Here is a 918115-nt window from a genome sequence, read left to right as displayed (position 1 = left end):
TGTCGTCACCAAGTTCTGGGTGCGGGCGCCCGGCACGCCGTCCGACGACCCGGCCGAGCTGCTGCCGAAGGCGCCGACGTCGTGGCGACAGGGTTTCGCGATGTGGCCGTGGCCCTCGCTGTCGGACGAGGCGAGCGTGCGGCTGATCCGCAACTTCGGCGCGTGGTTCGAGGCCAACAGCGCGCCCGACTCGCCGTACGCGGCGATGACCGGGTTCCTGCACGGCAGCCACCGCGACGCGCACGGGCTGATGGTCGGCGCCGCGGTGGACGACGACGTGCCCGACGCGCAAGCGCTGGTGGACGGGTTCTTCGCCGCGGTGTCCGAGGGTGTCGGGGTGGACCCGGTGTTCCTGGCCCAGCAGGTCAAGCCGTGGCTGTATGTGTCGACCTACCCCGGCTGGGGCGACCCGGGCAGCCAGGACGCCCGCCGGATCAAGATCAAGGCCGCGATGCACCGCGAGGGCTTCGACGAGCGCCAGATCGCGGCCATCCGGGCCCACCTCGACCAGCCGGACCCGGTGCACACCCAGGTGATCCTGATCGGCTATGGCGGCAAGGTCAACGCCGCCGACCCGGCCGACTGCGCCACCCCGCACCGCGACTCCGTCTTCAAGGCGACCTACCTCGCCGCGTGGGCCGACCCGGCCGACGACGAGCGCACGATCGGGGGCCTGCGTTCGCTCTACGCCGACATCTACGCCGACACCGGCGGCGTGCCGGGGGTCGACGGGCGCACCGACGGCTCGTACATCAACTATCCGGATGCCGACCTCGCCGACCCGGAGCAGAACACCTCCGGCGTCCCGTGGCAGACCCTGTACTTCAAGGACAACTACCCGCGGCTGCAGGAGGTCAAGCGGCGCTACGACCCGCGCGACGTGTTCCGCCACCGGCTATCTGTCCGTCTGCCCGACTGACCCCGGCATAGCAAGAGGAGAGCGTCGTGCCGCACTTAGCCGAGTGGGACCTGGTCTATCCCCGCAACGATCTCAGCCGGGCGCGACTGCGCCCCCGGGCCGGTGACCCGTTGCGCGACGGCCAGATCCGGCTTTCGGTGGAGAAGTTCGCCCTGACCGCCAACAATGCCACGTACGCCCGCCTCGGCGACTCCGAGCTGCCCTTCTGGGAGGCGTTCCCGGCGCCGACCGGATACGGGCGGATCCCGGTGTGGGGGACGGTCTCGGTCGCCGAGAGCAGGCACCCTGCCATCGCTGTCGGTGAGCGGTTCTTCGGGTATGTGCCGATGTCGTCGCATCATGTGGTCGAGGTTCCGCAGTCTACAGAGGACGGGTTCTTTGACCTGACGCCGCAGCGGGCCGACTTCATGCATCCCTGGTATCGGACGTATCGGCGGGCTTGGGAGGTGGACGATCTCGACGACCACCGGACTGTGCTGCGGCCGCTGTTCACCGCGGCGTTCACCGTGGCCAATCTTATCGCCGCGCATGTCGCGGACGGTGGGCGCACTGTGGTGGTCACGAGTGCGTCTAGCAAGACCGCTATCACTGTGGCTACGCAGTTGGTCGGTCTGGTCGGGTTGCGGCTGGTTGGGGTGACTGCCAGCCATCGTGTCGGGTTCGTTGCTGGGTTGGACGTGTTTGACACGGTGGTTGGTTATGACGCGGTCGACACGATTCAGGCTGACGGCAAGCCGGTGTTGGTGGTTGACATCGCGGGAGATATCAAGCATCTGGGTGCCATTCATGCTCATTTCGGGGGTGCGGTTCGTGACAGCGCGCTTGTCGGGTACACCCATCCGAGTGCGGTGATCGATCCGCCTGAGCTGACGCCGCAGCCGCGGATCTTCTTCAGTCCGCATCAGGAGGAGATGCAGCGCGAGGTCGATGACGGTTATGAGGGCCGGGCTCGTCGGGTTGAGCGGGCGACGGTTGATGCTGTGGCTCGGTGGTTGAAGGTTCGGCGGTTCAAGGGGCCGAAGGCTATGGCTGAGGCGTTTCGGGCGGTGTTGGCGGGGGAGCTTGGGCCGGATGAGGCTGTGGTGTGTACGCGGAAGTAGTGCTGTGACGGGAGAAACGCCGTGGGGGCCTGGTTCCCCACGGCGTTCTTGTGTTACGGGTAGGTCTGGGCTCGGTGGTCGGCTCCGCTTGGGTGGTCGGCTCCGCTTGGGTGGTCGGCTCCGGTTGGGTGGTCGGCTCCGGTTGGGTGGTGGGGTGCCTGTTTGGGTGGTTCGCCTTGATTTGGGGCCCCTAGAAATGGGCCTGTGCGGGTCAAAAGGCGAGCTCAAGGAACCTCACCCGCACCGCGATTTTAGGCCCATTTCCCCCAAATCAAGGCGAACCACCCAAACAGGCCGTTCGCTTGGCCCGTTGCGATGGGTGGGTGGTTTGCTGCCCCGTTCCCGTTCCCGTTCCCGTTCCCGTTCCCGTTCCCGTTCCCGTTGCCGTTGCCGTTGCCGTTGCCGTTGCGGTTGCCGTTGCCGTTGCGGTTGCCGTTGCCGTTGCGGTTGCCGTTGCCGGTTAGATTCGGACGCGGTGGCAGTGTTCTGGTTTGGGGCCGGGGGTCTGGGCGTCGCGGTTGTAGGCGTCAAGTAGGGCTTGGGCGTCGCGTTGGGCGGTTGCGAAGCGGTCTGTGGGGTCGATGCCGTGGTCGAGGATGTCTTGTACGGCGTCCATGAGGATTAGTTGGATGCCGTGGTAGTCGCCGATCAGGGCGGCGTGGCCGCCTGGGCCGGTGGCGGGTCGGTCGAGTTGGTCGGCGGGGACGCGGTGGTGGGGGTGGGCGTCGAACCAGCCCTCGTCCTCCAGTAGCCGTACCGCGCCGCGGGTGAAGGGGGTGGAGCCGGTGCCGCGGTGCCAGGCGGCGACGTTGCGGGGGGCACTGAGGAACTGGATGAAGGCCAGTGCGCCGTCGCGGGTGGTTGGGTCGAGGTTGTCGGCCAGCCAGAACGCGTCGCCGCCGATCCAGTTGCCTGCGTACGGGCGGTCGTCGTTGTAAGGGGCCGGGGTGACGGCGACCTCGAAACCCGCCTCCGCGCCCGCGCGGACCATGTAGCGGCCGTCGAAGGAGGAACTGAACCGCATCGCGACCTGGCGGCCGATCAGTGCGCCGAAGGTGCCCTCCCAGTCCTCCTGTTTTCCGGTGTGAAGGTAGTGCCCGTTGGCGTGCAGGCGCTGCCACCAGTCGACGAAGGCGAGCATGTCCGCGCCCGCCAGGTACAGCTCCCGCGCCCGGCCGGACCGGCCGTTGTCCTGGTCGGCGACCGGGGCGGCCTGCTGGGCCATGGCGTGCTGGAGGAACTTGCCGTCGACCGGCCACGCGATGCTGTGCCCGACGTGCTCGGCCAGGGCCGTGCTCGCCTGCTCCACCTCGGCCCACGTGCGTGGGACCTCGGCGACGCCCGCCGCGGCGAGCAGTTCGGTGTTGGAGAACATCAGCTTGGTGGTGAGCGTGAACGGAGTCGCCACCAGTTCGCCGCCGATGGTGTAGAAACCCTTGGGGGCGGCCAGGATGTCGTCGCTGACCACCTCTTCGCCCAGGATCTCGGCGCGGCCGTCGATCGCTCGCTCGACGGAGCCGAACAGCGGCCTGCCCTCGGCGGTGAGCGTGTCGCGGGCCACCGGGCTCGCCCCCGAGTAGTAGGTCGCGATCGCGGGTGCCCGGCCGCGCAGCGCCGCCTCGGCGACGATCCGTGGCAGCTCCTCATACGAATGTCCGCGCACCACGACCCGGACCCCCGGGTGCGCGGTGGTGAACTCCTCGGCCAGTTTCTCCAGCGGTTCCAGGAAACCCGGGAACGGATAGGTGGAGAACCAGCACTCGATCACGACGTCGCCTGCCTGCGCCACGACCCCTCCGCTCGTCTGCAGCCATGGTCTTCCCATCGTCACTGTGGCCGGTCCGGCGCCTGCGGTCAGCTTTCGCATTGCGGACTTTCGCGCGCGGAAGAACCGCACTGTGGGAGAGGAAAAGCCCGCCCGCGGCTGTGAAGATCATTCTCAAACCATGGAACGCGAGGGGGATTCTCGAATGTTTACCAGGCGTACGCTGCTCACCGCCGGAGCCGTGACCACGGGGGTGATCGCGATGCCGCGGCTGCTCGGCCCGGCCGAGGAGGGCGGACACGCCGCCCACGGGTCGAACTGGGTGCAGGAGATGGCCCACCGCAAGGCGGTCCGGCCGAGCGGGGAACCTTTCACCGTCGCCATGCCGGTCCCGGCCACGGCCCGCCCGGTGAGCACCGACGGCGGCGTCGACCGCTACCAGATCGGCATCCAGCCCGCGACCCTGGAGATCCTGCCCGGCCGCATGTCCACCGCCCTGACCTACGGCGGCGCGATGGTCGGCCCGACGATCCGTGCCTGCGGGAACCGGCCGGTGGAGGTCACCTTCGCCAACGGCATCGAGGCCCCGACCAATGTGCACCTGCACGGCGGCCACGTCCCCGCCGCCAGCGACGGCCACCCGATGGACCTGATCACCCCCGGCGGCACCCGCGCCTACCAGTACCCGAACACCCAACGCGGCGCGACGCTCTGGTACCACGCCCATGGCCACCAGACCGAAGCTGAGCAGACCTACCGCGGCCTGGCCGGTTTCTACATCATCGACGACGCGCGTGAGCGGGCGCTGGGCCTGCCCAGTGGGCAGTACGACGTCCCGATCAGCTTGCGGGACGCGGCTTTCGACGAGGCAGGGCAGCTGATTCCGGGCAACACGCCCGACGACCGGACGACGATTCTGGTGAACGGCAGGCCGCAGCCGTACTTCCGGGTCGCCGCGCGCAAATACCGGCTTCGCCTGCTCAACAGCGCGAACGAGCGGGTGCTGAAGCTGAACATCGGCGGGGCGACGATGGTGCAGATCGGGACCGATGGTGGTCTGCTGCCCGCTCCGGTGGAGCGGTCCGAGGTGCAGATCACTTCGGGGGAGCGGGTCGACATCGTGTTCGACTTCGGCCGGTACGCGCCGGGGACGCAGGTCGTGCTCGCGGACGCTGTCGCTGGGCCGTTGCTGCGGTTCGATGTCGTTCGGCGGGTGTGGGACAGCAGCACGGTGCCTTCGCAGCTGCGGGCGGCGCCCGCGTTGGGGACGGCGACGGTTGAGCGGGACGTCGCGTTCAGCTTTGACCTGACCGGGTATCCGATCGGGTTGGTGAACGGGCAGACGTTCGACCACAACCGGGTGGACTTCCGGATCAAGCGCAACACCACGGAGATCTGGAAGGTCACCAACGCTGATGGTGACTTCGGTGTGCCGCACAACTTCCACATGCACTTGACGCAGTTCCGGGTGCTGGATCGGGATGGGGCGGCGCCTTCGTTGGATGATGCCGGGTTGAAGGACACGATCAACGTGCCTCCGGGTACGTCTGCTCGGATTCAGGCGACGTTCGGTGGGGACTTCCTCGGCAGGTACATGTACCACTGCCACTTCCTGGAGCACTCGGCTCTGGGGATGATGGCGCAGATGGAGATCGTCGACTGAGACTCGTGCGGCGGAACGGGTAGGTCCACAATGGACCTACCCGTTCAGCCCATTTCAGGGCAGGTCGGGTCGGTCGATCTCTGCGAGAGGGCATACATCGCCTCCTCGAGGGTGTAATGCTCATTCGGCTCGACACACCGGACCGGGTCCTGGAAGTTGGCGTCGCGATAGAAGGCGATGGTGTCCGAGCTGTTGTTGAACACGGATTTGACCGGCTCATCACCGATCCAGGAGCAGGTGACGGAACCGCTGAGCCAGTCCGGGTCGTCCTTGTCCCATCGGCAGCCCTTGCCGAGACCTTCCGGCTGATTCCAGACGCACAGATACCCATTGGAGCATTGCCAGTCAGTGTTGGAGTCTGTCGTTGTTGGCGGTGTTGTCGAGGACAGGGACGTCGAGGACAGGGACGGGGGCGGGTCGCGTTCGGGTTCCGCGCCGAAGATGTACTCGTTCATCCACGCGGCGGACCGGACGGGCTGGGTCACGATGAAGAACCCCGCGACCACCACGACGAGCAGTGCCAGCCCTTTCAGCACGAGCATCAGGTTCGACGGCTCCGGGAGCGCGACGAAGATAAACCGTTCCTGCTTGAGGCTGGCCACCACCCAGAGCAGCAGCAACACGACGATCAGGGTCCAGAACCAGCCCGCACTCATCTCATCCCTCGCAAGTCGGCGGATCGACACCGGGGAACGGCCTCGTGACCATGATCGCCCGGGGCGCGGGAGGGGTTACGTGAGAGCGGGTCGCGGGCTATGCCGCCGCCGCGCCTATCTCCACCACCGCGGCGATCTCCGCTGCCACGGCCTGTCGTGCGCCCTCGTCCAGTAGGTAGAAGTGTCCGCCTGGCAACGACTCCGTCCGAACGCCTGCCCCGAGCCGAGTAACCCAGGTCGCTCGGTGGGTTGGGTATCGCAGTCGGTCGTGGGCGCCGTCCAGGACCGTCACCGGCAGGTCCAGTGATGTCGGGAACGGGATGGACGCCATTCGTGCGCCGAGGGTCAGGTCACAGCGCAGCAGTTCCAGCAAGAAGTCCCGCCACCCTGGATTCCGCACCACCTCAGCGGGTGTGCCGCCCGCGACCTCGATGACCCGCATCAGCTTCGCCCGGTCCCAGCGCCCGGCCCGTTCCGCCGCGGTGCCTTCGCCCGGATACGAACTCAGCACCATGGCGTCGAACAGGGTCGGGGCCGCGGCTACCACCGCGACCGCCATCGCTGCGCCCAGGCTGTGGCCGAACACCACTGTGGGCCTGGGTGCCGCGGCGGCCAGTTCGTCCACGATCTCGGCGACGATGGTGTCCGGATCGCCGAGCACCGCCTTGGCGCTCTCGCCGAAGCGGCGTTCGCGGCCGGGGAGGGTCACGCCGACGATCTCGAAGTCGGCTGGCAGGCATTCCCACATCCCGCTCAGTGCGTTGGGCCCCGCCCCGGCGTGCGGCAGGATCACCGCCCGCCGGGTCGCCAGGGTGCGGGCGGGGCGCACGGTCGAGGTCCACTTCCGTCGCATCACAGCCTCCTTGCCGTGGAACGAGTCTCAGGCGCCGATCGCGGTGTCGCCCTTGGTGAGGGGAGCGTCGAGGTGGGCCACGGTGCGGCCCAGGGTCTCGACGTAGCCCGAGACCAGGTCGGCCATGTGCTCGGCGGTGTAGAGATTGGTGTTGTAGACCAGGCAGCCGGGGGCGTCGCGGTCGGCCTCCAGTTCCAGGTGCCACATCGCGCCGTCGGGGACGTCGCCGCCGGAGCGCTGTTCCAGGAGCCTGCCGCGGACCTGTTCGAACCGGACGTCGCCGCCGTCGAAGGAGTTCTCCAAGGGGGAGCGGAACACCTGGAAGGCGCAGATGGCGCCGGTGTCGGTGGCTCCGGAGGCCATGATGTGCGGCGCTTCGCCGAGCAGCTGCAGGAAGGGGATCTCGTGGGTGTAGGCCTGTAGGCACGTGCGACGGACCTTGCTCACCACGTCCCGGAAGGTGACCGAGCCAGCGAGGTCGGTGCGCAGCGGGATGAAGTTGAAGAACGACCCCACGGTCTCGTGGTATGCGCCCGCGCTGCGGCCCGAGGCGAAGGACATCACCATGATGTCGTTCTCGCCGGTCTGCTCGCGCAGGTACACCTTGTACGCCGCGAGAAGCACCATGAACGGCGAGCTGCGCAAGGTTTTGGCGGCGCTGGTGGTGGCGTCGATCAGGTCACCCGGGATGGTGAAGCGGGTCCACGCGGTCTCCTTGGGCAGCCCGGCGGACCTGGGGTGGTCGGTGGGCATCGGCAGGACGCTGCCGTCGGCGAGCTGTTCGCGCCAGTAGGCCCGGTTGCGCTCGGCGGCCGCTCCGCCCGCGCGTTCCTTCTCCCAAGCCGCGTACTCGACGAACTGCGGCGCGGCGGGCAGGTCGGCCTCGGTGCCCGCGACCCTGGCGGCGTAGAACGCGGCGACGTCGCGGGCGATCAGGGGCATCGACCATTCGTCGGCGGCGATGTGGTGGACCACCATGACCAGCACGGCGTCGTCGTCGGCGAACCGGCCGAGTACGGCGCGCAGCAGGGGGACCTCGACGGCCGGGTAGTCGCCCGCCTCGACCTCCAGGACCAGCTGTTCGGCCCGCAGGTCGCGGTCGGCGGCGTCGGACAGGTCGCGCACGTCCAGCGGCACGGCGCACGGCGGCGCGACCGACTGGTAGCCGTCTTCCTCGGCGCGCACGACGATCGTGCGCAGCGCGCTGTGGCGTTCGACCACGTCGTCAAGGGCGGCACTGAGCACGTCGACCTGGAGTAGACCCGTCAACCGGCACGCGTAGCTGATGTTGTACTTCGGGCCGAACGGACCGGCCTCGTCGCCTTGGTCGAACAGGCGCAGGAAGTCCTGGTTGAACGATAACGGGTACCGGTCGTCAGCCATGGTCGCCGAACTCCTTTGTGGACAGGTCCGGCCGCGCAAGTCCCGGCCGAGCTGGGGAAAACATGCTCCGCGCGCGTTACGGCAACGATAGCGGCGGGACCGGTCGGGAGGTTCTTCGCGATTGCGGCTCTACGGCTCAGAGCCAGCCGTTGCGCTTGAACGTGCGGTAGAGGATGAGGCACGCGGTGAGCACGACGATGATCACCATCGGGTAGCCGAACTTCCACCTGAGTTCGGGCATGAAGTCGAAGTTCATCCCGTACACGCCCGCCATCATCGTCGGCACGGCCAGGATCGCCGCCCACGAGGTGATCTTCCGCATGTCGTTGTTCTGCTGCAGCGTGATCTTGGCGAGGGTGGCGTTGAGCAGCGTCGTCAGGATCTCGTCGAAGCCCGCGATGCGTTCGATGACCGTGGTGAGGTGGTCGTCGACGTCGCGGAAGTACGAGCGGATCTCCGGGGGCACCAGCGCCGCGTCGGTGCGGGCCAGCACGCGCAGCGGCTGGCTCAGCGGCGCGACCGCGCGGCGCAGCTCCACGATCTCACGCTTCATCAGATACATCTGCTCAGCGCCGATCGGGCTGCGCGGGGCGAACACCAGCGCCTCGACCTCATCGATGTCGCGCTCGAACGCCTCGGTCGCGGCGAGGTAGTCGTCGACGATGTGGTCGGCGATGGCGTGCAGCACCGCGGCCGGGCCCGCGGCCAGGCGCTCGGGCGCGGCCTCCATCTCCTCACGCAGGTCGGCGAGGCCGGAGTGGTCGCGGTGGCGCACGGTGAGGATGAAGTCGTGGCCGAGGAACACCATGATCTCGCCGGTCTCGACGATCTCGTTGGTCGTTGTCGGCGAATCGTGGGCGACGTGGCTGACGGTCTTGAGCACGGTGAACAGCGTTTCGCCGTAGCGTTCGACCTTGGGCCGCTGCTGGGCGGTGACGGCGTCCTCGATGGCCAGTTCGTGCAGCCCGTAGGCGTCGGCCATGGTCCCGAGCTGGCGGATGTTCGGCTCGAACAGTCCGATCCAGACAAATCCCTCGCCGGTCTCGCGCACCTGGGCGATCGCGTCGGCCGGGTCAAGGCGGCCGGGCAAGCGTTTGCCTTCGACGTAGATCGCGCAATCCACGACCGCCGACAACGGCACGGCTCCTCCAAGTACTCAGGGTGCGCCTTTTTACCAGAGCGAGAACGCCGCCCAGGCGGGAACCGTCACTTCAGATCATGGCCCAGCCCCAGAGCGTCGGTGCTGATCCGCTTCATCTGCGCGCGGTGCGCGACCGGGTCCGGGCCGGGGCGGGCGGTGTCGGACTCCACGATGACCACGTCGGCGCCGTTGATCCCGGCCGCGAAGCCGCCGCGGCTGAGCCGGTCGAGTCCGGGCACCACCAGCGCGTGTTCGCGCACCAGGTCCATGACACTGCCGGTGTTGTCCTGGCGGACCAGGTCGAACAGGCGCCGCGCGTCCGGGGTCGACTGCATCCGCACCACCGCGACCGAGCTGTAGACGGTGCGACCGTCGTCGGTGCGGGAGGTGAACAGCGCGCGGGTGAGCTGCTGGCAGGTCGTGCCCGCCAGGAAGCGCTTGGTGGCGCCGTAGGCGTGGTTGGCGCAGTCGCTGTCGAGCACGGCGGCGGGCGGCTGGGCGGCGCGGGTGAACGCCGACTCGGCGACCTGCTGGGGCGCGGGCGGCGGCGCGTCGTCGTCGCTCACCAGCGCCCAGACGCCGAAGCCCAGCAGCGCCAAGACCGCGGCGAGCCCGGCGAGCTTCATCGGGAGGCCTGGTTTGCGCGATGGCGGCGGCGGCGCGGGCGGCTCAGGGCGCAGCGCGGCCGGGAGTTCGGCCGGTAGGGCGCTGAGGATCAGCGACGGGGTGCGCGCGTCATCGATGGGTCGCGGAGGGAACTTCGGCATGGGCCGGTCGCTCAGCGTCGAGTCCTTGATCTGCACGCAGGCACACTATCGGCAAGTCGACCTCTGAAACTGTGATCTATTCGAGATTTTTTCGACGGACTATGCGAACATATGTTCGTGTCGAACCGGGCGACCATCCTGCACGCCGACCTGGACGCGTTCTACGCCTCCGTCGAGCAGCGCGACAAGCCGTGGCTGCGCGGCAGGCCGGTCATCGTCGGCGGCGGGGTGGTCCTCGCGGCCAGCTACGAGGCCAAGGCGTTCGGCGTGCGCACCGCCATGGGCGGCGGCGAGGCCCGGCGCCTGTGTCCGCGCGCGATCGTGGTGCCCCCGCGCATGTCGGCGTATTCCGAGGCCAGCAAGGCCGTCTTCGAGGTCTTCCGTGACACGACCCCGCTGGTCGAGGGCATCTCGATCGACGAGGCGTTCCTCGACGTCGGCGGCCTGTGGCGGATCGCGGGCACCCCGCCTGCCATCGCCGCCCGGCTGCGCGCTGAGGTGCTGCGCCGGGTCGGCCTGCCGATCACCGTCGGCGTGGCCCGCACCAAGTTCCTGGCGAAGGTGGCCAGCGGCGTGGCCAAACCCGACGGGCTGCTCGTGGTCGAACCTGACGGCGAACTGGACTTCCTGCACCCGCTGCCGGTCGAACGGCTGTGGGGCGTCGGCAAGGTGACCGCGCGCAAGCTGCACGAACTCGGCATCAGCACGGTCGGCGAGGTGGCCGATCTGTCCGAATCGGCCCTGATGTCCATGCTGGGCCGCGCCTCCGGCCGCCACCTGCACGCTTTGGCCCACAACCGCGACCCGCGGCCTGCTGCGCACCGCTCTGCCGATGATCTTCGAGCAGGGCATCACGCTCATCGGGCTCACGCTGGCCAACCTCTCCCGTGACAACGCCGTCCAACTCGCGCTGCCGTTCGACTCCGGCGCCCCGCTCGACCTCGACGAAGCGATCGATTCGCTGCGCGACCGCTTTGGCTCGACCTCGGTGACCAGGGCCGTCCTGTTGGGCCGCGACCCCGGCGTCTCGGTCCCACTGCTCCCCGACTGACAGGTCTGCGCGGATCTTCACCCGCAAGATCACCGCGTGGTCCGATCCGGCCATCGCCGCGGTGAACCCCGGACTCACCCTGCCGCCCCCCTTCAAGAGAAGGAAGAGCCCGGGCCGACTTGGTGGGCCCGGGCTCTCCTTCTCAACCAGAGACTACTTCGTGGGGAACACGCGGATCGTCATGTTCTTGTCGTTCTGTGCCAGCACCTTGATGCTGACGCCCACCGCGGGGAGCTTGACGCCCGCTGTCGGCTGGGTCTCGTTCCAGTACGGTTTGCGGTCGTCGAACAGCGGCTGGGCCGCCTTGCCGCGCACGTAACTGGGCTTGCCGTTGGCGTACAGCGTGAACGAGTCCGACTTCTGCAGCGAGAACGGCGCGTCGTAACCGGCGATGCGGGGGCGCCAGGCGGCACCCTGCATGTTGTAGATGGGGGCCGGGTTGGCGTCGACGACCAGCATCAGGCCCTCACCGGGGTGAGCGCTGGTGTTGTTGTCGATCTGCGACGTGTCCCAGTAGGACACGAGCAGGCCGTCCTGGTACGGGAACCGGGTCGCCCAGTTGGGCTTCGTCGGGTCGCCGTAGTTGTACGGGCCGACTTTGAGGTACTTGTCGTAGGACAGGTAGCTGCGGAAGCTGGCGATGTAGAAGTTGTCGTACGTGCTGGTCTCGGTGCCCGTGGTGATCTTGAACCCGTTGGCGGTCCAGCCGTTGGCACCGTTCTCGGCGCCGTCGGTCACGATCGCCGCGCCGTCGGCCACGACGCTGATCTCGTCGGCCAGGAAGCCCTTGAGGATCACGCCGCCGTCGGTCTGGTAGCGCAGGCGCAGCTGGATGTTCTTGCCCGCCAGGGCGTTCAGCGGAACCGAGACGTCGACGTAGCGGCCACCCGAGGTGTTGGTGATCGCCGGGTCGCCGACGGCACTGCGGGTGAACGGCTTGCCATCGACCGTGCCGTCCAGCGGGGTCCACGCCCCACCATCCACAGAGGACTCAACGAAGAGGAAGTCGCAGTCGCAGTCCTCGATGTCGTAGTCAGCCTTGAGCTTGAGCTCGGCGGTGGTCTTGCCGGTCAGGTCGACCGACCGGGTCAGGGTGTTCGACAGGTTGTCGCCCTGGCCGCTCCACCACAGGTTCGCTCCGGCCGCCGGGGCGCCGATCGTGGAGGTCTTCACCTTGTCCGGCAGCACGACGACCGCGGCCTGAGCGTCGGCGCTGTTGAACGCGCCGGGGCCGAGCTTGATCTTCTCGTCCTGGCCCGCGACCACGGTCTCGTAGTCCAGCCAGCCCAGCTGCAGCCGGTCCCACGCGGACATGTCGTTGGCCCGCAGGCCGATCGCCTCGTCGGCGGCCGACACGCGGCTCTGGCCCATGATCGACCACCAGTTGACGCCGTTCTCCTTGGCGCCGCCGGGGCCGACGGTGTCGTAGTGGTCGGGCAGGCCGAGGTCGTGGCCGTACTCGTGGGCGAACACGCCAAGGCCGCCGTTCTCCGGCTGCATGGTGTAGTCGCCGACCCACAGGCCGGTTTCACCGATCTGCGCGCCACCCTGCTTGTTGCCGTCGGGGCCGGTGCTGGTGCCGAAGAAGGCGTACCAGCGGTGCGCCCAGATGGCGTCCTCGCCCTGCTGCGGGTCCGCGTCGGACTGGTCGCCACCGGCGTGCACGATCTGGAAGTGGTCGATGTAGCCGTCGCGCTCGTTGAAGTCGCCGTCGTGGTCGTGGTCGTAGCGGTCCCACGTGTCGAACGCGGCGAGCTCGGTCTTGATCTGCTCGCTGGTGGCGCCCGCGGCCTTGCGGTCGGCCACCCACTGGTTCACCGCGTCGGCGACGAGGGACCAGCTGTTGCCACAGATCCGGCCTGCACATGGGTAGCCGTTGGAGCGGCCGTAGCGGGCCTCGTTGTACTTGACCTTGACCCAGTCGGTCACGGTGCCGTCGACCGAGTAGCGCCCGGAGGACTGCTTCTCGTAGTAGGTCTTGACGGACTCGACGCCCGCGGCGTTCGAGAAGTACAGGTTCTGGAAGTGGTCCCGCGAGTAGTCGGGCTGCCAGATCGTCTTGTTGTCCACCGCGCGGTTCGGCTGCGGGATCTCGTTGTGCGCCGGGCCGTCGAACCGCAGCGGGCCCACGGTGTTCGGGTCGGTGTCGCGGTCCGGGAAGTCCGGGTGCCGCTCGTTGCCGAACTCCGCGAGCACGACGAAGATCTTGTCGGTCTTCTCCCTGGCCAGCTCGACGTACTGGTCGGCGGGAGCCCTGGTGCCGGTGGCGGCCATTGTCTTGGCCGCGGGTGTGTTGACCTTGACCACGGTGCTCGCACCGCGCTTCTCGGCCTTGGCCTCGCCGCTGAGCACCTTGGCGAGCCCGGTCTGGCGCATGTCGCGCCGCTTCTTCTCCAGCGGCGTGACCAACTCGTCCGGCGCGTTCTCGGCCGAGGCGACGGGCGCCGTCGGCGGCTGGGGGGCCGCGCTGGCACCGGTCACCCCCGGCATGACACTGATTCCCGCGACCGCCGCCAGCGCGACGACCATTCTGCGACGCACTCGTCCTCCCGAAATTCGCTTCACTGTCGAAGCGGGAAGGTATGTGAGATACGTCCATTCGTTTATTACAACTTGAATACATGGCGCGATACGGGCCATACGATTTGTATATAACATGTGTTGATGGCCCAAATGGCGCAGGCGGTTTGTCGGGTTTGTGCGGCTGTATGTCCGACAATTCTATAAATGTGAACAGTGATCAATGGCAAGCGCGGCCCGGGCCAGACTTCGCCCGGGCCGCGCTTGGCCGGAATTAGAAGGTCAGGCTCCAGCTGTCGATGGAGCCCGTGTCGTAGCGGGCGACGTCCTGGACCTTGAGGTTCCAGGTGCCGTTCATCGCCTCGCTCGACAGGTTCACCGTGTAGGTGGTGTCGATGTTGTCGGCCGAGTCGTTGGAGCTGGTGTTCTTCAAGCGGTACGCGGTGCCGTCGGGGGCGACCAGGTCGACCACGACGTCACCCCGCCAGGTGTGTTTGATGTGGACCTCGACCGGGGTGCCGGACGGGGCGTTGCCCGCGCAGCCGCTGACGTTGATCGAGCTGGTGACCGCCGCGCCGCCGTCGGGGATGGCCACGTCGGTGTCGTTGGTCTTCTTGCCGCAGCCGGGCGGCGGGGGCGGCGGCGGGGTGCCACCGCCGTAGGGGTTGGCCGCCTTCTTCGCCGAGTAGACCAGCATGGGCTTCACCTTGGGCCACCACGTGCTCTGCTGGCAGCTGAAGGCGGGCACGAAGCCGCCGCAGGTGCCGCTGGCGCCGCCGATCTCCCAGACGAAGCTGGCCACGCCGAGCTCGTCGTAGACCCAGTCGTCGGTCGAGCCGCCCGCGTTGTAGAGGACCTCGCCCGGCTGGCCGTAGCCCCAGCCGCCCGCGATCTGGGCCATGTCCTTGGCCATGCCGCGCAGTGCGGCGTCGTTGCCGGTCTTCTGCGCCGTGGTGGAGCCCCACGGGAACAGGACCAGGTTGGAGTAGCTGTGCATGCTCAGCACGACGCCCTTGGTGTCGGCCGGGGCCGGGGTGGTCATGCCGCCGTCGCGGCGGTCCGGGTACAGCTGCTTCCACAGTCCTTGCAGCGCCCTGGTTTCGACCTCGGAGTTCGCCGCGGTGCCCCGGTAGGTCTGGTCGCACTTCGACGCGCTGCTGCCGGTGCCGTAGCCGGAGCTGGTGTTGCGGTTGAGGTCGACGCCGTTGCTGTCGGCGGCGCAGCCAGAGCCGTTGGCGTTCTTGCGCTGCAGGATGGGCGAGTTGCCGCCCTGCTGCACGATGTCCACGCCGTCGGGGTTGGCGATCGGGACGACCCAGACCTCGGTGGTGTCAAGGATGGAGGTGATCTCGGCGTTGTTGCCGTAGCCGGTGACCAGCTCGTCGATCCAGCGGTAGGCGACGTCGCCGGTGGTGATCTCGCGGGCGTGCAGCTGGCCCATCACGAACAACCGCGGCTTGGCGGCGCTGGGCGTGCGGGCGCAGTCGCCGGAGACCTTCTTGGTGATGCAGATGGCGCGCAGGTCATAGCCGCCAGCGCCCTGGGTCTTGCGCCACGAGTCGCCGTAGTCGACCACGGTGGCCAGGCCGGGGTACTGCGACGCCACCGAGTCAAGGTGGGCGTACTGGGCGTTCACCGTGCGGTAGCCGCCGTAGTAGGTGTCGGCCATGTCGGCCGCGGTGTAGCTGGGGGACTGCCAGCGCTTGGCCGGCGGAGTCCACTGTGGAGCCTGGACCACCTGGTCGACCGCGGCGCTGAACCCGGCCGCGCGCAGCCGCTCACCGACGCGCGCGTCACCGGCGACGAACAGGTCTTGGCCGTCACGGGTCTCCAGGACGTCGAAGCCCTTGCCGAGCAGGTCCTGCGCGGCGGCCCCCAGTGGGGCGTGGACCCGGTACACGTAGGCCGGTCCGGGCGCGGCGGCTGTCGGGGTAGGCGTGGCCTGGCCGGGCAGCGTGCCCAGCAGCAGGGCCCCAGCGGCCGCCACGGCGCCCGCCGCGGCGAGTACCGCTCGTCGTTGTCGTGCCACTTCGTTCCTCCAATATGCGGGGTGCGGAGAACGCACCCACAATTGGGGATGACGCAGTGATCTGACAACAAAGTGGGAACTGGGCAAATTCACACCAGAACTGTGAAGGCCCAAATCGGATCAGTTCACCCACAGCCGCCCACCCGCGACGACGAAGAGTTTTCCGCTTACCACGGCGGTGGCGGTGACCGGCCCAGAGGGCCCACGCAGTTCTGTGGTAGAGCCGCCGATCCGCACCAATTCGACCCTGCCCCCATTGGTGACGACCAGTGCGGGCCCGCCGTCCACCTCGACCGGCGCGGCCAAATGGTCTTTGTCGCTGATCTGGATTTCGGGCAGCCCGCCGACCCGCGCCCAACCGCCGTCGAACCGCCACGCGGCGAGCTTGCCGTCGACCTGCCCGGCCACCAGACAGTTCCGACCCCAGCAGCGGACAGCCATCGCGGTGGCCGACGAACCCGCGTCCGGGAGTGTGGTCACGGACCACACACCCGGCGTCGACCGCCACACGACAGGTTCGATCCGGTCGGCCAGCCGCCAGCCCGCGATGAGCACGCCTTGGTCGAGACCGGTGGCCGCGGTGGCGAACCCGAGCGCGCCGGGCTTGCTTTCCAGGGTGGTGCCCGCTGAGGACTGCCGCGTCCAGGTGTCGCCTTGTCCGGTCCACACCGCCACGTCGAGTCCGACCTGCGCGCTTTCCCAAGACCCGACGAGAACGGTCCCGGCAGGCGTGGCGGCGGCGTCGACCTGATCACCGGCGCCCCAGCCGCCGAAGGTGCTGAAGGCTTGCGGCTGCTCGGCCATTCCGTCGGCGGTGCCCGCCCAGACACTCCAGCGAACGTTGCCGTGCGCCCCACCACGTTCTCCACCGACGGCGACGTAGCGTCCGTCGCGGGCGGTGATCGACTGCCAGGTCGCTAGCAGCCCATAGGGACTCGCGGCGCGGACAGGAATCTCGGTGGTCGTGCCGTCTGCGGCTCGCCGGACCAGCGCGGGCACCAGCGATTGACCTTCTCGGCGGAGGCCGACGAGGAGGCTGCCGTTGTCGGCGGTGAGGGTGACAGGGATGCCGGGAACTCTGACCTCGGCCATGGCGGGCTGGGCGGGCGCTGAGCAACCAGCCAGTAGTAGCGCCGCCAACAGCAGTCGCCCGGCAGTCCCCATGATCCAAGGATATCCACGCCCACCGACAACGGCGCATCCGTGACTCTGCGGCGAGATTAGGCAGTAGGCGGTGGTGCCCGGTGCACCGTTATCACGGACCGCCGGGGCGACGCGACCCGCCTCTCGCGCGAGAACCCCGACAAGAGGGTTTCCACCATTGTCTTTGGCGGAAAAGTCGCAAAGCGGCGAGCGAATCCGCACCTCATGGAGATGGCGGGAAACGTGGGCGTAGCCTATAAGGATATTAGAGAATATGGTCTGGCCGAGGCCAATCTGCGGGTGGCGATCGCGGCGGGAGGTCGGGGGTGACTCTCGCGACACCGTGCTCTATCTTGGAATGCTTTCTCGTCTGTATGTCAAGCTGGGTCGTTGGAAGAGGCAGCGAAGGCGCGAGAACAATCATTGCCTGCAGGATTGTATCCAGTAGAGCAAGTCGGCAATTGGAGTTGTTTTTCGCGAAGACGAGTCACTTGAACAGCGTCGTGATCCGCGAGGGTCCGGGCGGAAGTCCAGGCGTCCCTGAGCTAGTCGGTATCCGCCTGTGCGTGCCACTGCTCATACTGCGCAAACTTTTCGGCCGCGCGGTCGGCGATAGTCGAGCCCGGCAAGTTGTTCGCGGCAACGAAGAAGTTCAACGCGGCGATGACATCACCCAGTTCTTCGGTCAGGCGTTCCCGCAAGTCCGTACCATCCCAATGCGAGGTGGCTCCGCCCGCGCCAATTACTTTTCCGAAGACCTGGAGCAATTCGCCGCACTCCTCGATCGCCCGGCTCATTCCGGGCCACGAGTCACTCCCGATACTGTAAGGACCGGCGTTCGTTCCCATATGCCTTGCCCCTTTCTGCGAAGTCACATTAGACGGCGTCTACATACAGCCAGCGGCCGCCCTCACGAACGAACCGACTGTTCTCCCGCACAACCCCCGGCGTCCCATGCGCCTCATAGTGGGCCCGGAACTCGACCGTCCCCTCCGTATGGAACGGACCACCACCGCTCCGCCCCACGATCTCCAAGTGCGTCCACACGTCCGCCGGATCGATCGCGACCCGCTTAGGCCGAGTCGACGGATGCCAAGTCGCCAGCAGATAGTCCGCGTCGCCAACAGCGAACGCGCTGAACCGCGACCGCATGAGTTGCTCGGCGGTCGCGGCCAGCGCGTGGCCGTCGTGCAGTCGGCCACAGCATTCCGCGAGCGGGACGCCAAGCCCGCAGGGGCAGGGGGTGCTCATCCCCCGAGGATGTCAGCCCCAGATGGACGTCACCCATTCCGGGTGGTCGATGAACGGGTTGCGGTTGTGCTGGAACTGGTCGTAGATGACCTGGTTGCGCCGCTTCTCGAAGGTGTCCGGCGGGTCCTGCAGGTTCCACTGCCGCAGCACGGTCAGCTTGCCGATGTAGGGCGCGCTGCCGTTGTTGACGCTGTTGTTGACCTCAAGGTCCGGCCAGCCGTCGGTGCCCGCGTAGCGCACGGCCATGTAGAAGATCATCCGGGCGACGTCGCCCTTGACCGTGTCGCGGGGTTCCCAGGAGTCGGCGTCGGTGAAGCAGTCCTGGCATTCGGCGGCGGGGGAGCCGCCGAGGTCGAAGTCCTTGTTGCCGCGGTTGGGGTTGACGGTGACGTCCTCGGGGCGCAGGTGGTGGACGTCGGTGCCGGGGCCGGTCGCGGTGCCGAAGTCGCCGTGGGACTTGGCCCAGACGTGTTCGCGGTTCCAGTCGTTGACGCCGCCGCCGTTGGTCGACTTGCTCTGGGAGCGGCCGCTGTAGAGGAGGATGACGTTGTTGCTGTTGGCCGGGTCCTGGTCGGTGGCCTTGAGGGCGTTCCACACCTGGTCGTAGGACAGCTTGGTGTGCGGGGTGATGATCCGGTTCAACTCGTCCTTGAGCTGCTGGCCGGTCTTGCCGATGGCCGTCCGGTAGTACGTGCCGTCGTAGTCACCAGGGGTCGTGGTGGTCGGCGGCGCCGTGGTCGTGGTGGTCGGGGTGGTGCCGACCAGCGCGAACGCGGTCGTGGTGGTCAGGCCGGGGTGGGAGAAATAGGCGCTGAGCTTGCCGGTGACGTCGAGTTGCTTGCCCAGCAGACCCGGGTTGCTCTGCAGGCCGTAGCTCGCTCGGAAGCCCGTGGCGATCTGCACGTAGATCATCCGCGTGGTGCCGGTCTCGCCGGCCGAGTCGGCCAGCGCGAGGGCGTAGTCGTTGGGGAAGTTCGACCGGATCACGGTGCTGGTCGCGGTCGGCTGTCCGACCACGTAGCCGCGCACGGTGCCGGTTGCCCCGGTCTGCTGCGCGATCGCCTGCGCCACGGTGAGCGGCGCGGCGGCTCCGGCCGACGGTGCCTGCGTCCCGAACGCGACGGCGGCGACCAGGGTCGCCATGGCTAAGACGTTCCACCCGAACTTGCGCCGAATACTCATGCGGTCGCCCTTCCCCGACGGTGGCTACTCCGCGTTACCGCGGAGTAACTCGTTCGAGAAAAGAGTCTCACGGTCGGTCCTCTATCGAGTGAACGATCTGAGTCATTTCCCTGTCGAGCCGATGATCGTCAGAGCGCCGACGAAGTGTCCTCAAAGCCCCCGGCGTCGATGTTGATCCTGGTAGTTTCAAGTGGAACGGTGGGGAATTCGGGGTGGGGGGTTCATCCTCACCTCGACGCGACCCCTGCCGCTGGACGCCTACGCCTTTCGGGCCCGCCGCCGTTGAGCCAGATAGCACGTTGAGAGAAGACACCCCGTGGTGCATCGGTACAGACTGGGGCCCGCTCGTGCCAATCACCGTGCCCGGGACGTGTCGGGTGCCGTTCAAAGGATGGGGCGTGACACTGCCCGGCGGAGAGTGCGCCAAGGTCGCCTACGGCGGCCAGTTCGCGGGTGGTGGACACGGGTCGCTGTCGGGTCGCGACGGCCGGATCGCCCCTCGTCCGAGTCGCGGGCGGGTATCAGCAGAAGATTTTTCGCCGCGGCTGTCGATTCGTCGGTGGCCCGGGCGTCGTAGAGGTACGGGGCCGATCGAGCCCCGCCGAAATCGAAGTCGCAGGACATGAGGAGACCTCCAATGGTGGACAAGACCAACGCAAGCATCGAGCGGGGCACCGTGCCGGTCGCGCAGCTGCGCGCCACCGTCAAGGGCCAGGTACTCGTGCCCGGCGACGCCGGTTACGACGAGGCGCGGGTGGTGTACCTGGGCGACGTGGACCAGCGCCCCGCCGTCATCGTCCAGCCCGCCGACGCCGCCGACGTGGCGAGCGTCGTCACGCTGGCCAGGGCGAGCGAGGTGCCGCTGGCGATCAAGGGCGGCGGGCACAGCATCTTCTGCCTCGTCGAGGGCGGCATCGTCCTGGACATGTCGTCGCTGCGCGACCTCCAGATCGACACCGAGGCGCGCACCGCATGGGTCGAGGCGGGCCTGACCGCGGGCGAGTACACCAACGCCGCGGCCGAGCACGGCCTCGTCACCGGCTTCGGCGACACCGGCAGCGTCGGCCTCGGTGGCATCACCGTCGGCGGCGGCATCGGCTACCTGGTCCGCAAGCACGGCCTCACCATCGACGACCTGCTGGCCGCCGAGATCGTCACCGCCGACGGCCAGCTGCGCAAGGTCGACGCCGACAACGAGCCCGACCTGTTCTGGGCGATCCGCGGCGGTGGCGGCAACTTCGGTGTCGTCACCCGGATGAAGTTCCGGATGCACGAGCTGACCACGGTCACCGGCGGCCTGCTGGTCCTGCCGGGCACCGCCGAGGCCATCGCGGGCTTCGTCGAGCAGGCGCGGAAGGCCCCGGAGGAGCTGTCGAGCATCGTCAACATCATCCCGTCGCCGCCGATCCCGTTCGTGCCGGAGGAAATGCACGGCAAGCCGATCATCATGGCGATGCTGGTCTTCGCGGGTGAGGGCGAGGAGGCCGAGGAGGCGCTCGCGCCGTTCCGCGCGCTGGGCCCGGTCGCCGACATGATGCAGGCCATGCCGTACCCGGGCGTCTACCCGCCCGAGGAGGAGGGCTACCACCCGGTCGCCGCCTCCCGCAACCTCTTCGTCGACGACGTCGACCTCGACGACGCCGCGCTGATGCTCGACCGGATCACGTCCTCGACGGCGGACATGGCCGCGGTCCAGATCCGCGTGCTCGGCGGCGCGATGACCAAGGTCGCCGACGACGCGACCGCGTTCGCCCATCGCGATCGCAACATCATGGTCAACCTGGCCGCCATGTACAGCAACCCCGACGATGCCGCGGTGCACACCGCGTGGGTCCAGGACCTCACCGTCGCGCTGCAGAAGGGCGTGCCGGGCGTGTACGTCAACTTCCTGGCCGACGACAGCGAGGCCCGCATCCACGAGGCGTACCCGGAGCAGACCTGGGCGCGGCTGCGTGCGGTCAAGCGCACCTACGACCCGACCAACGTGTTCCGGGTGAACAACAACATCCCGCCCGCCACCGACTGACACCCTCGACCCTGGTGCGCCCCCGTCCTGCTTCTTGGACGGGGGCGCACTTGTGCGCGGCGCAGTTTAGGAGGCGCGCGTCAGGTCCGCGGGGTGACACATTCACATCCGTACCTCGGGCCCGGACTGACGACGTGTTTCCAGCCGGGCCCCTTGCCGCCGTGCTGCTCGGGAAGGTGTGCCATGACGTCAACGACCACAGGGGACGGTTCCGCCGTCACTCGACCGACCTTATTACCCTCGCTGACGAGCATGCGCTTTCTCGTAGCGGTGGCCATTTTCCTGTTCCACGCCACCGGTTACGTGTTGTTCACCTCCACCGAGGTGACCAGCAAGTACCTGGGTCTGGTCACCATGGGCGGTTGGGCGGGCATGAGCTTCTTCTTCATGCTCAGCGGTTTCGTGCTGACCTGGGTGTCCCGCCCGACGGACAAGGCCAAGACGTTCTGGCGCAGGCGCATGGCACGCGTGTTCCCCAACCACCTCGTCATGTTCATCGTGACCGCGATCCTCATGGTGTCCGTGCTGGGGCAGGCGTTCAACACCAAGTTCGCGCTGGCCAACATCTTCCTGGTGCAGGCGTGGTTCCCGCAGCTCGACGTCCGCATCGCCTTCAACGCGCCGTCGTGGTCGCTGTCGGCCGAGTTGCTGTTCTACCTGTGCTTCCCGGTTCTGGTGACCCTGATCCGCAAGATCCGCCCGGAGCGGCTGTGGGCGTGGACGATCGGCATGCTCGCGGTGATCACGGTGGCCGTGCCGCTGGTGGTGAACCAGCTTCCGCGCACGAACGTGATCCCGTTCCTGGAACTGGGCATGGAGCAGTTCTGGGTGCTCTTCCAGTTCCCGCCCGTGCGCATGCTGGAGTTCATCGTTGGCATCCTGCTGGCCCGGATCGTGATGACCGGCCGCCGCGTTCCGGTGAGTTTCGGCGGCGCGGCGGCGATCTGTGTGGCCGCATACGCTGTGGGCCCGCAGTTCCCGGCGTCGTTCCGGATGGTCGCGGTCATGGCGGCTCCGCTGGCCCTGCTGATCGTCGCGGGCGCCAACGCCGATCTCAACCGCACCCGGCCGAGCTTCCTCTCCAGCGGCCCGATGGTCTACCTGGGCAACATGTCCTACGCGTTCTACTTGGTGCACCTGCAGGTGCTCATCTACGGCGCCCACTTCCTCGGCACCGGTGTGCCGGGCGGCACCGCGTTCGGGTTCGCCATGGTGGCGCTGCTGTTCGTGGTCGCCTGTGCGCTGTCGTGGCTGCTGATGGTGTGCGTCGAGCAGCCGCTGATGCGCCGCTTCGGCGCGCAGCCGCGGGCCAGGGTGGCGATCCCGGCACAGGCGGGTCCGCCGCGGCAGGAGTCGGCGGACCTGGCCTCGGTCACCGCGGGAGCTGAGCCTCCCGGCGGGAGCCGATGACCGAGCGGCAGTCCGTGGCGGGGGCCTGTGTGGCCCCCGCCCGCTGACCCGCGCCCGCTGGAAGTCGTTGTAGCGCAATTGCTTCATGGCCGCCCGCGATTTCTTTGGGAGTACGGCATCGAGAGAGATGCCCGTCTCATTCCGCCGTGTGAACCTGACTCCGACATCAGCGTGGACGCGGCGGCTCTGTCTACACAGGCCCTGTGCGTCCGGAACCGGTTGCGGGACCCGCGGCGGCGCGACGGCCCGCTCGACATGAAGGACAGACCGTGACCCAGGAACTGGAAAGAACACCGCTGAGCGCGGCTCCACCACCCCGCGGGAAGGGGGCCGCGCCCGCGAAGGCCCGCCGATTCTGGCAGCGGCCGTGGATCCTGCCGCTGTTCGTGGTCTCCGTGAGCTACATCGCGGTCACCGCGCTGCCGTACCTGGACAAGGCGACGGCGCCGCTGATGCCCCATGAGGGCTTCCAGGGGTACTACCCGACGCTGATCGCCCACATCGGGTTCGCCACCGTGGCGCTGCTGACCGCGATCTTTCAAGTCTGGCCGTGGCTGCGCCGACGTCATCCGGCCGTGCACCGTTGGGGTGGCAGGCTTTATGTGGTCACCGCGCTGACCGCGGGTGTGCTCGCCCTGGTGATCGTGCCCTACGCCCCGCCGGTCGGCCAGATCGGCGTCACGATGGCGACGCTGCTGTGGATGGGCTTCACGGCCATGGGATACATCCGCATCCGGCAGCGCCGCTACGCCGAGCACCGGCGGTTCATGCTGTACGCCTTCGCGATGGTGATGAACAACTTCTGGGGTTCGATCATCATCACCGTCGGCATGTCGCTGCCGGTCGTGGTCGATCCCAACTACTACCTTGAGGCGGCCCGCTGGGTCGGCTGGGTGGTCAACCTGATGGTGGTGCAGTGGTGGATCTACCGCACGGTCGGTCGGCCGGTGCGCTGAACGTATTCTCGCCAAAGAGAGGCCGGGCCCGCTGTCGCAAGCGGCCCGGCCTCTTCGTCGTCCCGGTGAAGTGTCCGAAGACGACGGAAGGGCTCTGGTCACCATCAGCGATGTCCTCTTTGGAGCGACGTCGGGTTTCGCCGCTGAGGCAGAGGAAGCACTTTCGGTGAGCTGATCGCGCGCGGGCGGTAGGCCGTTCGGCCGACTTCGCGTCCTCTGTATCGCCACACTCGCGGACGGCAGTGATGAGGATGCCTTGTCGCCGCGCGGAGTCCCACCATTGGTCGCATCCGACGTCGGCGATCCGCGCCGAGTCCGTGCGCGCCCGACGGTCGGCTTCCGGAGGTTGCGATGAGGTCCAAACCCACCAGTGCTTTAGCAGGCCAACAACGAACCGCCCCGACCGCAGGCGCCGCAGTGGACCGAGGGTCCCTGCGGCGCACGGCGTTCCTGTACCAGGACGGCGTCATGCTGGCCGCCACGGTGCGGGCGCTGGACGCCCTCGACCTGCTCGCCAGGGAACGGCCCCGGCGGGCCGACGACAACGGCTACCTGAGGGTCGCCTGGCGGTGTCTCGTAGCCGCGGGCTGGCTGACCGAGGACGCGCAGGGCACGTGGACGCTGGCAGGCCGGGCCGCGCTGCGGCGTCACCGCGACCAGTACGTCGCCGCGGGAGCCTTCCTCGCCCGCTTCGAGAGCACTGATCCGGAATTCTGGACCGAGCCGTGGGACGCCGACACGCTGGCCGACTTCGCCGCCCTGGTCGACGCCCACCTCGACTGGCGGACTGCCGTCGACCCCGCCGACCCGGCTGTCGCGCACCTGGACGGGGCGCTGGCCGTGCCCGCACTGCTCTCCCTGCGCGGGACTGGCGCCCTGGAGCACCCGGACGGCGAGATCGCCCGGTTCCTCACCTTCCTGGGCTGGCTCGACGGCGCCTACCAGTGGACCCCGCTGGGACACGCGGGCCGGGCCTTCGTCGACCACCTGGGCATGGTCGGGTCCTACCTGCCGCTGCTGTCCCGCCTGCCCCAGCTCTTCGGCGGCGAACTCGTCGTCGCCCCCGGCGAGGACGAGTGGCACTGCGAGCGGCGGCTCAACGTCCAGGCCAGTGCCGCGGCCCACCAGCGCTACTTCGCCGACGCCGACCCGGTGTTCCGCGACATCTTCACCGCCCCCACCCCACCGGCGTTCATCGCCGACATGGGCTGCGGCGACGGCAGCTGGCTGGCCCACCTGCACGCCATATTCGGCGACGAGATCCGCTATGTCGGCGTCGACATCAGCCCGGTGGCACTGGCCTCCGCGCGCGAGGTCCTGGCGGCGGCCGGGGTGCGCGACCCCATCCTGCTGACCGGCGAGATCGGCGACCCCGACGCGCTGCGCGACCAGTTGGCCGAGCACGGCCTGCGCATGTCCGACGGCCTGCACATCCGCTCGTTCACCGACCACGACCGCACCTACCGCGGCGGCGGCCCGTACGCGGAGGTGTCCGGCTGGGCGACCGGGGCCTACATCGGCCCCGACGGATCACCGCTGACCGCCGTCGAGGTCGAGGCCGACCTGGTCGCCCACCTCGCCCGCTGGGCCCCGCACGTGGGCACTCACGGGATGGTCGTGCTGGAGGCGCACTGCGTGGCCCCCCAGGTGACCAGACGCAACCTCGGCGCCCTCCACTCAGTCGCCTTCGACGCCTATCACGGCCTGTCCCATCAATACCCGGTCGAATACCAGTCGTTCGTGCGTGCCTGCCGACTGGCGGGCCTGGAGCCGACCACCCACCTCGAACGCCGATACCCGACCTCCCGCCCCTTCGTCGCGGTGTCACTCAACCGCCTGACCCAGGTGCGGCCCCTCCCGAAGTTCACCGCCAAGCCCCGCCAAGACACTTGGCAATCCGATCCGAACCCCGACCTCACCGACGGCGTAGCTCTCCATGAGCTCCTATATGTCGACGGTGACCTCACCCGCCCCCGAGGCTGGGGCGCGGGCGCCACCGGCGTGGTCGTCCACGACACCCTCCGCGCCGTCGAGGCCCGGATCACCCTCGCCCGCCCCGGCACGGCGGTCCGAGTGCTCGATTACGGCGCGGGCACCGGTCTGGCCTCCCTGGAACTGATTCGAGCCTTCGTCCAACACCGCGTCGAGGAACGACTGGCCGATCGAGGCGCCACCCTCGAATTGCACGTCGTGGACATCCCGTCGCCGTGGTTCGCCCAGGGCTTCGAGTTACTGAAAGACGTGCCCTTCACCAGATTCCACGCGCTCACCGACCCGGAGGGCAAATTCAGAACCCTGCGCGACGTGACTGGCGGCGAACAGGTCGACGTCGTGGTCGCCAATATGGTCTTCCACCTACTCAACGCGAACGCCATGCGCTACGCCGCCGAGTCCATCGCCGGGGTATTGGGACTGGGCGGACTTCTGGCCTTCAGCGCACCAGACCTGGCGCCCGCCACCGAACACTCACTCCTGTTCCATGACCCAAACCGCCTCCTGCGCAGGCACTGGTTGGCCGCCCTGGACAGTGACGACCCAGCCGCACTTCCCCAGGTGGTTCAGGAAGCGATCGCCTCGGTGAGCCCCGAATCCCGAGCCAATGGCCAACGTCGCGCCAACCGCCGCATCCTGCCCAGCCCCCGCACGGTGTCGTCGGTCGAGACAGCCCTGGCCCCTCATTTCATCGGCCAAACCCACCGCCGAACCGATGAACTGCTTACCGAGGAAAGCCTGATGACCGCCCTGGTACCCGCCAACCAGGGCGAATACCTCTCTGAGGTGACTGACCCTGACCTGCGCAGCGCCCTGATCCGGCACATCGTCACAGAACAGGTGCTGCCAGAACTGATGGCAGGCCCAGCCGGAACAGCCTTCGGCCTCAACATCGCCTGGACAACAGGCCACTACTACCGCCGCTAACCGGAGAAGGTCCGGTGTGCTGAAAGAATCAGCACACCGGACACCCACCAAAGCCGCACCCAACCCACAGAGCAGCATCGGGTGAAACTGGGCGATCACGCTTTGTCTGGGGGGACGACGGCCCTAAGCTGCCTGGCGTGTGGGGTGCCTTATCCGCCACCGCTTTTTCCCCACAGGGCCGTCGTAGGGGCCCCAGGCAAAGCGTGATCGCCCAGTTTCACCCGATGGTGCGGCCAGCACCGACGCGCAGGGAACCTCAACGCACCTGCTGATAGTGCAACGCGGTGATGCCGCAGTCGAATGGGGTGGCGGCGATCAAGCGGAGTCGCTGGTGGCTGCCGAGGTTGGGGAACACGGGCAATCCGGCGCCGATCGCCACCGGATTCACGAACAGATGCAGTTCGTCGAGCAATCCCTCAGCGATCAAAGACGCCACCAGCGTCCCCCCGCCGTACGCGATCATGTCCCCACCAGCCTGAGACTTCAGCCGCCGAACAGTCTCGGCAAGATCACCCCCAGCGACAACAGCGTTATCCCAAGGCGACTCCGTCAAAGAATTCGAGATCACGACCTTGGGCGTGCTGTTCATCTTGTCGATGCCTGCCTGAGACTCCCCCTCAGGCCCAGCCGCCCAAGCCGGAATGAACCCCTCAGCCAACTTCCGTCCCAACACGATGCAGTCGACCGGCGCGTCGAGCGCGTCCACATAGGCCGTGATGTCGTCCGTCCACGGATAAGTAGTCCAGTCCATCTCGCTGTTGGGCCCACCCATGAACCCGTCAGCGGTCACCTGGACTTGAAGTTTGAACTTGCGCATGACCCAAGCCTCGCCCCCCAAGTGGACACTCGCCACTCGGCCGCGCGAACAAGCCCGGACCAGGTTACGCCGCCGGCGGCACCGCCAGATCCAGCGCGATCTCCGTCAGGTGCCGCCCATAGTCCGACTGTCGCAACTCCAGCCCCAGTCGGTAGCAGGCCTCAGCGTCGATGAATCCCATCCGGAACGCGATCTCCTCCAGGCACGCCACCCGCTCACCCTGGTACTTCTCGACGAACCGAACATGCTGACTGGCCGCCAACAGCGAGTCATGGGTACCGCAGTCGAACCACTTGTAGCCCCGGCTCAGCTCAACGAGCCGCACTCGCCCCTGATTCAGGTACTCCAGGTTCACATCGGTGATCTCCAGTTCGCCACGCGGCGACGGGGCGATCTCCCGCGCGATGTCGACGACCTGGTTGTCGTAGAAGTAGAGCCCGGTGATCGCCTTGTTCGATCGCGGCCGTGTGGGTTTCTCCTCCAGCGAGACCAGTTTCCCCGTGGCGTCGACCTCTCCGATTCCGAACCGCTCCGGGTCGGACACGGGATAGCCGAACAGCGTGCAGCCGTCGAGCGACGCTCGGGAGCCGCGCAGCAGATCCGGGAATCCCGCGCCGTGGAATACGTTGTCGCCCAGGACAAGCGCTGAGCTGTCGCCGCCGATGTGGTCGGCGCCGATCAGGAACGCCTCGGCGATGCCGCGTGGCTCGTCCTGAACCGCGTAGGACAGGTTCAGGCCGAGCCTGGACCCGTCGCCGAGCAGGGTGCGCATGACCGGGACGGCCGTCGGTGTCGAGATGATCAGGATGTCGCGGATCCCGGACAGCATCAGCGTGGAGATCGGGTAGTAGACCAGCGGCTTGTTGTAGATGGCGAGCAGTTGCTTGGACGTCGCCACGGTCAGTGGAAACAGGCGCGTGCCGCTGCCCCCGGCGAGGACGATTCCCTTCATCACGATCCGTTCGTCGGTGTCGTCGGTACGGGTCAGGCGGACTCGGTCACCGCGGGCTGCTCGGCGGCCTTGCCGGTCGGGAGCACGTGTCGCAGGGCGGTGGCGGCCAGGATCGCCAGGCCGAAGGTGACCGCGGCGGTGACCCACGCGGTGCTGTTCAGCGCGCTGGCCAGGGCGTTGTGTGCCGCGGTGGTCAGGTCGACCGCCGCCTGTCCGTCGAGCTGCCGCACGGCGGTCGCGGCCCCGGCGGCGCTCTCCCGAGCGGCCTCGGCCACGTCGGCGGGCAGCCCGGACGGCATCGCCTCGCTGACCTCGCCGCGGTAGACCGACATGCCCAGCATGCCGATCACCGCCACGCCCATCGCGACGCCGAACTCCGCGGAGGTCTCGTTCACCGCCGCGGCCGAGCCCGACTTCTCCTGCGACACCGAGCCCATGACCAGGGTGGCCGCCAGCCCGGCGGCCGGGCCGATGCCCGCCGACACCGCGACCAGCCCGCCCACCAACAGCCCAAGGTCGCCCTCGCCGCCGACCTGCGCGACGGCGACGTAGCCCGCGGCCACGATCAGCAGCCCGACCGCCATCACGTATCCGGGTCGGAATCTGCGCGCGAGCACCGGCGCCACCTGGAGGCTGACCAGCGTGGTCAAGCCCATCGGGATCATCCACAGCGCGGCCTTCAGCGGCGGCAGCTCCTCGACCAGCTGCAGGTACATGTAGACGAACAGGAACGCCCCGGACAGCAACCCGGAGAAGCTGGTCATCGTGATCGCCGCGCTGAACGTGCGGTCGCGGAACAGTCGCAGGTCCAGCAGCGGATTGGGCAGCGCGCGCTGGCGGCGCAGGAACAGCGCGCCGAAGACCACGCCCACGACGACGGCCAGGATCGCCAGGGCGCTCGGGCCGTTGCGCGAGATCTCCTTGAGCCCGTAGATGAACGGCAGGATCCCCGCCAGCGAGAGTCCCACGCTGGCCATGTCGATCCGGCCCGCGTCGGGGTTTCGGTACTCGGGCAGCGTCTTGGGCCCGATGGCCAGCAGGAGCACGGCGACCGGCAGTGCCAGCAGGAACACCGAGCCCCACCAGAAGTACTCCAGCATGACCCCGCCGATGATCGGGCCGAAGATCGTGCCGCCGAGGAAACATCCCATCCAGACGCCGATCGCCATGGCCTGCTGCTTGGGGTCCTTGAACATCTGCGTGAGCAGGGACAGCGTCGATGGCATCAGCGTGGAGCCCGCGATCCCGAGCAACGCCCTGGCGGCGATGAGCATCTCCGCGTCGGTGGAGTAGGCGGCCAGGATCGATGCGACGGCGAACGCGGCCGAGCCGATGAGTAGAAGCCGCCTGCGGCCGACCAGGTCGCCCAGGCGGCCCATGGTGACGAGCAAGCCCGCGATCATGAACCCGTAGATGTCGATGATCCACAGCTGCTGCACGCTGTCGGCGCCCAGGTCGGAGCCCAGATGCGGCAGCGCGAGGTAGAGCACGCTCATGTCCAGGGCCAGCAGGATGGTGGGCAGGGCCAGCACGGCCAGGCCCACCATCTCCCGCCGTCCCGCTCGTTCGCCCTGGTCTGCCGCGGAGGACGTGTGCACGGGTGCTCCTTCTGCGATCATCGAAGTGTCTTAGCTGGCTTCCAAATAGCGGGTGTTCGACCCGACGGGGGCGACCCGGCGCGTGGCCCGCATGGTCACCGGGGTCTCGCCGCGGCCGATGCCGCGGTAGGCGTACCCGGCCGCGCGCAGCTCGGCGATCTTGTCCTTCGGGTAGTAGGCGCGACCGTCGAACAGCAGGCACGACTCGGCGACCGGGAGCGCGGCGAAGTCGATGTCGTGGAAGTCCCGGTGCAGAGCCAGGATCGCGACACAGTCGGCGCCGCGCACCGTGTCGTCCAGGGAGGTCTCCAGGTCCTGGCCGAACAGCGTGGCCGCGGCCGCCTGGTCGACCAGTGGGTCGTAGAGGCGCACGGTGGCGCCGTTGGCGACCAGGGTCTCGATCACGCCCTGGGTCGGGGTGGCGCGCAGGTCGCCGGTGTCGTTCTTGAACGCCAGGCCCAGCACGGCCACTGTGGACGCCGCCGGTTCCTTGCCGAGCTTGGCCAGCTCGTCGAAGACCAGCTCTGCGGTGTACTCCGGCATCCCGGCGTTGACCTGCCTGCCCGCCGCCGCGGTCTGGATCCGCACGCCGTGCTCGTCGGCGGTGCGCCACACCATCCACGGGTCCTTGGTCAGACACGACCCGCCGACGCCGACGCTCGGCATCAGAATGTTGACGTTGCCCTTGCCCTTGGGGATGGTGTTCGCCGCGGCGATCACGTCGAGCACGTCGGCGCCGTAGAGCGCGCACAGCTTGGCCAGCTCGTTGGCCATGGCGATGTTGAGGTCGATCCACCAGTTGTCGGCCAGCTTCACGATCTCGGCGGCCTCCAGGGTGTCCATCGGCAGGATCTCGACGCCCAGAGTGCGCCGCCACAGCTCGCCGACCGACGCGGCGCAGTCCTCGGTCAGTCCACTCGCGACGATCGGGAAGGTGCGCAGCTCCTGCAGGGCGGTGCCCTCCGCGAGCCGCTCCGGGGTGAAGGCCAGCCCGAAGTCCTTGCCCGCCACCAGCCCCCGCGTCTCCAACAGCGGGCCAAGCAGGTTGCGCGTTGTACCGGGCGGCACCGTGGACTTGAGCACGACCAACTGCCCGGGACGCAGGTGCTTGCTCAACTCCAGCGCGGCCCCCCGCAACTGCGCGTCGGCCAGCGAGCCGTCGTCGCGCACGGGTGTGCCGACGGTGATCAGCACGACGTCGGCGGCACCGACCTCGCCGGTGTCGGTGGTCACCCGCAGCCGCCCGGAGTCCAGGCCCGCGAACAGCATCTCGGCGAGACCGTGCTCGTTGAACCGGCACTCCCGCCGGTCGAGCTCCTCGACCAGCCGTGGATCGGTGTCGATCCCGACGACGTCGAACCCGCGTTCGGCCAGGGTCGCGGCGATGCAGGAACCCACATACCCGAAGCCGATGACCGCAACGGTGGGATCGGTGTGGTCGGAGAGAAAACGCATCTGCGTCTCCAATCGAAGACAATACGGGCTCACCACGATCGTCCTCACCGCCGCGTGCGCCAGGCATCTCCTGAGTTGCCCCCGCCCCGAATGCAGCATCGGTGAGGTGGGAGCCCGTCCGCCGCGACGATTACCGTTCGGGACGAGCGGTCGGCGAGCGAGGAACGGTGGTAGCGCGATGGCCCAGCCCGCAGAGCCAGTGCCCGGCACCATCCGGACCGTGTCGACGCGCGAGATTTATCGCAATCCGTGGCTGTCTGTGCGTGAGGACGTCATCGAGCGCCCGGACGGCACCCGAGGCATCTACTCGGTGGTTGACCGCCCCGACTTCGCCGTGGTCATCGCGGCGGAGCGCGGTGGCTTCCATATGGTTGAGCAGTATCGGTACCCGACTGGCGGGCGGCATTGGGAGTTTCCGCAGGGGACCTTCCCGCAGGGCCGAACGGGCACGGCGGAGGAACTGGCCCGTGCTGAGTTGGCCGAGGAGACCGGCGTGACGGCGCGGTCGTGGACCGAACTCGGCACACTCCACTCCTGGCACGGGGCCAGCGGGGAGCTGTGCACGGTGTTCCTGGCTACGGACTTGGCGGCGGGCCTGCCCCGGCGCGAACACGAGGAACAGGACATGCGCCACCGCTGGTTCCCGCGCGCGGAGTTTGAACGGATGATCAAGTCAGGCCAGATTCGCGACGATTCCACAGTGGCCGCATACCTACTGTTGACGCTGCACGAGCGCGCCTAGGCGCGCCTTGCTTTTGCTTTAGGGACCGCAGGTCCCTGCACTTCCCCCTGCACCCTCGTCCTGGCAATCCCTTATCCGGAAGCAGGCCTGTCAATGGTCAGCTTGCTGATCGCGCAGCGACGCCGCAGGCGCCATTGACAGGCCTGCTTCCGGATAAGACGCTGATTGACGAGGGAGCGGCCCGGTCTTCGGAGCCCGGACGAGTGCACTCGTCGGCGCACAACGAATGAGTGCACTCATTCGTTCTTCGACTGCTGGGGTCGCTCCCTCGTTTTCTAGCGTCTTGTCCGGAAGCAGCGCTGTCAAGGGCGCCTGCGGCGTCGCTGCGCGATCAGCGAGCTGACCCTTGACAGCGCTGCTTCCGGACAAGGGATTGCCAGGACGAGGGTGCTGGGGGAAGTGCAGGGACCTTTGGTCCCACAAGCAAAGCAAGGGCGGGCTTGCAGGGTTAGCCGCTGAACAGGACGCCCGCGATTGAGCGGGCGAGACCTTCTGGGTCGCGGTCCACATCGGACATCGCCCCGGTGATCCATAGCGTGGCGAAACCGTGCATCAGTGACCACGCGGCGACGGCGGCCAGCCCAGGGTCCGCATCGCCCGCGACGGTCCCTACCCCGCGCGTCAGCTCTGTGTTCGCCCGTTCGCGCGCGGCCACCACCTCAGAGTCATCGGCGTGATACAGGTCAGGCCGGAACATCACCTCGAAGTGCGCCCGGTGCCCGATCGCGAACCGCACATAGGCCACCCCCACCTCCCGGAAGTCCTCACTCGCCGCCCACGCTGAGACCAGTGCGTCGGCCAGCAGCCCGTATCCCTCGGCGGCGATGGCCGTCAGCAGCCCCGCCTTGTCGCCGAAGTGGTGCACCGGCCCGGCGTGGGACACCCCGGCCCGCCGGGCCAGGTCGCGCAGGCTCACCCCGCCGGTTCCGTGCTCGGTGATCGCTTCCACCGCCGCCGCCAGCACCGCCCGCCGCAGATCGCCGTGGTGATAGGCCCGCTTCGTCATGGCGCCACTCTATCTAGTCATTGACAAGATGGCAGTCGGAGGGCAATCTTGTCACTGACAAGTTCACCGAGAGGAACGCCGACATGGCACCGCTGATCATCCTGATCGTCACGACCCTGGCCCTGTTCGCGCTGGGCCGCGTGGGCGTTCGACCCCTGCGCCCCTGGCCGAACCCCCTGCGCGGCGGCGTCGCGGCCATGTTCACCGCCACCGGCATCGCCCACTTCGTCGGCATGCGGGAGGAGCTGATCCGGATGGTCCCGCCCGACCTGCCCGCCCCGGCCCTGCTCGTCACCGTCACCGGAATCCTCGAACTGGCCGGTGCCGTCGGCGTCCTCTGGCGACCCACCGCGCCGTGGGCGGCGGCCGGTCTCACCGCCATGCTCGTGGGCATGTTCCCGGCCAACATCTACGCCGCCAACCACGGCCTCTCGCCGTCGTTCGGCGATCAGCTGGCCCCCCGGACCGCCATGCAGGTCGTCTTCTTGGTCGCCACAATCGCGCTGGTCGTGCACTACCGGTCGGCGTTCAGCCGCAGCCGCGACACCGCCGAGAAGGGCGCAGTGCGCGGGTGACCGCCGGGCTGGCGGGACATGGTGCTGCCGCCAGCCCGGGGAGGTCAGGCGCCGACGTAGGCCGCGAGGTGTTGGCCGGTGAGGGTGGAGCGGTCGGCGACGAGTTTCGCGGGTGGGCCCTCGAAGACGATCTTGCCGCCGTCGTGGCCCGCGCCCGGTCCGAGGTCGATGATCCAGTCGGCGTGGGCCATCACGGCCTGGTGGTGCTCGATGACGATGACCGACTTGCCCGCGTCGACGAGTCGGTCGAGCAGGCCGAGCAGCTGTTCGACGTCGGCGAGGTGCAGGCCGGTGGTCGGCTCGTCGAGGATGTAGACGCCGCCCTTGTCGGACATGTGGGTGGCCAGCTTGAGCCGCTGCCGCTCGCCGCCGGACAGGGTGGTGAGCGGCTGGCCGAGGCTGATGTAGCCGAGGCCGACGTCGACGAGCCGGTTGAGGATGGCGTGCGCGGCGGGCGTGCGCGCCTCGCCGGTGTCGAAGAACTTCTCGGCCTCGGTCACCGACATCGCGAGCACCTCGCTGATGTCGCGGCCGCCGAGGTGGTAGTCCAGCACCGACGCCTCGAACCGCTTGCCCTCGCACTCCTCGCACGTCGTGGCCACGCCCGCCATCATCGCCAGGTCGGTGTAGATGACCCCCGCGCCGTTGCAGGTGGGGCAGGCGCCCTCGGAGTTGGCGCTGAACAGCGCGGGCTTCACGCCATTGGCCTTGGCGAACGCCTTGCGGATCGGGTCGAGCAGCCCGGTGTAGGTCGCCGGGTTGCTCCGCCGCGAGCCGCGGATCGCGGCCTGGTCGATCGACACGACGCCCTCGCCAGCGGGGATCGACCCGTGCACGAGCGAGCTCTTGCCCGAGCCCGCGACACCGGTGATGACGACCAGCACCCCCAACGGGATGTCGACGTCGACGTCGCGCAGGTTGTTGGCCGTGGCGCCGCGGATCTTCAGCGCGTCCGTGGACGTGCGCACCGTCTCCTTGAGGGCGGCACGGTCGTCGAGGTGGCGGCCGGTGAGGGTGTCGCTGGCGCGCAGTTCCTCGAAGGTGCCCTCGAAGCAGATGGTGCCGCCCGCCGCGCCCGCCCCGGGGCCGAGGTCGACGACGTGGTCGGCGATCGCGATCGCCTCCGGCTTGTGCTCCACCATGAGCACCGTGTTGCCCTTGTCTCGCAGCCGCAGCAGCAGGCTGTTCATGCGCTGGATGTCGTGTGGGTGCAAGCCGATGGTGGGCTCGTCGAAGACATAGGTGGTGTCGGTGAGCGAGGACCCCAGGTGGCGGATCATCTTGACGCGCTGCGCCTCGCCGCCCGACAGCGTGCCCGCGGGCCGGTTGAGCGACAGGTAGCCCAGTCCGATCTCCACGAACGAGTCGAGCGTGTGCGCCAGCTTGGCCAGCAAGGGCGCCACCGACGGCTCGGAGAGGCCGCGGACCCACGCGGCCAGGTCGCTGATCTGCATCACACACGCGTCGGCGATGCTGATCTTCTTGATCTTGGAGGACCGGGCGGCGGCGCTGAGCCGGGTGCCGTCGCAGTCGGGACAGGTGGCGAAGGTGACCGCGCGCTCCACGAACGCCCGGATGTGCGGCTGCATCGCCTCCTTGTCCTTGGACAGGAACGACTTCTGGATCTTCGGGATCAACCCCTCGTAGGTGAGGTTGACGCCGTCGACCTTGACCTTGACCGGGTCCTTGTAGAGGAAGTCGTTGAGTTCCTTCTTGGTGTACTTGCGGATCGGCTTGTCCGGGTCGACGAAGCCCGACTCGGCGTAGACCCGCACGGTCCAGAAGCTGTCGGACTTCCACCCGGGGATGGTGAACGCGCCCTCGGCCAGCGACTTGGAGTCGTCGTAGAGCTGGGTGAGGTCGATGTCGGAGACCTTGCCCCGGCCCTCGCAGCGCGGGCACATGCCGCCGGTGATGCTGAACTCGCGCCGCTCCTTCACCTTCTGGCCCGCGCGCTCCATGACCACCGCGCCCGCCCCGCTGATCGAGGCGACGTTGAAGGAGAAGGCCTGCGGCGACCCGATGTGCGGCTTCCCGAGCCTGCTGAACAGGATGCGCAGCATCGCGTTGGCGTCGGTGGCGGTGCCGACGGTGGACCGCGGGTCGGCGCCCATCCGCTGCTGGTCGACGATGATCGCCGTCGTCAGCCCTTCGAGCACGTCGACCTCGGGCCGCGCCAGCGTCGGCATGAAACCCTGCACGAAGGCGCTGTAGGTCTCGTTGATCATCCGCTGGGACTCGGCGGCGATCGTGCTGAACACCAGCGAGCTCTTGCCCGACCCGGAGACGCCGGTGAACACCGTCAGCCTGCGCTTGGGCAGCTCGACGCTGACGTCCTTGAGGTTGTTCACCCGCGCACCGTGCACGCGGATCAGGTCGTGACTGTCGGCGACGTGCTGCGCAGACGATCGCGTGTCCGCCCTCGCGGCCATGCTCATCTCCATCTGTTCGGTGGGGCTACGACTCAGCGCAGTTCCTGGATGCGGACCATGTTGCCCGCCGGATCGCGGAACGCGCAGTCACGAACCCCGTAGGGCTGGTCGGTCGGCTCCTGGACGACCTCGGCGTCGCCCGCCTGGAGGCGTTCGAAGAGGCTGTCGAGGTCCTTTGTGGCCAGGTTGATGCCCGCGTAGGTGCCCTTGGCCATCATCTCGGCGATCGTGGCGCGCTCGTCGTCGGTGATGCCGGGGTTCGCCGCGGGCGGATGCAGGACGATGGACGTGTTGGGCTGGCCGACAGGGCCGACGGTGATCCACCGCATCCCCTGGTAGCCGACGTCGTTGCGGACCTCGAAGCCGAGAGTGTCCCGATAGAACGCCAGCGCGGCGTCCGGGTCGTCCTGTGGAAGGAAACTCGAGTGAATGGTGATGTCCATGGCGGCCACATTAGGTGCGGCTCTGCGCCCGCGCTTCTCGATTCCTGATCGGTCTGGTGACCTGCTTGGCCACACACGCGGGCATCCCTACCGTCGCCTGCGCCGCCTGCTGCCGGTAGGTACTGGGCGGCACCCCGACCAACTCGGTGAACCGGGTGCTGAAGGTCCCCAGCGACGAGCACCCGACCGCGAAACAGACCTCGGTGACGCTCAGGTCGCCCCGCCGCAGCAACGCCATCGCCCGCTCGATCCGCCGCGTCATGAGGTACCCGTACGGTGACTCACCGTAAGCGCGGCGAAACTCCCGGCTGAGATGTCCGGCCGACATGTGCGCCCCCCGCGCGAGCGCCTCGACATCCAGCGGCTGCGCGTACTCCCGGTCGATCCGATCACGAACCCGACGCAACCGCGCGAGGTCACGCAGCTGCGCCGCGGTCGGTGTACTGGTCACGTCCCGATCGTGCCACACGTCAGGGTGCCCGACCCGGACACGGTCGGGCACCCTGACGCGCTTACCTCAGCTCTGGAAGCACGGCTTGTCGAACTTGTAGTCCTTCGCGGTCGGGCCGACGAAGAACGGTTTCACGGTGCTGACGCCGGTGGGCGAGGCGTCGTCCGGCTTGGCGATCATTATCTCGCGGACCACGCCCTTGTTGGCGTCGCCGGTGAAGTTGCCCGCCGATGCGGGCAGCATGCCCTCATAATCGACCTTGTCCAACTGCTTGACGGCCTTGAGCAGGCCGTCCCTGGTCAGGTCCTTGTTCGCGACGGCCTTCTGCAGCGCGGTCCGCAGCGGGTAGGACCACACCCAGCCCGCGGTGTAGCCGTCGTTGCCGGTGACCCCGGTGCCGAGCGTCTCCCGCATGACCTTGTGCCCTGGGGTGTCGGAGGTGAACGTCTCCCATGGGCCGGACTGCAGGTAGAGGGCCTTGAACGCGGGAGCCGCCGGGCTCTTGAGCAGGCCAGGGTTCCACGTCGGGCTGGTGCCGATGTACTTGCCGGTGTAGCCGCGGGCCGCGGTCTGGCCGACGATCACCGCCGCGTCGGTCGGGCCGGTCGTCAGGATGACCAGGTCGGGCTTCTTGGTGAGGACGGAGTTGATCGCCCCCGCCTGGTTGTCCTGCCCGGAGGCGGTCTCCACCGCCTCGAACGTGAGGCCGTTCTTCTCCGCGGCCACCTTGGCGCCCGCGGCCGCGTCCTCGCCGTAGTCGCCGGGGTAGTGCACGGCCATCACGGACTTGGGCTTGAACTGCTCGACCGCGTAGTCGATCGCGTTCATCGACTCCAGACAGTAGTTGGTGCCCGATTCCAGGATCACGTCCTCGAACCCCCATGCCGAGGTCCACGAAGCGGGTACGGACACGATCTTGTTGTCCCGCAGGTCGTCGATGATCGCCGCCGTCGTCGGCGAGCCGAGGGTCTGCGCCAGGCCGAGCACCTTGCTCTTGATCTCCTGGTAGACCTGGTTGTGGGTCTCGGGGTTGTACTTGTTGTCGCGGACGTAGGTCGTGACGTCGACGCCGTAGCCGTCGATGCCGCCGGACTTGTTCACCCGCTCCCAGAACTTCTTCTGCGCCTCGGTGATCGGCACCGCCAGCGCCTTGAACGGGCCGGAGGTCAGGTCGGAGATCGTGCCGAGGAAGATGCAGCCCTTCTTCAGGTCGGGCGCGTCCTTGCACGGCTCGGCGGTGACACCCACGTCGGTCTTGACGGCCCCGTCACCGCCGCCGCCACCGCCGCCACCGGAGTCACCTCGGCCGCAGCCGGTCGCTATCAGCGCTACGGCGGACAGGCCCGCCAGCAGCTGCGTTGTTCGACTGGTCATCGGTATTCCTTTCGTGGCAGGCGAATCGACTTCAGTAGGAGAAAGGCCATGCCTTGAAGTAGTTGCGGATCCGGATCCAGATCCCGAACAGCCCGCGCGGCTCGAAGATCAGGAACAAGATGATCATCAGTCCGTAGAAGATGATCGCCAAGTTGGCCGCGCCGAGCGGTGCGGTCACGTCCGAGCTGATGAACGGCAGCACTGTCGGCAGCTCCTGGGTGAGCCGCGGCAGCATCGTGATGAACAGCGCGCCCATGATCGATCCGGCGATCGTTCCGGCCCCGCCGATCAGCACCATCGCGACGAACTGGATGGACAGCAACAGGTTGAACGAGTCGGGCTCGACCCGACCGAGAACCGCGTAGAGCAACGCGCCCGCGCAGCCCGCGTAGAACGACGAGATCCCGAACGCGAGCACCTTGTAGCGGGCGACGCTGACGCCGATCACACCCGCCGCGATGTCACGGTCCCGCACCGCGGCGAAGGCCCGGCCGACCTTCGACCGCACCAGGTTGCGGGCGAACACGGCGAAGATGATCAGCAGTACCAGCGTCACCAGGTACATCTTCTGATCACCGGTGAGCAGCTCGCCGTTGCGGTCGAGGCGCTGGCCGAACATCTCCGGCACCGGGCCCTGCCTGCCGACCCCCGGTCCGCCGGTGAGCGACCTCCATTCCTTGAAGATGTGCAGGCCGAGGAACACCAGGCCGAGGGTGACGATGGCCAGGTAGAGCCCACGCAGCCGGGTCGCCAGCGGCGCGACGATCACGCCCGCGAGTCCGGCGACCACACCGGCGGCGAGCAGCCACACGGGCAGGAACGTGATGCCGAGGCCGATCGTGCGCCTGCCCGGCTCGCCGCTGAGCGCCGAAGCGGTATAGGCGCCGATGGCGAGGAAGAAGGCGTGGCCGAGGCTCACCTGACCCGCGTACCCGGTCACGATGTTCAACCCGATCGCGCCGATCGCCGCCGCCAGCCCGGTGGCGAACAGGTGCAGCCACTCGTCGGGCAGCCCGAACGGCACATAGGTGGCCGCCAGCAGCACCATCGCGACCACCGCGAGCTGCTTGGGCCGGGTGTTGAGCATCCGCAGGTTCTGCCCGTAGGAGGTGTACAGCTCGGGCCTGCCCCAGAGCTGACGGGAGGCCTTCGCGGGCCGCTGGTCGGTCATACCCGTTCCACCTCCTTGGTGCCGAACAGGCCGTATGGGCGGACCAGCAGCACCAACAGCATCACCACGTACGCCGAGACCACGGAGAAGTTCTGGCCAAGCCACGGCGCGTAGTCGCCCTGATAGGTGGCGACCAGCGACTCGACCAGCCCGACGGTGAACCCGCCGATCACCGCCCCGCCCAGGGAATCGAGGCCGCCGAGGATGATCGCGGGCAGCGCCTTGAGCGCGATGATCCACAGGTTCTGGTCGATGCCTGCGCCGGTGGCCTGGAACGTGCCCGCGACCGCCGCCAGCGCGCCCGCCATCGCCCAGGAGGTCGCGAACACCGTGCCGACCGAGATGCCTTGCGCCAGCGCGGTCTCCTGGTTGAACGAGGCCGCCCGCATGGCAAGCCCGAGCCTGGAGTACTTGAAGAAGGCGAACAGCACGACCACGAGGAGAACCGTGGTCACCAGCATCACGATGTGCCGCTCCTGCACCTGCACGCCACCGAGGTCGATCGAGCTCAGCCCCCACGGGTCGCCGACGGGCCGGACGTCGAGGCCGATGAAGATGTTGGCCACCAACCGGACCACGATGTCGATGCCCAGGGTGATGATCGCGATCACGAACACCGGTTTGCCGACCATCGGCCGGATCACCGTGCGCTCGATGCCGAGTCCGAGCAGGGCGACGCCGATCGCGCCGAGCACCAGGGCCAGGAAGAAACCCCACGGACTCGGCATCCCGAGCAGCGGTTCGGCGATGAAGCTGACCGCGAGCGCGCCCGCGAGCATGAACGCGGGCTGGGCGAAGCTGACCACCCGCATCGACTTGTAGATGATCACGAAGCCGAGCGCGAGCAGCGCGTAGATCGACCCCTGTCCGAGCCCGCCCGCCACCGCCTGCAGGAAGGTGGTCATGCGCCTCCCCCCTTGGGATACATGGACTCGACAAGGTCGTCGAACAGCTTGCCCAGCGCCGACCGCTTGACCTTCTGCGTCGCGGTCAACTCGCCGTCCTCGTGGTCGAGTTCCTTCGGCAGCATGCGGAACTTCTTGATCTGCTCGACGGAGGCGAACTTCTTGTTGACCTCATCGACGATGCTTTGCACGAGCTTGATGACCTCGGGGCGTTCGGACAGGTCCCGATAGGTGGTGTACGGGATGCGCTTGCGCTGCGCCCATTCCCCGACGGTTTCCAGCTCCACACCGATCAGCGCGGTCAGGTACGGACGTTTGTCGCCGATCACCACGGCTTCCTTGACGTACGGCGATACCTTGAGCGCGTTCTCGATCTCCGACGGCGCGACGTTCTTGCCGCCCGCGGTGATGATGATGTCCTTCATCCGGTCGGTGATCTTGACGTGGGTGCCGTCGACCCACACGCCCACATCGCCGGTGTGCAGCCAGCCGTGCTCGTCGACCGCCTTCGCCGTGGCCTCCTCGTCGCGCCAATAGCCCGCGAACACGCCAGGGTGCTTGGTCAGGATCTCGCCGGTCTCCTCGTCGACGCGCAGGTCGACGCCAGGGTGCGGCTCGCCGACCGTGCCGAGCTTGATCCGTCCCGGCCGGTTGGCGGTGGCGATCGCGCTGTTCTCGGTCATGCCGTACACCTCGTGCATCGGCACGCCGATGCCCATGAAGAACTTCAGCACGTCCGGCGCGATCGGCGCGGCGCCCGAGGCGGCGTAGCGGACCTTGCGCATGCCGATGCGGTCGCGCAGCGAGCGGTAGAGGAACAGGTAGCCAAGGGCATACCGCAGCCTGGTGCCCGGTGTGTGCGCGCCGCCAGTGCGTACCAGGGTGTCGCCGATGCCGTCGGCCACCTTGAGCCAGAACCGCGCGAGCCCGCGCTTGACCGGGGACGCCGAGGCGATCTTGATGTTGACGCCCGCGAGCACTTTCTCCCAGATCCGCGGCACCCCGAACAGGATCGTCGGCTGGATCTCCCGGAGGTTGGGCTGCACGGTCGCGATGGACTCGGCGAAGTTGACCTGCGCGCCCGCCGACGCGTTGAACCAGGTGGTGAAGATCCGCTCGGCCACGTGGCACAGCGGCAGATAGGACAGCATGATGTCGTCGGTGCCCGGTGGGGGAGAGGTGAACCCGCCGCCCTCGATCAGGGTCTGGACGCAGAACTCGACGTTCGCCACGGACAGCATCGCGCCCTTGGGCGGACCGGTGGTGCCGGAGGTGTAGACCAACGTCATGATGTCGTCTGACCGCGCCTGGGCCATGGTCTCGTCGACCGCGCCAGGGTGCGCCGCGCGGTGTTCAGCGCCCATGGCGAGAAGGTCTTCCCAGAACAGCAGCTTCGGGTTGTCGTAGCGGCGCCGGATCCCGCGCGGTTCCAAGTAGACGATCCGCTCGAGCTCGGGCAGTTGGTCGAGCACCGAGAGGACCTTGTCCGCCTGCTCCTGGTCCTCCGCGAGCAGGATCTTGCTACCGGAGTGGGCGAGCAGGTAGGCGACCTCCGCGGCCGGGTTGGTCGGGTAGAGGCCCACGGTCATCGCCCGCACCGCGACCGCGGCGAGGTCGGTGTAGAGCCACTCCCGGCGGTTCTCCGACTGGATCGCCACCCGGTCGCCGGGCTGGACGCCGAGCGCGAGCAGCGCGTGGCCGATCAGCTCGACGGTGTCCCAGTAGCCCGCCCAGGACACCTCCTGCCAGATGCCGAAGTCCTTCTCCCGCATCGCGACCCCGTCGGGCATGGTGCGCGCGCGATCCCGCACCCTGGTCACGATGGTGGTCGTGGTCTTCGTGCTCGGCTCGACGACCTGGGTCATGACGTCACCTCCGTCGCGTGTTCCTGCCCCAGGTAGGCCCGGATGACCCCTTCATCGGCTTGGACCCGACCGGGGGTGCCGGTGACGATCGGCGTGCCGAAGTCCATGGCCATCACCCGGTCGGCGAGATCCATCACCAGGCCCATGTCGTGCTCGACCAGGATCATCGGGATGTCGAGCTCGTCGCGGATGTCGAGGACGAAGCGCGCCATGTCCTCGGTCTCCTCAAGGTTCATGCCCGCGACCGGCTCGTCGAGCAGCAGCAGCTTGGGCTCCATGGCCAGCGCCCGGCCCAGTTCGACGCGCTTCTGCACGCCGTAGGGCAGCAGACCCACCGGGAACGCGCGCCACTGCTCCAGTTCGAGGAAGTCGACGATGTTCTCGACCACGGCGCGGTTCGCGATCTCCTCGCGGCGCGCGCGGCCGAACCACGCGAACGCGGAGGGGGCGCCGTAGCGGATGTGGTGGTGCCTGCCGAGCATCAGGTTGTCCAGCACGGTCAGGTTCGAGAACAACTCGATGTTCTGGAACGTCCGTGCCATGCCGAGCGCCGCGATCCGGTGCGGCGGCTTGCCCACCAGGTCGACGCCGTCGAACACCACCCGGCCCGTCTGCGGCCGGTACACCCCGGAGAGGATGTTGAAGATCGACGTCTTGCCCGCGCCGTTCGGCCCGATGATCGCGAACAGCTCGCGCGCGCCGACCTCGAAGGAGACGCCGTTGACCGCCTTGACGCCCGCGAAGGACAGGTGCACGTCGTCGAACGCCAGGATCGGCTCGCTCATGCGGCCGCCTCCCAAGGTCGGTGGCTCCACTCGCGAAGGCACTGTGACATGGATTCGCTCGCAAGCTCGCTCATGAGAGCCACCGCTTCCGCCGCTTGTAGTGCTTGACGTCGCGGAAGGACTTGACCGCGCCCTCCGCGCCGAGTCCCAGGTAGAACTCGCGAATGTCCTCGTCGGCGAGCAGTTCCTTGGCGGGCTTGTCCATCACGATCTTGCCGTTCTCCATCACATACCCGTGCTCGGCGATGGACAGCGCCATGGTCGCGTTCTGCTCGACCAGCAGGACCGTGGTGCCCTGCGCGTTGATCCGCACGATCAGGTCCCGGATCTGCTGGACCAGCAGGGGAGCCAAGCCCAGGCTCGGCTCGTCGAGCAGCAGATAGCTGGGGTCCGACATCAGTGCCCGACCCATCGCGAGCATCTGCTGCTCACCGCCGGAGAGGTAGCCCGCGGTCCGTTTGCGCCGGTCGCGCAGGACCGGGAACAGGTCGTAGACCCTGGCGAGGTTCTCCTTGAGATTCTTGATGTTGGTGTGCGCGCCGACCCGCAGGTTCTCCTCGACGGTGAGCTCGGCGAAGATCCGCCTGCCCTCCTGGACCTGCTTGATCCCCCGCCCCACTATCCGGGCCGCGTTGCTGCGGTGGATCGGCTCGTCGTCGAGGGTGATCGACCCCTTGGTCACCTCGCCCTCATGCACTCCGAGCAGGCCGGAGACAGCCCTGAGCAGCGTCGTCTTGCCCGCGCCGTTCGCGCCGAGCAGGGCGACGATCTTGCCTTCCGGCACCTCCAGGCTGACCCCGCGCAGAACCAGGATCACGTCGTCGTACACGACCTCCAGGTTGCGGACCGCAAGCATCACACCTCCCGTCGGTGACCCGCGTCACACTCTGTCAGCAGAGCATTGATCACGCGACCGCTGAGGCCAAGCGATGATGATTGATTCGTTATAAGTCCCGTCGGGCTTGAGCGTCGGCGTGTATGGCCCGGCCAGGGCGGTCACTCGTTTGAGTGACCACCGGCTACTCCCCGCATCCTGCTGGTCGCCGGGGGCGACCGCCGTAGTTCGGTGGTTTGAGTGTGGGGCGGATGGTCAGGCGGGAAGCCAGGCGATCAGTTCGTCGGCGCGCTTGTCGATCAGGAACTCGCTCGTGATCGCCGTTGTCGCGGTCGCACTGGTCGCCTTCGTCGTCACCCGCCTCCGGGCGCGTAGCGCGTGACCGGGCGGGCGGCGTCGGCCGGGTCACCGAACCGCGAATGGGCCTTCTGGTGCGAACGCGTACTCGGCGAACCGTTCGCCGATCAGCTGGTGCGCGGCCGGGCCAGGGTGCAGCGCGTCGGGCAAGGGGAGCCCGGCGGCGTCCTTCTCGTCGTAGAGCGTGGTTCCGTCCAGGTAGTGCAGGTGTGCGTCGCCTGCCCTGCGCTCAGCCAGATCCGCCAGCGCGTCGCGGATGATCCGCAGGGTGAGCCGCCCACGCCGCTGCTCCGCGCTGTCGCCGGTCGCGGTGAAGGTGACCTGGTCGGTGCCGAGCGTGCTCGGGTCGAACGCGCCCGGTCCCGGGGTGTCCTCGTGGATTCCGCAGAATATCGGCGAGATCAGCACCAGCGGCGTGTCCGGGTGCCCGTCGCGGATCGTGTCCAGGAAGCCGTGTACGGCCGGGACGAACGCGCGCAGGCGCATCGCGTCGAGGTTCACCACGTTGATCCCAAGTTTCACGCTCAGGAAGTCGGCAGGGGAGTCCCGGATCACGCGGGCGGTGAACTGGTCCACGAGCGCACTGCCGCCGAACCCGAGGTTGCGCAGTTCGACCCCGCCACCGCGGGCGGCGACCACCGGCCAGATCCCGGTCGGCGCGGCCGCGTTCGAGCCGTGGCTGATCGAGCTGCCATGGTGCAGCCAGACCCGCCCGCCCGCCTCGACCGGCCGGACCGGCTCGTCCGTGCGCAGCTCGGCCAGCTCGACCGATTCGTTGTGCGGCAACCACACCTCGACCAGCTTCTCGCCCGCTGGCAACCCGCGGAAGGCGACCGTGTGCGCGGACCCGGTGCGGACCTCGGTTCGCCCGGTGCGCAGGTCGACCTCGATGAGGTCCCCACCGGCAAGACTCTCGCTCGCGAGAAGCCTGCCGTCGGCGACGAGATCGATGCTGCCCCGCGGCCGATTCGTGCCGCGGTAGGCGACTCGCGTCGGATGGGTGACCAGCTCGACGGTCCGCGCCGCTGTGGTCATGACCAGTCGCACGCCGGAGGGCTGCGCCTCCGTCATCAGCAACTGCGGATCGGGGAACTGGGCGCGCACCCACGCGGGCAGCCGATGCGGCCGCACGCCACGGGCGGTTTTCTCTACTTCGGCTACACCGCGAAAGAACGGGGCGGTCAGCGGTGTGGTGATCATGGCGCGGTGGTGTCCTTTCCGGACTCGGCGGGCCAGGCCCGCAGCAGCGCGTCGAGCGCGGCGACGGTCTTGTGCCAGGAGACTTCGGGGCCGGGGTGGCTGTGGTCGAAACCGCCGACGCGTTCCAGCGCGAGGAAGCCGTTGAGCGTGCTGCCCAGCACTCGTACGGCGTGCACATGCTCGTCCGCCGGGACCGGGTAGCCGCGGAGCACCGCGGCGGTCAACGCGACGACTTCCCTGGCGGCGTCCGACCGCACAGCGGTCTCGCCGACCCGCCGCTGCAGCGACGTCCATCGGCCGGGCGACTCCAGTGCGTAAGCCCGGTGCGCCGCGGCGAAGCCTTCGAGCGCCTCCCGACCGGCCCGGCCCGCGATCCCCTCGACGATCCTGGCGGCGAGGTCGGCGAGCGCGAGCGCGCTGACCCCGTCCAGCAGCGCGTCCCGGTCCCGGACGTGCGAGTACAGACTCGGCGTCCGCACACCGAGGCGGCGTGCCACCGCTGAGAGGGTAACGGCTTCGAAGCCGTCCTCGTCGGCGAGCGCCGCCGCTTCGGCGATCACCGAAGCCGTGGTGAGAGGAGTGTGAGCCACCTGGCCATACTACATACTTTAGGCACACACCTAAAGCCTATAGGCGGGTGTTCCAGAGCACATCGGATGGCGAGCGACGTCAGTTCGCCGGGGCCGGGTCGGCTTCGTCGAGCGCCATCTTGGCCATCCAGCCCTCGTTCTGGATGGAGATCACTCGTTCGCACTCGACGACGAAGGTGTCGTCGTCGACGGCGTCGACGGAACGCTGGGCGAGAAGTCGTTCCAGCTTGTCGGCTGTTCGGGTGAACTCGACAAACTGGTAGTCGTAGCGGGCGGCGCCGGAGTGCGCGGCGAGGGCCCCCGCCACCGTCGTCAGGACCCCGATCCAGACGATCGCCTTGGGCGAGGGCACGATCGCCGCGACGGCCACCAGCGTGGCGGCGATGACGGCCAGCGAGGTCTCGGCGGCGCTCAGAATCCGTTGCGCTCGCCCGATCTTGTGTGCCTTCGGCCGGTAGTACCGCTCCGCCTGCTCGCGCACGCGGACCTCGGCGTAGGACTCGACGTCGTGCACGGCGGGCAGGGCACGCCGCTCGGGTGGGTCGGGCAGGTACCTGGCGAGGTCGCCCGCGTCGTCGGCGAGAGTGTCCAATCGAGACAGCAGCACCGTGTCCCGCTCGGCGCCGCGGAACGGTGTGGCGCGGGCCAGGAACAGGTGGACGTCGGCCTTGATCGCTTCGGAAACCGACCTCGCCCTGGTCCAGTCCCGCGTCTTGGTCACGCTCATCCCGCGCTGGGTGAACGGGATCACCGCCAGCGCGACCGCGGCGGCGACGGCCAAGCCCCGGCCGGTGGGCCCGTCGACCGCGAACAGCTGAGCCGACGCCGTGGCGAGGACCGCGCCGACGACGCTGAGCGCGAGCGTGGTCCACCGGGCCCGGCTGATCGACTTCTTGAGCGTGCCCGCCGCGTGCGACCACCGCTTCTGCTGTTTCCAGGCGAACTCGACGTGGTCCACTAGGCGACGATCCTTCCGACCGCGCTGATGATCTGCGACATCGCGTCGGCCTCGGATGAGTCCTCGGGACACATCCGGCGCACCTTGCCCGCCTGCAGCTGAATGGTCAGAAACCGGTCGCGGTATCGGTTGACCTGATAGTGGTCGCGGGGTGGGCGCCGCTTCAGGTCCTCGATAGCGGAATCAAAGCTATCGATCACGGCGACCACGCTGATGATCAACTGGACCTGGGTCAGGTCCTCGGCGATGACATCGGTGAACTCGGCGGCCTCGGTGGCGTACTCCGGGTCCCTCATCGCGACCGCCCGGCTTTCCTCGGCGTCCACGAGATGCCGTTCGACAGTCGGCAGCACCGTGGCGTCGCCAGTGCTGAACAGCTTGCGCGACAGCAGGATCAGCGCGACCGTTCGCAGGTAGGCGACGGCCGAGCACCGCGGGTCGATGTGGTTGGCCGCCGTCAGCAGCGCGGCGGCCTCCGCGTAGTCGCCGTCGTCGATGGCGGTCCGACCGCCGATGAGTTCCTCGTGGAGGAGCCAGAGCAGCACCGATTGCAGCGACACCTGTGGCAGCGGCTGGGTTTCGGCTTTGAGCATACGTTTGCGGCCGACGAAGCCCAGCATGGCGCGCGCCGCGTACCGCTCATTCGCGTACGCCCAGAGCAGCCTGCCGTCGCCGTGTCCGCGCATCTTCGGATGGCACAGCTCCAGCTGCCGGATCGCGCCCTTGGGGTCGCGGTCGCGCAGACAACGCCGGGCCTGGTCGATCTGCGGCCCGTGCAGCTCGCCGAGGATCTGGTCGAGCAGTTCCCCGAACGCCTCCTCGGCGGGTCCGGTCGCCGAGGCGAGCGCGGCGGTGACGACGTCGCGGGCGTCGGCGGCCCGGCCGAGCGTCAGCAGCACACCCGCGTGGCAGTACCGCAGAACCGGATCGGTGGGCAGCCCGCGCAGCACGCTTTCGACCAGCCTGAGCGCGGCAGCCGGCTCGTCGGCGGCCATGAGCTCGTCGAGCCGGGTCGTCACGCCGTCGATGACGATCTGCTCGCACTCGGCCCGCAGATCACTGATCCGCAGGTTCATCTCCGGGTCGGTCGCGTTCGCCGTGGCCCGCGCGAGTGCGTCCAGCCCGGGCTCGTATTCGCTCAGCGAGCACCGGCAGATGGCCAGCAGTGCGAGCGCGGGCGGAAAGTTCGCGTCGATCGCCAACGCCTGATCGATCAGCGTGATCGCCATGTGGAACTTCTGCTCGTCGACCTTCACGCGCGCCTGCTTGAGCAGCCGCTCGATCCGGGCGTTCGCCGCCAACTCGTTCAGCGTGTCCAGGCCCGCGTCGAGCCGGTCCAGGTCGGCACCGACGCGCAGGCCGGTGACCTCCGGCCGCAGCCGGGCGGCCGCGGCGATGTCGACCTTCTTCTCGGTCGGGGCGAACGCCGTGTGGCCGGTGATGTCGACCGGGGTGATGTCGGTGAGCTTGCGGGCGTCGTGCCGCAGCGTCTCCAGCGATGGGCCGTCCTCCGGCGGCCCGAAGGCCAGGCCACCCGGCTCGTCGGCCATATCAGTCCTCCTCGACTTCGGGCGCTCCGCCGCGCACGGCGGTCACCACTTCCCGCACGATCGCGGTCTCGCGGATGTGGTCGAGTTCGGCGATCGCGAGCACCGCCCGGCGCAGTTCGACGCGGAACAGGTCGCTGTTGTGCGCCGCGCCCGAGGTGTCGATGTCGGGCATCGACAGCTTGGCCAGGCAGTCGGCCGGGGTGAGGTCGCGGGGCGCGCGCTCGGTCATGGTCACCTCTCGTGGTCGACTAGAAGACGGTCACCGACTATGACCAACAGGTTGGCCTCTTTCTGCTCGACCGACCGCGCGTGCTCGGCCAGTCGTTTGCTGTCGGCCTCCAGATTCCGCACCAGCTCGTGGGCTTCGACCAGGTCGGCGGAGCCGGGCGCGGCCAGCAGTTGGCTGACCCGGACCCGCAGCAGCTCCGAGCGGTCGTTCATCTCCGCCACCGTCGGCGGGGCGGCGCGGACCTCGACCAGCTCGGGCCGCCCGTCCCAGTCGCGCACCCGGCGGAACCGCGAGAGCCTGCGCACGACGTCCGCGCGGACCTGCTCGCGGATCGAGCCGTCCGCCACGTACTGGTCGAGGACCTGCAGATAGGCGTCGACGGCGTCGCGGCCCGCCCGGGTGATCCGCGCCTGTCGGTTGAGGACGCGCAGCACCTCGGGATCGCGCGCTCCGAGCAGTTGGGCGCGGGCCAGCACGGTCGCCGCGACCGCGCGCTCGGCGTCGCTGTCGGCCAGGTAGTACCGCAGCAGCCCGACGACGAGGTAGGTGTCGCTGAAGTCGGGGTCGCGCTCGCGGGCGCAGGCGAAGCGTTCGACGGCCTCGGTGAGCTTGGACTTGGTCGGCTTGCCCGCCCAGTCGCGCAGCAGCGCCATCCCCCGCAGGAAGTGCAGGTCGCGCAGGACGCGGTCGAGATCGGACAGCTCGCCGTCGGTGCCCGCCTCCTGCATGGCGGCGAGGCGGTCGGCCACGGTCACCGGGTCGGTGTCGGGCCACGGCAGTGCGGTCGCGCCGTCCGGGTCGAGTCGGGCCACGGCCGTGGTCAGCAGCGCGTCGATCCGCGCACCGGCCCCCGGCCGGTTCTCGATCCACGCGGCCAGGGCCGTCCCGACATCGGCCAGGGCGAGCATCTGCTCGCGCTCGTCGTCCGGCAGGCTCGGCGCGGCCCGCTCCAGATCCTCGAAGTGCTTGCGCGCGCCGACGACGTCCTTGTCGAACAGTGCCCGCGCCCCGAGCGCGACATGCCGGTTGCGCAGGTCGTCTGGCAGGTGGTCGCGGAAGTCGCCGAGCGTCTCGACTTCCTGGAACAGCTGGGCGGCGGCGTCGACCCGGCCGTCGCGCAGGGCCTCCAGACCGCGGTGGTACTGCACGACGCCGTAGAGCTTGCGGGCGCGGTCGGTGAAGCGACCGCGCAGCGGCGCGAGCACTGGTTCCGCGGCGTCGTACTCGCGGCGCTCGACCCGCAGGTGGGCGAGCAGGTAGGCGATCTCGGGGTGGCTGGGGTTCGCCCGGTTGAGCCCGGCCAGCCGCAGCGACGCCTCGTCCACCTCGCCGATCTGGACCAGCGCGAACGCGGTGAAGAACCCGGCCTGCACGCGCAGCCGGTCGCTCAGCTTGGTCTCGACGGCGCTGAGCGCCGGGATCGCCGCGCGGTAGTCGCCGACGCCGATCAGCGCGACCGCGGCTTTCAATGCCGATCGCTGCCTGCCCGGTTCCACGATCTTGCGCCGCACCAGGACCGTCCCGCCGATCAGCAGCGCTGTCGCGAGGACGGCGAGCAGGACCGGCAGGAAACCGGAGCTTGACTCCGTGGGTGCCTCTTCCCGCGCGTTCGGGTTCTCGCCCGCCGGGGTCCCGGCGGCCGGGGTCCCCGTGGTGCCGCTGGGTGACGCGGACGGCGAGCCGCCAGCGGGCGCGGGCACCGAGACGGTCGCGACGACCGGTCCGTTCGGTCCGTCCACTGTGGCCCGATACGTGCCTGCGGGCAGCGCGGCGTCCGAGGGCAGGATGATCGTGGGCGGGTCGTCCGCCGCCGCCGGGCTCGCCAGCAGCAGTAGGAACACCACGGTGCCCACCAGCGCCGCGAAGGTCCGCCGCCACGCTCCTGCGTCGGTCATGGCGTGAACGGGACGAATCGGGTTCGCCATTGGTCTGCCTCCCCAGGGGTGAGCAACTGGTTGCGGACCATCCGGTCGATGCGCCGGTTGGCCTCGACCGCGGTCTGATGGGCATAGCCGCGTTCGCCGAGCGCCAGCCAGCTGCGCGCGTAGCCGACCAGCGCGTCGAGATCGCTGGGGTCGGCGGCCGCGGCGGCGTGGAACGCGTTCGCCGCCGCCCGGTGGTCGTCTCGGCGCAGGTGCAGGTGGGCGAGCCGCTTGTGCCACAAGGGATCGGTGAGCACATTCTGTCCGAAGAGGACTTTAAGATCGCGGGTGAGCCGGTCGACGCGGTCGTCGGCGGGGCTTCCCGCGACCAGATCGAGCTGGTCCCAGGCCAGTTCACAGCGCAGCAGCCGCAGATCCGTGCGCTCCGGTTCGCGGGCGAGCGCCGCGTCCACGATCCGGATCGCGGCGTCGCCGTCGGCGATGCCGCCGATCAGCGTTACCGGGTCGATGGCGGCCGCGATGGCGTCACGCAGTTCGCTCGCGTCGCGCGGCCGGACGTCCGGGCGGGAATGCCGGTAGTGCCTGATCGTCCGGAACAGTCGCTCGACCTGCGGTGATCCGTGCATGGTCGCGGGCACGGCTGACCCGTCGACGGTCGACCGCAGCAACACGCCCCTGGCCTGGGCCTCGATCCGGTGCTCGTCGTCGTCGGCGGCGAGCCGGGTCCGCGGACAGGCCATGGCCTGCGCGACCAGGGTGGCCAGCGCGTAGGCGTCCTGGGCTTGGTCGTCGAACGGTGTGCCCCGGATCAGCTCCGGGGCGAGCGTCTCGACGACGGTCACGTCCAGCCCGAACAGGTCGCACGGGGAGGCCACGGTCGTCGGCGGGCACGGCGCCAACCATGGCTGGTCGTCGATGATCACGATCTCGCGGGCGGTGATACCCAGCGGACGCACCGGCCCATGCCGCCAGTGGTCGAGCGCGGCGCAGACCTGGTCGAGCAATGCGAGCCGGTCCCACCAGTCCGGCAACGCGGCCAGCCGCTCCTCCAACGTGCGCCAGGACGGATCGACGGCGTACTCCACGTAGTACTGCCCGTCCGACCAGCCGTCCTCGCGGATCGCGAGCATCCGACCCGACGCGCGGCCGCGCAGCGCGGTCAGCGCCTGCCGGAATCGGCCGTCGCTGAACCTCGGATCGATGAACCGCACGATCCGGTCGTGGTCGACCTCGCGGGTGGCGCGCCACAGCGTGCCGCGGCCGGTCCGACCGACCGCGGCTGTCAACCGAACCCCAGGTGGCCCGTCCATGGCTACCTGAGCTGGTAGAACAAGTCGCTGAGCTCGTCGCCGAGGTCCTCGACGTCGTCCCCGCCCGCCGCGACGGCCTCGACGAACCGCGTATACGCCTCGACGAGCCGGGCGCGATCCGGCGGCGGGAGCTGGCCGATGAGTTTGAACGAGCGCCGCGCGATCGCCTTGAACTCGTCCGGGGTCGACGCGGGCGGCGGCGGTGGGGCCGCGGGACCGGGGGTCGCCGCGCCCGGCGGCCGCGGCAGGTCGGACGGCGGGGTGGGCAGCGCGCCGGGCGGCGTGGGCAGACCGGCGGGCGGCACGGGTAGGCCCGCGTCGGTGTCCACCGCCCGCCGCTCGGGCATCGCCTCGCTGAGCAGCGCGGCGCTGGCCTCGATCTGCTCGGCGGTGGCGCGCACGTCGCACTGCACCTTGGTCTGCCAGATCTGGTTGTCGTTGAGGCACTTCACGCCGACGTCGAGCAGCCCGTTCGTGTCGATCTCGAAGGTGACGTCGAACCGGTAATAGCCCTGTTCCTTCGGCTCGGGCAGGATGATCGGCAGTTTGCCGATGAGGTCGTTCTCGAACGCGACCGGGTTCTCGCCCTGGAAGATCAGGACATCGATCTCCTTGGAATTGCCGCCGTTGGTGAAGTCGCCCCGAGTCTGTCCGCCCGGGATTCGGCTGTCCTTGGGCAGGATCGGCACGAAGTCCGCCCGGTTGGCCAGGATGCCCAGCGTGTGGCTGGTGACGTCCTGCAGCAGGATCGCGCCGTCGGCGACGGCCTCGCCACCCGACGCGGCGGGCGTGATCACCATGTCGGCGCCCGCGTAGCCGTCGCTCTCCGGGAACTGCCGCGCGATCATGCCCGCGCCCCTGGCCACGGCCTCGTCCGGGCTGATGTCGCCGCGGATGTCCTTGATCTCCAGGCCGAGGTGCTCGGCGAGCATCGGGCGGACGCACGCGATGCGCGTGGACCCGCCGACCAGCAGCACCTGCTCGATCTCGTCGCGCTCGACCCCGTTGCTCTCGTGCGCGGACTCGATGGCCTTGTCGAGGCAGTCCAGCGACTGGTCGAGCAGGTCCTTGATGAGCGCCTCGAACGTCGCCCGGGTCAGCGGGACGTTCACGCTCAGCGTCGGGGTCAAGTACGGCAGGTTGAGGGTGGCCGCGGTCGCCACCGACAACTCCCGCTTGCGCATCTCGGCCTCGCGCTTGACCCGCTGCCAGATCGCCGGGTCGCCGGTGAGGTCGGTGCTGTGCTTGTCCTGGATGTATTTGAGCACCCAGCCGGTGATCCGGTCGTCGAAGTCGCCGCCGCCCAGCCGCGAATCGCCGCCGGTGCCCACGACGCTGACGTTGCCCGCGCTGATCTGGATGATCGACACGTCGAACGTGCCGCCGCCGAGGTCGTACACCGCGTAGGTGTGGGTGCGCTCGTCCTCGACCTTGTCGGCGCCGAAGCACACCGCCGCCGAGGTCGGCTCGTTGAGCAGCTGGTGCACGTTGAGGCGGGCCATCCGGGCGGCGTCGTGGGTGGCGCCGCGCTGGGGCTCCTTGAAGTACGCGGGAACGGTGATCACCGCGTCGTGGATGGGCTCGCCGACGAAGCTCTCGGCCTGCCGCTTGAGCTCCATCAGGATGAACGCGGAGATCTCCTGGGGCAGGTAGTCGCGACCGCGGAACGGCACCCGCCGCGGCTCACCCGGGTCGCCGGGGCCGCTGGGTTCCCTGGCGTAGGAACCCATCTCGCGCTTGACCTCGATGATCGTGTTCAGCGGGTCGCTTGCGAGGTTGTTCTGCGCGGGCGCGCCGACGATGACCTGGCCCTCCGGGTCGAGACCGACCACGGACGGCACCGTCTTCGTGCCGAACGCGCTCTCGATGATGTGGGTGTCCTTGCCGTCCCATATGGACACCGCGGAGTACGTGGTGCCGAGGTCGATCCCGATTACCTTGTGGAATGGCATGTCGCTCCTATTCGGCCTGGTCCGGCGTGAGGTCAGCGCGGCCGCTCTGGATCTCCACGGTCGCGGGCACGAGGATCTTGCGGTCGAGGAGGTAGCCGTCCTCGACGACCCGGACGACGGTGCGCGGCGCCGCGTCGGGGAACGGTGAGTCGTCGGGTTCGACCACTCCGACACAGCGGTGCTGGTACGGATCGAACGCGGTGGCGCCGACGTCGACGGCTATCGGCTCAGCGCCCATCCGACTGAGCACCCCGCGCAGGGTGAGCGCGAGGCTGCGCACGTGGCTCGCCACGGCGGTCGGGTCGAGCGCGGTGCCGTCGGCGACCATCTTGTCCATCGCGGCGAGCGGGGAGATCAGCTCGACGCACAGGTCCTTGAGGGTGCGGTGGACCAGCCCGCCGACCAGGTCGGCGCGCAGCGCGGTGATCTCCCGGCCGACGTCGGCGGACAGGGCGCGCTGGGCCTGCGCGAGGTCGTTCATCGTCGCGACCACGGCGGTGTTGTCGTCGACGACCTCCTCCAGGAGCCCGCCGATCTGGTCGAGCCGCCGCTGAAGCGGGTCGGGGGGCGCCGGGACGGCGTCCGCGGTCGCGGTGGCGGTGTCCGCGTCGGTCACGATCTCCATGGTGGATCCCTATTCGCCGTGGTGGTCGAGTCGAGGGTCGGGGGTCAGGTCGGAGTCGAAATCCTGTCTGTCCAAATCGGACCGCGGGGTGACCTGGACGCCTGCCAGGCGCAGGTGCGTCGCGATCGCGGTGTGCAGCACCTCGACCCGGTCGGCGCGGTCGTTGAACAGCCCGGCCGCCGCGTCGCGCACGGTGAAGAACCGCAGATGGGCGTTCGCGGCGTCGTACTCGGCGCGTTTGGCCGGCCGGGCCAGTTCCTCGCCCGCGGTGTTGACCGCGCGCTGCCGTTCCTCCAGTTCGGTACGCCGGGCGGGTTCGCGGCGCAGCTGTTCGCGCAGGTCGCGGATGAGCGCGTCGCGGGCTTCCCGGATCTCGGCCGCCGTCGCCGTCGGCTCGACTCCCAGGACGGTGTAGAACGACTCGGCACCCAATTCGATCATGAACATCGCCGGTCAGTCCTCCTCGGCGTCGAGTTGGTCGCGGGACGCGGTGAGGCGGTCGAGCCGCGCTCGCAGTTCCTGGGCCTCATCGGTCAGATTCGCGCGCTCTGCCATGGCGACCGCTTCCCCTACCGCGGTGATCGCGTCGGCGATGGCCGCGCGCAGCGCCACCTTCGCGTCGGCCGTGTCGTCGGTCTCCTCCCGCAGCCGGGTGATGGCCGCGTCGACCCGATCGATCGCCGGTCCGCTGATCTCCCGGATCTTCGTCAGCACCATCTCGCGCGCCGCCGCGCCCCGGGTGGTCGCGAGCAGCGTCTCGGACTCGACGCGACACTCGTGGTCGAGCGCGACGTCGATCGCGGCGCTGAGCACGGTGACGGCTTCCCGAGCGTTGGCCTCGCCGCCGAGCTTCAGCAACACGTCGGCGAGCAATCGGCTGAGCCCACCGCTGCGTGGGAACCGAGTGAGGGCCCGACGGCACGCGGCTGCCGTGGGTTCATCCGCCACAAAGCCGCCCTGCGGGGTGACGGGAACGGGGGACACGGCGGTGTTGTCGACCAAGGTCACCAGATCGCGCCGCAGCTGGACGGCGTCGTCGTCGTGGACGGTGTCCACGGTGTCGTCCAATGCGGACACCGCGGCCGCGTATGCGTCGTCGGGTCGATCAGCCGCTTGCAACAGGGCGCAGCGCTCGACCTTCGGTCGTAACTCCAATGGCATGATCTCGACGCACACGTCCAGATCGACGAGTCTGCTCGCCCACTCCTCCTGGCTCGTCGGCGCCGGTTTGTTCCACTTCGTCGAGAGCGCGACGAGGTCGGATCGAAACACCTTGACCAGATCGATGTCATCGCTGATCATGCCCCGATCGATGCAGATCGGGGTGAGTACCGACCACGGCAGCGCGAGCTGTCTCCTGGCGATCTCGCACCCCAGGGCGAGGTACTCGCCCGAGCCTCGGTCGATCAGCGCGGTCATCATGCCGCGCAACAGGATTCCCCGCCGCAGCGTCTCGTCGGCCAGCGCGTCGGCCCGAGCCTTCTCGACGTCGGCGTACTCGTCGCGGGCCCTGGCCTGCGGGTCCGACGCCGCCGTGTGCGCCGCCCGGACCCGGTCGGCGACCAGGTCGGCGAAGACGGTGACCCCCGCCCAGTCGCGGCCGCGCAGGGTGAGGTCGGTGATCCCGAGCAACGCGTCCCGGGCGTCGGCCAGCGCTTCGTCGGTCGGCTCCTCGGCCACCCCGAGCACGTGACTGGGCGAGCGGAATCCCAAGCGCGCGTTGAGGTAGTACAGATCCCATTCGGACAGCCAGACTCGGACCGTCTCGTCGTCGGCGACCCAGGCCGCCACCTCGGCGTCGGTCGGGTAGGGCCGAGGCGATGGCGCGCAGTACCGCGATCTGCTCTGCTGGCTCAACGCCAGATGCAGCGTCCGGCGCTCGTCGAGGTAGAGCTGGACGTCGCCCGCGCCCGCCGCGTGCAGGTACAGCAGCTCGGACAGGCGCTCCCAGGCCGGGCCGTACTCGTCGGCGGACCTGGTCCGGGCGGCCATCAGCGCGAGGTTCATCGCCACCGGCACCCGATACGGATCCAGCGCGACCGTCTCCCGCCAGAGCAGCTTGGCGCGCGCGGTGTGCCCTGTGGCCGCCGCGGCCCGGGCGAGACCGTCGAGCACCGCGATCCGCAGCTCGACGAAGCAGTCGGTGTCCTGGATGTGGCCGGGGTAGCGGTCGAGGATCCGCAGCGCGTCCTCGGCGGCGAGGGCACCGCCCGGTCCGAACTTGGTGAAGTGCGCCCAACACGCCAGCTCGATCGGCAGCACCTTGTCGTCGAGCAGCCGCGTCGTGCTCGCTACGAAATCCGCCGCGTCGTCGGTCTCGACCAAGTCCAGGATCGCGTCGAGCAGCGCGACCGCCGGGTGGTCGTCGTGCCCGGACAGGCCGGAGCGGGCGAGGGCCCGCACGTCGCGGACGCTGTCCCCGGCGACCAATGTCGACACGCAGGCGATCGCGAACTCGGCGACCCTCGACCCGGTGCGGGCACCGCTCGACCCGGTGCCGAGGTGGGCGTCGACCTGGGGCCGCAGGGGCTTGGGGCGTGCGAGCTGATCGAGCAGCGACAGCTGCCACAGGTCGGTCGCGCTGTGCTTGCCGGGTCGTGCCTTGGCCTCGCTCTTGGCGCGTTTGCCGGGCTCGGCGCCGGTTCTGGCCTGGTCGAGCACGGCGTCCAACGCGACGACGGCGGCGTCGCGCGCCGCCGCGTCATCGGCGTTGAGCGCGGCGAGCAGCGCCTGGCCGATCTCGCGCTCCTCCTTGCCGGACTCCAGCAGCACTTGGGCGAGCAGCACGTGCGCGCGCCTGCTCCGCGGTGCCAGGCGCAGCGCCGCCCGGTACGCCGAGACCGCCGCACCGTGTCGGCCCGCGCGGTGCAGCAGCCTGCCCAGGTGCAGCGGCAGTTTGGGGTTGAACGGGTCGTGCGCGATCGACCTGCGCAACCGTTCGACGCCCTCCTCCGGGGCGGTGTCCTGGTCGATCGCCAGTCGGAACTCGGCCTCGGCGATCGCGAGGCGCACGCCAGGGGTGAGCTCCTCGGCGGACAGTTCGGCGAGGCGCTGGAGCAGCACCTCCCGTGAGCGGGTGAGGTTCATCCGAGGTCCTCGTACAGGGCGACCCGGCCGGGTTCGCACACCGCGATGTGTTTGCCGTCGGCCGAGAGCGACGCGGCGACCGCGTCCGGCCATTCGAGCTGGAACGCGCCGTCGCGCCAATAGCCGCGGCCGCCGTCGGCGCGGTTCAGCACGTGGTGGCCGCCGCCGTGGGCGACCGGCTTGGCCCCGGGTGGGAACCCGCATTCGAGGACGTGTCGGTCGGCCTCATCGATGCGCCACAGCTCGATCGCCCCGGTGCGCTGGTTGGCTTGCAGCAGCCCGCACGTGTCACCGTGACCGGGGATCAGCCGCGACGCGCCCGGCTTCGGCTCGACCGCGCCGATCGTGCCGTCGACGTTCAGGCAGGTCAGCCCGGTGTCGGTGAGTACCACCAGCCTGCCGCCCGCGTAGGCGATGTCGGCGGCCATGGTGAAGTCGGGCAGCGTGGCGACCCGGCGCTCGCCGACGTAGATCGACAGGCCGCCGGACAGGTCGGCGACCGCGAACCGGTCCCCGTCCTTGGCCACCGCGATCCGGTGCGTCCCGGCGGCGACGTCGAGCAGGTCCCGCCGGACGCCGTCGGTGGTGAACTGGCGCAGGTCGTGCCGCCACGATCCGGCGACCACACCGTCGCCGACGAGCCGAACGTCACCGACCGCGCCGCTGAGTGTGTCGGTGGCGGCGAGGGCGCCGTCGACGAAGAACCGCAGCGCGCCGTCCCAGCCGCCCACGGCGATCCGATCGGCCCGGGTGTCGGTGCGACGGACCGCGATCGGGGTCGAGTCGCGCCACACCATCCCGGAGCTGTCGAGGATCGCCAGGGTGTCCGTGCTCTGCTCCCAGACGAGGACCAGCCCGGCGGGCAGCGGCCAGGCCCGCTTGGCGTCGATGGGATATGACCCGGTCAGCACGATCCCCTCGGCCGACACCGTGGTCGCGGGCGTGGGCAGGGTGGCGCCGATGTGGTGGCGGTAACCGCGGTTGACGGACGCGAGGTTCGGCAGTGGCGGCAACGCCGCGCACGCGGCCTCGATCGTGGCGCACGCGCTGGCCGCGCCCACACACCGCACGAGGCGCTCCAACACCCGGTGCGGATCCACCGCCGGGTCGGGTTCGGTGCCGTCCTGAAGGTAGTCGCCGGTCAGCAGGTAGTGCAGGACCAGCCGCAGCGCCTGCACGTCCGACCTCGGCGTCGCGGGCGCGCCGGAGCGCTGTTCGGGGTGGGTGAACAGCATCGAGTCGATCCGGTCGTCGGCGGGCGAGTCGGTCAGGTCGCTGCCGATGCACAGCACGCTGACCGTGCCGAAGGTGCCCACGACCGCGTTGGCGGGCTTGATGTCGCCGTGCGCGATGGGCGGGTCGGCGGCGTGGAAGCCGCGCAGTGCCTTGGCGATCCCGAGACAGAGCTCGTAGGCGGCGCGCGGGGGCAGCGGCCCGTGGTGTTCGGTGAGCGTTTGCGCGGAAACCCCGTCAACGACCGGGAGTACGAGGAACAGGCACAGCCGTTCGCCGTCGACCGCTATCGTGCCCGCGTCCATGGGCGCGACGATGTTCGGATCGCTGAGCCGGGTGAACCGCGCCACCTGCTCGAAGAACGCGTCGTCACGTTCGGCCGGGATCCCGACGAGGTTGATCGACACCGTCGTGCCCCGCGCCGTGTCCCGGCCCGGGTACAGCGGCCCGTGGCTGTTGCGGCCGAGTTCCGCGCCGGTCAGCACGTAGTCGGTGCCCGGGATCCGGCGCCCGCCATGGGCCTGGGGGAGCCGGGCGTACACCCGCGCCCAGACGTCCGGCGGCTCGCGCTCGGGAAAGCGCCAGGCCATCAGCCGGTCGAAGGCGGCCCTGGCCACGGCGATGGTGTCGGCGGCGACGGTGACCTCGCCGGAGCGGCTGTTGACCGCCTGGTTGCCCAACGTCCGCGCGGTCGACAGCGCCTCGATGACGCGGGGCGGAAGTTTCTGCGACGCCAGCAGTTGCCCGATGATCTGCTCGTCCGGCGCGTTCGGGGGCACGTCGCCGATCTCCTGTTGGTGCAGTTCCCGCGACAGTTGGGCCGTCTTTCGCCAGATCTGGTACAGCGCCTCGACCGGCTCGGCCGACAGCGGCGCGTCGTAGGTCTCCGCGACCGGGTTCGCCTTGCGCCGTTTGATCAGGTTGGTGATCCGGGCGAAGTGCCGGTCGTAGTCGCGCTGGTCGCTGAAGTCGTAGACGAACAGATGGGCGGCGTGGGCGGGCACCTTGCCGGTCATCGGCTTGAACTTGACCACGATCGTGGTTCCCGACTTGCCCGCCGGGTCGGCGTGCGTGCCGTTGAGCAGCTCGAACTCGGTCCAGTCGCTGGCGAGGTAGGAGTCGGTCAGGCAGACGATCATGTACGCCGACCGCCGGATGGCGGACGCGATCTGCGGTTTGAGCGCCGGTCCGGCCGACATGTGCGCGTCGTAGAACCAGACCTTCCAGCCGCCCTTCTTCAGCAGCTCGACGAACGGCGCCACGACGTCGCGGTCCGCGCCCGCGTAGCTGACGAACACATCGAAGAGTTCGACGCCATCGTCGACGTCGTTCGACACGGATCTGTCCCCTTCCTGATCGCCGGGGCGGTTCATGATCGTCATTGCGAGAATCGCAGGCGAGCCGGTTGGGTGTCCCGCTTTCGCGCAGGTTCACTCGAACGGACCCCAGGCCGATCACCCAGCGTCGGGGTTAATCCAGGGCCGGAGACCTTCCGCGACGACGTACGTCATCGCCCGCCGGATGACACAATGAACGCACCACCACCGCTGTTCATCGAGGTGTGCCATGGCCTGTCCTGCGAGCACGCGATGACCCACGACCGGTTCACCCTGCGCAACCTGTACCTGTACCTGGTCTGTCTGGTCATGCTCGTCATCGCGACGTTCGCCGCGGTGACCCTGGTCCGCGCGACCGTCGAGCTGGCCTATCCCGAACCGTATGTCGCGTTCGAGGGCAAAGACCCGGCAGGCGGTACGCGATCCCCGGATTACGAGCAGGCGGCCCGCGACTCCCAGCGGCGGCAGGCGGTGCTGAGCCTGGTCGGCTCGGGCACGACTTTGCTGTTGGCCGGTCCCATCTACGTCTACCACTGGCGGCGGATACAGGCGGAACTGCCGAACACAGGTGACAACGCGGCCGACTGAGCGGTGTGTGCGGTCGCTTCCGGTGCCGCGGTGTCGATCGTGGGTTACCGTCGGCGGGTGGCGCATTTCCTGGTCGGTCGACGGCGTCGGATACCTCGGCACCGGTTACCGCCCGCTCGGCGCGGTCCGCCACGGCCGTGGCGCGCTGGGTGTGGTGCGGGGCAAGGAGATCGTCATCGACGAGGTCCGGCCAACGGCCGTGGTCGGATCGGCGGCGGCCAGTTCGGCGTCCAGGTCGGACCGCGCCGCGCACCCACGGTGGTCACCTGGTTCGACACCCCACGCGGCCGCTACCTGGCAGGGCGACTGGCTCAGCGTCGCCACCGCCGACAACACGCGCATCGCCCACCGTGTCACGGAAGTGCGCACCGCCGCGACGCGGTGACGATCGAGAGGGACCCATGGACGCCGACTGGCTCGCGGGCTACGAGAGCCGCATCGCCGACCTGCAGCGCAAGTCGCAGGAGCCGCAGACCCGGCTCGTCGAGGACAAGGTGACGGTGTCGTCGCCGGACGAGTCGGTGACGGTCACCCTCGGGCTCACGGGTGCATCTGCCGCAGGAGGAGGACAGCGACCAGCCCCCGCCGCCCCCGCCCGCTTTCCCGCCCCCCGCCCGTCGCGCCTGTTCCGCCCGCGCAGCCGGGGCGTCCGACCGTGCGACGGCGCCCCGCCGACGACGAGGACGACGACGTCGAACTGTGGTGACGCGCCTGGGACCCACCACCACGGCCGTCCGATAGCCGCGTCCGCCGACGCGGCCGACCTGCCTGCTCAGGGGCGGTACGGGACCTTGTCCACGATCGTCGTCGTCACGGTGTTGTAGCGCAGCACCTGGCCGGGTGTCGCCCCCGACGCCCGGGTGTCCTCGCCTGCGATCAGGCGGTCGCCGAGATAGTCGCCGGTCGCCGTGTCGATGATCAACTCGGTGCGGGCCACGGCGTCGTCCATGCCGAACGCCGTGCCATGGCGGCCGTTCAGGTACACCTCGCCGAATGACTTGATCCCGGGCAGGTCGGCGATGGCGCGGTAGCACGCCGCCCTCGTCCGCGCGGGCATCAGCCCGGACCGCAGGAGCTCCGCCGCCAGCTCGATCGACGGGGTCGACGTCTCCGGGGTTGATTGCCGGGTCGTTTGTGCCAGCCACTCCCGAAACTTGGCCGGGTCGCTCGGCAGGGTACTGGGGTAGATGATGTGGGAGCCGACATAAATTTCGCCACCGCAGGCCTCCGGTCCGGGACGCCCGCCCGAGAACCAGCCGCAGTGCTTGTACTCCAGCACCGGATCGGGCGGGGCAGTGTCGCCCGGCTGCATGGCACGCCGCGTGGTGGTGGTCGGCCTCGATGTCGCCGTCGTCGGTGGCACGCCCGGCGTGGTGGTTCCCGACGACAGTGCCGACAGGCCTACGGCCGTCCTGCTGGTCCACAAGTTCTTGACGTCGCTGGGAACCCACAGCTCGACGGTGAGACGTTGGATTGGGTAGGGCGTCGTCTTCGGGCGTTCTTCGTGGCGCCAGACGTACCGGAACTTCCCGTTCGGTACCACCGGATCCGACGCGCGCGCCGCGGCGCCCTCGAGCCCGCCGGGGACGACCGCCGGGCCTGCCGGGGGCACGTCGTCCGACACCGGCCGCCAGAACATGGCGACGATGACCAGCACGGCCGCGGCCGCCGCGGCCGGGGCGGCGATCCAGCGGGGTGGACGGCGGCGGCGCAGCGGGCGCACCACATCGTCGGCCTCGGCCTCGGCGGCCGCCGCGAGCAACGCCGCCCTGGCGTCGGCGAGCGAGCCGGGGGCCCGGCGCCGCCCGCGGTGCAGCAGCTCCAGGGCTTCGTCCAGATCGCGCTCGGCGTTCATCGCCGGGTCTCCTTGTCGGTGAGCAGTGTCGCGAGCCGGTGGCGGACACGATGAAGTTTCGATCGCACGGAGCTGGCAGGCATCCCGAGCGCCAAGGCGATCTCGGTCGGGCTGAGCCCCGCCCACGAGTTGAGCAGCAGCACGTCGCGGTCCTGGTCGGGCAACGCGGCGAGGGCCTTCGCGAGGCCACGCACGCGGTTCTGCGCGTCGACTCGGTCGGCGATCGCGATGTCGTTGTCGGCCGGGGTGTGCTCCTCCGAGTGCCCCCTGGCCCGGGCGGTGGCGCGCAGCGCGCGGATCTCAGTGCGGCGATGAGTTCGGCTGAGGTTGATCGCGATCCCGTACAGCCAGGCGCGCACCGACGCCGCCGATGGGTCGTACGTCGCCCGTTTTCGCAGGGCCACCAGGAAAGTGTCCGCGACGATGTCGTCGGCGACGTCCGCACCGACCCGGCCCGCCAGGTAACCGCGCAGCGGGTTGGCGTAGGTGTCGAACAGTCGCGCGAAGACCGCTGTGACATCGCCGGAGGTCAGATCCGGGCGGTCCAGGTCGATGTCGCGCTGTCCGGTCCCACAGTCGATGAGTCCGCTCACCCTCCTGTTCGTCCGCAGCCTGCCGGTGCGTCCCGTTAGCGGGCCGGAAAGTGACGAGCCCCACTCGCGGGGCTGTTCGAGCAGCGTAAGCGGTGGTCAGTCGGACAGCGAGGGTGGCTTCCTTGATCGCATCGAAAGGCTCACCTTCGTGCAGCGCCCGGGTCGCCTGCGGTCAATCAGGATCATGCGAAAGCGGAAACCAGCGGTGTCAATCGGCGCCTGCGTGGGGGCGACGATCATGCTCGTGATCACTGGGGCCGCCGAGCCAGTGGCGGAGATTGGGTCTCGGCCCGCCCTCGTCGCGACCGACCTACCGGCGACGACCACCACGCGGGCTCCGGTGGATCTCGGCGGACAGACGGGTGGTGCCACGGTCGGCGCGCTGGTCATCGACAGGACCACCGGTCGGACCGTGCTGGCCGATGGCGCCGACGGGTCGTTCCACTCGCAGTCCCTGGTCAAGCTGCTGATCGCGGTCGACGCGTTGGAACGTGGCACCGGCACGCCGAGCCAGATCACGAAGATGCTGTCCGCGAGCGACGACGGCGTAGCCAGCGCCCTGTGGTCGCAAGGCGGTGGAGGAGCCATCGTCACCCGCTGGACCAGGCGCCTCGGCCTCACAGGCACCGCGCCGCCGTCCGAGCCGGGCAGGTGGGGCCAGACGAAGATCACCGCGACCGACGTCGCCCGGATCTACCGCTACCTGACCGACGAGGCCCCGCCTGCCCACCGCGACATCGTGCTCACCGCGTTGCGCGCCGCCCCGAGGGTTGCGGCCGACGGCTTCGACCAGCACTTCGGCATCCCTTCGGCGGCGGCCGGACTGGGGTGGGCGGTCAAGCAGGGATGGGCCTGCTGCCTGCCGACCCGCGACCTGCACACCACCGGCCTGGTCGGCCCGGACGACCGATACGTCGTCGTCCTGCTCACCGCCCACCCTCGCGGCGTTCCATGGAACACCGCCGCGGCGACGGCGACCCGGCTGGCCGAGAACGTGCTGGCACCGATCCGGGGCTGACCGGCACGGATCCGGGCTCGCACAGGCTTCTCACCCCGGCGGACATCGCGGCGGCCACCCGAAATCAATGGAGATCATCTACGACCACACCACACACCGGGCCGGGTGCCGCGTCACCCAGACCGGTCAAACCATCGACGCGATCGGACGCACAATCAACGAGTTCGTCGCGCTGGCTGGCGGCACTCACGGCCGCGAGAACTCAACATCAACAGAGAAGGATGAAGAGATGGGATCAATATCCGATCTCTTCATCCTTCTGTGTGGTGCCCCCGGCGCGGCTCGTACAGCATCCACACGAAACCGCACCCGCTGTGAACTGCTGGTTTCTGCCACGGTTGATGTTGCACGGCGTCGCCGTCGCGCGGGCGGCGGTGCGTCGTGAGCGCCGAGAAGATCCGAACCGGGTTGACGCACGCGCGTGCCGACCAGTTGGCCTGCGTGGTGTGCGGCGCAGACTCTGTGAATGTTGGTGTTCCGAAGATCGGGCGGATCGCCCGGTAATCGGCTCGCAGGTGTTTGCCTGCGTGGACTGGCGCCAAGATGTCGAGGCGCAGGCAGGCCCGCCCGCCCGGGAGAAGACTTCCTGCGCCGACATGACCGGTACCAGCTAACCCCGAGAGCTAGTCTGCACGTTTCTGGTCGTCGGTCGACGACACCGAGGAGGCCGCGGGTGATCTCACGCTGGCGCCGCGTGCCATCCACGAACGGCTGATCGCCTTCGCGGAGTCGATTCGCGAGGCGGTGTACACCGTCGCGGCGACGGAGTTCCAGCAGGTCGGCGCCATGCACCAGGCGATGGCCACGGCGGCTCGCGGGTGGCAGCGTACGTGGCGCACGCCCTGTCGGGTGGCCCGGACCAAGCCAAGCAGGACTTGTTGTGGCAGACGTTGCGTTCCTACGTCGGCACTGTAGCCATATCCGATCACACGGCTGGCGTGCCCGATGTGGGATCTCTGGATTGGGTTTCGGCGACCAACGGCCGGCTGGGCCCGACCGTATGCCAATCGGGCCCAGCACAACCTCAACCGTTGTTCGGCGAGTGGACGCGATCGCCGGTTCCGCCGCCACCATCGTTGCCGGAACGAACGAGGGCCTGGTTGGTGGGCATGTTGGAGTTCTCCTCTCTAGTGGTTGAAGACCGTCGGTCGGGCCGGGCTGGTGATGCGCAACAGGCGTAGGCATTGGGTGCGCAGGAGGTCGGTGGATCGACCTGGGACTGAAGTAACGCGTTGGGTGACCGGCGCGCTGGGACGCGCAGACCAGTCGAGTTGGCGCTCCAGCCGCACAGTTGGGTTCAGGACTTTGCCGTACCGGACGACGGCTTCCGTCAATGAGTTCGGTGTTGCATTGGGCATGGGGTTGGCCAAGAACACCGGTTTGCCCGTGGCTGCGGCATAGGCGGTCGGTGCACCGTGGTCTCCCACGACATAGTCCGCTGCCGCGACAGCGGCCTGCCAGCCCTGCCCAAGAGGCAGGAACCGCATCCGGGTCCGTACCGCAGGGCCGGCCCAAGCCAGCACTTGGCGTCTGCCGTGCCGCACCCAGACGTCCGGGTGCAGGTGGCAGACCAGCCGGTCTCCCGATGACGGCAGATCGGCGGCGAGCCGCCTGAGCAGGGCCGGTGACCTGCCGAGCAGCGAGTCCGGCCCGCTGGTCGACAGCACGAGGCCCAGCCGTTGGTCGCGACGGATCCCCAGGTGTTCCCGATGGGCATTTCGGTAGGCCAAGGTGTTGAGCAGGTAGTCGTACGAGGGGTCGCCGACGACCGTGGCCAGTCGCCCGACGTGCTGCGTGGCGACTCGCAGCGCCGCGACAGCGGCGTCGTGCGGCAAGCCGATGGCCACAGCCTCGGAATTGCCCGCTCGTTGCCTCAGCAGGCCGTTGAGCGCTGGGATGCAGCGCCTGCCGTTGTGGTCGACGACCTCGCCGTCCGTGGACACCTCGGGCAGGAGGAACAACGCCCCCCGCAGCGTGCCGATGCCAGTCGGACTGGCTGCGATCACCAGGTCGAACCTCTCTTGTGCCGCGTGCTCCCACGGGGTGATGAGCGCGTCGGAGCCGGTGAAGAAGTCCGCCACCCGGTTGTCGGAAGGGCCCGGTGGCTGGGTGAACACGACCTGGACACCTGGTTCGCCCTCGATGGCGCGGACGGCCGCGAGCAAACGCTCACCTGCCGCCACGCTGTGCACGACAACCAGCACCACCTGTCGAATCGCATATGTCTGCACGCCACACGCGGCTGTCCACCACGGTGTCAAGGGGTGTGGATTCCGCAAACTCATGTCGTCTTCCTTCCTGGACGCTGATTCGAACGGGGATAGCGTCGAGTCCGGCCGTGGGGACACTGTGGGGGAACCGTGGGGACGGGAATCGGCAACCCGCACGGGGGTGAGGTCTGGTTCACTTGATCGCGATGGAAGAACCTGTGATCGACCTGCAAGTCCTCGGCACCGTTCGACTGCTGGTGAACGGTGTGCCGGTGCTGCTGGAGCCGCGCCATCTCACGGTCCTGGTTATTGCGGCGGTCTCCAAGGGCCAAGTCGGCTACGACCAACTGACCAGTCGCTTCGAGATCAGATCCCGTGCCACCCTGCGTTCCTACGGCGCGAAGGTACGGGCCCGCGCAGGCGTGGAGGTCGTGCGGAAGAACGTGCGCGAGAGTCTGCAATTGGCGCTGGGAAAGGAGCAGGTCGACCTCTGGAGGTTCCGCGCCAGGGTCGCCGAGGCGAAGGGATTGCCCGCGCACCGGAAACTGCCTCTTCTGCTCGCGGCGGCGGAATCATGGCAAGGCCTTCCGCTGGCCGGACTGGATCCGAAGTGGTTGCGTGACGAGGCGGCGGAACTGCGGGCCGAGGGGGCTCGGGCGTTCCTGGAGTTGATCACGCTCTCCTCGGAGCACGAAGGGGCCGAACAGGCCGCCATTCATGCGGAGCGGGCCAACGAGCTGTTCATGGGCCACGACGGCATTCGGCACGCGTTGTGGCGCGCGTGGTCCCGGTGTGGTCAGGAACAGCTCATTCTCGATGACCTGCGCAAACGGGAAGAGGCCTCAGACGGGCCGTCCTCAGTTCTCACCAGGCTGCGCGCCGATGCGAAGGCACTCGGTGTCCAGTCGCGGCGGGTGCTCAAGGCCGCGCCGATGAGGGCACCGCACCAGTTGCCGCCCGCCAGGGCGATCTTGCGCGGTCGAGACCCCGAACTGGCCGAGCTGGACGGGTTGACCGCTCCCGACAACGGGGTCCGGGTAGTCACTGTCTGCGGGATGGGTGGTGTGGGCAAGACGGAGTTGGCGCTCGGGTGGGCACATGGTGTGGCCGAGAACTTCCCGGACGGGGTCCTCTTCGCCGACCTGCGGGGCTTCTCGTCAGACGGGTCGGTGGAACCCTCGGTCGTGCTGGCGGGTTTCGCCAAGGCCCTCGGCATATCGGGAGCCGATCTGCGCGGCGCTGACGTGGTGGCCGAGTACAGGACGGCGGTGAACACCCGCGCTGTGCTGGTCGTCATCGACAACGCTCGCGACCACCGGCACGTGGCGGACCTGGTGGCGGCGGGCGAGCACAGTCGCACGGTCATCACGACGCGGACGGCGGTTACCGCCCCGGCCGTCGCGGGCGGGCAGGTGCTGGCCCTGCGCCCGATCGGACGCGAGGCGTGTTTGGAGATGTTGCGTGAGGCGGTCACCGCCGCCAAAGTCGAGGCGGAGCCCTTCGACGCCATCAAGCTCATGGAGGCGTGCGGAGGTGTTCCCCTCGTGGTCGAGCTGGTCGTGGCACAGGCCCGCCTGAACCCGGGCTCCACACTGAAGAGCTTGTTGGCGAGACTGGGCTCGGCGGACGCGTTGTTGGGTGCGAGACCTGACGGGGAGACGGCGTTGCGTGATTCACTGAACCTGTCCTACACACCGCTCTCGCCTGCGGCGGCCGGAGTATTGCAAGCCGTCGCCATTCACCCCGGTCCCACTGTCGACCTGGATGCTGTCGTCTTTCTGTCCGGACTCCCCGAGGACGTGGTGTACGACGCTGTCGACGAACTCCTGCGGGGCAGCCTGTTGTACGCGTTGCCGGACAACAGGTTCGGTCTTCATGACCTGGTCCGGGCGTTCGCCTTGGAGCGCGCGGCCGAGGAGCGGTCGGACGTGGGGGTCGCCGAAGTCCGGCAGCGACTGCTGGGGTGGTTATTGGAGGCCGCCCGGCAGTGCGACCGCGCACTCCGATCAGGCCGGGAACTCCCGGACGACCTCACCGCCGACGAGGGCGCACCGCTTCCCGCTCCGGCTGACGACGCAGGCGGGAGACAATGGTTCGACCGGGAACACGACACCCTGCTCGTGGTGCTGGACTCGCCGGATTTCCAGCGGTTCAAGAAGTACCGATGGCGACTTCCACTCGCGTTGTGCTGCTACCACACCCGCAACGGCCCCTGGCCCGTCGCGGAACGCCTGCTGGCCTCGGCGTGCAAGATCGACAAGGACGAGTTGGACGAGCGGGAACGCCTGCGGTACCAGGCCATCTGCCACCGGGTGCTGGGAAACATCCAGCGAAAGCTGAACAAGACGGGCCTGGCGGAGCACAACCTGAAGCTCTCGATCACCCTGGCCGAAGAGGTCGGCGATCCGCTTGAAGTGGCCAACGGAAACCAGCAGATGGGAGTCCTCCAGGAGGACATGGGGCGGTGGGAGGCGGCGCGCGACCATGCGATGCTCGCCGGACGCCTCTACGCGGAGTTGATGGACGAGCGTGGTGTGGCGGCCACCTTGCCCACCGAGATCCACTGTCACCTCGAACTAGACGAGCCGGAGCGCGCACTCGGTCGGGAGGCGTTCGCTATCGACGTGATGGCGCGCGCGGGAACCACGTACAATCAGGGTGCCTTGCGCCGTGTCCTGATGAGTTGCCACATGCTGTTGAAGCGCTACCCCACGGCGATCCTCCACGGGGAAGCCGCACGTGGCTACTACACCGACTCGGGAGCGCGGATCAACGAGGCACGGGTGCTCGCCGTGCTGGCCAAGGCGTACCGGGCGGCCGGGCGTACCGCTGACGAACGGGAAGCGCTGCTGAGCTGTCTGGCCGTCTACGAGCAACTGCCGCACACGGACGACGAGGACAAGCGAACGCTCGAAACCGCGGGACGACGGATCAAAGAGTTGTCGTAAGGCGGGACCTCAGGTGCCTCAGCTGTCGGAGGGCGCGGTGGGATCATGGCTGTCGGGTGCGTCCTCCTCGTCCACGTTCCTCATCGGCAGGATGTACTCCTGCGCCTTCTGGGCGAGGTGCAGCGGTAGCGGTCTGCGGAGTGCGTCGCGGTAGTCCGGAGCCTGCCTGAGCTGGTGGACGGCCATCGCCAGAGCGTGGGGGGAGTCGCCGTCACCGGGATGGCAGCCGAGGACCGCGATCTCCACGAGGTCGGGGTTCCAGGCGGGGTGGTCGACATCAATGGTCCATTCACCCGCGCGTTCGCCCCTGCGGATCTTCCTGCGGTTCAGTTTGTGCGCCTCCACCGCGGAATGTTGGGCAGTGGAGGCCTTCGGCGCGGTGCTGTAGAAGATCCTGCTCTTCTCCTGCTCGCTGTCCGCCCACAGGTTGGCGGGCAGTCCGTTCACTCCTTGGGCGCTGGCGAGTCCCCACCACTGTGGGGTCTCCTGCTGCTGCCCCGTGCGCAGCCGCACCAGCCGCAGCCAGGGATCCAGCGGACGGGCGGACGCGAGGCCGGTACGGATGAAGTCTTGTTCCACCTGGCCGTCCTGCACCCACGTCCATAGGAACCTGATGTTTTGTGCGTCGACAAGGAGCACGGTGGACTTCCCGCGCACTTGCTCCGATGAGAGCAGCTGTTGCAGGAACTCCTCCGTCGCAGACCGCTGTTCGTCCAGGTCGCGTGACCGGTCGAACCACTGCGCGTCGTTTCCGCCCGCGTCGGCCAGGTCGTGGTCGGACACCGCTGCGAGCGCGGGCAGCCGGGCCAGGTAGCGCGGGTACGCCGTCCACGCTCCCGTCCCGCCGATCGCATCGGTGTCCCAGCCCATCACCGAGTCGGGCCCGTTGACCCCAGGGCGCACCAGTACGGCCACCGGGAACTTCCCCTTGGCCGAGTACGCGGTACTGCCACGGGCCTTGGTCGCCATCCAGACCGCGAGGTACTGAATCCGCTCGGGCAGTCCGGACGGGACGTCCGTGAGCGGCACGGCCGCGGCACCCAGTTGCCGGATCGCGTCTATCCAGGAGGACTCGGCCGCGGCAGGCAAGGATTTCACCGTTCGCGGTGTTACGGGGGAGGTGATGAACTGGCTGACGACTCCGCTGTCCGCCGCGCCGAGGCGCAGTGCGAACTTGGGGTCGTTCATACCGCGGAACACGGTCCTGCCGGGGATCTCCACGATCGCGACCGACGGGACCGCCGCGTTCGCACCGTCCTTGGCCAGGAAATCGCCCATGTCCGCACGGCGTTTGTGAACCGCCTGGGCGGCCCGGTCCGCCCGCCCCTTGGGTGGTTCCTGGACCACGCCGAGACCGTCCGCCAACCCGTTGTCCATGCGCAGGCAGTTCAGCGTCACCACCAATTCCTCTGTGCGCCACCGCAGCACGACGGGCTCCCCGCGGCCGCTGCTGTCGTGCGCTTGTGCGCTCACTTCGCTCGCGCCGCCGTCCCCGTCGAGGCCGAGAACGGTGGCGAGGGCGGCCACGGCCGCGTCACGGGTCTGCTCGGTGCGCCACAGCAGCCGGGTGGTGAACTCCGGTGTACCGGACCACTCGGTGTAGAGCGCGGCCAGCGACAGGCGTCGAGTGCGTTGCAGCACGACCTTGGACGCCGAGGTCCGCTCACGCGACCCGCCTTGGCGGGCATTGGCCGGTCTGGTGGGCAGCCGTGATCGGGCGAGATCACCGACGCGGACCAGGTCCGGCGCCAGTGCCTGCTCGGCCCATTCGATCAGGCGCGACCGTTCGTGGGACATGAACCCGACGCCGACGCCGTGCTCGCCCATGTGCGTGTTGTGCACGACTAGCGCGTCGACTCCCCGCTTGCCCTCGAACCACCGCCGCGGTTCGCCCAGCAGACTTGCCGGGTCCGGGAAGGGGCGGTGCAGTGCCAACCGCGCCATCAGCAGAGCGGGGTCCCCGGTCCGCCACACGTGCTCGTTCCCGCGCCTGACCACGTGCGCCACGCTGTATCGCTCGCTGACCGGAACGCCGGGGATCCACGGTGCCACAGGACGCAGGTACACGGCGCTTCCTCGGCGGAAACCCAGGCGCAGCAGCCCGGTCGCCTGCTCGGGATGCGTGGCCCACCGGCGCAGACCGAACCGCAGGTGCACCCGCGGACGGGCGTGGAACGGCACGGTTTGCAGGGTGACGGTGGCGACCACGGAGAACCACCACCGCTTGCCGTGCTTGTCGTGGTAGAGGGGCTGGGACATCAGTTCGGCGCCCTGTTGACGGGCCCGGCGCGCCACGGAGCGGAACCGCAGCACTTGCTCGCCGGAGTCGTAGGGCACGAGTTCCTGGATACGTCGGGCGAAGTGCTGGGTCGCCAGCAGGTACTGCAAGCCCGCTGGTTGGGCAGTCCCGCCGCTGCTGAGGTCGCATCCCAGCAGCGAGACGTCCTGTCGGTGCCAGACGGGAATGTGGTTTCTCAGTGCTTCGCAGACCCCGGCGACTTCGTCCGCGTACTCCGGTTCGGGCCGCAGCTCCTCGATCCAGTAGTCCAGGATCCGGAGCAGGACGGAGACCGGCAGGGGTTCGTCCTGCACGTCCACCGGGCAGTACAGCCATTGCCGCGGACCCGCGTCAACCGCGACTGCGCGCGGCAGCACCCCGAGGCGCAGATCCAGTGCCTGGAGCAAAGAGTCCAAGCGGCGGGTGGGGGGTACCTGCGCACGGGCACGGCCCTCACGGGTGAGGTTGTAGAGGTCGAGCACCTTCGCGGCGATCTCCTCTGGAAACTCCAGCGTGTGGTAGCCGACGGTGAGCCCAAGTTGGTCCCCGGCGGGCTCGTATGCCGCTCGGCGGATCGCCTTGTAGCGCTGGGCCATGGGTCACCCCTTCCCGTCATGATCGGCGCTGTCCAGGTCGATCCGCCTCATCTGGTCGAGCATCGCGCCCAACGCCCGGTAGACGGGTTCGTACAGCAGTTCCGCGAGGCGCGCGTCAGCCGCGGGGATCACTTCGTCGTCTGGTCGTGGGACGAAGTACGGGCGCAAGGCCTCTTGGATGCCGTACAGCAGGCTCGTCCTGACGTGGTCGATCCGCGTGGTCGACCGCTGAGCCTTTGGGGCTTGCGCGGCGGCGAGCATGCGCGCGAACTGCGCGTCGACGAACACGACCCGCGCGGCGACACCGCCGCGGACAAGCCTGCCGATCACCTGCCACAGGACCACCAACTGGTCCCATGCGAAAGACCGCATCTCCTCCGGACTCAGCGAGGAGTACGCGTACCGGCGAGTCAGCAGCCGTCCCCACCTGCTGCGGGCCAAGGTGCGGAACTCCTGCGCAGCGGCGTCGAGTGAGTCTTGCGCGGCCACCAGTTCGGTCAACGATGCTGGCCCGTCGCCGTCCGGTTGCCACAGACCGCGGGTGAAGCGGCTTTCCCAGTCGTTGACGGCGAGCACGGAGAGGCCGACGTCGGTCGGCACGGGGTGCGGCCGGGTGAGCAGCAAAGCCACACCAAGCGCAGCCTGGTCGCTGTTCTCCTTGAGGATGTTGTGCCCGCGCTCGATGGCGAGCATCGGCGCGACGAGCACCTGCGCCATGGCATCGCGGGCGAAGAGTCCCACCTCCCCGCGGCGCACCACCCCGGCGCGCCCAGGGTCGTCCGCGACGCCGGTGACCGCGTCGGTGAGGTCGGCGTTGTCCGCCACCAGTGCCCTGACGTGTCCGTGCCACTCGGGCATGGCGTTCAACTGGTCCGCCGCGGCCTGAGCGTCCTCGTAGTTGCCGACAAGGATGAGGGCACGGTGTCTGAGGGGATCCTTGACCTTCAGGATCTCCTCCCTCAACGGCGAGATCCCATTGAGCCCCGGCTTGCCGAGCTTGTCCACCAAGGTCCGCAGCGCGGACGGCCGGGCCTTGCGGGACTGCCCGGAGAGACTTATGGGCTCCCCGTCGTCGTTGTAGAGGAACCGCGCGGTGAACTCGGTGTCGCGCAGCCGCTTCTCGGCTTCGATCGACGGCTGGAGCACGGCACCGACCGGGATGACGACGTGCGCACGGGTAGAGGTTCCGGCCCAACTGGTGCCCGACAACATCAGCACGTGCGTGCCACCGCGGCCCGTGTCGATGTCGACGGTCATCGTGGGGAGTGAGAACAGCAGTTCCCTGCCGACCCCAGTGCACCGGAAGAAGCGCAGCGTCCCGCTCACCCCGGCACCCGAGGCGTCCTGCTCCTCCACGACATACTGAAAGCCCAATACGTTGCCCATGGGGGACTCGGGCACGAGCGGCATGTAGTCCATCGGCGGTCTGCGGACCAATTCATTGTCCGTGGAGTCCAACCGCATCGCGTCCTCGACCTGCGGCCATAGGTAGGTCAACCGGTCTAACCGATGGTGCAGAGCCGACAGCAGCAACGCGAACTCCAGCTTCCGCACGAGGGGATCGTCGTCGGCCGCCGGACCCGGCTCGGTGTCCGCTCCGATCGCCCGCAATTCCTCGATCACCACGCTCAACCGCTTCGTGGCCGCCTGGGGGTTGAGCGTGTGCAGCAGGTCCTGGGTCGCCGCCGCCAAGCGGTCGGCCGCTGTGGCGTACGGACCGTTGTCTCCCAGCGGGTCGTCCCGGAACTGGTCGAACACCGTCTCCACCCGGCTGCGCGGCGACACGAGCCCGTCCCGGTCTTCCGATGCCGGGACGGGCTCGTCGACTTCCGGGAACAGCTCGGACAGGATCTTCGCTTGGAGCGTCCACGAGTTGAAGTACTCGACCCCCACCCAGTCCCGCAGCTGCTCGTCCGCGATCAGCATCGAGTAGATCAGATTGGTGGCGCTGGTGACCACGGACAGCGCCACCTCCCAGTTCCGCACGTTGCTGTTGGACAGTTGGAGGCGGCCCTCCTGGGAGAGTTCGCGGATGTTGTGCGTGTGCAGGGTGTCCAACCACGAGTGGGGTCCTCGGGACACGAGTGTGGCCGTCGGCGCGAACACCATGTCCAGGTTCATCATCGCCCGGTCGGCCTCGTCGACGACGATGATGTCGCTGCGCCGACAGGCCAGTTCGAGCTGACGCAGACGAACCCCGCTGAGCTCGGCGGGCACCGGGCTCATGACCAGCGAGGCCATCGTGGCGATCCACACGCCCGCGCCGACCTGGTCGCGGGCGGTGCCGTGCCGCGGACACGCGTGCCACAACGGGCAGCCCACCGGGCGCGGGCGCCGCCGGTCGTCGGTCTGGCCGTCTGCCGGGTAGAGCCGGGAGCACGGCGCGTCGACCGACCGCACCGGGCTGTCCGTGGAGCGGAGGGCGTCGAGCGGACAAGCGGTGCTCAGTTCGCCGAAGCCCTCCTCCTCGTGATGCGCGGCCAACAGCGGATGACCCTGGGACGCCAACCTGCGGTGCAGGGACTGCACGTGCTGCTCGCGGGTCGAGGAACCGATCACCGGCACGACCGCTTGGTCGCCGAGGAAACCGCGCAGCTCCGCCGTGGTGCGTAGTTGCTCGGCGACGTCGCCCACCACCAACGTGATCCGCAGTGGTTCGTCCCGACGAACCGCCCACACCGCGAGCACCTTCATCAGCGTGCTCTTCCCCACTCCGACCATGCCGACGGCGTGCAGGAGCCCGTTGAGTCGCAGGACGTCGTCTTCGCAGAAATCAGACCCGGAGGAGTCGCGGACGAGCAGCCGGGTGGACTGAACGCTGCTGTGCCAGTTGGCCCGCTCGCCCTCGTTGGCGACGTGCCTGTCCATCCACGCGGCGGTTTGCTCCAGCTCGGCCCAGGGGATGTCCAGAGGAGTCCCGTTCGTCGTGGTACGGGCGGTCAGGTCATGCGGCGCGGAGTTCCCGGACCGGTTGGCGACGTCCTCCGGGATCTCGACCTCCACGCGCTCGTCGCGGTCGAAGTAGTAGTAACGACCCGCCCTCGCCGGTATGGGCTGCCGATCGACGAGGGCGGGCAGCGTTTCCAGTGTCCGCTCGTAGACCTCGAACCTCTTGGTGAGCGCGGTCGCCCCGGTCCACTCGAACGAGCGGAGGTCCTTGGCGACCCGGAAGGCGCGGAGGCTGGAGTCCAGCTCCTGGTACTCCCGAAGCGCCTGCACCCATGCCCCCCGCCTGCGCAACGGCCACAGGCGGCGCCGGACACAAGTGATCATCCAATGCTGTTCGGGCTTGCCTGCCATGCCTGCGGCCTGGGCGAACGGGTAGCCGCCCAGCAGGGCCCACACCGATGTGGGCGGCTGCCCCTTGTCGATCCGCTGCAACAGGGTCAGACCCAGCTCGACCGGGCACAGCACCTCGAGCGACAGGTTCAGCCTGGTCTGCTTGAGCTCTTCGGTGATCTCGGCGTACCACTGCCCGCTACCCATGTCCGCTCCCCTTGTCGCACCGACGGACCATGTCGACGAACTCGTCCTCCGAGGACACGCGTGGGGGTCCGGTCTCCGCGGTGGCGTGCTCGCGGACGGTCCGCAGGTACTCGGGGTCGGCGTCGACCCGGTACTGGGCGACGACCCAGACCGCGGTGTCCGCGCCGAATCGGGCCACCGCGACCGCGATCGCCCTGCCGAGCAGGGCCGGACTGTGCCAGTCGACGACGAACGCGGACCACCCGCGCCCATCGGACACCTCCACCCGCAGGTCACCAGGGCTGTGCACCGGCCAGGTCCGGGTCGTGACCCCTGGCCGGGCCAAGGCGTCCGCGATGCGCAGGACCGCTCGACCTGGGCCGGAGACGAACTGCCGGTACCTCCTGTCCGACTGGATCGAGACCTCGGCGTCCCAGTCCAATGGATCACCGGGGGCTACCGCGCCGCCGGTTCGGCACTCCTCCCGTTCGCACCACCAGGAGTCCTCGGTGATCGGCCGCAGCGGGATGCGGCAGCGAGCACAGGGGAAGACCTTGCCGTCATGCTCGTGTTCTAGGCCGATCTCGTCGTAGAAGCCGCCCAGCCACTCGTCCAGCACACCCAGCTTGTGCGCGAAGCGCACTTCGTTGAACAGGTCATTCGTGAGCGCCGGGTACTCCGCCAGCACCCCCCGCATCGTGCTGAACGCCCAAGCCTGGTTGCGCTCGGCGGCGAGACCGGCCATCTCGGCCATCCGGGGCGACGCCTCCCTCAGCGGGTTGTCGGTGTCCGCCCAGAGCGCGACCTCGTGGCAGAACGCCGTCGGTGCGCCTGCTTCGTCGTCGACGAGGAGCTCGTCCTCGGGGTAGAGGTCGGCGGGCAGCGTCAACGGCCAGTACCCCAACGGCCGCGTGTACCCCCAGCGGACCAGGCCCGGCAGGGACCTGGGCGGGAGGGCCTGGCGGCGCAGGCAATGCAGCACGAACCGGTCCACCGTCCGCTGGACCGCAGGCGGGTAGGGCATCCGGAACATCGTCAGGTCCCGCAGTTCCTCGATCGCCACCAACGCGCTCGCCACCGCTCCGAGCAGGTGCTCGTCCTCGGTCACGAGGCGCCGACTCCTGACTGCTGGGCAACGTGCTGTGAACCGGGTGCGCACCAACGGCGGACTTCGCAATCCGCGCAGTCCCGTCCGGGAGTCGGCTCGTAGGAGGTGTCGCCCAGGAGGGGACCCACCATCTCGCCGATCACCTCACGCGCTTCGGCCAGGACGGCCGGGATTCCGGGGTCCACCTCCTCCAAGGCGCATCCGTCCGGTCGCAGTTGTTCGAGTTCGACCCTGGATCGGGCCACGTCACGTCCCAGCGCCCCGGAGGCCACCACCAGGACGGCCAAGGCCAACTGGGGAAACCGTCGCAGCAGGGAGCGGTCACGGGGCAGCCTTCGCCCCGAGGTCTTGGTTTCCCGCCAGACCCAACCGCCCGACCTCGGGTACAGCAGGTCGGGAGCGGCGATGAAGACCACTCCCAGCCTCTCGTCGTGGACGACGACGTGCTTCCTGGGTTCGGCGTCGTGCGCGTCGACATCGGGGAACGGGCACAGTGCCGAATGGTGGGCGACCATCGACTCGGCCGAGCGGCGACTTCGCTCCGAAAGCGCGGCGACAGCGTCACCCGGTGACTGGTCGGGCGTGCACCGAACGGAGTGGAAACCTGCCGCGTGACGTTCTCGCAATGCGGCGTCGACCGCCCAGCCGATGGCGATCGGCTGGTGTTCGACGACCTCGACATCGCGGATGTGTTGCTGGCTCGCCAGGTGGTACCGCGCCGGGCAGGATCGGTAGTACCGCAGGTCGGTGACGGAGAGCGCGCGTCGTGGGCCGCCGACGGCGGGGATGGCCGGTAGCAGGTCGACCGGGGGGAGTTCGTCGCACCCGTGTGCCAGCGAGCAGCGCGCGCACTCGCTACCGGCCTTCCGCTCTGTGCCGTCGACGACCGCGTGGAGCCTTGGCACGACCTCCTTCTGGGCGTGCTCGCGGATCTGCTCGACGGTCCACTCGCAAAACTGCTCGGCGATCGGTGACATCGCCCCGAACACGACCACGCGCACCCGGTCCGGTGACGTCGACCCCCCGAACGCGGCGACGTTGGCCGCTGCGGCGTAGACGACCGGGGGCCGTTCCTTCGGAGTGGTCAAACCCAGCAGCCACAACTCCCGGACTGATCCGTCCTCGGACTCGTAGCGGCGTCCCCAGCAGGTCTGTTCGTAGCGGTGCACACCGCGGTGGTCCGGGGGATCGCGGTGGTGCACGATCTTCCACGCGGACCGCACGGGACGCTGACACCGGGTGGTGGCGGTCTCCTGATGGGTCAGCCGGGCGGCACGATAATTGCGGAAAGCCTCTATCGACCAGGAAACCAGTCCGGTGTGCGCGGGTTCCGCATCGGAGCCGAACACTCCTCGCGTCCGTTCGAGTTCGGCGACTACGGCCTCCTCGTCCCACCCGCCGAACTCGACCCGGTCGAGCGCGGCCATGATAGGGCCCAAGGTGAAGTCCCGCAGGCCGGAAGCCGTGCTGGAGCGGCTTCGCGGTGCGAGCCGTACCTTGATCGCCGATTCCTTCGGACAGCCCTGGGAACCGGTGTCGGCCGCACTGATGCGGACAACCTGCCCTCGACCCGCCGTCCCGCCATAACGGTTCGTGTCCCCGTGTTCACTCGGCCTCATCGACATGGCTATCGCCGGAAGCGCCAGAACGCTACACGGATCGAAAGATCCAGTCGGCTACGGTGCTTCTCCATGACGAGCACAGTGGGCAGGTCCCTGACACGACTGGTCCCCGGCACAGTCGTTGGCAACCGCTTCCAGGTCACCAACCAGGCGGGCAAGGGTGGTATGGGGGTCGCCTACCTCGCACAGGACTTGCAGACCGGGAAACAGGTCATCGTCAAGGTTCCGCAATTGCCGGGGACGGAGGAACTGAAGCGTGACGCCTACAACCGCACCATAAGCAGATTCGTCAGGGAAGCGGACTCACTGCGCACACTGGACCACCCGAACATCCCGAAGGTGGTCGACGACGGCAAATACGGGTCCGTGCCGTACATAGCGATGACCTACATCCGAGGGCGGAAACTTGCGGACTACCGCGCCGTCAACGTCCCCAGGTATGCCGAGTTGGCCGCGATCGGCACCTCGGTCGCCATGGCGTTGGCCGCTTGTCACCGAGGCGGAATCCTGCACCGCGACCTCAACCCCGACAACCTCATGGTCGGTGAGAACGGTGTGGTGTACGTGATCGACTTCGGCATCGCGTTGCCGTTGGGCGAGGACGCGACGAGGCACACTAGGGATTTCGTCGGAACCGACGAGTACGCCCCGCCGGAGCGATTTCGCAAGGGCAAGCAGACCGAGAAATCGGACTTGTACAACCTGGGGTGTGTGTTCTACTTCCTGCTCGCCGCCCGACCGCCGTTCATCGGAGACGGCGAGAAGTCATGCGAGAAGCAGCACTTGGAAGACCTGCCGGTACCACCGTCTCAGTTCGTCAACCACATGCCTGGCGAATTGGAAGCTTTGACACTGGGGTTGTTGGCGAAGAACGTCGAGGATAGGCCCGAAATCGACGATGTACTCACCACCCTGAAGCCGCATTTGCCCCTCACCGGAGCACCTGAACCCAACCCCGTGCTCACGCCCGACGTGACGATTCCGTACCGCATTCCGGAAAGTGTTCGCCCGCCGGAAGCTCCGGCGAGCAGCAGGACGCGGGCCACGAAACCGTTCCAGCCCCGGCGACGGCAGGACTTCCTCACCGATTCCGAGATCACCTCGACCATCGAGCGGGCGACCACCGAACACGGTAGTGGCGACACCGCCGCCGCGGCTCGAACCCTGACCGACCTCCGTCGTCGGGCGGTCGAGTCCTTCGGGACCGGCAACCACAAGTTGGACTCCATCGAGTCGGCGATGAACCTCCTGGGCGGTCGTTGACCGTCGCCCACTGTGCCCTCGATGCGGACCCGTCGAGCTACGTTGGCGCCTAGTACTCCAGTCGAATTTCTTGATTCGAGGCCCGTCTTCGCTGGTAGTGGGCTTGTTGTACGGCACTGATGCCATGGGCACCAGTATGACCATGCCCAGGTCACGGTCAGGTCGGGGTTCGGACGATCAAGTCCGCCAGGAAACGCTTGATCTCGGCGAGCCTGAGCGGAATGAGGCTGCTACCAGGACTTTTTGGGGCGATGACCGCAGTCACTGCGAGGTAGGTGTGGGCGAGCATCGCGAGGGTCATTTGCCGATACCAGGCGTCGTAGCGGCGGCCTGGTACTCGTCCAGGCCGACGTCGGTCTTGGCGGTCTGGAAACAGTCCTCGACCGCCCACCTCGCACCGGCCACGTCCTTGAGCACGACCGCCTCCTGGCAGCGCGCTGGATCATCGGTCTAGGACTTTGGAAGGTACAGTCCCCGGTCGATCAGCGTGTGGCCCTCGGTCGTAGTACAGGCGAAGAGCACGCCGGGTTGGCAGTTCTCCACCGGGCTGGCGGTGCCGAAGTGCTTCCATTGCACACCGACGGCCCTTGTCGCCCTTTACAGAAAGCCGGTCTCATCGGCCACCAGGACACAGTCGCGAAGATCTTCAACGGCGTCAGAACGTTCTGTCGCGCTGCAGAGCGGGCGCTTGAGTCCATGCGTGCTCATGCTGCGGTGCAGGAGGTGCCGCATGAACGGCCAGCGCGAGCTGTGCCCCTGTAGGAGCCAACGGGAACAGGACTGACCTGGCAGTCAGTATTCTGCCTCCAGGCCGTCCTCACAGGGAGAAACAGGGCTGACCTGTGGAAACGCTTAACCATAGTGGTGCCCCCGGCGCGGCTCGTACAGCATCCACTCGAAACCGTACCCGCCGTGAACTGCTGGTTTCTGCCACGGTTGATGTTGTCCGGCGTCGCCGTCGCGCGGGCGGCGGTGCGTCGTGAGCGCCGAGAAGATCCTCGCCGTCGAGCCACCAGTTGGATCCAAGGTGGCAGAAGGCGACCTCAACGGTCGAGGTCTCAATCGCGGTGCCCTATGACGGCTCGGACGCGATCGCCGGCCGTTGCTACACCGTGTCAGGTCAGGTGCCGTGAGTTTTGCTTTCAGCAGAGGCAGGCCCAGCGATTCGTTCAAGGCAAGCGTCGTCCACGCTAAGGACGCTGCGGCCAAAGGCCAACCCAATGCAGGTAGTTGTCGCGGACGGGCCGACAGCCGAACAGGTGGGATCCCGCAGCCGGTCGTCTACCGAGTCGAGCCGACTGAGACAGGGTTGTTGCCTGTTACTCCGGACTAGACCGGATCAAGCAGGGTCTTCACCAGTAAGGTGAGAACAACAATGCGCTCGGTGACTACTGGATGGCTGAAGGTTCACTCGTGTCTGGCCCCTGGCTCTCTGCTGACAACATCGCGACCCACCTCGGCGTCACCAAGGACACGGTCTACACGTGGATCGCGGAGAAGGGCATGCCAGCCCACAAGGTGGGGCGGCTGTGGAAGTTCCAGGCTAGTGAGGTCGACGGGTGGGTTCGAAGCGGTGGCGCGGCTTCGTCGGCTGAAGGAACCTCTGTTGGTGATGAGTGAGCAGACAGGATGGGGCGGTCGCTGGCAATGGCCTGTTCGACTCGCCGAGAACTGGGAGGAGGGATCGATGAACGGCCCGCTGGCAGCAGCGCGGCGGTACGCGCTCTCGTTCACCACAGGCGCCCTCTTGGCACGTGAGGGCGCGGTGCTTGCGCCCGTGTACATCGAGCAGCGCGACTGGGAGCGGGTCCGCGACCAGGCGGTGGAGAGCAACCTGCTCCAGGCGCGGACCCATCGCACGGGAGTCCGTCTGGTCCGCGAGACCGTGAAGCGGCTATCCGCGCTTGCCGACGACGAAGTCGAACTCTTGACCGAGATGACAGCCTCCGAGCGTGGATACCTTATGTGGGCCGCTGCTTGCCGCCGTTACGAGTTCATCGGTGAGTTTGCCGAGGAGGTCCTGCGGGAGCGCTTTCTGCTCCTAGTCCCGACGCTGGAGTACCAGGACTTTGACAGCTTCGTCCGGACCAAAGCCCTGTGGCATGAGGAGCTGGCCGAGATCAAGGACTCGACGCTGCAGAAGCTAAGGTCAAACGTGTTCAAGATGCTGCAGGACGCCGAGCTGTTGTCGGAGGGTTGGTACATCAGGCCGACCGTGCTATCCGAGCGAGTTGTTGCCGCCCTCAGCGCTCACACGCCGAGTGACCTGCGGTTCTTCCCGACTCAGCAAGCCGCAAAGCAGGGGGCTGTGCTGTGATCTCAAGGACTCTGCCGCAGCAGGAATACCACCTATTTGCGGTGCTCAGCGGCCAGCGGTTCCTGCAGATGGAAGGCCTGAGCAACGAAGTCCCGTTCTTCATCTACCCATACCCGCCGGAGGACGCGCTCGCTGTTGCGGCAGCCAAGAAGCGCATCAAGAACCGGCTGTCCAACGCGGGAATCACCGTGTTCGAGATCAACCTTTACGACTTGTCTGTCGAACTCCTGCGGGAGCGAGGCGTCTGGGACCGGATCCTTGCGATCGAGCCAGGCCAGGACAAGGCCGACTTCCGCGAGATGCTCCAGGGGATGCTCGATCCGCAACTGCATATCGCCCCGGTGATCCGCGACCGGCTCGCGCAGGTCGACTTCGACATCTTCTTCCTCACCGGGATCGGCGAGGTCTTTCCGCACATCCGCTCGCACAACGTGCTGAATAACCTGCAGTCGGTAGTCAAGGGCAAGCCGATGCTCATGTTCTTCCCAGGCCGCTACGAGCAGTCCGACACGTTGGGTTCCTCGCTGGTGCTGTTCGGCCGGCTCAAGGACGACCAGTATTACCGAGCCAAGAACATCCTGGAACAGGAGGCATGAGCTCGATGCAGCTCAGCGAGATCTTCGCCAAGGACATCCAGCGCCCGATCGAAGGCGTCATCAAGGCCGATGACGTCGCACACTTGGGCACTGAGGTCGAGGAGTACGTCCTGACCAACGAGGCTGCGAACGGCCTGGAGAACCTGCTCGAGGAGTACACGTCCTACACAAACACCAACGGCGTGTGGATCTCCGGCTTTTTCGGCTCCGGTAAGTCGCACATGCTCAAGATGCTCGCCCACCTGCTGGGTGACGTCGAAGGCCAGGACTACCCGCGCCGGGAAGTCTCCGACAGCTTCCGTATCAAGACCCCCGATGCCTTCCTGCCCGGCCTGCTGAACAAGGCCGACCGTATCCCCGCCAAGAGCCTGCTGTTCAACATCGACCAAAAGGCCACCCTGATCAGCAAGGACCAAACCGACGCCTTGCTCAAGGTGTTCGTCAAGGTGTTCGACGAGAGCCGCGGCTACTACGGCAACCAGGGCCACGTCGCTCGGTTCGAGCGCGATCTGGACAACCGTGGTCAGTACGCGGCCTTCCAGGCAGCGTTCGAACGCATCTCCGGCATCCCCTGGACCCAAGGGCGCGAGCAGAGCGCACTGGAAGGCCCGAGCATCGACCGGGCCTTCGCCGAGATCAACAGCGGGACCGCCGACGGCATCATCCGGCAGTACAGCGCCTCCTACTCCGTCTCGATCGAGGACTTCGCCAATGAGGTCAAGACATGGCTGGACAAGCAGGGCGACCCGGTCTTCCGGTTGAACTTCTTCGTCGACGAGGTCGGTCAGTTCATCGGCTCGGACACCAAACTGATGCTCAACCTGCAGACCATCGCCGAGTCGCTCAACACCAAGTGCTCCGGCCGGGCATGGGTGTTTGTGACCTCGCAGGAGGACATGGAGAAGGTCATCGGCGACCGCACGAGGCAGCAGGGCAACGACTTCTCCAAGATCCAGGCTCGCTTCAAGACCCGCCTTAAGCTCACCAGCGCCGATGTCGAGGAGGTCATCCGCAAACGTCTGCTTGACAAGAACGACGCCGGTGTGGTCGAGCTGAGCACGATCTACGCCGACCAGCACGCCAACTTCAAGACGCTGTTCGACTTCGTCGACGGGGCCAAGACCTACCGCAACTACACGGACGAGGCCCACTTCGTCGGGACCTACCCGTTCGTCAGCTACCAGTTCCCGCTGTTTCAGGCTGCGATTGAGGGCATCTCCGACCACAACGTTTTCGAGGGGCGCAACAGCTCTGTAGGCGAGCGCTCAATGCTCGGAGTCGTCCAGCAGGTCGCCAAGGACATCGGCAACGTCGAGGTCGGCCAGCTCGCGACGTTCGACAGCATGTTCGCCGGCATCCGCGCCTCGCTGAAGTCTGCCGCCCAGCGCTCGATCGACGTCGCTGAGCGCAACGTCGACAATCCGCTGGCGGTTCGCTTGCTCAAGGCGCTGTTCCTGGTCAAGTACGTCGAGGGCTTCCAAGCGACCCCGCGCAACCTCACGGTGCTGGTCTACGATCGTCTCGGCCTCGACCTTCCTGCGCTCTCCGACCAGGTCAAGGAAGCGCTGACCGTGCTGGAGACGCAGACCTACATTCAGCGCAACGGCAACGCCTACGAGTATTTGACCAACGAAGAACAGGTCATCGTGGAAGAGATCAAGAACGTCGACATCGACGCCTCCGAGATCAGCGGGCGACTGTTCAAGATCTTGTCGGGCGACGTCATCAAGACGAACAAGATCCGCTACGCCAAGAACGGCCAGGACTTCCCTTTTGGCTTCAAGCTCGATGACCAGGCCCATGGCCCGCAGCGCGAGCTGGCGGTCCACTTCATCTCGCCGGAGTACCCGTACTCGCCCGATGAGATCCGCATGCACAGCGCGGGCAAGGACGAGCTGCGCGTCATCCTTGAGCCGGACGCCCGGATCCTCGCGGATATACGGCTATTGATCAAGACCGAGAAGTACATCAAGCGCAAACAGAGCAGCTCGATCTCGGCCGTCGAGGTCCAGATCCTGCAGACCAAGGGTGCGCAGAACATCGGCCGCGGGAAGGAGCTCATCGAGCGGGCGAGGGCCTCGGTGGGCAAGTCCACTCTGGTCATCAACGCCGCCGACATCACCTCAAGCTCCCAGGACGCGCTCGTTCGGGTGACCGACGGCTTCCAGGACCTCATCAGCCGCACCTACACCCAGCTCAAGCTGCTTGGCGGTACGACTTACAGCGAGCAGCAGGTCGCCTCGGCCGTCAAGCCCGACAGTGGGTTGTTCGATGCCGAGACCGCCAGCAAGCTCTACGCGCCGGCGGAGGAAGTGCTGTCGTTCGTTCTCCGCAAGGAGACGCTCGGCGAGCAGGTCACGACCAAGATCATCGTCGACAGCTTTACGGCCAAGCCCTATGGCTGGGACCTGGCCTCGATCGAGGTCCTGGTCGCCTACCTGATCGGCACCTCCAAGGTCACGCTCACGGTCGACGGCAACGTCCTTAAGCGTTCCGAGGTCGCTACGGCACTACGCAACACCCAGAAGCACGCCCACGCCGTGGTGTCTCCCCAAAAGACTTTCGACGAGCGCAAGGTGGCCGCCTTCCGCAAGTTCTGCACCGACTTCTTCGACGAGGGCAACACCCCCAAGGACCCGCTGGAACTTGCCCACAGCGGGGCCGACAAGCTGAAGGCCAAGCGCGACGAGCTCAACGCGACCATCACGGGTTCGACGTACCCGTTCGTGGCCCAGCTCTCCACTCCGATCGCCTTACTCGACCAGGTGGTCGGCAAACCCGACGACTGGTACCTGACCGACTTCAACCTTGGCGACGACTTGCTCGACGCCAAGGAAAGCACGATCGACCCGATCCGGGCATTCCTCAGCGGTGGCCAGAAAGCCATTTACGACCAGGCTACCGATCTGCTGACCACCCACAGCAGCAACCTCGGTTATCTGCCGTCTGGGAGCGACGCCGCGGTGCGCGCCGCACTGGACGACCTGAACGCCTTCCGGGGCAACAAGATGGCCCAGCTCAAACAGGCGAGTGACCAGATACGCGCCCAGATCGACGAGGTCGTGACGTCGAATCGCACCGAGATCGTCGAGGCTATCGAGGGGCGTAAGGCCGAGATCGAAGCGAGCGCCTTCTACGCCAAGGCGACACCGGACGCCCAGGAGAGCGTGCTGCGCCGGGTCGACCAGACGATCTCCCGTGTCCGCTCTCAGAACCAGATCGCCCTCATCCGGGAGATCGGCTCGAGCTTCGAGGCGTCCGTTTACCCGAGCTTGGTCGACCAGCTGGCCGCGTCAACACAGGGTGACGGAGGAGACGACGTTCCTCCTCCGAAGCAGACCGTGTCGGTCAAGACCATCTCGGCTACCGGCGTCTCGGGTGTGCTGGAAACGGAGAAGGACGTCGACCGCTACCTCGACGCCCTGCGCATGGCACTCGTCCAGACCCTGAATGACGGAAAGCGAATCTCTCTCTGATGGAAACCGCACCGCTGAAATCGTTCGCCACCTGGGCACGCACGGCGCTCATCCGTGAGGTGACGGCCCGGATCGCCGTTGTGCTGGCCCCAGCCTCGCCCGAGCGGGTCGAGCAACCCGCGGCCGTAGAAGCTCTGCAGAAGGCTGTCACGGCGGCCGGTGGCGGCGACAAGGGCAAGGGAGCCGTCGCCGACCGGGTCGCATACACCTGGTTCAACCGGATCATCGCCCTGCGCTTCATGGACGCCAACGGCTACACCGGTGTCGGGGTCGTCTCGCCACAGTCCGGCATCGAGTCCGGTCAGGCCGAGATCCTGGCCGAAGCCAAGCGCGGCAACATCGACGCCGCGGTGGTCGGCACCAAGACCCGCGAGACGGTCACGGCTCTACTCAACGGCACCCGTCGAAGCGACGATGCTCAGGGCGAGGCCTACGCCCTGTTGCTTGCGGACCACTGCCGCTACTGGAACCGCGCCATGCCGTTCATGTTCGAGCGGGAGGGCGACTTCACCGAGCTGCTCATTCCAGCCAATCTGCTGGCCGACGACTCGGTGCCGAGCCGTGCCGTCAAAGTGCTCACGATCGACGCCTGTCAGGACGTCGAGGTCATCGGCTGGCTGTACCAATTCTACATCTCGGAGCGTAAGGACGAGGTCTTCGCTGGCTTCAAGAAGAACAAGAAGGCCGGCGCCGATGAGATCCCCGCAGCTACCCAGCTATTCACGCCGCATTGGATTGTCCGCTATCTCGTCGAGAACTCCCTTGGCCGCCTGTGGATGCTCAACCGGCCGTCCTCACGGCTTGTCGACCAGATGCTGTACTACATCGCCCCGGTCGACGAGGAGACCGACTACCTCAAGGTCAGCAGTCCAGAGGAACTCAAGATTGTCGACCCGGCCTGTGGATCCGGGCACATGCTGACCTACGCCTTCGACCTGCTGTACGCCATCTACGAGGAAGAGGGCTACGCTCCGGCCGAGATCCCCGGCCTGATCCTGACCAACAACCTCTACGGCGTGGAGATCGATCCGCGAGCTGGGGCGTTGGCAGCCTTCGCCCTGACCATGAAGGCACGCGCTAAGCAGCGCACGTTCTTTACCAATCAGGTTGAGCCCAAGGTTTGCGTCCTCGACGCGATCTGCTTCGCACAGGATGAGATTGAGTTCCTGTTGACAGGCGGTGGCGACCGACAGGCAGAGTCTGTCTTCTGGAACCAATTCGAGCACGCCGATACTGCGGGGTCGTTGATCCGGCCTGATCGCGAACTGTCCCGTCGGCTTGGTCGTCACCTCGCTACCCTCGACGATGCAGACGATCTTCTCCGCGCCGATGTTCTCTTCCGGGCCAATCGCGTCGTTTTCCAGGCTGAGAGCCTAAGTGGTCGGTATCACATTATTGTTACAAATCCGCCGTACATGGGCGGAAAAAATATGTGCGGCATGGTGAATGAATGGTTGAAGGTCGAGTATCCAGTCAGCTCCTCCGATCTGTACGCAGCCTTCATTGAGCGCGCAATTGAAATGGCGGCCGTTGGCGGTCTGATTGCCATGATCACGATGCATTCTTGGATGTTCTTGTCAACCAGCAAGCAGCTGAGGCATCGAATTTTGTCGACAACATCTACGGAGGTGCTCGCACACCTCGGCACGAGAGCCTTTGATTCTGTGACCGGTGAGATTGTGTCTACCGTCGCTTTCGTTATTGCTAACAACTCGCAGCCCGCCCGCGAGGGGTTGTATATTCGCTTGACCACCCTCGGAGCGGCTGAAGCGAAGATGAATGCACTCGCTAGAGTCGTTCGCAGCGGGCCGGATGATGCGTGCTACTTGAGGTCGGCGGAGATGTTCCTACCGCTCCCAGGCAGTCGACTAATTTACTGGCTTGGAGCCGATGCGCGGAATGTTTTGGCACACTCCGATCCGGTTGAAAGCGTGGCTCCGGCGATTCAAGGGATGATCACAGGCTCGAACTCGAGATTTCTGCGCCTCTGGCACGAGGTGCCATTCGACCGAATCGAGCTGAATGGAGAGAGTGGGTGGGGCTCCGCGAAGCGGTGGGCTCCCTACAACAAGGGCGGAGAGCCGCGACGTTGGTACGGCGCGCAGTCGCATGTGGTGAACTGGTCAAATAGGGGCGACGATTTCGTGCGCAATCGGTCGACGAACAGCCAGTTCTACTTTCGTGAGTATTTGAGCTGGAGTTATCGGTCATCGGATGAGTTTGCACCCCGCTACTATCCGGCAGGGTTCCTGTGGGACGTCGCCGGATCGGGTGTGTTTCCCGCGAGACGAGAAACTCTCTTGACCCTGCTGGGTCTGCTCGGTTCAACCACTGGAACATATTTGATGAAATGTTTGAATCCAACGTCTACATTTCAGGTAGAGAATGTCCTAGAGATGCCAATGATCGCCGAGCTTGAAGATCTCGTCTATGCTGCCGACCTGCAGAAGAAGGTTGAGCGTGCCATTGATATATCGCGAGCGGATTGGGATCGGAATGAGACATCGTGGAACTTTAAGAAATCACCGATTATTGGAAATCTGGGCGGGTTGTCCACGCAGATCGATTCCTCATTTCGCTGCCGAAAGGAGGAATGTGTTGAGCTTGCTCAGATTGAGTCTGAGATCGACTCGTTCTTCGAGGGTCACTATTTCTTGGGGGATTCCAATCCGGCCGATGGCGCGCGCCAGCGACCTGTGACTTTGACAGGAAACTATTTTGATGAATCAGGTGGGCGCGGCGAAGGCGGGATTGGCGAGTTTCGTTCGGACTCGGTTGGTGACCTGATTTCGTATTCTGTGGGTTGTATGTTCGGTCGCTACAGCCTCGACGAGCCGGGCCTGATTCTGGCCGATCATGGCGCCACGGTGCAGGACTACCTGGCCAAGGTGCCTAGCCCTGCGTTCGCGCCGGACAACGACAACGTCATCCCCATAGTGGATGGTGACTGGTTCGAGGATGACATCGTCGCGCGCTTTCGTATGTTCCTCCGGGTGGCCTTCGGGGAGCAGCACTTCGAGGAGAACCTGCGCTTCGTGACCGAGTCGCTCGGTGTCAAGGAAGTCCGCGACTACTTCGTGAAGTCGTTCTACAAGGATCACGTCCAGCGGTACAAGAAGCGTCCGATTTACTGGCTCTTCTCCAGCCCGAAGGGCTCGTTCAATGCGCTGATCTACATGCACCGCTATACGCCGTCCACGGTCTCGACGGTGCTCAACGAGTACCTGCGCGAGTTTCGAGCCAAGCTCTCGTCGAGCCTGCAGCAGCAGGAGCGCCTGGCTGCTGGTAGCGCTACGCCGCGTCAGCAGGCCGCTGCCCAAAAGGAGGCCGACCGGTTGCGTAAGGTGCTACTGGAGCTCGAAGAGTACGAGCACGACGTGGTGTATCCACTTGCCTCCCGCCAACTGGCTCTCAACTTGGACGACGGCGTGAAGGCGAACTACCCGAAGTTCGGTGCCGCTCTGAAGAAGATCGTCGGTCTTGAGGCCAGCGATGAGTGACGCCACCACGGTCCGCCCGCACCTGTTGCGCTGGTTCGATAGCCGCCGGGTTGTCTTCTGGCACGACCCGGATGGTCAGTACGCCGCGGATCTGGACGGTCTCGACCTGTCGGGCGTCCAGACGATCCGAGTCTCCAATGACGAGTTCCGTATCAAGAACCGGCTGCTGCACGACGAGCCGGAGGGCAAGTTTCTCGTCTACCGGTCCGGTCCGGTGCCGACTGGCATTGGGAACTGGCTGCTCGACCTGGAGCTGGCCTATGGGGTCTTCACGGCCGACCGCACGGCTCTAGTGACGCAGGACCTGGGCTTGGTCGGCCAGGGTATCGACGAGGTTGTCCAGGCCCACGAGAAGTTCTTCAATGCAGCCAAGCGCGTTCAGAGCCTCAAGGCACTGCTGGGTTCGGAGGACGATGCCGCCAGGCTGCGAGCCAAGATCAGCGCCGTCGTGCTTGGTCAGCGCGAGCACAGCCTGCTGGAGATCACTAGGACGCTGCTGACGGAGAACGCGAAAGGGGCTCGCACCAAGTTCGACTCCCTCGTCGACTTCTGTCTCGACGACTTCTACTGGCGAGGCGTCGCGAGCATCTACGGCTACGAGTCCGCGTCGCCGAGCATCGACGACTTGGTTTTGTGGATCTTCCGCAAGGCCATCGACGGTTTCAAGTCCGATCGGCCTGGTGGGCTGCAGAACATCCAGCTTGACTTCGCCAGCCTGCGCCACGACCGGCGCAGTCAGGACGCCATGGCCACGCTCGCCAAACGGGCAGCTCGCGATCTGGACTACAAGTCGACGGTCGAGGTCGCGAGCTACCGTGACCTGGTGGCCGTCGACTTGTTCGAGGAGATCGACCAGAAGATCATCAGCGATCTGGCGCGGGCGGTAGCCGAGCAGACTGTCACTCCACGCGAGGTGGGCGAGGTGGTGCGGGCGCGGCAGAGCAGCGTGTGGATCGACGGCTACCGGCAGCTCTACACGGCCGTCGCCAGCGCCTCGGTGTTGCTGGGCGAGCTGGCCTCGCTGGATCTGGGGATGCAGTCGTTCGATGACGGGTTGGAGCGCTATCGGCGCGAGTGGTTCCGCATCGACCAGCTCTACCGGCAGTTCGTCTATGCCACACGTACTGCCGAGTACCCGAAGCCCTTGGAGGCGCTGCGCGAGCAGGTCGAGAAGCGCTACACGAACAAGTTCGTCTACGAGCTGGGCAATAAGTGGCAGCAGCAGGTCGACCAGGTCGAGAAGTGGCGCTCGACCGCGCTGCGTTCGCAGACCGACTTCTACTCCCGTTACGTCGAGCCACTGGTGCGCGACGGTGACAAGAAGGCCGTTGTCATCATCTCCGATGCCATGCGGTACGAAGTGGCTGACGAGCTCGGGTCGCTCATTCGGCAGGAGGACCGCTTTGACGCCAATCTGGAGGCCGTCCTCGGGGTAGTGCCGAGCTACACCCAGCTCGGCATGGCGGCGTTGCTGCCGCAATCGACGCTCAGGCACTCGGTCGACGCCAAGACTGTGCTGGCCGACGAACAGCCAACCAACAACACCGCCTTCCGCGGCAAGATCCTTGAGGGTGTCGGTGGGGCGGCGATTCAGGCCGAGGACTTCAAGGCACTGAACGCCGAGGAGCGGCGCGAGCTGTACAAGGCCAACCGGGTCTTGTACGTGTACCACAACCGGATCGACGCCGTAGGCGACAAGCCCGGCACCGAACGCCAGGTGTTCGAGGCCGTCGATGACACTCTGCGTGACATCGTCGACCTGGTGAAGAAGCTGGCCAGCGCCAACGCCACCAACATCTTCATCACCGCTGACCACGGCTTCCTGTTTCAAGACGAAGCCCTGGCCGACACGTTCTTCCTGTCGACTCAGCCGCAAGGCGACGAGATCAAGGTCGTCAACCGGCGCTTCGTACTGGGCAGGGGCCTCAAGGTCGACAACGCCTTCGCCACCTTCGAGGCAGCCCAGCTCGGGCTCCAGAGCGACCTGGAAGTTCAGATTCCCAAGTCGATCCACCGCCTGCGACTGGCTGGCGGGGGTTCACGGTTCGTCCATGGTGGGGCGACACTCCAGGAGATCGTCGTGCCCGTACTGGCGGTCAACAAGAAGCGCAAGAGCGATACCCGACTGGTCAACGTCGAGGTGTGGCCCGAGTCCGACAAGATCACGACCGGGCAGGTCGTCGTCCGCCTGTTCCAGACCGAGCCGGTCAGCGACAAGGTCCAGCCTCGCACGCTGCGCGCTGGGCTCTACGTGGGCGAGACGCTGATCTCGAACCTCGTCGACCTGACCTTCGACCAGACTTCGGCCGACAAGCGCGACCGCTACCAGAGCGCGCGGATGCTGCTCATCCAGGAGTCGAGCGACTACAACAACCGGGCTGTGGAGTTCCGCCTGGAGGAGCGAATCCCCAACACCAACCAGTGGCGGGTCTTTGCCAAAGCGGTCTACACGTTGAAGCGTTCGTTCGTGTCGGACTTCGACTTCTAGAGAGAAGGGAGCCGAATGAGCGAGATCGAGAACGAGACGCCAGATTGCGGCGCACCGCAGCAGAGCGACCTCGACTACAAGATCAACCTTCTGTTCCCGGGTGTCGTCGTCCGCAAGGACCTGGTCAAGGCCGTCAAGGGCAACGCCATCGTGCCGTCGTACGTCCTGGAGTACCTGCTGGGCCAGTACGCGGCCTCCGACGACGAAGCCACCATCCAGGCCGGCATCGACACCGTGCGAAAGATCCTCGCCGAGCACTACGTGAATCGCAGCGAGTCAGAGTTGGTCAAGTCCACGATTAAGGAACGTGGTCAGCACCGGATCATCGATAAGGTCACCGTCACCCTCAACGAAAGGGCCGATGTTTACGAGGCCGAGTTCGCCAACCTGGGCATCAAGGGTGTGATCGTCGAGTCCTCGACGATCAAGGCCCACCCCAAGCTCCTGGTTGGTGGCGTGTGGTGCATCTGCGACATCGAGTACTTCCACAGCGACGACCAGCGATTCGTGCCCTGGATCCTCGGCTCGATCAAGCCCATCCAGCTGTCGAAGTTCGACGTTGACCAGTATCTCGAGGCGCGTCGCGGGTTTAATACCACCGAGTGGATTGACCTGCTCATGCAGTCGATCGGCTTCAACCCTGAGCTGTTCGGTAGGCGAGGGAAGTTTTTCCAGCTCGTGCGCCTCATCCCGTTCGTCGAGCGCAACTACAACCTCGTCGAGCTCGGACCCAAGGGAACCGGGAAGTCCCACATCTTTTCGGAGTTCTCGCCCCACGGGATGTTGATCTCCGGAGGTGAGGTCACCGTCCCCAAGCTCTTCGTCAACAACTCCAACGGACGCATCGGCCTGGTCGGGTACTGGGACGTCGTCGCCTTCGACGAGTTCGCTGGCAAGAAGAAGCGCACTGACAAGGCGCTCGTCGACATCATGAAGAACTACATGGCGAACAAGTCGTTCTCCCGTGGTGTCGAGACGCTAGGCGCCGAGGCCTCGATGGTCTTCGTCGGTAATACCTCGCACACCGTGCCGTACATGCTCAAGAACTCCGACCTGTTCGACGAGCTGCCCGAGGCCTACCACGACCCGGCCTACCTTGACCGTCTGCACCACTACATCCCCGGCTGGGAAGTCGACATTATCCGTGGCGAGATGTTCTCCGACGGCTACGGGTTCGTCGTCGACTACATCGCAGAAGTCCTCAAGTCGATGCGCTCGCAGGATTACTCCGACCGCTACCAGCAGCACTTCACGCTGTCACCCGACATCTCGACCCGTGACCGCGATAGCGTCCACAAGACGTTCTCCGGGCTGATGAAGATCCTCTATCCGGGCGGCGAGGCCACTCGCAAGGAGCTTGAGGAAATCCTTCGGTTCGCCATTGAGGGACGTAAGCGCGTCAAGGACCAGATCCTGCGCATCGACTCGACCATGGCCGAGGTGAAGTTCGGCTATCTCGACAAGGAAGGCACCTGGTACGCCGTCGCTACGCTCGAGGAGGACGAGTACCCCCGGTATTACCACCGCATGCGCACCGGCACTGAGCCAGATGAGGCACCGGCAAACGCAGACCCGCTGGGAGCCGGCGCGGAATCCGCTGTCACAGCTGGCCCCGACAAGGTCGCGCTGCGCGAGTCTGAACTGTTCCAAGGACATCAGGAGTACCAAGAAGGTCAGCGTGGCGTCTCTTATGACGCACTGCTCGTCCCATACTTGCAGGGCGCCTCGCAGATCACGATCGTCGACCCCTACGTGCGCATGTTCCACCAGGCCAGGAACCTGATGGAGCTCACCGAGGCGATCGCGCGTGGCAAGGACCCCGCGGACGAGGTTGCGCTCAGGCTCATCACGGTCGAGAACCAGGACGGTCCGGAGAAGCTGCAGAAACAGTATGAGTACCTCGTGCAGATCAAACAGAGCGCGGCGGTGCTCGGCATCGTCTTCGACGTCGAGTTCGCCGAGCCCCAGTCGATCCACGACCGCTCGATCAGCACCGACACCGGCTGGAAGATCCTGCTCGGGCGCGGCCTCGACATCTTCCAGCGCATGAGTGACAGCCCGTTCGACCTCGCTATGAGGTACCAGAAGTACCGTGAGCTCAAGGCCTTCGGCATCACGTATCTTCGAGCTTCGGACAATGTGGGCTAGGGCATTGGTGACTGATCTGTGTCAGGAGCCAATCCTGGCGTTCGTCCGCCACCAGCTGCCTGCCCCAATGAATGGCTCGCAATGGTCGCCCGCGCCGAACCGTAAGAAAGCGCGAGTGGTCCGTTCAGGCCCGTGGGCGCCCGTGGGTGGTGTCTCGGGTAGGGACGCTGCGTTCCCGCAGTTATGGCCAGAACGGCGGTGTGGTCGACGCCCAGGTGCCCACCGACTCGTGCCAGGGGGCAGCCGAGGTTGTAGAGGCGGATGGCGTCGTCGGCCTGCTCGGGGGAGAGGCCGCGCCGCCGCATCGGGACACCGTGCCGGTGGAGGATATTGCTGACCATCCTCCGTTCGATGCCGGATGTTGGCCGGTTCGAGGCAGAGCCGGTGATGTCGCGGTCGTCACCGATCCGCTCGGCGTTTCGCGCGCCTCGGCCAGCGTGCGTCCGCGAGTGACTGGATGTCTGCGCGGGCGGCGGCCAGCCCGGACTTGAGGCGCAGCGCGATCGTTCCGGCTGGCGGTGGCGTTCGAGAAACCGCGGTGCGGCGGACCAGGACGGCCAGTTCGTCACCGGAGTGGTAGTGGCCCATTCGTAAGCGCTCGACGGTGAGTGAGGCCAGGTCGTAGGCGAGCTGGTAGACGACCTGACTGGCAGCCGCATACCACTCGGCGGCAAACGCCCGCTCCTTCCGCGTGCCGGTCAGCGAGTGGACGCGGTGCGCAACTCGGCCTGCAGGCCGGGGACCTCGCTGCCGGGTGTAGCTGGTCGGGGCATCAGGGGCGTTGACGCGGGGCTCGGCATGCGATCTTGGTCGCCGAGCCAGGCAGGCCGGTGATCGCAGTCGATCCGAAGGGACTGCGGCCCGATCGGCCCTATGTCCGCGGCCACGCCAACAAGAGCGCGTTCCACGCACGAGCGCCGACGACGAGAACGCGCCCCGCAGGGTTTTTGGAGTCGCGTACCGCGGTGTTGGGCCCGATGAGGGCTACCTCTACGCATTGGCCGTTTCCGCTGCTGCGGGAACTCTTCCGCCATACGGCGTGCGAGAGGTCATTGGTTTGCATGGTGGTCCTGCCTCCTCACTCTCGGTCGTTTGCGAGTCGTGCCATGAGTTTGGTCGAGTCGTCGGGGCTGGCGGCCGTCGCTCGTAGGTTGTCGAAGATCGAGCTGAATCGCCGCACGTCGGCATCTGCTTCCAGGAACAGGTCTCCGGCCATGCTGTCGATGTAGATCAGGTCGGTGTCCAATGGGTCCGGGAAATCCATCAGTACGAACGATCCTGGCATGCCTGTGTGGGCGCCGGACTCGAAGGTGATCACCTGCAGGGTGAGGTGCGGCAGGGTCGCGATGTCGACGAGATGGGCAAGCTGCGCGCGCATCACCGAGGGGCCTCCGACGGCTCGACGCAAGGCCGCCTCGTCCACGATCGCCCACAGCTTGAGCGGATCGTCCTGGGTCAGGAGTTGCTGTCGCTCGATCCGGGCCTGGACGCGATCTTCTATGTCCTGACGAGTGGCGTTGGGCAACACGCCCGCGATCACCGCGCGGGCGTAGGCCTCGGTCTGGAGCAGGCCCGGGATGAACAGCGACTCGTAGTTGCGGACGCTGCTGGCCTCGGCCTCGAAGCTGATGTACGCGGTGTATTCCTCGGGCAGGTCGCTGTGGTAGGGCCGCAGCCAGCCTTGTTTCGTGGCCTCTTTGGACAGGGTCACCAGGTGCTGGCGTTGTTCGTCGTCGGCGTCGTAGAGGTCCAGCAGCGCCTTCAACGTTCGGGCTTGCGGGCGGGTCTTGGCGGTCTCGATCCGATACAGCGTGGCGGTGTTGATCCCGGTGCGTTCGGTGACCTCCTCCCGACTCAACTCCGCGGCCGCGCGCAGGCGGCGTAGCTCGGCAGCCAAGCGGCGCAACCGCACCGTTGGTGTCTGCTTCTTGGTCGCCACGTCGAGCATCCTTCCTCAACTCCTCTGCGGAGCCACGTAAGTGTGGCTGTGATCTGGATGGTCATCAAGCTCAACAGCAAACGTCATCATTGAAAATGCATAGGTTGCGTTTGCTGTAGTGCAGGCGCATCATTGCACCAAATGGTCGGCACTGGGAGTAGCCATGCCGACCGCATCCGTCACCACCGCTCGCCCGCACTCGGCGGCTACCGGTGGAGAACAAACGGGAGGCGGCAATGACCAACGCGCTGAGCGTTGCGGAAGCCCTGGTGAGCGCAGGCGGCGACGACTGGGTGGTGGCGCTCCTCGGAGCTGTCGCTGCGGTGACATTCGGGTTGATGGTGCGAGACATCGTCCGCGACCTGCGGGATCGGCGATGACGACCGCATCTTCGAGCGATCCGAGCACGGTGGATTTCTGGCTGCATGAGCTGCGTCGCCGGAACTGGTCGTTGTACTTCTTCGGCCGCGACCGGGCTAGGCCGGAGCTGATCGCGGCGGTGTGGCATTGGCCCTACTGCGCGGATGTGGTGATTCTTCGGTCGGAGGGAGACGCGATCGCGTTCCGCACGCCGACCCCGAACGGCCGGGACATGGACGTGCTCGACCCGGAGTGGGTGAACTGGGTCTACCGGCACACGGCCGTGTGGACGCTGCGCGCGGTGCTCACGCTGGCCGACCCTGGTTCGCCGAACGCGCTGCTGCACCTGATGGCGGCCCCGGAGTGCTGCCGTGTCCCGCCGGAGCAGCGTCGGCCGTTCACCTTCCGCCCCACGTCGAACAGCCACGCGCTCCAGGTGAACACCCCCGGCGGGATGTCGTGACCCCGCCCCCGGACGCAGACCGCGACCTGGTCGACCGTGTCGGCACCGGTGATCTCAACGCCTACGGCGAGCTGTTCGCCCGCCACCGCGTGGTCGCGTACTGGTACGCGACCCAGTTCACCCGGGATCCATCGCAGTGCGACGACCTCGTGGCCGACGCGTTCATGCGGGTGCTCAACGCGATCCGCTCCGGCTCCCGTCCGCTGGCTTTCCGCGCCTACCTGCTGACCGCAGTGCGGTCGGCCGCCTATGAGGCGGCGCGGCGCAACGCCCGGTGCCAACCGGCGGAGATCGACACCGACAAGCCGGTCCAGGCGATGCCGGTGGTTGCCGATCATGCCGATGCCGTGGTGGACAGGCTCGCGGCACATCCCGTACGGCGGGCGTTCGCCGCACTGCCCCGGCGGTGGCGAGACGTCCTGTGGGCCAGCGCCGTGCAGGGCCGATCCTCCATCGAGATCGGCGAGATGTTCGCCCTGACACCGAACGCAGCGTCCGCTCTGACCTACCGCGCAAGAAAAGCGCTACGCGCCACGCTGGGAACCACCACCAGGGCTGCCCGCAGGTGAGTCCCGACACCCGCCGCTGGGGCCGCAGTGGCCTCGGTTCCTCCCTCGCTCACCTGCGGGTGTCCGAGGGTGCGACCGTCGTGGTCCGCGACATCGCCGGGCAGCGAGTCGGGCCTGCGGTGTGCGGCGCATGGCTGGTCGACGACATCGACAGTCCCATCGACTCTTCGCACATCAGGCTGTGTGCCCGTTGCCTGGCGGCATTGGTCAATGGCCCGCCACCCGACCATCAACCCTGAACGACACGATCGGGCGAATCTCATGATCGCCTGATCGACCATGCGCATGATCGGTGTGTGTCACGATGCCGGGCATGGCCAGGCTGGAATGCTCATTCGCTGAACTGGACGCGCTGGGCGCGGCGCTGGACCTGCCCGTGTGGCGGTTCCCATTCACCACCCCGCGATTCGGCGGGGTCGGCCGAGCCGAATTGTTCGCGGCGGTCAACACCACCCTGACCGAGCGCGGACTCGTACAAGGCGACCGATTCGACCCGGACCTCGAACGGATCCTCCGCGTCTACGCCACAGGGCCGGTGTCCATCGCGGTCAACGGGATGGTCGACCGGACCCAGCTCACCGCCCTCGCCGTCCCCGGCACCCGCGTCGGCGTGCTCGCCACACTGCGGGAAGAACACATCGCCTTCCGGCTGCTGCCCGCCGAGAGCCTGATCCGCGCCCTGGTCGCCACCCTCCCGCCGCTCCAACAGGGGCCGGGCAGCTCGGTCACCGTGACCAGTCGGCTCACCTCAGCAACGCCTGCGCCAGCCGCGATTCTGCAACGGGCACACCCACGCAGTACCCACGCCGGGGCGGACCACCAAGCGGCACAACGGATCCTGGCCCGACCCCGCCGCGGTGGCGGCTCATTCCTGATCGGTACACACGCCAGGGTCGGTAGGCCTGGACCCAGCGAGACCCTCTCCTGGATCGACACCGACGCGGGCCGCTACGCGGTGACCACCACGTCTGGTCCCGACGGCCGACCGCACGTGACCTACCTACCCGCCGACCTCGCCAGGATCGAGCACCACATCCACCGACTGGTCGCCAAGTTCACCTGATCAGGGCGGAACCGTGCGGCGTCAGCGGCTCGTCTGAACCGGGCATGCTGGGCGGCACCGGCTGCTACCGTTCACTCTGGGTAGACAGGGGAGGTGTGGGGAGTGACCATCGGGTTCTGGGACAGCTTCGGCGGCATCCACGACGCCGCACAGCAACTCAAAGCCGCATCCAACGAGGGCTTCACCGTGTCCGGGCCCGGCGTCCAAGTCATGATCGACGCGGTCGTCGAGATGTTGCGCGACGTGAGTGATGCACTCGACAGCGCGGACCGATTCGCGCAGGAACCCGCGCTCGGGCAGACGCCAGCGGCGCTGGTGTACAAGCCGTTCATGGCCACCATCGCCACTGACCCGGTCCAGGGCTTCATCCCGTTCATGAAGGGCCTGCAAAAGGATCTGGCCGATATCGAGGCGTCTCTGCGCAAATCCATGACCAGCTACCAGGACAGCGACCAGACCGGCGCGAGCGGCATCACCGCTGCGGGATCATGAACAGGAACATCAGCGACGTGATATCGACTACCGGTAAGACAGTCTGGAACATCGCGGTCGCGGCGGCGTTGGCCATGGGCGGTTTGGGGCTGACTGCCTGCGCTGACGCGTCGTCGCCTGGCACTCCGGTGCCGGTGACGACCACGACGACAGGGAAGTCCGAGACCAAGACGAGCCCGACAGCGACCAGTTCTGCGACGAAGGTCGATTCGTTGGCCGACGCCGACCCGTGCGAGTTGCTCACAGACGCCGACAAATCGGCCCTCGGTGTTACGGAAACCTTGGGATCTGAGGGTTCTGGCACCGCGCGAATCTGCCGATTGCGGCTTCCTGACAGCAACCTGACCCCAGGCATTCGGACCAACGTCGGCCTCGATGGAGTCGTAGTAAAAGGGCCAATAACGGATGTCGCGATCGGTTCGCGTCAGGCAAAACAGATGCGAACCAACACCGGCGGTTGTTTTGTGTTCATCGGTGTCACGGCGTCGTCGCGGGTGGATGTCCAAGCGAGTGAGCTGCGTGGTGACCAGGACGTGGCGTGTGACTTGGCGTTGCGGGCTGCGAAGTTGATCGAGCCGAATCTGCCGGAGTCGTAGGGGGTGTTCGGGGATGGGTGGGGAGAGACCGCCGTCTGATGTGGCGTCGGAGTACGGGATCGTGGAATACGACCGGGCTCCAACGGTGGACGAGCTGCGCGAGCAGATCGCGGCCGAAGGGCGTGCGCGGTACGGGCCGTTCCTGGGGCCGCTGATGGGGATGCTCGACGCGCTGAGCCACACCGACGACAAGCTCGACGCCCAGGCCCTGCACCTTCGGGAGGGCACGTTGACCCGGTCGGCGCCGGGCGCGCCCGGGGTGCATTACGAGGGCATTCCGCATCAGCAGTTGTGGGATGCGGTGAACAACGGGGTCGACCCGGGTGCGGTCGGCTCGGTGGGCGAGGCGTGGATCAAGGTCGGCAACAGGCTGACAGGGTTCGGCGACATGGTCGCCAACGCGATCGGCAGCAGCGAGACCACATGGACGGGCACCGCCGCAGAAGGGGCCCGGCAGGCGATGGCCCGGGTGGCCAACAGGTCCGGGGAGGCCGGAAGGGCCTCGCAGCTCGCCGGGACGGTCGGCACCCAGCAAGCCCAGGCCCTGGCTACGGCGAAGAACACGGTGCCGCCGCCACCGAACCCACCGTATGACCCGCGTGCCGCGGCGCAGCAGTTGCAGACGATCACCGATCCGGTCGCCTACGCGCAGCAGGCCCAGCAGAATCAGCAGCAGGCCGCGGCCCAGCAGGAGGCGCACCGGCAGGCCGCGCAGGCTGTGCGGACCTACGACCAGACCCTGACCGCGACGGCATCGGCCGCACCGGCGTTCGCCCCGGCACCGGCCGCCGCGAAACCCGGCGATGGACGCGGAACCACCGGCACCGACTGGAAGAGCGGTTCAGGCGATCGGTCCGGCGGAGGCTCGGGCGGGCGTGGCACGGGCGGCGATGGTTCGTCAGGCGGTCCTGGAGGGCTCGGCGGTGGGTCCGGTCTGTCCGGCGGACAAACCGACGAGGGTGGCTCCGGGGTTCCGGGCCAGACCAGCACGTCGGGTGCGGGCCCGATCGTCGCTCCTGCTGGCGGTGGACCGGGCCTGAATCCGAGCGGCCAACCAGGTGTTGGGCCACGACCCGAATCTCCGCATTGGGGACTCGGACAGGGCGGCCCCGGCCGCGGCCCGGGTAGCGGAGGTGTCGGGCCAGGCGGTCCGGGCGGTTCGTCCGGCGGGCTTGGCGGCAGAGGCACTGGCGGTGGACCTGGCGCGGGTGGGCCTGGAGCGGGTGGTCGCGCGGGCGCGTCCCCGTTTGGTGGCACCGTCGCCGCGGGCGGGAACTCGGCGGGTCGCGGGGCTGGTCGAGCGGGCGCGGCCGGGATGGGTGGCGGTATGGGTGCGGGTGGGCGTGGTTCCGGTGAGGACGATATCGAGCACCAGAGCCCCGACTATCTGGTCGAGGCCGACCCGGAAGGTTTGTTCGGCACCGACGAGATCACCGCGCCCCCGGTGATCGGCTTATAGCCACGTCTGTTTTGCGTTGCCACGCAAGCGATGCGCGGGAAGTGATCGATGTGGGTCGCCTCGCCGGGGATCCCCTGGTGAGTGGGGGATCGACGGGGAGGGTGTGGGGACGTGAGCGGGTACGACGTTGCGATCGAGGAGATCCGCGCCGCCGGGCGGGCGGCAAGGTCGGCTGCCGATCAGCGGCGCGCGGTGGATGTGGCGGGCGTGCTGGACGGGGTTCGGCTATCGATGCTCGGTTCCCGGAGCACCGATTTGGTTGCCAGAGTCGGTGTGCGGTGGCGGCAGGCGCAGGACTACTGGTGCGGCACGATGGGCGGTCACGCCGACGCGCTCAGCCAGTCCGCAGACGCCTACGCGGCCAACGAGGACGCCGCGGCCCGGGACTTCCGGGTGATCAGCGGGACCACCGGGAACGCGAGGCCGTCCTGATGGTCAACTTCGGTGAGATTCGCACTTGGGATGCGGAGTCGCTGCATGCCGCGACCGGGGAGTTGAACGGCCGGTGCACCGCGCTCCTGGGTCTGGCTGACGAGTTGGATGGCGCCGGCATGACCCCACGTTGGGCGGGTGAGACATCGGCTGCTGCCGCGCAGCGGCTGGCCCTGCTGCGCGAGGGCATCGAGGACGATGTGGCCGAGGTGTCCGCGCTGCGTCAGGCCATGGGTGAGACCGCTGACGCGGTCAGCGGCCTGGCCCACGCTGTCTCGGAGATCGACTACCTGGCCGAGGCCCACCAGTTCCGGATCTTCGATGACAACACGGTGTGGGACAACGGCGGCCCGGACCCCGCACGCGGCGAAGAGGGCCGCCGCGACCGTGCACAGATGAAGGCCGAACTTACCGACCGGGTCGAACAGGTCGTGCGCCGCGCCGAGGACATCGACTCCGACCTGTGTCACGTGCTGAACAAGATCCTCGACGGCCAGGTGAACGCCGCAGGTGACGGTGGCCTGACCGCAGCCGCCAGCGCCGGGGCCGACGCGGGGCACCTATCGATGATCGAACCCCCGCGCGGAGGCACCCCGGCTGACAACGCCGGCTGGTACGCCAGCCTCGGCCCGGGTGAGAAAGCATGGATACTGACGAACCGGCCCGACCTGATCGGCAACCTCGACGGGGTGCCCCCGGCCGACCGCGACAAAGCCAACCGCGCCCGCATCCCCGGCGAGCGAGCCCGGTTCGAAGCCGAACGCGACCGCGCCCAGGCATCCGGTGACACCGTCGAGTACGACCGCGCCATGGCCAGACTCAAATCGCTCGACAACATCGAGAAGATGCTTGCAAATGGTGATCGACACCTGCTCGTGCTCGATACATCCGGCGAGCGCGCCCGCGCCGCCGTCGCGATCGGCGACGTCTCAACAGCCAATCACGTCGCCGTCTTCACTCCCGGTATGAACTCCAGCGTCGAAGGCAACATGCCCGGCTACGACAACGACATGAACGAACTTCGAGAGCGCACCGAAGATGAGCTCGATCGCGCGGGCAGGCCGAACGAGACGGTCGCGGTGGTGACCTGGCTGAACTACGAGCCGCCAACCACCGACAGCATCGTGGACGCTGCGGGTTCGCTCTCCGACGACCGCGCCACAGACGGGGCCAACCGGCTGGCGTCGTTCATGGAAGGCGTCAACGCCTCCAGCCGCACGGACCCCCACCTGACCGCGCTCGGCCACTCCTACGGCTCACTAACCACCGGCATTGCGTTGCGAGATCACCCCAACACCGGCGTTGACGAAGCCGTGTTCTTTGGCTCCCCGGGGCTCGGTGTCGACCGCGCGTCCGACCTGCACATCCCGCAAGGCCATGGCTACAACATGGCCGCGCTCGATGACCCGGTCACTCACGTCGGCCTTACTGAACACCACGGCATGGCCCCTTATGGGATGCAAGACATGAACCAGATGTCCACACAGGACTACACAGCCCCAGACGGCCGTAACTTCGACGCCTCGTCAGGTCACAGCGAGTACCTCCGCGGCGGCGACAACTACACCACGAGCGAATGGAACATGGCCACCATCATCGGCGGCACCGGTACCGGTGCCCGCCTGTGAGCCGACACCAACGAGAGGAGAATCGGGTGACACGCCAGCCCCAACGCAGGATGCCATTGTTCGCGGCCACACTCGCGGCAGCGATCGCATTGACCGCATGTGGACCGGCACGCCCGTCATCCACCACCACCATGAACACCACCAGCGCCGACAGTGCCGCTCAGCTCCGTGAGTTGAATTCGCGCCCCGACATCGATCAGATCACCCAACGCTATGACGACATGCGAGCGGTTATCAGGGAACGGCTATCCGCTGAAATCGGACTCGCACCGTGGATCAAACGTGACGAAATCAGCAGGTCCGGGTGTCGTGCCTACCCAGATGTCGACCAAGCTCTCAAAGAAGCCCGCGGGCTGTCACGGTGGGCAGTCGAGACCAACCTGCCCGACGCGAAGTGGCCCCAAGCCCTGCAGATCGTCACCGACATCGCCGGCAGCCATGGATTCAACAAACTGATCACCGTCATCGACCAACCAGGCGACCACGAGATCTCCCTCAACGACGAGTATGGCGGCGAACTCATCTTCGGTACGAAACTCAACACCATCTTGTCCGTCCGTACCGGCTGTCATCCGCGAACCGCTGGTCAGCAGGGCACAAGCCCTCCAGCCACGTAAACACCGGAGGTACCGACCCCGGCCGGGACACCTGAGGCGGTCTAGCAGAATTCAAGGATCCCGCGGGCATGGCAACTGTGGGCTCTTGAGACCCCAGACGAGAAATGGTCAACCGCCGCGCGCATCGTCACCGAGATCGCAGGCGGGTACGGGTTCGACAACCTGATCACCGGGGTCGACCAACTTGGCCATCACCAGATCTTGCTCTCCGACCGGCACGGTAGCGAACTCCGTCTCGGCAGCGGGTCCACCCGACATTGCCGGATGGACCGGCTGCCACCTGGTGCCCGAACCTCCTGCGCGACGCTGAACACCGAGCAGCGCGTGACAGTCCCACACCAGATCCGTTCTGCGTGACTTTCATGGTCGGTGCAGAAAAGCTGGTCAGAATCAGGCCTTTTGGGTGTCAGGGTTGATCAGATGCCTGGACGGAGTGACCGATCATGAGCCGGGTGTTCGGTGCGAGAGGGTGGTCTCACGCGACGAGGATTCTTTGCGCAATGCTGGGTGTCGTGTCCAAAACGGCCCCGAAATCCGGAGTTCAGAGGTGTGCGGGCTGGGTTTCGGATGACGGCACGGTGGTGGGACAATGACAGACAACGGGAGAGCGCGTGCGGGCGTTGCCGTCGAGCGTGATCCTTGCCGGCCGCGGCGACCAGGATTGTTGGTAACGGTTCGGCCGCGAGTCTGCAAAACAGGGGCGAAATCCGGAGTCGAGAGACGCATAGGGAATCTGTGCGTCGAGACGACGATGGTGGTGGCTCATGGTTGACAGCGACGGCATTCATGCCGGTGGGGATGTGTCCGGCGGTTCGGTTGCGGGTGCGGCGGGGGTGTTTCCCAGAGCAGCAGGGGCATCCGCACACCCCAACTCCGCTAAACCCGCTGTTCAGAGCGGTGCTGGTAGGCAGGTGGCGCTTCCCCGACTTGGTGGACGTAGTCAACATCTTCCCGTGGGCGGGGGCGGTCGGCGGGGCCGTGTCCGGCAGGGGGAGCCGGACGGCGCGTTGTGGTCGCGTCTGACGCCCAGGGATCGGTTGGTGCTCGATTTGGTGGCCGAGCATCGGGTGCTGACGACGTGGCAGCTGTTGGCGCTGGCGTTCCCGTCGGAGGCGCGGGCGCAGCGGCGGCTGCGGGAGCTGACCGAGTTGGGGGTGCTGTTCCGGACCCAGCCGCATCGGGCCGCGGGTGGCTCGACGCCGTTCCATTACTTGCTCGGCTATCGAGGGGCGGAACTGCTGGCGGCGCGGCGTGACAGCTCAGTGCCGCGTCCGGCGGTGCACGCGCAGCGGATCACCCGGGTACTGGAGTCGCCGACGCTGCGGCACTTGTTGGGGGCCAACCAGTTCTTCGCTGACCTGACCGGCTACGCCCGGGGACTTCGCCCAGGGCTGGTGCCGCTGTCGGACGGCGAAGGGCTGCGGGCTTGGCACAGCGAGGCGTGGGTGCGCGAGCACCACAACGTGGTCGTTCAGCCGGACGGGTACGGCGTGTGGCGGCAGCACGGCACGTCGCTGGGGTTCTACCTGGAACACGACACCGGCAGCGAGACCCTGCGGATCGTGGCCGACAAGCTCGACCGCTACAGCGGCGCCCGTGACACCGACCGCTACGGAGACCGGTTGAGCACCGCGCGCCTGCTGCGCGGGATGGTGCTGTTCTGGGTGGCCAGCGCGCGGCGCGAGCGCAACCTGCGCCGGGCGTTGGCCGCGAAATCCTGCCCGGTCCCGATCGCCACAGCGGCGCGGGATTACGGCGATCCGGACGGCCCAGCAGGCGAGGTCTGGTCGCCGCTATCCGATGAGTCGGGCGGGCGGCGCCGGCGCATCGGCGACCTCGCGGCGGCCATCGGCGGCACCGAGCCGGACGGCAAGCCGACCGCGCTGACCCGACTCCCCGAGCCCGACACCGAGCCCGACGACGAAGATGACCTCGCCGACGAGTACGACGACGAAGAGCAGGATGGTCCCGGCGACGCGCCCACCTTCGCCCGGGACAACCAGGCGACGGCGGCGGACTGGCTGCGAGGGTGGCGATCCCGATGACGACCGCCTTTGACCACACTGGAGGAGTTCCGCGCCGAGACGCCGCCGAGACCGTCGCGACTGTGAGGATCGGCGGCGAGACCCAGCCAGCGTGCCCGGTCTCGCCAGTCTTGCTGGGAGTCTCGCGCCGGTATTCGCGATCTCGCTCCCCAATAAGCCGCCACTGGATGCTGGGGGTGCGCGATGAACATGCCGCACGATTCTGACAGCGAACCAGAAGTGGTCATCATTCCGTTCCCGCGAAACCCGCCGGACAATCGCCCGGAGTGTCTGCCCGGAACCGGGCTTGACCAGCCGGTTTGGTGGTATATTCAGAACCGGAATCGCGGTGATAGGCGTAAGTATTCCGGTCGAATCAATCGCATCAGCGGGCCGGAGTCCGAGCGGGTCAGAAGTGAACTCGCCGAGGTAATTGGGGAACTGCTCGAATGGGCGGCCCGACGAACCGGAAGCCAATCAGACAATGCTGGCGAGGATGGTGAAGCGGCGTGAGCGCACCCGATGAACTGACCGGCAACCTGCCCGCACCGGCACTGACCCGCCGTGCGGGCGTGCCGGTGTCCGGCCCGTCCGGACTGTCGGACTACGCCGTCTCGCCATTGGGGATGCCGGTGGCGTTGCTACGTGACGAGGTGCGGGTGGCGTTCCTCGGTCGAACCTCCACAGAGGACCAGCAGGACCCGCGTCAGTCCGCGGTGCGTCAACTCGGGAACTGCAAGACGGCGATCCCGGCGTCATGGGTGATCGTCGCCCATTTCTACGACGTCGAGTCCGGGCGCATGGAACTGGAAGCGCGTGGGCAGGGCACCGACTACGAACGGTTCGACATCCCCATCGCCCGCGACGGCGGCATCACCGATCTACTCGCCGAAGCCGCCCACCCGGGGCGGCGATTCGACGTGGTCATCTGCGAGTCCATCTCCCGCGTCGCCCGCCGCGCCTATGAGGGTCTGTCGATCGAACGCGAACTGGAGCGGGCCGAGGTGCCGTTGTTCGCCGCGAACGAGCCGATCACCGTGTCCGGCAGCAGGGCGCAGCGGATCTTGCAGCGCCGGATCAACCAGTCGGTGGCCGAGTACGAAGTCCTCAACACCCTTGAACAGTCCTGGGGTGGGTTGTGCACGCACGTCCGCGAGGGTTGGAACATCGGCAAACCCTGCTACGGGTACAAGGCAAAGACGATCAGGCACCCCAACCCGACGAAGGCCGCCAAGGGGCAGACCAAGACCCGGCTCGAACCCGACGGTGTCCGCGCGGAGACGGTCACCCAGATCGCGTTGTGGCGCTACCACGAAGGGATCGGCTACGACACCATCGCCGACCGGCTCAACGCCGACCCGACTCGGTATCCACCACCGGAACCGCCGGGCAAGACACGGGCGCGCGGTGCGTGGGGCAAGACGAGCGTCTACGAGATCCTGCGCAACCCCAAGTACACCGGCTACCAGGTGTTCAACCGGCGCGCTTCCCGCTCCCGCAACGGGAAGGTCAACGACCCGATCAAATGGGTGTGGTCGACCGAACCGGCGCATGAGCCACTGATCCCCAAGTGGATGTACGACGAGTTCAACGCCCGCCGAGCCGCCAAACGCGGCTCCCGCGACGGCAACGGCTTCAACACCCACCCCGAAACCCGCCGCACCTACCTGCTGCGCAGCATGCTGTTCTGCGCGTGCGGGCGGCGCATGTTCGGCAACCACCGCCACGAACGCGCCTACTACATGTGCTGGCCGCGCAACAACAACCGTGGCCGCCCCGACACCTACGCGGGTCACCCCAAAGCCGTGTACCTGCGCGAGGACGCCATCCTCGACGCCGTCACCCGCTTCTTCGCCGACCGCGTCTTCGGGCCGCAGCGCCACGCCATCCTCGCCGCCGACATCGCCGGAATCGACGACCGCGCCACCCACGAACGCCACACCGAACGCGAACGCCTCCAACGCGCCCTCGCCGACCTCACCCGACGCCAAAACTCGATCATGCGCCAAGCCCAGGACGGCGACCCTGACGATCCTTTCACCAAGGCCCTACGCGGCACCTACAACGACCTGGAAGCCGAACGAACCGGCACCCTCGCCGCCATCACCCAACTCGACGCGGCCGACGACGCCGAACCCAGCCGCCCCGGCGCGGCGGACATCGCGTTGCTCGACGCGCTGCCCCACCTGGCGCTCACCCTCGCCGAAGCGCCCGAACCGCTGCTGCGACGACTCTTCGAGATCACCCAACTAAGCGTGCGGCTGAGGGACGACGGCGACCACGTCGACATCGCCATCCGGCTACCCGCAGACCGACTGCCCGACATCGCCGAAACGGCGGAAAGGATCAACGAAAACATGATCAAAACACAAGAAGCGCCTGCTCAGACCGCAGACGCTGCTTGTGTAGATGCTGTACGTGCCCCCGGCAGGATTCGAACCTGCGCTCCCGCCTCCGGAGGGCGACCCTAGATGCTGTCTACCGTCTCTGACCAGCACTGATGTCTCAAGCTGGTATCTCTAGCAACCTACCATGTCCTGGAGTTCATAGAGGCGCCATGGCACGAATCATGGCACGAAGGAGGCGGTCTCATGGGGACGTGCCGGGAGGCGACAGCCCGGCTCGGAGACGAATTCTGGCTGGCGGTCGCCGGGGCATCATCGACGGATGCAACTGTCGGCGAAAATCAATTCGCGAGAACCCCGAAATTGTACCACAGTCGCAAGCGATGTTCCTATTTGCGAACGCCGCTTCCAAAGTTGAGTAGCCGTGTATTAGGGCGACCCACACCAACCGGAGAACCGCGGACTCCTCTTAAGACTGCTGTCGAGAACGTCACGGCACGAGTGGTTCTTGAACATCGTCGAGGATCTGCTCGTCAATGACGCAGTGGACGTCGAAGAGCTCGCCGAGATCTGGTGTGCGCTGGCGGACAAGGGAATCACAAGTTCAGAATTCCCGGAATCGCTGCTTGACGCGGCCCACCACCTCCGCTGGCCAGCGCGCGAGGCCGTACTGGCGCACCGGCCGGACCTGCTGAGGCGGCTGTCCAGGTTGGAAGACGACGAGCTGCTCTAACCGCCTTGCAGAATGGAACACCGCCATCACCGTGACGTCGGTGCAGCGCCGTCCCGCACCACAGCGACAGCGTCCGCCCAACGCGATCTCCGTGTCGTCACCATCGCAGAGCACGACCTTCGTAGGAACACGCCGGAGAATCCGGGTAAACGAATGCGCGCTCATGCCGATGACAGAACGCTGACAGTGCCAGCCGACTTCGCGTGTTCTGGTGTGCGGGGCGCGACGCTGGTTTAGTTGCCTCTGACTGTGTCCAGGTTCCAGCCGAAGTCTCGGTCGTGGGTGGTCGGGTCCCAGCACTCGCTCGCTGTCCGCGAGGGCGGCTTCCGGTAGCGGGATCGCCCGACCGGGGATCACCCGCCGACCGGTAGGCCGCTGGCCAGGCTGTTCCGCGAGCGCAGCGCGTCCGGGTGGCGAGGGCCTAGCACTCGAGCTGATGGCCTCGCGTGCGCCGACGGAAGCCCAAATCCGAGGCCCCCGCGTTCCTCGTGCCGCCGAACCGGTGGTGCGCTAGGCCGAACGGGTTTGATGATCGGCTGAATCGGGGTGGCGTGTAACGAAGTGTGGGCTTGGGGTGAAAATGCAGGTGCGTCTTCGCGCGGGCGTGCTCATTTCGACGGTGTGGCGGGTGGTGGAGGGGGTGGGGCGGACGCGGTATCTAGCTTTTCGGTGATGTCCACGATCCGCTGGCCCAGTTCGCTGCCCAGCGTTTCGTCCTCGTCCTCGAAGTCAGGTTCGTCCCGCGGTGGAGAAATCACTTCGACTCCCGGGTCGTGGGGAAGGCGCATCGGTTCCGGCTTGCGCACAGTAGCAGTCACCGGGGTTTATTCCGGTTCTCTCAGGGGAGGTTTCACGTGCCTACGTCCGTGGTTGCGGTGTTGGCGTTGCTCGTCCTCGCCCTACCCGGGTACGTCTTCCAGCGGCGATTGCGCAGGCGCACGCCCGAAATCACTCGTTCGGCGTTCGAGGAGACGCTGGTCATCCTGTTCTCCGGGGTTGCGGTGGACGCAGTGGTCGGTGTTGTTCTTGTGCTGTTCTGGACGGCGTTGGGGGCGTTTCCGCATTTCAGCACTTTGGTGACGGATCCCCGGGGTTACCTCGCGCAGCATTTGGCGGAAGTGGTGCTGTGGGCGGCCGGGGCATTGTCGGCCGCAGTTCTAGTCGCATTTCTCGCTGCTTCGCCACGGGTGGGCGAGTGGGGTGGCAAATTCTTCGGCAAGACCGCCGAGCAGCGCAAACGGCGTGATCCGCAGAAATCGGCATGGTGGCTGTTGTTCACCGAACACCCCGGTATGCGCGTCTACGTCGGCTGCATGCTCGCCGACGGCGGCTATGTCGCCGGCTACCTGCACAGCTTCAACACCTCCGTCACCGAGTCCTGCGACCGCGAGCTGACCTTGCGCGGCGAGATCAGCTACCGTCCCGCCAACGCCGCCGACCTCGTCGTGCTGCCCCGAGTGAACGCGGTCTCGGTGAGCGCGGAGCGAATCCAGTTGCTGACCGTCACCTACGTGGAACAGGCCGTCGCGGAGGTGTCCGAAACCGCCCCGGAGTCACCGGATGAGCAAGTCTCGTGAATTACCCGGCGTGATCGACGTGCTCACGCCGACCGCCGCGACCGCCCTCGTGGACGCCGCAGCGCGCGCCGCCTCCACCGGAGAAACCACTACCGGACCAGCGCTCCTCGTCGCCGCGCTGACCGATCTCGCCGAGCGGCCCGGACGCCTCCGGACCGTCCTCACGGGCCTGGTCGGAGTGCTGCCGACGGGCCACGAGCCGGTCGGGGCACCGGGTGGGCTCGTTCCGCCGAGCGTCGAACTGCGGGCGTTGATCGACGCGGCGGTCGGGATGGCCGCCACGACCGGTGAGGCCGCCGCCGCAACGCCGCACCTGCTCGCCGCCGCCGTCGAGGCCGGGTTCGCCCCGGACCTGGCCGAACGCGGTGTCACCGCCGACCACGTGCTCGCCTGGGCGGCCCGCACCCGGTCCACGGCGACCTGCGACGATCTCGTGCCGACCACCCGGCCCGTGCGCGCACCCGTCGGCGCGGCCCCCACCGCGCCGCTGCCCGAGGATCTGGCCCGCCGCACGTCCGGTCGCCGCTCGGCGTTGGTGGCCGGGCTGCTACGCGACCAACTGCCGTCCGGCCGCCGGATCTCCGGGCCGCTGGTGCGCAAGCGGATGCGCTGGTACCTGGCCGCCGTCCTGGTCGGCCGGCTGTCCGGGGTGGCCGCGGCGGTCCTGCTCGCCCGGCACCTAGTCGACACCGGCGACTACTGGCTGCTGCCGCTGGTGCTGGTGTTCGGCGTGGCGCCGGAGAACTCGTCGCCACTGGCGCACGTGCTGGTCCGGGTGCCGGTGGTGCTGCTGGGCACCCCGTTGACCGGGCTGTTCGTGCTCGGCAACGTCATCGGCGCGCTAGTCGAGACCTGGCATGGCATCTGGATGCTGCGCATCGACCGCGGCGACCCCCGGCTGCCGTTCGGCGCGATCGCGCGCGCCTACTGGCGGCGCAGCCGGATCGTCGGCGAGCAGTGGTGGGACCGTGTCGCGAGGTAGGCGGGCCGCGCCGACGTGGCCGGGTTCCGCGTTGGACGCCGTGCGGTGGCTCGCCGAACGCGGCGGGGCGGCGGACCGCGAGGTCGCCGCGCTGGGCTCGCCGGTGGACGTGCTGATCGCGGGCCGCCAGTTCGGCTGGACCGACTCGATGGTGACGAGCAGCCTGGTCGGGGCGATCACGGACCGGCGGGCGCTGCGTCGGGCGCGAACCTCGCGGGCGCACATCGGGTCGTTGCCCGCCGACGCGGCGCGGATCGTGGACGTCAGGGAAGTGCTGCACCCGTTGCTGCGCGTACTCTTCCTCGCGGCGCTGGTGCTCGCGGGCGGTCTGGCGGCGGGCGCGGGGCCGGTGCAGCTCGTGCTGATCGTGCTGGCGGTGCCGTTCTTCGGGGTGCGCACGTGGGTGGGCGTGGTGGTGGCGCTGGCGGGGGTGCCGTTCGGCTGGGAGACGTGGTGGCTGCCGGTGCTGTGCGCGATGAGCGTGCAGGTCGTGGTGCTCACGTTGCCGCTGGGCGTCTGGTTCCGCGCCGCTGGCGACCGCCGGGCGTTGCTCGGATTCCTGCCACTGCGGACGTTGTGGTCCTTAGCGCTCAAGGGAAACCTGCCGGTGTTCGCGACCGCCGTCGACCTCGCGGGCGGCGACAACGCCGACATCGCCCCGCCGTTCCTCGACGCGTGCGGTGACGTGCCCGCCGAGTGTGCGCCGGTGGTGACGATGTGCCGTGCCGTCGCGGCGTTCCACGGTGGCGACCTCGACGCGGCGATCGCGGGCGCGGCGAAGGCCCGCGACACCGCCGCCGCGCCGGCCGTGCGCGGCTGGTGCGCGCTCGGCACCGCTTCCATCCTGCTGGCCAGCGGCCGGGACGAGGACGGGCGGGACGCACTGGCGACCGCGCTCGGCCTGCTCACGGGGCGGCGGACCCGGCGGTGGCGGGACCGGGCCGCGCTCGCCCTGCTGGAACTCGACCTCGAACAGGACGATGTCGTCGCCGTACTCCGACAGGTGCACGCGGTCCGGTTGCGGGCCGTGCGCGCCCGCGACAACGAGCTCCTGACCCGCACCGAGATGTGGCTCGCCCGGCTTGCGGTCCGGCACGGGTCGGGCGAGCACGTCGCCTGGACGCTGGACCAGATCGTCTCCGGCGAGGACGGTCGAGCGAACGTCGCCAGCAGCCGCGACGACACCGCCGCCGAGCTGCTGCTCCGCGCCACGGTCAACCTCGCCCGCCCGGAAGCGGCGGCCCGCGTGCGGACGGACGCGGACGCGGCGCTCGCTCAGGTCGACGCCCGGCGGCGGCCTTTGGCGGCGGTGAACGCCCGGCTGGTGCTGGCGAAGCTGTGCGAGGCGCAGGGCGACTCGGCGGCGGCGCTCGGGCACGTCGCCGAAGCGCTCCTGGTCGCCAACCGCGCCCGTTACCAGCTGCCCTCGGGCCGTTGGCGGGCCCAGTGGTCCGCACGGCAGCTGGACGTGTTCGCGACCGCGCTCCGGCTCGCCGACACCGTCGGCGACAGCGAACTGGTCGCCGAGCTGCTGGAGGCGGCCCGGGGCGAGGTGCTGCCCGCTGGCACGGCGACGGGCGACGCGAGCATGCTCGGCCTGCTGCGCCAGTTCACCGACCCCGGCCCGGTCGTCGGCGATGAGCCCGCGCCGCCGACCGACGTGGACGCGAGCCTGGTCATGGCCGGCTTCAGCCCCGTCACGCGTCCGCCAACGGCCCGGGTCGGCGGCGGGCGGCTGCCGGTGGACGCTGGCACGGAGGCGTTCGACCTGGACCTGCGGCTGGTCGCCACGGCGGGCCGCTGCTGGTACTGGAGCGCGGTGACCGTCGCCGACAGGCACTACTGGGCGGTGCGCACCCCGCAGGGCCGGTGGACGCACGGCTGGGTCGACCAGCGGTCCGGCAGCCCTGCCGCCGCCGCGCTCACCGCGCTGGCGCTGGCGCTGCCGCTGGAGCAGCCCGGTGAGGACCACGCGGACGTGATTCGGCGCGTGCTGCGCGGCCCGCTCGGGCGGCCCGATGAGCCGGGCCGCGAGCTGCGCCTGCTCGCCGGCATCGCGGACGCGTTCCTGCCCGCGCCGTTGCGGCGGGGTTTGGCGGCGGACGAGGTGGCGGGCCGCAAGCTGGTCGTGTCGCTGCCTGCCGCGCTCAGCCACCTGCCGGTGGCGTGGCTGCCGCTGTCGGTCGAGCCGGACGTACGGGTCGTGGAGCGGGCGGCCGTCGTGCACGTGCCGGGGTGGGCGGTGATCGCGCGCTGTCTCGACCGGTCGCGCCCGCCGATCGACGTGCCGCGGCCGGTGCGGGCGGCGATCGTGAACGCGGGTGGCGCGGCCGACATCACGACGCTGGCCGTGCCACCGCCCGGCGCCGAGCATGCCACCGCGCGGCCGCTGTCCAAAGCGGACGTGTCGGCGTTGCTTATCGCGTTGTCCGACCAACGGGAGTGGCTGCTCTACCTGGTCGGCCACATGGTCGGCGAACTGGGCAACGCGGGCCTGCACGGGCTGGAGGTCGCTGGCTCCGGGCTCGGCGGCGTGCTGACGATCCGCGACCTGGTCGATGGGACGTTCCCGATGCCGTCGCGGGCGGTCGTCGTCGGCTGCGACAGCATGGGCATGGCGACCGGCGCCTCCGCTGACCGGGGCGGTGCGCTGACCAACGAGTGGTTGGGCTTCAGCGCCGCGATGATGCTCGCTGGCGCGGACGACATCTGCTGCACCGCCTACCCGGTTTACGAGAACCGGACGTTCCTGCGACTGGCGCACCGGCTCGCCGACCGGCTCACCACCGCACCGGACGCGGCGTGGGCGGTCGCCGAGGTGCAGCGGGAGCGGTTGGCGCGGTGGCGGGAGACCGGTGCCGGGCTGCCGGTGCTGTGGCAGTCCTTCGTCTACATCGGACGGGGGTGAGCAGGTGAACGCCGTGCGTCTGGCGGTGCTGTGGGTTCCCGCCCTGCTGGCCTCGGCGGCGCTGCTGGCCGAGGTCGGCCCGGCGCCCGCGCTCGCCGTGGCCGCCGTCTGCCTGCTCGGGCAGCGGCACTGGCTCGTCGCGGCGCTCGTCGTCGCGGTGGCGGTGTATTTCGGCGACGCGCCCGTGCTGCCGCTGCTGCTCGCGTCGCTCTACCGGGTGGTGTACGCCGACCCGATCGGATCGCTGATCGAGCCGCAGACCGGCGGCACCCGGCGGGCACGGTCGCGCAGGCACCGCTGCACGCCGGTCGCGTTCTGCAGGCACGGCGCGCGACGGGAGTACCGGCTCGGCGACCGGGCCATGTGGCACGGCGACCCGCGCACCGCGCTCGACGCCTACCTGCGGGCGCTGGCCGAGCACCCTGCGGACGGGCTGTGCGCGCGGATCCTGGAGCTGCGGGCGGCGGAGGCCTCGCAGGCCGTCGGCGCGGCCCGGCTCGCGGCGGCGCTGGGCTCGGCGGCGGTCGCGGACCTGCCGGAGTCGCCGATCTTCCGGCAGGCCGTGGTCGCCGCGCGCGGCCACGTGGTGCGCGCGCTGGCGGCCTGCGACCTCGGCGACCCGGCGGAGGGGCGGCGGCTCCTGCGGCTCGGGCAGGCCGTGGCGCACAGGGACCGGCCAGCCGAGCGGTACGTCCGGCTGGGCGCGGTCGCGGTACTCGTAAGCGGGCAGGACGCGGCGAACGAGGAGCAAGCGCAAGACGTCGTGTCGGGCGCGCTCGTCGGCCAGGCCGTCAAGAGGGTGACGCCCTACGAGCTGGCCTGGGCGGTGCTGGTCTGGGCCGACGTGCTGGCCGGGCGGGGGCGGCGGGACCTGGCTGTGGGCATGTACCGGCACGCCATCGGAATGATCGAGGGCGATGAACTCTGCCTCGCGCTGGCCCGGCCATCTGAGCTGGAGCAGGCGCGGCACGCGGCGAACGTGCTGGTGAGTGCGGTGTGCGGGCTGCTGGAGACCTCCAGCGAGGTGGGGGCGGACCTGGCGGAACGGGGTGCGGCGGCGCTCGACGCGGCCAGCCGCACCGGCGACGCGCTGGCCGCCGCCCGGGTGTGCGCGGCCCGGTACGCCCGGTCAGGGCGGGCCGAGGCGCGGGACGCGGGGGACCGGTGGTTCGATGGCTCGGCCGCGTTCTTCGGCGACGAGCGGTTGCAGGACAGTTGGGCGCGGGTGCGGGCGGAGTTGGCGAGGTCGGCCCCCGGGACCCCGGTGAGCGCGGCCGAGCCCGTGCCGTGGTCCTGGCACCCGGAGGTGGCAGCGACCCAGCGGCAGGGCGCGGCGGCGGCGGTCGCGCTGCTGGACGCCGTGGCGCGGCAGGTGCCCGCCGTCGGGGCGGTGGCAGCGCACGCGCGGGCGACGGCTGCCGCGATCGCCGCCGGGCCGACGGTGACGCAGCTGGTCGTGCCGCTGGAGGCGCTGATCGTGCCTGCCGCGACGGACACGCCGGGCACAGCCGAGGTCGCGGCGGTGGAGGCTGCGGCCGAAGTGGTCGGGGCATCGGGTCCTGCCGACGCGGGCGAGCGGGCGGTAGTGGTCGACGCGGTTTTGACGTCGGAAGTCGTCGAGGCGCTGGAGGCGGATGCGAGCCCGGCGGCGGACGAGGATGCCGGTCCTGTGCAGGTCGGTTCCCGGCGGCAGCCTGCTGCTCGCGCACGGCGCGGCGCACGCGAGGTCGTGCGGGCCGCGTTGCCGGAGCCGCCCGACTGGTTGGCGGCGGCCGAGTCGTTGACCGAGGCCCACTGCGAGACGGTGCACGGGGCCTGGTCGCTCGCACACGCCGCCGGGCAGCCGTTCGTGGATGTGACGCAGTTGCTGCTCGCGGCGGCGGTGGATAGGGAGTGCGGTGCGGCGTTGGCGGCGGCGGGCGCGACCGTCGAACGGCTCGGGAGAGCGCTGGAGCGTGTGCTCGGCGGGGGTTGCTCGGCGCCGAGCGGGCTCACGGCGGGTGCGGAAGAGGTGTTGCGCGGCGCATTGCATATCGCCCGGGAACACCGGACGGTCCTGATCCGCCCGTGGCACGTGCTGACGGCCGTGCTGTCGGGGCCGCCGTCGGTCGTCACGTGCGTCCTCGCGGCCGAAGGGGTGTGCGTGGACGAGGTCGTGGTCCGGCTTTCCCACGGGGCGGCGAACTCGATGCGCGAACCCGAGCCGACCCCGTTGGGGCCCGCGACCTCGGCGTTCGGCGTGCCCGCCCGTGCGGTGTTCGAGGAGGCCTGCCGGCTCGCGGTGCGACGTGGGCGGCTGACCGGCGACGAGGTGGTGGTGGCGGTGTCCAGGTACGCGCTGGCTCCGCCTTCGTTGCGGGGCAGGGCTAGCGCGGGGGGCGAAGGACCGCGCGAGCATCGGCGGTCGGCGCGGCTGGACTCCGCGCTTCGGGAACTGGATGCGGTCAGTGCGCGGTGGTCGCGCGGGGTGGACCTCGCCGACCTGGTCACGGCGGCACAGAGGCGGCCCCCGTGGGGGCTGGCGCACGTTCCGTCGGCGGCCACGACCGGTGTCCTCGTCGCGGCGGCCCGGCACGCGCGGCTCGAGGGTCACGCGTTCGTCGGCAAGGAGCACGTCCTGCTCGGGCTGGACGGACCGCCGCGCGAGGGGCTGGCGTTCGGGGTGCGGCCGGTGTTCACGCCGCTGGTGAAGCGGCTGTTGGCGGTCGCGGGCGAGCAGGCGGGCGGTGCCGATGTGGAGCCGGCGCACCTGCGGTCCGCGCTTGCGGGAGGTCGGCCGTGCTGAGCTGTTCCCACCACCGGGAAGCCGCCCGCGGCGTGCGCGGCGCGGCTCGGCGCGGCCGGTTTCCGGAGGCGCTGGACCTCGGTCTGGCGCTGCTGACCCGGCATCCGAACGCGGATGTCTGCGGCTGCCGGTTCGCCGCTGACTTGCTGCCGCTGGCCAACGCCGCCGAACTGCCCGGCCTCGGCGAGCCGCTGTTCGACGTCGTCGCGGCGATCGAGGGCGCGGGCACGCTCACCGGCAAGATCCGCTCGCTGACACGGGCATCTGCGCTCTCGAGCGCCCGCAACCCGGCGGAGGAACTGGACGAAACCGACTTCGACCTGGTGCGGACCCGGTGGTTGCCGGGCCGCCACCACCGGATCGCCGTGGTCGAGTTGCGCCTGCGGCGCGGCGAGCACGACACCGACGTGACGGTCGCGCGCAAGCTCGGCAAGGGCGTGCTCCGGCGGACCGGGCGGGCGAGGGCACTGCACGCGGCGGTCGGCTGTGGGCTGGCGCTGCTGGAGCACGGCCGGCCGGATGACGGTCACGCGCTGCTTCGCGCGGCGGCCCGTGCGCTGGAACGGGACCGGCGGGTGCGCGCGCTGGTCAAGCAGCCGGACCCGCCGCCGACGCGGTCCGTCGTGGCCGCGACCAGCCGATGGGCGTGGGCCAGGGCGGTCATCGCACTATCTGATGTGGACAGTGAGGAACCTCTTGCGGTGGCGCGGTTGTCCGCCGCCGCCGACTACTTCATGTCGGTCGGCTACCCGCTCGGCGCGGCGGAGGCCAACGTCGGGCTCGCCGTCGTGCATGCGGCGCGCGGTGACAAGGAAGCGACCGTCCGGGCGGCCAAGGCCGCGTTGTCGTTCGTGGAACGAAGGTTCGCGGCGATCGGCGACGACACACTTGTCGCACGGTGGCGGGCCGCCGCCTGGCGGGCGCGTGACCTCGGGCGGAGCGCCGCAACCGACCAGGCGGACGTGCGACTGTTCTTCGACTACGACGGCGGGTACGACTGGTTGGGTGCTCGGGCGGAGATCGACGGCGGGCTTGACGCGTCGGCGGAGCCACTGCGGTCGCTGTTCCGGGACCCGCACACCGGGACCACCTACAGCGACATGCTGCGCCGTGCGATGCGCCTGCTCGTCCACGCCGGGACCGGCGGGCCGCTGGCGCGGGAGTTGGTCGCCCGGGAACGGGGGAACCTCGCCGCGGGCGGCGACGGCGTGTGGCTTGGGCGGGCGTTGGCGTGCCTGGCCGAGCTCCACGTGCGACGCGGCGACGTCACCCCCGCGATCGCCGCCGCCCGGGAGGCGCGGGAGGTGATGCACGCGCTCGAGCGGCCGGAAGCCCGCGCGGAGGCCGACCACGAGCTACAGGTGCTGCTCGACCTGCTGCTCGACCAGGGGCACTGGGCGCAGGCCCTGCGGCTCGCGGTGGCGTTCCGCGCGGTCGACCCGGCCCGGTACGACCCGTTGGACGTGGTCCGGACGCGGGCGGCGCGGCGGAACCGGCCCGACGTGGCGGAGGAGGTCGCGGCCTGCTCCGTCGAACTGGCCCGTGCGCGGGCCCGGGAGGACGGCGACGCCGAACCGGTGGCGCAGGCGCTGTGGTCATGGGGGATCGCGCGGGACGCGGTGCGGGCTGGCAGCGGGGCCCCGGCGTTCGCGGAGGCCGTTGAGGTGGCGGAGGCGTTGGTGGCGGACGGGTCGGGGCGGCACCTCGGGACCGTCGTTCGGGCGCGGACTGAACTCGCGCTGCACCAGGAGCGCACAGCGCGGCCAGGCGGCGCGCGGATCGGGCTGAACCGGCTGTGGGTCGAGGTCTGCGTCGACGGCGAGATCGCGCTGGACCACGTCGGCGCGTTGATCGGGCTGGTCGAGGCGGTGATCGGCGTCCACACTTCGGCCCGGACGAAGGTCGACGTGCTGGTGCCTGCGGCTGGGCGGCTGCTCGCGCTGCTCGTTGACGCCGGTGAGCGACCGTCGGAGTGGGCGGTGCGCAAGCTGATCGGGTGGACGGAGGCTCTTCGCGAGCTGGGGGCGGCTGCGGAAGCCGCCGAGCTGGGCGTTGGCGTGGTCGGGTTGCGCGGGCTGGAGGTCGGCGAGCAGGTGACGGCTCGGGTCGAGCTGGCCACCACGTTGCGGGAGTTGGACGACTTGGCCGGGGCGCGGCGGTGGGCGGACGAGGCTGTGGAGCTGGATCCGGCGTCGTTGTCGGCGTTGTGGGCGTCGGGGTTGCTGCACCTGGATGCCGGTGAGCCAGCGGCGGCTTGCGGGGTGCTGGATCGGGCCGTGGAGTTGGAGTTGCGCGGGTGGGCGTTCGGGTTGCGGGGGTTGGCAAATCTGCGGCTTGACCGGGTTGACGCGGCGATCGAGGACTTGGAGGTCGCGGTCCGGCTGTTGCCCGATTCCGTGATGGCGGTGGCTACGGCGGCCCGTGCGTACCGTCGTGCGGGTGCGCCGGAGTGGGCGTTGGCAGTGCTGGCCGGGCGTGGTGCGGCGACATCGTCGGACCCTTGGCTGCGTTACCAGTTCGGGTTGGCAGTGGCGGAGATAGAGGGTTCGGCGGAGGCCGGGCAGTACTTCCGTGACGCTTGGGAGCTGGGTAGCGCGCCGGTCGAGACGGTCGGGGCATATTGGCGGCGGGCGGATCCGTCGCTTGGGATGTTCTTGCTTGCGTTGGGAGCGGAGGACGAGGCGGTCGCCGAGTTCGAACGGGTGGCGCAGGCGGGGATGCGGCGCGGGCTGGTTCGTGAACTGGCCGAGGATCTGGCGGAACTGGCGGGTGCGTTGCCGGAACGGGCCGAGGGGGCGGCGCGACTGGTAGCGCTCCTGCCTGGGGGTGACGGGGTGTGAGGTTTGGTGCTGCCTGGTACCGAAAAGTCCTGTGCGCCAACGCCTTCGAGTCGTGATCTCTGTCACCACCACCAGCTGATTGACGTCGCCAGATCGATCCCCGCGATTGCGTTACCGACCGGCACCAACGCCCGCAGGCGAGTCAGTCGTGCGTTGCCGGTGCGATCACCCCGGGACGCCCCGCTACCGTTGCCCACGAACGTCTGCCTCCTGCGATGGGACACCAAGCCCGACAGCGCTCAGGAGGACGTTCCCACCTCCAGACCCACACGCAGAACACTTGCCTATGCCGCTGATCGGTCAGCGGCGAACGCACGCTTCTGCCGATGAGCGGATGTTAGGGGCTGCTGCGCCCCCGGAGATCGGCATGGGGGTGGCCGAAACGTGGAGAAAGGTGCTCTGAGCTGCAAGGATATGACTTGTCTACGGTCATGTCCTCGCGAGGTCAGGAGCGCCTTTCTGGTGGCGGCGTCCGACCGCGATCCACGCCCGGGGAAGGTCGTGTGCGATCTGGCGATCGCTGTCGCCCTGGGCGGTGACTGTCTGGCCGACATCGCGACCCTGCGGACCGAACCGGGCGTGTTCGGCCTCGTCGCGTCGGATCCGACGGTGCCGCGGTTGATCGACATACTTAGCCGGGACGCGGACACAGCGTTGGCCGCGGCCGCACGCGGGCACGAGCCGGGGCATGGACGTTGGCCGGTGAACACGCCCCAGACCACGGCATCGACGCCGAGCACCCGGTGATCGTCGATCTGGACGCCAGCCTGCTCGACGCGCACTCGGAGAAGGAGAACGCGGCGCCGACGTTCATGAAAGGGTTCGGGTTCCATCCGTTGTGCCGTGGCGCGGGAGGCGTTGCGGCAGTTGTCGTTCACCGCGAAAGGCGGCTGGGTCGGGCGCAAGGTGCCCATCCGCGCCGACGCTAGCGGAGGCACCCACGGGTTCACAGACTGGCTAAAGGCGCGGAAACTGGGCTACTCGTTGGGATTCACCCTCCTCGACGAAGCGGTCGAACGGCTCGCCCGCATCCCCACGCGGACATGGACCCCAGCCTACGACGACGAGGGTGTCCAGCGTGACGGGACGTGGGTGGCCAAGGCAACCGGCGTGCTGGAACTTTCCGGATGGCCCGAGGGGATGCGGGTCCTGATGCGCAAGGAGCTGCCGCATCCCGGCGCGCAGTTGCAGTTTCACCGACGCCGACGGGCTCCGGCTGACCGCGTTCGCCCCCGTTACCCCGCGGCTGGCTCGCGGATCTGGAGCTGCGCCACTGCCGCCGGGCCCGCGCCGAGGACCGCATCCGCTGCGCGAAGGCCACCGGACTGGCCAACCTGGCCCTGCACGGCTTCACCCACGACGAGGTCTGGACCGCCGTCGTCGCCCTCGCGCTCGAACTCACCGCCTGGACCCAGATGCTCGCCCTGACCGACCACCAAGCCCGACGGTGGGAACCCACACGCCTGCGGCTGCGCCTGTTCTCCGTCGCCGGACGCATCGCCCGCCACGCCCGACAAATCCACCTGCGCCTGGCCGCCCACGCGCCCTGGGCCGAGCTGATCGTGACCGCCCGCCAGCGGCTGCACGGCCTGCCTCGCCGGGCCTGACCAGCTGGAATCCGCCCCTAGTGTCGCGTGATCCTGTTGTCTTTACTTAGCGTTGTTGTCGACGAGTTTCCTGATGTTGGTCTGGACGAGTCGGACCTTGGCGAGGATCTCGTCGGCTGTGGCGGTCCAGGCGAACGGTTTCGGGTTGGTGTTCCAGTGGGCGATGTAGTCGCGGATCTGGGCGATGAGGACCTTGACCGAGGTGAACGTGCCGCGCCGGATGGATTGGCGGGTGATGACGCCGAACCAGGTTTCGATCTGGTTGATCCACGACGATCCGATTGGGGTGAAGTGGAAACGCACCTGCGGGTTGTCGGCCAGCCAGGTCACGACGTCGGGTGTGGTGTGGGTGGAGAGGTTGTCCAGTACGACGTGGATGTCCTTGCCGGTGTGCGGCTTGACGGCTTTCTTGAGGAAGGCCAGGAAGTCCGCGCCGTCGCGGGTGGGTTTGCATTCGCCGAACACTTCGCCGGTGCCGACGTTGAGCGCGGCGAACAGGTTCGTCACGCCGTGCCGGACGTAGTCGTGGGTGCGTTTCTCGGTGGCGGCGAAGGTGATCGGCAGCATCGGTTGGGTGCGGTCGAGTGCTTGGATCTGGGTCTTCTCGTCGAGGCTGAGCACGACCGCCCCGCCGGGCGGATCGAGGTAGAGCCCGACGATGTCGGCGACCTTCTCAGCGAACTCCGGGTCGCGGCTGAGCGTGAACGTGCCCTGGCGGTGAGGTGTCAACCCGTTGTCCCGCCACAGTTTCGACACATAGTGGTGCGACACCGCGACCGACTCGGTTCGGGCGATGAACGCCGCCATCTCCCGGCTCGACCAGTGCGACAACCCCGTCTCCGCCGGCGGGCTGACCCGGCTCGCCGCCAGGATCCGGGCCCGGATCGATGCGGGAACCTGCTCCCGACCCGCGCCGCGCGGCCGGTCGAGCAGCCCGGCGACCCCCTCGGCGGCGAAGCGGTCCAGCCATTGATCCACCGTCGGCCTCGACACCCCCGCCAACTCCGAGATCTCCACCTTCGGCCGCCCCTGCGCACGCCACAACACGATCCGCGCCCGCGTCGCGACCGCGGCCGACACATCCGGGCTGTTCACCATGGCCCGCAGCTCGGACCGCTGATCCACCGTCAACTCCACCCGCCCAGCCAACACCAACACCGGTCAACCAGATGTAAAGCAAACAGAATCACGCGACACTAGCGATCGGCACCCACCACCGAGCAGTGGAACCCGGCGGCAACCCGACCGACAACGGGCCACTTCGACCATCCCGAACACCGGAAGGAGGACACGCAACAACCACCGACCACAGTCTCAAGCCAGGCCGCCATTCAGGCGAAAGATCCGGGCAAACAGTCCTGCTCAGGCGGAGTCGTCTCGGTTCCGTTAGCGAGCTCCTCACTCTCGCGCAACCATAGATCGTCGTTCATCTTAATAACAAGCGCAACCAGTAGTTTGAGCGCGGTGATGTAGGTACGGTAGTGCTCCTCTTCATCCGCGACGTCAAGAATTGCGCCATGTAGGTACCTGTTGCGCAGGTTCAGGCCATCGCTGAAGTCCTGATGATTGAGGCAGTAGTTGAAGTAGTTTGATTCAGGCTTAGACAACAGCGACTGGGCCCGCACAAGCCAACCCTTTGTGACCATCACATCGATTGCTTCGCGCGCACCCTTGCGGTGATGGTAGTAACTTGCCGCTTCAAACTCGTAGAGATCGCGCAGCACCACGAACTGGTCGGCACTTGATAGCCGGATATGGCCTCTAGCGTTCTCGGCCACGCCATGCGCGATTAAGTAGTCGACTTGATCCTTCTGGTAGTCATGGAAGTCACCATAAGAAACATCGTGCTCGATGAGTAGTCGAGCACCGTTGTCGGCCTTGAGGCTCTCATTTATGTATCCCAAGCCGGATTGATCCGAGAAGAGTAGGTGCATGACGTTGTGGATGTTTGGGCTCTCGCCTACGTAGACATACTTGCCAACCAAGCAGCTCGGCACGTCTCGATACTTGACCTGAGCAGACATCATTGCCAGCAGCTCAGGGTCAAACTCGCCGTTCTCCACGTAGAGCGAGAACTGCATGACGATACTTTCCATCTCGGCGAACAGATGCCGACTCTTCTCAAGGTATGTTGCAGTCCTACTTGAAGGCGCGAACCGTAGATTCGTCACACCAAAGCTATCTCTCAAGTAGTCCGCGAAGAACCACGCGATTACCGACTCAAGCTCAACATCGTTGTGCCTAAGAAGTCGCTCATACATGGAAACCTGCAGGAAGGAGCTCTGCTCCTTAAGACGAAAAGCGAAACCCGCTGGATAAGCAGCCTTTCCTATGGTTCCCATCAAACGCTCAATCGCTCCGATTTCCGCCTGATACGAGGGCAGCGTCAACAGCATGTGACGATCTACGAACTCAAACACATAGAGAAAGTTGTTGAGGACCGTAGGGTAATCGAGGTTCTCATCGAACCACTCGCGACTGTAGGAGTACTTCGTCATGAGCCCGTCCCTTGATGCCTCCACAGGCTCATCTTGCCCCCTGGTAACAGTAACGTCACAGCCGATCGCCATTCCGCCACCGCTAGACTCAAAGAACTCCTTCGTCCATCGTTCATGCTTGCGCTTCGCTTTGAGCTTCATCTTCTCGTCGATTCCAGCAGCTGCGTTGACGCGCGCGACGGAGATCAGCTCGAGAAGATTCGGATGCGCCTCCTCGCTATCTATGTAAGCGTCAAGCAGTGCGCGCTTGTCCGAACTCTTCAAGCTCTGCGGCAAGTACATCTGCGAGCGATTATCACCGCTGAGATATAGCCGAATCACGTGCTCAGCGTTGGTCACGTTCGAAACAAGACGCGTACGCATCTCCTCATCGTAAACCCGCACAAGGCTTCCACACGAGAGCATCGTGCCCGTACTGACGTTCAGGCTGTCTAGGATCGCCAGCACGCTTGCGGCGGAGCAACGGCTGTAGACCTTGTGTCGTGACAGGAGTTCCAGCAAGTCCGCGTGATACTCATGACTGACCCCTGCGATCCGGCAACTCAGCGTTTCGTCGGTCAGAGAGCCAAAGAATTTGGACTCAACTTTATGCAATCCGGGAATGAGTGACTTAAATGCCGTGCGCTGCTCCTCGGAAGAGGATGCAGGAAAGTACCCGTTCTCCACGAAGAGTCGGGAATTATACAGTTCGAGAACGTCAGAAGCAGTGTACGTCGTGACTGATGCGTCGAACCGACCAAGAACCTCAGCTGCGCGTCCCGCCTGGAAATAGTTTCCGAGGTCCGCAGGACCAAAGAACTTCAGACGTCGATATGGCGCAGGCTCGGTGGTCATTCTTCTTACTATACTAGATTCGCACCTCGGAGTCGGCTACCTCCGAGGTGGGTTACCCGGTTCAGCATCCGTCCGCCCCTGCGATGCATGAAGCCTTTGAGTTCCCATGTCAAGGTTCGTCGATCAAGACCGTGGGGTTATACCGGGTCTCGACGTCGAATCAGGGATCACCGGACTCACCACCTGGCGACGACTCCTGCACGTCGAAGTCCAGTCGCACGAACTCGGGGTCCTCCACGAAAACCTCCTGTGGACCTCCGACGCACCTGACCTCGACGCACCCGACACTCCACCACGACGTCCGGTCATGCCGAGAAACGGACGTTGAAAGTGTTCTGCATCGAGTCCAGAGGAGCCCAGCAGGCGCGCAGAGTCGAGGGTGAGTGAGCACTGCGTCGGATGTCAGGTCGCACCGCTCGTCCGCGCAAGCGGCCTGCTGGGCTTCTGCGGGCCGTGGTGAGCAGCCCGGAGGTGTCGGCCGCGGTGGCGACGCGGGCGCGGATCGTGTTGTGGCGTGCGCAGGGGCGGCCGAAGGTGGAGATCTCGGAGTTGGCGGGGGTGTCGAGGCCGACGGTGGATCTGTGGTTGGACCGCTTCGCCGCCGAGGGGGTCGCCGGGCTGCTCGACCGGCCGCGTGGCGCGGGTCGGGAGCAGGTTCCCGCATCGATCCGGGCGCGAGTCGGGTCAGCCCGCCGGTGGAGACGGGGTTGTCGCACTGGTCGAGCCGGGAGATGGCGGCGTTCATCGCCCGAACCGAGTCGGTCGCGGTGTCGCACCACTATGTGTCGAAACTGTGGCGGGACAACGGGTTGACACCTCATCGGCAGGGCACGTTCACGCTCAGCCGCGACCCGGAGTTCGCCGGGAAGGTCGCCGACATCGTCGGGCTCTACCTCGATCCGCCCGGCGGGGCGGTCGTGCTCAGCCTCGACGAGAAGACCCAGATCCAAGCACTCGACCGGACCGAGCCGATGTTGCCGATCTTCTTCGTCGTCACCGAGAAACGCACCCACGACTACGTGCGGCACGGCGTGACGAACCTGTTCGCCGCGCTCAACGTGGGCACCGGCGAAGTGTTCGGCGAATGCAAGCCCATCCGCGACGGCGCGGACTTCCTCGCGTTCCTCAAGAAAGCCGTCAAGCCGCACACCGGCAAGGACATCCACGTCGTGCTGGACAACCTCTCCACCCACACCACACCTGACGTCGTGGCCTGGCTGGCCGACAACCCGCAGGTGCGTTTCCACTTCACCCCAATCGGATCGTCGTGGATCAACCAGATCGAAACCTGGTTCGGCGTCATCACCCGCCAATCCATCCGGCGCGGCACGTTCACCTCGGTCAAGGTCCTCATCGCCCAGATCCGCGACTACATCGCCCACTGGAACACCAACCCGAAACCGTTCGCATGGACCGCCACCGCCGAGCAGATCCTCGCCAAGGTCCGACCCGCCCAACCAACATCAAGAAACTCGTCGACGGCAACGCCAAATAAACATCAGGATCACGCGACACTAGTAATCAATGGCGTTTCTAAATCTCCAGGCCTCTTGGACAGCCAATCTGGATTGCTCGATCCACGTGCGGCGGTGGACTTCAATCGTGGATCCAACTCTGCTCGGGCGAATTGTTCGTCCGGCCTGATTGAACGCTCGGACTAGCTGCGGCCGCAACGGGATCCAGTCGATAGCGGCATGCTCGTACCCGGAGTGGCCTCGCGCACGCGAGCGCATGTCTCCTCCTTTGAAATTTTCAGCTTCAAGACGACAACCACGTGCCCTCGCAAAATCGGCCTAAAGATACCAACCCATGAGATCTGTATCGGATTATGGACGCTCGGTTGAAGGCCGAGTTCTTCGTTCAAGCCTCTTGCTACGAGGCCGTAGAGATCTTCTGGCGCCCCGGGCCGATTAGGGTCAGATTGCTTCATCGTCTCGAAGACGCCGACCGTCCACCATCCGACCGCACTATCGACGGCCGCCGACCGTTCAACGCACAGTAGCTCATCATTCTCAGAGGAAACAACTACGAGATTTACCGCCACTGACGACGGTACAGCCATGCCGAGATAGTCGCGAACGTCACGCTCAATATCTCTATCGCACCTCTCGAAAAGTTCGGGACGTCGAATTCGAAGGTCCTCGATCGCCAAAACTTCTGGATAATTGCTGGGCGCGAGACGAATGCGACAGTATTGTGTCTCATCGGACTCTCTGTGATCGATGCGGAAGCCGGTCAGGTAGACCGTCGCCCCGGATGCTATTCGGCTGCGCGCCTCCGTGGCCGCCACGAAGGCTGTTTGGTCGAGGTATGGCTGCATAGGTCTTTTGTCGGCTGACATGGTTTCGGTAATTAGACGACTCGGCTCCAACCTTCGCGCCGGGCTCCATACGCCGAGCGAGAACAGCCCATCCTGCCGCACGTCGTAGTCGAGAATATCTGAAGACGTTGTCGGCTCAGCGAGCTTTCCAAGATCGGTTGGGTTCGATCGGTCCCTTCGCTGCCCAGGATATGCCCGGTCGTATTCGGCTTTCCAGGTCAACATGTCTATCTCATGGTCTGGCAGCGGGCGTTTACGTGCCCTGGCGTAGTGAACACAGGCGTCGATAAACGCCTCCACCGTCGCCCATCGAGGTGCGCTACCACTATCCACCGTCACCGCGGCCAGTGCGGCTCGGCTCACGCTGTGCCCGGCGCCATCGGCGTGTTCCTTCAGCCGATCCTTGGTCGGCGAGCCCGCCAACCCGTGCAGGCGACGCAACCGGTCACGCATTAGGACCGCCGTCCAGAATCCAGATCTGGACATGACCAGATGGGTCCGGCCACACCGTCGACTGCATCGTCGTTCGTTTCCATTCGGAGGTACCGATGTGGTCCACGATTGTCACCTTCTTCGTCACCGTTTGGGCCTGGCTGCCCGGGATTACAGCCGTGTTGAAGTTCTGCACCGCGCTGATCAGCTTCGTCATCACCGCACGCCTAGGGTTGCGGCGCGTCCGCCGTGGGTTGGGTCAAGGCCAGCAGGCCACGCATCGTGCGGCAGCGCGCCCGCGCCGCATTCGAAGTCGTTGATGACATGACCATGGGTCGACTCGCTGTAGTTCGGGGTGCTGCCGATCGCAGCCCGGGACTCGATCAACGAGTTCGCCTTCGCCGTCTTGTAGCCAGCCACAGGAAGGCCAAGCCGCCTCCCACACCGTCGAGTGCGAAGCCCGCGAAAGCCAACCACGTGTACGGCCCGCAGAACGCACCTATCCGATCCCCCCAGAACGCCAGTCCGGCAGCGGCGACCAACGCCAGGACAAGGACAGCGGCCACGCGAGCCCTACCAACCCTCACGAGCCAGAACTCAGCACATGGTGACCATACTGACAATGGCTGCCGCCACCTCGTGGGCGGGATCCACTCCCGATCATGATCAAGCAGCCCGCCGGAATAGACGAGGCCTGGGCGGGTATTTCGGGCGTAACCTCAGCGCTTTGGACGACTTTCTTCGCGGGAGGTGAGCACTCGTCGTCGGCTACGAGCAGGGTTCGCTGGCTCCGGTGATCACCTCCACTCCACGTTCGCCGAACAACCGTCGGCGATGACCGTTCACCGGTGAGCGGCTTGCCTGCGGTAAGGACGGTTCGGCGTAGGTCGAACCCGCAGCGCTGCTCACCTACATCGCTGTCCAGTTCCACTTTCCTGGGCCGGTGGTCCAGAGCAACCTCCTGGCGTCGAGGCCTCCTAGGGTGCCCGGCAGTTGCCAACCGCCGAGGTTGTCGCCGCCGTAGTTGTAGAAGGCTGTGACGTCGGAGGTGCGGCTGTTGCGAGATCCTGTCAGGGCCCATTTGCTGTTCCCGGGGTTCCACTGGCCGGGGCCTGTGCGCCAGCGGAACGCCCCGGGGGCGACGCCGTCGCCGTTGCCGGTGAAGGTCCATTGGCCTAGGTCGTCGTTGCCGTAGTCGTAGAGGGCGACCACGTCGGTGAAGCCGTCGTCGCCGAAGTCGCCGGCCAGGTAGCGGGAGGACTGGTGACGCCACTGACCGGGACCCGTGCGCCAGCGGAACGCCCCGGGGGCGATGCCGTCGCCGGTGCCGCTGAAGACCCAGGCGCCGAGGTCGTCGTTGCCGTAGTCGTAGAACGCGACCAGGTCGGTCCCAGCCGTCCCGGTGAACTCGCCCGCGACGAAGCTGGAACGGGACAGCGCCCACTGGCCTGCTCCTGTGCGCCAGAGGATGCGTTCCCGGTTCACGCCGTCACCGTTGCCGGTGAAGACCCAGGCGCCGAGGTCGTCGTTGCCGTAGTCGTAGAGGGCGACCACGTCGTCACGATCATCACCGCCGGTGAAGTCGCCGACGAGGAAGGTGCTGCCGTTGCGCATGTTCCACTGCCCGACGCCGCTCCGCCAGAGCAGGCGTTCCCTCTCCAGCCCGTTCCCTGTTCCGCGGAACAGCCAGGCTCCCATGTCATCGTTGCCATAGTCGTAGAAACCGATGACGTCGGTGTGCGGGTCGTCGCCGGTGAAGTCGCCGGCGAGGAACACCGAGTTGCTCCAGTTCCACGTGTGGTCCGGGCTGCGCCACAGGTGGGTTGCGCCTGCGACGCCGGTGTCGGTGCCGGGGAACACCCAGGCACCGATGCTGTCGTTGCCGTAGTCGTAGATGGACAAGACGTCGAGGCGATCGTCGTTGCCGTGGAAGTAGCCCGTGACGGTGTGTCCGGTGAGCGGGCAGCCGCGGTTGTTGACCGGGCCCGGCATCCGCGGGCAACGGTCGGTTGAGTCCGGGACCCCGTCGGCGTCGGCGTCGGATGGAGGCGCCGGGGCAGGCGTGTCGGGTAGGTCGGCGATATGCAAGAAATCTTGCGGCCAGTCACCCGACCGCGTGATGGGCCGGGCGTTGAACGCGCCGGTGTAGCCGTGGTTGTATTCGTGGACTTCGATGGTATTTCCGCCATCGCGAACGTCGGCCACGATCGCCACGTGGCCGTAACCACCCCCGTGGCTCGAACCCCACCACGCCACGGCACCCCGCTTCGGTGTGCCGTCGACAGGTTTGCCCCGGTTGAGCGCACCTTGCCGCCAGTCCCGTGCATGCCCACTACCACCCGCTTGGATACTGCTCCAGTCGAAACGGATGTCGGTAGTCGATCCACCCAGTTGCTTGTTGAGCGTCCACGCGGCGTAGTCCGTGCAGTTGCGGTACACGAACCGCAAAGGTGAATGCTGGGACATGCTTGCATGCGGCCACGGGTAGTTGTTCCCCAATGCATGCGCCGTGCCGGGCACGGACAATGCACCGAGGACCACCACCAGCACCATCACAGACGCGCGGGTCAGCTTCCGGGCGAACGCACCCACGCGGCGGTGCACCAGGTCAGCGAAGTTCGACTCAGCAGTCACACCAATCCATCGACATAGTCGGTCGGCACGTGACAACAGAAGGCTCAGGTGCACTCGAACAGCCCAATCAGCAGCGCCTACTACCGCTCCGAGACCACGACGCGGCCGCCCTGTCATCGCAATGGCACCGCTCGGCAGCGGACCCGCGATCGATAACTCCTGCGGTGCCCAACCAGATCGACAGTCATCCGCAGCGCGGTGACGTCGTCCTACACCCCCGGAGCGGTCGTCGAGCAGTGGGATGGGACCAACCGCACATGCCGATGACCGTGAGTGAGGCAAGGTTGTGGCGGGCGATGAAGGTGCGGGCGTGGTCTGGGCCAAGAGCCCTGTCTGGTCGACGAGCAGATCCTAGAACGATGCGACCGCACCTGCAGGGTCTTGGCCTCGCCCCGCCTTCCGGCCAAGAAACGACGCCACACCCACGACCCGCGCCACAGCGGCGATGGCACCCGCAGCAGTTAGGAGAGAACTCTTGGGCAAACGACGCCCTGCCGCAAGGTCACTCAAGCTAGGCGGTCGGCCATCCGTCCGCCGCGATGCGAGCGCGCCAGTAGCTCGCGGCATCCTGTCCGCCGTGCATGGCGATGAGTTCGTCCGTTCTGGTCGCCAACGCTGCGGCAGGCGCCGTGCCGTCGACGTATGACTCGAGCCCCAGGTTGAGGGCGCTGCCGCCCAGGAACTCGGCGTACTCGCGCACGGACTGCACCACCGTGAAGCTGGCGGGGTTGCCGTGGACCAACGCGTTGCGGACGCGGCGACGGCGTGCTTCCAGCACTTTGCTCTCGGCTGTGTACTCGTCGATGATGGCGCTGTAGATGGCGTGATCACTGACGCTCGCGAACATTCGCGCGGTCCAGGCACGCTCGTGTTCCAAGCGGCATAGCGAGATGAAGTCGTCGGCTCGATCCGCGAGGAACAGGATCCACGGCTGCTTCGGTCTATCTGAAAACCATTCCACGGTAAGCTCGTGGCGTAGCGCGTCGCGCCGACCGCCGCCGAGCAGGCACATCCCCGCCGCATTCTGAAGGTCTGTAAGCCACCGGGCGTGTGGCCAGCGCTCCTCCAACAGACTGAACAGATCGTTCGGGTTCATCGCCGCGTGCGCAGCGACGTGCTGTACGACGCGGTCGGCGAGCGGTATCACGCTGCTGATGTCGGCTTCAGATGGCTTGCGCAGCGCCATGTCGCGGCTGAACGGGTGATCGGCAGTTGTCTGCACCTCAATGGCCGCAGCCAGGAACCGGGGGAGTTCCTCGCGGGCAAGTGCCTCTGCAATCCGCGGCCCATGCTTCTCGATCGCGTCGGCCGTGATGCGCGCTCCGTAGTGGTCGTCCGAAGAGCCAGTCTCGCGCCCGGTGACCCCGAAACCAAAGGCGCCAGCCTGGCCCGAGCGAATGAGGCCATGCTGAGCAAGGTGTGGACGAACCCCGCCCGCGTTGTGGATCGCCACGTTCAGGATCGTGTTCACGATGTCGACGGCGCGCGCAACAGCACCGGCGGCTGTTGTGTCGCCGAGGTCGACGCGCACCAGGAAGTCGACATCGGACGCCTCGTCCACCAGCTTAGCGACCTTGAATACGCCGCTGTGCTGGACGAGCTCCCAGAGCTCTGCCTTGTGCTCGAAGTCCTGCCCACCTGGCACTGCGTTCGGTACTGCCCAATGCGCATCGATGAACGACACGCGCCCTGCGGAGAGGTGGACATGGATCCGACCCTGGTATCCGAGCCAGACGACGACCGGCTCGACCGCAGGGGGGTTCCCGACGAAGGTGCGGGCGTTCGCAAGCCGTTCTACGAGCGGTGTGTCCTTCGTGCCGACTGGAATCTCATCAGGGTCTCGACCGTACGCAACCATCGAGACTAGATCGCGGAACGTCCACTCTGCGCTGAGGCCTCGCCGCTGCAACTGCTCGAACAGTAGATCAGCGATCGGCCGGTACTCGCGTCGGGCAAGAGTTCGATCCTGGGCCGTCGCGATCAGGTCGTCCCAGCTCGAGCGCACGGCTTGGTCCGAGTCGAGAGCGTTGCGGGCCGTCGAGAGCGCTTCCGTCCAGATGGCGCCGACACGAGTTCCAGGTGGCTGGCTGAGGACCACCGAAGAGCTACAAGCGAGGTTCGCAAAGGCTGCCTTGAAGGCGGCAAGCGGTCCAGCGATGCGCGCACGAAGCGATGAACCGACTGCACCCACCGACTCATCGAGATCCAATTGGAGCGAGGCCCGGTTGGCTGCCTCTTCCAGGCGTCGGTGCCGCTGGCGAGTTCGACCCACTCGGCGATCTCCTCGACGATGACCGTGAGGGGCAGGACGGTGCTGGCGCCGTGGTTCCGATCGAGAGACGACACCAAAGACTTCAGCCAGTCAGGATCGTCCTCCGACCAATGGTCGCTGACATTGTAGTCGATCATCATGGACGGTCGGCCTATCCGACGGATGGATCAGGGACGGAGTGCAGGAGCGTCATTCACTCCAGGGTACGGACCTGGGTTCTGTGTGACCCTGGTGGGCTTGGTAGTCGACCGACGCATCTTCGGGCCAGAGAATCGTGTGGGTCGTGTGGCCACGGCGTTTCGGGACAATTCCTTTGTAAATCAACGAACATCCGCACATGCCGCGGCGGGGGTCGCTGGGCAAGCGGGCCGGGTTCACCGTCGTGGGCATGACTACCTCTGAAGTACTTCCCGACGGTGACGTCGTGTTGCGGTTGGCGTGCTCGGCGTACCTGGCCCGGTTCACCGGCACCTCGCGCCTGCATACCGAGTCCGACCTGCGGATCTACCTGACCTGGTGCGGCGAGCACCAGCTCGCTCCGCTGGGCATGGCGCGGGCGGATGTGGAGCGGTATGTGCGGTGGATGCAGGAGATCCGCGGATTCAAGCCCTCCACCGTGTCGCGGCGGATGGCCGTGGTCACCGGCTTCTACCGCACCTGTGTCATCGACTCCGTGCTGGAGCACTCACCGGCCGACTACGTCCGCCGCCCGGTGGTCGCGAACGAGTCACCGACACTTGGTTTGTCGCACCTGCAGTTCGAGGCACTGCTGACCGCCGCCCGCGACTCCACCAACCCCTTCGATTTCGCCCTCGTCGCCATGCTCGGCTTACTCGGGCTGCGGATCTTCGAGGCCTGCGGCTCCAGCGTGACCGACATCGGTGAGGAACACGGCCCCCGAGTCCTGCGCGTGGTCGGAAAGGGCGCCAAAGTCGCTCTCGTACCGCTTCCGCCCGCAGTCGGCCGGGCTCTCGACCGGGCTGTCGACGACCGAACCACCGGGGCGATCCTGCTCAACCGGCGAGCACACCGCATGGACCGCCACTGCGCCACCCGACGGCTCCGCCGCCTGGCCGGGGTGTCGGTGGTGCGGTTGCCCCGGATGCACCCGCACATGCTGCGCCACACCTTCGTCACCACGATGCTCGACGCCGGAGTCGACCTCCGCGACGTCCAAATCGCCGCACGACACGCCGACCCCAGAACCACCGTGCGCTACGACCGAGCTCGCACCAACCTCGACCGCCACCCCAACTACATCCTCGCCGCCTACATGGCCTCCGGCACCTAACGCGGCTCGCACTGTCCTGCCGATGAGCGGATGAGGCGTCCCGATGCGCGAACGTCATCTGGGTTGACGACCTTGGCGGATTGGTCGATTAGTCCGGTGGCGCGACAGCTCCGCGTCGCAATGCACCACCACCTGCTCTTGCCCTCGACCAATTCGGGGTGCCCAGCTTCGGGACCGTGGTGTCATGCTGTACCGGCCACCGGCAGGAAAGGGATTATGACAACGACCGCCATGCCGCCCGACGAACCAGAGGAACCCTTTGTCGTCGGAGGCTCGGATCAGGGACAGGTCGTCCAGGTGGGTTCGATCATCGGCGGCGTCCACGTTCACTCATCGGCGACGCCTGTGCCGCGCCAGTTGCCCACCTCGCCGTCCAGCTTTGTAGGGAGGCAGGAAGAACTCGCTCGCCTCGTCGCCGGAGTCGATAAGACGGAAGCCCCGATCACCTTGATCTCCGGCATGCCCGGTGTCGGGAAGACAGCGCTGGCAGTTCATTGGGCGCATCGGGTGGCTGACCGCTTCCCGGATGGTCAGCTGTTCGTCGACATGCACGGCTACGACACCGCCGGTGTGCCGCTGTCGCCCGACGATGCTCTCGGTTTCCTGCTGCACGCGCTCGGTGTCGCACCCGACGCCGTGCCGGTCGACTTGGACGCTCGGGCGGCGGTCTTCCGCTCATTGAGCAGCTCCCGGCGACTATTGATCGTTTTGGACAACGTGGCAGCGGACGAACAGGTTCTGCCGCTGTTGCCTGGAACGGGCCCCAGCGCGCTGGTCGTGACGAGTCGGAAGCGTATGAACCTGCTGACCGCCACGCTCAGCGTCACGACGATCGTGCTCGACCCTTTGCCCCTTGACTCCAGCATGGCGCTGTTCATCCACGTCGTCGGCGAAGAGAGAGTGCAGGGCGAACCCGACGCGGCTACGGCGCTGGTTGCGCTCTGCGCGGGACTGCCACTCGCACTCAGAATCGTCGGCGCACTTGTGCAAGCTAGGCCCCACACACCGCTGGCCGAGCTGAGGAACTCCTTCGCTCACCGCTCGGACCGGTTGCTGTCGGAAGGCGCAGACGACGGGCAGACGTCCTTGACAGCGGTGTTGTCGTGGAGCTATGCGGCTCTGCCCCGCGACGCCGCCCGGCTGTTGCGGCTGCTCGGCCTCCATGAGAACGAGATCGTCACCGAGGCCGAAGCAGCAGCGTTGGGCGACCTATCGCCCAGCGATGCCGCATCCCTGCTCAACCAACTCCGCGCGCAAAACATGCTGGACGCCTACGACCAGGGCTACGTCCTGCACCCTCTCGTGCACTCATATGCACGCCAGTTGGTGTTCCGGGAAGAAGGTGAAGAAGAGCGCGCCGCCGCCGAGCGGAGGTTGTCCGCCGTCACCGGACAGCCACGGCAGAACGTCGACTGGGTGAACGACGCGCCAGCGACGACAGACCGCCTCAACCGCGGCGTGCTCGCGGACGTCCTGGCCCTGCGCTTACGCCAGGCTCAGCGCGAACAACCGGACATCTCCTTCCTGGTCCACCTGGACGGCCCCTGGGGCGCCGGCAAGACCACGCTGCTGAACCTGCTCGCGCACCGCTTGGCGGACCCGCCCGACAGCAGCCTCGTGGTCACCTTCGACGCGTGGCGACACGCCAAGGTGGACCCTCCCTGGTGGGCGCTGATCACCTGTCTTCGCGACCAGTTGATCCGCGCGGCCCCATGGTGGCGTCGTCCCGCGACACGGGCGCGGGAAATCACCGCACGGGTGACGCGTTCCGGTGCGTCATACCTGCTGGCCCTGGTAATCCTCGTGCTCTTGGTGGTGGGCGTGGTCGCGATGCTGGGGCCGATCTCGTTGACGCCGACGAAGTTCGGGGAGCTGGCAAAGGCGTTGGCGGCGGCGCTGACCGTGGTGGCCGGCTTCTGGACCGCGGGCAAGGTCGCGACGAAGCTGCTGCTGTGGGACTCTCCCGCGGTGCGCGCCTGTTTGAGCAGGCGCACACCAACCCGATGCGGGACGTCACGGCGCACTTCGCGTGGCTCATGGAGCACTCACCGCGGCCCGTGGTCTTCCTCATCGACGACCTCGACCGATGCGACGAGAAGTTCGTCGTCGGCATCCTCGACGCTGTCCAGAACTTGGTGCGCGATGCCTCGCGCGACTCTCGACGGCCGAGGCGGGCTGCCGCGTTCGTGGTGGCCGCCGACGGGGCGTGGTTGAGGCGTGCTTACGAGAAGACCTACGAGAGCTTCGAAGGAGCGGTGGACGAGCCCGGTCGCCCCTTGGGCTACTTGTTCCTGGACAAACTATTCCAGCTCAGCGTGCCGATGCCCGCCATGGGCGTCGAGACCCAATCGGGCTACCTCGGTGCGTTGCTGGGAGTGGACTCCGGCACCGCCACCCCGAAGACCACTGATGAGATCCAAGAACTGCGCGCGCGGGTCGTGAGCGGACGCAGCGAACTGGACGTCCTGAAGGCGCTGTACGACGCGGATCCGGTCGCTCGGCAGGCCGTCGTCACGGACGCCATCGCCCGGATGTCCACACCGGAGATCACCACCTCCACCGAGCACGCCCTGCAAAGGTTCGCGCCGATGCTCCTGGCCAACCCTCGCAGCATGAAGCGCTTCGTCAACACCTACAGCGTGCTGCGAATCCTGCGCACACTGGAGGGTGGCACAGTGCCATTGGACGCGCTAGCGGTGTGGACCGCGATTCGCATCCGGTGGCCCCTGCTCGCAGACCACCTCCAACACGACGCCGACCTTATCGAGAAGGTCAAAGCAGCCGAGGAAGCCACCACGGTCGACGACCTACCGAAACCCCTCCGGAAACTGGTCCGCCAGCCCGCCGTACGCAAGTTCCTCGAGGGTGCGCCGGTCGACCTGACGCCGGCTGTCATCCGATCGTGCTGCGGCGGCCAGGTCGGTTGACCCGAGCGTCACGAGGATGGTGCCCCGGCCAACCATGACCCCGCTCAACGGTTACGGGCACCGGTGTTCTCGCGTGAGGCTGCCAAGCGTGCCAGAGTGCCGATCCTTGGCGACGGAGCTGAATTGGTTCGGTGTCCGAAGCATGAGCTGCAGCCGGGACGCCACGGAGTTAATGCGCTCTCATGCCGCGAAGCGGCCGTCAACTCAACAAGCGCAAAGCTTGAAGCATGTGCACAACAAGTCACACCGAACGCGGCGGTGACCGAGCAAGCCGTGCGCCGTCGCCAGGACACAGCGGGGAGCAATCTGGGGAGCACATAGGGAGCAGAACGATGCGCTGAACCTACCTAGACCGTCCGGGACTGCTGCACGAACCGGTGACAGGCTGACCAAGACACCATCACCGCTGCCAGTTAGCCACGACGGCTGGAACCCTTCCGGTGGGGCAGGTCAAATGTCACCCATCGGTGTAGCGGACCCTCCTGACCGTCACTGACAGGGTGTTTGCTCGGATCACAGGCGAAGTCGGAACCCTCCTGTTCGCAGGCATCCGCCTCGCCCCGTGACCGCCCATCACCCGCATGAACTTCAGGGCGGATGTCAGCGAGTTGGCGGTGGCGGGTTGTAGCGCAGGGCGCGGCTGAGGCGACTCCTTCGGCATGATCCAGAACACACAACCTTTTGACTCTGCTATCCTGATCTACTCACCCCAGGGTGGTGAGAGCAGGTGGTGTGGCCTGCCCGTTCACTCGGAGCAGACGCCGGTCCACCTGTACATGCAGGGTCGGTCAGGTGTGCCCGGGGTGTACGCCGCGGAGAAGTCATGACCCTCGGTATTGACCCTCATCCCAGACATGTGTCCCCTGTTCGTCCGTTACTCGCGGGCGACCTCGTCGGAGGCCGTCGGGTGGCCGGGTTCGGTTGGGCCAAGCCCTCGGACGATGTCCGGTCAAACCATCTGGACGACCGGCTGCTGTTCGACGGCGACGAGGAACTGGCTGCCCTGCCGGACACTCCGGTGCCTTTGACGTCCGACCACGCGGAACCGGCGGGTGTCATGCCACCAGCCGACCTGCCCACGAATCAGGTTCACCCGGCCGCGTCGATTGATCCGACGCTGCCGTTGCGCGCGGACCTGTTACTCGATCAGCCTGGCGCGCCATGGCAGCCGTTGGCCCGGCCGTTGCTGGCCGCAGTGCACGCGACCGGCCATCGGATCTGGCTTTCCGGAGGCGCGAGCCGGGATCTCGCGTCCGACGTGCCGTTGCACGAGGTCAATGACCTGGATCTGGCGGGCACGGTCCCCGCAGGCCGGTTCACTGACATCACCTATCAGACGATGCGGGCTACAAGGATGACGGAGTTCCGAACCACGGTCACCCCAGGAACCTTGGTCTGCGCGGTCACCCCGCCATGGAACAACATCCGTGTCATTGAGTACCGCGGCCTGTCGCAGGGCGGATTCGAGTTCCCGCTGATCGGCAGTCGGATCGCCGAGGACTCCCGGCATCGGGACTTCTCGTTCAACACATTGCTCTACGACGTGCTCGACCACGTGGTACTGGATGCCTGCGGAACAGGACTGGTGGACTTGCGCGCGGAGAAGCTCCGGTTCGCGCCCCGCAACGAAAGCACCGATCCGGCCACCCAGGCGATGATCCTGTTCCGCGCACTGAAGTTCGCCGTGCGTTGGCATGACCGCGGACCGCACGACTTGGCGCCGCTGGCCGCCTGGCTAGATGGCCTTCCACCGGACTTCTTCGACCCGTTGACTTGCGATGACTGGAGTGGTTTGCGCGGCGCGCACCGCCGGTCGGTCACTGCGCCTGTCGACCGGCAACACGAATTCGCGGACCTGCTGCCCGAACCCGGCCGGAGCTTTCTCCGTACGCTGATCGGGAGGGCGTCATGACCACGTCGCCCCGCCCGCTAAGTCCCTGGGTGGCGCAGGTGTCGCCGGACGGGGTAGGCCTCGGCCCAGTCAACGGTGGTGACGACCGGGCCGACGCCCGCGCGTTGCCGCGCTACGCAACAGGCTGGCGCCGTGTCGCGATCCCGATCGCTGACGGCGGCCACGCGCTCGGACTGGTCGACGAACACGGCACGACTGTCGCCGAGTTGGACGACCATGGGGCCTCGATCAAAGTGAGCCTGGCCGCGATGTCTGCACTGGCCAGGATTGAGCGCGAATGGCCGGTGGTCGATCACACACTGACGGACGAAATTTACTCGCTGGCCACAGAGGCGCTGTCCCTGCGGTACTGGCTGCTGACCCGCCTCGACGCCGAAGGCGATCCTCCGGATGGTGTGTTCGAGATCCTCCCCTGGCACCTGCTGGACCGGGCGGTCGCGGCGGTGACCGCCGGGCTGGAACCGGACGGCACCCTTGGCGAACTGGTCGAGATCCGGCACTGGTTGACCCCGGCCGTACGTGGCCTGACAGGGCCGCTGGAACAGCTCGACCATGGGCTGCGTATCGGCGACACCCACATCGCCAGGCTCGGCGCGACCGCGCTGCTCAACAGTCTGCGCGATCTGCCAGGCGGCCGAGTCCCGGACTCATGTATGAACGGACTTCGAACGTTGGTCGGCCGCCTGGGCACGCTGGATCCGATCTACCGGCACGCGGCCCGATTCCTCACAGCGGCCTTGGCGGGCGGAAACGAAGTGCCGCGGCTGCAAACAGAGTTGAACCCCGCGATGGAGCCCGCGGCGGGCACCGATGAACTGCGTGAACAGGTCGAGCAACTCGGTGACGATACTCAGCAGGTCCGGCTGGTGGCGACCCGGGCTGGATGGATTCGTGTCACCGCGCGGATCGCAGGCGGGCAAGCCGCTGGTGGTCCTCTAGCCGAGCAGCCCGCGCTGCTGCTGCCGGTGCGGGTGACTCCCCGCAACCGCGGACCCGCCCTAAGGTTCTGGCTGGCCATGCAACCCGAGGGTGACCGACTGGTTGGGTCGCTCAACATCGCGTTGCCGGACGGAGTGTCTCTGTTCGACGCTGACGATGTGCCGATCGGCCCGGACGAGCTGACCCGGCTGCGGCCGGAGGAGCTGTTGCCCTCGCTGCACGCGAGCACCGAGATCTCCGCAGACCGCTGGCTGGAGATCGCCGACGACCTGCCGCACACACATCCCATGCGGGCTGCGGCCACGATCTTTGAGGCGTCACTGTGACCCGCGAACTCGACCTTGCGGACCTGACGGCAGACCGGATCGAATACGGCGACGCCGACCTCGTGGGTCACCAGCTCATCAACGCGCGTCGGCGGCTGATCACGATCATCCGCGACTGCGTCGTCGACAACAAGATCGCCGACCTTGAGGCGTTGCGCGACGGTTCGCTGGCAGTGCACACCATGCTCAAGGTGATCGCCGAGCACCCCACGAGGATGCCGGACCTGACCGATGCACCGTTCCGGCCGCGCGAGGGCGCGCTGATCCACGCCACCCGGGCATTGGCCTCGCTCGGGCTGACGCTCATCGCTGACCAAGAGCAGGCCGGACGGCACCTGTCGGTATTCCGCCGTTGGGCCACCCGCGCCGGGCTCGAAGTACCTGCCGAACCGATTACCCGAATCTCCGCTGCGGTGGCAACCCCACATGCCGCAACGCTGCGGCATCTGGCGAACGGCGGCGAGCTGGATCTGCTATCCCTGGTCTGGCTGATCGCACTGGACAGCGGACGCGGCACCGGGTTCGCCCTGCCGGTGCGACGCGGGCCGAGCACCGAAGTGCTGTTGGATCTTGGCTCCCAAGGCAAACGCGCCGTCTTGCGGCTCAGCCGAGTCCCCGCCTTACCCAGCGGGCTGGTGCCGGACCCCGCATCCATGGCGCTCAGCTCGGCTGACAGCCGTTTCCATGCGGCGCTTGGCACCGCCTGGCAGGAAGCGGGCGGGACCAGCCGGGATGCCGTGCTGTGGTCGCTGACCGATCCGGCCGGACCGATCACCAGGGTCACCCAGGAGTCCCTCAGCCTCGCGTTCGCGGTCTTGCTCGATGAACAACGTCGCCTCGCCAAACCCTTCCTAGGCCCGTTGACTGTGCGCAGGTTGCAGTCTCGGATCGCGATCGTCGGTCAACTCGATCCCGACCAGCCCGCCGCTACCGCTTCGGTGTCCGGCTACGACACCAAGCTCGCTGTGGTCGGCTCGGACATGCGGGTAATCCTGCCGGAAGCCGATCACGCCACCGCCCGCAAAGAAAACAGCCGGGCTGAACTGGTCCCAGCGGCCACATGGCGGGCGGCGGCCGTGGCGGGCCGCCGCATCGATCGGCGTCGGCTCCTCGCCGTCACCGCGGTCATCGCGCTGATACTGGCCACCGGCACCTTCGCCCTGTATCGGGTGTCCGAGTCGCACCGCGACGCTGACTCGCGGCGGGCCACCGCATCAGACCTCGCGGCACGCGCGGTAAGCCTGCGCCGGGCCGATCCGACACTGGCCGCGAAGCTCGGTCTGGCCGCGTACCGCATCGACCCCGGCTCGAGGGGAGTCGACGCGATGCGAGACGTGTTGTCGGACAATCGGAACGTGCTCCGCACCTGGCAGGCGGACAGCTCGCGGGTGAGCGCTCTGACGCTTAGTCAGGCCCTCGACGTGGTGGTGACCTCCGGCGGCGAACAGGTGAGCCGCGTATGGGCGTTGTCCACGGGAGAGCTCAAGGGCGAGATCCCCAAACAGGCGAGTGACCTGGTCATCGCAGGCGAACACCCGTTGGTCGCAGCGTGGACGGACACAGGATTGGCGCTGTTCGACGTCACTGCACCTCCTACCGAGCTAGGCGCTTTCCCTGAGGCGTCCTGCACCAAGTCGAAGAGCTTAGTGACGATGGGGTTCTCCCATTCCGATGCGGCCCTGGTGGCGGTATGGCGGGATGGCGCGATCAGCACCTACGACGTGGTGACCCGACAGCCGACGGCCTGCCTGTCCGCCGCGGATGCCATGACTCCACTGGATTACGCCATGAAGCTGCATCAGGAGAAGGTGGTCGCGGCGGATATTGTCGACCCAGGCTTCGCGGGGCGCAGCGACGACGAGGTGGTCATGGTGTTGGCGGACAACTCTGTGATCTCGGTACGGACTGGATCCAGGGACGCGCGGATCGAGGTGCCCAAGGAGAAGACGACTGGTAACGCTGCCCTGGTCGCTGCCACTCCTCACCACATCAGCGTGGCCACTCCTAGCGGCGTCGTGGTGTGGAGGCGGGCCGATCAGGTGCAGGTCAGCAATCCAGCAGGCGGTCTCGGCTTCCAACCGCGGGTGTTGGCCGCATCGAACGGCAGGCTGTTGTTCGCGGGCGAGACGGGCACGGTCGCGATTCCAGCTGATCGGCCTGACTACGTACTGGCGGCGAGCCTGGAGCAGCTCAACGGCGGTGCGGCCACGGTGGCGGCAATGAGTGGGCGCGCGATCGTGGCTGGCGGGCCGGGGGGGCGGATCTCAGTGATCGGTGATTCCTCCGGCCAACTGGCGCTCGCCCAGCGTGTCACGGTCACCTCGACCGCGTTCCTGTCCGACGGAAGGTTGGTCGGCGCCGAGGCGCCCAGCAGCGAGGGAAGGGCCGCCAATACCACCTGGAGTACAGCAGTTGTGTTGGTGGATCCCAACGCTCCTGTGCCGCAGAAGGTCGATGGACAGGAATCGGAACCCGATCGCTGGCGACTAACGAAGCGATCCGATCGCTTCTACGCCAATGATGTGGCGGTCAGCTCCAACTTCGTCGCTGCTGCGGGCCAGGTGAATGTGCAGGGCGGGGGCACGGTGCTGGTCTGGCCGTGGCACGAACGCGTCATACCTCGGCAGCTCACCCTGCCGGACTCGGACAAGGGCAAGAAACGCCCTGAGGAGCGGTTGATCGCGCGGGTGGCGTTCACCCCAGATGGCAACCTGTTGGTGGCGAGACATATCTCCGGTGAAGTCGGTGTCTGGTCCACCGACAATTGGGAGCTGCTTGGCAGGTTCCATCTGAAACCAGGTAACACGGACATGGAGATTCCGTCCACCCACGGGTTCTTCCTCGAAGGCGAACCGGAAGAGTGTCAACTCGTTGAGGTCGACCTGACCACTCGTGAGGTTGTGCGCCGTGAACCCGCCGAGTTGGTCGAACGCCTCAGCGTCAGCGCGGACGGCTCTCGGGTGCTCACGATGACCTCGGAGGGCGTCGTGCAGTTGCGCGGCGCCGATTTGTCGCCGGTTGGGGACTCTTGGAGGCTGGCAGTGTCCGGCGACGCTCCCGTCGCGTTCGCCATGGACGAGGCGGGCAGCCGGGTCGCGGTTAGTCAAGGCGACCGGGTGACCATCTACGATCTGGCCACCCAGACGATGGCCATGCCACCGATGCGCGTGGACGGCAGTCTGGTGGTCCGCGTGACTTGGTCTCCCAACAGCGAGTTGCTCGCTGTAACCGCCATGCCGCCGGTTCGCGGCAACAAGCAGGTCGACGTCCTGCGGTTGTTCAGAATCAGTGGCTTGGACTGGACGAGCCAGGTCTGCCGGTGGGCGGGCGGCGGGCTCGATCGCACCGACTGGTCACGCTACGTCGGCGTTGCGGTGACATACATCGATCTATGCTCGGAGGACGCGCGATGAAGATCCCTCCCCGACTACTCACACTGACCCTGTGCGTGCTCATAGCGGCCTGCGGCACGGACGGCATGCCCCAGCCAACGACGGACTCCGATGCGCGCGGTGATGCCACCGTCGCCTTCGTGTCAGGGGCCGAACTGCGGTTCGCCGACGGCGCCGGACATGTCTGGGGCGGGATACCGATCGCCTCGCCGTACAGTCCGGCGACTTGGTCAGCCGACGGCAAGCAGTTCGCCTGGCTCGACAAGACCAACCTCCACATCGTGACCGCTGCCACTGGCGTCGAGAAGTCCCAGCCGTGTCCGTGCGCCGGTCTCGGGTGGTTCGGCGAGGGGTTCGCCACTGTCAGCGCGGATGGCTCCGCGTTGCTTGTGTTCGACAGGGACGGCAACCCCAGCCGTGTGCCATTGCGCAGGCCAATGCCGTACGCCTGGGTCGGCGCGGGTGGCCGTGATCAGGTCGCTGTGGTCGAACCGATTCCCGAGGAACGAGCCTCCTACCGTGGGCAGGGCGCGCTGACCGCGGTGGATGCCAAGGGGCAGGAGCGGTTGATGATCGAGGGTGACTCCGCGGTCTCGTTCTGGGGTGGGTCGACTTCGCCCGACGGCACGCGCGTCGCCACGATCGAGGCGCCGAGCAGCGGAGCGTGCCGAACCTCGTCGAGTGTGCTGATGCTCAACAGCACGGGAACGAATCCAAAGTCGGAAGCGTTGATTCCCAAAGATTCAACATTCGCGGAAGCCGTTCTGATCGAGGCCCGACGGGTCACCGGTCAGACCTGGGCCGGATCCAGCCTCGTGGTCACCTTTGGCCCCGGAGTGGAGTGCCACCGCCTGTTCCCGGAGCGGTTCCTCAGCTACCAGGTCGACGACGGCCGCATGCGCTTGCTACGCACGGGCGCACTCCAATTGGGATTCGGAGCCGCCGGACGATCTTACGCCATTGAGATCGGCGATGACATCGACGCGACCAAGGACCCGGAGGTTCGAGGCAGACTCACGCTGAACTGGAAGGACAAGGCTCCTGTCACGCTTGCCGACACAGTGGCGACAATGTGGCTGACCCCTGCGGAACAGGCAGCGGGCAGACCGGAGGCGCAGACGCAGCCATCGGAAGAACGGATCAGGACCGACGACCACGGAAAGCCGCTTTCCCAAGAGATTCAAGATCTGATGGGCAAGCTGATCACCGCCTTGGACGGTGAAGACCAGAGCACGTTGACCGCGTTGTGCGCGCGGTGTGACACCGACACGCTGGCTCTGATCCGAACCCGGTCTGGCCGCGAAAAACTACGTCGCACCCTGCGTACTCACCCAGTGCTGGAGTCCGGGGCGCTGACGTTTCCTGGCCTGACCGAGTCGCGCTGCGTCGATGGCCGTGGCCCGGACGGCACCTGCACCCGGGAACAACTCCATGACATCGGCTTGCTCGGCCTGACCACTGACTTCGACTCGACGGACTTCAAGGAAAGGTACTCCGCGCCGGTCCAGGGCTCGATCGTGTTCACGGTAGATAAAGACGGGTCGGTACACTGGGTCGGACAGTCGACCACCGCCAAGTACCGTCAGCAGCTCAGCGGTTCTGGCGATGAACCGTACTACTTCTTCACCTCGGCCGACCGGTCCTATGTGTGCGGTATCGACAAGAAGCAAGCTTTGTGCCAGGGCGCTACCAAGCCCGTGCCACCCCGGCCCGAATCCTGCGAAAAGGTCGGGCCTAGCTGGGGCGCCGGAATGTCCGTCGACACCGACGGCAAGGTCGATTTCTTGTGCGCGGGCGGCGTGATGTTCTATCCGGTTGGACGTGAGCCGAACGACGGCGATGTGTTGCCACCTGGCAAGACCATCACCGCGCTCGGTTTCACCTGCGCCGCGGAACCCGACGGTTTCCGCTGCACCCGCGACAGCCACGGGTTCCGGATCGCGCCGACCAGCAATGAGACCTTCTGATGACGACACCGCGCTCAATCGACCAGCGGCAACTTGACGGCGACATGGTGCGGCTGCAGCGCGCGGCTGCTGCCAGTCATCAGCGGGGGCAGGCAGTGGAAGCGGTCCGTACCACCGCTGCAGGGCTGCTGGCCGCCGCTGGCGTGGTCGTCACCCTGGCTGGGCCTGGGCGGCAGGCAATGGCGATCATCGGTTTCGCCTGGTTCCTGGTATCGGCCTTTCCACTCAGACGGGCCGCGGCTGCTATCGCGCTGCAGGGGGCGCTGCTGCAAGAGATGTTCGACACCAGCCTGTTCCGGCTGCCCTGGCGAACCATGGTGGCTGGTGACCCGATCCCGGAGGCCGAAGTTCATCGGCTGGCTCGGCGACTGAAGTCGGGCTGCGCGAAGGACAATCGGATCGCCGAAGGCTGGTACGACCCTACCGGAGGAGTGCACCATCCGTACGACGTGCTGATGGCGCAGGAACAGAACCTGGCCTGGGATGCTCGCTTGAGACGACGCTACGCCGCCGTGCTACTGACCGCGGCGGCGTGTTGGAGCCTGCTCGGCGCGGTCACGGGCATCTTGGTGTCAGGCACCACGCTCACCGAGGTACTGCTCGGCTTCTACGTGCCGTCGCTGTCTGCTTATCAGCTCGTCTGCGAGATCTGGGCCGCGCAACAGCGCGTTGCCGCCGAACGTGAGCGGCTAGTTCGAATCGTCACAAGCGAGTTGCGGGCCGCGCGGCCCGGTTCGCTCGATGACGTCGAACAGCGGCGGCTGTGCGAGGTGGCCCGGGATGTGCAGGACGGCATCTTGCGCACTAGGGTGGACCCTACCCGGGTGCCGGAGTGGTTCTATCGCCGTCGGCGCCCGAACGACGAAATGGACTTTGCCGCAACGACCGCCAACCACCAGCGCCGGCTAATCGACGACTGCGGTATCCCGCCTTCTCGGCGGTAGCTTCTTCTTTACCTCCAGTCGGATCAGGGCGACAATGGCTGGCTTTGGCAGTGTGAGGATCAGGGTTTCGAGTCCATCAGGTCCACTTTTCTAGAAGCCCTCTCGATCTTGCAGTTTCTGCATGTGACCGCCGACGAGTTGGGTTACAGGTTCACATCGCGGGCCGGAATACCAAAGGGTGGGACCCCGACTGACAGCAGTTACACCGCCAGCCGGGGTAGTCACCCGCTCTGACCAGTGGAAACAGAGAATCGCGTGATCACGGCAAGACGTTGTCAGCAACCTTGGCGCCGTTCGACACCGATCAGCCCGGTTCAACACCACGACGTGCTCCAGGCTTGCTCCATCCGCGCCAGTGCGCGGTGATCCGTCCAGGCCACCCCGCAGACATCGTCGTTCTACCGCGCGAGGTCGATGGGTCACGGCACCAGCTACATACGCAAAGCTACTAATTAACCATCCAACCCATGAGACGAATGCCAACGCACTCTCATGCCGCGGCGGGGTCGCTGGGCGGTCGCGCCGGGTTCACCGTCGTCGGCATGACTGCTTCTGAAGTACTTCCCGACAGTGACGTCGTCTTGCGGTTGGCGTGCGCGGCCTACCTGGCCCGGTTCACTGGCAGCTCGCGGGTGCATACCGAGTCCGACCTGCGGATCTACCTGGCCTGGTGTGCCGCACGCCAATTTGCGCCGCTGGGCATGGTGCGTGCGGACGTGGAACGGTACGTGCGGTGGATGCAAGAGATCCGCCGGTTCAAGCCATCCACGGTCTCGCGAAGGATGGCCGTGGTCGCTGGCTTCTACCGCACCTGCGTCATCGACTCCGTCCTCGAACACTCACCCGCCGACTATGTCCGCCGACCCGTCGTCGCGAACGAGTCACCCACCCTGGGCTTGTCACACCTGCAGTTCGAGGCCCTGCTCACCGCAGCCCGCGACTCCAGCAACCGGTTCGACTTCGCCCTGGTCGCGATGCTCGGCTTACTCGGGTTACGGATCTTCGAAGCCTGCGGCTCCGACATCACCGACATCGGAGAGGAACACGGCCACCGGGTCCTACGCGTGATCGGCAAGGGCACCAAGGTCACTCTCGTGCCGCTCCCGCCCGCCGTCGGGCGCGCTCTCGACCGAGCTGTCCACGACAGAACCAGTGGAGCGATCCTGCTCAACCGGCGAGCAGCACGGATGGATCGCCACTGCGCCACCCGCAGGCTCCGCCACCTGGCCGCGGTCTCGATCGTGCGGCTGCCGCGGATGCATCCCCACATGCTCCGCCACACCTTCGTCACCACCATTCTCGACGCGGGCGTCGACCTCCGCGACGTCCAGATCGCCGCGCGCCACGCCGACCCCAGAACCACCATGCGCTACGACCGGGCCCGCACCAACCTGGACCGACACCCCAACTACATCCTCGCCGCCTACATGGCCTCCGGCACCTAACCCGAACGCGCGGTCCTGCCGATGACCGTGAGGCAAGGCCCGGCATTTCCGTTTGTCCTCAACTTAACCGGCATCCAAGTCAGCGTCCTGGGTCAGCAGTCCCCAGCGACGGGGTCTCGATCAAGTGTCCGACCGCTGGCGCTGCCGCAGCCGGTTTGGGCCGGAATTCAGTCACGGTAAAACTTGGATCGCTGCCGAACGCTGGAGCGACAATCGCTGTTCAGCAGACCCTGACTACCCGGCGTCCTTGAAGATCCTTTTCTGGACCTCCAAGTACCGACGCAGGTCAACCACGTTGTCATCCTCGGCCGGCACCTGCTCCTGGAGCTCATCCAAATCGAGGTCGTTCGCTTCGACAAGCTGCTTCGTGGCGTCCACCACGATGCCCACCAACGTCTCCACGTGCTTCGACGAGAAGTCCAGAGAGATCGTCCCGCCCTCCTCGTATGCCACGACGGCGTCGAGATCCGAGATGAGCTTCCCGATGATCTCCTCGCTCAACCGTCCCTCTCGGACCGCCTCCAGGTACCCCCGCAGCGAGGTGTTGTAGCTCGCGACGACCTCCGGCACCTCGGCCGTGGCAGCCTGCCGGTGCTTCTTCACCGCGACGTAGACAGCTGATCCTGCAGCCAGCGTGCCCACAACCGCTGCCGGGATGATCAACCAGGGGTTCTTGAGGTCCCCAGCAAGGCCTGACCAGCTCCTCACGTTGCTGGAGGCAGTACTGACCGCCGCGCTCTCGCCAGCCTGCGCAGGCACCTTCACTTCCTCGAGGTGCTTCACGATCTTCCCAGACAGGTTGCGCACCACGCCGCCCCAGAGTTTGAGGTCACCATTGAGCAGGCCCGCCTCGATCTCGGGCGGGATGATGAAGGTCTGCTGAGTGATCACGACAGTCGATCCGCTCCAGGATATCGAGGTACTAGGGACAAGAGAATCGTAGGGACGTCCTGCTACGCCTGCTGCCAATCGGCTTTACAGCGCCAGTCTGCGCGGACTCGTCGGAGGATCGACCGTCTCCGCTTCGAATCTGTCCAGGATCGTCGCGAGCCGCTGACTGCTCGTCTCGTGCATCGCCTGACGGGCGTGGGCCAGCACCATCTCCCGGTGCTACGCGCCGACCGCACGGAGCGTCTCAAGATGACCACGAACGATCCGAGCAGATGGCGTCGGTCCAGCCCTTGTAGCCCTCTAACACGATGGCCTCGAGCGCCTTGATCGCCTTCTCGGAGAGCCCGGCGTCCATGACCTCGTCGGTCACGACGTTGTACGCCGCGTTGAGCTTGGCCCAGCCCTCCATCTCACCGGAGATCCACTCCACCAGCACCACGACGCTCTTCTCCAGATGCTGGAGCTTCTCCATGCTCTCGTGGCTCGATCCGGGGGTTCGTCGCCCTCCAGGGCGTTTCGACACGCCTGCCGGTACGCGGCAGCGTCACACACATCGCCGTCAAAGGGGGTGAAGACGAGGGCACAGTCGGTTAGCTGGTACTTGCGGACGAATCCTTGGGAAAACGCTGATGCGCCGCGGACGCCATTACGGAAACTGCTCATGAAACCCTCAACGGCGCCTTGGTGCTGCTTGGGGGTGACCACGGCGATGCGTGGGATTTTCGGCGTGAACCCTTCAGAGTCGAACGGCCCGAACTGGTTCAGCCCTGGATCGGGGAACGGGTGTGTCTTGTCGCCGCCGAGGTCGAAAACGTAGGTCGGCTCGGGTAGCCGCCAGTGTGTCTTGCGATCCGAAGGCGCGGTGATCTTCACCCCATTCCCGATCGTCGCTTGGATGTCGTTGGCGATAGTGAGTGGGCCGAGTTTGATCAGGCCGTCGGCGATCTCCTGAGTGCGCGCCATCCGGCCCTCAGCGCCGGTCACAGTGAACACCTGGTATTCCAGCGCATCGGTGATGCTTGTGGCAGACGCTCCCGCGACCGCTTCGACCACGGCCAGGAAGTTGTCGCGGCGTGATTCCAACCATGCCTGCGACGCGGGTACCTCGATACGCCCGTCCGAAGTGCCGAGTACGACGCGGTCCTGGTCTACGGCTTCGACAACCCCGGCCAGCCGGCGCCGGGCGATCGGGTCCTGGAACGGCCGCTCAGGGACAGAGTCTGTTTCGGTCAGCACGTACTGGCCCACCATGTGTACACCGAGCTCGATGAGCTCACTGACGGGCAACGAGATCTCGTACCGTGTCTTGAGACCAACGATGATCCCGGCGTACCCCATCGGGCCTGAGCGACGCACGTCGAGCTCGTACTCCGGGTACACATGCAAGCCCTCGATCGGGTGGCGGTCCTTCAGCGCCTTCTGCATCAGATCGCGATTGGGGAGCCTCGACACGAAGGTGAGCGGGTCGAACCTGCGCAGCGAGAATTTCCACCTCTCGGTCAGCACCCGCGTCAGCCTTGCAGCAGATACGCTGTCAATGCGAGATTCGGCCCACGTGTGTCGAACCTCGTCGGCTCGCCCACGACCTCTGCGTCTCGCGTTATCGGCACACAAACGATCTGACTGCGAAGCCGGATCACGCTGTGCGACTTGGCTAGCCGGGCTCGAAGTGCGTCCAATTGCTCAGGCGACTTGTATGACTGCGTGCCCGCATCGAAGGAGGCGTCGGTGAACTTGACCGGCAGGAAGTTGAACGCCAACGCAGGAGTTTGAACTTTGCCTCGTCGACCTGCTGGCTGATTCCCCGAACCTTGTGCATTGCTCACGTATGTGCCCCTATCGCGCGAGACGGAACCACCGTTGGATCGTGTGTTGAGTGTTAGCCGGACTGTCCTCGGTCCCCCGCCTGCCCAGCCACGATCGCGTCCGTCGACAAGTTGGTGACCGCGTCGTCAGTAGCGGCGCTGCGCCTCTTGCCAGCGTCGGGACAACCTTGATGTGGAGGTCGGCTATGACTCCGGCAGTAGCTAGCCCAACCGGTACGAAGGCGGCTCCGGCATGGCTACGTGAACTCGTGGACGCCTGCGCCCAGTATGAGGAACACCTCGGTTGGTCAGTCCGCGTCGATGTCACGGCGCGATGTCTGGCGCTGTCCGCCGGGCAGACCATCGACGCGCTGACCATGCCCGCGCCACTGGCACGGCGCGTGCACGCCGCGTTGGACGTGATGTTGCTGGCCGGACCCGCGATCGCGACCCCGAACAGCGCGTGGTGGACGTTGCTGACCGATCGGTCTGCTGCCGAGCAACCGAGTGTGCCGCACGACGTGGTCGCAGCCGGGGTCTGCGCGGTGGCGCGCGGCGACCACGTTCGGGTGCCGACGCACCTCACCGACATGAACGGCGCCGCCTGGCGCTGGACACGGATGCCGCTCGGTCGGCGGCCGTTGCCGCCCTGGTCGGCTGTAGTCGGTGCGACGCGCCGGGTGCTCGCCCAACTGGCTGGGGGATCGGCATGACAACGACGTTTGTGGCGCGGTGGCAGCGAGGAGTCGTTCGGCCGCAGCGAATACACGTCCAGGAGACCCAAGACGGTCTACCCCGTGTGGCGAACGCGCTGGGCAAGATCGTCAACCTCGCGGTGTGTCGGGCCTGGACCACAGGTGAACTGCTGGACCCTGCTGAGCACACCACCTTCGAGCGCTGCGAGTTCTGTGTGCAGATCTTGAACGATCTGCGCCTCGTTCAAGGGGCTGACCATGGATGAATTCCTGGCCGACGCGTTGCGCCGTGCGGTTCACGACCGGCTGGACTACCTGGACAAGCTGGCCACCGACGCAGACCTGCGGTCTCGCGCCGCGTTGGCCGATACCGAAATCGTCAGGCTTACCGCGGCATGGCGGACTCTGCTGGACGCCCACCGGCCGGACCACCAGGGTCGGTACCCGGAGTGTTCGGGATGGCGCCGGCCTCGCCCCCATCCCTGCTCGGTGTGGACCACCGCTCACCAGCACCTGATCGCCGCCGACGGTCCTCCCGTGCACCGAACCGGCAAGCATGCGGCTGTCGCCGGTCGGTCGACCGCCGCGATGCTGGAGGCCTCCTGACCAGGGCGCGCCGCGACCCCAAGCACGGCGCGCCCCTCGTCCACCGACGTTGAACCGGCCCACCATCGAGAACAACCTTCTGAAAGAGTAGTCAGGTGAACACTCTCCGACATGACGACGCCAGCGTCACCGAGTTCCGCGATGCACTGGTGGACAAGCTCCTTGCTGACAACATGATCACCTCGTCACGGGTGGAGCGAGCTTTCCGTACCGTGCCCTGGCATCTGTTCGTCGCCGAGGGCACTCCGCTGGAGGCCACCTACAACGTCGACAATCCGGTCGCGATCAAGCGCGATCGAGACGGCGTGATCATCTCCTCCACCAGCGCGGCGTACATCCAGGCGCAAATGATCGAGCAGGCCGAAATCGCGCCCGGCATGAGCGTGTTGGAGATCGGGTCCGGCGGCTACAACGCAGCCCTGCTGGCCGAGGTCGTCGGACCAGACGGCCGGGTGGTCAGCGTGGACATCGACCCGGAAGTGACCGACCGCGCCCAGGAACTCCTGGACGCGACCGGATACGGCAGCCGGGTCACCGTGGTCTTGGCCGACGCCGGGCATCCGCTGCCTGGACTGGACGAGCGGTTCGACGCGATCCTGGTGACGGTCGGGGCCTGGGACCTCGCACCGGCCTGGCTGGAGCACCTCACCGCGGACGGCACGATCGTCGTTCCGTTGCGGATGAACGGAATCACACGCGTCATCGGGTTCCGCCGTGAAGGCGACCACCTGGTGAGCACCTCGGTCGCGGTCGCCGGGTTCGTCCCGATGCAAGGCGAGGGCACCCGAGACGAGCGGGTGTTCCTCCTGCCCGACCGCAACGGTCACCATGTCAAGCTGCGCTTCGACGACGAGGTACCGCAGGACATGAGCCTGCTCGACGGCGTGCTCGCGACTGACCGCACCGAAGCCTGGTCCGGCATCACCATCAAGCACGGCGTGTCCTTCGCAGGCCTGCACCTGTGGTTTGCCGCGTTCCTGCCCGGTTTCTGCAAGCTGGCCGTGGACGACGGCACCGATCTGGCCGCCGAACGCAAAGGCTGGTTCCCCTTCGGCGTCGTGCATGGCGACTCGTTCGCCTACCTGGCTGTCCGCCCGCTTCCCGAGGGCAGCGGAGTCGAGTTCGGTGCGCCCGCCTACGGAGCTCACGGTGAGGCCGCCGCGACCGCGATGGTCGAGCAGATCCAGGTATGGGACCGCCAGGGCCGCGACGCCGAGCCCACCTTCACCTACTGGCCGACCGGCGCCCATCGGCCCGAGTTCGGCGAGAACACGGCCGTGCTGGTCAAGGCGCACGGCGTGGCCACGATCTCCTGGCCATCGGCGGCGGATGCCCCCGATGGTCAGGGTGTCCCGCACAACCCCGAGAAGTAAGGAGTGAACCGAATGTCGGCAGCACTGGCCGTTGACTACGCGGAATCCCCGGACGCCGCGGTCGACGATGCGGAGTTCGAACTGGACATGCGTGTGGTGGAGTCGACCACCAAGCTCGTGATCATGATGTGCGACACGAGCGACGGGTGCGGCAACACGTGCAGCACCAGCGCTTGCAGCACCGGCTCCAACGATCCGTTCTGATCCAACCGCCTGCCGTCGGTGCCCGAGTTCGCCTTGGGCGCCGGCGGCAGGCGCCGCCACAGACCGAGCCCGGGTGAGGAGAGCGAATCGCCATGACCGTGTCCCCGCGCTACCAACACGCCGGCCTTGCACTGGCCCGCGTCACCACCGACCCAGGCGACCTCGACCCACCCACCCATCTCAACTTGACCGACCCCGCCGTGGTCGAGCAGGAAGGTCGCGCCTGGCTGGCGAAGGTGTGGGCGCGCCCGGAGGTTCGGGACGCGCTGACGCTCGCCAGCCCCGTCCTCGGCGCGCGCTTGGACCGGATCCTCGTCGACGGCACGACCGCGCGCACGGCGAAGGAGTTACGCCGCGCCGTCGTCTCCGTGGCGTCCTACCTGCTGCGCTGGCATCGGAGGGCGACACCGTTCGGGCTGTTCGCTGGCGTCGGAAATGTCGGAGTCGGACCCGCGATGGCCAAGGTGGGCACCCAGCACCGGGTCGTGGCGCGGGTGGACGGCGAGTGGCTGACCACGCTGATCGACAGCTTGGAACGGCACCCCGACCTGCGCCAGCGCCTTACGGTCGTCGTCGATGACACGCGAGTCGTTCGCGATGAGCGCGTGATCGTTCACCGCCGGGCCGAGGTCGGCGCCGCCACCCCAGGGCCGCTGCGGGAGTCATCGGTGCGGCTCTCCCGTCCCGTGCGGTTCGTGTTGACCGCGGCCGGATCGCCGATTCGGTTCGACACGCTCGCCGACCAGATAACCGCACGGTTCCCGTCCGCCTCCACCGGCAAGATCCACGCATTGCTGCACGGCCTGATCGACGCCGGTGTGCTGATCACCAGCCTGCGGCCTCCGATGACCAGCACCGACGCCTTGACGCACTTGATCTGGGCCCTGCGTTCCGCCGAAACCGACGCCTTGGACGATGTCGCCGCCCACCTGCACGACCTCGAAGCGATCAGCGCCGACCTCGCCCGGCACAATCACACCAGCGACCCTGAACAGGCGAGGGCGATCCGCGCGGCCGTCACGAGACGGATGGCCGTCCTTGTCCCCGAAGCTGGCCATGTGCTCGCCGCCGACGTGCGCATAGACGCGAAGATCGCCATCCCCGAACGGGTGCTCAACGAGGCCGCGCGCGCTGCGACCGTGCTGCTGCGGACCAGTACACAACCGTTCGGGTCGGCCGCGTGGCTTGACTATCACGCACGATTCCGCGCCCGCTACGGGCCCGGCGCCCTGGTGCCGGTGTGGGATCTGGTCGCTGATTCGGGGCTCGGCTACCCGGCTGGATACCTTGGCGCGCCCCGAGCACGGCCTGCGTGGCGGGTGTTGACCGACCGCGACGCCGCGCTGCTGGCGTTGATTCAGCAGGCCACGCTGACCGGGGCGCGGGAGATCGAGCTCGCCGATGCCGACATTGAGGCGTTGACTGTCGGTGAACACGCCAAAGCCATTGCGCCCCAACGGGTCGAAGTGGGTGTCGAGCTGCACGCCGCGTCGACCGCGGCGATCGACCGAGGTGACTTCGGTTTGCGGGTAACCGCAGCGCCGAACGCGCACACCAGCATGGCTGGACGGTTCGCCTACCTGCTTGACGAGGATGATCACGCCCGCCTGGCCGCGACCTACACTGCTGGAACGGAGCGGCTTTCGCAGAACGGCTCGGACACGGCGATTGCGGCGCAGCTGTCCTTTCCGCCGCGCCGCCCCCACAACGAGAACGTGGTGCGTGTACCGCCGCTGCTTGGTGCCATTGTGTCGATGTCGGAGCATCCTGATCCGACGCGCTCGGACATCACCTTCATCGGGGTGGACGACTTGGCGGTCACGGCCGACGCCGAACAGATGTACCTGGTGCAGGTGTCCACCGGGCGGCGGGTGATCCCCCGGATTCCGCACGCCCTGGACACCGCCGTGCAAAGCCCGCCTCTGGCCCGGTTCCTCGCCGAGGTCGCCGATGCCCGCAGCGCGGTGTTCCGTGGATTCGATCTCGGCGCCGCCCGCACCCTGCCCTACGTGCCGCGCATCCGCTACCAGCGGACAGTGTTGTCCGCCGCCCGCTGGATCCTCTCCGGCGCCGACGTCGCTGCCCGGCCAGGAACCCACGACAAGGACGAGGCATTGCGGTCGTGGCGGCAGCGATGGCGCGTACCGGCACGGGTGGTGATGGTCCACAGAGAGCTGCGTTTGCCGGTGGACCTCGACCAGAAGCTCGATCGCGCCTTGCTGCGCGCTCACTTGGAGCGGGTCGACCGGGTCGAACTGCACGAGGACGGCCCGCCCGACGGGCAGGGCTGGATCGGGCGGCCGACCGAGCTGTTGATCCCGATGATCGCGATCACCCCGCCCGCACGCCCGCTGCCCGTGACCGCGGCGCCCGGTTCCGCTCTCCAGCCGGGAGACTCGGCCATGGTGCACGCGCAACTGGTGGGCAACCCGGCTAGGTTCGATGAGATCCTCACCGCGCACCTGCCTCTGTTCATCGCCGAGCTCCACGACCTGAGTGATGTCGATGGCCCGGTCGTGTCGTGGTGGGTACGGCGCCATCGCGACATGATCCGACCCGAGGCGGATCAACACCTCGCCGTGTTCGTGCGCCTCACCGGAGCGCAGCACTACGGAGCCGTCGCCGCACGGCTGGCCGCTTTCGCTGCCGACCTGGACTCCCGAGGGCTCCCCGGCCAGCTCACCCTGGCCCCGACCCCGCAGCACCCCGCCCGCTACGGCGACGGCCCCGCGTTGGCGGCAGCCGAGCTGGTGTTTGCCACGGACACGACCGCCGCTATCGCCCAGCTCGCAGCGGCGCAGGCGTCCGGGATTCCCGCCCAGGCACTGGCCGCGGCATCCATGGCGCATCTGGCCGCGTCCTTCGCGCCCGATCCGCAGACCGGATACCGGGCTTTGCTCGACTGCCTGGGGCAGGAGCACGGGCCGCAGGATCGCGCGCTGCGCGACCACACACTCGCCGTGGCCGACCCCGACCAGCAGTACCGCGCTGTTCGCGCGCTACCGGGCGGCGACGCGGTCGCCTCCGCCTGGCGTGCCCGCGACACCGCCCTGAACACCTATCACGGTGCCCTTGCTCAGCACGGGCGCGAGCCGAGCGTGGTGCTGCGCACGCTGCTGCACGAGCATCACATCCGCGCCGTCGGCGTCGATCCGACATTCGAGAGGGAAACCGGACGACTCGCCCGCGCGGTCGCGCTGCGCCGCCTCGCCCTGGCTCGTGCCCGATGACGCCCGGCACGAACCCAAGCCCGGACAGCAGCGAGGTGACGCTGACCCTCGACGAGGTGAGCAGCCAATCCCTCGCACGAGGGGCAGTCGGGACCGCGCTGCTGCACGTCGAGCGCGCTTGGACCGGCTCGGGCAGCTGGGAGTCCGCGCAGGCCCATATCCGTCATGTGGTGGCGGGGCCGGTTGACGCCGCTGAACACGCCGGCCTCTACTACGGGGCGCCCGCAGTCGCGTTCCTGCTGCGCGCCGCAGCCGACCGCCATCCCCGCTACCGCGCGGCCAGCCAGACGATTGACGAGCACGTGCTGCACCTGGCCCGTCGACGACTGGCCACCGCCGCCACCCGGATCACCCGCGGGGAGCCCGCCGTCTTCGCCGAGTATGACCTGTTCTACGGGCTCACCGGCATCGGCGCCTTGCTGCTCCGCCATCACTCCGACAGCGACGAACTGACCCGGATTCTGCGGTACGTGGCCACACTGGCTACCCAACCGCACCGCGAGGACGGCGTCGAGCTGCCCGGCTGGTGGGTGGCGCACGACCCGGACGAAATCCTGTCGACCCCTGGCGGGCACGCGAACTTCGGCATGGCCCACGGTGCGGCCGGGCTGCTGTCCTTGCTCGCCCTGGCCAGCCTGCGCGGTCGCGTGGTCGACGGTCACCACGAGGCGATCGCCAAGCTCACGGCGTGGTTCGACCGGTGGCGCCAAGACGGTCCGGACGGACCCTGGTGGCCGCAGTGGATCACCCGCGAGGAGCTCCGCACGGGCCGCCCCACCCGCACTCGCCCCGGCCGAGCCTCGTGGTGCTATGGGACGGTCGGCATCGCCCGCGCCCAACAACTGGCCGCACTGGCGACAGACGAACCGCGACGCCAGGACGCGGCCGAGGACGCTCTGGTCGCGGGCCTGACAGACACGCAACTCGACCGGATCACCGAGCCGGGCCTGTGCCACGGCATCGCCGGGATCTACCAAACCGCCTACCGCGCCTCCGACGACGCCCGTGGCCCTGCCATCGCCCACCGGCTCCCAGCGCTGGCTGACCGCCTCACTGCGCACACGCGGTCGCTCGGCGAGGACACCGACAACGACGAGCCGAACGCGGCAGGGCTGCTCACCGGACGCGCTGGAGTGGACCTGGCGCTGGAAACCGTGCGGCACACCACGCCGCCTCACACGGGATGGGACGCATGCCTGCTGATCACCTGACCACCCGCCAGACCAACGCTCCCGCCGACCTCGCCGTCGCCGTGTTGGCGGTTCTCGCGGGCGACGACCCGGCCACCGTCGCGGCCAACCACGCCGTGAACCCTGCCGACCTTCGCGACGCGGTCGGCACCTACCAGGCCGCCGGGCTCGCAGCGCTGCAACGACAGGACGAAGGCAACTGGTACCAGGTGCGTGTCCAGTTCCGTGACTGGTCGGCCGCCGAGACGGTCGGCGCCACGGCCCTCGGCCCCGCGCTGGATAGGCTCCGCGCCGACGGGGCGACGGCTGGCTGGTGGTTCCTGCGCAAACACCCCTGTTGGCGACTGCGCCTGGCGCGGGCGGATGTTGGGGCCGTCAACCGTGTGCTCGACGACCTAACCGGCACCGGCGTCATCGCGCGCTGGTGGTCAACGCTGTATGAGCCGGAGACCGCCGCCTTCGGCGGTTCGACCGGTATGGACACCATCCACGACCTGTTCTGCGCCGACAGCGCAGGCGTGCTCGACTACGTACGCTAGGACGCCCCAGGGCTCGGACGCCGGGAACTGTCCATCCTGCTGCTGAGCGAACTGATGCGCGCCGCCGGACTCGACACGTTCGAGTGCGGCGACGTATTCGACCGCGTCGCGCGCCTGCGACCCGCACCCACAGGCACCGACACAGCACGCACCGCCAAGCTGGTCGACAACCTGCGCGTGCTCCTGTCGATCTCCAACCTGGCCGACAGCGAGCTGTTCACACCGGGTGGGCCAGTCGCGCACGCCGCACCCTGGCTCGCGGCGTTGGGTGCCGCTGGCGAACGGCTCGGCCACCATGCGGCGACCGGGCGCTTGGACCGCGGCCTGCGGGCCATCCTCACCCACGTCGTGATCTTCCACTGGAACCGATTCGGTCTCTCGGCCGCGAGCCAGGGCATCCTCGCCCGCGCGGCAACCACCGCCGTGCTGCCCCGGAGCTGACCATGACCCCCACATCGAACCCGCCCACGCTGGCCGCTGTGATCCGCCGCTTCCCGCTGATAGGCCGTCCCCGGCCCGCCTGCCCGGCGTTGTCCGAACGAGTACAGGAGATCGCCGACATCGCCCACGCCGCCGGGCAAGTCGGCGCGGACCGGTTGTCCGAAGGCGCACACGCCATGAACAAGGCCGCACTGATCGCCAGCGACTGCGGTCTGCCAGACCTGGCCCGCGACATGTGCTGGCAGCACATCAACCTCTACCGAGAGGCTGACCGCCCCCTCACCGTGCTCCAAGCCCGCCACATGCTCGAACCCGTCCTTAACCTCGCTCGCCTCCAACTCCGCGCCTATGACGGCGAGCAAGCACTCCAGCTACTCACCGACATGTTCCAGGCCGTCAGGTCCAAAACCGACCTTGTCGTTGATGAACGCACGCTCCCGCTGGCCGAACTTGTCGGTACCCGCGCCGAACACCACAAACTGCACGAATGGGTGTGGCTGCACCTCATCGGCGACGGCATCCGCGCGCTGACCCTTGCGGGACGGTGGGACGACGCGGTTAGCCACGCCTCCGCTCACCGCGGGATCGGCCTGCACCTAATGGAGGGCAGGCAGGCCACGATCGTGGCCCACTACATCAACGGAGACGTGACGGGAGCGCAGGCGGCGCTGGCGGAAAGCACCCCACAGCAGCCATGGGAACTCCAGGTTGCCTCCTGCCTGAAGGTGTTGTGCACCGAATCGGACAGCAGGTCGACGCATCAAGACGCTGTGGCAATGATCGCGCACTTCGTCGAGCACCAGCCGATGGCTGGCTACGCGGTCTTCCGCGCCCAGTTCGGGCTCACCGTCACCACGCTCGCCGACGCCGTCGATCCCGAGACGGCTGGCCGTCTGTTGGCACAGGTGACCGACGAGGTGATCGAGTCGGGAGACGGGTACGCCGCTCGGGAGGTCCTGCGATCCAGTAATACTCCGGCAACCGGCAAGCAGCTTGCGGCGCTCGTAGACTTGGTGACCACCTCCGGCCTGGGAACCGGAACACTGCCGGAACCTGTCCAGCGGAGCCTGCTCGACTCCACAGAAACCGCAGCTCAAGTCCTGCGCGTGACGTTACGGCAGCCCGAGCAACGGACCACGCGAGCTTGACCGGAGCAGATCGTTCCCGCGGTCCGTAACACCTTCGGGAGACGATGACTTATTACTGGTCATTGTCAGCGGTGTGCTCGCGTATGAAAGTGTTGACGTCCTGGGTGTAGCCGTCCCAGCCGTCGTAATGGAATCCAGCCTGCCGCGCTTCGCGGTCGATCGTGCGCAGCGCAGCGGCGAGGTGTTGGTCGTCTCCTGGGTAGATGATCGTTCGCATCGTGGGTTCACGAAGCAACCGTTGCGCAGCAGGCTGTGTCCGCTCTGCATAGAACCGCGCGAAGTTTGGAAAGATGCCGCTGTTGTTGTTGCTGTCGGCCATTGCGACCAAGTCGGCGAGGAAGTCGAACTGGGTGAGGCCGGTGAGCACCTTCTCGTCTTCGGGCTCAACATCGGGTCGCAGCCACTCCAAGTGTCGAACAACGTTGCGGGCGCGGCTTAGCAGAGAGTCGAAAACGTCCTCGCCGCCATCGCGGGTCGTCAGCAGTTCGGCACGGCTGGCCATTGTCATCGCGTGCCGAAGCCACGTCGTGTACATCCCGTGCATGTCGGGGTGCCGTCGAGCCACCAAGTCCCGCACCGCCTGCCAGTCACTGCGGCGAACGGCCAACGAACCGAGCGCCAGCACCCGCTCGATGAGCGCAAGCCACAACGCCGCGGACCGCCGTGGCGGGGCGTTGACAATCGGGGCTTCGTTTTCGAACCCGATGCCATAGATCGACACCAACGTGTCGAGGACCTGCTTAAACCACTCGTGGCGCCCCAGCTCCAGGAAAGTCGCAGCGAGGCAGGTGAGGCGGTCAATTTGCCCGGTGACGCTCTCCTCGTTGCCCGATCGGAACAGGTCGCGTAGGTCCGGGACGGCCCGGCTCAGCAGTCGCCGGAGAGGGATGTCGTCGTTGGCGCGCAGGAGCTCGATCGCGGCCTCGACCAGCACATCGGGTTCGAGGGCGAGGTTGAACTCGACGGTAGGGCCTTGAGCGACGTGCTGTCCGGCGGCGCCAACCCGGAGTTCGTCGGCGAGTCGCCGGTAGCTCTCGGCGCGTTCTGCCTCCCAGCGGCCTCGCTCGCGATCGACCCGCTGGCGGATAACCTGTTCGAGACCTTGATGATTGAGCCTGACGCTCTGCGTTCCGTCGCGGTAGAACACCTCTCCTTCTCGGAACACGACTTTCGGCGCCTTGCCGGGCTGGTCGTATTGGCCATCTGCCCGGAAGATCGCGCAGCCCGCCGGGTTCGGAGCAACGTGCACAACCACGACACGGTTCCCGTCGACTTCGTGGGCCTGGGAGTACAGCTCCAGGGTGTCCGGCAACCACTTCAGAAGCCTGGGACGCAGGCGTGCCTCGTCGAAGAGCTTCGCCTGCTCGACGGTCATGTTCCCCGTCGGCTTGCCTTGCCCGTCGACGCCGATGACGAGGAACCCGCCGCGCACCGACATAGCGCCGACGTCCTTGGCGACTTCGACCTGCTCCCGCTTCTCGCCAAGGTCGCAGCCTGACTTGAAGTCGAGTGTCGGGTACTCCGTCTCCAGCGCGAGCAGTTCCCGCAGCTTCTCCCGGTTGACAACGGGTTCGATCACCACGGGCTCGTGGGCTTGCGGCTGGGCCATCCGCCGAGGATACGGAGTCGAACGTCAGCGCTCACGGAAATCGTCGGCGTGTCTGGTCCAACTCGCTTGGGGTCGCTGACCGGTTCGTGGCATTCTGGCTGGCTCGCGCCTGACTGGGTCCTCGGCGAGCAGGACGCGCGACGAGTTGGGTCAGTAGATGAAGGCGTGTGAGAGGCCGGCTGTTCGAGCGGCAGTTGCGTCGTTGGCCATAGCGGCGCTAGGTGATCTCGCGGAACGCGACGGTATCCCAGAGGTCGGCAATATGCCCGATCTTCGGAACTGGTGGCGATACGGCCAGGAATCCTTCGTGGCGTTGCGGCCAAATGCTTGGTACATGCCCGAGCGGGTCACCGTGGTCAACTGGTTGGACACGTTCGCCGAGATGGTCGCAGTTCGCAACGTGATCGACGCCGACCCGATCTTGAGCACCCGCGTCGACACGATGGTCGGCACCGAGTTCTCGCTGCAACAGCGCAGGCTCGACTGGGTACTGGTCGAGTGCCTGCTTGAACCCGTGATCGCCACCATGCGCACCTACGAGCTCGACGAGGCAGTGTTCGACCAGCAATACGCCAGCTCGAAGCTGGCCTTTTGGTCGACACCGTTCGGCTCGTCGAGTTCATCCCGCTGAACGGCTTCACGTCCATGGCCGAAATCCCGCTGCCCGATGGCATGCTCCTGCGCCCGATGACCGACCGGCAGATGAGCCGGGCCATTCAGGTTCTCGCGGCGCCAGCCGAGTTGCACGCTCAACACCAGCGAACACCGTGCGCCGCGTGAGGAATCGCGCCAGCGGGTCGCCAAGAAGGCGGCATCCAACACCGATGTGGCGCCGTTCACCGAGCAGATGCACCAATCTGGCGAGTCCCGGACCGACTCCAGTGGGAGCGCCCGTGGCGCGACATCAGCGGGCGAGTACCGGGAGGTTTCGCCGAAGCGGGCGCCTCGGCCGTGGCCGTTGGTCCTCATCGGGGTTGGCTGCGGTATCGGTGTGGTCCGGCCGGGTCGGACTTGGACAGCTCGCCGGTTTTGGATCGTCAAACCGTTGCCGTGGCTTGTCGACGGCTTGGAGGCCAACAGCGCCATCGTCCTGCCGATCTCCGTCAAGGCTACGCGGCGTACGCGTTGCGCTGGCTCACCACCGAGGCGATCACCCGCACCGCCAGGCGATTCGCGATGGCCTCGGCGATCGCACCGTGGCCGGTGACAGTCGGAGTCGCGTCGATCCCGGTTCTGCTGCTCGGCTGGCGGCGGTTCTCGCCAATCTGGTGACGGCCAGGCACCAGGGGATCATCGATCGACAGTGTGACGAACAGTAGAGCTGGGCCCTACACGGGCGTAGGGCCCAGGGATCACTGTCCGACGGGCCAATTCATCCAGCCCACTCGGCGGCGTCGACGACCGCTCCCGACTTCAAGGCGGCGGTCTCCATGTCGGACAACGCGCGTGCGGGCACGACCAGCCGCGATCGGATCCGGACGGCCGGGAACCTCCCCGCGGCGATCTCGCGGTACAGCGACATCGGCGAGACTCGCATGAGCTCGGCGGCTTCGGAGACGCTCAGGAAAGGCCGTGGTGGTCTCGACTGCGCGGATACCCCAGATTCATCCATTTTCTCTCCCCCATCAGGTGTCTGATCTCTTCATCGTCCGCGCGAAACCTGTCGCCGTCAAGGGTCACGGAGAACTCACGATCGATTGCTGGCCGCGACAACACGAGTGTTCGCCAACCCAAACGAGTGACACCGTGCTGCGTTTCTTGAAATGTGCGATATTACTCAATGTGACGCGTAAGTGAGAAGATGCGATGCTCTGAGCTGTAGTGATAGCGGAACGTAGCTGCTACGCTGGGTCTTGGCCGCGTTGGATGTGGGTGTGCGTCGCGGTGGGGGATGGGGGCGCGATGACGTATTTGCGTATTCGTGAACAATGCGTGCTGTTGATCGACGGTTTGGGTATTTCCGAGCCGTTCGACATGGCGGTACTTCTGCGTGCTTGGCCCGAGAAGTTCGGTGCTCGAATTGAGCTAGTGCCAGCGAAACTCGGCTCATCGCTGCCCTGTGGGTTGCTCGTCAGCACCGGCGAGATCCACTACGTGTGCTACGACGCCACGGCGTCGCCGCTGCACCGAACTCAGATCATCTGTCATGAGCTGGGACACGTCGCGCTCGGCCATACAGAGCCGGTGGACGACTCTCTCGACAAGCGGCTTGGCCACCTCGAACCGGTGGCCGGTCTCGAGATATTGCACCGCCTGATGCCCACCCTCTCACCCGGCCTGATCAGGCGGCTCATGGGGAGGACGGTCTACGACGCCGAGCAAGAACGCGACGCGGAACTGTTCGCCTTGCTGTTGGTCGCCGCAGTGGCACGAAATTCGACCCACAGGTCGACAGCGGTGGGTCCGACACTCGGGCGGTTGCCCGGCTTGCTCGCCTGTGGATCGAGGTCGCGTTGCTGACCGTCAGCATGGTGTTCTACCTGGCCGCGACGATCGCCGTCGCGCTCGGGTTGGCGAAGTGGGTGTGCGAGCCGAGCGCACCGGACTTGGGCGTGACCCTCGTCGTGGCTGCTCTGCTGTCGCTTGGCGGCGCGGTGGCGCTGGGAGCACCGCTGACCGCCGCACTGGTGCCTTCCGGCCCCTTGTACCAAGCAAGGCAGGTCGGCGTGGCTGTCTTGGTCTTCTTGGGTGGGTCATGCGTTCTGTCCGCCTTGGACTACTCCGATGTCGGCGAGCGCAGGATTCGCGATCGAGCTCTCGGTCGCACGGGCGTCGCACTTGTTGCAGGCTCATGGTTCTGCATCTTCTCAGCCTTTGGTGCGATGGCTCCTGTTGATCGCAGCCTCGATGCCCGGTACTGCGCCTGGATCGCGATGGTGATCTTCCTCGGGTATGTCGGGTACGTGACGGCCGTGGCGTACAGATTCGCGACTTCCCACACCACACGAGGCGAGACTTTCGCCTTGCTCGTGCGTGGTCTTCAGGTGGTTCGGTGTGGGCTTTGCGTCAGCGGTTTGTGGGTGGCGCTCAAACTCGTGTCCATTGTGGTCGCTGTCGCCGACCCGAACGTCCTTGTGGTCATGGAGCAAACCGCCCATGTCGTGGCGAGTGTGGCGCTAGCGTCGCTAGTCTTGGGCGGGCTCATGATCTCGTGGGCAACCGATCTCGTTCTCTCCAGGCATCGGGCGCGAACTCGCCGAGCGTTGGCCAGTGTGCTGCCACTCTGGACGTCCCTGGTCGCTGCGATACCCGAGATCGAGCTGAACCTGACCGACGTCGACGTCGAAGACGTCGACCTCCTGTGTCGCAGACTCGTCGAGATCCGCGACGCTCAGATCAGGTTGCGTGCTCATGTTCCGCCCTGGTTGGCGGACTCGGTCGCCGCCGCCGCCCAAACGGGAAACTGGCCGACCGAGTCGACCCGCGTGATCACCGAAGCCGCAGAGCTCGTTGTCGCACTGCGTGCGATCGAGCTGGGGCTACCGCCTGCGCGATCCTCCGCTGAGGCGGTGACCTTCGCCGAGCACGAGACTTGGACCTTCGGCTACCAGGACTTGTTCGACGAGGCGATCTGGTTGGCACGGGTGCGCAAAGCGATGAGGAGCAAGGCCGTCACAAGTCTCGCAGGCAACGCGTCGCCGGGGTCAGTGGATCAGGACCGTGGTGCCGGGAGGTGCGGCGTCTTCCAGGTCGGTGAGAGCGAGGTCGGGTACCAGGACGCACCCGTCACTGCCTGCCAGGCCGAACACCGTGCCAGGCCAGGCGTGGATGCCGACGGCCGGTAGCCCGGTGCCATGGAGAAGGTGGGTGGGCATGTGCGCGGCCAGCAGGATCGCGCGGTCGACAAGGCCGTCGGCGATGTCGACCGACCCGAGGACGAACGTGCGGCCCCGCGGTGTCGGCGAGGCCGGCCGGCCGACTCCGGCGGGCCAGACGCGCCGCTCCGGTCCGTTGACCAGGGCGACAGTGCGGCGTCGAGTGTGGATCTCGATGTGGGTGGGCTGGGCGACGATGACAACCCGGTCGTCGAGCCGCACCCAACCGACTGACCCGTCAGGCAGACACGGCAACAGAACCAACGCCCATCCCGGACGCGCGTCGATGATCGGAACCCATGTCCGGAGCAGGCCGTACGCGTAGGTCGGGAGATCCGCCACCGGCGCACCCTCTGATGGGGTCCGGAACACCGGAACGGTGATCAACGGGTGGAGACGCAAACGTATGACCCTGGACTTCGATGCGCTGTCGCGGGCCAGTCCGGGGATCAGCGATGACCACGAGGCCAGTGGCGGCGTGCTCTCGCCGACTCTCGATGACGGGATTCGCATGCGTTCATCCCCGCCTGTGCCCGCCCGGCTTCGGGCCGAAGCCTGCGCCCGGTTGGCCGTGCTCCGCGGCGCACCCGCAGGACTCTCTTACCGGGCCCGCGAACGGATACGACCACCACGTGTAGTGGTCGTCGTGCACCCATGCGGCCGGACTGACATGTGGCCGGACGGGCAGCTGCCTCGGCCATGGTTCGCGCACCGTCGACGCGCACGTGGTCAGGAGTCCCGCGACCGAACGCCATGCCTCAGATGTCATCGCCCCGCGCACACCGGTGCCGTACACGGCCAACGCCAGCTTGTCGGCGACCATCTCGAGCTCGACTTCCAGAAGCAACGTAGAGCCGAGGGCGGCGAGTGTCGCGGCGGCGTGAAAGAAGACAGGTGGCGGTGGGGCGCCGAGGTGCTCGCGGCGAAGGAACAGGCCGCGGTCGCGCGCCCACACAGACTCCCAGTCGACGTGTTCGCACAGGACCCGGCCGATCGAGGCGGCTGCGGTGCGGGCCGCCGAAGGGCGCACGTACCAGTCGATTCTCGCTGCCAGCCAGCGCGGGACCGCGGTCTGGGCGGGCAGGAGCTGCCAACCGCAGCGTCCCGGTTCAGGAATGGCGAGCACTTCCACGCTGATCACCCCCCGTGAAGCTCACTCGTCCCGCGAAGTGTCGAGACGACTGCGCTACCCATCCAGATCAATGATGCGATGTCCAGTTGACTGGAATCACCCTCCTAAGGGTGATGTTTTCTGCGTAAGTTGTCAACTGGCTATCGCATCGCGTTGCCGATGGTGATCATGTCGGCACTGGCCAGGCCACGTGCTTGAAGCTCGATTCTGACGGTGCGGCCTGTCGGCTCTGGTGCTCGCCACCGTGGGCCTGTCCGAGCGCGTGACGTGGACGCGCTGAGCGGGCGGCGTCAGTCGGTGGTCGGCAGCTTTGTCAGCAGCTCTCGCACGGCTTGAATGCCGTCCTCGTCCAGGTTCGCCAGCGCGCGCAGCTGGACGCGGCTGATGCCCTTCTCGGCGAGCACAGCGTAGAGCTCGAGGTCTTGCTGGATCGCCACGGATGCTGCGTCGTCGAAGAAGTATGCGGGGCTGACGTCGAAGAAGTCCGCTAGGGCCTCGAGCATCCTGCGGGTGGGGTTGTCGGCCTTGCCGTTGAACAGGCTGGAGATGTACTCGCGGCTGGGCGGGTAGGGATCCTGCAGGTAGTCCTGACAGCCCGCCGCGATGGCGGCGTAGCTGTACCGCGCCGTTGGCGATGGCCTGACCGACTCCCGCAGCGTCCGCAGCCGTTCCGCCAGCATCCCAGGCGACGAGTTGGCCTTCGCCATCACCGTCCTGCCCCCTCGTGTGGATCATTTGATGCGATAGTGAGTTGACGCGACCGCATTCCCGGCTATTCTCGACTCAGGGAAGACGATAACTCAGTACCGCGCCGGGAGGAAGTCGGCCGGTCACTGGTCGTCATGGGGGAGTATCACCGATCCGCGCCGCGCGGGCGAACCGCCGGGTGCGGTGCCTTCGGTCTGCTGTCGATCCGCAAGGGGCTGCGGTGGGAGAGCTGTACTCGGCTTTGGGAGGACGCGGACGTCCTCAGTGGACGCCCGTCGTGCATCGGTGCTCCTGGCCTCGGCGCGTTCCCATACGCGGGGCGCCGAGGCGGATCAAGAAGGGGGAGATATGCGTGCCGACAGCAGGAAGTTGAGCAAGTGGACTCGAGCTCTCTCGGGCACAAGGAATCCGGGTCGAACAACAGGTCGTCGGGTTCGACCGGAAGTCACGGTGGCGCAGAGGCGTCAATCGCCGAACCGAGAGTGGAATCATGCCGCGCTCGGTTCCGCGCCGCCAACGTCATGGCCGCAGCCGCAGCCGCCGCGGCGTCGAGCAGGCAGGCAAAACCCTTGGCAGACCATGCAAAGTCCGCCGCGGGACGGATGGTTTGTCCGCGGCCGCCGCGCCGCGATCCTGTCCGCCGCGGTGGCCGTCATGCTGGTGGGCGCCGCGTCGATGATCGACAGTGTTCGGACATGGCTGCGCCCCGATCCGATCGCGGAGCGCCAGGTGGACCCGGTCGGGTTCGCAGGCACCGCGACGGTGGCCGCGACCGACTACTTCGCGTGGGACCAGGAGGACAAGCCCTCGCGAACCACGGCGCTCGACCGCATCGCCGAGCCGGGAGCCGACATCGATGGCTGGAACGGCGCGGGCAAGCAGCGGGTCGACGGGGTCGCCGTACTCGACGTCAACCGGTTCGCCCGCGAACTCGCTGTCGTCACCGTGCAGGTGCACGTCATCCCGTTCACCAAGCCCGCCGCACCGAGCCAACCCGGTGGGCTCAAGGCGTCCTGGACAGCTCTTCCCGCTCGATGGCTCACGGCCGCCATCCCCGTGCGCTCCTTGCCCGGCGGGCGCTTCGCCTTGTCCGGCAGACCCGCACTCGTCGGCCAAGGCCACAGCGCGGATCTCGGGAACGACGCGGCGACGGAACCGCCGGACGCGGACTTCAGCGCCGACACCACCGTCGTCGTCAGCAAACTGCTCACCGCATACGGCACTGGCGACCTCGAGTTCGTCCGCGCGGCGGGCGCAGGCTTCCTCGGCCTCGACGGGGCGGCTGAACTGGCCGAACTCGACGAGTGGCGAGTGGCACCGAAGGCCGACAACAGCGGTGTCCGGATCGGGACCGCGACCGTGCGGTGGCGCTTGCCCGGCGACGCGACCCTCGCGTGCACCTATCGAATCGCCATCAGCGATCGGGACGGGATCTGGCTGCTCTCCGCGATCACCGTCGACGCCGGAGGGCCGCGATGACCACCGCATTCATCACAGCGTGGGAGACGGCCCAGGGCGGGCTGACATCAACCAGCGGCCGGGCCCTGCGCGACATCGCGCTCGGTCTGGTCGGCACGTTCGCTCTGGTTGTCCTGGGCGTGCGCGCGCTAGGGGCGTTCGCCGATGAACGCTACGGAAAGATCGTCACCTCGTTCCTGGCCGCGGTCCCGATCGTCGGGTTCGCCTACTTCCCGGACGCGACGACAGCGCTGCTGAAGATGCTGTTCACCGCGTTCATCGGGGACGCGGCCTGATGCCGGTCCAGCTGCCCACCGACACCTCGTACCTGCGGCTCGAGACCCGGCAGTACGAGCTGTTCGGCCGCCCACTCGGTCAAGGGATCGCTCGACGCAAACTCGCCGCGGGCGGCGTGTTCGCGATCCTGTGGTCGTTGGCGCTGCTGGTGATCGGCGTGGACCCGCTCACCCGACTGGGCCCGATGCTCTACATCGGACCGATAGCCGGATTCGTCGTTCTGGGAACCAGGACCGACGACTCGGGACGCATGCGACTGGTGGCCTGGTACGACCGAGTGCTTGCCCGCACGCCAGGACGTAGTCGGGTTCTGGGCAATCCCTTGCTCGACATCGGCCGAGTGCGCGCGGCGGTGATCGCGATGGACGTCATGGCCGAACTGCACCCCGACCGGCTCACCCAGCCCGCTGTGCCGCTGCTCAGCAGGGCCGGGCGTCGACTACTTCGATCGGAGAAAGCCATTGTCTCGCAGCAGGATCAGCAACGCCCGAGCGCAGTTCGAACGTGACCGCACTCCACCGGCCCGTCCCCGACTCATCACCGAAGGCGTCGAAGTCACCGACGACGCACTGTGGGTCTGGACCGAGGTCCCCGCCGCGGCCTCCTATCTCCTGGAGGACGATCAACTCAGCGCCGCCACTTGGGAGACCACCACCGCGATGGGCGCACTCCTGCCCGCCGGCGCCGAGTACCACTTGAAGGTCATGTGGACGATCCACGGCTCCGAGGACTACGTCCGCGGATGGGACCAAGTCCACAGCGTCCGCGCACCCGGCAGCGACGACTACATCGGCCTCGGCGCGGGCCGCATCGACCGCAACGCCGACGACGGACACTACCGTCGCCGCGTCGTCCTGCTCGGCGTGCGTTGGCCCGACCCGGACAACGAAAGCACCGTCGAACGCACCTGGCGTCGCGCCAGACTCCGCGGCTCGACACGCATGGCGCACCGCGACGCGCATCAACGGCTCGCCGCGTCCCGGTTGGACATCGTGCGCTGGCTGGGCCAGTTGGAACGCAGCGCACTGAACGCGACCGCCGCCTCAGCCGAGCTGATCGCGTGGGCCTACGCGCGGGAGATCCGACGCAGCCCCATCCAGATCCCGCACGCCACAACGTTGTCCGGCCCCGCCCTGGTCGCGCTGATGAACGGCGAGATGGACCCCGTCCAAGTCGGGCGAACCCATGTCGTGGTCACCGACCGGGACAGCGGCGCTCAGCGCTGCCTGACGATCCTGGTTCCCGCCGTCAATGGGTTCCCGATATCCGAGCTCGAGGTGCCGGGCGGAGAGTGGCTGGAGATCCTCACCGAACTCCCCGGCGTCGAAGCCAGCGTCCGAGGCGTCAACCACGGCCAAGCCGGATCGATCGCCATCATCGACTCCGGCCGCAAACTCACCCGCAGCCAGACCCGAGAAGCAGCGGGCCACGGCGCCCAGGTCCCTGCGGAGATCCTCGACGCCGACGACACGCTCAACCAACGTCGCCAGGAAGTCGCCCGCAGGATCGACGTGCTCACCGTCAACCACGCCCGCTGGGTCGTCGACGCCGCCGATCCCGACGAACTCGCCGATCGTGTCGCCGCGGTCCGTCAGCGCTACACCGGCATCGTCCAACTCGAAGTCGTCCCGGACCTGCAGGACCTGCTGTGGCAGGAACTACTCCCAGGCGACCGCGTGAGGGTGCAGGCCTTCGGCCAAGACCAGCCGATGCGCACCCTGGCCGGTTCCTGGTTCCACGGCGGCTCCGCGATCGGCGACACCACCGGCCCCTACATCGGCGCGAACCTCGGCTCCACGCCCGGGCCGGTGCAGGCGCACATCGTCTCCCGCGCCGACGGCGACCGGGCCAGGCCGACCACGATCAGCTTCACCGGCATGTCCGGCTCAGGGAAGTCCACCGCCGTCATGCTCGCAACGCTCGGCGCGCTGGCTGAGGGCGCGTGGGCGCTGCTGGTCGATCCCAAGGGCGACCTCGCGGGCGTCATCGACGTCGCCCGCCGACTGCTTGGCGTCGACGTCCAGTCCGTTGATGTGCGGGCTGAGTCCGCCTCCGGATCCATGGACCCCATGCGGTTCGGCACCACCGTCGACGAGGCGCGAACCCTGACACTCGACGCGCTGTTGGGCGCACTCAGCAGCGAGGACCGCCGCCGCGGCGAGACCCTGCTGGAGAACGCCGTCCACCAGGTGCTGACGTCGATGCCGCAAGAAGTGTGGTCGGCGCAGGCCGTCATCAGCGATCTGCTGTCCACGCCCGAGTCCGACACCGACTTCGCCACCGCCCGCGAACTCGGGGCCACGCTGTCGTTGCGGTCGCGCCAGCCGCAGCTGCGCGCCGTGCTCGGCCCCGCGGGCGACGGGACGGCACTCATGACCGGCCGCGGACTGGTGTACCTCAACCTCGCCGGGCTCGACCTGCCCCGGCACACCACCGACCCCGACCGGTGGACGGTCTCGGAACGGTGCTCCATCGCCACCTTCCGCATGGCCCTGTCCTACGCACTGCACCAGTCCAGACGAGTCCGCGAGCTGAAGAAACTCGTCGCCCTCACCGAACTCCACCTGATCACCGGCTACCCCGAAGGACGCGCCTTCGTCGAATGGCAGGCCCGCACCGGACGCGCGCTGCAGGTCTGGCTGCTCCTGGACTCCCAATCCGCTCGCGACCTCGCGGGCATGACCGGCCTGATCGAGCAACTGGTCATGTCCTTCGCCTTCCGCGCCACCACCCGCGACGAACAAGACGCCCAAGCCGTGCTCCTCGGCCGAGCCGACCCCGGCCCCCGGCTACGGCAGATGCAAAGCCGGCTGCGTACCGGCCAATGCGTCATGCGCGACCGCCACGGCCGCCTGGCGCCCATCGAGTTCGACCGCCTCACCCAGTGGATCGCCGACACGCTCTCCACCGACGCGGGCGAAGACCACGACACCGGCGGCCCGGAATGACCGCGGCCCAGTGGATCACCCGCACGACGCGCTTCGTCGGTCGACTGCCCGCGCGCGGACCGCGACCGCTGCGATGGCTGTGCGCCGACCCGCAGCGGCTCCTTACCCTGGTGTGGCTGGTCGGCATCCTCATCGTCGGCACCGCACACCCAGCTGTCGCCGACGGCATCGTCGTCGGGCCCGACCTCGCCCACGGCGCGCCCCGCACCTTGCTGGAGTCCTACGACTTCACCGACTACAAACTCACCGTCAAACCCGATGACGAAGCCTCCGGCTGGTTCTCCATCGGCGAAGCCGTCCTCGAAGTCATCGGCTTCATCAACAACCTCATTCTGTGGCTGTGCCTGGGAATCCTCTACGGCGCCCTCGCCCTGCTGCAGTGGCTGCTCAACCTCACCCTCTACCGCGACGCCGCACCGGAAGTCGACCTCGCCGTGCAATCCATGGCCGCCTCGGTGTTCTGGCCCCTGATCGGCGCCACCACGGCGACCGGCGCGTTCGTTGCCTACGCCCGCTGGCGCGGCGAAGGCCGTGGATTCATCTCCGACTTCGGCTGGGTCGTCGCCGCCGGGGTCCTCGCAGTCGGATTCGCCGCAGGCCCGTCCACCGTCATGAGCCACGTCGACGGTCTTCGCCAAGACCTGGCGACCGGCATCATGACCGGCGCCGCCGACTACAACGCCAACAAACCCAGCGTTACCGGCTTCCCCACACCCTCGATCAACGGGACCACCCAGGAAGCAGCCACCCGCAGGCTTGTGGACAACCTGTGGAACACCATCGGCGCCACCGCCTGGTGCTACGCCGAGTTCCACGACCTCGACATCTGCCGCGTGGCAGGCCACCACGCCCTGGCCAACGACGAGGCCTGGCAGGCCTGGATGACCGTCCTCGACGACAACGGCAACGTCCCGGAGTTCCGCGAACACGGCGACTGGATCCGCGGCCAGGACATGACCCGCACCGGCTACCTGCTCGTCCTCGCCCTGATCGTCATCCCGACCGGCCTCCTGCTGCTGCGGCTCGTCATGGCGGGACTCACCGCCGCGGTTGGTTTCCTCCTGATGCTGGTGATCGGGCTGATCTTCGTGACCTTCTGGGCCATCCCCGGATGGTTCCGCGAGACCGGCCTGCGCTACGCCCAGTTCACCCTCGGAATGGAAGCCCAATCGCTCCTTGTCACCGGACTCACCAGCGGCTACGCCACAGTCACGGTGATCATCATTAGCATCGCGGGCGAAAACGGATTCTTCGTCGTCGCCGTGCTCAACCTCGGCGCTCTAGGCGCCGCCGCCCGCGCCAGGGCGTGGGGAGACTCGCTCACCACCGTCGGTGGCGCGTCCGGGATGGGCTACCTGGGCGCCATGCTCGCCACCTCCACCATGCGCGGTGCCCGCCGAATCATCGGCAGAACCACTGGACTCGCCTTCGGCGGTGGCCGCGCTCTGGCCGGAGCTGGGATCCGCAAGGTCGGGGCCGCGGGCACACACGTCGGCACCGGCGGGATGCGTCCTCAACTCAATCGATGGATCTCACCACTCACCCAGGAGATCGCGCCGCAGCAGGCCCCGGCGCCGCAGGCCCGGCACGCCCGTCAACAGATCGAACACAGACCAAGGAAAGCGCTTGCGTCAGCCACATCCGCACCATCGCCGGGGGTTGAACCAGCTCCGCTCCAGAACCCGTCGAGTCGCCGCACCGTCCCACCCTCAACCGAAAGTACGAGCTGGAAGCGGCGAAGGCGGTGGCCCCGCCGCGGCGCAACACCGCAACAGGCACTCGGCCGGATCTGGATCGCCAGGACTGACGGCCGGATCTCACCCCTCGGCGACACCACACACCGGAACCGCACACCGCCGAACCCGCCGATCAACAGGCCCAAGCCATGAACCTCCGCGACAACGAATGGAACAACGACGAGCATCCGTCAGACCCGACCCCGAGCTCGCCACGAGACGCCTGGCGCGCACTGTTCGGCCGCGACCTGATCGGCCGCCCACCAGGACTCCTACCCATCGGCGCCAAGGCCCGAGCCCACCGAGCCCACACCCGACAAGTCGCGCGGAGACAACGCGACCTTCTGCGCAAGCCCCGATCCGCGACAACCGCGCCGCGCCCTTGGCGGACGGTTCCACGCGGCAAGAACTGGACCGTGGTCGCCGCACTGTTCGCCGCGGTCGGCATCGTCGCCATCGCGATGTGGTGGTTGGCTCCCAACCCGCCTCGCAGAGCGGAGACACCCATAGAGGTTCCCCCACTCTTCCCATCATCGCCGAGCGCGACCACTCCGCCGTCGGCGCATGAGGGCAAGCCGACGACGAGTCCAAGCAATGTGATGACCACGCCTGTGAGGCCGTTGACGCCGGCGCGGGGCGCTGCGGTCGATCCATCGAGCATCGTCGTGCAGACCCCGCCGACGGGCGATGCCACCACCGACGAACTCGCCGAACCCGACACCGCGGCGATCGCCTGGCTCAGCCGCACCTGCCCATTCGATTACCGCGAACCCTTCGGAGCAGCCGAGGCCCGCGGCCGGTCCGCGATGACCGACACCCAATGGATCATCGAGAACCCGACCCAATACGACACCGCACGTCGATCCTGGCAACGCACCATCGCCGCGGCCGAAACCGGCGCCTGCTCCGCACCCACCGCGTCCGTCGCACCCGAAGCGCCCCGAACACCCGACGCCGCCATCGTCCACATCACCACCCACCGTGTGGTCACCCCGGCAGGCGCCAACGCCTACGTCGAACACATCGCCGATACCCGCCTCATCCTCCGCGACCCCCACGGAGCCTGGCGCGTCGCCCAACGTGCGCCCGGCGGCTAACAAACCTTGGGGGAACCCATGAAACTCACCATCCTCGCAAGCGCGATCATCCTGCTCGTCATCGTCTTCGTCACCACCACCATGGGCGGGGGCACGGTAGAGGACAACCGCCTCGCCGTAGGCGCCTGCACCATCGACACGGCCCAAACGGGCGGCCAACCTCACAGCGACACAAGTCCAGTAGCACAACGACAAGCAACGCTCAACGCCAGCCAACTCCACATCGCCGGTGTGATAGTCGCTGTCGGCAAAGGCATGAACGTCACCGAACGCGGAACCGCCATCGCACTCGCCACAGCCATGCAGGAATCCACCCTCGACCCCAACGCCACCAACGGTCGATCCATCGGACTCTTCCAACAACAAGGCGACCTCTACGCCGCGGTCCGCCGCACCGACCCAGCCGACACCTCCCGAGCCTTCTACGAACAACTCATCGCCCGAGTCCCCAGCTACCACGAACCCACCGCCATCGGACTAGCCGACGCCGCCCAAACCGTCCAAGCCTCCGGCGCAGGCGCCTCCCACTACGCGGCATGGGAACACTGGGCAACCACACTCGCTCAACACCTGTACAACGGCACCACCACATCCCAATCGCCAGGCAGCGTTCGATGCGCGGCGGGCACAGGATCAGGACCCATCCGCATCGCGATCACCGGATGGACCATCCAACTGCCCCCAGAAGCCGGACTGGACGCCACCATCACCTTCCCCAACGAAATGGCGACCGGCGCCGCCGCCGCGGCCCTCTCCTACCTCGACACGCCGTACGCATGGGGCGGGGGCGACCCCAACGGACCCACCCGCGGCATCAGCGACAACGGCGGACCCGCCGACGCCCTCGGCGACTACAACAAGACCGGTTTCGACTGCTCGGGCCTCACCCTCTACGCCTACGCCCAAGTCGGCGTCGCTCTCCCACACAAGGCCCGCGACCAGTTCCTCGGCGCCAAGGCACTCGCACGATTCCCGGATGAATCCCAACCCGGCGACCTGATCTTCTGGGGCACCCACCACGTAGCCATGTACCTCGGCCCGATTGGAGGAATCCACTATATGGTCGAAGCGCCGCAATCGGGCGACGTCGTAAAGATCAGCACCGTTCGGGCTGGAGGAGACTTCCGAGGGATCTCGACAAAGCCTTGGGCCTGATGTACCTACGTTCTCAGTTAGATCCGCCGTTGCAACCAGGTAGTCCGACCCAACGATATCCTGCGACGCGGTCACGGCGGAGGCCGTGGTGATCAGAACCGCGAGGGACAGGTCCTGGGATGTCGAAGGCGGTGTGGCCGTTGACCTTCGCATTGTCCCGCCTGCGGGACTCGCAGGCGCACCCGCCGGACAGCGTGGTCGAACGCACGCTCGTGCCGAAGGGCGAGACGTCGGAGTCATAGGCGAACCAGGGGGCACGTCGCGTACGTTTGAGGACGAGGTCACCGTCCGGAGTCACGCACGACCTGACCCGGTTCCACGGTTGGGAACGAGACGTCCCCGCCGTGGAAAGCGTTCCAGACCGCGAGCACCGCCAAGACAGGGGTCACAGCGGTGGTCGTCAAGGCGGCGGCGTTCGTCAGACCCCATCGCTCCAACTGCTGTCCAGCCCGCGACCCTGCGGACGGCACACTAACCCCGGCCAGGGCGGCCGCGTCCATCAGGATGCCGACTATCAGCATCACCGACACGAACAGCAGACCGTCCGCCGCGGCACGCCAGTCCATACCCAGCCCGAGCGCTGCCTCAGCGGTCACGACGACCAGTGGGACTACGGCGTACACCGCGACCGGCACCGCCATCTTCGTCACTCCACGTCGACCCGGGAGCCACTGCCACATCAGACCGATGGCCGCCGCCGCCCTAGGACGCTGTCGGCCGAGCAGAACGGCGGGCGCAACCCGCGCAACCGTCGCCACCGCTTTCCTGACCGCGCAGCGACCACCGTGACTACTGCGAATACCGCCGTGGACGCCCACAGGACCGTTAGGAGCACGGGCCGCCCCTCCCGGGAAAACACTGCGCCCGCCGCCTCCGCCCGCCAGTCCGGGGCCACGTCGAGCAAGGCGATCTCGAAGTCCGACATCGGGCCTGCGACGTCGGGGGGAGCGTCATCCGGCACCGGCCGGACGATCCGATCCCACCGGACCTCCTCCGGCGTCATATTGGCCCCTTCCAGCGGACGCGGGGCAGACAACCAGTCCGCCGGCCCGCGTACCGAGACTGTCCAGACCGCCTGTGCGAGACCTGCTGGGCTGGTCACGGATAAGCGCCACGGGCCGTCTGAGGGCAGCGACAGTCGTGTCAGCCCCGCCCACACCTCGCGCGGACGCGTCCCCGATCCGGTATCGACCACATCGACGTACGCCCGCTCGCGCACCGTGACCCAGTCGCCCTCGACCGCGACACGCACGCCGCCATCGCGGATCTCCGTCCACGCCCGGTCCACGCCCAACAGGCACGCCACCCTCTGTCGAAACGCTGGATCATCCTGAGCGGAAGTCACAGCGGCAGCCACTGCTGTCCGGCGTGGAACCCGCACCACCGTGTCAGCCGACAACCGGGGGAAGTCCAAGCCGCCCGCCGCCAACTGCACCCGGACGTCTACCCGCACGCCACTCACTGGCATCGGGCACCGCGGTAACTGCCCTTCGGTCCCGTCGCCGCCCAAGGCCACTACTGCCGCTGTCGCGACGCCACCCCCGACCACGAACACCAACACGAACACCGCGAACCTTGTTGCCAACCATCGCAAGGCCGCCCGACGCTGGACCCGCTTGCGCAGCCCCTCGGCACTGATCACCGCGCCTCCCCAAGATCGGGACGACAGGGTACTGCCCCGTCATCGACGCCGTTGACTCCGCATCGAACTGTGCGATGGCCACATGGCGGAGGACCCGGCGGCCGGTGAGTGGACTCACGACACCCGAGGAGGCGGCGGTCCAAACCTCGATGGGATGAGTCCGTGGGACAGCCGACGCACAACGCCACGGTGCGGCGTGTGATGTCGTTGTCTGTCTCGTTCCGGTAAACCGGGCCGTCAGCGAGACTCATCCCGTCGAACGAGGTGGACCCGGTGAAGCTCGCCTCGTCGAATCGGGCAGTGTTGATACGGCAGCTGGTGAGGTCGAGGTCGGGCCAGAAGTCGCGCCGCCCGCCCACGACCAGGCAGACACAGCCGGATGTCACACCGACGGCCCAGCCATCAGCCACCAACCGGCAACCGCCGACGGCGGGGAGTGGGCAACAGCGTCGACGCGCTCGCCGACCCGGCTGCGGCGGGCGCCGGGGTATTCGCCGGCGTGACCTCGACCCGTACGGCTGGGTGTGGTTCGACTTTTGAGCTCGGTGAGTACCTGCAGCCAGTGTTTGGCGCCCTCACCGCCGTCACCGGCCCCACAACCCGAGAATGTCGCGGTGCCCATCCACGGTGACGGCCAACGCGACATAGATGGGCCGGTTGGCGACCTTCCCATCGCGGATCTTCACGTGGATAGCGTCGATGAAGATCACCGGATACACGACGTCGAGTGGCCTGTTCTGCCACTCGGTCATCCCCTCCATGACCTTGTCGGTGATCGTGGAGATCGTCTGGCGTGACACCTCGGCCCCATAGACCTGGGCCAGGTGCGCTGAGAGTCGGGTCGGCCTGGGGCGCAGGTCCGGCGTTTGCCGTCGGTCTGTTCCCCAGGCCGCTCGCCGAACCCGCCGTGCGCCTTTCAATGCAACGGGCTCCACGGTTTCTGTCGTCAGGTGGTTTCGCGCAGGGCCAAGGGCTGGGAATGCTGCGCCGACGGTATCGGGTTACCGGCGTCGCCGCGATGTCGCGCAGTTCGATCCCTTCCGCCGCGATCGGCCGCCACCCAATTGGGGTGCGCAGCCAGCGGTGGACGTCCTTCCATCTCCAACGGCTTTTGGTCTTGACCCATCGGACAATTCGCCACCAGATGAAGTAGGCGAGCCGGTCGAAGGTGTGTTTGGCCACGGCGTGTCGGAAGTATTCAGCCCAGCCGCGTGTGATCCGATTGATCCGGATCTCTTGTCCGAGCGAAACATTCTCCAGTTGTCGGCGCGGGCTGTCCGAGGCGCGTCGGCGCGCTAGATGGCTCTCGGCAACTGCCACGGTGGCGGCTATCCCAGGCTGGGGATGGCCGCCACCGTCAGAGTCGGCTACCACCGGCCGCCGGTGACCCTCGGCGGCCACCAGTACACCGCGGCCCAGACGCCGTGGTTGCTGGCCGAGCCCCAACCCTTCGCCCACTCCTTGAGCAGACGGCCGGCCGTGTCACACAGCCAGCCGGGCAGCCTACGCTTGCACGCCCACACCGCCCCCGAGATCGCGCCGCTGGCGACGTCGGCGTAGGACGCGGTGATCCAGAAGTGGTCACCAGCCATCCCCGTGGCCCACACGGGCCGGATCGGCAGACCGGTCGAGTGCGCCATCCGCTCGATGGTCGGGGCCAGTTGGTCCTGTGCGGACACCGGCTGGGTGGTCCCGATCGAGGCGACGCCGCTGAACGCCAGGCTCAGGTCGCTCAGCACCCGCTCGCGGCCCTCCGGTGTCGCGGTGCGCTGCTGCCACTCCGCCGCTTCCGCGGGCGACAGCGCGAACTCGATCGGGTGGACCGCCATGTCCACCGGTCTCTCGCTCGTCTCCGTTCCCTGCGAGGAAGACATGACGGCCCCGGCGGCGAGCGCCGCGACGGCCATCGTGACGAGCGGTCGGGCGATCCACTGGCGGGCGCCGCCCGTTCCACAGCGTTCCTTCTCGAACATGGTTGCTCCTCTCGTTGGCGCCGGCTTCGGCTGGCGTCGGTTTCGGTCGAAGGTCGACACTGAAGATGGTGACCGCGTGCGGCGTGAGTGGACAGAGACACATGTCTCTGGACGGCGAGCTCATCCCGCACCATGGTCGGGCAGGATGTCGTGACGTTCAGCGAGGAGAACCGAGGTGCCAACGGTGTCTCGATCGTCGAGGCCAGGCGGGGTGTTGGCAAGCGCCAACATTGACCCGAGTGGTCGACCATGCTGAGGGCCGGTGGTGTTCAAACCGATCTCGAGCGGTTTACCACCCAGCGCATTTTGGGAAAGCAAGAATGGTTCGTTGTGACCTGGCAGGCTCTAGTGTGCGGAGGTGCCTGGGCGTTGGGAGTATTCCCTCCGGGCGCACCGACGGCGATCATCGGTGTAGCGACGATTGCCCATGTGGTTGCGATACCCGTCTTCGCAAGGTTTGGTGGGCCGTTCGCCTTGGGCCGCCCATGGCTCCACCTAAGTCTCTTGTGGGCCACCATCTTCCCTTGTGCGATGATCGCCCTCGCTGGCGCGCCGGAAGTAAATTCGCCCACGCTGCCAGGGACGCCCCTCGGCAACTACGCGGTGTCCACGCTCACGGTGTTTGCGTTTTACCCGTGGTGGGTGGGTACGAAGAGCAGGAGGATTGCATCCATTGAAGTCGGATACGTCCTTCTTGTGTCACTATTGCCAGCCACGATGGTAGTCATCCAGATGGGGGCCAATCTACGCGCCGCCCAGTCGGGCGCCATGGTTGCGATCTTCAATGTGTCCGGTTACCTGCTGGGGCGTACCATTCGCGTACTCTGCCGGGTGGCGGCCAAGCTCCAAGTAGAGGTTCAGCAGCGCAACTACGAGGAGTTCTTCAACTTCCTGCACTCCCACGTCAAGGCGGGCGTAGCCGCGATTCGCGCCGAGTGGGGCAATACCACGGCCATGGGTGAGAAGCTTAACGAGTTGGAGGAGGCGGTCAGCGAACGCCGAATCGAGTTCTTGCTCGCCAGTGAACAAGTACCGCTCGCAGCCGTTCTCAGCGAACGCTTGCGCACGTTCGCTGGCGTGCTTGACTTGACGGAGACGCCGAGAGTGGGCGCGTTGACCGTCGTGCGCCCGGTCGGCGTAATGGTGAGTCGTGCACTGGGCGATCTATTGAAGAATGCCGTACTGCATGGGGGGAGATCGGTCACGGTGCGCCTCAAATTCGACGCCGTCTCGTTGGAAATGGACGTGGTGGACAACGGCCCCGGATTGGCGGCAGCGGTTCTCCAGGACGACACGCGAAGCCTGGCCCGGCTGCGGGTCGCGGCTCTTGAACTGGGAGGCGACTTAACTGTTCTCCCATGCGATGCAGGGGCTCACGTTCGCCTGCTAATCCCCTTGTCCCAGTCAACTTCAGCAGGAAGGAGGCGTTTTCGTGCGAGTACTTCTAGTAGAGGACCACACGCAGCTGGCTCGACCTATCGCCCGTGAACTCGAACACGAGCATGGGCACGTAGTTGTGAGCGTCAGAGATCCGCTTGAAGCGGAGGAAGAGCTTGCCAGCTCGGAGTTTGATGTCGCGGTAATCGATCTCCTGTACGAGCACTTGACCTACGAGTTCGATACTAGCAGGAGAGCTGGCAATATAACTCTGACGGGTCACGCCAAGTTGTTGGTCACCGGACTGTATGCAGCGCGGGCGTTCCGCCGCCAGAGGCCAGACGGGGGGATTGTCCTTTGGACCTCAGGCGAAGCGAACCGGCGCCTTCATCTACTTTTCGCGTATGAGGACATCGACGTCAGGGCGTTCTGCTCGAAGTCGTCGGGAACAGGCAGGGCGGATCTTCTCAACGAAACGATTACAGCAGCCAACAACGTGGTCACAAAGATCGATCCAGTGTTAAATTCATATCTTCCAGTCGCAGGTTCGACTCACGTGAGCAGGCTCTTGCTTCGAGATGAGCGACATCGAGCGATATGGCGCGCCGTGGCTCTTGGATACCACACGAGAGACGATATTGCCAGCGTGACCGGATACGCGTCGAGGACCGTCGGAAACACGCTCCCCGACATGCTCCACAACTTGACGATCATGGATGCCGGGATGAGAACGAGCAGGCGACCGATCAATCAGCTGGTAAGCTATGCGAGCCGCAATTGGGAATTCTTCCTCGATGAGTCAGTGAGAATATCCTATCCTTGAGTCGAACGTTAGCGTCGCCTAACTTTGGTGGCGTAGAGCCCGGAAACCGTCCAACCCGAACAGCGCGCCAGCGATCGACCCGGTAACGTCGTCTTCCACCTGGGGCTCCTCATGATCACGATTGCTTGAACCCGCCGTCCCAGCTTGGTGGCGTAGAGCCCCATAAAGCTGTCCTCTGAGAGCGCCAACTCTTCGGCGATACGCCGCGAGGCCGAGCCGTCGTTCTAGTCTCAGATTCGGAGCTGGACTGTGGCATTCACAGTCTCGCCCGCATGGTTAGTACTCCTGCCACCTACCTCCAAGGTGCCCGCGACTACGAAGTACTCGCGCATCTGTCCCGAGTTCGCGTGTCTGCCGCACGACAACCGGTCCGGTCGGAACTCTCGACCGATCACAAATCCGTAGTACAGGCCAGGATTGATCGTGCTTTCGACAATGGGGATGGACGTTCGAAGACCGTTAAGGCCAAAGCTTTGGCCATTCTGGTCGATATCGGTCCGGCAGTTGAAGGTCCCGCTGGCATAGTGGGCCAGCTTCGACACACCCTTCGGATCGTTGGCACGAAACGTCAGGACATACCTGTGCGTGGGATCGAGCGTGGCGCTACCACCGTTCGGTAGCTGTTGGGTCTGGCCATCTCTGTCCATCAGCCCCCAGTCGAACGTTGCAGTAGTCGGCGGGGTGGTTGGATCACAAGACGCTGCGGTGACCAGAGCAAGAACGGTGAAGAGCGCGACGAATGCCAACCCCCGCGCGGCGGTCCGTACCCCAGCACGAGCACGTCGAGTTGACTCGACTCTCCGAGACTCCAACCTGACCACGATGCCTCCTCCCTCACGGGTCGCAAACTGCGATGCAGCGAGCCGCACCGACGTGCGGTGTCAACCAGGACGTCGACATGGGACGCCCGGGTGTAATGCACCAATCGGGTGAGGATTCGATTGCGCGCTGCGAACTCGACGACTATTGATGGGTGAACCGCGCCAGCTCCTGTGGCACACCAGGCGCGAACCGCGCGCCTCGAAGTCGGTCCACGGCAGGGCGTCGTAGGGGGTCTCTAGCAACGTGGCCAAGCCTCGCCGAACACGACCGCCGAGCGCGACGCCCCTACGCAAGCCCACTGATTCTGGTGCCTAGGCCGAGGTTGACGAGTGACCCTTGATTCGGTCAGACCCGAAGTGCGTCGGCTGGTTCGATGCGTGCGCCTTTCCATGCTGGATAGAGACCAGCGAGGAGTCCAGTGATCGCACCGAGTAAGGGAGATGGGTAGATCCACATCGGGTCCAGCAGGGGCGTCCAGGAATGGGCCATCGCGGCGATCACGACGGTGCCGATTCCAGCCGCCGTGCCGATGAGCCCTCTGAGTAGACCGAGCGTGCCTGCTTCAACGAAGAACTGGCTCGCGATGTGGCGACGGCGGGCGCCGAGTGCGCGGCGGAGCCCGATCTCGGGGATGCGTTCGAGGACCGCCACCAGTGTGGTGTTGGCGATGCCGATCGCGCCGACCAGCAGAACCACCCCGGCGAGGGCCAGGCCGAGCGCGTCGAGGTCGCCTGCGACACGGTCACGTAGGAAGCGGGGATCCGCGGGCGGAGCCGCGCGGGTGCGGTCGATGCTGTCAGGGCGGGCCGCGATCTTGGCTTGGCGGCTCACCTGGGGTGCGGCACCGAGTTGGGATTCGATGAGCATCGTGCTGGTGTTGCCGGAATCTGGACTCGGTCCCCAGATCGCGTTCACCGCCGTGCTGGGAAGCATGACGGACATCAGGGTGTCCGCCGCGCGGTCGACGTGGTCGATGATGCCGATGACTGTGAACGCTCGGCTGCCGATGAAGATGGCCGGTTGAGCGTCGAGACGACTGATTCCCAGTCGGTGGGCCGCGGACGATCCGAGGATTGCGACGTGTTCTCCGCGGTCATGGTGGAAGCGGTCGAGTGGCATGCCCGCGCTGTACCTGGCGTGGATGGCGTCGAGGTATCCGGGTGTGACGGCTTGGACCGAAAGGCTTTCACCGGTGACCGCGTCGGTGTCTGGGCGGTTGGCGATCGCCGCGGTAGTGGGAACCGGCCAGGTCACGCCGACGTGGACCACGCCTGGGAGGGCAGCGAGAGCTTCTTGGGCCTGGGTTGGGAAGGCCGCAGGTTCGTCGGGCGTGGCCGCGTCGCGTTCGAGGATCACTTCGGAGGCGCTCAATGCGGTGAATCGGGTGCTGATCTGGCCGGACGCGCTCGCGGACAGCCCAAGAACCGCGACGAATGTACCGATGCCGAGGGTGGTGCCTAATGCGGTGAGTGCGGAACGGCCTGGGCGCTGTAGGAGGCCGGAGATCGCCTGGCCCAAAGTGTCGCGGAAGCGGACGTGGGTGTTGGCCTTCATGGGTTGGTCCTTGTGGTGTGCTCGGAGGCTGCGCCGTCGTGGATTGCAAGGACGCGCTGGGCTCGGGCGGCGATGCCGGGGTCGTGGGTGACGAGGACGACGGTCTGCCCGTCGAGATGCAGTTCGTCGAGTAGTTCGAGGACGCGTGCGCTGTTGCCGCTGTCGAGGTTGCCGGTGGGTTCATCGCAGAGCAGCAGGCTTGGTTCGCCGACGAGCGCTCGCGCGATCGCCACCCGTTGTCGTTCCCCTCCGGATAGTTGGTTGGCTGCGGCGTATGCACGGTCGGAGAGGCCGACTCGCGCGAGTGCGGTCATCGCGGCTTCGCGTCGGCGGGTGTTCTTCAGGCCGCGGTAGAGCAGTCCGAGCATCACGTTCTCCACCGCGGATTGGCCCGCGATGAGATGGAAGGCTTGGAACACGAAGCCGATCCGAGTCGCGCGAAACGCGGTACGCGCTGCTTCGTCAAGGTTCGTGGTGTCGGTGCCGTCGAGGAGGTAGGTCCCACGGGTCGGTCGGTCAAGCAGGCCGACGATGTTGAGCCAGGTGGACTTGCCCGAGCCGGATGGTCCGACAACGGCGACTTGGTCGCCGCGGTTGATCCGCATCGTCACCTCGCGCAGGGCGACGAGTTCCGGTGGCCCGGGATAGATCCGGGTGACCCTGCGGAATTCCACGATGGGCGGGGTGGTCATCGGCCGATCACGACCAGATCTCCGGCGGCCAGCGCGCCGTCGACTGGCGTGATCTCGATGTAGCCGCCGCCAGTGATTCCTGGGGTCACCGCGACGCGATGTTCGCTGTGATCCCGGTCGACCCGTGTCAGTTGGGCCTGTCCGTCTGCGCGGGAGGACACTGCCGCGACCGGGACGACCAGGACCGCGGACGCTGTGGCCGCGGCGACGACCACGACGCGGACGTTCTGGTTCGCCAGTTTGGCGTCCAACGGTGTCTCCGCGCGCACGATCAGCTCCAGTTCGGCGCCGCCTGGTAGTTCCGGCTCCGTGGCCGGGGCGTCCGCACGCTGCGGGTCCTGTTCGGACAGTTCCTGCTCGACGGGGTTAGCGCGGGGCGCGACCGAGGCGACGGTGCCGCGAGCCTGCGATCCGAGAACCTCGGAGATGATGTCGACGGATTGACCCGGTCGAACCTGGCGTGCCTGGTCGGCGTCGAGCATCGCTCGCACGACCAGGTCGCCGCTTGCGAGGGTGCACAACACCTCGGGCGGCGCCGATCCTGCGGCCGCGGACATATTCTGAACGGTGGCGGGCAAGGTCGGGACGAACGCCACCTCGCCCGCGGGCACGGTCGCACCCGTTTTGGCCCGCAGGGTGTCGAGGTCCTGCTGCGCGTCGGCCACTCGTTGCCGCGCATCGCCATCCCCTGACGTGCCCTCAGCGGCGGCGAGTGCCCGCTTGGCATCGCGGAGCGCGCGTTCGGCGACGTGCAGCTGCTGATCGTCGTCCTGGCTGGTGCCGCGGGGGAATAGCCGACGGCGCGGTAGAGCGCGGTGACCGCGAGCTTTGTGCCCGGGCCGTACATGCCCTCCTTGTCGCGGCCGATGCTGTGACCCATGGCCCGCAGCGCGTGCTGCAGCTGGGCGACATCGGCGCCCTCGCTTCCCGGAGCAAGATCGCGGTACGCAGGCACGGCTCCCGTCAGCACGATCACCGGACGTCCCGACACCTCGGCGATCACAGTGCCCGCCGTGACCGTGTCGCCCACCGCGACCGGCACCCGGGTGATCAGGGCCCGCGAGCCCTCGACCGCGCCGGGCGCTCGCACGCGAACCGCTCGTTCGGCGCCGACCATGCCCCGCAACACCACGGAGTCCTGCATGACCCGGTGCTCGACCGGCGCGGTTACCGGACCCGCCGGGGGCGGCTGGGCCTCAGCCAATGCCTGCGACGGCGACTTGATCCGTGCCGCGGCGACCAACCCCGCGGCCCCCAAAGCCACCGACAACGCCGCGATCAACCCCAACGCGGCACGTGCCTGCCTTCCCGGTTTGACCGCCCGGGCGGCCTGTTCATTGCTGGTCATCACGTCCCCCATCACGCGAACCTCCCGTATCGGTCTTGGATGAGCTATTCTCGAACGCGCACGATGTCAACTCACTATCGCATATTATGCGATAGTGGATTTGGGGGAAAGATGAAGAAAGTAGCACTGAAGATCGCGAAAGGCGCGGTTGTCGGAGTCGTGGCGACGGCCGGTGTGCTGGTCGGTTCCGGGACCGCCTCGGCGAGCAACTCGACGTGTGATCTGGGGGAATACTGCATCTACGAGCACTGGAACCGCACTGGTGACCGCTACACCACGTTCGGATCGCTGGGCACCTACGGCACTGTCCGTATGACCGCGGACCCGTGGTGGGAGCCGGTCGGCGCATACCTGAACAACAACGTCTCGTCCTGGTTCAACAACGGCTTCCCGGGCCGCTACTCAGTGATCCACAGCTACGACGGCGCCAACGGCGCCGGGGGGCAGCTGTGGAGCGGCGGCGTCGGGCAAGGCCAGGCGTGGGTCGGCGCCAACAACGACCGTGCGGGCGGGCATCGCTGGCTCAACTCGTGACCATGTCCGGGGAACAAGGGGGACATCTATGAGACTCAAGAAATTGGCCGTCGCCGTCCGTGCCGCAGCCACAGTGAGGCCGCTCGGCGCCACCGACACCGCGGCGGCCGACGAATTCAGCTACGCCGGCGCCAACGGCGCGAGCGGCCAACTGTGGAGCGGCGGCATCCGCCAAGGCGAAGGCTGGGTCGGCGTCACCGACAACGACAGGGCTGGATCGCACGACTGGCGACACAGCTGACAGAACCTCGGTCGGGCGGGTCTCCGCCCGGCCGAGGGCCATCCTCGGGGGTTTCATGATCAAGACAATCGCCGCCGTGCTCGCCGCCGCCGCGGTCGCGGGCTGCACCACAACCGCGAACCCTCCGAGCCAAGCCGACGAGCCACCACTGGACACCGTCGCACAGCTCACGGTCGCCCGCGGGCTCTCGACGCCACTGGACGCCTATCGGCCGGATCCACAGCAGCGGGCCACGTTGGCGACAGCCCGCGAACTCCTGATCCGAGTCTGCATGGCCGGATTCGGGTTCGCCTGGCCTGTTCTCGCTCGATCAGTCGAACCGGACACCGACCGGCGCTACGGAATCACCGACCCCGCCGAAGCTCGCCGATTCGGCTACCGGCTGCCCCCGGACAAGGCGGGCGGTGTCAACGCCCCAGCGCCGGGAGGCGCGGCGTCGCCGATCGCGTACAAGATCCTGAGCGGCCAGACCCGCCAAACCACTGAAGGCAAGCATGTGCCCGAAGGCGGATGCGCGGCCGAGGCCGACCGATCACTCGGCTTTGAGGTGGCGATCCGCGACGGCGGCATGATCGAGGTCAGTAACCTGCCACAACGACTGGAGAACGAAGCCCGCCACGGCTACAAATCCGACTCGCGGACCGCCCAGGTCGACGCCGCATGGGCGGCCTGCATGCGCGACACGGGCTTCGGCCGCGCCGGGAACGGCCGCGACTACGCCAGCTGGCGCGACCCCAACGACACCTACTCCCAAGGGCAGGTCAGCCAACTCGAGATTGACACCGCGTTGGCAGACATCGAGTGCAAGAACAAGCACAACGTCGCCGGGATCAGCCACGCCGTCGAAACCGCCTACCAGAGGCGGCTCATCGAACGCGACGCCGAAGCGCTCACTGAGGAGAAGCAGAAGCACGAGGAACGAGTCCGCCACGCGACCGAGCTGGTGGCCAAAGGCTGACCACGCGGCGCCACGCGGGCACGACGCACAGGGGGGCCAGTGCGGGGGGAACTGGGGCGAACACGCCTCTACACGATTCGAGAACTGCGACGACGGGCCGCGGCCGCGGCCATCGCGCTGATCGGCGCCGTCGGTGCGCTGACGTGCGCGATCGCCGCCGTGTCCTGGATGGCCGGTGGCGGCTGGCGGTGGCCCAGCTTCACCTCCCGTCCACTGCTGCCGCAGGGATCCGCTGAGATCGGCACGCAGGCCCCATTCACCGTGTCAGTGCCACCGGCGCCCACTGGGTGGGTCTTGGTAGTCGCCGTCTGCACGTGGCTGGTGTGGCTACGGGTCGCCGTCTTGCCGATCCTCGGTCGCAGGCGCGGGCAGGACCGGCATCACGCCCTGGCCCAACCTGCCGCCATCCGCGCCGTCCTCGGCGACCGCCGAGTCCGCCGCGCCGGCCGCTACACGTTGCCCGGCCTGACCTGGTGGCAGCGTTTCCTCGCACCGACATCCCAGTTCGGTTACCCACTCGGCCGCTCCACCCACGGCGACAAACGTGGACCGCGCCTGTGGGCCGACTGGGAACAGCGCGTCCGCATCATCGCCCGCACCGGATGGGGCAAAACCTACCGACTGCTCATCCCCATCATCCGCGACCTGCCCGGGCCCGCACTGATCTCCAGCATCGAGCCCGACATCTTCATCCACACCGTCACCGCACGAACCCGACGCAGGAAGCACCTCAGATGGAGACCACTCGATCGCGCGGCCCGCCGTTGGCTTCCGACACACGATCACCCGGTCGCCGTCGCCGACTTCTCCGCGCCCGAACACCGCTTCGCGGCGGGCTACCCGACCGTGCGGTGGAACCCCATCAACGGATGCGAGCACTTCGGCACCGCCGCACGCCGAGCCACCACGATGGTGTCCGCGATGCGCACCCTCACCAGCCATACCGCAGGCCGCGACGAGTTCTTCATCGCCTCAGCCATCCAGGTTCTCGCCGCCTGGTTCCACGCCGCTGCCCTCGCGGGCAAAGAGATCGACGACATCATCGGCTGGCTTCGCAAACCCACGGACCCCACACCCCGACGCATCCTCGAAGACGACCACCGAGCCGAACGCGTCGCCGAACTGTCCCTGAGCAAACACCTCGACGAACGCGCCGCGAAGACCACCAGCGGCGTCGAGCGCTACCTGATGATCGCGATGAGTTGCTTGGCCTGCACCGAGGGACGCGCACTGTGCGGCCGTCGCTTCAGCGACGACGACGGCGCTGTTGAGCAATTCGACATGACCGCGCTCATCGAACAGGCGGGCACCCTCTACATCCTCACCGAGGAAGGCCGCACCGACTTCATCCGACCCCTGCTGTCGTTGTTCACCGCGGAGATGTTCCGCGCTGCCAGGAATGTCGCCATGACCCACCCGGGCCGCCGCCTTCCGCTGTCGTTCATCGCCGTCCTCGACGAACCACGACACGCCGTCCCCGTCCCAGAGTTGCCCCACGTGGCGAACACGTTGCGAAAACACAACATCGGCTACATCTTCGCCGCCCAATCATCGGCTCAAGAGGACGAACTCTACGGACCCGAGGCCACCGCGGTCCGCGCTGCGGCCGGGGTCAGCCTCATCGGCGGCATCGACATCAGCAGCGCGAAGGAGATCAGCGACCGCGCGGGCACGACGTCGGTAGTCACCGGCAGCCGCGGCGCGGGCAGACGAGGCGACCAGATCCAAACACAGCAGGTATGGACCGTCGGCGATCAACAAACTCTCGTCGACGGCCAAGCCACCGTGATGGCCCGTGGGCTTCCGCCGTTCGTCGCCACCGTCGAAGACCCCAGAACCCGCCGTCGCTGGCGCCGCATCGTCGGGGAGGCGAGCTTGGTCGCTCGCCACGTTGCGGCCGCAGGAGCAGCGGCACAAGCAGAACACGACGCCACCGTGGCGACGCCAACCGCGTTCCGGAGAGAGAAGCAATCATGAACAACGATTCTCAGGTCGCACTCTTCGACCACCTCAACGACAACCTGGCCAAGAATGAACAACGGCGCCCACCATGGACTTGGTCGTTGCGCACCCAACACGAGCGTGACGCGTTGGCCGGGATGATCGCCGAGTTCGTAGCTTGCTTCAACACCGTCTACGCCAGCGATGTCGAGGAACTCATCCCACCGTGCTGGCCACACCACCCAGCGCTGGCCACCGAACTCGCAGTCCACATCTGGCTCTGGTACGAGGCCCACCACGACTCCGGGGCAGGAACCGGAGTCTCCGGCGACTACTACCTCCGACACCTGCCCGGCCTCAGAAGTCGCATCGCCGCGACGCTCGGCCGCTCACCGAGCGAATGTAGGCAAGGTCAACACCCAGACAGCTGGCGCACCGACGTGGACGCGCTCATTCACCAGAACGAACCCACATCCAGGCACGCAGACGGACCGGCACCAGCCATCGAACGTCTCACACGCATCGGATTCGGTTTCTAGCAAAGACTCGGAGGACCCCTATGGCTCACACCGAACGCATCATCAGGCGAGGCGAACACACGGAAGTACTGGATCCCAACCATGCCCGGCGAGCTCTCCGCGAGACCTTTATGGGCGCCAGTAAATCCAGATCCCACTCATCGACATCATCGCCAGAACCTGGTTCGAAGACGATGTGCCTCTTGGCATGTCCATATTGGACAGCCGGTCGGTTCGGCAACAGGTGGCACGGGCCGCGCTGCCCAGAGGTCATGTTCGAGTCGGACCCTTGGAACGAGTCCGCGGCCAGTACTTCTTCTGGTGGCGGCCCATGCTCCACCTCATCGACTACATATATCTGGCCGATGCCAACCAACTCCCGACGCGGGAAACATCGACACCCCTTGTCGCGCATGTCGGAGCCGCGACCTACGTGCCCGGCTTCAACGAGGAGGAAATCGCAACGATCCAGGTCATGTTCGATCGCTACCGTGCTGCGGACCCGGCGGCGGCGCTCACATCGGATAAGGTATTCGAGCGCTTCGTTCTGCCCGCGTTGATCGACGGCGACCGAACATTGGGTCTCAAGGCCAGATAGAGGTAGGCCAGGGACGACTCCATCAGAAACGCGAATCCTTGATCCGAGTGTCAGTGCTCGCATGCCGCAGCAAGCTGGCGCAAAGGTCGGACACTGTCCGACCTCGAAAGCGTCCACGCACGACTTGACACCCTCCTCAGGTGTCAAGGCTCAGATCCCAGGCTTGCCGCAGTACCCACGTAGCGAATGCTGACTGACGACTACTGTGCCCATAGCGGGGACCCGTCCGGTTCGGAGCTCGTTCCCACCCGCGAGACAGAGCCTAGGCACTGACAGACTCACTCGGTTCCGTGTCACTCCACTGTCCAGTTTGGATGGATCGTTCATTCGCCGACGCCCAACCGGACCGTCTGCCGCGGCCAGACCCGGGCTGCTACCGCGGCAAGGGCTTGGCCGCGTTCAACTATGGCGGTGACATCCCAGGTCTCGCGACCGGCGATGGGGCGGTTGAGTTGCAGGCTGGACTGGTGTGTGAACTCTGGTCGTTTGACTGCCCAACCGAAGTGCGAGACCGCGCCGTTGAACGCCGATGTCACCAGGGTCAGATTTCCGAACCTGTGAACCGCCTGATCACGCTCCTGGTCTTCCAGCAGGCGGTCGGCGTCGTCGGTAGTGGTCAAGGGCCAGTGCTCGCGCCAGGCCTGTGGCATCACGTGCTCGATCTGAAGCTGGTCGTAGTGGAACGTGGCCGGTTCAGTCCGCGGATTGATCTCCTGGAGGTGCTCGTCGATGGCGCCCAGCACAAGTCGGATGCGGTCCTGGGTGACGTTGTTGTAGATACGGCGAGTCGTGAACGCCGTCACCAACTCCTCGTCGGTCGGCCAGGGGATCTTGTCCGGGTTGCTCGCCAGCACTCTCACGACCGCGTCGGCGATGGAGCTGCCTGGGTTGTCCGCGGCGGCCGAAGCCGCTTTGAGCACGTCGACGAAGACCTTGCCGTATCCGCGCGTATTGGCTCCCACGAGGACGCGTCGAACGATCCACGACTCGACCGCGCCAACCGCGCGTTCGTGTTCAGCGAGCGTGAGTTGCGTACTGGGCAGTGTGCGCATCCAGAGCAGAAGCGGCACCGCGGTGGTGATGCCCAGGCGGTCGATTCGCCGGTAGGACCTCGCCAACGCAAGGGAGCCGGCTGGATCGGCACCGACGACGACCCGGTACGCGCGACCGAAGTCCGCGAGTTCGGCCAGTACATCGACGGTCTTCCGTTCGGCGTGATCAACGTAGGTGCGGACCTCGCTGTAGAGGTGGCTGATATTGGCCTCGGACTGCGACACCGCAGTCAGCCAACTGGAGAGCAACAGGTCACGACGACCGCGCTGCGCATGGCCCCGGCCGACGTTGACCTTCCACCAGTCGTCGTCGAATGGCGCCCAATATTGGTCGTACACCCTTTCGAGCTCCCGCTCGTCGGACAGCTCGCCACGCAAGAACAGCAGGTTCTTCACAAGGTCGGCAGCCGAGAGCGGTGTCTGCCTGCCGTTGAGGACTTCAAAGATGACCTGTGCGTCGTCGTTGTCTTCCAAGTCGATCACGACGATCTTGAACAGGTCGAGCAGCGCATCGACCAGCACGTCGATCCGGTCACCGCCGTCGGGCCCGACTATCGCATTCCGTGCGCGATCGGCGAAGTAGCGGCGAGCTTGTAGATAGAGGTGACTGCCCTCCGGCGGCGCAGGCGCGTCGTCCATCGCCTGTGGCCACACCTCGCGGTCACGGCGACGCGGCCACAGCTTGTACCGGTCGTGCGGGTTGGCCACCACGTCGGACGGATTCTCCATCAGCCTGCGAAGCTGGCGCTCCCGGTGCGACCCAGTCGAGATGAGGACGTCGACGACGCCACGCAACAGCAGTTGAACGGTGGTCAGCCGCTGCTGGCCATCGATGACGGCACGCAGATCGATCCCTCCCGCAGGCGCGGTCAGCTGGTCACACACGATCGCTCCGAGAAAGTGCGGCGCAACCTTCTGCTCCGCCCTCGCCGGTGACGCGCCGGTCGCCGCGGCATCCACTCGAGCTTGATGGAGCCGATCCGCGGTCTGCTCCAGATCATCGAATAGCAGTTCCCACTGCCCGTCTTTCGTCCACTCATAGTCCCGCTGGAACGTGGGCACGATGTACCGGCGATCCTGGGTAAGGATCTGCTTCAACGAGTATGTGTTGGCGTCCATCAACGCTCCTATCCATCCGACTATCGCGCCTCGCCGAGGATCATGGCAGGCTTGGGGCCGCATCGCAGCAACCCGAAGGTGCTTCGCGAGTTCGCGCACCGGGCCGGGCCGGGCCGTAGTGGAGCACCACATCCTGGGGCCGTCCCCCAGCGTGACCTGAGACCTGCTGCGCGTGTTCGTTGACGTACAGGCCATCTAACGCTGGGTGCGCGAGCAACTCGACCAGGCCGGTCGAAGCACCTGCAGCCCGTACCTGGGTGGCGGCGGCGAGCCCCGACCGAACGCTTCCGATGTCCGAACGGACACATCGAGATCTGGCTGCACGCCCGGACCCGGCACCGACGGTGTGCTGGCTCGACGGCGAACCGATGCGCCGCGATCCCGAGCGGCGTTAGCTGTGGAGTTCTCCTTCGGCAGCCGGGTGGTCGACTGCTGGCTGAGCTGCGGTCCTGCAGTTCTGGCTCGACGGCCTCGTCACCTGGTCGATCACCCGCATCGGCCCCGACGAGTCCTGAGTGTCGCGTGGGTCGCGCTGCTCCCGGCGGCAGGCGAGCCCAGAGCGCTGGTCATCGCCGTCGGACTCGTCATCATCGCGCTCTCGGCCGTCGTCGAGGGCCTGGCGACCGGCGCTACGGCTGCTCGCCGACGACTTCCGTCTCGCCCACGCGTTGATCGACCGGCGACGAGTCCGACTGAGTCGCCGCAGAGCGGCGATCGACACCGAACTGCGCCTCCTACACACTCACGCTCGTCGAGACGATCGGGCGGCGCTCCAAGGATCTCGCGACGTAGACGGCACTGCGCTGCCGCGTCCGGGAGTCCCCGTTCGACCCGTCGCGCTGACACGATTCGGCGACATCCTTCGCGCTGGCAGGCATGTGTCGAAGCCAATTACGGTCTGAATCCTGCGGTCTGCTGGCCCGCGCTGTGGCTCGGACTCGACGACAACCACCCGCCGGGAACTCGATGTAGCCCGTGCTGCGCTGGCCCGCGGTGCGTGGATTCTGCTCTGCGCCATCGCCTTCACGGTGTGGGCGGTTAACGCCTGGTGGACGCTGCCGGTAGCAGTGGTCGGCTACCGCGTCGTGCTCATTCTGTAGGCGCACGGTTATGCCGACCTGATCGAGTCCATCTACGAGGTGCACCGCAGCCTGCTCTACACGAGTCCTCGGCTGCCCCTCCCCGAGAACCCATACGACGAACGGGCCAAAGGCCACGACCTGACTGTCTATCTGGCGATCGGGCCGAGCGGAGCGGCCCCGACTCTTGCCGGAAGATCCGACGTGAGGTGAGCAGGCGGCAGTTGCTCCGCTCGAGGTCGGCGCCCGGCTCAACAGTTCCGCCGCAGCTACGCCAGCGCGACATTGGCCACGATCCCGACCGCGATCTCCTTGCTGCTCGACGACACCGGTCGACGAACGACTCATCGCCACCATTCCAGTCCGGCGGCACCGACGCAGAAGGCTGTTGGTGCAGCCGAAACACGCCAAGGGGGATGGAGGTCGCGGCTTGGATCGCCGCACCCCCGCTGGCGTAACGAGGCGGTAGTGACCTGCGATCTTGCTATGTGCAGATTGACTCAGGGATGAAGCCTGCGGGCAGCATGCGCCGCGACATCCTGCTGGTGCTCCTCGGACTCCTCGGCGCCGCGGGCGTGAACCTGCTGGCCTCGCTTGCCGACAAGGAAACCGTACATAAATGGCGGTGGCCGCTCACCGTCATCGTATTGCTGGCAAGCATTGCGCCGGTAATCTGGAAGTACAGATTGCGTCCGAAACAAGTGTACAATCTGCAGAAGATCGCCGCCGTCCATGTTGGCGACGGCGAGATGGACGTCCTCGCCGTAACGGATGCCGGGGCCGTTCTGTCCTCTACCTGCTCGGAAAAGAACACATGGTCGCCTTGGCGGGCACATGCTGAGGCGCGCCCTTCCTGGGATGTAGCCGCTGTTGTTCCGCGCCAAGGCGTCGTGGAGTACTTCGTTCTCGATCATGACGGCACTATTCGCATGCAAACACGCAATCGTATGCATCGATCGACGTGGCAAGTTGTCAATATCTCTGGAAATAATGGCGGACGAATCCTGCGGATAGCAGCAGCGAGTCATGAGCCTGGGCACCGTGAATTGTTCGTCGTGACCGACGCCGGGCGAACACTCCATGCGTGGAAGCTGGATGGGCAAGGTTGGGCACGCTGGCACGACTCAGGACTCGCTGGTGGCCGAGATGTAGCGGTTTGCTCACCCAAGGACGGCTTGCTTGAACACTTCGTCGTCGATATAGATGGCGCCGTATGGCATCGTTGGTTCTTGGATGGTTGGTCCGACTGGGAAAATTGGGGCAGGCCTGGATCGCCAGCGTGCGCCGTCTCGTCGTTTCGCAAGCTCACCGACTATCAGGAAGTATTTGTTGTAGGCAGTTCGGGAGACCTAGGCCATCGGCACCACAAGGGTGGTCTAGACTGGTCGGATTGGCTTGTGATGGATATCCCGGCAGACTTTGTCGATGTGGCCGGAAGTACCACGAGCCCGAACAGCCTTCGATGCCTGGCGGTTGATCGAAAGGGGGCGCTGTGGCTTCGCTCCTATGACGGCAACATGAACCAATGGCTGGATTGGCAACGGGTTCCAGTGCGTCAACAACACCTGGCTTGAATTCCGGTAGCGCCAAGCGAACAACACATGCGCTGGGAATCCGGTGCCACGAATGCCTCGCACCTGCACGCCGAGATCGCCGCGCGCGGCAACACCGGCGGATTCACGGTCGTCCGCGACTACATCCACCGGCTACGCCCCACACCGGGCCACATTCAGCCATCCACGCCGACCGTCCGCCAAGGTCACTAGATGGTCAAACGCCCGATGTTCGGCCGTGCAACCTCGACCTGCTCCGCATCCGCGTCCTGCACCGAAACTAGCGACGATCACCGAGTCTGGGACAGAGCCATGATCCGAGTGCCGTTGAAATTGCTTGGGCCGAGCAGGCCATGGCTGCCTTTCGCCCGATCGCGGTCGAGCCGAACTCCCTCACAGTCGGCGATTGCCATGTCAATCTCGGCGCCGGAGGCGCCCGCGAATCAGAACGGCACGTTCACGTAAGTTGGTGTCGGCTCTTCGACCTGGCGCCCGACTGGGCATGATGGGGTCGATGCTAGATCTAGTCCGACGATGGGGGTGCAGTCGAAGTGATTCAAAACTCCGTAGTCGTTACGTAAACTTGCTGGTCAGCAAGTGTCCTCCCCGCGCTCGCGGGGCTGTTCCCCAGCCCGCTGACGGTGCGCCGGACGAGGTGTCCGTCCTCCCCGCGCTCGCGGGGCTGTTCCCCCCGCCGACCGCGCCAAGGTCGAGGCCATGACGTCCTCCCCGCGCTCGCGGGGCTGTTCCCACGTTCTCCCGGCTGCGCGCCGCGCTGGACGAGTCCTCCCCGCGCTCGCGGGGCTGTTCCAGTGAGCTGGCTGAGATGCGCGGACGGTTCGTCGGTCCTCCCCGCGCTCGCGGGGCTGTTCCCCTGCCGCACCGCGAAGGCGAGATTGCCGCCCTGTCCTCCCCGCGCTCGCGGGGCTGTTCCCTGTCGTGGTTCTCGGACTGGAAGTCCGGTGGGGTCCTCCCCGCGCTCGCGGGGCTGTTCCCGACCGGCCCGCCAGACACTCGCATTCGTCGCCGTCCTCCCCGCGCTCGCGGGGCTGTTCCCGCCGCCCAACTGTCGGGTGCGGTGCAACGGTTGTCCTCCCCGCGCTCGCGGGGCTGTTCCCCCCATGCACACCGCCGTGGTCGCCGAGCGGATGTCCTCCCCGCGCTCGCGGGGCTGTTCCCAGGCCGCCGAGACCGCCGCCAAGCGCATGGACGTCCTCCCCGCGCTCGCGGGGCTGTTCCCCAAATACGTGTTCTTTCGTAGTGAGCACGTCGGTCCTCCCCGCGCTCGCGGGGCTGTTCCCCCCGCCGACCTGTGGCCGACCCTGGTCGCGCTGTCCTCCCCGCGCTCGCGGGGCTGTTCCACAGACCGTCGAGCTTCGCGCCGACGGCCTTCGGTCCTCCCCGCGCTCGCGGGGCTGTTCCCTCGATGATCGGCACCAGGGCGACCGCGAGCTCGTCCTCCCCGCGCTCGCGGGGCTGTTCCACGGCGGCGCACTTGGCGTCGTCATCGAGGGACGTCCTCCCCGCGCTCGCGGGGCTGTTCCCTCGTCGGGGAGGCCGAGGTCAGCTGGCCCCAAGTCCTCCCCGCGCTCGCGGGGCTGTTCCCCTGGACGTGAAGGACATCGACCGGCGGTCCCAGTCCTCCCCGCGCTCGCGGCTGTTCCCAGACCCGAGATCGCCGACGGGGTCACCGTCACGTCCTCCCCGCGCTCGCGGGGCTGTTCCCACCCCAACGGGCACACGGTGACCGGCCGCTATGTCCTCCCCGCGCTCGCGGGGCTGTTCCCCCGAACGAGCAGGTGCAGGCGCGGTGCCTGGTGTCCTCCCCGCGCTCGCGGGGTTGTTCCTCAAACCCCGATCAACAAATCCCGGTTGATCCGGTCCTCCCCGCGCTCGCGGGGCTGTTCCCGGATGCGCCAACTGCTTGTCCGTGCCGAGGTCGTCCTCCCCGCGCTCGCGGGGCTGTTCCGTGATCGGGTTGCCCAGCCGCGACCGCGCCGACGTCCTCCCCGCGCTCGCGGGGCTGTTCCCCGTCCCCAGTCCAAACCGGACTCGATCAGCAGGTCCTCCCCGCGCTCGCGGGGCTGTTCCCGTCGGCCATCATCCATTCCGGCACAGGGCAGTGTCCTCCCCGCGCTCGCGGGGCTGTTCCCCGGTTGTAGGCGGTCAGCGACTCGAATTCGGGGTCCTCCCCGCGCTCGCGGGGCTGTTCCCTTGGCCGAGATGACGGAGATGAAGACGACCGCGTCCTCCCCGCGCTCGCGGGGCTGTTCCCCGGCCCGACTCCACCGACGTCGCCCTTGAGAAGTCCTCCCCGCGCTCGCGGGGCTGTTCCCGTGTTCGTCGCGTCGAGCACCGCCTGAAGGCCGTCCTCCCCGCGCTCGCGGGGCTGTTCCCTCCGCGACGGTCAAGCCCGCTTCGGCGAGCAAGTCCTCCCCGCGCTCGCGGGGCTGTTCCCAGACCATGCTGGCCCAGTTGCCCGACGGCGGCGTCCTCCCCGCGCTCGCGGGGCTGTTCCCGGGTGGCGCGCGGCGGAACATCGTCGCCTGTTGTCCTCCCCGCGCTCGCGGGGCTGTTCCCAGGGCTACCGGTGCGCCATCTGCGGGCGGCATGTCCTCCCTGCGCTCGCGGGGCTGTTCCGGCCCGCCGCACGGCTCGGTCGGCTCCAACGTCCTCCCCGCGCTCGCGGGGCTGTTCCCTGACGGACCCCGTCCAGTTCACGGCCCCCGCAGGTCCTCCCCGCGCTCGCGGGGCTGTTCCGGTGTCGCACCGGATCTGGCGCGCACGGGAACGTCCTCCCCGTGCTCGCGGGGCTGTTCCCGACGTGCGCGCCACGATGAGGTGTCGCCGAACAGGTCCTCCCCGCGCTCGCGGGCTGTTCCCTCGACACCCGCGCGCTGGACGCCGTATGACACCGTCGACGCGATCCTCCCCACGTTCGCGGGGCTGTCGTCTGCCACGGGCATGGGACCAGTTGAGTGCTCGTTTGCCATGAGGATGGGTTCTGACGCAGGTTGCGTGATCAACTTCTTGCTTGGTGATCATGAAGTCTGTGATCATGTGCCCGGTGTGATCATCAGGGTCTTGACCTCCTTCTTCCGCATCTGGCCGATGTCGTGATCGACCGGGTCGACCACGACGAGGCAGGCGTCCGGATTTGGGCCCATTCCCGGTCGTGCTCCGCTGTCTGCCCGGCGTGTGGGCACTCGTCGTCGCGGGTGCATAGCCGATATGACCGGCAGGTAGCTGACGCGGCCATCGCAGGCCGGCCGGCGACGCTGCGGCTTCGCGTGAGACGGTTCTTCTGCGACACCCTGGAGTGTCCTCAGGGGACGTTCGTGGAGCAGGTCGAGGGACTGACCGCACGGTATGCCCGGCGGAGTCTCCTGCTACGACGGATGCTGGAATCCATCGGATTAGCGTTGGCTGGGCGCGCTGGCCAGCGTCTGGCTGACACTCTCGGGCTGATTGCCAGCCGGGACACGTTGTTGCGGTTGGTTCGCGCGCTGCCAGACCCGCCGATCGGGGCCGTGACCGTCCTCGGCGTGGATGACTTCGCGATCAAACGCGGCCAGACCTACGCCACGATCGTGCTCGACATGGCAACACGACAACCGATCGACGTGTTGCCAGACCGGGAAGCCGACACGCTCGCAGAGTGGCTGAAGGCCCATCCGGAGATCAGGATCGTTACTCGAGACCGTTTCGCCGCCTATGCCGAGGCAGTCTCGCGGGGTGCGCCGCAGGCCACTCAATGTGCCGACCGTTGGCACATATGGAAGAACCTCGGTGAAGCCGTGGAGAAGACCGTGGTCGCCCACCGTGCCTGCCTGGCCGAGCCCGAGATCACGTCTCAGGCCGCAGCGGACAGTGAACGCCCTGGTGAAGGCGGGAACGAAGACGCCGTCGTTGCGGACGCGGCGCAGAGCTCCACGCCGGACACCGCGCTCGCCCCGATAGTCGAGATCAGGCCGATCGTGGGGCAGTTCCGAGAACGCCACGCCGCGATCCAGGCGTTGCGCTCCCAGGGCAAGGGCATCCGGGCCATCGCCGCTGAACTCGACCTGGACCGCAAGACCGCGCGGCGATTCTTCTACGCCACCAGTGTGGAGGAACTGCTGGCCAAGACCCTCAACCGGTCCTCGCTGCTGGATGACTTCAAATCGCATCTGCATCAGCGGTTCAACGAGGGCTGCACCGATGCCGCCAGCCTGACCGCCGAGATCCGCACGCTGGGTTACCGGGGCAGCGAACGCACTGTCTACCGCTACGTCCAGCCCTTCCGGCCCAGGCGGAAAGCCCCGGATCCGGCGCCGGCCGCACCGAAGATCCGGCACGTCACCGGCTGGATCATGCGTGACCCCGACAACCTCAACGGCGAGGACGAACAACGACTCAAAGCCGTCCTGGCCCGCTGCCCCGAACTGGAGGCCACCCGCCGCCACGTAGGAGCGTTCGCCCGCATGATCCGCGACCTGCGCGGGGAGCGTCTACCCGACTGGATGGACCGCGTCGGTGACGACAAGCTGCCCGCGCTGCACTCCTTCGTGACCGGCCTGCGACAGGACTTGGCGGCGGTGACCGCGGGTCTGACCTTGCCGTGGAACAACGGCCCCGCCGAGGGAGCCGTGAACAGAATCAAGATGCTCAAGAGGCAATGCTTTGGTCTGGCCAACTTTCCCTTGCTACGCAAGCGAATCCTACTCACCAAGTAACGCCGAGGCCCACCAGTAAGACTAACTTGATCACGCAAACTGCGCCAGAACCCTTCGCCCTGGCAGGCGGCAGCGGGGCTGCTTCTCGTATCGACCCGCAGATACGGGTGAAAGGGGCTTGCCTATTTGCGGGTTGTTCCCGTCCAGTGGTGCACGCCGTTGACCTCGACGTGGCCTTCCCGAGGTCGCGAGGTTGTTCCGGCCGGGTCCAGCCGCTTGAAGAGACCGATTCTCCGAGCATTCGCGGGGCGGTTCGTGAAGGTCACCCGTCCCGTCAGGTGCTGTTGTCGTTTGGTTTCGGGTTGGGGGTGGGGCGTCGTCGGCGTTGGCTTGCGTTGCTCCAGCCGGTCTTGCGTTCCGGGCGGTCGGCTTGTTGGTTGTTGGGGCGGAGGATGAGGTTGATGCCTTCGTAGTCGATGGGTGTCCAGTCGTGGTTGTGGACTTGAAACGCGAGGCCATGTTCGTTGTTGGTGGTGTGGACCATGATGGCCCGCCCGGTCTTGGCCATTTCGGTGACTCGCTGCCACATAAGGTTTCTGACTCGGGTGGTGGTCTTGCCGACGAAGACGCCGGGTGCGATTTCAAGCAGCCAGCGGGTGAAGTGACCGCGCAGGCCGGTGGGACACGCTGCGACGACGATGACGGTCATGAGAGTTCGTCTTCCTCGTACGCGGTTCCTGCTGCGACGGTTCGTCCGTTGTCGTCCCAGAGCATGACGATGTCGGGGTCCTCGAAGGCTTCGGGCCCGTATTCGATGACGTCTGGTTGGTCGGCGAGCAGCGTTTTGATGTCGCGGACGCAGGTTTCGAGGAAGGCGCCGTCTTTCATGTGGTCGCGGACGGCTCTGCGGGTTTCGGCGCCGATGTCGGAGACTTCCCGGGCTGTGATGTCGAAGGCGATGGGGATGGAGATGTCGGTCTTGTAGAGGTCGGCGATGTCGTAGACGAACGACTTGGAATGTCCGGTGTGGACGAAGCCAAGTCCTGGTGCGCATCCGAGTGCGACGATGACTGCGTGGACGACGCCGTAGAGGCTGGTGTTGGCGGCTGAGAGGGCCTGGTTGATGGGCGTGCCGCCGGTGAAGTCGGTGGGGTCGTAGTCGCGACGTTCCCAGGTCACACCGGTGCGTTGGGCGTGGTTTCGGTAGATGCGGCGCACTCTGGCGCCTTCCCGTCCGCGGAGTTGTTGCATGTTCAGACCGGTGGTGTCTTCGTCGGGGAAGCGCATGGCGTACATGGCGCGCGCGACCTGCAGGCGGCTGTTGCGGTTGCTGACCAGGGCGGCTTGGCGTTCGAGCAGACGGGCCGATTGGGTGAGCGTCCGGCCGTGGGCGTAGTAGCGGACGCCGTGTTCGCCGACCCATACGGCGGTGGAGCCGCTCTCGGCGAGTAGCACCATGGCCTGTTGGCTGACGTTGGTGCCGGGGCCGAGAAGCAGCGCGCCGAGGGTCGCGGCGGGGATGTGGACGATGCCGCGGGCGTCTCGGGCGGTAATGGCGTTGGCGTCGCGGTGCACGACGCAGTGTTCGAGGTAGATGAAGGTGAGCCGGTCCTGGGCTCGGGTGAGGTGTGAGATGGGGACCGGGCGGGCTCCGGGGATGTCGGCCATGGTCTACCGGGGTTTGGTGAGGGTGAGCAGGCCGCAGCCGTAGCCTTTGGCGGGGCCGATGCCGTGGGTGAGGGCTCGGCGCAGGGCGTCGGGGTCGGTGACTTCCAGGCGGCCTTCATAGACGGCGGTCACGAGGGTGACCGGGGCGTTGTCGCGGGTGAACTTCCAGGTTCGCCGGTTGGTGATGGCGAGGTCGGGGACGTCGTGGATGCCGTGGGGGATAACGAAGCCGTTGCGTTCGGCTCGGGTGAGCAGCCATTGGGTCTGGTGGTCGACGGTCTGGTGGCCGTAGCGCTGGGTGCGTTGGCCGCCGGGGGTTTTGGGGGAGCTGCGGGTGGGGTTGGCGGCGAGCCGGAAGATCCACTGGTCGCCTTTGTCGATGCCGTCGAGCAGGTTGGCGTAGGGGCGGGTGAGCCAGGTGTGGGTGGCGGGCCAGCCCGCTTGCTCGACCAGGTGGGTGAGGTCGGGTTGGTGGGGGCTGAGGATGTAGAGCAGCGTCTGGTTGTGGCCGTGGTCGACGCGCCAGAGGACGCGGCCTTCGGTGGTGGCGTTGCGTTGGTGGTTGGGGAAGCTGGCGAGGACGGCGGCGTGCATGCGTTGGGGTGAGGCGAGTAGGTCGCGGGCGCCGCGTCGGGCGGTGTTGATCTCGAATCGGGTCAGGTGCATCGCGGTCAGGCTCCGAGTTCGGCCATGGGGTCGTGCGGGTCGGCCCCGGTGCCGGGGGTGGGTTGGTGTCGCGGGTTGGGGATGGTGGTCGTGGTGTAGGCGACGGTGCGCCAGGAGTATTGGCGGTGGCGCGGGTCGAAGCTGATCGGCTGGTCGCGCACGACCTTGCGGTGCACGCCGTCGACGAACTGCTTGGCGTCGTCTGCCTCGGGTGGACAGTCGCGGACGATATCGAGGGTGACGGTGGGTTCGCGGTGGCGTTGTTGGACACGGGGTGAGGCTTGCCAGCTGGTGGCGTCGAGGACGTCATCGAGACCGTCGTCGAGCAGGCCGAGGACGAGCTTTCCCGCGGGTGGGCACGAGCGGCGGCCGAGGAACAGGGGGAACGCGGGTCGCAGCAGGGCGTCGTGGAGGGCGGCGGTGAGTTCGGCGGGTCCTTCGACGGCGACGGTGAAGACGGCGTCGGCGAGGTAGAAGCGTTCGGACAGGGGCATGGCGGTGTCACCGTCGCGGGTGCGGGCGGTGTGGAAGTCGCGTTCGAGTTGGCCTGCTTGGTCGATGCGGACGCCGACGCGCAGGTCGAGCAGGTCGGTGATCGGGTCGACGCGGCGGCGGCCCTGGGCGGCGGCGAGCAGCCCGATGATGCCGCTCTTGCTGGGTGCGAGGTCGGTGGTGCGGCGGGTGAATCGGCTGCTGGTGCCCCAGGACTGCAGCGGCGCCGCCAGCCGCAGCAGCAGCGTGCTCACGCGCCTGCCGCCAGCCGCTCGGTGACGGTGGCCCCGAGGGCGGTGACCGCGGCGGTGAGGCTGTGGCGGGTGGCGAGGTCACCGAGCAGGTCGACCCGTTCCCCGCCGCCGATAGCCCACGCGGTCACCGGGGTCTCGTCGAACGCCTCGTGCAGTTCGGCGGCGTGGGCGGCGAGCCGGGCGATCGCGGCCGGGATGCGTCCGCCTTTCTCGCCGTCGCGCACGGGGTCCTCGAACGCGCCGACGAGGTTGATCGGCTGGGTCTCGCGCACGACCAGGAGCACGGCGTCGGGCAGGGTGCGGTTGGCGAAGGTGTTCTGCTTGCCGGTGGGCATGCTGGTGACGAACGCCCGGGTGAACGCCTCGACGGCGCGGCGGGTGGCCTCGGCGTCACCGAGGTTGTCGTGCAGGGCGTCGACGTCGACGGTGGCGTAGCGGTAGAGGGTGGAGGAGTTGAACTCGATGGTGCCGAGCATCCCGGCGCCGGAGTCCTCCTCGATGTCGGCTTTCTTGTGGTCGTCGACGGCGGTGTAATAGTCGTATTCGTTGGCCACGGCGTGCACGCTCAGCGCGTGGGCGACCTGGCAGGCGGCCTCGACGTTGAGTTCGGTGGCGTCGGCGATCATCCGCCCGAACAGCGACACGTCGATTGACTGGTCCCGGTTCGCGCGGGCCTTGACGTCCTTCTTGTCGAGCTTGATCGGCCCCCCGTCCGCGGCGTTGGCGGCCTCGACGGCGAGGGCGGCGAGGTTCTCGACTTGGCGGTGGCTGAGGAAGAACAGGTACTTCGCCTCGGCGGGCCCGGCCGGTTCCTCGCCCTTCTTCTTGCGGGCTTCCTTGGTCTCGAACCCGGCGGCGGTGAACACCGCCGTGGCCAACTCCGTCGAGCGGTCTTTGAGCGCGGGGTCCTGGCGGGTGATCTCTTGGGAGATCAGCTCGATGACCCGTTTGGTGCGCACACCGAGTTCGGAGTGGTCGAGCAGGTCGGCGAAGGCGTCGCGGGTGGCGCGTTTCCACGCCTGGCTGGACACCCGGGCGCGGCGGACGCCGCCGTAGACGGCGGACTTGGGGCTGCCGGTGTCGTCGCGGTTGAGGTTGCTCGGCGGAACGGTCTGGATCACGTGCAGGTCGAGGATGGTGCGGGCCACGGTGGTCGTCCTTCGCGAGTCAGTCGGTGTTGGTGGTCTTGCTGAAGTGGAAGTCGCGGCCCCAGCGCAGCCGCACACCCGCGGCGCTGGAGGGGAACTGCCAGAACAGCAGGTCCGTGGCCAGACGGCCGTAGTCGAGGGGGATCTGCTTGGTGCGCAGCAGTTGGATCATTCCGCGCAGGTGGTGGGTGAGTTCGTCGAGGCTGTCGGCCGTGCCGATCATCGCGAACCGGCGCGCCACCGGGTCCTGCGGTGTGAGGTCCCCGGCGACCAGCGCCCGCACGGCCTGCCCGAACCGGCGGCCTGCCTTGTGCATGCGCTGTGTCTGGGCCTGCTGATGCAGGGCATAGAGCGTCATCGCCAGGTGCGCGGCCCGCTCCTGCGGGGTGGCCTCGTCGGACTGCGGATCGAGCACGAACTCGGGGTGGTGAGTGTGGTCGAGAATGTCCAACACACTCCCCGCAGGCTTACCCAGCCCGCGGCGCAGCCGGGCCAACGCGCCCACGGCGGCCGACCGGTTGCTCAGGTAGCCCTCCTGCAAGACGCGGACGCGCTCATCGATGATCGTGTGCACTGGTGGTCGCGGCGGAGACATCCTCATCCTGTTCGATCGTCGGGTGGGCGTAGGGCAGCGCCTCGCGTAAGCCGCGCCGGAACCAGCCGTCGGCGTGCACCGAGGTGACAAGCCGTTTCGTGCCGCTGTCGACGTGGCCGGTCCACGCACTGGGCGGCGCCGCGGCGACCATCGTCTCGCCGAGCCGGGCGATGTGGTGGCGGACCGTCCGCTGCCAGCCGAACTGGCAGTCGAGAGGATCGGTGCCCGCGGCCAGGGTGGCGATCCACTCGCGGAACAGCGGATCGAGCACCGCGTAGGCGGATTCGAGGGCGCGGGTGCGGGCCGCGGTGCCTTTGTCCAGGCCCGCTTGTCCGGCGGCGATGGCCAGGTCCGCCCCGAGCGATCCCAACGCACGGGCGGCGCTCTCAGCGGCGGTGACCGACGACAGCACGGCGCCGGTCAGGTCGGTCGCGTCGGAGCCGAGCAGCACGGTGCGCAGTGCCAACGCGTCGTCGATGATCTCGGTCGTGGTGGAACTCTGCGGGCCGTAGGTCATGCCGAACACCCGGACACGCAGCATCAGGTCCTTGGGCACAACCCGGTTTGTAGTCAGCTCGCTGATCCACTCCAGCACCGTCGGCCGCAACCTGGCCGCAGCCTCAGCGCGTTGCGTGGTTTGGGCGGGCGCGGTCGGCAGCATCGCGTCCAGCCCGCGCCAGATCATGCGTTCCGGCCGGTGCTCCAGCGGCATGTACACCGTCGGGATCCGCAGCTTGGTCTCCTGAGGCTTGCTGCGCCGCCAGCCGCTGTGGGTCTCGACCGGGTGCTTGTTCTGCGGCGTGATCCGGTCGCCATTGCAGATCAGCACCGCGGTGACCGCCTCCCCGTCGACGACCAGGCGCAGCCGGCGGGACTGCCAGGTGAACAGATCGATCGGTCCGGTCGCGATCGGCTGCCCGGCCTCACGCTCGCCGCCGCTGTCCGGTGCGCGTTCCCACACCGGCAGGTCGAGGGCCGGTTGGTAGCCGGGGTGCTGGTTGTGGGGGAGCAGGTTGAGTAGCAGCGTCTCCCGCAGCGTCGCACCCTCAGGGAGCACGCCGCCGAGGTAGCCGCACCATCCGGTGCCGATGGGGTATCCCTTGCCGCCCTTGACCCGTTCATCGTCCTGGGCACCTGACTTGATCCCCGACGGGTCGTAGGCGTGGCAGTGCACCAGCCACCGCGCGGCCTCGCCGAACCCGAGCGCCACCTCGCCTTGGCGGCTGCTGAAGAACTTGTGGTTGTTCGGCACATCGGCGACGAGCCTGGCCACCTCGGTCACCTCGCCCTTGGCCGTGCGCAGCCCGGCGACCTGGAAGAACGGCGTCACCGGGTGCAGCAGGTCGAACCGGTCGCGATACTTGTCCAAGTAAGCCCGGACCGCCTCGACCGGCAGCTCCTCGGCTCGCCACAGCGCGCGCCACGCGTCGCGGTCGCGCGGGCCGTCGACGGCGCGGTGCAGGATCGCCAGCAGCAGCCGGGTCACCGCGAACACCTGGGTGGAGACATCCCCGGCCAACCCGCGCAGCCGGTGCGCCTCGGTGAACACCTCCAGCAGCGACAACTCGCACGTCGACCCGTCGAGCCTGTGGGCCAGCAGCCACGGCTGAGACACCAAATCGAACGACGGACGCCCGCCGTCGACCTCGCTCACGCCGCACGCCCCGAACGCTCGTGCACCAACCCCTTGTGCAGGTCATAGGTGAGCGCGTAGCCGCACAACTCGGTGGTCCTGTCACTGTCGAGTGCGAGCACCAACTGGCCCTTCAACAGGGGATTACGGTCGAAACTGCTGTACCGGTGCCGCAGCTCGAGCTCGCGGATGACCTCGTCGATCACGCCGCCGTGGCTCAACGCCAACGGAAGCCGCAACGAGCACGCCGCGATCGCCTTGGCCTGGCCCCACGACACCATCTCGTCCAACGGGATCTGCGTGCCCCCACCCTTCACCCACGATGGAACGAGCAGCCCATCGTCGGGGTCCCGCTCGACGACGAGAACCTCAAGCGAGTCCTGGCCGTCACGCACCTGCGCGACGCCGCGAGGATCGTCCTCGGCGTCGCCGACCCCCGCCCGCAGCCAACCCACCAACGTCTCCGCCTCGGACGCCTCGTCGAGCAGGAACACCTTGGCCGCCTCAACCCGCGCGCGAGCCGACGCCACCGCGGCCGACCTCGCAACCTCGAGCCGCTCCAGCCAGTCCGGCGGGCCGACCGTGTCGTCGCCGTAGGCGCGCTGAACGAGTTCCGCGATGTCGTGCGGCAGCCGGATGCTGTCGCGGTCCACCAGCAGGGCCGCCGCCCGCAGCAGCGGAAACTCCTCATACACCTTTACTGATCCGTCAACGGGGGATACCGGGGCCGCGGCCCAGTCCTGCACCCCGACCACCGCGCAGCGCGGGGAACTTACCCCTTCCGGCCGGACCCGGTCGTGGCGGTGCAGCCTGCCCATGCGCTGCAGCAGCAGGTCCATCGGCGCCAGATCGGTGATCATCAGATCGAAGTCGACGTCCAGCGACTGCTCGACCACCTGCGAGGCCACCACGATATGCCGCATAGGCCTGACCGCGCCCGACTCCACCGGCCCGAATCGCGCCAACAAGTCCTGATCCCGTAGAGATCTGTCATGGGCGAGGAACCGGGCGTGGTTGATCGTCACCGCGTCCGCGCCGAACACCGAGGCGAGCCGATCGGCGGTCTCCTGTACCCGCGCCACCGTGTTGCGCACCACCACCGCGCAGCCACCATCACCGAGATGGCCATCCAGGTACGCGACCAGGGCGTCAAGATCATCCGACAGTCGATCCATCGCGACCACAGCTGATTCGTCCGGCAACTCCAGCACTCGAGGCGACACACCAGTCGCGGTCACCACTGGATACCCCGACACCGTCGCAGTCGCTACACCGTCCCCGCGGCCACTGTCGTAGGCGCGCACCAACTCCTCACGGCGCACGTCAGGCAGTGTCGCCGACAACAACACCACCGGCACCCCGTAGGCGCCCAACCAATGCAGCACCCGACACAAGTACCGCGACATATACACGTCGTAGGCGTGCACCTCGTCGATGATCACGACCTTGCCCGCCAACGCCAAGTGCCGCAGCATCACATGCCGCGACTTCAACCCCGCGAACAGCACCTGGTCGATCGTGCCCACCACGAACGAGGCCAATCCGGCCTTTTTCCGCCCGCTGAGCCACTGATGCGCCACGACCCCACACTCGTCACCGTCGCCCACCGACGTGAACCGTCCCTTTCGGACAAGACCGTCGAACTCCTCGTTCAACCGCGCCTTCCCGTGCGCCAGGCTCACCGACACCCGCTCGTCGTTCACACACCCAGGAAGCCGTTCCAGCCACCGACGCACACGGGAGAACATCGCGTCCGTCGTCGCTTGCGTCGGCAACGCCACGAAACAACCCTCCGCGCCCGACGCGGCAGCCAACACCTCCGCGGCCATCAACGCCGCCTCGGTCTTCCCCGACCCCATCGGCGCCTCGATCACCACCATCCCCGGCCCACGCATCTCCCGCGCCGCCTCCACCGCCGCAACCTGCACCGACCGCACCACCCCACCCGGACGGTCAAACCTCGCCTGAAACAACGCCTCCACGTCACCGTCAACCGCGCCAGCGGCCCAACGGCCGGGCAGGGAAACTGCGGCCCACCCCGCCTTCGCCCGCTCGACGGTCACCTCCTCGTCCGGCTTGACTAGCGGGCCGTCGAGACTTGACAACGGCCACAACGGGAAGAACTCTGGATTCGAGGCGATCCAGTCGGCCACGATCACGATCGCGGTGATCAACGTCTGCGCAGGCACACTCAACGACACATCCCGAAGCTGGGCCAACACTTCACGCCCGCCCACCCGCTGCACCGCTCGTTCCAACAACGCGACCCTTGCCTGCGCCCAAACTCCGGTGCCCACCAAGCCGGAGCTGTCCTCCGCGAACGAGACATCGCCGGGCAACGGCGGAACCCCATGATGGCTGGCCACAATCGACCCCAACTGCGACGCCACACCAGAGAAATCGAACCCCAACTCGTCCGCCAGCCAATCTCGCACCGCCAAGTGCCCAACCAGCGCATGTCCCACCAGCGATCGGTCCGACGCGCCCGCCAGCAGCGGATTCGCTGCTAAACCCTGGCGCCGCATGTGATCGGCCAGCGTCGCGACCTGGATCGAGAACGACGGGGAAATCTTGCCAACATCGTGGACCGACGCTGACCACACGATCAACAAACGAGCGTCGGCCACCCCGCCGGGAAACTCGCGTCCTATGCGTGCCAGGACCTGCCGCGAAACCCACTGATCCACCAGCAGGCCCGCCACAGCGGCTGCGTCGTCGAGATGTTGAAACAGCGGCAACCAGCCCGTCAGCGTGCCCGAGTCGTCCGTTCCAGACTTCGCCCACGCCGACAACCACGAGTCACTGCTCACTAGCTTCTCCCTCACAGCTCTCGTATCCCGGGCGCCCCAGGGACCGTTGCGCACACACCGCAAGCCGCATCCGAAGGAGTAACCGCACCACCCGTTTGGAGGTGCGGTCGGGCACCCGAACGGCTCGGGACATGAGAGCACAACCGACCGACAAACTCACCGCGCCAGGTGCCGCCCGTGCGGGACGGGCAGCACCCGGCACTCACGTCACCCGATCAGACGACCGATGCGAACGGCGACCCCAACAAACGCCAACATCGCGGCGGACAACCCCACCGCAACGCCAGCCAGCAAACCCTGAGTGCCACCGCCAGCCGCGGAGTGGGCCACAAGCCCGCTAGGGACGCCCGCGGAGCCCGCGACGAGCGAACTGGCCAGGAACGTCAGCACGCACCTGCCGTGGAGCGGTACGTCAAGCCGCCCATGGTGGCGGGGCTCGTCGGGATTGGTACTACCATCCTGCATATCTTCCTCACTCTCGATTCGACTCAGAGATGGAAGAGAGGGCGGGCTTCTCGCGCCAACGAGAGCCCGCCCGACTTAACTCGGCCTGGGCGCGCCCGCACCTCTCACCCCACTGGACTTACGTCCGGCCCCGCGTGACGCAGGGATGGATTCCGGAACAGGGTCCCGCTCCACCTGTCGCAGGGATCAGCCCCGCCACCTGCGCGGGGACGGTTGAGCCTCGGCTCGTCACGGAACAATAGACGATCATGACTCGTGACTCAACTCGGGACAGCCTAAAGTCGGAAAGAGGGGTTCCGGTTCACCTATCTCAGTTGCCTGCCAACCTACCCAGGTCGGCGGACTGCCCTGGAACGGACCTGAACGCCAGCCCGATCCGGGATGATCACCGAGTGCTAACCATCTGCTTCGTCGAACTCGGCCTTGTCGAAGACATCGATCTAGTCGAGGTGTGCCGGATCATCAACCGGTCGCAACGAGCCATCCGGGCAATCGTCGGTCCGGAGGTCACGGCCCTCGGTGAACCCGACATCAGCGCGATCGGTTATAGCCTGCCCCGTCTGTTCGCGGTTCTCGCGGCAACCGCTGAGCCCGAACAGGTCATGGTGGGGATCACCCGAGCGCCGATCGAGAGGAATCTGTTCGGCTCCCACGTCAGCCCAGGCCTGATCATCTTGAGCCTGCACCAGGTCCAGGAGGTGTGCGTTTCCTCCGGCCGTACCACCGAGGAGTATCTGGCTCAGTCCGCGATCACCGAGCTTCTGCAACTTCTGTACGTGTCCAGCAGCCCGGATGCGTTATGGACCGACCTGGCTCATGACGAGGTTCGCGGCTGCCTATTCGACTATGTCCCCAACAAGATCGACAAGGCCGTCAAGCTCCGCTGCGGACACCTTGATCAGCAATGTCGTGCACGGCTGATCGAGTCGGGTGTCGCCGCGGATCTCCTCGTGGCCGCCGACAAACTCCTGCGCCGCATCCAGTCGCCGACACTCGGCCGGACCCTCAGGCAAGCGCTCCAACAGCCAGTCTTCAGTCTCTTGCTCGGCGGTGTCCTGGGCGGTCTGATCATCAATCTCGTCTCGAGCGCAATCACCGATTCCTTCACCTCCCGCTCTGCCTCGGCCACAGCAGTGGCGGCCCTGATGGCTCTCGGAGTGATCACCTTCCCTTGGCTAAGAGCCCGGCGCTCTGCCCGCAAACTCCGCCGCTGGCCGGCGAGCGCGACGACAGAACCTTCGGCGATCAGCCGACTCGGTGGGATGAACTGACCTTGAGCCATCCAGACCCGGTAGCCGGACCGCAGGTTGGCAACAGTCCGGCTCGCCAACTTCGCTCAGAACGACAATGGTGTCCTTTCCGACGGCAGCACTGGGCGTTGCGTCAGGTTCAGTCATATCCGCCCCTTCGGGCACACCTCAGGTCCCAGGACTACGGAACGCGCCGGGATCAAAGCATTGTTGTGGATGCGGCTCGAACGGCCGTTGACCCGTTATGGGTGCCCCGACGCACGCGATGTGATCAGTGACCGACCGCCATCGCCGCCTGGGAGATCATCGCGATGTATCAGCCAGGGACGGTGCGCTCCAGGCGCTTCTGTTTGGAGGTATCTGCCGATCGTCGTCGGTATCGTGGTCGGCTGTCGGTCCTGGTTCCGAGCAGGGCGATGTTCTTCGGCTCGCAGCCCCTGCAAGTGATCTACGGCAACGTCGGATCCAGAAGGTGCTGCTCCAGGACGAGGTCGTCCGGGAACGGCTGCTGACCGCGCACCTGTGCGTCACCTTGCCCCGCCAAGGGCTCGCGCAGCGGGGTGACCTCCGACCTGATTGGTGTTGACTGCCTGTTCCGTCCGGCCAACCCGCTGCGCAAGGTGAAGGCACAGAGGGGGCGCGGCAATTCTCAAGGAGACCCCGTGGTTGCTTCTGAGGAGGACATCATCGGCGTGTTCGACCAAGAGTGGATGGGCCACTGGTGGTTCGAGATGGGCGCCTGGGGGATCACGGCGGGGCTGTTGGTGGCGCTGCCGGTGGTCGTTCTGCTGTACCGCCGAGCCGACCGGCGGGCAGCGGAGCGGGGCCGACACGGCACGGTGGTGTACGTGGACGAGCTGTTCGTGGAGCGCGTCAACGAGGACAGGGCTGCCGAGAACTCCAAGCCCGAGGCGATCACGAGCAGGCTCCTGGACAGCTTCGACCGGCGCGACGCGATCGTGCACGTGACGCTGGAGTCCGGTGAGATCACGAGCGGACCGGCGCTGCGCTCCAGGCTTGGCGAGTCGGCTCGGCCCGGCGAGGTCAACGTGGAACACCTGGGCGGGTTGTTCCTGTTCCGGGGCCGATTCCAGGTCCTAGAGGTCGCCGTGCCCACACCGGGCCAGGTGACCGAGTCGGGGGCGAACCCGAACGCCGATGCCACGATGAAGCCGAAGGCCGTCGAGAAGCCCGCGAAGAAGACGATCACGTTGGTGGCAGAACTCGGCGGCCACCCGACGAAACGGCGCATCCGGCTGACCTTCGAGTCGGAGACCAAGCCGTTCCCGACCTCCGCCGGGTGCAGCTGCCTGGGCTTCATCGACGGCTGGGACGCGATTGGGACCACGCTGGAGGTGACCCCGCTCGTCCTGCTGCGATAGGTGTCACTGACGGCGGGTTGGCAGTCTGAGCTTCTGGACACGAGGAGACCCACACCAGAGCAAGTGTGCACAGTGGAACTGAACGTGCTATGACCCCGGGAGGAACGCCATCCTCGGGATCAATCCTGCCCTAGCGACGGCGAGTGGCGATCGACACCAATGATCGAGGCATCTGCCCGTCGGCCTCCTTGCTACCGCCATCAACGCCGTCTACCTCAGCACCGGCCGTCGTGCTGATGGCGCTCAGTGCCATCGTCATTCTCACCATCGACTTGATGCTGGGGCGGTCTGGACCAATACGACCGAACCCATTATCGACACCAGCCAGCCCAACGGTGGAGCGTGACTGCTGCTTGTCACCCCTTCAACACCCGAGGAAGTGGTGCGTCGGGCGGCAACTCCTGTGACGCGATCACCTGCGGCGGTTCCGGCAGTGCCCGTAACGCTTGGCGGAGCGGACCGATTCCCGCCACGGTGTGCGCGACGACGACCGCCGTCGGGTCGTTCCGGAAGATAGTGCGGACGATCCTGCATTCCGCCTTGCCGGTGGAGCTGGCGTCCGACGCGCGGAGCAGGGTCTGTTCACAGTCGATCGGGAGGCTCACCAGCGGGATGGCCGTAGGGGTTTCGCCGCCCACCCAGGCCTCGTACGCGATCAGCCGGCGAACAGTCGAGGCGAGGAACTCCGGATCATGGCTATCCGATAGCTGCATCGGAAGGCTGTCCACAACAGGCCTGGCCAGTATGACTTCGTCGATGCCATCAGACTGCGGCCCGGACTCGAGCAGCAGCCACAGGATCCGCGGGAGGTTTCGCACGCTGTCCGAGTTGGCCATGAGGCTGCGCAGACAGGCGCACAGCAGCCAGGTGGGTACGTGGCCCTTGGACAGGCGGTCAAGCTCTGGGATCACCAAGCCGAGCTCGGCGCGTTGGCTTTCGACATCGTCGGCGCGAAGCAGCCATGCGGCGTGCTCGACAAGGATTGGCCGGAGCACGGTGAGGATAAAGGGCAACGTCGCCTGCTCGTTGACCACGAGGAACGGCGAAAGTAGGTCGTTCAACTTGACCCGGACCTCGCCCGGTTCGGGGTCGTGCGCGGCGATCGCCAGGTCCGGGAGCCAGATGCCGCACTCGTTGTACAGCGCCTGTCTGAGGTTGATCAGCCAGGTTCGTTCGTCGTTGGCGGTGTTGCGGAGCGCAGATTCGGCGACGAACACGTTGAGTTTCCGCGTGGCCAGCTCGTTGATCAGCCACTCCGCCGCTTCGCTGGGCGAGGGTGATCCGTCCCATACTGATTCGAATTCCAATGTTCGCGTGCCGATGCCGTTGTCCATCAGGTATTCCACAGTGCGTCGAACGGCGCCCTGTGAGCCATCCGCGATGGTGCCGGGCAGCCGTTTGCCGGCCTTCTCGACGGTGGCGTCGTCGAGAAGCACGCGCGCCCGGCGCAGCAGCCCGCGGTGTGTCCGGGCGACAACCTGCGCGGACCAGTCGGTCGTGGGCGAGGGGAAGATGGCAATGGGTCGGCCGTCCGCCGAGACCTCGACGACCTCGGAGTCATCGACACGGCGGTCGATGACCACGTCGATCTCGCGCTCGATGCCGAGCTCCTGGATTACCTGGCCGACAACGCGGCGCAGCCCGTTGGAGACGAGCGTGAGCTCGTTCTCGTCGATGTCGGGCCCTTCGACCCGAATCGCCAGCGGAGGCGTCGGCAGGAGGGCCCGCAGCAAGTCGACGGCCAGCTTCAAGACGTTCGCGCTCATCGCACCTCCTCCGCAGCAACAACAAAGATACGAGGACGTTCGGCCGCGAGCAGGCGCCAGACATAAGGTCGGTGCTCGCGCGAGGAGGTGCGAATGGCGACCGGACCCTCGGGGAGCGCGGTCCTGCGCCAGGCTCGCAAGTCCTCGACGAGGTTCCTCGCCTCGGCCCGAGGCATTGCCCAAGTGGATCCATCGCCATAGAGTCCCTTGGCCACGCGTGTCTCAAGCTCGGCGGGCAGAGGCTCCGACTCCACCGCCTCACCGTCGCGGGCGCCCAGCGTAGCGGGATACAGGCGCCGGCGGACCTCGGTCAGCAGGTCGCCAGGCGCCGTATTGCCAGCAGTCGTGAAGGCATCCCGGATCGTGTCTCGATCGCGGATCGGCACCCCCTCGCGCGCCAACATCCGGAGCAGCCTGGTGAGCTGCAAGCGCCCAGCGGGCTGGTGGGGCAGCCAGCTGTGGTCACCCTCGGCCTGATAGGACGACGCGTCCCAGTTGGAGATCCACAGTTCGAGGTCGTCCACCGAGATCCAGCGGAAGAGGTTGTCCCGCAAAACGTCTTCGAGCCGACTGCGCAGCGGCATGAGATCCTCGTGCCCCACCGGCATGGTGATGGTGGCCGTGGTACGCCCGTATACCTGGAAGCTCGCGGTGTGCGGATCGAGCTCCTCCCGGACCTGCACGCCGACGCCGGGGACCCAGATGCCCATCTCCTCGGTAACCTGGGCGCGAAGGCCGATGATGAGCAGCTCGACCTGGGACGAGTCCCGCAGGCGGGCGAGCCCACCGCCGAGGGCGATCTCGACCGCGCTGACGAACGGTGACATCGTGAAGTCGGGCACCGCGTCGCGGTCGAGCGCGTAGACGCTGGCGTAAAGCTGGCGCCGGGTGGTCATCTCCGCGAGTGGGGACTCGGCGGCGAAGACCTCGCTCAACCCGTCGATCTGCGCCCAGAGCGACGGCACGTCGCGGGCGAAGGTGCCGACCACGTCGAGGAGGGCGTCCTTGTCGGTTTGCCGAAGGTGATCCGCCGCCGTCTCGGCGAGTGGCTTCCCTTCATCGATGTCGCTGAGCGCGAGCCTGCTCTGAACGCTGTCGGCGATCCGGTCGTCGAGCAGGTCCGCGATCGTTCCCCGCAGCCACTTCCAGGTTCGTCGAGCGGCTGGCAGGTCGCCGCTGGCGAGCAACGCGTCACCGTGGCACAACAGCCGGTCCGACACCTCAGTCAGCCGATCGGCTACCTCGGGCGGACCCCCGGCGCAGGCGAACGGCAGGTACAACTCCGCGGCGCGGTAGAGATCGTCCTGACTGAAGGCCGTTCGAGCCGATGCGAGCAGGACGGAGGGCTGATCCTCGGGCCTGCGAAGGCTTCGCAGTTCGTTGACACGGCGTTCGCTGGCGCTGGCAGCCGCCTGGCAGGCATCTCGAACGGCAGCCTCGTGTGGCTTGCCCTCCACAGCGTCGATCAGCAAGGGCAGCTCGTAGGATACAAGGTGGATCAGGTTGCCGATGCTGCTCGAGGTTTCGATTGACGACAGCAACAACTCCGTGCCCGCGTCGGCATCGACCGAACCCCGCCGGAGCAGTACCTGAGCGAGGTCGAGTCCACTTGAGTCTAACGGGAGAACACTTCGGAACGTCTGCCCTGCCAGGTCGAGGTTGCCAGTCCGGTAGGCCGCCCAACCAACCAGGAGAGGGTCGGTTGTCTCGTCCTTCTTAGCGAGGATCTCCGCGTACAGCGCTTGCTCCTCGGCGTACTGCCGCACCGCCGCGTGGCAGATCGCGCGCTTGAACTGAATGTCCTGCTCGTCCTCCGCCTCAGCGAGGATCGCCAGCGCGGCGCCTGGATTTCCTTGTCGCATCTGGACGACCGCCTGTGCCGTGCACATCTCCAGGCTGGGTCCGTTGTCCCGCACGTACTGCTCGGCAACCTGTTGGGCATACTCGGGCTTTCCCATGTCCAGCAGGGAATACACGTGAACGCTTGCGAGATACGCGTCGGCGGTGCTGAGTTCGGAACCGGCTGTCACGATCGTCAGAGCCTCGGCATAGTAGCCGTGACCCCGCAGGAGCACGGCGAGCAAGGCGTGGCCGCGCGCGTAGTCGGGGTTTCGCAAGAATGCCCGCTCGAAGAGGAGCGCCTGATCACCGTCGATGTCGAGTTTGTCGTTGACGAGCGCGAGGGAGGTCAGCGCCCAGGCGTCGTCCGGTGCGGGTGGATGCTGTTCGACCGTGTCCAACAGAGCTTTGGCACGCCTGAGCATGTCGTAGTCGACGGCCCATTCCTTCGCGTTCGCCTTCTGGCGCAATGACTCGCCATATGACCACTGGAACAGCGGGTTGTCTCCGTCAAGTTCCACCGCACGCTGAAACAGCTCGAGCGCGCGGTCGGAGCCCGACCAGGCATACCGCTCGCCTGCCTCATTGTAGGCGCTGGCCGCTTCCGCGCGATGTCCCAGTTCGTCGAGGATCCGTGCGCGTTCGAGGAGCACTCGCCGTTCCGGATCGACACCCTTGCCGGTCACACCTTCGGTCAGTGCGCGGTCAATCAACTCGAGCGCGGCATGGCCATCGCTCCAGCGAACCTGACGGGCGATTCGCCAGAGCAGTGTGCCCGGCGTCTCGACAAATAGGGCACCCACGCTAGCGGTCGCTCCGAACCGGAGCGCGACCGCATCATAACAGTCACGCGCTTCGGAGAAGCGTCCTTCCGCCTCGGCCAACCTGCCTGCCGCGATCAGGGGGTCCGCGACGCCGACCTCCCTGACCAGTACGTCGTCCGTCAGCTTGTGGACCTGGTCCCAGTTCGCCCGGTCGAGATGGATCTCCGCGACCGCGGCGATGGCCAGGCCGCGGAGCTCGGCATCGCCGTCGTCGGTTCGTGCCATCGCGTGCGTGGCTTCGATCTCGGCGGCGTCCAGATCGTCGAGGTAACGCCGCAGGAGCCGGCATTTGAGGACGCGCAGTCTGGCATCCAGTCCCGGTTGGGCATTTCCGGTACGGAGCACCACTTCCGCACTCCCGACCGCTCGTTCCCAGTCCTCTGCTTCCAGGTCGCGGGAGACTGACAGCAGGCACGCGCGAAGGGGCGAGACGTCCTCGTAGGGGTTGTCGGTCTGGGCGATTGCGTCTGCTGCGGTGAAGCGCAGCGCGGCTAGAGCTTTCGACCAGGTTCCCAGCCATTCGTACCGCCAGGCCTGAGCGTCGGCGGTGGCCGCAAGCCCGCGACGGCGGACCGCGATCCACGCGTCCTCGAAGGGATGCAGCTCGGCTTCACGGTGCTCGGCGGCGAGGCCGCGTTCGTAGACCTCCTTGAGTACGGTGTCAATCTGGCCCAACTCAGCCCGAAGGTTCTGAATCGAGTTGAGCGCGCTTTCGGGATCGCGTCCCTCGAACAACTTCAGCGCGAGCTTGGCGGAGTGTTCGCCGAGCCGGGAGAGCTTGAGCTTTTCCAGCCTCGCCCGTCCGTCGGCGAGCGCCGCCTCCAGTTCCAGTCTCCGCTGGTCGGAATCGATGCTTGTCATGAGGCGGCCTCGCTTGTCTCGTCGCCGAGAACCTGGGCGAGGTACCGAGCGATGTTCTGAAACGCGTCGTCGGGCTTGCGTGCCCGTTTCCGCTCCTGAATGGCGAGCCGAGCGGCTTTCACGTCCGGCCAGTTCGAGCTTTCGATCCACGCACTTGTTTCCCGGATCGCTTCCGGATCGAGCAAACTCGACGCGTTCTTGATCGCGTCGAGCAAGCGGCCCCGCACGACGGTCTTCGATCGGCGCGTCGCGGTGGGTTTGCGCGACGGTACCACCCCGCGTGTGTGATGCTTGGTTTCCGCGTCAGTGTCCGGCGGTGACCCGGCGGTCATCAACTGAGCATCTTCTTCGCTCTGCATATAGAGGACCGGCGTCCCGAAGTTCCGATCCACCTTGGCCAGCATCATGTCCCGCCGGCCCTTTTGTACCGCGGTCCCGATTGGGGTGCCCGTGGTCAGTTGCCCGTAGAACGACGTGAGGAACGCAAGTCCCTGATGTGAGCTCATCGGATACTGCATGGCAAGGACGGCCGGAATGCCCGCGTTGATGAAATCGGGAGCCAGTTGTTCGAAGTGCTCCGGATAGACGCCTTCCCAATCGCTCAAGGCGAGGACGAGTAGGGTCGGTTTGTATTCGCCCGTCAGCACGTTGACGAATGTTATTGCCGGCAGCCATGTATGAACTCCGCAATCGAGCGATGTGCCGGCGCCTTCGGCATAAGGATCTGGTAGGTAGACTTGCATCTGCCCCTCCAGAATACGGAAGAGTGCAGTCAAGTGCACGATGTCCACATGGTGCTTGTCGCGCGCGAGCCTGCGAAGCGCCATGCCGACCCTCTTCGCATCCCACGAACCGATGCGCTCGATCTCCATTACTGCCGCTGTTCGACCGCCATCCTCAAGACGGCGGATCATCTCCGTGGTGTCTTCCTGCGCCGTTTTGAAAACAGGGTCATCCGGCAGGCTGGTGACGAACAGAACCCGTACCTGCTCGTCGGCCGGCGGGATCTCCCGGTCTGTCACTCCGTCGACATACCGCCCAAGTATCAGCTTGAACTCGGAAGCGAGGTAGAACGCCTTCGGCACGTCCCGATGGCCTGGGTACCAGACGAACTCCCAGGGCAGTGCCGCAAGGTCGGACGCTTTTTCGATGCTTATTCGCATCCGGACATAATCCAGTTGGCCCGTCTCTATCATCTGGTAATGCGTTAACAGCGCCGCCCCGATCGCGTTGTCGAAAGCCATCCTCCACAAGTGGGCGCCCAGCAGGGTGAAGGTTTCCGGAACAAGCAGGTCTACTTTCCTGTCCTGCGCTCGCTCCTGCTGTTGAAGCCTGGTGAGCGTCTGCCATTGCTTGAGCCATTTCTCCAGCACCTTGATCGTCTCTAGGTAAGGCTCCTTCTGGATCTTCGCTTCGCAGTACTCCGGTTCCTTGATCCCTGGCGTAAATATTTCGCATTCGATCCCGCTACCGCGGATGGTGATGCGGAACTCGCGGCCGGCCATCACAGATCGCCTGATCTCGAGCGCAACAACGGTGTGCTGCTCTGCATGTACACCACCGGAACGCCTAACAAGTGGGGTGCGCTACCGCTGATCTGGAATCGTGCCTCCTGGGCGGCGACATCGAGGTCGTCTCCGTTCGCCAGCGCATTATATAGGCCCGAACTGAACTTGATAGCGGTCGAGTTCCGCACTGGGTACTGCATCGCGATGACGGACTGCACGCCGTGCCGGATGAGCTGCGGCGCGACTCCCGCGAAGCTAGCCTCGTAGTCGGCCTTCCCCGCGTCACACGAATGCAGGACGACCGCTCTCGGAATGTTGCCGTATCGAGTGAGGGTGTCCGCGATTCGCCGATCGCTCACCCAGTCCACCCCACCGTCTGGGTCCACGAGCGCAAGTGCCCCCGCCCCGCGATCCTCGTCGAACTTGCCGTGACCCATAAAGTGGATGAGATCGGGCGAGCCGGTTCGGACGGCCCTCGCAAGATCCTGTTCCGTCGGGTTATGCAGGGTTTCCAAGGTTTTGAAGTTCAACGTAGCGGCGGTGGCGTTGATCGTCTCCAGGACATCCTCATACTTGACCGGTCCGATTCGGGGATCCTTCGGCTGGCTGATCACCACCAACACGGTGAGCTTGTCTTGTGCAGAGAACTGCCTGCCGCGTAGCGGGATGTATCGAGACAACACGAGGTTGCGCCGAGTCGCGAGAAACGCGCCCTGTCGCCGGTCTTTGTCGGGAAGGTAGAGGTACTCCCAGGGAAGGGCTGCGAGTCGCGAGTCGTCGGGGAAGATGAGCTCGAGACGGACTCGCGGCGAATCCTCGATGATCGCCTGGATCCATTCCCAGTTGTCATTGCCGAAGAGGCATCGGTGCAGGAGCGAGCCGAACACGCGGATCTCGTCATCCCGCCAATCTCGGTCGCGTACCGTCAGCCAGCGTTCGAACAACCTGATGAGCTGCTTGTCGAGTCCGGTGTAGCCAACCGACCAGACCCTCGACCTCTGATTGTTGTCCAAGCGGCGCGCGCGGGCCTTACCGTCCTGGTCGACCGTCACCCACACCCGTACCTCAGCCATTGCGCACCGTCCAGGTCAGCCGAACGAAGCCATCACGGTCGTCGGGGTAGCGCACCAGATACTTGAAGTCGCCGATCAAGCGGTCGTCCTGCCACTGCAGGGTCCGGGGATTGGCGTAGTTGAACACGAGCTCCGCGCCGGTCGGCGCGAACTTGATGACCGTGGCGACCGCGGTGTCGTCCGGGTGGCCGAAGTAGGAGCCGTTGCTGGAGAACAGGTAGTGCTTGGCGGGAACCAGCTGGACGATCTCCTTGGAGACATTGTTCGCGCTACCGTGATGGGCCAGTTTGAACGCCGTGAGCGGCAGGATCCCGGTGCCGCGTTCGTCGAGGAGGCGGTTGAGCCCGGGCAGCAGTACGTTCGGTGTGGAGTCGCCTGCCAGCAGCACTCGCCGCTCGCCGAGTTCGGCCAGTAGCACGATGCTGCTCGCGTTCGGGATCTTCGTGTCCGCACCGGAACGGGCGCGGGCCAGGTCGTCGACGTTCGGAGTCGCTGGTCCGCTGAGGTAACCGTCCTCGGGCAGCAGCCTCGGGCGCTCATGGAGTACCGCCAGCGCCTTCTCCTCGTCCTCGCAGAAGTCGAGCCCGGCGGCTTTCACAGCTGGTCGCCATACGTCCCGCAGCGCCCGCAGCGTCTCCCGATCCGGGGCCACCACGGTCAGGCTGAGACCGCAGCACATCGGGACCTTCGGCAGCAGGCCGTTCTCCGGCGCGACCGCGGCTAGGCCTCCGAAGGCGGTGTTCCACGGCAAGGCGCGCTTGGCGATGATCGCGCCGAGGAGCTCGCCGTGCAGCGGCGCGAGTTCGTCGGCGGCGAGCTGTGGGGCCCCGTTGAACAGGACCTCACCGACTTCTAGCCCGAGCGCCTTGTCGTTGACGGCTAGGATGATTCCCTCGACGTGGTCGGCGTCCACATGTGTGAGGACCAACAGGTCGAGCGAGTGGACACCGATCTCCCGTAGCCGGGTGGCGATGTCGCGATATGCGAACGCGGGACCGGCGTCGACCAGGATTCGGTGGGTGTGCTGGCCGAACCCCCAGGACAACAGGATGCAATCACCATGCCGCGCGGGCAGCAGTTCGACAGCCAGCGTGCCGACATCGTCAGGCATCTCGACCCTCCGTGCGCCAGGTCCAAACTAGTACCTATAGATACAGTTCGCGATTGACCGTGCTGGGCGTTACGTGGACACATTCAAACGCGATACATCATCAAGGAACGCGTGGCTTTGGGCCACGAGTCGGTGCTGTTCGACCTCGATCGCGATAGTGAGTTGATTTCATGTCCGAACCGAGCGATTCGAGCGGCTGGGTTGTAGATTCACCGGCCAACGGTGCGGGTCTTCAGCCGCGACCGTGCGGCGATCAGCGGCGTCCGGCAGAGCCTGCGGAGGCCGCTAAGCCGCTGGCGGTGACGTTGTCCGGCGGTGGATTCCGGGCGACGCTCGCGGGACTCGGCGCACTGCGGCTGCTTGCCGACGTTCAAATGCTGAGCCAATTACGATACCTGTCGTCCGTCTCCGGCGGGTCGATCACCAATGCCGCCACCGCCGTGGCTTGGCCCGGATTGCGTCAGCGCGGATTCATCGGGTCCGCGTACGACGAGTTGGTTATCGATCCAATTGTTCAACGAGTCTCGAAGCGCTCGCTGAAGGTGTCGCTGGCCCTCGGCGTGTGGCGGACGGTCGGTCCTGCCACCCGTACTGATCTGCTCGCTCGACGATTCGACCAATGGTTCTTTCATGGCGCCACGCTGGAGAGTCTCGATCCCGAGGTGCGCTGGATCATCAGCGCCGCCAACCTTGTCACCGGCGTTCGGTTTTCCCTAGAACGGGACGTGGTCGGTGACTACACAACCGGCTTGATAACGACCGCGGGTACCGGTCTGCGCCTGAGCCTGGCTGTCGCCGCATCCGCGGCCGTGCCCGGGGCGTTCGCTCCCGTTGTTCTGGACCGGCTCCGGTTCCCGTGCTCAACTGCGGCGCCGGTGCTGGTCGATGGTGGCGTCTACGACAATACGGGTCTCGAAGCGCTCGACAGCGATCGGTATAGCCAGACGTTCCTGGTGACGATGAACGCCGGAGGCCTGCTTCGCCCAGGTTCGTATGGGCGAATTCCGGTTCTCCGCGAACTGGCCAGGGCGAACTCGCTGCTGTACCGGCAAAGCACGGCACTTCGGACTCGCCGTATGGTGTCGCTCTTCGAGCGCGGGCGCGCCATCCCTACCGACAAGCCGGTTCCTGCGGACGGACGTCGTGGCGTGTTGGTCGGACTGGCAACCGACATACCGGACTCCACCTCCACTTTGGATGCGTGGCGCCACGCGCATCCCGAGCATCGAACGGTCGGCGGGGCCGACCTTTCGCTTGTGCCGACGGTGTTCGACAAGGTGGACTCGTCGCTGTGCCGAGCCCTGATCTATCGCGGTTGGTGGCTTGTCGGTGCGGCACTCGCTTTGCACCATCCCGAATGCTTGCCCGAACCGGAAGCCCTTACCGCGCCGCGTCTCAGTTAGTGCGGACGCTGTCCAAGTCGGACAGAACCTGGACATCTCCGCGTCGTCGAGTGGTCGGCTGACGTGCGATCCAGGACCCTGTATCTGTCACGGGATTGTCAGCGAAGTACCGGTGAGCGGTCTGGGGTTCCGCTGCTCATCGACACCGTTTGGCGGTCGGTGCCCGGCAGTTCCGGGCACGCCGCTACGTCACCCGATCCGGTGACACCGGTCCGGTTGGGCGGTGATGGGTGTTGGATCTTTGCTGATGGTCGTGCCTTGCCTGGCTGCGGGGCAGAACGCGGATGTCTGGCCTGGTGGGTACCGACGCGGCCGGACGTGCGTTACGCGAGGCTGCGGTGCGCAGGCTGGCGTTGCCCGCTCAGTGGCTCAGCCGCCTGGTGGCGTGATCGGTTCCGGATCGACGAGCGGATGCGGGTGCGGCTGGCGTACTGGCGTGGCAATGCCGCGGCCCTGCACCGGGAGCTGGTGGCCGAGCAGGCCGCGGTCGGCGCGGCGGCGCCGAGCTGGAGACGGTGCAGCGGCGATCCGCCCTGATCTGACGTCGGATGGGCGGGCCGGGCGGCGCCAAGGCGAGCGGAAACGCCGGAAGTATGTGGCCGAGTGGATGGTCGGCAGGGTCGGCACGTGGGTGCGGCTGCGGTACATGCCGCACCGCGAGCACGAGGTGGAGGTGTTCGATGCACACACGGGCGCACCCTGGGCGCGGCGGTACCCAGACTCGCAGACGTTGTCGTGTCACCGTGCAAGCCTCTCATCTCAGCTCAGCACGTGCTCTCTGACAGGGTGGGCGTCATGTCGTCGGTGGTACTGGTCGGGGATGCCCAGCTCGGCGCGATATTTGGCAACCGTTCGCCGCGCCGCCCGGTGGCCTCGTTGGGCGAGCGCGATGGCTACGTCGGCGTCGGACAGCGGCGCCGCTTCGTGGTCGATGACCTCGCGAATGCAGTCGTGAAGATCGCTGGGGGCGCCGAACAGCGAAGCGAGCGCGACGGTTTCGCCGGAGGGAATGGAGACCCGTTTGCCTGCGACGACTCGACTCACCGTTGATTCGTGCAGACCGACTTCGGCCGCGATCTGTCGACGGGTGAGCTTTCGGTGCTCCGCTGGGCCGTGGATCACTCGGGCCGACTGGTGTGTCACGACGGCCTGGCTGACCATCAGCAATGAGTGCTCCCGCTTGTCGAGTGCCTCGATGAACCGGCTTGCTCGGATGAGCTCGCCGCGCACCGCCGGGTGGTCTCCGACCGCACGGTAGGAGTCCGCCACCCGCGCCGCCGACCACGGACCGGGAATGACGGTGGTGTGCAGCTGCCCGTGGTTGCGGTGGACCACGATGTCGACCGGGTCGACCGGCGCTACCTCCGCCTGCTCGAACACGGCGGGGACCATGTTCACCCGAAGCCAGGCGAGAGCCGGGCGGAACCGGATCGGCGTCTGCCGGCCTTCGGCCAGCTCGGCGAGACCCCTGGCAAGCAGCTCGTGCAGCATCTGCGGCATACCGAGCTCCTCTCCGGTGGCGACCGCCTGCAGCTGGATGCTCTCTACGAGGTCACGTGCGCACATGCCTGCGAAGCCCGCCCGCCGCAGCGTGCCGATGGCCGCTAGAACGTCCTCGGCGGACACGCCCAACCGATGCGCGATCGCTTGCGGCGACTCGTCGAGTACGCCGTAGTCGTCGACGTCGGCGACCAGGTATGCGGCGATGCGACGCCCGGCGGCGGGCAACGCCGCTGCGCAGTCGCGAAGCATCTGGTCGCGAGGCGTCGTGCAGGTTCCAACGGTGTCCAGTGGCGCGGGGTGGGCGGGGTCCACGCACCGCAGGCAGTGGCGGCGCCAGATCGGATGCCCGCACCCCGGACAGGTGTCGGGGTCGCCGATCTCGAGCGCCGGGTTCGCGGCGACCTCGGCGTCCAGTCGGACCTGAAGGTCGCACACCGGCAGCGGGAGCAACTCGCTGAGCAGCAACTGCGCCGGACCGACACGAAACTCCATCCGCGCCCGCAAGTCCATCCGGAGCGCGGGCTGCCGGGCGGTGAACACGTCCACGCGCACATGGTGCGGCCGCGCGGCGCGACTCCCCAAGACCGCGAACCCAGCTTCGGCGTGGGGTCGGTGCGCCGAATCGCAGTTCGCCGCCGCGCGGTCGCCCGGGGGTCTCGAGCCGGCATGCGATGTGCAGCTACCTGAGTGAACCAGTCGACATGTCGCACGGCGAGGAGATCGCGATGCACGACCTGGACAGGGCCATGGGTGAACCGGCCGACGGGCGGTTCGACCATGCCGAGCAGCAGGAATTTCTCGAGGTGCTCGGTGAGCTGCTGGGTTCCCGGCCGGGCCACGTCGGCATGACCTCCCAGCCGGCCGGGCGGTGGTTCAGCCGGGCAGTCGGTGAGACGGAGCTGGCGGCGGAATTGCTGGAGGCGCACGAGACCGGCGAGCTGGACCGGTTCCTCGGCAGGCTGGTCGGCCGGGCCGCCGGTGGGCGGCACGACTTCGTACGGTCGGACACCGGACGCGCACTCACGGGCATCCTCCGGCAGGCCAGTCGTGCATTGCCTGCGACAGGCATGTCGGCAGGCGCGGTGTTCGGCCTGGAACTCGAAGGCCTGTCCCAGGAGGACAGCGAATTCGAGACGGCGAAGGCGTTCGTGCGATTCGCCAACGCTGCCGTTGCCAGGGCAGTCGAAGCACCACTCGACGCGCGGCCCATGACCGTCGCCAAGGCCGCCGTTTCCAGCGCCGCCCATCGACACGCGCCCGGGCTGGCTGCCCTCGCGGCGGGCGGTGCGCGAGCAGGCGGCAGCGGCCGCGGATAACGACACGGCGACCAGATCGTGAACCACATCGAGTGATCAGCCGACGCGGCAGGCGGTCGCGTCCCGACGAGCAGGAGCAGGACGGATGAGCGCGTTTGAGACCCAGGAGTGGGAAGGCTTCGAGACCCCCGGTGAGTGGGAAGCCTTGGAGTGGGGGGAGATGGGCCAGCTCGAGAGCCAGGAGCACACCCTCGGTGAGATGTTCGGCGGCGAGATGGAGTCGCTCGGCGAGATGCAGGAGTTCGAGCTGGCCAACGAGCTGCTGGAGGTCGCCAGTGAGGAGGAGCTCGAACAGTTCCTCGGCAAGCTGCTCAGGGGCGCGGCCAAGGCGGCAGGCGGGATGCTCAGGTCGCCGATCGGCCGGGCACTGGGTGGCACGCTGAAGGGCGTTGCCAAGGCGGCGTTGCCGATGGCGGCGGGCGCACTGGGCAACATGGTGCTGCCGGGCATCGGCGGGATGGTCGGCTCGCAGCTCGGCTCGATGGCAAGCAAGATGTTCGAACTGGAGTTGGAGGGACTCGGCGAGCAGGAGGCCGAGCTCGAGGTGGCCCGGCGCTACGTGCGTTTCGCGACCGCTGCGGCTCGAAACGCCGCCCGCGCACCAAGTGGTGCGCCACCGCGCGCTGTGGTTCGCGCCGCCGTGCTGTCCGCGGCCCGCAGGCACGCCCCTGGCCTGGTCCGTCGCCCGCCTGGCCGCTGGAACTCGCCACATGGGCCTCGGCAAGGCGGCTACGGGTTCGGCGCCGACGGCGCCGACGGCATTGAACCATCCTTCATGGACAGTGATGCCGACCTCGACGCCACTGATGCCACGAGCGGAACCGCGCAGACCGGGCGGTGGGTCCGGCGCGGTCGCAAGATCGTGATCCTCGGCGCGTGACCGGGGTGCGACGGTGAACTCCCAACCTGCCACGCCTGCTGCCTTCCTCGAGCAGGAGGCTCGCGCGTTGCTCACCCGGTTGGATCGGGTGCGCCCGTTCGTCCTGCACGAGACGATGGTCTCGGCGGCGGCCCCGCTGCCGTCCGCGCTGTCCGCCGTCGAGCGGTTCCTGCTCGACGGCCGGGCGGTGCTTCGCGATCAGGTCACCGAGTACCTGCGCTGGTTGGCAGGCCCTGGCCGGGCTGTCGCGCCGAGCGAGCAACAGCAGCGCTTCGCACTGATCAGGATGGCGTTCAACGACATCCTGAACCAGTTCGACCTGTTCACCGAGGCGATCACCCAACGCAGCGAGTTCCAGACCGGTGTGTGGCTGTCCGGTTTGGACCTGCTGGCGACTGATGCACTGCGGCTTCCCGGCGGCTACTTCGAGCCGCCGCCGGTTATCTGTTATCTGGCTCGGGGCCCGGGGGCGGCCATCCGCAGGGCGCGGACCCGGCTACCCGGCGGCGGGTCCAACCCGGTCGCGCTGATTCGGGTACCTCGGGAACGGATGATCGGTCACGGCATCGCGTCCTCGCTCGTGCACGAGGTCGGTCACCAGGCGGCCGCACTGCTCGACCTGGTCGGCTCGCTGCGCCAGACGCTGCGGGCCGCGCAGGCCAGTGCCGTGGGCCCCGCCGGTGCGGCGTGGCGGAGCTGGTCGAGGTGGATATCGGAGATCGTCGCGGACCTCTGGTCGGTTGCCAAGCTCGGGATCGGCTCCACGCTGGGCCTGATCGGGGTGGTCAGCCTGCCACGCTGGTTCGTGTTCCGTCCCAGCGGTGACGATCCCCATCCGGTTCCGTGGATTCGGGTGCAGCTCAGCTGCGCTATGGGCGACGCGCTCTACCCGGACCCACAGTGGCGGCGGCTGGCCGCCATGTGGTCGTCCCTGTATCCGCTCGCCCAGGCGCCGGCTGGCCTCGCATCGCGCCTTGCGGCGCTGCTTGGCCACGTGCCTGCGTTCATCGACACACTGCTCGACCACCGCCCGCCCGCGTTGGGTGGCGCGGCCCTGGGGACGGCACTGCACCTGCCCGATCGGCAGCGCGCCGAGCTCGAAACGAACTTCCGGGCATGGCCACATGTCCCACAAGCACTGCGCGATGCCCCGCCTGCGCTGGTATTCGCCGCAGTCGGCCAAGCCCGGGCGGACGGCGTGATCAGTCCCGAGCAGGAGAGCCACCTGCTCGGTGCGCAGCTAACCCGATGGGCGGTGCGCAGCAGCCTGGATACCTCCGTGCTCTGCGCCCGGGCATCGACATTACCGATATGACGAGGCGATGAGGAGACACCCCGTGTCCAGCAAGACGTTCACGCTCAGGGGATTCCCGAAGGATCCGGTCCAGGTCGGCACCACGGTGCGGTTGGAGGCGCTGGTCAGCGGCAAGCTGGCTGACGCGGGGAGGTACCGGGTCGACTGGCGGATCGTCGGCCCGCGGTCCGACGACGAGCAGCAGCTCAGTGACCGCGGACCGAAGATCGACTTCGCGCCTGGTGCCCCGGGTGCCTACACCGTGTACGCCACGCGGTCCGAACGCGACGCCGGGATTCCAACAGGCGACATCGGCGGTGACATCGGCGGAGGTGAGGACGGCGACCTGTTCGACGGCGGCACGGGTGGCGCCGGTGACACCGCGTTGCCCAACGTGGTCCGTGCCGCGCGCTATGACGGCCCGGACAACCTGGAGACCGACGGGTGGGAGATCACCGCGCAACTGACGGGCGTGGTCAGCCCGGAGGGCACCGTGCCGGTCAGCCTGCAGCGCACCGGTGTGACCCCGACCTCCGATCAGGTGCTCTGGACGATCATCCGCAACCGCACGAACGCGATCGCGTTCCGGCACTACAAGCAGTTCATCGACGGCGTCATGTGCCGCGCGGTGGATGTGCGCAACCGCAACGGCACCGGGCACGTGCTGAATTTCACCGGCACCCAGGCTTACCAGGTGCTCAAGCAGGCGACCGACGCGTTCCTGATGCAGGAGTGCGGCATTGTCGAAGGTGATGCCTGTTCGACACCGACAGCGTTCCTCGACCCCGAACTGATGGAGCATGAGCTCGCGTCCGGGTCACTGGAAGCGACCCGCTTCCTCGGCGAGGAACCGCACCGCTACGGCCGCTCGAGGCCGGTCACGCTGGACGATCTGCGGACGATGCGCGGCCTGTACTACGACCGACTCGGCGAGGACGGCGCGATCACTCTGCCCTACCTGCGCGTCATCAGGGACCGCCTGTCCGACATCCCGCTGAAGAGCCCGGGCGAGATCACCGACAACTGCTACGGGATTCTCCGCTCGCGGCTGACCGGACCGCTGGCCATGGAGTTGATCTGGTCGTACTGGCACGAGGAGGGCATGCTCGTGCAGGCGATCAACGCGATCCTCGCGCGGTTCCAGAACCGGCGCACCGTCCACGGTGTCGACCCGCTGGCCCGCTTCGACCTGGATCCGCTCCGGCCGCTCGCCAACCTGTTCTGGGGATGGGCGGAGGATGAGTTGCACCGGCTGACCGTACGGAGGCGGGCCTTCGAATACGACCACGAGTACGGACTCACCCTGCTCGGCCGCGCCGTTTCCCGACAGGCGACGGTGGACAGCCGGTCCCGCTTCGTCGAGTCGTTCCACACCCTGCTGCACAACTGCTCCCTGTTCTTCAAGGAGGACGACGACACCACGGTCCTTGCCGACGGGTTCCCGCTGCTCAACGCGCTGCGCGAGACGCACCTGATCCTCGCCGAGGGCGCGCACAACCAGTTCGGCGACCTTCCGTCAGCCGCCCGCGCGGAAATGCTGATCATGGAGTGGCTGCTCGCACGGCCGGAGATGCGCGAGTTCCTCGGCGGACGGGCGATGGTGCCCTACGAGGAGGAGTGGATGGACCGGGTCGACACCATGAAGCAGTTGCAGGGGTGGGCGAACACCAGCGTCACGCACACCAGGGATATGGGTGTCTTCGGTGAGCAGCTGCTGCTAGGCATCCGCTACGGCAACTGGAGCGTGGTGAACGACCCACAGCAAGCAGCCAACTGGGCACGCTACTGGCGGCCGGAGATCCAGCGGTACACCCACGCGTACCGTGCGACAACGGGCGTCGACCTGACCGAACGGGTGGACGCCACAGTGCCGGGGTTCCTGCTGCGCAGGCGCATGGACGTACACATGCGCACGATTCGCTGAACGGGCGTGTCGCCATGCTGGACGTCGCCTCGTCGCCGGTTCTCGGAATGCGCGGCTTCGCAATCGCGATCGAGCACTCCGGTGCTGAGATGGATCGTGCCGGTGGTCCGGTGGGGGCCGAATGGCCTGAGCATCGGGGACTGGTGCTCCGTGTGGGCTGACTACCCGGTCGTCGACTGTCACTGCCACGCGGGAACCGGCGACGGGCTGACCGGCCCGTGGGACACCTCGGCGCCGCTGCGCGACTACCTACGCCGGGCATCAGCCGCCCGCATCGATGGCACCGTGCTGTTCGCCCCGTTCAGCTCCGACTACGCCTTGGCCAACGCCGAGGTGGCACGGATCGTCGCCGCGAGACCGCGCCGGTTCGTCGGGTTCGCGTTCGTGCACCCGGAGCGCGACCGCGGGCGAGTAGCGGAGCTGGTCAGCCACGCGGTCCGCGGCTACCGGTTCCTCGGCATCAAGGCCCACCGGCACGACGGGCGGCTCACGCGGGAGGTCTGCGCGGTCGCAGACCGGTGGCGGCTGCCGGTTATCTACGACGTGATGGGCGACGTCGCGCCCATCGAGATGTTCGCCGGGCAGTACCCAAGGGTGGCGTTCGTGATCCCGCACCTCGGCAGCTTCGCCGACGACTGGCGGGCCCAGCGCGCGTTCATCGACGTGCTGGCACGTCACCCCAACGTGCACACCGACACCTCCGGGGTACGACGGTTCGACCTGCTGGTGGAGGCGGTGCGCAGGGCGGGCCCGCACAAGGTGCTGTTCGGCTCGGACGGGCCGTGGCTGCACCCCGGCGTCGAGTTGGCCAAGGTGCACGCGCTCGACCTCACCGCGGAGGCCATGCGGCTGGTACTCGGCGGCAACGTGTTGCGCCTGGTCGCGAGGGTGCGCACCGGCACCCCGCTGCCCGCCCACCCACCCGCAGGCCGATTGCCTGCCGATACCGACCCGTGGGACCGGCTGGTTCGGCTCGGTCGCACAGACTGATCGGAGTCACCCCCATGACACAGTGCCCGAACCGACGCCCGCTAGCCGGAACCTGGCACCGCCACGGTGCGGTGTTGCTGCTCGACGACCCGTTCGCCGCGGCAGGCCTGCAGGCGGAAACCGATCCCGGCGGCGGAGGTCCCGGGGCCTCACCACCCCCGAGCGCCGAACAGCTGGCGCTGCTGCGGACGTTCCTCGGCCGCAATGTGGCCGGAGCGCACTGGCGCATGGCGAATTTCCTGGTTCCGCCGGGGCTGACTAGGCGGACCCTGCTGTGGTATCGGGCACTGGCCCGCGGCGCGCTGGTCAACCCGGCGAAGGCCACCCCTGTGGCGCGGGCAGTGCAGACGCTTCGGCTGCGGCTCGTGGACCGCGCTCTCGACACGGTCACCGACCAGGAGCACCGTGAGATGGCCTCGCCTCGGGCGGACCGGCGGTTCCCCGCCTATGTCCGGTGGGTGCAGAACAGCCTCAACGGGCTGACCAGCGCCGGGCTTGCCGCCGACGGCATCATGGGCCCGCTGACCAGAGGTGCCGTGCGCTCGTTTCAGCGCCGCAGGCGCCTAGTGCCCGACGGGATCGTCGGCCCACTGACCGAGCGTGCGCTGGTCGACGCGGGAGCGACAAGCCCACCGAGGCCGGGCCGACCGCAACCGTCCCGACGACAGCCGGACCCGGTCGCACCGCGATCGCCCGGTTCGCCCGTCTCGCCGGTGGTGTTCCCGCCGTGCGTGGAGGTTCCCGCCGTCACCGACACCCGCAGCTGCGGCGAGGCGCTCATCCAGCCCACGCGGTTCGCCGGACTGGCCGCGGTCCGGGACTTCGCTCGCTCGCTCGCTGCCTGCTACGCCGAGCGCACCTTGGCCGCGAATCCGCGGGCTGGCGCCCCGGACGCCGCACGCTACCTCGCCTACCTCGACAACGATTTCGCGGGAACCATTCGTGGCGCACATGGCCGGTACGGTGATCGGCGCGGGCTCGCGGAGATCGCACGGGGTTGGATGTTCGGTCAAAGTGAGCGGCTGGAGTTCCAGACCAGAGGCACCGCGGGCCGACGACTTGTCGACTTCGCACCTCCCTCCAAGCCTGCGGGCGGCGATGCCCTCGAGCCGATCGAATTGCCGGGCACCGGTACACCCGTGCAGGCACTGACCAACCGGTTCCTGCGGGCGCTGCGCGGACGCCATCGGACCGTGACCGCGGGCAACTACGCAGGTCACGGTGGGGGTTCGTTCGACAGCAGGGGTTATTCGGTCGATCTGTTCCTGCCGCCCCCGCTGGACGGCCGCGGGTTCTACCGCCCGGCGGAGGCGATCACGTTGCTGCTCGCGGTGAACGCCGCAGCGGCCGACGTCGGCGTCCGTTGGCGCGCGCTGTACAACGACTACTCGGTCGCTGAGGCGATCAACAGGCACACCGGCGTTCGCAACGTGGTGTTCATGGGTCAACCAAGGACCGGAGCGCGTCCGAACCTGAACTGGCACGGGCCGCTGGTGCTGCATGTGCATCTGGACATCGCGCCGTAGCCTCCGACCGGTCGGTTCGTGATTGCGCACGCCATTTCTGCACCATTCGGTCGGTGACGCCCAGTTGTAGCGCGGCCTGCTGCAGGTCGTCCCCGCAGCGACGTACCGCGAGCCGTACCGCGGCGTCCGCGGCCGAGTCTCGGATCTCTCGGTATCCACGGCCCGCTTTCAGGGCCGCGCCCACCGCCTCCTCCAGCAGCACCCGGATCGTGCGGTCGCCCTCGGCGGGCAGGTCGATGGGGCGTTCCTCGTCGGGCACGTCGCCGGGAGTGATCGGGCCCGGTCCGACATGCCGGGCGGCGATTCGAACCGCGAGCTGCCGCAGGTCTCGCACGTTGCCCGGGTAGTCCCGCCGCTCGAGCAGTGCGCAGACGGCCGGGTCCAGCTGCGGGACGCGTCCCCCGCTCTCCTTGGCGAGGAAGTGGTTGAACAGCTCGAGTATGTCGCCCCTGCGCTCGCACAGCGGCGGCAACGCGACCCTGTTCGCGGCCAGCCGGTGGTACAGGTCGAGCCGGAACCGCCCCGCCCGAATCTCGGCGTCCAGATCCCGATTCGTCGCGCAGACCAGCCGGAAGTTCGTGGCATGCCAGGTATTGCCGCCGACCCGCTTGAACGTGCCTTCCTGGACCACCCGCAACAGTTCGGCCTGCAGCGGCATGGGCAGTTCCCCGACCTCATCGAGGAACAGCGTGCCTTTGTCGGCTGCCGCGAACGCGCCGTCGCGTGCGTTCGCCGCGCCGGTGAACGCGCCGCGTTCGTGCCCGAAGAACTCGCTGCCGGACAGGGTCGGGACCACTGTCGTGCAGTCGAGTACGACCAGGTCCCCCTTGTCCTGACGGCGGTCGAGATGGTGGAACAACCGCGCGACGAGTTCTTTCCCGGTGCCGCTCTCGCCGGTCACGAGGAGGGTCGTGCGGGTGAAACGCGCGACCTCGACCACGTGACGTAATGCCGCCGTCCAGGCCGCACTGCGCCCGACGAGCTGACCGCGGACCAGATCCGAGCTGACCTCCGCGTCCACCTCGGCCCATCTGGCGAGTCGGGCGACCACCGCGGCCCCCGGATTGTTCTGCGGAGCCCAGGAGACGACATCGCACGCCCCGCTGGACAGCAGCCGCCAGCACATCCGCGCGCGGCAGCCGCGCGCGCCTGCGATCACCAGCACCCGGCCGCCTTCGTCGGCGAGGTCCTCGACCGCGTCGGCCGTGGTGTCATCCGGCTCGGCGCTGATGCACAGCCGCGGGGCCGCTCCTTCCCCCGACGGCCGGCCCGTGCGCACCGTCCGCCTGCCGTTCTCCACTGTCACGGCACGTCTCAGCAGGTCAGATCGCACGGCTGCCGCCAAGGCGGCGTCGCGTTCGCCGACCAGATGAATCGTGCAGTGAATACAACACCCCCCGCATCGGATCCCATCCAGACGGTAGCCGGGCGGTCACGAACCCCATAGGGACGAAAGCCTTGTGCTCGGCGGGTATTCGGCGTATCACAGGTGCAGGGACGCAGGCGGCCGTGCCTGCGGCGAGCGCCCTGTTCACAGTCGAGCGACATCAGAATTGTTGGCGTGACCTGAGGATCCCCCGAGCGCGTGGGGCACGTCCGCCACGATTCGTGATGTGCGCATCACTCACAGCCACCCGTCACGTCAGGAGTTCTGTCATGCCCAAGACCCCACCCACCAGTCCACCCAGCGCCGTTTCGAGGGTGCCACTGGACCTGCCGCGGATGCCCCTGCCAGGCCTTGCCGTGGTCGGCCGCGACAGCGTCGCCGCGTCAGGTGTCCTGATGCTCACCCACTTCTACGTGACGCGGTTGCGCTTCTTCGAGGCCGTCGACACGGCCAGGCGAATGCTCGACACCGACCGGCTGTGGATCAGCGACAAGGATTTGCTCAACCTGCTGTATTGCTGGCCCGAGCACTACCAGCGAATCAGCGAACTGCACCGGGCACAACTCGAGGCGAGGATCCTCGGCATACCGCATCCCGATGTCGCCAACGAGTCTCGCGACCAGATCATCCAGGGCCTGCTCGTCCGAGTGCTCAACGCGTTCGGCCAACCCGACGGGCGCGTCCGGCGCAGGCGCGCCGACGAGGTCGACCTGACGTCGGCTGTATCCGCGGTACGGTCACGCCTGGCTGGATCAGTGTCCGGACTCGGCACGATGCAGATCCGCGACCTACGGACACAGCTGACCGCCGCCACCGACATCCTCGCCGGACTGGCCAACCCACTGCACGTCCGGCGCCGGTCCGCCACGGCGAAGGGCAACGTGTGGGCCTCGCTGAACACACTCGTCGGCCAAGCGCAGCGTACGGACGGGGTGGACATGTACGCCGCTGCCGAACAGGCCCGTGCGTGGCGGCGCATCTGGTTGTTGCTGGAAAATCACGCTGGTGGGCCGCCCTCGAAGGGACAACGGCGCGCGGCGATGTTGTTGCGTCCGGCACCAAGTTGGCAACCTGGAAAACCCGGAGCGGGGCTGGAGACGGTGCGGTGATCCACATCGCGGTGCGGCTGGACGGTGCGGCGACCACCGCCGTGGCACTGGCATGTCTGGTGCTGCTGCACACCGGGCCTGCGCTCGCCGCATGGCCTGGCCGAGTCCGCGCGGCCTGGTACCAGGCGCGCACAGAGGCCGAGCACGCGCAGCTGGCATACCTGCGCGTCGCTGCCGCCCACGTCGGCACTGACGAACTGCCGGTCGGAGTGCGAAAGGTGCCGCCGTTGGACAATTGACGGCGGCTCAGCTCCATCGACGGCACCACATCTACGAGATGTCGCCGCCACGCTGTACCTGGAAACCGGCAACTGAGGTTCCGAGGAGTCGGACACCGATTCAGCGAACGTTCAGAGGTGTCCCCGCGATCGGGGTTGGAGCCATCTGGGCTTCAGGTCGGCGACTCGTTGTCGAGGGCCCGGTTGTTGTCCTGTGCGCCCTGCAGTTGCTCATGGAGCTGGCGGTTGTTCTGACCGAGTTGGCGGATCTGCTGCTTGAGTGAGGTGTTCTGGGAGAGGATGGCTAGATGCCGTTCTCTGGTTGGTCGGCCTCCAGGTCGCAGATCGCGCCGAGCAGCCGCCCGATGTTGTCGCGCTGTGCGCGGATCTCCTCGTTGGCGACTCACCCTGGAAGATGTCGCAACCGTCGCGTCGTAACGGAACCTATTTCGACTCAGGCGGCATAGTCGTACCCGCCGAAGGAAGCGCCATTGGACGCTACGAGCCTGGTCGGCGGTGGACAACGCGGTGGTCGAGGCGTCGTTCAACGTCGAGTTCGCGAAGTACTGCGCGAGCGGCACTTCGGGGACGTGAGCCCATCGAGGATGGTAGTTGTGGCTGTGTTCGCGAGGCGGTGTTGGTTGCGATAGTTGACGCCCAGTCGGTTCCAGTGGAACAGGATGTGGTGCGCGAGCACCGCCCGGAGTCCTCTGTGGAGTTTCCCGGTCCGTGAGAGTCGGCCCAGGTGTTCTCCGGCGGTGTAGAAGGTGCTGATCCAGCCGGAGATCTGGTTGAGGGCGTTCCTGGGCTTGGGGGAGTTGGGGGTGGTGTCGGCGATGAGGAGGCGGCGCATGGCTGTGGTGTCGTGGCTGATGGGATCTGTGTTTAGGCGGTTGTGGGCGACGCGGGCCCAGGTGTCTCCCTGCTCGTACCAGTCCAGTCCGGCGCCGCGCATGAGGGTGGCGCAGAGCAGGATGGTCAGTTCGTGGCGCTGGTCCGGTTCTGGGGTGCGGGCGAGGTGGTCGAGGATGTGGTGGCTGTCGTGGTGGAAGAGGGTGTGGGCGAGGTCCATTGCGGGTTCGCCGCCGAAGGCGTGGGTTTCGGGCTCGTAGATCGTCATGGTCCAGCCGGCGAGTAGGCCAGTGTCGCGAAGGTCGTCGAGCGCGTGGTGAACGACCGGGTCGCCGTTGGGGCGTGTGGGGAGCCATCGGATGCGCCAGGTCGGTGCTTTGCGGATGAACCACCAGGCGGTGATGTCGTTGTTGTGTTCGGCGGTGGTCATGAGGGGCCGCAGGCGGTGGACGGCGAGGTGTTCGGCTGTCGTGTAGTCGGTGAGGTGAAGGACGGCCTGGCTCCACGGGAGCTGGGGTCGCACGGCGGTTTCTCCGGGTCAGGCGAGTAGTAGGCAGCGGTCCCAGCTGGTGGGCTGGGCGGTGAGGCTGTGCAGGGCGAGGGCCGCGCCGGCGGAGCCGTCGAGTAGTTCGGTACCCGCCGGTTGCCGTCGGAGTTGGTCGATGAGCCGCGCGGTGAGGTCGGGCAGCAGACTCGTGAGTTCGGGGACACTGGCGTCGGAGGCGATGCGGGTTGTGGTGTGGAGCAGTCCTGCGGCGCCGTGGCACAGGCCTGCGTCGGTGATCTGGTCGGCTTGGGCGGGGTCGGTGAGGCAGTCGAGTAGCGCGGTCTCGGCGGTGTGGCGGCGGGTTGGGTCGTTGGTGGCGATGGCGGCAAGTTGTTGGGCGCGGGCGAGGCCGGGAGTGCCGTAGCACCAGGAGGGTGGTCCGGGCCGCGTGGTTTGGGTGCGGCCTGTGCCGAGTTCGTCGGTGGTGATGGTGCGCGGCCACCAGGTACCTGTTGGGGTGCGTTGCTGCCAGGTGTCCAGCCACGTGAGGATGCGGTTGATGGCCGCTATGTGGCCGCGCACGACGACGCCCTCCCGAATGGCGATCGCGAGCAGGGCCAGTGGTCCGGCGATGCCGTGGGCGACGCCGAAGTTGCCGTGTCCGTCCGAGTAGTCGTGAGAGCGGCGGCCGTAGGGTGCCAGGTGGGTCCACCAGCCTGGCAACCCCGTGGGGTGGGGCTCGGCAAGTTGGACGAGGTAGGCCAGCACCGCTGTGGTGATCGGGTGGTCGGGGTGTGCTGTGAGGTGATAGGCGCCGAGGCCGGTGAGGCCGCGAATGAGGTCGAACTCGGCGAGTGCCGGGGTGTCGCCTCGGTCGATGCGGGCGTGTGCGAGGGCGAGGCGAGTTGTGGTGATGGAGATGGTCGCGGCAGCGAAGTCGGAGTGCGCGTGCTGGTAGCCGCCGGTGGCTTGGGCGGCGAGGTTGGTGGCGAAGGCGAGGGCGGGGGCGCCGTGGAACAGGCCCGCCTGGTCGCCGCGGTGCACGCCTTGGGCGGTGGCGGCGGTCAGCCATGCGTGGGCGGTGGCGGGGGAGCCGTGGCCGGTGCGGGCGCGTTCGATGTGGAGCAGGGCGATTCCGGCGGCGCCGTTGGCCAGGGACTGGGGGACGGGGCGGTGGGTGTTGTCGGCGGTGGTTGTGGTGGTGGGGTCGGCCAGTCGCTGGGCCAGGACCTCGGCGATGTCGGTTGTGTTCATCGGCGACGGGTCCAGGTGAGGGCAGCGGCTCGGGCGAGTCGGTGGCTGAGGCGTTCGGCGGTCGGGTTGATCCCGTTGGCGCGGATGCAGTGCAGGTGCAGCAGGGAGGCGAGCGCCCAGTGCGGCTCGCGGCCGATGGTGGCGAGGCTGTCGCGGTAGGAGTCGAGCGCGTGGCGCCGTTCAGCCCAGCGCGCCGGCATTGATGGCGGGAGTGCGTCGGCTTCGTGGGTGAGGTGGAGTGTGTGGGCCAGTTGGTGTCGCGGGAGCGGGACGGGGGTGTCGGTGGTGATGTTGTCGATGAGCCAGTGCATCCCGGCTTCGACGTCGCCGTGGAAGGACACGGCGATGTCGACGAGACTTGCGGCGGTGAGCGCGTGACTGTCGGTGTGGCGTTGGGAGGTGGCCGCAGCGGAGTCGGCGGCGAACACCGCCTCGGCGGCGGCCACCGCTGGGCCGGTGCCGAACCTGGCTTTCTCTGGCAGGTAGGTGTCGAGACAGAGGTGGCTGATCAGCCCGCGTTCACGTAGGTGCCGTGCCCAGGCCGCGACCCTGGCTGCTGTGGCCGGGTCGTCGGCGCGGACGCGCAGGCGCAGGTGGTGGTCGGGATCGCGGTAAGGCAGGAACCACCACGAGGGCGGTGCATCCCAGGTGGACAGTAGGTCGGGGAGGTGAGCGAGCAGGGCGGTGTGCCGGTCGGGGTGGCCGTAGAGCTTGGCGAACAGCCAGCCGTCGGAGCCGGGGAGGTGTTCGTCGCCGCGCCGGACCACGTGCACAGGTTCGGCCATCGGCGCGGCGGGCAGTTGGGTGGAGGCGAGCGGGACGACGATCTCGTGGGCATGTCCGTCGAGCCACCCGAACGCGTCAGCGGGTGGTGCTTCGTGCAGGGATACCCGCTGGTCTCGGTTGATCGTGTCGCGCAGGAGGGCCTGGTGCGCGGGTTCGGTGAGGTCGAGCCGGAGCCGTTGATCGCCGCCGCCGACGAACACCGTGCCCGGCACGCGGGCGTGCTGTCGCCACCGCTGCAGTTCGTCAGCCCAGCAGCCCGACGACGCGTCGAGGCGGGGGAGATCAGCGGCGGTCAGGACCCATCGCGCGGGGGACAGGATGGTGCGTCTGTGGCGCAGTCGCGGCAGGAACGGGAGCCCGCCTGCCGCTGTGCCCCAGGTGAACGGCCCGCTGGTCGCTGCGCGGGAGGTGGTGACCTCGGCGAGGAACCGTTGCAGCGGGTGCGTGAAGTTGGTGGCTTCGACCGCGTTGAGTGCGGTGGGCTCCACCGGCCGTCGCCTGTTCGTCGACCACAGCACGAAGCGGTGTGGTTCGCCGATCACCACGAGGTCCCTCAGGTCCACGAGGCCAGGGTGTGGGTCGCGATGCTCGCCGATGGGCAGGATGTGCCCGAGCATCGTTCGGCTGCGGGAGACGATCTCGGTCCGCGTGTAGAGCGGCGGGCACGACAGTTGCGCGCGCACCGCGCCGAGCGTCGAGGTCGGCAACGCCTCGAACACGCCTGCCATTCGGGTGCGCTCCGCTGCGGCGAACACGTCGAGGAATCGGCCGATGGTTGTGCCCGCTTCTCGGAACATGCCGACGACATCGAGGTCGAACTCACCCCGGTCGACCGCCTCCCGGCTGGTGGCGTGCAGACGGAACGACAACTCGGTGTGTGGGCGCCACGCCACGGGCACGCCACACGTCAACTCGTCGACCGCGCTCTGATCGAGAGTGACCTCGACCTCGCCTGCCAACGCGGAGTGCTGGGCCAGCGCGAGTAGCCGAACATCGCGGTCGGACAGGAGAGGTGGCGGACGGTCGAACAGCGAGCCGCGGTAGCCCGCTGGATAGCCGAGCCCGACATCGGGGTCAACGAGATCGAGCACAGGCACAGCCGCTCCCGGCCCGTAGCGTTCCAGGAAACGGTGGTGGTAGTCGCGCCACCTCGGGTGCCCGAACGGGTGCGCGGTGAGCTGCGTCAACACCCGAGCGGCGTGGACCGTCTCCCGGATGACGATCTGTGGCAGGACAAGGTCCAGATCAGCGCGCATGTCCACGTGAACGGGTCGATCCGCGACCGCGATCTTGGCCATCGCCGACGCCGCACGAGCCCGCCGCCCGCCGGTCATTTCGGTGTAGATCGCCCGCAGTTCCGCGACCAGCGGCATGATCTCCGGGACCCGATCGGCACCCGCGGCACAGAGGTTCGCCAGCAGGTATCCCAGCGGGTCGGTCACGGTCATCGGCGCGCGCAGCCCGGTCACCAGTATCCGTTGCGCGACCAACTCCCGAACCAGCCCATCGACTGCGTCCGAGGACGTGTCCGGGAACTCCGCGCACACCAGATCGGAGATCGCCGCGACCCGGATGGGCGAGCGAGCAGCGCGCATCACGATCCTCACTGCGCGGGTGAGCCGCACCGATACCTCGGCAGGCTCGGCGACCCCGCCTGGGTCGGGGCGAAGTTCGACCACCAGCCGTCCGTCGCGTTCACGGACCGAGTCGTTCACCACCACCTCGATGCGTGCCAACAACGCCGGACAGGCCTCCAACCTGGCCACCACCTGCGCGAGCCACACCGGGTCCACCCTGGTCACCACCTTCGCGTCCTGTACGCGGCGCACGGTCGTGACTTGCCCGAAGCGGGCGGTGGCGACCCCGGCGAACAGCCCGAACGGGGTCGCCCGCGTGGTGGCCCGCAGCAGGTACCGCATCACTGACACGACCGCGCGACGCACCTGCCGAGCGGGCAACTCCTGCCCACCGCACACAGCCGCGACCCGGCCCGCCAAGGTCGGGCTCGCCGTGCGCACGGCCTCGGCGAACGACTCGATCGCCCAGACCGCGGCCAACCACGCCCGCCACCCCGCCACGTTCTCCGCGTCCGGGCCGGTCAGCTGCGGCCACGGCGGGATGTCGGTCGTGATCGGGTGAGCGGCCACCCGGACGACCGCGGCATCGACGACCCCATACATCGGGAACTCCTTTCGGACATGGAACGGCCGGTGGCGGGGACCCCGCCACCGGCCGAAATAGGCTGGCTAGCAGCTGCTGTTGGAGCAGGCGCTCTGGCAGGTCGACCCGCAGTTGTCGTCGGTGTTGGTCATCAGCTCCGGGATCACCGGCACGGAGTCGAGGAACCGCACATCCAGGTCGAACTGCTCGGCGGACTGCGTGCTCATACGCGATTTTCCTTTCAGATAAGGGATTTCACAGACACCTGGCCTGCCGTCAGGACGCGGCGGGCCAGGAGATCACGACGCGGGTGTGCCTCTTGTCGATCACACGCCCGGCCGGAAGCGCACCGAGTGGCACCTCGGCCGGGACGACCTCGATGCGCGCGCCCGGACCGTGCCGGTGTTCCCGGTCCCAGGTGCGGATCAATTCGACGTACTGCTCGGCGAGTCGGTCGGCGTCGGGGCCGTGGGCGAACACGCCGAACTCGAACGTCGTGCGCTCCTCCGATGTCGGCCGCGACGTGCGATAGGCGAAACTGGCACCGTCCACGATGGCCTTGGCGCCCAACCGTGTGCCGGGCGGCACCAGCCCGGACTCCCGGGCCGTGTCGGTGGCCACCAGCAGAGCGAAGTCGTCGGCGGCGCCCGCCAGCCACAGGTCCAATCCGTCGAACGACTCGAACCCGCCGACGTCCACCTGCGACCAGCGCTCCGCCCGCGGCGCCGACAGCGACTCGCGCAGCCCGGCGACGTCGAAGTCATGGTCGCCGTCGACCCGCAGCGCGACGTCCTCGCCGCGCAGCAGGATCAGCCGCTCCGCGCTGGCGCCCTCGCCCTGCATCGCGACGAACCCGCACAGCAGGTACCCGGTGGAGACCAGCCGATCTGCGTCGCGGGCGAACACCACCGACCGGGTCAGCCCCCGCATCCGCAACGGCACCACCAGACGACCGTCGTCAGCGAGCTGGTCGACCCATGCGGGCGGGATGTCCCACGCCCCGGCGGTCACGATGATCCGATCGAACGGCGCGCGCCCCGCCACCCCGTGTTCGGCGTCGCCGAGTACGACCTCGACCCGCTCGTAGCCGGTCGCGTCCAGGCAGCGCCGAGCCCGCGCCACCACCTCGGTGTCGATGTCGACCGACGTCACCTGCCCCGACTTGCCGACCAACTCCGCGATCAACGCGGCGTTGTAGCCGCCCGACCCGATCTCCAGCACCCGCATCCCAGGCTTGAGTTCGGCCTGCTCCAGCATCATCGCCTGCAACCACGGCGCTGACACCGAACTGGTCACAAGGCCGTTCTCGTCGTACTTGCGCTCCACGATGTCGTCGCGCCGGTACGCCTCGTCGACCGACGCGCTCGGTGCGAACAGGTGCCGAGGCACCGCCGCGAACGCCGCCGCCACCTCGTCGGTGCGGATGTCGCCTTCTCGGCGCATCTCGGCGACCATCGCCGCTCGCAGTAGGTCCGGATCGGACACACTGGTGTCGGTCTGGTCCTGCACGGAGTTCACTCAGTCACGTCCCATCATCGGGTGGAGTACTTCAGGCATGTACGCAGGTGCGCGTCCATCGTGGCCGGACTCAGACCACATAGCTCGGCGGCGATCACCACCGCCGCGTCCGACAGCACCACGCGGTCACGGCTGGGATCGCGCGTGACCATGGTCTTCGCCCAGCGCCGCAACGGATGCAGCGCCGGTCGCGTCGTGCGCGCCAGCACCGCGCAACTGACGACGATCCCCGTCGGAGCCGGGCAGTCCCCGGCGTGGCAGGACACGACGCCGACCACCTCGGAGGCCGAGACCTCCAGGCTGTCGCACAGGTCGAGCAGTCGCATGACCGTGCAGTGCCGGTTGCCCAGTTCATAGCTGGCCAACGTCTGGAACGTGACGTCGAACGGCAGAAGAGCCGCCATCTCCGACCGAGTCCACCCTCGGGCCAGACGTGCGGAGCGCAGCTCAGCGCCCAACTGCGCGGCCCGAGGATCGCCCGCCGCGGGGGATCGTCCCCTCACGACGGCCAGCCGCGGGTCGTTGGGACGAAGAACCGGTCGACGTAGGCGAGCGCGCACTCCGGGCAGGTGCGGCCAAAGGGCCGGTAGCCGGTGGACTCGTCGACCAGGATCCCGCACAGCGCGGACCGGGCGCCGCCGACGATCAGGTGGGCTCGGCCCCGATAGTGCGGGCTGCTGCCCCACCAGCACGCCGTCTCGGCGGGGTAGTCCATCTCGGGCTCCGTGGTTAGAGGGAGGGACCGCGCCAACGCCGCGCTCACGCCGCACCTCGGGCTTCCAGCGCGCACCGCTCACACAGGACGACTCCGACCGTCCGATCGGCACGCTCCGGCCGCGTCAGCCCACGGCACAGCGCGATCCAGCGCGGACCATCGTCGGTGTCGGCGACCCGGGGCAGGTGATCCTCGGTGGCGACGACGTGCAGAACCGGGGTGACGGTCCCGACAGCCAGGACGTACGGCTTGGCGTCACTGAGCCGCTTGTTCCACGCCGCGAGCAGAGCGGTTCCCAGCGACGTCAGCACTGCGGGCCGCCACCCGTCCCCGGACTCGGCAGGCCCCAGTGCGGCCAACTCGTCACGACGCAGCACGAACAAGGCACTGATCAGCCATGACGGTGGCACGTCGCCGGAGTGGAAACCCAGCGGAGCAGTGAGCCCGAACGCGCCAATCCGGCCGCGGTCGACCATCCGCAACGCACGCAGCAAACCCTGCTCGTACAGCGGCATCCTCGGTGCCGTGGCGGCGGTCATCGTGCCACCTCGATCGCACGCCCGATCGCGGCGATCGTCTCGTCCCACCCCGGAAGCACCGCAGCGTCGGGCGCGACCAACCAGCGGCGATGCCCGTCCCAGTCGTCCTCCATCAAGACCGGCAGCATCACGGGCGTCCGCCGAGGCAGCGCGCGAACCCGCGCCTCGGCGAGATCAGGGGCGACATCGCGGACTTGGTCGCACGCCACCGACGTGAGCACTGTGCAGCGGTGGATCCGGGCGTCGACGAATACCGGCGCATCGGGCAGCTCGCTGAGGAACGCCGGTGCCAGCGCATCCGGGAAGGTAGCGACGTCGAATCGCTCGCCGACCCCGGCCATGATCGAACCGTGCTCATCGGGGAACGTGTCCCAGCCCAGCTTCCGGTAGGCGGACACCGTGGTCGCGAGATCGTTCCCGGTGGGCATTCGCCATGGGATGGTCAAGAGAGAGTTCATGATCGACCTCCAGGTCGATGGCCGCCGTCGCCCACGGCGCTGACTGCGCTGCACGAGGTCGATGACGGGACCGTCGGAGTCTTGGGCAGGCCAGACGAGGCGGCCCGCCATGGTGATGTCCCGAGGAGGGCCGGTCCGCGCGACTGCGCCCGCATGGTCAGGGCGGTCGGGGGAATGTCGCGCGGACCGGCCGGGACGGCATCCGCACTGCTCGGGCGCGCGGTCCGGGAGGCGGGGACCACGCAGCCGCACGAGCAGGAACCGGATGCCCGGATCAGGGATGGAACCCCGGCGAGCGGACGGGTCGGGGGTTCAGCCCGCCCGCCGGGAGTCGAACGCACCGCTGACATAACGCCTCCAGGTGCACAAACGATGGGCCAGGAACGCCGCAGGTTGCGGATGGGGTGTCTACGCCTGCGGCGCTCCTGGGGCTGGCGCAAGTGTGAACCAGCCGATGTAAACTTTGCGCTGTGAAATTCACAACGTCAATCCGACATCGTACGTCCGATCGGGTGATCTCTCCGCTATAGACTCGGCCGAGTCGAAAGGGTGGCTGTGTGAACGAGTCAGGACTTCCACGAGCGCTGCAGTCAGGCAGCCCGGCGCTGTTCCGGCGCATGATCAACCTCTCGCTCAAGCGATGGCGAGATGAGGCTGGCCTCAAGCAGGCAGAGTCCGCCACGCGCATCGGCCGATCGATAGCGCATATCAGCAACATCGAGAACGACAGGCTGCCGCCAGCGTCGGACCTCGAACTTCTCCTCGACCTCTACGGCAAGGGCGACCGCATCCCATTCATGCGGGAGCTGCTGGCCGCGGCGAGGAACGCCAATCGTTGGTGGGCATCCCTTTCCGGCAACGTGCCGAAGTGGTTCGACCTGTTTCTCGGACTCGAGTTCGGCGCGACGGAGCTCGCGAGCTTTGACTGCAGGACCGTGCCTGGGATGCTGCAGACCCCTGCGTATGCGCACGCGGTGATCAGCGGCAATCCCAACCTGTCAGAGGCCGAGGTCGCCCAGCTGGTCGAGGTTCGCGTGGGCCGTCAGCAGATTCTTGATCGCGACAACGAGCCCGCACGGCTTGTCGCCGTGGTTGATGAGTCTGTGCTCTACCGCAAGCGCGGTGACGGTCACGTGATGATCGAGCAGATGAAACACCTCATCGAGGCGTCCAGGCGGCCGCAGATAGAGCTGCTCGTCCTGCCGTTCGATGCCGCTCCCAACCCGGCTCAGGATGGCGGATCCTTCTACCTCCTTGACTTCCCGACCGAGACAGATGATCCAGGACTCGTTTACGTCGAACTCGTCACTGGAGGGGAGTACGTCGAAGACGCTCGCGACATCGAGCAGTATCGGCACGCGTTGGACACTCTGCGCGATCTCGCCGCTGATCAGAAGTCGTCGCGTGCGATCATCCAACGCGCATTGAAGGAGGTGAAACTATGATCTATGAGTCTTGGGCTGGAGCAAGCTTCCGCAAGTCCAGCTTCAGCGGAGGCGAAAGCGGTTCCTGCGTCGAGCTAGCCTGGCGGAAGTCCAGCTTCAGCGGCGGCGCCAGCGGTTCCTGTGTCGAGATCGCCCAGGCCGACGACCTGTTCGGCATCCGCGACTCGAAAAACATCTCGGGACCGGTGCTCGAACTGACCGGCGCCCGCGGCCGGGCTCTGATCGCGGCCGTCCGGGACGGCCGCATCACCGAGTAGAACGCAACACGCCCCGACCCAGGACTAGTGGGTCGGGGCGTGTGCGCGTAGACACCCAGGTCTGATGCTGCCCGACCGGGTGACACTGGGCAACTCGCCGGTGGCGTCTCACCTGGCGTCGGCAACCTCGGCGAACACCACGGCCGGCAGTAGGCTGCCGATCGGTATCCGGACGTGGTCGAAGGAATTCCAGGGTGTCTGATCCCCAGCTGTCGGGGCGCCGTGTTGCCGTGGTCGGTCTAGGCGGCGCCATCGCCATGTCCAAGACCGACGCCGGGGGTATGGTGCCCGCTCTGTCCGCGGACCAACTCGTGGCGGCCGTCCCAGGGGCTGGCGGACACCGGGATCGTCGTCGAAGTCGAAGACTTTCGCCGCAAGCCGGGCGCCTCATTGACTTTCGATGACCTCCATGCCCTCGCCGACACCGTCCGCATTCGTTGCGGCGAAGGCATCGACGGCGTGGTGGCCAAGCAAGGCACCGACACGATCGAGTGAAGGTGGGGCCCGGACAGTTGTCCGGCGCCCACCGCGTCCGAGCTACTTCAAGGCGATCAGCAGCTGATAGCCGCGTGGGAGCTCACGGTCTTGTGGCCCACGTTCGACTCCAGAATCGTGCGGTAGGTCCAAGTGCCCGGTACACACCCCGCCGTGACCGACACCCAGCCGTCGCCGGTGGCGTAATTGCGTGCCTCGTTCTGCCACCAGCCGCCGCCGCGGTGCCGCTGCAGGGTGATGGTCCAGCTGGTGCTGCCGCCGCACTCCCACTTCTCGCCCCAGCCCGTGACGTTACTGCCGCTCCTGGCCGGGGCGTAGGTGGCGTACCGGCAGGCAGCCACGGTGTCGGCACCCGAGTTCGATGCGGTGGCGACGGTGCCGGGCAGCAGCAGCGCGGCCAGCGCGGCGATGGCTAGCGCGAAGATCCTCAACGCACGTTTGAACATGATGTCTCCTAAAGAGCGGGTTCGGGATGAGCGGCAGCGGCGAGTGCCTGCGCCGAGAACGACGTTGGCAGCGAGCTGCCTGTGGTCGACAGGGCTTGGCGTCCCTGGGCCGATTCGGTCCGTCCTACGTGCGTGTCCCGATCGACTGATGTCGTGGTCCGCGGACCTTGTCCCGCTTGGGCCAGGGTGTCCCGGGACATTCGGCGGGACAGCTGATCACCTGCCTGGTGGATGCCAGATCGCCCGGTCGCTGCTATCGGGCGCAGCAACGCCTTCGGCATGCTTGCCGGGTGACCGACACTTCCGACGGACGAAGACAAATCGACAGTCCTGAGGCGTTCCGGGCCGACCTGGCCGAAGCGTTACGGCGGGGCAACCTCTCCTTGCGGCAGGCCGAGAAGAAGTCCGGCTGGGCCAAGTCGACCATCGCCCGAGCCATCAAGGACGGGATCCCGAAGCTCGACCTCGTGATCGACGTACTGACCGCCGCAGGTGTGCAGGCGCCAGAGCTCGAGGAGTGGAGGGCGCGTCACGACCGCCTTGTATTGCTGCCGCCAACGCCGCCCGTTTTGGATACCGCGGCGCCGACAGACGGTCCTCCGCCACCACGGCAGCGACCGCCAGTTCGACGTCGTTGGCTGGTGCTGGCTGGGGTTGGGATCCTGGTGATCACCGCCGCGCTGTCGGTCATGGTGACCTTTTTCGTTACGGAGCCGACGCAGGATCAGTCGAGTACGGCCGTCTCGCCGCCGTCCTCTCGCCCGGTGGCGATCGTGGTCCAGAACAAGGTGGCCATTGGCACCGAGTTGCTGGAGGACTTCACCCCGGCCTACTTGTCGTCAAAGCCCATCCCGTTCTGCGGGCGCGATGGATGCAAGCTCGAAGATACTGACATGTCGTCGGGGGCAGCCCTCGTCGTAGATTGCTTCGTGTTTGGCGCGACGATGTCGAACGCAGATTTGTCGAGCGAGGGAATTGATCGCAACCCTCACAAACATTCCTCTTCGCGGTGGTACCGCGCACTCTTGCCTGGAGATCGCTCAGGATATCTCGCCGAAGTGTATGTCGCTCCCGAGTATCGCGGTGGTCTGGGACTCGCCGAGTGTCGAGGGTAGTGGGCCGATCTGCGCCTGCGAGCGGATCCTTACCTCGTGTCGTTCCGCCTTGAGTGAGATGGCCGCCAGCTTGTGACATTGCCGTGCTTGTAGAAAGGATGCCATGTTCCTCGACCGCTGGCGTCGGACTGAGTCGCCAAGCGATGATCTCGACGTTCTGATCACCGAATACGAGGCGGGCAGGGAAGACAATCGGCATACTCTGACGCAGCATACGACGATCATCCTCGCTGCGGTCACGGCTCTCGGCGGGATCCTGCTGCTCTCGGACAACGTCAAAATGGATGATGGTATTCGCGTCCTCCTCTGCGGGATCGCGCTTGCCATTAGTACCTATGCCGCGGTCTACTTCGCGTCGGCAACGGCTAGGCAGCTGTACATGCGCGCGGTTGAGGAGCGGATTGCCAATCTCGCAAATACCGATCTCGGGGGCAGCCTTCACGGAGAAAACGATGGACCTGCGCCCGTTATCCGGTTGCCTGCTATCGGCAGCATCGAACGGGCGATCAACAGTCCACGCCAGCGCAACCGAATCACTGTTGCCCACTGGTTCATATACGCGGTCGTGTTGACCGTTCCCGCGGCGGTTGTTCTCAAGCTCACCCTTGAAATCGACAATCACTACATCGAGCGCGGAATTCTGCTGTTTGAGATGGTGTACTGTCCGTTCATCTCGTGGGTGATCTGGTCGACCAGTTCCAGTCCGACTAGATTCTTTGCGAAGGTGTTGCGATGGACCGAGGAGCGAGGCGGCGCGGGTGCCGGGGCGACCCCTCGACGTGCGCTCATTCGATATCTCGTTTGGCCGCGACCAGCTGACGCTATCAAGGCAACCTACTACCTCGTCGCCTGTGGAGTGGGTGCCGCCATTTACGATCCAAGCACTGAGGCCCTCATCAACGCGCTAATCTTTTGGGTGGCTTTAGAACCGCTCGCATATCAGGCGCGGTATGCGTGGAACGACTTGCGGGATGCCGACCACGACCAGGCGCATACCCAAGCTAAAGCGCGCGGCCGGATACCTTGGAACAAAGATGACCCTGAGGATCCCGCACTTCGCCTCGTGGCTATCATGGTGGTCGCCCGCCTCGGCATCGCGTTCGCCGTGGTTACGCTTTTGGTCAAAGGTGGAAGCGCCGTCGGTTGGGGGCTCGTTTTTCTCTTGGCGCTTCTTGTCCACACTTTCGTGTATGAAGCGGCACGCGTCGTTACCAAAAGGGGGACTCGCGCGGGTAGAGCGGCTCAAGCGTTGAAGAAGCCAAAGATCCCGGAGCACGTTGTCTATCTACTCGTCGGGCTAGGCTACGGTCTCCGTGCGACCGCGGGTCTGTGGTTTGGGTCCGGTGCGACAGAGCGCTCCCCCGAGGTCCTCGCCTCATTCTTTGGATTCTCTACTATGCTAGGCATCGCCAATGTCACTATGGTCTGGCTCTTTGAAGGCTCGACTCTGGCAACGCCAGCTGCCGTCGGTAAAGGATCTCAGAAAAGTCATGTCACGTCCCTATGGAATCACTACCGATACCGGTCCAAGCTGCCAGCTATCGCGGCCGAGCCCAACCGCGAACGGTGGCTATTGGACCGTGATCTGATTCGGTCTCCATGGTTCATCGCCCATATTGCTGCCGGATGCGCAGCAGTTGTTCTTGGGGGCGTGCTGTGGCATGAGATTGCTAAGCGGGGAAGGATTGGCTCTTTACCTGATCACGGTGAATGGTTCGTCGCTGCTGGAGCCGTAATCTGGTGTTTGACAGGCATCGTCCTAGCGCGCCTCCCCGTCAATGATGGCTGGCTCGTTGGACTCGGGATACCGGTGGTGGCCGTCGTTGCCTTGGCGCCGCGGCTTGGCCCGGGCGTCATAATTGCGCTCGCCCCAATAGTCCTGGTCATCGTGGTATATCTGGCCACTCGCTCGGGCAACTATGACACCGCCGTTAGTGGCCTCGGAAACCTGATAGCTAGGTCTCGCAAGATGGTCCGCAGCATCGGTCTCGGGATTCTCAGTTGGTTGTTGCCTGGCAGCGTAGCGTCGGCGGTCGTATCAGAAAGGGTGAGCGAGCGCCTCGCTGAACGTGAAGAGGCGGAGAGACAGCTGCTTGAGAGCGGACGTGTGCCGACAAAGTGGCTGGTGCAGTTCGCGTTAGCAGGCTACGGAATCTGGCTAGCGTTCAGTACTCCCATCGCACTCCTCCTGCCCGGGCGCCTACAAGCCATGCTGCCCGACGCGTGGAGTGTCGAACACGGGTGGATCCTGGCTGCTGGCGCTATGGTGGCTGTCATTGTCAACATCATGGCCGGGTACTGGTCAGACCGCACGACGGGCGAGTTTGGTCGGCGGCGGCCGTTCATTCTCGTCGGCTCAATCGGCGGAAGCTTGGCCGTTGCTGGGATCGGATTTACCGCCAACTGGTGGCAGATTCTCATTGCTTGGTGCGTCGCTCAGGCCTTCCTCAATGCGATGCTCGCCGGGCTATTAGCATTAATGGTCGACAAGCTTACTCGCCGACAGCTTGCCGGAGCCGTGACGATGTTCGGCGCCGCACAGATTATTGGGCCGATGCTTGGGGGAGTCGTAACCCTCTCGCTTCGGCCTGACTCGCCTTTTCCATGGATCATCGTCGGGATTACGGCAGTGGTGCTCACCATCCCGATCCTAATTGGCGCCGACGAGACACCGATGAGCACGGCCGCACCAGGGCGTCGACCACGCCTGGTGGCGATATTTCGGGAGCACATCTTTGGGAATCGAAACATGGGAATGGCTTTTACGGCGCGCCTCTCGTTCCAGGCTGCATTCACCGTTGGCGTCGCTTATCTCCCGTTCTATCTCTTGAAGACCGTCGGACAGAAGGTAGGGTCTTTTCCGTCAATGGTATTAAGTATGGCGGTCACGAGCTTCTTCGTGGGTGCTGCTGCTTTATCCTTCGGGCCTCGGGCTGAGAAGTTGCCTGGTAGTGAGGTTGTTATACTAAAGCGTTACGTGACCCGTTCGGGAATCGTGATGGCCGCCGGATTGATGTGCTTGATCGCGATTGCATTTGTAGATAGCCCCTCGCTGAGGTGGGTTCTCATCGTTGGCGTGGCGGCGGTTCTCGGGGTCGGTTCGGGACTGTTTGCCCCGACCGATCTCCATCTAAACACCAAGGTACTGCCCGATCGAAACCATCACGGCGCGTACCTGGGCGTTTTCAACACGGCGAGCGCCCTCCCGCAGGTTCTCGTCCTTGTGGTCGCTCTCAACGCGGCCTCGACCTCGGGCGGACATGTAGCCGTGTTCGTGATCGCGGCTGCCTTCGCTCTCATCAGTGCGGTGTTCGTTCAGTTCGTGCGAGTCGATGTGACGACGACCTCGACGGACGACGAGGTCCATTAGCTGAGCAGGTGGCCGGGTCCTGCCGTACGAGACGTCGGGCGTGATCTACGCGCTACGGGTAGTTGCCGAGAACTGCGGGTTATGGGGTCAAGCCAAGCCCACGCACGATGGGCGAGTTGGATCTCCTCGACGTTGCTGTTCGACGGCACAATGTGGCGCGAACCATATTGGCTGTGAACTCGCCGCCGGGCAACCGAATCCGCTGTCCAGTCACGCTCCCTGCTTCCTCTACCAATCGGCCCTCTATTTCCCTCCGAACTTGGCTGTACACGCTATGTTACATGGGTGGCAAGGTCGGCTGTTGGCGTTGCGTCAACCGAATGGACCAACAGCGCGGGCGCGCAGGTCAAGCGGTGGGTAGAAGAACGGACTAATTAGTGGATTCCTGGGTCTCGACGGCCGGCAATACCCTTTCGCTCCCTCGCGGCTGGAAGGAAACCACTCGATTTCGACCCAGCTGTTTCGCCAGTTCGAGAGCCTGATCCGCACATTCTTGAAGTGCGGGCAAGTCAACTGCGTGATGCGGGGAGGTCGCGGCGCCAATCGAGATCGTGCAATTTGGTACGCCGCCGGTCCCCAGGCAGACGACCACCCCGCCCGCTGGCTTGCGGATAGCCAGTCGAAGGTCCTCGACCGCGACACGGATTCGCTCAGCGATCTGTTCCGCGCCGTGCGGGTCGGTGTTCGGCAGCACCATGGCCAACTCTTCGCCGCCCCACCGCGCGATGAGGTCTCCTTTCCTCTTGACCTTGCGGAGGATATCGGCCACGGCGACCAGCACCTGGTCGGCGCCCAAGTGGCCCAACGTCGTGTTCCATGCCTTGAAGTGATCCAGATCCAGCATGAGCAGGCTAGTGGGTTGGCGACCTGCCCGGTCGATCTCGAGCGCCACCGTCGCATGAAGATCGAACGCTCGACGATTGGGCAACGAGGTCAAAGGATCGGTCAATGCGTCGGCCGTGGTCGTGGCCAATCTGCCGACCATTCTGCTGTCACGTACCGCCAGCGCGACTATGACGGGCAGCAAGATCGGCGCGTGCGCAGTCACCAGTGCGGCGAACATGCCCAAGACGAGCGTGTGCACGATAAGCAGGTTGTCCTCGCGCGCGCCGAGAGTCGCCCCCAGGGTCCACGCTCCGAATCGAACGCCCCGGTACAGCCCAATGGGAACAGCTTGGGCTAGAAAGTAGACGGCGATCGCGGCCCCGAGCACGACCCCGCTCCGCACTCCCGTGCTCAGATCCGCCACGAATGAGCCAGAGAGCCAGGTCGCACCACCGATCAGATCACGCACCCAACCGACGCCGACGACCGACAGCAGGACCGTGAACGTGTTGCTGGTCCACAGCCCGATGGGCTTACGAGCCACGAGGAAACGGCGATACCGGATCACGACGACCAGCGCAACGGCCAACAGTGTCGGCAGCGTCAGCCCTGCTGCGGCAAAGAAGATGGACGTCTGATCGACGTGCTCGACCGTGCGTTGGGCGAGTCGGGCACCGCGCCTGCGCTCTTCGACGGGGCGGGTCAGCCACACGTACACGATGGCCGCGGTCAGTAGCGCCAGGAACAACAACCAATCGGCGAGCCTTGGCGGCGCGGCGCCAATCGCGCGTGCGGTGACGGCCAGTGCGCCGATCAGGTCGATGAGCAGCACGACCGCGATGGTCGCGCCGCCAAGGTCCCACAGACTGTCACTTTGTTCTTGGTTCTTGTCCCGCGTACGGCCCTTCACGACGAACCCGCTGCGTGACACGCTGACCCCGGCCCGTCCGAACACGACCCCGACCGCGGCAGACAAGGCCCACCGGACCTGCCGCCACCTGCCCCCGCATCGGAGACACCGAGCAGCGGATGGGAGTTAGCCATGCCCGGCGTCCCGTGCCGTGCACGGCTGTCGCGGGATCCGCGCCGTTCGCCTGCACGGGTCGCCGCACTTCCCGCGCGCTCGTGTCCACCCGAGCGTGGGCCGCCGCGAAGGGAGGCATAGCCATGAGCCAGGGCGACCGAGACATGTGATCCGCCGCACCTTATCCGCACAATCGTGACGGCCGGGGCCGGTGATCGAAGCAGGCCGGAAGGAACGCCTGCGTCCTCGCCGGTGCCCTGGCCCGCGCGCAACGCTGCCCGCAGCCATCCCGGCTCCTGTGCGGCGGCCCGTTCCGTTGCCGTCCACCGAGCACGGCGCCGTTCGTTGGACGCCCGCCCGTGATGCTTAGCTTGTGCCGTCGACATCTTTCGCCCCCAGTCAACGCCTTTCGCCCCCCACGGGCAATTTCAAATCTAAGCGACGAGGCTATTGGTAGGCGACATTGTCACTGAACTCTCTGCGAAATCACCTTATCGGGTTAGTACGGTTGATTGTACTCAAAGGGCATGCACGTTCTGCGTTCGTCGACGCCAGGCATTTGTGGTCGAGTACTCAATCTGCGCCTGGCTTGAGTAGTTCATTACTCAATCTGACTGGGTGTTGAGTAATGAGGTCTGGGTCCACTTGAGTGCAATTTCGGATGGCGCTGGAGCAGCTCTCGGGCCATGCTGGAACCTGCAATACCGAATGAATGTGGTCGGCAACTGACCCGCGGTGTGGATTCGCCCCTGCGAACCGATGCCGCGATGGGGGTGGGTCAGGTGCTGGTCACTCGCTGGGGGAGAGCAGGCCCTGGCGGCCACGCATAACTCACCTCGTGCTGGCCGTCCAGGGCGTGCTTTCGGGGCCGGATGCGGCGAAAGGTCCAATGGAGGGACACGCGCTGTGGAGCCACGGAGCGGCGGTGAACTGTTCGCGGACGGTTTCTGGGATCGACCACTGGATGAGGTGGACTCGCTCCGCGCCCAGTCGAAGGTCTATCGCTCGACGTTGACCAGCGGCGTGCGGGTCTGGGTGATCACCGGGTACGCCGACGCCAAGCGCGCCCTGACTGACCCACGGCTGCGGAAGGACGCACGCACGATCCACGCCATCATTGATGGGCAACAGACTCGGCTCGGCGACATGGCCCAGGTCGCGGGCATTCTCGACACGCACATGCTGTTCGTTGACGGGCTCGATCACGCGCGCTTGCGGCGAATCGTCGGTCTGGAGTTCACGCGGGCCCGAGTCGAGGCGTTGCGGCCGAGGATCGAGGTCCTCGCCGCGTCGATGCTCGACGCGCTGCCGGTCGACGAACCGGTCGATCTCGTGTCGTCGCTGGCCTGTCCGCTGATGCTCGCCGTGATCTGCGATCTGCTGGGGATCCCCTCGGGCGACCGCGAGCTGCTCAGCGAGTGGACGACGGCGCTGATGGAGGAAGACGTACCGCGGACCGTTCGCGCCACCTGGGCATTGAGCTCCTATCTGAACACGCTGATCGATCACAAGCGCTCCGAACCGGGCGACGACCTGCTGTCGGTGTTGATCCACCCACGCGACGCAGGCGACTGTCTGTCCACCGAGGAACTGCTGGGCACGGTGTTCCTGCTGCTGACCGGCTTTCAGGCGTCGGCCAATCTGATCACCACCGCGGTGTTCCGCCTGCTCTCGCACCAGGGCAGCTGGAACCGGCTGCGCGAGTCACCCTGGCTGCTCCCGACCGCGGTCGAGGAGATCCTGCGGTTCGACACGCCGATGCGGATGACCACCCACCGATACACGACTGAGCCGGTCGAATATGGCGGCCAGCCGATCCCCGCCGGGGAGATCGTCCTGGTGTGGCTCCACGCGGCCAACCGTGACCCGGACCTCGTTCGATGCCCGGATGCCGCCACTCTCAACCTCGAGCGTTCACCCAACTCCCATCTGAGCTTCGGACATGGCGCGCACTATTGCTTCGGCGCGCCGTTGTCCCGAGTCGCAGCCACCGTGGCGCTTGGGAGTATGACGCGTCGGTACCCCAAGGTGCGACTGCTCGACGTCGTCGCCAGGCACGCACCCAGTGCGACCATGAACGGCCTGCTCGCGCTGCCACTCGTGTTGGGCCCAGTCGACCTCGGGCAGCCGCGGCACGGAGATCTCCGACGGCATACGATCGAGCACACCGACTAGCCACATCCAGCTCGACATCCTGCATCATCGGGCCATGCGCTCGACAAGCCTCACCGACGAACTCGCCGCCCCATCGCGCTGCGGCGAGCCGTCAATGGTTGCCGGATCCGTCACTAGAACCCTCCTCGGCGGCCTGATGCTGGACTTCGTGCTGATCCCCGCGCTGTCGTGATCCTGCTGATCTCGGCGGTCGAACTCGCCCGCCACGACTGAGCCGGTCGAGTCGCGTGGGGTGATCTTGTCGGTTCTCTGCGTCACACTGATCGGCGGCGGTGACCGGACCGAGGATCAGGGGGCTGGCGTGGCGCGGATTTCCTTCCTGTGGCTGGAATTGACTGGCTTCTGCCAGCTCGAATGCGATCACTGCTACGCCGGATCCGGGCCGTCGGGGACGCACGGCTCGATGACCCGCGCCGACTGGTTGCGGGTGATCGACCAGGCCGCGGCCGCCGGGGTCGGGATGGTGCAGTTCATCGGTGGTGAGCCGACCCTGCACCCGGACCTGCGGGAGCTGATCGCCCATGCCCTGGCGGCCGGGCTGGAGGTGGAGGTGTTCACCAACCTCGTCCACGTCACTGCCCCGCTGTGGGAGATGTTCACCCGGCCCGGGGTGTCGCTGGCCACCAGCTACTACTCCGACGACCCCGACCAGCACGCGCAGGTCACCCGGCGGCCCAGCCACGCCCGCACCCGAGCCAACATCGCAGCGGCGCTGCGCCGGGGCATCCCGCTCCGGGCGGGAGTGATCGACATGGGCGGCGACCAACGCGCCACGCAGGCCCAGACCGAGTTGGTGGATCTCGGTGTCCCGGCGGTCGGCTATGACCGGCTGCGCCAGGTCGGTCGCGGTGTCCGCGACCAGGCGCCAAGCACCGACCAGCTGTGCGGCAACTGCGGCGACGGCGTCGCCGCGATCTCCCCGGACGGGGCGGTGTGGCCGTGCGTGTTCTCCCGCTGGCTGCCAGTCGGCAATGTCCTCGAACACGAGCTCACCGAGATCCTGGACAGCCCAGCCGCCGACGCGGTGCGCGCCGAGCTGGCCGCCGCGTTCGCCGGGCGGGCACCGAGCGCGTGCAAGCCGGACTGCGCGCCGAAGAACCAGCCGTGCAACCCCGACTGCACACCGTCCTGCAACCCGCACTGTCAACCGACCTGCTCACCGCGGTGCAGCCCGACCTGTGACCCGGTCAGGTGCAAACCCAACTCCTGCTGGCCCCGCTACTGATCACCGGCGGCATTAGCCTGGGCTTTATGACCGGCGAGAACGAGCTGTCCGCGGCGGACGCGGCGCACCGGGCGTGGCTGGCTGACGTCTACGCCAAGGCCGCGGCCACCGCCGACGCCACGCTCGACGGGGCGTTGGTATTCGGCTGGCGCGACCGGTCCGCCGGGGCCCGGGTCGCCACAGCGGCCGGACCGCGGTGGCTGCGGCTGGTCATCGAGCAACACGGCTGGGCGGGCGGAGCGTTCTGGACCGGCAACGCCGACGCCAACGACGTAACCGGGGTAGCCAAGCCGTGGGTGCTGCGGCACTGGGACCTCACCGACGGGGACTGGGCGGTGCGCGCCGAACTGATGACCCTGATGCCTGGCGCCCGTTGCTCACCCACCCCCGAGCTCCGCGAGCCGCTGGCCGTGGCCCCAGCCTGGTGGGAAGCGTTGTGGTCCTCGCTCGCGGCAGTCGCCGCGACCGCCACCACCCGGATCGCCCTCGGCCAGGACGACCTGAGCAGACGGGTGGAGATGTTCTTCGGCGACCGTGCAGGCGACACCACCGTCAACACCTGGACCGCGGCCCACGGGGACCTGCACTGGGCCAACCTGCTGCAACCGGAGTGCGCCCTGCTCGACTGGGAGGGCTGGGGCACGGCCCCAGCCGGCTACGACGCGGCCTGCCTGTACGTGCACACCCTGCTCGTCCCCGCCGCCGCGGCCGCCGTCCGCGCCGAACTCGGCCTGTTGCTGGACACCCGCGACGGGCTGCTCGCCCAGCTGTACGCCACCACCCGGATGCTGATGCGTGTCGACCAGGGCGACTATCCGGGAATGGCGATTCCGTTGCACCGCAACGCCGAACAGGTCCTGGCCCGCCTCACCTCGGCGTGAGCCCGGTGAGCCTGGCCAGCGCGGCGAACCCGTCGTCGGTTCCGGGCCAGTGCCTGCGCACCGCGTCGAGCCCCGCGGGGCGGACCTCCCGCGCAGCACGGCGGTGACGATGACAGCGTCGTCGGCGTAGCCCACGATTGGGATGAAGTCGGGGATCACGGCCGCCAGCAACGCCACCGCCACGCCGATCACCAGATCCCACCACCAGGATCCGGTCACGCGCCCGGCCTACTCATCGGCCAGCAGATGACGCAGGAACCGCTGCGGCGAATCCAGGAACCCACGGGTCAGGGTGACCGGATCCGCCTCGTCGAAGGCTACCTGTTCGATCTCCCCGTCGCCGTCGACCTGCAGGATCCGCGCCCTTGGAACCGCGAGCAGGATCGGCGAGTGCGTGGCCACCACGAACTGACAGCCCTGCCCGATCAACTCCGCCATCCGCGCCACCAACGCCAGGCATCCCTTCACCGACAGCGCCGCCTCCGGCTCGTCGAGCAGATACAACCCGTTGGGGCCGAACCGGTGCGTCACCAAGTCCAAAAAGGACTCGCCGTGGGAGCGTTCGTGCGGGGACACCCCGCCGTATGCCGGCAGCAGCGACGGGCCCGGCTCGCGGTCCAGCCGCTCGATCTCGCTGGCTACGTTGTAGTAGGACTCGGCGCGCAGGAAGAATCCGGTGCGCGGTTTGCGGGTGCCCCACCGCAGGATCAGGTGATCGCCCAGCGACGATTCGGTGGCGCGGGTGGCGAACCGGAACGACTGGGATCCGCCCTCCGGGTTGAACCCCGCGGCCACGGCGATCGCCTCGACCAGGGTGGATTTGCCGGTGCCGTTGTCGCCGACCAGGAACGTCACCCCGGGGTCCAGCTCCAGCCCGCCGACCCGGTCGAGGTGGCGCACGATCGGCAGCGTGAACGGGTAGCTGCCGGTGTCCGCGTGCGGATCGAGCCGGACTTGCTCGACGAACCCACCTGAACGGGTGCGCGCGCGGCTCACCGGGAGCCGCCCTCGGCGCCCTGGCACTCGCCGGGCTGGTCGAGGTTCTCGTCGATCTCGCCCTGGATCTGGGCGCGGGCGGCGACCGCCAGGCGATGCCGGGGGAAATCCTCGGGCCAGGCACGCGGGGGGATCGCCGTGAGCTGACCGGCCACCCAGGCGCCCGTGAGCAGCCGCGCGGCGTTGTGCCGCAGCTCCGCCTCGTGCGGGTCTTCGGGCATGTCGACTTCTGCTGGGTCCGGTGCGGTCTCGGCGCGGGCCGGATCCAGCAGCCGCACATTCAAGTCCGCACCGAAGTCGCGCACCATCCGGTCCAACCCGATCACGTACCCGCGGGTGTTGGCCACCGTGATCGTGTCCAGGAACGCGGCCACCGTGTCAGTCAACCGCACACTCGCCGCCGATGGCAGCGCCCGCACCGCGCCCACTCGAACCGCCTCCCAGTGTTACCGCAGATAGTGTGCCGCATACTTCTCCACGACGCCCATTTCGATCACTGGCGGATCCTCCGACACGGCTTCGCCCCCGCGCGGCGATCAACCCGATCTGGGTGCCAGCGAACCTGTCGGCGTAGCCGCGGGTGACCCTGCGTGGATGTTCTCGGCGTACCAGGCCGCCAGCCCAGGTTTACCTTTCCCGTCCAGGCCCAGCCTGCCGATGGTCCGCAGCACGTGGTTCTCGACCGTGCGGGTGCTGAGCGTGAGCTTGGCGGCGATCTCCTTGTTCGTCAGGCCGTCGGCCACGAGCCGCGCGATCTGCAGCTGGCGCTGGGTGAGCCCGTGGGCTCCGGCGCCGGCGCCGTCGCCGTTCTCGGTCGGCACGGCCAGGGCGAGCACCATCGCTTCGTCGTAGGGGAGTGCGGCGCCGACCGCCACTTCGACGTCATAGTCCTCACCGAGCGCGCGGCGGACGTTGCGTTCGGCGTCGACTTGGAGCCGCCACCAGGGTTTCAGGCCACTCATCGAGACGTCGGTCGCACGGTGACGGGCGTGCGCGGCTCCGAACAGGCGCGCCGAGACGACGTGGTCTGCCATCCGCGCGGCGATCACCGCGCGCAGCCACAGGCACCACGCTGGGCCCCACGTGTCCTCGCTCGGGTATTGGAGACGCAGGCACCGCTGGACAAGATCAAGCGCTTGCGCGAGCGTGCCGAACCGCAACGCGACAATCGACTTGGCGAACAAGGCCCACGAAACCACGCTGTCCACACCAGACTCGGCGACCTCGGCCCAGAATGCCTCGGCTGTCTCGCGCGCGGCTGGCTCGGTGCCGTCGACGCTGGCGGCGATGGCCAGCACGATCAGCATCGCCATCCGCTCGCTCGGCTCGGTGTCGCCGAGGGTGTCGATCGCGGCGGTCAGCGTGGTCAGGGCTTTCGCCGCTTCTTCGTTGGACTGTCCGACCAGCCAGTCGCGCATGCCGCGGGCGAACAACAGCGCCGGGCTCGCGTGCGCGCCGATCGCGGTCGCGACCCGCTCGGCACGGTCCAGCAGCGGGTCGGCCTCCTCGCGGCTGCCCTGCAGCATCGCCAGATACGCCAACATCGACACCGCGGTGACCTCGAGCTCCGACGGCTCCTCAGGGTGGGCGTTCAGACCGGCCCGCAGCAGGCGACGCGCCTCGTTGATCTGGCCCACGCAGATGTGGGTTCGCGTCCGGGTCACATCGCACGCGATCGACAACGCGGCCATCCAATCGCCCTGACCGACGAGATGGTCGACCGCGGCGCGGATGTTGTGGAGGTTCCGCCGCAGCCGGTCGATCCACTCGGACTCGTCCGGCCCGTACCACTCGCGCGCCGCACGGTCGACCAGCCTGCCGTAATAGGCGGCGTGCGAGTCGCGGATCCGGTTGAGCTCGTCGGGATCGGCGATCTCATGGCCGAACCGGCGGACGACCTCGAGCATCCGATAGTAGGTGCGGCCCCGCCGCGCCTGGGTGGTCAACAAGGAGGCGTGGACCAGCCGGGTCAGCAGGTCGAGAACCTCGCCCGAGTCGACGCCGTGAGCGGCGCACACGCCCTCGGCCGCGGCCAGGTCGAACCCGCCGTCGAACACCGACATCATGACCCACATGCGCTGATCGGACTCGAGGAGCAGGTCGAAGGACCAGCGCAGCGTCGCGTGCAAGGTCTGGTGGTGTCGCTGCTCGGCGCGGCCGGAGCGCACCAGCAGCCGCATCGAGTCCTCGCAACGGTCGACGATCTCGTCCAGGGTCAGCACATCGAGCCTGCCCGCGGCCAGTTCGATGGCCAGCGGGAGTCCGTCCAACATCCGACACAGCTCGTTGGCCAGCGGATAGTCCGACTGCGCGATCGTCACGTCGTAGGCGTCGGCCCGGTCCAGCAACAGGGCCAGCGCCTCGGTGACCGCCCCATCCGGGTCCCCACCGGCCGACACCCACATCGGCGGAATCCGCACACGGCGCTCTCCCGAAACCCCCAGCGCGACCCGGCTCGTCGCCAGGATCCGCACCCCCGGCGCCGTGGCGAGCAGGGTGCTGACCAACCGCGGCAACTCGCCCTCACCGTCCAGACTCACCAGTTGCTCGCAGTTGTCCAGGACCAGCAGCACCGACCTGTCGCGCAGGTGCTCGATCAACCGAGCCCGAGCCGGGGACGTCGCGTTGTCCAACAAGCCCACCGCCTCGATAACCGCGGCGTCGACCCGGTCGTCCGCGGCGCGGACATCGGTCAGGTCCACCAGGACCGCGCCGTGGGCGAACGTGTCGACGACCCGCGCCGCCAGCTCTCTGGCCAACCGCGTCTTGCCCACCCCGCCGGTGCCAACCAGGGTCACCAACCGCCTGCCCGGCCCGAGAAGCAGCTCGGTCGCCTCGGCGAGCAGATCCGCCCGGCCGACGAATGTCGTCAGGTCGCCCGGCGATCCAGGGTGGACAGTGCTCAATGGCCCGTCATCGCTGATCATTCGCGCAGGTCACGGCCGTGAGCGTAGCCCAGTGCGGGGCCGTCCCGCCTCCGTGAGTCGCCGGCGCCCAGCACCTTCCACTACCCGCACCCTCATCCCGAGCCCCCTCCCGGACAGCCGACTCCCCAGTCGGCGCGATCAACCCATTCTCGCCACGGTCGCTACTCAGAGTCAATGATAGCGGGTGTTTGAACTGCGGAAACGCGTGAATCGCGAAAAGTAGACCCGTTCGAGGTAACCATGTGTTACAGGCGTGCGGTGGGTTGATCGGCACGGTGTCCGCCTGTCCGGCTGGGGCGGCGCACCGTGATCGACCCCGGGGGTGGTGTCAACCCCGCTCCGCTAGGGGTTGACACCACCCCCGGCGCCGATCCCGACGAAGTGCGCCCCAGCCGGACAGGCGGACACCGAACAGATCCACTCGACAAGCGGTCGTCACGGCGACGTAGTCCGTGCCGCGGGCATCTCGCCCATCTGTCCACAGTGGAGTCGTCTGTGCTTTGGCCACACGGCCGAAGCAGACAGTTCCCGGCCTGTCCGCGAGACCCGGCGTAGTGCCGCCAGCCATCTCCTCGCCGCCCGCGCGCACAACGACGTCGCCTGAACCTCCACCGAAAGGAACACGAAGTGCACCACACTGTCCATCCCCAGTCCGCCCAGCCCGTCGACCCGCCGTTCGCGTTGACGATCTCGCACGAACAGGGCCTGATAGCCATCCTCGGCCCAGACCCGCTCGTCACCATTACCGAACTGCTCGGCGGTACCGCCCCGAGCACCGTCGACACCGAACTCGGCATCCTCGAGTTCTGGGTCGGCGCGGTGGCCGACAGCCAGGCGCCGATCAACGGTCCCGCGATGATCCTGATCGAGGAGTTGATCGAGGCCGCGCTCACCGGCGACCTCGCGGTCAGCGACGCGGCCCAGTCGCGGATCAAGACGCTGCGCGCACACGGCTGGGCGCCGCAGATCCGAGGCCACTGCGTCGTCACCGGCCCCCTCGGCGATGACGGCGTGCCCGCGCCGCTGCCCGAGCGCTTCTTCCGATGGCTTGAGGCCCGCGTCCACGCCGCCCAGAACGCGCACATCGAGCGGGTCTTGGCCGAACTTACTGAAGCCGGTCTCCACGTCCACCTCATCACGATCACCGAGAACAACTGACAACAGCACCACCGCGAGTACCCACACGGCCCGGCCCGGTAACTCACCAGGGCCGGGCCGTTCTACGCACGAGGAGAAAGGCAACGACATGTCGACCGAAACAGCCACGTGGCTCAACCGCAACGTCCTCATCGGCTTCACCGAAGCGCGCGGCCGCGCGTGGCACTACCGGGCCTCAGCCCAAGGCGCCGAACCGAATCACTATCCGGGCCCGATCCCGATCGCCGACATCCAACGCCGACTGTTCAACTGGGACGCTATCCCAGGCCGCGTGCTGATCCACACCGCCGAACACGGGTTGTGCGCCGCGCCCACCCGCAAAGCGGTGGTCGCCAGCGACACCGGTGACGACCTGGGTATCCACACCGACCGCTACGCGATTCACCAGTACCAGGAATGGTTGCTGGAGAAGGTCGACGCGGTCCTGGACGGTGGCCTGCGTGCCGGGTCCGCCGGACTGCTGAAGAACCGCGCCCAGGCATGGGTGTCCGTCGAGGTCCCCGACAGCGTCCGCACACCGGAAGGTGTGGTGTTCCGCCCGCACCTCATCGCCTGCACCAGCCACGACGGCAGCCTCTCCACCACCTACAAGCGCAGCATCACCAATGTCGTGTGCGACAACACCCTAGGCGCCGCGCTGCGCGGTGCGGGCCAGGTGATCAAGGTCAAGCACTCCAAGAACGCCAAGTTCGAAGTCCTCACCGCCCGCCAGGCCCTCGACATGGTCCAGGTCCTCGCCGACGACTACGCCACCCAGATCGCCGAACTGTGCCGAGTCGAGGTCAACGACACCGCATGGCGAGAGTTCGTCCGCGCCCATGCCCCGGACAAGTCGGACAGCAAGCGCTCGCGGACCTTGGTGGCCACGCACCGCGCTGAGCTGCGCCGCCTTTGGGACCACGACGAGCGGGTGTCGCCGTGGCGCGGCACAGCGTGGGGCGTGCTGCAGGCGGTCAACACCTTCGAACACCACTACCGCACCGTCCGCGGCGTCTCCCGCGCCGAACGCAACCTCACCCGCACCGTCACCAACTGGGCCGAGACCCTCGACAGCGGCACCCTCGCCACCTTGGACGCCGTTCTCGCGTCCACCCCAGTCCTCGCCGCGATCTGAGCGGCGAGAACGACCACATCCACCGCCCAACCTCCATAAAGGACGCGACATGCCTGATTCCAGTGACGACACCGCGCAGTTCACCACACCGACCATCCCGCTCGGCGAGCTGATCGCCGCCATGACGACCTTCCTCGGATACCCGCCAGTCGACTCCCTGCTTGTCTATGTCGTTGACGGACCCTGCATCCGAGTGGACCTACCCGCGCCCGAGCACTGCGAGTCGCTCGCCGCGCAGATGGCATCGGTCGCCGCCCAACACGGGCACGACATGTTCGTCATGGTCATCGGCGGCCAGCCTGACCGCGACCTTCCACACCGGGGCCTGGTCGAGTCGCTGACTCGCAGGCTGAAAGACCTCAGGGTCACCATCCACGAGGCAGTGTGGTCGCCCGACGTCAGGGCAGGCGCCCGGTGGGTCAGCTACACCACCGACCACCGTGGTGTGGTCCCCGACCCCGACACCACCCTCGTCGCGGTCCACGCGGCCTACGAAGGCATCCCCAAGTTCTCCTCCAGGGCCGACATGGCCGCCAGCCTGGCACCCGACCCCGCCGAAGCTCTGCGTCGCCGCGCCGAACTCATCACCCAGCTACGCGACCAGCCTGACATCGCCACCGAAGCCGGTCACGATCTGATCAAAGGCGTGATCGCGGCGACCAACGACGGCACCGACCTCGACGACGACACATTGGCGCGCGTCGCCCGCGCCCTCGACGATCCTGACGTTCGCGGGTGGTGCCTCGTCAGCGACGACATTCCGCGAGACAGGTCAACGAACGACGCATGGGCGCGACTCGTTCGGGCGCTTCCCGCGCCCGAGCGGTCCTTCCCGGCCTGTCTGCTGGCCATCGGCACATACCTGGCCGGGGAAGGTGCGCTCACGCAGATCGCCCAGGAGATCGCGGTGACCTCCGACCCAGACGACACACTGGCACCGCTGCTGGGAGCAGCCTTCCAGTACGGGATCTCGCCGCGAGAGATGCGGGCGATCCTTCGCCGCGCCCGAACGTGACCGATGTCGGCGTACGCTCGATCACCTGGGGAGATGACGCATGGAGCGTGACACGCAGTCCACAGCGCACGGCAAAGTGGGGCCACCTCGATTGATGGGCCTCGCGCTCGCGGCCGCCAACGACGGCCACTTCGTGATCCCCCTGCGCCCACGCAGCAAGATCCCCGCCCTGCACGGAGAAGCCGGTTGTCCACGCACGGGATCCTGTGTGGACGGACACCTCGGGTGGGAAGAACGCGCCACCAGGGAACCCGAGCGGATCAGGGCATGGTGGGCGCGCGCTCCGATGAACATCGGAATCGCCACCGGGCCGTCCGGACTCCACGTACTCGACCTCGACGACGCACACGGCCAAGCGACGCCCGACCTGTGGACCGGCACGGCGCATGGCCGTGACGTTCTCGCAAGACTGGCCGAGGAAGCTGGCGAGTCGTACCCCGGCGACACCCTGGCCATCGGCACCCCCTCGGCGGGAGAGCACCTGTACTTCCGTGCGCCCGCCGAACCCGAGCTGCGCAACACGGTCGCGCGGCTCGGGTGGCGGATCGACACGCGCGGCGCGGGCGGCTACATCGTCGCCGCGGGCTCGATCACTGCGGCGGGCAGGTACCGCGTCGTGCGAGACCTGCCGATCGCGCCGCTGCCGCAGTGGCTGGTACCCCTCATGAAATCGCCGGTGATCCCGACTTCGGCCGTTCGGACCCAGCCGGTGACCGAGCAGAGCAGACAGGCCTACCTGAACACCGTCCTCGACACCGTCGCCCGAGCCGAGCACGGCCGCCGCCACCACGTCCTGGTGCGCGCGGCATACACGCTGGGCCGCCTCGTCGCGGGCGGCGAGTACACGTACGCCGCTGTCCATCACGGTCTGCGTGACGCGGCAGCCCAGCTCACCGACTTCCCCACACCGGAAGCCGAACGCACCATCGCCGACGGCCTACGCAACGGGGCGAAGTCCCCGCGCCGTTTCGACGCCTGAATCCTCGTTCGCCCGCATTCGCGGGCTGCCATTCCACCACTAACCAAAGGAGCTTCGCCATGCCCATCGCAGCCGCCTGGTCCGCGGGCCTGATCGGCGTGGACAGTGTCCCCGTCCCGGTCGCCGCCGCCATCTCCGACGGGCCACCAACCACAACGACGGTCGGCAACTCCGCAGCCGTGCCACAGGAAACCAAAGACCGCATCCGAGCCGCCGTGCGCAACAGTCGTGTCCGCTGGCCCGATACCACGGTCGTCCTTGAGGTCTCGTCCGCGGCAACGACCGCGGACCCCGCGTTCGACCTCGCGCTGGCGGTCGCCGTCCTCGTCGCCGACGGCGAAGTACCGCCTCACCGTGTCGCCGAAGCTGCCCTGATCGGCGAACTGGCCTTCGACGGCAAGCTCCGGTCTGTCAGGGGCGTCCTCCCGCGCCTCCTCGCGGTCCGGCGCAGCGGACTTCGACGCGCGGTCGTCCCAACCGACGCGCTCGGCGAGGCGGCACTGGTTCCGGACCTGGAAGTGCGCGGAGCGACGAGCCTCAACGAGGTCCTCGGCTGGCTCCGCGGTGACGGTGATGTCCTCGCCGTTCCCGACATCGCCACGAGGAACGGTCCGGCAGATCCACCGGATCTTGCCAACGTCGTGGGGCAAGCAGAGGCCCGACGAGCGCTGGAGGTGGCCGCTGCGGGCGGCCATCATGTTCTCCTCGTCGGTCCCGTCGGATCAGGCAAGACGACGCTCGCGAAGAGCCTCGCGGGGATCCTCCCGCCGCTCACAGTCGAACAGGCCTTGGAAAGCGCGGCGATCCACTCCGCGGCCCGGAGTCTTACCGACAACCCGGCACTGGCCACGGTCCCGCCGTTCAGCGCGCCCCACCACACGATATCCGTACCCGCTCTTGTGGGTGGCGGCGCCGGACTGGCCAGGCCAGGAGCGATCAGTGCGGCGCACCACGGAATCCTGTTCCTCGACAACGTCTGCGAGTTCGCGACCAACCGCCTGGAGGCCGTGCGGGCCGCTCTCTACCAGGGTGAGATCCGTCTGACCCGCCGTGACATGACCGTGCGGTTCCCAGCGAGATTCCAGTTGGTGCTGGCTTGTGTACAAATGGTCACTGACCGTAGCTATAGCCGACTTCATCTGCCGGGAGTTCTCGCATCCACCCAGCTTCCCCTCTTCATACTTGACGGTTACCACCCGCCTACCTATCCTCGTGCCATACCAGAGACATACCGCACGTTGAAAACTCCACAGAGGCAGTCCGGACCCCCGGCCTGGCACGCGTGCCAGGCCGCTCGATGGAGAGGTCGATGACCTACCAAAAGATCTCCGTGAACCTCCCGGTGGAGGTTCTTGAGGCACTCCGAGAGATGGCCGAGCGGGACAACTTGACGCAGACCGAGGTGTTGCGTCGTGCCATCTCAGCGCTGAAGTTCATTTCGGACGCGCATAAGGCGGGTCAGGCGATCTTGCTGCGTGATCCGTCGACTAAGGAAACCGAAAGACTCGTGTTCTACTGACGGGTCGGAACTGGAGTGAGTCATGGGTAAGCAATCCGGCAAACTCCGCCCCGGATCGGTTAGTGGTTCCCCGTCTCGTCCACGGGAAATCACGACCCGGGGTGGCCTGAACGTCTCCAGCATGGGTGGACCCGAGGACGGGGTCGATGAACACCCGGAGGCGCAAGGGATTTATCTGCCTGCAAAGTACCGGTATTCGATGATTGGTCCTGAGGACCTTCATCGTTTTCGGCTACTGTGGGCGTTGGGTGGCATCGTGGCTTTACTGATCATGCTCAGTCTGGCTGGCGTATTCGTGCTCGCGATCTTGGGCGCGTCAGCAGTCTCGTTTATTGATGTTGTGGGCAAACTCTGTGCGCTGCTGGCGCCAGTGATCAGTGCTGCGGTTGGGTTCATGGTCGGTCGCCAGCGGAAGCGAGGCGATCGATGACAGAGACATAGCATAGAATTCGTGCCGAACTGCCTTTGTGGAGCGCGCCACGCCCGGGACGGGTGTGGCGCTTTTTGATGTCCAGTCGGGGACGACTGGACGTTGTGAGCGGGCGGTCAGTAACCGCATCGGGTGGTTTGTCAGGTCCCAGGTGAGTCGTGTTCCGTGGGGGCGCATGTCAGTGCGGCTACGTTGCCGCGGCGGTCGAGTCTGGGTGGCGTCTTCGGTACTTGCAGGCTGAGTTGGTGGAGCCTGCTGAGCCGCTGGCGTTCGTCGGCCAGTTGCCGGGCGGTTGGTCGGAGTGGCTGGCGGATGAGGATGTTCCGGTCCGCACGCCATACTTGATCTCGCCTCGATTCGAGTACGATGTTGAGTTGAACGCGTTCTTCACGTCGGCGGTGATGGTCGGGAGTGCGTGGAGGACACAGGCGGGTTACGCCAGCGATGTGAAGGCGTTCTTGAACTTCCTGTGGCGGGCGCGGGGAGACAAGTCGTGGCGTGACGCCATTGAGGACGATCACGTCGCCTACCTGATTTGGCGGCGCCGGGACATTCGTGGTCCACGGGTCAACGACGCAACCTGGGATCGGGAGGTTGCGGCGCTCAACACCTTCTACAAGTGGCAGGTGCGCGCCCGGAACGTCCGGATCAACCCGATTCCGCAGCGGGAGAGCCGTTCGGTTCCGGTGGGCAGCGGCCGGGGTGGTCGCGCCAGCGGAGCCGGTGAGACGGCGGCGACCTACAGCCACGGCGCCAGCCGGAACAAGATCGAGTGGTTCCCGCCCAAGGCTTACCGTCGCTGGCGGGATATCGGAGTGCGCGGCTACACCGCGGACGGGCTGCACGACCCGGCGTTCAAGGGCCGGTGGGCTGCTCGCAACAGTGTCTTCTGCGACTTGATGGTCCGCGCCGGAATGCGCTTGGCCGGGCAGGCCGCGTTGACGATGCTCGACGTCCCGCTCGATCGCGCGCGCGGCGGCTACCACCGGTTCTGGTTGCCAGCCGCGATCGCGAAGGGCGGCTCGCAGCGGCGGATTTACGCGCCGTCGTCGGTCGTCAGAGACCTGGCGGACTACGTCGAGTTCGATCGGGCCGAGGTGATCGCCCAAGCACGTGAAGATGGCCGATACCGAAAGTGGCGGCAGCCACTGGTGGTGGAGGACCCGGCACGCCCCGTGGTCCGGACCGCAGGCGGTCACCGGACCCAAGGTGGCGCACCTAGACTCCCATGAGCGGCGCTAGGTGCTGATGGACGGGCCGGACGGGCTCGAACCAGCGATGTTCTGGCTGTCAGAGTTCGACTCTCCGCTGTCGAGATCAACCTGGCAGGAGATGTTCAGCACGGCCAACCGCCGCTGCCGCGCCCGCGGGGTGAGGTTGCACGCCCATGCGCACATGCTGCGCCAAACCTTCGCGGTGATCACCTTTGAGCAGATGCAGCGCGGCCAAATCGCCGCCCTGGGCGCACTGAACCCGGAGCAGCGAGAGTCCTACGTTCGTGTGTTCGGCGATCCACTGGACTGGGTCCGCCGGCGCCTGGGCCATGCGTCGGTGGTGACGACGCAGATCTACTTGCACGCGTTGGAAGAACTGGAGATGGAGACCAGGATGGCCCTGGTCCCTGACGGCTGGGACGACCCGAGCGAGTTCGCTTCGGACTTCGTCCCGGACGAGGCGGTCATCGACGAGGACGCGGCGTGAGCCGCCGCGGTCGGGGAAGCACCGGCACGGGCCGGGCGGCGGCGCTGCCCTCGGGAACCTACGAGGCGCCCCCGCCGGTCATGATCACCTCGACCACGCTGACTGTTCAGGTCCACGGCGAGGACGGCCGCGTCCGAGTGCTCCCGGTGGATCGGCTGCCGCTTCCCGGCTGGCATCAGCCACTTGCCGCGGCGTTGGCCGAGCGGACCGGCCCGTGCGGCACGTTGCGCACATCGACGTCGGCGAAAGGGCTGTGGGGCAGCACGGCGTGGTTCGTCCGATTCTTGAGCACCCAGCACCCAGCACCCAGCACCCAGCACCCAGCACCCAGCACCCAGCACCCAGCACCCAGCACCCAGCACCCAGCACCCAGCAGCCCGCGCCTGGCGAGCCGTCGGAGCTGACAACCGGCTACCTGGAGGGATTCCTGCAGCACCGTCTCGCCAGCATCGGCCAGGCATACGCTCACCGCGACGTCCGCGACGTCCGCGACGTCCGCGACGTCCGCGACGTCCGCGATCGCGGTTACGGACTCGACGAGGCTGGTATCCGCGCGTTTGCCCAGGTCAGACCAGGGTGTTTCATGATCAAGTTACGGAGTTACGGACTTTCCTCGAAGAGTTCTCTATAAGGGAGTAGGGGGCGTGATCGACATCCTCCTCGCCTAAGAGAACTTCTTTGGGAAAGTCCGTAACCGCGTAACCGTCCACTATGGAGCGCGCTGACCTGGCGATACACTCAGAAACTCGGTTACAGAGTTGGTAGGCCCAGTCTGTAACCGCACACCTGGAAGGGGTGGATGAAGGCGTGAACGTCCCTCATTACGACGGCCTTAACCGGATGACCGACGAGGAGGTGATCGCCAGGTACAACGAGCAGACCACGCACACGGTGATCGGCACAGGATTCTGGCTCGACGAGATGACCCGGCGCTCGTTCCGGCGCGCGACGGAGGCGGCGCTCGAAGAGGCCGCGGCTGCCCGTCGCCTGGCGAAGATCAACATGTGGGTTGCGATCGTCGCCATCGTGGCCTCGGTGGGGACCGGAGTCATCCAGATCGTCACCGGGTCGTGAAGCCCGGCCAGGCCGCTAGTCGACCGGGTCGGGCATGACGCGGTAGGTCCGCGCGTAGCCCTCTACTCGCTCGACGGTGATCTTGCCCTCGCGGTATAGCTGGATGATCCACCGCGTGTGGGCGACGTCCTTGTCGATCTCGTCGGCGACGGCGACAGGGTCAAATCCGATTGCGTCGGTGCTCCGCCTGCTGAGTTGCGCCGATGCGCTGTGCTCGTCGAGACGGCGTTCGAGCCGTTCGATCATCTCGTCGGGGTTCATGCCCGGATGGTAGGGGCACGAGGTGTGCGCGGCTCGGCACGCGGGTGCCCGACTTGTGCACTACGAGTTGGCCACGTCCGCCTCCGTGCGCCAGCATCGAACACATGTTTGCGACCCTTGAAACCGCGTGCGAGTACTTGCGCGCGCGCCTCCGTAACCGTCCGCACCAGCCTGTCGAAGCCGAAGAACTCGGCAAGGCGTTGGAGATCCCGACGAGTCAGGCCGAAATGATCATCGTGGACCTGCGCGAGGCTGGACGTGTGGAGTGTCCCCCATTGCGCCGCAGGGGAGACGGTACGGGAGGCGGGTACTTCCCCGCCGTGACCCGCGTGTTGTAGCGGAGAGGGCACACTGGGGCCGCGAGCAGGTCGTGGGCGCGTGGCAGCACCCGTCAATGGCGTCGGGTGCGCGCCTCGGTGCTCGCCGACAACGCCGCCACGAACGCTGGCCGCTGCACGCTGCGGATCAAGGATGTGTGTGCGGGCTGGGTGACAGAGTTTCACCACGTCCTCGGCCGCGCGGTGACCGGCGACGACCCGCGACACTTGGTCGCGGCCTGCGGGCCGTGTAACCGGCATGTCGGCGACCCGGCCCGATACGATCCCCAGCCACGCACCATGACCCGGTGGTGACGCAGGACAAGGCAGGTACACGATGGACGCGGCGCTCGCTGGCCTAATCGGCGCAGGTGTAGGCGGCTCCGTGACCATCGCAGTCACCTTGATCAACGCACTCCGAACCCGCGGCGACAAGCTGCTCCAATGGCAGCGCGACGCGTACGCGGAAGCGCTGTCCGCCATCGCCATGGTCGGCCGGGTCAAAACCCTCGACGACCTCACCGAATCGGGCAAGCGCGTCTTCGCGGCTCAAGTTCAGATGCACATGATGGGCAAGGCCGCTCAGAGGCCCTTCGACCAATATGCGTCCGTCGTGAACGAACTGATCGAAGCGTTCAAAGTGGAGGCACCCCGCCGCAGCTTCAAGTCTGTGCCCAGGAGGGTCGCCGAGACCTACCCACCCGAGAAGCGAGAAGCGCTAGCTGCCGCGCATCGAGAGTTCATCGACGCTGCCAGGCGCGATCTCGGTATCGGCAAGATCAAGCGGCAGGGTGGGCGGCTTTTTCGCAGGTCGTAGGGCCTCGGACACCCGCGTGCACGACTTCACCGACACCGCGTTCCGCTGGGAGGCGCAACCCGCCTACGACGAGCCTTACGAGCACGAGCCGATGGCCGCGTTCTGCGAGGTGACGCCCCAGACCTGACCTACATGCGGCCATGGCTCGACCGCATCCGCGCCGACACCGCAGCGGGCAAGACGTACCGGCGGGTGCGGATGGTCACCGACCCGCTGACCGACTACTTGCGGTTCGAGCTGGGCGTCACTGACTACAACATCGCCGCAGGTGAACAGATCCGCGTGCTCACCGACGCGCAGGTCGTCGAGCTGTGGTTGCCGCGCCAGGACTTTCTGGCTGTTCGACGACACCCAAGCCGCGGTGATGCGCATCGACGAGCACGGCCGGTTCGACGGTGCCGACCTCGTCACCGGATCGGCCGTGCGGAGTTTTCGCGAAACCCGCGACGTGGCGTGGCAGATGCGGTCCCGTTCGAGGAGTACGCGAGCCGACGATGAGGACCGGGTGCCCAGCTACCAGGACAGGCGCATCGAGTTCGGCGCGCGCATGCGCCAGGTCCGCGAGGACGCCGGGCTCAACGGCGGCCAACTCGCCGACCGGCTCGGCTGGCTCCTGCCGAAGCTGTCCAAGCTCGAACACTGGCGGCAGACCGCCAGTGACGCCGACCTCGACGCGTGGATTGCCGCGCTCGCCGTCCCGGCCGCCGACGCCGCCCGCCTGCGGGCGATGCTCGGCACCGTGCGCGAGGCGTACGAGTCGTGGCGCGAACAGCTCAAAGCCGGGATCAAGTCGATACAGGAGGATGCGCTCGACCGGGAGGCCAACGCCCGTCTGATCCGCGCCGTCGATGTTGGCGTCGTTCCCGGCCTGGTGCAGACAGCCGACTATGCGCGGGCGGTCCTACTGGCCGCCCGCGCCCTGCACGGTGGTGCCGACGACATCACCGAGGGCGTCCGCGCTCGGATGCGCCGTCAGCAGATCCTGTTCGAGCCCGGCCGCAGCATCGAACTGCTGATGACCGAATCGGCGTTGCTGCACCCGCTCGGCACGCCCGAGGTGATGGCAGCCCAGGTGCACCGGTTGATCGCCGCGATCGGCACCCCGAACGTGCGCGTTGGTGTCCTCCCGGCCGGACAGCGGCTGCCCTACCCGCTGGTGCACGGCTACTGGATCGTCGACCACCTCGTCATGGTCGAGACGATCACCGGCGAGTCGCACGTGTCCGACCCCGACGAGGTCGGGACCTACATGGAACTCACCGACCGCCTGTGGGCCGTTGCTGCCGAGGGCGACCAAGCGCGCGCGTTGCTGGCTGCCCATTGGCGCGGCTAGCGTCATGGTGCCGCTTCACGAAGCATTTTGCTCCGAGTCGCGTCGTATTAATTGAAAATCGCGGACAACAGCTCAATTAGAATCACCAAGCTGGTGAACGGAACGACGAGCAAAGCGGGCACGGTCAGGATATTCGCGCGCCAATTTCCTGGGCCATGGTTGCCGAAGTCGAATCCAATCCCGCAGAGAGCAATAGCTGCGGCCTGGAGGCCAACGCCGCGCCACGTCCCAAAACCATCTAGTCCAAGCTTCGCCAGTGGTAGAGAGATAATCGACAGAACAAGTCCTACGGCGAAGGCGGCGTTGGGTGCGGCTAGAGCAAACCGTCTAACCCAGGCTTTAGGGCGCCCGGATTGCTCCGATCGATTCGTCATGGCTCTCCGATCGTGTCGTTGCGGTGGCGTGTTACCGCATCCCACTGTCATCGACCGAGGACGCCTCGATACACGGCGTCGGCATGAGGCTGTTCAAGCTGGCCCACCAGCGGTACAGCCGCCTGGGTAGCGCGCGAAGCGTTCGAAGCGTGCGCCTCGTCAACTGTTCTGGCGGCGTCACCGGGGCGCGGAGGAGCGGGGCGGCAGCGAGTTCAAGACTGTGCAACGCAGCTCCCAGGCTCGCCACGTACTCAAGTCCTTCGAGCACGCCGTCGAAGTCTTTCGACTTATCCCAGATTGGTCCCATCGCTTTGCTGGCGAACCCCAGGTCAAGTCGGTGCACATCTCTGATAGCCGCGAGGATCGGCGGGTCGCCGACAAGAAGGCTGGCCTGGGCGAGTGTCCGTGTTAGCTCGCCGTTCACGCGCTTCAATTCTTTGCCCGAGTCGGTTTCGACAAACTCGGCGTAGTCCGCTAGCGAGAACTTCGTAAACCCCGGTATCAGCACCTGAAAAGTGCTCACCTTGGAGCGCCCGGCGAGAAGAAGCTCCGAGACAACCTTTCGTAGCTCACCGCGCCGAACCTCGGCACGGGCACGCTCAGCCTCCCGTGCCACATGGCGCTGTGTCAGCCACACGCCGCCGAGCGCTGCGACCAAGGTAAAGGCGCCAGTCACGATCACGTCCGCGTTCACGGACGAACCGTATTCCCACGGCAGTGGTGGTCATGGACCGCGTCGTTGGTGACCAGCTTCGCCAGCGCCGACGCCAGCCCCAACACCACGACCGGCACGATCGCCACCGACATCACCACCGGCCACGGCGCGCGCGTGTACCCGGCCGCCGACATGAGGTGGTAGGCGACCTGTGCGCCCAGCACCGATCACCAGGCTGGCGATCGCCGACCACCTGGCGAACGCCAGCGTGCGGGCACTGCGCCAGGTGCCGCCCAGCCACACCCGCAGCGCGTACGCCGCGTACGCCTCCACCGACAACGGCAGCACCACCGCACGTTGATCCGCAGCCCATCCAAGATGCCCGGCAGCGGCCGGATCACGCCGAAACCAGCCATCTCACCCAGGCCCACCCAACCTGACCAGACCGCGACCGCCGCCGCCAGGCCGATCACCAGCAGCGGCCATGGGCGCGGCTGCCCCACCCTGGGTGGCGCGGGCACATCGGGTGCTGGTGTGGCACTGGCGACAGCCAGTTCGCCAGCGTCACCAGGGGTGGTGGGATGTGGTCGCCAGGCTCGCCAGCGCTGGTGGGCGGTGTAGCAGTTCCGCCAACGCACGACGCACCTGGTGATCCGTCGCGCCGGTCAGCCGGACCAGCGCCGGGCGGCCAGGACGCGCCTCCCCCGACTCCGCCGCCTCCGCCAACGCCGTCCGCACCTTGTCCAGCACGACCGCGCCGTTCGCTGCCGCGCTCATCGGGCGGGTCTGATCTCGATGGTCACCGTGTAGGTGATGGAGTGGTCCGCGCCTCGCGCACCACTCCATCACCCGGTCACGCCCGATGCTGGCCTGGTTGCGGACCATGCAGTCCTCGATGCGCGCCATGGTGGCGTCGCTGATGCGGTACCAGCGGTACGCGACCGTGCCGTCCGGGTGCGGGATCGGGTCCGTCGGCGGCCACTCGCCATAGGCGCCGGTCCATGTCTGCTGGGCGGCTGCGGCGGGCGGGGCCGACGCCGCAGGTTCGTTGGCAACCAGCACGATCACGACGGCGACAGCTGCAATAGCTAGCGCCGCACCTAATATTTGGCAGCAGCGAGAACGGCCGGGGCGGCTCCTCGTCGTAGAGGTGGCGGAATGCGCGGCGGCCAGCGGCGACTCCTGCCCGGTCGGCGATGGCGGTGAAGGTGAACGTCGCGGCCATCACGCACGCCAGGCCGATGACACCCGCGCGGCCGTGGAGCATCCACGCGCCGATCAGTGCGAGCGGGACGTGGGTCACGAACGCCACGATCATCCAGCGGGGCGGGCGGTCGGGGTTGTCATAGTCGTTGTCGGGCAGGTCGTGGCGGTCCACAGCGTCCTCCGTATGGGGTCGGAGGCGTAGAAGGTCAGCTAGATCGCTTTCCTTTCTGTCGCCTGGACACTGGCCGACCTCGCCGCGGCGCCGCTGCCCACCGCCGAGCACGTTGCCGCCGCGTTCGACCTGCAGGACGTCAGGAAGTCGGAGTAGGCGGATGGTGGCATGGCTCCGTGACCAAGGAGCCGCCGACCCGCAGCGAGCGAATCGGGTGGGGGTGTCGGGGCAAGGGGCACCCATGACCTTCTCCGCAAGCTCCGAAGCCCCCGGGACCCACCCCGTGCCCCGACACCCCCACCCGATGGGCCAGCCGCAGATCGACAGCACCTCGATCCCGCACCCACCTCGGGTGAGGGTGGCGGCAAGGAGCTGTCGTCGTTAGGAGACGTCATGGCTGGCGAAACGCCCATCACGATCATCGGTAACCTGACCGCCGACCCGGAACTGCGATACACCCCATCCGGCGCGGCCGTCACCGGCTTCACCGTGGCCTCGACCCCGCGCACCTTCGACAAGCAGTCGGGGGAGTGGCGTGACGGCGCGACCTTGTTTCTGCGCTGCAACATCTGGCAGCAGCCCGCCGAACACGTCGCCGAGAGCTTGACCAAGGGCACCCGCGTCATCGTCAGCGGAAAGCTCAAGCAGCGCTCGTTCGAGACCAACGCGGGCGAGAAGCGCACCCTCGTCGAACTCGACGTCGACGAGGTCGGACCATCGCTGCGCTACGCCACCGCGAAGGTGATGAAGGCCGCCCGCACCACCGCGGCCGAGCCGCCCGCCGACGACGCGTGGAGCGGCCCCGCTGAGGGATCCGGCGGCGACAACCCCCCGTTCTGATCCCGAGTTCCACCCACTCAGACATCGACACGACTGGCCGGACGACACCCGTCCGGCCGGTCGTGCATGCCGCGAAACCCAAAGGAACAGCCATGAACGACATGTCCACCGACCACCTCGACACGATTCGCGCGGCGCGCGCGTACCTGCTGGGCGTAGCCGAACCACCCGCGCCCGCGCTCAACGCCTTCATCGACACCCACGGACCCGTCGTCGCCGCGCAGCGGATCGCCGCGCGCGACGCCCCCACACCTGTCCTCGACATCACAAGCGCCCGCCACAGCGTCAACGGCGACGACGACATCGCCGCCATGGCCGGGATCGGCGCACGCCTGGTCATCCCCGAAGACGCCGAGTGGCCAGACGCACAACTACGTCCGCTCACCACCTGCGCCCCCAGCCTCCGATGCCCCGGAACGCCGATCGCACTCTGGGTGCGCGGGCCCGCCAACCTCGCCGAGGTGCTTCAGCGCGCCGTGACAATCACCGGCGCCCGCGCCGCCACCGGCTACGGCGAATACGTCGCCTCGGACTTCGCCTACAGCCTCGCCGAACACGGTCACACCATCGTGTCCGGAGCGTCCTTCGGCATCGACGGCGCAGCGCACCGCGGCGCCCTCAACGCCGAGGGCACCACGATCGCGGTCGTCGCGTGCGGAATCGACGTGCCGTACCCGGCAGGACACCAACGACTGCTGGGCAACATCGCCGAGCGGGGCGCGGTGGTCAGCGAGTACCCGCCGCGTTCTCACCCCACCCGACACCGTTTCCTGGTCCGCAGCCGCCTGCTCGCCGCGTCGGGCGCGGCGACCGTCATCGTTGAGGCCGGGATACGCAGCGGATCCAAACTGATCGCGGCCACAGCGGCCCAACTCGGCAAGCCCGCACTCGCTGTTCCCGGCCCGATCACGTCAGTCGTTTCTGTCGGTTGCCACAGCCTGATGCGCGAGGGCATGGCCACCCCTGTCACCACGGTCGAGGAGATCCTGGCGGCGATCACGCCGGACGGGCAGGGTGCGCCGCGATGACTCAGTCCAACCACAGGCCAGACAACGAAGGGCTCCTGCACAACACAAGGACCGTGTCGGTCGACGACGACGACGCCTACTGGCGTTGGCTGGTTCCGCAGAGCGTGAGCGCAGGACTGCACGTCTTCGCCTCATGCGTGTGCGGCTGGTTCGCGCCGGCGGCCAGCCGCGCACAAGCACGAGCCACGGCCAAAGCACATCGCGACCGACCGCCGACGCTCCCGGTGTTCCGCATCGGCACCGCGAGCCTCACCGGCCTGCATCGGTGGAACACCGACGCCGTGGCGACGGCGGTGGACGACACCACCGGTCGCGCCGCCTTCGCCCTGGCCGACGGCCTCGGCGACAATCGCGACATCGCAATGACCGCGCGGATCGCCGCACGGGCAGCGGCCGACGCGGCCGTCGGCGGCCCCGCCGTCGCCGGGCTGCACGGCGCCAAGGTCGCGTTGAGCGATATCGCCCCCTGGGAACCGATCGGCGACGTCGTGATGGTCGTCGCCGTCGCGATGGCCGACATCGACGGCGGGGGCTGGGACATTGCCTGGTTCGGCGACAGCCGCGCCTATCTCCGTGACGGTGGCCTGCGCCAGTTGACCACCGACCACACCCTCGGCCAGATCGTCCGCGACGCCAACGGCCCGGCCGACGTGGCCGCGCGCCACGACGAGACCGTGTGCACCACTGTCGTCGGATCCGGGTTGAGTGTGGCCGGTATGACTCGCACGTGGGGCGAACACCCTCGCTTGCTTCTGATCAGCGACGGTCTCCACAGAGCACTTCCCGCCGCCGCCATCAGTACTGCCGCGGACCGCTACCAGCACCCAAGCGAACTGGCCGCCCGGATCACCGACTTCGCTCAACTCAACGGGGGCACCGACAATGCAACCGCGGTGGTCGTCGACCGCATCGTCTGATGAGTGGAGGGCGTGCCCGGCCGGGCACGCCCTCCACCCGGGTCGGCACAGAAGTCCGAAGACTTACCGCCAAAGCGGCTCCGCCAAGAACCATGCCGACACCGTAGCGGCGCGGGGCATTCGGGCTCACTACACCCAATTCCCACACCACAACACGAAGTCTATCGGCGCCCGACCCGTCCGTGCCCGGCACGCGAGGCGCCCGGGTCCGCGGCTCGAGTAGGGCGACTCACCAGTACCCCCTCGCTTCGGAGCGTCTTATGGCGGGGCGGCCGCGTCAAGGGCGCCTACGGCGTCGCTGCGCGATCTCGCTGCGCTCGACCCGTGACCCGACCGCCCCGCCATAAGGCGATAAATGCGCGAGGGGGCGGCCGAAAGAATGTTTATCGACACCATTTCCGAGCCCCCGGGTTTGCTCGGTCATCTTACTCCCGTAAGAGCGAAAGGCCAGTTCAAATGAGGTTTAAGGGTGAGACAAAGGTTGAGTCAAAACCCTGCACTGGCCGCACTTCTCCGCTATAATTGACATGTCGACCGGGAACGCCAAGACCCGGAAAGCATTCGAACTCACCTCAAGGAGAAATAGGATGTCGAATCCTATTGATATCGCGGAATTGATCTCACAGATACGCGTGCTGGTGCGCGAAGGTGACATGAGGAAGGCGAAGCGGCACGCGTCGGCGATCATGCACGACTCTGGCCCCCACCACTGGGCCACCGTCCTCACCTGCGCGAACATCCTCGAAACACGCGGCCCGCGCGCAGTCTTCACACTCCGCCGATTCTGGCAAGCCAGCGACCCAGCCGCGCGCGCGATCATCGCGGCGTGCGCGCCACAACAAGGCGACCCCGAACGCCGTTCACCCGCACCCGCCATACCCGAGCCACGATGGACCGCGCGCACCCGCTACCAGGCACCCCGCGACATCCGCACCGAGATCCGCCCCGACGCGCGACGCCGCCGAGACCCAGACGCGGCACGCCGCCAGGGACGCGCCCACGCCGTCACCGATACCTACATCCGGGAGCGCGGCGGAGTCGACGACCAACCCGATCCGACCGAACGCCCGATCGCTTACGCCTTGGACTACGACCGCGCAGCGCTGCCCGCGCTCCGTGGTCTGCCCTGCCTGCACTGCTTCGTAGAGCTCTCCGAGATCGCAGACCACGAACGCCGCGACGGACTCTGCTTCGAATGCCACGACCGAGGCCGCCCCGGCATCACCACCCCGACAACCAATGCCGCCGAACTGTTGATCGCACGTTGCGCCTACATAGCCGAGCACTACCACCGGACCGCCGCCCTCACGCTCCTCCGCCGCGAGTGGAACCAAGTTCGCGACCGCCACGCCCGCACCACCATCACCGAATGGGTGACCGCCAACGCCGCCGCCATCGCAGCGCCCGCGCGTTCCGCCCAGCACGAACTACCGCCGCCCTGTGACTGCGGAAGCATCCGCCAGGTCCGCGACGGACTCTGTGTGGACTGCCGCCAGCTCGACAGCAGCCCCGTCCAGGTAGCCGCCTAACGCCAACAGCACAGCGCCGGCCGGACATCACCAGTCCGGCCGGCACTCACTATTCGCGAAGCTCGGGTCTCCCGGCATCGAGCCGGAAGACCCGAACGAGGGGGCACGCGCCCCCTCGTCCTCCCCTGCCGCCCTGCGGGCGCGGAAACCGCCTTCGCCGCCTGGGGGCGACGAAGACGGCTGCTGCATCGACCTCCGGCGCCTCCGGCGCCCGCCAGTGGGTACTCACATCCAGTGGATCGCGCGCGGATCGTCCCGAGGGTTCGGAATCAAGGCTCAGCGAGTGTGTCCGCAGGCTCCGCTACCACCTCCGTCGCGCCGGCCTTCACCGGCAGCCTCTGCCATTGCGACACCTCGCGCGGTGTCGCGCCTATCGCCGTCGCCAACTCCCGGCGCGCCACCGCGACACTGCCCGACAACTCCCCGAACACGGTCAACGCCGCGGCCACCGCGGTGGTCAGAACGTCGTTCGCCTCCGACCGTGCAGTGACCAACCTGGACTCCAACCGGCCGCGCGCGGCCGCCGCCTCACCATCCAACCGATCTCGGGTCGCCGACAGCTCCGCCTCCAAGCGCTCCCGCGCCGCAGAGGCATCCTGCGCCGCCCGCTTCAGTGCCCCGTGATGCGACTCCCGCAGCTTGCGCCGCGAGTCCTCGGCCGCCGTCAGCACCCGTTCCCGGTTCGCCGCGGCACCCGCGACGGCCACCGCGGCGTCCGCGCGGCGACGAATCATCGCGGTCTGCTCATCGCGGATCCGCCGCCGAATCTCCCGTGCTCCCTCATGTTTCATGACGTCCCCCGAAACGTGAGCCGCGCTCGCGCGCAAAACACGCCAGCGCAAGTTCAACATCATCAACGATGCGATACCCAGTTGACCGAATTCATCCCCCCTGCTGGTCAGGCTACCAGGCATCCCGACAGCTAGCGTCGGCGAAAGGTGTCGACGCTCGTCAGTGGAAATGAAAGATCAAAAATCGAGCGCTAAGGTATCGCTGCGCGATACGGGTATTCTCATCCGTAGAGACCAGCTTTCCGCAGCCTTCGTCCGCAGCGGAACGACACACCTTGGGGGAGGTGTGCCATGGCCTGGGTGACCACCATCGGCAGCGATCCGGCACAGATCGACTACCGCCTCGGCCTGCACCACGGCTGCCACGGCAACGGCATCAACGACCGCAGCTTCGGCTACCGCACTGACCTGCGCGAACGCCCCCTGCGCTGGATCGGTGCCGGACTCGTCGACGTCGACATCGTCGAAGGCAGCGAACTCACTCCCGACCAGTTCCCACTCGCCCGCGCCCTGATCAACGGCCACCACCCACACACCGGTCGGGAACTGGTCAAACACAAGGTCGGAGTCCCTGTCGAAGCCAAGGTCCCGCTCGCCATGCTCGTCCGCGAGATCGAAGGCATCGCCAACGAAGCCGCCACCACCGTCGCCGACGTCCTGCACCTCTCGCCCAGCGCCAAGCAGATGTTCGACCGCGCCCAACGCGCCGTCGCTCGACACGGCGAAACCGCACTGCTCCGCGCCGACCACGCCACCCAACTCGCCCAAGCCGCCGGACTGCAACCAGAACAGGTCTGGCACCCAGCCACCTACCGCACCGCGATGGCCGCTCTCACCAAGATCGAACAACATATCGCCGACGACGGAACCGTCATCGACAAGGTCGTCCCCAACCGCATCGTCGTCGGCAACCTCGGCTACGACGCCACCCTCACCCTGCCCAAGTCCTACTCACTCGCCCTGGCGTTCCTCGACGAAACCCACGCCGCCACGTTCGAAAACCTCTACCTCGCCAGCTGCGACACCGTGTTCCGCTGGTTGGAGACCACCACCGCCTACGGTATGCGCGGACACCACGGCAGCGGCCACGCCGCCACCACCGTCCCCGGCACCGGATTCCTCGGCTGGTCCATGATCCACCGCGCGGCCCGCCCCATCGGCCACGCCACGATCGGCGACCCCCACTGGCACATCCACTACACCATCGCCAACCTCACCCATGGCACCGACGGCCGGTGGTCCACCGTCGCCGCGGGCGGCCGCGACCTCATGCGCCACATGCCCGCCGCCGACAAACTCGTCCAAGCCGCCATCCGCCACGCCCTCACCGAACAACACGGCGTCACCTTCCGCCGCTCCGAACGCACCGGCCGTTGGGAGATCGCCGCAATCCCAGACGCCGTGATCAAGCAGTTCTCCAAGTTCGGCAACAGCCTCGAACAACAACTCAACGCTCTCGGTTTCGACCGCGCCGACGCACCCCGAACACTCCAACAACTCGTCGAACAGAAACTCCGCAACGACAAACCCGAACTCACCGCGGCCGACGACGACACCCTCCGCGACATCTGGCAACGCGAAGCCCGCGACCACGGACACCACCCGCACACCCTCGCCGCCGCCATCCTCAACTACGACGAACCAAGCCCGGCCGAACCGGACCTCACCGAACTCGTCGCGCTGCTCCAAGACCCCGAAACCGGACTCACCGCACGCACCCGCCGATTCAGCCGCATCGACGCCATCGCCGCGATCGCCGACGCACTACCCAGCGGCGCCACCCCAGAACGCGTCGAACACCTCACCGACCTCGTCCTCTGCCAGACCGGATTCGTCGAGCTCGTCGACCGCGCCAACACCCCTGGACACGGCGGCCGCCACGTCCAGCGCGGATCAGCCCACATGCGCAACGCCCAGCTCTACACCACCCAAGACGTCATCGACGCAGAGAACACCATCGTCGCCGCCACAACCGCCGCCCACCCCGACCAGACCGACACCCGCGTCGACCCCGACGCCATCGATCTCGCCGCCGACACCGTCGAAGCCGCCCAAGGCTTCACCCTCTCCTACGAACAACGACGCGAACTCAACCGCATCGCCACCTCCGGCACCGCGTTCGACGCCCTCATCGGCGTACCCGGATCCGGCAAAACCACCCTCATGCGCGCACTCCGCGTCACCTACGAAACCCGCGGCCTCATCGTCGCCGGAGCCGCCACCCAAGGCGTCGCCGCCCTCAACCTCCACGCCGAATCTGGCATCACCAGCCGCACCGTCGCCCAATGGATCTGGCGCATCAACCACGGACCCGGCCTACACGGCATCGACATCCTCGTCCTCGACGAAGCCACCCTCACCGACGACCGCGACCGCGCCACCCTCTACCAAGCCGCCACTGACGCAGGCACCAAAATCATCGAAATCGGCGACCCCAAACAACTCCGCGGCGTCGGATGCGGCTCCATGTTCGCCACCCTCCACCGCCTCCTCGACGGCGGCGAACTCCTCGACAACCGCCGCCAACGCCACGAACAAGAACGCGCCGCCATCCACGCCTGGCGCACCGGCAACTACACCGACGCCCTACTCAACTGGGCCGAACGCGACCGCCTCATCGCCACCGAAACCACCGAACAAGCCACCGCCGCCATGCTCGACACCTGGAACGACCAACGCCAAGGCGCCCCCGACCCCCTCACCGAAATGCGCGGCCTTCTTATGCTCGCCGCCACCAACGACCAAGTCCACCAACTCAACAACCTCGCCCAAGCCACCCGCCGCGCCGCGGGCGAACTCGGCCCATCCACCACCTACGACACCGCCGGAGCCCGCGCGCTCACACTCCACGAAGGCGACTACATCCTCGTCCGCCACACCGACCGCGCCGAACAACGCCACCACGGCGACGACGTCTACAACGGCTACCGCGCCCACATCACCGCCATCAGCCCCGACAACTCCATCACCATCGAATGGGAAGTCGCCCGGCCCGACGGCCACATCATCGAAACCGCCACCCTGCCAAGCGACTTCATCACCAGCGGGGGAGTGGAACTCGGCTACGCCCTCACGATCCACAAAAGCCAAGGCCTCACCATCGGCAACCGCGGCGCCACCTGGACCGGACCCGACCACCAACACCGCGGCGGCACCGTCCTCCTCGCCGCCGCAGGCGCCGACAACCCCGGCATCTTCGTCGCAGCCTCCCGCCACACCCACGACCTCTGGCTCTTTCTCGCCCGCGAGCAAGTCGAATCCCCACAAGACCTCTACCTCAACGGCCCACCCCACAACGCCTACGACCGCCTCCGCCGCGTCATCACCAAACTCGCCGTCCACGCCCACATCACCGCCGACAACACCAACGACCGACCGGCCCTCGTCGACCTTGGCCGCCTCGCCGACCCCATGGCCCCGATCGTCACCGGGGCCGAACGCGAAGCCGAACTACGACGCGAACACGACGAAGACGCGCGCACCGAACGACAAGTTCGTCGCGAACAAGACGCACGGGACCGTGAACTCCGCACCGAGACAGACCGCCAGCAGCGGGCCGACGCACAGGCCCTACTCCACCGGACCTGGCCCTCACACCACGACTTCGTCGACCAAATGGCCGCGGAACCAGCCTTCGGCGCCGTCGCACGGCGCCTGCACGACATTGCCGAGGCAGGATTCGACATCGACGATGTGCTGGACGAAGTCCCCCTGGACACCATCGCCTCGCCGCGCATCCACGACAAAGCCGCCTTCACCGCCACCATGATCGACCTCGCCGTCGACCGAATCCGCAGCGGCCAAGCCGCCCACGACGCACGCCACGCACTCATACGCGATCAAGTCACCGACCTCATCCGAGACACCTGGACCAACCACCCCCAGCTCGCCGAATCCGTCATCAATGGAGTCGCGTTCGACGCCCTGGTCCGAGTGCTCGACCACTACGCCCACCACAACCTCGACCCGCGCGACCTCATGGCCGCCATCTCCACCGACAAACTCAACGACCCCACAGTGCGCGACACCTCCCGCTACACCGTCTACGCACTACGCCGAATCGCAGACAAGCGCTTGGACGACGTCGACCAAACCCACGCCCGAGCGGCGGCACAGGCTCGCGATCTCGCAGCCCGAGACACCGCGGCGCGGCTGCTCGACCAGGCTTGGAACGGACACCGAGCCGTCGAGACTGTCACCACAGGGCCAGCCTTCGGATCCCTCGCCCACCACATCACCCGCGCCATCGATCACGGCGCCAGCGAACAAGACATCCAGGCATCGCTCGCCGATATCGCCCCTGAAACCGCCACCGGGCGCCACATCCTGAACCCGTCAGCGTTCGTCTCATCCCTCTTCCGGGACAACCATCCAGGCCTCATCGAAACCCAACCTGACCGCAAAGAACTCTCAGCACGAATCGTCCACATCGAACAGCAACGCGAGATGCTGCGAACCAAGATCACGGCACTCGCGGCAGAGACCGAGGCACTGCACGACAGCGTCGCCGCAGGGCAAGGCCCGGCCGTTGCCCGTCTGGCCAACACCATGGAGAGGCACCACCAACATCGCCGCGAAGCGGAACTATTCGCCCAACTCGAGCGACAGTGGAACCACGAGGTCGACCTCGCCGCAACCCATGCACGAGCACGCGCTGCGGCCGAAGTCGAGCGCGACAACAGCCGGAAACCACGCATCCGAGCGGCAAACGAATCCCTCTCGGCCGAACATCTCGCCGAGGAGCAGGCGGCCCAAGCACGCGCCAGCGAACTTGCCCGACAAGCCCGTCACCTGGGCACACCTGAACGACACCAGACACTCGTCGCCCAGGCCAACGCAGCCGACGGACGCTATCGACAGGCGCTAGCGGCCGCGGTCAACGCGGATCACCGTCTACTTGCAGACCACCTGGAGCGACTCAGAACTCTCCAGAGTGCGTATCAGAAACACGCCGAGACCCGGGAGACGTTGCACGACCAGCGCCACGTCGGTGTCACAAGCGGCGGTGACAGTGAGCCAACGCCGGTCGCACGACCTCGCCTGCCGCGTCCCAGCGTCGTACAGCAACTATCTCCCGTTGAACCGGCCCCGATGTCGCCCGACCCCACCGAGCTTGAACCTTAACAATGAGCCGACGGGTGTCCCTCAGCCTTGTGGACTATCTACGTCGCCTTGGTCAACGTCGCGACTTCCCTCCGGGGATCGTCGATCGACGTCGTTGCGCGAGCCGTCGACGAGTCTGAACAGGCATTCAAGGGTGGTGGAGTCGAGCCAGTCGATGTCCTTCTGGAGCCGCCATCGCCCTTCTTATCGGTTAGCGTAAGAACTCTGGAGGACGTCGTCGCTGACACTTCATTAGATCAAGCAAGGATGGGGGCAACCGACCGTTCGCCGCGGGCTTGTGGAGTGCGCCGGATGCGTTCGCCCAGGTTGTGTCAGCCAGTTGATCTAGTGACCTGAGTCGGCAGGCCGTCGGATGAAACCCAGGTCTGCTCCGACCACAGGGAGGTGCAAGGCGAAGTGATTCAAAACTGCGCGGTTGTGCCGTAAACTTGCTGGTCAGCAAGTGTCCTCCCCGCGCTCGCGGGGCTGTTTCCCCGAACAGACAGCCGTCGTCGCGGTGGTCGCGGTCCTCCCCGCGCTCGCGGGGCTGTTTCCACCACGGCCAGCAGCACCAACAGCACGACCTCGTCCTCCCCGCGCTCGCGGGGCTGTTTCCGGCCGAACCCGCAACGGGCACATCGTGTGGCTGTCCTCCCCGCGCTCGCGGGGCTGTTTCCCCGAACAGACAGCCGTCGTCGCGGTGGTCGCGGTCCTCCCCGCGCTCGCGGGGCTGTTTCCACCACGGCCAGCAGCACCAACAGCACGACCTCGTCCTCCCCGCGCTCGCGGGGCTGTTTCCGCCACGTGGACGGTCCCCGCCGACGCGTGCAGGTCCTCCCCGCGCTCGCGGGGCTGTTTCCATCTTGACGATGTTCTCCCAGAGGATGGTGCTGTCCTCCCCGCGCTCGCGGGGCTGTTTCCGGCACCGGCAGCGTGCCCGTCGGCCGCCGCGAGTCCTCCCCGCGCTCGCGGGGCTGTTTCACTTGAAGATCGCGCCTTGGTCGTCGGCGACGGGTCCTCCCCGCGCTCGCGGGGCTGTTTCCGCCCGCCATCGTCGGGAACACGTCCTCGGAGTGGTCCTCCCCGCGCTCGCGGGGCTGTTTCCCCCCCGGATCAGTGGCCAGATCCACGCCGCGAGTCCTCCCCGCGCTCGCGGGGCTGTTTCGGCGATGTACAGCCGGTCCCGCGACTGCGGCACGTCCTCCCCGCGCTCGCGGGGCTGTTTCCATGAGTTCGACTAGGCGTCCCCGTCCGTCCCCGTCCTCCCCGCGCTCGCGGGGCTGTTTCCACCGGCGGTGTGCCCAAGTCCCGCCTGCCACAGTCCTCCCCGCGCTCGCGGGGCTGTTTCCAAAGTCGCGGCCCGGCACGCGGGTGATCTCGCGGTCCTCCCCGCGCTCGCGGGGCTGTTCCACCCCGACGTCAACCCCGATGGTGAGACGGACCGTCCTCCCCGCGCTCGCGGGGCTGTTCCCAGGTGGAGCTGCCGCGGCGGGGCGACGCTGCCGTCCTCCCCGCGCTCGCGGGGCTGTTCCCACAACACCGCCGCGCAGGACGCTGAGGACCACGTCCTCCCCGCGCTCGCGGGGCTGTTCCCGTTTGAACGGGTTGTTCCTGTTGGCTGAGGGTGTCCTCCCCGCGCTCGCGGGGCTGTTCCCGAGTCGCGCGGAACCACGGTGTACGTGCGAACGTCCTCCCCGCGCTCGCGGGGCTGTTCCGTCGGGGGTGGCGCCTCGAACCGTGCGCGCCACGTCCTCCCCGCGCTCGCGGGGCTGTTCCCAGCCTGTGGCACTGGCTGATCGACACCGGCCAGTCCTCCCCGCGCTCGCGGGGCTGTTCCCAGCGGCGTCACGCCCTCGAAGTCGCTGCGGCCGTCCTCCCCGCGCTCGCGGGGCTGTCCCCCCACGAACACCGCCGCCAGCGCGGCGACGTGTCCTCCCCGCGCTCCCGGGACTGTTCCCACGATCTCGTGGTCGTACCCGTAGCTGTCCAGGTCCTTCCCGCGCTCGTGGGGCTGTTCCCACCATCTTGTCTGGACAGTTCACTCGTTCCAGGGACTGTCCAGACTGGACGCAGTGCATAGGGTTCCGGCCATGCGTGTGGTGGTCAAAGTGATCGATCCCAAGCCGGGCCGCCCTCGCGTGAGCACTGGTCAACACGGCTGGCAAACCAGTCACGGAGGTCTACGAGTTCTTGCGCTTGCTGGCGGGAATACTCCCGGCACACGATCCGCGCCTATGCCCATGATCTGCAGAAGCTCTTCCTGTTCTTTGAGGAACTCGGACTGTCCGCGGCGGAGTTCACGACAGCGCGGGCGATGGAGTTCCTGCACTGGCTACGGTTGGTGTCCTCGTCGCGGCGAGCGCAACGCCTGGAACTGGGGATCGCCACCAGCGAGGGACGAGTGCCCTCGGCGAAGACCTGCAATGGGTCATGGCTGCGGAATCGTCGTTCTACGAGTTCCTCATCGCATCGTCAGCCTTCTGAACGACCTCGGCGAGCCCCCACAACGAACCACATGCATAGCGCCCTGGGGCGCGTCGGGGTAAAACCCGTACTCCTAGGCTGTGGCTCATGGCGATACGGCACAAAACCTGGCGGAACGTGGATGGCGAGCGCATCGAGGGCACCTGGCGGCACGCCTTCATCCGCAATGCGGGGACGTATTTCCTCACTGACCTGTTGATCTACGCCGACGGGATGATCGACTGTTGGGGGCTGGTGACCCTCGACGAGTTCGCCACGAAGCTCAGTTCGGGATGGGTGGCCACCGAGTTGACCGACGGCGCCCAAGCATCGGCCCATCACCTCGCGTCGTGGAAATTCGCCGAGCCGTACACGTGGCTGACCCCCGAGATGCTGTTGGGCGAGATCCGCGACGACATCGACCAACTCAACGACCGGCCGGACTCCACGGACCGTTGTCTGGAGACTCTTGACGTCTTCCGTGGCCAACCGACCGAGGACAACCGGGCGGTGCTCCGCAAAGCCTACGAAGCTATCCCCGAACACTTGCGGATCTACGCTCTCGGCGACCAGGACAGCAAGGACTGGCCGCTGCGGGTGCTGGTGGCCGGGCCAGGCAACCACGTCGACCAGTACGGCGAGGACGAAGTGGTCACCGACGAAACGCATGCCGCAGCTTTGGACTACTTCATCGACCGGGAGCAGCAGCGCCAGCGTTATGAGAACAAGGCGCCCGCGGACGGCCCGACGGAGCCGATCGAGACCAGCATCCTTATCAATCAAACATTCTTTCCGCGCGGCTGGCCGCAGGATCCAGGCATCTTGGTGCTGCGCAACGAGTTCCCCGCGCCAATTCTCGTCGGCGAACAATCCTACCCGACCGTCACCCACGCCTACTGGGCGTTGGCGGTTGCCGACGACCACCAACGTGCCGAGATCCTTGTCGCCGACACCCCTCACGCTGCACAGAAGATCGCGGAGAACTCCACCCTGCACGTCAGCTGGCCGCAGGCGCGGACCGCGGCCATGGCACACCTGCTGCGTATCAAGTTCAGCCAGCACCCCGACCTCGCCGAAGCGCTGACGGCGACGGGAACAACACGGCTGATCTACACCGAGGCGAGCTCGACGTTCTGGGGCCAGTGCGGGGTAGAGGGCCGGAACTGGATGGGGCGGCTGTTGGAGCTGATCCGCTCTGAGCAGGCTGTCAGCGGCCTGGACGTTCATCTGTGAACGGGAGCGATGGACCGACGCGGATCGCCTCAGTCGGGTGACACGCGACCGTGTGAATCGCATCTGTCGATCATGAAATTGTCCAGAGAAGCCACGTACATCCGATCGCGGGACTGCGGGGCGTCCTCCCCGCGCTCGCGGGGCTGTTCCCGGACATGCGGTCACACCCGGCCGCGGTGGGACCTGTTCGTCTGGGTTTGTCCGGATCGGCGATGTCGAGCACGTGGGTCTCGCGCTCGGTCGTCATCGCAAGGGTTCTGCCGTCCGGGCTGAACGCGATCGCGATAGTTCGGGTGTTCCGCTCGTTGGGTGAAGATCGCGCGCCGAAGCATTGGCCTCGGTGCCTCGGAGGGTGGCCTGCCCGTGTCGGCTGATCAGCGCCACCGCGCTCCCCGACGGGTGCAGCGTGACAACGGAGGGCGTTTCCCAGTCGCCGCTCAATGTGCTGCGGTAGCTGCCGGTCAAGGCGCTATGAGCCAGACTCGCCGAGCTTCGGCCATCCGGCCGAAGCCACGCCACAGCGATGCCTAGCCGAAGTGCAAGGTCTGGGTCAGTGGCGCGTAAGCCTTCCGCAGTGGTCACGCTTGCTCGCAAGACCGCGCGTCTCAGCGCTTCGCTGGCTGACAGCCAGCTGCGTCCGACGAGGCCACCGGCGACGAGGATCAAGACCAGCAGTGCCACCCATGCTGTCTCGAGGCCGTCAACCAGTCCCGGCAGTGGTTGACTACGCCGAAGCCGCACAGCTGTCCGAGGCTGACCCATCCCGACCACACGGAGACACCCACAGCAATTCCGATCAGGATAAGCGGCGAGGGTGTCCTGTGCGTCCTCGCCGCGCCAGCGCATTCAGCTGGCGGTTCCGCCACGTTGTCGAGGTCGCCCGAGACTCCGTTGAGGTCGTCGCCAGATTGGCGATCCAGATCTGAGTCCTTCTCTACCTCGTCCAGGTTGGTAGAGATCGGGGACCGTTCTGCGATCGGCCTCACGCAGGTGCTGGAGTGCGAGACGGATGAAATGCCCGGTGGTGTTGAGGGTGGTTGCGAGTGTTGGTCTTCCGGGCACCCGTTTGCCCCGCACGATCGCGTCGTTGGTGAGTTGGCGGATCCGCTCCGCCAGTTCGGTGATACTCGACGCCAGGCTGGTGGGCGGCCCGCCGATTTGGTGCGCGTGAGTCATGCCGCCATCACCACCGTGGTGAGCGGCTCTGATGCGCCTGGTTCGTAGACCGCCATCTCGATGTCGTCGATGTTCAGGTCAAGGCGTCCCAACCGCCTGACTGCCGATCGCATCAGCTTGGTGAGCGCGGCCACGTCGGTGGGATCGACCTGGACCGTGAGCCTCTTGATCGGTCGGCCCAGTTCGAGCAACTCAAGTTGGACAACCGGGGGCTTCGCCACCGTCGAGGTTGGCGTGTCCACGGGGGAGCGGCTGAACCGCTCAGCCTTCGGTTCGATCAGTCGGACGGCGTGGACTTGGTCGGTTGCCTCTGCTTCCGCGTCCAGTTGCGGTCTCTCGACCGGAAGGACGACCGCTCGCTTGCCACGGGACACCTCGATCACGCCGCAGCGGCTGAGGAACGCGATCGCTCGGTGAACTGTTCCCACCGCGACCGAGTGCTGGGCTGCGAGCTGGGTGATCGGCGGCAGCATCTCCCCGGCGAGGATCTTGCCCGCCAGGATCGATGTGTTCAGATCGTCGGCGATGCGTTCCCACGGGCTCAGCTGCTGTGACGTCGGCCTGACGTCGAGCGGCACGGTCGGCCGGTTGGGCATTCTGGTCATCAGCGTTCGAGACGCGCGCTGATCAGCCTCTTGGACCCACGCCGAGTACACCTTCAGCGTGGTGGTTCCGCCGCCTCCGTGGCCCAGGCGCCCCGCGACGGTGCGGATGTCGACGCCCGCGGTGATCAGTTCGGTGGCGGAGTAGTGCCGCAGGTTCTTCAGGCAGCTGTCGATGCCCAGGGTCTTCATCCAGCGGGCGTATCGCTGACTCATCGACGGTGGCGTGTACGCCGTCTGGCCGTCAGGGTCGGGGGAGAAGACGAACGCGGACTGCGGCAGGGCGACACCGGCCAGCTCCGCGTTGCGCTCGCATACCTCCCGCAAGGCCGACAGCACGACCACAGTCTCCGGGTCGAGGCAGATGTGTCGCCGCTGGTGTGTCTTGGTGTCCTTCTCCCAGGTCCGGCCGGCGTCGTGGCCATGAGCACGGCGAACGACGAGGGTCCATTCGCAGCCGGTCTTGGCGCATTCATGCTTGCCGAGAACCGTGTGGTAGATCTTGATGTTCCGCCACCGTAGTGCGACCAGTTCGCCGCGGCGTGCACCTGTCGTCATCGCCAGCCAGACGAAGGCGCCGAAACCCTTGTTCCACGCGTGCATCACGATACGTGCCGCTTCGTCAGCTGTCGGTGGTTGCGGGTCTGGTTCTGGTGCCGCCGGCTTTTTCACCGCCTTGAGCGGATTCGCCGGTATCCATCCCCACCGGACAGCGGATTCGCAGGCCGCACTCATCAAGTAGTGGATCTTGCGGATGGTCCAGGTCCTCAGTCCCCTGCACACGTGCTTCGTGCATCGATTCGTGCATTCGTGTGGGTCGGTGGTGTAGTGCTTGATCGGTGTTCGCGGATCGCAATGGTCGCGGCAGCGGCGCAAATCGGCGTAGAAGTCCTCGAACGGCTTCGTTCGTAGCTCGGTGTAGGAGAGCTTGCCGACCGACCGTTCGATGTGTTTCTGTGCGTACGCTTTTAGGGACGCTTTGTTCTTTGGTTCGGTCTCCGAGTTCTTCAGATGCTCGGAAATGAGATGATTGAGCGACGCGTTGGTCCTCGGCTGTCGATTCTCCAATACCTGTTGGGTCAGCCGCCACTTCGCTTCCTCCGCCATGGTCGAGGCATTCGGGCCGGCCGGGATGACCTCGCTCAGATACAGCTTCGCGCCCGTGAGTACGTCGACGCCGCTGTACACGCGAACCTGCAACGATCCGCTCGGTAGTTCACGAACGCTCCCCCGTGGGCGCACGCGCCCGGGAGGGTTCCCCCTTGATCCCCCCATGGGCGCACGGTACGCCGGTTCCGCCTCGTTCGGCCGGGCCGAGCGCCCCTCCCCGGAACGAACCATGGAACGAACCATGGAACGGGCCTCCTCTCCATGATCGGCTGGAGAGACGGTCGACCGCGTGACCCGAAGATCAAAACAGCGGCCTACCTGCGGAAGTTGTCCGCTGGTAGACCGCTGAGTCGGAGTGTGCCCCCGGCAGGATTCGAACCTGCGCTCCCGCCTCCGGAGGGCGGTGCTCTATCCCCTGAGCTACGGGGGCCCATCGCTTGCGCGACTCCGGAAGCCTAGCGCATGGGGGAGATGGGGTGCCTATTGGGTTAGGTGTCGAAGTCGTTCAGGCGACACAGGTGTACGTCGGGGTGGAGCCCGGTCCGGCCGTGCGGCGAGCTTGACTGGTCGGACGCGGTGGACCAGCTTGCCTGTCGCGGCGTCCGTCGCTTCCTCGACACACAGCAGATCCGTGTCGCCCAGGATGGGGAGGCCGTCTATGAGGTCGGCGCAGGCCAGTAGAGGTGGCTCAGGGGTGGGTTCCACTGGGGGCTCGACAACCTCAACGGGCGGCTCGACAACCGGAGGGACCGGTTCGATGACCGGCGGCTTCGGGTCCGGCACCGGGATCGGCTCCGGCAGGGGAATCGGGTCGACGTCCGGTGGCGGGGGCGGCGGCAGATCGGGCCCGGGGGCGGTCGGCGGCTGGGGAGTCGCACCCTCCGAGTACTGGTGCATCCACGTCATCACCGTCGACACGTACTCGCGGGAGTGGTTGTAGCGGAAGATCGCCGCGTCGAGGTCGGATGGGTTGGCGAGGTTCAGGCCGCCTGAGCACAGGTAGCGGCCGGCGGCGGTGGCGGCGTCGTAGATGTTGTGGGGGCTGGAGGTTCCGTCGCCGTTGCCGTCGGTTCGGTAGGCGGTCCAGGTGGTCGGGATGAACTGCATCGGGCCGACGGCGCGGTCCCAGACGGTGTCGCCGTCGAGGGTGCCGTTGTCGCTGTCGGGGATGGCGGCGAAGGGGCCGCCGGTGAGGGCCGGGCCCATGATGCGGGGGGACGTGTCGCCGTTGGCCAAGGCCTGGCCGCCGCGGGCGTGGCCGGACTCGATGCGGCCGATGCCCGCGAGGTGGTACCAGCGCAGTCCGCAGGCGGGCTGGGCGCGGGCGAGGGTGGCCTCGGCGGCGCGGTAGGCGTCGAGGAGGTTGGCGGGGATGCCGCGGCCGACGAAAGCTATCGGGGTGACCACCATGGCGGGGGCGTGGGACTCGGTGACTGCCACTTCCGGGTGTGGTCGCGGCGCGCGGGTGCGTTCCAGGGTGCGGTCGGCCGCGGTCACCGAGGACACTGGCGGCATCGGTTCCGGGGCGGCGGCGGGGGCGTTGGGTGGCATCGATGCTTGAGCGGTCGCGGCGGCCAGGCTCAGGGCGACGAGCGCCAGGGCCGTGGTGGGACGGAGTCCAGAGCGCACCGAGCCTCATTCCGATCGGGATCTTGTGCCCCACCCCTATCAGTTCTATTCGCGCTGGTCAGGCCGCTTCCCTCGATCGGGTGGTGAACACACCTCGGACGGGTGGTGTGTGCACTCATGCGCATGTGACAATATGAGCGCGTCGACGAGAGGGGTGGCGATGGGCCACGGACACGGGCACGGACTGCCCGCGAGCACGGGTGGGCGCTTGACGGGCAGGCTGTGGGCCGCCTTCGGGATCGCGGCGGCGATCATGGTGGTCGAGTTCGTCGTCGGGTTCGCCACGTCGTCGCTTGCCCTGGTGTCCGACGCGGCGCACATGTTGACCGACGTGGTCGGGGTCGGCCTGGCGCTGGCCGCGATCATGGCCGCGCGTCGGGCGAACTCGAAGTCCAATCGGACGTTCGGGCTCTACCGCGCCGAGGTCCTGGCGGCATTGGCCAACGCGGTGCTGTTGTTCGGCGTCGCGGGTTATGTCGTGTTCGAGGCGGTGCAGCGGTTCGAGGACCCGCCCGCGGTTCCCGGTCTGCCGGTCCTGCTGGCCGCGTCAGCCGGTCTGGTGGCCAACATCGTGTCGTTCCTGCTGCTGCGTGACGGCGCCAAGGAGAGCCTCAACGTGCGTGGGGCGTACCTGGAGGTGCTGGCCGACCTGATCGGCTCCGTCGGCGTGCTGCTGAGCGCCGCGGTGACGCTGCTGTTCGGCTGGCGCTTGGCTGACCCGATCGTCGGCGTCGCCATCGGTCTATGGGTACTGCCGCGCACGTGGAGCCTGGCCCGCCGCGCGCTGCACATCCTGTTCCAGCACGCGCCCGAGCGGGTCGACGTCGACGACCTGACCGCCCGGCTGACCGCGGTCGACGGCGTCGCGGAGGTCCATGACCTGCACGTCTGGACGCTGACCTCGGGCATGGAGGTCGCCTCGGCGCACCTGACCCTGGACAAGGAAGGCGATCAGGCCGCGGTCCTCGCTTCCGCCCAGAAGCTCTTGGCCGACGATTACGGCCTGGAACACGCCACTCTCCAGATCGAGCAGCCCGACGCGAAGTGCCACGAGCTGTCCTGGTGATCTACAGAGGTTTGGCGCCCCGCTCGGTGAGCATGTCCGTGAACAGCGTGATCTCCGCCGTCTGGCCCTTGACGACCTTGTCGGACAGGTTGCGCACCTGCGGCGTCGCCGCGTGCTTGTTGGCGTAGGCCGACATCTCCAGGCCGCCCTGGTGGTGGCGCAGCATGAGTTGCAGGAAGTACACGTCCAGCTCGCGGCCGGTCAGGGTGCGCAGCTTGGCGATCTCCTGGCTGGTGGCCATCCCGGGCATCGCGCGCACGCCCGCTGACTCCGCTGTCGACGTGTGGCCGTGGGACGCCCCGGCCATCCAGGACATATAGGTGCCTTCCGGGTTCTGCTCCGGCTGGTCCCACACGTCCAGCCAGCCGCTCATCGCGCCGACCTGGCCGAGCTGGGTCTGCTCGATGTCGAACGCGAGTTGCTTCACCGTCAAATCGTCGGTGTGGTCGCGCGCCCAGTTGGCCATGGTGACCGCCTGCAGGTGGTGGACCTGCATGTCCTGGGCGAACCCGACATCGACCGACTCGGCTGACGGCGGGCTGGCCTGGCGGACCACCGACAGGGTGATCAGCATGCCGATCGCCGCTCCGACCAGCAGAACGGCGAGCGCCGCGGCCGAGAGCACCAAGATCCTGCGCTTGGTGCCCTCGTCGCGGCGCTCGTTGTCTGGAGCTTCCACTGTCACAGCGGTCACTGTGAGGGCGCGGGGGCCTGCGTGGTGGGCGCCGCGCCGGAAGCCGGGGGCACCGCCGGGGGCACCGCCGGGGTGCTGGCGGCCGGGGCCTTGCCGTCCATCGGGACCGCGTCGGCGCCGGGGGGCTCGGCGGCGAACGGCGGCGGCGCGGCCGGGTCGAACTGGCCGGGGCCGAGCGGGCCACAGGCCGCGTTTGGCTCGGGGTTCTGGTAGCGGTTGCGCTTGAGCGACTTGATGAACTGGTCGATGCGCTCGTCGTCGGCGCTGTCCAGCTTGAGCTGGTGGCCCCACGACTGCATCGAGATGTTCTTGTCCAGACCCGGGTACGGCGAGAGCATCATGAACGGCTGGCCCTCGACCTTGGCCTTGAGCTTGTCCAGCTCGCCGCCCTGCACCTTGTCGGGGTTGTAGGCGATCCACACCGAGCCGTGCTCCAGCGCGTGGACCATGTTCTCGCTGCGGACGGCCGTCGGGTAGACGATGCCCTCGCAGTCGGCCCAGGCCTCGTCGTGCGGGCCGCCGAACGGCGGGCTCTGGTCGTAGGCGACGCGCTGGGCGCCCTTGACGTGCTGACCGGCCGTGTAGTCCTTCTTCATCACGCCCGCGATGTTCGTGGACGGGTCCTTGTTCTCCTCGGACACCGTGAACTTCTTCGCGCCCGAGATCTGCACATAGGCATAGCCGAACACGCCGCCCGCGAGCAGCACGACGGCCACGATCGCCGCGATCGTGCCCCAGGGCACGCCCTTCTTGGCGACGACGGACGAGCGTGCTGCCTTGACGCTCCCCTTGCCGCTCTTGTTCTTAGTGCCGCTGGCCATGCCGTCCTCGGACTTCTCATCGACGGGGAGGCCCGGAACAGGCCTCGTCACAGGGTGGTAGTGCGAGGCCAGTCTAAGGAACCGGTGTTCGGTCCCCGTCAGCCCCCGGCTGTCGTGGTCGGCGCCCCGGTGACGGGCGCGGCGTCGGGTCCGGCCGGGGTCGGGTCGAACGGCGGCGGCGCGGCCGGATCGAACAGCTGGACGTCGACCGGATCGCAGCTCGCGCCGGGTTCGGGGGCCAGATACTTGTTCGCCCTGGTCGCGGCGATGAACTGGTCGATGCGCTCGTCGTCGACCGCGTCTACCTGCAGCTGGCGGCCCCACGACTGCACCGAGACCGGCTTCTTCTGGCCGGGGAACGGCGACATCACCAGATAGGGCTTTCCGTCCACCCGTTCGGCCAGCGCCTCGACGTCATCGCCACGCACCGTGGCCGGGTCGTAGGTCACCCAGACCGCGCCGTGCTCCAGGGAGTGAACGAGGTGCTCGGTGCGCACCGCCGAGTCGTAGACCTCGCCGTTGCACGGCGCCCAGATCTGGTCGTGCGCGCCGCCGAGCGGGGGCAGGTGGTCGTAGGCGACCCGCTTCGGGGCCGCCACGTGCTGGCCCGCGGCGTACTCCTTGGCGACCACGCCGTCGATCTTCTTCGTCGGGTCGCGGTCGGCCTCGCTGGGGGCGAATCCGCGCCCGGGCTTCGACGTCGGGGCCGCCTTGGTGGGCTTCGCGGCGGCGTCGGGTGCGGCGACCGGCTTGCCTGTCTCGGTGGTGCCGCACGCGGTGAGTAACAGACAGGCGGCGGCGAGCGCCAAGCGGCGCGCTGGCGCGATCATGGGCCGAAGTGTAACCGGGTAATAACCGCGTCGACCCACTACCTAGACTTGCCGAGTGACTCCCGACGCACTCGCTGACCTGGTCCGCACCGCCGCCATGACGATCTTGGACGCGCGCGGCCTCGACACCGCCGTCGTCCCCGCCGCGGTGACCATCGAGCGACCGCGCAACCCGGAGCACGGCGACTACGCCACCAACCTCGCCCTGCAGGTCGCCAAGCGGGTCGGGCTCGCCCCGCGTGAGCTGGCCGACGCGCTCGCCGCGGCACTCGGCGAGTCCGATGGCATCGCCTCTGCCGAGGTCGCGGGCCCGGGGTTCATCAACCTGCGGCTGGCCGCCGACGCCCAGGGCGAGATCGTGCGCGGCGTGCTCCGCGCGGGCGCCGACTACGGCACCGGCGAGCAGCTCGCGGGCAAGAAGATCAACCTGGAGTTCGTCTCGGCCAACCCGACCGGCCCGATCCACCTCGGCGGCACCCGCTGGGCCGCGGTCGGCGACGCGCTGGGCCGGATCCTCGGCGCCCAAGGTGGCCAGATCACCCGGGAGTACTACTTCAACGACGCGGGCGCGCAGATCGACCGGTTCGTCCGGTCGCTCATCGCCGCCGCCCAGGGCGAACCCGCCCCCGAGGACGGCTACGCGGGTGCCTACATCAACGACATCGCCGCCGACGTGCTCAAGCAGGCGCCCGACGCGCTGGGCCTGCCAGAGGCCGAGCGGGCCGAGACGGTCCGCAAGATCGGGGTCGGGCTGATGTTCGCGCAGATCAAGCAGAGCCTGCACGAGTTCGGCGTCGACTTCGACGTTTACTTCCACGAGGACTCGCTGCACAAGTCCGGCGCGGTGGAGAAGGCCGTCGAGGAGCTCAAGTCCTCCGGCGGGCTGTACCAGGAGGACGGCGCGTGGTGGCTGCGCTCGACCGAGTACGGCGACGACAAGGACCGGGTGGTCATCAAGAGCGACGGGCAGCCCGCCTACATCGCCGGTGACATCGCCTACTTCGAGGACAAGCGGGCCCGCGGCTTCGACCTGTGCATCTACATGCTCGGCGCCGACCACCACGGCTACATCGGCCGCCTCAAGGCCGCCGCCGCCGCGACCGGGGATGACCCGAACACCGTCGAGGTCCTCATCGGACAGATGGTGAACCTCGTCAGCGACGGCAAGCCGGTGCGGATGAGCAAGCGCGCGGGCACCGTGATCACCATGGAGGACCTGGTGGACGCGGTCGGTGTGGACGCCGCCCGCTACGCCATGATCCGCTCGTCCGCGGACTCCACTTTGGACATCGATCTGGACCTGTGGAGCAAGAAGTCCAGTGACAACCCGGTGTACTACGTCCAGTACGCCCACGCGCGGCTGTGCTCGCTGCTGCGCAACGCCGCCGACCTCGGGCTCACCCCGCCCGGCCCGGACGACGCCGACCTCGGTCTGCTCGTCCACCCGCGCGAAGGCGACCTCATCCGCACCATCGGTGAGTTCCCGCGCATCCTGGCCACCGCCGCGGAGCTGCGCGAACCCCACCGGGTCGCCCGCTACCTGGAGGAGCTGGCCGGGACGTACCACCGATTCAACGAGAGCTGCCGGGTCCTGCCCAGGGGCGACGAGGAGGCCGGGCCTCTGACCACCGCGCGCCTGGCGCTGTGCGCGGCCGCGCGCCAGGTCTTCGCCAACGGGCTCGGCGTCCTCGGCATCGAAGCACCGGAACGGATGTAAGCACCGATGAGGGCACACCCGGCAGGCCCGCGGCACGCGGAGGTCCTGCCGCCGAGCAACACCGCCAGCGAGCGGCCCACCAGCGCCGCCGCGCTCGACGAACTCGTCCCCGCGGTCTGGCCGCGCCACATCTCCCGAGGCGACGACGGCGCCGTGCGCCTGGCCGGGGTAGACGTGCGCGACCTCGCCGAGACCTACGGCACCCCACTGTTCATTGTGGACGAAGCCGATTTCCGCGCCCGCTGCCAGGAGCACGCGCTCGCCTTCGGCGACCCGACCCTGGTGCACTACGCGTCCAAGGCGTTCCTGTCCGTCGAGATCGCCCGCTGGGTCGCCCAGGAAGGGTTGAGTCTGGACGTGGCCAGCGGTGGCGAACTCGCCGTGGCGCTGCGCGCGGACTTCCCGCCGGAGCGGATCACGTTGCACGGCAACAACAAGTCCGTCGAGGAACTGTCCACCGCGCTCGATGTGGGCGTCGGCGCGATCGTGGTCGACTCGTTCCACGAGATCGCCCGGCTCGACAAGCTCGCGCGCGACCGCGACATGGTCGCCCCGGTGCTGATCCGGGTGACCGTCGGCGTCGAGGCGCATACCCACGAGTTCATCGCCACCGCGCACGAGGACCAGAAGTTCGGCTTCTCCCTGGCCGGTGGCGCCGCCGCCGAGGCCGCGCGCCGGGTGATCAAGTCCGGTGGGCTGTCGCTGATCGGCCTGCACAGCCACATCGGCTCGCAGATCTTCGACGCCGACGGCTTCGAGGTCGCCGCGCACCGGGTGATCGGCCTGCTCGCCGCCTTGCACAAGGAGCACGGCGACGAGGCGCTGGAATCGCTCACGGTCGTCGACCTCGGCGGCGGGCTGGGCATCGCCTACACCGCCGAGGACGACCCGCCGCCGCCGATGTGGCTGGCCGAGCAGCTGCGCACGATCGTCACCAAGGAGTGCGAGCAGGCCGGGCTGGCCGTGCCGCGCATCGCCGTCGAGCCGGGCCGGGCCATCGCCGGGCCGGGCACCGTGACGCTCTACGAGGTCGGCACCACCAAGGACGTCACGCTGGGCCACGGCACTCAGCGGCGCTATGTCAGCGTCGACGGCGGGATGAGCGACAACATCCGCACGGCGCTCTACGACGCGGTGTACGACACGCGGCTGGTTTCGCGCTCCAGCGGCGAGGGCGAGCGCGGCACCGAGGCCGTGCTGTCTCGCGTAGTGGGCAAACACTGTGAGTCCGGTGACGTTGTGGTGCGAGACTGCTGGCTACCGGAGAACCTTGCTCCCGGCGACCTGCTGGCGGTCGCCGCGACCGGCGCCTACTGCTACTCCATGGCGAGCAACTACAACCGGCTGCCGCGCCCCGCCGTGGTGGCCGTGCTCGACGGCGCCGCGCGGCCGCTGCTGCGCCGGGAAACCGTGGACGACCTGCTAAGACTGGAGATCTCGTGAGCGATCCCGCCAAGCCCATCCGTGTCGCGTTGCTCGGCTGCGGCACGGTCGGGACCGAGATCGTCCGGCTGCTGACCGAGCAGGCCGACGAGCTCGCGTCGCGGGTCGGCGCCCGGGTCGAATTGGCGGGGGTGGCCGTGCGCAGGCTCGGCAAGTCCCGGCCGGGGGTGCCCACCGAGCTGCTCACCACCGACGCCGCCGAGCTGGTCACCCGGCCCGGCGTCGACGTCGTGGTCGAGGTGATCGGCGGCATCGAGCCGACCCGGACCTGGTTGCTCGAAGCGCTCAAGGCGGGCAAGTCCGTGGTCAGCGCCAACAAGACGCTGCTGGCCGACCACGCGGGCGAGCTGTTCGCCGCCGCGGACGAGTCCGGTGTCGACCTCTACTTCGAGGCCGCCGTCGCCGGGGCGATCCCGCTGCTGCGGCCACTGCGCGAGTCGCTGGCCGGGGACCGGATCACCCGGGTCATGGGCATCGTCAACGGCACCACCAACTTCATCCTCTCGGCCATGGACGAGACCGGCGCGGGCTACGCCGAGACCCTCGACGAGGCCGCGCGCCTTGGCTACGCCGAGGCCGACCCGACCGCCGACGTCGACGGCTACGACGCGGCGTCGAAGGCGGCCATCCTGGCCTCGCTGGCCTTCCACACCCGCGTCACCGCGAGCGACGTCTACCGCGAGGGCATCTCCGCGGTGACACCGGCTGACGTGTCGGCCGCGCGGGCCCTGGGCCGCACGATCAAGCTGCTGGCCATCTGCGAGCGGGTCGACGGCCCAGACGGCGAGTCCGTCGCGGTGCGCGTGCACCCGGCGATGATCCCGCGCTCGCACCCGCTGGCCGGGGTCAACGGTGCGTTCAACGCGGTGTTCGTCGAGGCGGAAGCCGCAGGCCAACTCATGTTCTACGGGCGCGGAGCGGGCGGTGCACCCACCGCCAGCGCCGTGCTTGGCGATCTGGTCGCGGTTGCCCGCAACCTGGTCGTCGGCGGGCGCGGACCGCGCGAGTCGGCCTACGCCGACCTGCCGGTGCGCCCGATCGCGCAGGCGTCGACCAGGTACCACATCAGCCTGGACGTCGCCGACCGCGCGGGCGTGCTCGCGGCCGTCGCGGCCAATTTCGCCGAGCACGAGGTGAGCATCGCGGTGGTGCGCCAGGAAGGCCGCGCCGACGACGCGAGCCTGGTGATCGTCACCCACTCGGCGGCCGACTCCGCGCTGCGCTCCACTGTGGACAAGATCGCTGGACTGCCCTTCGTGCACGAAGTGGTCAGTGTCATGCGGGTCGAAGGTGAGGAACAATGACCATCGGTGTGCTCCCGGGCCGTCCGGGCATCATCGCGGCCTATCCCAACAGAATCCCCGTGCCGGACGGCGCGAAGATCATCACCCTCGGCGAGGGCAACACGCCGCTGCTGCCCGCCCCGCACCTGTCCGAGCTGACCGGCTGCACGGTCTACCTCAAGGTCGAGGGCATGAACCCGACCGGCTCGTTCAAGGACCGCGGCATGACCGTGGCCATGACGTACGCGCTGGCCAACGGTCTGGAGGCGGTCATCTGCGCCTCCACCGGCAACACCTCGGCCTCCGCCGCCGCCTACGCCACCCGAGCGGGCCTGACCTGCGCGGTTCTCGTCCCGCGCGGCAAGATCGCGATGGGCAAGATGGCCCAGGCGGTCATGCACGGGGCCAAGATCCTGCAGATCGACGGCAACTTCGACGACTGTCTCGAACTCGCGGAGAAGACCGCCGCCGAGTTCCCGGTCGGCCTGGTCAACTCGGTCAACCCGGTCCGGCTCATCGGCCAGAAGAGCGCGGCGTGGGAGATCGTCGACGTGCTCGGCCGCGCGCCGGACATCCACTGCCTGCCGGTCGGCAACGCGGGCAACATCACCGCGTACTGGCGCGGGTACCGCGACTACGCCGACGACCAGGTCATCGACACCCTGCCGCGCATGTTCGGCTTCCAGGCAGCGGGTTCGGCCCCGCTGGTGTACGGCGCCCCGGTCTCGCAGCCCGACACCATCGCCACGGCGATCCGCGTCGGCAACCCGGCCTCCTGGGCGGGCGCGGTGACGGCGCAGGCCGAGTCCGGCGGGCTGTTCGAGGCCGCCACCGACGAGCAGATCCTGGCCGCCTACCGGCTGCTGGCCGAGCGCGAGGGCGTGTTCGTCGAGCCGTCGTCGGCCACCAGCGTCGCGGGCCTGCTGATCACCCACGCCGATGGGCGGCTGCCCGAGGGCTCGGTCGTGGTCTGCACGGTCACCGGCCACGGGCTCAAGGACCCGGACACCGCGCTCGTCTCGGTGCCGGAGGTCGAGGCCGTTCCGGTCGACGCTGGGGCCGTCGCGACCGCGCTGGACCTGCGGTGACCCGAGTCCGGGTGCGCGTCCCGGCGTCCACGGCCAACCTCGGCTCCGGCTTCGACGCGCTCGGCATGGCACTTGGGCTCTATGACGAGATCGAGGTGTGGACCACCGACGGCGGGCTCTCGGTCGAGGTCAGCGGCGAGGGTGCGGACACCGTCGCCAAAGACGAGACGCACCTTGTCGTACGCGCGGTTCGGGCGGCGTGCGAGCTGATCGGGTTCGCGCCCGCCGGGCTGGGTCTGAGCTGTGCCAACGCCATTCCGCACGCGCGTGGGCTGGGGTCGTCCGCCGCGGCCATCGTCGGTGGGATCGCGGCGGGCTACGGGCTGGCGGGGCGACCGTTGGACGACGACGCACTGCACCTGGCGGCGGAGTTCGAGGGACACGCGGACAACGTGGCGGCGAGCCTGCTGGGCGGACTGGTGGTCGCGTGGGAGGACGACGGGCGGTTTCGGGCGGCGCGGGTCGAGCCGCACGCCGATCTCCAGCCGATCGCGATCGTCCCGGCCGAGCGGTCGGAGACGCACGTGACCCGCGGCCTGCTGCCGGACAAGGTGCCGCACGCCGACGCCGCGTTCGCCGCGGGCCGGGGCGCGCTTGCCGTGCACGCCATCAGCACTCGTCCTGACCTGCTGCTTCCCGCACTGGCCGACCGGCTGCACCAGGACTACCGGGAGAGCGCGTGGCCCTCGACGATCCGGCTGGTGCGCGAGCTGCGTGTCGCCGGGGTGGCCGCGGCCGTGTCGGGCGCGGGGCCGACGGTGCTGGCGTTGACAACCGACGGGACCTTGCCGGAAGGTGTTGATCTTGCCGGTTTCACGGTGCTGCCGGTGCCGGTCGACCGGGCCGGTGTGATCGTTGAGCCATTCGAGTGACGGAGATCACCACGACTCGCCGGGGGTGCGGGGCGACGCGCTGTAGGGCGGTTGTTGCACCTTGAGTGACGGCCGTCTACCCTCGGCGGTGTTCAGTCACCGCGCGCACGGGCGCCCGGTGTCGTTCCCGGGGATTCTTTCCGGGTCGCATCATCTGCCGAGAAATCGGCTCAGTCCCTAACCGGTCCGAGCTGGTGCTCGCCAGGTACCCGACGACCGTGGTGACCAGATGCTCCCTGTTGGCGACAGAGTCGCTCGACTGGCCCGAAGCGGCCAGGTTGGTGACACAAGCAGCCCAACAGGCGAGAGATACGCCGTCTCGCATTCCGACGGACGGCGTTCCGCTGGTCCACGTAGGAGGCGGGGACCGGTCAGGAAGGACATGTGTGAGCAATACCGATCTATTGAGCAGCGACACCGCCGCTGAGTCCGCACCCGCGGACAAGAACGGCGCGCCGAAAAAGCGCGCCGGGCTTTCCGGCATGGTTCTCGCCGAGCTGCGCACGCTCGCAGGTGAGCTGGGAATCTCCGGCACCACCGGCATGCGCAAGGGCGACCTGATCGCTGCCATCAAGGAGCGCCAGGGTGGTGGCCCGGGCGGGGCCGCCGCCACACGGGCGCCCCGCGCGGGCACCGAAGCCGCGGAACCCAAGGCCGAAGCCAAGACAGAGCCTCGTGCCGAGGCCCGCGTCGAGGTCGAGCGGCCCGCGGCTGCCCCGGCCGAAGCGCCCGCGGAGAAGTCCGAGGACACCCCGCGCGACGGTGGGCGGGACAACCGCCGCCGCCGTGGCGCCAGCCGTGCGGCGGGCAGCCCCGAGGCCGTCGAGCAGGCTCCGGCCGACCGACCGGTCCGCGAGGACCGTCCGGTTCGTGAGGACCGCCCGGCGCAGGCCGAGCGTCCCCAGACCGAGCGTCCGCAGGGCGACCGCCAGCAGGGTGACCGTTCCCAGGGTGACCGCCAGCAGGGTGATCGCCAGCAAGGCGACCGTCAGCAAGGCGACCGTCAGCAAGGCGACCGTCAGCAAGGCGACCGCCAGCAGGGTGATCGCCAGCATGGTGACCGCCAGCAGGGCGAACGTGGCGAACGGCAGGGCCGCGGTGACCGCAACCGCGATCGCAACCGTCAGGACGGTCGTCAGGACCGTCAGGACCGTCAGGACCGCCAGCAGGACAACCGCCAAGACCGTCAGCAGGACAACCGCGCCACCGGACCCGATGACGACGACGACGGCGACCGTCGGGGCCGTCGCTTCCGCGACCGCCGCCGCCGTGGCGGCCGGGTCGAGGGCGCGGGCGGCCAGAACGACACCGAGGTGCGCGAGGACGACGTCCTGCTGCCCGTCGCCGGTGTCCTGGACGTGTTGGAGAACTACGCGTTCGTCCGCACGTCGGGCTACCTGTCCGGCCCGAACGATGTCTACGTGTCGCTGTCGCTGGTCCGCAAGTACGGCCTGCGCCGCGGCGACGCCATCACCGGCCTGGTCCGCCAGCCGCGGGACGGCGAGGCCCAGCGGCAGAAGTTCAACCCGCTGGTCCGGGTGGAGACGATCAACGGCCTGGAGCCGGACGCGGCCAAGAACCGCCCCGAGTTCACCAAGCTGACGCCGCTCTACCCGAACGAGCGCCTGCGTCTGGAGACCGAGCCGCACATCCTGACCACGCGCGTCATCGACCTGGTGATGCCTGTCGGCAAGGGCCAGCGCGCGCTCATCGTCTCGCCGCCGAAGGCAGGCAAGACCTCGGTCCTGCAGGCCATCGCCAACGCGATCACCACCAACAACCCTGAGGTCTACCTCATGGTGGTGCTGGTCGACGAGCGGCCGGAAGAGGTCACCGACATGCAGCGCTCGGTGAAGGGTGAGGTCATCGCCTCCACCTTCGACCGACCGCCGTCAGACCACACCACGGTCGCGGAGCTGTCCATCGAGCGGGCCAAGCGCCTCGTCGAGATGGGCCACGACGTGGTCGTGCTGCTGGACTCGATCACCCGCCTCGGCCGCGCGTACAACCTCGCGGCCCCGGCGTCCGGCCGAATCCTGTCCGGTGGTGTCGACTCCACGGCCCTGTTCCCGCCCAAGCGCTTCCTCGGCGCGGCGCGCAACATCGAGGGTGGCGGTTCGCTGACCATCTTCGCCACGGCGCTGGTGGAGACCGGGTCCGCGGGTGACACGGTGATCTTCGAGGAGTTCAAGGGCACGGGCAACGCCGAGCTCAAGCTCGACCGGAAGATCGCGGACAAGCGCATCTTCCCGGCGGTGGACGTCGACCCGTCGGGCACGCGCAAGGAAGAACTGCTGCTGCCTCCGGACGAGCTGGCGGTCACGGTGAAGCTGCGCCGCGTGCTGCACGCGCTGGATTCACAGGCGGCTATTGAGCTGCTGCTTGACCGGCTGCGCAAGTCTCGGACGAACATCGAGTTCTTGATGCAGGTGGCCAAGACGACGCCGTCGCAGTCTGACGACTGAGTTGTTCGTGGAAGAAGCCCCCCGGAATTTCGGGGGGCTTCTTTCGTTTCGGGCTCGCCTGCGGCATCGCGGGGGTGTCTGGGGCTCCCTCGTTTTTCAGCGTCTTGTCCTGGATCAGCGAGGTCAAGGGCGCCTGCGGCGTCGCTGCGCGATCAGCAAGCTGACCCTGGACATCGCTGATCCAGGACAAGGGATTGCCGGGACGAGGGTGCAGGGGGAAATGCAGGGACCTTACGGTCCCAAAGCCCTGCGCTCCTCTCTGAGCTGTGCCCGCTTGAACCGTGCCGGATGTGTGTAGATGTGTCACAATGTGTGTGTGACGGTTGGGTTGTGGTGGGACGATGACGACGCCGAGCACATCCGTTGCCGCTCGCTTCGCTATCCCGGAGCCAGCGATATCGAGCCCGCTTGGACCTTGGAGGCCGCTGCCGATCTTGATCGGATCACTCGGGATCCCGACCCAAAGAGCAGGCGGAGTCATGTCCGCATCATTGGGTTCTCGATGTCCGCCGGATTCGTGATCACTGTGATCATCGATCCGGCAGATCACTCTGGGGTTACGGCCTGGAAGACGAGTGGGGCCGACTTGCGGGAGTATCACGGCGAGCGGCCGCGAGAGGAAGGCGCGTCATGACTGACAGCACAGCAAGGGATGCGGTCTTAGCGACCATCAATCAACAGATCGCCGAAACGCGTGCGGAAGCTGAGGTCCAACGGGACCCCGCCAAGCGAGATCGGATGTCCCGACACGCGCGCATCCGCGAAGAGGTCGCCGAGGAGGAAGCCGAGGCGATCGCGGAGGAGATCGCCGAGGGGCAGCAGGCAGCCCTTTCCCTGCGGGTGCCCGCATCGCTGGTGGCGGAACTGAAGGCGCGAGCCGACGCTGAGCACGTTCCCACCTCCGCGCTCGTTCGACGTCTCCTCACCGAAGCGTTGCGCGCGCCAACAGCCCCCGTGCTAACAGTCGAACAGGTCGAGCAGATCGCGCGGCGGGTGTATCGCGAGTCCGCCTGACCTACATCGTCCGCCGTCGTTGGTAGAAGATCAGGAGTGTGGCGATCGCCAGGACGCCCAGGGTGCCCGCCCACCTGGTCGGGACCCGGACGTCGTCCAAGGCCAATCCCGCGAGTAAGAGGGTCACGGGGTACGGGATGGCCAGGGCCGCCCGTTGGCTGGGGGAGCGCCAGGCGACGGCGCCCGCCAAAGCGGCCGTGATGGCCGCGGCCGCGCCCCATAAAGCGCTGGAGAGGGTGGCCTGCCAAGGGGCGGAGAGGAGTGCGCCGCCGATGGCCGTCAGGCCCAGGACGGAGACGGAGAACAGCAGCGGAGCCGCCAACCAGGCGGACACCGACAACGGCCTGCCTATCGTGAACAGCACGCGGACAGTGTGCGACCGATCACCCAGCGCTGGCGAGACTACGGTCGGTGGGTGGACGGTCACTTGCGGTCGGAGGACGCTCTGGTGCGACGAACGGCGGAATACGTTCCACCAGGCCCGCGTTGAACCCACTGTCAGCGCGTCTGGCACACTGTTAGGTCGAGTCCGGCTCCGGTTCACCCCACGACAGCAGGGGACCCGGCGGCCATTATCGAGAGGCGAGACTGTGAAGAACGGGATTCACCCCGACTACGTGACCACCAACGTGGTCTGCGGCTGCGGCAACACCTTCACCACCCGCAGCACCAAAGCTTCCGGCAACATCCACGTCGAGGTCTGCTCGGCTTGCCACCCCTTCTACACCGGCAAGCAGAAGATCCTCGACACCGGTGGCCGGGTCGCGCGCTTCGAGGCGCGGTACGGAAAGCGCAACAAGGCCGCGAACTAGTTTCGCTGACGGCGCCCTCCCGCTCGCGGGACGGGCGCCGTCGTCATGTTCGGCCTATGAGAGGTGGAACGGTGGACTCATCGAGTCTGGGAGAGCTGCTCAGCGAGTACGGCGAGTTGGAGAAGACCCTCGCCGACCCCGCCGTGCACGCCGACCAGGACCGGGCCCGCAAGCTCGGCAAGCGCTACGCGGAGCTGACGCCGGTCATCAGGGCGCTGCGTGAGCTGGAGTCCGCCCGCAGCGACCTGGAGGCCGCGCGTGAGCTGGCTGACGAGGACGCCACGTTCGCCGAGGAAGCCGACGCGATCGCCGCGCGGATCCCGCAGCTGGAGACGAAGCTGACCGAGCTGCTGCTCCCGCGCGACCCGCACGACGGCTCCGACGTGGTGCTGGAGGTCAAGTCCGGCGAGGGCGGCGAGGAGTCGGCGCTGTTCGCGGGCGACCTGATGCGCATGTACCTGCGCTACGCCGAGCGGCATGGGTGGAAGGCCGAGGTGCTCGACAGCACCGACTCCGACCTGGGCGGGGTCAAGGACGCGACCGTCGCCATCAAGAGCAAGGGGTCCGACCCCGACGGCGTCTGGGCGCGGCTGAAGTTCGAGGGTGGCGTGCACCGCGTGCAGCGGGTCCCGGCCACCGAGTCGCAGGGCCGCATCCACACCTCCGCCGCCGGTGTCCTGGTCTACCCGGACTCCGACGAGGCCGCCGAGATCGAGGAGATCCCGGACAAGGACCTGCGCATCGACGTCTACCGCTCGTCGGGCAAGGGCGGCCAGAGCGTCAACACGACCGACTCGGCCGTGCGTATCACGCACCTGCCGACCGGCATCGTCACCTCCTGCCAGAACGAGCGGTCCCAGCTGCAGAACAAGGCCCGCGCCATGCAGGTCCTCAAGGCCAGGCTGCTGGCGCTGCGCGAGGAAGAGGCTGCCCAGCAGGCCTCCGACGCCCGCCGCAGCCAGGTGCGCACGGTCGACCGCTCCGAGCGGGTCCGCACGTACAACTTCCCCGAGAACCGCATCTCCGACCACCGCGTCGGCTACAAGGCGCACAACCTGGAAGCGGTGCTCGACGGCGACCTCGACGGGGTCCTCGACGCGTTGGCCGAGGCCGACCGAGCCGAGCGGCTCGCCGCGCACGGGTGAGAAGTGAAAGGGTGACCCTCATGACCCGTCAACCCCTGCGCGTGGCGATCCTGGAGGCCGAGCGCCTGCTCGCCGCGGCGGGGGTCGACTCGCCCCGCAACGACGCCGAACTGCTCGCCGCCCACGTCCTGGGCGTCGAGCGGGGCAAGCTGCCGATGGTCCCCCTGGTCGACCCCCCGGTCGTCGACGCGCTGGGCAAGCTCGTCGCCCGCCGCGCCCGCCGCGAGCCGTTGCAGCACTTGACCGGGTACGCGTACATGGGCGCGGTGGCGGTGTCGGTCGGGCCGGGGGTGTTCGTGCCGCGCCCCGAGACCGAGCTGCTGTTCGCCTGGGGCCTGGCGACGCTGGAGGGCACCCGCGACCCGGTGGTGGTCGACTTCTGCACGGGCTCCGGCGTGCTCGCGCTGGCCGTGGCGAACGCGCGCCCGGACGCGCGGGTACACGCCGTCGACATCGATCACTCGGCCCTGGCCTGGGCCCGGCGCAACGCCGACGCGCGGGCGACGGCCGGTGACACCCCCGTGCGGCTGTACTCGGGCGACGTGACCGACCCGGCGCTGTTCACCGAGCTGGACGGCCGCGTCGATCTTGTCCTGTGCAACCCGCCGTATGTCCCGGCGGACACCCCGGTGCCGCCGGAGGTCTCCGACCACGACCCGGCCCACGCGGTCTTCTCCGGCGCGGACGGCCTGGACGTGATCCGCTCCGTCGTCACCGCGGCCACGCGGCTGCTGCGACCGGGCGGCTCGGTGGCCATCGAGCACGACGACACCCACGGCGAGTCGGTGCCCGCGCTGCTGTCGTCGCGTCGGTTGTTGACTGACGTTGTGGATCACGATGATTTGGCTGGCAGGCCCCGTTTCGCCACCGCCCGGCGGGTCTAGGGGCCGAATACCCCCGCCACGGCGTCGTTGACGTCGTTGACCGCGGTCGTCACCGCGGTCACGGTCGCAGCCGTTCCCGCGAGTGCGTCGCGGATCCGGCCCCACACCGATCGGGCCACGGCGGGCTTGGGCTCCGGTTTGGCCGCTTCGGTCGCCAGCGAGTCGATGTCGTGGACGACCAGGTCGGCCTCGGGGACCTTGTCCGCGTTGGCCTCGACCACGGTCCGCAGCTCACGGAGCAGCGCCGCGAGGTCCTTTGTGGACTCTCCGGTCGTGGTCACCGTGACGTCGCCCGCGGTGTTGTTGTCGCCCGCGATGAAGTTGCCGGTGGCGCCGCCGGTGATGTTGATGCCGCGGTCAGGTGTGGGCACTGGTGTCTCCGTTCACTTGTCGCCCTTGGGTTTCTCGACGGTCACGGCGCCCGCGACGTTGCCGGACCCGGCGATGACGTTGCCGGTCACGGAGCCTTCGATCCGGACGTTGTTCTGGATCACCGCCGTGGCCTGCGCCTCGAAGGAGGCGGTGACGTAGCCCGCGTCGTGCAGCAGGGCGCTGACGGCGCGGACCACGCGGCTCTCGATGATCTTGAGGTAGCGGTCGCGGTCGACCAGTTGGAAGTAGCTGCGCTCGGACGTGTCGGCGGCCAGCTCGCGCAGGCTGCTGAGCGCGCCGTAGTCGTCGGGGTTGATCACGCCGCGTTCCTTGCGGGGGGAGCGGATCAGGCCGAAGACCATGACCAGGCGGCGCGGGATCGACGTCGGGAACTTGATCAGGTCGAGCAGGGCCTGGCCGATCGGGTGCAGCGGGGAGCGCGACATGGCGTCGATGCGCTGGAACTCCTCCTTGATCGGCCGCAGCACGCAGGGTGTCCACTCGACATAGAGCATCGTGTCGTCCATGGCGACGTGCAGGTACACCGACAGCACCAGGTCCCGGTCCCAGGTCTCCACCCGGAACGCCCGGTAGTAGCGGGCCCACTCGATCGGGCTGTCCCGGACCTGCTCGACCAGCCGCCTGCTGAGCCGGTCGTACGGTGGGTGGCCCTCGCCGGGGATGAAGGGCACCGACGCGGGCTCGTTCATGTGGTCGACCAGCTCGGCCGCGGTCACGGCGACCAACTCGTCGATCGACAGCCGGGCCAGCCTGCCGCCGGGGGTCAGGCCGACCGCCGTGCGCAGCGCGGTGACCTCGTCGACGATCGCGTCGTAGAGCGCCGCGGTGGTCAGCGTCGTCGTGCCGGTCTTGCCGGGGGCGCGGTCGAGCGGAACGGCGATCGACCACGGCCGGTGGCCTTGGCCCGCGCCGACGAACGGGTCATAGCCGCGGTGCACGACGATGGTCGAGCCGACGTCGTCGGGGTTGTCCGCGTCCGGTGCCATCCGGGTCGACGGGTGCTCGTACCGCTCGCGCAAGTGGTCGGTGAAGGTGGTGGGCGCGAACTGGAAGATCTGCCTGCCCGCCAACGACCGAGCCAGCGTGCCTGGCAGCCTGCTGGTCCGGTTGAACTGGGTGGTGATCAGTTTCCACACGGTGAACCGGTCGGCGAGGAACACGCCGAGCAGACCGAGCGGGACCAGAATGGTGAAGGCAAGTCCGACGCCGTCGGTTTCGGATTCGGACGTGCCGTAGTAGTCCTCATAGGACGGACTACTGCCCTCGAACAACTCCTCGATGACCTCGAAGATCTCGCCTTCGGTGAGGTACTGGATCAGCATCACGACGACGACGACCGCGCCTACCGCCCAGAGCACCGGCTTGATCCCGCCGCGGGTGGCCACCCTGGTCGCAGTCGGCACCGCGACCACGAAAGCCAGCACCAGCCAGCCGAGCAGGAAAGCCATGCTGGCGCTGAACAGCAGCACCAGCAGCAGTGCCAGCGCCGCGATGCCGACGATCTTGCGTCGGGTCCTGGCCGCGACCGCCTCGGCGAGCACCACGCCCGCGTCCACGCCGGGGGACGGCGGCGCCGGGCGGGTCCGTTCGACCAGGAACTCCCGGATCGACCGGTCGGCGAAGTCGGGGTCAAGGTGCGCGGCGGCGCACAGGTAGCGGGTCGTGTCGTCGCGGTCGGCGGTGGTCATTTCCAGCTGCGATTTCGGCATGGTTTCCCTGGACGAGTTATGGGGTGGCGTTGTCGATCATGGTGTCGAGGATCGCTTGCGTCTCGGGCCAGCGCTCTTCCGCGCTGCCCGCGTAGACGAAGTACTCGTAGCCGTCCTGCCGCCAGTAGAGCGACCGCACGTGTCGGGTCCCGTCGTCGCCGTCGACCCGGAACTCCCAGTCGACGGCATCGGTGCCGTGGAAGATCACCCGGTCCAGCCGGAGCCGCTGGTGCCCGGGACGCTTCTCCAAGGTCTCGGCGAACTCGACGTGGCTGGTGAGGATGTCGACGCTGTCGTGGGGGGAGCCGCCGTACCTGAGATTGCGGGTGGCGTCGGCCGGGTCGGTGGCCTCGACGCTGCCCGGCCCGCTGCCGATCATCGGCGACCAACCCGCCGGGATCACCGTCGTCATGCCGCCCGGCCCGTTGACCGTGGTGAAACCGGCAGGGATGCCCGCCCTGGTCGTGGTGGTTGTCGTGGTCCTGGTCGGGGGCTGCCGGGTGGCTGATCCGGGACTCGGCAGGACGACCGGGTCCGAGGTCGCGGTGGCCGTCCCTGGCGCGGTGCTGATCAAGGGCGCGGGTTTGGTCGCGAGGTGGAGAACCAGGCCAATGCAGGCGCAGACCGCCAGGTTCCCCGTGGCGATCATGAGTCCGAGTCGGATCGATGACTGGATAGGCACTCCCCACAGGCTCGGCGAGATATGACTGTTAGCCAGTGATCGCATACCTACGGTAGCGTGATCGTCAAGCGGTTTGACGCCTGATGAGCGGACGGTAGCGATGTCTGATCACGCTCAGCTCAACGAAACCGAGATCTGGCGCGAAGTCGCGAGTCTCGAACGTGCACTGCTCCATGACCCGACCGTGAGCCCCCGACTGGCTTCCGCGCTGCTCGACGCGGCCGACGAATGCCGTTCGCTGACCAGGAACCAGGTCCGGGAGATCACCAGCGAGGCCCAACTCGACGCCTGCGAACGCGCCGCGCGGCGTGCGCTCGAACTGGCGGCGGAGCCCGCCGTGCACGATCGGGCCCGCGCGCTGCTGGCCGAGGTGACGTTGGGCAGGCGATGGAGCTGGCAGCCGGGCGTGGTGCCGATGCTCCTCGCCGCGGTCGCGGTGTGCGCGGGCCTCGGCGGCGCGGCCTATGGCGGCATCGAGGCGTCGCTGTCGCTGGTCGCGGTCAGCGCGGCGGTCAGCAGCGTCGCGCTGTTCCTGCTGGTGCTGCTCAACCGCAAGCAGAACTGGCGGGTGCGCGCCGTGGAGATCGACTCCAGCGTCTGGCGGCGCGGGATCTAAGGTGTGGCGTTGTCGATCATCGCGTGGTAGATCGGCAGCATCTGGCCCCACTTGTCGGCGTCGGCCGCGGCGTAGACGAAGTACTCGACGCCCTCGATCCGCCAGTACATCGAGTGCACCCGCCGCCGCGCGTCGGCCGTGTCGTGCTCGAACTCCCAGTCGACGGCCGTGACGCCGTGGTAGGTCGTGGTGCCCAGGCTGAGTCGGTGGAAGGCGGCCTTGGACCGGGAGAAGACGGCCTCGTAGTCGACGTGGGACTGCAGCAGGTCGGCCGCGGGCGCCGGGGCGCCGCCGTAGCGCACCTGGCGCGACGGTTCGGCCGGGTCGGTGGCCTGCATGGCGCCGGGACCGGCGGCGCGGGTGATGATCCAGCCCTTGGGGATCGTCGTGACCAGCCCGCCGGGGCCCGCGACCCGCTCGAAGCCGTCGGGGACCGGCAGCGCCACCATCGACGGGCTCGCGGTCGTCGCCCCGCCGTCCGGGCCCGGCGTAATGGGCGTCTGGGTGTCGGCGGGCCCGAAGGCGGGCGGCGGCGCGAAGATGTAGGTCGTGGTCGGCGCCGCCGAACCGGCTTTGGACTCCTTGGGCGCGACCAGCAGCACGGCCCCCACGACGGCGCTGACCGCCGCGTACCCAGCCACCAGTGAAGACGCCAGCCAGCGTGAGCTCAGCTGGTGTCCTCGACGTCGCGGACGGCTGATCGTGTGCACTCCCCTGGGATGTTCGGACGAACTCCTGTGCTGCTTGAGGGTAGCGTGCTCACCCGGGTGATCCAATGCTTCGCACTTGGCAGGACGTCATCGAGAAGTGGCAATTGTTGCCACCCGACGCCGAACAGGGGCCGCCACAGGCAAGAACGATCTTCGACGGCGCGCGATCCGCGCTGCTCACCGGACGCCTGGACGCGGCCATGGCCGGTTTCGTCCGCGCGGCCGAACTCCACCCGGGCGCCTACGCCGAGGTAGGCATCGGCGACGTACTCCTGGCCCGCGGCCGCTGGCGCGCGGCGAGCCGCCGATACGCGGCAGCGGATGCGCGTGACCCGGGCAATGTGCTCGCCTACCTGGGCATGTCCCAGGTCAGGGTGGCGAGCGGCGACGCCGCGGGAGCTGCTGCCGACCTGGAACAGCGCTTCGGTTCGTCGGGGGACCCGGTGCTGCGGTACTACCTGGCGAGCACGTGGTGCTCGGTGTCGGAGCAGGTCCGCAGCCGAACGGTGAATGAAGCCCTGGTGATCACCAGCGAACGCCAGCTGGATGTCTGCGAGTCGGCGGCCAAGCGCATCCTCGAACTGAACGTCGCCGACACCGAGTTGCGCCGGGGCGCGGAACTTCTGCTGGACGAGGTGGTGGCCGGTCGGCGGTGGCAGTGGCAGCCGGAGGGCATCGCGGTGAGCTTGGCGGTGCTGGCGGTGTCGCTCGGCTTGATTTTGGTCGCGGTCGGCGGCCTGGCCGACAACGTGCTCCTGGTGATCATGGGCGTGCTGCTCGGTAGCGCTTTGCTGTATTTGATCGTGGTGAAGTTCCGGCGGCAGAACTGGCGCACGAGGGCCGACAAACTAGCCCAAGACATCGCCCAAAGAGGCGCCTGATCGGGCTGGACAACCACTGCGGGCGGTAGTCAGGTCCGCACTCCTCGTATAGTCAAGGCGGCACGCTGCGCGCTTGGGGGAGTCGATGGCGACGAAGACGGGAATCGGACTGCTGCCGGTTGTCCTCATCTTGGTCGCCGCTGTCGTGTTCGTGGATCCGGTGCGGGAACTCGCGGGTGATCTGCTCGGAATCGAGGGCGGCGGGACGACTCTCCTTGGTGAGGAGGAGTCGCAGGTCATGGTTGCTGGGGACGCGGAGTCGGCCGCGCGACTCTGCACGACCGTCGAGATGATCGCGGACAGGCGATGCGGAGACGTCCGAGTGGTTGTGTTCGACGCTGCCCGCATTCCGTTCATCACCCGCAACGTGGCGAGCGCGTGGGCGGAGGGCAAGCCGGGCGTCTTGACGATGAATCGCTCCGCGCAGGGTCCGAATCGGAACGCGGCGTGCGGGAGGTTCAAGAAGACCGTGCCTGACGGCAGTTGTGATGAGTACCCGATGGCCTCCACAGACGAAGGCGGCTCGAACGCCCGTACGGAAGAGGTGCCGCTCAGGGAGAACAGGTGCCAGGGTGGCATCGTCAAACCGCAGTACCCGGAGAATGGCGCTAAGTTCCTGGTGGTGATCAGTCACCCTGACTTGATCCCGTCCAAGTCCTACACGGGTGTTGATGTCGCTGAGGACCAGACATGCGGGAACTGAGGGAACGGCACGCTTGGGTGGACACCGACCACGACCTTGCGATCACACTGGCGGTCGTAGTCGGGTCACGCGCGGACGATGTTGTTCGGGCCTACGGTGGCGATCCCGCCGCGCCGATCGGCGCGCGTACCTTCGCGGAGTCGGCCGTCCCGGTAGACGATATCGGCGACTATGGCCACGCTCAGGTGTTCACCGTCGCGGATCGTGTCGTGGTGCTTGAGAACAACGGATGGGCGGGAAGCGACCCGGACACAGCGGTGCGGGCATCGACCGGCGGCGGGTCGTTCTTGTCCGCGTACTGGAATGTCGACGCCCTGTCGCGGCTGGTCCAAGCCGTCGACGGGAAGGTGACTGCGAATCTTGAACCGCTGTTCGCGGCGAATCCGCCCCAAGTCGGCGACGTCTACCCCGAATGGCTGGACGGCGGCGCCTTCACGGCAGCGACGTACAGGTCGGCCTGCCTGGCCGTGGTTCAGCAGCAGACCGGGGTGGCCTTCGATCGGAAGTGGTTGGAGACCGCGTGGTCGACCTTTCGGATACCGGTCCGGTGATCAGCGCGGCTTGACGCTCGCGACGAAGGCGGACCATGAGGTGAAGCCGACTGCCAGTCGGGGACCGTCGGCGTTCTTGGAGTCACGGATGCTCGCGAGATCCAGGCGGAGCTGAACCTCCACGCAGTCCTGCCCAGAACTGCCGCTAAAGCTGCTCGTCCGCCACCCGCCGCGCGTCATCCCAGTGGCCTTCCGTCCGGTCGTACTCATCGGCCAGCTTGGCGATGAGCACCCGGGATTCTTCCTCATCGAAGGCGACTTTGACCACCTGCCGAAGGAGGTCGCGGTACTGCTCTATCTTCTCCTGGTTCTCGATGATGAACCCGTCGATCGGCGCCTGCACATAGACCAATGGCTTGCACTCGTCGTAGTCGAGGAAGGAGAAGGGGCCGCCGAAAAGCGCTCGATGACGTGCGTTCGCGGGCAGGACCCGGATGCTGATGTTCGGCCGCTCGCCGACGAGTAGCATGGCGAGGAGCTGTTCGGTCATGATCCGGTAGTCGCCGACCTCCAGCCGGAGAGCGCGCTCGTTGATGATGAAGGTGAACTTCCCCGGCCTGCTGCCGAAGAGGATGCTCTGCCGTTTCAGGCGTGCGTCCACTCGGACTTGGCGTACATCGTCGGGGTGGTTCTCGTCCCGAAACAGCGCATGGATGTAGGACTCGACCTGCAAGAGTCCGGGGATGAGATCGGGCTGGTAGTTCACCACCCGGTCGGCGTTGGCCTCGTGGAAGATCAAGGTTCGCAGGGAATCCGGCATCCATTCGTCGTTCGAGCACAGCCAGTACCCACGCCCGTCGTTGGCGTCGCGGCAGAAATTGATCAGTTCCTCGATCTCGCGGCAGCTAACCCCGCACGAAGACAGATAGAGGGTGAACTCCAGTTCCGAGGTGACGGCTCGCTCGCCCGTTTCCAGCCGGTGGAGATGGGAGAGCGATCGGTCGACCAGTGGGCTCAGGTCTCGAAGGGTCAGCCCGGCCTTCTTGCGGTAGGACCGCATCAGCTCACCCAGTTCCCTGGCGCCCGCCCGGCTCCTCAATCTCATGTCTGAAGAAGGTAGGGAAGACCTGCCCCGCCTGCGACCGCTCCAGCCCATGTCCACCTGTTCGCGGACCCTGTTCCCACCCTGTCAAACAAACAACCGCCCGCAGGTCCTCAGGTCCCCCCAGATAGGCTCGCCGGGTGACCACGGTCTACGACTGCAGTTCGCGTGAGGACAGGGAAGACGGGCTCGCCGCTGCCGCCAGCGCGGTGCGGGCGGGGCGGGTTGTCGTGATTCCCACCGACACCGTCTACGGCATCGGCTGCGACGCTTTCTCCAGCGCCGGTGTCCAATCCCTTCTCGCCGCCAAAGGGCGGGGGCCGGATATGCCGGTCGGGGTTCTCGTCGGCTCCTGGGCGACGGTCGACGGGCTCGTCCTGTCCGTCCCGCAGGCCGCGCGCAACCTGATCGAGGCGTTCTGGCCTGGGGATCTGTCCATCGTGCTGCCGCACGCGCCGTCGCTGGCGTGGGATCTGGGGAACACCAACGGCACCGTCATGCTGCGCATGCCGCTGCACCCGGTGGCCCTCGAACTTCTCCGCGAGGTCGGGCCGATGGCGGTGTCCAGCGCCAACCGCACCGGCCATCCGGCGCCCGCGACCGCTGAGGAGGCGCGGGCCCAGCTTGGCGGGTCGGTGGCCGTCTATCTCGACGGGGGGCCGATCGGGGAGCCGATCGCGTCGACCGTCGTGGACCTGACCGGCGACGAAGCCGTGATCCTGCGGGAAGGCTCGGTCTCGATCGACGCCGTGTCCGAGGCTTTGGGCGCCGAGGTTCGTCTCGCGCGGTAGTTTGGCGTCAAACCCTCGCTCTACCGATTAGGAGATGCGTCCCGTCGTGCCCACGCCGTTCTGGGGTCCGGACTTCGCGGCCCTCGCCAGCACGGACCCGGAGATCGCCGAGGTCCTGCTCGGCGAGGTCGACCGGCTGCGCGGCGGCCTGCAGCTGATCGCCAGTGAGAACCTGACCAGCCCGGCCGTGCTGGCCGCGCTGGGCTCCACGCTGTCGAACAAGTACGCCGAGGGCTACCCGGGCGCGCGCTACTACGGCGGCTGCGCGCAGGTCGACATCGCCGAGGAACTGGCGCGGACGCGCGCGACCGAACTGTTCGGTGCCGACCACGCCAACGTCCAGCCGCACTCCGGGGCCAGCGCCAACCTCGCCGCCTACGCCGCGTTCTGCGAGCCGGGCGACGTCGTGCTCGCCATGGACCTCAAGCAGGGCGGCCACCTGACGCACGGCTCCAAGGTCAACTTCTCCGGCCGCTGGTTCGAGCCCGTCTCCTACGGCGTCGACCGTGGGTCCGAACTGATCGACTACGACCAGGTGCGCCACCTGGCCAGGACCCACCAGCCGCGGATGATCGTCGCGGGCGCCACCGCCTACCCCCGACTGATCGACTTCGCCGCGTTCCGCGAGATCGCCGACGAGGTCGGCGCCATCCTCATGGTCGACGCCGCGCACTTCATCGGCCTGGTGGCGGGCGGGGTGATCCCCTCACCCGTGCCGCACGCCGACATCGTCACCGCGACGACGCACAAGGTCCTGCGCGGCCCGCGCGGCGGGATGATCCTGTGCCGGGCCCAGCACGCCAAGGCCGTCGATAAAGCCGTCTTTCCCTTCACCCAGGGCGGCCCGCTGATGCACGCGGTCGCCGCCAAGGCCGTCGCCTTCAAGGAAGCCGCGGCACCCGAGTACACCGAATACACCCGCAAGGTCGTCAACAACGCCCGCGCCCTGGCCGCCGGGCTGGTCGCCGAGGGCATGCGGGCGGTGTCCGGCGGCACCGACACCCACCTGGCGCTGCTCGACGTGCGCCCGCTGGGCATCACCGGCGCCGAGGCCGAGGCCCGCTGCGACGCCGCGCGGATCACGCTCAACAAGAACGCCGTCCCCTTCGACCCCGCGCCGCCGATGGTCGCCTCGGGCATCCGGATCGGCTCGCCCAGCGTCACCACGCAGGGGATGGGGGAGTCCGAGATGGCCGAGATCGCCCGGCTGATCGGCCGCGCCGTCCGCGGTAGTGCTGATAACTCTGCCGAGGTCTCTGCTGAAGTCGCTGCCGCCGTGACCGAGCTCGTGGCCACCCAGCCCGCGTACCAGAGGGACTAGCGGTGGATTCCTCCGTGTTCGCCCCAGCCGGTCTCCCGGTCCGCGAGTTCCTGCTGGTCGCCGTGGTCACCGCAGCCCTGACATTCCTGCTCACCGGTCTGGTCCGGCTCTTCGCCATCCGCATCGGCGCGGTCGCCTACCCCCGCCAGCGCGACGTGCACGTCGTGCCGATGCCGCGCCTGGGCGGCCTGGCCATGTACCTGGGCATCTGCGGCGGCATGCTGCTGGCCCACCAGCTCCCGGTCCTGCGCCGCGCGTTCGACTACGCGCTCGACCCGATCGCCGTCCTCATCGGCGGCGGCCTGATCGTGCTGATCGGCATGCTCGACGACCGCTTCGAACTCGACTCGCTCACCAAACTCGCAGGTCAGACCACCAGTGCGGGCATTCTGGTGCTCTTCGGCATCCAGTGGCTCGTGCTGTGGGTGCCGTGGGGCGGCGAGGACGGCTACCTGGGCACGGTCCTGATCCTCGACCAGAACCAGGGCGGTCTGCTGGCCATCCTGCTGGTCGTGACCCTGGTCAACGCGATGAACTTCGTCGACGGCCTCGACGGGCTGGCCTCCGGCATCGGCCTGATCGCCGCCGTGGCCACCTGCGCGTTCTCCCTGCACCTGCTCGAAGAGTCCGGCGGGGCGGTCAACAACTATCCGCCGCTGCTGATCGCGGCCACCCTGGCCGGGGCCTGCCTGGGCTTCCTGCCGCACAACTTCCAGCCAGCCCGCATCTTCATGGGCGACTCGGGGTCGATGCTCATCGGCCTGATGCTGGCCTCGGCGAGCACGACCATGTCCGGCCGGGTGCCGCCCAACGCGGGCGCCACCGGGTCCATCGGTCTGTTCTCCCCGCTGCTCGTGGTCGCCGCCGTGCTGTTCGTTCCGCTGCTCGACCTGCTGATGGCCGTCATCCGCCGCACCAGGCGCGGCGAGAGCCCGTTCAGCGCCGACAAGATGCACCTGCACCACCGCCTGCTGGAAATCGGCCATTCCCAGCGCCGCGCGGTATTGCTGATCTATTTGTGGGCCGCGGTGATCGCCTTCGGCGCGGTGTCGCTCTCGCTGTTCGACGGATTCATCGTCGCCTGGGGAATCGGTATCGGCGTCCTGGTCGCGGTGATCGTGTCGGCCATACCTAGACTCAGGGCACGATGAACGAGAATGAATCCCCGGTGAACAACACCGAAGAAGCCCAGCCGGACCCGCACGCGCGGGCGCTGCGCACGCTCGCCTCAGCGATGTTCCGCTACGCACTGTGGCCGTCGGTGGCCGCGGTTGTCCTCGGCGTCGTGACTTTCGGCATACTCCACGGCACAGCGGGTGCCCTTGGAGCCCTCGTCGGCGGGTCGATCGCGTGCGCGTCTTCCCTGCTCACGCTGTGGTTGATGCGCAAGACGGCGGGGGCGGGAGCCCATATCGCCATGGCCGCATCGCTGGGTGGGTTCGTCGGCAAGATGCTGGTCCTGCTGCTGGTCATGACCGCGCTGCGCGACGTGGCGGCCCTGCACCGGCTGTCACTGGCCATCACCATGATCGTCGTGGTCGTCGTCGCAGCCGGGGCCGAGGCGCTGGCGTTTCGCCGCACCAAGCTCCCGACCATCATCCCCGCTGGTGAGCGGTAGTACGGACGTCTTTCCGTACGCCTGTCCGGCGGTCGGAAACCCCCTGATAGTGTTCGCCCCAGACGGCGGGGTCGCCGTGTTACGCGCATGCCTCCACGGCGCCCGCGCGAACCGGTAGCCGCCCGAAGACAAGCCAAGTTAGTCAGGTACGTTACGTCCTGATCGTGACGATTCCCCCGGCGGAGTGAACGCCGGCCGGGAGAACCGGAAGGAGCCCACAGGTGGGCAGGCTGCTGGCCGAGGGTGACACGTTTGCACCCCCGGGTGTTAAGGACTTTTTCCTTCCGCCGATTTTCGGCGGGGTCACGAAGCCGATGGTGTTGATGGTCCTGTCCATCCTCATCGTCTCCGCGTTCTTCCTCATTACGTCGCGGAACATGAAGATCATCCCGAGCAAGTGGCAGTTCGCCGCCGAGTCGGTCTACGACTTCGGCCGCAACAGCATCGCTCGCGAGCAGATCGGCTCGAAGGAGTTCAAGCCGTTCGTTCCGCTGATCCTCACCCTGTTCACCTTTGTCTTGGTGAACAACCTGTACGGGATCATTCCGTTCGTCCAGTTCCCCACGATGGCGAAGATCGGCTTCCCGATCGCGCTGGCCGTGCTGGTCGTCTACCCGGTCTACCACTTCGTCGGCTTCAAGAAGCACGGCTTCGTGGGCTACCTCAAGCACGCCACCGTCCCGCCGGGCGCGCCGCTCGCCATCTACTTCCTGCTGACTCCCATCGAGTTCCTGCAGAAGTTCGTCCTCAACCCGATCACGCTGGCGGTCCGAGTTTTCGCCGCGATGTTCGCCGGACACCTCATTCTGCTGGTGTTCACCCTTGGTGGTGAGTACCTGCTCCTGCACGCCCCGGGACCGCTCAAGCCGGTCTCGTTGGTCTCCTGGGCCTTCGCCATCGCGATGACCTTCCTGGAGGCCTTCATCCAGGTGCTGCAGGCGTACATCTTCGCGCTGCTCTCGGCCAACTACATCGGCCAGGCGCTCGCCGAAGACCACTGATCCACCAAGACAACACCAAGTAACAGCAAAGCCCCCGATCCGCGGGCACCCGCGGACCGAGTTGGAAAGGGATACACAAGTGAGCGCAATGGTTCTCGCTCAGGACGCCGCCAACATCAACGCGGGTCTCGCCGCGATCGGCTACGGCCTCGGCGCGATCGGCCCCGGCATCGGCGTCGGTCTGATCTGGGCCGCTGTCATCAACGGCACCGCTCGTCAGCCGGAGGCCCAGAGCAAGCTCATGGGCATCGCGTGGACGACCTTCGTGCTGGTCGAGGTGCTCGCCCTGATCGGCCTGGTCGTGTACTTCATCGCGTCCGGCGCCTGATCCTAGAGCCCTTCTTCGTTAGGGAGACGTCGTGGTCAACGCACTGTTGAACCTTGCCGAGGACAAGCCGAGCGCTGTGCTGCCGCACCCGGCCGAGATCATCCTCGGTCTGGTCGCGTTCCTGCTGCTGCTGTTCGTCATCTCGAAGTTCGTCGCGCCTCGGTTCGAGAAGCTCTACTCCGAGCGCACCGCCAAGATCGAAGGCGGCATCGAGAAGGCGGAGAAGGCCCAGGCCGAGGCCGAGGCCGCGCTGCAGCAGTACAAGGCGCAACTCGCGGAGGCCAGGGCCGAGTCGGCCCGCATCCGGGACGACGCCCGCGCCGAGGCCGAGCAGATCAAGGAAGAGCTGCGGGTCCAGGCCCAGGAAGAGTCCGCGCGGATCATCGCGCAGGGTCAGGCCAGCCTTGAGGCCTCGCGCGCGCAGATCGTCGCGGAGCTTCGGGCCGACCTCGGACGCCACGCCGTCGAGCTGGCCAGCCGGGTCGTCGGCGAGTCCCTGGAGGACGACGCGCGGCGCCGTGGCACCGTCGACCGTTTCCTCGAGGAACTCGACGCCGTTTCCGCGCCCGCGAAGAACTAGGGGACGTCCGACATGACATTCCAAGCCGCGAGTCGTGAGGCTCTCGCCGCCGTCGAGCTCAAGTTGCTCGACGTTATCGAGAGCACCGCTGCCGCTGCGGCCGGTCCGCTCGGCGAGGAGCTGTTCGCGGTCGCCGGGCTGCTGGACCGGGAGATCGGCCTGCGGCGCACGCTGGCCGACTCCTCGACCGACTCGGCCGCCCGTGAGCAGCTCGTCCGGAACCTGCTGGGCGACAAGGTCGGCGACGACACGCTGCAGGTCACCGCGGCGGCGGTCAGTGCCAGGTGGTCGAGCCCGCGCGAGCTGGTCGACGGCATCGAGGCGCTGGCCACGACCGCGCTGCTGGTGCGGGCCGAGCGCGACGGCCGCCTCGACACCGTCGAGGACGAGCTGTTCCGCCTGGGCCGCATCATCGCCGACCAGAACGAGCTGGAGCAGGTGCTGTCCGACCGGACCGCGCCAGCCGAAGGCAAGCTCAGCCTGATCAACGGGCTGATCGACGCCAAGGTCGACCCGACCACCGCGACCCTGGTCGCGAACCTGGTCGGCCAGCCGCGTGGCCGCGGCATCGTCAACGGCCTTGAGCACCTCGCGAGCGAGGCGGCCAAGCGCCGCGAGCGCTCCGTGGCGCACGTGGTCTCCGCCGGTCCGCTCTCGGCCGCGCAGCAGGAACGCCTCGCCGCGTCCTTGCAGCGCATCTACGGCCGCCAGATCGGCCTGCACATCGAGGTCGACGAGTCACTCGGCGGCGGTCTCGTCGTCAAGGTCGGCGACGAAGTCATCGACGGCAGCACCGCTGGCAGGCTTGACGCGCTCCGGCGCCGGTTCGCCAGCTAATCCCCTAGAACTTTCCAGAAGAAACGAGAGCAGGAACGACATGGCGGAGCTGACGATCTCGTCGGACGAGATCCGCAGTGCGATCGAAAACTACGTCTCCAGCTACTCCCCGGACGTCAACCGGGAAGAGGTCGGAACGGTTTCCGACACCGGCGACGGCATCGCCCACATTGAGGGCCTGCCCTCGGCTATGGCCAACGAGCTGCTGGAATTCCCCGGCGGCGTGCTCGGTGTCGCGCTGAACCTGGATGCCCGTGAGATCGGTGCGGCCATCCTGGGTGACTACGACAAGATCGAGGAGGGCCAGGAGGTCAAGCGCACCGGCCGCGTCCTCTCGGTCCCCGTCGGCGACGGCTTCCTCGGCCGGGTCATCGACCCGCTGGGCAACCCGATCGACGGTCTCGGCGACATCGTGGCCGACGACAACCGCGCGCTGGAACTGCAGGCCGCGACCGTCGTCGAGCGTCAGCCGGTCGGCGAGCCCATGCAGACCGGTCTGAAGGCCATCGACTCGATGACCCCGATCGGCCGCGGCCAGCGTCAGCTGATCATCGGCGACCGCAAGACCGGTAAGACCACGGTCTGCGTCGACACGATCATCAACCAGAAGAAGGCCTGGGCGACCGGCGACCCGAAGCAGCAGGTCCGCTGCATCTACGTCGCCATCGGCCAGAAGGGCTCCACCATCGCGGGCGTCAAGACCGCGCTGGAGGAGGCGGGCGCGCTGGAGTACACCACCATCGTGGCGGCCCCCGCGTCCGACTCGGCGGGCTTCAAGTGGCTGGCCCCGTACACCGGCTCGGCCATCGGCCAGCACTGGATGTACCAGGGCAAGCACGTCCTGATCGTGTTCGACGACCTGACCAAGCAGGCCGAGGCGTACCGCGCCATCTCGCTGCTGCTGCGCCGCCCGCCGGGCCGTGAGGCCTACCCGGGCGACGTCTTCTACTTGCACTCCCGCCTGCTGGAGCGTTGTGCCAAGCTGCACGACGACCTCGGCGGCGGTTCGATGACCGCGCTGCCGATCATCGAGACCAAGGCCAACGACGTCTCGGCCTACATCCCGACCAACGTCATCTCCATCACCGACGGCCAGTGCTTCCTCGAGTCGGACCTGTTCAACTCGGGTCAGCGCCCCGCGGTCAACGTCGGTACTTCCGTCTCCCGAGTCGGTGGCGCCGCGCAGACCAAGGCGATGAAGAAGATCTCCGGCACCTTGCGTCTCGAGCTGGCCCAGTACCGTGAGCTGGAGGCGTTCGCCGCCTTCGCCTCCGACCTGGACGCCACCTCGAAGGCCCAGCTCGAGCGCGGCACCCGGATGATGGAGCTGCTCAAGCAGGGCGCGTACTCGCCGATGGCTGTCGAAGAGCAGGTCGTGTCGATCTACGTCGGCACCAAGGGCTTCCTGGACACCATCCCGGTCGCCGACGTGCGCCGCTTCGAGTCCGAGCTGCTGGAGAACCTGCGTCACCGTCACGCGGGCATCCTCGACGAGATCCGGGTCAGCAAGACCCTCTCGGACGACAACGAGGAGCGCCTGCAGGCCGCCGTCAAGGAGTTCTCCGCGAACTTCGGCGCCTCCGAGGCCCAGTCGGGCGTCGGGCACGAGGCCGAGGCGGACGCGCTGGACGCCAGCGAGGTGGGCCAGGAGACGGTGAAGGTCAACAAGCCCGACCCGAAGAAGTAAGCCATGGCGCAACTTCGGGAGATCCGTCAGCGGATCAAGTCGGCTCAGTCCTTCAAGAAGATCTTCAAGGCACAGGAGCTCATCGCCACCTCGCGCATCAGCAAGGCGCAGGCCAGGGTGGCGCAGTCCAAGCCGTACTCGGACGAGATCACCCGGGTGCTCACGGCGCTGGCCACCGGCGCGGCGAATCTCGACTCGCCGCTGCTGGTGGAGCGTCCGCGCACGCGTCGGGCCGCGGTCCTGCTGGTCACCAGCGACCGCGGTCTGTGCGGCGGCTACAACTCCAACGCCATCAAGAAGGCCGAGGAACTGCAGGCGCTGCTGCGCGAGCAGGGCAAGACCCCGGTGCTCTACGTGATCGGGCGCAAGGGGCTGAACTTCTACAAGTTCCGCCAGCGCCCCGTCGCGGCGAGCTGGTCGGGCTTCTCCGAGAAGCCCGCCTACTTCAACGCCGCGGCCGCCGGTCAGACCCTGATCGACTCCTTCCTTGAGGGAATCGACGACGGTCAGACCGACGGCGGCAAGGATGGCGTCGTCGGTGTCGACGAACTGCACATCGTGTTCACCGAGTTCCAGTCGATGCTCTCGCAGAAGCCGGTCGCCAAGCGGATCGCCCCGCTGGAGATCGAGTACAACGAGAACCCGCCGCTGGGCTCGGCCTACGAGTTCGAGCCGAACGCGGAGACGCTGCTCGGCAACTTGCTGCCGAAGTACATCAACACCCGGATCTACGCGGCACTGCTCGAGTCGGCGGCCTCCGAGTCCGCCGCTCGACGCACGGCGATGAAGTCGGCGACCGACAACGCCGACGAACTGGTCAAGAGCTACACCCGTGTGGCCAACCAGGTTCGCCAGGCGCAGATCACCCAGGAGATCAGCGAGATCGTCGGTGGCGTGGAAGCGCTCGCCTCTGCCGCAGGAAGTGATGACTAATGACCGCCATTCAGGAACCTCAGACCGCCACCGGTCGCGTCGTCCGGGTGATCGGCCCCGTCGTTGACGTGGAGTTCCCGCGCGACTCGGTGCCGGAGCTCTTCAACGCGCTCAAGGTGGACGTCGCCCTTGAGTCGATGAAGAAGACCATCACCCTCGAGGTCGCCCAGCACCTCGGCGACAACCTGGTGCGCTGCATCTCGATGGCGCCGCAGGACGGCCTCGTGCGTGGCACCCCCGTGCTCGACACCGGCTCGGCCATCTCGGTGCCGGTCGGCGACGCGGTCAAGGGCCACGTGTTCAACGCCCTCGGCGACTGCCTGGACAAGCCGGGTCACGCCGCCGACGCCGAGCGCTGGACCATCCACCGCAAGCCCCCGGCGTTCGACCAGCTCGAGGGCAAGACCAAGATGCTGGAGACCGGCGTCAAGGTCCTCGACCTGCTCACCCCGTACGTCGAGGGTGGCAAGATCGGCCTGTTCGGTGGTGCCGGTGTCGGCAAGACGGTGCTCATCCAGGAGATGATCACCCGTATCGCCCGCAACTTCGGTGGCACCTCGGTGTTCGCCGGTGTCGGCGAGCGCACCCGTGAGGGCACCGACCTCTTCCTGGAAATGGACGAGATGGGTGTCCTCCCGGACACCGCGCTCGTCTTCGGCCAGATGGACGAGCCCCCGGGCACCCGTATGCGCGTGGCCCTGTCGGCCCTGACCATGGCGGAGTACTTCCGCGATGTGCAGAAGCAGGACGTGCTGCTGTTCATCGACAACATCTTCCGGTTCACCCAGGCCGGTTCCGAGGTCTCGACCCTGCTCGGTCGCATGCCTTCGGCCGTGGGTTACCAGCCGACGCTGGCCGACGAGATGGGTGAGCTCCAGGAGCGCATCACCTCGACCCGTGGCCGGTCGATCACCTCGCTGCAGGCGATCTACGTGCCCGCGGACGACTACACCGACCCGGCCCCGGCGACCACCTTCGCCCACCTGGACGCGACGACGGAGCTTTCCCGTCCGATCTCCCAGAAGGGCATCTACCCGGCGGTCGACCCGCTGACCTCGTCCTCCCGAATCCTCGACCCGTCGATCGTCGGCGCCGAGCACTACCGGGTGGCGCAGGAGGTCAAGCGGATCCTGCAGAAGTACAAGGAACTGCAGGACATCATCGCGATCCTCGGTATGGACGAACTGTCCGAAGAGGACAAGGTGACGGTCAACCGCGCGCGTCGCATCGAGCGCTTCCTGTCGCAGAACTTCTTCGTCGCGGAGAAGTTCACCGGTGAGGTGGGCTCGTTCGTCAAGCTGGCGGACACCATCGAGGCCTTCGACAAGGTCGCGAAGGGCGAGTACGACCACGTTCCGGAGCAGGCCTTCCTTTCCATTGGTGGGCTGGACGACCTGGAGCGCAAGTACTTCGAGCTGACCGGCAAGAAGTCCTAGTTCTCAGGTAGTGCGATTGGGGCGGTGTCCATTGCGGACACCGCCCCTTTCGCTGTCAACTCGCTTTGATCTCAAGGGCGACCCGTCTGTTGCTCCATGGTCAGTGGCCGCCTTCCACGACTCTAGGTGAAACCTCAGCAGATAGGATACCTCACTGCTACAGTGAGGTATCCTTTTTAGTGAGGTATTGGTGGTGATGGCACGTGGATGGCGCAACCGCACTGCGAGCGGTGCTGCCCCTCGGAGTCGAGGTCGTTCTCGCAGGTAGTGAGGGGCGGGACGAGAACCTCGTGATCGCGGGCACCGCAGTGCGTGTCCGGCACTTGGATCGGGGCTGGCCGCGCGAGGTTCGAGATGCGCTCGCGATCGCGCCTAGGCCTGATGTTCTGGTCGCGCGTGACATGTCTCAAGGTGGTCGGGCCGTCGCGTCCGCCGCTGGGGTCGGCTGGATCGACGGATCAGGGGCCGCCGAGTTCGCAGTCGGTACAGTTGTTGTGTCCCGCACGGGAGATCGGCCAAGGGTGCCTGTTACGGGACCCGGCTGGACCTCGGCCACAAACGCGGTGGTCGAAGCTTTGTTGACGGGCACTCAGGCGACGGTTTCGGAGGTACGCGGCCGGACGGCCTTGTCCGAGGGCGCTGTGTCCAAGGCATTGGGTGTGCTCACGAAGCAGGGTCTGCTTGAAGCGGACGCGGCGCGTGGTCGCAACTCGGCCCGGCGCGTTGCCGACTTCGATCGACTCCTGGACGCATACGCCGACCACGTGGCAGGCCAGCGGCCGAGTATTCAGGTGCAGACCGGCGTGGTCTGGCGGGATCCGGTCACCGACGCCGCACTTCTGGGCGCCGCGTGGACAGCCGCAGGGACAAGGTGGGCGGCGACAGGCGCGCTTGCGGCAGCGGTGTTCGCGCCGATGCAGACGCAGGTGGCCCCGTTGGAGATCTATGTCGAGGGGCGAACCATCGTCGAGTTGATCGCGGCGGGGGACAAGGCAGGGCTGGTACCTGTGCCGGGAGGGCGACTGCGATTACGGCCCTTCCCGAGTGCGGGCACTGCCGAGCTATCCGCCCCGGTCGATATCGGGTTGGTATGTGTGCCATGGCCTCGGGCCTACGCCGACTTGCGCATCGCAGGAGTCCGAGGGGAGGACGCTGCCGAACACCTACGTGAGGAGATGACTCGTGGTTGAAGAACAGCGCTCACGCGCGGCACGAGCGGCCGCTGAGCTGCGCTGCGGCAAGCGAACTTCCGGCCAGACAATGAACGGGTCTGGCGGTGGGAATCTCGCGTATTCGGAGTGCGTGCGGTCGTGAAGCTCGAGCTTCTGGCTGATCTTGCCGACACTCATGCCGGAGCCACGGTGAAGTTTGATGGCTGTGATGCCTTGGGCGCTGCGAACCTGCGCGGGACGCGATTCGCCGCTCGGAACCGAGTTGTTCGTGAACTAACCGCAGTCGAGGACGGTGAGGCTCGCGCTGTCCAGGTTTACATGGCAGGCCTCGCAGGTTTCCTGCTCGCGAAAGCTGCCGCCGCTCACAGTCGACGCAAGCCCAAAGACTGGTACGACCTGGCATTTGTCCTCTTGCACAATGACGAAGGCGGACCCGATCGCGCGGCTGAGTTGGTCACATTCCATTTCGCCGACGACCTGACAGGTGAAGTTCAGACCGCGTTGCAAGACCTCAGCGCCAACTTCGCGGTTCCGGAGGCACAAGGGCCCGAAGCATACGTCGAACAGCTGCTGCTGGACCATCCACACCTTGATGCCGAGGAATCCGCGGCCGACGCTGTCACTGCTGTTCGGCTGTTCTGCGCCAAGCTCGGTATCAACTAATGGCGGTGGCGAGGCGGTGTCCGTTGTGGACACCGCCCCTGTCGTGTCGTTCTACAGTTGGACGACCGTCGGCGGCTTTCCGTCGACCGTCACCTCGACCTCGGTCGTATCAGCCGGAAGCAGCGCAGCCTGGCCGGTGGTGGCAGCCACCCACGGCTCGCCTGGCCCGGCGCGATAGCGGAGAGTCGCGCCGTAGCGGGTGACCAGCCAGCCCTCGTTATCGGGCAGACGCATCTTGGCGAGCAGGGCGGGCGACGCTTCGATGAGGCCGCCGTACGTGACCGACAAAGCTCTGCTCCCGTCCGTCACGATGGCGCAGTAGCGACTGCCCTGGAAGTCGGACACATACTCCATGCCGAGGACCCAGCGGCCGTCGGGCAGGAAGGTGTTGACTCGGAATCCGGTGACGAAGGCGGCCGCTTGTGGATCGAGATACCCGGCATCGATCAGGACCTTCTCGAGGTCGATGGTCGCCGACATGTAGCCGCCGCGTTCCTTGAAAAACACATACGGCGTCAGCGACCAGTCCAATGTCCGCTCGGGGATCTGCTTGGTCTGCCGGTCGGCGCCTTCGGCGTACCTCGATGACGGGTACACCAACAGGCTCTCCCCCTTCGACACCTCGCGGCTGGTGCTGATCCGCACCGTGCGCGGGTCCGTGCCATTGGGCAGGCGCAGCAGGTTGGCGCCGTCCGCGGACTGGACGGGCAGCCACTCGCGCTTTCCCTTGCCGTCCGCGCCGACGGTCCAACCTGAGGCCTGCAGCGGGCCGGACGCCAGGGTGATCAGCATGACGTCCTGGGGGCCGAACAGGAACGTCGGCAGACCCTGGGCGAACAGCGGCGCCTCGTTCACCATCGTGGGCTCGTCCCCGGTGATCAGCCCGAACGCCGGACCACGGCGCGGCGGGGTGGTGCCCTCCGGCCAGTGTGCGACGTCGGTCGTCTCGCCTGCCTGGCCGACGACGGCGGCTCGGCCCGCCGGAGTCGTTCCCGCCCAGATGACCTTCGGCGACCCGGTGAGCTGGGTCCCCTCGCGCAGTGGGTTGGGCGAGACCTCCCGGCCGCGCTGCCAGGCCTGGAGCACCTTGGTGAGGTACTCCTGGTCACCGGCGAGGTCACCCTTGGTAGGGCCGTTGAGGATCGAGAAGTCGTAGACCTGCCCGGGCAGGCTGTTCGGCGTCGAGGTGAGCACGACCGCCGTCGTGCCGGTGACGCCGATCAGCGCGGCCATGCCGGTGGCGATGGCGATCCGGTGGCGGACTTGCCGCCGCTTGCCGCCGCGGATGACCTCCGTGGCGAAGCCGGGGCGGGGTTCGAGGGTGTCGGTGGCGGCGCGGAAGGCGCGGGTGAGGTCGTCGGGGTCCATCAGGCTCGCTCCTTCTCGCGAATCAGGGTGCGCAGCCGCTCCAGGCCGCGGGAGGTCTGGCTCTTGACCGTGCCGGTGGAGCAGCCCAGTGCGGCGGCGGTGTCGGCCTCGGACAGGTCGTCGAAGTAGCGCAGGACCAGCACGGCCCGCATCCGCGCGGGCAGGTCGCCCAGCGCGCGGGCCACCTGGTCGCGGTCGAGCACGCCCGACTCGTGGCCGTGCACACCCTGGTCCTCGGCGTGGTCCAGCGGGGCCTCCCGGACCCGGCGGGAGCGGGTGCGCCAGCGGTTGGCCGAAGCGTTGGCCAGCGCGGCGCGAACGTACGGTTCCAAGCCGCCGCGGATGCGCCGACGCTTGCCGTAGGCGCGCTCCAGGACGTCCTGGAGCAGGTCTTCTGCCGCTGCTCTGTCCCCTCCGCACAGCAGATAAGCCGTGCGAAGCAATGCAGGTGAGCGGTGGGCGACGAACTCAGTGAACTCGTCGTCGGGATCGCTCATCGATCACCCCCGGTAAGTTGCGTCTTTGTCACCCAGTCAGACACCGGCCTGGCTGGGGAGGTTGTCACCCGACCAACTAGACTGCGGCAGAACCGCGAGCATAAGGAGATACGCGTGGCTGAGATGTCCGTCCAGCTGGTCGCCGTGGAACGACGCCTGTGGTCGGGTACCGGCACGTTCGTCGTGGCGCAGACCACCGAGGGTGAGATCGGCATCATGCCTGGTCACGAGCCCGTGCTCGGTCAGCTCGTCGAGGGTGGCGTGGTCAAGGTGATCACCTCCGACGGCGACGCCGTGGTGGCCGCGGTACACGGCGGGTTCCTGTCGGTGACCGCCGACTCGGTCAGCATCCTCGCCGAGTCCGCCGAACTCGCCGGTGAGATCGACGTCACCGAGGCCCGGTCCGCACTCAACGCCGACGACGCCGACGAGCGGGCCAGAGCAGCCGCCCGCGTGCGCGCCGCCGAGCAGTCAGCCTGATGACGGCCTAGCGGCGGGGGAGCGGCCAGTGGACATCAGCAATGTGGTCGTGCTGATCCTGGCCGCCGTACTCGTCGTACTGATCCTGCTAGTCCTACGCCGCCTGCGCCTGTTGCGCGCAGGCGGCGTTCACGTCGCACTTCGCACCCGCATCGACGACACCGGCAAGGGCTGGCACCTCGGCATAGGCCGCTACCACGGCGACGAGTTCGCCTGGTTCCGGGCCCTGAGCCTGCGTTCAGGCCCCGACCGCGTCATCCAGCGCCACGGCCTGGAGATCGCCCACCGCCGCGAACCCGAACGCGGCGAGACCCCGAACATGCCCCTCGGCTCCCGCGTCCTGCGCTTCGAATACACCAACGACGCACCGGACCCCGGCGTCGAGGTAGCCATGGGCCCCGACGCACTCACCGGCTTCCTGTCCTGGATGGAGAGCGCGCCTCCCGGCCGTCGCCTCCCCTGGGCGTCCTGACGCACGTCCGCACCATCGGGTGAAGCTGAGCGATCACGCTTTGTCTGGGGCCCCTACGACGGCCCCTGTGGGGAAAAAGCGGTGGCGGATAAGGCACCCCACACGCCAGGCAGCTTAGGGGCCGCCGTCCCCCCAGACAAAGCGTGATCGCCCAGCTTCACCCGATGCTGCTCTGTGGGTGGATGCGGCATTGCTGAGAGTGGGTGAGCAGCCGTCAGCCGAGCCTGGCCGCCCGACCAAGCAGATAGGCCCGCTCCGGCGCACTCGCAGTCGCCGCAGCAGCCCGCTCATAGAACCTCTTGGCCGCCACCAGATCACCCGCCCGCTCCAGTAGGTGCGCGCGCACGGCTGCCACTCGATGATGATCAGCCAGCCGTGGATCTTCCAACGTATCCAACACAGCCAACCCGGCGAGCGGCCCATCGGTCTCACCCAACGCCACAGCCCGATTAAGCGTCACCACCGGACTGGGCGCGATCCGGTTCAGCACCCGATAAAGAGCGGCGATCTGCAGCCAATCAGTGTCCGAAGCACGCGCGGCCTCGTCATGCAGAGCGGCGATAGCGGCCTGCACCTGATAAGGCCCGACCGGATGCGCGGCCAGCGTCGAAGAGATCAACGCGGTCCCCTCAGCGATCCGGTCGCGATCCCAGAGGGAGCGGTCCTGCTCAGCCAGCGGCACCAGGTCGCCCCCATTGAGCCGAGCCGCACTGCGGGCGTCGGTCAGCAGCATCAGGGCGAGCAGACCCGCCACCTCACCCTCACCAGGCGCCTGCGAGTGCAGCAGCCGGGTCAGCCGAATCGCCTCGCCGGTGAGGTCGGCGCGGTGCAAGGTGGTGCCCGCACTAGCCGTATAGCCCTCGTTGAAGATCAGGTAGAGGACTTCGAGCACGGTCGTCAGCTCACCCAGCGCGCCGAAGGTCATGCCGAACTCGACCAGTCGCCGCTTGGCCCGGGTGATGCGCCGGGCCATGGTGTCCTCGGGGACGAGGAACGCGCGCGCGATCTCACGGGTCGACAGCCCGCCGACGGCACGCAGCGTGAGCGCGACCTGCGCGGTGCGCGGCAGGGACCGGTGGCAGCACAGGAACAGCAGCCGCAGCCCGTCATCGGTCTCGGCGACGACCGAGTCGGCCGCGGGTGCGGTCAGCTCGTCGGAGGGCACCCAGCCCACCGCCGCGGCCTCCTTGCCCCGCCGCGCCGCCTCCCGTCGCTGCCAGTCGATCAGCCGTCGCGACGCCACCCGGATCAGCCACCCGCGCGGACTGTCCGGAACCCCCTCGACCGGCCACTGTCGCGCGGCGGCGATCAGCGCCTCCTGCACGGCGTCCTCGGCGGCCCCGAAGTCGGCGCCGCCGCGCAGGACGGCCCCGAGGACCTGCGGCGCCAGTTGGCGCAGCAGGCCCTCGACGTCGGTACTCACATCTCCTGTCCGCCCATGTCCATGACCGCGCGAACCTCGACGGCGTTGAACCGGGCATCCGGAATCCGCGCGGCCAGCTCGACGGCGCGCTCCTGGCTGGCGCACTCGACGATGTAGTACCCCGCCAGGTGTTCCTTGGTCTCGGCGAACGGCCCGTCCACCACGTCGGCCTTGCCCGCGCGCACCCGCACGGTGTTGGACGTGGCCGGGTCGCCCAGCGGAGCGCCGTCGACCAGTTCGCCGGACTCGGCGATCTCCTGGGTGAACTTGCCGTATTCGGCCATGAGCCCGTCGCGCTCCGCCTCCGGCAGCGCCTCCCAGTTGGCGGGGTTCGCGTAGATCGACAGCAGGTACTTCATCTCAGCTCCTTGGTCGGTGGCTTACACGGAGACGTCGAAAGGCCGGACGTCATCCGGACACCTGCTTCTCCAAGTCGCGCAAATCCTTCCGAATGTTGCCGCGCACCATGGGCGCCATCAGCGGGCCCATGAACCGGTAGTAGCCGCTCGCGTCGCCCTGGATGCGGATGCTGGCCAGCGTCCCTTCCTGATGCGCGTCGAACCGGTAGGTGACGTGCATCGGAAACGGCCCGGCCACCGACCGCATGTCCAGCAGCGTCGGCGGCTCGTGGGCGTCGACCCGCAGCACATAGTCGATCCGCTTGCCCAGGAAGTGCGCGGTCCGCGTCACCTGGGCCCCGACCCCGAACCCGCCCGCGGGCGCCTCGGTGGTCAGGGCGGCTTGCTTGATGCCCTGCGTCCACTCGTGATCGTGCCGCCAGTCCATCGCGTACTCGGCCACCTTCGCGGGCGGCAGGTGGATGACCCGCTCGGCCTGCACATCCATCTGGGACTCCTCTCGTCACGGAGACGTCGAGTGGCGGCTGCCCTTGCGGACAAGCCTCGCCCCCTCGTCCCGGTTCGGCGAGTCAGCGCCGCAGGGGTGGATCCGCACAGTGGCGTGAGTGCCTGTCAGCTGGCCGTATGTCAGTCACGGCGCCCAGAGTCAGGCGGCAAGCGGTGCGGCAGGCGAACGCGGTGCGACGAATGCGAAAGCTGTGGCCGAACCCCTCTTGGCGCGCGGTTCGTTCGTCCTCCGTTCGTTCACCCGCCCGCGTCGGGAATCGTGCTGGGACCGGCAGAGAAGTAGTACTGGCAGGGACTTGCTGCCGACGCGGGCCGCGAAGGGAGGACGAACATGGTTGTGGGCCGGGCGTGGCGATCTGGGCTGGGGGCCCAGGACGTCGCCGTCTGGGGTGGCTACGCGGGCCAGGACGAACAGCAGGTCCGAGAGCCGGTTGAGGTACTTTGCCGCCAGGATTTTGGTCCGCCCGCCGATTGCCAAGATTCTCGAGAGGGGTCATTAGTGCGATCCACTGGTTTGGCCGCACTGGAACGAGCGCTGCTGGGAGGTTTGCTTCTCGTTGGCGTCTACGTTGGCGTCAGGGCGACGAGCGTGCTTCCGGTTGTCGTTGTCAGGCCGGCCGGAACGGGACTGTTGGTGGTTTTCTCAATCGCCTTCTTCGCCTATCTGATACTTGGCGGCCTTTCTCGGATGATTGAGCCGCGAGAGGATCGCGGTGAAGCGTCTCTGTCGATAGCGGGGATCGGTGGTCGACTGACGCTCGGGTTCCTGGCCTTCGGGTGGGCGCTCAACCTAGTTGAAGCATTTGCTGAACCGGACGAGGTGCCGGTATGGGCGGACGTCGCTGGTTGGGTTGACGCCGCAGGGTTCTCAATCGGGCTCTTCGGGTACTTGATGGCCCGAATTTTCCCACGCAAGACCGTTTGATTTTGTGAGGACATGTCGGGGCTTGACCGGTGACGGGTCAGCCCCGACATGCCTTTGCTGGCCGTACGGGCGCGGATCGCCAATTCAGCCGTTGGCGCCGGGCTTCCACAGGACGTCGCCGTCGGGGTTGGCTACGCGGGCCAGGACGAACAGCAGGTCCGAAAGCCGGTTGAGGTACTTGGCCGCCAGGATGTTGGTCCGCTCCGCGTCGTCCGCCAGCAAGGCCCACGCGTTGCGTTCGGCGCGGCGGGCGACGGTGCGGGCGACGTGTAGCAGGGCCGCGCCGGGGGTGCCGCCGGGGAGGATGAAGGAGTTGAGCTTCGACAGGCGGTCGTTGAACTCGTCGATCCAGCCCTCAAGCCGAGTCACGTAAGCCTCGGTGATCCGCAAAGCCGGGTACGGCGGGTCCGGCACGATCGGGGTGCACAGGTCCGCGCCGACGTCGAAGAGGTCGTTCTGGACTGCGCGGAGCACGTCGGCGACGTCGTCGGCCAGGTTGCCCAGAGCCAGCGCCACGCCGATGGAGGAGTTGGCCTCGTCGACGTCCGCGTACGCAGCCAGACGCACCGACGTCTTGGGGACTCGGGAGCCGTCGCCGAGCGCTGTGGAGCCGTTGTCGCCGACCTTTGTGTAAACCCGCGTGATGTGCACCGACATATGGCCAGCCTAGTGATGCCCCGGTCAGGCCACCCGACCGCCGCAGGGGCATCATTGCGTCCGTGACAGAGCACTTCCAGGTTCACGGCGGCGCCCGGCTCGTCGGTGAAGTCGAAGTTGTCGGGGCCAAGAACAGCGTGCTCAAGCTGATGGCGGCCGCGTTACTCGCCGAGGGGACCACGACCCTCACCAACTGTCCCGAGATCCTCGACGTCCCCCTGATGGCCGACGTCCTGCGGAGCCTTGGGTGCGAGGTCACCCTCGACGGTGACACCGCCGTCATCACCACCCCCGCCGAACTGAACCACCGCGCCGACTCGCCATCGATGGGCAAGCTGCGGGCGAGTGTCTGCGTGCTCGGCCCGCTCGTCGGACGCTGCAAGCGCGCGGTCGTGGCGCTGCCCGGTGGCGACGCGATCGGGTCGCGGCCGCTGGACATGCACCAGAACGGGCTGCGGCAGCTGGGCGCGACCAGCGAGATCGAGCACGGGTGTGTCGTTGCCGAGGCCGAGGGGCTGCACGGCGCGCAGATCTGGCTCGACTTCCCCAGTGTCGGCGCCACCGAGAACATCCTGATGGCGGCCGTGCTGGCCAACGGCGTCACGGTGATCGACAACGCGGCGCGCGAGCCCGAGATCGTCGATCTGTGCCTGATGCTGCAGCAGATGGGCGCCAAGATCGAGGGCGCGGGCACCTCCACGCTGACCGTGCACGGCGTCGACTCGCTCAAGCCGACCGAGCACCGGGTCGTCGGGGACCGGATCGTGGGCGCGACCTGGGCGTTCGCCGCCGCGATGACGCAGGGCGACATCACCGTCAAGGGCGTCAACCCGCACCACCTCGACCTTGTCCTGGAGAAGCTGCGCACGGCGGGCGCCGAGATCACCACCTACGACGACGGGTTCCGGGTCGTCCAGCACGACCGGCCAACGGCGGTCGACTTCGTGACGCTGCCCTACCCGGGCTTCGCCACCGACCTCCAGCCCTTCGCCATCGCGATGACCACCATCGCCGACGGCACGTCGATGATCACCGAGAACCTGTTCGAGGCCCGCTTCCGCTTCGTCGAGGAGATGGTCCGACTCGGCGCCGACGCGCGCACCGACGGCCACCACGCGGTGGTTCGCGGGGTCGAGCGGCTGTCCTCCGCGCCGGTGTGGGCCTCGGACATCCGCGCGGGCGTCGGCCTGGTCCTGGCCGGTCTGCGGGCCGACGGGGTCACCGAGGTGTGGGACGTCTTCCACATCGACCGCGGCTACCCGATGTTCGTGGAGAACATGCAGCGCCTCGGCGCCGACGTCCGCCGCGTCGACGCCGAACCCCTCCGCTAGCGGACAGTCACCGGTATCCGCTGGGCCATGTTGTTCGTCATGCCCAGCGTGTTCCACGGCTGCTCGACGGGCTGTGTCACGCCCTCGGCGGTCGCGCGCGCCATGAGCACCGTGTCGCCGGGTGACGCCGCCCAGCGCAGGCTCCACGACCGCCACGCGTAGCGGGAGCCTGCCCCGCCCAGGTCCGCGTCCGCCCAGGTCAGGCCGTTGTCGACGCTCACCTCCACCCGTGACACCACACCCGTGCCGCACCAGGCCCGGCCGAACAGGTCGACCGGTCCCGCCTCCACGATCCGCCGCCGGGTCATGAAGGCCGGGAACCCCGGCGGCACCATCAGCGCGCGCGGCTTGATCCGGGTGACCGGCTCGCCGTGGGACTCCCGGTCGGCCTTGATCCGATAGGCGACCTCGTTCTGGAACCCGGTGAACTTCTCCGCCAGCACCGTGATCCGGCTCAGCCACTTCACGCTCGCCATCCCGTACCAGCCGGGCACGATCAGCCGCGCGGGCGCGCCGTGCTGCGGCGGCAGCGGCTGGCCGTTCATCTCGTAGGCGACCAGCACGTCGGCCAGCTCGGTGACGGCCAGGCCACGTTGGTAGTCCTGCTCGACTCCTCGGTCGGACCCGTGGTCGAGGCCGGTGCACACCACGTCGACTGCGTCGTCGAGCAGGCCCGCGTCGGCCAGCAGGCCGACCAGCGGGGTGCCGGTCCAGCGGGCGGTGCCGACGGCCTCGTCCAGCCACGGCTGGCTCACCGGCCTTGGGTGCAGGCGGGCCCGGCCGTTGCCCGCGCACTCCAGTGTCACCGTGAGATCGACGCTCGGGCGGTCCCGGAGCGCGGCGAGGTCCAGTTCGAGCGGGGTGCGGACGCGGCCGTCGACGGCCAGCCGCCAGGTCGCCGAGTCGACGAACGGGATGTCGTAGTGGACCAGGACGTAGTGCAGTCCCGGCGGGGTGAGGTCGTAGCGCAGCGCTTCCAGCGGCATACCGTGGTTGCGCGCGGCGAGCCGCAGCTCGTCCAGCGAGATGCCCTCGTCCGGGTCGGCGATCCGTGACGCCTCGCCCGGACGGACGGTCGGCGTGGTCATGTGACCAGCATCTTCCCTCTAGCCGAAAGACGACAGGGGATTGCGTCGCGCATTCGGCGGGTAGCCGGTGTCGGGCCGTCCGGGTAGACATGGACCACCGATCCGCCGATGGAGGGGTACCGATGACTGCACGAGCACGGGCGTTATCAACAGCCTTGGTGTTGACGGTGGGGCTGATCGCCGCGCCGACAACCGCCAGTGCGACGCCCGGATTGGCCAAGGAACCGCTGGCCACGGGGTATGGCGGCGCCGTGGTCTCCGACACCGTGGAGGCGACGAAGGCGGGTATCGATGTGCTGCGCAGAGGCGGTACCGCCACTGACGCGGCCGTCGCGGTGGCCGCCACACTCGGTGTCACCGACCCGTTCATGGCGGGCCTCGGCGGCGGCGGGTTCTTCGTCCACTATGACGCGCGCACCGGCCGGGTCTCCACCATCGACGGCCGCGAGACGACGCCCGCCGCGGGCGACGCGCAGATGTTCATCGACCCGGCCACCGGCTCGCCGTACCCCTTCTTCAAGGCTGTGACCAGCGGTTTGTCCGTCGGCACGCCGGGCATGCTCGCCACCTGGGAGCGCGCGCTGCAGCGTTGGGGAACGATCAGCCTCAAGGAGGCGCTCAAGCCCGCCATCAAGGTCGCCGACAAGGGCTTCCCGCTCACCCCGGAGCTCCGCGCGGAGATCGTCGCCAACCAGGACCGCCTCAAGCAGTTCACCTCCAGCGCTGAGCTGTTCCTGCCCGGCGGCGCGGCTCCCGAGGTCGGCGCGCTGATGCGCAACCGCGACCTCGCGAACACCTACCGCGAGATCGCCAAGCACGGCACCCGCTCCTTCTACGGCGGCTCGATCGGTCGCGACATCGCCGCCGCGACCCAGAGCCCGCCGCTGGCCCCCGACGCCACGATCACCCCGCCGCCCGGCCGGATGACGGTCCAGGACCTGCGTGACTACCGCACCATCGACCGCGCGCCCACGCACGTCGGCTACCGCGGCTACGACGTCTACGGCATGGCTCCCAGCTCGTCCGGCGGCATCACCGTCGGCGAGGCGCTCAACATCCTCGAGACCTTCGAAGTCAACGGGATGACCCAGACCCAGGCGCTGCACCACTACCTGGAGGCCAGCAAGCTCGCCTTCGCCGACCGCAACCGCTACATCGGCGACCCCGCGTTCGTGAACGTCCCGCAGGACCGGCTTCTGTCCGACGCCTACGCCGCCCAGCGGGCCTGCCTCATCGACCCGACCAAGGTCCTGCCTGCCCCGACCGCCCCCGACGCGGGCTGCGTGGCCGCCACGGGCACGGCGTCGGCGGAGAACGAGGTGCACACCAACCACTTCGTCGTCTCCGACCGGCGCGGCAACGTCGTGTCCTACACCAACACCATCGAGCAGGTCGGCGGCAGCGCCATCGTGGTGCCCGGCCGCGGGTTCCTGCTCAACAACGAGCTGACCGACTTCAACTTCACCCCGACCCAGGGCAGCGCCCCCGACCCGAACCTGGCCGCGCCGGGCAAGCGGCCGCGGTCGAGCATGTCGCCGACGATCGTGCTCAAGGACGGAAAGCCGTTCCTGGCGCTGGGGTCGCCGGGTGGGTCGACGATCATCACCACCGTCCTGCAGATCTTGCTCAACCGGATCGACCTGGGCATGAACCTGCGTGACGCGGTCTGGGCGCCGCGTGCGACCCAGCGCAACACGGCGTCCACGGTGGCCGAGCCCGGGTTCATCGCCGCGGCGGACGGACTGCGCGCGCTGGGGCACACGTTCACCCAGCAGCAGTTCATCGGCGCGGCGGCGACCATCGAGTTCCTGCCTCGCGGCAAGGTCCAGGCCGTCGGCGAGCAGGTCCGCCGCGGCGGCACGTCAGCCGCGGTCGTCTTCCCGGCCCGATAGGAGACCTGAGCCCGTGCCCCCGACTCCGGGGGCACGGGCTCAGTCGGGATGCTTGCGCAGCAACGTGTCTATCGCCATGCGTTCATCGACGGGGAAGACCAGCACCCGGAACCCGGCGCCGTCGTCGGCGGGCACCGTCGTGGCCCGGATGCCCGCGTCCTGGAGTTCCTGTTCGACCAGCCGGGCGGCGTCGGAACTGGGGACCTTCGCGACCTCGCGCAGCAGGCCGTAGTCCTTGCGCCGGTCGCTGTCGGGGCCCAGGCCCCACCGGATGATGCCGCCGATCAGCCCGACGACCAGGAGCGCCACCAAGATCAGATACGGCGCGGGCAGGTCCATGCCCCCATCATCTCGCGCCTGCCTCCGGATGTCTCCCCGCTCACATCGCCGATTACGCCATTGTGGCGAATCCGATCGCGCGAATGGCCCCCGGATATAGGTTCGCCACGGTTCCTGGGGAGGGCGAATTGCGCAGCGACAACCGGCCGTACCTGGCCCCTGTGGATCATTTGCGCGCGGTCGCGGTGTTGTTGGTCATTCTCTTCCACGGTGCGCAGGTGCTGGGTGCCCATATAGGCTTCGGTCGGCCTTTCAACGGCCAGACCGACTGGCCGACGTCGGTCAATCCGTTGAGCACGATCATTTTCGAGGGGCACACCGGCGTCAGCCTGTTCATGGTCCTGAGCGGGTTCATCTTCACGGTGGGCACCTTCGGCCACGACGTCTCGTTCCGGCACTTCATGGCCAACCGGCTGCTGCGCATCTATCCGTTGTTCCTGCTGCTGGTGGTGCTCGCGATCGCCGCGAGCCCGCAGTCGTTCACCTTTCTCGGATTCCTGCAGACCCTGGTCGGCCTGGGCAATCTGCCCGGCGGCCTGATATTGGCGAATATCAGTTCCGGGGTGCTGTGAGCGCCAATCCGACCACGCTCGACACGCTCTATTACAATCTGGCCGGGCGAATCGATCAGTTCCTCCTCGGCATGATCGCCGCGTGGCTGTTCATCCGCCACCGCCACCGCGAGCGCTTCCGCGGCTGGTGGAAGGTCGGTGTCGCCGGGACCGCCGCGGTCGCGATGCTCTGGGTGTTCAACCAGGTCGGCGGGTTCAACGCCAACGGCGCGTGGCGCCTGGCGTGGGTCGACATCGAGGGCGGGGTGTGGGCGCTGGTCGTGCTGACCTACGTGACGACCTGCCAGTCGACCGGCCTGGCGGCGCCGACCGTGGCGCGGTTCGGCGAACTGAGCTTCTCCGCCTACCTGCTGCACATGCTCGTTGTGGAGACACTGATCCGCAGGCGGTGGTGGATCGAGGTGCCGGGACTGGGCGGCATGGAGAACGCGATGCTCACCACGGTGCTGATCGTCCTGCCGGTGCTCACCGTGGTCTCGATGCTGTCCTATCACGGCATCGAGCGCCCATTCCTCCGGTTCCGGGTGAAGTACCTGGACCTGCATGCCTTGCCGCCGCTCGATCGGCCCGTTCGGCTGCCCGCCCAGCACGCCAAGGTCTAGATCATCTAGTCCCAGTTATACCGTTTTGGCGGTTATGGGCGGATCACTCGACGCGGTTCACTGGTGACCGGACCGAGTTCCGGGAGGTGCGTCGATGACGACCACGGCCGACACAGGCAAAGACCTCGTCCGTTCCTACCTCTTCCTGCGGCGCGCGGTCGGGTTGATCGGGCTGGCGCTGCCGCCGGTGCTGATAATCGGGAAGCTGCTGATCGAGGGCCCCGGCCTGCTCAACTCGATCAGCGGCTACTACTACACCGAGATGCGCGACGTGTATGTCGGCGCGATGTGCGCGGTCGGGGTGTTCCTGTTGTCCTACAAGGGACATCGCCGGATAGACGACCTCGTCGGCAACCTCGCCGCGATCTCCGCGATCGGCGTGGCCCTGTTCCCGACGTCGCCGACCGGCGGCCCGAACGTCGCCGCGGGCGACGACCAGACCCTCGGGTTCATCCACGTGGGATTCGCGGCGGTGTTCTTCGTGTCCCTGGCGGTGTTCTGCTTCCTGTTCACCCGCGACGACAAGGAGAGCCCGGCTGCCCGAAAGTCCACTCGCAACAAACTCTATGTCGCCTGCGGGGTGACGATTCTGGCCTGCCTGGCCCTGATCGTCGTGTTCGGCTACCTCCTCGACGCCGAGACCAAGTCGCTGCACCCGGCCCTGTGGCTGGAGTCGGCCGCGGTGCTGGCCTTCGGTATCGCGTGGCTCACCAAGGGCCGGGCGATCGCCCCACTCAACGGCTGAGAGCGAACTAGGCACCCCCGCGCGAACGGCGGGCTTGAGAATCGGGGACCCGGGTGAGAGGTTCTCACTGTCAACTCGGGCTTTCCGGGCGTCGGGGGTGCGTGGTGCGTGGCGCGTCGAGCAAGCGGTTCGTTCGGGTCGGGCGTTCGGCCGAGTTGGGCGACGCCATCGATCAGCTGGGGATCCGTCGCGACCGACCGGTGCTCGTGCTTGTCGGCGGCGCCGCGGGGGTCACCGCCGAGGAACTGCTCGCGGTGGACCTGATGCTGCGGGAGACGGTCGTTCCGCTGCTGTCCGAACTCGACGCCGCGGTGGTCTACGGCGCGACCGACTCCGGGGTGATGCGCGCGGTCGGCCGGGCCCGCTTCGCCGCCGATGCCCGGTTTCCCCTGGTCGGTGTGGCCGCGACCGGCACGGTGGCCGCGCCGGGTATGGGCGCCGAGCCGCTGGATCCGCACCACACGCACCTGATCCTGGTCCCCGGACAGACCTGGGGGGACGAATCGCCGTGGCTGGCCGCGGCCGCCGAGGCGATCGCCCGCGACCGACCGTCGGTGACCCTGGTGATCAACGGCGGCGCGATCACCTACGCCGACATCGACGCGAGCCTGCTGGCTGACCGGCCGGTCGTGGTGGTGGCGGGAACGGGCCGGGCCGCCGACGAGATCGCGGCCGCGGCGGCCGGTCTGCCCGCTGATCCGCGCGCGGCGCTCGCCGCCGCCGCCCCGCTCACCCGGATCGTCGATCTCGCCCTTCCAGCCGTCGTGGCCCGAACGATCGAGTCCTTCCTCGCCGGTAGGACCACTTGACCGTAACGGGTCAGTCGCTTTGAGCGATCGTCTTGGTGCGGATCATCCGTCTGTTCGACGCTGACCTCGAGCGGAGGAGCTTGAAGATGGCGCCGTCGCTGTTCGTCCGTTTTCCTTCGCTGCGCGCGCCGAGATCCTCTGGAGAGGTCATCCCCGTCGAGTCGCGGGCGCGGTACGCGGCGCTCGCGTCCGATTTCGCTGTGCTCGACCGGCTGGTCGCGCCCGCGTTCCGTGCGTCGGACCTGGCCGCGCTGAGCCACCAGAACCGGTACCGGCGCCAGCAGGTGACGATCCTGCTCGGGTCGGTCGTGGCCAGTGGACTCGGCGGGCTGCAGGCGGTGTTCGCCGAGCAGCGCTGGCCCGGCCTGCTGCTCGCCGCACTGGGCATCGCGTTGGCCGCGAGCAGCCGGGTGACCAGCGAGCTGAACGCGCAGAGCGACTACCTCGGCGAGCGGGTCAAGGCGGAACGGTTGCGCGCCTTGCACTTCCGGTTCCTGTCCCGGACCGGACCGTTCGCTGAGAACGACCGGGCGAGCGCGCTGCGCCGGGCCGTCGTGGCCATCGAGTCCGGGCGGGAGCCCTGATGACCGATCGCGCCACGCAGTTCCACGCGCTCTACCGCGACCTGAGGATCCGCGACCAGAAGCGGTACTACGAGGACCGGCGCGACGAGTATCGCCGGGCGCACCGACAGGTTCTGGTCGTGCGCAACGCGCTGTTGGTCAGTGCCGCGCTCGCGGGCGCCGCGGGTCAGGTGACCAGCGGCACGGCGCGCGCCGCGCTCGCGGTCGGGGCATCGGTCCTGGCCGCGCTGGCGGGCGCGGTGACCGCCTTCGAGGCGCTGATCGGGTTCCCCCGGCTGGCCAAGCTGTACGCCGACGCCGGGGTCAACCTGGCCGAGGCCGAGATCGATTGGGACGACCAGGACCCGCACACCGATCTGGTCGAGAGTCTGCACCGGGTCGAGCTGGTCTTCCGCAAGGAGAACGGCCAGTGGGGCCAGCTCGTGGTCGAGGCGGGGTCGGTCGCGCGCGACGACCGCCCGGTGTCGGACGGGCCGGTCGGAACCCAGGTCTGATCAGGTGAGCGAAGGAAACGCAGGGACGTGACGTGACCATCTTCGTCAGCTACACCAGGATCGACCAGGCCGTGGTGAACGGCCTGCGGGAGGACCTCGTCGGGCGCCTTGGCAGGCAGGTCTGGATGGACCGCGAGATCCACGGCGGCGAACAGTGGTGGCGAGAGATCATCAGCACCATCCAGCGTTCCCGGGTGTTCGTGTTCGCACTGTCCAAGGACTCCTGGAGGTCGCAGCCCTGCCAGCGGGAACTCGGCTACGCCAAGGACCTGGGGATCCCGGTGCTGCCCGTCCAGGTCGGCCCGCTGCCGAACATCCGCATCCCGATGATGGAAACGCAGATCGTCGACTACCGGCAGCGGACCGCCGACGCGGCGTTCGAGCTGGTCGCCGCCCTGGACGACCTGACCGCTCGCCCGCTGGTCCTGCCGAGTCCGCTGCCGCAGCCGCCCGCCGTGCCGTTCGAGTACCTGTACCGGATCGCCGAGGTGCTCGGCCCGAAGGCGATCGGGCCGGATCGCCAGGAGGAGGTCATCCGGGAGCTGGCCCGCCACCTCAAGCGGGAGCCTGACGAGGTCGCCCGAGCCGACATCGTCAAGCTGCTGCGCGAGTTCCGGGAACGCAACGAGCTCACCATCGGCAACGCCAAGGACATCGACGAGATCCTGGTCGGGATCGAGGCCAAGGTGTCCGCGCCGCAGGACGGGGCGACCCGGCTGCCGCCGACCGAACATTGGCGCCGGGGCGCACCCGACCGGCCTGCCCCGCCAGAGCCCACAGTCCCAGAGCCCACAGTCCCACCCGAGCCCACGGTCGCTCCCGAGCCCACGGTCCCACGCGAGTCGACGGTCCAGCCGGAGTCCACTGTGCGGCCGGAGTCCTCGGCGGCGCCGGGATCCACTGTTCCGCCCGCGGCCGCTGGTCAGCAGAAGCGCGTGGTCTGGCCGGACACCGCGGGCCGGTCTGTCTCCTCGGAACCCGTCGGTCCGCCGCCCGCCGACCCACCGCGGTCCGCCGAAGCCGCCGATCTCAGCCGGGGCCCGGCACCCGCCCGTGGTGCCGTACCGACGCCGGAGTCCCGCGCGCCGTCATCCCCGTGGCCGAGCGCGCCGCCTGTGCCGTCGAATCCGTCGGACGCGGCCCCGGCTTGGCTGACCAGCATGGTGAACCGGGGCGGGCCTGCCCCGGCTCCGCCGAAGCCGCCGACGCCGTCGGCGTACACGGCCCAGTGGTGGGCGAAGGGCACCCCGCCCGGACCCGAGCCGGAACCCACGGCTCGGCCGATCCCGTCCACCCCGAGTCCCGCACGTGGTCGTGAGGACCGCATGGCCCTCGCGGGCGCGCTCCTCGGCGCGATGGGCGTCCCGTTCCTGTTCTATGCCACCGTGGACGCGGACTATGAGGGCTCGGTGCGCTTCTTGCAAACGATCATGCTGATCGTCGGCGGGCTTGGCCTGTCGCTCAGTGTGGTGTCGGCGACGAGAGGTGAGGCTCGGTCCCGGCTCGCGGTGGTGATCGCCGTTGTCGGGCTGGTCGGTGTGGTCACCTTCGCGATAGCGACTGGGCTGTTCTCCTAAGGGTCAGTCTCTGCGGGCCAGTCCGACGACGATCGTGATGACCATCGCGATCAGGCCGACTGCCGCCCCGATTCCGCCCGCACCTGAACCGCCGTCCATCCCCGCCACCGTGAGCAGGCCGCTGAGCAGGCCCACGGCGACGGCGACGGCGATGATGGCCCCCGTTGTGGGCCGTTTCCCGCTGGGCCGCGGCTGGAATGGCGCGCGCGGGCCAGGCACGGCGGGCGTGGGCACCTGGTCCTTCCACCAGTTGGCGGTCGGCGTTCGCGGGAGGACCGGTTGCTGTTCGGCGCGCGGCGGTGGGACCACCGGATCGGCCACCGGTGTGTGCGTCGCGGGCTGGGGGGCGGTGGGTGCCACCACCGTCGGCGTGCGTTCCCACCACGGCTTCTCCCTGGGCGCGAGCAGTTCGTCGAGGCCGCCGGTGGCGGTCCAGCCCGGCGCGCAGCACTGTTTGAGTCGGGCGGCGGCCTCGTCGACTTCCTCGTCGCGCAAGTCGGACAGGCGGGTCCAGGGCAGGGTGTCGAAGGGGGCGCGGAAGTCCTCGTCGTTGAACAGCAGGTTGTCCTCGGTGTTCAGTTCGCGCCACGGGTTCGGGTTCTTCGACAGGGCCAGCAGCGACACGTAGATCACCAGGCCGGAGAAGGTGTCCATCCAGCGGCCCCACGGGCGGTTCGGGGGCTGGTAGTTGCGGTGACCGGTCTCGCTCGGCGCCGCGTCGGCTGGGAATCGGGCGATCCACGAACAGTCGAAGTCGACCAGTCGCAGGTCGCCGCCGCTCTCGACCAGGACGTTGCCGTGCTGCAGGTCGCCGTGGGCGAAGTCGGCGCGCTGCAACCGGGTCACCAGGTCCCGCCAGGAATTGGCCAAAGTGGACAGTGACGCGGTGTCCCCGCGGTCGACGAGCCCGTCCACATGCAGGTTCAACGTGTGGCCCTCGACCCACTGCATCCGCACCACGGGCCACGTGGCGCCGTTGACCCGGATCCCGTCATCGATCCACTGCGGCATGGCCACCGTGCGCGCCAGGCCGCTGGCGGTGAAGTGGTCGTGCAGCGCGCCATAGCGCTCAGCGCTGGACGCGTCGGCCCTGGTGAAGAACCGCAGCGCCTGGGCCTCGCCGTCGCTCGTCGCCTTGAACACCACGGCGGTGCTGCCCTTGGCGGGCGACGGGACCCCGAACGTCGGGTGCACCACCATCCGCAGCCGCCGCAGCTCGTCGGTGGTGAACGAGTCGGTGCGCTGCACCGCTCTCATGTATTCGTCCGGACTCGGGTAGCGCGTCACAGACACACCGCCAGATGCGCGGGCCCCCACGCGTCCACCTGGACCCGGAGCAGGGTGACGTCGTCGTTGGTCATCGTGCCCGCCGCCCGGTGGTCGGCGACCAGCGCGCGAAAGGTGTCCGGGTGGTCCAGTCCGCCGAGGGTCGTCCACAGCCCGGCCGAGTCGCGGAGATCGGTCTGGATCATCCAGTGCGCGAAGGCGTCGGTCGCCGCGTACAGCAGGTCGCCGTCGGCCAGGTCGCCGAAGCCGAACTCGGCCCGGCCGATCATGTCGGCCAAGGCGCCGGGCCCGGTCGGCAGGCCGTCGGGGTTGAACCCGAACTCGTCTGGCCCGATCGCCGGGAACTGCGTGATCAAGGTGTTCGCCCGGACGTGGAACAGCACGGTGTCGCCGAGCGCGACCGCGGCCCAGTGCGGGCGCGGGCCGTCGAGGTCCCTGAGTTCGCAGCCGAGGAAAGTGGCGAACGATCCGACGGTCGCCAGCTTGTGCAATTCCAGGTCGGTGGCCCCGGCCAGCCGAGGGTCCTCGCGCCAGCTCTGCTGCATCCGGCGCGTCCAGCCGTCCAACGAGTCCCGGTCCAGTGTGGGCGGGTGCGCCTTGCCCTGGTCGACACCGACGAACCCGCAGACGAGTTGCTGGGCCCACCTGGCGGACCCGAATCCCTGGGTGGCCCCGTCCGCGACGGCGAACCGGTGACCCGACCCCGTGCGCGGATCGGCGGGCGCGGTGGCCACGCCGTCCTCCCACTCGAATTCGGCGTTGCCGTCCTTGGCCGCGTAGAACGCGACCTGCCAGGCGGTGATCAAGTCGACTCCCTACAGTGGACGGTCGGGGACCCTGGTGCCGATCTGCAGGACCTTGAGCAGGGTCGACCGGCCGACGTTGAACGCCAGTCCGCGCGCGCCCGGCCGCACGTCGTAGCCGTCCACCCTGGCGTTGTCGGCCATCGGCTTGGGCAGCACGCTGCTCAGGGCGAACAGGTCCGGTCCCGGATGCGGCAGCCCCGTCGGCTCGGCCGGGAAGACGATCTCGGGGACCTCCATCGGCGACAGGAACACGTTGAAGAACAGCGCTGGCCCGTCCGAGGTCTCGATCGCGGTCAGCCGCTTGACCCAGTCCTGGAGGGTGACCCCTTCGTATGGGCTGTCGGTGACCATGCCGTCGGTGATGTTGATGACGATCGGTGGGAACGAGTTCTGGTGGGCCTCGGCCCAGTCGAAGACATAACCGCCCGCGACCGCGACCGCCTGGCACATCGGCGTGCGGTGGCCGTGGACCGGGTCCACCCAGACCGGCATCTTCGCGCTGACCGGCATCACGTCGATGGAGGGCTCCTCCCGCACCGCCATCGGGTTGACCGCCAGCTCCGGCAACGGGACCAGACCGCGGTTGGCGAGCACCCCGCCGAACGCCGATTCCACGCCCTCGCCCGGCCTGGTCAAACAGGCGCCGTAGCTGAACACGCCGACATCGAAGTAGTGCCGGACCGGCGCGTTCACCTCGGACGTGGCCGTGATGCACATGTCGAGCAGGATGTTGTTGACCGCGAGCGCGGCGCCGACTGCCAGCGAGGCGCCAGTTTGCCCCCACGCCAGCTTCATCGAGTCCGACCGGTCCAGCAGGATGACCACACAGCCCGGGTGAGCCCGGGACACCGACTGCCCGTACATGCTCGAGACCACGTTCGTCCTCTTTCCGGATCGTCAGCCCTGGATGTGTTCGGCCTGATCGGGCTCGTGGCCGGTCAGGTTTCGGCGCACGACCGTCGGCGGCCACGCCGTGCCTGGTGCCCACTGCCAGATCTGGCCGCAGTGTTCGTTGCGACAGCGGAACGTGTAGGACTCGCCGTCGCTGTTCAGATCGATCTCGAAACCCCCACACCCCGGGCACTGGACGTGTCGGGCCCGGTGGGCCTGATAGCTCGACAACGGCGGTGCCTGCGCCACCAGGGCTGTGTCGGCAGGCTTCGGGGGCGACTGAGGGGACTTGTTCCACCAGGCAGCCGCCTCGCTGGGCACGGTCTGCGGCGCCTGGTCGGCGGGGCGCTGCGGGGGTTGGTACAGCTGTTGCCGAGGCGCGGGTGGTGTGGGCGCGGGAGATGGACGTGGCAGCGCGTCCGGTGGTGGCGTTGGTTGGGCGATGCTCTGGCCCGGTTCCGGCTCGGCGCGCACCCAGCCGAGCGACGCGACGGTGCCGAGCGCGGTGGTCACCACGAGCACGGCCAGCATCGGTCCGAATTCGACGTCCCACAGCCGAACACCGAGTACGCCGCCGAACACAGCGGCGACGATGGTCGCGGGCAGCAGCCACTCCACGCGGCGGTTCATCGACCAACCTTCTTCACATACAGGATGATCTTGTCGGTCGCCTCCGCTTTCGTGCAGGCGCGGCCCCTCTCGTCCAGCTTCGTCGGCGCCAGCACCGTCCACCCTTGGGGGAGCTCGGCGCACACGGTGATCTTCGACGCGCTCCTCGCGGGTATGACAGCCTCGCCGTTCGTGGCGACCTTGAGCCCGACGACCGACGCGTCGACGACATGGATCACGACGTTGGCCAGGTCCGTCGCGGGCACGAGGTCCTTGCTGCCGGGCTCTCCGGACGGCGTCATCAGGCGTACCGTGACCCCTGCGTCCCCGGTCGTCCCGCCGCCGGTGCCCGACGCGGCGGTGCCAGGACGCACGACGATGCCGAGCAGCGCGGCGGCGGCGAACGAGATGATCAAGGCGTAGACAGGTGCCATGAACCGGCTGCGCAGTCCGGTGGTCATGGCGATGAGACCTGGTCGGGCACCTAGACCTCCAGGTGGAGTGGCATGTGCACGTTCTATCGCCGCCCGCGCACGGGGCGTATCGGTGTTGGCGCTTTTCGGTCATCGATCGGTCATCCTGAGTGACCGAACGGCCGTTACGACGGCGGTGTGGACGCTGTGAGCAATGGCACCGCGCCATCCGGTGTTACTCAGCAGTACGCTCCACGAAAAGGACTGATTAACGGAGGATATTCAGCCGTTAACGGCGGGGTTATAATCCCGTTTCCCCTGGTCAGGCGAATGTCGCAAGGCGAACCTGCCGTCCCGCAAATGGCGGGCAGCCAGACGAGAAATCTTGCTCCGGCTAGCTGACAAAGGCAACTCGAATGGCCTATCAGGGAGATATGACATCCCATGGAACCCGACTACGACTGCTCACCTCCGACCTACAGGACGGTGATCAACGCACCATCGCCCGCCACCTCGTCTCGCTGGACCTTGACGGCCTCAGCGACGAGACCCGCAACCAACGCGAAGGCGCACTCCGGCGCCTGGCCTGGTGGCTCGAACACGCGCGAGACACAAACCTCGACCACGCCACCGAACACGACCTCCGCGCCTGGACCGAAGCGATCATGCGCACCACAGACGGCGGCGAAGCGTCCAACTCGACCCGACGCACCTACATCTCACACGTCCGCAGCTTCTACCTCTGGCGCGCTAAGGCAGGCCACCCCAACCCGGCCATGCTGCTCCGGCCGCCGAAGAAGCGGCAGACCGTCCCCCGCCCGGTCGACGAATCCTCGCTCGGCGTCGCCATGCGCGGGCTCCCCGACCGGCCCCGCATCTGGTACGCGCTGGGCGCGTTCGCTGGGCTACGAGCGGGGGAAGTTGCGGCCATGCGCGGAATCGACCTCGACGACTCCGAACACCCGGTGATGATGACCATCCGGGGCAAGGGCGGCAAGGAACGGCAAGTGCCGTGCTCCCCGGAACTGTGGGACATCCTCAAGCCCCACGTCCTCGGCCGCGGACCGCTGTGGCGCACAGCCACCGGCGGCAAGGTAACCGGAAAGTACATCAGCGGCCAGGTCGCCGACGCGCTCGACGCACTCGGCCTCCGGGTCCGACACCACTCCGGCCGCCACAGATTCGGCAGGAAGTTCTACGTGGCCACAAAGGACATCCGTGCTACACAGGAAGTCTTGGGACACGCCAGCGTAAGTACCACTCAGATCTACACCGAAGGTGCTAGACCAGTGATCAGCACCGGAGTGTGCAAGGTGACCGGCCCGCTCAAGGGCATGAAGCGACGAGGTCCGCGCAGAGGGTAGCTGCACGGACCCCGCCCAACCCCGGCGAGCCGGGGCCAGATCGATCGTAGGGCCGTCAGTGACGTGACGCCCCCCGCCAGCAGCATTGGCGGGGGGCGTCTGCGTGCTTACCGGCCCTGTGCCGCCACGGCGAGCAACCGCCCGAACGACTCGACCGGAACGGCCAGCACCGGGCCCGCTGCGTTCTTCGAGTCGCGGAGCCCAGCCTCGCCCGTGCGGTGAGCGACCTCCACGCAGTTCGAGTTCCCGCCTGACCTGGAGGACTTCCGCCAGTCGGACCACACCATGATGTGTCACCTTCTCTCTGCAATCTGCCGAATCAGACGCACAGAGTGTGACGTGTCCAGCGCCAGTTCTGACAGGCGCTCCACCACGGCGGCGTAGTAGGCCACCTCATCCTGGTCGCTGAGGAATGCGTCTGATTGGGCGAGCTCGACGTGTACGGTCGGCATTCGGTCGATGAAGCGAAGCAGCATGAAAGAGCCGACCAGTCCCGCGTGCGCCGGTGCGGCCGCAGGGACGATGCGGACCGACACGCCCTCCTGGATGAGTTCAACGAGATGCCGCAGTTGGTTCGCCATCACCCGGTCGTCATCGAAGGGGACCGTGAGCGCAGCCTCGTACAGGAACGCGGTGTAGTCGACCTCGCGTAGCCGCTCCTGGCGACGCTTGCGGGCGATGACCCGGTCGCCGATCTCGCTGTCCGGCACACCGACGTGCCGCATGACCGCCTCGCTGTACTCCATGGTCTGCAGCAGCCCGGGCACGAGCATCAGCGCCCAGTCGGTCACGGCCGTCGCGTCGTGCTCGAGCGTGGCCAAGGTGACCGAGTCGTGCGGCAGCCGCGGCGCCATCGCCTGCAACCAGCTCGGCCCGTTCGCGGTGCGCGCCATGTCCAGCAGTTCTTCCTTGCGCTGGCCCGTCACCTCGTAGATCGCAAGCAAGGTCGCGACTTCCTCGAGGTCGGGTGCGCGACGCCCGGTCTCGATGCGGGACAGCGTCGGCTCGGACACCTCGAGGCGGGCCGCCACGTCGGCTTGGTTCATGCCGCGCGCTTCGCGGAGCGCGCGCAGTTCTGCGCCGAGCGCCTTCGTCTTCGCTCCCGGTGCGCGCTTCGCCATGACCGTTCTGCTCCTTCTGGGTGATTCACCCGATCGATCTATGGACGATCGGTTGCGCTTTCAGTCTAGACGTGCGACTTTCAGAAAGTCCAGCCACGTTCTGAAAGTGCCATCTGGAGGGCGACATGCTCGGCGAGAAACCCGAACCGGCCGCCATCCAGTGCACCGACTCTGACGGGCGCCGTCAGATCCTGCACATCCAAAGCGCGGGCAAGCAGCTTATCGCCGCGAAACGTGACGGCGGCGCGACCCTGTTCTTCCGAGTCACCGAGGCGTTGCAGGTCGTGGGTGCGATCGCGCGACACGCCAGCTGGGTCGCGGGGGACAACTGCGGCCGACGACCCCTCCGAGTGACGATCAACGCCGCCGGCAGAGACGGCACACGGGAGTGCGCCCACATCGAGTCGACCGGCGCCCACGTCCTCCTGCTCCGCGAGGGCGGCGTGTTCCTGCACCTGGACCTGCGAGGCGCGGTCAAAGCCGTCGAGTCCATCACGGCGCACGTCAGATGGCTGATCGCCGGACGGTCCTCATGACCGCCCTCGACCGGCTCGCCGACCTGGCCTGGCATGCCCCGATCATCAGCGCCTACCTGCGGCACCGGCGCCGCGTACAGGTCCATCGCTGGGTGTGCGCGATGCGCGCGGCCAACCCGCCCACCCCGGTCGAACGCCCGCAGGCCCGCCCGCTCATCGACCCGCGAGTCGACCTCATCGTCCAGGCCCGGCCCACCGCGGCCGACATGCCGCCGGTCGGCGCGGATGTATGCCCCGCCTCCGCGCCGATCGGTACCCACCACCCCGCTCTGGAGTCGCCATGACCTCCGTCCTCGTCATCATGGCTGCCGCCGTATTGATCGCTGTCGCCGCGGTCATCGACGACGTGCGCCAGCGCCGCCAGCTGCGCCGCGAACGGCTCCACCGCATCCAGATCCTGATCGCAGAAGCCCGACGGGGGTCCCGTGGCTGACATCCATGACGCCGACGTCGCCCGCGAGCTCGTGCAGATCGGCGGCCAGCTGGCCGACATGGCCGCCGCGCTCGGCCCCGCCGTGCGGATGGCCGGGGCGCACATCATCGCCGACCTGCTGACGCCCGAGCACGCCGTGCCGCTGGCGGAGCGCTGTGAGGAAGCAGGCCGCCAGCTGCGCCACTGGGCGATCCGCCACGACGAGGTGGAGCCGCCCGCCATCGACCACGACTTCGCCGCCGCAGCCCGCGGCGCCTACTCCACGACGAAGGGGACTCCATGTCCGCCGCCACCCTCACCGACCGCGCCGCCCTCGGGCTCCTTGAACCCGAGCGCGCCGTCCCCGACACTGAGCCCCGAGCCCTCGAAATGGAAGAGTGCTCCTTCTGCCACGGCAGCGGACTCGACGTCAACAACAACGCGTGCAAGAGGTGTGGGGGACTTGGACAGGTACCCAAACGCAGCTGACTGCGACCGCTGCGACAACACCGGCGTGCTCCGCTGGCAACAGCCCATGCCCGACGGCAACGGGGGCACCGTCCTACGCGACATGGAACACGCCTGCCCGTGCGGGCGTGGCCCGAGCTGGAAGCACCCGGCCGCCGAGGCCGACCGGGTCATCGGCGCACCCGGCGCGGCGCCGGCCCGAGTCCGCGGCCACGCCGACGCCGCGAACAAGGCGGGCATGAACGGTCTGCTCGGCGACCTGCTCGCCGAGCACCCGGCGCTCAAGGGCGAGCGCCAGCACGGGCGAGAGGCGTAGCATTCCAGCCGCGTCCCGCGAGGGACAGCGACGCGGGATGACGCAGTTCGGCAGCGTGCCAGGCTCATAACCTGGAGGTCGCGGGTTCAAATCCCGCTCCCGCTACGCACCACGCCAGGTGGCCCAACGGCCCCGCCCCCACGGCGGGGCCGTTCTCACTCCGCTTGCGTATCCCCCCTATGCAAGACGGCTGTGATCGTGCATACTTCCCCTATGCGCACCGCAGAGCTGATCGACAGCCTCACCGAAACCCGCGACGGCGGCATCGACCCCGTCCACCACGTGACCGACCGCGCCAAGCTCGCCGTCCTCGTCACCGACATGGACGAGCACGGCTGGGTCGGCCCGCCGCTGCTGGTCGACGGCGAGCAGGCGCTCACCGGAGCACACCGCCTCGTCGCGGCCCGCGAGACCTTCACCCCGATGCCGCGAGTCGACATCGGTGAACTGTGCGACGCCCTCGGGCTGAAGTGGGCCGAGCTGCGCCACCCGGACGGCGACATCGACGCCAACCTGGACATCGCCGCCGAGCACCTGCCCACCGAGATCGCCGACTACCTCGGGGTGCAGAACTGATGACCGCAGACGGATACGGGGTTGAACCGCAGGAAGTCGCCGCCGTGATCGCCAGCCTGGTAGGCGACCGCGACGGCGAAGATGCCTGCCCCTGGTTCGTGCACCTCTCGTCCAGGATGGCGCTGCTATCGGCCGCACTTGACGCGGTCAGCGCCGAGCGGGACTCCGTGGTCGCCGAGATGGTGGCCGAACCCGGCGCCACCGAGAGATCCGTCGCGGCCGCGTTGAACATCACCTACGGCCGTGTCGGCCAGCTCACGCGCCGAGCACGCCAGCACAGTCCGGCGCGCGTCCATTGATCTGGATCTACATCTACGCCACTCTTGGCCTGACGTGCGGGGCGGCAGCGCTGAGCGACACACCGGACAGTCAGTCACCGCACTCGAACGTCAAGCGCGTCGCCCTCGCCATCACCATCGCCGCCTTGTGGCCAGCCTGGGCAATCCTCGTCGTCGCGTACCGAAGTTCCCATAAGGTCAGGTTGATAGTCGATCACTGGCTGGGTGTCGTCTAGGGGCGGGTCAGCTCGTCGAAACTGACCCACCAGCCGGTCCACCGCGCGCCCGAAAACCAACCGCTGCAGCTCGTCCTGGTACGGCTCGAACCGGTCCGCGAACGATCCCGGCTTCACGTACCAGAGCAGGTGCCGCGCATCCCACGCGTCGACGACCACATGCTGCTCGGACACCGCCGCGGCCTCCGCGCGGTCCAGGTCCGGGGTCAGGCAGATCCGCTGGCCGGTGATGGTGTCGATGACGGCGTGCACGCCCCCAGTCTCACCCGACCGGGGGCGTGATCGCCAGACGTCGCGGCCTGCCGAGCGGCTACGGCTCCTGCTGGTCGTCCTCGTTCAGCCCGTCGACCACGTCCTTGACGGCGTCGCCCGCAGCCTTTGCGCTCGGGTAGCCACCCACGGAGAAGCCCGCGCTCTTGCCGGTCCCCTTCTCGACCACCATCGCGTTGTGGGTGCCGTCCTTGCCGGGGCCGACGATCGCGCCGTACTTGGCGGGCTTGCTCTTGTCGTTGCCCTTGTCCTTGCCCATTGCTGCCTCCTGTGGTTGTGATCCTCGGAACGGTTTGTCGTCAGGGAAACTGTCCGGAGTGGGGGCGGGGGTGGGCCCCCGCCTCGGCCGGTCGGTCTAGAAGTCGAAGTTGATGTCACCGATGAGCTTGGTCGCCGCGAGGAACCCGGCCTTCCAGTCGGCGGTGACGCCGCCCGCGGGCTCGATGTCGTCGTCCAGGTCGCCGGCCTTGAGGTACGCGCGGAGTTCGATCGCGACGTACTTGCGGAACTCGGCGATGGACTCGTCGCGGACGTCCTCGCGGACCATCTCGTAGACTGCGGCGAAGGTGTCGCGGATGGCGGCCTTGTCGGCGGTCTTCTTGGTGGTGGTCTTGGCGGCCATCTTGGTCTCCTCCGGTCGTCTCCCTGACACCTCTAACTATACATCGGTGCGATGCAAAGTCAACTCTTGAGTTTGGCTTAGCCACCAGTCCGGATCGCTTGCACCACGCATCGGTGCGATGTAACGTTTCGGAAATGGAAACGTGGACCACCGCCCAAGCCGCCGAACACTGCGGGGTCACCGCCACGACCCTGCGCTCCCACTGGTCCCGACACGGCGGGCCTGCCCCCCTGCCTTACCGCGACGACCACGGCAGCCGCCTCTACCGCGCCGACGACGTCCGCGCCTGGCACGCCAACCGGCCCGGCCGCGGCAAGCGCACCGACCTCCACAAGGCCGACACCGCACCGAGCACGGCGCCATCCACACCTCGTCCACAGGTGGGGGACACCTCACCCAAGTAACGCCGAGCAAGATCGCGACGACGCAACCCGTATGAGCTATCCCGGGGGATACGACCCGAGCACCCACCACGCGCACGGCGGGCAGATGCCGCCGCCCCAGCAGCAGTGGACTGGTGGGTACCAGGCTCCACCACAGCAGCCCTACGGCCAGCAGGGCTACGGCTACCCGCCGCCCCAGCAGCAGTACTGGGCGCCGCAGCAGCCGATGCCCCAGCAGTTCACCGGCTCGATCACCAAGACGCGGCCGCCGTTCCCGCACGGCCATCACATCCGCTGGTCGCTCTACAGCCTCGGCATCTGGGCGATGGTCGGCTACCTCCCCGCGTACCTGTGGCACCGCTACGGCCCGACGAAGGCCGTCTCCCACACCCGCTTCTACTGAACCTGGCATGACGAAAGCGGCCCCCGCCGGACCGGTGAAGGTCCAGCGGGGGCCGCGTCGCGCCCGGGGATGGTCAGTAGATGGTGAGTTGCCCCACCTGGTCGATCGGGATCTCAGGGTTGTCCGTCACCCGCAGGAACACCCTGTAGGAGCCGAGCGGGACCACCAGGCCGCCGGCGCCCGGGCCGACGAGGATCCTCGCCTTCCCGTCGACCCACGCCCCGACGTGCCATGTCGTCGACGGCACCGGCCACCCCGCCGCCAGGAACGCGAAGTGCACCAGGTCGGATGGCGGCGGTGTCGCGCCGTCGACCGTGACGAGCGCCCGCAGGTACTCGGTGGCCTGCGACGAGATCCTCATGCGTCCTCCTCCATCCGCCACCGGCCCGAGTCCAGGACCATGGCCCACCTGGTCTCCAGCGGGCCGACCACCACGTCGACATCCTGGCCCGGCAGCGCGCCCGACGCCGACAGACCAAGTACCGCCGCGCGGGCACCGACGCCACGATGATGCCCGATGCCCGATGCCGCCAGGTTCAGCGGGGAGGAGCGGGCGCCGGTGCCGCGGTGGACACCCGCAGCGGACGCGGCGAGGCCGAGCTGGGCGGCGGCAAGACCGCTCCGACTCGCGATGCCCGCACCCGACGCGGACAGGGCGAGGGCCGCGGCGCCGATCCCGGTTGCGACTTTCACGCCGGTCCGCGACGTGGACAGCGCGAGCGTGGCGGTGCCGTTGCCGGGCGGATGCCCGGCGGGGTCGGTGTCGGTCACGATGGGCGTGACCCAGTAGTTCGTCGCGACCCCGTTGTCGGTGTAGGCAAGGCCGCTGTTGTAGTTGTAGCTGCCCTGGAATCCGCCGGTGGCCGTGCTGGTGCCGAACACGTGCAGCGGCCCGTTCGTGATGCCGTTCTCGGCCGGGCCACCGGCGTTGAAGTAGTTCGCGGTGAAGCACAGACCGGACGGGAAGTGGCAGATCGCCTTGTACCGCTGCTCGACGGTCAGCGCGATCGGTGTGCCGTAAATGACGTCCTGCCACCCGGTGCCGGTCAGTGTGAACGATCCGTCCGATCCGGACACCGCGCTGCCGGTACTGGAGGTCACCACCTGGTAGCAGCGGCATTGGATCGAGCCGTCCTGGTCGGTGTCCGCGCGCCAGAACCGGATCCCCTTGAGCCAGGCGGTCGAGGTGACTTTGAACTCGACGCCCAGGTTGACCGGCGAGTCGGCGACCGAAGATCCGGGTCCGGTCGCGCTGGGGAACGCCGTGTAGTCGGCCACAGTTCGCTCAGCCGGTGGCGGTCAGCGTCGGCGTGAACAGGTACTGTCCGGCCGCGCCGAAGGTCTCGGACGCGGACAGGGTCCCGCCGTAGTAGAAGGTTCCGCCCGAAGCGGCGGTGCGGATCCCCCAGTGGGTGATGGTCACCCCGGCCGGGACGTCGAACGTCACCTGGGAGCCCACGCGGGAACCGCCAGCGAACGCGGCCCACGTCGTCTGCTCGCGCGTGTAGGCGCCGCCCGCGACCTCGCTGGCCCCGGTGGTGCCGGGATCCGCCGTGTGCAAGGTGATCCACGCCGCGGCCGCGGCCACGGCGTCCAGCGCCGTCTGCTTGGCGGTGTCGGTGAAGCCCATAACGTTCTCCTCAGACCTCTCGCGCCGAGCGCGGGTTCAGGGGCACGAGCAGCACACCGTCGTCGTTGCGCGGCTCCGAGATCGGCGTCACCTGTTTCTCCACCCACAGCCAGCCGCCGGTCTGCGCGACGGCGATGACGCCGACGATGGCGGCGACCAGCGCTGGCGACAGCGCCCAGATCAGCGCTGCGACAACGAGCAGCGCTTGAGCCAGGAGGCCGGCGAATGCGGTGATGCGGACCGGCCGCGGCCGGTCCAGGTCCTCGATGGGCGCGCCCATCACACCTCCTCCGGGGTGAACGTCAGCAGGTAGGACTTGCCGGGCTCGAAGTGGTCGCCGACCGAGCCACGCATCGTGGTCGAGATGGACATCGACGGCGTGTACTTCGCCCACTCCTTGTTGCGGCCGTCCTCATAGTCCGCCTGGAACGTCAGCGAGACCTCGTCCTCACCGTGCGCCTGCTTGGACTGGCAGATGACTTTCGCCGTGATCTGAATGGACATGCGGTCACACCTCCTGGTTGGCGCGCTCGCGGGCGCGGCGATCCTGCTCGTCGGCTCCGCGTTCCACGACGCGTGCGATGTCCTCATCGGACAGCCGCGTGAGCAGCCCGCCTTCGAGCAGCAGCGGCGCGAGCTGCTCGGCGACGGCCTGCGAGTCCTGGGCGGAGTCAGAGCGCAGGGCGGCGAGGATGTTTGCTTCGTCGTCGGACAGGACCCCGGCCAGCGCGTCGAGCTTCACCAGAGTGGCGCGCCCGTTGCGCTGCGCCTCGACCAGGCGCTCGATGATGGACTGATCGCCCTGCGCGCCACCCTTGTAGAAGATGGCCGCGTGGGTCGAAATCACCGCGTTCCGTTCGTCATCGAGCATGTCGTCCTCCTCGGTGTTATTGAAGTAGGCCCCGGCCCGGGCCATGACGTGGTCCCACGGGAAGTTGTCGCCGGGGTCCACGTGGCTGCCGTCGTCCATGCCGAGCGTCCAGTCGATGTGCCCGATGACCCCGGCCTCACCGGCGGCGACCTGCTTCGGGGTGAGCTTCCGCAGCGGGATGCCGCGCGCACGGCACCGTTCCGCGATCCACTGTGCGGTGCGTTCGAGGATGGCCCGCGGGTTGTCGACCCACACCGTCCTCTTCAGGCCGGGGTGCCAGAAGCTGATCGTCTCGGTCGAGAGCCATTGATCGCGGGTCATCATCGCGTAGGCGCACAGTTCGGCGTTGTCGCTGATCGCGTTGCCGGACCGCAGGGTCCAGGCCGCCTTGTCGTAGTCGACGTAGGGCACGGTGCCGTCGTGGTCGATGCCGACGTGACTCGACGAGTTGCGCGACACGTTGGCGAAGTAGTTGCCCAGCGCCTCGGCGGTGCGCGCGGCCTCGGCCGTGTGCGCGACGATCAGCCGTACCGTCGCGCCTCCGCGGGACGAGAAGTTCTTCGTCGGGATCACTCGGGTCAGCTCCTTCGGTTGCCATTGCCGGGAAGCGGCGGCGTGGACGTGCTCGGGTCGACACACGCCACACCCTGATAGGTGGAGCCGTCCGGCCCGACGATCAGCGCAGGACGCGGCTCGTACCCCGTTGGGCACGTCGGCCCCGGTGCGCCGTCGGGGCCCCGCTCACCCGGGGCGCCGTCCGCACCAGGCGAGCCGTCGACGCCGGGGGTGCCGTTGGCACCGTCACGCCCGTCGACGCCGTTACGCCCGTCAACGCCGTCCGTGCCGCGACACTGTGTGGGCTCAGCCAGACACGGCGGCGACTGGCCGTCGACGCCATCACGACCATCCCTTCCGGGAAGGCCCGTCCGGCCGATCTCGCCCGGCTCGCCGCGCGGTCCACGCTCACCCGGCTCCGGAGCCACCACAGCCGGTGTGCCACCCATGCCGCGGATCTGCTCCGACAGCTGGCGGGCGATCGCCCCGTTGTCCTCGGCGACGGCCTCCAACGCCGAGATGGTGCGGTCCTGATCGGCGTCCCGGCTCCGCGTCTCGCCCACGTAGACAACCGCGGCGAGGACAGCGACCAGCAGGCCGAGCACGGTGATGCCGATGGCGGCCCACATCGCCCGGTGCCCGCGGTGATCCTTCAGTCGACCAGGTGTCTCGGCGGCGATCTTCGCCGCCACGTCGTCAGCGGTCACGGTTGCTGCTCACCTCGTTCGCGCATCCCTTTCGCGATCCCCTCGAGCTCGTCCGCGGTGAGGTCCCCATCGCGCATCGCGTCGGCCAGTTCCTGTGCCACCGTGGGCGCGGCCGACTCACGCTCACGTTTCGACGTGCGGACGGTCGTCCACACCAGCGCGAACGTCCCGCCGATCGCGGTGACCAGTCCCCCGACGGCTGTGAGCAGCGCAGCGAGTTCATTCACCCCGCCCTCCTCGGTCCACTAGTCATGCCTCCATTTGGGTGACTGCCCGCAACCGAGGTAGCGGCAGGTGCGTCCTTTCCGATATGCGGGTCGGGCCTGTCGGCCCGTGACCAGGGGAGATCACATGCAGTCCAAGCTCGCGATCGGCGGCGTGTTCGCCGCGGTCGGTGCCGCCGTCGTCAGCCTCGCCATCGCGTTCGGCGGCAACGCACCCGAGCAGCAGCCGGTCCAGCCCGCCGGGGACGTTGTCCAGGTCCAGGCCACGACGCCGGTCAGCACCGCGTCGACCACGGCCACGACCACGACCACCGCCGCCCCGGCCGCTGCCGCGCCTGTCGTCACCACGACCACCGCCGCGAAGGCCGTCAAGGCCCAGCAGCCACAGGCACCCGTGGTCGCCGCCACTGAACCCGAGGTCACCACCACCGCTGCTCCCGTGCTGACCACCACACCGGCAGGGGCGACTCAACCCGGCGCGCAGACCGCGTGGTGCTACAACCCGGACGGACAGCACTGGTACAGCGGTGAAGGCGAGGGCTGCACGCCCTCGAACCCACACTTCGTCGAGTGGCGCTAGCCGATCCCGGCCGCGGCCACAGCCACCGTCGCCTGCCCCGCGAGGATCGGGGCCAGCACATCGGTGTTCGTGACGTGTACCGACACCGTGCCCGCGGACTGGTCGACGACCTCGACCGCCAGTTGCCCTCCCAACAGACCGCCGCTGCCGATGACCGTCGCGACCGCCTCGTACTCGGCCGAAGGCTGCGCCGGGTGCAGGGCCACCAGCACGGTGTAGCTCGACCCGGCGCCGATCAGTGGCAGTGACGACGCGCCAACCGACGCGACCACCGAATCATCCGGAGGGTCGGTGTCGTATCGGATCGCGTCGAGACCGTGCAGGTGGTCGCGAATCGCGGTGGCCGTGGCATACGGGAAGGACGGCCCGCCGCCGCCCACCTGAATCTGTAGAGCGAACTCATCCTGAGTCTTGCTGGTGCACATGCTGCTCGCGCCTCTCCGGTTAGGTTTGCCTCATCCAGCAGCCGTACGGCGCCACCGCCACCCGGTCCGTGCCAGTGCCGGTCGCGGACACCTGAAGGCGCACAGAGACGTTCGACTGGCCGAGGTAGTCGGTGATGTCGTAGGGCCCTTTCAACGCCGTGGTGTACGAGGTCTGGGACCAGGTGCCGACCTCGACACCATTGAGGCGCAGGCTGTAGGTCGGGACGCCGGTGCCACCGGTGACCCGGCCCCACGCACCGTCAATGGCGATCCGTGGGTGGCTGACCTTGGAGATGCGGCCCTCGTAGCAGGTCTTCAGCGTTCCGAGCGCGCTGACGGGGAGCGTCGGGTCGGACTCCGGCGCGTCCGACCCGAAGGTGCTGTCCCGGAACCTCTGAAGTAACGGCACACTGAGGTGCGGCTCGGCGATGCCGCCGTTCTTGTCAGTCGTGAACGCGACGTGATCAAGGTGGTCGAACGTCCACACCACTGGCTGGTAGCCGTCGCTTACCGGTAGCGGGTCGTAGATGGCGAACCGGAGTTTTCCGTTCCCGTCGCGGAAGTACACCACAGGCTGGGTGAATCCCTCGTAGAACGACGACGAACCCATGAACACGCGCTCGACACCGTTCGAGTCGAACACGGTGAGCGACCCGTCGTCGCTGATCTTCAGGCCACCGGCGCCGATGGACGCGGAGTAGAGGGTCTTGCGCGGGATCTCCCGTAGCAGCTGCTCGATGCGGGCGAGTCGGTCCTCGACGACCTCGTTGCGGGCGGGCAGCGGGCCGGGGTTGGTCGGGTTGGTCACGCTGCCCCCTGAAGCGGTGCGAGGACTAGCCGCGCGGTGTCGGCGCCCTCGGACTTGATGCCGACGATCCGCGCCGGGTAGTGGCCGTCCGGGATCCACCGGTGCCCGCTGACACCGAACATGGCGTTGTTTCCCACCTCGACCTCGCCGAGGTCCGGGGCGCCGGTGGCGCGGCCCTGCCCGTCGGTGCCGTCCATTCGCACGACAGCAGACCAGGTGACCGTCGGCACGCGGTAGGTGCTGATCGCCCCCGCGGCCCAGGAGCCGAGCGTCGCTGTGTCGGTGGCCGACGTGTGGGTGCCGCCCACGTCTTCCAGGTAGGGCCACCCGGCGGCCGGGTATTGGGTGTCGGAGGCGACCCCGACGAGCAGCGCGCGTTCCATGCCGTTGCCGCGCTCGATGCGGTGGTGGGTCTGACGGGATCCGTCGATGTCCTCGTCGAGTTGGACGAGCGCCTGCCCATAGTCCCAGGCGTGCGGGTAGTCCAGGCGGCCGAGGCGCCCGTCGCGTAGCGGATCGCTGGACGGGGCACCTATCCGCATGGTCCAGCGCACCGTCGATCGCTGCACTGTGTCCGTCCACACGGGTCGGAACTCGATCTCCGGGCCGCCCTGGACCTGGGTGAGTTCGGCCAGGCGCTCGCCGACGCTGGCCAGGTCGTATCCGGGATACGCGCGGTTGTGGCTGCCCGCGATGTCCGCGGGGAAGTCGATCGGCAGGTCGTGCTGGGCGCGCGCCAGGTGCAGCGACACGACCCGCTTCGCGATGGTGTGCAATGAGACCGGGCCGATGTTGACATCGGCTGACACCGCGGCCGGGTTGACACCATCCCACGCCGCGTTCAGCAGGTGCCGAGAGTAGAAGATCCGCCACAGGCCCGCGCAGGCCACCCGCAGGGTCGCGGCGCCGGGGGCGTCGGAGAAAGCGGCCGGGATGATCGGCCCGGCCTGAAGGATCTGCTGGCCTCGCGCGAATCCCAAGCTGATCCGCCACGGGTCGATCAGCGCGCGCAGTTCCTTCTTGCCGACCTGGTCGATCGGTATCGACACCTCGACCTTGCCGATGGCGGTGACACCGGCCTCCCACTTCGGCGTGCCCTCGTACGGCAGGTCGGTGATGACTCTGCCGGTGCGGGTCTCGAAGGCGAACAGTCGCGGGACGAGTGTCACGCCGGAACCTGCCGGAGGGTCATGCCCGTACCGACGGACCAGGTGCGCACGCCAGATGCACCGGCGAAGCGGTTAACCGCCATGTGCACGGTCTGCGATCCGGAGAGTACGGCCGATCGGCCGCTGCGGAACGAGTTCAGGTCCGCGTGCGCGGGCGGCCCGGCCACACCGTCAGAGCCGGCGCTGCCAGCCGAGTAGACAAACGGGCGTCCGATCTGAGTGCCCGCGATCGACGTGAGCTTGGCGGATACGGTGAAGGTGACGGGGCTGCCGCACAAGCCGTGCCAGTCGACACCCGACACGATCCTGTAATCCCACCCTGGGTCGGGCAGCACCATGTTCATCACCGAGTAGTCGACGAACTCCAGCGCCGAGTTCGCGCCGAGCTCAGCGGCGTGAACAAGCTCTTGGGTGCCGTGCCACTTCGAGTCCTCATCGGACCAGCGGTCGATCAGGTCGATGTACCCGGCGGTCACCAACGGCGCGGCGACGAACGAACCGGTGCGGCGTCGCAGTTCGTCGTGGTATCCGCCCGCGTCCGCCAGCGAGTCACCTGGCAGCAGGATCCGCGGCGTGCCGTGCCATGCGGTGCCCTTGCGCTTGTCGGTGATGTTGCCCTGCACCAACTGATCGCCGGTCGCACCGGCCGCGCGAAACACCTCGGCGAGCACGATCGCGCCCGCCGGGGTGGCGGGCGCCACCGGCGACCCTGCCGGGGTGCCCTCCTCCTGCCAGATGACGGGGCCGTGGACCGGGTCGCCAGGGGTGGTGCCCTTGTCGCACACACGTGCGCAGACCAGGTCGATGCGCGGGTTCGCGCCGTTGCTGTTGGACAGCTGCACAGTGGTGTCAGCGGCGACCCAGGTGATGTAGGGGCTGCCAGACTTGGTGACGATCGCCGTACCGGCCTGAACGATCACGTTCCGCGTGGGCGAGCCGTCGGCCCGGACGAACAGATCCTCCCAACGGTCGGACGACACGTTCCACTTGCGACCGAACACTCCCTGCCGGGCGGACGCCGACGACGCCGACGGGGCGGTCAGGCCGAGCACCAGGCCCGCGCGGATGTCGGCCGCGGTGTTTCGGCCGCGGATGTAGGAGCCGCCGCCCGCGTCGTCGAGCAGGGGGATGGCGTCGGCGAGGTTGCCGACCGAGCTACTGGCCACAGGGTCCTCCAGGTCTCAGTAGGCGCTGTACCACTCGGCGAACAGCTGGGGAGTGCCGGACACCGCGGTGCCCTCGAACTGGATTCGGGTCGTGCCCTGCGGGATCTGGAAGAAGTCGGCGCGCGTCAGCTGGGGTCGACGGTTCGCGCCGTTGAGCGTCACCGCGCCGGTACCGGTGTCGATGACGAGCACGTCGGTGGCGGTGAGCGTGCCGCCGTAGGCGATCACTTCGCCCGTAGTCAGGTTGCGCACCAACGGGTTCGTGACGTTGCCGGTGATCGTGAACTTCACCGGCGTCGACTCGGTGCCCGCGTTGACCAAGTCGACCGTGCCGAGCGTGCCGCCCGTCGTCTGGTACTCCAAGCCGGTCGTCCCAGCGGGCCCGTTCCACTCGGTGCCGGTGCCGCCCGCGGTTCCGTCCCACGCGACGCCGCCCTCGGCCGGGGTCGCCAGCCCAGTGGACGCGGTGGACGCCGTGGACGTGTACTTACGCTGGTCGGACGCGGCCACCTGCAACGAGAAGTCCACCTGCAGCGGCGACAGGTCATACCTCGTGTTGACCAAGATCGCGGCGTCGAGCTCCACCCACAGGGTCAGGTCCTCACCGGACGTTGAGTCGATGTGCCGCAGCGGGTACAGGATCTCCGGGTCACCGCACAGGCGCTCCAGGCGCCGCTCGACGGCCAGCGCCATCACCTTGTCGTCCACAGCCACATAGCCGGCGAGCGTGATTACCCGGTCGCCCTTCCAGTTCGGTGACCGGTAGGACCCGTGAGCGGCCGGGCGCGGGATGCGCGCGGTCCGCGGGGCCGCCGACGACGACCAGCCGGTGACCTCCCGCACGACGTACTCGGCGCCGTCCACCGTGGACCCGAACAAGAGCCCGTCGACCTGCCACGTCTCGACGTCGAGCCACGCGGTCACGTCAGCCTCCCCTGGAAGGCCAGCCTGCGGTCAACCTCGGCGGCCACGGACGCCGGGTCCTGGCCGGGCTGTTGGTACAGGTTGAACGTGGTCTGGGCGCCGGAGCCCGCGCCGCCGGTGCCGCTGATCGCCAACGAACCCGACGCGGCGGTCGTCAGCGCGGCGGCCGCGGCCCGAACGGCGGAGACGCGCGACACCATGCCGTCGGCCAGGCCCTCGGCGAGCGCCTGCCCGCGGAACGGGGTCCACCCCTTCCCGCTGAACGGGCCCTCTTTCGCGGGGCTGGACGGCATGTAGCGGGCGGCCGCTGCCATCGCCGCAGCGGCCGCCCGCGCGATCGCGGCCTGCCCGGCGAGGATGCCCTGCGCGAACCCGTTAGCGAGCGCCAGACCGGCCTGCACGGCATGCTGGGCGGCCGCGTCGAGCGGTGTCAGCACGCGCAGTACAGCGGCCTTCGCCGCAGCCTCGGCCGAGGCGAACCCGATCTGCTGCCCCGCGGTGTAAGCCAGACCGGTACCCAGTCCAATTTGGCCAGCCTCACGCTCGCCGAACAGCAACTCCTCCAGCATCAACGCCACGTTGTCCGCAGTGGACTGCACGGTGCCCTTGAACGCGGCGTCGGTCTCCAACTGGTAGGTGGTGGCCGCTCCCGCCGCAGTAACTAGTTCGCCCTTGATGGCCAGGCCCGCGCGGCCGAACCCGCCGACCAGACCATCCAGTCCGACGCCGATCTCGCTGAAGTGGCCTTCCATCTCCGCGCGCCACTTGTCGAACTCGGTCACCGACTTCTGGTGGAACGACTTCTGCGCGCCCAGGCTGCCGTCGAGATAGCCCATGCCGATCTCGACGGCCTTGCCAAGACCGACTACCGCCTTGCCGATCAAGTCGACGATGAAAACGAGGAACTCGAGCAGCGGGACCAGCAGAGCGATCAGTGGCTCGAGAAGTGGCGCTAGGACTCGCAGCGCGTCTGCCAGCACAGTCAGGATCTCGGCGCCCAAGCGGAACAAGGGAGGTAGCAAGGGGGCTAGAATCGGAAGAAGTTTCGCGAACTCGGTGACGAAGTCGACCAGCGCAGGAACGATGATCGGTAGCACATCCGCAAGCGAATCAGCGAGCAGCTCGATCACGGGCGCCAGCACAGGACCCAAGCGCTGCAACGCAAAACCCAGCTGCTCACCCAAAACCTGCGCCAAGCGGCCCAAAGCGTCCAGCGCACCGCTCTCGGTCAAAGCGTCCAGAAAGGACCCAAAGCCCGTCGCGAAGGCTTCGATCCCGGGCCGTGCAACCTCAAGAGCCCTGCCGATCCCCTCGAGGAGGCGGGTCACGGGCGGCCCGATGATGGTGCCCACCTCGGCTAGGATCGGCGCGATCTGGTTCGCGAAGATCCCGAACGCGGTCTCCAGGATCGGCAGCAACGCATGCGCGGCTTTCGCCGCGGCGTCGAAGAAGGAGTGCAGCGCCTCTTGGCCCTCGACGGAACCGGTGAAGTTCGCGAACGACTCGGTGACGTCCTTCAGGATCTGCAGCAGCCCGCCGCCGGTGTCACGGCCCGCGGAGAAGATGTTGCCGATCGCCCGGCCGACGTTGCCCAGAATCGTGAGCAGGTCACCGAGCGCGGACAGCCCGCTGGAGATGAACTCCTTCAGCTTGCCGGACTCGCGGGCTTCCTTGATGAAGTCCCGGAACCGTCCGGCGGCCTCTGTGAGCCCACCGGCGAAACCTGGGAGGAACTCCGAGCCGACCGCGACGATGTCCTGCAACGCCTCAGCGAACAGTGCCGCGGCCGGGCGCAGCTCGCGGAACGCGAGGTTGATGTTCTGGAAGATCAGGCCCGTGTCGGCCATTGCCTGCGGGGTCTGAAGGAACTTAGCGAACTCCCGCGCCATGCCGTTGATTTGCTCGGCGGTCTCGCGGAAGCCCGAGCGCAGCAAAGGAAGCTGGGTCCTGGCCAGCGCGGTTATCGTCTCGGCGACGTCCTTGAACAGCGCGTCCTGCACGGCCTTGCGGAATGCCTCGACCTGCGGGCCCAACGCCTTGAACGCCAGAGCCGCCTCGCGCGCCTCCGGGGACAGGGCCTTGAGCGCCTCCGCGAACTTCGCCGGGTCACCCGCCGAAGAGATCGCCTCGCCGATGCCCTCGAACCCGATGACCAGCGCGCCCAACGCGACCGCACCCGCGGCGCCGACAGCGGGCAGCACGGCGAGCGCGCCAACCACCTGGGACACCGCGGCCGCGACAGCGACGAGTCCACCGGCGGCGGCCGTGCCCGCCAGCGCACCCAGTCCCGCGGCGGTCAGTGCCGTGCCGATCTGGGCGATCTGACCGACGAAAGTCGCCAGACTTGCCCTATCGATCTCCGGGCGGAACCTGATCTGCTGGTCACCGATGGTCGTCCGGATCGCCGCCAGCTCGGCCCGCAACCGCGCCGTCGACCCGAGCTTCGGCTCCAGATCCACCGAGAGCGGGCGAACAACCGCTTCGACCGCAGCGATCTGCCGCTGAACCTTCGCCCTCAAAGCGGCGGCTTGCGCCGGGTTCGCGGGCACCTCGATCTTGAGGGTCCGCTCGATCTCGCTGATCTGCCGACCCAGATCCCGGCGAAGCTGATCACCCTGGATCCCGGCAGGCAGGTCGATCGCCAGATCGTTGGTCAACTTCCGCAGGTCGTCCTGCATCTTCGACCGGAAGCGGGCGTCGATCGGGTTCTCCGCCGTCATCGGCACCTTCGCAGGCGCCGACCGCTCGACCTTCTCCTTGGCCGCCTGCACGCCTTGCTCGATACCGCGGGTGTTCAGCACCGTAGGCAGTTCGACCTTGAGGGTCTTCTCGACCCGCTCCAAGTACTTCTTCAGCTCGGTGCTGAAATGCGACGTGTCCGGGAGGACTCGGACGGACACCCGCCCCCGCTCGACCCCGCCCGGACTCGTCATCGACCTACCCCCCTCGCCGTCGTGAAGTGCTGGTGGGTGGCCGTGCGGCTCGCCGCATCCGGTCGCGGCCGGTCGGCGTCTTCAGTTGTGGCCTACGTCCCGGCGGCGGCTGCTTGCCCTTGCCGCCGCCGCGCTGCCAGTTCGCCCCGTTCAAGGCGTCCAAGATGGACTGGAGCAGGAACCGCTCATACGTCCATCCCATCCACGGCAGCGGCTTCGACGTGTCGACCACGGTCGGGTCGTGCGGAGTGGTCTCCGCGACGTGCGCCCAGTAGGCGCCGCCTTCGGGGAGTCGCTCGGCGAGCGCGAGCGCACGGCGTGGGGTGAGCGTCCCGCGGTACACGTCCCGCAGGTCGATCCCGTGGTAGTGCTGGAAGTCGGCTTCCAGGTCCTCGCCGTGCGCGTCGATCAGCTCGACGAGCTGGATGCTTCCGGGGCTTGGGACGACCTGACGTAGCGCATGAACATCGACAGGACCACCGTGTCCGGCGCCTTGTCGGCCCACATCGTGAACGCGGCCTGGTCGTTCGCGCACGGTGAGAGCGCATCGACCAGGTCAGCCACGACCCTGGAGATCAGGGCGAACTTGCGGGCGTCGTCGGCCATCTTTCGATGGGTCTTCGGGTCGGACGCGTCCACGACGGCGATGATCGCGTCACGCCCCATGTCCTTGGTGACGCGCACATCCTTGGTGGCCGCGTAGGCGGCCCAGGCGGGTCGCCCGGCGTTCGCCTTCGGTCGACCCGGGTCCTGCTCGGTGCGGTCGGCTTGGTCCTGATCGGCGACGACCCCCTGCAGTTGGGGGAGCTGATCCAGGACGGTGGCGTAAGCGGTCATGACGTCGGCGCGCCCACGTCGATCCAGCTGGATGAACGGGCGCAGGTTGGGCCAGTCTTCCGGCCAGGGCCTGGCCTCGTCGGCGACCTCTTCGGCGAATCGTTGGCTCGTGGACTGTTCGTCCTCTTCGGACATCGCAGGCTCTCTTCCTCATGGCCGCAGACTGGGTGGGGCCTGGTGGCCGCCCGGCCTGCGAGCGGGCGGCCACCAGGGGTCAGTGGTCACACCAGGACGTCGATGGTCTCGCCGATCCACTCGTCAGCGTTCGCGCCCTGCAGCCACGTCATCCGGATCGGGAACTCCAGCCAGCCGCTGGCGGCGTTGCGGATCGCTCCGTCACGACGGATCGACGACTTGGAGTGGTATTCGGCGACGATGACGTTCCCGTCGAAGTAGACGATGAGCGCTGCCCGTTCGATGGGCGTGCTCGTCGACGGGATCACGAACCTTCCAGCGCTGGGCGTCGTACCCCCGCCGTAGGTGAGCTGCAGGATCTCCGAGGTCGTCTGCATCGACGAGACCACGAGACCCTCGGTGGTAGCGGCCACCGTCTCCCGCAGCTTCGCGAGCTGGCGGCTACCTTCCACCGTCGACTCGCCGCCCTCCAGGAACGGGGAGAAGTCGTTGGCCAGCGAGGTGTGACCGAAGTTGGTCCACCCCGCCAGCACAGGGGCGGTCGCACTCAGACCGTCGATCGCCGCCGCGGTGGGCGCCACGGTGTCGACCGCCGCGAGCATGATGTGAGCGATGCTGGGCTTGACCACACCGCCGTTGTCGAGACCCATGTGGACTCCTTAGGAATCAGGGCGCGGCCGGTGGCCGGATACCCAGCTGATAGGTGGCGGCGTACCGCCAAACCCCTGTGGCACCCGACGGGATCCGGCGGATACCGGGGGCGGGCAGGCTGTAGGTGGACAGGTGACCGGCAGGGCGGACCGTCTGCGCGCGGTGCGCCAGGTACAGCGCGACCCGCACGCCCTCGGCCAGCGCGGCGCACCCGCTCCGCGAGTCGCCGGTCCAGCAGTTCACCTCGACCAGAGCGGACGCGCCGAACCGCGGATGATCGTCGCTCGTCGAACTCTCCACCAGTACGTACGGCAGATGCTGCAGCATGTCCGATTGGAGCTCCGTGCGGATCGAGACCGCCGCGGGCAGGGCCTGCCGCAGTAGATCCGTCACCAGTGCGTCGACATCCGGGAGCAGGCGGGGGTAGGTCACCGGGCCTCCTTAGAGGTCGAAGGCCGTCTTCAGAACGTTGATGCCCGGCACTGCGCGGCCGGACTCGGAGATGTGACCGAACTCAGCAGCGACGGCACCGTCGTCCGGGTCCACAAGCGACACGAACGAGTCGGTCTTGATGCCGTGGGTGACCTCGATGTGCATGGCCCCGGTGTGCTTGTGGCCCGCCAGGATCGCGGTCGCCCGCGCGGCGCCCTGCTCCGCGACCTTCCTGACTTCCGAGCGCACCTCGGGTAGGTGCGCGACGAAGTCGTCGGTGCCGTCGTAGACCTTGGCCATCAGACGGCCGCCGACACGCGGGCCCGGATCCTGAACGCGACGTGGGCGGTGGCTGTCGATCCGGTGTAGCGCGCCGGTTCGCCGTCGACATCCCAGTCACGGCCCCGCCACGCGACCTGTGCCCACGGGCCAACCGGTACGAGCTGGTTGCGGTTGCACCGGACTCGGTAGGTGGTGACGGTCTGCTGTCCGGCCACTGCGGGTTCGGTTGACGCGATCGGCTGTACCGACGCCGCGACCGCGACGCCGGTCGCCGACGGCTTCCGCACGGTGTTGCCGTCGGGGTCGACGGTGTCCACCATTGCGAAGATGGTCACCGTCTCCCGGCCGCCATCCAGGAGGCTCACCGTTGACTCCGGCACGGGTCGGGAATCCACGGGCGGGGCAACCCTCCGTCGGGGTAGGTGACCGAGTAGGTCGACGCCCCGGCATAGCCCAGTACTTCGAGGTCAGCCGCCGTCACTTCGAGAACGCCGGAGCCGACCCGCTCGCTGCGGCCATAGCCGTAGTCACCGTCGTTCTCGCGGAGGAGGCCCTCCGGGTTGCGTAGAACCCGAAGCACCATCTCGACGATGACGTCCTTGACCAGGTCCGGATCAAGGGCGCCAGCGGCGGCACGCGCGTCCAGGCCAGGCGCCGCCGACCGCAACCTGCGGTGGGCGGCGTCGACCCGTCCCTGCACCCAGTCCTGCTGGGACTCCGGGATCTCCTGGCCCCGCGCCTGCTGGACGTCGGACACGTCCGCGTAGACCGTGGCCACGGCGAACTAGCCCCTCGGCCTGGCGTCGACCGCGGCGATGATGTCGTCGCGGCTCATCGCCCCGGTCACCTCCACCGGCGGAGTCAGGCTCCCCGCGTAGGCCGCCCAGTCCGGGCGGGACGCGTTGCCCCGCGGGCGATTCGGGTCGACCTCGTCACCGGTGCTCACTGAGGCGCCGGTCACCCCGTCCGGCAGGGGCGGAACGGTGACCATCGCCTCGCGCACCTCGGCTTCGTCGACCGGCCCGTCCCACACGAACGGGTTGGTGATCGCCGCGCGCGCCCAGTCGGGCAGGTCGTCGGCGGGACCGAACGTGCCCGACCTGCCGGTCGGCTTGCCGTCCTCACCGATCTCCGTGACATGGACGTGCGTGATCAGCTTGCGCATCGTGAGCTCTCCGATCAGAGGACGTCGGCGACCATCAGGGCGCGCGGGTTGGCGATGACCGGCATGCCCACGGCGTCGACGAAGGTGAACTCGCGGAACGGCGGGCCCTCCTTGATGACGACGCCGACGATGCCGGGCGCCTCCTCGAAGGACAGCTCGGACCGGTTGGAGTTGACCAGCTCCAACGCGGTCGCCGAGATACCCCACGCGGTGTAGCCGAGGCTGCCCGGTTCGGTCGGGGTGAACATCAGCCGGTCGTCGGGGATGATCGACGTCGTGACCCCGTCGACGTCCACCTTGGCGTCGTAGGTGCGCACCGCCGGCAGCCCCTCGGACTCCAGCAGCGCGTTCAGCTCACCGATGGTGACCCGCGTGCGGCCCGCGGTGGCGCCGTGCACCGCGTCGATGATCTCCTTGTTGCGCTGCATGAGCCGCGAGACCTTCGTGGACGTCCACGTGAACCCGGCACCGGAGCCGTTGTCGTTGACGTACACGTCGTGCCAGGCCACGAGGTTCGACAGGACAGTCGCGGTCGTGGTGTCCGACCACAGGGTTCCCGGGGCGACCAGGTGCCCGGGCGGGGCGACGTAGTCGGCCTCGAGGCCGCCGGGCTCACCGGCGTCGCCCATCATCGTGAACTTGAAGTCCGTGAGGACGTCGCCGCGGGCGAGCTCCATCCGGTTGAGGACCTCGCCGGTGAGGTTCTCCGAGTCGTTGTAGATGGCCTGCTCGAGGGCGGCGTTGTTCGTGCCGCCGGTCCGCGCGAACTCCAGCTGCAGCCGCTCGTACTCGCCCTTGGACAGCGAGGTGGACAGGGGCGGCAGCTTGACCTTCGAGGTCTTCCCGCTGTCCCGCGAGCTGACGTGCAGCCGACCGTCGTAGGTGCGGAACCGCGCGACGCGGTTCGTGCGCGTCAGCTCCTCGAAGTCGATCTCGTTGTCGTTGAAGTACCTGTTGGGCAGCAGCTGGTCCAACACGTGGGCCGTCGAAGTCGGCACTTCCCGAACGAACGTGGTGATGGCATCCGGCGCGACCGGGCCGTCGAAGACAATCATGATTTCTCCTAGTCAGACAGCCGGTCAGGGCACGTAGTGGATGAGCTTGCAGTCGGCCTGCCCGTTGGCGTTGAGGCCGAACGGCAGCTTCGACAGCTTCACGAACCCGTGGACGAACAGCGCGGCGCCGACGTCCTTCGTCGTGTCCGCCACGTTCGGCACCTTCGTCGCCGCGAACAGGTGACCGGCGCACACCTCCAGGCCGCCGGAACCCTCGGTGCCGCCAGCGGTGGTAGTCGCGATCGTCACCGTGCCCGTGCCGCCGGTCGGCGTGGCCGTCATCTGCGCCACGTCGGTGCCCGCGAGCGCGCCACCGAAGGTGACCGTGTACACGCCGCCCGGGTTGCCAGTGACGGTCATCGCCCCGGCCGGAATGTTGCTGAGCGCCTCGAGCGCCGCCTTGATCTCCGCCGCGGTGGCCTGGTCGTCGAGCGACGCGGTCGTCTGCCCATTCCACGTGAGCGTGAACGAGGTCAGACCGGAGCCGCCCTCGGTGATGGTCTGCACCTCGTTGGACACCGTGTACGGGCCGTACAGGCCGCTCGCGGTGAACTTGGCGAGGTTCGTGCCGGACGGGATGTACCCGTTGGGGTAGTGGACGTTCGCGGTGAACGCGGACACGTCCAGGACGATGGACGGCGTCGTACCGGGGTCGGTGCCGTGCGGGCTCAACAGCCACGAACGGTCCTCGACCTGGTACGGGGTGTTCCACACCGAGATGTCGGTCATGGTGGTCTCCCTGTCAGGTTTGGGTGGTGTTGGCCGGCTTCTTGAATCGGCGCTGAGCTTCGGCGAGGCCTGCGTCACGGCCCTTGGCGGGCGGTGCGGGACGGTGGCCCTGATCGAATCCGGATGTCTGCGACGTCGACTTCAGCCTCTCGGCCAGCTTCTCAGCCTGCTGCTTCGCCGTGGCGGCGTCGGTCGCGGTGATGAACTCCCACAGGTCCGCGGGCAACTTCGCCTCGGCGGCCGCGTCGGTTCGCACCTTGTTCAGCTCGAGCGTCTGGGCCTTGGCGGCCAGGTCGTCGCGCTCCTTGGTGAGCCGTTCCACATCGGACAGCTCCGCGTTGCGCTTCTTCTCCAGCTCTTCCCTAGCGGCCCGCAGGTCCTTCAGCTCGTCGGACTCCTTGCCAGGAGTCAGACCGAGGCCCTTCAGCTGGTCCTCGTGCTTGCGCGAGTGGAACTTCCAGTAGGCCGCCTGCTGACCGGCGGACATCTCCGCCACCGGTGTATTCGCGGGATAGCCGCGGTCGTCGGTGGTCCCGGCACCAGAGCCGTTGCCCTGGTTGCCCGCGCCATCGCCGCCCGCACCGGTACCCGTGGTGCCGCCGGACTGGCCGCCACCGCCACCGCCACCGCCACCGGTGCCGCCGTCGCCGTTCCCGTCGCGCATGACGCGCGCCCAGCGAGAACCGGTCATCCTGCTGCGCTTGAGCATGTCTCTCCCATGTCGGGTATGGACGGTCGCCGTGTCGGCAACGCGCTATCGAGCGGCGGCGGGAACATCCTCGGCGCCGGTGAACCTGTGCTTGGCCACGGTTAGCACCGGGCCCAACTCGCCGTGCTCACGCACCAGCAAGATCTTTCGATAGTCCGGTGCACGACCCGACACGTCGGACTTGCCGAACCTCTGCTCGATCGCGACGTGCGCGGCGTCCAACAGGGCGCGGTCGATGACCTGGCCAGGGTCCTTCGTCGCGGCGATCGGAACTGGCACGCAGTCGCAGCCAGGGTGGATCGGCATCAGCTCGCCGGTGCGGTACCGCTGCGTGCTGGCGATGACACAGAGACCGCAGTTCTCGTCGCCGGTCAGCTCGCGGCGGAAGAACCTCGGGGCCCGCCTGCGGTCGGTGGCCAGGATCTCGCGGGCCGCGTGCGTGTCCGCCAACTCCAGGTCGGTCAAGCCGATCAGCTTCGCGCGGCGCTCCCCGGCCGTCACAGCCTCGGTCAGGGACTTCCCGTCGCCGAGCTGGCGGTAGATCTCGTTGAACGGTCTGCGGTACACCACATCAGGGTCGACGCCTCGCAGCGCGGCTCCGGTGACCTGATCCACCCGCAACGGCACCGGCGCCGCCCGGTCACCGGTCAGGTCGGCCAGCATGCGGCCCTGGAACGCCCAGGCCGCCGACGCGATCGACCGCTGCGCGCCCAACGCCACCGGAACCACCTGGTTCACGAACCTGGTGGCGTCGGCGTCCCGGAAGGACTCCGAGGTGAGGAACCAGCGGCGGATGTACTCCACCAACGCGGACCGAAGCGTGCGGCGCCCGGTCACGAACTGGCGGATCAGGGCGTCCTGCTCGCGGGCGCCCACCGGCTACACCAAGCCCTGCAGATCGTCGGGCACCCGCACCTGCAACGGGCCCAGCGGCAGCTGCTGCTGGCCGGACTGCGGCTGCTCGGGGGAGTTGAACAGTGCCTCCGCCGCAGCCTCGACCCGAAGTCGTTCCACACGCTGCACCGACTCGCCCATGTCCTCGGCGACCATCGTCAGCGGGTAGCCCATCGCGCGCTTCTTCGTCCCCATGTCGGCGACCACGGCCGGGTTCAGCTGGCGCGGATCACGCCACCGAACCGAGTGCTCGGTGAAGTCCCGCTCCACCCCGGCCACAGCGGCGGCCAACGACAGGGTCCGCTCGATACCCTCGCCGTAGCCGGTGTTCAGGTCATTCACCTTGGCGACATGCGCATTCTCCAGCGCCATCACCGTGTCGGTCGACACGTTGATCAGGTCCCCACCAGGAAGCAGGTACGCCGGTGTCCGGGTCTGCATGAACGCGACCTGGAAGTCGAACTGATGCGCCTTGATCACGTTCAGCATGTCCGCGGCCGGGATGTGCCCGAACTTGCCTTCCGGGTTCTCGTTGATCCACACGTTGTCCGCGCCGCGACGGAACGGGTTCTGCGGGATCTCCAAGCCTGTGATCGGGTCGAAGTCCTTCTTCACCTCGGCGCCCGTGGCGTACGCCTGCGGGTTCGCCGCATACCGCTCGATTGTCATCCGATTCAGGATGGACATGTTGATGCGGTCCTGGGTGTCCTTGGCGGCCCAGAAATCAGGCCTCGGGTCCTTGCCCAAATCGGCATCCCGCTCGAACTGCACGACGGGCGGCTTCCCCAGCGGGTTGACCTCCTCGTCGTCGACCTGCTCCCACGCCGTGTGAGTCCACGACAGCTTCTTCACCGCGCGGGAACCGGTCGTCCGGAACCTGTACAGCTTGTCGCCGACGAACAGCAGCGCCTTACCCCGGCCCTCGCGGTGATCGACGCGGGCCTTTAGTGCCGCGTCGACCTCGTCCGTGGCCGGGTCGATGCTGTGGATCACCTCGTCCGGGTGCTCCAGAGTGATCAGCGGACGGCGGGCATCCCGCGGGTGTGGGCCGACCATCAGGTAGCCGATTCCGGAAGACCCAGCCTGCCGGAACAGCTTCTTCTGCCGTGAGTCCATTCGGTTCTGCTGCCACCACGTCCAGGCCTCGCGGTCCCCGTTACCGTCCCGATCGGTCACGCCGATCGCCAACTGACGAGACACCGTGGCCTGCACGACCGACTCACAGATGTTCGTCCGGGCCTTGCGCTGGAACTCCTTGAACGCGTCGATCGCGGCCTGATCGTTCTGCAGCCCCTGCGGCAGCGGGTGGTTGCCCTCGTAGTAGTCCAGGTACTCGCTCAGGACCTTCGACCTGGCGGCCATCGCCCGGCCCAGCTCCAGCAGCCACCACGCCGGGGTCTCGGGGGTGTCCCAGTCGGTCAACGCCACGACCACACCCCCAATCGTCAGAACGAGTACGCCCCTACGGGCTTGGATTCCTCGACCACGTCCAGGCCCTTCGCCTTCGCATCCAACCGAGCCCGCCACGCCAGGATCGCGGCCACAGCGAGGTCGATCTTTCGCGGCGAGTCCGGGTGCTCCTTCGCGATCTGCACGCCACTGCGACCGACACGCCGGCGCGCATTCAGCATGTGCCGGGTCAACGCCGACGCGCCGTCCTGTGTGCACTCGCCACCGACGATCGCCGAATGCAACTGCTCGGTGGCCTGCACCGTCAGCGACGACCGACCACCCGTCATCCACCAGTGGATCGGGTGATCCCTGCTCGCCTTCACCAGCAGCTGCGCATGGAGCAAGGACTCCCATGCCACCAGTTGCGTCTCCCACTTCGCGGGGTCGGCGTAGAACCCGATCACCCGGTACTTCTTGCACACCTCGCGCACCCGCGAGTCCACCTCGAGCTTCGGCACCTGCCAGTCGCGCCCAAGCGGACCGTCGGGCTGCTCCCACACGCCAAGCTCGAAAAGATGCCCATCGCTGACCCGGCAACCCACCAGGCCGGTCGCGTCGGTGACACCCTTGTTGCGCTTACGCGAACCGTCGAAGCCGAGCGTGATGATCTCGCCCGGGGCAACGAACTTCTCCAGATCCAGGCACGCGCGCCACTCAGGCTGCGATAGCCAGGAGTCCGTGGCGTGCGTGATCTGGTTGAGGTAGAAGCGGCGCGCGTCCTGCGGCTCTGTGTCCGGATCCCAGTACTCGGCGACGATGCGGTCGAGGTTGACCCAACCGCCATTCACGTCCGCCGATTCCCCGTACGCAATGGCCAGACCCGCGCGCAGCGACCGCTCGTCCGTGGGGTCCGTCTCCGGTGGCGCCTCGCGGTGGTCCACCAGCACGCCGGTGTTCATGGCGAGCTTCTTCTCCTGCTGAGCCTGCCAAGCCTCGAAGCTCTTCTCGGCCACCGACTCGGCGCCCGGCTCGTAAGCGTTCGGCGTCTCCACCGAGCACCCGTTCACCTTGGCCAAGTTCCGACGAACCGTCGCAGCAAGGCGCCGCCCGCCGTTCGACTTTGTCATCGACTCCGTCTGGTCCAGCACGCTGAACACCGGGCGGAAACCCTCGCGAGATGTCCCGCTCGAGGTGACCGCTTCGATCAGCCCGCGGGGGACGACGATCATCGTCTCCATCGGGTCGATGTTGTAGTTCTCCAGGACCGGCCCCCGGCGGGCCATGTCCAGCGTCGGCTCCCACGTGTTCGCTGTCTGATCCTCGGAGACCGCGACGATCTGCACCTTCGGCTTGAAGCCCAACGACTCCCACGTGCGGCCAACCGGGCGACCGTCCGCGTCCCAGCCGTCCATCACAACCTCGGCGAGCGCCTCGACCAGACAGAGCGCACCGACGAGCGGCGACTTGCCCCAGCCCTTGGGCCTGGACAACATCGCGCGGCGCACCAGGCGCCCGTTCCGCAGCGACCGGCCAGCAATCGCCGGGCCGTTGAACAGCCGGTCGACCTCGTAGAGCTTGAGGACGAACTGGGCTTGCTCCTCGGTGAACGTCAGTGGCTCGCCATCGGACGGCCCGTCCGGCACGATCAGGTTGTCGGCGATCCAGTCCAGGACGAACCAGCCGAGCGTGGGCCGCTCGCCGGGGAACTCCGGCTTGAACGGCACGAAGACCTACTCGGCCAGGCGCAAGCCGCCGTAGCGCTGCTTGGAGCTTGGCCGCGGCTGAGCGTCCTGGCCGTCTGCTTGCTCGGCGTCGGCGAACACGATCCGAAGGCGGGCACGGTCCTCGAGCGTTGCGCCGAACTTAGCCACGCGCAGCCGCAGTTCCCCCGCCAGCGACAGGTCTCCCTGCCAGTACCGCGCGTGGATCAACGCCGTGTCGAGCAGGAAGCTCCAGTCTGTGTCCGTCATGAGGGTGGCCTGGCCGGACTCTGCCCACATCTTCCACCAGCGGATCGTCACCGCTGGCCAGCGCAGACCCTTCAGCGTCGGCAGCTTCGGCTGCTCGCCGAGGACGAACGGGATTGTCTTCGTCGGGACGGTGTCCTTGTTCCGCCGAGCCCTGATGTCCGGGTCCTTGCGGGTGGGTCCAACTCCAGCCATGTCGATCACTCCCGTGTCGGGACAGGACGGATGCGTCGAACCCCATGGCGGGCGTTCGGCACGTTCTTGCAGGTCAAAGTCCCCAGACCCGTACGACATCTCTGCCGCAGCAACTTCCCGGTGTCCGTGGGGTGGGCCGGGGGGAGTGCACCCCCACCCTGCGAGCGGGTGGGCTCAGCGCCGTCGTGCTGCGCGGCGTGCGGCCTTGACCTTCGCGCGATTGCCGCGGTCCGGTCGGCCGGTGCGTGGTGGTGTGGGCGCGGTGTGGATGGGCGCGTAGAAGCCGACGGGCATCGCGTGTTCCTCAGAACGGGGGTGGCTCTTCGGGTGGCGGTCGGAGGCCGGGGTGTGGTTCTGGTGGCCGCCGGTTGGTGTGGCGCACGCGGGTCGCGTTGCCCTCGGCCGAGGACTTGCGGTCGTGGTGCCAGCCGCAGAGGAGGCGGAGGTTGGTGAGGCTGTGGTTGTGGCGGCCGTGGATGTGGTCGACGTCGCGCCCGGGTTGGCCGCAGGTGGTGCCGTGCTCGGGCCATTGGCAGCGGCCGCGGTCGCGGGCTTTGACTTGGGCGACGCGCTCGGCCCAGTCGGGCGGGAGTGTGTCGCGGCGTGTGCTGCCTGCCCATTGGCCTGGCATTACGGGGCCTTGAACCCCATGAACTTGAGGTCGGCGTGGCCGGCGGTGATCGCGAGGGTGGCGCCGTAGAGGTCGACGGGAAGGTTGCCGATCTTGCGGCTGCCGCTGGCGGGGATGGACACGGTGCGGTCGGGGACAGTCTGACCGTCGACGAGGTTGGCGAACTTGATCCCGACGTTGTAGGGGGTGCCGACGCTGGCGTTGCGGACCTCGAGGAAGCAGCCGGGGCCGTTGGGCATGGTGTGCCCGTCGACGGTGTTGCCGTTGACCTCGGCAGGGTCGGCGGTGCCCTGCTTGGCGATGTCGGTGAGCGGGATCGGCGTGGCGGGCATGGTCTCTCCCTGCGGGACGGGGGGCGTGGTGCGCAGGCTGGACATGGGGAAGCCCCGACCGGCTGGGGGTCCGGGTCGGGGCTTCTGGCGCTCTGGCTACTGGCACACGTAGCGCACGGTGACATAGTGCGGGTGATATAGGCAGCGAGTCAAGCTGCGCGGACTCGTGTGCGCGTCGGGATGCGGTCGAGCAGTGCGATGCTGGCGGCGGCGTCGTATAGCGCGCGGCCGCCGAGGTCCCGTTCGACGACTGTGCAGCGGAGCCGGATGGTGTGGATTGATCGGCGGGTGAGTTGAGCGAGGGCGTGCCGGTCGATGAGGGTGGTGCCGTCTTCTCGGCGGATGACAACCACGGCGCGTCCTTCCGCTGGTCGTGTTCCTGACCTCAGGTTACCTCTAGCTTTCCGGTCCTGTTAGGAGCGCAGCTTGGAGTGCTGCGATGACCTGACGAGCCTCGTTGGGGGTGAAGCGGACCACGTCCATTCCGCGCTTGATCTCGACCGTGGTTCCTTCGGGGTGTTTCTCGTAGCGGTACACCTCGATCTCGACTCCGAGGCCGTGCCAGGTTTCCGGGTCTGCTTCGATCTTTGTCACGTGCAGCATGGCGCCAACCTAGACGACTCCCTGGGATCGGCCGAGGTCGAGCCATTCGGTGCGCCGCCACGGGTGGTGGCAGACGGTGCAGCGGATGGTGTCGCCTTGCAGGGGCGCGTAGAGCTTGGTCGCGCACTTGGTGCCCTGGTCGTCGATCCGATTGGGGCACTTGCCGACGAGGACGGTGCGTTCGCCGTTGGCGTCGCGGAGCTGCTGGTGCGTTTGGTGGACTTCGAGGGCGAGTTCGCCGACCCAGTCTTGGCGGGTGATCCAGTCGAGTCGTTCGATGATCTGGAGGGCGTGGACGTCGATGGTGGCGGCGATGGGGCGTTGGCCGGTGGTGTATTCGCGGACGAGGGCTGCCCAGTGGGCGAGGACGCTGGGGGCGTGGTGGAGTCCGCCGAGTCTGCCTTGGCCGCTGGTGCGCGGGTCGGTGAGGGCGATGACGTGGTCGTTGGCGGGGGACTTGGACTCGAAACGGTGGCCGCGGCCGCCACCGCCGGAGGTGTTGCTGGTGCCGGGCACGGGGTAGAGGGCGGCGATCTTGTAGTAGAGGGTGGGGATGGCGGTGAGGTCGTCGCGGATGCGGTCGACGCAGTCGCCGCAGGTGCGGTAGCCGGGTGTGGGTCGGTGGCGGCAGGTGGCGCAGCGGGTGTTCTGGGCGAGGGTGGCGGCCAAGGTGTCGGTCATGGTCGGCCTCCGCGGTTGCGGTGTGGTCGCCGGTCCGGTCCGTGGCCTTGGTGGAGGTCGATCGGCGGCAGTTGCGTCGGCTCAGGGGCGGCGTCGGCGAGGCCGGACAGCGTGGGGGGTCGGTGGTCGCATTCGACTTCGTTGACCTGGCGTGCTAGTCGCTGGCAGGCGCGCTGCATTGTGGCGATGGCTTGTGCCGCCGCCTGCTGCTGTTCGCGCATCCGTTGCTGGAACTCCGAGATGTCCGGCGAGATCCGGATGGTGATCTCAGTGGTTCGCGGCGTGCATTCGGGGCTGTGGCGCTCGACGAGGTTGTCGACGTGGACGGGCAGGTCGTATGGCTCGCGGTAGCCGACCAGCGGGTCGGTGCGGGCCGCGTGCCAGCCCTGTTGGCAGTCGGGTGAGCAGAAGTCGCCGGATGGGCTGCCGTCGAGGGTGCCGCCGCAGTGCTGGCAGCCGATGGCGGCGTCGATGAGGTCGACGATGTCGCCTGCTTCGGACTCAAGGGCGATGTCGACGCGTGCCGCCGCGGGCCGCCCGTGATACAGCCGGGTGAGCATGTCCTGCTGCCAGGGTTCGAGTGTGTAGCCGGCGTCGGTGATGAACGCGGTGACCCTGTCGCTCATCGGCGGGTCCTCGTTCTGGTGGGTCATGAGCGCCTCCCTCGCGTGGGGACGGTGCGGGTGCCGACGAACCACACACGCGACTTGGGGATGCTGTTGCGGACCCGGAACTCTTCGACGCGGTTGCCGTAGAACGGGCGGACCTCGACTTCGTCGGTGGGGTCGAGGGCGACTTGCCAGCAGTCCCATTCCTGGCCGCGTTCGCCGAATACCGCGGCGGAGAGCGCCCACGCTTGGGATGGGGATTGGGACAGGCAGATGAGTGGTGTGCGGACGCTGGTGCACACGGGCCGGGAGCTGATGAGGAGGCCGCGGCGTTGGATGGCGGGCCTTCGGTCGGTGGGGGACCAGTGGAACAGCGGGTGGACGATCACCATGGACCTCCTGGTGCGACTGGGACCGCGGCGAGCCGGATGAGGCGCACGTCGCGCAGCCACTGCTCGACCCACGGTTCGTCGGGCCGTTCGGGGATGGCGGGGCGGGTGCGGTCCATGGCGATCTCGGCGAGCGTGATCAGGTCCTGCGCCGACTCTGGGTTGGCGACGGCGTTCTCAGCCCAGGTGAAGCACTCGTGGCGCTGCTCGTCGTCGAGGCGCACGGTCATGGTCCCGGTCTGCCACAGCTCGAGGCCTTGGCGGACGAGCCGCCACAGGTGGCGGGCGTGCTTGTGGCTGCGGGTGCGCAGGTTCGAGGAGAACGTGCCGTCGCCGCGGTTCTGCAAGCGTCGGAGTTGTTGTGTGGCGTAGCCGAGGAACGCGTTCCTGACGCCGTGCTGGTGGAGGAATCGGCCGCGTTCGGCGATCAGTTGGTCGGCGACGACGGTGCGGATCTCGTAGAGGTGCTCGTCGAGCCACAGGGTTTCGAGGAGGGTCGGGTTGCAGCCGAGGGCGAGGGCGGCGAACTTCCCGACCTCGTGGGTGGCCATGTCCGGCGCGGTGGTGACCCTGCTCGCGGCCTTGCCGATGGGCGGGTGGAGGCCGTGGAAGTCGGCGGTGGGTGCGGCGGCGATGGCGATGCGGTCGATGTCGGAGTCGGGTGTGGCCAGGCCGTAGGCGGTGGAGCCGACGACGGCCTGCAGGATCGGGGTCCAGGTGCTCATGCGCGCATCACCGCGCAGGCGAGTACGAAGCCGATGACCAGGCCGATGGCGCCGATGCGTTCGCCGCCGACCGCGGTGAGGCCGACTACGAAGCCGAGGATCGCGACGAGCGCGGTGGTCTTGGTCCAGGTCATGATCAGGTGTTCCCGATCGCGTTGTGGATCTCGTCGTATGTCGACGGGACCGGCTCGTCGGGCAGGATGAGGGCCATGAAGGTCAGCCAGGCGGCGGTGCGGTACGCCTGCTGTTTGGTGGTGATCCGGACGGGCAGCATCGGGGCGATCGACGCGCCGCTGCTGCCGAGTAGGAAGTCGTTGTCGGTTCGGATGTCGCTCATGCGCGAACCTCCTCGGCTACGTGAATGGGGCCGCTGGTCGCGGCCTGTAGGTGGATGTGGCAGCCGGTGGCCTCGTCGTTCTCCGCGTACCGCTTGCTGGCGTCGATGCGGACGGCGCAGGCGTCATCGGCCCAGACACCGGCGCTGGTGATCGCGTCGAATGTGGAGCGGACGAGCTTGTCGACGTCGGGGGCCTTGGTGTGTGGCGGTGTTGCCTTGCGCGCCAGGTATTTGGGGCGGGGCAGCACGAACTCGAGGGTGACGACGATGGCGCCGGCGATGCGGACGACGGGTTGCCCGGCGTCGTCGACGAGCGCCTGGCGGACGTCGGCGCGCCACGGCTTGACGGCCTTGCTGGACTCCATCGTGATGGCCTTGCCGGACTGCTTGTGGACGATGGCGCGCTTGGAGCCTTGCGGGGCGGGCCTGCCGGGCACGAAGACACGCAGCACCTGCGGGCCGGGCGGTGGTTCGGCGGGCAGGCCGTCGAGGGGCAGGGTCACGTGAGCCTCCTCTTGGCCTTGCGCCTGCGCTTCGCCTTAGGCGGTTTGGCCCGGAGGTGTTTGGGGATGAGCGCTTTGGCGCCGAGGCGTTCGACGACGGCCCGCTGGTAGGGCTCGGGTGCCTGAAGGTCGGGCACCCGGGCGTGGAATGGGTTGATGCGGTGTCGTAGGAGCAGGCCTCCGCGGTCGACGTGGTCGCGCTCGCCGGGTGTGAGCGTGGTGAGGTCGGTGGGGCGGTACCACTCGTGGGCGCAGTGGGCGTCGGAGTCCTGGGGGACCCGGTACCAGGCGGATCGCGCGTCGGCGCCGCAGAACGCGGGGCAGGGAATGAACGCCGGTGTGGTGCCTTCGTCGCGGTTGCGGGTCCAGGTGGCGTGGCCGTTGGGGCAGAGGTAGGCGTTGATCGCGCCTTTGGGTTCAGGCATGGTCGACCTCGGCCACTGTGGAGCCGCAGTGGCGTAGGTCTGTGGCGCGTTCGCGGGCCATCGCGGAGAAGACGCTGGGCGGCAGCTTGATCATGGTGGGGCCGCGGTCGATGAGGGCGGCGAAGTCGTCGAGGGCGGCGGCGGCCTCGGCCTGCTCGGACTCGTCCCAGACGACGCGCGCGCGGCCGTCGTGGCCGTGAACGGCGATGGCGTCGTCGATGTCGGCCCAGACGACTGTGGACGCGTGCTCGTGAATCCAGCGCAGAACCACGGTGCCGTCGGCGAACTGGACGCCGTCGGCGACGTGCCCGGTGCCAGAGGCGCCGGTGACGTCCTCGTCGCGGATCATGGCGAACGTGCGGGTGCGGGTCATGTGCACTCCTGGCAGATGTAGCCGTTGGGGGTGGAGCCGATCTGGTCGCCGACGGCGATGCTGTTGTCGCAGCGGGCGCATCGGCCGGGGAAGCTGGCGGTGAACCGGTGGGTGGCGTCGAAGTCGCCGGAGGCGGGCTCGTTGGGGTCGCCGCGGTGTTGGGGGCAGCCGCACTGGTCGACGAGCAGCTCGGTGCGGTCGCAGCGCTCCTCGGGCGTCGTCAGGTCGGTCACTGGTCCTCCCGCGTGATCGCGACGACGAGCGCGGTGGCGTTGTCGCCGTGTGGGTCGGCGGCGTCGGCGAGCGCGTCGGCGAGCAGTTGCGGGTCGTCGGGCTTGGTGGCGAGGACGGCGCCGATCACGTCCGCGGCGACGACCTTGTGGATGCCGTCGCTGGTGATGACCACCAGGTCGGGGGTTTCATGGCCGCGGATCAGTCCGGTCGCGACGGTGGACACGGTCGCGTCGCGGAGTGTGGTCTGGACGTAGTCGTCGAGCCGGTCGAGGACGGCCCCGGTTTCCAGGCCCATGTAGGCGGCTTGGGAGCCGACGGTGTGGTCGAGGGTCCAGCGGGTCAGGCCGGTGTCGGTGCGCCAGGTCCACACTGCGCAGTCGCCGACGTGGGCGATGTCGATCCAGCCCACGTCGTCCACGGTGACGATGGCGCCGACGGCGTTGGGGACGCCGTGCCCGTTCGGGTAGGTGTCGGAGGCGGCGAGGAGCCCGGCCAGGGCGCTGCGGTGGGAGCCGACACGGGCTGCGACGGTCGCGGCGATTGTGGCGTACTCGACGACGATGGGGCTGCTGCCGATGCCGTCGATGAGGGCGGCGCCTAGGCGGCCGTCTTCGGTGAGGTGCGCGAAGGCAGCGTCGGCATTGGCGTCGCGGCCGCCGATGCGAGTGGCGATGGCGGTGGTGATGGCCAGGGTCACTGGGTCTCCTGTGGTGGGTCGTTGGCGAGTCGGGCGAGGGCGGCCTGCACGGCGGGCGGCGGGCCGTCTTGGTTGGTGGGGCGGCGGCCGCGGTCGGGGTGGTAGCCGCGCTTCGTGGTGCCGGACCCGACGCGCGTGCACGGTTCCTGTGGGGCGGCGCCGCAGTGCGCGCACCGGTAGGTCATCGGGTTGTCGATGGCCTCACCGGCGTTGAGGTCGCCGCCGGGGGCGAACTCGAACAGGCCGTGGCGCTGGCCACCGGTGCGCAGGTGGCCGCGGTGCGGGCTCACGGCGTTCTCCCGGCGGCGTGCTGGTCGGCGTCGGCGAGCAGCCGTTGGCCGCGGCCGCGGAAGTCGTTGAGGTCGCGTGCCGCTTCTGCGCGTGCTTCGGCGTGCTGGTTCGGGTCGGCGGGCTGGGGTTTGCCCGCGCCGGTGATGCCGAACCGGCGGGCCAGGCGGGCGACGGCGCCGCCGAGTTCGGGCCGCATGGTCTCGCCGTGTTCGGCGCGCTGCGGCAGGTCGTCGGGCACGGTCCCGGTGTCGGCCCACACGTCGAGGGCGTGTTCGGTCCACCGGTCGGCGCGCTGTCGGCGCCACGCGATTTCGGCGCGCGGGTCGTCGGCGAGGTACTGGGGCGGGCACACGTCCTCGGTGAACTTGCTGCGGGCGGTCTTGCGGGCGGCGGTGATGTGGGCGCAGAGGTGGGCGGGGGTGACCCAGTCGGTGCTGGTGCGGCGGTGTTCGCGCAGTGCGCGGCGGGCCCTGGGGAAGGTCCATCCGTCGTCTTCGGCGACGCCGAGCCACACTTCGACGTCGGCGTGGCCGACGGTGCGCCGGTCACCGGCGGCGACGAGGGTGAGCAGGTCGATCACTTCGTCCTCGGTCATGGGGCACCTCCGGCGGCGATCTGGGCGGGCGCTGTCGCGGCGGGTTTGCGGGTGGTCTTGAGGGCTTGGACGGCGGCGGCGGCGCTGTCCGAGCTGGATGGTCGTGCGCCGTTTCCGTTGGTGGGGCTGCGGTTGGCGAGTTCGTGGGCGATGTCGGGCAGCAGCTTGGCGTGTTTGCCACGGGCGCCGAGTTCGGCCAGGGCGCGGCCGATGTCGGGGTGCGGCCAGTCCTCGGCGAGCAGCAGGTCGACTTGAACGGCGAGGGCGGTGAGGACCTTGGTGGGTGGTCGGCGCGCGCAGGTGTCGGCGTAGTTGCGGACCAGCTTGAACGCGGTGGGGCTGTGGGCGGTGGCGTCGAGTTCGGCCGCCGTGGTTTTCGCGCTTGCGCGCGGTTGGTGAGGTTTCCCCCCAACGGGAGTAGTGATCTTTTTCTTTTCTTCTTCCTCTACCTCTTCCTCTGCGATGGTTTCGCGATCCGTTTGCGATCCCGTTTGCGATGGCGGCTGCGATCGCACCTGCGATCCGTCGTCTTGCTGTCCCGTGCAGTAGCGGCAGGAGGGTTCGACGATGTTCTGGTCGACGTGCCAGCGCTGGTGGTTGCCGCGGCGCCCGGCCTCGCGCTTCTGCTCCTGGCGCTCCTCGATGTCCTTGGCGGAGCGCTGGTGCTCCAGGTAGTCGTGGAAGCGGACATAGCCGGGCGGCACGGGTGGACACTTCGGACAGTCGTGCCCGGGCTTGTGGACCAGCTCCGCTTCGAGTTCGCGCCGGGCCTTCGGGGTGCCGCGCTTGCGCCATACGGCGTCCTTGACGAACCCGTCGGTGGTGTACCTGGAGCAGTAGCCCCACGTCGTGACGAGCAGCCGGAACGCAGCGTCGCTCAACTCCGCGATCTTCGGGTGGTCCTCGATCCCGTCGTGTACGGCGATGAATGTGCGCTCGTCGCGCAGCACGCGCATCAGCGAGTCCCCTTTGCTGGTCGGGCCCGCGCGGGGCTGAGCGTGTGGTTGCCGTGGAGACGTGGCAGCCGGGTTTGGTGTCGTCGGCAGGGCCAGATGCAGGTTTCGCGGGTGACGACGAGGCTGCCGTTGCGGTAGCAGGTGGGGCAGTGGGTGCCGTCGACCTCGTTGAGGCGCTCGTCTCCGCGCCGCATGCCATCGAAATCGGTGACCTGCAGGGGTTCGTAGCGTCCGGCTTCCTTGGGGTTTGCGGTGGCGGTGCTCATGCGGCGATCACCTCGTCTCCGGTGATGGCTTCGGCTACGGCGGCGATGAGGTCACGGGCGACCGGCGGGGTGACGGCGTTGCCGCAGAGCTTCACCCGCTCGGTCTTGTTGCCGAGCAGCACGAACCCGCTGGGGAACGCCATGCCGAGCTTGATCTCTTCGGGCATGAGCATGCGGAACAGGCAGTCCATGACGTCGATGCCGGATTCCAGGAGGGCGTCGCCTTCGACGGTGGTCTGGGTGGGCAGCGGTTCTGCCCGGGTGCGGCGGACTAGGCCGGTGTCGTAGGCCAGCAGCAGGTCAGGGTTCCACACGAGGGACTGGTGGCCGCTGGTGGTGAAGGTGCGGGCGGGTTCGGTGACGGGGGTGCACATCTGTCCGGCGTCGCCGCGCGGGGTGTTGTTGCGCATCAGCAGGGGTGGCAGTACGAGCGCCTCGTTTTCGCGTGTAGTGCGGGTCCGCATCGGCAGGCTCGCGGGCCGGGCGTCGTCATTCCAGGTGCCTCCGGCGGGTACGAGCAGCGCGGTCTCGTTGCGGCCGGTCTGGGTGCGGTGTGGCCGCGCGGCGGGGGTGGCGTGTTTGCCGTCGCGGCCTTCGACGGGGACGAGCAGCGGGGCGGCGACGGCCTTGGACGCGGTGGTGTGGATGGTGCGTAGCGGGTGGTCGGCGGGCCAGGCGCGGACGCCGGGGCGCCGCTCGAAGGTGTTGCCCGCGGCTTCGAGGGTGATGGGGCGGGCGTAGCGGCGGATCCCCGCCTCGATGCGCGCCATCGTCTTCGGCGCGAGCGGCCGGGTGCGGTCCCCGATGCGCTGGCCGGGCACCTGCCAGTCGATCGCGGCCGCCGCGGGCAGCACGTAGGGGTGGACGACGCTGTGACGGCAGCTCGCGGATGGGCAGCGCAGCACCCATTGCGCGCCGTAGGCACCGTGCGGTCGGCGCGGGTTCTTCGGCGCGACCATCGCCGTGACGACCGTCTCGCAGCCGGGACACCAGGCCTGGGGCCGGGTCCAGCGGTCGAAGTCCGGCGCCGGGTACCGCTCTTGCCAGAAGACCACGTAGACGCGATCACGGAGTTGGGGAGCCGGGTCGCCGAGCTGCTGGGCGAACGCGGAGTTCAGGGTGAGGACCTTGTGGTTGTAGCCCAGGGCCCGCATGCGGGCGATCCACTTTGGGAAGTACCACCAGGACAGCAGCGGCAGCGTGTTCTCGACGATGACGGCCTTGTACCGGTGGTGCTCAGCGAAGCGGGGCACGTCGTGCATCAGCGCCCGCGATCGTTCCCGCGCTTCGTCGGGCAGGGCTCGGCGTTCGTCGTCGTGGTCGTCCATGTCGGACAGGTCGAACAGCGTGGGGGTGGTGGGGTCCTCGGCGAAGTCGCGCTTCTCACCGCGTGCCTGCGACCAGAATGTGCACGACGGCGACGCCCACAGGAGGTCGGTGCGCGGGTAGCGGGCGGGGTCGACCTCGGCGATGTCGGCGACGTCGTGGTCGACGTGGGGCATGTTCCGGTTGTGGGTCTCGATGGCGAGGTCCCAGTGGTTGCTGGCCATGCGCACGCGTACACCGGCGACGGCCTCTGCGCCGGTGGATGAGCCGCCGAGACCGCAGAACAGGTCGGTTGTGGAGAGCGTCATCCGTGGTCACCGCCTCGCTCGGCGGCGTCGACCATCAGGTCGTAGCTGCGTTCGCGCCGGTCGGCGGCGGCCTGCTCCAGTTCGGCGACGTGTTGCCCGGCTTCGACGAGTGCGGTGCCTAGTTCGAGGAGAACACGGCCGGTGACGTGTCCGGCGCCGATAGGGCGTTGCAGGCCGATGGTGTCGTCGATGGCGATGACGAAGTTGTCGACGTGCCCGGTGGCCGGGTTCTCGATCAGCCAGATCTTGAACGTCTTCGTGTTGCCGGGCATGGTGCCGGTCGCGCGGGTCAGCATGACGCGCCTGCCCGAATGGCGCGGCGGTGGCGGGACGCGCAGCGGATGCAGCGGCCGTAGGCGCCGTAGCGGCAGGACTGGGCGCGGGCTTCCCCGTGCAGTTTGTTGTATGCGCGTTCGGTGATCATGTGGCGGTGGCAGTCGATGCACGGGCCGCGGCCGTCGCCTTGGGCGAGTTGGCGTGCCCGCTGGTTGTCGGCACGGTTGCAGGCGCGGCAGCCGCGCCCGGCAGTGGTGGCCTCGTTGGTGCGGTGTCCGCAGCGGAGCCGCTCACCGAATGGTGCTTCCTCGCCGCCCCAGATGCCGATGGGTTCGTCGTTGTCGGTGGCCCAGGCTAGGCACGCGGCCCGCACGGGGCACTGGTTCACGCAGATGGCTTTGGCCTGTGCGTCGCCGTTGGACCACAGCTCTGGGTCGAGGTCGCGGCAGGCTCCCTGGTGGCGCCAATCCCTACTGGCGTTCAGGTCGGTCAGCATGGTCGCCCACCGTCCGGTGTGGACGCGCTGAGCGCGCGGTGGCGGGCGGCCCACCCGGCGCACAGCTCGGCCGGGCTGCCGTCGGCCCGATAGGGGATGCCGTCGACCGCAGGCGGCTGGTAGTTGCCGTCGCCGTCCGCCGTGGGGATGGTGGCGCCGGACGGGTGCCGCCACGCTGTGGGCCGCCGCATGCCTTGGTGGCACCAGAAGCGTTGCCCGCCGGAGGCCAGGTCCTCGAGCATGGCGGCGTCACCGGCGTAGTCGTCGTGGCCGGCGCGTTCGGGGGAGCCGGGGCGGTAGGCGCAGTCGCCGCACATCTGCTTCCGGGTGTTCGGGTGTATCCCGGCGCCGAGCAGGTCGATGGCATCCTGGTCGGGGTCGACCTGGTCGACGTCGTAGACGGGCAGCCAGCAGGTGCATCCGGCGCGGCTCCGGTGGACGGCGCCCGCGCAGCAGCAGGTGTCGACGGCCAGCACGACGGGGTTGCGCTGCTCGAGGGCGGCGACGAGGGCGCGGAGGAAGCTGTCGCGGAGTGGCGCGGGTGCCATGTCAGGCCTCCTGCAGGTTGTCGAGGTCGATGGGGGCGAGCTGCCACACGATCTGCGCGCGGCCGCGCCTCTCCATCAGGTCGCGGCGGCGCTCGATGACGCCTCGGCGTTCGAGAGTGACCAGGGCGCGGTAGATCGCGGTCCAGTAGATTCCGTCGGGGCGCAGCATCTCGGAGATCTCGGTGGTGTGGATGGGTTTGGTGGCTGCGGCGACGATGTTGCGGACGAGTTCGCGGATGGTGTCGGCGTCGGGCCTGGGCATGGCGGTGAGGTCAGACATGGGCCGCCTCCTGGTGGAAGAGATCGGGTGTGGCGAGCCGGGTCGCGGCGGCCTCGCAGTAGCGTTCGTCGGCTTCCACCCCGATCGACCGTCGACCCAGCGACCGGGCGGTGAGCAGGGTGGAGCCACTACCCGCGAACGGGTCCAGCACCAGCCCGCCGGCCGGCACGGCGTACTCGATCAGCGGGGCCAGGACGGCCGGGGGCTTCTCCGTCGGGTGCAGGCCACCCCGGACGCTGGGTGCGCGCAGCACCGTGCGGACCAGGCGGGTGCCGTCGTCCTCGTAGTGGTGGGCGCCGATGTCGCCGGTGTGCGGGGTGCGGGAGTCGCGGGCCTGCGAGTGCTTGTCCGGCCCGTGGTAGTTCTCGCGGACCGCGGCGTGGTGTGTGGTCGACCAGGGGCCCCTGTAGAAGTGCAACACCAACTCGTGGACGCGTTTGAATCTGTCGGCCATGAATCCGCTGCCGTTGCGCTTCTCCCACACGACGTCCTGGGACAGGTGCCACGCGGCGAACTGGTCCTTGCGTTCGAGGAACATGCGCATCGACCCGAAGCACCACATGCTGCTGGTGTGCGCGGCGACGAGCGCGGGCCAGCCGTCGGGCCACCGGTCCCACGGCAGCGACGTCTCACCGTAGGGCGGGTCGGTCAGGCAGGCGTCGATGGTGATGTCGAGCGCGGGCAGGATCTCGCGCATGTCTCCGTGCCAGAGCTGGACGTGGTCGTCGCTGTAGTAGGGCTCAGCCACGGGCCACCTCCGCGGCCGCTGCGCCGAACAGGTCGGCGTGCGCGGTCTTCCACGCGGTCCACCGCGGGCCCGGTTGGGGGTCGCGGCTCCCGAAGGTGTGGATGCCGTCCATGACGGCGATGAGCGGCGACGGTTCGTCGCTCGGGCCGGGCACGAAGGTGGGGCCGCCCGACCAGGTGCGGCGCCGGTATCCCCAGCCTCCGTTGGGGTTCTTGATGAAGATGACGGAGTTGTAGCCGCCGTCGCAGTCGAAGGGGAGCTCCCGCATCTTCTGCTTCCATGTCTCGCTGTACCAGTACTCGATGTACTCCTGGTGGAAGGAGCCAACCATCCTCAGTTCGTGGTCGGTCGGCCGTAGCCCCAGCCACAGCGGCGGTTGGTCGTTGACGACGACGGCGGTCAGGTAGTTCCACCGCGGGTACGGGTTGCTGATCAGCGGGACGCGCAGCTGGAGGGGCAGCGGGTCGTCGGTGACTCCGTCCTCGGCGAACCGGGTCAGGTCGTAGTCGGTCATCGTGCACCTGCCGGGTAGTCGTCGTGGATCAGGCCATCGAGCTCGCGGCCCGCGGTCTTCTTGCCGACGCGGCGGATGACCTCGCGTTCGCCGTCCGGGTTGGCGCGGCCGACGAAGCGCTCGCGTGGGTCGGTGTTTCCCTTGCCCCACATGCCGTTCGGCGCCCACTCGCCCCACTGTTTGAAGTGGAACGGCACGCCAGCCGACGCGCACTGGTCGCGGAGGGACCGCGCCCAGTCGGGGTGCATCGGCCGCGCGCCGGGGCCGGACTCACCGCCCGCGACAACCCAGTCCAGGCGTTCTGCCTCTGTGGTCCACACGTGGGGGATGCCGTGGCGGCCGTGGACGACGTCGAGGTGCGTGCCGCCGCCCTTGGTCCATGCGACGCGGGTCAGGTCCACGGGTCCGAGCAGCGGCTCAGCGGAGATCCAGCGCACGGCGGCCGGGGTCATGAGCAGCGCGGGAATGCGGGTGTCCGCCCACCGCTGTGATTCGGCGCTGACACCCAACCAGACGTTCGGCAGCGGCCAATGATCGGTTGGTGGGATACGCGGGGTCGACGGCCCCTTGGTCAGCAGCTTAACCCAGTGGTAGCAGACGTCCTCACGGAACTGTTCGCTGCAAAGGAGCGAACGCATCCTGCTGTGCCGCTTGGTAAGCACTTGGAACGAATGGTCGGCGGCCGAGGCCATCGTCGCCCACACGCGGGCGATGAACTCGTCCGGCACGGATTCGTGGAACAGGTCTGCGAGGGAGCAGACGAATACGCGGCGCGGCTTGCGCCAGTGCAGCGGCACGGTGAGCCGGTCCTCGTGCATCTGGACCCCTGTCGTGCCGCCGATGATCGGCAGGTCGAACCTTCGGCCGGTCATCCGGAACGGCGGGGTGCGTTCGATGTAGCAGTTGAGGCAGCCGTCGCTGATGCGGGTGCAGCCGGTGACCGGCGACCAGGTGGCGTCGGTCCAGGAGATGAGGGTCTTGTCGCTCATGTCGCTGCACCCCACCCGGCGAGGTCGCGGCGCAACTGGGCGAACAGCACGGCCATCGGCTCAGGGTCGGCGGTCCGCGGGTGTTCGTCGTCGGCTTCTTGTTCGGCGGCGAGGGTGTCGGGCGGGAACGCGAGCCCGCAGTCGCAGTCGTCGAGGTTGCCGTTGTCGGGGTCGAGGACCCACGCGTGCATGTGCGGCGTCTCGGCGCGCTCTTCGGTGAGGGCCTGGTCGAGTTGGATGACGCGGGCGAGTGCGTTGTCCCGCGCGGTGCGCGCTTCGGTGGCGCGTTGTTCGGCGTCGGAGAGGCGGCCTTGCAGGCGGTTGATCTCTTCGCGCAAGGCGTCAAGGTGCTTCGCGTCCGGGGCGGTCTTGCGGGCGGCGGTGAGCTCGTTTCGGATCTGGTCGCGCTCCATCTTCAGCGCGGCGTGCTCTCCTTTCTGCCGTTCGACGGTGCGGATCGACCCTTCGACCTGCTTGCGCAGCTCGGCGACGAGGTCTTCGAGCCGCTGCAGCTGCGCGGGGTCGGCGGCCGGGGTGGGAACATGGTCGTGGTCGCCGATGAGGAGGGGTTTCACGGCGGCGGCGAGGAAGGCGACGTACTCGGGTTCGGCTGCGGTGTCGTACTTTTTGCGGTCGCACCAGCGTTTGTCGGCGCGGGTGAGGACTGCGAGCGCGTCGAGTTTGCGGCCGTTGACGGCGGCGGTCACGGTCGTTCACCCCCTGGTCGGTGGAGTTCGCCGCGCCGGTCACCGAGGACGGCGGCGTTGATGTCGGCCAGGCCGGTAACGGTGGGCGGGTGCTCGACTCCGCAGCCGCCCAGGCATCCGACGTGTCCGCAGTCGGCGGCGCACGTGGTGGACGGTGTCTTGGGGCGGATGTCGTAGTGGGCGAGGATCGCTTCGGCCAGCGAGGTGACCGGCACCCAGACGCGGAAGTCGTTGCGGTTGGGCCAGCGTGGAACGGTGTCGTCGTCCGGATCGACGTATCCGGCGGCTCGCAGGGCGGCGGCCAGGTCCTTCCTTGTCACAGCGGGAGCGTCGGCAGCAGGGTCGGGCAGGACTTCCCACCCCCGCTCGATCAGGTACGCGCGCTCGTAGTCCTTGTGGTACTTGACGTTCTCGTCGGCTTGGTAGACGACGGTGAACCAGTCGGGGTCTCGCATCTGGAGCGCGATCGAGCCGCGTGGCCCGCGCATGACCTGCCGGATCTCAGCCACGGTCGTCTCCCTGCTGTGAGGTGGACGGGGCGGCGTGCTTGCCGCACGGGCAGCCATCGACGCAGCACATCGGGCGAGGGTCGGCGTAGTCCGCGACGTCGTGAGCCATCGCCGGGTGCTCGCATCGCGGGATGTTCGGACAGATCCAGTCGTTGTCAGCCATGCTGGCCGTCCTGTCCGGCCGGGGCCTGCTCGACGACCTCAGTCAACGACTCAGGACGAGCAAGTAGCCGGTGGATCAACTCACGCAGCTCCGGGCAACCGGTGCGCTCTGTCCCAACGCGGAGCTCGGTCGATGGGTTGGCGCCGTACTTGCAGTCGCAACGCCCGTCACCGCCGTAGGCACACACCGCTCGACGGACAGCCTCCAACGCGGCGGCGAGGTCACGGAGGCTCGTAGTTCGGAATGCGCAGAAGCCGAAGTCATAGGTGACCCACTCCGGCATGGTGCGGGGTTGCGCCTGCACGGGCACGGCGGACTCGCTCAGTGCCCGCTCGACCAGCTCGGACCAGAGCAGCACCTTGTCTTCCCGATCGCGGCGGATCCAGTGCCCGTAGGACTGGCCGGGGATGTTGGGGTACCTGGCCCAACTCGACCCGCTGGACGTGGTCATGATCGGGTAGGGCGGGCGGGGTTCCGGTGCGCCCTTGCGCCAGACATAGACCGGCGCCTGCTCGACTTCCTCCGGGTCGGGGCACCACGGGCAGCCTGCGGTAGGCGCGCGGTGCTCGTCGTGCCTGCGCCAGTGGTCGCAGCAGGTCGCGTCGTGGGTGGTCGCGGGGCACGGCTGGACGTCGTCCTGTTCGGGTTCCGCAGAGGACACCGGGGCGGGCACCACGCACGGCAGCAGCATCAACCACTGCACGATCGCGTCACGAATCTCGCGCCACAAAGGACCAGGGCAAACGCGGCCGATCACCTGGCGAAGCTGGTTGTCGAGGTCATCGGGTAGGCGGACAGGCGCGTACTTTCCGCTCAACGCGTCGCCACGCAGCCGCTCGACCTCGGCGCACGCTTCCATCAGGCGATCCAGCAGCGAGTCCCGCTCTGCCGCGAGCCGCGACGCCCGGCCAGCAGCACGCGCGAAGTTCTCGCCGACGTGCTCCAGGTCCTTGTCCTTGGCTTCGAACCGCGGGCGGACCACCGACACGGCGGCGTCAACCAGGTCGGCGTGTGGCACGTCGTCGCGACTGGCCCTCGCCTGGTCGTAGCGGGCAGGTTCGGCGGGCACGCCCTCGCGCTTGAGCATGGCCGCGAACACGGCGCGGGCGGTCTGCTCGCGGAGGTCGGTGTCCTCGGTGGACACCGCCGGGTTGTCGCGTTCCTCGATCACCCCGCGCAGGTAGGTGGTGAGGTCCATCGCTTCGTCGTAGGCGTCGCGCAGCATGTCGCGCCCGTTGTGCGCCTGCAACGCGGTCCCATACCGGCTCACGCCGAGCTTCTCTCGTGCGTCGAGGTCGGCGCGGACAAGCGACTGGACGGATGGGCGGTCGTTGGGCACGGGCAGCGGCTGATCCCCGGCGCGCTGCCGCAACTCGGTGGTGTCCATGGTGTTCTCCATCAGAACGGGGGCTCGTCGTTAACCGGACCAGGCAGGCGGCGGGCACGGCGACGCATCCGCAGTTCGGCCAGTCGCCAGCCGACGGTGTTCCACCACCACACGGCGAGCCGGGTTGGCTGGCACTCGCGGCATCCGCCGTCGTTGCAGGCGAAGCAGTCCGGCTCTTCCTTGACCGGGTGGCAATCGTCGTCACACCAGTCGTCGTCGAAGTCGTCCCGCTCGTCGTCGTCGATGTCCTGTTCACGCATGGCCCACCGCCGCAAGCTCCTCGGTGACCGCGTCCGCCTCGTCTCGCGCCTGCTCCTCGTCGTCGTCGACGTCGAACGCGAACCGCACCACCGGGTGCAGGGAGCAATCGGCTGGGGCGTCCGCGCAGATGCACACCGGCGCACCGGTCGGCGGCTCACCGAACTCGGCGACCGTCTCGTCGTAGATGGGCGTGTTCATGCGTGGATCTCCTCGGGCAGGTTGACGTCGACGATGCGCTTGGCACCGCGGTGCGACGGCAGATGTTTGGCGGGCCGGTGCACGACGACAAGGGCACCCGCGGCGGTGACATGGCCGTGCTCGTCGAGCAGGCCACGGCGACGCAGGGCGGCGCGCGTCGAGTGGTGGACCGGGGTGGCGGCGTCGGTCTTCAGCTTCAGCAGTGCGGCCCGGGCGGGCGGCTTCAGGCTCCGCCAGGTCTGCTGCAGGCGCGCGATCTCCGCGAGCGCGGGCAGGCTAGTCATCGTCGTCACCGTCCTGACCGGACAGCTGGGCGAGGACCTTCGCCTTGTCGTCCAACGTAACCAGCACCTGGCGGGCCCGCGTGCCGTCGGTCGGGCCGACGACGCCGCGCAACTCCAGCTGGTCCATCAGGACGCTGGCCTTGGCGTAGCCGACCCGTAGGTTGCGCTGCAGCATCGACGTCGACCCGAACTGCGACTCGATGACCAGGTCGGCCGCACTGACCAACAGGGATCCATCCTCGTCGTCCTCGCCGGGCTCGTCGGCGAGCAGGTCGCCCTGCTCCGCGTCGCCGTCGACCTCGCCGTCCTCGTCCGCAGCTGGCGCCGGGGCGTCGACCACGAAGTCGTCCGGCTCATCGCCAGCGTCGGCCAGCTCGGCGCCGATCAGGTCCAAGATCGCCGCCCGCGTACCGGTGCTGATCAGCACGTCGCGGACCATGCTCGACCCGATCAGCGCGCCGACGACACCGCGCTGCTCCAGCTGCGCGAGCAGAAGCCGGGCACGCGCCTCGCCGACCCGCAGCCGCCTCTGCAGCAACTCGGGGCGTGCCTGCTGCAGCGTGATCACCAGCGACGCCGCGTCGACCAGCAGCCGGTCCGGGCGCTCGTCGTCCTCCACCGGAAGGTCCGGCACGTACAGATCCACGTCCGGCGCGTTGCCGCCGTCGCCGTCGGCGGTGTCCCAGCGGTGCGCGGAAATCAGGCCCCGGTAGGTGGGGCCGATCTCGACCAGCCACGGCTTGCGGTGGTGGTAACGGTAGATCTTCGGTGTGACCCCGCGGCGCGCGCCGACCCGCGCGAAGATCGCGAGTGCTGCGGCGGGGATGTCGCTGCGCACCCCGGGCGCCAGTTCCCGGCCGTCGACGAGCACAGCAGCCTCGTCGGGTTCCAGGGCGCGCCACACCTTGTGCGACACCTGGTTGAGGGCGCCCGCGGTGAAACGCACCGACGTGCCGTCCCCGAACAGGTTCGGGTCCTCCGCGACGGTGATCTCGTCGCCGCGCCGGGAGATGACCACCGCGTGGTCCTTCTTCCCCTTGCCGATCTTGCCGAGGAAGTTCAGGACCACGTCGACGTCGGCGATCGGCCACAGCATGGGGTCCATGGCGCCATCGGCCTGCTCGAAGCAGTAGCCGACGCCGCCGGTGCCGTAGGAGGTGCCGACGAGCAGGCCGTGGTCGCCGGGCTCGTCGCCAATCGGGCCGCGCGCCGAGTACAGCAGGACCGCGTCGGTCGAGAGGACGCCGTAGCGGGTGGCGGTGCGTGACAGGTCGGTGAGCATCCCGGCCAGCGGCTTGGACTCGATGCGGATCGTGCTCATCGGGCGGCTCCGGTCGGGTTGATGATTTCGGCGCGGTGGGCGAGGTCGGCCGCGATCTCGCGGGCGTGGGCGGGCAGCATCCGCACCGAGTGGGTCTCCATGTCGCCGTGCGCGAGCCACAGTTCGATGCGGCCGTCGTCGAAGGACGGCTCCTCGACAACGAGCTTCGCGCCGTGGTCGCCGGACCAGGTCCGACCGGCGAGCCGGTTCGGGACGTGGCTGGAGAGGTGGTCGGCGGGCAGCACACAGTCGGTGCCGTCGACGCTGCAGGGGCAGTGGGTCGTGGCGTCGGCAGGGTCGTGGCCGACCGCGTCCCGCCACAGGTTGATGTGAGGCCCGTCTCCCACGTACTTGTCCACGGTGGACAGCGCGGTCGCGGCGGCGAGGGCGAGCATGGCGTGCACCTGGGCGCGGGCAATCAAAGCGCGGTGCTGGTTGTTGTCCACCAGCCCGCCGTCGCGGGTGACCGGATGGCCGTGTGCACCGACGAAACTGGCGTCGGACAGAAGCCGCTGCGCGGCGCCGTAGTGGTCGATCCCGTTCACCGGCCACCGCCGATCTTGCACTGGCAGCGCGGGGGCGGGGTGAGCGCGGGGCAGCCGACGATGTGCCTGTCGCCTACGCGCCGCGGGTCATCCGGCGCCACCATGAACAGCCCGGTCGTGTAGCCCAAGTGCACCGCGTGGGCCCGGTCCTTGGCGCCGAGCTTGCCGAACAGGCGGCGGCAGTGGCTCTTGATCGTGTCCTCGGACAGGTGCAGCATCACTGCGATGTCACCGTTCGTGTGCCCGGCAAGCAGCTGCAGGACCTGCAGTTCCCGCTCGGTGAGCGGGGTGCCGTACTTGGCGGTGTCGCGGTCGCGGACGGGCGGCGCCGTCACCGTGGCGGTCACGACTCACCGCCGAACTGGTTGACCTCGTGCGCGGCCTGCATCTCGTCCTGGCACTGGGCGATCAGCGCGTCCAGCGCCTTGGCCGGGTCGGACGACTGCTCGCAGCTCACCAACTGTTCGATCGCGCGCGACGCCTCAGGGACGGTCATGTGAGTCGAGGACTCGATCCAGCGGCGGATCAACAGGCTGCAGGTGTTCTGCTTGTCGGCCCGCTCGTTGATGCCGAACTTCCCGAACAACACATGCAGCTTGTTCAGCTGCGCCTTCGTCACAGTGGGCTCGCACTCGTGGACCTCGTCCTCCGGCGGGGGCGGCTCGTCCGGCGGAGGCGGCGGCGGTTCGATCTGCTTGGCCGCCTGAGCGGCGGTTCGAGGGCGGACACCGGTGGCGGGCAGCGGCTGCGCGGCGTTCTTGCGCTGCGGCCTGGCCTTCGGCTGCGCGACGGCGGCGGCCTGCTCGGCCACCGAACCCACCGGTGCGGACGGCAAGCTCGCCGGGACCGGCGTCATCAGCCGCGCCGACCCGTCGACCGGCGCATGGTCGTGCGTCTGTCCGGTGATCTGCCTGTGCTGCATGCCCGACGCGGGCGCCATCAGCTGACCGGGGGACACCTCGACATCGAGGACTGGGACAGCGAACCGGCGCGTCCCCACGCCTGGGCGCTTCACGACACGCTGCTCCAGGCGCAACCTGGCGGGCAGCATCTGACCGCGACCGGCCGCGATCTGGATCACCTCGACCGCGCCCTGCAACTCGACAGCCGCGTAGTAGCCCTGGGTGTCGATGCGCCACACGCCCAGGCCGGGCAGGTCGCGCAGCATCACAGACAGCCGGGTGTGGATGTCGCACTCGCGGGCGTCCGGGTCGCACACGCAGGCGCCGTCGCTGATGGACTCGACGCGCCCGTCGCAGCGGCGTTGGCAGCCACCGGCGGACCAGAGTTCGTAGTGCTGGGAGAACGCCATGTCCGACGGCGGGACGATCACTTCGAGCGCGTCGGCGTCGGTGACGACTTCCCACTGCGGCCCGGCCGGGGCTTGCCACGGCGCGGCCTGCCCGCCGAACATCTGCGCGGCGAGTTGGATGCGGTGCGCGTCGGAGCTGGTGAGGCGGAACGTGGTCAGCTTCTCGGGGCGGCTGCCGCCCTTTCCGGTCGGGACCTGCTGGCCGATGCGGATACGCCCGGCCTCGGCGAGCCTGCGCTGCAAGTCGATGATCGGCATCAGCGGTCCCCCGCCGATTCCAGGGCGCCGCCCATGACCGTCTTGCTCGTGTAGTTGAGCCAGCGGAACGCCTCGACGGCGAACAGGAACGCCTCGTGCACCGTCTCGTCGCAGCGGATCGGGTAGGACTCGCACGACTCCGGGGTGATCTGGATGACCAGACCCGAGTCCACGGTGGGCACCGGTTCGGCCATGGCCCGCTCGGCCTCACCGAGCAGGTAGTAGCGGCGCCGGAACTGCTCGGTGCGCCGCGGCCGCCACACCGCCGCGAACTCCGCGTACCGGTAGGCGGCCAGCTGCAGGCCGACCTGCTCCGGGTACGGGGTCTTGAGCTTGCCGCGCGAGTCGTAGGGTTCGCGGCTGGTCTTGTAGTCGCCGATGAACCGGACGCCGTCGATCGTCAGAAACCCGTCGGTCTGCCCTGCGTAGCCGTAGGTCGGGCTGTACACACAGACTTCGGTGGCCTGATAGGACGGTGTGAACCGCTGCAGCCATCCGTCGAATCGGTCCAGCATCGCCTCGACCACGGGGCCTTCGGCGCGGACGTCGACCTGGTCGCCACCAGTGTTGCGCATGGCGTCGGCGATCGCGTCCTTGCCGGGCCGGACGCCGGTGAGCGCGTACACCTCGCACAGGTGGTGCACGACGGTGCCCAGGTCCGCCGAGGACAGCAGGTTGCGGGGGCGGCGGAACCTGGCGTCGCGCAACCACTTCACGGCCTCGGTGCGCCCGCGGTCGGCGAGCATGGCCTGCCAGGTGGCCTGGTTGTCGATTGCGGCGGACGCGGCCTGTTCGGCGGCCCAGTAGAGGAGGGCGGGTTTGTCGAGGGCGCCGAGGACGGTGGTGACGGACCAGAGGGTCAGGTCGCCGTCGTCGGGCTTGTCGACGTCGACGACGTCCTGGCCGAGTTTGCTTGTGGTCGGCGTGGTCATGGTCGTGTGGTCTCCGGGTTGTTGGCGGGCAGCGAGTAGGCGGGGTCGGCGAGCAGGCGGCGGGCGACGTCCTCGCCGACGTCCAGGGCGAGCAGCCGGTGCGCGAGGAAGATGTCGCCGTCCGAGTCCGGGGAGATCACGGCGAGCACGTTCCGGGCCTGCTGGTACATCAGCCGCGCCGCGTCCCGGCCCCGCCTCTCACGGACGGGAACCCAGCGGGCGCCGTAGTCGGAGCCATCGGTCTCGCACGGGCAGCCGGGGGAGCAGTCACCGGGCTGGTCCTCGATCTCGAACAGCGGCCGGTCGTTGCCGCCCGCGAGGACGGTCATGAGCGCGGTCATCAGCCGATCCTCTTGATCTGGTCCCACGCCTCGACCGACTCACCCGGCGCCAGGTCGGCGGTCTCTACGGCGCGCTGCTCGGCAGCCGCGGCGAGCATGCGGTCCAACACCGGCAGCACCAGGTCGGCCAACCGGGCCGCGAACGTCGGATCGGTCTGCGGCACCGGGTTCTCGACCAGCTTGTACTCAGCGGGGAAGCCGAAGCGTTCGTTGCGGATGCAGTTGATCCCGTAGTGCAGCGGGATCGCCTGCACCGAGTAGGCGGGCGCGCTCGTCGCGATCATCCCCAAGACGTCGGTCGGCACCGGCATCCGCAGGCGTGGGTCCTCAACCCGCACCGGCCGGTCACCGATCATTCCCATGACCGCCTCGTAGGCGGCCACCACGTTCGGGTCCAGCGCCATGTCAGATCCCCCCGATCAGGACGGCGACGAACACGAGCGCGACGAGGGCGACCTCGAACAGGAGCCACGCGCGGGCCGGGTCAGCACCCCACCAGTCCCGGCACCGGTTGATGACCTTGCGCGGCGACTCGAACAGGTCCGACATGAACCACACCGGCGCCATCAGCACGGCAACCACGTCGACGGCAACCGCGCCGACCGTGTACGACACCGGCTGCGCGTGCCGGGTCGGCGGATCCGGCACCCGCAGCCGGGGAACCAGCGCCGCCGACAGTGCACCGGCCAGCGCGGGCAGGAACGCGATCAGCAGCACCAGCGCGGCGGCGGCCACCAGGATCCAGAAGATCCGATCGCGGACCGGCCACCGCTGCGGGTCGCGCGGCCGGTCCATCGCGAACAGGTCATCGGCCAGCGACGGAGCGGGCGGCTCGGTCAGCGTCGACACGCTGAGCGGGCGCCGGCACTGCGCGCACCAGCACTTCGGCACCGGGACACCGGTGTTCGGACAGACGGCGCTCATCGGTTCCGCCTCTCATACCGGGCGACCTGGCGGGCGAACCGCGCGCAGCCCTCGGCGTGGCCCTGCTCGCAATCCACCGGGTGCCCGTTGATCGGGCTGAACTCGGTGATCAGGGCCCGGCAGTCGAAGCAGCGCCAGTACGTCGACGGCCGGTCCGACATCGACACGCGGGAACCGGCGACCGCCGCGAACGCGACCTCGGCGGCGGACTGGTCCTCCGAGTCGCGCACCTCCATGGCGCGGGCGATCTCCCACCAGGTCACGCCGTCGGCGCGGGCGGCCCTTGCGTAGTCGCCGACCCGGTTCGCCGCCGCGTTCCGCAGCCGCACGGCCGTTGTCAACGCCACCAGCGGCAGCGGCTCCGACCGCGTCAACTGCGACCCCGGCAGGAACGGGACCGTGCGGAACCCGGCCTTGCCGTGGGCGGCGTGCACCATGCGGGACACGAGGTCGCCGACCTCGCGGCGCACACGGTCGGCCGCCGACTCCGGGGGCAGGCTCGCCGCGCTCACGACACACCACCCGACTGCTCGACGTCGGCGCCGCGCGCGTCCCGACGCGCATCCATGCGGGCGGCGTAGGGGGCGAGCGCCACGTCGAGGGGGACAGCGTCCGCGCCCAGCTCGTCCGCGCGGTCGCGACCCCAGCGGGCGGCGGCCACGATCTCGGCGGCGAGCAGCTCGGCGTCGTCGGCGGTCCACGCGCGGCCCACGAGCCGCACCACCGGCGTTGATCCGTACATCGTCGCGTCCACCAGCTGGCCCCAGCGGGCACCAGACTCGTCGACCTCGTCCGGCTCCGGCAGAGCCATCAGGTGCCGGTCGCCCACCCACGCCGCGTACAGCGGCAGCAGCACCGCGTCCAGCGCGCGGGCGTAGGCCTGCGACAGGTCCGCACCGGAGTCGCGCGCGGCGATCAGCGCGTCCCAGCCAGCCGCGCGGGCCTCGTCGGGCACCGGCGGGACCTGCACAGTCGGCGCCGGGTCCATGCCCGTCGTCTCGTGCAGCACCTGCGCCACGGCCACCTTGATATCGATCCCGTCCGCCGCCCACCGGGCCACGGCCTCCAACTCCACACGGTCGGCGGCCTCGTCGATCTCGGGCATCTCCGGATTGTCCGAGCACGCCCACGTCAGCCACCGCGCCTGCTCGGCCGCGGTCAACCGCGCCCAATGCCGGGCGCCCATCGGCGCGGCCGCGCTGTAACCCTGCATCGCGCCGTGCCGAGCCCTGTAGGCGAAGTCCTGCATGGAGGACACGTGCAGCCCGCAGCTCGGGCAGTCCGAGGACAGCGCCGTGTGCTCGATGAACGGCGACCTGCTGTCGCACAGGTAGCTGTCCACCTCGTGCAGGCTGGAGATGTGCACGAGACCGCTGCGCGAGATCAGCCGCAGCGCCAGCGCCCCGCTGGCCCGCGCGGCCTCGATCGCCAGCGCCTCCCCGTGCGCCTGGTCGACCACGGCCGGGCAGCCCTCGTGGTCCGCTTCCCAGGCCCGCCCCTCGTCGAAGTCGCGCACCTCCTCGGCGGTGCCGCAGTCCAGGCAGATCGCGCGCGCCACCAGCGCAGTCGAGTCGGTGAACCGCACGGACGGGCGCAGCCGCAGGTCCGTGATCGCGGCGCTCACGTCGTCACCGGCGTACCGGCCAAAGCCAGCTCGTGCGCAGCGTCGACCACGGTGACGTCGACGTGCTCGATGACCGTGGTGCCGTCGCTCAGCGGGATCGACAGCCGGTCGCCGTCGTCGGCGATGTACTCGCCCTCGCCCGGATACCAGGCGGCGTACTCGCCGAGCACGATGCGCTTCTCGGTGCGCCGCAGCACGGTGCCGTCGTAGATGTCGCCGTGCCGGATCACGCGGACACGGGGGCTGGCCTCGGCCTTGAGCAGGGTGCGGATCAGCGAGATGTCGAACCGGTCGCCCACAGCGAGGCTCGTGTGGCTGGCCAACGCGGCCACGTGAGGTGCGTTCGGGATGACTGTCACGCTCAGCCGATGGGCACCGTCCATCCGACCGGACAACAGCAGGTGCACGCCGTTGTTCTGGTCGTTGGAGGTCACCCGGATCGGCTCGATCGCGCCGAGCGTGTCGGCCCAGGCGATCAGCGCATGCAGGTGACTGGCGAACCCGCGCCGGTAAACCTGGATGTCGCGGCGCGTCGTGCCCGAGAAGCTCGCCTGAAGGTTCGGGTGAAGGGCGAGGTGGCTCGCCAGGGCGGCGAGCCAGTCGGAGATCGCGGTGTCGGGTGCGATACTCGGGTTGTCCACGGTGATGCTCCTTGAGTTGGGTGATCCGTGGTGGGCGGGCCATATGCCGGGTGCGATCCGGCGGCCCGCCCTTCCTGCGTTCAGAGGTCAGGCGGTCTGGCGCGTGGTCGAGTCCGCGTCGTCAGGACTCGGGTCGGGGTAACGGACTCGCAAGGTCTCGCCGGTCCTGGAGATGCGTCCGCTGGTGGCGATGTAGAGGTCTCGGGAGATGTGCGACCACGACAGCCCGGCGCCGCGCTTGACGCGAACCCAGTCGCCTAGCGGCTGGCCCAGCAGAATGGCCGCGAGTTCGGACGTGGTGTCTGTCATGTCATGACGTTATCCGTCTGACAGACAGACTGTCAACGGTTTGGATGTTGAATCTGACCCACGTGGGGGATCCCTGTTAGGTCAGACGGCAGTCTTGCCAACTTGACAGGTAACTTGGCATGCTTGACGACATGACCGCTGACGAGATCCAGCACGCCATCACGCGGAACGTCCGCGTTCTCATGGCGATGCGGGGGATCACAACCAAGAGGGCACTCGCCGAGCTCCTCGGCAAGCCCGAGAACCACCTATCCCGACAACTCAACGACCAGAGGCGTTGGCAACTCGAAGACCTGGCGGACATCGCCGCCGCCTTCGAGGTCACGCCGGACTCACTCCTCGGCGACGTCACCTACTTGGTCGGCGCGGCGGGTCCAGTGAGCGTGGGCACAGGAAGGGGGTCGAATAGCGTTACTGACCAGTACGCTTCGCCGAACAGGCGGAAGATTAACGGAGGTTAACCGGTGCCGTACCCCACAGACCGTGAGCGTGACCGTCCGTGGGTCATGCGCACTTACGCCGGTCACTCCTCCGCGGCGAAGTCGAACGAGCTGTACCGCCGCAACCTGGCCAAGGGGCAGACCGGCCTGTCCGTCGCCTTCGACTTGCCGACGCAGACCGGCTACGACCCCGACCACGAGCTCGCCAAGGGCGAGGTCGGCAAGGTCGGCGTGCCCGTCACCCATCTCGGTGACATGCGCACCCTGTTCGACCAGATCCCGCTCGCGGGCGCCAACACCTCGATGACGATCAACGCGACGGCCATGTGGCTGCTGTCGCTCTACGTCTCGGTGGCCCAGGAGCAGGCCGAGGCCGAGGGCACCGACTGGCACGAGGTCGTCGCCAAGCTCGCGGGTACCACGCAGAACGACATCATCAAGGAATACCTGTCCCGCGGCACCTATGTCTTCCCGCCGGGGCCGAGCCTGCGGCTGATCACCGACATGGTCGCGTGGACGGTCACCAATGTGCCGAACTGGAACCCGATCAACATCTGCAGCTACCACCTGCAGGAGGTCGGCGCGACGCCCGTGCAGGAGGTCGCCTACGCGATGTGCACGGCAATCGCGGTGCTCGACGCGGTGCGCGACTCCGGGCAGGTGCCCGCCGAGAAGTTCGGCGAGGTCGTCCAGCGGATCTCCTTCTTCGTCAACGCGGGCGTCCGGTTCGTCGAAGAGATGTGCAAGATGCGGGCGTTCACCGAGCTGTGGGACGAGATCACCCGCGACCGCTACGGCATCACCAACGCCAAGCAGCGCCGCTTCCGCTACGGCGTGCAGGTCAACTCCCTCGGCCTGACCGAGGCCCAGCCGGAGAACAACGTCCAGCGCATCGTGCTGGAGATGCTCGCGGTGTCGTTGTCGCGCAAGGCCCGCGCCCGCGCCATCCAGCTGCCCGCGTGGAACGAGGCGCTCGGCCTGCCGCGCCCGTGGGACCAGCAGTGGGCGCTGCGGATGCAGCAGGTCCTCGCCTACGAGACCGACCTGCTGGAGTACGAGGACATCTTCGACGGCTCCCCGGTCATCGAGGCCAAGGTCAACGAGATCATCACCGGCGCGCGCGAGGAGATCGACCGCGTGCAGGCGATGGGTGGCGCGGTCCCGGCGGTCGAGTCCGGGTACATGAAGACCCAGATGGTCGGCTCCCTGGCCGAGTTCCGCAGGCGGATCGAGGCGGGCGAGCAGACCATCGTCGGGGTCAACAAGTTCGACACCACCGAGCCCAGCCCGCTGCAGGCCGAGGGCGCCAAGGCGATCGAGACGGTCGACCCGGCAGGCGAGCGGGAGGCCGTCGAGGCGGTCAAGCGCTGGCGCGCGGCCCGCGACAACGACGCCGCCACCGAGTCCCTTCGCGTGTTGCGCGACGCGGCCAAGACCGAGTCCAATCTGATGGAGGCCACCCTCGCCTGCGCCAGGGCAGGCGTCACCACCGGCGAGTGGTCAGCGGCCCTGCGCGAGGTGTTCGGCGAGTACCGCGCCCCCACCGGCGTCTCCGGCGCCTCGGCGGGCGGCGAGGCGGGTGCCGAACTGGCGACCGTCCGCGACCGAGTCAAGGCGACCGGCGAGGAACTGGGCGAGCGGCTGCGCATGCTGGTCGGCAAGCCCGGCCTCGACGGCCACTCCAACGGCGCCGAGCAAATCGCCGTACGGGCCCGCGACACCGGCTTCGAGGTCGTCTACCAGGGCATCCGGCTGACCCCGGACCAGATCGTCGCGGCCGCGGTGCAGGAGGGCGTGCACGTGGTCGGCCTGTCCATCCTGTCCGGCTCACACCTCGACGCCGTCCCCGCCGTGGTCGACGGCCTGCGCGCCGCCGGTGCCGGGGACATTCCGGTGGTCGTCGGCGGCATCATCCCCCCCGACGACGCGAAGATCCTGACCGCGCGTGGCGTGGCCAGGGTGTTCACGCCGAAGGACTACGAGATGACCCAGATCATGGCCGAGATCGTCAACGTCATCCGCGAGGCCAACAAGCTGGGCTAAAGCAGGCCGCCGGCACGGAACATCCGGTCATAGATGTCCCGGATGATCGGCTCCTTGTGCCGGTTGTAGTCCACGATGACTCCCGCCGCCGCCGTGGTCTCCGCGGCGGCGGCGTGTTTCGCGTCGCGGTAGCGGGCAAGGTCGTCCTGGTGCCCGATCAGCCAGTCCCGGAACTTGCGATGGCGGACGGTCTCGGGGCAGTCGGGGCTGAAGACGTGCAGGTTGCGGGGTCTGGGTCGTGGTGCCGGGTGATCTCCACGTGCGTCGGCCTGCGGTCAGCCTGTTCGCGAGTACGGTCGGGATATGGCCGAGTACCAGCACATCCTCGTAGAACGCACCGACCGCGTCGTCCGGATCACGATGAACCGGCCCACCCGCCGCAATTCGCTGTCCGGCGACCACCTGGCCGAGTTGCTGACCGCCTTCCGTGCCGCGGGGGAGTCCGACGCCACCGGCATCGTGTTGGCGGGCGCGGGCCCGGTGTTCTCCTCCGGCCACGACTTCGCCGACGTCGCCGCCCGCGACCTGGCCGGTGTGCGCGAACTCCTCGAACTCTGCACCGACCTGATGCGCACGATCCAATCCGTGCCCCAGGTGGTCATCGCCCGCGTGCACGGCCTGGCCACGGCGGCGGGCTGTCAGCTGGTGGCCAGCTGCGACCTGGCCGTCGCCGCCGAATCCGCGGGATTCGCCCTCCCCGGCGGCAAAGGCGGCTGGTTCTGCCACACGCCTGCGGTCCCCGTAGCCCGCTCGATCGGCCGCAAACGCTTGCTAGAACTCGCGCTGACCGGCGACATCATCGACGCGCAGACCGCCGAGTCCTGGGGCCTGGTCAACTACGTGGTCCCCGACGCGGACCTCGACAAGGCAGTCGACGACCTGTTGAGCCGGGCCACCCGCGGCAGCGACGCGAGTCGGGCGGTGGGGAAGCAGACCATCTACGCCCAACTCGACCGCCCGGAAGCCGACGCGTACGCGATCGCGTTGGAGGTCATGGCCGCCGCGTCGCAATTGGCGGGGGCGAAGGAAGGCATGGCTGCCTTCCTGGAGAAGCGTTCCCCAGTCTGGCCGGATTGACCGCTACCGAGCCGGTCGGTAGGTCGCGATGAGCACGCCACCGCTGGTCGTCGTGCAGTCGACCAATTCGAGTCCGGTCGTCGCCGCGGTGTCGGCGAAGAGTCGGCGGCGGCCGCCGCCCGCGATGACGGGGTGGATCAGCAGCGTCAGTTCGTCGAGCAGGCCCTCATCGAGCAGGGCCCGCACCACCGACGGGCTGCCCGCGACGGTGATCGTCCCGCCTTCGCCCTGGCGCAGTTCGGTGACGCACTCGGCCAGAGTGCCCTTGATCAGCGTGCTGTTCGGCCACGCGTCGACGGAGTCGAGGGTCGTGGAGGCGACGTACCTGGGGGTGCCGTTGATCAGCGAAGCGAACGGTTCGTCGTCCGCGGTCGGCCAGTACTCGGCCCACTCCGTGTAGGTGGTTCGGCCCAGCAGCACGGTGTCCGCCTCGTCGAGCGCGCGCATCATCGCCGCGCCCATTTCGTCGTCGAAGGAGAACTGCCACTCGTCGGGCGACTCGACGACACCGTCGAGCGAGATGAACAGTGACGCGGTTACTTTGCGCATCGGATAAGCCTTTCTGAGAATTGGAACCGCGGTTACAGGCTTCGGATGAACTTCGACAGCGTCGGGACGAACACGTCGGCTGTGGTGCTGTGCTGGGCGCCTTCGACCGCTTCGAGCGTGGCGGTGGGCAGCAGGTCGGCGATGGCGTTGGCCGCGGCGATCAGCCACGGCTCGGTGCCGTTGCCGTGCAGGACAAGGGTGGGGACGGTGACCGCGGCCCAGCGGTCGGCGGGCAGCGGGTTGCCCGACATCGTGGTGCCCATGAACCGGCCGTCGTAGGCGATGGTGTGCGCGATACCTTCGAGCACCGGCCAGAACGGGCTCTGCCGCATGCCGCCGACGGCCTCGACGGGCAGGCCAGCCGCGGCGGTGAGGAACAGTTCGACGGCGTCGCCCGGGCGGCCCGCGGCGACGGCGGCGTCGAGTCGCTCGACGTAGTCGGTGGGGATGGGCGGCCTGCCGCTGTCGACGACGAACGGCGGCTCCCACAGGACCAGCTTGCTGATGGGCAGACCCGCCGCGGCGGCGTCAAGGGCCAGGACCGCGCCGGACGACTGGCCGCACACCACCGCGGGGGCACCCGCCGCGTCGATGAGCGCGGCGAGGTCCTCGATCTCGCGTTCGGTCGAGTAGGGGGCGGTGTCGCTGCTCTCGCCGCGGCCGCGGCGGTCGTAGGTGTAGACGCGGAACTCCCCGGCCAGCAGCGCCGCGGTCTCGGCGTTGAGCTGGTTGACCGCGCGGAACGAGGTGGCGCCGTCAACCAGGATCAGCGGCTCGCCCTCGCCGCGGACGTCGAACGCGATCGTGTTGCCGTCTTTCGAGTAGACCGTTCCCATGATGTTCGCTCTCCTTGGTCGCTGGAACTAGACCGTACAGTACTGCGATGGGTACGGTACTGTCTAGTACTAGTTCCGAATCCAGGGAGGCGTCGTGGACCCACAGCAGGGCGGGCGGACCGCGAGCAAACGGCGGGCGATCCTGAGCGCGGCCACCGAGGTGTTCCTGAACAACGGCTACCTCGGCGCGAGCATGGACGAGGTGGCGGCCAAGGCCGCGGTGTCCAAGCAGACCGTCTACAAGCAGTTCGCGGACAAGGAGCATCTGTTCGCCGAGATCATCCTCGGCACGACCCTGCAGGTCGTGGAGGGCTTCGCGACGGCGTTCGGCAGCGCGCTGGATGAGGCGACCGACGTGCGCGAAGGCTTCCGCGATCTCGCCCACCGGTTCCTCGACACCCTCATGGAGCCGAGGGTCCTGCGACTGCGACGTCTGGTCCTGGCCGAGGCCGACCGGTTCCCGCAGGTCTCCGGCGCCTGGTTCGAGCGCGGCTTCCATCAGTCGCTCGTGCTGCTCGGGGAGTCGATGCAGCGCCTTGTCGACCGCGGCCTGCTGCGGCCGCTGTCGGACCCGACGCTGGCGGCCTACCACTTCGCCGGGCTCGTCATGTACAAGCCGATGAACCAGGTGATGTTCGCGGGCACGGAGGCGGGACCCTCCGTCGCCGAGATCGACGACCTCGCCGACCGGGCCGCGGACGTCTTCCTGGCCGCCTACAACTGAACGGCGGCGCGCGCTCCGGGGGAGCGCACGCCGCCGTCTCATATGGACACAGCTAGGGCAGCGTGTCCAGGTGGGGTGCCACCGTGTTGGCGAAGTTCCAGTTGTTCGACGCGTCCCAGTTGATCGACCACGTCATCGCGCCCCGGATGTCCGGGTACGCCTGCGACGGGACGAAGCTGCCGCAGTTCGTGCGCCGGGCCAGGCAGCTCAGCGCGTTGTTGACGTTGCCGGGTGACTGATACCCGCCACCCGCGCCGGAAGGTGACGCGGGCAGGCCGAGTCCGACCTGATCGGCCCGCAGCCCACCTTGGAGCTGGATGCAAGCCAGCGCGGTCAGGAAGTTCACCGTGCCCTGGCTGTGGACCTGACCGTCACACCCGTTCATCGTCCCCGAGTTGTAGTACTGCAGGTTGACGATCGTCAGAATTTCCTTGGTGGCCAAGGCGAGTTGGAAGTATCCGCCCTGAGTGGACTGCATGTCGATCGTCTGCGGCGCCATGGTGATCACCTTGCCGCCCGCGGCGTGGATGCGGCGCAGGGCCGGGGCCATGTGGGTGGCGTTGATCCCGTTCTCCAGGTCGATGTCGACGCCGTCGAACCCGTAGTCGGCGATCAGCCCGGACATCGTGCTGGAGAACGCCTCCGACGCCGCCGCGTCGCCGACCCAGATGGTGCCCTTCTCGCCGCCGACGGACAGGATCACCTTCTGGCCACGGGCTTTCACGGTGCGGATGTCGGCGCGGAACTGCGCGTCGGTGTACCCGCCGAGTTGGCTCGACAGGCCCGAGTCCAGGGTGAAGCTGACCGCGCCGTTGCGCCCGGGGACGGCGTCGGCGAAGGAGATCGCGATGATGTCGTAGGTGGTCGGGACCTGCGCCAGGGTCAGCGCGCGGGCGCCGTTGTAGAAGTTCTGCCAGTAGCCGGTGAGGATGTGCTTCGGCAGTCCGGTCGGCGGCGGCTGCGTGGTGGTGGTCGTAGTGGTTGTCATCGTCGTAGTGGTCGACGTCGGTGTCGTGGTGGTCGAAGTCGGTGTCGTAGTGGTCAACGTCGGTGTCGTCGGGGTGGTCGTGGTGGTCGGCGGCGTACCCGGGCCGTCGAGGATCACGTCGTCGGCGCGGTACGCGGGCTGGCCGTACCAGCCGTGCAGGTAGATCGTCACCGACTTGGTCGACGCGCCGCTGGTGAACGCCGTCGACAGTTGCACCCACGAACCTGACACCGGCGTCCAAGTGCTGACGTCAGCTGTCCCGGTGCCGGTCGCGCCGAGGTAGGTGTAGGCGCCCTTGACCCACGCGGTCAGGGCGTAGCGGGTGTTCGGGATGACCGCGACGGTCTGGGAACACCGGGCGTTGTCGTGCCCGGCGGGGGTGCCGACCAGCGCGGACGTGCCCGAGTGGGTGTCCCCGCCCGCCACCGCCGCGGCGCCGCACGACCACCCGCTGAGGTTGCCGGTCTCGAATCCGGGATTGCTGACCAGGTTCGCCGCCGAGGCCGGACCGGTGAACGCGACGACCAGCGTGAAGCAGATCGACACGGCCGACAGCAGGGCTAAAAGCGCGCGTTTGACAGGGAGCGACATGGCTGCCTCCAGTGGCCGGGTTACAGGGAGGTCCGGCCCATTCAAAATGGACTAGACCACTTGACCTGTCAACCCCGATGGAGCAACGCGATCGCCCGATCGAGTGCGGAGTCCTTGCCAGTGGCGAAATCCTGTTCTGTGAACACTGGTATCCGGATGTGCGGCGGGATGCCCGCGCCGTCGAAGGACTGTCCCCAGCGGGTCACGAACCGCTCGTTGGGCAGGATGAACTTCCAGCCGTTGGGCAGCGAGCGCTCCATCGTGTCGGAGAAGACGCCTTGGGTGTGCTCGCCTATCCGGGTGACCGCGGGCGATCGCCCGATCAGCGCCTGGGTGAACGTCTCGCCCGCGCTCATCTGCGACCCGCTGGTCAGCAGGACGACCGGACCGGTGAATCCGGGCTTGGCCGGGCGCACGTCCGACCGCTGCGGCGCGCTGAACCCGGTGCCGGTCCAGGTCTGCTTGGCGTAGGCGAAATGCGGATGGCCGGTCAGTCGCGCCGCGACCGCCAAGCCGAGCGCGTCGGCGCCGCCGCCGTTGATCCGCAGGTCGATGATCAGCCCGCGCGGATGCCGATCGAAGATCACGTCGAGCGCTCGGTCGAGTTCGGCGGCGTCGGCGGCGTAGCCGTCCTCGGTGTAGCCCATGAACGCGATCAGCCGCAGGTAGCCCAGGCCGCCGGGCAGGTCCGCGTAGCCGATACGGCCGCGGCCGAACTCCTGGAGTTCACCGACGTTGCCGATGACATACGGCCGGACTCGGGCCTCCAGCTCCGGGCTGGGAAACGTGGTGCCGGGCCGGTGGCCGACGTGGAACCGTTCCCCGGCAAGGATTCCGGTGTGCGCGTCGCCGAGTGGCTCGATCATCTCGACGAGCAGATCGAAGAGTTCCTGATCGGACATGTCCGGGCGCACGCGCGAGCGGTACCGGTCCCGCACCGCCTGCCAGTCGATCCCCTTGAGCTGGAAGAACGGATAGTTCTCGGCGTAGGTGGTCCAGAAGACGTCGAATGTCCCCAGTGGACCGTTCGGCGCGGTGCACGGTCGAGTGGAGGTGCGACGCAGCTCGCGGTGGCTGACCGACCCGTCGAACACCTGGACCGCCCGGTTTCCCTTGGCCCGCACGGTGAACCCCAGACGATCGCCCGCGAACCGGACTGTCCCGTTTGGACCGTTGCCGACCCGTTCCGCGGTCTCCCCGGCGAGGCAGCTGATCTCGGTCGTCTCGTAGAAGCGGGCGTGACCGTCGGTGATCTCCAGGACGGTGCCGTAGCCCTCGGTCCGCCACGTCCCGTCGACCCGTTCCCCGGCCGCGGCCTCTGGTGCGATGACGATGGTGCAGAGCAGCCCGGCGGCGACGCCTGCCGCGACGCGCTTGTGTGTGATCCCCATGCCGCCCATCGTGGTCGCGGGGGCGCGCGGGCGCAGTCGGGCAGGCAGGTCGATCTTTGGTGGGGTTGTCCCTACCTCTCGTGCAGCAGCAGAAGCCCGTAGGCGGCGATCGACTGCGCGTCGCTGATCTCCCCGGCCCGCACCAGCCGCTCGAACTCGGCCCGGGTGAACCACGCCGACCGCATGTCCTGCTCCTCGGACTCCCGACTCGGCGGCCCTTCGGTCAGCCCGGTCGCGAGGAACACGTTCCCCCGCTGACTCGACATCCCCGGCGCGCAGTCCAGCGACCCGATCCGCTCGATCGACGCCGCGACCAGCCCGGTCTCCTCCGCCAACTCCCGTGCCGCGAGCACGGTCGGCTCGACGTCGGCCCGGTCGGGCGCGGTCCCCTGCGGGAACTCCCAGCGCCGGGCCTGGAGCGGATAGCGGAACTGCTCGACCAGCGTCAGGCGGTCGCCGTCGAGTGGGATGACCAGCGCGTAGTCCGGTTTGTCGATCACCCCGAAGATTCCGTCAGTGCCGTCTGCGCGGCGGATCTTGTCTTCGCGGACGGTCATCCACGGGTTCGCATAGACCTGGTCTGATCCGAGTGTCTCCACGGGTCGATCCTGCCGTACTCCGGCCTTCGGACTAGCCTTGCTGGCCGTGCGCCTAGTGATTGCTCGCTGCCAGGTCGACTACGCCGGACGGCTGACCGCCCACCTGCCCATGGCCAACCGGCTGCTGCTGGTGAAGGCCGACGGCTCGGTCTCGGTCCACTCCGACGACCGCGCCTACAAGCCGCTGAACTGGATGACCCCGCCCTGCTGGCTCACCGAGGACGACGGCGTCTGGACGGTGCAGAACAAGGCGGGCGAGAAGATCGTGATCACGATCGAGGAGATCATGCACGACTCGTCGCACGAACTCGGCGCCGAACCAGGCCTGGTCAAGGACGGCGTCGAGGCCCACCTCCAGGAACTCCTCGCCGAACACATCAAGACCCTCGGCGACGGATACACGCTGGTCCGCCGCGAGTTCCCGACCGCCATCGGCCCGGTCGACATCATGGCCCGCGACGCCGACGGCAAGAGCGTGGCGGTCGAGATCAAGCGCCGGGGCGAGATCGACGGGGTCGAGCAGCTCACTCGGTACCTGGAACTGCTCAACCGCGACCCGCTGCTGTCCCCGGTCCAGGGCGTCTTCGCCGCCCAGATCATCAAACCGCAGGCCAGAGTGCTGGCCGAGGACCGCGGCATCCGCTGCGTCACCCTCGACTACGACGCCCTGCGCGGCATCGTGTCCGACGAGTTCCGCCTGTTCTAGCCATAGACTGCGGGCATGCCGCCTTTCGCCAGCCCCGCTGACGCTGCCGCTCGGCTCGCGGAGGTCGGCTACATCGCCGACCAGGCCATCGCGACCACCGTGTTCCTCGCGGGTGTACTCGGCAAGCCGCTGCTCGTCGAAGGACCCGCCGGTGTCGGCAAGACCGAGCTCGCCAAGGCCGTCGCCGCCGCCACGGGCGCCGGTCTGGTCCGGCTCCAGTGCTACGAGGGCCTGGACGAGGCCCGCGCGCTCTACGAGTGGAACTACTCCAAGCAGCTGCTGCGCATCCAGGCGGGCCGGTCGGAGGAAACCTGGGAGCAGGCCCACGACGACATCTTCACCGACGAGTTCCTGCTGGAGCGGCCCCTGCTGGCGGCGATCCGCCGGGACGAGCCCACGGTGCTGCTGGTCGACGAGACCGACAAGGGCGATGTCGAGATCGAGGCGCTGCTGCTGGAGGTGCTGTCGGACTTCCAGATCACCATCCCCGAACTGGGCACCATCGAGGCCACGCGGCGCCCGTTCGTCGTGCTCACCTCCAACGCCAGCCGGGAGCTCTCCGAGGCGCTGCGCCGCCGCTGCCTCTACCTGCACGTCGGCTATCCGACCCCGGAGCGGGAACGCGACATCGTCCTGCGTCGGGTGCCGGGACTGGCCGACGCGCTGGCCGAGCGCCTCGTCGGCGTGGTGGCCGGGCTGCGTGGCCTGGAGTTGAAGAAGGCGCCGTCGATCGCCGAGACGATCGACTGGGCCCGCACGCTCGTCGCGCTCGGAGTGGCCACAGTGGACGAACGGACGATCTCGGACACGCTCGGCGTGCTCCTCAAACACGTCTCCGACCACGAGCGCGCGGCCAAGGAACTCGGGCTGCGCGGCTGACATGGCGATCGTGGAACGGCACATCGCCTTCCTCGGCGCGCTGCGCGAGGCCGGGCTGCCGGTGTCGCTGGCCGAGGGGCTCGACGCGGCGCACGCGATGGCCGCCGTCGACATCGGCGAGCGCGAGTCGCTGCGCGCCGCCTACGCCACGACCGTGGTCAAGCGGCAGGCGCACCGGGAGGCGTTCGACGCACTGTTCGACCTGTGGTTCCCGCGCGCGGTCGGGGATGGTGTCCAACTCGCCCCTGAGCGCGGCAGCGAGGTGGAGGTCACCGGCGGAGTCGACCGGTCCCCGAGCGTGGTGGCGAACAGGCGGCGCCTGGCCGAACTCGTCTTCGACGGCGACCTCGCCGGGCTCGACCAGTTGGCGATGGCCGCGCTGGCCGAGTTCGGCAGGCTCCCCGGCGACGGCCCGGCCCGGTGGTCACCCGCCGCGGCGCTCGACACCCTGACGCCCCGCACGCTGATGGCGGGCCTGGTCCGAACCGCCGCCCCGACCGACACTATCGACGAACGCGACACCCGCAGGCGGTTCACCGAGCGGATCGCCCGATTCGAACGCGCGATGCGAGCCGACGCGCAGCGCCGGATCGCCGAGGAGAGAGGTGTCCCGGAGACCGCTCGCTGGGTCGCGCGCCCGACCGTCGACCGGGTCGACTTCCTCACCGCGACCGCCGACGACCTGGCCAACCTGCGCCGCGAGGTCTATCCGCTGGCCCGGCGCCTGGCCACGAAGATGAGCAGGCGGCGCGGCAGGCGAGGGTTGCTCGACTTCCGCCGCACCATCCGCCTGTCGCTGGCCACCGGCGGCGTGCCGATCCGCACCCGACACCGTCCGCGCCGTCCGCACAAGCCGGAACTGGTGGTCCTGTGCGATATCAGCTCGTCGGTGTCATCGTTCGCCCGGTTCACCCTGCTGCTGGTGTACGCGCTGCGTGAGCAGTTCAGCCGAGTCCGCGCGTTCGCCTTCGTCGACACCCCGGTCGAGGTCACCCGGTACTTCGCCGCCAGCGACGACGTGCGCGCGGCGCTGTCGCGCATGGAGGCCGACGGCGTTCGATTCCTCAGCGGCGGCACCAACTACGGCAAGGTCTTCGTCGACCTCGCGGCCAAGCACTCGACATTGATCGGCCCCAACACGGCCCTGCTCATCCTCGGCGATGCCCGGTCGAACTATCTCTCCCCGGAGACCGGCGTCCTGTCCGACCTCGCGGCCCTGGCCCGGCACGCCCACTGGCTCAACCCGGAGCCGATCGCTCGGTGGGGCACCGGCGACTCGGCCGCCCCGGCGTACGCGGAGGTCATCGAGATGGTCGAGTGCCGCAACCTCGCCCAACTCGCCCGTTTCGTCGAACGCCTGGCCTGAATTGGCTGGTTGCGTGCATCCGGCCGCGCCCGACTGGTTACCGTTCACGCCGTGAGGCGATCTCGGATGTGGTCAGTCGGCGCCGTCGCGTGCCTGGTGACGGTGCTGGCGGGCTGCGGTGCGGACCTGACCAAGCAGACTTTCCCGCGCTCGACGGTGCCCGCCACGGCCGACCTGGGCGGTGGGCCCGCCGACCCGACGACCGCGACCAGCGGTGGGGGCGTGACCGGCGACGAGGCGTTCGCCACCAAGAACCTGCGCCGACTCGACCCGTGTGGCCTGCTGAATGAAGACGCGCTGGCCGAGTTCGGCACGCCCGCCAACAGCAGGCTGCGCGACTACGACAAGTGCTCGAACTACATGAAGGACAAGAACGGCAAAGAGCTGAACTTCTCGCTCACCGTCGGCGAGTCCCTGAGCGGCACCAGCGCCGATGGCACGTTCAAGATCGGCGGTCTGCCCGCCACCGAGTCCGAGCTCGAGGACAAGACGGCGTGCTTCATCAACGTCATCACCGAGAACTCGCCGAAGCGGGCGATCACCCTGCAGATGGGCGGGCCGGGTGGGCTGTGTGAACCGGGCCGCAAGATGATGGAGTCGATCGTCAAGCAGGTGCGTGCGGGTGCGGAGCCGCTCAAGCTGGCCAAGGGCACGCTTGTCGACCTCGACCCGTGCGAGGTCTTGGACGACTCGGTTGTCACCTCGACCATCGGGGAGAGCGCCGAGAAGCAGCTCACCACGCTGCACACGTGCGACTGGAACCTCAGCGGCGCCTCGTTCGACGTCACCTTCGACATCTCCTCCAACCCCGACGACTTGGCCGACGCCGCCGAGACCACGCCGGTCGACCTCGGTAATGGGGTGAAGGCGCAGAAGAAGGCCGAGAAGTCCTCCGGTGACCGGTGCAGGCTCGAATGGGCGCACGCGCCGTTCCCGCCGGACCGCGAGGTCGCCGAGGTCGTCAGCGTCGAGTTCAGCCGCTACAGCACGCAGGCTGGCGAGGACACTTGCGCCAAGGTCGAGGCCGTGGCCAAGGCGCTGATTCCGAAGCTGCCGAAGGGCTAGCCTCTGTCGGCTTTCGCCTCCGGCCGCGCGGGTGTAGGAACTGGAGGGACCCCGCCCCGGCTAGGAGGCGCGCGATGAAGAAGATCCTCAACGATCCAGCGACTATCGTGGTCGACGCCCTACGTGGCATGGCACTGGCCCATCCCGACCTGCTGAAAGTCACCGAGGACCCGGCCGTGGTGGCCAGGGCCGACGCGCCGGTGGCGGGCAAGGTCGCGGTGGTGTCAGGCGGCGGCTCGGGGCATGAGCCCATGCACGGCGGCTTCGTCGGCAAGGGCATGCTCGACGCCGCCTGCCCAGGAGCGGTGTTCACCTCGCCAACCCCCGACCAGGTGCAGGCCGCGGTCGCCCAGGTCGACGGCGGTGCTGGGGTGCTGCTCGTGGTCAAGAACTACACCGGCGACGTGCTCAACTTCGAGACCGCTGCCGAACTCGCCGAGGCCGACGGCGTCGACGTGCGGACCGTGGTCATCGACGACGACGTCGCCGTGCAGGACTCCACCTGGACGGCCGGGCGGCGCGGGGTCGGCGGCACGGTGCTGCTGGAGAAGATCGTCGGCGCCGCCGCCGAATCGGGCGCCGACCTGGACACCTGTGAGCGGCTGGCGCGCGCGGTCGTGGCGAACGCCCGCTCGATGGGCATGGCGCTGAGCGCGCCGACGGTCCCGCACGTCGGCACGCCGAGCTTCGACCTCGCCGACGACGAGATGGAGGTCGGCATCGGCATCCACGGCGAGCCGGGCAGGCGGCGGGTCGCGCTGGAGGGCGCCGACGGGATCGTCGCGGGCCTGTTGGAGCCGGTCCTGGCCGACTTGCCATTCGCTGAGGGTGACCGGGTGCTGCTGTTCACCAACTCGATGGGCGGAACGCCGCTGCTGGAGCTGTATCTGGCGCACGGGATCGCCGAGCGGCTGCTCGCCGACCGCGGAATCGTGGTCGAGCGCAGGTTGGTCGGGCCGTACATCACCAGCCTGGAGATGCAGGGGATCAGCGTGACGCTGCTGCGCCTCGACGACGAGCTGACCCGCCTGTGGGACGCGCCGGTCCACACCGCCGCGCTGCGCTGGGGAGTCTGATGCCGTGCGACGCGGCGGCGGTGGCGGCGGCCGTGCGGGCCGCCGCCGCCGTGATCACCGAATACCGTGACGAGCTGGTCCGGCTGGATCAGGCCATCGGCGACGGCGACCACGGGGAGAACCTGAAACGCGGGTTTGGTTTCGTGGTCGCGGCCCTGGACCAGTCGACGCCGGACACGCCGGCGGGTGTGTTGAAGCTCGTGGCCACGACGCTGATCTCGAAGGTCGGAGGGGCGGCGGGGCCGCTGTATGGGACGGCGTTCCTACGCGCGTCGACGGCTGTTGGGGCGGCGCCCGAACTGACTCCCGAGCTGGTCGCGGCGGCTCTGCGGGCGGGCTTGGAGGGCGTCGTGGCTCGCGGGAAGGCGGAGGTGGGGGACAAGACGATGGTCGACGCGCTCGCCCCCGCCGCCGACGCTGCCCAGGGCGACACCGTCGCCGCCGTGCTCGCGGCCGCCGCGAAAGCGGCCGAGGCGGGCGCGGAGGCCACGGTGCCGCTGGTCGCCCGCAAGGGCCGGGCTTCCTACCTGGGCGAACGCAGCGCCGGGCACCTCGATCCGGGGGCGCGGTCGGCGTCGCTGCTGCTGCGGTCGTTCGCGGGGTCGGCGTGAGGGTCGGGCTGGTCATCGTCTCCCACAGCGCGCGCCTGGCCGAGGGCGTCGCCGAGGTGGCGAGCCAGATGGCGCCGGACGTGACCATCGCGGTGGCGGGCGGCATGGACGACGGTCTCGGCACCGACTTCGACGCCGTCGCGGGCGCCATCGACAGCGCGCAGGACGGCGCGGGCGTCGTGGTGCTCTACGACCTGGGCAGCGCCAAGATGGTCGCTGAGCTGGCGGTGGAGATGCTCGGCGATCCCGAGTCGGCCGCCGTGGTCGACGCGCCGCTGGTCGAGGGCGCGGTCGCCGCCGCGGCCGCCGCCCAGGGCGGGGCGGACCTGGACGCGGTCCTCTCAGCGGCGGCGGGTGCGCTCGCGGCGATGGCCGCCGACGCGGGCGAGGTCGAGGGCGGGATCGACGTACTGCTCACCAACGACGTCGGCCTGCACGCCCGGCCCGCCGGGCTGCTCGCGCGCACGCTGTCCGATGTGGATGCCGCGGTGACGGTGTCGTTCGGCGGCCGGTCGGCCGACGCGCGCAGCGTGCTCAGCCTGATGGGACTGGGCGCGGGCGGCGGCGACCGGGTACGGGTCTCGGCCACCGGACCGCAGGCCGAGGAGGCTCTGCGGCGGGTCGAGGAACTGGCGGCGCGCGGCTTCGACGAGGCCTCACCTGGGTGAGAGTGGCGCAGTTCACCTGGCGTTCGCCGAGCGGCGTGGCATCATCAGCACACGATGTTACTGATAGGTAGCAACGGTATTGCTCACCGCGGAGGTAGCTGTGGCGCGTGAATTCTCCACCGTCGGCGTGGTCGGACTCGGCACGATGGGTGCCGGCATCGCCGAAGTACTGGCCCGGACCGGCGTCCAGGTCGTCGCGGTGGAGGTAGACGACGCGGGTGTCGAGCGCGGCCGCGGCCACATCGAGCACTCCACCAGCCGCGCGGTCGCCAAGGACAAGCTGACCGACGCCGAGCGCGACGCGCTGCTCGGCCGCATCACCTATTCCCTCTCGCTGGCCGATCTCGCCGCCGCCGACCTGGTCATCGAGGCCATCCCGGAGTCGCTGGAACTCAAGGCGCGGATCTTCAGCGAGCTCGACGGCATCGTCGGCCCGGAGACCATCCTCGCGTCGAACACGTCGTCGCTGTCGATCACCGAGATCGGTGTCCACACCGGACGCCCCGGCAAGGTCGTCGGCCTGCACTTCTTCAACCCGGCCCCGGTCCTCAAGCTGACCGAGGTCGTGCGCACCGTCGTCACCGAGCCCGACGTGGTGGCCGACGTGGTGGCGTTCGCCGAGAAGCTGGGCAAGGAGCCGGTCGTCATGGGCGACCGCGCGGGCTTCATCGCCAACGCGCTGCTCTTCGGCTACCTCAACCACGCCGTGGCGATGTACGAGTCCAAGTACGCCACCCGCGAGGACCTCGACGCCGCCATGCGCTTCGGCTGCGGCTACCCGATGGGCCCGCTGGCGCTGCTCGACCTCATCGGCCTCGACACCGCATACGAGATCCTCGAGACGATGTACGCGCAGTCGCGCAACCGGCTGCACGCGCCCGCGCCGATCCTCAAGCAGATGATCACCGCGGGCCTGCTCGGCCGCAAGACCGGCCGCGGCTTCTACACCTACGACGGCCCCGACTCGCCCAACGTCGTCGCCGACGCGCACACCCCCGCCGCGGGCGGCGACGCGGGCGTCTCGATCCGCGAGGTCCAGCGGGTCGGCGTGGTCGGCACCGGCACCATGGCCACCGGCATCGCCGAGGTCTTCGCCCGCAAGGGTTTCGACGTCGTGCTGCGCGCCCGCAGCACCGACAAGGCCGAGGCCGCTGTCGGCAAGGTGCGCAAGTCGCTGGACCGGCAGGTGGCCAAGGGCAAACTGTCCGAAGAGGACCGTGACGCCATCATCGGTCGGATCAGCCCGGCGGTGGAGTTCGAGGAACTGGCCGACTGTGACCTGGTCATCGAGGCCGTCGCCGAGGAACTGGCCATCAAGCAGGCCGTCTTCGGCGCCCTGGACGAGGTCGTCAAGCCGGGCGCCATCCTGGCCACCACGACGTCGTCGCTGCCGGTCATCGAGTGCGCCGCCGCCACGTCCCGTCCGTCCGATGTGGTCGGTCTGCACTTCTTCAACCCGGCGCCGATCATGAAGCTCGTCGAGATCGTGGAGACCATCTCGACCGCCGCCGACGTCATCGCCACCGCGCACGCGCTGTGCGAGAAGGTCGGCAAGGTGCCGGTGCACTGCGGCGACCGCGCGGGCTTCATCGTCAACGCGCTGCTGTTCCCGTACCTCAACGACGCCATCAAGATGCTGGAGGCGCACTACGCGGGCGCCGACGACATCGACAGCGCGATGAAGGTCGGCTGTGGCCTGCCGATGGGCCCGTTCGAGCTGCTCGACGTGGTGGGCCTGGACGTGTCGCTCGCCATCGAGCGCACGCTCTACAACGAGTACCGCGAGGCGGGCTACGCCCCGGCGCCGCTGCTGGAGCACCTGGTCACCGCGGGTCGCCTGGGTCGCAAGACCGGCAAGGGTTTCCGCGACTACAGCTGATTCATCGAGATCCCCCAGGGTAGGGTCAGGCCGACTCTTCCTGGGGGATCTCCATGATCAGACTGATGATCGCCGGGGTGTGCGCGGTTGCTTTGACCGCGTGCACCTCCGGCGGCGAGTCCGCGCCGCCGCCGTCGTCGACTTCGAGCACGGCGCCCTCAGGGCCTGCGACCCGCCCGGTCGACACGGCGAACATCACCGCCGCGGCCGCGTTCGGCGACCTGACCGAGGTCGACCTCTGCGAGTTCCTGCGGCCGACCGACCTGCTCGAACTCGGCGAAACCCGAGTGGGCACGCCAGCCGCCTTCGACGTGTGCGCGATCGAGGTCGTCGAACCCGACAACACCCGCGCGACCGTCTACGCGGGCCACTTCTTCGAAGTCCAAGCACAGCCCACGAGGACGCCGACGAGCACGGTGCCCGGAGGCGTGCGCGTGTACGCGGGCGCGGGCGGTGACTGCCGCACCGACATCCTGTTCCCGGACAACGTCGGCCTGAGCGTGTGGGCGGAGATGGACACCCAGTTCACCGCTGACATGTGCCCGCTGGTCACCCGGGCCGTCGAAGGCGTCACCGGACGCCTGACGGGCGGCATCGTGTCGACCAGGAAGATCACCCCGAACTCCCTGGCCCGCGCCGACGCCTGCGCGGCGTTCCCCGCCGACCTGCCCGGCTTCGACCCGACCCGCCAGTTCTTGCACACCAAGCACTGGTGCTCGACCCCGCGCGGAGACGGCAAGAACCCCTACGCGAGCCTGACCCTCGCCGTCGGATACGCGCCCGTCGCCGAGATGACCACCGTCGCCGAGACGATCGACGGCCGCGCGACGGTCATCAAGAAGTTCCCGGGCCAGCAGGACGACGGCGCGTTCTACTGCTTCGCCTCGACCGCGCACCAGCCGATCGAGATCAAAGATCTGCCCGGCGCGAGCGAGTACGCCATGGTCGAGGTCTGGCTCCCGGCCGACGACAGATGCGCCAAGGCGAAAGAGATCGCCACCCAGGTCTGGCCCAAACTGCCCCGCTGAGCCGCCGTCCCGAGATGGCGGCACGGCCGTGACATAGGCTGTGGCTCGGGTCGGGCGACCAAATGCTATTGCTGGGGAATTTCGATGATCAAAGCTGTTGCTGCCGCTTGCGTTCTTACGGTCGCGCTGGTGGCGTCCGCGTGTTCGGTTTCCGTGCCGGGGGCGGCGCTGTCCGTGCCGAATCCGCCTCCGCCGACCAGGCTCTCGGCGAAGGCCGCGACGGTCGACCCAGCGCACATCACCGCCGAAGCCGTGTTCGGCGACCTGGTCTTCGTCGACCTGTGCCTGTTCTTGCGCGCTGACGATCTGAAGTCGCTCGGCACCCCCAAGTTGATCAGCCCAGAAGCCTTCGACGCGTGCGCGTACTCGATCACCCGCGCCGACGGCAGCGTCATCGAGGTCGAGGCGCACGAGATCGACAGCCTGGAAGGCGGCCCAGGCGACGACCCCGAACTGATCGACCTGGGTGGCGGCCTCAAGTCGCTGGTGTTCGATGACGAGACCGTGGGCTGCACCCAGGGCGTGGTGTTCCCCGACGACGTCACGTTCATGGTCGACGTGTACTCGGAAGGCCCCAAGGACGGCCTGTGCCCGATCGCGGCCAAGGTCGTGACGTCGATGGTCGCCCGCTTCGACGACGGTCTGGTCTCCCAGCGCGTCATCAACGCCGACTCCCTAGCCCGCGTCGACGCCTGCGACCTCCTCCCACCGTCGGCGACCGAGCACGTGCCCGGACTGAACAGCCGCAGCGGACTGAGTCCCCTGACCAAACACGAGTGCCACTACGGCGACCCGGACACCTCCTCCATGAGCCTCACCCTCGCGGCGGGCTGGATCGACTTCGAGGGCACCGACCGCCGCAACGTCACCCTGGCGGGCCGCCCCACAACGATCGCGGGCGGTCCGGGCACCCCGGAGGACGGTTTCGTCGACTGCTGGGCAATGACCTACGTAAACCCCATCGCCATCGACGGCCTCGCCGCCCAAGCCGAGTACGCACACATCTCGGTCTGGGTAAAGGAGTCCGACGCCGACGCGGCCTGCCCGGCTCTCCACAAGGTCCTGGAAGTGGTCTGGCCCAAACTCAGCCGCTGATCGTCACCAGCTTCTGAGGTGACCACGACCCCGCAGGCAGGACCAGCATGGCCCCGTTCGGGTCCTTGGAATCCCGGATGCGCAGCTCAGCGGAGTAGGCGACCTCCACACAATCGTCCGCACCGAGGCTGGAACTTGACTTCCGCCACTCTCCGCGCACGCTGATCAGCTCCGTTCGTGATCGGCCACCACCTTGCTCATGAAATCCACCGAATCGGCTGAGTTCAGAGCCAGCTTCATCATCTTACCGATCCGGCGCGGGCCCCCGTCGGTGTCTTCACTGGCGTCCAGGAACCCGCTCGCCTCGGCGGCCTCCACGTAGACGAGTCTTGGCAGGCGCGGGAACTCCAGGACAGAGAAGCTGGATGAGGCTTCATAGCCGCCGTGCTTGAACGGGATCACGGTGACCGTCGCTCTCCCCACTTTGACAGCGTCGATGATCCAGCGGACCTGGTCGGCCATGGCGTACCGGCCGCCGAACGGTCGCCGCAGGGCTGCCTCATCGAGGATTGCGTGATATCTCAGGGTTGGCGTTCTGGCCAGGACGTTCTGCCGCCCCAAACGCATTGCCACCCGCCGCTCCACCTCCTCCTCGCTGAAGGGCTCTTGCTGGATGATGTTTCGTGCATAATCGGGGGTTTGCAGCAACCCTGGGATGATCATCGGTGCATATGCCGTTATCGCCGTCGCTTGTTGCTCGAATTGCGCGAGTGCATAGAGCAGGGTCGTTCTGCGGTTCGCCTCCCACCATCCGTCGATGGCATGTTCCTCTGCCATGTTCATGATTCGTCGCCGCTCCGGGCCCGTCACCCCGTAGATGGCTAGCAGTGCGGACACTTCCGCCACCGTCGCCATCCTTCTGCCGGTCTCGGACCGGTTCAGGGTGGCAGGCGACATGCCGAGCCGTCGTGCGGCCTGGATGGTGTTCAGGCCGCCATTCTCCCGAAGCTGTTTCAGCTCCGCCGCCACTGCTCTCGCCCTCGCGGGCATTCGATCGCTCATGACTCCATGAGACCAGATGTTTCCGGGCTCGCGCATCACTCGAACAGGTGAGCTATTTCGGCCGCTGAAATGGTTGCGCTAACTGTATTAACAGTGACTCGGTAAGCGCGTTAGAAAGGCTGGGTCAGTGCGGCCAGCCTCGACACGTCATCAGCATCGGCCAGGTCTGGCAGGCTCAGGAACACCGTCCGCACGCCCCTCGCCGCCAACTCCGCGTACCGCGCGCGGTGCTCGGTGACAGTTCCGGCGTGGTGGCGGGCGGCGAACGTCGCCGCCGGGGTCCGGCCGCGCAGCTTCTCCACGCGCGCCCAGGTGTCGTCGCGGTCGGAGCCGATCACCGGGAGGTCCAGGACGGTGACGGCGACCTCGGCCGGGTCGCGGCCCACCTCCGCGCAGTGGCGGCGCAGGACCTCGATCTTTCTGTCCACTGTGGCCAGATCGGACGGCACGTTGCAGCCGTCCGCCAGTTCGGCGGCGATCCGCAGGGTCCGACGCTCACCGCCGCCGCCGACGATGATCTCCACGTCGCCGCGGGGGTAGCAGGTCGTCTCCGGCAGGGTGACGCGCTTGCCGTTGAACGCTTTCGTGCCCTTCGCGGTGAGCGCGCGGATGGTCTCGATGGCGGCGGCCAGGGCGTCGAGGCGTTCGGCGGGTGCGGGGAAGGGCAGGCCGAAGGCCTGGTGCTCGCGTTCCCACCAGCCCGCGCCGATGCCGAGGAACGCGCGGCCGCCGGTCAGCGCGGAGAGCGTGCCGATGGCCTTCGCGGTGATGCCGGGCGGGCGGAACGTGATCGGGCTGACCAGGGTCCCGAGCCTCAGTCCGGTGTCGAGGCCTGCCAGCAGGCCCAGCGTGACCCAAGGTTCGGGAATCGGCTCCCACGCGCGGCCCACCTGGGGGATCTGGATCAGGTGGTCCATGAGCGCGATGCCCGCGAAGCCCGCCTGGTCGGCGGCGAGGGCGATCTCGGTCAGCCAGCGGGCGGGGTCGTCGCCCCACGGGAATCGTGAGATCTGGAGGATGATCTCGAACCCGTCGCGGTTCGTCTCGGCGGCGGGCGCGGCAGGCGGCTGCTGGGGCTGCGCCGCGCTGACGACTTCGATGACCTCGTCCCAGCCCTCGCCCGCCAACTCCGCGGCCACCTGGGCGGCGCGCTTGAGTTGGCCCGCGAGAACGGGTGCGGGCACGGGCCGGTCGCGATCGCTGTTACGTCGCTTGCACATCACCGGTGACGTCGCCAGCACCACGGCCACCGCGGGCAGCCCGGCCGCCCGCGCCACCTGGAGCCACCGGGCGCGGCGGACCGGGTCGAGGCCGAGGGTGTCGACGACCGTCGTCAGCCGCCTGCCCAGCCGCGCGTCGACTATCTGTTCCAGCAGGGCGAACGCGTCGTCGGAGGCGTCGAGGTCGTTCGGGCCGCTGCCCGCGATGCCGCGCAGCTCATCGGAACTGACGATCTCCGCGGCCCGGAACCGCTCCCGCGCCCACGTCGACTTGCCCGATCCGGACGCGCCGACCAGCACGACCATGGCCGGATCCGGCAGCCGCACGGTGTCAGCCGCAGCAACCGCCGCCGCAGCAGCCACCGCCGCCGCCTTGTGGGGCCGCCGCAGCGCCCGCCGACCCGCCGAGTCCGGCCATGGTGAGCAGCTTGACCGTGTCGGTGTGGCCGTCGGGGCAGTCGGCCGGATCGCTGGAGGCGCTCATCGGGCGCTGGACGTCGAAGGTCGAGCCGCACTCGCGGCAGCGGAACTCGTAAGTGGGCACCTGCCCATTGTGCCTGGCCACATGGATACGGTGCCCACCGTGCCCCGTCGCAACCGCCCCACCCCCGACGAGCCCCGCCCGCTCGGCGGCGGCCTGGCCGCCCAGCGCCGCGAGTCCGGCCCCGACGGCGACTGGCTGGTGCGCAACATCCCCGGCGCCCAGGCGACCAAGGAGTACCGCTGCCCCGGGTGCGACCACCTGATCCCGCCGGGGATGCCGCACGTGGTGGCGTGGCCAGCCGACGACTACGGCACCGTCGAGGACCGCCGCCACTGGCACCAGGCCTGCTGGACCAGCCGACGCCGCCGCGGCCCGAGTTCCCGCCGCTGGTGAGTCACATGGTGATGACGACTTTCGCGCGAGCGTGCTCGACCTCGAGGTAGCGGACGGCCTCGGGTGCCTCGCTCAGGGAGTAGGTCCGGTCGATCACCGGGGTGATCTCTCCTGACTCGATGAGCGCCCTCAGCGTCGCCAGGGTGTCCTGAGTCGGCGAACCGTCCAGGCTGAGCAGGCGATGGCGGACGAAGGACTTCACCAACCCCGCCTTGATCAGCAGGCCCATCGGCCCGACGAGACTGCCCCCGCGAGACACGCCGCCGCCGGAGAGGACGAGCGTCCCATCGGGTGTCAGCACGCGCCGGCAGGCGGCCAGCGAACGATTGCCCACCAGGTCGAGAACGATGTCGTATCGCCGGTCGCTCCTGGCGAAGTCCTCCTGGGTGTAGTCGACAACGTGGTCCGCGCCGATCGACCGGACCAAGTCCACGTTTCGTGCGCTGCACACGCCGGTCACTTCCGCGCCGAACGACTTGGCGATCTGGACGGCGAACGTGCCCACCCCACCCGACGCGCCGTTGATCAAGACCCGTTGTCCCGGCTGGACCTGTGCCACATCGCGCAGACCAATGAGGGCGGTACTCGCCGCGAGCGGCACCGCGGCGGCCTGCTCGAAGGTCAGGTTCGCCGGTTTCGGCTCCACAGTCGCCTCGGGGGCACACGCGTACTCGGCGAACGCTCCGCCCCCGTCGCCGAGGTCGCCGTACACCTCGTCGCCGGGACGGAACCGGGTGACGCCCGCGCCGACGGCTTCGACCGTGCCCGCGAAGTCCCGGCCGCGGATCTTCGGCTTGGGCCCGCCGAACCCGAACATGGAGCGAAGCACCAAGCGGGCCAGGTACGGGTCGCCCCGCATGACGTGCCAGTCGTAGGCGTTGACCGAGGCGGCGTGGATCCGCACGAGGAGCTCGTTCGCCGCGGCCACCGGCTTGTCGACCGCCCTGAACTCCAGAACGTCGGCCGAGCCGTATTTGTCCTGGACGATGGCTTTCATATGGTCTCCCTGACGCGTTGTTTCGGAGTGGAACGGATGCTTCGCTCGGCCACGGCGAGGTTGATCGCCCAGGCCGCGCCCATCAGCAAGGCATTGATGAGTTCGTCGGGAGTGCCGACGAGCAGGGACCAGGTCAGCAGGATCAGGGCCTGGGAGCCCGCGCCTTGGCCGATCGCGTAGGCGCGGGTCATCCAGGCGCGGTGGCGGGCGATGTCCCGCCGCCGGATCGCCGTGAAGCCGAGGACGACGGCCACGGTCATGGCGGCGCCGAACCCGAGTCGGAACACGGTGAGGAGATCGGTGTCCGGGAGCGGATAGAACAGGGTCATCCACAGACCTGAGAGGGCTGCGGCAAGCCCGCAGGGAACCAGGAGCCGCCCGGCCGTGCGGTGCCAACCGCGGTGCCGGAGGTGGGGCACGAACTGGAAGGCGCCCAGGACACAGAACACGCTCGCGCCGAGGATGTGCACGAGGACGGGCACGGGCATGGCGAAGAACCGGGCGTTCTCCGGCGTGATCTCGCCACCACCGCCCAGTTCGGCGACGCGGACGGCGCCCGCGACCACCGGAATCGTGCTGAGCATGATCAGCGCGGCGGGCACGAGCCACCTTGGGGTGGAGGTCATGACTTGATCGTGCCGAGGGAGGTGGTCCGGGTCATCGGACCGCGGGCCGGAGTCGGACCAGCCGATCGCCCGAGACGAACGTCGTACTTTCGGCTACCTGACCGGACCGCCGCGGCGCGTGACGCGGCGGGTCTCGTAGGCCCACATGGCGATCTCGACGCGGTTGCGGGCGCCGAGTTTCGCCATCAGCCTGGCGATGTGCGACTTGACGGTGCTGAGCGTGATGTGGAACTCGTCGGCGATCTCGTTGTTCGTCCGTCCACATGCGACAGCGGTGAGGATCTGCTCCTCACGGTCGGTGAGCGCGTCAACGGGGTGTGACGGCGGTGCGGCGGGTCCGGCGTCGGCGAAGGCGCCGAGCAGTCGTGCGGTGATGCTCGGCGCGATGAGCGCGTCACCGTTGGCCGCGGCGTGGACAGCCTGGGAGAGCAGCACGGCGCCCGCGTTCTTGAGCAGAAAACCCTTGGCGCCCGCCCGTAGTGCGGCGTAGACGTACTCGTCGAGGTCGAATGTGGTGATGATGACGACGGCGAGAGGGTCGTCGACAGCCGGTCCGGCAAGGCGGCGGGTGGCTTCGATGCCGTCGACGTGGGGCATCCGGATGTCGAACAGGCACACGTCGGGGCGCAGGCGCCGCGCGAGCTCGACGGCATGGCGCCCGTCGGAAGCCTCACCGACGACCTCGATGTCCGGTTGGGCGTTGAGAATCATCGTGAGCCCGGTGCGGACGATCTCCTGGTCGTCGGCCACGACCACCCGGATGCTCACGTCGCCGACCCGGTTCGCGGCAGCACGGCGGTCACCGTCCAGCCGCGATCGGGGTTGGGTCCGGCTTCGAAGGTGCCGCCGAGCAGGTCGGCGCGTTCGATCATGCCGATGAGTCCGTACCCGGGTGCGCCGGGCAGGCGGGTCGGGCCCGTGTCGCCGTCGTCGCGCACGCTGAGGTGCACCGACTGGTCGTCGGTGGCCACGCGGACCGCGATGCGGGTGGCGTCACGAGCGTGTCGACGGGCGTTGGTGATCGACTCCTGGGCCAGGCGGTAGATCGCGGACCCGACCGAGGGCGGGAGGCTGTCAACGTCGCCGAGGATCGCCACCTCGACGGCGGGAACGGACGGGGGCCGGGTCGCGAGCCGTTCGAGATCGGCGACGCGCCGCGTGGGGGCCAGATCCGCCGGTCGGCTTCCGCGCATGGTGCGGACCATGGCGCGCATCTCGTCCAGGACTATCGATGCTTCGGCGTCGATCACGCGCAGCGCGTCGACCGCGGCGTCCGGATGGGTCGCCGCCGTCGCGAGACCGGCCTGGGCCCGGATCGCCATCGCCGAGACGTGGTGGGCGACGGTGTCGTGCAGGTCGCGGGCCAGCCGCTCGCGTTCGAGCAGCTTGACCTGGTCCAGCTCACGCATCCGCGCCCTGGACCGGTAGCGCAGCGCCGCGCCGACGGCCATCGCCGAGAACAAGATCACGAATCCGGCGATCGCGTCGGGCAGGCTGAGATGACCAAGGAGCGCCGAGACACAGACCTTGGCGGACATGATCGCCGCGCCGACCACCGCCTCGCGGCCGGACCCCCACCGGAACAGTGAGTACGGCAGCAGCACCACGTACACCAGCACGTACAGGCCTGGGTCCTGGCCGCCGGTCAACACCGGTGCCACGGCACAGGCGCCGAAGGCGATCGCGACCATCAGCAGCGGCCTGGACCGTCGCCACAACAGCGTGGGCACAAGTCCGGCGGACAGGATCATCGAGATCGCCCGCCACGGGAGGTCCGACCGCAGCAACCCTTCGAGCACCGCGATGGCCACGAGCACCGTCACGAGCGCCCAGTCCCACCAGGCCCGCGGCGGCGGAGGGGATGGGCGGGGCTCGTCCCACACGGAGCGAAGAGGGGCGAACACCGACCCATGGTACGAGAACCGGTGCCCACCTCAGATCAGCCCAAAGTACGAGAACTGGCACGATCGGACCGTGAGCGAACGCATCGGGCCCGACACTGTCCTGCCCGCCCGCCGTGCGGCCGTCACCCTCACCACCGCCGACGGCCTGTGCCTGGTCGGCGAACTCGCCCTCCCCGCCGACCGCGAGCCGCGCGCCACCGTGATCCTCCTGCACCCCAATCCCCTCGGCGGCGGCTCGATGGACACACCTCATCCGCAAGGCCGCCTTCCGCCTGCCCGCCCTCGCCGGTCTGGCCACCCTCCGCTTCAACACGCGCGGCACCGCGAGCGAGGCGGGTCGCAGTGAAGGCGAGCACGACCACCGCGGCGCCGAACGCCACGATGTCGCGGCCGCGATCGAGTTCGTCCAGGAACTGCCCGCGCCATGGCTCGCGGGCTGGTCGTTCGGGACCGACCTGGCCCTGATGCACGGCCTTCACCCGCGCACGCGGGGCGCGTTCCTCGGCTACGCCGAGTTCGTGCTGGACTCGCTGGTCGACTTCGTCGCTCCCGGCGTGCCCACGCCGTTGCCGCGCCACTGGTAGTAGACCCAATAGGTGTCGTCCGGGTCGGGGGAGGGGATCGGCTGGAAGCCGAACTTCTCCGCGATCCGCAGTGCCGGGCGGTTCTCCGCCGACGTCACGATCCACACTGGCGTGTCCGGCCAGCGCCGGGATGCCAAGTCCAGGGCCGCGGTGGTCATCTCGGTGGCGTAGCCGTGGCCCCACGCGCCGGGGACGAAGCGGAAGTACAGGTTGAGGTAGGGCTCGCTGTCGAGGTCGCACATCGCCAGGCCGCCGAAGCCGACCAGGCCGTTGTCGGATTCGATGATCCAGTAACAGAAGCCCTCGGACCGCCAGCGGCCCACCATGTCGGCGAGTTGGGTGCGGCACTCCTGCGGCGTGCGCGCGCCCTCGGGCCGAAATACCGACGCGGCCGGATCCGCGTGAACCGTCACCATCGCGGGAAGATCGGCCATGGTGGGTTCCCGCATCAGCAGCCGATCGGTCCGGATTAGCCGCATAGGTCGAATCTAGCCGACACAACCGGCCCGGTCGCTGGAAATTCGGGTGCCGGAAACGATTGGATGGAGCCATGGACAGCGACCGTGCGCTCTCGTGTCCGCAGCCTTGGCGTGCCCCCGACGGCACCGTGCACTCGTCGGGGGTCCCTGACGGCAAGGTGGCGACCGTGGAGGAGGAAGGTGGCGGGGGACTGCTGCTGCCCTCCAGACAGGCCAGGGTCGCCGCGGGCGTGGTGCTCGTCATCCTCGGGCTCGTCTTCGGCGGGCTCGCCGCGTTCCTGATCGTGCGCGGGGGGATGCCCACGTCTCTCGGTGGTGGCGTCCTTGGCGTCCTCGCGCTGCTCCTGCTCGCCGCGGGCGTGTTCGCGCTGCGCCGCAAGCCGCGGACCACCGGCATCCTGCTGACGCCGGACCACGTGGTGATCAACTGGGTGCACCCGGCGGTGCGGCTGGCGTGGGACGACATCACCGAGATCCGTCCGCTCGGCCTGCGGATCGGCCGCGCCAACACCGGGCTGAGCCACAACTACGTCGGCGTCGTCTCCCGCCAGAGCGACGCGGCCAACGTCCGGATGCGCAAGGTCGCCGCGAGGTTCGGCAAGGACGTCACGTGCGCGCTGCCGATGCGCTCGCTCGACGTCGATCAGCTCGTCGTCCTGCACACCCTCACGTTCTATCTGGACAATCCGGACTCCCGGGCTGAGCTGGCCGGTCCCGACGCGGTGCGGCGGGTCCGCGAGGTCCGCTTCCGGTTGCCAGAATGAGCCCGTGCACCTCACCGACACCGGCTCCGGCATCCCGCTCGTCCTGCTGCACGCGTTCCCGTTCGACTCGCGCATGTGGGACCCGGTCCGCGATGGCCTGTCCGACGTCGTCCGGCTGATCACCCCGGACCTGCGGGGCTTCGGCCAGAGCAGCCTCGGCGCCGCCGATCCGTCGCTGGCGGCGCTGGGCCGCGACGTGATCGACCTGCTCGACGACCTGGGCATCGACCGCGCGGTGGTGGGCGGCTGCTCAATGGGCGGATACGTCACCATGGCCACGCTGCGCGCCGCGCCGGAGCGGGTGTCCGGGCTGCTGCTGATCGACACCAAGTCCACCGCCGACACCGCCGAGGCCAAGGCCAACCGCCTGGCCGTGGCCGATCGCGCCGATCGCGAGGGCATCGCGCCCTGGTTCGCCGACACGATGCTGCCGCTCCTCATCGCCGACCAGGACAAAGCCGACCACGTGCGCGCGCAGATCGAGGCCCAGGACCCCGCTACCGTCGCGTGGGCCTCGCGCGCGATGGCCGGTCGGCCGGATTCGGCCGACACGCTGCGCGCGGCCGGGGTGCCCGCGCTGATCGTGCACGGTGAGCTGGACAAGCTGATGCCGGTGACCCTGGCCCAGGATCTGGCCGACCAGACCGGCGGCGAACTCAAGGTCCTGCCCGGCTCGGGTCACATGCCCTCGATCGAGGTCCCGGAGGCCTTCCTCGACGCCGTGACGCCCTGGCTGGCCGACCGTTCCTAGCGCCGCTTGCGCCGGGGGGTGTCGGGCACCAGCGGGATGCTCGGCACTTCCTCGTCCGACCGGCGCAGCACCGCCAGCCGCAGCCTGCTGAAGCCGCGGACCGACACCGGCCTGCGGTTCCGTACAGTGTACGGGCCGAGGTTGGCCAGCTCATCGGCCAATTCGCGGCTGACCATCACCGTTCCCGGCCGGGCCACCGACGTCAGCCGGGCGGCGATGTTGACCACCGAGCCGTAGACGTCGCCGAAGCGGTTCACGACGTAGCCGTAGGCCAGGCCGGCGCGCAGCAATGGCAGGTCCGGGTCGGCTTCGGCGCGCTCCAGCATCGTCAGGGCGATCTCGGCGCCCTGGGCGGGGCTGTCGGCGACGAACATGACCTCGTCGCCCAGCATCTTGACGATCCGGCCGCGGTTGTCGGCGACCACCCCGGCGGTGAGCGAGTCGAACTTGTCGACCACCGACACCAGCTGGGCCTCGTTCGAGCGGCGCGTGAACGTGGTGAAACCGACCATGTCGGCGAAGCCCACCACCTCGTTGCGTGAGACCAGTTCCTCGCCGGAGGTGGCCAGGGCGCGGCCCGCGTAGGCGGTCAGGTGCCTGCGCCAGGCGTGGTTCTGGATGCGTTCGAGCGCGGGCACCAGCCGCTCGATGAAACGGCCGAGCTGGCGTTCGTCGGCGGCCAGCTCGGGGTTGGCGATCAGCACGTCACGCAGGATGTCGACCTGCCACTCCGCGAGCCGGGACAGGTGCTGGCCCAGCATCCGCGCGGTGGCGATGGTCAGCTCCGGTTCGAGGATGCCCGCCGACATCAGCTCGTCGGTGGTACGCAAGGCCTCGACGTCGGCGTCGGTGAAGACCACCGCCTCGTTCGGGACGGTGGCGAACCCGAGGGCCCGCCACAGGCTCTCCGCGCGGGTCAGTGGCACGCCCGCCTTGTCGGAGGCCTCTTGGCGGGTGTAGAGCCGGTCGCCGCCCAGCAGAACCTGTTCCACGCGCCGCTGGGCGGCGTCGAGCTCGTCGGTCACGTCGTGTGGACGATGAGCACGTCGACGTGCGACTTGCGGGCGGCCTCCGACGGCACCGAGCCCAGAATCCGGCCCGCGAGCGTGTTGAGACCCCGGTTGCCGACCACGAGCAGGTCGGCCGACCGGTCGATGACGATCTTGGTCAGTGAGGGCACCGGGTCACCGTCGACCACCACGGTCTCCACCTTGGTGGCACCCGCCTTGGCCGCGCGCTCGGCGGCGGTGCGCACCGACTCCTCGGCCGGGTTCGAGCCGACGACCTGGTAGGCGACGTCGTCGCCGAGGGTGTCCTGGGCGCGCTCGACCGACCGCTCGCTGGCGGGCTGGAACGCGCACGCGATCACCAGTGTCGCCCCGGTGTCCGCGGCGATCGCCGCGGCCCGGTCAACGGCGCGGTACGAGGAATCCGAGCCGTCGGTACCGACGACCACGGTCTTATAGGCGGCCATGCCGATGTCCTCCTGGAGTTTCCTACCTGTCGGTAGACCTAACCAGGTCAACGACCAACTCGCCTACCGGACGCGCGAGGGCGCAGAATCCACGTGGTGGACGTGACAAAGATGCTCGCGGTGGCTGTGGCGGAAGCGCGAACCGGGCTCGCGACGGGCGGAATCCCGATCGGGGCGGCCTTGTTCGGGCCGGACGGCTCGCTGTGGGGACGCGGGCACAACCGACGTGTCCAGGACGGCGATCCCTCGGTCCACGGCGAAACCGCGGCGTTCCGCGACGCGGGACGCCGGGCGTCCTATCGGGGCACCACGATGGTCACCACGCTGTCGCCGTGCTGGTACTGCAGCGGGTTGGTGCGGCAGTTCGGCATCACGTCGGTGGTGATCGGCGAGGCACGCACGTTCTTCGGCGGGCACGAGTGGCTCGCCGAGAACGGCGTTTCGATCACGGTCCTGGACGACCCCGAATGCGTCGGGCTGATGACCGACTTCATCGCGGCCCGACCCGACCTGTGGTTCGAGGACATCGGCGAGGTCGCCGACTAGCTATTCGCGGCAGTCATCATCGCGGCCCGACCAGGACCATCGTTCAAAGACGCGGACTGGCTATTTTCGGCCGGTGTTCTGCGGGATCGCCAGGCGCTGGGTCTGGTCGCCGCTGGGTTCGGGCTTCGGCGCGGGCTGAGCCTTGGCCGCCGGGGCCGGGATCGCCTTGGCCGCGGGCGCCGGGGTGGCCTTGGGAGCGGGCGCCGCCTGGACCGCGGCGGCGGGCTTCGTGGCCGGGGCCTCAGGCTCGGCGTCCTCCCAGCTCTCCCTGGGTGGGCCCACCGGCTTCATCATCTTGGTCGGCGAGTCGTCGGAAGGCGTGCCGTCGATCGTCTTCGGCGCGCGTTCCTCCGGCAGCGGGTCGAGGATCGGCGCCGCGTCCGCCAGCTGCACGTGTGCGTCGGCGATGAGATCGCGGGCGGCGTGGAGCTGATCCGCGACCCGCGAACGCAGCTGCCGCAGGGCCGCGACCCGCTGAGCGGCGTGGGTGATGCGTCGGTTCGATTCCTCCGTGGCCTCCCGCACGCGGCGGTGGGCCTCGGTGGTGGCCTCCTGGAGGCGGGCCGTCGACTCGGTCATCGCGTCGTGGCGGCGGCGGTTGGCCTCTTCCGTGGCCTCCCGCACGCGGCGTTCGGCCTCGGACTTGCTGGTGGCTTCCTGCTCGGCCAGCGCGCGCATCGACTCGGTGCGGCGGGAGGCCATGGCCATCTCGAAGTCTTCTTCGACGGTGGTGCGGCGCTGCTCGGACTCGGCCTCCAAACGGGCGGCCTCCGTGCGGGCGGCGGCCACCGTCTGTTCGGCGTCCTTGCGGGCCTTCTCCACGACGCCCGCGTGTTCGGCTTCCATCTCGGCGCGGCGCTTGTCGAGGTCGGCGATCAGGTTCTCGTAGCGCTGTTTGAGAACCAGGGACTCGGCCTCGGCCTTGGACCGGATGTGTCCGGCCTCGGCCTCGGCCCGAGCCCTGGTCTCCGTTGCCTCATCCTGGGCGAGGCGGAGCATGCGCTGCAGACGCTCGCTCAGACCTTCCAGCGTGGTCGGCGGCAGTGACAGCCGTTCGACCTGGCCGCGCAGGTCGTCGATCTCGGAGCGCCCGCGTTCGAGCTGCTTGGCGAGATCGGCGGCCTGCGAGACCGCCGCGTTCCGGTCGGCGTGCAACAGCTGCAATTCCGCGTCGAGCCGTTCCAGGTGCTCTTCGACCTGTGCGCGGCTGTAGCCCCGCTTGGTGATGTCGAAACCGGCACCCAACGGCACGAGATCGCGTTCCTCGCCCAAACCCATGGGGTCACGCTACCTGTCTGAGTTACGCCACCGACGACAAGTAGCGGATTCCCACAGTGAAGTTGTCCTTGCCGGTGATCAGGTCACACGCCGCGGAATCGGTTGATGGCGTCGAGGTGCTTGGCCCGCATCTCGTGGTCGCGCACGCCGAGGCCTTCCTCCGGCGCCAGGCACAGCACGCCGACCTTGCCCTGGTGGGCGTTGCGGTGCACGTCGAGCGCGGCCTGGCCGGTGTCGCCCAGCGCGTACACCTTCGACAGGGTCGGGTGGACCAGGCCCTTGGCGATGAGGCGGTTGGCCTCCCACGACTCGCGGTAGTTCGCGAAGTGCGAGCCGACGATCCGCTTGAGGTTCATCCACAGGTACCGGTTGTCGTACTGGTGCATGAAGCCCGAGGTCGACGCGCAGGTCACGATGGTGCCGCCCTTGCGGGTGACGTACACCGACGCGCCGAAGGTCTCCCGGCCCGGGTGCTCGAACACGATGTCCGGGTCCTCGCCGCCGGTCAGCTCCCGGATCTTCGCGCCGAGGCGCTGCCACTCGCGCGGGTCCTGGGTGTTCTCGTCCTTCCAGAACTTGAAGCCCTCGGCGCTGCGGTCGATGATCAGCTCGGCGCCCATCTTGCGGCAGATGTCGGCCTTCTCCTGGCTGGAGACCACGCACACCGGGATCGCGCCGCCGTTGAGGGCGAACTGGGTGGCGTAGGAGCCAAGGCCGCCGGAGGCGCCCCAGATCAGCACGACGTCGCCCTGCTTCATGCCAGCGCCGTTGCTCGAGACGAGCTGGCGGTAGGCCGTGGAGTTCACCAGGCCGGGGGAGGCGGCTTCCTCCCAGGTCAGGTGCTTGGGCTTGGGCATGAGCTGGTTGGACTTGACCAGCGCGATCTCGGCGAGGCCGCCGAAGTTGGTCTCGAAGCCCCAGATCCGCTGCTCGGTGTCGAGCATCGTGTCGTTGTGGCCGTCGGGGCCTTCGAGCTCGACGTTGAGACAGTGCGCGACGACCTCGTCACCGGGCTTCCAGTTGTGCACGCCCGGGCCGGTGCGCAGCACGACGCCCGCCAGGTCGGAGCCGACCACGTGGTAGGGCAGGTCGTGGCGCTTGGACAGCGGCGACATGCGGCCGTAGCGCTCCAGGAACTTGAACGTCGAGACCGGCTCGAAGATCGAGGTCCACACGGTGTTGTAGTTGATGGCGCTGGCCATCACCGCGACCAGGGCTTCGCCGGGTCCCAGCTCAGGCGTCGGCACGTCGTCGAGGTGCAGCGACTTTCGCGGGTCCTTGTCGCGTGAATCGAGACCCTCGAACATCGCCACTTCGTCGGCGTGCACGGTGACCCCCTTGTAGGAGTCAGGGACCGGCAACGAGCCGATCGCGTCGAGCTCGTCGGCCTGAATGGCGTCGAGGATCTTTTGCACAGCGGACCTCCCGGCGAATTGGGGCGTAACGCCCAGGTGGCGAGATGTTACTTACGAGTACCCAACGTATGCGCTCGATGTGAGAGATGGCACGCGATCGTGCGAATGTGATATTGCCTGCGAGTCGGTGGAAGCGGACTATTGACCTTGGGATCTCCCTGATGGAGGTGGTCTCGATGAGGATGAGTGAGTCCGGATCGGTCAAACCGTGGACCCGCCCATACGACTGGGCCGAGGTACTGCTCGGTGTCGTCGCCATGGCGTCTCCACTCTGGATGGACACCGACAACGCCGCGATGTGGACCATGGTCGTACTCGGCGCGCTGATCGCGCTCGACGGCCTGGTGTCGCTCGCGATGCCCGGCATGGTCGCGGGTGAAGCCGTGCAGATCGTGCTAGGTGTCCTGCTGTTCATTTCGCCCTGGGTCATGACCTACACCGACATGACCGGCATCGCGTGGTCCTCCTGGATCATCGGTGCCCTGACCGTGGTCGCAGGCGGCGCCGCCCTCCCGATGGCCCAAGCGGCCAGCCGGATGGCCGGATCCCACTAGTCGGCCACATGTGCCGAGCCGGACCCCCGCAGGGGCCCGGCTCAGGTACTCGCGCGGACTCAGAAGTCGAAGACGGTGAAGCGCTTGAGCGGGTGTCGGTGACCTGCGTCCCGATCGGGTGCTCGGGTCGCTAAGGTGCGCGCGTGGGTCGCATCCGACAGATCACCGCCATCCTCGGCACGCTCGCCACCGACGGGTCAGGTGGCCGACGCAGGCTCGCCCAGCCCAGTGGTGTCGACGAACTTCGCGCCGTGGTCGAGGCCCAGGCCACCGAACTCGACCGCCTTCGCGCCGCGTTGGCCGCCGCGGAGGAGACCGCCGACGAACTCCGCCGGTCCCACGACGGCCTCAGTGCGGCGGTCACCGCCTTGACCGCCAAGGTCGAAGGCGTCGAGCCGCTGCACGTCGCGCGGGAGCACATGACTCGCTGGCTCGAGGACCACGGGCGGGCGATCGAGGACCACGGCCGTGCGCTCGAGGACCATGTTCGCTGGCTGGAGAACCACGACCGGTGGCTCGACGACCACAACCAGGCCGTCGCGGGCCTGGACGCGCGGGTGCTCGCCGTCGAGCCCCGTCCCGACGCGCTCAGCGACTGGCTCAGCGGTCACGACGTGGCGCTTGAGGGACTACACGTGCGCACCGCCGAGTTGGAGAACGCCCAGGCGGTGTCCGCGTTCACCCAGTGGTTGGGTCAGGCCGACCTCGTGGCCGCGCCGCTCATCTCGATCATCCTGCCCACCCGCAACCGGGCCACGCTGGTGCCCCGCGCGGTCGAGTCGGTCCTCGCGCAGTCCTATCCGAACTGGGAACTCGTCATCGTCGACGACGCCAGCTCCGACAACACCGCCGAGGTGCTCGCGTCGTTCGGCGACCCGCGGATCCGGGCGGTCACCGGGCCCGGCCGGGGAGTGTGCGCCGCGCGGAACGTCGGACTGGCGGTGGCCACCGGCGAGGTGGTCACCTACGCCGACGACGACAACGTCATGCACCCGCTTTGGCTGAAAGCGCTGGCCTGGGCCTTCGACGGGCACCCCGCGGTCGAGGTCGCCTACGGCGGGTTCCTGATCGACGACATCGATCGGGTCGACCGGCGCGGCCAGGGGTCGATGCCGCGGCTGATGCTGCGCGACTACGACCGGGCGACCCTGCTGCGGGAGAACCTGACCGACATCGGTGCGCTCGCCCACCGCGCGGGCATGCCCGCGGCGCGGTTCGACGAGTCGCTGCGGGAGATGGGCGACTGGGATCTGCTCTGCGCGCTCACCACCGACACCGACCCCCTGGTCATCCCGGTCGTCGCGTGCTACTACTCCACGTCCGTGCCCGACCGGCTGTCCCACGGCCCCACCCATGACGCCGACCGGGCCGCGATCCGCCGCAAGTACGCCGAGGGGGAGCTGTGACCGACCCAGCGAAGGTTCTTGTCGTCGCGCTCGACGCCTGCAACCCGGCGACGGTCCGCGAGATGGTCGCCGACGGTGACCTGCCGGTGCTCGGCGCGCTGTTCGACTCCTGCGCGACCGCGGCGACGGTCAACCCGCACGGCATCTTCGAGGGCACGGTGTGGACCAGCTTCTTCACCGCCCGGTCCGCCGCGCGCACCGGCTACACGTGCTGGGAGGAGGTCGAGACCGACACCTACGAGCGCAGGCTCACCAGCCCGCTGGAGATCCGTGGCGTGCCGTTCTGGGAGACGCTCTCCGCCGCGGGCAAGCGGGTCGCGGTGCTGGACGTGCCGCACAGCCGCGCGGAGGCACCGGTCAACGGGGTCGTGCTGTCGGAGTACGGCACCCATGACCGGCACTTCGGGTTCCGGACGTCGCCGGAGCCGCTGGCCAAGGAGATCGAGGAGCGGTTCGGCCTCACGCCGGTTCTCACCGCGGACCCGTACGTGGTCCGCGACTGGGCGCCCGACGACTACCTGTACCGGGCGGGCGACCACAGGACACCCGATGAGGAACGCACACTGACTCAAGGGCTGGTCACCGGGGCGGCGATGAAGACCGAGGTGTCCACCCACCTGCTGGGCCAGGGCGGCTGGGATTTGTTCCTGACCGTCTACGGCGAGGCCCACAGCGTCGGCCACCAGCTCTGGCACCTGCACGACCCCAGCCACCGCCTGCACGACAGCACACTCGCCGCCGAACTTGACCCGGTCCGCGCGGTCTACCGCGAACTGGACCGGGGCGTCGGCGAACATCTGGCGCAGGCCGGGCCGGACACCACCGTGTTCGTCCTGCTCAGTCACGGGATGGGCGCCCGGTATGAAGGCAGCCACCTGCTCCACGAGATCCTCCGGCTGCTCGACGGCGTGCAGAACGACGGCATCCGCGGCGCCGCCCCGATGCGCTGGGCGAAGCGCGCCTTCGGGGCCTTGCCCCGCCCGGCCCGATCAGGGCTGCTCGCCGCCGCGCTGCCGCTGCTGCGCCGCCGGATCGCCCGCGACCCGCTGCCGCCCGTGCCCAACTGGGCGAGCGCGGAGCAGCGGTCCCGGCAGCGCTACTACCTGTGCCCCAACAACTTCGTCTACGGCGGCGTGCGGATCAACCTGGTCGGCCGGGAGCCCAACGGCCTGGTCAAACCCGGCGCCGACTACGAGTCGGTGTGCGCGAGGCTCACCGACGACCTGCTCGCGCTGGTGAACGTCGAGAACGGGCAGCCGATGGTCCGGGCGGTGACGCGCACCAGCGACCACCACGACCGCGAGGCCGACGACACCCTGCCCGACCTGCTCATCGACTGGGTGCGGACTGGTCCCATCGAGACGGTGTGGTCACCCAAGACCGGCATCGTGCACCGGCCGGACACCCACTGGCGCACCGGCGACCACCGGCCGGAGGGCGTGCTGCTGGCCAAGGGACCCGGCTTCGAGCCGGGGGCCCGGCTCGGCAACATCGACGTGGTCGATCTCGGTGCCAGCCTGGCGGCCCTCTGCGGCGTGCGGCTGACCGGGGACGTCGACGGGCAGCCGCTGCCGTGGGCGCGGCAGACTGTCTCAGCGTGAGTGACTCGACCAAGATCCTCGTTGTCGCCCTCGACGCGTGTGACCCCGACACGGTTCGCGCGCTCGTCGCAGATGGTGAGCTGCCGACGTTCGCCCGGCTCTTGGGGCACAGTGCGTCGGCGACCACCCGCAACCCGTACGGGTTGTTCGTCGGGTCGCTCTGGAGCAGCTTGTTCACGGCGCGGACCGCGGCGCGCACCGGCTTCCACTGCTGGGAGGAAGTCGACACCAAGACCTATGAGCGCAGGCTGACGAGTCCGCTCGACATCCGCGGCACCCCGTTCTGGGAGACGCTGTCCGACGCGGGCAAGCGCGTCGCCGTTCTGGACGTCCCGCACACCCGTGCGGGCAAGCCGATCAACGGGGTGATGGTCAGCGAGTACGCGTGCCACGACCGGCACTTCGGTTTCCGCACGTCGCCGGAGCCGCTGGCCAAGGAGATCGAGGAGCGGTTCGGCCTCACCCCGATCCTGACCGCCGAGCCGGACGTACTGCGGGACTGGGCGCCCGACGACTACGTCCACCGCGAGGGCGACCACCGCACCCCTGCCGAGGAACGCGCCCTCACCCATGGTCTGGTGGCGGGTGTCGGCCAGAAGACCCAGCTGTCGACGCACCTGTTGGCGCAGGGCGACTGGGACCTGTTCCTGACCGTCTACGGCGAGTCGCACAGCATCGGCCACCAGCAGTGGCACCTGCACGACCCGGCCCACCGCCAGTACGACCCCGCCCTCGCCGCCGAGCTGGACCCGATCCGGTCGCTCTACCGCGGGCTCGACCACGCCGTCGCCGAGCACCTCGCGCTGGCAGGCCAGGACACGACCGTGTTCGTGCTGCTCAGCCACGGCATGGGTCCGCGCTACGAGGGCTGCCACCTGCTGCACGAGATCCTGCGCCTGCTGGACCAGGTGCAGACCGATGGTTTGCGCGGCGGCGCACTGATGCGTCTGGCGAAACGGGCGTTCCACGGCTTGCCTCCGGCCTTGCGTTCCCGGGTCACGAAGGCGGCGCTGCCGCGGTTGCGCGCGCGCTTCGCCCGGTCGCCGCTGCCCGCGGTGCCGAACTGGGCCACCGCCGAGCAGCGCGCCCGGCAGCGGTACTTCCTCTCCCCGAACAACTTCGTCTACGGCGGTGTCCGCCTCAACGTCGTCGGCCGCGAGCCGCACGGTGTGGTGCGGCCGGGGGCCGAGTTCGAGTCGGTGTGCGACCAGCTGACCGAGGACCTGCTCGCGCTGGTCAACGTCGTGACCGGCGAACCGGTCGTCCGCTCGGTGGCCCGCACGACCGACCACTACGACCGCGAGTCCGACGACACCCTGCCCGACCTGCTGATCGATTGGGGCCGCAGCGGCCCGATCGAGACGGTGTGGTCACCCAAGACCGGCATGGTCCACGGACCCGACACTCACTGGCGCACCGGGGACCACCGGCCGGACGGCTTGCTGCTGGCCAGTGGTCCCGCCTTCACCCCGGGCGCCCGGCTGCCGGACATCGACGTCGTCGACCTGGGCGCCAGCCTGTCGGCGATGCTCGGCGTCGAGCTGACCGGCGACGTCGACGGACGCGCGCTGCCGTGGGCCAAGAACCTCGTCGAGCAGACTGGTTAGGGGACGACCTGGTCAACCAGGTCGTCGACGAGCGTGCGCGCGTCGCTCAGGATGTCGGGCAGGGTGAGGGACTCCACGATCAGGCCCGTCATCGCGATGTAGAGCAGTTCGACGGTCCTGCGGTCGCCGGGCAGGCCCGCGTCGACATGGAACGCGACGCTGTCGTCGAGCTGGCCCCGCATGGTCGCGGTGAACGAGCGGTGCAGGTCGGGTCGGCGGGTGGCCTCCAGGCGCAGTTCGAGCAGGGCGAGATAGCCCGCGCGGTCGGCGGTGACCCGGTCGAGGATGTCGTGCATGAACCGCGCGACGGCGGCGCGGTCGCGCGGGGCCGCCAAAGTCTTGGCGACCACCGCCGGGTCGGGTGCCAGCCGCACGTGGATATGGGCGCCGACCTGGTTCAGCAGTTCGTCGCGGCTGGGGAAGTAGTTCGACGCGGTGCCCGCGGGCACGCCTGCCGCGGTGTCGACTGCCCGGAATGTCAGCCCACGCGCTCCCTCGGCCGCCAGGACATCGATGGCCGCGTCCACCAGCGCCCGGCGCCGGTCCTCGTTCTTTCGCACTTGTCGATCCTAAACCACTATGTCTATAGTACTCCAGACGTAGTGATTAGGAGGATGTATGCGATTCACGAAGTTCGCGACGGCGGTATTGGTCGACGACGTGGCGACCGCTCGGGACTTCCTGGTGGCACACGTGGGCATGAAGGTCACCGTCGACCTTGGGTGGTACGTCGACTTCGGGCACGAATCCGACCCGTCGTTCACCTTCGACCTCATCCAGAGCGACCACGAGTCCACCCCGGCCGCGCTGCGTGGGCGTTCGGTGGCCGGGACCTTCCTGGCGCTCATGGTGGAAGACGCGAAGGCCGAGGAGGATCGGCTGCGCGAGGCGGGCGCCGAGATCATCGCCGAGTGTGTGGACGAGCCGTGGGGTCAGCGGCACTTCTTCGCGGCCGTGCCCGGCGGGCTGGTGCTCGACATCCTGCAGATGATCGAGCCCGACCCGGCCTGGCTCGCCGCGAACGGCTTGTGACGCTGGTCCGAACCCGCCGTCAGTGTGCTTCTGCGGCGGGTTCCACAAGCTCGACGAGCACGCCACCGGCGTCCTTCGGGTGGACGAAGTTGACCCGGCTGTTGGACGTGCCGCGCTTGGGCTCGTCGTAGAGCAGGCGCAGGCCCTTGGCGCGCAGGTCGGCGGCGGTGGCCTCGATGTCGGCGACCCGGTAGGCCAGCTGCTGCAGGCCGGGGCCGCTGCGGCCGATGAACTTGGCGATGGTCGACTGCTCGTTGAGCGGGGCCAGCAGCTGGATCGCGGTGCCCGCGCCGGTGTCGCCGGGGGCACGCAGCATGGCCTCGCGGACGCCCTGCTCCTCGTTCGTCTCCTCGTGCACGGAGACGAGGCCGAAGTTGTCGCGGTAGAAGGCGATGGCCGCGTCGAGGTCGGGGACGGCGATCCCCACGTGGTCGACGGCTACGACGTGCGAGGCGATGGCGTCAGTCATGCGTAGACCTTACGCCAAGCCTACCGGCGGGTAACTATTTGCTGTGCGGCTACTCACAGACGCACGTGGCGAAGGCGTTCAGCGCGAGTAAGGTCCGAGTTAACGCACGTTCGCACGTCTGAGGAGACCGCTGTGTCCGGAACCGTCATCGTCGCGGGGGCGCGCACCCCCATCGGCCGCCTGCTGGGTTCGCTGAAGGACTTCTCCGGGGCACAGCTCGGCGGAGTAGCGATCAAGGCAGCGCTGGAGAAGGCGGGCGTCAAGCCCGAACAGGTCCAGTACACGATCATGGGTCAGGTCCTGACCGCGGGCGCGGGCCAGATCCCCGCCCGCCAGGCCGCCGTCGCCGCGGGCATCCCGATGGACGTCCCCGCGCTGACCATCAACAAGGTGTGCCTGTCCGGCCTCGACGCCATCGCGCTGGCCGACCAGCTCATCCGCGCGGGCGAGTTCGACATCATCGTGGCCGGTGGCCAGGAGTCGATGACCCAGGCCCCGCACCTGCTGCCGAAGTCCCGCTCCGGCTTCAAGTACGGCGACGTCACCCTGCAGGACCACATGGCCTACGACGGCCTGTTCTGCGCGTTCGACCAGGTCGCCATGGGTGTGTCGACCGAGAAGGTCAACGCCCGCTACGACCTGACCCGCGAGGAGCAGGACGCGTTCTCCGCCGCGTCGCACCAGAAGGCGGCCAAGGCCATCGCCGACGGTGTGTTCGCCGACGAGATCGCCCCGGTCAGCATCCCGCAGCGCAAGGGCGACCCGATCGTCTTCGACACCGACGAGGGCGTGCGGGGCGACACCACCGTCGATTCCCTCGGCAAGCTGCGGCCCGCGTTCGCCAGCGACGGCACCATCACCGCGGGTTCGGCCTCGCAGATCTCCGACGGCGCCGCCGCGGTGGTCGTCATGAGCAAGGCCAAGGCCGAGGAACTGGGTCTGTCCTGGATCGCCGAGATCGGCGCGCACGGCGTCGTGGCCGGTCCGGACGCCAGCCTGCACGAGCAGCCGTCCAACGCGATCAGGGCCGCGCTGGCCAAGCAGGGCCTTGAGGCGTCCGACCTCGACCTGGTCGAGATCAACGAGGCGTTCGCGGCGGTCGGCGTGGTGTCCACCCAGAAGCTGGGCATCTCCGAGGACATCGTCAACGTCAACGGCGGCGCGATCGCCCTCGGTCACCCGATCGGCGCCTCCGGTGCCCGCCTGATCGTGCACCTGGCCTACGAGCTCAAGCGCCGCGGTGGCGGCGTCGGCGCGGCCGCGCTGTGCGGTGGCGGCGGCCAGGGCGACGCGCTGATCATCAGCGTGCCCAAGGCCTGAGTTTGGCCCGTCAGGTCGACGTAGCCGATCTGGTCGACCGCGCGCGGCAGCGACAGCCGCGCGCGGTCGCCCGGCTCATCTCCCTGGTCGAGGACGCCAGTCCGCAGCTGCGCGAGGTCGCGGCGGCGCTGGCTCCCCTCGGCGGGCGGGCCCAGGTCATCGGGCTCACCGGTTCGCCAGGGGTCGGCAAGTCGACGACCACTTCGGCGTTGGTCGCCGCCTATCGCGGCCAGGGCAAGCGGGTCGGCGTGCTCGCCGTCGACCCGTCCTCGCCGTTCTCCGGCGGCGCGCTGCTCGGCGACCGCATCCGGATGCAGGACCACGCCACCGATCCGGACGTGTTCATCCGCTCCATGGCCACCCGCGGCCACCTCGGCGGCATGGCCTGGGCCACCCCGCAGGCGCTGCGCGTGCTCGACGCGGCTGGCTTCGACGTCGTGCTCGTCGAGACTGTCGGGGTTGGACAGTCCGAAGTGGAGGTCATCGGCCTCGCGGACACGACGCTGGTCCTGCTGGCCCCCGGCATGGGTGACGGCATCCAGGCGGCCAAGGCGGGCATCCTGGAGATCGCCGACGTGTTCGTGGTCAACAAGGCCGACCGCGACGGCGCCGACACCACCGTGCGCGAGCTGAAGTACATGATCTCGTTGGGACGCCGGGAGATCCGCGGCGCGAGCTGGCGCCAGCCGATCGTCAAGACCGTCGCCGCGCGCGCCGAGGGCATCACCGAGGTCGTCGAGGCCATCGACGCGCACCGCGAGTGGATGGTCGCCCACGGTGAGCTTGAGGAGCGGCGAGCGATGCGGGCCCGCACCGAGATCGAGGCCATCGCGGTCGAGTCGCTGCGCGCCCGGCTGGCCGACGTCCACGGTGGCGACGCGCTCGACGGCCTGGCCAAACGGGTCATGTCGGGCGAACTGGACCCCTACACGGCCGCGGACTCGCTGATCGAGAGCGTCCAACAGTCCAATTAGGCTGGTCTGACCGGACCAAACTGGTCGTCGGCGCGTTCGAGCGGTACTACGTTGGTGACCATGACAGCCACCACGGACGCGATCGTGGTCGAGGACATCCGCAAGGCGTATGGGGAGCTCAAAGCCGTTGACGGGGTCTCGTTCACCGTCGCCGAGGGCGAGTTCTTCGGCATTCTCGGACCCAACGGCGCGGGCAAGACGACCACCCTGGAGATCGTGGAGGGCCTGCGCGAGCCCGACGGCGGCACCGTGCGGCTGCTCGGCGAGAGCCCGTTCCCGCGCAACAAGGCACTGCTGCCCCGCATGGGCGTGCAGCTCCAGGCGTCGGCGTTCTTCGAGAAGCTGACTGCCCGTGAGCAGCTGCGCACGTTCGGCGCGCTGTACGGCGTGGCCCCGGCCAAGGCCGACGAGATGCTCGAACTCGTCGGGCTGACCGACAAGGCCGACACCCGCGAGGACAAGCTGTCCGGCGGCCAGCGCCAGCGCCTGTCGATCGCCTGCGCGCTCGTCCACGACCCGGACGTGGTGTTCCTCGACGAGCCCACCGCCGCGCTCGACCCGCAGGCGCGACGCAACCTGTGGGACGTCCTGCGGGCGATCCAGGCGCGCGGCAAGACCATCGTCTACACCACGCACTACCTCGATGAGGCCGAGATCCTCTGCGATCGCGTCGCGATCATGGACCACGGCCGCATCCTGGCGATGGACGCCCCCGCGACGCTGGTGCGCGGCCTCGACGCGCCCACCCACGTCATCCTCGAACGCGGTTCACTGTCCCTTGAGGACGCTCAGGCGCTCATCGGCGCCGACACCGCGCATGAGGACGAGCTGTCGCTCACCATCTCCACCCGCACCCCGGCCCCAGTGCTGTCCGCGTTGGCCGAGCGGGGCACGCTCGACGGCCTTCAGGTGCGTACCTCCACCCTCGAGGACGTCTTCCTCGACCTGACCGGACGGGAGTACCGAGCGTGACCGGCGCCTTCAAGTCCCTCTCGGTGGCCATGGTCAAGGGCTTCGTCCGCGACAAGGCCACCCTGTTCTTCACCTTCGTCTTCCCACTGATGTTCCTGGTCGTCTTCGGCCTGCTGTTCCGCGACGTGGGCACCGACAAGCTCAAGATCGGCGCGGTCGGCGACGGCCCGGTGCTTGCCGTCCTGGAACAGTCGGGCGCCGTCGAATTGGAGCGCTTCGACTCCCTCGACGCTGGCGTGCGGAAGGTCCGCGACGGTGACCTGCCCGGTCTGGTCGAGGCCACCGGCAACAAGGTGTCCCTGCGCTTCGCCGCCAGCGACCAGGCCCAGGCTGGCTTGGTGCGGGGCATCGTCGCGGGCGTCACCCAGGAGCTGAACGTCCGTGCCACCGGCCAGCCCGCGCGCTTCCAGTTCAGCGCCGAGCAGGTCGAGGACGCCTCGCTCAAGCCGATCCAGTACCTGACCCCGGGCATCCTGTCCTGGGGCATCGCGGTCACCGCCGTCTTCGGCGCCGCGCTGACGATGGTGAACTGGCGGCGCAAGCAGGTGCTGCGCAGGCTGCGGCTGGCCCCGGTCACGCCGACGACCGTGCTCAGCTCGCGGTTGAGCGTCACCATCGGAGTCGCCATCGCGCAGGCGTTCGTCTTCGTCGGGGTGGCGTTGCTGCCCGTGTTCGGCTTGCGGCTCTCGGGCACGTGGTGGCTGTCGATTCCCGTGTTCCTGAGCGGAATCCTGGCCTTCTTCGCCATCGGCATGCTCATCGGCGCGTTCACCAAGACCGAGGAAGCGGCCACGGGCGCGGCGAACATCGTCGTGCTGCCCATGGCCTTCCTGTCGGGCACATTCTTCCCCATCGACGCCGCGCCGCCGTGGCTGCAGGCGGTGTCGAAGATCTTTCCGTTGCGGCACATGAACGACGGGATGATGGACTTCCTGGTCCGTGGGAAATCGGTCGCGGCGATGCTGGTTCCGTGCGCGGTCCTGATCGGCTTCACCCTGGTCGTCGGGTTCATCGCCGCGAAGGTTTTCACCTGGGAAGACGCCTGAGTTACCGCCCGATTTCACTGTGTTCACAAGGCACCCAGGTGGGGCGTGAGCGCGCTCACGCTCCACACTGGAGCCATGTTCGACACCGCCACCCGGTTCCGCGCCGTCGCCATCGCTGAGGCCTTCTCCTGGCTCGGCCTTCTCGTCGGCATGTTCTTCAAGTACGCCACCGACTTGGGCGACCTCGGGGTGAAGGTCTTCGGGCCCATCCACGGTGTCGTGTTCGTCGTCTACCTGGTGGTGACCGCGTTCACCGCGCGGCAGCAGCGCTGGGACGTGTGGACCACGGGCTGGGCGCTCGTGTCGAGCATCCCGCCGCTGGCCACGGTCGTCTTCGAGCGCTGGGTGCTGCGCACCGGCAAACTCGACCCGATCGCGGCGCGACGCACCATCTAATCCTGAAAGTCGCCTGCCGCCTTGCGTACCTTCGCGAGAAGGTCCGTGAGCTGGCCGGTCTGGCGGTCTGTGAGCCCGTTCAGGCCGAAGTCGACAGCGGTCACCGCGGCCGTGGCCTGGGCGCGCAGCTCGCGCCCGGCCTCGGTGATCTCCGCGAGGGTGGTACGGCGGTCGGTCGGGTGCGGCGTCCGGCGCACCAGGCCGTCGGCCTCCAAGCGGTCGACGATGTTCGTCACACTCGTCGGGTGCAGCTGCAGCCGCTCACCCATCACCCGCATCGGCAGGCTGCCGCGCGAGGAGAAGGTCAGCAGCACCAGGGCCTCGTACCGGGCGAACGTCAGGCCGTGCGGCTTGAGCGCTCCGTCCACAGCGGACTGCAGGATCTGCTGCACGCGCATGACGCTCGTCACCGCCGCCATGGTCGTCGAGTCGCCGATCCGCTCCCGCCACAGCTCCGCGGCCTTGGCGATCGGGTCGAATGGCAACGTACGCGGCCTCATGACCAGCAAGTTACCAGCCAGGAACGGGCCTGAGCCGCTCAGTAGCCCGCCGCGGGCGGCTCGAACTCGGCCCGCACACCCAGCAGCCGCACCGGCCGGTCCAGCTCGAACCGGCCGAGCGCGACCAGCGCCGCGGCCTCGATCTCGGCCGCCACGCTCGTCGGGCCGGGCAAGGTCACGCTGCGGCTCTTGGTGAAGAACGGCGCGAACCGCGCCTTGACCCCGACCCGGATCACCGGCCGGTCCTCGCGGTCGACGTCGGCCATGAGCTGCCCGACCAGCCGCACGATCGCCGCGCGCAGGTCGTCGGGTTCGGTGAGGTCCTGCTGGAAGGTGGTTTCCCGGCTGTGCGAGCGGGCCACCCACGGCGTGTCGGTCACCTGCGCGGACCCCGCGCCCAGGCCCAGGGTGTGCAGCCACGGGCCGATCGTGGGACCCATCCGCGCCGCCAGCGCGTCCGGGTCGGCCGCCGCCAACTCACGCACCGTGGTCAGGCCCAACTCGGCGAGCTTGCGGCCGGTCTTGGTGCCGATGCCCCACAGGGCGTCGGTGGGGCGGTCACCCATCACCGTGAACCAGTTGTCCTTGGTGAGTTGGAACACGCCTGCCGGTTTGCCGAAATCGGTGGCCAGCTTCGCGCGCAGCCGGTTGTCGCCGATGCCGACCGAGCAGTGCAGCGCCGTGCGCTCCAGCACCGCGTCATGGATCCGCTTGGCGAGCGCGACGGGATCGTCGGTCTCGACGCCGAGGAACGCCTCGTCCCAGCCCAGCACCTCGACCACCGCGTCGAACTCCCGCAGCGCCGCCATCACCTCGGCGGACGCGGCGGTGTAGGCGTCGGGGTCGCTGGGCAGGAACACCGCGTCCGGGCAGCGCTTGACCGCCAGTTTCATCGGCAGCCCCGACCGCACCCCGAACGCGCGCGCCTCATACGACGCCGTCGCCACCACCGCGCGCTCGGTCGGGTCGCCGCGGCCGCCGACCACCACCGGCAGGCCGCGCAGCTCAGGCCTGCGCAGCACCTCGACCGCCGCGATGAACTGGTCGAGGTCGACATGCAGCACCCAGTGGTCGGCCACCTGGCTAGTGTGCCCCGAGGAACGCCGATCCGAAGGAGTGACCGTGCTCGTCGCCTTCAGTGTCAGCCCGCTTGGCGGGGAGTCCGAGAACGTCGGCGAGGCCGTCGCCGCGGCGGTGCGGGTCGTGCGCGAGTCCGGCCTGCCGAACGAGACCACAGCCATGTTCACCACCGTCGAAGGCGAGTGGGACGAGGTGATGGCCGTGGTCAAGAAGGCCACCGACGTCCTGCTGGAGAACTTCCCGCGCGTCGGGCTCGTCCTGAAGGCCGACATCCGGCCCGGCCACACGGGTCAACTCACCGCGAAGGTGGAAAGGGTCGAGCGCTACCTCTCGGACTCTTAGAGCGCGTCTGAGAACTGGCGCACGCGATAGCCGCGCCGAGATGGCCCCTGGCGGCACGGCCGGATACGCCCACAGACAACTCCGGTATGCGGACGATCCGGCCGCACCGCCAGGGGCCATCTCGATCACGACTCTCACGCACGCCAGTTCTCAGACGCGCTCGTAGGATTCCGGTATGGACCCGCGCCGCTTGTGGCTGTGTTTCGAGCCGTACCACGACGTCACCTACTTCACCCCGGAATCGATCGCCGAGACCGACGCACTGGGGTGCAAAGGCCGGTGGATGGGCTACTTCGGGATGCGCGCCGCGCCGCTGGGCGCCGCTCCCGCGTGGCTGGTGACCAGCCTGTTCTACAACTTCCACCCGTCGATGGTCGAGCGCGCGCTGCCCGAGGCGTGGGACGTCGCCACGCCGGAGGAGTTCCTGCGCGCGCGGCTGGCGGGGGTCGACGGCGCTCTGCGCCGGATGCTGGGCGACGACGCCGTGACCGGCCAGGACATCGCCGAGGCCGCCGACATCGCCCGCGCCCTGGCCCCCTGGGTGCCCACCGCCGGTCGCGCACTGGGCGCGGCCAACGCCGCGCTCGACCTGCCCGCCGAGCCGCACCTGGCCCTGTGGCAGGTCACCACCACTTTGCGCGAGTCCCGCGGCGACGGCCACGTGGCCGCGCTGGTGACCGCGGGCCTGGACCCGTGCGAGGCCCTGGTGCTGTTCGGCGCCGAAAAGAACCTGCCCGGCGAGTACCTGCGCGCGGCCCGCAAGTGGCCCGAGGACGAATGGAACGCCGCCGATGAGCGCCTGCGCGAGCGCGGCCTGCTGAGCTCCGACGGAACCCTGTCCGACGAAGGCCGCGAACTGCGCGAGACCGTCGAGGACTTGACCGACGAGGCTGCCGTGGCCCCGTGGGCCGAGCTAGGGGAGCAGGGCACGGCCCGGCTGGTCGAGCTCCTCGCGCCGCTGTCACTGCGGCTCAGCGAGCAGAACGAGGTCATGCGCCGCAACCCGATGGGCCTGAACCCGACGGCCGCGCTGGCCGAGATGGCCGGGAGCCGGGACGTCGCCGAAACGACCATGCCAGGATGACACTGTGACTAGGCCAGATCCACGCCAGACCGCCGCCCTGTCTGCCGCCCTCTCCAGGGCCGTCGACCTGTCCGCGCTCAAGGCCAGGGCGGAGACCACCGCCAAGGCGCCCGCCGGTGCCGCGCCCGCGCCGACCAGCGCGTTCTCCACCGACGTGACCGAAGCCTCCTTCCAGGTCGAGGTCGTCGAACGCTCGATGGAGGTCCCCGTCCTGGTCGCGCTGCACGCGAGCTGGTCGGCCCAGTCCCAGCAACTGCTCACCCTGCTCGACCGCCTCGCCGCCGAATACAACGGCGCGTGGCGGTTCGGCAAGGTCGACGTCGAGACCAGCCCCCGCATCGCCCAGCTCTTCGGCGCGCAATCCGTGCCGATGGTCGTCGCCATCGCCGCCGGGCAGCCGGTGGAGGCGTTCGCGGAGGTCCCGCCCGAGCCGCGCCTGCGCCAGTGGATCGACGGCCTGCTCGACGCCCTCCGCGACCGCATGCCCGCCATCCGCGCCGCCGAGGAGTCGGCCCCCGAGGGGGCCGCCGAGCCGGAGCCGGAGCCGGAGGACGAGCGCTTCGTCGCCGCCGAAACCGCCTTCGAACAGGGCGACTACACGGCCGCGGCCGCCGCTTACCAGTCCATCCTCGACGCTGAACCCGGCAACGAGGAAGCCAAGGCAGCCCTGGCCCAGGTCGAATTCCTCGCCCGCACCGAGGCGACCGACCCATCGGTGATCGTCCGCGCCGACACGTCCCCGGATGATGTCGACGCCCAGGTCGCCGCAGCCGACCTGGAGCTGGCAGGCCAACAGATCGAGGCCGCCTTCACCCGACTGATCAACACTGTCCGCCGCACAGCGGGTGAGGACCGAGACAAGGCACGCACACACCTGGTGTCGCTATTCGACCTGTTCGCAGCAGATGACCCACGCGTTGCCAAGGCCCGCCGAGACCTAGCCAGCGCCTTGTACTAAGTCGCCCGGCTTGGTCTCTTGGGCGCCTGTTTGGGTGGTTCGCCTTGATTTGGGGCCCCTCAAATGGGCCTGCGCGGGCTAAAAAGGTGGGCGAGGTGAAGCCCACCCGCGCCGAAAGTTTAGGCCCATTTACCCCAAATCAAGGCGAACCACCCAAACAGGCCGTTGGGTTCGGCCCGTTGCGTTTGGGCTAGCTGAACTGGGTCGCGCAGCCTTTGTCGCCGTCGAAGTAGCCGACTCGGAACGCTTCCACCCGGGCGAAGCCCGACGGGATCTGCACGCCCTTCACGTCGGCGGCGATAAGGCTGGTGTCCTGTAGTAGCTCCGCCACCGCTTCGTCCAAGTCCCCGACCGCGATGTGCAATCCACCGTCACCGTCGCTCGGCACCTTGTCGACGGTGAAAGCGGACCAAGCTCCGGTAAGGCAGGCGGTGCGCAGCCCCGTCTTCTCGCCCTCCAAAGAAACGCCCACCGACTTCTGAATCGCCAACGAATACCGTGACGCGATTTCGGCGAACGCCGCGAAGTCGCCGATACCGTTGCCATCCTCACCCGGTTCCTGACCGCGCTTCGGCGGCGTCGCGATCTTCTTCAACGCGCCGAGATCAATCGAGACGATGTTCTCTTCCGCGCAATAAGTCGCAGGCGGCGTCGACGAGCCGTCAGCACATTTCGCCCCGTTGTCCTTGATTTCCGGTGGAGCAGCGCCGGTGCGCTTGAAGGCCTCGTCCAGGCTCTTGCGCAGCAGGCCCAGGTTCTTCTTGTCGGTGACGTCGGCCTGGCCGCCCGCCTGCTCGTCCTGGGTGTTGCGCTCCTTCTCCGCGATCCGGCTGTTGATCTCGTCCGGATCCATCTTCGCGCAGCGGCGGGGGCCCTCGGTGAAGCCCGCCTGGAACGCGAACACGCGGTCGAACGCCAAGCCGTGCGCGCCCTGCTTGTTGGCCGAGAGGCCCGCCGGGTCGCGGATGAAGAACATGGTGGCGAGTACCTGGTTGAGGCCCTTGCCGACGTTGATCTCGAAGTGCTTGGACTTGCCCTCGGCGACGTGCCGGAAGAACGCGCCCGTGTAGCAGTCGGCCTGCTGTTCCTTGACGATCGTGGGCGTGGCCTGGCTGATGTTGCTCTTCTTGCCGAGGCGGAACTGCACCGCGTGGCCCATCTCGTGGGCGAGCACGGCGACCACCGACATCGGGCCGAACTGCTTGTTCAGCATCGGCAGCAGCACACCGCGGTCCCAGGACACGCTGTCATCAAGGCTGCAGTAGAACGCGTTGACCGACTTCGCCGTCGACGCGTTGCAGATCTTCATGGCCGTGCCGTTGGAGTCGTAGGACACCAGGCGCTTGAGCGGCTCGAACTTCTGGCCGTCGAACTCGGCGGGCATCTGCTCGGCCCAGTAGTCGTAGACGTCGGACAGCGCGTTGATCGCCAGCTTGTCCATCTCGCCGTTGTCGGCGTTCTCGACGTTCAGGCTTCCGTCGGGCACGCCCTGTTTCGGTCCGCTGGGCTTGGAGTTGTCGATCGGGATGCCCGCCGCGGTGCCCGCGTCGATGTCGCCGACGGCCCGGGGGGTGCCGGTGATGGTCTTGCCGCAAGCACCGAGCTGCGTGGCCAGCATGGCCGCAGCCGCCAGCGTCGCCGCGATCCTGATCCGCACGTTCACTCCCACCCGTTTGTCTGGTCGCACCCTACTGCCGAGTCCGGATCACCGTGCGCCGATCCGGTCATCTCAGGTCAGACCGCACTTCTCCCCACCCTGGGTGAACCCGTCGCGGAACGCGGTGACCCGGTCGAAGCCCGCGTCGATCGCGTCGCCCTTGGCGTCGCGGGCGGCGTAGTCGTAGTCGAGGAGGACCTGCACGGCCTCGTCGAGGTCGCCGGGGGACAGGAACCGCTGCTCGGCGGCGAACAGTGAGCCGGTGAACGAGCCCGCCAGGCAGACCGCCGACTTCTGTGCCTGCGCGCCGTCGGTCGGCTTGCCCGCGATGGCCAGCGCGGCGATCCCGAACCGGCTCGCGATGAGGGCGCCGGTGGCGTAGTCGCCGATGTCGGCGTGGATCTTGGGCATTTCCTTCTTGTTGTCCACCTCGACGCGTCCGCCGTCCGGGCAATAGGCGACCGGGCCCTGTTTGCCGCCGCCGCACTGCGGGACCTGGCCGACGGTGCTGATCTTCGGCTCGGTCCAGGTCTTGCCCGACTTGGTCATCAGCGCCGCGAAGTACTCGTTGAGCTTCGGCGAGATCGAGTCGACGATCTGCTCGAACCGCAGGTTGCCGCCGCGGGCCTGGTCACCGGCGTCGATGAAGCCGCTCAGGGTGAAGGTCCGGTTGTCGACGGTCATCTTCGCGCACAGGTCGACGCCTTTCTCGTAGCCGTCCTGGAAGGCCGACACCCGGTCGAAGGCGTCGCCGTGCGCGCCGCGGTCGGTCTGCTCGGTGCCGATCGGGTCGCGGAAGCTGATCAGCGACTCCAGCGCCGAGTCCAGCCGCTCCTTGGCGATGTTGAGGTGCTGGGACTTGCCGTCGGCGACCCAGCGGACGAACGAGCCCGCGTAGCAGTCGGCCATCGCCTCGATCAGGATCGTCGGGAACCGCTTCGGGTTCTCTTTGCGCTGTTCGAGCCCGGCGCCGGTGCGGTTCTGCACGGCGTGGCCGAACTCGTGGGCCAAAACGAGCATGACCGCGGCCTCGCCGAACCGGTCGCGCAGTACCGGCAGCAGCGCGGCCCGGTCCCACGCGATGATGTCGGCGGTCGGGCAGTAGAAGGCGTTGCCCTCGACGTCGTTGGCTCGGTCGGCACAGGGCGGCGCGTCGCTCTCGGCGTCGGAGGTGTCGACGGAGAAGTAGCCGCCTTTGAGGTCGCTGAACTCCTTGCCGAAGGTGCCGGGGAAGGTTTGCTCCCAGTAGGTGCGCACGTCGGTGATGACGGTCGCGGCCAGCCGGTCGATCTCGCCGTTGTCGGTGTTCTCGACGAACGACGGGTCGACGCCGCCGGGGTCGCCGGGCTCGTCGCGGGAGACGACCGAGCCCTGGCCGATCGGGGTGCCGGGAACGGTGGTCGTGCAGGCCGCCACGACCACGGCCAACACGAGCGCGGGCAGGAGCCGAAGACGGTGACCAAGCGGGGAGCGCACGGGTCCAGTGTGCCGCAGGCCGCTCATCGGCGGGCCACAACACTCATTGTCTCATTGTCCAACAATCCTACTGTTCACGCGTAGAATTGTTGAACGATGGTGCGAGTGGGGTGGAGGGCGGGGGTGGGGAGGCCGGGCGACGTGGTCAGGCTGGGTGAGGCAGGGGGCGGGCCCCGGGGAGGGCGGGCGACGTGGTCAGGCTGGGGTGAGCCAGAGGACGCCTTGGGGAGGCAGGTGCAGCAGGGCGGAGGACGGCCTGCCGTGCCACGGCACGTTCTCGGCGTCCACCCCGCCGAAGTTGCCCACGCCCGACCCGCCGTAGCTCGCGGCGTCGGTGTTGAGCACCTCCCGCCACCGTCCCGGCCGCGGTAGTCCGACCCGGTAGTCGTGGTGTGGCGCCCCAGCGAAGTTGGCCACGCACACCAGCTCGTGCCCGTCGGCCCGTCGCGCGAAGCTGATCACGTTGCCCGCCGAGTCGTTGGCGTCGATCCACGAGAAGCCGTCCGGGCTGGTGTCGTCGCCGTAAAGCGCCGGGCTGTCGCGGTAGACGGCGTTCAGGTCGGCCACCAGCGACTTCACCCCGCGGTGCAGCGGGTCGTCGATCAGTTCCCAGTCCAGTGACCGGCCCTCCGACCACTCGCGGACCTGCCCGAACTCGCCGCCCATGAACAACAGCTGCTTGCCGGGGTGGGCCCACATGTAGGCCAGCAGCTCCCGCAGTCCCGCGGCCTTGTTCCAGTCGTCGCCGGGCATCCGGGTCCACAGCGAGCCCTTGCCGTGCACCACCTCGTCGTGGGACAGGGGCAGGACGAAGTTCTCACTCCACGCGTACATAAGCGAGAAGGTCAACTCGTTGTGGTGATACGAGCGGTGCACCGGATCGTGGCCCGTGTAGCTGAGCGTGTCGTGCATCCAGCCCATGTTCCACTTGAAGCCGAACCCGAGCCCGCCGAGGTGGGTCGGCCGGGTGACCCCCGGCCATGCCGTCGACTCCTCGGCGATCATCACGGTGCCGGGGTGATGTTTGTAGACGGTGGCGTTGAGTTCCTGGAGGAACTTGACCGCGTCCAGGTTCTCCCGGCCGCCGTGCACGTTGGGCAGCCACTCGCCCTCGTTGCGCGAGTAGTCGAGGTAGAGCATGGAGGCGACGGCGTCGACCCGCAGGCCGTCGACGTGGAACTCCTCGATCCAGAACAGCGCGTTCGCGACGAGGAAGTTGCGGACCTCGGGCCTGCCGAAGTCGAACACCAGGGTGCCCCAGTCCGGCTGTTCACCGCGGCGGGGGTCGCCGTGCTCGTAGAGCGGGCCGCCGTCGAAGCGGGCCAGCGCCCACGCGTCGCGAGGGAAGTGCGCGGGCACCCAGTCGACCAGCACGCCGATGCCGCGCTCGTGCAGCGCGTCGACGAAGTAGCGGAACTCGTCGGGGGAGCCGAACCGCGCGGTCGGCGCGTAGTACGACGTGACCTGGTACCCCCACGACCCGCCGAACGGGTGCTCCGCGACCGGCAGCAGCTCCACGTGGGTGAAGTTGTGCCCGGCGAGATAGTCACCCAGCTGGTCGGCCAGTTCGCGGTAGCCGAGACCCTGCCGCCAGGAGCCCAGGTGCACCTCGTACACGCTCATCGGCGCGCGGGTCCAGTCGGTCGCGTCGCGGCGGGCCAGCCAGTCCGCGTCGCCCCACTCGTAGTCCGAAGTGGACACAACGGACGCGGTCGCGGGCGGCACCTCGGTGGCGAACGCCATCGGGTCGGCCTTCTCGTGCCACGAACCGTCGGCGGCGTGGATGCGGAACTTGTAGCGCGTGCCGGGTCCGACACCGGGCACGAACAGCTCCCACACCCCCGACGAGCCCAGCGACCGCAGCGGCGTGGCGCGGCCGTCCCAGCCGTCGAAGTCGCCGCACACCCGCACGCCTTGCGCGCTGGGCGCCCATACCGCGAAGGATGTGCCGCTGACCGGCCCGGACGGGGTGTCGTAGGTGCGCACGTGCGCCCCCACGACCTCCCACAGCCGCTCGTGCCTGCCCTCGCCGAACAAGTGCAGATCCAGCTCGCCCAGCGTCGGCAGCCACCGATACGGGTCGTCGACGACCTCGGTGCCCGAGCCGTAGTCGATCTCCAGCCGGTACTCCTCCGGCACCGCGGGCAGCGTCGACTCGAACAGCCCACCGCCCAGGTGGTCGAGGTCGAAGCGGTCTGGCCCGACGAGCGCGGTCACGCCCTTGGCGTGTGGCCGCAGGGTCCGCACCACGCCCCCACCGGATCCGCCCGGGTCCGGGTGGACACCGAGGACCGAATGGGGATCGTGGTGGGCACCCGCGAGCAGGCGCTCGATCTCAGAAACCAAGAAGTCTCACCCTTGGGCGATGTAGGACTGCAGTTGATCTCGGTCGGTCTCCAGCTGACTGATCCGAACCTTGACAACGTCGCCGATGCTGACGATGCCGGTGAGCTTGCCGTTGACGACCACCGGCATGTGCCGGATCCGGCGCTCGGTCATCGTCGCGGCGAGGCTGTCGACGCTGTCCTCCGGGCCGCACGTGACGACCTCGGCGGTCATGATGTCGGCGACGGTGGCGTTGAGCAGATCACCGCCGCGTTCGTCGAGCCTGCGCACGATGTCGCGCTCGGAGACGATCCCGACGACCGCATCGCCGTCGACCACCACCAGCGCGCCGACGTTGTGCTGGGCGAGCGCTCTGATCAACCCGGCGACTGTGGTGCCCGGATCAACGGTGGCCACATCCGCGCCCTTGCCACGCAACACATCCGAGATCCGCATGCAGGCCACCTCGATCCAGTTCGTCGCGTTTGTTCCCTGTCGATCAGGTTAGCCACGATCGGCCCCGCCCGAAACCTCACGCTCTGCGCAACGCGGCGAGCGGTACCCGAACCCACTCCGGCCGGTTGCGGTGCTCGTAGGCGACCTCATAGACCGCTTTGTCCAGTTCGAACGCCCGCAGCAGCACCGCGCTGTCGCGTGGGTCGGCGCCCGCGACCGAGCCGTAGCCCTCGCAGAACGACGCACGATTGCGGTCGCTCCACTCCGCCGCCCGGGTGGCGCGCTGGTGGTCGTCGTCGGAACCGAGCAGCTGCCAGGCCGCGTAGTCGAACGACCGGAGCATCCCCGCCACGTCCCGCAGCGGCGACCTGGGCGTCATCCGCTCCTCGACCGGGGCCGCGGGCTCGCCCTCGAAGTCGATCAGCACCCAGCCCGCGGCGGTGCGCAGGACCTGGCCCAGGTGCAGGTCGCCGTGGATCTGCTGGACATGGACGCCGCCGGGCAGCGCGCGGACCGCGTCGAAGGCCTCGCGGAGCATGGACTCGTGCTCGGCCAGGGCCGGGACCGCGGCCAGCACGGCGTCCAGCCTGCCGTGCATCGCCTCGACCGCGCGGCCGAACCGGTCAGTGGGCACGACCTCGGTGCCCAGCGCCGCGGCCAGGTCGACGTGCACCTGCGCCACCGCCGCGCCCAGCCGAGAGGACTCGCCCGCGAAGTCGCCGCCGACCTCGCCCGCGTGCAGATCCCCCTCGGCGAGCAGGTCCCGCACACTCGCCGTCGCAGTGGCCCACCCTTCGGCGGCGTCGGCCAGGTACCGCTGGGCGAACCCGAGCACCAGGTCGTCGGTCTCCACCACGCCGACCGGGTCGGCGACCTGCGCGCTGCCGACGCGGTGCAGCGCCCGGTGCAGCTCGACATCCCGGTTGGGCGATGCGGCGGGCCTGCGAAACAGTTTGAGGATGTAGTGGAAGCCGAAGACGATCGAGGTGTTGCTCTGCTCCACCCCGATCGGCCGCGCGCGCAGCCCCGTGACCAGCTCGGTCTCCGGCGTCCAGCGCACGCCTGCCTCCGTGCGCCCCTCGGCGAGCAGCCCCAGCAGCACGGCCATCAGATCGGAGTCCTGTGTCGCGTCGAAGGCGTAGGACTGCCCGATTCTGCCGATCACCGGACCGTCGGGCACGTCGTCCTGGACGCCGAGGAGCACCTGGTAGAGGTCGCCGTCGGCGTCGACGAGCGCGTGGATCAGTCCGGGGGCCAGCATCGCCGCACGGTCGACGCGCACGTCGGCCACCTCGGCGCCCTTGGCGGCGAACCAGCGCTGCGTGGGCAGCCACGCGCGCAGGTCGTCGGCAAGGGACTCGACGGCGTGCTGGGGACGGGTGCTCACGGTCCTTCGCCCTCCTCGGGGGTGAGCTGGAACCAGTAGAACCCGTGGCCGGGAAGGGTCAGCAGGTAGGGCAGCTCGCCGATCGGCGGGAATCGGACGCCGCCGGTCAGCTCGATCGGGACCCAGCCCGCGTGGTCGGCCAGGTGCAGTTCCACCGGCTGGGGGAAACGGGACAGGTTGTTCACGCAGATCACCGTGTCGTTCTCATGTCGGCGCAGATAGGCCAGGACGCTCGGGTTGGACGCGCCCAACTCGGTGAAGTCGCCCATGCCGAACGCGTGGTGCTCCTTGCGGACCTGGAGCATTCGGCGGGTCCAGTGCAGCAGGGAGCTGGTGTTGTTCATCTGCGCTTCGACGTTGACGGCTTGGAAGCCGTAGACGGGGTCGGCGATCGCGGGCAGGTAGAGGCGGGCGGGGTCGCAGCGGGAGAAGCCCGCGTTGCGGTCCGGTGACCACTGCATCGGCGTGCGGACCGCGTCGCGGTCGCCGAGCCAGATGTTGTCGCCCATGCCGATCTCGTCGCCGTAGTACAGCACCGGCGAGCCGGGCAGCGACAGCAGCAGGGCGGTGAACAGCTCCATCTGGTTGCTGTCGTTGTCCAGCAGCGGCGCCAGGCGTCTGCGGATGCCGATGTTGGCCTTCATCCGCGGGTCCTTGGCGTACTCGGCGTACATGTAGTCGCGCTCCTCGTCGGTGACCATCTCCAAGGTCAGCTCGTCGTGGTTGCGCAGAAAGATGCCCCACTGGGCACCCGCCGGGATCGCCGGTGTCTGGGCCAGGATCTCCGAGATCGGGAACCGCGACTCCCGACGCACAGCCATGAAGATCCGCGGCATCAACGGGAAATGGAACGCCATGTGGCACTCGTCGCCGTCGTCTTCACCGAAGTACGCGACCACGTCGGCGGGCCACTGGTTCGCCTCGGCCAGCAACACCCGTCCAGGGTATTCGTCGTCGACGACCTTGCGACAGCGCTTGAGGAACTCGTGCGTGCGCGGAAGGTTCTCGCAGTTGGTGCCTTCCTCCTCGAACAGGTAGGGCACGGCATCGAGGCGGAAGCCGTCGATGCCGATGTCCAGCCAGAACCGCAGCACGTCGAGCATCGCCTCGGCGACCTCGGGGTTCTCGTAGTTGAGGTCGGGCTGGTGGGAGAAGAACCGATGCCAATAGAACTGGCCGCGGACCGGGTCGTAGGTCCAGTTCGACGTCTCGGTGTCAACGAAGATGACCCGCGCGTCGGCATAGGCCTCATCGGTGTCAGACCACACGTAATAGTCGCCGTACGGGCCGTCGGGGTGCTGGCGGGACTCCTGGAACCACGGGTGCGCGTCGCTCGTGTGGTTGAGCACAAGGTCGGTGATCACCCGGATGCCGCGCTGGTGGGCCTGGTCGAGCAGATAGACGAAGTCGTCGACGGTGCCGAACTCGGGCAGCACCGCGCGGAAATCGCTGATGTCGTAGCCGCCGTCGCGCAGCGGCGAGGCGTAGAACGGCGGCAGCCACAGGCAGTCGACGCCGAGCCAGGCCAGGTAGTCCAGCTTGTCGGCCAGCCCGCGCAGGTCGCCCGTGCCGTCGCCGTCGGAGTCGTTGAAGGCGCGACAGAGGACCTCGTAGAAGACGGCGCTCTTGTACCAGTGCAGGTCGGTCGGGACCGTGCGCGCATGTCGGAAGTCCTCGGCTTGCGGCTCGACGAGATGCCCGTCGTCGGTCATCGTCTCGCCCGTGTGCGGGATGCCCTCAAGGCCGAGTGCCGCGTCCGGTGCCGTCGCGTCATGAACCGTCATGCTGTCGCCCTCGTGATAGTCGCCGTTCGACAATGCGTACCACGAACGGAGCGCCTGGTCAGCGCCTGCGCCTGATGAGGCGTTACCACCAACGAGGGTCATCCATGCGCGCTGATCGTCACCGCCTGAGGTGGACGATGTGCGCGACCGCCTGCCACGGGTCGAGCCGGACATAGTTCGCCGACCCCCATTGCCACGTCTGCCCCGACACCTCGTCGTGGGCGGCGTAGGTGCGGTGCGGGTCCAGCCCGATCGCGCCGAGGTCGAGCCACAGCGTGCCCTGCTGGGTGGCGTCCGGGTCGAGGGTGACCACGGTGACCACGATGTCGCCGGTCGCGGGGTCGACCTTGGAGTAGGCGATCAGCGCGTCGTTGTCCACGTGGTGGAACCGCAGCGTCCGCAGCTGCTGCAGCGCGGGGTGGGTCCGACGGATGGCGTTGAGCCGGGTGATCCACGGCTGCAGCGACCGGCCGTCGGCCATCGCCCTGGCGTAGTCGCGGGGCCGGAGTTGGTACTTCTCGGAGTCGAGGTACTCCTCGCTGCCCTCGCGGACGGCCTCGTGCTCGTACAGCTCGAAGCCGGAGTAGACACCCCAGGTCGGCGCCATCGTCGCGGCCAGCGCCGCCCGGATCGCGAACATCGCGGGCCCGCCGTGCTGCAGGGACGCGTGCAGGATGTCCGGGGTGTTGACGAAGAGATTCGGACGAGCCTCATCGGCGTGCTCGACCAGGTCGACCCCGAAGTCGATCAACTCCTGCTTGCCGGTCCGCCAGGTGAAATACGTGTAGGACTGGGTGAACCCCAGCCGCGCGAGCCCGTAAAGCCGAGCCGGCCGCGTGAACGCCTCGGACAGGAACAACACATCCGGCGCCACATCCTTCACCCGCTTGATCAACCACTCCCAGAAGTCCGGCGGCTTGGTGTGCGGGTTGTCGACCCGGAACACCCGCACGCCGTGCTCCACCCAGAGCAAGATCACCCGCAGGATCTCCGCGTAAAGCCCCTCGGGGTCATTGTCGAAGTTGACCGGATAGATGTCCTGATACTTCTTGGGCGGATTCTCGGCATAGGCGATAGACCCATCCGGCCGAGTCGTGAACCACTCCGGATGCTCCTTCACCCAAGGATGATCCGGCGCACACTGCAGCGCGAAATCGAGTGCGACCTCCAGATCGAGTTCCTTGGCCCGCGCCACGAACGCGTCGAAATCCGCGAACGTCCCCAACTCCGGATGGATCGCGTCATGCCCACCCTCGACCGACCCGATCGCCCACGTGGACCCGACATCCCCCGGCTCGGAGCGGACGCTGTTGTTCGGCCCCTTCCGATTGACCGCGCCAATGGGGTGAATGGGCGGCAGGTAGACGATGTCGAACCCCATGTCCGCCGCCCGCTCAAGCTCCTTCTCGGCGGTCCGGAACGTTCCATGAACGGCCCGCCCGTCCGCGTCCACCCCACCGGTCGACCGCGGAAAGAACTCGTACCAAGACCCGTAGAGCGCGGCCTTGCGATCGACGAGAAGCTGGAGGGGTCGCCCCTTGGTGATCAACTCCCGCACCGGGTGCGTCGTCATCACCCGCTGCACCGCCTCAGAAAGCGCCTCGGCGATCCGAGCGGGCAAGGGAACCCCAACATCCCGCAGCGCCCGCGCCGCGGACAGCAACAGCTTCCGCTCACCACTACGATCCGGCCGCCGCGCTACCCGCTCCAACAACCGCGCCCCGGTCTCAAGATCATTGGCCAGCTCATCAGCCCCCTGCGCCGCCGCCACCTTGACCTCGACCGAATGCCGCCAGGTGGCCCAGGGATCACCCCACGCGTCCACCCGATACGTCCAGAGCCCAGGATGGTCCGGCACGATCTCGGCGACCCACCGATCCTCGGCCTCGACCCGCATCCCAGTCCGCCGAGCTTTGAGATCTCCCGGCCCCCGCCACGTCACGGTCGCGGCCACGGCGTCGTGACCCTCCCGCCAGACCGTCGCCCGGACCGGAATGTGCTCGCCTACCACCCCTTTCGCCGCATAGCGCCCACACGCCACGATCGGGGAGACATCGTCGATACCCAGCCGACCGCTCACCGGTCAGGCTCCTCTCGTCTTCGGCTGCCTCCTCTCAGTCTGCCTTGCTCGATCCAGCCCCACGCAACGAACACCACATCCCCACCCCAGCCCCTGCCCACACCCCTTCCCAGCACCCGAACCCGAAACCCGAAACCGAAACGCGAACCCGAAACCCGGCGTCCGGCGCCCGGCGTCCAGCACCCGCAATCCAGAGCCCAGAGCCCAGAGCCCAGAGCCCGGCGCCCAGCGCCCAGCGCCCGGCGCCCGGCGCCCGGCGCGCGGAACCCAGCGCCCGAACCAGGCGCCTGGCACCCGGCGCCCGCAATCCAGAGCCCAGCGCCCCGGAACCCAGAGCCCGGCGCCCAGCGCCCGGCGCCCAGAGCCCGGCGCCCAGAGCCCGGCGCCCAGAGCCCGGCGCCCAGAGCCCGGCGCCCGGAACCCGGCGCCCGGAACCCGGCGCCCGGAACCCGGCGCCCGGAACCCGGCGCCCGGAACCCGGCGCCTGGTGCTCAGCGCCCGGAACCCGGCGCCCGGAACCCAGCGCCCGGAACCAGGCGCCTGGCACCCGGCGCCTGGTGCTCAGCGCCCCGGCGTCCGGCACCCGCTACCCACAGCCCGGAGCCCAAGCGCCCGGCAGCCAAGCGATCGTTACCTGGGCCTCGCGTGCCCCGTGCCCGGCCCCATGCGTCCAGCGCCCCAATTCCGGCACCCGGTACCCGCGCCCAGCGCCCGGCATCTGGTGCGCCAGCGGCCAGCTCTGTGCGTCCGGCGCTCAACCTGCACTCCCGAACCCGGCGCCTCATGCCCCGAAACCCGGGGAACTCCACCAGTGTCTCCGGCTCCAACACGGCCCCCGGTTCCCAGGCCTCGACGCCTCAGCCTCCGCACTCCGGCGCTGGTCGCCACGCCACCAGCTGCCCGCGCCGTTGCCTCCCCGCTGACCTCGGGACCTCGGCGCTCGGTCCAGTGCTCGGCCGTGCGCCACAGCGAGGAGCGTGCCCGCCCCTGCCCGATCCACGGATCCGCTCATCCAGGACCGATTGCCACCAATCGCTCCGGCGTTCAAACCTCCCCTCACCTGCGCTAACGAACCCGGCGCGTCGTCATGTCCAAGCGGCCGACCCCTGCGGCGGCTTGCTCGATCCAGCCTGGCCGCTAGGGTCGTCCTCCGTGAGAGCCGTACGCCGATTCACCGTCCGTGCCGGTCTTCCGGAGCAGCTTGCCGATCTCGGCACGCTCGCCACCAACCTGCGGTGGACCTGGCACCCGCCCACCCAGGACCTCTTCGCAGCCGTCGACCAGGACATCTGGCAACGCGTCGGAGGCGATCCGCTCCACCTGCTCGCGCAGGTTCCGGCGGAACGGCTGGAACGGCTGGCGGCCGACGGCGGGTTCCTCGGCCAAGTTCGCGAGAGCTCGGCCGACCTTCGTCGCTACATGGAGGAGCCGCGCTGGTACCAGCGCCGTGGCGACGAACTCGACGGCACCCGGTTCCCGGCTTCCATCGCCTATTTCTCGATGGAGTTCGGCGTCACCGAAGCCCTCCCGAACTACTCCGGCGGTCTCGGCGTCCTCGCGGGCGACCACCTCAAGGCGGCCTCCGACCTGGGTGTGCCGTTGATCGGCGTCGGCTTGCTGTATCGGTCTGGCTATTTCAGGCAGTCCCTCTCTCTCGATGGTTGGCAGGTCGAGCACTACCCGATCATCGACCCGAGCGGCCTCCCGCTCGAACCCCTGGCCGAGCCCTCTGGCGCACCGATCTTGGTCCACGTCGCGATGCCCGGTGGGCGCATCCTGCGCGCCCGGATCTGGAAAGCGCAGGTCGGTCGCGTGCCCCTGTTGCTGCTTGACTCCGACATCGAAGAGAACTCCGACGACCTGCGCAGCGTCACCGACCGGCTCTACGGCGGCGACCAAGATCACCGGATCCGTCAGGAGATCCTTGCCGGTATCGGCGGGGTCCGAGCCGTGCGCACCTTCTGCGAACTGACTGGCACGCCCCAGCCCGAGGTGTTCCACACCAACGAGGGCCACGCGGGCTTCCTCGGTCTGGAACGACTCCGCGAACTGGTGTCCGGCAACAACCTAGACGTCGACCAAGCGATGTCCGTGGTTCGCGCCGGCACGGTGTTCACGACCCATACCCCCGTTCCAGCGGGCATCGACAGGTTCCCCGTGGACCTGGTCCAGCACTACTTCGGCGATGAATCCCTCCTTCCCGGGATCGACCTCCGTCGCATCCTGGCGCTTGGCGCCGAGAGCAACGCGGGCATGTTCAACATGGCGCACATGGGCCTTCGGCTCGCCCAACGCGCCAATGGCGTCTCGAAACTGCACGGCGCTGTCAGCCGCTCGATGTTCGGCGCCCTCTGGCCCGGCTTCGACACCGACGAGGTGCCGATCTCCTCGGTGACTAACGGTGTCCACGGCCCGACATGGGCCGCCCGGGAGATGTCCACCGCCTTCGGCGAAGGTCATCCGTCCGAAGAGGACGGATCGCCCGTCGCCGACGCGATGAACGACGCCGACCTGTGGCAGCTGCGGTGCGGGTTGCGTGAGCGCCTGGTCGGCGAGGTCCGTCGCCGGGTACGTGCCGCGTGGTTGCAACGTGGCGCGTCCGCGCTTGAGCTGAACTGGACCGACTCCGTGTTCGATCCGGACGTGCTCACGGTCGGCTTCGCGCGCCGAGTCCCGACCTACAAGCGGCTCACGCTGATGCTCCGCGATCCGGAGCGCCTGCGTGCCCTCTTGCTGCACCCGGAACGACCTGTTCAACTCGTCGTCGCGGGCAAGTCTCACCCCGCCGATGACGGTGGCAAGGCGCTGATCCAACAGATCGTCCGGTTCGCGGACGACGCGCAGGTTCGGCACCGCATCGTCTTCCTTCCCGACTACGATATGTCGATGGCCCGCTACCTGTACTGGGGCTGCGACGTGTGGCTGAACAACCCCATGCGGCCGCTGGAGGCGTGCGGGACCTCCGGCATGAAGGCCGCGCTGAATGGTGGCCTCAATCTGTCCATTCGGGACGGTTGGTGGGACGAGTTCTACGACGGCAGCAACGGTTGGGCGATCCCGACCGCGGACGGCGTCAACGACCCCGTTCGACGCGATGATCTGGAGGCGGCCGCGCTGTACGAGCTGCTCGGGTCACAGGTTGCTCCTCTCTTCTACGACCGTGACAAGGGCGGCGTGCCCAGTCGGTGGATGTCGATGGTTCGGCACACGCTGTTGTCGCTCGGCCCGCAGGTGCAGGCGTCGCGCATGGTCCGGGAGTACGTCGAAGCGCACTACGCGCCTGCCGCGACCGCAGGCGTTCTCGCGCAGTCCGATGGCTTCCGGGTGGCAAAGGATCTAGCCGAGTATCGGCGGCGTCTGGCGGGTGCCTGGCCGCACATCCGGGTGACCAGTTGTGAGCTGGCCCTTGATGATGGCCACACGCCGGTGATCGGTGATCGCGTCCACGTCCACGCGTCAGTCGATCTTGCCGGACTGGATCCGTCGGATGTCGAGGTGCAGGCTGTGGTTGGTCGGGTGAGTGATGCGGATGAGCTCAGTGATGTCGTGACCGCTCCAATGCGCCCTGTCGCGACCGGGCGATACTCGGCTGAGATCGCGCTTCCGCATGCCGGTGCTCTCGGCGTCACAGCGCGGGTACTGCCGAAACACGGTCTGCTCGCGACTCAAGCGGAATTGGGCAAGGTCGTTCTGGCTTAGTCGATAGCTCTCGGCAGGTTCAGGCGGTCGTAGCAGGTGATCTTGGTGTTCGGTGGGGAAGGATTCCCTGTCGTGCGCAGGATGTTGACGTTGGCGGATCGGGAGGAGATCTCCCGTGTCTGGCGGAGTCGTTGGAGTTCAGGGACATCGCGGTCCGGATCGGCCGGGACGCGTCGGTGGTCTCGCGTGAGGTGAGCCGTCACGGGGGTCGTGAGGCCTATCGCGCCGAGCGGGCCCATGGGGCCGCCGCGGCGGCTCGGGCGCGGCCGAAGGCGTTGGCCGTCGACCGTGACCCGGGGCTGCGGTCGTTCGTGCTGGGTTTGCTGCGTGTGGGCTGGTCACCGGCGTCGATCGCGGGCTGGTTGGCGCGTGATCATGCCCAGGGGCAGGCTGGTCGGGTGAGTCACGAGGCGATCTACCAGTGGGTCTACGCCCAGCCGGTCGCGACGCTGCGCCGCGAGCTGATCGCGCTGCGCACCGCCCGCACCCGCAGGAGCGGGCCGCGTCCGGCCCCCGCGCCGCGCATCCGCGAGCCCCGCTACCTCGACGAACGCCCCGCCGAGGTCGAGGGGCGCGCGGTGCCCGGGCACTGGGAAGGGGATTTGGTCGTCGGCAAGGCGGGCAAGACCGCCGTGGCGACGCTGGTCGAGCGCACCAGCCGGTTCCTGGTCCTGGTGCCGCTGACCGGGCGGGACTCGCTGACCGTGAGCGAGGCGATCATCTCCGCCGTCGGCCCGCTCCCGGCGTCGATCAAACGGTCGCTGACCTGGGACTGCGGCTCCGAGATGGCGCTGCACAAGGACATCACCGCCACCGGGCTGCCGGTGTACTTCGCCCACCCGCACTCCCCGTGGGAACGCGGCAGCAACGAGAACCTCAACCGCATCGTCCGCGAATACCTGCCCAAGGGCATCGAGATCACCAGCGACCCCCGCTACCTCGCCGCGATCGCCGCCGAGATCAACGACCGACCACGTAAGATCCACGGCTGGAAGAAACCGAGCGAGGTATTCACCGAACTCCTCGAATCAGATGCTTCCACCGTCTGAACTCGCCCTCCCCTTGCTGCTCGTAGTGGGTGGCCATTCAATGATGTCCGGATGCGCCCCGAACACCATTGATGTTGGCACGGGCATTCACGCCCGCGCCACAAAGTCCCTCGATCGAGTGAAAGTCGGTTTCCCCACCTCGCAGGCACGATGAGGCCGGTACAGTCGAACACGTGAGCGAACGTCCACGATGGTCACTGGAGGGTCTTCATGCGCTATCTGCAAACTGTTAGCCGATGTCGAGCCGACTTCTTGTCGAAGCGACTCGCGGCCACCAGGGCACCAGCTTCTCGGCCTCGGTCAACGCGAGTCGGGCCGCGCGATTGTCGCCCGCCGTCATATGGGCGCGAGCCAGCGTGGCGAGGTCGTCGGCACGGCCGAGCCGATCGTCGCCCAGCTCCGCGGCCAACCGGGCCAGCACGATCGCCTGTTCCGCGTTGCCGGAAAGCAGTTCGTGCAGGGCTCGCGATCCGTTCAGCTTGTGCTTTGGGTAGCCGAGGGTCATGGCGTTCTCGATCGCCTGTCCTGCGGTGCTGAGGCCGACCTCGGGGTCGAGATGCCCTGCTTCGACGGTGGCGCAGGCCAGTCCACCGAGCGCGGCGAACGCGACCGCCGCCTCAGCGGGAGTCTGGTCAGGGTCTTCGACGAGCGTCATCGCGACCATCAGCGCTTCGGCGAAGCGACCTTGCGCCTGCAGGACGAGCACTCGCGCCGCGGTCGCGGTGCGCAGCGCCGGGTACTCGACGCGGAGTTCGGCGGCCAATTCTGCCGCGATGTCGAGGTGTCCGTCCTGGGTGGCATCGACGGTACGAGCAACCAGAGGTGCGGCATCCATTTGTTGGGCGCGGACACCGGTGAGGCGAGGGAGGTTCAGCACGAACCACCCGGTGGAAGTCGATGTAGCGGACTTCCGTGGGATCAGCGCATGGCCGACAGTCAATGAGCACGCGATCGCAAAACCCATTGAGAAACCGCCGGACCACCTGATGGCGGCGATCAGGGACAAGGTGGTGACGATGAGACCAGCCGCCGTCGAGGCGAGTGCTGCTCCCCACATTCGCCTCCGTGCCGGAGCTTTTCCGGGGCCGACAGAAATAGACAGGAACAGAGGGACAGCGCGAACAACGACGACACGTCGCGACGTCGTCCAGTCCTTGACGCGGCTGCCGACGCCGATCACCACGCGGTGAATTCGAACGGAAAGGGCCCAGGCGCCGATCAGGAGACCGACCTGGAGGGAAAGGAGACCGATCAGGAGGCCGCAAAATGTGCCGAGTAGACCTCGTCCGACTTCCTCTGCCGACCGCTCAACCGCGGTCACCGCGGCCGCGGTGAAGACGACAGAGAGGAACACCGGACCGTGGATGGCTCGAAGTAACCGCACGGGAAGCAGACGCTACTCGTGATCCACCGGTTCCCACCCGCACTCTTGGACGGCACGCGGGACGGAGCGCCTTATGAACTCCCGACGGGTGGGTCGGGGCTGCACCTGGACACTGCAGTTCCGGGGCCGCCCGGGCAGAGGGCTGGTGAGCTGCCCAGCGTGGCGGTTCGGCTGGGCTCGGATCGGTCGGTTGCCTGCTGAGGCAGCCGAAGCGGGAGCCTGAGCCGGACCGGCTCCCAGGCCCGGGCCCGAGCCGGGCCCGAGCCGGAGCTTTGGCCGGAGCGGGAGCCTGAGCCCGGGCCGGTGCCGGTGCCGGTGCCGGTGCCGTGCCGGTGCTGGTGCCCGAGCCCGAGCCTGGGCTGGAGCCCGAGCCTGGGCTGGAGCCCGAGCCCAATGCCTGGTGCGATCGTGGCGGCGGCCGCGCCCACCTCCCGTGGCCCGCAGTTGGCTTGAGGGGGGACCTCCGGCCACCGAGCCGGAGCCCGAGCCCGAGCTGGCGAGCCTGAGCCTGAGCCTGAGCCTGAGCCTGAGCCTGAGCCTGAGCCGGAGCCTGAGCCTGAGCCGGAGCCTGAGCCGGAGCCTGAGCCGGAGCCGGAGCCGGAGCCGGGCTGGGCTGGGCTGGGCTGGGCTGGGCTGGGCTGGGCTGGGCTGGGCTGGGCTGGGCTGGGCTGGGCTGGGCTGGGCTGGGCTGGGCTGGGCTGGGCTGGGCTGGGCTGGGCTGGGCTGGGCTGGGCTGGGCTGGGCTGGGCTGGGCTGGGCTGGGCTGGGCTGGGCTGGGCAGGGCCAGTCGGTCAACCGCGACCCCAGTCGCGGCGGCGCCCTCGGAGGCGCGGTGGTCGGCTGGCTGCCCGACTGCGGGCGTGTCGACGGCGGGTGAAAACTGACCCCCGCGTGGCATCCGAATTTTGACCCCCTGTCCGGTGACTCTGGCTCGTAGTCGAGCCGGGGAGGACGAAGGGTGTTGTCCGTGGAGGATTGGGCTGAGATTCGTCGTTTGCGCAGGTCGGAGCGTTTGCCGATCAAGGTGATCGCTCGGGTTTTGGGTGTCTCGAGGAACACGGTGCGTGCCGCGCTGGCCTCGGATGCGCCGCCGAAGTATGTGCGGCCGTTGAAGGGTTCGATCGTGGATGCGGTCGAGCCGCGGATTCGTGAGTTGTTGCGGGCGTATCCGACGATGCCGGCGACGGTGATCGCGGAGCGGATCGGCTGGAAGCGGTCGATCCGGGTGCTGTCGGAGCGGGTGGCCGAGTTGCGGCCGGTGTATCTGCCGCCGGACCCTGCCTCACGCACCACGTATGCCGCCGGGGAGATCGCCCAGTGCGATCTGTGGTTCCCGCCGATCACGCTGCCGGTCGGGTTCGGGCAGGCCCGTAAACCTGCTCGTCTGCCGGTGCTGACCATGGCGTGCGGGTACTCGCGGTGGCTCTCGGCGGTGCTGATTCCGAACCGCTGTGCGGAGGACTTGTTCGCCGGGTGGTGGCGGCTGGTCGAGAAGTTGGGTGCGGTGCCACGGGTGCTGGTCTGGGACGGTGAGGGTGCCGTGGGCCGGTGGCGCGGCGGGCGCAGTGAGCTCACCGCGGACTGCCAGGCGTTCCGTGGGACGCTGGCCACGAAGGTGGTCATCTGCCGTCCGGCGGACCCGGAGGCCAAGGGTCTGGTGCGAGCGGGCGCACGATTATCTGGAGCGTTCGTTCCTGCCTGGAAGGCAGTTTGCCTCGCCTGCGGAGTTCGCCGCGCAGCTCGAGGGGTGGCTGGCGGTGGCCAACACTCGGCCCAAGCGGGTACTTGGGTGCGCGCCTGCCGACCGGATCACCGCCGACAGGACGGCGATGCTGGCGCTGCCGCCGGTCGCGCCTGCGGTCGGGTGGCGGGCCTCGACCAGGTTGGCGCGCGACCACTATGTCCGTCTGGACTCCAACGATTACTCAGTGCACCCGGGCGTGATCGGTCGCCGCATCGAGGTGATCGCCGACCTGGATCGGGTGCGGGTGCACTGCGATGGCAGGCTCGTCGCCGATCACGAGCGGATCTGGGCCTGGCACCAGACGATCTCCGATCCCAGCCATCTCGTTGCGGCAAAGGTGTTGCGCCGCAAGCGGATCGGCATGCTGCGCCCGGCGACCGAACCGGAGGTCGAAGTCCGCTGCCTGGCCGACTACGACACCGCGCTCGGCCTCGATGGCATCGATGGTGGGGTGGCGTGATGGCCGTGAAGACCACACCACCGTCGCGGGACCTGGCCGCCGAGGTCGCCTACCTGACCCGGGCGTTGAAGGCGCCAACCCTGCGCGAGTCCGTCGCCCGCCTCGCGCAACGGGCGCGGGCGGAGTCCTGGACGCATGAGGAGTTCCTCATCGCCTGCCTGCAACGCGAGGTCTCCGCGCGGGAGTCCCACGGCGGCGAGGGCCGGGTCCGGGCCGCCCGGTTCCCTGCCCGCAAGTCGCTGGAGGAGTTCGACTTCGATCACGCCCGCGGGTTGAAACGCGACGTGATCTCCCACCTCGGCACCCTCGATTTCGTTGCCGCCAAAGAGAATGTGGTGTTCCTCGGCCCGCCCGGCACCGGCAAGACCCACCTCGCGATCGGCCTGGCCATCCGGGCCTGCCAGGCCGGGCACCGGGTCGCGTTCGCCACCGCCGCCGAGTGGGTGGCCCGGTTGGCAGAGGCCCACCACGCGGGGCGGTTGCAGGCCGAGTTGACCAAACTCGGTCGCTATCCGCTGATCGTCATCGACGAGGTCGGCTACATCCCGTTCGAGGCCGAAGCCGCGAACCTGTTCTTCCAACTCGTGTCCTCCCGCTATGAGCGGGCCAGCGTGATCGTCACATCCAACAAAGTCTTCGGCCGGTGGGGCGAGGTCTTCGGCGACGACGTGGTCGCCGCCGCCATGATCGACCGCCTCGTCCACCACGCCGAGGTCATCGCCCTCAAAGGCGACAGCTACCGGCTCAAGGACCGCGACCTCGGCCGCGTCCCCACCGCCAGTGGCACCGAAGAATAAAGATCAACCAACACACAGGGGGTCAACATTCAGATGCCGCCTGGGGGTCAGATTTCGAGTGCCGTTGACAGGGCGCCGGTCCTGGGTTCGGGTTGTGTTGAGTCCTGGTCCTGAGGTTTGGGCTGGGGCTGGAGGGTTGTGGGGTCGCCGGGCAGGTGATTCGGCGGGAAACGGGGGTGCTGGTTCGCTGCCGCAGGCGCTGGGGTGACGGACCGCGTGAGACGGCGGCCGGAACATCTGGCCAGGTCCGACGATGAGCGCTCGACGGCGTGGTGCGGGTAGTCGTTGGGTGCGTGGGTGGTTGGGCGTGCGGAGGTATCGTCGGCGGCATGTTCGTAAAGGTGTGCGGCCTGCGGACGGCCGGGGATGTGCGGGCGGCTGCGGAGGCAGGGGCAGACGCCGTCGGGTTTGTCTTTGCCGAGAGTGTTCGGCAGGTGACGGTGTCGGAGGCGAAGCGGCTTGCCGTGGAGGTGCCGGACGGGATGTTGACTGTCGGCGTGTTCAAGGGGATCTCGGCGGACGATGCGGCTGAGATGACTTTGGCGTCGGGGATGGGGGCGGTGCAGTTGCACGGCGACTATCCGGTTGAGGCGTTCGATGTCTTTGCGGACTTGCCTGTGCAGATCATTCGCGCCAACGTGTTGAGGGATGGTACGGACGTTCGAGTGGGGGCGTTCGGTGAGGACTTCCTGCTGCTCGACTCGAAGGTGGCGGGTTCCGGCGAGCAGTGGGACCTCGCGCAGCTTGATGGAGCGCGGCCGTCGGGGCGGTGGATTCTGGCGGGTGGGTTGCGACCGGACAACGTCGCGGCGGCGATCGCGGCCGCGAGGCCGTGGGGCGTGGACGTGTCCAGCGGGGTCGAGTCGACTCGTGGGGTGAAAGACCGCGAGTTGATTCACGCGTTCGTCGCTGCTGCTCGGTCTGCGTCTGTCTGATCGCAGGTCGGGTCAGGGGACCGCGGGGGTTCCGCCTGGTCTCGTGGGAAGCCCTGCGTCGTTCCATGCGCGGAAGCCGCCTATGAGATCGGTGGCGTTGTGCAGGCCCAGGCGTTTGACGTCTCGGGCGGCCAGGGACGACGCATAGCCTTCGTTGCAGAAGACGATCACTGTCGTGTCTTCGGTGAAGCCGGGGAGGCGGTGATCGCCGTGGGGGTCCAGGCGCCACTCGAGGTGGATGCGCTCGACTGGGATCGCGCCAGGAATCTCGCCTTCCTCGGCGCGGTTGGCGAAGGGGCGGATGTCGATCAGCAGGGCGCCGTCCTGGCGTAGTCGATCGGCGTCGGCTGGGTCGAGACGGTCCAAAGTGGACCTTGCCTGGGCTAGTTGGTCGTCAATTGCGCTCATCGGGTTGCTCGCTGTGTCGGGAGAGTCGGAATGCTGTCGGGAACGTCGCGGAGACTGACGTAGTCGCGGGTGGGCACCAAAGGCGGTGAGTAGGCGTGCACGCTCGCCGCCGGCTGAGCGCCGAGGTTCTGCACTTGGTGGGCGCGCCCCGCGCCGAAGGCGACCACCGATCCCTGGGTGTGCAGGGTGTTGCGGATCGGGCCCGCCGGGTAGCGGAAGGTCTCGGCCAGTTCGCCCATAGCGACCGCGAACGATCCTGCGGCGCCGCCGTGGTCGTGGGGGACGGTGCCTTGGCCGGGTAGCCACGACAAGAGCCACACCTCAACCTCTTCGGTGACGGCGACGCGCGTCCACCAGCGCAGCGGGCTGGAGAACCGGACCACCTCGACCAATCGGCTCAACAGGCGGTTGGCGACGGCTGAGGTGAGAGTGCGCAACTCCGCAGGCGTCCACAGTGGATGGCGAGGGCGGATCAGGCCGCGCAGGGTTGGAGAGTCGAGACGGGGGTGAATGTCGAGATCGGCGATCGTGGAAGTCAAGGCGAGGCTCCTCGTTCGTGCCAATTGATGACAGCGAAACGCGGCACGCCGAGACGGGAGTCAGCGACTGAGGGTTCCAGCGGGCCGCGTGGCGGTACAGCCGCACGAGGCCACCAACTTGTGGTCGATCGTGCGGTCGCGCCACGGGAACAGCGACCTGGTCACGTGGTCATCGTGGCACGGTGCGCGACGGCTCGCCTCGTGTCCCACGTCGTGGACTTTGGCGGGCGCGGATGCGGAATCGGGCTACGGCGTGGCCCGGGGAGCGCGGAGAACCAGCAGGGTTCGGGGTGGGAGGGGGACTTTGTCGCTGGGGTTGTGGGGGTTTCGGGTGGCTGGGGTGCCTTGCGGGGTGTTGGTGTCGAGGGTGGGGATGAAGCTGTCGCCATAGGTGGGGTCGGGGAGGGTGAAGTCGGTCGGTTCGGCACCCGCGTGGACGAGGAGGAGCCAGGAGTCGTCGGCTATGGGGTCGCCTTCGCGGGTGTGGGAGAGACACTCGGAGCCGTCGATCCACATGCCGAGGGTGCGGCGGGACTCGTCGAACCAGTCGGGGTCGGTCATGGGGGTGCCGTCGGGGCGGAACCACACCAGGTCCGGTTCGCCCGACTTGGTGGGGCGTCCGTCGAAGAACTCGGGTTGGCGGAGGGCGGGGGACGCGGCTCGCAGGGAGATCAGGTTTCGGGTGAAGGCGAGCAGGGCTTCAGTGCGGGGGGTGCTTGTCCAGTCGAGCCACGATGTCTGGTTGTCCAGGCAGTATGGGTTGTTGTTGCCGTGTTGGGTGCGCCAGCGTTCGTCGCCCGCGGTGAGCAGGGGGGTGCCGGTGGAGAGCAGCAGGGTGCTCAGCAGGTTGCGGGCTTGGCGGTCGCGGAGTTCGAGCACGCCTGGGTCGGTGGTTTCGCCTTCGACGCCGCAGTTCCATGAGCGGTTGTCGTTGGTGCCGTCGGCGCCGTGTTCACCGTTCTCGTGGTTGTGTTTGTGGTCGTAGGAGACCAGGTCGCGCAGGGTGAAGCCGTCGTGGGCGGTGATGAAGTTGATCGACGCCCACGGACGCCTGCGGTTGCCTGAGTACAGGTCTGAGGAGCCGGACAGCCGGTAGGCCAGGTCGCGGAGGCCGGTGGCGCCGCGCCAGAAGTCTCGGGTGGTGTCGCGGTAGCGGCCGTTCCACTCGGCCCACTGGACGCCGAAGCCGCCGACTCGGTAGCCGTCGCCGGTGGCGTCCCAGGGTTCGGCGATCAGCTTGCGCGTGGCGAGGACTGGGTCGGTGGTGATCGCGGTCAGCAGAGGCGCTTCGGCCTGAAAGGGGCCGCCCGCGGGACGGCCGAGGATGCTGGCGAGGTCCAGGCGGAACCCGTCGACTCCCAGTTCCGTCGCGAAGTACCGCATCGAGTCGGTGACCAGCCGCACCACTGTGGGCGAGCCCGCGTCGACCGTGTTCCCGCAGCCGGTGAGGTCGACGTCGTGCCCGGTGTCGTCGAGCAAGTAGTAGGCGGGCGCGTCCAGACCGCGCAACGACACCGTGGGGCCGTTGACCGCGCCCTCGCAGGTGTGGTTGTAGACGACGTCGACGATCACCTCGATGCCTGCCGCGTGCAGCGCGGCGACCATGGTGCGGAACTCCTCGACCTCGCGGCCGCGGCGGGAGGAGTAGCCGGGGTGGGGGGCGAGGAAGCCGAGCGTCGAGTAACCCCAATAGTTGTGTCTGCCGGACCGCAGTAGCAGGGGCTCGTCGGCGAAGCTGTGGACCGGCAGCAACTCCACCGCGGTTACCCCGAGCCGCACCAGATAGTCGATGACTGCCGGGTGCGCGAGGCCGAGATAGGTCCCGCGCTGTTCTTTCGGCACGTCCGGGTGCAGTTTGGTGAAGCCGCGAACGTGCAGTTCGTAGATCACCGTCTCCTCGAACGGCACCTCCGGCGCCCGGCCGGTGTCCGGGCCGCCCGGTGAGGTGACCACCGACAGCGGCACCGACCCCAGCGAGTCGATCCGCGACGGCGGGCCGGTCATCGGGTCGCCCCGGTAGCCGCGGGTGGCGCCGAGGTCGGTGACGGCGCCCTCGATCCGCCGGGTGTACGGGTCGACCAGCAGCTTGGTCGGGTTGCACCGCAGACCGCGCCCGGGGTCGTAGGGCCCGTGGACGCGGTAGCCGTAGCGCTGACCAGGGGTGACTCCCGGTACGACGCCGTGCCACACATCGAAAGTCCGCTCGGGCAGCTCGACGCGCCGCTCGACGTCGCCCTCGCCGATCAGACAGACCTCGACCGCGTCGGCGACCGACGACGCCACCGCGAACCGCACCCCACCCGCCTCGGGGTGCGCGCCGAGCGGGAAGGGATGACCTGGCAGCGGACGCGGCGAGGAAGGGGTCACCCGTCCATCCTGCCCACGATCATCGGTTGGCGCCTCCGACGGGTGACCCCCGACGCCCCCGGTCACGGCGGGACAAAGGCAGAATGTCCGCCGTGACCGCGCACCTTGACGCCAGCACCGCCCCGGACGCTCCCGACGACCTGGTTGTGCACCTGGCGGACGTCGGCGTCCGCCGCGGCAGCACCGATCTCCTCAAAGGGGTGAACTGGAGCGTCGAGCTCGACGAGCGGTGGGTGGTCCTCGGCGGCAACGGTGCGGGCAAGACCACGCTGCTGCGGCTCGCGGGCGCGGAACTGCACCCGACCACCGGCGTCGTCCACGTCCTCGGTGACCGGCTCGGCAAGGTCGACGTCTTCGAGCTCCGGACCCGAATCGGCTTTTGCTCGGCCGCGCTCGCCGGTCGCGTCCCCGCCGACGAACTGGTCCTCGACGTCGTCGTCTCCGCCGGTTACGCGGTCCTTGGCCGCTGGCGCGAGCAGTACGACCAGCTCGACACCGGCCGCGCGGCCGAGTTGCTCAAGGCCATGGGCATCGCCCACCTGGCCGACCGGCTCTTCGGCACCCTCTCCGAAGGAGAGCGTAAGCGCGCCATGATCGCTCGCGCGCTGATGACCGACCCTGAGCTGCTCTTGCTCGACGAGCCCGCCGCCGGTCTCGACCTCGGCGGCCGGGAAGACCTCGTGGCCCGCCTGTCGGAGCTGGCGCTCGACCCGGACGCCCCCGCGACCGTGCTCGTCACCCACCACGTCGAGGAGATCCCGCCCGGATTCACCCACCTGCTGCTGCTGTCGGCGGGCGGCGTGGTCGCGCAGGGCTTGATCGAAGATGTTCTGACCAGCGAAAACCTCTCGACCGCGTTCGGTCAGAACCTCGTCCTCGAACGGTCGGGCGACCGGTACTTCGCCCGCCGCGACGGCTGACGGCTGTACTGACAGGTAACCTTCGGCAAACAGACCGGTAGGAGGCTCCACCGTGGGTGAGTTCGTTCGGCTCGAGGTCGAGGACGGCATCGGCACCATCCGGCTCGACCGGCCGCCGATGAACGCCATCAACCGTCAGCTGCAGGCTGAGCTGCGGGTGGCCGCGCAGGAGGCGCGCGAGCGCGACGACGTCAAGGCGGTCATCGTCTACGGCGGTCCGAAGGTCTTCGCGGCGGGCGCCGACGTCAAGGAATTCGCGGAGATGTCCTACCCCGACATCGCCGACTACGCCCCCGAGTTGACCGGCTCGATCACCGCGATCGCCGAGCTGCCCAAGCCCACGGTCGCCGCGATCACCGGCTTCGCTCTCGGCGGCGGCTTCGAGCTGGCCCTGGCCTGCGACCGGCGGATCGCGGGTGACAACGCCAAGGTCGGCCAGCCGGAGATCCTGCTCGGCATCATTCCCGGCGCGGGCGGTACGCAGCGGCTGGCCCGGCTGATCGGGCCGAGCAAGACCAAGGACCTCGTGTACACCGGCCGGTTCGTCAAGGCCGATGAGGCGCTCGCGCTCGGCATGGTCGACGAGGTCGTCGCGCCTGACGACGTCTACGAGGCGGCCAAGCGCTGGGCCAGTCAGTTCACCCGGGGCGCGTCCCGCGCGCTCGCCGCGGCGAAGGCGGCCATCGACGGCGGCCTGGACAACGACCTCGCCAGCGGCCTCAAGTTGGAGACCAATCTCTTCGCGGCCCTGTTCGCCACCGAGGACCGCGAGACCGGACTGCGCTCGTTCATCGAGAACGGACCAGGAAAGGCCGAGTTCAATGGCCGCTGACCCCACCCCGAACCCGCACGCCACAGCCGCGCAGGTCGAGGCCGCGTTCGCCGATCCCAAGCTCGCCAACGTGCTCTACCACGACTGGGAAGCGGGCACGTACGACGAGAAGTGGTCGATCTCCTACGACGAGCGCTGCATCGACTACGCCGTCGGCCGCTTCAAGTCCGTCGCGGGCGACCAGGGCTGGCCGTACGAGCACGCCATGGAACTCGGCAGCGGCACCGGCTTCTTCCTGCTCAACCTGATGCAGGGCGGCGTGATCAAGAAGGGCTCGGTCACCGACCTGTCGCCCGGCATGGTCGAGGTCGCCCTGCGCAACGCCAAGGGCCTTGGGCTCGACGTGGACGGCCGGGTCGCCGACGCCGAGCGGATCCCGTATGACGACAACAGCTTCGACCTGGTCATCGGCCACGCCGTGCTGCACCACATCCCCGACATCCCGGCCGCGTTCCGCGAGATCCAGCGGGTGCTCAAGCCGGGCGGCCGGTTCGTCTTCGCGGGTGAGCCGACCAAGGTCGGCGACCGGTACGCGCGCAAGCTCGGCCAGGCGACCTGGTGGCTGACCACCAACGTCACCAAGCTCGCCGCGCTGCGCGACTGGCGCAGGCCGCAGGAGGAGCTCGACGAGTCGAGCCGGGCCGCCGCGCTCGAAGCCGTGGTCGACATCCACACCTTCGACCCGGCCGAGCTGGAGACGCAGGCCCGCGAGGCGGGCATGGTCGAGGTCAAGGCGGTGACCGAGGAGTTCGCCGCCGCGCTGTTCGGCTGGCCGGTGCGCACATTCGAGGCCGCCGTCCCGCGCGAGAAGCTGGGCTTCGGCTGGGGCATGTTCGCCTACAAGACCTGGCAGCGGCTGACGTGGCTCGATGAGCGGCTGCTGCGCAAGGTGCTGCCGCGCGAGCTGTTCTACAACGTGCTCATCAGCGGCCGCAAGCCGAACTGAGTGGGCTACGGGTTCACCCTCGGCGACATCGCGTTCCTGCGGTCGCCCGACGGGGTCGCGGCGGCGGCCGAGATCGCTCGGCTGCCGCTGACCTCCGCGTCCTATCTCGCCGACGTCGCCACCGCGCGCTCGCTGGCCGGTGAGCGCGCGCCCGCACTGCTGGAGACGGTGCTGCTGCGTCGGAAAGCAGTGTCCAAAGTAGACGATCCGGTGCGCTGGCTGTTCACCGACGCCGCCCTCCAACAGGCCACACCGACCCGGGTCGCGCGCCACCGCGCCCGCAGGCTCGCGGGCCGCCTCGCCCATGACGTGACCTGCTCGGTCGGGGTCGACCTCGCCGCTGTCGCCGAGACCGCCGAGCGAGCCGTCGGCTCCGATCTCGACCCCGTTCGGCTGGCCATGGCGCGCGGCAACGTGCCGGGTGTCCAGCTGGTCCAAGCCGACGCGCTGACCCCGGTCACCAGGTCCACCGCCGTGCTCGCCGACCCCGGCAGGCGCGACTCGTCGGGCCGCAGGCGGTGGCGGCCGGAGGACTTCGCGCCGCCGCTCAACGCCTTGGCCGACACCTATCGCGGCCGTGACCTCGCGGTGAAATGCGCGCCGGGCATCGACTTCGCCGACGTCCCGTGGGCCGACGAGGTCGAGATCGTCTCCCTCGACGGCGCCGTCCGCGAAGCCTGCCTGTGGACCGGTGGCCTGGCGACGACGGCGACGCGCCGGGCCAGCGTGCTGCGGTCCGACGGGACCGAATGGACGATCACCGACGAACAGGACGACGCGTGTCCCGTCTTGCCCGTCGATGAGTGGATCATCGACCCGGACGGCGCCGTGGTCCGCGCAGGCCTTGTCCGCCATTACGCGGCCGCTAACGGACTAGGTCAACTTGATGAGCGCATCGCCTACTTGACCGGGCCGGTTCCGCCTCCGGGCGTCCGCGCGTTCCGCGTGCTGGAGCACGGCAAATACACCGAGAAAGCGCTGCGCGCGGCCTTGGCCGGGCGGGGGATCGGCAGGCTGGAGATCCTGGTGCGCGGTCTCGACGTCGACCCCAACGCCTTGCGTCCCCGCCTCAAGCTGCGTGGCGACGGGGACGCCTCGGTCGTGCTGACCAGGATCGGCCGCTCGCCGGTGGCGATCCTCTGCGAGGCGGTCAGCGCAGCCGATCGAGGATGAACGCCCGCAGCCCGTCGACGTCGGTGTCTATCGCGACATCGATAGCGCGGGCGCCGTGCAGGTCGTTTTGCGTCCGGCGGCGGTGGTCGGCGATGACCGCGCCGCGCGCGGGCCCGAACGCGGTCTCCACCTGGACCGGCAGTCGCGCGGTCGACAGGATCCCCGGCTTGATCGCCTCGGCCACCGCCACGGCGTCGTGGATCACCAGCCCGTCGAAGCCCATCAACGCGCTGTAGTGCGCGCGATAGGTGGCCGTCAGACTCTCCAGCCCAGCACCCACGGGCCCGGACGCGGCCAGCTCGGCCAGCCAGTCCGCCTCGACCCGGCAGCGGTAGGTCAGGTCGATCGGGACGAGGACGGTCGGCAGGTCTTCCTCGACCAGCACCCGGTAGGCGGCCTCCGGATCGGACCAGACGTTGAACTCGGCCGCCGCGGTCGTGTTCCCGCCCGCCAGCCCGCCACCCATGATCACCAGCCGCTCGATCTTCGGCTTGACCTCCGGGTGTGTCGCCAGCAGCAGCGCGATGTTCGTCAGCGGCCCGATAGGCACCAGCGTCACCGGCTCCGGCGACTCGCGCAGGACCTTCGCCATCAGCGCCACCGCGGGCAGCGGCTCGACGCCACGCAGTCGCGTGGGCAGCGAATCAGCCTGGCCGGACAGCCCGTCCTCGCCGTGCGCGGCCTTGCCCTCCGAGGCCTGCGGGTGTACCAGCGGCCGCGCCGCCCCCACCGCGACCGGAACGTCCTCCCGGCCGCACAGCGCCAGCACCCGCAGCGCGTTGCGGGTGGTCGACTCCAGGCCGACGTTGCCGAACACCGTGGTCACCGCCAGCAGGTCGATATCGGCGGACCGGGCGGCCAGCGCGATGGCGAACGCGTCGTCGACGCCTGGATCCGTGTCGATGATCAGTCGAGTCATGCCACCACCCTTTCAGGCCCGCCCTACTGCTGAGTTAACGTCTTCTGCCATGACGTCGATGTGGGGCTCTCCGGTGTCCGACCGCCTCAAGTTCTGGTCCCCGGCCCGCCGGGACCCGGCCCAGGCGCGGTTCCTGACGAAGGAGTCGCTGCGCTGGGTGCTGCGCAACCGTGCGTACACGCCCTGGTACCTGGTTCGGTACTGGCGGCTGCTCAAGCTGCGCGTGACCAATCCGCATATCGTGCTGCGCGGCATGGTGTTTCTCGGCAAGGACGTCGAGATTCACGCCCGGCCTGGGTTCGGTCGGCTGGAGATCGGTCGGTGGGTGCACATCGGCGACGGCAACGCCATCCGCTGCCACGAGGGCTCGCTGCGCATCGGCGACAAGGCGGTGTTCGGGCGGCAGAATGTCGTCAACTGCTATCTGGACATTGAGTTCGGTGACGCTTCGTTGGTGGCTGACTGGGTGTATATCTGCGACTTCGACCACGTCACGGCCGACATCCACCAGCCGATCAAGGACCAGGGCATCGTGAAGTCTCCGGTGCGCATCGGGCCGGACACGTGGATCTGCACCAAGGTCACCGTCACCAAGGGAACCCGGATCGGCAGGGGCTGTGTCATCGGCGCGCACGCGGTCGTGCGCGGCGAGATCCCGGACTTCGCCATCGCCGCGGGCATGCCCGCGAAGGTCGTCCGCAGCAGGCTCGACGCCTACGAGGCCGACGCCGTGCGCCGGGCCGCGATCGCCGACATGGAACGCAAGGCACGTAAAGCCCTATTGAAGTCGCTGGAGCACTAAGCGAGGAACGCGTTGCCTGTGGCGATCTTTGGACGCCCGAGCGGCGCGTGGGCGCCCGCGTCGGCCTTGGCGTAGACCTCGGCGGTTTGGGTGGCGATCAGGTCCCAGTCGAAGTCGACGGCCAGGCGGGCCTTGGCCAGCTTCGCCCGGCGGCGGGCGCCGGTCGGGTCGTCCAGCACGCGGCGGACGGCGGTGGACAGGCCGTCCAGGTCGCCAGGGGTGAAGGACAGGCCGGTCTCGCCTTCGATGACGACCTCGCCCAAGCCGCCCGCGGTCGAGGCCACCAGGGGTGCGCCTGCCGCGGCGGCCTCCAGGGCGACTATGCCGAAGGGCTCGTAGCGGCTGGGCAGGACTACCGAGTCGGCTGCGGCGAGTAGGGCGCCTAGGTCGCGGTCGGAGAGGTGTCCGGCGAAGTCGATCGCGCGGCGGACGCGCAGCTTGCGGGCCAGTTCTTCCAGTGCGGGCGCGTAGGTGCCGCGGCCGGCCACGACCAGTCGGGTGCCGGGATGTGTGCGGCGGATCCGGGGCAGCGCGCCGATGATGTCCTGGACGCCCTTCTCCCACTCCAGCCTGCCGAAGAACAGCAGCAGTGGCGCGTTGTACGGGCTGTGGGAGGCACGGGACGTTCGGACGGCGGCGGGCGGTACGCGCCAGCTTCGCGGTTCGATGCCGTTGTGGATGACGGTGATCGTGTCCGGCTCGACCTCGAAGAGGTGGGCGACCTCGGCGCGCATCGCTGACGAGCAGGTGATCAGGGCGTCGGCTCGGTTCGCCAGCCACCATTCGACCGAGTGCACCTGCTGGTTCAGTGGCTGCGACAGCCAGCCGCTGTGTCTGCCTGCCTCGGTGGCATGCACGGTCGCGACCAGCGGGACCCGCGCGTGCTCGGCCAGGGCGACGGCCGGGTGGGTCACCAGCCAGTCGTGGGCGTGCACCACCTCGGGGCGCCACTCGCTGAGCAGTGACAGACCGGCGCGGATCATCGCGTGGCCCATCGCCAGGGTCCAGGCGACCAGATCCTTCTCGAACACCAGGTGCGTCGGGTCCTCGGCTACCCGGATCACCCGGACGCCGTCGTGCGTGCCGTCCTCGGTGGGGTGGGTCTCGGCGTCGGTGCCCGCCTCGTGCCTGCACAGCACGACCACGTCATGTCCCTGGCCCGCCAGGTGGCGGGCGATCGCGTGCACGTGCCTGCCCAGCCCCCCGACCACGACCGGGGGGTACTCCCAGGACAGCATCAGCACGCGCATCGAGCGAAATCCTCGCATTCGGGTCTGGCGAACCCTACTCGTCGGTACCTAAGTGCCTGGCGTCGAGTCCGGTGAAGGGACCGTCTTCGCCGGCGAGCTCGGCCGCCCTGGCTGACGCGCGGTCGCGCGCGCCGGACCGCACCAGGCCCGCCAGCTCGGCGTATCGCTCGCCGTGCGTCTTGGCCCGCCGACGAGCGTAGTCAGCCGCCGAGTCCTTGGTGACCATGAACGCCCAGTCGCTCGACAGGGCCAGCAGGGCCTCGCGGACCACCTGGTCCAGCACGGCGTCGCGGTCGGCTGACCTGTGCCTATCGATCAAGTCGAGCAGGTCGCGCTGGAGTTCGGCGCCCGCGTGGACCAGGTCGGCCACCTGTTCGCCGTCCCACACCCGCCAGTCCTTGCCCGAGCCCCACGACGACGCGGGCAGGTCGACTCGGCCGCCGAGGTGGCCCGCGTCGAGCGACCCGCGCAGAGACGTCACCCGCACGCCTGCCTCGGGCAGTGCGCGCAGCACCTTCTCCAGCCAGACCGGGCCCTCGTGCCACCAGTGCCCATACAACTCAGTGTCATAGGCGGACACCACGAGTCCGGGCTTCCCGTGCTGGTCACGCAGGGTCTTGAGGCGCCGGACCACCGTGTCGACGAAGTCGGCGACGTGCCGATCGATGGACTGCGCGGCCAGGGCGGGCTCGTAGGGCCGCTTGTCCTCGGGGGGATGTGCCTGCCGGTGACCCGCGACGGCTTGAGGCCCGACGGGTGGTCGTAGGTGTGGAAGTCGCGGTAGGCGGGGTCGCCGGGGTAGCTGGCCTTGGGCGACCAGACCCGGTAGGTGACCTCCAGGTCGCGGCCGAAGCAGACGACGTCGGAGTCGCCGACGGTTCGCGCGGCGGAGGTGTCGCCGTGCAGCGCGGGGCCGTCAACCAGGAACCGGCGCACGCCCGCCGCCGCGTACCCGGCCTCCATGCCCGGCGCGTACCCGCACTCCGGCGCCCAGATGCCCTCCGGCCGCTGGCCGACGCGCGCGGCGGTGTCGTCCAGGCCGGTGCGCAGGGCGAACGCGCGCAGCCGGGGGTCGAGCAGCGGCTGGAACGGGTGGGTGGCGGGTCCACCGATCAGCTCGATCACACCGCTGTCGACCAGCGGACGCAGGACCGGCGAGAACCCGCCGCGCCAGTGGGTCTCGAACTCGGTCAGCGCGGCGGCCGACGCGCGGAACTCGGCCGCGGCGACCTCCCGAAGCAGCGGGTCGGCGCTCTGCCAGCGGACCGCCGCGTACTGGGCGCGCAGGTTCCAGTTGCCCAGCCAGTCGTGCACGCCGCGCAGTGCGTACGGGTCGTCGAGCTGGGCGGCCAGGACCGGGGTGATCCCGAGGGTGAACATGTCGCGCTTGCCCTCGGCGGCGAACCGGCGGGCCAGGTCGACCACGGGCAGATAGGAGTGTGCCCACGCCTGGTAGAGCCACTCCTCGCCGACCGGCCACGTGCCGTGGTGCGGCAGCCAGGGCAGGTGGCTGTGCAGTACCAACGCGAAACTGCCGATCGGCTCGGTCATGCGCGCGCGATCCCGACCAGGTCGAGGCTGGCGTCGGCCGGGAAATCATCGTCGTCGGCACGTTTGATGGTGAAGTCCGTAGCCTCGACCGAGGTCACCGCGGCCATCAGCTCGTCGGACCACGGCAGGCCCGCGACGGCGACCTCGATCTGGGCGTCGATGATCGACCCGCCCAGCGCCGCGTCCAGTTCGCGCAGCCGCGGCCCGTGGTGCACCCCGCCGAGGAACTCCACCTCGAACCCGGCGCCGCGCAGCAACTCGTCCATCTCCGCGGCCGACAGCTCACGGGTGTGAAACGGGTTGAGCGGGGTGTCCCGGCCGGGGGAGAACGTGATCCGGTTCGGCGTGGTGATCAGCAGCCGACCGCCGGGGCGCAGCACCCTGCGGCATTCGGCAAGAAAGCCTTCTTGGTCCCACAGGTGCTCGATGACCTGCAGGTTCGCCACTACGTCGACCGAGCCCGAACGCAGCGGCAGCGCGGCGAGGTTGCCCCTTAGCGTGCGCACCGACGGGTACACCTTGGCCACGTGGGCCGCGGTCAGCTCGTCGTAGTCCAAGCCGACGACCAGCCGTGCGCGTTCGGCGAGAAGGTCGGCGCCATAGCCCTCACCGCAGCCCGCTTCGAGCACGACGGCGTCGGCGCAGTAGTGCGCGAGGTCGAGATACGCGACCTCGTGCCGCCTGAACCAGTAATTCTCCTGCGCGATGCCGGGGACCGTGCGCTCGCCGGTGAGCGGCAGCGCGTCGGCCGGGCTCGGGTAGTCGGTGGCCACCCGGGCACGGTATCCGATGCCCTACCAGCCAGTACGGGTCAGGGCTTGCGGCCCAGCCCGCCCGCGATGCAGTACTGGACCTCGTCGAGCGGCTTGACCTGAGGGCCGTCCGGCCACCACTCCGCGCACAGCGTCACGCCCGGGTCGATCATCTCCAGGCCGGGGAACATGTCCTCGATCGCGTCCTGGGTGCGGAACAGGCCGGTGCCCATGGGGCTGTGGATGAACACGTCCTCCATCCGCCGGGCCAGCGCGCTGTGCTCGGTGGTCAGCGGGTCGAGGAAGTGGCTGATGCCGACGATCGAGCCGGAGGGCAGGGCGTCGATGTAGGCCTTCATGATGTCGGAGGGGGCGCGCTCACCGTCGTAGTGGTGAATGGTGCCCATCTGGAACAGCGCGATCGGCTGGGTGAAGTCGAGGTGCCTGCGCACGGTCTCGTCGGCGAGGATGCGCTCGGGCTCGAAGATGTCCTCGGCGATGAAGTGCGTCTGCTCGTTCTCCTCCAGCAGCGCGCGGCCGTGGGCGAGGACGACCGGGTCGTTGTCGACGTAGACGACGACCGAGTCCGGCTCGATGCGCTGGGCGACTTGGTGGGTGTTCTCCGCGGTCGGCAGGCCGGAACCCAGGTCAAGGTACTGCTTGATCCCGGTCTGGTTGGCGATGAACCGGGTGGCGCGGATCAGGAACGCGCGGTTGTCATAGGCCAGCTGAGCGGCCTCCGGCGCCACGGCCTTGACCCGCCGGAACACCTCGCGGTCGATTTCGTAATTGTCCTTGCCGTTGAGGAACGCGTCGTAGACTCTCGCGATGCTTGCCTTCGATGTGTCGATGTAGACAGGAACATCACGTTCGGTCTGCTGCGCGTCAGTCGACATACTGTCCTCACAGAGCGTCGTGGATCATGGACGTTGCGGAGTCAAGGAGTACCCTCACCTTAGGGGTGTGGGCAAGGTGTGCCCAGGTCGGGTTAACACTCGGGAGTCGCGAAGGGACGGAGCGTGGCCGAGCGCCGCAATGACGGGCAGAGCACTGGCCCGACCGCGCGCAGGATCGTGCTCGGCTCCCAGCTCCGGAAACTGCGCGAGAAGGCCGAGGTCAGCCGGGGCGACGCGGGCTACACAATCCGCGGCTCCGAATCGAAGATCAGCCGGATGGAACTGGGCCGCGTCGGGTTCAAGGAACGCGACGTCGAAGACCTGCTGACCATGTACGGCGTCACCGACGCGCTGGAGCGCGAGCAATTCCTCGCCCTGGTCAAGCAGTCCAACGAGCCGGGCTGGTGGCACCGCTACAGCGACCTGATGCCCAACTGGTTCACCGACTACGTCGGGCTGGAGGAGTCGGCCTCCCGCATCCAGACCTGTGAACTGCAGTTCGTGCCCGGTCTGCTGCAGACCGAGGAGTACACGCGGGTGCTGGCCAGCCATGGCCGCCCGGAGCGCGCCTCCGACGAGACCGAGCGCCGGGTCACCCTGCGCATGTCGCGGCAGAAGGTCCTCCACCGCACCGACGCGCCGAAGCTGTGGGCCGTCATCGACGAGTCGGTGCTGCATCGCCCGATCGGCGGCCAGCGGGTGCTGCGCGACCAGATCGACCACCTGCTCGAGGTCACCCGCCTGCCCAACATCACCCTGCAGGTCGTGCCCTTCGCCCTGTCCGGGTACGCGGCGGAGACGTCGTTCACCATGCTCCGATTCACCGAGCCGGAGCTGCCCGACCTGGTCTACGTCGAGCACCTCGGCGGCGCGGTCTACCTCGACCGCCGCGAGGAGATCGAGCTGTACAGCCGGGTCGTCGACCGCCTGGCGGTCGACTCCGAGACGCCCAACCGCTCGCGCCAGATCCTCGCGAAGCGCCGCGCGGAGATCTGACCGCCCGAAGAACACCCACTCGCAGTGTGTGATCGACACGATCGGATGCACGTGCATTTGCTAGATCGGTCACCCGTGTTACGGTCGTCACGTTCAAATGCACGTGCATCTGCATCGTGAGGACGTCGGGAGGCGAGGTCAGATGACCGAGATCCGCAACGGAGTGTCCGCAGCACTGGTAACCGGCGCCCGCTGGCGCAAGGGAAGTCGCAGCGGCGCGGTCGGCAACTGTGTCGAGGTTTCGCCGGTCGGCGACGGCCGCACCGCCATCCGCGACTCGAAGGCACCCTCGGGCCCGACGCTGGTGTTCCACGGCCAGGTCATCCGCTCGTTCGCCACCGCCGCGCGCGGCGGCGTGCTGCGCATGCCCACCGCCGAGACCTACCTGCGCAGGCTCGTGGCCCGCGGCTACGACTTCCTGCACCCGCGCGACGCCAAGGGCGAGATCGCCGCTGTCGTCGGCGTGCGCGCACACAACAACGTCATCGACGTCATTCGGCTGCACGCCGAGGACAACGCGATCGCCTCGCGCCTGCCCTCCGACGCCGCCGACGTGCTCAACCCCAGCGACGTGCTCTGGCAGCGCGCAGGCTGGGCCACCGACGTACTCCGCGACCTGATCGCCCTCCCGGACGACCGCACCCCCGGCGCCATGTCCCGCCCACGAGGCGAGACCTCGGCCGCGGGCTGCTGGATCCCCACGGCCCCCGGCCGCGCGAAATGGCTTCCCGCGACGGCCTGACCCTTGGCGTCGTTGCGACAGTGCTGACCGGCGCGCCCCGGTCAGCAGCGAAGGCCACCTTCCCCCCGGGAGGTGGCCTTCGCGTTTCCTTATATCTATGCGGGCGAGATGGTGATGCCCAGCGCGCCCGGTCCCAAGTGGATGGCCAGGGCGGAACTCACCTCGGTGATGATCGCCACCCGGGTCCGCGGGATCCGCGGCGTGATCTCGTCCAGCAGCATCTTGGCTTGGTCGGGAGCGCCGACATGCTCGACCGCCACGTCGACCTCGCGGCCATCGGCCCGGCGGACGGCCGTGTCGGCCAGCCTGCGCAGCGCCCGGTTCGCGCCGAGGACCTTGTCCAAGGGTGCGATCTGGCCCTCGCGCATCGTCAGCAGTGGCTTGAGGGACAGGGCGCTGCCGATCAGCTTGGCCGCCGCGCCGATTCGCCCGCCCTTGCGCAGGTACTCCAGGGTGTCGACGTAGATCAGTTCGCTGCTGTCGTCGAGCCGCTTCGCCAGCGTGGCCATGACCCGCTCCGGGTCGCCGCCCGCGGCCGCGACCCTGGCGGCAGCGGCGGCGGCGTAGCCCATGCTCATGCCTGACGTGCCCGAATCGAGCACGTGCACCGGGATGGTCGACTGTCGGGCGGCTTCCAGCGCGTGCTCATAGGTCTTCGACTGGCGCGCGGAGATGTGTAGGGAGACCACGGCGTCGGCGCCGTCGGCCGCGGCCTGTTGGTAGGCCCAGAAGAACGCCGCGGCGGCGGGCGGCTCGGTCGACACCGCCCGGCCCGCCCGCAGCGCGTCGAGCACGGCGGCGTGTGGGATCCGGCCCTCGTCGTCGAGGTGGCCGTCGATGCTGACCTGTACCGGGACCACCCGCAGCCGCCACTGCGCCGCCAGTTCGGCGGGCAGGCTCGCGGTGGAATCGGTGACGACGGCGACCCTCATCTCATCGACGATAGTCCTTTCGGACCAGTCGACCCGGCCCGTGAGTCCGCCCTTCGTGAGAACCGTCACGACAGTCAAGTGCTTGCCACGGTTTGCACGTTCGCTACTGACGAGTAACATCGGCGTGGTCAAGGCCACCGTGTCAAGCGGACGACCCACATGGCAAGGTCAGCCGAACCGCACGAGAATCCAAGGCGGGACGCTGCCGGTCGGCGGCGAACACGGTGCTCGTTCCCAGGAGGTCGAAGAAGACCCATGCCAAACATCGTTGTCCTGGTCAAGCAGGTGCCAGACACCTACTCGGAGCGCAAGCTCTCCGACTCCGACCACACGCTGGATCGTGAGTCCGCCGACGCGGTGCTCGACGAGATCAACGAGCGCGCCGTCGAGGAAGCGCTGCTGATCAAGGAGGCACAGGGCGGCGAGGTCACCGTGCTCAGCGTCGGTCCCGACCGTGCCACCGAGGCCATCCGCAAGGCCCTCTCGATGGGCGCGGACAAGGCGGTCCACGTCTCCGACCCCGCGCTGCACGGCTCGTGCGTCCTACAGACCTCCAAGGTCATCGCCGCGGCGATCGGCAAGGTCGACGGCGTCGACCTGGTCATCGCGGGCAACGAGGCGACGGACGGTCGTTCCGGTGCCGTTCCGGCGATCCTCGCCGAGCTGCTGGGCTACCCGCAGCTCACCCACGCCCGCAAGGTCACCATCGAGGGCACCACGATCAAGGTCGAGCGCGAGACCGACGAGGGCATCACGCACCTCGAGGCCTCCCTGCCCGCCGTGGTCAGCGTCGGCGAGAAGATCAACGAGCCGCGCTACCCCTCGTTCAAGGGGATCATGGCCGCCAAGAAGAAGCCGGTCGACACCCTCACGGTGGCCGATCTCGGCATCGACGCGAGCGAGGTCGGCCTGGCCAACGCCACGTCCAGCGTGGTCGAGGCGGCCCCGAAGCCGCCGCGTGCGGCAGGCCAGCGCGTGAGCGACGAGGGTGACGGCGGCGTGAAGATCGCCGAGTACCTGATCTCCCAGAAGCTCATCTGACAAGCAGCGAAGGAGGAAACCCCATGTCCGAAGTTCTGGTCCTCGTCGACCACGTCGACGGCGAGATCAAGAAGGTCACCTTCGAGCTGCTGACCGCGGCCCGCCAACTCGGCGAGCCGTCGGCCGTGGTCGTCGGCTCGCCCGGCACCGCGGCCAAGCTCAAGGAGTCGCTGGCGTCCTACGGCGCGGCCAAGGTCTACGTCGCCGAGTCCGCCGACGCCACGGCCTACCTGGTCACCCCGAAGGTCGACGTCCTCGCGGCGCTGGTGGAGAAGACGGCCCCCGCGGCCGTCCTGATCGCCGCCACCGCCGATGGCAAGGAGGTCGCCGGTCGGCTGGCCGCGCGCACTGGCTCCGGCCTGCTGGTCGACGCCATCGGCATCGAAGGCTCCGCCGGTGATGTCACCGCGGTGCAGTCGATCTTCGGTGGCGCGTTCGTGGTCAAGTCGAAGTCCAACAAGGGCACGCCGATCGTGTCGGTGCGTCCCGGTGGCCTCGAGGCCGAGCCCGCCCAGGGCGCGGCGGCCGAGGAGACCGTGGACGTGCCTGCGACCGACGCGGCCAAGTCGGCCAGGATCACCGGCCAGGAGCCCATCGTCGGCGGCGACCGCCCCGAGCTCACCGAGGCGTCGATCGTCGTCTCCGGTGGACGCGGTGTCGGCTCGGCCGAGCAGTTCGAGGTCGTCGAGAAGCTCGCGGACGCGTTCGGCGCGGCCGTCGGCGCTTCCCGCGCGGCGGTCGACTCTGGCTACTACCCGGCGCAGTTCCAGGTCGGCCAGACCGGCAAGACCGTGTCCCCGCAGCTGTACGTCGCGCTCGGCATCTCCGGCGCGATCCAGCACCGCGCGGGCATGCAGACCTCGAAGACCATCGTCGCGGTCAACAAGGACGCCGAGGCGCCGATCTTCGAGATCGCCGACTTCGGTGTCGTCGGCGACCTGTTCGCCGTCGCGCCGCAGCTGACCGATGAGGTCGCCAAGCGCAAGGGCTGATCACCACATTCGGCTGAATCGGGGCGGTTCCCTTCCGGGAGCCGCCCCGATTCGTTATTTTTCGACCTCGGAACCCGCTATTCACGGAGTTTCCACCGATCCGTCACGGAAACGGGGCCGTTTACGTTGGTGACCAGGCCGTATACAGAACGCATGACGCAGGCCCACGTGCTGGTGAGCACCCCCGAGTCGGGACCGGACGCTCCCCGCTATTCGCTGCTCGTTGCTCAGGACGGCGCCGAGGTGCGCGCCGCGCAGAGACTGCGCCACCAGGTTTTCGCCGAGGAGATGGGCGCGACGCTGCACTCGTCGGAAGCGGGCCTCGACGTCGACCACTTCGACGAGTTCTGCGACCACCTGGTGGTGCGCGAGGAGTCCACCGGCGAGATCGTCGGCACCTACCGGATGCTGCCGCCGGAGCGCGCCGCCGAGGCGGGCAGCCTGTACTCCGAGACCGAGTTCGACCTGTCCAAGCTGGTCGACCTGCGCTCGGCCCTGGTCGAGACCGGCCGCTCCTGTGTGCACGCCGACCACCGCACCGGCGCCGTGGTCAGCCTGGTGTGGGCCGGGATCGCCCGCTACATGCTGCTCTCGGGCCGCAGCTGGCTGGCGGGCTGCGCGTCGGTGCCGCTGGCCGACGGCGGCTCGCTGGCCGCCGGGGTGTGGAACACCGTGCGCGCCAAGCACTACGCCGACGAGCGCTACCGCGTCCAGCCGCTGAACCCGTGGGACGCCGGCTCGGTTGCCGCGCCCGCGCGCGCGGTCATGCCACCGCTGCTCAAGGGCTATCTGCGCCTGGGCGCCTGGGTGTGCGGCCCGCCCGCGCTCGACGCCGACTTCGGTGTCGCCGACTTCTTCGTGCTTCTCGGCCTCGAGCACGTCGACCAGCGGTACCTGAAGTTCTTCCTGGGGGAGTAGATGTCGCACGCGTGGATGCCTGCCTCGCCTTGCGGGCCGTCGTGCCTGGCCGATGACGAGCCCGCGGTCGGCCGCGCGCGGGTCGTCGCCCGGCTCGCGGGCGCGGTCGGCGTGCTGCTGGCCAGCCTGCTCGCGCTGCCGCTGCTGCCGATCGTGGGCCGCGGCGGCCGGGAGCTGATCGCCAAGGGGATCTTCCGGGCGCTGCTGGGCGCGTTCGGCGTGCGCATGACGGTCACCGGTGAGCTGCCGCCCGCGAAGGGGCGCGGCGCGCTGGTGACCGCCAACCACATCTCGTGGCTCGACATCGCCGCGGTCAACGCCGTGCGGCCGATGCGGGCGCTGGCCAAGCTCGACATCCGATCCTGGCCCGTCCTGGGGCCGATCGTCGCGGCGGCGGGCTCGGTGTTCCTGGACCGGGAGAACCTGCGCGCCCTGCCCAAGACGATGACCGAGCTGTCCGAGGTCATGCGCGCCGGATCGCAGGTCTATGTCTGCCCCGAGGGGACGACGTGGTGCGGACAGGGCCTCGGCAAGTTCCGGCACGCGGTGTTCCAGGCCGCCATCGACGGCGGCGTGCCGGTGCGCCCGCTGGCGCTGCGCTACCGGCTGGCCGACGGCCGGGAGACCAGCGCGCCGTCGTTCATCGGCGACGAGACGATCATCGACTCGGTGCTGCGGGTGGCCCGGCTGCGTGGGCTCGTGCTCGAACTGTACGTGCTCGACGAGATCGCGCCGGGCCGCGCCGCCGACCGCCGCGAACTGGCCGCGCTGACCGAGGCGGCGACCAACTCCGCGCTCGGCCGGGTCATGCTGCCCGCCCAGCGGCGCCGGATCCCGCGGACCGCCCCGCGCCACCAGGACACCCCGCTGGCCGGATAAAGGGCTGGACCTCCAGTCCACTGGAGGAGGCACGATGGCCGCGTGACGGTCACCGATACCCCCAGCAGGTCCCTGTGGCACGCCGATACCCGCGCGACGACGGTCGGCATGCTGCTCCTCATCACCATCGCCGCGTTCGAACACCTTGGCGTGAGCACCGCGATGCCGCGGATGCTCGCCGATCTCGACGGCGGCGAGTACTACTCGTGGCCGTTCACCGCCTTCCTCGCCGCGAGCGTCATGGCCACTGTCCTGTCCGGCCGAGCCTGCGACCGGGTCGGGCCGGGCCCGGTGCTCTACGTGGGACCCGCGTTGTTCCTCGCAGGCCTCCTGGTCGCGGGCACGGCCGACGGCATGGCCACGCTGCTGGTCGGCCGGGTGCTGCAGGGTCTGGGGCTCGGCACCGAGATCGTCGCTGTGTACGTGCTCGTCGCGCTCATCTATCCCGAGCGGTCCCGGCCCGCGGCGTTCGGCCTGCTGGCGGCGGCCTGGGTGGTGCCCTCCATCGTCGGGCCGACGCTGGCGGGCCTGGTGACCGAGCGTCTCGGCTGGCGCTGGGTGTTCCTCGGCCTGGCGCCGCTCGCCCTGCTCGGCGCGATCCTGCTGGTGCCCGCGCTGCGCTCGCTGCCCGCGCCGACGAAGGCGCCCTCGACCCGGCGCGGTCTGCCGCTGGCCGCCGTCGCCGCCGGACTGGGCATCCCGGCGGTGAGCTGGGCAGCCCAACACCCCTCACTCGGGACGCTCTGGCTGGCGGTCGCCGGGGTCGCGCTGCTGGTGCCCGCGCTCCGCACGCTGCTGCCGAAGGGAACCCTGACCGCGCGCCGCGGCCTGCCCAGTGCCGTGCTCGCCCGCGGGCTGCTCGCGGGCGCGTTCTTCGGTGTCGAGGCGTTCCTCCCGCTGACGCTGACATCCGTGCACGGGTACTCGCCCGCCATGGCCGGGTTGCCACTGACACTGGGCGCGCTCGGATGGTCGGCGGCGTCGCACTGGCAGGGCAGACACCCCGACATCGCCCGCACCACTCTGATCCGCTGGGGCTTCGCGATCCTCGCGGTCGGGCTCGCCGCCACCGTGTTCGTCGCCCCGTCGTGGGGCTTCGACTGGCTCGCCGCGGTGGTGTGGATCGTGTGCGGGGTCGGGATGGGGCTGTCGTTCCCGTCGATCAATGTCCTGGTGCTGGGCATCTCCAGCGAGCAGGAGCGTGGGTTCAACTCCTCGGCGGTGCAGGTGGCCGACATGCTGTTCTCGGCGGCCTGCGTGGGCTTCGGCGGTGTGCTGCTTGTCTCGCTTGCCTCCGCCGCCGCGCCCGCCGCCGCGGTCATCCCGCTCAACCTGGTCATGGCAGGTGTCGCGGTCGTCGGATTCGTCCTGTTCAGCCGCCGCGAGCCGAAGCCGGTGTGACCAGGTCTGGTGACAGCGACCCCAGGCTGCGGGCTACCCTGGTTGAGCGATGACCTATCTCGACCACGCCGCCACCACGCCGATCCTGCCCCAGGTGGCCGAGGCGTTGACCAAGGCGTTGACCACCTACGGCAACGCCTCGTCCCTGCACACCTCCGGCCGCCGCGCCCGGCGCGCGGTCGAGGAGGCGCGCGAGGCGTTGGCCGCGGCCCTGGGTGCCCGCCCGTCCGAGGTGATCTTCACCTCCGGCGGCACCGAGAGCGACAACCTCGCGGTCAAGGGCATCTTCTGGGCCCGCCGGGCGGAGAACCCGGCCCGCAGGCGCGTGCTGGTCTCCGCGGTCGAACACCACGCCGTGCTCGACGCCGCGCTGTGGCTGGCCGAGCACGAGGACGCCGAGGTCACCCTGCTGGAGGTCGACGCGTTCGGCCGCGTCCACGAGGACACCCTGCGCGCCGCCATCGCCGAGGATCCCGCGTCCGTGGCGGTCGTCAGCGTGATGTGGGCCAACAACGAGGTCGGCACGGTCAACCCGGTCGGTGAGCTGGCTCGCGCGTGCGCCGCGCACGGCATCCCGTTCCACACCGACGCGGTGCAGGCCGTCGGCGTGCTGCCGGTCGACTTCGCCGCCAGCGGCGCGAGCGCGCTGACGGTGTCCGGCCACAAGGTCGGCGGCCCGTTCGGCGTCGGCGCACTGCTGCTGGGCCGCGATGTGCCGTGCACGCCCGTGTCGCACGGCGGCGGCCAAGAGCGCGACGTGCGCTCCGGAACTCTCGACACGCCCGCCATAGTCGCTTTCGCCGAGGCCGTCCGCGTCGCGGCCGACGAGCGCGTCGAGCGGGCCGAGCGGCTCGCCGAACTGCGCGACGACCTGATCACCCGAATGCGTGCGGTGCTGCCCGACGCGGTGCTCAACGGCGACCCCGGTCAGTCCACTGTGGACGCCGGTCCGTCCAGGCTGCCGGGCAACGCGCACTTCTCGTTCCCCGGTTGCGAGGGCGACAGCCTGCTGATGCTGCTCGACGCCAGGGGCATCGAGTGCTCCACCGGCTCGGCCTGCACCGCCGGTGTCGCCCAGCCCAGCCACGTGCTGCTCGCGATGGGCGCCGAAGCCGCGCTCGCCCGCGGCTCGCTGCGCTTCTCCCTCGGGCACACGTCCGACGAGGCCGACGTGGACGCGCTGATCGCGGCCATCGCGCCCGTGGTCGAACGGGCCCGCAGCGCCGGACTCGCCGGGATGCGGCGGTCGAAGTCTCCAGCGGAGGTATGAAAGTGCGTGTTCTGGCCGCGATGAGCGGCGGAGTCGATTCGGCCGTGGCCGCCGCGCGCGCGGTCGAGGCGGGCCATGAGGTCGTCGGGGTGCATCTGGCCCTGTCGGCCAAGCCGGGCACCCTGCGCACGGGCTCGCGCGGCTGCTGCACCGTCGAGGACGCCCACGACGCGCGCCGGGTGGCCGACCTGCTCGGCATCCCGTTCTACGTCTGGGACTTCGCCGAGCGCTTCACCGAGGACGTCGTCGAGGACTTCGTCGCCGAGTACGCCGCGGGCCGCACCCCTAACCCGTGCCTCAAGTGCAACGAGCGGATCAAGTTCGAGGCCCTGCTGGACAAGGCCATCGCCCTGGGGTTCGACGCGGTCTGCACCGGCCACTACGCCCGACTGTCCCAGGTGGACGGTCGGCCGGAGCTGCGGCGCAGCGCCGACCTTGGCAAGGACCAGTCCTACGTCCTGGCCTCGCTCACCCCGCAGCAGCTCAGCCACGCGATGTTCCCCCTCGGCGACTCGGTGAAGGCCGATGTCCGCGCCGAGGCCGAGTCGCGCGGTCTGATGGTCGCGGAGAAGCCGGACTCCTACGACATTTGCTTCATCCCCGACGGCGACACCCGCGCGTTCCTGACGAACAAGCTCGGCACCCGCCCCGGCCAGTTGGTCGACGACGAGACCGGCGCCGTGCTCGGCGTGCACACGGGCGTGCACGGGTTCACCGTCGGCCAGCGCCATGGCCTGGGCATCGACACCCCCGCCCCGGACGGCAGGCCCCGGTACGTCCTCGGGCTGGAGCCGGTCAGCGGGACCGTCCGGGTCGGCTCGATCGACAAGCTCGCCGTGCGCCAGATCGTCGCCGCCCGCCCCATCTGGCCCTCCGGCGTCCCGCTGGCGGGCTCGGTGGACTGCGTGGCCCAGGTCCGCGCGCATGGGGGCACCGCTCCGGCGACCGCGGAACTGGTCGACGGCGACCTCGTCGTCAATCCGTCGGAGGACCTTCGCGGTGTCGCACCGGGTCAGGCGGTCGTCCTTTATCGACCGGACACCGACGGTGACGTCGTCCTCGGCAGTGGAATGATCGTCACCACTCAGTAACCCAATGTAGCCGCGAGATTGACCCTGTCGTGTCTCCGCGCACCCGTTACGCATCCGATCAGCATTTCGACGTACAGATCGGCAGTCAATGTGCTCGACTGGCATCACAATGAGCCATTGAACCGGGATCACGTTGAGATAAATGGGGCGCTTGTGGGGACCGAAGAGCAGCGACAGGACGACCGCAACCGCGGCAAGGGCACGCATCCGACCCGGTTGGTGACCGTGCCGACCGATGTGTTCAGCCGCCACCGCGTGCGGGTGCTCGACCCTGCCACCGCCGTGCGCTACCAGGGCACCAAAGGCCTGGCATCGACGGCGTACCGGGCGGACACGCTGCTCCTGCCCTTGCGTATCGCGCTGGATCCCGAGGCCGTCGCGACGCTGAACAAGGTGATCGAGCCGCTGGGCGCGCAGCTGGTTCCCCGGCTGCCGCGCACCGACCGCTGGCAGCGCGCGGTCAAGACGCTCGATCGCGAACTCGCTGTTCCGGTCGCCGTCCGCCTCCGCGCGGGCGTGCGCGCCGACGTCATGCCGGATCCATGGGCGGTTCTCGCCCTACTACGCAATGAACTCGCGCCCGAACAGGTGGCCGGGATCAGTTTGGAGCACATCGTGGGTGCTGCTTCGGTGTTCGGAGGTGGAGCGCCTTACGGCGGCGGAGTCCCGTACGGCGGTGGCGTGCCCTACGGCGGCGGGGTTCCCTACGGGGGCGGCGTGCCCTACGGCGGCGGCGTTCCCTACGGGGGCGGCGTGCCATCGGGTTCAGTCGGACTGGCGACCGGGAGCCGCAACCCGGTCCAGATGTTCTTGCCCAAGCCGGTGCGTCGTCCGGCCGCGGATCTGTCCGCCGGGCGGCGGCCGGTCGTCGCGGTGCTCGACACCGGGATCGGCACCCACCCGTGGCTGCCGGTCGGCGTGCCCGGCGACGACCCGGTCGTCGAGGTGTCCACCGAATTCCAAGGGCTGCTCGCCGACCTGGAGTCGACGATGACGGCGGAGAGCGGAGACGCCTTCCCCTCGCTGGTCTCGCCATTCGAGGAACGCGACATCATCCAGCCGCTGCTGGGACTGACGGACTCGCACGCGGGCCACGGCACCTTCGTCGCCGGGCTCGTGCACCAGACCTGCCCGGACGCGCGCGTGCTGTCGCTTCGGGTCCTGCACACCGATGGCGTCACCACCGATGCCTCCGTGCTGCTCGCGCTCGAATGGCTGCGCGACCGGGTGAAGGACGCGATCGACAACGACCGGCCGGACGAGATCGTCGACGTCGTGTCGCTCTCGCTGGGCTTCTACCCGGAGAACACCGACCAGACGACCGGCGCTCTGCTCGCCGACGCCGTCCGCAGGCTCACCGACCTCGGCGTCGTCGTGGTCGCCGCCGCGGGTAACGACGCCACCACCCGGCCGTTCGTGCCCGCCGCGCTCGCGCTGAACAGCGACGGCAGCAACACCGGCAACGACCTGCTGGTCGCGGTCGGAGCGCTCAACGCGGCAGGTACGAGCATCGCCGCGTTCAGCAACGACGGCGAGTGGGTCAAGCGCTGGGCGCCGGGCAACGCGATCGTCAGCACGGTCCCGCTGTGGCAGGGCGCGGAGGCAGGCGACATCAGCCTGCCCCGGACGCTCGGCACCGGGACCAGGATGCGCAGCGGGCCCGACCCGGACGACCTCACCACGGGATTCGCGATCTGGGCGGGCACCTCGTTCGCGACCCCGGTCGTGGCGGGCATCCTCGCGAGCAAGCTCGCCGCCGCGCCGGACACCCTGAATCTGGCCGACCGGGTGACCAGGGCGACCACCGCGCTCGGCGAAACGGATAAAGACTTGGCCGACAGGGGATGGATCTCCTGACATAGTCAGGTCGTACTGTGTGAGCCATGCGGGTTGCCGATACGGCTCGGGTGGAGCGCGCGCGGAACCTTCACGGTGGCGCGCGCGATGATGCCTACGCGTACGACTTCGCCAGAGCCAGAGCCAAGCTGCTCAAGGCGCTCGTCCTCCTCGATGAGGTAGTCGACCAGCAGGCGGCCGGGTCGACACCGGTGCTCATCCACGTCCTGGTCAGCCTCGCCTACGTCGAGACCGAGGCGGGGGTGTCCGGTGGCGGGATCGACCGGCTGGAACCCGCGTTGGAACTGGCCGACACGCTGCCCGAGCCCAAGCGGTCGGAACTGCTCGGGCTGACTTTAGAGCAGCGCGGCATCCTGCTGATCCGGGCAGGCGAGCTCGACGAGGCGTTGGAGGCCCTCGCCGCGGCGGAGAAACCGCTCGCCGCGGCGCTGCGGGCGGGGGCGGGCGACCCCACCGTGCTGGCGACGCTGTACCTGAACCAGAGCCTGGCGCACATCGAGGCAGCCAACCCGGGTGCGGCTGTCATCGCGCTGAACCGGTGCATGGAATGCACAGCCGAGTACCCCGAGGTCCACGCCAGTGTCGGGATCAAGGCCAGGCACAACCTCGGCTACGTCGCCTACATGACAGGGGACATCCCGACCGCGCTTCGGCACTACGAAGAGGCCAGGGACATCGGCCTGCAGCCCACCCGGCTCCTCGACCGCGCTCGGGCCCTGCTCGCGGGCGGCCTGCCGGAGGAGGCCGCGCGCAACCTGGTCGACGCGCTGCCCTTGCTGCGCAAGCAGCGCGCGGGGCAGGACGCCGCGGAGGTCGAACTGACCCTCGCGGCCGCCGAACTGCTCCAGGGCAACACCGAGCGGGCGCAGCGATGGGCCCGCCGAGCCGAGCGCGGATTCACCCGTCGAGGCAACGCGCGCTGGGCCGCGGTGGCGGCGCTGGCCGCGATGCGAGCCCAGACCGACGCGGCGATGCTGCGCGGTCGCGGCTCGCCTTCCTTGCCGGTCGCCGCCGTCAAGCTGGCCGACCGGGCGCGGACGCTGATGCTGGAGGACGAGTCGGCCTTGGCGCTGATGCTCGCGATCCGCCTGGAACTGCTGCGCGGCAACGTCGACACCGCCGAGACGTTGATCGAACAACTTCCGCCGAGCCGGTCGACCACTCCAGTCGACAACCAGATGATGGCCCGACTGTGCCGAGCCGAACTCGCCGTCGCCCGCGGCGAACGGCGTCGCGCCTTGGCCGAGGCCCGCAACGGGCTGACCGTGCTGGGAAAGGCCCGCGACCGGATGGGCGGGCTGGAACTGGTTTGCGGCACCGCGATCCACGGCCGCAAGCTCGGCGAGCTGGCGATCCAACTCGTCCTCGACAGCAAGCGGACCGATCCACGCAGGCTCTTCACCTGGCTGGAGCAGACCCGCGCCCAGGTGTACCGCTATGAGCCGCTGCCCACGATCGACGATCCCGAGATGGCGACGAAGGCCGCGGAACTGCGCCACGCCCGCCGCACCATGCAGCTCGACCGGCTGGCGGGCCGCTCGGTCGGCAAGCTGGCCAAGCACGCCGCCGCCCTGGAACGTGACGTCGTCCGGCTCGGCTGGCACACCAGCGCGTGGGGGTCGCCCCGGCCGGTCGCCGCGTTGCGAGACGTCGCCGCCGCTCTGGGGGAGCGCGCCCTGGTCGAGTTCGCCATGTCCGAGGGGCGGCTGGTGGCCGTCGTGGTCGTCGACGGCCGGACGCGGCTGGTGCGCCTGGGTTCCGCCGCGGACGCCGCGGAACTCGCGGCCAGGCTGCACGCCGACCTCGACGCCATGGCCCCGGACACGTTGGCCGCCCCGATCGTCGAGGTGGTGCGGAGGTCCGCGGAGCGCACCGCCGAAGCGTTGGACCGTCAGTTGATCAGGCCGCTGCTGGGTGCGGTCGGCGATCGCGACCTGGTCATCGTGCCGACGGGGCCGCTGTACGCGATCCCCTGGAGCGTCGCCCCGTCCCTGCAGGGACGTCCGCTCGTCGTCGCTCCGTCGGCGACGGCATGGTTGTCCGCGCAAGGATCCGGGACGTCCGGCGGCCGGACGCTGCTGGCTCGGGGGCCCATGCTCACCGGTACCGTCGCCGAGGACGCGGCGTTGCGGTCGACCTACGCCGACGCCGCCTTCCTGGAAGGGCCTGGGGCCACGGTCGCCGAAGTGTTGGCGGCGTTGGACGGGACGGAACTGGCCCACCTGGCCGCGCATGGCGAGCACGAGCCGACCAACGCGCTGTTCTCGCGGCTGGAGTTGGCCGACGGTCCGTTGTTCGCCTACGAGGTGGCCCGGCTGCGCCAACCGCCCCGGCAGGTCGTGTTGGCGGCGTGCGAGCTGGCGCTCAACTACGTGCGCCCCGGCGATGAGGCCCTTGGCTACGCCGGGGCGCTGTTGGCCAGCGGGGTGCGCACCGTGGTGGCGGCCACGAGCCGGGTCGGGGACGAATCGGCGGCCACGGCGATGGTCGACTACCACCAGCGGCTGGCGGCCGGGGTGGACCCGGCAAGGGCGTTGGCCGAGGCGGTGGCCGGAGATCCGTACCGGCGGCCGTTCATTTGCCTCGGCGCGGGCTGAAATCGGACGAATCGGCCGTAGACAGACGTCGTTCGCACTACATACGATCACGCCTCTGTGCCACAGCTCACAGCCCGAGAGGCGACGCGTATGAGCCAGCCCGAGTCCCTGTGCGCGGCCTTCCAGTCGACCGCGCGGCAGATCCCCGACCAGGTCGCCTTGCGCACCACCGGCGACGTCGTGTCGATCAAGTGGCGGGAGTACGCCGACCGGGTGCGCGGCATCGCGGCCGGGCTTGCCTCCCTGGGTGTGGGCAAGTGCGACACGGTGGGCATCATGCTCACCAACCGCCCCGAGTTCCACCTCGTGGACACCGCAGCCCTGCATCTGGGCGCGGTTCCGTTCTCGGTCTACAACACCAGTGCGGCCGAGCAGCTCAACTACGTGTTCTCCAACGCGGGCAACAAGATCGTGGTCACCGAGAAGGTGTTCCTGCCGACCCTGCGAGCGGTCGACGCTGAATTGACGATCATCTGCGTCGACGGCGCCGCCGAAGGCGTCATGACGTTGGCCGACCTGGAGTCCGCCGGCGCCCCCGACTTCGACTTCGACGCCGCGTGGGCCGCGGTCGAGCCGGAGGACATCGCCACGATCATCTACACCTCGGGCACCACCGGCCCACCCAAGGGCGTCGAGCTGACCCACCGCAACGTCCTCGCGGTCACCGACGCGGTCCGCGCCGCCTACGATGTGACCCCCGGCGACCGCGTGCTGTCGTTCCTGCCGTCGGCGCACATCGCCGACCGGGTGATCGCGCACTACCTCTCCATGTTCTTCGGCACCGTGGTCACCTCCGTGGCCGACCCCAAACAGCTCGTCACCGCCCTGCCCGACGCCCGCCCGCACGTGTTCTTCGGCGTGCCCCGCGTCTGGCAGAAGTTCAAACTCGCCATCGACACCGCGCTCGCCGCCGAACCCAGCGGCGCCAAGCGCAAGATCGCCGCCTGGGCCCTGGCCGTCGGCAGGCGCAAGGCCCTGCTCGAACTCGCGGGCGAGTCCATCCCGGCCACCCTCGCCGTGCAGCACAAGCTCGCCGACAAGCTCGTGCTCTCCAAGCTCCGCCACAAGCTCGGCCTCGACGAAGCCAAGGTCCCAGCCTCCGGCGCCGCGGCGATCCCACTCGACACCATCGAGTTCTTCTGGGGCATCGGCCTGCCCGTGTACGAGATCTGGGGCATGTCCGAGACCGCCGGCCTCGGCACGTCCACCCGCGCGGGCGCGGTCAAGCTCGGCACCGTAGGCACGCCCGTCCACGGCGCCGAGATCACCCTCGCCGACGACGGCGAACTCCTCATCCGAGCAGGCTCGGTCATGCGCGGCTACCGCAACGACCCGGAGAAGACCGCCGAGACGGTCGATGCCGACGGCTGGGTTCACACCGGCGACATCGGCGTGATCGATGCGGACGGCTACGTAACCATCGTCGACCGCAAGAAGGAGTTGATCATCAACTCCTCCGGCAAGAACATGTCCCCGACGAACATCGAGAACGCCGTCAAAGCCGCCAGCTCCCTCATCGGGCAGGTAGTCGCCATCGGCGACGACCGCCCCTACATCTCCGCCCTGATCGTCGTAGACCAGGACGCCGCCACCGCCCTAGCCGCGAAACATGGCATCGACACCTCCTCCCCAAGCGCAGTCCTCACCCACGACTCCCTCCGCACCCTCGTCACCGACGCGGTCCGCAAGGGCAACACAACCCTCTCCCGCGTCGAACAGATCAAACGCTTCCGCATCGTCCCCACCTTCTGGGAACCCGGCGGCGACGAACTCACCCCCACCCTCAAACTCCGTCGCAAGCCCATCGCCGAGAAATACGCCCACGACATCGACGACCTCTACGCCGACTCACCCACTCCTTCCACCGTCAACGTCACCACCTGACGTCACCACCTGACCCGACCTCGCGGTCGCGGTGATCGGCGGCGCGGTCAGCTCGATGGTGACGGCGGCGCTGTCAGCTCGTCGGCCGAGAGCTTCCGGGGGCGCGACCCCAGGAGCCTTCAACCGGCACCCACACAGCCAGCCCCGCCGCGCTCTGGCTGATCTCTGAGGCTGCTGACCGCCGCTCGCGGTCGTCGGTCGAGCACTGCAGCCGGTCTGCAGCGTGCGTGGGTCCCGGTCCTCGATGGCGGCTAGGTCGAACACGCGCGTTTCGTACCGCTACGGCCGAGGTGCGTGTTCGTCGCGGGTTTGATTGCGGCAAGGTCGAGTTCGCGCGCTTCCTGCGGTCCCGACTGGACTTGCGTGCGCCGTCTCCGCCTTTGGTAGCGGCTACAGCTCGGATGCGTTCGTGCCCGGGCTATCCGCCTTGCCCGCCTCGCCTGTCGTTTCCGACGTTGGTCGACCGTTTCCTAGGTTGGCCGACGGGCACCTGCCTACCGCTCGTCCTTCACCCAGGCCGGGCACCGACCGCCTCGTGCTGGGGTGCTGTCGCGTGCGTCCTCCTTTCTGTCGGGGGTGGTGTCAGGGCACCAGCAGGTTCAGGTCGCCGAACTCGTGCCATAAGTACCTGTGGGCGATGGCCTCTCGATAGCACTCGCTGAGCAGGGAGGTGCCCGCGATGGCGGCGAGCATGTCGAGGTGGGAGGCGCGGGGTTCGTGGAAGCCGGTGAGCAGTCCGTCGACCACCTGAACTCCCCGGTCAGGCGAGACGATCAGGTCGGTCCAGCCCGCCGTCGGCTGGACGGTCCTATCGGGCCCGACCGCGCTCTCCAGCGCCCGCACCGCGGTCGTGCCAACGGCTATCACCCGGTGTCCTTCCTGTCTGGTGTGGTTGACCAGCGCGGCCGTCGGCTCGCCGACGCTGAACCTCTCGGGGTAGGGCCGTTCGTGCGCTTCCGGCGAGGCCACCCCCGTGTGCAGCATGACCGGGGCGAACCGGACGCCCGCCGAGACCAAGGTGGTGACGATTCGGTCGGTGAACGGACGAGAGGCGCTGGGCATCTCCGCGCTGCCAGGGTTGGTGCCGAAGACCGACTGGTAGTACCGGATCGGCCAGTCGCGTGGGACGTACTCGTATCGGATCGGCCTGCCTAGAGCTCTCAGGTAGCCGAGCATGGAACCGAACGCACCGGGGTCCACTGTGGCCTCCCACAGCCGGTCCCGTGAGTACGGCGCTGTCAGCGTGACTGACGCGCCTTCGGGCAGGTCGTACCGCGTGTCGGGGACGCCGGAGCGGTAGGGGACGGTCGCCTGACCACCGGCCTTCCGGAGTTCGACGAGCCACCGGCCGTTCGGAAGCTCGGTCGAGAAGTGCACAGACAGGTCGCTTCCCAGGACCCGCACCGCCGCGGGAATCGTGGCCGAGGTGTTGACGACTAGCAGGTCGCCAGGGGTCAGGATGGTCGGGAGGTCGGCGAATCGATGGTGCTGGACACTCGATCCGCTGCCGACCAGTAGTCGGACGCCGTCACGTGACAGACCCCGGGCCTCGGGGGGTTCGTGCGCCTCGAGGTCTGGTGGGAGGGCGAACTCCATCGCGGACATGGCACCTTCGATCACTGTTGTCATCCCTGCTCCGAACTCGTTGAGTGGTCTCGTTTCTCGGTCCACACCATCAGCCGTTCGCCCGTTGGACCGCTGACCTCGAACCCGAAATGGCCTCGCGGGTACCGGCCGGGCGGCCGATTCACGGGCCTTTGGCCCAGCGCGGCGAAGGCGTGTTCGACGGCGGATACGGTTGGCAATTCGACAGCGAGCGGGGGCGGCCCGGCTTGACGAATCCCGCGACCGGAGACGAATTCGAGGAAGGCGCCCGGTGCTACCTCGAGCACGGTCCCGCGCTCGTCGTCGACGGACCAGCTGTCCACTTCGGAAAGCCCGAGGCGGTCGCGGTAGAACGCGAGCGACTCCTCGATGTCATCGACCTCGAACGGGATCCACAGCGCGCGCGGCGGGCTCACGTCAGCTTCGGCAGCTGGTAGCGGCCGGATTCTGGCTGCTCGGCGAGCAGTTTCAGTACGGCGGGCACCACGGTGGCCGGTAGCGGCCGGTCGCCGATGTCCTCGCCGGGGAAGGCGTCCTGATGCATCTGGGTGCGCAGGTCCCCCGGGTCGGTCCACCAGACCCGAACGTCCGGTTCCTCGGCCGACAACACGTTGCTGAGCTGTTCCACCGCGGCCTTCGACGCTCCGTAGCCGCCCCAGCCCTCGTAGGCCTCGACGGCGGCGTCGGACGTGATGTTGATGATGCTCCCCGAGCGTTCGCGCAGCCCGGGCAGCACGAGTTGGGTCAGCGCGAGCAACGCCAGGACGTTGACCTCGAACAGCTCGCGGGCGGCGTCGAGCGGGAGGTCGGCGAGCTTGGGCAACGGACTCGGCCCGAGCGCGCCCGCGTTGTTGATGAGCAGTGTGGCGCCGCCCAGGGCGTCGGCCGCGGCGAGCAGGTCGGCCCGGTGTCCGGCGTCGGTGATGTCGCCAGGGACTGTCCGGATCGAACCGGGCAGGTCGGCGGCGGACTCGGCCAACGCGGCGCCGCCGCGGGCGTCGAGCACCAGGTCCCAGCCGTTGTCTGCGAGTCCGGCCGCGAGTGCCTGGCCCAGGCCGCGGGAGGCGCCGGTGATTATGGCGACGGGCATGTCCGTCCTTTCGTCGGTGGGTGCTTCGTGATCGACGTTAGGCCGGTCGGGCGGGCTCGCCATCGGACCAGAGACCAGACTTCTCTACGACTTTGGTCTTAGGACCAGGCTTTTCGTCGGCGGGCGTGGGTACCGTGAATTCGTGACCGGAATCCAGCGGAACGAACTGCGCGAGGTGAGCAACGCGGTGCTCGCCGTCGCCACGCATCTGTCTGTGCGCGATGTGCTGCAGACGATCCTGACTTCCGCACGCAGACTCGTGGGCGCGCGGTACGCCGCACTCGGGGTGCCCGATGCCGACGGCGGCTTCGCCGAGTTCCTCGCCGACGGGGTCAGCGACGAGCAGTGGGCCGCGATCGGGCCCGTGCCCCGCCAGCACGGCTTACTCGGCGTCCTGCTGTCTGATCCGAATCCGATCCGGATGGACGACATCAGACAGCACCCGAGATTCGGTTGGTGGCCGTCGGCGCATCCGGTGCTGACGGACTTCCTCGGCATGCCCATCACCGACGGCGACGAGATCCTCGGCGAGATCTTCGTGGCCAACAAGGATGAACCGGGCGGTTTCACCGAGGGAGACGAGGAACTGCTCGCGCTGCTCGCCAACCACGCCGCCATCGCGCTCGTCAACGCCCGGTTGTTCGAGCGCAGCCGCGAGTTGTCCATTGTGGAGGAGCGCACACGGATCGCCCGCGAGCTGCACGACTCGGTCACCCAGAAGCTGTTCAGCCTCCGGCTCATCGCGGACGCGCTTGTTCCGCTGCTCGATCGCGACGTCGCTCAAGTCAGACGCGAGGTCGACACCGTGCGAGGGCTGGCGGCGGAAGCCGCAGACGAGTTGGCCGCGGTCGTGTTCGGGCTCCGCTCGCCAGACCTGGCCGGTGACGGCCTGGACATCGCCTTGCGCAAGCAAGTCGATCTTCTCGACCGCGTCCACGAGCCCGCGGTGCGGTTCCGGAGCCGGGATGTTCCACGGTTGGCGGCGGCGCGCGAGGAGGCGGTGTACCGGATCGTCCAGGAAGCGCTCCACAACGCGCTGCGCCACGCCAAGGCGAGCAAGATCGACATCGATCTGTGCTTCGCCTCGCAGAAGCTCGTGCTGGTCATCGAAGACGACGGGGTCGGCTTCGATCCGTCGTCCTCCGGGCCGTCGACACGCCGCCTGGGCTTGGGATCGATGCGCGAACGGGCGCGGGCCGCGGGTGGGCGGCTCAACGTGACCTCCGAGCAGCCCGGCGGGACGACGGTGCGTTTGGAGGTGCCGGTTGACTGAGGACATCAGGATCTTGGTGGTGGACGACCACCCGATGGTGCGGCAGGGGCTGCGCACGTTCCTCGACGTGCAGGACGACATGACGGTCGTCGGCGAGGCGTCCGATGGGGCGTCCTGTTTGGAGGCGGCCGAGCGGCTGCGGCCGGACGTCATTCTGCTCGACCTGCGGATGCCGGGCACCGACGGCGTGTTCGCCCTGCGGGGACTCCGGGATCGGGGGAATCCGGCCCGGGTGCTGGTGGTGACCAGTTTCGTGGACCCGGCCGCGATCATCCCGGCGGTGCGGGCCGGGGCTGCGGGGTACGTCTACAAGGACGTGAACCCCTCGGCGCTGGTGGCGGCGGTACGGTCGGTGCACGCGGGACACGTGTTGCTGCATCCGGATGTGGCTCGGCTGCTCGCTGAGGGCGACACACGTCCGGGCGACCTGAAACTCACCTCGCGCGAGTTGGTGGTGCTCGGCGAGGTGGCACAAGGACTGTCCAATCGGGAGATCGCGAAGCGCCTCGCGTTGTCCGAGAAGACGGTCAAGGCCCACATGAGCGCGATCCTGGGCAAGCTCGGTATGCAGGACCGAACCCAGGCGGCGCTCTACGCGGTGCGGATGGGGTTGGTGTCCTTGGTCGGAAAGTGAACGACGCCGTACACGGCGACAATCCCGGAGAGTGTCAGCGCCACCAGACCGGTGATCACGACCACGTCGGCCAGTACCGGCGCGGCGAAGGGGGACACCTCGAGCGCGGACTCGACGCCGACCGCCAGCGCGACCAAGGCGTAGCCCACGACGCCGAGTTGGACAACGCGGAGGCGGAGCAGGTCGGTCCAGCAGGTGAAGCCCAGCAGCCAGGCGAGGCCCGGCAGGACGAGCACCCCGTGCATCGCGACGGCGTGGATGGGTTTGAACGCTCCTGCGGTGGTGTAGGCGAGGTCAGGGTCGGCCGAGCGCAAGGCAATGATCCCGCGCGCGATCATTGCCACGCCCACGGCCAGTGCGACGACGAGCAGCACCAGGCCGGAGCGAATGGCGAGGCGCATGTCCGTCCTGTCGACGGACCCAGCACGCAGCGCCGCGACCGTGAAGGTCAGCACCGAGATCAGGATCAGGCCGCCGCCTATCGCCAGGGAGGTCGAGATAGCTCGGTCCAAGCTGGTGTCGTCGTTGAAGTGTGACGGCACGCCGCGCCACGCCTGCACGGAGATGAAGCTGACTTCGAGCACGCTCGCAGCGGTGAACAGCCCGACCATGGCGGCTCGGACACGGTCGCCGAGGCGTATCCAGGTGCTGACCCAGACCAAGGTGATGAGGGTCAGACCGAACGACAGGCCGAAGGTGACTGGTTTGCGCCAGGACACGGGGCCCTGCCAGGGGCCTCCCTCGATGAGGAACACGCCGAAATGGGCGATTCCGGAAAGGAGAAGACCGAGACCGACGACGTAGGCGAACCTCTCGATCGGTCTGCCGTCGACCCAGATCGTGCGCAGTGCCGCGCGCATGGATCGGATCTGCCCCTCAGCGACCACGGTCGTCCACCTCCGATGTCCATGGTCGCCCATGAGGCAGGTGCTTGGCATCCATCCAGAGACGTCGACGCTCGTACGCGCCGTGACGTATCTGGAGATCGAACGGACTCGCGGCGAAAGCCCAAGTGGGCCCGGTACGAGCAGGAGATCGCGAGGCGAGCACGGGGACGTTGTCCGGGCGCGGGGCACCCGCCGGGACGTTTGGAAGGGTGTCGGTGACGGCGGCTGGGCAGGGTCCGTCGGGTGCTGTGCCAGGTCGACTCGGCCCATTGGACGGGAGTGTGAGGCAATCCTCCGGCGGGTTGTGGTGGCGATCTCGCTCGGAGAGACTGCACTTCCTGCTGATAACTGAAGTCGACCCGAGTTGAGCCGGGTACCCCCGTTGGCTCGTCGGGCGGTCGCGAGGGCTCGTGGAGGTTCCCCGGCATGCGCAAGCTGCACTGGGCTAGTTGGCTCGCGCTCGGCGTGGCGGTGGCGGTTGCCGTGGTGGCGATCGTCTTTGTCGTGTTGCAGTCGCCGGTGGGGACGAACGCGCACCATCAGCCGCCGGGGCAGCCGATGACGTTGGCGGCGCACAGCGACGGGTTGTCGGATTTCGAGAACGGCTATCGCCTGGAGCCGGTGACCTTGCCCGCGGTCAAGGGGGACTCGGTGCCGGTCGCGTTTCGGATTGTGGGGCCTGCTGGTGAAGCGGTGACGAAGTTCCAGCTGAATCAGACCAAGCAGATCCACTTCTTCGTCGTTCGCGACGACATGCAGGGCTACCAGCACCTGCATCCCGAACTCGACGGCGACACCTGGTGCACGACCGTTTCCATCGCTGATGGTGGGGCGTATCGGATGTTCGCCGAGTTCATCCCGGTGGACACCAAGGACGTGACCCACCCCGTCGTCCTCGGCCTGCCCTTCGCCATCGCCGGGGACACCAACCTGACTCAGGTGCCGCCGCCGGTCGCCGAGGTGTCGACCGGGTCCGGGTTCACCGTTACGCGGCCTGAAGGTGCCACGCAGGTTCCGGTTCGGCAGCCGACCATCCTGCGGTTCGCGATCCGGGGTGCGGACGGTAAGCCGGTGCGGTCGCTCGATCCCCATCTCGGCGCGTATGGGCATATGACCGGCTTCAACACGACGCTGCTCTCCGCGACCCACCTGCATCCGCGTGAACCCCTCGGTACGCCGCTGATCAATGGGGAGTTGACGTTTCAGGCGTTGTTCGGTGAGCGCGGTGAGTATCGCTTGTTCCTGGAGTTCAGCGCCGATGGCAAGGTGCATCGGTCGCCGTTCACCGTATTTGTCAACTAAAGCGGCATAATCTATCGGGCAGCCAAAGCGTTAGCCTTGCTTCATGTTCGATCTGGTCAGACTGCGCGTCCTGCGGACCGTCGCCGATCAAGGCACGCTCGCGGCGGCGGCCGAACTCCTGCACCTGACGCCGTCCGCTGTCTCGCAGCAGATGGCGAAACTTGAGCGGGAGGCCCGGTGCGCCCTGATCGAGCGCCACGGTCGGCGAGTGCGGCTGACTGAGGAGGGCAAGTTGCTCGCCCGGCATGCCGAGCGGATCCTCGGAGCGGTCGAGGAGGCCGAGGCCGACCTCGATGAGCGCCGTGGGGAGGTGCTGGGCGAATTCACCGTGGCCGCGTTCCCCACCGCCGTGCGCGGCCTGCTGCCTGCGGTCGCCGTCGCGATGAACGAGCGGTATCCGCGGTTGCGCCTTCGTCTGCTGGAGGTCGAGCCGTACGACGCCATCGCCCAGCTCGGGCGGGGCGACGTGGACCTCGCCATCGCGCAGGACTGGGTCAACGTGCCTATCGCCACCCCTGAGCGGATGCGGTCGCGCGACATCGGCCAGGACCCGGTCGACGTGGCGCTCCCCGCCGCGCACCCGCTGGCCGACGCACCCACCGTGACCCCCTCCGACCTGGCCGAGGAGCGGTGGATCGCCTCGACGGCTGGGACGATCTGTCACGACTGGCTGGTGAGCACCGTTCGCCGGTCTGGTCAGGAGCCGAACATCGTCCACCAGGCAGGCGAGTTCCCTACCCAGCTGGCGATGGTCGCCGCCGGGCTCGGGGTGGCGTTGATACCTCGCCTAGCGGGTGATCAGATTCCGGAGGGTGTTCGGATCCGGCCCATCGAGCCGGGCATGTCGCGGCGGATCTTCGCGGTGTGGCGTGAGGAGAGCGCGCGCAAGCCGTCGGTTCGCGCGTTCGTCGAAACCGCATGTCAGCAGTGGGTTCAACATCACTATTCACTGCATGTATAGACTGTGTGGGTACCGGGCAATTCGACTCTCTGGGGGTACCGGTGAACACACGCATGTGCGCGGCGCTCATCGCCGTTCTGATAACCACGGTCGGCTGTTCCGCGACCGAATCCGCCGCGCCGACGCCTGGCCTCGCGGAGCGCGGGACGACGATGACCACGGCCAAACTCACCCGCCAGGACCTGACCAACAAGGTCAGCCTGACTGGCAAGGTCACGCTCAATCCCATCTTCGGCCTGGTGGCGCCGCTCAACGGGCAGGTGCGCTACGTCGACGTCAAAGAGCAGGCAGGCACGCCGACCAAGCCGACCCGCGCGGGCGCGGTCTGGGCGGCGGGCAAGCCGACGAACCTCGACGTCCCGGCGGGATCGGTCTTCGCCGGTCGGCTCGTGGGCGACAAGAGCACGGTCACCGCGGGGATGCCCGTGGTCTCGGCCAAGTACGGCGGCTACGGCATCGTCGCCGACATCGACGGTGCGCAGGCCTACCAGCTCTCCGACACGCTGACCTCGGTGCGCGCGCAGATCAAGAGCGGCCCCGGCCCGTTCGACTGCGCCGTGCTCGGCACCATCGCCGCGCTTCCGGCGGGTGCCATCCCGGAGCCGCCCGCGCCGCCGGTCGCCCCGCAGCCCAACCCGGCGGACCCGAACGCCAAACCGGCCGCGCCGCAGCCCACGCCCGAGCAGCCGAAGGACTCACGCCAGCCGTCCGAGGCCACCGGGATGCGCCTGGTCTGCACCGCGCCCGCCGACGTGAAGCTGATCAACGGCGCCGCCGCGACGATCGAGGTGGTGACCGAGTCCGTCAAGGGCGCGGTGGTCGCGCCGGTCGAGGCGGTGGCGGGCAAGCAGGGCGCGGGCAAGGTCGAGGTCATCAGTCCTGACGGTCAGCGACAGGTCAAGGACGTTGTTCTAGGCCTGACCGACGGTCGGGTCGTGCAGATCAAGTCCGGCTTGACCGGCGACGAGACTCTCGCCGTGCCGGGGCCGAACCTGCCGCCCGCCCCACCACAGCAGGGTGGTCCCTCGCCCGCCATGGGGGGCTGACATGACGCCGCTCATCGAACTGACCGGGCTCTGCAAGACACTCAAAGGCCAAGGCGAGCCCCGCTCGATCCTCTCCGGCGTCGACCTCACTGTCCGCGGCGGCGATAGCGTGGCGATCCTGGGCCGATCCGGTTCCGGCAAGAGCACGTTGCTCAGCCTCATCGGCCTGTTCGACAGGCCCGACGGCGGCCGCTATCTGCTCGGCGGTCAGGACATCACCAAGCTGTCCGAGCGGCGCGCGGCCCGGCTGCGCAGCGACGAGTTCGGCTTCGTCTTCCAGCGGTTCTTCCTGCTCAAGCACCTCACCGCCGCGCAGAACGTCGCGATGGCCCTGGTGAACGGACAGGGCTGGGCGGCGCGGCGCAAGCGCAAGGCGAAGGTCCTTGCCGCGCTGGACCTGGTCGGCATCGCCCATCTGGCCAAGCACAAACCGCCGCGTTTGTCCGGTGGCGAACAGCAGCGCGTCGCGATCGCCCGCGCGCTGGTTCGTGAGCCGAAGATCCTGCTTGCCGACGAACCGACCGGTGCGCTCGACACCGAGACCGGCGCGCTGGTCATCGAGGTTCTCCACTCGGCGACAACCCGCGGCTGCGGGCTGATCCTGGTCACCCACGACCACGCGCACGCCAACCGGATGAACCGCGTCGTGCGGCTCTCCGACGGCAAGCTCGTCCAAGGAGGGCACCTCTGATGGCGCTCTCCGGACGTTTCCGCTCGGCGCTGATCATCGGCGGCCAGGGCATCCGCGCGCGCAAGCTGCGCACGTTCCTGTCCATGATCAGCCTGTTCCTGGGTGTTCTCGCCGTGGTGGCGGTCCAGGCCAGCGCGGAGATCGCCAACCGCGCGATGCTCTCGGACATCGAGCTGACCATGGGCAAGGACGGCACTCGCGTACTCCAACTCCCGACCGACGCCACGACCGGCCCGGTCGTGACCGAGGTCCTGACCGGCCGATCCGACGCGGTCGCCGCGATCAGCACGATGGGGATCATCGGTGAGCCTCGGGTGGCGCCGATCAACCCCGGCGGTTCCCCACTCAAGTACGCCGGCCAAGGCGGGTATGGCGGCCCGAACATGATTTGCGACCAGAACGGCTGCCGCGAGGAAAAGCTGGAAGGCGATCCCCCACCGCCCGGCCAGGCCATCGAGATGCGGCTGATCGGCCTCACCGGCGACATCCGCGAGTTCCGGCCGTTCCGGCAGGAGGCGGGCCGGTGGCTGGACTTCACCGGCGAGCCCTCGATGTCGCCGGGGCTGGTCCTCAATCGCGAGGCCGCCGCGGCGCTGACCCAGTACCGAATCCCAGCGGAGCTGCGCGCTTCCGGGGCGGCCAACCCGACGCCGCGCATCCTCGGTGTGATCCACGACGGTGACTCGGGGCCGGTCGCCTACGTCCGGGCCGACGAACTGGCGACTTGGACGTCGAACGGCCCGTCGGACGGTCGCGGCTACATGTCGATCTTCCTGCGCCCGGAGGCCACCGACGTCGAGCAGACGATCAAAGCCCGGCTGATCGCCCGGGGGGCGGACGCCGAGCAGATGCACAGCTATCCGGTCGAAGCGCGCAAGGAGATCGAGTCCGAGCTGCGGCTCATGAAACTGATCTTCCTCGCGATGGCGGCGCTCGTGCTGCTCATCGGAGTCGCCGGAATCCTCAACGTCGGGCTCGCCACGGTCGGTGAGCGGATCGAGGAGTTCGCGCTTCGCCGAGCCGTGGGCACGCCGCGGCTGTTGTTAGCGGGCATCGTCCTGGCCGAGACGCTGATCATCGGATTGCTGACAGCGGCGGCCGCGGTCGGGACGGGCATCGTCGGCCTGAAGCTGGCCGGATCAGTTCTCGGCGGCCGCTTCCAGATGCTGGAGGGCGTCGATTTCCCCTGGCAGGCGGGCATAGCCGGGGTAATCGCAGGCTTGGCCGCTGGGGTCCTCGGCGGTCTGCTGCCCGCGATCCGGGCCGCCCGAATCCCGATCGCGACGGTGATGCGCGCCTAGGCGTCTGACAGGCACTAGCGGTAAGCGGCGAAGGGCACCGGGATCTCACCGGTACGGCCCGCGCTGATCACGGATTCGCCCACGATCAGCCAGGTCCCGGTGTCGGTGTCCTTGGCGGGCGGACGGATCTGCCCCTCGGGCCCTTGTCGGTCACCGCGACCTACACCAGGTGGGAGAACGACCAGGTGACCACTGCCCAGCTGCCGACGCTCACGATCGTGTCGCCCCCGCCCCCTCCGCCGCCGGGGGAGTGCCTGCGGACGGAGCCAGCACTAGCTGGGCGTCCAGTCGGTGTTCGCGCCGCAGACGATCACGCACGCGAGCTCGCCGGGCACGCGCCCGGCGAGCCACGCGGCGAACGGCACGGCGGCCGCGGGCTCGACCGCGAGGCGGAACTCGTCCCAAAGCCGGTCCCTGGCCGCGAGCAGCTCGGTGTCGCTGACCAGCACCGACGTCGCTCCCGCCGCGCGTAACACGCCGTAGGTCAGCTCGCCCGCACGCGTCGCGCCCAGTGCGGAGGCCGCGACCGAGTCGACCGCGGAGTCGACCGGGTGGCCCGCGGCGAACGCGTTGTGCATGGCCTGGCAGTTCTCCGGTTCCACGGCCACGACCGGTCGCTGCCCGCCCAAGGCCGTCCCGGCGGCGAGTCCGCCGCCGCCGACAGCGACCACCATCGTGTCGACATCGGGCGCCTCGGCCACGACTTCCGCCGCGCACGTGCCCTGGCCCGCGATCACCAGCGGATGGTCGTACGCGGGCAGATACAGCGCGTGTGACTCCTCGGCGTCGGCCAGCGCGGCCGCGCTCGCCTCGCCATAGGACTCACCGAGTTGGATCAGCTTCGCCCCGGCCGCCTCGATCCGGCGGACCTTGGCGGGGGGAGCGGTGCGTGGGACATAGACGGTGGCCGGGATGCCCAGGACGCGCGCCGCCGTCGCCACCGCGAGGCCGTGGTTGCCCCCGGACGCCGTGACCACCGAGTCCGGCCGATCCCCGCCAAGCAGGGCGTTGAGCGCGCCGCGGAACTTGAACGATCCGGTCCGCTGGAGGTGTTCCAGCTTCATGACCAGCGGCCGACCGTCCACTTCGGAGCGAAGCAGGGGCGTGCGGCGGGCATAGGGCGCGATGCGGTCGGCGGCGGCGATGACGTCACGGTGGTCCACGAGTCATGCTAACCGGATGTGCGGTCGGCGAGTCGGATCCACCAGACTGCACAGGTGACGAACGCACCATGGCCGCCCGGATCCGCCACCGGAATCGGATCGCTGCCCGGCGACGACCCGATGGAGGCCGCCACCGTCGTCCTCGGCGAGCTGCCCGACCTGCCGCACCTGCCCGAGCTTCCCGCCCGCGGCCTCGGCGCGGACATGATCGGCCGGACCGCCGCTCTGCTGGTCGACCTGGCCGTCGAATTCGTGCCTTCGGGCTACCGGGTCACCGCGCGGCCCGGGATCGACCACCGGCGCGGCGTCGACCATCTGCGCCGCGACCTCGACGCCATCGAGGAGGCCGTCGGTCGCGCGGGCGAGGCGCCCAAGGTGCTGAAGGTGCAGGTCACCGGCCCGTGGACGCTGATGTCTGGGATCGAGTTGCCGCGGGGACACCGCGTGCTGACCGACCGCGGCGCCCTTCGCGAGTTCACCGAGTCGCTGTCGGAGGGATTGCGCGAGCACGTCGCCGAGATTCGTCGGCGGACCGGGGCGAACGTGGTCGTCCAGCTCGATGAGCCCAGCCTGCCGACCGTGTTGGCGGGCGCGCTGCCCACGCCGTCGGGATTCGGCATGGTCCCCGCGGTCGCCGAGCCGGAGGCGCGGGACACCCTGGCGGCCGTGATCGACGCCGCGCGGTCGGCCACCGACCATCCGGTGATCGTGCACTGCTGCGCGCCCCGGCCCCCGGTGGCGCTGCTGCGCGAGGCGGGCGCGGGTGCCCTGGCCATCGACGCGACCCTGCTCGACGGCATCCCGGCCGCGCTGTCCGACGAGATCGGCGAGGCGTGGGACGCGGGCGTGGTGTTGTTCCTGGGCCTGCTTCCGAGCACCGACCCGCGCGACGCGCCCACGTTGCGGGCCGCGGCGGACCCGGCGTTGCGGCTGGTCGACCGCCTCGGGTTTCCCCGCTCGATCCTGGGCTCGCACGCGGTCGCGACCTCGACCTGCGGGCTGGCGGGCGCGTCGGCGGCGTGGGCACGCCGGGCCATGGCGATCGCGCGCGACGTGGGCAAGGCGTTCGTGGAGCCGCCGGAGTCCTGGTAGACGGCGGAATCTGGCCGCTGTCGGTCCCCGGGCGTAACGTGGCCGGCGTCACTTCAAGGGGAGGCAGAGATGACGCAGAAGGTGTTGCTCGCGATCGGTACGCGCAAGGGCCTGTTCCTCGCGACGAACTCGGGTGCCGACTGGGAGGTCACCGGTCCACACCATCCGATGACCGACGTCTACGCCGTGGCGATCGACACCCGCCGGGACACACCGCGCCTGCTCGCGGCGGTCACCTCGGAGCACTGGGGCCCGAGCGTCGCGGTCAGCGACGACCTCGGCGCGACCTGGTCGGAGCCCGACCACGCGCCGGTCGCGTTCCCCGAGGACACCGACACGGCCCTGGCCAGGGTGTGGCAGCTCGCGCCGGGGCCGGAGACCGAGCCCGACCTGGTCTACGCGGGCGTCGAGCCGTCGGCGTTGTTCAGGTCGACCGACGGCGGGAAGAACTACGAGCTGGTCCGCGGCCTGTGGGACCACCCGCACCGCGAGCAGTGGACCCCCGGCTTCGGCGGCATGGCCGTGCACTCGGTGATCCCGCACCCGACCGACTCGAACCGGCTGACGGTGGCGATGTCGACCGGCGGTGTGTACGTGAGCACCAATGGTGGGGAGTCGTTCGAGGCGAGCAACGAAGGCATCAAGGCCTACTTCCTGCCCGACCCGTTTCCCGTGTTCGGGCAGTGCGTGCACAAGATCGCCCAGCACCCCGACCGGCCGGACCAGTTCTTCGCGCAGAACCACCACGGTGTCTATCGCAGCGACGACAGCGGGCACACGTGGAAGTCCATCGCGGACGGTCTGCCCAGCGACTTCGGCTTCCCGATGGTCGTGCACCCGCACCGCCCGGAGACGATCTACACCTTCCCGCTGACCGCCGACGCGATGCGTTTCCCGCCGGACGGACGCTGCCGCGTCTACCGCAGCGACGACGCGGGCTCGACGTGGACCGCGCTCACCAAAGGTCTGCCAGACGAGGGGTTCTGGACCGCGGTGATGCGCGACGCGATGTGCGCCGACGACGCCGACCCGGCCGGGGTCTACTTCGGCTCACGCTCCGGTGAGGTGTACGCCAGCCGCGACGAAGGGGATAGCTGGACGCTCGTGGCGGCCCACCTGCCTGATGTGCTGTCGGTGCGGGCCGCGGTGATCTGATGGCGGTCACCGTGCTGCTTCCGGGTGTCCTGAGGGCCATCGCGGACGGTCAGGCGAAGCTGGAACTCGACGCGCCCGTGCCCGCTACCCTGGCCGGTGTGCTCGACGTCGTCGCGGAGCGCTACCCCGGGCTGGGACGACGACTACGCGACGAGAACCGCGCACTGCGGCGGTATGTGAACTTCTATGTGGACGGAGAGGAATGCCGGTATCTGGGCGGGGCGGACGCGCCGGTGGCGGCGGACGCCGAGATCCAGGTGATTCCGTCAGTGGCGGGCGGCTAGCCCGCTGGTTCGGCAAGCGGCAGGCAGAAGCGCCCGCGTCGCCGGATCCGAGGGCGCTCGCCGAGCAGTTCTGGTGCGACTGGCAGGCCATGCTGCCCGAGATCGCCACGGCGCTGGGCGAGGGCGAGCCGCAGCTGGTGGAGAACCAGCTGTGCGAGCTGGTCGCCGCCCTGCACCCGGACCTGCACTTCTCGCTGGAGCGCGGCATCCGGGCGATCTACGCGTTCGTGGTGAGCGGCCAGGAGGATCCGGCGCTGCGGGCGTTCACCGACGAGTGGAAAGCGCTTGCCCCGCCGGATACTCCCCTGTGGGAGTTCCACGACTCCGTCCCGGCCGTCCCGGACCCGACCGAGGTCACCGTCAATCTCGGACCGCATCGGATAGGGCTCGCCGACGTGCGCGTGCACGCCCAGGTCGATGAGGCGCACGGCGTGGTCGACGTGGCCGTGTATCACCCGGTGCTGGCCGACCTCGCGCCTGAGGCGCGCACGGCGCTGACGTTCCTTCCGCTGGATGCCACGCTGGGTGAGCGAATGGCGGGCGAGCGCTTGCGCCGGGTGGAGACCGCGGCGAGTGCCCCTACCGACGGCATCGACCTACTGGAGCTGCGCGAACTTATCCACAGGCTGGCTCGCTGATCTCTCGGATGTCAGTGGTCCTGGCTACTCTGTGACATGTGACCAGTGTTGACGAAGATCTCCCGCAGGAGCCCAAGACGGCCGCCGTCGAGGGCGTCGAGGATGTGCCCGCCGCGGAGCGCGAGCGCCACGCCGAGCTCGCCGAGGACCTGCTGGGCCACCAGTTCCGCTATTACGTCCTATCCGCTCCGACGATCTCCGACGGCGAGTTCGACGTCCTGCTGCGCGAGCTGGAGGCGATCGAGGAGCGGCACCCGTCGCTGGTCACACCGGAGTCGCCCAGTCAGCGCGTCGGCGGCACCTTCTCCACGGAGTTCCGCGCGGTCGACCATGTCGAGCGCATGCTCAGTCTGGACAACGCGTTCGACTCCGACGAGCTGAGCGCCTGGGTCGACCGGGTGGAGAGAGAAGTAGGGTCGGCCGCGCACTTCCTGTGCGAGCTGAAGATCGACGGCCTGGCCATCAACCTGCTCTACGAGAACGGCAGGCTCACCCGCGCCTTGACCAGGGGCGACGGGCGCACGGGTGAGGACGTCACGCTCAACGTCCGCACGATGCGCGACGTGCCGGATCGGCTCACCGCGACCGACGAGTTCCCAGTTCCCGCGCTGGTCGAGGTGCGTGGCGAAGTGTTCTTCAAGGTCGAGGACTTCACCGAGCTGAACGCCCGCCTGGTCGAAGCGGGCAAGCCTCCGTTCGCGAACCCGCGCAACACCGCGGCCGGGTCGCTGCGGCAGAAAGACCCGAAAGTCACCGCGAGCAGGCCGCTGCGGATGATCTGCCACGGCTTGGGCAAACGCGAGGGCTTCGAACCGGTCGCGCAATCCGAGGCGTATCGGGCGCTGGCGGCGTGGGGGCTGCCGGTGTCGAAGCACACGAAGGTCCTCGACACGGCCGATCAACTGGCGTCGCACATCAAGTATTGGGGCGACCACCGCCACGACGCCGACCACGAGATCGACGGTGTCGTGATCAAGGTCGACGAGGTCGCGCTCCAACGCAGGCTGGGCACCACCTCCCGCGCGCCGCGATGGGCGATCGCGTACAAATACCCGCCGGAAGAGGCCACGACCACGCTGCTCGACATCCGGGTCAACGTCGGGCGAACCGGCCGGGTGACACCGTTCGCGGTGATGGCGCCGGTCAAGGTGGCCGGGTCGACGGTCGAGATGGCCACCCTGCACAACGCCTCCGAGGTCAAGCGCAAGGGCGTGCTGATCGGCGACCGCGTGGTCATCCGCAAGGCGGGCGACGTGATCCCCGAGGTGCTCGGCCCGGTGATCGAGGCCCGCCCCGCCGACGCCCGCGAGTTCGAGATGCCGACCGAGTGCCCCGTCTGCGGCACGACGCTGGCCTACGAGAAAGAGGGCGACGCCGACATCCGGTGCCCCAACGCCCGGTCGTGCCCGGCCCAACTGCGCGAGCGGCTGTTCCACCTCGCCGGGCGCGGTGCGTTCGACATCGAGGTACTCGGCTACGAGGCCGCCGCCGCGCTCCTGGCCTCCGGCGTGATCAGCGACGAGGGCGACGTGTTCTCGCTAGATGAGGACAAGCTCGGGCGCGTGGAGTTGTTCCGCACCAAGGCAGGCGAGCTGTCGGCGAACGGCCGCAAACTGGTGGCGAACCTCGACTCGGCCAAAGACCGTCCACTGTGGAAAGTCTTGGTCGGCCTGTCGATCCGCCACGTCGGCCCCACCGCCGCCCAGGCACTGGCCCGCGAGTTCGGCTCCATCGAGGTCATCGCCACCGCGGGCGAACAGGAACTGGCCGACGCGGAAGGCGTAGGCCCGACCATCGCCACCTCAGTCCGCGAGTGGTTCGAGGTCGACTGGCACCGCGAGGTCGTCGAGAAGTGGCGCTCCGCGGGCGTCCGCATGGCCGAGGAACGCGACGAGTCGACACCCCGGACGTTGGAGGGCCTGTCAATCGTCGTGACCGGCAGCCTGACGACGTACTCGCGGGATGAGGCCAAGGAATTCATCATCGCCCGCGGCGGCAAGGCGTCTGGCTCGGTCTCGAAGAAGACAGCGTTCGTGGTCGTCGGCGACGCCCCGGGATCGAAGTACGACAAGGCCATTCAACTCAAGGTCCCAGTCCTGGACGAGGACGGCTTCCGCGCCCTGCTGGAACAAGGCCCCGAATCCGCCACCGCCCTCGCCACAATCGGCGACCCGAACGCCCCGACGGCCGACTCGCCTGCGGACACCCCTGACACAGGGGACACGAACCCAGCGAAGGAGGCGGACAAGGCAGACGACGCATGAGGTGAGTGCATGAGTTGCGGCTGCGATGCGGACACAGGCAGCGTGGGCCAGACCTGGGGAGGCAAGGTCGGCGTGAACACGGGTGGCCCGGACTCGGGCGTGCCCGGCGCGAGTTCTGGTGTCGGCGGGTGCGGCTCGCCTGTGGGCGGCCCGGGGTCCGGAGTCGGGGACGCGGCCCGGCTGTGGGTGGCATGGGTACTGGTATCGGCGGGTCGCATGTGGGCGGCGCGGGTTTCGATGTCGGGTGGTGCGGCCGGGCTGTGGGTGGCCCGGGCTCCGGAGTCGGGGACGCGGCCCGGCTGTGGACGCGCGGGACCCGGAGTCGGGGACGCGGCCCGGCTGTGGACGCGCGGGACCCGGAGTCGGGGACGCGGCCCGGCTGTGGACGCGCGGGACCCGGAGTCGAGGGTGCGACTCGAGTGTGGGTGGCGCGGGTACTGGCGTCGGCGGGTGCGGCTCGACCATGGGCCGCGCGGGCTGGGGAGGCATAGGCGGGGTGGGCACGGCAGGCGTGGACCCGAGCGTAGGCGGCGGAACCGATGATGCGGAGGCGGTCGATGACTAGCGGAAGTGAGTGCTCGGTGAGTCAAAGCGCGATCGAGATCAGGCCTGCCCGCGCAGCGGAGCTGTCGGAGGTCGGCGCGCTGACCATCGATGCCTACCGTGCCGACGGATACCTCGGACCCGACTCCACCGGGTACGCCGAGAGCCTCGCCGACGCCACCAGCCGGATGCGCGCCGCTGAGCTTCTGGTCGCGGTTGACGGCGTGGGTGCGTTAGTCGGCACCGTCACTATCGCCTTACCTGGTACCGAGTACGCCGAGATCTCCCGTGATGGCGAACTCGAGTTCCGCATGCTGGCCGTCGCCCCGAGTTCTCGTGGCCACGGAATCGGCGAACGCCTGACCCGCGCGGTAATCGCTCGGGCGCGTGAGCTCGGTTTGCCCAGGGTGGTCCTCTGCAGTTCACGGAGGATGGCGGTGGCCCACCGCCTCTACGAACGACTCGGCTTCGTCCGCCTCCCCGACCGCGACTGGAGCCCAGGCCCCGGCGTCGACCTGATCGCGTTCGCACTGGAGGTGGTCGACTGAACGAAGCGGCGAACACCACGCACACCACCGCCTGCCGACCGATCCGCCACACCTGATCCTCCGCGCACCGGCTAGCGCCAGCCGAGCGAGGTGCCGATCAGGCGACCCTGCGGATGGCGGCCCGGTGGTCGCACTCCGCGATCTTCTGCGGGCCCACACAGATGTCGCGTCCGTCGGAGGTGCCCGTCGGTTGCCGGCTTGTCGGGTGGCTGGCCTACGCGGTGGTGGCTCGCGGTAACGGTGGCAGTGGGCCGGCGGCAGCGAGGGCGTGGCGGGACTTGGCGCGCGGCGGGGCAGCGTCGGCAGGGCCAGCTTGCTGTGGTGGTCGTCGGTAATGCGGTTGCCACGGCGTCAGCTGGCCGAGGTGCCTGCCGTCCCATCGTCGGGGCCGGCTCGCGGTGGCCGCTTGCTCTGGTGGTCATCGGTAGGCGGCGGCAGCGTTGGCGGGGGCGGTCTGGGGTGGTGGTCGTCGGGCACAGCGGTTGCCATGTCGACGGGCCGAGGTGTTGGCCGTGCTGTCGTCAGGGCGGGCGTGCGATGGCGGCTGCTGTGGTGGTCGCCGGTAGCGGTCGCCACGGCGGCGGCTGGCGGAGGTGGTCGGCCGTCCAGGCGTCGTGCCGGTAGCCGGGCGGCTGTCGGTGCTGGGCTGTTCCGACCGATCGGTGGTAGCGACGCTTGGCGGCCTGAACAGCTCGACGGTGGCGGCGCCAGCCGAGGATCGGACCGGTGAGATCGACGCTCTCCGGGAGCTGATCATGGCGTCCGGTGCTGGCCGGGGCGCTCGGCAGGTCGTCGAGTGCGGACTTGCCTGCCGATCGCCAGCAGGCGCGCGTGCTGGGCTAGTCGGGGAGAACGACCGCGACGATCCCAGCCAGGTGGGCCAGGCGGGCCACCTCAGCCGCGCGGAACATCGGGCCGCCGGGGCGGCCGACCAGTAATACCCGGTCGGGTTTGCCCAGCGGGGTCGCCGCCAGTTCCGTGCCCAGCTCACGCCAGGTCTCGGGGACCCAGGCTTCGTCGCCGTCGAGGATGGTGGCGCGGGCGAGGGGCATCCAGGGCAGGTCGAGGGTCTGCACCGTGGGAGCCGCGTCGCTCGCCGCTACCCGGTGGGCGCCTTCGGCGTCTGAGGAGACCACTAAGGCCCAGCCTGCCCGGATGATCTTGGGGACGCCCTTGGTGAAGATCTCCAGGCCGCCGTTGGGTTCGGCGGCGACCTCCTCCACCAGTTCCAGCTCGCGGTGGGTGTCGAGGACGCCCGCGTACGGCCGGACGGCGTCGACCTCGACACCCTCCACCGACTCCGCGGCGGTGATGAGCACGTCGGGGAGGCGGCCACTGGGCAGTTCGACCACTAGGTCGTCGATGGCCACACCACCGAGGCGTTCCACCACGTCCACACTGAGGATGTCGGCCCCGATAGCGCCCAGCGCGGTGGCTACCGCGCCGAGGGTGCCTGGGCTGTCCGGGAGCTGGACCCGGATCAGGAAGGACAAGGCGAACGCCTCCCGATGTACCGTTCTGGGCACGGACCTTGCCGTCCGCGCGCTGAGCCGACCGCCGATTGTCGCAGACCAGGGATCCTGGTCCGGAACCGGCGACCGCATCGCGGGACGGCACCGGTCTACACCCGCGACCGCGTCCAGAACAACCCGTTCGGGGCTTCCATCCTGCGGGAAATAGACTCCTGAAGTCCTGTCGCAGACACCCCCGGGGGTTCGTCGAGTGCCAAGCATCTCCCGTGACGAGGTTGCCCACCTCGCCAGACTGGCCAGGTTGGCCGTCACCGAAGAAGAGCTCGACCTGTTCGCGGGCCAGCTCGACCAGATCGTGCAGGCCGTGGCCAAGGTCGGCGACGTCGCTGACCAGGACATTCCGCCCACGTCGCACTCGGTGCCGTTGACCAACGTGTTCCGCCGCGACCTCGTCCGTCCCGGGCTCACCCAGCAGCAGGCACTCGCCGCGGCGCCCGCCGCCGAGGACGGGCGCTTCCGCGTGCCGCGCATCCTCGGGGAGGAAGCATGACCGACCTGATCCGCCTGACCGCGGCCGAGCTGGCCGCGAAGATCCAGGCCAAGGACGTCTCCGCCGTCGAGGTCGCCCAGGCCCACCTCGACCGCATCGCCGCCGTCGACGGCGCCGTCAACGCGTTCCTGCACGTCGACGGTGAGCGGGCGCTCAACGCCGCCAGGGCCGTCGACGAGGACATCGCGGCGGGCAATCCGGCCGCGTCGCCGCTGGCCGGGGTGCCGCTGGCACTCAAGGACGTCCTGACCATGCGGGGCGCGCCGACCACGTGCGGCTCGAAGATGCTCGAGGGCTGGCAGCCGCCGTACGACGCGACCGTCACGCTCAAGCTGCTCGAAGCGGGCGTGGTGATCCTCGGCAAGACCAACATGGACGAGTTCGCGATGGGCTCCTCCACCGAGAACTCCGCCTACGGCGTCACCCGCAACCCGTGGGACCTCGACCGCATCCCCGGCGGCTCCGGCGGCGGCTCGTCGGCCGCGCTGGCCTCCTTCGAGGCGCCCCTGGCGATCGGCACCGACACCGGCGGCTCGATCCGCCAGCCCGGCTCCGTGACCGGCACCGTGGGCGTCAAGCCCACCTACGGCACGGTCTCGCGATACGGCCTGGTCGCCTTCTCCTCCTCGCTCGACCAGGCGGGCCCCTGTGCCCGCACGGTCCTCGACGCGGCGCTGCTGCACGAGGTGATCGGCGGGCACGACCCGCTTGACTCCACCTCGATCGACGCGCCCCTGCCGCCCGTGGTCGCCGCGGCCCGCGAGGGCGCCAAGGGCGACCTGAGCGGTGTCCGGGTCGGCGTGGTCACCCAGTTCGCGGGCGACGGCTACCAGGCGGGCGTGCTGGCCTCCTTCGAGGCCGCGGTCGCCCAGCTCAAGGAACTCGGCGCCGAGATCGTCGAGGTGTCCTGCCCGAGTTTCGACCTGGCGCTGCCCGCCTACTACCTGATCGCGCCGAGCGAGTGCTCGTCGAACCTCGCCCGGTTCGACGCCATGCGCTACGGCCTGCGGGTGGGCGACGACGCCGCGCGCAGCGCCGAGGAGGTCATGTCGCTGACCCGCGAGGCGGGCTTCGGCCCCGAGGTGAAGCGCCGGATCATGCTCGGCACCTACGCGCTGTCGTCGGGCTACTACGACGCGTACTACGGCTCGGCGCAGAAGGTCCGGACGCTCATCACCCGCGACTTCGACGCCGCGTTCGGCACGGTCGACGTCCTGGTCTCGCCGACCACGCCGACCACGGCGTTCCGCATCGGCGAGCGGGCCAACGACCCGATGGCGATGTACAAGGCCGACCTGTGCACGATCCCGTCGAACCTGGCGGGCAACGCGGCCCTGAGTGTCCCGAGTGGACTGTCCGATGAGGATGGTCTGCCGGTGGGGCTGCAGATCATGTCCCCGGCACTGCATGACCACCGCGGCTACAAGGTGGCGGCCGCGTACGAGGCCGCCCGCAACGCCGCGCAGGGTGGTCCGCTGATCAACCGGGTTCCCGAGCTGGAGGTGGCGCACTGATGGCAGGCACGAAGAATCTCAAGGGCGCGTTCGGCATCGTCGGTGCCGCCGCGGGTGCCACCAGTGCGGTGGCCAGCCTGCGCAAGGCCCGCGCGACCAACGACCGGCTGCTGCTGGCCAACGCGATCGCGGGCATCCTCGTCGCGCTGACCAGCGTGCTCATCGGCGTGCGCGCGCTGCGGAAGGACGGGGCCAAGTGACCGCCACCGTGGAGCTGATGGACTACGACGAGGTCATCGAGCGGTTCAACCCGGTGCTGGGCCTGGAGGTCCACGTCGAGCTGAACACCAACACGAAGATGTTCTGCGGCTGCGCGAACACCTTCGGCGGCGAGCCGAACACCCAGGTCTGCCCGGTGTGCCTCGGCCTGCCCGGCGCGCTGCCGGTGCTCAACGCGATCGGGGTCGAGTCGGCCATCCGCATCGGCCTCGCGCTCAACTGCGAGATCGCCGAGTGGTGCCGGTTCGCCAGGAAGAACTACTTCTACCCGGACATGCCGAAGAACTTCCAGACCTCGCAGTACGACGAGCCGATCGCCTTCAACGGCTACCTCGACGTCACGCTGGACGACGGCGAGGTCGTGCGCGTGGAGATCGAGCGCGCGCACATGGAGGAGGACACCGGCAAGTCGCTCCATGTCGGAGGCGCGACTGGTCGAATCCATGGTGCCGAGCACTCGCTGCTCGACTACAACCGCGCCGGGGTGCCGCTGATCGAGATCGTCACCAAGACGATCGAGGGCACCGGCGCCCGCGCGCCGGAGGTGGCCCGCGCCTACGTCAACACCCTGCGCGACCTGCTCAAGGCGCTCGACGTGTCCGACGTGCGGATGGACCAGGGCTCGCTGCGCTGCGACGCGAACGTATCGCTGATGGCCAAGGACGCCACCGAGTTCGGCACCCGCACCGAGACCAAGAACGTCAACTCGCTGCGCAGCGTCGAGCGGGCCGTGCGCCACGAGATGACGCGGCAGGCGGCGATCCTGGTGCAGGGTGGCTCGATCCTGCAGGAGACCCGGCACTTCGAGGAGGCGTCGGGCACCACCCGCGCCGGTCGCCGCAAGGAGACCTCGGAGGACTACCGGTACTTCCCGGAGCCCGACCTGGTCCCGATCGCCCCGTCCCGCGAGTGGGTCGAGGAGCTGCGGCTGACCCTGCCGGAGCCGCCCGCCGTGCGCCGCAAGCGGGTGCAGGCCGAGTGGCAGCTGTCGGACCTGGAGCTGCGCGACCTGGTCAACGCCGGTGCGATCGACCTGGTCGCGGCCACCGTCGAAGCGGGCGCTCCGCCCGCCGAGGCCCGGTCGTGGTGGGTGTCGTACCTGAGCCAATCGGCCAACAACCAGGGCGTCGAGCTGGGCGCGCTGGCCATCAGCCCGGCCCAGGTCGCCAAGGTGATCGCCCTGGTCGCGGACGGCTCGCTGACCAACAAGCTCGCGCGCGAGGTCGTCGACGGCGTCCTGGCGGGCGAAGGCGAGCCCGAGCAGGTCGTGGAGCAGCGCGGCCTCAAGGTCGTCTCCGACGACTCGGCCCTCTACGCCGCGATCGACGAGGCCCTGGCCGCCCAGCCTGATGTGGCCGCCAAGATCCGCGACGGCAAGGTCGCCGCCGCGGGCGCCATCGTCGGCGCTGTCATGAAGACCACCAAGGGCCAGGCCGACGCCAAGCGCGTCCGCGAACTGATCCTGGAGCGCTGCGGCGCCTGAGCGAGTCGCTCAGACGGCCCGTCCCCACCTGGGGGCGGGCCGTTTCTAATCGATTCCGGAGCCGCCGCCCGCGGCCTCGACCACGATCACGACGGCGCGGTCGTCGGAGGAGACGGGTTTGCCGCCGTCCTTGTTCACCGTGCCGCCGATCGCGAGCTGCTCGGTCATCAGGTCGAGCCCGTCGACCCGGCCGAAGCCCTCGGCCTCGCCCATGACGATCTGCGGCTTGCCGGTGAACGTGCCGTCCGGGGCCTGGGCGAGGTTCTGCAGGTGGCCCGCCTTCGACATGGCGACCCACAGCGTCCGGGTGGGGGAGGCGCAGCCCGAGACGCCCGGCTTGTCCGGCCATGACCAGGCCGGGGCACCCAGGGGCTTGCCGAAGTCGACTTTGTAGAGCACGTCCGCGGCCGCGGTGCGGTCGGTGACCCAGGTCTTCGACCCGTCAAGGGAGCTGCACACGCCGCCGGGTGAGGTCAGGCCGCTGACGACCACGGCGGACGGCGTCGGGTTGTCCTCGGCGGGCTTGCCCGCTGAGTTGATCCGCAGGATCTTGCCCGCCTGGGACGCTGGGTCGGCCGCGGCGGCGGTGTTGCCCGCGTTGCCGGTGGCGATGAGCAGGGCGCCGCGGTGGTCGTTGGCCAGGGCGCCCCGGTTGCCGGTCGCGCCGCGTGGGATGCCGGTGAGCACCGGTTTCGGCGTGTCGTTGGGGGCGATGCGGATCAGGCGGTTGTCGGTCGGGGTGGTGATGTAGGCGAAGAGGAGCTGGTCCTCGGCGTACGTCGGGGACAGCGCCAGGCCGGTCAGGCCGCCGTCGGTGGTGGCGTCGACCGGGACAGTGGCCACCACGGTCGGCGCGCTGCCCTTGCGGACCAGCAGGATCCGACCGGTCTTGCGCTCGCCGACCAGCGCCGTCGGGTTCGAGCCGTCACCGGGCAGCGCGGCCACCGCGACGACGGTGTCCAGGCAGGTGGCCAACACGGCAGGGTGGAAGTCGGTGCAGCCGTCCGGCGGCGGGATGGGCTCACCCGGATCGCGCTCCGGCGCGTCGACCGCGCCGCCGCCGCTGTCGCCACCGCCCGTGTCGGGTTCGGGCGCGGCCTGGGGGGTGAGCGGGGTCTGCGGCTGCCAGCTGGCCGCGGGCGGCTGCTCCTCGAACGTGGCGCACGAGGTCAGCAGGGCGGCCGCCACACACGTGGCGGCGAGCGCGCGTCGACCCGACATGGGACCCAAGGCTAGGAGGACGTCCGTGAATGTCCCGTGAGCGACTGGTCGGCGGCCACCCGGTCGAGCAGCAGGTTCAGTTCCTCGACGATGGTCAGCGGGTCCTCCAGCGGCAGGAAGTGGCTGGTCGGCACCACCTTGATCCGCGCCTGCGGGAGCACCGCGGCGGCCCGGGCGGTGAAGCTCGGGTCGGCCAGCAGGTCGTAGCGGGCGCCGAGGACGGTGACCGGGCAGGTGACGCCGGTCAGGTCGCGGTTCGGCACGTCGGCCAGGGCCAAAGCCAGCGTCAGGTACCAGCGCCAGTCGTGGTGCAGGAATCGGCGCATGGCGCGCACGACGTCGCCGGTGTCGGCGCCGGGGAGCATGAAGCCGCTGTGCTGCAGGGCGCTCGCGGTGAGCCGGTTGACCGGGACGCGGTGCAGCACGGCGTCGATGACCGGACCGGCGGCGCGCAGGCCTTGCGCGATCGTGCGGGCGACCGGGCGGCGGACCGCGACGGGCACGCCGGGCAGGCCGAGCATGGCGCCGAACAGGTCGCCGGGCACGCCCGCGGCCAGCATCAGCCCCGACACCCGCTCAGGGTGCCGGGTGGCCAACTCGGCGGCCACCATGACCCCCATCGACCAGCCCATCACGACGCACCGCTGGACCCCGGCGGCGTCCATGACGGCGATGGCATCGGCGACGTGGTCGTCGAGGGTGATCCGGTCGGGGTCGGTCGGCCGCTCGGAGCCCATGGTGCCGCGGTGGTACCAGCTGATGACCCGCACGCCCGAGGACGGCAGCAGCAGCGCGGGCCAGGCCTCGGGGATCGTGCCGAGCCCAGGGCAGAGCAGCACGACCGGCCCGTCGGACTCGGTGTGCCAGCCGCGGAGCCGGGTGCCGTCGGCGCTGGTGAGGTCGTGTTCACGCATCGGGACAAAGTGTGCCCGAATTTCGCTCCGACATAGTGTGTTCCCCGTGACGGTCACTGTGTTGGTTCCAGATGAGCACGGGGTCGCGGCGCTGGCCGGGGTCGAGGGTATTCGCGTGCTGGCGCACTCGCCCGAACTGCCGCCCGACGGCGTTGACGCGCAGGTGCTCGTCCCCGACTTCCTCGGCGGTTCGGCGATCGCCCTGCTCGACCGGCTGCCCGACCTGCGGCTGGTGCAACTGCTCACCACGGGCGCCGACTCGTGGGTGGGCAAGCTGCCGCCGCACATCATGCTGTCCACCGGCCGCGGCGCCCACGGCGGCAGCACCGCGGAGTGGGTGGTCGGCGCGCTGCTGGCGGTCTACCGCGAGCTGATCGACTTCGACATCGCGCGGCGAGCCGGTCAGTGGACCCCGCACATCACCGACACGTTGCAGGACAAGCGAATCCTGGTGATCGGCGCGGGCGACCTCGGTCAGCAGCTGCACCGCAGGCTCGACGCGTTCGACGCGCACACCACCCTCGTCGGCAGCCAGGCACGCGCGGGCGTGCGCGGGATCGATGAGGTCGCGGACCTGTTGCCCGGGCACGACGCGGTGGTGCTGATGGTGCCGCTCACCCCGGCCACGACCGGCCTGGTCGACGCGGCTTTCCTGGCCCGCATGCGCGACGGCGCGATCCTGGTCAACGCCGCGCGCGGCCCCGTGGTCGACGCCGACGCGCTGCTCGCCGAACTCACCTCGGGCAGACTGCGCGCCGCGCTGGACGTCACCGACCCGGAGCCGCTCCCACCCGGACATCCACTGTGGACCGCGCCGAACGTGCTGATCACCCCGCACGTCGCCGGAAGCTGCCACGGCCACCGCGAGCGCGCCTATCGGGTCGCCGCGGCCGAGATAACCCGGTTCGTCAATGGGGAGAACCCTCGCAATCTCGTCAAGGGACTCTATTAACCGTGTCGACACGGCGGGTACTTGACTGATCGCCTAGTCTGCGGCGGTGAGTATCGATGACGGCCGCTCGACGGGCGGCAACGCGGACAGCGGATATTTCACGCCGTCCGAGCAGCGCTACGCCGGATCCGGCCACGACGACGCGACGACCACGATGACCACCGAGGACGACGTCGCCGTCCGCGAACCCCACCAATGGCACTTCGGCGCCGACTTCGGCCTGCTCGTCCTGCGCGTCACCCTCGGTGCGCTGGTGCTGGCCCACGGGCTGCAGAAGGTCTTCGGGATCATGCAGGGTCCGGGGATCGACGGCTTCGCCAGATACCTGACGAGCTTGGGCTTCGAGCAGGCGACTCTGCTGTCCTGGGTCACCGGGGTGACCGAGCTGGTCGCGGGTGGTCTGCTGATTCTTGGACTGTTCACTCCTGCTGCCGCGGCGGCGGTGTTGGGTGTGATCGCAAACGCGATCTGGGTTCAGGTTGATGTCAAGGAATTTGTTGGCGCGGTGGAGAAGGAGACGCTTTACGCGGCGGCGGCGTTCGCGCTGTTGTTCGCGGGGGCGGGGAAGATCTCGTTGGACCGGAACACGCCGTGGTTCCGGCGGGCGCCCGCGTTCGGGTTCCTCTTCTTCTTGCTGGCTGCTGGGCTTTCGGTGGTCACGCTGGTTGTTCTTCGTTAGGACCATCGCTGGCGAGGGGGCGCGTCCGACGTGGATGCGCCCCCTCTTCGCGTCTATGGCAGAAGGATCGGCACGTCGCACATGGGAGGGCGAATAGTCTTCCTCGCGTCATCGGCTGTGATCGCCAACGTACGAAAGCCCGCGTCCATGATGACTTTGTGCAGCCGGTTCGGCTGGCTTGTTCCCACATAGGCCGCGCTGACAAACGGCATGTGAGTCGGGCAGGAGCCTCACGTTGTGCCGTCGAACTCATCGGCGATGGCGTCGTTGACTTCCCCTGAGTCCCAATCGTCCGCGACGGTGACACGGCCTTTCAAGATCCCGTAGGTCGAACGCCCCGGCTTCCGGGCATGGGGATCACCTTCGCCACAGGTGTCCGCACGGCTGATGGCGATCTCTTCGCCGTGCTCGACTCGCTCGATGATGCGCGACAGGTTGGCCTTGGCATCGTCGAGGTTGAACTGGGAAACGGGCTCCGCACCCATGGCGACCTCCTTGGCTGAGGAGCTAAGTCCATGGGTGCGGAGTCGTCAATCGAATGGCTACCGCGAGGGGTCTCGGACTGCTCCGGTTGACGCGTCAGTGGCCATGCGGGCGTAGGCGCGGAGGGCGGCGGTGATCGGGCGGACTCGGTCCACCGGCTGCCAGGGGCGCTCGCTGGTCTCCATCTTCGCGCGTCGTTCGGCCAAGATCTCTGGGCTGACCAGGAGTTCCAGGGTCCGTGCGTGAACGTCGATGCGGATCTGGTCGCCATCCTCGACCAGGGCGATGGTGCCGCCGCCCGCGGCTTCGGGGGAGACGTGGCCGATGGAGAGGCCGCTGGAGCCGCCGGAGAAGCGGCCGTCGGTGATGAGGGCGCACTTCTTGCCGAGGCCAGCGCCCTTGAGGAACGCCGTCGGGTGCAGCATTTCCTGCATTCCGGGGCCGCCCGCAGGACCTTCGTAGCGCACGACCAGGACGTCGCCCGGCTGGATCTGCTTGCCGAGGATGACCGAGACGGCCTGTTCCTGGCTCTCCACGACCCGGGCGGGGCCCTGGAAGGTGAACAGCTCTTCCTCAATACCCGCGGACTTGATCACCGCGCCTGCTTCGGCCAGGTTGCCATGGAGAACAGCCAGGCCGCCGTCGACGGTGTAGGCGTTGGCGACGTCGCGGATGCAGCCGCCCGCGGCGTCGGTGTCCAAAGAGGACCAGCGGTTCGAGGTGGAGAAGGCCTTTGTCGTGCGGACTCCGCCGGGGGCGGCGTGGAATAGTTCCACCGCTCGCTCAGACGGTTCCGCGGCGCGGATGTCCCATTCGGACAGCCACTGTTCCAGGTTGGGGCTGTGGACCGACCAGACGTCGGTGTTGAGCATGCCACCGCGGTAGAGCTCGCCAAGGAGGGCGGGGATTCCGCCCGCGCGGTGGACGTCTTCCATGTGGTAGTCGGAGTTCGGCGAGACCTTCGACAGACATGGCACGCGCCGCGAGATGGCGTCGATGTCGGCGAGGGTGAACTCGATCTCGCCTTCGCGGGCGGCGGCGAGGATGTGCAGGACCGTGTTGGTCGAGCCGCCCATGGCCATGTCGAGGGCCATCGCGTTCTCGAAGGCCTTGCGGTTGGCGATCGAGCGCGGCAGCGCCGTCTCGTCGTCTTCCCCGTACCAGCGCTTGCACAACTCGACGACAGTCGTTCCCGCGCGGGTGAAGAGGTCCTTGCGGGCGGAGTGGGTGGCCAGGGTGGAGCCGTTGCCCGGCAGCGCGAGACCCAGCGCCTCGGTGAGGCAGTTCATCGAGTTCGCGGTGAACATGCCCGAGCAGGAACCGCAGGTCGGACACGCGGAGCGCTCGACCTCGGTCAGCCCGGCCTCGTCGACCTCGGGGCTGGCCGACGCCGAGATGGCGGTGATCAGGTCGGTCGGGGCCTGGGCGACGCCGCCGACTACGACGGCCTTGCCCGCCTCCATCGGTCCACCCGAGACGAACACCACCGGGACGTTGAGCCGCAGCGCGGCGTTGAGCATGCCGGGGGTGATCTTGTCGCAGTTGGAGATGCACACCAGCGCGTCGGCTTGGTGGGCGTTGACCATGTACTCCACCGAGTCGGCGATGATCTCGCGCGAGGGCAGGGAGTAGAGCATCCCGCTGTGGCCCATGGCGATGCCGTCGTCCACCGCGATCGTGTGGAACTCGCGGGCGACGCCGCCCGCCTCGCGGATCGCGTCGGCCACGATGTCGCCGAGGTCGCGCAGGTGCACGTGGCCCGGCACGAACTGGGTGTAGGAGTTGGCGATGGCGACGATGGGCTTGCCGAAGTCGCTGTCGGTCATGCCGGTGGCCCGCCAGAGCGCGCGGGCTCCGGCGGCGTTGCGGCCGTGGGTCGTGGTGCGGGAGCGCAGCGCGGGCACGGGCTCCTCCGTATCTTGTCGCTCGACTAGGACATGGGCGCCGGATGGGCGCGGGCAACGGGAGCGGTGCCGTCCAGGTTACTCCGCGTCGGCGGGGGTCTGGGCGGGCTGGTCGGCGACGTCACTCTGGGTCTCGTCGGACGGCACCGGCTCGGTCGGGTCGTCCAGTCTGCCCCGGCTGACCAGGGACAACGCGGGCAGGTGGCGGACCCGGACCGACGGCAGCCCGACCTCGGTGTCGTCGGACCGCACCGCCTTCACTCCCGCGCGCTTGGTCAGGCGCAGGCCCTTGAGTGACTCCCACGGCAGCACCTTGCGGCCGATGACGCCGCGGACGATCAGCCCGTCGGCGTCGGCTGTGGTGCGCACCCGCACGACCCACACGATCATGGCCAGTGGGATCAGCAAGAGCGCGGCAAGTGCAGGCGCGGCGAACGCGACCGGCGCTGCGCACACGGCCAGGAGCAGGGCCGCGAGGATCGCCACGCCCGGGACACGGAACACGAGGCGGGAAGGAATCTGCTGCTCGGACACCGTTCAATGGTGCACCCACCGCGTTCGCCCGCGGCGTTCGGGGCCGCGGGTGCCGTCCAGTATCCGGGATCACCATCCCGCAGAGTTGACGCCCTACGCCGAACGCATTAGCGTCCTAACCGTGCCCTCACAGTCAATTCTCGTACTTCCGCCGCGCGTTCGACGCTGACGGGAGCCAGCACGCATCGAACGCGCGGACCCTCGTACGACCATGCCGGTCGACGGGGGCTTTTTTGTGCCCGGACCCGATTTCCGCAGCCAGATGACCTTCTACCCACGAGGCAGAAACCGATGACAAGCGCCACCTCGCGGCCCTCTCCGGCCGCCGCGACCCCTGGGGCGGCCCCGCAGTCCGCCCGCCCCAAGCCAGCGCCGCCATCCGGCACCCCGATCCGGGTGACCGGTGCGCAGTCACTCGTCCGGTCCCTTGAGGCGGTAGGCGTCGAGATCGTCTTCGGCATCCCCGGCGGCACCATCCTGCCCGCGTACGACCCGCTGCTCGACTCCACCAAGGTGCGCCACGTCCTGGTCCGCCACGAGCAGGGTGCGGGCCACGCGGCCACCGGCTACGCGCAGGCCACCGGCAAGGTCGGCGTCTGCATGGCCACCTCCGGCCCCGGCGCGACCAACCTGGTCACCCCGCTGGCCGACGCGAACATGGACTCCGTGCCGCTGGTGGCCATCACCGGCCAGCAGACCCGCGCGCTCATCGGCACCGACGCCTTCCAGGAAGCCGACATCTGCGGCATCACGCTGCCCATCACCAAGCACAACTTCCTGGTCACCGACCCCGCCGACATCCCGCGCACGATCGCCGAGGCGTTCCACCTGGCCAAGACCGGTCGCCCCGGCCCGGTGCTGGTCGACATCCCCAAGGACGTGCTGCAGGAGCAGACCTCCTTCATCTGGCCGCCGGAGCTGCGCCTGCCCGGCTACCGGCCGACCACGCGTCCGCACGGCAAGCAGGTCCGCGAGGCCGCCAAGCTCATCGCCCAGGCCAAGCGCCCCGTCCTCTACGTCGGCGGCGGCGTCATCAAGGCCCAGGCCTCGGCCGAGCTGCTGGAGCTGGCCGAGCTGACCGGCATCCCCGTGGTCACCACGCTGATGGCCCGCGGCGCGTTCCCCGACTCGCACAAGCAGCACCTGGGCATGCCCGGCATGCACGGCACCGTGCCCGCGGTCGGCGCCATGCAGCGCTCCGACCTGCTGGTGGCCCTCGGCGCCCGCTTCGACGACCGGGTCACCGGCCAGCTGGGCTCCTTCGCCCCGGAGGCGGCCATCGTGCACGCCGACATCGACCCGGCCGAGATCTCCAAGAACCGCCGCGCCGACGTGCCGATCGTCGGTGACTGCAAGGAGATCCTGATCGAGCTGATCGCCGCGGTGAAGGCCGAGCGGGCCCTCGGGACCGCCGACATCGCCCCGTGGTGGAAGCAGCTCGACGAGTGGCGCGCGACGTACCCGCTGGGGTACGAGTGGCCGGAGGACGGCACGCTGTCGCCGCAGTACGTCATCGAGCGCATCGGCGAGCTCGCCGGGCCCGACGCGATCTACACCGCAGGCGTCGGCCAGCACCAGATGTGGGCCGCGCAGCACATCCGCTACGAGAAGCCGGGCACCTGGCTCAACTCCGGCGGCCTGGGCACCATGGGCTACGCCGTGCCCGCCGCGATGGGCGCCAAGTTCGGCAAGCCCGACACGGTCGTGTGGGCCATCGACGGCGACGGCTGCTTCCAGATGACCAACCAGGAACTGGCCACCTGCGCCATCGAGGGCGCGCCGATCAAGGTCGCGGTCATCAACAACGGCAACCTCGGCATGGTCCGCCAGTGGCAGAACCTGTTCTACTCGGAACGCTACTCCCAGACCGACCTCGGCACGCATAAGTACCGCATCCCCGACTTCACCCTCCTGGCTGAGGCCCTGGGCTGCGCGGGCCTGCGCTGCGAGACCAAGGAAGAGGTCGACGCGGTCATCCAGCGCGCGATGGAGATCAACGACCGGCCCGTGGTCATCGACTTCGTCGTCGGCAAGGACGCCCAGGTGTGGCCGATGGTCGCCGCGGGCACCGGCAACGACGAGATCATGGCCGTGCGCGGCATCCGGCCACTGTTCGATGAGGACTGAGCACATGACCACCCACACTCTGAGCGTCCTGGTCGAGAACAAGCCGGGTGTCCTGGCCCGGGTCGCGGGGCTGTTCTCGCGGCGCGGGTTCAACATCGAGTCCCTCGCCGTCGGCCCGACCGAGCACCCGGACGTGTCCCGGATGACGATCGTGGTCGCGGTCGACGAGCTGCCGCTGGAGCAGGTCACCAAGCAGCTGAACAAGCTGATCAACGTCATCAAGATCGTGGAGCTGGAGCCGTCCATCGCCGTGCGGCGCGAGCTGCTGCTGGTCAAGGTGCGCGCCGACGCCACGGTGCGCAGCCAGGTGCTCGAGACGGTGCACCTGTTCCGGGCCAAGGTCGTCGACGTCTCGCCCGAGGCGCTGACCATCGAGGCGACCGGCAACTCCGACAAGCTCGAGGCGCTGCTGCGCATGCTCGAGCCCTACGGGGTGCGCGAGATGGTCCAGTCGGGCATGGTCGCCATCGGCCGTGGTCCTCGCTCTATCACTGCCACGGCAGTCCGCTGAGTTTGTAGTCCCAGGAAGGAAGAACCACCAGCATGTCCGTCGAGATCTTCTACGACGCCGACGCCGACCTGAGCATCATCCAGGGTCGCAAGGTCGCGGTCATCGGTTACGGCAGCCAGGGCCACGCCCACGCGCTGAGCCTGCGGGACTCCGGAGTCGACGTGCGCGTCGGCCTGCCCGAGGGCTCCAAGTCGCGCGCCAAGGCCGAGGAGCAGGGCCTGCGCGTCCTGACCCCGGCGGAGGCCTCGAAGGAGGCCGACCTGATCATGCTGCTGGCGCCGGACACCAAGCAGCGGTTCATCTACACCGACGACATCGAGCCCAACCTCAAGGACGGCGACGCGCTGTTCTTCGGTCACGGCTTCAACATCCGCTACGACCTGATCAAGCCCCCGGCGAACATCGACGTGGCCATGGTCGCGCCGAAGGGCCCCGGTCACCTGGTCCGCCGCCAGTTCGTCGACGGCAAGGGCGTCCCGGCGCTCATCGCCGTCGAGCAGGACGCCACCGGCGGCGCGCAGGCGCTGGCCCTGTCCTACGCCGCGGCCATCGGCGGCGCGCGGGCGGGCGTCATCAAGACGACCTTCACCGAGGAGACCGAGACCGACCTGTTCGGCGAGCAGGCCGTGCTCTGCGGCGGCGCGTCCGCGCTGGTCCAGACCGGTTTCGAGGTGCTCACCGAGGCGGGCTACGCCCCGGAGATCGCCTACTTCGAGGTGCTGCACGAGCTCAAGCTGATCGTCGACCTGATGTACGAGGGCGGTATCGCCCGGCAGCGCTACTCGGTGTCCGACACCGCCGAGTACGGCGACCTGACCCGTGGCCCGCGCGTCATCACCCCCGCGGTCAAGGCGGAGATGAAGAAGATCCTTGGCGAGATCCAGGACGGCACCTTCGCCCGCGAGTGGGTGGCCGAGGACGAGGCCGGTCGCGAGAACTACCGCAGGCTGCAGGAGCAGGGTGAGAAGCACCCGATCGAGGAGACCGGCCGCAAGCTGCGCGGCCTGATGTCCTGGGTCGACCGGCCGATCACCGAGACGGCGTGATCTCCAGGGGCCCGCTTCGGCGGGCCCCTGCTCTCAGAAGTCCGGCCGCGTTTGCAGTGTGATGAGCGCGGCCGGAGCGAGTTCGGGGGCGAACGAGAAGCCGGGGAAGCCGCCCCAGGCGATCGACGCCCGCAGGTACTCCACCAGCGTCACCCCTGGTCGGCCCGCGACGTGCCGCACGACCGGGTCGACGCCGAGCGCAGGCAGCTCCACGTCGTGCGTGCGGCCCGCGACGTTGGCTTTGAGGCTCTCGTCGGGGGCCAGGGCGAAGGTGAAGTGGCCCGGGTCCTCGCACTGCTCCCACTCGTAGGCGAGGTAGTAGGCGTTGCCCAGGCACAGCGGGTCGGGGTACTCGGGGCCGGGCGGGTCGCCCTTGGGTGATGGCTGGTTGTGGTAGGTCAGCTCCAAGGCCTCGCAGTCGCCCGCGAACCACACCTCGCCGACCCGGCGCAGACACGCCTCCAGTGCCAGCGGCAGCCCACCGATCTTGTCGACCAGGGTGTCGACCAGGTCGTCGTCGGACTCAGTCGGCGGCTGATGGGCCGGGACCAGCCGGTCGGCGGCCACCCACCCCAGCTCGGGCAGCGCCGCGGCGATGCGGGCCACGTGCTGGGAGACCCGGATCATCGTCTCGTCGGCCACCGCGGCGGCGTCCTCGGCCAGATGTTCGGGAACCGCTCCGATGGATCGGAGCTCGGCCCACACGGCCTCATGCTCGCCGTGCAGGTAGCGCCGGTAGTACGAGCTCACGGGCGACACGCTACTGAGCGCGACCACTCGGTGGGCGGACCGACACGTTCCGGCATCACGAGCCCGCCCACTGCGGTATACCTGGGCGCGACAAATTCCGTGATGCTCTAGGAGACGTGATGGACAGCGCCCCCATCTACGACGACAAGGCCGAGGTCCGCGGCAACCTCGACCTCACCAAGGCCGAATGGCAGCGCGCCGCCGAACCCGACGCCGACCCCGACGGTGAATACGTCGAGATCGCGTTCGTGCCGCACACGGACGGCAAGACGTACATCGCCATGCGCAACTCCAAGTACACCGGCCCCACCGACACGGTCCTGGTCTTCACCGAATCCGAGTGGGACGCCTTCGTGGAGGGCGCCAAGGCAGGCGAATTCGACGAGCCGTGGTGACCCCGGGCGAACCGCCCGGCGAGACTCGGGGGAATTTCACTGAATCGGGTGAATCCGCCTGGACCGCCCCGGATGAGGCGGCGCGGTGGAGCCCTCCCGGCAAGGGCGGCTGGACGGCGCCTGAGGAGGGCGGGCCGCCTGTGGATCGCGCGGTCGGGACCTTCGCGGCCGATCCCGGTGCGCTGGCTGAGCGGCCAGGCGGTTGGCAGGCATCGGCGGGCGATCTGCTGCCCGGCGGGGGACCCGCGGGCCGACCGGCGCCGGGGAGTCCAGCGGGACCTGTTGGTCCGCGGGCGCGGCAGGCGGCCGGGCCAGGGGACCCGCACGCGCGGCAAGTGCCTGCTGGGCCCGTTGGCCCACGGGCTGGGAGCCCGGCGGGGCCCGTTGATCCGCGGGTCGGTAGCCCCGCGGCGCCCAGAGAGCAGTGGGCGGGGAGCCCGGCGGGGCCCATTGATCCGCGGGTTGGCGGCCCTGTGGGGCCCGGTGAGCTGTGGGCGGGGAGCTCGGCGGGATCCGGTGATCCACGGGTCGGTAGCCCGGCGGGGCACAGTGACTTACGGGCAGGGAGTCCGGCGGGAGCCGGTGACCCACGCGGGCAGCACGCGCCCGCGGGTGGGCCGCGGCCCGCGCCTGGGCCGGGAAGTGGGCCTGGTGGCGGGTTCGTCGCACCGGGGCAGCCGGGTTCCGCGCCGCAGTGGTCGCCGGAGTCGACTCAGCGTGGGGCGCATCAGGCGGGCCGCCCTGGGCCGCAGCACACCGCACCGGGTGAGGTGTCGCAGCGACCGCCTGGGCAGCAGCACGCCACGCCGGGTGAGGTATCGCAGCGACCGCCTGGGCCGCAGCACACCGCACCGGGTGAGGTGTCGGAACGACCGCCTGGGCCGCGGATGGGCCGGACCGGCTCGATGCAGGCGACCGGAGGACGTTCGGCTTCGCTCCCGACTCAGCCTCCGCAGGGCCCTGAGCCGCGCCCGGTGCCGACTCGGTCCGATGTGCGCGCTGCCGGAGCGCAGCCGTCCGGGATCATGTCGCGGCCCGCTCAGCCGTCCGCGTCGCATCGGACGCCTGGTCCGCAAGGGTTCACCCCGCCGCCGCAGTCCGGACCGAGATCCCCGAGCGTGTCCCAGCCACTTGGTCCCCCGCCGACCCCCCAGTCGTCCGGACCTCGCCCAGCGCCGGCCCCACCCCAGCGGTTCACCGCGCCGCCGCAGTCGTCCGGCCCGCGCCCGTCGGCGAGCCTGCCGCCCACCAGGCCGCATCCGTCGGGGAGCGCGTCCCAGCAACTCGCCGCGCCACCTCCCGGCCCACGTCCCTCGTCGACGTCGCAGCCGCTCGCCGCGCCGCCCCCGCGTCAGCCTGGGCCTCGGCCGGTGCCGAACTCGCCGCATGGTCATGGGGCTGGGCCATCGCCGAGTACATCGCAGCCGTTCACGCCCCCGCCCGCCCTTAAGCCGACGCGGGTGCGGCCCGCGTTGCCGGATTTCGGGGGGTTCGGGCCCGCCGGGTCCGGCTCGTACCAGACCGGCACCACCCCGATGCCCGTGCGCCCGCAGGACGAGCATCCGGAGTTGCCCACGGTCAAAGACCAGGAGCGCAAGCGGCCCGCCTACCTGGTCGAGGGCGACGACGACGAGATGTTCGGCACCGGAGAGTTCACCGCGCCTCCAGTCATCGGCGAGTGACGATCGACAAGATCGCGGCGACGAGCGGGGATGGCCGGTCGGTGCCATGTCAGTTATCCCACCTACTGGTGTAACGGTTCAGTCCACGTCATAGACTCGCCGTCGTCTGGTTACAGCGCGGTAACCGTCCTCCGGCCCAGCCTCCTGACCTTGGAGTCGCAGCGTGACCATTTCGTCCCGTCCCGTCGTCCTCATCGCCGAGAAGCTCGCGCCGTCCGTGCTGGACGTGTTCGGTGACGAGATCGAGGTCCGCCACGTCGACGGCACCGACCGGCCCGCTCTGCTGGCCGCGGTCGCCGACGCCGACGCGCTCCTCGTCCGTTCCGCCACGCAGGTCGACGCCGAGGTGCTCAAGGCCAGTGACAAGCTCAAGGTGGTCGCCCGCGCGGGTGTCGGCCTTGACAACGTCGAGGTCCCGGCCGCGACCGACCGGGGTGTCCTGGTCGTCAACGCGCCCACGTCCAACATCGTCTCCGCCGCCGAGCACGCCGTCGCGCTGCTGCTCGCGGTGGCCCGCCAGGTGCCCGACGCGCACGCCACCCTGCAGCAGGGTGAGTGGAAGCGGAGCAAGTTCTCCGGCGTCGAGCTCAACGGCAAGGTCGTCGGGGTCGTCGGCCTCGGCAAGATCGGGCAGCTGTTCGCCCAGCGGCTCGCCGCCTTCGGTACGACGCTCATCGCCTACGACCCGTACGCCTCGCCCGCGCGCGCCGCGCAGCTCGGTATCGAGCTGACGACGCTGGACGACCTGCTCAGCCGCGCCGACGTCATCTCCGTCCACCTGCCCAAGACGCCGGAGACCAAGGGTCTGCTGAACGCAGCCGCGCTGGCCAGGACCAAGAAGGGCGTCATCATCATCAACGCCGCCCGCGGCGGTCTGATCGACGAGCAGGCGCTGGCCGATGCGGTCACGAGCGGTCAGGTCGGCGGCGCCGGGGTCGACGTGTTCAGCACGGAGCCGACCACCGAGAGCCCGCTGTTCGGCGTGCCCGGCATCGTGGTGACGCCCCACCTCGGCGCCTCCACCAGCGAGGCGCAGGACCGCGCGGGCACCGACGTGGCCCGATCGGTGCTGCTGGCCCTGCGCGGGGAGTTCGTGCCCGACGCGGTCAACGTCGCCGCCGGTGGCGTGGTCGGCGAAGAGGTGCGCCCGTACCTGCCGCTGACGCAGAAGCTCGGCACCGTGCTCTCCGCGCTGAGCCCGAAGGCGCCCAGCTCGGTCAGCGTCGTCGTGCGCGGCGAACTGTCCACTGAGGACGTCTCGATCCTGCCCCTGGCCGCGCTGCGTGGGGTGTTCTCCGCCATCGTCGAGGACCAGGTCACCTTTGTGAACGCGCCGCGGCTGGCCGAGGACCTCGGGGTCACCATCGACCTGGCCAAAGAGTCCGAGAGCCAGAACCACCGCAGCCTGGTCACGCTGCGCGCGGTCTACCCCGACGGCACCGCCCACACCGTCAGCGGCACGCTCTCGGGCCTGGCGCAGGTGGAGAAGCTCGTCGAGGTCAACGGCAGGCACTTCGACCTGCGCGCCGAGGGCGACGTGGTGTTCCTGGAGTACTCGGACCGCCCCGGCGTGATGGGCACCGTCGGCACCCTGCTGGGCGAGGTGGGCATCAACATCGAAGCCGCGCAGATCAGCCAGACCACCGACGGCGCCGACGCGGTCATGCTCCTGCGCGTGGGCCGGTCGGTCGACCCGTCGGTGCTGGAGTCCATCGGCAAGGCCATCGGCGCCAAGATCGTCCGCTCAATCGATTTTAGCTGACCGACCAGCGCGGCCCGATCGGGTCGCGAGGATCGAAACGGCTGACCCGGAGTGTGGGAAACATGATCTCCATGTCCACTGGCTGAGAAGTCCGATCTACCCATCCACGGTGCCCGGAACGGTTGGTGTTAGGCCGTTCCGGGCACCGTTGGTGTAGCTGGAGGGCAAATTCCTGCCCTCGCAACCACCCAGTGGGGTGGCGAGGTGCGGCAATCGGGCCTATTGCCGGTAGCCTTTCGTTCGTCTACGAGGCCCTGTCAGTTCGGGCCGATACTCCGGGAGGTGTGTGCATGCGGCTCGCGGTGATCCCAGGTGACGGGATCGGGCCGGAAGTCATCGCTGAGGCACTCAAGGTGCTTGGCGAGGTCGTTCCGACCGCGGAGATCACCCGCTACGACCTCGGCGCGTCGCGCTGGCACTCGACGGGGGAGCTGCTGCCGGAGTCGGTGCTCGGCGAGCTGCGCGGGCACGACGCGATCCTGCTCGGCGCCGTCGGCGACCCTTCGGTGCCCAGCGGAATCCTGGAGCGCGGCCTGCTGCTGCGTCTGCGGTTCGAACTCGACCACCACGTGAACCTGCGCCCCGCGCGGCTCTACCCCGGTGTGAAGAGCCCGATCGTCGACCCGGGCGAGATCGACATGATCGTCGTGCGGGAAGGCACCGAGGGCCTGTACGCGGGCAACGGCGGTCTGTTGCGAAAGGACACTCCGCACGAGATCGCGACCGAGGTCAGCGTCAACACCTCGTTCGGTGTCGAGCGGGTCGTGCGCGACGCGTTCGGCCGGGCGGCGGCGCGGCCGCGCAAGCACCTCACGCTGGTGCACAAGACCAACGTCCTCACCCACGCGGGCTCGTTGTGGTCGCGCGTTGTCGAGGAGGTCTCGCTGCAGCACCCGGACGTGACGGTCGCCTACCAGCACGTGGACGCCACCACGATCCACATGGTGACCGACCCGACCCGCTTCGACGTGATCGTCACCGACAACCTGTTCGGCGACATCCTCACCGACCTGGCGGCGGCGGTGACCGGTGGCATCGGCCTGGCGGCCAGCGGCAACCTCGACATCACCAAGCGCAACCCGAGCATGTTCGAGCCGGTGCACGGCAGCGCGCCGGACATCGCCGGGCAGGGCATCGCCGACCCGACGGCCGCGGTGCTGTCGGTGGCGCTGCTGCTCGACCACCTCGGCGAGGTCGAGGCGGCCCGCCGCATCGAGGCGTCGGTGGCGTTCGACCTGGCCACCCGCGACCACGCGTCACCCGGTGGCACCTTCGCCATCGGCGACCGCCTGGCGGCGCTCGTCTCCTCGAACGTCCGAGCGGTCCAGCAGTCCTAGTTTCGTGATCCGACAAGGCCGTCCCCGACAAGGGGGCGGCCTTTCGGCTTGGTTAGCCAGACTTTCGCGCCCGGAACGCCGCGGTCTTGACCCGGTTCTGGCAGGCCGTGGAACAGAACCGCCGCGTCCCGTTCTTCGAGGTGTCCAGGTAGGCGCGGTCGCACGCGGGCGCGGTGCAGATGCCCAGTCGGTCGATCGCCGGGTTCCCGAGTACGATCGCGAGCCCGGTCGCCATCGACGCCGCCCAGCTCACCTCCCACGACGCGTCCAGCGCGTGGAAGTGCAGATGCCAGGCCTCACCGTCATGCCTGCTGAGCACCGGCGTCGCGCCGGTCTCGGCGGTGATCCGGTTGATCTCCTCGCACGCGCTGTCCACTTCACCCCCGTCGACGGCGGCGATCACCCCATGCAGCCGCACCCCCCACGCGCCGAGCCGGGCGGCCGCGCCATCACTCGGCGGCGGCCCCCAGGTCGAATTCCGCGCGGCGAACATCCGCGCCAGCGCGCTGGTCAACGCGGAGCCGGTGGGGGCGACGTAGGGCTTGCCGCGCAGATGACCGGACGTCACCTCGTTGGCCAGCGCCAGCGCGGATTCCACGACGATCGAGGAGTGACTGTCGAAGTCCACTTGACCAGTTACGTCCTTGTCTCTAGTGTCGTCACTGTCGTTTGAAGTATTGACAGTAACCGGGAGGGCTTGTGGACACCATAACCGCACGCAAGTGGCTGGACCGCTGGGACACTCAGCAGGAGCGCTACATCCCCGACCGCGAGGAGCGCTTCCGCGTCGTCGTCGACGTGGTCAAAGCCGCCACCGACGGTGTCGCCAAGCCGAAGATCGTCGACATCGGCTGCGGTCCCGGCTCGCTGGGCGAGCGGCTCGCGGGCGCGCTGCCGCACGCCGAGATCGTCGGGGTCGACGCCGACCCGCTGCTGCTCGACCTGGCCGCCTCGGCCGCCCGCGCCGACATCCGGTTCGTCCGGGCGCACCTCAATGAGCCCGGCTGGGACGCGGCCGTCGCGCTCGACGGTCCGTGGGACGCCGTCGTGTCCAGCACGGCACTGCACTGGCTGGCCCCCGACGACCTGGCCAAGGTGTTCGCCACCGCGGCGAGCAGGCTGCGGCCCGGCGGCGTGCTGGTCAACGCCGACCACATGGTGCTGACCGAGCCGCTGCAGCAGTACGCCAAGGTCGTGCGTGAGGCGCGCACCGACCGTGCGGGTGTGGTCGACAACGAGGACTGGCGGTCATGGTGGGACGCGGTGCTCGCCGACGTCGGCGACGATCTGGCCCGCGAGCACTCGGCCGTGGCGATCTCGCACGACTCGTCCAGCGACCTCACCGTCGGCCAGTACGCCGACCTGCTGACCGGGGCGGGCTTCTCGGCCGCCGGGCCGGTGTGGCAGTTCGGTGACGACCACGTGATGGTCGCCGTCCGGTGATCGCGGCCGCCGACTCACGGTCCCAGGAGATGGGAATCTGGGTCCGTGAGTTGGTACGGCCGAGTCCACTGTGGCACCATCGCTGTGTGACCGCCTTCGTTGTGATCATTATCGAAGAGCGCGCTGGGTAAGCGTTTCCCACCCAGCGCGCAGACCTCTCGCATCCAAGCGGGGGGTCTTTTTGTTTTCCCGACACCGATCCCAGGAGCACTCGTGACCCGCACGACGCCCGCCGGAACGCCGCTCGGCGACACCTTCCACGTCTATGACACGACGCTGCGTGACGGTGCCCAGCGGGAAGGCATTTCCTACTCGGTGGCCGACAAGCTCGCGGTCGCCCGGCTGCTCGACGGGCTCGGCGTGGGGTTCATCGAGGGCGGCTGGCCTGGCGCGATGCCCAAGGACACCGAGTTCTTCGCCCGCGCCGCGGCCGGTGAACTCGACCTCAAGCACGCCGCACTGGTTGCCTTCGGGTCGACCCGGCGCGCGGGTGCGCGGGCCGACCGGGATCCGCAGGTCCGGGCGCTGCTGGAGTCCCAGGCGCCGGTCATCACCTTGGTCGCCAAGTCCGACCGGCGGCACGTCGAGTTGGCGCTGCGGACCGATGTAACCGAGGCGGCGGAGATGGTCCGCGACACCGTCGCGTTCTTGGTCGGCGAGGGCAGGCGGGTCTTCCTTGACGCGGAGCACTTCTTCGACGGCTTCGCCTACGACCCTGATTGCGCGCTGCGGGTCATCGGCGCGGGCATGGAGGCGGGCGCGGACGTCGCCGTGCTGTGCGACACGAACGGCGGACAGCTGCCGCTCGGCCTGGCCGAGACGGTGCGCGAGGTCATCGACCGGACCGGCTTCCGGGTCGGCATCCACTGCCAGGACGACACTTCCTGCGCGGTGGCCAACAGTCTCGCGGCGGTACAGGCGGGCGCGAGCCATGTCCAGTGCACCGCGAACGGTTACGGGGAGCGGGCAGGCAACGCCGACCTGTTCGCCGTGATCGGCAATCTCGTGACCAAGCTCGGGATGGCGGTGCTACCCACCGATGCCGTCCCCGAGCTCACCCGGGTCTCCCATGCCCTTGCCGAGATCGCGAACATCGCCCCGAACACCCACCAGGCATATGTCGGGACGTCGGCTTTCGCCCACAAGGCGGGACTGCACGCGAGCGCGATCAAAGTCGATCCGGAGCTGTACAACCACATCGATCCGGAACGTGTCGGCAACGACATGCGGGTGCTGGTCACCGAGATGGCAGGCCGGGCCAGTCTGGAGCTCAAGGGACATGAGCTCGGGATTGACCTGGCCGCCGAGCCCGACGCGCTCAACAGCGCGCTGCGCAAGGTCAAGGATTTGGAGGCGCGCGGCTGGTCGTTCGAGGCGGCCGACGCCTCGCTGGAACTGCTGCTGCGCGACGAGGTCGGCGGCGACATCCGGGCGCCGTTCGAACTGGAGTCCTACCGGGTCATCCTCGACCACCGCATCGACGGCGAGGTGGTCTCGGAGGCGACGGTGAAGGTGCACGTGGCGGGCCGCAGGGTCATCGCCACCGCCGAGGGCAACGGCCCGGTGCACGCCCTGGACGCGGCCCTGCGCAAGGCGCTGCTGCCGTACCTCCCGTGGCTCGACGAGGTCGAGCTGACCGACTACAAGGTCCGCATCCTGACCGGCGGCGGCGGGCCGCGGGCGACCGAACACGGCACCGACGCCGTCACCAGGGTGTTGGTGCAGTCCACGGACCACGACCTCGAATGGACCACGGTCGGCGTGCACGGCAACATCGTCGAGGCCAGCTGGCTGGCACTCTGCGACGCGCTCGCGCACAAGGCCATGCGGGTTCGGTCCGGCGTGCCTGCCGGAGGCCTGCGACCGTAGCCCCTGTCGGGTGGTTATGGAGGCCTTGTACTGCGGACGGGCTTGATCGCCGGGATCGTGCTGGTGACGGTGGCGGGCTGTGCCGGGTCGGGATCGACCGGCGGGCAGGCCGCGCCGCCACCGGGCGCCGACTTCGACAAACTGGTCCCCGAGTACCTCTTGGCCAAGCAGAGTCTGAGGCCGATCGAGCGCTGACATAGGGTGACGGGGTGCGAATCGCTCGAATTGCCCACCCCGAAGGCGTCGCCTTCGTCGCCGTCGAGGGCGACGGCCCAGACCTGGTCGCCGCGGAGATCGCCGAACACCCGTTCGGCGCCCCCACGTTCACCGGCCGCCGCTGGCCCCTGGCCGACACCAGGGTCCTCGCCCCGATCCTCCCCACGAAGATCATCTGCGTCGGCAAGAACTACGCCGACCATGCCGCCGAGATGGGCGGCGAGGCCCCAGCCAACCCGGTGATCTTCATGAAGCCGTCCACCACGGTCATCGGCCCGGGAGCCGCCATCAAACTCCCCCGCGACTCGACCCGGGTCGACTTCGAGGGCGAACTCGCCGCGGTGATCGGCATGCCGTGCCGAGACGTCCCCGCGGCCAAGGCCAAGGACGTCATCCTCGGCTACACGATCGCCAACGACGTCACGGCCCGCGACCAGCAGAAGGCCGACGGCCAATTCACCAGGGCGAAGGGACATGACACGTTCTGCCCACTCGGCCCGTGGATCGAGACCGCGGTGGATCCGTCGGACCTGGGGATTCAGACCAGTGTGGACGGAGAACTCAAGCAGGACGGTCGAACGTCGAAGATGATCCATGACGTCCCCGCCTTGGTGGAGTGGATCTCGCGGGTGATGACCCTGTTGCCGGGAGATGTGATCCTGACTGGGACTCCGGCGGGCGTCGGCCCAATCGTGGACGGTCAGTCGGTAACGGTAAAGATCGACGGCCTAGGCGAACTAACCAACCCGGTAGCAAAACGCTAGACCCAAGCGATGGAATTGGCCGGACTGGCGGGCATCCCTCCGGTTGGGGTGCCGGTCATCCGTTCGCCTGGCCACTCCGTGTCGCGGGGTGGGGCATGGTGAGGTGCGGCCGGTGGTCGGGTGGGGCCAAATCAAGGGTTCGGTCACGCCATCCCGCGATGGGGGATGTGGACGCAGACTCCGCCCGGTCACGCACCCTGATCACCGTCGTGCCGTCACGCAGCCCGTATTAGGCGAGGGCGAGCAGCTTGCGGGCCACCGCGACGACGGCGATGCCGCGGCCCGCCGCGCGGTGATCCCGTCCCGGGTGGCCACCAGCCAGCCGGTGTCGGCCGGGACACGTTGCTCACTCCCAGCACGGCGGCCTCGAAGGCGGCGCTCATGGCCTGCTCTCCATGTTCGGCTGGAGAGGCCGTGGAACACGATCGGGATAAACAAAGCGGCGGTCCACCTGCGGATATTCTCCGCTGATAGACCGCCGCTACTGTTGTAGCCCCGACGGGATTTGAACCCGCGCTACCGCCTTGAGAGGGCGACGTCCTAGGCCGCTAGACGACGGGGCCAGGATCATTTTCTCTTGTCTTACTGCTGAAGAATCGTAGCAGATGCTCTGCGGACTCTTAGCGCTGGGGTACCAGGACTCGAACCTAGACTAACTGAACCAGAATCAGTCGTGCTGCCAATTACACCATACCCCAATGGCTATTCGATCAGCGTCTCCAGGATCGCTCCCGTTGCGCTGTTCGGCTGCCGGAGAAGATGTTAGACCACACCCCATGCCGGAGAGAAATCGGCCCCTACCCGCGTGGGCTCGGGACGCCCGAGGCGCTGGTCAGCGTTGGTGTTCGGTAGTCCGTCACCAGGAGTTCAGGCAGGTCGGCGAGGGTCTCGATCATCGGGACGTCGACGTCGGACCGCTGCGCGGCGCGGTTGAGCCAGACGCCGTGCAGGCCCGCGGCGCGGGCGGCGGCGGCGTCGAGGTCGAGGCGGTCGCCGACGTGGAGGGTTTGCGCTGGTGGGATGCCCAGCTGGCGGCAGGCGGCGTGGAAGATCGCCGGGTCGGGCTTGGCCACGCCCAGCTCGCCCGCGCTGACCACGACGTCGAAGTAGCGGGAGATGCCCTGGGCGGCCAGGCGGGCCCGCTGGTGCGGCGCTGAGGCATTCGTCACAGCGGCGATGGCGAAACCGGCGGCGCGCAGCCAATCGAGGCAGGGACGGGTGTCGGGGAACAGGCGCCAGGACAGGTTCATCCGGCTCAGCCTGCGTTCCTCCAGTTCGGCTACCGCGTCGTCGTCCAGAAGGACGCCCAGGTCGGCGAGGAAGGCCTTGGTGCGGGTGCGGCGCATGGTGGCGTGATCGAGTTCACCGGAGACCGCTTTGGCGCTGTACTCGTCGGTGACCCGCTGCCAGGCCTGCCACATGTCGTCGCGGCCGATCAATTCCGAAAGCGCTGATCTTGCCGAGCCGGTGTAATCGATCACAGTGTCGTCGATATCCAGGCAGATCGCGTGAATAACTGGCGGGCAGTGATCACGACTCAGCGCCGCCCGCGTAGACGAAGGCAGTGAAATAGACGCGAGCGCAGAAGTCATCCAGCGAGATTAGGTCGCCGATGTGGGTTTCCGATTCGTCTGAAACGGTGATGTTTCGACTACTGCCACGGTCAAGCACGAACGCCCCGCGATAGACCAGGAAAGGGCCTTATCGCGGGGCGTTCGCCATTCGTTACGGCAGTGCGGCGCGCAAACGGGTGAGGGTGCGGTCGCGGCCGAGCAGCTCCAGGGACTCGTAGAGCGGCGGCGAGACCGTGCGACCGGTCGCGGCCACCCGGACCGGCGCGAACGCCTTGCGCGGCTTGAGGCCCATGCCGTCGATGAGCGCCGCTTTGAGGGCGCCCTCGATGGCCGGTGTGGTCCACTCGTCCAGCGCCGCCAGCGCCTCGATGCTGGCGTCGAGGACCGGCTTGGCGTCGGCGCCCAAGGCCTTGGCCGCCGAGTCCGCCTCCGGCTCGAACTCACCCTCAGGGGTGAAAAGGAAGCGCACCATGGCCACCGCGTCCGACAGGACGATAAGCCGCTCCTGCACCATGGGCGCGATGGCGTCCACAGTGGCCAATTGCGCCCCGGTCGGCTCCGCGGGGAGCACGCCGGCGGAAATCAGATACGGCAGAACGCGGCGCACGAACTCCTCATGCGACAGAGCGCGCACGTGCTCGGCATTGATGGCCTCGGCCTTCTTCACGTCGAATCGGGCCGGATTCGAGCTGACCTTGCCGATGTCGAAAGCCTCGACCATCTCGGCCATGGTGAAGATGTCGCGGTCGTCGGCGATGGCCCAACCAAGCAATGCCAGATAGTTCAGCATTCCTTCCGGGACGAATCCGCGCTCGCGATAGGCGAAAAGGTTCGACTCGGGGTCGCGCTTGGACAGTTTCTTGTTGCCCTCGCCGCGCACGAGTGGCAGGTGACCGAAGTGGGGGGTGAATTCGGCGACGCCGACGCGCTGCAGTGCCTCGTAGAGCGCGATCTGCCGCGGGGTGGAGGGCAGCAGGTCCTCGCCGCGCAGCACGTGGGTGATCCGCATGAGAGCGTCGTCGACCGGGTTGACCAGGGTGTAGAGCGGCTGGCCGTTGGCGCGCACGAGCACCGGGTCCGGCACGCTGTCCGCGGGGAAGCTGATGTCGCCGCGGACGAGGTCGGTGAACGCGATGGCGCCGTCGGGCATGCGCAGCCGCAGCGTCGGCTCGCGACCCTCGGCCCGCAGCGCGGCACGTTCTTCGTCGGTGAGATTCCGGTCGAAGTTGTCGTAGCCGAGCTTGGGGTCCTGACCCGCTGCCTTACGGCGCGCGTCGACCTCTTCGTTGGTCGAGAACGACTCGTAGAGCTCGCCCGCCTCGGTCAGCTTGCGGATGACCTCGGCGTAGCGGTCGCCGCGCTGACTCTGCCGGTAGGGGCCGTAGTCGCCGCCGACCTCGGGACCCTCGTCCCAGTCGAGGCCCAACCACCGCAGCGCGTCGAGGAGGGCGTCATAGCTCTCCTCGGAGTCGCGGGCGGCGTCGGTGTCCTCGATGCGGAAGACGAGTTTGCCGCCGCTGTGCCGGGCGAAAGCCCAGTTGAACAGGGCGGTACGGATGAGCCCGACGTGCGGGGTGCCGGTCGGTGACGGGCAGAAGCGGGCTCGGACTGGGGTGTTCGCGTCTGGAGTGCTCATGGCCCGATCAGGGTATCCCTGCCGATCTCACTTGACCGAGCCGGCGCCCCGGTGCATCCTCAAGTTATTCAACCTGTGTTGAAAAGGGGAGACGTGATGGAGCGCACAACGGTGTGTGTCGTCGGGGGTGGACCGGCGGGGATGGTCCTGGGGCTACTACTGGCCAGGGCGGGGATCGAGGTGACGGTGCTGGAGAAGCACGCCGACTTCCTGCGCGACTTCCGGGGCGACACCGTCCACCCGCCGACCTTGGACCTGCTCGACGACCTCGGCCTCGGCCCGGCCTTCGACGCCCTGCCGCAGAGCCGCGTCGACAAGGTCCTGATCCCGTTCAAGGGCGGCGCGGTGACGGTCGGCGACCTGACCAGACTGCGCGGCCCGCGCAACTACATCGCGATGGTCCCGCAGTGGGACCTGCTCGACCTGCTGGCCAACGCCGCCAAAGCGGAGCCGACCTTCACGCTGCGGATGAGCACCGCCGCCACCGGCCTGACCCGCTCCGGCGACCGCGTCACCGGTGTCGAATACCGGACAAAGGACGGCACAACGGGCACCATCACCGCCGACCTCACCGTCGCCTGCGACGGCCGAACGTCACTCCTGCGGGCCGAGGCGGGCTTGCGCCCCACCTCCTACCCGACCCCCATGGACGTCTGGTGGTACCGCCTCCCGAAACACGAGGGCGACCCCAGCGGCATAGTCGGCCTCATCGGCGACCGCCGAGCAGCGGTGATGATCGACCGCCGCGACTACTGGCAAGTCGCCACCCTCATCCGCAAAGGCACCGACGCCGCCGCACGGCAAACCCCGGTCACCACCCTCATGCGAGACATGGTCGATTCCGCCCCCTGGCTGGCCGACCGCGCCGACGCGGTGTCGACCTGGGACGATGTCAAGGTCCTCGACGTCAAACTCGACCGCCTACGCCGCTGGCACACCAACGGCCTCCTCTGCATAGGCGACGCCGCCCACGCGATGTCCCCAGTCGGCGGGATCGGCATCAACTTGGCAGTCCAGGACGCCATCGCCACAGCCAGACTGCTGGCCGCGCCGCTGAAGCGCGGCAATTTGTCTACAAAGGACCTGGCAGCCGTCCGCCGCAGGCGCTTGATCCCGACCGTCGCGGTCCAAACCTTCCAACGAGTCGCACACGCGAAGGCTTTGAAGCCGGCGCTGGAGGGCAGGGTGAACATCGCCCAGTCAGTAGAGCCTCCGGCGCCCTTGCGGCTGATCACCCGACTCCCCTGGCTCAACCGCCTGCCGGCATTGCTGGTCGGCCGAGGCCTGTTCACAGAACCCACCCCCACCTGGGCAAAGCAACAGCCCTGAGGAGGTCTGAGGTGCCCCGTGGTTTCCGGGCAGGGACCCAATCGATCGCGCGAGTTGGACATGAATTCGGAGACACTGCGTAACTGGGTGCACAAATGTGAACAGGAGCACGGCAGCGGGACGGCGTCCGCCCGGCTGGCTCACGGGCCTTGATACGGATGGCATGGCGTGACCGGGAGTTGCTGTCGCGCGACTGAACGTCGCACTCCGCGTCCAGTTTTGGGGAGTGTCGGTGCGGCGGGGTAGAACCTCGGCATGCCTCCGTATGTCGCCGCATCGATGAGCTGGACCACGGCTAGGGTGTCGTTCCGTGGCTGACTCCTTCGCTCATCTTCACGTGCACACCGAGTACTCGATGCTCGACGGAGCGGCCAAGCTCAAGGACATGTTCGCCGAGTGCGAGCGCCTCGGCATGACCTCGGTGGCGATCACCGACCACGGCCACACCAACGGCATCTACGACTTCTTCAATCAGGCCAAAGGCGCGGGCATCAAGCCGATCCTGGGCATTGAGGCCTACCTCGCCCCCGCGTCCCGCTTCAGCAAGGACCGGGTGCGCTGGGGCGACCCCGGCCAGAAGTCCGACGACGTCTCCGGCAGCGGCGCCTACACCCACCAGACGATCTGGGCGCGCACCGACGAGGGCCTGCGCAACCTGATGAAGCTGTCGAGCCGGGCGTCCCTGGAGGGGCAGCTCGGCAAGTGGCCCCGGATGGACCGCGAGCTGATCGCCGAGCATTCCGGTGGGCTGATGGCGACCACCGGCTGTCCCTCCGGGGAGGTGCAGACCCGGCTGCGGCTCGGCCAGTTCGACGAGGCCGTCGAAGCCGCCGCCGCCTGGCGCGACATCTACGGCAAGGACAGCTTCTACGTCGAGCTGATGGACCACGGCATCGAGATCGAGAGCCGGGTCCGCGACGGCCTGGTCGACGTCGCCCGCAAGCTCGACATTCCCTTCGTGGTGACCAACGACTCGCACTACACCTACGCCGAGGAACGCGACTCGCACGACGCGCTGCTCTGTGTGCAGACCGCGAGCACGCTGCAGGACCCGACCCGCTTCCGCTTCGACGGCTCCGGCTACTACCTGAAGTCGCCCGACGAGATGCGCGCGGTCGACTCGTCCGACCCGTGGCAGGAGGGGTGTCGCAACACCCTGCTGATCGCCGAGAAGGTCGACACCACCGGGATGTTCGAGTTCCGGAACCTGATGCCGAAGTTCCCGATCCCCGAGGGCAAGACCGAGGACGAGTACTTCCGCGAGCAGGTCTGGGAAGGCATGCACCGCCGGTTCCCCAATGGCATCGACGACGAGCACAAGCGCCAGGTCGAGTTCGAGATCGGCGTCATCCTGCAGATGGGGTTCCCGGCGTACTTCCTCGTCGTGGCCGACCTCATCCAGTGGGCCAAGAACAACGGCATCCGGGTCGGCCCCGGCCGAGGGTCCGCCGCGGGCGCGCTGATCGCCTACGCGATGGGCATCACCGACCTCGACCCGCTGGCCCACGGCCTGATCTTCGAGCGGTTCCTCAACCCCGACCGCGTCAGCCCGCCCGACATCGACATCGACTTCGACGAACGTCGGCGCGGCGACGTCATCCGCTACACCACCGAGAAGTGGGGCGCGGACAAGGTCGCGCAGGTGATCACGTTCGGCACGATCAAGGCCAAGGCCGCGATCAAGGACTCCGCGCGCGTGCTGTTCGGCCAACCCGGCTTCGCCATCGCCGACAAGATCTCCAAGGTCTACCCGCCCGCGGTCATGGCCAAGGACATCCCGCTCAACAGCCTGTTCGACACTCAGCACAAGCGCTACGCCGAGGCCACCGAGATCCGCGAGCTCTACGGCAGCGACCCGCAGGTCAAGGAGATCATCGACACCGGCAAGGGCCTTGAGGGTCTGATCCGCAACGCCGGTGTACACGCCTGCGCGGTCATCCTCAGCGCCGAGCCGCTGATGGAGACGATCCCGCTGTGGAAGCGCCCGCAGGACGGGTCGATCATCACGCAGTTCGACTACCCGACGTGTGAGTCGCTCGGCCTGCTGAAGATGGACTTCCTCGGCCTGCGCAACCTGACGGTCATCGACGACGCGCTGGTCAACATCGAGCGCAACGGCAAGCCGGTGCCCGACCTGGAGACCCTCGGCCTCGACGACAAGCCCACCTACGAGTTGCTGTCGCGCGGCGACACGCTCGGGGTGTTCCAGCTCGACGGCGGGCCCATGCGCGACCTGCTGCGCCTTATGCGCCCCGACAACTTCGAGGACATCTCGGCGGTCGGCGCGCTCTACCGGCCGGGGCCGATGGGTGCCAAGTCCCACACGAACTACGCGCTGCGCAAGAACAAGCAGCAGGACATCACCCCGATTCACCCGTCGCTGGCGGAGGCGCTCGAAGACATCCTCGGCACAACCTATGGCCTGATCGTGTATCAGGAGCAGGTCATGGCGATCGCCCAGAAACTCGCGGGATACACGCTCGGACAAGCGGACTTGCTCCGCCGGGCCATGGGCAAGAAAAAGAAAGAGGTCCTGGACGCGGAATTCGTCAATTTCTCCGGCGGTATGGAGAAGAACGGATACCCGAAGGACGCGATCAAGACCCTGTGGGACATCCTCGTTCCCTTCGCCGACTACGCCTTCAACAAGGCGCATTCGGCCGCGTACGGACTGGTCTCCTACTGGACCGCCTATCTCAAGGCGAACTTCCCGGCCGAATACATGGCCGGACTGCTCACCAGCGTGCGCGACGACAAGGACAAGGCGGCGGTCTACCTCGCCGAGTGCCGCAAGATGGGCATCTCGGTGCTGCCGCCGGACGTCAACGAGTCGGAGAAGGACTTCGCCCCGGTCGGAAACGACATCCGCTTCGGCCTCGGCGCGATCCGCAACGTTGGAGCCAACGCCGTCGAGTCGATCATCAAGTCCCGCACGGAGAAGGGGGAGTTCACCGACTTCTCCGACTACCTGCGCAAGGTGGAGGCGGTGGCCTGCAACAAGAAGGTCGTCGAATCGCTGATCAAGGCGGGCGCCTTCGACTCGCTCAAGCACCCGCGCAAGGGCTTGTTCCTGATCCACACCGACGCCATCGACGCGGTGATGGACACCAAGAAAGCCGAGGCGGTCGGCCAGTTCGACCTGTTCGGCGCAGGCGGCGACGAGGAAGACAGCGTGACCAGTGTCTTCGACGTCCCCGTGCCCGACGAGTTCTGGGAGTCCAAGCACCAACTCGCGCTGGAGCGGGAGATGCTGGGGCTCTACGTGTCCGGCCACCCGCTCAACGGCGTCGAACACATCCTGACCTCGCAGTCGGACACGTCGATCGCCGCCATCCTGGAAGGCGGGATCGGCGACGGCACGCAGGTGGTGATCGGCGGCATCCTCGCCGCGGTCAACCGGCGGGTGAACCGCAACGGCGAGCCGTGGGCCTCGGCGATGCTGGAGGACCTGGCAGGCGGCATCGAGGTGCTGTTCTTCCCCAAGACGTACGCCGTGATCGGGATGGGCGTGCTGGAGGACGCGATCGTGCTGGTCAAGGCCAGGGTGGCCAAGCGCGACGACCGCACGTCGCTGATCGCCAACGACCTCGCCGTGCCCGACCTGAGCAACCACGCGGGCGCCCCGTTCCGGCTGAGCATGGCCGCGACGAAGTGCACGCCGCCGCTGGTCGCCCAACTCAAGGACGTCCTCGGCGCCCATCCCGGCACCACCGAGGTCCATCTGAAGCTGATCAACGGCCCGCGTCAGACCCTCCTCAAGCTCGACGACGCGCTGCGGGTCAGCCCGTCGCCGTCGCTGATGGGCGACTTGAAGGCGCTGCTCGGACCGGGCTGTCTCGCCTAGGTGATCACCTGAATGGGCTAATCCGCCGCATGGTCGAGCGGATGTGAGTACCGTGGATACCACGGGGTACGCTCAGGCTTTGGGGGATGGTTTCCTTGCTGGACAACGTGATCAGGCTCGACGACGCCTTCATGCAGGATCCGCACGCGCTCTACGAGCAGCTGCGCACCACCGGCCCGGTCCGGCCGATCGTGCTGCCGACGCGCTTGCACGCCTGGCTCGTCACCGACTACGCGGAAGCGCGCTCGGCGCTGGCGGACCCGACGCTGAGCAAGGACGTCGTTCGCGCGGGCGACCTGATCGAACGCCACCTCGACCCCGGCACGCAGCGGGCGACCTTCGCCACGAGCCTGTCCTCGCACATGCTCAACACCGACCCGCCCAACCACACCCGCCTGCGCAAGCTGGTCAACAAGGCGTTCACCGCGCGCGGCATCGACCACCTGCGCCCCCGAATCCAGGAGATCGCCGACGAATTCCTCGACGCGATGGCGGGGACCGAAGTGGTCGACCTGCTCGAAGTCTTCGCCTACCCGCTGCCCATCACGGTCATCTGCGAGGTGCTCGGCGTCCCGGTCTCCGATCGGGAGGACTTCCGCTCGTGGTCGGATACCCTGGTGTCCAACGACCGCAGCGAGCGGCTGACCGCCGCCGCCACGTCGATGCAGGGGTATCTCGTCCAGCTGATCGCGGCGAAGCGGGCCAATCCGGGTGCGGACCTGCTCAGCGAACTCATCCAGGCCAGCGACGACGACGACCGCCTCACCGGCGAGGAACTCGTCTCGATGGCGTTCCTGCTGCTGCTCGCGGGCCACGAGACCACGGTCAACCTGATCGGCAACGGCATCCTCACCCTGCTCACCCACCCCGACCAGCTGGCCGCACTGCGCGCGGACTTCTCCTTGCTCCCCAACACGATCGAGGAGCTGCTGCGCCACGAAGGCCCGGTCAGCATGGCGACGCTGCGCTTCACCACCGAGCCCCTGGTCCTGGGGGACACCGAGATCCCGGCGGGTGAGTTCATCCTGGTCGGCCTCGGCGCCGCCAACCGCGACCCGGCCCGCTTCCCCGACGCCGACCGCCTCGACATCACCCGCGATCCGGTGGGGCACCTGGCTTTCGGCCACGGCATCCACTACTGCGTCGGCGCGCCCCTGGCCCGACTGGAGGGCGAGATCGCCATCCGCTCCCTGCTGACCCGCTTCCCCGATCTCGCGCTGGCCCAAGCCACCCACACCTTGCGCTGGCGCGACAGCACCGTCATCCGCGGCCTGGAGCACCTCCACCTCCGCACCCGGTGACCGTCCTCATGGTTCGCGCCTGGCGAGGTACGCGGGCCAGTTCTCTGGAGCGGCGATCATGTGCACTGCGGGCGGGGCGGTGAGGCAATTGGCGCCACGCCAAGATTCGGGAATCCCCGCCCCACGGGCGTGGGTTGGGTACCGTGCCATGGGTGCGGGGGCAACTTGACCAGCGACAAAGCAGTGTGGTGACAGCGCGCCTCCGTGGCGTTCGGCCACATCTGCTGCTCGTGGTCGCCCTCGGCCCGATCCTCGGGATCGTCGCGACCTTCCTGCTCGACGGTTGGCTGCCCGGGCTCGGCATCCCCGCTCTCCTGCTGTTCGTGGGCGGCGCCTACTTCGCCGTCCACCGCTTCAAGCCCCGCCGCTGGCCCGTCGCCGCGGCGGTTCTCGGTGGTCTCGCGGGGGCCTATGTCGGGTCGCTGTGGCTGCCTTGGGTGACGGCCCCGTTGGCCGTCCTCGCCTTCGGGACGGCCGGTCACCTCCTGGCGAGCCGCGCGGGCAAGAAGATCCTCTGCCCCTACAGCGCCGACCTCGCCGACTCGGCGATCGAGGTGCCGTGGCCCGCGCGGGGGTCGCGGGGCCTGGAACTGCTGGTGGGGGCCAACCGGATCACACTGGTCGGCAGCCGCGGCAGGCTGCGCACGGTGCGGCCCGTCGTGGACCTCGGCTCGGTGGGGGCCGTCGAACAGGTGATGGTCGCGCGCCGGGCGACGCTGCACGTTCCCGGCGTGGGCGAGTTGAACGTGACGGTCACACCTGGGCCCGCCGTGCGGATCGCCGTGCCGCCCGGGGAGTGGATCCTGCCCACCGACCAGGGGCGTGACCTGGCTCGCCTGGTCGCCCGGCGCAAGGAGCTGGCCGGATAGCCTGCCTGGTGTGTCTCCAGAAGAGCTGATCGCACTCGACCGCGCACACGTCTGGCACCCCTACGGCCCGATGCCAGGCACGCAGGACCCTCTCGTCGTGCGTTCGGCCCAGGGCGTTCGGCTGACCTTGGCCGACGGGCGCGAGCTGGTCGACGGCATGTCGTCCTGGTGGGCGGCCATCCACGGCTACCGCAACCCCGTCCTCGACGCCGCGCTGGTCGAGCAGGCCGGGAAGATGAGCCACGTCATGTTCGGCGGACTCACCCACGAGCCCGCGGTCCGCCTGGCCGCCCGGTTGGTCGAGATCACCCCGGAGCCGCTCCAGCACGTGTTCCTGTGCGACTCGGGCTCGGTCGGGGTCGAGGTCGCGATCAAGATGTGCCTGCAGTACTGGCGGTCGACCGGCAACCCGGCGAAGACGAAGCTGCTGACCTGGCGCGGCGGCTACCACGGCGACACGTTCAACCCGATGAGCGTGTGTGACCCGGATGGCGGGATGCACTCTCTGTGGCGCGGGGTGCTGCCGGTGCAGGTGTTCGCCGATGCCCCGCCCGCCGAGTTCGACCATGACTACGTCGCGCATTTGGCGACTTTGATCGAGACTCATGCTGACGAACTCGCCGCGGTGATCGTCGAGCCGGTGGTTCAGGGTGCGGGCGGCATGCGTTTCCACGACCCGCGCTATCTGCATGTGCTGCGCGAGTTGTGTTTGACGCATGACGTGCTACTGATCTTTGACGAGATCGCTACGGGGTTTGGGCGGACTGGGGAGCTGTTCGCCGCTGATCACGCGGGAGTCAGTCCGGACGTGCTGTGTGTTGGAAAGGCGATGACTGGGGGATACCTCAGCATGGCTGCGACGTTGTGCACGGCGCGGGTCGCTGATGGGATTTCGCGGGGGGAGGTTCCGGTGTTGGCGCACGGGCCGACGTTCATGGGCAACCCGTTGGCGTCGGCCGTGGCACTGGCTTCGATTGATCTGCTGCTTGAGGGGGACTGGCGGGGGACGGTCAAACGGATCGAGGCGGAGCTGACCGCGGGCCTGACTCCGGCGCGTGATCTTGCTGGTGTTCAGGATGTTCGGGTTTTGGGGGCTATCGGGGTGATCCAGCTTGATCATCCGGTGGATATGAGAGCGGCCACTGAGGCCGCTGTGCGGGCAGGCGTATGGCTGCGGCCGTTCCGGGACTTGATTTACACGATGCCGCCGTTTGTCAGTGGCACTGATGATGTTGCTTTGATTTGTGCGGGAGCGATCGCGGCGGCGACTGTGGGGTAGTTGCCTGGCGCCGTGGGTGCCTGTCTGGTGTTCGCCTTGTTAGGCGACTGGAACGCCTAGGGCGTCGGCTAGTTCGGTGTTGGTCGGCTCTATCAACACTGTTCCGTCTGGCAGGACTATCACCGGGATGTTCTTGCGTCCGCCCGCGATCTCTACCGCCAGGTCCCGGGCCGTGTCGTCATGCTCGACGTCGATCTCGGTGAAGGGGACGGTGTTGGCCCGCAGCCAGGACTTGGCTCGGCGGCAGTCGCCGCACCAGTCGGCGCTGTAGATGAGGACGTCGTTGCTCACGGTTCGACCATATCCAGAGTGTTGGGGTGTGGCGGCCATAACCAATTGCCAGGTCTAACCTGCACCACGTGAGTGTTCTTGTGATCACCGGGACCGGCACGGGCGTCGGCAAGACCGTCGTCACGGCTGGGGTCGCCGCGCTCGCGTTGGCACTCCGGCGGCGGGTGGCCGTGCTCAAGCCCGCACAGACAGGTGTCGCCGCGCATGAGCCGGGCGACCTCGATGACGTGCGCAGACTCGCCGGAGCAGTGACCACCCGCGAGTTGCGTCGGTTCCCCGACCCGTTGGCCCCCGACACCGCCGCGCGGCGGGTGGGGATGCCCCCGGTGCGGCCGTCGGAGGTCGCGCAGGCGGTCGGTGAGCTCGCGGTGACCCATGACCTGGTGCTGGTCGAGGGCGCGGGCGGGCTGCTGGTCCGGTTCGACCCCGATGGGGGCACGCTCGCCGATGTGGCCTGGTCGCTGGCCGCGCCGACGCTGATCGTGGCCGAGGCCGGGTTGGGTACGCTCAACGCCACCGCGCTGACCGCCGAGGCACTCGACCGGCGGGGGATCACCTGCGCCGGGGTCGTGGTCGGGTCGTGGCCCGCCGAGCCTGATCTCGCCGCCCTGCTCAACCTCGACGATCTCCCCTCGGTCGCGGGCGCACCCCTGGTAGGGGTGTTCCCTGCGGGTGCCGGAGCGCTCGACCCGGACGAGTTCGCCCAGGTCGCACGCAGGTCGCTGGCTCCGTCCCTGGGCGGGGAGTTCGACGTCAAGGAGTTCGTCGAGCAGGTCTCCAGCGGCGCGTGAGCGACATCGCAGCCGGGCTCGTCCGCCATGAGGCAGACTTGCCCGGACCGGAACCACGAGGAGGCACCAGTGACGGCAACCGCCGAGCACACGCAGGACAGCTCGATCGCAGGCGACATCCTCGCCGTCGCCCGGGACCAGGTGCTTGAGCGCGGCGAAGGGTTGTCCGAGGAGCAGGTGCTCCAGGTCCTGCGCCTGGGTGACGACCGGCTCGACGATCTGCTCGCGCTGGCCCACGACGTCCGGATGAAGTGGTGTGGCCCGGAGGTCGAGGTCGAGGGCATCGTCAGCGTCAAGACCGGCGGCTGCCCCGAGGACTGTCACTTCTGCTCGCAGTCGGGCCGCTTCCCGACCCCCGTGCGCTCCGCGTGGCTGGACATCCCCGGCCTGGTCGAGGCCGCCCGCCAGACCGCCGAGACGGGTGCCACCGAGTTCTGCATCGTCGCCGCCGTGCGCGGGCCCGACGCCCGCCTGCTCTCGCAGGTGCGCGAGGGCATCAAGGCGATCCGAGAGTCGGGCAACGACATCCAGATCGCCTGCTCGCTCGGCATGCTCACCCAGGAGCAGGTCGACGAGCTGGTCGCGATGGGCGTGCACCGCTACAACCACAACCTCGAGACGGCCAAGTCGCACTTCCCGAACGTCGTCACCACCCACTCGTGGGAAGAGCGCTGGGACACCCTGCGGATGGTGCGCGAGGCGGGCATGGAGGTCTGCTCCGGCGGCATCATCGGCATGGGCGAGACCTACGAGCAGCGCGCCGAGTTCGCGGTGCAGCTGGCCGAGCTGGACCCGCACGAGGTCCCGATGAACTTCCTCATTCCGCAGCCCGGCACCCCGTACGAGAAGTACGACCCGATCGAGGGCAAGGACGCGCTGCGCGTCGTCGCCGCGTTCCGGCTGGCCCTGCCGCGCACGATGCTGCGCTTCGCGGGCGGCCGGGAGCTGACCCTGGGCGACCTGGGCGCGGAGAAGGGCATGCTCGGCGGCGTCAACGCGATCATCGTCGGCAACTACCTGACCAACCTGGGCCGCCCCGCCCAGCAGGACCTCGACATGCTCGCCGACCTCAAGATGCCCATCAAGGCGCTGAGCGACTCGCTGTGACCATGTTCTGTGTGCACTGCGGACGGCCGCCCGCGGACGGGGACCACACCCCGTGCCAGGGCGGCCGGGCCGCGTTGGAGCCACCCAGGTTCTGCGGCGAGTGCGCCAGGCGGATGGTCGTGCAGGTGACGCCGAGCGGGTGGTCGGCGCGCTGCAGCAGGCACGGGGAGACGACCAGCGCGAACGGGCCCGTGCTGACCGACTAGTCTCGCGGGGAAGTACAACGCGAGTTGGAGGTCGTCGGGTGCCCGAACCCACGGAGTCAGAGGTCGAGACCCCCGTGTCCGAGGCAGCCGTCCGCGTCGAGACCCCGCCGCCGCCCGTGTTCCCGCTGTGGCACCAGCCGCGGCCGAAGGTCCGGATCAAGGCCGATCTGCTGCCCGCGGTGAGCATCGCGTCGTTCATCGCGCTGTTCGGCATGGCGATCGGCTGGCTGTGGTCCCGGCTCGCCCCGGCGCAGCTCGTCGTGGTGGCCGAGGGCGGCAAGCTGATCCCGCTGCGCGCCGAGAGCTACCACCGGTTCGACGATCTTGTCCTGTTCGTGCTGCTCGGCCTCGGCGCGGGCGTCGTCACCGGCGCGGGCGTGTGGATGCTGCGCGAGCGGCGCGGGCCGGTGATCATGATCGCGGCCGTGGTCGGCTCGGGCCTGGCCGCGTGGCTGGCCATGCAGGTCGGCGTCTCCTGGGCCGAAGCCCGCTTCGTCGTGGAGGCCGCGCCGAAGATCGGCGACGTGCTGCCGGTCGCCCCACGTTTGGAATCGCGATGGGTCGTGGTCGGCTGGCCGCTGGGCGCCGCCCTGGCCTACGGATTCGCCGCGGCGTGGAATGGTCGCGACGATCTGGGCCGCAGGCTCGGCTGAGAAATCCGCACATAGTTCACTCGTACCAGTCACCGCTGGACCATTGCGCGTAATGGGTTTGCGCCGTCATCGCCGTTCCCATTTATCCGGCTAATTCTGTGTATGCACCGACCCGAATGAGTGTCGTCACCGTTGGTGATCGAGCATGCAGAATTACTAGGCCGGCCAGGGCTTCCGTTCACCTGTAAAGATCAATCCGGGTTGTCCGGATTGGTCTGAATTGTCGACGCAGGGTGGTCTTGTCGGCGGTGTCTCGATTCAGTCGATCACTCCGATGGAGGTTTGGCGTGGGCGGATTTCGTAGCTAATGTTCTGCCGCAACGGGCCGGGAATTCTCCCCCGGACGCGGTCCTCAATGTCGATTAACAATGTCGTTATTCGCCGAACTCGTTGTCGGCCGTGAATTGTCGGGAGAATGATGTCTGACGCGTCCGCAGGTCATTTATGGCCCGGTGATTCCGCCGCGGCGCTTTCGTGGCAAGGGGTGGCCACCGGCTACCGCGACCTGCGGTCCGAGGTCGCCAGGGCAGCCGAACTGCTGGCCGAACTGCCGGGCGACGAGCCGGTGGCGCTCATTCCGCACAAGTCGCCCGCGGGTCTCGCCTTGGTCGCCGCGTGCACGCGTATCGAACGGCCCTGTCTGCTGTTGCCGGTCGATCTTGGCGCGCGGAGTCGCGCGGCCCTGCTCGACCAGGCCGGATGCCGATTCCTGCTGCGCGCGGACGCCCGCACCGTCGAGGAGGTCGGGGCGCCCGCTGCGGTGCCGGACCTCGACGGGGTCGGCTTGCTGCTGACCACCTCCGGATCGACCGGGACGCCCAAGATCGTCCCCCTGCCGCGCCGCGCGACGGCGGCGTTCATCGACTGGGCCGCCACGGAGTTCGGCATCGGGCCGGGCACGGTGGTGTTCAGCTACGCCCCGCTGAACTTCGACCTCAGCCTGCTCGACGTGTGGACCACATTGGCCAAGGGCGGACACGTCGTACTGGCCGAACAGGACCGTGCGGTGGACGGGAAATACCTGCTCAGCGTCTTCACTGAGGCCGCCGTCGAGGTCGTCCAGGCCGTCCCGCTGTTCTTCCGCCTGCTGCTCGACGCCGCCGACGGCCGACGCTTCCCCGCCGTGCGCGAACTGGTCACGACCGGCGAGGCGATGCCGCCCGCGCTGGCCGCGCGGCTGCCCGACGCGTTCCCCAACGCCCGCCTCCGCAACGTCTACGGGTCCACGGAGACCAACGACAGCTTTATCCACGACATCGACCCGGTCAGCGGGCTGGCCACCCCGATCGGCACACCGATCGCCGGGGTGCGGGCGCTGGTCGTCCGCGATGGCCAGGTGCTCACCGGGGCGGGCGCGGGGGAGTTGTGGACCGCGACGCCGTTCCAGTCCGGCCGCTACCTCGACCCCGCGCTCACCGCCCGCAGTTGGGTCGAGGCCCCGGCGGGCGCGGGAACCTACTTCCGGACCGGCGACAACGTGACCCGCGACGCCGACGGCGTGCTGCGGCTCGACGGCCGGTCCGACTTCCAGGTCAAGGTCCGGGGCGTGCGGACGAACCTGCTCGAGGTCGAACACATCGTCACCGCGCACCCCGCGGTCCACGAGGCGGTCGTGCTCGGCCTGCCAGACGACGTGGCGGGCCACCGGCTGCACGCGGTGGTCCGGCTGTGTCCGGACGCCACGCTCAACAGCGTCCAGCTGCGACAACACTGCGCGGCCCGGCTTCCCCGGACGGCTATTCCGTCCACTATGGACATCGTGGTCGACCCGTTCCCGGCCAGTCCCAACGGGAAGGTCGACCGCGCGGCAATACAGGCATCGGCGCGTGAAGGAGTTCGAGAACATGTCGCGGCTCGCTGAGATAAAACGGTTCGTGCTGGCCGAGTTCGCCCCCGATGTCGGGGCCGACGAACTGGCCGATGACTTCGACCTGCTCGACAACGGCGTCGTCGACAGCCTCGGGCTGCTCCGACTCATCGCCTGGGTTGGCTTGCGCTACGACATCCCGGTCGAGGAGGTCGACCTGACGCCGGACAACTTCCGGTCGGTCGACGCCATCGACGATTTCGTCGGTTCCCACATCCCCGAGTTGATCCAGGAGGGCTTGAGATGATCGTGCGTGCCAGGTCCGAGGTGAAATGCGTCGACTGGGGCAACGGTCTGAGCTACCGCTTCCTGCTGGGTGCCGACGCGATGGGCTTCACGGTCGCGCACACGGTGGTGCGGGCCAACACCAAGTCCCGCCTGCAGTACCGAATGCACCTGGAGGCCTGCTACTGCATCGCGGGCGCGGGCGAGGTGCAGACCCCGGACGGCCGCTCGTACCGGATCGAGCCGGGCGTGCTCTACGCGCTCGACCAGCACGACGCCCACTTCCTGATCGCCGACGCGGGCGCGGACCTCGAGCTGATCAGCATCTTCAACCCGCCCCTGCGCGGCGACGAGCGGCACAACCTGGATGCCGACGGGTTCTCCCAGTACTGATCGGGCGAGGAGCATGTGGTGATCGACTGGAACGACGAGCAGCGCGCGCTGCGCAAGACCATCGTCGATCTCGGCGAGAAGCTGGGCGCCGGTCACATCGAACGGGACCAGGCGGGCGAGTTCGACCAGTCCGCCTGGGACCTCGTGCGCGACACCGGACTGCTCGGGCTGCCGTTCGACCCGGCCTTCGGCGGGCTGGGCGCGGACCTGCTGACCACGATGTACGTCCTGGAGGGACTCGGCGAGAGCTGCCGCGACGGCGGGTTCAACTTCTCGGTGTCGACCCACATGGTCAGCACCGGCGTGGCCCTGCAGCGGTACGGCTCGGCCGCGCTCAAGGCCAAGTACCTGCCGATGGTGTGCGACGGCTCGGCGATCGGCGCGCACGCCATCACCGAGCCCGACGCCGGGTCGGACATGATGGCGATGCGCACCACGGCGAAGGCCGACGGCGATGTCTTCGTCCTCAACGGCAGCAAGGCGTTCGTGAGCAACGGCCCGATCGCCGGGCTGTACGTGGTCTACACGCTGACCGGGAAGCCGGGCAGTCCCGCGGCGATCACGGCCCTGCTCGTCGAGCGGGACACCCCTGGCCTGCACGTGGGCAAGCCGGTCGCCAAGATGGGCCTACGGACCTCGCCGTTGTGTGAGCTGTTCTTCGACGACTGCCGGGTCCCGCGCGAGAACGCGGTCGGCGGGGTCGGATCCGGCTTCCTGGTGCTCGACCACGTGATGAAATGGGAGATCCTGGCCTCGTTCGTCATCAACGCAGGCGAGATGCAGCACCGCTTCCAGTCCTGTGTGGACTACGCCAAGGAGCGTGCGCAGTTCGGTAAGCCGATCGGCTCGTTCCAGTCCGTGTCCAACAAGATCGTCGACATGAAGGTCGGCGTCGAGACCTCCCGCAAGTGGCTCTACGACACCGCGGCGAAGCTCGTCCGGCGGGAGAACGTCACCACCGACATCGCCATCACCAAGCTGGTGGTGAGTGAGGCGAACGTCGCCTCGGCGATGGCCGCGGTGCAGATCCACGGCGGCTACGGCTACCTGGCCGAGTACGGGATGGAGAAGGAACTGCGCAACGCGGTGGCGGGCCCGATCTACTCGGGCACCTCCGAAGTCCAACGCCAGCGCATCGCGGCGATGGTCGGCCTGTGAACCACGGAGAGGAAGCATGATCGAGTCCACTGCCCAGGTCACCGACGACGACCTGCGGGAGACCGAGTTCCTGGACTTCACCAGCCCGGTGGTCCAGGCGTTCACCGAGAAGGCACTGCGCAAGAAGGGCGACCCGACCGGCGAGATCGAGCGCGCCGTCGCCCTGTACTACGCGGTGCGGGACGGTCTGCACTACGAGGTCTACGGGGCCGACGCGGCCCGCGGCGCGTTCCAGGCGAGCGCGATCATCCAGCGCGGCATGGGTTTCTGCGTGCACAAGTCGATCGTGTACGCCGCGGCCGTGCGCGCGCTGGGCATCCCCAGCCGCATCGTCTACGGCGACGTCCGCAACCACCTGTCCTCACCGCGGCTGCGTGAACTCGTCGGCGGGGACGTCTTCTGCTTCCACAGCCTCGTCTCGGTCTTCCTCGGCGGCGACTGGGTGAAGGCCACGCCCGTGTTCAACAAGCTGCTCTGCCACGTCTACCGGATCGCCCCGCTGGACTTCGACGGCCGCGCGGACAGCCTCTACCACCCGTACGACGAAGAGGGCCGTCAGCACATGGAGTTCCTGCGGATGCGCGGCGAGTTCGCCGACTTCCCCTACGAGACCGTCGTCGCGGGCATCAGCCAGGCCCATCCGCTGCTGTTCCAGTCCGAGGGATCGCTCGCCACCGAAGCCGTTCGCTAGTAACACACTAAGGACGAAGCACATGATCGATCCGATCAAGTACGAACTCGTCGAGTCGGAGATCCCCCGCACCTGGCTCAACCCGGCCGCCGACATCGGCGAGGTGGCCCCCATCATCGACCCGGTGACGCGCGAGCCGGTGGGCTTCGACGGGCTGGCCAGGACGATGGCGCCGCCGCTGGTCGAGCAGGAACTGAGCAGCGCCGACGAGTTCGAGATCCCCGAGCCGGTCCGCCAGCACTACGCCAAGTGGCGCTGCACCCCGCTCTACCGCGCCCGTGCGCTGGAGCAGGCGCTGGGCACGCCCGCCCGGATCTACTACAAGTACGAGGGCGTCGCGCCCACCGGCAGCTTCAAGCCCAACACCGCGATCCCGCAGGCGTACTACAACAAGCTCGCGGGCAAGACCGGCCTGGTCGGCGAGACGGGCGCGGGCCAGTGGGGCAGCGCGGTGGCGCTGGCCGCGGCCTTGTTCGGCATGGAAGCCAAGGTCTTCATGGTCAAGGTCAGCTTCGAGCAGAAGCCCTACCGGCGCACCCTGATGGAGACCTACGGGGCGACCTGCTCGGCCAGCCCCAGCACCGAGACCGAGGCGGGCCGCACGATCCTGGGCGAACGGCCCGACCACCCCGGCAGCCTCGGCACCGCCAAGTCGGAGGCGCTGCAGTTCGCCTTCGCCAACCCGGACTACGGCTACACCAGAGGCAGCGCGCTCAACCACGTGTGCGCCCACCAGTCGGTCATCGGCCAGGAAGCCATCAAGCAGATGGAGCTCGCCGACGACTACCCCGACATCGTCGTCGGCGCCGCGGGCGGCGGCAGCAACCTGGCAGGCCTGGCCTTCCCCTTCCTGCGCAACCAGTTGCGCGGCGGTCCGGAGCTGCGGCTCATCGCCGTCGAGCCCGCCGCCTGCCCGACGCTGACCCGCGGCCGCATCGCCTACGACCACGCCGATTCGCAGGGTCTGACGCCGCTGTTCCGCATGCACACCCTGGGGCACAAGTTCGTCCCGCCCGCCTTCCACGCGGGCGGCCTGCGCGCGCACAACATCGCCCCGCTGATCAGCCGCGCCGTCGAGGACAAGCTGATGGAGGCGGTCTCGGTGCGGCAGAACGACTGCTTCGAGGCGGGCGTGCTGTTCGCCAGGACCGAAGGCATCGTGCCCGCCCCCGAGTCGACGCACGCGATCCGCGGCGCCATCGACGAGGCCATCCGCTGCCGCGAGGACGGCACCAGCAAGGCCATCCTGCTCGGCCTGTCCGGCCACGGGGACTTCGATCTCGTGGCCTACCAGCGCTACCTTGCCGGTGAACTGCCCGACGACGCGCTGTCCGACGACGCCCTCGACTTCGGGCTGGCCAGCATCCCCGCCCCCGCCCACGTTTAAGGACCGCAGAAGATGAGTCGTGTCAACCTGATGCTGTTCCTGCTGCTCGCCGCGATCTGGGGCGCCAGCTACACGTTCATCAAGGTCGCCGTCGGCGGCCTGACCCCGGCTCAACTGGTGTTGGTGCGGGTGGTGCTGGGCGCCGCTGTGCTCTACTCGGTGCTGCGGTTCACCGGCGGCAGGCTCCCGAAGGTGCCCGCGGTGTGGGGACACATCGCTGTCACCGCGGTTCTCGGCATGGTCGCGCCGTTTCTGTTGCTGGCGTGGGGTGAACAGCGCACCACCGCGGCGATGGCGGGCGTGCTCATCGCGGCGACCCCGCTGCTGACCCTGGCCGCGTCGACGGTCGCGCTCAACACCGAACGGGCCACGTGGCGCAAGATCGTGGGCTTCGGCCTCGGCTTCGTCGGTGTTGTCATCGTGATCAAGCCGTGGGCCGAGGACGGGGAACTGGGTTCGCTGCCCGGCCAGTTGGCCGTACTCGCCGCGGCGGCGTGCTATGCCGCGCAGACGGTGTATGTGCGGAAGATGTTGTCGCAGAAGGGGATCCCACCACTGGTCTCGTCCACCACGCAGGTGATCGCGGCCAGTATCCTGCAGGCGGCCATCACACCGTTCTTCCCCTGGCAGACCCCGGATCTGCGCGTGTCGGTCGTGGTCAGCATCGTGCTCCTCGGTGTGGTCGGCACCGGCCTCGCGTACCTGATCTACTTCCGACTCATCACCGACGCCGGAGCCGCCACCGCGTCCTCGGTCAACTACCTGGTGCCGGTCACCGCCGTGGCGATCAGCGTCGGCCTGCTTGGCGAGCCGATCACCTGGAACATGATCGTCGGCACGCTTGTCGTCCTCGCCGCGCTCGCTTTCGCCGAGAACCGGCTGGCCACCAAGCCTTCCACCGCCGAACCCGCCAAGGTCACCGCCGAATAGGGAGGACCGATGCTCACCGACAGCTGGGGCTGGCGCGCCGCGTTCGGCATCCTGGTGATCGACCACGATCCGGTGGCGGAGGCGGAGTTCTGGGCCATGGCACCGGCCGGGGTCGCGGTGAACGCGGCCCGCTTCGCCAGCCCGCGCAGGCCGGGAACCTCGGAGTACGGCGACCAGGCGCGGGTGGTGGCCGAGTCCCCGGATATCGCCCGCGGCCTGGACTGCTTCGGCGGAATGCGACTCGACGCGATCTGCGTGTGCTTCACCACCAGCAGCTTCCTCGGTGGAGCGGAGTTCGACAAAGCCTTCGCGGAGCAGGCAAGCGTTCGCGCCCAGGGCATCCCCGCGCTGACGGCCGCCCAGGCGACCGTCGCGGCCATGGACGCGGTGGGCATGACGGCGCCGTACGTCCTGGTGCCACCTTGGTTCAAGGACGAGATAGTCGCCGCAGGGCGGGAGTACCTGACAGCGGCCGGTTTCCCGCCGGTCGCCATGGACCGGTTGGACGTCGGCGGAGACCTGCGACCATGGGAACTGTGGGACGCGGGCGCACAGTGGGAGGTGCGCCCGGAACAGGTCTACCACCAGATCCGCCGCGCGATTCCAGCAGGCGCCGACGGCGTGGTGATCGCGGGCAACGGCCTGCGGTGCGTCGACACCATCGGGCCGTTGGAGGCCGATCTGGGACTGCCGGTGGTCACGTCGAACCAGGCGTGCCTGTGGCACTGCCTGCGCACCGCGCGGGTGGATCCGGCGGCCGTCCTCGGTTACGGGCGACTGTTCACGGCGTAGTCCCTGGCGAAGTCGGACACCGAGTACGCGGGCCTGCCCACCACCCGGGGCACGGTGTCCGACACGGGCAACTCCAGCCGCCCGTCGGCCACCTTGATCAGCGCCTCAGCGAGAAACTCGCCGTATTCGGTGGCGAACCCACGGCCGCGCAACAGATCGACGAACTCCGCACCCGACACCGGGACATAGCGCATCGGAACATCCAGCGCGTCCGCCAACGCCTCGGCGACGACGTGGTGGTCGACGGCCGCGGGCCCGGTGACCGGCAGCACCCCTTCCGGCCCACCCGCCGCCATAGCCGCCACCGCGACCGCCGCGACATCCCGCGTGTCGACGAACGGGATCAGCCCATCACCAGCGGGCAGCCGCAACTCGCCCGTCTCAAGCATGCCCTTGAACGACCCCACGGTGAAGTTGTCCAGAAACCACGTCGGCCGCACCATCGTCGACCGGACGGGAAGCCCGGCGAGAGTCCGCTCGGCGACCTTGGTGGGATCGTCGTCGGGCGCATGATCGACATCGACGGTCGACAGCAGCGCGATCCGCGGAACCCCAGCCCGCACCGCCGCCTCAATCACCTCAGGCGCACGCTCGGGCGCGCCCGGATGGTTGAACGGAATGAGGATGTAGGCCGCATCGCTACCCGCGAACGCAGGCTCCCAAGTACCCGGATCGTCCCACTCGAACGGCACCCACTCCCCAGCCGCCGCAGGCCGCCGACCAGCGGCCCGCACCGTCCACCCTCGCTCAACGGCCTGCTGGACGACGTGCCGACCGGTCTTGCCGGTAGGCCCCATGACGGTGACAAGTCGATCTTCCACACCTGACGGTACCAAGTGGCATCCTGGAACGATGCGAGCAGAACCATGGGCCGACCCGGACACGATCCGCTGGATCATCGACGAATGTCAGACCTGGGCCATCGTGGGATTGGCGGACAACCCCTCGCGCGCCGCACACGGAGTAGCCAAATTCCTCCAGCGAAAGGGAAAACGAATCGTCCCAGTACACCCCTCAGCGGAAACCGTCTGGGGTGAACAGGGCTATGCCTCCCTGGCCGACATCCCCTTCGAGGTCGACTGCGTGGATGTCTTCCGCCGCACCGACGCCGCGCCTGCCTTCGCGGACCAAGCCGTCACCATCGGAGCAAAGGCCGTCTGGTTCCAACTGAACGTCATCGACCAGCCCGCCTACGAACGCACAACCGCCGCAGGCCTACGCATGGTCATGGACCGCTGCCCAGCAATCGAATGGTAGAAAGCCGCACCCGCTCACCTTCACCCGACGGTGCGGACCTAATAATCAGTTCAAACTGTACGGAGAGCTGAACTCCGAAGGCGGCGCGGGAACAGCGCGCAGAGTAGACAACAACCCAGCCTCCCGACTCAACAACTCACCAACGAGCCGAAGCCGATGCAACGGCCGAGCCTCCTCCAAAATCCGCTGCTTATCGGTCATCGTCAACAAACAATCAGCCGCCAGCGCATGCGCCAACTCGCACACATCGGTATCGACAGGCGGCTCACTCCAATCCTCAGGCTGCCAAGCCGCCTCGCAATACCGCCGATGAGCCGACCGAGCGGCTTCGGCGAGCTCGGCCACCGAAGCCGCCGGAGCCCCTTGCTGAGGCACGTCAGGCACCCACTCCACCGACCCGATCAGATACGGCGCGCTGGAAGCGTCGATATCCAGCAGCCGGAACCGAAGCTCCCCAGTGCTGATGATGTCGAACCGCCCATCAGGCAGCCGCTTGGCCTGCCGCAACGCCGCCGAACACCCAATCTCCTGAAGCTGGGACAGGTCAGTGATCTCATGCCCGGAAGACGGCCGCATCGCGATCACGCCGAACCGCCGGTCCGGCACCGTCCCGGTCACCAGGTCAACCGTCAACTGCCGATACCGAGGCTCGAAGATGTGCAGGGGCAGGTTCGCTCCGGGCAGCAGTACTGCCTGCAGGGGAAACAGCGGGAGCGAGTCGGCCACGGGCATCACGCTACGACGAAGCGGGGCCGTCCGCTGTCCGGTGAGTCACGGTTAGTTCGGTCGGCCTAGCGCTTGGTCACCGGCTGGTGGCCTCAGGACGGCGAACGGATCGGTGACAGCCATTCGGGTGTCGGCGAATCGGAACTGGGCCGCGGGCCTGCCGCCCGCGCGTCCTGGCCGGGCTGTCTCACCGGTCGGGACCAGCAGACCACGGCGGGCCAGCACCCGCTGCAGGTTCGTCGCCGACACGCGATAGCCCAACGCCGCCGAGTAGAGCTCACGCAGTTCGGAGATGGTGAACGCGGGCGGCGCCAAGGCGAAGCCGATGTTCGTGTACGACAGCTTCGAGCGCAGCCGGTGCTGGGCACGCACGGCGATGGTCTCGTGGTCGAAGGCTGTCGCGGGCAGGCCGTCGAGGGAATGCCACTCCGTGTCCGGCGGCAGCTCCGGGTCCAGGTGGGACGGCACCAGACACAGGAACGCGGTCGCGATGACCCGCGGACTGGGGACCCGGTCCGGCGCGCTGAAAACGGCTACCTGCTCGACGTGAGAGACCTTTCGCACATCGACCTTCTCGGCCAGCTGGCGCCGGATCGAGGCCTCGACATCCTCCTCCGCGTGCAGCCTGCCGCCGGGCAGTGCCCAACGGTGCGCGTGCGGTTCCATGGCCCGTTCCCACAGCACCACCTGTAGTGATCCCGCTCTCACCTGGAGTACCGCCGCGAGTACTTCGTGAGCGATGCCCGGTGAAGCGGTGGTAGCATCTGTCATGTTTTCGATCCTAAGGCGAAAACCTCGGGATCGGAAATCGGACAAACGAGGAGGGCCCGATGACCGCGGAACTGATCGACCTGACCCCCTACAGCGGGGTGGAGCCGAACAGCGAGTGGCGGGACGAAGTGCGCAGGTTGGCCAAGGAGCGCGACGCCGTGCTGCTCGCGCACAACTACCAGCTGCCGGAGATCCAGGACATCGCCGACCACACCGGCGACTCGCTGGCGCTGAGCCGCATCGCGGCCACCAGCGACGCGTCGACGATCGTGTTCTGCGGCGTGCACTTCATGGCGGAGACCGCCAAGATCCTGGCCCCCGAGAAGACCGTGCTGATTCCGGACGCGCGTGCGGGCTGCTCGCTTGCCGACTCGATCACCGGCGCTGAGCTGCGGGCCTGGAAGGCCGAGCACCCCGGTGCGGTCGTGGTGTCCTACGTGAACACCACCGCCGAGGTGAAGGCCGAGACCGACATCTGCTGCACGTCGTCCAACGCCGTCGACGTCGTCCGGTCCATCCCGGCCGACCGCGAGGTGCTGTTCCTGCCGGACCAGTTCCTCGGCGCGCACGTCAAGCGCGAGACCGGCCGCGAGAACCTGCACATCTGGGCAGGCGAGTGCCACGTGCACGCGGGCATCAACGGCCCCGAACTGGCCGCGCGCGCCGCGGCCAACCCCGACGCCGACCTGTTCATCCACCCCGAGTGCGGCTGCGCAACCTCGGCGCTCTACCTCGCCGGTGAGGGCATCGTGCCCAGCGCGAAGGTCAAGATCCTCTCGACCGGAGACATGGTGACCCAGGCGCGGTCGACCAAGGCCAAGTCGGTGCTGGTCGCCACCGAGGTCGGCATGCTGCACCAGCTGCGCAAGGCCGCCCCCGGCATCGAGTTCAACGCCGTCAACGACCGCGCGTCCTGCAAGTACATGAAGATGATCACGCCCGCCGCGCTGCTGCGGTCGCTGCGCGAAGGCGCCGACGAGGTGCACGTCGACCTCGAGACCGCCGCGCGCGCCCGGGGCGCCGTGCAGCGCATGATCGAGATCGGCACGTCCGGCGGTGGCGAATGACCGGCGGCCCACGCTGGGAAGCCCGGGCTGACCTCGTCATCGTCGGTACCGGCGTGGCCGGGCTGACCGCGGCGCTGCGGGCGCACTCACTGGGGCTGCGGGTCCTGGTGGTCACCAAGGCCGAGGCGGTCGACGGCAATACCCGCTGGGCACAGGGCGGCGTCGCCGTCGTCTTACCCGACCAGCACGACGAGGGCGACTCGGTCGACAAGCACGTGGCCGACACCCTGGTCGCGGGCGCGGGCCTGTGCGACGAGGACGCCGTTCGGGCGATCATCGCCGACGGCCCCGCCGCGGTCACCCGGCTGCGTGAGCTGGGCGCGGTGTTCGACCCTGGTGCCGACGGCAAACTGGCCCGCACCCGTGAGGGCGGCCACAGCGCTTTCCGCGTGGTGCACGCGGGCGGCGACGCGACCGGCGCCGAGGTCGAGCGGGCGCTCATCGCCGCGGCCAGGGACGGCCGGGTGCCGGTGCTGGAGCACCACGTGGCCGTGCAGGCCGTGCGAACCGGCTCCGGCGCGGTCGCCGGGTTGATGGTCCTTGACGGTTCCGGGGTGCCGGGCGTGATCAGCGCGCCCGCCGTGTTGCTCGCCTCCGGTGGCCTCGGCCAGCTCTACCAGGCCACCTCGAACCCGGAGGTCGCCACCGGCGACGGGCTCGCGCTGGCGCTGCGGGCCGGGGCGCCGCTGGCCGACATCGAGTTCGTGCAGTTCCACCCGACCGTTCTGTACACCGGCCATGGCGCGCGGGGGCGCTGCCCGCTGGTCACCGAGGCGGTGCGCGGCGAGGGCGCGGTGCTCATCGACGCGACCGGCGCCTCGGTCATGCGGGGCGTGCACCCGCTGGTCGACCTGGCCCCGCGCGACGTCGTGGCCGCCGCGATCACCCGCCGGATGGCCGAGGGGCGCGGCGGGGTCGACGACCACGTCTTCCTCGACGCCACAAACCTCGCCGACATCGACTTCGCCAAGCGGTTCCCGACCGTGTACCAGGCCTGCCTGAGCGTGGGAATCGATCCGGCGGTCACCCCGATCCCGGTCGCGCCAGCCGCGCACTTCTCCTGCGGCGGCGTCATGACCACTGTGGACGGACGGACGGCGGTGCCAGGACTGTACGCGGCGGGCGAGGTCGCCAGCATCGGCCTGCACGGGGCGAACCGGCTGGCGTCCAACAGCCTGTTGGAGGGCCTGGTCGTCGGCGCTCGGGCCGCCGAGGCGGTCGCCGCGGATCTCGCGGCGGGCAGGCTGGGCGACCCGCGGCTCGCCGTGGTGTCCGACCTGCCGGTCACGCCGGTCGCCGAGCGGGACTCCCTGCAGCGCGTGATGAGCCGCTACGCCGCGATCGGCCGCGAGGCCGAGGGGCTGGCGGTGGTCGGCTCCGTGCTCGACGTGTCCGCGGTCGACCGACCGCTGGACACCCGGGCCGCCGTCGAGGACGCCGCGCTGACGCTGGTCGCGCGCTCGCTGATCGCCGCCGCGGCCACCCGAACCGAGTCGCGCGGCTGCCACGTCCGCACCGACTACCCGGTCAAAGACGACGCGATCTGGCGCCGGTCCCTGGTCGTGCGGCTCACCCCGTCCGGCCAGCCGGTGCTCACCACCCCGACCGCGCTGCGCGGTGCCGCGTGATCGACCAGGAGGACCTGCGGCGGGTCATCCGCACCGCGCTCGCCGAGGACCTGCGCTATGGCCCGGACGCCACGACCGAGGCCACGGTGGCCGCGGACGCGGTGGCGGTCGCGGCGCTGACCCCGCGCAAGCCGGGCGTGCTGGCGGGCGTCCCGGTCGCCGAGGCCGTGTTCGCCGCCGTCGTGCCGGATCTGACCGTGGTGTCGGCGCTGGCCGACGGGGACGCGGCCGTGGTCGGACAGCCCGCGCTGGTCGTGCGCGGCAACACCCGGGCGCTGCTGACCGCCGAGCGGACCGCGCTGAACCTGATCTGCCACCTGTCGGGCATCGCCACGGCGACCGCCGCGTGGGTGCGGGAGCTGGCGGGCACGGGTGCCGCGGTGCGCGACTCCCGCAAGACCCTGCCCGGCCTGCGGCTGCTGGAGAAGTACGCCGTGCGCTGCGGCGGCGGCGTCAACCACCGCCTCGGCCTCGGCGACGCGATCCTGATCAAGGACAACCACGTCGTCGCGGCGGGCTCGGTCACCAAGGCGATCGCCGCGGCCAAGGCGCACGCGCCGGAGCTGTTCCTCGAGGTCGAGGTCGACAGCCTGGCCCAGCTGGACGAGGCGCTGGCCGAGGGCGTGGAACTGGTCTTGCTCGACAACTTCACCGCGGCCGACTGCGCGCGGGCCGTCGAGCGGGTGCGGGGGACAGCTACGAAGCTGGAGGCATCCGGCGGTCTGACTTTGGAGGTGGCCCGCGAGTACGCGGCCACGGGTGTCGACTACCTGGCGGTCGGCGCGTTGACCCATTCGTCGCCCGCACTGGACCTGGGGATGGATCTTAGTCACTGACTGACACGATCTGGCGGCCTGCGGCGATGAGTAAGGGGTAATCCGCCAACGGTCCGGGAGTGCACGTGCTTTCCTTGCTGCGCGACGACAGCCAGCTCGACTTGCGGCCAGGTGTGGTCAAGGCCGCGGCCGCGCTCGCGGTGGTCGAGGCCGGAATGACGCTGATCGCCGCGCCGGTCTTTCCCGGCTCGGCGCTGCTGGCCCAGCCGTGGCACCCGATGCTGCTGCTGCTCGTCGCCGAGGTCGGCGCGGCGGCCATGCTGATCATCGGGGCCGCCCGGCTGCTGTTCGACCGCGGCCGGACTCCGCTGGTCCTCGGTGCCCTGCTCTCGGCGGGCATCAGTGTGCTCTACATGGCGTTCGCGGTGTTCGTCATCGCCCCCGACCCGGCCGAGGCGCCGCTGACCCCGTTCCTGCTGGGCGCCGCTGTGTTCTTCGGGGTGGTCTCGCTGGGCATCCTCGTGCTGGTCCTGCGGTCGGGCGCCGTCCGCAGAGTGCCGGACGGCGCCCACCGGGCTAACCGCGTTTAGCCTGCGGCCAGTCGGCGCCCCAGCCGCCCTGGATCATCGACTGGAAGGCCCAGCCGTCGGCCGTGCGGACCATCAGGTCGGCGTAGGTCATCCGCTGCACCTCACCACCCACCGTCATCGTCGCCTCGCTGACGACCACGGCCAGGTTCTCGGTGAGGAAGTGGGGCGTGCGCTCGGAGGTCATCTCCAGTTCGGCGGTGCCCCCGCCCATCACCTCGGCCATGGCCGCCACGTACTGCTCCCGGTTCCACTGGGTCACCGCGGCGTGGCCGCCGGAGACGTCGGTGGCCAGGTTCATCGGGAAGACCGCGAGGTCGGCCATCTCCTCGACCGCGCCCTTCGCGGCCAACGCGTCGTACGTGGTGAACCAGTCGCGCAGGCTCGCCAGTTCGGACTCTGTTGGTTCGTACACGAACACCCCTCTCGTACGCTGTACCGTACACTGTACTAGAACGGGGCGGAACGCGCCAGGAGTTCGGCGAGGCCTTGGAGCAGGTCGTCTGCCTGCGGGGTGCGGACCGGGTCGAGCATCCATTGCAGGGCGAAGCCGTCGCACACGGCGAGCACGAAACTGGCCACGGCGCGGCAGCGCGGATCGTCGGCGGTGACCTCGGGGCCGAACGACGTGGCCACGATCGCCGCGACCCTGGTGCGGGTGTGGTCCTGCAGGTCGGCGAGTTGGGCGCGCAGCGCGGGGTCGCGTTCGGCCTGGGCCAGTGCCTCGGCGAAGCTGAGGACGAGCATCCGGTTGTCGGCGAGGTTGCGCAGCACCGCGGCCCAGGTCAGGTGGGCGCGGGCGATGGGCGTGGCGTCCGGTTCGGCCAGGGCGACCTTGGCGAGTTGGTCGGTCCACTCCTCGAAGACGACCCCGAGCGCCTCGTTGAGCAAGCCCGCTTTGGATCCGAAGTGGTAGCCGATCGAGGCCAGGTTGGTGGCCGACTCGGCGACCAGGTCGCGGGCGGTGATGTGCGCGTAGCCCTTGTCCTCCAGCAGCTTCCTGGCCGCGGCGAGGAGTTGCTCTCGATGTCCCACCATCGGATCGTAGTTGCCGGGCGGATCTATACGGGTGTATGAATCGGGGTGTAGGTCACACTCGCGCGGAGGTGCCATGAACCCGGCCGTCACGGTCCAGGAGTCCCTGCCGCCCGGCCCGCGCCTGCCGCGGCTCGTCCAGACGATCATCTTCATGCGGTCCCGCGCCCGGTTCGGCCCGATCTGGCGCCGCCGCTTCGGCGACACGTTCACCGTTCGGCTCGCCGCCGGACGCACGGTCGTGGTCGTGTCCAGGCCGGAGGACATCCGCGAGGTGTTCGCAGGCCCCACCGACGTCTTCCACGCGGGCGAGGGCAACTCGATCCTGGCGCCGGTGATGGGCCGCGAGTCGGTGCTCATCCTCGACGAGGACGCCCACCTGCGGGCCCGCAAGCGCCTGATGCCCGCCTTCAACGGCGCCGCCCTGCGCGGCTACGGCGACATGATGACCGAACTGGCCGAGAAGTCGGCCAAGACCTGGCCGGTCGGGCGGCCGTTCGCGGTCCACCCGCTGATGAACGACCTGACCCTCGACATCATCTTGCGGGTCGTCTTCGGCATGGCCGACGGCGACCGCCTGCGTGCGCTCCGACCGCTGATCACCAAGGTCGTCGACATCGGCCCGGTCGCCGTGCTCGGCTGGACCTACCCGAAGCTCAACCGCTTCTCCCCATGGAAGCAGAACGGTGAGAACCTGGCCGCGGCCGACGTGCTGCTGTACGAGGAGATCGCCGAGCGCCGGACGCAGGACCTGGCCGATCGCACCGACGTGTTGTCGCGCCTGCTCCACGCGGACCCGGACGCGCCCGCGGTCGAGTTGCGCGACCACATGATGACGCTGCTGTTGGCCGGACACGAGACCACCGCGACGGCACTGGCGTGGGCCTTGCACGAACTGGCCCGTAACCCGTCTGCCCTGCGAACCGCCCAGGCGGCCGCCGACCAAGGCGACGACGAGTACCTGCAGGCAGTGACCAAGGAGGCCATGCGGCTGCGGCCGGTGATCTACAGCGTCGCCCGCAGGCTGACCGAGCCGACGGTGGTGCGTGGCCACCTGCTGCCCAAGGGGACCGTGGTGTCGCCGTCGATCGGGCTGGTCCAGGTCGACGCGGACCACTTCGCCGAGCCGCAGGACTTTCGGCCGGAGCGCTTCGTCGGCGCGCAGCCGGAGGCCGGGACCTGGATCCCGTTCGGCGGCGGGGTCCGCCGGTGTCTTGGCGCTGGCTTCTCGTTGCAGGAGGCGGCTTCGGCCCTGCGGGCGATCCTGGTCCGCTACGACATCGAGCCCGTCGGCCCACCGGAGCCCGCCCGCTCACGCAACATCACCCTGGTGCCCGCCAAGGGCGCACGGATCATTGCTAGACGCCGATAGCGCCGTCGATTCGTTCCCGGAGCAAGTCCGCATGGCCGTTGTGGCGGGCGTATTCCTCCACCAAGTGCACCAGCACCCAGCGCAGTGACACCTCGCCACGCCAGTCGTCGTGGCCGCTCACGTCCAGGTCCGGGGCTTCGCTCGCGAACTGGTCGGCGAAGGCGACCTCGTCGCGCCACACCTGCCAAGCCTCCTCGGCGGCCTCGGGTGTCGCGCCGTCGAAGTCGCCGTCCGGGTTGACCGCCGACGAGAAACGCGGCGGCGCGTCCTGGCCCGCGAGCACCTGACGGAACCAGCGGCGCTCCACGTCGGCGAGGTGGCGGACCAAGCCGAGCAGTGACAGCGTCGACGGCTCGACCGACCGAGCCGCCAGTTCTGCCCCAGGCCCGCGCACTTCAACTCCAGCGTCGACCGCTGCACCCGCAGGAAGCCCAGCAGCATCGCCCGTTCCTCGCCGGTGGCGGGCGCCCCGAGTCGGGGATCCCGCTCGGCCGGGACGAACATCTCGGCTCGCCTGCTCATCAGGCCGTCAACGGCTTCGACTTGTCGGTCGCCACCCGCACGGCGAACCACGTCAGGGCCGCCGCGGTTGCGTACCGCTGGAACCGCAGCCAGTTCGGCTTGCGGGTGAAGAAGGTGCCCACCGATCCGGCGAACAGCACGATCATCCCGTTGACCGTCAGCGCGATGGCGATCTGGATCAGGCCGAGCAGGAAGCTCTGTGTCGCGACCGAGCCCAGGGCCGGGTCGATGAACTGGGGCAGCAGCGAGACGTAGAGGACCGCGATCTTCGGGTTCAGCAGGTTGGTGACCATGCCCATGGTGAACAGCTTGCGCGTACCGTCCGCGGGCAGGTCCCGCGGCGTGAACGGCGACCCGCCGCCAGGGCGGATCGCCTGCCAGGCCAACCACAGCAGGTAGGCCGCGCCCGCGATCTTCAGCGCGAGGTACAGCTGTGGCACGTGGGTGAACACCGCCGACATGCCCGCCGTCGCGGCGGCCAGGTAGATCAGGAAGCCCGCGCCGACGCCGGTCAGCGAGATCAGGCCCGCGCGGCGACCCTGCGCGACCGACCGGGACACCAGATAGATCATGTTGGGCCCGGGTGTCAGCACTAACCCCACCGCGATAAGGCTGATTCCGACGACCGCGCCTACCGTGACCACGATTCCCCCAGTTTCTCGATACCTACAGCCTGCGGTTCGCCAGCACCGGGATGGTCTTCCTGGTCGTGTCGGCCAGGTCCGGGTCGATGTCGACGACCAGCGTCTCCGGCTTCCCGCCCAACCGCCCCACCACCCGGCCCCGTGGGTCGGCGACCAGGCTGTGCCCGATGCCCAGCGGCGCGGTGTCCGTGGTCGGGCCCGGGTCGGCCTGGCCGCAGGCGACGACCCACGACGTCGAGTCCAACGCGCGGGCACGGACCAGTAATTCCCACTGCTCGGCTTTGCCCTCGCCCGCGCCCCAGCTGGCGCCGACGAGGATCGCCTTCGCGCCCTCGTCGGCCAGCTTGCGGAACAGCTCCGGGAAGCGGACGTCGTAGCAGGTCGCCACGCCCACGGTGACCTCGTCGACCGTGAAGACCACGGGAGTGTCGCCGGGCGCGACGGTCTTCGACTCCTTGAAGCCGAACGCGTCGAACAGATGGATCTTGTCGTAGCCCAGGTGGTGGCCACGGCCGGTGACCAGCAGGGTGTTGCGCACCCGCCCGTCCTCGGCCGGGGTGAACATCCCGGCGACGATCACCACCCCGGCCGCGTCCGCGATCTCCCGCACGGCGGTGGCCCACGGGCCGTCCAGCGGCTCGGCCACCGGGCCCAGCGGGACCCCGAAGCGGGACATCGTCGCCTCCGGGAACAGCACGACCGCCGCGCCCGCCGCCTCCGCCACACCGGCCCGGATCAGGTCGAGGTTCGCGGCCGGGTCGGCCGACGCCGAGATCTGACAAAGCCCGAGTCGCACAGTCCCCCCTACGTAGTCGCGGCCACTACTGTCGAGGCCGTGGTCCTGTCGCGCGCCGTCGCCGTAGCCCTGGTGGGGCTGTTGGCGGCGTGCACAGCCGAACCTACCCCGACCGCCTCCGGCGACCGCGAGGGTCGGTCGATGGTGATCGCCACCGCGGTCGCGCCCGCCTCCCTCGACCCGCTGTCCGGTTACGCGCCGTACGGCGCGGCGAAGATCTACGACGGGCTGGTCGAACTCGAGCCCGGCGGCACCCTGCGGCCCGTGCTCGCCGCCGCGCTGCCAGTGCCGTCAGCCGACGGGAAGGCGTGGACCATCGTCCTGCGCGACGACGTCTTCTTCCACGACAAGGCCAAGTTCGGCGCCGCCGACGTCATCGCGACCTATCAGGCGGTGCTCGCGGGCGCGCTCAAGTCCCGATTCTCGACACTGGCCGCGGTCCACCAACTCGACAGCGCGACCGTGCGGTTCGACCTGACCCTGCCGACCCCCGGATTCGCGTCGCTGCTGGTCCTGGGCATCAAACGGGCGGGCGACGCGCCGGTCGGCACCGGGCCCTACCAGGTCGAGAGCTGGAAGCCGGGCCGCTCACTGGTGCTCAAGGCCTATCCCGACCACCGCGGCGGCGCTCCCAAGATCACCCGGGTGACCGTCGAGTTCGTGCCGGACGACGAGATCCGCGCCCAGCGGCTGCGCGACGGCAAGCTCGACGGGGCCGACCTGCCCGCGCGCCTCGCCGTGTCGTTCCAGGGCTCGTCGGCGTTCACGACGGTCCGGCACAGCGCCGCCGACGTCCGCGTGGTCACCCTGCCCTCGATCTCCCCGGTCACGGGCGACGCGTCCATGCGGCTCGCGCTCAACCTCTGCGTCGACCGCCGGAAGCTGGTCGACACCGCGCTCGCCGGGCGGGGCAAGCCGACGTCGCTGCCGGTGCCGACCGCGCTGGCCGAGTTCGTCGAGCCCGGCGCCCGATTCGAGTTCGACGTGCCCAGGGCCAAGGCCGTCCTGGACATGGCGGGCTGGGTGCCCGGCCTGGACGGCGTGCGCCGCAAGTCCGGCGTGGTCGCCGAGTTCGACGTCGCCTACCCGGTCGCCGACATCGCCAACCGGGAGCTGGTCGCCGGGTTCGCCGCCGCGGCCGCCGCGATCGGCGTCAAAGTCACCCCTCGGCCGACGCTGCGCGCCGCGCTGACCGGCGCGACGGCCGAGTTGACCGCGGTTGGAGACCCGCTCGACCCGGGTCGGGCACTGTCCTGGCTCGGTGACCGCACGGCCGCCGCCGCGGCGGTCACCGACCCCGCGCAGCGTGCCGTCGCGTTCCGGGCGGTGCAACGGGCCTACCTCGACGAGCCGTCGGCGGTGGTGCTCGCCGAGTCCGACCACAGCTACGTGATCCGACAGAATTGGAACGGCTACCAGCCCGTCGTGGACGCGACGGGGACAGACCACACGTGGGGGGCATGGTGGAACCTGCAGACCTGGGCACCTCGATGATCGATCTGGCCGCGGTCCGCGCCGACACGCCGGGCAGCGCCGACGGCGTGTTCCTCGACAGCGCGGGCTCGTCGCTGTCCCCGCGCCCCGTCGTCGACGAGGTCGTCGCCCACCTGCGGCGCGAGGAGGAGGTCGGCGGCTACCGCGCGGGCGCCGAACGCCTCGACGACCTCGAAGCGGGCTACGGCGTGTTCGCCGAGCTGCTGGGCTGCGAGCCCGACGAGGTCGCCTTCACCGACAGCGCCACCCGCTCCTGGCTGGCCGCCTTCGACGCGATCCCACTGGCCGCGGGCGACCGCCTGCTGGCCACCGAGGCCGAGTACGGCGGAAACGCCATCCCATTGCTGCGCCGGGCCGCGGAGGTCGGCGCGACGGTCGAGCCGATCCCGTCGAACGCCGCTGGTGAACTCGACGTGGACGCCCTGCGGGGGATGCTCGACGAGCGGGTCAAGCTGGTGTCGCTGGTCCAGGTCCCGACCAACGGCGGCCTGGTCAACCCGGTCGCCGAGGTCGCCGCGGCGGCCCACGAGGTCGGCGCGCTTGTCCTGCTCGACGCCTGTCAGTCCATGGGCCAGCTCCCGGTGTCCGCCGAGGCCATGGGCGTCGACATCATCAGCGCGACCGGCCGCAAGTGGCTGCGCGGCCCGCGCGGGACCGGCGTGCTCGTGGTGCGCCGCTCGGTCCGCGACCGCCTCCACCCCCGGCTGATCGACCTGCACGGCGCGCTGTGGACCGGTACCGCGGAGATCACGCTGCGCCAGGACGCCCGGGTCTTCGAGCTGTGGGAGTGCAGCGTCGCCGACCGCCTCGGCCTGATCGCGTCCGCTCGATACGCGCTTGACCTGGGGATTCCGGCCATCGCCACGGCGGTGACCGAGCGGGCGGCCCAACTGCGCGCCGGGCTGGAGGCCATACCTCGGGTCCAGGTGCGGGATCTCGGGTCGCAACAGTGCGGGATCGTCACGTTCACGGTGGACGGGGTGTCGGCCGATGACGTTCGGGACAAGTTGCGCGCCATGGACATCACGGTGACGGTCAGCGGCCTGACCTCGACCCGCTACGACATGACCCGGCGGGGGATCACCGAGCTGGTCCGGGCCTCGCCGCACTACTTCATCTCCCCGGAGCAGATCGACACCGCGGTCGAGGCGGTGGCCGGGCTGCGCTGAGACGTGACCTGAGGCTGTGACCTGCGGTACCGCGAAGGTCACCGCTCCCGGTCCACGCTTTACCCTGGTGGGGTCCCCTTGAAGCTGGAAGGACCCCATGCTGACGCGCACCGACCTGCGTTCCGCCGTCCCGTCGCCCGTGGAGCTGCGCACCGCGCTGCCGCGGGCCGAGGTCGACGTGGACGCGGTGGTCCATCAGGTGCGGCCGATCGTGGACGGGGTCCGCGAGCGCGGGGTCGACGCGGTCCTTGAGTTCTCCGAGCGCTTCGACCGGGTACGCCCCTCTGCGGTGCGGGTCCCGGCCGCCGAGCTGACCCGCGCGCTCGCCGAGCTCGACCCGGCGGTCCGCACCGCGCTGGAGGTCTCGATCGAGCGGGCCCGGCTGGTGCACGGCGAGCAGCGGCGCACCGACGTGACCACCCAGGTCGTCCCCGGCGGCACGGTCACCGAGCGCTGGGTGCCGGTCGCGCGGGTCGGGCTCTACGCGCCGGGCGGGCTCGCGGTCTACCCGTCGAGCGTCGTCATGAATGTCGTCCCCGCCCAGACCGCCGGGGTCGAGTCGCTGGTCGTGTGCTCGCCGCCGCAGGCCGATTTCGGCGGCCTGCCGCACCCGACGATCCTGGCCGCGGCCGAACTGCTCGGCGTCACCGAGGTCTGGGCCGTCGGCGGCGCGCAGGCCGTGGCGCTGCTCGCCTACGGAGGGACCGACACCGACGGCGGCGAACTGGCGCCGGTCGACATGGTCACCGGGCCGGGCAACATCTACCTGACCGCGGCGAAACGCCTGCTCCGGGGCCTGATCGGGATCGACTCCGAGGCCGGACCGACCGAGATCGCCATCCTCGCCGACGCCACCGCCGACCCGGTGCACATCGCCGCCGACCTGATCAGCCAGGCCGAGCACGACCCGCTGGCGGCCAGCGTGCTGGTGACCGACTCCGTCGAGCTGGCCGACGCCGTCGACGCCGAGCTGGAGGTGCGGGTCAAGGCGACCAAGCACACCGAGCGGGTCGCCACCGCGCTGCGCGGGCCGCAGTCCGGCTGCGTGCTCGTGTCCTCGGTGGACGACGGGCTGCGGGTGGTCGACGCCTACGCCGCCGAGCACCTGGAGATCCAGACCGCCGACGCGCGGGCCGTGGCGGCGCGGGTGCGCAGCGCCGGGGCGATCTTCGTCGGCGCCTACGCCCCGGTCTCCCTGGGCGACTACTGCGCGGGCTCCAACCACGTGCTGCCAACCGGCGGCTGTGCCCGGCACTCGTCGGGCCTGTCGGTGCAGACCTTCCTGCGCGGCATCCACGTGATCGATTACTCCGAGGACGCCCTTCGCGAGGTAGCCGCCCACGTGGTCGCCCTGTCGCGGGCCGAAGACCTGCCCGCGCACGGCGAGGCCGTAACCGCGCGCTTCCGGGGCGAGTCGTGACGCCGGGGGAGCGGGCGGCCCTCGCCGACCTGCCGCTGCGCGACGACCTGCGCGGCCGTACACCGTACGGAGCGCCGCAGCTGGACGTGCCGTACCAGCTCAACACCAACGAGAACCCCTACCCGCCGCCGCCGGAGCTGGTCGCCGACATCACCGCCGCCGTCGCGGAGATCGCGGGCACCTTGCACCGCTACCCCGACCGCGACGCCGTGGCCCTGCGCACCGATCTCGCCGCCTACCTCGCGGAGTCGACCGGGGTGCCGCTGACGACGGCCAACCTGTGGGCGGCCAACGGGTCCAACGAGATCCTCCAGCAGATCCTGCAGGCCTTCGGCGGCCCCGGCCGCAGCGCGCTGGGCTTCGAGCCGTCCTATTCGATGCACCCGATCATCGCCGCGGGCACCCGGACCGACTGGGTGCCAACGCCGCGCCGCGCCGACTTCTCCCTGGACGTCGACACCGCGGCCGCGGTGCTGGCCGAGCGGTCGCCGGACGTCGTGTTCGTCACCAGCCCGAACAACCCCACCGGCCAGTCCATCCCACTGGCCGACCTGCGCGCGCTCGTCGCGGCCACCAAGGGGATCGTGGTCGTCGACGAGGCCTACGCCGAGTTCTCCCCGCAGGAGAGCGCGGTGCACCTGATCGAGGAGTTCCCCACCCAGGTGATCGTCAGCCGCACCATGAGCAAGGCGTTCGCTTTCGCGGGCGGGCGACTGGGCTACCTGGCCGCCGCGCCCGCCGTGGTCGACGCGCTGCTGCTCGTGCGCCTGCCCTACCACCTGTCGGCGCTCACCCAGGCCGCCGCCCGCGCCGCCCTGCGCCACGCCGACCAGACACTCGCGTCGGTCCACCAACTGGCCGCCGAGCGCGACCGCGTCATCGAGGCGCTTTCCGGCCTGGGTGCCGAAGTCGTGCCGAGCGACGCCAATTTCGTCCTCTTCGGACAGTTCGCCGATCCGGCCGCCGCCTGGAAGTCCTATTTGGACCAAGGCGTGCTGATCCGCGACGTCGGCATCCCCGGACACCTGCGCGTCACCGTGGGCACGCCCGCGGAGAACGACGCTTTCCTGGCCGCCAGTAAGGAGATCATCTAGTGTCCCGTGTCGGCCGCGTGGAGCGGATCACCAAGGAATCGAAGGTCTTCGTCGAGGTCGACCTCGACGGCTCGGGCAAGGTCGACGTGTCGACCGGCGTCCCGTTCTACGACCACATGCTCACCGCGTTCGGCTCGCACGCGTCGTTCGACCTGACCGTGCACGCCACCGGCGACATCGACATCGACGCCCACCACACCGTCGAGGACGTCGCCATCGTCCTGGGCCAGGCCCTGCGCCAGGCCCTCGGCGACAAGTCGGGCATCCGCCGCTTCGGCGACGCCTGGATCCCGATGGACGAGACCCTGGCGCACGCCGCGATCGACGTCTCGGGCCGCCCCTACTGCGTGCACACGGGCGAGCCCGAGGTCATGGTCGGTTTCGTCGTCGGCGGGAACTACCCGACCGTGCTGAACAGGCACGTCTTCGAGTCGATCGCCTTCCACGCCCATATCGCCCTGCACCTCCGGGTCATCCACGGGCGTGACCCGCACCACATCACCGAGGCCGAGTACAAGGCCTTCGCCAGGGCACTAAGGGCTGCCACGGAGTCCGACCCCAGAGTTGGCGGAATCCCCTCAACCAAGGGCGTCCTCTGAGTAGGGTCTGTCCGGATTCACAGGGCGCTGGAGGAGTAGGTCGTGAAGGATCTCGTCGTCGTCGGGTTGATCGCGTTGACCGGCGTGCTCGTCGGTGGGGTCTACACGACCTGGAAGACGGCAAAGGGCATGGCCATGGTGCTGCTCGTGCTCGCCCTGCTGGCGGGCGGCGGCGCCGTGGCCTGGTACGTGTCGAACCGCTAGTGCCCGGCGCAGGGCACTAGGGGGTGCCGCCCTCGCTGGCCGCTTTCAGCCGGGGTGCGCCGGGGCCGAGGTTCGACATCCGGTCTTCGCTGTTGACCAGTCCACAGGTCTTCAACGACAGACACCCGCACCCGATGCAGGACGTCAGGTTGTCCCGCAGCCGCTCCAACGAGTCGATCCGGGCGTCGATCTCCGACCGCCACGTCTTGGACAGCCGCGCCCAGTCGACCTTCGTCGGCGTCCGCCGCTCGGGTAACAGGTCGAGCGCGGCGTGGATCTCCTCCAGTGTGAGCCCGACCCGTTGGGCGGTGCGGATGAAGGCGAGCCTGCGGAGCACTGCCCTGGCATATCTGCGCTGGTTACCGGCCGTCCGCTCGGAGTGGATCAACCCGCGCTCCTCGTAGAAGCGCAACGCCGTATGCGGAACCCCGCTGCGATCGGCGACCTCGCCGATGGACAGCGTCTCAGCCAGTTTGGACACCCGTCCAAGCCTACCGGCAACCTCCAGGTAGGTCGAAGTCAGCGCGCGAACGGATCGAGGAGTCGGAGGCCGGTCGACATCACGTCGGTCCCGTTGCGAGTCACGAGCGTCCAGTCGTGTGCCAACGCTGTCGCGGCAAGCAGTCCGTCGATCACCGGTAGCGCGCGGCTTGAGTCGCGTCTGCCGTGCCGGGTGACAAATGGGCCTTCGGCTTTGACGGACCCCGATCAACTCATTCTTGCAGGTAGAGCGCGGGGACGTGGTCGGTCAGCCAGACCCCGTTCGCGCTGACATAGAACTCGTGCCCGTCAGCGGCCATCGCCGCCGCGTCGATTTCCAGGACGAGTGGCCTGCCTCGGCGGGCGCCCACCGCCACGGCGGTGTCGCGGGTAGCCGACAAGTGCACATGGTGGCGGTTCATCGGCCGCAAGCCCTCGGCCTTGATCGACTCCAGTGCGGCGGCCACGGTGCCGTGGTAGAGCACCGGGGGCGGCGGCATGGGCGTCAGTCCGAGGTCGACCGGCACGCTGTGGCCCTGACTGGCCCGGATGCGGGTCCCGGTCGGGTCGAACGCGAAACGGTTCTTGTTGTTGCGCGCCACGACTTCATCGAGTGCCGAGCGGGACACGCCGAGTGCGCTGAGCAGGTCCGACACCGGGACCCAGCCCGCGGCGTCGAGGGTGAGGCCGACTCGCTCGGGGTGGTGGCGCAGGGCTTTGGACATCCGCTTCGACAGGCGGATCAGCTGTTGTTCTTCCATATCGATGCGAATTGCAGCACACCGGCCCGCGCGGGCGCCACGAAGTTCTTGACCTCCACCGAACTCAAGGTTGCACGGTGGACCCATGACACACGCACTGGCCCCGCTGTTCGCCCGGATGACCGGCGATGAGAAGCACGAGTGGGCCGCCGCCTCCACCCTCGACGTCCTGTGGGTGCTCTACGACCGCGTTCTGCGCATCGACGCGCTCGATGATCCGGACCGGGACCGGTTCCTGCTGTCCAAAGGACACGGTCCGATGGCGTTCTACGCGGTCCTGGCCGCCAAGGGCTTCCTTGATCCCTCCACATTGGATACCTGGACCCGGTTCGACTCCATCCTCGGCCACCATCCCGACCGCACCCTCGTGCCCGGCGCCGAGATCGGGTCGGGATCACTTGGACACGGGCTGCCCATCGCGGTGGGGCAGGCCGTCGGGCTACGCGCCCAAGGTTCGCCCGCTCGCGTGTTCGTGCTGGTCGGCGACGGTGAGCTGGACGAGGGCAGCAACCACGAGGCCATCGCGGTCGCCGCGCGGTTCGGGCTGGCGAACCTGACCGCCGTCGTCGTGGACAACCACAGTTCCAACCACGGCTGGCCCGGCGGCATCGCGTCCCGGTTCACCGTGGAGGGCTGGGCGGGCGTCACCGTCGACGGCCGTGACCACGTGGCCTTGCACGCCGCGTTGACCGAAGGCCACCCCGGCAGGCCGCTCGTCGTGGTCGCCGATATCAAGGAGCAGCGATGACCACGGTTGACACCAGGACCATGCGTGAGGCGTTCGCGGCGAGCATGACCGAGGCGCTGGAGCAGGACCCGCGGGTCGCGCTCGTGCTGGCCGCGATCTCCGTGGATCTATTCGCTGGACCGCTCAAGGAGCATCCCGGCCGTGTGGTCGACGTCGGGATTCGGGAGCAGGCGATGGTCGGCGTCGCGGGCGGGCTCGCGCTGACCGGATTCCGGCCGGTCATCCACACCTATGCGCCGTTCCTGGTCGAGCGGGCGTATGAGCAGGTCAAACTCGACCTTGGCCACCAGGGTGTCGGCGCGGTGCTGGTTAGCGTCGGCGCGTCCTACGACAACCCGAAGATGGGCCGCACCCACCAGGCGCCCGCAGACGTGGCACTGATCGACAGCCTGCCCGGCTTCACCATCCACGTACCCGGCCACCCCGACGAGGTCGCGCCGCTGCTGACCGGCGCGCTCGCGGGGAACGGGCTGGTCTACCTGCGGCTCTCGACCCGATCGAACACCGACGCCCACCCGGTGACCGGCGACTTCGTCCCGCTGCGCCACGGCAGCCTTGGCGTGGTCCTGGCCGTGGGCCCGACCCTGGACGCGGTGCTCGCCGCGACCGAGGGTGTCGACGTGTCGGTGTTGTACACCCCGACCGTCCGCCCGTTCGACCACACGGGCCTACGCGCGGCGGTCGAGTCGGCGGCGCCGAATGTCCTGGTCGTGGAGCCGTACCTGGCGGGGACCTCGGCGCACTCGGTGGCCGAGGCGTTGGCGGACATGCCGCACCGTCAGCGGTCGGTGGGTGTGCGGCGGGACATGGAGGTGCGCGCCTACGGCACCGCGGCGCAGCACGACGAGATCCACGGCCTCGACGCGGCCGGGATCGCCCGGACCCTGCGAGAATTCCTCAGTTAGACGGACACCGGCCGTCGCACCGGCTCGGACTCCGCTCGCGGCGCGGGGACCTCGGACTTCGGTTCGGCGGTGATGAGTGCGGCGGCCACGAGGATCCACAGCACAGCGGGCACGATCGGCCACACGACCGACTCGGACAGCGCGAGATAGGCGTTGACCATCGCCGCGACGAGCAGGATTGTCGCCAAGGTCCAACGCAACATCACAGGCCTCCTGGGCGCGGCCCCCTGACCACGCCTTAGTCCCCACATACCCGCAGGCGGGACGGCTTACACCCGATCGAGGTCACGGTTAGATAACGGACGTGGCCGACTACGCTGGGCCCGTGCCAAGAGTCGTCGTGCTGGATTACGGGTCCGGGAACCTTCGTTCCGCTGAACGCGCGCTGCGCCGCGTCGGTGCCGATGTCGAGGTGACCGGCGACTTCCATGCCGCCATCGACTGCGACGCGCTGGTCGTGCCCGGTGTCGGGGCCTACGCGGCGTGCATGGAGGGGCTGCGCGGCGTGCGCGGCGAGCGGATCATCGGACGTCGGCTCGCAGGCGGTCGGCCGGTACTGGGAATCTGCGTCGGCATGCAGATCCTCTTCGAGCGCGGTATCGAGCACGGTGTCGAGACCGACGGCTGCAACCAGTGGCCCGGCACGGTCGACCGGCTCGACGCCCCCATCGTCCCGCACATGGGCTGGAACACCGTGCGGGCGCCGGAGAAGTCCGTGCTCTTCCACGGCCTCGGCCCGGACACCCGGTTCTACTTCGTCCACTCCTACGCCGCGCGCACCTGGGAACTGCACCCCGAGCCGCCGATGATCCCACCCCTGGTTACCTGGGCCGACCACGGCGGCGAGTTCGTCGCGGCGGCCGAGAACGGTCCCCTGTCGGCCACCCAGTTCCACCCAGAGAAGTCGGGCGACGCAGGCGCGCAGCTGCTGGAGAACTGGCTCAAGGACGTCACCGGATGACCACCCCGAAGAAGAAGCCACGCAAGCGCCGCACCACGACCACCCGCCGCCGCAGGCCGTCGACCGCGACCACTTTGGGAGGTGTCGTCGGCGCGGCCATCGCGGGTGCGCTGGTCGGCATCCTGGGGAGTCTGCCCTGGTGGGCGTGGGTGCTACTGCTCGCCGTCGGACTCGGTGTGGGTTACCTCATCCACCGCCGGTCGACCCCAGCCGCGTAGATAGGGTGCTCCGGTGAGCTTCTACTTGCTTCCCGCCATCGACGTGGTCCATGGCCAGGCCGTCCGTCTCGTCCAGGGTGAGGCCGGGTCCGAGACCGGCTACGGCTCCCCACTGGACGCCGCCATGGCCTGGCAGGACGGCGGCGCCGACTGGGTCCACCTGGTCGACCTCGACGCCGCGTTCGGCCGGGGCAGCAACCGCGACCTGCTCGCCGAGATCGTCGGCACCCTGGACGTCCAGGTAGAACTATCCGGCGGCATCCGCGACGACGAATCACTGGACAACGCCCTGGCCACCGGCGCCGCCCGCATCGGCCTGGGCACCGCCGCCCTGGAAAACCCCGAGTGGTGCGCGAAGGTCATCGCCGAACACGGCGACAAGATCGCCGTCGGCCTGGACGTACGAATCAAAGATGGTGTCTACCGGGTGTCGTCCCGAGGCTGGACCACCGACGGCGGTGAACTCTGGGAGGCCCTCGACCGCCTGAACACCGACGGCTGCGCCCGCTACGTAGTCACCGACGTGAGCAAGGACGGCACCTTGGAGGGCCCGAACGCGGGCCTGCTGCGCGAGGTCTGCGCGCGCACCGACGCGCCGGTGATCGCCTCGGGCGGCGTGTCCAGTGTGGACGACCTGGTCGCCCTGGCCGCGATCGACGGCGTTGAGGGCGCAATCATCGGCAAAGCCCTATACAACGGCAACTTCACTCTGCCCGAGGCACTCGCAGCAGTTCGCCGCCCGTAAGAAACAACCAACAAGCCGCACCCCCGCCGCGGACCCAGGGTGCCGACCCCAGGGTGCGGACCCAGGGTGTGGACACAGTCACTCCGAAACCGGCGCACCCACAGCGATCGAGATCCCGATAGTCCCAGAAGACCCTCGACGCAGCTTGCTGCCAAACACCGTGACCCACGCGACGAAACCGTACTTCCGCTGGATCAGCTTCTTGGCGCGCGCGGTTCCCTCAGTGTCGAGGAACCGCGCCGTTCCGGAGACGGTCTCGCCTGCCGGGTTGCCCCGGATGTCGCACTCGGCAAGCGTCACATCACTGTTTCGTCGCAGCCGCTTGGCCTTCCACGACTCAGTCACCGTCCAAGCCAGCAGAACGTCCCCATCCCGAACCACCCACACCGGCGTCCCAACGGCACTGCCGTCCTTACGGAACGTCGTCAGTAGCAGATACTTGCCCTCGCCGAGGCGAGTCAAAGCGTCGGTCGGCATGATCGGCAGCGTAGTCCGAACCCCAGATCGGGACGAATTTGAGGAGTATTCACCTGGACGGTGGGTGTGACACTTAGGATCAAGGTGTACCACTGAGACTCGTGATGAATCCCGGATTAGACCGCCGCGCCTTCCTCCGCACGTCCGCCGTCGCAGGTGGCGCCCTGCTCATCCCCGCCGCCCTGGCCGGCACGGCCGCCGCGGCCGCCGTGCCCCAGTTCGCGCACGGCGTCGCCTCGGGCGACTCACTGCCCGACAACGTCCTGCTCTGGACCCGAGTGACCCCGACACCGGACTCGACCCCGGGATCCGGCGCCGGACCTGACGTCGAACTCCGCTGGGAGGTCGCGACAGACTCGTCATTCGCCAACGTCGTCCAGTCCGGCGCAACCACGACCGGCCCGTCCCGCGACCACACGGTGAAGGTCGAAGCCGGTGGCCTCGCCGCCGCGACGACTTACTTCTACCGCTTCCTCCTCGACGGCGTCGCGTCGGCCACCGGCCGCACCCGCACCGCGCCCGCGACGAACGCCGACGTCAGCAAGCTGCGCCTCGGTCTGGTGTCGTGCTCGAACTGGCAGGCGGGCTACTTCGCGGCCTACCGCCAGCTCGCGGCCCGCACCGACCTCGACGGCGTCCTGCACGTCGGCGACTACCTCTACGAATACCCGGTGGGCGGCTTCGGGGCCCGCGGCGTGACGATCCGCCCGCACGAGCCCGCCACCGAGATGGTCGCGTTGGCCGACTACCGCAAGCGCCACGCGCAGTACAAGACCGACCCTGACCTGCAGTCGCTGCACGCCAAGCAGCCGTGGTTCATCACCTGGGACGACCACGAGTCCGCCAACGACGCGTGGTCGGGTGGCGCCGAGAACCATCAGCCCGCCACCGAGGGCGACTGGGGTGTGCGCAAGGCCGCGGCGCGGCAGGCGTACTTCGAGTGGATGCCGGTCCGGCAGGGCGCGGGCGGCGAGATCTACCGCCGCTTCCGCTGGGGCAAGCTGGCCGAGTTGTCCCTGCTCGACCTGCGCAGCTACCGCTCCAAGCAGACCACGCCGTCCTCGGGCGACCCGAACGACCCGAACCGCACGCTGACCGGCGACGCGCAGATGGAGTGGCTCAAGTCCGGGCTGTCGGGCACCGACGCCACCTGGAAGCTGGTCGGCAACTCGGTCATGATCACGCCGATCTCGCTCGGCGGGGTCACCGCTCTGTTCGCCGAGGCCATCGGCGAGCTGCTCGGCCTGCCGCTGGGCGGCGTCGCGGCCAACGCCGACGCGTGGGACGGCTACACCGCCGATCGGCTCGAACTGCTCGGCCACCTCAAGGACAACAAGGTCAAGAACACCGTCTTCCTCACCGGCGACATCCACACCTCGTGGGGCGCCGACATCCCGCTCGACCGGTCTAGCTACTGGTGGAACGGCAACAGTGTGGCCACCGAGTTCGTCACGCCGTCGGTGACCAGCGACAACATCGACGACCTGCTCAACATCCCGGCGCGCACCGGCTCGGTCGCGGCCGAGGTCGCGATGTACGCGAAGAACTGGCACGTCAAGTACATCGAGCTGGACTCGCACGGCTACTCGGTGGTCGACGTCAACCCGCAGCGCGTGCAGACCGACTGGTACTTCCTCGACGACCGCCTCAACGCCAACTCCGGCGTCAAACACGCCAAGTCGCTGGCCACGGCGGCGGGCACGCAGAAAGTCAAGCCGGTCTCCAGCCCGGTCGCCTAGCGAAACGGGGGCACCCTCGGGTGCCCCCGTTTACTGGTGATTTACCGGATCGCCGCTCACTCAGTCGGAGGCTGGCCGACCGGTTCGCGGTCACTAGCGTGAGGAAAGTCCGACTTCCCTCCGGGTCGGAACCCCCTGCGCTAGGAGGCTCATTCATGCTGCCCAAATCCCGTCGCTTCGCCTTGTTAGCCGGGGCGGTGCTGGCCGCGGTCGCCACGACGGCTGCCGCGGTCCCCGCCGCGAGCGTTCCACAGTCCACATCTGACTCTCAGTACATCCGGCTCGCCGGCCGCACTTTCGACCCGCTGGCGTCGGCCGCGCTCGCGGCGCCGACCGGGAAGTCCGGCTACCTGGTGCAGTTCCGCGGCCCGGTCACCGACGACCAGCGCGCCGCCCTGCGCCGCGTCGGCGTGCGGCTCGGCGCGTACATCCCCGACTACGCCTACGTAGTGCGCAGCGCCGACCCGGATCGGTTGCGCGCGCTGGACTTCGTGCGCTGGGTCGGCGACTACGCCGCCGCGGACAAGGTCGACGCGCCGCTCGCGTTGGCGGGTACGCGGGCGCGGTACCTGGTGACGGTCGTCGATGAGGACGTCCGCGAGCAGAGCGCGGTGGCCCGTCAGGTGTCGCGGATCGGCGGCAGGCTCGACGGGATCTCCGAGAGCAAGCGGCACGTCCTGGCCACGCTCACGCCCGCGCAGGTGTCCCAAGTCGCCGCGCTGCCCGACGTGCTGTCGGTGGGCGCGGTGTCCGAGCCGCAGACCGACATGGACATGGCCCGCGAGGCGACCGGCGCGAACCACATCGAGTCCGTCGGCGGCTACAAGGGCACGGGCGTGCGCGGCGAGGTCATGGACGGCGGTGTCCGGTCCACCCACCAGGAGTTCCGCGCGCATCCGTTGGTGTTCCACGGTTCCAACTCGACCAGCACGAGCCACGGCACGGCCACGACAGGCCAGATCTTCGCCTCCGGGGTCAGCTCGACCCGGCGCGGCCTGCTGCCGGACGGCCAGGGCATCTTCGCCACCTACAACAAGCCCGACCGCTACGCCCACACCAAGGAACTGGTCAACCCGGCAGGCCCGTACCGCGCGGTGTTCCAGTCGAACAGCTGGGGCGACACCCTCACCACCAGCTACAATTCGATCTCCGCCGCGTTCGACGACATCATCTTCGACCACGACATCCTGATCTGCCAGTCGCAGAGCAACGCGGGCACGCGGCAGTCCCGGCCGCAGGCGTGGTCGAAGAACGTGCTGTCGGTGGGCGGCCAGTACCACTACAACACGCTGTCGCGCACCGACGACAAGTGGAACAGCGGAGCGAGCATCGGCCCGGCCGCCGACGGCCGGATCAAGCCGGACGTGTCGAACTACTACGACCAGATCAACACCACGTCCAGCTCCAGCGACACCTCCTACACCGCATCGTTCGGCGGGACCAGCGGCGCGACCCCGATCACCTGCGGCAACGCGGGCCTGCTGTTCCAGCTGTGGGCCGACGGCGTGCTGGACGGCGGCCCCGGCAAGAACCGCGACGTCTTCACCAGCCGCCCGCACGCGGCGACGGCCAAGGCACTGCTGATCAACACCGCGTCGCAGTACCCGTTCACCGGCACGACCTCGGATATGACCCGCACGCACCAAGGCTGGGGCTCGGTGAATGTCCGTACGCTGTACGACTCGGCCAAGGCGGGCGGCTGGAAGCTGCCGATCCTGGTCAACGAGACCGACCTGCTCACCACCGGCCAGACCAAGCGCTACACGATCACGACCAACGGCACCAAGCCGCTGCTCGCGACCCTGGTCTACGCCGACCCGATGGGCTCGCCGAGCGCGTCGGTGGCCACCGTCAACGACCTGACGCTGAAGGTGATCTCGCCGACCGGCACGGTCTACTACGGCAACAACGGGTTGAGCGCGGGCGTGTGGTCGACCTCGGGCGGATCGGCCAACCGGGTCGACACCGTGGAGAACGTCTTCGTGCAGAGCCCCGGCTCGGGCACGTGGACCGTCGATGTCATCGCCACGGCCGTCAACCAAGACGGACACGTGGAGACGTCGGCGACCGACGCGGACTTCGCTTTGGTGGTGCGCTAGCGGTCAAGGGGTGCGGCGGCGCAGTGTCGCCGCACCCAGGCCGAGCGCCACGAGCACGCACGCGGCCACGACCAGCAGGTCGCGGGTGAGGGTGACGGTGAAGTCGGCCGAGCGGGTGACGTGAGTCAGTGCCTCGACGGCGTAGGACAGTGGCATCACGTCCGAGAGCCAGTTCAGCAGCCAGCCCATCTGGTCGCGCGGCTGCAGCAGCCCGCACAGCAGGAACTGCGGCAGCACGAACAGCGGCATGAACTGGATGGCCTGGAACTCGCTGGTGGCGAACGCGCTCACCAGCAGCCCCAACGCCATCCCCAGCAGCGCGTCGAGCACGGCGATCAGCAGCAGTGTCCACACCGAACCGACGACGTCGAGTCCCAGCCACAGCAACGAGACGCCGGTGGCGATGCCGACCTGGAACACGGCGATCGTGCCGAAGGCGATGGCGTAGCCGAGGATCAGGTCGAGCTTGGCGATCGGCATGGTCATCAGCCGTTCGAGTGTGGCCGTTGTCCGTTCGCGCAGCGTGGTGACCGACGCGATCAGGAACATGATCACGAACGGGAACACGCCGAGCAGTGCGGGCGCCATCCGGCTGAACGTCACCTCGTTGTTGAAGACGAACCGCAGCAGCGTCATCAGCAGCGAGGGGACCAGCAGCAGCATCACGATGGTGCGCGGGTCGTGCCGCAGCTGGGTCAGGATCCGCTTGGCCGTGGCCAGCGTGATCGAGGGAGTCATCACGGGGTTCATCGCTGGGCTCATGCCGCCGCCTCCGTCCGGACCAGGTGCAGGAACGCCTGCTCCAGATCGTCTTTCGCGGTCCGCGCGCGCAGGCCGCCTGGGGTGTCGTCGGCGAGGATGATCCCCTCCCGCATGAGCAGCAGCCGGTCGCAGCGGGCCGCCTCGTCCATCACGTGACTCGAGACCAGCAGGGTTGTGCCCGCTTTGGCGATGCGGTGGAACAGGGCCCACAGGTCGTCGCGCAGCACCGGGTCGAGTCCGACGGTCGGTTCGTCGAGGACGAGCAGTTCGGGGGAGCCCAACAGCGCCACCGCGAGACTCGCCCGACCGCGCTGGCCGCCGGAAAGGCTGCCGACGAGCTGGTCGGCCTGCGGCCGGAGATCGACGTCGGCGATCACTCGGCCGACATCTGAGGCGGGCGCCTTGAGCACGGAAGCGAAGTAGCGCAACGCCTCGGTGAGGGTCAGGTCGGCGTAGATCGCCGGACTCTGGGTGGAGTAGCCGATGCGGTGGCGCAGCGCGGGATCGCCCGCGGGCAGCCCCAGGACGTCGACTTGTCCGCTTTCGACAATCTGCACGCCCACGATCGCGCGCATGAGAGTGGTTTTGCCGCACCCGCTCGGCCCCAGCAGACCTGTGACCGACCCGCGCGGCACCTCGAACCCGATGTCGCGCAGGACCGGGCGGCCACCGCGCAGCACGCGCAGGTCGCGGACCAACACCGCAGAATTAGTCATGTGTTTAATTCTGCGCCCGTTGAGTTGGTCCGTCAAGAGGTACGCACGGGCCCGATGGGGTCGTAACGTGATCACGCCCGTACGTCCTATCCGGAGGTCAGATGCCAGCCGCCCCAGCCATGTCGTCGCTGTTGGACACCGTCGCGACCGAACGCCATAGGTTGCGCGGCGAAGAGGTGTCCGCACGGTTCCTCGGCACCGTCAGCTCCGGCATAGCCGCCTGGGAAGCCGCCGTCACCGCGTTCGACGCGGGCGGCGAAGCGGCCCAGGCACTTCCCGCGGTGGCCGAGGCCTTCGCCATGGCCGACGACACCGCCGCGGTGGCCCGGGCCGCGGAGGACGTGATCCGCATGGGGGTGGCCAAACCGCTCGACGTGCTGGTGGTCGGTCTGGCCCAGGTGAACCGCGAACTGGTCCGGGAGAACCGCAGGCCCGTTGCCATGGTCCGCAAGGCCGCGGCGATGGAACGCCGCGCCACCAGCCGCTGGCGCGGCGCGGAGGGACGCAAAGGTCTGCTGGTGAATCGGGACCTGCAGCTGGAGGAAGCCCGGCTGGCGGTCCGGGACGTGCTGAGCGACGCCCGCGAGGTCGCCGCCCTGCTGCGCCGATGGCGGTCCCAGCCCGTCCCCTGACCAGGACACACACAGGGAAGATGCGCGATCGGCCACCCGACTGACACTCTGGTGGTGATGCCATCACACCTGGACGACGCGGATGAGCTAGTGGCCACGGTGCGTGACGACGCCGCCGGGCGGTATCGGCTCGCCGGTGAGTTCTACCGTTCGCGGCCGGAGCACCGGCGGTTCGCGCGTGGCGAGCTGAGCTTCCTGCGGTGGGAGTTCGAACGCGGGGTGCTCTCGTCGGTGACCGGCAGCCCGTGGTGGCGCGCGGTCAACGAACGCCTGCTCCGGGACAAGATCGAAGCGGGCCTGGCCGCGGCGCGAGGGGTGCGCGCCGTCTCGTCGCGGCCGGTCGAGCTCTGGGCCGCGTTCCTGCGCCTGCCGACCCCGGCCACCTGGTACCGCGCGCACAACGCCAGCGTCGTGGCGGGCTACCTCGACCACGAGCCGCTGGCCCGCCGGGAGACCCCGCTGGAACGGTTCATGATCAATGTGACGGTGCTGCGGGCCTTCTACGCCCACGCCCTCGTCGCCGAGCCCGGGCTCGCCGCCGGGCGGATGGGCTGGTGGGCCCGGCACCTCGGCGACCCTCGCTTTGGGACGGTCGGCCTCTTTCTAAGCCTGCGCCGCGTCTTCCCGCAGCGCTATCCGGTGACCGGCGACTCGCTCGCTCGGCTGGTGGCCGACGAGGGCAGGCTGCCGCGCCTGCTCGACTACGGCGTGATCACGCCCCGGCTCAGCGCGCTGTACGAGTTCGCGGGGGTGGCGCTCGACGAGCCGAGGATCGCGGACATGATCAGCGACGGGATCCCGTGCTACGGGAGCCCGCCGCTGGACCGGACCGCGTGGACGGTGGCCCGGCCGGGGCTGTGGATGCGCCTGCTCCGGTCGGCCACGGTGCCCAGCTACTGACGGGACCGGATGAGGTCCCGGTACCAGCCGAACGAGTCCTTCGGGGTCCGCTTGAGCGTGTCGTAGTCGACGTGCACCAGGCCGAACCGCTCGGTGAAACCTTCCGCCCACTCGAAATTGTCCATGATCGACCACGCGAAGTACCCGCGAACGTCCACACCGGACTCGGCCAGCGCCCGCAGATGCTGGTCGTGGTAGTCGATGCGCCTCTGGTCGTGCACGGCGCCATCCGGGCCGACCGTGTCGTGATACGAGCAGCCGCTCTCGGTGATGTAGACCGGCGGCAGCGCGTCGCCGTAGCGGTCCTTGAAGGCGGCGAGGATCTCGCGCAGGCCGTCGGGGACGACCGACCAGCCGAAGTCGGTCTTCGGGTAGCCCTCGGTCGTGCGCAGGTCGAACGGCAGCTCGACGCCGGGCAGCAGCGACTCCCCGGAGCCGGGCGCGCCGACGAGCGCGGGCTGGTAGTAGTTGATCCCGAACCAGTCCAGCGGCTCGGCGATGACCTTCAGGTCCGCCGCGACCGGGCCCGGCATCGCCGCGGCGATCAACGGGTCCGGGTACTCCCCACGCAGGATCGGGTCGGCGAAGGTCCAGTTGACCAGCGCGTCGAAGATCTCGGCTGCCTGCTTGTCCTCGGCGGAGTCCGAGGCGGGCCAGGTCGGGGCGTGGTTGGAGGCGATGCCGATGTTGGCGCAGCCCGCCGCGCGCAGCGCCTGAACCGACAGGCCGTGGCCGAGGAGCTGGTGGTGGGCCACCGGGAGCGCGCCGAAGCCGAGCTGCCTGCCGGGGGCGTGGGCGCCCATCGCGTAGCCGAACATGGTCACCACGACCGGTTCGTTGAGCGGCATCCACATGCCCACCCGGTCACCGAGGCGGGCGCCGACGATGCCCGCGTACTCGGCGAGCCGCTCGGCGGTGTCGCGGACCGTCCAGCCGCCCGCGTCCTCAAGCGCCTGTGGCAGATCCCAGTGGTAGAGGGTGGCGGCGGGGGTGATCCCGGCGGCGAGCAGTTCGTCGACCAACCGGTCGTAGAAGTCGAGTCCGGCCTCGTTGGCCGCGCCGCGGCCGGTCGGCTGGATCCGGGGCCAGGCGATGGAGAAGCGATAGGCGTCGACGCCCAGCTCCTTCATCATGGCCACGTCCTCGCGGTAACGGTGGTAGTGGTCGCACGCGACGTCGCCGGTGTCGCCGTTCCTGATCCGCCCCGGCTCGGCGGTGAAAGTGTCCCAAATAGACACTCCGCGGCCGTCGGCGCCGACCGCGCCCTCGATCTGGTAGGACGCCGCCGAGACGCCGAAGACGAAGTCCTTGGGGAGTGCGGGGAAGTCCACTTGGTGCCCTTTCAGCGAACCGACTTGATCCGATAGACGAGCAGCGCGCCCACCAGTGCGACGAGCGCGGAGACCGAGAACAACATCGGGTAGCCGCCGAGGTGGCGCACGATCGGCGCGGCGACCACCGGCGCGAGCACCTGCGGCAGCGTGTTGGCCACGTTGAGCACGCCGAGGTCGCGGCCCCGGTCGGCGGCCCGGGGGAGCACCTGGGTGATCAGCGCGAAGTCGACCGAGGTGTAGGCGCCGAACCCGACCCCCAGCACGATCGCCGCGGTCACCGCCCCGGCCCAGGTCGGCCAGACCGCGAGCAGCATCGCGGCCACGGCCATGATCACGCCGGAGCCGAACACGAACACCCGCCGCCTGCCGATCCGGTCCGACCAGACGCCCGCGACCATGACCGTGATCAGCATCGTGCAGGCGTCGAGCACGGTCAGGATCAGCACGCCGGTCTCGGGATCCTCGATCCGCACGCCGTCCTTGAGGTAGAACAGCAGGTAAAGCAGGGCGATGGCGTTGCTGACGTTCATCAGGAACCGGGTGAACCACGCCCACGCGAAGTCGGGGTAGCGGCGGGGACTGATCCAGAACCCGGACAGGAACGCCCGCCAGTGCCACGGCGGGCGCTCGGTGATCACGGTGTCCTTGCCCAGCAGCACATACGGCAGCGGCGCGAGCAGGACGAACGCCGCGCACGCGACGTAGCCGCCGACGATCGAACCGCCCGCCACCGCCAACCCGGTGCCAGCCATGACCCCGAACATCTGCGCGAGCCCGAAGTAGCCGCCCGCGGTGCCGCGCTGGGCGACCGGGACCTGGTCGGGGATCGCCGCCGACAGCGCGGCCAAGGGCGCGTTCAAGGTGAGCTGGACGAGGCACCAGCCGATGATCATCAGCCCGATGCCGTCGGCCGCCGCGAGCACGAGCAGCCCGGCGACCCCGCCCACCGTGCCGACCACGACCCACGGGATCCGCCTGCCGAAGCGGGAGGTCGTGCGGTCCGACAGCGCGCCCCAGACCGGGTTGGCCAGCAACGACACGGTGGCCCCCAATAGGGCCACCACCGCCAGCACCGACTCCTTGCCCGCCGGGTCGAACGCGTCGGCCTGCTTGGCCAGCAAGATCTGCAGCGGCCCGTACCAGCCGACGAACGTGCCGACCACGGCCAGACAGAACCCGGAGATCCACCGGGCGGACACCTTGGTCACCGGGTCAGCGACGGTGGGCGGGTCGGCGACGGCCATCGGCGCTCCCTTCGGCTAGAGCTGCGTCCACGAACGTTGCCAGGCCCTCGACGGCCCAGATTCCCGCAGGCCGCACCCAGCACGAGCGGCATTCTGGCGGCACGCCCAGCGCGAACCTGGATCCGCCGATCGCCCCACAACGTTCATGGACACAGCTTTTCCCTTGGCTATGGGGCGAGGATCCGCAGCGCTGCGGGCCGGATCCGGATCTTGCAGGGTAGCGCGCCGAGGTCGTCGCCGTCGGCCCCTACGGGGACCGGACGGTCGGCGTCGAGGGTGACCTCGCGGGCCCTCACGACGCGGACCTCTGGCCTGCCCACGTGGGTGCCGGTCTTGGCCTGGCTCATGAAGGCGGCGAGGCGTCGCTTGGGTCCCGCGCTGACGATCATGACGTCCAGGAGGCCGTCGTCGACCACCGCGTCCGGCACGATCCGCAGCCCGTGCCCGTAGGTACCGGAGTTGGCGACGATCACGGTGTCCGCCTTCGCGGTGATCGTCTCGCCGTCGGCGGTGACGGTGTAGACCGGCGGCTGCCAGCGCAGCAGGGCCAGCGCCGGGGCGAGGCGGTAGATCAGCTTCGCGGGCATCCACCGGTTGTCGTTGATGATCCGCGCCGAGAGGCTGTCGATCCCCGCGTAGACGTTGCCGAGCACGATGGACCCGGCGGCATCGATCACGTCGATCCGCCGCTCCGGGGCGTTCAGCAGCAACTCCCCGAGCGCGGCGTGGTCGGTCGGCAGGTCCAGCTTCCTGGCCAGGTCGTTGCCCCGGCCCGCAGGCACGATCCCGAGCGTGCCGTCGGCGGCCACCACGCCCTGCGCGACGTCACGGACCAGGCCGTCGCCGCCGACCGCCACCACGACGTCGCCGCGCTGGGCGGCTTTCGCGGCCAACTCGACGGCGTGCGGCTGGCTCTCGGTCAGCTCGACGGTGACCGCCGCGCCCGCCGCGGTGATCAGGTCGGCCAGCGGCTGCCAGCGCTGCGCGGCGCTGCCGCCGCCCGCGATCGGGTTGACCAGGGCGGTGAACGAGCGCATCAGACCAGCACCCCGGGGTTGAGCACACCCCGCGGGTCCCAGGTCAGCTTGACCGCCCGCAGCGCCGCGACGGCCAGCGGCCCGATCTCGGCGTGATAGGTCTCGCGGTGGTCGGTGCCGACACCGTGGTGGTGCGTGATCGTCGCCCCGGTCGACCGAATCGCCGCGTTGGCGGCGTCCTTCGCCTGTGCCCACTGCTCCAGCGGGTCGTCGGCCTGCGCGCAGATGACGGTGAAGTACAGCGACGCGCCAGTCTCGTAGACATGGCTGATGTGGCAGAGGACGACCGGGGGAGTCCCCTGGCCCGCCAGCGCGTCGGTGATCGCGGTCGTCACCGCGGCCTTGAGCGCGGGCACGTTCGACCAGAACGTCGCGGTCTCCAGGGTTTCGACCAGCCCACCCGCGTCCAGCAGCGGGTCGCGCAGGTAGGGGCCGCGGAACCGGCCTTCGCGCCACGCCTCACCAGGGGTGGCGCCCAGCGCGGTGCCGCCCACCTCGGTCAGCGCCTTGGTCGCCGCCGCCTGGCGAGCCGCCACCTCGTCGGTCGCGCCCTCGTAACCGGTGATGACCAGGCACCCGCCGGGGCTGCCGCCGAGCTTGCCGCTCGGGTCGGCCAGGTTGACCGCGGTCTCGGCCTCGTCGGACAGCCGCAGCACCGTCGGCAGCGGCCCGTCCTGCACCAGCCGCCGCAGCGCCGCCGCGCCCGCGTCGAACGACTCGAACCGCCACCCCTCGAACACCCGACGCTCCGGCGCGCGGTGAATCCGCACGGTCACCGAGGTGATCACCCCGAGCGTGCCCTCGGACCCGAGCACCAACTGCCGCAGATCCGGCCCCGCCGCCGACCTTGGCGCGGTGCCCAGTTCGACCGTGCCGGTCGGCGTGGCGAGGACCAGCCCGACCACCATCTCGTCGAACCGCCCGTACCCGGCCGAAGACTGCCCCGCCGACCGCGCCGCGGCGTACCCGCCGATGCTCGCGCCCTCGTAGGACTGGGGGAACTGGCCGAGCGTGAATCCCTTGGCCCGCAACAGCTCCTCGGCCTGGATCCCGCGCAGCCCCGCCTGCAGAGTCGCGGTACGCGAGACTTCGTCGACGGCCGTCACTTGGTCGAGCCGCCGAACATCGAGCGCGACGACCCCCGCGAACCCGGCCCGCGCCGCCGTCAGCCCGCCGACCACGGAGGTTCCCCCCGCGAACGGGACCACGGCGACCAGGTGCTCCGAGCACACGCGCAACACCTCGGCCACGTCACCATGATCACCCGGATAAACCACCACATCCGGCGCGTCGGAGGCATCTCCCGCCCGCAACTTCAGCAGATCCGGTGTCGAGTAGCCACGGGTGTGCTGGACCCGGCTGTGATGGTCGGCGACCACGTTGTCCGCGCCCACCACGGCCTCGATCGCCGCAAGGGCGTCCGCTGGCAGGGTCGAGTCGGGCAACACCACATCCTCGGGCGCCACCGTGTCCCGGGGCCGCACACCCAACTGCGTCAGCGCCGCCGAGGCGATACCGGGCAAGGACCCCGGAGTCTCGGGATTCCCCCACCGTGGACGCAACATCTCGACGACAGGCAGTTCGGTCTCGCTCACCAACGCCTCCAGAGGCAACTCGCAGACTATGTGACAGATTCGCATACATTGTCACAGTCGCGCAATCGCTGGCTCCAAAGTGCGCAGCCCACACTCGACCGGGCGGCCTCCGCCACCCGCCCCCAGGCCTCAGCGCTCACCCACGCGCCCCCCGCGACACCCGCGACACAGACCCGGTGCTGCGCAGCGCCACCAGCGCGACCCAAGCGCGTGAGCGCGCCGGACCAACGCACAGCGCCGGACCGCGCCGGATTGAGGCGCCGCGCTGGGCCGCGCCGCGCCGCGCTGGACGCGCCGCTCCGGGCGTGCCGCGCCTGGCGTGCGGTGCTGGACGCGCCCGCGCCGGACGCGCCGCGCCGGGCGTGCCGCGCCGGGCGTGCCGCGCTGGACGCGCGGCACTGTGGCGGCGGTGCTGGGCCGACGGGAGGGCGGTGCGGGCGGGTCGGCGGCGTCAGGCTGGCCGTGCTCGGTGGGTGGGCGGTGTGGCGGGCGCACGCGTGAGTGGGCGGCGTTGGCCGGGTGGCGCTGGTTGGGGCGGCACTACAGGGGTCGGACCTGGGCGCCTGCGCTGGGCGGACCGCTCCGGGGGGGGCGGGTGGCGGTCGACGGGTGGCCTGGACGGGCTGTGTCAGACGGGCCGTGCTGGCCCGCCGAGCTTTGTGCGCGGTGTGGGTGGGAACAAGGCGGCGTCGCTTGCGTGGGCTGCGCTAGGCCCCGGCGCGCCGGGGGTGTTGGCCCGGCAGAACTCGGTCGGCGCTGGGGGCCGCGCTTGGCAAGGGACGGCGCTGGGCGGGCCGTGTGGAGGTGGATGTTGTTGGCGGGCGGCTCCTGGTCGTGCGGCGCTTGGCTTTGCGTGATGGACGGCGTTGAGCGGGCGGCGGTTGGGGCGCGTGTGGCTGGTGGCGCTTGGTCGGGGCGCCCGGTGGGAGGCGCGTTGTGTGCGGACGGGGCTCGTTCGTGCTTCGGAGGGCGGGGTCGCTCCCTCGTTTTTCGGCGTCTTGTCCCGAGTCGGCGTTGTAAGGGCGCCTGCGGCGTCGCTGCGCGAGCGGCAAGCCGCCCCTTGACAACGCCGGCTCCGGACAAGGGATTGCCGGGACGAGGGTGCTGGGGGAAATGCAGGGACCTGCGGTCCCCTAATGCAAGGGCGCTCCGGCATCCGGGTGGGGTGGTGTCGGCCCTTCACCATGCCGTGGGTCTGCGTAGGCGTTCGGCGGGGAGCTGGTGTGGGCAGCTGACCCACTTGTGGCGCCGGGATGCTTGGGGCGGGCGTTAGGTGGTTGGGGTTTGGGCGGGTGTGGTTGGGATGGGTGGAGGGTGTGCGGCGGCTGCGGTGGTGAAGGCGGTGGCGCCCGCGTGCCAGGTGGGGTCGAGGTTGCCTGGGGGGAAGCGGTCGTCGAGTTCGAGGATCACCATCCCGTGCGCGAACGACCACAGTGCCTGTGCCAGGTGCGGTTCCCCGGCGGCTAGGAAGAAGGGGGTGCCTGCCCATTCCTCCAGTCCTGCCGCCAACTGCTCCCGGGGTAACGCGCCCTGGGTCGACAGTCGGTACAGGTTCGGGTGCGCAAGGGCGTGGCGGCGGTAGGTGCGTAAGAGGGTGGGGATTGCTCCGTCCGGTTCTGGGGACGCCACCGCCTCGTGCAGTGCGGTGCCGATGTCGGTGAGGCCTGTCTCGATCAGGGCGACCTCGATGGCCTCCTTGTTGCGGAAGTGCTTGTAGAGCGACGGCGCTCGCATCTCCAGGAACTCGGCCAGCAGGCGCATGGTCATCGCCTCTATGCCGTTGTTCTCCAGTAGGCCGCGGGCGGCGTTGACGATCTGGGTCGCTCGGGGGGAGCGGGTGGTGCGGCGTGGGAGTGTCATGGCTCAGCCGTTCTCGGCGCGGGCTTTCAGGGCGGTGTTCATGGCGGCGAAGCCCGACTCGACGTCGAGGGACTTTCCGGCCACGGGGACCAGGAAGCCGGTGAACGTCTCGCCCTGGGTGAGGCGGGTGCGGCCGGGGGACACCTCCTCGATGAGAAAATAGTGCTCCCCGTCCACGATGCCCGGCAGGCGGAATCGGCCGAGCCAGCGTAACTCGCGGCCCGCGTCGGCGACCAGGACGGTTGGCTCGAACTCCATCGTGGAACCGTTGCTGTTCAAGGTGTTCTTCAATTGTGAGTCCACTGTGGCCGTTCCCTCGGCTTTGACGATGAACGGGTTCCATTCCGGATAGGACCGGAAGTCGGTCAACACGTTCCACACCCGTTGCGGCGAGGCGTCGATCTCGACGGTGGACGTGAGGGCTTTCGGCGAGATGCGCGACCACGTGTACAGCGCGAGCGGGACGACGAGCAGGACGGCGAGAACGATCCAAACGATCTTCACGGGGGATCTCCAGCGGTGGCTAACGTTGTTAGCCACAACAGTAGGCTAACGACGTTAGCCTTGCAAGTCACCCGTTCAGGTAGTGCTGGATCACCGGCCCGACCAGCTCGACCACCTCGTCATCCGACGCCGACGCCAACGGTTCGACGCCGACCACATAGCGGACCATCGCGAGCCCCACCAGTTGGGCCGCCAGCGCCGTCATCCGCAGTTTCGGCACCCCGAGCGCGTCGGCGACCTTGGCCAGGACCGCCTTCTCCAGGAACTGGCGCATCATGTCCGCCGCCTGCTCGCTGGTCGACACCGAGCGAATGAGGGCCAGGAACGCCGTGCTCGGCTCCGGCGCAGACCACAGGCCAAGGAACAGCCGGACCATCCGCGCCCCCGCCTCGGCCCGTGGTCCGTCCAGCACGGTCTCCACCATCACGATGGGGTTGACCGGCAGGTTCAGCGCCGCGACGAACACCTGCTCCTTCGTCCCGAAGAAGTGGTGGATGAGCGCCGGATTGACCTCCGCCTCCGCCGCGATCCCGCGGATCGTCGCCCCGCCGTAGCCCAGCGCGCCGAACTGGCTGCGGGCCGCGGCCAGGATGTGCGCGCGGGTCTGGGTCTGCCCCGGTCTGCGGCCGGTCTTGGCCATCGCCTCCCCCTCGTGGTCCTGCCACCGCCAGTATCGTCGCCACGTAGGCTCGTAGGCATGTCAGTAGCGGTGCGCGTGATCCCCTGCCTCGACGTCGACGCGGGCCGGGTGGTCAAAGGAGTCAACTTCACCGACCTGGTCGACGCGGGCGACCCGGTCGAACTGGCCGCCGCCTACGACGCCGAGGGGGCGGACGAGCTGACCTTCCTCGACGTCACCGCGTCCTCTTCGGACCGCGAGACCACCTTCGACGTCGTGCGCCGCACCGCCGAGCAGGTGTTCATCCCGCTGACCGTCGGCGGCGGCGTCCGTGAGGTCGGCGATGTCGACAAGCTGCTGCGCGCGGGCGCGGACAAGGTCGGCATCAACACCGCCGCCATCGCCCGCCCGGAGTTCCTCCGCGAGGCGTCCCTGCGCTACGGCGCCCAGTGCATCGTGCTGTCGGTGGACGCGCGCCGGGTCCCAGAAGGCTCGAAGCCCACCCCGTCCGGCTTCGAGGTCACCACCCACGGCGGCAGGCGCGGCACCGGCCTTGACGCCGTCGAGTGGGCCGCGCGCGGTCAGGAACTGGGCGTCGGCGAGATCCTGCTCAACTCGATGGACGCCGATGGCACCAAGGCGGGCTTCGACCTGGACCTGATCGACCTGGTCCGCGCCGTGGTCGACGTCCCGCTCATCGCCAGCGGGGGAGCGGGCGCGCTGGAGCACTTCCCGCCCGCCGTCGCCCACGGCGCCGACGCGGTGCTCGCGGCCAGCGTGTTCCACTTCGGACAGCTGCGCATTGGCGAGGTCAAGGACACTCTGCGCGCCGCCGGGGTCGTGGTGCGGTGACCGCTCGCCCGCTGGAGGTGCGCGTCGCGGCGGGGATTGTGGCGGTGGGCGCGGCGCTCTTCCTGGTTCTCGGCATCGTCCGTGGCGAACCGCGGGCGCCGATCATCTTCACCATCCTTGCCGCACTGGCGATCGCCGCGATGGTGAGCGGGTGGGGCAAAGGGCGTGCTATCGCCAGTTGCGTCGTGGTCTTTCTCGCCCTGTCGCACGCGCTGATCGCCCTCGGCGGCCTGCCGTGGGAAGTGCGGACCGTTTCCGGCGCGGTCGCCGCAGGCTATGTCTACGCCGTCATCCTGCTGTTGACCGGCCCCGCGCGGGCCCATTTCGGAGGTGCCCGCCGTGGGTGAACTGGACCCGGAGATCGCCAAGCTCCTCAAACGCAACGCCGAGGGCCTTGTCTGCGCGGTCGCGCAGCAGCGCGGCACCGGCGAGGTGCTGATGGTCGCGTGGATGAACGACGAGGCCTTGCACCTGACCCTGACCACCCGCCGCGCCACGTACTTCTCCCGCAGCCGTGACGAGCTGTGGGTCAAAGGCGAGACCTCCGGGCACACCCAGCAGGTCCACGATGTGCGCCTCGACTGCGACGGCGACACGATCCTGCTGGTCGTGGACCAGGAGGGCGCCGCGTGCCACACCGGCGACCGGACCTGTTTCGACGCCCGTCAGCTGCTCAGCGACCCGGTCAAGTAGCGCTGGACGTTCGGTCCGATCGCCGCGACCAGCGTTTCGACGTCGGCCGTGGCCAGCGGGTCGAACTCGGCGACATAGCGGGTCACCCCGAGTCCGATGAGCTGGGACGCGACCAGGTTGGCCCGCAGGGCGGGCTGGTCCTGGGCGACCGTGCCCGCGAGCTGCCCGAACACGTGCTTGGTGAAGAAGTCGCGCAGCGCGTGCGCCACCTGTTCGTGCGCGGCGACGCTGCGGATGAGGGCGGCGAACACCCCGCCGCCCTGCTCGTCCCAGCTGGTCAGGAACCGTCGGATGATCCGCTCGCCGAGGTCGTGGATGTCGCCCTTCATCAGCTCGGCGATGATCTCGTTCGGGTTGAACGGCACCTGCAGGACGGCCTCGCTGAACAGCTTGTCCTTGCCGCCGAACCAGTGGTTGACCATGGCCGCGTCGACCCCGGCGCGGCCCGCGATGGCCCGGACCGTCGCCCCGTCGTAGCCCTGTTCGGTGAACACCTCGCGGGCGGCGGCCAGCAGCGCGGCGCGGGTGTCGGCGCCGCGCGGGCGCCTGCCGCGGCGGGTCGGCTCTTGCTGAACTGATTCGGACACCGGACCATCATGGTCGAGCGTGCACGATTTTTCAACATTTGTTGAATTCGACGTGGACCCGACCGGGAAACCCGTTTGGGGTGACCGGCACAATGAACGCCATGGTCAGCGCCATCGGCATTCCGGCACGCGTACCGACGACCTCCGGGATGGGCGCGGTCAGTCCCACCCGCGAGGAGTTCCACGCGCTCGCCGCGGACCGCCGGGTCATCCCCGTCGTGCGGCGGGTCCTCGCCGACGCCGAGACCCCGGTCGGGGTCTACCGCAAGCTCGCGGGCGACCGTCCCGGCACCTTCCTGTTCGAGTCGGCGGAGAACGGCCGCTCGTGGTCGCGCTGGTCGTTCGTCGGCGTCCACAGCCCCGCCGCGCTCACCGCGAACGGCGGCGAGGCGCACTGGCTGGGCACCCCGCCGGTCGGCCTGCCCACCGGCGGCGACCCGCTCGACGCGCTCCGCGAGACCGTCAAGGCCCTGCACACCGACCCGCTGCCCGGCCTGCCCCCGCTGACCGGCGGCATGGTCGGCTACGTCGGCTACGACGCCGTCCGCAGGCTCGAACGCCTCCCGGAACTGGCCGAGGACGACCTCAAGCTGCCCGAGTTGGTCATGCTGCTGGCCACCGACCTGGCCGCGCTCGACCACCACGAGGGCACCATCACCCTCATCGCCAACGCGGTGAACTGGGACAACTCGCCGGAACGTGTTGACGCGGCCTACGACGACGCCGTGGCCCGCCTCGACGCGATGGTCCACGGCCTGCAGACGCCTGCAGAGCCGACGGTCGCGGTGTTCGACCGGCCCAAGCCCGACTACCGGCGCAGGCGCGAACCCGCCGAGTACCAGCAGGCCGTGCTCACCGCGAAGGAAGCGATCCGGGCGGGCGAGGCCTTCCAGGTCGTGGTGTCGCAGCGCTTCGAGATGCGCACCCAGGCCGACCCGCTCGACGTCTACCGCGTCCTGCGCACCACCAACCCGAGCCCGTACATGTACCTGCTGCGGCTCGACGGGTTCAGCATCGTCGGCTCCAGCCCCGAGGCGCTGGTGACCGTCCGCGACGGTCGCGCGACCACCCACCCGATCGCGGGCACCCGCTGGCGTGGCATCGACGCCGACGAGGACCAGATCCTGGAGAAGGACCTCCTCGCCGACGAGAAGGAGCGCGCCGAGCACGTCATGCTCGTCGACCTGGGCCGCAACGACCTCGGCCGGGTCTGCAAGCCGGGAACGGTGCACGTCGTCGACTTCTTCCGGGTCGAGCGCTACAGCCACGTCATGCACATCGTCTCGACCGTGACCGGCGAACTGGCCGATGGCAAGACCGCCTTCGACGCCGTCGCGGCCTGCTTCCCGGCCGGGACCCTGTCCGGCGCCCCGAAGCCCCGGGCGATGGAGTTGATCGAGGAACTTGAGCCGACCCGCCGCGGCCTCTACGGCGGCGTCGTCGGCTACCTGGACTTCGCTGGCGACTGCGACACCGCCATCGCGATCCGCACCGCCCTGATCCGCGACGGCGTGGCGTACGTGCAGGCGGGCGCGGGCATCGTCGCCGACTCGAACCCGGTCGCCGAGGACACCGAGTGCGTCAACAAGGCGGGCGCGGTGCTGGCCGCCATCGCCACGGCCGAGACCATGCGGCAGGCGTCGAGTGGCTGACCCCGCCAAACGTCCACTATGGACAATTTCTGCGCTGCTTCCCTTGGCGGCGTTGGCTTTGTGGTCCGCGTCGAGGGTCGGCTGGGGTGACATCGCAGGCGAGCGGGCGCTCGTGCCGCTGGCGTTGTTCGACCTCGCCGCCGTGGCCGCCGTACTCGCGCTGGGCCCGGTGCCGCGTCGGATCGTCGGGCTGCTCGTCGCCGGGCTCGGCGTCATCGCCGTCGTCCTGTCAGTGGGCACGCCGTTCCTCTGGGGACGGGCACTCGCGGTGACCGGTGGTGTGCTCATGGTGGCCGCCGGGATTCTGTTGCTGCTGCGCGGACACCGCATGCCCCGGCTCGGCGCGAAATACGCCGCGCCCGGTGCCGCCGCCGACGCCGAGCCCGATCTCTGGCGGTCGCTGTCTGAAGGTGACGATCCCACCGCTCGCTAGCGCCAAAGCGTGGACCCGGTGCCCAGTAGCCATAAGGCCCGGAGTTAGCATCATTTCGGCGGAAGGGGCAATGCTTGTGAGGCACTACACGGGCTGGACATCGAACGAGGGTGGCAAGTGAGCATCCTCGAATCGATCATCGAAGGTGTCCGAGAAGACCTCGCCGTCCGCGAGGCGGCCGTACCTTTCGACGCCATCAAGGATCTGGCCGCGAAGGCGCCCGCGCCGCGCGACGCGATGAGCGCGCTGCGCGGCTCCGACGTGGGCGTGATCGCCGAGGTCAAGCGGCGCAGCCCGTCCAAGGGGACGTTGGCGGCCATCGCCGACCCGGCCGCACTGGCCAAGGACTACGCCGAGGCGGGCGCGCGGGTCATCAGCGTGCTCACCGAGCAGCGCCGCTTCGGCGGCTCGCTCGCCGACTTCGACGCGGTGCGCGCGTGCGTGGACATTCCGTTGCTGCGCAAGGACTTCGTCGTCAGCCCGTACCAGGTGCACGAGGCCCGCGCGCACGGCGCCGACCTGGTGCTGCTGATCGTCGCCGCGCTGGAGCAGAACGCGCTGGCCTCACTGCTCGACCGGGTCGAGTCGCTGGGCATGGTCGCGCTGGTCGAGGTGCACACCGCCGAGGAGGCCGACCGGGCGCTGGAGGCGGGCGCGCGGGTCATCGGCGTCAACGCCCGCGACCTGCACACCCTGGAGGTCGACCGGGATGTCTTCGGGCGGCTGGCCCCCGGGCTGCCGTCGGACGTGGTCAAGATCGCCGAGTCCGGCGTGCGCGGCCCGTCCGACCTGATGACCTACGCGGGCGCGGGTGCCGACGCGGTGCTCGTCGGCGAGGGCCTGGTGGCCTCGGATGACCCGCGCGCGGCCCTGATCCAGCTGGTCACGGCTGGTTCGCACCCGGCTTGCCCGAGGCCCAGCCGATGACCGACGGCGTGCACGCGGCGAGTCCGCACGATCCCGACGCGACCGGGCACTTCGGGCCCTACGGCGGCCGGTTCATGCCCGAGGCGCTGATCGCCGCGCTCGACGAGCTGTCGGCGGTCTACGACAAGGCCCGGGTCGACCCCGAGTTCACCGGCGAGTTCGCCCGGCTGCTGCGCGACTACGCGGGCAGGCCGTCGCTGCTGACCGAGGCGCCGCGATTCGCCGAGCACGCGGGCGGGGCGCGGATCTTCCTCAAGCGCGAGGACCTCAACCACACCGGGTCCCACAAGATCAATAACGTACTGGGCCAGGCACTGCTCACCAAGCGGATGGGCAAGAAGCGGGTCATCGCCGAGACCGGCGCGGGCCAGCACGGCGTGGCCACGGCCACCGCGTGCGCCCTGATGGGCCTGGAGTGCGTCGTCTACATGGGCGAGGTGGACACCGAGCGGCAGGCGCTGAACGTGGCGCGGATGAAGCTGCTCGGCGCCGAGGTCATCCCGGTCAAGTCCGGCTCGCGCACCCTCAAGGACGCCATCAACGAGGCGCTGCGCGACTGGGTGACCAATGTGGACACCACGCACTATCTGCTGGGCACCGCCGCGGGCGGGCATCCGTTCCCGGTGATGGTGCGCAACTTCCACAAGATCATCGGCATCGAGGCGCGCGCGCAGATCCTGGAGCTGGCGGGCAGGCTGCCCGACGCGGTCACCGCGTGCGTCGGCGGCGGGTCCAACGCGATCGGCATCTTCCACGGGTTCATCGACGACCCGGACGTCCGGCTGATCGGCATCGAGCCCGGCGGCCACGGCATCGAGTCCGGCGAACACGGCGCGACCCTGAGCGAGGGCACGCCCGGCATGCTGCACGGCGCCATGTCCTACCTGCTGCAGGACGAGGACGGCCAGACGATCGAGGCGTACTCGATCTCGGCGGGCCTGGACTACCCCGGCGTGGGCCCCGAGCACTCGTGGCTCAAGGACACCGCGCGCGCCGAGTACCGCTCGGTCACCGACGACGAGGCCATGGCCGCGTTCCAGCTGCTGTCGCGCACCGAGGGCATCATCCCGGCCATCGAGTCGGCGCACGCCCTGGCCGGGACGCTCAAGCTCGGGCAGGAACTCGGCCCGGAGGCGTTGATCCTGGTCAACTTGTCCGGACGCGGTGACAAGGACATGGACACGGCCGCGAAGTACTTCGGTTTCTACGAGGAGTCCTGATGGGCCTGGCCCCACTGTTCGAGCGCACCCGCGCCGAGGGGCGTGCCGCTCTCGTCGGCTACCTGCCCGCGGGCTTCCCGACCGTCGACGGCTCGATCGACATGATCAAGACCATGATCGACGGCGGCTGCGACCTCGTCGAGATCGGCGTGCCCTACTCCGACCCGGTCATGGACGGCCCGACCATCCAGGCCGCCGCCGACGAGGCCCTGCGCGCGGGCTTCCGCCTCCGCGACGTGTTCCGCGTGGTCGAGGCCGTGACGGCGCACGGCGGTCAGGCCGTCGTGATGACTTATTGGAACCCGGTGCACCGCTACGGCGTCGACGCGTTCGCGCGTGACCTGGCGGCCGCGGGCGGGCACGGCATCATCACTCCGGACTTGATCCCCGACGAGGCTGCCCCGTGGCTGGCCGCGTCCGAGGAACACGGGCTGGACCGGATCTTCCTGGTGGCCCCTTCATCGACGGAGGAGCGCATCGCCCGCACAGTCGCGGCGTCGTCGGGCTTCGTCTACGCGACGGCGGTCATGGGCGTGACTGGTGCCCGGGACGCGGTCGGCGGGGCGGCTGAGGGCTTGGTGCAGCGCACCCGGGAGCACACGAAGCTGCCGATCGGGGTGGGCTTGGGCGTGCGGTCGGGGTCACAGGCGGCTGAGGTCGCCGGGTTCGCGGACGCGGTGATCGTGGGCTCGGCCTTCGTGAGCGCGGTCCGGGAAGGCGCGGACGCGGTCCGGGCGCTGGCGACCGAACTCGCGGCGGGCGTACGGCGGGCGCCGACCACCATCGGGTGAATCAGTCGGGAATGCCGGGCTGAGCGGCCGATTCTGCCGGTGCGGCCGATCATGGTGGCGCCATGGACCAGCCAACGCTGCCGAACCACCCGCTGCCGTGGACCCTGGCTGAGGTACTGGCGATGCCCGAGGACATTGGGCCGCGAGTAGAACTGATCGACGGGGCGCTCGTCGTGAGCCCTGGACCAGGGAACAGGCATCAACGGGTACTGCTGCGTCTCTCGATCGCTCTGGACCGCCAGGTGCCGAAGCACCTAGAGGTCTTGCCCGTCGTGAACGTTGTTCTCGGCCCAGAGCGCCTGTTGATTCCTGACATCGCGGTCATGACCTGTGCCGGGCAGGACGATCTCTACCTCCGGGTGCCTGACCTCCTGATGGCGGTCGAGATCATCTCGCCGTCGTCGCGGTCGTATGACGTGGCGCAGAAGCGGGTGCTCTACGCCGAGGCCAGTGTTCCCTTCTACCTCCTCGTGGATCCTGGCGAAAGGCCGTCGACCGCCACGCTGTTCCGGCTCGAAGGCGACGGGTACGTCGAGGTGACCTCCAGCAAGGTCGGGCGGCTGCGGTTCGACGAGCCGTTCTTGGTCGACATCGAGTTGCCCTGACTCACAGCTCCCGATAAGCCCTGGTCAGCGCCCGGATGTCGGCGGCGCGGTGTTGTTGGACCTGGGCGAAGAAGTCGTGGTTCTCGATCACGTGCGGCCGTCGGAGCAGGCCGGGCGACTCGCGGCGGAAGACCGAGATGCAGTCGGTGAACTCGGGGCCGCCCCACGGAACCAGTTCCTGGACCAGGCAGCGCAGGCCGACGTCCCGGCAGAAGCCGCGGAACTTGGCCGCGGACATGCTGGCCGCGCGCCAGTGGACGTTCTCCACGGTCAGCTCGCCGTCGGCGCCGCGGTAGGCGTCCATGTTGGAGTGGTGGAGGATGCCGGTGCCACCGGGGACGAGCTTGGTCGCGAGCTGCTCCAGGTAGCTCTTGATGACGTCCTCCTCGACGTGGATCAGCGAGTCCCAGCTGAACACGAAGTCGACCGAGTCGTCGGGCACCATCGCCAGGGAGCGGCCGTCGTTGACGTGGTACTCGATGTGGTCGAGTTCTTTGAAGCGTTCCTTGCAGGCGTCGATGCAGCGCTGGGTCAGGTCGACCACGGTCAGCCGCGGGGTGGACGGGGCCAGGTACTGGGTGATCCGGCCGAACCCGGGGGCGATCTCCAGAACGTGCGCCGCGGGCAGGAACGCGCCGATGCGGGGGCGGATGGCCCAGGTCCACATGGACTCGGTGCCGCCGTAGCCGACCGACCACTCGTCACCGCCCGAGGACCACTCATGGTTCGACCACTGGTTCAGGTTGTCATCGACGCTCGGCATGGGCGCATTGTGCTCCTGGATGGGCCGCGTGGCACCTCTTCACGGTGGGCAGACAGCGGGCCGTTACGGTGGGGCCCGTGACGAGCGCTACCTCCATGTTCCTGGCGAACATCCCCAGCCCCGACCGCGGTGTCTGGCAGCTGGACCTCGGGTTCGTGACCTTGCCGCTGCGCGCTTACGCGCTGTGCATCATCGCGGGCATCATCGTGGCGATCTGGTGGGGGGAGAAGCGGCTCATCGCCAGGGGCGGGACACCGGGGACGGTGATCGACGTCGCCGTGTGGGCGGTGCCGTTCGGGCTGGTCGGCGGCAGGCTCTATCACGTCGCGACCGACTACTACCGGTATTTCGGTGAGGGCAAGAACCCGCTGGACGCGCTGCGGATCTGGGACGGCGGGCTCGGGATCTGGGGCGCCATCGCGCTCGGTGGCGTCGGTGCCTGGCTCGGCTGCAAGCGCAAGGGTGTCCCGCTGCCGGCATTCGCCGACGCGGTCGCGCCCGGCATCGTCGTCGCGCAGGCGATCGGGCGGATCGGCAACTACTTCAACCAGGAGCTGTTCGGCGGTCCGACCGACCTGCCGTGGGGCCTGGAGATCTACCGCCGGGTCAACGAGTTCGGCATCGAGGACCCGCTCAACGGCGTGGCCGAGCCGACGCACACGCTGATCGAGAACAGCCCGGTCCACCCGACCTTCCTCTACGAGCTGATCTGGAACCTGTTGGTCGCCGCGTTCATCGTGTGGGCCGACCGCAAGTTCCGGCTGGGTCACGGCCGCGTGTTCGCCCTCTACGTCGCCGGGTACACCCTCGGCCGCGGGATCATCGAGATGATGCGGACCGACCCGGCCACCCTGGTCGCCGGGCTGCGGATCAACGTGTTCACCTCGGCACTGCTGTTCGTCGGCGCGATCGTGTACTTCGTCATCGCCCGCAAGCGCGGCGGCCGCGAAGACCTGTCCACTGTGGACTTGACCGACACCGAGACAGCGGCTGACGGCGGCGCCGAATCCGATGACGCGGACGCCGACGGCGCGGACGGCACCGACAAGGCCGCCGAGACCCAGGACAGCGACGACGCCGCGGACGACACGGCCAAGGACTCCGCTTCTGCGACCAAGGACGCGTAGCGCTCACAGCGCGATCGACACCCCAGAACCTCCCCACCCGAAGCCGGGTCGGGGAGGTTCTGGTCGTAGCAGCCCAGTCGGGCCGCGCCGCCGACCCGGCTGACTCGTTTCAGGACTGTTAAACTTGGGACACCGCGGGCCGCTGCCGTCCCGCGCCCAGAGTGGCTTCCGCCCTCGGCGAAGCCACCCTTGAGCGCGACAGCAGGATTGGAAGGCCGGCGCAGATGATCTTCTCCGCTCTCCCGCCGCGCGCGGGGCTCTACGACCCCGCGGCGGAGCGCGACGCCTGTGGGGTGGCCATGGTGGCCGATATCCACGGCAGGCGCTCCCACGCCATCGTCACCGACGCCCTCACCGCGTTGGCCAACCTCGAACACCGCGGCGCGGCCGGGGCCGAGCCGACCAGTGGCGACGGCGCGGGCATCCTCGTGCAACTGCCTGACGCGCTGTTGCGCGCGGTCGCCGAAGTCGAGCTGCCCGATTCCACCGACCACGGCCACCACTACGCCACGGGCCTGGCGTTCCTCCCGGTCGACCCCGACGCCCGCGCGAAGGCCGTCGAACTGGTCGAGCGCACCGCCGAGGAGGAGGGCCTGCGGGTCCTGGGCTGGCGGGAGGTGCCGGTCGACCCGGACGCGGCCGGGATCGGCCCGACCGCGCGCTCGGTGATGCCGCACTTCGCCATGCCCTTCGTCGTCGCCGAGTCCGGCGCGGCCGGTGTCGACCTCGACCGGCTCGCGTTCTGCCTGCGCAAACGCGTCGAACGCGACAGCGCCACGGCGGGCTGCGGCGTCTACTTCCCGTCCCTGTCGGCCCGCACCCTGGTCTACAAGGGCATGCTCACCACCGAGCAGGTCCCCGCGTTCTTCCCCGACCTGCGCGACGAGCGGCTGACCAGCGCGATCGCCCTGGTGCACAGCCGGTTCTCCACCAACACGTTCCCGTCGTGGCCGCTGGCCCACCCGTTCCGCTACGTCGCGCACAACGGCGAGATCAACACCGTGCGCGGCAACCGCAACCGGATGCGGGCCCGTGAGGCGCTGCTGGAGTCCGATCTCATCCCGGGCGACCTGACCCGGCTCTACCCGATCGTCGACCCTCGTGGGTCGGACTCGGCCTCGTTCGACGAGGTGCTGGAGCTGCTGCACCTGGGCGGCCGGAGCCTGCCGCACGCGGTGCTGATGATGATCCCGGAGGCGTGGGAGAACCACGCGACGATGGACCCCAAGCGCCGCGCTTTCTACCAGTTCCACTCCAGCCTGATCGAGCCGTGGGACGGCCCGGCCTGCGTGACGTTCACCGACGGCACGGTGGTGGGCGCCCTGCTCGACCGCAACGGCCTGCGCCCGGCCCGCTGGTGGCGCACCCGCGACGACCGGATCGTGCTGGCCAGCGAGTCCGGGGTGCTCGAACTGCCGCCCGCCGATGTCGTGGCCAAGGGCAGGCTGCAGCCCGGCCGGATGTTCCTTGTGGACACCGCGGCCGGGGTGATCGTCAACGACGACCAGGTCAAGGCCGAGCTCGCCAACCAGCTGCCCTATGAGGAGTGGCTGCACGCGGGCCTGCTCAAGATCGCCGATCTGGCCGACCGCGAGCACGTCGTGCAGACCCACGAGTCGGTCCTGCGCCGCCAGCTCACCTTCGGCTACACCGAGGAGGAGGTGAAGATCCTCATCACGCCGATGGCGGTGACCGGCGCCGAGCCGATCGGCTCGATGGGCACCGACACCCCGCCCGCGGCGCTGTCGCGGCGCTCGCGGCTGCTCTACGACTACTTCAAGCAGAACTTCGCCCAGGTGACCAACCCGCCGCTGGACGCCATCCGCGAGGAGATCGTCACCTCGGTGCAGCGGATCATGGGCCCGGAGCAGAACCTGCTGGAGCCCGGCCCGGCCTCGTGCAGGCACATCCAGCTGCCGTACCCGGTGATCGACAACGACGAGCTGGCCAAGCTCATCCACGTCAACGACGACGGCGACCTGCCCGGCTACGCCAGCACTGTCCTATCTGGACTGTATGAGGTGGACGGCGGCGGACAAGCGCTCGCTGCGGCGATCGACCGGGTCCGCAGGGAGGCGTCGGAGGCGATCGAGGGCGGCGCGCGCATCCTCGTGCTGTCCGACCGCGACTCCGATCACCGGATGGCGCCGATCCCGTCGCTGCTGCTCGTGTCGTCGGTTCACCACCACCTCGTGCGCACGAAGGAGCGGCTGCGGGTCGCGCTGGTCGTGGAGAGCGGCGACGCGCGCGAGGTGCACCACGTTGCGCTGCTGCTCGGCTTCGGCGCCGCGGCGGTCAACCCGTACCTGGCGTTCGAGACGATCGAGGACCTGATCGCCCGCGGTTCGGTCACCGGGGTCGAGGCCCGCACGGCGATCCGGCGCTATGTGCAGGCGCTGGTCAAGGGCGTCCTCAAGATCATGTCGAAGATGGGCATCTCCACTGTCGGCGCCTACACCGCGGCCCAGGTCTTCGAGTCCTTCGGCCTGGCCCAGGACCTGCTCGACGAGTACTTCACCGGCACCCAGTCCAAGCTCGGCGGCGTCGGGCTCGACGTGCTCGCGGCCGAGGCCGCCACCCGGCACCGCCGCGCCCACCCGGAGAACCCGACCGACCGGGTGCACCGGCGGCTGGAGGTCGGCGGCGAGTACGCCTACCGGCGCGAGGGTGAGCTGCACCTGTTCACCCCGGAGACGGTGTTCCTGCTGCAGCACGCGACCAAGACCGGCCGCGAGGACGTCTACCGCGAGTACTCCGCCGAGGTCGACCGGCTCAACCGCGAGGGCGGCGCGCTGCGCGGCATGTTCGCGCTCAGGACCGAGGGCCGCACGCCGATCCCGATCGACGAGGTCGAGCCGGTCGAGTCGATCCTGCGCCGGTTCAACACCGGCGCGATGTCCTACGGCTCGATCTCGGCCGAGGCACACGAGACCCTGGCGATCGCGATGAACAGCATCGGCGGCCGCTCCAACACCGGCGAGGGCGGCGAGGACGCCGACCGGCTGCACGACCCCGCGCGCCGCTCGGCGATCAAGCAGGTGGCCTCCGGCCGGTTCGGCGTGACCAGCGAGTACCTGGTGCACGCCGACGACATCCAGATCAAGATGGCGCAGGGCGCCAAGCCGGGTGAGGGCGGGCAGTTGCCGCCGAACAAGGTCTACCCGTGGATCGCGCGCACCCGGCACTCGACCGCGGGCGTCGGGCTGATCTCGCCGCCGCCGCACCACGACATCTACTCCATCGAGGATCTCGCCCAGCTCATCCACGACCTCAAGAACGCCAACGAGAACGCGCGCGTGCACGTCAAGCTGGTCAGTGAGGCGGGTGTCGGCACGGTCGCGGCAGGCGTGTCCAAGGCGCACGCCGACGTGGTGCTGATCTCCGGCCACGACGGCGGCACGGGCGCCTCCCCGCTCAACTCGCTCAAACACGCGGGCACGCCGTGGGAGGTCGGACTCGCCGAGACCCAGCAGACGCTGATGCTCAACGGGCTGCGCGACCGGATCACCGTCCAGGTTGACGGTGCCCTCAAGAACGGCCGCGACGTCGTCATCGCCGCCCTGCTCGGCGCCGAGGAATACGGCTTCGCCACCGCGCCCCTGGTCGTGGCGGGCTGCGTGATGATGCGGGTCTGCCACCTCGACACCTGCCCGGTCGGCGTCGCCACGCAGAACCCTTCGCTTCGCAAACGGTATACCGGGCAAGCCGATCACGTCGTCAGCTACTTCCGGTTCGTGGCGCAGGAAGTGCGCGAGTACCTCGCGGCACTGGGCTTCCGCACGATCGACGACGCCGTCGGCCACGCGGAGCTGCTCGGGGTCGACGAGACCGCCGAACACTGGAAGGCCGAGAGCCTCGACCTGAGCCCGATCTTCGCCATGCCAGCCGACGCGGGCCCGCGCAGGCGCATCCGCGCCCAGGACCACGGCCTCGACCAGGCCCTCGACCGCACGCTGCTGCGACTGGCCGAGCCCGCACTGGAGGACGCCCTTCCGGTCCGGCTGGAAGTCCCGATCCGCAACGTCAACCGCACCGTGGGGACCCTGCTCGGCGCCGAGGTCACTCGCCGCTACGGCGACGGCCTGCCCGACGACACCATCCACGTCACCCTCACCGGCTCGGCGGGCCAGTCGCTCGGCGCGTTCCTCCCCAACGGAATCGCGCTGGAGCTGATCGGCGACGCGAACGACTATGTGGCCAAGGGATTGTCGGGGGGAAGGATCATCGTCCGCCCGCACCCCGACGCGCCGTTCGCCGCCGAACGGCAGGTGATCGCGGGCAACGTGATCGCCTACGGCGCCACGAGCGGTGAGGTGTTCCTGCGCGGGCGGGTCGGGGAACGCTTCGGGGTGCGCAACTCCGGGGCGGTCATCGTCGCCGAGGGCGTGGGGGACCACGCCTTCGAGTACATGACCGGCGGGCGGGCCGTGGTGCTCGGTCCGACCGGGCGCAACCTGGCCGCGGGGATGTCCGGCGGGATCGCCTACGTGCTGAACCTGGACCCCGCCGCGGTGAACCCGGCGATGGTGGAGATCCAGCGGCCACTGGCCGACGACCTGCGGTGGCTGCGCGAGATCGTCAGCCGCCACCACGCGCTCACCGGGTCGGCCGTGGCCGCCTCGTTGCTGGGCGACTGGACGCGGCGGGCCGCGGTGTTCGCCAAGGTGATGCCGCGCGACTACCAGCGGGTGCTGGAGGCGATGCGCCTGGCCAGGGTTGAGGGGCGCGACGTCGACGAGGCCGTGATGGAGGCGTCCCGTGGCTGACCCGAGCGGCTTCCTCAAGCATCCCCGCCAGGACGCGCCCAAGCGGCCCGTCGCCGACCGGCTCGGCGACTGGCGCGAGGTCTACCGCGACCAGGCACCCGCCGAGCGCGACCAGCAGGTCCGCGCCCAGGCCACCCGCTGCATGGACTGCGGCATTCCGTTCTGCCACTCCGGCGCCGCGGGCTGCCCCCTGGGCAACCTCATCCCAGAGTGGAACGACCTGGTCCGCCAGGGCGACTGGGGGCAGGCCAGCGACCGGCTGCACGCCACCAACAACTTCCCCGAGTTCACCGGCAGGCTGTGCCCGGCCCCGTGCGAGTCCGCGTGCGTGCTGGCGATCTCGCCGGACTCCGGTGGCGCGGTGACGATCAAGCGGGTGGAGAACACCATCGCCGACGTCTCCTGGGAGCGCGGCCACGTCGAGCCCCGGGTGTCCACTGTGTCCTCCGGGCGCCGGGTCGCGGTCGTCGGCTCCGGTCCTGGCGGGCTAGCCGCGGCCCAGCAGCTCACGCGGGCGGGCCACGAGGTCACCGTCTTCGAGCGCGACGACCGGCTCGGCGGCCTGCTGCGCTACGGCATCCCCGAGTTCAAGATGGAGAAGCGCGTCCTCGACCGGCGGCTGGCGCAGCTGCGGGCCGAGGGGACCAAGTTCGTCACCGGCTGCGAGGTCGGCGTCGACTTGTCGGTGGCGGAACTGCGCGCTCGCTTCGACGCGGTGGTGCTCGCCGTCGGCGCCCTGCGCGGGCGGGACGCGCCGGACATCCCCGGGCGGCACCTGCGGGGCGTACACCTGGCGATGGATCACCTCGTCCCCGCCAACAAGCAGATCGAGGGCGACGGCCCGACCCCGATCGACGCGCGCGGCAAGCATGTGGTGATCATCGGTGGCGGCGACACCGGGGCCGACTGCTACGGCACCGCGACCCGTCAGGGCGCGGCCAGCGTCGTGCAGCTCGACCAGTACCCGCGTCCGCCCGACGACCGCGACGACGACCGGTCGCCGTGGCCGGTCTGGCCGTGGATCCTGCGCACCTACCCGGCGCACGAGGAGAGCGGTGAGCGCCGGTTCGCCGTCGCGGTGGACAAGTTCGCGGGCTCCGACGGCATCCTGACCTCGGTGCAGCTGCGCGAGGTCGAGGTGCGCAAAGTGGACGGTGTGCGGGAGGTCGTGCCGGTCAGCGACGACGTGCACGTGCTGCCCGCCGACCTGGTGCTGCTGGCCATCGGTTTCGACGGCGTCGAACACCTGCCGCTGCTCGACGGCTTGGGCTTGTCGCTCACCAAGCGCGGGACTCTCTCTTGTGGAGCCGACTGGCAGACCGCCGCGCCCGGCGTGTTCGTCTGCGGCGACGCCCACCGCGGCGCTTCGCTGGTGGTCTGGGCGATCGCCGAAGGCCGCTCGGTCGCCCACGCGGTCGACGCGTTCCTCACCGGAGCGTCGGATCTGCCCGCGCCCGTGCACCCGAACGCGCTGCCGCTCGCCGTGCGCTGAACATCGGGCTAACGGTCGGTGAAGCGGCCACCTGGGCATTGACGTGTCTTTACGCTCGGCGCCAGGGAGGTGGCGCACCGTGAGCGACGGATCGTCTGGGCTGTCCTGGTTATCGAGCAACCTGGAAGCCACGGCAGGCATGGTGACGCTGGCGGTCACGCTGGTCGGGTTCCTGGTCGCGTGGTGGCGCAAGCGCAAGCGGATCAGCTACCGGGTCCACCTGGACACCCCGATCGGCGTGACGCCCGATCACAACAACGACATCGCCGTCGAGTGGAGCTACCAGGGCCGCGACCTCGTCGACCCGAGTTTCGCGCTGGTGCGCATCATGAACACCGGCAGCCGGGAGATCCGCGAGGAGGACCTGCGGGTCCCGCTGACCCTGGAGTTCGCGGGCAGGCGGGTGGTCGACGCCAAGGTGATCGAGGCCGACCAGATCCTGGCCAAGCTGCTGGCCCAGGAGGACTCGTGGCCGCCGGTCGACGTCACCGAGCTCCTACTGCCGAAGGTGCCGCTCAACCGCAAGCACCGGATCAAGGTGCTCGTGCTGCTCACCGGCAAGCCTGACCCGGCCATCAAGCAGGCCGTGACCTGCGACGGCTTCCTCAGTGGCGGCAAGATCGTCCACGACACCACCCGGGGTGACGGACCGAGCAACCGCAGCCTGGTGCTCGGCGGCACGGCACTGCTCGCCGTCGGCGCGTCCCTCGCTCTGCTCATCAGCGCGCCGTGGAGTCCGCGGACCACGACGTGCGCCCCCGGCACGATCAAGATCACCGGGTCGAGCGCGTTCGACCCGGTGGCCAAGGAGATCGTGCAGTCCTACCGCGACCAGTGCGACGAGGCCGAGATCAGCGTCGCGGGCCAGGGCAGCCTCGACGGCCTGCGCGAACTCGACAACGCGGGCCGCAACGACGCCGAGTCCCGCGAGGCGCTGATCGCCATGTCCGACGGACCGGCCTCCCGCAACTACCACAACCTGACCCCGCACCCGCTCGGTGTGGTCGCGTTCGCGGTCGTGGTGAACAAGGAGACCGGCAAACACGAGCTGACCGCCGACCAGCTCAAAGCGATCTTCGCGGGCGAGGTGACCGACTGGAGCGCGGTGGGCGGCCCGGACCTGCCCATCAGCATCGTCAGCCGCGGCGCCGGATCGGGTACCCGGCTGGCCTTCGAGGAGAAGGTCCTCGGCCGCTCCGAGCCCGCCCTGTCCTCCGACGACTGCACCCACCGCAACCGCGACCCCAACGCCAAGGTGACCCGCTGCGAGCACTACAAGACCTCGGAGCTGCTCGACCAGGTCGACCGCCTGCCCGGCGCCATCGGCTACGCCGAGGTCACCGCGACGACCAAGTACACCAACCTCAACCGGATCAAGCTCGACAACCGGGATCCCGACCTCGACTCGGTGGTCAAGCGCGGCTACCCGTTCTGGGCGGTGGAGTACTTCTACACCTACGGCCAGCCGCAGGACGGCGGGCTCGTCGACTCCATGATCGACTACACGAACACCGACGCGGCGAAGAACATCCTTCGCCGCGCCGGTTATCTGCCCTGTGTGGACGGTCCCCAAGATCTGATGGGAACCCTCTGCCGCTAGATGATCCGCACTAGAGGATCGGGACCGCCCAGCAGTTGGAGATCGTGGGGAGTCCGGCGAACCGGGCTTCCAGCCAGGCGAACGTGCCGGGGTAACCGGCGATCGCGCCGCCCGCGTGGGTCGGGCCGAGGTTCGGGGCGAACCGGACATCGACGCCCTTGCCGCACCAGTCGAGCGCGAGCTGCTTGCCGTTGGAGTACGGGATGGCGTCGTCGAGCACCGAGTGCGAGATCAGGACGGGCACGGTCGGCTTGAGGTTGCCGATCCGCTGCTCGGTGATGATGTTCTTCAGCTGTGCGTTGGTGTTCAGCAGCGACGTGATCGACTTGCCGTCCGCGGTGAGCGACGTCGACTGCTTGAACGCGAACTGCGGGATGGCCCCGAGCGTGCACGGCACCTTGACGTCGTTCATGAACTTCTGGCCCTCGGCGTTGAGCAGCGGAGTGATATCGATGCCGTAGCCCGCGGACTGCCCGACCATCGCGTAGCCGAGGAACGCCATGTAGAGGCCGCCGTCGAGGTTGTCCGCCACCGAGAACAGGTTGGCGGGGACGGCTCCGGCGGACACGCCCTTGAGTTTGAGTTCCGGGGCGTAGGTGGGGTGGAGTTCGGCGGCTGACGCGGCGGAGCCGCCGCCCTGGGAGTAACCGTGGATGGCGACCGGGCCGCCCGTGGCCAGACCGGTTCCGGGCAGTCGCTGCGCGGCGCGGATCGAGTCCAGGACCGCCCGGCCCTGCACGACCCGGTTCATGTAGGTGTGGTCACCCTCGGTGCCAAGGCCCTGGTAGTCGGTGATCGTCACGGCGTAGCCGCGGGCGATCAGTCCGGAGACGAAGGGGCCCTCGTACTCCGATCCGACGCTCATCTGCCGCGACGGCGCGCAGTCGTCGGCCAGTCCCTGGGTGCCCGCCGCGTAGGCGACGATCGGCCGCTGGCCGACGCCGATCCACGGGGCCTTGGGGACGATCACTGTGCCGGTGACCGCGATCGGCGTCCCCACGCGGTCAGTCGTGCGGTACATGATCCGCTGCACGTTGGCGTCGATCTTGATCAGCTGGATCGGGTCCAGGTAGAAGATCGACGACTCGCTGCGGATGATGTCGCCGTTGGCCGCGGGCAGGGTCGCGGGCGTCGAGTAGAACGACGGGGCTTCCTCGGCGGAGAGTGCCGGAGCGGCGACGACACCCGCGACAGCCAGCGCTGCCACGGATGCCGCCACACCGATACGACGGGTCAAACGAAACGTCACAGTGAACTCCCGGAAACGTCGGGACGCGCTACCGAGCGGTAACTTCGTGTTCAGACAGTGACGTGGATCGCAATATCAAGTCAACGAACGTTGTTCAGCCGCACTGTCGCCGCTGTTCCCCGTACTAAGGAAGTGGTCCATTCGGCCGTAACCGTGCGGTAGTACGGCCTAAAGGAAGGGCACCACCCAGCAGTTGGAGATCGTGGGGAGTCCGGCGAACCGGGCCTCCAGCCAGGCGAACGCGCCGGGGTAGCTCGCGATCGCGCCGCCGACGTGGGTCGGGCCGAGGTTCGGGGCGAACCGGACGTCGGCGCCCTTGGCGCACCAGTCCCGCGCGAGCTGCTTGCCGGTGGCGTACGGGATGGCGTCGTCGAGCGCGGAGTGCGAGATCAGGATGGGCACGGTCGGCTTGACCTTGCCGATCCGCTGCTCGGCCACCATGTTGCTGAGCTGCTGGTTGGAGTTCAACACCTCCGGGATCGACTTGCCGTCCGCCGTGAGCGACGCCGACTTCTGAAACGCGAACCGGGGCAGGGCCTGGAGGGTGCAGTGCTCCTTGACCTCGTTGAAGAACTTGGCGCCCGTGGCGTTGAGCAGGGGAGTCGGGTCGTAGCCGTAGCCCGAGGTGAGCCCGACCGTCGCGTAGCCCAGGAACGCCGCGTACAGGCCGCCGTCGAGGTTCTTCGCCACGTCGAACAGGTCGGCGGGGACGGCGCCCGCGGAGACGCCCTTGAGCTTGAGTTCCGGGGCGTAGGTCGGGGCGAGCTCGGCGGCGGCGGCCGCGGCGCCGCCGCCCTGGGAGTAGCCGTGGATCGCGACCGGGCCGCCGGTGGGCAGGCCGGTCCCGGGCAGCCGCTGGGCGGCGCGGATCGAGTCCAGGACGGCGGTGCCCTGCACGATCCGGTTCATGTACGTGTGGTCGCCGTCGGTGCCCAGGCCCTGGTAGTCGGTCATCGCGACCGCGTAGCCGCGCGCGATCAGGCCGGAGACGAAGGGGCCCTCGTATTCGGTGCCGACGGTCAACTGCCGTGACGGCGCGCAGTGGTCGCCGACGCCCTGGGTGCCCGCCGCGTAGCCGACAATCGGCCGCTGGCCGATGCCGACCCACGGCGACTTGGGGACGATCACCGTGCCGGTGACCGCGATCGCCTTGCCGAGCCGGTCGGTCGTCCGATACATGATCCGCTGGACGTTCGCGTCGATCTTGATCAGCTTGATCGGGTCCAGGTAGAAGATCGACGGCTCGCTGCGCACGATGTCGCCGTTGGCCCCAGGCAGGGTCGCGGGCGTCGAGTAGAACGGCACGGCCTCGGCGGCCTGGGCGGACGGGATGGCGGCCACGCCCGCGATCGCCATGGCGGCCGCGGCTGTCGCCACGCCGATGCGGCGGGTCAATCGAAACGTCACGGTGAACTCCCGGAGACATCGGTCAAAGCTACTGAGGAGTAGCTTCCTTTGCCGACAGTGACCCGTGTCGCACTTCGGTGTCAAAGAATCTTGTTCCCGAGGACTGCGCGGGCTGTTCCCTGGGCTAACAAAATCGAAACAGTGTCGTAATTCAGGTGTAGAGCGCCCGAAGTCGGGGGTCGGGGGTGGCCGCGGGTCCGGCCATCGCGGTGAGCAGGTCCCGCAGACCTCGGACGGCTGCGGCGCCGTGCTCGCGGACCAGTCGCTTCTCGTAGCGGCGGTGGAACTCGCGAGCCGCGGCCAACGCGGCTTGGCCGTGCGCGGACAGGTGCAGCAGTCGCGCGCGCTTGTCGGACGGATCGGGCCGCCGCTCGACGTAGCCGCGCGCTTCCATGTCGTCGACGATCTGCCCCGCGCCCTGCTTGGTGATCTCCAGCCGGACGGCGAGGTCGCTGACGGTCATCGGTGCCGCGCTGAGGGCGCGCAGCACATAGCCGTCCGAGCGGCCCTGGTCGGTGAACCCCTGCTCGTCCAGCGCGGCACGCAGTTCGCGGACGAACTCCTGCCAGCCGAGCGCGAGCAGGATGCCGAGGTCGATGGGTTGCGCGTCGGTGGCCATGTCGGCAACTATAGACAAGCAAACTTGGTCAAGCTGACTTGTCTATCTGGAGGAAACCCATGGCCGTCATCAAGGCCGCGGACGCACCACGCTTCGAACTGCCCGGTATCGAGTTCACCGGCCTGGCCGCGCCCAGTCGCGGCTCTGGCGGCCTGTGCACCTGGCGCATCTCGGTCGCGCCCGGTGTCGACTCCGCGCCGCACACGCTCGACGAGGACGAGGTCTTCATGGTCACCGCGGGCGCGCTCCGGGTCACCCCGGACGGCGAGGAACTGTCGGCGGGGGACGCCGTGGTCGTCCTGGCCGGGGACCCGATCGCGGTGCGCAACGCCGGGTCGGAGCCCGCCACGGCCTACATCGCGATCCGCGCGGGCTTCACCCCGAAGATGGCCGACGGCACCGCGGTCGACACCCCGCCGTGGGCGCGTTGATCGAATGTCCGCCAGGATCGGGGGCGTGAAGACAGCCGCGTTCCTGGTCCTGGCGTTCCTCGCGCTCACCGGGTGTTCCAGCCCCGCCCCGACCGCCGCCCCGCCTTCGAGTGGGACACCGACCTCGACCTCGACTCCGCCGGGCCCCAGTCGCAGCCTGGCCGAGGTAGACCCGTGCGCGCTGCTCACCGGGCCGGATCTCGCGCCGATCCTCAAGGACACCGCGCCCGACCCGCGGCGCGACAACGCCGACGGGCACATCGGCTGTGCCTGGGGCGACGGCGAGTTCCGCGGCGTCTGGCTGTCGTTCGCCACCGGCGACGTGCCCGAGTTCAAGCGGCAGGTCCCGGTCGGCACCCGGCAGGGCGGGGTCGTCGAGGAGCTGGAATACACCTGTGACGTGCGGGTCGACATCGACGGTGTCGGGATCGACCTGCGCGCGGTGGCCTCCGACAAGGTCGACTGGTGCCCCGAGGCGACCGCCGCGCTGACCGCCGCGGTTGGCAGGCTCGGCTGGTAGCGATTCACCCAGGCCGCACGCGAGCGAGTTGACCGCGCGACACGGTCTGGTGGGTTAGGTCCACGGGACCGCGTTCCGTGCGCGGCATGCGAGACTGCGGGCGATGAGCGCGCGAGATGATCACCAGCGGGCCGGATACGGCCACTACACAGCGATGCGGGTCGAGCAGGGGCGCGTGCGCGGCCTGGCCCGCCACCTCGAACGACTCGACCGCGACGCCTGGGTCGTGTTCGGCGCGGGCATCGCCGAGGACGTCGTGCGCGCCGAGATCCGGCGCGCGGTCGACGGACACGCCGAACCTGTCTACGCCAAGGCGACCGTGTTCGCCCCCGACTTCGACCGCCGCACCCCAGAGGCCGATGTCGAACCCCAGGTCGAGGTCACCGTCGGCGCGCTGCCCGGCGACGACGGCCCGCCGCTGCGCGTGCGCACCGCTGCCTATCAGCGCGATCTGCCGACGATCAAGCACGTCGGGGTGTTCGGCCCCACCTACCACCGCAGGCTCGCCCGCAAGGCCGGGTTCGACGACGTGCTGTTCGTCAACCCGGACAACGAGGTGTGCGAGGGCGCGACGTGGAACATCTGCTTCCTCGACGGTGACACAGTGGTGTTCCCGAGCGCCCCCGCGTTGCCCGGGATCGCCATGGGCCTGATCCAGAGCGGCCTCACCCGCGCCGGACTGCACTACGAGGTGCGGCCGGTCTTCGCCGCCGACCTGTCCGACTTCGGCGCCGCCTTCGCGACCAACGCCCTGCGCCCGGTCCGCCCGATCGGCGCGATCGACGACGTCGAGTTCAAGGTCGACGCCGACGCGGTCGCCCGCCTGCGCCGCTGCCACGACTCGACCCCAGAGGAACGCGTGTGAGCCCGTCGTTCGACGGGTTCGGCGAGTACGCGATCGACTTCTACGACGGGCTCGTCGCCGACAACTCCAAGACCTATTGGGACGCCAACAAGGCGACCTACGAGTCCGACGTGCACGCGCCGATGAAGGCGCTGCTGGCCGAACTGGAGAAGGAGTTCGGCGGCGACTTCGGGGCGCCCAAGGTCTTCCGCCCCTACCGTGACGTCCGCTTCGCCAAGGACAAGACCCCGTACAAGACCAACTGTGGCGGCGTCATCGAATCCGGCCGCGGCGGCGGCGCGTACTACGTCGAGGTGAGCCCGGCGGGCCTGCGCACCGGCGGCGGCTGCTTCAACCTCGCCGCCGACCAGCTCGCCCGCTTCCGCACCGCCGTCGCCGAGGAGATCCACGGCGACCGCCTCCGCGACATCCTGGCCACGCTCAAGCGTCAGGGCTGGGAGATCCACGGCGAGCAGCTCAAGTCCACCCCGCGCGGCTTCGCGAAGGACCACCCGCGCATCGACCTGCTCCGCTACCGCTCGGTCTACGCCGTGCGCGTGTGGGAACCCGACGACGTCCTGCACGAGCGCGAGTGCCTCACCCGGGTCCGCAAGGCCTGGCGGCAGCTGCGTCCGTTCAACGAGTGGGCCTTCGACCACGTCGGCGTCTCCACCAGCTGAACGACGCCTGCGGCGACGGTTCGGACTCGCCATTACTGAATCGTTCAGAAGCAGCTCCAGATGTCCGCTGGAAGAACAATCTGAATCGAAACGCAAGCTACTCGCCGGTACCACATGATCGGTACAGTCGGGCGGGCTAAGCTCCACAAACGTGAGCCGACGCGCGAAGATCGTTTGTACGATGGGCCCCGCCACCTCCACTCCGGAGAAGCTGCGGGAGCTGGTGGCCGCGGGTATGGACGTGGCGAGGATGAACTTCAGCCACGGCCACCACAGCGACCACAAAGAGATCTACGACCTCATCCGGGCCGCCAGTGACGAGGCCGGGCGCGCGGTCGGCGTGCTCGCCGACCTGCAGGGCCCCAAGATCCGGCTCGGCACGTTCGCGAGCGGCCCGGTCCAGTGGAACACCGGCGACGTCGTGCGGATCACCGTCGAGGACGTCGCGGGCACCCACGACCGGGTCTCCACCACCTACAAAGGACTCGCCAAGGACGCCAAGGTCGGCGACAAGCTGCTCGTCGACGACGGCAAGGTCGGCCTCGTGGTCACCGCCGTCGAGGGCCAGGACGTGGTCTGCGAGGTGTTCGAGGGCGGCCAGGTCAGCAACAACAAGGGCCTGTCGCTGCCCGGCATGGACGTCTCGGTCCCCGCGATGTCCGAGAAGGACATCGAGGATCTGGAGTTCGCGCTACACCTCGGCGTCGACTTCATCGCGCTGTCGTTCGTCCGCTCGCCCGCCGATATCGACCTGGTCCACCAGGTGATGGACCGCGTCGGCCGCGGCCGCCTGCCGGTCATCGCCAAGCTGGAGAAGCCCGAGGCGGTCGACAACCTCGAAGCGATCGTCCTCGCCTTCGACGGCGTCATGGTCGCCCGCGGCGACCTGGGCGTCGAGCTGCCGCTGGAGTACGTCCCGGTGGTGCAGAAGCGCGCGATCCAGATCGCCCGCGAGAACGCCAAGCCGGTCATCGTGGCCACGCAGATGCTCGACTCGATGATCAACAACTCCCGGCCGACCCGCGCCGAGGCCTCCGACGTGGCCAACGCCGTCCTCGACGGCGCCGACGCGCTGATGCTCTCCGGCGAGACCAGCGTCGGCCGCTACCCGATCGAGTCGGTGGCCACCATGGTCCGCATCATCGAGGCCGTCGAGACCGAGACGACCCCCGACGCCGTCCCGCCGCTCTCACACGTGCCCCGCACCAAGCGCGGCGTGATCTCCTACGCCGCCCGCGACATCGGCGAGCGCCTCAACGCCAAGGCCCTGGTCGCCTTCACCCAGTCCGGCGACACGGTCAAGCGGCTCGCGCGGCTGCACACGAAGCTGCCGCTGCTCGCGTTCACCCCGGAGCCGAGCGTGCGCAGCCAGCTCGCGCTGGTCTGGGGCACCGAGACCTTCCTGGTGCCCAGAGTGGACTCCACCGACGAGATGATGCGCCAGGTCGACATCTCGATGCTGTCGATCGGCCGCTACCAGCCCGGTGACCTTGTGGTCATCGTCGCTGGTTCCCCGCCGGGAACGGTCGGCTCGACTAACCTCATCCGAGTGCACCGGCTGGGCGAAGAGGACCACGCCTGAGTTCTCCCGCCGGTCGGGAAAGGACTGACCGGCATGGCTGAATCACTCACCTCGGATGGTGTTCCGCGCGGCCAGCAGGTCCTCGACCGGCTGGTCGCGCTGCTCGATCTGGAGAAGATCGAGGAGAACATCTTCCGCGGCGTGAGCCCGAGCCATTCCCCGGTCCGCGTGTTCGGCGGCCAGGTCGCGGGCCAGGCACTGGTCGCGGCGGGCCGCACCGTCCCACCGGAACGCGGCGTGCACTCCCTGCACGCCTACTTCATCCGCGGCGGCGACCCGAGCGTCCCCATCGTCTACGAGGTCGACCGCATCCGCGACGGCCGCTCCTTCACCACCCGCCGCGTCGTGGCGATTCAGCACGGCAAGGCGATCTTCGCGCTGTCGGCGTCCTTCCAGATCATCGAGGACGGCATCGAACACGCCGAGGACATGCCCGACGTGCCCCCACCGGACGCCCTGCCCTCCCACGGCGACCTGATGACCCCGGAGCTGAAGGCCAAGTTCGGCCGCATCGCCGACCGCCCCCGCCCGATCGACATCCGCTACGTGTCCGAACCGCCCTGGTTGTCCCGCGAGTCCGGTCCCCGCGAGGCCAGCAACCAGGTCTGGATGCGCGCGGACGGAACCCTGCCCGACGACCCGCTGCTTCACGTCTGCGTCCTGGCCTACGCCTCGGACATGACCCTGCTCGACTCGGTACTCGCCCGCCACGGCGTCTATTGGGGCACCGACAACGTCATGGGCGCGAGCCTCGACCACGCCATGTGGTTCCACCGCCCATTCCGCGCGGACGAGTGGGTCCTGTACGACTGCGTCTCCCCGAGCGCGTCAGGTGGGCGTGGACTCGCGACGGGACGGTTCTTCACGCAGTCGGGCACGCTGGTGGCGACGGTCGTGCAGGAGGGTTTGCTGCGGATCGTCTGACCTTCTCAAACGTCTGACCCGCGGTGGGCGTCCTGATGCCCCAAAAGGCCGCCAACGAGTCGGGGTGCGGGTTCGTCGGCGGCAGGCAGGGTGGCCGCGAGGTCGCGCAGGCTGGTGAGTGTGTCGGTGAGTGCGGCCCGCTCGGTGTCGGTGAGGGGGATCTCGGCTGCCTGGGCCAGAAAGCCGCGCGCGCCTGTTGGGTCGTTGGTTCGTGCCGCGAGCTCGGCGCGGTAGGCCAAGGCTTCCAGTAGGTCGACCGGTGCCGCGGTCGCGTGATCCCGCTGGATCGCGTTGTCCAGGATTCGGGCGGCCTGCTCGTCGTGGCCGTGGGAGTCGCCCATGACCACGGCGCTGCGGAGGGAGGCGGCGAGTTTGGTCTGGGGTGGTTCCTTGTCGGCGGGTTCGGCCTTGGCGGCGAGGATCCTGATCCAGTTTCCGCCGGGGTCGATGACGGTGAAGCCGGACAGGTTGTCGGCGTTCTTTCGCTTGCGTGGGCGGGTCATCCGGGGAATTCCGGCGACCAGGAGCTTGCCGTGGGCCGCGCGCATGCCCGCGGCGAAGGCCTGGAACAGAGCGCCGGTGTCGGGCACCAGCACCAGGCAGGAGCCGTAGGAGTCCTCGGGCTTGAAGTCCGGCATGCCGAAGAAGTCCAGCCGGAGACCCTCACGGGACAGCGACACGTACGGATTGGGGCGGACCTGGTAGTAGGTCCGGGTGAACCCCAGCATCTCGTAGAACTCGACGATCTCGTCGATGGACCGGCAGGGCAGCAGCGGCACGGTGGTCTCGTGCATGTGGTCCTTCCTGTGCGCTACGCCGTACGGTACGGCGTACGCAGGAACCGTACGGTACGGTGTACGCAAGACGCAAGAAGAGGAGAACTCGGCAGTGGCGCGACCTTCCCCGGCCCTGGCGCACAGCCTCTACTTGTTGTGGGGCCATCACCCCAAGCCGGGCCGCTCCGGCCTCACGGTGTCCGCGATCGTCCGCGCGGGCATCGAGATCGCCGACGCCGACGGGCTCGACGCCGTCTCGATGCGCAAGGTGGCCGACCAGCTGAGCGTCGGCGCGATGTCGCTCTACCGGCACGTGCCTGGCAAGGACGACCTCACCGCGCTCATGGTCGACTCGGTCTACGGCGAGTTGTATGACAACGACGTCGAGGCCGCGACTCGGGTCGGTGGTTGGCGGGAGGCGATGAAATTCGTCGCCGCCCGGAACTGGGACCTCTACGAACGGCACCCGTGGCTGTTCGACATCCGCTCGTCCCGGCCGACCCTTGGGCCGAACCTCAGCCGCAAGTACGAAACCGAGCTACGGCCGCTCGACGGCATCGGTTTGTCCGACCTCGAGATGGACGCCGCGCTGACCCTGGTGCTGAGTCACGTCGACAGCGCGGCCCGCGCGCACCGGAGCACCTCCCGGACCCAAGCCGACTCCGGGATGTCCGACGCCGAGTGGTGGGGCGTGGTCGCGCCGGTCCTCGAACAGGTCATGGTCGACGAGGACCTTGTCCTGTCCGGCCGCGTCGGCAGCACGGTCGGCGCTCACTTCAACGCGACGCAGAGTCCTGAGCACGCGCTCGCGTTCGGTCTCGACACCATCCTCGACGGCATTCAGGTCCGGATAGCCTTGGCTGCTCCAGGCAGCCCAACTGTGTGAGCAAAGATGCACCTTACTTTGACGCGTCAAGGGCAGGGTGGTGTGAAGTGGTAGCCGGGGAAGTACTGGGCCCAGTCCTGGCTCGTCATCCGGGGTCGGGTCGGGGCGCAGACGCGGGCGGCGACGCGCTCGACGTCGGTCTCCCAGGTCTTGACCGTCCGGTCGTGGCTGCCCGTGGCCAGGGTGTGCCCGTCGGGATGGAAGGACGCCGAGTAGACATTGTCGGTGTGGCCGGTGAGCGGGGCGGCGACGACCGTGGGGCGGGCCGGGTCGGTGATGTCCCAGAGCCGGGCGGTGACGTCGACGCTGGTGGTCACCAGCGCGTGGCCGTCGGGGCTGAAGGCGGCCCCGTGCACGGGGGCCGTGTGCCCGGTCAGCACGGCCAAGTGGACCGGTCGCCGCGGGTCGGTGATGTCCCAGAGCCTGGCTGTCGCGTCGGTGCCGGTGCTCACCAGGGTTCGGCCGTCCGGGGCGAAACCGACCGTGTTGACGTAGCCGGAGTGTCGGACAAGGTGGCTGAGCTGGCGCGGCTCGCGGGGTTCGGTGATGTCCCAGAGGCGCACGGTGTCGCTCTGTCCGGCGGTGGCGAGCAAGCGGCCGTCGGGGCTGATCGCGACGCCGAAGACGGCGTGTGGGTGGGTGATCGTGGTGAGGAGGCTGGGGTTTCGGGGGTCGCGGACGTCCCACAGGCGGGTCGTCGTGTCCAGGCTCGCGGACGCCAGGAGGTTCCCGCGATCGCCGAACACGACCGTGTAGGCCTGGTTCGCGTGGTTGGCGACGGGTATCGGGACCGCCGGAGTGGCGAGGTCCCAGAGCAGCACCGCGCCGTCTTCGCCGGTGGCGGCGATCCACTGGTTGTCCGGGCGGTACGCGAGTGAGCGCACCGTTTTGGCGTGTCCCTCAAGGTTCGGCAGCCGCTTCGGGTTCAGTGGGTCGGCGACGTCGAACCGAAGGATGACCGAGCCCTTGCTCGCGGCGAGGACGCGGCCGTCCGCGCTGAACGCGACAGAGCGAACGGCGTCTGTCGCGTTGCCCGTGGAGAGCTGCGTCGGGTTCGGGGTGACCAGGCCGCTGATGAGGCTGCCCCGGGTCTCGGCGACGGGCGCCATGCGGAACGCGGCGAGACTGACCTGACCCGCCAGGTCGGCGTCGCCACTCCGCAGGGCGATCGCCTCGTACGCGGCGACCTGGGCCGCGGCGATGTCGCGTTGCCGGGATGCGTCCTGATAGGACTCGACGGCCACCGCGGCGGCGATCGCGACCGCCACCGTGAGACCGACGGCGAGCAGCCCGCGTCGTCGTCGGACGCGGCGCTGACTGTGTTCGCGCCGGACGGACTCGGTGAGGAACTCGCGCGTAGTGGGGAGCAAGTCCGGGTCGGAGGGGTTCACCCACTGGCTGGACGCGCCCAGTCTCGGTTGGCGGTAGAGGTCCGAGTCGTGGCGGCCCTCCCGGTCCCATTGCCGCGCGGCGTCGGCGACTCGCTGGCGGACCAGCAGCCTGGTGCGGTCGCCGTCGATCCAGGCGCGCAGCCGCGGCCACGCGCGCAGCACGATGTCGTGGGCGATCTCCGCGCGGTTCGCGCTCAAGGTGACCAGGCGGGCTCCGGCGAGGGCCTCCAGCACCGACTCGTCCGCGGTCGGGTCGTCGGTCTCGCCGACCAGTCGTGCCCGGTCGGGGCCGAGCCGGGTGTCGTCGGTGCCGTCGCCGATCTGGATCATTCGCAGCAGCAGCCGCTTGGCGGCCGCCTGGCTGTGGTCATCGAGCCGTTGGAAGGCGTTCTCGGCGCTGGCGGCGATAGCGCCGCGCAGGCCGCCGGTGAGCCGATAGCCTGCCAGGGTCAGGGCATTGCCGTCACGTTGTTGCCAGGTCGCGAACAGCGAGTGCGACAGCAGCGGGAGAGCACCAGGCTCGTAGCGCCGCCCGTCCTGGACGTCCTCGGCGCCCAGCTCGGCCAGCATCAGCTCGGCCAACCCGTTCTCGACCGTCATGCCGACCGCGGCCGCGGGCTTCTCGATCACGGCCCGCAGTTCGGCGGCACTCATCGCGCCGAGCGGGAGATGACCGCGTCGCAGGGCCGAGACGAACTCCGGATAGGCCGTGCAGTGTCCATAGAAGTCGGCGCGCAGGGCCAGCACGACGACGGCGGGGGAGCGCAGCGCGGACACGAACAGCGCGCGTTCCGCCTCGTCGGCGCAGTGGGTGAACAGCTCCTCGAACTGGTCGACGACCACGACCACGGTCTCGTCGGTGGGCCACAGCCGGTCGGGAGCCTGCCGCAGCCGATCCTCGACGTCGGCCTGCTCCGTGTCGAACATCGTGGCCACTTGCCGCGTCAACTCCCGAACTGGGTGCGCGGTCGGCGTCATCACCAGGTGCCGCCACGTTCGGGAGCCGGGGAACCGGCCTTGCTGAAGTGCCGGGACAAGTCCCGCCCGGAGCAGCGACGACTTGCCCACCCCCGATGGCCCGACCACGAACAGCGGCGACCGGTCGTCAAGCCGCTCGGTGAGGCGCGTGACCAGATCGGCTACCACGCGCTCCCGGCCGAAGTACCACTCCGCCTGCGTGGTCTGGAACGGGGCCAAGCCGGGGTATGGGCAGACTTCGCCTGCTGGGTCGTCGTCTGTGGTTGGCGGCTGGTCCACCGCGTACCGCCGGTCGACGAGCCGGTCCCGCACGTCGATCCAGCGCGCGACGTCACCGCCGCACGCGGCCACGAACCGGCAGACGAAATCGGCGGTGGGCAGCTTGTCCGCGTTGAGCGCTCGGTTCGCCGTGGACGATGGCATGGGCACCCCGCGCCGCTCCGCGCCCGCCTGGAGTTGTTGGAGCGTCCGGTATCCGGCCCACGCCATCAGGTTCTTGAGGCTGTGACGGTATTCCAGCTGACTTGCCACCGAGTGCGGAACCGGCTCAACGCCACGTCTGCCCACGCCGTGCCTCTCGTCGTGAGAGACCCACGTTAGGTCAAGTCGCCAGGTCAGCGGCATCCCGTATACGGGAAATCATCCAAGCGAAGTACCCGCCCGCATCGTTGGTGACGCCGGTTCACGGCAGCAACCCAAACAGATTGGACCCGACCATGAACGCGATCCGACTGCTTTCCTTCATCGCCATGAGCGTGATGAGCATGGCGCCGAGCGCTTCCGCGACCCAGGCCGAGGCCGCACCGCCCGCGGCCGCGGGCCCACATGGGACGGTGGCGAACAAGCTCAAGACCCCGGTCAAAATCACCCGATCGTGGTGTCATTCGACGAACGGTCCTTGTGCGAACAAGGACATCGTCACGCTCAAGGCGGGCGGCACGAGCAAGGGTGACATCGACGGCTTCCACGTTCCCAGCGGGCAGCGGTACTACGTCGAGTTCGACAAGCTGATCGGGAAGGAGAAACGCTGTGTCGGCTCCGGCTGGCACAAGATCAACGACACGATCGTCGCCAGGATCCTGCGGACCTGCTGACCGGACTGTCCTATCCGGCCGCCGACCACGACCGCGCACCGCGGTGGGGTCGGCGGCCGGCGTTGACCAGCCCTCGGATGTTCACTGGTCTATCGCCCGACAGACTGGCCGTGATCGTCAAAGGGCGCCAAGAGGAAGGGTGGCCGCGACCCCGGTGGTGTGTCGGCCGTCCAGGCGTTCCAGGGTGATTCCGCGTTCGCGGGCCAGGCGGGTCAGTTCGAGGGTCGCGCTCGTCAGCGTGGGAACGGCCATGGTCGCCACGCGAAGGGCGGCTTCGACGACGGTGTCGGTTCGGTCCGGTGGGCGGGTCGCGGTGATGGCGACCGTGATGGCGGCCCCGGGGGCGGCGGTGAGCAACCAGCGCAGGAGCTGGCCCGCGACGTTGGGCGGCAGGTCGGCCCAGCCGGTCAGGCGGAACGTCGCCTGGCGGATCGTGCCGCTGCGCCAGTGGTGCCAGTGTTCCTGGACTTGGCCGCGGCCGGAGTTGGTGTGGGAGAGGGCGGCGAGGGTGCCGAGCAACTCGGGCTCGGCGAGCGTCCGCGTGGGCAGCCCGTCGCGGCGGAGCTGCCGGTGTGCGCGGCGGATCGCGTTGCCCAGGGCCAGAGTGACCTCGGCGTCGCGGTGCGCGTCGACCGTCCGCAGGGCTTGGAGCGCGATCCAGACCCGCGGTGGCCGGTCCCGCTTGACGCCCGCGTGGTGGACCACCCGCACGGCGAAGGCGAGGGCCTGCTCGTCGGTGGGTGGCAGCAGGTCCTCCGGCGGAGGGATCGCCTTGGTCAGATCCCGCGCCGTGGAACGCGGCAGCAGGACGGCGGTGAGCCCGGTCGGCTGGCTGACCATGAACACCGGCTCCCCGTTGACCGTCGCGTTGATCCCGGTCGACTCGGGGGACAGATGGCGCAGGAGTGCCGGGCCTGCGTCGGTGGACAGCTCGCAGACGCGGCGGCGGGCCAGGTAGGTCGACCACGCCATCACCCACTCGTGCAGCCACCGGCCGCGGCGGCGGACCGCGGTGAGAGCCAGGACCAGCAGCGAGGCGACCGCGACGGCGGCGATCACGTACCAGGGTTCGCCGACGACCAGCACCGCGGCGATGAGGACGAGCTGCCAGCACATGATCCGCAGAGCGGTGATCTCGCCGAGGAGTCGCCGAATCGGATTCGGGCGGTCGGCGTCGGGCGGGGCGGGTGAGCGGGTGGGGCGGTTGGTGTCTGCTGGAGGGGCTGGGGTGGTCCAGGCAGGCTGCCCGCCCGTGGCGGCGGGTGCGCCGAGGGGCGCGGTAGTGGGGGCGGCGAACGCGGCGTCGCGGGCGGCGGCCTGGTGGGTACGGGCGGCGTGGCCGTGGCCGCTCGCCTGACCGATGACCGGCTGCCGAGTAAGGCCGACGGTCCCGTGGGCTTGATGGGACTGGCCGGTGGTCGCGTGGGATGGGTGGGGCAGGCCGGCGGTCGCGTGGGCTTGGGCCGGGCCGGTGGTCGGGTGGGCTTGGTGGGCCTGGCCGGTGGTCGCTTGGGCTTGATGGGGGAAGCCGGTGGTCGCGTGGGCTTGATGGGCTGGGCCGACGGTCGCGTGGGATGGGTGGGGCGGGCTGGCGGTCGCCGGGGGTTGGTGGGTCTGGCCGGTGGTCGCGTCGAGGTATGGCCTGCCGATGGTCGGATGGGTTTGATGGGGCCGACTGGTGGCCTGGAATGGGTGAGGTATGTCGATGGTGGCCTGGGATGGGTGGGGCAGGCAGGCGGCGGCGTGGGTTTGGTGGGCTGGGCCTGCGGTCGCGTCGGCTTGATCGGCTGGGCCGGTCGCGGTGGGTCGGCGGGGCGGGGGCGCGGTCGTGTGGGGCTGGTGGACGGCGGGTTGGTGGCCGGGCGTCGGGTGGGCTTGGTGGGCAGAAGCCATGGCCGGGTGGATGGCTGCCTGTGGATGGTGTGCCGGGTCGATGGCCGGGTGGTTGATCGCCGCGCCCGAGGAGGGCAGGCGTACCGGCGTCGGCGTGCCGAGGGGGGTGTCGGGGGTGGCTGCGCGGGGCTCGGTCACGGGGTCCAGCGTGCGTGCGGAGGATGAGATTTCGATGACACGGGCGATTCATGGCAGGAACCGGCGAAACCGCTCACGGCTGGTCCCCATCCTGTTACGGTGAACACCGCTGTTCATAATCAGCCAACTGACCAGGATCGCCGGTGACCATGCCTTCGTCCCGCCCCAACGCCGACTCACCGATGTGGCTCAGTGTCGTCTCGCGCGCGCGGATCACCGTGGCGCTGCTGGTCGCGGGGTGTCTGGGCCTGGTCGGCGTGGCGGTCGCCGGGCAGACTTCGCCGACGCCCGCGTTGCAGTTCATCCAGGTCGGCCACTGGGTCTACAACGGGGGACTCCAGTCGGTCTTCCACGTCGACGGCTCCACCAACCAGGTCGACGCGCAGGCGAGCGTGCCGGGAGCCGAGCGCGGCAGCCAGGTCGTGCAGGGCCCGAACTCCGGCTACGTCGTCGGCCGGACGCGGATCACCGTGTTCGGCAAGGCGACGCTGACCGTGGAGGACGCGATCACCCCGCCCGCCGACGAGCGGCCGGTGGCGGTCGAGGTCGTGGGCGGCCCGTACCTGGTCTACCGCGCGGCCGGGCGGATCGTGCGGCTCAGCACGCCGCCCGCGATCATCCCGGCGGGTGGGCCGCTCGGCACTCCGGTCGCGACCAGCGACGGAACCCTGTGGGTGCACCGGACCGACACCGGCGCGCTGTGCGAGCTCGCCGCCGACGTGCTGCGGCTGGCCTGCCCGGCGCAGATGGCCACCGACCATCGCGGGGCGCTGGCCATGGTCGGCGACAAGCCTGTGCTGATGGATACCACCTCCGACACGCTGCACGAGGTCGGGGCGGACGGATTCGGTGCGAACATGCCGGTCGGGGTCGACCTGCCCGCCTCGGCGCAGGTCGCCAACAGCGACGCGGGCGGTCGGCTGGCCGTGTTCGACCCGGACCGCAAGCGGATGCACCTGATCGACACCGCGGGTCTGGCCAAGGATCGCCCGGTGGCTCGTCCGGTGACGATCGACCTGCCGCCCGACGGCCGCTACGCGGGCCCGGTGGCCAGCGCGAAGACCATCGCGATCGTCGACGAGACCCGCAACGAGGTGATCACCTACGACGGCCATGGCAAGAAGAAGAGCAGCACCAAGGTTCCCGGGTCGGGTGGTTCGCCGCGGCTGGCGCACGGCGAGGACAAGCGGATCTACGTCGACGGCCCGGACGGATCGCACGTGCTCGTCGTCGACGTCGACAACGGCTCGGTCAGCACGGTCACGGTCGGCGGCGACAATGTGCCGAGCACCGGCTCCGAGCGCGACAAGCCCACGGGCACCTCGACCACGGCGCCGACGAGCACCCCGTCGACCCCGACCCAGACACCGTCGGACACCGGCACCCCGGCGCCGACCACGACGACGGCGAAGCCCACTACCAAGCCAAGTCCTAAGCAGGCGACCACGACGCCTGCGCCCCGGACCACCACGACCCGGCCTGCGCCGCCGCCGACAGTGCCCGCGACGCCGCCCGGCGCCCCTGGCGCGGTCAACGCCATGGCCGGGGCGGGATCGGCGGCGGTGACCTGGACCGCGGCGGCGGCGAACGGTGCCCCGGTGACCGGGTACGTGCTGTCCTGGCCGGGTGGTTCGACGACCGCGCCCGGCTCGGCGACCAGTGCCACCGTGAGCGGCCTGACCAACGGCACCTCCTACGTGATCACGGTCGCGGCCCGTAACTCGGCGGGCACCGGTCCCGGTGTCAGCGCGGGGGCGGTGACCCCGCGCGCCGCCGCCTCGGCTCCCACCGTGACCGCGAGCATCAGCCCAGGTGGGGTCGCGTCGGTGAACTGGACCCAGGCCGACCTCGCGGGCGGCACCCTGGTGCACTACCTGGTCACCGCGACCGGCCAGGCCGACCGGCAGATCCTGACCGGTGTCACCCAGTACACCGAGTTCACCAGCCCCATGACGGTCACGGTGCGCGCGATCACCCGCTTCGGTCCCGCGGGCTCCCCGACCGTCACCGGCGCGCCGGGCACCGCGACGCTCACCAGGCCGCCCGCGCCGCCGGTGGTGCTGATCGCAGGCGTGGCCACGACCGGACCGGACTCGATCGCCGTCACCGTCGACGTCACCACCGGCGATCCCGGCACGACCTGTCAGGTCGGCATCGGCGCGGGCGCGGAGCTCAAGGCCACCGCCAGGTGCGTCGGCAGGACGACCATCCCGGTTCGCGGGGTCGTCCCTGGGCCTGCCGGCTACCACCACGTCACAGTCGTCGCCATCAACTCGGCGGGCCAGAGCAACCCCGCCGTGTGGATCAATGTGCCGACCCCGCAGGGCACCGGCGGCGGGTTCCTCATCCTCGCTCCGCTCGCGCTCGCCATCACACGCCGAAAGAAGGGTGCAGACTCGTGACGCCCACCCCCGGGGTCGCCTACGACCTCATCGCCGACAACGTGCAGACGGTGATGCGCGGCAAGCCTGAGACCGTCCGGCTCGCGGTCGCGGCGTTCTTCGCCGAGGGGCACCTGCTGATCGAGGACGTGCCCGGCGTCGGCAAGACCACGCTGGCCCGGTGCATCGCGGCCAGCGTCGGCGGGCGGTGGAACCGGATCCAGTTCACCCCTGACCTGCTGCCGGGCGACATCACCGGCGTGATGGTCTACCACCAGAACGCCGAGCGCTTCCAGTTCCACCCCGGCGGGATCTTCGCCAACGTCGTGCTCGCCGACGAGATCAACCGCGGCACCCCGAAGACGCAGGCCGCGCTGCTGGAGGTGATGGCCGAGCGCAGGGTCACCGTCGACTCGGTCAGCCACGACGTGCCGCGGCCGTTCCTCGTGGTGGCCACCCAGAACCCGATCGAGATGGAAGGCACCTACCGGCTGCCCGAGGCGCAGCTGGACCGGTTCCTGATGCGGCTGTCGGTCGGCTATCCCGACCACGCCGCGGAGATGCGGGTCGTGCTCGCCGACTGCGCCGGGGTGAGCCCGGACGAACTGCGCCCGGTGGTGGACATCCAGACAGTGGAGCAGGTGATCGCGGAGGTGCGCCGGTCGCGCCTGGCGCCGGAGATCTGCTCGTACGCGGTCCGGCTCGCCGCGGCCAGCCGGACCCACCCGATGCTCCGCTACGGTGCCAGCCCCCGCGGCAGCATCGCGCTGATCCGCGCGGCCCAGGCGCTGGCCGCGACCTACGGGCGGGACTACGTGATCCCGGACGACATCAAGGATGTGGCCCATCCCGTGCTGTGCCACCGCCTCGTGCTCACCCCGGACGCCGAGTTGAATCAGGGCACCGCGGCCCAAGTGGTCGACGAACTGCTCGCCGACACGGCCGCGCCGATGGCCGCGACCAGGCGTTAGCGGTGCGATTGACCCGACGCGGCTGGGCCGTGGTCGTCTCCGCCGTCGTCGGCTATGTCGTCGGCGAAGCAGCGGGCTATGCCTGGTTCCGCTCACTGGCCGGGGTGGCGTTCGCCGTGGTGGTCGTCGCGATCGCCGCCACCATGCGGCTGCCCCGGGTGGAGGTCAGCCGGACGGTGCACCCGGACCGGATCGAGCGCGGCAGACCCGCGCTCGCCACGTTGGTGGTGCGCAACCCCACCGCAGGCGGCCAGCACGGCTGCGCGGCGGGCGACCGGGTGGGCGACACCGAACACCGGGTCCATGTCCGCCCGCTGGCTCCGGGCGCGGAAGCGGTCTACCACTACGAACTGCCGACCCACACGCGTGGCTTGCTCCAGGTGGGCCCGCTGGTGCTGAACCGGCTCGACCCGTTCGGGCTGGCCAGGAGCGGCGTGACCACGGGCGGTACGACGACGTTGTGGGTGTACCCGCGCAGGCACGCCGTGCGCGCCCCCGTCGCCGGACATCCGCGCCACCACCACGTCGGACCGATCACCGACCCGCCGCTGCGCGGGTCGGCGGATCTGCGGGCCGTGCGCGAGTACGTGGTCGGCGACGAAGTGCGTTACCTGCATTGGAAGGCGACCGCGCGGACCGGGCAGCTGATGATCCGGGAGTACGCCGACCCCGCGCAGCCCCGGTTCACCGTTGTCCTGGACAACCGCCCGACCGCGATGACACCGACGATGTTCGAGGAGGCGGTCGAGGTCGCGGCGTCTTTGCTGGTCGCGGCGGCGACCGCGGGTCAGCACTGCGGGCTCGTCACCCCGTCCGGCACCGACACCCCGGTCGGCGGCGGGATGCGGGCGGCCAAGCTGTTGCTGGACGAGCTGTGCCAGGTCGGCCAGGACGCCGCGGGCGATGTGGGTCTGGTCCCGCGTCCGCTCGCCGCCACCCGGCCTGGCGGAAGCCTGGTCGTGATCACCGGCACGGGCGTCGACCTCGGCCCGGCGCGCGCGTGGCAGCCGGACACCGTGATCAGACTGGGCGCCCCCGGCAACCACACCGGCGACTCGATCACCGCGGTGGACGCACTGGGCGCGTTGGCCCGCTGGAACGCGCTTCGGGCGGGTGGATGATGCGGGTCAACAGCGGTTCGACGGTCGCCGTGTCCGGGCGGCCTGTGCAGGGTCTTGCCGATGGTGCCAATCGGACTATGGTGCCTGGGGGTACCGCCAGGCAGATCGTGCGCGGGCCCGGTCCACATCGGACTGCTGCGTCCCGGCGGCCGACCGGCGGTGGTCTGAATCGGCTTGCTGTGGCTGGTCTCCTGGCCGCCACCGGTATCGCCGGACTGCTCTTCGCGCCGGTCTTCGGGCTGCCCGCGGTGCTGGTTCCGACGCTGGTCGTGGTCATCGTCTGCTATGCCGGGGTCGAGCTGTGCGAACGCTTCCCAGTCCTGACACCGTTGCGACCACTGGTCCTGCTGTTCGTCTCGGTTCTCGCGCTGATCGAGGCTGTGCTGTTCTCCACCACCGTCGCCGGGCTGCCGACCGGTGACTCGGTGCGCGGGATCGTCCGCGGACTCACCGACGGCTGGCAGCTCACCCTCCAGTCGACCTGGCCCGCGCGCCCGGACCCGGACCTGCTGCTCTTCGTTCCCCTCGCCGTGATGGTCGCCTGCCTGCTGGGCGTCGAGCTGTTGTTGCGGCTGCGCAAGCCATTGCTCTCGCTGCTGCCGAGTCTCGCCGTCGCAGGGTTGGCGCAGGCCTATCACGCGTTGCCCGGGTTCGGCGCGGCGGCGGCCGCGCTCGCGTTCGCCGTTCCCGCTGGGCTTGTGCTCTGGGCTCATGGCCCGGCCAGGTCGGGCACCGCGGCGACTGGGCCGGGCCCGCGGTCGGCGCGGGTGTCGGCGATGACCGCGTGGTTGGCGTTGCCGACGGTGGTCGCGGTCGGACTCGGCGCGGTGGCACTCGGCGCGTTCGATCCGGCCGGGCAGGAGCCGTTCCAACTCAAGGACGGCCACGTCGCGCCGCTCCAGCGCAATCGGATCAGCAACCCGCTGCACGAGATCGCCCAGCGGCTCGCCGACCCGGAGCCCGAGGTGTTCCGCTACCGCAGCGACGCGCCGGTCGACCGATGGACCTTGATCGTGCTGGACAAGTTCGACGGCGCGAACTGGTCCAGCGACGCCGCGCCGCGCAGGCTGGGTGTGCGGCTTGACGGTGCACCTGGTGGTGCGGTCCGGTCGGCCGAGGTGTCGGTGGGCGGGCTGCCCGCGCCGTGGCTGCCGAGCCAGCCGATCCCGACCGACGTTGAGGGCCTCGCGCCGCTGGTGGACCAGGGCACCGGGACCCTGCTGCTTGACCAGTCCGCCGACACCCAGCGGCGCTACCGACTGAGCTGGTCGGTCCCCCGCCCGGACGCGGAGACACTCAGCGGCGCGGCGGTCGACACCTCGGCGCGTGGCGGGCTCGGTGAGCTGGGGCAGGTGCCACCGGACATCGCTGAACTGGCGGGCAAGTCTGTGCTCGGCCTACGCCCCAGCTTCCAGTCGGCATTGGTCCTGGAGCGGTACTTGAGCACCAACTACCGGGTCGAAACCGGCGCGGCGTTGCCGACCGGGCACGGCTGGCCCCAACTGCGGCACTTCCTGACCAAGACCCGACGCGGCACCAGCGAACAATTCGCCGCCGCGTACGTGGTTTTGGCCCGCCTCAACGGAATCCCGGCCCGGCTCGCGGTCGGATATCGCGGCCCCGCACGACCGACCGGCGCAGATTACGTGGTGCACAACCGCGATGTCCTGGCCTGGCCAGAGGTCGCGGTAGCAGGCGTCGGCTGGGTGCCCCTGGACCCGACCGGCTCGGCGACCGAGGCCGGACCCGCCCAACCGGACCTGGCAGGCGTCGCCGCCCAGGCGAGGGAACAACTGCCCCAGGAAGACGAACTCCGCCCACCCCAACTACCCCCGCCACCGCAACCGGACAATGGGGCCGACGGCCAAGGGCTCACCTGGGCTCAGGCCGGTCTGATCGGCGCGATAGCGATCGGGACGGTACTGATCTCCTGGCTACTCGGCGTCCCACTGGCAAAAGCCGCACGCGCCCGCCACCGCAGACGCCTCGGCGGCGCGGACGGAGTAATCGGCGCTTGGGCGGAAGCCCGCGACCGGCTGAGGGCCCACGGCGTCCCATACCGGGTGGGGATGACGACCCGCGATCTTGCCGAATCCGCAGGAGCCGTCACCGGCGAGCGAACCCGACTCCCAGTGGTACGCCTGGCACAGGTACTGGACATGGCCCTGTGGTCAGGAATGCCAACAGCCGACAGCGCCGCCCGCAGGGCATGGGACGAGGTGACTTTGGTTCGGGGAGCACTCAAGGCCCGACCTTGGCAGGCACGAATCCGAGCGGCCGTGGAGATCCGATCACTACTAGCACCACCAGGCAGGGGCAGAGGCCAGGCTTAGTTGGTTAATTGGGTGGTAGAGCAAGCTGCACCCCGAGCCTGAGCAGCATCGGGTGAAAGTGGGCGATCACGCTGTGTCTGGGGGGACGGCGGCCCCTAAGCTGCTTGGCGTGTGGGGTGCCTTATCCGCCACCGCTTTTTCCCCACAGGGGCCGTCGTAGGGGCCCCAGGCACAGCGTGATCGCCCACTTTCACCCGATGGTGCGGACCCTGCGGCCCCAGACACTAAGGCTTACAACGAGCACCCCGAATAGCCTGAGGATCACTCGTATAGATGTGCTTCCCATCAGTAGCACGAACCTGGAAACAATACTTACGCCCAGGATCAACAGGAATCCGCAAAGCCAGCCGTCGATCAGCAACGACCACACTCGTCTCCAATTGCTCGCCAGCGACCACGACAGCGAAGTCGAGGTCACCTTCAGCACTCCAACTCAGCTGAACGTGAGTGCCCTCATCAGCCGGCTTAGCCAATTCCAGCCGCACCTCAGGAGCGGCCTCGACAGACTTCGTCTCCTGACGCGGCTGCTCAGTCATAGGCGACGGCGGCGTGCTGGCTTGTTGCGCAGGTCGCATCAGCGCGAACACAAGAGCACCGGCAAGCACCACGATAACGCCACCGAGCGCTATCAAAACGCCGGCCCGAGGCCCACGGGCCGGCTTCCCAGGACCGTCCATTCTGACCAGAGTGCGCCCAGGCGAACGAGATCCCGCCCCCGGAACCCCCTGCGCCCCAGCGACGGGAGATGACTGCGTACCTGCGACAGGCCACGCGGGACGTGCAGGTGCGGCGGGCAGTGCGGGCGGCAGGGGAAGAGGTGCACCGGCTGATGGGGGTGCGGGGGAGAACCCTGACGTCGGCGGGAAGTCCGCGAAGTCGTCAAAGTCGTAGTCGCCGTCCGCTTCAACCTCGACAGGAGGGGCTGGGACGCCCCCAGACAAGGCCTTGAAAGCGGCCAGAACGTCCTCCGCCGCCCGAGGCCGAGCATCAGGATCCTTAGCCAGCAGCAGACCGATCACATCCCCAAGCGGCGAAGAGATCGGAGGAACAGGCTCACGCAGAACCCGGAGAATGCGGTCCCCGTGAGCCTCAGCGGACCGGCGAGGGAACGGAGTGGACCCGGTCAGCGCCGTATAGAGCACAGCACCCAGCCCATACAGATCTGATGCGGCCGACACAGTGCCGTCGCGAAGCGTCTCCGGGGCCATGTATTCCACGGCGTGCATCGGGTCGCGCGGAAAGCGTTCGCGCAGGGCCAGGCCGAAGTCGGAGACCGCGACTTCACCGGTGCGCCGAAACAGCACGTTGTGCGGGGTGACACCACCATGGACCACGCCAACGCTGTGAGCGGCGGTCAGTGCCTCGGCGATGGCGGTGCCGACCAGGAGTGCGTCCGGCGGCGTCAGCACGGTGTTGCCGGTGAGGAGCGAGGCCAAGGATCCCTGGCACAGCTCCATCCAGACCCCGGTCCGGCCGTCGGTGTGGTCGACCAGGCCTTCGACCGGCAGGATCGAGCGCACCTGCCGGACCTGGTGCAGCGCCTTGCGTTCGCGGCCCAGCCAGGCGGCGGTGTCGCGGTCCACGGTGTCGGTGAACACCTTGACCGCGACCTCGGCGCCGGAGCTGCCCAGCCTGCCGACGTACACGGTGGCCACCGGGCCGTCGGCGAGTGGGCGCAGGTCGTGGACGCCGCCTGTGGTCTGCACCAGCCCATTGTCTCCGGCAGGCCCGTTCGTCGGGGGGTTGACCCCGGTCACGGCGACACCGCGTCGAGGTAGGCGCAGCCGCCCGCCAGCAGGTGCCGGATCTGGCCGAGCATCCCGACGAGCGCCGTCGCGGCCGGTTCACCGTCGACCTGGGCGATGGCCGCGCAGGCCTGGTGGAGGCTGGGCGCCAGGTGGCCCCAGTGCCACAGCTCGTAGGTCCGCGGGTCGAGGTGGGCCACTGGAGGCAGGCCGGGCACCCCGATCGCGTGCCGGTCCGGCGATTCCACACTGTTGCCCAACCCGACCAGCAGCGGCCGCAGCCGATACAGGGCCGCGAACTCGTCCGCCGCGGTCACCTCGACAAGCAGGCCGCGGGGGAGCAGCGCGTCGATCCGATCCGGCAGGCCCGCCTTGGCGATCTCCGTTCGACCCCAGGGGCCGCCCGCCGCTGACGCGAGCCCGTGGGCGAGGATCCAGGTGCCGAACTCGTCCTCGGTGAGTTCGTGGCGGCCCCAGCCGACCCTGACCTCGTGGACGGAACCCACCGCGCCCGCGTAGTGGCCGATGGGGAAGATCACCGCGGTCACGGGGTGCCGACCCGGACGTCGAGGCAGGCCGCGTTCATCGACAGCAGCGAGTGCAGCGCGCCGATCACCGCGGTCAGCACCTCGTCGGGTGCGGTGTCGGTGAGGGCCGCGCTCTCGTGGCAGGCCTGCCAGAGGTCGGCCGACAGCGGGGACCACTCCCACAGGTCGGCCAGTTCGGCGGTCATGGTCAGCAGCGGCGTGCCGAGCAGGCCGACCTGGTGCAGCCCGGGTTCGTCGGCGGTGCCCAGTCCGAGCAGCAGCGGGACCAGCCGGTGCCGCTCGGCGAAGCCGACCGCGTCCTGGGGGTCGACCTCGGCCAGCAGGCCGGTGTCCAGGAAGCCGTCGATCACCGGGTCGACGCCGGTAAGTCCCAGCTCGGCGGCGACGGCGGTGACCGCGCGGCGGTCCCATGCCCCGGTGTCCGCGCCGGTCGGGCTGCCGTGCGCCAGCGCCCACACCGCGAAGTCCACATCGGACAGCTCGACGATGTCGGCGCCCCGGCGCACCTGCTGGACGTGGGCACCGTCGCCGAGGTGAAAGGCGCCAAGGTTGTGGCCGATCGGAACGAGTAACACGGGTCCAGGCTAAGAACACCTGGCCCAACCCGGCGCCACGCGGCAGGTTCCTGCCTCCGCCGACCGCCGGTGGTCCCCGCGCGTGAGGCTGTCGCCATGCAGACGACCGGACTGGTCCGGGTCACCGTGGCCACCCCCCAGCGGCGTATCGACATGGCGCTGCCCGAGCACGCCGCCGTCGCCGAGATCCTGCCGGGGCTGCTCGCCCACGCGGGCGACCACCTGGCCGACGACCCGGCCACCGCGGGCGGCTGGCTGCTGCGCCGGACCGACGGGTCCGTGTTCGACCTCGACCGGACCCTTGGCGCGCACCGGGTGCGCGACGGGGAGATCCTGCACCTGGTCCCGCGCGGCACCGACTGGCCGGAACTCGAATACGACGACCTGGTCGACGCCATCGCCACCGGCTCCAGCCGCCGCGGCCGGGTCTGGGGACCCCGCCACACCAGGGTGGCAGGCCTCGCGACCGGCGCCACCGCGGCCATGCTCGGCCTCGTCGCGGTCCTGCGCGCTGGTCCGCCGTGGTTCGGCCCGGCGGGTTGGGCACTCGGTGCCGCCGCGCTGCTGCTGTGCGCGGGGGTCGTCCTGGCCCGCGCCGTCGGCGACGCGGGCGCGGGCGCGGTGAGCGCGTCGGCCGCGCTGCCCTTCGCCTTCGCGGGCGGCGGACTGCTACTGGCCGACGACGCCCCGATGACCGCCCTCAGCGCGGGCCACCTGGTGCTGGCCGGGGCGGCGCTGACCCTGGCCGCACTGGTCGGCTACCTCGGCGTCACCGCGTGGCCCGAGCTGTTCGCGGGCGGCGTCACAGCGGGCCTGCTGGCCGTCATCGGCGGCTGGCTGACCACTTTGGACTCCCTGGAGGGCCACGAGACCGCCGCCGTCCTGGCCAGTGCGGTGCTCGCGCTGTCCACCGCGTTCGCCCCTCTTGCCCTACGCCTGAGCCGAGTCCCGATGCCGGTCCTGCCCCGCTCCACCGCCGACCTGGTCCGCGACGACCCGCAGCCGCCCCCCACCGTGGTGCACGCCGCCGTCGCCCGAGCGGACAGCCTGCTCACCGGCATGCTCACGGGCGCGTCGGTGACGGTGTTGGTGTGCCTGGTGTTCCTGGCCCGCAGCGACAGCGAGGCGGCGGTGGTCCTGATGATCGTGCTCGCCGCCGGGTTCCTGCTGCGCGCAAGGCTCTATCCGATCCTCCGCCAGCGCGTGCCCGTGCTGGCCACCGGCGTGGCTGGACTCGCGTGCGTCGCCGTGGGTCCCCTGATGGCCGACCGAGCCGCGCTGCTCGTGTCGGTCGGCCCCCTCTTGCTGGCGGTCGGCGCCGCCACGACCGCCGCCGGGATCGTCTACAGCGTCCGCAAACCCAATCCCTACCTCGGCCGGTTCGCCGAGTACTTCGAGATCCTGGTGCTGATCACGGTGGTCCCGGTGGCGTGCTCGGTGCTCGGCCTCTACGGCTACGTGCGCGGACTGGGAGGCTGACATGGCGTCCAAAAGGGACCAGCTCCAGGCCTACCAGTTCCTCATCCAACGCGCGATCTCAGCGCTGGTAACTCGGGAGACCGACCCGGAACAGCCACCGTTCCGCAGGCCTGCGGGCGCGTCGTTCGCGGGCATCGCACTCGCCGTGATCGCTCTGGCCTGCGTTGGGGTCTACGGCCTGATCGTCCCCGGCGGCAACAGCGCCTGGCGCTCCGGCGACGCGGTGATCGTCGAGAAGGAAACCGGAACCAGATACGTCTACCTGGACGGCCAACTGCACCCGGTCACGAACTACGCCTCCGCGCTGCTGCTGGTCGGCGACCACGCCAAGACCCAACTCGTCTCCCGGGACTCCCTGGTCGACGTCCCCCGAGGCCCCCGAATCGGTATCCCCGACGCACCAGACGCACTACCCGCCGCCGACCGCCTCCTCACCGGCTCGTGGTCGTTGTGCTCGACCCCGGCAGCGGACGCGGCAGGCGCCCGCGTCGAGGAATCGGTCCTCCTGGTAGGCGCCTCACCAACCGGCGGGGCACCCTTGGGCGACGCGGCCCTGCTGGTAGAGCTGGCCGGAACCAGCGACAGATTCCTCGTCTGGCGCGGCTACCGACACAAGATCACCGACTACGCCACCGTCGGCACCGGACTCGCCCTCACCTCCGAACCCTGGGCCAAGGCAAGCCAGGAATGGCTGGACATGCTCCCGGTAGGGACACCGATCGGCCCGATCACGCCTGCGGAACCAGGAGCACCGTCATCGGCGATACCTGCGCGACCGGACCTCAAGGTGGGCGCGCTACTGGTGGTCGAAACCTCGGGCGGCGGGTTGCAGTACTTCCTGGCGGAACAGGCCATCCTCCGGCCGATCACAGCACTGCAGTACGACGTTCAGCGAGCACACACAGGTGCTGCGATGCCACTCACCCCATCCCTGGCGGCCAGCGCGAAGCGCCTGGACCCACCTGGCGCCAACGCGAGCGACGCACCTGCACACCGACCCAAGATCGCCAGCCCACGGGACCGGGCCACAGTGTGCGCGACGTTTGATCCCGGTGCGACAACCGCTCGGATCACACTTAACCCCGGCCTCCCTCCAGGTGACACGATGACCACGACGGCACGCAACACCGAGCGGGGCATTCCCCTGGCTGACCACATTCATGTGCCGCCCGGCTGGGCTGCGGTAGTGGAGGCAATGCCATCGGCAGAAGCGCCCACCGGAACGCTGACGGTCGTGACCGACATGGGCAGGCGTTACTCAGTGGGCGAGCCGGATGTGTTGAAGATGCTGGGTTACGGCGGTGCCAACCCGGTTCGGATGCCCGCAGGCTTGGTCGCCAGGCTCCCGGAGGGACCCGGACTCGATCCGCAGGCGGCGTTTCGGCAATCGCTGGTCGGCTAATCCACACCAGACCGCCTGAGCAGCATCGGGTGAAAAACTGGGCGCCCACCAAAGCTGCACGGACCCACAAAGCAGCATCGGGTGAAACTGGGCGATCACGCTTTGTCTGGGGGGACGACGGCCCTAAGCTGCCTGGCGTGTGGGGTGGCACTATCCCCCACCGCTTTTTCCCCACAGGGCCGTCGTAGGGGCCCCAGACAAAGCGTGATCGCCCAGTTTCACCCGATGGTGCGGGACTGGCGCGGACTTAAGGGCTACGAGTCTTCCTGACCAGGACGACGCTTCAACGTGGGATCGACCTTCCCAGACCGCCCCCGCAAAGTAGCCGGAACCCCATGAGCCCCCACAGCCTTCGCCCCACGAGCCCGCTGCTGCCGCGAACGCTCCTCCGACTTCGGCTGAGACCGAGCGCCCCCACCCGCACCCCCACCCATCGGCGGCATCATCGGCGACCCGACACCCCGCCCGGCCGCAGCCCCTGAGGACCGAGCCAGCGAAGTGCCGCCAGGCCGAGGTCCGGCGCCAAGACCGGCAGGTCGGCCCAGGCCGGTCGGACTAGGCCAGGCCGCACGCCCCCCAACAGCCCCGATCCCGGACACCCCACCACCAGCACCAACACCGCCGCCCCCGAGCCCACCGAGGCCACTGAGTTCGGGACCACCGACGGGCGTGGGCATAGGAACAGGGGCCAGACCGGCCAGCGATGGTCCACCGCCAAGCATCCCCGCCAAATCGGAACCCGCGCCAAGAGCGGAGTTGAGGCTCTGGAGGCTGGACAGCGCGTCAGTCACGTCCTCAGCATCAACACCACCATCAGGAAGAACGTCCGAAGGCGACTCGATCCCCGCCGCCGCACACACCTTCAACATCGCCCCGTCGAACTGCGCTCCCAACACCGTCATAGCCGCCCCCGCGGCCTGCTGAAAAGCAGGCGCCGCCGCCGCCGTGAACGGATTGGACAGAGCAGCGAGATACCCCTGATAGAACCCAGTAACCGCCTGGAATACCTGAGGAATCGCCGAAGCCATCGTCGTCAACGTCGCCACAACCTGCGCCGAGTCGATCCGCTGCCCCCAAAACTGCAGCTCAGCCAGCGTCCGCTCGACCTTCTGCTCAAACTCCCGCCCAGCCTCATCAGGCCACTGCGGCAACAACTCGTGCGCGCGCGTGTGCAACTCCAGCCGAGCCTGTTCGATCCAGGCGCGCACCTCGGTCCACATCCGCGCAGCGTCGGCCAGGACGGGAACGTTGGCCTGTTCGGCCGAGATCATCGCCATGTGCGCTTCAATGGGGATGACCCCATACGGGATTGCCACAGCTGACTCCTCAGACGGCGCGGTCCGCCGCGGCGGACTCTTCGGTCGGGTTTTCGGTGGCCAGCAGCCCCTGTGCCTGCTGGGCGAGACTCACCGCCTGCTGCGCGAAGCCGAGCGTGGCCGAGACCAGTTCGGCCGCGCTCGCCACGTCGGCGGCGGTGTAGGCGGCGGCGGTGGTGGTGACTTTCGTCGAGTAGGTCACCATCTCCTCGGTGACCTTGGTCAGGTATGCGGCGACCTCCGCGGTGGCCGCTTTGTCCACTATGGACATCGCGATTCCCTCGAACAGGCCTGCCAGGTTGGGCGGCATGCCGAGCCGGGCCAGGGACGGCGGGATGGTCGGTGCGGTCAGGTGGGCACCGAACGCGGCCATCGCGGCGGTCTTGCCGTTGATCTCGGTTCCGGTCATGGGCGACTCCTAACGTGCGGGGCGCGGTCGGGGTTCTCGTCGGTGACCCACAACTCGTCGTCGAGCAGCGGGTTGGTGGGTTCTTGGTGCGGCCGGGCCGCTGGTCGAGCGCCTGCCTTGGGCGTGCCGGAGCGGCCGCGCAGGGCGGCCGGGATCCCTGGGGTTGTTGTGGACCGGCGGTCGCGCGGGCGTCCGGCGTTCTCGGCGGCGCCCGGCTTGATCCCGCCGCCCGTGGCGCCGTTGTTCGCGGCGTGCGGCGGCATCATCGGCGGCATCCCGCCCGAACTCGCCGACGCCAGACCCGCCGCACCTGTGGCTAGCGGCATGCCTACCGCGGTCAGTCCGGCGGCGCCCATCGCGGACGGCATCGCGCTCCCGGGCGGGCCACCGAATCCGCTCACCGGTCCGATCGCACCGCCCAGGCCGGAGGCACCGGAGAGACCAGCCAGCTCAGGCATTCCGCTGCCGGTTCCGTGGTCCGTGATCGCGTACTCCGCGCTGTCGATCGGGTCCATGAATTTAGGGTCGAGTCCGGTCATCGGGTCCGGCACGCTTCCCGCGTCCAGCCCGCTGAGCAACTGCTGGCCCGACTGAGCCAGCTGACTGAGCTGGCTCAAGATCTCGGGCACCTTCTCCAACGCGGTGGACAGCGGGTCGGTCTCGTCGGACTCGGTCGGCTGCGGGGTCGTCGGCTGGGGCGTCGTGGTCGCGGGGTCGGGTGTCGACGCCGGATCGGGCGTCGCGGCGGGGCTCGGCGTCGAAGGCGAAGTGGGCTGGGGGCCGCCGTCGTCTCCGCTCAGCCCCGCGCGCGGTCCGGCCCACTCGGGACCGGCGACACCGCTCATCCTGCCTGCGATCTGGGCGTAGGCGGCGTCGAGCGCGACCATGGTCGGCGCCGCTTGCCGGGAGAACGACACCAGGGCCGCGTTGTCCAGCGTTCCAGCCCTGGCCGCGGCGAGATAGCGGTTGTAGATGGCCTGTACGGTGCCGTACATCAGGTCGATCGAGATCGAGAGGCCGTTGATGTGGGGTGCGGGCGAACTCTTCGCGATGCTGTCCATCCACGCCTTCAGCGACGCGAGGCTGCGATCGATCTCGGTGCCCAGCGCGCGTCCCGCGTCATCGCGCCATGTCTCCATCAGCAGGGTCTTGCGCGTGCTGAGTTCCTGGTGGGTCCGCGTGATCAGGGCGTTGGCGGCACCCCACATCGCCGCGGCCTTCGACAGGTCGCCGAAGTGCTTGCGCTCGGCGATCATCTTGGCGTAGAGGCGCTCGATGTGCTCGCACTCGTATTGGGAGGTCATGTCACTTCCCGCCCGGTGCGGGCGGCCTGAGTTCGGGCGCCACGTCGGGCAGCCCCTCGGCGCGCGGCCTGCGGATCGACTCGATCGCCTTGGTGCTGTTGTCGTTGCCCGCGGTGTAGATGTCCGCGCACTCCAGCGCGATGGTCGCGTAGGCGGCCAGCCCCTGCGTCATGTGCGTGAGGAACCGCTGCAGCCGCTCGGTGCTCGCGAGGTCGGCCTGGATCACCGACGGGCAGTTGGCGATGCTCACCCCGTACGGACTCGGGCACGCGCCGGGTGCGGCCCGCACCAGATCCCCTTTGAGCAGGGGAATTCCCAGCTGCGCGAAATCCCGCATAGCGCCGGTCTCGCCCTTGATGTCGCCGCCCATGTCCCCCACCCGTCGATTCCGCACAGTTCATTTGCAAGCCAAGCACCCCGCCGCCGCGGCGAGCGGCTCGCGACAGGTTCCGGCCATCACTCGCGCGGCGGGAGCCAGGCCAGCTGCACCAGACCCTTGTGGCCGCGCCGGTCGACCAGCCAGCCGCGTCCCGGTGGCAGCACCTGGGCGCGCATGCCGCCCAGCAGCGGGCCTTCGTCCCGGTCGCCGGACATCATCAGTCCCGGCGTGCCGACTTCGCGTAGCCGCGCCAGGACCGGCTCGAACAGGCCGCGGCCCGCGCCGCCGGAGCGCCGGGCCAGCACCACGTGCAGGCCGATGTCCTGGCCCTGCGCGATCAGCGGCAGCAGCGGCATCAGCGGGTGGGTGGTGTGGGTGGCGACCATGTCGTAGTCGTCGACCAGCACGAAGATCTCCGGCCCCCGCCACCAGCTCCGGCCGCGCAGCTGCTCGGCGGTGACGTCGGGGCCGGGCAGCCGGTTGGTCATCGCCTCGGCGACCTCGGCGAGCAGGCCCGCGCTGTGCGAGTCGTTGGTGCCGTAGCCGAGCAGGTAGTCATCGCCGATCTCGCCGAGCAGGCCGCGGCGGTGGTCGACCAGCATGATCCGCGCCTCGCTGGGCTGGTAGGCGCCCATGATCCGGTGGGCGAGGGTGCGCAGGAACGCCGTCTTGCCGGACTGGGTGTCGGCCAGCAGGAAGAAGTGCGGGTCGGCGGCGAAGTCCAGCCGCATCGCAGACAGGTCCCGTTCGTGGATGCCGACGGCGAACCCGGCGTCGGGCCCGGTCAGCTCGTCGGTGGCGGGCAGGTCGGCGTACGGCAGCATCCCGGGCAGCAGCCGGACCGACGGCGCGGGCGGACCCTGCCAGCCCGTCCCCACCGCGGCGACAAGCTCGGCGGTGCCCGCCGCGAGGTCGGCCGCGGTGGCCTTGCCGTCGACCCGGGGCAGCGCGATCAGCATCTGGTGCCCGCTCATCGCGATGCCCCGACCGGGGGCGTCGGCGGGCACGCTGATCGCGGCCCGCCGGTCGATGATCGAGTCGATCGGGTCGCCGATCTTGAGTTCGAGCTTGCTGGCGAACAGGTCGCGGACGTTCATCCGCAGGTCGAACGAGCGGGCGCAGGTGGCGATCACGTGCACGCCGTAGGACAGCCCGCGCGCGGCGATGTCGCCGACCATCTCCTCCAGGTCCTCGAAGTCGCCGCGCAGCGTCTGCCAGCCGTCGATCACCAGGAACACGTCGCCGAACGGGGTGTCGGTGAAGTGGCCATCGGCGCGCAGCTTGCGGTAGGTGACGATCCCGTCGATCTGGTGCTCGGCGAACAGCCGCTCCCGCTGGGCAAGCAGCGTGCTCACCTCGGCCACGGTCCGGCGGACCGCGCCGGTGTCGAGCCTGCTGGACACGCCGCCGACGTGCGGCAGGCCCGCGATCGAGGCCAGGGTGCCGCCGCCGAAGTCGAGGCAGTAGAACTGCACTTCGCGCGGGGTGTGGGTGAGCGCGAGGCTGGTGATCAGGGTCCGGACCGCGGTGCTCTTGCCCGACTGCGGTGACCCGAGGATCAGCACGTGTCCGGCCGCGCCCGCCAGGTCGAGCACCAGCGGGTCGCGCCGCTGTTCGAACGGCCGGTCCACGATGCCGATCACCGGCCGCAGCGCCCCGGGGCGCTGCTCGGGCCGCAGGCCGTCGAGGGTCGGCGAGCCGTCCAGCGGCGGCAGCCAGACCTGGTGGGCTGGTGCGCCGTGGTTCTGCAGCCGGTCGACGAGGATGTCCAGCAGCGTGTCGCCGACGGCGGTGTCGGACTCCTCCGGCGGGGCGACCGGATCGTCGTCGGGGCCGATCTCCGCGGCGACGTAGGCCGTGGAGTACTCGTGCAGCGTGAGCTGGTCGCCCGGCTGCGCGGTCGGGTCCACGCCCGCCGCGCGCTGGTGGACACCGGAGACGTAGGCAGAGCGGAAGCGGTTGAGCGGGTCGGTGCCCACCTTGAGGAACCCGTGGCCGGGCGCGCGGGGCAGCTTGAACGCGTCGGTCACGCCGAGGACCGCCCGGCTCTCCATGTCGGAGAAGGTCCGCAGGCCGATCCGGTAGGACAGGTGGGTCTCCAGCCCGCGCAGCCTGCCCTCTTCGAGCCGCTGGCTGGCCAGCAGCAGGTGCACGCCGAGCGACCGGCCGACGCGTCCTATTTGGACGAACATGTCGATGAAGTCGGGTTTGGCGGTCAGCAGCTCGCTGAACTCGTCGCAGATCACCAGCAGGGTGGGCACCTCGGGCAGCGGCGCGCCCGCCGCGCGGGCCTTCTCGTAGTCGCGCAGCGACGAGAAGTTGCCCGCCGCGCGGAGCAGCTCCTGCCTGCGGATCAGCTCGCCGTTGATCGCGTCGGTCATCCGGTCGACCAGGTGCAGCTCGTCGGCCAGGTTGGTGATCACGGCGCTGGTGTGCGGCAGCGCGTCGAGCCGACTGAACGTCGCGCCGCCCTTGAAGTCGACCAAGGCGAAGTTGAGCGAGTTCGGCGGGTGGGTGATGGCGAGGGCGAGAACCAGGGTGCGCAACAGCTCGGACTTGCCGGAGCCGGTCGCGCCGATCAGCAGGCCGTGCGGGCCCATGCCGTCCTGGGCCGACTCCTTCAGGTCCAGTTCGATCGGCACCCCGTCGGCCTCGACGCCGAACTTGACCCGCAGCCGGTCGCGGTTGGGCCGGGGCACCCAGGTCTCCTGCGGGTCGAACTCGTATGGATCGCCCAGGTCGAGCAGGTCGGCGAGGCCGAGTTCGGCGCTGAGCGGGGCGTCGCCGCGGATCCCGGCGGTCAGCCGCAGCGGCGCCAACTGGCGGGCCAGACCCTCGGCGGCGGTCGCGCCCAGCGCGTCGGCCTGGCCGAGCGGGGTGTCGCCGTCCATCGTCTCGACGCCCAGCTCACCGTCCGCGTCGACGTCGAGCACGACCGCGGTCCGGTCCAGCGCGCGCGGCGGGGCCGTGGTCAGGTCGATGATGGTCACGCCTTCGACCCCGCCGCCGGTCATCAGGTGGTCGGACCCGGCCACCGAGCCGCCGTCGAGCACGACCACCACCTGCGGGCCTGAGCCACGGGTGTCCACATCGGGGTCGAACCTTGGCCGCTTGGTCAGTTCCTCGTCGAGCATGGCCTCCAGCGCCGGAATGGTCGGCGCGACCAGGCGCAGCGGGCCCAGCGCGTCGGCGCGGTCCTGGTGCAGCGCGTGCGGCAACCACTTCACCCATTCCCAGTCGGCCCGCGCGTTCGGACCCGCGCACACCGCCACGCGCAGGTCGTCCGGCGAATGCAGGGTGACCAGCTGGCACAGCATCGCCCGCAGCATCGCGGTGGTCGCGTCCCGGTCGCCACGCAGGTAGATCCGGCTGAACCCGGTGACCGGGATCGCCAGCGGCAGCCGGTCGACGGTGCTGTGGGCGGTGAGGAACCGGCGCAGCGCGAGGGCCGACAGCGGCTCGAGTTCCTCCAGCGGCAACGTGTCCGGCGCTACCAGGGTCACCGCCGGGCTTTGCCTGCCGCGGCCGATCCGGGCCACTCCGAAGTCCTGGTCGTCCCGGCGCCGCTCCCACAGTCGCGGGCCCGCCGCCAGCGACCACAGCATCGCCGGGTCCGGGTGCAGGTACTCCATCGCGGTGCGCTGCTTGCCGACCGAGCGGCGCAGCCGCAGCCGGTGCTGGGCCAGGTGCCGCAGGTACTTGCGCCGGGCGTGGCCCATCTCGCGCTTGCTCGGGCCGCCGCCCTGGACGAAGCCCATCGCGATCATGCCGAGCATGCCCACGCCGAACAGGGCGTAGACGACGAAGCGCAGGCTCCCCGACTGCGACCCGGAGAACATCAGCATCATCGCCGCCATCATCGCCACCATGGGCAGCGCCATCAGCGCCTGCGTCCACTGGCGCGCGGGCGGCGGCGGGATCTGCGGCGGTGGCTGCAGCAGCAGCTCCCCGGACGGCATCTCCGGCTCGGGCCTGCGGGTCGGCCTCTTCACTACGACAGTCGCCACGGCCACGATCGTTCGCCACCCCGCCACCGGGACGCCGTCGATGGCAGGAACGTGCCGCGGGCGCCTGAGGCGGCGGGCGCGAACCTAGCGTGGCCGTCGGAGCCCGTGCGCGTGGAGCACGGGCACGAGCGAAGGGGAGTGCTCAGTGGACGGAGCTTTTCTCCACGGCAGTACCGAGGACATGCACCTGCTGGCCAACGGCACGCGGGCCAGGGCAGACGACTTCAACAACAACAACGTCGCGCTGTCCAACCACAACTCCGGACTCGCGGGCAGCTGGAAGGGCGGAGCCTACACCGCCTTCAGCGCCGTCGAGTCGGACCGGATGGACCGTGCGCAGTACCTGCACAACATGCGTACCGCCGCGGGCGACAACCTGACCACGGCGGCCAACTCCTACGAGACCGCCGACGCCGACGGCCAGAACGTGGTCAGCGGGACCAGCTACGGCCTCGGTTCCGTCATCAACACCTGACATTAGAGAGGGAATCGAATGCCGGAAGTCAGCGCGAACTTCGGGGCACTGGACGCCTCGGCGGCCAAGGCCGGTTCGACCGCCGGGCAGAACGCCGACGTCGCCCAGACCCAGTTCACCTTCGCCCAGGACGCGGCGACGTCGTTCTTCACCGACAGCGCGGGTGGGATCATGGAGGCGACCGAGTCGGCCGCCAAGAAGTTCTTCGACGAGTTCGACCAGACGGTCGCCGCGCAGGGCAAGGCGGTCACCAACGCGCGCGAGATCTACGAGACCACGCTCGCACAGGCCAAGTCTCGGATCGGATCGCTGCTGTAGATGCTTCGCTCAGATGCCCCGGTGCTCAGCGCCGGGGCATCTGCTGTGCTTATGGGGAAAGGAGAGTCCCGTGGAACTCGCTGACGCGCGAACGATCGCCCAAGGGATGCTGGCCGAGATCGACTCGCCGGACGAGCCGTTGACGCTGGTGCCCGCCGAGCAGGTGGTCGACATCGGCTGGGCGTGGGTGTTCGCCTACACCACGGTCCGCTGGTCGACCGGCGCGGCTGACGCGGCGCCGCCGCCGGGCGGCGGACCGATCGTGGTGGTCAAGGACCTCGGCCGGGCCTGGATGATGCTCGGGTCGCGGGACTACGACGAACAGCTCGCCGAGTTCGCCGCGCGGTACGGCTACTCCTGAGACTTGATCAGGAAGATCTCTTCCGGGGGTTCGACCACGGCGGGTTCGACCGGCACCGCCGCGGCCCAGCCCGCCCGCCAGCGGCGCCGCTTCCCGCGCGGCCGGACCGCGGCGACCAGTACCGCCAAGACGATCCCGCCCGCGACGACCGCCGTCATCGTCTTCGCGGTCGCCCCGATCCGCTCGCGCCCGGCGACAGCGTCCAGCTGGGCTTGGTCCTCGGGCACGTCGACCGCCGGGGCCAGTTTCGCCGGTGCCGTCGGGGTAAGGCCGTCGACCACCGCGCGATACGGATTGACCAGGCCCGCGCCGTAGGCCGGGCTGCCCAGGCCGCCGCGCGCGGGGCTCGCGGTGGCCATCAGGCGCTGGGCGACCTCGCGGGCGGTGAGCCGCGGCCACACCGACCGGACCAGCGCGGCGGTCGCGGCGACGAACGGGGTGGCGAAGCTGGTGCCGTCGCGGACGGTGTGGCCGTCGATCCTGGTCGTGGCCAGCACCGACTCCCCGGGGGCGGTGATGTCGACGTACCGGCCGATCTGTGAGCGCGACAGCCGGGCACCGTCCACGCCAACCGCGCCGACGCCCAGTACACCGTCGTAAGCCGCGGGGAACGACGGCAGTTCCGTCGAGTCGTCGGGCTGGCCGTTGCCCGCCGCGGCCACCACCAGCGCGTCCTTGGCGACCGCGTGGGCGACCGCGTCCCGCAACTCGGGGAAGTCCTCGTACCCGGCGATCGACAGGTTGATCACCTTCGCGCCCTGGTCGGCGGCGTATCGGATGCCTTCGGCCAGCACCCGCGGGTCGACCCTGGTGGACACGCCGTTGTCGCCGACCTCGCGGTCGCTGACCCGCACCGGCAGAATCCGCGCCGCCGGGGCGATGCCGTGGAAGCCGACGCCGGGCAGCGGCTCGGCGGCGATCACGCCCGCGACGCCCGTGCCGTGGGACACGCAGTCGAACGTCGCGGGACCGCCGCCGGGCCGGAAGAAGTCCCGACCGGGCAGCACTTTCCCGCCGCGCAGCTGAGGGTGGTCGGCGTCGACACCGGAGTCGACCACGGCGACCGTCACGCCCGCGCCCGTGCTGTGCGGCCAGACCGACTCGGGGGCGAGCACCTGCTGCGCCCACGGTCGCTCCCGGACCTGCGGCCGTGCGGGGTCCGGGTTGTGGCACGCCTCCGGGGGTGGCGCGGCGGCGGCCGGGGCGGCGCCGAGCAGCGGCAGGACCGCGGCCACGACCGCGGGTACGAGGTGTCGTCTCATCGCCGCCATCGTCGGGCCGTCCCAGGCGCGCTCCGGCGGTATGGCCGCAAGCGGCCACGGCGGGTCCGGGCGTCGCGGGGCGGCCGACACTCGGGTGACGGGGAAGATCGGGAGGCACGGTGGAGGAGACGACGCTGCACCTCGGCATGTACGCCGAGTACGAGCGGCTGGCCGACGACGTCAGGTCGATCCAGCGACGGATGGTGGACATCCGCGCGACCGCGGATTCCGCGGACGGCCTGATCAGCGCCACCGTCGGCGCGAACGGAGAACTGGTCGAACTGTGGCTCGATCCACGGATCTACCGGCACACCGACTCCGAGGCGCTCGCCGAGTCCATCACCGACACCGTCCGGCAGGCCGCCCTGCAGGCGCGTGCGCAGACTTTCGCCCTGGTCGAGGAGTTCCTGCCGCCGAACACGTCAGCCGAGAGCGCGGAGCTGACCTTCGACCCGTTCCTGCACGCGCTGGACCGCCAGTCGGGACGGGTCTGACCATGACCAAGAAGGACCACAATGGCGACGGCCTCATCGACATCGACACCGATGAGGCCGTGGTCCACCTGAATGCCTTGCGCGCCAAAGGTGTCGACTTCGGCACCGCGTGGGCGACCTCGGACGGGAAGATCAAGAGTCCGGGCCAGATCGGCCAGGGCCCGATGGGCGAGGCGTTCATGAAGAACTACCGCGAGGCCGCCGACTCGCTGGCCACCGCCGCGCGCCAGGTCCCCGGGCACTACGGGACGCTGGCCGACAACGGGAAGTCCGCGGTCGACGGATACCTGGACGGTGAAGCCGCCGCGACGCGCCCCTTCCAATGATCGATATCACCGAGCCCTTCTGCGACCTGTGGGACTGGGTCGTCAACGTCGGCGGCAACGCCAAGGACGCCATCTGGCCCCCGGACAGCGAATCCGACGCCAAAGCCCTCGGCGACGCCTGGGCGAGCGCGGCCACCGCCCTGGAAACCGCGATCAAGACCTCGGACGCCGCGGCGCGGGACCTGCTGCGGAGTTGGCCGGACTCGGCGGGGTTCCAGCAGTACGCGAACACCCAGGCGCTCAATCACGGCGGCCACGGCTCGTCGGGCGAGGGGCTCGACGCCCTGGTCACGGCGATGAAGGAGATCGCGAAGTTCTGCCGCGACTACGCCCAGCAGCTCGCCGACACCAAGAACCAGATCCGGGTCGAGATCGCGCTGAACGTCGCCCTGTTCGCCCTCGCGGCGCTCGGCGGTCCGTTCGGAATGGCACTGTTCGCCGCGAGGATGTCGGCCAACATCGCCCGCTTCGTCGCCCTGGCCGCCCGAATCGGCGCGGCGGCGAACAAACTCGGCAAGGTCCCCAAATTTGTTGGGGCGGTCGCGAAGGAGAGCCTTGAGGAATTCGGGATCGACTACCTCGGGCAGCAGCTGAGCATCCGACAGGGCTACCGCGAGAGCCACGACTACAAACAGACCGGCACGGCGGCACTGGGTGGCGCCCTCGGCGAGCCGCTCGGGCGCGGCCTGCGGCACGTGCCCGGGGTCAACAAGGTTACCAACCTGCCGCAGACCAACGCCGCCAACGTCGCCGCGAGCTCCTTCACCACCAACGCCATCACATCGCCGGTCGCCAGCCACGCCGCGAACAGCATCACCAGCGGAAACCTGGGCGCCCTGGTCGACGCGGGCGCCTACGCCAAGGCCATCAAGGACGACGGCTTCGCCGCGGGCGCGATGGGTTCGATGCGCGCGAACGGCCAGTACGCGGGCACGCAACTGAATGAAGCGGTGGTGAACCGGAACGCTCCCGCGGTGGAGGTGTCGAACGGGCCGTCTCCGGCTGGGGCACCGCCGGGCGGGCCTGATGGTCCTGGCGGGGACCAGACGAGCGGGCCACCGCCTGGGGGACCGCCGTCGGAGGCGGCGACCCCGACCACCACGTCGGCGGGTTCGGACTCAGGCTCGGCGGGCTCGGCGGGCGCTGAGTCGGCGGCGGGTGCTGGTTCTGAGGCGGGCGCTGGTTCGGGGATCGGTGCTGGTTCAGCGACGGGCGCTGGGTCGGGCGTCGGTGCTGGTTCGACTTCAGGGGCCGGTGCGGGCGTGGATGTCGGCTCGGGCTCGGCGGCCAGTGCGGGCGTGGGGACGAGTTCGGACGTCGCGGCAGGCATCGACGTGGACACGGGTAGTTCGAGCGCCTCGACGGAGGCTGTTTCCGGTGGGTCTGACGAAAGTTCGGCAGTCAACTCCGACAACGAGCAGGCCCCAACCACCACCGATCAATCATCCACTGTAGACACGTCACACGCATCGTCCACAACGGGCGCGACAAGTACGGAAGCAGCTGCTCAGCCTGGCGACGCGCCTGCCACTCAGTCAAGCGACACGACCAACCCGACCGCGACCGGTACGGCCGGATCCGCGCAGCACACGGCCGTAGGGCCCCTAGCGGCCGCGCCCGCAGGTTCGCATCGGGCGGCCGGAACCAACACCACCGCGACCGCCAAGTCGGCAGGTTCCCACGACCCAACCGATTCCGCTGAGTCCACCCACTCCACTGTGTCAACCGACTCGGCCGCGCCCGCCGTGGAACCCACCGCACCCACTGACGCCGGTCAGCCCACCGCGAACGCGCCCGCCGCCGCTCAGCCCACTCCTTCCACTGAACCGACCGCCCCTGCTCAACCCACTCCGGCCCCTGGGGCGGCCCCGTCCGCCCAGCCCGTCTCGTCCGCTCAGCCGTCCCCGCCCTCTCCAACCACACCCACCCAGTCGTCGGCCGCGCTCACCCCCGCCGAACTGGTGTCGGCGATCCAGAGCCCGGACCCGGTGGAGAAACTCCGCGCCCTGATGCGGGAAAGCGGGGTCACCTGGGCCGACCTGCGGGCACAGTTGGTCACCCACGGTCTTCTCCCCGCCGACATCCAGCGGAACCTGCCCCTGCGCAGCGTTCCCAGGGTGCTCGCGGTGCAGGTGGTGCGGGCGCACATCGCGCCCGCGTTGCGGCGGTTGGTGGACGAGGCGGTGGCGGAGTTCGACGCTCGGCACGCGCGGCAGGATCCGGGGGTGCGGGCGGTGGCCATCGCCGAGGCCGAGGCCAAGGCCAAGGCGGCGACCGAGGCTCGGCAAGCGGCGGCGAAGGCCGGGGTCGACCAGGACTCGCTCGGCAAGCTCAAGGACAAGGAGCGTTACGCGCACCAGCGGGTGGCGCAGCTGAAGAAGTCCGGGATCACCGCCCAGGATCGGGGCACCAAGATCCACCAGTTGCTCGCGGCGAAACTGGCCGCTCGCGGAGCCGAGATCCTCGGCCCGCACGCCAAGGACTACCAGCTGCGGGCCGAACCCGCGGTCCAGTTCGATCCCGACTTCCACAACCTGCTCACCGACTTCGGCGTCGCGCGGTATCAGCAGTCCAACGAGCCGGACATCACCCTCGACCTGATGCAGGACGGCACGCCCGTGGTCGTGCACAACTACGACCTGAAGACCGGTGAGAAGGGCATCGATCCGGAGTGGGCGCACCGGACCGAGACCTACACCCGCGCCCTGTTCCAGCCAGAGGAACTGCGCCCCGGCGGCGTGCACGCGGGCAACGCGCCGAAAGGGTTGCTGGGCAAGCTGTTTCCCCAGCTGGGGGCGGTCAACCCGGAGTTCCACAGCGAGGACAGTGTTTGGTTCAACGGGTATCGGACCAACTGCCAGGAGACCGCCGCCGCGACCGACGCCTACCTCGCCGACCCGAACCAGACCCCGACGCAGGCCAACGCACGCGGTCCGCACCACGGGCGAGTGGGTTGGGCGGCCAGGCTGGCCGAGGCGGCCGGGGTGCCCGGCGCCACCTTCCAGCCGGTCGACTCGATCGCCGAGATGGTCCTGCGGCTGCGCGAACTCGGCCCCGGCGCGCGCGCGATCGTCCACGGCGGGCGGCAGCTGGACGGGACTCCGGCGCCAGGGCACGTGTTCAACGCGGTCAACATCGACGGCGAGGTCTATTTCGTCGACGGGCAGAACAACACCTTCGCCGACCTGAGCCTGTACAGCGGCTTCGAGATGATGGTCACCGAGGACAACGGCGGCCTGCCCACCACGTCGCCCGTCACCCCGGCCGCGAAGGATTCGGCTGTCACCGATCCGGCCGCGCCGGAGGGGGTGGTGGATCGGCGGCGGCCGGAACCATCTGTGGTGCACGCGCAGGCGCACGCCGCGATCCGGCGGGTGGCAGGCGATGCCGGGATGGCCGCCATCACGCCGGAAGGTGTCGGGTATCGGGTGACCCGGGTGGACGGGAGCTCCTTCTTCGTGACCGTGCGGTCCGGCAGCCTCGCGGGCGGCCGCCTCGTCCATATCACCCTTGACTCGGCGAACAACAGTGCGGCGATCACCGTGTCCGACCAGGCGCACGCCGACGTCATACCCGGCCTGCTCGCCTACCGGATCGCCGCCGCCGCCGAGGTCCTCGCGGGCAGCACCGTCGGCCAGGACTTCCTCGACGCCGACACCGACGCGCACGCCGAGCCCACACTGTCGCCCGCCGACCATGGCACCCGCGCGCAGCTACGCGCCACCGCGCGGCAACTCGATGAGACGGGGCGCTGGCGGCCGCGCAGGCGGGCCCGGCTGCGCGAGATCATGGGAGCGCTGATCGAGGGCGCGGGTCTGGACCCCAACCAGCCCGGCGCCGACTACCGCGCCGACGCACTGCCCGACGACGACGTCGTGGCCGCCGTCCGCAGCCACGCCCCACCGCGCCGGGAGACGCCCAGTGGGGTGGCCGCGCGTGGGTGGTACGTGTCGGCCAAGCTGGCGAGCACGTTCGTGCCCCAACTGGCCGCGGGCGTCACGACGGCGCTGATGCTCAACCCGGCCAGCGGCCTTGCCGTCGCCGCGGTCGGCTTAGTCATGGCGGTGGCAGGCGGGCACACCGACCACCGCGTGGCGGGCCAGGAAGACGCGGCGAAGAACAAGGCCAAGGATTTCGACGCCGCGGTCCGCGCCCACGAGAACGCGGTTCGGCGCCGGATCCTGCTGGAGCCGCTGTTCGCCCGACTAGCCGCCCAGCCGACGAACACCGGGCGCCCCAACAATCCCGCGGAGTCGCGCCAAGTCGGCTCCGGATCGCCTGGTCACGCGGTCGAGTCACGTCAACGTGGCGCGCTGGCAGTCGAACCGGCCCCAGACGGGACGAGACCCGCTGTCACACCCGGGATCCGGGCGTACCGGATCAGGCGGGCGGTGCCTGCCGGTGCGGCGGCCGCCGCCGTGCTCGCCCTGCTCGCCGCGCCGATCGGGTTGCCGGTCGGCGCCGCCTACTCGATCTGGGCGGTCCTGGGTGCCTCCGTGGCGGTTGTTCCCTATGTCGACCGGTACCTCGCCCGCCGCAAAGCCGAGGCGGAGCTGACCAACGTCGACGCCAGTGCCCGTCTGCTAGACCTTTCCCGAGCCATGATCGAGGCCCACGCCGCCGAGGTCGTCCATTCGCGACTCGACCCGGTCGGGCCGCCTGCCCTGGTCGACGCGGGCAGGGTGCCGTTCATGGCCGCCGAGCTGGCCGAAGGTTTCCTGCAGATCGTCCGCAGGCTGCCGCCGCCGTCGAGCCGGGCGGATTTCGACCCGACGAGCCTGGCGAGCCAGGTGAGCGCGCACGTCGAACTCCTGCTGTACGGCGGTTTCCGGGCGCTGCTCGGTGCGCCCGTGGTGGGGCTGATCGCGGCCAGGCACAATCGGATCGATCAGGTCGAGTACCAGGCTCGCGGCCACCATGACCGCGCGGCGACCCAGCGGGCCGAGGACGAGATCCGCGCGGCCACCGCGGCGGCGGTGATCGCCGCGCTGGAGAACCAGGTGCGCGAGCGGGCCGCTCAGGACGCTCTCGCCGCGAGACCGGGGCGGCTGCGCAGGCTGATGCGAAGCCTGACCCGTCCCGAAAGCGCACAGCCGAACCCCGTAGTCATCCCTGCCTCGGTGCCCGCGCTGCTGGCTCCCGCGGCCGAACTCGGGCCGCGGCCCGGGGGACTGACCTCCCTCTGGGAATACGAGTTGGCGGGATCGGCGCCCGGGATCGTCGCGACGGCGGTGGTCGCGGTGGTGTCGGCCGTGCTCGGTCTGCCGCCGGTGATCGTCGCCGCGACCGGGACCGCCGCGGTGGCCGAGAACGCGATGTCGCCCGCCAAGTGGGTGCAGCGGCAAGCCGAACTCGCGGCGAAGGACCGCAAGGCCGAGGCGAAGGAGGAAGCGGCGGCCGCGACGCGGCGGGCCGAGCATGAGGCCCTGGCCAGATTCCTCGTCGACCTGATCACCGAGGCCACCACTCCGCGGCTCCCGCCATCCACCCGCCCGGCGGACCCGATCGGCCGGGTGCGGGCCCTGGTCCAGCGACTCGGCCACCCGGAACCCGCACGCCAGGAGCGTGCACCCAGCCGGGTCGACCAGGTCCGGGCCGTCGTCCACCGAGCCCTCGCCGACCTGCGCGCGAACCCCGGCCGGGCCTCGACGCTGCCGTCCCGCCTGGCTGAGCTCAACCGGTTGATGACTTTGACCGACTGGGTCACCCGCTACACCGACCTCGCCGAACGCACCGGCAACGCCCGTCCGCTGGCCCGCGCGATGGCCGAACTCGACCAAGCGATCGCCGACCGCCCGGACCTGTTTCCGCCGCGGCCAGGGAACATCGCGGCGGCGATAAATCCCGACCCGTGACGGCGCAGTAGCGTGAGGCCCGAAACCACCCGTCGGACGGCAGGGGCCCCGGATGCAGGCGCGCACGCGTCCCCTCTACCTGGCCGCGGCCGCCGTGCTGCTGGCAGCGGTCACGGTGTTCGTGGTGACCCGGCTCACCGAACCGGACCTCGTCCCCGTCACCTCGACCGGCGGGCTGACCATCGCGGGTCCCCTCACGCTCGCGCCCGAAGCACCCGAGGTCGGCCAGACCGTGACCGCGCGCGCCACCGTCACCGCCGATCGAACGGTCACCCTGCGCAGGTTGACTGTGCAGGTGCGCGACGACCTCGGCACCGCCCACGACTTCCCCGACCTGGTCGACGTCGAGGTCGGTCCGACCGCCCGTGAGTTCGTGCTGGACCGCGAGTTCGCCGAACCCGGCTACTACACCTATTACCTCGCCTACCAGCTGGCGGGCGACTGGGTCACCTTGCCGCCATGGCAGTCGTTCCGGGTGGTCGGCTGACGGGCAGGCTCAGCTCGAAGATCGCCCCGCCCTCGTCGGAGTTGTAGACCGCGAGCGTGCCGCCGTGTTCCTGGGCCACCCACCGCACGATCGACAGCCCGAGCCCGGACGAGCCGCCGGTGCTGCTGAACCGGTCGAACGCCTCCTCGGCGACCTCGGCGGAGATTCCCGGCCCGTGGTCGGCCACGGTGACCGTGCCGCCCGCGACGGTGATGTGCACGATCGCCTCGGTGCCTGGGTGGCGGCCGTAGCGCACGGCGTTGTCGACCAGGTTCGCGATCGCCCGCTGCAACAGGGTGGGGTCGGCGGCCACCATCGTCGGGGCCGCGGTGACGGTGATCTGGGCGCCTTCGGTCGGTGTCTCCTCGACAACGCCCTGGACGAGCTGATCGAGCCACACCGGCTGGATCGCCAGTTGCTCCACACCGGCCGCGAGCCGGGCGCGCATGAGCAGGCCGTCGATGATTCCGCCCATCCTGGCGGCCAGCCGCACGGTTCGGGGCAGCAGGTCGGCCCGTTCGTGCGGGTTGCGCGCCGCGGTCTCGGCCAGCGCTCGCAGCGCGGCGACCGGGGTGCGCAGGTCGTGTGCGGTCTCGGCCAACAGCACCTCCTGCTGTTGCAACGCCGCCGCCGCGGGCCGGATCGCCCGGCCGGACAGCTGGTGGCCCGCCAGCCCCATCGCGGCGATCAGCACCACGCAGCCGCCGATGACCAGCAAGACCAACTGGTCGTGGCTCGCCCGCACGTCGGTCGTGTCGGCGACGGCGACCACCGCGCCGATGTAGGTGCGGGCCGGGTCGAGCAGCGGTTCCACCCTGACCCGGACCAGGCCGCCGTCCACGGCGCGCTGGAAGCCGACGGTCACCCGGCCCGAGCTGACCGCGCTCGCGGCGAGCCCGTTGAGCACCGCGCCGTCGACGTCGACGCAGATCTTGTTGCTGAGGTGGCCGCGGAACTGGCGCGCGCCGCCGGGCAGGATCGCGAACTGCGGGCAGCTGTTGTTGAGTTCGTCGGTGTTCACCAGGTTGGTGCCGATGTTGCCGCCGTCGAAGGTGATCTGCCTGCTCACCGCCGAGGTGACCAGCTTCAGGTCGGCGTCGAGCCGCTGGGTGCCCTGCTCGCCGTCCTCCCGGATGACCAGCCACGCGAACACCACGAGCCCGATCGTGTTCATCACGGTGAACAGGGCGGTCAATACCCAGCGCAGCCTGCGCAGCCGGTCGGCGGCCGATCCGCTCACGACGGCGTGCCGAGCCGGTAGCCGCGCCCGCGCACCGTGTGGATCAGCTCGGGTTCCCGCAGCTTGCGCCGCACACGCTTGATCACCACATCGACCACATTAGACGCGGGGTCGGTCTGCTCGTCCCAGCAGTGCTCGATGATGTCCACCCTCGGCACCGCCGTCTCGGCCCTGGCCAGCAGGTACTCCAGCACGGCGAACTCCTTGGCCGACAGCGTGAGCAGCACCCCCGCGCGGCGCACTTCCCGGCGCGCGCAGTCCATCTCCAGGTCGGCGTGGCGCAGCACCGAGGGCCTGCCCGACCCCGCCCGAACGCACAGGTTGCTCACTCGCGCGGCCAGCTCGGCCATCGCGAACGGCTTCACCAGGTAGTCGTCGCCGCCGTGCTCGAACCCGGCGACCCGGTCGGCGAGCGCGTCGCGGGCGGTCAGGAACAGCACCGGCACGCCCCAGCCCTGCTGTCTGCGCCGGTGCACGTAGCCGATCGAGTCGCCGTCGGGCAGCATCCGGTCGAACACGACGCAGCTGTGGTCGCCGTCACGCAGCTTCGCGTCGGCGGTCGCGAGGTCGGCGGCGGCGTCCACCACCAGGCCCGCCGCCCGCAGTTCGGCCGACACCGCGACCCGCAGATCCTCGTCGTCTTCCACGACCAACACCCGTGTCATCGAAACCTCATGCGTCCGGCCGGAAGGTAGGCGCGTGCGATTCCTTGTTCACGTCCCGCGGGCCATGAAGCCAACCGCTTCGCGTTCGCACGCTAACGCCCCGGCGAGCGTGTGTCAGCTGAACCACGGGGACTGGCATGAACAGGCCGTCGCCCCCGTCACACCGCTCCCGATCGGAGGACCGCTTTCATGACCACGATGTACGCGCCCAGGCCTGCCCTGGTCACGGCACCCGCGCCGGTCGGGATCGCCGACCTGCTCGCCGCGGCTACCACCGAGGTGCTGGTCATGAGCACCCGAGGCGGTTCCGCGACCGACCCCATCGGCCTGCTGCGCCGGGTCGACCGGGAGAACCTGCTGCGCGGGGTGCGCTACCGGGTGCTGTTCCCCGACAGCGCCCGGCTGACCTCAGCGTCGAGCAAGCTGGCCAAGGCGGGCGCCGACGTGCGGACCGTGGCGGAGGTCCCGATGGACGCGCTCGTGATCGACGGGACCACGGCGGTGCTGACCGCCGACCGCTCCTACGCGGGTGTGGCGGTGTTCCAGCTGCCGAGCGTGGTCACCGCGAACGTGGAGCTGTTCGAGCGGATCTGGCCGGTCGCGGTGCCTGTTGGCCCGGCCGAGTCCGCCCGCGACTCGGTGCTGACCGACCGCGAACGGGAACTGCTGTCGCTGCTGTGTTCCGGCAGCACCGACGAGTCGGCCGCGGCCCGGCTCGGCATCTCGGTGCGCACGGTCCGGCGCATGGTGGCCGACATCATGCACCGGCTCGGCGCCCGCAGCCGGTTCCAGGCAGGCGTCAAGGCCGCCGACCGCGGCTGGCTGCTGGAAAGGGCGGGCTGATGCTCGGGCAGGCAGGCCGCACGCTGCTGGTCGGGTCCCGGCCGGGGGCCTACCCGACCATCGGCGAGGCGCTGCGCGACGCCCCCGACGGCGCGGTGATCCGGATCGCTGAGGGGACGTATCCGGAGACCATCGAGCTGGCCGGGCGCAGGCTCACGCTGGCCACGGCCGATGGCGCGCGGGTAGTCGTCGACGCCGCGGGTGCCGACCGACCCGCGGTGCGGGTCGTCGGCGGATCGCTCACGCTGCAAGGGATCGAGGTGCACGGCGGCGGGGCGGGCGGGGTGTCGGCCGACGGTGCCGAGCTGGTCATGTACCGCTGCACGCTCACCACCGAGCGCGGATCGGCCATCAGCGTCCGGGGGGCCGGGCCGTTCGACGTGTCCAAGTGCGCCATCACCTCAGCCGAGCAGGGCGTAGTGATCGAAGGCTCATCGGGGCGGCTGGAGGACACCACCATCGACGATGTGACCGGGGACGGGATCATCGTCGGGATGGGCGCCGACCCGGTGATCCGCGACTGCGTGGTGACCGGGTGCGGGCTGCGCGGGCTGTATGTCTACCAGTACGGCAGGCCGGTGGTGGAGGGCTGCGAGTTCGCGCACACCGGCGCCGAGGGCATCGCCGTGGCCCACCACAGCGCCCCGGAGATCCGCCGCTGCACCATCCACGACGCGCGGGGTGTCGGGATCGCGTTCGCGCCGGGCTGCCAGGGCACGGTCGAGGCGTGCAAGCTGGACAACACCGCGCAGCCCGCCATCGCGCTGGCCGACGGCGCCACGCCCACGGTGATCAGCGCCGCCGACGCGTCAGGCGCGGGTGACCACGAACTCGACGGGCTGCTGGCCGAGTTGGACGGGATGATCGGCCTGCCCGGGGTGAAGGCCGAGGTCCGCGCCCTGGTCGACGAGCTCCAGGTCAACGACTGGCGGCGCAAGGCCGGGCTGCCGGTGGGCGCCGCCAGCCACCACCTGATCTTCGCGGGCGCCCCGGGCACGGGAAAGACGACGGTGGCCCGTACCTACGGCAAACTCCTCAAGGCGCTGGGCGTGCTGCCGCGCGGCCAGTTCCACGAGGTGTCCCGGCGCGACCTGGTCGGCCAGTACATCGGCCACACCGCGGAGAAGACGGCCCTGGTGTTCGAGCAGGCCAAGGGCGGTGTGCTGTTCATCGATGAGGCGTACACACTGTCGCGGTCGGCCGGGTCGGGCGGCGACTTCGGCCAGGAGGCGATCGACACGCTGGTCAAGCTGATGGAGGACCACCGCGACGAGGTGGCGGTGATCGTGGCGGGGTATACGGGGGAGATGGTCGACTTCCTGGCCGCCAACCCTGGTCTGGCGTCGCGGTTCGCCAAGACCGTCGAGTTCGAGAACTACAGCCCGACCGAGCTGCTCGGCATCATCGGGCGGATGGTGGCCGGTGGCGACTACAGGCTGGACCCGGCGGCCGATCCGGTGTTGGTGGCTTACTTCGAGCGGATCGCGGACGATCCCAACTTCGGCAATGCCCGGGACGCCCGCAGGTTGTTTGAAGGGATGCGCAAGGCACAGTCGCAGCGGTTGCGTGGCCTCGGTCGGATGCCGAGCACTGACGAGTTGCGCGGTCTGCTGGTTCCTGACGTTCAGGCGGCGGCTGCCCGCTAAGGTCGCTGTGTGCGGGTGCTGGTCACGGAGGACGACGACAATATTCGGATAGCCGTCGCATCGGCCTTGCGTGGAGCGGGTTTCGCTGTGGACGCCGCCGCGGATCTTCCCGACGCGGATATGTCGCTGCATGTGAATGCTTACGACTGTGCGGTGTTCGACCGGATGCTTCCTGCGGGGGATTCGCTGGCGTATGTGTCGGGCAAGCGTGCGGCGGGGTGGTCGGTGCCTGTGCTGTTTCTCACCGCCCGTGACAGTGTTGCCGACCGTATCGACGGTCTTCGGCGGGGCGGGGACGACTATCTGGTTAAGCCGTTTGCGGTGGCGGAATTGATTGCCCGCGTTGGGAGTTTGTGTCGGCGTTCTGGGATGGGGCCGGTTGCGGTCTTGCGGTGTGGTGACGTTGAGCTTGATCCGGGGCGGCATGAGGTGCGTCGGGCGGGGGTGCTGCTTACGTTGACTCGTACGGAGTTTGTGCTGTTGGAACGGTTGATGGCTACGCCGGGGGTGGTGGTGTCTCGGGGTGAGTTGATCAGGCGTGGGTGGGATGAGATGGCGGATCCGGCTTCTAACGTGCTGGATGTGTTGATGGCGCAGTTGCGGCGGAAGTTGCGGGCGCCTTCGGTGATCGAGACTGTGCGTGGGACTGGGTATCGGTTCTCCGCCTAGGGCTGGTCTGGTGGGGTGGCGGCTTGGTGGGGTGGGTGCCCGTTTGGGTGGTTCGCCTTGATTTGGGGACCCCTAGAAATGGGCCTGTGCGGGTCAAAAGGCGAGCTCAAGGAACCTCACCCGCACCGCGATTTTAGGCCCATTTCCCCCAAATCAAGGCGAACCACCCAAACGGGCCGTTCTGTTGTGCCCGTTGCGATGGGATGGGGGACGCTTTCTGAGGTTCTGAGGTTCTGAGGTTCTCAGTCGCAGGTGTTCTCGGTGCCGATCGGGTTGGCGGGGTCGAAGTAGTAGTCCCCGTCACGGGTCACGCTTTCGGCGTTGGGGTCTCGCTCGGAGTAGGCGGGGGCGAGCAGGCCCTTGTCCATTGGGTCGCACGCCAGCGAGTACACGAAGGTGTCGACCCGGTCCAGCCACAGGCCGTGGTGGGACTTCATCCACTTGCTTCCCGACACCAGTCGATAGGACGCCTGGGCCCGGTACGCCGCGACGATGTCCATCACCTGGCGGATCTTTCGGTTCGGGTCGGGCTGGAAGGCGTAGGCGATCACGTAGTCGGTGTGTACGACCAGGTGCCCGTCGCTGTCGACCGAGGCGGACATCGTGCCGTTCACCTTGGGTGGCGCCGGAAGGAGTGGGAATCCGTCGGCTGTCATGGTTGTCCATGCCGATGCGATCGGGTCGGCGAAGATCTCGCGGATCTCGTCGCGCGCACCCGGCGCGAGGAGGGCGAGGACGCGTTCGCGGTCGCGGCCCTCGATGACCGCGCGGTCGAGGCGGGAGGCGATCAGCACCTGTCGGACCTGGTCGTACGCGGCGCTGACCTGGGCCGCGCTGTGCCTGCCGACGGGCTGTGCGGCGGGCGCGACGATTCCGGCTTCGCCGTCGGCCCACGTCGCCGCGGGAGTTCCGACGAACGGCTGCCGTGGATCGACCGTCACGTCGGGGATCATTGTGGTGACCGTGGTTGACGGGCCTGCCGCCGGAGTCGCGGCGGTCGGTTCGGAATTTCCGAACAGGCCGCGCTGGTAGGCGAAGTAGCCGGTTGCCAGGATCGCGAGGACGAGGGCGGCGGAGAACAGCCGGGGTAACCAGACGGACTTCATCCGCGCGCGGCGTCTGATGCGGCGGATGTCCTTTTCGGCCGACTTGGTTGCCTTCGCCAGCCAGTCGGGGTCGGTGAGGTCTGGATGGTGGGCGAGCGGATCTTCGTGCATGGGTCGCGCCCCCAGGGTCAGCAATCGGCGACCCTGCCAGGCCGCCCTCGGTCGGGAATGGTACCTCCGGGCGGTCACTCCGATGGAGCAGCGTCAGTGGGAGATTTCCCAGGTCAGCGTTGGTGTGGGCGGCTGATCACCGCCCCCCGTGATGTCCAGTGGAGTCCACGGTGGACAGGTGCCGGACCGGCCTGACGCTGTCACGCTCGGCGCTATGACTCTGACTGTGCAATGGCCTGAGTTCGTCGACACGGCCGCGCTGCGCGAGCACGAGCGGATGCGGCTCATGGAGGAGGTCTTCGACCCCTTCAGCATCGCCAACCTGGACCGCATCGGCGTCCGCGCGGGGTGGCGCTGTCTGGAGGTCGGTGCGGGCGGCGGCTCGATCGCCCGCGCGATGGCTGACCGGGCGGGCGGTGCCAACGTCGTCGCCACCGATCTGAGTATTCGGCTGCTCGGCCCGCTCACCGACCTCGGCGTCACCGTCCTGCGCCACGACGTGACCGCCGATGAGGCGCCGGGTGAGTTCGATCTGATCCACGCGCGGTTCGTCCTCGACCACCTGCCCGGCCGCGACGCGGCGCTGGCGAGGATGGCGTCATGGCTGCGGCCCGGCGGATGGCTGCTGCTGGAGGTGGGGAGCACCGCACCGGAACTGTCGTCGCGGCCCGAAGTCGCCGCGGCGATGGCGGCGGGCAACGCGGTGCTGGCGGGCCAGCTGGGTACCCACACCAGTTGGGCACGCACGATGCCGCTGCCACTGAGCGCGGCGGGCCTTTCGGACTGCGCGGCGGTGGGTCAGGCGGTCGCGGTCCGCGGCGGCGGACCGATGGCCAGGTGGCTCAAGGAGACCTACTCGCTGGTCGACGACCGGGTCGTGGCCGCCGGGCTGATGAGCCGCGATGGCCTCGACCAGGCGTACGCCGCCATGGCCGACCCATCCTTTGTGGACTACACCTGGTTGACGGTGGCGGCGACCGGACGGCGGAACTGAGCGAGGGCGGCCGCCCGGGGAAGGCGGCCGCCCGCTCAGGCGCTCAGGCTGGGCCGGTACATGTCCAGCCAGTGGTAAAGATCCAGTACCCGGTCCACGCCGCGGCGCAGGTTGCTGGGGACCTCGGCCGGGTCCAGGGCGACGGTCTCGGTCAGCCACACCGGGTCGACCAGGTCGAACACCTGATGCGTGCTGTCGGCCAGCACCTCCTTGGCCTGCTGCTGCAGCGCGGCCAGGTAGTGCGGATCCTGAGTGGACGGATACGACGCCTTGAGCCGGTCGCGGGCCGACGGCGGCAGCACGTGCGCGGTGGCGTGCCGAAGCAGGCTCTTCTCCCGGCCGTCGAAGGTCTTCATCGACCACGGCGCGTTGTAGGCGTACTCGACCAGGCGGTGGTCGCAGAACGGGACGCGGACCTCCAGCCCCACCGCCATCGACACGCGGTCCTTGCGGTCGAGCAGCATCCGGACGAACCGGGTCAGGTGCAGGTTGCTGACCACCCGCATCCGCCGTTCCACCGCGTCGGCGCCGTCGAGCTGGTCCACCGACGCCACCGCGGCGGCGTACTGGTCGGCGACGTAGCCCTCGATGTCCAAGGTCCGCCGCAGCGCCGGGTTGAGTATCGCCGCGCGGTCGCCGCTCATCGCGCTTTGGTAGGCCAGCCAGGGGAAGGTGCCCGAGGTGACCGCCGCCTCGTCGTGGAACCAGCGGTAGCCGCCGAAGACCTCGTCGGCCGACTCGCCGGACAGTGCCACCGTCGACTGGGCGCGGATCGCCTGGAACAGCAGGTAGAGCGAGGAGTCCATCTCACCGAAGCCGATCGGCAGGTCGCGTGCGGCGATCACCTTGCGGCGCAGCTCGGGGTCGGTCAGCAGGGCGGGGTCGACGGTGATCGTCTGGTGTTCCGAGCCGACCAGATTCACCACGTCGCGGATGTACGGGGTGTCCGGTGTGTCGCGCACCGAGTCGGCTTTGAAGGTCTCCTCCCGCCCGACGAAGTCGACCGAGAAGGTCCGCAAACGCTTGCCCTGCTCGGCCAGCCGCGCCGCGGACAGGCCGGTGATGGCGCTGGAGTCCAGTCCGCCGGACAGCAGCACGCAGCGCGGGACATCGGCGACCAGCTGGCGGTGGACGATGTCGGTCATCAGCTCCCGCACCCGGCCGACCGTGGTCTCCAGGTCGTCGGCGTGCTCGGCGGCCGTCAGCCGCCAGTACGTGCGGGTGTGGATCCCGTCCGCGTCGACGGTGACCACCGTGCCGGGCTCGACCTCGTACATCCCCTTCCACAGCGACCATCCCGGCGCCATGGTGAACCCGATGAGATCGCGCAGCCCGGCCGCGTCGACCTCGCGGCGGGCCAGCGGGTTGGCCAGGATCGCCTTGGGCTCCGAGCCGAACAGCACGCCGTCGGCGGTGGGGTGGTAGTAGAGCGGCTTGATGCCCAGGCGGTCGCGCACCATGATCAGCTTGCGCCGCCGCTCGTCCCAGATGGCGAAGGCGTACATGCCGTTGAGGTGGTCGACGACCGCGTCACCCCACTCGAGGTAGCCGCGCAGGACGACCTCGGTGTCGCTGTCGGTGCGGAAGTGGTGCCCGGCGGCGGTCAGCCGCTCGCGCAGCTCGGCGAAGTTGTACGTCTCGCCGCTGTAGGTGAGCACCACCTCGCCCGCCACCGTGTGCGCCCGCATCGGCTGGCGCCCGCCCGCCAGGTCGATGATCGCGAGCCTGCGGTGGCCCAGCGCGGCGGGACCCCGCACCCACGTCCCGGCGTCGTCCGGGCCGCGCGGGGCCATCGTGTCCGTCATCGCCCGCACCGTGTCGTGGTGGCGGGTCAGGTCGCGGTCGTAGGACACCCAGCCGGTGATGCCGCACATGGTTTCTCCCTGCCCTCAGGCGTTTGGCGCGACGATGAGCGCGGTGGTCTCCACCGGCAGCTCCGCCGACCGCTCGACGGTGAGGCCCGCCCGGTTCAGCAGCGTGGTCAGGTGGTCGCGCGAGCGGTGCCTGCCGCCGGTGGTCATCAGCAGGTGAAGGTCCCACAGCGCGGGCAGCATCGTCGAGTCGCCGTCGTCGGTGACCAGGCGGTCGAGCAGCAGCAGTCGAGCCGACTTGTCGGACATGGCCGCGCGGATCGACTCGAACAGCCCGACGATGTCGTCGTCGGAATGCCCGGCCAGCACCCGGCACAGCAGATAGACGTCGCCGCCCTGGGGAACGCCGTCGAACATGCTGCCGCCGACGACCTCGACCCGGTCGAGCCCGATCGTCGCCCCAAGGTTGGCCCGCGCCGCGGCCACGACGTGCTCGCGGTCCAGCACGGTGCCCCGCGCGTCCGGCGTCGCCGACAGGATCGCGGCCAGCAGCTGTCCGTTGCCGCCACCGATGTCCACCACGTGCTTGCCCGCGAAGTCATACACACCGGGCACGTGGTCGAAGAAGAGGTTGCCCGCCTTCATCGCGCGCTGGAACCGGTCCGAGGCGTCCTGGTGCTCGCCGAGGTAGGCGTAGAGCGGGGTGCCGTACGCGGCCTCGAAACCGGAGCTGACGGTGCTGATCGCGGTGTGCGCGTGCCCCCAGGCGGCGTAGAACTCCTCGCCGTAGAGCAGGCACATGTCCCGCTGCGAGCCGGGGACGTCGAGCAGCGCGGTGCTCAACGGGGTGTTGTGGTAGCCCGTCCGCCCATTGCCCTCGAACATCCCGACCGCGACGAGCAGCCGCATCAGCCGGTGCACGCCGTCCTCTTTGGACCCGCAGGCCGCCGCCAGGTCCGCGTCGGTCGTCCGGCCCGCGGCGATATGGTCGGGGATGCCGAGCTTGACCGCGGTGTAGACCGCTTGCGCCCGCCACCCGCCGGTGATCAACTCGACGACAGCGCGCGCCGCGTCCAGAGTCATGATGCCTCCTTTGAGGCGCCACCGGTGGGGATGCCACCGCGGCGAATGACGGGGATGTCGATGCTCAGCGCGCGCAGCTGGTTGTACGGGTTCATGAACTCGCGCTGCTGGACGATCTTGCCGTCGGCGAGCAGGAACGAGTGCAGGAAGTGGTTGCGGTAGTGGCCGGGCGGGTAGTCGGGGTAGAGGATCTGCCCCTCGCCGTCGCACTCGACCCAGAAGCGGTTCGGGTCCTGGGTCTCGGAGACCTCGATGTTGAACCAGTGCCAGTCCGGGAACATCCTCAGCGACCACTCACCGTGCGCCCGGAGTGTCTCGTGGCCGCACGACACGATCGGCTCCGGCGTGTCGCCGGTGTAGAGGCCGCTGGTGCCGTCCTCGGTGAAGAGCAGGTAGCGGGTCAGCCGGTTCTCGCCCCGGCGGCCCATGTAGTCCTCGACGACGGATCGGTTGCGGCGACGCAGTTCGGCGTTGCCATCGCGGAACGAGTCGGTCATAGTGTGAACTTCGCACGGGGCCTGGGGACCGTCAACGTGTCCAGGAATCCGCATCCCCGGTTGGACGCGCGCCGAATTCAGTAAATTCCCAAGCATGTACGAATACGCGATCGCCGACGTTTTCACCGACGTCGCCCTCCAGGGAAACCCAGTCGCCGTGTTCCTCGACGCCCGCGGTCTGGAAACCGACCGAATGCAGTGCATCGCTCGGGAGATGAACCTCTCCGAGACCACTTTCGTGCTCCCCCCGACCAATGGCGGCGACGTCCGGGTCCGGATCTTCACTCCGGTCAACGAGCTGCCGTTCGCGGGCCACCCGACTCTGGGGACGGCGGTGGTACTGGGCCAGACGCGGTCGGGCCCTGGGTTGGCGATGGAGACCGCCATGGGCACGATCCCCTTCGACTACCACCGCGCGGGCGGCCGGGTGACGGCGGCGCGCATGCGTCAACCAGTCCCCACCTGGGAGCCTTATCCGCAGACCGAACACTTGTTGGCGGCCTTGGGATTGGCGACCTCGACCCTGCCGGTGGAGGTCTACCGCAACGGCCCCCGACATGTCTACATCGGACTGCCCACCATCGACGCACTGTCCGCGCTGACGCCAGACCAGCGCGCGCTGGCCGCGCACGTCGACGTGGCCGCCAACTGCTTCGCCGGTGCGGGGGCGAACTGGCGGATGCGGATGTTCTCGCCCGCCTACGGCGTGGCCGAGGACGCCGCCACCGGATCGGCGGCGGGCCCCCTGGCCATCCACCTCGCCCGACACGGACTGGCCGAGTGGGGCGAGGAAATCGAAATCCTGCAAGGCGTGGAAATGGGCCGACGCTCGGCGATGTACGCGACGGCCATCGGAAACGCCCAGCGGATCGAGCGAGTCGAGGTCGCCGGTTCGGTCGTCGTCGTCGCCGAGGGAACTTTACGGCTGTAGCCGCTGGGAAACCCAATTCCCGTCGACCAGTGAATACTGGACCCGCCGGTGCAGTCGCTCCGGATCGGCTTGCCAGAATTCAACAGTGGTCGGCGAAAGCAGATATCCGAGCCATTCGGCGGGCCGGTCGAAGGTCTGGCCGCTCTCCGCGAGTCGGCGGGCCTCCTTGCGCAGCGCTTCTTCGTCCTCAAGGGGCGAACTCTGCACGGAGGCCACCGACATCGGGTGGGTGGCGGGCGGCCGGGCCTTCCACATCGCGTCGGAGATCTCCGCCGACAGTGGGGCCACCGGCCCGGTGAGGATCACCTGCCGACCCGACTCGCGCCAGTACAGGACCCCGGACGCCCACCCGGTCGCCGCGATGTCGCGGCCCTTCTGGCTGCCCGCGTGGCTGGTGAAGACCAGGCCCTCCTCGGTGATCCGGATCGTCTGCACGATCCGGTTGGTCGTCCGCCCGGCCGCGTCCGCGGTGGCCAGGGCGAGGACGCCGGGCTCACGCACGCCCGTGTCGACCGCGTCCTCGAACCACGCCTTCACCAGTGCGATCGGATCCGTCATTTCTCCTCCTCGAACGCCAAACCCACCCCGGCCAGACCGGCCACCGCGAACACGCCCTCCACCGTGGCCTCCACCTCGAACCGAACCCGCTCGGTTGGCGCGTACCCGATCAGCTCCATCGCCCGGTGCGGCGGCAGCGGCTGGTCGAGGAAGTCGTCGGATTCCCACAGCATCACCGCGCCCCACCGGTTGCCCACCCGGTCCGACACCCAGAACTTCAGCCGCAGCCCCCGCACCGAGGTCCACGGCGAGACCCCCTCGTCGCGCAGGTACTCCCGCAGCGAGTCGATCGTCTGGGACGAGTCGGTCAGGTCCCACCAGGTGACCGAGGCCTTCATCTGCCCAACACCTCTCTGATCCGCGCGGCAAGGATCCGCGGCCCGTCCTCGGTGAGGACGGACTCGGCGTGGAACTGCATCGAGGCGAAGAACGGTCCGCGCAGCGCGTGGACCTCCCCGCTGTCGACGTCGTGGCTGATCTCGACCAGCCCGATGTCGGCTGGGTCGATCTTGTCCTCGTCGCTGTGCGCGGCGAAGGAGTTGTAGAACCCGACCAACTCGGTCGCGCCGAACAGGTCGATCTCGCGCTGTCTGCCCTGGTTGGACTGCTCACAGCGGCGCAGCACGAGCCCGAGCAGGCCGCACAGCACCTGATGACTCAGGCACACCGCAAGAAACGGCCGCCGCCGCTCCAACAGCCCGCTGATCGTCGAGTGCAGGTGCGCGATGCGGTGGTGGCCGGTGTCCCGCGGATCCCCTGGACCCGGTCCCATCACCACCAACTCGTACTCGTCGACCTTGTAGGGGTCGTCGAAACGGCGCACCGTCACGTCCAGACCCAGCGAGCCGAGTTGGTGGGCGATCATCGCGGTGAACGTGTCCTCCGCGTCGACCACAAGCACCCGCACACCCGCCAGCCCCGCCACCGCCGCCCGCGCCGGGGAACCGGCCAGCCAGAAGCCGGACAGCCCGACGTTGCGTCCCGCGAGCATGGCCAGCACGCGCGGATGTTCGCTCAGCACGGGCCGCTCGGCGTCCAGCGCCGACAGCAGTCCGGCCGCCTTCGCCCTGGTCTCGGCCACCTCCGACGCCGGATCCGAGTGCCGCACCACCGTGGCGCCCACCGCGATCCGCATCCGCCCTCCAGCGTCGATGTCCGCTGTGCGGATCATGATCGCCGAGTCCATGGTGGGCCGCCCACCTTCGTCGTGCCCGATGAGCGCGGCGACCCCGCTGTAGTACCCGCGGCCCTCCGGCTCATACCGGGCGATCACCCGGCACGCGCTCTCCAAGGGGCTGCCGGTCACCGTCGGCGCGAACATCGTCTCCCGCAGGATCTCGCGTGGGTCCCGGTCGGTGTGGCCCTCGATGAAGTACTCCGTGTGCGCCAGCCGGGCCATCTCCTTGAGATACGGGCCGACGACGCGCCCGCTGGTGCGGCAGATGCGGGCCATCATCTTCAGTTCCTCGTCGACCACCATGCGCAGTTCGTCGCGTTCCTTGGCGTCGTCGAGGAAGTCGACCATCCCGGCCAGCGTCGGGCCGGTCGGCGGGTAGCGGTAGGTGCCGCTGATCGGGTTCATCACCGCGACGCCGTCACGCAGGCTGACATGGCGCTCCGGGCTGGCGCCGACGAACGCGCGGTCGCCGGTGTGCACCACGAAAGTCCAGTGCGCGCCCACCTCCCGCTCACACAGCCTGCGGAAGAAGGTCAGCGCGGCCGCCGGGCCGTAGTCGGCGATGTCGGCGACATAAGACCGCTTGAGCACGAAGTTCGATCCCGCGCCGTGGCCGATCTCGTCATCGATGATCGCGCGCACGGTCGCCGCGTAGTCCTCGTCCGACACGTCGAAGTGGCCGTCCACCAGCCGGATCGGCCGGTTCGCCACCGCGCCCAGCACGTCGGCCAGCGCCACCGTTGCCCGCTCGGTCACCCGCAGGGCGATGAGCGGGGCGCCGTCATCGACGGTGTCGAAGCCGCGTTCGGCGATCTGCCGGTACGGGACGACCACCAGCACCTCCGGCCCGAGCGGCACGTCGGCCAGGGTCGGCGGCGTCGACACCTCGCCGATCAGCACGTCGACCTGGCCGGGGGAGCGACGCAGCAGGGCGAACGGTGGCGGGTCCGCCGACAGCACCTTCGCCAGGGGACTCACGGGAAGACCTCGTCGGCGGTGACCACGACCGCGCAGCGCTGGGCCGCGTACTCGATGGCGAGCCGGTGGTGGTCGGCGGAGAAGTCGGCGACCGCGTCGGCCACCACGAAGGTCTCGATGTCGTTGGTGAACGCCTCGACCGCGCTCATCAGGACACCGACATGGGCGTAGACCCCGCAGATGATCAGCTGGTCTCGGCCGAGTCCGCGCATCCGCTCCAGCAGGTCGGACCGGAAGAAAGCGCTGTAGCGCCACTTGGTGAACACCCAGTCCGCCGGGTCCGGGGTCAGCGGCTCCACCATCTCCCGGTCGGCCGGGTCCACCCGCATCCCCGGCCCCCAGAAGTCCTTCAGCAGGCCCCGCTGCTCGTCGGTCATCCCGCCCGGCTGCGCGGTGTACCCGACGGGAACACCCAGTTCACGACAGCGCTCGCGCAGTGCGGCGGTGTTCGCCACCAGGGGCTCCCGCACGCTGTCGGGCAGGGGCCGCAGGAAGAAGCGCTGCATGTCGTGGATAAGCAGCACCGCGCGGCTGGGGTCGGTCACCCAGTTCGCGGTGTTGCCGGGCAACTCGGCGGACGCGGGCATCGAATACGGCGCGATCGTGGGAATGCCTACCACTGTCGTCTTCTCCATCACTGGGTCACGGGGACGCGCTCGAGTTGCTCGGCGAAGCGGTGCCACGCCTGGGCGAACTCGACGGCCACCTGCGCGATGAGCTGCCTGCAGTGCGGTGGGACGTTCTCGGCGATGGTGTCCAGGCGGCCGTTGTTCACCGCGTGCGCGTCCATCAGCCGCAGCAGCGCGCGCCCGTTCTCGGTGAAGCGGATCGACGGGTCGGTGCGCAGCCGGTGCAGCACCGACGGCCAGTCCGGCTGCGGCTGCTCGGGGACCGGCGCGGGCGTGGGTTCGGCGCGGGCCAGCCGGACCGGGTCCTCGCCGCGCAGCATCCGGGTGCGCACCGCGCGGACGGTCTCCGGGGAGATGCCCGCGGAGCGCGCGACCTGGCGCAGCGACAGGGTCGGGTCGTCGCGCATCAGGTCGCGGGCGATCCGGCGTTTCTCCAGGCTGTTGGTGGGCCGCACCCGCCCGTCCTGGCCGATGCGCTGCTCGGGCGCGCAGCCCCGGCACCGGGCCACGGTCTTCGGGGACAGTCCGGTGACCCGCGCGATCATCCGGTCCGACCATTGCGGGTGCGACTCCAGGATGTCGGTCGCCGCGGCCTTGCGGTCGGCCAGCGACAGCGGCAGGCCGTGGGTGACGTTGGAGCGCACAGCCAGCACGAACGCGTCGGCGTCGTCACCGTCGAAGAACCGCGCGGCGATCTCGGTGCGGCCGAGCGACTGCGCCGCCCGCACCCGGTGCGCCCCGTCGATCACCCGCATGGACCCGCGGTGCACCACGATCGGCGGCAGCGCGTCGAGGGACTCGGCGAGGGTGTGGACATGGTCGGCGTCCAGGCCGAGGCTGCGGGGCGAGCCATGGACCTTCAGCCGGGCGATGGTCAGCGACACCACCGGGCCCGAGATCAGCGACAGCGGGCGCGTCCGCGGGTCGATTCGGACAATGTGGGTCTCGGCCAAGGCCACAGCGGTTCCAGGCAATGCCAACGCCTCCCTCCCTGGGTGGCGCGGGGGCCACCACCTCCCGAACACGTCTCGTTGGTTTCTATCGAGCACCCCGCAACCGCAGCGCAAGGCTGGCTTTTGCCCAGAGACGAACTCGCCCCCGGTGCCTCGTGGGCACCGGGGGCGAGAATCGTGGGGCTTGGATCAGCCGTTCGCGCTGTTGTCGTTGCAGGCGGCGTACTCGACCCAGTGACCGGCGGTCAGCGTCTCGATCGGGCCGTTCCACTGCCACGGCGCGACGCAGGCGTTGTCGAGGACGCTCAGCGTGTAGCCGTGTGAGTCGTTGGAGTTGGTCGAGTTGCCGTTGCACGCGGCGTAGCCCGCACCGTGTCCGACAGTGCCTGCCTCGATCGGGCCGTTCCACTGCCACGGGGCGACGCAGGAGTTGCCGAGGATGCTGATGGTGTAGTCGCCGTGGTGGTGGTCCGAACCCGGGTGGTGCGGGGGCGTGGCGGCGGCGGTGCCCGCGGTGGCCAGGCCGGCGAGCAGCGCAGCGCCGGTCGCGGCGACGACGGTAGCGATCTTCTTGAACACGATGTACCCATTTCTTGAGAGGGGGTGACGCCGGGACGACGGTGCCCAACGACACCCCACCCACCCGGCGTGGCACGCCGCGATGTCACCCGTCCTAGGTACATGCGCCATCCGATCGTGCGGAACCGCCGGTCGCCTGCCGTGGTGTCCGAAATAGACCGAAGCCGGTCAGTCGGCGGCCGTTCGGTTCGCGACCAGGCGGGCGTAGCGGGTTCCGGCGGTCAGCAGCACCAGACCGGCGCCAAGGAAGACCGCGACCCTGGCCATCCCGTCGAGCGCCGACAGGTCGAACAGCACCAGTTTCACCACCGCGGCGCCGACCAGCGTCAGCCCGACCACGCGCAGCGCGACGGAGTCGATGCCGCGCACCAGCAGTGCCAGGGCGGCGAGCGTCCATGACACAGTGATCAGGACGTGGCCGACGAGGAAGCCGGTCCGGCCGGGGATCGAGAGCATCGCCAGCGACAGCACCAGCCCCGCGGCGCCATAAAGGACAGCGGCGCCCGCGAACAGCCACGGCGCCAGGTTGTTCGACGGCGAGGTGAGCGCGCCCTGGCGGGTGGCCGCCCACGGCAACAGGATCGCGATCGCGAGGATGAGCGCCGCGACGATGAGGGCACTGACGAGGAAGCCGTTGGCCTGCCGGGTGAACTCGGCCAGCAGCGTGGGCGGCAGGTCCTTGACCCACGCGATCGCGGTGCCAAGGACGCCGAAGCCGAGCGCGGCGTACAGCGCGACCCGGTGCCGGATGCGGTGCGCGATCAGCGTCAGCACCAGGGCTTCGCCGAGCAGCACGGCGGTCCGGGCGGAACCGTCGAACTGGGTGACGGTGGCCTGCAGTAGCGCGACCAGACCCGCGACCGCGGCGACCGCACTGGCCAGACCGCGGTGTCGGCCGAGCGCGACGGCGACCGCGATGAGCACCACCGCCGTCGCGGCGACCACGCCGACGGCCTGAGCCTTCGGCAGGAACAGGGCGGCGAGGAGCGTCGGGATGACCGCGGTGCCCAACAGCGTGAGCGACGCCGCATCGGTGGGCCGCCGGTACAGCTCCCACAGCGCCAGTGCGACACCGACCACACCGGTGGCCACCGCGGCGGCCGTGTTCTCCAACGAACCGGGCGACAGCAGCACCAGCGTGCTCACCATCGACGCCAGCCGCGGCGGCACACCGGCCCCGAGTGCCACCTTCGGCCAGCCGCGCCGCACGACGGCGGTGGCGACCTGCACCACGAGCAGGAACACCACGAGCGTCGGGGTGAACCCGTCGGTGATCATCGGCGCGCAGACCGCGCATCCCAGCACGACCGCGGCGCCCAATAGCGCGGAGTCCCACCGCACCGCCAGGACCAGACCGCCCACGGCGATCCCGAGCGCGACTGTGAGTCCCACCACGACCGGGAGGAATCCGTAGAGCGTGCTCGCGGCGATCGTGTCCAGGTACAGCACCGCGATCCCGGTCGCGGCGAGGGCGAACGCACCAGTGCGGGCGGCGGGCGTCCGGTGCAGCCAGAGGCCGGTGCCCACGAGCCCGAGCCCGAACGCCGCGCCGACCAGGACGCGTGGCAGCGGTCCCAACCAGCCGCGCTGCACCGCCAGGACAAGGAGAAGGACAACGCCCAGCAGCGTGACCGCGCCGCCGACCCACGCGAGAAGCCTGCTGCCCGCACCGTCCGCACTGAGAACCTCACCCAGCGACCGCCGTGGAACCGGCGGCGGGACTGCGGAAGGCGCCCATTGCGGTTGGCCGGTCGGACCGGCCGGTGGCCACGGCGGCGGCTGCGGCTGCGGCTGCGGCGCTTGGACCCAAGGGTTCTGGCCCGCCGGGAACGCGGGGAACGCGGGCTGAGCCGGGGATGCGGGCTCAGCGGCAGCAGCGGTGGAGGTCGAAGCCTGCATCGCGCGTAATTCGGCACCAACCGCGCCGAGTCGGCGCCCGAGGTCGTCTATCTCTCCCGCGAGGCGCAGGAGTGCGGTCGTATCGGCGGACATGGGCAAAGAATCCACCGCTACGACCGGGAAGTGATCCGTAGCACTACTCAGACCCGTTAACGATTTGGCGCTGTCCTGCAAGTCCGGCACGCACTATTCGCGCCCGAGTGGCCCCTGGCCGCGCGGGCGAAAAGCCCAAGTACACCCAGTACGAGCGGCTTCCCGCCCGCACACCCAGGAACCACTCGGATCACGGATCCCGCGTACCGGACTCACAGGACAGCGCCCAAGTAATCAGAGCCGGTTCTGCAGCGCGTCGGCCGCGGCGAGCAGGTCGGCGGCCCAGCGGGCGCCGGGGCGCCTGCCCATCCGGTCGATCGGGCCGGACACCGAGACCGCGGCCACCACCGTGCCGGACGCGTCGCGGACCGGCGCGGAAACCGAGGCCACGCCTGGCTCTCGCTCGGCCACGCTCTGCGCCCAGCCGCGGCGTCGGACCTCCAGCAGGGCCCGCTCGCCGAACACCGCGTCGGCCAGCAGACTGCGCTGAGTGGCCGGGTCGGCCCACGCCGCGAGCACTTTGGCCCCCGAGCCCGCCGTCATCGGCAGGCGTGCGCCCACCGGAACCGTGTCCCGTAAGCCCGACGGCGGTTCGGCCGAGCACACGCAGATGCGGTGCAGGCCGTCGCGGCGATAGAGCTGGACGCTCTCGCCGGTGCGGTCCCGCAGTCTGGGCAGCACCGCGGTCGCCGCGTCGAGCAGGGGATCGGTCGCCCCGCCCGCGAGTTCGCCAAGGGCCGCACCCGGCCGCCAGCGGCCGTCGGAACCCCGGCGCAGCAGGCGGTGCACCTCCAGACCGACCGCCAGGCGATGGGCGGTTGCCCGTGGCAGTCCGGTCTTGGTGCACAGCTCCGCCAGCCCGCAAGGTTCCTTGGCCACGGCCTCCAGAACCGCCATTGCCTTGTCCAGAACGCCGATGCCGCTATGCTGTCCCACAACTCGATACTACGTTCCCGTTATATGGGATGTCCAGTCTGTGGGAAGCTGATGGTGATGAGCGATGCCTAAGACGCTCGCCGAGAAGGTTTGGGACCAGCACGTGGTGCGTCGCGGCAGCGGCGCCGAACCTGACCTGCTCTACATCGACCTGCACCTCTTGCACGAGGTGACCAGTCCGCAAGCGTTCGACGGGCTGCGGCTCGCGGGTCGACCGGTGCGCAGGCCCGATCTGACCATCGCGACCGAGGACCACAACGTACCAACTATTGGGATCGACCTCCCGATCGCCGATCCCGTCTCGCGCACGCAGGTCGAGACGCTGCGCCGCAACTGCGCGGAGTTCGGCGTGCGGCTGCACCCGATGGGCGATGTGGAACAGGGCATCGTGCACGTGGTCGGGCCGCAGCTCGGGCTCACCCAGCCCGGAATGACGGTGGTGTGCGGCGACAGTCACACCTCCACCCACGGCGCGTTCGGCGCCTTGGCGTTCGGTATCGGCACTTCCGAGGTCGAGCATGTGCTCGCCACCCAGACCCTGCCGCTGAGTCCTTTCAAGACGATGGCGATCACCGTCACCGGCGAGCTGCGCCCCGGCGTGACCGCCAAGGACGTCATCCTCGCCGTCATCGCCGAGATCGGCACCGGCGGTGGCCAGGGCTATGTCCTGGAGTACCGCGGCGAGGCCATCGAGAAGCTGTCGATGGAAGCCCGGATGACGGTGTGCAACATGTCCATCGAGGCTGGTGCGCGCGCGGGCATGATCGCCCCGGACCAGACCACCTTCGACTACCTCAAGGGCCGTCCGCACGCGCCCGCCGAGGAGGACTGGGCCGACGCGGTGGCCGCGTGGGAGCAGCTGCGCACCGACGACGACGCCGAGTTCGACGCCGAGTTCGTCATCGATGCCGCTTCGCTCACGCCGTTCGTGACATGGGGCACCAACCCGGGTCAGGGGCTGCCGCTGTCGGCCTCGATCCCGAACCCGGCCGACATCGCCGACGAGAACGAGCGCGTCGCCGCCGAGAAGGCGCTGACCTACATGGGTCTGGAGCCGGGCACGCCGCTGCGCGACATCCACGTCGACACCGTGTTCCTCGGTTCCTGCACCAACGGCCGGATCGAGGACCTGCGCGCCGCCGCGGACGTGCTGGCGGGCCACCACGTCGCCGAGGGCGTGCGGATGCTGGTGGTGCCCGGCTCGATGCGGGTGCGCGCCCAGGCCGAGTCCGAGGGCCTGCACAAGGTCTTCCTGGACGCGGGCGCCGAGTGGCGGCAGGCCGGGTGCTCGATGTGCCTTGGCATGAACCCCGACCAGCTCGCCCCCGGCGAGCGCAGCGCGTCGACGTCGAACCGCAACTTCGAGGGCAGGCAGGGCAAGGGCGGGCGCACCCACCTGGTGTCGCCGCTGGTCGCGGCCGCCACGGCGGTCCGCGGCACCCTGTCCACCCCAGAAGACCTGCTTGCAGGGTCGAGCATCAGCACCGAAGACCTGAACTGAGGCGATGGAAAAATGGAGCCGTTCACCACTCACACCGGGGTCGGGGTGCCGCTGCGCCGGTCCAACGTGGACACCGACCAGATCATCCCGGCCGTCTACCTCAAGCGCGTGACCCGCACCGGGTTCGAGGACGGTCTGTTCGCGGCCTGGCGGGCCGACGAGCAGTTCGTGCTCAACCAGGAGCCCTTCCGCGCGGGCAGCGTGCTGGTCGCCGGGCCGGACTTCGGCACCGGGTCCTCGCGTGAGCACGCGGTCTGGGCGCTGTCGGACTACGGGTTCCGGGTCGTCATCTCCGCCCGGTTCGCCGACATCTTCCGGGGCAACGCGGGCAAGGCGGGCCTGGTGGCCGCCCAGTGCGAGCAGTCCGATATCGAGTTGTTGTGGAAGCTGCTGGAGAACGAGCCTGGGACGGAGGTCACGGTGGACCTTCGGGAGAAGACCGTCCGCGCAAAGGACTTCACCGCCCCCTTCTTCGTCGACGACTACACCCGCTGGCGGCTGCTCGAAGGGCTCGACGACATCGCCCTGACCCTGCGCCACGAGGCCACTGTGACCGAGTTCGAGCAGGCCAGGCCCAAGTGGAAGCCGGTGACGACGCCCATCGCGGCGGGCTGACCGCCCCCCGATTCCCTTCCGCTGCGGGCTATCCGGAAGGGGATCCGCGAGACCACAATCCACCGCTGCCGACCGCGCGACGCACCCGATTTTCGGCGAATCGACCCCCTGAAGGGCCGAACATCGCACGATGCAAGGAAAAATCGGGCGCGTCGCGTGGAAATTACGCGCCTATAGGCATACGGTGTCCAGAAGTCGGCCGAATTGGGCCGTTAACGGCAGTGTGGTCTCTTACGGAGGACTGAAGGGTGAACAAGGCCCAACTCATCGAGGCGTTGACCGAGCGTCTTGGCGACAAGAAGGCCGCAGGCGCTGCGGTCGACGGTCTGGTCGACGTGATCGTTCGCACGGTCAACAAGGGCGAGAAGGTCAACATCACCGGGTTCGGAGTGTTCGAGAAGCGCGCCCGCGCTGCCCGTACCGCGCGCAACCCGCGCACCGGTGAGACCGTCAAGGTGAAGAAGACCAACGTTCCCGCGTTCCGCGCGGGCACGATGTTCAAGGAGGTCGTGAGCGGGACGAAGAAGCTGCCGAAGGTGGCGGCGACCCGTCCGGCGGCGGCCGCCCCGGCCGCCCGCGCCACCGCGACGCGCACCACGGCGACGCGCGCCACCACCGCGACGCGCACCACGCGCGCGGCGGCGGGCACCACCACGGCACGGTCGACCGCGGCCCGCGGCACGACCACCCGTACCCGCGCGGCGGCGGCGAAGCCCGCCACCACGGCGGCGCCCAAGGCGACCACCACGCGCGCGACCACCACCAGGGCCGCTGCGGCCAAGCCCGCGACGACCCGCACCACGGCGGCGAAGACCACGGCGGCCAAGGCCACCGCGGCCAAGCCCGCCGCGGCGGCGAAGACCGCGGCAGCCAAGCCCGCCGCGGCCAAGACCACGGCAGCGAAGAAGCCCGCCGCGGCCAAGGCCACCGCCACCAAGAAGACCGCCACCGCCGCCAAGCCCGCCACCCCCAAGGCGACGGCCAAGGCACCGGCACCGAAGAAGGCAGTCAAGAAGTAAGACCGGCCCGCCTCTTTTGGCGTGCCAGCATAGTCGCGAGAGCCCCGCACGCTTCTCCCGTGCGGGGCTCTCGCGTGTGTTCAGGGTCTTTGGGCGCTTCTGGTGCTGTGCTTGCGGGCGTGCCGTTCGGGTCTGGGCCTCGGCTGGTTGGGTCCGCACCATCGGGTGGAGCTGGGCGATCCGGCTTTGCCTGGGGCCCCTACGACGGCCCTGTGGGGAACAAGCGTGGCGGATAGGGCACCCCACACGCCAGGCAGCTTAGGGCCGTCGTCCCCCCAGACAAAGCCGGATCGCCCAGCTCCACCCGATGCTGCTCACGCGCAGGGCTGCGGCTTTGCTTGCTGTCCCTAAGTAAGTCCAGAGCAACGCAACGGCGCGGCTCAACCGCCCGAGCTCCAACCCTGCGCTTCTTTAGGACCGTAGGTCCCTGCATTTCCCCTGGTGCCGACCCAGCCCCGAAGAACGAACGAGCTCAGCGCCGGTCAATGTAGTGCGCAGACACCAACACACCAGCCAAGAAAGAGAGCACCCACACACTCCCCTTCCGACTCGAAACGAGACCCAACTCCATACCGGACTCCTTCCCCAAATGCTCAACCACGTCCGGTATCACCCCACCCTGACTACACACCACCGCCGGAGCACCCAAAGCAGCGATCTCCAACAACCGAGTCACAGCGCAAGCCGGATACCCCTGATGACTAGCCTCCGACATCACCGGCTCCGGAACGATCGCCACCCCCAGCCGATCAGCCAACGGCGCCACCGTCTCGAAGCACCGCACCTTAGGAGTGGCGTGCACCTGAGTCGGCCCGAACAACGGCAGCAACTCGTCAAGCACAGCACGCTGAGCCAACCCCTGCGGAGACAACGGCCGTTCGTCGTCCGGACCATCCCACTCGGCCTTGTTGCCCGCGTGCGCGTGCCGCACCAACAGCAGAGTGGTCGTCACGGGGTACTCAAGAAACGATGCGAGCACCGCCCGGTCATGGTCGTGCGTCAACAGCGGAGCGGCCGCGGAAGGAGCCAGCCACCGCAGCTCGTCCACTTCCTCATTAGGAACGAACGAGCCCGCCACGGCCTCAGCGGCGAAGTAGTCGACCGTCTTGGCCGCGCCCTGGACTTCGTATGCCACCTGACGTAGGTAGCGGCTCAGGACGGCCTGGTAGCCCGTCTCCTCCAGAACCTCGCGGACGGCCGCTATATATATGGACTCGCCCTTGTCGAGTTTGCCCTTCGGGAGGGTCCAGTCGTCATAGCGCGGGCGGTGGACGACCGCGATCTCGATCGAGTTCGTCTGTCGCCAGAGCACCGCGCCCGCCGCGCTGATGACCGTCATCGCGGGGCTATGCCAGGGCGCGGTGGCGTTTGAGGAGTTCGGTCTGGTGGTCGCGGACCGAGTCGGTGCCGACCGGGGACGGCTGCCAGTCGCCGTTGGCGGCCAGCTCCCAGCACCGGGTGGCCGGGTCGAGCGCCGAGGCGAACATGTCGTCCAGCTGCGCGGTGAGGCGGGGGTCGGTGACCCGGACCTGGACCTCGACGCGGCGGTCGAGGTTGCGGTGCATCATGTCCGCGCTGCCGATCCAGTGCTCCTGGGAGCCGGTGAACACGAACACCCTGGAGTGTTCCAGGAAACGCCCCAGGATCGAGCGGACGCGGATGTTCTCGCTGAGGCCTGGGATGCCCGGCTTGAGCGCGCAGATCCCGCGCACCACGACGTCGACGGGCACGCCGGCCTGGGAAGCGCGGTACAGCGAGTCGATGACCTGTTCGTCCACCAGGGAGTTGAGCTTCACCTTGATACCGGCAGGCCTGCCCGCGCGCTGGTGTTCGATCTCGTCGTTGACCCGCTCCACGATTCCCCGCCGCACGCCGTAGGGGGCGACCAGGAGGCTGCGGTAGGTGTCCTGGCGCGCGTAGCCGGTGAGGACGTTGAACAAGTCCGTGAGGTCGGCGCCGATCGAGGGCTCGGCGGTCAGCAGGCCCACGTCCTCGTAGAGCCGGGCCGTCTTCGGGTTGTAGTTGCCGGTGCCGATGTGGCAGTAGCGGCGGATGGTCGAGCCCTCCTGCCGCACCACCAGCGACGTCTTGCAGTGGGTCTTGAGGCCGACGAGCCCGTACACCACGTGCACGCCCGCCTTCTCCAGCGCGCGCGCCCACTTGATGTTGGCCTGCTCGTCGAACCGGGCCTTCAGCTCGACCAGCGCCACGACCTGCTTGCCCGCCTCCGCCGCGTCGATCAGCGCGTCGACGATCGGGGAGTCGCCCGAGGTTCGGTAGAGGGTCTGCTTGATCGCCAGCACATACGGGTCGCTGGCCGCCTGCTCGACGAAGCGCTGCACGCTGGTGGAGAACGAGTCGTACGGGTGGTGCACCAGCACGTCGCCCTCGCGCAGCGTGGCGAAGATGCTCTTGGGCGTCTCCCGCTCGCCGAAGGCCGGGTGCGTGGCGGGCACGAACACCGGGTCCTTGAGTTCCTTGCGGTCGACCTTGTAGAGCTGCCACAGGCACGACAGATCGAGCATCCCCTGCACGACGACGACGTCGTAGGGGTTCACCTCCATCTCGCGCAGCAGCAGTTCGAGCATGTGCTCGCTCATGTCGTCGGCGACCTCCAGGCGCACCGACGGGCCGAACCGGCGCTGCGCCAGCTCCCGCTCCAGCGCCTGCAGCAGGTCCTCGTCGCGGTCCTCCTCGACTTCGAGGTCGGCGTTGCGGGTGACCCGGAAGGCGTGCACCTCGGTGACGTCCATGCCCGCGAACAGCATCGTCAGGTGCGCGGCGATCAAGTCCTCCAGCAGCAGGAAGATCGCCACCTGCTCGTCGGCGCTGCGGTCGATGGGCACCAGGCGCGGCACATTGTCGGGCACCTTGACGCGCGCGAACCGTTCCGTGCCGCCCTCGGGGTCGCGCACCGTCACCGCGAGGTTGAGTGAAAGGCCGGAGATGTACGGGAACGGGTGCGCGGGGTCGACCGCCAGCGGTGTCAGCACCGGGAACACCTGCTCGCGGAAGTACGTCGACAGCCGCTTGCGGTCGTCCTCGGTGATCTCGGTCCAGCCCGCGATCTTGATGCCGCGCTCGGCCAGCGCCGGGCGCACCCGGTCCTCGAACGCGCGGGAGTGCTGCTCGACCAACTCCTGGTTGCGCTTGGCGATGTAGGCCAGCTGCTCGCGCGGGGTGAGCCCGTCGGCGCTGCGGACCGAGAGGCCGGTCTCGTTGCGGCGTTTGAGCCCGGCGACGCGCACCATATAGAACTCGTCGAGGTTCCCGGCGAAGATCGCCAGGAACTTCGCCCGCTCCAGCAGCGGCTGCGACGAGTCCTCGGCAAGGGCGAGCACGCGCGCGTTGAAGTCGAGCCAGGACAGCTCGCGGTTGAGGTAGCGGTCGTCGGGAAGGTCGGTGTTCGCCGCCGCGGGGGTGACCGCGGGTGGGGCCGACGGGACTCCGCGCGGCTCGTTCGACTGACCCTCGAAGATCGCTTCCTCAGTGCTCTCGGTGCTCACAGCGCCTTATTGTTCAGTAAGAACGTGGGAAAGGCCCATCGCGGGCTCCAACCTCTCGGTTAATTCTCAGCAGACCCGGCGGACGCCGTCGACGATCTGCGCGGTGCGGGCGCCGACGCCCAGCGTCAGCGCCTCGGCGAGGTCGCCCGCCGTGTCGACGTCGCAGCGCAAAGTGTCCGATGACATACCGATCCGAACCGCGTCCCGCGCGTGCGCCAGCGCCGATCCGGGGCCGAACCGCGGGTCGAGCGCGGTGCCCGGCGCGGCGATCAGCAGCGTCGTTCCCGTGCCGTCGCGGTCGGCGGCGAACGCGCGCCTGCCGTCGGCCTCGGCCACCGCGGCGGCCAACTCAGCGGGCCGCAGCGCGGGAAGATCGGCTTGTAGCGCGCCCACCGCGGCGCCCGTGTCCTCGGCCCGCAGCCGGTCCGCACCGAACCGCAGGGCCGCGTTCAGCCCAGGCAGCCCACGCTCGTCGACGCACTCCGCCCCGGTCGCGCGCACCGCGGCGCTCACCCGTTCGTCCTCGCACACCACCAGCACTCGGCGCACGCCCGACGCGGCCGTCGCGGCGGTCAGAGTATCCACCAGCAGGGCGAGCACCAGGTCGCGATGCGCCGCCGCCCCGCCGGGCACCGCGCCGCGCAGCCGCGACTTCGCCCGGTCGAGATGTTTGACCGGGATCACCAAGTCCACCACGGCACCGATCCTGCCGGCCGTGGTCCAGCCCACCCCGTCTGGACCGGCGGTGGGGTGGCCAGGGAGACTCACCTGTCACAGCAGGTCTGTGCCGGTGCGCCGGTGACGAGGAGGACGAGAAGTTGGGCAAGCGCGAGAAGGGCGGGTTCTGGGTCGGCGTGGCGGCGTCGGTGTTCTACCCGATGAGCTGGTTGGGCAAGCGCGTCTACGTCGGCGGCGAGAAGCTGCCGCGAACCGGTGGCGCCCTGCTGGTGATGAACCACGTCTCGCACCTCGACCCGCCCAACGACGCCGTCTTCGTGCACCGCAACAAGCGGGTTCCCCGGTTCATGGCCAAGGACAGCCTGTTCAAAGTGCCCGTCTTCGGCAAGATGCTCGCCGGGTCCGGCGGCATCCCGGTCTACCGCGGGTCGGCCGAGGCCAGGGACAGCCTGCGCGCGGCCCACCAGGCCCTGCAGGAGGGAAAGGTCGTGGTGATCTACCCAGAGGGCACCATCAGCAAGGACCCGACCGGCTGGCCGATGCGCGCCAGGACCGGGGTCGCGCGGCTGGCCCTGGAGAACGACGTGCCGATCATCCCGGCCGCGCGCTGGGGCACCAACGGCATCTGGGACGGCTACACCAAGAAGTTCCACCCGCTGCCGCGCAAGACGGTCACCACGGTCCTTGGCGACCCGGTCGACCTGTCGGCTCACCGCGGCAAGCCGATCACCAACCAGCTCCTGCGCGAGGTCACCGACCTGCTGATGGTCGAGGTCCGCGACCTGCTCGCGGACATCCGCGGTGAGCAGGCGCCAGCCGAGTTCTTCCGGCCCGGAGCCAAGCGCGACGAGACCGCGGGCTGACCGATGACCGAGATCACCGTGCTCGGCGCAGGCTCGTGGGGCACCACCTTCGCCAAGGTCATGGCCGACACCGGCCGTGACGTGACCCTGTGGGCGCGTCGCCGCGACCTGGCCGAGTCCATCGAGGCCGACCGGGAGAACGCCGCCTACCTGCCCGGCATCCGCCTGCCAGACACCCTGCGGTCCACTTCGGACCCGACGGTCGCGCTCGGCGGCGCGCGGATCGTGGTGCTCGCGGTGCCCAGCCAGAGCCTGCGGCACAACCTGACCTCCTGGCTGGGCCTGCTCGACCGCGAGGCCACCCTGGTCAGCCTGGCCAAGGGCGTCGAGCTGGGCACGCTCAAGCGGATGAGCGAGGTCATCGCCGACGTCACCGCGTTCCCGGCCGACCAGATCGCCGTGGTGTCCGGGCCGAACCTGGCCCGCGAGGTCGCCGAGGAACAGCCCGCGGGCACGGTGATCGCCTGTACCGACCACGATCGCGCGGTCGAGGTCCAGGAGGCGTGCACCACCGGCTACTTCCGGCCGTACACGATCACCGACGTCATCGGCTGCGAGTTGGGCGGTGCCTGCAAGAACGTCATCGCGCTGTCCTGCGGCATGGCCGCGGGCCTCGGCTACGGCGAGAGCACCATGGGCCTGCTGATGACCCGCGGCCTGGCCGAGATCGCCCGCCTCGGTGCCGCGCTCGGCGCGGACCCGATGACCTTCTCCGGCCTGGCCGGTCTTGGCGACCTGAGCGCGACGTGCGCGTCGCCCCTGTCGCGCAACCGGACCTTCGGCGCCCGCCTCGGCCGCGGCGAGACCGTCGCCCAGGCACAGGCGGCGACCAACGGGCAGGTCGCCGAGGGCGTCAAGTCGTGCTCGTCGATCCGCGAGCTGGCGGCCAAGCACGGCGTGGAGATGCCGATCACCGAGGTGGTGCACCGGATCTGCCACGACGGCTTCGACATCCGCGAGATGGCCGGTGAGCTGATCGGCCGCAAGACGAAGCCCGAGCGATGACCGGCGACGGCACGCGCTGCGTGCACGCGGGCGCGGGGGACGAGCGGCCCGGTTCGCCGACGGTCGCCCCGCCGGTCCTGGCCACCCAGTTCCATCTCGGCGGTGAGCACTTCTACGGCCGGGCGGCCAACCCGACATGGGAGGCCCTGGAGTCCGCGATCGGCGACCTCGACGGCGGGCACTGCGTCGTCTACGCCTCGGGCATGGCCGCGACCAGTTCGCTGCTGCGCACGATCTTGGGCGCGGGCGACACCGTCTTGCTGCCCGCCGACGGCTACTACCTCACCCGCGCCTACGTCCGCGATCACTTGGGCGCGTTGAACCTGACCGTCCGCGAGGTCCCGACCAGCGCCGAGTGGACCCCGGAGCTGGTCGAAGGCGCCCGGCTCGTGCTGGTGGAGACGCCGTCGAACCCGGGACTCGACGTGTGCGACATCGCCGAGGTGGCCCGGCTCGCGCACGCGGCGGGCGCACTGGTGGCGGTCGACAACACCACCGCGACCCCGCTGGGCCAGCGCCCGCTGGAACTCGGCGCGGACATCACCTTCGCCAGCGACACCAAGGCCCTGTCCGGCCACAGCGACGTCGTCCTCGGCCACATCAGCACCGCCGACCCCGACCTGGCGACCCGGCTGCGCGCCGAGCGCACCGCGAGCGGGGCTGTCCCCGGCCCGTTCGAGGTGTGGCTGGCCCACCGCGGGCTCGGCACGCTCGACCTGCGCCTGAGTCGCCAGGCCGACAATGCCGCCGCGCTCTACCAAGCGTTGCGCGGTCACCCGCGGGTGCGCGGACTGCGGTGGCCGGGTGCCGCCGCCGACCCGGCGCACCCGATCGCGAAGCACCAGATGCGCCGCTTCGGCGGGGTGGTCACCTTCGAGTTGGAGTCCGCGGCGGCCGCCGACGAGTTCGTGGCCAAGGCGAAGCTGGTGGCCGCGGCCACCAGCTTCGGCGGGCTGCACTCCACGGCCGACCGCCGCGCCCAGTGGGGCGACCCGGTGCCGGAAGGGCTCCTGCGCTTCTCCTGCGGCTGCGAGGACGCCGCCGACTTGATCGCCGACGTCCTCGCCGCATTGCGCTAGACCGGCAGAGTCATCTCCATCACCGGCGGCGTGGTCGGCTGGTCCGAGCCACCGTCCGGCTCGACCGTCACGCCGATGGCCTTCGCGTCGTGAACGCCGGACCCGTCGACTAACGCCGCCCGACCGTTTTGATCCGGCTCGAACACGCCGATCGATTTGGGCGCGGGCGAGTCGCCGATGAGCCAGACCTGGTAGGTCTTGCCCGCGGGCGCGGCCGGGATGTTGTTGGCCAGCAGCATGATCTGCCCCTGCTTCCTGGACACCACGACCGTGCCGCTGAGGCCCTGAGCCGTCGCCCCGGTGACGATCCGGGCGTCGTCGGCGGCCAGCAGCGCGGACATCGCGGCCACCTGCTGTCGACCGGAGTCGGCGTCGCCGCGGGTCTGCACCAGCAGCACGCCTAACGTGACCGATACCGCCAGCAGCACCGCGGCCGCGGCGCCGAAGAGCCTGGTGGGCCAAGGCGACCGGTTTCGCCGCGCGGCAAGTTCGTCGAGCGGGGACTGCTGGCGCACTTCGGCGATGCGGGCCAGCACCGCGGCTTTGAGCGCGGGCGGGGGCTGCTCGGCGGCGGCTTCGCCCAGCCGGGTCGCGGTGGCTCGCAACTCGCGCACCTCCTGGACGCACGACTCGCACTCGGCGAGGTGGCGCTCGAAGGCGGCCCGCTCGATCTCCGGGATCGCGTCCAACGCGTACGCGCCAGTCAGCGCGTGGATGTCGGCGGTCATCGTCCCACCCCCAAACAGTCGCGCATCCGGATGAGACCGTCGCGAAGCCGTGTCTTGACAGTGCCCAGCGGGGTGTCGAGCAGCTCGGACACCTCGCGGTAGGTCATACCTCGGTAATACGCCAGTTCGACGGACTCGCGCTGCAGATCGGTCAAGGAGGCCAGGCAGCGCCGGACCTGTTCGTGTTCGAGCCGGGTGCTGACCTGCTCGGCGACCTCGTCGAACGGGCGCGTCGTCTCGCGGCGGTAGGCCTTGTCCTCCCGGTCGGTCGCCGACTGCGCCGACCGCACCCGGTCGACCGCGCGGCGGTGCGCCAGGGTCATGACCCAGGTCATGGCGCTGCCCTTCTCCGGTGCGTAGCGCGCTGCGGTGCGCCACAGTTCCAGCATCACCTCCTGAGTCACCTCCTCCGACTGCGCCGGATCCCGCACCACGCGCCGGACCAGCCCGAAGACCGGCGCGGACACGATGTCGTACAGCCGCTCGAAGGCTTTCTCGTCGCCGCGCGCCACCCGCTGCAGCAACTCCCCGGGCTCCGGCTCGCGCGCCGGTACGCCCTCCACCCCCGTGATGCGCCGAACCCGTTCGGCCATGGGCACCTGCTCTCATCGCTCGACTCCGCCATCACCCATTCGGTGCCGACCTGGCGGCGGATTGGCTCCCACAGGGTGGGCGCCTTTGACGGGTGCGCTCGCTGATGCTTTCCTACACCCGTGCTTCTTCGCGCCATGACCGACCGGCGGGGTCACATCGACCTCTGCCGAGTCGCTGGCGCGCTCTGTCTCTGTTGGTGATCCAGCCCGTCCCAGCGGCCCCGCTGTCGGCCGCGTCGTGCTCGCGTATCCCGAGAAGAGACTATCGATGTTCGCCGTTCCCGAGAACACCATCGCCGTGGCGGGCGCCCCCGCCGTCGCCCACCCGGCCCTGATCGCCCGCGCCTACGCCGCCGACCGCGCGCGCTGGCGCGACCAGCTCAGCTACGACCCGGACGAGCGCTACACCGCGCTCATCGACCGGACCGACGGCGAGGAGGTCTGGCTGATGACCTGGCTGCCGGGCCAGTCCACCGACCTGCACGACCACGGCGCCGTGTCGGGCGCGTTCACCTTGGTGTCGGGTTCCCTCACCGAACGCGTGGCGCGCGGCGGGGAGCGGCCCGCCGAGGTGCTCAACGCGCTGACCGCGGGCCAGACCCGGGTGTTCGGTCCCGGCTATGTCCACCAGGTCACCAACACCGGGACCGACCCCGCGATCAGCATCCACGTCTACCGCGAGGCCCGCCCGCCAATGGGCCGCTACCGCCTCGACCCGGTCACCGGCCCCCAGCCGCTGTGATCGTGAACATGTAGCAGCCATAGGCGACATTGCGGCTGTGGATCCAGGCCACGCCTGGTTCGGCCAGCTGCTTCACGATCGCCGATTCCGGGTCGGTTCCGTCGTGGACGGTGGTGGCCGGGTGAATCCAGCCGCGTGCGTCATAGGCACGCAGGACCTGCGGGCGGCGGTGCCAATCGGACGGATAGCGGTCCGTCGACTCAGGACCGGCGCACGGTTCGGCGTGGACGAACACCGCGCCGGTCTCCCGATACGGCGTGCCTTCCGGCAGCGGTGGCTCGTAGTTCGCCAGCAGTAGGTCGTCGCCCGCGACCGCGTCGCGCAGGCAGCAGCGCGCCGGTTCCCCGCCCTCGGCGGTGATCTGTTCGGTCGCGGTCGCGCGGATCAAGGTGAGGTCGGCGGTGGGGATCGCGTGGATCTGGAAAGTCATATCCCCAGCGTGGCCGCCGACCGGCCCCGCAGCCGGCGGCTATCGGACCTCGCACCGCTTGGTGACGTGCGGGGGCACCTCGGCGCCCGCGGGCAGCAGGTCGCACGACTCCGGCTCGCCCCAGACCTGGTGCAGCGGAAGGACTCCGGCCCACGCGGTGCCCGCTTCGACGTCGGCCTCGTCGTCGCTGGGGGGACCGCTGCGGATCTTCACCGCGGCCTCGGTCAGGTCGATGGCCAGCACCGCGGTCTGGGCCAGTTCCTTGGTGTTGGGCTCGCGCGCGTGCTCCCACGAGCCGGGCGCGAGGTGCTCGGTGATGACCTCGAGCGCGTGCCACTTCGCGTCGGGATCGGTGACCGGGACCGCGGTTCCGTGCACGACGACGGAGCGGTAGTTCATCGAGTGGTGGAACACCGAGCGGGCGTAGACGATGCCGTCGACCAGCGTCACAGCGACACAGACCTCGATCCCGGCCGACGCGGTGCGCAGGCTCAGCGCACCGGTCGACCCGTGCACGTAGAGGGTGTCGCCCTCGCGCCCGTAGCCGGTCGGCAGGACCAGGGGAGCGCCGCGGACGATGGTCGACAGGTGGCAGATCAGGCCGTCGTCGAGGATGGCGTGCAGCGCCGCGCGGTCGGTGACCGCGCGGCCCCTGCCGCGCTGGATGGTGCTCCGGTCGGTCGGCGAGAGCGGTGTCTGAGTCACGTGATCAGGGTGACGGAGTAGAGTGGCCTTCCAGTAGTGCCACAGCTACGCAATTTCAGGAGGCCACTTATGGCCGAGAGTCCGCCGCTGCCGGTCACCCTGGACCGCGCCTCGGTCACCCCGCTCGCCGTCCAGCTCGCGGAGGAACTGCGCGCCGCCGCCGCCGAGGGCAGGCTGCGCAGCGGCGACCGGCTGCCCTCCACCAGGGCGCTGGCCACGCAGCTCGACGTCAGCCGGACGGTCACCGCCGCGGCCTACGAGCAGTTGCACGCCGAGGGCTGGATCGCGGGCCGCCACGGTTCGGGCACCTACATCACCACCGCCCCGCCGGGGTCGTTGCGCGCGCGCCCGCGCCGGTCCAGGCCGGATGTCCTGGCCGCCGACGCGATCGACCTGACCCCCGGTTCGCCGTGGGCGGGCGGGATCGACCGGTCGGCGTGGCGCCGGGCCTGGCGCGGTGCCGCCGATGTCGCGCCGCTGCTGCGGCCCCAGCGCGCCGGGCTCCCCGCGTACCGCGCGGCCGTCGCCGAACACCTGCTGCGACACCGCGGCCTGCGGGTCAGCGGCGAGTTCGACGACGCGGGCGAGGGCGAGGCCGTGCTGGCCACCGGCGGCACCACGGCCGCGGTCGCCGAGGTCGCCGCCGCTGTGCTGCGCCGCGGCGACGTCGTGGCCGTCGAGGAACCCGGCTACCAGCGCGCGGTCGCCGCACTGCGGGCGGCCGGGATGCGCGTGGTGGCCGCCCAGGTCGACGCGGACGGTCTGCTGCTGGAAGGCCTGCCGCCCGCGACCCGGATGGTCTACTGCTCGCCCGCCCACCAGTACCCGTTGGGGCGGCGGATGTCGGCGGGCAGACGGGTCGAGCTGGTGGAGCGGGCCCGGCACGCGGGCTGGCTGGTGGTGGAGGACGACTACGACGGCGAGCTGCGCTACGACGTGGCCCCGCTGCCGCTGCTGGCCGCGCTCGCCCCCGACGTCGTGGTGCACCTGGGCACCACCAGCAAGATCCTCACCCCGACCCTGGGCACCGGCTGGATGGTCGCGCCGCCCGCGGTGGTCACCGCCGTGCTCGAACACCGCGACCGCACCGGCACCAGCCCGGCCGCCGCGGGTCAACTCGTCGTCGTGGAGCTGGCCCGCAACGGCGACCTCGGCCGCCACCTGCGCAAACTGCGCCGCGAGCTGTCCGAGCGCCGGGAACTGCTGGTGGAGGCGTTGCAGGCCGCGGGAATCCCCATGCTGGGCGACGACGCGGGCGCGCACCTGGTCGTCCCGCTGGACTCCGCCGCCGCTGAACACACGTTGATCGACACCGGCCTGCGCCGCGGTCTGCTGCTCGACGGCCTCGCCCGCCACCACAGCGGCCCAGCGAGCTGGTTCGGCATCGCCCTCGGCTATGCCGCGTGTTCTCGTGATCAGCTGCGCTGGGCCATCCCGGTGCTCGTGGAGCTGTTCACCAGGACCCGACCTGGGTCGATCGGCTCCGCGATTACCCCATCCGGGTAATCTCGACAACCATGTCGAGCTCAAAGATCCGAGTCGCCGTGGTGTTCGGCGGACGCAGCACGGAACACCCCGTGTCCTGTGTCTCCGCCGCGAGCGTGCTCGCCAACCTGGACCAGGACCGGTTCGAGGTGGTGCCCGTCGGCATCACCAAGGACGGCTCCTGGGTGCTCGGCCCCAGCGACCCCGAGGTCCTGCGCATCCACGACCGCACGCTGCCCAGCATCACCTCCGGCACTTCGGTCACCCTGCCCGCCGACCCGACCGCGGGCCGCCTGGTCATCTTGGAGAAGGGCCACGAGGGCCGGATCTTCTCCGCGGTCGACGTCGTCATCCCGATGCTGCACGGCGCCTACGGCGAGGACGGCACCATCCAGGGTCTGCTGGAGATGGCGGGGCTGCCCTATGTCGGACCGGGCGTGATGTCCAGCGCCGTCGCGATGGACAAGGGCGTCACCAAGAAGCTCCTCAAGGCCGAGGGCCTGCCGGTCGGCCCGTACGTGGAACTCCGCCGCGACCAGACGACACTCGACGCCGCCGAGCGCGACCGCCTCGGCCTGCCGGTGTTCGTCAAGCCGTCGCGCGCGGGCTCGTCCACCGGCATCACCAGGGTCACCGACTGGGCCCAGCTCGACGCCGCGATCGTGCACGCCCGCGAGATCGACCCGAAGGTGCTGATCGAGGGCGCCATCGTCGGCCGCGAGGTCGAGTGCGGCGTGCTGGAGTTCCCCGACGGCCGGGTCGAGGCCTCGCAGCCCGCCGAGGTGCGCCTGCTCGGCGACCTGGACTGGTACGACTTCGACTCCAAGTACCTCGACGACACCAGCGAGCTCGAGATCCCGGCCAAGCTGCCCGACGAGGTCACCGAGCGCCTGCGGAACATGGCGGTCGACGCGTTCCGCGCGCTCGACTGCCAGGGCCTCGCGCGCGTCGACTTCTTCGTCGGCGAGGGCGGCACGCTGACAATCAACGAGGTCAACACCATGCCGGGCTTCACCCCGACCTCGGCCTACCCGAAGATGTGGGACGTCACCGGCGTCGACTACCCGACCCTGCTGACCGTCCTCATCGACACGGCGATCGCGCGCGGCACGGGACTCCGCTGAGCCTCGGACGCGCTCTCAGCGGCGGGCGAGTTCCGGGCGCCTGCCGAGCGTCACCGCACGGAGCAGCCATTCCAGCGGCCCGTAGCGGTGGCGCCGCACCCACCACGCGCTGACGGCGACCTGCGCCGCGTAGAGCGCCACGGCGAACCCGATCACCGCGAGGTCGGGCAGGCGGCCGATGAGGCCGAGGCCGTAGCCGAGGAAGACGACACTGAGCACGGCGGACTGGCCGACGTAGTTCGTCAGCGCCAGCCGCCCGACCGGGGCGAAGACGTGCACGGCCCTGGTCTGGAACAGGCGCAGCAGCGCTGCGACGTAGCCGCCGGTCAGCAGCGGGGCGGTGAGCACGCTGAGTCCCATGGCCATGGTCTCGGCCGGGCCGCCGGGGTGGAACGTGGCGGCGTAGCCGTAGACCGCGGCGCCCGCCAGCCCGATCGGCAGACCCGCGCGCAGCAGCCACGCCCACAATGCCTGGTGGTTCTCCGGGTGGGCGAGCACCCGCGTGCGACCGGCCGCGAAGCCGAGCAGGAACATCGCCAGTGCGCTCGGGGCCTGGATCAACAGCACGAACACCAGCGTGCCGGGGAGCTGCCGAAGGTGTTCGGCGACGACGCCGCCGGGTCCGCCGCGGAAGGCCGCCACCGACTCGGTGATCTGAGCCGAGATCGCGGTCGTGTCGACCGGTGTGGGCGCTAGCGACTCGAGGAATCCCAGCAGCGCCAACGCCACGCCCGCGATCCCGACCAGCCAGAACGCGACCCGGACGGCCGTGGCCACCGCGAGACCGCGCAGGGCCAGCAGCACCAGGCCCAGCACGGCGTAGGTGGTGAGGATGTCGCCGTGGAACAGCAGGACGGCGTGCGCGACACCGATCGCGGCGAGACCGAGCTGTCTGCGCACGATCCTGGGTACGAACGCGGCGTCGGCGCGAACGGCCGAGTCGAGCTGGAGAGTGAAGCTGTAGCCGAAGAGGAACGAGAACAGCAGGTAGAACTTGGTCTCGAACAGCGTGGAAACGACGAACCGGACCGCCGGGTCGCCGCCCGGATCGATGATCCCGGCGCCGTAGTAGCCGGTGCCGAACGCCCAGATGTTGACGATCAGGATTCCGAACAGCGCGAAGCCGCGCAGGGCGTCGACCCGATCGATGCGGTGGGGCAGGGACATCAGGACCTCTTTCATAAACCGAGTGGGCGGTCTAATATTGCCCATGATGATCCCCGGCCGTCAATGTCCTGATTGAATCCACCCATGCGCACTGTCGACCCGGCCAAGCACGAGGCCCGCCGCGGCCAGATCCTGGCGGCGGCGGCGCGGTGTTTCGCGCGCAAAGGATTCGGTCAGACCCGGACCGCGGACATCTGCGCCGAGGCCGGGATGAGTTCCGGCAACCTGTTCCACTACTTCGACAGCAAGCACGCGATCTTCGCCGCGATCGTGGAGCAGGAGGGAACCGAGACCAAGGCGCTGTTCGCCGAACTGTCCACAGCGGACCCATGGGCGGCGCTGATCGGCTTCTTCGACCTGGTGGTCGACCTCGCCGACGGCGACTACGCGCGGCTGGCCCTGGAGGTCTCCGCCGAGGCGGGCCGCGACGAACGAATCGCCGAGCTGGTCGCGGCCAACGACCGGACACTGCGCACCGGGCTGGCTGAACTGGTCGAGCGCGCGGTCGCGGCCGAGGTCATCGATCCCGGTTTCGCCGCCGACACCGCCGCGACCTGGCTGGCTGCGCTGGTGGACGGGCTGTTCAACCGGATCGCGGTTGATCCGGACTTCTCTCCCAAGCGGGAGCGGAAGACCCTGCGGTTACTGGTGGAACGGATGCTGCGCCGAGCCTAGGGCTGGACCTTTTGCGCGGGCAGGGACTTGCCGACGATTTCGGACACCGTCTGCAGCGGCCCGGTGCCCACGCCCTTGGGCAGCGTCAGCGCGACGAACACCGGGCGGTCCACGACGAACCAGGTCTGGCTGTCGGAGCCGTCGACCGGCAGCCACTTGACCCCGGACACCTCGCGCAGCGCCGCGGTCGCGGTCAGCTCAGGCGGTTTGCCCAGCCCACACCGCAGGATGACCGGATCACCGACGCGGTCGCCCCACGCCACGGCGCCGACCGGGGCGGGCTCGGCCACCGGGAGCTTCGCCAGCGTCGCCGAACCGCTGGCCAGCGAACTGGGCAACGCGGCGACCAGGGCGGCGCAGTGCGTCGAGCCGGACTCCGGCGCGTCGACCGGAACCAAGCCGATCGGGCCGGTGCGCGGCGCGGCGGTCGTCGGGGTCGTCGGCGCGGGTTCTTCCGGCAGGAAGCGACTGGCGACGACCACACCGACGGCCAGCAGGCCGACCAGCACGACCGCGGCGACGACCGTCGCGCGGGAGGGACCGGTCCGGGGAGGCGAGACACTCACCGGACCACTAGACCACGGCTCAGAGATGCACGACCGGGCAGGTGAGCGTGCGGGTGATGCCGTCCACACTCTGGATCTTGGCGACCACCAGTTGGCCAAGGAGGTCGACATTGTCGGCTTCGGCCCGGACGATGACGTCGTAAGGTCCGGTGACATCCTCCGCCGTGGTCACCCCGGAAATCCCGGCGATCTCGGCGGCGACAGCCGCGGCCTTGCCGACTTCGGTCTGGATCAGGATGTATGCGTGGACCACGGCGCGCCCCTTCGCGGCTAGGAGTCCCCAAGAGGTAGGAACGTGTTCAGCAACGTACCCCAGGTTCCGGATCGTTGGGGGATCCGACCATTGGTGATCGGAGGATGTCGTGCGACCGGATACGACCCAGGGCCAGCAGACCGTGGCCGACGTGGGTGAGTTCGGTCTCATCCGCCGAGTCACCGACGGCCGGGCCCAGCCCGCGCCCACCCTGCTGGGCCCCGGCGACGACGCCGCGGTGATCGCCGCGAGCGACGGACGCGTCGTCGCGAGCACGGATGTGCTGGTGGACGGCGTGCATTTCCGCCTCGACTGGTCCACACCGGACCAGGTGGGACGCAAGGCGGTCGCGGTCAACCTGGCCGACATCGCCGCCATGGGCGCGGTGCCGACGGCGGTGCTGGTCGGACTCGCGTGCCCCTCGTCAACCCCCGTCCAGGTGATCGATGAACTGTCGGCGGGCATGTGGGCTGAGGCAGCCAGAGCCCGCATCGGCGTCGTCGGCGGGGACATGGCCGCCGCGGAAACCATGGTGATCTCGATCACTGCGCTCGGCGATCTCCAGGGCCGCAAGCCCGTCACCCGCGCGGGCGCGCTGCCCGGCGACATCGTCGCGGTAGCGGGCAAACTCGGCTGGAGCGCGGCGGGTCTGGCCGTCCTGGGCCGCGGCTTCCGCTCCCCGGTCAGCGTCGTCGGCGCCCACCGCGCCCCCGAACCGCCCTACGCCGCGGGCCCCCAGGCCGCCGACGCGGGCGCCACCGCGATGATCGACGTCTCCGACGGCCTGCTCGCCGACCTCGGCCACCTGTGCGTGGCGTCCAATGTGGCCATCGACGTGCGCACCGATCTGATCGAGGTCCACCAGCGCCTGGTCGACGTCGCCTCCGCCCTGGGCGCCGATCCGCGCCATTGGGTCCTGACCGGGGGAGAGGATCACGCCTTGGCCGCCACCTTCCCCGACCCGGGCGCGGTCCCGGACGGCTGGCGGATCATCGGCAGCGTCACCCGCGGCACCGGCGTCACCGTCGACGGCGGTCCGTACGAGGGCACAGCGGGCTGGCAACACTGGCGATGAGCCAAGGAAACCACGACATCCGCACGCGATCCTGGCGTCGTCAGGACTTCGGGGTCAGGCGGAATCCGCCGGTCTGGTCCAGCGAGCCGAACTCGCCCAGCGGGTAGATCCGCAGCCACAGCCTGCCCAGCACCTGCTCCTTCCGGATCCAGCCGTACGCGCGTGAGTCGTCGGACTGGTCGGGGTTGTCGCCGAGCAGGAACACCGATCCAGCAGGCACGACGGCCTCCGCGTCCTGGCCTGCCTTGCCCGACCCAAGGCAGCACGCCCTGGCCGATTTCCACTGGCCCGCCCACGCCCGCGTCTCCACGGTCTGCCACCGCGAAGCGCCCGAGGGGAGCAGGTGGAGCGCGCCGGTGCCGTCCGGGCGGACCTCGACGCGCACTCGGTCGCCGGGCAGGCCGATGACCCGTTTGACGATGGCGGGCGCGCCCGGGGTCGGGCGGGCGGCGACGACGTCGAAGCGCTGGAGGTCGGCGCTGTCGAAGAACGGTTCCAGGAGAACCCGGTCGCCGTCGCCGAAAGAGGGACGCATGCTGCTGCCGTCGATCTTCTGGGAAAGCGTTATCGCGACAACGAGTGCGACCAGGGACCCGACGAGCAACACGCCGAACCCAATCAGGATCCGGCGCGCGACTGTCGCGTTACCTCTGGGATCAACGCTCGTTGTCATGGCGTCCCTCAATTCAGCCGTATAGCCGATGGTGCGTTCGGACTAACGACGGCGGTTGTTGCACACTTGTTATCAACTACTCAGCGTGACGACCCCTGAGTTCAAGCTACTTGTCGGTAGGGCACAAATCTGACTGGTCGGTCTAAGCGTGCCGGTCAAAGCGACATCTGACAAGTACGTGTGCCCAACGGTAAGCGTTACCCAAGGTAACACGCGCTGCGATCTTCTGACCTGCGCGGCAACTGGCTCTTGCCTGGCCGAAACACGGATGGCACCGTTCGTTCACCGCAGCCGAGTGAGCAGGGACACACACCAGCGAGATCAGGGCGACGACAGCGTTCACGGACGCTGGTGGACGCCCTGCATCACTGTGCGTAGATCTGCCCGCTGTCCCACGGAAGCGGCCAGTCAATACGAGTTGCCGCCCGAGAATTCGGGTCGCACAAACGCAGGAGGTGCTGATGCACGAAACCGCATTGGGCAGAACGCGGTGGGGCAGATTCTCGGTGGTGACCGGTGTCGCGTCCGTCGCCATCGGCGCCCTCGGGTTCGCCATGGCCAATGGTCTGCTCGCGGCGTCGTTCAACGTCAACGGCAGGCCATTCCAGATCGAATCCGCGGGTCTGCAGGGCAACGGGTTCGGCGCGATCATGGACAACGTCACCAAGGACAACGCCGACGGCACCACGTCCGGCCAGGCCGTGGCGCGCGCGGGCTTCGAGACGGCGAACCTCAACGGTCTGTGCGCCGCGGTGCACCAGAGCGTTCTCGGGCTGCCGTTCACCCTGAAGATCGCGGCGGGCAACCCCGCCGACGCCGTCAATGACATCGCGGCCGCTGACATGGTGCTCGACGCCCAGTCGGTGAACTCCAACGCCTCGATGAACGGGCTGGCGCTCGGCAAGTCCGCGGACGACGTCGCCCTCGGCGGCAGCGCGACCTCGCTCGGCGGCACGCCGGGCAACTTCGGTCTGCAGTCCAGCACGGCGAACCTGAACGGTCTGCACGCTGAGGCGTACGCCGCGACGATCGCCGGGACGATCAACCTGACCGGTCTGTCGCTGGCGATCGAGTCCGGCTCGACCAACTGCACCATCGTCAACTGATGTCCGCCGCGTGTTGGTGGCGGACGGCCGCCGCCATCAACACGCGCGCATTCCTTCCTTGGAGCGCGAGATGACCGAACTGACCGTAGAAGTCGAGCAGTCCGCCACGGAAAAGGGCAGGCCTGCCCGAATGTGGGCGGCCTTCACCCGGTTCCGCCGCACCCGCCCGTTCTGGGGCGGCGCCTGGCTCGCCTTCGGCGGCTGGGTCATCCTCTCGCTCACCATCGCGCCGCTGAGCGTCACCTTCGCCGCGGGCGTCGGCGGCGTCTCGGGCTACCTGCTCGGCGGCTCGATGATGATGTTCGCGTTCTTCGCCTGGTTCGCGCCGTCGCAGCGGCACCTCGCCGGGCTGCTCGGGGTGATCTTCGCGGTCGCCTCGCTCGTGCTGTCCAACCTTGGCGGGTTCCTCGTCGGGATGTTCTGCGGCGTCGTCGGCGGCGCCATGATCTTCGCCTGGGGCCCGCCCCCGGCGCACAAGCTGCTGAAGCGCCTGTTCGGGCGCCCTACCCCGGTGGAGCGGTAACACGATGGTCGACATCTTGGGGGCGGTCGCCGCCTGGAACGCGAAGATGCGCGAGTCGGCGGCCGACGAGGTCCGACGCGGTACCCGGTTCGGCCGCACGGTCCTGATGGGAGTGCCCGCGACCGTCCTGGTCGGACTCCTCGGCGTCGGCATGTCCGAAGGGCTGCTGGCGGCGAACTTCATGGTCGTCAACAAGCCGTTCAGCATCAAGTCCGACCAGTTGGAGGGCGCCGGTTTCGCCGCGCTGCTGCACGACCGGCTCGTCGACAACGGCGGCACGGGCACCAGCAAGGGCACCGCGCGCGCGGGTTTCAAGTCCGCGAAGCTCGACGGGCTCTGCGGGGTGGTGCACGAGAGCATCGCCGGGCTGCCGTACACGCTCAAGATCACCGCGGGTGAGCCGGTCAACGGCACCCCGGACGCCACCGCGGAGATCAACGCCTCCGACCTGGTCCTGGAGGCGACGTCGGTCAACGCGTCGAACAGCAACTTCGCCGACATGTACCTGGGCAAGTCCGCCGACGACGTGAAGATGGGCGCCACGCCGCTGGAGGGCGGCACGCCGGGCAACTTCGGCTTGGAGGCGGGCACCGTCAAGATCACCAACCTGGACGCGTCGGCATACACCGTCGAGCTGATCGGGAGCATCGGTCTGCCCGGCCTGAACCTGACCATCCTGCCTGGGACCGTCACATGCTGACCCGCGCCGAACCGGGCAGGCACCGGCGGGACCCCGCGGTCCACCGCGAACAGCAGGCTCCCGGCGATGGCCAGTTCACCGATGACCTCGACCCGACCTCGGCCGATGTGTCCGCTGTGGACGTTGTCGAAGCGGACTTCGTTCTGGAGAAGCCTCGCGGTGTGCTCGCCTGGCTGGCGACCGGCAGGCGCTGGTTTCGCGACTTCCGCCGCACCCGCCCGTTCTGGGGTGGCCTGTGGATGATGCTCGGCGGCTGGACGATCATGTCGCTCACCGTCGCCCCCATCGTCGTCATGCTCTCGGCAGGCGCGAGCGGCGTCGCCGGGTATGTCACCGGGGGCGGGCTGATGGTCCTGGGCCTGATCGCCTGGTTCGCCCCGACCCAGCGCCTCGTCGCCGGGATCATGGGCGGCATCCTGGCCGTGGCCGCGTTCGTCGCGTCCAACCTCGGCGGGTTCCTGCTGGGCACGCTGCTGGGCGTCCTCGGGTCGGCCATGGTGTTCGGCTGGGGACCGAAGAAGCCGCGCGGGCGGGCCGAGTCGTGATCGTGCGGCTGGCCGCCGCCGCCGCGGTCCTGGCGGCACTGGTGACGACGGCGGTCTTCCCGGACGTCTCGGTGTCCGCTGCGGGCGCCGCGTCGGGTTGTGTGAAGGACCCGAACATCGGCTTCTGCGTCGTGCCGACGTCCTACAAGATCGAGTTCGGCCGCGACAGCATCGGCGGCTACCAGTGGCACGCGTACTCGTTCGTCGACCTCGGCACGACCACCATCACCGTCGCCGACGGCACGACCCGCTCGGTGAACCACTACCGCTTCCAGCGGCTGGTGGTCGACCAGAACGCCCTCATCCAGCAGACCCGCCCCGACTACCAGATGCGCATCACCGCCCCCGGCCCCATCGAACTCGGCGGCTCCAACAACTCCGGCGCGTCGATGTGGACGGACGTGTGGGGGTCTGGCCTGCAGTTCCGCTGGGGCCTGTGCCTGTTCACCTGGTCGTGGGTGCCCGACGACCTCAGCCTCAACATCTCCGGCTGCTGGCTGCGGATGGACGCCTACGCCCTGACTTCCTACAACCCGCAGCCCCAGCCCGGCCAGCGGGACAACCCGGTCAACCTGCCCAACGCGACCCTGTCCCTGCTGGGCGGCACCTGATGAACGGAACCCGGTGGGGCCGCTCGGCGATACTCGGCGTCCCGTCGCTGCTCGTGGTGCTCCTGCTGGCCATGGGCCTGCGCACGGGCGTGCTCGCGAGCAGCGTCGTGATCCAGAGCGGCACCGCCGACCTGGCCACCAGCGGCCTCTACGGCATCGACTTCGGCCTGTCGGTGGTGGACGCGACGCAGAAGGTGAAGCAGGCGGACGGAACGGTGGTGCTCAAGAACATCCGCCTCGTCCGCGCGGGCTTCGCCCAGGGCAAACTCAACGAGCTGTGCATCGCGGTCCGCCAGAAGATCGCAGGCCTCGACTTCACCCTCAAACTCACCGGCGGCGACGGCAACCTGGCCACCTGGGAAGTCGACGCCCGCAACGTCGAACTGGACGGACAGCTGGTGGCGGGCACCCTGACCCTGGACGGCGTGGTGAAGTTCGGCATCACGGGCGAGGACGTGACGACGATCAAGAACCCCGACGGTACCTATGTGGACAACCCACTGGACGCCAACCCGTCCCAACACCGTTTCGGCGCGGACGCGACGTTCGCGGAGTTCACCAAGCTGTCGGGGAAGGTGTACGCGATGGAGATCGTGGGGCCGTTCTCGCTGCCGGGGTTGAAGGTCAAACTGGAACCGGGCAATACGACGTGCCCAGCGCCCCCGGCCCCGACAGCCCCGCCGAGCTAACGCCCCCCACTGTCCCCGAGGTCCTCGACGCCGAACCAGCGGAAACGCAACTCGCGCACGTAGCCCGTGGTGTCGGTCAGGATCGTCAACAGCGCGTCGATCTGCTCGACGGCAAGGTCCTCCCGAATGATCGCGGCCGACACTTGTGGTGCCTTGGCGGCGAGCATCGCCAGCGCCTTGGCGATGTCGGTGTCCTCGATGCGGATCATTTGGTGTGGCCGTGGGCGGAGCGTTTCGCGGCCCAGGAGTCCGCTGTTCGGCGCAGCAGCGGTGTGTCCCACCAGTCCTCCGAACACGCGGGGATCACGTCGATGACGGGTTGCGGGGTTTCGTGCACATGATGGTTCGCCAGATAGTCGTCGATGATCAGGTATCGGCGGCTATCCACGCAAATTCCGCGCATGACGGCGATGTAGCGGTCATTCTTCACCCAACGGAAGGTGAACCCGTGGCGGAATGCTCGTGAGCAAGCCTTGTCCCCACGATAGGGGTTGGTCAAACCGAGGATTTCCACAAGGCGAACCTAGTCTTGTGCGCTGCTGAAAGGCATGTTTCAGTCGCGCATCCGAATTATTAGGACTCGTTTGCCATCTGCCGCAGAAAAGTGGCTGCTTCCTGGTTCACTCGCGCGCGTTCCTGGAAGTGTTCGAGGACGTTGACGTGATACGCGACTTCCTGCGGGTCGCGAAGTATGACGCTGCCGGAGAACAATTCGCACATGACGAATCGTTCGTCATAGACGACGAAGCTGCTCAACGGGACCGCGTTCATCTGTGCGTCGTTCGGAACGACAGCGATCGTCACGTTCGGCAGTTCGGCCAGATCGGCCATGTGTCGGGCTTGGGCCGCCATCACTTCGGCCGGAGCTTGGTTCCACCGGACTGCTTGTTCGGTCGTCACAAAGGTGAAACTTCGCGAAGCGTCGTACAGGGCGGTTTGCCGTTCGATCCGAGCTTCGACAGCTCGTTCGACATTGCGCGCAGGCCTGCCTCGAACCGTCGGCGTCAGGATCGCTGCCGCGTATTCGGGGGTCTGCATCATCCCCGAGGGGGCAGCGGGACAGAAGTATCGGACTTGCGTTGAGGAGGCGACCAGGGCCGAGAGTTCGTTTTGCCCTCGCCAAAGGCCGATCTCCGCCAGCGCCCTGATCGACCGATAGTGGACGTTCGCGGTTCTTGCGAGGTCGAGGAACTGCTGCGTCTCTTTCGGGTCGACACCCAATGCGGACAGGATTCTTTCGACATCGGTCACCGACGGCAGGATCTTGCCGCGCTCGATACGGCTGATCTTCGATTGGGACATCGCGCATCGGGCGGCCAAACGCTCGCCGGACAGGCCTGCGGCCCTCCGCATATCGCGAAGGGCATCGGCCAGATCCCGGCGTTCCCGTTGCTGGCGTTCAGGATCGAACATAGTCCTCGAATGGGACGGAACGTTCAAGTGCGACTCGTTGCCACTGCCGATACTTTTCGATCGGCGGATCAGCCAGGAGTTCACGGCTGATCAGCGTCCCGTCTTCGCGATAGGTCAGGCGGAGGACCTCGGTGTCGTCGAAAAGCCAGAAGTCATCGGCGGGTAGATCCAGGGTCAAGCCGGTCGCGTCGAGGATGCGGATGTCCTCACCGTGTTCGATGTTGCGCGGTATTCCCCAGGCGAACGCATACCGCGTGTAGTCGGTGAACGGCCGACGGACAACTTTCACTCGCCCGATCGACTTGCCCGCGGCTACATTGGCGCGCGTCAATTCGAGCCATTCGATGTATCTTGGCGCGAGATCGGGCTCGGGCCGGCCTGCGAGAAACTGGCCCAGGGAGTCCGCCTCGCCGGGGATCGTGTACGTCGGCTGTGTCTCGAAGCGCCACGCCGATCTCAGGTAGGTGCGGAACAGGTTACGGGAACCGTCATGTCCCAAGCGCACGGATGGCCTCCCTGACCACGGTCATTGGCAACTCGACGGCTTGTTCACCTTGACCGAGGCGAAGCCCGTTGGCAAGGGACACGCTATCGCCTTGGAACACGACTGTTCCTCGATCGGACAGGTACACCGCCGGACAGTCGTCGTCCTGGCAGTCGCCCGCTATGCGGCGCAGGCTAATCGTTACTCGCTGTGGCGTCATGATTACGTTGTAGCAGAGGTGGTGGGGCAGCCATCGGCGTCAGTCACGCTTCCGCATAAATGTCGACCCATCGGGAAGCAGGTAAGCGGGTGCCCGTTCGGGTCGGCCTTGTCGCTCGATCGGGCGGGGTCGGCCCGCGTTCGCGCGAGGACTTTGTCCGCCACTAACAAACGTCTCCCAGGAGCCGACGAACAGACACACGATCCCGACTTCGTGAGAGTAGGTCGCGATGACTTGGCTTGGGTGGGAAAGCCTCGGCGGGACGCTGACCAGCGATCCGGCGGTGGCGTCTTGGTCGTCCGGGCGACTTGACGTGTTCGGACGAGGTACGGACAACGCGTTGTGGCACAAGTGGTTCCAGAACGGCTGGTCGGGCTGGGAGAGCTTGGGCGGGATCCTGACGAGTGGGCCTGCCGTGGCGGCCTGGTCGTCGGGCAGGCTGGACGTGTTCGTGCGCGGTACGGACAACGCGCTCTGGCACAAGTGGTACCAGAACGGCTGGTCGGGCTGGGAGAGTCTCGGCGGGATCCTGACCAGCGGGCCCGCGGTGGCGTCTTGGTCGTCCGGGCGACTGGACGTGTTCGTCCGTGGCACGGACAACGCGTTGTGGCACAAGTGGTTCCAGAACGGCTGGTCGGGCTGGGAGAGCCTGGGCGGGGTGCTGACCAGCGACCCAGCGGTGGCGTCCTGGTCGTCGGGCAGGTTGGACGTGTTCGTGCGCGGTACGGACAACGCGCTCTGGCACAAGTGGTACCAGAACGGCTGGTCAGGCTGGGAGAGCCTCGGCGGGGTGCTCACCAGCGCCCCCGACGTCTCGTCCTGGGCCGCGGGCAGGCTCGACGTGTTCGTCCGCGGCACCGACAACGCGATGTGGCACAAGTGGTACCAGGGCGGCTGGTCGGGCTGGGAGAGTCTCGGCGGGATACTGACCAGCGGGCCCGCCGCGGCGTCGTGGGGACCGAACCGGATCGACACGTTCGTGCGCGGCACGGACAACGCGCTCTGGCACAAGTGGTGGGCGCGGGTGCCGACGGTCCGGGTGCACACCAAGATCCTCACCAACCCGAACGTCTCGGTGGCCACGGTGATGCAGCGGATGCGGGAGGTGTACGGCTCCGTCGGCGTGCACGTGCAGCACGCGTCCACGGAGAATCTGAACCTGCCCACCCTCAACGACGTCGACGTCGGCACCTGCACCCGCGGCAACGCCACGGCCGAGCAGATCCAGCTGTTCGCCAACCGGAACAACGCGGGTCCGAACGACGTCGTGGTGTATTTCGTCCGGTCGACCGTCCCGCCGTTCAACGGGTGCGCCGCGCACCCGGCGGGGCAGCCCGGCGCGGTGGTCGCCCAAGGCGCGACGCAGTGGACGTTCGGCCACGAGGTCGGTCACGTGCTGGGACTCAACCACGTCAGCGACAGCAACCGGCTCATGACCGGCGGCGGCACCGCGAACATCACCAATCCGCCACCGGACCTGATCGCGAGCGAACGCGACACAATGGTGGCAAGCCCGTTCACCCAGGACCTGTGAGGAGGGCTCGATGGCAATCACATTCGAACAGGTGCGGGCCGCGCTGATCCCAGAGGAGCCGAACTACCAGTCGGCCGCGGCTATGGGCGCCGAGGCGCTACCCCACCTCAAGAGCATGGTCGAGGGCGGCGAGCCGATGCTCGCGGCCAAGGCCGCCTACCTGGCCAGCCTCATCGACGACGACGGCGTCGTGGACATCCTGCTGGCCGCGGCCGCGAACCCGGACCCGTCGGTGCGGGTCGCCGCGGCCTCGGGCACCGGCAACCTCGCGTCCAGTCGCGCGGAGGTGGTCCAGGCGACTCTGGCCGAGGACAAAGACCCCGGAGTGCGGGCCAAGAACGCGCGGGCCGCCGGGCTCGACGACAGCGGGATCTGGGAATCGGCCCAGGAGTCGGTGGCCACCGCCGAGTCGGAGCCGGAACCACCGTCGGCCGAGGGGCTGATGCCCGGCGAACGCCCGAGCGCCGACCTGGCGGAAGGCCTCATGCCCGGCGAGGCGGACGCCGTGCCCCAGGCGGTGGCGGCAGAGGGACTCATGCCCGGCGAGCGTCCGGCGCGGTGACCTGAAGTGGGCGGCGGGGCTGTGGCGAGGTCCACGGCCCCGCCGCCACGTTTCAGACGGCGGACAGACGACAATCGCGGGGTGGACATCCAACCCAGGGCCTACGACCACCCCCACTCGCGCCTGCTCATCGACGAGGTGCAGGACGAGTACGTGATCCGCTACGGCAGCCCGGACGAGTCGCCCGTCGACCCCGCCGAGTTCGCCCCGCCGCTCGGTCGGTTCTATGTCGGCTACGTCGATGGCCGCCCGCTGGTCACCGGCGGCTGGCGCGACCACGGCGACGGCACCGCCGAGATCAAGCGCATGTACGTCTCGCCAGCCGGCCGCGGCAAGGGCCTGGCCAGGGAGATGCTCGCCGAGCTGGAGCGGACCGCGGCGCGGGCCGGGATCGCGCGGCTGATCCTGGAGACCGGGACCAAGCAGCCCGAGGCCGTCGCGCTCTACCTCTCGTCCGGCTATGCCGACATCCCCGCGTTCGGGCACTATGCCGGACACGAACTCTCCGTTCACCTCGGCAAGGAGATCGCGTGCCCGTCTACGCCCTCGGCGACCTGACGCCGACCATCCACCCCGACGCCTACGTCCACCCGGACGCCACGGTCATTGGCGCCGTCACGCTGCACGCAGGGGCGTCGGTCTGGCCGCAGGCGGTCCTGCGCGGCGACGCGGGAACGATCGAGATCGGGGAGCGGACCAGCGTGCAGGACGGGACGGTCATCCACTGCACCCCGTTCCACCCGGCGAAGATCGGCGCGGACTGCGTCATCGGGCACAACGTCCACATCGAAGGCGCCACCGTCGGCGACCGGTGCATGATCGCTTCCGGGTCGGTGCTGCTGAACGGGTCGGTGGTCGAGGACGGGGCGATCCTGGGAGCGGGCGCGGTCATGTCGTTCAACGGGCACATCCCGGCCCGATCCATGGCGCTGGGCGTTCCGGCGCGGGTCCGGGAGGGCCACGTGGTCGAGGCGGACATGACCTCGGGGATCGTCCAGATCTACCTGGCCAACGCACAGGCGTACCGGGCGGGGCTGCGTCGGCTGGACTGAGTAGGCTTTTCCGGCGTGGCACGACCTTTGACTGAGATCGTCGAAGCCGGGTGGGCGCAGGCACTGGCCCCGGTCGAGGATCAGATCGCCAAGATGGGCGAATTCCTGCGCGCCGAGATCGCCGCCGGGCGGAAGTACCTGCCCGCCGGGGAGAACGTTCTGCGCGCCTTCCAACAGCCGTTCGCGGATGTGCGGGTGCTGGTGGTCGGGCAGGACCCGTATCCGACGCCCGGGCACGCGGTGGGGCTGTCGTTCTCGGTGGCGTCCGACGTCCGGCCGATTCCGAAGAGCCTGGTGAACATCTACAAGGAGTACTGCGAGGACCTCGGGCACCCGCTGCCCTCGAACGGCGACCTGACGCCGTGGGCGGACAACGGGGTCCTGCTGCTGAACCGGGCACTCACCGTCGAGCCCGGCAAGGCGAACTCCCATCAAGGCAAGGGCTGGGAGGACGTCACCGAGCAGGCCATCCGCGCGCTCGCCGCGCGCGGCGGTCCGCTGGTGGCGATCCTCTGGGGGCGCAACGCCCGCAACCTGCGGCCGATGCTCGGTTCCGTGCCCGCGATCGAGTCCGCGCATCCGAGCCCGCTGTCGGCGCACGCGGGCTTCTTCGGGTCGAAGCCGTTCAGCAAGGCGAACGCGCTGCTGACCGAGCAGGGAGCGGAGCCGGTCGACTGGAAGCTGCCCTAACGGCAGGGGTGCACCAAACAGCCGCCGCCGTGCCGCTGAACGCCTCCACCCAGCGCGAATTCGTTGGCCCAGCCGGGTGGAGTTCGGCCCGGCTCGTAGCAGGCAAGCCGCACCGCCGACTCCTTGAATGATCGACTTCGGTTCGACCGTCGACTGCCAAGGGGAACTCATGGGCTCTGTGGTGCATCGGATGAAGCGGTTGCTGAACGACCCGGACAATCCGCGCTCGGTGTCGAGTCGGGCACGGGCCAAGCGGTGGCAGGAGTTGCTCGGCCGGTTTCCCGATCTCGCTGACCTGCGGGTGCTCGACCTCGGCGGCATGCCTTCCTTCTGGCGCAACGATTCCGTCCGTCCCGCGGCGGTCACGACGGTCAACCTGGTGGACGCGGCCGCCCCGGAACCGTGGTTGCGCCACGTCGTCGACGACGCCTGCGACCCGGTCAAGGTCTCGGGCGAGCGGTTCGATCTGGTGGTGTCCAACAGTTTGCTCGAACACGTCGGCGGCTACGGGCCGCGGTGCAGGCTGGCCGGGGTGATCCACGATGCCGCCGACCGGCACTGGGTGCAGACGCCGTACCGGTACTTCCCGGTGGAGCCGCACTGGACGTTCCCGGCGCTGCAATTCCTGCCGGTGATCCTGCGGGCCGCCGTCGTGCGCCGCTGGCCGTTCGGCCATGCCACGCTCGACCGGAACGCCGCCATCGACGCGATCCTGGCGACCGATCTGGTCTCGGCGACCGAGATGCGGCACCTGTTCCCCGGCTCGGAGATCTGGCGGGAGCGCGCCGCCGGGCTGCCCAAGTCACTGGTCGCCATTCGCGCGTAGCCGCGCTCGGCCGGAAGGAGATCCGGTCGAGCGCGGCTCCGCGGTCAGCGATCAGAAGGTGAGCTTCCAGCTGTTGATGTGGCCGGTGTCGTAGCGGGCGACGTCTTGGACCTTGAGTTTCCAACTGCCGTTTGCGGCCTCGGTGGAGGCGTTGACCGTGTAGGTCGCGATCACGTTGTCGGCCGAGTCGTTGGCGCTGGAGTTCTTCAGCCGGTACGCCGATCCGTCGGGCGCGATCAGGTCGATGACGAGGTCACCGCGCCAGGTGTGCTTGATGTCGACGTCCACTTTCAGCGTCGCCGGGGCGTTGCCCGTGAGACTGGAGACGGTGATGGCGCTGGTGACCGCGGCGCCCGCGTCGGGGATGTTGACGTCGTTGGTGTTCTCGAAGACCTTGCCAGGGGGCGGCGGCGGGGCGCCCGTGTCGGCCAGTTTCCACACCGTGTGCGCGATCGCGTCGGAGTTGCGGTCGAGCGCGGTGGCGTCGATGTTGTTGCTGCGGTCGCAGGACCGGTGGTAGCAGGCGTCGAACGCGGCCGCGGTGCCGCCCCACTTCTGGACCTGGGCGGCGGTCTTGGTGCCCTCGGCGCCGGTGAAGATGCCGCCGATGGGGATGCCCGCGTCGGCGAACGGCGCGTGGTCGGAGCGCCCGGTGATCCCGGTGGCCTCCTCGGTCTGGACACCGATGCCGGTGAAGAACTCCTCGATCGTGCGCTGGATCTGAACCGAGCCGCTCGGGTGCGCGTCGCCGTCGTAGACCATGTAGCCCGCGTTCGGCGAGGCGACCATGTCGAAGTTCAGATACTGCTTGACCTTCGCCCGCTCGGTGCCGCCGAGGTTGTTGACGTAGTACTTGGACCCGATCAGGCCCAGTTCCTCAGCGCCCCACCAGCCGAACCGCAGGTGCTTGGCGGGCTTGAACTGCTCCCGCGCCACGGTGAGCGCCACCTCGAGGACAGCCGACGTGCCCGAGCCGTTGTCGTTGAGCCCGGCGCCCGCGGTGACGCTGTCCAGGTGCGCGCCCGCCATCAGGATGTTGTTCGGGTCGCCACCGGGCCAGTCGGCGATCAGGTTGTACCCGGTCGCGCCGTTGTGGGTGAACGGCTGGGTCGACGTGGTGAAGCCCGCGGCGTCCAGCTTGCCCTTGACGTAATCCAGCGACCGCTGGAACCCGGGCGTTCCGTGCGCGCGGTTGCCGTTGCTGTTCGTGGCGATGGTCTGCAATTCGGTCAGGTGCGCCTGGACGTTGGCGACCGAGATGTCCGGGACGGCGGCGACGGCCTGGGGTGCCGCCGCGTTCGCCATGGGGACAACAAGGATCGCGCCGACGAGCAGACCTCCGGCCGCGAGCGGCACAAGAGTTCGTTTGAACATGGTTGCTGCCTCCAAGCAGGGTTCGGGGACAACCAGTCGCATGGTCGCGTAGATCGGTTGTGCGCTAAAGGTTCAAAAGTCGCCTTCGATTGCCATATGCGGATGTCTGACTGTGTTCGCGGTCGACAGGGCCGTTCGGGAAACCGATAGGGCGACCGGGTGAACCGCGCTCTGGTCGACTGCCCTTCCGGGTAGAGCGCGCGGGCTAAGGGTGTGATGTCCGTTCTGTTCCAGGGAATTCGGCGATACCGTCGGTGCGGTGCCGGGGCGTCGGGATCTGCTGTTGGTAGCGTCCGGTTCGGCGGTGTCGATGTTCGGCACAGCGGTCACCCTGATCGTGCTTCTCTTGCACGCCAAGACTTTCGGCTCCTTCGCCGTGGTTTCCGTGCTGATCGCCGAGTTCGTTCCCGTCACCCTGGGCGCGCCGCTGGCGGGCTTGCTGGTCGACCGGCTCCCCAACCGCCGTCTGATGATCATCGGGCAGGTGGTGCAGGCGGGGGCGGTGATCGGGGTCGTCGCGGTGCTGCACACCTTGCCGCTGGTCTTGGTCATGCTGGTGTTCCTCGGCTGCGGCACCGCCGTGGTGAACCCGGCCGCGGCGGCCATGGTGCCGGTGATCTGTGGGGAGCGGGACTCCACGCGCGGATACGCGGTGGTGGCGACAGGCCGCACGTTGGGGATGCTCGCCGGATCGGCGGCGGGCGGGCTGCTCGTGGCCACGCTCGGAACGCGGGATGCTCTATATATAGACGCCGCCACCTATCTGGTGCAGGCCGCCATGTTGGGGTTCGTCCGGACCGAGCGCGATCCCCGGGGTGCGCGGCGGCGCAGGCGCCAGGGGGACGCGTTGGCCGGGTGGCGGCACGTCGCCGCCGATCCGGTGCTGCGGGTGGCGTCGGTGAGCCTGGCGGTGGCGATGGCCGGGGTCATGGCGGCCGACGTGGCCAACGTCTTCTACGTCACCGACGTCCTGCGCGGCGGCGCCGCCACGCTCGGGGTGCTGCACGCGGCCTGGATGGCCGGGGTGTTCGTCGGGGTGCGCGTGGCGGGGCGGTCGCGCACCGAACGGGCGCTGCTCACCGGGCTTGGCCTGTCGTGCTGCGCGATGGGGATCGCCATGCTCGTCCCCGCTCTGCTGCCGTTCACCGCCCCCGTCGCGCTGGGCTACCTGCTCGGCGGCGCGGCGAACGGGCTGCAGAACGTCTGCAACCAAGGGCTGCTGCGCTCCCGGACGCCCGAGCACCTGCGGGGCCGGGTCTTCGCGACCGCGGGCGCGATCCTGATCGGGTCCAACGTGCTCGGGACGGTCCTCGGCGGCGCCGTGGTGGCGGTGTTCGGGGCGCGGCCGTCGTTCGCCATCGCCGGGGTCGCCGCGCTGGTCGCGGGCTTGGCGGCACTGCGCGCCTTACGTGCGGTGGGCACAACGAAACCGGCGTCGGTGACCTGAGTCACCGACGCCGGTTTCGATAAAGAGCTCAGCTCAGCCGCGAACGACCTTGCCCGCCTTCAGGCAGGAGGTGCACACGTTGAGGCGCTTGGTCTGGGAGATGCCCAGCTTGGCGCGCACGCTCTGGATGTTCGGGTTCCACCGACGGTTGGTGCGTCGGTGGGAGTGCGAGACCGACTTGCCGAAGCCTGGCCCCTTGCCACAGACGTCGCACACGGCAGCCACGTCAGACACTCCTTCAGGTTGCGGTGCCCACGGCTCGAACAGCTTGAACAACACACTGTCAAACTCGTGGGCGCACGTACGAGGGCCCAGGCAGGCCCGGGCAGTCATCACAGCGTAACGGGTGCCCGCGTGGTGTTCCAAACCGGGTGGCCGGGCGGTCGCTACGCTGCCCGGTTAAGCGAGGACCCACGGGAGGTAGGCGTGCTGCAGGCGCTCGACGCTGGCGAGGTGCGGCGATGGGCAGCGGCCTGCGTGCAGTCCATGGACGCCCACCGCGCCGACATCGACCGGATCAACGTCTTCCCGGTCGCCGACGGCGACACCGGGTCCAACCTGCTCAACACCCTGCGCGCGGCGCTGGAGGCACTGCTGCGAGCCCCGGTCGACGAGCGGTCCGACGCGGGCGGCGCGTTCTCGGTGCTGGCAAAAGGCGCGGTGACCGGCGCTCGCGGCAACTCCGGGGTGATCGTCTCGCAGTTCCTGCGCGGGGTGGCCGAAACCGTCCATGACCAGCACGAAGTCACCGGGCCGCTGCTGCACAAGGCGCTCGTTCGGGGAGCTGAACTGGCCACTGCCGCGGTGTCCAAGCCGGTGCCCGGCACCATGCTCAGCGTCCTTGACGCCGCCGCGGCCGCGAACAGCCCGGACACCCTGCCCGAGGTCGCCGCGGCCGCCGCCATCGCCGCGGCCGACGCGCTGGACCGGACCCCCGAGCAACTCGACGTGCTGGCCGAGGCGGGCGTGGTCGACGCGGGCGGGCGCGGGATCGTCGTCCTGCTCGACGCGCTGGTCGCCGTCATCGGCGGGCGCCCGCCCGAACTGGCCGCCGCCGCGCGGGTCAGCGCCGACACGGCCGCGCCGCGCAGGCCGGAGAACCCGCTGGTCGCGGCCCGCGAGGACGGCTCGGACCTCTTCGCCTACGAGGTCATGTACCTGCTGGAGCAGGCCACCGACGTCGCGGCGCTGCGTGACGCGCTCGACGGGCTGGGCGACTGCGTGTCCGTGGTCGGCGACGGCGCGGACCTTTGGACGGTGCACGTGCACTGCAACGACGTCGGCGCGGCGATCGAGGCCGGGATCGAGGCAGGCAGGCCCCGCCAGATCCGGGTCGCGCGGTTCGCCGACGCCGTCTCCGCCGAGGCGGGGCGCTACGCCAAGGACCGCGCGGTCGTCGCCCCGGTGCGCGGCGACGACCTGGCCGAGTTGTTCCTGGCCGAGGGCGTCGCGGTGCTGCGGGTGGCCGATGGCGACGAGCCGACGCCGTATGAGCTGCTCCAGGTCATCACCGGCACCGGCGCCGCCCACGTCACCGTGCTGCCCGGCGACCACGGGCTCATGGAGATCGCCGACGAGGCCGCCATCCGCGCTGTCGCCGCGGGTCAGGACGTTGTCGTCGTGCCGTGCGCGTCCCCGGTGCAGGCGCTGGCCGCGATCGCCGTGCACGACCCGCGTAGGCGGGCGGGCGACGACGTGGTGGCCATGGCCGAGGCCGCCGCCGCGACCAGGCGTGGCGCGGTCGTCGTCGCCGCCGAGGACGCGATCACCTGGATCGGGCCGTGCAAGGCCGACGACGTCGTCGGGTTCGCCGACGGCGAGGTGGTGCTCATCGAGCCGGGACCGCCGACGGCGGACACGCTGGCCAAGGTCGCGTGCGGGGTGGTCGACCGGATGCTGGCCGTCGGCGGTGAACTGGTCACCGCCCTGCTCGGCCGCGACGCACCCGCCGGCGTCGCGGAATCGCTGGCCGACTATCTGCGCACGGACCGCCCGGAGGCCGACCTGATGGTCTACCGCGGCGGCCAGTCCGACTCGGTGCTGAACCTGGGCCTCGAATAGTCGGGGCCGGACGACATAATCGGGCCGGACACGGAACGGAGGATTATGGCTTCGCTGGGCGACAAGCTCGATCGGGTGGTGGGCAAGAAGTCGGCCGACGCGCTCAACGCCGCGTTCTCCCTGGAGACCGCGGGCGAGCTGCTGCGCCACTATCCGCGCCGCTACGCCGAGCGCGGCCAGCTCACCGAGATCGCGGGCCTGGAGGTCGGTGAGCACGTCACGGTGATGGCCAAGGTCGTCTCGGTGAACAAGCGCCAGATGAAGACCAAGCGCGGCTCGATCGTCGAGGTCGTGCTGACCGACGGCAAGAAGTCGCTGGAGTGCGCGTTCTTCAACCAGCCGTGGCACCTCGACAAGCTGCGCCCCGGCTTGGACGCGCTGTTCGCGGGCAAGGTCACCGCGTTCCGCAACAAGCTGCAACTGGCCAACCCGGACTATCAGCTCATCGACTCGACCGAGGACGTCAACGTCGAGGAGTTCGCGGGCAGCCTGATCCCGGTCTACCCGGCCTCGGCGAAGATCCAGTCCTGGCAGATCGCCCAGTGCGTGCACCAGGCGCTGGGCATGCTCGACGCCATCGACGACCCGTTCCCCCTGGAACTGCGGGAGAAGCTGGGCCTGTCGGAGTACGACGCGGCCGTGCGCGCGATCCACCTGCCCGCCGACTGGTCCGATGTGGAGTCCGCCAAGACCCGGCTCAAGTGGGACGAGGCGCTGGCGCTGCAGCTCGTGCTCGCCCAGCGCAGGCAGGCCGCGGGCGCCCGCCCCGCGCCCGCGTGCCCGCCCCGGCCCGACGGGATCCTCGACGCGTTCGACCAGCGGCTCCCGTTCACCCTGACCAAGGGCCAGGTGGAGGTGGGCCACGCCATCACCGAGGACCTCTCCGGCAGCCATCCGATGAGCAGGCTGCTGCAGGGCGAGGTCGGCTCCGGCAAGACGATCGTGGCGCTGCGCGCGATGCTGCAGGTGATCGACTCGGGCAGGCAGGCCGCGCTGCTGGCGCCGACCGAGGTCCTGGCCGCCCAGCACGCCCGCTCGCTGGCCGAGATGATGGGCGACCTCGCGCAGGGCGGCATGCTCGGCGGCGCCGACAACGCCACCAGCATCACCCTGCTCACCGGCTCCCTGTCGGCCCCGCAGCGCAAGCAGGCCATGCTCGACGCGGCCAGCGGGGCGGCGGGCATCGTGGTCGGCACGCACGCGCTGATCCAGGACAAGGTGATCTTCGCCGACCTGGGCTTCGTCGTGGTCGACGAGCAGCACCGCTTCGGCGTCGAGCAGCGCGACGCGCTGCGGGCGCGGGCGGGGGAGAACGTCAGCCCGCACGTGCTGGTCATGACCGCGACGCCGATCCCGCGCACCGTCGCCATGACGGTCTACGGCGACCTGGAGACCTCCGCGCTGCGCGAGCTGCCCGCGGGCCGCTCGCCGATCTCGACCAACGTGGTGCCCGTCGCCGAGCGGCCCGCCTGGCTCGACCGAGTCTGGCAGCGCGTGCGCGAGGAGGTCGGCAAGGGGCACCAGGCTTATGTGGTGTGCCCGCGCATCGGCGACGACGCCGCGGCCGAGGACGCCTCCGGCGGCGACGAGGGCTCAGACCGGCGTCCGCCGCTCGCGGTGGTGGACGTGGCCACCGAACTGGCCGACGGCGCGCTCGCCGGGCTGCGGCTCGGGGTCCTGCACGGACGGCTCGCCCCGGACGAGAAGGACCGGGTGATGCGGGCCTTCGCCGCCGCCGAACTCGACGTGCTGGTCGCCACCACCGTGATCGAGGTCGGCGTCAACGTCCCCAACGCCACCGCGATGGTCATCATGGACGCCGACCGCTTCGGTGTCAGCCAACTGCACCAGCTGCGCGGCCGGGTCGGCCGGGGGAGCGCGCCCGGACTCTGCCTGCTGGTCACCGAGATGCCCGGCGGCACCGCCACCCGCGACCGGCTGGCCGCCGTAGCGTCCACTTTGGACGGATTCGAGCTGGCCAGGCTCGACCTGGAGATGCGCCGCGAGGGCGACATCCTCGGCGCCAGCCAGTCCGGGTCCCGCTCGGGGCTGAAGATGCTGTCGCTGCTGCAGGACGAGGGGGTCATCGCCGACGCGCGGATCGTGGCGCAGGCGCTCATCGCCGACGATCCCGATCTTGGGCCCTATCCCGGATTGGCCACCATGGTCGGCCAACTCGTCGCCGACGACCGCGCGGAATATCTGGAAAAGTCCTGAATTTACCGGATCTTGGGCGCGCGACACAATATGGCTACCGTCACGAAATCGGATCGGTTTTTCGGTGGCGCCGATCCACTTCGGATCAACAGAATGAACCGCATGATCGCACCGGGAGCTCGGGTCATCGAGCAGGTCGTGGACACCGCGCGATATCCGCTGGCCGATCCGGCGGGCGAGGGCTGGCACGCCGCGGTTTCCCAGGCGCGCGCCGAATTGCGCGCCGACGGGTGCAGTGTGCTGCCAGACTTCCTCCGCGGCGACCTGCGCGAGGCCCTGCGCGCCGAGTGTGCCGCCGTCGCGCCGCTGGCGCACTATGACGTCGAGTCGGTCAACGCCTACAACATCCCGCTCGACGCCGACCTGCCCGAAGGCCACCCCGGGCGGCTGATCATGGAGCGCGGCAACGCTTTCGTGGCCCGCGACCGGATCCCGGCCGAGTCGATCATCCACCGGCTCTACACCAGTGAGCTGTTCCAGCGGTTCGTCGCCGAGTGCTTCGAACTCGACGCGCTCCACGAGTTCGCCGACCCGCTGGCCGGGCTCTGCCTCAATGTGGTGTCCCCGGAAAAAGGGCATCCCTGGCACTTCGACACCAATGAATTCACCGTCAGCATGCTCACCCAGCAATCGAACACCGGCGGCGTGTTCGAATACTGCCCGAATATCCGGTCGGCCGGATCGGAGAACCTCGACGACGTGGCCGCCGTGCTGACCGGTGAAGGCGAACGGTTGATCAACCGGCTTTCGCTGCGGCCCGGCGACCTACAGCTGTTCAAAGGGCGCTATTCGCTGCACCGGGTGACCCCCGTGCACGGCGACACCGCCCGCCATTCCGCGATCTTCGCCTACAGCGAGCGTCCTGGGGTGATCGGCAGCCTGGAACGGACCAGACAGCTCTTCGGCCGGGTCCTGCCAGAGCACCTGGCCGCCGCGGGCACGGTGCGCGGCGACGAACTCCTGGATTAGGAAGGTAAAGCCGGACTGAGACATGGCGCTCCCTCCGGAAGCGCGGCCAGTGACACGGCGCTCCCTCCGGGAGCGCGGCTCGGCCGCCTTTAGGTGGCGATCCGGGGGCCCGCGAACACGAGCGACTGCGTCGCCGTGCCCGCGAACCCCCGGATCGCCACCGCGGCCGAGCGCAGGACACTAGGAAGGGAACCGAAGGCGTGGACTTGGACGCGACCGGAAAGACCTCCTTCGACGACATCTACACCCAGCCCGACCCGCGCGGCTATTTCGGCGTGCTGAGCGCGCTGGACTACCGCATCCCCGAACTGGCCAAGCCGTACTTCCTCAAGCTCATCCAGGAGTTCCAGGAACAGCGCGGCGCCGAGGCGACCGTGCTCGACATCGGCTGCTCATACGGGATCAACGCCGCGCTGCTGCGCTGCGACTCCACTATGGACGAGATGGCCGAGCGCTACCGGGCGGTGAGCGGTCTGAACACCGACACCATCAGCTCGATCGACCGCCGGTTCGTCGAGCAGCGCGGTGGCCTCGACGGGGTGCGGTTCGTCGGGTTCGACGCCTCCGAGCCCGCGCTGGCCTACGCGCGGGCGGCGGGCTTCGTCGACGACACCCTGCACGCCGACCTGGAGAGCGCCGACCCGACCGACGCCCAGCGCGCGGCACTGGCGGGGGTCGACATCGTGGTGTCCACCGGCTGCGTCGGCTACGTCACCGAGAAGACGATCGGCCGGGTCGCCGAGGTCGGCAGGCCGTGGATGGCGCACTTCGTGCTGCGGATGTTCTCCTTCGCCCCGATCGCCGAGCGGCTGAGCGCGCTGGGCTACCGGACCGAGCGGGTCGACGGGGTGTTCAAGCAGCGCCGGTTCGCCTCGGCCGAGGAACAGGACCAGGTGATCGAGTCGCTCGCGGCGGCCGGGGTCGACCCGAGCGGCCTGGAGTCCGACGGCTGGCTCTACGCACAACTTTTCGTATCCCGGCCTCGAGACACCCACTAGTGCTCACGGCCATGATGAGTTACCCGATCATCCCTTCACGAGTTCGAGGTCGACAGTGAACAGCAGCCCGGATTGGTCTCCCCGCACCTTCGGCAATGAGGACCGGCTGCCCCGGGTCCCACTGCCCACGCTCGCCGAGACGTGCGCGCGGTTCCTGGAATGGTGCGGCCCGCTGCTGACCGCCGAGGAACTGGCCGCGACCGAGTCCGCCGTCGCCGCCTACATGGCGCCGGACAGCGCCGCGCACGAGCTGCACGCGGCTCTCGTCGAGTACAACGAGACCCCGGGCGTGCACAGCTGGCTCGACACGTTCTGGCCGTCGCGCTACCTCGGCCGTCGCGACCGAATCGCCCTCAACGCGAACTTCTTCTTCCTCTTCAAGGACACCGACGAGACGCAGACCGAGCGCGCGGCGGGCCTGATCGCCGGTGCCGTGGCCTACAAGCAACTGCTGGACGACGAGCGCGTCCCGCCGGTCGTCCAGCGCGGCCAGGCGCTGTCGATGGAGCAGAACAAGTACCTCTTCTCGTCGACCCGAATCCCGGGCGACCCGCAGGACACCGTGCGCACCCCGTACAGCGACGAGTGGCCCGGCCCGTCGCGGGCACGGCACATCGCGGTCCTGCGCGGCGGCAACATCTACCGAATGGACGTGCTCGGCGCCGAGGGCACCCCGCACTCCCTGGACGACCTGTCCGCGGGCCTGAACGCGATCATCAAGTCCGCCGCCGCCCCCGCCGAGTTCCCGGTCGGCCACCTGACCACCCTGGCCCGCGCCGAGTGGGCGGCCACTCGCCAGAGCCTCGCCGAGTCGAACGCCGCCGCCGTCGACACAATCGAGACGGCGCTGTTCTGCGTGTGCCTTGAGGACATCGCGCCCTCGGGTGATCAGGAAGCGTGCGACCAGCTGCTCTACGGCGACAACCGCTGGTTCGACAAGGCCGTGTCCCTCGTCGTCTTCGCCGACGGCAAGGCCGGGATCAACATCGAGCACCAGGGCCTCGACGGCACCACCATCCTCGCCTTCGTCGACGCCCTGCTGAACTCCACCCCCCAGGAACACGAGACGTCGTCGGGCGCCGCCGCCCAGGGTCTGCCCGCCATCGAACCCGTCGAGTTCGCCCTGACCGATGCCCTGCGCGAGACGATCAAGTCAGCGGGCGCCGCCTTCACCCAGTACGCCGCCGACACCGCCACCCAGACGGTGTCGTTCGCGGACTTCGGCGCCACCCGCGCCAAGCAACTCGGAATGTCCCCGGACGCCTTCGCCCAGCTGGCCTACCAACTGGCGCACAAGCGCACCAAGGGCTTCGCGGGCGCCACGTACGAATCGATCGCCACCCGCCAGTACAACCGCGGCCGCACCGAAGCCATGCGCGTGGTCACCCCCGAGGTCCTGGCGTTCCTGTCCGCGATGGAATCCGACGACGTCAACGCCCGCCGCGCCGCCTTCCGCGCCGCGGCCGAGAAGCACGTCGCGCGAGCCAAGGAATGCCAGGCGGGCCAAGCCCCCGAACAGCACCTTTGGGAACTCCAGCTGATCCAGAAGCGCCGCGGCACCGGTGCACCGCTCGCGCTCTACGACACCCCCGGCTGGCTCAAGATGCGCGACGACTACCTGAGCACCAGTTCGGCCCCGTCGACGAACATCACCTACTTCGGCTTCGGCTCCACCAGCCCCCAATGCATCGGCGTGGCCTATGTCCTGCTCCCTGACAGCCTCAACATCTACCTGAGCACCCCCATCCAGGTCGCCGCCGAGATGCACACCTTCGCCGACAACCTCAGCGGTGCCGTGGTCGAACTGCAAGAACTGCTCGCGTAGGGATCAGCATTTCGCAGGTGCAAGATGGTGCCATGACCGAGCCGACCATCACCTGCGAAGACGTCGCCGAATGGGAGTCGTGGCTGGAGGCCAACCACGACTCCCAGGCGAGCGTCTGGATCAAGATCGCCAAGAAGAACAGCGGAATCGCCTCGATCACCGCGAACGAGGGAATCGACGGCGCACTCTGTTTCGGGTGGATCGATGGCCAGCGCCGGTCGCTGGACGAGACGCACTTCCTCCAGCGGTACTCACGCCGACGCCCCAAGGGCACCTGGTCGCAGGTCAACGTCGCCAAGGTAGCGGCCCTGACCGCGGAGGGACGCATGCGTCCGGGAGGTTTGGCGGAGGTGGAAGCCGCCAAAGCCGACGGCCGCTGGGCCGCCGCGTACGCCTCGCAGAAAGCGGCAACGGTTCCCGACGACCTCGCCGAGGCGCTGACCCGCGACAAGTCCGCCGCCCAGGCATTCGAGGCCCTGGACAAGACCAGCCGCTACGCGATCCTGCTCGACCTCATGAAGGCCCGCACCCCCGCCACCCGCGCGACCCGCCTCGAAAAGGCGATCGACGCACTCCGCGGCGCCACGCGCGCCTAAGGATGCCTACCGGCGCACGGGTACTTCAGCGGCTTCGGCCAGGTAGGGCTCGTGCACGCGCATCCCTGAACCCTAAGCGGCACGGTATATCGCTCCGGCCGTAGTGCGCCACCAGCGGCGCGACGCCGCCGCGGCCAGCCCGGCGCCCGCGGCGTTGAGCAGTACGTCGTCCACAGAGGACACCCGGTCCAGCCGCAGCACGTACTGCGCGGTCTCGAGCAGGACCGAGCAGCCCGCCGCGAACACCAGGATCCGCGGTACCGACGCCAGCGCCGCGAACCGCAGCGGGCCGAGAAACCCCAGTGCCGTGAACACCAGCAGGTTGCCGACGACCTGGCCCGTCGACATAGTGAGCAGGTCCTGCAGCGGTACCAGGTTCACCCGACCGGAGACGGTGCCTGCCCCGCCGCCCGGCAACATGATCATCCATACCCACGGCACCGTTCCGTAGACGATGCCGACCTCGGCCAGCGACATCCGCCACGCGGGCGTGGTGCCGGTGGCACTCCTACGGCGTGCCAGAGCCCATGCCGCCAGCGCGGCCAACGGCAGTACGGCCACCGTAATGAGCACCACGCCAGTGAACGTACTGACCCAGCCGTGCCACCCCTTGATCACGCTGCCTCCGCCTCCAAGCCCAGGCCTCAAGTTCGTCGACCCCTTAAAAGCGGCTCGCCCCGACAGCCAGTGGCTGCCGGGGCGAAACTCAAGGACCTCAGCGTCGAGCGCCCGCCGGCTTGTTTCCATTGGTGTTGGCGGCAGGCTTGACCGCACCAGCGAAATGCTTCTTAGCCTCTTCAAGCAGCGAGAACGCGTTGGTGACCTGCTCCGACACTCGAGTCTCGTAGTCCGTGGCCGCGTGGTGCTTCGCCGCTGCCTCGGTCGACTTCGCCTCGGCTTCGGCGAGCAAAGCCGTGGTCTTCTTCTCGACCGACTCGCGCAGCGCCGTGGTCTCCTTCTCGACCGACGCCCGCAGGGCCGTCGTCTCCTTCTCGGTCGTCGCCCGCTGCGCCGAGGTCTCCTTGTCGGTCGACGCGCGGAGCTCTGAGGTCTCCTTCTCGGCCAACGCCCGCAGCGCCGTGGTCTCCTCATCGATCGCGGCGCGCTTGGCGGCGATCTCGGTGTCGGCGGCCGCCATCTGGTCGGTGACCAGCGCGTTGGTCTCGGCCTGCAGCTTCTCGGCCTCGGCGACCAGCTTGGCGGCGCGCTTCTCGGCGGAGTCGAGGCGGGCGGTGATCTCGGTGTCGGCCTTGGCGGTGCGGTCGGCGAGGTCCTGCTCGATCTCGTCGCCGCGGGCGGCCAGCGTGCGCTCCAGCTCCGCGGTGCGCTCGGCGAAGGTGGCCTCGGCCTGCTCGGTGCGGGCGGCGAGGTCGGCCTCGGCGGCCGTGCGCTTGGTGAGGAGGTCCTGTTCGGCCTGCTCGTCGGCGGCGGCGCGCTTGGTGTCCGCGTCGGTGTCGAGCTGGCCGCGGATGCGCAGAGCCTCGGCGTCGAGTTCGTCGCGGTGGGTCGAGGCGTCGTCGTAGAGCTGGGCGATGCGGGCCTCGTTGGCCTTGGACTGGCGTTCGATCTCGGCGCGCGAGTCGGCCATGAGCTTGGTGTGCTCGGCGCCCAGCGCGGTCCGCATGCCCTCGTATTCGGCGTCGAGCTCCGCGCGGTTGCGCTTGTAGTCCGCCTCTAGCTGCTTGCCCCGCTCGATGGCGTCGGCGACGAGCTTGTCGTGCTTGGCCTTGAGGTTGGCGGCATACGCGTCGGCGTCGGCGCGGCGGCCCGCTGCGGCCTCGTCGGCGGCGCGGACGGTGTTGGCCGCGTAGTTGTCGGCCTTGCCGCGGGTCTGGCCCGCGTAGTCGTCGGCCGCGGCGCGCACGCCCGCACCGTGCGCGTCGGCCTCGGCCCGCACGCCCTGGGCGTAGTCGTCGGCCTGGCGCTTGAAGTCGGCGATCTCCTCGTTCGCCAGCTCCATCATCAGGCGGACGCGCTCGGTCATGCCCTCGGTGCTGTTGGGGTTCGCGCTGATCCGGTTGAGCCGGGTCGTTGTCTCCAGCAATTGCTGTTGCAACGATCCGAGCGACTTCGTCAGCTCGGCGACCTTGGCTGAGGCGTCGTCGCGACCCTTCGCCGCGTGGCGCAGGTCGTAGGTGAGGCGGGTGACCCGCTCGTTCACCTGACGCGGGTTGTACCCCCGCAGGACAGTGTCGAAGTGCGGGACCTTGTCAGCGGACTCAGCGTCACCAGAGGGCATTGCGCCACTTTAGTGGGTCCCTCGAACGTGTCGATTGCCGGTCCGGCAATTGGGGATGATTGTTTCGTTGCACCGGTCCCACCTAGATCAGGTATATGACCTTCTTTCGGATCGGCCTGACCGCCATGACCGTCTGTCTCGCTGTCGCCGCGCCCGCCGCCGCCGAGGCTTCGTCCGGCTACGTCGTCATCATGAAGGCAGGCTCAGCCGACGCGCTCGCAAACCGCCACGGCGGCACCGTCGAACACCGCTATTCCACTGTCTTACAAGGATTCTCGGCCCGGATGACGGCCAAGCAGGCGCGGTCGCTCGCCGCCGACCCCGCCGTCGACTACGTCGTCGCCGACACCCCTGTGCGCGCGCTCGGCGAGCAGCTCAACCCGCCGTGGGGACTCGACCGGATCGATCAGCGCACCCTGCCGCTCGACTCGCGCTACCGCTATAACACCACGTCTCCGAATGTTCACGCCTATGTCATAGACACTGGCGTGAAAGCGACCCACCAGGACTTCGGCGGCCGCGTGTCCGGCGGCTATGACTTCGTCGACAACGACACCGATCCGACCGACGGCAACGGGCACGGCACCTTCGTCGCGGGCATTGTCGGCGGCAAGACCTATGGCGTGGCCAAGCAAGTCAAGATCGTTCCGGTTCGGGTGCTCAACAATTCCGGCTCAGGAACGATCTCCGGAGTGATCGCCGGTATCGACTGGGTGACCCGCAACGCGGTGAAGCCCGCCGTGGCGAACATGAGCCTTGGCGGCTCGGCGAACCAGGCCCTCGACGACGCGGTCCGCCGCTCGATCGCCTCGGGCGTCACCTACTCGGTCCCGGCGGGCTCGTCGGCGAGCCTGGCGAGCAACTTCTCGCCCGCCCGCGTCGCCGAGGCGATCACGTCCGCGGCCGTCGACCGCAACGACTGCGTCTCCCGCAGCTCCAACCACGGGCCCGCGGTCGACCTCTACGCGCCGGGCGTGCTGATCACCGGACCGTGGATCACCTCCGACACCGCGACGGTCACCATCACCGGCACCTCACTCGCCGCCGCCCACGTCAGCGGCGGCGCGGCCCTCTACTTGGGACTCCACCCGACCGCGACCCCGGCGAAGGTGCAGACGGCTCTGGTCAGCTCGGCGAGCCCCGGGGTGTGCAACCTCCCGCCGAACAGCCCGAACCGCATTCTCTTTACTGGCCCGCCTCCCCGAAATTTCTAGGCCCGGTCGCCTGGCGAGATAGCGCTGAAGTCAGGCGGCAACCGTGGTCGGCCGCCGACACGGTCCCCTTAGCTCGCGTTGCCTGCGCGGAGGCTTCCTTGCCGTGGCAAGGAAGCCTCCGCCGTGGGCCATTCGGGTGGTGGGCCTGGCTGGATCTGGCTGATCCTGAAACGATTTCGGGTGGGCCCACCGGTGCGCCTGTTCTTGGCCGTTTCGGAAGGATCACCTCGTGCCCACAGGCGGAAAGCGCCGCTGGCTGCCGCTCGTCGCCGCCGTCGCCCTGGCCGCGCCGCCCATCCCGGCCACCGCCGCACCCAGCCCCGCCGCGCCGCGTGCGGCCGATCCTCTCGACATCCCACAGGCCATCGCCGAGTTCTGGGCCGCCTATCGCGGGGACGACGACCTCCGCCGCGCGCTGGCCAAGCTCGATCACCGGGTGCGCACCTCCGGGGTCAGCGGCGGGGAGTCGGTGCGCCGGGCCGCGCGGATACTGCTCGCCCACAGCGAGGGTCGGTTCCGCCGGGCCTGGGGCGAGCGACTACGCCTGCCGAGCACCCCGACGCCCTACCAACGATTCGTAGACCGCGCCAAAGCGGCGTCGGACGCCGCGTTCGGCATCGGGCCCACTCAGCCCCGGCCCGTCACCGCGCTCGGCGCCTACGGCGACCACCTGCCCGCCCGCATGGCCGACGGCGACGCGCGCACCTACTTCTGGAGCGACGGCCCGCCGGTGCCCGGGTCCCAGGTCATCCTCGACCTCGGCCGCGTCCGCCGGGTCAGCCAAGTCGGCATCGAGATGGGCCAGGCCGACCGCCCGCGCGACTACCTGCGCGCGGGCGTGCTGGAGCAGTCGGTCGACGGGGTGCGGTGGACCCCGGTCCGCCGCGTCGACGCGCCGTCGGTGGTGGCCACGGTGTCCGACCCGACCCGCTACCTGCGCCTGCGGGCGGTCCGGGGGCAGCGCCAGTGGCTGGTGGTCCGCGAGTTCACCGTCGTCCCTTCGCCGGTCGACGCGAGCGCGGACGGTGACGCCGACACCGTGTTCCCCGTCACCTCCGGCGCCATCGAGGTACCCATCGGTGAGACCCGGCAGGTCACCGGGGTGATCGTGCTCGCGGGTCGGGCGACGCCCGCGCGCGGCGAAGTCCAGCTCCTTGACCCGGCGGGCACGTGGCATACGGTGGGCCGGGTCGAGGGCGAGTACACCGACATCCCCACGCCAGGGGCGCCCGCGACCCGCGTAAGGGTGGTTTTCCCGGCGGGCCAGCCCGCTTTGGTGCACGAGGTACTCGTGCGCTGAGGGCCCTCGGGCACCAGAATGTCCGGTGGGTGAGACCGATCGGTTCGAGGGTCGACCAAGCCGTTGGATCGTGGCAGGTTAACGACAGGCATGGCGTCCGTCACGTGGGACGATGCTCCCGACTGGCGGGACAAACACGGTAACCTCCTGCGACCGACCCTCAGGTAGCAGGAGGTATCCGCGCATGTTTCGCAAGGTGCTCGTCGCCAACCGCGGCGAGATCGCGATCCGGGCGTTCCGGGCCGGCTATGAACTCGGCGCCGGGACTGTCGCGGTGTTCCCACATGAGGACCGCAACTCCCAGCACCGGATGAAGGCCGACGAGGCGTACGAGATCGGCGAGCCCGGACACCCGGTGCGCGCGTACCTGTCGGTCGAGGAGATCGTCAAGGCGGCCAAGAAGGCGGGCGCCGACGCGGTCTACCCCGGCTACGGCTTCCTGTCGGAGAACCCCGAACTGGCCACCGCGTGCGCCGAGGCAGGCATCACCTTCGTCGGCCCCACCGCCGACATCCTGGAGCTGACCGGCAACAAGGCCCGCGCCATCGCCGCGGCCAAGGCCGCGGGCCTGCCCGTGCTGCAGTCCTCGGAGCCGTCCAAGGACGTCGAGGCGCTGCTCACCAAGGCCGAGGACATCGGCTTCCCGATCTTCGTCAAGGCGGTCGCGGGCGGCGGCGGGCGCGGCATGCGCCGCGTCGAGGAGCCCAAGGCGCTGCGCGAGTCGCTGGAAGCGGCCATGCGGGAGGCCGAGTCCGCCTTCGGTGACCCGACGGTCTTCCTTGAGCAGGCCGTGGTCGACCCGCGCCACATCGAGGTGCAGATCCTCGCCGACGGCGACGGCAACGTCATCCACCTCTACGAGCGCGACTGCTCGCTGCAGCGGCGCCACCAGAAGGTCATCGAGCTGGCGCCCGCGCCGAACCTCGACCCCGAGCTGCGCGACCGGATCTGCGCCGACGCGGTCAAGTTCGCCCGCCACATCGGCTACCTGAACGCGGGCACGGTCGAGTTCCTGCTCGACACGCGCGGCCATCACGTCTTCATCGAGATGAACCCGCGCATCCAGGTCGAGCACACGGTGACCGAGGAGGTCACCGACGTCGACCTCGTGCAGTCGCAGCTGCGAATCGCCGCGGGGGAGACGCTGGCCGACCTTGGCCTGACCCAGGACGCGATCTACGTGCGCGGCGCGGCCCTGCAGTGCCGCATCACCACCGAGGATCCCGCCAACGGCTTCCGCCCCGACACCGGCATGATCAGCGCCTACCGCTCCCCGGGCGGCGGCGGCATCCGGCTCGACGGCGGCACCGCGGCGGGCGCCGAGGTCAGCGCCCACTTCGACTCGATGCTGGTCAAGCTCACCTGCCGCGGCCGCGACCTCGACGCCGCGGTGCGCCGGGCCAAGCGCGCCGTCGCCGAGTTCCGCATCCGGGGCGTGGCCACGAATATCCCGTTCCTGCAGGCCGTGCTGGACGACGAGGACTTCGTCGCAGGCCGGGTCACCACGTCGTTCATCGAGCAGCGTCCGCACCTGCTGACCGCCCGCAGCTCGGCCGACCGCGGCACCCGGCTGCTCACCTACCTGCTCGACGTGACGGTCAACAAGCCGCACGGTGAGCGGCCCAAGGTGATCGACCCGCGGCAGAAGCTGCCCGAGATCGACCTGGCCGCCGAGCCGCCCGCCGGGTCCAAGCAGAAGCTCGTCGAGCTGGGCCCCGAGGGCTTCGCGCGCTGGCTGCGCGAGTCGAAGAACGTCGGTGTCACCGACACGACCTTCCGCGACGCCCACCAGTCGCTGCTGGCCACCCGGGTGCGCACCAAGGACCTGCTGGCCGTGGCCCCGCACGTCGCGCGGATGACCCCGGAGCTGCTCTCGCTGGAGTCCTGGGGCGGCGCGACCTACGACGTGGCGCTGCGGTTCCTCGCCGAGGACCCGTGGGAGCGGCTCGCGGCGCTGCGCGAGGCCGTGCCCAACATCTGCCTGCAGATGCTGCTGCGTGGCCGCAACACCGTCGGGTACACGCCGTACCCGACCGAGGTGACTACCTCATTCGTCCAGGAGGCGACGAAGACCGGCATCGACATCTTCCGGATCTTCGACGCGCTCAACGACGTCGAGCAGATGCGCCCGGCCATCGAGGCCGTGCGCGAGACCGGGACCGCCATCGCCGAGGTCGCACTCTGCTACACCGCCGACCTGTCCAACCCGGCCGAACAGCTCTACACGCTTGACTACTACCTCAAGCTGGCCGAGCAGATCGTCGGCGCGGGCGCGCACGTGCTGGCGGTCAAGGACATGGCGGGCCTGCTGCGCCCGCCCGCCGCGGCCCGGCTGATCACCGCGCTGCGCAAGGAGTTCGACCTCCCGGTCCACCTGCACACCCACGACACCGCGGGCGGCCAGCTGGCCACCTACCTGGCGGCCATCCAGTCCGGTGTGGACGCTGTCGACGGCGCGGTCGCGTCGATGTCGGGCACCACCTCGCAGCCGTCGCTCTCGGCCATCGTCGCAGCCACCGACCACAGCGAGCGCGAGACCGGCCTGTCGCTTCAGGCGGTGTCGGACCTGGAGCCGTACTGGGAGATCGTGCGCCGGGTGTACCGGCCGTTCGAGGCGGGCCTGCCGTCGCCGACCGGTCGCGTCTACCACCACGAGATCCCCGGCGGCCAGCTGTCGAACCTGCGCACCCAGGCCGTCGCTCTCGGCCTCGGCGACCGGTTCGAGGAGATCGAGACCATGTACGCCGCCGCCGACCGGATGCTCGGCAGGCTGGTCAAGGTCACCCCGTCGTCCAAGGTCGTCGGCGACCTCGCCCTGCACCTGGTCGGCGCGGGCGTCGACCCGAAGGAATTCGAGAGCGAGCCGGGCCGCTTCGACATCCCCGACTCCGTCGTCGGCTTCCTGCACGGCGAACTCGGCGACCCCGCGGGCGGCTGGCCGGAGCCCTTCCGCAGCAAGGCCATCCAGGGCCGCCCCACCCCCAAGGGCGTCACCGAGCTGACCGAGGAGGACCGCGCGGGCCTGGCCGTCGCCCCACGCGCCACGCTCAACCGGCTGCTGTTCCCTGGCCCGACCAAGGAGTTCCTGGCCCACCGCGACCAGTACGGCGACACCAGCGTGCTGGCCAGCAAGGACTTCTTCTTCGGCCTGGAGCAGGGCAAGGAGTACGCGGTCGGCATCGGCAAGGGCGTGACCCTGCTGATCGAACTGGAAGCCATCGCCGACGCCGACGAGCGCGGCATGCGCACTGTCCTGGCGACCCTCAACGGGCAGCTGCGACCGATCCAGGTCCGCGACCGGGCGATCGCGTCGGACCTGCCGGTCGCCGAGAAGGCCGACAAGTCCAACGCCAACCACGTCGCCGCGCCGTTCGCGGGCGTCGTCACCCTGGCCGTCGGCGAGGGCGACGAGGTCGAGGCGGGCGCCACGGTCGCCACGATCGAGGCGATGAAGATGGAGGCGGCCATCACCGCGCCCAAGGCGGGCAAGGTCACCCGGCTCGCTATCGGCCCGGTGCAACAGGTCGAGGGCGGGGACTTGCTGGTCGTCCTGGGCTGACCTACACACGTCCAACGGGAAACGCCTCGGCACACAGTGCCGAGGCGTTTCTTTCTTTCGTGTACTCAGCCCCGCGCGCTCTTGCGGGCGTACATCGCCCGGTCCGCCGCCGCCAGCGCCGCGGCGGGCCCCCAGGAGGTCAGCTCCGCCCACCCGATGCTGATCCCCACCCCCGTTCCCGGCGCCAGCTCGTCCCAGTTCTCCCTGGCCAGTGCCACGCTTATCCTGTCCTCGACCTCCACCGCCGCCGCCAACGACGTGTCCGCCAGCACCGCCACGAACTCGTCGCCGCCGTATCGCGCCAGGAAGTCCCCCTTCCGCAACGACGACGTGACCACCGCCGCGATTCGGGCAAGGACGGCGTCTCCCGCCAAGTGACCGTGCTCGGTGTTGACGGCCTTGAAATTGTCCAGGTCCAGCAACCCCACGACCGCGGGCTCCCGCCGCGCGCTGATCTCGGCCAAGCGTTCTTCGAGGTGGCGGCGGTTGGGCAGGCCGGTCAGCGGATCGGTCAGCGCGGCGGCGGCGTACTCGGACAGGACGGCGTGGTCCACTCGCGACCGCGCCGCCAGTCTGCGCAGGTTCTGCCACGGTTCGGTGAACCGGCGGATGGCCCGCCGTTCCGCGGCGAGCGCGCCCGTCGGGTCGCCCATCGAGGTCAGCGCGATCGAGCGCAGCCGCAGGATCTCCACCTCGTGCACCAGGTTCACCGGCGCCATCTCGTCCAGCGCCACCAGCACCTCCCCGGCCCGTCCGGCGCTGATCGCCAGGCACACGCGGATAAGGCCGCGGTAGGGGTTGGCGGCCTGGTCGGCGCCCAGCGGCATCAGCCGCCGCGGGTCGATCCCGGGATCGCCGCCGAGGAGCTGGTACCGCGCCGCCGCGTACGCGAAGTAGACGCGGTCCGCCATCGCCAGACGATCGAGCTCGCCCGCCAACCTACGGGCGTCGGCGCAGAGTTCGGACAGGAGCACGGCGCACCGGTCGGTGTCGCCGCGGTGGTCGGCCGTCACCGCCGCGGTCAGCCGCATCGGGGCGTCCTCGTAGGGCAGGCCCCAGCGCGCGGCGGACTCGCGCGCGTGCCGCAGCGAGATGTCGACCTCGTCGGCCATACCCAGTTCGCCCGCGGTCCACGCCAGGTCGAACCACGCCACCGCCGCCGTTACGCTCGGGCGGCTCTGGGCGGTCACCCGGATCCCGTCGACGACATGCAGCATCGCGTCCTCGACATCGCCCACCCCGAACGCCACGGCGCCCGCCAGGGCATGGAACTCGCCGACGAGCGCGGGCACCGGGAACCGCTCGACCGCGCCGCGGGCGCGGGCGAACACGTCGGCGAACCCCGGCGTGTCCGTCCGGCCCAGGCCGAACAGTGCGCCCACCGAGAACAGGTGCGCCTGGGTCCGCTCGTACGGATCGGTGCTGTACCGGCTCAGCATCGCCGACCAGGACACGACCTGACCCAGCCTGCCTGCGTCCATGAGCCTCAAGAGGCTCTCGCAGTCACCCGCCTGGCGACTCGGATCGGGTTCCGGCACGGGCCGCTCCTCAGCTGTCCGGCCAGTTCGGGTCGGTCGTCACGACGGTGAGCCGCTGGGTGGCCCGGGTGAGCGCGACATACAGCGTCCGCGGCCCCGTCGTCGACTCCGACACCAGCTCCGCGGGCTCGACGAGCACGACCGCGTCGTACTCCAAGCCCTTCGACTCCAGCCCGTCGACCACCCGCAGCCGCTCGTCGTTGAGCCGTTCGATCGCCGACCGGGTCGAGTCGACCCGGCTGGTCGCGGTGATCACCCCGACCGTGCCGTCGACCGTGCCGAGCAGCTCCCGCGCCGCGGCGACGGCGACGTGGGTCAGCTCGTCGAACCCGCACAGCTCGATCGCGGGTTCGATGCCGGTGCTGCGCACCGCGTGCGGCAGCTGCTCGGGGGTCGATACATCGCGCACGACCTTGCCGGCGAGGTCGAAGATCTCCGCCGAGTTCCGGTAGTTGGTGCGCAGCGCGAACTGTCGGCGCTCGGTCCGGGGACCGCCGAACGCGCCGTCCTGCGCCTGCCGCGCCTCCGCCGGGTCCGGCCACGAGCTCTGCACCGGGTCGCCGACGACGGTCCAGCTCGCGTACTTGCCCCGCCTGCCGACCATCCGCCACTGCATCGGGGACAGGTCCTGCGCCTCGTCGACGACGATGTGGGAGAACTCGTCGTAGTCGTCAGGACGGTGGTAGCCGGGGCCGCTCTGCCGCTCCGACCAGGTCTTCAGCTCCGCCATCGACGTGTCCGTTCGTCGCTTCTTACGCTTCGGCGGCTTGCCGAGCAGCACCCGCAGCTCGTCGAGCAGGGCGACGTCGGCCACCGACGGGCCGCCGTTCGTGTCGGCCCACGAGTCGGCCAGCATATCCACTTCGGTCCGGGTGAGCCCGCGGCCCGCGATCCGCGACAGCCGCCGCCGGTCGCCGAGGGAGCGCAGGATCTCGGCTGGGGTCAGCAGCTGCCACCAGACGACGACGAACCGGTGGAAGTCGATCCGCTCACCCAGCTCGGTGATCAGCTCGGCCCGCTTCACCGGGAAGTCGGTGTACGAGTCGGCCTTGCGCCACAGCGCCTCCAGCAGCGCCTCGGCGGCGTCCACGCGCGACTGATTCGGCGGGCGCTTGCCGTTGTGCACGTTGTTGCGCACCACGGCCAACTCGCGTGCGTCGAGCTTGAGGACCTCGCCCCGGTACATGATCCGGAACTCGTGTTGCGCGTCCGAGGGCGCCTCGCGGATGGCGCGCTTGAGCACCCGGCGCATCCGCAGCGAACCCTTGACCGCGGCGACCGGGGCCGGGTCGACTCGGACCGCCTTGACCCCGTCGAGCAGGTCGGACAGCGACCGCAACTCGACGTTGTCCTCACCCATCGATGGCAGCACGCGCGAGATGTAGGAGGTGAACGCGGGGGACGGGCCGACCACCAGCACCCCGGAGCCGCCCATCCGGCGGCGGTCGCGGTAGAGCAAGTAGGCCACGCGGTGCAGCGCGACCGCGGTCTTGCCGGTGCCGGGGCCGCCGGTGATCTCGGTGACGCCCCGCCACGGGGCCCGGATCGCCTCGTCCTGCTCCTTCTGGATGGTGGCGACGATGTCGCGCATGTTCTCGCCACGCGCGCGGGTCAGGCTCGCCATCAGCGCGCCCTCGCCGACCACCGCCATGCTGTCGATGTGCCGCTCGGGCATCAGCAGGTCGTCGTCGATGTCGACCACCGACTGCCCGGTCGAGCGGATCACCCGCCGCCGGATCACGTCCATCGGCTGCTCGGCGGTCGCCTGGTAGAACGGCGACGCCGCCGGGGCACGCCAGTCGGTGACCAGGTTGTCGAAGTTGATGTCCCGCACGCCAAGACGGCCCACGTACATCGTCTCGCCGGACGTGTCGTCGAGCCGCCCGAAGACCAGGCCCTCATGCTCGGCGTCGAGCGTGCGCAGGATCTGGTTGGCGTGGCGGACCATCACGTCCCGCTCGAACAGCATCGCAGCCTGCTCGAACACCGCCTCGTTGCGCGCGCCGTGTGCCAGCGCGTCACCCCGGTTCCGCATCGCTTCTGCCTCGCCGCGCATCTCTTCGACCCGCGCGTAGACGACGTCGACATGCTTCTGCTCGACCGCGATCTCGGCCTCTCTCACAGAGGGTTCCGACACGCAGCGCTCCCCGGTTGTTCGAATACAGGAAGAGCGAGATTACGCGCTTTGGGTCGCGGCTGAATCAGGCTCATGTCGGATGTGCTCGTCCTCACCCCATTTGGGGTGCCGCGGCGCTGCTCAGGCACCATGTGCTCGTGACCAGGATCGTGGCGGGCGCGGCCGGTGGCCGCAGGCTCGCGGTGCCGCCGAAGGGGACCCGTCCCACGTCGGACCGGGTACGGGAGGCCCTGTTCAGCGCGTTGGAGGCCGGGGTCGGCCTGCACGGCGCGCGGGTGCTCGACCTGTACGCGGGCTCGGGCGCCTTGGGTTTCGAGGCGCTGTCGCGGGGCGCGGCCGTGGCCACCCTGGTCGAGTCCGACCGCAACGCCGTGGCCGTCCTCAAGCGCAACGCCGCCACCGTGGCGCTGCCCGGGGCCGACATCCGGCTGGGGAAGGTCGCCACGGTGCTGGCGGTGCCGCCCGTCGAACCGTACGACGTCGTCTTCGCCGACCCGCCCTACGCCGTCGAGGGGCCAGAGCTGGCGGTCATGCTGCGCGCACTGGTCGACAACGGCTGGACCACACCGGGCGCCACGATCGTGGTCGAGCGCGACAGCCGGGCGGGGGAGCCCGCCTGGCCGGAGCCGCTGGCCGGAACCCGCTCCCGCCGCTACGGCGACACAGAGTTGCACTGGGCGACACACGTGACATCGGACACCGACTCAGCGTGACCGCGGGCTGCTACGGTCCAGATTCATGACGCGCGCTGTCTGCCCGGGCTCATACGACCCCCCCACCAACGGCCACCTCGACATCATCGAGCGCGCCGCGGCGCTGTTCGACGAGGTCGTCGTCGCGGTGATGATCAACAAGACCAAGCGGGGCCTCTTCACGGTCGAGGAGCGCATGGACATGCTCCGCGAGACCGCCGCCCACCTCCCCAACGTGCGCGTCGACTCCTGGCACGGCCTGCTGGTCGACTACTGCAAGCAGCACGACGTCCAGGCCATCGTGAAGGGCCTGCGCGCGGTCAGCGACTTCGACTACGAGCTGCAGATGGCCCAGATGAACCAGGGCCTGACCGGTGTGGAGACGATGTTCATGCCGACCTCGCCGCTGAACAGCTTCCTGTCGAGCTCACTGGTCAAGGAGGTGGCGACGTACGGCGGCGCGGTCTCCCACCTCCTCCCCGAAATCGTCCACACCCGCCTGCTCAAGCGCTTGGAAGAAAACCGCGCCGCTCAGGACTGATCGACCGGGGGGACGAACCTCAGGAGGGGCACGTCGTAGAGGTCTGGCCGGCGTTCGCGGCGCATGACCGGGTCGGTGACCTCGATGACGAGCATCTCGGTGAGGAACAGGACCTCTGCGGCGAGCAGGTGGCTTGTGTAGCCGGTGGCGGCATGTTCCTTGAGGCCGACGGCGACGTGGATGTGGGGGAGGACCTGGTCGGTGTCGGGGTCGTAGGCCAGCGTGCCGCCGCCGAAGGCTTCGACGTTGGTCAGGTGGACCTTGGTCCACACGGGCGCGTTCGGGTCGTCGAGTTTGTCGCACGTGCCGACGATGTCGACCTCGGCGAATCCGGCGATGAACGAGGGGATGTAGCCGTGGCGGACGTTGTTGACGCGGCAGAACTCGGCTAGGGCGGTGAAGAAGTCCTCGCCATGGTCGAAGGTGACGCCGAAGGAGCGCCCGAGGGTGAGGTCGTGGCTGCGCACGGGGTCTAGGGCTCCTGGCTAACGGTGGGGGCGCTCCAGGGCCACGTGCTGGGGTGGGCGTGGCCGCCTGCGGCGTCGAACGCGGCCGCGATCGTGGCGCGGTCAGTGTCGGCGGTGAGCAGGGTGTGAAGCAGGATGCGGGATTTGAGCGGGTCGAGGAATCCGGCGCCGATGAGGCCGTGGTCGAGCAGGTCGCGTTCGCTGCCGGGGAACGCGTAGGTGGAGCGCAGTGTGGACCCGGATCCGGTGCGGGAGGCCAGAACCACGGGGATCCGGTCTGCGATCTTCGCCAGGAGCGGCACGAGATCGGCGGGGACGTGTCCGACGCCGAAGGCGGCCACCACGAGTCCGTCGAGCCGGTCGGCGGCGGCCATCATCGTGCCGTCGTCGCCCAGGGAGATCGTGGCCAAGCCGACCCGCTTGCCGGGCATGCGGGGTCCAGCGGGGACGGTGGTGCGGTCGGCGAGGCGGTTGTGCAGCCGGGGCCGGCCTTCGAGGACCGCGCCGAGCGGGCCGCCGTTGAGTGACTGGAAGGTGGCGCCGCTGGTGGAGTGGGTCTTGCGGACCCGGCGGGCGGCGTGGATCTCGTCGGCGAGCACGACCAGGCAGCCCTGCCCACGCAGCTCGGGGCTGGCGGCGACCTGGATGGCGGCGAGGACGTTCGCCGGGCCGTCGGCTCCGGCCAGAGTCGGGTTGCGCATCGCACCGGTCACCACCAGCGGCTGCGGGCCTTGATGAAGCAGGTCGAGCAGGTAGGCCGTCTCCTCGATCGTGTCGGTGCCCTGGGTGACCACCGCGCCGTCCACATCGCTGTCGGCGAGCCGGGTTGTGATCGCGTCGGCGAGTTCGGTCAGGTCGTCGAAGGTCAGGGACGCGCCCGGCTTGCGGCGGAAGTCGACGACGTCGACGGTGATGCCGGTGTCGGCCAGGCCCGGTACGGCGGCGACGAGTTGTTCGGCCGACAGGGCGGGCACGACGCCGCCGGTGTCGCTGCTGGTCATGGCGATGGTGCCGCCGAGGCCGAACACGACGACACGACGGTTGGCTTGCTGGGCGTCAGGCACCCTGATCCTTCCCGGGCCACGTGCGGACAGTGATCGGCAGCCTACTGCTCGCCGTGCCGTTCACCGAGGCTGCCGAGGAACCGGCAGGCCTTGTCCAGCCCGGCCGTGGACAGCAGCCTGCTGCGTGGTTGGGCCAGGCCCACGGTGCCGTAGTCGCCGAGGTCGGCGCAGCGTCGGGTGAGCCAGGCCCAGTCCAGGTCGAGGTAGGCGGCAAGCGCCCGCAACCGGGCAGGCGGCGTCGGTCCGGCGATCATGGAGTGGGCATCGGCGTATTCGCGGGCGTCGGCGAACTCGCGCAGGGCAGGTCGGTCGTCGGTCACGTCGACCTGCCAGACGCCGTCGTGGCCGACCCAGTTGGCCACGATCGCGCGGCGGCTCTGGTCGAGGGCGAACCCGGCAACGGAGCTGTACTCGGGTTCGGCGCACACCTGGACCTCGATGCCGAAGGACTCCATGAGCGCGACCGCGAGCAGCAGCAGGATCCGCTCGGGGCTCAGGGAACCGGTGACGGCCCCGGACGGGACACAGAAGGTGCGGGTGGGTGTCGCGCCGGTGCTGGCGAAGGTGGCCGCGGTGCGGGCCAGGTAGTCGTACTTGTGGGCGAACAGCAGCCAGGTGCTGGACTCCTCGCCTCGTTGCTCGCGGGTCCAGAACGCGGGCACGTCCTGCAGGGCGTCGGCGTGGCGCAGGATGTGGCGGGCGCAGAAGTCCGAGCCCAACCACATTCGCGACACGGCGGTGAGGTCGGCGGCCAGGTCCCGGCCGCCCGTCGACCACGTCGAACTGTCGAATCCGCGCAGGCGGGCCTCCGCGGCGGCCAGGGCGTTGTCGTCGTCGAGCAGGGCGTCGTCGAGATTGGCCACGGCCCACAGCACGCCCAGGGTCAGGTCGTCGAGTTCGTAGGCGCCCGGAATCAGCAGCGGCGCACCGTCCACCGCCTTGGCCAGGCGGACGCGGGCGGCCCGGTTGTCCAAGGCGAACAGCCGCTGACCGGCCGGGCCATCGGCCGAGCCGACAACCAGATTCCGCCCGGGGCGGCGCAGCTCCGGGTCGTCGGCGAGGCCAGTGGGGACGCGCACCACGATGCGCCCGTCGTCCACCGCCGGGTAGCTGGCGGCGGTGATGGTCGATCCGGCGAAGAACCGGCCGGCTGGGACGGAGATAGCGAACCGGCCTCCCTCTACCTGCCGTGCGGGTGGGAAAGCAATGGTGAAGGGGGAGGCAAATCCGGGCAGGTGCGTCGGCGCGGATGCGGGCAGGGCGTGCCGCACGGCCCGCTGGTCGGCTCGCGCCTGCTCGCGCAGGGCCAGCAGCCGCCCGCCCGCGCCGAGTCGGGCGTCCAGAGCCCGGACCAACTCCAGCGACGGCAGGTTGCAGCCGACCCGTTCAGCCAGCGACACGTACTGGCGGGTGTAGCCGACCTGCGCGGCGAGCTGCTTCTGGCTCAGCCCGGCGTCCTTGCGCAGCCGCCGGATCTCGGCGGCCAGCGCCGCGGCGATTGCGCCGATGTCGACGGGGTTGTCCTCGGTCACGGTGGCTCCCGCTCACCTCGTGCCTGCGGAACGAACAGGGAGGCAAATACAGGCTGTAGTCGACTTGCCTCGTTCCGCGATCGTAGCGGGTTCTGGTCCTCTGATCACGGGAAACACCGACCCGCACCATGATCGGGAGGATCTCCGTGACCACCAAGGCGGACGAACTGGCCGCGACACTGTCGTCGCTCGGCCCGCCCCGGCGGCCCTTGCCGCTGCTCACACTGGAGCAGCGGGACAAGGTCCGGCCGGAGTTGCTGGATGTGATCGAGTACCGCAAGTCCGGGCTGAGCGTGAACTGGATCATCGGTTGCCCGCTGGACTGCGGCTACTGCGTGCGGCACCTGTTCGACAACTTCGACATGAAGATCCCACGCCGGCTGATGAGCGAGGCCCAGGCCGCCGACCTGCTGGTCGGGCACCAGTACTTCGTGCCGCACGTGACCCCGATCCAGATGCTGAACCGGGCCACCGACCCCATGCTGGCCACGGTCAAACCCCACACCTTCGCGATGCTGCGCGAACTGGACGAGCAGGGGCTGACCAACCACGTCCTAGTGATCACTCGCTGGCACATCGAGCCAGAGGACTGCGCGGTCCTCAACTCGTTCACCAACATCAAGCTCACGATCCTCGTCACGCACTCCGGCATCGACGACGACCGGATCGAACCGGTCGACTCGACCATCGCCGCCGCGTCGCTGCGCACCGCCTACGACCACGCCGAGAACTACCGGGTGGTGCTGTACTGGCGGCCGATCGTGCCCGGCCTCAACGACACGGACGAGCACATCGCCCGCGCGATCGAGCTGAGCCACCACGCCCACGCCACGGTGTTCACCGGCCTGTTCTTCAAGGACCAGATCCGCGACTACTACCAGGCCCACGGGCTGCCCGAACCCTACGAGGACGGCGCCCGCCGCAAGTTCTTCCCGCAGGATCTGGAGAAGCGGATCCTGGCTCACGCCGCGAAGTTCCCGGCCCGGTCGCCGCTGTTCCGCAAGACCTCGTGCGGGGTCGCCTACGCCCACCGGGTGGCCGACTACAACGGCCACTACGGCATCCGCGAGCTGTGCGACATCTGCCCGTCCCGGCAGCTGCAGCGCTGCGCGGACGCGTGGACCCGGCCCGACGAACGGCGGGTCGCCGACATGGCCGCCCGGTTGGGCGGCACCCTGGTCGAGGTCAACGACCGCGCCGTCGTGGTCGCCGGGCTCGACGAGCAACCCCGCTACCTCATGCAGCACGGCCTGGGCTACCAGGTCCACGACATCGCCAAGCCCCACCACCGCCAACAACACGGCCGCGCCGACACAGGCTGGCCGACCGCGATCGCCACGGAGGACCCGCGATGAGCGCCGACACCCTGACCCCCGAACTGCCCGCGGCCCTGCACGGCAGGCGTCTGGTCGTGGTGGACGTGGAGGGCAACGGCCAGCACCCGCCGGAGATCATCGAACTCGCCGCCCTGCCCATCGACGACCAGAACGGCGGCGCCGAGGCGGACATGCGGACCTGGATGGTCCGGCCGCCGAAGCCGATCACCGCGATGGTCACCCGCAAGGTCCACGGCATCCGCGACGCCGACGTCGCCGACTGCCCCGCCTGGCCCGAGGTCGCGGGCGAGATCGCCGCGCTGCTGGACGGCCGGATCCTGTTGGCGCACAACGCCTCCGTCGAACACCGGGTGATCGGCGCGCACCTGCCCGAGTGGCGCCCGCCGATGGTGCTCGACACCCTCAAGCTCGCCAAGTACGTGTGGCTGGACCTGCCCGGCTACGGCCTGGACAAGCTCGTCGCCCACGCCGGGATCGACCCGGCCGGGTTCGCCGAGTCCGGCCACCACCGCGCCGCCTACGACACCTGGTGCGCCTGGCAGCTGCTGCTGCGCCTGATCGACGACGGCGAACTGGACTGGACGGGCTTGGTCAAGGTCGCCGCCCTGCCCGGGTTCGCCCCGGTTGAGGAACCGGATGGTGGGCTGTGGTGACCGCATCCGAGGTCGAGAAGCCGGTCACGATCGCGGTGCTCGGCACCCACTCCACCGGCAAGTCCACCTTCCTCGCCCGCCTCGCCCACGACCTGCGCCGCAGGCACATCGTCGTCGGCACCGTCGCCGACCTCGGCGAGGCAGCACAACGCATCGGGCTGCCTATCCTGTTCAACCACACCTGGCTGTCCACCCTGTGGATCATGTCCCGCGGCATCAGCGAGGAGATGGAAGCCTGGCTGCACTCCGACGTCGTGCTCATCGACCGCCCCGTCCCCGATGCCCTCGGCTACTACCGGGCCGCTCTGGAGTACCGGCGGGAGAAGCCCGACCCGGTCCAGGTCGCCAAGCTCGAAGCCCTCGCCCTGGGCCACAGCGACCGCTACGACCTGATGTTCCGCACCACTCTGGACCCGACGATTCCGTTGGGTGACAACAAGGTCCGCGACAACGATGCCGAGTTCCGGGTCCTGGCCGACAGTCACGTCGGCGACGTCCTGCGCGACCTGGACCTGCCGCACGAGCTGCTCTCCGTCGACGGCCACGACGCGGCCCTGGAGAAGGCGATCGACTTCGTGACCACCCGGCTCGCCGCGTAGTCGAGCAGCCCCACCCCGAGCAGGCGGCGGGGCCAAGCCTTCCCGGGCCCCGACCCCTTGGCCTCGTCGCCCTCTAGTCCCCACACCCACGCCTGTTTGCTATCGCAACGAGGAGTGATGGTTGATGGCCGTCGCACTGCTTCCCGCCCGCGCGAACCCGCCGACCGGCGCGAACACGATCACGATGCGGGTGCTGCCCCCGGCGCCCCCGCGGTGGCACCGCGGGCTGCTGAACCCGCGCTTGGCGCACCTGCACGAGACACGCAACGGCGTTCCCCGCACGCTGGACTTCGAGGGCCGCCTCGTCGGCATCAGCGTCTGCCGCGTGCTGCTCGGCGGCGGCGAGGTCGATCCCGCCGCACGTCAGGCGCTCTGCCCGCGGTGCGAGGCCGTCGCCGCCGCCATGCACTCGGCGCCTGAGCGAGGTGAGCGGTCGTGAAACTGGACTACGGCCGTGACCGGCACACGGCGCTGCGGCTGGTCGCCTGCGACCGGATCGTCGCCGTCGACTCGATCCTGCGCCGTGTCGACGGCCACGACCTGCAGACCGGCGTGTTCGCCGCGCTGGTCGTCCTGGAGAACGGCGGCTACATCGAGCGGCGCATCCCGGGCAAGCCCGGGACCCGAGCGTGGCCGGTCCGCCTGATGCTCACCGGGACCGGGCTGCTGAGCCGGTTCAACCAGCACCCCGGCCCGGTGGGCGCGTGGCCGGGTCGGTCGCCAGTGGCGCCGACCAGGGGTTGGACCGGTGAGCCATGACCACCAGCAGACCGAGGTGCCGCCGCTGACGTGGGGCACCAACCGCCACGGCGGCGCCTACTACGCGGGCCGGGTGCACGTGGCCTCTGACATACCGCGCGACCGCGCTGTGCGGGCTGCCGATCAACGACACGTGGAGCAGGCGGCCGAATGGGCCGCCGTTGTGCCCAGAGTGCTCGATGGCCGCGATGGCGTGGCTGTTCCCCGCCTCCCCGCCTCCCCGGCGTTGCCACCCGGCACGCCGTCGCACTGATGACTGGCGTGGGCACCCGGCCCCGGCCCGTGCCCACGGCTGGCCCGCTCGGAGCCGTCGCTGTTCCTGCCCGCGGTCGGAATGCTCCCGATTCCGCGTCCACCGCGGCCGCGACTATGCCCGGCAAGCCCACGACCACACGGCTGGCCCCTGGTGGGCCAGCAATCGTACTTCCATGACCCCGGCGATCCGCAGTTCCTTGCCAGCGTGTTGGTCGGACTCCGCCGCCTCTGACCATCACCACCGGGAGCCGAACCACGATGAGCGACTGGGCCGACATCGACCCGCTGCTGGCCGAACTCCGCCGCCGCCACTGGACTATCCACCTCTACGGCGACCCCAAGCGGCCCGACCTGTTCGTCGCGGTGCACCACTGGCGTTCCCGGCGATGCGCCGATGTGGTGATCCTGCGCGGGCACGACCGGGCCGTCGCCTACCGCACAGCCGTCGACGGCGACAGCAATGTCTTCGCCCCGCAGACCGTGCGGTGGTTCACCCAGCTCGACAACCCTGGCGCTGCGGTCTGGGTACTGCGGCGAGCTCTCACGCTCGACCCGCCCTCCGACACCGCCGCAATCTTTCGGCCGCCCTCACTGGACACCGTGCCCGCACACTCCTGGCCCTCAGTGGTCCGACCACTCTGACCGCGCACCATGGGATGCGCCGGAAGGACGCCTGGTGCGCGCGATCACCGGTCAGGCCTGAAGCGGCAACTTCATCCCCACATGACTGGCCACGAAACCGAGCCGCTCGTAGAACCGGTGTGCCTCGGTCCGGCTGACGTCGGTGGTGAGCTGGACCATGGCCGCCCCCCGCGTGGTGGCTTCCTTGATCGCCCACTCCATCAACAGCTGCCCGAGCCCGTTGCCGCGCTGGTCGGACCGCACCCGCACGCCTTCGACGGTGGCCCGGGTCGCGCCGATTCGGGACAGTCCCGGGGTGAAGGTGATCTGCAGGGTACCGACGATCTCGCCGTCGGCGTCGGCCACCGCGAGGACCTGGTTGGGATCGGCGGCGATGGCTGCGAACGCGGCGGTGTAGCGCGGGTCGCCTGGGTTCTCCCGCTTCGCGCCCAGAGGGTCGTCCATGAGGAGGGCGACGATGGGGTCGATGTCTTGTGCGGTCGCGGTGCGGATCATCACAAGGCTTCAGCCTGCCACAACGGGACACACCCCTCCGATCTCCACCGGGAGCGCGGTGAAACCGGGCACAATCGCTGACAAGGGTGGAGGAGGAGCCGTGTACAAGGTTTTCGAGGCGATCGACGAACTGGTCACGATCCTGGAGGAAGCCAGGGGCGTACCGATGACCTCAGGCTGCGTCGTCCCCCGAGGCGACGTCCTCGAACTGCTCGACGAAGTCCGCGACGCACTCCCCACGGAGATGGACGACGCCCAGGACGTGCTCGACAAGAAAGACGAAATCGTCGGCGCGGCCGAACACCAGGCCGAGCAGACGTTGAGCAAGGCCAACCTGGAGGCCGACAAGGCCATCGCGGACGCTCGCGCCCAAGCCGAGCGTCTGATCGCCGAGGCCACCGCCCACGCCGACCGCCTGGTCGCCGACGCCCAGGACGAAGCCGACCGCGCCATCGCGGCGGGCCGCGCCGAATACGAGACCCTGGTCGGCCGCTCCCAGGACGAAGCCGACCGCATGCTCCAGGCAGGCCGCGAGTCGTACGAGCGTGCGGTGGAGGAAGGCCGATTCGAGCAGGGCAGGCTGGTCTCCCAGACCGAGGTCGTCCAGGCCGCCCACGCCGAATCCGCCCGAGTCCTCGACGCCACCAGCGACGAAGCCGCCCGAAAGCGCGCCGAATGCGATGAATACGTGGACACCAAGCTGGCGGAGTTCGAAGACCTGCTCAGCCACACCTTGAGGACGGTAGGCAAGGGCCGCTCCCACCTGCGCGGCACCATGAACGGCGTCCCCGCAGGCGCAACCCCCTTCGACTACCACGCCTAACCCCACCAAAGGGCTCTAGACCAACGCCCTCCGAGGCCCAAGGCCCCGCCAAAGCCACCCCGCCCGATGCGCAGCGAGGCAGGGGCTCTTGGTCCTTCGCAGTGCCCCCTAGCACCCCGTCCTGGCCATCTTTAACATCCGGACGGCGGGGTCAAGGGTCGGCTTGCCGATCGCGCAGCGACGCCGCAGGCGCCCTTGAGGCCGTCGGCCGGATGTTAAACGCTCGGGCTAGGGGAGCGACCCGTCCTTGTACTCATGGAGTTGACCCCGCGCCGTGGACCGGAACGCGGGTAACGGCGGGGCCCCTCCGCCATCAAGGGTCTAACTCGAGTCCGACGGCCTCAAGGGCGCCTGCGGCGTCGCTGCGCGATCGGCAAGCCGACCCTTGACCCCGTCGGACTCGAGTTAGGGATGGCATGGGCGAAGGGACGGGGAAGGTCTAGCGACCTCAAAGCCAAAGAAGGTCTGGCGACCTCAAGAACAGCCCGGGATGAGCTGCGAGGTCGGCTGGTCAGGGCAGTGCCGGTTGCAATCCAAGCCATGCCCACTGAGAGCCGTGCGGCTGGTGAGGTGCGGATTTCCGGTCCGGGGGTGGGTCGCGTACCCTATCTGGGCTGGCCCCATAGGGCCGCCCACTCCACCTAAGGCGCTGACTGAGTCCACCATGTCCGAGAACCGCAAGAGCCCGGCCCGTCCGGTGCAGACCAGCCCGTGGGTCATCGATACCCGCGAACTGGGCAGGCGTCCCGGGTCGAGTAAACCGGTTCGGCGTACCGCGCAGGCGACCTATGCCATCGGTCTCGAAGGGGTCATCGCGATCCCGGCGGGGGCTGAGGTCGAGCTTGACGTGTTGCTTGAGTCGGTAGTCGAAGGTGTGTTGGTCTCCGGTGTCGCCGCTGGGCCGTTGGCAGGCGAGTGCTCGCGCTGTCTCGATCCGATCTCTGATGAGGTCGAGGTCGACATCACCGAGTTGTTCGCCTATCCCGACAGCGCGACCGATGAGACGACCGACGAAGACGAGGTCAGCCGCCTTGTCGACGATCTGCTGGACCTGGAGCCGGTGGTCCGGGACGCGGTGGTGTTGGCGCTGCCGCACGTGCCGCTGTGCTCGCCGGACTGTGCGGGTCTGTGTGCGGAGTGTGGTGGCAAGTGGGCCGAACTCGAGCCGGATCACCGGCATGAGAGCATTGATCCTCGATGGGCCGCACTGCAAGAGCGGATCCAACAGGATCGCAAGTCGTAACCGTCCGATCCTGCACAACAGCTCGTCAGAGGAGAAGTAGTCGTGGCCGTCCCCAAGCGGAAGATGTCGCGTTCGAACACCCGCGCGCGCCGGTCGCAGTGGAAAACCACTGCCGTGCACCTGGTGAACTGCTCGAACAAGGCCTGCCGGGCGCCCAAGCCGCAGCACATCGCCTGCCCGACCTGCGGTCAGTACGACGGTCGCCAGGTCACGCAGCCCGCGTGACCCTAGGCGCACGTCATGGGGGGTAAGGCGGCACGCGGTCCCACGGCGGACCCGGCAACGCTGCTCGACGCGCTCGGCGTCCACGTGGACGCCGAGCTGCTCGTGCTCGCGTTGACCCATCGGTCCTACGCCTACGAGAACGGCGGACTGCCGCCCAATGAGCGGCTGGAGTTCCTCGGTGACGCGGTCCTCGGACTCGTCGTCACCGATCATCTCTATCGCCGTCACCCCGACCTGCCCGAGGGGCAGCTCGCCAAGCTGCGCGCCAGCGTGGTCAACATGCATGCCCTAGCGGGGGTCGCGCGCGGCCTCGGCGACGGTGGCCTCGGCGCGCACCTGCTGCTCGGCAAGGGCGAGGAGCTGACCGGCGGCCGGGACAAGGCGAGCATCCTCGCCGACGGCCTGGAAGCCGTGATCGGCGCTGTCTATCTGCAGCACGGCATCGACGTGGCGCGGGAGGTCGTGCACAAGCACTTCGACCCGTTGCTCATCGAGGCTCCCCAGCGCGGCGCGGGTCTGGACTGGAAGACCAGCCTGCAGGAACTCACCGCGTCCGCGGGCCTTGGCGTTCCCGAGTATCGGGTGCGTGAAGAGGGCCCCGACCACCGCAAAGAGTTCACCGCGCTCGTCGTGGTCAACGGCAAGAGCTACGGCAACGGCGACGGCAAGACGAAGAAGGAAGCCGAGCAGAAGGCCGCCGAGGCCGCTTGGCGCGAACTGACCGAGTCGATCAAGCCGTCCGACGATGCCGGAACTGCCTGAGGTCGAGGTAGTCCGACGTGGCCTCGAGAACCACGTGCTGGACCGTCCCATCGCCTCGGTCGATGTCCACCATCCCCGCGCTATCCGCCGCCACGTCCCGGGTGCCGCCGATTTCGCCGCACGCCTGGTCGGCACCCGGTTCGTCGCCGCGCGGCGGCGCGGTAAGTACCTCTGGCTGGAGCTGTCCTCGGGCGCGGCTGTGCTGGCCCACCTGGGCATGAGCGGCCAGATGCTCGTCCAACCCTCCTCGGCGGCGCCCGAGAAGCACCTGCGCGTCCGGGTCGCCTTCGCGTCGGAACCGGAACTGCGGTTCGTCGATCAGCGGACCTTCGGCGGGCTGTCGGTGGAGGACGTCGTGGTCGTCGACGGGACGGTGCTGCCGATCCCGGTCGCCCACATCGCCCGCGACCCGATGGACCCCCAGTTCGACCTGGCCGCCGCCGTCGCCGCCTTGCGCGCGAAGCGGTCAGAGGTCAAACGGGCGCTGCTCGACCAGACGGTGGTCTCGGGCATCGGCAACATCTACGCCGACGAGGCCCTGTGGCGGACCAAGCTGCACTGGGCCCGCCCCGCCGACAGCCTGTCCCCGGCCAAGGCCCGCGCCCTGCTGACGGCGGCGACCGAGGTGATGGCCGAGGCCCTGAACGTCGGCGGCACGTCGTTCGACGCGTTGTATGTCAACGTGAACGGGCAGTCCGGGTATTTCGACAGGTCGCTGGCGGCCTACGGCCAGGAGGGCCTGCCGTGTCCGCGCTGCGGGCGGCCCATCCGGCGCGAGCCGTTCATGAATCGGTCGTCGTTCTCGTGCCCGCGCTGTCAGCCCCGGCCCCGTTAGTCAGACGCTGCGCAGCACCGAGACGACGGTCCCCAGCACGACAGCCTGATCGCCGTCGATGACGTCATAGTCCGCGTTGCGCGGCTCAAGGTAGACGTGGCCGTCACGGCGCCGATACACCTTCACCGTGGCCTCGCCATCGATCATCGCGGCGACGATCTGACCAGAGTGGGCCTCGGACTGCTGTCGCACCACCACGATGTCGCCATCACAGATCGCGGCGTCGATCATCGAGTCGCCGCGCACCCGCAGGCCGAAAACGGTGCCGCGCCCGGTGAGTTCGCGCGGCAGCGTCAGGACGTCATCGAGATGCTCGTCGGCCAAGATCGGACTTCCCGCCGCGATATCGCCGACGACGGGCACGCTCACCGAGTCGTCGGCAGGCTTGCGGGTCGCAGGCTCCTGCAGGAACAGGCGCACGTCGATCGCCCTCGACATTGTCGCGCTGCGCCGCAGGAAACCCTTCTCCTCCAGGCTCGCGAGGTGCTTGGACACCGACGACGACGACCGCAGTCCGACGGCGTCACCGATCTGCCGGGAGCTCGGCGAGTATCCATATCGGACCACCCAGTCCCGGATCGTCACCAGGATCTGCTGCTGACGGCGCGGCAGCGCTGAGGTGTCCAGGTGCTCGAACGCGTCGAGATCGTCGTAGGTGGTCATCCGCCGGATCGTAGAGGTGCCGCACGGTGGGTGATCGACCACCCTGGCCCGGCGAGATCACCTTGACTGTCGGAGAAGCAGGGCCCGATAGCGCAGCCGTGACCGCCGTGCCGCCGGGTAGCAGACCGAGCAGCTCGCAATAGGCCACTGGGATCGTGACCTGGCCTTTGTCGCTCAAGCGCATGGAGTGATCACCCGCCGCCGTAGGGGCGGGTGATGATCTCCAGGTTGTGACCGTCGAGGTCGTCGAAGTACACGCCCCGGCCGCCGTCGTTGGTGTTGATCTCGCCTGCGAGGTGGTGGAACGGGTCGGCCCAGTAGGCGAGCCGCCATTGTTGGACCCGGCCGAAGATCTCGTCGAACTCGGGCTCGCTCACCAGGAACGCGTAGTGCTGTGACGTGATCTCGCCGCGTTCCTCGATGAAGTCGAGGGTCACGCCGTTGGCTGTCTCGACGCACAGGAACGGTCCGAACGGGATCGGTTCGGGCAGGCCGAGGAGCTCGGACATGAACCTCGATGAAGCGACCTTGTCGCGCGCGGCGACGATGGTGTGGTTGAGCTGAACAGGCATGATGCTTCCCCTTAAGTGCTGATCCCAGCCTAGAACCTCCACCGGGGAGGACGTCAAACGCGTTCAACCTCCAGTTTCGGCCTTGCGCGCTACTACGCATTACGCAATAGTGTTCCTAGCGCGATACCGGGAGGGGTGCGGGTGGACACGAGTCAATTGCTCAAAGGCGTGCTCGACCTCGCCGTGCTCGCTGTGCTGCGGAACGAGGACGGCTACGGCTACGACGTCCTCAGACGCCTGCGCGGTGGGGGCATGGAAGAGGTCGGGGACGCGTCGGTGTACGGGACGTTGCGGCGGCTCTATCGGGCCGGGTACCTGACTTCGTATGTGGTGCCGAGCGACGAGGGGCCGCACCGCAAGTACTACGGGCTCAACGAGTCCGGGCGGGCGCGGTTGGTGGAGTCGGAGGACGCGTGGCGCGCGTTCGCGAGGACGTTGGACGACATTCTGAAGGGGGCGGCGGCGTGAACAGCGACACCGACATTCACCCGGGGCTCGATGACTACCTGGCCCGGGTCCGGACCGCGCTGGCGGACCTGCCCGCCGACGAACTGGCCGAGGTGCTCGAGGACATCGAGCCGCACGTCACCGAGGTCTTCGGGGAACCGGGCGACCCGGTCGACCGGCTGGGCTCGCCCGAGGACTATGCCGCTGAACTGCGGGCCGCGGGCGGCTATCCGCCGGTCGCGACACCACCGACCGCGGTCAGTCATGGCGGACTAGGGCGGTTCGTGTTCTGGATCGTCGGACTGACGGCGGTCCTCGCGGCTTTCATCGGGCTCGTCGCGCTGATGAATCGCGCCGCCGAGCCGCTGGTGGTGTTCGCGCTGTGTCTGCCGCTGTTCGGACCCGCGCTGTGGCTGGTCCTGGCCGAACGGGTGAACCGGTCGGACATCGCCGACCTGCCCGAGTACCGCCGCGCCCGGCGGATCGGTGACTCCATGGCCGCGATGTTCCAGCCCGACGCGCTCGCGTATGTGCGGTCGCTGCGGCCCGCGTGGGCGCTGGCGCGGATCATCGTGCTGGTACTGGCTTTCCTCGCCGCGATCGACCGGGCGCCTGGGCTCGCGGTCTTCGTTCTGGTCGTCGCGGGCGGTCTGCTGTGGACGGCGGGCCGGACCGCGACCAACCGCAGGCTGCTGGCGATCACGGTGCCCGCCAACGCTTTCGTCATCGGCGCCGCGCTGGCGCTGGCCATCGGCGTGGCCGATTCCAACCGGGGCGGCGGTCCTGTCGCCGACTACCAGGGGTACACCGGCGGCGGGCTGGTCTACGGCGGAAACCGACTGTCCAATGTGTACGCGGTGGGCGCCGACGGCAGGCCGATCGAGGAGTTCTACCTCTACGACGAGACCGGCACACCGATCACCGTCGACCACGAGTCGTGCGGCAAGGTCGACCCGTCGCCCAGGATTCGCAACAGGTTGCCAGTGCCGCGGGTCGTCTATGTCAACGGCTACTGCGAGACGCGCACGGACATGCCGTTCGTCCCGCTGGCGCCGGGCGGTTCGACGTCCCCGTCGGTCACGTCGGGTCCCCCGTCGGTGTCCGGGTCGGCGGTGTCACCCAGCGTGTCGGCGACCTCGCCTGCCATATCGGTCACGCCGACGAAGTAGGAACCCGGGTGGGAGCGGGCATCGGGGGCCCGCTCCCGCTTGGGTTCAGTACCCGAACATCTGCGTCCAGTAGTAGCCGCGCGTGGCCAGGCCGAGGCCCATGGTCCGCATCGAGCAGTTGAGGATGTTCGCGCGGTGGCCGGACGAGTTCATCCACGCGTTCATGACCTGCTGGGCCGAGCTCTGCCCGCGCGCGATGTTCTCGGCGCCCGCACTCGGGTAACCGGCGTCCTCGGCGCGATCGACGAAGCTGCGGCCGTCGAGGCTGGTGTGGGAGAAATAGCCGTTGCGCGACATGTCGTCGCTGTGGTCCTGGGCGGCTCGGTTGAGCCTGCTGTCCAGGGTGACCGGCGCGCAGCCGCGCTGCGCCCGCTGGATGTTGACCAGCGACTGGACCTGGCCCGCGGCCGACGTGTTCGGCGGCGCGGTCGTCGTGGTCGGCCGAGGCTTCTTGTCCGTGGTCGTCGTAGTGGGCGCGACGGTCGTGGTCGTGGTGGTGGCCGCGATGCTGCTGGTGGCCGTCGTCGCGGCCGTGGAGGTGCCCGCGACGGTGCCCGCCGCGCTCCTGGTCGCGGCCGCGGTGGGCACCGGCGACGGCACGCTCGTCGGCACGTCCAAGGCGACGCGGTCCGGACTGCCCTCGATCATCGGCGGGCCGGACATGACTTTGGCGACTCCGGCCGTGCCCGCGCCCACCGCGAGCGCGACCAGCACGGCCCGAACTAACGCGTTGGCTCCACGACGGTGTGTCACGGTCGCGCAAGTTACCACTAACGGGTGACCCGTCCGCCTATACGGTGAAACCTACTGTCACGGAGGCGGGGGTTCCGTGGTGGTCGTGACCGGCGGCGTGGTCGTGGTGGTAACCGGCGGCTCAGTTGTCGTCGGCCGGGTGATCGTCGGCTGAGTCGTCGTCGGCTGAGTCTGCGTCGGCTGTGTCGTCGTGGTGGTCGTCGTCGGGCGCGGCCGCTTGGTCGTGGTGGTCGTCGTCGGGTCCGCGGACTCCGTCGTCGTGGTCGTCGTCTCCGACGTCGTGGACTCCGACGTGGTCGTCGTCGGGTCCGTGGTGGCGGCGTCGCTGGTCGTGGACGGCGTGGGGCGCGTCGAGCTCACCTTGACCGTGGCGGGCGCGGCGGGCCCGGCGTCCTCGGTTTCCGGGGAGGCGACGGCGGCGACGGCGGCGAACACCGTCGCGAGCACCACGCCCGAGACCCCCAGGATCGCGTACGGCGCACGGCGCAAGCCGGGGCGCTCGTCGTCCACAGGTGATAACTCGACCCGGTCTTCTGGCTCTGACATGCAGGTCCAATCTCCACTCGGCCGTGTCGGCGCGACAAATTACCACCCGGCAGGATGTCCCCATGCCCCCACCCGTGCACCCTGGCGAGAACCGGAGCGACCCCGTCCGCTTGACCGCGTGGGTCCACGGCCGGGTCCAAGGCGTCGGTTTCCGCTGGTGGACGCGCGCGCGGGCCCTTGAACTGGGCTTGGCCGGGTGGGCCCGCAACACCCCCGACGGCCGGGTCGAGGTGGTCGCCGAGGGCGCACGTGATCTGTGCGACAGGCTCCTGGCGGCATTGCGGTCGGGCCGCACGCCGGGCACCGTCGACCACGTGGTCGAGCAGTGGGGTCCGGTCAAGGGAGTCGAGGGGTTCGCCGAGCGGTGAGCCGTGAACCGATTCCGACGTCGGCGCGTAGGCAGGGTCGTGGCTGACACCCCGGGGCAGGACGATGAACTCGTCCGCGAGCTGTACGGCCGCTACCGGCGGCCGCTGCACAGCTATGTCCTGCGCTCGGTGGGCGGTGATCACCAGCGCGCCGAGGACATCGTCCAGGAGACATTGCTGCGCGCCTGGAAGCACGCGGGCGAACTCGATGTCGACCACGCGGGTCCTTGGCTCTACACGGTGGCCAAGAACCTGGTGATCTCCGGCTACCGCAAGCAGAGCGCCAGGGTGGCCGAGGTGCCCATCGAGTCGGACTGGGCCCGGCCCACCGACGACTTCGAGCAGGTGCTGCAGGGCTGGCAGGTGGCCGAGGCGATGCGGGCACTGTCGCGCGACCACCGCAACGTCATCGCCGAGCTGTACTTCCGCAGGCGCACCGTGGCAGAGGCGGCCAAAGTGCTCGGCGTGCCGCCCGGAACGGTCAAGTCCCGCACGTTCTACGCGCTGCGGGCGCTGCGCGACGCCCTGGAGGAAAGGGGGGTGACCGAGCCGTGAGTTGCCTTCAGTTGACTTCGGTAGGGGCCTATGTGCTCGGCGCGCTCGACCCGGCCGACCGGGCCGGGTTCGAGCACCACCTGCCGGGCTGCGACGCCTGCCGAGCCGAGTTGCTGCGACTTGCGCCGCTGCCGGGCCTGCTGCACCGCATCACACTGGCCGACTTCGAGGACCTGCCAGAACCGGACCTGAGCCCCGCCGACGAGCCCGCCAGGGTCCTCGAACTGCCCCGGGAAAAGCCCGAGCCCCGCAAGCGCCGCCGCCTCGCCGCGCTGGCTGTGGCCGCGGTCACCGTCCTCGCGCTGGGCGCGGGCGTGGTGTTCGTGGTCCGGTCGCAGCTCCCGGCCGAGCCCGCCGGGGTGAGCTGGTCGGCGACCGATCCCGGCAGCGGCGTCGGCGTCGATGTCGAGCTGATCGACCGGCCATGGGGCACCGAGGTGAAGGTCACAATGCGCGACGTGCCGCCGGGCAAGCCGTGCAAGCTCGTGGTGCGCGGGCGCGACGGCAGCAAGGAGACCGCGGGCTGGTGGTCGACCAGTCCCGTCGCTGGTGAGGTCATCCCTGGGAGCACGTCGATCGATCTTGCCCACATCGCCACCGTGGACATCGTGACCGCCGACAACCGGATCTTGGTCAGCGTCGCCGCCCCCTCCTGACACGCGCGGCAAGCCCCCACCTCCCCAGGTCCAGGCATACGCGCAGGTAGTCTCTTCCGGATACCAAGGAGTCGGCGGCACTCGGAAGGGCCTGCCTCGTGCACCTCAAGAGCCTGACGCTGAAGGGCTTCAAGTCTTTCGCCTCGGCGACGACGCTGAAGTTCGAGCCCGGCATCACCTGCGTCGTCGGTCCCAACGGGTCGGGCAAGTCCAACGTCCTTGACGCCCTGCGCTGGGTCATGGGCGAGGGCAGCGCCAAGGGCCTGCGCGGCGGCAAGATGGAGGACGTCATCTTCGCGGGCACCTCCGGCCGCGCGCCGCTGGGCCGCGCCGAGGTCACCCTCACCATCGACAACGCCGACGGCGCCCTGCCGATCGAGTACAACGAGGTCTCGATCACCCGCCGGATGTTCCGCGACGGGGCCAGCGAGTACGAGATCAACGGCAACGGCTGCCGCCTGATGGACGTCCAGGAGCTGCTGTCGGACTCCGGCATCGGCCGCGAGATGCACGTCATCGTCGGGCAGGGCCAGCTCGCCGCGATCCTGGAGTCCAAGCCAGAGGAGCGCCGCGCGTTCATCGAGGAGGCCGCAGGCGTCCTCAAGCACCGCAAGCGCAAAGAGAAGGCCATCCGCAAGCTCGACGCGATGCAGGCCAACCTCACCCGCCTCACCGACCTCACCGCCGAGCTGCGTCGCCAGCTCAAACCGCTGGGCAAGCAGGCCGAGATCGCCCGCAAGGCCCAGACCGTGCAGTCCGAGCTGCGCGACTCCCGGCTGCGCCTGCACGCCGACGACCTGGTCACCCAGCGCGAGGACATCGCCCGCGAGGAGGCCGACGAGGCCACCGCGCGCCGCAAGCGCGCCGAGGTCGAGCAGGCGCTGGAGCTGGGCCAGGCCCGGCAGACCGAGCTCGAGGACCACCTCGCGGTCGACGCGCCGAAGCTCGCCGCCGCCCAGGAGACCTGGTATCGGCTCTCCGCGCTCGAAGAGCGGCTGCGCGGCACCGTCCGGCTCGCCGTCGAGCGCGCGCGCCACCTGTCCGCCGCTGTCGAGGCCCCGCGCGGTGGCCGCGACCCCGACGAGATGGAAGCGGAGGCCGAGCACACCGCGATGCGCGAGGCCGAGCTGTTCGAGGCCGTCGCCGAGGCCCGCTACGCCCTGGCCGAGTCCACCGAACGCCGCGCCGAGCTGGAGCGGCTCGTGCAGGCCGCCGAGAAGGCCCACCTGGCCGCCGTCCGCGCCATCGCCGACCGCCGCGAGGGGCTCGCCCGCCTCGCGGGCCAGGTCGAGGCGCTGCGGAGCAACACCAACGCCACCGCCGACGAGATCGAGCGGCTGTCGACCGCGCTGGCCGAGGCCAGTGAGCGGGCCGAGTTCGCCGCGCAGGAACTCGAAGAGGGCCAGGCCGCCACCGGCACCGAGGAAGGCGACGACGCCGGGCTCGACGAGCGGCACCGCCACGCCGTCGAGGCCAACGACGCCGCCAAGGCCCGGGTCGAGGAACTGGTCGCCGCCGAGCGCGCCGCCGAGCGCGAGATCGCGTCCTGGAAGGCCAGGGTCGACGCGCTGTCGATGGGTCTGGCCCGCAAGGACGGCGCTGGCGCGCTGCTCGCCGCCGCCGACCGGCTGCCCGGCCTGCTGGGCTCCGTGGCCGCGCTGCTGACCGTGGAGCCGGGGGCCGAGGCCGCGCTGGCCGCCGCGCTGGGCCCGGTGGCCGACGCGGTGGCCGTGGCCGACCCGACCGGCGCGGTCGACGCGCTGCGCCTGCTGCGCTCCGGCGACGGCGGCCGGGCCGGGATGATCATCGGCGGCGCGGCGGTGTCCTCGAACCGCTCGACGTGGCCGTCGCTGCCTTCGGGCGCGCGCTGGGCCGTCGACCTGGTCCGCGCGCCAGACGCGCTGCTGCCCGCGGTGCACCGGGCGCTGGACAAGCTCGCGGTCGTCGACGCCCTGGCCGACGCGCAGGCGCTGGTCAGCGCGTATCCCGAGCTGCGGGCCGTGACCGCCGAGGGCGACGTCCTGGGCGCGCACTGGGCGGTCGGCGGGTCCGAACGGGCGCAGAGCGTCATCGAGGTACAGGCCGCCGTGGACGAGGCCAACGCCAAGCTCGGCGCCGCCGAGCGGACCGTGGAGCACTCCGCCGCCGCGCTGGAGGGCGCCCGCGCCGAGCAGCAGGCTCGCAGGGCCGAGGTCGGCGCGATCAAGGAAGAGATGAACGAGGCGAAGGTCCGGGCCGCGCGGTCCTCCGAGCGCCTCAACCGGCTGCGCCAGGCACTGCGCGGCGCCCAGGCCGAGGTGGAGCGGGCGACCACGCAGCGCGCCAAGGTCGAGCAGGCCCGCGAAGAGGCCCTGGTGAAGCTCGCTGACCTGGAGGAACGCCTGGTCGTCGTGCAGGAGCAGGAAGTCGAGGACGAGCCGGACTCCGCCGAGCGCGACGAGTACACCGCCTCGCTGGCCACCTCGCGCCAGGAGGAGATGGAAGCCCGCCTGTCGCTGCGCACCGCCGAGGAACGTCACCGCGCCCTGCAGGGCAAGGCCGACGGCCTGCGCCGCGCCGCGCGCGCCGAGCGTGAGGCCCGTGAGCGCGCGACCAGGGCCCTGGCCGCCCGAGCGCGTGGCGCGACGGTCGCCCAGGCCGTGGTCGAGGGCGGCGAGCTGGCACTGGAGCGCATCGCGCTGTCGCTGCTGCGCGCCGCCGAGGAACGTGACGTCGTGCAGGCCCAGCGGGCCGAGCGGGAGCGGATCCTGGCCGACGTGCGCGGCAAGGTCCGCGAGTTGTCGACCGAGTTGGAGAAGCTGACCGACGCCGTGCACCGCGACGAGGTGCTGCGCGCCGAGCAGCGGCTGCGGCTGGAGCAGTTGGAGACCCGCATCGCCGAGCAGTTCGGCATCGGCCTCGACGACCTGGTCGCCGAGTACGGGCCGACCGTGCCCGTGCCGCCAAGCCCCGGCGAACTGGCCGAGTACGAAGAGGCCAAGGAGCGCGGCGAGGACGTCACCATGCCGCCGCCGTCGCCGTACGACCGCGAGACCCAGGCCCGCCGCGCCAAGCGCGCCGAGCGCGACCTGACACTGCTGGGCAAGGTCAACCCGCTGGCCCTGGAGGAGTTCGCCGCGCTGGAGGAGCGCTACAAGTTCCTCTCCACCCAGCTTGAGGACCTCAAGGCGACCCGGCGCGACCTGCTGGTGGTCATCAAGGAGGTCGACGAGAAGATCCTGGAGGTCTTCACCTCGGCCTACACCGACGTCGCCCGCGAGTTCGAGATCGTCTTCGACGTGCTGTTCCCCGGCGGCGAGGGCCGGATGATCCTCACCGAGCCCGACGACCCGCTGACCACCGGCGTCGACGTCGAGGCCCGCCCGCCCGGCAAGAAGGTCAAGCGGCTGTCACTGCTCTCCGGCGGCGAGAAGTCGCTGGTCGCGGTCGCCATGCTGGTGGCCATCTTCCGCGCGCGTCCCTCGCCGTTCTACGTGATGGACGAGGTCGAGGCCGCGCTGGACGACACCAACATGCGCAGGCTCATCGGGCTGCTGGAGCAGCTGCGGGCCAGTTCGCAGCTGATCATCATCACCCACCAGAAGCCGACCATGGAGATCGCCGACGCCCTCTACGGCGTGAGCATGCGCGGCGACGGCATCAGCCAGGTCATCTCCCAGCGCATGCGGCGTGCCGACCGCGACGCCGAGATCGAACAGGCCGCCGAGTCCGAAGAGGACCCGGCGGCCTGAGACCGGACGATGCTTACGCGGCGTGCGGCGGAACAGCCTTCTTGCTGGCCTGGAAGGTCAGGAAGGCGGCCACCGTGGACGCGATCGCCGCGAGCAGGCCGATGTAGAAGCCGAAGCCCGCGCCCGCGCTGATGCCCACATCGCCCACGACCGAGCTGCTGCCGCTCGGGAACGAGATCCACTGGATGAGCAGGATCACCACGGCCAGCCCAGCGAGGCCCAGCCAGATGAGGGTCCGGTTCGGGACCTGAGTACCCAGGTGCGGCAGGAGCACGACCACGGCCGCGGCGATGAGCAGCAGGATCGGGAACAGGGTGCCGAAGCCGTAGCTCCATGCGCTGACCGAGCCGCCGAGGCTGCCCAAGCCGAGGGTGGGGCCGTCGTACGACACCGAGTAGAACGGGAAGAAGCTGATGATGAGCGCGAGCGCGCCCGCGCCGATGCCCGCCCACTCGATCGGGGTTACTCGCTTTGCGTCGAAACTAGCCATCGGCGTTCGGCCTCTCTGGATGAGCACACAGGGTGTTTTGGTTGGGAATCGCCGACCGGTTCAAGACCGTGACGGGAACTCCGCAGGTTGGGGCAAAGTATGATCCTATTGGGACGTATTCGGCCACCCCCGAAATACAGTCGCGGTGGCCGGGCCGGACCATTCACGATTCATTCATGTATGCGATCCGCCCTGCCCGGCCCGACGACCTGGCCGCCGTCGTCGAACTCGTGGTCCGCCTCCAGGCCGACCCCGACCACCACGTCGGCTACCACGGGACCTCCGCGGCCGAGATCGCCGAGGAACTCGCGGGTCTGCGGCCCGACTGGGCCTCCGGCGCGGTACTGGCCGTGGCCGAGGACGGAACCCCGCGCGGGGTGATCAGCGTGGACGCCGACGCCGAGGTGGGCCGGGCCTGGCTGTTCGGGCCGTTCGTCGAGCTGCCCGCCGACCATCCCGCCTTCCGCCAGTGCTGGCACAACGTGGCCGACGAGCTGCTGGAAGCGGCCATGGCCGTGCCCAGGCTGAGCGGGATCACCGACCTCGAACTCTTCGGCCACCGCCGAAACCGGCGCTTGGGCGACTTCGCCGCCCGCCACGGCTTCACCCAGCGCGCGACCAGCCGGGTATTCACCCTGACCGGGTCAGCGCTGCGGCCCGTGCTCGTGGCCGCCGTGGACGACGCCGACACCGCGCGCCCTTTGGGCGCCGATCCGCAGGTCCGGGCCCAAGTGATCGAGCTGCACGAGCGCTGTTTTCCCAACACGACGGTCACCGGTCGCCAACTCGTGGAGGGTGCGCGCGGCCATACGATCGTCGTCGCGACGGGCGCGACCGGGCTGCTCGGTTTCGCCGCCGGGTACGCCCAGCCCGACGAGCTGTATGTCGACTATGTGGCCGTCGACCCCGAGATGCGCGGCGCGGGCACCGGGCGCGCGCTGATCCGGGCGCTGCTGCGCGAGCTGGCGGCCAAAGAGGGTCCGCGCCCGCAGGCCGCGGCGGTGATCTCGCTGGGCAATGACGCCTCCGAGCGGATGTTCACCGCGCTGGGGTTCGGCCTTCACCTTGAGCTCGTCGGCTATCGACGCGAACCCTGATTCACTCGATAAGGTGACGCCTCAACCATGATCACTTCAGGGTGAGGAGCGTCCACATGCGAGAGAGCGGTCTTCCTGGGCTCAACCGGCGCGGGTTCCTCGCGGTCGGCGCGGCGACAGCCGTGGTGGCCTTCGACCCCGCGGGCCTCGGCTGGATCAGCCAGGCCCAGGCCGACGAAGGCGCCACCGGCACCCGGGTCCCGCCGCTCGACGGCGAACTCGTCACCGACGACGCCGCGTTATCCGAGGCCGCCGAGGACTACGGCCAGATCGTGCACGACCGCCCGCGCGCGGTCCTGCGTCCGGGCTCGGTGCGCGACATCCAGAAGATCGTCCGGTTCGCCTGCGCCAACGGCCTGTCGGTCGCGGTGCGCGGCCAAGGCCATTCGGTGTTCGGCCAGGCCCAGGTCAAGGCCGGGGTGGTCATCGACTCGCGCACCCTGGCCAGGATCCACTCGGTCGGCCGCGACCGCGCCGTGGTCGACGCCGGGGTCACCTGGTCGGCCCTGTTCACCGCGGCCCTCGCGGCGGGCGTGACCCCGCCGGTCGCCACCGACTACATAGGACTGTCCGTCGGCGGCACGCTCTCCGTCGGCGGCATCGGCGGCGCCACCTCTCACCACGGCCTGCAGGTCGACACGGTGCTCGCGCTGGAGGTTGTCACCGGCACCGGCGAGCTGGTCGGCTGCTCCCGCACGGAGAACCGCGACCTGTTCGACGTCGTCCTCGGCGGACTCGGCCAGTACGGCCTGATCGTGCGCGCCACGCTGCGCGTCATCCCGGCTCCCGCCACCGCCAGGGTCTACCGCCTCAGCTACACCGACCTGACCGACCTCACCGCCGCCCAGCGCACCGCCCTGGCCGACGGCCGGTTCAGCTACCTGGAGGGCCAGGTCGCCCCGACCGAAACCGGCTGGGGCTACGTCCTCGAAGGCGTCGCCTACTTCTCCGGACAGTCCCCGGACGACGCGACGCTCCTGCGTGGACTGCCCGCGCCTGCCGCCACCGACATCGCGGAGCTGCCGTACTTCGCCTGGCTCGACCGCCTCACCGCGCTGGTCGACCAGCTGCGCCCGCTGAGGTTCCCGAACCCGTGGCTCAACCTGTTCCTGCCCGACGCCGTGACCGACCGCTACGTCGCCGACTTGCTCGCCGACCTGAGCCCGGCCGACGTGGGCGGCCCGATCCTGCTCTACCCGGTCCCGCGGCGGCGGCTGACCCGGCCGCTGGTGGCGGTGCCCGACAGCGACGTCGTCTTCCTGCTGTCGGTCCTGCGGGTCGTGGCCCCGCCGAACCCGGATACGGTAAACCGATTGATCGCCGACAACCGCGCCGCCTACGTTGACGCGGTCGCCCTCGGCGCGACGCAGTACCCGATCGGTGCCATCCCGGTCAGCCCCGCCGAGTGGGCGGCGCACTATGGCGCGCAGTATCCGCGGGCACGCCGGGCCAAGGCCCGGTTCGACCCGCACGGGGTGCTGACGCCGGGGCAGAAGATCTTCCCGTGAGCCGGAGGTAGTCAGTGCTGAGGACCGTGTTGACCGACGACGCCGAGCTGCGCGCCCTCGAGCCGTGGCACGCCGAGGAGTTCTTCGCGCACCTCGACGCGATTCGCGACCACATCGGCCAGTGGCTGGCCTGGGCCGAGCGGATCCCCGACCTCGACGCGGCCCACGAGTTCCTACAGGGCTTCGCCGACAAACGGGCCCGCGACGAGGGCACGATGTACGGCTTGTGGGTCCACGGCGAACTCGTGGGCGGCGTGGCCTTCCCGGTGTTCGACGCGCGGGCCGGGATCTGCGAGCTGGGCGTGTGGCTGGCCCCGCACGTCACCGGGCGCGGTCTGGTCGGCATGGCCGTCCAGCGGATGATCGACTGGGCGGTGTTCGAGCGCGGGGTCTTCCGGATCGAGTGGCTGGCGGCGGTGGGCAACGAGCCGAGCATCGCCGTCGCCCGCCGTCTCGGCTTCACCAAGGAAGGCGTGCTGCGCAAGCACTACCCGCACGGCGAGGTCCGGCACGACATGGAGCTGTGGTCAGTCTTGGCGGACGAGTGGCGCGCTCGTTCGGTGCCGCAGAGCCAGTAGCCCGCCGACGGTCAGGGTCACCAGCACGCCCAGCGGGGTGTACCAGGGGAACGCCAGGGCGACCGTGTCGCCGGACGCCTTGGCGAAGTCGACGCCGAGGAACTCGCCGGTCTTCTTGCTGAACTTGAGCCCCAGGATCACGAACGCCATGACGGCCACCGTGGTCACGAACGCCGCGATCGCGTCCGCCTGCTTGGCCCGCTTCACCAGCAGGCCGAGCAGGAACGCACCGAGCAGCGCGCCATAGGTGTAGCCGGTGATGGCCAGGGCGGTCTCCACGATGGGGTTCTTCGTCGTGGTGAACATCGATGCGAACACGATCAGCGCGCCCGCCCAGACCACCGTCCAGATCCGACCCTGTCGCAGGGCCTCGGCGTCGGTCAGCGGCCTGTTCACGATCCGCTGGTAGACGTCGGTGACCGTCGAGGACGCCAGGGCGCCCAGTGACGAACTCAGCGCGGCGGCCAGGATGCCCGCGATCACGAAGCCGGAAAGTCCGCTCGGCAGTTCGTTGACGATGAACGAGGCGAACAGCTCGTCATTGGTCGTCAGACCGAGGTCCTTGACCGGATTGAGTCCTTTGTAGAACGACCACAGCATCATGCCGATGAACAGGAACAACCCGAACTGCAGCAGCACGACGAACCCGCTGGCGATGAGCGCCTTCTGGCCTGCCTTCACGTCGTTGCACGCCATGAGCCGCTGCACGATCAGTTGGTCGGCGCCGTGCGACGCCATCGACAGCACCGCCCCGCCCAGCACCGCGGTGATGAACGCGTAGTTGTTGCTCACGGGCGCGCTGGAGAGGTCGAACAGCTGCGTCTTGCCCGCGTCGACCGCCGCCCCGAACCAGCCCGACGGCAGCCGGTTCGCCAGGAACACCACCACCGCGACGCCGCCGACGACGTACCAGAGCATCTGGATCGCGTCGACCCACACGACCGCGCGGACGCCGCCGAAGAACGTGTAGACCACCATCGCCAGGCCGAGCACGGCCACGATCTGCCAGTACGCCGCGTCGACGCCATAGGCGGCCAGCACGATCTTGATCGGGATCGCGGTGGCGAAGAGCCGGACACCGTCGGCGAGCAGGCGGGTGAACAGGAACGTCACCGAGGCGGTGCCCTGCAGGCCGGGGCCGAACCGCTTGCCGAGGAAGTTGTACGCCGTGGTCATCTCGCCCGCGACGTAGCGGGGGAGCAGCACGAACGACACGACGATCCGGCCGATCACGTAGCCGATGGCCAGCTGGAGGTAGGTGAACGCGCCGAGGTAGGCCACGGTCGGCACGCTCAGCACGGTCAGGGTCGAGGTCTCCGCCGAGACCACCGACAGACACGCCACCCACCACTTGATCTTGCCGTCGCCGACGAAGTAGTCGGTGCCGGACTTCTGCCTGCCCGCGATCCAGATGCCCAGCAGCGGCATGCCGACCAGGAACGCGGCGATGATGGCGAGGTCAAGGGCCCGCAAAGGATCCTCCGGCAGGTTCGGGGGCAGGGGTGGTCACACACGCTGCCGCACGGGTCCTGGTGCGGCTCCGGGAGGAACAACGACCCACTCCCCGGTGTGATGCTGGGCCGTACCCGGAATTCAAGGCTTGGTCACCTATGACCCCGGCCACCCGTGACAGACCCATAGGTCTCTGGTCTAACGCCCATGACCATGATCCGCAAGAGGGGCAGGGGGCCGTGCCCGGTACCCGCGGCGGCGGCAATGCGAGGATTGGCGGGTGTCGAGCACCCTGATCGTCATCCTCATCGTCGCCGCCGTGGTCCTGGTCGCGGCGCTGGTCACCGGCGTCGTGCTGTCGCGGCGCAGGCGGATCAGCCTCACCGAGACCAAGCCGGAAATCGACAAGCCGAAGGGCTACCAGGCCGGAAGCGGCATCAGCCTGGCCCCCGGCGGGTCGAAGGCGCCGCCGCACCCGGTGGCCGACCGGACCGAGGTCGACGGGCAGCCCGGCGTCGGCGACGACGCGTCGGTCCCGCGCGACTCGCCGCAGCGCGGGATCGTGGATGTGACGCTGCCCGACATCCCGACCCAGGGCACTGGCGAGTCGGTCATCCCGGAGCAGGGCGGCCCGGTCGACGTGACCGACCTGGCGCCGGAGCCGGTCATCCCGGAGCAGTCGGTCGGCCCGGTGGAGACCGATGAGATCGCGCCGACGGCAGGGCGGCTGGAGCGGCTGCGCGGGCGGCTGTCGCGGTCGCGGTCGACGCTGGGGCAGGGACTGCTTGGCCTGCTCGGCGCGGGCGACCTCGACGAGGACTCGTGGACCGAGGTCGAGGACACCCTGCTGCTTGCCGACCTCGGCGCGGCCACCACCCAGGAGATCGTCGACCGCCTGCGCGCCGAACTGGTCGCGCGCGGCGTCCGCACGTCGGCCGACGCCCGGACGGTCCTGCGCTCGGTGCTGATCGAGGCGCTGCACCCGGAGATGGACCGCGCGGTGCGTGCCCTTCCGCACGGTGTCGAAGGCGAGCGCCAGCCCGCGGTTGTGCTGGTCGCGGGCGTGAACGGAACCGGTAAGACGACCACCACGGGCAAGCTGGCCAGGGTGCTGGTCGCCGACGGGCACTCGGTCGTCCTCGGTGCCGCCGACACCTTCCGCGCCGCCGCCGCCGACCAGTTGCAGACATGGGCCGAGCGCGTGGGCGCGGAGACCGTTCGCGGCAAGGAGGGCGCCGACCCGGCCGCGGTCGCGTTCGACGCCGTCCGCCGGGGCCGGGAGTCCGGGGTCGACGCGGTGCTGATCGACACCGCGGGCCGTCTGCACACCAAGACCGGGCTGATGGACGAGTTGGGCAAGGTCAAGCGGGTCATCGAGAAGCAGACGCCGGTTGATGAGGTTCTGCTGGTCCTCGACGCGACCACCGGGCAGAACGGGCTGACGCAGGCTCGGGTGTTCGGTGAGGTGGTGGACGTGACCGGGATCGTGCTGACCAAGCTTGACGGGACGGCGAAGGGCGGGATCGTGTTCCAGGTCCAGCGTGAGCTGGGGGTGCCGGTGAAGCTGGTCGGCCTCGGTGAGGGCGCTGACGACCTGGCGCCGTTCGACCCGGCGGCGTTCGTCGACGCGCTGCTCGGCTGAGGTATCTCAAACGCGTGATGGGGGCCACTATGGAGTCATGGTCGACATCAAGCTGCTCGGCGAGCCCGTCGAGCGCGACACGGAGATCCTGACCCCCGGGGCCCTGGCGTTCGTCGCGGGACTGCACGACGCCTTCGCTGGTCGCCGGGATGAGCTGCTCCAGGCTCGGGTGGCCAAACGTGCGCGGGCCTCTCAGGCTGGGAGGCTCGACTTTCTTCCCGAGACCAAGGAGATCCGCGAGGCCGACTGGCGGGTCGCGTCCGCGCCGCCGGACCTGGTCGATCGGCGGGTGGAGATCACCGGGCCGACCGAGCGGAAGATGGCGATCAACGCCCTCAACTCGGGGGCGCGAGTGTGGTTGGCCGATCTTGAGGACGCCAACACCCCGCACTGGCGCAACGTCGTCTCCGGGCAGGTCAACCTCTACGACGCCGCGCGCGGGGCCATCTCCTTCACCTCCCCCGATGGCAAGCACTACGACCTGACCGCCGAGCGACCCGCGACCATCGTCGTCCGGCCTCGGGGGTGGCAGCTGGACGAGAAGCACGTGGAGATCGACGGCCGCCGGGCCGTGGGGGCGCTGGTCGACTTCGGGCTGCACTTCTTCCACACCCACGACAAGCCCTACTACTACCTTCCCAAGATGGAGAGCCACCTCGAAGCGCGCCTTTGGAACGACGTCTTCACCCACGCCCAGCGCGAGCTCGGGGTCCCGCATGGCACGATCCGGGCCACCGTCCTCATCGAGACCATCCCGGCCGCCTTCGAGATGGACGAGATCCTCTTCGAGCTGCGCGACCACGCCTCCGGTCTCAACGCGGGCCGCTGGGACTACCTGTTCAGCCTGATCAAGTATTTCCGGGACGCGGGCCCCGGGTTCGTCCTGCCCGACCGCAACAGCGTCACCATGACCGCTCCGTTCATGCGGGCCTATACGGAACTACTCGTCCACACGTGTCACCGCCGCGGCGCGTTCGCCATGGGTGGGATGGCGGCGTTCATTCCGAACCGGCGGGATCCGGAGGTCACCGCCCGCGCGCTGGAGAAGGTGCGTGAGGACAAGGGCCGGGAGGCGGGCGACGGGTTCGACGGGTCGTGGGTCGCCCATCCCGATCTTGTCCCGGTGTGTCGGGAGGTGTTCGACGCCGTACTCGGCGAGCGGCCCAACCAGCTCGACCGGCTGCGCGAGGACGTGTCCGTCGCCGCATCGGACTTGCTCGACGTGGCCTCGACGCCGGGGCACGCGACCATGGCGGGGTTGCGGTCGGCGGTCGACGTCGGGGTGCGGTATCTGGAGTCGTGGCTGGCGGGAAACGGGGCCGCCGCGATCCACAACCTGATGGAGGACGCGGCGACGGCCGAGATCTCGCGGTCGCTGATCTGGCAGTGGGTGCGAAACGGCGTCGTGCTCGACACCGGCGAGCGGGTCACCGCCGACTTGGTCTGGTCGCTCATCGCCGAGGAACCGCCGTCCGCCGCTTCGGAGCTGTTCGCCGAGGTCGCGCTGGCCGAGGACTACATCGACTTCCTCACCATCCCCGCATACGAGCGGATCTGACATGCGCACGACCCTGGACGGCGCGCTGCTCGCGGGCATCATCGCCCGGCTGTCCGAAGTGGACGAACGGCGGGCCGCCCGCTATCCCGGCGACCCCGGCGGCCGTCAGCCCGTGCACACCTGCTACGTCCCCGCCGACAAGATCACCGACGACCTCCCGGCCCGCTGGGGTGCCGAGGCGTCGGCCGCGCTCGACGAGCACGCGGCCGATCCGGCGGCGCTCGCGGCGGCGGTCGGGGTGCCCGCGGCGTTGGCGCCGACGGTGTTCGAGCGGGTGCGGGCCAAGCTCGCGGCCGAGCCGGTCGAGGACCTTCGCGTCGACTTCGAGGACGGCTACGGCTCCCGGGACGAGGCCACCGAGGACACCGACGCCGTGCGCGCCGCAGGCCTGATCGCCGGGTGGGGCCTGGCGGGCGTCGGGATCCGGATGAAGTCCTTCGACACCGCCGAGTTGCTCCAGCGGGCCGTGCGCACGCTCGACCTAGTGCTCACCGGACTGGGCACACCGCCGCCGGGATTCGTCGTCACCTTCCCCAAGGTCACCGTGCCCGACCAAGTCGAGGTGCTGGTGGAACTGCTCGACGTCATCGAGCAGCGGCTGAACCTGGGCACGGGCGCGCTCCGGTTCGAGATCCAGATCGAGACCACCCAGGCCGTGATCGACCACAAAGGACGGTTCGCCGTCCCGCGGCTGATCGAGGCGGGCGCGGGCCGGGTGTCCGGACTGCACTTCGGCACCTACGACTACACCGCCGCGTGCGGACTGGGGGCCGCCGACCAGCATCTCGCGCACGCGGCCTGCGACTTCGCGCGGCACGCCATGCAGGTCGGCGCGGCGGGCACCGGGGTGCGCCTGTCGGACGGGTCGTCCAACATCCTGCCGGTCGGCGACAATGTCCGGCCCGCGTGGCGCACGCACTACAAACTGGTCCGCCGCTCGCTCTCCCACGGCTACCACCAGGGCTGGGACCTGCATCCAGCGCAGCTCGTCCCCCGCTACTGCGCCGTGTTCGCCCACCACCTGGAGACCGCTGAGGCCGACGGCAAGCGCCTGGCCGCCTATCTGGCGCGCACGAGCGGCTCGATCCTCGACGAGCCCGCGACCGCCGCCGCGCTGGCCCGCTCGCTGCGTCGCGCGGTCGAGTGCGGTGCGTTGACCGCCGAAGAGGTCACGCGGTCCTGCGGGCTGGGCATGGCCGACCTGACCGCGCTGGTGGAGCGCCGATGACCGATCTCGTGTTCCGCGCGCGGCGGTGTGTCGCCGGAGGGTCGGAGGTGGCGGCCTGCGTGCGGGTGCGCGACGGGCGGATCGTCTCGATCGACCCGTTCGACACGCCGATAGAGGACGCTCGCCTGGTCGAGGTCGGGCCGGACGAGATCCTGCTGCCCGGCCTGGTCGACACGCACGTGCACGTCAACGACCCCGGCCGCGCCGAGTGGGAGGGCTTCCCGACCGCGACCAAGGCCGCGGCGGCGGGCGGGGTGACCACGATCATCGACATGCCCCTCAACTCCCTGCCGCCCACCACCGACCTGCGCGCTTTGGAGATCAAGCGTGACGCGGCGCGCGGCCGGTCCTATGTGGACGTCGGATTCTGGGGCGGCGCAGTGCCAGGCAACGCGGGCGAGCTGGCGGCGCTGCACGAGGCGGGTGTGTTCGGCTTCAAGTGCTTCCTGCTCGACTCCGGCGTCGAGGAGTTCGGCCACCTGAGCGCAGACGAGCTGGTCGGGCACCTGCGGGTCACCGCGGGCCTCGACGCGCTGATGATCGCCCACGCCGAGGACGCCGCCGCGATCACCCCGACCCCGCCGGGCCGCGGGTACGCGGGATTCCTGGCCTCGCGACCGGCAGCAGCTGAGCACAATGCCATCGCGTCAGTGGTCAAGGCCGCCGCGCTGACCGGCGCCCGCGCGCACATCGTCCATCTGTCCTCTTCGGACGCGGTGTCGCTGCTCGGCGGCACGGTCACCGCCGAGACCTGCCCGCACTATCTGACCTTCGCCGCCGAGGATGTGCCCGACGGCGCCACCGAGTTCAAGTGCTGCCCCCCGATCCGCGACGCGGCCAACCGGGAGCGGTTGTGGCAAGCGCTTGCGGACGGGCTGATCAGCATGATCGTCAGCGACCACTCGCCCTGCACCCCGGAGCTCAAACGCCCCGACACCGGCGATTTCGCCGCCGCCTGGGGTGGGATCGCAAGCGTGCAACTCGGCCTTCCCGCGGTCTGGACCGGCGCCCACGCCCGCGGTCACACGCTGGTCGACGTCGCGAGCTGGATGGCGGCGGGTCCGGCCGAGTTGGTCGGCCTGCGGCACAAGGGACACATCGCGCCCGGATTCGACGCCGACCTCTGCGTGTTCGCCCCCGACGCCGAGTTCACCGTCGACGCCGCCGCGCTCCACCACCGTAACCCCGTCACCGCCTACCACGGCACGACCTTGCGCGGAGTTGTCCGCGCGACCTGGCTGCGCGGCGAACCAGTCGGGGAACCCAGAGGCGCTCTGCTGGAGAGGGGAACCGCGTGATCGACTGGACCCTGCCCGACCTGGCCTCCCGGCGCTTCGGCGGCTCGGTGATGTGGGCCAACGACGAGTCCTTCGCCGAGCGGGAGAACCTGATCACCCCGGCCGCGCCCGAGTTCCGGCCTGCCACCTTCGGGCTCAAAGGCCAGGTCTACGACGGCTGGGAGACCCGCAGGCGCCGCACGGCCGGGGACGACAGCGCGGTCATCCGACTCGGCCTGCCCGGCGTGATCCGGGCCGTCGTGGTCGACACGGCGTTCTTCACCGGCAACTACCCGCCCGAGTGCACGGTCGAGGCGTGCGCCGCGGTGGGCTATCCCAGCGCCGACGAGCTGACCGGCTGGGAGACCGTCGTCCCACGCGCTCCGCTCAGCGGCGACACCCGCAACCTCTTCGAGGCCGCCTCGGACCGCCGGTACACCCACGTCCGGCTCACCATCCACCCCGATGGCGGCGTCGCCCGGCTGCGCGTGCACGGCGAGCCGGTCGCCGACCCGGCCCTGCTCGACCCGGACGCGCTCGACCTGGCGGCGCTGGCGAACGGTGGCCGGATCACCGACTGCAGTAACAAGTTCTATTCCAATCCCGACAACCTGCTCGCGCCCGGCCAGGCCACGGTCATGGGTGAGGGCTGGGAGACCGCCCGCCGCCGTGACAGCGGCAACGACTGGGTGCTGGTCCGGCTCGCCGCCGAAGGGGTCATCCGCTTCGCCGAACTGGACACCACGCACTTCAAGGGAAACGCGCCCGGCTGGGCCCAGCTCACCGGCGCGGCCGACGTCGACGGGCCGTGGTTCCCGCTGCTGGACCGCACCCGACTCCAGCCCGACACCCGCCACCGCTTTCCTGTGGCAGGCGGCCCGGTGAGCCACGTCCGGCTGGACATCTACCCCGACGGCGGTATGGCTCGGCTGCGCCTGCACGGCGGGCTGACCGCCGCTGGAAACTCTGCGCTGGCCGCCCGCTTCGCCGCTGGATGATCAGTCCACGCGGCCCAGTCACCATGCCTGGAGCCTGCGCAGACGCTCGGCCGGGAGCTGGCGTGGGCAGCTGACGCACTTGTCGGCACCCGGCGTCTCGTAAACAAGGCAACACGACGCCCGCCGGACCACTGTGCGGCCGCCGACATCCACGAACCGAGGCACCGGCAGGTCCGGCCCGACCGAGTGGGCCATCGCGACCGCGTCGGCCGGGCCGCCGCCCGCCCACAGCACCCGGTTCGCCAGCGAGTCCGTCGCGATCGCCCACAACGCCCGAGCTGATGCCCCGGTCGCGGCGCTCACCGCCGACACGGCTCCGTCGACGACCTTGTGCAGCCGGGGACCCGGGTCGGCGCAGGTCGCGACGGCTCTGGCGGCGAGCAGCCTGCCGTCCCGATGCAGATAGAGGTGCACCGCGGCCGGATCGAGCGCGTGGCCGGTGACCAGCCAGGACTCGGCCGTCGGCGCGAGCAGGACCGAACTGGCCGAGTACCACCACAGCACACCGAGCACGCCCCGGTCGACGCAGCGGTAGAGCCGTCCCGCCGCGCTGATCTGGGCTTCGAGCCAGGCCGGGTCCCGGATCTGGTCGACCGGCACGGCCGTGAGGCCCGCTGTGGACGAGCCCGCGTGGTGGGGCAAGCGGGCGTCGAGCACCCGGTAGACCTCGGCGGACATGGTCCACAACCTAGTGCCTGTCCACAGTGGCTCACGTTAAGCGGACGCTTCCGTAGTCGATCGGATACCCGACGTGAGGGAAACGTGGCCGTAACACAAGGGGTCTGACAGTTCACCGGCCGGAAACCTCGCACGCCATCCGGCGAAACAGGACAAACACATGCTTCCCCGCAATCAATAGGTTCACGGGAGGACGATGTGAACGCAGGAGATACCGCCTGGGTGCTCGCCAGCGCGGCCTTGGTCATGCTCATGACCCCCGGCCTCGCTTTCTTCTACGGCGGCATGGTGCGCGCGAAGAGCGTGCTCAACATGCTGATGATGAGCTTCATCTCGCTCGGTGTCGTCACCGTGCTCTGGGTGACGTTCGGTTACAGCCTCGCGTTCGGCAACGACGTGGGTGGCTACGGCCTGATCGGCGGGCTCGACTTCGTCGGACTCAAGGACACCATCGGCAAGCTCGTCGGCTACGGCGTCGCCGCGACCGAGACCGCGCCCGAGGTGGCCTGGCCGGGCACCAACGCGCTGCCGAGCACGGTGTTCGTGATGTTCCAGCTCATGTTCGCCGTCATCACCCCGGCCCTGATCTCCGGTGCGGTCGCCGACCGCGCGAAGTTCTGGGCGTGGACGCTGTTCGTCGCCGTCTGGGCCACCGTCGTCTACTTCCCGGTCGCGCACTGGGTGTTCAACTTCGACGGCCACACCGGTGCGGCCAACGTCGGCGGCTGGATCGCCAACGCCGCGCACGGTCTCGGCGCGCTGGACTTCGCCGGTGGTACCGCGGTCCACATCAACGCAGGTGCCGCGGCGCTGGCGCTGGTCCTGGTCCTCGGCAAGCGCAAGGGCTGGCCGCGTGAGCCCATGCGTCCGCACAACCTTCCGTTCGTGCTGCTCGGCGCCGGTCTGCTGTGGTTCGGCTGGTACGGCTTCAACGCCGGTTCCGCCCTGACCGCAGGTGACCTCGCCGGTGTCGCGTTCACCAACACCACCGCCGCCACCGCAGCCGCGGTCATCGGCTGGCTGATCGTGGAGCAGTTCCGCGACGGCAAGCCCACCACCCTGGGCGCGGCCTCCGGCGCCATCGCCGGTCTGGTCGCGATCACCCCGGCCTGTGGTTTCGTCGAGCCGATGGGTGCGCTGGCCATCGGTGTCATCGCCGGTGCGATCTGCGCCTTCGCGGTCAGCCTGAAGTTCAAGCTCGGCTACGACGACTCGCTCGACGTGGTCGGTGTCCACCTGGTCGGCGGACTGACCGGCACCATCCTGATCGGCTTCTTCGCCACGAAGTCCGTCAACGCCCTCGGCGGCGACGGCATCTTCTACGGCGGCGGCTTCACCCTGCTGGGCAAGCAGGTGGTCGCGGCGGGTGCGGTGATGGCGTACTCCTTCGTCCTCACCCTGATCATCGCCTTCGCCATCAAGAAGACGATCGGCTTCCGGGTGACCGAGGAGGCCGAGCAGACGGGCATCGACGAGGCCGAGCACGCGGAGAGCGGCTACGAGTTCTCCAGCCTGCGCGGCGGCGGCAGCTCCATCGGCAAGACCGCCGACGTCCTGGCCCAGAAGGTGTCCGCGTCCGCAGGCAAGGAAGGCTGAGGGACATGAAGCTGGTTACCGCGATCATCAAGCCCTTCACCCTCGACGACGTGAAGGCGGCCCTGGAGCAGATCGGCGTGCTCGGCATGACGGTCAGCGAGGTGCAGGGCTACGGCAGGCAGAAGGGCCACACCGAGGTCTACCGCGGCGCGGAGTACTCAGTGGACTTCGTGCCGAAGATCCGGGTCGAGGTCCTCGCCGACGACGCCACGGGCGACAAGGTCGTCGACGCCATCGTCGAGGCCGCGCGCACCGGCAAGATCGGTGACGGCAAGGTGTGGGTCACCCCAGTGGAGACCGTGGTCCGGGTCCGTACGGGCGAACGCGGGACGGACGCGATCTAGATCATGGAGACGGGGGAGGGCACGACGTCCCCGACGGCGGCGGACCTGGTACTCGCTCGTGACCGGCTTCTCGGTCAGGGTGCCAGGTCCGCGGGGCCGTCTTCGGGGCACCGGCTCGCGCCGGACGCGTTGCGCGAGGCACTGGCCGATCTGCACGAGTTCTGGCTCACCGCCACGGCCGCCCAGGCCGGGGTGGGTGGCCGGGGCGGCGGCGTCGCCCTCTTCGCCGTCGGCGGGCTGGGCAGGCGCGAACTCGTGCCCTACTCCGATCTCGACCTGGTCCTGGTGCACGACGGCCGCAAGCCGGTCGACGCGATCGCCGAGCGGCTCTGGTATCCACTGTGGAACTCCGGGGTCGGGCTGGACCACTCCGTCCGCACCGTCGGCGAGGCGCTCGACGTGGCCAAAGCCGACCTGCGGACCGCGCTCGGCCTGCTCGACGCCCGCCATCTCGCAGGCGACGCCGAGGTCACGGTGCGGCTGGCGACCGCGGCCCGCGACCAGTGGCGGACCAGCGTGCGCAACCGGCTCAGCGAGCTGATCGAGTCCGTGCGCGGGCGGTGGCACCGCGCGGGCGAGGTCGCCCACTGGGTCGAGCCAGACCTCAAACACGGCCGCGGCGGCCTGCGCGACCTGGCCATCCTCGACGCGCTCGCCCTCGCCCAGCTGATCGACCGACCCGGCCCGGACGTGGTCGCCGCGCACACCCTCCTGCTCGACACCCGGACCGAACTGCGCCGCATCGCGGGCAGGCCCCGCGACATCGTGCGCCCACAGGACGGCGACGAGATCGCGAACACCCTCGGTATCGGCGACCGCTTCGCCCTGGCCAGGGCCCTGTCCGGCGCGGGCCGCGCGGTGGCCTACGCGATGGACGTCGCCCTGCGCTCGACCGGCGCCGCCAACGGCCGCAAGGTGCTCGGCGTGCTGCGCCGCGGACCGGAGCGGCGACCGCTGGACGAAGGCGTCGTGTTGCACGGCAGCGAGGTCGCACTGGCCCGCGACGCCGACCCCGGAAAGGACCCCGGCCTGCTGCTGCGGGTGGCCGCCGCGTCCGGCCGCACCGGCCACCCGATCGCGCCCGGCGCGCTGAATCGGCTCAGCGACCTGGCCCCGGAGCCGCGCGCGCCATGGCCCGCCGAGGTCCGTCAGGACCTGGTGACGCTGCTCGGCGCGGGCGAGGGACTCACCGATGTCGTGGAGTCGCTGGACCGCACCGGCCTGTGGGCCCGGCTGTTCCCGGAGTGGGGCGCCGTACGCGACCTGCCGCCGCGCGACGCCGCCCACATCTGGACCGTCGACCGGCACCTCGTGCAGACCACGGTCAACGCCTCCCGGCTGGTCACCCGGGTCTCCCGGCCCGACCTGCTGCTGATCGGCGCGCTGCTGCACGACCTCGGCAAGGGCCGCGACCAGGACCACTCGATCGTCGGCGCGGCCCTGGCCACCCAGGTCGGCCAGCGGCTCGGTCTGTCCAAACAGGACGTCGACACGCTCTCGGCGATGGTCCGCCACCACCTGCTCCTCCCGCACACCGCCACCCGCCGCGACGTCGAGGACGAGACCACGGTCCTGCGCGTCGTCGACGCCCTCGGCGGCGACCCGGTCCTGCTGGAACTGCTGCACGCGCTGTGCGAGGCCGACTCCCTGGCCACCGGCCCTGGCGTCTGGACCGACTGGAAGGCGCACCTGACCGCCGACCTGGTCACCCGCTGCGCCGCCGCGATGGCGGGCGAGCGACTGCCCGCCCCCGCCGAACTGGGCGTGGCGCAGCGCGAACTGGCCGAAACGGTGAAAGCCAGCGGCAAAGCCGACTTCCTGATCGACGCCGACGGCCGCGTCGCCACCATCACATTGGCCACAAAGGACAGACCAGGCGTGCTTTCCCGCGCGGCGGGCGTGCTGGCGCTCAACCTGCTGGAGGTCCACGCCGCCGCCGCGGGCAGCCACTCCGGCGTCGCGGTCGGGGTGTACTCGGTGACCCCCCGATTCGGCTCCATGCCCGACCCGGCCCTGCTGCGCGAACAGTTCCTGCGCGCCGAGGCCGGATCCCTGCCCTTGGCGGACAAACTCGCCGCCAAGGAACGCGACTACGGCGGCCGGGCCGAGGACGCCCCCGAGCCCAGGGTCCTTTGGTTCGACCACGAGGCAGGCGACCTCGACGGCAACGCGGTCGTACTGGAACTGCGCGCCGCCGACCGAATCGGCCTGCTCCACAGCGTCGCCGACGCGCTGGAACGCTGCGGAGTGGACGTCCTGTGGGCCCGCGTGGCAACCATGGGCGGGTCGGCCGTCGACTCGTTCAGCTTCGTCCCGGGCCGCGCGCCCGGGTGGCGCCGAGTGGTCGAGACAGCGGTACTCGACGCGAGTAGGTAGAGCTACTCAGCCGTACTCACGGGTCATCACACTGGGTTCGGGCGCGCGGCCTTGACAGTCTTCAGGTGTCGGACAACGGGTGGGCAGGGGACCTCTTGAGGGCCCACCCGGCGTTCGGCGGACGTCGGGAGGGACCCGTCGAGGGGTCGGGTCCCACCCGGCGGTCAAGATCAAACCGCGGCCGACGATCGAGACGTCCTAGGCGGGTTCCTCTTGGTCCGCCACTACCGCAGGCGTGTCGGCCGAGGGTGTCGCTCTGGTGACCGCCACCGCAGCCGCGGTGACCGCGGCGGTAACCCCCAGCGCGATCCACTGCAGGGTGTCGAAGGCTTCGATGCCGCCCTCCTTGACCACGACGGCGAGCACCACCTGGGTGCCGCCGACGACGGTCAGCAGGACGGCGGCGAGTGTGGCCGAACTCGGCAGACCCGCGGTGGACTGGGCGGCGAGCAGCGCCACCACGAGCAGACCGGCCGCGGCGAAGGCCAGCGCGGGGCCGGGTTCATAGCGCGCGACCGCGACGTCGGACGGAGTCAGCACCGACAGACCGAGCGCGGAGTCCAGGCCCGTGTAGGCCTGGAGCATCGACTTGATCAGCGTGAACCCGCCCGCGGCCAGGGTCAGCGCGGCGACAGCTTGGGCGGCAGCGTTTCTCCTCAGCAGCGCGATCACCGCGGCGGGGAGTCCCAGCAGGAGCAGCGGCACCGCCATCGTCCACACGGCCGCGGTCTCGCCGTCGTAGGTGACCGTCCACACGAGATTGCCCAGCTGGCCCAAGAGCAGATACGCGGCGGCCGCCACCACGCCGGGGTGGCGGTGCGCGCGAATCAGCACCCAGCACACGAGAAGCGCCACGGCGAGCCCGATCCCGGTGCGCAGCTCGATCCGGCCGTACGGCCCGTCCTCAGGACCGAAGGTGTCCACGATCAGCCGGAACCACGGCGACGCCGCCGACCACGCGATCAAGGTCGCGCCGGCCAGCAATGCGCCGGACGGGCCAGTCAGACGCGCTGCGAGCCCGGTGACCGCGACCAGCAGCACCAGCACGACGATGCCCTCGACCCGCTTCCCGAAGCCGAGCAGCGGCAGCGGCTCCGCGGCGAAGACGAGCACGGCGAGCCCGCCGGCCGCGAGCAGCGCCCGCGCCGAGGTCGCCCCACCCGGCCGCAACGCGCCCGCCACCCGATCGGCCAACGCGCGCGCCGCGGGCAGCGTCAACCCCGCCACCACGACGGCACCGGCCAGCACCGGAACCACCAGGAACCCGGCCACTGGCGTGCTCGCCACCGGATCGAACACGGCCACCGGCGGGATGATCAGCGCCGAGCCCGCGATGACGCCGCCCGCCGCGTCCCGGCGCAGCCAGGCCACCGCGCCGAACAGCGCGGCCAGCAGCAGACCCGCGGTCGCGATCAGGACCCGCATCCCAGGGTTGTAGGCCGCGGTGGCGATGTCGACCGCGTCGTTCCCCGTGAACGCGGCCAGCGGGAGGACGCCCGCGCCCACCGCCGCGGTCGCCGCCATCGCGCCCGCGGCGCTGGCGGTCACACTCAGCGCCGAGGTTGACGAGACAGCGACCACGGCGGCGACGATCGACAGCGACAGCAGACTCAGCGCGGTCGTCGCGGGACCGACGCCGCCCAGCACTAGCAACATCAACACGACGGTGGACACGACCATGCCGACGCCGACCGACGCGGCCCGCGACCGCTTCGCCGCCAGCATGGTCAAGGCGACCAGCGGCGGCAGGAACGTCAACAGGATCAACTGGCTCGGCGACGGCGGCGACTCCGACCTCGCCGCCATGTCCACCAGCAGCGGTCCGGCGAGGTAGCAGCCCAGGAACACCGCGCCGCCGCCGATCCCGCGCACGACGCCGCGCCCGAGCACCTCGGCGAGTCTGCCGCCGTGGCGGTCGGCGCTGCCGAACAGGATCCCGCCGACCACGATCACGGCCAGGACCAGCACAAACCGCCCGCCACGCGGGACGGAGGCGAACAGGATCACCGTGCTCAGCGCGAGAAGCACCGCCGCGGCCGCCGCGAGGCGCCCCGCCCGCACGCTCGCGCCGACCTCGAAGTCGTTCATCGGAGCCCCCTTGATCAGCGCCGAAGCTATCATTCGGGGCCGACGATCCAGCCCGTTTCCTGGCGGCCGACCCGGGCCTGTGGTCACGGCCCGCTACCGAGAGCGGCTACCCTCGATCGAGCATCGGATTTCGACCTGACCTGGCTGGAGCGCCGCACCCGTGTTCGACACCCTCTCCGACCGGCTCACTTCCGTCCTGCAGAACCTGCGGGGCAAGGGGCGCCTGTCCGAAGCCGACATCGACACCACCGCACGCGAGATTCGCATCGCGCTGCTGGAGGCCGACGTCGCGCTGCCCGTGGTGCGCACCTTCATCGCGAAGGTCAAGGAGCGGGCCAAGGGCGCCGAGGTCTCCGCGGCGCTCAACCCGGCCCAGCAGGTCGTCAAGATCGTCAACGAGGAACTCGTCGCGATCCTCGGCGGTGAGACGCGCAGGCTGAACCTGGCCAAGACGCCGCCGACGGTGATCATGCTCGCGGGTCTCCAGGGTGCCGGTAAGACCACGCTGGCGGGCAAGCTCGCCAAGTGGCTCAAGACCCAGGGCCACGCGCCGATGCTGGTGGCCTGCGACCTGCAGCGCCCCAACGCGGTGACCCAGCTCCAGGTCGTCGGCGAGCGCGCGGGCGTGGCGGTGTTCGCCCCCGAGCCGGGCAACGGCGTCGGCGACCCGGTCCAGGTGGCCCGCGCGTCCATCGATGAGGCCCGCCGCGCCCAGCACGACGTCGTCGTCGTCGACACCGCCGGTCGCCTCGGTGTCGACGAGGAGATGATGCGCCAGGCCGCCGACATCAAGGCCGCCATCGGCGCCGACGAGGTCCTGTTCGTGGTCGACGCCATGATCGGCCAGGACGCGGTGACCACGGCCGAGGCGTTCCGTGACGGCGTCGGCTTCACCGGTGTCGTGCTCACCAAGCTCGACGGCGACGCCCGCGGTGGTGCCGCGCTGTCGGTCCGCGAGGTGACCGGCGCGCCCATCATGTTCGCCTCCAACGGCGAGAAGCTCGAGGAATTCGACGCGTTCCACCCCGACCGGATGGCGTCGCGCATCCTGGGCATGGGCGACGTCATGACCCTGATCGAGCAGGCCGAGCAGCACTTCGACCAGGCGCAGGCGGAGAAGGCCGCGGCCAAGATCGGCACCGGCGAGCTGACGCTGGAGGACTTCCTCGAGCAGATGCTGGCCGTGCGCAAGATGGGCCCGATCGCCAACCTGCTCGGCATGCTGCCCGGCGCGGGCCAGATGAAGGACGCGCTGGCCCAGGTCGACGAGAAGCACATCGACCGGCTGCAGGCGATCATCCGCGGCATGACCCCGGCCGAGCGCAACGACCCGAAGATCATCAACGCCTCGCGCAGGCTGCGCATCGCCAAGGGCTCCGGCGTCGAGGTTCGCGAGGTCAACGACCTGGTCAACCGGTTCTACGACGCCAAGAAGATGATGCAGCAGATGGCGGGCCGCTTCGGCATGCCGGGCGGACGGCCCAACCAGCGCTCGAAGAAGGGCAAGAAGGGCAAGGGCAAGGGGCGCGGCCCGACCCCGCCCAAGGTGCGCGGCGGCTTCCCCGGCTTCCCCGCCGGGATGCCCGACCTGTCGGCACTGCCGCCGAGCCTGCAGGAACTGCCGCCGGGCCTGCAGGGCCTGGACCAGATGCCGTCCGGCTTCGACCCGTCGAAGCTCAAGTTCCCCAAGAACAAGTGACCGCGCTGCACCTGCGCGGGGTCGTCCTGCCGGGCGACGCCGAACGAGACATCTGGGTCGTCAACGGACGCGTGCGCACCCAGCCGGTCCCGGGCGCGGAGACCGTGTTCGACGGCGGGTACATCGTGCCCGGTCTGGTCGACGCGCACTGCCACGTCGGCATCGGCCCGCAGGGCCCGGTCGACCTCGACACCGCCGCCGCGCAGGCCGAGACCGACCGCGACGCGGGCACCCTGCTGATCCGCGACTGCGGCGCCCCGATCGACACCCGGCCGCTGCAGGAGCGCCTCGACCTGCCGCGCATCATCCGCGCGGGCCGCCACCTGACTCGCCCCCGCCGCTACATCCCGCACCTGGGCATCGACGTCGGCGAGCCGGAGCAGCTGCCCGCCGCCGTCGCCGAGCAGGTCGAGTACGGCGACGGCTGGGTCAAGCTCGTCGGCGACTGGATCGACCGCGACGAGGGCGACCTCGCGCCGCTGTGGCCGCAGGACGTCCTCAAAGAGGCCATCGACGTCGCGCACGCGGCGGGCGCCCGGGTCACCGCGCATGTCTTCGGTGAGGACGCGCTACCTGGTCTGATCGAGGCGGGCATCGACTGCATCGAGCACGGCACCGGCCTCACCACCGACGTGATCGCCGAGATGGCCCGCCGGGGGACCGCGCTGGTACCCACGCTGATCAATATCGAGAACTTCCCCGGCATCGCGTCGGGCGCGGGCAAGTACCCGAAATACGCCCAGCACATGCTCGACCTGCACGCGCGCGCCGGATCCATGGTCGCCGAGGCGGTCGCCGCGGGCGTGCCGGTCTACGCGGGCACCGACGCGGGCGGCGGCATCGCCCACGGTCGGCTGGTCGACGAGATCGTCGCCCTCCACAAGGCAGGGATGACCGCCGAACAGGCCATCGCGAGCGGGTCGTGGGCCGCGAGGTCCTGGCTGGGCTGGTCCGGGCTGGACGAGGGCACGGCGGCCGACCTGCTCGCCTTCGACGAAGATCCACGCCTCGACCTGGAGGTTCTGCGCTCACCGAAGCGGATCATGCTTCGGGGTCGGGTGGTCGGTTAGGGATTCACGGGACGCCCCCTCACCCGTACGCCCGTCCGGCGTTAGTCTCTCGTGCGGACTGGATACGGGTATCCGACAATCGGACAGAGGGGGCGATGGCTGTGACCCCGCTTTCCGAGGTGGCGACTCCCGCCGCGCGTGACCACAAGTGGGGCTTCGGCGCGTTCCTGTTCGTCTTCAGCGTGTTCGTGCTGTCGGCCGTGCTGATCGGCGCGGTGATCGGGCTGGCCAGGCCGGACTCGACCGACTCGGTCGCGGTGATCCTCGTCGGCACCATGGTCCCCACGTTCCTGGCGACACTGGCCGCGCTCGTGGTGACCAAAGTGCGCGGCAACGGTCCGAAGATCGACCTTCGCTGGTCCTACAACCGCGAGGACCTCAAGGCGGGTTTGAAGTTCGGCTTGATCGGCCTTGTCTGCACCACCATCGCCGCCGCCGCATGGACCCAGATCGTCGGCGAGGAGAACGCCTCGTCGTCGCTGGGCAGGCTCGTCGACGACCAGGCGATGCCGTTGCCCGCCGCCGTCATCCTGTTCCTGTACGTGTGGCTTCTCGGGCCGCTGTGCGAGGAGATCATTTACCGCGGCCTGCTCTGGGGTGCCCTGGAGCGGCTCAACTGGGGTCGGTGGGCCGTCTTCACCCTGACCACGGTGATCTTCGCGGTGAGCCACCTCGAACCATTGCGTACCTCGCTGCTCTTGGTGATCGGAATTCCGATCGGCCTGGCCCGGCTCTACACCGGACGGCTCGGCGCCAGCGTGGTCGCCCACCAGGTCAACAACTTCATGCCCGCGCTGGCGGTGTTCCTGATAACCCTCGGGGTGATGCAGCCGTGATCGATCTCAACAGCGACCTTGGTGAGGGATTCGGAGTCTGGCGCCTCGGCGACGACGAGGCCCTGCTCGACGTCGTGACCTCGGCCAACGTCGCGTGCGGATTCCACGCGGGCGACGCCTCGACCATGCGCGCGGTGTGCGTCGCGGCGGCGGCCAGGGGAGTGGTCGTCGGGGCTCAAGTGTCCTACCGCGACCTGGCCGGATTCGGCCGCCGGTTCATCGACGTCGACCCCGGCCAACTGGCCGACGAGGTGCTCTACCAGATCGGCGCGCTAGATGGCATCGCGCGCGCCGCGGGAACCCACGTCGCCTACGTCAAGCCGCACGGTGCCCTCTACAACGCCACGGTCCACCACGAGGCCCAGGCCACGGCGGTCGCCGACGGCGTGCGGGCCTTCGGCGAACTGCCGATCCTGGGGCTGCCCGGCTCGCTGCTGCTGGAGGCCGCCGAGTCGGTCGGCCTGCGGCCGGTGTTCGAGGCGTTCGCCGACCGCGGCTACACCCCGGAAGGCACCCTGGTCCCGCGCGGCGAACCCGGTGCCCTGCTGACCGACACGGCCGCCGTCGTCGAGCGGGCCACCCGGCTGGCGGGGGCGGGAGAGATCGTGGCCGTCGACGGCACCGTGCTCGCCATGCCCGCCCGCTCGCTGTGCCTGCACGGGGACACGCCGGGTGCCGTTCGTCACGCCCGAGCCGTCCGCGAGGCGCTCGACCAGGCCGGTGTGGAGGTCGCCGCCTTCGCGGAGTGACCCCGAGGGGTGAGTACCGGGAGCGCGTCTGGCACAATTACCCGCTGTCCGTCATGGCCGGACCCTCTCACCGTGCCGTGGCGCCTGAACCTTCGGGCAAGGCGACCTGACCCCACTCGGGACAGCCGCGCTCACCCACCGCAGTACAGAGAGCTTTGAGGAGCATCCCAACCCGTGGCTGTCAAGATCAAGCTGCAGCGCCTCGGAAAGATCCGTGCGCCGTACTACCGCATCATCATCGCCGACGCCCGCAACCGTCGCGACGGCAAGGCGATCGAGACGATCGGTCGGTACAGCCCGAAGGAGGAGCCGAGCCTCATCGAGGTCGACTCCGAGCGGGCCCAGTACTGGCTGGGTGTCGGCGCGCAGCCGACCGACTCGGTGAAGCACCTGCTCGAGGTCACCGGCGACTGGCAGAAGTTCAAGGGTCTGCCGGGCGCCGAGGGCACCCTGCGGGTCAAGGAGCCCAAGCCGTCGAAGCAGGAGCTGTTCGAGGCCGCGCTCAAGGCCGCGGGCGAGGAGCCCTCGACCGACGCGACGACCCCGAAGAAGAAGTCCGCTCCCAAGAAGGCCGAAAAGGCCGAGGAAGCAGCTCCTGCCGCCGAGACTGAGGCCGCGGCCGAGTGAGTGCCCTCGCGGACGCTCTCGAGCACCTCGTGCGCGGCATCGTCGACCACCCGGACGACGTGCAGGTCGAGCTGGTCACGACCCGTCGTGGTCGCACGCTCGAAGTGCACGTCAACCCGGAGGACCTTGGCAAGGTGATCGGCCGGGGCGGCCGCACCGCCACGGCCCTGCGGACCGTGATGGCCGGTGTCGGCGGTCGCGGCATCCGGGTCGACGTGGTCGACACCGATCACTGAGATGACGAACGCGAGTGACCTGGTGGTCGTGGGCCGTGTGGCGAAAGCCCACGGGATCACTGGCGAACTGGCGATCGACCTGCGCACCGACTCACCCGAGCAGCGGTTCGCGCTCGGCGAGTCGGTGACCGCGCGGCTCCGCGACGGCTCGACGCGCACGCTCACCATCGCAGCCGCCCGGCCACACTCCGGGCGGCTGTTGGTGCGTTTCGAGCAGGTCCCCGACCGCAACGCCGCCGAGGAGATGCGCGGCGCGCTGCTGCTGGCCGACCCGAACGCGCTGCCGCCCATCGACGACCCCGACGAGTTCTACGACCACGAGTTGGCGGGCCTCGCCGCCGTCTTGGTCGACGGGACCCCGATCGGCACCGTGCGCGACATCGAACACGGACCCGGCGGCGAGCTGCTGGTCATCGACCGGCCGAACGCGGGCGAGCTGCTGGTGCCGTTCGTGTCCGCGATCGTGCCGGAGGTCGACGTCAAGGGCGGACGGGTCGTGCTCGATCCGCCAGACGGACTGATCGAGTAGGCCCTCCGCTACGCTGGCCCCGCTTTCGACGCGAGGGGGTGGCGATGAGCAGGCGGTCCAGGCGGTTGGTGCGGTCTTATCTCGCCCTTGTGCAGCGAGACGGCCTCAGCGCGGCCCTCATCGGGCCGGAAGTGGGTGGCCACGGCGCCGCCGAGCGCATCCGCGGGATCCTGGAATCCACCGACGAGTACTACGCCGACCCACTCAGCGGCCTCAGCACCCTGCAGGACGTGCTCGACCAGCGCGTCGCCGAGGTCGAGGCCGCGGCCCGGTCGATGGGCCTGCGCTTCGACGCCCGGCACGTGCTCACCGCCCTCTACCCGCTCGGCGACGTCAACGCCTGGGGCGCCCCGGCCAACAGCGGCGACCTCATCCTGGTCAGCCGCGGCGCGCTGGGGCTGACCTTCCTCACGCTGAAGATCAATATGATGTCGGCGCAGATGTTCGGCGAGCCCGCGCTGATCGACCGCGCCCAGACCGTCGGCGCGCTCGCCGACGTCTTCGCCGCCCACTTCCGCCACGGCGATCCCTGGCGCGCGCCCCGGCTGCCGTCGCTGACCGGGCACCGCGCCGTGATGCTGGACCTGCTGGTCAACGCCGCCGCCCGGTTCATGATCGGCCACGAGTACGCCCACGTCGCAGGCAGGCACCCGCACGTCGACCGGACCACGCTCAAGTCCGCGGACTCCGCCGTCGAGGTCTACACCCGGCTCTGGGACGACGAGTTCGACGCCGACCGGGTCGGCGCCCACCTCGTCCTGGCCGACCAGCGCCTGGCCGCCGCCGCTGAGCAGGACCCCCACTTCGTCCGCCGCCACGGCCTGGCCTCGGTCGCCGCCGCCACCGGGCCCATGTACGTCCTGCTGCTCGACCTGGTCCTGCACGAACTGGACGGCGAGCTCAAGGTGACCGGCTACCCGCCCGCCGCGACCGCCCACCCGCACCCCGGCAAACGCTGGGACGCGCTGTGGCCGGTGATCGAGCAGGAGTACGCCAACCAAGCCAGTCCACCGCCGCCGCTGGAGCTGCCCGGCGGGCTGATGCGGTGGTTCGAGAACCTGTTCACCGACCTGGTCCCCGCGGTCCGCGACCGCTTGGCCTAACCTCCTCGGGTGCGGATCGACATCGTCACGATCTTTCCTGAGTATGTGGAGCCCCTGAGAGGCGCGCTGCTCGGGCGCGCCGTCGAGCGCGGCCTGATGAGCCTGGACGTGCACGACCTGCGCCGCTGGACCTACGACGTGCACAAGGGCGTGGACGACAGCCCGTATGGCGGCGGCCCCGGCATGGTCATGAAGCCGCAGGTGTGGGGCGAGGCGCTCGACGAGGTCTGCGCGGGCGAGACCCCTCGGCTGATCGTGCCGACCCCGGCGGGCAGGCCGTTCACCCAGGCCATGGCCCATGAACTGGCCGCTGAGCCCCGGCTGGTGTTCGCCTGCGGGCGCTACGAGGGCATCGACCAGCGCGTGATCGACGACGCGGCAGGCCGGATGCGCGTGGACGAGGTGTCGATCGGCGACTATGTGCTCGTCGGCGGCGAGGTCGCGGTGATGGTGGTGGTCGAGGCCGTGGCCCGGCTGCTGCCGGGGGTGCTCGGCAACCCACTGTCGGCCGAGCAGGACTCGTTCTCCGATGGCCTGCTCGAAGGCCCCAGCTACACCCGCCCCGAGGTGTGGCGCGATCGCCCCGTGCCCGACGTGCTGCGCTCCGGCAACCACGCCGCGATCAACCGCTGGCGCCGCGACCAGGCACTTCACCGGACTTTCGAACGCAGGCCGGACCTGCTGGCCGCCCTGCCGGACGACGCGCTCGACAAGCACGACCGGGCGCTGCTGGAGCGGCTGCGCGGGGGCGATTTCACGTCGGGTGACCCCGTCTGACATACTTTCTGAGTTCACTGATCGGGTAAACCTGCCGAGTGAACCCATAAGACCCCCAGGCTGGACAGATCGGCTGCGCGCCGTCTCCGGCCAGAACATCGCCAAAGACGAGGACGGACTACCGATGAACACCCTGGATGCCCTGGACGCCAAGTCGCTGCGTTCCGACATCCCGGACTTCCGCCCGGGTGACACTCTGAAGGTCCACGTCCGCGTCATCGAGGGCACCCGTACCCGTGTCCAGGTGTTCCAGGGCGTCGTGATCCGTCGCCAGGGCGGCGGCATCCGCGAGACCTTCACCGTTCGCAAGGTCTCCTTCGGCGTCGGCGTGGAGCGCACCTTCCCGGTGCACACCCCCAACATCGCCGAGATCGAGGTGGCCCGGCGCGGTGACGTTCGTCGCGCCAAGCTCTACTACCTCCGTGAGCTGCGCGGCAAGGCCGCGAAGATCAAGGAGAAGCGCGAGCCCCAGACCGCTTCCTGACGCGGTCAGCACACCGGCTCACGTACGCTGGCGTGCGTGGTCGACCGATCTCCCCGTCGCGTGCCGCCGCCTGATGGCGCGGCACGCTTCGGGCATTCCCCACCTGATGCCGATCCGCATCGGACGAACGGCCACCGGGTGAGCGACACGCACGTCAACGGCGCCAAGGTCAACGGCAAGCCGGTCCCGTCCGAGGTCGCCTACACCGAGCCCATCCGCCGTGCTCCCGCCCCGGAGCTGCCGCCGGTCAAGCCAGAGTTCTGGTTCGGCTCGCCGCTGCCCGAGGACGCACTGCCGCCGGTGTCCGAGCCCCACTGGCAGCCCAAGCCGTTCGACCCGGCGGCGGTGCCGCTGGAGGTCAACGGGCGACGCCCGGACGTCGTCGCGGTCTCCGGCCGCCTCGACGTCGGGCCCGATGGCTTGACCACCCCCATCGCCCCGCCGGATGCGCTGACCAGGCACAAGACCGAGCCGATCTCCCGGCGGACCCGGATCGAGCCCGACGCGGCGCCCACGGACCTGATCCCGCGCATCCCGGCGAAGGCCGAGCCCGGCGCGGGCTCCAGACCCGCCCTGCCCGCGCCCAAAGTCGATGTCGACAGGCTTCTGCACCCCGGCGTCCGGTCCTACCCGGAACTGCCCAAGATCGAGCCCGGCGGGGTCGCTCCGGCCAAGGCCGAGCCGGACGTCCGGCCCAAGACCGAGTCAGCCGGGGTCGCCCGCGGTTCCAACGCGGCGGTCAAGGTCGATCCGGACGACCATGACGAAGACGATCGCGCCCGCCACGGAAGGCACCGCCGCCCGCCACGCAAGCAGCCCCTGTGGAAGGAACTGCTGGTCCTCGCGGGCGTCGCCCTGGTGCTCACGTTCTTCATCCAGCACTTCATCGGCCGCGTCTATTCCATCCCGTCCGGTTCGATGGAGCAGACCCTGCACGGCTGCGCGGGCTGCACGGGCGACCGCGTCTTCGTCGACAAGATCGTCTACGATTTTCGCGACCCCAGCCCCGGCGACGTGGTCGTCTTCCAGGGCCCCAACACGTGGACCGAGAACGACGTCAAGGCAGCCAAGGCGGGCAACGCCTTCACCCGCGGCCTGCAGTACGTCGGGTCGCTGATCGGCATCGCCCCGCCCGACGAGCGTGACTTCGTCAAACGGGTCATCGCCGTCGGCGGCCAGACCGTCGAGTGCTGCGACGAGAAGATGCGGGTCAAGGTCGACGACGAGCCCCTCGACGAGCCCTATGTCTACTGGGAGCACGGCGGTCCCGACGAGCGCCAGCGGTTCGACCGGGTTACCGTCCCGGAGGGCACGCTGTGGGTGATGGGGGACAACCGCGGCAACTCGTCCGACTCCCGGTTCCAGGGTGGCGGCGGCATCCGCGGCGTGGTCCCGCTCGGCAAGGTGATCGGCAAGGCCCGCTACATCGTGCTCCCGCCGTCGCGGTGGCGCGGCGTCGGCGACCACAACCCCCAGGGGGCGGCGGACATCGCCGCGCCGGGGTGGCATCAGGGGATCCCGGCCGGGATCGGCATCGCCGCGGCGTGGCCGGTCCTCTGGATCGGCCGCCGCGCGAAGAACGCACTCACACCACGGAAGGCTGATTAGTGTCCGACGCACACGGTGCCGCGCCAGGGGATGGACGCGGCGCCGAGAAGCTCGACGTCGACGACCGGGACCTCGATCTTGACGAGACCGCGGAGCCCGCGGCCAAAGCGAAGAAGAAGCGGCCTTTCTGGGTGGAGCTGCCGCTGCTGATCGTGGTCGCGCTCGTACTCACCTTCCTGATCCAGACCTTCATCGCCAGGGTGTTCGTCATCCCGTCGGAGTCGATGGAGCAGACGCTGCACGGCTGCGCGGGCTGCACCGGCGACCGCGTGCTGGTCGACAAGGTCGTCTATTACTTCAACGACCCGGCTCCCGGCGACGTCGTGGTGTTCGAGCGGCCGTCCACGTGGGACCACAGCGTGGTCAGCAACCGCTCAGGCAATGTCGTGGTCGCGTGGTTCGAGGAGTTCGCCGCCCAGTTCGGCCTGGCCGCGCCCAGCGAGGACGACGTGGTCAAGCGGATCATCGCGGTCGAGGGCCAGACGGTGAAGTGCTGCGACGAGGACCGGGTCACCGTCGACGGCAAGCCGCTGGACGAGCCGTACCGATACATGCCCGACCCGTCTGCCAAGCAGGACGAGTTCGGCGAGATCACCGTCCCGCCGGGCATGGTCTTCGTCCTGGGCGACAACCGCAACAACTCGCGTGACTCCCGCACCCAGGGCGGAGGTGGCGAGAACGGCTTCGTGCCGGTCGACAACATCATCGGCAAGGCCCGCGCGATCATCCTGCCGCCGTCACGCTGGCAGGGCGTCGGCGACCACGACCCGCAGGCCCAGGCCCTGTCCGCACCCGCGTGGCAGGCGGGCATCCCCGCGGGCATCGGCATCGCGGCGGCGTGGCCGACCCTGTGGCTGGGCCGCCGCGTCCGCGGCATGCTCACCCGCGGCGGTCGGTAGGCTGATCCGGTGTCCGACCAGCCCGGCGACGACGGCGAGCAGGAAACAGAGCCGAAGCCGAAGAAGAAGAAACGGCCATTCTGGCAGGAACTGCCCATCCTCATCGGCGTCGCGCTGGTCCTGACCTTCGTCATCCAGACCTTCCTGGCGCGGGTGTTCGTCATCCCGTCGGAGTCGATGGAGCAGACCCTGCACGGGTGTGCGGGCTGCTACGGCGACCGGGTGCTGGTCGACAAGCTGGTCTACACCTTCAACGACCCGGCCCCCGGCGAGGTGGTCGTCTTCGAACGCCCGTCGACCTGGAACCGCTCCGAGTTCACCTCCCAGCGCTCCGACAACGCCGTCGTCAGCTGGCTCCAGGGCATCGGCGCCCTGTTCGGCATGGCCGCCCCGGACGAGGACGACGTGGTCAAGCGCGTCGTGGCCGTCGGCGGCCAGACCATCGAATGCGGCCCGGACAACCGCGTCAAGGTCGACGGCAAGCCGGTGGACGAGCCCTACGTCTACTGGGACCCGATGATGGGCGAGGCCAAGCAGGACCAGTTCGGCCCGATCACCGTCCCCGAGGGCAAACTCTTCGTCATGGGCGACAACCGCAACAACTCCGGCGACTCCCGCAGCCAGGGCGGTGGCGGCGTGAACGGACTCGTCCCGGTCGAGAACGTCATCGGCAAGGTCCGCGCCATCGTCCTCCCGCCGTCACGATGGCAGGGCGTCGGCGACCACGACCCGCAGTCGTTGTCGGCCCCGGCCTGGCAGGTGGGCATCCCCGCGGGCCTGGGCATCGCCGCGGCCTGGCCCACGCTGTGGTTGGGCCGCCGCGCCCGACGCCTCCTGCCGTTTATCCACAGCGGCCCCCAACCATCCACAACCGAGCCGTCCCCCTCCTCCAAACCCCCCACCGCCGATAGACTGGTCAGGGGCCGTCCCCCCGGAGAGGGTGGGGGCTGGTGACCGCCGCCGCGTTTCGGCCGCCGCGGGCGGTGCTTCGGCGGGATGCCGGGAACTGGAGCCTGCAGTCGGCGCTGCATCGGCGTGGGCTCGGGCCGGTCGCCGGGGTCGATGAGGCCGGGCGTGGGGCGTGCGCGGGGCCGTTGGTCATCGCGTCCTGTGTACTGCGGCCCGGCGACGCCGATCGGCTCGATGGGCTCACCGATTCCAAGCTGATGACCGCCGCGGCCCGCGACCGGATGTTCGACCTGGTCAAGAAGCGTGCCGTGGACTACTCAGTCGTCGTCGTGCCCGTGCCGGAGGTGGACCGCTGGGGCGTGCACTTCGCCAACATCGAGGGCATGCGCCGGGCGGTCGCGCGGCTGACCACGCATCCGGGCTATGTGCTGGTCGATGGCTTCCGCGTGCCAGGTCTGACCGCGCCGAGTGTGCCCGTCCTCAAGGGCGACCAGGCCGCGGCGTGTGTCGCGGCTGCGTCGGTGTTGGCCAAAGTCACCCGGGACCGCATGATGGAAGACCTACACGAGTCGATGCCGCACTACCGCTTCGACGTGCACAAGGGATACTGCACCGGGCTGCACAGCCAGGCGCTCGAAGAGTACGGGCCCAGCCATGAGCACCGCTGGTCCTTCGCCAACGTCGCCGCCGCGGGGCTCGCCCACGGACTGCGCGCGCCACACCGGGTGGCACTGAGTGTGGCGGCGGCCGCCGTGGTTCAGAATGGTGGACCACTGTCACGCATCGATCAGTGACAGTGGTCCAGAGCCGGTCACGACCAGGAGGGGCGCGCGGCACATGAGCGCGGAGGATCTCGAGAAGTACGAGACCGAGATGGAGCTATCGCTCTACCGGGAGTACCGCGACATCGTCGGACAGTTCGCCTACGTGGTGGAAACCGAACGACGGTTCTACTTGGCCAACGGCGTCGACGTGCAGGTGCGCGACGCCGACGGCGAGGTCTATTTCGAGGTACGGATGTCCGACGCCTGGGTGTGGGACATGTACCGGCCCGCGCGGTTCGTCAAGAACGTCCGGGTCATCACGTTCAAGGACGTCAACGTCGAGGAACTCGACAAGCCGGACCTGCGGCTCCCGGAAGACGGCCCCTTCGGCGGATAGCACACCCCACCGACAGCGAATAACCCCGGAGATCGACATCTCCGGGGTTTTCCACATCCGCGCAACCATCCACAGCCGGTCACCACACCCCTGTCGCACCGCCCGGTTCCCGGGCAACGTCGAGATCGACAGCACTCGACTCGACAGGAGCGGCCATGCCCCCTCACCTGCGCCTCGGCCGACTCGGCGAGGACATCGCGGTCCGATACCTCGAAGGCGCCGGGCTGGTGATCCTCGCCCGCAACTGGCGCTGCGGCGACGGCGAACTCGACGTGGTGGCGACCGACCGGTCCCAACTCGTCATTTGTGAGATCAAGACCAGGTCATCCACCGCGTACGGCACTCCGACCGAGGCCGTCGACGACGCCAAAGCCGATCGAATCCGCCGCTTGGCCACCAAATGGCGGCTGCACTACCGCCTATGGCACTGCCCGATCCGGTTCGACATCGTTTCGGTGCTGTGGCCACCGGGCGGGGAAGCGCAGGTCAAGCACCTGATCGGGGCCTTCTGATGGTCCTCGCCCGCACATGGTCCGTCGCGCTGTTCGGCGTCGACGGCATCACCGTCGAGATCGAGGCCGACATCGGCGGCGGCAAGCCGAAAACCGTGATCGTCGGCCTCCCCGACGCCTCCCTCAACGAGGCCAAAGACCGGGTCCGAGCCGCTGTGCGCAACAGCGGCCTGCAATGGCCCGACCAGATGGTCACCCTCGGGCTGTCCCCGGCCGCGCTGCCCAAAGGCGGGTCCGGCTACGACCTCGCCTTGGCGCTGTCCGTCCTCGTCGCCGACCGCAAAGCCCCACCTGACCTGGTCGCCTCGACAGTCCTGATCGGTGAACTGGCGCTCGACGGCCGCCTCCGCACGGTCAAGGGCGTGCTGCCTTGTCTGCTGGCCGCCCGCCGCCATGGCCTGCGTCGCGCGGTCGTCCCGACGGCCGTGCTCGCGGAGGCGTCGCTGGTCGTGGGGATGGAGGTGCGCGGCGCGACCTGCCTGAGCGACGTCCTGGCCTGGGCACGCGGCGACGAGGAGATCCTGGCTCGCCCGGACACGCTCACCGCCACGCCACCCGCCGAACCACCGGATCTCGCCGACGTGCTCGGACAACCGGAGGCGCGATGGGCCCTGGAGGTCGCCGCGGCGGGCGGTCATCACCTGCTGCTGGCGGGCCCGCCAGGCACCGGCAAGACGATGCTCGCCAAACGGCTGCCAGGGCTGCTGCCCGCGTTGACCTCCGAGCAAGCCCTTGAGGTCACCGCGATCCACTCGGTCGCGGGCCTGCTCGCGGCGGAGTCGCCCTTGATCACGGTCCCGCCGTTCATCGCCCCACACCACACCACGTCGGTGCCCGCCTTGGTCGGCGGCGGCGTCGGCATGGCGAAACCGGGCGCGATCAGCAAGGCGCACCGCGGGATCTTGTTCCTCGACGAGGCCTGCGAGTTCGCGTCCGACCGGCTGGAGGCGCTGCGGACAGCGCTGGAGGAAGGCGAGATCCGGCTCGCCCGGCGAGACGGCGTCGTGCGCTACCCGGCGGGATTCCAGCTGGTGCTGGCCACGAACCCGTGCCCGTGCGCACCGCCGCGCGAGGCCGACTGCGTTTGCCCGCCCTATGCCAGGAGACGTTATCTGGCAAGGCTTTCCGGTCCGCTGCTCGACCGGATCGACATCCGCGTGCGCACCCGCCCGGTCACGGTCATGACCAGAACAGAGGACAGCGTCGCCGAGTCCACCAGCGAAGTCCGGGGCCGGGTCGAGGCCGCGCGGTTGAGGGCGGCCGAGCGGTGGTCGAGTCATGGCTGGCGCACCAATTCCGAGGCGCCAGGCCCGGTTCTGCGTCGAGAGTTCGCGTTGCCGCGCGAGGTGACCACGCTGCTCGACCGCGGCCTCAAGACCGGCGCCTTGACCGCGCGCGGAGCGGATCGGTGCCTCCGGATCGCCTGGACCCTGGCCGACCTGGCCGAATCGCCCACCCCCACCGCCGACCACGTGGCCGCCGCGCTCGAGTTCCGCGACCGCCGCGCGGCCGCCTGACAGCTTGGAGTCCGATCAATGAGTCCTTTGGCGACAGACGATCCCGCACGCCGCGCCCGCGCCTACCTGCTCCGTGTCGCCGAGCCACCCGCCCCGGCGCTGGCGGCCTTGGTCGACGTCTGCGGTCCGGTCGAGGCGGCCGCGCGGGTCCGGGCGGGCGAGGCGCCGCGATCGGTGATGGACGAGACCTCGGCCCGGCGAGAATCCGACTTCGTCGACGTCGATCTCGCTGCCGCGCAAGCGGTCGGGGCGCGACTGCTGACACCGGAAGACCCAGAGTGGCCCGAGTGGCCGCTGCTCGCCTTGCGCAACGCGCACGCGCGGGGCTTGAGATGGGCGGCGCCACCGCTGGCGCTGTGGGTTCGCGGGCCGACCGGTGTCGACTCGGCCCTGCGACGATCGGTCTCGGTGATCGGCGCCCGCGCCGCGACCGGCTACGGCGAGCACGTGGCCGCCGAGTTCGGCTACGGCCTCGCCGAGGCCGGGATGACCGTCGTATCCGGTGCCGCGTACGGCATCGACGGCGCCGCCCACCGCGGCGCGCTGAACGCCGAGGGCACCACGATCGCCGTCCTCGGGTGCGGTGTCGACGTGCGCTACCCCGCGAGCCACGCGCGCCTGCTCGACCGCATCGGCGAGACGGGAGCGGTGATCAGCGAGTACCCGCCAGGGACTCCGCCAGCCAAACACCGTTTCCTGGTACGGAATCGGCTGATCGCCGCGCTGAGCGCGGGCACCGTGGTCGTCGAGGCAGGCGTCCGCAGCGGCGCCCGGAACACCGCCTCCACGGCGGCGGCGCTGGGCAAGACGGTGCTGGCGGTGCCCGGCCCGATCACCTCGGCGATGTCGCTGGGCTGCCACGAACTCCTCCGCACCGGCTCGGCGACGGTGGTGTGCTCGGTGGCGGAGGTCCTCGAAGGGGTCGGCCAGGTCGGCGTGGACCTCGCGCCGGAACCAACCCGACCCAAGAGAACGACCGACGGACTCGGCGACCAAGCCCTCCGCGTCCACGAGGCCTTGCCGCTCGGCAAGGGCCCCAGCGGCCTGAGCCCAGAGCGAGTCGCCGCGCTCTCGGGCGTGCCGCTGGCCCGAGTGCGGGCGCTTCTCCCGGAGCTGGAGATGACGGGACTGGTGGTCCGCGGAGAGGAGGGCTGGCACCGCTCCCGATCCTGATCGCCCCCCATGCCGCCGATCCGGACCGCCCGCCTGGCCTCGCGATCTTGACGACGAAGCAGCACCGTCGATCTTGACCGCGTGGCGATGCTTGACCCGAGCCCGCCGATGGCGCAGCGTCAGGAGGGTGCCGCCTGCCTCCAGCCGCCCGCGCAGGGTCGATCTGCTCGGGATCCGCGCCGCCCTGCCCACGCCGGTACGAGCGGTACTCGACGACTACGAACACCACCTGGCCCTTGAACGCGGCCTGTCCCCACACACCGTCCGCGCCTACCTGGGCGACGCGGTATCGCTACTCGGCCACGTGCTCGGAATGGAAGCAGGGCCGAGCGGCACCCTCGTTGTCGCGGACGGCGAGCAAGGCGCGCTCGGGAATCTGAGGGACGTCGGCTTGGACTTGGCTGAGCTGCGGGGGTGGCTGGCGGCGCAGTTGGCGGCCGGGGCGAGTCGGACGACGATGGCTCGGCGGGCGGCGGCGGTGCGGACGTTCACCGCGTGGGCGTACCGGCGGGAGCACTTGGCCGTTGATCCTGGGGCGCGGCTGGTGTCGCCGGTGCGGCATCGGACGTTGCCGTCGGTGCTGCGGCAGGACCAGGCCGCCGAGCTGATGCGGGTTTCGGAGACGGGCGCGCAGCAGCTCGACCCGGTGGCGTTGCGTGATCACGCGCTGCTGGAGCTGCTCTACGCCACGGGGATCCGGGTGTCCGAGCTGTGCGGGCTCGACGTCGACGACATCGACCTGAGCGGGCGCTTACTGAGGGTCATGGGCAAGGGTTCCAAGGAACGGTCGGTCCCGTTCGGGGTTCCGGCCGCGGCCGCGATGCGGAACTGGCTCGATCACGGACGGCTGACACTTGCCCGGAAGGATTCCCCGCCGGCAGTGTGGCTGGGTACTCGCGGGGGACGGCTCCAACCTGCGAGTGTGCGCCGCATCGTGCACGACGCCGTCGGGGCGGTGTCGGGGGCGCCGGATGTGGGGCCGCACGGGCTTCGTCACTCTGCGGCAACACACCTGCTCGAAGGGGGTGCTGACCTTCGTAGCGTCCAGGAGTTACTTGGTCACGCTACGCTCTCAACGACGCAGCTCTACACCCACGTGACCGTCGAACGGCTGAAGGCGATCCATGACCGAACCCATCCCCGTTCCCGGTGAACCCGGGGCTGGATCTCGGACACCGGCGGCGCCGTCCCCGGAGTCCAGACCCACCGCGAACGGCCACGCCATCCCATTCGGGGTCGGCGCGAACTCCGGGGTGCTCCCTGGCGACAACCGCACCGCCGACGATGTCGAGGCAGGCATCGTCGCGCTGTGGCGGCGCTACGGCGAGCGGCGCGAGCACGGTCTGCGCGACCGGCTGGTGCTGCACTACGCGCCGCTGGTCAAGTACGTCGCGGGGCGGGTCGGCACTGGGTTGCCCGCCCATGTCGACGTGTCCGACCTGATCCAATCCGGCATCTTCGGCCTGGTCGACGCGATCGAGAAGTTCGAGCCGGAGCGCGGGCTCAAGTTCGAGACCTACGCCATGCAGCGCATCCGCGGCGCCATCCTGGACGACCTGCGGGCCCAGGACTGGGTTCCCCGAGCGGTGCGCGGCCGGGCCCGGGAGGTCGAGCGCGGCATCGAGCGGCTCGGGGCCAAGCTGCAGCGCACCCCGAACGACGGCGAGCTCGCCGCCGAGCTGGGGCTGTCGGTCGGCGAACTGCGCGACGTCTATGCCCAGCTCCAGCTCACCAGCGTCGTCGCACTCGACGAACTGGCCGCCGCCGGGCGGGGCGCGACCTCGCTGGCCGACACGCTGGAGGACGAGGCCGCCGAGGATCCGGTGGCGCTGCTTGTCGACCAGGACAACCGCCGCCAGCTCGCCGAGGCCATCGGGCGGCTGGCCGAGCGCGACCGCGTGGTCGTCACCCTCTACTACTTCGAGAACCTCACCCTCGCCGAGATCGGCCGCGTCCTCGGCGTCACCGAGTCGCGGGTCTGCCAGCTGCACACCCGAGCGGTGCTGCGCCTGCGGGCCAAGCTGCTCGAGGCCGCCGAGGTCTAAGGGCAGCAGGCGCACTCGCCCGCCGCACAGCAGCATCAGCGGATCCAGGTAGTCGGGATCACGACGCAGGCCCCAGTGCAGACAGGGGTCCGCGCAGTTCCCGTGGCCTGCCACGAGCACCGCGATCTGCTCGCCGCGCCGCACCCGGGCGCCCACCGTGACGGTCGGGGTGACGGGCTCGTAGGTCGTGCGGAGGTCGGGATCGTGGTCGACGGAGACAACACCCCGATCCACGACCCACCCGGCGAACACCACCACACCGTCCCCGGCCGCGAACACGGGCGCGCCCTCGGGCCCGGCCAGGTCGACGCCTCGATGGCCTGGGCCGTAAGGGTGGGGCGGCGCCCGGAACGGGTGCACGACCTCGCGCGGTGGACCCAGCGGCCAGGTGAACCGGCCGCCGTCGGGGTCACGGCGGGAAGGAACAAGAACCTGCTGAGCGACCAGGGCGGGGTCGGTCTGGGCGGGGTGGCTGGGGATGAGCCACGCCAAGACGAGCGCGAGCAGCGCGATGATCGTGGGAAGACGGAGTCGGGGCTGGTCAGAGGCCATGTGTCCAGGTTCCCGATAGTGGATCCGGGTGGCCACCACTCCGCACGCGGGTGTGGATGGATTCGGGGATGTGGATAACCCGGGGCTCCGGTTCTCGGTTCGGTGCCCTCGCGGCGTACACTTCTGTCCGCGTCCCGTGGCGACATGGGGTGACTTCGCGTGCCAGTGCGCGTCCGCGGCTGTTCGGTGAACGGGCCGTGGCGAATCTTGGGTGCTCGGCGGTCTCGTTGGTGGGCTCTTGACCAGCGGGTTCGGGCGCCCGCACTGCACCAGGGCGACAGGCCACCATGGCCGGTCGCGACAACCGAGATCGCGTGCCCGGCCCAACAGCCAGGGTGCGCCCGAAATGAAGAGGTGCGAACCCGGCCATGGCCGTCGTCACCATGAAGCAGTTGCTGGATTCCGGCGTGCACTTCGGGCACCAGACCCGCCGCTGGAACCCGAAGATGAAGCGCTACATCCTCACCGACCGCAACGGTATCTACATCATCGACCTGCGGCAGACGCTGACCTACATCGACCGCGCGTACGAGTTCGTCAAGGAGACCGTCGCGCACGGTGGCTCGATCCTGTTCGTCGGCACCAAGAAGCAGGCGCAGGAAGCGATCGCCAACGAGGCTCTCCGCGTCGGCATGCCCTTCGTGAACCAGCGCTGGCTGGGCGGCATGCTCACCAACTTCTCCACCGTGCACAAGCGTCTTCAGCGCCTCAAGGAGCTGGAGTCGATGGAGCAGACCGGTGGCTTCCAGGGTCTCACCAAGAAAGAGATCCTGATGCTGACCCGCGAGAAGGACAAGCTGGAGCGCACCCTCGGCGGTATCCGCGACATGGCGCGCGTTCCCAGCGCCATCTGGATCGTGGACACCAAGAAGGAGCACATCGCCGTCGGCGAGGCGCGCAAGCTGAACATTCCGATCGTGGCGATCCTCGACACCAACTGTGACCCGGACGAGGTCGACTACCCGATCCCGGGCAACGACGACGCGATCCGCTCCGCCGCGCTGCTGACCAAGGTGGTGGCCGAGGCCGCCGCCGCCGGGCTCATCGCGCGCTCCGGTGCGCGCAACGGGTCGGACAAGCCCGAGGTGGGCGCGGGCAGCGAGCCGCTGGCCGAGTGGGAGCAGGAGCTGCTCGCCGGTGCGGAGACCCCCGCGGCCGCCCCCGCCTCCGCCCCCGCTGACGGCGAGCCCGCCGTCGCGGTCGAAGCCGAGGCCGTGACCGAGACCCCGACCGAGTCCTGATCTCGGCTCACGGTGCCCGCCCGGACCTCACCGTCCGGGCGGGCGTCGTGCCACAAACACCGCAGAACGCGCGTAACCGAAGAAGGACGGAAAACGCACGATGTCGAACTTCACCGCGGCCGACGTCAAGAAGCTCCGGGACCTGACCGGCGCCGGAATGATGGACTGCAAGAAGGCGCTGACCGAGACCGACGGCGACTTCGAGAAGGCCGTTGAGATCCTGCGCATCAAGGGTGCCAAGGACGTGGGCAAGCGCGCCGAGCGCTCCACCGCCCAGGGCTTGGTCGCCGCTGACGGCGGCGTCATGGTCGAGCTCAACTGCGAGACCGACTTCGTCGCCAAGAACGCCGAGTTCCAGGAACTGGCCGACAAGATCGTCGCCGTCGCCAAGGCCGCCAAGGCCACCGACGTCGAGCTGCTCAAGGCCGCCGACCTCGACGGCTCCACCGTCGGCGAGGCCGTGCACAACCTCTCCGCCAAGATCGGCGAGAAGCTCGAACTGCGCCGGGTCGTCGTCTTCGAGGGCACCGCCGCCACCTACCTGCACCGCCGCGCCTCCGACCTGCCGCCCGCCGTTGGCGTCCTGGTCGAGTTCACCGGCGACGGCGAGGAGGTGGCCCGCGCGGTCGCCATGCAGATCGCCGCCATGAAGCCGCGCTACGTCACCCGCGACGAGGTCCCGGCCGACGTCGTGGCCACCGAGCGCCGCATCGCCGAGGAGACCGCGCGCGAGGAGGGCAAGCCGGAGGCGGCGCTGCCCAAGATCGTCGAGGGTCGCGTCAACGGCTTCTACAAGGACGTCGTGCTGATCGAGCAGTCCTCGGTCGTCGACTCCAAGAAGTCGGTCAAGGCCGTGCTGGACGAGGCCGGTGTCACCGTCACCCGGTTCGCCCGCTTCGAGGTCGGCCAGGCCTGACCTGCGCAAAGCGATTAAGTGACTAGGGTTATGCCCCGTCCCCGGAGTTCCCGGGGGCGGGGCATAGTCACGAGGAGGGTGTCTACGTGACGCAGAACGGCAGCTTCCGCCGGGTACTGCTCAAACTCGGCGGCGAGATGTTCGGCGGCGGCGAGGTCGGGGTCGACCCCAACGTCGTCTATGCCGTTGCCCGGCAGATCGCCGACATCGTGCGCGGCGGGGTGCAGACCTCGATCGTCATCGGTGGCGGCAACTTCTTCCGCGGCGCCGAGCTCAGCCAGCGCGGCATGGACCGCGACCGCGCCGACTACATGGCCATGCTCGGCACGGTGATGAACTGCCTTGCCCTCCAGGACTTCCTGGAGAAGGAAGGCATCGACACACGGGTGCAGACGGCCATCACAATGGGCCAAGTCGCCGAGCCCTACATCCCGCGCCGCGCCGAGCGGCACCTGGAGAAGGGCCGTGTGGTCATCTTCGGCTGCGGCGTCGGCATGCCCTATTTCTCGACCGACACCGCCGCCGCGCAGCGCGCGCTGGAGATCGGCTGCGACGTGGTGCTGATGGCCAAGGCGGTCGACGGGGTCTACGACGCCGACCCCAAGCTCGATCCGAACGCGAAGATGTTCACCGACATCACCCACCGCGAGGTGCTCGAACGCGGCCTCAAGGTGGCCGACGCGACGGCGTTCAGCCTCTGCATGGACAACAACATGCCGATCATCGTGTTCAACCTTCTGACGGAGGGGAACATCGCGCGCGCGGTGCGTGGTGAGAGGATCGGCACGCTAGTCAGTACGCCGACTAACTGACCAGCGTGACCCACTGCTTATAAGGAGCACCCCCTTGATCGACGAGACACTCCTCGACGCCGAGGAAAAGATGGAAAAAGCGGTGTCGGTGGCCAAGGAGGACATGAACTCCGTCCGCACCGGTCGCGCCACCCCCGCGATGTTCGCCCGGATCCACATCGAGTACTACGGGTCGATGACCCCGCTCAACCAGCTGGCGAGCGTGGCGATCCCCGAGGCGCGGCTGGCGGTCGTCAAGCCCTACGACGTCAGCCAGCTCAACGCCATCGAGAAGGCGATCCGCGACTCCGACCTCGGGGTGAACCCGAGCAACGACGGCACGATCATCCGCATCTCCATCCCGCAGCTCTCCGAGGAGCGCCGCCGGGAGATGGTCAAGGTCGCCAAGACCAAGGGTGAGGACGCCAAGATCTCCATCCGCAACGTCCGCCGCAAGGCCAAGGAAGAGCTCGACCGCCTGGTCAAGGACGGCGAGTCCGGCGAGGACGACGTCGCGCGCGCGGAGAAGGAACTGCAGCACCTCACCGACAAGTACGTCGGCCAGGTCGACGAACTGGTCAAGCACAAGGAAGCGGAGCTGCTCGAGGTCTGACCTCGAACAGCTGCGTGAGGAGTACTTCGATGGTGGCCGGGCCCGTTGGGGAGCTGGAGCATGAATCTGTCGGGAGCGCCCCGGTGACCACAGGGGAGACGAAGGCGTCGCGCGCGGGCCGCAACCTGCCCGCGGCGATCGCCGTCGGGGTGGTGCTGGGCGGAGCGATCCTGCTCGCCCTGCTCACCGTTCGGCACGTGTTCATCGGGATCGTCGCGGTCGCGGTGGCGGTGGCCACCTGGGAACTGGTGGGCGCGCTCAAGCGCGGCGCGGGCCTGGACGTGGCACTGTGGCCGGTGTTGATCGGCGGCCAGGCGATGGTGTGGCTGTCGTGGCCGCTAGGCCGCGACGGCCTGCTCACCGCGTTCGTCCTGACGATCCTGGCCTGCCTGCTGTGGCGTTTCCGCGGCGGCGTCGATGGCTATCTGCGCGACACCACGGCGTCGGTGTTCACCGCCGCCTACGTGCCGCTCTTCGCCTCGTTCGCCGCGATGCTGGTGGTCCCGGCCGACGGCACGGCGCGCGTGCTGTGCTTCATGATCCTCGTGGTCAGCTCCGACACCGGCGGCTACATCGCGGGCGTGCTGTTCGGCAAGCACCCGATGTCGCCGACGATCAGCCCGAAGAAGTCCTGGGAGGGCTTCTGCGGGTCGCTGGTCGCGGGCATCACCGCGGGCGCGCTCACCGTGCACCTGATGCTCGGCGGGCAGGTGTGGCAGGGCGTGCTGTTCGGCGCCGCCATCGTCGCCACCGCCACCTTGGGCGACCTGGTGGAGTCGGTGATCAAGCGGGATCTGGGCATCAAGGACATGGGCACGCTGCTGCCCGGACATGGCGGTCTGATGGACCGCATGGACTCCTTGTTGCCGTCCGCCGTGGTGTCCTGGCTCCTGCTTCGCCTCTTTGTCCCAGCCTGACTCGCCAGCCTCCCCGGAATTTCTATGGTTGGTCACCGATGCGGAATGTGCGGCAAGGTGATTACCGTGGTCAGCCGCCGTCACGGTCCCCTTAGGTGACGGCCTGTGGTTTCCTGGTTGTTATGGGCGTGATTTCCAGGGCGTTGGGGCGGTTGCGCCCGTCGGAGATCGTGCCGAGCCCGAATATCTGGCACTTTCCGCAGGTCTACGAGGCCGAGAACCGCGGCCAGGACGCCGACGGAACCCTGTGGCGGTTCCTCGGCGGCCTGTGCGACTGGTCCGGCGAAGTGGTCGACGTCGGCTGCGGCGACGGGTTCCACCTGCCGAGGTTCGCCGAGACGGCGCGGTCCGTGCTGGGCGTGGAGCCGCACCCTCCGCTGGTGGAGCGGGCCCGCGTCCGGATCGCGGGGCTGCCCCAGGTCAGGGTCGTCACCGGGTCGGCGCAGGACCTGCCGCTGGGTGACGCCAGTGTGGATGTGGTGCACGCCAGAACGGCGTACTTCTTCGGCCCGGGTTGCGACCCAGGGCTGCGTGAGGCCGACCGCGTGCTGCGGCCCGGCGGTGCGCTGGTGATCATCGACTTGGACGGGCTCAGCGAGCCCTACGGCCCGTGGCTGCGGGCCGATCTGCCGACGTACGACCCGGTCGAGGTCGACAAGTTCTTCGACCTGAAGGGGTTCGACCGGCACCGGGTCACCACGGTGTGGCGGTTCCCGGATCGCCGGACGCTGGCGGCGGTGCTGCGGATCGAGTTCTCCGCCCGCGTCGCGCAGCGCGCCATCGACGAGGTGCCTGGCCTGGAATTCCCGGTGGGCTACCGCGTCCTAGTCCGCCGCAAGCCGGTGGGGCTGCTCTCGTGACCTAAGGGGACCGTGACGGCGCCGCACCACGGTGCCCGCATTCCCGTACTGGAGTCCGACAAGGCGACAACCCTTGAATTCCGGGGAGGCGGGCTAGTCGAAATCCGAGTCGGCTGAGCCGAGGACGGCGTAGAGCTCGCGCCGGGCCTCGTTGATGATCTCGATCGCCCTGGTCTTCTGCCGTGGGCTCGCGGCCTGGGACACGCCCATGACCGCGGCGGTGAGCTGCGTCATCGCGCCGCGCAGGCTGACCTCGGACGGGTCGACACCGGCGGTGACGTGGTCCCACGGCGCGGTTCCGCCCAGGTTCGCCACGGCCGTGCGGCCCTCGTCGGTCAGCTCGAACAGACGCTTGCCGCCGTCGCCGTCGGCCGCGCGGACCAGGCCCTCGTCGGCCAGCAGCTGCAGGGTCGGGTAGACCGAGCCGGGGCTGGGCTTCCAGAAGCCGCCACTGCGCTGGGCGATCTCCTGGATCATCTCGTAGCCGTGCATCGGCCGGTCGGTCAGCAGGGTGAGCAGGGCGGCGCGGACGTCGCCGCGGCGCTGGCGCCCACCCGGCCCGCGGTGGCCGCCGTGCCGCCGTCCGCCGAAGCCCGGGGGGAAGGGGGGCGTCGGCGGGAACGGCGGGGTCATGTCGGCCTCCGGGGCGAAGTCCATGTCGAAGTCGTGGTGCTCGACGTGGCGGTAGTGGCGTCGTCCGTGACGCCTGGGTCCAAAACTCGTACGCATTCTTGTCTCCTGGGTTCAGGTTGTCGCAAGCGGTCGCTCGCGATAGCTCAACGATATATCGGAACCTATCGCGATGCAACGCCAAATTTTTGAGTCGAGCATCGTCGGAACCGATCGTGGGTGCGACGCTTCGGAGGAGACATGGGGGGCCGGTGGTCGCGGTGGCGTGCGTCGCGACCACGACAGATCAAAGTCGCAGGTCAGAGTGTGTCCAATTGCGACTGATCGGGTTCACTGTTAATCGCGGGTGCCATTCGGCGTATTGACCGCGGGTCCGGGTTCTGGATGTCTGGTGTCCCTGCATTCGAAGGAGCCACACATGCGGTCCCTGCCCCGCGCTGTGTTGGCCGTCGCGTTGATCGCCGTTGGTGTGCCCTTAGCCACCACCGCCGCATACGCACGCCAAGACAGCTCATCTGCCATGGTCGAGGAACGGGTCTACGTCGAGACGACGGTCGACACCGACAACAACGGCCGCCTCGACCGCGTCGCCATCGACGTGTCCCGCCCCACCGACGGATCCCGCGTTCCCGTCGTGTTCGAACACAGCCCGTACGCCAAGGGCCTCAAGCCCGCCACGAACTACAACCCCAACGTCGACCGCCTTCCCCAGGAAGGCATCTTCGGCGTGGCGTCGACCGATGCCGAGGGCGCCAGGGTGGCCAAGGCGACGCCGGATCTTCCGGACTGGTACGACGACTACTTCGTCCCGCGCGGCTACGCCGTGGTCATGGGCCACAGCATCGGCACCGGCGACTCCGACGGCTGCCCGACCTCGGGCGACCGCAACGAGACGATCGGCACCACCGCGGTCATCGACTGGCTCAACGGCAGGGCGAAGGGCTACAACGCCGCGGGCACCCAGGTCAACGCCACCTGGAGCACCGGCAACGTCGGCATGATCGGCATCTCCTACAACGGCACGCTGCCCAACGCCGCCGCCGCGGCGGGCGTGCCAGGGCTCAAGGCCATCGTGCCCATCGCCGCGATTTCCAGCTGGTACGACTACTACCGGGCCAACGGGCTCGTCGTGGCGCCGGGCGGATACCAGGGCGAGGACGCCGACGTGCTCGCCAAGGCCGTCCTCGGTCGGCAGGCGTGCACCTCGCAGCTCGCCTCGATCACCAGCAACCAGGACCGGGTCACCGGCGACTTCACCCCGTTCTGGCAGCAGCGCGACTATGTGCGCGACGCGAACAAGGTCACCGCGGGCGTGTTCGTCATGCACGGCCAGGCGGACTGGAACGTCAAGAGCATGCAGTACGCCCAGTGGTGGGACGCGCTCAAGGCGAACAACGTGCCGCGCAAGATCTGGCTGCACCGCGGCGGCCACGCCGCACCGTCGCGTTCGGACTATCAGGCCACGGTGCTGCGGTGGTTCGACCACCACCTCAAGGGCATCGACAACGGGATCATGACCGAGCCCAAGGCCGACGTGCAGTTCCCGGACGGCACCTGGCAGACCTACGCCGACTGGCCCGACCCGGCGGCCCGCGACGTGACGCTGCGGCTCGGCGCCACCTCGGCCACCGCGCCCGGCACGCTGTCGTTCGGCGCGGGCGGTGAGGTCAAGCAGACCTTCACCGACAACGGCCGCACCTCCACGGCCTCGACGCTGGTCGCGAGCCCGGACAGCGCCAACGGCAGCAGGCTGATCTACCGAGGTAGCACCTTGACCTCGGCGGCGAAGCTCTCCGGCGCCCCGAGGGTGTCGCTGCGGATGGCGGTGGAGAACCGCAAGGACGCCAACCTGACCGCGCTGCTCGTCGACTACGGCGGCTCCTCGCCGGTGATCGTCACCCGCGGCTGGCTGGACCCGCAGAACCGCACCGACATCACGTCGGGCTCGGCGCTCGTCCAGGGCACCGAGTACGACCTCACGTTCAAGATGCAGCCGAAGGACTACGTCTTCGCGTCGGGCCACCGCATCGGGCTCGTGGTGATCTCCACCGACTATGACTACACCCTGCGGCCGACGGCCGGTACGACGTTGCGTCTGGCACCCGGGCTGAGCACGCTCACCCTGCCGGTGACCGGGCTTTCCCAGCCGGGCAACGACTTCTCGGTCGCGGTCGCGCCGTCCAGCGGCACGGTCGCACCCGGCGGGTCGGCCACAGCGACGGTCAACACGACCACGACGAGCGGCAGCGCGCAGACGGTGACGTTGTCCGCGTCCGGTCTGCCCGCGGGCGCGACCGCGACTTTCGCGCCCACCTCGGTCACATCCGGGGCGTCGTCGACGCTCACCGTGGCCACCTCGACGACCACGCCGCCGGGCACCTACCCGGTGACGATCTCGGCCGCGGGGACGAGCGGAACGAAGACGGCGGCGTACTCGCTGGTGGTGAGCGGCACCGGTGGATGTTCGGGCACCAACGCGACGCCGGTCGCCATCCCCGATCAGGCGACCGTCGAGAGCGCGATCACGATCGCGGGTTGCTCCGCGACGCCGTCGGCGACCAGCGCCGTGCACGTCGACATCCTGCACACCTACCAGGGGGATCTAGTCATCACCCTGGTCGCGCCGGACGGTTCGACCTACGTGCTGCACAACCGGACCGGGGGAGCCACGGACAACGTCATCCGCGACTACACGGCGAACCTGTCCGGCGAGACCGCCAACGGCACGTGGACTCTGCGCGTCCAGGACGCGGCCTCCGGCGACACCGGCACCCTGCGCACGTGGAGCCTGAACCTCGGCGGCACGCCTCCGCCGACCGGCTGCGCCGGATACCAGGTGACCAAGACCGGCACGCTGGCCTCGGGTGGCAACGCCTACCAGCCGGACAACAACTATTACGAGACAACGGTTTCCGGGGAGCACAAGGCCTGCCTGGATGGTCCGAACGGCACCGACTTCGACCTGTATCTGCAGAAGTGGAACGGCAGCGCGTGGTCGAACGTGGCCAGCGGCGCCACTTCGGCGGCCGACGAGAAGGTGACCTACACCGGGACAGCGGGCCGGTACCGCTACCGGATCCACGCGTACAGCGGATCCGGCGGCTACACGCTGGGCTACACCGCGCCCTGAGTTGGGTCTGCGACCGGTCGACGGCGGTACCTCCACCGCCGTCGACCGGCTGACTCACGCCGAGCGGACCTGGTCGCCGCCCGCCCGCTTCGCCACGTACATCGCCCGATCGGCGCGGCGGAGCACCGCCGCGGCGGGTTCGCCCGGGTGTGGGGCGACCACGCCGACCGACACCGTGACGCCTCGGCCGACTGGTTCGGGCAGCGCGCAGACCGTGGCGCGCATGCGGTTCAGCACGGACATGGCGTCGTGCTGGTCGATCTGGGACAGGACGGCGACGAACTCGTCGCCGCCGTAGCGGGCCAGCACGTCGGAGTCGCGCAGTCCGTGCCGCAGCGCGGTCGCCACCGCTTTGAGCACCTCGTCGCCGTGCAAGTGGGAGTGGGTGTCGTTGACCCACTTGAACCGGTCGAGGTCGATCAGCGCGACCGCGAACGGCGAGTCGGCGGACTCGACCAGGGTGCTGAGCAGCGTCTCCAGCGCGGCCCGGTGTGGCAGCCCGGTGAGCGGGTCGAGGCTCGCGCTGCGCAGCAAGGCGGTGTGCGCGCGCTCCAGGGTCGCGTGTTCGACGGCCTTGCGCAGCGTGCTCAGCCGGGTGGCGTGCTGGGCGCGCAACTCGGCTTCGAGTTGGCTGGCGTAGCTGCGCCAGCCCTCGTCGCGGACGGCGGTCGCGGTCATCCTGGCGAGCTCGCCGTGCACCATCTGCCGTAGCAGCGACTCGACCGGCGCGGGACCCAGTGCCGCCAGCCGGAGCGCGGCGGCCGCGGCGTCCCGGCGACCGGTCTCGGCCAGGCACCGGGCCCTGGCGAGGGACAGCAGTGCGCGGTCGTCGGCGCGCAGCGTGCGGTCGAGCCATTCGGTCAGCAGGTCAAGGTGGTCCGCGCCGGGATCGCGCAGCGCGTGGGCGACCGCGATGATCGGTTCGGTGCGGGCCGCGGTCGTCTCGGTGCCCGGATAGAAGCTGTGCGCCATGGCGTTCTCGGCCGCGGTCGCGGCGCGGGCGGCACCGGCGAACCGGCGGCGCGCGGCGTCCGGGTCGTGGTGCTGCTCGGCCTGCAGACCCCAGCGCACGAGCACCTCGACCCGGTTGAGCTGGTAGGTGACCGTGTCGTGTTGGTCGGCGTGGCCGATGAGTTTGCGCCGCCCACGCCGGAACATCTCGTCGGCCACCTCGAACATGCCCAGGGCACAGAGCAGGATCGCGATGTCGCTCAGCGCCTGCGCCAGCTGGCGGGCCCGGACCGGGGCGGGCAAGTCGGCCGCCTGCGCGCGGTCGTCGTCGATGATCGACAGCGCGGCGGCGGCGTCGGTGGGGAGGAAGGCATGGGGGTCGATCATGAGCGCGGCGGTCCCGCGCAGCGCGTGCCCGCTGGCCAGCAGCAGCGGAAACCCTTGGGCCCCGGCGAACTCGATGAGCCGGTCGAGCAGGTTCGCGCCCGCGCGGGCGGTCTCCGGGCTGATCAGCGTCGTGGCCGCCAGCGCCCGGTGCACCGCGCCCGCCTCGACCGGATCGGAGTGGGCGCCGACCTCCACGGCCAGCGTGGCCAGCTCGGCGGCCACCCAGGGCAGGTCCGGGGCGCCGCTGTGGGCGATGGCGAGCAGTTCCCGGGCCCGGGTCGTCAGCGACCGCGCGGCCTCGTCGTGGTTCTCCTGACCGGTCACGTCGCGGGGCGTCCTCCGTCATACGAACGGCGCGATACGCCCGTTCGGTCGAGTCCTACTGTCGTTCTCGCAGGTGGGGGACGATATCGCAACTTGGTGGCGGTGATCGTCAGAGTTATGACCAAGTGACATGCCCCGAACCGGGTGTCCACAGGCGATCATGGACGAATCCGGTCGAGAGGGGTGTCGCTGTGGGTGTTGGAATCGCCGAGGTCGACTGGATCACGTGTGTGGACGACGGACTCGACCACGGTGTGCTCGTCCTGCACCGAACCCGCGACGGGCTGCACCGCACGCTGTGCGGGTCGGCGGTCGTCGAGGCGCCGTCGGCCTGTGTCCCACGGCCCCCATGTCCCGATTGCGCGCGCACCGCGCTGCGGCGGGAGCCGGTTCGGCGATCACGGCTGCGGCGCTGGTTCAGCCAGTGAACGCGGGTCAGTCGAGCAGCTTGATCCCATCGAACACACCCAGCTGCTCTCGGTAGAGCTCCAGCCCGACCCCGTTCGGATCGCGGAAGTACACGCTGTCCTCGACGCCGCGATCGGGCCCGAGGTACTCGATGCCCGCGTCGTCGAGCTTCGTCTTGGCCGCAGCGAACATCTCCGCCGACACCGAGATCGCCAGGTGCTGGACGCCGCCGATGGTCTCGGTGAAGGGCGGGTGGTCGTGGCCGGGGAAGTCGAAGAAGCCGAGCAGGTTGCGGTTGCCGATGTCGAAGAAGAAGTGGCTGGACCCGGCGTAGTCACGGTTCTCCACCAGCTCGACCAGCGGGAACCCGAGCAGGTCCTGGTAGAAGCGGATGGTCTCCTCGACATCCCGGCAGATCAGCGCCAGATGGTGGATGCCGCGGACCGTCGTGGTCTGCCCGGAACGCAGGTAGCGCTCCCGCAGCTCGTCGCGGCGCGCGCGGATCTCAGCTAGTTCCTGACCTTCTGGCTGCGGCATGGCACATCCCGAGTCGTCGGCGGCTTCCCAATCTATCCACGCCTGGTATGGCGGGCCAGCCGGGCGTGGGCGCGGACTCAGGCGGTCAGGCGGACGGGGCTGTGGGTGCCGGTCCGGTGATGTTCTGGCTCGTCAGCCGCCCATGAGACACTGGAGCGGTTATGACTGCCCTCCCTCTCGTCTTCGACGCCCCGCGCCGCGGTCTGCCGCCGCGGCACCTGGTCGACCTCAGCCCCGCCGAACGCCGCGACGCCGTGATCGAGCTGGGTGAGAAGCCCTTCCGCGCCGCCCAACTGGCCAACCACTACTTCAGCAGGCTGACCGTCGACCCCGACGCCATGACCGACATCCCCGCCGCGAGCCGGGACAAGCTGGTCAGCGACCTCATGCCGACCCTGTTCACCGTGATTCGCAAGGTCACCTGCGACGAGGGCACCACCCGCAAGACCCTGCTGCGCGCCCACGACGGCACGCTCATCGAGAGCGTCCTCATGCGCTACCCGGACCGCGCGACGCTGTGTATCTCCAGCCAGGCGGGCTGCGGGATGGCCTGCCCGTTCTGCGCCACCGGCCAGGCCGGTCTCACCCGCAACCTGTCCACCGCCGAGATCGTCGACCAGGTCCGCATGGGCGCCGCCGCGATGCGCGACGGTGAGCTGCCGGGTGGGCCGGGCAGGCTGTCCAACATCGTCTTCATGGGCATGGGCGAACCTCTGGCGAACTACAAGCGTGTGGTCGAGGCGGTCCATCGCATCTGTGATCCGGCGCCTGAGGGTCTGGGTATCTCGCAGCGGTCGGTGACGGTGTCGACGGTCGGGTTGGCTCCCGCGATCCGCAAGCTGGCGGACGAGAAGATGCAGGTTCGTTTGGCGGTGTCACTGCACACTCCGGACGACGAGTTGCGCGACACGCTTGTGCCGGTGAACAACCGCTGGGCGGTGGACGAGGTGTTGGAAGCGGCTCGTCACTACGCCGACGTCTCCGGTCGCCGGGTCTCGATCGAGTACGCCTTGATCAGGGACATCAACGACCAGCCTTGGCGAGCCGACCTCCTGGCGAAGCGCTTGCGTAAGCATCTGGGCCAGTTGGTCCACGTGAACGTGATCCCGTTGAACCCGACCCCGGGCTCGAAGTGGGACGCGGCCCCGAAGCCGGTCGAGCGCGAGTTCGTCCGCCGGGTCAACGCGGGCGGAGTCGCGTGCACGGTGCGTGACACCCGAGGCCAGGAAATCGCCGCCGCCTGCGGCCAACTCGCCGCCGAGGGCTGACTGAGGGGCGTCAAGCAAACCCAAGAAGTGCGAGCATTGACAGCAGTGCTGGCATTGGAGGTGGGCAGTGGCGACGTTTACGATTCGGGATTTCGATGATGATCTGAAGGCCGAACTGAGGATTCGGGCCGCCGAACACGGTCGTTCGATGGAAGCCGAAGTTCGCGCGATTCTCAGCTCGGTGCTGACCAGGCGAACGTCAGGATCGGGCATGGCAACACGGATCCGCCAGCGGTTCGCCGACGCTGGCGATATGGCGGTTGAGCCTCCGCCGCGGACTGAGGTCGCACGTGCAGCGGAACTTCCTGAGTGATCGTTCTCGATACCAACGTCGTCTCCGAGTTGATGCGGAACGTTCCGGATGAAAGCGTTGTCAAGTGGGTTGATCAGTACCCGGCTGACGACGTTTCGTCACGGCGATCTCCGCGGCACGCGAGCGCGGTGGCCTGCCGATCAGCATGGCTGACGCGCAGATCGCCGCGATCTGTCGGCGCCATAACGTACGCCTGGCCACCCGAAACACCGAGGACTTCGTCGACACCGGAGTCCGCGTGCTGAATCCGTGGGACATCGAGTCTCAATCGCCGTGATCGTTGTAAGTGTGTCGCCATGGGCGAACCTCTGGCGAACTTCCTCGGACCGATCGAGGTACTAGTCCGGGAAGCCCGCCGCGATTGACAGCCACAGGGTCATCGCCGCGCCGTAGACAAGGGTGGCCACCACCGCTAGCGCGACGTGCCGCACCCGCTGGCCGACCGCCCCCGTGATCGCGCCGCCTGCCGACCACTGCCAAGTCGCCATCATCACGGCCGGGATCACCACCGAGTGTGGGATGAACAGGACGAAGAGCAGGCTCTCGTTCACCGGGGCGAGCACAGCACCCGAGACCGTCGGGAAGGTCCACGCCAGGACCGCGGTGACGGCGGTCCGCGTCAGCCGCCGAGGCGTCGCCGGGCGCGGCGTTCCCGACCAGAACCACGCCAGGAGCCCGGAGGTCACCGCCAGCGCGGCGAGCAGACCGAGCGCGGCTGTGATCCAGTCCCCGTCGATGAGGGCGGTCCACCACGGCACCGCGGCTCGCAGATCAGCCGCTTGCTCCGCTGACACACCGAGGGACGTGTCGAGCCGCACCCGGCCCGAGCCTGGGCCGTAGTCGAATGTGCGCGCACACGCTAGCGGTTTCCCGTCATACGAGGCTTCGCACCGCAGGTACTCGGTCCGCGCTGTGTCGAGCACAATCGTCAAGTCCTTGCCCGCCACCGGAGTCGTGCACGTGACGACCGTGCCGTCCTTGCGGCACTCGATGTCCGGGTGGCTGATCGAGTAGGCGGGTGTGTCGATGCGGTAGAGCCCATGGGTGACGTTGACCGGCGCGACCGGCGTGAGCAAAATCGCTATGAACAAAAGGAAGATAGGGAGTAGCGGCGGCAGGAGTCGAAGTCGTCCGACATCCTCGCGTGCGGTCGTCGTCACAATCCCGGAGTCGCCTGCCGGGTCATTCCCGTTACCCCGACTGTCCACAGTGGACTTCGAGAACGGGTCCCGCGGACGATCTTGGCGGGGTGGTGTGCGAGGCCGTCGCCGCCTTGTTCTTCGCCGAGACCCCGGGCGACCAGGGCCCGCACTGCTCGGCGCGGAGGCGAAGTGAAGCGACTCCCCTTGGTCCTCGGCGGCCTGCGAGTGGCGGTCGCAGCCAAGCCCGGGCGCGTCCGCTCGATCCCCGTCGACGTTCCCTCTCTGGCCACCTCGCCGGTGGTCATCGCCATGCCGGGGCCGATGGTCCGCGCGCTCGGCTGGCCGGAGGGCTCGATCGGTTGGCGCGACCTGCTCGCCCTGGCCCAGGACCCGCACGGCTGAGGCGCCAAGGGCAAGCCGGAACCGAGGCGACCAGGATCGATCAGGTCATGGCCGATGTTCTCTCGAACTTCTGAGCCAGTCGCGCGTACCGTTGACCTATGGCGACGAAGGTCATCGAAGTCGCGGACGACGAGTTGACGCTGATCCTGGCGGCACTGCGGTCGTACCTGACCGACTTCGGCCACGACGAGGCGGACCTGCAGCGGGCGATCAAGCGGTTGATCGCCAAGTTGCCCCGCCCGGAGAAGACCGTCGCCTAACGGCGAACGGCACAGCACGCCGCGGTGAGGCAGCGGCGTGGTTCAGCCGCGCCAGGAGGTGCGGCGCTTGTGGACCAGCCAGCCCACACCCGCCAGCAGGAACAGGCCAGTGCCGATGAGCCACAGGTTCTCGGTCCAGCCGCTGTGGTTGCCGATCAGCATGCCGAACATGGACAGGCCGACCAGCACACCGCCGCCGAGCGTGGCGCGCGGGAAGCCGCCGTGCCAGCCCCACTCGGCCGAGGGCTCCTCCTGCGGGCTGACCCTGAACGCGGCGGCGGGGGTGGCCTTGCGCTTCTCCAGCTCCGAGCGAGCCACGTTTCCTCCAGGCTGATCGATCCGTGCGCCGCTCATCGTTCCATACCCGGACAGCACTGCGGGCGCCGTGGTCTCCACGACGCCCGCAGGTGTGACAAGGGTCGCTAGACCCGAGCTCGTCCGCGCCCACTGGTGACCAGTCGGTACACGCCCAGGAGGATGAGCGAGCCGAGGATGGCCAGCAGCCACGTGCGCAGGTTGAAGAACGTCGCCAGGCCGCCGCCGAGGAGGGCGTTGCCGATGAAGCCGCCGAGGATCGCGCCGACGATTCCGATCAGCATGGTGACGATGACGCCACCCGGGTCGTTGCCCGGCATGATCGCTTTGGCGATCAGACCGGCCAGCAGGCCGAGAACGATCCAGCCGAGGATGCCCATCGGTGCTCCTTAGTCTCGTTTGTTCGCCGGGGACATGCCCGGAAAGATCGGCACCCATGCATGCCTTCCGAAAATTAGGCCGAACGGGCTAACGGTCACCCGGTCGGCCGGGCTGCCTCGGAGACTCGTGTCACCCTTTGCGAGGGTCAGCCGGTACCCGTGCGAAATCCACTCCGAACTCGGGGACAATGGTCGTGATGACTCCCTCCACCGCACCCCGGCGCTCACTGCTCGTACTCGGGTCGACCGGTTCCGTAGGCACCCAGGCGCTCGACGTCGTGGCCGCCAATCCCGACCGGTTCACCGTGGCGGGTATCGCCGCGGGCGGGTCCGATCCGGCGCTCATCGCCGCCCAGGCGCTCGAGTCCGCTGTCGACGCGATCGCCGTGACCAGGGCGTCCGCCGCCACCGACGTGCAGCTCGCGTTGTTCGCCGAGGCGCAGAAGCGGGGGTTCGCGCAAGGCCAGTTCAAGATGCCCCGCATCTTCGCGGGCCCCGACGCGGTCACCGACCTCATCGACGCGGTGCCCGCCGACATCGTCCTCAACGCCATCACCGGCTCCCAGGGCCTGCCCGCCACGCTCAAGGCGCTGGAGTCCGGCGCCCGGCTCGCCCTGGCCAACAAGGAGTCGCTCATCGCGGGCGGCTCCCTGGTCCTCGGCGCGGCCAAGCCTGGTCAGCTCGTCCCGGTCGACTCCGAGCACTCCGCCATGGCCCAGGCCCTGCGCGGCGGCGGGGCCGACGAGGTCGACCGACTGGTCCTCACCGCATCGGGTGGCCCCTTTCGGGGGAAGCGGCGCGACGAACTGACACACGTCACCGCCAAAGAGGCCCTCGCCCACCCGACCTGGGCGATGGGCCCGGTCATCACGGTCAACTCGGCGTCACTGGTCAACAAAGCGCTGGAGCTGATCGAGGCACACCTCTTGTTCGACGTGCCCTACGACCGGATCGACGTCGTGGTGCACCCGCAGTCGATCGTGCACTCCATGGTCACCTTCACCGACGGCTCGACCCTGGCCCAGGCCAGCCCACCGGACATGCGGCTGCCGATCGCGCTGGCCCTGGGCTGGCCGGACCGCATCCCCGGCGCCGCCAAGGCGTGCGACTGGACCACCGCCAGCCAGTGGACCTTCGAGCCACTGGACCACGAGACCTTCCCCGCCGTCCGGCTGGCCCGCGCCGCAGGCGAGACCGGCGGCTGCCTGCCCGCGGTCTACAACGCGGCCAACGAGGAGGCCGTCGCGGCGTTCCTGCGAGGCGACACCACTTTCACAGCCATTGTGGACACTATTGGGCGGGTACTCGACGACGCGGCGGACTGGCAGGGCGAGCCGCGCGACGTCGAGGAGGTGCTCGCCGCCGAGCACTGGGCCCGCGCCCGCGCGAGAGAACACCTCGCGGTGACCGCTGGCCCCGATGGTGTCGTCGGGCCGGGAAGGATCTGACGTGCTCATCTGGCTGTTGGGGCTCGTGCTCTTCGCGCTGGGCATCTGCGTGTCCGTCGCGCTGCACGAGGCGGGGCACATGTACACCGCGAAGATGTTCGGGATGAAGGTCCGGCGGTACTTCGTCGGCTTCGGGCCCAAGATCTTCTCGTTCCGCCGCGGTGAGACCGAGTACGGCCTCAAGGCCATCCCGCTCGGCGGGTTCTGCGACATCGCGGGCATGACCGCACTCGACGAGGTCACCCCGGACGAGGCGCCGCGGGCGATGTGGCGCTACCCGGCGTGGAAGCGCGTCGTGGTGCTGTCGGCCGGGTCGATCACGCACTTCATCCTCGGCTTCATCATCCTGTACCTGATGGCTGTGTCGATGGGCCTGCCCAACTACACCGACCGGCCCTTCGTCGGCGCCACCTCCTGCGCGCCCGCGACTCAGGATCCCAAGACGCTCAAGCAGGAGGACTGCAAGCCTGGCGACCCGTCCCCGGCGAGCGCGGCGGGCATCAAGGTGGGCGACGAGATCATCAGCGTCGACGGCCAGCGGGTCGAGACCTGGGACGCCGCGGTCAAGAAGATCCGCGACCTGCGCGGCGAGGCCACCTTCGTGGTGGACCGCGACGGCCAGGAAATGACATTGAAGGTCGACGTCGCCACCGTGCAGCGCGTGCCGGTCGGCTCCAAGCCCGGCGGGGACAACAAACTCACCGAGGCGGGCGCGGTCGGCATCGCCCAGAGCGGCGACCTGATCCAGTACGGCGGTCTGACGGCCATCGGCGGCACCGTGGCCTTCACCGGCGAGATGTTCGCCAAGACCTGGGAAGGACTGATGAAGTTCCCAGAGAAGATCCCCGCCGTGGTCCGCGCGATCGGGGGCGAGGAGAATGATCCCGAGCGCCCGGTCAGCGTCGTCGGTGCCAGTGTCATCGGCGCCGACGCCGCCGAGCGGGGCATCTGGTCGATCTTCGTGCTCATGTTGGCCGCGCTGAACTTCTTCGTCGGCGTGTTCAACCTGCTGCCGCTGCTCCCGCTCGACGGCGGCCACATCGCGATCACGCTGTACGAGCGGGTTCGGGACATGATCCGCAAGCTGCGTGGCCTGGCGCCCGGTGGCCCCGTGGACTACACCCGGCTCACCGGCATCACGATGGTCCTGGTGGTCATCGGCGGCGCGGTCGTGCTGCTCACCGTCACCGCCGACGTCGTCAACCCCATTCGATTGCAATAACCCAGAGAGGTCAGAGATGTCCGACGTCATGCTCGGAATGCCCGCGTTGCCGCCGCCGGTGCTGTCGGAGCGCCGCAAGACCCGGCAGCTGCGGGTCGGCCAGGTGGGCGTCGGCAGTGACCACCCGATCTCGGTGCAGTCGATGACGACGACGGTGACCGCCGACGTCAACTCGACCCTGCAGCAGATCGCGGAGCTGACGGCGGCGGGCTGTGACATCGTGCGGGTGGCGTGCCCGTCGCAGGACGACGCGGACGCGCTGGCGGCCATCGCGGCGAAGTCGCAGATCCCGGTGATCGCCGACATCCACTTCCAGCCCAAGTACGTCTTCGCCGCGATCGAGGCGGGCTGCGCGGCGGTGCGGGTCAATCCGGGCAATATCCGCAAGTTCGACGACCAGGTCAAGGAGATCGCCGCGGCGGCGCGCGACCGGGGGACGCCGATCCGGATCGGCGTCAACGCAGGCTCGCTGGACCCTCGGCTGATGGCGAAATACGGCAAGGCGACGCCGGAGGCGCTGGCCGAGTCGGCCATGTGGGAGGCGTCGCTGTTCGCCGAGCACGACTTCCACGACATCAAGATCTCGGTGAAGCACAACGACCCCGTCGTGATGATCCGCGCCTACGAGCTGCTGGCCGAGCAGTGCGACTACCCGCTGCACCTCGGCGTGACCGAGGCGGGCCCGGCCTTCCAGGGCACGATCAAGTCCGCGGTCGCGTTCGGCGCGCTGCTGCGCCAGGGCATCGGCGACACGATCCGGGTGTCGCTGTCGGCGCCGCCGGTCGAGGAGGTCAAGGTCGGCACGCAGATCCTGCAGTCGCTGAACCTGCGTCCGCGCAAGCTGGAGATCGTGTCCTGTCCGTCCTGCGGGCGTGCCCAGGTCGACGTCTACAAGTTGGCCGACGAGGTGACCGCGGGCCTGGAGGGCATGGAGGTGCCGCTGCGCGTGGCGGTCATGGGCTGTGTCGTGAACGGGCCGGGCGAGGCGCGGGAAGCCGACCTCGGGGTGGCCTCCGGCAACGGCAAGGGACAGATCTTCGTCCGGGGCGAGGTCATCAAAACCGTGCCTGAGCACCAGATCGTCGAGACCCTCATCGAGGAAGCGATGCGCCTGGCGGAGCAAATGGAGGGGTCCGAAGGGACGCCTTCGGTCACGGTCGGCTGACGGTCGCCGAAGATGGCCCGTAAAGTTCCCTGGGTCGGCTGCAGAGGGGACTTGGCATGTACCTCGCCCGTGTGACCCTGCGGAACATCCGCGGCTTCTCCGGTGCGCGAGACGTCGACCTGGTGCTCACCAGACCGGACCGGTCCCACGCGGGCTGGACGGTGATCGCGGGCCGCAACGGATCGGGCAAGACCTCGCTGCTGCGGGGCATCGCGCTGGCCGTCGGCGGCCCCGCGGTGGCCCGCAGCCTCGTGCCGGACTTCGAGAACTGGGTCTCACTCGGCGAACGGGACGCCGTCGCCCAGGTCCGCATCGCATACGACGCCGGACACGACCGGTTCTATGGCAAGGGCAGGCTGCCGACCAAGGACTTCGCCGCGGGCCTGCAGTGGATCTACCCGGACGACGGTGACGGCAGGCGCACCATCCAGCCGTCGCTGGCCCCAGTCGGCAGTCCCGGCAGCCGCAGCCAATCCGCCCGCGGACCTTGGCAAGATAACCCGGGTGGGTGGTTCTGTGCGGCATACGGGCCTTTCCGTCGGCTTGTCGGTGGCGCGGGGGACGCCCAACGGTTGATGCTTAGTCCCGGCCCGGTCGCGCGATTGGTCAGCCTTTTCCACGAGGACGCTTCGCTGGCGGAGGGCGTGGGCTGGCTCATCGAACAGCATTTGCGGACGCTTGAGCAGCGGCCCGGCGCCCAGCAGCTTAAGGAAGCAGCACTCGAAATCCTGGCGAACGGATTGCTGCCGGATGGTTATCGGATTGAGAAAATCGATTCGGACGGCCTCTGGGTCGCCAACGGCGACAAACGATACCCGTTACGCGAAATGAGTGACGGCTACCGAACGGTAGCGGCACTCGTTGTCGATTTGCTCAAGCAGATCAACGAGGCCTACGGCTCCATTCCGGTGACGACCGTCGGCGGCGTCACCGCGGTCACGGCACCCGGCGTAGTCATCATCGACGAGGTCGACGCCCACCTGCACGTGTCCTGGCAGAAGCGGATCGGCGGCTGGCTCAAGTCTCATTTTCCCAACATTCAATTTATCGTGACGACGCACAGCCCGTACATCTGCCAGGCCGCCGACCCCGGTGGTCTGATCCGCCTTCCGGGTCCTGACCAGGAAGAACCGCCCTCGGTGGTCGGTCACGATCTGTATGAGCGCATCGTTTTCGGCAGCGGCGACGACGCGGTTCTCTCTGACCTTTTCGGCCTCGATACGCCATACTCGGAGAAGGCCCAGTCATTGCGCCGCGAACTCGTCGATCTTGAGGTCGCGGTGGTCAGCGACATGGCCGACGAAGAACAGGAACGGCGCTATTTGCAGCTGCGGGAAATGCTCGAGAGTTCACCCGTGGCCAGGGTGGGAGAGGTGACCGCCCGGCTGCACGAAGCGGGAGCCGCAGGCGCGTGATCCGAATCGCTCGCGTCACTTTGCCACCACCGACCACAGACCGATTGTCCGAACTCACCGACAGGATCGCCGCGCTGCGCCCCGCGGAACGGGTGGCGTCGGCGCGCGCCCTCTGGCGAACCAATTCGGCGGTCAAGGGCATGATCCGCGAAGCCCTGGCGGCGATGGCCCCCGGGGTCCAGCGCTGCATGTACTGCGGCGACAGCCTCGGCGCCGACATCGACCATTTCGACCCGCTTTCCCGCACCCCGCTGCGCACCTTCGACTGGCCCAACCACCTGCTCGCGTGCTCGGTATGCAACAGCCACCACAAGCGCGACCTGTTCCCGCTCGACGAGCGCGGCAAGCCGCTGCTGATCGACCCGACCGTCGACGACCCCTTCGACCACCTGCTGCTGTCGCTTTCGGTCGGGGAGTACCGCGCCACGACCCCCAAGGGCATCGCCACGATCACGGTGTTCGGCCTCAACCGCCCGCTGCTGGTCCGCGGCCGACAGCAGGCCCGCCGGGTGGTGGTCGCCAGCCTCCGCAATTGGGCCAAGGCCCGCGCGGCCGCCGACGAACCCGACATGGACGAAGCCATTCTGACCATCCGCGAACAGCCCTTCGCCGACGTCTGCCACGCCATGCTGCGCCAGGCCGACGTCCCGCGCGCCGACCTGATCTTCGGCCGCGACCAGGATGTCCTGCCGACCCTGCGCGACCCCGATCTGCGTGCCCGGCTGCTGCCATGAGCCCCGCTCACAGCCGGTGATCATCCCGGCGGGAAGGGGCTGACCAGGTGATCCGTTTCCGGTGGGCCCGCCCATCTGGCACGCTGGTGGGGTGTTGCGGCTAGCAGGAGCGCGGCTGCTCGACGAACGGGATGGTCAGGCGGTGCGCGCCGTGCTCACCGCCGACCCGGTTGCGTCCTGCATGGTCGCGTCCCGCATCGAGACCGTCGGGCTGGACCCGTGGCGCCTCGGCGGCGAGGTCTGGGGCTGTGACCTGCGCGGACTACGCCCCGTGACCCGGCTGGAAGCCCTCTGTTTCGCGGGCCCCAACCTCATTCCGCTGCGCGGCAAGCGCTCCGCGCTGCGTGCCTTCGCCGAACGGGCCTTACGCAGGCGCCGCATGTGCTCATCGATGGTCGGCCCCGCCGAGCAGGTCCTCGGCCTCTGGGCCGAGTTGGAGGCCGACTGGGGTCCGGCCCGCGAGATTCGCGACGACCAGCCCCTGATGGCGATCTCCGCGGCCCCGATTGTCACCCCGGACCCGCTGGTCCGCCCGGTCCGCCCCGACGAACTCGACCGCTATCTGCCCGCCGCGATCGCCATGTTCATCGAGGAGGTCGGCATCGACCCCCGCGTCGGCGACGGCGGCTCCGGCTACCGCGCGCGGGTCGCCGAACTGATCGCCGGTGGCCGCGCGTTCGCCCGGTTCGAGGGCGGCGACGTGGTGTTCAAGGCCGAGATCGGCGCCCTGTCCAGCGCCGTCGGCCAGATCCAGGGCGTGTGGGTGCACCCCGACCGGCGCGGCCACGGCCTGGGCAGCGCGGGCACCGCCGCGGTCGTCCAGCGGCTGGTCGACGGCATGGGCCGCACCGCCAGCCTGTACGTCAACTCCTACAACTCCGCGGCCCGCGCGGCGTACCGACGGATCGGATTCGCCCAGGTCGGCCAGTACGCCACCGTCTTGTTCTGACGATTGGGCATACTGCGGGGCGTGCGCCGTACCTTCCGCCGTCCCATCGCGATGATCGCCGCGCTGGTGGCCGCCCTCCCGCTGACCGCCTGCAGCTTCGGCTCGGACCCGGGCCCGCAGGACGCCGCGAACCAGTTCGTCGCCGCGTTCGCGGGCGGTGACACCGCGACCGCGTCGCAGCAGACCGACGCGGCCGACTCGGCCAAAGCCCTGATGGACAAGGTCCGCGGCGCGATCAAACCCGCCACGGTGATCGCGCGGGTCAAGACCGTCGACGTCGCCGAAGGGCAGCCTTCCGCCAAGGCCGCCTTCGAGATCACGTGGGACCTAGGCCGCGGCAGGCTGTGGACCTACGACAGCGCGTTCGAGCTGAGGGCCGAGAACGACGCGTGGAAGGTGCACTGGGACCCGACCGTCCTGCACCCCAAGCTCGCCAACCAGCAGTCCATCGCCGTGCGGGACGCCGAGGCGTCACTGGCCCCGGTGCTCGACCGCGACGGCACGCCGGTGCTGCAACCCGAACGCGTCATCTCGGTGCTGTTCGAGAAGGCGAAGGCAGGCGACGCGAACGCCATCGCCGGGCAGTTGGCCGCCGCCCTGTCCGGCATCGACCCGTCGATCACCCAGCAGACGATCATCGACGGGGCGACCAAGGCGGGCGACAAGGCCTACCAGGTGGTGGCCCTGCGCGACGCCGACTACCAGAAGGTGCGCTCGCTGATCTACGAGTTGCAGGGGGTCCGGTTCACCGCGGAGTCCCGGCTGCTCACTGTCGACAAGACCCTCGCGCCCGCGCTGCTGCCGAGCATCCGCAAGATCGTCGAGGAGAAGGTCCAGGGCGCCGCGGGCTGGAGCGTGCACACCGTCGACAGCGCGGGCGCCGACGTCGAGGAACTGTTCGCCAAGGCTCCCGAGCCCGCCACGGCGGTCCGGGTCGCGCTGAGCAAGCAGATCCAGACCTCCGCGCAGAACGCGGTCGCCGACGTGCCGACGCCCGCGATGATCGTGGCCATCCAGCCGTCGACCGGCGAGATCCTGGCCGTCGCGCAGAACGCGATCGCCGACAAGGAGGGCCAACTCGCCCTGACCGGCCGCTACCCGCCCGGCTCCACCTTCAAGATCGTCACCGCGGCGGCGGCGATGAAGTCCGGCAAGGCCGCGGCCGACACGCCGCTGGGCTGCCCGGGCACCAAGGTCATCGACGGCCGGGAGATCCCCAACAGCGGCAAGTTCGACAAGGGCGTGGTGCCACTGCACCTGGCGTTCGCCTACTCGTGCAACACCACGTTCGCCGAGCTCGCCGTCGCGATGGCGCCCGACGAGCTCACCGAGATGGCCAAACAGCTCGGCCTCGGCGTCGACTACGTGCTCCCCGGCGTGACCACCATCACCGGATCGGTTCCGCCCGCCGCGGGCAAGGTCGAACGCGCCGAGGACGGCTTCGGCCAAGGCAAGGTCGTGGCCAGCCCGTTCGGCATGGCCGTCGTCGCCGCGACCGTCGCCTCAGGCACCGTGCCCAAGCCCGTGCTGGTCCGCGGCGCCGAAACCAAGGCCGACACCACGCCGGAGCCGGTGCCCGCCGCGGTGCTGGCCCCGCTGCGCGAGATGATGCGCGAGGTCGTCACCGTCGGCACCGCAGGTCTGCTGAACTCGTTCCCCGACGTGCGGGGCAAGACCGGCACCGCCCAGTTCGGCGACGGCACCCACTCCCACGGCTGGTTCGTCGGCTACCAGGGCGACCTGGCCTTCGCCGTGCTGCTGACCGACGCGGGGGAGTCCACCAAGGCCGTGCAGGCAACCGCGAGGTTCCTCGGCGGGCTGCGTTGAGCTGGTCGTAGGGTGAACGGCATGTCGTTGCGCGCCCCGCTGAAGCCAGGAGAGCAGTCGCCCCGCCGGGCCGTGCCCTCCGCCATCCCCCGCCCCGAGTACGTCGACCGGCCCGCCCCGCGGAAGAACACCGACCCGTGGGTCCAGCCGCCGGAGATCGTCGAGGCCATGCGGGTCGCCGGGCGCATCGCCGCCCGGGCGTTGCAGGAGGGCGGCAAGGCGGTCAAGCCGGGCGCGACCACCGACGACGTCGACGCAGTCGTGCACGAGTTCCTGCTCGACCACCAGGCCTACCCGTCCACCCTTGGCTACCGCAGGTTCCCGAAGTCGTGCTGTGTGTCCCTCAACGAAGTCATCTGCCACGGCATCCCGGACTCGACGGTGATCGAGGACGGCGACATCGTCAACATCGACGTGACGGCCTTCATCGGCGGCGTCCACGGCGACACCAACGCGACGTTCCTGGCCGGTGAGGTGTCGGAGGAGGCCCGCCTGCTCGTCGAGCGCACCCACGAAGCCACCATGCGTGCCATCAAGGCGGTGCGCCCCGGCCGCGCCCTCAACGTCATCGGGCGCGTCATCGAGGCCTACGCGAAGCGCTTCGACTACGGCGTCGTGCGTGACTTCACCGGCCATGGCATCGGTCGCTCGTTCCACAGTGGACTGGTCGTCCTGCACTACGACGAGCCGTCGGTGAATACCGAGATCGAGGCGGGTATGACCTTCACGATCGAGCCGATGATCACTCTCGGCGGCATCGACTACGACATCTGGTCCGACGACTGGACGGTCACCACCAAGGACAAGAGCTGGACCGCCCAGTTCGAGCACACCATCGTCGTCACCGACACCGGCGCGGAGATCCTCACGCTTCCCTGATCAGCGCGCCGATCCGGCGGAGGCCTCGGCGAGCTGGTCGGTCTTGAGCAGGCCGAAGCCCAGCATGAGCCCATTTCGGACGTCCTCGCCGAGTGAGAACGCCGACAGTGGCAGCACCCCGACCCCGACCGCCTTGGCAGCGCGGGCTAGGGCGCGGTCATGGTGGCGGAGCAGGTAGAACCGCTCGTGATAGCCGCGGCGCATCCGACGGATGTGCGCGGCCAGCAGCGGGCGTTCGATGAAGGTGGCCTGCGCGGGCAGCGACGGGTGGAGATCGACGGCGAACTGTGCCTTGCGCAGCGCGGACCACAGCGAGGGCGGCGCGACCAGGAACCCCAGCCGCAGCGTCGGGAGCATGACCTTGGAGAACGTGCCGACGTAGACAACCCGGCCCGCGGTGTCAGGCTGTGCAGGGTCTCGATCGGCCTGCCCGAGTAGCGGAACTCGCTGTCGTAGTCGTCCTCGATGACCACCGCGTCGCGGCGACCGGCCCACTCCAGCAGGGCCAGCCTGCGCGGCAGCGACATAGGCATCCCGAGCGGGAACTGATGCGACGGCGTGGTGTAGACGAGCCGCGCCTCGTCCGGCAACACGTCGACCATCAGGCCCTCCGCGTCTACCGGCACCGGCACGGTCCGAGCCCCCAGCGCGGTGAACAGCTGACGCGGCGGGGGCTAGCCCGGATCCGCGACGGCCGCGATGTCCCCGGCACCGACCATCACCCGCGAGACAAGGTCGATCGCCCGCGTGCTGCCCGTGGTCACGATGATCTCGCCGACCCCGGCCCGCGCCCTGCGGGAGACCCCGACGTGCCGCTGGACCGCCGTCCGCAGCCGCTGATCGCCCGCGGGCTCGTCATAGACGTCATAAGCCGCCGCGCTCTGCCTCAGCACGCCCGCCACCACCGCCCGCCACGAGGCGAACGGGAACGCCTGGCCGTCGGGATACCCGGGCTGGAAGTTGAGCTCGACATGCCTGGCGGCCATGTCCGGCGCTCCCGCATCGCGTCCCACACTGGTAGCGGCCGGACCCCGCTCGCCACCGGGGCAGGCCGGGCCTCCGCGAGCCGAAGATCCCGGTTGACATAGGTGCCCACACCCGCCCGAGAGGACAGGAAACCCTCAGCCACCAGCCGGTCGTAGGCGACGCCCGCGGTGTTCCGCGAGATCTCCAGGCGCTTGGCCAGATCCCGGGTCGACGGCACCTCGTCACCCGGCCGGAGATCACCGGCCAAGATCGCGTCCTTGACCTGCCGGTAGAGCTGCTCGGCGAACCCCCGCCGCCCCCGCAGCGCGATATGCAGCTCCAACCGACTCCCTCTTTCGGCGACTGGCCCAGAACGAATGGCCCAGTTCTGGACCTGTTCTGGTCCAGGCCCCGGGTCCTATCGTGGCATCGCGACCGAGGGGAGGCGCCAGTCGTCGAGTTCATCATTCTGTGTCTCGTGCCGGTGGCGCTGGGGGTGGCCTGCGGCCTCGCGGCAGGCGGCCGGGTCTCCGCGCTCGCGAACCGGTTCACCCACCCGTGGCTGCTGTGGGCGACGGTGGGCGTCCAGACCGCTGCCGAGTATCCGGAGGTTCTTCTCGGAGACGGGCTTGGCAAGCCCACCGACATGGAGACACCCAGGAACGAGCCCGCCGACGAGAACACCCGCCTGAAATACCTGACCGACGTCGTCCCGATCCCGCTCCTGGGGAAGATCGTCAGCGGCGGCGACCTGCTCATAGTCCTCGGCCTCGCAACACTCGTGGCCCGTGGGATGCGCGCGGATGCCACGGCCGGAGAGTCCACCGACCGACCTGACTCGGTCGGCGCGTCTTCGGGCCGCGGGCAGTAGACCGCGGCCAACACTGGGGGTGGGGTCGGCGGCCTCGCGCCGCCGACCCCCCGAAACTGATCACGACTGGGAAATGATGATCCGATTCCACCTGATGCGCTCGGCCTTCGCCTTCGCCTTCGCCTTCGCCTTCGCCTTCGCCTTCGCCTTCGCCTTCGCCTTCGCCTTCGCCTTCGCCTTCGCCTTCGCCTTCGCCTTCGCCTTCGCCTTCGCCTTCGCCTTCGCCTTCGCCTTCGCCTTCGCCTTCGCCTTCGCCTTCGCCTTCGCCTTCGCCTTCGCCTTGGCCTTGGCCGGGCTCGCGACCCTGCTCTATACCGTCGGTGCGCCTGGGGATTCCCACTGACGGCCATGGTTTGCCCACGCGTACAGCGGCTTCCGGCTACGGAAGCACCTCAAGGATGGCGACCGCCACCGGCACCGGGTCGGTCGCCGCGGCCAGGTGGTGCGTATCCAGCCGCCTGGTCACCCAACCCAGCTCCTCGGCCCGCGCCAGCTCGGCCGCGTACGCACCGGACAGCGCCACGTAGCTCGACGGACCCTCCCACTCGACCGTCGGACGAGGCTCCTTGAGGAACGCCAACGGCACCTCCGGCGCCTCGTCGGCGATGTCGGCGCGCAGTCCCTCGTCGGCGACCAGATCGAGCAGCGGGTCGTCGTCGAACCAGCGGTGCCACCGAGGCAGCTGCCCGTCCCGGCTCCGCGCCCGGAGCTGGTTGTAGAGGTCTGCGGGTGCCGTGTCGCGCCAGCTCCGTCCAGGTGTGGGCAGGCCCGCGTCCACGTACACCAGCCCGCGGACGGCGTCCTCCAGGTCCTCGGCGAACGCGGGCAGCAGCGGCCCGGCGCCGCTGTGTCCGACGAGCACCACCGGCCCGCTGAGCGACACGTCGGACATCGCGTCGGCGAACGCCCCGATCAGCCGCTGGTGGACCGGCGGGGTGACCACGCTGGGCCGCAGGTCCAACAGGACCGCGGGGTGCCCCAACGCGGCGAACGCGTCGGCGAGCGGGCGCAAGCTGGCGGGCCCGAGGAACGGGCTGTGCACCAGGACGGCGGTGACGGGTTCGACGGGCATGACGGGGATGATGGCAGTCAGTCGGCAGCCGAGGGGAGTGGACGCGCACATGTCCGGAGCGTTGTTGATCGCCGGAACGACATCGGACGCGGGCAAGAGCGTCTTGGTCGCGGGCCTGTGCCGCTGGCTGGCCAGGTCCGGGGTCAAGGTCGCCCCGTTCAAGGCGCAGAACATGTCCAACAACTCCATGGTCACCGCCGACGGCGGCGAGATCGGCCGCGCCCAGGCTCTCCAGGCCGCCGCCTGCGGCGTCGAACCCAGCGTGCGGTTCAACCCCGTGCTGCTCAAGCCCGGCTCCGACCGAAGTTCCCAGGTCGTCGTCCTCGGCAAGTCCGTCGGCGTCACCACGGCCCTGTCGTACCGATCCCGCAAAGCCGAGCTGATGGACACCGTCCTGGCCACCCTCACCGACCTGCGCGCCGACTACGACGTCGTCGTGTGCGAGGGCGCAGGCTCACCCACGGAGATCAACCTCCGCGCAAACGACATCGCCAACATGGGCCTGGCCCGCGCCGCCGGGCTGCCCGTACTGGTCGTCGGCGACATCGACCGGGGAGGTGTTTTCGCTCACCTTTTCGGCACCTTGGCCCTACTCGACCCCGCCGACCAAGCCCTCATCGCGGGCTTCGTCATCAACAAGTTCCGTGGCGACCCCTCCCTTCTCGAACCCGGACTCCGTCAGATCACCCACCTCACCGGCCGCCCCGTCCTCGGTGTCCTCCCGTGGTCGGAGGACCTCTGGCTCGACGCGGAGGACTCCCTCTCCTACTCCGCCGACGGCGTCGTCGGCCGACCGCAGCCCCCGGTCGGCACCCAGTGGCTGCGCGTCGCCGTCGTCCGACTTCCCCGCATCTCCAACGCCACCGACGTCGAGGCGATGGCCTGCGAACCGGGCGTCTCGGTCCGCTTCGTCACCGATCCGTCCCGCCTGGCCGACGCGGACCTTGTGGTACTCCCCGGCTCGAAGTCCACAGTGGACGACCTGGCCTGGCTCCGCCGCACCGGCCTGGCCGACGCCATAGCCGACCACGCCCGCCGCGACCAACCACTCCTCGGCATCTGCGGCGGCTTCCAAATGCTCGCCACCCGAATCGACGACCACGTCGAGTCGGCGGCGGGCACCGTGGACGCCCTCGGCCTGTTGGACATGGACATTGAGTTCGCCCAAGAGAAGGTTCTCACCCGTCCACAGGGGACAGTCATGGGCCACGTCGCGACCGGCTACGAGATCCACCACGGCCGCGTGACCAGACAAGGCCCACACGAACCCCTCATCCAGCTCCCCGACGGCACCACGGAAGGCGTCGCCACAGACTCCATCCTCGGCACCCACTGGCACGGCCTACTCGAAAACGACGCCGCCCGCCGAGCCATCCTCACCTGGGCCGCCACCCGCTCTGGCCGAGACGGTTTCACCCCATCCCCAAACACCTCCTTCGCCACCGCCCGCGCCACCCAACTGGACCTCCTGGGAGATTTGGTCGCCAACCACCTGAACACCGCCGCGGTACGCCGCCTGATCGACCAGGGCCCGCCCCCGGACCTACGAGCCCTCCCACCAGGCGCGCCGCCAGTGCTCTAGTCGCCCGTCGCCACGGGATTAGGTGCTACCGCCCGCTGTAATCCCTGCCACCTCCACCCTCCACCAACAGCCGCTCGCCGCTGCCTTCTGCGCGGCACCAGCCATCCCGGCCCGCCACACATCGCCTGCCGCCTGCCGCCGCCTGCCTCGTGCTGTTGCGTGCTGGTCGCCTGTCGCCTGTCGCCTGTCGCCTGTCGCGTGCCGCGTGCCGTTGGCAACTGCCGGTACCTACCGTTTGCAACGCGCCGTTGTCTCCGCGAGCCGTCTCCCGCCTCCTGCCGCCGCCTCCCGTCGCCGTGCTGCCGCGTGCTGTCGCCTGGCGCGTTGCCGGGTACTCACCATTCGCCACGCGCCGGTGCCACCGCCTGCCGTCAACCGCCGCCTGCCTTTCGGCAGCGCCCGCAGGCCAGCGCCCGCCCTCTGACGGCTGCGGGTCCGCAGGCCGCTGCCGTCAGCCACCCGATAGCCCTAGCTCGCCTCCGTAGGGCCGTGGCCGTGGAACGGCACCATCCTGAACTCAGGCCTCGCAGGAACCTCAAGGTTCCGGTCGCCGTCTCGATCTCGGATGGCACTCAGGGTGAGCGCGCACCGTCTTGACAGTGGCGTCGAGGTCGCTCCGTTGACGTGGTTCGGCCCGGACCCAAGCATCAGACGCGTAGTGGCTCGGTCCCCGTCGAGCCGCGCCCGGGCTCATGGCCAGCGTTGAGGCGCCGAGTGCCCAGCGTGTGCGGCGATGGCTAAGCTGTCCGCCAGTCATGATCGCTCCCTGTCGTCCGATTGCGGTGACATGAGCGACGTTACGACGGAAACGGGCTGGTGACATCGGTCTCTGGTCCGAAAAGGACTCAGACTTTAGTCCTAGGACCTACTTGGTATCCAGGTCCGCGAGCAACTCGTCAAGGAAGCCCGCAGCCTCCGCCGCGGCGCGTTCGGCGTCGCCGTCTCGGATGGCGTTCAGGAGGCCTCGGTGATCAATGTTCGCCTTGTTCGGCGTCGTACGGACCGTGCTGGCGACCGAGGCGCGCACGACCTCCGTCAGTCCCTGATACAGCTCCGCGAGCAGCGCGTTGTGCGAGCACCGGACGACGGCGAGGTGGAACTCGGCGTCCTTGTCGACCCCGATCTCGTAGTCCTTGGCCTGCATCGACCGCTCGCGCACGTCCAGCAGCGCGGTCAGCTCGCCCAGTTCCTCGTCGGTCCGGTGGGTGGCGGCCAGCCGGGCGCCCTCGACTTCCAGGGTGCGGCGGACCTGCAGGACGTCGCGCAGCTCCGTGCCCGCCAGTCGCCGAACCGCGCCGGAGAACTCGCTGGTCGCGCGGACAAAAGTGCCGTCACCCTGCCGGACCTCCAGCAGCCCGGCGTGCGCCAGCGCCCGCACCGCCTCGCGTACGGTGTTTCGACCGACGCCCAGGGCGGTGACGAGTTCGGGTTCGGTGGGGATGCGCTCGCCGACCTTCCATTCGGCGTTCGCGATCGCCGTGCGCATCTGCTCGATCACCTGGTCGACCAGACCTGCCCGTCGAGTCGTCGCCAGCGGCACGCGTTCGTCCTCTCGTCCGGCCATCCCACTTCCGACCCCTAGTGTCCCATCTCCAGTGGGAGGCTGAGCAGCGCGTTCTCCACAAGCTCCGGCAGCGCCGGATGGATCCAGTACTGCCCGCGCGCCATGGACCGCGCGTCGAGTCCGAAACTCATCGCCTGGATGAGGGGCTGGATCACCGTCGACGCCTGCGGTCCGATGATGTGGGCGCCGAGCAGCTGCCCGGTCGCGGGGTCGGCCAGCAGCTTGGCGAACCCGGTCGTGTCCTCCATCGCCCAGCCGTACGCGATTCCCGCGTAATCCTGCTTCGACACGACATAGCGCACCCCCCGCCGCTCGGCTTCCTGCTCGGTCAGCCCGACCGACGCGATCTGCGGCGAGCTGAACACCGCGTGCGGCACGAACCTGTGGTCGGCGGCGATCGGCGCGTCCGGGTGGAGCAGGTTGTGCTGGACGACCCGAGCCTCGTGGTTGCCCACGTGCTTGAGTTCCCACGGCGAGCAGATGTCGCCCAGCGCCCACACGCCCTCGGCTGTCGTCCGCTGATGTTCGTCGACCACCACGTAGCCGCCCGGATCGACGTCGATCCCCGCCGCCGCCAAGTTGAGCTGGTCGGAATTGGGCGTGCGTCCGGTGGCGACCAGCAGGACGTCCGCGTCGACCACCTCCGCGCCGTCCATTTCGAGGCGCACGCCCTCGCCGACGCGGTCCACGCGCACCGTCTTGCGCTCCAGCCGCACGTCCCAGCGACTCCTCGCCAACTCGGTGAACCTGGCGCTGACGTCGCGGTCTTCCTGCCGCAGCAGCGCGCCGGACCTAGCCACGATCGTCACCTCGACGCCGAAGGACGAGAAGACATGGGCGAACTCGGCGGCGATGAACCCGCCACCAAGGATCACCATCCGCGACGGCAGCTCCGCGATGCGCATCACGGTGTCGCTCGTGTGGAACGGGACCTCGTCCAAGCCCTCGATGTCCGGAACGACCGGCCTGCCGCCCGCGGCGAGGACGATTCGATCAGCGGTGATCGTCTCGGCGCCATCGATCTGGATGGTCCGTTCCCCGACAAACCGGGAGTTGCCCGCGAAGAGGGTCACGTTGGCGTTGTCCGCGTGGTGAGCGCGGTATTGCCTGCCGCCTTCGGTGATCGGATCGATCCGGCCGAACACCCGATCGCGGATTTCGGGCCATCGCACGCCGTTCAACGTCTCGTCGACACCGAATCGCTGTGCCGCCGCGGGGGTGGCGGCCAGGTCGGCGGTGTGGACGAACATCTTGGTCGGGATGCAGCCGACGTTCAGGCAGGTACCGCCGAACACGCCGCGTTCGACCATCGCCACGTCGAGCCCGGCGAACCGGGAGTCGAGGATGGAGTTGCCGGAGCCGGTGCCGATGATGATGAGGTCGAATTTCCGCACCCGACAATCAAACCGTATCGGGTGAACCACGTGACGCTCTTGCATCACATGACCACTTTGCTCACCGGGATCCGGGTCGGCAGGCACGAGAGCTACGACCGGGTCGTTCTCGACTTCACCGGGACCGCGCCCACCTTCACCCACGATCCCACCGACGAACTCATCGCCGACCCCAGCGGCGAGGTCGACTGGCTCACCGGGTGCGCGTTCGTGCAGGTCAACGCTCATGGCGCGGCAGCGCACAACGACGCGGGCGAGTCGACCTACCCCGGTCCGCGCAAGTTCCGCACCCGTGAGCTCGCCAATGTCATGGCCGTCTCGCTCAACGGCGATTTCGAGGGAGTCGTCGGCGTCGGACTCGGCCTGCGCCGCAGCGCGTCGGTGACGGTCTTCACCCTCACGTCACCGACGCGGCTGGTCATCGACGTCCAGCACTAATGCTGGTAGGTCGGCGTGATGATCGCCCGGCCCAGGGTGTGGAACGCGAGGTTGAAGCTCACCACCGCCGCGCTCGCGTTCTCGTCGACGTCGAGTTTGTCGACGTCGACCGCGTGCACTACGAAGTAGTAGCGGTGGTCCTGGTCGCCCTGTGGCGGGGCGGCGCCGCCGAAGTCGCGGGTGCTGAAGTCGCTGCGCACGTGGAACGCGCCGTCGGGCAGGGTCTCGTCGCCTGACCCGGCGCCTGCGGCCAGGTCGGTGACCGACGCCGGGATGTTGACCGCGATCCAGTGCCAGAAACCGCCCGGGATCGGGGCGTCGGGGTCGAAGCAGGTCACGACGTAGCTCCGGGTGCCCTCCGGCGCCCCGCTCCACGTCAGCTGGGGGGAGACGTTCTCGCCGCCCGCGCCGCCGAAGACGTGTTTGAGGTCGAGTTTCACGCCATCGGCGATGTCGTCTGAGGTGACGGTGAAGGCGGCGACACGGGGCAGCAGCTCGTACGGGTCGGGCGCGACCGGCCGATCCAGGCTCATGGGAGTCCTCCAGGTGCGGGGTGGTGTCCCCGGCAGGCTATCCCCGACGGCCTGTGGACAAACTCCGACGCTCATCGACGAATCCGCCTACATTGGGTCCTGACCGATTCGAGGGGTCGAACGTTTGGGGGAGGAACCCAGTGACGGACAACGAAGTCTCACGCTCGACCACGCGCGTGCGCTTTCCAAGGATCAGCCCGCGAGCCTACGAGCACCCGGCCGACCGGGGGGCCATGGCGGGCCTGCGCGCGGTGCCCGGGGTGTCCGAAGTGCTCAAGGCGGTCTCGGGACTGTTCAGTGAGCGCGGCGAGCGGCTGCTCGCGTTGGCATCGGCGATCCGAGTCGGCGAGAAGCAGTACCCGAAGCTGAACCAGCTGCGGATCGAGTGCGCCGAGACGCTGGACCTGGACACGGTGCCCAACATCTACGTCGAGCGCAACCCGGTCGCGAACGCCATGACGGTCGGCATCGATGAGCCCTTCATCGTCCTGACCACGGGCTTAGTCGAGGCGCTCGACACCGAGAGCATGCGGTTCGTGATCGGCCACGAGATGGGCCACGTGCTTTCGGGCCACGCCGTGCTGCGCACGCTGCTGCTGCGGCTGCTGCACCTGCAGATGACCATCGCGTTCATCCCGGCGGGCGCGCTGGCCCTGCGCGCGGCCATCGCGGCGCTGCGCGAGTGGTTCCGCAAGGCGGAGCTGACGTGCGACCGGGCAGGCCTGCTCTGCGCCCAAGACCCGCAGGCCGCGCTGCGCACCCACGTCTACCTCGCGGGCGGCACCGACCTGACCCAGATCGACATCCCGTCGTTCCTGCAGCAGGCCAAGGAGTACGACGAGGTCGACGACATCCGCGACAGCATCCACAAGCTGCGCGCGGTGGAAGGGATGAGCCACCCGTTCGCCGTCGTCCGGGCCGCGCAACTCCAGCGCTGGGCCGCGTCGGAGGAATACCGGGCCATCCTGGCGGGCGAGTACCCACGCCGCGACGACGACAACCCGTCGTCCGCCTTCACCGACGACCTTCGTTCGGCGGCCAAGTCCTACAAGGAGTCCTTCAGCACCTCGAACGACCCCTTGTTCAAGGTCTTCAACGACGTCGGCGACGCGCTGTCCGGAGCGGCGGGCAAGGTCTTCAGCAAGTTCGGCAACGGCACGAAGACAGAGGAGGAACCCACCACGAAGGCATAACCAGTGCGGCACACCGCTAAACGCGCGGCGGGTGCCGTAGGGCTCGGTCGAACGATCGGCGGGTGCCGAAGAGGCCTCGGTTGAACGTGCGCTGATACCTCCGGGCCCCGGGGCTCCATGCCGCAGTCGATCCTGCTGGTCGGCATGATCGAGGCGATGGTGCGATCTATGGCCGTGCCGGCTTTGGTTCAGGGGATGCAATGACCCGCGAACCTAGGTGCGTGGCGCGTACATGATCACGGTGACCCCGATGAGGCACACTGCGGAGCCGATAGCGTGGCCACGAATCCGTACAGCCCAAGGAAAGGACTCCGCCGACGATCCATGGCCGCATTGTTCGCGGACACGCTGCCAGATCAGCCATGCCCCGCCGATCTCGGTGAGCGCGGCCAGGAGAACAGTGCGATCGACTTCGCCCACGCCAGCGCGCTATCTCCTGTCGCCAAAGGTCTTGCCGCTGTCATCCTTCGAGCGGGCGTGATCGTCTGACGCTCGGTACGCGCGGTCATCTTCCGGTCGCGCTGAAATGTTGGATGTCGCGGGGGGAGGTCCAGGTGCCGCCCCAGGTCCAGCCGATGTTCGTGAACGCTCGGACCGCCAGATCGCCCGCGAAGATCATGCCTTGGCGGACGTTCTTCCTGTCCACATAGGACGAAGCGAGTTCCGGCAGCACGAGGTCGCCCTTGATGTATGGATTGCAGAACGGGTTGACGTCGATCGCGAGGCCGTAGGCGTGCGCGGACCACGTCTTCAGGTTCACGGCGGGCCTGCACACGAACGCCGTCGTGTTGTTCCCGTCGCCAGTGGGGTGCAGATCGAGTTCCGGGCGGGCCGTCACCCGCATCTCCTCCAGCGGGAACCGTGCCTCGAACAGCTTGCCGAACACCCTGGTCACGCCCTGGGCGGCCTGGGCGTTGACGATCATCTCGCCGGTGTGGGCACGGCCGTCGTAGCCCCAGAACGACATCGTCAGGTATCGGAGGTCGTCCTTGCCGACCGGGCACTCCGGCCGCCAGGTGCTGCGCGCCAGGACATCGGCGGGAATCGGATTGATCGTCGCCGCGTAGCCGCCGGTGGGTGGGGGGAGGCGGTCGGCGGTCGGCAGCGCGCGGTTGGCCAACACCGGCGGGGTGGGCAGCACCTTGCCGAAGCCGTCGGGTCGCAGTGGCAGTGGGTTCGCGCCGACCACCCACACGGGTGGTGTCGCGGTCGTTGTCGTCGGCGCGGGTGTACTGGGCGTAGTGGTGATCGGAGGCGCGGTGGCGGTCGGGCCTTCGATCGACGTTGTCCGGGGTGAGGTCGCGCTGCGAGCCGCGTCCTGTTCGGGTGGGGTTACGCAGGCGGCTGCCAGCAGGGCGACGGCTAGCGTGAGGACGGTCGGCAGACGATACGGCACGGTTCCAGCATGCCTCAGCAACTTCCACCCGTTCGTGCGACCACATGGGCTCACATTCGCTACGCCATTTGACCTAGCGTGTCTGTGGGGGCACACGCCGTTGCCCAGACTCACCGACAGGAGACTCTCCCATGGGGGGAACCGTCGCGCGCCGAATCCTCGGCGTCATCGCCGCGATCGCCATCATCACCGTCATTCTCGGACAGTTCGTAGCCCACGCGCGCCAAGACATCGTCGGCGGCACCAGAGCCAAGATCGCCGACCATCCCTACATCGTCTATATAGCCACCCGCGACGGCTACCAGTTCTGCGGCGGCACGCTCGTCGCCAAGGACAAGGTCGTCACTGCGGCGCACTGCGCTCAGGCCTATGACGCCAACGACATCCGTGTCGTCGCGGGCCGCGAGGACAAGCGCGGCACGGACGGCGTCGAGGTCCGGGTCGCCAAGTCCTGGATCCACCCCGAGTTCGGCGAGGTCGTCGGAGGCAGCGATGTCGCCGTGCTCACCCTCGCCGAACCGCTCGCGCAGCGGCCGCTGACGGTGGCCGACGACGCTGACGCGTACAAGCCCGGCACGCGGGGCGTCATCCTCGGCTGGGGCCGCACGTCCGACGGCGGGCCCACCTCCCGCTATCTCCTCAAAGCCGAGGTCCCGATCATCGCCGACGCTTCGTGCGCCGAGTCGTACGCGGGGTTCTCGGCCGCATCCATGGTCTGCGCCGGATATCCCGAAGGCGGCGTCGACAGCTGCCAGGGCGACTCGGGCGGACCGCTGGTCGTCGCGGGCAGACTGGTCGGCGTCGCATCCTGGGGCGAGGGCTGCGCCGAGGCGGGCAAACCCGGCGTCTACACCCGGGTCGCCAGCTACGCCGACGACATCAAGGCCCAACTCGACCAGCCGTAGTGTCCACTGTGCTATCCAGGATGGTGTGACCCTGCACCGAGCCGCCGGCCCAGACCTGTCGACCGCCGAGCTGTACGCCCTGCTCAGGCTGCGCGTAGCCATCTTCATCATCGAGCAGGACTGCCCGTATCCGGAACTCGACGGGCTCGACCTGCTGGTCGACACCGTCCACTTCTGGTGGCAGCCCGCCGACGCGCCCGCGCCGCTGGCGTGCCTGCGGGTGCTGGCCGGTGAGCCGCCAAAGATCGGTCGGGTCTGTACCGCCGTCGAGGCCCGTGGCCAGGGCCTGGGTGCCAAGCTCATGACCGCCGCCGTGGAGTACCTCGGCGATGTGGAGAGCGAGCTGCACGCCCAGGTCCAGGCCCAGGGCCTCTACGCCCGGTTCGGCTATGTCCCGGTAGGCGAGCCCTACGACGACGATGGCATCCAGCACATCACGATGCGCCGCCCCGCGGTCAGCGAGGCGCGTGGGCGGTGATGACGCCGACCGCCCGATCGATGTCGGCGTTGGTCAGGTCGGCGCGCGCGGTCAGCCGCAGCCGCGACACCTGATCCGGCACTGACGGCGGCCGAAAACACCCGACCCACACCCCGGCGGCCCGGCAGTCGTCGGCCCACTTCAACGCGGCCTCCGGGGACGGTGCCCGCACCGACACCACCGCCGCGGTCGGCTCGCTCACCGACAGGCCCGCCTCTCGAAGCCCGTCGGCCAGCGTTGTGGCCACGGTCAGGGCCTGCCCGGCCCGCTCAGGCTCCTCTTTGAGGATGTTGAGGGCCGTCAGCGCGGCCGCCGCGCTGCCCGGCGCCAGGCCGGTGTCGAAGATGAACGACCGCGCGTTCTCCACCAGGTGCCGGATCACCCGGCGCGGTCCCACGACCGCGCCGCCCTGCGCGCCCAGCGACTTCGACAGTGTCAGCGTTGTCACCACGTCGGCCGCGCCCGACAGACCCGCCGCGTGGACGGCGCCCCGGCCGCCTTCGCCGAGCACGCCGAAGCCGTGCGCGTCGTCGGCGATCAGTGCGGCGCCGTTGGCCCGACAGACCTCGGCCAGTTCGGTAAGGGGGGCCAGGTCGCCGTCGACGGAGAACACGGAGTCGGTGACCATCACGGCCCGCTCGGTGCGGCGGGTCGCCAGGGCGCGTCCGGCCGCCGCGGCGTCGGCGTGGGCGACCACGGCCACCTCGGCCCGGGAGAGCCTGCAGCCGTCGATGAGCGAGGCGTGAATGTAGGCGTCGGTGACGATCGAGCAGTTTTTGCCCGACAGCGCTGTCACGGCGCCCAGGTTGGCCGCGAACCCGGAGGAGAACACCAGTGCCGACTGCGCCCCGCAGAAGCGGGCCAGCTCGAACTCCAGCTCGCTGTGCAGTTCGGTGCTGCCCGTGACCAGCCGGGACCCGGTCGACCCCGCGCCCCAGCGCAGCGTGGCCGCCGCCGCGGCCCCGCTGACCCGCTTGTCCCTGGCCAGGCCCAGGTAGTCGTTGCCTGCCAGGTCGAGAAGGTCGGACTCCGCCCGCCGCGGCCGCAGCTGCCGGGTCAGTCCGGCACGCCTGCGTTCCTCGGCGTGGGTGTCGAGCCACGCGAACGTCGCGTCGGCGGGGTGGGATTCGTCCGGGTTCACGCGTGCGAGTGTTACATCGGGTGCACGTGGGGGCAGGTCCGGGTGGCGAACACGACACCGATACGGTCGTGTCCATGCGTGGCGCCGTGCACTTCGTCGGAGCGGGACCGGGAGCGGCCGATCTCATCACCCTGCGTGGGGCGAGCCGGATCGCCGAGGCGGATCTCGTGCTCTACACACCGGCTGTGATCGAACCGGCCTGGCTGCGTCAACACACCAAGGACGGCGCCGACCTGGTCGACCTCGGTCGGCTGGGCGCCGAGGAAGTCGTTGAGCTGTACCGGAAGGTGGCCAGCAGGCGTCACCAGGCCGTGCGCCTCTTCGCGGGCGACGCCGCCCACGCGCCGGACGTGCGGGAACACCGCGAACTCTGCGAGAAGGTCGGGCTCGACGTCGAGATCGTCCCGGGCATCGCGCCCGCGTCGGCGGCGGCCGCCGCGACGGGCAACGCGCTGACCGAGAACGGCGTCGCCGAGACCGCGGTGTTCACTGAGGCCGACTTCGCCAAGGTCCGTGCGCTGGTCACCCGCTGCGCGACGGTGGCCGTGCAGGCGCCCGCCGCCCGCGCCGCCGAACTCGCCGAGACGCTGATCGCCGGTGGGGTCGACCCGGATATGCCGGTGACGGTCGCCTACAAGATCACCTCGCCCGACCAGGTCCTCGCCCGTACCACCATTGGGGAGCTCGCCGCCGAGGTCAAACGGCACAACCTGTGGCGACATACTCTGTTCCTCATCGGCGACGCCCTGCGCGAGTCCAAGCCGCGCGCCGGCTATGTGAAGGCTGACGGCGAGGCGCCCGCGCCGCGCTGGTCCTCCCGCAGCTGGCGGCGCGACCCGGCCGAGCCGCGGTCGCCGTCGGCGTGGTCGTCGCGGACCAACGGCACAAAGGTCCGCACCTGCGTCGAGCCGGAGGTCGAGGAACCGGACGTCAAGGCGCCGGGGATCGAGGCACCCGCGGTGCCCGCCCTGAACGGGTCGGCCCCCAAGCTGGCTGAGATCGCACCTGCCGAGCTGAACGGCAAGGCCGTCCTGAACGGATCGTCGAACGGGTCGGTCAAGGTCGCATGGCCGGCGGTGGCCGAAATCGAGCCGCCGGTCACGAACGGTAAGCCGGTGGAGTTGCCCGCGGAGCAGGTGAAGGACGACCAGCCGACGCAGTCCGTCGCCAAGCCCGCGGCCAGGACCCCGGCGAAGAAGGGCGGGCACACTCCCCGCACAGCGGCCCGGCGAACCACCAAGAAGTCCTGACCCGCAGACCGCGATAGTTCTGGTTGTGACCTAAGTCACACTGGAGTGGTTGGTGGTGGCCGCGGACGAACAGATCCTCCCGGTGTCCAATCCGGAGGTCGTCTGACCGGCGCCTACTCCTACCGGCGGGCATCGCGACTGCAAGCTGCCACGCTTGTCCACACTGGTCGATCTGAGTCTGCCGAACGAGCGCCGTTCGTGATCGAATGATGCCCATGACGACGGTGACGGTTGTCGGTGTCGACGGCGGGGTCCTGCCCGCGGGCGCCGAGGTCGCGCTCGGCAAGGCTCGGCTCGTCGTGGGCTCCAGGACACACCTGGCCGCCCACGCCGCCGAGGCCGAGCGCACGCTGATCGTCGCGGGCGCGGACCTGCCGGAGTCCATCCTGGACGCGCTGGCGGCCGCCGTCCGCGACGACGAACCCGCGACCGTGCTGGTCTCCGGCGACGCGGGATTCTTCGGCGCGCTGCGCTCGCTGCGCGCTCGCGGGCTGCCCACGGTCACCTGGCCGTCGGTCACCGACGTGCAGCGGATGGCCGCGATGATCAAGCGGCCGTGGGACGACCTGACCGTGGTCAGCGCCCGCGGCCGCGACTTCCGGCACGCGGTCAACGTGTGTCGGGCCCGCAAGGCTGTCGCCGTCCTCACCGCGCCAGGGGCCGGACCCGCCGAACTCGCGCGCGAACTCTTCGGCTGGCGGCGCAACCTCGCGGTGCTGGAGAACGTCGGCAAGCCGGACGAGAAGCTGTCCATAGTGGACGCGACGGAGGCGGAGCGGCGGTCGTGGCACGAGCCCAACCTGGTGCTGTGTCTGGTCTCCCTCGACTCGGTCGGCCACGATCACTGGATGGCAGGCGGTGAACCGATCCCGCCCGCCGACGGCTGGGCACTCGACGAGAGCGCTTTCGTCACCCGATCCGGCGTCGGCATCGCCCCCGAGGTCCGTGCGCTGGCTTTGGCACGTCTTGCGCCTCGGCCGGGGACCTTGCTCTGGGACGTCTGCGCGGGCTCCGGCGCGCTGGGCATCGAGGCGGGCCGCCTCGGTTCGGCGGTGATCGCCGTGGAACGGGACTCCGCGCTGTGCGTGCGCATCGTCGCCAACGCCGGTGCCCACAACGTCGACCTGCGCCTCATCGACGGAGACCCACCCGAGGCGCTCACCGGTCTGCCGACCCCGGACGCGGTGTTCATCGGCACGTCCCGACCCGACGTCGTCCGCGCGTGCGCGGGAACGGGTGCCCAGCGGATTGTGGTGCTCGTTCCGGAACTGGACCGACTGGGTCAGGTGCGCAAGATCCTTTTGGACGCGGGATACACCGTCGGCGGGTGCCAACTGTCGTCGGCCGACTTGACGGAGGAGCCTGGCGGGATCGGGGTCGCGCCCGCCAGTTCGACATTCATGCTGTGGGGCAGGAGGTAGACCCGTGGACCTGGAACCGATGCCGACCGACTGGCAGCGCGCGCTCGCCATTGTCGCCCACCCGGATGACCTGGAGTATGGCGCGTCCGCCGCTATCGCGGGCTGGACCGACGAAGGCCGCTCCGTCGCGTATGTGCTGGCCACGCGGGGTGAGGCCGGGATCGACACCATGCCTCCGGCCGAGGCGGGCCCGCTGCGCTCCGCCGAACAGGTCGCCGCGGCCGCGATCGTGGGCGTCGACGTCGTGGAGTTCCTCGACCATCCCGACGGCCTCCTCGAACACAGCCTCGCGCTCCGCCGCGACCTGGCCGCCGCGATCCGCCGTCACCGTCCCGAACTGGTGATCACGATCAACCACCACCCCTCGTTCCCCGGCGGCGGCCTCAACATGGCCGACCACCGAAACCTCGGCAACGCCCTGCTCGACGCGGTCCGCGACGCCGCCAACCGCTGGCTGTTCCCCGAGGCGGGCGACCCTTGGACCGGCGTGCGCTGGGTCGCCGTCGCCGCGTCACCACAGGCCACCCACGCTGTCGACGTCACCGACACCCTCGACCGCGGCATCGCCTCCCTGCGCGCCCACGCCGCCTACCTGGCCGCCCTCGGCGGCCACATGGCCGACGCGGACGGCTTCCTACGCCGGATCGCCGGTGCCGTGGGCAACCACTTCGGCGGTAGGCCCGCGGTCAGCTTCGAACTGATCCCGATGTGAGGATCGCAACCGGACGGGATGAATTCGCCGACAGCCCCACGGCGACCTGCCTGAGTCAGCTGCCCGTCCAGTGATCTCGTCGGGCAAGGTCGATACCGGCCCTACCCGCCTCTTCTCCCAGTGCCCAGGATCGTGCGTGCGCCCTCCGGGTTGGCTCGGACACCGTGGTCTGTCTTGTCCAGCACGGAGACCGACTTGTTGCCGGACTTCGCCGCGACGACCGCCGCTCTCCATCCGAACTGACGACATGCCAAGGAAAACGGCGACATAAGGCGACCCCCAGGACACCTTGAGGCGGCCGCCCGGACTCCGGCTCGCGGTTGAGCTTCGCCAGGTATCCCGACTGAGAGGTTCCGGAAGTAGGAGTGAAAGCGCGTGACTCGGCCTGACCTGACCCACGAACGTCTGCTATTCGAGCGTTGGGTGTCCACGTTCTTCGGTCACAGCCCGGGGGACTTCGCCGAGGAGGAGATCGGTCCCACGTATCCGCTGGGGCTCCTGGGTCTGTTTGCCCGCCGTCGATTCGCCGACGCTGACGCACGAACGATGTCGGCCTATGTCGCAGATGTGTTCCCTCGGTTGGAGATCGAGGACACCGGCAGCGGATGTGGTCTGGCTGTTGCTGGTCGATCTCCTGTTGGAGGCTGATTCGGGCCCAGAGCTAGTGTCCGAGTTGCTCGATCAGGTCCAACGGGCCGCCGAACAGGTATGGACACACTTGAACGAGAACGACATCACTCCGCAGGAGGCGCTTGCGCGTGAGTTGCGTCGCAGGCACGGCGGATCGGACGGCTGACCTGATCACGTGGATACGTGATCTGTGGCCTAGATCACATATCCACGTTTATTGGCCACCTTCCGCACTTCCGCGCGCCCCTACAATCCCCGGGTGGCGCGGGTGGTGAGACAGGTTCGAGCGAGGGGTCCCGTGGCACGCCCTAGCCCCCTAAGATCTCGCCAGGGGTCCGTGACGAGCGGAGAACTTGTGAATACTGCGCGAACTGTTCGACTAACCCGTCGGACGGTGCTGTTGGGCGGACTCGGGCTCGGGGCCGGCCTGGTTGCCGGGTGCCAGCAGGAGGCGCCGCCTGGGGCGAGTCCACAGGACCTCCTGCTGACCAAGGCGCCGACCTCGGCGACCCAGCCGGTGACCACCGGCCGCAACCTGTCGGCGGGTCGCTATCGCGAGGTCGACATCGTGATCATCCGCCCAGCGGGTGTCACCGAGCCGATCCCGGTCTGTGTCGCGCTGCACCCGCGTCTCGGCGGCGCCAAGGCGTTCCTTGACCTCGGGGTTCCCGACATGCTCACCAAGGTCGTCCAGGCGGGCGCCGACCCGTTCGCGGTCGTGGCGGTCGACGGTGGCAACTGGGTGGGCAACAAGGACGACGACCCTCAGCGCATGCTGATGGAAGACCTGCCCGCGTGGCTCGACTATCACGACCTGGCCAGCACGCCGTTCTCGTGCATCGGTATATCCGAGGGTGGTGCGGGCGCGCTCAATCTCGCCCGCGTCCCCGGCTTCTCCGCGGTCGCCGCCATCAGCCCGAAGCTCTACGAGGAGTGGCCGGACGCCCAGGGGTCCGGGACGTTCGCCGAGCAGACGCAGTGGCAGAAGCGGGAGCCCCTGCGGCACTCCACCGAGTACGCCAACCTCGCTGTCGGCGTCTGGTGTGGCACGGAGGACAAGGACTTCATCGCCCCGTCGCGCGCGTTCGCCGAGAACACCAAGGCAGTCAAGGCCTCCTTCACTCCTGGCGGACACGACAACGCATACTGGAGCGCGGTCCTGCCCGAAGCCCTCAAATTCGTGGGCGGCGTGCTGTAACCCGGTGGACGGGCGCGTGGGACCATCGTCCACGCGCCGACCAGGGGGGATCCTAAAGATGAGCACCGACAACGAGGCCCTGCGACTGGGCATCGTCCCGCTGCGCCCGCTGGCGTTGGCGGACCTGCTCAAGGGCACCACTGAAGCACTGCGCCGCAACGCGTCCGCTCTGTTCGGGACCGCCTTGCTCGTGGCGATCGCCGCCGGACTGGTGACCGCGCTGGTCACCGTGCTCGCGCTCGGCGGGGTTCCGCAGGCGCCGACTGTGATCAGCTCCTTCGCCGACGCGCGTCCGTTCTTGATCGCGACCGCCATCGCCACGTTGGTCAACGGGACGTTCGGGGTGTTGTTGATCGGCGTCGTCAACATCGTCGTGCCGCGTGCGGTGTTCGGGCACACCACCGGCTTCGCCGCGGGCCTGTGGGCCGTCGCGCCGCGGCTGCTTAGCCTTTTCGGCGTGTTCTTGCTGGTGACGGGCATGATCGTCGGGGTTGGAGCGGTCGGGCTTGGGGCCGCCATCGCCGATCCGGTCGGAGTGCTGGTCTTCCTCGGCGCGATGGTGGGGATCATTTACGCCTCCGCCGCACTGGCGTTCGCGTCGTCCGTGGTCGTTGTCGAGGGTCTAGACGTCCTGACCGCGCTTCGTCGTTCCCGTGCCTTGGTGCACGCGGTCGGCTGGTGGCGGGTGTTCGGGATCATGCTGCTCGCGGGTGCTGTCGCCGGGCTCGCGGGCATTCTCCTGGACGCGGTGTTCGCCGCGGTCAGCGGCGGCGCGGCCGTGGGGGTCACGTTGGCCACCGTGATCACCAGCGCGGTGTTCGCGCCGGTGACCGCGGTTCTGCAGTCGCTGCTCTACGTGGACCATCGCTGCCGGTCCGAGGGGATCGAGGGCCTGTGGCGGGAATCCGCCTGACGGGAATTTTCTGCCTCTCCTCCCGTTGAGCTGATCGAGGGAAAAGGGGGAGACATGGGGAATGTCTGCGTCATCGGGGGAACGCGTTTCTTCGGCAAGTTCCTGGTCCGGGAACTGATGGCGCACGGCCACCACGTGACCGTGCTGACGCGCGGACGCACGGGCGACCCGTTCGGCGAGACCGTCGACCGCCTGACAGCCGACGCCAACGACGTCGACCAACTCGGCGCCGCCGTCGCGGGCCGCGAGTTCGACACCGTGATCCATCAGATGTGCTACTCGCCGGTGGCCGCGCTGGCCGCGGCCAAGGCGTTCGACGGCCGTGTGGGCCGTCTCGTGATGACGTCCACCATCGAGGTCTATCGCGATCAGCCCGGGGTAAGCGCGTTCGCCGCGGAGGCCGAGCTGGATCCGTCGAACCTCGGCTATGACGTCTCGCTGCCCTGGCATGAGCCGAACTTCTTGGACTCCATGTACGCGGAGGGAAAGCGCCAGGCGGAGAGCGCGCTCGCCCAGGCGGCTTCGTTCCCGGTGGCGTTCGTCCGCGTCGGGCACGTGCTGGCCGAAGGGGAGTTCACCGGTCGGCTGGGCTTCCATGTGGACCGTGTGCTGGACGGCGGCCGCATCGCCGCCCACCGGTCGCCGGGGCGGTCCTCGTTCGGGTACGCACGGGAGATCGCCGCGTTCCTCGCGTGGATGGGCGGGGTGTCGCTGACCGGGCCGGTCAACGCGTGTTCGCCGGACGGGGTGAGCGTGCGGGACCTGGTGTCTGTCATCGAGGACGTGACGGGCCGGTCGGCGGTGTTCGAGGAGGTCGACGACGTCGCGGGGGACGCGGACCTCTCGCCGTTCTCGTATCCGGCCGACTTCGGCATGTCGGTGGGTTACGAGTTCTCGCCGGTAAGCGGCTGGCTGCCGGAGGTAGTGCGCCGGGAGATCGCCCTGCGGACCAAGTGGCCCAGAAACCGCTGACTCACAACACAACGCGTCACAATCGAACACCCGTTCGAGTGATGACATCGGCCGGATTCGTCTCCAACATGGACTTATGTCCACGTTGGAGCTCCACCATCGGAATCCCAGCTGGTACTGGGCCGCGGGCCTGGGCCTGCTGCTCGCCTTCGCGTTGTTGCGTAACGGAAAAGGTGGCCCCCGGAAACCGGGAGCCACCTCCTTCCCGTCTGTCAGCGGCCTACGAGGTGCGATCCGGTCGGTGCGTGACGCGCACCGCGTTCAGCACCGGGGGTTTCTTTCCCCGCAGCGCTGCCAGTTCGATCGCGATCGACCCTCCCTCCGGGACGGTCACCCAGAACTCGTGGACGTCCGCGGTGAGAGTCCCGACCCTGGCGGCGATGTCGTAGTTGGGCAACACCTTCGTCCCATTGATCGATACGTCGAACACCCGCTTGCCGACGGGCTGGAACGCGGTCAGCTCAGCGAAGTTGAGCTGGACCTGGTAGGTGCCCGCGGGGAGCAGGTCGAACCGGTAGCCGCCCGCGCTCTCCCGCTGCGACTGGAACAACGCGTCGTCATCGGTGCCCGCGATCGCCTTGCGTGTGGTCACCACCGGCCCGCCACTGAGATACCCGAAACCACCCGGCTCCCAGCGCTGGTCGTCGACCCACACGTCGGTGTTGCGGTCGGTCAGCCCGGGCCCGCCGACGTTGATTCCCTTGCGGTACTCGGGAACCACCAGTCGAACCGGCACCGTCAAGGTGGGCGTGCGGCCCGCATTGGTCGCCAAGGTCACCGTCGAGTCGTGCACCCCGGGGACCAGGCCGATCGGGTCGACCCGAACGACGAGGTTCTGGCTGGTCCCAGGCTTGACGCTCGCGGTGCCCGGCACCGCCCACAGCCACGACGCGCCGTTGGTCAGCGTGTAGTCCAGCGAAAGCTCGCTGGTGCTGCGCAGCGGCAACGTCGCGGTCCGCAGTTGGCCCGCCTCGGCGAGGAAGGTCAGCCCGGTGGTGTTCAGTTCGGCCCGAGGTGTGTCGAGGGCGATGTTGGCGGTCACATCACCATCGAGTGTGAGTGGCGCCGAACTGGTGACGTAGTTCTGCTTGGCCACCTCGAGGGTATAGTCGGCAGCCAGCAGACGCAGGCGGTACGTGCCGTCCGCCGCCGACGTGGTCCGTGCGACCTCGGTCGTGCCGTTCAACGCCCGGATGATCGCCCCGGCGACGGGCAGGGTGTCGTTGGCATCGGTGACGTTGCCCGTCAGCACACCGCTGGCAGGCGGGATGAACCGAATCGCCTGCGCGTCAGCCAGCACGGAGCTGTTCAGCGAGTACTGCAGCGCCACGGTGCCCGTCGCGTTCTCGATGCCGACGGTGGCCGAGTTTCCGGTCTCCCTCGGGTTCGCGGTGTCGAGATTGCGATAGCGGTACGAGATCTCCCCGTTCTCCGACAGGACTGTCTCGATGTCCACGCGGGTCGTTGTCGCCTGGTAGAACGTCGCGTTGCGCCACTCGATCACGAAGTCCCGATTCGGCGCGGTGCCGATGGTCTTCGTCATCACCCGGCTGGAGGCGTCGATCAGCAGGTCGTCCCAGAACGGGTACAGCGCGGCGTTCGGCGCCGTGGTTCCGGGGATCGCCGCGTTGGCGTAGGCGGTGCTGCGGGCCAGGAAGTTCACGTGGCCGTTGGTGGCCAGGTGAGCGTCACGGTAGGTGTTGCCGTAGAAGAAGAAGTCGAACGGCAGCGCCACCGAGGTCGCGGCGTCGTCGCCGGTCAGCGTGACTGGCGTATCACCCTCCACATAGGACGCGGCCTCCAGTCTGCACCGGTGGCCGAACGAGTCCGACCTGCTGGGCAGCACGAGGTCAACGGTCTCCGCGCCGTCGACCGTCAGGGCCTGGGTCCTCGGGTCCGAGCATCCACCTGCCGATGCGGTCAGCTGGTAGTCGCCGTGCGGCACATTGGAGATCGAGTACGACCCGTCAGCACCCGTGGTCACGGCCGGGATAGGCCCGGGCGCGATCCGCACGGTGGCGTTGGCCACCGCGGCTCCGGTGTCCGAGCGAACAACGCCGCTGACGGTCGCCCGGCTCTGTGCGGTCAGTGCGACATCGTGGGTTGCCGCCTGGCCATCGGTGACGGTCACCGTGCCGCTGACCCTGCCGTAGCCGAACGCGGACGCGGTCACGGTGTAGTCGCCGACGGGCAAGGTGGACGTGTAAGCCCCGGCCGCTGTCGTCAGGAGCGAACGGTTGCTGGGGCCGACCAGGTCGACCCGGGCACCCGAGATCGGCGTCCCGGTGGCCGAGTCGGTGATGGTTCCCGCGAGGGTCCCGACCGGGCCCCGCGGCGAGCGGTCCACGGCGGCGTACGCGTCGAGCTTTCCTTCGCCGAACACGTTGTTGTCGTCGGCGGTTCCTCCGCAGGTGAGGTTGTCGACGTCGACGGCCGTGTCGTTGAGGAGTTCCTCGGTGCGGGCGATGTCACCGACCAGTGTCGGTGCCGACGACCACATCAAAGCGACCGTGCCCGAGGTGTGCGGCGATGCCATCGACGTCCCACTGTTGGCGGCGTAGCCGTTTCCTGGAATCGACGAGCGCACACTCACGCCCGGCGCCGCCAGGTTCGGCTTCACGTCACCGTTCTGGCCGGGGCCCCGGCTGGAGAACGACGCGATCACGCCGTTGATGTCGAACGCGCCCGAGGAGTACGAGGCGGAATAGTCGCCGGGCGAGCCCGAGGTGTTGCAGTTAGGGCCCGCGTTGCCGTTGGAGAACGACGGGAAGATTCCCGCCGCGCGCCAGGCGTTGACGGTCGCGCTGTACCAAAGGTCCACCGCGCCGCCGTTGGAGCTGCCCCACGAGTTGTTGACCACGTGCGGGCGCAGGTCCGGACGCGGGTTGGCGTTGGTCGAGTCGGTCGGCGCCAGCATCCACTGGCCCGACGCCAGAAGCGCCGCCTCCGAGCACGAGTTGGACTCACATCCCTTGGCCGCGATCCACCGGGCGCCGGGAGCCACGCCGATCTGGTTGGCGCCGTCACCGCCGACCATCGTGCCCATGGTGTGGGTGCCGTGGCCGTTGTTGTCACACGGGGTGCCACCGGCGCAGACGCGGGACGGGTCGAACCAGTTGTAGTTGTGGTCGAACGTTCCCGCGCCGGTGTTGCCTCGGTACTTGGCCGCGAGGGCGGGGTGGTCGAACTGGACGCCGGAGTCGATGTTGCCGACCACGATGCCCTCGCCCTGCACGCCGAAGCCCGACCAGACGTCGTCGGCGTTGATGGCGGACAGACCCCACTCAACGGCGTTGACAGAGCCCTGCGGGTCCGCGGGCTGAGGGGAGGGCAGGGAGTAGGTGTGTGAGGCGAGTATTGAGGCGACCTCGGAACGGTTCGCCAGCGACTCAGCCAGAGCGGTGGTACCGCCGCGCACGTGCAGCGCGTTGGCGATGAAGAACGACTGGTAGTCGGCCCTGGCGGCCTCCAGGTCGGCGCGCGCGGCGGCTTGAACGCGGTCGGCGGTGCCGCGCAGGGCGTCCAGCACGGCTTGGCCGCGGTCGTTCCAGTCGGTGATGCGGGATGGGCCGGAGAGATCGGCCTGTTCGGTGAAGTAGACCCAGAAGTCGGCGCTGTCCTTGGCCTCCAAGGCCTCGGTGACGGACTCCTCGATCTTGCTCGTGGAGTCCGGGGCGGCGGACGCCGGGACAGTGATCATGGTGAACAGAGACAGGAAGGCGGTGATCAGGACCAGCCAGACCCGGCTAGGTCGATGACGGGGTAACAACAAGGTCGCTCCCTCCCACGCGGCACAGGGGGGACCGCGCGTGTGTGACCGCCGGTAGCCGACTGATAACCACCGGTGTATTCGACGTTTCCGCACCTTGCGTCGGACGTGAAGCGTTCTCGACGGGCGTTCTACGGTCTATTCGCGGTCGGTGACCCCCTACTGACCGCAAGATCTGTAACGAAGTCACCTCCCAGGCGAAAGTTCTTGTTAGTGAATGACGAGCCTGGGGGTGGCGTGTTCAGAGGACTCGATACTCCGATGGTGTTATGCGTCGGGACGTCAGCCGAGCAGTTGGCGGCGGTAGCCGAGGCGACCGCCGGGGGCGTGGCGGTCGTCTACCTGCCTGACGACGCCGCGCTGCGGGCGGTGATCGAGGGCGTCGGTTCGGTGGCGGTGTCCGCTCACCGGGTGATCGAGGTCGGCAAGCTGCGGCTGGACGCTGATCTTCGAGAGGCTACGTGGCATGGCGAGGTGATGACGCTGTCGTCGCGTGACTTCGATCTGCTCTACGCCTTGGCGGGCGATCCGGGGCGGGTGTGGGCGTTCAGCGAGTTGACCACGCACGTGTGGGGGCGGCCGTACGTGGGTGACACGCAGGCGGTGGTGTCTGCGGTCAAACGGTTGCGGCGGTCGTTGCGCTGCGCGGCGCCTGGGGTGCAGGTGGAGTCGGTGCGGAGTGTCGGGTACCGGGTGACGGTGGCCGAGGTGCCAATTCCGTCACACTGACGGGCGTCGATGAGTGGCGCGGGGGGCCCGACCAGGCATGCTGTCGCAATGGCAGTGGAGCAGCACTATCTGGCCGGTCTCGATCTCGCGGGTCGCCGCGTCGTCGTGGTCGGCGGTGGCACCGTGGCGCAGCGCAGGCTGCCCAGGCTGGTGGCGTCCGGTGCGCGGGTCGAGGTCGTCTCGCCCGAGGTCACCCCGTCGGTTCAGGGCATGGTGGACGCCGGTGAGGTGACCTGGCATGCCCGTCGCTACGTCGACGGCGACCTCGCCGCCGCGTGGTACGTGCTGTGCTGCACCTCCGACGGCGCGGTCAACGCGGCTGTGGCCGCCGAGGCGGAGCGGGTTCGGGTGTTCTGCGTGCGTGCCGACGCGGGTAGTGAGGGCAGTGCGGTCACACCTGCCACGGGTGAGTACGAGGGCCTGTTGGTCGGCGTGCTCGCGGGCGGTGCGCACTCTCGGTCGGCGGCGGTCCGCGACGGCCTGCTTGAGGCGCTGCGGGAGGGGCGGGTGTCCGATCAGGTGCGGTCCCCGGAGCTGCCGGGTGTCGCGTTGGTCGGTGGCGGTCCTGGCGACCCGGAGCTGATCACGGTGCGGGGGCGTCGGCTGCTGTCGCGCGCTGATGTCGTTGTCGCGGATCGGCTTGGGCCGCGTGACCTGCTTGACGAACTCGCGCCGTCGGTGACGGTGATCGACGCGGCCAAGATCCCCTATGGCCGGGCGGCCACCCAGGAGGCGATCAACGACGCGTTGATCACGCACGCCAAGGCGGGGAAGTTCGTGGTCCGGCTCAAGGGGGGCGACCCCTATCTGTTCGGGCGCGGATTCGAGGAGCTGATCGCGTGCGCCAAGGCGGGTGTCCCGGTGACTGTTGTCCCGGGGATCACGTCGGCCTTCGCTGTGCCCGCCATCGCGGATGTCCCGGTGACGCACCGGGGGGTCGCGCATGAGGTTGTGGTCGTGTCGGGGCATGTCGGTCCGGATGATCCGACCTCGCTGACCGACTGGTCCGCTCTCGCGAGTCTTAAGGGCACCATCGTCTTGATGATGGGCGTCGACAAGCTTGACCAGTTCGCCACCACCCTCATCAAGGGGGGCCGCGAGGGCTCGACCCCGGTCGCGGTGATCCAGGAGGGGACCACGCGCAACCAGCGGGTCCTGCGCTCTACGTTGGCCGAGGTCGCCGCCGACGTCGCCGCTCAAGGGATTCGGCCGCCTGCCGTCACCATCATCGGGGCTGTCGCGGGTCTGGTTGACGAGCTGCGCTAGCCGCACAACAGCTGGAATCAACAACAGCTTCGAACAACACAGCTACAAACAACGGAGCCGCATCAGCCTGTGGCTGATGCGGCTCCGTTGGTGACTAGACCTGATTAGTCGTTGCGTCGGCGGTCGCCGCCGCGCGGGGCGGCGGTGGTGGTGGCACGGCGGGGTGCGTCGCGGAAGTCGCGGCGGGGGGCCTCGCGGCGGGAGCCTGCCGCGGCGGAGTCGCGAGGCGCGTCACGGAATTCTCCGCGGGGTGCGTCGCGGAAGTCACGGCGGGGGGCGTCGCGGCGAGGGGTCTCGGCGCGGTCCCGGAACTCGCGGCGGGGGCCCTCACGACGCGGGCCCTCACGGAAGTCGCGGCTGTCGTGGGTGTCGCGCGGGTGGTGGGCCTCACGGGCCCGTCCCTCGTGACCGTGGCTGTCGCGACCCGTGCGGCGACGGAAGTCACCGCCGCGGCGCGGGGTGTGGCCGCCGGAGGCGCGCGACGGGCGAGCCGGAGGGGCCTTCTCGATCACGGGCTCACCGGAAGGGGTACGGGCACCGGTGATGCGGATCAGGTCGGCGTCGCCGGGGCGGACCTTCGTGCTTTCCGGCTTCACCCCGGCCTTGTCGGTCATCCGGACGACGGTGCGGCGCTGGTCGTGGGTCACGACCGTCACCACGGTGCCGGACTCGCCCGCACGCGCGGTGCGGCCCGCGCGGTGCAGGTAGTCCTTCGAGTCGGCGGGCGGGTCGACGTGCACGACGAGGCTGACGCCGTCGACGTGGATGCCGCGGGCGGCGACGTCGGTGGCCACGAGGACCGGCATGTCGCCGTCGCGGAACTGGCTGAGCACGCGGTTGCGCGCGCCCTGCGTCTTGCCGCCGTGCAGCGCACCCGCGCGGACGCCGACCGAGCGCAGCTTGTCGGCCAGGCGGTCGACGTGGTGCTTGGTGCGGACGAACATGATCGTCCGGCCTTCGCGGGCGGCCATCTCGGTGATGACGTCGGCCTTGTCCTGCTTGGACACCAGGAGCATATGGTGCTCCATAGTGGACACACTGGCGGTGGACACGTCGACCGAGTGGGTGACCGGGTTGTTCATGTAGCGCTTGATGAGCTGGTCGACATCACCGTCGAGGGTGGCCGAGAACAGCAGCACCTGGGCGTCAGGGTCGGTCAGGTCGAGGATCTCGCGCACCTGGGGCAGGAAGCCCATGTCGGCCATCTGGTCGGCCTCGTCGATGGCGATGTGCTGCACGTCGTGCAGCACACAGGTGCCCTGGCGGACGTGGTCGGACAGCCGACCCGGGGTGGCGATGAGCAGGTCGACACCGCGCTTGAGGGCGTCGGCCTGGCGGGGGAAGGACATGCCGCCGACGGCGGTGCGGACCCACAGGCCCAGCGACTTGCCCAGCGGGGTCAGCGCGTCGCTGACCTGCAGGGCGAGCTCACGGGTGGGAACCAGGATCAGGCCACGCGGCTTGAGCGGGCGGGCTTCGCCGCCGTCGAGCCTGCTGAGCAGGCCGAGACCGAAGGCCAGGGTCTTGCCCGAGCCGGTCTGGGCGCGGCCGAGCACGTCCTTGCCCGCGAGTGCGTCCGGGAGCGTGGCGGCCTGGATGGGGAAGGGCTGTTCGATGCCCGCGTCGATCAGCGCCCGCAGCAGCGGCTTCGGCAGACCGAGATCGGCGAAGGTCACCGATCCGTCATCAAAGCGGCCCTTGCCGCTCTGGCGGTGCCGCGGCTTGCGGTCGTCATCATGATCGTTCGTGGGCAGGGCAGAGTTCTGCACGGGGTCCTCTCCGGACGTGGCACGTCTCGGGAGGCTCCGCCCTCTTCTCAAGGAGGCCGGCAGGCTTTCACACGGACGAGCCCGGCACGTATTTCGTGCCGATAGTGGGTATGTCATCGCTGGCCATCCGGTGTCGATCGACGCCGGGCGGGGAGCGACGTACATGTGTCGCTCACGATGCGTGTCCATGCTACCTGACGTCCGGTAGCCGGTTTGCACCACGGGACCGACATCACGTTCGCCGCTCCCCGCCAGTTCAGTCGAGACCAGCTGTGACCAGCAGTTTCTCGGTCAGCGTCGCCGGGTCGGCGACGTCTTCCGGCAGCCCGCGCGAGCGGAACCAGCCCGCGATGTTGGCTACGTCACGGGCCAGGAACTCCGGCCCGCCCGGGTTGGCCACCAGGTCCACGACCTGCGGAAGGTCGATCAGCATGAGGTGGCCGTCGTGGACGAGGATGTTGTAGGCCGAGAGGTCGCCGTGGGTGAGCCCCTCGACCGCGAACAGCTCCAGCCCGCCGACGAGCTGCTCCCACAGCTCGCGCAGCGTGTCCGGATCCGGTCGCAGCTGGGCCAGCCGCGGCGCGCCGTGGCCCGCTTCGTCCTGGAGGAACTCCAGCAGCAGCTCGGTTCCGTCGCGCTGCGCCGGATACGGCACGGGCGCCCCGATCGACCACAGCCGGGACAGCGCGGAGAACTCCGCGACCGCCCATTGCTCGGCGATCAGGTTGCGGCCGAACGAAGTCCGGTTGGTGATGGCGCGCATCTCGCGGGACTTGCGCAGCCGCCTGCCTTCGAGATAGCCCGCGTCGCGGTGGAACATCCGGTGTTCACCGCTGCGGTAGCGCTTGGCCGCGAGCAGGCAGCTCGGGCCGTCGGGCACGGCGCGCTCGATGATGAATACATCGGCCTCTTTGCCGGTCTTGAGTACGCCAAGCTCGGTGTCGGCCGCGGCGAGGTCGGTGACCAGCCAGTCGGGCCGCGGGTGCGGGCCCTGTTCACTGTCGGCCCAGGTCGACCAGCGGGCGGCGCCGTCGGGCAGTTCCTGTTCGGCGGTGTAGGCGTCATCGCGGACCCTGGCCAGGCGGGCCTTCTCGGCCTCGGTCAGCCTGCCGGAGCGCTGGGGCTGGGGGTCGTCGTCGAAGCGCCCGCGGCGCATGCGGCCACGAGCCGGAGAGTCGAAATCGCTGAACTCGGAGTTGCGGAAGTCTTCGTGCTTGCGCACTGGTGGGTCTCCTTGACCTGGGAAGGATGCCCCACCGCGAGCGTCAGCGACGTGGGGCGAGTGGACGGGTCGGCACCGCCACAGGAACAGTCATCACCACGACGCACCTCCTCGATCCGTTCTTCGCCGGTCTGCGCACAGCGTGCCCGGCCCAGGTCAGGCCGGTCAACCGAATTAATCGACCACGAGGTCCAAGCTGAGTTTCCCGGTCGGCTCCAGCCGCATCCCGTTCGCCGCCGCGACCGAGATCAGGGTCCGCACCGACCCCGGCTCGCGCGGCGCGAGAGCCAGTGCGGCGGCGAGCTTGCCCTTGTAGGCCTTGTTGAAGTGGCTGACCGTCTTGCGGCGTCCCGCGCCGTCGTCGGTGACCACGCGCACGGTGATCGCGTGCGGGATCGCGGCGAGGTTGGCGTAGGCGCCGGACCGAAGGTCGACCACCAGATCGTCCACAGTGGACAAAGTCTTCTCCAGTTCGGGCTTCCACTGCGTACGCAGGCCGCCGAGCCCGGGCAGCACGGTGTCGCCGGAGAGGCGGTAGGCCGGTATCGGGTCGCCGGTCCGCACGACACCGAACAGGGCCGAGGCCACCGCGAGCCTGCGGTTGGCCCGGGTCCGCTGCGGCTTGGTGAACGACTTCGCGTCGAGCGCGTCGTAGAGAACCCCGGTGTAGCGCTCCAACGCGGGCCGGGTGGGGGACACCGTCAGCTCGGCGTTGCGGGCGACCTCGTCGGTCTGCCGCTCCGACAACCCGAGCGCGGCCAGGCTCGCGGGGACATCGGCGGCAAGTTCACCCAATGCGGTGACAAGGCGCTCTCGGATCGCGGTGAGTTCCGGAAACGACAGGGCGGCCAAGTCGAGCGGCGCACCCGCGCCACCCTCGGCCTTGGTCTCCGACGGGGGCAGCAGCACGAGCATGCGGTGAGCATAAGTCGTCCCGAAATTCGGTCGAGCCGACGAGCGGGCGGTCGTACCGTCGTCGCATGACGACCCTCGAATGGCGACCCCTGCGCGCGGGCGACTCGGCGGCCTGGGTGGACCTGTGCGACGCGGCTGAGGCCGTCGACAAGACCGGCGAGTTCATGGGCGATGAGGAGTTCGCGGAGGTCATGGCCGACCTCGGCCTCGTCACCGTCGCCGCGTTCGACGGCGACCAGATGGTGGCCACCGGCGTCTCCTGGTTCAAGGCGGGCCACGTCAAGGTCAACTCCGTGCAGTACGAAGCCACCGTCCGCCCGTCGCACCGCCGTCGCGGCATCGGCCGCGAGCTGCTTGACCGGCTCACCGCGGCCGCCCGCGCCCACCACGACCAGCGGTGCCCCCACCTGACGTTCGAGCCACGGTCGTCCGCCCACGAGTCCAACGAGGGCCACGCCGCGCTGCTCACCACCGCCGGCTATCAGCCGATCCGCTACTACTTCGACATGCGTGTCGACCTGGCGACCGAGCCGCACACCCTGGCCCTGCCCGACGGTCTGACCGCGCGCACGTTCGACCCGGCCGACGACGAGCACCTGCGCGTCGTCCACAACGCGTGTTTCGCCGAGCACTGGGGCTCGATCCCGTCCCAACCGGACTACTGGCGCGCGCACATGACCGGCAACCCGTCGTTCCGGCCGGAGCACACGGTGCTGCTGTTCGACGAGGACGACAAGATCGTCGCCTACGTCATGGGTTACGCCTCGCGGGCCCAGGAAGCGGGCACGGGCCAGAAGGAGCTCTGGCTGGGCCATGTCGGCACCGTCAAGCCGTGGCGTGGCAAGGGCGTCGGCACGGCGCTGCTGGCGTCGGTGCTCACCGGGGCCAAGGTGGCGGGCTTCGACCGCGCCGCACTCGCGGTCGACAGCGGCAACGCCACCGGGGCCCTCGGTGTTTACGAGCGGTGCGGGTTCCGGGTCACCGACCGCTGGACCACGTATTCGCTCAGCCGTTAGACGACCCCACGCAGAACTCGTTGCCCTCCGGGTCGGCCAGGACCGACCACGTCAGACCGGGCACCTTGTGTTCGGCCAGGACAGTCGCGCCCAGACTGACCAGGCGGTCCACTTCGGCGGTCCGGTCCTCGGTGTGGAAGTCGATGTGGGCCCGGTTCTTGCCCACGCGCGGCTCCGGCACCTTTTGCAGGCCCAGGTAGGCTGCCTCGCCTGGCTTGGAGCCCTTGGGGCCGAGGAAGATGAACTCGCCCTCGTAGTCGCTGCCGATCTCATAGTCCAATGCGGCGGTCCAGAACTTCGCGAGCGAGCGCGGGTCCGCGCAGTCGATGGTCATGCCGCCGAGTCCGATTGTCATGGCCGCAAGCTAGCCGGGGCCACCGACAATTCCGTCGACCCTAACCCGAATGCGCTGGCCAGGGCTGGGTCATTACGCTTTGCGGGCACAGTCCGTGCGGCCCCCGATGAGGAGTGTCACCGTGATCACCAGGATGTCGTCGTTGTTCCTGCGCACACTGCGCGAGGACCCGGCGGACGCCGAGGTGCCCAGCCACAAGCTGCTGGTTCGCGCCGGGTACGTCCGCCGCGTCGCACCGGGCGGGTACTCCTGGCTGCCGCTGGGCCTGCGCGTGCTGCGCAACATCGAGCGGGTGGTGCGCGAGGAGATGGACGCCATGGGCGCCCAGGAGATCCAGTTCCCCGCCCTGTTGCCGAGGGAGCCCTACGAGGCGACCAACCGGTGGACCGAGTACGGCCCGAACCTGTTCCGCCTCAAGGACCGCAAGGGTGCCGACTACTTGCTCGGCCCCACCCACGAGGAGCTGTTCACCCTCACCGTGAAGGGCGAGTACAACTCGTACAAGGACTACCCGGTCACGCTCTACCAGATCCAGACCAAGTACCGCGACGAGGCGCGTCCCCGCGCGGGCATCCTGCGCGGCCGCGAGTTCCTGATGAAGGACTCGTACTCCTTCGACCTCACCGACGACGGCCTGTCGGAGAGCTACCAGAAGCACCGCGACGCCTACATCAAGATCTTCGACCGCCTCGGCATCCAGTACGTCATCGTCGCGGCCACCTCGGGCGCGATGGGCGGCTCGGCGTCGGAGGAGTTCCTGGCCGAGGCGCCGACCGGTGAGGACACCTTCGTCCGCAGCACCGCGTCGGACTACGCGGCCAACGTCGAGGCCGTGGTCACCCAGGCCCCGCCCGCGATCGCGCTGGCGGGCCTGGCCGAGTCGCAGGTGCACCACACGCCCGAGACCCCGACCATCGAGACGCTGGTCGACTTCCTGAACAAGACCGACCTGGGTCGGACGTTCACCGCGGCCGACACGCTCAAGAACGTCCTGCTCAAGATCCGTCAGCCCGCGGGCGAGTGGGAGCTGCTGGCGGTCGGCGTGCCCGGCGACCGCGAGGTGGACTTCAAGCGCGTCGAGGCGGCGGTGAGCCCGGCGGAGGTGGCGATCCTGGAGGACGCCGACTTCGCGAAGAACCCGTTCCTGGTCAAGGGCTACATCGGCCCGAAGGCGCTGCTGGACAACGGCGTGCGCTACCTGGTCGACCCGCGCGTGGTCACCGGCACCGCCTGGGTGACCGGCGCGGACAAGGCCGATCACCACGTGGTCGACCTGGTCGCGGGCCGCGACTTCACCCCGGACGGCACGATCGAGGCCGCCGAGGTCCGCGAGGGCGACCCCGCGCCGGACGGCGAGGGCACCCTGGTCGCCGCGCGCGGCATCGAGATCGGCCACATCTTCCAGCTCGGCCGCAAGTACGCCGACGCGTTCTCGCTCGACGCGCTGGGTCCGGACTCCAAGCCGGTCCGCATCACCATGGGTTCCTATGGCATCGGCGTCTCCCGGCTGGTCGCCGTGCTGGCCGAGCAGAACCACGACGAGCTGGGCATCCTGTGGCCGCGCGGGATCGCGCCCGCTGACATCCACCTGGTCATCGCGGGCAAGGACGACACCTTGCGCGAGGGCGGCGAGAAGCTGGCCGCCGAGCTGGACGCGGCCGGGCTGTCGGTCCTGCTCGACGACCGCAACGCCTCGCCGGGCGTGAAGTTCAAGGACGCCGAGCTCATCGGGGTGCCGACGATCGTGGTGGTCGGCCGCGGACTGGCCAACGGGCTGGTCGAGGTCAAGGACCGCGCCACCGGCGAGAAGACCGAGCTGCCGGTCGACGGCATCGTCGCCCACCTCACCGCGCTGGCCAAGAGCTGAAACCGAGACCCCCGCGCGGCGACGTGCCGCGCGGGGGTCTTCTGGTCGTTACCCCTCGTATGGCCGGACGCTGGCGATGATCTTCTCCAGCACCTCGGGCGGCAGCGCGTCGGCGACGCCCTGGTCCTGGTAGCTGATCAGGACGAACGTGTCGCTCTTGACCTTGAACGCCACCGAGGTGAACAGCACCGACGGCGACGGGCACTCGCCGGGCTGGTTCACCGTCATCGTCGCGGTCGCCATCATCGCGTCGATCTTGCCCTGGCCGACCTTGGTCGGCACCGGCTCGGTCACGGCGACGGGTGCCTTCGTGTTGTCCTTGTTGATCGCGGCACCGTCGGCGAACAGCTTCGCGCCGTTCTTGGCCGCGCGGGTGACGTCGGCGTCGCCCGCGTTGACCATGCCGACGTGGCCGCGGTAGGACCCCTTGACCGCGGGGCACGCGTTGTGCCGGTAGGTCGTGACGCCGTGCATGATCGCGACGACCTTGCCGTTGTTGTCCTCGAAGCCGACGACCGTGCCCGGGGTCTCGATCTTCCAGTCAGCGGGGACGTCGTAGGCGATCTTGTCCTTGTACGACAGCACGCCCTGGAAGCCGGGGGTGACCGCGTCGACCTTGACGTCGTCGACCTCGGTCGGCGTCCTCGACGTGGTCGGCTTGGCCGTGGTCGGCTTCGGCGTCGGGCTGCTGGGCTTGCCCTTGGTCGTGGTGGGCGCCGAACTTGACGTCGGTCCGGCGGTCGGCGTCGGCGACTCGTCGTCCTTGAGGAGCAGGAACGCGGTCACGCCGCCGCCGACCAGGACCAGGACGGCGACCAGGGCCAAGATCCAGGGAGTCCGGTTGGGCTTGGGCGGCTCCGGCGGCTGGTACATGCCGAACCCCTGGTAGCCGCCGTAGGGCTGCTGCTGCTGGGGCTGGAAGTAATTGGGCCTACCGGTGATCGGGTCGACCTGGTACTGCGGCGGTGGTTCCTGCCAGTACGGACCCCCTGGGGTGCTCATGCCCCAGACGGTAGTTGGTCTCCCTGTCGCCCGAGATCGGAACCCACGCATCCGAGCAGACCGGACAGCACGGCCGGGGTGTCGGACAGGTCGTCGAGCACGAGGTGGGCTCCGGCGGCGGTCAGATCGGCGGCCGTGTGGCGCCCGGTCGCGACGCCGACGCCGACGGCGCCGTGGTGCAGCGCGGCCTCGACGTCGTGCGGGGTGTCGCCGATGACGACGACCGACCTGGGGGCGAACGTGGTGCCGTGCTTGCCACCCGCGGCGGCCATGGCGGCCGACACCAGGTCATGGCGGTGCTCGGACAGGGAGCCGTAGCCACCGATCTCGAAGTCGACGTAGTCGTGCAGGCCGAACGGGGTGAGCTTGCGGTCGGCGAGTTCGGGCAGGTTGCCCGTCACCAGCGACTGGACGACGTCCGCGCGGTTGGCGAGCGCCTCCAGAATCGCCGCGGCACCGGGCAGGGCACGACCAAGCGAGGCGAGATCGGCTTCGTCGGCGAGGCGGACGAGCTCGGCGAACATGCGCTGGATGTTGTCCTCGCTGAGCTCGGCCCCGTGCGCGGTGAGGATCTCGGCGGTGAGTGAGCGCTCGGTGCGACCGGGGAACAGGGGAACGTGTTCGATGTCGACGCCGAGGACGGCATTGACGGCTTGGCCGTACCAGAGCTTGCCGATGCCGCTGTAGTCGACGAGGGTCAGGTCGATGTCCCAGAGCACGAGGGTGTCGGTCACCCAGCCATGGTGGCACGGGGGACCGACGGGACGGCCGCCGCTTTCGACAGGCGGGATGGATCAACGGTCGCGACCACAGCGCCGACCACGCCGTTGAGCGTTCCCACGGACCTCCGGCCAAGGCTGAGGTGCTGTGGCCGAAACTGCCCGCGTAGTCAGCCCGACGGGCGCACGCTCTCCGCGATCGCGGTCACTTCCTCATAGGTGACCAGGGGCGCGCTCGGGGTCGAGCCCGTGTCGGCGTCGGCGGCCAGGACGACTACCGACGTTCCCGCCTTGGTCGTCAAAGCGACCACGACCACCGTGCCCTTGGTGCTCGCGCAGCGGTCGGCGATGTCGTCGGCGGTGACCTCGGCCGCGGCGTGGACGATCGTGCCGTTCAGGCCGTCGCGGGTGATTCGGGTGGGGTTGGAGAGGGTGACTTTGGCGGTTTGGCTGCCGTCGCTGTACTGGTCGGCGGCGACGGCCGCGGCGAGTTCGGCCGCCGAGTCGCGGGTGGTGCCGTCGGTGAGGCCGCTGCCGCTGAAGGCGCGGCCGTATTCGGCGCCCTGGCAGAGGTAGGGGCCGAAGTCGGCGAGGTGGCCGAGTTCGACTCCGCTGGATGACTCCAGTGACTCGCTGTTCTCGGCGAGGGTCCACGTCGGCGGGACCTCGTAGGTGATCGCCGCGGTGGGGTCGGTGATGACCTGCCAGCCGGGGGTGCGCGGAGCCGCTCGATCAGCCGGGCGGGTGGCGGTGGGCTGGGGGAGCGCGCTCACCGGGGTGCGCCCGTCGTCGGCGGGGGCGAGCATGGCGACCGTGGCGATGCCGCCGCCGACTACCGCGAGCGAGATCGCGCCGACGGCCGCACGCTGGAATCGCACATCGGGAACCGTAGCGCGTCGTTATTTCAACACACGTTGACTTGTTCGCCGCGACCGGCGTACCGTCCTAATTCAACACATGATGAACTTAGGAGGCGGAGATGTCCGGACCCCAACGCACTGGCGCGTTAGTCCTGGTCGTTGCCATCGCTGGGGCGATCGTCGCGGCGGTCCTGGGCGTGCTCACCTTCGGCGCACAGGCCACGGCGCGGCCTTCGGCGGTGCCGTTGGCGGTGGTCGCGCCGAAGGCGGTGGCCGATCAGTTGGTCCAGCGCGGTGGCGACGCGGTCGACTGGCATGTCGACACCGCTGAGGGCGCGCGCCGCCAGCTGGCGGACAAGCGGGTCTACGGGATCCTGGAACTCGGGCAGTCCGGCGCCAAGGTCGTCCTGTCGGGCGCGGTCAACCCGCAGGGTCAGCAGATCGCCCAGCAGGTGCTGACCGGGGTGGCCCAGGTGACGGGCGGCTCGGTGACGGTGGAGACGCTGCACCCGGCGTCCATGGCGGGTCGCACGGCTCCGCTGGCGGCCAGCGCGCTGCTGTGGATCGGGGGGCTGGTCGCGAGCATCGGCCTGGTCTTCGCCGCAGGCCGTCGCGGGCTCAGGATCCGGCCGGTGAACCGGTTGGCGCTGGTCGCGGCGGCCGGTCTGGTGGGTCCCGCGGTGGTGGTCGGACTGCTGGCGTGGTGGGACTCGTCGTTGCCGCTGACCTGGGACGTGATCGGGTTCCTGGTCCTGACGGCGGTGGCGTTCGCCTCGCTGCAAGGCGCGCTGGTGCGGTTCCTCGGGCTGCGGGCCGCGGCGATCCTCGGCCCGCTCTACCTGATCGCGCCCGCCGTGGCCGGGCAGGTGCCGGAGATGCTGAACCCGGCCTACCGCGCGCTGCTGTGGTCGTGGACGCCGTTCCGGTTCTCCACCGAGGGCCTGCGCAGCCTCCTGCAGGACACGGCGTCGGCACCGGACGTCCGGCTGGGCGTGATCGTCCTGGGCGCGGTCGCGGTGGTCTCGGTCGCGATGTTGCTGCTGCCGGAGCGGGCCAAGCCGGAGCCCGTCCCGATCGATGAACAGCCCGCGCTGGTCGCCGCCTAGGCAGGCAGGTAGCTCAGCCGTACCGTGCGCACCGGGTTGTCGATGTTGGTGTCCACCAGGCAGACCGACTGCCATGTGCCCAACGCCATGGTGCCGTTGAGCACCGGGATCGTCGCGTACGGCGGCACGAACGCGGGCAGCACGTGGTCGCGGCCGTGGCCGGGCGTGCCGTGGCGGTGCCGCCAGCGCGCGTCTCCTGGCAGGAGTTCGCGTAGCGCGGTCAGCAGGTCGGTGTCGCTGCCCGCTCCGGTCTCGATGATCGCCAGGCCCGCCGTGGCGTGCGGGACCCACACGTGCAGCAGACCGTCGGTGGCGTCCGCGTCGGCCAGGAAGCGGGCGCAGCGGTCGGTGAGGTCGACAACGGCCTCGGCCGCGCCGGTGGTGATCGAAATTTCCACACTGTGCACGCTCACCACCGTAGGGTCGGTCTTGTGCGCATGGCATTCGGAGAGCGATTCGACATCCAGGACGGCTACCTCAACACCGCCAGCATCGGCGTCCCGCCCGCGCGGGTCGCCGACGCGCTCGAACAGGCGGTGACCGACTGGCGCCAGGGGCTGGGCAAGGCGCCGGACTACGACGAACCGACAGCGGTGGCCCGGCGGGGCTGGGCCCGGCTGGTCGGGGTGGACCCCGCGAACGTGGCCATCGGCGCGAGCGTGTCGCAGCTGGTGGCCCTGGTCGCCGCCGGAATCCCGGACGGCACGCGGGTGCTGACCGTCGGCAACGAGTTCACCAGCGCCACCTTCCCGTTCGCCGCGCAGGCCCACCGCGGCGTCACCGTCACCGAGGTCCCCCAGGCCGAGTTGGTCGCTCGCGCCCCTGAGTTCGACCTGGTGGCGGTCGGTGTCGTGCAGTCCGCCGACGGCACCGTGGCCGACCTCGACGGTCTGCGCGCCTGCGGCGCCAGGGTGATGCTCGACGCGACGCAGTCGGTCGGCTGGCTGCCCGTCGACCTGTCGTGGGCGGACTGGGTGGTCGGCTCCAGCTACAAGTGGCTGCTGGCCCCGCGTGGCGCCGCGTGGCTGGCGATCCGGCCCGATGTGGTGGACCTGACCAGGCCCATCGTGGCCAACTGGTACTCCGGCGAGACCCCGTGGGACACCGTCTACGGCCTGCCCCTGCGGTTCGCGGGCGACGCCAGGGCGTTCGACCTGTCACCGGTCTGGTTCGCCCAGGTCGGGGCCGCCGCGGCGCTGACCTGGTTCGCCGAACTGGACGTCAAAGCCGTACGCGACCACTGCGTCGGGCTGGCGAACCGCCTGCTCACCGGACTCGACCAGGCGCCGGGCGACTCGGCGATCGTGTCGCTCGACAACGCCGATGGCCTGGCCGACGCCGGGATCCGGGGTGCGCTGCGCGCGGGCCGCACTCGGCTGTCGTTCCACCTCTACAACACCGAGGACGACGTCGACCGGGTCCTCAAGGCACTGCGGTGAGCAGGCTGTTTGTACCTATTTGCCCGGTCGGCCTAACGCTGGGTGGCAATACCGTTTACGGTGACCAGTCGTGTCGGCCCCACAGCGTCCCGGACAGCAGCCCGGGCAGTACCGCCCCGACGAGACCGAGTGGATCTCCCGAGTGACCGATGGACCCCGCTTCGACGAGCCGTTCCGCTTCGTGGAGGAACCGCCCGCCGAACCGACCAGCCCGGCGATGACGTGGTTCATGCGGATCCTCGGGCTGGTCGCGGTCGCGGTCCTGTCCGGCGCCGTCTACTGGTACGTCAACGACAAGCCCGCGGGCCAGGGGGCGGCGGGCTCGACCGAGAGCGCCAAGCCCACCCCGGACGGGGTCTACCAGTTCGAGCCGCACTCGCAGGTCCGCACACCGAAGGTCGACTCGGACTGCGCGAGCCACGCCTATGACGACACCAAGCAGTTCCTTGCCCAGCCCGGGGTGTGCGAGAAGGTCACCCAGGCGCTCTACACCGCGAAGGTGGGCGATCGCGACGCGCTGGTGTCGGTCTCGGTGGTGCACCTGTCCAGTGCGGAGAAGGCCGCCGAGCTGCGCAAGCTGACCGACAGCAACGGCACCGGCAACGTCAACGACCTGGTTCGCGAGAAGGTCGTCAAGATCGACGGCGTGTCGAACCTGAGCAACGGCTACGCGTCCAAGGAAGAGGGCGAGATCGTCACCATCGTCGAGGCCGACTTCACCCCCAAGGGCACAAAGGACGACAAGAAGGTTCTCGACAAGGTCTGCGACGACGCGCTACGCCTCGGCAAGAAGATCGACGAAGGGTCCTAGCCCAGGCCGGGCTGCGCGGGTGTCAGCGGCAGGATCCCGGCGAGCTTGCGCCACTTGACCGCCTGCACCGCCGCCGCGGTCAGGCCTTCCAGTGCCATCTTGCGCACCTCGGCGTCGTCACACCGTTCCAGCGTCGCGCGCCAGGCCACCGTGGCGTCCTGCTCGGCGGTCACCAGGACCGCCAGCGCGGAGGCCTGGTTGGTGACCGGCTGCGGGGTCAGGTAGGCGGGCTTGGCCGGTTCCGGGTCGACCCCGAACCCGCCGAGCAGCCGGGCGATGGCGTCGCGCCGGGCCCGGTGCGCGGTCGCCGCGGCCGTGGTCGGGGCGTCGAACGAGGCCGGGAGGAACGCGCTGACCAGCCCGTACACCCAGATCGACGCGTGTTCGGTGCCGAGCGCGGCCTGCACGGCGGCGACGGTGTCCTGGGGCAGCTTGGGCCCCGGTGACGGCTGGGTCATGCCAGTACCTCCCGCAGACTCGCGCACGCGGCCACGACCGAGCCGACCATGCCCGCCCGGTAGCGCGGCACGGTGGCGATCACCGCCGCGGCCTTCTGCTCGGCCGCGGTGAGCGCCTCGATCAGGAACGTCTTCGCCGCGGCGGGCTCCGCCGGGGTGGGTGCCGGGGAGGTCGACGGCGGCGCGGTCGTGGGGGCACCGCTCTTGGGTGGGCGCTCGCGGTCGGCCTCGGCCTGCAGCACCGTGGCGTGCTCGGCGCGGATCTTGGCGACCTCACCGGCAGGCGCGGCCAAAGCCGCCACGGCGGTGGCGATCGCCTGCGCCGACGCCGCGTCGGCGCGGGCCTGGGCGGCCAGTTCGACGAGCGGGTCCGGTGGGGGCGGCGGCCCAGGGTCCGGCGTGCACGCGGTCAGCGCGGCCAGCGCGGCGGCGGCCTGGAACAGCGCGCGGCGGGTCACCCGGGTCTCCCTCACACCGAGTCATCCTGCCAGGCCCACCCCAGTGGCCGGATGATCGCCTGCGGCGGCCCGTCGCGGCAGGGCGAGATACGCTAGGTAACCACGGTCGGCGCCGGTACCGCCGACCGGCAGACAATCGCACCACCAACCTGAACAGGGGAGCGGCACCGACGTGGCCAATCAGCGACAACGCGACACCGGACCCAGCGCCGCGCCCGACCCGGTGACGGCGGCGTTGACGCCGATCGTGGCCGACGCGGTCGCCGCGGCCGGGTTCGAGCTCGAACAGCTCGACGTCGCGCAGGCCGGGCGCAGGCGCATGGTGAAGGTCGTGGTCGACGGTGACGACGGGGTCGAGCTGGACCAGGTCGCCGAGGTCAGCCGCGCGGTCTCGGCGGTGCTCGACGAGCACGACGCCGTCCTGGGCGGCCCCTACACGCTCGAAGTCACCTCGCCGGGGCTCGACCGCCCGCTGACCAGGCCGCGCCACTGGCGCCGGGCCCGGCTGCGGCTGGTCAAGGTCCGTCCGGTCGAGGGCGCGGAATACGTGGCCAGGGTCGGCAAGTCCGACGACGACGGGGTCACCCTGCTCGTCGACGACGCTCTGCGGACCGTCGCCTACAGCGAGATCGCCGCCGCGGTGATCGAGATCGAATTCAAGCAACCGCCTGCGGCGGAACTGGTGATGCTCGAAGGTCGAGCGTCCGATAGTGAGGAGGACGCGCGATGAACGTCGACATCGCCGCGCTGCGGGCCATCGAGCGCGACAAGGACATCCCGTTCGAGACGGTCATCGAGGCCATCGAGACCGCGCTGCTCACCGCCTACAAGCACACCGAGGGCCACCAGTCGCACGCGCGCATCGACATCGACAAGCGCTCCGGCCTGGTCCGCGTCCTTGCCTACACCACCGGGCCCGACGGCCAGGTCGACGAGGAGTGGGACGACACCCCGGAGGGCTTCGGCCGCATCGCCGCGACCACCGCCCGCCAGGTCATCCTGCAGCGCCTGCGCGACGCCGAGCACGAGCGCACCTTCGGCGAGTTCGCGGCCAAGGAGGGCGAGATCATCGGCGGGGTCGTCCAGCGCGACACCCGGGCCAACTCGCGCGGCATGGTCGTGGTCCAGGTCGGCGACACCGAGGGCGTGCTGCCCGCGGTCGAGCAGGTGCCGGGGGAGAATTACGAGCACGGCACCCGGATCAAGTGCTACGTCGTCGGGGTCGCCCGGGGCAACCGCGGCCCGCAGATCACCCTCTCCCGCACCCACCCGAACCTGGTGCGCAGGCTGTTCGCGCTGGAGGTGCCCGAGATCGCCGACGGCACCGTCGAGATCCCGGCGGTGGCGCGCGAGGCGGGCCACCGGTCCAAGATCGCGGTCCGCTCGACGGTGGCGGGTGTCAACGCCAAGGGCGCGTGCATCGGCCCGATGGGCGCGCGGGTGCGCAACGTGATGAGCGAGCTGGCGGGCGAGAAGATCGACATCATCGACTGGTCGGACGACCCGGCGACATTCGTCGGCAACGCGCTCTCGCCCGCGAAGGTCGTGAGCGTGACGGTGGTCGACGAGCGGGCGAAGACGGCCAGGGTCATCGTGCCGGACTTCCAGCTCTCGTTGGCCATCGGCAAAGAAGGGCAGAATGCCCGGCTCGCCGCGCGGCTCACCGGGTGGCGGATCGACATCCGCAGCGACGCCGCGGCGCCGTCACCGGTATCCGGTTCGGCCGACTGAGCCAGACGAGATAGACTTTCCGTGGTTCATCGTCAGGAACCGGTCTCCGCACGTCCCGATGGCGCAAGCCCGATACGGACCTGTGTCGGTTGCCGTGTCCGGGCGTCGGACAAGCAATTGCTGAGGGTCGTGCTCGTGGCCGGGGACGCAGTCCCCGATCCGCGGCGCCGGATGCCCGGTCGGGGCGCGTGGATTCACCCCGACCCGAGCTGTCTGGCCATGGCCGAGAAGCGGCGGGCGTTCTCCAGGGCCTTCAAGGTCCGGGAAGCGGTCGGTGTTGAGGTTGTGCGGTCGGAGATAGAGCGACACGCAGACAGTGTTGGTGTGGGACGACCCCACGCCGAGGAAGAAACCAGGAAGCAGGTCGACCCGTCATGAGTCAGCCGTGAAGCTGAAGACATGAACGCGCGACGATAGGACGAGGTCGACGGGACTGCCGCCGACCTCATCGGACGAGGAGAGCAGTGGCAGGCAAGGCCCGCGTGCACGAGCTGGCAAAGGAGCTCGGAGTCACCAGCAAGGATGTACTCGCCAAGTTGAAGGATCTGGGCGAGTTCGTGAAGTCAGCGTCCTCCACCGTGGAGGCGCCGGTAGCCCGCAGGTTGCGGGATGCGTACCCGGGCAAGGGTGGCGGCGACGCCAAGCCCACCCCGAAGCCCGGCCCCAAGCCCGCCCCGCGCCCGCCCGCGCCCAAGCCTGAGCAGTCCGCTCCGGCTCCGGTCGCGAGCGCCCCCGCGGCGGCCCCGGCGCTGAGCGCCCCCAGTGGTCCCAAGCCGGCCGTCCCCGGCCCGAAGCCCGCGCCCAAGCCCGCCCCGCGCCCCGAGCCGGTGCGCGAGCAGGCACCGGCCGCTGCCGTGGCGCCGACCCCGGCTCCCGCCCCGACTCCGGCTCCGGCCGCGGCGCCCAAGCCCGCGCAGAAGCCCGCTGAGCAGCAGCGACCCGCTGCCGCCCAGCAGCAGCCCGGCGCGGTGGTTCCGCCCAAGACGCAGTCCCCCAAGCCTGGTCCGCGCGCGCCGCGGCCCGGCAACAACCCGTTTGGCGTTGGCGGCGGCGCTCCGGCTCCGCGTCCGTCCGGCCCTCGGCCCGGCCCCGCCGGTCCGGCGGGTGGCGGCGCCCCCGGCGGCGGCGGCGAGCGTGGCCCGGCGCGTCCGGGTGACAGCCGTCCCTCGGGTGCTCCCCGCGGCGACCGTGCTCCGTCCCCGCGCCCGTCCGGCGGTCCGACGCCGGGCAACATGCCGCCTCGGCCCAACCCCGGCATGATGCCGCCGCGGCCCGCTCGGCCCGCCGGTGGCGGCCGTGGTGGTCCCGGTGGCGGCCCCGGCGGTCCCCGTGGCGGCCCCGGTGGCGCGCCGCGCGGTGGTCCCGCCGGTGGTCCCGGTGGTGGCGGCGGCGGCTTCCGCGGCGGCCCTGGTGGCGGCGGCGGTGGCGGTGGCTTCCGCGGCGGTCCCGGTGGCGGCGGCGGTGGCGGTGGCTTCCGCCCCGGCGGCGGTGGCGGTCCCGGTGCGGGCGCACCGGCAGCAGGCGGCGGTGGCTTCCGCGGCGGCGGCGGTGGCGGCGGTGGCCGTCCCGGTGGCGGCGGCGGTCGCGGCGGTGCCGCGGGTGCCTTCGGTCGTCCCGGCGGTCCGTCGCGGCGTGGTCGCAAGTCGAAGCGGCAGAAGCGCCAGGAGTACATGGACAACATGCAGGCGCCCAGCGTCGGCGGCGTCCGCCTGCCCAAGGGCAACGGCGAGACGATCCGGCTGGCCCGCGGTGCCTCGCTGTCCGACTTCGCCGACAAGATCAACGCCAACCCGGCGTCGCTGGTGCAGGTGCTGTTCCACCTCGGCGAGATGGTGACGGCCACCCAGTCCGTCTCCGACGACATCCTCCAGATGCTCGGCGAAGAGATGAACTACACCGTGCAGGTCGTGTCCCCCGAGGAGGAGGACCGCGAGCTGCTCGACTCGTTCGACGTCACCTACGGCGAGGACGCCGGTGACGAGGACGACCTGCAGTCGCGTCCGCCGGTCGTGACCGTCATGGGTCACGTCGACCACGGTAAGACCCGACTCCTCGACACCATCCGCAAGACGACGGTGCACGAGGGTGAAGCCGGTGGCATCACCCAGCACATCGGCGCCTACCAGGTGGCCACGTCGCTGGAGGGCAACGAGCGCCTCATCACCTTCATCGACACCCCGGGCCACGAGGCGTTCACCGCCATGCGTGCCCGTGGTGCGCAGGCCACCGACATCGCGGTGATCGTGGTCGCCGCCGACGACGGTGTCATGCCGCAGACGGTGGAGGCCATCAACCACGCCCAGGCCGCTCAGGTCCCGGTCGTGGTGGCGGTCAACAAGATCGACAAGGAAGGCGCCAACCCGGCCAAGATCCGCCAGCAGCTCACCGAATACGGGCTGGTCGCCGAGGAGTACGGCGGCGACACCATGTTCGTCGACATCTCGGCGAAGCAGGGGATCAACATCGACGGGCTGCTCGAGGCGATCCTGCTGACCGCGGACGCGGCACTGGACCTGCGGGCCAACCCGGACATGGAGGCCCAGGGTGTCGCGATCGAGGCGCACCTCGACCGCGGCCGCGGCCCCGTTGCCACGGTTCTGGTCCAGCGCGGCACGCTGCGTGTCGGCGACTCGATCGTCGCCGGTGACGCGTACGGCCGCGTGCGCCGGATGGTCGACGAGTTCAACGAGGACGTCATCGAGGCCCTGCCGTCGCGGCCGGTCCAGGTGATCGGTCTGACGTCGGTTCCCGGCGCGGGCGACACCTTCCTCGTGGTCGATGAGGACCGCACGGCACGGCAGATCGCCGAGCGCAGGCAGGCCCGCAGCCGGGCCGCGCTCAACGCGAAGCGTCGTCGTCCGATGCTCACCGACATCACCGAGATCGGTGCGATGATCAAGGAGACGAGCAACCTCAACCTGATCATCAAGGGTGACAACTCGGGTACCGTCGAGGCACTCGAGGACGCGCTCACGAAGATCGTGACCGAGGACGAGGTCCTGCTCCAGGTCATCCACCGCGGTGTCGGCAGCGTCACCGAGAGCGATGTCAACCTGGCGACCGCGTCCGACGCGGTGATCATCGGGTTCAACGTCCGAGCGGAGGGCAAGGCCACCGAGCTGGCCAACCGCGAGGGCATCGACCTGCGCTACTACACGGTCATCTACCAGGCGATCGACGAGATCGAGGCCGCGCTCAAGGGCATGCTCAAGCCGGTCTACGAGTCGGTCGACACTGGTCGGGCCGAGATCCGCGACGTCTTCAAGTCGTCGAAGGTCGGCACCATCGCGGGTTGCATGGTGCTCTCCGGCGAGGTCAAGCGGAACTCGAAGGCACGGCTCATGCGGGACGGCAAGATCATTCACGACAGCCTTCCCGTCTCGACGCTGCGCCGGTTCAAGGACGACGTCACCGAGGTCCGCGAGGGCTTCGAGTGTGGTCTGACCTTGGGCTCCTACGGTGACCTGCAGGTCGGCGACATCATCGAGACCTTCGAGATGCGCGAGAAGCCGCGCGGCTGATGTCACGACGCCGGGGTGCCCGTCCGCGGGCACCCCGGCCTGACTCCATTGGTGATGCGTTGTATGTAGGTGCCTTGGAACTGGACGTCCTCCTTGGGGACGTCCATTCCTTGAAGCAGAAGCGTTCGGTGGTCAAGCCCGTAGTGGCGGAGCTGCGTCGCCGGTTCGAGGTGTCCGTCGCTGAGGCCGGGCACCAGGACCTGCACCGCAGGGCCTTGATCGGCGTGGCCGTGGTGGCCGCCGACGCGTCCCATGTCCGCGATCTTCTCGACGCCTGTGAGCGTTTGGTCGCCGGACGTCCTGAGTTGGAACTGTTGTCGGCTCGGCGCCGTTTGCTTGGGCCCGACGATGATTAAGTAGAAAAGAGGAGCGTCGTGGCCGACGCACCCCGCGCTCGCAAGCTCGCGAAGCGCATCTCCCAGATCGTGGCTTCCGCGCTGGAGCACCAGGTCAAGGACCCGCGCCTGACCAGGGTCACGATCACCGACACCAAGATGACCGGCGACCTGCACGACGCGACGGTCTACTACACCGTGCTCGGCGACAAGCTCGACACCTCGCCGGACATGCAGGCGGTCGCCGCCGCGCTGGAGAGCGTGAAGGGCGTCCTGCGCACCATGGTCGGTCAGGGCACCGGTGTCCGGTTCACCCCGACGCTGACGTTCGTGGCCGACACGGTTCCCGACGACGCCCGCCACATCGATGACCTGCTCGCCCGCGCGCGGGCGGCGGACGCCGAGGTGGCCGCCTTGGCCTCGGGCGCGGCCCACGCCGGTGAGCCCGACCCGTACCGCCAGCCCCGCGAGGACGACGAGGAAGAATGACGCACGCCGCCCGCACCGACACGGGCAGTGACCTGCGTCCTATGCCGTAGCGAAGGGCCGGGACGCGGCGACGTTGCAGGTGAGCCTGCCTTCGGTGGCGGGCGGACAGGGTGTGGAGATGCCGAGTGAGTCGTCACCCACCCGCCGTGCGGTTCTGACCGCCGCGGCCGCTGGTCTGTGCTCCGTGGCCGGTCTCGGGGTCTTCGGGTACTGGCTGCTCCGCAAGGAGCTGCCGCCCGCGCCGCCCGCTGACTCGGTCACCCCCACGCCGGGCACGACGACAAAGCCGAAACCCCCGAAGCCGGTCGTGGCCCAGCAGGTCCAGTCGGCCGCGCGGGGCCGCGCGGTCGAATTGGTGATCATGCGCCCGGAAGGCGTCGACCAGCTCGATCTGCCGGTCTGCCTGGCTCTGCACGGCCGCGGCAACTCGGCGCAGATGTTCGTCGAGCTCGGCGTGCCCGCGATGCTCACCGCCGCGGTCGCCGCCGGGGTGCCGCCGTTCGCGGTCGCGGCACTCGATGGCGGTGACTCCTACTGGGTCGCCGCCGACCCGGCCGATGATCCGCAGCGGATGCTGGTCGAGGAAGTTCCCGGTTGGCTCACCGCCGCCGGGCTGCGGCCGACCCCGGCCGCGGTCATGGGCATCTCGATGGGTGCCTACGGCGCGCTGAACTACGCCAGGAGCAACCCCGGACTCGGCGCTGTCGTGGCGATCAGCCCGGCGTTGTTCGCGACCTGGAACGACGCGCGGTCGCGGGCGGTGTTCTCCGGCCGGCCGCAGTGGGAGGCCACGGAACCGTTGCGGCACACCGAGAAGCTCAAGAAGGACACCCTCGCGGTGTGGTGCGGCGCGTCGGACCCGTTCGCCCCGGTGGCGCGGCAGCTGATCGCGAAGGTCAAACCCGCGAGCGCGGTCGTCGGGCCTGGCGCGCACGACGCGGCGTACTGGCAGAAGGTGCTTCCGGACGTGCTGGGATTCGTCGGGTCGCACCTCTGATCGGGGTCGGAGTGGACGACGCATCGGCCGTGCGGGAATGTGAAAGGCATGGGTTCCGATCTCGCCAACGCCGCCGACCTGCTTCGCTCGGCCACCGATGTCACTCTGCTCGCCCACGTGAGTCCGGACGCTGACGCGCTCGGCAGCGCGCTGGCGCTGGCCTTGGGTCTGCGGACCCGGGGTGCGCGGGTCCGGGTGGCGTTCGGCGCTCCCGCGGACATCTCGGCCGCCTTGCGCGCGCTCGACCCGGCGGGTCTGCTCATCCCGGCCGACGAGGTGCCCGCCGCGCCCGCGACGCTGGTCGTGCTCGACTGCGGCAGTGAGCGCAGGCTGGGCCCGCTGGCCGACCGGGTCGCAACGACGAAGGCGGCCGGTGGGCGGGTGCTGGTCATCGACCACCACATCGATACCCCGCGCTTCGGTACCGACCATGTTCTCGACGAGCACGCCGAGGCGACCGCGGTGCTGGTGGCGGCCCTGCTCGACGAGCTCGGTATCCCGCTCGACGCCGACATCGCCACCTGCGTCTACGCGGGCGTGCTGACCGACACCGGTTCCTTCCGCCGCGCGACGCCGAGCACGCACCGCTTGGCCGCTCGGCTGCTGGAGGCGGGCGCCCGGCCGGACGCGATCGCCCGATCCTTCGACGCCCACCCGTTCCCATGGCTGCGGATGCTCTCTACCGTGCTGGGCCGAGCCCAACTGGTCCCGGACGCGGCGGGCGGGCTGGGGCTGGTCTACGCCGTGGTGACCATCGAGGACCTGGCCGACCTGCGGCCGGAGGATGTCGAGGGCGTCATCGACCTGCTGCGGGCCAGCGAGGAGGCCGAGGTCGCGGCCGTGGCGAAGGAACTCGAACCGGGCGTATGGACGGTGTCGCTGCGGGCGGTCGGCGCGGTCGACGTGCGGGCCGCCGCGATTCGGCTGGGCGGGGGCGGGCACCGGCTGGCGGCGGGGTTCACCGCGCGCGGCTCGGCCGAGGACGTGCTCGTCTCGATCAAACGGGCCCTCGACTGAGAGCGCGTCTGAGGTAGCCTGCGCGCCGTGTTGACACTCCGACTGACGGCTGTCGCCGTGCTCGCCGTGCTCCTGACCGGATGCGGTACCGACGACAAGCCCACCGCGACCCCGCCGCCGACCAAGGCCGAGGTGGTGGGCTCCGCGCCCCAGGATTCCCCCGAGAAGCTGTACGCCGAGTACGTGACCCGCCTGAGCAAGGCCGACGGCGCGGGCACGTGCGCGCTGTTCACCCCGGGTGGCGTCGTCGCGTTCGAGGACGAGTGGCGGACCGAGGGTTGCGAACTGGTGGTGACGAAGGCGGCGGGCAAGATCGCCGACGTCGCGGCGTTCGCGGCGAAGACGACGCCGAAGTCGAACGTCAAGGACAGCGACACGGTGGTGGAGCTGAGCGGCTGCGCCGTCGGGGGCATGAAGGTCCTCAAGTCCGACAAGGGTTGGCTCATCGACGCCTACCGCCACCCGGATGCCGTCGCGGGCTGCTGATCCAGTTCGTTCAACAATCCTACAGTCCCCTTGTTGAACTGTAGGATTGTTGAACGTTCCCGTCTAGCTGGGCCGACCCCGGAGTACGGCGACCGCTTCTCGTTCGAGGGCTATCGCCGGTTCGACCAGGGCGTGCAGGTCCGCGAACGCGCCGTCGGCCGACCCGAGCGCGCGGGTCGCCACGGCGGACCACCGCGCACCCGCCGCTCGGTAGAGATCGGCCGCCTCGGTGTATCGAGCCTCGCCGACGACCGGTGCCGCCTCGGCCAGGAAGTCGGCGTACAGCGGGCGGGTCGCGCCGGGGGCGGTGTACTCGCGTTCGAGGCAGTCGTGGAGTCGGTTCAGCACCCACTCGGTGCTCGTGGCGAACAGCCTGGTCCAGCCCTTGCGGCCGGTGCGGTCGCCGAGCGCGTCGGCGAGGCGGTCCATGCCGGACAGGCCGAAGTTGGTGTCGAAGGAATGGCCGAGGACCGGACCGGTCAGGTGGCCGACGGTCGTGGCGACGGCGGACCGGATCGCGTCCGGCAGGTCGGCGGTCGGGGTGCCGGTGACGGTCAGCATGGCGTGCTTGTGCCTGCCTGCCCATCCCGCCGCGAACTCCGCGCGCGGCAGCGAGTGGCCGTCCCCGAAGTGGACGGTGTCGTCGTCGGCGGCGACCACCGACACCGGGTATGGGTCGCCGAAGGCCGGATCGACCTGGGGGAGCCATGGCAGCGCTGATCGGTCCACTGTGGACACAAGGGGAAGGTTGGCGGCCAGTGCCGCGGCGAGCCTGCGGTCGGCGACCTTGGCGCTGGTGGTCGTGGTCGCCTCGGTGACGCAGCCGAGCCGGTCCAGGATCGCCGGGACGAACGGGTCCGGGTGGTGCTGGGCGACGATCGTCATCGTCGGGTGGGGGTAGCCCTTGTACTCGAACACCGCGTACAGGAAGCCGATCCCGCCGCCGAGCCCGGCGAGCATCGCCTCGGTGAACGGTTCCCCGGTGTGCGGGGCGACCACGCCCGCGCGGGCCAGCAGGTCGCGGACCAGGGTGGACGGCGCGTGGGTGCCGGGTTCGGCCGCGTGCGCGGTGACGTGCCTGCGGGCGGTGGTGTAGGTCTCGCCGGTGCGCGCCATTCGGTCGCGGACCAGGGCCTTGAGGTTCTTCTGCCGAGTCATCGTCGTTCCTCCGGGGGCACACCGACGGACTCCACGCGTCGCGTCCGGGCACCCCGCGAGCGGAGTCGACAGTTCGGCCGGAAGCCGGTCCTGAGGACACCCATCCCCTTTGCCTCCGCGGTGCCGGGAGGCGTGGACTCCCGATCAGAAGGTCAGGCGCAGAACCTCGCCCGCGCACAGTCTACGCCGCCGGGCCGGATCACCGCTGAGATGGTGGAAGGGGGACACCGCTCCTTCCCACTCCAACATATAGCGCACCTGGGGGCTTGCGGCAAGGCCCCGGTCGTGCCGCAGAATCGCTCGCCGTAGGCAGGATCCGCGGAAACGGGGAGTCGCTGAGTGCGGGTGTTGTCTTGGCCGGCTGGATCCGCGGCGACGGGACAACGGTGGCGGCGAGGCTGTTGCTCGACGCGGCAGTGTCAACAGGTACATCGCTTTGAGGGGGAACGTGTCAATTCAGGGGTACGACGAGGAACTGCGGTCCGAGCGGGGCTATGTCGCCGGGCTCTACACGCGGCTCGATGCCGAGCGCGCGCGGGTGAAGGGCGAGTACACCGCGGCGTTGCGCGGAACCGGCGGGACCCCCATGGAACGCGACGACCAGGTGCGCGCGTCGGCCAAGGAGGTGAAGCGACTGGACCTGGGGGACAACGGGCTGTGCTTCGGCCGGTTGGACACGCTTTCCGGGGAACACTCCTACATCGGCCGCATCGGTCTTTTCGACGAGGCCAACGAGTACGAACCGGTGTTGCTCGACTGGCGGGCGCCCGCGTCGCGCGCGTTCTACGTCGCCACCGCCGCGTCCCCGGAGAACATGCGCAGGCGCCGCCAGTTCCACACCCGCGGGCGGCAGGTGCTCGACTTCACCGACGAGGTGCTCGGCCGCCCGGACGGCGACGAGCGGGGCGACGCCGCGTTGCTCGCCGCGGTCAACGCGCCGCGCGGCGACGGGATGCGCGACATCGTGGCGACGATCCAGGCCGAGCAGGACGAGATCATCCGGCTCGACCACCCTGGCGTGCTGGTGATCGAGGGCGGCCCGGGCACCGGAAAGACCGTGGTGGCGCTGCACCGCGTCGCGTATCTGCTCTACACCCAGCGGGAGCGGATGGAACGCCATGGCGTGCTCGTGGTCGGGCCCAATCCGGCCTTCCTGAACCACATCGGCCGTGTGCTGCCGTCGCTCGGCGAGTCCGATGTGGTGTTCGTGACCACCGGGGACCTCGTGCCCGGCCTGAGCGTCACCGCTGAGGACACCCCGGAGATCGCGCGGCTCAAGGGCTCTTTGAAGATCCTCGACGTGCTCGCGGCGGCGGTCGCCGACCGGCAGCGGCTGCCGGAGCGGCCGGTGTCGATCGAGTTGGCGGGCGTCACGGTGCGGATCGACGCCGAGACCGCGGAGTGGGCCAGGGAGGAGGCGCGCGCGAGCGGCCTGCCCCACAACGAGGCCCGCGCGAAGTTCACCGAGATCGTCACGTGGGTGCTCACCGAGCGGGCGATAGGCCGGATCGGCCGGGGCTGGCTGACCAGGGACGACCGCAAGGCGTGGGAGGAGATGCGGGCGGACCTGGTCAAGGAACTCGCCGACGACGACGGGTTCGCCGCCGCGCTCGACGAACTCTGGCCGGTACTGACGCCGGAGACACTGCTGGCACCGCTCTACATGTCGCCCGACCGGCTGAGCGCGGCCGGTGCGGACCCGGCTTTGTCGCGCGCGGACGGCGACGCGTGGACGGTGTCGGACGTGCCACTGCTGGACGAGCTGGTCGACCTCCTGGGTCGCGACACGGCGGTCGACCAGGCCGCCGAGCAGGAGCGGAAGGCCGCCATCCAGCACGCGACAGGCGTGCTGGACAACCTCGTCGGCCGCGAGGACTCGATGGACGACGAGGACCACCTGTTCGCCACGGACCTGCTCTACGCCGAGGACCTGGCGGCCCGCTTCGTCGAACAGGACACCCGAGATCTGGTCGAACGTGCTTTGGCGGACCGGGATTGGACCTACCGGCACGTCGTCGTCGACGAGGCCCAGGAACTGTCCGAAATGGACTGGAGGGTGCTGATGCGGCGCTGCCCTGGTCGGTCGTTCACGGTGGTCGGCGACCTCGCCCAACGCCGCTCGGCGGCCGGGGCCAGGTCGTGGGACACGATGCTGGAGCCGTATGTGCCCGGCCGCTGGGTCTACCGGTCGCTGACGGTGAACTACCGCACCCCGGCGGAGATCATGGCCGTCGCCGCCGCCCTGCTCGCCGAGTTCGCACCCGGGGTCCAGCCACCGGAGTCGGTCCGCGCGTGCGGTGTCCAGCCGTGGTCCAGGCGGGTCACCGCCGACGACCTGCCCGACGCCATCGAGGAGTTCGTGCGGGACGAAGCCGGTCGCGAAGGCACCAGCGTCGTGATCGGGCCACCGGGTGTGCCGGGCACGGTGCCCGCGTCGGAGACCAAGGGCCTGGAGTTCGACGCCGTCCTGGTCGTGGATCCGGAACGGATCTTGGCCGACGGTCCCCGCGGCGCCGCCGAGCTCTACGTCGCCCTCACCCGAGCCACCCAGCGCCTCGGCGTCCTGCACCAAGGCCCCTTGCCGCGGGCCCTGGCCGGACTGACCCAGACCGGGACACCGGCTGGGGTCATCCCGTGACCGGAGCGCGTTTCGCGGGATTTCCGCTGGTCAGAGCCTGCTGACTCGCGGAGGGGGGTGACTGCGACGGCAAAATGGTATATACCAATTTCTGCAGCAGTCACCCCGTTCCATGAGGAGAGCCATGGCCACCGTCACCTACGACGCGACCACGAGGTACTACGCGGGCAATCCGCAGCCCGCGGTAGACCGCTTGGACCTCGCCGTCGAGGACGGCGAGTTCCTGGTCCTGGTCGGGCCATCGGGCTGCGGCAAGTCGACCACCCTGCGCATGCTGGCGGGCTTGGAGAACGTCGACGGCGGCGCGATCCGCATCGGCGACCGGGACGTGACGAACCTGCCGCCCAAGGACCGCGACATCGCGATGGTGTTCCAGAACTACGCGCTGTACCCGCACATGACCGTCGCCGACAACATCGGCTTCCACCTCAAGATCTCCAAGATGGCCAAGGAGGAGCGGGTCAAGCGCGTCCGCGAGGCCGCAGGCCTGCTCGACCTCACCGAGTACCTCGACCGCAAGCCCGCCAAGCTCTCCGGCGGCCAGCGCCAGCGGGTGGCCATGGGCCGCGCCATCGTGCGCCGCCCGCAGGTCTTCTGCATGGACGAGCCACTGTCCAACTTGGACGCCAAGCTCCGGGTGCAGACCCGCACCCAGATCGCCTCGCTGCAGCGCCGCCTCGGCGTCACGACGATCTACGTCACCCACGACCAGGTCGAGGCCATGACCATGGGCGACCGCGTCGCGGTGCTCAAGGACGGCATCCTGCAGCAGTGCGACACCCCGATCGGCCTGTTCGGCCGCCCGGCGAACCTGTTCGTGGCGGGCTTCATCGGTTCCCCGGCGATGAACCTGATCCCCACGACCGTGGTGGGCGAGTACGCCTCGGTCGGTGGCCGCCCCATCCGGCTGACCCCGTCCCAGCGCGCGGCGCTGTCGTCGGACAAGATCGTGGTGGGCATCCGGCCGGAGGGCTGGGCCATCGTGCCGGAGGGCATCTCCGCGACGGTGGACGTGGTGGAGGAACTGGGCAGCGACCAGTACCTGTACTGCACCTCGGCCACCCCGCGGCTGGACCCGACCGACTCGAACACGTCGCACTCGATCACCGTCCGCACCCCGGGCATGTCCCCGTGGCGCCCCGGCGACCACATCGCCTTGGCCCCCCAGCCGGGCGCGGTGCACCTTTTCGACCCAGTGACCGGCGACCGGCTGCCGGACTAGAAACCGCGGCGGACGAACCGCCCCGGCCTGGACCGGGTCGGTTCGTCAGCCGCTGGTGACCTTGGCTCGCGGCGGCGGACGGAACGCGTCGGCCGCGGCGACGCCAGACGAATACTTGGTCAGCTTCATCGATATCGGGGCCCTGCCGTCCGAGCGGCGGACCACCAGTTCGGCCAACACGCCCGCGTCCGTCGAACAGACCGACATCCACGCGGGCCCGGGATCCGATTCGAGCCCGGCCTCGTCCAGGACGGCCTTGGTGACCCCGTCGACAGCGACACACGAGGACGGCTGGCCCGCGATCGTGCGCCGGGTCGTCTCGGTCTTCAGGTTCGAGATGGCGACCGCGCCGAGAAGTAGGCCCGCGGCCACTCCCGGGGTGATCAGGTGGCCGCCGAAACTCTTGGCGACATCGCGGGCCAGCGGGTCGGCCGTCGGGCTGCCCGGCAGGCGCGTGCACGCGGTGCTGCTCCGGCAGATCCAGGTGTCCTGACTGGTCACGATGTACCGGCGATCACCACGGATGAGCGCCAGATTCGGCGGTTGCCGCACGATCGTGGCCCGCACTCCCCCCGTGGTGGTGTAAGTGGCGGTGTATGTCAGGTCGGCCCCGGACTTCAGCTTGGCGGCGATCTCGCCCAGCGGTGTGCTCAGAAAGATGTACTTCGCCACCACGAACAGCAGCGCCGCCACCAGTGCGCTTCCCAGCAGTTTCATCCCGCGTCCCCTCCCGGTTCCGATTTCCGGCACCAGGAAGGCTCCTCGGATCCTGATTACGCGGGATCCGTGCGAGCACCTGCTTTCAGTACTTAGAGCGCGCGGCCCAAGCGACCGCTTCGGTACGGGTGCGCACACCCAGCTTGGCCAGGAGGTTGCTGACGTGGGTCTCGACAGTCCGCTCCGACAGCACGAGCTTCGCCGCGATCACCCGGTTCGCCGCGCCATCGGCGAGCAGGGCGAGCACCTCGCGCTCCCGCCGGGTCAGCCGGACCGGGTCCTTGAGCCGGTCGAGCAGGCCCTTCGCCCTGGCTCGCGTGGGTGCCATGCCCAGACGCGTGGCCGTGCCCTCGGCCGCGCGGGCCAGTGCGGCGGCCCGTTCGCGTTCCCTGGCGGTCCCGTCCGCCAGCAATGCGGCCAGCTCGACCTCGGCGAGCACCCGGAACGGAACCGCACCGGTGCGCTGGTCCATGGCGATCGCCTCCTCGAAGTGCCGCAGCGCCTCCTCGCGGTGCCCGAGCGCCGCGGCCCACCGGCCCAGCGGGCGCGACGTCGAGCCCAGGCACACCACCGAGCCCGACCCGGCGGCCAAGTAGTGCCCGCGCAGCGGCAGCAGGTCCGCGTAGGCGCGCTCGACGACTTCCGTGACACCGAGGCTCAACCCCAGTTCGCCGTAGTCGTGGCAAACCGGCAGCCAGTGCCCGTCGCGGCCGAGGCCGTCGTAGAGGGGGCGCAGCCGGGCCAGGCAGTCGGCGGCCGCGGCCAGGTCGCCGCTCTCGGCGTAGAACCGGCCGACCTCGGCGAGGGCGATCGGGATCGGCGCCATGGCGACCAGCCTGTCGGCTTGGTCGCGCACGGCGTCGGTCAGACCGCCGGTGAGCAGCAGAAGTTCCTTGCGCAGTGGCACGTCCAGGATGACCAGGGACATGTCCTCGCACGCGGCCGCGTGGCCGAGCGCGGCGTCGGCCTCGGCGAACGCCTCGGTGAACCGTCCGAGAAGTTTGGCCCGCACCGCGAGCATCCGGTGCAGGTGCCACCGCGCGACCGGCCAGCCGAGCCGGTCGGCCAGCAGCCGCAGCCTGGCCAGCTCTTCGTCCAAAGTGGACATCGAGCCGAGCTGGAGCGCGGCGTCGACTCGCCAAAGTCGGGCCCACAGCTCCCCGTCCGGCGGCGCGGACTCGCCCAAGGCGAGCATCCTGGCGGCCGCGTCCAGCCGCGCCGCGACGCCTTCTGGTCCACTGTGGACCTGGTGGTGGGCGCGCAGGGCATCAGCGAGCGCACCGGGGTCGCCGGTTCGCTCGGCCAACTCCAGCGCGACCCGGGTCGGCTCGCCCGCGGCATCGACGTGGACGATGTCGGCCATGGCCAGCGCGCGCTGGGCCAGCACTCGGGCCCGGCTGCGGTCGTCGTCGGGCGCCAGCGCGGCCAACGCCCGCTCGCACAGCCGGACGATCTCGTGTGACGCCGCCCCGTCGAGCCCGCGCACGGTCAGCGCGGCGCGGACCAGCGCGTCCGGGTGGTCGGAGGTCTCGCTCACCTCGGCACACCGCCGCAGCGCCGCGGCACCCCGGCCCGCGCGGAAGTCCATGTCGGCGGCGAACAGCGCCAGTTCCACCCGAACGTCCGGGTCACGGGCCACGCCCAGCGCCAGGTCAAGCAGCTCGGTCGCCCGGTCGAAGCCCAACCGGGCCGCCGCGGTCTCGGCCGCGGCCCGGCACGCCCATACGGCGGCCCGCCTGCTGTCGTCGTCGTCGATCGACCGCAGGCGGTGGGTCACCGACTCACCGGGCAGTTCGCCCGCCTCGATCGCTTCGGCGAGGCGTCGGTGCAACGTCAGCCGCAACGCCGCCGGGGTCTCGTCGTAGACGGCCTGCCGGGTCATGGCATGGGGGCGCACCAGATCGGCGGCCTCGGCCATCGCCGCGGCCACCGCGTCGACCGGTTCGCCGGTCAGGGTGGCGACGTCGGCCGGTGTCGGGGACCCGCCCAGCACCGCGCATGCCGACACCACGCGCGCGACCGGCGGCGCGAGCCGCGCGAGCCTGCCCGCGACGACGGCGCCCAGTCGCTCGGGGACACCCAGTGGCCACTCGCCGCTGGCGGGGGCGACCTCGCCGTCGGCGAGCGCGCCCGCCAGCTCGGCCACCAGCAATGGCAGGCCACCGGACACCCGGTTCAGGACCGGCACCCAGCTCGGGTGCGTGGACACGGCCGCGGCGATGTCGGCCTCCGTCCACGGTCGGGGGCTGACCATCACCGTGCCGGGGCGGCCGCGCAGCCGGGCGACGGTGTCCCGCAGCGCGGGCCCCTGCTCGTCGTCGCGGTAGGTGGCCACGACGACCAGCTCGGGCCGATTGGCGGCGAGCCGGAGCATGGTCAGGGTCGACTCGTCGGCCCAGTGCAGGTCCTCGATGACAACCAGCCCGGACAGCGCGCGCAGCACCTCGTCGAACGCCCGCATCCGTGCCCCGGCCGCCGCCGCGGGCGTCGCGGGCGCGGCGGGTTCGAGCAGAGCGGCCAGTTCGGGCCTGCCCGCGAGCACCTGCCACCACGGCCACAACGCGGGCACGCCCTCGTCCGGCTCGCACTGGCCACGCAGCGCGGGACGCCCGGTCCTGGCCAGCGCCTCCTCGACCAGCCTGGTCTTGCCGATGCCCGCCGGTCCGCCGACCAGCAGCACCCCGCCCACCCCTCGGACACCCTCGGTCAGCTGCGCGAGCTCATCCACCCGCCCGATGAACTGGTCATTCACCACCGGCACGCGGCGATTCTCGCGCGCCAGTCGATCACAACGCCGATTGTGGCGAGAACCCGCTACACCTGTTCTCACCACGGTGACTCAGCTGATCGGCTGGTCGGGCACCTGCCAGAGCAAGAGTTGGAGCCCTCAGCCCCGATGTCGGGATCGGAACGCGGCCACGTGGACGCGGTTCGCGCATTTGGCTGAGCAGAACCGTTTGGTCCCGTTGGTCGACCGGTCGAGGAAGAAGTTCCCGCAGTCAGCGCACCGCCCCCACTGCGTGAGGCGGTAGCGAACCAGAGCCTGTGCGAGCCCCCACGCCGCCGCGGCCGCCACCTCGGTCGCGGGCGAGGCGTCGGCGTCGGCGACGTGGATGTGCCACGGCGTGTCGCCGTGGCCGGACACCCGCGGCCGTGGCGGGTGAGTCTCCAGGAGTGTGTTCACCTCGCTGAGCACCGCGCCTCCGTCGCCGTCGACCGCCGCCGCCAGCGTTGCCCGCAGCGCCGCAGCCACGGGTCGCAACGCCACGAGATCCGCCTCGGTCGCCCGCGCGGCCCACCACGGTTCGTCCTGCAAGGCCCCGGTCAGCGTTGGCAGGTCGCCCAACTCGGAGTTCGCCAGTCGAAGGGCGACGTCGAGGTAATCGGCGTTGTCCATTGTCGGTCCTTACGGCTACTGTCAGGGGCGAACTTGGATCCAACACCTTACGGCAAGGCGGTGCGCCCATGAGTGACCTGCGTCAGGTCGCCCGCCTCGCCCTGCCCGCGCTTCCCGTTCTCGCCGCCGAGCCGCTTTACCTGCTGGTCGACACGGCCGTCGTCGGCCACCTGGGCGCCACCGAGCTTGGTGCGCTCGGGGTGGGGGCGATCGTGCTCGCGCAGCTCTCGACGCAGTTGACCTTTCTCTCCTACGGCACCACCGCCCGCGCCGCCCGGCTGCATGGGGCGGGCCGTCGCGAGGACGCGGTCGGGGAGGGTGTTCAGGCGACCTGGTTGGCGCTCGTGGTCGGGCTCCTCATCGTCGGCGTCGGGAATCTGCTGGCCAGGCCGGTAGCGACAGCGCTGGCCGGGCCCGGAGAACTTGCCGACGCGGCGACCGGGTGGTTGCGGATCGCGTTGTTCGGGGTGCCGATGATCTTGGTGACCCTGGCGGGCAACGGATGGATGCGCGGCGTCCAGGACACGCGTCGGCCGCTGCGGTATGTCCTCGCGGGCAACGGCGTGTCGGCCGTCCTGTGTCCGGTCCTGGTCTACGGCGCCGGGATGGGACTCAACGGGTCGGCGGTCGCCAACGTCGTCGGGCAGGTCGTCGCCGGGGCGCTGTTCCTCCGCGCGCTTCTCGCCGAGCGGGTCGACCGCAGGCCGCGGCCCAAGATCGTGCGGGCGCAGCTGGTCCTCGGTCGCGATCTCATCCTGCGCAGCCTCGCCTTCCAAGCCTGTTTCCTCTCCGCCGCCGCGGTGGCCGCGCGCACGTCGGTCGGCGCGGTCGGCGCGCACCAGGTCGTCCTTCAGCTCTGGACGTTTCTTGCGCTTGTCCTCGACTCGCTGGCGATCGCCGCGCAGGCGCTCGTCGGTGCCGCCCTGGGGTCCGGTGACGACGCGCGGGCCAAGGTGCTCGCCAAGAAGATCACCGGATACGGGCTGGCGTTCGGCGTGGCGCTCGGCGTCGTGTTCGCGGCGCTGGCGCAGGTCCTGCCGCGGGCGTTCACCCAGGATTCCGTTGTCCTGCAAGAGATCCCGCACGCCTGGTGGTTCTTCGTCGCGATGCAACCCATAGCGGGCGTGGTGTTCGCCCTCGACGGTGTCCTGCTTGGCGCGGGTGACGCGAAGTTCCTCCGGACCGCGACGCTGGCGTCGGCGATCGGCGGATTCCTCCCGCTGGTGTGGCTTTCCCAGGTGTTCGGCTGGGGTCTGGTGGGCATCTGGACCGGGCTGAGCCTGTTCATGCTGATCCGCCTCGCCACCGTCCTTGGCCGCCTGCGCGACGGGCGGTGGGCGGTCACCGGGACCGTCCACATGGGACTGTGACGAACAACACGCTTAGCTAGGCTAACAATTCGACCGGGGCATCGATGACACTGGTGTAGACCTTCGCGAGAACGGAGCCGCCTGTGCCTGCCACCAAGCGCCGAGCGCTGGTGATCTGGGCAGCCGCGGTGGCGGTCTACCTGTTGGCGGTGTTCAACCGCACGTCCCTCGGCGTGGCCGGACTCCAGGCCGCTGAGCGGTTCCATGTGGGCCCCGCCGCGCTCGGGGTGTTCACCGTCCTGCAGGTGGGCGTGTACGCCGCGATGCAGATCCCCACCGGCCTGCTGGTCGACCGATTCGGGCCCCGGCGCGTGCTCGTCGCCGCCGCGCTCGCCATGGGTGTCGGCCAGCTGCTGTTCGCCCTTGCCCCCACCTATTCGATCGCCGTCATCGCCCGGGGCGTCCTCGGTTTCGGTGACGCGATGACCTTCGTCAGCGTCCTGCGGCTCGTCGCCGCGCACTTCTCGTCGCGCCGCTACGCCTCGATCGCCTCGCTCACCGCGGCCGTCGGGTCGATCGGCAACCTCGCGGCCACCGTGCCGCTGACGCTGCTGCTGTCGCACGCGGGCTGGGTCGCGACGTTCGCGGTCACCGGCTCGGTCACGATGGTCTACGCCGTCGTGGTCGGCCTGCGCGTGCGCGACACCCCCGAAGGTGCCCCCGCGCACCGCTCCGACGCGACCACCGTGCGCGCCCTACTCGCCCAAGTCCGCGACGCGTGGCGCACGCCGGGCACGCGGCTGGGGTTCTGGGTGCACTTCTCGACGATGTTCGCCCCTGCGGTGCTTGGCCTGCTCTGGGGTTTCCCGTACCTGGTCAGCGCCCAGGGCATGTCCGAGTCGGCGGCGGGCGCGGTGCTGAGCCTGCTTGTCGTCGTCGGTGGCGTCACCGGGCCGATCGTCGGGGAGACAATCAGCCGCAAGCCCGAGTGGCGCGTGCCGATGGTCGCGGCCTTCCTGGCCCTGTCGATCGGTGTTTGGGCGGTGCTGCTCGGCTGGCCGGGCGGCGTGGTCCCGGTGCCGCTGGTGATCGTCGCGTTCTCGTTCGTCTCGCTTGGCGGCCCGCTGTCCGGGGTCGGGTTCGCCATCGCCCGCGACTACAACCCGCTGTTCCGGGTCGGCACGGCCAGCGGCGTGGTCAACGTCGGTGGATTCGCCGCCATCACCGTCACCACCCTCGGCATCGGCCTGCTCCTGGGCGGCGACGCCGCGGCGGCCGACGCCAACAGCTTCCGCGTCGCCTTCACCACCATCGCCGCCATGCTCCTGCTCGGCGCCTGGCGAACCGGAGTTTGGTGGCGGCGCGCACGGGCACTGGTTTTGGTCGCGGGCGCACGTGGCGAAGAGGTGCCAGTGCAGATCCGGCGGCGGTCATGGGACATCCCGGCGCACGCGGGATCGGTCGCGTCATAGGATTCCCGGTCGTGTCCAAAGCCAGTACGCGTCCCACCGTCGCCCCCGGACTCCTCGTCGTGGACAAGGAACCCGGCATGACCTCGCACGATGTCGTCGCGAGAGTCCGCAGGATCATTGGCACCCGCAAGGTCGGCCACGCCGGAACCCTCGACCCGATGGCCACCGGCGTCCTCGTCCTCGGCATCGAGCGCGCGACGAAACTCCTCGGCCACCTGGCCCTGGACCGCAAGGTCTACCTGGCCACCATCCGCCTCGGCGCCTCGACCACCACCGACGACGCCGAGGGCGAGGTGGTCGCCTCGACCGACCCCTCCTCGGTCACCGATGCGGCGATCGCGGCGGGGATCGCCGCGCTGACGGGCCCGATCGAACAGGTCCCCAGTTCGGTGAGCGCGGTGAAGATCGACGGGAAGCGGGCCTACGCACGGGTGCGGGCGGGGGAGGACGTCCAGATCCCGGCGCGGCCGGTCACGGTGTACCGGTTCGACCTGCTCGGGACCCAGCAGTCTTCGTCGTCGATCGACTTGGACGTGATGGTGGATTGCTCGTCGGGGACCTACGTGCGGGCGCTGGCCCGTGACCTGGGCGCCGCCCTGGGCGTCGGCGGCCACCTCGCGGCGCTTCGGCGGACTCGGGTGGGCCCGTTCGACCTGCGGCTCGCGCGGACACTGGCGCAACTGGAGGAAGACGCGACGCTGTCGTTGGATATGGATGGCGCGGTGGCGGCGGCTTTTCCTCGGCGTGACCTGGGGAAGGCTGAGGCGATCGCGCTTTCGCACGGGCGGAAGCTGCCTGCGGCGGGGATCTCGGGGACGTACGGGATCTTCGACCCGGCGGGCAAGGCGATCGCGCTGGGTGTCGATGAGGGCAGCACGGCGAAGGCGCTGCTGGTTCTGGACGTGCCTTAGGTCGCCAACTCGGCGCGGAGGCTGGCGGCGGCCAGGATCTTCCTGAGGTCGGCGGCTTCGCAGTTGTGCCCGGTTCGCCCGCGCAACTCCTTGCGAACGGCGTCGAGGATCGGTTCGGAGAGGACAACGCCGACGACAGAGCGCGGCGACGTGGCGGCCTTGGCCCGCCACAGCTCGTCGAGCAGCCGACGTTTGATCGCTTCCTTCGACAGCGGGAATAGGGCGTCGGCCTTGACCGGCAGCGGGTCAGGAACCAGGGGATCGACTTCCAGCGCGAGGTCGAGAACGACGGGCGGGTGCCAGACCTTCAGTTGGGTCACGAAGATCCCTCGTTGAGGGCGGCGCTCAATCTGGTCACGTGGCCGATGCTTGGTCTGAGGGTGCATCGCCTCACCTTGACGAGGGTGTGGCCGCCTCTTCGTCGGGGTGCCCGTTTGGGTGGTTCGCCTTGATTTGGGGCCCCTCGAATGGGCCTGTGCGGGTTGAAAGGCGAGGTTCAGAAGACTCACCCGCACCGCGAGTTTAGGCCCATTCACCCCAAATCAAGGCGAACCACCCAAACGGGCCGTTGGATTCGGCCCGGCGCGTTGGCGGGGATGGTTGCGCATCCCCTGACGTTAGGCGGATCGACCGGTTTGTCGTGTGCAGTGCGCTGGGCCACGGTGGCGCGGTGGCGATCAGCCACTAGGGTTGGCGGCGTGCAGCGATGGCGCGGGCTTGAGGATCTTCCGAGCGGTTGGGGTCGTTGTGTGGCCACCATCGGGGTGTTCGATGGAGTCCACCGGGGGCATCAGGAGCTGATCAAACGGGCGGTCCAGATAGCCGCCGACCGCAAGGTCCCCAGCGTGCTGCTCACCTTCGACCCGCACCCGTCCGAGGTGGTCCGGCCCGGCAGCCACCCCGCCCAGCTCACCACCCTCCGCCGTAAGGCCGAGTTGGTCGAGAGCCTCGGCGTCGACGCCTTCTGTGTTCTGCCCTTCACCCCCGAGCTCTCCAAGGTCACCGCCGACGAGTTCGTTCACGAGGTCCTCGTCGAACGCCTGCACATCGCCGCCGTCGTGGTGGGGGAGAACTTCACGTTCGGTAATCGGGCGCTGGGCAACGTCGAGTTGCTGACCAAGCTCGGGCATCGGTTCGGCTTCTCCACCGAGGGCGCCAAGTTGGTCACCGCCGATTCCTCTGGCGAGATCACCTTCTCCTCGACCTACATCCGCGCCTGTATCGACGCTGGTGACGCCCAGGCGGCGCAGGCCGCGCTCGGGCGGCCGCACCGGCTCGAAGGCATCATCGTCCGGGGGGACGGGCGGGGCCACGAACTTGGCTTCCCGACCGCCAACCTGTCGACACCCCGCTTCGCCGCCGTGCCGGCCGATGGGGTCTACGCCTGCCAGTTCACCCTGCTCAACAACCTCAAGCGAGGCCCGCTCACCGCCGCCGTCAGCGTCGGGACGAACCCCACCTTCTCCGGCCGCGAGCGCCGCGTGGAAGCCTTTGTCCTCGACGTCGATGAGGACTTCTACGGGCAGCGGGTCGCCATCGACTTCATCGAGCGGCTGCGGGCGATGGAGAAGTTCCCGTCGAGCGAGGCGCTGGTCGAGGAGATGCACAAAGATGTCGCTCGCACTCGGGCGCTGTTGAACGGCGAGTAGGCGATTCGTCCACGGAACGTGGCGGGGCCTGGCAAGATACTGCCAAAGCGGGCGGTAGGGGAGAGGCCATAACAGTGGAGGACCACAAGATCGTCCAGCGCAACATCGCGTTGCAGCGGGAGTGGTACGGGGAACCGTTGGGCGATCGGGTGCGCAGGCTGGTAGTCGCTTTCGATGTCTCGCAGGCCAGTCTCGCCGACGTGCTCGGCATCAGTGCCCCCATGCTCAGCCAGGTCATGAGCGGCCGCCGGGCCAAGATCGGCAACCCGGCCGTCCTCGCCCGCCTGATCATGCTCGAACGCAAGATCCTCACCCCCGACGTCGCCTCCGGGCGGCGGGAGGCGTTACAGGCGGCGCTGGACGACGTCCGGTCCTCGAAACCGGCCGTGACCAGGGACAACCTGCCCGTCGACGTGGGTCGCAGCGCGATCATGGCGCTGCGCAGGCTCATCCCGGCCAACGACCTGACCGAGGCCGCCGCCACCCTCGACGGCCGCTTCCCCGAACTCGCCGACCTGTTGCGTCGCGCGGGCAAGCGGGTATGAGGCTGTTCTCCGCGTTTCCCCTGCCCGACGAGGTCGCCGACCACCTGGCCGACCACCTCCCCAAGATGCCCGGACGCCCGACGGCCCGGCACACCTGGCACATCACCGTCGTCTACTACGGCGAGAGCACCCCGCCGTTAATTCCCGCGACACTCCGAGCCCCACGCCTTAGGCTGACCGGGTCGGGATCGTTTCCCGGAGTCGCCTGGGTCGGTGTCGAAACCACACCCGAGCTGCACGCGATTGTGAAAGCCGCGGGCGGTGACCCCGAGGACTACATCCCGCACGTGACTCTCGCCCGCTGGCCGAAACGCCACCGGGCGAGCTTCGAGGCCGACTACACCGGACCCGAGTGGATCCCGACCGAACTCGTCCTCTACCGCAGCGACCCAGGGCCGGTGTACACGCCGATCCACCAGGTCGGACTGCTCCACGCGGAGTAGTCGGAGTCCACCTGCTAACCTTGGTGATTGGGTCCGGCTGCAGTCCGTGGCGGCCGGTACCGACTCACCCGGGTGCGATTCACCACTCCGGGCCGCACGGGACATGTTTATGAGGAGATGACGAGTGGCTCTGTCCACCGAACAGAAGAAGACGATCCTTTCCGAGTACGGCGTGCACGACTCGGACACCGGATCCCCCGAGGCCCAGATCGCGCTGCTCACCAAGCGCATCAAGGACCTCACCGAGCACCTGAAGATGCACAAGCACGACCACCACTCGCGTCGTGGCCTGCTGCTTCTTGTCGGCCGTCGCCGCCGGCTGCTCAACTACCTGACCAAGGTCGACATCGAGCGCTACCGTGCGCTGATCTCGCGCCTCGGCCTGCGTCGATAGCGTGACACTGGGGGGAGTGGCCGACGGTCACTCCCCCCACCCATAACTCAACAAGCAACGAAGGCTCTGCTCACCAAGGGCAAGAGTCAAAAGGCTCTGCTCACCAGGGCATGAGTCAAAAGACGAAGAGCCAGCACGCCGCGCACCACGGGACCAAGTTCGCCGGTCCTCGGTAGTGGTCTCCGGGACACGACACAGGGAGTGTCGATCAAACCCCGAAGACTTCGATCGAAGACCGGCCTCGTCCGAACCGCGCCCGTGCTCGGGTTGCGCGCTGGCTCGAAGACGAGGAGATATATGACTGACAACACCGTGCACGAGTCGACAGCCGTCATCGATAACGGCAAGTTCGGCACGCGCACCATCCGATTCGAGACGGGCCGCCTGGCCCGCCAGGCCGCGGGCAGCGTCGTGGCCTACCTCGATGAGGAGACCATGCTGCTGTCGGCGACGACGGCGTCGAAGCACCCCAAGGAGCACTTCGACTTCTTCCCGCTGACCGTGGACGTCGAGGAGCGCATGTACGCCGTGGGTCGCATCCCCGGCGCGTTCTTCCGCCGCGAGGGCCGCCCGTCCACCGACGCGGTCCTGACCTGCCGCCTCATCGACCGCCCGCTGCGCCCGTCGTTCGTCGACGGCCTGCGCAACGAGATCCAGGTCGTCATCACGGTCCAGTCGCTCAACCCGCAGGACCTCTACGACGTCGTGGCGATCAACGCCGCGTCGGCGTCCACCCAGCTCGCCGGGCTGCCCTTCTCGGGCCCCATCGGCGGTGTCCGGGTCGCGCTCATCGAAGGCCAGTGGGTCGCGTTCCCGACCTACGAGCAGCTTGAGAAGGCCGTCTTCGACATGGTCGTCGCCGGTCGCGTCGTGAACAACGACGTCGCGATCATGATGGTCGAGGCCGAGGCCACCGACAACGTGATCGACCTGATCGAGGCCGGTGCCCCGGCGCCGACCGAAGAGGTCGTGGCGCAGGGCCTTGAGGCCGCCAAGCCGTTCATCAAGGTGCTGTGCGACGCGCAGGCCGAGCTCGCGGGCAACGCCGCCAAGGCGACCGGCGAGTTCCCGACCTACCCGGCCTACCAGCCCGACGCGTACGACGCGGTCGCGGCCGCCGTCTCCGACCAGCTGGCCGAGGCGCTGACCATCGCGGGCAAGCAGGACCGCGAGAACCGCATCGACGAGGTCAAGGCCCTGTGCCTGGAGACCGTCGGCGCCCAGGCGGCGTTCGAGGGTCGCGACAAGGAGATCGGCGCGGCGTTCCGCTCGCTGAACAAGAAGCTCGTCCGCCAGCGCATCCTGCGCGACAAGGTCCGCATCGACGGTCGCGGTCTGACCGACATCCGCGACCTGTCCGCCGAGGTCGCGCTGATCCCGCGGGCGCACGGCTCGGCACTGTTCGAGCGCGGCGAGACCCAGATCCTGGGTGTCACCACGCTGAACATGCTTCGCCTGGAGCAGCAGATCGACTCGCTGTCCCCGGAGACGCACAAGCGCTACATGCACCACTACAACTTCCCGCCGTTCTCCACCGGCGAGACCGGCCGCGTCGGCTCGCCGAAGCGGCGCGAGATCGGCCACGGCGCGCTGGCCGAGCGGGCCCTCATGCCCGTTCTCCCCAAGCGCGACGAGTTCCCGTACGCCATCCGCCAGGTCTCCGAGGCGCTGAGCTCCAACGGCTCGACCTCGATGGGCTCGGTCTGCGCGTCGACCATGTCGCTGCTCAACGCCGGTGTGCCGCTCAAGGCGCCGGTCTCGGGTATCGCCATGGGCCTGGTGTCCGACGAGGTCGACGGTGAGACGCGCTACGTCGCGCTGACCGACATCCTCGGCGCCGAGGACGCCTTCGGCGACATGGACTTCAAGGTCGCGGGCACCAAGACCTTCGTCACCGCCCTGCAGCTGGACACCAAGCTCGACGGCATCCCGTCGGAGGTCCTGGCCCAGGCGCTGGAGCAGGCCAAGGACGCCCGGTACACGATCCTCGAGGTCATGGCCGAGGCGATCGACGGTCCGGACGAGATGTCCCCGTACAGCCCGCGCGTGACCAGCGTGAAGATCCCGGTGGACAAGATCGGTGAGGTCATCGGCCCGAAGGGCAAGATGATCAACTCGATCACCGAGCAGACCGGCGCCGACATCTCCATCGAGGATGACGGCACGATCTATGTCGGTGCCGCGGACGGTCCGTCCGCCGAGGCCGCCATCGGCCTCATCAACGCCATCGCGAACCCGCAGCTCCCCAAGGTCGGCGAGCGCTTCCTGGGCACGGTCGTCAAGACCGCCGCCTTCGGCGCCTTCGTCTCCCTGCTGCCGGGCAAGGACGGCTTGGTCCACATCTCCAAGCTGGGCAACGGCAAGCGCATCAACAAGGTGGAGGATGTCGTCAAGGTCGGCGACAAGCTCCGCGTCGAGATCGCCGACATCGACCAGCGCGGCAAGATCAGCCTGGTTGTCGTCGAAGACGCCGAAGCCGCTCCGGCCGCTGACGCGCCGGTCGAGGCTCCCGAGACGGTTGAGGCGGCTCCTGCCCAGTGAGTGAACGCTCCACGGCGGCCGCGAGTGCTCTTCTGAGCGCTCGCGGCCGTTCCGCAAAGGTCCAAGGCCACCTCCAGAAGCCGGGGAGCACCCTGACCCTGGAGAACTCCGCCGACGCCATCGTCAAGCGCACGCTGCTCCCGGGCGGCATGCGGGTGATCACCGAGCAGGTGCCGGGCGTGCGCAGCGCGTCGGTGGGCATCTGGGTGCAGGTCGGGTCGCGCGACGAGCCCAACGCCGTCGCCGGTGCCGCGCACTACCTCGAACACCTGCTGTTCAAGGGAACCGCGAAGCGCACCGCGGCGCAGATCGCCGAGGAGATCGACGCCGTCGGCGGCGAACTCAACGCGTTCACCGCCAAGGAGCACACCTGCTACTACGCGCACGTCCTCGACGAGGACTTGCCGCTGGCCATGGACCTGGTCTCCGACGTCGTGTTCGACGCCCTGTGCGCCGAGTCCGATGTGGAGACCGAACGCAACGTCGTCCTCGAAGAGATCGCCATGCGCGACGACGACCCGGAAGACCTGCTGCACGACGCGTTCTGCAGCGCCCTGCTGGCCGACCACCCGCTGGGTCGGCCGGTGCTGGGCACCGAGCAGTCGATCACCGATATGTCTCGCAGCGCGTTGAACGGCTTCTACCGCCGCCGCTACACGATGCCGAAGATGGTGCTCGCGGTCGCGGGCAACGTCTCGCACACGCACGTGCTCTCGTTGGTGCGCAAAGGTTTGCGCAACCGCCTGACCGGCGACAAGGCTCCGGTCGCGCCCCGCGCGGGCCGTGCCCGGCTGTCGAGCGCGCCGCGGCTGGTGCTGCACACCGACGACACCGAGCAGGCGCACCTGATGCTCGGCGTCCGCGCGCTCGACCGCCACGACGACCGCCGCTTCACGCTGAGCGTGCTCAACGCCGCGCTCGGCGGCGGCATGAGTTCCCGGCTGTTCCAAGAGGTTCGCGAACGCCGCGGGCTCGCGTATCAGGTGTATTCGTCGGTCGCGTCCTACGCCGACACCGGCCACCTGTCGGTCTACGCGGGCTGCCAGCCCGACCGTCTCGGCCAGGTCGCGGGCGTGGTCCGCGACGTGCTGGGCCAGGTCGCGCGCGACGGCTTCACCGACGCCGAGGTCGCCCGCGGCAAGGGCCAGTTGCGCGGCGGGATGGTGCTGGGTCTGGAGGATGTCAGCTCGCGCATGTCGCGCATCGGCAAGAGTGAGCTGGCCTACGCCGACTACCTGTCGGTCGAGCAGACCCTCGAACGCATCGCCGCGGTGACCGTCGAGGACGTGGCGAAGCTCGCCCGCGAACTGCTGGCCCGGCCGCTCGCCGCCGCGGTGGTCGGCCCCTACGCTCACACCGACGATGTCCCGGTCGAACTGCACGAGGTGACCAAGTGACCCAGCCCCGTTCGGAAGACAACCCCATCCGCGTCGGCGTCCTCGGCGCACGAGGCCGCATGGGCGCCGAGGTGTGCCGCGCGGTCGAGGCGGCCGGTGACATGGAAGTCGTCGCCATGGTCGACACCGGGGACTGGATGTTCGACATCGCCGACGCGGGCGCGGAGGTCGTCGTCGACTTCACCCACCCCGACGTGGTGATGGACAACCTGCGCTTCTGCATCGACCAGGACATCCGGGCCGTCATCGGCACCAGCGGCTTCGACGACACCAAGCTCGCCACGGTCAGGCAGTGGCTGGAGCCCAAGCCGGAACTCGGCGTGCTGATCGCCCCGAACTTCGCCCTCGGCGCGGTCCTGACGATGCGGTTCGCCCAGCTCGCGGCCAAGTACTACGACACCGTCGAGATCATCGAACTGCACCACAACCGCAAGGCCGACGCGCCCTCCGGCACTGCCGCGCACACCGCGCGCCTGGTCGCCCAGGCCCGTACGGCGGCCGGCCTCGGGGAGATCCCGGACGCCACGACGTCCGAAATGGACGGTGCGCGCGGCGCGCTGGTCGATGACATCCGGGTGCACTCGGTCCGCCTCGGCGGCTTGGTGGCGCACCAGGAAGTCCTCTTCGGCGGCGAAGGCGAGACGCTGACGATCCGCCACGACTCGCTGGACCGCAAGTCCTTCATGCCGGGCGTGCTGCACGGCGTGCGGGCCATCCTCGACCACTCCGGGCTTGTCATGGGCCTGGAGAACTTGCTCGACATCTAGTGTCCGCGCGCACGGTTTCGCTGGTCCTCTCGGCCGTCCTGGTCCTGTACTTCGTACTGCTGGGCGGCCGAGCGGTCGCGCTTTTCCGCGACGGCTCCCCGATCGCGGTGGCCTTCGGCATCGGCGTGCTGCTGCTCCCGATCGTCGGCGCCTGGGTCGTGTGGTCGACCCTGCGGTTCGGCATGCGCACGTCCGAACTGGGCAAGCGGCTGGACGCCGAGGGCGGCCTGCCCGACACGTCCGGCCTGCCCCGTCTCCCATCCGGCCGCGTCGACCGCAAGGCCGCCGACGAGTGGTTCGAGGAGCGGCGGGCCGAGGTCGAAGCGGCGCCCGAGGACTGGCGGGCCTGGTACCGGCTGGCGGTGGCCTACGACATCGCGGGCGACCGGGGCCGTGGCCGCGACGCCATGCGCAAGGCGTTGGAACTCGCACAAGATTGAGATCATCGGGAACCGAGTGACCCGGCGGCTACCCCGGCGGCGGACAGCGGGTGATCACCAGGCTCGATGTCGGGCCGGTGCCGGTGCTGCCCGCCGCGTCGGCAGCGGTGATGTGCCAGGTCACGCTGCCTGTCACGGGGAAGCCGCCGAGTCGGGCGATCAGCAGCGCTCCCAACGCTCGCCCCACCTGGCCGCGCAGCCGGTTGAGCAGCACCTAGGCATGGTCCTCACTCACGCCAAGCGCCTCGCCGAGGTCGGCGCCCTCCGAACCGTGGCGCAGGTGCATATCCAGCTGCCCCAGCTGCTGGACCGCGAGGGCGAAGGTGTCCTGCACCGCGTCCTCGGCGTCGTGCTTGTCGCGCAGCACGCCGACGCAGAAGTCGTAGAGGTGGTCGGCGTAGCGGTCATACATCGCGGCGAACGCGTCGCGGTCGCCCGCCTGGATGGCGGTCACCAACTCCGCGAGATCGCCTTTTTGGGGCATCTCGGGCGACTGATCGACTCCGGTTGGTAGGGCCGCGTTGTGTCTAACAGTATTTGATTAGCGGAGAATTTGCTTGGGGCGCAAGAGAAGCGCGTTTGTGGTCCTTTCCGGTGATTGTGGTGTGTTCGGCGGGATTTCACGGGTCGGACTGGTTAGCGTTCGAGTATGGACGGGCGCAACGCGACGGCGCGAAGCCGTGAACTAGGGGACGAGCTGAAGCGGGCTCGGCAGCTGCAAGGGCTGAAGGGGCGTGAGCTGGCGAGGCTGATCGGGTGGACGGAGACGAAGATCTCCCGGGTGGAGACGGGGAAGATTCCGTGCAGTGAGGTGGATGCGGCGATCTACTTGGCGTTCTGCCGAGTGACGCCGAAGGAGTTGGACCGGATCGTAGAGCTGTGCAGCGGCGACGAAGACGGCACCTGGTTGCGGCATCACGGCGAGAAGCTGCCCGACCAACTCCGCACCCTCGTTCTGCATGAGACCACCGCATCTGCGATCTACTCTTTGGAACTCAACCGGATTCCGGGCCTGTTGCAGACCGAGGACTACGCCCGGTCGATGATGCGCGAGGCTCGCATGGTTCCCGAGCCGGGTATCGAGCCGCGAGTGCAGGCGCGCATGGAACGCCAGATCTTGCTCAAGCGGAGGGTGCCGCCCGAGTTCACGTTCTATATCCACGAGAACGCACTGCGGCTCCCGGTTGGCGGGGCGCAAGTGATGCACGAGCAGATGCTTCACCTGCTGTTCGTGGCTTCCAGGCAGTTTTGCTCGATCCAGGTCGTTCCCGAAGCAGCAGGTGCGCACGCGGGACTGGCCGGGCCGTTCAGGTTGATGCAGTACACCGATCAACAGCCGGTGATCTGTGTGGAAACCCAGAACCGCAGCATGTTCATGGAGAGTCAGACCGATATCGCCACGTACTGGCTGATTCTCGGCAACCTCGCTGAGGTTGCGCTGAGTGTGAAAGAATCACGTTCGGTGCTTGCGTCGTACGCAAGCAGGTACGACCGGACGGAAGCGAGCAGTCATGGGGACGGCGTGGCGTAAGAGCAGCTTCAGCGGCGACAACGGCGACTGTGTGGAGGTGCGCTGGCGCACAAGCAGCTTCAGTGGCAACAACGGCGCTTGTGTCGAGGTCGACTTCGCCGAGGTTGTCGGTGTCCGTGACTCCAAGAAGCCGGAGGCTGGGCACCTGACGTTCGGCCCGGCCGCCTGGACCGCTTTCCTACAGGAACCAGCCGGCGAAGAGCGCAGGTGAGGCCGCCAGTGCGCTGAACCGCAGGAAGCGGCCCGCCAAGCCCACCGACACGAACGTGCTCAACGGCATCCGCACCAGACCGGCCATCACCGTCATCGCCATGAACGGGGGCAGACCGGTCACCGAACTCACCCCGTAGGTGCCGAACATCCAGCCCGGGTGCCGCTCGCAGCGCTCCCTGGTCCGCTCCACCCACGCGCGTGCCCGCTTGGTCCGCATCTGCCAGCGCATCCGCCGGTCGGTGAGCGGCTTGGGCTCGCGGTGTAGGAACTTCGGCAGGTGGATCGACCCGCGACCCATGTAGTAGTAGAGCAGCTTGCCCGCGATCTGGGCGACCGCGACCACCGCGCCCAAGGCCAGACAGGAAATGCCAGGCTGCTGTGACATGAGCCCGAGGACGAACAGCTCAACGCTCACAAAAGGGACGAGTGCCGACCCGAAGGCGACGCCGAACGTCACACAGAGCCAGGCCAGCACGTACGGGACCCCCATTAGATGGATTGACCAGCGACGGTACCTCACCTAGGACGTACTTTCGCCCATAAGGTTGCCGGCGTTACTCCGCGCCCATGGTCAGGTCCAGGTTCAGTGATCCCGACATCCGTACTTCACGCAGCGGCTTTCCGCCCGCGTCGAGTGTGCGCACGACTCCGTCCGGTGACCAGCCAGCCCTGCGGAAGAACGCGACCGACGCCTTGTCCGCCTCCGGCACCCAGCAGATCCCGCGCGTCGAACCGTCCTCGGTCGCGGCGCGGGCGGCGGCGACCAGGAGCCTGCCGCCGTGGCCGCGCCTGCCCCAGCGGGGCTCGACCAGCAGAGTGCCGATGAGCGCCACCGTCTCCGCGTCGGGGACCGGGACGTCGTTCGCCGCCGCTGACTCCGACTCCGGGGATGGGCCTGAGCTGCAGAAACCCACAATCCAGTCGCCCTCGACGGCGACCAGCACACGCGCGGGGCCCTGCTCGATCGTCTGCCGCCACTGCGTCGCGGCGGCCACGGCGTCGAGGCTCGCGAGGATGTCCGGGGGGAGCAAGCTCTCGTACCCGGTCTGCCAGGTCGACACCTGGATCCGCGCGATCTCCGCGACGTCGTCGGGCACTGCGGGGCGGACATCGGCTTCAGCCATGTCCGGAACGTATCGGGTCGCCGACAGGGTCCGGTGGACAGGTCGGTCTCCGATCCGACCGGTGGTCCACTGTGGAGGCTGCACGGATGGCTCCGCCAGGGTGATGCTGTTGCCACACAATGGCTTTTGCGCCGTCGTCGCGGACGGGGTCGGGGATCTACAGTGGCCGGGAGCCCGGGAGGCGCCAGTGCCGATCCTGTCCGATCGCGTGTACCGCGCGTTGTTCGCGGCGCAGATCGTTTCGCTGCTCGGCACCGGGCTCGCCACGGTCGCGCTCGGTCTGCTCGCCTACGACCTCACCGGGGCGGGCGCGGGCGCCGTTCTCGGCGGTCTGCTCGCGATCAAGATGCTGGCCAACATCGTCGTCGCGCCCGTCGCCGCGACGTTCACCGCCCGGATGGACCGGCGGGTGCTGCTCGTCTCCCTCGACGCGGTCCGCGCGGCCGTGGTGTGTGTGCTGCCGTGGGTGGACGCGGTCTGGCAGGTGGTTGCCCTGGTCGCGGTGTTGCAGGTCGCGTCGGCCGCGTTCACGCCGACCTTCCAGGCAGTCATCCCCGCCGTCCTTGCCGACCAGCGGGACTACACCCGCGCGCTGTCGCTGTCCCGACTCGCCTACGACCTCGAAGCGCTGGTCAGCCCGGTACTCGCCGCCGCACTGCTGACCGTCGTCGGGTTCTCGTGGCTGTTCGTGGGCACGGCGATCGGATTCGCCGCGTCGGCCGTGCTGGTTCTCACCACGCGCCTGCCCAAGCCCGCTCCCGTTCCTCGCCGCCTCACGGCCGGGCTGCGGGCCTACATCCGCGCGCCCAGCCTCCGCGCGCAGCTCGGCCTCAACCTGGCCGCCGCCGCTGGGGGCGCGCTGGTGCTGGTGGACACGGTGGTCATCGTCCACGGCCTGGGCCGCTCCAGCGCCGACGTCGCGATCGCGCTGGCCGTCTTCGGCCTGGGTTCGATGGCCACCGCCCTCGCCCTGCCCCGCCTACTCGACCACGAACCCCCGCGCCGCATGATGCTCGCCGCCGCCGGGACGCTGCCGGTCTTGCTCCTGGCCGCCCCGATCCTGATCACCGCCTGGCCGACCCTGCTGCTCCTCTGGCTACTCATCGGCGCGATGTATTCAGCGGTGCTCACCCCGGTCGGCAGGCTGATCCGTGACACCGATGGCGACCTGCCCGCCCTCTTCGCCGCTCAGTTCGCGCTGTCCCACACGGGCTGGCTGGTCACATATCTGCTGGTAGCGGCCCTACCGCCGACGACAGCCGCACTCGTCCTCGCCTGCGTCGCCGGGCTGGGCGTCCGGTTCGGGTCGCACGCCTGGAGGCTACCTCTTCGTAGTCATCCGGAAACGCTCCGCGCACGGCAGGCGATAGACTTGGTATGAGATACGTCTGGCTCGCGCTTGTCGCCGCCGCCCTCACCGCCTGCGGCACGACCACGCCCGCCGAACCGACCACGGTCCCACCCACCGCGTCCCGCGTGGAGCGCCCCACCGAGCCCGCCCCGCAACCAGCTCCCCCTGCCCCGTCTGCCGAATCCGCCCCGGCAGCGCAGTGGTCGATGCCTGACCTGGTTGGCGCCGTCCTCCAGGACGCCCAGGACAAGATCCAGGCGCTCACCGACCGTCAGCTGCTCTACACCGGCTCCCACGACGCGACCGGTAAGAAACGCAACCAGGTGGTCGACTCGAACTGGAAGGTCTGCACGCAGAACGTGTCCGCAGGCACTCCCATCGCCGCCGACACGAAAATCGATTTCGGGGCGGTGAAGGTCACCGAATCGTGCCCGTGACCGCACGCCTGGCCGAGCGCGACGGTCGATAACCGGCATACAAATGTCGGTGGTTCGTGTAAGGCTGGGTCCATGTCGTCCAAGAACTGGTTCGCGTGGGCCGCGCTCGGTGTCGTGTACGTAGTCTGGGGGTCCACCTACCTGGCCATTCGCTTCGTCGTGGAGTCGATGCCCCCGCTGCTGTCGGCGGGTGCGCGGTTCCTCGTCGCCGGGGTGGTCCTGGGGGCGCTCGTCGCGCTGTTCAAAGGGGTCGGCGCGCTGCGGATGACCAAGGCGCAGTTCTGGTCGGCGGCGTTTATCGGGTTCCTGCTGCCGGCGTGGGGCAACGGGCTCGTCGTGCTGTCCGAGCGGCATGTGTCGTCGGGGATCGCGGCGTTGCTGGTCGCTTCGGTGCCGCTGTACGTGGTGGTGTTGCGGCGGATCCTCGGTGAGCGGCCGTCGCGCACGACTATCGCGGGTGTCGGGATCGGGCTGTTCGGGCTGACGATCCTGCTGCTCGGCGGGCCGGGCGAGGGTGCGCACGGGTCGAGTTGGTACGGCCCGTGGCTGACCATTCTCGCGGCGCTGGGGTGGTCGGTCGGATCGGTGTTGAGCACCCGGCTTCCCTTGCCCGCCAACCCTTTCACGCTCTCCGCCGTAGAGATGGTCGCGGGTGGCGTGGTGCTGTTCGGCGCGGGCGCGGCGATGGGTGAGACGGTCGACTTCGGGACGATCACCGCCGGGTCGTGGGCGGGCTGGATCTACCTCGTCCTCTTTGGATCCTTGCTGGCGTTCAGCTCCTACGTGTTCGTGCTCGGCAAACTGCCCGTCTCGACGGTGGCGACCTACGCCTACGTCAACCCGGTGATCGCCGTATTACTCGGCGCGCTGTTCGCGGGCGAGCGGTTCGGCCTGATCCAGCTCGCGGGCGGCGTGGTGGTCCTGCTGGCGGTGATCCTGGTCGTGCGTGCGGAGCGAGCGAAAGTGTCGGTGCCCTCTGGCAGCATCCCGGAACCGTGCGAGGCGACATCCCGATGACCGAAACCATCACCGCATCCGCCGCGCGGCGAACCGCCCTGGCCGCCCAGGGTTTCGCCGACGCGCGGCCCAGCGGTCCGCCCGGCAGACGCCATTTGGCCAAGGTGCTCTCCCGGGTGCAACTGCTCCAGCTCGACTCGGTGAACGTCGCCGTCCGGGCGCACTACATGCCGGTCTTCTCCCGGCTTGGTGCCTACGACCCGGCTCTGGTCGATGACGCAGCCTGGTCGCACAGCACGCGCAAGCCGCGGTTGATGGTCGAGTACTGGGCGCACGAGGCCAGCCTGATCCCGATGGCCGACTGGCCGCTGCTGCAGTGGCGGATGCGCCGGTACGAGCACCGGTACATCAACCACCTGCGCCGCCTCACCAAGGACTCGCCGGGCCTGATCGACGACGTCCTCGCCACCGTCAAGGAACTTGGGCCGGTCGGCGCGGGCACCCTGGAGGCCGCGCTCGGCGGCTCGACGCCGCGGGCCAAGGGCGGCTGGTGGAACCGGTCGGACGTCAAACACGCCTGCGAGTGGCTGTTCGCGGTCGGGGAGCTGACCACCGGCACCCGGAAAGGCTTCCAACGCCTCTACGACCTGCCCGAGCGCGTCATCCCCGCCGAGATCCGCAACGCCGCCCCGGTCGATGACGACGAAGCCGCCCGCCGTCTCACCCTGCGCGCGGCTGTCGCCCACGGCATCGGTACTGAGAAGGACCTGCGCGACTACTACCGGCTGGAGCCGAAACGGTCGCAGCAGGCGGTCGCGGAACTGGTCGAGGCGGGCTTGCTGGAGGCGGTGACGGTCCAGGGCTGGCGCCACCAGGCGTATCGACATGTCGACGCGCGCACGCCGAGGAAGGTGTCGGGGCGGGCGCTGCTGTGTCCGTTCGACCCACTGATCTGGGAGCGCGACCGCACCGAGCGGATCTTCGACTTCCGCTACCGGATCGAGATCTACGTGCCCGAGCCGCAGCGGATCTATGGGTACTACGTGTTTCCGTTCCTGTTGGACGGGGAACTGGTCGGCCGGGTCGACTTGAAGTCCGACCGGGCCGCAGGGGTGTTGCGGGTCCAGGGAGCGTTCGCGGAACCGGGTGTCGACACAGCTCGGGTGACGGCCGAGTTGGCGGCGGAACTGCGGACGATGGCCGACTGGCTGCAACTGGACGACGTCCGGATGGGGGAGCGAGGTGATCTGGCAGGAGCACTGGCGACAGCTCTATAACGCGACACGAGCGACGAACGGCGGTTGTCCGTGCGCGCCCACCGGGTCGCTTGGTTGGCGACCCTGGCGGGTGGTCTTGCGCGCGCTGAGGTGGCGGATGCGCGTGGTCGGAGTGCTGCGCGTATGGGTCAGCCCATGGGGGCGGAGTCCGCGACGGCGACGCCGTAGCCGTGGGCGATGACGCGGCGGGCGGCCTCTTCGTAGCGTTCCGGGGTGTCGGGGGCGAGGGTGCCGAGGCCGTCCACATAGCGGTTGAACATGCAGAAAGCCGCCGCGATCAGCACGGTGTCGTGGATCTCGATGTCCGTAGCGCCCTCGGACCGTGCCGCCTCGACCAGTTCCGTGGTGACCTTGCGGCCGCTGTCCTGCACCGCGCCCGCGATGCGCAGCAGCGTGCGCAGCTTCTCCGGGATCGGGGCCGCGTCCAGGTTGGCGCGGACCTGGTCGACCAGTGGCATGCCTTCGTCCAGTTGGGCCGCCGCGAACGCGGAGTGCGAGGTGCAGCAGAACTTGCACTCGTTGAGCCCGGACACGTAGGCGGCGATAAGCTCGCGTTCGCCAGCGCTGAGCGAATGCGGCTGCCGCAACAAGATTTCGGCGAGCTCGTTGAGCGGTTTGGCGGTTTCGGGGCGGAACCGCATGGGCCCGGTGATCCCGGGGAACTGCGTCTCGTCCACACCCAGGTCGATGTGCGCCATGGAATAGCCTCCCCAGTCGGTGATCAACGCGAGTCGACCCTGCCAGATCCGGCCCCAGCGTGGAAATACTCTGAATGCGCGGAAATCTGTCAGACTGTCGCACCGAGTCGAGGTGGTGATGTCAGGGTGCCGAGCGCCGCTGCCGAGCGTTCTCCCATCTCCCGCCTGCCCGTCGAGGTGACCACCTACGTCGGGCGCACGACCGAGATTCTTGAGGTCAAACGGCTCCTCGGGGTGGCTCCGCTGGTGACGCTGACCGGCCCCGGCGGGGTCGGCAAGACCCGGCTGGCACTGCGGGTGGCCACCGCGGAACGGGCCGCGTTCGCCGACGACGTGGTCTTCGTCAGCCTCGCCGAGTTGCGCGAGCCGAAGCTGCTGATCAACACCGTCGCCGACCGGCTGGGCCTGGGTGACCGCGGCACCCGCACGGTCGCCGACCTCGTGGTCGACCACCTGCGCACCCGCAGACTCCTGCTGGTCCTGGACAACTGCGAGCACTTGGTCGAGGCGTGCGCCCGGTTCATCGATACCGTGCTGACCTCCTGCCCCGAGGTGGTCGTGCTCGCCACGAGCCGCCAGTCGCTGGGGGTGGCGGGCGAGCACGTGCTGCCGGTGCCGCCGCTGGCGATCCCCGAGTTCGGCGAGTCCTCCGAGGCGCTGGTGCGCTACGACTCGGTGCGGATGTTCCTCGACCGCGCGACGGCCGTCGTGCCCTCCTTCACCATCACCGACGAGCATGTCGACGACGTGATCAGGCTGTGCAGGGCGCTCGACGGGCTGCCCTTGGCCATCGAGTTGGCCGCGGTCCGGCTGCGTTCGCTATCGCCGCGCCAGCTCGCCGACCGGCTCAACAAGCGGTTCACCCTGCTCACCCAGGCCACCCGGTCGGCGCCGAGCAGGCACGAGACGCTGCAGGCGCTCATCGACTGGAGCCACCAGCTGTGCACCGACGAGGAGCGCATGCTGTGGGCGCGCGCCTCGGTGTTCTCCGGCAGCTTCGACCTCGACGCCGCCGAATCCGTGTGCTGCGGCGACGACCTGCCCCGCGATGAACTGCTCGATGTGCTCGACGGCCTGATCGACAAGTCCATCCTGCTGCGCGAGGAGAACCAGGGCCACGTCCGGTACCGGATGCTGGAGACGGTCCGCCAGTACGCCGAGGACCGGCTGCGCGCGGACGGCGACCTCGACCGGCTGCGCAGGCGGCTGCGCGACTGGTGCCTGGAGCAGACGACCGGGTTCGCCGACAACTATGTCGGCCCCGACCAGCTCGACTGGGTCCTGCGGATCAACCGGGAGCACGCCAACCTGCGTCAAGCGCTCGACTTCTGCCTCGCCGACCCGGTCGAGGCGGCGCTCGGCCTGCGGATGGTCACCGCCGTCACCGAGTTCTGGATCATGCGTGGGCTGATGACCGAGGGCCGGATCTGGTACGCCAGCCTCACCGAGCTGGTCGCCGCCGACGATCCCGTGCGCCCCGCCGCTGCCTGGCGCGCGGCGTTCCTCGCGCTGGTCCAAGGCGACATGACCGCGTACGAGTCGCTGCTGGCCACCGCGACCGAGGTCGCCGAGCGGTTCGACGACGACAGCGCCCGCGCCTACGTCCGGCACGTCCGCGCCTACGCCGCGCTCATGGGCAACGAGGGCGCGAGGTCCGCCGAGCTGTTCCAGTCGGCCGCCGAGACGTTCAGCAAACAGGGCGACCTCGGCGGCGAGCTGTGGTCGACCTACAACTCCGGCCTCGCGATCGCGCTCACCGGCGACCTCGACGGCGCCCGGGTGGTCCTGCGCGACACCATCGATCGCTATACCGAGCTTGGCGAGAAGTCGTGGCGGTCGTGGGCGCTGTGGTCGCTGTGCGCGGCCGAGTACCTGCACGGCCAGTACGAGGCCGCGCAGGACGCGGGCTTGGAAGTGCTGCGGCTGCAACGCCAGGTCGGCCACCAGGCCGTCATGGCGTTCGCCCTGCACCTGCTGGCCGGTTGCGCGACCCATCTTGGCGAGTACCAGCGCGCGGCCCGGCTGCTGGGCGGGGCCACCACGATCTGGCAGCTCGTCGGCGCGTCCCCCGGAAGTTACGCGGCCTTCCACGAGCCGATGCAGCGCGACATCCTGCTGGTCACCGGCGCGCTCGGCAACGACAGGGCGGCCGCGGAGTTCATGGCGGGCGCCGCGATGTCCACCGACGAGTCCGTCGCCTACGCCCTGCGCGAGGGCGACAAAGAGCAGGCCCCGGCCCGGACCGCGCCGCTGACCAAGCGCGAGATGGAGGTCGCGATCCTGGTCGCGAAGGGCATGACCAACCGGGAGATCGCCAAGGCGCTGGTGATCTCGCTGCGCACCGCCGAGACGCACGTCGACCACATTCGCACCAAACTGGGTTCCAACAACCGCGCGCAGATCGCCGCGTGGGTGGTTGCTCAGTAGGGCGTGTGCGGTTTTGGCTGGTCAGCGTGGGCTGCCTGTCGAGTTCACCAGCTATGTCGGGCGCGGCACCGAGATCCGCGAGGTCACCCGGCTGCTCGGGGTGGCTCGGATGGCCTTCGCGCTGACGGTGCTCGCGGGCTGCGCCACCCACCGGTCCGACTACCGCCGGGCCGCCCGACTTTTGGGTGCGGCGAGCACCCTCTGGCGGGCCGTCGGCGCGTCCCCGGACAACTACGCCGCTTTCGTCGAGCCGATGCGCCGCGACGTGGCGGCCGTGACCACCGCGCTCGGCGTCAACACCGCCGCCGCCGAGTTCACCGCGGGCGCCGCGCTCCCGACCGACGTCGCCGTGGCCTATGCGCGGGGCGAGGAGCCGCTGTCGCCCGCATCGGTGGACGGGCTGCCGCTGACCCGCCGGGAGATGGAGGTCGCCGAGCTGGTGGCCAAGGGGATGACCAACCGCGAGATCGCGTCGATGCTGGTCATCTCCCTGCGGACCGCGGAGACCCACATCGATCACATCCGGACGAAGCTCGGCTTCAACAACCGCGCCCAGATCGCCGCGTGGGTCGCCGCGCTTTGACCGCGTCACTGCCGACGCTCGGTCAAGGCGCGACGATGTTCGCCGTGACCAACATCATCGGTGTCTACATCCCGGGCTTCGCTACCGCAGGATCGGCGATCCGCATCGGGCTGTGAGTCCTCAGCAGGCTTCCGCCGTCTCGTCTTCCTTGCAGGCCGCCGCGGTGCGCAGCAGTTCGGCGCGGACGGCCAGTTCGAGTTCGAACCGGGCGTGCGGGTCGTTGAGCTGGTCGGCGAACAGGCTCTCCAGCTGGTGCATGCGGTAGCGGACCGTCTGCGGGTGCACGCCGAGGGCCTCGGCCACGTCCCCGGCGCGGCCGCGGTTCGCCAGCCACTCGTGGAGGGTGACGAGCATGCGTGAGCGCTGGCGTGGGGTGAGGTCGGCCAGCGGGGCCAAGCGCCTGGTCACCAACTGGTCGATCAGGAAGTCGTCGGAGAACAGGGCGAGGGCCAAGCCGTTCTCCCCGCAGCCGACGACCGGGCCGCCGGTGATCAGGCCGCGTTCGTGCAGGTCGATGGCTTTGCGGGCGATCCGCAGCGAGCCGCTGACCTCGTTGATGGGCACCGCCGGGCCGATCGAGACCGTCCAGCCGGGGAACGAGCGCGCCAGCGCCGCGCGGTCCACGTGGTCGGCGGCCAGCACCAGGCACGGCTGGGGACCGTCGAGGTCGGCCAGCACCTGGGCGCCCAGCGGCTTGGGCAGGTTGGGCGCGTCGGGGCAGCGCAGGGCCACCGCGACCACCGCCGAGGGCACCGGCCACCGCGCCGCCGCGGCCTCCTGGACGATCACCTGCTCGGGGGCGCGCTCATCGAGCAGCATCCGCAGCAGGCGGGCGCGGCGGTCGGCGAGGGTGTCCGAAGCGTTGTCGCGGGCGTTGCCGTAGCCCTCGATGGAAACCGCGCACAGGCGCTGAACCTGCCGCGCCACCGCCGCGGTCAAGATCGTGACGGCCTCGTCGGACACCTTGTGCGCCTGCCCGTAGGTCCGCATCCGCGCGCAGATCGCGCGTTCGCCCGCGGCGAAGGCGGCGGGCAGTGCGGAAGCAGGGCAGTCCGCTGCGAACGCCAGCGCGCCGACGCCGCGGAACATCTCCGTCCAGTCGTCACCGGCCGAGCCGGGAGCGAGCAAGGTGTCGATCCCGCGCAGGATCACCGCCTGCACCGCGGAGGGCAGCAGCCCGCCCGCCGGACCGGCGAAGGTCGCCGCGAACTCGGGCACCGACCGCCGCACCTCGGCGACGACCGCACCGGCCACCCGGCCTGCTTGGGCGCGGAAACCCGCGACAGCCTCACGTTGGACAGACGGCGACCACCGCTGCGCGGGCACCTCGCGGCGTGCCACGTGTGCAGGCGTGTCGATGACTGATCCGTTCTCCAGTCCCATGTGTGTCTCCAGCCTCGTTGGGTGCCCGCCCACTGGAGACTCTGCCATTCGGAGCAAGTACGTACATCGGCAGAACTACGTACCTGCTCCAAATTCACGAAAAGTTAGTACTCATCTACTTGAGCAGCAGCTTGATGAGCCGACGCCACTCGGCCGTGTCGCCCCCGTTGGCACCGAGCAGCGCGGTCAGGTCGTCGAAGTCGCGGTGCACGCTGTCCTTGAGCACCACCGCGGCCTGCTCGAACGCCGCGACCTTGGCCACGTCCGGCTTCACCGGGAGGAGGTGCTCGCGGTAGTAGTCGAAAAGTGACAGAACGACCGGGTACCACGCCGGTGCCTTGCCGGGGTCGAGTGTCGCGCGGAACTCGACGTACGCGTCGTCGTCTTGGCTGATCAGCAGGTATTCGAGCAGGTTGAGCCCGGCGACCAGCCCGGGAGCGCTCTCGACCGACGTCCGCAGGACGGCGCGGGCCTGGGTGTCGTCGCCGAGCTTGCGCAGCAGCAGGGCATAGCGCTTGCTCGCCCAGGTGTAGGCGGCGTTGCGGGCCAGCGTGTCGGCGTAGGCGGCGCACGCGTCGTCGGTGCGGCCCCACTTCTCCAGGAACCAGGCGTAGTGCGAACGCGCCCACAGATCGTCGGCCTCGGCGCCTGCCAGCGACGCGCGGTACCAGCGGTCGGCGTCGTCCATGCGCTCGTGGCGTTCGAGGATGTAGGCGTAGTAGCTCGCGCCCGCGGTCCGGTTGGGGTTGGTGGCGAAGGCCAGGTCGAGGTGCTTGAGGGCGGAGTCGTAGTCGTAGCACTTGCCGTGGCAGACGCCCATTCCGAAGTGGGCGTCGGCGGACTCGTCCTCGGTGAGCAGGTACTGGTAGAGCTCCATTGAGACGTGATAGATGTCGTTGTCCAGAAGGTGATCGGCGGCGGCCAGGATCTCCTCGTACGGGAACTCCTCGAACCGCGCCAGCACCCCCTCGAAATCCTTGTTCTCCGCGAGCCGGGTCAGCTCGCCAACCGTGGACGTGTCGGTCATCTTTGACTCCTGAGCCGGATCAAGGGCGCGGACCCCGGCAGTGTGGGGGAGCGCGCATGAGCCCCGGTCCGGTCCCGATCCAGCCGCCGACGCCGGGCTCCCGAACGGGAGCCCGGCGTCGGAGTCTGGCTTACGGTGCGGTGTAGCCAAGGGTGTACGAGCCGGACCCGGTGTAGGCGTGGATCCGGTACCGGTAGTACCCGGAGGTGCCGGTGTAGGTGATCGCCTCATTGGGGCCGCTGCCCGCCGAGGACGCCAGGGTGACCCACGTCGACCCGTTCCACCGCTGCAGGAACAGGTCGAAGTCGGTGCCGACCGGGCCCGCCAGGCACGAGGTGTGCTTGCCCGCCACGGCGTAGAACCCGCCGGTTCCCGGCTGGTACACGTTCGCCCCGTTGGCCACCGTGCCCGTGCGGGTGTTGGCGAAGCCGGAGCACGGTGCGCCCGCCGTCACCGTCAGATCGAAGAACGCCTTGCGGCTGTAGGTGGCCGACGCCGCGTTCACCTGGATCTGGTACGGGCCCGCCATCGTGCCCGCGGGCACGGTGATGCGCATCGTGGTCGAACCCCCGGTGGTCACCGACGTGGGCGTGAACGTCGCCGACGAACCGGTGCCCAGCGAGTCGAGCCCGGCTTCGAAGCTGATCGTCTCCGCCGTGCCCTGCACCACCGCGGTGCTGACGGTGACGGTCGCGGTGCCGCCCGCGGCCACCGTCGGGTTCGTCGGGGTCACCGTCATCGAGAACTCGCTGGGCGGCGACACCGTGAAGTTCAGGTTCGCGGCGTGCTGCTTGAACCACCCGGCGAAGGTGATCGGAATCGAGTACGTGCCCTGCGGTGTCGACGGCGAGGTCACCACCGTCGCGGTGATCGGGCTGTCCGACAGCGACGAGTCGCGGCTGAACTCCAGGCTCGTGCCGCCGGGGACGTTGGCGGTGTCCCACCTGATGTCGATGTAGATCGGGTTCCCGATCGGGGTCGGGGTGAACGTCGTCGAACCGGACGTCCCAGCGCGGATCGGCGCCGACACCGTCGCCTGGCCGATGGTGAAGTCGTCGGACGTGGCCGCCTCCACCGTTATCGTCTGCGTCGAGGTGCGCACCTCGGAACCGTTGGTGCCGCGCACGGTCACGGTGTAGTTGCCCGCGACCTCGGTGGACGGCGGCGTGATCGTCATCCACGTCACCTCGCCGGACGGCACGACCGCGGGCCGGAAGACAGCCGTCCAGCCGGACGGCACGGTGGCCGACATGGTGACCGACTCGCTGGTGCCGCTGGTGACGGCGGTCGTGACCTCGGACTCCGAACCGCGTCCGGCCAGCGCGTAGCCGGTGCTCGCGGCGGTGACCGAGAACGTCGATGACGTCGTCGGGCAGGTCGGCTCACCGGCCTGCGCCGGGACGGCCACGGCGTTCCAGGCGTCCTTGACCCGGTTGAACTCGGTGCAGGTGCTTGGGTACAGCGCCCGCGCCGCGTGCAGCGTGCTCGTTCGGGCCTTGCCGTAGTCCCAGCCCGACGTCTTCATCATCAGGCCGTTGTAGAACACCTTCGCCGCGGCGAGCTGGCCAAGGCCGGTCACCGACGACGGGCCGCCCGCGCAGATCGGGCTGGCGGGCTTGCCCACCGGGCTCGACCCCTCGGCGAGCAGGTAGAACCAGTGGTTGAGCACTCCGGCGCCCGCGTGCGGCTCGAAGCTGTTGATGTCCGAGGTCCAGCAGTTGGGGTCGCCGTTGATCAGCGAAGGGTTGTACATGTTGCGGATCGCCCCGGGGCCGTAGAAGTTGGCGCGCTCGGCGATCAGGTAGTCAGGGGTGTCGTTGGGGTGGTTGGCGTAGTACTCGGTCAGCGTGCCGAAGATGTCCCCGGTGCCCTCGTTGAGCGCGGCGATGCCGCCGTAGCCGCCCGCGTGCTGGAAGATCGCGTGGCCGAACTCATGGCCGACGATGTCGATCGAGGTGATCTGGTTGGTGCTCTGGCCGGACTTGCCGAAGCCCGCGTAGTTCCCGTACCAGTAGGCGTTCACGTCGGACAGGCCGACGCGCGACGGGAAGCCCCGGCCCGCGCCGTCGATGCCGTCGCGGCCGAGCCACGCGCTGAGCATGGACCACTGCTGGCCCACGGCGTAGAGCACGTCGACGCAGGCGGACTCCAGGTCGTTGGCCCCGCCGTTGCCCCAGGCGTCGTCGGTGCCCGCGAACGGCTTGGCGGTCTGGTCGGTGCAGCTCACGCCGGGCCGCGTCGGGTCGACCATCGAGTACGACGACCCGGAGCCCGATGTGCCGATGGCGGTGTTGGAGCCGCTGAAGTAGCCGTTTCCGGTGCCTGCCATGACCTCGTCGTGGCTGTCGATCAGCGCACCGGTTCGGGCGTCGACATAGACGTGCTGGCGGGTCGGGCCCTCGGCGTCGACACCCGCGACCAGGGTGTGCCACGCCAGTCGCGGGGTGCCGACGGCGAACACGACCAGGCGCGGCTCGCCCAGCTCGGTGACGGTCTTCAGGCGCGTCCGCGCGGCGGTTCGTGCGCGGTCGGCGTCCACGGCGGCGGTGGTGTCGACGTCGATCTCGCGCTCCTGAGCGGCGATCGAATTCCGGACCTTGTTGTCCGCGTCAACGGTCACCACGACGTCACCGCCGACGACCGGCAGGCCGCGGTGGGTGCGCTCGTAGGCGATGTGCTTGAGGCCGTCGGTGCCTGAGCGCGTCTTGTCCCGGCGTAACTTGTCGTGCTTGCTCTTGCGGACCGCCTTCGGCGCGGTTTCGACGAAGAGGTCGGCGGCGCGTTCGGCTGAGTGGGCCGCGGGCTGCGCCGTGACGCTGGGTGGGATCGTGGCCGCGGCCGACGTAGGCGACACGGTCATTGTCGCCAGCGCCATGGTCGCGGCCGCCATGATGGCAAGGCTGCGTTTCACGCAGGTGCTCCTCTGCAGTGCCCTGTAGGGCGTTGAACAAGTCACCTGTGATCAGACTGTGCCAATCCGAATCTGATCAAAGGCCGCGCGGAGGCTACCTGAGGTGGAAATCCTAGGTAGTTGGCGGTGTCGGACGTTGTTCGTGAGGAACCTTCGCGTAATATCGCAGACCTTTACTGTTCAGTTAGGTTGTCGCGAGCCCGATGACGGCGGTGCCGGAGCCGGTTCGCCCGCGCACCCGCAGCAAGGACGCGGACTCGGGCCTG

The 918115-nt window shown here is 69.0% G+C and carries 884 protein-coding genes, 4 tRNA genes, 16 pseudogenes and 2 CRISPR repeat arrays (2 of these 906 only partly in view); of the genes and pseudogenes, 505 read left to right on the top strand and 399 right to left on the bottom strand.

The genetic code is table 11. The annotated features are described in order from the left end of the window. Positions 1 to 919, top strand: the 3' portion of a protein-coding gene (locus BN1701_RS20635; protein ID WP_054051319.1) for an FAD-binding protein. The gene continues 590 nt to the left of window position 1, outside the view; 919 of the gene's 1509 nt are visible here — the last part of the coding sequence; its start codon lies beyond the left edge, outside the window; its stop codon occupies positions 917 to 919. 26 nt (positions 920 to 945) lie between these two features. After that, complete coding sequence (locus tag BN1701_RS20630) at positions 946 to 2019, top strand: DUF2855 family protein (protein WP_054051317.1); 1074 nt, start codon at positions 946 to 948, stop codon at positions 2017 to 2019. Between the two features lie 460 nt (positions 2020 to 2479). Here the strand turns inward: BN1701_RS20630 and BN1701_RS20625 are convergent, their stop codons facing one another. After that, entirely contained in the window at positions 2480 to 3808 is a 1329-nt protein-coding gene (locus BN1701_RS20625; RefSeq protein ID WP_054051314.1) for an extracellular solute-binding protein, read from the bottom strand. A 181-nt stretch (positions 3809 to 3989) separates the two neighbouring features. Here BN1701_RS20625 and BN1701_RS20620 point away from each other — a divergent pair, with 181 nt between their 5' ends. Beyond that, positions 3990 to 5447 (top strand): multicopper oxidase family protein, encoded by a 1458-nt coding sequence (locus BN1701_RS20620; RefSeq protein WP_067520814.1) that lies wholly within the window; start codon positions 3990 to 3992, stop codon positions 5445 to 5447. Positions 5448 to 5491: 44 nt separating this feature from the next. Here the strand turns inward: BN1701_RS20620 and BN1701_RS20615 are convergent, their stop codons facing one another. The 5 genes from BN1701_RS20615 to BN1701_RS20595 all read right to left on the bottom strand — a co-directional run bounded on the left by BN1701_RS20615 (position 5492) and on the right by BN1701_RS20595 (position 10283). Beyond that, positions 5492 to 6070 carry a peptidase inhibitor family I36 protein gene (locus tag BN1701_RS20615; protein WP_172803295.1) on the bottom strand — a complete coding sequence of 193 codons (579 nt, stop codon included), beginning with the start codon at positions 6068 to 6070 and terminating at the stop codon, positions 5492 to 5494. A 130-nt stretch (positions 6071 to 6200) separates the two neighbouring features. Next, positions 6201 to 6956 carry a thioesterase II family protein gene (locus tag BN1701_RS20610; RefSeq protein WP_054051308.1) on the bottom strand — a complete coding sequence of 252 codons (756 nt, stop codon included), beginning with the start codon at positions 6954 to 6956 and terminating at the stop codon, positions 6201 to 6203. Between the two features lie 27 nt (positions 6957 to 6983). Further along, positions 6984 to 8339, bottom strand: coding sequence for a condensation domain-containing protein (locus tag BN1701_RS20605; RefSeq protein WP_054051306.1), 1356 nt, complete (start codon positions 8337 to 8339; stop codon positions 6984 to 6986). Between the two features lie 136 nt (positions 8340 to 8475). Further along, entirely contained in the window at positions 8476 to 9480 is a 1005-nt protein-coding gene (locus BN1701_RS20600) for a magnesium and cobalt transport protein CorA (RefSeq protein ID WP_054051304.1), read from the bottom strand. Between the two features lie 65 nt (positions 9481 to 9545). Next, positions 9546 to 10283: a hypothetical protein gene (locus tag BN1701_RS20595; RefSeq protein WP_054051302.1), complete on the bottom strand. Its 738-nt coding sequence runs from the start codon at positions 10281 to 10283 to the stop codon at positions 9546 to 9548. Between the two features lie 75 nt (positions 10284 to 10358). Here BN1701_RS20595 and dinB point away from each other — a divergent pair. Then, positions 10359 to 11298, top strand: a pseudogene (gene dinB / locus BN1701_RS20590) (DNA polymerase IV). A 153-nt stretch (positions 11299 to 11451) separates the two neighbouring features. Here dinB and BN1701_RS20585 read toward each other — a convergent pair. The 6 genes from BN1701_RS20585 to BN1701_RS38280 form a co-directional block, all read right to left on the bottom strand. Then, positions 11452 to 13839: an immune inhibitor A domain-containing protein gene (locus BN1701_RS20585; RefSeq protein ID WP_231949661.1), complete on the bottom strand. Its 2388-nt coding sequence runs from the start codon at positions 13837 to 13839 to the stop codon at positions 11452 to 11454. A 253-nt stretch (positions 13840 to 14092) separates the two neighbouring features. Beyond that, complete coding sequence (locus BN1701_RS20580) at positions 14093 to 15847, bottom strand: M14 family zinc carboxypeptidase (RefSeq protein WP_231949660.1); 1755 nt, start codon at positions 15845 to 15847, stop codon at positions 14093 to 14095. Positions 15848 to 15967: 120 nt separating this feature from the next. Continuing rightward, entirely contained in the window at positions 15968 to 17011 is a 1044-nt protein-coding gene (locus tag BN1701_RS20575; protein ID WP_067520809.1) for a hypothetical protein, read from the bottom strand. Between the two features lie 524 nt (positions 17012 to 17535). Beyond that, a complete protein-coding gene (locus BN1701_RS20570) occupies positions 17536 to 17787 on the bottom strand; it encodes a MazG nucleotide pyrophosphohydrolase domain-containing protein (RefSeq protein WP_054051297.1) in 252 nt (83 codons plus the stop codon). Between the two features lie 79 nt (positions 17788 to 17866). Then, a complete protein-coding gene (locus BN1701_RS20565) occupies positions 17867 to 18241 on the bottom strand; it encodes a YchJ family protein (protein WP_054051295.1) in 375 nt (124 codons plus the stop codon). A 12-nt stretch (positions 18242 to 18253) separates the two neighbouring features. After that, entirely contained in the window at positions 18254 to 19384 is a 1131-nt protein-coding gene (locus tag BN1701_RS38280) for an endonuclease (RefSeq protein ID WP_197672238.1), read from the bottom strand. A gap of 676 nt (positions 19385 to 20060) precedes the next feature. On the opposite strand from BN1701_RS38280, the gene BN1701_RS20555 reads away from it, so the two are divergent. The 4 genes from BN1701_RS20555 to BN1701_RS20540 all read left to right on the top strand — a co-directional run bounded on the left by BN1701_RS20555 (position 20061) and on the right by BN1701_RS20540 (position 26734). Beyond that, on the top strand, positions 20061 to 21449 hold the full coding sequence (locus tag BN1701_RS20555) for an FAD-binding oxidoreductase (protein WP_054051290.1): 1389 nt from the start codon (positions 20061 to 20063) through the stop codon (positions 21447 to 21449). A 252-nt stretch (positions 21450 to 21701) separates the two neighbouring features. Continuing rightward, positions 21702 to 22859: an acyltransferase gene (locus BN1701_RS20550; RefSeq protein WP_172803294.1), complete on the top strand. Its 1158-nt coding sequence runs from the start codon at positions 21702 to 21704 to the stop codon at positions 22857 to 22859. A 269-nt stretch (positions 22860 to 23128) separates the two neighbouring features. Then, positions 23129 to 23815, top strand: coding sequence for a DUF2306 domain-containing protein (locus BN1701_RS20545; RefSeq protein ID WP_054051285.1), 687 nt, complete (start codon positions 23129 to 23131; stop codon positions 23813 to 23815). Positions 23816 to 24232: 417 nt separating this feature from the next. After that, positions 24233 to 26734 (top strand): class I SAM-dependent methyltransferase, encoded by a 2502-nt coding sequence (locus tag BN1701_RS20540; protein WP_054051283.1) that lies wholly within the window; start codon positions 24233 to 24235, stop codon positions 26732 to 26734. A gap of 256 nt (positions 26735 to 26990) precedes the next feature. Here the strand turns inward: BN1701_RS20540 and BN1701_RS20535 are convergent, their stop codons facing one another. The 4 genes from BN1701_RS20535 to BN1701_RS20520 all read right to left on the bottom strand — a co-directional run bounded on the left by BN1701_RS20535 (position 26991) and on the right by BN1701_RS20520 (position 31556). Next, complete coding sequence (locus BN1701_RS20535; RefSeq protein WP_054055991.1) at positions 26991 to 27551, bottom strand: dihydrofolate reductase family protein; 561 nt, start codon at positions 27549 to 27551, stop codon at positions 26991 to 26993. Positions 27552 to 27615: 64 nt separating this feature from the next. Continuing rightward, positions 27616 to 28503, bottom strand: coding sequence for a glucose-1-phosphate thymidylyltransferase RfbA (gene rfbA, locus BN1701_RS20530; RefSeq protein WP_054051282.1), 888 nt, complete (start codon positions 28501 to 28503; stop codon positions 27616 to 27618). A 32-nt stretch (positions 28504 to 28535) separates the two neighbouring features. Further along, on the bottom strand, positions 28536 to 30101 hold the full coding sequence (locus BN1701_RS20525) for an MFS transporter (RefSeq protein ID WP_231949659.1): 1566 nt from the start codon (positions 30099 to 30101) through the stop codon (positions 28536 to 28538). Positions 30102 to 30131: 30 nt separating this feature from the next. Next, the gene (locus BN1701_RS20520; RefSeq protein ID WP_067520803.1) at positions 30132 to 31556 is read right to left on the bottom strand and encodes a nucleotide sugar dehydrogenase; all 1425 of its coding nucleotides are present in this window, start codon (positions 31554 to 31556) and stop codon (positions 30132 to 30134) included. 220 nt (positions 31557 to 31776) lie between these two features. Here BN1701_RS20520 and BN1701_RS20515 point away from each other — a divergent pair, with 220 nt between their 5' ends. Then, positions 31777 to 32298: an NUDIX domain-containing protein gene (locus BN1701_RS20515; RefSeq protein WP_369800578.1), complete on the top strand. Its 522-nt coding sequence runs from the start codon at positions 31777 to 31779 to the stop codon at positions 32296 to 32298. Positions 32299 to 32746: 448 nt separating this feature from the next. Here BN1701_RS20515 and BN1701_RS20510 read toward each other — a convergent pair whose 3' ends face one another. Further along, positions 32747 to 33304 carry a TetR/AcrR family transcriptional regulator gene (locus BN1701_RS20510; RefSeq protein ID WP_054051276.1) on the bottom strand — a complete coding sequence of 186 codons (558 nt, stop codon included), beginning with the start codon at positions 33302 to 33304 and terminating at the stop codon, positions 32747 to 32749. Between the two features lie 83 nt (positions 33305 to 33387). On the opposite strand from BN1701_RS20510, the gene BN1701_RS20505 reads away from it, so the two are divergent. Next, on the top strand, positions 33388 to 33879 hold the full coding sequence (locus BN1701_RS20505; protein WP_054055990.1) for a DoxX family protein: 492 nt from the start codon (positions 33388 to 33390) through the stop codon (positions 33877 to 33879). 44 nt (positions 33880 to 33923) lie between these two features. On the opposite strand, the gene BN1701_RS20500 is transcribed toward BN1701_RS20505, so the two are convergent. The 21 genes from BN1701_RS20500 to BN1701_RS20400 form a co-directional block, all read right to left on the bottom strand. Next, the gene (locus tag BN1701_RS20500; protein ID WP_054051274.1) at positions 33924 to 36317 is read right to left on the bottom strand and encodes an excinuclease ABC subunit UvrA; all 2394 of its coding nucleotides are present in this window, start codon (positions 36315 to 36317) and stop codon (positions 33924 to 33926) included. 26 nt (positions 36318 to 36343) lie between these two features. Then, positions 36344 to 36754: a VOC family protein gene (locus tag BN1701_RS20495; RefSeq protein ID WP_054055989.1), complete on the bottom strand. Its 411-nt coding sequence runs from the start codon at positions 36752 to 36754 to the stop codon at positions 36344 to 36346. Positions 36755 to 36764: 10 nt separating this feature from the next. Further along, on the bottom strand, positions 36765 to 37205 hold the full coding sequence (locus BN1701_RS20490; RefSeq protein WP_054055988.1) for a helix-turn-helix transcriptional regulator: 441 nt from the start codon (positions 37203 to 37205) through the stop codon (positions 36765 to 36767). A 66-nt stretch (positions 37206 to 37271) separates the two neighbouring features. Further along, entirely contained in the window at positions 37272 to 38579 is a 1308-nt protein-coding gene (locus tag BN1701_RS20485) for an ABC transporter substrate-binding protein (RefSeq protein WP_054051272.1), read from the bottom strand. Between the two features lie 31 nt (positions 38580 to 38610). Then, positions 38611 to 39750: a branched-chain amino acid ABC transporter permease gene (locus BN1701_RS20480; protein WP_054051270.1), complete on the bottom strand. Its 1140-nt coding sequence runs from the start codon at positions 39748 to 39750 to the stop codon at positions 38611 to 38613. Then, positions 39747 to 40655 carry a branched-chain amino acid ABC transporter permease gene (locus BN1701_RS20475; protein ID WP_054051267.1) on the bottom strand — a complete coding sequence of 303 codons (909 nt, stop codon included), beginning with the start codon at positions 40653 to 40655 and terminating at the stop codon, positions 39747 to 39749. The genes BN1701_RS20480 and BN1701_RS20475 overlap by 4 nt, the downstream gene beginning before the upstream one ends. Next, the gene (locus tag BN1701_RS20470) at positions 40652 to 42520 is read right to left on the bottom strand and encodes a long-chain fatty acid--CoA ligase (protein WP_054051266.1); all 1869 of its coding nucleotides are present in this window, start codon (positions 42518 to 42520) and stop codon (positions 40652 to 40654) included. The genes BN1701_RS20475 and BN1701_RS20470 overlap by 4 nt, the downstream gene beginning before the upstream one ends. Beyond that, complete coding sequence (locus BN1701_RS20465) at positions 42517 to 43305, bottom strand: ABC transporter ATP-binding protein (RefSeq protein ID WP_054051264.1); 789 nt, start codon at positions 43303 to 43305, stop codon at positions 42517 to 42519. Before BN1701_RS20465 ends, BN1701_RS20470 begins: the two co-directional genes overlap by 4 nt. A 70-nt stretch (positions 43306 to 43375) precedes the next feature. Further along, positions 43376 to 44161 carry an ABC transporter ATP-binding protein gene (locus tag BN1701_RS20460; protein ID WP_054051262.1) on the bottom strand — a complete coding sequence of 262 codons (786 nt, stop codon included), beginning with the start codon at positions 44159 to 44161 and terminating at the stop codon, positions 43376 to 43378. 384 nt (positions 44162 to 44545) lie between these two features. Then, a complete protein-coding gene (locus BN1701_RS20455; protein WP_054051260.1) occupies positions 44546 to 45697 on the bottom strand; it encodes a GDSL-type esterase/lipase family protein in 1152 nt (383 codons plus the stop codon). Then, entirely contained in the window at positions 45694 to 46287 is a 594-nt protein-coding gene (locus tag BN1701_RS20450; RefSeq protein ID WP_054051258.1) for a TetR/AcrR family transcriptional regulator, read from the bottom strand. The genes BN1701_RS20455 and BN1701_RS20450 overlap by 4 nt, the downstream gene beginning before the upstream one ends. Positions 46288 to 46366: 79 nt before the next feature. Then, positions 46367 to 47245, bottom strand: a complete 879-nt coding sequence (locus BN1701_RS20445) for a DUF4231 domain-containing protein (protein ID WP_054051256.1) — start codon at positions 47243 to 47245, stop codon at positions 46367 to 46369. After that, complete coding sequence (locus BN1701_RS35845; protein WP_054051254.1) at positions 47245 to 48795, bottom strand: hypothetical protein; 1551 nt, start codon at positions 48793 to 48795, stop codon at positions 47245 to 47247. Before BN1701_RS35845 ends, BN1701_RS20445 begins: the two co-directional genes overlap by 1 nt. A 1-nt stretch (position 48796) precedes the next feature. Beyond that, a complete protein-coding gene (locus BN1701_RS20435; RefSeq protein WP_157368130.1) occupies positions 48797 to 49024 on the bottom strand; it encodes a hypothetical protein in 228 nt (75 codons plus the stop codon). Positions 49025 to 49026: 2 nt separating this feature from the next. Beyond that, positions 49027 to 50919 (bottom strand): tetratricopeptide repeat protein, encoded by a 1893-nt coding sequence (locus tag BN1701_RS20430; RefSeq protein ID WP_054051250.1) that lies wholly within the window; start codon positions 50917 to 50919, stop codon positions 49027 to 49029. Beyond that, complete coding sequence (locus BN1701_RS20425; protein ID WP_054051248.1) at positions 50916 to 52193, bottom strand: hypothetical protein; 1278 nt, start codon at positions 52191 to 52193, stop codon at positions 50916 to 50918. The genes BN1701_RS20430 and BN1701_RS20425 overlap by 4 nt, the downstream gene beginning before the upstream one ends. A 26-nt stretch (positions 52194 to 52219) precedes the next feature. Further along, positions 52220 to 54169 carry an Hsp70 family protein gene (locus BN1701_RS20420; RefSeq protein WP_054051247.1) on the bottom strand — a complete coding sequence of 650 codons (1950 nt, stop codon included), beginning with the start codon at positions 54167 to 54169 and terminating at the stop codon, positions 52220 to 52222. A 7-nt stretch (positions 54170 to 54176) separates the two neighbouring features. Then, positions 54177 to 54794: a nucleotide exchange factor GrpE gene (grpE, locus tag BN1701_RS20415; RefSeq protein ID WP_054051245.1), complete on the bottom strand. Its 618-nt coding sequence runs from the start codon at positions 54792 to 54794 to the stop codon at positions 54177 to 54179. Positions 54795 to 54803: 9 nt separating this feature from the next. Then, on the bottom strand, positions 54804 to 55241 hold the full coding sequence (locus BN1701_RS20410; protein WP_054051242.1) for a hypothetical protein: 438 nt from the start codon (positions 55239 to 55241) through the stop codon (positions 54804 to 54806). Positions 55242 to 55247: 6 nt separating this feature from the next. Continuing rightward, positions 55248 to 57881 carry a tetratricopeptide repeat protein gene (locus tag BN1701_RS20405; protein WP_054051240.1) on the bottom strand — a complete coding sequence of 878 codons (2634 nt, stop codon included), beginning with the start codon at positions 57879 to 57881 and terminating at the stop codon, positions 55248 to 55250. Next, positions 57878 to 60451: a TIR domain-containing protein gene (locus BN1701_RS20400; protein WP_172803293.1), complete on the bottom strand. Its 2574-nt coding sequence runs from the start codon at positions 60449 to 60451 to the stop codon at positions 57878 to 57880. Before BN1701_RS20400 ends, BN1701_RS20405 begins: the two co-directional genes overlap by 4 nt. Positions 60452 to 60643: 192 nt before the next feature. Here BN1701_RS20400 and BN1701_RS20395 point away from each other — a divergent pair, with 192 nt between their 5' ends. Genes BN1701_RS20395 through BN1701_RS20385 form a run of 3 tightly spaced genes read left to right on the top strand, consistent with a single transcriptional unit; the run spans position 60644 to position 61863 of the window. Beyond that, positions 60644 to 61039, top strand: coding sequence for a hypothetical protein (locus BN1701_RS20395; protein ID WP_054051235.1), 396 nt, complete (start codon positions 60644 to 60646; stop codon positions 61037 to 61039). 7 nt (positions 61040 to 61046) lie between these two features. Then, complete coding sequence (locus BN1701_RS20390) at positions 61047 to 61424, top strand: hypothetical protein (protein WP_054051233.1); 378 nt, start codon at positions 61047 to 61049, stop codon at positions 61422 to 61424. A gap of 16 nt (positions 61425 to 61440) precedes the next feature. Further along, complete coding sequence (locus BN1701_RS20385; RefSeq protein ID WP_054051231.1) at positions 61441 to 61863, top strand: hypothetical protein; 423 nt, start codon at positions 61441 to 61443, stop codon at positions 61861 to 61863. On the opposite strand, the gene BN1701_RS20380 is transcribed toward BN1701_RS20385, so the two are convergent. Both BN1701_RS20380 and BN1701_RS20375 read right to left on the bottom strand, forming a co-directional pair. Then, positions 61812 to 62894, bottom strand: coding sequence for a CU044_5270 family protein (locus BN1701_RS20380; protein WP_054051229.1), 1083 nt, complete (start codon positions 62892 to 62894; stop codon positions 61812 to 61814). The genes BN1701_RS20385 and BN1701_RS20380 overlap by 52 nt on opposite strands. Continuing rightward, positions 62891 to 63487, bottom strand: a complete 597-nt coding sequence (locus BN1701_RS20375; protein WP_054051227.1) for an RNA polymerase sigma factor — start codon at positions 63485 to 63487, stop codon at positions 62891 to 62893. Before BN1701_RS20375 ends, BN1701_RS20380 begins: the two co-directional genes overlap by 4 nt. Before the next feature lie 238 nt (positions 63488 to 63725). Here BN1701_RS20375 and BN1701_RS20370 point away from each other — a divergent pair, with 238 nt between their 5' ends. Together BN1701_RS20370 and BN1701_RS35840 are read left to right on the top strand one after the other, a co-directional pair. Then, the gene (locus BN1701_RS20370; protein WP_369800576.1) at positions 63726 to 64505 is read left to right on the top strand and encodes a hypothetical protein; all 780 of its coding nucleotides are present in this window, start codon (positions 63726 to 63728) and stop codon (positions 64503 to 64505) included. 67 nt (positions 64506 to 64572) lie between these two features. Further along, positions 64573 to 64890: a hypothetical protein gene (locus tag BN1701_RS35840; RefSeq protein ID WP_157368128.1), complete on the top strand. Its 318-nt coding sequence runs from the start codon at positions 64573 to 64575 to the stop codon at positions 64888 to 64890. Between the two features lie 742 nt (positions 64891 to 65632). Here the strand turns inward: BN1701_RS35840 and BN1701_RS20360 are convergent. Continuing rightward, complete coding sequence (locus tag BN1701_RS20360) at positions 65633 to 66712, bottom strand: hypothetical protein (protein ID WP_197672126.1); 1080 nt, start codon at positions 66710 to 66712, stop codon at positions 65633 to 65635. 209 nt (positions 66713 to 66921) lie between these two features. Between BN1701_RS20360 and BN1701_RS20355 the strand changes: the two genes are divergently transcribed. Then, positions 66922 to 69663 carry an NB-ARC domain-containing protein gene (locus BN1701_RS20355; RefSeq protein WP_054055987.1) on the top strand — a complete coding sequence of 914 codons (2742 nt, stop codon included), beginning with the start codon at positions 66922 to 66924 and terminating at the stop codon, positions 69661 to 69663. Between the two features lie 18 nt (positions 69664 to 69681). Here the strand turns inward: BN1701_RS20355 and BN1701_RS20350 are convergent, their stop codons facing one another. From BN1701_RS20350 to BN1701_RS20335, 4 genes are read right to left on the bottom strand one after another with little or no spacing between them, the layout of a single operon-like run. Beyond that, a complete protein-coding gene (locus BN1701_RS20350) occupies positions 69682 to 72537 on the bottom strand; it encodes a pPIWI_RE module domain-containing protein (protein WP_054051220.1) in 2856 nt (951 codons plus the stop codon). A gap of 3 nt (positions 72538 to 72540) precedes the next feature. Further along, positions 72541 to 76023 (bottom strand): hypothetical protein, encoded by a 3483-nt coding sequence (locus BN1701_RS20345; protein ID WP_054051218.1) that lies wholly within the window; start codon positions 76021 to 76023, stop codon positions 72541 to 72543. Next, positions 76016 to 77110, bottom strand: a complete 1095-nt coding sequence (locus tag BN1701_RS20340) for an HU-CCDC81 and SPOR domain-containing protein (protein ID WP_054051216.1) — start codon at positions 77108 to 77110, stop codon at positions 76016 to 76018. Before BN1701_RS20340 ends, BN1701_RS20345 begins: the two co-directional genes overlap by 8 nt. After that, entirely contained in the window at positions 77107 to 78537 is a 1431-nt protein-coding gene (locus tag BN1701_RS20335; RefSeq protein ID WP_054051214.1) for a PD-(D/E)XK nuclease family protein, read from the bottom strand. The genes BN1701_RS20340 and BN1701_RS20335 overlap by 4 nt, the downstream gene beginning before the upstream one ends. Positions 78538 to 78801: 264 nt before the next feature. Between BN1701_RS20335 and BN1701_RS20330 the strand changes: the two genes are divergently transcribed. Beyond that, entirely contained in the window at positions 78802 to 79995 is a 1194-nt protein-coding gene (locus BN1701_RS20330) for a serine/threonine-protein kinase (protein ID WP_054051211.1), read from the top strand. Positions 79996 to 80257: 262 nt separating this feature from the next. On the opposite strand, the pseudogene BN1701_RS38275 reads toward BN1701_RS20330, so the two are convergent. Further along, a pseudogene (locus tag BN1701_RS38275) lies at positions 80258 to 80400 on the bottom strand (IS701 family transposase); the annotation flags it as partial. A gap of 990 nt (positions 80401 to 81390) precedes the next feature. Here BN1701_RS38275 and BN1701_RS20325 point away from each other — a divergent pair. From BN1701_RS20325 to brxL, 7 genes are all read left to right on the top strand, one after another. After that, on the top strand, positions 81391 to 81615 hold the full coding sequence (locus BN1701_RS20325; RefSeq protein WP_054051210.1) for a helix-turn-helix domain-containing protein: 225 nt from the start codon (positions 81391 to 81393) through the stop codon (positions 81613 to 81615). Positions 81616 to 81682: 67 nt separating this feature from the next. After that, on the top strand, positions 81683 to 82312 hold the full coding sequence (locus BN1701_RS20320) for a DUF1819 family protein (RefSeq protein WP_054051208.1): 630 nt from the start codon (positions 81683 to 81685) through the stop codon (positions 82310 to 82312). 41 nt (positions 82313 to 82353) lie between these two features. Then, positions 82354 to 82908, top strand: a complete 555-nt coding sequence (locus BN1701_RS20315) for a DUF1788 domain-containing protein (RefSeq protein WP_231949658.1) — start codon at positions 82354 to 82356, stop codon at positions 82906 to 82908. Further along, positions 82905 to 86384, top strand: a complete 3480-nt coding sequence (gene brxC, locus BN1701_RS20310) for a BREX system P-loop protein BrxC (protein WP_231949657.1) — start codon at positions 82905 to 82907, stop codon at positions 86382 to 86384. The genes BN1701_RS20315 and brxC overlap by 4 nt, the downstream gene beginning before the upstream one ends. Beyond that, on the top strand, positions 86384 to 89884 hold the full coding sequence (pglX, locus tag BN1701_RS20305) for a BREX-1 system adenine-specific DNA-methyltransferase PglX (protein WP_054051203.1): 3501 nt from the start codon (positions 86384 to 86386) through the stop codon (positions 89882 to 89884). Before brxC ends, pglX begins: the two co-directional genes overlap by 1 nt. Then, a complete protein-coding gene (gene pglZ / locus BN1701_RS20300) occupies positions 89877 to 92372 on the top strand; it encodes a BREX-1 system phosphatase PglZ type A (RefSeq protein ID WP_054051201.1) in 2496 nt (831 codons plus the stop codon). Before pglX ends, pglZ begins: the two co-directional genes overlap by 8 nt. A 15-nt stretch (positions 92373 to 92387) precedes the next feature. Beyond that, entirely contained in the window at positions 92388 to 94520 is a 2133-nt protein-coding gene (gene brxL, locus BN1701_RS20295; RefSeq protein WP_054051199.1) for a BREX system Lon protease-like protein BrxL, read from the top strand. A 124-nt stretch (positions 94521 to 94644) separates the two neighbouring features. On the opposite strand, the pseudogene BN1701_RS38000 reads toward brxL, so the two are convergent. The 3 genes and pseudogenes from BN1701_RS38000 to BN1701_RS20285 form a co-directional block, all read right to left on the bottom strand. Next, a pseudogene (locus tag BN1701_RS38000) lies at positions 94645 to 94876 on the bottom strand (hypothetical protein); the annotation flags it as partial. A gap of 515 nt (positions 94877 to 95391) precedes the next feature. After that, positions 95392 to 95583, bottom strand: coding sequence for a DUF397 domain-containing protein (locus BN1701_RS34470; RefSeq protein ID WP_082859957.1), 192 nt, complete (start codon positions 95581 to 95583; stop codon positions 95392 to 95394). A gap of 15 nt (positions 95584 to 95598) precedes the next feature. Continuing rightward, positions 95599 to 96459 carry a helix-turn-helix transcriptional regulator gene (locus BN1701_RS20285; RefSeq protein ID WP_197672237.1) on the bottom strand — a complete coding sequence of 287 codons (861 nt, stop codon included), beginning with the start codon at positions 96457 to 96459 and terminating at the stop codon, positions 95599 to 95601. A gap of 236 nt (positions 96460 to 96695) precedes the next feature. On the opposite strand from BN1701_RS20285, the gene BN1701_RS35835 reads away from it, so the two are divergent. From BN1701_RS35835 to BN1701_RS37880, 21 genes and pseudogenes are all read left to right on the top strand, one after another. Further along, entirely contained in the window at positions 96696 to 96839 is a 144-nt protein-coding gene (locus BN1701_RS35835) for a hypothetical protein (RefSeq protein WP_157368127.1), read from the top strand. After that, entirely contained in the window at positions 96836 to 97282 is a 447-nt protein-coding gene (locus BN1701_RS20280; RefSeq protein WP_054051194.1) for a hypothetical protein, read from the top strand. The genes BN1701_RS35835 and BN1701_RS20280 overlap by 4 nt, the downstream gene beginning before the upstream one ends. Then, positions 97279 to 97851, top strand: coding sequence for an RNA polymerase sigma factor (locus BN1701_RS20275; protein ID WP_054051191.1), 573 nt, complete (start codon positions 97279 to 97281; stop codon positions 97849 to 97851). The genes BN1701_RS20280 and BN1701_RS20275 overlap by 4 nt, the downstream gene beginning before the upstream one ends. Before the next feature lie 313 nt (positions 97852 to 98164). Beyond that, positions 98165 to 98914, top strand: coding sequence for an ESX secretion-associated protein EspG (locus BN1701_RS20270; RefSeq protein WP_172803292.1), 750 nt, complete (start codon positions 98165 to 98167; stop codon positions 98912 to 98914). Between the two features lie 102 nt (positions 98915 to 99016). Continuing rightward, positions 99017 to 99406 carry a hypothetical protein gene (locus BN1701_RS20265; protein WP_054051186.1) on the top strand — a complete coding sequence of 130 codons (390 nt, stop codon included), beginning with the start codon at positions 99017 to 99019 and terminating at the stop codon, positions 99404 to 99406. Then, the gene (locus BN1701_RS34465) at positions 99403 to 100002 is read left to right on the top strand and encodes a DUF3558 family protein (protein WP_082859955.1); all 600 of its coding nucleotides are present in this window, start codon (positions 99403 to 99405) and stop codon (positions 100000 to 100002) included. The genes BN1701_RS20265 and BN1701_RS34465 overlap by 4 nt, the downstream gene beginning before the upstream one ends. Positions 100003 to 100015: 13 nt before the next feature. After that, on the top strand, positions 100016 to 101461 hold the full coding sequence (locus BN1701_RS20255; RefSeq protein WP_157368126.1) for a hypothetical protein: 1446 nt from the start codon (positions 100016 to 100018) through the stop codon (positions 101459 to 101461). A gap of 111 nt (positions 101462 to 101572) precedes the next feature. After that, a complete protein-coding gene (locus tag BN1701_RS20250; protein ID WP_054051180.1) occupies positions 101573 to 101893 on the top strand; it encodes a hypothetical protein in 321 nt (106 codons plus the stop codon). Between the two features lie 119 nt (positions 101894 to 102012). Next, positions 102013 to 103521, top strand: coding sequence for an alpha/beta hydrolase (locus tag BN1701_RS20245; protein WP_172803291.1), 1509 nt, complete (start codon positions 102013 to 102015; stop codon positions 103519 to 103521). Between the two features lie 26 nt (positions 103522 to 103547). Beyond that, the gene (locus BN1701_RS20240) at positions 103548 to 104138 is read left to right on the top strand and encodes an LppA family lipoprotein (protein ID WP_172803290.1); all 591 of its coding nucleotides are present in this window, start codon (positions 103548 to 103550) and stop codon (positions 104136 to 104138) included. A 57-nt stretch (positions 104139 to 104195) separates the two neighbouring features. Next, positions 104196 to 104495, top strand: coding sequence for an LppA family lipoprotein (locus BN1701_RS38270; RefSeq protein WP_082859953.1), 300 nt, complete (start codon positions 104196 to 104198; stop codon positions 104493 to 104495). A 683-nt stretch (positions 104496 to 105178) separates the two neighbouring features. Continuing rightward, positions 105179 to 106183, top strand: a complete 1005-nt coding sequence (locus tag BN1701_RS20235) for a replication-relaxation family protein (protein ID WP_054051175.1) — start codon at positions 105179 to 105181, stop codon at positions 106181 to 106183. Between the two features lie 183 nt (positions 106184 to 106366). Further along, positions 106367 to 106675: a hypothetical protein gene (locus BN1701_RS35830; RefSeq protein WP_157368125.1), complete on the top strand. Its 309-nt coding sequence runs from the start codon at positions 106367 to 106369 to the stop codon at positions 106673 to 106675. Then, entirely contained in the window at positions 106672 to 108633 is a 1962-nt protein-coding gene (locus tag BN1701_RS20230; RefSeq protein WP_082859951.1) for a recombinase family protein, read from the top strand. Before BN1701_RS35830 ends, BN1701_RS20230 begins: the two co-directional genes overlap by 4 nt. A gap of 382 nt (positions 108634 to 109015) precedes the next feature. Beyond that, the gene (locus tag BN1701_RS20225) at positions 109016 to 109240 is read left to right on the top strand and encodes a hypothetical protein (RefSeq protein WP_054051174.1); all 225 of its coding nucleotides are present in this window, start codon (positions 109016 to 109018) and stop codon (positions 109238 to 109240) included. Between the two features lie 854 nt (positions 109241 to 110094). Continuing rightward, positions 110095 to 110817, top strand: coding sequence for a DUF6338 family protein (locus tag BN1701_RS35820; protein ID WP_157368123.1), 723 nt, complete (start codon positions 110095 to 110097; stop codon positions 110815 to 110817). Continuing rightward, positions 110801 to 111799 (top strand): hypothetical protein, encoded by a 999-nt coding sequence (locus BN1701_RS20215; protein WP_157368122.1) that lies wholly within the window; start codon positions 110801 to 110803, stop codon positions 111797 to 111799. The genes BN1701_RS35820 and BN1701_RS20215 overlap by 17 nt, the downstream gene beginning before the upstream one ends. Next, the gene (locus tag BN1701_RS20210) at positions 111786 to 114707 is read left to right on the top strand and encodes a CHAT domain-containing protein (protein ID WP_157368121.1); all 2922 of its coding nucleotides are present in this window, start codon (positions 111786 to 111788) and stop codon (positions 114705 to 114707) included. Before BN1701_RS20215 ends, BN1701_RS20210 begins: the two co-directional genes overlap by 14 nt. Before the next feature lie 4 nt (positions 114708 to 114711). After that, positions 114712 to 117492, top strand: a complete 2781-nt coding sequence (locus tag BN1701_RS20205; protein ID WP_054051168.1) for a Clp protease N-terminal domain-containing protein — start codon at positions 114712 to 114714, stop codon at positions 117490 to 117492. Continuing rightward, on the top strand, positions 117486 to 120332 hold the full coding sequence (locus tag BN1701_RS20200) for a hypothetical protein (RefSeq protein ID WP_054051166.1): 2847 nt from the start codon (positions 117486 to 117488) through the stop codon (positions 120330 to 120332). Before BN1701_RS20205 ends, BN1701_RS20200 begins: the two co-directional genes overlap by 7 nt. 427 nt (positions 120333 to 120759) lie before the next feature. Next, positions 120760 to 121939: pseudogene (locus BN1701_RS37880) on the top strand (transposase); the annotation flags it as partial. Positions 121940 to 121981: 42 nt separating this feature from the next. On the opposite strand, the gene BN1701_RS20185 reads toward BN1701_RS37880, so the two are convergent. Both BN1701_RS20185 and BN1701_RS20180 read right to left on the bottom strand, forming a co-directional pair. Further along, a complete protein-coding gene (locus BN1701_RS20185; protein WP_197672124.1) occupies positions 121982 to 123064 on the bottom strand; it encodes an IS630 family transposase in 1083 nt (360 codons plus the stop codon). 206 nt (positions 123065 to 123270) lie between these two features. Continuing rightward, on the bottom strand, positions 123271 to 125271 hold the full coding sequence (locus BN1701_RS20180) for a hypothetical protein (protein ID WP_067520795.1): 2001 nt from the start codon (positions 125269 to 125271) through the stop codon (positions 123271 to 123273). A 399-nt stretch (positions 125272 to 125670) separates the two neighbouring features. Here BN1701_RS20180 and BN1701_RS38265 point away from each other — a divergent pair, with 399 nt between their 5' ends. Next, positions 125671 to 126084: a helix-turn-helix domain-containing protein gene (locus tag BN1701_RS38265; RefSeq protein ID WP_197672123.1), complete on the top strand. Its 414-nt coding sequence runs from the start codon at positions 125671 to 125673 to the stop codon at positions 126082 to 126084. Then, positions 125967 to 126932, top strand: coding sequence for an IS630 family transposase (locus tag BN1701_RS36910; RefSeq protein WP_255364640.1), 966 nt, complete (start codon positions 125967 to 125969; stop codon positions 126930 to 126932). The genes BN1701_RS38265 and BN1701_RS36910 overlap by 118 nt, the downstream gene beginning before the upstream one ends. Here BN1701_RS36910 and BN1701_RS35805 read toward each other — a convergent pair. From BN1701_RS35805 to BN1701_RS20155, 5 genes are all read right to left on the bottom strand, one after another. Beyond that, positions 126929 to 128044 (bottom strand): hypothetical protein, encoded by a 1116-nt coding sequence (locus BN1701_RS35805; protein WP_157368119.1) that lies wholly within the window; start codon positions 128042 to 128044, stop codon positions 126929 to 126931. The genes BN1701_RS36910 and BN1701_RS35805 overlap by 4 nt on opposite strands. Continuing rightward, positions 128037 to 128240 carry a hypothetical protein gene (locus tag BN1701_RS20170; RefSeq protein ID WP_157368118.1) on the bottom strand — a complete coding sequence of 68 codons (204 nt, stop codon included), beginning with the start codon at positions 128238 to 128240 and terminating at the stop codon, positions 128037 to 128039. Before BN1701_RS20170 ends, BN1701_RS35805 begins: the two co-directional genes overlap by 8 nt. Continuing rightward, complete coding sequence (locus BN1701_RS37420; protein ID WP_054051154.1) at positions 128240 to 128443, bottom strand: hypothetical protein; 204 nt, start codon at positions 128441 to 128443, stop codon at positions 128240 to 128242. The genes BN1701_RS20170 and BN1701_RS37420 overlap by 1 nt, the downstream gene beginning before the upstream one ends. A 489-nt stretch (positions 128444 to 128932) precedes the next feature. Continuing rightward, positions 128933 to 130657: a CHAP domain-containing protein gene (locus tag BN1701_RS20160; protein ID WP_054051152.1), complete on the bottom strand. Its 1725-nt coding sequence runs from the start codon at positions 130655 to 130657 to the stop codon at positions 128933 to 128935. A 511-nt stretch (positions 130658 to 131168) separates the two neighbouring features. Continuing rightward, a complete protein-coding gene (locus BN1701_RS20155; RefSeq protein ID WP_197672121.1) occupies positions 131169 to 132929 on the bottom strand; it encodes a hypothetical protein in 1761 nt (586 codons plus the stop codon). Positions 132930 to 133317: 388 nt separating this feature from the next. Between BN1701_RS20155 and BN1701_RS20145 the strand changes: the two genes are divergently transcribed. From BN1701_RS20145 to BN1701_RS20105, 9 genes and pseudogenes are all read left to right on the top strand, one after another. Continuing rightward, positions 133318 to 134220: a tyrosine-type recombinase/integrase gene (locus BN1701_RS20145; RefSeq protein ID WP_054055985.1), complete on the top strand. Its 903-nt coding sequence runs from the start codon at positions 133318 to 133320 to the stop codon at positions 134218 to 134220. Positions 134221 to 134250: 30 nt separating this feature from the next. After that, a pseudogene (locus BN1701_RS20140) lies at positions 134251 to 135987 on the top strand (NB-ARC domain-containing protein); the annotation flags it as partial. Next, positions 135933 to 137147 carry a P-loop NTPase fold protein gene (locus BN1701_RS36505; RefSeq protein ID WP_157368117.1) on the top strand — a complete coding sequence of 405 codons (1215 nt, stop codon included), beginning with the start codon at positions 135933 to 135935 and terminating at the stop codon, positions 137145 to 137147. The pseudogene BN1701_RS20140 and the gene BN1701_RS36505, both read left to right, overlap by 55 nt. A gap of 1057 nt (positions 137148 to 138204) precedes the next feature. Beyond that, complete coding sequence (locus BN1701_RS20130) at positions 138205 to 139059, top strand: hypothetical protein (protein WP_172803286.1); 855 nt, start codon at positions 138205 to 138207, stop codon at positions 139057 to 139059. Further along, positions 139056 to 140324 carry a hypothetical protein gene (locus tag BN1701_RS20125; protein WP_157368115.1) on the top strand — a complete coding sequence of 423 codons (1269 nt, stop codon included), beginning with the start codon at positions 139056 to 139058 and terminating at the stop codon, positions 140322 to 140324. Before BN1701_RS20130 ends, BN1701_RS20125 begins: the two co-directional genes overlap by 4 nt. Then, entirely contained in the window at positions 140321 to 143737 is a 3417-nt protein-coding gene (locus BN1701_RS20120; protein WP_054051137.1) for a hypothetical protein, read from the top strand. Before BN1701_RS20125 ends, BN1701_RS20120 begins: the two co-directional genes overlap by 4 nt. Then, a complete protein-coding gene (locus BN1701_RS20115; protein WP_054051135.1) occupies positions 143734 to 145683 on the top strand; it encodes a hypothetical protein in 1950 nt (649 codons plus the stop codon). The genes BN1701_RS20120 and BN1701_RS20115 overlap by 4 nt, the downstream gene beginning before the upstream one ends. Then, complete coding sequence (locus BN1701_RS20110; protein ID WP_054051133.1) at positions 145683 to 146627, top strand: S-4TM family putative pore-forming effector; 945 nt, start codon at positions 145683 to 145685, stop codon at positions 146625 to 146627. Before BN1701_RS20115 ends, BN1701_RS20110 begins: the two co-directional genes overlap by 1 nt. Before the next feature lie 542 nt (positions 146628 to 147169). Continuing rightward, the gene (locus BN1701_RS20105) at positions 147170 to 148072 is read left to right on the top strand and encodes a tyrosine-type recombinase/integrase (RefSeq protein WP_054051132.1); all 903 of its coding nucleotides are present in this window, start codon (positions 147170 to 147172) and stop codon (positions 148070 to 148072) included. A 234-nt stretch (positions 148073 to 148306) separates the two neighbouring features. On the opposite strand, the gene BN1701_RS20100 is transcribed toward BN1701_RS20105, so the two are convergent. The 4 genes from BN1701_RS20100 to BN1701_RS35800 all read right to left on the bottom strand — a co-directional run bounded on the left by BN1701_RS20100 (position 148307) and on the right by BN1701_RS35800 (position 150723). Further along, on the bottom strand, positions 148307 to 148963 hold the full coding sequence (locus BN1701_RS20100; protein ID WP_054051130.1) for a hypothetical protein: 657 nt from the start codon (positions 148961 to 148963) through the stop codon (positions 148307 to 148309). Positions 148964 to 149207: 244 nt separating this feature from the next. Further along, entirely contained in the window at positions 149208 to 149333 is a 126-nt protein-coding gene (locus BN1701_RS37875; RefSeq protein ID WP_255364639.1) for a hypothetical protein, read from the bottom strand. Continuing rightward, positions 149330 to 150469 (bottom strand): hypothetical protein, encoded by a 1140-nt coding sequence (locus BN1701_RS20095; RefSeq protein WP_054051128.1) that lies wholly within the window; start codon positions 150467 to 150469, stop codon positions 149330 to 149332. The genes BN1701_RS37875 and BN1701_RS20095 overlap by 4 nt, the downstream gene beginning before the upstream one ends. 5 nt (positions 150470 to 150474) lie before the next feature. Further along, positions 150475 to 150723, bottom strand: a complete 249-nt coding sequence (locus BN1701_RS35800) for a hypothetical protein (RefSeq protein WP_157368114.1) — start codon at positions 150721 to 150723, stop codon at positions 150475 to 150477. Positions 150724 to 151037: 314 nt separating this feature from the next. Here BN1701_RS35800 and BN1701_RS20090 point away from each other — a divergent pair, with 314 nt between their 5' ends. The 9 genes and pseudogenes from BN1701_RS20090 to BN1701_RS20055 all read left to right on the top strand — a co-directional run bounded on the left by BN1701_RS20090 (position 151038) and on the right by BN1701_RS20055 (position 160194). Beyond that, positions 151038 to 151481, top strand: a complete 444-nt coding sequence (locus BN1701_RS20090; protein ID WP_054051126.1) for a hypothetical protein — start codon at positions 151038 to 151040, stop codon at positions 151479 to 151481. A gap of 86 nt (positions 151482 to 151567) precedes the next feature. Beyond that, on the top strand, positions 151568 to 151729 hold the full coding sequence (locus tag BN1701_RS35795) for a hypothetical protein (protein WP_157368113.1): 162 nt from the start codon (positions 151568 to 151570) through the stop codon (positions 151727 to 151729). Further along, positions 151722 to 152069, top strand: a complete 348-nt coding sequence (locus BN1701_RS20085) for a hypothetical protein (protein ID WP_054051124.1) — start codon at positions 151722 to 151724, stop codon at positions 152067 to 152069. The genes BN1701_RS35795 and BN1701_RS20085 overlap by 8 nt, the downstream gene beginning before the upstream one ends. Before the next feature lie 95 nt (positions 152070 to 152164). Next, on the top strand, positions 152165 to 153442 hold the full coding sequence (fxlM, locus tag BN1701_RS20080; RefSeq protein WP_054051122.1) for a methyltransferase, FxLD system: 1278 nt from the start codon (positions 152165 to 152167) through the stop codon (positions 153440 to 153442). A 12-nt stretch (positions 153443 to 153454) separates the two neighbouring features. Beyond that, complete coding sequence (locus BN1701_RS20075) at positions 153455 to 153646, top strand: FxLD family lanthipeptide (protein WP_054051120.1); 192 nt, start codon at positions 153455 to 153457, stop codon at positions 153644 to 153646. Between the two features lie 92 nt (positions 153647 to 153738). Next, complete coding sequence (locus BN1701_RS20070) at positions 153739 to 156876, top strand: lantibiotic dehydratase (protein ID WP_054051118.1); 3138 nt, start codon at positions 153739 to 153741, stop codon at positions 156874 to 156876. Then, positions 156873 to 158087, top strand: coding sequence for a lanthionine synthetase C family protein (locus BN1701_RS20065; protein ID WP_082859943.1), 1215 nt, complete (start codon positions 156873 to 156875; stop codon positions 158085 to 158087). The genes BN1701_RS20070 and BN1701_RS20065 overlap by 4 nt, the downstream gene beginning before the upstream one ends. Beyond that, a pseudogene (locus BN1701_RS37415) lies at positions 158060 to 159046 on the top strand (thiopeptide-type bacteriocin biosynthesis protein). Before BN1701_RS20065 ends, BN1701_RS37415 begins: the two are co-directional and overlap by 28 nt. Before the next feature lie 176 nt (positions 159047 to 159222). Beyond that, positions 159223 to 160194 carry a hypothetical protein gene (locus BN1701_RS20055; protein WP_197672119.1) on the top strand — a complete coding sequence of 324 codons (972 nt, stop codon included), beginning with the start codon at positions 159223 to 159225 and terminating at the stop codon, positions 160192 to 160194. A 52-nt stretch (positions 160195 to 160246) separates the two neighbouring features. Here BN1701_RS20055 and BN1701_RS20050 read toward each other — a convergent pair whose 3' ends face one another. Next, positions 160247 to 161803, bottom strand: a complete 1557-nt coding sequence (locus BN1701_RS20050) for a helix-turn-helix domain-containing protein (RefSeq protein ID WP_054051112.1) — start codon at positions 161801 to 161803, stop codon at positions 160247 to 160249. Positions 161804 to 162065: 262 nt separating this feature from the next. On the opposite strand from BN1701_RS20050, the gene BN1701_RS20045 reads away from it, so the two are divergent. Both BN1701_RS20045 and BN1701_RS35790 read left to right on the top strand, forming a co-directional pair. Further along, the gene (locus tag BN1701_RS20045) at positions 162066 to 162434 is read left to right on the top strand and encodes a hypothetical protein (RefSeq protein WP_157368112.1); all 369 of its coding nucleotides are present in this window, start codon (positions 162066 to 162068) and stop codon (positions 162432 to 162434) included. Further along, a complete protein-coding gene (locus tag BN1701_RS35790) occupies positions 162395 to 162583 on the top strand; it encodes a hypothetical protein (RefSeq protein ID WP_157368111.1) in 189 nt (62 codons plus the stop codon). Before BN1701_RS20045 ends, BN1701_RS35790 begins: the two co-directional genes overlap by 40 nt. A 329-nt stretch (positions 162584 to 162912) precedes the next feature. Here BN1701_RS35790 and BN1701_RS35785 read toward each other — a convergent pair whose 3' ends face one another. After that, positions 162913 to 163086, bottom strand: a complete 174-nt coding sequence (locus BN1701_RS35785; protein WP_157368110.1) for a hypothetical protein — start codon at positions 163084 to 163086, stop codon at positions 162913 to 162915. Between the two features lie 89 nt (positions 163087 to 163175). Further along, positions 163176 to 163415, bottom strand: coding sequence for a helix-turn-helix domain-containing protein (locus BN1701_RS20040; protein WP_054051109.1), 240 nt, complete (start codon positions 163413 to 163415; stop codon positions 163176 to 163178). A 290-nt stretch (positions 163416 to 163705) separates the two neighbouring features. Between BN1701_RS20040 and BN1701_RS20035 the strand changes: the two genes are divergently transcribed. Together BN1701_RS20035 and BN1701_RS38260 are read left to right on the top strand one after the other, a co-directional pair. Further along, a complete protein-coding gene (locus BN1701_RS20035; protein ID WP_157368109.1) occupies positions 163706 to 164263 on the top strand; it encodes a hypothetical protein in 558 nt (185 codons plus the stop codon). Positions 164264 to 164271: 8 nt separating this feature from the next. Next, a pseudogene (locus BN1701_RS38260) lies at positions 164272 to 165396 on the top strand (DUF6545 domain-containing protein); the annotation flags it as partial. Between the two features lie 51 nt (positions 165397 to 165447). On the opposite strand, the gene BN1701_RS35780 reads toward BN1701_RS38260, so the two are convergent. The 3 genes from BN1701_RS35780 to BN1701_RS20015 form a co-directional block, all read right to left on the bottom strand. Then, the gene (locus BN1701_RS35780; RefSeq protein ID WP_172803285.1) at positions 165448 to 165960 is read right to left on the bottom strand and encodes a L,D-transpeptidase; all 513 of its coding nucleotides are present in this window, start codon (positions 165958 to 165960) and stop codon (positions 165448 to 165450) included. Between the two features lie 175 nt (positions 165961 to 166135). Continuing rightward, entirely contained in the window at positions 166136 to 166759 is a 624-nt protein-coding gene (locus tag BN1701_RS20020; RefSeq protein WP_054051101.1) for a hypothetical protein, read from the bottom strand. A gap of 281 nt (positions 166760 to 167040) precedes the next feature. After that, positions 167041 to 167457: a helix-turn-helix domain-containing protein gene (locus tag BN1701_RS20015; RefSeq protein WP_054051099.1), complete on the bottom strand. Its 417-nt coding sequence runs from the start codon at positions 167455 to 167457 to the stop codon at positions 167041 to 167043. A gap of 580 nt (positions 167458 to 168037) precedes the next feature. Between BN1701_RS20015 and BN1701_RS20010 the strand changes: the two genes are divergently transcribed. The 8 genes from BN1701_RS20010 (at position 168038) to BN1701_RS37870 (ending at position 176391) form a co-directional block, all read left to right on the top strand. Then, positions 168038 to 168937 carry a conjugal transfer protein gene (locus tag BN1701_RS20010; RefSeq protein ID WP_054051097.1) on the top strand — a complete coding sequence of 300 codons (900 nt, stop codon included), beginning with the start codon at positions 168038 to 168040 and terminating at the stop codon, positions 168935 to 168937. Continuing rightward, positions 168934 to 169212, top strand: a complete 279-nt coding sequence (locus tag BN1701_RS20005) for a hypothetical protein (RefSeq protein ID WP_054051095.1) — start codon at positions 168934 to 168936, stop codon at positions 169210 to 169212. Before BN1701_RS20010 ends, BN1701_RS20005 begins: the two co-directional genes overlap by 4 nt. After that, entirely contained in the window at positions 169212 to 169721 is a 510-nt protein-coding gene (locus BN1701_RS20000) for a hypothetical protein (RefSeq protein WP_054051093.1), read from the top strand. Before BN1701_RS20005 ends, BN1701_RS20000 begins: the two co-directional genes overlap by 1 nt. After that, a complete protein-coding gene (locus BN1701_RS19995) occupies positions 169675 to 172161 on the top strand; it encodes an ATP-binding protein (protein ID WP_054051092.1) in 2487 nt (828 codons plus the stop codon). The genes BN1701_RS20000 and BN1701_RS19995 overlap by 47 nt, the downstream gene beginning before the upstream one ends. Then, positions 172158 to 174050: a hypothetical protein gene (locus BN1701_RS19990; protein ID WP_054051090.1), complete on the top strand. Its 1893-nt coding sequence runs from the start codon at positions 172158 to 172160 to the stop codon at positions 174048 to 174050. Before BN1701_RS19995 ends, BN1701_RS19990 begins: the two co-directional genes overlap by 4 nt. A 512-nt stretch (positions 174051 to 174562) precedes the next feature. Then, positions 174563 to 174994, top strand: a complete 432-nt coding sequence (locus BN1701_RS35775; protein ID WP_157368107.1) for a hypothetical protein — start codon at positions 174563 to 174565, stop codon at positions 174992 to 174994. Positions 174995 to 175012: 18 nt separating this feature from the next. Then, positions 175013 to 176149 (top strand): C40 family peptidase, encoded by a 1137-nt coding sequence (locus BN1701_RS37995; protein WP_054051087.1) that lies wholly within the window; start codon positions 175013 to 175015, stop codon positions 176147 to 176149. Positions 176150 to 176268: 119 nt separating this feature from the next. Further along, positions 176269 to 176391: a hypothetical protein gene (locus BN1701_RS37870; RefSeq protein ID WP_255364638.1), complete on the top strand. Its 123-nt coding sequence runs from the start codon at positions 176269 to 176271 to the stop codon at positions 176389 to 176391. Positions 176392 to 176430: 39 nt separating this feature from the next. Here BN1701_RS37870 and BN1701_RS19975 read toward each other — a convergent pair whose 3' ends face one another. From BN1701_RS19975 to BN1701_RS19960, 5 genes and pseudogenes are all read right to left on the bottom strand, one after another. Next, positions 176431 to 176790, bottom strand: a complete 360-nt coding sequence (locus BN1701_RS19975; protein WP_157368106.1) for a hypothetical protein — start codon at positions 176788 to 176790, stop codon at positions 176431 to 176433. 38 nt (positions 176791 to 176828) lie between these two features. After that, complete coding sequence (locus BN1701_RS19970; protein ID WP_054051081.1) at positions 176829 to 177791, bottom strand: DUF6185 family protein; 963 nt, start codon at positions 177789 to 177791, stop codon at positions 176829 to 176831. A gap of 529 nt (positions 177792 to 178320) precedes the next feature. After that, positions 178321 to 178630: pseudogene (locus BN1701_RS19965) on the bottom strand (transposase); the annotation flags it as partial. Between the two features lie 256 nt (positions 178631 to 178886). Next, a pseudogene (locus tag BN1701_RS38255) lies at positions 178887 to 179111 on the bottom strand (group II intron maturase-specific domain-containing protein); the annotation flags it as partial. A 47-nt stretch (positions 179112 to 179158) separates the two neighbouring features. Continuing rightward, positions 179159 to 179764: a hypothetical protein gene (locus tag BN1701_RS19960; RefSeq protein WP_054051076.1), complete on the bottom strand. Its 606-nt coding sequence runs from the start codon at positions 179762 to 179764 to the stop codon at positions 179159 to 179161. A 531-nt stretch (positions 179765 to 180295) separates the two neighbouring features. On the opposite strand from BN1701_RS19960, the gene BN1701_RS35765 reads away from it, so the two are divergent. Both BN1701_RS35765 and BN1701_RS35760 read left to right on the top strand, forming a co-directional pair. After that, on the top strand, positions 180296 to 181252 hold the full coding sequence (locus BN1701_RS35765; RefSeq protein ID WP_157368105.1) for an ATP-binding protein: 957 nt from the start codon (positions 180296 to 180298) through the stop codon (positions 181250 to 181252). Continuing rightward, positions 181197 to 181964 (top strand): response regulator, encoded by a 768-nt coding sequence (locus BN1701_RS35760; protein ID WP_157368104.1) that lies wholly within the window; start codon positions 181197 to 181199, stop codon positions 181962 to 181964. The genes BN1701_RS35765 and BN1701_RS35760 overlap by 56 nt, the downstream gene beginning before the upstream one ends. Before the next feature lie 230 nt (positions 181965 to 182194). Here BN1701_RS35760 and BN1701_RS35755 read toward each other — a convergent pair whose 3' ends face one another. From BN1701_RS35755 to BN1701_RS19945, 4 genes are all read right to left on the bottom strand, one after another. After that, a complete protein-coding gene (locus BN1701_RS35755) occupies positions 182195 to 182710 on the bottom strand; it encodes a hypothetical protein (protein WP_157368103.1) in 516 nt (171 codons plus the stop codon). Between the two features lie 421 nt (positions 182711 to 183131). Beyond that, the gene (locus BN1701_RS19955; protein ID WP_054051074.1) at positions 183132 to 184340 is read right to left on the bottom strand and encodes an ABC transporter permease; all 1209 of its coding nucleotides are present in this window, start codon (positions 184338 to 184340) and stop codon (positions 183132 to 183134) included. After that, on the bottom strand, positions 184337 to 185032 hold the full coding sequence (locus BN1701_RS19950) for an ABC transporter ATP-binding protein (protein WP_054051071.1): 696 nt from the start codon (positions 185030 to 185032) through the stop codon (positions 184337 to 184339). Before BN1701_RS19950 ends, BN1701_RS19955 begins: the two co-directional genes overlap by 4 nt. Continuing rightward, on the bottom strand, positions 185029 to 185697 hold the full coding sequence (locus tag BN1701_RS19945; protein ID WP_054051070.1) for a hypothetical protein: 669 nt from the start codon (positions 185695 to 185697) through the stop codon (positions 185029 to 185031). Before BN1701_RS19945 ends, BN1701_RS19950 begins: the two co-directional genes overlap by 4 nt. Positions 185698 to 186045: 348 nt before the next feature. Between BN1701_RS19945 and BN1701_RS19940 the strand changes: the two genes are divergently transcribed. From BN1701_RS19940 to BN1701_RS19910, 7 genes are all read left to right on the top strand, one after another. After that, a complete protein-coding gene (locus tag BN1701_RS19940) occupies positions 186046 to 186423 on the top strand; it encodes a hypothetical protein (RefSeq protein WP_157368102.1) in 378 nt (125 codons plus the stop codon). A 68-nt stretch (positions 186424 to 186491) separates the two neighbouring features. Beyond that, a complete protein-coding gene (locus BN1701_RS19935) occupies positions 186492 to 186914 on the top strand; it encodes a peptidase inhibitor family I36 protein (protein WP_054051066.1) in 423 nt (140 codons plus the stop codon). 28 nt (positions 186915 to 186942) lie between these two features. Further along, positions 186943 to 187155 carry a hypothetical protein gene (locus tag BN1701_RS19930; RefSeq protein WP_054051064.1) on the top strand — a complete coding sequence of 71 codons (213 nt, stop codon included), beginning with the start codon at positions 186943 to 186945 and terminating at the stop codon, positions 187153 to 187155. A 55-nt stretch (positions 187156 to 187210) separates the two neighbouring features. Continuing rightward, positions 187211 to 188113 (top strand): hypothetical protein, encoded by a 903-nt coding sequence (locus BN1701_RS19925; protein WP_054051062.1) that lies wholly within the window; start codon positions 187211 to 187213, stop codon positions 188111 to 188113. 39 nt (positions 188114 to 188152) lie between these two features. Next, a complete protein-coding gene (locus BN1701_RS19920; RefSeq protein WP_054051061.1) occupies positions 188153 to 190090 on the top strand; it encodes a type IV secretory system conjugative DNA transfer family protein in 1938 nt (645 codons plus the stop codon). Beyond that, a complete protein-coding gene (locus BN1701_RS19915; protein WP_054051059.1) occupies positions 190087 to 190593 on the top strand; it encodes a hypothetical protein in 507 nt (168 codons plus the stop codon). The genes BN1701_RS19920 and BN1701_RS19915 overlap by 4 nt, the downstream gene beginning before the upstream one ends. A gap of 310 nt (positions 190594 to 190903) precedes the next feature. Then, positions 190904 to 191170: a hypothetical protein gene (locus BN1701_RS19910; protein WP_054051057.1), complete on the top strand. Its 267-nt coding sequence runs from the start codon at positions 190904 to 190906 to the stop codon at positions 191168 to 191170. Positions 191171 to 191493: 323 nt separating this feature from the next. Here the strand turns inward: BN1701_RS19910 and BN1701_RS19905 are convergent, their stop codons facing one another. Further along, the gene (locus tag BN1701_RS19905; RefSeq protein WP_054051055.1) at positions 191494 to 193341 is read right to left on the bottom strand and encodes a DUF262 domain-containing protein; all 1848 of its coding nucleotides are present in this window, start codon (positions 193339 to 193341) and stop codon (positions 191494 to 191496) included. Positions 193342 to 194908: 1567 nt separating this feature from the next. Between BN1701_RS19905 and BN1701_RS35750 the strand changes: the two genes are divergently transcribed. From BN1701_RS35750 to BN1701_RS19900, 3 genes are all read left to right on the top strand, one after another. After that, positions 194909 to 195994, top strand: a complete 1086-nt coding sequence (locus BN1701_RS35750) for a hypothetical protein (protein ID WP_157368101.1) — start codon at positions 194909 to 194911, stop codon at positions 195992 to 195994. A gap of 27 nt (positions 195995 to 196021) precedes the next feature. Next, entirely contained in the window at positions 196022 to 196186 is a 165-nt protein-coding gene (locus BN1701_RS35745) for a hypothetical protein (protein ID WP_157368100.1), read from the top strand. Between the two features lie 386 nt (positions 196187 to 196572). Further along, positions 196573 to 198923: a CRISPR direct-repeat array (repeat unit 25 nt; unit sequence GTCCTCCCCGCGCTCGCGGGGCTGT). Between the two features lie 166 nt (positions 198924 to 199089). Further along, on the top strand, positions 199090 to 200688 hold the full coding sequence (locus BN1701_RS19900) for an ISL3 family transposase (RefSeq protein ID WP_157368099.1): 1599 nt from the start codon (positions 199090 to 199092) through the stop codon (positions 200686 to 200688). A gap of 274 nt (positions 200689 to 200962) precedes the next feature. On the opposite strand, the gene cas2e is transcribed toward BN1701_RS19900, so the two are convergent. From cas2e to BN1701_RS19860, 8 genes are read right to left on the bottom strand one after another with little or no spacing between them, the layout of a single operon-like run. Continuing rightward, a complete protein-coding gene (gene cas2e / locus BN1701_RS19895) occupies positions 200963 to 201337 on the bottom strand; it encodes a type I-E CRISPR-associated endoribonuclease Cas2e (RefSeq protein WP_054051051.1) in 375 nt (124 codons plus the stop codon). Then, positions 201334 to 202296 (bottom strand): type I-E CRISPR-associated endonuclease Cas1e, encoded by a 963-nt coding sequence (gene cas1e, locus BN1701_RS19890; protein WP_054051048.1) that lies wholly within the window; start codon positions 202294 to 202296, stop codon positions 201334 to 201336. Before cas1e ends, cas2e begins: the two co-directional genes overlap by 4 nt. Before the next feature lie 3 nt (positions 202297 to 202299). Next, complete coding sequence (cas6e, locus tag BN1701_RS19885) at positions 202300 to 202962, bottom strand: type I-E CRISPR-associated protein Cas6/Cse3/CasE (RefSeq protein ID WP_054051046.1); 663 nt, start codon at positions 202960 to 202962, stop codon at positions 202300 to 202302. Between the two features lie 5 nt (positions 202963 to 202967). Next, on the bottom strand, positions 202968 to 203708 hold the full coding sequence (gene cas5e, locus BN1701_RS19880; protein ID WP_054051044.1) for a type I-E CRISPR-associated protein Cas5/CasD: 741 nt from the start codon (positions 203706 to 203708) through the stop codon (positions 202968 to 202970). Further along, positions 203705 to 204856, bottom strand: a complete 1152-nt coding sequence (gene cas7e, locus BN1701_RS19875; protein ID WP_054051041.1) for a type I-E CRISPR-associated protein Cas7/Cse4/CasC — start codon at positions 204854 to 204856, stop codon at positions 203705 to 203707. Before cas7e ends, cas5e begins: the two co-directional genes overlap by 4 nt. Positions 204857 to 204875: 19 nt before the next feature. Then, on the bottom strand, positions 204876 to 205457 hold the full coding sequence (gene casB / locus BN1701_RS19870; protein ID WP_054051039.1) for a type I-E CRISPR-associated protein Cse2/CasB: 582 nt from the start codon (positions 205455 to 205457) through the stop codon (positions 204876 to 204878). Further along, the gene (gene casA / locus BN1701_RS19865) at positions 205411 to 207105 is read right to left on the bottom strand and encodes a type I-E CRISPR-associated protein Cse1/CasA (RefSeq protein ID WP_054051037.1); all 1695 of its coding nucleotides are present in this window, start codon (positions 207103 to 207105) and stop codon (positions 205411 to 205413) included. Before casA ends, casB begins: the two co-directional genes overlap by 47 nt. Next, complete coding sequence (locus BN1701_RS19860) at positions 207102 to 209894, bottom strand: CRISPR-associated helicase/endonuclease Cas3 (RefSeq protein ID WP_082859940.1); 2793 nt, start codon at positions 209892 to 209894, stop codon at positions 207102 to 207104. Before BN1701_RS19860 ends, casA begins: the two co-directional genes overlap by 4 nt. Before the next feature lie 857 nt (positions 209895 to 210751). Between BN1701_RS19860 and BN1701_RS19850 the strand changes: the two genes are divergently transcribed. Both BN1701_RS19850 and BN1701_RS19845 read left to right on the top strand, forming a co-directional pair. After that, the gene (locus BN1701_RS19850) at positions 210752 to 211630 is read left to right on the top strand and encodes a hypothetical protein (protein WP_054051033.1); all 879 of its coding nucleotides are present in this window, start codon (positions 210752 to 210754) and stop codon (positions 211628 to 211630) included. 641 nt (positions 211631 to 212271) lie between these two features. After that, positions 212272 to 212991, top strand: coding sequence for a hypothetical protein (locus tag BN1701_RS19845; RefSeq protein WP_054051031.1), 720 nt, complete (start codon positions 212272 to 212274; stop codon positions 212989 to 212991). A 356-nt stretch (positions 212992 to 213347) separates the two neighbouring features. Here the strand turns inward: BN1701_RS19845 and BN1701_RS19840 are convergent, their stop codons facing one another. Genes BN1701_RS19840 through BN1701_RS19820 form a run of 5 tightly spaced genes read right to left on the bottom strand, consistent with a single transcriptional unit; the run spans position 213348 to position 221973 of the window. Then, complete coding sequence (locus BN1701_RS19840; protein ID WP_054051029.1) at positions 213348 to 214757, bottom strand: hypothetical protein; 1410 nt, start codon at positions 214755 to 214757, stop codon at positions 213348 to 213350. Further along, positions 214754 to 218281, bottom strand: coding sequence for an FHIPEP family type III secretion protein (locus BN1701_RS19835; protein WP_054051027.1), 3528 nt, complete (start codon positions 218279 to 218281; stop codon positions 214754 to 214756). The genes BN1701_RS19840 and BN1701_RS19835 overlap by 4 nt, the downstream gene beginning before the upstream one ends. Then, positions 218278 to 219786 (bottom strand): CHAT domain-containing protein, encoded by a 1509-nt coding sequence (locus tag BN1701_RS19830; protein WP_157368098.1) that lies wholly within the window; start codon positions 219784 to 219786, stop codon positions 218278 to 218280. Before BN1701_RS19830 ends, BN1701_RS19835 begins: the two co-directional genes overlap by 4 nt. Next, positions 219786 to 220862: a CHAT domain-containing protein gene (locus tag BN1701_RS19825; RefSeq protein WP_054051023.1), complete on the bottom strand. Its 1077-nt coding sequence runs from the start codon at positions 220860 to 220862 to the stop codon at positions 219786 to 219788. Before BN1701_RS19825 ends, BN1701_RS19830 begins: the two co-directional genes overlap by 1 nt. Continuing rightward, positions 220855 to 221973, bottom strand: coding sequence for a ComEC/Rec2 family competence protein (locus tag BN1701_RS19820; RefSeq protein WP_054051021.1), 1119 nt, complete (start codon positions 221971 to 221973; stop codon positions 220855 to 220857). The genes BN1701_RS19825 and BN1701_RS19820 overlap by 8 nt, the downstream gene beginning before the upstream one ends. 170 nt (positions 221974 to 222143) lie before the next feature. On the opposite strand from BN1701_RS19820, the gene BN1701_RS19815 reads away from it, so the two are divergent. After that, positions 222144 to 223376 (top strand): patatin-like phospholipase family protein, encoded by a 1233-nt coding sequence (locus BN1701_RS19815; RefSeq protein WP_054051019.1) that lies wholly within the window; start codon positions 222144 to 222146, stop codon positions 223374 to 223376. Positions 223377 to 223694: 318 nt separating this feature from the next. After that, positions 223695 to 223913: a hypothetical protein gene (locus BN1701_RS35740; protein ID WP_157368097.1), complete on the top strand. Its 219-nt coding sequence runs from the start codon at positions 223695 to 223697 to the stop codon at positions 223911 to 223913. 222 nt (positions 223914 to 224135) lie between these two features. Here the strand turns inward: BN1701_RS35740 and BN1701_RS19810 are convergent, their stop codons facing one another. After that, complete coding sequence (locus BN1701_RS19810; RefSeq protein WP_157368096.1) at positions 224136 to 225425, bottom strand: helix-turn-helix domain-containing protein; 1290 nt, start codon at positions 225423 to 225425, stop codon at positions 224136 to 224138. A 179-nt stretch (positions 225426 to 225604) separates the two neighbouring features. Between BN1701_RS19810 and BN1701_RS19805 the strand changes: the two genes are divergently transcribed. The 6 genes from BN1701_RS19805 (at position 225605) to BN1701_RS19780 (ending at position 232809) form a co-directional block, all read left to right on the top strand. After that, positions 225605 to 226195 carry a hypothetical protein gene (locus BN1701_RS19805; protein ID WP_231949655.1) on the top strand — a complete coding sequence of 197 codons (591 nt, stop codon included), beginning with the start codon at positions 225605 to 225607 and terminating at the stop codon, positions 226193 to 226195. Between the two features lie 85 nt (positions 226196 to 226280). After that, positions 226281 to 227075 (top strand): hypothetical protein, encoded by a 795-nt coding sequence (locus BN1701_RS19800; protein WP_054051013.1) that lies wholly within the window; start codon positions 226281 to 226283, stop codon positions 227073 to 227075. Positions 227076 to 227088: 13 nt separating this feature from the next. After that, positions 227089 to 228390, top strand: a complete 1302-nt coding sequence (locus tag BN1701_RS19795; RefSeq protein ID WP_054051011.1) for a hypothetical protein — start codon at positions 227089 to 227091, stop codon at positions 228388 to 228390. A gap of 22 nt (positions 228391 to 228412) precedes the next feature. Beyond that, positions 228413 to 230293: a hypothetical protein gene (locus BN1701_RS19790; RefSeq protein ID WP_054051009.1), complete on the top strand. Its 1881-nt coding sequence runs from the start codon at positions 228413 to 228415 to the stop codon at positions 230291 to 230293. 81 nt (positions 230294 to 230374) lie between these two features. Further along, positions 230375 to 231283 carry an amidohydrolase family protein gene (locus tag BN1701_RS19785; protein WP_197672118.1) on the top strand — a complete coding sequence of 303 codons (909 nt, stop codon included), beginning with the start codon at positions 230375 to 230377 and terminating at the stop codon, positions 231281 to 231283. Positions 231284 to 231357: 74 nt separating this feature from the next. Then, positions 231358 to 232809 carry a peptidoglycan-binding protein gene (locus BN1701_RS19780; protein WP_231949654.1) on the top strand — a complete coding sequence of 484 codons (1452 nt, stop codon included), beginning with the start codon at positions 231358 to 231360 and terminating at the stop codon, positions 232807 to 232809. Here BN1701_RS19780 and BN1701_RS34440 read toward each other — a convergent pair. Next, the gene (locus BN1701_RS34440; protein ID WP_157368094.1) at positions 232721 to 234115 is read right to left on the bottom strand and encodes a sigma 54-interacting transcriptional regulator; all 1395 of its coding nucleotides are present in this window, start codon (positions 234113 to 234115) and stop codon (positions 232721 to 232723) included. The genes BN1701_RS19780 and BN1701_RS34440 overlap by 89 nt on opposite strands. Before the next feature lie 350 nt (positions 234116 to 234465). Here BN1701_RS34440 and BN1701_RS19770 point away from each other — a divergent pair, with 350 nt between their 5' ends. Together BN1701_RS19770 and BN1701_RS19765 are read left to right on the top strand one after the other, a co-directional pair. After that, positions 234466 to 235305 (top strand): hypothetical protein, encoded by an 840-nt coding sequence (locus BN1701_RS19770; protein ID WP_157368093.1) that lies wholly within the window; start codon positions 234466 to 234468, stop codon positions 235303 to 235305. Next, the gene (locus tag BN1701_RS19765) at positions 235302 to 235544 is read left to right on the top strand and encodes a hypothetical protein (protein ID WP_054050999.1); all 243 of its coding nucleotides are present in this window, start codon (positions 235302 to 235304) and stop codon (positions 235542 to 235544) included. The genes BN1701_RS19770 and BN1701_RS19765 overlap by 4 nt, the downstream gene beginning before the upstream one ends. Before the next feature lie 523 nt (positions 235545 to 236067). Here BN1701_RS19765 and BN1701_RS19760 read toward each other — a convergent pair. The 9 genes from BN1701_RS19760 to BN1701_RS19725 all read right to left on the bottom strand — a co-directional run bounded on the left by BN1701_RS19760 (position 236068) and on the right by BN1701_RS19725 (position 244292). After that, positions 236068 to 236898, bottom strand: a complete 831-nt coding sequence (locus BN1701_RS19760) for a thiopeptide-type bacteriocin biosynthesis protein (protein ID WP_054050998.1) — start codon at positions 236896 to 236898, stop codon at positions 236068 to 236070. Between the two features lie 15 nt (positions 236899 to 236913). Further along, on the bottom strand, positions 236914 to 238116 hold the full coding sequence (locus BN1701_RS19755; protein ID WP_054050996.1) for a lanthionine synthetase C family protein: 1203 nt from the start codon (positions 238114 to 238116) through the stop codon (positions 236914 to 236916). Further along, positions 238113 to 241082, bottom strand: a complete 2970-nt coding sequence (locus tag BN1701_RS19750; protein ID WP_054050994.1) for a lantibiotic dehydratase — start codon at positions 241080 to 241082, stop codon at positions 238113 to 238115. Before BN1701_RS19750 ends, BN1701_RS19755 begins: the two co-directional genes overlap by 4 nt. 66 nt (positions 241083 to 241148) lie before the next feature. Next, positions 241149 to 241289 carry an FxLD family lanthipeptide gene (locus tag BN1701_RS34435; RefSeq protein ID WP_082859937.1) on the bottom strand — a complete coding sequence of 47 codons (141 nt, stop codon included), beginning with the start codon at positions 241287 to 241289 and terminating at the stop codon, positions 241149 to 241151. A 49-nt stretch (positions 241290 to 241338) separates the two neighbouring features. Beyond that, positions 241339 to 242580 carry a methyltransferase, FxLD system gene (fxlM, locus tag BN1701_RS19745; protein ID WP_231949653.1) on the bottom strand — a complete coding sequence of 414 codons (1242 nt, stop codon included), beginning with the start codon at positions 242578 to 242580 and terminating at the stop codon, positions 241339 to 241341. 14 nt (positions 242581 to 242594) lie between these two features. Next, the gene (locus BN1701_RS35735; protein WP_067520793.1) at positions 242595 to 243083 is read right to left on the bottom strand and encodes a helix-turn-helix domain-containing protein; all 489 of its coding nucleotides are present in this window, start codon (positions 243081 to 243083) and stop codon (positions 242595 to 242597) included. Then, positions 243080 to 243295 (bottom strand): hypothetical protein, encoded by a 216-nt coding sequence (locus tag BN1701_RS36500; RefSeq protein WP_054050990.1) that lies wholly within the window; start codon positions 243293 to 243295, stop codon positions 243080 to 243082. The genes BN1701_RS35735 and BN1701_RS36500 overlap by 4 nt, the downstream gene beginning before the upstream one ends. A 44-nt stretch (positions 243296 to 243339) precedes the next feature. Beyond that, positions 243340 to 243834, bottom strand: a complete 495-nt coding sequence (locus tag BN1701_RS19730) for a hypothetical protein (RefSeq protein ID WP_054050988.1) — start codon at positions 243832 to 243834, stop codon at positions 243340 to 243342. After that, on the bottom strand, positions 243831 to 244292 hold the full coding sequence (locus BN1701_RS19725; RefSeq protein ID WP_157368091.1) for a hypothetical protein: 462 nt from the start codon (positions 244290 to 244292) through the stop codon (positions 243831 to 243833). The genes BN1701_RS19730 and BN1701_RS19725 overlap by 4 nt, the downstream gene beginning before the upstream one ends. A 557-nt stretch (positions 244293 to 244849) precedes the next feature. Here BN1701_RS19725 and BN1701_RS19720 point away from each other — a divergent pair. The 3 genes from BN1701_RS19720 to BN1701_RS37405 all read left to right on the top strand — a co-directional run bounded on the left by BN1701_RS19720 (position 244850) and on the right by BN1701_RS37405 (position 246489). Then, complete coding sequence (locus BN1701_RS19720; RefSeq protein WP_054050984.1) at positions 244850 to 245737, top strand: helix-turn-helix transcriptional regulator; 888 nt, start codon at positions 244850 to 244852, stop codon at positions 245735 to 245737. After that, positions 245734 to 245994, top strand: coding sequence for a DUF397 domain-containing protein (locus BN1701_RS19715; protein ID WP_054050981.1), 261 nt, complete (start codon positions 245734 to 245736; stop codon positions 245992 to 245994). Before BN1701_RS19720 ends, BN1701_RS19715 begins: the two co-directional genes overlap by 4 nt. A gap of 330 nt (positions 245995 to 246324) precedes the next feature. Then, positions 246325 to 246489 (top strand): asparaginase domain-containing protein, encoded by a 165-nt coding sequence (locus BN1701_RS37405; protein ID WP_197672233.1) that lies wholly within the window; start codon positions 246325 to 246327, stop codon positions 246487 to 246489. A 56-nt stretch (positions 246490 to 246545) separates the two neighbouring features. On the opposite strand, the gene BN1701_RS19710 is transcribed toward BN1701_RS37405, so the two are convergent. Further along, positions 246546 to 246935, bottom strand: coding sequence for a hypothetical protein (locus BN1701_RS19710; protein ID WP_054050979.1), 390 nt, complete (start codon positions 246933 to 246935; stop codon positions 246546 to 246548). Positions 246936 to 247225: 290 nt separating this feature from the next. Here BN1701_RS19710 and BN1701_RS35725 point away from each other — a divergent pair, with 290 nt between their 5' ends. Beyond that, positions 247226 to 248050 carry a hypothetical protein gene (locus tag BN1701_RS35725; RefSeq protein WP_157368090.1) on the top strand — a complete coding sequence of 275 codons (825 nt, stop codon included), beginning with the start codon at positions 247226 to 247228 and terminating at the stop codon, positions 248048 to 248050. A 103-nt stretch (positions 248051 to 248153) separates the two neighbouring features. Then, positions 248154 to 251420 carry an MFS transporter gene (locus BN1701_RS34430; protein WP_082859936.1) on the top strand — a complete coding sequence of 1089 codons (3267 nt, stop codon included), beginning with the start codon at positions 248154 to 248156 and terminating at the stop codon, positions 251418 to 251420. A 370-nt stretch (positions 251421 to 251790) separates the two neighbouring features. Here the strand turns inward: BN1701_RS34430 and BN1701_RS19700 are convergent, their stop codons facing one another. Further along, positions 251791 to 253200 (bottom strand): diguanylate cyclase, encoded by a 1410-nt coding sequence (locus BN1701_RS19700; protein WP_054050975.1) that lies wholly within the window; start codon positions 253198 to 253200, stop codon positions 251791 to 251793. 975 nt (positions 253201 to 254175) lie between these two features. Between BN1701_RS19700 and BN1701_RS19695 the strand changes: the two genes are divergently transcribed. From BN1701_RS19695 to BN1701_RS19685, 4 genes are all read left to right on the top strand, one after another. Further along, positions 254176 to 255444 carry a cytochrome P450 gene (locus BN1701_RS19695; protein WP_054050973.1) on the top strand — a complete coding sequence of 423 codons (1269 nt, stop codon included), beginning with the start codon at positions 254176 to 254178 and terminating at the stop codon, positions 255442 to 255444. A gap of 34 nt (positions 255445 to 255478) precedes the next feature. After that, a complete protein-coding gene (locus BN1701_RS35720) occupies positions 255479 to 255616 on the top strand; it encodes a hypothetical protein (protein ID WP_157368089.1) in 138 nt (45 codons plus the stop codon). Between the two features lie 129 nt (positions 255617 to 255745). Next, complete coding sequence (locus BN1701_RS19690; protein ID WP_157368088.1) at positions 255746 to 256669, top strand: radical SAM/SPASM domain-containing protein; 924 nt, start codon at positions 255746 to 255748, stop codon at positions 256667 to 256669. A gap of 26 nt (positions 256670 to 256695) precedes the next feature. After that, positions 256696 to 257550: an aminoglycoside phosphotransferase gene (locus BN1701_RS19685; protein WP_067520790.1), complete on the top strand. Its 855-nt coding sequence runs from the start codon at positions 256696 to 256698 to the stop codon at positions 257548 to 257550. A gap of 228 nt (positions 257551 to 257778) precedes the next feature. On the opposite strand, the gene BN1701_RS19680 is transcribed toward BN1701_RS19685, so the two are convergent. The 3 genes from BN1701_RS19680 to BN1701_RS19670 all read right to left on the bottom strand — a co-directional run bounded on the left by BN1701_RS19680 (position 257779) and on the right by BN1701_RS19670 (position 261473). Next, positions 257779 to 258546, bottom strand: a complete 768-nt coding sequence (locus tag BN1701_RS19680) for an AAA family ATPase (RefSeq protein WP_054055979.1) — start codon at positions 258544 to 258546, stop codon at positions 257779 to 257781. Continuing rightward, the gene (locus BN1701_RS19675) at positions 258543 to 258974 is read right to left on the bottom strand and encodes a hypothetical protein (RefSeq protein WP_054050971.1); all 432 of its coding nucleotides are present in this window, start codon (positions 258972 to 258974) and stop codon (positions 258543 to 258545) included. The genes BN1701_RS19680 and BN1701_RS19675 overlap by 4 nt, the downstream gene beginning before the upstream one ends. 108 nt (positions 258975 to 259082) lie before the next feature. After that, entirely contained in the window at positions 259083 to 261473 is a 2391-nt protein-coding gene (locus BN1701_RS19670) for a LuxR C-terminal-related transcriptional regulator (RefSeq protein WP_054050969.1), read from the bottom strand. Between the two features lie 627 nt (positions 261474 to 262100). On the opposite strand from BN1701_RS19670, the gene BN1701_RS19665 reads away from it, so the two are divergent. The 11 genes from BN1701_RS19665 to BN1701_RS19630 all read left to right on the top strand — a co-directional run bounded on the left by BN1701_RS19665 (position 262101) and on the right by BN1701_RS19630 (position 270463). Beyond that, positions 262101 to 262631, top strand: a complete 531-nt coding sequence (locus tag BN1701_RS19665) for a hypothetical protein (protein ID WP_054050967.1) — start codon at positions 262101 to 262103, stop codon at positions 262629 to 262631. 88 nt (positions 262632 to 262719) lie between these two features. Then, entirely contained in the window at positions 262720 to 263745 is a 1026-nt protein-coding gene (locus BN1701_RS19660; RefSeq protein ID WP_054050965.1) for a DUF932 domain-containing protein, read from the top strand. A gap of 49 nt (positions 263746 to 263794) precedes the next feature. Beyond that, a complete protein-coding gene (locus BN1701_RS19655; protein WP_054050963.1) occupies positions 263795 to 264760 on the top strand; it encodes a DUF4192 domain-containing protein in 966 nt (321 codons plus the stop codon). A gap of 40 nt (positions 264761 to 264800) precedes the next feature. Further along, positions 264801 to 265739, top strand: a complete 939-nt coding sequence (locus tag BN1701_RS19650; protein WP_231949651.1) for a bifunctional DNA primase/polymerase — start codon at positions 264801 to 264803, stop codon at positions 265737 to 265739. A gap of 59 nt (positions 265740 to 265798) precedes the next feature. Then, complete coding sequence (locus BN1701_RS19645) at positions 265799 to 267052, top strand: ATP-binding protein (protein WP_054050960.1); 1254 nt, start codon at positions 265799 to 265801, stop codon at positions 267050 to 267052. After that, positions 267049 to 267258, top strand: coding sequence for a ribbon-helix-helix protein, CopG family (locus tag BN1701_RS19640; RefSeq protein WP_054050958.1), 210 nt, complete (start codon positions 267049 to 267051; stop codon positions 267256 to 267258). The genes BN1701_RS19645 and BN1701_RS19640 overlap by 4 nt, the downstream gene beginning before the upstream one ends. Before the next feature lie 121 nt (positions 267259 to 267379). Then, complete coding sequence (locus BN1701_RS35715; RefSeq protein ID WP_157368087.1) at positions 267380 to 267688, top strand: hypothetical protein; 309 nt, start codon at positions 267380 to 267382, stop codon at positions 267686 to 267688. A gap of 245 nt (positions 267689 to 267933) precedes the next feature. Beyond that, positions 267934 to 268920 (top strand): site-specific integrase, encoded by a 987-nt coding sequence (locus tag BN1701_RS36890; RefSeq protein WP_197672117.1) that lies wholly within the window; start codon positions 267934 to 267936, stop codon positions 268918 to 268920. Between the two features lie 16 nt (positions 268921 to 268936). After that, positions 268937 to 269389, top strand: a complete 453-nt coding sequence (locus BN1701_RS36885; protein ID WP_197672116.1) for a hypothetical protein — start codon at positions 268937 to 268939, stop codon at positions 269387 to 269389. Continuing rightward, the gene (locus tag BN1701_RS35710; protein WP_157368086.1) at positions 269386 to 269793 is read left to right on the top strand and encodes a hypothetical protein; all 408 of its coding nucleotides are present in this window, start codon (positions 269386 to 269388) and stop codon (positions 269791 to 269793) included. The genes BN1701_RS36885 and BN1701_RS35710 overlap by 4 nt, the downstream gene beginning before the upstream one ends. A gap of 391 nt (positions 269794 to 270184) precedes the next feature. Further along, positions 270185 to 270463: a hypothetical protein gene (locus BN1701_RS19630; RefSeq protein WP_157368085.1), complete on the top strand. Its 279-nt coding sequence runs from the start codon at positions 270185 to 270187 to the stop codon at positions 270461 to 270463. Positions 270464 to 270478: 15 nt separating this feature from the next. Here the strand turns inward: BN1701_RS19630 and BN1701_RS19625 are convergent, their stop codons facing one another. Then, on the bottom strand, positions 270479 to 270724 hold the full coding sequence (locus BN1701_RS19625) for a hypothetical protein (RefSeq protein WP_054050954.1): 246 nt from the start codon (positions 270722 to 270724) through the stop codon (positions 270479 to 270481). Positions 270725 to 271128: 404 nt separating this feature from the next. On the opposite strand from BN1701_RS19625, the gene BN1701_RS19615 reads away from it, so the two are divergent. The 4 genes and pseudogenes from BN1701_RS19615 to BN1701_RS19605 all read left to right on the top strand — a co-directional run bounded on the left by BN1701_RS19615 (position 271129) and on the right by BN1701_RS19605 (position 273191). Next, a complete protein-coding gene (locus tag BN1701_RS19615) occupies positions 271129 to 271356 on the top strand; it encodes a hypothetical protein (RefSeq protein ID WP_054050949.1) in 228 nt (75 codons plus the stop codon). Positions 271357 to 271426: 70 nt separating this feature from the next. Next, positions 271427 to 271858: a hypothetical protein gene (locus tag BN1701_RS19610; protein ID WP_157368084.1), complete on the top strand. Its 432-nt coding sequence runs from the start codon at positions 271427 to 271429 to the stop codon at positions 271856 to 271858. After that, positions 271833 to 272140, top strand: a pseudogene (locus tag BN1701_RS38250) (DUF6879 family protein); the annotation flags it as partial. The gene BN1701_RS19610 and the pseudogene BN1701_RS38250, both read left to right, overlap by 26 nt. Continuing rightward, a complete protein-coding gene (locus tag BN1701_RS19605; protein WP_231949650.1) occupies positions 272127 to 273191 on the top strand; it encodes a DUF5753 domain-containing protein in 1065 nt (354 codons plus the stop codon). The pseudogene BN1701_RS38250 and the gene BN1701_RS19605, both read left to right, overlap by 14 nt. Before the next feature lie 405 nt (positions 273192 to 273596). On the opposite strand, the gene BN1701_RS19600 is transcribed toward BN1701_RS19605, so the two are convergent. Continuing rightward, positions 273597 to 274259 carry a hypothetical protein gene (locus BN1701_RS19600; protein ID WP_157368083.1) on the bottom strand — a complete coding sequence of 221 codons (663 nt, stop codon included), beginning with the start codon at positions 274257 to 274259 and terminating at the stop codon, positions 273597 to 273599. A gap of 172 nt (positions 274260 to 274431) precedes the next feature. On the opposite strand from BN1701_RS19600, the gene BN1701_RS35705 reads away from it, so the two are divergent. Continuing rightward, a complete protein-coding gene (locus BN1701_RS35705; RefSeq protein ID WP_157368082.1) occupies positions 274432 to 274581 on the top strand; it encodes a hypothetical protein in 150 nt (49 codons plus the stop codon). A 203-nt stretch (positions 274582 to 274784) separates the two neighbouring features. Here the strand turns inward: BN1701_RS35705 and BN1701_RS19595 are convergent, their stop codons facing one another. Further along, complete coding sequence (locus BN1701_RS19595) at positions 274785 to 275288, bottom strand: hypothetical protein (RefSeq protein ID WP_054050944.1); 504 nt, start codon at positions 275286 to 275288, stop codon at positions 274785 to 274787. A gap of 703 nt (positions 275289 to 275991) precedes the next feature. On the opposite strand from BN1701_RS19595, the gene BN1701_RS19590 reads away from it, so the two are divergent. The 4 genes from BN1701_RS19590 (at position 275992) to BN1701_RS19575 (ending at position 279912) form a co-directional block, all read left to right on the top strand. Beyond that, a complete protein-coding gene (locus BN1701_RS19590) occupies positions 275992 to 276438 on the top strand; it encodes a single-stranded DNA-binding protein (RefSeq protein ID WP_054050942.1) in 447 nt (148 codons plus the stop codon). A gap of 92 nt (positions 276439 to 276530) precedes the next feature. Next, the gene (locus BN1701_RS19585; RefSeq protein ID WP_054050940.1) at positions 276531 to 277466 is read left to right on the top strand and encodes a DNA-processing protein DprA; all 936 of its coding nucleotides are present in this window, start codon (positions 276531 to 276533) and stop codon (positions 277464 to 277466) included. Then, positions 277463 to 278383, top strand: coding sequence for a PP2C family serine/threonine-protein phosphatase (locus BN1701_RS19580; protein ID WP_054050938.1), 921 nt, complete (start codon positions 277463 to 277465; stop codon positions 278381 to 278383). The genes BN1701_RS19585 and BN1701_RS19580 overlap by 4 nt, the downstream gene beginning before the upstream one ends. A 653-nt stretch (positions 278384 to 279036) precedes the next feature. After that, positions 279037 to 279912 (top strand): hypothetical protein, encoded by an 876-nt coding sequence (locus tag BN1701_RS19575; RefSeq protein WP_157368081.1) that lies wholly within the window; start codon positions 279037 to 279039, stop codon positions 279910 to 279912. Positions 279913 to 280181: 269 nt separating this feature from the next. On the opposite strand, the gene BN1701_RS19570 is transcribed toward BN1701_RS19575, so the two are convergent. Then, positions 280182 to 280826: a hypothetical protein gene (locus tag BN1701_RS19570; RefSeq protein WP_157368080.1), complete on the bottom strand. Its 645-nt coding sequence runs from the start codon at positions 280824 to 280826 to the stop codon at positions 280182 to 280184. A 168-nt stretch (positions 280827 to 280994) separates the two neighbouring features. Between BN1701_RS19570 and mobF the strand changes: the two genes are divergently transcribed. The 3 genes from mobF (at position 280995) to BN1701_RS19560 (ending at position 289502) form a co-directional block, all read left to right on the top strand. After that, complete coding sequence (mobF, locus tag BN1701_RS19565) at positions 280995 to 285827, top strand: MobF family relaxase (RefSeq protein WP_054050931.1); 4833 nt, start codon at positions 280995 to 280997, stop codon at positions 285825 to 285827. Between the two features lie 444 nt (positions 285828 to 286271). Continuing rightward, a CRISPR array of direct repeats spans positions 286272 to 287822; the repeat unit is 26 nt; unit sequence GTCCTCCCCGCGCTCGCGGGGCTGTT. Between the two features lie 142 nt (positions 287823 to 287964). Continuing rightward, complete coding sequence (locus BN1701_RS38245; RefSeq protein ID WP_157368458.1) at positions 287965 to 288489, top strand: site-specific integrase; 525 nt, start codon at positions 287965 to 287967, stop codon at positions 288487 to 288489. A gap of 35 nt (positions 288490 to 288524) precedes the next feature. Beyond that, entirely contained in the window at positions 288525 to 289502 is a 978-nt protein-coding gene (locus BN1701_RS19560; protein ID WP_197672115.1) for an NADAR family protein, read from the top strand. Between the two features lie 1172 nt (positions 289503 to 290674). Here the strand turns inward: BN1701_RS19560 and BN1701_RS19555 are convergent. The 3 genes from BN1701_RS19555 to BN1701_RS19545 all read right to left on the bottom strand — a co-directional run bounded on the left by BN1701_RS19555 (position 290675) and on the right by BN1701_RS19545 (position 294019). Further along, a complete protein-coding gene (locus tag BN1701_RS19555; protein WP_054050926.1) occupies positions 290675 to 292468 on the bottom strand; it encodes a tyrosine-type recombinase/integrase in 1794 nt (597 codons plus the stop codon). A gap of 280 nt (positions 292469 to 292748) precedes the next feature. Next, positions 292749 to 292820 (bottom strand) — tRNA-Arg (locus tag BN1701_RS19550). A 50-nt stretch (positions 292821 to 292870) separates the two neighbouring features. Next, positions 292871 to 294019: a lytic transglycosylase domain-containing protein gene (locus tag BN1701_RS19545; RefSeq protein WP_054050924.1), complete on the bottom strand. Its 1149-nt coding sequence runs from the start codon at positions 294017 to 294019 to the stop codon at positions 292871 to 292873. 160 nt (positions 294020 to 294179) lie between these two features. Between BN1701_RS19545 and BN1701_RS19540 the strand changes: the two genes are divergently transcribed. Beyond that, positions 294180 to 295085 (top strand): cation diffusion facilitator family transporter, encoded by a 906-nt coding sequence (locus BN1701_RS19540; RefSeq protein WP_054055977.1) that lies wholly within the window; start codon positions 294180 to 294182, stop codon positions 295083 to 295085. A gap of 1 nt (position 295086) precedes the next feature. Here BN1701_RS19540 and BN1701_RS19535 read toward each other — a convergent pair whose 3' ends face one another. The 3 genes from BN1701_RS19535 to BN1701_RS19525 all read right to left on the bottom strand — a co-directional run bounded on the left by BN1701_RS19535 (position 295087) and on the right by BN1701_RS19525 (position 297430). Continuing rightward, on the bottom strand, positions 295087 to 295770 hold the full coding sequence (locus BN1701_RS19535) for a DUF305 domain-containing protein (RefSeq protein WP_231949649.1): 684 nt from the start codon (positions 295768 to 295770) through the stop codon (positions 295087 to 295089). A 5-nt stretch (positions 295771 to 295775) separates the two neighbouring features. Continuing rightward, positions 295776 to 296600, bottom strand: coding sequence for a DUF3105 domain-containing protein (locus BN1701_RS19530; RefSeq protein WP_054050918.1), 825 nt, complete (start codon positions 296598 to 296600; stop codon positions 295776 to 295778). A gap of 98 nt (positions 296601 to 296698) precedes the next feature. Continuing rightward, positions 296699 to 297430 carry a DUF3105 domain-containing protein gene (locus BN1701_RS19525; protein WP_054050917.1) on the bottom strand — a complete coding sequence of 244 codons (732 nt, stop codon included), beginning with the start codon at positions 297428 to 297430 and terminating at the stop codon, positions 296699 to 296701. A 55-nt stretch (positions 297431 to 297485) separates the two neighbouring features. Between BN1701_RS19525 and argS the strand changes: the two genes are divergently transcribed. From argS to BN1701_RS19485, 8 genes are all read left to right on the top strand, one after another. After that, entirely contained in the window at positions 297486 to 299147 is a 1662-nt protein-coding gene (gene argS / locus BN1701_RS19520; RefSeq protein ID WP_054050915.1) for an arginine--tRNA ligase, read from the top strand. A gap of 6 nt (positions 299148 to 299153) precedes the next feature. Further along, positions 299154 to 300590, top strand: a complete 1437-nt coding sequence (gene lysA, locus BN1701_RS19515) for a diaminopimelate decarboxylase (protein ID WP_054050913.1) — start codon at positions 299154 to 299156, stop codon at positions 300588 to 300590. Next, on the top strand, positions 300587 to 301894 hold the full coding sequence (locus BN1701_RS19510; protein WP_054050911.1) for a homoserine dehydrogenase: 1308 nt from the start codon (positions 300587 to 300589) through the stop codon (positions 301892 to 301894). Before lysA ends, BN1701_RS19510 begins: the two co-directional genes overlap by 4 nt. After that, positions 301891 to 302961 (top strand): threonine synthase, encoded by a 1071-nt coding sequence (gene thrC / locus BN1701_RS19505; protein WP_054050909.1) that lies wholly within the window; start codon positions 301891 to 301893, stop codon positions 302959 to 302961. Before BN1701_RS19510 ends, thrC begins: the two co-directional genes overlap by 4 nt. Next, positions 302958 to 303833, top strand: coding sequence for a homoserine kinase (gene thrB, locus BN1701_RS19500; RefSeq protein ID WP_054050907.1), 876 nt, complete (start codon positions 302958 to 302960; stop codon positions 303831 to 303833). Before thrC ends, thrB begins: the two co-directional genes overlap by 4 nt. A gap of 386 nt (positions 303834 to 304219) precedes the next feature. Then, entirely contained in the window at positions 304220 to 306298 is a 2079-nt protein-coding gene (rho, locus tag BN1701_RS19495; protein WP_054050905.1) for a transcription termination factor Rho, read from the top strand. Positions 306299 to 306614: 316 nt separating this feature from the next. Then, positions 306615 to 306932 (top strand): hypothetical protein, encoded by a 318-nt coding sequence (locus BN1701_RS19490; RefSeq protein WP_054050903.1) that lies wholly within the window; start codon positions 306615 to 306617, stop codon positions 306930 to 306932. Next, positions 306929 to 307312: a ribbon-helix-helix protein, CopG family gene (locus tag BN1701_RS19485; protein ID WP_197672114.1), complete on the top strand. Its 384-nt coding sequence runs from the start codon at positions 306929 to 306931 to the stop codon at positions 307310 to 307312. The genes BN1701_RS19490 and BN1701_RS19485 overlap by 4 nt, the downstream gene beginning before the upstream one ends. 1 nt (position 307313) lies before the next feature. Here BN1701_RS19485 and BN1701_RS19480 read toward each other — a convergent pair whose 3' ends face one another. Further along, positions 307314 to 307676: a hypothetical protein gene (locus BN1701_RS19480; protein WP_054050899.1), complete on the bottom strand. Its 363-nt coding sequence runs from the start codon at positions 307674 to 307676 to the stop codon at positions 307314 to 307316. A gap of 226 nt (positions 307677 to 307902) precedes the next feature. On the opposite strand from BN1701_RS19480, the gene rpmE reads away from it, so the two are divergent. From rpmE to prmC, 3 genes are all read left to right on the top strand, one after another. After that, a complete protein-coding gene (gene rpmE, locus BN1701_RS19475) occupies positions 307903 to 308124 on the top strand; it encodes a 50S ribosomal protein L31 (RefSeq protein WP_054050896.1) in 222 nt (73 codons plus the stop codon). A 71-nt stretch (positions 308125 to 308195) separates the two neighbouring features. Next, on the top strand, positions 308196 to 309269 hold the full coding sequence (gene prfA / locus BN1701_RS19470) for a peptide chain release factor 1 (protein WP_054050895.1): 1074 nt from the start codon (positions 308196 to 308198) through the stop codon (positions 309267 to 309269). A 20-nt stretch (positions 309270 to 309289) separates the two neighbouring features. After that, a complete protein-coding gene (prmC, locus tag BN1701_RS19465; protein WP_054050893.1) occupies positions 309290 to 310153 on the top strand; it encodes a peptide chain release factor N(5)-glutamine methyltransferase in 864 nt (287 codons plus the stop codon). Here the strand turns inward: prmC and BN1701_RS19460 are convergent. The 3 genes from BN1701_RS19460 to BN1701_RS35695 are packed head-to-tail and all read right to left on the bottom strand — an operon-like array spanning position 310150 to position 312904. Further along, on the bottom strand, positions 310150 to 310524 hold the full coding sequence (locus BN1701_RS19460; protein ID WP_054050891.1) for a hypothetical protein: 375 nt from the start codon (positions 310522 to 310524) through the stop codon (positions 310150 to 310152). The genes prmC and BN1701_RS19460 overlap by 4 nt on opposite strands. A gap of 12 nt (positions 310525 to 310536) precedes the next feature. Then, positions 310537 to 312255, bottom strand: a complete 1719-nt coding sequence (locus tag BN1701_RS19455) for a hypothetical protein (RefSeq protein WP_054050889.1) — start codon at positions 312253 to 312255, stop codon at positions 310537 to 310539. 16 nt (positions 312256 to 312271) lie between these two features. Then, a complete protein-coding gene (locus BN1701_RS35695; protein ID WP_157368079.1) occupies positions 312272 to 312904 on the bottom strand; it encodes a hypothetical protein in 633 nt (210 codons plus the stop codon). A 133-nt stretch (positions 312905 to 313037) separates the two neighbouring features. On the opposite strand from BN1701_RS35695, the gene BN1701_RS19440 reads away from it, so the two are divergent. Beyond that, a complete protein-coding gene (locus BN1701_RS19440) occupies positions 313038 to 313553 on the top strand; it encodes a hypothetical protein (protein ID WP_054050883.1) in 516 nt (171 codons plus the stop codon). Here BN1701_RS19440 and BN1701_RS19435 read toward each other — a convergent pair. Then, the gene (locus BN1701_RS19435; protein WP_054050881.1) at positions 313550 to 314194 is read right to left on the bottom strand and encodes a hypothetical protein; all 645 of its coding nucleotides are present in this window, start codon (positions 314192 to 314194) and stop codon (positions 313550 to 313552) included. The two genes, BN1701_RS19440 and BN1701_RS19435, sit on opposite strands and share 4 nt — an antisense overlap. Before the next feature lie 134 nt (positions 314195 to 314328). Between BN1701_RS19435 and BN1701_RS19430 the strand changes: the two genes are divergently transcribed. The 3 genes from BN1701_RS19430 to BN1701_RS19420 all read left to right on the top strand — a co-directional run bounded on the left by BN1701_RS19430 (position 314329) and on the right by BN1701_RS19420 (position 316398). Next, entirely contained in the window at positions 314329 to 315144 is an 816-nt protein-coding gene (locus BN1701_RS19430; protein ID WP_054050879.1) for a hypothetical protein, read from the top strand. Between the two features lie 85 nt (positions 315145 to 315229). After that, a complete protein-coding gene (locus tag BN1701_RS19425) occupies positions 315230 to 315847 on the top strand; it encodes a NucA/NucB deoxyribonuclease domain-containing protein (RefSeq protein WP_054050877.1) in 618 nt (205 codons plus the stop codon). After that, positions 315835 to 316398: a DUF6461 domain-containing protein gene (locus BN1701_RS19420; protein WP_157368078.1), complete on the top strand. Its 564-nt coding sequence runs from the start codon at positions 315835 to 315837 to the stop codon at positions 316396 to 316398. Before BN1701_RS19425 ends, BN1701_RS19420 begins: the two co-directional genes overlap by 13 nt. On the opposite strand, the gene BN1701_RS19415 is transcribed toward BN1701_RS19420, so the two are convergent. Further along, the gene (locus BN1701_RS19415; protein WP_054050873.1) at positions 316399 to 316578 is read right to left on the bottom strand and encodes a DUF397 domain-containing protein; all 180 of its coding nucleotides are present in this window, start codon (positions 316576 to 316578) and stop codon (positions 316399 to 316401) included. After that, positions 316544 to 317443: a helix-turn-helix transcriptional regulator gene (locus tag BN1701_RS19410; protein WP_172803283.1), complete on the bottom strand. Its 900-nt coding sequence runs from the start codon at positions 317441 to 317443 to the stop codon at positions 316544 to 316546. Before BN1701_RS19410 ends, BN1701_RS19415 begins: the two co-directional genes overlap by 35 nt. A 137-nt stretch (positions 317444 to 317580) precedes the next feature. Here BN1701_RS19410 and BN1701_RS19405 point away from each other — a divergent pair, with 137 nt between their 5' ends. The 12 genes from BN1701_RS19405 to BN1701_RS35690 all read left to right on the top strand — a co-directional run bounded on the left by BN1701_RS19405 (position 317581) and on the right by BN1701_RS35690 (position 329807). Next, positions 317581 to 318231, top strand: a complete 651-nt coding sequence (locus tag BN1701_RS19405) for an L-threonylcarbamoyladenylate synthase (RefSeq protein ID WP_054050868.1) — start codon at positions 317581 to 317583, stop codon at positions 318229 to 318231. 34 nt (positions 318232 to 318265) lie between these two features. Further along, on the top strand, positions 318266 to 319552 hold the full coding sequence (gene glyA / locus BN1701_RS19400) for a serine hydroxymethyltransferase (protein WP_172803282.1): 1287 nt from the start codon (positions 318266 to 318268) through the stop codon (positions 319550 to 319552). Between the two features lie 2 nt (positions 319553 to 319554). After that, complete coding sequence (locus tag BN1701_RS19395) at positions 319555 to 320703, top strand: glycosyltransferase family 4 protein (protein ID WP_054050867.1); 1149 nt, start codon at positions 319555 to 319557, stop codon at positions 320701 to 320703. Beyond that, complete coding sequence (locus BN1701_RS19390) at positions 320700 to 321170, top strand: hypothetical protein (protein WP_054050864.1); 471 nt, start codon at positions 320700 to 320702, stop codon at positions 321168 to 321170. The genes BN1701_RS19395 and BN1701_RS19390 overlap by 4 nt, the downstream gene beginning before the upstream one ends. A 221-nt stretch (positions 321171 to 321391) precedes the next feature. Then, positions 321392 to 322171, top strand: coding sequence for a F0F1 ATP synthase subunit A (gene atpB, locus BN1701_RS19385; protein ID WP_054050862.1), 780 nt, complete (start codon positions 321392 to 321394; stop codon positions 322169 to 322171). A gap of 79 nt (positions 322172 to 322250) precedes the next feature. Beyond that, complete coding sequence (locus tag BN1701_RS19380) at positions 322251 to 322499, top strand: ATP F0F1 synthase subunit C (protein WP_054050861.1); 249 nt, start codon at positions 322251 to 322253, stop codon at positions 322497 to 322499. 31 nt (positions 322500 to 322530) lie between these two features. Beyond that, positions 322531 to 323079, top strand: a complete 549-nt coding sequence (locus BN1701_RS19375; RefSeq protein WP_369800573.1) for a F0F1 ATP synthase subunit B — start codon at positions 322531 to 322533, stop codon at positions 323077 to 323079. Between the two features lie 12 nt (positions 323080 to 323091). Beyond that, positions 323092 to 323916, top strand: a complete 825-nt coding sequence (locus tag BN1701_RS19370; RefSeq protein WP_054050859.1) for a F0F1 ATP synthase subunit delta — start codon at positions 323092 to 323094, stop codon at positions 323914 to 323916. A 40-nt stretch (positions 323917 to 323956) separates the two neighbouring features. After that, the gene (gene atpA / locus BN1701_RS19365; RefSeq protein ID WP_054050856.1) at positions 323957 to 325603 is read left to right on the top strand and encodes a F0F1 ATP synthase subunit alpha; all 1647 of its coding nucleotides are present in this window, start codon (positions 323957 to 323959) and stop codon (positions 325601 to 325603) included. A 3-nt stretch (positions 325604 to 325606) separates the two neighbouring features. Continuing rightward, on the top strand, positions 325607 to 326536 hold the full coding sequence (locus BN1701_RS19360) for a F0F1 ATP synthase subunit gamma (protein WP_054050854.1): 930 nt from the start codon (positions 325607 to 325609) through the stop codon (positions 326534 to 326536). Then, positions 326536 to 327972, top strand: a complete 1437-nt coding sequence (gene atpD, locus BN1701_RS19355) for a F0F1 ATP synthase subunit beta (protein ID WP_054050853.1) — start codon at positions 326536 to 326538, stop codon at positions 327970 to 327972. Before BN1701_RS19360 ends, atpD begins: the two co-directional genes overlap by 1 nt. Positions 327973 to 329282: 1310 nt before the next feature. After that, positions 329283 to 329807, top strand: coding sequence for a nucleotidyl transferase AbiEii/AbiGii toxin family protein (locus BN1701_RS35690; RefSeq protein ID WP_172803281.1), 525 nt, complete (start codon positions 329283 to 329285; stop codon positions 329805 to 329807). A 51-nt stretch (positions 329808 to 329858) separates the two neighbouring features. On the opposite strand, the gene BN1701_RS19340 is transcribed toward BN1701_RS35690, so the two are convergent. Together BN1701_RS19340 and BN1701_RS19335 are read right to left on the bottom strand one after the other, a co-directional pair. Further along, positions 329859 to 331175, bottom strand: coding sequence for a hypothetical protein (locus BN1701_RS19340; RefSeq protein WP_054050845.1), 1317 nt, complete (start codon positions 331173 to 331175; stop codon positions 329859 to 329861). After that, a complete protein-coding gene (locus BN1701_RS19335; RefSeq protein WP_054050843.1) occupies positions 331175 to 331672 on the bottom strand; it encodes a SigE family RNA polymerase sigma factor in 498 nt (165 codons plus the stop codon). The genes BN1701_RS19340 and BN1701_RS19335 overlap by 1 nt, the downstream gene beginning before the upstream one ends. Positions 331673 to 331786: 114 nt before the next feature. Here BN1701_RS19335 and BN1701_RS19330 point away from each other — a divergent pair, with 114 nt between their 5' ends. Further along, positions 331787 to 332152: a F0F1 ATP synthase subunit epsilon gene (locus tag BN1701_RS19330; protein ID WP_054050841.1), complete on the top strand. Its 366-nt coding sequence runs from the start codon at positions 331787 to 331789 to the stop codon at positions 332150 to 332152. Positions 332153 to 332180: 28 nt separating this feature from the next. Continuing rightward, on the top strand, positions 332181 to 332624 hold the full coding sequence (locus BN1701_RS19325) for a DUF2550 domain-containing protein (protein ID WP_054050838.1): 444 nt from the start codon (positions 332181 to 332183) through the stop codon (positions 332622 to 332624). Between the two features lie 214 nt (positions 332625 to 332838). Here BN1701_RS19325 and BN1701_RS19320 read toward each other — a convergent pair whose 3' ends face one another. The 4 genes and pseudogenes from BN1701_RS19320 to BN1701_RS37395 form a co-directional block, all read right to left on the bottom strand. Next, the gene (locus BN1701_RS19320; protein WP_054050836.1) at positions 332839 to 334047 is read right to left on the bottom strand and encodes an RNA polymerase sigma factor; all 1209 of its coding nucleotides are present in this window, start codon (positions 334045 to 334047) and stop codon (positions 332839 to 332841) included. Next, the gene (locus BN1701_RS19315; protein WP_054050835.1) at positions 334044 to 334406 is read right to left on the bottom strand and encodes a YciI family protein; all 363 of its coding nucleotides are present in this window, start codon (positions 334404 to 334406) and stop codon (positions 334044 to 334046) included. Before BN1701_RS19315 ends, BN1701_RS19320 begins: the two co-directional genes overlap by 4 nt. 49 nt (positions 334407 to 334455) lie before the next feature. Beyond that, positions 334456 to 334893: an SRPBCC family protein gene (locus BN1701_RS19310; RefSeq protein ID WP_054050833.1), complete on the bottom strand. Its 438-nt coding sequence runs from the start codon at positions 334891 to 334893 to the stop codon at positions 334456 to 334458. Between the two features lie 390 nt (positions 334894 to 335283). Continuing rightward, positions 335284 to 335373, bottom strand: a pseudogene (locus tag BN1701_RS37395) (cob(I)yrinic acid a c-diamide adenosyltransferase); the annotation flags it as partial. Positions 335374 to 335427: 54 nt separating this feature from the next. Here BN1701_RS37395 and BN1701_RS19305 point away from each other — a divergent pair. After that, a complete protein-coding gene (locus BN1701_RS19305; RefSeq protein ID WP_157368076.1) occupies positions 335428 to 335838 on the top strand; it encodes a hypothetical protein in 411 nt (136 codons plus the stop codon). An 84-nt stretch (positions 335839 to 335922) separates the two neighbouring features. On the opposite strand, the gene BN1701_RS19300 is transcribed toward BN1701_RS19305, so the two are convergent. Continuing rightward, entirely contained in the window at positions 335923 to 336495 is a 573-nt protein-coding gene (locus BN1701_RS19300) for a cob(I)yrinic acid a,c-diamide adenosyltransferase (protein WP_054050829.1), read from the bottom strand. 62 nt (positions 336496 to 336557) lie between these two features. On the opposite strand from BN1701_RS19300, the gene murA reads away from it, so the two are divergent. Then, entirely contained in the window at positions 336558 to 337826 is a 1269-nt protein-coding gene (gene murA, locus BN1701_RS19295; RefSeq protein WP_054050827.1) for a UDP-N-acetylglucosamine 1-carboxyvinyltransferase, read from the top strand. On the opposite strand, the gene BN1701_RS19290 is transcribed toward murA, so the two are convergent. Then, a complete protein-coding gene (locus BN1701_RS19290) occupies positions 337823 to 338914 on the bottom strand; it encodes a sulfite oxidase (RefSeq protein WP_054050826.1) in 1092 nt (363 codons plus the stop codon). The two genes, murA and BN1701_RS19290, sit on opposite strands and share 4 nt — an antisense overlap. A gap of 122 nt (positions 338915 to 339036) precedes the next feature. On the opposite strand from BN1701_RS19290, the gene ggt reads away from it, so the two are divergent. After that, on the top strand, positions 339037 to 340806 hold the full coding sequence (ggt, locus tag BN1701_RS19285) for a gamma-glutamyltransferase (protein WP_054050824.1): 1770 nt from the start codon (positions 339037 to 339039) through the stop codon (positions 340804 to 340806). Between the two features lie 39 nt (positions 340807 to 340845). Here ggt and BN1701_RS19280 read toward each other — a convergent pair whose 3' ends face one another. After that, on the bottom strand, positions 340846 to 341145 hold the full coding sequence (locus BN1701_RS19280; RefSeq protein WP_054050822.1) for a hypothetical protein: 300 nt from the start codon (positions 341143 to 341145) through the stop codon (positions 340846 to 340848). Between the two features lie 128 nt (positions 341146 to 341273). Here BN1701_RS19280 and BN1701_RS19275 point away from each other — a divergent pair, with 128 nt between their 5' ends. From BN1701_RS19275 to BN1701_RS19245, 7 genes are all read left to right on the top strand, one after another. Continuing rightward, positions 341274 to 341717 carry an acyltransferase gene (locus BN1701_RS19275; RefSeq protein WP_054050820.1) on the top strand — a complete coding sequence of 148 codons (444 nt, stop codon included), beginning with the start codon at positions 341274 to 341276 and terminating at the stop codon, positions 341715 to 341717. Then, positions 341714 to 342319 carry an acyltransferase gene (locus BN1701_RS19270; protein ID WP_054050817.1) on the top strand — a complete coding sequence of 202 codons (606 nt, stop codon included), beginning with the start codon at positions 341714 to 341716 and terminating at the stop codon, positions 342317 to 342319. The genes BN1701_RS19275 and BN1701_RS19270 overlap by 4 nt, the downstream gene beginning before the upstream one ends. 94 nt (positions 342320 to 342413) lie before the next feature. Next, positions 342414 to 343064: a DUF998 domain-containing protein gene (locus tag BN1701_RS19265; RefSeq protein ID WP_054050814.1), complete on the top strand. Its 651-nt coding sequence runs from the start codon at positions 342414 to 342416 to the stop codon at positions 343062 to 343064. Positions 343065 to 343168: 104 nt separating this feature from the next. Continuing rightward, complete coding sequence (locus BN1701_RS19260) at positions 343169 to 343873, top strand: hypothetical protein (RefSeq protein WP_157368074.1); 705 nt, start codon at positions 343169 to 343171, stop codon at positions 343871 to 343873. Positions 343874 to 343959: 86 nt separating this feature from the next. Further along, entirely contained in the window at positions 343960 to 344457 is a 498-nt protein-coding gene (locus BN1701_RS19255; RefSeq protein WP_157368073.1) for a DUF4231 domain-containing protein, read from the top strand. Then, entirely contained in the window at positions 344457 to 344951 is a 495-nt protein-coding gene (locus tag BN1701_RS19250) for an SLATT domain-containing protein (RefSeq protein ID WP_054050808.1), read from the top strand. Before BN1701_RS19255 ends, BN1701_RS19250 begins: the two co-directional genes overlap by 1 nt. Before the next feature lie 32 nt (positions 344952 to 344983). Then, positions 344984 to 346528: a toll/interleukin-1 receptor domain-containing protein gene (locus BN1701_RS19245; protein ID WP_054050806.1), complete on the top strand. Its 1545-nt coding sequence runs from the start codon at positions 344984 to 344986 to the stop codon at positions 346526 to 346528. A gap of 3 nt (positions 346529 to 346531) precedes the next feature. Here the strand turns inward: BN1701_RS19245 and BN1701_RS19240 are convergent, their stop codons facing one another. From BN1701_RS19240 to BN1701_RS19220, 5 genes are read right to left on the bottom strand one after another with little or no spacing between them, the layout of a single operon-like run. Continuing rightward, positions 346532 to 347815, bottom strand: a complete 1284-nt coding sequence (locus BN1701_RS19240; RefSeq protein ID WP_054050804.1) for a hypothetical protein — start codon at positions 347813 to 347815, stop codon at positions 346532 to 346534. Further along, on the bottom strand, positions 347812 to 348621 hold the full coding sequence (locus tag BN1701_RS19235) for a hypothetical protein (protein ID WP_054050802.1): 810 nt from the start codon (positions 348619 to 348621) through the stop codon (positions 347812 to 347814). Before BN1701_RS19235 ends, BN1701_RS19240 begins: the two co-directional genes overlap by 4 nt. A gap of 9 nt (positions 348622 to 348630) precedes the next feature. Next, entirely contained in the window at positions 348631 to 349497 is an 867-nt protein-coding gene (locus tag BN1701_RS19230) for a hypothetical protein (protein ID WP_197672113.1), read from the bottom strand. A 21-nt stretch (positions 349498 to 349518) separates the two neighbouring features. Further along, positions 349519 to 350142 (bottom strand): hypothetical protein, encoded by a 624-nt coding sequence (locus tag BN1701_RS19225; protein ID WP_054050799.1) that lies wholly within the window; start codon positions 350140 to 350142, stop codon positions 349519 to 349521. Further along, positions 350139 to 350582, bottom strand: a complete 444-nt coding sequence (locus tag BN1701_RS19220) for a hypothetical protein (RefSeq protein WP_054050798.1) — start codon at positions 350580 to 350582, stop codon at positions 350139 to 350141. Before BN1701_RS19220 ends, BN1701_RS19225 begins: the two co-directional genes overlap by 4 nt. Before the next feature lie 386 nt (positions 350583 to 350968). Between BN1701_RS19220 and BN1701_RS19215 the strand changes: the two genes are divergently transcribed. Continuing rightward, the gene (locus tag BN1701_RS19215) at positions 350969 to 351898 is read left to right on the top strand and encodes a tyrosine-type recombinase/integrase (protein WP_054050791.1); all 930 of its coding nucleotides are present in this window, start codon (positions 350969 to 350971) and stop codon (positions 351896 to 351898) included. A gap of 107 nt (positions 351899 to 352005) precedes the next feature. On the opposite strand, the gene BN1701_RS19210 is transcribed toward BN1701_RS19215, so the two are convergent. Then, complete coding sequence (locus tag BN1701_RS19210; protein WP_054050789.1) at positions 352006 to 352185, bottom strand: DUF397 domain-containing protein; 180 nt, start codon at positions 352183 to 352185, stop codon at positions 352006 to 352008. Between the two features lie 6 nt (positions 352186 to 352191). After that, on the bottom strand, positions 352192 to 353019 hold the full coding sequence (locus BN1701_RS19205; protein ID WP_054050786.1) for a helix-turn-helix transcriptional regulator: 828 nt from the start codon (positions 353017 to 353019) through the stop codon (positions 352192 to 352194). A 125-nt stretch (positions 353020 to 353144) separates the two neighbouring features. Here BN1701_RS19205 and BN1701_RS19200 point away from each other — a divergent pair, with 125 nt between their 5' ends. The 7 genes from BN1701_RS19200 to BN1701_RS19175 all read left to right on the top strand — a co-directional run bounded on the left by BN1701_RS19200 (position 353145) and on the right by BN1701_RS19175 (position 355626). Beyond that, positions 353145 to 353555 carry a hypothetical protein gene (locus tag BN1701_RS19200; protein ID WP_054050783.1) on the top strand — a complete coding sequence of 137 codons (411 nt, stop codon included), beginning with the start codon at positions 353145 to 353147 and terminating at the stop codon, positions 353553 to 353555. Then, positions 353552 to 353839, top strand: a complete 288-nt coding sequence (locus BN1701_RS19195) for a hypothetical protein (protein WP_054050781.1) — start codon at positions 353552 to 353554, stop codon at positions 353837 to 353839. The genes BN1701_RS19200 and BN1701_RS19195 overlap by 4 nt, the downstream gene beginning before the upstream one ends. After that, positions 353836 to 353988, top strand: coding sequence for a hypothetical protein (locus BN1701_RS35680; protein ID WP_157368071.1), 153 nt, complete (start codon positions 353836 to 353838; stop codon positions 353986 to 353988). Before BN1701_RS19195 ends, BN1701_RS35680 begins: the two co-directional genes overlap by 4 nt. After that, on the top strand, positions 353981 to 354751 hold the full coding sequence (locus tag BN1701_RS19190) for a hypothetical protein (RefSeq protein WP_054050779.1): 771 nt from the start codon (positions 353981 to 353983) through the stop codon (positions 354749 to 354751). Before BN1701_RS35680 ends, BN1701_RS19190 begins: the two co-directional genes overlap by 8 nt. A gap of 31 nt (positions 354752 to 354782) precedes the next feature. Further along, positions 354783 to 354856, top strand: a tRNA-Met gene (locus BN1701_RS19185). Positions 354857 to 354964: 108 nt separating this feature from the next. Continuing rightward, complete coding sequence (locus BN1701_RS19180; RefSeq protein ID WP_054050777.1) at positions 354965 to 355327, top strand: hypothetical protein; 363 nt, start codon at positions 354965 to 354967, stop codon at positions 355325 to 355327. Continuing rightward, positions 355327 to 355626 carry a hypothetical protein gene (locus BN1701_RS19175; protein ID WP_054050775.1) on the top strand — a complete coding sequence of 100 codons (300 nt, stop codon included), beginning with the start codon at positions 355327 to 355329 and terminating at the stop codon, positions 355624 to 355626. Before BN1701_RS19180 ends, BN1701_RS19175 begins: the two co-directional genes overlap by 1 nt. Before the next feature lie 74 nt (positions 355627 to 355700). On the opposite strand, the gene BN1701_RS19170 is transcribed toward BN1701_RS19175, so the two are convergent. From BN1701_RS19170 to BN1701_RS19160, 3 genes are all read right to left on the bottom strand, one after another. Continuing rightward, a complete protein-coding gene (locus tag BN1701_RS19170) occupies positions 355701 to 356093 on the bottom strand; it encodes a hypothetical protein (RefSeq protein ID WP_054050773.1) in 393 nt (130 codons plus the stop codon). Positions 356094 to 356151: 58 nt separating this feature from the next. Then, on the bottom strand, positions 356152 to 356370 hold the full coding sequence (locus tag BN1701_RS19165; RefSeq protein WP_054050771.1) for a hypothetical protein: 219 nt from the start codon (positions 356368 to 356370) through the stop codon (positions 356152 to 356154). Between the two features lie 96 nt (positions 356371 to 356466). Further along, complete coding sequence (locus tag BN1701_RS19160) at positions 356467 to 356733, bottom strand: hypothetical protein (RefSeq protein WP_054050769.1); 267 nt, start codon at positions 356731 to 356733, stop codon at positions 356467 to 356469. A gap of 134 nt (positions 356734 to 356867) precedes the next feature. Between BN1701_RS19160 and BN1701_RS19155 the strand changes: the two genes are divergently transcribed. Together BN1701_RS19155 and BN1701_RS19150 are read left to right on the top strand one after the other, a co-directional pair. Further along, positions 356868 to 357137, top strand: a complete 270-nt coding sequence (locus BN1701_RS19155; protein WP_054050767.1) for a hypothetical protein — start codon at positions 356868 to 356870, stop codon at positions 357135 to 357137. Between the two features lie 31 nt (positions 357138 to 357168). Then, positions 357169 to 357519 carry a hypothetical protein gene (locus BN1701_RS19150; protein WP_054050765.1) on the top strand — a complete coding sequence of 117 codons (351 nt, stop codon included), beginning with the start codon at positions 357169 to 357171 and terminating at the stop codon, positions 357517 to 357519. Positions 357520 to 357592: 73 nt separating this feature from the next. On the opposite strand, the gene BN1701_RS19145 is transcribed toward BN1701_RS19150, so the two are convergent. The 8 genes from BN1701_RS19145 to BN1701_RS19110 are packed head-to-tail and all read right to left on the bottom strand — an operon-like array spanning position 357593 to position 361509. Next, entirely contained in the window at positions 357593 to 357880 is a 288-nt protein-coding gene (locus tag BN1701_RS19145) for a hypothetical protein (protein ID WP_054050763.1), read from the bottom strand. Beyond that, entirely contained in the window at positions 357877 to 358797 is a 921-nt protein-coding gene (locus tag BN1701_RS19140; RefSeq protein WP_054050761.1) for a DUF4082 domain-containing protein, read from the bottom strand. The genes BN1701_RS19145 and BN1701_RS19140 overlap by 4 nt, the downstream gene beginning before the upstream one ends. 7 nt (positions 358798 to 358804) lie before the next feature. Then, positions 358805 to 359149, bottom strand: coding sequence for a hypothetical protein (locus BN1701_RS19135; RefSeq protein WP_054050759.1), 345 nt, complete (start codon positions 359147 to 359149; stop codon positions 358805 to 358807). A gap of 10 nt (positions 359150 to 359159) precedes the next feature. Then, positions 359160 to 359429, bottom strand: a complete 270-nt coding sequence (locus BN1701_RS19130; RefSeq protein ID WP_054050756.1) for a hypothetical protein — start codon at positions 359427 to 359429, stop codon at positions 359160 to 359162. Beyond that, entirely contained in the window at positions 359429 to 359653 is a 225-nt protein-coding gene (locus BN1701_RS19125) for a hypothetical protein (RefSeq protein WP_054050754.1), read from the bottom strand. Before BN1701_RS19125 ends, BN1701_RS19130 begins: the two co-directional genes overlap by 1 nt. A gap of 4 nt (positions 359654 to 359657) precedes the next feature. Beyond that, positions 359658 to 360593: an N-acetylmuramoyl-L-alanine amidase gene (locus tag BN1701_RS19120; RefSeq protein ID WP_054050752.1), complete on the bottom strand. Its 936-nt coding sequence runs from the start codon at positions 360591 to 360593 to the stop codon at positions 359658 to 359660. A 5-nt stretch (positions 360594 to 360598) separates the two neighbouring features. Next, positions 360599 to 361282 (bottom strand): hypothetical protein, encoded by a 684-nt coding sequence (locus tag BN1701_RS19115; RefSeq protein WP_054050751.1) that lies wholly within the window; start codon positions 361280 to 361282, stop codon positions 360599 to 360601. Beyond that, positions 361279 to 361509 carry a hypothetical protein gene (locus tag BN1701_RS19110; protein WP_054050749.1) on the bottom strand — a complete coding sequence of 77 codons (231 nt, stop codon included), beginning with the start codon at positions 361507 to 361509 and terminating at the stop codon, positions 361279 to 361281. Before BN1701_RS19110 ends, BN1701_RS19115 begins: the two co-directional genes overlap by 4 nt. 124 nt (positions 361510 to 361633) lie before the next feature. Between BN1701_RS19110 and BN1701_RS19105 the strand changes: the two genes are divergently transcribed. Next, complete coding sequence (locus BN1701_RS19105) at positions 361634 to 362086, top strand: hypothetical protein (RefSeq protein WP_054050747.1); 453 nt, start codon at positions 361634 to 361636, stop codon at positions 362084 to 362086. On the opposite strand, the gene BN1701_RS19100 is transcribed toward BN1701_RS19105, so the two are convergent. The 67 genes and pseudogenes from BN1701_RS19100 to BN1701_RS18780 form a co-directional block, all read right to left on the bottom strand. Next, positions 362083 to 362511: a hypothetical protein gene (locus tag BN1701_RS19100; RefSeq protein WP_054050745.1), complete on the bottom strand. Its 429-nt coding sequence runs from the start codon at positions 362509 to 362511 to the stop codon at positions 362083 to 362085. The genes BN1701_RS19105 and BN1701_RS19100 overlap by 4 nt on opposite strands. Positions 362512 to 362530: 19 nt before the next feature. Beyond that, positions 362531 to 363319 (bottom strand): hypothetical protein, encoded by a 789-nt coding sequence (locus BN1701_RS19095; RefSeq protein ID WP_054050742.1) that lies wholly within the window; start codon positions 363317 to 363319, stop codon positions 362531 to 362533. Continuing rightward, complete coding sequence (locus tag BN1701_RS19090) at positions 363316 to 364488, bottom strand: hypothetical protein (protein WP_054050740.1); 1173 nt, start codon at positions 364486 to 364488, stop codon at positions 363316 to 363318. The genes BN1701_RS19095 and BN1701_RS19090 overlap by 4 nt, the downstream gene beginning before the upstream one ends. Next, the gene (locus BN1701_RS19085; RefSeq protein ID WP_054050739.1) at positions 364485 to 365654 is read right to left on the bottom strand and encodes a hypothetical protein; all 1170 of its coding nucleotides are present in this window, start codon (positions 365652 to 365654) and stop codon (positions 364485 to 364487) included. The genes BN1701_RS19090 and BN1701_RS19085 overlap by 4 nt, the downstream gene beginning before the upstream one ends. Positions 365655 to 365669: 15 nt before the next feature. Then, positions 365670 to 366578 carry a phage tail domain-containing protein gene (locus BN1701_RS19080; protein WP_054050737.1) on the bottom strand — a complete coding sequence of 303 codons (909 nt, stop codon included), beginning with the start codon at positions 366576 to 366578 and terminating at the stop codon, positions 365670 to 365672. Continuing rightward, complete coding sequence (locus tag BN1701_RS19075) at positions 366575 to 369511, bottom strand: hypothetical protein (protein WP_157368070.1); 2937 nt, start codon at positions 369509 to 369511, stop codon at positions 366575 to 366577. Before BN1701_RS19075 ends, BN1701_RS19080 begins: the two co-directional genes overlap by 4 nt. A gap of 4 nt (positions 369512 to 369515) precedes the next feature. Continuing rightward, positions 369516 to 369854 (bottom strand): hypothetical protein, encoded by a 339-nt coding sequence (locus tag BN1701_RS19070; RefSeq protein WP_054050732.1) that lies wholly within the window; start codon positions 369852 to 369854, stop codon positions 369516 to 369518. Between the two features lie 65 nt (positions 369855 to 369919). Continuing rightward, the gene (locus tag BN1701_RS19065) at positions 369920 to 370483 is read right to left on the bottom strand and encodes a hypothetical protein (protein ID WP_054050730.1); all 564 of its coding nucleotides are present in this window, start codon (positions 370481 to 370483) and stop codon (positions 369920 to 369922) included. Positions 370484 to 370569: 86 nt separating this feature from the next. Then, positions 370570 to 371133 (bottom strand): hypothetical protein, encoded by a 564-nt coding sequence (locus BN1701_RS19060; RefSeq protein ID WP_054050728.1) that lies wholly within the window; start codon positions 371131 to 371133, stop codon positions 370570 to 370572. A 16-nt stretch (positions 371134 to 371149) separates the two neighbouring features. Further along, entirely contained in the window at positions 371150 to 371566 is a 417-nt protein-coding gene (locus BN1701_RS19055; RefSeq protein WP_054050726.1) for a hypothetical protein, read from the bottom strand. Positions 371567 to 371575: 9 nt separating this feature from the next. Continuing rightward, positions 371576 to 371866 carry a DUF5403 family protein gene (locus BN1701_RS19050; protein ID WP_054050724.1) on the bottom strand — a complete coding sequence of 97 codons (291 nt, stop codon included), beginning with the start codon at positions 371864 to 371866 and terminating at the stop codon, positions 371576 to 371578. Continuing rightward, positions 371866 to 372213 (bottom strand): head-tail adaptor protein, encoded by a 348-nt coding sequence (locus tag BN1701_RS19045; protein WP_054050722.1) that lies wholly within the window; start codon positions 372211 to 372213, stop codon positions 371866 to 371868. The genes BN1701_RS19050 and BN1701_RS19045 overlap by 1 nt, the downstream gene beginning before the upstream one ends. Continuing rightward, positions 372210 to 372626 (bottom strand): Gp19/Gp15/Gp42 family protein, encoded by a 417-nt coding sequence (locus BN1701_RS19040; protein WP_054050720.1) that lies wholly within the window; start codon positions 372624 to 372626, stop codon positions 372210 to 372212. The genes BN1701_RS19045 and BN1701_RS19040 overlap by 4 nt, the downstream gene beginning before the upstream one ends. A 6-nt stretch (positions 372627 to 372632) precedes the next feature. Then, the gene (locus BN1701_RS19035) at positions 372633 to 373013 is read right to left on the bottom strand and encodes a hypothetical protein (protein ID WP_054050718.1); all 381 of its coding nucleotides are present in this window, start codon (positions 373011 to 373013) and stop codon (positions 372633 to 372635) included. Between the two features lie 14 nt (positions 373014 to 373027). Continuing rightward, entirely contained in the window at positions 373028 to 374068 is a 1041-nt protein-coding gene (locus tag BN1701_RS19030; protein WP_054050716.1) for a major capsid protein, read from the bottom strand. Between the two features lie 24 nt (positions 374069 to 374092). Next, entirely contained in the window at positions 374093 to 374797 is a 705-nt protein-coding gene (locus BN1701_RS19025; protein WP_054050714.1) for a hypothetical protein, read from the bottom strand. A gap of 13 nt (positions 374798 to 374810) precedes the next feature. Beyond that, a complete protein-coding gene (locus tag BN1701_RS19020; RefSeq protein WP_054050713.1) occupies positions 374811 to 375506 on the bottom strand; it encodes a hypothetical protein in 696 nt (231 codons plus the stop codon). Between the two features lie 45 nt (positions 375507 to 375551). Beyond that, positions 375552 to 376382 (bottom strand): hypothetical protein, encoded by an 831-nt coding sequence (locus BN1701_RS19015; protein ID WP_054050711.1) that lies wholly within the window; start codon positions 376380 to 376382, stop codon positions 375552 to 375554. 3 nt (positions 376383 to 376385) lie between these two features. Beyond that, a complete protein-coding gene (locus BN1701_RS19010; RefSeq protein WP_157368069.1) occupies positions 376386 to 377828 on the bottom strand; it encodes a phage portal protein in 1443 nt (480 codons plus the stop codon). A 17-nt stretch (positions 377829 to 377845) separates the two neighbouring features. Next, the gene (locus tag BN1701_RS19005) at positions 377846 to 379516 is read right to left on the bottom strand and encodes a terminase (protein ID WP_054050706.1); all 1671 of its coding nucleotides are present in this window, start codon (positions 379514 to 379516) and stop codon (positions 377846 to 377848) included. 6 nt (positions 379517 to 379522) lie between these two features. Further along, positions 379523 to 379954, bottom strand: coding sequence for a hypothetical protein (locus BN1701_RS19000; protein WP_054055974.1), 432 nt, complete (start codon positions 379952 to 379954; stop codon positions 379523 to 379525). A gap of 304 nt (positions 379955 to 380258) precedes the next feature. Further along, the gene (locus tag BN1701_RS18995) at positions 380259 to 380585 is read right to left on the bottom strand and encodes an HNH endonuclease (protein ID WP_054050704.1); all 327 of its coding nucleotides are present in this window, start codon (positions 380583 to 380585) and stop codon (positions 380259 to 380261) included. After that, on the bottom strand, positions 380585 to 380917 hold the full coding sequence (locus BN1701_RS18990) for a hypothetical protein (protein WP_157368068.1): 333 nt from the start codon (positions 380915 to 380917) through the stop codon (positions 380585 to 380587). The genes BN1701_RS18995 and BN1701_RS18990 overlap by 1 nt, the downstream gene beginning before the upstream one ends. 149 nt (positions 380918 to 381066) lie before the next feature. Continuing rightward, on the bottom strand, positions 381067 to 381270 hold the full coding sequence (locus BN1701_RS18985) for a hypothetical protein (protein ID WP_054050700.1): 204 nt from the start codon (positions 381268 to 381270) through the stop codon (positions 381067 to 381069). A gap of 43 nt (positions 381271 to 381313) precedes the next feature. Continuing rightward, the gene (locus tag BN1701_RS18980) at positions 381314 to 381520 is read right to left on the bottom strand and encodes a hypothetical protein (RefSeq protein ID WP_054050698.1); all 207 of its coding nucleotides are present in this window, start codon (positions 381518 to 381520) and stop codon (positions 381314 to 381316) included. Positions 381521 to 381529: 9 nt separating this feature from the next. Next, positions 381530 to 382201 carry a hypothetical protein gene (locus BN1701_RS18975; RefSeq protein WP_054050696.1) on the bottom strand — a complete coding sequence of 224 codons (672 nt, stop codon included), beginning with the start codon at positions 382199 to 382201 and terminating at the stop codon, positions 381530 to 381532. Continuing rightward, a complete protein-coding gene (locus tag BN1701_RS18970) occupies positions 382198 to 382854 on the bottom strand; it encodes a hypothetical protein (protein ID WP_054050694.1) in 657 nt (218 codons plus the stop codon). Before BN1701_RS18970 ends, BN1701_RS18975 begins: the two co-directional genes overlap by 4 nt. After that, positions 382851 to 383201, bottom strand: coding sequence for a hypothetical protein (locus tag BN1701_RS18965; protein WP_054050692.1), 351 nt, complete (start codon positions 383199 to 383201; stop codon positions 382851 to 382853). The genes BN1701_RS18970 and BN1701_RS18965 overlap by 4 nt, the downstream gene beginning before the upstream one ends. Further along, positions 383195 to 383923 (bottom strand): DNA polymerase beta superfamily protein, encoded by a 729-nt coding sequence (locus BN1701_RS18960; RefSeq protein ID WP_054050690.1) that lies wholly within the window; start codon positions 383921 to 383923, stop codon positions 383195 to 383197. Before BN1701_RS18960 ends, BN1701_RS18965 begins: the two co-directional genes overlap by 7 nt. Further along, complete coding sequence (locus BN1701_RS35675; RefSeq protein WP_157368067.1) at positions 383920 to 384057, bottom strand: hypothetical protein; 138 nt, start codon at positions 384055 to 384057, stop codon at positions 383920 to 383922. Before BN1701_RS35675 ends, BN1701_RS18960 begins: the two co-directional genes overlap by 4 nt. 2 nt (positions 384058 to 384059) lie before the next feature. After that, on the bottom strand, positions 384060 to 384260 hold the full coding sequence (locus tag BN1701_RS18955) for a hypothetical protein (protein WP_054050688.1): 201 nt from the start codon (positions 384258 to 384260) through the stop codon (positions 384060 to 384062). Continuing rightward, positions 384257 to 384763: a RusA family crossover junction endodeoxyribonuclease gene (locus BN1701_RS18950; protein ID WP_054050686.1), complete on the bottom strand. Its 507-nt coding sequence runs from the start codon at positions 384761 to 384763 to the stop codon at positions 384257 to 384259. Before BN1701_RS18950 ends, BN1701_RS18955 begins: the two co-directional genes overlap by 4 nt. Continuing rightward, positions 384760 to 385188 (bottom strand): hypothetical protein, encoded by a 429-nt coding sequence (locus BN1701_RS18945; protein ID WP_054050684.1) that lies wholly within the window; start codon positions 385186 to 385188, stop codon positions 384760 to 384762. Before BN1701_RS18945 ends, BN1701_RS18950 begins: the two co-directional genes overlap by 4 nt. Next, positions 385181 to 385561: a hypothetical protein gene (locus BN1701_RS36880; protein ID WP_067520786.1), complete on the bottom strand. Its 381-nt coding sequence runs from the start codon at positions 385559 to 385561 to the stop codon at positions 385181 to 385183. The genes BN1701_RS18945 and BN1701_RS36880 overlap by 8 nt, the downstream gene beginning before the upstream one ends. After that, positions 385558 to 385794, bottom strand: coding sequence for a hypothetical protein (locus BN1701_RS18935; protein ID WP_054050682.1), 237 nt, complete (start codon positions 385792 to 385794; stop codon positions 385558 to 385560). Before BN1701_RS18935 ends, BN1701_RS36880 begins: the two co-directional genes overlap by 4 nt. Continuing rightward, on the bottom strand, positions 385791 to 386492 hold the full coding sequence (locus BN1701_RS18930) for a hypothetical protein (protein WP_054050679.1): 702 nt from the start codon (positions 386490 to 386492) through the stop codon (positions 385791 to 385793). Before BN1701_RS18930 ends, BN1701_RS18935 begins: the two co-directional genes overlap by 4 nt. Further along, a complete protein-coding gene (locus BN1701_RS18925) occupies positions 386489 to 386782 on the bottom strand; it encodes a hypothetical protein (protein ID WP_054050677.1) in 294 nt (97 codons plus the stop codon). Before BN1701_RS18925 ends, BN1701_RS18930 begins: the two co-directional genes overlap by 4 nt. Then, entirely contained in the window at positions 386779 to 387378 is a 600-nt protein-coding gene (locus BN1701_RS18920) for a hypothetical protein (RefSeq protein WP_054050676.1), read from the bottom strand. Before BN1701_RS18920 ends, BN1701_RS18925 begins: the two co-directional genes overlap by 4 nt. Next, complete coding sequence (locus BN1701_RS18915) at positions 387375 to 388334, bottom strand: hypothetical protein (protein WP_054050674.1); 960 nt, start codon at positions 388332 to 388334, stop codon at positions 387375 to 387377. The genes BN1701_RS18920 and BN1701_RS18915 overlap by 4 nt, the downstream gene beginning before the upstream one ends. Next, on the bottom strand, positions 388334 to 388600 hold the full coding sequence (locus BN1701_RS18910) for a hypothetical protein (RefSeq protein WP_054050672.1): 267 nt from the start codon (positions 388598 to 388600) through the stop codon (positions 388334 to 388336). Before BN1701_RS18910 ends, BN1701_RS18915 begins: the two co-directional genes overlap by 1 nt. Then, positions 388597 to 390234, bottom strand: coding sequence for a DNA cytosine methyltransferase (locus BN1701_RS18905; protein ID WP_054050670.1), 1638 nt, complete (start codon positions 390232 to 390234; stop codon positions 388597 to 388599). The genes BN1701_RS18910 and BN1701_RS18905 overlap by 4 nt, the downstream gene beginning before the upstream one ends. Next, entirely contained in the window at positions 390231 to 390530 is a 300-nt protein-coding gene (locus BN1701_RS18900) for a hypothetical protein (protein ID WP_054050668.1), read from the bottom strand. Before BN1701_RS18900 ends, BN1701_RS18905 begins: the two co-directional genes overlap by 4 nt. Next, positions 390524 to 391006 (bottom strand): WhiB family transcriptional regulator, encoded by a 483-nt coding sequence (locus BN1701_RS18895; protein WP_067520784.1) that lies wholly within the window; start codon positions 391004 to 391006, stop codon positions 390524 to 390526. The genes BN1701_RS18900 and BN1701_RS18895 overlap by 7 nt, the downstream gene beginning before the upstream one ends. Next, positions 391000 to 391554 (bottom strand): hypothetical protein, encoded by a 555-nt coding sequence (locus BN1701_RS18890; RefSeq protein WP_054050666.1) that lies wholly within the window; start codon positions 391552 to 391554, stop codon positions 391000 to 391002. The genes BN1701_RS18895 and BN1701_RS18890 overlap by 7 nt, the downstream gene beginning before the upstream one ends. A gap of 1 nt (position 391555) precedes the next feature. Then, the gene (locus BN1701_RS18885; protein WP_054050663.1) at positions 391556 to 391834 is read right to left on the bottom strand and encodes a hypothetical protein; all 279 of its coding nucleotides are present in this window, start codon (positions 391832 to 391834) and stop codon (positions 391556 to 391558) included. Next, positions 391827 to 392582, bottom strand: coding sequence for a site-specific DNA-methyltransferase (locus BN1701_RS18880; protein WP_197672112.1), 756 nt, complete (start codon positions 392580 to 392582; stop codon positions 391827 to 391829). The genes BN1701_RS18885 and BN1701_RS18880 overlap by 8 nt, the downstream gene beginning before the upstream one ends. After that, positions 392575 to 393096 carry a hypothetical protein gene (locus BN1701_RS18875; protein ID WP_054050661.1) on the bottom strand — a complete coding sequence of 174 codons (522 nt, stop codon included), beginning with the start codon at positions 393094 to 393096 and terminating at the stop codon, positions 392575 to 392577. The genes BN1701_RS18880 and BN1701_RS18875 overlap by 8 nt, the downstream gene beginning before the upstream one ends. Beyond that, positions 393093 to 394085 (bottom strand): DUF5131 family protein, encoded by a 993-nt coding sequence (locus BN1701_RS18870; RefSeq protein WP_054050659.1) that lies wholly within the window; start codon positions 394083 to 394085, stop codon positions 393093 to 393095. Before BN1701_RS18870 ends, BN1701_RS18875 begins: the two co-directional genes overlap by 4 nt. Then, entirely contained in the window at positions 394082 to 394792 is a 711-nt protein-coding gene (locus tag BN1701_RS18865) for a hypothetical protein (protein WP_054050657.1), read from the bottom strand. Before BN1701_RS18865 ends, BN1701_RS18870 begins: the two co-directional genes overlap by 4 nt. After that, entirely contained in the window at positions 394789 to 395301 is a 513-nt protein-coding gene (locus tag BN1701_RS18860) for a hypothetical protein (protein WP_054050655.1), read from the bottom strand. The genes BN1701_RS18865 and BN1701_RS18860 overlap by 4 nt, the downstream gene beginning before the upstream one ends. Then, positions 395294 to 395464, bottom strand: coding sequence for a hypothetical protein (locus BN1701_RS35670; protein WP_157368066.1), 171 nt, complete (start codon positions 395462 to 395464; stop codon positions 395294 to 395296). The genes BN1701_RS18860 and BN1701_RS35670 overlap by 8 nt, the downstream gene beginning before the upstream one ends. Then, on the bottom strand, positions 395457 to 396851 hold the full coding sequence (locus BN1701_RS18855; protein WP_157368065.1) for a hypothetical protein: 1395 nt from the start codon (positions 396849 to 396851) through the stop codon (positions 395457 to 395459). The genes BN1701_RS35670 and BN1701_RS18855 overlap by 8 nt, the downstream gene beginning before the upstream one ends. A gap of 11 nt (positions 396852 to 396862) precedes the next feature. Next, positions 396863 to 397111: a hypothetical protein gene (locus BN1701_RS18850; protein WP_054050651.1), complete on the bottom strand. Its 249-nt coding sequence runs from the start codon at positions 397109 to 397111 to the stop codon at positions 396863 to 396865. Further along, positions 397104 to 397310 carry a hypothetical protein gene (locus BN1701_RS18845; RefSeq protein WP_054050649.1) on the bottom strand — a complete coding sequence of 69 codons (207 nt, stop codon included), beginning with the start codon at positions 397308 to 397310 and terminating at the stop codon, positions 397104 to 397106. The genes BN1701_RS18850 and BN1701_RS18845 overlap by 8 nt, the downstream gene beginning before the upstream one ends. After that, complete coding sequence (locus BN1701_RS18840; protein WP_054050648.1) at positions 397307 to 397594, bottom strand: hypothetical protein; 288 nt, start codon at positions 397592 to 397594, stop codon at positions 397307 to 397309. The genes BN1701_RS18845 and BN1701_RS18840 overlap by 4 nt, the downstream gene beginning before the upstream one ends. After that, positions 397587 to 398915 carry a DNA translocase FtsK gene (locus BN1701_RS38240; RefSeq protein WP_054050646.1) on the bottom strand — a complete coding sequence of 443 codons (1329 nt, stop codon included), beginning with the start codon at positions 398913 to 398915 and terminating at the stop codon, positions 397587 to 397589. The genes BN1701_RS18840 and BN1701_RS38240 overlap by 8 nt, the downstream gene beginning before the upstream one ends. Then, positions 398912 to 399460 carry a hypothetical protein gene (locus BN1701_RS18830; protein WP_054050644.1) on the bottom strand — a complete coding sequence of 183 codons (549 nt, stop codon included), beginning with the start codon at positions 399458 to 399460 and terminating at the stop codon, positions 398912 to 398914. The genes BN1701_RS38240 and BN1701_RS18830 overlap by 4 nt, the downstream gene beginning before the upstream one ends. 107 nt (positions 399461 to 399567) lie before the next feature. Next, positions 399568 to 399744 (bottom strand): annotated as a pseudogene (locus tag BN1701_RS37380) (response regulator transcription factor); the annotation flags it as partial. 59 nt (positions 399745 to 399803) lie between these two features. Then, positions 399804 to 401030 carry a hypothetical protein gene (locus BN1701_RS18820; protein ID WP_054050642.1) on the bottom strand — a complete coding sequence of 409 codons (1227 nt, stop codon included), beginning with the start codon at positions 401028 to 401030 and terminating at the stop codon, positions 399804 to 399806. After that, positions 401030 to 401962, bottom strand: coding sequence for a hypothetical protein (locus BN1701_RS18815; protein ID WP_054050640.1), 933 nt, complete (start codon positions 401960 to 401962; stop codon positions 401030 to 401032). The genes BN1701_RS18820 and BN1701_RS18815 overlap by 1 nt, the downstream gene beginning before the upstream one ends. Continuing rightward, on the bottom strand, positions 401959 to 402303 hold the full coding sequence (locus BN1701_RS18810) for a hypothetical protein (protein ID WP_054050638.1): 345 nt from the start codon (positions 402301 to 402303) through the stop codon (positions 401959 to 401961). The genes BN1701_RS18815 and BN1701_RS18810 overlap by 4 nt, the downstream gene beginning before the upstream one ends. Continuing rightward, positions 402303 to 402707, bottom strand: a complete 405-nt coding sequence (locus BN1701_RS18805; RefSeq protein ID WP_054050634.1) for a hypothetical protein — start codon at positions 402705 to 402707, stop codon at positions 402303 to 402305. Before BN1701_RS18805 ends, BN1701_RS18810 begins: the two co-directional genes overlap by 1 nt. A 1-nt stretch (position 402708) precedes the next feature. Further along, a complete protein-coding gene (locus BN1701_RS18800; protein WP_054050632.1) occupies positions 402709 to 403227 on the bottom strand; it encodes a hypothetical protein in 519 nt (172 codons plus the stop codon). Further along, on the bottom strand, positions 403224 to 403739 hold the full coding sequence (locus tag BN1701_RS18795) for a hypothetical protein (protein WP_054050630.1): 516 nt from the start codon (positions 403737 to 403739) through the stop codon (positions 403224 to 403226). Before BN1701_RS18795 ends, BN1701_RS18800 begins: the two co-directional genes overlap by 4 nt. After that, complete coding sequence (locus BN1701_RS18790; protein ID WP_054050628.1) at positions 403736 to 404851, bottom strand: hypothetical protein; 1116 nt, start codon at positions 404849 to 404851, stop codon at positions 403736 to 403738. The genes BN1701_RS18795 and BN1701_RS18790 overlap by 4 nt, the downstream gene beginning before the upstream one ends. After that, positions 404848 to 405492, bottom strand: coding sequence for a hypothetical protein (locus BN1701_RS18785; RefSeq protein WP_054050626.1), 645 nt, complete (start codon positions 405490 to 405492; stop codon positions 404848 to 404850). The genes BN1701_RS18790 and BN1701_RS18785 overlap by 4 nt, the downstream gene beginning before the upstream one ends. 87 nt (positions 405493 to 405579) lie before the next feature. Continuing rightward, positions 405580 to 405801, bottom strand: a complete 222-nt coding sequence (locus BN1701_RS18780) for a hypothetical protein (protein ID WP_054050624.1) — start codon at positions 405799 to 405801, stop codon at positions 405580 to 405582. A 131-nt stretch (positions 405802 to 405932) separates the two neighbouring features. Here BN1701_RS18780 and BN1701_RS18775 point away from each other — a divergent pair, with 131 nt between their 5' ends. Continuing rightward, complete coding sequence (locus BN1701_RS18775) at positions 405933 to 406262, top strand: helix-turn-helix domain-containing protein (protein WP_172803280.1); 330 nt, start codon at positions 405933 to 405935, stop codon at positions 406260 to 406262. Positions 406263 to 406265: 3 nt separating this feature from the next. Further along, on the top strand, positions 406266 to 408284 hold the full coding sequence (locus BN1701_RS18770; protein ID WP_082859927.1) for a protein meaA: 2019 nt from the start codon (positions 406266 to 406268) through the stop codon (positions 408282 to 408284). Here BN1701_RS18770 and BN1701_RS34400 read toward each other — a convergent pair. Beyond that, positions 408281 to 408505, bottom strand: coding sequence for a GrpB family protein (locus tag BN1701_RS34400; protein ID WP_082860377.1), 225 nt, complete (start codon positions 408503 to 408505; stop codon positions 408281 to 408283). The genes BN1701_RS18770 and BN1701_RS34400 overlap by 4 nt on opposite strands. A gap of 82 nt (positions 408506 to 408587) precedes the next feature. On the opposite strand from BN1701_RS34400, the gene BN1701_RS18765 reads away from it, so the two are divergent. Continuing rightward, positions 408588 to 409361, top strand: a complete 774-nt coding sequence (locus BN1701_RS18765) for an enoyl-CoA hydratase-related protein (RefSeq protein ID WP_054050618.1) — start codon at positions 408588 to 408590, stop codon at positions 409359 to 409361. Positions 409362 to 409364: 3 nt separating this feature from the next. Here the strand turns inward: BN1701_RS18765 and BN1701_RS18760 are convergent, their stop codons facing one another. Together BN1701_RS18760 and BN1701_RS18755 are read right to left on the bottom strand one after the other, a co-directional pair. Beyond that, complete coding sequence (locus BN1701_RS18760; RefSeq protein WP_054050616.1) at positions 409365 to 409910, bottom strand: dihydrofolate reductase family protein; 546 nt, start codon at positions 409908 to 409910, stop codon at positions 409365 to 409367. A 32-nt stretch (positions 409911 to 409942) separates the two neighbouring features. Continuing rightward, on the bottom strand, positions 409943 to 410746 hold the full coding sequence (locus BN1701_RS18755) for an alpha/beta fold hydrolase (RefSeq protein ID WP_054050614.1): 804 nt from the start codon (positions 410744 to 410746) through the stop codon (positions 409943 to 409945). Positions 410747 to 410840: 94 nt separating this feature from the next. Here BN1701_RS18755 and BN1701_RS18750 point away from each other — a divergent pair, with 94 nt between their 5' ends. Further along, positions 410841 to 411470: a TetR/AcrR family transcriptional regulator gene (locus BN1701_RS18750; RefSeq protein ID WP_054050612.1), complete on the top strand. Its 630-nt coding sequence runs from the start codon at positions 410841 to 410843 to the stop codon at positions 411468 to 411470. Between the two features lie 52 nt (positions 411471 to 411522). Here the strand turns inward: BN1701_RS18750 and BN1701_RS18745 are convergent, their stop codons facing one another. From BN1701_RS18745 to BN1701_RS18735, 3 genes are all read right to left on the bottom strand, one after another. Further along, positions 411523 to 413049, bottom strand: coding sequence for a chitinase (locus BN1701_RS18745; RefSeq protein ID WP_054050610.1), 1527 nt, complete (start codon positions 413047 to 413049; stop codon positions 411523 to 411525). Between the two features lie 68 nt (positions 413050 to 413117). Continuing rightward, a complete protein-coding gene (locus BN1701_RS18740; protein ID WP_082859925.1) occupies positions 413118 to 414440 on the bottom strand; it encodes a S41 family peptidase in 1323 nt (440 codons plus the stop codon). A gap of 71 nt (positions 414441 to 414511) precedes the next feature. Further along, on the bottom strand, positions 414512 to 415039 hold the full coding sequence (locus BN1701_RS18735) for an NUDIX hydrolase (RefSeq protein ID WP_054050607.1): 528 nt from the start codon (positions 415037 to 415039) through the stop codon (positions 414512 to 414514). Between the two features lie 46 nt (positions 415040 to 415085). Between BN1701_RS18735 and nucS the strand changes: the two genes are divergently transcribed. From nucS to BN1701_RS18685, 10 genes are all read left to right on the top strand, one after another. After that, a complete protein-coding gene (nucS, locus tag BN1701_RS18730) occupies positions 415086 to 415745 on the top strand; it encodes an endonuclease NucS (RefSeq protein ID WP_054055971.1) in 660 nt (219 codons plus the stop codon). Positions 415746 to 415760: 15 nt separating this feature from the next. Continuing rightward, positions 415761 to 416624 carry a MoxR family ATPase gene (locus BN1701_RS18725; protein WP_054050604.1) on the top strand — a complete coding sequence of 288 codons (864 nt, stop codon included), beginning with the start codon at positions 415761 to 415763 and terminating at the stop codon, positions 416622 to 416624. 1 nt (position 416625) lies between these two features. Next, positions 416626 to 417990 carry a VWA domain-containing protein gene (locus tag BN1701_RS18720; protein ID WP_054050602.1) on the top strand — a complete coding sequence of 455 codons (1365 nt, stop codon included), beginning with the start codon at positions 416626 to 416628 and terminating at the stop codon, positions 417988 to 417990. Positions 417991 to 418041: 51 nt separating this feature from the next. Next, positions 418042 to 419055, top strand: a complete 1014-nt coding sequence (locus tag BN1701_RS18715; RefSeq protein ID WP_157368063.1) for a DUF3558 family protein — start codon at positions 418042 to 418044, stop codon at positions 419053 to 419055. A gap of 74 nt (positions 419056 to 419129) precedes the next feature. Continuing rightward, the gene (gene dhaK, locus BN1701_RS18710) at positions 419130 to 420131 is read left to right on the top strand and encodes a dihydroxyacetone kinase subunit DhaK (RefSeq protein ID WP_054050598.1); all 1002 of its coding nucleotides are present in this window, start codon (positions 419130 to 419132) and stop codon (positions 420129 to 420131) included. Beyond that, positions 420131 to 420742 (top strand): dihydroxyacetone kinase subunit DhaL, encoded by a 612-nt coding sequence (gene dhaL, locus BN1701_RS18705; RefSeq protein ID WP_054055970.1) that lies wholly within the window; start codon positions 420131 to 420133, stop codon positions 420740 to 420742. The genes dhaK and dhaL overlap by 1 nt, the downstream gene beginning before the upstream one ends. Then, the gene (gene dhaM, locus BN1701_RS18700; RefSeq protein ID WP_054050596.1) at positions 420739 to 421410 is read left to right on the top strand and encodes a dihydroxyacetone kinase phosphoryl donor subunit DhaM; all 672 of its coding nucleotides are present in this window, start codon (positions 420739 to 420741) and stop codon (positions 421408 to 421410) included. The genes dhaL and dhaM overlap by 4 nt, the downstream gene beginning before the upstream one ends. 100 nt (positions 421411 to 421510) lie before the next feature. Beyond that, positions 421511 to 423289: a 3-hydroxyacyl-CoA dehydrogenase family protein gene (locus tag BN1701_RS18695; RefSeq protein WP_054050594.1), complete on the top strand. Its 1779-nt coding sequence runs from the start codon at positions 421511 to 421513 to the stop codon at positions 423287 to 423289. 53 nt (positions 423290 to 423342) lie between these two features. Continuing rightward, positions 423343 to 424317, top strand: a complete 975-nt coding sequence (locus tag BN1701_RS18690; protein WP_054050592.1) for a hypothetical protein — start codon at positions 423343 to 423345, stop codon at positions 424315 to 424317. Positions 424318 to 424446: 129 nt separating this feature from the next. Beyond that, positions 424447 to 425412: a hypothetical protein gene (locus tag BN1701_RS18685; protein WP_157368062.1), complete on the top strand. Its 966-nt coding sequence runs from the start codon at positions 424447 to 424449 to the stop codon at positions 425410 to 425412. Here BN1701_RS18685 and BN1701_RS34395 read toward each other — a convergent pair. From BN1701_RS34395 to BN1701_RS18670, 4 genes are all read right to left on the bottom strand, one after another. After that, entirely contained in the window at positions 425402 to 425572 is a 171-nt protein-coding gene (locus BN1701_RS34395) for a DUF397 domain-containing protein (protein WP_255364635.1), read from the bottom strand. The genes BN1701_RS18685 and BN1701_RS34395 overlap by 11 nt on opposite strands. Positions 425573 to 425577: 5 nt before the next feature. Further along, positions 425578 to 426381 (bottom strand): helix-turn-helix transcriptional regulator, encoded by an 804-nt coding sequence (locus BN1701_RS18680; protein WP_054050588.1) that lies wholly within the window; start codon positions 426379 to 426381, stop codon positions 425578 to 425580. A gap of 143 nt (positions 426382 to 426524) precedes the next feature. Beyond that, positions 426525 to 427997 carry an LLM class flavin-dependent oxidoreductase gene (locus BN1701_RS18675; RefSeq protein ID WP_231949647.1) on the bottom strand — a complete coding sequence of 491 codons (1473 nt, stop codon included), beginning with the start codon at positions 427995 to 427997 and terminating at the stop codon, positions 426525 to 426527. Beyond that, entirely contained in the window at positions 427966 to 428178 is a 213-nt protein-coding gene (locus BN1701_RS18670) for a zinc ribbon domain-containing protein (RefSeq protein ID WP_054050583.1), read from the bottom strand. Before BN1701_RS18670 ends, BN1701_RS18675 begins: the two co-directional genes overlap by 32 nt. A 39-nt stretch (positions 428179 to 428217) precedes the next feature. Here BN1701_RS18670 and BN1701_RS18665 point away from each other — a divergent pair, with 39 nt between their 5' ends. Next, complete coding sequence (locus BN1701_RS18665; RefSeq protein WP_054055969.1) at positions 428218 to 428511, top strand: hypothetical protein; 294 nt, start codon at positions 428218 to 428220, stop codon at positions 428509 to 428511. A gap of 1 nt (position 428512) precedes the next feature. Here BN1701_RS18665 and BN1701_RS18660 read toward each other — a convergent pair whose 3' ends face one another. The 4 genes from BN1701_RS18660 to BN1701_RS18645 all read right to left on the bottom strand — a co-directional run bounded on the left by BN1701_RS18660 (position 428513) and on the right by BN1701_RS18645 (position 432038). Further along, the gene (locus BN1701_RS18660) at positions 428513 to 429508 is read right to left on the bottom strand and encodes an NAD(P)-dependent alcohol dehydrogenase (RefSeq protein ID WP_054050581.1); all 996 of its coding nucleotides are present in this window, start codon (positions 429506 to 429508) and stop codon (positions 428513 to 428515) included. Next, positions 429505 to 430134 carry a DUF2306 domain-containing protein gene (locus BN1701_RS18655; RefSeq protein ID WP_054050580.1) on the bottom strand — a complete coding sequence of 210 codons (630 nt, stop codon included), beginning with the start codon at positions 430132 to 430134 and terminating at the stop codon, positions 429505 to 429507. The genes BN1701_RS18660 and BN1701_RS18655 overlap by 4 nt, the downstream gene beginning before the upstream one ends. 93 nt (positions 430135 to 430227) lie before the next feature. Beyond that, a complete protein-coding gene (locus BN1701_RS18650) occupies positions 430228 to 430902 on the bottom strand; it encodes a response regulator transcription factor (RefSeq protein ID WP_054050578.1) in 675 nt (224 codons plus the stop codon). Continuing rightward, a complete protein-coding gene (locus tag BN1701_RS18645; protein WP_054050576.1) occupies positions 430899 to 432038 on the bottom strand; it encodes a sensor histidine kinase in 1140 nt (379 codons plus the stop codon). The genes BN1701_RS18650 and BN1701_RS18645 overlap by 4 nt, the downstream gene beginning before the upstream one ends. 70 nt (positions 432039 to 432108) lie before the next feature. Here BN1701_RS18645 and BN1701_RS37375 point away from each other — a divergent pair, with 70 nt between their 5' ends. Continuing rightward, positions 432109 to 432384, top strand: a complete 276-nt coding sequence (locus BN1701_RS37375) for a hypothetical protein (RefSeq protein WP_054050574.1) — start codon at positions 432109 to 432111, stop codon at positions 432382 to 432384. Between the two features lie 159 nt (positions 432385 to 432543). Here BN1701_RS37375 and BN1701_RS18635 read toward each other — a convergent pair whose 3' ends face one another. Beyond that, positions 432544 to 433101: a GNAT family N-acetyltransferase gene (locus BN1701_RS18635; RefSeq protein ID WP_054050571.1), complete on the bottom strand. Its 558-nt coding sequence runs from the start codon at positions 433099 to 433101 to the stop codon at positions 432544 to 432546. A gap of 71 nt (positions 433102 to 433172) precedes the next feature. Here BN1701_RS18635 and BN1701_RS18630 point away from each other — a divergent pair, with 71 nt between their 5' ends. Next, on the top strand, positions 433173 to 433865 hold the full coding sequence (locus tag BN1701_RS18630) for a hypothetical protein (protein ID WP_054050569.1): 693 nt from the start codon (positions 433173 to 433175) through the stop codon (positions 433863 to 433865). Positions 433866 to 433869: 4 nt separating this feature from the next. Next, the gene (locus BN1701_RS18625) at positions 433870 to 434616 is read left to right on the top strand and encodes an alpha/beta fold hydrolase (protein WP_054050567.1); all 747 of its coding nucleotides are present in this window, start codon (positions 433870 to 433872) and stop codon (positions 434614 to 434616) included. Here BN1701_RS18625 and BN1701_RS18620 read toward each other — a convergent pair. Then, entirely contained in the window at positions 434613 to 435641 is a 1029-nt protein-coding gene (locus BN1701_RS18620; RefSeq protein ID WP_054050565.1) for an adenylate/guanylate cyclase domain-containing protein, read from the bottom strand. The genes BN1701_RS18625 and BN1701_RS18620 overlap by 4 nt on opposite strands. Continuing rightward, positions 435638 to 436090 (bottom strand): universal stress protein, encoded by a 453-nt coding sequence (locus BN1701_RS18615; RefSeq protein ID WP_054050564.1) that lies wholly within the window; start codon positions 436088 to 436090, stop codon positions 435638 to 435640. The genes BN1701_RS18620 and BN1701_RS18615 overlap by 4 nt, the downstream gene beginning before the upstream one ends. Before the next feature lie 111 nt (positions 436091 to 436201). On the opposite strand from BN1701_RS18615, the gene BN1701_RS18610 reads away from it, so the two are divergent. Continuing rightward, a complete protein-coding gene (locus tag BN1701_RS18610) occupies positions 436202 to 436636 on the top strand; it encodes a nucleoside deaminase (protein WP_054050562.1) in 435 nt (144 codons plus the stop codon). A 60-nt stretch (positions 436637 to 436696) separates the two neighbouring features. Here the strand turns inward: BN1701_RS18610 and BN1701_RS18605 are convergent, their stop codons facing one another. Both BN1701_RS18605 and ccrA read right to left on the bottom strand, forming a co-directional pair. Beyond that, positions 436697 to 437914 carry a chromosome segregation protein gene (locus BN1701_RS18605; protein ID WP_157368061.1) on the bottom strand — a complete coding sequence of 406 codons (1218 nt, stop codon included), beginning with the start codon at positions 437912 to 437914 and terminating at the stop codon, positions 436697 to 436699. 83 nt (positions 437915 to 437997) lie between these two features. Then, on the bottom strand, positions 437998 to 439329 hold the full coding sequence (gene ccrA, locus BN1701_RS18600) for a crotonyl-CoA carboxylase/reductase (RefSeq protein WP_157368060.1): 1332 nt from the start codon (positions 439327 to 439329) through the stop codon (positions 437998 to 438000). A gap of 182 nt (positions 439330 to 439511) precedes the next feature. Between ccrA and BN1701_RS18595 the strand changes: the two genes are divergently transcribed. The 4 genes from BN1701_RS18595 to BN1701_RS18580 all read left to right on the top strand — a co-directional run bounded on the left by BN1701_RS18595 (position 439512) and on the right by BN1701_RS18580 (position 444497). Next, positions 439512 to 439883, top strand: coding sequence for an SPW repeat protein (locus BN1701_RS18595; protein WP_054055968.1), 372 nt, complete (start codon positions 439512 to 439514; stop codon positions 439881 to 439883). 143 nt (positions 439884 to 440026) lie between these two features. Next, the gene (locus BN1701_RS18590; protein ID WP_231949646.1) at positions 440027 to 441289 is read left to right on the top strand and encodes a glycosyltransferase; all 1263 of its coding nucleotides are present in this window, start codon (positions 440027 to 440029) and stop codon (positions 441287 to 441289) included. Then, on the top strand, positions 441286 to 442890 hold the full coding sequence (locus BN1701_RS18585) for an alkaline phosphatase family protein (protein ID WP_054050557.1): 1605 nt from the start codon (positions 441286 to 441288) through the stop codon (positions 442888 to 442890). Before BN1701_RS18590 ends, BN1701_RS18585 begins: the two co-directional genes overlap by 4 nt. Next, positions 442887 to 444497, top strand: coding sequence for an alkaline phosphatase family protein (locus BN1701_RS18580; protein ID WP_054055966.1), 1611 nt, complete (start codon positions 442887 to 442889; stop codon positions 444495 to 444497). The genes BN1701_RS18585 and BN1701_RS18580 overlap by 4 nt, the downstream gene beginning before the upstream one ends. Here the strand turns inward: BN1701_RS18580 and BN1701_RS18575 are convergent. Further along, the gene (locus BN1701_RS18575; RefSeq protein WP_054050555.1) at positions 444494 to 445057 is read right to left on the bottom strand and encodes a TetR/AcrR family transcriptional regulator; all 564 of its coding nucleotides are present in this window, start codon (positions 445055 to 445057) and stop codon (positions 444494 to 444496) included. The two genes, BN1701_RS18580 and BN1701_RS18575, sit on opposite strands and share 4 nt — an antisense overlap. 58 nt (positions 445058 to 445115) lie before the next feature. Between BN1701_RS18575 and BN1701_RS18570 the strand changes: the two genes are divergently transcribed. Beyond that, positions 445116 to 445529, top strand: coding sequence for a VOC family protein (locus BN1701_RS18570; protein ID WP_054050552.1), 414 nt, complete (start codon positions 445116 to 445118; stop codon positions 445527 to 445529). Positions 445530 to 445548: 19 nt separating this feature from the next. Here the strand turns inward: BN1701_RS18570 and mce are convergent, their stop codons facing one another. Further along, a complete protein-coding gene (gene mce / locus BN1701_RS18565; protein ID WP_054050550.1) occupies positions 445549 to 445998 on the bottom strand; it encodes a methylmalonyl-CoA epimerase in 450 nt (149 codons plus the stop codon). A 132-nt stretch (positions 445999 to 446130) separates the two neighbouring features. On the opposite strand from mce, the gene BN1701_RS18560 reads away from it, so the two are divergent. The 5 genes from BN1701_RS18560 to BN1701_RS18540 all read left to right on the top strand — a co-directional run bounded on the left by BN1701_RS18560 (position 446131) and on the right by BN1701_RS18540 (position 450706). Continuing rightward, positions 446131 to 447318 carry an acetyl-CoA C-acetyltransferase gene (locus BN1701_RS18560; protein WP_054050548.1) on the top strand — a complete coding sequence of 396 codons (1188 nt, stop codon included), beginning with the start codon at positions 446131 to 446133 and terminating at the stop codon, positions 447316 to 447318. Positions 447319 to 447320: 2 nt separating this feature from the next. Beyond that, the gene (meaB, locus tag BN1701_RS18555; protein WP_054050546.1) at positions 447321 to 448292 is read left to right on the top strand and encodes a methylmalonyl Co-A mutase-associated GTPase MeaB; all 972 of its coding nucleotides are present in this window, start codon (positions 447321 to 447323) and stop codon (positions 448290 to 448292) included. Between the two features lie 60 nt (positions 448293 to 448352). After that, the gene (locus BN1701_RS18550; protein ID WP_054050544.1) at positions 448353 to 449264 is read left to right on the top strand and encodes an ABC transporter ATP-binding protein; all 912 of its coding nucleotides are present in this window, start codon (positions 448353 to 448355) and stop codon (positions 449262 to 449264) included. Continuing rightward, positions 449261 to 450310 carry an ABC transporter permease gene (locus tag BN1701_RS18545; RefSeq protein ID WP_054050542.1) on the top strand — a complete coding sequence of 350 codons (1050 nt, stop codon included), beginning with the start codon at positions 449261 to 449263 and terminating at the stop codon, positions 450308 to 450310. The genes BN1701_RS18550 and BN1701_RS18545 overlap by 4 nt, the downstream gene beginning before the upstream one ends. Before the next feature lie 75 nt (positions 450311 to 450385). Continuing rightward, a complete protein-coding gene (locus BN1701_RS18540; protein WP_054050540.1) occupies positions 450386 to 450706 on the top strand; it encodes a DUF3817 domain-containing protein in 321 nt (106 codons plus the stop codon). On the opposite strand, the gene BN1701_RS18535 is transcribed toward BN1701_RS18540, so the two are convergent. Beyond that, positions 450703 to 451206, bottom strand: a complete 504-nt coding sequence (locus BN1701_RS18535) for a MarR family winged helix-turn-helix transcriptional regulator (protein ID WP_054050538.1) — start codon at positions 451204 to 451206, stop codon at positions 450703 to 450705. The two genes, BN1701_RS18540 and BN1701_RS18535, sit on opposite strands and share 4 nt — an antisense overlap. Positions 451207 to 451244: 38 nt before the next feature. Continuing rightward, complete coding sequence (locus BN1701_RS18530; protein ID WP_054050536.1) at positions 451245 to 452285, bottom strand: DNA polymerase IV; 1041 nt, start codon at positions 452283 to 452285, stop codon at positions 451245 to 451247. A gap of 43 nt (positions 452286 to 452328) precedes the next feature. Between BN1701_RS18530 and BN1701_RS18525 the strand changes: the two genes are divergently transcribed. The 3 genes from BN1701_RS18525 (at position 452329) to BN1701_RS18515 (ending at position 454670) form a co-directional block, all read left to right on the top strand. After that, positions 452329 to 452628, top strand: coding sequence for an MTH1187 family thiamine-binding protein (locus BN1701_RS18525; RefSeq protein ID WP_054055965.1), 300 nt, complete (start codon positions 452329 to 452331; stop codon positions 452626 to 452628). A 175-nt stretch (positions 452629 to 452803) separates the two neighbouring features. Next, the gene (locus tag BN1701_RS18520; protein ID WP_054050534.1) at positions 452804 to 453712 is read left to right on the top strand and encodes a hypothetical protein; all 909 of its coding nucleotides are present in this window, start codon (positions 452804 to 452806) and stop codon (positions 453710 to 453712) included. A 4-nt stretch (positions 453713 to 453716) separates the two neighbouring features. After that, the gene (locus BN1701_RS18515; RefSeq protein WP_054050532.1) at positions 453717 to 454670 is read left to right on the top strand and encodes a tetratricopeptide repeat protein; all 954 of its coding nucleotides are present in this window, start codon (positions 453717 to 453719) and stop codon (positions 454668 to 454670) included. Between the two features lie 190 nt (positions 454671 to 454860). Here BN1701_RS18515 and BN1701_RS18510 read toward each other — a convergent pair whose 3' ends face one another. From BN1701_RS18510 to BN1701_RS18480, 7 genes are all read right to left on the bottom strand, one after another. After that, positions 454861 to 456327, bottom strand: coding sequence for a neutral zinc metallopeptidase (locus BN1701_RS18510; RefSeq protein ID WP_231949645.1), 1467 nt, complete (start codon positions 456325 to 456327; stop codon positions 454861 to 454863). Positions 456328 to 456399: 72 nt separating this feature from the next. Next, on the bottom strand, positions 456400 to 457803 hold the full coding sequence (locus BN1701_RS18505) for a neutral zinc metallopeptidase (RefSeq protein ID WP_231949644.1): 1404 nt from the start codon (positions 457801 to 457803) through the stop codon (positions 456400 to 456402). 195 nt (positions 457804 to 457998) lie between these two features. Beyond that, positions 457999 to 460149: a 1,4-alpha-glucan branching protein GlgB gene (gene glgB, locus BN1701_RS18500; protein WP_054050526.1), complete on the bottom strand. Its 2151-nt coding sequence runs from the start codon at positions 460147 to 460149 to the stop codon at positions 457999 to 458001. 6 nt (positions 460150 to 460155) lie between these two features. Continuing rightward, positions 460156 to 460584, bottom strand: a complete 429-nt coding sequence (locus BN1701_RS18495) for a CBS domain-containing protein (protein WP_054055964.1) — start codon at positions 460582 to 460584, stop codon at positions 460156 to 460158. Between the two features lie 76 nt (positions 460585 to 460660). After that, positions 460661 to 461971, bottom strand: a complete 1311-nt coding sequence (locus tag BN1701_RS18490) for an aminoglycoside phosphotransferase (RefSeq protein WP_054050524.1) — start codon at positions 461969 to 461971, stop codon at positions 460661 to 460663. Continuing rightward, positions 461968 to 463755 (bottom strand): maltose alpha-D-glucosyltransferase, encoded by a 1788-nt coding sequence (treS, locus tag BN1701_RS18485; RefSeq protein WP_054055963.1) that lies wholly within the window; start codon positions 463753 to 463755, stop codon positions 461968 to 461970. Before treS ends, BN1701_RS18490 begins: the two co-directional genes overlap by 4 nt. Positions 463756 to 463873: 118 nt before the next feature. After that, entirely contained in the window at positions 463874 to 465835 is a 1962-nt protein-coding gene (locus tag BN1701_RS18480) for an alpha-1,4-glucan--maltose-1-phosphate maltosyltransferase (protein WP_054050521.1), read from the bottom strand. Positions 465836 to 466987: 1152 nt separating this feature from the next. Here BN1701_RS18480 and glgP point away from each other — a divergent pair. Both glgP and BN1701_RS34385 read left to right on the top strand, forming a co-directional pair. Continuing rightward, positions 466988 to 469534, top strand: coding sequence for an alpha-glucan family phosphorylase (gene glgP, locus BN1701_RS18475; RefSeq protein ID WP_054050519.1), 2547 nt, complete (start codon positions 466988 to 466990; stop codon positions 469532 to 469534). A gap of 131 nt (positions 469535 to 469665) precedes the next feature. After that, positions 469666 to 470583, top strand: a complete 918-nt coding sequence (locus BN1701_RS34385; RefSeq protein WP_172803279.1) for an IS30 family transposase — start codon at positions 469666 to 469668, stop codon at positions 470581 to 470583. A gap of 229 nt (positions 470584 to 470812) precedes the next feature. On the opposite strand, the gene BN1701_RS35665 is transcribed toward BN1701_RS34385, so the two are convergent. Continuing rightward, complete coding sequence (locus BN1701_RS35665) at positions 470813 to 471937, bottom strand: hypothetical protein (RefSeq protein WP_157368058.1); 1125 nt, start codon at positions 471935 to 471937, stop codon at positions 470813 to 470815. Positions 471938 to 472400: 463 nt separating this feature from the next. Here BN1701_RS35665 and BN1701_RS36495 point away from each other — a divergent pair, with 463 nt between their 5' ends. The 4 genes and pseudogenes from BN1701_RS36495 (at position 472401) to BN1701_RS18445 (ending at position 475903) form a co-directional block, all read left to right on the top strand. Beyond that, complete coding sequence (locus BN1701_RS36495) at positions 472401 to 472844, top strand: hypothetical protein (protein WP_054050514.1); 444 nt, start codon at positions 472401 to 472403, stop codon at positions 472842 to 472844. 81 nt (positions 472845 to 472925) lie between these two features. Next, positions 472926 to 474171: pseudogene (gene istA, locus BN1701_RS34375) on the top strand (IS21 family transposase). Continuing rightward, positions 474171 to 474968: an IS21-like element helper ATPase IstB gene (istB, locus tag BN1701_RS18450; protein ID WP_054050512.1), complete on the top strand. Its 798-nt coding sequence runs from the start codon at positions 474171 to 474173 to the stop codon at positions 474966 to 474968. Before istA ends, istB begins: the two are co-directional and overlap by 1 nt. Before the next feature lie 329 nt (positions 474969 to 475297). Beyond that, positions 475298 to 475903: a phosphoribosylanthranilate isomerase gene (locus BN1701_RS18445; RefSeq protein ID WP_054050510.1), complete on the top strand. Its 606-nt coding sequence runs from the start codon at positions 475298 to 475300 to the stop codon at positions 475901 to 475903. A 12-nt stretch (positions 475904 to 475915) separates the two neighbouring features. Here the strand turns inward: BN1701_RS18445 and BN1701_RS18440 are convergent, their stop codons facing one another. From BN1701_RS18440 to glgX, 3 genes are all read right to left on the bottom strand, one after another. Next, on the bottom strand, positions 475916 to 476311 hold the full coding sequence (locus tag BN1701_RS18440) for a rhodanese-like domain-containing protein (protein WP_054050508.1): 396 nt from the start codon (positions 476309 to 476311) through the stop codon (positions 475916 to 475918). After that, positions 476308 to 476850 (bottom strand): cysteine dioxygenase family protein, encoded by a 543-nt coding sequence (locus BN1701_RS18435; protein ID WP_054050506.1) that lies wholly within the window; start codon positions 476848 to 476850, stop codon positions 476308 to 476310. The genes BN1701_RS18440 and BN1701_RS18435 overlap by 4 nt, the downstream gene beginning before the upstream one ends. Before the next feature lie 246 nt (positions 476851 to 477096). Continuing rightward, entirely contained in the window at positions 477097 to 479217 is a 2121-nt protein-coding gene (gene glgX / locus BN1701_RS18430; RefSeq protein ID WP_054050505.1) for a glycogen debranching protein GlgX, read from the bottom strand. 83 nt (positions 479218 to 479300) lie between these two features. Between glgX and BN1701_RS18425 the strand changes: the two genes are divergently transcribed. The 4 genes from BN1701_RS18425 to BN1701_RS18410 are packed head-to-tail and all read left to right on the top strand — an operon-like array spanning position 479301 to position 483088. Continuing rightward, entirely contained in the window at positions 479301 to 480137 is an 837-nt protein-coding gene (locus tag BN1701_RS18425) for an ABC transporter ATP-binding protein (RefSeq protein WP_054050503.1), read from the top strand. A gap of 52 nt (positions 480138 to 480189) precedes the next feature. After that, entirely contained in the window at positions 480190 to 480969 is a 780-nt protein-coding gene (locus BN1701_RS18420; RefSeq protein WP_054050501.1) for an enoyl-CoA hydratase/isomerase family protein, read from the top strand. Further along, positions 480959 to 481915 (top strand): class I SAM-dependent methyltransferase, encoded by a 957-nt coding sequence (locus tag BN1701_RS18415; RefSeq protein WP_054050499.1) that lies wholly within the window; start codon positions 480959 to 480961, stop codon positions 481913 to 481915. Before BN1701_RS18420 ends, BN1701_RS18415 begins: the two co-directional genes overlap by 11 nt. Next, a complete protein-coding gene (locus BN1701_RS18410; RefSeq protein ID WP_054050497.1) occupies positions 481916 to 483088 on the top strand; it encodes a hypothetical protein in 1173 nt (390 codons plus the stop codon). It abuts the gene before it with no gap. Here the strand turns inward: BN1701_RS18410 and BN1701_RS18405 are convergent. Beyond that, positions 483066 to 484007 (bottom strand): nucleoside hydrolase, encoded by a 942-nt coding sequence (locus BN1701_RS18405; RefSeq protein ID WP_054050495.1) that lies wholly within the window; start codon positions 484005 to 484007, stop codon positions 483066 to 483068. The genes BN1701_RS18410 and BN1701_RS18405 overlap by 23 nt on opposite strands. A gap of 49 nt (positions 484008 to 484056) precedes the next feature. Here BN1701_RS18405 and BN1701_RS18400 point away from each other — a divergent pair, with 49 nt between their 5' ends. Beyond that, the gene (locus BN1701_RS18400; RefSeq protein WP_054050493.1) at positions 484057 to 484809 is read left to right on the top strand and encodes an acyltransferase; all 753 of its coding nucleotides are present in this window, start codon (positions 484057 to 484059) and stop codon (positions 484807 to 484809) included. Here BN1701_RS18400 and BN1701_RS18395 read toward each other — a convergent pair. The 4 genes and pseudogenes from BN1701_RS18395 to BN1701_RS18380 form a co-directional block, all read right to left on the bottom strand. Continuing rightward, entirely contained in the window at positions 484806 to 486059 is a 1254-nt protein-coding gene (locus tag BN1701_RS18395) for a glycosyltransferase family 4 protein (protein WP_054050491.1), read from the bottom strand. The two genes, BN1701_RS18400 and BN1701_RS18395, sit on opposite strands and share 4 nt — an antisense overlap. A 34-nt stretch (positions 486060 to 486093) precedes the next feature. Continuing rightward, a pseudogene (locus tag BN1701_RS18390) lies at positions 486094 to 487610 on the bottom strand (1,4-alpha-glucan branching protein domain-containing protein). Next, the gene (locus BN1701_RS18385) at positions 487607 to 488383 is read right to left on the bottom strand and encodes a class I SAM-dependent methyltransferase (RefSeq protein WP_054050489.1); all 777 of its coding nucleotides are present in this window, start codon (positions 488381 to 488383) and stop codon (positions 487607 to 487609) included. Before BN1701_RS18385 ends, BN1701_RS18390 begins: the two are co-directional and overlap by 4 nt. A 38-nt stretch (positions 488384 to 488421) precedes the next feature. Then, positions 488422 to 489258: an SAM-dependent methyltransferase gene (locus BN1701_RS18380; protein ID WP_054050487.1), complete on the bottom strand. Its 837-nt coding sequence runs from the start codon at positions 489256 to 489258 to the stop codon at positions 488422 to 488424. Between the two features lie 123 nt (positions 489259 to 489381). On the opposite strand from BN1701_RS18380, the gene BN1701_RS18375 reads away from it, so the two are divergent. Together BN1701_RS18375 and BN1701_RS36875 are read left to right on the top strand one after the other, a co-directional pair. Further along, positions 489382 to 490254: a helix-turn-helix transcriptional regulator gene (locus BN1701_RS18375; protein ID WP_054050485.1), complete on the top strand. Its 873-nt coding sequence runs from the start codon at positions 489382 to 489384 to the stop codon at positions 490252 to 490254. A 142-nt stretch (positions 490255 to 490396) separates the two neighbouring features. After that, on the top strand, positions 490397 to 490996 hold the full coding sequence (locus BN1701_RS36875; RefSeq protein ID WP_197672111.1) for a DUF397 domain-containing protein: 600 nt from the start codon (positions 490397 to 490399) through the stop codon (positions 490994 to 490996). 95 nt (positions 490997 to 491091) lie between these two features. Here the strand turns inward: BN1701_RS36875 and BN1701_RS18365 are convergent, their stop codons facing one another. Then, positions 491092 to 491928, bottom strand: coding sequence for a DegV family protein (locus BN1701_RS18365; RefSeq protein WP_054055959.1), 837 nt, complete (start codon positions 491926 to 491928; stop codon positions 491092 to 491094). Between the two features lie 255 nt (positions 491929 to 492183). Here BN1701_RS18365 and BN1701_RS18360 point away from each other — a divergent pair, with 255 nt between their 5' ends. The 10 genes from BN1701_RS18360 to BN1701_RS18315 all read left to right on the top strand — a co-directional run bounded on the left by BN1701_RS18360 (position 492184) and on the right by BN1701_RS18315 (position 505858). Continuing rightward, entirely contained in the window at positions 492184 to 492969 is a 786-nt protein-coding gene (locus BN1701_RS18360) for an electron transfer flavoprotein subunit beta/FixA family protein (protein WP_054050483.1), read from the top strand. A 23-nt stretch (positions 492970 to 492992) separates the two neighbouring features. Further along, complete coding sequence (locus BN1701_RS18355) at positions 492993 to 493961, top strand: electron transfer flavoprotein subunit alpha/FixB family protein (protein WP_054050481.1); 969 nt, start codon at positions 492993 to 492995, stop codon at positions 493959 to 493961. 153 nt (positions 493962 to 494114) lie between these two features. After that, on the top strand, positions 494115 to 494879 hold the full coding sequence (locus BN1701_RS18350) for a GNAT family N-acetyltransferase (RefSeq protein WP_054050479.1): 765 nt from the start codon (positions 494115 to 494117) through the stop codon (positions 494877 to 494879). Next, positions 494880 to 495758: a 1-acyl-sn-glycerol-3-phosphate acyltransferase gene (locus BN1701_RS18345; protein ID WP_054050477.1), complete on the top strand. Its 879-nt coding sequence runs from the start codon at positions 494880 to 494882 to the stop codon at positions 495756 to 495758. Positions 495759 to 495800: 42 nt separating this feature from the next. Beyond that, entirely contained in the window at positions 495801 to 497159 is a 1359-nt protein-coding gene (locus tag BN1701_RS18340; RefSeq protein ID WP_054050475.1) for an MFS transporter, read from the top strand. 49 nt (positions 497160 to 497208) lie between these two features. Beyond that, positions 497209 to 498429 (top strand): cysteine desulfurase family protein, encoded by a 1221-nt coding sequence (locus tag BN1701_RS18335; RefSeq protein WP_054050473.1) that lies wholly within the window; start codon positions 497209 to 497211, stop codon positions 498427 to 498429. A gap of 2 nt (positions 498430 to 498431) precedes the next feature. Next, the gene (gene mnmA, locus BN1701_RS18330; RefSeq protein WP_054050471.1) at positions 498432 to 499520 is read left to right on the top strand and encodes a tRNA 2-thiouridine(34) synthase MnmA; all 1089 of its coding nucleotides are present in this window, start codon (positions 498432 to 498434) and stop codon (positions 499518 to 499520) included. 153 nt (positions 499521 to 499673) lie between these two features. Next, entirely contained in the window at positions 499674 to 501377 is a 1704-nt protein-coding gene (locus BN1701_RS18325) for a S8/S53 family peptidase (RefSeq protein WP_054050469.1), read from the top strand. 26 nt (positions 501378 to 501403) lie between these two features. Further along, positions 501404 to 503974: a CHAT domain-containing protein gene (locus BN1701_RS18320; protein WP_082859921.1), complete on the top strand. Its 2571-nt coding sequence runs from the start codon at positions 501404 to 501406 to the stop codon at positions 503972 to 503974. A gap of 90 nt (positions 503975 to 504064) precedes the next feature. Beyond that, the gene (locus BN1701_RS18315; protein ID WP_054050465.1) at positions 504065 to 505858 is read left to right on the top strand and encodes a long-chain fatty acid--CoA ligase; all 1794 of its coding nucleotides are present in this window, start codon (positions 504065 to 504067) and stop codon (positions 505856 to 505858) included. Positions 505859 to 506440: 582 nt separating this feature from the next. On the opposite strand, the gene BN1701_RS18310 is transcribed toward BN1701_RS18315, so the two are convergent. The 3 genes from BN1701_RS18310 to BN1701_RS18300 are packed head-to-tail and all read right to left on the bottom strand — an operon-like array spanning position 506441 to position 508553. After that, positions 506441 to 507487, bottom strand: coding sequence for an S-adenosylmethionine:tRNA ribosyltransferase-isomerase (locus tag BN1701_RS18310; RefSeq protein ID WP_231949643.1), 1047 nt, complete (start codon positions 507485 to 507487; stop codon positions 506441 to 506443). Next, positions 507484 to 507879 carry a VOC family protein gene (locus BN1701_RS18305; protein ID WP_054050463.1) on the bottom strand — a complete coding sequence of 132 codons (396 nt, stop codon included), beginning with the start codon at positions 507877 to 507879 and terminating at the stop codon, positions 507484 to 507486. The genes BN1701_RS18310 and BN1701_RS18305 overlap by 4 nt, the downstream gene beginning before the upstream one ends. Continuing rightward, a complete protein-coding gene (locus BN1701_RS18300) occupies positions 507876 to 508553 on the bottom strand; it encodes an SDR family oxidoreductase (RefSeq protein WP_054050461.1) in 678 nt (225 codons plus the stop codon). Before BN1701_RS18300 ends, BN1701_RS18305 begins: the two co-directional genes overlap by 4 nt. 142 nt (positions 508554 to 508695) lie before the next feature. On the opposite strand from BN1701_RS18300, the gene BN1701_RS18295 reads away from it, so the two are divergent. Both BN1701_RS18295 and BN1701_RS18290 read left to right on the top strand, forming a co-directional pair. Beyond that, positions 508696 to 509826: a GAF domain-containing sensor histidine kinase gene (locus BN1701_RS18295; protein WP_054050459.1), complete on the top strand. Its 1131-nt coding sequence runs from the start codon at positions 508696 to 508698 to the stop codon at positions 509824 to 509826. After that, a complete protein-coding gene (locus tag BN1701_RS18290; protein WP_054050457.1) occupies positions 509819 to 510460 on the top strand; it encodes a response regulator transcription factor in 642 nt (213 codons plus the stop codon). Before BN1701_RS18295 ends, BN1701_RS18290 begins: the two co-directional genes overlap by 8 nt. Here the strand turns inward: BN1701_RS18290 and BN1701_RS18285 are convergent. Beyond that, positions 510418 to 511347, bottom strand: coding sequence for a hypothetical protein (locus BN1701_RS18285; RefSeq protein ID WP_231949642.1), 930 nt, complete (start codon positions 511345 to 511347; stop codon positions 510418 to 510420). The genes BN1701_RS18290 and BN1701_RS18285 overlap by 43 nt on opposite strands. Before the next feature lie 426 nt (positions 511348 to 511773). Here BN1701_RS18285 and BN1701_RS18280 point away from each other — a divergent pair, with 426 nt between their 5' ends. Genes BN1701_RS18280 through BN1701_RS18260 form a run of 5 tightly spaced genes read left to right on the top strand, consistent with a single transcriptional unit; the run spans position 511774 to position 516648 of the window. Beyond that, on the top strand, positions 511774 to 512649 hold the full coding sequence (locus BN1701_RS18280) for a hypothetical protein (RefSeq protein WP_054050455.1): 876 nt from the start codon (positions 511774 to 511776) through the stop codon (positions 512647 to 512649). Positions 512650 to 512692: 43 nt separating this feature from the next. After that, entirely contained in the window at positions 512693 to 513610 is a 918-nt protein-coding gene (locus BN1701_RS18275) for a LysR family transcriptional regulator (protein WP_054050452.1), read from the top strand. Positions 513611 to 513651: 41 nt separating this feature from the next. Further along, positions 513652 to 514656 carry an efflux RND transporter periplasmic adaptor subunit gene (locus BN1701_RS18270; protein WP_231949641.1) on the top strand — a complete coding sequence of 335 codons (1005 nt, stop codon included), beginning with the start codon at positions 513652 to 513654 and terminating at the stop codon, positions 514654 to 514656. Between the two features lies 1 nt (position 514657). Continuing rightward, on the top strand, positions 514658 to 515347 hold the full coding sequence (locus tag BN1701_RS18265; protein ID WP_054050448.1) for an ABC transporter ATP-binding protein: 690 nt from the start codon (positions 514658 to 514660) through the stop codon (positions 515345 to 515347). Further along, positions 515347 to 516648 carry an ABC transporter permease gene (locus tag BN1701_RS18260; RefSeq protein ID WP_054050446.1) on the top strand — a complete coding sequence of 434 codons (1302 nt, stop codon included), beginning with the start codon at positions 515347 to 515349 and terminating at the stop codon, positions 516646 to 516648. Before BN1701_RS18265 ends, BN1701_RS18260 begins: the two co-directional genes overlap by 1 nt. Positions 516649 to 516920: 272 nt before the next feature. Here BN1701_RS18260 and BN1701_RS18255 read toward each other — a convergent pair whose 3' ends face one another. Beyond that, complete coding sequence (locus tag BN1701_RS18255; protein WP_054050444.1) at positions 516921 to 517811, bottom strand: serine/threonine dehydratase; 891 nt, start codon at positions 517809 to 517811, stop codon at positions 516921 to 516923. Positions 517812 to 517865: 54 nt separating this feature from the next. Between BN1701_RS18255 and BN1701_RS18250 the strand changes: the two genes are divergently transcribed. The 6 genes from BN1701_RS18250 to BN1701_RS18225 all read left to right on the top strand — a co-directional run bounded on the left by BN1701_RS18250 (position 517866) and on the right by BN1701_RS18225 (position 524335). Beyond that, positions 517866 to 518903, top strand: coding sequence for a methionine synthase (locus tag BN1701_RS18250; RefSeq protein ID WP_054055956.1), 1038 nt, complete (start codon positions 517866 to 517868; stop codon positions 518901 to 518903). 69 nt (positions 518904 to 518972) lie between these two features. Continuing rightward, positions 518973 to 520058: a glycosyl hydrolase gene (locus BN1701_RS18245; RefSeq protein WP_054050442.1), complete on the top strand. Its 1086-nt coding sequence runs from the start codon at positions 518973 to 518975 to the stop codon at positions 520056 to 520058. After that, a complete protein-coding gene (locus tag BN1701_RS18240; RefSeq protein ID WP_054050440.1) occupies positions 520058 to 520342 on the top strand; it encodes a MoaD/ThiS family protein in 285 nt (94 codons plus the stop codon). The genes BN1701_RS18245 and BN1701_RS18240 overlap by 1 nt, the downstream gene beginning before the upstream one ends. Further along, positions 520261 to 520980, top strand: coding sequence for a hypothetical protein (locus tag BN1701_RS18235; protein WP_172803278.1), 720 nt, complete (start codon positions 520261 to 520263; stop codon positions 520978 to 520980). The genes BN1701_RS18240 and BN1701_RS18235 overlap by 82 nt, the downstream gene beginning before the upstream one ends. A 38-nt stretch (positions 520981 to 521018) precedes the next feature. Next, complete coding sequence (gene ligA / locus BN1701_RS18230) at positions 521019 to 523244, top strand: NAD-dependent DNA ligase LigA (protein WP_082859920.1); 2226 nt, start codon at positions 521019 to 521021, stop codon at positions 523242 to 523244. A gap of 557 nt (positions 523245 to 523801) precedes the next feature. Then, positions 523802 to 524335 carry a GNAT family N-acetyltransferase gene (locus tag BN1701_RS18225; protein ID WP_054055955.1) on the top strand — a complete coding sequence of 178 codons (534 nt, stop codon included), beginning with the start codon at positions 523802 to 523804 and terminating at the stop codon, positions 524333 to 524335. Positions 524336 to 525174: 839 nt separating this feature from the next. Here the strand turns inward: BN1701_RS18225 and BN1701_RS18220 are convergent. Next, positions 525175 to 525828: an amino acid-binding protein gene (locus tag BN1701_RS18220; RefSeq protein ID WP_054050436.1), complete on the bottom strand. Its 654-nt coding sequence runs from the start codon at positions 525826 to 525828 to the stop codon at positions 525175 to 525177. A 229-nt stretch (positions 525829 to 526057) separates the two neighbouring features. Between BN1701_RS18220 and gatC the strand changes: the two genes are divergently transcribed. The 4 genes from gatC to gatB are packed head-to-tail and all read left to right on the top strand — an operon-like array spanning position 526058 to position 529573. Then, positions 526058 to 526357, top strand: a complete 300-nt coding sequence (gene gatC / locus BN1701_RS18215; protein ID WP_054050434.1) for an Asp-tRNA(Asn)/Glu-tRNA(Gln) amidotransferase subunit GatC — start codon at positions 526058 to 526060, stop codon at positions 526355 to 526357. Then, positions 526354 to 527871 carry an Asp-tRNA(Asn)/Glu-tRNA(Gln) amidotransferase subunit GatA gene (gatA, locus tag BN1701_RS18210; RefSeq protein ID WP_054050432.1) on the top strand — a complete coding sequence of 506 codons (1518 nt, stop codon included), beginning with the start codon at positions 526354 to 526356 and terminating at the stop codon, positions 527869 to 527871. The genes gatC and gatA overlap by 4 nt, the downstream gene beginning before the upstream one ends. Then, on the top strand, positions 527871 to 528071 hold the full coding sequence (locus tag BN1701_RS18205) for a hypothetical protein (RefSeq protein WP_054050430.1): 201 nt from the start codon (positions 527871 to 527873) through the stop codon (positions 528069 to 528071). The genes gatA and BN1701_RS18205 overlap by 1 nt, the downstream gene beginning before the upstream one ends. Then, positions 528068 to 529573, top strand: coding sequence for an Asp-tRNA(Asn)/Glu-tRNA(Gln) amidotransferase subunit GatB (gatB, locus tag BN1701_RS18200; protein ID WP_054050428.1), 1506 nt, complete (start codon positions 528068 to 528070; stop codon positions 529571 to 529573). The genes BN1701_RS18205 and gatB overlap by 4 nt, the downstream gene beginning before the upstream one ends. A 45-nt stretch (positions 529574 to 529618) precedes the next feature. On the opposite strand, the gene BN1701_RS18195 is transcribed toward gatB, so the two are convergent. Together BN1701_RS18195 and BN1701_RS18190 are read right to left on the bottom strand one after the other, a co-directional pair. After that, positions 529619 to 530794, bottom strand: a complete 1176-nt coding sequence (locus tag BN1701_RS18195) for a sorbosone dehydrogenase family protein (protein ID WP_054050426.1) — start codon at positions 530792 to 530794, stop codon at positions 529619 to 529621. Positions 530795 to 530805: 11 nt separating this feature from the next. Beyond that, the gene (locus tag BN1701_RS18190; RefSeq protein WP_054050424.1) at positions 530806 to 531708 is read right to left on the bottom strand and encodes an alpha/beta fold hydrolase; all 903 of its coding nucleotides are present in this window, start codon (positions 531706 to 531708) and stop codon (positions 530806 to 530808) included. A gap of 46 nt (positions 531709 to 531754) precedes the next feature. Between BN1701_RS18190 and BN1701_RS18185 the strand changes: the two genes are divergently transcribed. Further along, positions 531755 to 532660: a 2-hydroxyacid dehydrogenase gene (locus BN1701_RS18185; RefSeq protein ID WP_054055954.1), complete on the top strand. Its 906-nt coding sequence runs from the start codon at positions 531755 to 531757 to the stop codon at positions 532658 to 532660. A 46-nt stretch (positions 532661 to 532706) separates the two neighbouring features. Continuing rightward, positions 532707 to 533339, top strand: a complete 633-nt coding sequence (locus BN1701_RS18180) for a DoxX family protein (protein ID WP_054050422.1) — start codon at positions 532707 to 532709, stop codon at positions 533337 to 533339. Positions 533340 to 533569: 230 nt separating this feature from the next. On the opposite strand, the gene BN1701_RS18175 is transcribed toward BN1701_RS18180, so the two are convergent. From BN1701_RS18175 to BN1701_RS18165, 3 genes are all read right to left on the bottom strand, one after another. After that, positions 533570 to 533824: a type II toxin-antitoxin system Phd/YefM family antitoxin gene (locus BN1701_RS18175; protein ID WP_054050421.1), complete on the bottom strand. Its 255-nt coding sequence runs from the start codon at positions 533822 to 533824 to the stop codon at positions 533570 to 533572. A 57-nt stretch (positions 533825 to 533881) separates the two neighbouring features. Beyond that, entirely contained in the window at positions 533882 to 535726 is a 1845-nt protein-coding gene (gene ilvD, locus BN1701_RS18170; protein WP_054050419.1) for a dihydroxy-acid dehydratase, read from the bottom strand. A gap of 78 nt (positions 535727 to 535804) precedes the next feature. Beyond that, positions 535805 to 536260, bottom strand: a complete 456-nt coding sequence (locus BN1701_RS18165) for a PH domain-containing protein (protein WP_067520780.1) — start codon at positions 536258 to 536260, stop codon at positions 535805 to 535807. Between the two features lie 291 nt (positions 536261 to 536551). On the opposite strand from BN1701_RS18165, the gene BN1701_RS18160 reads away from it, so the two are divergent. The 3 genes from BN1701_RS18160 to ilvC are packed head-to-tail and all read left to right on the top strand — an operon-like array spanning position 536552 to position 539944. Next, complete coding sequence (locus BN1701_RS18160) at positions 536552 to 538387, top strand: acetolactate synthase large subunit (protein WP_054050417.1); 1836 nt, start codon at positions 536552 to 536554, stop codon at positions 538385 to 538387. 4 nt (positions 538388 to 538391) lie between these two features. Continuing rightward, a complete protein-coding gene (ilvN, locus tag BN1701_RS18155) occupies positions 538392 to 538898 on the top strand; it encodes an acetolactate synthase small subunit (RefSeq protein WP_054050415.1) in 507 nt (168 codons plus the stop codon). 32 nt (positions 538899 to 538930) lie between these two features. Continuing rightward, complete coding sequence (ilvC, locus tag BN1701_RS18150) at positions 538931 to 539944, top strand: ketol-acid reductoisomerase (protein ID WP_054050413.1); 1014 nt, start codon at positions 538931 to 538933, stop codon at positions 539942 to 539944. A 33-nt stretch (positions 539945 to 539977) separates the two neighbouring features. Here ilvC and BN1701_RS18145 read toward each other — a convergent pair whose 3' ends face one another. Further along, a complete protein-coding gene (locus BN1701_RS18145) occupies positions 539978 to 540694 on the bottom strand; it encodes a hypothetical protein (protein WP_157368056.1) in 717 nt (238 codons plus the stop codon). Positions 540695 to 540813: 119 nt separating this feature from the next. On the opposite strand from BN1701_RS18145, the gene BN1701_RS18140 reads away from it, so the two are divergent. From BN1701_RS18140 to BN1701_RS18125, 4 genes are all read left to right on the top strand, one after another. Continuing rightward, positions 540814 to 541089: a DUF397 domain-containing protein gene (locus BN1701_RS18140; protein ID WP_054050409.1), complete on the top strand. Its 276-nt coding sequence runs from the start codon at positions 540814 to 540816 to the stop codon at positions 541087 to 541089. Between the two features lie 1472 nt (positions 541090 to 542561). Then, complete coding sequence (locus BN1701_RS35660; protein ID WP_157368055.1) at positions 542562 to 542771, top strand: hypothetical protein; 210 nt, start codon at positions 542562 to 542564, stop codon at positions 542769 to 542771. A 163-nt stretch (positions 542772 to 542934) separates the two neighbouring features. After that, the gene (gene serA / locus BN1701_RS18130; RefSeq protein WP_054050405.1) at positions 542935 to 544533 is read left to right on the top strand and encodes a phosphoglycerate dehydrogenase; all 1599 of its coding nucleotides are present in this window, start codon (positions 542935 to 542937) and stop codon (positions 544531 to 544533) included. 290 nt (positions 544534 to 544823) lie between these two features. Continuing rightward, positions 544824 to 545870 carry a 3-isopropylmalate dehydrogenase gene (locus BN1701_RS18125; RefSeq protein ID WP_054050403.1) on the top strand — a complete coding sequence of 349 codons (1047 nt, stop codon included), beginning with the start codon at positions 544824 to 544826 and terminating at the stop codon, positions 545868 to 545870. A gap of 52 nt (positions 545871 to 545922) precedes the next feature. On the opposite strand, the gene BN1701_RS18120 is transcribed toward BN1701_RS18125, so the two are convergent. After that, a complete protein-coding gene (locus tag BN1701_RS18120; RefSeq protein WP_054050402.1) occupies positions 545923 to 546498 on the bottom strand; it encodes a CGNR zinc finger domain-containing protein in 576 nt (191 codons plus the stop codon). 71 nt (positions 546499 to 546569) lie between these two features. Here BN1701_RS18120 and BN1701_RS18115 point away from each other — a divergent pair, with 71 nt between their 5' ends. The 4 genes from BN1701_RS18115 (at position 546570) to BN1701_RS18105 (ending at position 550162) form a co-directional block, all read left to right on the top strand. Beyond that, positions 546570 to 547313, top strand: a complete 744-nt coding sequence (locus BN1701_RS18115; protein WP_054050400.1) for a trans-aconitate 2-methyltransferase — start codon at positions 546570 to 546572, stop codon at positions 547311 to 547313. Positions 547314 to 547526: 213 nt separating this feature from the next. Next, positions 547527 to 549182, top strand: coding sequence for a citramalate synthase (cimA, locus tag BN1701_RS18110; RefSeq protein ID WP_054050398.1), 1656 nt, complete (start codon positions 547527 to 547529; stop codon positions 549180 to 549182). A gap of 42 nt (positions 549183 to 549224) precedes the next feature. Beyond that, positions 549225 to 549377 (top strand): hypothetical protein, encoded by a 153-nt coding sequence (locus BN1701_RS35655; protein ID WP_157368054.1) that lies wholly within the window; start codon positions 549225 to 549227, stop codon positions 549375 to 549377. A gap of 14 nt (positions 549378 to 549391) precedes the next feature. After that, complete coding sequence (locus BN1701_RS18105; RefSeq protein WP_054050396.1) at positions 549392 to 550162, top strand: fumarylacetoacetate hydrolase family protein; 771 nt, start codon at positions 549392 to 549394, stop codon at positions 550160 to 550162. Between the two features lie 490 nt (positions 550163 to 550652). On the opposite strand, the gene BN1701_RS18100 is transcribed toward BN1701_RS18105, so the two are convergent. The 4 genes from BN1701_RS18100 to gltX all read right to left on the bottom strand — a co-directional run bounded on the left by BN1701_RS18100 (position 550653) and on the right by gltX (position 553372). Then, a tRNA-Glu gene (locus BN1701_RS18100) sits at positions 550653 to 550725 on the bottom strand. Positions 550726 to 550788: 63 nt separating this feature from the next. After that, positions 550789 to 550860, bottom strand: a tRNA-Gln gene (locus BN1701_RS18095). A 99-nt stretch (positions 550861 to 550959) separates the two neighbouring features. After that, entirely contained in the window at positions 550960 to 551754 is a 795-nt protein-coding gene (locus BN1701_RS18090) for an HAD family hydrolase (RefSeq protein ID WP_082859919.1), read from the bottom strand. 133 nt (positions 551755 to 551887) lie between these two features. Next, a complete protein-coding gene (gltX, locus tag BN1701_RS18085) occupies positions 551888 to 553372 on the bottom strand; it encodes a glutamate--tRNA ligase (RefSeq protein ID WP_054050394.1) in 1485 nt (494 codons plus the stop codon). Positions 553373 to 553468: 96 nt separating this feature from the next. Between gltX and BN1701_RS18080 the strand changes: the two genes are divergently transcribed. The 5 genes from BN1701_RS18080 (at position 553469) to BN1701_RS18060 (ending at position 561994) form a co-directional block, all read left to right on the top strand. Further along, positions 553469 to 554701 carry an FAD-dependent oxidoreductase gene (locus BN1701_RS18080; RefSeq protein ID WP_054050392.1) on the top strand — a complete coding sequence of 411 codons (1233 nt, stop codon included), beginning with the start codon at positions 553469 to 553471 and terminating at the stop codon, positions 554699 to 554701. A gap of 310 nt (positions 554702 to 555011) precedes the next feature. Further along, positions 555012 to 558545, top strand: coding sequence for a DNA polymerase III subunit alpha (gene dnaE / locus BN1701_RS18075; protein ID WP_054050390.1), 3534 nt, complete (start codon positions 555012 to 555014; stop codon positions 558543 to 558545). Between the two features lie 86 nt (positions 558546 to 558631). After that, positions 558632 to 559846 carry a cytochrome P450 gene (locus BN1701_RS18070; protein WP_054050388.1) on the top strand — a complete coding sequence of 405 codons (1215 nt, stop codon included), beginning with the start codon at positions 558632 to 558634 and terminating at the stop codon, positions 559844 to 559846. A 188-nt stretch (positions 559847 to 560034) separates the two neighbouring features. Continuing rightward, a complete protein-coding gene (locus BN1701_RS18065; RefSeq protein ID WP_157368053.1) occupies positions 560035 to 560715 on the top strand; it encodes a hypothetical protein in 681 nt (226 codons plus the stop codon). 10 nt (positions 560716 to 560725) lie between these two features. After that, positions 560726 to 561994: an adenosylmethionine--8-amino-7-oxononanoate transaminase gene (locus BN1701_RS18060; protein ID WP_157368052.1), complete on the top strand. Its 1269-nt coding sequence runs from the start codon at positions 560726 to 560728 to the stop codon at positions 561992 to 561994. Positions 561995 to 562033: 39 nt separating this feature from the next. Here the strand turns inward: BN1701_RS18060 and BN1701_RS18055 are convergent, their stop codons facing one another. Beyond that, the gene (locus BN1701_RS18055) at positions 562034 to 562285 is read right to left on the bottom strand and encodes a glutaredoxin domain-containing protein (protein ID WP_231949639.1); all 252 of its coding nucleotides are present in this window, start codon (positions 562283 to 562285) and stop codon (positions 562034 to 562036) included. Positions 562286 to 562353: 68 nt separating this feature from the next. On the opposite strand from BN1701_RS18055, the gene bioD reads away from it, so the two are divergent. The 12 genes from bioD to BN1701_RS17995 all read left to right on the top strand — a co-directional run bounded on the left by bioD (position 562354) and on the right by BN1701_RS17995 (position 572485). Further along, the gene (gene bioD, locus BN1701_RS18050; RefSeq protein WP_054050380.1) at positions 562354 to 563076 is read left to right on the top strand and encodes a dethiobiotin synthase; all 723 of its coding nucleotides are present in this window, start codon (positions 562354 to 562356) and stop codon (positions 563074 to 563076) included. Positions 563077 to 563145: 69 nt separating this feature from the next. Beyond that, positions 563146 to 564183 carry a biotin synthase BioB gene (gene bioB / locus BN1701_RS18045; RefSeq protein WP_054050378.1) on the top strand — a complete coding sequence of 346 codons (1038 nt, stop codon included), beginning with the start codon at positions 563146 to 563148 and terminating at the stop codon, positions 564181 to 564183. 2 nt (positions 564184 to 564185) lie between these two features. Beyond that, positions 564186 to 564389, top strand: coding sequence for a hypothetical protein (locus tag BN1701_RS37370; RefSeq protein WP_054055952.1), 204 nt, complete (start codon positions 564186 to 564188; stop codon positions 564387 to 564389). A gap of 38 nt (positions 564390 to 564427) precedes the next feature. Further along, positions 564428 to 565042: a DUF2567 domain-containing protein gene (locus BN1701_RS18035; RefSeq protein ID WP_054050377.1), complete on the top strand. Its 615-nt coding sequence runs from the start codon at positions 564428 to 564430 to the stop codon at positions 565040 to 565042. Between the two features lie 418 nt (positions 565043 to 565460). Next, positions 565461 to 566903 carry an AMP-binding protein gene (locus BN1701_RS18030; RefSeq protein WP_082859917.1) on the top strand — a complete coding sequence of 481 codons (1443 nt, stop codon included), beginning with the start codon at positions 565461 to 565463 and terminating at the stop codon, positions 566901 to 566903. Beyond that, positions 566887 to 567156, top strand: a complete 270-nt coding sequence (locus BN1701_RS18025; protein WP_054050373.1) for a hypothetical protein — start codon at positions 566887 to 566889, stop codon at positions 567154 to 567156. Before BN1701_RS18030 ends, BN1701_RS18025 begins: the two co-directional genes overlap by 17 nt. Next, a complete protein-coding gene (locus tag BN1701_RS18020) occupies positions 567153 to 567527 on the top strand; it encodes an ectoine synthase (RefSeq protein ID WP_054050371.1) in 375 nt (124 codons plus the stop codon). Before BN1701_RS18025 ends, BN1701_RS18020 begins: the two co-directional genes overlap by 4 nt. A gap of 18 nt (positions 567528 to 567545) precedes the next feature. Further along, positions 567546 to 568685: an acyl-CoA dehydrogenase family protein gene (locus tag BN1701_RS18015; RefSeq protein ID WP_054055951.1), complete on the top strand. Its 1140-nt coding sequence runs from the start codon at positions 567546 to 567548 to the stop codon at positions 568683 to 568685. Between the two features lie 16 nt (positions 568686 to 568701). Then, on the top strand, positions 568702 to 569376 hold the full coding sequence (locus BN1701_RS18010) for a transglutaminase family protein (protein ID WP_054050369.1): 675 nt from the start codon (positions 568702 to 568704) through the stop codon (positions 569374 to 569376). A gap of 22 nt (positions 569377 to 569398) precedes the next feature. Beyond that, positions 569399 to 570763, top strand: coding sequence for a TrpB-like pyridoxal phosphate-dependent enzyme (locus BN1701_RS18005; RefSeq protein WP_054050367.1), 1365 nt, complete (start codon positions 569399 to 569401; stop codon positions 570761 to 570763). 12 nt (positions 570764 to 570775) lie between these two features. Next, entirely contained in the window at positions 570776 to 571693 is a 918-nt protein-coding gene (locus BN1701_RS18000; protein ID WP_054050365.1) for a DMT family transporter, read from the top strand. Between the two features lie 9 nt (positions 571694 to 571702). Then, complete coding sequence (locus BN1701_RS17995) at positions 571703 to 572485, top strand: hypothetical protein (RefSeq protein WP_054050363.1); 783 nt, start codon at positions 571703 to 571705, stop codon at positions 572483 to 572485. Here BN1701_RS17995 and BN1701_RS17990 read toward each other — a convergent pair. Further along, positions 572461 to 573306 carry an NAD(P)H-binding protein gene (locus tag BN1701_RS17990; RefSeq protein WP_172803277.1) on the bottom strand — a complete coding sequence of 282 codons (846 nt, stop codon included), beginning with the start codon at positions 573304 to 573306 and terminating at the stop codon, positions 572461 to 572463. The genes BN1701_RS17995 and BN1701_RS17990 overlap by 25 nt on opposite strands. Before the next feature lie 31 nt (positions 573307 to 573337). Between BN1701_RS17990 and BN1701_RS17985 the strand changes: the two genes are divergently transcribed. Next, on the top strand, positions 573338 to 573742 hold the full coding sequence (locus BN1701_RS17985; RefSeq protein ID WP_054050359.1) for a CoA-binding protein: 405 nt from the start codon (positions 573338 to 573340) through the stop codon (positions 573740 to 573742). 45 nt (positions 573743 to 573787) lie between these two features. Here the strand turns inward: BN1701_RS17985 and BN1701_RS17980 are convergent, their stop codons facing one another. Together BN1701_RS17980 and BN1701_RS17975 are read right to left on the bottom strand one after the other, a co-directional pair. Then, positions 573788 to 574474 carry an LON peptidase substrate-binding domain-containing protein gene (locus BN1701_RS17980; protein WP_054050357.1) on the bottom strand — a complete coding sequence of 229 codons (687 nt, stop codon included), beginning with the start codon at positions 574472 to 574474 and terminating at the stop codon, positions 573788 to 573790. 45 nt (positions 574475 to 574519) lie between these two features. Beyond that, positions 574520 to 575239 carry an NUDIX domain-containing protein gene (locus BN1701_RS17975; RefSeq protein WP_082859915.1) on the bottom strand — a complete coding sequence of 240 codons (720 nt, stop codon included), beginning with the start codon at positions 575237 to 575239 and terminating at the stop codon, positions 574520 to 574522. Between the two features lie 59 nt (positions 575240 to 575298). On the opposite strand from BN1701_RS17975, the gene nadA reads away from it, so the two are divergent. The 4 genes from nadA to BN1701_RS17955 all read left to right on the top strand — a co-directional run bounded on the left by nadA (position 575299) and on the right by BN1701_RS17955 (position 579300). After that, positions 575299 to 576306 carry a quinolinate synthase NadA gene (gene nadA / locus BN1701_RS17970; RefSeq protein ID WP_054050354.1) on the top strand — a complete coding sequence of 336 codons (1008 nt, stop codon included), beginning with the start codon at positions 575299 to 575301 and terminating at the stop codon, positions 576304 to 576306. After that, entirely contained in the window at positions 576303 to 577934 is a 1632-nt protein-coding gene (locus BN1701_RS17965; protein ID WP_054050352.1) for an L-aspartate oxidase, read from the top strand. Before nadA ends, BN1701_RS17965 begins: the two co-directional genes overlap by 4 nt. After that, on the top strand, positions 577931 to 578770 hold the full coding sequence (gene nadC / locus BN1701_RS17960; RefSeq protein WP_054050350.1) for a carboxylating nicotinate-nucleotide diphosphorylase: 840 nt from the start codon (positions 577931 to 577933) through the stop codon (positions 578768 to 578770). The genes BN1701_RS17965 and nadC overlap by 4 nt, the downstream gene beginning before the upstream one ends. Before the next feature lie 65 nt (positions 578771 to 578835). Beyond that, positions 578836 to 579300, top strand: coding sequence for a hypothetical protein (locus tag BN1701_RS17955; RefSeq protein WP_157368051.1), 465 nt, complete (start codon positions 578836 to 578838; stop codon positions 579298 to 579300). On the opposite strand, the gene BN1701_RS17950 is transcribed toward BN1701_RS17955, so the two are convergent. Next, positions 579287 to 579712, bottom strand: coding sequence for a hypothetical protein (locus BN1701_RS17950; protein WP_082860369.1), 426 nt, complete (start codon positions 579710 to 579712; stop codon positions 579287 to 579289). The genes BN1701_RS17955 and BN1701_RS17950 overlap by 14 nt on opposite strands. 35 nt (positions 579713 to 579747) lie before the next feature. Further along, the gene (locus tag BN1701_RS17945) at positions 579748 to 580332 is read right to left on the bottom strand and encodes a TetR/AcrR family transcriptional regulator (RefSeq protein WP_054055950.1); all 585 of its coding nucleotides are present in this window, start codon (positions 580330 to 580332) and stop codon (positions 579748 to 579750) included. Between the two features lie 76 nt (positions 580333 to 580408). Here BN1701_RS17945 and BN1701_RS17940 point away from each other — a divergent pair, with 76 nt between their 5' ends. After that, positions 580409 to 581704 (top strand): cytochrome P450, encoded by a 1296-nt coding sequence (locus BN1701_RS17940; protein WP_054050344.1) that lies wholly within the window; start codon positions 580409 to 580411, stop codon positions 581702 to 581704. Here BN1701_RS17940 and BN1701_RS17935 read toward each other — a convergent pair. From BN1701_RS17935 to BN1701_RS17925, 3 genes are all read right to left on the bottom strand, one after another. Then, a complete protein-coding gene (locus BN1701_RS17935) occupies positions 581691 to 582098 on the bottom strand; it encodes a DinB family protein (RefSeq protein ID WP_231949638.1) in 408 nt (135 codons plus the stop codon). The two genes, BN1701_RS17940 and BN1701_RS17935, sit on opposite strands and share 14 nt — an antisense overlap. 127 nt (positions 582099 to 582225) lie before the next feature. Continuing rightward, on the bottom strand, positions 582226 to 582819 hold the full coding sequence (locus BN1701_RS17930) for a LysE family translocator (RefSeq protein ID WP_231949637.1): 594 nt from the start codon (positions 582817 to 582819) through the stop codon (positions 582226 to 582228). A 73-nt stretch (positions 582820 to 582892) separates the two neighbouring features. Beyond that, positions 582893 to 583666, bottom strand: coding sequence for a carbon-nitrogen hydrolase family protein (locus BN1701_RS17925; protein ID WP_054050340.1), 774 nt, complete (start codon positions 583664 to 583666; stop codon positions 582893 to 582895). 39 nt (positions 583667 to 583705) lie between these two features. On the opposite strand from BN1701_RS17925, the gene BN1701_RS17920 reads away from it, so the two are divergent. From BN1701_RS17920 to BN1701_RS36490, 6 genes are all read left to right on the top strand, one after another. Further along, positions 583706 to 585160, top strand: coding sequence for an ABC transporter substrate-binding protein (locus BN1701_RS17920; protein ID WP_054050338.1), 1455 nt, complete (start codon positions 583706 to 583708; stop codon positions 585158 to 585160). Next, positions 585127 to 586329 carry an aminotransferase class V-fold PLP-dependent enzyme gene (locus BN1701_RS17915; RefSeq protein ID WP_082859914.1) on the top strand — a complete coding sequence of 401 codons (1203 nt, stop codon included), beginning with the start codon at positions 585127 to 585129 and terminating at the stop codon, positions 586327 to 586329. Before BN1701_RS17920 ends, BN1701_RS17915 begins: the two co-directional genes overlap by 34 nt. 97 nt (positions 586330 to 586426) lie before the next feature. Further along, the gene (gene hisD / locus BN1701_RS17910; RefSeq protein WP_054050333.1) at positions 586427 to 587749 is read left to right on the top strand and encodes a histidinol dehydrogenase; all 1323 of its coding nucleotides are present in this window, start codon (positions 586427 to 586429) and stop codon (positions 587747 to 587749) included. Further along, positions 587746 to 588843 (top strand): histidinol-phosphate transaminase, encoded by a 1098-nt coding sequence (locus BN1701_RS17905; protein ID WP_054050331.1) that lies wholly within the window; start codon positions 587746 to 587748, stop codon positions 588841 to 588843. The genes hisD and BN1701_RS17905 overlap by 4 nt, the downstream gene beginning before the upstream one ends. After that, positions 588843 to 589442: an imidazoleglycerol-phosphate dehydratase HisB gene (gene hisB, locus BN1701_RS17900; RefSeq protein WP_054050329.1), complete on the top strand. Its 600-nt coding sequence runs from the start codon at positions 588843 to 588845 to the stop codon at positions 589440 to 589442. The genes BN1701_RS17905 and hisB overlap by 1 nt, the downstream gene beginning before the upstream one ends. A gap of 42 nt (positions 589443 to 589484) precedes the next feature. Further along, positions 589485 to 589646, top strand: coding sequence for a hypothetical protein (locus BN1701_RS36490; protein ID WP_172803276.1), 162 nt, complete (start codon positions 589485 to 589487; stop codon positions 589644 to 589646). A gap of 16 nt (positions 589647 to 589662) precedes the next feature. Here BN1701_RS36490 and soxR read toward each other — a convergent pair whose 3' ends face one another. Beyond that, on the bottom strand, positions 589663 to 590127 hold the full coding sequence (soxR, locus tag BN1701_RS17895; protein ID WP_054050327.1) for a redox-sensitive transcriptional activator SoxR: 465 nt from the start codon (positions 590125 to 590127) through the stop codon (positions 589663 to 589665). 232 nt (positions 590128 to 590359) lie between these two features. Further along, positions 590360 to 590887 carry an RNA 2'-phosphotransferase gene (locus BN1701_RS17890; protein WP_054050325.1) on the bottom strand — a complete coding sequence of 176 codons (528 nt, stop codon included), beginning with the start codon at positions 590885 to 590887 and terminating at the stop codon, positions 590360 to 590362. 85 nt (positions 590888 to 590972) lie between these two features. Here BN1701_RS17890 and BN1701_RS17885 point away from each other — a divergent pair, with 85 nt between their 5' ends. Next, positions 590973 to 591635 carry a thiamine pyrophosphate-dependent enzyme gene (locus BN1701_RS17885; RefSeq protein WP_054050323.1) on the top strand — a complete coding sequence of 221 codons (663 nt, stop codon included), beginning with the start codon at positions 590973 to 590975 and terminating at the stop codon, positions 591633 to 591635. Beyond that, positions 591632 to 592540, top strand: a complete 909-nt coding sequence (locus BN1701_RS17880; RefSeq protein WP_157368050.1) for a transketolase family protein — start codon at positions 591632 to 591634, stop codon at positions 592538 to 592540. Before BN1701_RS17885 ends, BN1701_RS17880 begins: the two co-directional genes overlap by 4 nt. Here BN1701_RS17880 and BN1701_RS17875 read toward each other — a convergent pair. Further along, positions 592537 to 592743, bottom strand: a complete 207-nt coding sequence (locus BN1701_RS17875) for a hypothetical protein (protein WP_054050321.1) — start codon at positions 592741 to 592743, stop codon at positions 592537 to 592539. The genes BN1701_RS17880 and BN1701_RS17875 overlap by 4 nt on opposite strands. Before the next feature lie 122 nt (positions 592744 to 592865). Here BN1701_RS17875 and hisH point away from each other — a divergent pair, with 122 nt between their 5' ends. From hisH to priA, 3 genes are read left to right on the top strand one after another with little or no spacing between them, the layout of a single operon-like run. After that, positions 592866 to 593501 (top strand): imidazole glycerol phosphate synthase subunit HisH, encoded by a 636-nt coding sequence (gene hisH / locus BN1701_RS17870; RefSeq protein WP_054055948.1) that lies wholly within the window; start codon positions 592866 to 592868, stop codon positions 593499 to 593501. After that, a complete protein-coding gene (locus tag BN1701_RS17865) occupies positions 593498 to 593719 on the top strand; it encodes a DNA translocase FtsK 4TM domain-containing protein (RefSeq protein ID WP_054050319.1) in 222 nt (73 codons plus the stop codon). Before hisH ends, BN1701_RS17865 begins: the two co-directional genes overlap by 4 nt. Before the next feature lie 13 nt (positions 593720 to 593732). After that, positions 593733 to 594464: a bifunctional 1-(5-phosphoribosyl)-5-((5-phosphoribosylamino)methylideneamino)imidazole-4-carboxamide isomerase/phosphoribosylanthranilate isomerase PriA gene (priA, locus tag BN1701_RS17860; RefSeq protein ID WP_054050317.1), complete on the top strand. Its 732-nt coding sequence runs from the start codon at positions 593733 to 593735 to the stop codon at positions 594462 to 594464. 78 nt (positions 594465 to 594542) lie between these two features. Here the strand turns inward: priA and BN1701_RS17855 are convergent, their stop codons facing one another. Further along, complete coding sequence (locus BN1701_RS17855) at positions 594543 to 594941, bottom strand: PPOX class F420-dependent oxidoreductase (RefSeq protein ID WP_054050315.1); 399 nt, start codon at positions 594939 to 594941, stop codon at positions 594543 to 594545. 104 nt (positions 594942 to 595045) lie between these two features. Here BN1701_RS17855 and BN1701_RS17850 point away from each other — a divergent pair, with 104 nt between their 5' ends. Together BN1701_RS17850 and BN1701_RS17845 are read left to right on the top strand one after the other, a co-directional pair. After that, a complete protein-coding gene (locus tag BN1701_RS17850; protein ID WP_054050313.1) occupies positions 595046 to 596680 on the top strand; it encodes an alkaline phosphatase in 1635 nt (544 codons plus the stop codon). A gap of 155 nt (positions 596681 to 596835) precedes the next feature. Next, positions 596836 to 598779, top strand: a complete 1944-nt coding sequence (locus tag BN1701_RS17845; protein ID WP_054050311.1) for a S8 family serine peptidase — start codon at positions 596836 to 596838, stop codon at positions 598777 to 598779. Positions 598780 to 598782: 3 nt separating this feature from the next. On the opposite strand, the gene BN1701_RS17840 is transcribed toward BN1701_RS17845, so the two are convergent. Both BN1701_RS17840 and BN1701_RS17835 read right to left on the bottom strand, forming a co-directional pair. Further along, complete coding sequence (locus tag BN1701_RS17840) at positions 598783 to 599517, bottom strand: ABC transporter permease (RefSeq protein ID WP_054050309.1); 735 nt, start codon at positions 599515 to 599517, stop codon at positions 598783 to 598785. Positions 599518 to 599537: 20 nt separating this feature from the next. Further along, positions 599538 to 600257 (bottom strand): ABC transporter ATP-binding protein, encoded by a 720-nt coding sequence (locus tag BN1701_RS17835; RefSeq protein WP_054050307.1) that lies wholly within the window; start codon positions 600255 to 600257, stop codon positions 599538 to 599540. A gap of 101 nt (positions 600258 to 600358) precedes the next feature. Between BN1701_RS17835 and BN1701_RS17830 the strand changes: the two genes are divergently transcribed. Together BN1701_RS17830 and BN1701_RS17825 are read left to right on the top strand one after the other, a co-directional pair. Beyond that, on the top strand, positions 600359 to 600889 hold the full coding sequence (locus BN1701_RS17830; RefSeq protein WP_157368049.1) for a hypothetical protein: 531 nt from the start codon (positions 600359 to 600361) through the stop codon (positions 600887 to 600889). Positions 600890 to 600946: 57 nt separating this feature from the next. Then, on the top strand, positions 600947 to 601789 hold the full coding sequence (locus BN1701_RS17825) for a hypothetical protein (RefSeq protein WP_067521254.1): 843 nt from the start codon (positions 600947 to 600949) through the stop codon (positions 601787 to 601789). On the opposite strand, the gene BN1701_RS17820 is transcribed toward BN1701_RS17825, so the two are convergent. The 4 genes from BN1701_RS17820 to BN1701_RS17805 all read right to left on the bottom strand — a co-directional run bounded on the left by BN1701_RS17820 (position 601783) and on the right by BN1701_RS17805 (position 606969). After that, complete coding sequence (locus BN1701_RS17820) at positions 601783 to 603120, bottom strand: GH1 family beta-glucosidase (RefSeq protein WP_054050301.1); 1338 nt, start codon at positions 603118 to 603120, stop codon at positions 601783 to 601785. The two genes, BN1701_RS17825 and BN1701_RS17820, sit on opposite strands and share 7 nt — an antisense overlap. Positions 603121 to 603131: 11 nt before the next feature. Further along, positions 603132 to 604367: an MFS transporter gene (locus BN1701_RS17815; protein WP_054050299.1), complete on the bottom strand. Its 1236-nt coding sequence runs from the start codon at positions 604365 to 604367 to the stop codon at positions 603132 to 603134. 167 nt (positions 604368 to 604534) lie between these two features. Next, positions 604535 to 605404: a diacylglycerol kinase family protein gene (locus tag BN1701_RS17810; RefSeq protein WP_054050297.1), complete on the bottom strand. Its 870-nt coding sequence runs from the start codon at positions 605402 to 605404 to the stop codon at positions 604535 to 604537. Continuing rightward, positions 605404 to 606969 (bottom strand): FAD-binding oxidoreductase, encoded by a 1566-nt coding sequence (locus BN1701_RS17805; protein WP_054055947.1) that lies wholly within the window; start codon positions 606967 to 606969, stop codon positions 605404 to 605406. Before BN1701_RS17805 ends, BN1701_RS17810 begins: the two co-directional genes overlap by 1 nt. A 282-nt stretch (positions 606970 to 607251) precedes the next feature. Between BN1701_RS17805 and BN1701_RS35650 the strand changes: the two genes are divergently transcribed. Continuing rightward, positions 607252 to 607500, top strand: a complete 249-nt coding sequence (locus BN1701_RS35650) for a hypothetical protein (RefSeq protein WP_157368048.1) — start codon at positions 607252 to 607254, stop codon at positions 607498 to 607500. Positions 607501 to 608268: 768 nt separating this feature from the next. Here BN1701_RS35650 and BN1701_RS17800 read toward each other — a convergent pair. The 3 genes from BN1701_RS17800 to BN1701_RS17790 form a co-directional block, all read right to left on the bottom strand. Further along, a complete protein-coding gene (locus BN1701_RS17800) occupies positions 608269 to 608859 on the bottom strand; it encodes a TetR/AcrR family transcriptional regulator (RefSeq protein ID WP_054050295.1) in 591 nt (196 codons plus the stop codon). Positions 608860 to 608862: 3 nt separating this feature from the next. Beyond that, on the bottom strand, positions 608863 to 609363 hold the full coding sequence (locus BN1701_RS17795) for an SRPBCC domain-containing protein (RefSeq protein WP_197672109.1): 501 nt from the start codon (positions 609361 to 609363) through the stop codon (positions 608863 to 608865). Between the two features lie 67 nt (positions 609364 to 609430). Further along, a complete protein-coding gene (locus BN1701_RS17790; RefSeq protein ID WP_054050293.1) occupies positions 609431 to 610003 on the bottom strand; it encodes a TetR family transcriptional regulator in 573 nt (190 codons plus the stop codon). Between the two features lie 57 nt (positions 610004 to 610060). On the opposite strand from BN1701_RS17790, the gene hisF reads away from it, so the two are divergent. From hisF to hisI, 3 genes are read left to right on the top strand one after another with little or no spacing between them, the layout of a single operon-like run. Next, entirely contained in the window at positions 610061 to 610834 is a 774-nt protein-coding gene (hisF, locus tag BN1701_RS17785) for an imidazole glycerol phosphate synthase subunit HisF (RefSeq protein WP_054050292.1), read from the top strand. Beyond that, on the top strand, positions 610831 to 611181 hold the full coding sequence (locus BN1701_RS17780) for a hypothetical protein (RefSeq protein WP_054050290.1): 351 nt from the start codon (positions 610831 to 610833) through the stop codon (positions 611179 to 611181). The genes hisF and BN1701_RS17780 overlap by 4 nt, the downstream gene beginning before the upstream one ends. Then, positions 611174 to 611527: a phosphoribosyl-AMP cyclohydrolase gene (gene hisI / locus BN1701_RS17775; RefSeq protein WP_054050288.1), complete on the top strand. Its 354-nt coding sequence runs from the start codon at positions 611174 to 611176 to the stop codon at positions 611525 to 611527. Before BN1701_RS17780 ends, hisI begins: the two co-directional genes overlap by 8 nt. Here the strand turns inward: hisI and BN1701_RS17770 are convergent. Then, positions 611500 to 612114, bottom strand: a complete 615-nt coding sequence (locus BN1701_RS17770; RefSeq protein ID WP_054050286.1) for a TetR family transcriptional regulator — start codon at positions 612112 to 612114, stop codon at positions 611500 to 611502. The two genes, hisI and BN1701_RS17770, sit on opposite strands and share 28 nt — an antisense overlap. A 101-nt stretch (positions 612115 to 612215) precedes the next feature. Here BN1701_RS17770 and BN1701_RS17765 point away from each other — a divergent pair, with 101 nt between their 5' ends. The 6 genes from BN1701_RS17765 (at position 612216) to BN1701_RS17740 (ending at position 617742) form a co-directional block, all read left to right on the top strand. Then, positions 612216 to 613766 (top strand): anthranilate synthase component I, encoded by a 1551-nt coding sequence (locus tag BN1701_RS17765; RefSeq protein ID WP_054055945.1) that lies wholly within the window; start codon positions 612216 to 612218, stop codon positions 613764 to 613766. 52 nt (positions 613767 to 613818) lie between these two features. Continuing rightward, positions 613819 to 614199 (top strand): Trp biosynthesis-associated membrane protein, encoded by a 381-nt coding sequence (locus tag BN1701_RS17760; protein WP_231949635.1) that lies wholly within the window; start codon positions 613819 to 613821, stop codon positions 614197 to 614199. Between the two features lie 117 nt (positions 614200 to 614316). After that, positions 614317 to 615126: an indole-3-glycerol phosphate synthase TrpC gene (gene trpC / locus BN1701_RS17755; protein ID WP_054050282.1), complete on the top strand. Its 810-nt coding sequence runs from the start codon at positions 614317 to 614319 to the stop codon at positions 615124 to 615126. Continuing rightward, on the top strand, positions 615123 to 616346 hold the full coding sequence (gene trpB / locus BN1701_RS17750; RefSeq protein ID WP_054055944.1) for a tryptophan synthase subunit beta: 1224 nt from the start codon (positions 615123 to 615125) through the stop codon (positions 616344 to 616346). The genes trpC and trpB overlap by 4 nt, the downstream gene beginning before the upstream one ends. After that, the gene (gene trpA / locus BN1701_RS17745; RefSeq protein WP_172803275.1) at positions 616346 to 617137 is read left to right on the top strand and encodes a tryptophan synthase subunit alpha; all 792 of its coding nucleotides are present in this window, start codon (positions 616346 to 616348) and stop codon (positions 617135 to 617137) included. Before trpB ends, trpA begins: the two co-directional genes overlap by 1 nt. 62 nt (positions 617138 to 617199) lie before the next feature. Next, the gene (locus tag BN1701_RS17740; RefSeq protein ID WP_054050278.1) at positions 617200 to 617742 is read left to right on the top strand and encodes a Uma2 family endonuclease; all 543 of its coding nucleotides are present in this window, start codon (positions 617200 to 617202) and stop codon (positions 617740 to 617742) included. 1 nt (position 617743) lies between these two features. Here the strand turns inward: BN1701_RS17740 and BN1701_RS17735 are convergent, their stop codons facing one another. Beyond that, positions 617744 to 618505, bottom strand: a complete 762-nt coding sequence (locus BN1701_RS17735) for a class I SAM-dependent methyltransferase (protein ID WP_054050276.1) — start codon at positions 618503 to 618505, stop codon at positions 617744 to 617746. Between the two features lie 77 nt (positions 618506 to 618582). On the opposite strand from BN1701_RS17735, the gene lgt reads away from it, so the two are divergent. From lgt to BN1701_RS17715, 4 genes are all read left to right on the top strand, one after another. Next, complete coding sequence (lgt, locus tag BN1701_RS17730) at positions 618583 to 619632, top strand: prolipoprotein diacylglyceryl transferase (protein ID WP_369800570.1); 1050 nt, start codon at positions 618583 to 618585, stop codon at positions 619630 to 619632. 224 nt (positions 619633 to 619856) lie between these two features. After that, positions 619857 to 624398: a glutamate synthase large subunit gene (gene gltB, locus BN1701_RS17725; RefSeq protein ID WP_054050272.1), complete on the top strand. Its 4542-nt coding sequence runs from the start codon at positions 619857 to 619859 to the stop codon at positions 624396 to 624398. Next, positions 624391 to 625890 carry a glutamate synthase subunit beta gene (locus tag BN1701_RS17720; protein WP_054050270.1) on the top strand — a complete coding sequence of 500 codons (1500 nt, stop codon included), beginning with the start codon at positions 624391 to 624393 and terminating at the stop codon, positions 625888 to 625890. The genes gltB and BN1701_RS17720 overlap by 8 nt, the downstream gene beginning before the upstream one ends. 79 nt (positions 625891 to 625969) lie before the next feature. After that, positions 625970 to 627490: a PstS family phosphate ABC transporter substrate-binding protein gene (locus BN1701_RS17715; protein ID WP_157368047.1), complete on the top strand. Its 1521-nt coding sequence runs from the start codon at positions 625970 to 625972 to the stop codon at positions 627488 to 627490. A gap of 10 nt (positions 627491 to 627500) precedes the next feature. On the opposite strand, the gene BN1701_RS17710 is transcribed toward BN1701_RS17715, so the two are convergent. From BN1701_RS17710 to BN1701_RS17700, 3 genes are all read right to left on the bottom strand, one after another. After that, positions 627501 to 628697: a lipase family protein gene (locus BN1701_RS17710; RefSeq protein WP_231949634.1), complete on the bottom strand. Its 1197-nt coding sequence runs from the start codon at positions 628695 to 628697 to the stop codon at positions 627501 to 627503. Positions 628698 to 628907: 210 nt separating this feature from the next. Beyond that, complete coding sequence (locus BN1701_RS17705) at positions 628908 to 630146, bottom strand: lipase family protein (RefSeq protein ID WP_231949633.1); 1239 nt, start codon at positions 630144 to 630146, stop codon at positions 628908 to 628910. A 151-nt stretch (positions 630147 to 630297) separates the two neighbouring features. Next, positions 630298 to 630765: a MarR family winged helix-turn-helix transcriptional regulator gene (locus BN1701_RS17700; protein WP_067520777.1), complete on the bottom strand. Its 468-nt coding sequence runs from the start codon at positions 630763 to 630765 to the stop codon at positions 630298 to 630300. Positions 630766 to 630824: 59 nt separating this feature from the next. Here BN1701_RS17700 and BN1701_RS17695 point away from each other — a divergent pair, with 59 nt between their 5' ends. The 6 genes from BN1701_RS17695 to tesB all read left to right on the top strand — a co-directional run bounded on the left by BN1701_RS17695 (position 630825) and on the right by tesB (position 635746). Beyond that, positions 630825 to 631196: a cupin domain-containing protein gene (locus tag BN1701_RS17695; protein ID WP_054050263.1), complete on the top strand. Its 372-nt coding sequence runs from the start codon at positions 630825 to 630827 to the stop codon at positions 631194 to 631196. Positions 631197 to 631221: 25 nt separating this feature from the next. Beyond that, positions 631222 to 631716, top strand: a complete 495-nt coding sequence (locus tag BN1701_RS17690) for a DUF3558 family protein (RefSeq protein WP_172803274.1) — start codon at positions 631222 to 631224, stop codon at positions 631714 to 631716. Positions 631717 to 631819: 103 nt separating this feature from the next. After that, entirely contained in the window at positions 631820 to 632581 is a 762-nt protein-coding gene (locus BN1701_RS17685) for an aminotransferase class IV (RefSeq protein WP_067520774.1), read from the top strand. After that, positions 632578 to 633240 carry a DUF2461 domain-containing protein gene (locus tag BN1701_RS17680; RefSeq protein WP_054050257.1) on the top strand — a complete coding sequence of 221 codons (663 nt, stop codon included), beginning with the start codon at positions 632578 to 632580 and terminating at the stop codon, positions 633238 to 633240. Before BN1701_RS17685 ends, BN1701_RS17680 begins: the two co-directional genes overlap by 4 nt. Before the next feature lie 151 nt (positions 633241 to 633391). After that, the gene (gene pyk / locus BN1701_RS17675; RefSeq protein WP_054050255.1) at positions 633392 to 634822 is read left to right on the top strand and encodes a pyruvate kinase; all 1431 of its coding nucleotides are present in this window, start codon (positions 633392 to 633394) and stop codon (positions 634820 to 634822) included. Positions 634823 to 634855: 33 nt separating this feature from the next. After that, complete coding sequence (gene tesB / locus BN1701_RS17670; RefSeq protein ID WP_054050252.1) at positions 634856 to 635746, top strand: acyl-CoA thioesterase II; 891 nt, start codon at positions 634856 to 634858, stop codon at positions 635744 to 635746. Positions 635747 to 635751: 5 nt separating this feature from the next. Here the strand turns inward: tesB and BN1701_RS37365 are convergent, their stop codons facing one another. Further along, complete coding sequence (locus tag BN1701_RS37365; protein WP_054050251.1) at positions 635752 to 636540, bottom strand: hypothetical protein; 789 nt, start codon at positions 636538 to 636540, stop codon at positions 635752 to 635754. Positions 636541 to 636634: 94 nt separating this feature from the next. On the opposite strand from BN1701_RS37365, the gene BN1701_RS17660 reads away from it, so the two are divergent. Next, complete coding sequence (locus tag BN1701_RS17660; RefSeq protein WP_054050249.1) at positions 636635 to 637408, top strand: TetR/AcrR family transcriptional regulator; 774 nt, start codon at positions 636635 to 636637, stop codon at positions 637406 to 637408. Between the two features lie 26 nt (positions 637409 to 637434). Here the strand turns inward: BN1701_RS17660 and BN1701_RS17655 are convergent, their stop codons facing one another. Continuing rightward, positions 637435 to 640308 carry a WD40 repeat domain-containing protein gene (locus BN1701_RS17655; RefSeq protein WP_172803273.1) on the bottom strand — a complete coding sequence of 958 codons (2874 nt, stop codon included), beginning with the start codon at positions 640306 to 640308 and terminating at the stop codon, positions 637435 to 637437. Between the two features lie 185 nt (positions 640309 to 640493). On the opposite strand from BN1701_RS17655, the gene BN1701_RS17650 reads away from it, so the two are divergent. After that, on the top strand, positions 640494 to 640871 hold the full coding sequence (locus BN1701_RS17650; RefSeq protein ID WP_157368046.1) for a hypothetical protein: 378 nt from the start codon (positions 640494 to 640496) through the stop codon (positions 640869 to 640871). Between the two features lie 117 nt (positions 640872 to 640988). Here BN1701_RS17650 and BN1701_RS17645 read toward each other — a convergent pair whose 3' ends face one another. After that, entirely contained in the window at positions 640989 to 642902 is a 1914-nt protein-coding gene (locus BN1701_RS17645) for a type VII secretion protein EccE (protein WP_231949632.1), read from the bottom strand. A gap of 149 nt (positions 642903 to 643051) precedes the next feature. On the opposite strand from BN1701_RS17645, the gene BN1701_RS17640 reads away from it, so the two are divergent. From BN1701_RS17640 to BN1701_RS17625, 4 genes are all read left to right on the top strand, one after another. Continuing rightward, positions 643052 to 645304 (top strand): fibronectin type III domain-containing protein, encoded by a 2253-nt coding sequence (locus BN1701_RS17640; protein ID WP_157368453.1) that lies wholly within the window; start codon positions 643052 to 643054, stop codon positions 645302 to 645304. Then, a complete protein-coding gene (locus BN1701_RS17635) occupies positions 645301 to 646254 on the top strand; it encodes a MoxR family ATPase (RefSeq protein ID WP_054050241.1) in 954 nt (317 codons plus the stop codon). Before BN1701_RS17640 ends, BN1701_RS17635 begins: the two co-directional genes overlap by 4 nt. Before the next feature lie 2 nt (positions 646255 to 646256). Then, positions 646257 to 647375 (top strand): DUF58 domain-containing protein, encoded by a 1119-nt coding sequence (locus BN1701_RS17630; RefSeq protein ID WP_054050239.1) that lies wholly within the window; start codon positions 646257 to 646259, stop codon positions 647373 to 647375. A 179-nt stretch (positions 647376 to 647554) separates the two neighbouring features. After that, positions 647555 to 649708, top strand: coding sequence for a transglutaminase domain-containing protein (locus BN1701_RS17625; protein ID WP_231949631.1), 2154 nt, complete (start codon positions 647555 to 647557; stop codon positions 649706 to 649708). Between the two features lie 224 nt (positions 649709 to 649932). Here the strand turns inward: BN1701_RS17625 and BN1701_RS34365 are convergent, their stop codons facing one another. Genes BN1701_RS34365 through BN1701_RS17610 form a run of 3 tightly spaced genes read right to left on the bottom strand, consistent with a single transcriptional unit; the run spans position 649933 to position 652576 of the window. Further along, the gene (locus tag BN1701_RS34365) at positions 649933 to 651414 is read right to left on the bottom strand and encodes a serine/threonine-protein kinase (RefSeq protein WP_082859908.1); all 1482 of its coding nucleotides are present in this window, start codon (positions 651412 to 651414) and stop codon (positions 649933 to 649935) included. A gap of 47 nt (positions 651415 to 651461) precedes the next feature. Further along, positions 651462 to 652001: a hypothetical protein gene (locus tag BN1701_RS17615; protein WP_054050235.1), complete on the bottom strand. Its 540-nt coding sequence runs from the start codon at positions 651999 to 652001 to the stop codon at positions 651462 to 651464. Beyond that, the gene (locus BN1701_RS17610; protein ID WP_054050232.1) at positions 651998 to 652576 is read right to left on the bottom strand and encodes a hypothetical protein; all 579 of its coding nucleotides are present in this window, start codon (positions 652574 to 652576) and stop codon (positions 651998 to 652000) included. Before BN1701_RS17610 ends, BN1701_RS17615 begins: the two co-directional genes overlap by 4 nt. Before the next feature lie 96 nt (positions 652577 to 652672). Between BN1701_RS17610 and eccD the strand changes: the two genes are divergently transcribed. After that, complete coding sequence (gene eccD / locus BN1701_RS17605) at positions 652673 to 654055, top strand: type VII secretion integral membrane protein EccD (protein WP_054050230.1); 1383 nt, start codon at positions 652673 to 652675, stop codon at positions 654053 to 654055. Position 654056: 1 nt separating this feature from the next. After that, positions 654057 to 655457: a type VII secretion protein EccB gene (gene eccB / locus BN1701_RS17600; RefSeq protein WP_054050228.1), complete on the top strand. Its 1401-nt coding sequence runs from the start codon at positions 654057 to 654059 to the stop codon at positions 655455 to 655457. Between the two features lie 1326 nt (positions 655458 to 656783). Here the strand turns inward: eccB and BN1701_RS17590 are convergent. The 4 genes from BN1701_RS17590 to eccCa all read right to left on the bottom strand — a co-directional run bounded on the left by BN1701_RS17590 (position 656784) and on the right by eccCa (position 662872). Then, positions 656784 to 657182, bottom strand: coding sequence for a hypothetical protein (locus tag BN1701_RS17590; RefSeq protein WP_054050224.1), 399 nt, complete (start codon positions 657180 to 657182; stop codon positions 656784 to 656786). Then, positions 657179 to 658486 carry a hypothetical protein gene (locus tag BN1701_RS17585; RefSeq protein ID WP_054050222.1) on the bottom strand — a complete coding sequence of 436 codons (1308 nt, stop codon included), beginning with the start codon at positions 658484 to 658486 and terminating at the stop codon, positions 657179 to 657181. Before BN1701_RS17585 ends, BN1701_RS17590 begins: the two co-directional genes overlap by 4 nt. Position 658487: 1 nt before the next feature. Then, positions 658488 to 658856 (bottom strand): hypothetical protein, encoded by a 369-nt coding sequence (locus BN1701_RS17580; RefSeq protein WP_054050220.1) that lies wholly within the window; start codon positions 658854 to 658856, stop codon positions 658488 to 658490. A gap of 86 nt (positions 658857 to 658942) precedes the next feature. Then, on the bottom strand, positions 658943 to 662872 hold the full coding sequence (gene eccCa / locus BN1701_RS17575) for a type VII secretion protein EccCa (RefSeq protein ID WP_054055939.1): 3930 nt from the start codon (positions 662870 to 662872) through the stop codon (positions 658943 to 658945). 145 nt (positions 662873 to 663017) lie between these two features. Here eccCa and BN1701_RS17570 point away from each other — a divergent pair, with 145 nt between their 5' ends. The 3 genes from BN1701_RS17570 (at position 663018) to BN1701_RS17560 (ending at position 664026) form a co-directional block, all read left to right on the top strand. Further along, complete coding sequence (locus BN1701_RS17570; RefSeq protein WP_157368045.1) at positions 663018 to 663347, top strand: WXG100 family type VII secretion target; 330 nt, start codon at positions 663018 to 663020, stop codon at positions 663345 to 663347. Positions 663348 to 663365: 18 nt separating this feature from the next. Beyond that, a complete protein-coding gene (locus BN1701_RS17565; protein ID WP_054050216.1) occupies positions 663366 to 663665 on the top strand; it encodes a hypothetical protein in 300 nt (99 codons plus the stop codon). 70 nt (positions 663666 to 663735) lie between these two features. Beyond that, positions 663736 to 664026: a YrhB domain-containing protein gene (locus BN1701_RS17560; protein WP_054050214.1), complete on the top strand. Its 291-nt coding sequence runs from the start codon at positions 663736 to 663738 to the stop codon at positions 664024 to 664026. Here BN1701_RS17560 and mycP read toward each other — a convergent pair. Then, entirely contained in the window at positions 664017 to 665288 is a 1272-nt protein-coding gene (gene mycP / locus BN1701_RS17555; RefSeq protein ID WP_157368044.1) for a type VII secretion-associated serine protease mycosin, read from the bottom strand. The two genes, BN1701_RS17560 and mycP, sit on opposite strands and share 10 nt — an antisense overlap. Positions 665289 to 665407: 119 nt before the next feature. Between mycP and BN1701_RS17550 the strand changes: the two genes are divergently transcribed. The 4 genes from BN1701_RS17550 to BN1701_RS17535 are packed head-to-tail and all read left to right on the top strand — an operon-like array spanning position 665408 to position 672450. Continuing rightward, positions 665408 to 665782 carry a YbaB/EbfC family nucleoid-associated protein gene (locus BN1701_RS17550; RefSeq protein WP_231949630.1) on the top strand — a complete coding sequence of 125 codons (375 nt, stop codon included), beginning with the start codon at positions 665408 to 665410 and terminating at the stop codon, positions 665780 to 665782. Positions 665783 to 665784: 2 nt separating this feature from the next. Then, entirely contained in the window at positions 665785 to 666108 is a 324-nt protein-coding gene (locus BN1701_RS17545; RefSeq protein WP_054050210.1) for a hypothetical protein, read from the top strand. Next, complete coding sequence (locus tag BN1701_RS17540) at positions 666105 to 671963, top strand: toxin glutamine deamidase domain-containing protein (protein WP_054050208.1); 5859 nt, start codon at positions 666105 to 666107, stop codon at positions 671961 to 671963. Before BN1701_RS17545 ends, BN1701_RS17540 begins: the two co-directional genes overlap by 4 nt. Before the next feature lie 52 nt (positions 671964 to 672015). Further along, complete coding sequence (locus BN1701_RS17535; protein WP_054050206.1) at positions 672016 to 672450, top strand: hypothetical protein; 435 nt, start codon at positions 672016 to 672018, stop codon at positions 672448 to 672450. Here BN1701_RS17535 and BN1701_RS17530 read toward each other — a convergent pair. Further along, on the bottom strand, positions 672410 to 673690 hold the full coding sequence (locus BN1701_RS17530) for a sensor histidine kinase KdpD (protein ID WP_054050204.1): 1281 nt from the start codon (positions 673688 to 673690) through the stop codon (positions 672410 to 672412). The genes BN1701_RS17535 and BN1701_RS17530 overlap by 41 nt on opposite strands. Next, complete coding sequence (locus tag BN1701_RS17525; RefSeq protein WP_172803272.1) at positions 673687 to 674355, bottom strand: response regulator transcription factor; 669 nt, start codon at positions 674353 to 674355, stop codon at positions 673687 to 673689. Before BN1701_RS17525 ends, BN1701_RS17530 begins: the two co-directional genes overlap by 4 nt. A gap of 189 nt (positions 674356 to 674544) precedes the next feature. Between BN1701_RS17525 and BN1701_RS17520 the strand changes: the two genes are divergently transcribed. Genes BN1701_RS17520 through BN1701_RS17510 form a run of 3 tightly spaced genes read left to right on the top strand, consistent with a single transcriptional unit; the run spans position 674545 to position 677513 of the window. After that, a complete protein-coding gene (locus BN1701_RS17520) occupies positions 674545 to 675198 on the top strand; it encodes a helix-turn-helix transcriptional regulator (RefSeq protein WP_054050202.1) in 654 nt (217 codons plus the stop codon). Then, positions 675198 to 676844 (top strand): right-handed parallel beta-helix repeat-containing protein, encoded by a 1647-nt coding sequence (locus BN1701_RS17515; RefSeq protein WP_054050200.1) that lies wholly within the window; start codon positions 675198 to 675200, stop codon positions 676842 to 676844. The genes BN1701_RS17520 and BN1701_RS17515 overlap by 1 nt, the downstream gene beginning before the upstream one ends. Before the next feature lie 9 nt (positions 676845 to 676853). Beyond that, positions 676854 to 677513 carry a response regulator transcription factor gene (locus BN1701_RS17510; protein WP_054050198.1) on the top strand — a complete coding sequence of 220 codons (660 nt, stop codon included), beginning with the start codon at positions 676854 to 676856 and terminating at the stop codon, positions 677511 to 677513. A 242-nt stretch (positions 677514 to 677755) separates the two neighbouring features. Here the strand turns inward: BN1701_RS17510 and BN1701_RS17505 are convergent, their stop codons facing one another. Next, positions 677756 to 678730 (bottom strand): hypothetical protein, encoded by a 975-nt coding sequence (locus BN1701_RS17505; protein WP_054050196.1) that lies wholly within the window; start codon positions 678728 to 678730, stop codon positions 677756 to 677758. Positions 678731 to 678944: 214 nt separating this feature from the next. Here BN1701_RS17505 and BN1701_RS17500 point away from each other — a divergent pair, with 214 nt between their 5' ends. Continuing rightward, entirely contained in the window at positions 678945 to 679724 is a 780-nt protein-coding gene (locus BN1701_RS17500) for a bifunctional 2-polyprenyl-6-hydroxyphenol methylase/3-demethylubiquinol 3-O-methyltransferase UbiG (protein ID WP_067521249.1), read from the top strand. A 35-nt stretch (positions 679725 to 679759) separates the two neighbouring features. Here the strand turns inward: BN1701_RS17500 and asnB are convergent, their stop codons facing one another. Genes asnB through BN1701_RS17485 form a run of 3 tightly spaced genes read right to left on the bottom strand, consistent with a single transcriptional unit; the run spans position 679760 to position 683115 of the window. Beyond that, positions 679760 to 681598, bottom strand: coding sequence for an asparagine synthase (glutamine-hydrolyzing) (gene asnB, locus BN1701_RS17495; RefSeq protein WP_054050193.1), 1839 nt, complete (start codon positions 681596 to 681598; stop codon positions 679760 to 679762). Between the two features lie 15 nt (positions 681599 to 681613). Continuing rightward, positions 681614 to 682618 carry a methyltransferase gene (locus BN1701_RS17490; RefSeq protein WP_054050190.1) on the bottom strand — a complete coding sequence of 335 codons (1005 nt, stop codon included), beginning with the start codon at positions 682616 to 682618 and terminating at the stop codon, positions 681614 to 681616. After that, on the bottom strand, positions 682615 to 683115 hold the full coding sequence (locus BN1701_RS17485) for a PhzA/PhzB family protein (RefSeq protein WP_172803271.1): 501 nt from the start codon (positions 683113 to 683115) through the stop codon (positions 682615 to 682617). Before BN1701_RS17485 ends, BN1701_RS17490 begins: the two co-directional genes overlap by 4 nt. A 94-nt stretch (positions 683116 to 683209) precedes the next feature. Between BN1701_RS17485 and BN1701_RS17480 the strand changes: the two genes are divergently transcribed. Then, complete coding sequence (locus tag BN1701_RS17480) at positions 683210 to 684046, top strand: PhzF family phenazine biosynthesis protein (RefSeq protein ID WP_054050188.1); 837 nt, start codon at positions 683210 to 683212, stop codon at positions 684044 to 684046. On the opposite strand, the gene BN1701_RS17475 is transcribed toward BN1701_RS17480, so the two are convergent. From BN1701_RS17475 to BN1701_RS17440, 8 genes are all read right to left on the bottom strand, one after another. Next, positions 684035 to 684604 carry a pyridoxal 5'-phosphate synthase gene (locus tag BN1701_RS17475; protein WP_054050186.1) on the bottom strand — a complete coding sequence of 190 codons (570 nt, stop codon included), beginning with the start codon at positions 684602 to 684604 and terminating at the stop codon, positions 684035 to 684037. The genes BN1701_RS17480 and BN1701_RS17475 overlap by 12 nt on opposite strands. After that, a complete protein-coding gene (locus tag BN1701_RS17470; RefSeq protein WP_054050185.1) occupies positions 684601 to 684942 on the bottom strand; it encodes a hypothetical protein in 342 nt (113 codons plus the stop codon). The genes BN1701_RS17475 and BN1701_RS17470 overlap by 4 nt, the downstream gene beginning before the upstream one ends. Beyond that, positions 684939 to 686759, bottom strand: a complete 1821-nt coding sequence (locus BN1701_RS17465; RefSeq protein ID WP_054050183.1) for an anthranilate synthase family protein — start codon at positions 686757 to 686759, stop codon at positions 684939 to 684941. Before BN1701_RS17465 ends, BN1701_RS17470 begins: the two co-directional genes overlap by 4 nt. Beyond that, positions 686756 to 687394, bottom strand: a complete 639-nt coding sequence (locus BN1701_RS17460; protein WP_304439920.1) for an isochorismatase family protein — start codon at positions 687392 to 687394, stop codon at positions 686756 to 686758. Before BN1701_RS17460 ends, BN1701_RS17465 begins: the two co-directional genes overlap by 4 nt. After that, complete coding sequence (locus BN1701_RS17455) at positions 687394 to 688368, bottom strand: ParB N-terminal domain-containing protein (RefSeq protein ID WP_231949629.1); 975 nt, start codon at positions 688366 to 688368, stop codon at positions 687394 to 687396. Before BN1701_RS17455 ends, BN1701_RS17460 begins: the two co-directional genes overlap by 1 nt. 162 nt (positions 688369 to 688530) lie before the next feature. Continuing rightward, the gene (locus BN1701_RS17450) at positions 688531 to 688920 is read right to left on the bottom strand and encodes a hypothetical protein (RefSeq protein ID WP_054050181.1); all 390 of its coding nucleotides are present in this window, start codon (positions 688918 to 688920) and stop codon (positions 688531 to 688533) included. 168 nt (positions 688921 to 689088) lie between these two features. Then, entirely contained in the window at positions 689089 to 690912 is a 1824-nt protein-coding gene (locus tag BN1701_RS17445) for a DUF2339 domain-containing protein (protein WP_054050179.1), read from the bottom strand. A 234-nt stretch (positions 690913 to 691146) separates the two neighbouring features. Then, positions 691147 to 691848 (bottom strand): IclR family transcriptional regulator, encoded by a 702-nt coding sequence (locus tag BN1701_RS17440; protein WP_197672108.1) that lies wholly within the window; start codon positions 691846 to 691848, stop codon positions 691147 to 691149. Positions 691849 to 691912: 64 nt separating this feature from the next. Here BN1701_RS17440 and leuC point away from each other — a divergent pair, with 64 nt between their 5' ends. The 3 genes from leuC (at position 691913) to BN1701_RS17425 (ending at position 694983) form a co-directional block, all read left to right on the top strand. Then, complete coding sequence (gene leuC, locus BN1701_RS17435; RefSeq protein WP_054050175.1) at positions 691913 to 693349, top strand: 3-isopropylmalate dehydratase large subunit; 1437 nt, start codon at positions 691913 to 691915, stop codon at positions 693347 to 693349. A gap of 12 nt (positions 693350 to 693361) precedes the next feature. Next, positions 693362 to 693964 (top strand): 3-isopropylmalate dehydratase small subunit, encoded by a 603-nt coding sequence (gene leuD, locus BN1701_RS17430; RefSeq protein ID WP_054050174.1) that lies wholly within the window; start codon positions 693362 to 693364, stop codon positions 693962 to 693964. Between the two features lie 248 nt (positions 693965 to 694212). Then, positions 694213 to 694983: an HU family DNA-binding protein gene (locus BN1701_RS17425; protein WP_054050172.1), complete on the top strand. Its 771-nt coding sequence runs from the start codon at positions 694213 to 694215 to the stop codon at positions 694981 to 694983. 472 nt (positions 694984 to 695455) lie between these two features. Here BN1701_RS17425 and BN1701_RS17420 read toward each other — a convergent pair whose 3' ends face one another. The 3 genes from BN1701_RS17420 to cofC all read right to left on the bottom strand — a co-directional run bounded on the left by BN1701_RS17420 (position 695456) and on the right by cofC (position 699182). Further along, on the bottom strand, positions 695456 to 696322 hold the full coding sequence (locus BN1701_RS17420) for an NUDIX domain-containing protein (protein WP_157368042.1): 867 nt from the start codon (positions 696320 to 696322) through the stop codon (positions 695456 to 695458). Between the two features lie 7 nt (positions 696323 to 696329). Further along, positions 696330 to 698489 carry an RNA degradosome polyphosphate kinase gene (locus tag BN1701_RS17415; protein WP_054050170.1) on the bottom strand — a complete coding sequence of 720 codons (2160 nt, stop codon included), beginning with the start codon at positions 698487 to 698489 and terminating at the stop codon, positions 696330 to 696332. A 66-nt stretch (positions 698490 to 698555) separates the two neighbouring features. After that, positions 698556 to 699182 carry a 2-phospho-L-lactate guanylyltransferase gene (gene cofC, locus BN1701_RS17410; RefSeq protein WP_054055932.1) on the bottom strand — a complete coding sequence of 209 codons (627 nt, stop codon included), beginning with the start codon at positions 699180 to 699182 and terminating at the stop codon, positions 698556 to 698558. A gap of 125 nt (positions 699183 to 699307) precedes the next feature. Between cofC and BN1701_RS17405 the strand changes: the two genes are divergently transcribed. From BN1701_RS17405 to BN1701_RS17395, 3 genes are read left to right on the top strand one after another with little or no spacing between them, the layout of a single operon-like run. Next, on the top strand, positions 699308 to 700030 hold the full coding sequence (locus BN1701_RS17405; protein WP_157368041.1) for a 1-acyl-sn-glycerol-3-phosphate acyltransferase: 723 nt from the start codon (positions 699308 to 699310) through the stop codon (positions 700028 to 700030). Between the two features lie 3 nt (positions 700031 to 700033). Beyond that, on the top strand, positions 700034 to 701035 hold the full coding sequence (locus tag BN1701_RS17400) for an NAD(P)H-dependent glycerol-3-phosphate dehydrogenase (protein WP_054050168.1): 1002 nt from the start codon (positions 700034 to 700036) through the stop codon (positions 701033 to 701035). Further along, a complete protein-coding gene (locus BN1701_RS17395; RefSeq protein WP_054050166.1) occupies positions 701032 to 702114 on the top strand; it encodes a cystathionine gamma-lyase in 1083 nt (360 codons plus the stop codon). Before BN1701_RS17400 ends, BN1701_RS17395 begins: the two co-directional genes overlap by 4 nt. Here the strand turns inward: BN1701_RS17395 and BN1701_RS17390 are convergent. Then, complete coding sequence (locus tag BN1701_RS17390) at positions 702111 to 702842, bottom strand: anti-sigma factor domain-containing protein (protein ID WP_054050164.1); 732 nt, start codon at positions 702840 to 702842, stop codon at positions 702111 to 702113. The genes BN1701_RS17395 and BN1701_RS17390 overlap by 4 nt on opposite strands. After that, positions 702839 to 703435, bottom strand: coding sequence for a sigma-70 family RNA polymerase sigma factor (locus tag BN1701_RS17385; RefSeq protein WP_054050162.1), 597 nt, complete (start codon positions 703433 to 703435; stop codon positions 702839 to 702841). Before BN1701_RS17385 ends, BN1701_RS17390 begins: the two co-directional genes overlap by 4 nt. Positions 703436 to 703570: 135 nt before the next feature. On the opposite strand from BN1701_RS17385, the gene BN1701_RS38235 reads away from it, so the two are divergent. Together BN1701_RS38235 and BN1701_RS17380 are read left to right on the top strand one after the other, a co-directional pair. Continuing rightward, positions 703571 to 703636, top strand: coding sequence for a putative leader peptide (locus tag BN1701_RS38235; RefSeq protein WP_369800678.1), 66 nt, complete (start codon positions 703571 to 703573; stop codon positions 703634 to 703636). Between the two features lie 67 nt (positions 703637 to 703703). Further along, positions 703704 to 704177 (top strand): cysteine dioxygenase family protein, encoded by a 474-nt coding sequence (locus tag BN1701_RS17380; RefSeq protein ID WP_054050160.1) that lies wholly within the window; start codon positions 703704 to 703706, stop codon positions 704175 to 704177. On the opposite strand, the gene BN1701_RS17375 is transcribed toward BN1701_RS17380, so the two are convergent. Both BN1701_RS17375 and BN1701_RS17370 read right to left on the bottom strand, forming a co-directional pair. Continuing rightward, the gene (locus tag BN1701_RS17375) at positions 704155 to 704607 is read right to left on the bottom strand and encodes a DUF1203 domain-containing protein (RefSeq protein ID WP_054050158.1); all 453 of its coding nucleotides are present in this window, start codon (positions 704605 to 704607) and stop codon (positions 704155 to 704157) included. The two genes, BN1701_RS17380 and BN1701_RS17375, sit on opposite strands and share 23 nt — an antisense overlap. 39 nt (positions 704608 to 704646) lie before the next feature. Next, a complete protein-coding gene (locus BN1701_RS17370; RefSeq protein ID WP_054050156.1) occupies positions 704647 to 705312 on the bottom strand; it encodes a pyridoxamine 5'-phosphate oxidase family protein in 666 nt (221 codons plus the stop codon). 69 nt (positions 705313 to 705381) lie between these two features. On the opposite strand from BN1701_RS17370, the gene BN1701_RS17365 reads away from it, so the two are divergent. Together BN1701_RS17365 and BN1701_RS17360 are read left to right on the top strand one after the other, a co-directional pair. After that, positions 705382 to 706818 carry a PLP-dependent aminotransferase family protein gene (locus tag BN1701_RS17365; protein WP_054050154.1) on the top strand — a complete coding sequence of 479 codons (1437 nt, stop codon included), beginning with the start codon at positions 705382 to 705384 and terminating at the stop codon, positions 706816 to 706818. A gap of 11 nt (positions 706819 to 706829) precedes the next feature. Further along, positions 706830 to 707921, top strand: coding sequence for a D-alanine--D-alanine ligase family protein (locus tag BN1701_RS17360; RefSeq protein WP_054050152.1), 1092 nt, complete (start codon positions 706830 to 706832; stop codon positions 707919 to 707921). A 15-nt stretch (positions 707922 to 707936) separates the two neighbouring features. On the opposite strand, the gene BN1701_RS17355 is transcribed toward BN1701_RS17360, so the two are convergent. Further along, positions 707937 to 709088, bottom strand: a complete 1152-nt coding sequence (locus tag BN1701_RS17355; RefSeq protein WP_157368040.1) for a DUF418 domain-containing protein — start codon at positions 709086 to 709088, stop codon at positions 707937 to 707939. Between the two features lie 84 nt (positions 709089 to 709172). On the opposite strand from BN1701_RS17355, the gene BN1701_RS17350 reads away from it, so the two are divergent. After that, positions 709173 to 709763, top strand: a complete 591-nt coding sequence (locus tag BN1701_RS17350) for a TetR/AcrR family transcriptional regulator (protein WP_054050148.1) — start codon at positions 709173 to 709175, stop codon at positions 709761 to 709763. Here BN1701_RS17350 and BN1701_RS17345 read toward each other — a convergent pair. Together BN1701_RS17345 and BN1701_RS17340 are read right to left on the bottom strand one after the other, a co-directional pair. After that, positions 709760 to 710329: a DUF3515 domain-containing protein gene (locus BN1701_RS17345; RefSeq protein WP_054050147.1), complete on the bottom strand. Its 570-nt coding sequence runs from the start codon at positions 710327 to 710329 to the stop codon at positions 709760 to 709762. The two genes, BN1701_RS17350 and BN1701_RS17345, sit on opposite strands and share 4 nt — an antisense overlap. A gap of 19 nt (positions 710330 to 710348) precedes the next feature. Next, positions 710349 to 710582 (bottom strand): Lrp/AsnC ligand binding domain-containing protein, encoded by a 234-nt coding sequence (locus BN1701_RS17340; protein WP_054050145.1) that lies wholly within the window; start codon positions 710580 to 710582, stop codon positions 710349 to 710351. Positions 710583 to 710691: 109 nt separating this feature from the next. On the opposite strand from BN1701_RS17340, the gene BN1701_RS17335 reads away from it, so the two are divergent. Further along, positions 710692 to 711657 (top strand): thiamine-phosphate kinase, encoded by a 966-nt coding sequence (locus tag BN1701_RS17335; RefSeq protein ID WP_054050143.1) that lies wholly within the window; start codon positions 710692 to 710694, stop codon positions 711655 to 711657. A gap of 40 nt (positions 711658 to 711697) precedes the next feature. On the opposite strand, the gene lepB (BN1701_RS17330) is transcribed toward BN1701_RS17335, so the two are convergent. Continuing rightward, positions 711698 to 712330, bottom strand: a complete 633-nt coding sequence (gene lepB, locus BN1701_RS17330; protein ID WP_082859904.1) for a signal peptidase I — start codon at positions 712328 to 712330, stop codon at positions 711698 to 711700. Positions 712331 to 712791: 461 nt separating this feature from the next. Here lepB (BN1701_RS17330) and BN1701_RS17325 point away from each other — a divergent pair, with 461 nt between their 5' ends. The 6 genes from BN1701_RS17325 to BN1701_RS17300 all read left to right on the top strand — a co-directional run bounded on the left by BN1701_RS17325 (position 712792) and on the right by BN1701_RS17300 (position 716504). After that, positions 712792 to 713436, top strand: coding sequence for a DUF6230 family protein (locus BN1701_RS17325; protein ID WP_157368039.1), 645 nt, complete (start codon positions 712792 to 712794; stop codon positions 713434 to 713436). 70 nt (positions 713437 to 713506) lie between these two features. After that, positions 713507 to 713959 (top strand): DUF6114 domain-containing protein, encoded by a 453-nt coding sequence (locus BN1701_RS17320; RefSeq protein ID WP_067521240.1) that lies wholly within the window; start codon positions 713507 to 713509, stop codon positions 713957 to 713959. A 4-nt stretch (positions 713960 to 713963) separates the two neighbouring features. Beyond that, positions 713964 to 714659, top strand: coding sequence for a DUF6230 family protein (locus BN1701_RS17315; RefSeq protein WP_054050137.1), 696 nt, complete (start codon positions 713964 to 713966; stop codon positions 714657 to 714659). Further along, a complete protein-coding gene (locus tag BN1701_RS17310; RefSeq protein WP_197672107.1) occupies positions 714653 to 715204 on the top strand; it encodes a DUF6114 domain-containing protein in 552 nt (183 codons plus the stop codon). Before BN1701_RS17315 ends, BN1701_RS17310 begins: the two co-directional genes overlap by 7 nt. Further along, positions 715201 to 715815: a hypothetical protein gene (locus tag BN1701_RS17305; RefSeq protein ID WP_054050134.1), complete on the top strand. Its 615-nt coding sequence runs from the start codon at positions 715201 to 715203 to the stop codon at positions 715813 to 715815. The genes BN1701_RS17310 and BN1701_RS17305 overlap by 4 nt, the downstream gene beginning before the upstream one ends. After that, positions 715815 to 716504, top strand: coding sequence for a DUF6230 family protein (locus BN1701_RS17300; RefSeq protein WP_054050132.1), 690 nt, complete (start codon positions 715815 to 715817; stop codon positions 716502 to 716504). The genes BN1701_RS17305 and BN1701_RS17300 overlap by 1 nt, the downstream gene beginning before the upstream one ends. On the opposite strand, the gene BN1701_RS17295 is transcribed toward BN1701_RS17300, so the two are convergent. The 4 genes from BN1701_RS17295 to BN1701_RS17280 are packed head-to-tail and all read right to left on the bottom strand — an operon-like array spanning position 716501 to position 718422. Beyond that, positions 716501 to 716713, bottom strand: a complete 213-nt coding sequence (locus BN1701_RS17295) for a hypothetical protein (RefSeq protein WP_054050130.1) — start codon at positions 716711 to 716713, stop codon at positions 716501 to 716503. The genes BN1701_RS17300 and BN1701_RS17295 overlap by 4 nt on opposite strands. After that, positions 716710 to 717018 (bottom strand): hypothetical protein, encoded by a 309-nt coding sequence (locus BN1701_RS35645; protein WP_157368038.1) that lies wholly within the window; start codon positions 717016 to 717018, stop codon positions 716710 to 716712. Before BN1701_RS35645 ends, BN1701_RS17295 begins: the two co-directional genes overlap by 4 nt. A 59-nt stretch (positions 717019 to 717077) precedes the next feature. Then, on the bottom strand, positions 717078 to 717917 hold the full coding sequence (locus BN1701_RS17285) for a helix-turn-helix transcriptional regulator (protein WP_082859903.1): 840 nt from the start codon (positions 717915 to 717917) through the stop codon (positions 717078 to 717080). Beyond that, the gene (locus BN1701_RS17280; protein ID WP_054050126.1) at positions 717904 to 718422 is read right to left on the bottom strand and encodes a DUF6879 family protein; all 519 of its coding nucleotides are present in this window, start codon (positions 718420 to 718422) and stop codon (positions 717904 to 717906) included. The genes BN1701_RS17285 and BN1701_RS17280 overlap by 14 nt, the downstream gene beginning before the upstream one ends. A gap of 428 nt (positions 718423 to 718850) precedes the next feature. Here BN1701_RS17280 and BN1701_RS35640 point away from each other — a divergent pair, with 428 nt between their 5' ends. The 6 genes from BN1701_RS35640 to BN1701_RS17250 all read left to right on the top strand — a co-directional run bounded on the left by BN1701_RS35640 (position 718851) and on the right by BN1701_RS17250 (position 723285). Further along, a complete protein-coding gene (locus tag BN1701_RS35640) occupies positions 718851 to 720155 on the top strand; it encodes a hypothetical protein (protein ID WP_157368037.1) in 1305 nt (434 codons plus the stop codon). A gap of 10 nt (positions 720156 to 720165) precedes the next feature. Beyond that, on the top strand, positions 720166 to 720717 hold the full coding sequence (locus tag BN1701_RS17270; RefSeq protein WP_054050122.1) for a HEAT repeat domain-containing protein: 552 nt from the start codon (positions 720166 to 720168) through the stop codon (positions 720715 to 720717). A gap of 81 nt (positions 720718 to 720798) precedes the next feature. Next, a complete protein-coding gene (locus BN1701_RS17265) occupies positions 720799 to 721275 on the top strand; it encodes a GNAT family N-acetyltransferase (RefSeq protein ID WP_054050120.1) in 477 nt (158 codons plus the stop codon). Further along, positions 721248 to 721769: a gamma carbonic anhydrase family protein gene (locus BN1701_RS17260; protein ID WP_054050118.1), complete on the top strand. Its 522-nt coding sequence runs from the start codon at positions 721248 to 721250 to the stop codon at positions 721767 to 721769. The genes BN1701_RS17265 and BN1701_RS17260 overlap by 28 nt, the downstream gene beginning before the upstream one ends. A gap of 15 nt (positions 721770 to 721784) precedes the next feature. Then, complete coding sequence (locus tag BN1701_RS17255) at positions 721785 to 722459, top strand: uracil-DNA glycosylase (RefSeq protein WP_054050116.1); 675 nt, start codon at positions 721785 to 721787, stop codon at positions 722457 to 722459. A 190-nt stretch (positions 722460 to 722649) separates the two neighbouring features. Further along, positions 722650 to 723285, top strand: coding sequence for a hypothetical protein (locus BN1701_RS17250; RefSeq protein ID WP_054055928.1), 636 nt, complete (start codon positions 722650 to 722652; stop codon positions 723283 to 723285). Between the two features lie 51 nt (positions 723286 to 723336). On the opposite strand, the gene BN1701_RS17245 is transcribed toward BN1701_RS17250, so the two are convergent. Then, positions 723337 to 724659, bottom strand: coding sequence for a M28 family metallopeptidase (locus BN1701_RS17245; protein ID WP_054050114.1), 1323 nt, complete (start codon positions 724657 to 724659; stop codon positions 723337 to 723339). Positions 724660 to 724918: 259 nt separating this feature from the next. On the opposite strand from BN1701_RS17245, the gene BN1701_RS17240 reads away from it, so the two are divergent. Further along, positions 724919 to 726106, top strand: a complete 1188-nt coding sequence (locus tag BN1701_RS17240; protein ID WP_157368036.1) for an MFS transporter — start codon at positions 724919 to 724921, stop codon at positions 726104 to 726106. Between the two features lie 33 nt (positions 726107 to 726139). Here the strand turns inward: BN1701_RS17240 and rpmB are convergent, their stop codons facing one another. Further along, the gene (rpmB, locus tag BN1701_RS17235; protein WP_054050110.1) at positions 726140 to 726331 is read right to left on the bottom strand and encodes a 50S ribosomal protein L28; all 192 of its coding nucleotides are present in this window, start codon (positions 726329 to 726331) and stop codon (positions 726140 to 726142) included. Between the two features lie 204 nt (positions 726332 to 726535). Between rpmB and BN1701_RS17230 the strand changes: the two genes are divergently transcribed. The 6 genes from BN1701_RS17230 (at position 726536) to BN1701_RS17205 (ending at position 734772) form a co-directional block, all read left to right on the top strand. Continuing rightward, on the top strand, positions 726536 to 728167 hold the full coding sequence (locus BN1701_RS17230; RefSeq protein WP_054055927.1) for a DAK2 domain-containing protein: 1632 nt from the start codon (positions 726536 to 726538) through the stop codon (positions 728165 to 728167). 45 nt (positions 728168 to 728212) lie between these two features. Next, positions 728213 to 730384, top strand: coding sequence for an ATP-dependent DNA helicase RecG (recG, locus tag BN1701_RS17225; RefSeq protein WP_054050108.1), 2172 nt, complete (start codon positions 728213 to 728215; stop codon positions 730382 to 730384). A 93-nt stretch (positions 730385 to 730477) separates the two neighbouring features. Then, positions 730478 to 731353, top strand: coding sequence for an arpA protein (locus BN1701_RS17220; protein WP_197672106.1), 876 nt, complete (start codon positions 730478 to 730480; stop codon positions 731351 to 731353). Between the two features lie 200 nt (positions 731354 to 731553). After that, on the top strand, positions 731554 to 732351 hold the full coding sequence (locus BN1701_RS17215) for a class I SAM-dependent methyltransferase (protein ID WP_054050106.1): 798 nt from the start codon (positions 731554 to 731556) through the stop codon (positions 732349 to 732351). 55 nt (positions 732352 to 732406) lie between these two features. Beyond that, entirely contained in the window at positions 732407 to 734176 is a 1770-nt protein-coding gene (locus tag BN1701_RS17210) for a choline/carnitine O-acyltransferase (protein WP_054050104.1), read from the top strand. Positions 734177 to 734208: 32 nt separating this feature from the next. After that, positions 734209 to 734772: a YdeI family protein gene (locus tag BN1701_RS17205; protein ID WP_054050102.1), complete on the top strand. Its 564-nt coding sequence runs from the start codon at positions 734209 to 734211 to the stop codon at positions 734770 to 734772. Positions 734773 to 734844: 72 nt separating this feature from the next. Here BN1701_RS17205 and BN1701_RS17200 read toward each other — a convergent pair whose 3' ends face one another. Next, a complete protein-coding gene (locus BN1701_RS17200; protein ID WP_231949628.1) occupies positions 734845 to 735348 on the bottom strand; it encodes a VanZ family protein in 504 nt (167 codons plus the stop codon). Between the two features lie 139 nt (positions 735349 to 735487). After that, the gene (locus BN1701_RS17195; protein WP_054050098.1) at positions 735488 to 737011 is read right to left on the bottom strand and encodes a hypothetical protein; all 1524 of its coding nucleotides are present in this window, start codon (positions 737009 to 737011) and stop codon (positions 735488 to 735490) included. Between the two features lie 95 nt (positions 737012 to 737106). On the opposite strand from BN1701_RS17195, the gene BN1701_RS17190 reads away from it, so the two are divergent. From BN1701_RS17190 to BN1701_RS17180, 3 genes are all read left to right on the top strand, one after another. Beyond that, positions 737107 to 738225: a S8 family peptidase gene (locus tag BN1701_RS17190; protein WP_054050096.1), complete on the top strand. Its 1119-nt coding sequence runs from the start codon at positions 737107 to 737109 to the stop codon at positions 738223 to 738225. A 229-nt stretch (positions 738226 to 738454) separates the two neighbouring features. Continuing rightward, entirely contained in the window at positions 738455 to 739525 is a 1071-nt protein-coding gene (locus BN1701_RS17185; RefSeq protein ID WP_054050095.1) for a discoidin domain-containing protein, read from the top strand. 184 nt (positions 739526 to 739709) lie between these two features. Next, positions 739710 to 743084 (top strand): pyruvate carboxylase, encoded by a 3375-nt coding sequence (locus BN1701_RS17180; protein WP_054050093.1) that lies wholly within the window; start codon positions 739710 to 739712, stop codon positions 743082 to 743084. A gap of 65 nt (positions 743085 to 743149) precedes the next feature. Here the strand turns inward: BN1701_RS17180 and BN1701_RS37990 are convergent, their stop codons facing one another. Beyond that, positions 743150 to 744622, bottom strand: a complete 1473-nt coding sequence (locus tag BN1701_RS37990) for a diguanylate cyclase (RefSeq protein WP_157368034.1) — start codon at positions 744620 to 744622, stop codon at positions 743150 to 743152. A 10-nt stretch (positions 744623 to 744632) separates the two neighbouring features. Further along, positions 744633 to 746759, bottom strand: a complete 2127-nt coding sequence (locus BN1701_RS17170) for an ATP-binding domain-containing protein (protein WP_054050089.1) — start codon at positions 746757 to 746759, stop codon at positions 744633 to 744635. Positions 746760 to 746896: 137 nt separating this feature from the next. On the opposite strand from BN1701_RS17170, the gene rsmD reads away from it, so the two are divergent. Together rsmD and coaD are read left to right on the top strand one after the other, a co-directional pair. Then, positions 746897 to 747472, top strand: coding sequence for a 16S rRNA (guanine(966)-N(2))-methyltransferase RsmD (rsmD, locus tag BN1701_RS17165; RefSeq protein WP_054055925.1), 576 nt, complete (start codon positions 746897 to 746899; stop codon positions 747470 to 747472). A gap of 25 nt (positions 747473 to 747497) precedes the next feature. Then, positions 747498 to 747992, top strand: a complete 495-nt coding sequence (gene coaD / locus BN1701_RS17160) for a pantetheine-phosphate adenylyltransferase (RefSeq protein ID WP_054050087.1) — start codon at positions 747498 to 747500, stop codon at positions 747990 to 747992. Here coaD and BN1701_RS17155 read toward each other — a convergent pair. Genes BN1701_RS17155 through BN1701_RS35635 form a run of 3 tightly spaced genes read right to left on the bottom strand, consistent with a single transcriptional unit; the run spans position 747983 to position 751055 of the window. Further along, the gene (locus BN1701_RS17155) at positions 747983 to 748459 is read right to left on the bottom strand and encodes a PPC domain-containing DNA-binding protein (protein ID WP_054050086.1); all 477 of its coding nucleotides are present in this window, start codon (positions 748457 to 748459) and stop codon (positions 747983 to 747985) included. The genes coaD and BN1701_RS17155 overlap by 10 nt on opposite strands. Positions 748460 to 748464: 5 nt before the next feature. Continuing rightward, complete coding sequence (locus BN1701_RS17150; protein ID WP_231949627.1) at positions 748465 to 749523, bottom strand: asparaginase; 1059 nt, start codon at positions 749521 to 749523, stop codon at positions 748465 to 748467. Positions 749524 to 749564: 41 nt separating this feature from the next. Continuing rightward, the gene (locus BN1701_RS35635) at positions 749565 to 751055 is read right to left on the bottom strand and encodes a helix-turn-helix transcriptional regulator (protein WP_054050084.1); all 1491 of its coding nucleotides are present in this window, start codon (positions 751053 to 751055) and stop codon (positions 749565 to 749567) included. 146 nt (positions 751056 to 751201) lie between these two features. Between BN1701_RS35635 and BN1701_RS17140 the strand changes: the two genes are divergently transcribed. From BN1701_RS17140 to BN1701_RS17115, 7 genes are all read left to right on the top strand, one after another. Continuing rightward, complete coding sequence (locus BN1701_RS17140) at positions 751202 to 752410, top strand: radical SAM protein (RefSeq protein ID WP_231949626.1); 1209 nt, start codon at positions 751202 to 751204, stop codon at positions 752408 to 752410. Next, complete coding sequence (locus tag BN1701_RS17135; protein ID WP_054050082.1) at positions 752407 to 753045, top strand: 3'-5' exonuclease; 639 nt, start codon at positions 752407 to 752409, stop codon at positions 753043 to 753045. The genes BN1701_RS17140 and BN1701_RS17135 overlap by 4 nt, the downstream gene beginning before the upstream one ends. Then, a complete protein-coding gene (locus tag BN1701_RS17130) occupies positions 753042 to 753644 on the top strand; it encodes an AAA family ATPase (RefSeq protein ID WP_172803269.1) in 603 nt (200 codons plus the stop codon). The genes BN1701_RS17135 and BN1701_RS17130 overlap by 4 nt, the downstream gene beginning before the upstream one ends. A 124-nt stretch (positions 753645 to 753768) precedes the next feature. After that, the gene (locus BN1701_RS17125; RefSeq protein ID WP_054050078.1) at positions 753769 to 754083 is read left to right on the top strand and encodes a hypothetical protein; all 315 of its coding nucleotides are present in this window, start codon (positions 753769 to 753771) and stop codon (positions 754081 to 754083) included. Beyond that, complete coding sequence (locus BN1701_RS17120; protein WP_054050076.1) at positions 754080 to 754403, top strand: hypothetical protein; 324 nt, start codon at positions 754080 to 754082, stop codon at positions 754401 to 754403. Before BN1701_RS17125 ends, BN1701_RS17120 begins: the two co-directional genes overlap by 4 nt. Further along, positions 754393 to 754656 (top strand): hypothetical protein, encoded by a 264-nt coding sequence (locus BN1701_RS35630; RefSeq protein ID WP_157368033.1) that lies wholly within the window; start codon positions 754393 to 754395, stop codon positions 754654 to 754656. Before BN1701_RS17120 ends, BN1701_RS35630 begins: the two co-directional genes overlap by 11 nt. A 260-nt stretch (positions 754657 to 754916) precedes the next feature. Beyond that, positions 754917 to 755300, top strand: coding sequence for a hypothetical protein (locus BN1701_RS17115; RefSeq protein ID WP_054050074.1), 384 nt, complete (start codon positions 754917 to 754919; stop codon positions 755298 to 755300). A 51-nt stretch (positions 755301 to 755351) separates the two neighbouring features. Here the strand turns inward: BN1701_RS17115 and BN1701_RS17110 are convergent, their stop codons facing one another. Then, positions 755352 to 755798 (bottom strand): GNAT family N-acetyltransferase, encoded by a 447-nt coding sequence (locus BN1701_RS17110; RefSeq protein WP_369800564.1) that lies wholly within the window; start codon positions 755796 to 755798, stop codon positions 755352 to 755354. Positions 755799 to 755895: 97 nt separating this feature from the next. On the opposite strand from BN1701_RS17110, the gene BN1701_RS17105 reads away from it, so the two are divergent. From BN1701_RS17105 to mutM, 5 genes are all read left to right on the top strand, one after another. Further along, positions 755896 to 756618 (top strand): DivIVA domain-containing protein, encoded by a 723-nt coding sequence (locus tag BN1701_RS17105; RefSeq protein WP_054050070.1) that lies wholly within the window; start codon positions 755896 to 755898, stop codon positions 756616 to 756618. A 664-nt stretch (positions 756619 to 757282) separates the two neighbouring features. Further along, complete coding sequence (locus BN1701_RS17100) at positions 757283 to 757861, top strand: DUF177 domain-containing protein (protein WP_054050067.1); 579 nt, start codon at positions 757283 to 757285, stop codon at positions 757859 to 757861. A gap of 42 nt (positions 757862 to 757903) precedes the next feature. Further along, positions 757904 to 758086, top strand: a complete 183-nt coding sequence (gene rpmF, locus BN1701_RS17095; protein ID WP_054050065.1) for a 50S ribosomal protein L32 — start codon at positions 757904 to 757906, stop codon at positions 758084 to 758086. A 15-nt stretch (positions 758087 to 758101) separates the two neighbouring features. Then, positions 758102 to 758848, top strand: coding sequence for a ribonuclease III (gene rnc, locus BN1701_RS17090; RefSeq protein WP_054050063.1), 747 nt, complete (start codon positions 758102 to 758104; stop codon positions 758846 to 758848). Next, positions 758832 to 759683, top strand: a complete 852-nt coding sequence (mutM, locus tag BN1701_RS17085; protein ID WP_054050061.1) for a bifunctional DNA-formamidopyrimidine glycosylase/DNA-(apurinic or apyrimidinic site) lyase — start codon at positions 758832 to 758834, stop codon at positions 759681 to 759683. Before rnc ends, mutM begins: the two co-directional genes overlap by 17 nt. Here the strand turns inward: mutM and lexA are convergent, their stop codons facing one another. Both lexA and BN1701_RS17075 read right to left on the bottom strand, forming a co-directional pair. After that, the gene (gene lexA, locus BN1701_RS17080; RefSeq protein ID WP_054050059.1) at positions 759684 to 760346 is read right to left on the bottom strand and encodes a transcriptional repressor LexA; all 663 of its coding nucleotides are present in this window, start codon (positions 760344 to 760346) and stop codon (positions 759684 to 759686) included. Between the two features lie 191 nt (positions 760347 to 760537). Continuing rightward, positions 760538 to 760918, bottom strand: a complete 381-nt coding sequence (locus tag BN1701_RS17075) for a VOC family protein (protein WP_054050058.1) — start codon at positions 760916 to 760918, stop codon at positions 760538 to 760540. Positions 760919 to 761059: 141 nt separating this feature from the next. Between BN1701_RS17075 and BN1701_RS17070 the strand changes: the two genes are divergently transcribed. Further along, positions 761060 to 761386 carry a PadR family transcriptional regulator gene (locus tag BN1701_RS17070; RefSeq protein ID WP_054050056.1) on the top strand — a complete coding sequence of 109 codons (327 nt, stop codon included), beginning with the start codon at positions 761060 to 761062 and terminating at the stop codon, positions 761384 to 761386. After that, positions 761383 to 762534: a DUF1700 domain-containing protein gene (locus tag BN1701_RS17065; RefSeq protein ID WP_054050054.1), complete on the top strand. Its 1152-nt coding sequence runs from the start codon at positions 761383 to 761385 to the stop codon at positions 762532 to 762534. The genes BN1701_RS17070 and BN1701_RS17065 overlap by 4 nt, the downstream gene beginning before the upstream one ends. 45 nt (positions 762535 to 762579) lie before the next feature. On the opposite strand, the gene BN1701_RS17060 is transcribed toward BN1701_RS17065, so the two are convergent. Further along, the gene (locus tag BN1701_RS17060) at positions 762580 to 763287 is read right to left on the bottom strand and encodes a CAP domain-containing protein (RefSeq protein ID WP_197672105.1); all 708 of its coding nucleotides are present in this window, start codon (positions 763285 to 763287) and stop codon (positions 762580 to 762582) included. Between the two features lie 57 nt (positions 763288 to 763344). Beyond that, positions 763345 to 763833, bottom strand: a complete 489-nt coding sequence (locus BN1701_RS17055; RefSeq protein WP_157368032.1) for a hypothetical protein — start codon at positions 763831 to 763833, stop codon at positions 763345 to 763347. Positions 763834 to 763895: 62 nt separating this feature from the next. Between BN1701_RS17055 and BN1701_RS17050 the strand changes: the two genes are divergently transcribed. From BN1701_RS17050 to smc, 4 genes are all read left to right on the top strand, one after another. Next, on the top strand, positions 763896 to 764201 hold the full coding sequence (locus BN1701_RS17050) for an acylphosphatase (RefSeq protein WP_054050048.1): 306 nt from the start codon (positions 763896 to 763898) through the stop codon (positions 764199 to 764201). A 39-nt stretch (positions 764202 to 764240) separates the two neighbouring features. Next, positions 764241 to 764756, top strand: a complete 516-nt coding sequence (locus BN1701_RS17045; protein WP_157368031.1) for a sigma-70 family RNA polymerase sigma factor — start codon at positions 764241 to 764243, stop codon at positions 764754 to 764756. An 11-nt stretch (positions 764757 to 764767) separates the two neighbouring features. Beyond that, positions 764768 to 765412, top strand: coding sequence for an anti-sigma factor (locus BN1701_RS17040; protein WP_172803268.1), 645 nt, complete (start codon positions 764768 to 764770; stop codon positions 765410 to 765412). Between the two features lie 98 nt (positions 765413 to 765510). Beyond that, the gene (gene smc, locus BN1701_RS17035) at positions 765511 to 769143 is read left to right on the top strand and encodes a chromosome segregation protein SMC (RefSeq protein ID WP_054050043.1); all 3633 of its coding nucleotides are present in this window, start codon (positions 765511 to 765513) and stop codon (positions 769141 to 769143) included. 13 nt (positions 769144 to 769156) lie between these two features. Here smc and BN1701_RS17030 read toward each other — a convergent pair whose 3' ends face one another. Further along, entirely contained in the window at positions 769157 to 769633 is a 477-nt protein-coding gene (locus BN1701_RS17030) for a hypothetical protein (protein ID WP_054050041.1), read from the bottom strand. A gap of 176 nt (positions 769634 to 769809) precedes the next feature. Here BN1701_RS17030 and BN1701_RS17025 point away from each other — a divergent pair, with 176 nt between their 5' ends. The 3 genes from BN1701_RS17025 to BN1701_RS17015 are packed head-to-tail and all read left to right on the top strand — an operon-like array spanning position 769810 to position 772816. Continuing rightward, positions 769810 to 770730 carry a GNAT family N-acetyltransferase gene (locus BN1701_RS17025; RefSeq protein ID WP_054050039.1) on the top strand — a complete coding sequence of 307 codons (921 nt, stop codon included), beginning with the start codon at positions 769810 to 769812 and terminating at the stop codon, positions 770728 to 770730. A gap of 56 nt (positions 770731 to 770786) precedes the next feature. Beyond that, on the top strand, positions 770787 to 772238 hold the full coding sequence (locus BN1701_RS17020; RefSeq protein WP_054050037.1) for an FAD-binding protein: 1452 nt from the start codon (positions 770787 to 770789) through the stop codon (positions 772236 to 772238). A gap of 14 nt (positions 772239 to 772252) precedes the next feature. Continuing rightward, positions 772253 to 772816, top strand: a complete 564-nt coding sequence (locus BN1701_RS17015) for a GNAT family N-acetyltransferase (RefSeq protein WP_054050035.1) — start codon at positions 772253 to 772255, stop codon at positions 772814 to 772816. Here BN1701_RS17015 and BN1701_RS17010 read toward each other — a convergent pair. Further along, positions 772766 to 774289 carry a sodium:solute symporter gene (locus BN1701_RS17010; protein WP_054050034.1) on the bottom strand — a complete coding sequence of 508 codons (1524 nt, stop codon included), beginning with the start codon at positions 774287 to 774289 and terminating at the stop codon, positions 772766 to 772768. The two genes, BN1701_RS17015 and BN1701_RS17010, sit on opposite strands and share 51 nt — an antisense overlap. 259 nt (positions 774290 to 774548) lie before the next feature. Here BN1701_RS17010 and ftsY point away from each other — a divergent pair, with 259 nt between their 5' ends. From ftsY to alc, 5 genes are read left to right on the top strand one after another with little or no spacing between them, the layout of a single operon-like run. After that, a complete protein-coding gene (gene ftsY, locus BN1701_RS17005) occupies positions 774549 to 775910 on the top strand; it encodes a signal recognition particle-docking protein FtsY (RefSeq protein WP_054050031.1) in 1362 nt (453 codons plus the stop codon). Positions 775911 to 775947: 37 nt separating this feature from the next. Beyond that, entirely contained in the window at positions 775948 to 777468 is a 1521-nt protein-coding gene (gene aceB, locus BN1701_RS17000; protein WP_054050029.1) for a malate synthase A, read from the top strand. Position 777469: 1 nt separating this feature from the next. Next, positions 777470 to 778696, top strand: coding sequence for an aldolase/citrate lyase family protein (locus tag BN1701_RS16995; RefSeq protein ID WP_054050027.1), 1227 nt, complete (start codon positions 777470 to 777472; stop codon positions 778694 to 778696). Further along, positions 778693 to 779994, top strand: a complete 1302-nt coding sequence (allB, locus tag BN1701_RS16990) for an allantoinase AllB (protein ID WP_054050024.1) — start codon at positions 778693 to 778695, stop codon at positions 779992 to 779994. Before BN1701_RS16995 ends, allB begins: the two co-directional genes overlap by 4 nt. After that, positions 779991 to 780971 carry an allantoicase gene (alc, locus tag BN1701_RS16985; RefSeq protein ID WP_054050022.1) on the top strand — a complete coding sequence of 327 codons (981 nt, stop codon included), beginning with the start codon at positions 779991 to 779993 and terminating at the stop codon, positions 780969 to 780971. The genes allB and alc overlap by 4 nt, the downstream gene beginning before the upstream one ends. A gap of 18 nt (positions 780972 to 780989) precedes the next feature. Here the strand turns inward: alc and BN1701_RS16980 are convergent, their stop codons facing one another. Next, complete coding sequence (locus BN1701_RS16980; protein WP_082859900.1) at positions 780990 to 781649, bottom strand: (2Fe-2S)-binding protein; 660 nt, start codon at positions 781647 to 781649, stop codon at positions 780990 to 780992. Between the two features lie 246 nt (positions 781650 to 781895). Here BN1701_RS16980 and BN1701_RS16975 point away from each other — a divergent pair, with 246 nt between their 5' ends. From BN1701_RS16975 to BN1701_RS16965, 3 genes are read left to right on the top strand one after another with little or no spacing between them, the layout of a single operon-like run. After that, positions 781896 to 783245: an ammonium transporter gene (locus BN1701_RS16975; RefSeq protein ID WP_054055921.1), complete on the top strand. Its 1350-nt coding sequence runs from the start codon at positions 781896 to 781898 to the stop codon at positions 783243 to 783245. A 5-nt stretch (positions 783246 to 783250) separates the two neighbouring features. After that, positions 783251 to 783589 carry a P-II family nitrogen regulator gene (locus BN1701_RS16970; protein WP_054050020.1) on the top strand — a complete coding sequence of 113 codons (339 nt, stop codon included), beginning with the start codon at positions 783251 to 783253 and terminating at the stop codon, positions 783587 to 783589. A gap of 3 nt (positions 783590 to 783592) precedes the next feature. Continuing rightward, on the top strand, positions 783593 to 785965 hold the full coding sequence (locus BN1701_RS16965) for a [protein-PII] uridylyltransferase (protein ID WP_054050017.1): 2373 nt from the start codon (positions 783593 to 783595) through the stop codon (positions 785963 to 785965). Between the two features lie 198 nt (positions 785966 to 786163). On the opposite strand, the gene BN1701_RS16960 is transcribed toward BN1701_RS16965, so the two are convergent. Next, a complete protein-coding gene (locus BN1701_RS16960; protein WP_054050015.1) occupies positions 786164 to 788053 on the bottom strand; it encodes a hypothetical protein in 1890 nt (629 codons plus the stop codon). 160 nt (positions 788054 to 788213) lie between these two features. Here BN1701_RS16960 and ffh point away from each other — a divergent pair, with 160 nt between their 5' ends. From ffh to BN1701_RS16860, 20 genes are all read left to right on the top strand, one after another. After that, the gene (gene ffh, locus BN1701_RS16955; protein ID WP_054050014.1) at positions 788214 to 789752 is read left to right on the top strand and encodes a signal recognition particle protein; all 1539 of its coding nucleotides are present in this window, start codon (positions 788214 to 788216) and stop codon (positions 789750 to 789752) included. Then, positions 789749 to 790822: an amidohydrolase family protein gene (locus BN1701_RS16950; RefSeq protein ID WP_054050013.1), complete on the top strand. Its 1074-nt coding sequence runs from the start codon at positions 789749 to 789751 to the stop codon at positions 790820 to 790822. Before ffh ends, BN1701_RS16950 begins: the two co-directional genes overlap by 4 nt. A 95-nt stretch (positions 790823 to 790917) precedes the next feature. After that, on the top strand, positions 790918 to 791658 hold the full coding sequence (locus tag BN1701_RS16945; protein WP_054050010.1) for a CPBP family intramembrane glutamic endopeptidase: 741 nt from the start codon (positions 790918 to 790920) through the stop codon (positions 791656 to 791658). Next, complete coding sequence (locus tag BN1701_RS16940; protein ID WP_054050007.1) at positions 791655 to 792407, top strand: LamB/YcsF family protein; 753 nt, start codon at positions 791655 to 791657, stop codon at positions 792405 to 792407. Before BN1701_RS16945 ends, BN1701_RS16940 begins: the two co-directional genes overlap by 4 nt. 174 nt (positions 792408 to 792581) lie before the next feature. Then, on the top strand, positions 792582 to 793034 hold the full coding sequence (gene rpsP / locus BN1701_RS16935) for a 30S ribosomal protein S16 (RefSeq protein WP_054050005.1): 453 nt from the start codon (positions 792582 to 792584) through the stop codon (positions 793032 to 793034). Continuing rightward, a complete protein-coding gene (locus BN1701_RS16930; protein ID WP_054050002.1) occupies positions 793031 to 793270 on the top strand; it encodes an RNA-binding protein in 240 nt (79 codons plus the stop codon). The genes rpsP and BN1701_RS16930 overlap by 4 nt, the downstream gene beginning before the upstream one ends. A 1-nt stretch (position 793271) precedes the next feature. Further along, positions 793272 to 793799, top strand: a complete 528-nt coding sequence (gene rimM, locus BN1701_RS16925; protein ID WP_054050000.1) for a ribosome maturation factor RimM — start codon at positions 793272 to 793274, stop codon at positions 793797 to 793799. A 44-nt stretch (positions 793800 to 793843) separates the two neighbouring features. Continuing rightward, the gene (locus tag BN1701_RS16920; protein ID WP_157368030.1) at positions 793844 to 794902 is read left to right on the top strand and encodes a hypothetical protein; all 1059 of its coding nucleotides are present in this window, start codon (positions 793844 to 793846) and stop codon (positions 794900 to 794902) included. A 9-nt stretch (positions 794903 to 794911) separates the two neighbouring features. After that, the gene (trmD, locus tag BN1701_RS16915) at positions 794912 to 795679 is read left to right on the top strand and encodes a tRNA (guanosine(37)-N1)-methyltransferase TrmD (protein WP_054049997.1); all 768 of its coding nucleotides are present in this window, start codon (positions 794912 to 794914) and stop codon (positions 795677 to 795679) included. A gap of 124 nt (positions 795680 to 795803) precedes the next feature. Then, a complete protein-coding gene (rplS, locus tag BN1701_RS16910; protein ID WP_054049995.1) occupies positions 795804 to 796163 on the top strand; it encodes a 50S ribosomal protein L19 in 360 nt (119 codons plus the stop codon). A 645-nt stretch (positions 796164 to 796808) separates the two neighbouring features. Continuing rightward, positions 796809 to 797771 (top strand): signal peptidase I, encoded by a 963-nt coding sequence (gene lepB / locus BN1701_RS16905; RefSeq protein WP_082860362.1) that lies wholly within the window; start codon positions 796809 to 796811, stop codon positions 797769 to 797771. Next, positions 797771 to 798670, top strand: coding sequence for a signal peptidase I (gene lepB / locus BN1701_RS16900; RefSeq protein ID WP_054049993.1), 900 nt, complete (start codon positions 797771 to 797773; stop codon positions 798668 to 798670). Before lepB (BN1701_RS16905) ends, lepB (BN1701_RS16900) begins: the two co-directional genes overlap by 1 nt. 9 nt (positions 798671 to 798679) lie before the next feature. Continuing rightward, the gene (gene lepB / locus BN1701_RS16895; protein ID WP_082859898.1) at positions 798680 to 799624 is read left to right on the top strand and encodes a signal peptidase I; all 945 of its coding nucleotides are present in this window, start codon (positions 798680 to 798682) and stop codon (positions 799622 to 799624) included. Continuing rightward, positions 799621 to 800373 carry a ribonuclease HII gene (locus BN1701_RS16890; protein ID WP_054049991.1) on the top strand — a complete coding sequence of 251 codons (753 nt, stop codon included), beginning with the start codon at positions 799621 to 799623 and terminating at the stop codon, positions 800371 to 800373. The genes lepB (BN1701_RS16895) and BN1701_RS16890 overlap by 4 nt, the downstream gene beginning before the upstream one ends. A gap of 43 nt (positions 800374 to 800416) precedes the next feature. Next, positions 800417 to 800740, top strand: coding sequence for a DUF2469 domain-containing protein (locus BN1701_RS16885; protein WP_054049989.1), 324 nt, complete (start codon positions 800417 to 800419; stop codon positions 800738 to 800740). Between the two features lie 155 nt (positions 800741 to 800895). Then, positions 800896 to 801252, top strand: coding sequence for a YraN family protein (locus tag BN1701_RS16880; RefSeq protein ID WP_054049987.1), 357 nt, complete (start codon positions 800896 to 800898; stop codon positions 801250 to 801252). Then, positions 801252 to 802769, top strand: a complete 1518-nt coding sequence (locus BN1701_RS16875; RefSeq protein ID WP_054049985.1) for a YifB family Mg chelatase-like AAA ATPase — start codon at positions 801252 to 801254, stop codon at positions 802767 to 802769. Before BN1701_RS16880 ends, BN1701_RS16875 begins: the two co-directional genes overlap by 1 nt. Positions 802770 to 802787: 18 nt before the next feature. Beyond that, complete coding sequence (dprA, locus tag BN1701_RS16870; protein ID WP_054049983.1) at positions 802788 to 803942, top strand: DNA-processing protein DprA; 1155 nt, start codon at positions 802788 to 802790, stop codon at positions 803940 to 803942. 127 nt (positions 803943 to 804069) lie between these two features. Further along, positions 804070 to 805095 (top strand): tyrosine recombinase XerC, encoded by a 1026-nt coding sequence (locus tag BN1701_RS16865; protein WP_054049981.1) that lies wholly within the window; start codon positions 804070 to 804072, stop codon positions 805093 to 805095. Continuing rightward, positions 805067 to 805987 (top strand): FliA/WhiG family RNA polymerase sigma factor, encoded by a 921-nt coding sequence (locus tag BN1701_RS16860; RefSeq protein ID WP_054049979.1) that lies wholly within the window; start codon positions 805067 to 805069, stop codon positions 805985 to 805987. The genes BN1701_RS16865 and BN1701_RS16860 overlap by 29 nt, the downstream gene beginning before the upstream one ends. A gap of 99 nt (positions 805988 to 806086) precedes the next feature. On the opposite strand, the pseudogene BN1701_RS34345 reads toward BN1701_RS16860, so the two are convergent. Further along, positions 806087 to 806539, bottom strand: a pseudogene (locus tag BN1701_RS34345) (murein hydrolase activator EnvC); the annotation flags it as partial. A 368-nt stretch (positions 806540 to 806907) separates the two neighbouring features. Here BN1701_RS34345 and rpsB point away from each other — a divergent pair. The 6 genes from rpsB to BN1701_RS16830 all read left to right on the top strand — a co-directional run bounded on the left by rpsB (position 806908) and on the right by BN1701_RS16830 (position 811877). Then, positions 806908 to 807780 (top strand): 30S ribosomal protein S2, encoded by an 873-nt coding sequence (gene rpsB / locus BN1701_RS16855; RefSeq protein WP_054049976.1) that lies wholly within the window; start codon positions 806908 to 806910, stop codon positions 807778 to 807780. Between the two features lie 100 nt (positions 807781 to 807880). Next, entirely contained in the window at positions 807881 to 808696 is an 816-nt protein-coding gene (tsf, locus tag BN1701_RS16850) for a translation elongation factor Ts (protein WP_054049974.1), read from the top strand. 86 nt (positions 808697 to 808782) lie between these two features. Continuing rightward, the gene (gene pyrH / locus BN1701_RS16845) at positions 808783 to 809508 is read left to right on the top strand and encodes a UMP kinase (RefSeq protein ID WP_054049973.1); all 726 of its coding nucleotides are present in this window, start codon (positions 808783 to 808785) and stop codon (positions 809506 to 809508) included. A 34-nt stretch (positions 809509 to 809542) separates the two neighbouring features. Continuing rightward, positions 809543 to 810100 (top strand): ribosome recycling factor, encoded by a 558-nt coding sequence (gene frr, locus BN1701_RS16840; RefSeq protein WP_054049971.1) that lies wholly within the window; start codon positions 809543 to 809545, stop codon positions 810098 to 810100. An 83-nt stretch (positions 810101 to 810183) separates the two neighbouring features. Beyond that, a complete protein-coding gene (locus tag BN1701_RS16835; RefSeq protein WP_231949625.1) occupies positions 810184 to 811017 on the top strand; it encodes a phosphatidate cytidylyltransferase in 834 nt (277 codons plus the stop codon). Positions 811018 to 811139: 122 nt separating this feature from the next. Beyond that, the gene (locus tag BN1701_RS16830; RefSeq protein ID WP_054049969.1) at positions 811140 to 811877 is read left to right on the top strand and encodes a class I SAM-dependent methyltransferase; all 738 of its coding nucleotides are present in this window, start codon (positions 811140 to 811142) and stop codon (positions 811875 to 811877) included. A 93-nt stretch (positions 811878 to 811970) separates the two neighbouring features. Here BN1701_RS16830 and BN1701_RS16825 read toward each other — a convergent pair whose 3' ends face one another. Then, positions 811971 to 812606: a PadR family transcriptional regulator gene (locus tag BN1701_RS16825; RefSeq protein ID WP_082859894.1), complete on the bottom strand. Its 636-nt coding sequence runs from the start codon at positions 812604 to 812606 to the stop codon at positions 811971 to 811973. Positions 812607 to 812925: 319 nt separating this feature from the next. Between BN1701_RS16825 and BN1701_RS16820 the strand changes: the two genes are divergently transcribed. Then, positions 812926 to 815637 carry a Xaa-Pro dipeptidyl-peptidase gene (locus BN1701_RS16820; protein ID WP_082859893.1) on the top strand — a complete coding sequence of 904 codons (2712 nt, stop codon included), beginning with the start codon at positions 812926 to 812928 and terminating at the stop codon, positions 815635 to 815637. A 54-nt stretch (positions 815638 to 815691) separates the two neighbouring features. Here BN1701_RS16820 and BN1701_RS16815 read toward each other — a convergent pair whose 3' ends face one another. Next, positions 815692 to 817299: a diguanylate cyclase gene (locus tag BN1701_RS16815; RefSeq protein ID WP_054049966.1), complete on the bottom strand. Its 1608-nt coding sequence runs from the start codon at positions 817297 to 817299 to the stop codon at positions 815692 to 815694. 191 nt (positions 817300 to 817490) lie between these two features. Here BN1701_RS16815 and BN1701_RS16810 point away from each other — a divergent pair, with 191 nt between their 5' ends. Further along, positions 817491 to 817727: a hypothetical protein gene (locus BN1701_RS16810; RefSeq protein WP_054049964.1), complete on the top strand. Its 237-nt coding sequence runs from the start codon at positions 817491 to 817493 to the stop codon at positions 817725 to 817727. A gap of 7 nt (positions 817728 to 817734) precedes the next feature. Here BN1701_RS16810 and BN1701_RS16805 read toward each other — a convergent pair whose 3' ends face one another. Further along, positions 817735 to 818244 carry a VOC family protein gene (locus BN1701_RS16805; RefSeq protein WP_054049962.1) on the bottom strand — a complete coding sequence of 170 codons (510 nt, stop codon included), beginning with the start codon at positions 818242 to 818244 and terminating at the stop codon, positions 817735 to 817737. Between the two features lie 161 nt (positions 818245 to 818405). Here BN1701_RS16805 and rlmN point away from each other — a divergent pair, with 161 nt between their 5' ends. The 3 genes from rlmN (at position 818406) to BN1701_RS37865 (ending at position 820102) form a co-directional block, all read left to right on the top strand. After that, positions 818406 to 819512: a 23S rRNA (adenine(2503)-C(2))-methyltransferase RlmN gene (gene rlmN, locus BN1701_RS16800; protein ID WP_054049960.1), complete on the top strand. Its 1107-nt coding sequence runs from the start codon at positions 818406 to 818408 to the stop codon at positions 819510 to 819512. Positions 819513 to 819579: 67 nt separating this feature from the next. Then, a complete protein-coding gene (locus BN1701_RS34340) occupies positions 819580 to 819825 on the top strand; it encodes a plasmid stabilization protein (protein ID WP_082859892.1) in 246 nt (81 codons plus the stop codon). 145 nt (positions 819826 to 819970) lie between these two features. Further along, the gene (locus BN1701_RS37865; RefSeq protein WP_255364632.1) at positions 819971 to 820102 is read left to right on the top strand and encodes a hypothetical protein; all 132 of its coding nucleotides are present in this window, start codon (positions 819971 to 819973) and stop codon (positions 820100 to 820102) included. Positions 820103 to 820163: 61 nt separating this feature from the next. Here the strand turns inward: BN1701_RS37865 and BN1701_RS16795 are convergent, their stop codons facing one another. Next, entirely contained in the window at positions 820164 to 820901 is a 738-nt protein-coding gene (locus tag BN1701_RS16795) for a hypothetical protein (RefSeq protein ID WP_054049957.1), read from the bottom strand. Between the two features lie 255 nt (positions 820902 to 821156). On the opposite strand from BN1701_RS16795, the gene BN1701_RS16790 reads away from it, so the two are divergent. Then, positions 821157 to 821369, top strand: a complete 213-nt coding sequence (locus tag BN1701_RS16790) for a hypothetical protein (RefSeq protein WP_054049955.1) — start codon at positions 821157 to 821159, stop codon at positions 821367 to 821369. Positions 821370 to 821467: 98 nt separating this feature from the next. Continuing rightward, positions 821468 to 821629, top strand: coding sequence for a hypothetical protein (locus BN1701_RS35615; RefSeq protein WP_157368029.1), 162 nt, complete (start codon positions 821468 to 821470; stop codon positions 821627 to 821629). Positions 821630 to 821671: 42 nt separating this feature from the next. On the opposite strand, the gene BN1701_RS16785 is transcribed toward BN1701_RS35615, so the two are convergent. Both BN1701_RS16785 and BN1701_RS16780 read right to left on the bottom strand, forming a co-directional pair. Next, positions 821672 to 821947: a DUF2631 domain-containing protein gene (locus BN1701_RS16785; RefSeq protein ID WP_231949624.1), complete on the bottom strand. Its 276-nt coding sequence runs from the start codon at positions 821945 to 821947 to the stop codon at positions 821672 to 821674. Between the two features lie 104 nt (positions 821948 to 822051). Further along, complete coding sequence (locus BN1701_RS16780; protein ID WP_054049953.1) at positions 822052 to 822324, bottom strand: GlsB/YeaQ/YmgE family stress response membrane protein; 273 nt, start codon at positions 822322 to 822324, stop codon at positions 822052 to 822054. A gap of 188 nt (positions 822325 to 822512) precedes the next feature. Here BN1701_RS16780 and dxr point away from each other — a divergent pair, with 188 nt between their 5' ends. The 8 genes from dxr to map all read left to right on the top strand — a co-directional run bounded on the left by dxr (position 822513) and on the right by map (position 831963). Next, positions 822513 to 823772 carry a 1-deoxy-D-xylulose-5-phosphate reductoisomerase gene (gene dxr, locus BN1701_RS16775; RefSeq protein WP_054049950.1) on the top strand — a complete coding sequence of 420 codons (1260 nt, stop codon included), beginning with the start codon at positions 822513 to 822515 and terminating at the stop codon, positions 823770 to 823772. Between the two features lies 1 nt (position 823773). Then, on the top strand, positions 823774 to 824994 hold the full coding sequence (locus tag BN1701_RS16770) for an RIP metalloprotease (RefSeq protein ID WP_054049948.1): 1221 nt from the start codon (positions 823774 to 823776) through the stop codon (positions 824992 to 824994). 16 nt (positions 824995 to 825010) lie between these two features. Then, entirely contained in the window at positions 825011 to 826159 is a 1149-nt protein-coding gene (ispG, locus tag BN1701_RS16765; RefSeq protein WP_054049946.1) for a flavodoxin-dependent (E)-4-hydroxy-3-methylbut-2-enyl-diphosphate synthase, read from the top strand. 71 nt (positions 826160 to 826230) lie between these two features. After that, positions 826231 to 827574 carry an AAA family ATPase gene (locus BN1701_RS16760; protein WP_231949623.1) on the top strand — a complete coding sequence of 448 codons (1344 nt, stop codon included), beginning with the start codon at positions 826231 to 826233 and terminating at the stop codon, positions 827572 to 827574. Between the two features lie 44 nt (positions 827575 to 827618). Beyond that, positions 827619 to 828308 carry an HNH endonuclease gene (locus tag BN1701_RS16755; RefSeq protein WP_197672103.1) on the top strand — a complete coding sequence of 230 codons (690 nt, stop codon included), beginning with the start codon at positions 827619 to 827621 and terminating at the stop codon, positions 828306 to 828308. A gap of 91 nt (positions 828309 to 828399) precedes the next feature. After that, the gene (locus BN1701_RS16750) at positions 828400 to 829257 is read left to right on the top strand and encodes a DUF4081 domain-containing GNAT family N-acetyltransferase (protein ID WP_054055917.1); all 858 of its coding nucleotides are present in this window, start codon (positions 828400 to 828402) and stop codon (positions 829255 to 829257) included. Positions 829258 to 829278: 21 nt separating this feature from the next. Then, positions 829279 to 831084: a penicillin-binding transpeptidase domain-containing protein gene (locus tag BN1701_RS16745; RefSeq protein ID WP_231949622.1), complete on the top strand. Its 1806-nt coding sequence runs from the start codon at positions 829279 to 829281 to the stop codon at positions 831082 to 831084. A gap of 21 nt (positions 831085 to 831105) precedes the next feature. Next, positions 831106 to 831963: a type I methionyl aminopeptidase gene (gene map, locus BN1701_RS16740; protein WP_054049938.1), complete on the top strand. Its 858-nt coding sequence runs from the start codon at positions 831106 to 831108 to the stop codon at positions 831961 to 831963. On the opposite strand, the gene BN1701_RS37350 is transcribed toward map, so the two are convergent. From BN1701_RS37350 to BN1701_RS37340, 3 genes are all read right to left on the bottom strand, one after another. Further along, positions 831964 to 832320 carry a hypothetical protein gene (locus BN1701_RS37350; RefSeq protein ID WP_054049936.1) on the bottom strand — a complete coding sequence of 119 codons (357 nt, stop codon included), beginning with the start codon at positions 832318 to 832320 and terminating at the stop codon, positions 831964 to 831966. A 317-nt stretch (positions 832321 to 832637) separates the two neighbouring features. Continuing rightward, positions 832638 to 832856 carry a hypothetical protein gene (locus BN1701_RS37345; protein WP_231949621.1) on the bottom strand — a complete coding sequence of 73 codons (219 nt, stop codon included), beginning with the start codon at positions 832854 to 832856 and terminating at the stop codon, positions 832638 to 832640. Beyond that, complete coding sequence (locus BN1701_RS37340) at positions 832850 to 833272, bottom strand: GntR family transcriptional regulator (protein ID WP_231949620.1); 423 nt, start codon at positions 833270 to 833272, stop codon at positions 832850 to 832852. The genes BN1701_RS37345 and BN1701_RS37340 overlap by 7 nt, the downstream gene beginning before the upstream one ends. Positions 833273 to 833407: 135 nt before the next feature. Between BN1701_RS37340 and BN1701_RS16730 the strand changes: the two genes are divergently transcribed. Continuing rightward, complete coding sequence (locus tag BN1701_RS16730) at positions 833408 to 833800, top strand: DUF5317 family protein (RefSeq protein ID WP_054049932.1); 393 nt, start codon at positions 833408 to 833410, stop codon at positions 833798 to 833800. A gap of 73 nt (positions 833801 to 833873) precedes the next feature. After that, positions 833874 to 834143 (top strand): hypothetical protein, encoded by a 270-nt coding sequence (locus tag BN1701_RS36485; RefSeq protein ID WP_054049930.1) that lies wholly within the window; start codon positions 833874 to 833876, stop codon positions 834141 to 834143. 36 nt (positions 834144 to 834179) lie between these two features. Here the strand turns inward: BN1701_RS36485 and BN1701_RS16720 are convergent, their stop codons facing one another. Further along, on the bottom strand, positions 834180 to 834872 hold the full coding sequence (locus tag BN1701_RS16720) for an alpha/beta fold hydrolase (protein WP_054055916.1): 693 nt from the start codon (positions 834870 to 834872) through the stop codon (positions 834180 to 834182). 49 nt (positions 834873 to 834921) lie between these two features. Between BN1701_RS16720 and BN1701_RS16715 the strand changes: the two genes are divergently transcribed. After that, positions 834922 to 836454 (top strand): cobyric acid synthase, encoded by a 1533-nt coding sequence (locus BN1701_RS16715; protein WP_054055915.1) that lies wholly within the window; start codon positions 834922 to 834924, stop codon positions 836452 to 836454. 865 nt (positions 836455 to 837319) lie between these two features. Here the strand turns inward: BN1701_RS16715 and BN1701_RS16710 are convergent. Continuing rightward, complete coding sequence (locus tag BN1701_RS16710) at positions 837320 to 837994, bottom strand: FadR/GntR family transcriptional regulator (protein WP_172803420.1); 675 nt, start codon at positions 837992 to 837994, stop codon at positions 837320 to 837322. 38 nt (positions 837995 to 838032) lie between these two features. Continuing rightward, positions 838033 to 839412 carry a mycothione reductase gene (locus BN1701_RS16705; RefSeq protein ID WP_157368028.1) on the bottom strand — a complete coding sequence of 460 codons (1380 nt, stop codon included), beginning with the start codon at positions 839410 to 839412 and terminating at the stop codon, positions 838033 to 838035. Positions 839413 to 839442: 30 nt separating this feature from the next. Between BN1701_RS16705 and BN1701_RS16700 the strand changes: the two genes are divergently transcribed. Continuing rightward, on the top strand, positions 839443 to 839850 hold the full coding sequence (locus tag BN1701_RS16700) for a hypothetical protein (protein ID WP_231949619.1): 408 nt from the start codon (positions 839443 to 839445) through the stop codon (positions 839848 to 839850). Here the strand turns inward: BN1701_RS16700 and BN1701_RS16695 are convergent. Further along, positions 839847 to 840383 (bottom strand): YbhB/YbcL family Raf kinase inhibitor-like protein, encoded by a 537-nt coding sequence (locus BN1701_RS16695; protein WP_054049924.1) that lies wholly within the window; start codon positions 840381 to 840383, stop codon positions 839847 to 839849. The genes BN1701_RS16700 and BN1701_RS16695 overlap by 4 nt on opposite strands. Before the next feature lie 140 nt (positions 840384 to 840523). Between BN1701_RS16695 and BN1701_RS16690 the strand changes: the two genes are divergently transcribed. Together BN1701_RS16690 and BN1701_RS35610 are read left to right on the top strand one after the other, a co-directional pair. Beyond that, on the top strand, positions 840524 to 841576 hold the full coding sequence (locus tag BN1701_RS16690) for a M48 family metallopeptidase (protein ID WP_054049922.1): 1053 nt from the start codon (positions 840524 to 840526) through the stop codon (positions 841574 to 841576). Between the two features lie 324 nt (positions 841577 to 841900). Continuing rightward, positions 841901 to 842065, top strand: coding sequence for a hypothetical protein (locus tag BN1701_RS35610; protein WP_157368027.1), 165 nt, complete (start codon positions 841901 to 841903; stop codon positions 842063 to 842065). A gap of 16 nt (positions 842066 to 842081) precedes the next feature. Here BN1701_RS35610 and BN1701_RS16685 read toward each other — a convergent pair whose 3' ends face one another. Further along, positions 842082 to 842972: a M15 family metallopeptidase gene (locus BN1701_RS16685; RefSeq protein WP_231949618.1), complete on the bottom strand. Its 891-nt coding sequence runs from the start codon at positions 842970 to 842972 to the stop codon at positions 842082 to 842084. Positions 842973 to 843103: 131 nt separating this feature from the next. On the opposite strand from BN1701_RS16685, the gene BN1701_RS16680 reads away from it, so the two are divergent. Together BN1701_RS16680 and BN1701_RS16675 are read left to right on the top strand one after the other, a co-directional pair. Beyond that, on the top strand, positions 843104 to 843877 hold the full coding sequence (locus tag BN1701_RS16680) for a trypsin-like serine protease (RefSeq protein ID WP_054049920.1): 774 nt from the start codon (positions 843104 to 843106) through the stop codon (positions 843875 to 843877). Positions 843878 to 843902: 25 nt separating this feature from the next. After that, positions 843903 to 844355: a GNAT family N-acetyltransferase gene (locus BN1701_RS16675; protein WP_082859890.1), complete on the top strand. Its 453-nt coding sequence runs from the start codon at positions 843903 to 843905 to the stop codon at positions 844353 to 844355. Here BN1701_RS16675 and BN1701_RS16670 read toward each other — a convergent pair. After that, positions 844333 to 845496, bottom strand: coding sequence for an 8-amino-7-oxononanoate synthase (locus BN1701_RS16670; RefSeq protein WP_054049916.1), 1164 nt, complete (start codon positions 845494 to 845496; stop codon positions 844333 to 844335). The two genes, BN1701_RS16675 and BN1701_RS16670, sit on opposite strands and share 23 nt — an antisense overlap. Before the next feature lie 74 nt (positions 845497 to 845570). On the opposite strand from BN1701_RS16670, the gene BN1701_RS16665 reads away from it, so the two are divergent. From BN1701_RS16665 to BN1701_RS16635, 6 genes are all read left to right on the top strand, one after another. Next, positions 845571 to 846746 carry an SAM-dependent methyltransferase gene (locus tag BN1701_RS16665; RefSeq protein WP_054049915.1) on the top strand — a complete coding sequence of 392 codons (1176 nt, stop codon included), beginning with the start codon at positions 845571 to 845573 and terminating at the stop codon, positions 846744 to 846746. Positions 846747 to 846961: 215 nt separating this feature from the next. Further along, the gene (gene cbiE / locus BN1701_RS16660; protein WP_054055912.1) at positions 846962 to 848167 is read left to right on the top strand and encodes a precorrin-6y C5,15-methyltransferase (decarboxylating) subunit CbiE; all 1206 of its coding nucleotides are present in this window, start codon (positions 846962 to 846964) and stop codon (positions 848165 to 848167) included. 19 nt (positions 848168 to 848186) lie between these two features. Beyond that, positions 848187 to 848879, top strand: coding sequence for a PIG-L deacetylase family protein (locus tag BN1701_RS16655; protein ID WP_054055911.1), 693 nt, complete (start codon positions 848187 to 848189; stop codon positions 848877 to 848879). A gap of 1024 nt (positions 848880 to 849903) precedes the next feature. Further along, entirely contained in the window at positions 849904 to 850707 is an 804-nt protein-coding gene (locus tag BN1701_RS16645; RefSeq protein ID WP_082859889.1) for an alpha/beta hydrolase family protein, read from the top strand. 58 nt (positions 850708 to 850765) lie between these two features. Further along, the gene (locus BN1701_RS16640) at positions 850766 to 851620 is read left to right on the top strand and encodes a hypothetical protein (protein WP_054049908.1); all 855 of its coding nucleotides are present in this window, start codon (positions 850766 to 850768) and stop codon (positions 851618 to 851620) included. A 54-nt stretch (positions 851621 to 851674) separates the two neighbouring features. Further along, positions 851675 to 852592, top strand: a complete 918-nt coding sequence (locus BN1701_RS16635) for an NAD-dependent epimerase/dehydratase family protein (RefSeq protein WP_054049906.1) — start codon at positions 851675 to 851677, stop codon at positions 852590 to 852592. Positions 852593 to 852812: 220 nt separating this feature from the next. Here the strand turns inward: BN1701_RS16635 and BN1701_RS16630 are convergent, their stop codons facing one another. Continuing rightward, on the bottom strand, positions 852813 to 856364 hold the full coding sequence (locus tag BN1701_RS16630) for a carboxypeptidase regulatory-like domain-containing protein (RefSeq protein WP_157368025.1): 3552 nt from the start codon (positions 856362 to 856364) through the stop codon (positions 852813 to 852815). 261 nt (positions 856365 to 856625) lie between these two features. Between BN1701_RS16630 and BN1701_RS16625 the strand changes: the two genes are divergently transcribed. Continuing rightward, the gene (locus BN1701_RS16625; RefSeq protein ID WP_231949617.1) at positions 856626 to 857090 is read left to right on the top strand and encodes a winged helix-turn-helix domain-containing protein; all 465 of its coding nucleotides are present in this window, start codon (positions 856626 to 856628) and stop codon (positions 857088 to 857090) included. A 48-nt stretch (positions 857091 to 857138) separates the two neighbouring features. After that, complete coding sequence (cobA, locus tag BN1701_RS16620) at positions 857139 to 858356, top strand: uroporphyrinogen-III C-methyltransferase (RefSeq protein WP_054049898.1); 1218 nt, start codon at positions 857139 to 857141, stop codon at positions 858354 to 858356. A gap of 104 nt (positions 858357 to 858460) precedes the next feature. Here the strand turns inward: cobA and BN1701_RS16615 are convergent, their stop codons facing one another. From BN1701_RS16615 to yaaA, 3 genes are all read right to left on the bottom strand, one after another. Further along, positions 858461 to 860125: a DEAD/DEAH box helicase gene (locus tag BN1701_RS16615; protein WP_082859887.1), complete on the bottom strand. Its 1665-nt coding sequence runs from the start codon at positions 860123 to 860125 to the stop codon at positions 858461 to 858463. Between the two features lie 256 nt (positions 860126 to 860381). Beyond that, on the bottom strand, positions 860382 to 861347 hold the full coding sequence (locus tag BN1701_RS16610; protein ID WP_054049896.1) for a serine protein kinase RIO: 966 nt from the start codon (positions 861345 to 861347) through the stop codon (positions 860382 to 860384). A 174-nt stretch (positions 861348 to 861521) separates the two neighbouring features. Continuing rightward, positions 861522 to 862262 carry a peroxide stress protein YaaA gene (gene yaaA, locus BN1701_RS16605; RefSeq protein WP_054049894.1) on the bottom strand — a complete coding sequence of 247 codons (741 nt, stop codon included), beginning with the start codon at positions 862260 to 862262 and terminating at the stop codon, positions 861522 to 861524. A gap of 65 nt (positions 862263 to 862327) precedes the next feature. On the opposite strand from yaaA, the gene BN1701_RS16600 reads away from it, so the two are divergent. Continuing rightward, positions 862328 to 863278: a GNAT family N-acetyltransferase gene (locus tag BN1701_RS16600; protein ID WP_054049892.1), complete on the top strand. Its 951-nt coding sequence runs from the start codon at positions 862328 to 862330 to the stop codon at positions 863276 to 863278. On the opposite strand, the gene BN1701_RS16595 is transcribed toward BN1701_RS16600, so the two are convergent. After that, on the bottom strand, positions 863268 to 863633 hold the full coding sequence (locus tag BN1701_RS16595; protein WP_054049890.1) for a VOC family protein: 366 nt from the start codon (positions 863631 to 863633) through the stop codon (positions 863268 to 863270). The genes BN1701_RS16600 and BN1701_RS16595 overlap by 11 nt on opposite strands. Positions 863634 to 863754: 121 nt before the next feature. On the opposite strand from BN1701_RS16595, the gene BN1701_RS16590 reads away from it, so the two are divergent. Next, positions 863755 to 865500, top strand: coding sequence for a proline--tRNA ligase (locus BN1701_RS16590; RefSeq protein ID WP_054055910.1), 1746 nt, complete (start codon positions 863755 to 863757; stop codon positions 865498 to 865500). A 48-nt stretch (positions 865501 to 865548) separates the two neighbouring features. Here the strand turns inward: BN1701_RS16590 and BN1701_RS16585 are convergent, their stop codons facing one another. The 3 genes from BN1701_RS16585 to BN1701_RS16575 all read right to left on the bottom strand — a co-directional run bounded on the left by BN1701_RS16585 (position 865549) and on the right by BN1701_RS16575 (position 868099). Next, positions 865549 to 866502 (bottom strand): hypothetical protein, encoded by a 954-nt coding sequence (locus BN1701_RS16585; RefSeq protein ID WP_054049888.1) that lies wholly within the window; start codon positions 866500 to 866502, stop codon positions 865549 to 865551. Next, positions 866499 to 867236 carry an HAD family hydrolase gene (locus BN1701_RS16580; protein ID WP_082859886.1) on the bottom strand — a complete coding sequence of 246 codons (738 nt, stop codon included), beginning with the start codon at positions 867234 to 867236 and terminating at the stop codon, positions 866499 to 866501. The genes BN1701_RS16585 and BN1701_RS16580 overlap by 4 nt, the downstream gene beginning before the upstream one ends. A gap of 155 nt (positions 867237 to 867391) precedes the next feature. Then, complete coding sequence (locus tag BN1701_RS16575) at positions 867392 to 868099, bottom strand: hypothetical protein (protein ID WP_054049886.1); 708 nt, start codon at positions 868097 to 868099, stop codon at positions 867392 to 867394. A gap of 101 nt (positions 868100 to 868200) precedes the next feature. Between BN1701_RS16575 and BN1701_RS16570 the strand changes: the two genes are divergently transcribed. Beyond that, positions 868201 to 869187 carry a hypothetical protein gene (locus BN1701_RS16570; protein WP_067520763.1) on the top strand — a complete coding sequence of 329 codons (987 nt, stop codon included), beginning with the start codon at positions 868201 to 868203 and terminating at the stop codon, positions 869185 to 869187. Here BN1701_RS16570 and BN1701_RS16565 read toward each other — a convergent pair. Then, positions 869184 to 869594: a secondary thiamine-phosphate synthase enzyme YjbQ gene (locus BN1701_RS16565; RefSeq protein ID WP_054049884.1), complete on the bottom strand. Its 411-nt coding sequence runs from the start codon at positions 869592 to 869594 to the stop codon at positions 869184 to 869186. The genes BN1701_RS16570 and BN1701_RS16565 overlap by 4 nt on opposite strands. A gap of 30 nt (positions 869595 to 869624) precedes the next feature. On the opposite strand from BN1701_RS16565, the gene BN1701_RS16560 reads away from it, so the two are divergent. Together BN1701_RS16560 and BN1701_RS16555 are read left to right on the top strand one after the other, a co-directional pair. Further along, the gene (locus BN1701_RS16560; protein ID WP_054049883.1) at positions 869625 to 870626 is read left to right on the top strand and encodes an aminotransferase class V-fold PLP-dependent enzyme; all 1002 of its coding nucleotides are present in this window, start codon (positions 869625 to 869627) and stop codon (positions 870624 to 870626) included. 70 nt (positions 870627 to 870696) lie between these two features. Further along, complete coding sequence (locus BN1701_RS16555) at positions 870697 to 871437, top strand: hypothetical protein (RefSeq protein WP_054049881.1); 741 nt, start codon at positions 870697 to 870699, stop codon at positions 871435 to 871437. On the opposite strand, the gene BN1701_RS16550 is transcribed toward BN1701_RS16555, so the two are convergent. Further along, on the bottom strand, positions 871434 to 871895 hold the full coding sequence (locus tag BN1701_RS16550; RefSeq protein WP_054049879.1) for a ferritin-like domain-containing protein: 462 nt from the start codon (positions 871893 to 871895) through the stop codon (positions 871434 to 871436). The two genes, BN1701_RS16555 and BN1701_RS16550, sit on opposite strands and share 4 nt — an antisense overlap. Next, complete coding sequence (locus tag BN1701_RS16545; protein ID WP_231949616.1) at positions 871892 to 872368, bottom strand: hypothetical protein; 477 nt, start codon at positions 872366 to 872368, stop codon at positions 871892 to 871894. The genes BN1701_RS16550 and BN1701_RS16545 overlap by 4 nt, the downstream gene beginning before the upstream one ends. A 208-nt stretch (positions 872369 to 872576) precedes the next feature. Here BN1701_RS16545 and rimP point away from each other — a divergent pair, with 208 nt between their 5' ends. The 10 genes and pseudogenes from rimP (at position 872577) to BN1701_RS16505 (ending at position 880929) form a co-directional block, all read left to right on the top strand. After that, complete coding sequence (gene rimP, locus BN1701_RS16540) at positions 872577 to 873083, top strand: ribosome maturation factor RimP (protein ID WP_082860359.1); 507 nt, start codon at positions 872577 to 872579, stop codon at positions 873081 to 873083. Continuing rightward, entirely contained in the window at positions 873080 to 874084 is a 1005-nt protein-coding gene (nusA, locus tag BN1701_RS16535; protein WP_054049871.1) for a transcription termination factor NusA, read from the top strand. The genes rimP and nusA overlap by 4 nt, the downstream gene beginning before the upstream one ends. A gap of 21 nt (positions 874085 to 874105) precedes the next feature. Continuing rightward, positions 874106 to 874288 (top strand): annotated as a pseudogene (locus tag BN1701_RS38230) (YlxR family protein); the annotation flags it as partial. Positions 874289 to 874303: 15 nt separating this feature from the next. Then, positions 874304 to 874462 (top strand): hypothetical protein, encoded by a 159-nt coding sequence (locus tag BN1701_RS38225; RefSeq protein ID WP_231949969.1) that lies wholly within the window; start codon positions 874304 to 874306, stop codon positions 874460 to 874462. An 86-nt stretch (positions 874463 to 874548) separates the two neighbouring features. Beyond that, a complete protein-coding gene (gene infB / locus BN1701_RS16530) occupies positions 874549 to 877605 on the top strand; it encodes a translation initiation factor IF-2 (protein WP_054049869.1) in 3057 nt (1018 codons plus the stop codon). A 59-nt stretch (positions 877606 to 877664) separates the two neighbouring features. Continuing rightward, positions 877665 to 877961, top strand: a complete 297-nt coding sequence (locus BN1701_RS16525; protein WP_054049867.1) for a DUF503 domain-containing protein — start codon at positions 877665 to 877667, stop codon at positions 877959 to 877961. An 18-nt stretch (positions 877962 to 877979) separates the two neighbouring features. Then, positions 877980 to 878429, top strand: coding sequence for a 30S ribosome-binding factor RbfA (gene rbfA / locus BN1701_RS16520; RefSeq protein ID WP_054049865.1), 450 nt, complete (start codon positions 877980 to 877982; stop codon positions 878427 to 878429). 118 nt (positions 878430 to 878547) lie between these two features. Further along, on the top strand, positions 878548 to 879426 hold the full coding sequence (locus tag BN1701_RS16515; protein WP_054055908.1) for an alpha/beta hydrolase family protein: 879 nt from the start codon (positions 878548 to 878550) through the stop codon (positions 879424 to 879426). 48 nt (positions 879427 to 879474) lie between these two features. Further along, positions 879475 to 880443, top strand: a complete 969-nt coding sequence (locus BN1701_RS16510) for a bifunctional oligoribonuclease/PAP phosphatase NrnA (RefSeq protein WP_054049863.1) — start codon at positions 879475 to 879477, stop codon at positions 880441 to 880443. A 27-nt stretch (positions 880444 to 880470) separates the two neighbouring features. Next, positions 880471 to 880929 carry a hypothetical protein gene (locus tag BN1701_RS16505; RefSeq protein ID WP_054049861.1) on the top strand — a complete coding sequence of 153 codons (459 nt, stop codon included), beginning with the start codon at positions 880471 to 880473 and terminating at the stop codon, positions 880927 to 880929. Between the two features lie 63 nt (positions 880930 to 880992). On the opposite strand, the gene BN1701_RS16500 is transcribed toward BN1701_RS16505, so the two are convergent. After that, on the bottom strand, positions 880993 to 882087 hold the full coding sequence (locus BN1701_RS16500; RefSeq protein ID WP_054049859.1) for a DUF4872 domain-containing protein: 1095 nt from the start codon (positions 882085 to 882087) through the stop codon (positions 880993 to 880995). Positions 882088 to 882535: 448 nt separating this feature from the next. Here BN1701_RS16500 and helR point away from each other — a divergent pair, with 448 nt between their 5' ends. Together helR and BN1701_RS16490 are read left to right on the top strand one after the other, a co-directional pair. Next, positions 882536 to 884725: an RNA polymerase recycling motor ATPase HelR gene (gene helR, locus BN1701_RS16495; protein WP_172803267.1), complete on the top strand. Its 2190-nt coding sequence runs from the start codon at positions 882536 to 882538 to the stop codon at positions 884723 to 884725. A gap of 124 nt (positions 884726 to 884849) precedes the next feature. Continuing rightward, positions 884850 to 885947: an ABC transporter ATP-binding protein gene (locus tag BN1701_RS16490; RefSeq protein ID WP_054049858.1), complete on the top strand. Its 1098-nt coding sequence runs from the start codon at positions 884850 to 884852 to the stop codon at positions 885945 to 885947. A 45-nt stretch (positions 885948 to 885992) separates the two neighbouring features. Here the strand turns inward: BN1701_RS16490 and BN1701_RS16485 are convergent, their stop codons facing one another. From BN1701_RS16485 to BN1701_RS16475, 3 genes are all read right to left on the bottom strand, one after another. Then, a complete protein-coding gene (locus BN1701_RS16485) occupies positions 885993 to 886664 on the bottom strand; it encodes a hypothetical protein (protein WP_054049856.1) in 672 nt (223 codons plus the stop codon). 85 nt (positions 886665 to 886749) lie between these two features. Continuing rightward, positions 886750 to 889425, bottom strand: coding sequence for a LuxR family transcriptional regulator (locus BN1701_RS16480; RefSeq protein WP_054049854.1), 2676 nt, complete (start codon positions 889423 to 889425; stop codon positions 886750 to 886752). A gap of 126 nt (positions 889426 to 889551) precedes the next feature. Continuing rightward, on the bottom strand, positions 889552 to 890061 hold the full coding sequence (locus BN1701_RS16475; protein WP_054049852.1) for a CGNR zinc finger domain-containing protein: 510 nt from the start codon (positions 890059 to 890061) through the stop codon (positions 889552 to 889554). 68 nt (positions 890062 to 890129) lie between these two features. Between BN1701_RS16475 and BN1701_RS16470 the strand changes: the two genes are divergently transcribed. The 3 genes from BN1701_RS16470 to truB all read left to right on the top strand — a co-directional run bounded on the left by BN1701_RS16470 (position 890130) and on the right by truB (position 893754). Beyond that, on the top strand, positions 890130 to 891431 hold the full coding sequence (locus BN1701_RS16470) for an MATE family efflux transporter (RefSeq protein ID WP_054049850.1): 1302 nt from the start codon (positions 890130 to 890132) through the stop codon (positions 891429 to 891431). Positions 891432 to 891514: 83 nt separating this feature from the next. Beyond that, positions 891515 to 892843 carry a nitrate/nitrite transporter gene (locus tag BN1701_RS16465; RefSeq protein ID WP_054049848.1) on the top strand — a complete coding sequence of 443 codons (1329 nt, stop codon included), beginning with the start codon at positions 891515 to 891517 and terminating at the stop codon, positions 892841 to 892843. Next, positions 892840 to 893754 carry a tRNA pseudouridine(55) synthase TruB gene (truB, locus tag BN1701_RS16460; protein WP_369800677.1) on the top strand — a complete coding sequence of 305 codons (915 nt, stop codon included), beginning with the start codon at positions 892840 to 892842 and terminating at the stop codon, positions 893752 to 893754. The genes BN1701_RS16465 and truB overlap by 4 nt, the downstream gene beginning before the upstream one ends. Here the strand turns inward: truB and BN1701_RS16455 are convergent. Then, positions 893751 to 894074: a hypothetical protein gene (locus BN1701_RS16455; protein ID WP_054049843.1), complete on the bottom strand. Its 324-nt coding sequence runs from the start codon at positions 894072 to 894074 to the stop codon at positions 893751 to 893753. The genes truB and BN1701_RS16455 overlap by 4 nt on opposite strands. Before the next feature lie 378 nt (positions 894075 to 894452). Between BN1701_RS16455 and BN1701_RS16450 the strand changes: the two genes are divergently transcribed. The 8 genes from BN1701_RS16450 (at position 894453) to BN1701_RS16415 (ending at position 901930) form a co-directional block, all read left to right on the top strand. Next, positions 894453 to 895403, top strand: a complete 951-nt coding sequence (locus BN1701_RS16450) for a bifunctional riboflavin kinase/FAD synthetase (RefSeq protein ID WP_172803266.1) — start codon at positions 894453 to 894455, stop codon at positions 895401 to 895403. A 74-nt stretch (positions 895404 to 895477) separates the two neighbouring features. Further along, positions 895478 to 895948 (top strand): helix-turn-helix transcriptional regulator, encoded by a 471-nt coding sequence (locus BN1701_RS16445; RefSeq protein WP_054049839.1) that lies wholly within the window; start codon positions 895478 to 895480, stop codon positions 895946 to 895948. Beyond that, positions 895945 to 896391 (top strand): 2'-5' RNA ligase family protein, encoded by a 447-nt coding sequence (locus tag BN1701_RS16440; RefSeq protein WP_054049837.1) that lies wholly within the window; start codon positions 895945 to 895947, stop codon positions 896389 to 896391. The genes BN1701_RS16445 and BN1701_RS16440 overlap by 4 nt, the downstream gene beginning before the upstream one ends. A gap of 124 nt (positions 896392 to 896515) precedes the next feature. Next, positions 896516 to 896785 (top strand): 30S ribosomal protein S15, encoded by a 270-nt coding sequence (rpsO, locus tag BN1701_RS16435; RefSeq protein WP_054049835.1) that lies wholly within the window; start codon positions 896516 to 896518, stop codon positions 896783 to 896785. 297 nt (positions 896786 to 897082) lie between these two features. Next, positions 897083 to 899326, top strand: coding sequence for a polyribonucleotide nucleotidyltransferase (locus BN1701_RS16430; protein WP_054049833.1), 2244 nt, complete (start codon positions 897083 to 897085; stop codon positions 899324 to 899326). After that, entirely contained in the window at positions 899323 to 900723 is a 1401-nt protein-coding gene (locus tag BN1701_RS16425) for a M16 family metallopeptidase (protein WP_369800559.1), read from the top strand. The genes BN1701_RS16430 and BN1701_RS16425 overlap by 4 nt, the downstream gene beginning before the upstream one ends. After that, the gene (gene dapB / locus BN1701_RS16420) at positions 900720 to 901490 is read left to right on the top strand and encodes a 4-hydroxy-tetrahydrodipicolinate reductase (RefSeq protein ID WP_082859881.1); all 771 of its coding nucleotides are present in this window, start codon (positions 900720 to 900722) and stop codon (positions 901488 to 901490) included. The genes BN1701_RS16425 and dapB overlap by 4 nt, the downstream gene beginning before the upstream one ends. Next, a complete protein-coding gene (locus tag BN1701_RS16415; protein WP_054049831.1) occupies positions 901490 to 901930 on the top strand; it encodes a hypothetical protein in 441 nt (146 codons plus the stop codon). The genes dapB and BN1701_RS16415 overlap by 1 nt, the downstream gene beginning before the upstream one ends. A gap of 28 nt (positions 901931 to 901958) precedes the next feature. Here the strand turns inward: BN1701_RS16415 and BN1701_RS16410 are convergent, their stop codons facing one another. Further along, entirely contained in the window at positions 901959 to 902144 is a 186-nt protein-coding gene (locus BN1701_RS16410) for a hypothetical protein (RefSeq protein ID WP_054049828.1), read from the bottom strand. Beyond that, positions 902145 to 902384 carry an RNA polymerase sigma factor gene (locus BN1701_RS16405; RefSeq protein ID WP_172803265.1) on the bottom strand — a complete coding sequence of 80 codons (240 nt, stop codon included), beginning with the start codon at positions 902382 to 902384 and terminating at the stop codon, positions 902145 to 902147. It lies immediately after the preceding gene. 195 nt (positions 902385 to 902579) lie between these two features. Between BN1701_RS16405 and BN1701_RS16400 the strand changes: the two genes are divergently transcribed. Then, positions 902580 to 903461 (top strand): helix-turn-helix transcriptional regulator, encoded by an 882-nt coding sequence (locus BN1701_RS16400; protein ID WP_054049824.1) that lies wholly within the window; start codon positions 902580 to 902582, stop codon positions 903459 to 903461. Then, positions 903442 to 903672, top strand: a complete 231-nt coding sequence (locus BN1701_RS16395; protein WP_054049822.1) for a DUF397 domain-containing protein — start codon at positions 903442 to 903444, stop codon at positions 903670 to 903672. The genes BN1701_RS16400 and BN1701_RS16395 overlap by 20 nt, the downstream gene beginning before the upstream one ends. Here the strand turns inward: BN1701_RS16395 and BN1701_RS16390 are convergent. Both BN1701_RS16390 and BN1701_RS16385 read right to left on the bottom strand, forming a co-directional pair. Beyond that, positions 903640 to 904164, bottom strand: coding sequence for a YqaA family protein (locus tag BN1701_RS16390; protein ID WP_231949615.1), 525 nt, complete (start codon positions 904162 to 904164; stop codon positions 903640 to 903642). The genes BN1701_RS16395 and BN1701_RS16390 overlap by 33 nt on opposite strands. Positions 904165 to 904228: 64 nt before the next feature. Continuing rightward, the gene (locus BN1701_RS16385) at positions 904229 to 904798 is read right to left on the bottom strand and encodes a GNAT family N-acetyltransferase (RefSeq protein WP_054055903.1); all 570 of its coding nucleotides are present in this window, start codon (positions 904796 to 904798) and stop codon (positions 904229 to 904231) included. Between the two features lie 187 nt (positions 904799 to 904985). Here BN1701_RS16385 and BN1701_RS16380 point away from each other — a divergent pair, with 187 nt between their 5' ends. The 4 genes from BN1701_RS16380 (at position 904986) to BN1701_RS16365 (ending at position 908820) form a co-directional block, all read left to right on the top strand. Then, positions 904986 to 906179: an MFS transporter gene (locus tag BN1701_RS16380; RefSeq protein WP_054049820.1), complete on the top strand. Its 1194-nt coding sequence runs from the start codon at positions 904986 to 904988 to the stop codon at positions 906177 to 906179. Beyond that, positions 906176 to 906586, top strand: a complete 411-nt coding sequence (locus BN1701_RS16375; RefSeq protein WP_054049818.1) for a hypothetical protein — start codon at positions 906176 to 906178, stop codon at positions 906584 to 906586. The genes BN1701_RS16380 and BN1701_RS16375 overlap by 4 nt, the downstream gene beginning before the upstream one ends. Positions 906587 to 906658: 72 nt before the next feature. Further along, a complete protein-coding gene (locus BN1701_RS16370) occupies positions 906659 to 907603 on the top strand; it encodes an EamA family transporter (RefSeq protein ID WP_054049816.1) in 945 nt (314 codons plus the stop codon). Further along, positions 907600 to 908820: a winged helix-turn-helix domain-containing protein gene (locus BN1701_RS16365; RefSeq protein WP_054049814.1), complete on the top strand. Its 1221-nt coding sequence runs from the start codon at positions 907600 to 907602 to the stop codon at positions 908818 to 908820. Before BN1701_RS16370 ends, BN1701_RS16365 begins: the two co-directional genes overlap by 4 nt. 128 nt (positions 908821 to 908948) lie before the next feature. Here BN1701_RS16365 and BN1701_RS16360 read toward each other — a convergent pair whose 3' ends face one another. Further along, a complete protein-coding gene (locus tag BN1701_RS16360; RefSeq protein WP_054055902.1) occupies positions 908949 to 909518 on the bottom strand; it encodes a carboxymuconolactone decarboxylase family protein in 570 nt (189 codons plus the stop codon). A gap of 126 nt (positions 909519 to 909644) precedes the next feature. Between BN1701_RS16360 and BN1701_RS16355 the strand changes: the two genes are divergently transcribed. Then, positions 909645 to 911945 (top strand): LuxR C-terminal-related transcriptional regulator, encoded by a 2301-nt coding sequence (locus tag BN1701_RS16355; RefSeq protein ID WP_054049812.1) that lies wholly within the window; start codon positions 909645 to 909647, stop codon positions 911943 to 911945. Positions 911946 to 911958: 13 nt separating this feature from the next. Next, positions 911959 to 912528: a helix-turn-helix transcriptional regulator gene (locus BN1701_RS16350; protein ID WP_054049810.1), complete on the top strand. Its 570-nt coding sequence runs from the start codon at positions 911959 to 911961 to the stop codon at positions 912526 to 912528. A gap of 120 nt (positions 912529 to 912648) precedes the next feature. Here the strand turns inward: BN1701_RS16350 and BN1701_RS16345 are convergent, their stop codons facing one another. The 4 genes from BN1701_RS16345 to BN1701_RS16330 form a co-directional block, all read right to left on the bottom strand. Continuing rightward, positions 912649 to 913911 carry a helix-turn-helix domain-containing protein gene (locus tag BN1701_RS16345; protein ID WP_157368023.1) on the bottom strand — a complete coding sequence of 421 codons (1263 nt, stop codon included), beginning with the start codon at positions 913909 to 913911 and terminating at the stop codon, positions 912649 to 912651. Positions 913912 to 914026: 115 nt separating this feature from the next. Beyond that, complete coding sequence (locus BN1701_RS16340; RefSeq protein ID WP_054049806.1) at positions 914027 to 914938, bottom strand: M48 family metallopeptidase; 912 nt, start codon at positions 914936 to 914938, stop codon at positions 914027 to 914029. 130 nt (positions 914939 to 915068) lie between these two features. Then, positions 915069 to 917849, bottom strand: a complete 2781-nt coding sequence (locus BN1701_RS16335; RefSeq protein ID WP_157368022.1) for a M4 family metallopeptidase — start codon at positions 917847 to 917849, stop codon at positions 915069 to 915071. A 184-nt stretch (positions 917850 to 918033) separates the two neighbouring features. Continuing rightward, on the bottom strand, positions 918034 to 918115 hold the 3' portion of the coding sequence (locus tag BN1701_RS16330) for a DUF4097 family beta strand repeat-containing protein (protein WP_054049802.1). It continues 725 nt past the right edge of the window; 82 of the gene's 807 nt are visible here — the last part of the coding sequence; the start codon falls outside the window, past its right edge; its stop codon occupies positions 918034 to 918036.

The organism is Alloactinosynnema sp. L-07, from assembly GCF_900070365.1.
Lineage (GTDB): Bacteria > Actinomycetota > Actinomycetes > Mycobacteriales > Pseudonocardiaceae > Actinokineospora.
Note: the sequence above shows the minus strand (reverse complement) of the source record. Positions and strands in the feature narration are given on the sequence as shown.

What these genes read in the sequence shown, in the direction of transcription:
- gatA (WP_054050432.1), top strand. Translation starts at nt 526,354, where the DNA reads ATGACCGACCTGATCCGCCTGACCGCGGCCGAGCTGGCCGCGAAGATC.
- BN1701_RS18315 (WP_054050465.1), top strand. Translation starts at nt 504,065, where the DNA reads ATGAGCCAGCCCGAGTCCCTGTGCGCGGCCTTCCAGTCGACCGCGCGG.
- BN1701_RS17220 (WP_197672106.1), top strand. Translation starts at nt 730,478, where the DNA reads ATGAACCGCATGATCGCACCGGGAGCTCGGGTCATCGAGCAGGTCGTG.
- BN1701_RS17205 (WP_054050102.1), top strand. Translation starts at nt 734,209, where the DNA reads ATGACCGAGCCGACCATCACCTGCGAAGACGTCGCCGAATGGGAGTCG.
- BN1701_RS19580 (WP_054050938.1), top strand. Translation starts at nt 277,463, where the DNA reads ATGACTCAGTCCAACCACAGGCCAGACAACGAAGGGCTCCTGCACAAC.
- BN1701_RS17135 (WP_054050082.1), top strand. Translation starts at nt 752,407, where the DNA reads ATGAGCGCCGACACCCTGACCCCCGAACTGCCCGCGGCCCTGCACGGC.
- treS (WP_054055963.1), bottom strand. Translation starts at nt 463,755, where the DNA reads ATGACGGTTCATGACGCGACGGCACCGGACGCGGCACTCGGCCTTGAG.
- BN1701_RS18850 (WP_054050651.1), bottom strand. Translation starts at nt 397,111, where the DNA reads ATGCGTGAACAGGACATCGACGACGACGAGCGGGACGACTTCGACGAC.
- BN1701_RS17125 (WP_054050078.1), top strand. Translation starts at nt 753,769, where the DNA reads ATGGCCGTCGCACTGCTTCCCGCCCGCGCGAACCCGCCGACCGGCGCG.
- BN1701_RS18280 (WP_054050455.1), top strand. Translation starts at nt 511,774, where the DNA reads ATGCGCAAGCTGCACTGGGCTAGTTGGCTCGCGCTCGGCGTGGCGGTG.
- BN1701_RS35695 (WP_157368079.1), bottom strand. Translation starts at nt 312,904, where the DNA reads ATGATCGCCACGGGGAACCTGGCGGTCTGCGCCTGCATTGGCCTGGTT.
- BN1701_RS17640 (WP_157368453.1), top strand. Translation starts at nt 643,052, where the DNA reads ATGCCTTCGTCCCGCCCCAACGCCGACTCACCGATGTGGCTCAGTGTC.
- BN1701_RS19075 (WP_157368070.1), bottom strand. Translation starts at nt 369,511, where the DNA reads ATGACGAGTCCGGGCGGGGTCGAGCGGGGGCGGGTGTCCGTCCGAGTC.
- BN1701_RS17295 (WP_054050130.1), bottom strand. Translation starts at nt 716,713, where the DNA reads ATGATCCGCATCGAGGACACCGACATCGCCAAGGCGCTGGCGATGCTC.
- BN1701_RS17810 (WP_054050297.1), bottom strand. Translation starts at nt 605,404, where the DNA reads ATGCGCTCGTTCACCGCCCTGGTCAACCCGATCGCGGGCGGCGGCAGC.
- BN1701_RS17995 (WP_054050363.1), top strand. Translation starts at nt 571,703, where the DNA reads ATGCTCACCGACAGCTGGGGCTGGCGCGCCGCGTTCGGCATCCTGGTG.
- BN1701_RS18725 (WP_054050604.1), top strand. Translation starts at nt 415,761, where the DNA reads ATGCCGCCTTTCGCCAGCCCCGCTGACGCTGCCGCTCGGCTCGCGGAG.
- BN1701_RS18400 (WP_054050493.1), top strand. Translation starts at nt 484,057, where the DNA reads ATGACGTCGATGTGGGGCTCTCCGGTGTCCGACCGCCTCAAGTTCTGG.
- BN1701_RS35745 (WP_157368100.1), top strand. Translation starts at nt 196,022, where the DNA reads ATGCGCTGGGAATCCGGTGCCACGAATGCCTCGCACCTGCACGCCGAG.
- BN1701_RS19160 (WP_054050769.1), bottom strand. Translation starts at nt 356,733, where the DNA reads ATGGCCGCCAAGACCACCACCAAGAAGACCGCCGACAAGGCCGCCATC.
- BN1701_RS17500 (WP_067521249.1), top strand. Translation starts at nt 678,945, where the DNA reads ATGACTCTGACTGTGCAATGGCCTGAGTTCGTCGACACGGCCGCGCTG.
- gltX (WP_054050394.1), bottom strand. Translation starts at nt 553,372, where the DNA reads ATGAGCACTCCAGACGCGAACACCCCAGTCCGAGCCCGCTTCTGCCCG.
- BN1701_RS17735 (WP_054050276.1), bottom strand. Translation starts at nt 618,505, where the DNA reads ATGCCGAGCGTCGATGACAACCTGAACCAGTGGTCGAACCATGAGTGG.
- BN1701_RS17195 (WP_054050098.1), bottom strand. Translation starts at nt 737,011, where the DNA reads ATGCCCTCTGGTGACGCTGAGTCCGCTGACAAGGTCCCGCACTTCGAC.
- BN1701_RS16780 (WP_054049953.1), bottom strand. Translation starts at nt 822,324, where the DNA reads ATGGGCATCCTCGGCTGGATCGTTCTCGGCCTGCTGGCCGGTCTGATC.
- pglX (WP_054051203.1), top strand. Translation starts at nt 86,384, where the DNA reads ATGGAAACCGCACCGCTGAAATCGTTCGCCACCTGGGCACGCACGGCG.
- cbiE (WP_054055912.1), top strand. Translation starts at nt 846,962, where the DNA reads ATGACGACGGTGACGGTTGTCGGTGTCGACGGCGGGGTCCTGCCCGCG.
- BN1701_RS17650 (WP_157368046.1), top strand. Translation starts at nt 640,494, where the DNA reads ATGAACGCGATCCGACTGCTTTCCTTCATCGCCATGAGCGTGATGAGC.
- BN1701_RS17390 (WP_054050164.1), bottom strand. Translation starts at nt 702,842, where the DNA reads ATGACCGCCGACATCCACGCGCTGACTGGCGCGTACGCGTTGGACGCG.
- BN1701_RS19815 (WP_054051019.1), top strand. Translation starts at nt 222,144, where the DNA reads ATGTCCGAACCGAGCGATTCGAGCGGCTGGGTTGTAGATTCACCGGCC.
- BN1701_RS18990 (WP_157368068.1), bottom strand. Translation starts at nt 380,917, where the DNA reads ATGCCCGCCACGCCGATCCCGCTCACCGACATCGCCAAGCAGGGCACC.
- ispG (WP_054049946.1), top strand. Translation starts at nt 825,011, where the DNA reads ATGTCCGACGTCATGCTCGGAATGCCCGCGTTGCCGCCGCCGGTGCTG.
- BN1701_RS16980 (WP_082859900.1), bottom strand. Translation starts at nt 781,649, where the DNA reads ATGTCCGCCGAGGTCTACCGGGTGCTCGACGCCCGCTTGCCCCACCAC.
- BN1701_RS17890 (WP_054050325.1), bottom strand. Translation starts at nt 590,887, where the DNA reads ATGGAAGAACAACAGCTGATCCGCCTGTCGAAGCGGATGTCCAAAGCC.
- BN1701_RS16595 (WP_054049890.1), bottom strand. Translation starts at nt 863,633, where the DNA reads ATGACAATCGGACTCGGCGGCATGACCATCGACTGCGCGGACCCGCGC.
- BN1701_RS17100 (WP_054050067.1), top strand. Translation starts at nt 757,283, where the DNA reads ATGTCCGAGAACCGCAAGAGCCCGGCCCGTCCGGTGCAGACCAGCCCG.
- BN1701_RS16395 (WP_054049822.1), top strand. Translation starts at nt 903,442, where the DNA reads ATGGGGACGGCGTGGCGTAAGAGCAGCTTCAGCGGCGACAACGGCGAC.
- cas6e (WP_054051046.1), bottom strand. Translation starts at nt 202,962, where the DNA reads ATGCACCTGACCCGATTCGAGATCAACACCGCCCGACGCGGCGCCCGC.
- BN1701_RS19135 (WP_054050759.1), bottom strand. Translation starts at nt 359,149, where the DNA reads ATGGGCTTCACCGACACCGCCAAGCAGACGGCGCTGGACGCCGTGGCC.
- BN1701_RS36880 (WP_067520786.1), bottom strand. Translation starts at nt 385,561, where the DNA reads ATGACCCGCACCCGCACGTTCGCCATGATCCGCGACGAGGACGTCACC.
- BN1701_RS18630 (WP_054050569.1), top strand. Translation starts at nt 433,173, where the DNA reads ATGGACAGCGACCGTGCGCTCTCGTGTCCGCAGCCTTGGCGTGCCCCC.
- recG (WP_054050108.1), top strand. Translation starts at nt 728,213, where the DNA reads ATGGCTTCGCTGGGCGACAAGCTCGATCGGGTGGTGGGCAAGAAGTCG.
- BN1701_RS35640 (WP_157368037.1), top strand. Translation starts at nt 718,851, where the DNA reads ATGACTTGGCTTGGGTGGGAAAGCCTCGGCGGGACGCTGACCAGCGAT.
- BN1701_RS17505 (WP_054050196.1), bottom strand. Translation starts at nt 678,730, where the DNA reads ATGCACGAAGATCCGCTCGCCCACCATCCAGACCTCACCGACCCCGAC.
- BN1701_RS19660 (WP_054050965.1), top strand. Translation starts at nt 262,720, where the DNA reads ATGTCGACCGAAACAGCCACGTGGCTCAACCGCAACGTCCTCATCGGC.
- BN1701_RS20410 (WP_054051242.1), bottom strand. Translation starts at nt 55,241, where the DNA reads ATGTTCATGATCGAATTGGGTGCCGAGTCGTTCTACACCGTCCTGGGA.
- BN1701_RS17855 (WP_054050315.1), bottom strand. Translation starts at nt 594,941, where the DNA reads ATGCCGACCGACGCTTTGACTCGCCTCGGCGAGGGCAAGTATCTGCTA.
- BN1701_RS19065 (WP_054050730.1), bottom strand. Translation starts at nt 370,483, where the DNA reads ATGTCCGAAGAGGACGAACAGTCCACGAGCCAACGATTCGCCGAAGAG.
- BN1701_RS35675 (WP_157368067.1), bottom strand. Translation starts at nt 384,057, where the DNA reads ATGACCTGGACCAAGACCACCGCGCTCGTCGCGATCCTCGGCTTCGTA.
- BN1701_RS20405 (WP_054051240.1), bottom strand. Translation starts at nt 57,881, where the DNA reads ATGAACCTCACCCGCTCACGGGAGGTGCTGCTCCAGCGCCTCGCCGAA.
- BN1701_RS36505 (WP_157368117.1), top strand. Translation starts at nt 135,933, where the DNA reads ATGGTGGCGTCGTCCCGCGACACGGGCGCGGGAAATCACCGCACGGGT.
- BN1701_RS17580 (WP_054050220.1), bottom strand. Translation starts at nt 658,856, where the DNA reads ATGGGCGGCGACATCAAGGGCGAGACCGGCGCTATGCGGGATTTCGCG.
- rplS (WP_054049995.1), top strand. Translation starts at nt 795,804, where the DNA reads ATGAACACCCTGGATGCCCTGGACGCCAAGTCGCTGCGTTCCGACATC.
- cas1e (WP_054051048.1), bottom strand. Translation starts at nt 202,296, where the DNA reads ATGGCCGACATCCCCGGAGCCCGCCCGGTCCCCATCTCACACCTCACC.
- BN1701_RS18920 (WP_054050676.1), bottom strand. Translation starts at nt 387,378, where the DNA reads ATGACCGAGGACGAAGTGATCGACCTGCTCACCCTCGTCGCCGCCGGT.
- BN1701_RS17190 (WP_054050096.1), top strand. Translation starts at nt 737,107, where the DNA reads ATGACCTTCTTTCGGATCGGCCTGACCGCCATGACCGTCTGTCTCGCT.
- BN1701_RS18980 (WP_054050698.1), bottom strand. Translation starts at nt 381,520, where the DNA reads ATGCTGCACGTGACAAAGATCGAAGCAGACCCGGAAACCTGGCACGGC.
- BN1701_RS18660 (WP_054050581.1), bottom strand. Translation starts at nt 429,508, where the DNA reads ATGAAAGCCATCGTCCAGGACAAATACGGCTCGGCCGACGTTCTGGAG.
- BN1701_RS17835 (WP_054050307.1), bottom strand. Translation starts at nt 600,257, where the DNA reads ATGACTAATTCTGCGGTGTTGGTCCGCGACCTGCGCGTGCTGCGCGGT.
- BN1701_RS18945 (WP_054050684.1), bottom strand. Translation starts at nt 385,188, where the DNA reads ATGCCTGAACCCAAAGGCGCGATCAACGCCTACCTCTGCCCCAACGGC.
- BN1701_RS20180 (WP_067520795.1), bottom strand. Translation starts at nt 125,271, where the DNA reads ATGACCACCGAGCCTGCGCCATATCGACGTCTGAAGTTCTTTGGTCCT.
- trpB (WP_054055944.1), top strand. Translation starts at nt 615,123, where the DNA reads ATGACCGACGGCGTGCACGCGGCGAGTCCGCACGATCCCGACGCGACC.
- BN1701_RS16345 (WP_157368023.1), bottom strand. Translation starts at nt 913,911, where the DNA reads ATGGGACTGGAGAACGGATCAGTCATCGACACGCCTGCACACGTGGCA.
- BN1701_RS16390 (WP_231949615.1), bottom strand. Translation starts at nt 904,164, where the DNA reads ATGGGGGTCCCGTACGTGCTGGCCTGGCTCTGTGTGACGTTCGGCGTC.
- asnB (WP_054050193.1), bottom strand. Translation starts at nt 681,598, where the DNA reads ATGTGCGGCATCACCGGCTGGGTGTCCTACGACCGCGACCTGACCCGC.
- BN1701_RS16600 (WP_054049892.1), top strand. Translation starts at nt 862,328, where the DNA reads ATGACGACCCTCGAATGGCGACCCCTGCGCGCGGGCGACTCGGCGGCC.
- BN1701_RS16365 (WP_054049814.1), top strand. Translation starts at nt 907,600, where the DNA reads ATGACCGAAACCATCACCGCATCCGCCGCGCGGCGAACCGCCCTGGCC.
- BN1701_RS18605 (WP_157368061.1), bottom strand. Translation starts at nt 437,914, where the DNA reads ATGGGTTTGGGCGAGGAACGCGATCTCGTGCCGTTGGGTGCCGGTTTC.
- BN1701_RS36485 (WP_054049930.1), top strand. Translation starts at nt 833,874, where the DNA reads ATGATGATCCGATTCCACCTGATGCGCTCGGCCTTCGCCTTCGCCTTC.
- allB (WP_054050024.1), top strand. Translation starts at nt 778,693, where the DNA reads ATGACCGATCTCGTGTTCCGCGCGCGGCGGTGTGTCGCCGGAGGGTCG.
- BN1701_RS20125 (WP_157368115.1), top strand. Translation starts at nt 139,056, where the DNA reads ATGACCACGTCGCCCCGCCCGCTAAGTCCCTGGGTGGCGCAGGTGTCG.
- BN1701_RS19415 (WP_054050873.1), bottom strand. Translation starts at nt 316,578, where the DNA reads ATGACGCGCGGCGGGTGGCGGACGAGCAGCTTTAGCGGCAGTTCTGGG.
- BN1701_RS20570 (WP_054051297.1), bottom strand. Translation starts at nt 17,787, where the DNA reads ATGAGCCGGGCGATCGAGGAGTGCGGCGAATTGCTCCAGGTCTTCGGA.
- BN1701_RS19220 (WP_054050798.1), bottom strand. Translation starts at nt 350,582, where the DNA reads ATGACCACCGGACTGCGCAGCCGGTTCATGGCACCTGTCTACGCCTTG.
- BN1701_RS19105 (WP_054050747.1), top strand. Translation starts at nt 361,634, where the DNA reads ATGCAGTCCAAGCTCGCGATCGGCGGCGTGTTCGCCGCGGTCGGTGCC.
- BN1701_RS19035 (WP_054050718.1), bottom strand. Translation starts at nt 373,013, where the DNA reads ATGCGCAAGCTGATCACGCACGTCCATGTCACGGAGATCGGTGAGGAC.
- BN1701_RS20610 (WP_054051308.1), bottom strand. Translation starts at nt 6,956, where the DNA reads ATGCGACGGAAGTGGACCTCGACCGTGCGCCCCGCCCGCACCCTGGCG.
- BN1701_RS18915 (WP_054050674.1), bottom strand. Translation starts at nt 388,334, where the DNA reads ATGCGCGTGCTGCGCGACGAGCGCACATTCATCGCCGTACACGACGGG.
- BN1701_RS20500 (WP_054051274.1), bottom strand. Translation starts at nt 36,317, where the DNA reads ATGAGCATGGCCGCGAGGGCGGACACGCGATCGTCTGCGCAGCACGTC.
- BN1701_RS16475 (WP_054049852.1), bottom strand. Translation starts at nt 890,061, where the DNA reads ATGGACAACGCCGATTACCTCGACGTCGCCCTTCGACTGGCGAACTCC.
- BN1701_RS18090 (WP_082859919.1), bottom strand. Translation starts at nt 551,754, where the DNA reads ATGACTTCTGCGCTCGCGTCTATTTCACTGCCTTCGTCTACGCGGGCG.
- BN1701_RS19255 (WP_157368073.1), top strand. Translation starts at nt 343,960, where the DNA reads ATGGCGCCGTCGCTGTTCGTCCGTTTTCCTTCGCTGCGCGCGCCGAGA.
- BN1701_RS17815 (WP_054050299.1), bottom strand. Translation starts at nt 604,367, where the DNA reads ATGGCCGTCGCCGACCCGCCCACCGTCGCTGACCCGGTGACCAAGGTG.
- BN1701_RS19310 (WP_054050833.1), bottom strand. Translation starts at nt 334,893, where the DNA reads ATGGATGTGCAGGCCGAGCGGGTCATCCACCTGCCGCCCGCGAAGGTG.
- BN1701_RS20475 (WP_054051267.1), bottom strand. Translation starts at nt 40,655, where the DNA reads ATGACCACCTTCCTGCAGGCGGTGGCGGGCGGGCTCGGACAGGGGTCG.
- BN1701_RS20470 (WP_054051266.1), bottom strand. Translation starts at nt 42,520, where the DNA reads ATGACCCAGGTCGTCGAGCCGAGCACGAAGACCACGACCACCATCGTG.
- BN1701_RS17460 (WP_304439920.1), bottom strand. Translation starts at nt 687,394, where the DNA reads ATGGAGAAGACGACAGTGGTAGGCATTCCCACGATCGCGCCGTATTCG.
- hisD (WP_054050333.1), top strand. Translation starts at nt 586,427, where the DNA reads ATGCTGACGCGCACCGACCTGCGTTCCGCCGTCCCGTCGCCCGTGGAG.
- BN1701_RS16430 (WP_054049833.1), top strand. Translation starts at nt 897,083, where the DNA reads ATGACTGACAACACCGTGCACGAGTCGACAGCCGTCATCGATAACGGC.
- atpA (WP_054050856.1), top strand. Translation starts at nt 323,957, where the DNA reads ATGGCGGAGCTGACGATCTCGTCGGACGAGATCCGCAGTGCGATCGAA.
- BN1701_RS18520 (WP_054050534.1), top strand. Translation starts at nt 452,804, where the DNA reads ATGGACCCGCGCCGCTTGTGGCTGTGTTTCGAGCCGTACCACGACGTC.
- BN1701_RS17515 (WP_054050200.1), top strand. Translation starts at nt 675,198, where the DNA reads ATGCTCGGGCAGGCAGGCCGCACGCTGCTGGTCGGGTCCCGGCCGGGG.
- BN1701_RS35670 (WP_157368066.1), bottom strand. Translation starts at nt 395,464, where the DNA reads ATGGCTGACAACGACTGGATCTGTCCGAACATCCCGCGATGCGAGCAC.
- mutM (WP_054050061.1), top strand. Translation starts at nt 758,832, where the DNA reads ATGCCGGAACTGCCTGAGGTCGAGGTAGTCCGACGTGGCCTCGAGAAC.
- BN1701_RS17075 (WP_054050058.1), bottom strand. Translation starts at nt 760,918, where the DNA reads ATGCCTGTTCAGCTCAACCACACCATCGTCGCCGCGCGCGACAAGGTC.
- BN1701_RS18870 (WP_054050659.1), bottom strand. Translation starts at nt 394,085, where the DNA reads ATGAGCGACAAGACCCTCATCTCCTGGACCGACGCCACCTGGTCGCCG.
- BN1701_RS17880 (WP_157368050.1), top strand. Translation starts at nt 591,632, where the DNA reads ATGACCACGGTTGACACCAGGACCATGCGTGAGGCGTTCGCGGCGAGC.
- BN1701_RS20045 (WP_157368112.1), top strand. Translation starts at nt 162,066, where the DNA reads ATGCCCGATCTTCGGAACTGGTGGCGATACGGCCAGGAATCCTTCGTG.
- eccB (WP_054050228.1), top strand. Translation starts at nt 654,057, where the DNA reads ATGGCGTCCAAAAGGGACCAGCTCCAGGCCTACCAGTTCCTCATCCAA.
- BN1701_RS16880 (WP_054049987.1), top strand. Translation starts at nt 800,896, where the DNA reads ATGCCCCCTCACCTGCGCCTCGGCCGACTCGGCGAGGACATCGCGGTC.
- BN1701_RS17025 (WP_054050039.1), top strand. Translation starts at nt 769,810, where the DNA reads ATGTATGCGATCCGCCCTGCCCGGCCCGACGACCTGGCCGCCGTCGTC.
- BN1701_RS16500 (WP_054049859.1), bottom strand. Translation starts at nt 882,087, where the DNA reads ATGACTCGGCAGAAGAACCTCAAGGCCCTGGTCCGCGACCGAATGGCG.
- BN1701_RS17800 (WP_054050295.1), bottom strand. Translation starts at nt 608,859, where the DNA reads ATGACACTCCCACGCCGCACCACCCGCTCCCCCCGAGCGACCCAGATC.
- BN1701_RS19340 (WP_054050845.1), bottom strand. Translation starts at nt 331,175, where the DNA reads ATGGACCCCGACGACCTCACCCGCGCCTTCCGCGCCGCCACCGACACC.
- BN1701_RS20605 (WP_054051306.1), bottom strand. Translation starts at nt 8,339, where the DNA reads ATGGCTGACGACCGGTACCCGTTATCGTTCAACCAGGACTTCCTGCGC.
- BN1701_RS19670 (WP_054050969.1), bottom strand. Translation starts at nt 261,473, where the DNA reads ATGATCAGCGATGACGGGCCATTGAGCACTGTCCACCCTGGATCGCCG.
- mobF (WP_054050931.1), top strand. Translation starts at nt 280,995, where the DNA reads ATGGCCTGGGTGACCACCATCGGCAGCGATCCGGCACAGATCGACTAC.
- BN1701_RS19640 (WP_054050958.1), top strand. Translation starts at nt 267,049, where the DNA reads ATGACCTACCAAAAGATCTCCGTGAACCTCCCGGTGGAGGTTCTTGAG.
- cas2e (WP_054051051.1), bottom strand. Translation starts at nt 201,337, where the DNA reads ATGACCGTCATCGTCGTCGCAGCGTGTCCCACCGGCCTGCGCGGTCAC.
- ilvN (WP_054050415.1), top strand. Translation starts at nt 538,392, where the DNA reads ATGACCACCCACACTCTGAGCGTCCTGGTCGAGAACAAGCCGGGTGTC.
- thrC (WP_054050909.1), top strand. Translation starts at nt 301,891, where the DNA reads ATGACCATCGGTGTGCTCCCGGGCCGTCCGGGCATCATCGCGGCCTAT.
- BN1701_RS19950 (WP_054051071.1), bottom strand. Translation starts at nt 185,032, where the DNA reads ATGACCACCCCGCCCATCGTGGAATTCCGCAGGGTCACCCGGATCTAT.
- BN1701_RS18360 (WP_054050483.1), top strand. Translation starts at nt 492,184, where the DNA reads ATGCCAAACATCGTTGTCCTGGTCAAGCAGGTGCCAGACACCTACTCG.
- BN1701_RS20010 (WP_054051097.1), top strand. Translation starts at nt 168,038, where the DNA reads ATGCAAAGTCCGCCGCGGGACGGATGGTTTGTCCGCGGCCGCCGCGCC.
- BN1701_RS18820 (WP_054050642.1), bottom strand. Translation starts at nt 401,030, where the DNA reads ATGCCGATCATCGACTTGCAGCGCAGGCTCGCCGAGGCCGGGCGTATC.
- BN1701_RS17915 (WP_082859914.1), top strand. Translation starts at nt 585,127, where the DNA reads ATGGTGGAACCTGCAGACCTGGGCACCTCGATGATCGATCTGGCCGCG.
- BN1701_RS20510 (WP_054051276.1), bottom strand. Translation starts at nt 33,304, where the DNA reads ATGACGAAGCGGGCCTATCACCACGGCGATCTGCGGCGGGCGGTGCTG.
- BN1701_RS16515 (WP_054055908.1), top strand. Translation starts at nt 878,548, where the DNA reads ATGCCGAGTGAGTCGTCACCCACCCGCCGTGCGGTTCTGACCGCCGCG.
- istB (WP_054050512.1), top strand. Translation starts at nt 474,171, where the DNA reads ATGGCCGTGAAGACCACACCACCGTCGCGGGACCTGGCCGCCGAGGTC.
- rlmN (WP_054049960.1), top strand. Translation starts at nt 818,406, where the DNA reads ATGACTGCCCTCCCTCTCGTCTTCGACGCCCCGCGCCGCGGTCTGCCG.
- BN1701_RS18000 (WP_054050365.1), top strand. Translation starts at nt 570,776, where the DNA reads ATGAGTCGTGTCAACCTGATGCTGTTCCTGCTGCTCGCCGCGATCTGG.
- BN1701_RS19205 (WP_054050786.1), bottom strand. Translation starts at nt 353,019, where the DNA reads ATGGCGAAGCGCGCACCGGGAGCGAAGACGAAGGCGCTCGGCGCAGAA.
- BN1701_RS20325 (WP_054051210.1), top strand. Translation starts at nt 81,391, where the DNA reads ATGGCTGAAGGTTCACTCGTGTCTGGCCCCTGGCTCTCTGCTGACAAC.
- BN1701_RS18355 (WP_054050481.1), top strand. Translation starts at nt 492,993, where the DNA reads ATGTCCGAAGTTCTGGTCCTCGTCGACCACGTCGACGGCGAGATCAAG.
- BN1701_RS19250 (WP_054050808.1), top strand. Translation starts at nt 344,457, where the DNA reads ATGACCGATCGCGCCACGCAGTTCCACGCGCTCTACCGCGACCTGAGG.
- BN1701_RS16970 (WP_054050020.1), top strand. Translation starts at nt 783,251, where the DNA reads ATGAAGCTGGTTACCGCGATCATCAAGCCCTTCACCCTCGACGACGTG.
- BN1701_RS18900 (WP_054050668.1), bottom strand. Translation starts at nt 390,530, where the DNA reads ATGCTGACCCGCGCGACCGGCACCATGCCCGGCAACACGAAGACGTTC.
- BN1701_RS17420 (WP_157368042.1), bottom strand. Translation starts at nt 696,322, where the DNA reads ATGACGGTCATCAGCGCGGCGGGCGCGGTGCTCTGGCGACAGACGAAC.
- ggt (WP_054050824.1), top strand. Translation starts at nt 339,037, where the DNA reads ATGACTGCACGAGCACGGGCGTTATCAACAGCCTTGGTGTTGACGGTG.
- BN1701_RS19440 (WP_054050883.1), top strand. Translation starts at nt 313,038, where the DNA reads ATGTCTGATCACGCTCAGCTCAACGAAACCGAGATCTGGCGCGAAGTC.
- BN1701_RS19585 (WP_054050940.1), top strand. Translation starts at nt 276,531, where the DNA reads ATGAACGACATGTCCACCGACCACCTCGACACGATTCGCGCGGCGCGC.
- BN1701_RS17965 (WP_054050352.1), top strand. Translation starts at nt 576,303, where the DNA reads ATGACCGGCGGCCCACGCTGGGAAGCCCGGGCTGACCTCGTCATCGTC.
- BN1701_RS17685 (WP_067520774.1), top strand. Translation starts at nt 631,820, where the DNA reads ATGAGCGCGCGAGATGATCACCAGCGGGCCGGATACGGCCACTACACA.
- BN1701_RS18960 (WP_054050690.1), bottom strand. Translation starts at nt 383,923, where the DNA reads ATGAGCACCTGGACCCCGATCCTGCAGGCCGTCGTCGGCTCCACCGCC.
- rnc (WP_054050063.1), top strand. Translation starts at nt 758,102, where the DNA reads ATGGGGGGTAAGGCGGCACGCGGTCCCACGGCGGACCCGGCAACGCTG.
- BN1701_RS20130 (WP_172803286.1), top strand. Translation starts at nt 138,205, where the DNA reads ATGCCACCAGCCGACCTGCCCACGAATCAGGTTCACCCGGCCGCGTCG.
- BN1701_RS18745 (WP_054050610.1), bottom strand. Translation starts at nt 413,049, where the DNA reads ATGTCGCTCCCTGTCAAACGCGCGCTTTTAGCCCTGCTGTCGGCCGTG.
- BN1701_RS19030 (WP_054050716.1), bottom strand. Translation starts at nt 374,068, where the DNA reads ATGATTGTCTTCGACGGCCCGGTCGCGCCGGATGCCATCACCACGTTC.
- BN1701_RS38225 (WP_231949969.1), top strand. Translation starts at nt 874,304, where the DNA reads ATGGCCGAGAAGCGGCGGGCGTTCTCCAGGGCCTTCAAGGTCCGGGAA.
- BN1701_RS17475 (WP_054050186.1), bottom strand. Translation starts at nt 684,604, where the DNA reads ATGACGGATCCGATCGCACTGGTGAAGGCGTGGTTCGAGGACGCGGTC.
- BN1701_RS17565 (WP_054050216.1), top strand. Translation starts at nt 663,366, where the DNA reads ATGCCGGAAGTCAGCGCGAACTTCGGGGCACTGGACGCCTCGGCGGCC.
- BN1701_RS17355 (WP_157368040.1), bottom strand. Translation starts at nt 709,088, where the DNA reads ATGTCCCTGCCCCACCGCATCGATCGGGTCGACGCCCTGCGCGGCTTC.
- BN1701_RS20345 (WP_054051218.1), bottom strand. Translation starts at nt 76,023, where the DNA reads ATGGGTAGCGGGCAGTGGTACGCCGAGATCACCGAAGAGCTCAAGCAG.
- BN1701_RS19905 (WP_054051055.1), bottom strand. Translation starts at nt 193,341, where the DNA reads ATGGACGCCAACACATACTCGTTGAAGCAGATCCTTACCCAGGATCGC.
- BN1701_RS16715 (WP_054055915.1), top strand. Translation starts at nt 834,922, where the DNA reads ATGTCCGGAGCGTTGTTGATCGCCGGAACGACATCGGACGCGGGCAAG.
- BN1701_RS18970 (WP_054050694.1), bottom strand. Translation starts at nt 382,854, where the DNA reads ATGACCCACCAGAACGAGGACCCGCCGATGAGCGACAGGGTCACCGCG.
- BN1701_RS35715 (WP_157368087.1), top strand. Translation starts at nt 267,380, where the DNA reads ATGGGTGGACCCGAGGACGGGGTCGATGAACACCCGGAGGCGCAAGGG.
- BN1701_RS18440 (WP_054050508.1), bottom strand. Translation starts at nt 476,311, where the DNA reads ATGAGCGCAATTGACGACCAACTAGCCCAGGCAAGGTCCACTTTGGAC.
- BN1701_RS18965 (WP_054050692.1), bottom strand. Translation starts at nt 383,201, where the DNA reads ATGGTGATCGTCCACCCGCTGTTCCACTGGTCCCCCACCGACCGAAGG.
- BN1701_RS18760 (WP_054050616.1), bottom strand. Translation starts at nt 409,910, where the DNA reads ATGCGCAAAGTAACCGCGTCACTGTTCATCTCGCTCGACGGTGTCGTC.
- BN1701_RS16960 (WP_054050015.1), bottom strand. Translation starts at nt 788,053, where the DNA reads ATGAACGACTTCGAGGTCGGCGCGAGCGTGCGGGCGGGGCGCCTCGCG.
- BN1701_RS19370 (WP_054050859.1), top strand. Translation starts at nt 323,092, where the DNA reads ATGACATTCCAAGCCGCGAGTCGTGAGGCTCTCGCCGCCGTCGAGCTC.
- BN1701_RS18885 (WP_054050663.1), bottom strand. Translation starts at nt 391,834, where the DNA reads ATGTCTGACCTCACCGCCATGCCCAGGCCCGACGCCGACACCATCCGC.
- BN1701_RS19165 (WP_054050771.1), bottom strand. Translation starts at nt 356,370, where the DNA reads ATGGGCAAGGACAAGGGCAACGACAAGAGCAAGCCCGCCAAGTACGGC.
- BN1701_RS17485 (WP_172803271.1), bottom strand. Translation starts at nt 683,115, where the DNA reads ATGACCGACTCGTTCCGCGATGGCAACGCCGAACTGCGTCGCCGCAAC.
- BN1701_RS17865 (WP_054050319.1), top strand. Translation starts at nt 593,498, where the DNA reads ATGACCACCCCGAAGAAGAAGCCACGCAAGCGCCGCACCACGACCACC.
- BN1701_RS19025 (WP_054050714.1), bottom strand. Translation starts at nt 374,797, where the DNA reads ATGACCGACATCTCGGTGTGGAACACCCCGTACCAGGTCGAGGACCGT.
- BN1701_RS20380 (WP_054051229.1), bottom strand. Translation starts at nt 62,894, where the DNA reads ATGAACGCCGAGCGCGATCTGGACGAAGCCCTGGAGCTGCTGCACCGC.
- BN1701_RS17545 (WP_054050210.1), top strand. Translation starts at nt 665,785, where the DNA reads ATGACCAAGAAGGACCACAATGGCGACGGCCTCATCGACATCGACACC.
- BN1701_RS19390 (WP_054050864.1), top strand. Translation starts at nt 320,700, where the DNA reads ATGAACGAGAATGAATCCCCGGTGAACAACACCGAAGAAGCCCAGCCG.
- BN1701_RS17825 (WP_067521254.1), top strand. Translation starts at nt 600,947, where the DNA reads ATGCCATCACACCTGGACGACGCGGATGAGCTAGTGGCCACGGTGCGT.
- yaaA (WP_054049894.1), bottom strand. Translation starts at nt 862,262, where the DNA reads ATGCTCGTGCTGCTGCCCCCGTCGGAGACCAAGGCCGAGGGTGGCGCG.
- BN1701_RS19180 (WP_054050777.1), top strand. Translation starts at nt 354,965, where the DNA reads ATGCGCACCGCAGAGCTGATCGACAGCCTCACCGAAACCCGCGACGGC.
- BN1701_RS17790 (WP_054050293.1), bottom strand. Translation starts at nt 610,003, where the DNA reads ATGGCCAAGACCGGCCGCAGACCGGGGCAGACCCAGACCCGCGCGCAC.
- BN1701_RS20085 (WP_054051124.1), top strand. Translation starts at nt 151,722, where the DNA reads ATGGATGAATTCCTGGCCGACGCGTTGCGCCGTGCGGTTCACGACCGG.
- BN1701_RS19210 (WP_054050789.1), bottom strand. Translation starts at nt 352,185, where the DNA reads ATGGTGTGGTCCGACTGGCGGAAGTCCTCCAGGTCAGGCGGGAACTCG.
- BN1701_RS17400 (WP_054050168.1), top strand. Translation starts at nt 700,034, where the DNA reads ATGACCGAGATCACCGTGCTCGGCGCAGGCTCGTGGGGCACCACCTTC.
- BN1701_RS20320 (WP_054051208.1), top strand. Translation starts at nt 81,683, where the DNA reads ATGAACGGCCCGCTGGCAGCAGCGCGGCGGTACGCGCTCTCGTTCACC.
- BN1701_RS19835 (WP_054051027.1), bottom strand. Translation starts at nt 218,281, where the DNA reads ATGACAAGCATCGATTCCGACCAGCGGAGACTGGAACTGGAGGCGGCG.
- BN1701_RS34435 (WP_082859937.1), bottom strand. Translation starts at nt 241,289, where the DNA reads ATGAGCACGCAGTCCGCCGAGCAGTTCGACCTGGATGTGCGGTTCCTC.
- BN1701_RS16360 (WP_054055902.1), bottom strand. Translation starts at nt 909,518, where the DNA reads ATGGCGCACATCGACCTGGGTGTGGACGAGACGCAGTTCCCCGGGATC.
- BN1701_RS18740 (WP_082859925.1), bottom strand. Translation starts at nt 414,440, where the DNA reads ATGGGGATCACACACAAGCGCGTCGCGGCAGGCGTCGCCGCCGGGCTG.
- BN1701_RS19800 (WP_054051013.1), top strand. Translation starts at nt 226,281, where the DNA reads ATGAGCGCGTTTGAGACCCAGGAGTGGGAAGGCTTCGAGACCCCCGGT.
- BN1701_RS19650 (WP_231949651.1), top strand. Translation starts at nt 264,801, where the DNA reads ATGGAGCGTGACACGCAGTCCACAGCGCACGGCAAAGTGGGGCCACCT.
- BN1701_RS16340 (WP_054049806.1), bottom strand. Translation starts at nt 914,938, where the DNA reads ATGACCGACACGTCCACGGTTGGCGAGCTGACCCGGCTCGCGGAGAAC.
- BN1701_RS36500 (WP_054050990.1), bottom strand. Translation starts at nt 243,295, where the DNA reads ATGGACTACCCCGCCGAGACGGCGTGCTGGTGGGGCAGCAGCCCGCAC.
- glyA (WP_172803282.1), top strand. Translation starts at nt 318,266, where the DNA reads ATGCGTCCCGTCGTGCCCACGCCGTTCTGGGGTCCGGACTTCGCGGCC.
- BN1701_RS18415 (WP_054050499.1), top strand. Translation starts at nt 480,959, where the DNA reads ATGGCCGCTGACCCCACCCCGAACCCGCACGCCACAGCCGCGCAGGTC.
- BN1701_RS16860 (WP_054049979.1), top strand. Translation starts at nt 805,067, where the DNA reads ATGACCGAACCCATCCCCGTTCCCGGTGAACCCGGGGCTGGATCTCGG.
- BN1701_RS20115 (WP_054051135.1), top strand. Translation starts at nt 143,734, where the DNA reads ATGAAGATCCCTCCCCGACTACTCACACTGACCCTGTGCGTGCTCATA.
- BN1701_RS18855 (WP_157368065.1), bottom strand. Translation starts at nt 396,851, where the DNA reads ATGGACACCACCGAGTTGCGGCAGCGCGCCGGGGATCAGCCGCTGCCC.
- leuC (WP_054050175.1), top strand. Translation starts at nt 691,913, where the DNA reads ATGCCTAAGACGCTCGCCGAGAAGGTTTGGGACCAGCACGTGGTGCGT.
- lexA (WP_054050059.1), bottom strand. Translation starts at nt 760,346, where the DNA reads ATGACCACCTACGACGATCTCGACGCGTTCGAGCACCTGGACACCTCA.
- BN1701_RS20385 (WP_054051231.1), top strand. Translation starts at nt 61,441, where the DNA reads ATGGACGCCGACTGGCTCGCGGGCTACGAGAGCCGCATCGCCGACCTG.
- BN1701_RS20355 (WP_054055987.1), top strand. Translation starts at nt 66,922, where the DNA reads ATGGAAGAACCTGTGATCGACCTGCAAGTCCTCGGCACCGTTCGACTG.
- BN1701_RS20005 (WP_054051095.1), top strand. Translation starts at nt 168,934, where the DNA reads ATGACCACCGCATTCATCACAGCGTGGGAGACGGCCCAGGGCGGGCTG.
- BN1701_RS18755 (WP_054050614.1), bottom strand. Translation starts at nt 410,746, where the DNA reads ATGGGAACGGTCTACTCGAAAGACGGCAACACGATCGCGTTCGACGTC.
- BN1701_RS19750 (WP_054050994.1), bottom strand. Translation starts at nt 241,082, where the DNA reads ATGTATGGGGTCGTCGATGCCGCGGTCGTCCGGGTGGCCGCTCACCCG.
- BN1701_RS19000 (WP_054055974.1), bottom strand. Translation starts at nt 379,954, where the DNA reads ATGGCTGGAGTTGGACCCACCCGCAAGGACCCGGACATCAGGGCTCGG.
- BN1701_RS19625 (WP_054050954.1), bottom strand. Translation starts at nt 270,724, where the DNA reads ATGAACCCCGACGAGATGATCGAACGGCTCGAACGCCGTCTCGACGAG.
- BN1701_RS18310 (WP_231949643.1), bottom strand. Translation starts at nt 507,487, where the DNA reads ATGACAACAGTGATCGAAGGTGCCATGTCCGCGATGGAGTTCGCCCTC.
- BN1701_RS18160 (WP_054050417.1), top strand. Translation starts at nt 536,552, where the DNA reads ATGACAAGCGCCACCTCGCGGCCCTCTCCGGCCGCCGCGACCCCTGGG.
- tsf (WP_054049974.1), top strand. Translation starts at nt 807,881, where the DNA reads ATGTCGAACTTCACCGCGGCCGACGTCAAGAAGCTCCGGGACCTGACC.
- BN1701_RS20070 (WP_054051118.1), top strand. Translation starts at nt 153,739, where the DNA reads ATGACCGTGTCCCCGCGCTACCAACACGCCGGCCTTGCACTGGCCCGC.
- BN1701_RS18080 (WP_054050392.1), top strand. Translation starts at nt 553,469, where the DNA reads ATGGAGCGCACAACGGTGTGTGTCGTCGGGGGTGGACCGGCGGGGATG.
- BN1701_RS20255 (WP_157368126.1), top strand. Translation starts at nt 100,016, where the DNA reads ATGGGTGGGGAGAGACCGCCGTCTGATGTGGCGTCGGAGTACGGGATC.
- BN1701_RS18345 (WP_054050477.1), top strand. Translation starts at nt 494,880, where the DNA reads ATGTCGCACGCGTGGATGCCTGCCTCGCCTTGCGGGCCGTCGTGCCTG.
- mce (WP_054050550.1), bottom strand. Translation starts at nt 445,998, where the DNA reads ATGACTGACGCCATCGCCTCGCACGTCGTAGCCGTCGACCACGTGGGG.
- BN1701_RS19485 (WP_197672114.1), top strand. Translation starts at nt 306,929, where the DNA reads ATGACTGACAGCACAGCAAGGGATGCGGTCTTAGCGACCATCAATCAA.
- BN1701_RS20460 (WP_054051262.1), bottom strand. Translation starts at nt 44,161, where the DNA reads ATGCTTGCGGTCCGCAACCTGGAGGTCGTGTACGACGACGTGATCCTG.
- aceB (WP_054050029.1), top strand. Translation starts at nt 775,948, where the DNA reads ATGGTCGACATCAAGCTGCTCGGCGAGCCCGTCGAGCGCGACACGGAG.
- BN1701_RS20495 (WP_054055989.1), bottom strand. Translation starts at nt 36,754, where the DNA reads ATGGACATCACCATTCACTCGAGTTTCCTTCCACAGGACGACCCGGAC.
- BN1701_RS35830 (WP_157368125.1), top strand. Translation starts at nt 106,367, where the DNA reads ATGAACATGCCGCACGATTCTGACAGCGAACCAGAAGTGGTCATCATT.
- BN1701_RS18905 (WP_054050670.1), bottom strand. Translation starts at nt 390,234, where the DNA reads ATGACGCTCTCCACAACCGACCTGTTCTGCGGTCTCGGCGGCTCATCC.
- BN1701_RS18405 (WP_054050495.1), bottom strand. Translation starts at nt 484,007, where the DNA reads ATGACTCGACTGATCATCGACACGGATCCAGGCGTCGACGACGCGTTC.
- BN1701_RS36875 (WP_197672111.1), top strand. Translation starts at nt 490,397, where the DNA reads ATGACCGAGATCCGCAACGGAGTGTCCGCAGCACTGGTAACCGGCGCC.
- BN1701_RS18995 (WP_054050704.1), bottom strand. Translation starts at nt 380,585, where the DNA reads ATGCCAGGCCAATGGGCAGGCAGCACACGCCGCGACACACTCCCGCCC.
- BN1701_RS17985 (WP_054050359.1), top strand. Translation starts at nt 573,338, where the DNA reads ATGCGAGCAGAACCATGGGCCGACCCGGACACGATCCGCTGGATCATC.
- BN1701_RS16585 (WP_054049888.1), bottom strand. Translation starts at nt 866,502, where the DNA reads ATGAGCACCCCAGGGGGTCCGTACTGGCAGGAACCACCGCCGCAGTAC.
- BN1701_RS19335 (WP_054050843.1), bottom strand. Translation starts at nt 331,672, where the DNA reads ATGAGCGATCCCGACGACGAGTTCACTGAGTTCGTCGCCCACCGCTCA.
- BN1701_RS19645 (WP_054050960.1), top strand. Translation starts at nt 265,799, where the DNA reads ATGCCCATCGCAGCCGCCTGGTCCGCGGGCCTGATCGGCGTGGACAGT.
- BN1701_RS16820 (WP_082859893.1), top strand. Translation starts at nt 812,926, where the DNA reads ATGCGGTCCCTGCCCCGCGCTGTGTTGGCCGTCGCGTTGATCGCCGTT.
- BN1701_RS20105 (WP_054051132.1), top strand. Translation starts at nt 147,170, where the DNA reads ATGACTGCTTCTGAAGTACTTCCCGACAGTGACGTCGTCTTGCGGTTG.
- BN1701_RS18975 (WP_054050696.1), bottom strand. Translation starts at nt 382,201, where the DNA reads ATGACCGACACCTTGGCCGCCACCCTCGCCCAGAACACCCGCTGCGCC.
- lysA (WP_054050913.1), top strand. Translation starts at nt 299,154, where the DNA reads ATGAGGGCACACCCGGCAGGCCCGCGGCACGCGGAGGTCCTGCCGCCG.
- BN1701_RS18445 (WP_054050510.1), top strand. Translation starts at nt 475,298, where the DNA reads ATGTTCGTAAAGGTGTGCGGCCTGCGGACGGCCGGGGATGTGCGGGCG.
- nadA (WP_054050354.1), top strand. Translation starts at nt 575,299, where the DNA reads ATGACCGCGGAACTGATCGACCTGACCCCCTACAGCGGGGTGGAGCCG.
- grpE (WP_054051245.1), bottom strand. Translation starts at nt 54,794, where the DNA reads ATGGAGATCGTGACCGACGCGGACACCGCCACCGCGACCGCGGACGCC.
- BN1701_RS19280 (WP_054050822.1), bottom strand. Translation starts at nt 341,145, where the DNA reads ATGGACCTGCCCGCGCCGTATCTGATCTTGGTGGCGCTCCTGGTCGTC.
- BN1701_RS18235 (WP_172803278.1), top strand. Translation starts at nt 520,261, where the DNA reads ATGCCGGTATCTGGGCGGGGCGGACGCGCCGGTGGCGGCGGACGCCGA.
- BN1701_RS35610 (WP_157368027.1), top strand. Translation starts at nt 841,901, where the DNA reads ATGGCCGCATTGTTCGCGGACACGCTGCCAGATCAGCCATGCCCCGCC.
- BN1701_RS35680 (WP_157368071.1), top strand. Translation starts at nt 353,836, where the DNA reads ATGACCTCCGTCCTCGTCATCATGGCTGCCGCCGTATTGATCGCTGTC.
- BN1701_RS19770 (WP_157368093.1), top strand. Translation starts at nt 234,466, where the DNA reads ATGCCCAAGACCCCACCCACCAGTCCACCCAGCGCCGTTTCGAGGGTG.
- BN1701_RS19820 (WP_054051021.1), bottom strand. Translation starts at nt 221,973, where the DNA reads ATGCCTGACGATGTCGGCACGCTGGCTGTCGAACTGCTGCCCGCGCGG.
- BN1701_RS19910 (WP_054051057.1), top strand. Translation starts at nt 190,904, where the DNA reads ATGCTCCACCTCATCGACTACATATATCTGGCCGATGCCAACCAACTC.
- BN1701_RS19200 (WP_054050783.1), top strand. Translation starts at nt 353,145, where the DNA reads ATGCTCGGCGAGAAACCCGAACCGGCCGCCATCCAGTGCACCGACTCT.
- BN1701_RS17975 (WP_082859915.1), bottom strand. Translation starts at nt 575,239, where the DNA reads ATGACAGATGCTACCACCGCTTCACCGGGCATCGCTCACGAAGTACTC.
- BN1701_RS18815 (WP_054050640.1), bottom strand. Translation starts at nt 401,962, where the DNA reads ATGACCACGCCGACCACAAGCAAACTCGGCCAGGACGTCGTCGACGTC.
- BN1701_RS19925 (WP_054051062.1), top strand. Translation starts at nt 187,211, where the DNA reads ATGATCAAGACAATCGCCGCCGTGCTCGCCGCCGCCGCGGTCGCGGGC.
- BN1701_RS17375 (WP_054050158.1), bottom strand. Translation starts at nt 704,607, where the DNA reads ATGACTTTCCAGATCCACGCGATCCCCACCGCCGACCTCACCTTGATC.
- prmC (WP_054050893.1), top strand. Translation starts at nt 309,290, where the DNA reads ATGACCCGTCAACCCCTGCGCGTGGCGATCCTGGAGGCCGAGCGCCTG.
- BN1701_RS19360 (WP_054050854.1), top strand. Translation starts at nt 325,607, where the DNA reads ATGGCGCAACTTCGGGAGATCCGTCAGCGGATCAAGTCGGCTCAGTCC.
- BN1701_RS17050 (WP_054050048.1), top strand. Translation starts at nt 763,896, where the DNA reads ATGCCCCCACCCGTGCACCCTGGCGAGAACCGGAGCGACCCCGTCCGC.
- BN1701_RS20455 (WP_054051260.1), bottom strand. Translation starts at nt 45,697, where the DNA reads ATGATCACCACACCGCTGACCGCCCCGTTCTTTCGCGGTGTAGCCGAA.
- BN1701_RS18655 (WP_054050580.1), bottom strand. Translation starts at nt 430,134, where the DNA reads ATGACCTCCACCCCAAGGTGGCTCGTGCCCGCCGCGCTGATCATGCTC.
- BN1701_RS19710 (WP_054050979.1), bottom strand. Translation starts at nt 246,935, where the DNA reads ATGTTCAAACGTGCGTTGAGGATCTTCGCGCTAGCCATCGCCGCGCTG.
- BN1701_RS16485 (WP_054049856.1), bottom strand. Translation starts at nt 886,664, where the DNA reads ATGAAACTGCTGGGAAGCGCACTGGTGGCGGCGCTGCTGTTCGTGGTG.
- BN1701_RS17325 (WP_157368039.1), top strand. Translation starts at nt 712,792, where the DNA reads ATGCACGAAACCGCATTGGGCAGAACGCGGTGGGGCAGATTCTCGGTG.
- BN1701_RS19020 (WP_054050713.1), bottom strand. Translation starts at nt 375,506, where the DNA reads ATGCTCAAGCGCAGCAGGATGACCGGTTCTCGCTGGGCGCGCGTCATG.
- BN1701_RS20055 (WP_197672119.1), top strand. Translation starts at nt 159,223, where the DNA reads ATGAACAAGGCCGCACTGATCGCCAGCGACTGCGGTCTGCCAGACCTG.
- BN1701_RS18195 (WP_054050426.1), bottom strand. Translation starts at nt 530,794, where the DNA reads ATGTCGGGTCGACGCGCGCTCGCCGCCACGTGTGTGGCGGCCGCCCTG.
- BN1701_RS17030 (WP_054050041.1), bottom strand. Translation starts at nt 769,633, where the DNA reads ATGGCTAGTTTCGACGCAAAGCGAGTAACCCCGATCGAGTGGGCGGGC.
- BN1701_RS16830 (WP_054049969.1), top strand. Translation starts at nt 811,140, where the DNA reads ATGGGCGTGATTTCCAGGGCGTTGGGGCGGTTGCGCCCGTCGGAGATC.
- BN1701_RS38280 (WP_197672238.1), bottom strand. Translation starts at nt 19,384, where the DNA reads ATGGCGACCCTGGTCGCCGCCGTCGCGTTCGGGACGCAGGCACCGTCG.
- BN1701_RS20535 (WP_054055991.1), bottom strand. Translation starts at nt 27,551, where the DNA reads ATGCGCAAGTTCAAACTTCAAGTCCAGGTGACCGCTGACGGGTTCATG.
- pglZ (WP_054051201.1), top strand. Translation starts at nt 89,877, where the DNA reads ATGAGTGACGCCACCACGGTCCGCCCGCACCTGTTGCGCTGGTTCGAT.
- BN1701_RS19975 (WP_157368106.1), bottom strand. Translation starts at nt 176,790, where the DNA reads ATGGCGGTGCCGGTCGCGGTGTACGCCGTAGTCCCACTGGTCGTCGTG.
- BN1701_RS16680 (WP_054049920.1), top strand. Translation starts at nt 843,104, where the DNA reads ATGGGGGGAACCGTCGCGCGCCGAATCCTCGGCGTCATCGCCGCGATC.
- BN1701_RS17300 (WP_054050132.1), top strand. Translation starts at nt 715,815, where the DNA reads ATGAACGGAACCCGGTGGGGCCGCTCGGCGATACTCGGCGTCCCGTCG.
- BN1701_RS20215 (WP_157368122.1), top strand. Translation starts at nt 110,801, where the DNA reads ATGAGCAAGTCTCGTGAATTACCCGGCGTGATCGACGTGCTCACGCCG.
- BN1701_RS16655 (WP_054055911.1), top strand. Translation starts at nt 848,187, where the DNA reads ATGCCGACCGACTGGCAGCGCGCGCTCGCCATTGTCGCCCACCCGGAT.
- BN1701_RS20520 (WP_067520803.1), bottom strand. Translation starts at nt 31,556, where the DNA reads ATGCGTTTTCTCTCCGACCACACCGATCCCACCGTTGCGGTCATCGGC.
- BN1701_RS19125 (WP_054050754.1), bottom strand. Translation starts at nt 359,653, where the DNA reads ATGTCCATTCAGATCACGGCGAAAGTCATCTGCCAGTCCAAGCAGGCG.
- BN1701_RS37995 (WP_054051087.1), top strand. Translation starts at nt 175,013, where the DNA reads ATGAAACTCACCATCCTCGCAAGCGCGATCATCCTGCTCGTCATCGTC.
- BN1701_RS19215 (WP_054050791.1), top strand. Translation starts at nt 350,969, where the DNA reads ATGACATCCCATGGAACCCGACTACGACTGCTCACCTCCGACCTACAG.
- atpD (WP_054050853.1), top strand. Translation starts at nt 326,536, where the DNA reads ATGACCGCCATTCAGGAACCTCAGACCGCCACCGGTCGCGTCGTCCGG.
- BN1701_RS16560 (WP_054049883.1), top strand. Translation starts at nt 869,625, where the DNA reads ATGGCATTCGGAGAGCGATTCGACATCCAGGACGGCTACCTCAACACC.
- BN1701_RS18265 (WP_054050448.1), top strand. Translation starts at nt 514,658, where the DNA reads ATGACGCCGCTCATCGAACTGACCGGGCTCTGCAAGACACTCAAAGGC.
- BN1701_RS18395 (WP_054050491.1), bottom strand. Translation starts at nt 486,059, where the DNA reads ATGCGCGTGCTGATGCTGTCCTGGGAGTACCCCCCGGTCGTGGTCGGG.
- brxC (WP_231949657.1), top strand. Translation starts at nt 82,905, where the DNA reads ATGAGCTCGATGCAGCTCAGCGAGATCTTCGCCAAGGACATCCAGCGC.
- BN1701_RS19715 (WP_054050981.1), top strand. Translation starts at nt 245,734, where the DNA reads ATGATCTATGAGTCTTGGGCTGGAGCAAGCTTCCGCAAGTCCAGCTTC.
- BN1701_RS20280 (WP_054051194.1), top strand. Translation starts at nt 96,836, where the DNA reads ATGACGACCGCATCTTCGAGCGATCCGAGCACGGTGGATTTCTGGCTG.
- eccD (WP_054050230.1), top strand. Translation starts at nt 652,673, where the DNA reads ATGCAGACGACCGGACTGGTCCGGGTCACCGTGGCCACCCCCCAGCGG.
- BN1701_RS19150 (WP_054050765.1), top strand. Translation starts at nt 357,169, where the DNA reads ATGAGCTATCCCGGGGGATACGACCCGAGCACCCACCACGCGCACGGC.
- BN1701_RS37370 (WP_054055952.1), top strand. Translation starts at nt 564,186, where the DNA reads ATGTTCTGTGTGCACTGCGGACGGCCGCCCGCGGACGGGGACCACACC.
- BN1701_RS18845 (WP_054050649.1), bottom strand. Translation starts at nt 397,310, where the DNA reads ATGAACACGCCCATCTACGACGAGACGGTCGCCGAGTTCGGTGAGCCG.
- BN1701_RS18780 (WP_054050624.1), bottom strand. Translation starts at nt 405,801, where the DNA reads ATGACAGACACCACGTCCGAACTCGCGGCCATTCTGCTGGGCCAGCCG.
- BN1701_RS17380 (WP_054050160.1), top strand. Translation starts at nt 703,704, where the DNA reads ATGTTCGCCGTTCCCGAGAACACCATCGCCGTGGCGGGCGCCCCCGCC.
- BN1701_RS20565 (WP_054051295.1), bottom strand. Translation starts at nt 18,241, where the DNA reads ATGAGCACCCCCTGCCCCTGCGGGCTTGGCGTCCCGCTCGCGGAATGC.
- BN1701_RS17350 (WP_054050148.1), top strand. Translation starts at nt 709,173, where the DNA reads ATGCGCACTGTCGACCCGGCCAAGCACGAGGCCCGCCGCGGCCAGATC.
- BN1701_RS20145 (WP_054055985.1), top strand. Translation starts at nt 133,318, where the DNA reads ATGACTACCTCTGAAGTACTTCCCGACGGTGACGTCGTGTTGCGGTTG.
- BN1701_RS18535 (WP_054050538.1), bottom strand. Translation starts at nt 451,206, where the DNA reads ATGAGGCCGCGTACGTTGCCATTCGACCCGATCGCCAAGGCCGCGGAG.
- BN1701_RS16885 (WP_054049989.1), top strand. Translation starts at nt 800,417, where the DNA reads ATGAGCGCGGAGGATCTCGAGAAGTACGAGACCGAGATGGAGCTATCG.
- BN1701_RS19175 (WP_054050775.1), top strand. Translation starts at nt 355,327, where the DNA reads ATGACCGCAGACGGATACGGGGTTGAACCGCAGGAAGTCGCCGCCGTG.
- mycP (WP_157368044.1), bottom strand. Translation starts at nt 665,288, where the DNA reads ATGAGACGACACCTCGTACCCGCGGTCGTGGCCGCGGTCCTGCCGCTG.
- BN1701_RS18720 (WP_054050602.1), top strand. Translation starts at nt 416,626, where the DNA reads ATGGCGATCGTGGAACGGCACATCGCCTTCCTCGGCGCGCTGCGCGAG.
- BN1701_RS17840 (WP_054050309.1), bottom strand. Translation starts at nt 599,517, where the DNA reads ATGACTCCCTCGATCACGCTGGCCACGGCCAAGCGGATCCTGACCCAG.
- BN1701_RS19530 (WP_054050918.1), bottom strand. Translation starts at nt 296,600, where the DNA reads ATGGCCAGCGGCACTAAGAACAAGAGCGGCAAGGGGAGCGTCAAGGCA.
- BN1701_RS35840 (WP_157368128.1), top strand. Translation starts at nt 64,573, where the DNA reads ATGGAGATCATCTACGACCACACCACACACCGGGCCGGGTGCCGCGTC.
- BN1701_RS18205 (WP_054050430.1), top strand. Translation starts at nt 527,871, where the DNA reads ATGGCAGGCACGAAGAATCTCAAGGGCGCGTTCGGCATCGTCGGTGCC.
- BN1701_RS16635 (WP_054049906.1), top strand. Translation starts at nt 851,675, where the DNA reads ATGGGGAATGTCTGCGTCATCGGGGGAACGCGTTTCTTCGGCAAGTTC.
- map (WP_054049938.1), top strand. Translation starts at nt 831,106, where the DNA reads ATGTCGTTGCGCGCCCCGCTGAAGCCAGGAGAGCAGTCGCCCCGCCGG.
- nusA (WP_054049871.1), top strand. Translation starts at nt 873,080, where the DNA reads ATGAACGTCGACATCGCCGCGCTGCGGGCCATCGAGCGCGACAAGGAC.
- BN1701_RS19935 (WP_054051066.1), top strand. Translation starts at nt 186,492, where the DNA reads ATGAAGAAAGTAGCACTGAAGATCGCGAAAGGCGCGGTTGTCGGAGTC.
- BN1701_RS19300 (WP_054050829.1), bottom strand. Translation starts at nt 336,495, where the DNA reads ATGTCGGTGCACATCACGCGGGTTTACACAAAGGTCGGCGACAACGGC.
- BN1701_RS19225 (WP_054050799.1), bottom strand. Translation starts at nt 350,142, where the DNA reads ATGAACCGCCGCGTGGAGTGGCTGCTGCCCGCGACCATCGTCGCCGCT.
- BN1701_RS16375 (WP_054049818.1), top strand. Translation starts at nt 906,176, where the DNA reads ATGAGATACGTCTGGCTCGCGCTTGTCGCCGCCGCCCTCACCGCCTGC.
- BN1701_RS19410 (WP_172803283.1), bottom strand. Translation starts at nt 317,443, where the DNA reads ATGAGATTGAGGAGCCGGGCGGGCGCCAGGGAACTGGGTGAGCTGATG.
- BN1701_RS18190 (WP_054050424.1), bottom strand. Translation starts at nt 531,708, where the DNA reads ATGCGTGAACACGACCTCACCAGCGCCGACGGCACCCGGCTCCGCGGC.
- rfbA (WP_054051282.1), bottom strand. Translation starts at nt 28,503, where the DNA reads ATGAAGGGAATCGTCCTCGCCGGGGGCAGCGGCACGCGCCTGTTTCCA.
- BN1701_RS35845 (WP_054051254.1), bottom strand. Translation starts at nt 48,795, where the DNA reads ATGGCCGACGAGCCGGGTGGCCTGGCCTTCGGGCCGCCGGAGGACGGC.
- tesB (WP_054050252.1), top strand. Translation starts at nt 634,856, where the DNA reads ATGGCTGAATCACTCACCTCGGATGGTGTTCCGCGCGGCCAGCAGGTC.
- BN1701_RS20110 (WP_054051133.1), top strand. Translation starts at nt 145,683, where the DNA reads ATGACGACACCGCGCTCAATCGACCAGCGGCAACTTGACGGCGACATG.
- BN1701_RS17700 (WP_067520777.1), bottom strand. Translation starts at nt 630,765, where the DNA reads ATGGCCACCGACGCGCAACCCATCGACCTCGGCATCCTGCTCGCGCTC.
- BN1701_RS18030 (WP_082859917.1), top strand. Translation starts at nt 565,461, where the DNA reads ATGTCTGACGCGTCCGCAGGTCATTTATGGCCCGGTGATTCCGCCGCG.
- BN1701_RS18010 (WP_054050369.1), top strand. Translation starts at nt 568,702, where the DNA reads ATGATCGAGTCCACTGCCCAGGTCACCGACGACGACCTGCGGGAGACC.
- BN1701_RS18890 (WP_054050666.1), bottom strand. Translation starts at nt 391,554, where the DNA reads ATGGCACCCGCGCCACTCCGCGACAGCTTCCTCCGCGCCCTCGTCGCC.
- BN1701_RS35720 (WP_157368089.1), top strand. Translation starts at nt 255,479, where the DNA reads ATGCGCTCGACAAGCCTCACCGACGAACTCGCCGCCCCATCGCGCTGC.
- BN1701_RS17850 (WP_054050313.1), top strand. Translation starts at nt 595,046, where the DNA reads ATGAATCCCGGATTAGACCGCCGCGCCTTCCTCCGCACGTCCGCCGTC.
- BN1701_RS20050 (WP_054051112.1), bottom strand. Translation starts at nt 161,803, where the DNA reads ATGGCCCAGCCGCAAGCCCACGAGCCCGTGGTGATCGAACCCGTTGTC.
- BN1701_RS16400 (WP_054049824.1), top strand. Translation starts at nt 902,580, where the DNA reads ATGGACGGGCGCAACGCGACGGCGCGAAGCCGTGAACTAGGGGACGAG.
- BN1701_RS20435 (WP_157368130.1), bottom strand. Translation starts at nt 49,024, where the DNA reads ATGACCGAGCGCGCGCCCCGCGACCTCACCCCGGCCGACTGCCTGGCC.
- BN1701_RS18800 (WP_054050632.1), bottom strand. Translation starts at nt 403,227, where the DNA reads ATGAGCGCCGTCTGTCCGAACACCGGTGTCCCGGTGCCGAAGTGCTGG.
- BN1701_RS35765 (WP_157368105.1), top strand. Translation starts at nt 180,296, where the DNA reads ATGATCGCCCTCGCTGGCGCGCCGGAAGTAAATTCGCCCACGCTGCCA.
- BN1701_RS16490 (WP_054049858.1), top strand. Translation starts at nt 884,850, where the DNA reads ATGGCCACCGTCACCTACGACGCGACCACGAGGTACTACGCGGGCAAT.
- BN1701_RS20505 (WP_054055990.1), top strand. Translation starts at nt 33,388, where the DNA reads ATGGCACCGCTGATCATCCTGATCGTCACGACCCTGGCCCTGTTCGCG.
- BN1701_RS18335 (WP_054050473.1), top strand. Translation starts at nt 497,209, where the DNA reads ATGACCTATCTCGACCACGCCGCCACCACGCCGATCCTGCCCCAGGTG.
- hisF (WP_054050292.1), top strand. Translation starts at nt 610,061, where the DNA reads ATGTCAGTAGCGGTGCGCGTGATCCCCTGCCTCGACGTCGACGCGGGC.
- BN1701_RS19590 (WP_054050942.1), top strand. Translation starts at nt 275,992, where the DNA reads ATGGCTGGCGAAACGCCCATCACGATCATCGGTAACCTGACCGCCGAC.
- BN1701_RS18175 (WP_054050421.1), bottom strand. Translation starts at nt 533,824, where the DNA reads ATGGGTGCGGAGCCCGTTTCCCAGTTCAACCTCGACGATGCCAAGGCC.
- BN1701_RS17520 (WP_054050202.1), top strand. Translation starts at nt 674,545, where the DNA reads ATGACCACGATGTACGCGCCCAGGCCTGCCCTGGTCACGGCACCCGCG.
- BN1701_RS19195 (WP_054050781.1), top strand. Translation starts at nt 353,552, where the DNA reads ATGACCGCCCTCGACCGGCTCGCCGACCTGGCCTGGCATGCCCCGATC.
- BN1701_RS17765 (WP_054055945.1), top strand. Translation starts at nt 612,216, where the DNA reads ATGGTCAGCGCCATCGGCATTCCGGCACGCGTACCGACGACCTCCGGG.
- BN1701_RS17480 (WP_054050188.1), top strand. Translation starts at nt 683,210, where the DNA reads ATGTACGAATACGCGATCGCCGACGTTTTCACCGACGTCGCCCTCCAG.
- ilvC (WP_054050413.1), top strand. Translation starts at nt 538,931, where the DNA reads ATGTCCGTCGAGATCTTCTACGACGCCGACGCCGACCTGAGCATCATC.
- BN1701_RS17845 (WP_054050311.1), top strand. Translation starts at nt 596,836, where the DNA reads ATGCTGCCCAAATCCCGTCGCTTCGCCTTGTTAGCCGGGGCGGTGCTG.
- BN1701_RS18895 (WP_067520784.1), bottom strand. Translation starts at nt 391,006, where the DNA reads ATGCTGACCGACCTGAACGCCAGTAGGGATTGGCGCCACCAGGGAGCC.
- BN1701_RS19830 (WP_157368098.1), bottom strand. Translation starts at nt 219,786, where the DNA reads ATGGCCGGCCGCGAGTTCCGCATCACCATCCGCGGTAGCGGGATCGAA.
- BN1701_RS18350 (WP_054050479.1), top strand. Translation starts at nt 494,115, where the DNA reads ATGACGCAGGCCCACGTGCTGGTGAGCACCCCCGAGTCGGGACCGGAC.
- dxr (WP_054049950.1), top strand. Translation starts at nt 822,513, where the DNA reads ATGGTCGTGATGACTCCCTCCACCGCACCCCGGCGCTCACTGCTCGTA.
- BN1701_RS20575 (WP_067520809.1), bottom strand. Translation starts at nt 17,011, where the DNA reads ATGGGGACTGCCGGGCGACTGCTGTTGGCGGCGCTACTACTGGCTGGT.
- rpsB (WP_054049976.1), top strand. Translation starts at nt 806,908, where the DNA reads ATGGCCGTCGTCACCATGAAGCAGTTGCTGGATTCCGGCGTGCACTTC.
- BN1701_RS19575 (WP_157368081.1), top strand. Translation starts at nt 279,037, where the DNA reads ATGAGGAAGGCGAAGCGGCACGCGTCGGCGATCATGCACGACTCTGGC.
- BN1701_RS17445 (WP_054050179.1), bottom strand. Translation starts at nt 690,912, where the DNA reads ATGTCCGCCGATACGACCGCACTCCTGCGCCTCGCGGGAGAGATAGAC.
- BN1701_RS17365 (WP_054050154.1), top strand. Translation starts at nt 705,382, where the DNA reads ATGGCCGAGAGTCCGCCGCTGCCGGTCACCCTGGACCGCGCCTCGGTC.
- BN1701_RS18365 (WP_054055959.1), bottom strand. Translation starts at nt 491,928, where the DNA reads ATGAGGGTCGCCGTCGTCACCGATTCCACCGCGAGCCTGCCCGCCGAA.
- BN1701_RS17310 (WP_197672107.1), top strand. Translation starts at nt 714,653, where the DNA reads ATGCTGACCCGCGCCGAACCGGGCAGGCACCGGCGGGACCCCGCGGTC.
- BN1701_RS17470 (WP_054050185.1), bottom strand. Translation starts at nt 684,942, where the DNA reads ATGAAGGCCTCGGTCACCTGGTGGGACCTGACCGACTCGTCCCAGACG.
- BN1701_RS35835 (WP_157368127.1), top strand. Translation starts at nt 96,696, where the DNA reads ATGACCAACGCGCTGAGCGTTGCGGAAGCCCTGGTGAGCGCAGGCGGC.
- BN1701_RS16965 (WP_054050017.1), top strand. Translation starts at nt 783,593, where the DNA reads ATGGAGACGGGGGAGGGCACGACGTCCCCGACGGCGGCGGACCTGGTA.
- BN1701_RS20015 (WP_054051099.1), bottom strand. Translation starts at nt 167,457, where the DNA reads ATGGCGAAGGCCAACTCGTCGCCTGGGATGCTGGCGGAACGGCTGCGG.
- BN1701_RS19525 (WP_054050917.1), bottom strand. Translation starts at nt 297,430, where the DNA reads ATGATCGCGCCAGCGCGCCGCTTGGCGCTCGCCGCCGCCTGTCTGTTA.
- BN1701_RS19955 (WP_054051074.1), bottom strand. Translation starts at nt 184,340, where the DNA reads ATGAAGGCCAACACCCACGTCCGCTTCCGCGACACTTTGGGCCAGGCG.
- BN1701_RS20350 (WP_054051220.1), bottom strand. Translation starts at nt 72,537, where the DNA reads ATGGCCCAGCGCTACAAGGCGATCCGCCGAGCGGCATACGAGCCCGCC.
- BN1701_RS37350 (WP_054049936.1), bottom strand. Translation starts at nt 832,320, where the DNA reads ATGCTCCCGACGCTGCGGCTGGGGTTCCTGGTCGCGCCGCCCTCGCTG.
- BN1701_RS18595 (WP_054055968.1), top strand. Translation starts at nt 439,512, where the DNA reads ATGAGTGAGTCCGGATCGGTCAAACCGTGGACCCGCCCATACGACTGG.
- brxL (WP_054051199.1), top strand. Translation starts at nt 92,388, where the DNA reads ATGAGCGAGATCGAGAACGAGACGCCAGATTGCGGCGCACCGCAGCAG.
- BN1701_RS19100 (WP_054050745.1), bottom strand. Translation starts at nt 362,511, where the DNA reads ATGTGCACCAGCAAGACTCAGGATGAGTTCGCTCTACAGATTCAGGTG.
- BN1701_RS16470 (WP_054049850.1), top strand. Translation starts at nt 890,130, where the DNA reads ATGAGTGACCTGCGTCAGGTCGCCCGCCTCGCCCTGCCCGCGCTTCCC.
- BN1701_RS18245 (WP_054050442.1), top strand. Translation starts at nt 518,973, where the DNA reads ATGACGCAGAAGGTGTTGCTCGCGATCGGTACGCGCAAGGGCCTGTTC.
- BN1701_RS20000 (WP_054051093.1), top strand. Translation starts at nt 169,212, where the DNA reads ATGCCGGTCCAGCTGCCCACCGACACCTCGTACCTGCGGCTCGAGACC.
- BN1701_RS17875 (WP_054050321.1), bottom strand. Translation starts at nt 592,743, where the DNA reads ATGTTGCGTTGGACCTTGGCGACAATCCTGCTCGTCGCGGCGATGGTC.
- BN1701_RS17285 (WP_082859903.1), bottom strand. Translation starts at nt 717,917, where the DNA reads ATGTTCGATCCTGAACGCCAGCAACGGGAACGCCGGGATCTGGCCGAT.
- BN1701_RS17540 (WP_054050208.1), top strand. Translation starts at nt 666,105, where the DNA reads ATGATCGATATCACCGAGCCCTTCTGCGACCTGTGGGACTGGGTCGTC.
- BN1701_RS16550 (WP_054049879.1), bottom strand. Translation starts at nt 871,895, where the DNA reads ATGACCCAGCCGTCACCGGGGCCCAAGCTGCCCCAGGACACCGTCGCC.
- BN1701_RS18125 (WP_054050403.1), top strand. Translation starts at nt 544,824, where the DNA reads ATGCGGCTCGCGGTGATCCCAGGTGACGGGATCGGGCCGGAAGTCATC.
- BN1701_RS17535 (WP_054050206.1), top strand. Translation starts at nt 672,016, where the DNA reads ATGCAGGCGCGCACGCGTCCCCTCTACCTGGCCGCGGCCGCCGTGCTG.
- BN1701_RS18550 (WP_054050544.1), top strand. Translation starts at nt 448,353, where the DNA reads ATGACAGCCACCACGGACGCGATCGTGGTCGAGGACATCCGCAAGGCG.
- BN1701_RS37365 (WP_054050251.1), bottom strand. Translation starts at nt 636,540, where the DNA reads ATGCACGAGACCACCGTGCCGCTGCTGCCCTGCCGGTCCATCGACGAG.
- BN1701_RS19685 (WP_067520790.1), top strand. Translation starts at nt 256,696, where the DNA reads ATGACCGGCGAGAACGAGCTGTCCGCGGCGGACGCGGCGCACCGGGCG.
- BN1701_RS20330 (WP_054051211.1), top strand. Translation starts at nt 78,802, where the DNA reads ATGACGAGCACAGTGGGCAGGTCCCTGACACGACTGGTCCCCGGCACA.
- BN1701_RS19930 (WP_054051064.1), top strand. Translation starts at nt 186,943, where the DNA reads ATGAGACTCAAGAAATTGGCCGTCGCCGTCCGTGCCGCAGCCACAGTG.
- BN1701_RS18775 (WP_172803280.1), top strand. Translation starts at nt 405,933, where the DNA reads ATGACCGCTGACGAGATCCAGCACGCCATCACGCGGAACGTCCGCGTT.
- BN1701_RS20550 (WP_172803294.1), top strand. Translation starts at nt 21,702, where the DNA reads ATGCGCTTTCTCGTAGCGGTGGCCATTTTCCTGTTCCACGCCACCGGT.
- BN1701_RS20370 (WP_369800576.1), top strand. Translation starts at nt 63,726, where the DNA reads ATGCTCGTGATCACTGGGGCCGCCGAGCCAGTGGCGGAGATTGGGTCT.
- BN1701_RS18300 (WP_054050461.1), bottom strand. Translation starts at nt 508,553, where the DNA reads ATGCCCGTCGCCATAATCACCGGCGCCTCCCGCGGCCTGGGCCAGGCA.
- BN1701_RS17940 (WP_054050344.1), top strand. Translation starts at nt 580,409, where the DNA reads ATGAACCCGGCCGTCACGGTCCAGGAGTCCCTGCCGCCCGGCCCGCGC.
- BN1701_RS18690 (WP_054050592.1), top strand. Translation starts at nt 423,343, where the DNA reads ATGATCAGACTGATGATCGCCGGGGTGTGCGCGGTTGCTTTGACCGCG.
- BN1701_RS17490 (WP_054050190.1), bottom strand. Translation starts at nt 682,618, where the DNA reads ATGACTCTGGACGCGGCGCGCGCTGTCGTCGAGTTGATCACCGGCGGG.
- BN1701_RS16720 (WP_054055916.1), bottom strand. Translation starts at nt 834,872, where the DNA reads ATGCCCGTCGAACCCGTCACCGCCGTCCTGGTGCACAGCCCGTTCCTC.
- BN1701_RS19430 (WP_054050879.1), top strand. Translation starts at nt 314,329, where the DNA reads ATGCTTCGCACTTGGCAGGACGTCATCGAGAAGTGGCAATTGTTGCCA.
- BN1701_RS19990 (WP_054051090.1), top strand. Translation starts at nt 172,158, where the DNA reads ATGACCGCGGCCCAGTGGATCACCCGCACGACGCGCTTCGTCGGTCGA.
- BN1701_RS34470 (WP_082859957.1), bottom strand. Translation starts at nt 95,583, where the DNA reads ATGCAAACCAATGACCTCTCGCACGCCGTATGGCGGAAGAGTTCCCGC.
- BN1701_RS19315 (WP_054050835.1), bottom strand. Translation starts at nt 334,406, where the DNA reads ATGAAGTACCTGCTGTCGATCTACGCGAACCCCGCCAACTGGGAGGCG.
- BN1701_RS17585 (WP_054050222.1), bottom strand. Translation starts at nt 658,486, where the DNA reads ATGACCTCCCAATACGAGTGCGAGCACATCGAGCGCCTCTACGCCAAG.
- BN1701_RS20040 (WP_054051109.1), bottom strand. Translation starts at nt 163,415, where the DNA reads ATGGATGAATCTGGGGTATCCGCGCAGTCGAGACCACCACGGCCTTTC.
- BN1701_RS17180 (WP_054050093.1), top strand. Translation starts at nt 739,710, where the DNA reads ATGTTTCGCAAGGTGCTCGTCGCCAACCGCGGCGAGATCGCGATCCGG.
- BN1701_RS20485 (WP_054051272.1), bottom strand. Translation starts at nt 38,579, where the DNA reads ATGACCAGTCGAACAACGCAGCTGCTGGCGGGCCTGTCCGCCGTAGCG.
- BN1701_RS20480 (WP_054051270.1), bottom strand. Translation starts at nt 39,750, where the DNA reads ATGACCGACCAGCGGCCCGCGAAGGCCTCCCGTCAGCTCTGGGGCAGG.
- BN1701_RS20270 (WP_172803292.1), top strand. Translation starts at nt 98,165, where the DNA reads ATGGCCAGGCTGGAATGCTCATTCGCTGAACTGGACGCGCTGGGCGCG.
- BN1701_RS19060 (WP_054050728.1), bottom strand. Translation starts at nt 371,133, where the DNA reads ATGGGTCTCGACAACGGCGGTGTGGTCAAGCCCAGCATCGCTCACATC.
- BN1701_RS17320 (WP_067521240.1), top strand. Translation starts at nt 713,507, where the DNA reads ATGACCGAACTGACCGTAGAAGTCGAGCAGTCCGCCACGGAAAAGGGC.
- BN1701_RS20170 (WP_157368118.1), bottom strand. Translation starts at nt 128,240, where the DNA reads ATGACGAAGCTGATCAGCGCGGTGCAGAACTTCAACACGGCTGTAATC.
- BN1701_RS19155 (WP_054050767.1), top strand. Translation starts at nt 356,868, where the DNA reads ATGGAAACGTGGACCACCGCCCAAGCCGCCGAACACTGCGGGGTCACC.
- BN1701_RS19960 (WP_054051076.1), bottom strand. Translation starts at nt 179,764, where the DNA reads ATGTTCGAGAAGGAACGCTGTGGAACGGGCGGCGCCCGCCAGTGGATC.
- BN1701_RS37870 (WP_255364638.1), top strand. Translation starts at nt 176,269, where the DNA reads ATGTCGAAGGCGGTGTGGCCGTTGACCTTCGCATTGTCCCGCCTGCGG.
- BN1701_RS34465 (WP_082859955.1), top strand. Translation starts at nt 99,403, where the DNA reads ATGAACAGGAACATCAGCGACGTGATATCGACTACCGGTAAGACAGTC.
- BN1701_RS16440 (WP_054049837.1), top strand. Translation starts at nt 895,945, where the DNA reads ATGAGGCTGTTCTCCGCGTTTCCCCTGCCCGACGAGGTCGCCGACCAC.
- coaD (WP_054050087.1), top strand. Translation starts at nt 747,498, where the DNA reads ATGACGCGCGCTGTCTGCCCGGGCTCATACGACCCCCCCACCAACGGC.
- BN1701_RS19420 (WP_157368078.1), top strand. Translation starts at nt 315,835, where the DNA reads ATGCGGGAACTGAGGGAACGGCACGCTTGGGTGGACACCGACCACGAC.
- BN1701_RS19455 (WP_054050889.1), bottom strand. Translation starts at nt 312,255, where the DNA reads ATGCCGAAATCGCAGCTGGAAATGACCACCGCCGACCGCGACGACACG.
- BN1701_RS17385 (WP_054050162.1), bottom strand. Translation starts at nt 703,435, where the DNA reads ATGGCCGAACGGGTTCGGCGCATCACGGGGGTGGAGGGCGTACCGGCG.
- BN1701_RS16695 (WP_054049924.1), bottom strand. Translation starts at nt 840,383, where the DNA reads ATGAGCCTGGATCGGCCGGTCGCGCCCGACCCGTACGAGCTGCTGCCC.
- BN1701_RS16510 (WP_054049863.1), top strand. Translation starts at nt 879,475, where the DNA reads ATGGGTTCCGATCTCGCCAACGCCGCCGACCTGCTTCGCTCGGCCACC.
- BN1701_RS17740 (WP_054050278.1), top strand. Translation starts at nt 617,200, where the DNA reads ATGGACCAGCCAACGCTGCCGAACCACCCGCTGCCGTGGACCCTGGCT.
- BN1701_RS18570 (WP_054050552.1), top strand. Translation starts at nt 445,116, where the DNA reads ATGCGATTCACGAAGTTCGCGACGGCGGTATTGGTCGACGACGTGGCG.
- BN1701_RS18765 (WP_054050618.1), top strand. Translation starts at nt 408,588, where the DNA reads ATGGCCGAGTACCAGCACATCCTCGTAGAACGCACCGACCGCGTCGTC.
- BN1701_RS20555 (WP_054051290.1), top strand. Translation starts at nt 20,061, where the DNA reads ATGGTGGACAAGACCAACGCAAGCATCGAGCGGGGCACCGTGCCGGTC.
- BN1701_RS16640 (WP_054049908.1), top strand. Translation starts at nt 850,766, where the DNA reads ATGAGCACCGACAACGAGGCCCTGCGACTGGGCATCGTCCCGCTGCGC.
- BN1701_RS19825 (WP_054051023.1), bottom strand. Translation starts at nt 220,862, where the DNA reads ATGGCTGAGGTACGGGTGTGGGTGACGGTCGACCAGGACGGTAAGGCC.
- rimM (WP_054050000.1), top strand. Translation starts at nt 793,272, where the DNA reads ATGACGAACGCGAGTGACCTGGTGGTCGTGGGCCGTGTGGCGAAAGCC.
- BN1701_RS16995 (WP_054050027.1), top strand. Translation starts at nt 777,470, where the DNA reads ATGCGCACGACCCTGGACGGCGCGCTGCTCGCGGGCATCATCGCCCGG.
- BN1701_RS18240 (WP_054050440.1), top strand. Translation starts at nt 520,058, where the DNA reads ATGGCGGTCACCGTGCTGCTTCCGGGTGTCCTGAGGGCCATCGCGGAC.
- BN1701_RS20430 (WP_054051250.1), bottom strand. Translation starts at nt 50,919, where the DNA reads ATGACCGACGCAGGAGCGTGGCGGCGGACCTTCGCGGCGCTGGTGGGC.
- BN1701_RS20035 (WP_157368109.1), top strand. Translation starts at nt 163,706, where the DNA reads ATGACGTATTTGCGTATTCGTGAACAATGCGTGCTGTTGATCGACGGT.
- BN1701_RS18140 (WP_054050409.1), top strand. Translation starts at nt 540,814, where the DNA reads ATGGACAGCGCCCCCATCTACGACGACAAGGCCGAGGTCCGCGGCAAC.
- BN1701_RS34430 (WP_082859936.1), top strand. Translation starts at nt 248,154, where the DNA reads ATGTTCCTCGACCGCTGGCGTCGGACTGAGTCGCCAAGCGATGATCTC.
- BN1701_RS19265 (WP_054050814.1), top strand. Translation starts at nt 342,414, where the DNA reads ATGACGACCACGGCCGACACAGGCAAAGACCTCGTCCGTTCCTACCTC.
- BN1701_RS18610 (WP_054050562.1), top strand. Translation starts at nt 436,202, where the DNA reads ATGCTCGCGGTGGCTGTGGCGGAAGCGCGAACCGGGCTCGCGACGGGC.
- BN1701_RS17360 (WP_054050152.1), top strand. Translation starts at nt 706,830, where the DNA reads ATGTCGAGCTCAAAGATCCGAGTCGCCGTGGTGTTCGGCGGACGCAGC.
- BN1701_RS17805 (WP_054055947.1), bottom strand. Translation starts at nt 606,969, where the DNA reads ATGTTGCGTCCACGGTGGGGGAATCCCGAGACTCCGGGGTCCTTGCCC.
- BN1701_RS18320 (WP_082859921.1), top strand. Translation starts at nt 501,404, where the DNA reads ATGCGGGTTGCCGATACGGCTCGGGTGGAGCGCGCGCGGAACCTTCAC.
- BN1701_RS38265 (WP_197672123.1), top strand. Translation starts at nt 125,671, where the DNA reads ATGTCAGGTCGCACCGCTCGTCCGCGCAAGCGGCCTGCTGGGCTTCTG.
- BN1701_RS35615 (WP_157368029.1), top strand. Translation starts at nt 821,468, where the DNA reads ATGGCGACGAAGGTCATCGAAGTCGCGGACGACGAGTTGACGCTGATC.
- BN1701_RS18425 (WP_054050503.1), top strand. Translation starts at nt 479,301, where the DNA reads ATGTCCGCCGTGACCGCGCACCTTGACGCCAGCACCGCCCCGGACGCT.
- dprA (WP_054049983.1), top strand. Translation starts at nt 802,788, where the DNA reads ATGAGTCCTTTGGCGACAGACGATCCCGCACGCCGCGCCCGCGCCTAC.
- BN1701_RS17250 (WP_054055928.1), top strand. Translation starts at nt 722,650, where the DNA reads ATGAAGCGGTTGCTGAACGACCCGGACAATCCGCGCTCGGTGTCGAGT.
- BN1701_RS20420 (WP_054051247.1), bottom strand. Translation starts at nt 54,169, where the DNA reads ATGCCATTCCACAAGGTAATCGGGATCGACCTCGGCACCACGTACTCC.
- BN1701_RS17115 (WP_054050074.1), top strand. Translation starts at nt 754,917, where the DNA reads ATGAGCGACTGGGCCGACATCGACCCGCTGCTGGCCGAACTCCGCCGC.
- casB (WP_054051039.1), bottom strand. Translation starts at nt 205,457, where the DNA reads ATGAGGATGTCTCCGCCGCGACCACCAGTGCACACGATCATCGATGAG.
- BN1701_RS16875 (WP_054049985.1), top strand. Translation starts at nt 801,252, where the DNA reads ATGGTCCTCGCCCGCACATGGTCCGTCGCGCTGTTCGGCGTCGACGGC.
- leuD (WP_054050174.1), top strand. Translation starts at nt 693,362, where the DNA reads ATGGAGCCGTTCACCACTCACACCGGGGTCGGGGTGCCGCTGCGCCGG.
- BN1701_RS16920 (WP_157368030.1), top strand. Translation starts at nt 793,844, where the DNA reads ATGAGCAGGCGGTCCAGGCGGTTGGTGCGGTCTTATCTCGCCCTTGTG.
- BN1701_RS18070 (WP_054050388.1), top strand. Translation starts at nt 558,632, where the DNA reads ATGGTTTCCTTGCTGGACAACGTGATCAGGCTCGACGACGCCTTCATG.
- BN1701_RS38240 (WP_054050646.1), bottom strand. Translation starts at nt 398,915, where the DNA reads ATGAGCACGATCCGCATCGAGTCCAAGCCGCTGGCCGGGATGCTCACC.
- BN1701_RS17980 (WP_054050357.1), bottom strand. Translation starts at nt 574,474, where the DNA reads ATGCCCGTGGCCGACTCGCTCCCGCTGTTTCCCCTGCAGGCAGTACTG.
- BN1701_RS17885 (WP_054050323.1), top strand. Translation starts at nt 590,973, where the DNA reads ATGACACACGCACTGGCCCCGCTGTTCGCCCGGATGACCGGCGATGAG.
- BN1701_RS36885 (WP_197672116.1), top strand. Translation starts at nt 268,937, where the DNA reads ATGGACGGGCCGGACGGGCTCGAACCAGCGATGTTCTGGCTGTCAGAG.
- BN1701_RS18275 (WP_054050452.1), top strand. Translation starts at nt 512,693, where the DNA reads ATGTTCGATCTGGTCAGACTGCGCGTCCTGCGGACCGTCGCCGATCAA.
- BN1701_RS18025 (WP_054050373.1), top strand. Translation starts at nt 566,887, where the DNA reads ATGTCGCGGCTCGCTGAGATAAAACGGTTCGTGCTGGCCGAGTTCGCC.
- BN1701_RS16945 (WP_054050010.1), top strand. Translation starts at nt 790,918, where the DNA reads ATGGCTGTGACCCCGCTTTCCGAGGTGGCGACTCCCGCCGCGCGTGAC.
- BN1701_RS19725 (WP_157368091.1), bottom strand. Translation starts at nt 244,292, where the DNA reads ATGAACTCTCTCTTGACCATCCCATGGCGAATGCCCACCGGGAACGAT.
- BN1701_RS16570 (WP_067520763.1), top strand. Translation starts at nt 868,201, where the DNA reads ATGTCCGGACCCCAACGCACTGGCGCGTTAGTCCTGGTCGTTGCCATC.
- BN1701_RS18615 (WP_054050564.1), bottom strand. Translation starts at nt 436,090, where the DNA reads ATGGCCGCCTATAAGACCGTGGTCGTCGGTACCGACGGCTCGGATTCC.
- BN1701_RS19540 (WP_054055977.1), top strand. Translation starts at nt 294,180, where the DNA reads ATGGGCCACGGACACGGGCACGGACTGCCCGCGAGCACGGGTGGGCGC.
- BN1701_RS16825 (WP_082859894.1), bottom strand. Translation starts at nt 812,606, where the DNA reads ATGCGTACGAGTTTTGGACCCAGGCGTCACGGACGACGCCACTACCGC.
- BN1701_RS18225 (WP_054055955.1), top strand. Translation starts at nt 523,802, where the DNA reads ATGACTAGCGGAAGTGAGTGCTCGGTGAGTCAAAGCGCGATCGAGATC.
- BN1701_RS19840 (WP_054051029.1), bottom strand. Translation starts at nt 214,757, where the DNA reads ATGAGCGCGAACGTCTTGAAGCTGGCCGTCGACTTGCTGCGGGCCCTC.
- BN1701_RS18805 (WP_054050634.1), bottom strand. Translation starts at nt 402,707, where the DNA reads ATGGCGCTGGACCCGAACGTGGTGGCCGCCTACGAGGCGGTCATGGGA.
- gltB (WP_054050272.1), top strand. Translation starts at nt 619,857, where the DNA reads ATGATCTTCTCCGCTCTCCCGCCGCGCGCGGGGCTCTACGACCCCGCG.
- BN1701_RS17315 (WP_054050137.1), top strand. Translation starts at nt 713,964, where the DNA reads ATGGTCGACATCTTGGGGGCGGTCGCCGCCTGGAACGCGAAGATGCGC.
- BN1701_RS18005 (WP_054050367.1), top strand. Translation starts at nt 569,399, where the DNA reads ATGATCGATCCGATCAAGTACGAACTCGTCGAGTCGGAGATCCCCCGC.
- cobA (WP_054049898.1), top strand. Translation starts at nt 857,139, where the DNA reads ATGGCAGTGGAGCAGCACTATCTGGCCGGTCTCGATCTCGCGGGTCGC.
- BN1701_RS16665 (WP_054049915.1), top strand. Translation starts at nt 845,571, where the DNA reads ATGCGTGGCGCCGTGCACTTCGTCGGAGCGGGACCGGGAGCGGCCGAT.
- BN1701_RS16805 (WP_054049962.1), bottom strand. Translation starts at nt 818,244, where the DNA reads ATGCCGCAGCCAGAAGGTCAGGAACTAGCTGAGATCCGCGCGCGCCGC.
- BN1701_RS19145 (WP_054050763.1), bottom strand. Translation starts at nt 357,880, where the DNA reads ATGAGGATCTCGTCGCAGGCCACCGAGTACCTGCGGGCGCTCGTCACG.
- BN1701_RS18540 (WP_054050540.1), top strand. Translation starts at nt 450,386, where the DNA reads ATGTTCGACACCGCCACCCGGTTCCGCGCCGTCGCCATCGCTGAGGCC.
- BN1701_RS17525 (WP_172803272.1), bottom strand. Translation starts at nt 674,355, where the DNA reads ATGACACGGGTGTTGGTCGTGGAAGACGACGAGGATCTGCGGGTCGCG.
- BN1701_RS20620 (WP_067520814.1), top strand. Translation starts at nt 3,990, where the DNA reads ATGTTTACCAGGCGTACGCTGCTCACCGCCGGAGCCGTGACCACGGGG.
- BN1701_RS17830 (WP_157368049.1), top strand. Translation starts at nt 600,359, where the DNA reads ATGCCAGCCGCCCCAGCCATGTCGTCGCTGTTGGACACCGTCGCGACC.
- BN1701_RS20465 (WP_054051264.1), bottom strand. Translation starts at nt 43,305, where the DNA reads ATGAGCGAGCCGATCCTGGCGTTCGACGACGTGCACCTGTCCTTCGCG.
- BN1701_RS20065 (WP_082859943.1), top strand. Translation starts at nt 156,873, where the DNA reads ATGACGCCCGGCACGAACCCAAGCCCGGACAGCAGCGAGGTGACGCTG.
- BN1701_RS35805 (WP_157368119.1), bottom strand. Translation starts at nt 128,044, where the DNA reads ATGCGTGACCGGTTGCGTCGCCTGCACGGGTTGGCGGGCTCGCCGACC.
- BN1701_RS17590 (WP_054050224.1), bottom strand. Translation starts at nt 657,182, where the DNA reads ATGACCGGAACCGAGATCAACGGCAAGACCGCCGCGATGGCCGCGTTC.
- BN1701_RS19915 (WP_054051059.1), top strand. Translation starts at nt 190,087, where the DNA reads ATGAACAACGATTCTCAGGTCGCACTCTTCGACCACCTCAACGACAAC.
- BN1701_RS17395 (WP_054050166.1), top strand. Translation starts at nt 701,032, where the DNA reads ATGACCGGCGACGGCACGCGCTGCGTGCACGCGGGCGCGGGGGACGAG.
- BN1701_RS18910 (WP_054050672.1), bottom strand. Translation starts at nt 388,600, where the DNA reads ATGAGCACCGCCACCGCAAACCCCAAGGAAGCCGGACGCTACGAACCC.
- BN1701_RS20335 (WP_054051214.1), bottom strand. Translation starts at nt 78,537, where the DNA reads ATGGCCGCGCTCGACCGGGTCGAGTTCGGCGGGTGGGACGAGGAGGCC.
- BN1701_RS19290 (WP_054050826.1), bottom strand. Translation starts at nt 338,914, where the DNA reads ATGACCACGCCGACCGTCCGTCCGGGCGAGGCGTCACGGATCGCCGAC.
- BN1701_RS17245 (WP_054050114.1), bottom strand. Translation starts at nt 724,659, where the DNA reads ATGTTCAAACGAACTCTTGTGCCGCTCGCGGCCGGAGGTCTGCTCGTC.
- BN1701_RS16975 (WP_054055921.1), top strand. Translation starts at nt 781,896, where the DNA reads ATGCTCATGACCCCCGGCCTCGCTTTCTTCTACGGCGGCATGGTGCGC.
- BN1701_RS19130 (WP_054050756.1), bottom strand. Translation starts at nt 359,429, where the DNA reads ATGGGCGCGCCCATCGAGGACCTGGACCGGCCGCGGCCGGTCCGCATC.
- trpA (WP_172803275.1), top strand. Translation starts at nt 616,346, where the DNA reads ATGGGCCTGGCCCCACTGTTCGAGCGCACCCGCGCCGAGGGGCGTGCC.
- BN1701_RS18840 (WP_054050648.1), bottom strand. Translation starts at nt 397,594, where the DNA reads ATGACTAGCCTGCCCGCGCTCGCGGAGATCGCGCGCCTGCAGCAGACC.
- BN1701_RS17270 (WP_054050122.1), top strand. Translation starts at nt 720,166, where the DNA reads ATGGCAATCACATTCGAACAGGTGCGGGCCGCGCTGATCCCAGAGGAG.
- BN1701_RS19425 (WP_054050877.1), top strand. Translation starts at nt 315,230, where the DNA reads ATGGCGACGAAGACGGGAATCGGACTGCTGCCGGTTGTCCTCATCTTG.
- BN1701_RS20245 (WP_172803291.1), top strand. Translation starts at nt 102,013, where the DNA reads ATGACCCCACGTTGGGCGGGTGAGACATCGGCTGCTGCCGCGCAGCGG.
- BN1701_RS19050 (WP_054050724.1), bottom strand. Translation starts at nt 371,866, where the DNA reads ATGGCCAAGGTCTACGACGGCACCGACGACTTCGTCGCGCACCTACCC.
- BN1701_RS18875 (WP_054050661.1), bottom strand. Translation starts at nt 393,096, where the DNA reads ATGACCGACTACGACCTGACCCGGTTCGCCGAGGACGGAGTCACCGAC.
- BN1701_RS37865 (WP_255364632.1), top strand. Translation starts at nt 819,971, where the DNA reads ATGGCTGACGCGCAGATCGCCGCGATCTGTCGGCGCCATAACGTACGC.
- BN1701_RS17055 (WP_157368032.1), bottom strand. Translation starts at nt 763,833, where the DNA reads ATGTCAGAGCCAGAAGACCGGGTCGAGTTATCACCTGTGGACGACGAG.
- lepB (WP_082859904.1), bottom strand. Translation starts at nt 712,330, where the DNA reads ATGACAACGAGCGTTGATCCCAGAGGTAACGCGACAGTCGCGCGCCGG.
- BN1701_RS20075 (WP_054051120.1), top strand. Translation starts at nt 153,455, where the DNA reads ATGTCGGCAGCACTGGCCGTTGACTACGCGGAATCCCCGGACGCCGCG.
- BN1701_RS19570 (WP_157368080.1), bottom strand. Translation starts at nt 280,826, where the DNA reads ATGCCTGGTAGCCTGACCAGCAGGGGGGATGAATTCGGTCAACTGGGT.
- BN1701_RS19655 (WP_054050963.1), top strand. Translation starts at nt 263,795, where the DNA reads ATGCCTGATTCCAGTGACGACACCGCGCAGTTCACCACACCGACCATC.
- BN1701_RS19805 (WP_231949655.1), top strand. Translation starts at nt 225,605, where the DNA reads ATGCACGACCTGGACAGGGCCATGGGTGAACCGGCCGACGGGCGGTTC.
- BN1701_RS17020 (WP_054050037.1), top strand. Translation starts at nt 770,787, where the DNA reads ATGCGAGAGAGCGGTCTTCCTGGGCTCAACCGGCGCGGGTTCCTCGCG.
- BN1701_RS18020 (WP_054050371.1), top strand. Translation starts at nt 567,153, where the DNA reads ATGATCGTGCGTGCCAGGTCCGAGGTGAAATGCGTCGACTGGGGCAAC.
- BN1701_RS18955 (WP_054050688.1), bottom strand. Translation starts at nt 384,260, where the DNA reads ATGAGCGACATCCGAACCGACAACGACTTCCTACTCGGCAGCAGCGGC.
- BN1701_RS19730 (WP_054050988.1), bottom strand. Translation starts at nt 243,834, where the DNA reads ATGACCGCCGCCACGGCACCGAGGATGCCGCTGTACGAGCAGGGTTTG.
- BN1701_RS16370 (WP_054049816.1), top strand. Translation starts at nt 906,659, where the DNA reads ATGTCGTCCAAGAACTGGTTCGCGTGGGCCGCGCTCGGTGTCGTGTAC.
- BN1701_RS18495 (WP_054055964.1), bottom strand. Translation starts at nt 460,584, where the DNA reads ATGCGGATCTCGGATGTGTTGCGTGGCAAGGGCGCGGATGTGGCCACC.
- BN1701_RS18380 (WP_054050487.1), bottom strand. Translation starts at nt 489,258, where the DNA reads ATGTCGACTGACGCGCAGCAGACCGAACGTGATGTTCCTGTCTACATC.
- BN1701_RS17695 (WP_054050263.1), top strand. Translation starts at nt 630,825, where the DNA reads ATGGCCGTCATCAAGGCCGCGGACGCACCACGCTTCGAACTGCCCGGT.
- BN1701_RS20395 (WP_054051235.1), top strand. Translation starts at nt 60,644, where the DNA reads ATGAACGCACCACCACCGCTGTTCATCGAGGTGTGCCATGGCCTGTCC.
- BN1701_RS18260 (WP_054050446.1), top strand. Translation starts at nt 515,347, where the DNA reads ATGGCGCTCTCCGGACGTTTCCGCTCGGCGCTGATCATCGGCGGCCAG.
- dhaK (WP_054050598.1), top strand. Translation starts at nt 419,130, where the DNA reads ATGAAGAAGATCCTCAACGATCCAGCGACTATCGTGGTCGACGCCCTA.
- dhaL (WP_054055970.1), top strand. Translation starts at nt 420,131, where the DNA reads ATGCCGTGCGACGCGGCGGCGGTGGCGGCGGCCGTGCGGGCCGCCGCC.
- BN1701_RS19755 (WP_054050996.1), bottom strand. Translation starts at nt 238,116, where the DNA reads ATGAACACAACCGACATCGCCGAGGTCCTGGCCCAGCGACTGGCCGAC.
- BN1701_RS18810 (WP_054050638.1), bottom strand. Translation starts at nt 402,303, where the DNA reads ATGACCGCGCTCATGACCGTCCTCGCGGGCGGCAACGACCGGCCGCTG.
- BN1701_RS18635 (WP_054050571.1), bottom strand. Translation starts at nt 433,101, where the DNA reads ATGCGGCTAATCCGGACCGATCGGCTGCTGATGCGGGAACCCACCATG.
- BN1701_RS16385 (WP_054055903.1), bottom strand. Translation starts at nt 904,798, where the DNA reads ATGGCTGAAGCCGATGTCCGCCCCGCAGTGCCCGACGACGTCGCGGAG.